811 protein-coding genes, 7 tRNA genes, 1 other RNA gene and 2 riboswitches (1 of these 821 only partly in view) are annotated in these 922,746 nt (G+C 41.2%); of the genes, 427 read left to right on the top strand and 392 right to left on the bottom strand.

Annotated elements, in window-relative coordinates:
• Positions 1–562, top strand: the 3' end of a protein-coding gene (locus tag JKG64_RS06100) for a RagB/SusD family nutrient uptake outer membrane protein (RefSeq protein WP_210353432.1). The gene continues 800 nt to the left of window position 1, outside the view; 562 of the gene's 1,362 nt are visible here — the last part of the coding sequence; the start codon falls outside the window, past its left edge; its stop codon occupies positions 560–562.
• Positions 562–1,815, top strand: coding sequence for a hypothetical protein (locus tag JKG64_RS06095; protein WP_210353430.1), 1,254 nt, complete (start codon positions 562–564; stop codon positions 1,813–1,815). Before JKG64_RS06100 ends, JKG64_RS06095 begins: the two co-directional genes overlap by 1 nt.
• Before the next feature lie 43 nt (positions 1,816–1,858).
• Here JKG64_RS06095 and JKG64_RS06090 read toward each other — a convergent pair whose 3' ends face one another.
• The 3 genes from JKG64_RS06090 to JKG64_RS06080 form a co-directional block, all read right to left on the bottom strand.
• Complete coding sequence (locus JKG64_RS06090) at positions 1,859–2,251, bottom strand: hypothetical protein (RefSeq protein WP_210353429.1); 393 nt, start codon at positions 2,249–2,251, stop codon at positions 1,859–1,861.
• Positions 2,252–2,531: 280 nt separating this feature from the next.
• Positions 2,532–3,425, bottom strand: a complete 894-nt coding sequence (locus JKG64_RS06085) for a hypothetical protein (RefSeq protein ID WP_210353428.1) — start codon at positions 3,423–3,425, stop codon at positions 2,532–2,534.
• Between the two features lie 11 nt (positions 3,426–3,436).
• On the bottom strand, positions 3,437–4,414 hold the full coding sequence (locus JKG64_RS06080; RefSeq protein WP_210353427.1) for a helix-turn-helix domain-containing protein: 978 nt from the start codon (positions 4,412–4,414) through the stop codon (positions 3,437–3,439).
• A gap of 297 nt (positions 4,415–4,711) precedes the next feature.
• Here JKG64_RS06080 and JKG64_RS06075 point away from each other — a divergent pair, with 297 nt between their 5' ends.
• The 9 genes from JKG64_RS06075 (at position 4,712) to JKG64_RS06035 (ending at position 10,160) form a co-directional block, all read left to right on the top strand.
• Entirely contained in the window at positions 4,712–4,852 is a 141-nt protein-coding gene (locus JKG64_RS06075) for a hypothetical protein (RefSeq protein WP_210353426.1), read from the top strand.
• 85 nt (positions 4,853–4,937) lie between these two features.
• Positions 4,938–5,828, top strand: coding sequence for a lysophospholipid acyltransferase family protein (locus tag JKG64_RS06070; RefSeq protein WP_210353425.1), 891 nt, complete (start codon positions 4,938–4,940; stop codon positions 5,826–5,828).
• Positions 5,829–5,861: 33 nt separating this feature from the next.
• Entirely contained in the window at positions 5,862–6,920 is a 1,059-nt protein-coding gene (locus JKG64_RS06065; protein ID WP_210353424.1) for a LytS family sensor histidine kinase, read from the top strand.
• Complete coding sequence (locus tag JKG64_RS06060; protein WP_210353423.1) at positions 6,883–7,623, top strand: LytR/AlgR family response regulator transcription factor; 741 nt, start codon at positions 6,883–6,885, stop codon at positions 7,621–7,623. The genes JKG64_RS06065 and JKG64_RS06060 overlap by 38 nt, the downstream gene beginning before the upstream one ends.
• Before the next feature lie 64 nt (positions 7,624–7,687).
• Positions 7,688–7,978 (top strand): helix-turn-helix domain-containing protein, encoded by a 291-nt coding sequence (locus JKG64_RS06055; protein ID WP_210353422.1) that lies wholly within the window; start codon positions 7,688–7,690, stop codon positions 7,976–7,978.
• A 418-nt stretch (positions 7,979–8,396) separates the two neighbouring features.
• Positions 8,397–9,038: a DUF6266 family protein gene (locus tag JKG64_RS06050; protein WP_210353421.1), complete on the top strand. Its 642-nt coding sequence runs from the start codon at positions 8,397–8,399 to the stop codon at positions 9,036–9,038.
• Positions 9,039–9,172: 134 nt separating this feature from the next.
• Positions 9,173–9,577: a DUF5675 family protein gene (locus JKG64_RS06045; RefSeq protein WP_210353420.1), complete on the top strand. Its 405-nt coding sequence runs from the start codon at positions 9,173–9,175 to the stop codon at positions 9,575–9,577.
• A 90-nt stretch (positions 9,578–9,667) separates the two neighbouring features.
• Positions 9,668–9,823, top strand: a complete 156-nt coding sequence (locus JKG64_RS06040) for a hypothetical protein (protein ID WP_210353419.1) — start codon at positions 9,668–9,670, stop codon at positions 9,821–9,823.
• A gap of 172 nt (positions 9,824–9,995) precedes the next feature.
• Positions 9,996–10,160 carry a hypothetical protein gene (locus JKG64_RS06035; RefSeq protein WP_210353418.1) on the top strand — a complete coding sequence of 55 codons (165 nt, stop codon included), beginning with the start codon at positions 9,996–9,998 and terminating at the stop codon, positions 10,158–10,160.
• Between the two features lie 64 nt (positions 10,161–10,224).
• On the opposite strand, the gene JKG64_RS06030 is transcribed toward JKG64_RS06035, so the two are convergent.
• The 6 genes from JKG64_RS06030 to JKG64_RS06005 all read right to left on the bottom strand — a co-directional run bounded on the left by JKG64_RS06030 (position 10,225) and on the right by JKG64_RS06005 (position 14,197).
• A complete protein-coding gene (locus JKG64_RS06030; protein ID WP_210353417.1) occupies positions 10,225–10,785 on the bottom strand; it encodes a type 1 glutamine amidotransferase domain-containing protein in 561 nt (186 codons plus the stop codon).
• A gap of 47 nt (positions 10,786–10,832) precedes the next feature.
• A complete protein-coding gene (locus JKG64_RS06025) occupies positions 10,833–11,567 on the bottom strand; it encodes a metallophosphoesterase family protein (RefSeq protein WP_210353416.1) in 735 nt (244 codons plus the stop codon).
• Between the two features lie 7 nt (positions 11,568–11,574).
• Positions 11,575–12,312 (bottom strand): DUF6036 family nucleotidyltransferase, encoded by a 738-nt coding sequence (locus tag JKG64_RS06020; protein ID WP_021072064.1) that lies wholly within the window; start codon positions 12,310–12,312, stop codon positions 11,575–11,577.
• A gap of 65 nt (positions 12,313–12,377) precedes the next feature.
• Entirely contained in the window at positions 12,378–12,743 is a 366-nt protein-coding gene (locus JKG64_RS06015; RefSeq protein ID WP_210353415.1) for a hypothetical protein, read from the bottom strand.
• 41 nt (positions 12,744–12,784) lie between these two features.
• Positions 12,785–13,438 (bottom strand): DUF6766 family protein, encoded by a 654-nt coding sequence (locus tag JKG64_RS06010; RefSeq protein WP_210353414.1) that lies wholly within the window; start codon positions 13,436–13,438, stop codon positions 12,785–12,787.
• Positions 13,439–13,459: 21 nt separating this feature from the next.
• Positions 13,460–14,197, bottom strand: coding sequence for an SDR family oxidoreductase (locus JKG64_RS06005; protein WP_210353413.1), 738 nt, complete (start codon positions 14,195–14,197; stop codon positions 13,460–13,462).
• A gap of 781 nt (positions 14,198–14,978) precedes the next feature.
• Here JKG64_RS06005 and JKG64_RS06000 point away from each other — a divergent pair.
• Positions 14,979–16,460, top strand: coding sequence for a glycoside hydrolase family 130 protein (locus JKG64_RS06000; RefSeq protein WP_210353412.1), 1,482 nt, complete (start codon positions 14,979–14,981; stop codon positions 16,458–16,460).
• Here JKG64_RS06000 and JKG64_RS05995 read toward each other — a convergent pair.
• Positions 16,449–17,546 carry a hypothetical protein gene (locus tag JKG64_RS05995; RefSeq protein WP_210353411.1) on the bottom strand — a complete coding sequence of 366 codons (1,098 nt, stop codon included), beginning with the start codon at positions 17,544–17,546 and terminating at the stop codon, positions 16,449–16,451. The genes JKG64_RS06000 and JKG64_RS05995 overlap by 12 nt on opposite strands.
• A gap of 10 nt (positions 17,547–17,556) precedes the next feature.
• Complete coding sequence (locus JKG64_RS05990) at positions 17,557–18,765, bottom strand: glycosyltransferase family 4 protein (protein WP_210353410.1); 1,209 nt, start codon at positions 18,763–18,765, stop codon at positions 17,557–17,559.
• Positions 18,766–19,017: 252 nt separating this feature from the next.
• On the opposite strand from JKG64_RS05990, the gene JKG64_RS05985 reads away from it, so the two are divergent.
• The 3 genes from JKG64_RS05985 (at position 19,018) to JKG64_RS05975 (ending at position 21,554) form a co-directional block, all read left to right on the top strand.
• Entirely contained in the window at positions 19,018–19,797 is a 780-nt protein-coding gene (locus JKG64_RS05985; RefSeq protein ID WP_210353409.1) for a toxin-antitoxin system YwqK family antitoxin, read from the top strand.
• Between the two features lie 34 nt (positions 19,798–19,831).
• A complete protein-coding gene (locus tag JKG64_RS05980; protein WP_210353408.1) occupies positions 19,832–20,419 on the top strand; it encodes a hypothetical protein in 588 nt (195 codons plus the stop codon).
• A gap of 190 nt (positions 20,420–20,609) precedes the next feature.
• Positions 20,610–21,554, top strand: a complete 945-nt coding sequence (locus JKG64_RS05975) for a hypothetical protein (protein WP_210353407.1) — start codon at positions 20,610–20,612, stop codon at positions 21,552–21,554.
• 95 nt (positions 21,555–21,649) lie between these two features.
• Here the strand turns inward: JKG64_RS05975 and JKG64_RS05970 are convergent, their stop codons facing one another.
• The gene (locus JKG64_RS05970; RefSeq protein ID WP_210353406.1) at positions 21,650–22,195 is read right to left on the bottom strand and encodes a DUF4142 domain-containing protein; all 546 of its coding nucleotides are present in this window, start codon (positions 22,193–22,195) and stop codon (positions 21,650–21,652) included.
• A gap of 191 nt (positions 22,196–22,386) precedes the next feature.
• Between JKG64_RS05970 and JKG64_RS05965 the strand changes: the two genes are divergently transcribed.
• The 3 genes from JKG64_RS05965 (at position 22,387) to JKG64_RS05955 (ending at position 24,261) form a co-directional block, all read left to right on the top strand.
• A complete protein-coding gene (locus tag JKG64_RS05965) occupies positions 22,387–23,046 on the top strand; it encodes an OmpA family protein (protein ID WP_210353405.1) in 660 nt (219 codons plus the stop codon).
• Between the two features lie 8 nt (positions 23,047–23,054).
• A complete protein-coding gene (locus tag JKG64_RS05960; protein ID WP_210353404.1) occupies positions 23,055–23,660 on the top strand; it encodes a PRC-barrel domain-containing protein in 606 nt (201 codons plus the stop codon).
• Between the two features lie 238 nt (positions 23,661–23,898).
• On the top strand, positions 23,899–24,261 hold the full coding sequence (locus tag JKG64_RS05955; protein WP_210353403.1) for a response regulator: 363 nt from the start codon (positions 23,899–23,901) through the stop codon (positions 24,259–24,261).
• A gap of 67 nt (positions 24,262–24,328) precedes the next feature.
• Here the strand turns inward: JKG64_RS05955 and JKG64_RS05950 are convergent, their stop codons facing one another.
• On the bottom strand, positions 24,329–24,799 hold the full coding sequence (locus tag JKG64_RS05950) for a PA2169 family four-helix-bundle protein (protein ID WP_210353402.1): 471 nt from the start codon (positions 24,797–24,799) through the stop codon (positions 24,329–24,331).
• Positions 24,800–25,074: 275 nt separating this feature from the next.
• On the opposite strand from JKG64_RS05950, the gene JKG64_RS05945 reads away from it, so the two are divergent.
• The 5 genes from JKG64_RS05945 (at position 25,075) to JKG64_RS05925 (ending at position 28,348) form a co-directional block, all read left to right on the top strand.
• A complete protein-coding gene (locus JKG64_RS05945; protein ID WP_210353401.1) occupies positions 25,075–25,758 on the top strand; it encodes a DUF421 domain-containing protein in 684 nt (227 codons plus the stop codon).
• Positions 25,759–25,796: 38 nt separating this feature from the next.
• Positions 25,797–26,180, top strand: a complete 384-nt coding sequence (locus JKG64_RS05940; RefSeq protein ID WP_210353400.1) for a YidH family protein — start codon at positions 25,797–25,799, stop codon at positions 26,178–26,180.
• 59 nt (positions 26,181–26,239) lie between these two features.
• Positions 26,240–27,223 (top strand): YihY/virulence factor BrkB family protein, encoded by a 984-nt coding sequence (locus JKG64_RS05935; protein WP_210353399.1) that lies wholly within the window; start codon positions 26,240–26,242, stop codon positions 27,221–27,223.
• 115 nt (positions 27,224–27,338) lie between these two features.
• Positions 27,339–27,974 (top strand): YciE/YciF ferroxidase family protein, encoded by a 636-nt coding sequence (locus JKG64_RS05930; protein ID WP_210353398.1) that lies wholly within the window; start codon positions 27,339–27,341, stop codon positions 27,972–27,974.
• Between the two features lie 119 nt (positions 27,975–28,093).
• On the top strand, positions 28,094–28,348 hold the full coding sequence (locus tag JKG64_RS05925; RefSeq protein WP_210353397.1) for a hypothetical protein: 255 nt from the start codon (positions 28,094–28,096) through the stop codon (positions 28,346–28,348).
• On the opposite strand, the gene JKG64_RS05920 is transcribed toward JKG64_RS05925, so the two are convergent.
• The 3 genes from JKG64_RS05920 to JKG64_RS05910 form a co-directional block, all read right to left on the bottom strand.
• A complete protein-coding gene (locus JKG64_RS05920) occupies positions 28,345–29,451 on the bottom strand; it encodes a sensor histidine kinase (protein WP_210353396.1) in 1,107 nt (368 codons plus the stop codon). The genes JKG64_RS05925 and JKG64_RS05920 overlap by 4 nt on opposite strands.
• Before the next feature lie 101 nt (positions 29,452–29,552).
• Complete coding sequence (locus JKG64_RS05915; RefSeq protein ID WP_210353395.1) at positions 29,553–31,799, bottom strand: ATP-binding protein; 2,247 nt, start codon at positions 31,797–31,799, stop codon at positions 29,553–29,555.
• A gap of 37 nt (positions 31,800–31,836) precedes the next feature.
• Positions 31,837–31,992: a hypothetical protein gene (locus JKG64_RS05910; protein ID WP_210353394.1), complete on the bottom strand. Its 156-nt coding sequence runs from the start codon at positions 31,990–31,992 to the stop codon at positions 31,837–31,839.
• A gap of 189 nt (positions 31,993–32,181) precedes the next feature.
• Between JKG64_RS05910 and JKG64_RS05905 the strand changes: the two genes are divergently transcribed.
• The 6 genes from JKG64_RS05905 to JKG64_RS22995 all read left to right on the top strand — a co-directional run bounded on the left by JKG64_RS05905 (position 32,182) and on the right by JKG64_RS22995 (position 37,154).
• Positions 32,182–32,382 (top strand): hypothetical protein, encoded by a 201-nt coding sequence (locus JKG64_RS05905; protein WP_210353393.1) that lies wholly within the window; start codon positions 32,182–32,184, stop codon positions 32,380–32,382.
• 272 nt (positions 32,383–32,654) lie between these two features.
• Entirely contained in the window at positions 32,655–32,918 is a 264-nt protein-coding gene (locus JKG64_RS05900) for a hypothetical protein (RefSeq protein ID WP_210353392.1), read from the top strand.
• Positions 32,919–33,145: 227 nt separating this feature from the next.
• A complete protein-coding gene (locus JKG64_RS05895; RefSeq protein WP_210353391.1) occupies positions 33,146–35,365 on the top strand; it encodes a glycosyltransferase in 2,220 nt (739 codons plus the stop codon).
• A gap of 275 nt (positions 35,366–35,640) precedes the next feature.
• Entirely contained in the window at positions 35,641–35,763 is a 123-nt protein-coding gene (locus JKG64_RS23155; RefSeq protein ID WP_262897754.1) for a hypothetical protein, read from the top strand.
• Positions 35,764–35,811: 48 nt separating this feature from the next.
• A complete protein-coding gene (locus JKG64_RS05890) occupies positions 35,812–36,873 on the top strand; it encodes a fatty acid desaturase family protein (RefSeq protein ID WP_210353390.1) in 1,062 nt (353 codons plus the stop codon).
• An 80-nt stretch (positions 36,874–36,953) separates the two neighbouring features.
• Positions 36,954–37,154, top strand: a complete 201-nt coding sequence (locus JKG64_RS22995) for a response regulator (protein ID WP_246512486.1) — start codon at positions 36,954–36,956, stop codon at positions 37,152–37,154.
• 624 nt (positions 37,155–37,778) lie between these two features.
• Here JKG64_RS22995 and JKG64_RS05880 read toward each other — a convergent pair.
• Positions 37,779–38,279, bottom strand: coding sequence for a hypothetical protein (locus JKG64_RS05880; protein ID WP_210353389.1), 501 nt, complete (start codon positions 38,277–38,279; stop codon positions 37,779–37,781).
• Between the two features lie 252 nt (positions 38,280–38,531).
• On the opposite strand from JKG64_RS05880, the gene JKG64_RS05875 reads away from it, so the two are divergent.
• On the top strand, positions 38,532–39,092 hold the full coding sequence (locus tag JKG64_RS05875; protein ID WP_210353388.1) for a DUF4142 domain-containing protein: 561 nt from the start codon (positions 38,532–38,534) through the stop codon (positions 39,090–39,092).
• Between the two features lie 5 nt (positions 39,093–39,097).
• Positions 39,098–39,316, top strand: a complete 219-nt coding sequence (locus JKG64_RS05870) for a hypothetical protein (protein ID WP_021072030.1) — start codon at positions 39,098–39,100, stop codon at positions 39,314–39,316.
• Positions 39,317–39,374: 58 nt separating this feature from the next.
• Here the strand turns inward: JKG64_RS05870 and JKG64_RS05865 are convergent, their stop codons facing one another.
• Entirely contained in the window at positions 39,375–39,536 is a 162-nt protein-coding gene (locus JKG64_RS05865; protein WP_021072029.1) for a hypothetical protein, read from the bottom strand.
• Positions 39,537–39,563: 27 nt separating this feature from the next.
• Entirely contained in the window at positions 39,564–40,178 is a 615-nt protein-coding gene (locus JKG64_RS05860; protein ID WP_210353387.1) for a hypothetical protein, read from the bottom strand.
• A 181-nt stretch (positions 40,179–40,359) separates the two neighbouring features.
• Here JKG64_RS05860 and ligD point away from each other — a divergent pair, with 181 nt between their 5' ends.
• The gene (ligD, locus tag JKG64_RS05855) at positions 40,360–42,780 is read left to right on the top strand and encodes a DNA ligase D (protein WP_210353386.1); all 2,421 of its coding nucleotides are present in this window, start codon (positions 40,360–40,362) and stop codon (positions 42,778–42,780) included.
• A gap of 2 nt (positions 42,781–42,782) precedes the next feature.
• Here the strand turns inward: ligD and ku are convergent, their stop codons facing one another.
• Both ku and JKG64_RS05845 read right to left on the bottom strand, forming a co-directional pair.
• Positions 42,783–43,538: a non-homologous end joining protein Ku gene (gene ku / locus JKG64_RS05850; RefSeq protein WP_210353385.1), complete on the bottom strand. Its 756-nt coding sequence runs from the start codon at positions 43,536–43,538 to the stop codon at positions 42,783–42,785.
• A gap of 93 nt (positions 43,539–43,631) precedes the next feature.
• Positions 43,632–44,138, bottom strand: coding sequence for an RNA polymerase sigma factor (locus JKG64_RS05845; RefSeq protein WP_021072025.1), 507 nt, complete (start codon positions 44,136–44,138; stop codon positions 43,632–43,634).
• Positions 44,139–44,416: 278 nt separating this feature from the next.
• Here JKG64_RS05845 and JKG64_RS05840 point away from each other — a divergent pair, with 278 nt between their 5' ends.
• Positions 44,417–44,941 (top strand): hypothetical protein, encoded by a 525-nt coding sequence (locus tag JKG64_RS05840; protein WP_210353384.1) that lies wholly within the window; start codon positions 44,417–44,419, stop codon positions 44,939–44,941.
• Between the two features lie 167 nt (positions 44,942–45,108).
• On the opposite strand, the gene JKG64_RS05835 is transcribed toward JKG64_RS05840, so the two are convergent.
• Complete coding sequence (locus JKG64_RS05835) at positions 45,109–45,450, bottom strand: four-helix bundle copper-binding protein (protein WP_210353383.1); 342 nt, start codon at positions 45,448–45,450, stop codon at positions 45,109–45,111.
• A gap of 87 nt (positions 45,451–45,537) precedes the next feature.
• Positions 45,538–47,694 (bottom strand): ATP-binding protein, encoded by a 2,157-nt coding sequence (locus JKG64_RS05830; RefSeq protein ID WP_210353382.1) that lies wholly within the window; start codon positions 47,692–47,694, stop codon positions 45,538–45,540.
• A gap of 266 nt (positions 47,695–47,960) precedes the next feature.
• Between JKG64_RS05830 and JKG64_RS05825 the strand changes: the two genes are divergently transcribed.
• The gene (locus tag JKG64_RS05825; protein ID WP_210353381.1) at positions 47,961–48,176 is read left to right on the top strand and encodes a hypothetical protein; all 216 of its coding nucleotides are present in this window, start codon (positions 47,961–47,963) and stop codon (positions 48,174–48,176) included.
• A gap of 16 nt (positions 48,177–48,192) precedes the next feature.
• Here the strand turns inward: JKG64_RS05825 and JKG64_RS05820 are convergent, their stop codons facing one another.
• The 4 genes from JKG64_RS05820 to JKG64_RS05805 form a co-directional block, all read right to left on the bottom strand.
• Positions 48,193–49,281 carry a DNA topoisomerase IB gene (locus JKG64_RS05820; protein ID WP_210353380.1) on the bottom strand — a complete coding sequence of 363 codons (1,089 nt, stop codon included), beginning with the start codon at positions 49,279–49,281 and terminating at the stop codon, positions 48,193–48,195.
• Positions 49,262–49,600 (bottom strand): DUF7218 family protein, encoded by a 339-nt coding sequence (locus JKG64_RS05815; RefSeq protein WP_246512485.1) that lies wholly within the window; start codon positions 49,598–49,600, stop codon positions 49,262–49,264. The genes JKG64_RS05820 and JKG64_RS05815 overlap by 20 nt, the downstream gene beginning before the upstream one ends.
• Positions 49,601–49,762: 162 nt before the next feature.
• On the bottom strand, positions 49,763–51,568 hold the full coding sequence (locus JKG64_RS05810) for a glycoside hydrolase family 15 protein (protein ID WP_210353379.1): 1,806 nt from the start codon (positions 51,566–51,568) through the stop codon (positions 49,763–49,765).
• 69 nt (positions 51,569–51,637) lie between these two features.
• Entirely contained in the window at positions 51,638–53,824 is a 2,187-nt protein-coding gene (locus JKG64_RS05805) for a bifunctional alpha,alpha-trehalose-phosphate synthase (UDP-forming)/trehalose-phosphatase (protein WP_210353378.1), read from the bottom strand.
• Positions 53,825–54,055: 231 nt separating this feature from the next.
• On the opposite strand from JKG64_RS05805, the gene JKG64_RS05800 reads away from it, so the two are divergent.
• The gene (locus JKG64_RS05800; RefSeq protein ID WP_210353377.1) at positions 54,056–54,943 is read left to right on the top strand and encodes an SDR family oxidoreductase; all 888 of its coding nucleotides are present in this window, start codon (positions 54,056–54,058) and stop codon (positions 54,941–54,943) included.
• Positions 54,944–55,000: 57 nt separating this feature from the next.
• Here the strand turns inward: JKG64_RS05800 and JKG64_RS05795 are convergent, their stop codons facing one another.
• Positions 55,001–55,498, bottom strand: a complete 498-nt coding sequence (locus JKG64_RS05795) for an RNA polymerase sigma factor (protein WP_210353376.1) — start codon at positions 55,496–55,498, stop codon at positions 55,001–55,003.
• Positions 55,499–55,914: 416 nt separating this feature from the next.
• Between JKG64_RS05795 and JKG64_RS05790 the strand changes: the two genes are divergently transcribed.
• Together JKG64_RS05790 and JKG64_RS05785 are read left to right on the top strand one after the other, a co-directional pair.
• The gene (locus JKG64_RS05790) at positions 55,915–56,979 is read left to right on the top strand and encodes a hypothetical protein (protein ID WP_210353375.1); all 1,065 of its coding nucleotides are present in this window, start codon (positions 55,915–55,917) and stop codon (positions 56,977–56,979) included.
• Positions 56,980–56,983: 4 nt separating this feature from the next.
• Complete coding sequence (locus tag JKG64_RS05785) at positions 56,984–57,649, top strand: response regulator transcription factor (protein ID WP_210353374.1); 666 nt, start codon at positions 56,984–56,986, stop codon at positions 57,647–57,649.
• 59 nt (positions 57,650–57,708) lie between these two features.
• Here JKG64_RS05785 and JKG64_RS05780 read toward each other — a convergent pair whose 3' ends face one another.
• The gene (locus JKG64_RS05780) at positions 57,709–58,176 is read right to left on the bottom strand and encodes a PA2169 family four-helix-bundle protein (protein WP_210353373.1); all 468 of its coding nucleotides are present in this window, start codon (positions 58,174–58,176) and stop codon (positions 57,709–57,711) included.
• A 211-nt stretch (positions 58,177–58,387) separates the two neighbouring features.
• Here JKG64_RS05780 and JKG64_RS05775 point away from each other — a divergent pair, with 211 nt between their 5' ends.
• The 7 genes from JKG64_RS05775 to JKG64_RS05745 all read left to right on the top strand — a co-directional run bounded on the left by JKG64_RS05775 (position 58,388) and on the right by JKG64_RS05745 (position 66,045).
• Positions 58,388–58,558, top strand: a complete 171-nt coding sequence (locus JKG64_RS05775; RefSeq protein ID WP_202102695.1) for a hypothetical protein — start codon at positions 58,388–58,390, stop codon at positions 58,556–58,558.
• A gap of 9 nt (positions 58,559–58,567) precedes the next feature.
• Positions 58,568–59,773: an NAD(P)/FAD-dependent oxidoreductase gene (locus tag JKG64_RS05770; protein ID WP_210353372.1), complete on the top strand. Its 1,206-nt coding sequence runs from the start codon at positions 58,568–58,570 to the stop codon at positions 59,771–59,773.
• A 150-nt stretch (positions 59,774–59,923) separates the two neighbouring features.
• Complete coding sequence (locus JKG64_RS05765) at positions 59,924–61,072, top strand: porin (RefSeq protein WP_210353371.1); 1,149 nt, start codon at positions 59,924–59,926, stop codon at positions 61,070–61,072.
• A 140-nt stretch (positions 61,073–61,212) separates the two neighbouring features.
• On the top strand, positions 61,213–62,643 hold the full coding sequence (locus JKG64_RS05760) for an anion permease (RefSeq protein WP_021072000.1): 1,431 nt from the start codon (positions 61,213–61,215) through the stop codon (positions 62,641–62,643).
• A 13-nt stretch (positions 62,644–62,656) separates the two neighbouring features.
• Positions 62,657–63,313: a succinate dehydrogenase cytochrome b subunit gene (locus JKG64_RS05755; RefSeq protein WP_202102692.1), complete on the top strand. Its 657-nt coding sequence runs from the start codon at positions 62,657–62,659 to the stop codon at positions 63,311–63,313.
• 17 nt (positions 63,314–63,330) lie between these two features.
• Positions 63,331–65,247 carry a fumarate reductase/succinate dehydrogenase flavoprotein subunit gene (locus JKG64_RS05750; protein ID WP_210353370.1) on the top strand — a complete coding sequence of 639 codons (1,917 nt, stop codon included), beginning with the start codon at positions 63,331–63,333 and terminating at the stop codon, positions 65,245–65,247.
• Between the two features lie 51 nt (positions 65,248–65,298).
• A complete protein-coding gene (locus JKG64_RS05745) occupies positions 65,299–66,045 on the top strand; it encodes a succinate dehydrogenase/fumarate reductase iron-sulfur subunit (RefSeq protein ID WP_210353369.1) in 747 nt (248 codons plus the stop codon).
• A gap of 282 nt (positions 66,046–66,327) precedes the next feature.
• Here the strand turns inward: JKG64_RS05745 and JKG64_RS05740 are convergent, their stop codons facing one another.
• Positions 66,328–66,711, bottom strand: coding sequence for a hypothetical protein (locus tag JKG64_RS05740; protein WP_202102689.1), 384 nt, complete (start codon positions 66,709–66,711; stop codon positions 66,328–66,330).
• Positions 66,712–66,875: 164 nt separating this feature from the next.
• Positions 66,876–67,154 carry a DUF4342 domain-containing protein gene (locus JKG64_RS05735; protein ID WP_210353368.1) on the bottom strand — a complete coding sequence of 93 codons (279 nt, stop codon included), beginning with the start codon at positions 67,152–67,154 and terminating at the stop codon, positions 66,876–66,878.
• A gap of 184 nt (positions 67,155–67,338) precedes the next feature.
• On the opposite strand from JKG64_RS05735, the gene JKG64_RS05730 reads away from it, so the two are divergent.
• Both JKG64_RS05730 and ispE read left to right on the top strand, forming a co-directional pair.
• Positions 67,339–68,571 (top strand): DEAD/DEAH box helicase, encoded by a 1,233-nt coding sequence (locus tag JKG64_RS05730; RefSeq protein ID WP_210353367.1) that lies wholly within the window; start codon positions 67,339–67,341, stop codon positions 68,569–68,571.
• 8 nt (positions 68,572–68,579) lie between these two features.
• Positions 68,580–69,386, top strand: coding sequence for a 4-(cytidine 5'-diphospho)-2-C-methyl-D-erythritol kinase (gene ispE, locus JKG64_RS05725; protein WP_210353366.1), 807 nt, complete (start codon positions 68,580–68,582; stop codon positions 69,384–69,386).
• 31 nt (positions 69,387–69,417) lie between these two features.
• Here ispE and JKG64_RS23240 read toward each other — a convergent pair whose 3' ends face one another.
• Positions 69,418–71,538 (bottom strand): ATP-binding response regulator, encoded by a 2,121-nt coding sequence (locus tag JKG64_RS23240; RefSeq protein WP_210353365.1) that lies wholly within the window; start codon positions 71,536–71,538, stop codon positions 69,418–69,420.
• A 156-nt stretch (positions 71,539–71,694) separates the two neighbouring features.
• Here JKG64_RS23240 and JKG64_RS05715 point away from each other — a divergent pair, with 156 nt between their 5' ends.
• Genes JKG64_RS05715 through JKG64_RS05705 form a run of 3 tightly spaced genes read left to right on the top strand, consistent with a single transcriptional unit; the run spans position 71,695 to position 73,299 of the window.
• Entirely contained in the window at positions 71,695–72,243 is a 549-nt protein-coding gene (locus tag JKG64_RS05715) for a YeeE/YedE family protein (RefSeq protein WP_210353364.1), read from the top strand.
• Positions 72,244–72,247: 4 nt separating this feature from the next.
• Positions 72,248–72,658: a DUF6691 family protein gene (locus JKG64_RS05710; RefSeq protein WP_210353363.1), complete on the top strand. Its 411-nt coding sequence runs from the start codon at positions 72,248–72,250 to the stop codon at positions 72,656–72,658.
• A gap of 8 nt (positions 72,659–72,666) precedes the next feature.
• Positions 72,667–73,299 carry a Crp/Fnr family transcriptional regulator gene (locus JKG64_RS05705; protein WP_210353362.1) on the top strand — a complete coding sequence of 211 codons (633 nt, stop codon included), beginning with the start codon at positions 72,667–72,669 and terminating at the stop codon, positions 73,297–73,299.
• A 51-nt stretch (positions 73,300–73,350) separates the two neighbouring features.
• On the opposite strand, the gene JKG64_RS05700 is transcribed toward JKG64_RS05705, so the two are convergent.
• Complete coding sequence (locus tag JKG64_RS05700) at positions 73,351–73,929, bottom strand: PhnA domain-containing protein (RefSeq protein ID WP_210353361.1); 579 nt, start codon at positions 73,927–73,929, stop codon at positions 73,351–73,353.
• A 152-nt stretch (positions 73,930–74,081) separates the two neighbouring features.
• Between JKG64_RS05700 and ypfJ the strand changes: the two genes are divergently transcribed.
• Positions 74,082–74,945, top strand: a complete 864-nt coding sequence (gene ypfJ, locus JKG64_RS05695; RefSeq protein WP_210353360.1) for a KPN_02809 family neutral zinc metallopeptidase — start codon at positions 74,082–74,084, stop codon at positions 74,943–74,945.
• A 1-nt stretch (position 74,946) separates the two neighbouring features.
• Here ypfJ and JKG64_RS05690 read toward each other — a convergent pair whose 3' ends face one another.
• Both JKG64_RS05690 and fabG read right to left on the bottom strand, forming a co-directional pair.
• A complete protein-coding gene (locus tag JKG64_RS05690; RefSeq protein ID WP_210353359.1) occupies positions 74,947–75,924 on the bottom strand; it encodes a long-chain-fatty-acid--protein ligase in 978 nt (325 codons plus the stop codon).
• A 159-nt stretch (positions 75,925–76,083) separates the two neighbouring features.
• Positions 76,084–76,827: a 3-oxoacyl-[acyl-carrier-protein] reductase gene (gene fabG, locus JKG64_RS05685; protein ID WP_133583726.1), complete on the bottom strand. Its 744-nt coding sequence runs from the start codon at positions 76,825–76,827 to the stop codon at positions 76,084–76,086.
• 528 nt (positions 76,828–77,355) lie between these two features.
• Here fabG and JKG64_RS05680 point away from each other — a divergent pair.
• The 4 genes from JKG64_RS05680 (at position 77,356) to JKG64_RS05665 (ending at position 81,545) form a co-directional block, all read left to right on the top strand.
• Entirely contained in the window at positions 77,356–77,769 is a 414-nt protein-coding gene (locus JKG64_RS05680) for a CBS domain-containing protein (protein ID WP_210353358.1), read from the top strand.
• A 389-nt stretch (positions 77,770–78,158) separates the two neighbouring features.
• A complete protein-coding gene (locus tag JKG64_RS05675) occupies positions 78,159–79,682 on the top strand; it encodes a malate:quinone oxidoreductase (protein ID WP_210353357.1) in 1,524 nt (507 codons plus the stop codon).
• 178 nt (positions 79,683–79,860) lie between these two features.
• Positions 79,861–80,472, top strand: a complete 612-nt coding sequence (gene pnuC, locus JKG64_RS05670) for a nicotinamide riboside transporter PnuC (protein WP_210353356.1) — start codon at positions 79,861–79,863, stop codon at positions 80,470–80,472.
• Positions 80,469–81,545 carry an acyl-CoA dehydrogenase family protein gene (locus JKG64_RS05665; protein WP_210353355.1) on the top strand — a complete coding sequence of 359 codons (1,077 nt, stop codon included), beginning with the start codon at positions 80,469–80,471 and terminating at the stop codon, positions 81,543–81,545. The genes pnuC and JKG64_RS05665 overlap by 4 nt, the downstream gene beginning before the upstream one ends.
• 9 nt (positions 81,546–81,554) lie before the next feature.
• On the opposite strand, the gene JKG64_RS05660 is transcribed toward JKG64_RS05665, so the two are convergent.
• Genes JKG64_RS05660 through JKG64_RS05630 form a run of 7 tightly spaced genes read right to left on the bottom strand, consistent with a single transcriptional unit; the run spans position 81,555 to position 87,832 of the window.
• Positions 81,555–82,349: an integrin alpha gene (locus tag JKG64_RS05660; RefSeq protein WP_210353354.1), complete on the bottom strand. Its 795-nt coding sequence runs from the start codon at positions 82,347–82,349 to the stop codon at positions 81,555–81,557.
• Between the two features lie 6 nt (positions 82,350–82,355).
• On the bottom strand, positions 82,356–83,345 hold the full coding sequence (locus tag JKG64_RS05655) for an LLM class flavin-dependent oxidoreductase (RefSeq protein ID WP_210353353.1): 990 nt from the start codon (positions 83,343–83,345) through the stop codon (positions 82,356–82,358).
• A gap of 53 nt (positions 83,346–83,398) precedes the next feature.
• Complete coding sequence (locus tag JKG64_RS05650) at positions 83,399–84,580, bottom strand: THUMP-like domain-containing protein (RefSeq protein WP_210353352.1); 1,182 nt, start codon at positions 84,578–84,580, stop codon at positions 83,399–83,401.
• On the bottom strand, positions 84,573–85,841 hold the full coding sequence (locus JKG64_RS05645; protein WP_210353351.1) for an aspartate kinase: 1,269 nt from the start codon (positions 85,839–85,841) through the stop codon (positions 84,573–84,575). Before JKG64_RS05645 ends, JKG64_RS05650 begins: the two co-directional genes overlap by 8 nt.
• 41 nt (positions 85,842–85,882) lie before the next feature.
• The gene (locus JKG64_RS05640; protein ID WP_210353350.1) at positions 85,883–86,686 is read right to left on the bottom strand and encodes a DUF3298 and DUF4163 domain-containing protein; all 804 of its coding nucleotides are present in this window, start codon (positions 86,684–86,686) and stop codon (positions 85,883–85,885) included.
• Complete coding sequence (locus JKG64_RS05635) at positions 86,687–87,142, bottom strand: GNAT family N-acetyltransferase (RefSeq protein ID WP_210353349.1); 456 nt, start codon at positions 87,140–87,142, stop codon at positions 86,687–86,689.
• Positions 87,143–87,832, bottom strand: a complete 690-nt coding sequence (locus tag JKG64_RS05630; protein WP_210353348.1) for a YggS family pyridoxal phosphate-dependent enzyme — start codon at positions 87,830–87,832, stop codon at positions 87,143–87,145. It abuts the gene before it with no gap.
• A gap of 83 nt (positions 87,833–87,915) precedes the next feature.
• Between JKG64_RS05630 and JKG64_RS05625 the strand changes: the two genes are divergently transcribed.
• Genes JKG64_RS05625 through JKG64_RS05615 form a run of 3 tightly spaced genes read left to right on the top strand, consistent with a single transcriptional unit; the run spans position 87,916 to position 91,436 of the window.
• On the top strand, positions 87,916–88,566 hold the full coding sequence (locus JKG64_RS05625) for a DUF4296 domain-containing protein (protein ID WP_210353347.1): 651 nt from the start codon (positions 87,916–87,918) through the stop codon (positions 88,564–88,566).
• Positions 88,566–90,947: an endonuclease MutS2 gene (locus tag JKG64_RS05620; RefSeq protein WP_210353346.1), complete on the top strand. Its 2,382-nt coding sequence runs from the start codon at positions 88,566–88,568 to the stop codon at positions 90,945–90,947. Before JKG64_RS05625 ends, JKG64_RS05620 begins: the two co-directional genes overlap by 1 nt.
• Before the next feature lie 54 nt (positions 90,948–91,001).
• A complete protein-coding gene (locus JKG64_RS05615) occupies positions 91,002–91,436 on the top strand; it encodes a hypothetical protein (RefSeq protein ID WP_210353345.1) in 435 nt (144 codons plus the stop codon).
• A 2-nt stretch (positions 91,437–91,438) separates the two neighbouring features.
• Here the strand turns inward: JKG64_RS05615 and JKG64_RS05610 are convergent, their stop codons facing one another.
• From JKG64_RS05610 to JKG64_RS05595, 4 genes are all read right to left on the bottom strand, one after another.
• Positions 91,439–92,323 (bottom strand): helix-turn-helix domain-containing protein, encoded by an 885-nt coding sequence (locus JKG64_RS05610; protein ID WP_246512484.1) that lies wholly within the window; start codon positions 92,321–92,323, stop codon positions 91,439–91,441.
• 11 nt (positions 92,324–92,334) lie between these two features.
• Entirely contained in the window at positions 92,335–93,003 is a 669-nt protein-coding gene (locus tag JKG64_RS05605) for an ankyrin repeat domain-containing protein (protein ID WP_210353344.1), read from the bottom strand.
• A gap of 11 nt (positions 93,004–93,014) precedes the next feature.
• Positions 93,015–94,340, bottom strand: a complete 1,326-nt coding sequence (locus JKG64_RS05600) for an amidohydrolase (RefSeq protein WP_210353343.1) — start codon at positions 94,338–94,340, stop codon at positions 93,015–93,017.
• A gap of 102 nt (positions 94,341–94,442) precedes the next feature.
• Positions 94,443–94,661 (bottom strand): hypothetical protein, encoded by a 219-nt coding sequence (locus tag JKG64_RS05595; protein ID WP_210353342.1) that lies wholly within the window; start codon positions 94,659–94,661, stop codon positions 94,443–94,445.
• A gap of 287 nt (positions 94,662–94,948) precedes the next feature.
• Here JKG64_RS05595 and JKG64_RS05590 point away from each other — a divergent pair, with 287 nt between their 5' ends.
• From JKG64_RS05590 to JKG64_RS05530, 13 genes are all read left to right on the top strand, one after another.
• Entirely contained in the window at positions 94,949–95,680 is a 732-nt protein-coding gene (locus JKG64_RS05590; RefSeq protein ID WP_210353341.1) for a histidine kinase, read from the top strand.
• Complete coding sequence (locus JKG64_RS05585; protein ID WP_210353340.1) at positions 95,670–96,395, top strand: LytR/AlgR family response regulator transcription factor; 726 nt, start codon at positions 95,670–95,672, stop codon at positions 96,393–96,395. Before JKG64_RS05590 ends, JKG64_RS05585 begins: the two co-directional genes overlap by 11 nt.
• A gap of 117 nt (positions 96,396–96,512) precedes the next feature.
• The gene (locus tag JKG64_RS05580; RefSeq protein ID WP_210353339.1) at positions 96,513–98,789 is read left to right on the top strand and encodes a cation:proton antiporter; all 2,277 of its coding nucleotides are present in this window, start codon (positions 96,513–96,515) and stop codon (positions 98,787–98,789) included.
• Between the two features lie 244 nt (positions 98,790–99,033).
• Positions 99,034–99,606: an RNA polymerase sigma factor gene (locus JKG64_RS05575; RefSeq protein WP_210353338.1), complete on the top strand. Its 573-nt coding sequence runs from the start codon at positions 99,034–99,036 to the stop codon at positions 99,604–99,606.
• An 81-nt stretch (positions 99,607–99,687) separates the two neighbouring features.
• Positions 99,688–100,860, top strand: a complete 1,173-nt coding sequence (locus tag JKG64_RS05570) for a FecR family protein (protein ID WP_210353337.1) — start codon at positions 99,688–99,690, stop codon at positions 100,858–100,860.
• A gap of 88 nt (positions 100,861–100,948) precedes the next feature.
• The gene (locus JKG64_RS05565) at positions 100,949–104,611 is read left to right on the top strand and encodes a SusC/RagA family TonB-linked outer membrane protein (RefSeq protein WP_210353336.1); all 3,663 of its coding nucleotides are present in this window, start codon (positions 100,949–100,951) and stop codon (positions 104,609–104,611) included.
• Positions 104,612–104,622: 11 nt separating this feature from the next.
• A complete protein-coding gene (locus JKG64_RS05560; RefSeq protein WP_210353335.1) occupies positions 104,623–106,071 on the top strand; it encodes a RagB/SusD family nutrient uptake outer membrane protein in 1,449 nt (482 codons plus the stop codon).
• 75 nt (positions 106,072–106,146) lie between these two features.
• The gene (locus JKG64_RS05555) at positions 106,147–107,343 is read left to right on the top strand and encodes a thioredoxin family protein (RefSeq protein ID WP_210353334.1); all 1,197 of its coding nucleotides are present in this window, start codon (positions 106,147–106,149) and stop codon (positions 107,341–107,343) included.
• Between the two features lie 22 nt (positions 107,344–107,365).
• Entirely contained in the window at positions 107,366–108,511 is a 1,146-nt protein-coding gene (locus tag JKG64_RS05550; RefSeq protein WP_210353333.1) for a TlpA disulfide reductase family protein, read from the top strand.
• 279 nt (positions 108,512–108,790) lie between these two features.
• Positions 108,791–110,122 carry a gluconate:H+ symporter gene (locus tag JKG64_RS05545; RefSeq protein ID WP_210353332.1) on the top strand — a complete coding sequence of 444 codons (1,332 nt, stop codon included), beginning with the start codon at positions 108,791–108,793 and terminating at the stop codon, positions 110,120–110,122.
• A gap of 31 nt (positions 110,123–110,153) precedes the next feature.
• Positions 110,154–110,627 (top strand): RidA family protein, encoded by a 474-nt coding sequence (locus JKG64_RS05540; RefSeq protein ID WP_210353331.1) that lies wholly within the window; start codon positions 110,154–110,156, stop codon positions 110,625–110,627.
• Positions 110,628–110,630: 3 nt separating this feature from the next.
• Positions 110,631–111,737, top strand: a complete 1,107-nt coding sequence (locus JKG64_RS05535; protein ID WP_210353330.1) for a D-TA family PLP-dependent enzyme — start codon at positions 110,631–110,633, stop codon at positions 111,735–111,737.
• Between the two features lie 4 nt (positions 111,738–111,741).
• Positions 111,742–112,824, top strand: coding sequence for a dipeptidase (locus tag JKG64_RS05530; protein WP_210353329.1), 1,083 nt, complete (start codon positions 111,742–111,744; stop codon positions 112,822–112,824).
• 141 nt (positions 112,825–112,965) lie between these two features.
• Here JKG64_RS05530 and JKG64_RS05525 read toward each other — a convergent pair whose 3' ends face one another.
• Together JKG64_RS05525 and JKG64_RS05520 are read right to left on the bottom strand one after the other, a co-directional pair.
• Positions 112,966–114,387, bottom strand: a complete 1,422-nt coding sequence (locus tag JKG64_RS05525; protein ID WP_210353328.1) for a SusD/RagB family nutrient-binding outer membrane lipoprotein — start codon at positions 114,385–114,387, stop codon at positions 112,966–112,968.
• Positions 114,388–114,398: 11 nt separating this feature from the next.
• The gene (locus JKG64_RS05520) at positions 114,399–117,560 is read right to left on the bottom strand and encodes a SusC/RagA family TonB-linked outer membrane protein (RefSeq protein ID WP_210353327.1); all 3,162 of its coding nucleotides are present in this window, start codon (positions 117,558–117,560) and stop codon (positions 114,399–114,401) included.
• A gap of 194 nt (positions 117,561–117,754) precedes the next feature.
• Between JKG64_RS05520 and JKG64_RS05515 the strand changes: the two genes are divergently transcribed.
• The 4 genes from JKG64_RS05515 (at position 117,755) to JKG64_RS05500 (ending at position 121,944) form a co-directional block, all read left to right on the top strand.
• Positions 117,755–118,651, top strand: a complete 897-nt coding sequence (locus JKG64_RS05515) for a helix-turn-helix domain-containing protein (RefSeq protein ID WP_210353326.1) — start codon at positions 117,755–117,757, stop codon at positions 118,649–118,651.
• 129 nt (positions 118,652–118,780) lie between these two features.
• The gene (locus tag JKG64_RS05510; protein WP_210353325.1) at positions 118,781–119,089 is read left to right on the top strand and encodes a hypothetical protein; all 309 of its coding nucleotides are present in this window, start codon (positions 118,781–118,783) and stop codon (positions 119,087–119,089) included.
• Between the two features lie 80 nt (positions 119,090–119,169).
• On the top strand, positions 119,170–119,370 hold the full coding sequence (locus JKG64_RS05505) for a hypothetical protein (protein ID WP_210353324.1): 201 nt from the start codon (positions 119,170–119,172) through the stop codon (positions 119,368–119,370).
• A 99-nt stretch (positions 119,371–119,469) separates the two neighbouring features.
• Positions 119,470–121,944 (top strand): tetratricopeptide repeat protein, encoded by a 2,475-nt coding sequence (locus JKG64_RS05500; RefSeq protein WP_210353323.1) that lies wholly within the window; start codon positions 119,470–119,472, stop codon positions 121,942–121,944.
• 32 nt (positions 121,945–121,976) lie between these two features.
• Here JKG64_RS05500 and JKG64_RS05495 read toward each other — a convergent pair whose 3' ends face one another.
• Positions 121,977–122,384, bottom strand: coding sequence for a hypothetical protein (locus tag JKG64_RS05495; RefSeq protein ID WP_210353322.1), 408 nt, complete (start codon positions 122,382–122,384; stop codon positions 121,977–121,979).
• 380 nt (positions 122,385–122,764) lie between these two features.
• On the opposite strand from JKG64_RS05495, the gene JKG64_RS05490 reads away from it, so the two are divergent.
• The 5 genes from JKG64_RS05490 (at position 122,765) to punC (ending at position 128,435) form a co-directional block, all read left to right on the top strand.
• The gene (locus tag JKG64_RS05490) at positions 122,765–123,832 is read left to right on the top strand and encodes a 2,3-butanediol dehydrogenase (protein ID WP_246512483.1); all 1,068 of its coding nucleotides are present in this window, start codon (positions 122,765–122,767) and stop codon (positions 123,830–123,832) included.
• A gap of 310 nt (positions 123,833–124,142) precedes the next feature.
• Positions 124,143–125,183, top strand: coding sequence for a linear amide C-N hydrolase (locus JKG64_RS05485; RefSeq protein WP_210353321.1), 1,041 nt, complete (start codon positions 124,143–124,145; stop codon positions 125,181–125,183).
• Between the two features lie 43 nt (positions 125,184–125,226).
• Complete coding sequence (locus JKG64_RS05480) at positions 125,227–126,378, top strand: PCMD domain-containing protein (RefSeq protein WP_210353320.1); 1,152 nt, start codon at positions 125,227–125,229, stop codon at positions 126,376–126,378.
• The gene (locus JKG64_RS05475; RefSeq protein WP_210353319.1) at positions 126,375–127,124 is read left to right on the top strand and encodes a porin family protein; all 750 of its coding nucleotides are present in this window, start codon (positions 126,375–126,377) and stop codon (positions 127,122–127,124) included. Before JKG64_RS05480 ends, JKG64_RS05475 begins: the two co-directional genes overlap by 4 nt.
• 147 nt (positions 127,125–127,271) lie before the next feature.
• The gene (punC, locus tag JKG64_RS05470; RefSeq protein WP_210353318.1) at positions 127,272–128,435 is read left to right on the top strand and encodes a purine nucleoside transporter PunC; all 1,164 of its coding nucleotides are present in this window, start codon (positions 127,272–127,274) and stop codon (positions 128,433–128,435) included.
• 78 nt (positions 128,436–128,513) lie between these two features.
• On the opposite strand, the gene JKG64_RS05465 is transcribed toward punC, so the two are convergent.
• From JKG64_RS05465 to JKG64_RS05440, 6 genes are all read right to left on the bottom strand, one after another.
• Positions 128,514–129,314, bottom strand: coding sequence for a class I SAM-dependent methyltransferase (locus tag JKG64_RS05465; RefSeq protein ID WP_210353317.1), 801 nt, complete (start codon positions 129,312–129,314; stop codon positions 128,514–128,516).
• Positions 129,315–129,426: 112 nt separating this feature from the next.
• Positions 129,427–130,458: a cytochrome-c peroxidase gene (locus JKG64_RS05460; RefSeq protein WP_210353316.1), complete on the bottom strand. Its 1,032-nt coding sequence runs from the start codon at positions 130,456–130,458 to the stop codon at positions 129,427–129,429.
• 62 nt (positions 130,459–130,520) lie between these two features.
• On the bottom strand, positions 130,521–131,390 hold the full coding sequence (locus JKG64_RS05455; protein ID WP_246512482.1) for an MbnP family protein: 870 nt from the start codon (positions 131,388–131,390) through the stop codon (positions 130,521–130,523).
• 22 nt (positions 131,391–131,412) lie between these two features.
• Positions 131,413–133,401, bottom strand: a complete 1,989-nt coding sequence (locus tag JKG64_RS05450; protein WP_210353315.1) for a TonB-dependent receptor — start codon at positions 133,399–133,401, stop codon at positions 131,413–131,415.
• A gap of 4 nt (positions 133,402–133,405) precedes the next feature.
• Positions 133,406–134,323: a hypothetical protein gene (locus JKG64_RS05445; RefSeq protein ID WP_210353314.1), complete on the bottom strand. Its 918-nt coding sequence runs from the start codon at positions 134,321–134,323 to the stop codon at positions 133,406–133,408.
• Positions 134,324–134,571: 248 nt separating this feature from the next.
• Positions 134,572–134,778, bottom strand: coding sequence for a hypothetical protein (locus JKG64_RS05440; protein WP_210353313.1), 207 nt, complete (start codon positions 134,776–134,778; stop codon positions 134,572–134,574).
• A gap of 320 nt (positions 134,779–135,098) precedes the next feature.
• On the opposite strand from JKG64_RS05440, the gene JKG64_RS05435 reads away from it, so the two are divergent.
• Entirely contained in the window at positions 135,099–135,578 is a 480-nt protein-coding gene (locus tag JKG64_RS05435) for a GNAT family N-acetyltransferase (RefSeq protein ID WP_210353312.1), read from the top strand.
• Between the two features lie 117 nt (positions 135,579–135,695).
• Here JKG64_RS05435 and JKG64_RS05430 read toward each other — a convergent pair whose 3' ends face one another.
• Positions 135,696–136,592, bottom strand: coding sequence for an EamA family transporter (locus JKG64_RS05430; protein WP_210353311.1), 897 nt, complete (start codon positions 136,590–136,592; stop codon positions 135,696–135,698).
• 128 nt (positions 136,593–136,720) lie between these two features.
• On the opposite strand from JKG64_RS05430, the gene JKG64_RS05425 reads away from it, so the two are divergent.
• Together JKG64_RS05425 and JKG64_RS05420 are read left to right on the top strand one after the other, a co-directional pair.
• Entirely contained in the window at positions 136,721–137,197 is a 477-nt protein-coding gene (locus tag JKG64_RS05425; protein WP_210353310.1) for an Lrp/AsnC family transcriptional regulator, read from the top strand.
• A gap of 56 nt (positions 137,198–137,253) precedes the next feature.
• Positions 137,254–138,012, top strand: a complete 759-nt coding sequence (locus tag JKG64_RS05420) for an NYN domain-containing protein (RefSeq protein ID WP_210353309.1) — start codon at positions 137,254–137,256, stop codon at positions 138,010–138,012.
• Between the two features lie 101 nt (positions 138,013–138,113).
• Here JKG64_RS05420 and JKG64_RS05415 read toward each other — a convergent pair whose 3' ends face one another.
• Both JKG64_RS05415 and JKG64_RS05410 read right to left on the bottom strand, forming a co-directional pair.
• On the bottom strand, positions 138,114–138,305 hold the full coding sequence (locus JKG64_RS05415) for a cold-shock protein (protein WP_133583671.1): 192 nt from the start codon (positions 138,303–138,305) through the stop codon (positions 138,114–138,116).
• 87 nt (positions 138,306–138,392) lie between these two features.
• Positions 138,393–138,466, bottom strand: a tRNA-Arg gene (locus JKG64_RS05410).
• 227 nt (positions 138,467–138,693) lie between these two features.
• On the opposite strand from JKG64_RS05410, the gene JKG64_RS05405 reads away from it, so the two are divergent.
• The 4 genes from JKG64_RS05405 to JKG64_RS23150 all read left to right on the top strand — a co-directional run bounded on the left by JKG64_RS05405 (position 138,694) and on the right by JKG64_RS23150 (position 140,476).
• Positions 138,694–139,218, top strand: coding sequence for a YceI family protein (locus tag JKG64_RS05405; RefSeq protein WP_210353308.1), 525 nt, complete (start codon positions 138,694–138,696; stop codon positions 139,216–139,218).
• An 80-nt stretch (positions 139,219–139,298) separates the two neighbouring features.
• Positions 139,299–139,383: transfer RNA gene (locus JKG64_RS05400), tRNA-Ser, on the top strand.
• A gap of 435 nt (positions 139,384–139,818) precedes the next feature.
• Positions 139,819–140,292: a 23S rRNA (pseudouridine(1915)-N(3))-methyltransferase RlmH gene (rlmH, locus tag JKG64_RS05395; RefSeq protein ID WP_210353307.1), complete on the top strand. Its 474-nt coding sequence runs from the start codon at positions 139,819–139,821 to the stop codon at positions 140,290–140,292.
• 52 nt (positions 140,293–140,344) lie between these two features.
• Positions 140,345–140,476, top strand: a complete 132-nt coding sequence (locus JKG64_RS23150; RefSeq protein ID WP_262897753.1) for a hypothetical protein — start codon at positions 140,345–140,347, stop codon at positions 140,474–140,476.
• 242 nt (positions 140,477–140,718) lie between these two features.
• Here the strand turns inward: JKG64_RS23150 and JKG64_RS05390 are convergent, their stop codons facing one another.
• The gene (locus JKG64_RS05390; protein ID WP_210353306.1) at positions 140,719–141,180 is read right to left on the bottom strand and encodes an NUDIX hydrolase; all 462 of its coding nucleotides are present in this window, start codon (positions 141,178–141,180) and stop codon (positions 140,719–140,721) included.
• 68 nt (positions 141,181–141,248) lie between these two features.
• Positions 141,249–141,962, bottom strand: a complete 714-nt coding sequence (locus tag JKG64_RS05385) for a hypothetical protein (protein WP_317195833.1) — start codon at positions 141,960–141,962, stop codon at positions 141,249–141,251.
• Between the two features lie 300 nt (positions 141,963–142,262).
• On the opposite strand from JKG64_RS05385, the gene JKG64_RS05380 reads away from it, so the two are divergent.
• On the top strand, positions 142,263–144,680 hold the full coding sequence (locus tag JKG64_RS05380) for an alpha-ketoacid dehydrogenase subunit alpha/beta (protein ID WP_210353304.1): 2,418 nt from the start codon (positions 142,263–142,265) through the stop codon (positions 144,678–144,680).
• Positions 144,681–144,732: 52 nt separating this feature from the next.
• Here the strand turns inward: JKG64_RS05380 and JKG64_RS05375 are convergent, their stop codons facing one another.
• The 5 genes from JKG64_RS05375 to JKG64_RS05355 form a co-directional block, all read right to left on the bottom strand.
• Complete coding sequence (locus tag JKG64_RS05375) at positions 144,733–145,590, bottom strand: ROK family protein (protein WP_210353303.1); 858 nt, start codon at positions 145,588–145,590, stop codon at positions 144,733–144,735.
• Positions 145,577–146,674 (bottom strand): chorismate synthase, encoded by a 1,098-nt coding sequence (gene aroC, locus JKG64_RS05370; RefSeq protein WP_210353302.1) that lies wholly within the window; start codon positions 146,672–146,674, stop codon positions 145,577–145,579. Before aroC ends, JKG64_RS05375 begins: the two co-directional genes overlap by 14 nt.
• Before the next feature lie 76 nt (positions 146,675–146,750).
• Positions 146,751–147,998, bottom strand: coding sequence for a 3-phosphoshikimate 1-carboxyvinyltransferase (aroA, locus tag JKG64_RS05365; protein ID WP_210353301.1), 1,248 nt, complete (start codon positions 147,996–147,998; stop codon positions 146,751–146,753).
• Positions 147,999–149,105 (bottom strand): chorismate mutase, encoded by a 1,107-nt coding sequence (locus JKG64_RS05360; RefSeq protein ID WP_210353300.1) that lies wholly within the window; start codon positions 149,103–149,105, stop codon positions 147,999–148,001.
• Between the two features lie 45 nt (positions 149,106–149,150).
• Positions 149,151–149,975: a prephenate dehydratase gene (locus JKG64_RS05355; RefSeq protein WP_210353299.1), complete on the bottom strand. Its 825-nt coding sequence runs from the start codon at positions 149,973–149,975 to the stop codon at positions 149,151–149,153.
• 574 nt (positions 149,976–150,549) lie between these two features.
• On the opposite strand from JKG64_RS05355, the gene JKG64_RS05350 reads away from it, so the two are divergent.
• The 3 genes from JKG64_RS05350 to JKG64_RS05340 all read left to right on the top strand — a co-directional run bounded on the left by JKG64_RS05350 (position 150,550) and on the right by JKG64_RS05340 (position 152,875).
• On the top strand, positions 150,550–151,407 hold the full coding sequence (locus JKG64_RS05350; RefSeq protein ID WP_210353298.1) for a DMT family transporter: 858 nt from the start codon (positions 150,550–150,552) through the stop codon (positions 151,405–151,407).
• Positions 151,404–152,021 (top strand): IMPACT family protein, encoded by a 618-nt coding sequence (locus tag JKG64_RS05345; protein WP_210353297.1) that lies wholly within the window; start codon positions 151,404–151,406, stop codon positions 152,019–152,021. The genes JKG64_RS05350 and JKG64_RS05345 overlap by 4 nt, the downstream gene beginning before the upstream one ends.
• A 107-nt stretch (positions 152,022–152,128) precedes the next feature.
• Positions 152,129–152,875, top strand: a complete 747-nt coding sequence (locus JKG64_RS05340) for a nucleoside phosphorylase (RefSeq protein WP_317195832.1) — start codon at positions 152,129–152,131, stop codon at positions 152,873–152,875.
• On the opposite strand, the gene rodA is transcribed toward JKG64_RS05340, so the two are convergent.
• The 8 genes from rodA to JKG64_RS05300 all read right to left on the bottom strand — a co-directional run bounded on the left by rodA (position 152,876) and on the right by JKG64_RS05300 (position 162,176).
• Positions 152,876–154,150: a rod shape-determining protein RodA gene (rodA, locus tag JKG64_RS05335; RefSeq protein ID WP_210353296.1), complete on the bottom strand. Its 1,275-nt coding sequence runs from the start codon at positions 154,148–154,150 to the stop codon at positions 152,876–152,878.
• On the bottom strand, positions 154,137–156,107 hold the full coding sequence (gene mrdA, locus JKG64_RS05330; protein ID WP_210353295.1) for a penicillin-binding protein 2: 1,971 nt from the start codon (positions 156,105–156,107) through the stop codon (positions 154,137–154,139). Before mrdA ends, rodA begins: the two co-directional genes overlap by 14 nt.
• Positions 156,108–156,113: 6 nt before the next feature.
• A complete protein-coding gene (locus tag JKG64_RS05325) occupies positions 156,114–156,638 on the bottom strand; it encodes a rod shape-determining protein MreD (protein ID WP_210353294.1) in 525 nt (174 codons plus the stop codon).
• Entirely contained in the window at positions 156,631–157,476 is an 846-nt protein-coding gene (gene mreC / locus JKG64_RS05320; protein WP_210353293.1) for a rod shape-determining protein MreC, read from the bottom strand. Before mreC ends, JKG64_RS05325 begins: the two co-directional genes overlap by 8 nt.
• 105 nt (positions 157,477–157,581) lie before the next feature.
• Positions 157,582–158,604 (bottom strand): rod shape-determining protein, encoded by a 1,023-nt coding sequence (locus tag JKG64_RS05315; protein ID WP_210353292.1) that lies wholly within the window; start codon positions 158,602–158,604, stop codon positions 157,582–157,584.
• A 147-nt stretch (positions 158,605–158,751) separates the two neighbouring features.
• On the bottom strand, positions 158,752–160,347 hold the full coding sequence (locus JKG64_RS05310) for a M1 family metallopeptidase (protein ID WP_246512481.1): 1,596 nt from the start codon (positions 160,345–160,347) through the stop codon (positions 158,752–158,754).
• Between the two features lie 73 nt (positions 160,348–160,420).
• On the bottom strand, positions 160,421–160,864 hold the full coding sequence (locus JKG64_RS05305) for an acyl-CoA thioesterase (protein ID WP_210353290.1): 444 nt from the start codon (positions 160,862–160,864) through the stop codon (positions 160,421–160,423).
• 46 nt (positions 160,865–160,910) lie between these two features.
• Positions 160,911–162,176: a DUF819 family protein gene (locus tag JKG64_RS05300; RefSeq protein ID WP_210353289.1), complete on the bottom strand. Its 1,266-nt coding sequence runs from the start codon at positions 162,174–162,176 to the stop codon at positions 160,911–160,913.
• A gap of 258 nt (positions 162,177–162,434) precedes the next feature.
• Between JKG64_RS05300 and JKG64_RS05295 the strand changes: the two genes are divergently transcribed.
• Together JKG64_RS05295 and JKG64_RS05290 are read left to right on the top strand one after the other, a co-directional pair.
• Positions 162,435–163,706 (top strand): Gfo/Idh/MocA family protein, encoded by a 1,272-nt coding sequence (locus JKG64_RS05295; RefSeq protein ID WP_210353288.1) that lies wholly within the window; start codon positions 162,435–162,437, stop codon positions 163,704–163,706.
• Positions 163,707–163,708: 2 nt separating this feature from the next.
• The gene (locus JKG64_RS05290; RefSeq protein ID WP_210353287.1) at positions 163,709–164,782 is read left to right on the top strand and encodes a Gfo/Idh/MocA family protein; all 1,074 of its coding nucleotides are present in this window, start codon (positions 163,709–163,711) and stop codon (positions 164,780–164,782) included.
• Here JKG64_RS05290 and JKG64_RS05285 read toward each other — a convergent pair.
• Entirely contained in the window at positions 164,779–166,668 is a 1,890-nt protein-coding gene (locus JKG64_RS05285) for an OmpA family protein (RefSeq protein WP_210353286.1), read from the bottom strand. The genes JKG64_RS05290 and JKG64_RS05285 overlap by 4 nt on opposite strands.
• 81 nt (positions 166,669–166,749) lie before the next feature.
• Positions 166,750–167,373, bottom strand: a complete 624-nt coding sequence (locus tag JKG64_RS05280; protein WP_210353285.1) for a 7-carboxy-7-deazaguanine synthase QueE — start codon at positions 167,371–167,373, stop codon at positions 166,750–166,752.
• A gap of 140 nt (positions 167,374–167,513) precedes the next feature.
• Between JKG64_RS05280 and JKG64_RS05275 the strand changes: the two genes are divergently transcribed.
• Entirely contained in the window at positions 167,514–169,949 is a 2,436-nt protein-coding gene (locus JKG64_RS05275) for an Ig-like domain-containing protein (protein ID WP_210353284.1), read from the top strand.
• 9 nt (positions 169,950–169,958) lie between these two features.
• On the opposite strand, the gene JKG64_RS05270 is transcribed toward JKG64_RS05275, so the two are convergent.
• Positions 169,959–170,897 carry a zinc dependent phospholipase C family protein gene (locus JKG64_RS05270; protein ID WP_210353283.1) on the bottom strand — a complete coding sequence of 313 codons (939 nt, stop codon included), beginning with the start codon at positions 170,895–170,897 and terminating at the stop codon, positions 169,959–169,961.
• Positions 170,898–171,012: 115 nt separating this feature from the next.
• Here JKG64_RS05270 and JKG64_RS05265 point away from each other — a divergent pair, with 115 nt between their 5' ends.
• Genes JKG64_RS05265 through JKG64_RS05255 form a run of 3 tightly spaced genes read left to right on the top strand, consistent with a single transcriptional unit; the run spans position 171,013 to position 173,649 of the window.
• On the top strand, positions 171,013–171,999 hold the full coding sequence (locus tag JKG64_RS05265) for a glycosyltransferase family protein (protein ID WP_210353282.1): 987 nt from the start codon (positions 171,013–171,015) through the stop codon (positions 171,997–171,999).
• Positions 171,996–172,769 carry an FKBP-type peptidyl-prolyl cis-trans isomerase gene (locus JKG64_RS05260; RefSeq protein ID WP_246512480.1) on the top strand — a complete coding sequence of 258 codons (774 nt, stop codon included), beginning with the start codon at positions 171,996–171,998 and terminating at the stop codon, positions 172,767–172,769. Before JKG64_RS05265 ends, JKG64_RS05260 begins: the two co-directional genes overlap by 4 nt.
• Positions 172,756–173,649 carry an aldo/keto reductase gene (locus tag JKG64_RS05255; protein WP_210353281.1) on the top strand — a complete coding sequence of 298 codons (894 nt, stop codon included), beginning with the start codon at positions 172,756–172,758 and terminating at the stop codon, positions 173,647–173,649. Before JKG64_RS05260 ends, JKG64_RS05255 begins: the two co-directional genes overlap by 14 nt.
• A 24-nt stretch (positions 173,650–173,673) precedes the next feature.
• Here JKG64_RS05255 and kdsB read toward each other — a convergent pair whose 3' ends face one another.
• The 3 genes from kdsB to JKG64_RS05240 form a co-directional block, all read right to left on the bottom strand.
• Positions 173,674–174,417, bottom strand: a complete 744-nt coding sequence (gene kdsB / locus JKG64_RS05250) for a 3-deoxy-manno-octulosonate cytidylyltransferase (protein WP_210353280.1) — start codon at positions 174,415–174,417, stop codon at positions 173,674–173,676.
• A 260-nt stretch (positions 174,418–174,677) separates the two neighbouring features.
• Positions 174,678–176,867, bottom strand: coding sequence for a glutamine synthetase III family protein (locus tag JKG64_RS05245; RefSeq protein ID WP_210353279.1), 2,190 nt, complete (start codon positions 176,865–176,867; stop codon positions 174,678–174,680).
• A 164-nt stretch (positions 176,868–177,031) separates the two neighbouring features.
• Positions 177,032–179,854: a S9 family peptidase gene (locus JKG64_RS05240; RefSeq protein WP_210353278.1), complete on the bottom strand. Its 2,823-nt coding sequence runs from the start codon at positions 179,852–179,854 to the stop codon at positions 177,032–177,034.
• A 339-nt stretch (positions 179,855–180,193) separates the two neighbouring features.
• Between JKG64_RS05240 and JKG64_RS05235 the strand changes: the two genes are divergently transcribed.
• Positions 180,194–180,925, top strand: coding sequence for an SIMPL domain-containing protein (locus JKG64_RS05235; RefSeq protein WP_210353277.1), 732 nt, complete (start codon positions 180,194–180,196; stop codon positions 180,923–180,925).
• A gap of 70 nt (positions 180,926–180,995) precedes the next feature.
• On the opposite strand, the gene JKG64_RS05230 is transcribed toward JKG64_RS05235, so the two are convergent.
• The gene (locus JKG64_RS05230; protein ID WP_021069785.1) at positions 180,996–181,856 is read right to left on the bottom strand and encodes a sigma-70 family RNA polymerase sigma factor; all 861 of its coding nucleotides are present in this window, start codon (positions 181,854–181,856) and stop codon (positions 180,996–180,998) included.
• Between the two features lie 252 nt (positions 181,857–182,108).
• Here JKG64_RS05230 and JKG64_RS05225 point away from each other — a divergent pair, with 252 nt between their 5' ends.
• The gene (locus JKG64_RS05225; protein ID WP_210353276.1) at positions 182,109–182,321 is read left to right on the top strand and encodes a helix-turn-helix domain-containing protein; all 213 of its coding nucleotides are present in this window, start codon (positions 182,109–182,111) and stop codon (positions 182,319–182,321) included.
• A 6-nt stretch (positions 182,322–182,327) separates the two neighbouring features.
• Here JKG64_RS05225 and fmt read toward each other — a convergent pair whose 3' ends face one another.
• Complete coding sequence (gene fmt / locus JKG64_RS05220; protein ID WP_210353275.1) at positions 182,328–183,245, bottom strand: methionyl-tRNA formyltransferase; 918 nt, start codon at positions 183,243–183,245, stop codon at positions 182,328–182,330.
• A gap of 92 nt (positions 183,246–183,337) precedes the next feature.
• Here fmt and JKG64_RS05215 point away from each other — a divergent pair, with 92 nt between their 5' ends.
• From JKG64_RS05215 to JKG64_RS05200, 4 genes are all read left to right on the top strand, one after another.
• Positions 183,338–184,555: an ABC transporter permease gene (locus JKG64_RS05215; RefSeq protein WP_210353274.1), complete on the top strand. Its 1,218-nt coding sequence runs from the start codon at positions 183,338–183,340 to the stop codon at positions 184,553–184,555.
• A 110-nt stretch (positions 184,556–184,665) separates the two neighbouring features.
• Positions 184,666–186,801, top strand: a complete 2,136-nt coding sequence (locus JKG64_RS05210; protein WP_210353273.1) for a cation:proton antiporter — start codon at positions 184,666–184,668, stop codon at positions 186,799–186,801.
• Positions 186,802–186,806: 5 nt separating this feature from the next.
• Entirely contained in the window at positions 186,807–188,078 is a 1,272-nt protein-coding gene (gene icd, locus JKG64_RS05205; RefSeq protein ID WP_210353272.1) for an NADP-dependent isocitrate dehydrogenase, read from the top strand.
• Between the two features lie 17 nt (positions 188,079–188,095).
• Positions 188,096–188,356: a hypothetical protein gene (locus tag JKG64_RS05200; RefSeq protein ID WP_210353271.1), complete on the top strand. Its 261-nt coding sequence runs from the start codon at positions 188,096–188,098 to the stop codon at positions 188,354–188,356.
• Between the two features lies 1 nt (position 188,357).
• On the opposite strand, the gene JKG64_RS05195 is transcribed toward JKG64_RS05200, so the two are convergent.
• The 4 genes from JKG64_RS05195 to JKG64_RS05180 are packed head-to-tail and all read right to left on the bottom strand — an operon-like array spanning position 188,358 to position 192,889.
• Positions 188,358–189,578, bottom strand: coding sequence for a chloride channel protein (locus JKG64_RS05195; RefSeq protein WP_210353270.1), 1,221 nt, complete (start codon positions 189,576–189,578; stop codon positions 188,358–188,360).
• A 14-nt stretch (positions 189,579–189,592) separates the two neighbouring features.
• Positions 189,593–189,967 (bottom strand): DUF423 domain-containing protein, encoded by a 375-nt coding sequence (locus tag JKG64_RS05190; protein WP_210353269.1) that lies wholly within the window; start codon positions 189,965–189,967, stop codon positions 189,593–189,595.
• 1 nt (position 189,968) lies between these two features.
• The gene (locus JKG64_RS05185) at positions 189,969–190,664 is read right to left on the bottom strand and encodes a thioredoxin domain-containing protein (protein WP_210353268.1); all 696 of its coding nucleotides are present in this window, start codon (positions 190,662–190,664) and stop codon (positions 189,969–189,971) included.
• A 59-nt stretch (positions 190,665–190,723) separates the two neighbouring features.
• Entirely contained in the window at positions 190,724–192,889 is a 2,166-nt protein-coding gene (locus JKG64_RS05180; RefSeq protein WP_210353267.1) for a S46 family peptidase, read from the bottom strand.
• Positions 192,890–193,056: 167 nt separating this feature from the next.
• Between JKG64_RS05180 and JKG64_RS05175 the strand changes: the two genes are divergently transcribed.
• Positions 193,057–193,998: a hydrogen peroxide-inducible genes activator gene (locus JKG64_RS05175; RefSeq protein WP_210353266.1), complete on the top strand. Its 942-nt coding sequence runs from the start codon at positions 193,057–193,059 to the stop codon at positions 193,996–193,998.
• A gap of 12 nt (positions 193,999–194,010) precedes the next feature.
• Positions 194,011–195,801 (top strand): chloride channel protein, encoded by a 1,791-nt coding sequence (locus tag JKG64_RS05170; protein WP_210353265.1) that lies wholly within the window; start codon positions 194,011–194,013, stop codon positions 195,799–195,801.
• A 13-nt stretch (positions 195,802–195,814) separates the two neighbouring features.
• Here JKG64_RS05170 and JKG64_RS05165 read toward each other — a convergent pair whose 3' ends face one another.
• On the bottom strand, positions 195,815–196,405 hold the full coding sequence (locus JKG64_RS05165) for a riboflavin synthase (protein WP_210353264.1): 591 nt from the start codon (positions 196,403–196,405) through the stop codon (positions 195,815–195,817).
• A 680-nt stretch (positions 196,406–197,085) separates the two neighbouring features.
• On the opposite strand from JKG64_RS05165, the gene JKG64_RS05160 reads away from it, so the two are divergent.
• Positions 197,086–197,157 (top strand) — tRNA-Arg (locus JKG64_RS05160).
• Positions 197,158–197,211: 54 nt separating this feature from the next.
• On the opposite strand, the gene JKG64_RS05155 is transcribed toward JKG64_RS05160, so the two are convergent.
• The 3 genes from JKG64_RS05155 to xerD all read right to left on the bottom strand — a co-directional run bounded on the left by JKG64_RS05155 (position 197,212) and on the right by xerD (position 201,554).
• Positions 197,212–197,838, bottom strand: a complete 627-nt coding sequence (locus JKG64_RS05155) for a hypothetical protein (protein WP_210353263.1) — start codon at positions 197,836–197,838, stop codon at positions 197,212–197,214.
• A gap of 12 nt (positions 197,839–197,850) precedes the next feature.
• Positions 197,851–200,163: a TonB-dependent receptor gene (locus JKG64_RS05150; protein ID WP_210353262.1), complete on the bottom strand. Its 2,313-nt coding sequence runs from the start codon at positions 200,161–200,163 to the stop codon at positions 197,851–197,853.
• 497 nt (positions 200,164–200,660) lie between these two features.
• Complete coding sequence (xerD, locus tag JKG64_RS05145; protein WP_210353261.1) at positions 200,661–201,554, bottom strand: site-specific tyrosine recombinase XerD; 894 nt, start codon at positions 201,552–201,554, stop codon at positions 200,661–200,663.
• Between the two features lie 92 nt (positions 201,555–201,646).
• Here xerD and JKG64_RS05140 point away from each other — a divergent pair, with 92 nt between their 5' ends.
• Positions 201,647–204,514 carry a M16 family metallopeptidase gene (locus tag JKG64_RS05140; RefSeq protein ID WP_210353260.1) on the top strand — a complete coding sequence of 956 codons (2,868 nt, stop codon included), beginning with the start codon at positions 201,647–201,649 and terminating at the stop codon, positions 204,512–204,514.
• A 71-nt stretch (positions 204,515–204,585) separates the two neighbouring features.
• Here JKG64_RS05140 and JKG64_RS05135 read toward each other — a convergent pair whose 3' ends face one another.
• Both JKG64_RS05135 and JKG64_RS05130 read right to left on the bottom strand, forming a co-directional pair.
• Complete coding sequence (locus JKG64_RS05135) at positions 204,586–205,764, bottom strand: oxygenase MpaB family protein (RefSeq protein WP_210353259.1); 1,179 nt, start codon at positions 205,762–205,764, stop codon at positions 204,586–204,588.
• Position 205,765: 1 nt separating this feature from the next.
• Positions 205,766–206,422, bottom strand: coding sequence for a YgjP-like metallopeptidase domain-containing protein (locus JKG64_RS05130; RefSeq protein ID WP_210353258.1), 657 nt, complete (start codon positions 206,420–206,422; stop codon positions 205,766–205,768).
• A 228-nt stretch (positions 206,423–206,650) separates the two neighbouring features.
• On the opposite strand from JKG64_RS05130, the gene JKG64_RS05125 reads away from it, so the two are divergent.
• Positions 206,651–208,654: a M13 family metallopeptidase gene (locus tag JKG64_RS05125; protein WP_210353257.1), complete on the top strand. Its 2,004-nt coding sequence runs from the start codon at positions 206,651–206,653 to the stop codon at positions 208,652–208,654.
• A gap of 69 nt (positions 208,655–208,723) precedes the next feature.
• Here JKG64_RS05125 and JKG64_RS05120 read toward each other — a convergent pair whose 3' ends face one another.
• The 6 genes from JKG64_RS05120 to mazG all read right to left on the bottom strand — a co-directional run bounded on the left by JKG64_RS05120 (position 208,724) and on the right by mazG (position 217,097).
• Positions 208,724–209,017, bottom strand: a complete 294-nt coding sequence (locus tag JKG64_RS05120) for a hypothetical protein (RefSeq protein WP_133583617.1) — start codon at positions 209,015–209,017, stop codon at positions 208,724–208,726.
• Positions 209,018–209,130: 113 nt separating this feature from the next.
• Positions 209,131–212,673, bottom strand: coding sequence for a chromosome segregation protein SMC (smc, locus tag JKG64_RS05115; RefSeq protein WP_210353256.1), 3,543 nt, complete (start codon positions 212,671–212,673; stop codon positions 209,131–209,133).
• 106 nt (positions 212,674–212,779) lie between these two features.
• Positions 212,780–214,369, bottom strand: coding sequence for an ABC-F family ATP-binding cassette domain-containing protein (locus JKG64_RS05110; protein WP_210353255.1), 1,590 nt, complete (start codon positions 214,367–214,369; stop codon positions 212,780–212,782).
• 184 nt (positions 214,370–214,553) lie between these two features.
• Positions 214,554–215,174, bottom strand: a complete 621-nt coding sequence (locus JKG64_RS05105; RefSeq protein WP_202102518.1) for a deoxynucleoside kinase — start codon at positions 215,172–215,174, stop codon at positions 214,554–214,556.
• 53 nt (positions 215,175–215,227) lie between these two features.
• Positions 215,228–216,226 carry a tryptophan--tRNA ligase gene (gene trpS / locus JKG64_RS05100; protein WP_210353254.1) on the bottom strand — a complete coding sequence of 333 codons (999 nt, stop codon included), beginning with the start codon at positions 216,224–216,226 and terminating at the stop codon, positions 215,228–215,230.
• 61 nt (positions 216,227–216,287) lie between these two features.
• Positions 216,288–217,097: a nucleoside triphosphate pyrophosphohydrolase gene (mazG, locus tag JKG64_RS05095; RefSeq protein WP_210353253.1), complete on the bottom strand. Its 810-nt coding sequence runs from the start codon at positions 217,095–217,097 to the stop codon at positions 216,288–216,290.
• A 532-nt stretch (positions 217,098–217,629) separates the two neighbouring features.
• Between mazG and JKG64_RS05090 the strand changes: the two genes are divergently transcribed.
• Together JKG64_RS05090 and rocD are read left to right on the top strand one after the other, a co-directional pair.
• Positions 217,630–217,932 carry a hypothetical protein gene (locus tag JKG64_RS05090; protein WP_210353252.1) on the top strand — a complete coding sequence of 101 codons (303 nt, stop codon included), beginning with the start codon at positions 217,630–217,632 and terminating at the stop codon, positions 217,930–217,932.
• Positions 217,933–218,119: 187 nt separating this feature from the next.
• A complete protein-coding gene (rocD, locus tag JKG64_RS05085; RefSeq protein ID WP_210353251.1) occupies positions 218,120–219,361 on the top strand; it encodes an ornithine--oxo-acid transaminase in 1,242 nt (413 codons plus the stop codon).
• Positions 219,362–219,562: 201 nt separating this feature from the next.
• Here rocD and JKG64_RS05080 read toward each other — a convergent pair whose 3' ends face one another.
• Positions 219,563–220,141: a hypothetical protein gene (locus JKG64_RS05080; protein ID WP_210353250.1), complete on the bottom strand. Its 579-nt coding sequence runs from the start codon at positions 220,139–220,141 to the stop codon at positions 219,563–219,565.
• A 415-nt stretch (positions 220,142–220,556) separates the two neighbouring features.
• Between JKG64_RS05080 and JKG64_RS05075 the strand changes: the two genes are divergently transcribed.
• The 17 genes from JKG64_RS05075 (at position 220,557) to JKG64_RS04995 (ending at position 245,391) form a co-directional block, all read left to right on the top strand.
• A complete protein-coding gene (locus tag JKG64_RS05075) occupies positions 220,557–220,721 on the top strand; it encodes a hypothetical protein (RefSeq protein ID WP_210353249.1) in 165 nt (54 codons plus the stop codon).
• 67 nt (positions 220,722–220,788) lie between these two features.
• Positions 220,789–222,486 (top strand): tetratricopeptide repeat-containing sensor histidine kinase, encoded by a 1,698-nt coding sequence (locus tag JKG64_RS05070; RefSeq protein WP_210353248.1) that lies wholly within the window; start codon positions 220,789–220,791, stop codon positions 222,484–222,486.
• Positions 222,487–222,499: 13 nt separating this feature from the next.
• Positions 222,500–223,165: a response regulator gene (locus JKG64_RS05065; protein ID WP_210353247.1), complete on the top strand. Its 666-nt coding sequence runs from the start codon at positions 222,500–222,502 to the stop codon at positions 223,163–223,165.
• A 757-nt stretch (positions 223,166–223,922) separates the two neighbouring features.
• Entirely contained in the window at positions 223,923–224,999 is a 1,077-nt protein-coding gene (locus JKG64_RS05060; protein WP_210353246.1) for an efflux RND transporter periplasmic adaptor subunit, read from the top strand.
• 22 nt (positions 225,000–225,021) lie between these two features.
• The gene (locus JKG64_RS05055) at positions 225,022–228,183 is read left to right on the top strand and encodes an efflux RND transporter permease subunit (RefSeq protein ID WP_210353245.1); all 3,162 of its coding nucleotides are present in this window, start codon (positions 225,022–225,024) and stop codon (positions 228,181–228,183) included.
• A gap of 31 nt (positions 228,184–228,214) precedes the next feature.
• On the top strand, positions 228,215–229,612 hold the full coding sequence (locus JKG64_RS05050; protein WP_246512479.1) for a TolC family protein: 1,398 nt from the start codon (positions 228,215–228,217) through the stop codon (positions 229,610–229,612).
• Between the two features lie 157 nt (positions 229,613–229,769).
• Positions 229,770–230,237 (top strand): hypothetical protein, encoded by a 468-nt coding sequence (locus JKG64_RS05045; RefSeq protein WP_210353243.1) that lies wholly within the window; start codon positions 229,770–229,772, stop codon positions 230,235–230,237.
• A 261-nt stretch (positions 230,238–230,498) separates the two neighbouring features.
• The gene (locus JKG64_RS05040; RefSeq protein ID WP_210353242.1) at positions 230,499–231,509 is read left to right on the top strand and encodes a hypothetical protein; all 1,011 of its coding nucleotides are present in this window, start codon (positions 230,499–230,501) and stop codon (positions 231,507–231,509) included.
• A gap of 102 nt (positions 231,510–231,611) precedes the next feature.
• Complete coding sequence (locus JKG64_RS05035) at positions 231,612–232,169, top strand: RNA polymerase sigma factor (protein WP_210353241.1); 558 nt, start codon at positions 231,612–231,614, stop codon at positions 232,167–232,169.
• 84 nt (positions 232,170–232,253) lie between these two features.
• The gene (locus tag JKG64_RS05030) at positions 232,254–233,447 is read left to right on the top strand and encodes a FecR family protein (protein WP_210353240.1); all 1,194 of its coding nucleotides are present in this window, start codon (positions 232,254–232,256) and stop codon (positions 233,445–233,447) included.
• A 188-nt stretch (positions 233,448–233,635) separates the two neighbouring features.
• Positions 233,636–236,986 carry a TonB-dependent receptor gene (locus JKG64_RS05025; protein ID WP_210353239.1) on the top strand — a complete coding sequence of 1,117 codons (3,351 nt, stop codon included), beginning with the start codon at positions 233,636–233,638 and terminating at the stop codon, positions 236,984–236,986.
• Between the two features lie 17 nt (positions 236,987–237,003).
• Entirely contained in the window at positions 237,004–238,482 is a 1,479-nt protein-coding gene (locus tag JKG64_RS05020; protein WP_210353238.1) for a RagB/SusD family nutrient uptake outer membrane protein, read from the top strand.
• A complete protein-coding gene (locus tag JKG64_RS05015) occupies positions 238,469–239,392 on the top strand; it encodes an endonuclease/exonuclease/phosphatase family protein (RefSeq protein WP_210353237.1) in 924 nt (307 codons plus the stop codon). Before JKG64_RS05020 ends, JKG64_RS05015 begins: the two co-directional genes overlap by 14 nt.
• Positions 239,393–239,418: 26 nt before the next feature.
• Positions 239,419–241,827: a BACON domain-containing protein gene (locus tag JKG64_RS05010; protein ID WP_210353236.1), complete on the top strand. Its 2,409-nt coding sequence runs from the start codon at positions 239,419–239,421 to the stop codon at positions 241,825–241,827.
• Between the two features lie 15 nt (positions 241,828–241,842).
• Complete coding sequence (locus tag JKG64_RS05005) at positions 241,843–244,014, top strand: BACON domain-containing protein (protein WP_210353235.1); 2,172 nt, start codon at positions 241,843–241,845, stop codon at positions 244,012–244,014.
• A 4-nt stretch (positions 244,015–244,018) separates the two neighbouring features.
• Entirely contained in the window at positions 244,019–244,831 is an 813-nt protein-coding gene (locus tag JKG64_RS05000) for a hypothetical protein (protein ID WP_210353234.1), read from the top strand.
• Positions 244,832–244,923: 92 nt separating this feature from the next.
• Entirely contained in the window at positions 244,924–245,391 is a 468-nt protein-coding gene (locus JKG64_RS04995; protein ID WP_210353233.1) for an SgcJ/EcaC family oxidoreductase, read from the top strand.
• Between the two features lie 24 nt (positions 245,392–245,415).
• On the opposite strand, the gene JKG64_RS04990 is transcribed toward JKG64_RS04995, so the two are convergent.
• The 3 genes from JKG64_RS04990 to JKG64_RS04980 are packed head-to-tail and all read right to left on the bottom strand — an operon-like array spanning position 245,416 to position 246,940.
• Positions 245,416–246,111, bottom strand: a complete 696-nt coding sequence (locus JKG64_RS04990) for an SDR family NAD(P)-dependent oxidoreductase (RefSeq protein ID WP_210353232.1) — start codon at positions 246,109–246,111, stop codon at positions 245,416–245,418.
• A gap of 6 nt (positions 246,112–246,117) precedes the next feature.
• Entirely contained in the window at positions 246,118–246,588 is a 471-nt protein-coding gene (locus tag JKG64_RS04985) for a YdeI/OmpD-associated family protein (protein ID WP_210353231.1), read from the bottom strand.
• A gap of 55 nt (positions 246,589–246,643) precedes the next feature.
• A complete protein-coding gene (locus JKG64_RS04980; RefSeq protein WP_210353230.1) occupies positions 246,644–246,940 on the bottom strand; it encodes a hypothetical protein in 297 nt (98 codons plus the stop codon).
• 187 nt (positions 246,941–247,127) lie between these two features.
• Here JKG64_RS04980 and JKG64_RS04975 point away from each other — a divergent pair, with 187 nt between their 5' ends.
• Complete coding sequence (locus JKG64_RS04975; protein ID WP_210353229.1) at positions 247,128–248,162, top strand: YncE family protein; 1,035 nt, start codon at positions 247,128–247,130, stop codon at positions 248,160–248,162.
• A 57-nt stretch (positions 248,163–248,219) separates the two neighbouring features.
• On the opposite strand, the gene JKG64_RS04970 is transcribed toward JKG64_RS04975, so the two are convergent.
• The 3 genes from JKG64_RS04970 to JKG64_RS04960 are packed head-to-tail and all read right to left on the bottom strand — an operon-like array spanning position 248,220 to position 250,032.
• Positions 248,220–249,362, bottom strand: coding sequence for a glutathionylspermidine synthase family protein (locus JKG64_RS04970; protein ID WP_210353228.1), 1,143 nt, complete (start codon positions 249,360–249,362; stop codon positions 248,220–248,222).
• Complete coding sequence (locus JKG64_RS04965) at positions 249,362–249,730, bottom strand: hypothetical protein (protein WP_210353227.1); 369 nt, start codon at positions 249,728–249,730, stop codon at positions 249,362–249,364. The genes JKG64_RS04970 and JKG64_RS04965 overlap by 1 nt, the downstream gene beginning before the upstream one ends.
• Entirely contained in the window at positions 249,730–250,032 is a 303-nt protein-coding gene (locus JKG64_RS04960) for a hypothetical protein (RefSeq protein ID WP_210353226.1), read from the bottom strand. The genes JKG64_RS04965 and JKG64_RS04960 overlap by 1 nt, the downstream gene beginning before the upstream one ends.
• A gap of 462 nt (positions 250,033–250,494) precedes the next feature.
• Here JKG64_RS04960 and JKG64_RS04955 point away from each other — a divergent pair, with 462 nt between their 5' ends.
• From JKG64_RS04955 to JKG64_RS04915, 9 genes are all read left to right on the top strand, one after another.
• Positions 250,495–250,854: a hypothetical protein gene (locus JKG64_RS04955; RefSeq protein ID WP_210353225.1), complete on the top strand. Its 360-nt coding sequence runs from the start codon at positions 250,495–250,497 to the stop codon at positions 250,852–250,854.
• Positions 250,829–251,416, top strand: coding sequence for an RNA polymerase sigma factor (locus tag JKG64_RS04950; protein ID WP_210353224.1), 588 nt, complete (start codon positions 250,829–250,831; stop codon positions 251,414–251,416). The genes JKG64_RS04955 and JKG64_RS04950 overlap by 26 nt, the downstream gene beginning before the upstream one ends.
• Positions 251,417–251,436: 20 nt before the next feature.
• Entirely contained in the window at positions 251,437–251,649 is a 213-nt protein-coding gene (locus tag JKG64_RS04945; protein ID WP_210353223.1) for a hypothetical protein, read from the top strand.
• Positions 251,650–252,019: 370 nt separating this feature from the next.
• Complete coding sequence (locus JKG64_RS04940) at positions 252,020–253,279, top strand: WG repeat-containing protein (protein ID WP_210353222.1); 1,260 nt, start codon at positions 252,020–252,022, stop codon at positions 253,277–253,279.
• A gap of 303 nt (positions 253,280–253,582) precedes the next feature.
• The gene (locus tag JKG64_RS04935) at positions 253,583–254,182 is read left to right on the top strand and encodes an RNA polymerase sigma-70 factor (protein WP_210353221.1); all 600 of its coding nucleotides are present in this window, start codon (positions 253,583–253,585) and stop codon (positions 254,180–254,182) included.
• A gap of 77 nt (positions 254,183–254,259) precedes the next feature.
• On the top strand, positions 254,260–255,348 hold the full coding sequence (locus JKG64_RS04930; protein ID WP_210353220.1) for a FecR family protein: 1,089 nt from the start codon (positions 254,260–254,262) through the stop codon (positions 255,346–255,348).
• Positions 255,349–255,541: 193 nt separating this feature from the next.
• Positions 255,542–259,021 (top strand): SusC/RagA family TonB-linked outer membrane protein, encoded by a 3,480-nt coding sequence (locus tag JKG64_RS04925; protein WP_210353219.1) that lies wholly within the window; start codon positions 255,542–255,544, stop codon positions 259,019–259,021.
• Between the two features lie 12 nt (positions 259,022–259,033).
• A complete protein-coding gene (locus JKG64_RS04920) occupies positions 259,034–260,641 on the top strand; it encodes a RagB/SusD family nutrient uptake outer membrane protein (RefSeq protein WP_210353218.1) in 1,608 nt (535 codons plus the stop codon).
• Between the two features lie 94 nt (positions 260,642–260,735).
• Positions 260,736–263,435 (top strand): M14 family metallopeptidase, encoded by a 2,700-nt coding sequence (locus tag JKG64_RS04915; protein ID WP_210353217.1) that lies wholly within the window; start codon positions 260,736–260,738, stop codon positions 263,433–263,435.
• A gap of 220 nt (positions 263,436–263,655) precedes the next feature.
• Here the strand turns inward: JKG64_RS04915 and JKG64_RS04910 are convergent, their stop codons facing one another.
• Positions 263,656–264,483: a DUF6929 family protein gene (locus JKG64_RS04910; protein WP_210353216.1), complete on the bottom strand. Its 828-nt coding sequence runs from the start codon at positions 264,481–264,483 to the stop codon at positions 263,656–263,658.
• A gap of 204 nt (positions 264,484–264,687) precedes the next feature.
• Between JKG64_RS04910 and JKG64_RS04905 the strand changes: the two genes are divergently transcribed.
• The 7 genes from JKG64_RS04905 to JKG64_RS04875 all read left to right on the top strand — a co-directional run bounded on the left by JKG64_RS04905 (position 264,688) and on the right by JKG64_RS04875 (position 275,889).
• Positions 264,688–265,290, top strand: coding sequence for an RNA polymerase sigma factor (locus tag JKG64_RS04905; RefSeq protein ID WP_210353215.1), 603 nt, complete (start codon positions 264,688–264,690; stop codon positions 265,288–265,290).
• A 61-nt stretch (positions 265,291–265,351) separates the two neighbouring features.
• The gene (locus JKG64_RS04900; RefSeq protein WP_210353214.1) at positions 265,352–266,539 is read left to right on the top strand and encodes a FecR family protein; all 1,188 of its coding nucleotides are present in this window, start codon (positions 265,352–265,354) and stop codon (positions 266,537–266,539) included.
• A 69-nt stretch (positions 266,540–266,608) separates the two neighbouring features.
• Complete coding sequence (locus JKG64_RS04895) at positions 266,609–270,004, top strand: TonB-dependent receptor (protein ID WP_210353213.1); 3,396 nt, start codon at positions 266,609–266,611, stop codon at positions 270,002–270,004.
• 2 nt (positions 270,005–270,006) lie between these two features.
• Positions 270,007–271,680 (top strand): RagB/SusD family nutrient uptake outer membrane protein, encoded by a 1,674-nt coding sequence (locus JKG64_RS04890; protein ID WP_210353212.1) that lies wholly within the window; start codon positions 270,007–270,009, stop codon positions 271,678–271,680.
• Positions 271,681–271,682: 2 nt separating this feature from the next.
• Complete coding sequence (locus JKG64_RS04885) at positions 271,683–273,188, top strand: Gfo/Idh/MocA family protein (RefSeq protein WP_210353211.1); 1,506 nt, start codon at positions 271,683–271,685, stop codon at positions 273,186–273,188.
• A 2-nt stretch (positions 273,189–273,190) separates the two neighbouring features.
• Complete coding sequence (locus JKG64_RS04880; RefSeq protein ID WP_210353210.1) at positions 273,191–274,177, top strand: Gfo/Idh/MocA family protein; 987 nt, start codon at positions 273,191–273,193, stop codon at positions 274,175–274,177.
• A gap of 23 nt (positions 274,178–274,200) precedes the next feature.
• Entirely contained in the window at positions 274,201–275,889 is a 1,689-nt protein-coding gene (locus JKG64_RS04875; protein WP_210353209.1) for a GMC oxidoreductase, read from the top strand.
• A 20-nt stretch (positions 275,890–275,909) separates the two neighbouring features.
• On the opposite strand, the gene JKG64_RS04870 is transcribed toward JKG64_RS04875, so the two are convergent.
• Entirely contained in the window at positions 275,910–276,257 is a 348-nt protein-coding gene (locus JKG64_RS04870) for a winged helix-turn-helix transcriptional regulator (protein ID WP_210353208.1), read from the bottom strand.
• Between the two features lie 117 nt (positions 276,258–276,374).
• Here JKG64_RS04870 and JKG64_RS04865 point away from each other — a divergent pair, with 117 nt between their 5' ends.
• From JKG64_RS04865 to JKG64_RS04850, 4 genes are all read left to right on the top strand, one after another.
• Complete coding sequence (locus JKG64_RS04865; RefSeq protein ID WP_210353207.1) at positions 276,375–277,781, top strand: MFS transporter; 1,407 nt, start codon at positions 276,375–276,377, stop codon at positions 277,779–277,781.
• Between the two features lie 441 nt (positions 277,782–278,222).
• Positions 278,223–278,726 carry an RNA polymerase sigma factor gene (locus JKG64_RS04860; protein ID WP_210353206.1) on the top strand — a complete coding sequence of 168 codons (504 nt, stop codon included), beginning with the start codon at positions 278,223–278,225 and terminating at the stop codon, positions 278,724–278,726.
• Positions 278,727–278,736: 10 nt separating this feature from the next.
• Positions 278,737–279,327, top strand: coding sequence for a hypothetical protein (locus JKG64_RS04855; RefSeq protein WP_210353205.1), 591 nt, complete (start codon positions 278,737–278,739; stop codon positions 279,325–279,327).
• Positions 279,328–279,453: 126 nt separating this feature from the next.
• A complete protein-coding gene (locus tag JKG64_RS04850) occupies positions 279,454–279,720 on the top strand; it encodes a hypothetical protein (RefSeq protein WP_210353204.1) in 267 nt (88 codons plus the stop codon).
• 23 nt (positions 279,721–279,743) lie between these two features.
• Here the strand turns inward: JKG64_RS04850 and JKG64_RS04845 are convergent, their stop codons facing one another.
• A complete protein-coding gene (locus JKG64_RS04845; protein ID WP_210353203.1) occupies positions 279,744–280,121 on the bottom strand; it encodes a hypothetical protein in 378 nt (125 codons plus the stop codon).
• A 155-nt stretch (positions 280,122–280,276) separates the two neighbouring features.
• Here JKG64_RS04845 and JKG64_RS04840 point away from each other — a divergent pair, with 155 nt between their 5' ends.
• The 3 genes from JKG64_RS04840 (at position 280,277) to JKG64_RS04830 (ending at position 282,613) form a co-directional block, all read left to right on the top strand.
• Positions 280,277–280,984, top strand: coding sequence for an AAA family ATPase (locus tag JKG64_RS04840; RefSeq protein WP_210353202.1), 708 nt, complete (start codon positions 280,277–280,279; stop codon positions 280,982–280,984).
• A gap of 139 nt (positions 280,985–281,123) precedes the next feature.
• Positions 281,124–281,759 (top strand): hypothetical protein, encoded by a 636-nt coding sequence (locus JKG64_RS04835; protein ID WP_210353201.1) that lies wholly within the window; start codon positions 281,124–281,126, stop codon positions 281,757–281,759.
• 251 nt (positions 281,760–282,010) lie between these two features.
• Positions 282,011–282,613, top strand: a complete 603-nt coding sequence (locus JKG64_RS04830) for a hypothetical protein (RefSeq protein ID WP_210353200.1) — start codon at positions 282,011–282,013, stop codon at positions 282,611–282,613.
• A 51-nt stretch (positions 282,614–282,664) separates the two neighbouring features.
• On the opposite strand, the gene JKG64_RS04825 is transcribed toward JKG64_RS04830, so the two are convergent.
• The gene (locus tag JKG64_RS04825; protein ID WP_210353199.1) at positions 282,665–284,128 is read right to left on the bottom strand and encodes an FAD-binding oxidoreductase; all 1,464 of its coding nucleotides are present in this window, start codon (positions 284,126–284,128) and stop codon (positions 282,665–282,667) included.
• 324 nt (positions 284,129–284,452) lie between these two features.
• On the opposite strand from JKG64_RS04825, the gene JKG64_RS04820 reads away from it, so the two are divergent.
• The 5 genes from JKG64_RS04820 (at position 284,453) to JKG64_RS04800 (ending at position 293,364) form a co-directional block, all read left to right on the top strand.
• Positions 284,453–285,031 carry an RNA polymerase sigma-70 factor gene (locus tag JKG64_RS04820; protein WP_210353198.1) on the top strand — a complete coding sequence of 193 codons (579 nt, stop codon included), beginning with the start codon at positions 284,453–284,455 and terminating at the stop codon, positions 285,029–285,031.
• A gap of 113 nt (positions 285,032–285,144) precedes the next feature.
• Positions 285,145–286,305: a FecR family protein gene (locus JKG64_RS04815; RefSeq protein WP_210353197.1), complete on the top strand. Its 1,161-nt coding sequence runs from the start codon at positions 285,145–285,147 to the stop codon at positions 286,303–286,305.
• Between the two features lie 128 nt (positions 286,306–286,433).
• Positions 286,434–289,922 carry a SusC/RagA family TonB-linked outer membrane protein gene (locus JKG64_RS04810; protein ID WP_210353196.1) on the top strand — a complete coding sequence of 1,163 codons (3,489 nt, stop codon included), beginning with the start codon at positions 286,434–286,436 and terminating at the stop codon, positions 289,920–289,922.
• A 20-nt stretch (positions 289,923–289,942) separates the two neighbouring features.
• A complete protein-coding gene (locus JKG64_RS04805; RefSeq protein WP_210353195.1) occupies positions 289,943–291,397 on the top strand; it encodes a RagB/SusD family nutrient uptake outer membrane protein in 1,455 nt (484 codons plus the stop codon).
• A 5-nt stretch (positions 291,398–291,402) separates the two neighbouring features.
• On the top strand, positions 291,403–293,364 hold the full coding sequence (locus tag JKG64_RS04800; RefSeq protein WP_210353194.1) for a hypothetical protein: 1,962 nt from the start codon (positions 291,403–291,405) through the stop codon (positions 293,362–293,364).
• Between the two features lie 209 nt (positions 293,365–293,573).
• Here JKG64_RS04800 and JKG64_RS04795 read toward each other — a convergent pair whose 3' ends face one another.
• Together JKG64_RS04795 and JKG64_RS04790 are read right to left on the bottom strand one after the other, a co-directional pair.
• Complete coding sequence (locus JKG64_RS04795; protein WP_210353193.1) at positions 293,574–294,386, bottom strand: hypothetical protein; 813 nt, start codon at positions 294,384–294,386, stop codon at positions 293,574–293,576.
• Positions 294,387–294,442: 56 nt separating this feature from the next.
• On the bottom strand, positions 294,443–294,952 hold the full coding sequence (locus JKG64_RS04790) for a hypothetical protein (protein WP_210353192.1): 510 nt from the start codon (positions 294,950–294,952) through the stop codon (positions 294,443–294,445).
• Positions 294,953–295,149: 197 nt separating this feature from the next.
• Between JKG64_RS04790 and JKG64_RS04785 the strand changes: the two genes are divergently transcribed.
• Positions 295,150–296,058: a DUF6268 family outer membrane beta-barrel protein gene (locus tag JKG64_RS04785; RefSeq protein WP_210353191.1), complete on the top strand. Its 909-nt coding sequence runs from the start codon at positions 295,150–295,152 to the stop codon at positions 296,056–296,058.
• A gap of 224 nt (positions 296,059–296,282) precedes the next feature.
• Here the strand turns inward: JKG64_RS04785 and JKG64_RS04780 are convergent, their stop codons facing one another.
• The 11 genes from JKG64_RS04780 to JKG64_RS04730 all read right to left on the bottom strand — a co-directional run bounded on the left by JKG64_RS04780 (position 296,283) and on the right by JKG64_RS04730 (position 311,971).
• Complete coding sequence (locus JKG64_RS04780; protein ID WP_210353190.1) at positions 296,283–298,616, bottom strand: hypothetical protein; 2,334 nt, start codon at positions 298,614–298,616, stop codon at positions 296,283–296,285.
• 9 nt (positions 298,617–298,625) lie between these two features.
• Complete coding sequence (locus tag JKG64_RS04775) at positions 298,626–299,555, bottom strand: DUF5007 domain-containing protein (RefSeq protein ID WP_210353189.1); 930 nt, start codon at positions 299,553–299,555, stop codon at positions 298,626–298,628.
• 1 nt (position 299,556) lies between these two features.
• A complete protein-coding gene (locus JKG64_RS04770) occupies positions 299,557–300,249 on the bottom strand; it encodes a fasciclin domain-containing protein (protein ID WP_210353188.1) in 693 nt (230 codons plus the stop codon).
• 8 nt (positions 300,250–300,257) lie between these two features.
• Complete coding sequence (locus tag JKG64_RS04765; protein ID WP_210353187.1) at positions 300,258–301,673, bottom strand: RagB/SusD family nutrient uptake outer membrane protein; 1,416 nt, start codon at positions 301,671–301,673, stop codon at positions 300,258–300,260.
• A 6-nt stretch (positions 301,674–301,679) separates the two neighbouring features.
• Positions 301,680–305,153 (bottom strand): SusC/RagA family TonB-linked outer membrane protein, encoded by a 3,474-nt coding sequence (locus JKG64_RS04760; RefSeq protein WP_210353186.1) that lies wholly within the window; start codon positions 305,151–305,153, stop codon positions 301,680–301,682.
• Positions 305,154–305,257: 104 nt separating this feature from the next.
• Positions 305,258–306,427 (bottom strand): FecR family protein, encoded by a 1,170-nt coding sequence (locus tag JKG64_RS04755; RefSeq protein WP_210353185.1) that lies wholly within the window; start codon positions 306,425–306,427, stop codon positions 305,258–305,260.
• Complete coding sequence (locus tag JKG64_RS04750) at positions 306,405–307,073, bottom strand: RNA polymerase sigma factor (protein WP_210353184.1); 669 nt, start codon at positions 307,071–307,073, stop codon at positions 306,405–306,407. Before JKG64_RS04750 ends, JKG64_RS04755 begins: the two co-directional genes overlap by 23 nt.
• Before the next feature lie 574 nt (positions 307,074–307,647).
• Positions 307,648–309,222 (bottom strand): hypothetical protein, encoded by a 1,575-nt coding sequence (locus tag JKG64_RS04745; RefSeq protein ID WP_210353183.1) that lies wholly within the window; start codon positions 309,220–309,222, stop codon positions 307,648–307,650.
• A 334-nt stretch (positions 309,223–309,556) separates the two neighbouring features.
• Positions 309,557–310,231, bottom strand: a complete 675-nt coding sequence (locus tag JKG64_RS04740; RefSeq protein WP_246512478.1) for a DUF2625 domain-containing protein — start codon at positions 310,229–310,231, stop codon at positions 309,557–309,559.
• Between the two features lie 178 nt (positions 310,232–310,409).
• The gene (locus JKG64_RS04735) at positions 310,410–311,282 is read right to left on the bottom strand and encodes a hypothetical protein (RefSeq protein WP_210353181.1); all 873 of its coding nucleotides are present in this window, start codon (positions 311,280–311,282) and stop codon (positions 310,410–310,412) included.
• Positions 311,273–311,971: a hypothetical protein gene (locus tag JKG64_RS04730; protein ID WP_210353180.1), complete on the bottom strand. Its 699-nt coding sequence runs from the start codon at positions 311,969–311,971 to the stop codon at positions 311,273–311,275. Before JKG64_RS04730 ends, JKG64_RS04735 begins: the two co-directional genes overlap by 10 nt.
• Before the next feature lie 416 nt (positions 311,972–312,387).
• On the opposite strand from JKG64_RS04730, the gene JKG64_RS04725 reads away from it, so the two are divergent.
• The gene (locus tag JKG64_RS04725; protein WP_210353179.1) at positions 312,388–313,269 is read left to right on the top strand and encodes a DUF6624 domain-containing protein; all 882 of its coding nucleotides are present in this window, start codon (positions 312,388–312,390) and stop codon (positions 313,267–313,269) included.
• A gap of 18 nt (positions 313,270–313,287) precedes the next feature.
• Here the strand turns inward: JKG64_RS04725 and JKG64_RS04720 are convergent, their stop codons facing one another.
• The 5 genes from JKG64_RS04720 to JKG64_RS04700 are packed head-to-tail and all read right to left on the bottom strand — an operon-like array spanning position 313,288 to position 315,039.
• Complete coding sequence (locus tag JKG64_RS04720) at positions 313,288–313,512, bottom strand: hypothetical protein (protein WP_210353178.1); 225 nt, start codon at positions 313,510–313,512, stop codon at positions 313,288–313,290.
• 7 nt (positions 313,513–313,519) lie between these two features.
• Positions 313,520–313,876 carry a hypothetical protein gene (locus JKG64_RS04715; protein ID WP_210353177.1) on the bottom strand — a complete coding sequence of 119 codons (357 nt, stop codon included), beginning with the start codon at positions 313,874–313,876 and terminating at the stop codon, positions 313,520–313,522.
• An 8-nt stretch (positions 313,877–313,884) separates the two neighbouring features.
• Positions 313,885–314,235, bottom strand: a complete 351-nt coding sequence (locus JKG64_RS04710) for a hypothetical protein (RefSeq protein WP_210353176.1) — start codon at positions 314,233–314,235, stop codon at positions 313,885–313,887.
• 48 nt (positions 314,236–314,283) lie between these two features.
• On the bottom strand, positions 314,284–314,787 hold the full coding sequence (locus JKG64_RS04705; RefSeq protein ID WP_210353175.1) for a YfbM family protein: 504 nt from the start codon (positions 314,785–314,787) through the stop codon (positions 314,284–314,286).
• A gap of 9 nt (positions 314,788–314,796) precedes the next feature.
• Positions 314,797–315,039 (bottom strand): hypothetical protein, encoded by a 243-nt coding sequence (locus JKG64_RS04700; RefSeq protein WP_210353174.1) that lies wholly within the window; start codon positions 315,037–315,039, stop codon positions 314,797–314,799.
• A 425-nt stretch (positions 315,040–315,464) separates the two neighbouring features.
• On the opposite strand from JKG64_RS04700, the gene JKG64_RS04695 reads away from it, so the two are divergent.
• The 14 genes from JKG64_RS04695 to JKG64_RS04630 all read left to right on the top strand — a co-directional run bounded on the left by JKG64_RS04695 (position 315,465) and on the right by JKG64_RS04630 (position 331,519).
• The gene (locus tag JKG64_RS04695) at positions 315,465–316,019 is read left to right on the top strand and encodes a hypothetical protein (RefSeq protein ID WP_210353173.1); all 555 of its coding nucleotides are present in this window, start codon (positions 315,465–315,467) and stop codon (positions 316,017–316,019) included.
• 341 nt (positions 316,020–316,360) lie between these two features.
• Positions 316,361–316,705 (top strand): hypothetical protein, encoded by a 345-nt coding sequence (locus tag JKG64_RS04690; RefSeq protein ID WP_210353172.1) that lies wholly within the window; start codon positions 316,361–316,363, stop codon positions 316,703–316,705.
• 641 nt (positions 316,706–317,346) lie between these two features.
• On the top strand, positions 317,347–318,441 hold the full coding sequence (locus JKG64_RS04685; RefSeq protein ID WP_246512477.1) for a Fic family protein: 1,095 nt from the start codon (positions 317,347–317,349) through the stop codon (positions 318,439–318,441).
• A 205-nt stretch (positions 318,442–318,646) separates the two neighbouring features.
• The gene (locus tag JKG64_RS04680) at positions 318,647–318,859 is read left to right on the top strand and encodes a hypothetical protein (protein ID WP_210353171.1); all 213 of its coding nucleotides are present in this window, start codon (positions 318,647–318,649) and stop codon (positions 318,857–318,859) included.
• A gap of 163 nt (positions 318,860–319,022) precedes the next feature.
• The gene (locus JKG64_RS04675) at positions 319,023–319,502 is read left to right on the top strand and encodes a hypothetical protein (RefSeq protein ID WP_210353170.1); all 480 of its coding nucleotides are present in this window, start codon (positions 319,023–319,025) and stop codon (positions 319,500–319,502) included.
• 152 nt (positions 319,503–319,654) lie between these two features.
• The gene (locus JKG64_RS04670; RefSeq protein WP_210353169.1) at positions 319,655–320,341 is read left to right on the top strand and encodes a carboxypeptidase-like regulatory domain-containing protein; all 687 of its coding nucleotides are present in this window, start codon (positions 319,655–319,657) and stop codon (positions 320,339–320,341) included.
• A 319-nt stretch (positions 320,342–320,660) separates the two neighbouring features.
• Positions 320,661–320,942 (top strand): helix-turn-helix domain-containing protein, encoded by a 282-nt coding sequence (locus JKG64_RS04665; RefSeq protein WP_210353168.1) that lies wholly within the window; start codon positions 320,661–320,663, stop codon positions 320,940–320,942.
• A 38-nt stretch (positions 320,943–320,980) separates the two neighbouring features.
• Positions 320,981–321,655: a hypothetical protein gene (locus JKG64_RS04660; RefSeq protein ID WP_210353167.1), complete on the top strand. Its 675-nt coding sequence runs from the start codon at positions 320,981–320,983 to the stop codon at positions 321,653–321,655.
• A gap of 880 nt (positions 321,656–322,535) precedes the next feature.
• Positions 322,536–323,111 (top strand): RNA polymerase sigma factor, encoded by a 576-nt coding sequence (locus JKG64_RS04655; RefSeq protein ID WP_210353166.1) that lies wholly within the window; start codon positions 322,536–322,538, stop codon positions 323,109–323,111.
• A 124-nt stretch (positions 323,112–323,235) separates the two neighbouring features.
• Positions 323,236–324,492 (top strand): FecR domain-containing protein, encoded by a 1,257-nt coding sequence (locus tag JKG64_RS04650; RefSeq protein ID WP_210353165.1) that lies wholly within the window; start codon positions 323,236–323,238, stop codon positions 324,490–324,492.
• Between the two features lie 305 nt (positions 324,493–324,797).
• Entirely contained in the window at positions 324,798–328,088 is a 3,291-nt protein-coding gene (locus tag JKG64_RS04645) for a SusC/RagA family TonB-linked outer membrane protein (protein ID WP_210353164.1), read from the top strand.
• 12 nt (positions 328,089–328,100) lie between these two features.
• The gene (locus JKG64_RS04640) at positions 328,101–329,477 is read left to right on the top strand and encodes a RagB/SusD family nutrient uptake outer membrane protein (RefSeq protein WP_210353163.1); all 1,377 of its coding nucleotides are present in this window, start codon (positions 328,101–328,103) and stop codon (positions 329,475–329,477) included.
• 28 nt (positions 329,478–329,505) lie between these two features.
• Positions 329,506–331,059, top strand: coding sequence for an FG-GAP repeat domain-containing protein (locus JKG64_RS04635; RefSeq protein ID WP_210353162.1), 1,554 nt, complete (start codon positions 329,506–329,508; stop codon positions 331,057–331,059).
• Complete coding sequence (locus tag JKG64_RS04630; protein ID WP_210353161.1) at positions 331,052–331,519, top strand: protein-disulfide reductase DsbD domain-containing protein; 468 nt, start codon at positions 331,052–331,054, stop codon at positions 331,517–331,519. The genes JKG64_RS04635 and JKG64_RS04630 overlap by 8 nt, the downstream gene beginning before the upstream one ends.
• 527 nt (positions 331,520–332,046) lie before the next feature.
• Here the strand turns inward: JKG64_RS04630 and JKG64_RS04625 are convergent.
• Together JKG64_RS04625 and JKG64_RS04620 are read right to left on the bottom strand one after the other, a co-directional pair.
• Positions 332,047–332,355, bottom strand: coding sequence for a hypothetical protein (locus tag JKG64_RS04625; RefSeq protein ID WP_210353160.1), 309 nt, complete (start codon positions 332,353–332,355; stop codon positions 332,047–332,049).
• A gap of 53 nt (positions 332,356–332,408) precedes the next feature.
• Positions 332,409–332,891, bottom strand: a complete 483-nt coding sequence (locus JKG64_RS04620) for a very short patch repair endonuclease (RefSeq protein WP_210353159.1) — start codon at positions 332,889–332,891, stop codon at positions 332,409–332,411.
• Positions 332,892–333,145: 254 nt separating this feature from the next.
• Here JKG64_RS04620 and JKG64_RS04615 point away from each other — a divergent pair, with 254 nt between their 5' ends.
• Together JKG64_RS04615 and JKG64_RS04610 are read left to right on the top strand one after the other, a co-directional pair.
• Positions 333,146–333,355 (top strand): helix-turn-helix domain-containing protein, encoded by a 210-nt coding sequence (locus JKG64_RS04615; protein WP_210353158.1) that lies wholly within the window; start codon positions 333,146–333,148, stop codon positions 333,353–333,355.
• 2 nt (positions 333,356–333,357) lie between these two features.
• Positions 333,358–334,011 (top strand): HNH endonuclease, encoded by a 654-nt coding sequence (locus JKG64_RS04610; RefSeq protein ID WP_210353157.1) that lies wholly within the window; start codon positions 333,358–333,360, stop codon positions 334,009–334,011.
• 227 nt (positions 334,012–334,238) lie between these two features.
• Here the strand turns inward: JKG64_RS04610 and JKG64_RS04605 are convergent, their stop codons facing one another.
• The 9 genes from JKG64_RS04605 to JKG64_RS04565 all read right to left on the bottom strand — a co-directional run bounded on the left by JKG64_RS04605 (position 334,239) and on the right by JKG64_RS04565 (position 345,981).
• A complete protein-coding gene (locus tag JKG64_RS04605) occupies positions 334,239–335,345 on the bottom strand; it encodes an HpaII family restriction endonuclease (protein WP_210353156.1) in 1,107 nt (368 codons plus the stop codon).
• A gap of 3 nt (positions 335,346–335,348) precedes the next feature.
• Entirely contained in the window at positions 335,349–336,722 is a 1,374-nt protein-coding gene (locus tag JKG64_RS04600) for a DNA cytosine methyltransferase (RefSeq protein ID WP_246512476.1), read from the bottom strand.
• 16 nt (positions 336,723–336,738) lie between these two features.
• Entirely contained in the window at positions 336,739–337,101 is a 363-nt protein-coding gene (locus JKG64_RS04595) for a hypothetical protein (RefSeq protein ID WP_210353155.1), read from the bottom strand.
• A gap of 139 nt (positions 337,102–337,240) precedes the next feature.
• Positions 337,241–338,482 (bottom strand): McrC family protein, encoded by a 1,242-nt coding sequence (locus JKG64_RS04590; protein ID WP_210353154.1) that lies wholly within the window; start codon positions 338,480–338,482, stop codon positions 337,241–337,243.
• Positions 338,469–340,940, bottom strand: a complete 2,472-nt coding sequence (locus tag JKG64_RS04585; RefSeq protein ID WP_210353153.1) for an McrB family protein — start codon at positions 340,938–340,940, stop codon at positions 338,469–338,471. The genes JKG64_RS04590 and JKG64_RS04585 overlap by 14 nt, the downstream gene beginning before the upstream one ends.
• A 46-nt stretch (positions 340,941–340,986) precedes the next feature.
• Positions 340,987–343,728, bottom strand: a complete 2,742-nt coding sequence (locus JKG64_RS04580; RefSeq protein ID WP_210353152.1) for a TrlF family AAA-like ATPase — start codon at positions 343,726–343,728, stop codon at positions 340,987–340,989.
• Between the two features lie 493 nt (positions 343,729–344,221).
• Complete coding sequence (locus JKG64_RS04575) at positions 344,222–345,022, bottom strand: hypothetical protein (RefSeq protein ID WP_210353151.1); 801 nt, start codon at positions 345,020–345,022, stop codon at positions 344,222–344,224.
• 89 nt (positions 345,023–345,111) lie between these two features.
• Positions 345,112–345,336 carry a hypothetical protein gene (locus JKG64_RS04570; protein WP_210353150.1) on the bottom strand — a complete coding sequence of 75 codons (225 nt, stop codon included), beginning with the start codon at positions 345,334–345,336 and terminating at the stop codon, positions 345,112–345,114.
• A gap of 33 nt (positions 345,337–345,369) precedes the next feature.
• The gene (locus JKG64_RS04565; protein ID WP_210353149.1) at positions 345,370–345,981 is read right to left on the bottom strand and encodes a hypothetical protein; all 612 of its coding nucleotides are present in this window, start codon (positions 345,979–345,981) and stop codon (positions 345,370–345,372) included.
• A gap of 566 nt (positions 345,982–346,547) precedes the next feature.
• On the opposite strand from JKG64_RS04565, the gene JKG64_RS04560 reads away from it, so the two are divergent.
• The 4 genes from JKG64_RS04560 (at position 346,548) to JKG64_RS04545 (ending at position 352,308) form a co-directional block, all read left to right on the top strand.
• A complete protein-coding gene (locus JKG64_RS04560; protein ID WP_210353148.1) occupies positions 346,548–346,709 on the top strand; it encodes a hypothetical protein in 162 nt (53 codons plus the stop codon).
• 239 nt (positions 346,710–346,948) lie between these two features.
• Complete coding sequence (locus JKG64_RS04555; RefSeq protein WP_210353147.1) at positions 346,949–347,773, top strand: TlpA family protein disulfide reductase; 825 nt, start codon at positions 346,949–346,951, stop codon at positions 347,771–347,773.
• A 3-nt stretch (positions 347,774–347,776) separates the two neighbouring features.
• Positions 347,777–350,917: a SusC/RagA family TonB-linked outer membrane protein gene (locus tag JKG64_RS04550; RefSeq protein ID WP_210353146.1), complete on the top strand. Its 3,141-nt coding sequence runs from the start codon at positions 347,777–347,779 to the stop codon at positions 350,915–350,917.
• 2 nt (positions 350,918–350,919) lie between these two features.
• Positions 350,920–352,308: a RagB/SusD family nutrient uptake outer membrane protein gene (locus JKG64_RS04545; RefSeq protein ID WP_210353145.1), complete on the top strand. Its 1,389-nt coding sequence runs from the start codon at positions 350,920–350,922 to the stop codon at positions 352,306–352,308.
• A gap of 31 nt (positions 352,309–352,339) precedes the next feature.
• Here the strand turns inward: JKG64_RS04545 and JKG64_RS04540 are convergent, their stop codons facing one another.
• Positions 352,340–352,738, bottom strand: coding sequence for a hypothetical protein (locus tag JKG64_RS04540; protein WP_210353144.1), 399 nt, complete (start codon positions 352,736–352,738; stop codon positions 352,340–352,342).
• 238 nt (positions 352,739–352,976) lie between these two features.
• Positions 352,977–353,801 (bottom strand): hypothetical protein, encoded by an 825-nt coding sequence (locus tag JKG64_RS04535; protein ID WP_210353143.1) that lies wholly within the window; start codon positions 353,799–353,801, stop codon positions 352,977–352,979.
• Positions 353,802–354,279: 478 nt separating this feature from the next.
• Between JKG64_RS04535 and JKG64_RS04530 the strand changes: the two genes are divergently transcribed.
• From JKG64_RS04530 to JKG64_RS04485, 10 genes are all read left to right on the top strand, one after another.
• Positions 354,280–355,170 carry a sugar phosphate isomerase/epimerase family protein gene (locus JKG64_RS04530; protein WP_210353142.1) on the top strand — a complete coding sequence of 297 codons (891 nt, stop codon included), beginning with the start codon at positions 354,280–354,282 and terminating at the stop codon, positions 355,168–355,170.
• 61 nt (positions 355,171–355,231) lie between these two features.
• Positions 355,232–355,801 carry an RNA polymerase sigma factor gene (locus JKG64_RS04525; RefSeq protein ID WP_210353141.1) on the top strand — a complete coding sequence of 190 codons (570 nt, stop codon included), beginning with the start codon at positions 355,232–355,234 and terminating at the stop codon, positions 355,799–355,801.
• A 51-nt stretch (positions 355,802–355,852) separates the two neighbouring features.
• Positions 355,853–356,998 (top strand): FecR family protein, encoded by a 1,146-nt coding sequence (locus tag JKG64_RS04520; RefSeq protein WP_210353140.1) that lies wholly within the window; start codon positions 355,853–355,855, stop codon positions 356,996–356,998.
• Between the two features lie 89 nt (positions 356,999–357,087).
• Positions 357,088–360,504, top strand: coding sequence for a TonB-dependent receptor (locus tag JKG64_RS04515; protein WP_210353139.1), 3,417 nt, complete (start codon positions 357,088–357,090; stop codon positions 360,502–360,504).
• 18 nt (positions 360,505–360,522) lie between these two features.
• On the top strand, positions 360,523–362,124 hold the full coding sequence (locus JKG64_RS04510) for a RagB/SusD family nutrient uptake outer membrane protein (RefSeq protein ID WP_210353138.1): 1,602 nt from the start codon (positions 360,523–360,525) through the stop codon (positions 362,122–362,124).
• Positions 362,125–362,137: 13 nt separating this feature from the next.
• Positions 362,138–363,139, top strand: a complete 1,002-nt coding sequence (locus JKG64_RS04505) for a DUF5017 domain-containing protein (RefSeq protein ID WP_210353137.1) — start codon at positions 362,138–362,140, stop codon at positions 363,137–363,139.
• Positions 363,140–363,143: 4 nt separating this feature from the next.
• Positions 363,144–365,135, top strand: a complete 1,992-nt coding sequence (locus JKG64_RS04500) for an FG-GAP repeat domain-containing protein (protein ID WP_210353136.1) — start codon at positions 363,144–363,146, stop codon at positions 365,133–365,135.
• A gap of 47 nt (positions 365,136–365,182) precedes the next feature.
• The gene (locus tag JKG64_RS04495; protein ID WP_210353135.1) at positions 365,183–367,117 is read left to right on the top strand and encodes an exo-alpha-sialidase; all 1,935 of its coding nucleotides are present in this window, start codon (positions 365,183–365,185) and stop codon (positions 367,115–367,117) included.
• Positions 367,118–367,153: 36 nt separating this feature from the next.
• Positions 367,154–367,651, top strand: a complete 498-nt coding sequence (locus JKG64_RS04490; protein ID WP_210353134.1) for a gluconate 2-dehydrogenase subunit 3 family protein — start codon at positions 367,154–367,156, stop codon at positions 367,649–367,651.
• 1 nt (position 367,652) lies between these two features.
• Complete coding sequence (locus tag JKG64_RS04485) at positions 367,653–369,350, top strand: GMC oxidoreductase (RefSeq protein ID WP_210353133.1); 1,698 nt, start codon at positions 367,653–367,655, stop codon at positions 369,348–369,350.
• A 30-nt stretch (positions 369,351–369,380) separates the two neighbouring features.
• On the opposite strand, the gene JKG64_RS04480 is transcribed toward JKG64_RS04485, so the two are convergent.
• Together JKG64_RS04480 and JKG64_RS04475 are read right to left on the bottom strand one after the other, a co-directional pair.
• Positions 369,381–370,043 carry a cyclic nucleotide-binding domain-containing protein gene (locus JKG64_RS04480; protein WP_210353132.1) on the bottom strand — a complete coding sequence of 221 codons (663 nt, stop codon included), beginning with the start codon at positions 370,041–370,043 and terminating at the stop codon, positions 369,381–369,383.
• Between the two features lie 155 nt (positions 370,044–370,198).
• Positions 370,199–370,600: a hypothetical protein gene (locus JKG64_RS04475; RefSeq protein ID WP_210353131.1), complete on the bottom strand. Its 402-nt coding sequence runs from the start codon at positions 370,598–370,600 to the stop codon at positions 370,199–370,201.
• 335 nt (positions 370,601–370,935) lie between these two features.
• Between JKG64_RS04475 and JKG64_RS04470 the strand changes: the two genes are divergently transcribed.
• Complete coding sequence (locus JKG64_RS04470) at positions 370,936–372,084, top strand: hypothetical protein (RefSeq protein WP_210353130.1); 1,149 nt, start codon at positions 370,936–370,938, stop codon at positions 372,082–372,084.
• Positions 372,085–372,150: 66 nt separating this feature from the next.
• Here the strand turns inward: JKG64_RS04470 and JKG64_RS04465 are convergent, their stop codons facing one another.
• Entirely contained in the window at positions 372,151–372,414 is a 264-nt protein-coding gene (locus tag JKG64_RS04465) for a hypothetical protein (protein WP_210353129.1), read from the bottom strand.
• A gap of 818 nt (positions 372,415–373,232) precedes the next feature.
• Between JKG64_RS04465 and JKG64_RS04460 the strand changes: the two genes are divergently transcribed.
• The 4 genes from JKG64_RS04460 to JKG64_RS04445 all read left to right on the top strand — a co-directional run bounded on the left by JKG64_RS04460 (position 373,233) and on the right by JKG64_RS04445 (position 375,614).
• Positions 373,233–373,697: a hypothetical protein gene (locus JKG64_RS04460; protein ID WP_210353128.1), complete on the top strand. Its 465-nt coding sequence runs from the start codon at positions 373,233–373,235 to the stop codon at positions 373,695–373,697.
• Between the two features lie 134 nt (positions 373,698–373,831).
• Complete coding sequence (locus tag JKG64_RS04455) at positions 373,832–374,233, top strand: hypothetical protein (RefSeq protein ID WP_210353127.1); 402 nt, start codon at positions 373,832–373,834, stop codon at positions 374,231–374,233.
• Complete coding sequence (locus JKG64_RS22985; protein ID WP_246512475.1) at positions 374,152–375,033, top strand: CHAP domain-containing protein; 882 nt, start codon at positions 374,152–374,154, stop codon at positions 375,031–375,033. Before JKG64_RS04455 ends, JKG64_RS22985 begins: the two co-directional genes overlap by 82 nt.
• 149 nt (positions 375,034–375,182) lie before the next feature.
• Positions 375,183–375,614: a hypothetical protein gene (locus JKG64_RS04445; RefSeq protein ID WP_210353126.1), complete on the top strand. Its 432-nt coding sequence runs from the start codon at positions 375,183–375,185 to the stop codon at positions 375,612–375,614.
• Positions 375,615–376,124: 510 nt separating this feature from the next.
• Here the strand turns inward: JKG64_RS04445 and JKG64_RS04440 are convergent.
• Positions 376,125–377,285, bottom strand: coding sequence for an MFS transporter (locus JKG64_RS04440; RefSeq protein WP_210353125.1), 1,161 nt, complete (start codon positions 377,283–377,285; stop codon positions 376,125–376,127).
• A gap of 175 nt (positions 377,286–377,460) precedes the next feature.
• On the opposite strand from JKG64_RS04440, the gene JKG64_RS04435 reads away from it, so the two are divergent.
• Positions 377,461–378,327 (top strand): helix-turn-helix domain-containing protein, encoded by an 867-nt coding sequence (locus JKG64_RS04435; RefSeq protein ID WP_210353124.1) that lies wholly within the window; start codon positions 377,461–377,463, stop codon positions 378,325–378,327.
• Between the two features lie 292 nt (positions 378,328–378,619).
• Positions 378,620–379,654, top strand: a complete 1,035-nt coding sequence (gene srmL, locus JKG64_RS04430) for a PheS-related mystery ligase SrmL (RefSeq protein ID WP_210353123.1) — start codon at positions 378,620–378,622, stop codon at positions 379,652–379,654.
• Between the two features lie 84 nt (positions 379,655–379,738).
• On the opposite strand, the gene JKG64_RS04425 is transcribed toward srmL, so the two are convergent.
• The gene (locus JKG64_RS04425) at positions 379,739–380,566 is read right to left on the bottom strand and encodes a helix-turn-helix domain-containing protein (protein WP_210353122.1); all 828 of its coding nucleotides are present in this window, start codon (positions 380,564–380,566) and stop codon (positions 379,739–379,741) included.
• A 149-nt stretch (positions 380,567–380,715) separates the two neighbouring features.
• On the opposite strand from JKG64_RS04425, the gene JKG64_RS04420 reads away from it, so the two are divergent.
• The 3 genes from JKG64_RS04420 to JKG64_RS04410 all read left to right on the top strand — a co-directional run bounded on the left by JKG64_RS04420 (position 380,716) and on the right by JKG64_RS04410 (position 383,450).
• Positions 380,716–381,276 carry a GNAT family N-acetyltransferase gene (locus JKG64_RS04420; protein ID WP_210353121.1) on the top strand — a complete coding sequence of 187 codons (561 nt, stop codon included), beginning with the start codon at positions 380,716–380,718 and terminating at the stop codon, positions 381,274–381,276.
• A 223-nt stretch (positions 381,277–381,499) separates the two neighbouring features.
• A complete protein-coding gene (locus tag JKG64_RS04415) occupies positions 381,500–382,408 on the top strand; it encodes a GNAT family N-acetyltransferase (protein WP_210353120.1) in 909 nt (302 codons plus the stop codon).
• Between the two features lie 13 nt (positions 382,409–382,421).
• A complete protein-coding gene (locus JKG64_RS04410; RefSeq protein WP_210353119.1) occupies positions 382,422–383,450 on the top strand; it encodes an NAD-dependent epimerase/dehydratase family protein in 1,029 nt (342 codons plus the stop codon).
• A 110-nt stretch (positions 383,451–383,560) separates the two neighbouring features.
• Here JKG64_RS04410 and JKG64_RS04405 read toward each other — a convergent pair whose 3' ends face one another.
• Positions 383,561–384,871: an ATP-binding protein gene (locus JKG64_RS04405; RefSeq protein ID WP_210353118.1), complete on the bottom strand. Its 1,311-nt coding sequence runs from the start codon at positions 384,869–384,871 to the stop codon at positions 383,561–383,563.
• A gap of 178 nt (positions 384,872–385,049) precedes the next feature.
• Between JKG64_RS04405 and JKG64_RS04400 the strand changes: the two genes are divergently transcribed.
• A complete protein-coding gene (locus JKG64_RS04400; protein ID WP_210353117.1) occupies positions 385,050–386,129 on the top strand; it encodes a hypothetical protein in 1,080 nt (359 codons plus the stop codon).
• Positions 386,130–386,213: 84 nt separating this feature from the next.
• Here the strand turns inward: JKG64_RS04400 and JKG64_RS04395 are convergent, their stop codons facing one another.
• Positions 386,214–386,804, bottom strand: coding sequence for a hypothetical protein (locus tag JKG64_RS04395; protein WP_210353116.1), 591 nt, complete (start codon positions 386,802–386,804; stop codon positions 386,214–386,216).
• Positions 386,805–386,944: 140 nt separating this feature from the next.
• Here JKG64_RS04395 and JKG64_RS04390 point away from each other — a divergent pair, with 140 nt between their 5' ends.
• The 3 genes from JKG64_RS04390 (at position 386,945) to JKG64_RS04380 (ending at position 389,282) form a co-directional block, all read left to right on the top strand.
• Positions 386,945–387,547, top strand: coding sequence for a Crp/Fnr family transcriptional regulator (locus tag JKG64_RS04390; protein ID WP_210353115.1), 603 nt, complete (start codon positions 386,945–386,947; stop codon positions 387,545–387,547).
• Between the two features lie 44 nt (positions 387,548–387,591).
• Positions 387,592–388,146, top strand: coding sequence for a hypothetical protein (locus tag JKG64_RS04385; protein WP_210353114.1), 555 nt, complete (start codon positions 387,592–387,594; stop codon positions 388,144–388,146).
• 125 nt (positions 388,147–388,271) lie between these two features.
• A complete protein-coding gene (locus JKG64_RS04380; protein ID WP_210353113.1) occupies positions 388,272–389,282 on the top strand; it encodes an NAD-dependent epimerase/dehydratase family protein in 1,011 nt (336 codons plus the stop codon).
• Between the two features lie 59 nt (positions 389,283–389,341).
• Here the strand turns inward: JKG64_RS04380 and JKG64_RS04375 are convergent, their stop codons facing one another.
• Both JKG64_RS04375 and JKG64_RS04370 read right to left on the bottom strand, forming a co-directional pair.
• Positions 389,342–390,148 carry a hypothetical protein gene (locus tag JKG64_RS04375; RefSeq protein ID WP_210353112.1) on the bottom strand — a complete coding sequence of 269 codons (807 nt, stop codon included), beginning with the start codon at positions 390,146–390,148 and terminating at the stop codon, positions 389,342–389,344.
• A 223-nt stretch (positions 390,149–390,371) separates the two neighbouring features.
• On the bottom strand, positions 390,372–391,433 hold the full coding sequence (locus JKG64_RS04370) for an endonuclease/exonuclease/phosphatase family protein (protein WP_210353111.1): 1,062 nt from the start codon (positions 391,431–391,433) through the stop codon (positions 390,372–390,374).
• A gap of 163 nt (positions 391,434–391,596) precedes the next feature.
• On the opposite strand from JKG64_RS04370, the gene JKG64_RS04365 reads away from it, so the two are divergent.
• A complete protein-coding gene (locus JKG64_RS04365) occupies positions 391,597–392,337 on the top strand; it encodes an SH3 domain-containing protein (RefSeq protein ID WP_210353110.1) in 741 nt (246 codons plus the stop codon).
• Positions 392,338–392,519: 182 nt separating this feature from the next.
• Here the strand turns inward: JKG64_RS04365 and JKG64_RS04360 are convergent, their stop codons facing one another.
• Together JKG64_RS04360 and rpoN are read right to left on the bottom strand one after the other, a co-directional pair.
• The gene (locus tag JKG64_RS04360; RefSeq protein ID WP_210353109.1) at positions 392,520–394,178 is read right to left on the bottom strand and encodes an ABC1 kinase family protein; all 1,659 of its coding nucleotides are present in this window, start codon (positions 394,176–394,178) and stop codon (positions 392,520–392,522) included.
• Positions 394,179–394,319: 141 nt separating this feature from the next.
• Positions 394,320–395,780, bottom strand: coding sequence for an RNA polymerase factor sigma-54 (gene rpoN / locus JKG64_RS04355; RefSeq protein WP_210353108.1), 1,461 nt, complete (start codon positions 395,778–395,780; stop codon positions 394,320–394,322).
• Between the two features lie 305 nt (positions 395,781–396,085).
• Between rpoN and JKG64_RS04350 the strand changes: the two genes are divergently transcribed.
• Both JKG64_RS04350 and JKG64_RS04345 read left to right on the top strand, forming a co-directional pair.
• The gene (locus tag JKG64_RS04350) at positions 396,086–398,374 is read left to right on the top strand and encodes a transglycosylase domain-containing protein (protein WP_317195830.1); all 2,289 of its coding nucleotides are present in this window, start codon (positions 396,086–396,088) and stop codon (positions 398,372–398,374) included.
• A gap of 87 nt (positions 398,375–398,461) precedes the next feature.
• Positions 398,462–401,548, top strand: coding sequence for a basic secretory protein-like protein (locus tag JKG64_RS04345; RefSeq protein WP_210354300.1), 3,087 nt, complete (start codon positions 398,462–398,464; stop codon positions 401,546–401,548).
• Positions 401,549–401,716: 168 nt separating this feature from the next.
• Here the strand turns inward: JKG64_RS04345 and JKG64_RS04340 are convergent, their stop codons facing one another.
• A complete protein-coding gene (locus JKG64_RS04340; protein WP_210353106.1) occupies positions 401,717–402,058 on the bottom strand; it encodes a GIY-YIG nuclease family protein in 342 nt (113 codons plus the stop codon).
• Positions 402,059–402,162: 104 nt separating this feature from the next.
• On the opposite strand from JKG64_RS04340, the gene JKG64_RS04335 reads away from it, so the two are divergent.
• The 10 genes from JKG64_RS04335 to JKG64_RS04290 all read left to right on the top strand — a co-directional run bounded on the left by JKG64_RS04335 (position 402,163) and on the right by JKG64_RS04290 (position 415,690).
• Positions 402,163–402,942 (top strand): XRE family transcriptional regulator, encoded by a 780-nt coding sequence (locus JKG64_RS04335; RefSeq protein WP_210353105.1) that lies wholly within the window; start codon positions 402,163–402,165, stop codon positions 402,940–402,942.
• 163 nt (positions 402,943–403,105) lie between these two features.
• Entirely contained in the window at positions 403,106–403,570 is a 465-nt protein-coding gene (locus JKG64_RS04330) for a ribosome maturation factor RimP (RefSeq protein WP_210353104.1), read from the top strand.
• Between the two features lie 2 nt (positions 403,571–403,572).
• The gene (nusA, locus tag JKG64_RS04325) at positions 403,573–404,811 is read left to right on the top strand and encodes a transcription termination factor NusA (RefSeq protein WP_210353103.1); all 1,239 of its coding nucleotides are present in this window, start codon (positions 403,573–403,575) and stop codon (positions 404,809–404,811) included.
• A 107-nt stretch (positions 404,812–404,918) separates the two neighbouring features.
• Entirely contained in the window at positions 404,919–408,014 is a 3,096-nt protein-coding gene (gene infB / locus JKG64_RS04320; RefSeq protein WP_210353102.1) for a translation initiation factor IF-2, read from the top strand.
• Positions 408,015–408,151: 137 nt separating this feature from the next.
• Complete coding sequence (locus tag JKG64_RS04315; protein WP_210353101.1) at positions 408,152–409,195, top strand: ferredoxin--NADP reductase; 1,044 nt, start codon at positions 408,152–408,154, stop codon at positions 409,193–409,195.
• A gap of 11 nt (positions 409,196–409,206) precedes the next feature.
• Positions 409,207–410,874 carry a PNGase F N-terminal domain-containing protein gene (locus tag JKG64_RS04310; protein ID WP_210353100.1) on the top strand — a complete coding sequence of 556 codons (1,668 nt, stop codon included), beginning with the start codon at positions 409,207–409,209 and terminating at the stop codon, positions 410,872–410,874.
• 14 nt (positions 410,875–410,888) lie between these two features.
• Positions 410,889–411,743 carry a hypothetical protein gene (locus JKG64_RS04305; RefSeq protein WP_210353099.1) on the top strand — a complete coding sequence of 285 codons (855 nt, stop codon included), beginning with the start codon at positions 410,889–410,891 and terminating at the stop codon, positions 411,741–411,743.
• A complete protein-coding gene (locus tag JKG64_RS04300; protein WP_246512473.1) occupies positions 411,733–412,548 on the top strand; it encodes an alpha/beta hydrolase in 816 nt (271 codons plus the stop codon). The genes JKG64_RS04305 and JKG64_RS04300 overlap by 11 nt, the downstream gene beginning before the upstream one ends.
• 26 nt (positions 412,549–412,574) lie before the next feature.
• A complete protein-coding gene (locus JKG64_RS04295; protein WP_210353098.1) occupies positions 412,575–414,896 on the top strand; it encodes a TonB-dependent receptor in 2,322 nt (773 codons plus the stop codon).
• 2 nt (positions 414,897–414,898) lie between these two features.
• Complete coding sequence (locus JKG64_RS04290) at positions 414,899–415,690, top strand: DUF4249 domain-containing protein (protein WP_210353097.1); 792 nt, start codon at positions 414,899–414,901, stop codon at positions 415,688–415,690.
• Here the strand turns inward: JKG64_RS04290 and JKG64_RS04285 are convergent.
• Positions 415,687–416,295, bottom strand: coding sequence for a polysaccharide deacetylase family protein (locus tag JKG64_RS04285; RefSeq protein WP_210353096.1), 609 nt, complete (start codon positions 416,293–416,295; stop codon positions 415,687–415,689). The genes JKG64_RS04290 and JKG64_RS04285 overlap by 4 nt on opposite strands.
• A gap of 81 nt (positions 416,296–416,376) precedes the next feature.
• Here JKG64_RS04285 and JKG64_RS04280 point away from each other — a divergent pair, with 81 nt between their 5' ends.
• From JKG64_RS04280 to JKG64_RS04270, 3 genes are read left to right on the top strand one after another with little or no spacing between them, the layout of a single operon-like run.
• Positions 416,377–417,294 carry a ComEA family DNA-binding protein gene (locus JKG64_RS04280; protein ID WP_210353095.1) on the top strand — a complete coding sequence of 306 codons (918 nt, stop codon included), beginning with the start codon at positions 416,377–416,379 and terminating at the stop codon, positions 417,292–417,294.
• 5 nt (positions 417,295–417,299) lie between these two features.
• Positions 417,300–417,827: an adenine phosphoribosyltransferase gene (locus JKG64_RS04275; protein WP_210353094.1), complete on the top strand. Its 528-nt coding sequence runs from the start codon at positions 417,300–417,302 to the stop codon at positions 417,825–417,827.
• A gap of 48 nt (positions 417,828–417,875) precedes the next feature.
• Positions 417,876–418,640: a TerC family protein gene (locus JKG64_RS04270; RefSeq protein ID WP_210353093.1), complete on the top strand. Its 765-nt coding sequence runs from the start codon at positions 417,876–417,878 to the stop codon at positions 418,638–418,640.
• A gap of 48 nt (positions 418,641–418,688) precedes the next feature.
• Here JKG64_RS04270 and JKG64_RS04265 read toward each other — a convergent pair whose 3' ends face one another.
• Positions 418,689–419,258: a hypothetical protein gene (locus JKG64_RS04265; RefSeq protein WP_210353092.1), complete on the bottom strand. Its 570-nt coding sequence runs from the start codon at positions 419,256–419,258 to the stop codon at positions 418,689–418,691.
• Positions 419,242–420,780, bottom strand: a complete 1,539-nt coding sequence (gene gpmI / locus JKG64_RS04260; RefSeq protein ID WP_210353091.1) for a 2,3-bisphosphoglycerate-independent phosphoglycerate mutase — start codon at positions 420,778–420,780, stop codon at positions 419,242–419,244. The genes JKG64_RS04265 and gpmI overlap by 17 nt, the downstream gene beginning before the upstream one ends.
• A gap of 126 nt (positions 420,781–420,906) precedes the next feature.
• Here gpmI and JKG64_RS04255 point away from each other — a divergent pair, with 126 nt between their 5' ends.
• From JKG64_RS04255 to JKG64_RS04230, 6 genes are all read left to right on the top strand, one after another.
• Entirely contained in the window at positions 420,907–421,296 is a 390-nt protein-coding gene (locus JKG64_RS04255) for a DUF4783 domain-containing protein (RefSeq protein WP_210353090.1), read from the top strand.
• An 80-nt stretch (positions 421,297–421,376) separates the two neighbouring features.
• Positions 421,377–422,234: a carboxylating nicotinate-nucleotide diphosphorylase gene (gene nadC, locus JKG64_RS04250; RefSeq protein ID WP_210353089.1), complete on the top strand. Its 858-nt coding sequence runs from the start codon at positions 421,377–421,379 to the stop codon at positions 422,232–422,234.
• 9 nt (positions 422,235–422,243) lie between these two features.
• Positions 422,244–422,891 (top strand): glycerol-3-phosphate 1-O-acyltransferase PlsY, encoded by a 648-nt coding sequence (plsY, locus tag JKG64_RS04245; protein WP_210353088.1) that lies wholly within the window; start codon positions 422,244–422,246, stop codon positions 422,889–422,891.
• Positions 422,892–422,966: 75 nt separating this feature from the next.
• Positions 422,967–423,770 (top strand): M48 family metallopeptidase, encoded by an 804-nt coding sequence (locus JKG64_RS04240; RefSeq protein WP_210353087.1) that lies wholly within the window; start codon positions 422,967–422,969, stop codon positions 423,768–423,770.
• 99 nt (positions 423,771–423,869) lie between these two features.
• A complete protein-coding gene (locus tag JKG64_RS04235; RefSeq protein ID WP_210353086.1) occupies positions 423,870–424,946 on the top strand; it encodes an agmatinase family protein in 1,077 nt (358 codons plus the stop codon).
• 119 nt (positions 424,947–425,065) lie between these two features.
• Positions 425,066–427,279 carry an NADP-dependent isocitrate dehydrogenase gene (locus JKG64_RS04230; RefSeq protein WP_210353085.1) on the top strand — a complete coding sequence of 738 codons (2,214 nt, stop codon included), beginning with the start codon at positions 425,066–425,068 and terminating at the stop codon, positions 427,277–427,279.
• Positions 427,280–427,396: 117 nt separating this feature from the next.
• On the opposite strand, the gene JKG64_RS04225 is transcribed toward JKG64_RS04230, so the two are convergent.
• A complete protein-coding gene (locus JKG64_RS04225) occupies positions 427,397–428,029 on the bottom strand; it encodes a nitroreductase family protein (RefSeq protein WP_210353084.1) in 633 nt (210 codons plus the stop codon).
• Between the two features lie 3 nt (positions 428,030–428,032).
• Positions 428,033–428,638 carry a TetR/AcrR family transcriptional regulator gene (locus tag JKG64_RS04220; protein ID WP_210353083.1) on the bottom strand — a complete coding sequence of 202 codons (606 nt, stop codon included), beginning with the start codon at positions 428,636–428,638 and terminating at the stop codon, positions 428,033–428,035.
• 138 nt (positions 428,639–428,776) lie between these two features.
• Here JKG64_RS04220 and JKG64_RS04215 point away from each other — a divergent pair, with 138 nt between their 5' ends.
• Positions 428,777–429,580 carry a patatin-like phospholipase family protein gene (locus JKG64_RS04215; protein WP_210353082.1) on the top strand — a complete coding sequence of 268 codons (804 nt, stop codon included), beginning with the start codon at positions 428,777–428,779 and terminating at the stop codon, positions 429,578–429,580.
• Positions 429,581–429,606: 26 nt separating this feature from the next.
• On the opposite strand, the gene hisD is transcribed toward JKG64_RS04215, so the two are convergent.
• Positions 429,607–430,899, bottom strand: a complete 1,293-nt coding sequence (hisD, locus tag JKG64_RS04210) for a histidinol dehydrogenase (RefSeq protein WP_210353081.1) — start codon at positions 430,897–430,899, stop codon at positions 429,607–429,609.
• Positions 430,899–431,750, bottom strand: coding sequence for an ATP phosphoribosyltransferase (gene hisG / locus JKG64_RS04205; RefSeq protein ID WP_021068389.1), 852 nt, complete (start codon positions 431,748–431,750; stop codon positions 430,899–430,901). The genes hisD and hisG overlap by 1 nt, the downstream gene beginning before the upstream one ends.
• Positions 431,751–432,286: 536 nt before the next feature.
• On the opposite strand from hisG, the gene JKG64_RS04200 reads away from it, so the two are divergent.
• The 3 genes from JKG64_RS04200 (at position 432,287) to JKG64_RS04190 (ending at position 434,995) form a co-directional block, all read left to right on the top strand.
• Positions 432,287–433,186, top strand: a complete 900-nt coding sequence (locus tag JKG64_RS04200; protein ID WP_210353080.1) for a cation diffusion facilitator family transporter — start codon at positions 432,287–432,289, stop codon at positions 433,184–433,186.
• Between the two features lie 154 nt (positions 433,187–433,340).
• Positions 433,341–434,672: an NADP-specific glutamate dehydrogenase gene (gdhA, locus tag JKG64_RS04195; RefSeq protein WP_210353079.1), complete on the top strand. Its 1,332-nt coding sequence runs from the start codon at positions 433,341–433,343 to the stop codon at positions 434,670–434,672.
• 77 nt (positions 434,673–434,749) lie between these two features.
• Entirely contained in the window at positions 434,750–434,995 is a 246-nt protein-coding gene (locus JKG64_RS04190) for a hypothetical protein (RefSeq protein ID WP_210353078.1), read from the top strand.
• A 37-nt stretch (positions 434,996–435,032) separates the two neighbouring features.
• On the opposite strand, the gene JKG64_RS04185 is transcribed toward JKG64_RS04190, so the two are convergent.
• Positions 435,033–435,746, bottom strand: coding sequence for an SIR2 family NAD-dependent protein deacylase (locus JKG64_RS04185; protein WP_210353077.1), 714 nt, complete (start codon positions 435,744–435,746; stop codon positions 435,033–435,035).
• Positions 435,747–435,811: 65 nt separating this feature from the next.
• A complete protein-coding gene (locus tag JKG64_RS04180; protein ID WP_133583447.1) occupies positions 435,812–436,111 on the bottom strand; it encodes a YgaP family membrane protein in 300 nt (99 codons plus the stop codon).
• 109 nt (positions 436,112–436,220) lie between these two features.
• Between JKG64_RS04180 and JKG64_RS04175 the strand changes: the two genes are divergently transcribed.
• Positions 436,221–437,060 carry an ATP cone domain-containing protein gene (locus JKG64_RS04175; protein WP_210353076.1) on the top strand — a complete coding sequence of 280 codons (840 nt, stop codon included), beginning with the start codon at positions 436,221–436,223 and terminating at the stop codon, positions 437,058–437,060.
• 1 nt (position 437,061) lies between these two features.
• Here the strand turns inward: JKG64_RS04175 and JKG64_RS04170 are convergent, their stop codons facing one another.
• From JKG64_RS04170 to JKG64_RS04160, 3 genes are read right to left on the bottom strand one after another with little or no spacing between them, the layout of a single operon-like run.
• Positions 437,062–437,478, bottom strand: coding sequence for an NUDIX hydrolase (locus tag JKG64_RS04170; protein WP_210353075.1), 417 nt, complete (start codon positions 437,476–437,478; stop codon positions 437,062–437,064).
• Between the two features lie 3 nt (positions 437,479–437,481).
• The gene (aroB, locus tag JKG64_RS04165; protein ID WP_210353074.1) at positions 437,482–438,546 is read right to left on the bottom strand and encodes a 3-dehydroquinate synthase; all 1,065 of its coding nucleotides are present in this window, start codon (positions 438,544–438,546) and stop codon (positions 437,482–437,484) included.
• 32 nt (positions 438,547–438,578) lie between these two features.
• On the bottom strand, positions 438,579–438,785 hold the full coding sequence (locus tag JKG64_RS04160) for an RNA-binding S4 domain-containing protein (RefSeq protein WP_133583444.1): 207 nt from the start codon (positions 438,783–438,785) through the stop codon (positions 438,579–438,581).
• Positions 438,786–438,877: 92 nt separating this feature from the next.
• On the opposite strand from JKG64_RS04160, the gene JKG64_RS04155 reads away from it, so the two are divergent.
• Both JKG64_RS04155 and JKG64_RS04150 read left to right on the top strand, forming a co-directional pair.
• Complete coding sequence (locus JKG64_RS04155) at positions 438,878–440,074, top strand: proline dehydrogenase family protein (protein WP_210353073.1); 1,197 nt, start codon at positions 438,878–438,880, stop codon at positions 440,072–440,074.
• A 108-nt stretch (positions 440,075–440,182) separates the two neighbouring features.
• Positions 440,183–440,794, top strand: a complete 612-nt coding sequence (locus JKG64_RS04150; protein ID WP_210353072.1) for an HAD family hydrolase — start codon at positions 440,183–440,185, stop codon at positions 440,792–440,794.
• 14 nt (positions 440,795–440,808) lie between these two features.
• Here the strand turns inward: JKG64_RS04150 and JKG64_RS04145 are convergent, their stop codons facing one another.
• The gene (locus tag JKG64_RS04145) at positions 440,809–442,179 is read right to left on the bottom strand and encodes an outer membrane beta-barrel protein (protein ID WP_210353071.1); all 1,371 of its coding nucleotides are present in this window, start codon (positions 442,177–442,179) and stop codon (positions 440,809–440,811) included.
• Between the two features lie 11 nt (positions 442,180–442,190).
• On the bottom strand, positions 442,191–442,805 hold the full coding sequence (locus JKG64_RS04140; RefSeq protein WP_210353070.1) for an RNA polymerase sigma factor: 615 nt from the start codon (positions 442,803–442,805) through the stop codon (positions 442,191–442,193).
• A gap of 377 nt (positions 442,806–443,182) precedes the next feature.
• Between JKG64_RS04140 and JKG64_RS04135 the strand changes: the two genes are divergently transcribed.
• The 4 genes from JKG64_RS04135 to JKG64_RS04120 all read left to right on the top strand — a co-directional run bounded on the left by JKG64_RS04135 (position 443,183) and on the right by JKG64_RS04120 (position 445,999).
• Positions 443,183–444,037: a universal stress protein gene (locus tag JKG64_RS04135; protein WP_210353069.1), complete on the top strand. Its 855-nt coding sequence runs from the start codon at positions 443,183–443,185 to the stop codon at positions 444,035–444,037.
• Between the two features lie 61 nt (positions 444,038–444,098).
• The gene (locus tag JKG64_RS04130; RefSeq protein WP_210353068.1) at positions 444,099–444,341 is read left to right on the top strand and encodes a hypothetical protein; all 243 of its coding nucleotides are present in this window, start codon (positions 444,099–444,101) and stop codon (positions 444,339–444,341) included.
• Positions 444,342–444,359: 18 nt separating this feature from the next.
• Positions 444,360–445,592 (top strand): PQQ-dependent sugar dehydrogenase, encoded by a 1,233-nt coding sequence (locus tag JKG64_RS04125; protein ID WP_210353067.1) that lies wholly within the window; start codon positions 444,360–444,362, stop codon positions 445,590–445,592.
• Between the two features lie 89 nt (positions 445,593–445,681).
• Complete coding sequence (locus JKG64_RS04120; RefSeq protein ID WP_210353066.1) at positions 445,682–445,999, top strand: GNAT family N-acetyltransferase; 318 nt, start codon at positions 445,682–445,684, stop codon at positions 445,997–445,999.
• Positions 446,000–446,212: 213 nt separating this feature from the next.
• Here the strand turns inward: JKG64_RS04120 and JKG64_RS04115 are convergent, their stop codons facing one another.
• Positions 446,213–448,054, bottom strand: a complete 1,842-nt coding sequence (locus tag JKG64_RS04115; protein WP_210353065.1) for a carbon starvation CstA family protein — start codon at positions 448,052–448,054, stop codon at positions 446,213–446,215.
• Between the two features lie 214 nt (positions 448,055–448,268).
• On the opposite strand from JKG64_RS04115, the gene JKG64_RS04110 reads away from it, so the two are divergent.
• Together JKG64_RS04110 and JKG64_RS04105 are read left to right on the top strand one after the other, a co-directional pair.
• The gene (locus tag JKG64_RS04110; protein WP_210353064.1) at positions 448,269–450,047 is read left to right on the top strand and encodes an AMP-dependent synthetase/ligase; all 1,779 of its coding nucleotides are present in this window, start codon (positions 448,269–448,271) and stop codon (positions 450,045–450,047) included.
• A 10-nt stretch (positions 450,048–450,057) separates the two neighbouring features.
• Complete coding sequence (locus JKG64_RS04105; RefSeq protein ID WP_210353063.1) at positions 450,058–450,429, top strand: diacylglycerol kinase family protein; 372 nt, start codon at positions 450,058–450,060, stop codon at positions 450,427–450,429.
• Between the two features lie 62 nt (positions 450,430–450,491).
• Here the strand turns inward: JKG64_RS04105 and JKG64_RS04100 are convergent, their stop codons facing one another.
• Positions 450,492–451,205, bottom strand: coding sequence for a DsbA family oxidoreductase (locus JKG64_RS04100; RefSeq protein WP_210353062.1), 714 nt, complete (start codon positions 451,203–451,205; stop codon positions 450,492–450,494).
• Between the two features lie 256 nt (positions 451,206–451,461).
• On the opposite strand from JKG64_RS04100, the gene JKG64_RS04095 reads away from it, so the two are divergent.
• A complete protein-coding gene (locus JKG64_RS04095) occupies positions 451,462–452,055 on the top strand; it encodes a methyltransferase domain-containing protein (protein WP_210353061.1) in 594 nt (197 codons plus the stop codon).
• The gene (locus JKG64_RS04090) at positions 452,052–452,243 is read left to right on the top strand and encodes a hypothetical protein (protein ID WP_210353060.1); all 192 of its coding nucleotides are present in this window, start codon (positions 452,052–452,054) and stop codon (positions 452,241–452,243) included. The genes JKG64_RS04095 and JKG64_RS04090 overlap by 4 nt, the downstream gene beginning before the upstream one ends.
• A 57-nt stretch (positions 452,244–452,300) precedes the next feature.
• Here JKG64_RS04090 and JKG64_RS04085 read toward each other — a convergent pair whose 3' ends face one another.
• From JKG64_RS04085 to JKG64_RS04065, 5 genes are all read right to left on the bottom strand, one after another.
• Positions 452,301–452,735 carry a hypothetical protein gene (locus JKG64_RS04085; RefSeq protein ID WP_210353059.1) on the bottom strand — a complete coding sequence of 145 codons (435 nt, stop codon included), beginning with the start codon at positions 452,733–452,735 and terminating at the stop codon, positions 452,301–452,303.
• 6 nt (positions 452,736–452,741) lie between these two features.
• Positions 452,742–454,307 carry a SusD/RagB family nutrient-binding outer membrane lipoprotein gene (locus JKG64_RS04080; protein ID WP_210353058.1) on the bottom strand — a complete coding sequence of 522 codons (1,566 nt, stop codon included), beginning with the start codon at positions 454,305–454,307 and terminating at the stop codon, positions 452,742–452,744.
• A 13-nt stretch (positions 454,308–454,320) separates the two neighbouring features.
• A complete protein-coding gene (locus tag JKG64_RS04075; RefSeq protein ID WP_246512471.1) occupies positions 454,321–457,656 on the bottom strand; it encodes a SusC/RagA family TonB-linked outer membrane protein in 3,336 nt (1,111 codons plus the stop codon).
• Positions 457,657–457,781: 125 nt separating this feature from the next.
• The gene (locus tag JKG64_RS04070; protein ID WP_210353057.1) at positions 457,782–458,876 is read right to left on the bottom strand and encodes a FecR family protein; all 1,095 of its coding nucleotides are present in this window, start codon (positions 458,874–458,876) and stop codon (positions 457,782–457,784) included.
• A 92-nt stretch (positions 458,877–458,968) separates the two neighbouring features.
• Entirely contained in the window at positions 458,969–459,526 is a 558-nt protein-coding gene (locus JKG64_RS04065; RefSeq protein ID WP_210353056.1) for an RNA polymerase sigma factor, read from the bottom strand.
• A gap of 339 nt (positions 459,527–459,865) precedes the next feature.
• Between JKG64_RS04065 and JKG64_RS04060 the strand changes: the two genes are divergently transcribed.
• From JKG64_RS04060 to JKG64_RS04050, 3 genes are all read left to right on the top strand, one after another.
• The gene (locus JKG64_RS04060) at positions 459,866–460,354 is read left to right on the top strand and encodes a thermonuclease family protein (protein WP_210353055.1); all 489 of its coding nucleotides are present in this window, start codon (positions 459,866–459,868) and stop codon (positions 460,352–460,354) included.
• 177 nt (positions 460,355–460,531) lie between these two features.
• The gene (locus tag JKG64_RS04055; RefSeq protein ID WP_210353054.1) at positions 460,532–460,735 is read left to right on the top strand and encodes a hypothetical protein; all 204 of its coding nucleotides are present in this window, start codon (positions 460,532–460,534) and stop codon (positions 460,733–460,735) included.
• Positions 460,736–460,996: 261 nt separating this feature from the next.
• Entirely contained in the window at positions 460,997–461,383 is a 387-nt protein-coding gene (locus JKG64_RS04050) for an HU family DNA-binding protein (protein ID WP_210353053.1), read from the top strand.
• 236 nt (positions 461,384–461,619) lie between these two features.
• Here the strand turns inward: JKG64_RS04050 and mnmE are convergent, their stop codons facing one another.
• The 3 genes from mnmE to JKG64_RS04035 form a co-directional block, all read right to left on the bottom strand.
• Positions 461,620–462,999: a tRNA uridine-5-carboxymethylaminomethyl(34) synthesis GTPase MnmE gene (gene mnmE / locus JKG64_RS04045; RefSeq protein WP_210353052.1), complete on the bottom strand. Its 1,380-nt coding sequence runs from the start codon at positions 462,997–462,999 to the stop codon at positions 461,620–461,622.
• Between the two features lie 81 nt (positions 463,000–463,080).
• The gene (locus JKG64_RS04040) at positions 463,081–463,944 is read right to left on the bottom strand and encodes an aminotransferase class IV (RefSeq protein ID WP_210353051.1); all 864 of its coding nucleotides are present in this window, start codon (positions 463,942–463,944) and stop codon (positions 463,081–463,083) included.
• Between the two features lie 34 nt (positions 463,945–463,978).
• Positions 463,979–465,016 (bottom strand): RluA family pseudouridine synthase, encoded by a 1,038-nt coding sequence (locus JKG64_RS04035; RefSeq protein ID WP_210353050.1) that lies wholly within the window; start codon positions 465,014–465,016, stop codon positions 463,979–463,981.
• A gap of 76 nt (positions 465,017–465,092) precedes the next feature.
• On the opposite strand from JKG64_RS04035, the gene JKG64_RS04030 reads away from it, so the two are divergent.
• Positions 465,093–465,986, top strand: coding sequence for a 1-aminocyclopropane-1-carboxylate deaminase/D-cysteine desulfhydrase (locus tag JKG64_RS04030; protein ID WP_317195829.1), 894 nt, complete (start codon positions 465,093–465,095; stop codon positions 465,984–465,986).
• A gap of 54 nt (positions 465,987–466,040) precedes the next feature.
• On the opposite strand, the gene JKG64_RS04025 is transcribed toward JKG64_RS04030, so the two are convergent.
• Positions 466,041–466,322 carry a GNAT family N-acetyltransferase gene (locus JKG64_RS04025; RefSeq protein WP_133583419.1) on the bottom strand — a complete coding sequence of 94 codons (282 nt, stop codon included), beginning with the start codon at positions 466,320–466,322 and terminating at the stop codon, positions 466,041–466,043.
• A gap of 171 nt (positions 466,323–466,493) precedes the next feature.
• On the opposite strand from JKG64_RS04025, the gene JKG64_RS04020 reads away from it, so the two are divergent.
• Positions 466,494–467,789: a BamA/TamA family outer membrane protein gene (locus tag JKG64_RS04020; protein WP_210353049.1), complete on the top strand. Its 1,296-nt coding sequence runs from the start codon at positions 466,494–466,496 to the stop codon at positions 467,787–467,789.
• A 27-nt stretch (positions 467,790–467,816) separates the two neighbouring features.
• Positions 467,817–469,892: a TonB-dependent receptor gene (locus JKG64_RS04015; protein ID WP_210353048.1), complete on the top strand. Its 2,076-nt coding sequence runs from the start codon at positions 467,817–467,819 to the stop codon at positions 469,890–469,892.
• On the opposite strand, the gene JKG64_RS04010 is transcribed toward JKG64_RS04015, so the two are convergent.
• Genes JKG64_RS04010 through JKG64_RS04000 form a run of 3 tightly spaced genes read right to left on the bottom strand, consistent with a single transcriptional unit; the run spans position 469,876 to position 471,099 of the window.
• Positions 469,876–470,232 carry a hypothetical protein gene (locus JKG64_RS04010; RefSeq protein WP_210353047.1) on the bottom strand — a complete coding sequence of 119 codons (357 nt, stop codon included), beginning with the start codon at positions 470,230–470,232 and terminating at the stop codon, positions 469,876–469,878. The two genes, JKG64_RS04015 and JKG64_RS04010, sit on opposite strands and share 17 nt — an antisense overlap.
• On the bottom strand, positions 470,222–470,773 hold the full coding sequence (locus JKG64_RS04005; protein WP_210353046.1) for an RNA polymerase sigma factor: 552 nt from the start codon (positions 470,771–470,773) through the stop codon (positions 470,222–470,224). Before JKG64_RS04005 ends, JKG64_RS04010 begins: the two co-directional genes overlap by 11 nt.
• 2 nt (positions 470,774–470,775) lie before the next feature.
• Positions 470,776–471,099 (bottom strand): hypothetical protein, encoded by a 324-nt coding sequence (locus tag JKG64_RS04000; protein ID WP_022829279.1) that lies wholly within the window; start codon positions 471,097–471,099, stop codon positions 470,776–470,778.
• Between the two features lie 119 nt (positions 471,100–471,218).
• Here JKG64_RS04000 and JKG64_RS03995 point away from each other — a divergent pair, with 119 nt between their 5' ends.
• Genes JKG64_RS03995 through JKG64_RS03980 form a run of 4 tightly spaced genes read left to right on the top strand, consistent with a single transcriptional unit; the run spans position 471,219 to position 475,723 of the window.
• Positions 471,219–472,001 (top strand): N-formylglutamate amidohydrolase, encoded by a 783-nt coding sequence (locus JKG64_RS03995; RefSeq protein WP_210353045.1) that lies wholly within the window; start codon positions 471,219–471,221, stop codon positions 471,999–472,001.
• Positions 471,991–473,823, top strand: coding sequence for a flavohemoglobin expression-modulating QEGLA motif protein (locus JKG64_RS03990; protein ID WP_021069272.1), 1,833 nt, complete (start codon positions 471,991–471,993; stop codon positions 473,821–473,823). Before JKG64_RS03995 ends, JKG64_RS03990 begins: the two co-directional genes overlap by 11 nt.
• Positions 473,824–473,833: 10 nt before the next feature.
• Positions 473,834–474,838: an ATP-grasp domain-containing protein gene (locus tag JKG64_RS03985; protein ID WP_210353044.1), complete on the top strand. Its 1,005-nt coding sequence runs from the start codon at positions 473,834–473,836 to the stop codon at positions 474,836–474,838.
• Positions 474,839–474,889: 51 nt separating this feature from the next.
• Positions 474,890–475,723, top strand: coding sequence for an MBL fold metallo-hydrolase (locus JKG64_RS03980; RefSeq protein ID WP_210353043.1), 834 nt, complete (start codon positions 474,890–474,892; stop codon positions 475,721–475,723).
• Between the two features lie 4 nt (positions 475,724–475,727).
• Here JKG64_RS03980 and JKG64_RS03975 read toward each other — a convergent pair whose 3' ends face one another.
• The 4 genes from JKG64_RS03975 to JKG64_RS03960 are packed head-to-tail and all read right to left on the bottom strand — an operon-like array spanning position 475,728 to position 479,036.
• Positions 475,728–476,792: a serine hydrolase domain-containing protein gene (locus JKG64_RS03975; protein ID WP_210353042.1), complete on the bottom strand. Its 1,065-nt coding sequence runs from the start codon at positions 476,790–476,792 to the stop codon at positions 475,728–475,730.
• Between the two features lie 42 nt (positions 476,793–476,834).
• On the bottom strand, positions 476,835–477,269 hold the full coding sequence (locus tag JKG64_RS03970; RefSeq protein WP_210353041.1) for an FKBP-type peptidyl-prolyl cis-trans isomerase: 435 nt from the start codon (positions 477,267–477,269) through the stop codon (positions 476,835–476,837).
• Between the two features lie 3 nt (positions 477,270–477,272).
• Positions 477,273–478,271, bottom strand: a complete 999-nt coding sequence (locus JKG64_RS03965; protein WP_210353040.1) for a tetratricopeptide repeat protein — start codon at positions 478,269–478,271, stop codon at positions 477,273–477,275.
• 18 nt (positions 478,272–478,289) lie between these two features.
• The gene (locus JKG64_RS03960) at positions 478,290–479,036 is read right to left on the bottom strand and encodes a C40 family peptidase (RefSeq protein ID WP_210353039.1); all 747 of its coding nucleotides are present in this window, start codon (positions 479,034–479,036) and stop codon (positions 478,290–478,292) included.
• Positions 479,037–479,116: 80 nt separating this feature from the next.
• On the opposite strand from JKG64_RS03960, the gene JKG64_RS03955 reads away from it, so the two are divergent.
• On the top strand, positions 479,117–479,584 hold the full coding sequence (locus JKG64_RS03955) for a universal stress protein (RefSeq protein WP_021069265.1): 468 nt from the start codon (positions 479,117–479,119) through the stop codon (positions 479,582–479,584).
• A gap of 11 nt (positions 479,585–479,595) precedes the next feature.
• Here JKG64_RS03955 and JKG64_RS03950 read toward each other — a convergent pair whose 3' ends face one another.
• The 3 genes from JKG64_RS03950 to guaA all read right to left on the bottom strand — a co-directional run bounded on the left by JKG64_RS03950 (position 479,596) and on the right by guaA (position 483,677).
• A complete protein-coding gene (locus JKG64_RS03950) occupies positions 479,596–480,777 on the bottom strand; it encodes an RsmB/NOP family class I SAM-dependent RNA methyltransferase (RefSeq protein ID WP_210353038.1) in 1,182 nt (393 codons plus the stop codon).
• Between the two features lie 82 nt (positions 480,778–480,859).
• Positions 480,860–482,197 (bottom strand): ABC transporter substrate-binding protein, encoded by a 1,338-nt coding sequence (locus tag JKG64_RS03945; RefSeq protein ID WP_246512469.1) that lies wholly within the window; start codon positions 482,195–482,197, stop codon positions 480,860–480,862.
• Positions 482,127–483,677 (bottom strand): glutamine-hydrolyzing GMP synthase, encoded by a 1,551-nt coding sequence (guaA, locus tag JKG64_RS03940; protein WP_021069262.1) that lies wholly within the window; start codon positions 483,675–483,677, stop codon positions 482,127–482,129. The genes JKG64_RS03945 and guaA overlap by 71 nt, the downstream gene beginning before the upstream one ends.
• Before the next feature lie 167 nt (positions 483,678–483,844).
• On the opposite strand from guaA, the gene JKG64_RS03935 reads away from it, so the two are divergent.
• A complete protein-coding gene (locus JKG64_RS03935) occupies positions 483,845–486,340 on the top strand; it encodes a DUF5686 family protein (protein ID WP_210353037.1) in 2,496 nt (831 codons plus the stop codon).
• A 9-nt stretch (positions 486,341–486,349) separates the two neighbouring features.
• Here JKG64_RS03935 and JKG64_RS03930 read toward each other — a convergent pair whose 3' ends face one another.
• Entirely contained in the window at positions 486,350–487,156 is an 807-nt protein-coding gene (locus JKG64_RS03930; protein ID WP_210353036.1) for a S1/P1 nuclease, read from the bottom strand.
• 5 nt (positions 487,157–487,161) lie between these two features.
• Positions 487,162–487,623, bottom strand: coding sequence for a DUF4268 domain-containing protein (locus JKG64_RS03925; RefSeq protein WP_210353035.1), 462 nt, complete (start codon positions 487,621–487,623; stop codon positions 487,162–487,164).
• Between the two features lie 68 nt (positions 487,624–487,691).
• On the opposite strand from JKG64_RS03925, the gene JKG64_RS03920 reads away from it, so the two are divergent.
• On the top strand, positions 487,692–488,249 hold the full coding sequence (locus JKG64_RS03920; protein ID WP_210353034.1) for a lipocalin family protein: 558 nt from the start codon (positions 487,692–487,694) through the stop codon (positions 488,247–488,249).
• On the opposite strand, the gene JKG64_RS03915 is transcribed toward JKG64_RS03920, so the two are convergent.
• Positions 488,241–488,543, bottom strand: a complete 303-nt coding sequence (locus JKG64_RS03915; RefSeq protein WP_210353033.1) for a hypothetical protein — start codon at positions 488,541–488,543, stop codon at positions 488,241–488,243. The genes JKG64_RS03920 and JKG64_RS03915 overlap by 9 nt on opposite strands.
• A gap of 146 nt (positions 488,544–488,689) precedes the next feature.
• Positions 488,690–489,961, bottom strand: coding sequence for an OmpA family protein (locus JKG64_RS03910; protein ID WP_262897752.1), 1,272 nt, complete (start codon positions 489,959–489,961; stop codon positions 488,690–488,692).
• Positions 489,962–490,099: 138 nt separating this feature from the next.
• Between JKG64_RS03910 and JKG64_RS03905 the strand changes: the two genes are divergently transcribed.
• Positions 490,100–491,503, top strand: coding sequence for an alkaline phosphatase (locus tag JKG64_RS03905; protein WP_246512468.1), 1,404 nt, complete (start codon positions 490,100–490,102; stop codon positions 491,501–491,503).
• A gap of 88 nt (positions 491,504–491,591) precedes the next feature.
• On the opposite strand, the gene JKG64_RS03900 is transcribed toward JKG64_RS03905, so the two are convergent.
• Entirely contained in the window at positions 491,592–491,972 is a 381-nt protein-coding gene (locus JKG64_RS03900; protein WP_210353030.1) for a single-stranded DNA-binding protein, read from the bottom strand.
• Between the two features lie 179 nt (positions 491,973–492,151).
• Between JKG64_RS03900 and JKG64_RS03895 the strand changes: the two genes are divergently transcribed.
• Positions 492,152–492,526 carry a hypothetical protein gene (locus JKG64_RS03895; protein WP_210353029.1) on the top strand — a complete coding sequence of 125 codons (375 nt, stop codon included), beginning with the start codon at positions 492,152–492,154 and terminating at the stop codon, positions 492,524–492,526.
• A 35-nt stretch (positions 492,527–492,561) separates the two neighbouring features.
• On the opposite strand, the gene JKG64_RS03890 is transcribed toward JKG64_RS03895, so the two are convergent.
• Positions 492,562–494,478, bottom strand: a complete 1,917-nt coding sequence (locus tag JKG64_RS03890) for a sensor histidine kinase (protein ID WP_210353028.1) — start codon at positions 494,476–494,478, stop codon at positions 492,562–492,564.
• Positions 494,475–495,221, bottom strand: coding sequence for a LytR/AlgR family response regulator transcription factor (locus tag JKG64_RS03885; RefSeq protein ID WP_210353027.1), 747 nt, complete (start codon positions 495,219–495,221; stop codon positions 494,475–494,477). Before JKG64_RS03885 ends, JKG64_RS03890 begins: the two co-directional genes overlap by 4 nt.
• 219 nt (positions 495,222–495,440) lie before the next feature.
• Here JKG64_RS03885 and JKG64_RS03880 point away from each other — a divergent pair, with 219 nt between their 5' ends.
• Positions 495,441–495,884 carry a hypothetical protein gene (locus JKG64_RS03880; protein ID WP_210353026.1) on the top strand — a complete coding sequence of 148 codons (444 nt, stop codon included), beginning with the start codon at positions 495,441–495,443 and terminating at the stop codon, positions 495,882–495,884.
• Between the two features lie 37 nt (positions 495,885–495,921).
• On the opposite strand, the gene JKG64_RS03875 is transcribed toward JKG64_RS03880, so the two are convergent.
• The 5 genes from JKG64_RS03875 to JKG64_RS03855 form a co-directional block, all read right to left on the bottom strand.
• Entirely contained in the window at positions 495,922–496,560 is a 639-nt protein-coding gene (locus JKG64_RS03875; RefSeq protein ID WP_210353025.1) for an RDD family protein, read from the bottom strand.
• A gap of 38 nt (positions 496,561–496,598) precedes the next feature.
• On the bottom strand, positions 496,599–497,144 hold the full coding sequence (locus JKG64_RS03870; RefSeq protein WP_210353024.1) for a hypothetical protein: 546 nt from the start codon (positions 497,142–497,144) through the stop codon (positions 496,599–496,601).
• A 33-nt stretch (positions 497,145–497,177) separates the two neighbouring features.
• Entirely contained in the window at positions 497,178–497,876 is a 699-nt protein-coding gene (locus tag JKG64_RS03865; RefSeq protein WP_210353023.1) for a hypothetical protein, read from the bottom strand.
• Positions 497,877–497,978: 102 nt separating this feature from the next.
• The gene (locus JKG64_RS03860; protein WP_210353022.1) at positions 497,979–498,464 is read right to left on the bottom strand and encodes a hypothetical protein; all 486 of its coding nucleotides are present in this window, start codon (positions 498,462–498,464) and stop codon (positions 497,979–497,981) included.
• Between the two features lie 139 nt (positions 498,465–498,603).
• Entirely contained in the window at positions 498,604–499,185 is a 582-nt protein-coding gene (locus JKG64_RS03855; RefSeq protein WP_210353021.1) for a hypothetical protein, read from the bottom strand.
• Positions 499,186–499,469: 284 nt separating this feature from the next.
• Between JKG64_RS03855 and JKG64_RS03850 the strand changes: the two genes are divergently transcribed.
• Positions 499,470–501,233: a DKNYY domain-containing protein gene (locus JKG64_RS03850; RefSeq protein WP_210353020.1), complete on the top strand. Its 1,764-nt coding sequence runs from the start codon at positions 499,470–499,472 to the stop codon at positions 501,231–501,233.
• A gap of 82 nt (positions 501,234–501,315) precedes the next feature.
• On the opposite strand, the gene JKG64_RS03845 is transcribed toward JKG64_RS03850, so the two are convergent.
• Together JKG64_RS03845 and JKG64_RS03840 are read right to left on the bottom strand one after the other, a co-directional pair.
• Positions 501,316–502,560, bottom strand: a complete 1,245-nt coding sequence (locus JKG64_RS03845) for a hypothetical protein (RefSeq protein WP_210353019.1) — start codon at positions 502,558–502,560, stop codon at positions 501,316–501,318.
• 365 nt (positions 502,561–502,925) lie between these two features.
• Positions 502,926–503,002: transfer RNA gene (locus tag JKG64_RS03840), tRNA-Pro, on the bottom strand.
• 340 nt (positions 503,003–503,342) lie between these two features.
• Here JKG64_RS03840 and JKG64_RS03835 point away from each other — a divergent pair.
• Positions 503,343–504,341 (top strand): beta-ketoacyl-ACP synthase III, encoded by a 999-nt coding sequence (locus JKG64_RS03835; protein WP_210353018.1) that lies wholly within the window; start codon positions 503,343–503,345, stop codon positions 504,339–504,341.
• A 42-nt stretch (positions 504,342–504,383) separates the two neighbouring features.
• Here JKG64_RS03835 and JKG64_RS03830 read toward each other — a convergent pair whose 3' ends face one another.
• Positions 504,384–504,890, bottom strand: a complete 507-nt coding sequence (locus JKG64_RS03830; RefSeq protein ID WP_210353017.1) for a hypothetical protein — start codon at positions 504,888–504,890, stop codon at positions 504,384–504,386.
• Here JKG64_RS03830 and JKG64_RS03825 point away from each other — a divergent pair.
• The 3 genes from JKG64_RS03825 (at position 504,868) to JKG64_RS03815 (ending at position 506,733) form a co-directional block, all read left to right on the top strand.
• The gene (locus JKG64_RS03825) at positions 504,868–505,443 is read left to right on the top strand and encodes a hypothetical protein (RefSeq protein ID WP_210353016.1); all 576 of its coding nucleotides are present in this window, start codon (positions 504,868–504,870) and stop codon (positions 505,441–505,443) included. The two genes, JKG64_RS03830 and JKG64_RS03825, sit on opposite strands and share 23 nt — an antisense overlap.
• Before the next feature lie 151 nt (positions 505,444–505,594).
• Positions 505,595–505,962: a transfer-messenger RNA gene (ssrA, locus tag JKG64_RS03820) on the top strand.
• 234 nt (positions 505,963–506,196) lie between these two features.
• On the top strand, positions 506,197–506,733 hold the full coding sequence (locus tag JKG64_RS03815) for a dihydrofolate reductase family protein (RefSeq protein ID WP_210353015.1): 537 nt from the start codon (positions 506,197–506,199) through the stop codon (positions 506,731–506,733).
• Between the two features lie 134 nt (positions 506,734–506,867).
• Here the strand turns inward: JKG64_RS03815 and JKG64_RS03810 are convergent, their stop codons facing one another.
• The 4 genes from JKG64_RS03810 to JKG64_RS03795 all read right to left on the bottom strand — a co-directional run bounded on the left by JKG64_RS03810 (position 506,868) and on the right by JKG64_RS03795 (position 512,764).
• Complete coding sequence (locus JKG64_RS03810; protein WP_210353014.1) at positions 506,868–507,935, bottom strand: SDR family oxidoreductase; 1,068 nt, start codon at positions 507,933–507,935, stop codon at positions 506,868–506,870.
• A gap of 80 nt (positions 507,936–508,015) precedes the next feature.
• Positions 508,016–508,609: a Crp/Fnr family transcriptional regulator gene (locus tag JKG64_RS03805; protein WP_210353013.1), complete on the bottom strand. Its 594-nt coding sequence runs from the start codon at positions 508,607–508,609 to the stop codon at positions 508,016–508,018.
• A 54-nt stretch (positions 508,610–508,663) separates the two neighbouring features.
• On the bottom strand, positions 508,664–511,165 hold the full coding sequence (locus JKG64_RS03800) for a cation-translocating P-type ATPase (RefSeq protein ID WP_210353012.1): 2,502 nt from the start codon (positions 511,163–511,165) through the stop codon (positions 508,664–508,666).
• Positions 511,166–511,312: 147 nt separating this feature from the next.
• On the bottom strand, positions 511,313–512,764 hold the full coding sequence (locus tag JKG64_RS03795) for an FAD-dependent oxidoreductase (protein ID WP_210353011.1): 1,452 nt from the start codon (positions 512,762–512,764) through the stop codon (positions 511,313–511,315).
• Positions 512,765–512,976: 212 nt separating this feature from the next.
• Here JKG64_RS03795 and JKG64_RS03790 point away from each other — a divergent pair, with 212 nt between their 5' ends.
• Positions 512,977–513,507, top strand: a complete 531-nt coding sequence (locus JKG64_RS03790; RefSeq protein ID WP_210353010.1) for a DUF2867 domain-containing protein — start codon at positions 512,977–512,979, stop codon at positions 513,505–513,507.
• A 50-nt stretch (positions 513,508–513,557) separates the two neighbouring features.
• Here the strand turns inward: JKG64_RS03790 and JKG64_RS03785 are convergent, their stop codons facing one another.
• Positions 513,558–514,664, bottom strand: a complete 1,107-nt coding sequence (locus JKG64_RS03785) for an NAD(P)-binding domain-containing protein (RefSeq protein WP_246512467.1) — start codon at positions 514,662–514,664, stop codon at positions 513,558–513,560.
• 222 nt (positions 514,665–514,886) lie between these two features.
• Between JKG64_RS03785 and JKG64_RS03780 the strand changes: the two genes are divergently transcribed.
• Together JKG64_RS03780 and JKG64_RS03775 are read left to right on the top strand one after the other, a co-directional pair.
• Complete coding sequence (locus JKG64_RS03780; RefSeq protein WP_210353009.1) at positions 514,887–515,921, top strand: hypothetical protein; 1,035 nt, start codon at positions 514,887–514,889, stop codon at positions 515,919–515,921.
• Between the two features lie 417 nt (positions 515,922–516,338).
• Positions 516,339–516,881, top strand: a complete 543-nt coding sequence (locus tag JKG64_RS03775) for a hypothetical protein (protein ID WP_210353008.1) — start codon at positions 516,339–516,341, stop codon at positions 516,879–516,881.
• 7 nt (positions 516,882–516,888) lie between these two features.
• Here JKG64_RS03775 and JKG64_RS03770 read toward each other — a convergent pair whose 3' ends face one another.
• On the bottom strand, positions 516,889–517,074 hold the full coding sequence (locus JKG64_RS03770) for a hypothetical protein (protein WP_210353007.1): 186 nt from the start codon (positions 517,072–517,074) through the stop codon (positions 516,889–516,891).
• Between the two features lie 275 nt (positions 517,075–517,349).
• On the opposite strand from JKG64_RS03770, the gene JKG64_RS03765 reads away from it, so the two are divergent.
• Genes JKG64_RS03765 through JKG64_RS03755 form a run of 3 tightly spaced genes read left to right on the top strand, consistent with a single transcriptional unit; the run spans position 517,350 to position 518,757 of the window.
• Positions 517,350–518,111: a hypothetical protein gene (locus tag JKG64_RS03765; RefSeq protein ID WP_210353006.1), complete on the top strand. Its 762-nt coding sequence runs from the start codon at positions 517,350–517,352 to the stop codon at positions 518,109–518,111.
• Positions 518,111–518,518: a DUF5675 family protein gene (locus tag JKG64_RS03760; RefSeq protein WP_210353005.1), complete on the top strand. Its 408-nt coding sequence runs from the start codon at positions 518,111–518,113 to the stop codon at positions 518,516–518,518. The genes JKG64_RS03765 and JKG64_RS03760 overlap by 1 nt, the downstream gene beginning before the upstream one ends.
• Positions 518,515–518,757 carry a hypothetical protein gene (locus JKG64_RS03755; protein ID WP_210353004.1) on the top strand — a complete coding sequence of 81 codons (243 nt, stop codon included), beginning with the start codon at positions 518,515–518,517 and terminating at the stop codon, positions 518,755–518,757. Before JKG64_RS03760 ends, JKG64_RS03755 begins: the two co-directional genes overlap by 4 nt.
• A gap of 209 nt (positions 518,758–518,966) precedes the next feature.
• Here the strand turns inward: JKG64_RS03755 and JKG64_RS03750 are convergent, their stop codons facing one another.
• The 11 genes from JKG64_RS03750 to JKG64_RS03700 all read right to left on the bottom strand — a co-directional run bounded on the left by JKG64_RS03750 (position 518,967) and on the right by JKG64_RS03700 (position 532,153).
• Positions 518,967–519,428, bottom strand: coding sequence for a hypothetical protein (locus JKG64_RS03750; RefSeq protein ID WP_210353003.1), 462 nt, complete (start codon positions 519,426–519,428; stop codon positions 518,967–518,969).
• A gap of 1,192 nt (positions 519,429–520,620) precedes the next feature.
• Positions 520,621–521,613, bottom strand: a complete 993-nt coding sequence (locus tag JKG64_RS03745) for a DUF2806 domain-containing protein (RefSeq protein ID WP_210353002.1) — start codon at positions 521,611–521,613, stop codon at positions 520,621–520,623.
• A gap of 151 nt (positions 521,614–521,764) precedes the next feature.
• Positions 521,765–522,511 carry a hypothetical protein gene (locus tag JKG64_RS03740; RefSeq protein ID WP_210353001.1) on the bottom strand — a complete coding sequence of 249 codons (747 nt, stop codon included), beginning with the start codon at positions 522,509–522,511 and terminating at the stop codon, positions 521,765–521,767.
• A gap of 208 nt (positions 522,512–522,719) precedes the next feature.
• Positions 522,720–526,193: a DEAD/DEAH box helicase family protein gene (locus JKG64_RS03735; RefSeq protein ID WP_210353000.1), complete on the bottom strand. Its 3,474-nt coding sequence runs from the start codon at positions 526,191–526,193 to the stop codon at positions 522,720–522,722.
• Positions 526,194–526,288: 95 nt separating this feature from the next.
• The gene (locus JKG64_RS03730; RefSeq protein WP_210352999.1) at positions 526,289–527,068 is read right to left on the bottom strand and encodes a hypothetical protein; all 780 of its coding nucleotides are present in this window, start codon (positions 527,066–527,068) and stop codon (positions 526,289–526,291) included.
• A gap of 43 nt (positions 527,069–527,111) precedes the next feature.
• The gene (locus JKG64_RS03725) at positions 527,112–528,236 is read right to left on the bottom strand and encodes a restriction endonuclease subunit S (protein WP_210352998.1); all 1,125 of its coding nucleotides are present in this window, start codon (positions 528,234–528,236) and stop codon (positions 527,112–527,114) included.
• Between the two features lies 1 nt (position 528,237).
• Complete coding sequence (locus JKG64_RS03720; protein ID WP_210352997.1) at positions 528,238–529,713, bottom strand: type I restriction-modification system subunit M; 1,476 nt, start codon at positions 529,711–529,713, stop codon at positions 528,238–528,240.
• A 94-nt stretch (positions 529,714–529,807) separates the two neighbouring features.
• Positions 529,808–530,257, bottom strand: a complete 450-nt coding sequence (locus JKG64_RS03715; RefSeq protein ID WP_210352996.1) for a hypothetical protein — start codon at positions 530,255–530,257, stop codon at positions 529,808–529,810.
• On the bottom strand, positions 530,254–530,514 hold the full coding sequence (locus tag JKG64_RS03710; protein WP_210352995.1) for a hypothetical protein: 261 nt from the start codon (positions 530,512–530,514) through the stop codon (positions 530,254–530,256). The genes JKG64_RS03715 and JKG64_RS03710 overlap by 4 nt, the downstream gene beginning before the upstream one ends.
• Before the next feature lie 76 nt (positions 530,515–530,590).
• On the bottom strand, positions 530,591–531,133 hold the full coding sequence (locus tag JKG64_RS03705) for a hypothetical protein (RefSeq protein ID WP_210352994.1): 543 nt from the start codon (positions 531,131–531,133) through the stop codon (positions 530,591–530,593).
• Positions 531,134–531,145: 12 nt separating this feature from the next.
• Positions 531,146–532,153: a helix-turn-helix transcriptional regulator gene (locus JKG64_RS03700; protein ID WP_210352993.1), complete on the bottom strand. Its 1,008-nt coding sequence runs from the start codon at positions 532,151–532,153 to the stop codon at positions 531,146–531,148.
• Between the two features lie 201 nt (positions 532,154–532,354).
• Here JKG64_RS03700 and JKG64_RS03695 point away from each other — a divergent pair, with 201 nt between their 5' ends.
• Together JKG64_RS03695 and JKG64_RS03690 are read left to right on the top strand one after the other, a co-directional pair.
• Positions 532,355–532,732 carry a hypothetical protein gene (locus JKG64_RS03695; protein ID WP_210352992.1) on the top strand — a complete coding sequence of 126 codons (378 nt, stop codon included), beginning with the start codon at positions 532,355–532,357 and terminating at the stop codon, positions 532,730–532,732.
• A 47-nt stretch (positions 532,733–532,779) separates the two neighbouring features.
• Positions 532,780–533,277 (top strand): hypothetical protein, encoded by a 498-nt coding sequence (locus JKG64_RS03690; RefSeq protein WP_210352991.1) that lies wholly within the window; start codon positions 532,780–532,782, stop codon positions 533,275–533,277.
• A 102-nt stretch (positions 533,278–533,379) separates the two neighbouring features.
• Here JKG64_RS03690 and JKG64_RS03685 read toward each other — a convergent pair whose 3' ends face one another.
• The 3 genes from JKG64_RS03685 to JKG64_RS03675 form a co-directional block, all read right to left on the bottom strand.
• Positions 533,380–533,994: an NADAR family protein gene (locus JKG64_RS03685; protein WP_210352990.1), complete on the bottom strand. Its 615-nt coding sequence runs from the start codon at positions 533,992–533,994 to the stop codon at positions 533,380–533,382.
• 29 nt (positions 533,995–534,023) lie between these two features.
• Entirely contained in the window at positions 534,024–535,067 is a 1,044-nt protein-coding gene (locus tag JKG64_RS03680) for a phosphoribosyltransferase-like protein (RefSeq protein ID WP_210352989.1), read from the bottom strand.
• A gap of 247 nt (positions 535,068–535,314) precedes the next feature.
• Positions 535,315–535,719, bottom strand: coding sequence for a helix-turn-helix domain-containing protein (locus JKG64_RS03675; RefSeq protein ID WP_210352988.1), 405 nt, complete (start codon positions 535,717–535,719; stop codon positions 535,315–535,317).
• 169 nt (positions 535,720–535,888) lie between these two features.
• Between JKG64_RS03675 and JKG64_RS03670 the strand changes: the two genes are divergently transcribed.
• Both JKG64_RS03670 and JKG64_RS03665 read left to right on the top strand, forming a co-directional pair.
• Positions 535,889–536,986 (top strand): hypothetical protein, encoded by a 1,098-nt coding sequence (locus JKG64_RS03670; protein WP_210352987.1) that lies wholly within the window; start codon positions 535,889–535,891, stop codon positions 536,984–536,986.
• 7 nt (positions 536,987–536,993) lie between these two features.
• On the top strand, positions 536,994–538,700 hold the full coding sequence (locus JKG64_RS03665; protein WP_210352986.1) for a HEPN domain-containing protein: 1,707 nt from the start codon (positions 536,994–536,996) through the stop codon (positions 538,698–538,700).
• Positions 538,701–538,765: 65 nt separating this feature from the next.
• On the opposite strand, the gene JKG64_RS03660 is transcribed toward JKG64_RS03665, so the two are convergent.
• The 8 genes from JKG64_RS03660 to JKG64_RS03625 form a co-directional block, all read right to left on the bottom strand.
• Complete coding sequence (locus JKG64_RS03660) at positions 538,766–539,440, bottom strand: P-loop NTPase family protein (RefSeq protein ID WP_210352985.1); 675 nt, start codon at positions 539,438–539,440, stop codon at positions 538,766–538,768.
• On the bottom strand, positions 539,364–540,131 hold the full coding sequence (locus tag JKG64_RS03655; RefSeq protein WP_210352984.1) for a transcriptional regulator: 768 nt from the start codon (positions 540,129–540,131) through the stop codon (positions 539,364–539,366). The genes JKG64_RS03660 and JKG64_RS03655 overlap by 77 nt, the downstream gene beginning before the upstream one ends.
• An 11-nt stretch (positions 540,132–540,142) precedes the next feature.
• The gene (locus JKG64_RS03650) at positions 540,143–540,418 is read right to left on the bottom strand and encodes a helix-turn-helix domain-containing protein (RefSeq protein ID WP_210352983.1); all 276 of its coding nucleotides are present in this window, start codon (positions 540,416–540,418) and stop codon (positions 540,143–540,145) included.
• A gap of 83 nt (positions 540,419–540,501) precedes the next feature.
• Complete coding sequence (locus JKG64_RS03645; RefSeq protein ID WP_210352982.1) at positions 540,502–541,350, bottom strand: RteC domain-containing protein; 849 nt, start codon at positions 541,348–541,350, stop codon at positions 540,502–540,504.
• An 81-nt stretch (positions 541,351–541,431) separates the two neighbouring features.
• Complete coding sequence (locus tag JKG64_RS03640) at positions 541,432–542,679, bottom strand: site-specific integrase (RefSeq protein WP_210352981.1); 1,248 nt, start codon at positions 542,677–542,679, stop codon at positions 541,432–541,434.
• Between the two features lie 262 nt (positions 542,680–542,941).
• Positions 542,942–543,029 (bottom strand) — tRNA-Ser (locus JKG64_RS03635).
• A gap of 182 nt (positions 543,030–543,211) precedes the next feature.
• Entirely contained in the window at positions 543,212–543,403 is a 192-nt protein-coding gene (rpsU, locus tag JKG64_RS03630) for a 30S ribosomal protein S21 (protein ID WP_133584053.1), read from the bottom strand.
• 80 nt (positions 543,404–543,483) lie between these two features.
• A complete protein-coding gene (locus tag JKG64_RS03625) occupies positions 543,484–544,116 on the bottom strand; it encodes an HAD family hydrolase (protein WP_210352980.1) in 633 nt (210 codons plus the stop codon).
• 85 nt (positions 544,117–544,201) lie between these two features.
• Here JKG64_RS03625 and JKG64_RS03620 point away from each other — a divergent pair.
• Positions 544,202–544,275: transfer RNA gene (locus JKG64_RS03620), tRNA-Ile, on the top strand.
• 100 nt (positions 544,276–544,375) lie between these two features.
• Here JKG64_RS03620 and JKG64_RS03615 read toward each other — a convergent pair.
• The 8 genes from JKG64_RS03615 to JKG64_RS03580 form a co-directional block, all read right to left on the bottom strand.
• The gene (locus JKG64_RS03615; RefSeq protein ID WP_210352979.1) at positions 544,376–545,119 is read right to left on the bottom strand and encodes a WG repeat-containing protein; all 744 of its coding nucleotides are present in this window, start codon (positions 545,117–545,119) and stop codon (positions 544,376–544,378) included.
• 14 nt (positions 545,120–545,133) lie between these two features.
• On the bottom strand, positions 545,134–546,033 hold the full coding sequence (locus JKG64_RS03610; RefSeq protein WP_210352978.1) for a tetratricopeptide repeat protein: 900 nt from the start codon (positions 546,031–546,033) through the stop codon (positions 545,134–545,136).
• A 325-nt stretch (positions 546,034–546,358) separates the two neighbouring features.
• Positions 546,359–547,429: a dihydrodipicolinate synthase family protein gene (locus tag JKG64_RS03605; protein ID WP_210352977.1), complete on the bottom strand. Its 1,071-nt coding sequence runs from the start codon at positions 547,427–547,429 to the stop codon at positions 546,359–546,361.
• Positions 547,429–548,451, bottom strand: coding sequence for an NAD-dependent epimerase/dehydratase family protein (locus tag JKG64_RS03600; RefSeq protein ID WP_210352976.1), 1,023 nt, complete (start codon positions 548,449–548,451; stop codon positions 547,429–547,431). The genes JKG64_RS03605 and JKG64_RS03600 overlap by 1 nt, the downstream gene beginning before the upstream one ends.
• A gap of 1 nt (position 548,452) precedes the next feature.
• Complete coding sequence (locus JKG64_RS03595; protein WP_210352975.1) at positions 548,453–549,655, bottom strand: Nramp family divalent metal transporter; 1,203 nt, start codon at positions 549,653–549,655, stop codon at positions 548,453–548,455.
• A gap of 5 nt (positions 549,656–549,660) precedes the next feature.
• A complete protein-coding gene (locus JKG64_RS03590) occupies positions 549,661–551,193 on the bottom strand; it encodes a PQQ-dependent sugar dehydrogenase (protein WP_210352974.1) in 1,533 nt (510 codons plus the stop codon).
• Positions 551,194–551,481: 288 nt separating this feature from the next.
• Positions 551,482–552,549 (bottom strand): LacI family DNA-binding transcriptional regulator, encoded by a 1,068-nt coding sequence (locus JKG64_RS03585; protein ID WP_210352973.1) that lies wholly within the window; start codon positions 552,547–552,549, stop codon positions 551,482–551,484.
• A gap of 76 nt (positions 552,550–552,625) precedes the next feature.
• The gene (locus JKG64_RS03580; RefSeq protein WP_210352972.1) at positions 552,626–553,921 is read right to left on the bottom strand and encodes a dicarboxylate/amino acid:cation symporter; all 1,296 of its coding nucleotides are present in this window, start codon (positions 553,919–553,921) and stop codon (positions 552,626–552,628) included.
• Between the two features lie 356 nt (positions 553,922–554,277).
• Here JKG64_RS03580 and JKG64_RS03575 point away from each other — a divergent pair, with 356 nt between their 5' ends.
• The gene (locus JKG64_RS03575) at positions 554,278–555,348 is read left to right on the top strand and encodes an NADH:flavin oxidoreductase/NADH oxidase (protein WP_210352971.1); all 1,071 of its coding nucleotides are present in this window, start codon (positions 554,278–554,280) and stop codon (positions 555,346–555,348) included.
• 153 nt (positions 555,349–555,501) lie between these two features.
• Positions 555,502–558,174 (top strand): UvrD-helicase domain-containing protein, encoded by a 2,673-nt coding sequence (locus tag JKG64_RS03570; RefSeq protein ID WP_210352970.1) that lies wholly within the window; start codon positions 555,502–555,504, stop codon positions 558,172–558,174.
• Positions 558,175–558,491: 317 nt separating this feature from the next.
• Here the strand turns inward: JKG64_RS03570 and JKG64_RS03565 are convergent, their stop codons facing one another.
• The 7 genes from JKG64_RS03565 to JKG64_RS03535 form a co-directional block, all read right to left on the bottom strand.
• The gene (locus JKG64_RS03565) at positions 558,492–559,733 is read right to left on the bottom strand and encodes a hypothetical protein (protein WP_210352969.1); all 1,242 of its coding nucleotides are present in this window, start codon (positions 559,731–559,733) and stop codon (positions 558,492–558,494) included.
• 9 nt (positions 559,734–559,742) lie between these two features.
• Positions 559,743–559,934, bottom strand: a complete 192-nt coding sequence (locus tag JKG64_RS03560; RefSeq protein WP_210352968.1) for a hypothetical protein — start codon at positions 559,932–559,934, stop codon at positions 559,743–559,745.
• Between the two features lie 4 nt (positions 559,935–559,938).
• On the bottom strand, positions 559,939–561,303 hold the full coding sequence (locus JKG64_RS03555; protein ID WP_210352967.1) for a RagB/SusD family nutrient uptake outer membrane protein: 1,365 nt from the start codon (positions 561,301–561,303) through the stop codon (positions 559,939–559,941).
• A gap of 2 nt (positions 561,304–561,305) precedes the next feature.
• Positions 561,306–564,680 carry a SusC/RagA family TonB-linked outer membrane protein gene (locus JKG64_RS03550; RefSeq protein ID WP_210352966.1) on the bottom strand — a complete coding sequence of 1,125 codons (3,375 nt, stop codon included), beginning with the start codon at positions 564,678–564,680 and terminating at the stop codon, positions 561,306–561,308.
• Positions 564,667–566,925 (bottom strand): alpha/beta hydrolase family protein, encoded by a 2,259-nt coding sequence (locus JKG64_RS03545; RefSeq protein WP_210352965.1) that lies wholly within the window; start codon positions 566,923–566,925, stop codon positions 564,667–564,669. Before JKG64_RS03545 ends, JKG64_RS03550 begins: the two co-directional genes overlap by 14 nt.
• Entirely contained in the window at positions 566,912–568,462 is a 1,551-nt protein-coding gene (locus JKG64_RS03540) for a S8 family serine peptidase (RefSeq protein ID WP_210352964.1), read from the bottom strand. The genes JKG64_RS03545 and JKG64_RS03540 overlap by 14 nt, the downstream gene beginning before the upstream one ends.
• A gap of 300 nt (positions 568,463–568,762) precedes the next feature.
• Entirely contained in the window at positions 568,763–568,966 is a 204-nt protein-coding gene (locus JKG64_RS03535) for a Sec-independent protein translocase subunit TatA/TatB (protein ID WP_210352963.1), read from the bottom strand.
• Between the two features lie 253 nt (positions 568,967–569,219).
• Here JKG64_RS03535 and JKG64_RS03530 point away from each other — a divergent pair, with 253 nt between their 5' ends.
• Positions 569,220–570,296: a baeRF3 domain-containing protein gene (locus tag JKG64_RS03530; RefSeq protein ID WP_210352962.1), complete on the top strand. Its 1,077-nt coding sequence runs from the start codon at positions 569,220–569,222 to the stop codon at positions 570,294–570,296.
• A 114-nt stretch (positions 570,297–570,410) separates the two neighbouring features.
• Here the strand turns inward: JKG64_RS03530 and JKG64_RS03525 are convergent, their stop codons facing one another.
• The 13 genes from JKG64_RS03525 to JKG64_RS03465 form a co-directional block, all read right to left on the bottom strand.
• Complete coding sequence (locus JKG64_RS03525; protein WP_210352961.1) at positions 570,411–571,733, bottom strand: PepSY-associated TM helix domain-containing protein; 1,323 nt, start codon at positions 571,731–571,733, stop codon at positions 570,411–570,413.
• Positions 571,734–571,828: 95 nt separating this feature from the next.
• The gene (locus JKG64_RS03520) at positions 571,829–573,046 is read right to left on the bottom strand and encodes a hypothetical protein (RefSeq protein ID WP_210352960.1); all 1,218 of its coding nucleotides are present in this window, start codon (positions 573,044–573,046) and stop codon (positions 571,829–571,831) included.
• A 19-nt stretch (positions 573,047–573,065) separates the two neighbouring features.
• Positions 573,066–575,495: a TonB-dependent receptor gene (locus JKG64_RS03515; protein WP_210352959.1), complete on the bottom strand. Its 2,430-nt coding sequence runs from the start codon at positions 575,493–575,495 to the stop codon at positions 573,066–573,068.
• Positions 575,496–575,504: 9 nt separating this feature from the next.
• Positions 575,505–576,116: a hypothetical protein gene (locus JKG64_RS03510; RefSeq protein ID WP_210352958.1), complete on the bottom strand. Its 612-nt coding sequence runs from the start codon at positions 576,114–576,116 to the stop codon at positions 575,505–575,507.
• A gap of 80 nt (positions 576,117–576,196) precedes the next feature.
• The gene (locus JKG64_RS03505) at positions 576,197–576,733 is read right to left on the bottom strand and encodes an RNA polymerase sigma-70 factor (RefSeq protein ID WP_210352957.1); all 537 of its coding nucleotides are present in this window, start codon (positions 576,731–576,733) and stop codon (positions 576,197–576,199) included.
• 161 nt (positions 576,734–576,894) lie between these two features.
• The gene (locus JKG64_RS03500; protein WP_210352956.1) at positions 576,895–578,019 is read right to left on the bottom strand and encodes a clostripain-related cysteine peptidase; all 1,125 of its coding nucleotides are present in this window, start codon (positions 578,017–578,019) and stop codon (positions 576,895–576,897) included.
• Positions 578,020–578,043: 24 nt separating this feature from the next.
• Positions 578,044–579,093, bottom strand: a complete 1,050-nt coding sequence (locus tag JKG64_RS03495; RefSeq protein WP_246512466.1) for an endonuclease/exonuclease/phosphatase family protein — start codon at positions 579,091–579,093, stop codon at positions 578,044–578,046.
• 9 nt (positions 579,094–579,102) lie between these two features.
• Complete coding sequence (locus JKG64_RS03490; protein ID WP_246512465.1) at positions 579,103–580,455, bottom strand: DUF5689 domain-containing protein; 1,353 nt, start codon at positions 580,453–580,455, stop codon at positions 579,103–579,105.
• A gap of 12 nt (positions 580,456–580,467) precedes the next feature.
• Positions 580,468–583,218 carry a TonB-dependent receptor gene (locus JKG64_RS03485; protein WP_210352954.1) on the bottom strand — a complete coding sequence of 917 codons (2,751 nt, stop codon included), beginning with the start codon at positions 583,216–583,218 and terminating at the stop codon, positions 580,468–580,470.
• 73 nt (positions 583,219–583,291) lie between these two features.
• Positions 583,292–584,722 (bottom strand): fimbrillin family protein, encoded by a 1,431-nt coding sequence (locus tag JKG64_RS03480; RefSeq protein ID WP_210352953.1) that lies wholly within the window; start codon positions 584,720–584,722, stop codon positions 583,292–583,294.
• 50 nt (positions 584,723–584,772) lie between these two features.
• Positions 584,773–586,350 (bottom strand): DNA/RNA non-specific endonuclease, encoded by a 1,578-nt coding sequence (locus JKG64_RS03475; RefSeq protein ID WP_210352952.1) that lies wholly within the window; start codon positions 586,348–586,350, stop codon positions 584,773–584,775.
• 441 nt (positions 586,351–586,791) lie between these two features.
• A complete protein-coding gene (locus JKG64_RS03470) occupies positions 586,792–587,406 on the bottom strand; it encodes a Crp/Fnr family transcriptional regulator (protein WP_210352951.1) in 615 nt (204 codons plus the stop codon).
• Between the two features lie 2 nt (positions 587,407–587,408).
• The gene (locus tag JKG64_RS03465) at positions 587,409–587,552 is read right to left on the bottom strand and encodes a hypothetical protein (RefSeq protein WP_210352950.1); all 144 of its coding nucleotides are present in this window, start codon (positions 587,550–587,552) and stop codon (positions 587,409–587,411) included.
• Between the two features lie 327 nt (positions 587,553–587,879).
• Between JKG64_RS03465 and JKG64_RS03460 the strand changes: the two genes are divergently transcribed.
• The 10 genes from JKG64_RS03460 to JKG64_RS03415 all read left to right on the top strand — a co-directional run bounded on the left by JKG64_RS03460 (position 587,880) and on the right by JKG64_RS03415 (position 594,539).
• Positions 587,880–588,452 carry a TMEM175 family protein gene (locus JKG64_RS03460; protein WP_210352949.1) on the top strand — a complete coding sequence of 191 codons (573 nt, stop codon included), beginning with the start codon at positions 587,880–587,882 and terminating at the stop codon, positions 588,450–588,452.
• 234 nt (positions 588,453–588,686) lie between these two features.
• Positions 588,687–589,100: a hypothetical protein gene (locus JKG64_RS03455; protein ID WP_210352948.1), complete on the top strand. Its 414-nt coding sequence runs from the start codon at positions 588,687–588,689 to the stop codon at positions 589,098–589,100.
• 154 nt (positions 589,101–589,254) lie between these two features.
• Entirely contained in the window at positions 589,255–590,592 is a 1,338-nt protein-coding gene (locus JKG64_RS03450; protein WP_210352947.1) for a caspase family protein, read from the top strand.
• A gap of 17 nt (positions 590,593–590,609) precedes the next feature.
• Complete coding sequence (locus tag JKG64_RS03445) at positions 590,610–591,035, top strand: hypothetical protein (RefSeq protein WP_210352946.1); 426 nt, start codon at positions 590,610–590,612, stop codon at positions 591,033–591,035.
• Positions 591,035–591,508, top strand: coding sequence for a hypothetical protein (locus tag JKG64_RS03440; protein ID WP_210352945.1), 474 nt, complete (start codon positions 591,035–591,037; stop codon positions 591,506–591,508). The genes JKG64_RS03445 and JKG64_RS03440 overlap by 1 nt, the downstream gene beginning before the upstream one ends.
• Positions 591,492–591,905 carry a protease inhibitor I42 family protein gene (locus tag JKG64_RS03435; RefSeq protein ID WP_210352944.1) on the top strand — a complete coding sequence of 138 codons (414 nt, stop codon included), beginning with the start codon at positions 591,492–591,494 and terminating at the stop codon, positions 591,903–591,905. Before JKG64_RS03440 ends, JKG64_RS03435 begins: the two co-directional genes overlap by 17 nt.
• A 6-nt stretch (positions 591,906–591,911) precedes the next feature.
• Entirely contained in the window at positions 591,912–593,213 is a 1,302-nt protein-coding gene (locus JKG64_RS03430) for a caspase family protein (RefSeq protein ID WP_210352943.1), read from the top strand.
• A 5-nt stretch (positions 593,214–593,218) separates the two neighbouring features.
• Positions 593,219–593,665, top strand: coding sequence for a hypothetical protein (locus JKG64_RS03425; RefSeq protein ID WP_210352942.1), 447 nt, complete (start codon positions 593,219–593,221; stop codon positions 593,663–593,665).
• Positions 593,666–593,687: 22 nt separating this feature from the next.
• Positions 593,688–594,143, top strand: coding sequence for a hypothetical protein (locus tag JKG64_RS03420; protein ID WP_210352941.1), 456 nt, complete (start codon positions 593,688–593,690; stop codon positions 594,141–594,143).
• Between the two features lie 15 nt (positions 594,144–594,158).
• The gene (locus JKG64_RS03415) at positions 594,159–594,539 is read left to right on the top strand and encodes a hypothetical protein (protein WP_210352940.1); all 381 of its coding nucleotides are present in this window, start codon (positions 594,159–594,161) and stop codon (positions 594,537–594,539) included.
• A 55-nt stretch (positions 594,540–594,594) separates the two neighbouring features.
• Here JKG64_RS03415 and JKG64_RS03410 read toward each other — a convergent pair whose 3' ends face one another.
• The 8 genes from JKG64_RS03410 to JKG64_RS03375 all read right to left on the bottom strand — a co-directional run bounded on the left by JKG64_RS03410 (position 594,595) and on the right by JKG64_RS03375 (position 604,909).
• The gene (locus JKG64_RS03410) at positions 594,595–595,800 is read right to left on the bottom strand and encodes a ComEC/Rec2 family competence protein (protein ID WP_210352939.1); all 1,206 of its coding nucleotides are present in this window, start codon (positions 595,798–595,800) and stop codon (positions 594,595–594,597) included.
• A 3-nt stretch (positions 595,801–595,803) separates the two neighbouring features.
• Positions 595,804–596,703: a glycerophosphodiester phosphodiesterase family protein gene (locus tag JKG64_RS03405; protein ID WP_210352938.1), complete on the bottom strand. Its 900-nt coding sequence runs from the start codon at positions 596,701–596,703 to the stop codon at positions 595,804–595,806.
• A 68-nt stretch (positions 596,704–596,771) separates the two neighbouring features.
• Positions 596,772–598,163, bottom strand: a complete 1,392-nt coding sequence (locus JKG64_RS03400) for a RagB/SusD family nutrient uptake outer membrane protein (protein WP_210352937.1) — start codon at positions 598,161–598,163, stop codon at positions 596,772–596,774.
• Between the two features lie 265 nt (positions 598,164–598,428).
• Complete coding sequence (locus tag JKG64_RS03395) at positions 598,429–601,872, bottom strand: SusC/RagA family TonB-linked outer membrane protein (protein ID WP_210352936.1); 3,444 nt, start codon at positions 601,870–601,872, stop codon at positions 598,429–598,431.
• 93 nt (positions 601,873–601,965) lie between these two features.
• Positions 601,966–602,784, bottom strand: a complete 819-nt coding sequence (locus tag JKG64_RS03390; protein ID WP_210352935.1) for a FecR family protein — start codon at positions 602,782–602,784, stop codon at positions 601,966–601,968.
• Positions 602,785–602,850: 66 nt separating this feature from the next.
• Positions 602,851–603,339 carry an RNA polymerase sigma factor gene (locus tag JKG64_RS03385; RefSeq protein WP_210352934.1) on the bottom strand — a complete coding sequence of 163 codons (489 nt, stop codon included), beginning with the start codon at positions 603,337–603,339 and terminating at the stop codon, positions 602,851–602,853.
• 126 nt (positions 603,340–603,465) lie between these two features.
• A complete protein-coding gene (locus JKG64_RS03380) occupies positions 603,466–604,239 on the bottom strand; it encodes a hypothetical protein (protein ID WP_210352933.1) in 774 nt (257 codons plus the stop codon).
• A 124-nt stretch (positions 604,240–604,363) separates the two neighbouring features.
• Complete coding sequence (locus tag JKG64_RS03375) at positions 604,364–604,909, bottom strand: hypothetical protein (RefSeq protein ID WP_210352932.1); 546 nt, start codon at positions 604,907–604,909, stop codon at positions 604,364–604,366.
• Between the two features lie 161 nt (positions 604,910–605,070).
• Here JKG64_RS03375 and JKG64_RS03370 point away from each other — a divergent pair, with 161 nt between their 5' ends.
• The 12 genes from JKG64_RS03370 (at position 605,071) to JKG64_RS03315 (ending at position 623,602) form a co-directional block, all read left to right on the top strand.
• Positions 605,071–605,799 carry an SDR family oxidoreductase gene (locus JKG64_RS03370; protein WP_210352931.1) on the top strand — a complete coding sequence of 243 codons (729 nt, stop codon included), beginning with the start codon at positions 605,071–605,073 and terminating at the stop codon, positions 605,797–605,799.
• Positions 605,800–605,987: 188 nt separating this feature from the next.
• Positions 605,988–606,590 (top strand): RNA polymerase sigma-70 factor, encoded by a 603-nt coding sequence (locus JKG64_RS03365; RefSeq protein ID WP_210352930.1) that lies wholly within the window; start codon positions 605,988–605,990, stop codon positions 606,588–606,590.
• A gap of 146 nt (positions 606,591–606,736) precedes the next feature.
• Positions 606,737–607,906, top strand: coding sequence for a FecR family protein (locus JKG64_RS03360; RefSeq protein ID WP_210352929.1), 1,170 nt, complete (start codon positions 606,737–606,739; stop codon positions 607,904–607,906).
• A gap of 232 nt (positions 607,907–608,138) precedes the next feature.
• Positions 608,139–611,528, top strand: a complete 3,390-nt coding sequence (locus tag JKG64_RS03355; RefSeq protein WP_210352928.1) for a TonB-dependent receptor — start codon at positions 608,139–608,141, stop codon at positions 611,526–611,528.
• A 29-nt stretch (positions 611,529–611,557) separates the two neighbouring features.
• A complete protein-coding gene (locus JKG64_RS03350) occupies positions 611,558–613,201 on the top strand; it encodes a RagB/SusD family nutrient uptake outer membrane protein (protein ID WP_210352927.1) in 1,644 nt (547 codons plus the stop codon).
• A gap of 23 nt (positions 613,202–613,224) precedes the next feature.
• Complete coding sequence (locus JKG64_RS03345) at positions 613,225–614,637, top strand: TlpA family protein disulfide reductase (RefSeq protein WP_210352926.1); 1,413 nt, start codon at positions 613,225–613,227, stop codon at positions 614,635–614,637.
• Between the two features lie 190 nt (positions 614,638–614,827).
• Entirely contained in the window at positions 614,828–615,433 is a 606-nt protein-coding gene (locus JKG64_RS03340) for an RNA polymerase sigma-70 factor (protein WP_210352925.1), read from the top strand.
• Between the two features lie 81 nt (positions 615,434–615,514).
• On the top strand, positions 615,515–616,564 hold the full coding sequence (locus JKG64_RS03335; protein WP_210352924.1) for a FecR family protein: 1,050 nt from the start codon (positions 615,515–615,517) through the stop codon (positions 616,562–616,564).
• A 21-nt stretch (positions 616,565–616,585) separates the two neighbouring features.
• Positions 616,586–619,894 (top strand): SusC/RagA family TonB-linked outer membrane protein, encoded by a 3,309-nt coding sequence (locus JKG64_RS03330; protein WP_210352923.1) that lies wholly within the window; start codon positions 616,586–616,588, stop codon positions 619,892–619,894.
• An 11-nt stretch (positions 619,895–619,905) separates the two neighbouring features.
• Positions 619,906–621,324, top strand: a complete 1,419-nt coding sequence (locus JKG64_RS03325) for a RagB/SusD family nutrient uptake outer membrane protein (protein WP_210352922.1) — start codon at positions 619,906–619,908, stop codon at positions 621,322–621,324.
• A 4-nt stretch (positions 621,325–621,328) separates the two neighbouring features.
• A complete protein-coding gene (locus JKG64_RS03320) occupies positions 621,329–622,102 on the top strand; it encodes a DUF4843 domain-containing protein (RefSeq protein WP_210352921.1) in 774 nt (257 codons plus the stop codon).
• A 6-nt stretch (positions 622,103–622,108) separates the two neighbouring features.
• The gene (locus JKG64_RS03315) at positions 622,109–623,602 is read left to right on the top strand and encodes a PKD-like family lipoprotein (RefSeq protein WP_210352920.1); all 1,494 of its coding nucleotides are present in this window, start codon (positions 622,109–622,111) and stop codon (positions 623,600–623,602) included.
• Between the two features lie 716 nt (positions 623,603–624,318).
• Here the strand turns inward: JKG64_RS03315 and JKG64_RS03310 are convergent.
• The 5 genes from JKG64_RS03310 to JKG64_RS03290 all read right to left on the bottom strand — a co-directional run bounded on the left by JKG64_RS03310 (position 624,319) and on the right by JKG64_RS03290 (position 635,097).
• Entirely contained in the window at positions 624,319–627,972 is a 3,654-nt protein-coding gene (locus JKG64_RS03310; RefSeq protein ID WP_210352919.1) for an ABC transporter permease/M1 family aminopeptidase, read from the bottom strand.
• A complete protein-coding gene (locus JKG64_RS03305; RefSeq protein WP_210352918.1) occupies positions 627,965–628,849 on the bottom strand; it encodes an ABC transporter ATP-binding protein in 885 nt (294 codons plus the stop codon). The genes JKG64_RS03310 and JKG64_RS03305 overlap by 8 nt, the downstream gene beginning before the upstream one ends.
• 127 nt (positions 628,850–628,976) lie before the next feature.
• The gene (locus JKG64_RS03300; RefSeq protein ID WP_210352917.1) at positions 628,977–631,403 is read right to left on the bottom strand and encodes a TonB-dependent receptor; all 2,427 of its coding nucleotides are present in this window, start codon (positions 631,401–631,403) and stop codon (positions 628,977–628,979) included.
• Positions 631,404–631,409: 6 nt separating this feature from the next.
• Complete coding sequence (locus JKG64_RS03295; RefSeq protein WP_210352916.1) at positions 631,410–632,606, bottom strand: PepSY-associated TM helix domain-containing protein; 1,197 nt, start codon at positions 632,604–632,606, stop codon at positions 631,410–631,412.
• A 22-nt stretch (positions 632,607–632,628) separates the two neighbouring features.
• Positions 632,629–635,097: a TonB-dependent siderophore receptor gene (locus JKG64_RS03290; protein WP_210352915.1), complete on the bottom strand. Its 2,469-nt coding sequence runs from the start codon at positions 635,095–635,097 to the stop codon at positions 632,629–632,631.
• Between the two features lie 103 nt (positions 635,098–635,200).
• Here JKG64_RS03290 and JKG64_RS03285 point away from each other — a divergent pair, with 103 nt between their 5' ends.
• Entirely contained in the window at positions 635,201–636,193 is a 993-nt protein-coding gene (locus JKG64_RS03285) for a helix-turn-helix transcriptional regulator (protein ID WP_210352914.1), read from the top strand.
• 161 nt (positions 636,194–636,354) lie between these two features.
• On the opposite strand, the gene JKG64_RS03280 is transcribed toward JKG64_RS03285, so the two are convergent.
• Both JKG64_RS03280 and JKG64_RS03275 read right to left on the bottom strand, forming a co-directional pair.
• Positions 636,355–637,395 carry an Rpn family recombination-promoting nuclease/putative transposase gene (locus JKG64_RS03280; protein ID WP_210352913.1) on the bottom strand — a complete coding sequence of 347 codons (1,041 nt, stop codon included), beginning with the start codon at positions 637,393–637,395 and terminating at the stop codon, positions 636,355–636,357.
• A gap of 128 nt (positions 637,396–637,523) precedes the next feature.
• Positions 637,524–638,144 (bottom strand): NAD(P)H-dependent oxidoreductase, encoded by a 621-nt coding sequence (locus JKG64_RS03275; protein WP_210352912.1) that lies wholly within the window; start codon positions 638,142–638,144, stop codon positions 637,524–637,526.
• 94 nt (positions 638,145–638,238) lie between these two features.
• Between JKG64_RS03275 and JKG64_RS03270 the strand changes: the two genes are divergently transcribed.
• Together JKG64_RS03270 and JKG64_RS03265 are read left to right on the top strand one after the other, a co-directional pair.
• Positions 638,239–638,625 carry a hypothetical protein gene (locus JKG64_RS03270; protein ID WP_210352911.1) on the top strand — a complete coding sequence of 129 codons (387 nt, stop codon included), beginning with the start codon at positions 638,239–638,241 and terminating at the stop codon, positions 638,623–638,625.
• 12 nt (positions 638,626–638,637) lie between these two features.
• Positions 638,638–639,534, top strand: a complete 897-nt coding sequence (locus JKG64_RS03265; protein ID WP_210352910.1) for a LysR family transcriptional regulator — start codon at positions 638,638–638,640, stop codon at positions 639,532–639,534.
• 152 nt (positions 639,535–639,686) lie between these two features.
• On the opposite strand, the gene JKG64_RS03260 is transcribed toward JKG64_RS03265, so the two are convergent.
• Positions 639,687–640,568: a PorP/SprF family type IX secretion system membrane protein gene (locus JKG64_RS03260; RefSeq protein WP_210352909.1), complete on the bottom strand. Its 882-nt coding sequence runs from the start codon at positions 640,566–640,568 to the stop codon at positions 639,687–639,689.
• A gap of 112 nt (positions 640,569–640,680) precedes the next feature.
• The gene (locus tag JKG64_RS03255; RefSeq protein WP_210352908.1) at positions 640,681–646,116 is read right to left on the bottom strand and encodes an MBG domain-containing protein; all 5,436 of its coding nucleotides are present in this window, start codon (positions 646,114–646,116) and stop codon (positions 640,681–640,683) included.
• Positions 646,117–646,902: 786 nt separating this feature from the next.
• On the opposite strand from JKG64_RS03255, the gene JKG64_RS03250 reads away from it, so the two are divergent.
• A complete protein-coding gene (locus JKG64_RS03250; RefSeq protein WP_210352907.1) occupies positions 646,903–647,211 on the top strand; it encodes a hypothetical protein in 309 nt (102 codons plus the stop codon).
• 324 nt (positions 647,212–647,535) lie between these two features.
• Positions 647,536–648,807 carry an ATP-binding protein gene (locus tag JKG64_RS03245; protein WP_210352906.1) on the top strand — a complete coding sequence of 424 codons (1,272 nt, stop codon included), beginning with the start codon at positions 647,536–647,538 and terminating at the stop codon, positions 648,805–648,807.
• Between the two features lie 57 nt (positions 648,808–648,864).
• Here the strand turns inward: JKG64_RS03245 and JKG64_RS03240 are convergent, their stop codons facing one another.
• The 6 genes from JKG64_RS03240 to JKG64_RS03215 form a co-directional block, all read right to left on the bottom strand.
• Positions 648,865–649,296 carry a hypothetical protein gene (locus JKG64_RS03240; RefSeq protein ID WP_210352905.1) on the bottom strand — a complete coding sequence of 144 codons (432 nt, stop codon included), beginning with the start codon at positions 649,294–649,296 and terminating at the stop codon, positions 648,865–648,867.
• A 14-nt stretch (positions 649,297–649,310) separates the two neighbouring features.
• A complete protein-coding gene (locus JKG64_RS03235; RefSeq protein ID WP_210352904.1) occupies positions 649,311–650,522 on the bottom strand; it encodes a CHAP domain-containing protein in 1,212 nt (403 codons plus the stop codon).
• Complete coding sequence (locus JKG64_RS03230; RefSeq protein ID WP_210352903.1) at positions 650,441–650,842, bottom strand: hypothetical protein; 402 nt, start codon at positions 650,840–650,842, stop codon at positions 650,441–650,443. Before JKG64_RS03230 ends, JKG64_RS03235 begins: the two co-directional genes overlap by 82 nt.
• A gap of 141 nt (positions 650,843–650,983) precedes the next feature.
• On the bottom strand, positions 650,984–651,568 hold the full coding sequence (locus JKG64_RS03225; RefSeq protein ID WP_210352902.1) for a hypothetical protein: 585 nt from the start codon (positions 651,566–651,568) through the stop codon (positions 650,984–650,986).
• Between the two features lie 321 nt (positions 651,569–651,889).
• Positions 651,890–652,297: a hypothetical protein gene (locus JKG64_RS03220; RefSeq protein WP_210352901.1), complete on the bottom strand. Its 408-nt coding sequence runs from the start codon at positions 652,295–652,297 to the stop codon at positions 651,890–651,892.
• 57 nt (positions 652,298–652,354) lie between these two features.
• Positions 652,355–653,371, bottom strand: coding sequence for a hypothetical protein (locus JKG64_RS03215; RefSeq protein ID WP_210352900.1), 1,017 nt, complete (start codon positions 653,369–653,371; stop codon positions 652,355–652,357).
• A gap of 242 nt (positions 653,372–653,613) precedes the next feature.
• On the opposite strand from JKG64_RS03215, the gene JKG64_RS03210 reads away from it, so the two are divergent.
• The 5 genes from JKG64_RS03210 (at position 653,614) to JKG64_RS03190 (ending at position 656,125) form a co-directional block, all read left to right on the top strand.
• The gene (locus JKG64_RS03210) at positions 653,614–654,003 is read left to right on the top strand and encodes a hypothetical protein (RefSeq protein ID WP_210352899.1); all 390 of its coding nucleotides are present in this window, start codon (positions 653,614–653,616) and stop codon (positions 654,001–654,003) included.
• Between the two features lie 135 nt (positions 654,004–654,138).
• Complete coding sequence (locus tag JKG64_RS03205) at positions 654,139–654,378, top strand: hypothetical protein (RefSeq protein WP_210352898.1); 240 nt, start codon at positions 654,139–654,141, stop codon at positions 654,376–654,378.
• 230 nt (positions 654,379–654,608) lie between these two features.
• Complete coding sequence (locus JKG64_RS03200) at positions 654,609–655,067, top strand: helix-turn-helix domain-containing protein (protein WP_210352897.1); 459 nt, start codon at positions 654,609–654,611, stop codon at positions 655,065–655,067.
• A gap of 124 nt (positions 655,068–655,191) precedes the next feature.
• Complete coding sequence (locus JKG64_RS03195) at positions 655,192–655,515, top strand: hypothetical protein (protein ID WP_210352896.1); 324 nt, start codon at positions 655,192–655,194, stop codon at positions 655,513–655,515.
• A gap of 247 nt (positions 655,516–655,762) precedes the next feature.
• Positions 655,763–656,125 carry a hypothetical protein gene (locus tag JKG64_RS03190; protein ID WP_210352895.1) on the top strand — a complete coding sequence of 121 codons (363 nt, stop codon included), beginning with the start codon at positions 655,763–655,765 and terminating at the stop codon, positions 656,123–656,125.
• A 39-nt stretch (positions 656,126–656,164) separates the two neighbouring features.
• On the opposite strand, the gene JKG64_RS03185 is transcribed toward JKG64_RS03190, so the two are convergent.
• The 3 genes from JKG64_RS03185 to JKG64_RS03175 are packed head-to-tail and all read right to left on the bottom strand — an operon-like array spanning position 656,165 to position 662,697.
• The gene (locus JKG64_RS03185) at positions 656,165–657,748 is read right to left on the bottom strand and encodes a TlpA family protein disulfide reductase (protein WP_210352894.1); all 1,584 of its coding nucleotides are present in this window, start codon (positions 657,746–657,748) and stop codon (positions 656,165–656,167) included.
• Positions 657,745–659,136: a RagB/SusD family nutrient uptake outer membrane protein gene (locus tag JKG64_RS03180; protein WP_210352893.1), complete on the bottom strand. Its 1,392-nt coding sequence runs from the start codon at positions 659,134–659,136 to the stop codon at positions 657,745–657,747. Before JKG64_RS03180 ends, JKG64_RS03185 begins: the two co-directional genes overlap by 4 nt.
• A gap of 12 nt (positions 659,137–659,148) precedes the next feature.
• The gene (locus JKG64_RS03175; RefSeq protein ID WP_210352892.1) at positions 659,149–662,697 is read right to left on the bottom strand and encodes a SusC/RagA family TonB-linked outer membrane protein; all 3,549 of its coding nucleotides are present in this window, start codon (positions 662,695–662,697) and stop codon (positions 659,149–659,151) included.
• A gap of 630 nt (positions 662,698–663,327) precedes the next feature.
• Between JKG64_RS03175 and JKG64_RS03170 the strand changes: the two genes are divergently transcribed.
• The 20 genes from JKG64_RS03170 to JKG64_RS03075 all read left to right on the top strand — a co-directional run bounded on the left by JKG64_RS03170 (position 663,328) and on the right by JKG64_RS03075 (position 689,496).
• Positions 663,328–663,807, top strand: coding sequence for a helix-turn-helix domain-containing protein (locus JKG64_RS03170; protein ID WP_210352891.1), 480 nt, complete (start codon positions 663,328–663,330; stop codon positions 663,805–663,807).
• A 105-nt stretch (positions 663,808–663,912) separates the two neighbouring features.
• Positions 663,913–664,938: a hypothetical protein gene (locus tag JKG64_RS03165; protein ID WP_210352890.1), complete on the top strand. Its 1,026-nt coding sequence runs from the start codon at positions 663,913–663,915 to the stop codon at positions 664,936–664,938.
• Between the two features lie 102 nt (positions 664,939–665,040).
• Positions 665,041–665,412, top strand: a complete 372-nt coding sequence (locus JKG64_RS03160; protein WP_210352889.1) for a hypothetical protein — start codon at positions 665,041–665,043, stop codon at positions 665,410–665,412.
• 3 nt (positions 665,413–665,415) lie between these two features.
• Positions 665,416–667,095 (top strand): hypothetical protein, encoded by a 1,680-nt coding sequence (locus JKG64_RS03155; protein WP_210352888.1) that lies wholly within the window; start codon positions 665,416–665,418, stop codon positions 667,093–667,095.
• 775 nt (positions 667,096–667,870) lie between these two features.
• Positions 667,871–670,714: a hypothetical protein gene (locus JKG64_RS03150; RefSeq protein WP_210352887.1), complete on the top strand. Its 2,844-nt coding sequence runs from the start codon at positions 667,871–667,873 to the stop codon at positions 670,712–670,714.
• Between the two features lie 127 nt (positions 670,715–670,841).
• On the top strand, positions 670,842–673,577 hold the full coding sequence (locus JKG64_RS03145) for an amidohydrolase family protein (RefSeq protein ID WP_210352886.1): 2,736 nt from the start codon (positions 670,842–670,844) through the stop codon (positions 673,575–673,577).
• A 13-nt stretch (positions 673,578–673,590) separates the two neighbouring features.
• Positions 673,591–674,772: a PD-(D/E)XK nuclease family protein gene (locus JKG64_RS03140; RefSeq protein ID WP_210352885.1), complete on the top strand. Its 1,182-nt coding sequence runs from the start codon at positions 673,591–673,593 to the stop codon at positions 674,770–674,772.
• 43 nt (positions 674,773–674,815) lie between these two features.
• The gene (locus tag JKG64_RS03135; protein ID WP_210352884.1) at positions 674,816–676,414 is read left to right on the top strand and encodes a hypothetical protein; all 1,599 of its coding nucleotides are present in this window, start codon (positions 674,816–674,818) and stop codon (positions 676,412–676,414) included.
• Between the two features lie 65 nt (positions 676,415–676,479).
• A complete protein-coding gene (locus tag JKG64_RS03130) occupies positions 676,480–676,860 on the top strand; it encodes a hypothetical protein (RefSeq protein ID WP_210352883.1) in 381 nt (126 codons plus the stop codon).
• A 130-nt stretch (positions 676,861–676,990) separates the two neighbouring features.
• Positions 676,991–678,265, top strand: coding sequence for a DUF6161 domain-containing protein (locus JKG64_RS03125; protein ID WP_210352882.1), 1,275 nt, complete (start codon positions 676,991–676,993; stop codon positions 678,263–678,265).
• A 9-nt stretch (positions 678,266–678,274) separates the two neighbouring features.
• Entirely contained in the window at positions 678,275–679,495 is a 1,221-nt protein-coding gene (locus tag JKG64_RS03120) for a hypothetical protein (RefSeq protein ID WP_210352881.1), read from the top strand.
• 24 nt (positions 679,496–679,519) lie between these two features.
• Positions 679,520–680,341, top strand: coding sequence for a hypothetical protein (locus JKG64_RS03115; protein ID WP_210352880.1), 822 nt, complete (start codon positions 679,520–679,522; stop codon positions 680,339–680,341).
• An 83-nt stretch (positions 680,342–680,424) separates the two neighbouring features.
• Positions 680,425–682,155, top strand: a complete 1,731-nt coding sequence (locus JKG64_RS03110; protein WP_210352879.1) for a hypothetical protein — start codon at positions 680,425–680,427, stop codon at positions 682,153–682,155.
• 464 nt (positions 682,156–682,619) lie between these two features.
• Complete coding sequence (locus JKG64_RS03105) at positions 682,620–683,597, top strand: putative phage abortive infection protein (RefSeq protein ID WP_210352878.1); 978 nt, start codon at positions 682,620–682,622, stop codon at positions 683,595–683,597.
• A 43-nt stretch (positions 683,598–683,640) separates the two neighbouring features.
• Positions 683,641–684,768, top strand: a complete 1,128-nt coding sequence (locus JKG64_RS03100) for a hypothetical protein (RefSeq protein ID WP_210352877.1) — start codon at positions 683,641–683,643, stop codon at positions 684,766–684,768.
• On the top strand, positions 684,765–685,220 hold the full coding sequence (locus JKG64_RS03095) for a three component ABC system middle component (RefSeq protein WP_210352876.1): 456 nt from the start codon (positions 684,765–684,767) through the stop codon (positions 685,218–685,220). Before JKG64_RS03100 ends, JKG64_RS03095 begins: the two co-directional genes overlap by 4 nt.
• A gap of 4 nt (positions 685,221–685,224) precedes the next feature.
• Positions 685,225–687,159 (top strand): DUF3732 domain-containing protein, encoded by a 1,935-nt coding sequence (locus tag JKG64_RS03090; RefSeq protein WP_210352875.1) that lies wholly within the window; start codon positions 685,225–685,227, stop codon positions 687,157–687,159.
• Between the two features lie 9 nt (positions 687,160–687,168).
• Positions 687,169–687,801, top strand: coding sequence for a hypothetical protein (locus JKG64_RS03085; RefSeq protein WP_210352874.1), 633 nt, complete (start codon positions 687,169–687,171; stop codon positions 687,799–687,801).
• A 115-nt stretch (positions 687,802–687,916) separates the two neighbouring features.
• Positions 687,917–688,813, top strand: a complete 897-nt coding sequence (locus JKG64_RS03080) for a hypothetical protein (protein ID WP_210352873.1) — start codon at positions 687,917–687,919, stop codon at positions 688,811–688,813.
• A complete protein-coding gene (locus JKG64_RS03075; protein WP_210352872.1) occupies positions 688,810–689,496 on the top strand; it encodes a hypothetical protein in 687 nt (228 codons plus the stop codon). Before JKG64_RS03080 ends, JKG64_RS03075 begins: the two co-directional genes overlap by 4 nt.
• 224 nt (positions 689,497–689,720) lie before the next feature.
• Here JKG64_RS03075 and JKG64_RS03070 read toward each other — a convergent pair whose 3' ends face one another.
• From JKG64_RS03070 to JKG64_RS03060, 3 genes are all read right to left on the bottom strand, one after another.
• The gene (locus JKG64_RS03070; protein ID WP_210352871.1) at positions 689,721–691,619 is read right to left on the bottom strand and encodes a DUF2075 domain-containing protein; all 1,899 of its coding nucleotides are present in this window, start codon (positions 691,617–691,619) and stop codon (positions 689,721–689,723) included.
• A complete protein-coding gene (locus JKG64_RS03065; protein WP_079645741.1) occupies positions 691,619–691,948 on the bottom strand; it encodes a nucleotide pyrophosphohydrolase in 330 nt (109 codons plus the stop codon). Before JKG64_RS03065 ends, JKG64_RS03070 begins: the two co-directional genes overlap by 1 nt.
• Positions 691,949–692,110: 162 nt before the next feature.
• The gene (locus tag JKG64_RS03060) at positions 692,111–692,992 is read right to left on the bottom strand and encodes a DUF6624 domain-containing protein (RefSeq protein WP_210352870.1); all 882 of its coding nucleotides are present in this window, start codon (positions 692,990–692,992) and stop codon (positions 692,111–692,113) included.
• A gap of 189 nt (positions 692,993–693,181) precedes the next feature.
• On the opposite strand from JKG64_RS03060, the gene JKG64_RS03055 reads away from it, so the two are divergent.
• Complete coding sequence (locus tag JKG64_RS03055; RefSeq protein WP_210352869.1) at positions 693,182–693,364, top strand: hypothetical protein; 183 nt, start codon at positions 693,182–693,184, stop codon at positions 693,362–693,364.
• Positions 693,365–693,641: 277 nt separating this feature from the next.
• Here the strand turns inward: JKG64_RS03055 and JKG64_RS03050 are convergent, their stop codons facing one another.
• Positions 693,642–695,057, bottom strand: coding sequence for an alpha/beta hydrolase family protein (locus JKG64_RS03050; protein WP_210352868.1), 1,416 nt, complete (start codon positions 695,055–695,057; stop codon positions 693,642–693,644).
• A 123-nt stretch (positions 695,058–695,180) separates the two neighbouring features.
• Between JKG64_RS03050 and JKG64_RS03045 the strand changes: the two genes are divergently transcribed.
• Together JKG64_RS03045 and JKG64_RS03040 are read left to right on the top strand one after the other, a co-directional pair.
• Positions 695,181–695,465: a DUF6922 domain-containing protein gene (locus JKG64_RS03045; protein ID WP_210352867.1), complete on the top strand. Its 285-nt coding sequence runs from the start codon at positions 695,181–695,183 to the stop codon at positions 695,463–695,465.
• Positions 695,465–696,241 (top strand): nucleotidyl transferase AbiEii/AbiGii toxin family protein, encoded by a 777-nt coding sequence (locus tag JKG64_RS03040; protein ID WP_210352866.1) that lies wholly within the window; start codon positions 695,465–695,467, stop codon positions 696,239–696,241. The genes JKG64_RS03045 and JKG64_RS03040 overlap by 1 nt, the downstream gene beginning before the upstream one ends.
• A gap of 113 nt (positions 696,242–696,354) precedes the next feature.
• Here the strand turns inward: JKG64_RS03040 and JKG64_RS03035 are convergent, their stop codons facing one another.
• The 6 genes from JKG64_RS03035 to JKG64_RS03010 all read right to left on the bottom strand — a co-directional run bounded on the left by JKG64_RS03035 (position 696,355) and on the right by JKG64_RS03010 (position 700,828).
• A complete protein-coding gene (locus JKG64_RS03035; protein ID WP_210352865.1) occupies positions 696,355–696,615 on the bottom strand; it encodes a hypothetical protein in 261 nt (86 codons plus the stop codon).
• A 42-nt stretch (positions 696,616–696,657) separates the two neighbouring features.
• Positions 696,658–697,572, bottom strand: a complete 915-nt coding sequence (locus JKG64_RS03030; protein ID WP_210352864.1) for a hypothetical protein — start codon at positions 697,570–697,572, stop codon at positions 696,658–696,660.
• A gap of 287 nt (positions 697,573–697,859) precedes the next feature.
• The gene (locus tag JKG64_RS03025; RefSeq protein ID WP_210352863.1) at positions 697,860–698,324 is read right to left on the bottom strand and encodes a hypothetical protein; all 465 of its coding nucleotides are present in this window, start codon (positions 698,322–698,324) and stop codon (positions 697,860–697,862) included.
• Positions 698,325–698,552: 228 nt separating this feature from the next.
• Positions 698,553–699,410: an SDR family oxidoreductase gene (locus JKG64_RS03020; protein WP_210352862.1), complete on the bottom strand. Its 858-nt coding sequence runs from the start codon at positions 699,408–699,410 to the stop codon at positions 698,553–698,555.
• A gap of 72 nt (positions 699,411–699,482) precedes the next feature.
• The gene (locus JKG64_RS03015) at positions 699,483–700,058 is read right to left on the bottom strand and encodes a Crp/Fnr family transcriptional regulator (RefSeq protein WP_210352861.1); all 576 of its coding nucleotides are present in this window, start codon (positions 700,056–700,058) and stop codon (positions 699,483–699,485) included.
• 134 nt (positions 700,059–700,192) lie between these two features.
• Positions 700,193–700,828: an LA_2272 family surface repeat-containing protein gene (locus JKG64_RS03010; RefSeq protein WP_210352860.1), complete on the bottom strand. Its 636-nt coding sequence runs from the start codon at positions 700,826–700,828 to the stop codon at positions 700,193–700,195.
• Between the two features lie 830 nt (positions 700,829–701,658).
• On the opposite strand from JKG64_RS03010, the gene JKG64_RS03005 reads away from it, so the two are divergent.
• The 4 genes from JKG64_RS03005 (at position 701,659) to JKG64_RS02990 (ending at position 704,339) form a co-directional block, all read left to right on the top strand.
• A complete protein-coding gene (locus tag JKG64_RS03005) occupies positions 701,659–702,495 on the top strand; it encodes a DUF1835 domain-containing protein (RefSeq protein WP_210352859.1) in 837 nt (278 codons plus the stop codon).
• Between the two features lie 83 nt (positions 702,496–702,578).
• Positions 702,579–703,034: a WapI family immunity protein gene (locus JKG64_RS03000; protein ID WP_210352858.1), complete on the top strand. Its 456-nt coding sequence runs from the start codon at positions 702,579–702,581 to the stop codon at positions 703,032–703,034.
• Between the two features lie 30 nt (positions 703,035–703,064).
• Complete coding sequence (locus JKG64_RS23365; RefSeq protein ID WP_210352857.1) at positions 703,065–703,382, top strand: hypothetical protein; 318 nt, start codon at positions 703,065–703,067, stop codon at positions 703,380–703,382.
• A gap of 57 nt (positions 703,383–703,439) precedes the next feature.
• Positions 703,440–704,339, top strand: coding sequence for a hypothetical protein (locus JKG64_RS02990; RefSeq protein ID WP_210352856.1), 900 nt, complete (start codon positions 703,440–703,442; stop codon positions 704,337–704,339).
• Positions 704,340–704,612: 273 nt separating this feature from the next.
• On the opposite strand, the gene JKG64_RS02985 is transcribed toward JKG64_RS02990, so the two are convergent.
• The 3 genes from JKG64_RS02985 to JKG64_RS02975 all read right to left on the bottom strand — a co-directional run bounded on the left by JKG64_RS02985 (position 704,613) and on the right by JKG64_RS02975 (position 706,461).
• The gene (locus tag JKG64_RS02985; protein ID WP_210352855.1) at positions 704,613–705,377 is read right to left on the bottom strand and encodes a hypothetical protein; all 765 of its coding nucleotides are present in this window, start codon (positions 705,375–705,377) and stop codon (positions 704,613–704,615) included.
• 4 nt (positions 705,378–705,381) lie between these two features.
• Positions 705,382–705,831 (bottom strand): hypothetical protein, encoded by a 450-nt coding sequence (locus JKG64_RS02980; protein WP_210352854.1) that lies wholly within the window; start codon positions 705,829–705,831, stop codon positions 705,382–705,384.
• A gap of 102 nt (positions 705,832–705,933) precedes the next feature.
• Complete coding sequence (locus tag JKG64_RS02975; protein ID WP_210352853.1) at positions 705,934–706,461, bottom strand: hypothetical protein; 528 nt, start codon at positions 706,459–706,461, stop codon at positions 705,934–705,936.
• A 240-nt stretch (positions 706,462–706,701) separates the two neighbouring features.
• Between JKG64_RS02975 and JKG64_RS02970 the strand changes: the two genes are divergently transcribed.
• The 4 genes from JKG64_RS02970 to JKG64_RS02955 all read left to right on the top strand — a co-directional run bounded on the left by JKG64_RS02970 (position 706,702) and on the right by JKG64_RS02955 (position 710,618).
• Positions 706,702–707,142: a hypothetical protein gene (locus JKG64_RS02970; protein ID WP_210352852.1), complete on the top strand. Its 441-nt coding sequence runs from the start codon at positions 706,702–706,704 to the stop codon at positions 707,140–707,142.
• A 160-nt stretch (positions 707,143–707,302) separates the two neighbouring features.
• On the top strand, positions 707,303–708,211 hold the full coding sequence (locus tag JKG64_RS02965) for an alpha/beta fold hydrolase (RefSeq protein ID WP_210352851.1): 909 nt from the start codon (positions 707,303–707,305) through the stop codon (positions 708,209–708,211).
• Between the two features lie 308 nt (positions 708,212–708,519).
• On the top strand, positions 708,520–709,938 hold the full coding sequence (locus tag JKG64_RS02960; RefSeq protein WP_210352850.1) for a sensor histidine kinase: 1,419 nt from the start codon (positions 708,520–708,522) through the stop codon (positions 709,936–709,938).
• A gap of 2 nt (positions 709,939–709,940) precedes the next feature.
• Positions 709,941–710,618 carry a LytR/AlgR family response regulator transcription factor gene (locus JKG64_RS02955; protein ID WP_210352849.1) on the top strand — a complete coding sequence of 226 codons (678 nt, stop codon included), beginning with the start codon at positions 709,941–709,943 and terminating at the stop codon, positions 710,616–710,618.
• A gap of 283 nt (positions 710,619–710,901) precedes the next feature.
• Here JKG64_RS02955 and JKG64_RS02950 read toward each other — a convergent pair whose 3' ends face one another.
• From JKG64_RS02950 to JKG64_RS02925, 6 genes are all read right to left on the bottom strand, one after another.
• Entirely contained in the window at positions 710,902–711,516 is a 615-nt protein-coding gene (locus JKG64_RS02950) for a hypothetical protein (protein ID WP_210352848.1), read from the bottom strand.
• 267 nt (positions 711,517–711,783) lie between these two features.
• On the bottom strand, positions 711,784–712,173 hold the full coding sequence (locus tag JKG64_RS02945; protein WP_210352847.1) for an acyl-CoA thioesterase: 390 nt from the start codon (positions 712,171–712,173) through the stop codon (positions 711,784–711,786).
• A gap of 4 nt (positions 712,174–712,177) precedes the next feature.
• Positions 712,178–712,918: a dienelactone hydrolase family protein gene (locus JKG64_RS02940; RefSeq protein ID WP_210352846.1), complete on the bottom strand. Its 741-nt coding sequence runs from the start codon at positions 712,916–712,918 to the stop codon at positions 712,178–712,180.
• Positions 712,919–713,007: 89 nt separating this feature from the next.
• Positions 713,008–713,493 carry a hypothetical protein gene (locus JKG64_RS02935; RefSeq protein ID WP_210352845.1) on the bottom strand — a complete coding sequence of 162 codons (486 nt, stop codon included), beginning with the start codon at positions 713,491–713,493 and terminating at the stop codon, positions 713,008–713,010.
• A gap of 393 nt (positions 713,494–713,886) precedes the next feature.
• Positions 713,887–714,576 (bottom strand): hypothetical protein, encoded by a 690-nt coding sequence (locus tag JKG64_RS02930; protein WP_210352844.1) that lies wholly within the window; start codon positions 714,574–714,576, stop codon positions 713,887–713,889.
• A gap of 87 nt (positions 714,577–714,663) precedes the next feature.
• Positions 714,664–715,830, bottom strand: coding sequence for a DUF6138 family protein (locus tag JKG64_RS02925; RefSeq protein ID WP_210352843.1), 1,167 nt, complete (start codon positions 715,828–715,830; stop codon positions 714,664–714,666).
• 168 nt (positions 715,831–715,998) lie between these two features.
• On the opposite strand from JKG64_RS02925, the gene JKG64_RS02920 reads away from it, so the two are divergent.
• Positions 715,999–717,267: an ATP-binding protein gene (locus JKG64_RS02920; protein ID WP_210352842.1), complete on the top strand. Its 1,269-nt coding sequence runs from the start codon at positions 715,999–716,001 to the stop codon at positions 717,265–717,267.
• Between the two features lie 23 nt (positions 717,268–717,290).
• On the opposite strand, the gene JKG64_RS02915 is transcribed toward JKG64_RS02920, so the two are convergent.
• Positions 717,291–717,818, bottom strand: a complete 528-nt coding sequence (locus JKG64_RS02915; protein WP_246512464.1) for a thioredoxin family protein — start codon at positions 717,816–717,818, stop codon at positions 717,291–717,293.
• Between the two features lie 201 nt (positions 717,819–718,019).
• Between JKG64_RS02915 and JKG64_RS02910 the strand changes: the two genes are divergently transcribed.
• Genes JKG64_RS02910 through JKG64_RS02900 form a run of 3 tightly spaced genes read left to right on the top strand, consistent with a single transcriptional unit; the run spans position 718,020 to position 719,345 of the window.
• Positions 718,020–718,376, top strand: a complete 357-nt coding sequence (locus tag JKG64_RS02910) for a DUF5713 family protein (protein WP_210352841.1) — start codon at positions 718,020–718,022, stop codon at positions 718,374–718,376.
• A 42-nt stretch (positions 718,377–718,418) separates the two neighbouring features.
• Positions 718,419–718,901: a DUF2004 domain-containing protein gene (locus tag JKG64_RS02905; protein WP_210352840.1), complete on the top strand. Its 483-nt coding sequence runs from the start codon at positions 718,419–718,421 to the stop codon at positions 718,899–718,901.
• Positions 718,902–718,937: 36 nt separating this feature from the next.
• Positions 718,938–719,345: a DUF5367 domain-containing protein gene (locus tag JKG64_RS02900; RefSeq protein ID WP_210352839.1), complete on the top strand. Its 408-nt coding sequence runs from the start codon at positions 718,938–718,940 to the stop codon at positions 719,343–719,345.
• A 130-nt stretch (positions 719,346–719,475) separates the two neighbouring features.
• Here the strand turns inward: JKG64_RS02900 and JKG64_RS02895 are convergent, their stop codons facing one another.
• Positions 719,476–719,934, bottom strand: a complete 459-nt coding sequence (locus JKG64_RS02895; protein WP_210352838.1) for a DMP19 family protein — start codon at positions 719,932–719,934, stop codon at positions 719,476–719,478.
• A gap of 91 nt (positions 719,935–720,025) precedes the next feature.
• Here JKG64_RS02895 and JKG64_RS02890 point away from each other — a divergent pair, with 91 nt between their 5' ends.
• Positions 720,026–720,970, top strand: a complete 945-nt coding sequence (locus JKG64_RS02890) for an AraC family transcriptional regulator (protein ID WP_210352837.1) — start codon at positions 720,026–720,028, stop codon at positions 720,968–720,970.
• A gap of 85 nt (positions 720,971–721,055) precedes the next feature.
• Here JKG64_RS02890 and JKG64_RS02885 read toward each other — a convergent pair whose 3' ends face one another.
• Positions 721,056–722,210: an immunity 26/phosphotriesterase HocA family protein gene (locus tag JKG64_RS02885; protein ID WP_210352836.1), complete on the bottom strand. Its 1,155-nt coding sequence runs from the start codon at positions 722,208–722,210 to the stop codon at positions 721,056–721,058.
• Positions 722,211–722,361: 151 nt separating this feature from the next.
• Here JKG64_RS02885 and JKG64_RS02880 point away from each other — a divergent pair, with 151 nt between their 5' ends.
• A complete protein-coding gene (locus JKG64_RS02880; RefSeq protein ID WP_210352835.1) occupies positions 722,362–722,958 on the top strand; it encodes a hypothetical protein in 597 nt (198 codons plus the stop codon).
• A gap of 261 nt (positions 722,959–723,219) precedes the next feature.
• On the opposite strand, the gene JKG64_RS02875 is transcribed toward JKG64_RS02880, so the two are convergent.
• On the bottom strand, positions 723,220–724,416 hold the full coding sequence (locus tag JKG64_RS02875) for an MFS transporter (RefSeq protein ID WP_210352834.1): 1,197 nt from the start codon (positions 724,414–724,416) through the stop codon (positions 723,220–723,222).
• A 103-nt stretch (positions 724,417–724,519) separates the two neighbouring features.
• Here JKG64_RS02875 and JKG64_RS02870 point away from each other — a divergent pair, with 103 nt between their 5' ends.
• Positions 724,520–725,401 (top strand): LysR substrate-binding domain-containing protein, encoded by an 882-nt coding sequence (locus tag JKG64_RS02870; RefSeq protein WP_210352833.1) that lies wholly within the window; start codon positions 724,520–724,522, stop codon positions 725,399–725,401.
• 11 nt (positions 725,402–725,412) lie between these two features.
• On the opposite strand, the gene JKG64_RS02865 is transcribed toward JKG64_RS02870, so the two are convergent.
• Together JKG64_RS02865 and JKG64_RS02860 are read right to left on the bottom strand one after the other, a co-directional pair.
• On the bottom strand, positions 725,413–725,994 hold the full coding sequence (locus JKG64_RS02865; protein WP_210352832.1) for an NAD(P)H-dependent oxidoreductase: 582 nt from the start codon (positions 725,992–725,994) through the stop codon (positions 725,413–725,415).
• The gene (locus tag JKG64_RS02860) at positions 725,991–726,950 is read right to left on the bottom strand and encodes an alpha/beta hydrolase (RefSeq protein WP_210352831.1); all 960 of its coding nucleotides are present in this window, start codon (positions 726,948–726,950) and stop codon (positions 725,991–725,993) included. Before JKG64_RS02860 ends, JKG64_RS02865 begins: the two co-directional genes overlap by 4 nt.
• Before the next feature lie 99 nt (positions 726,951–727,049).
• Here JKG64_RS02860 and JKG64_RS02855 point away from each other — a divergent pair, with 99 nt between their 5' ends.
• Positions 727,050–727,928: an AraC family transcriptional regulator gene (locus JKG64_RS02855; RefSeq protein ID WP_210352830.1), complete on the top strand. Its 879-nt coding sequence runs from the start codon at positions 727,050–727,052 to the stop codon at positions 727,926–727,928.
• 26 nt (positions 727,929–727,954) lie between these two features.
• Here the strand turns inward: JKG64_RS02855 and JKG64_RS02850 are convergent, their stop codons facing one another.
• Together JKG64_RS02850 and JKG64_RS02845 are read right to left on the bottom strand one after the other, a co-directional pair.
• The gene (locus JKG64_RS02850) at positions 727,955–729,148 is read right to left on the bottom strand and encodes a winged helix-turn-helix domain-containing protein (protein WP_210352829.1); all 1,194 of its coding nucleotides are present in this window, start codon (positions 729,146–729,148) and stop codon (positions 727,955–727,957) included.
• A 213-nt stretch (positions 729,149–729,361) separates the two neighbouring features.
• Positions 729,362–729,841, bottom strand: a complete 480-nt coding sequence (locus JKG64_RS02845; protein ID WP_210352828.1) for a hypothetical protein — start codon at positions 729,839–729,841, stop codon at positions 729,362–729,364.
• A 211-nt stretch (positions 729,842–730,052) separates the two neighbouring features.
• On the opposite strand from JKG64_RS02845, the gene JKG64_RS02840 reads away from it, so the two are divergent.
• From JKG64_RS02840 to JKG64_RS02815, 6 genes are all read left to right on the top strand, one after another.
• Entirely contained in the window at positions 730,053–730,418 is a 366-nt protein-coding gene (locus JKG64_RS02840; RefSeq protein WP_210352827.1) for a hypothetical protein, read from the top strand.
• Positions 730,409–731,278 (top strand): DUF4844 domain-containing protein, encoded by an 870-nt coding sequence (locus tag JKG64_RS02835; RefSeq protein ID WP_210352826.1) that lies wholly within the window; start codon positions 730,409–730,411, stop codon positions 731,276–731,278. Before JKG64_RS02840 ends, JKG64_RS02835 begins: the two co-directional genes overlap by 10 nt.
• Before the next feature lie 124 nt (positions 731,279–731,402).
• Positions 731,403–732,026 (top strand): hypothetical protein, encoded by a 624-nt coding sequence (locus JKG64_RS02830; RefSeq protein ID WP_210352825.1) that lies wholly within the window; start codon positions 731,403–731,405, stop codon positions 732,024–732,026.
• Positions 732,001–732,561 (top strand): hypothetical protein, encoded by a 561-nt coding sequence (locus JKG64_RS02825; protein ID WP_210352824.1) that lies wholly within the window; start codon positions 732,001–732,003, stop codon positions 732,559–732,561. The genes JKG64_RS02830 and JKG64_RS02825 overlap by 26 nt, the downstream gene beginning before the upstream one ends.
• A 27-nt stretch (positions 732,562–732,588) precedes the next feature.
• Positions 732,589–733,350, top strand: a complete 762-nt coding sequence (locus tag JKG64_RS02820) for a DUF4272 domain-containing protein (protein WP_210352823.1) — start codon at positions 732,589–732,591, stop codon at positions 733,348–733,350.
• Positions 733,351–733,486: 136 nt separating this feature from the next.
• Positions 733,487–733,591, top strand: a riboswitch (SAM riboswitch).
• Positions 733,592–733,811: 220 nt separating this feature from the next.
• Positions 733,812–734,336, top strand: a complete 525-nt coding sequence (locus JKG64_RS02815; protein ID WP_210352822.1) for an OsmC family protein — start codon at positions 733,812–733,814, stop codon at positions 734,334–734,336.
• A gap of 93 nt (positions 734,337–734,429) precedes the next feature.
• On the opposite strand, the gene JKG64_RS02810 is transcribed toward JKG64_RS02815, so the two are convergent.
• The 3 genes from JKG64_RS02810 to JKG64_RS02800 form a co-directional block, all read right to left on the bottom strand.
• Positions 734,430–735,047, bottom strand: a complete 618-nt coding sequence (locus tag JKG64_RS02810) for an outer membrane beta-barrel protein (RefSeq protein ID WP_210352821.1) — start codon at positions 735,045–735,047, stop codon at positions 734,430–734,432.
• Between the two features lie 125 nt (positions 735,048–735,172).
• Positions 735,173–736,168, bottom strand: coding sequence for a sensor histidine kinase (locus JKG64_RS02805; protein WP_210352820.1), 996 nt, complete (start codon positions 736,166–736,168; stop codon positions 735,173–735,175).
• 5 nt (positions 736,169–736,173) lie between these two features.
• The gene (locus JKG64_RS02800) at positions 736,174–736,935 is read right to left on the bottom strand and encodes a LytR/AlgR family response regulator transcription factor (RefSeq protein WP_210352819.1); all 762 of its coding nucleotides are present in this window, start codon (positions 736,933–736,935) and stop codon (positions 736,174–736,176) included.
• A 363-nt stretch (positions 736,936–737,298) separates the two neighbouring features.
• Here JKG64_RS02800 and JKG64_RS02795 point away from each other — a divergent pair, with 363 nt between their 5' ends.
• On the top strand, positions 737,299–738,036 hold the full coding sequence (locus JKG64_RS02795) for an NADase-type glycan-binding domain-containing protein (RefSeq protein ID WP_210352818.1): 738 nt from the start codon (positions 737,299–737,301) through the stop codon (positions 738,034–738,036).
• A gap of 83 nt (positions 738,037–738,119) precedes the next feature.
• On the opposite strand, the gene JKG64_RS02790 is transcribed toward JKG64_RS02795, so the two are convergent.
• The gene (locus JKG64_RS02790) at positions 738,120–739,106 is read right to left on the bottom strand and encodes a helix-turn-helix transcriptional regulator (protein ID WP_210352817.1); all 987 of its coding nucleotides are present in this window, start codon (positions 739,104–739,106) and stop codon (positions 738,120–738,122) included.
• 161 nt (positions 739,107–739,267) lie between these two features.
• Between JKG64_RS02790 and JKG64_RS02785 the strand changes: the two genes are divergently transcribed.
• From JKG64_RS02785 to JKG64_RS02770, 4 genes are read left to right on the top strand one after another with little or no spacing between them, the layout of a single operon-like run.
• On the top strand, positions 739,268–740,086 hold the full coding sequence (locus JKG64_RS02785) for a siderophore-interacting protein (RefSeq protein ID WP_210352816.1): 819 nt from the start codon (positions 739,268–739,270) through the stop codon (positions 740,084–740,086).
• On the top strand, positions 740,079–740,756 hold the full coding sequence (locus JKG64_RS02780; protein ID WP_210352815.1) for a VOC family protein: 678 nt from the start codon (positions 740,079–740,081) through the stop codon (positions 740,754–740,756). Before JKG64_RS02785 ends, JKG64_RS02780 begins: the two co-directional genes overlap by 8 nt.
• A gap of 2 nt (positions 740,757–740,758) precedes the next feature.
• Entirely contained in the window at positions 740,759–742,111 is a 1,353-nt protein-coding gene (locus JKG64_RS02775; protein WP_210352814.1) for an MATE family efflux transporter, read from the top strand.
• Between the two features lie 59 nt (positions 742,112–742,170).
• Entirely contained in the window at positions 742,171–742,905 is a 735-nt protein-coding gene (locus JKG64_RS02770; protein WP_210352813.1) for a DUF6796 family protein, read from the top strand.
• 121 nt (positions 742,906–743,026) lie between these two features.
• Here JKG64_RS02770 and JKG64_RS02765 read toward each other — a convergent pair whose 3' ends face one another.
• Positions 743,027–743,791, bottom strand: coding sequence for a hypothetical protein (locus JKG64_RS02765; protein ID WP_210352812.1), 765 nt, complete (start codon positions 743,789–743,791; stop codon positions 743,027–743,029).
• Positions 743,792–743,961: 170 nt separating this feature from the next.
• Here JKG64_RS02765 and JKG64_RS02760 point away from each other — a divergent pair, with 170 nt between their 5' ends.
• Together JKG64_RS02760 and JKG64_RS02755 are read left to right on the top strand one after the other, a co-directional pair.
• Positions 743,962–744,399 carry a hypothetical protein gene (locus JKG64_RS02760; protein ID WP_210352811.1) on the top strand — a complete coding sequence of 146 codons (438 nt, stop codon included), beginning with the start codon at positions 743,962–743,964 and terminating at the stop codon, positions 744,397–744,399.
• Positions 744,400–744,433: 34 nt separating this feature from the next.
• On the top strand, positions 744,434–744,793 hold the full coding sequence (locus JKG64_RS02755; protein WP_210352810.1) for a VOC family protein: 360 nt from the start codon (positions 744,434–744,436) through the stop codon (positions 744,791–744,793).
• 92 nt (positions 744,794–744,885) lie between these two features.
• Here the strand turns inward: JKG64_RS02755 and JKG64_RS02750 are convergent, their stop codons facing one another.
• From JKG64_RS02750 to JKG64_RS02720, 7 genes are all read right to left on the bottom strand, one after another.
• Positions 744,886–747,477 carry a TonB-dependent receptor gene (locus JKG64_RS02750; RefSeq protein WP_210352809.1) on the bottom strand — a complete coding sequence of 864 codons (2,592 nt, stop codon included), beginning with the start codon at positions 747,475–747,477 and terminating at the stop codon, positions 744,886–744,888.
• 487 nt (positions 747,478–747,964) lie between these two features.
• Entirely contained in the window at positions 747,965–748,540 is a 576-nt protein-coding gene (locus JKG64_RS02745; protein ID WP_210352808.1) for a YceI family protein, read from the bottom strand.
• A gap of 97 nt (positions 748,541–748,637) precedes the next feature.
• Positions 748,638–749,228: a CHAP domain-containing protein gene (locus JKG64_RS02740; RefSeq protein ID WP_210352807.1), complete on the bottom strand. Its 591-nt coding sequence runs from the start codon at positions 749,226–749,228 to the stop codon at positions 748,638–748,640.
• A 58-nt stretch (positions 749,229–749,286) separates the two neighbouring features.
• Positions 749,287–749,538, bottom strand: coding sequence for a hypothetical protein (locus JKG64_RS02735; protein ID WP_210352806.1), 252 nt, complete (start codon positions 749,536–749,538; stop codon positions 749,287–749,289).
• Between the two features lie 109 nt (positions 749,539–749,647).
• Complete coding sequence (locus JKG64_RS02730; protein WP_210352805.1) at positions 749,648–749,914, bottom strand: hypothetical protein; 267 nt, start codon at positions 749,912–749,914, stop codon at positions 749,648–749,650.
• Positions 749,915–749,994: 80 nt separating this feature from the next.
• A complete protein-coding gene (locus JKG64_RS02725) occupies positions 749,995–750,567 on the bottom strand; it encodes a hypothetical protein (protein ID WP_210352804.1) in 573 nt (190 codons plus the stop codon).
• The gene (locus JKG64_RS02720) at positions 750,554–750,889 is read right to left on the bottom strand and encodes an immunity protein Imm33 domain-containing protein (RefSeq protein WP_210352803.1); all 336 of its coding nucleotides are present in this window, start codon (positions 750,887–750,889) and stop codon (positions 750,554–750,556) included. Before JKG64_RS02720 ends, JKG64_RS02725 begins: the two co-directional genes overlap by 14 nt.
• 138 nt (positions 750,890–751,027) lie before the next feature.
• Here JKG64_RS02720 and JKG64_RS02715 point away from each other — a divergent pair, with 138 nt between their 5' ends.
• The 7 genes from JKG64_RS02715 to JKG64_RS02685 all read left to right on the top strand — a co-directional run bounded on the left by JKG64_RS02715 (position 751,028) and on the right by JKG64_RS02685 (position 760,457).
• Positions 751,028–751,858 carry a hypothetical protein gene (locus JKG64_RS02715; RefSeq protein WP_210352802.1) on the top strand — a complete coding sequence of 277 codons (831 nt, stop codon included), beginning with the start codon at positions 751,028–751,030 and terminating at the stop codon, positions 751,856–751,858.
• Positions 751,859–752,440: 582 nt separating this feature from the next.
• The gene (locus JKG64_RS02710; RefSeq protein ID WP_210352801.1) at positions 752,441–752,794 is read left to right on the top strand and encodes a hypothetical protein; all 354 of its coding nucleotides are present in this window, start codon (positions 752,441–752,443) and stop codon (positions 752,792–752,794) included.
• A gap of 192 nt (positions 752,795–752,986) precedes the next feature.
• The gene (locus JKG64_RS02705; RefSeq protein WP_210352800.1) at positions 752,987–753,550 is read left to right on the top strand and encodes a hypothetical protein; all 564 of its coding nucleotides are present in this window, start codon (positions 752,987–752,989) and stop codon (positions 753,548–753,550) included.
• A 91-nt stretch (positions 753,551–753,641) separates the two neighbouring features.
• On the top strand, positions 753,642–754,214 hold the full coding sequence (locus tag JKG64_RS02700) for an RNA polymerase sigma factor (protein WP_210352799.1): 573 nt from the start codon (positions 753,642–753,644) through the stop codon (positions 754,212–754,214).
• A gap of 124 nt (positions 754,215–754,338) precedes the next feature.
• Positions 754,339–755,505: a FecR family protein gene (locus JKG64_RS02695; protein ID WP_210352798.1), complete on the top strand. Its 1,167-nt coding sequence runs from the start codon at positions 754,339–754,341 to the stop codon at positions 755,503–755,505.
• Positions 755,506–755,656: 151 nt separating this feature from the next.
• Positions 755,657–759,058 carry a SusC/RagA family TonB-linked outer membrane protein gene (locus JKG64_RS02690; RefSeq protein WP_210352797.1) on the top strand — a complete coding sequence of 1,134 codons (3,402 nt, stop codon included), beginning with the start codon at positions 755,657–755,659 and terminating at the stop codon, positions 759,056–759,058.
• Between the two features lie 19 nt (positions 759,059–759,077).
• On the top strand, positions 759,078–760,457 hold the full coding sequence (locus JKG64_RS02685; RefSeq protein ID WP_210352796.1) for a RagB/SusD family nutrient uptake outer membrane protein: 1,380 nt from the start codon (positions 759,078–759,080) through the stop codon (positions 760,455–760,457).
• 43 nt (positions 760,458–760,500) lie between these two features.
• On the opposite strand, the gene JKG64_RS02680 is transcribed toward JKG64_RS02685, so the two are convergent.
• Positions 760,501–760,833, bottom strand: coding sequence for a DMT family transporter (locus JKG64_RS02680; RefSeq protein WP_210352795.1), 333 nt, complete (start codon positions 760,831–760,833; stop codon positions 760,501–760,503).
• Positions 760,834–760,969: 136 nt separating this feature from the next.
• Between JKG64_RS02680 and JKG64_RS02675 the strand changes: the two genes are divergently transcribed.
• From JKG64_RS02675 to JKG64_RS02660, 4 genes are all read left to right on the top strand, one after another.
• Positions 760,970–761,410, top strand: coding sequence for a DsrE family protein (locus tag JKG64_RS02675; RefSeq protein WP_210352794.1), 441 nt, complete (start codon positions 760,970–760,972; stop codon positions 761,408–761,410).
• A gap of 160 nt (positions 761,411–761,570) precedes the next feature.
• Entirely contained in the window at positions 761,571–761,984 is a 414-nt protein-coding gene (locus tag JKG64_RS02670; RefSeq protein ID WP_210352793.1) for an NUDIX hydrolase, read from the top strand.
• Between the two features lie 21 nt (positions 761,985–762,005).
• A complete protein-coding gene (locus JKG64_RS02665; protein WP_210352792.1) occupies positions 762,006–762,569 on the top strand; it encodes a Crp/Fnr family transcriptional regulator in 564 nt (187 codons plus the stop codon).
• 70 nt (positions 762,570–762,639) lie between these two features.
• On the top strand, positions 762,640–763,866 hold the full coding sequence (locus tag JKG64_RS02660; RefSeq protein ID WP_210352791.1) for an MFS transporter: 1,227 nt from the start codon (positions 762,640–762,642) through the stop codon (positions 763,864–763,866).
• Between the two features lie 166 nt (positions 763,867–764,032).
• On the opposite strand, the gene JKG64_RS02655 is transcribed toward JKG64_RS02660, so the two are convergent.
• Positions 764,033–765,262 (bottom strand): acyloxyacyl hydrolase, encoded by a 1,230-nt coding sequence (locus tag JKG64_RS02655; RefSeq protein WP_210352790.1) that lies wholly within the window; start codon positions 765,260–765,262, stop codon positions 764,033–764,035.
• A 108-nt stretch (positions 765,263–765,370) separates the two neighbouring features.
• Here JKG64_RS02655 and JKG64_RS02650 point away from each other — a divergent pair, with 108 nt between their 5' ends.
• From JKG64_RS02650 to JKG64_RS02635, 4 genes are all read left to right on the top strand, one after another.
• Positions 765,371–766,018: an NAD(P)H-binding protein gene (locus JKG64_RS02650; protein WP_210352789.1), complete on the top strand. Its 648-nt coding sequence runs from the start codon at positions 765,371–765,373 to the stop codon at positions 766,016–766,018.
• Positions 766,019–766,103: 85 nt separating this feature from the next.
• Complete coding sequence (locus JKG64_RS02645) at positions 766,104–767,375, top strand: adenylosuccinate synthase (RefSeq protein ID WP_246512463.1); 1,272 nt, start codon at positions 766,104–766,106, stop codon at positions 767,373–767,375.
• A 271-nt stretch (positions 767,376–767,646) separates the two neighbouring features.
• On the top strand, positions 767,647–768,219 hold the full coding sequence (locus JKG64_RS02640) for a Crp/Fnr family transcriptional regulator (RefSeq protein WP_210352787.1): 573 nt from the start codon (positions 767,647–767,649) through the stop codon (positions 768,217–768,219).
• A gap of 27 nt (positions 768,220–768,246) precedes the next feature.
• The gene (locus tag JKG64_RS02635) at positions 768,247–768,807 is read left to right on the top strand and encodes a DUF4256 domain-containing protein (RefSeq protein WP_210352786.1); all 561 of its coding nucleotides are present in this window, start codon (positions 768,247–768,249) and stop codon (positions 768,805–768,807) included.
• 69 nt (positions 768,808–768,876) lie between these two features.
• On the opposite strand, the gene JKG64_RS02630 is transcribed toward JKG64_RS02635, so the two are convergent.
• Positions 768,877–770,748: a TonB-dependent receptor plug domain-containing protein gene (locus JKG64_RS02630; protein WP_210352785.1), complete on the bottom strand. Its 1,872-nt coding sequence runs from the start codon at positions 770,746–770,748 to the stop codon at positions 768,877–768,879.
• Positions 770,749–770,829: 81 nt separating this feature from the next.
• Between JKG64_RS02630 and JKG64_RS02625 the strand changes: the two genes are divergently transcribed.
• Both JKG64_RS02625 and JKG64_RS02620 read left to right on the top strand, forming a co-directional pair.
• Positions 770,830–772,314 carry an aminotransferase-like domain-containing protein gene (locus tag JKG64_RS02625; RefSeq protein ID WP_210352784.1) on the top strand — a complete coding sequence of 495 codons (1,485 nt, stop codon included), beginning with the start codon at positions 770,830–770,832 and terminating at the stop codon, positions 772,312–772,314.
• A gap of 36 nt (positions 772,315–772,350) precedes the next feature.
• Positions 772,351–774,078 carry a tetratricopeptide repeat protein gene (locus JKG64_RS02620; RefSeq protein ID WP_210352783.1) on the top strand — a complete coding sequence of 576 codons (1,728 nt, stop codon included), beginning with the start codon at positions 772,351–772,353 and terminating at the stop codon, positions 774,076–774,078.
• A gap of 67 nt (positions 774,079–774,145) precedes the next feature.
• Here JKG64_RS02620 and JKG64_RS02615 read toward each other — a convergent pair whose 3' ends face one another.
• Both JKG64_RS02615 and JKG64_RS02610 read right to left on the bottom strand, forming a co-directional pair.
• A complete protein-coding gene (locus tag JKG64_RS02615) occupies positions 774,146–774,790 on the bottom strand; it encodes a hypothetical protein (RefSeq protein WP_210352782.1) in 645 nt (214 codons plus the stop codon).
• Positions 774,791–774,893: 103 nt separating this feature from the next.
• Complete coding sequence (locus tag JKG64_RS02610) at positions 774,894–777,809, bottom strand: FAD-binding and (Fe-S)-binding domain-containing protein (protein WP_210352781.1); 2,916 nt, start codon at positions 777,807–777,809, stop codon at positions 774,894–774,896.
• 233 nt (positions 777,810–778,042) lie between these two features.
• Here JKG64_RS02610 and JKG64_RS02605 point away from each other — a divergent pair, with 233 nt between their 5' ends.
• Positions 778,043–778,522, top strand: coding sequence for an Lrp/AsnC family transcriptional regulator (locus JKG64_RS02605; protein ID WP_210352780.1), 480 nt, complete (start codon positions 778,043–778,045; stop codon positions 778,520–778,522).
• 1 nt (position 778,523) lies between these two features.
• The gene (locus JKG64_RS02600; protein WP_210352779.1) at positions 778,524–779,639 is read left to right on the top strand and encodes an EamA family transporter; all 1,116 of its coding nucleotides are present in this window, start codon (positions 778,524–778,526) and stop codon (positions 779,637–779,639) included.
• Between the two features lie 94 nt (positions 779,640–779,733).
• Here the strand turns inward: JKG64_RS02600 and JKG64_RS02595 are convergent, their stop codons facing one another.
• The 4 genes from JKG64_RS02595 to JKG64_RS02580 are packed head-to-tail and all read right to left on the bottom strand — an operon-like array spanning position 779,734 to position 784,184.
• A complete protein-coding gene (locus JKG64_RS02595) occupies positions 779,734–781,011 on the bottom strand; it encodes a M16 family metallopeptidase (protein WP_210352778.1) in 1,278 nt (425 codons plus the stop codon).
• Positions 781,004–782,254, bottom strand: coding sequence for a M16 family metallopeptidase (locus JKG64_RS02590; RefSeq protein ID WP_210352777.1), 1,251 nt, complete (start codon positions 782,252–782,254; stop codon positions 781,004–781,006). Before JKG64_RS02590 ends, JKG64_RS02595 begins: the two co-directional genes overlap by 8 nt.
• A 21-nt stretch (positions 782,255–782,275) precedes the next feature.
• On the bottom strand, positions 782,276–783,172 hold the full coding sequence (gene hemF / locus JKG64_RS02585) for an oxygen-dependent coproporphyrinogen oxidase (RefSeq protein WP_210352776.1): 897 nt from the start codon (positions 783,170–783,172) through the stop codon (positions 782,276–782,278).
• Between the two features lies 1 nt (position 783,173).
• Positions 783,174–784,184 (bottom strand): NAD(P)H-dependent glycerol-3-phosphate dehydrogenase, encoded by a 1,011-nt coding sequence (locus JKG64_RS02580; RefSeq protein ID WP_380893274.1) that lies wholly within the window; start codon positions 784,182–784,184, stop codon positions 783,174–783,176.
• A gap of 101 nt (positions 784,185–784,285) precedes the next feature.
• Between JKG64_RS02580 and JKG64_RS02575 the strand changes: the two genes are divergently transcribed.
• The 8 genes from JKG64_RS02575 (at position 784,286) to JKG64_RS02540 (ending at position 791,163) form a co-directional block, all read left to right on the top strand.
• Positions 784,286–784,915: a sugar O-acetyltransferase gene (locus JKG64_RS02575; protein ID WP_210352775.1), complete on the top strand. Its 630-nt coding sequence runs from the start codon at positions 784,286–784,288 to the stop codon at positions 784,913–784,915.
• Between the two features lie 208 nt (positions 784,916–785,123).
• A riboswitch (TPP riboswitch) is annotated at positions 785,124–785,218 on the top strand.
• A gap of 74 nt (positions 785,219–785,292) precedes the next feature.
• Positions 785,293–785,505, top strand: coding sequence for a sulfur carrier protein ThiS (gene thiS / locus JKG64_RS02570; protein WP_210352774.1), 213 nt, complete (start codon positions 785,293–785,295; stop codon positions 785,503–785,505).
• 11 nt (positions 785,506–785,516) lie between these two features.
• The gene (gene thiC / locus JKG64_RS02565; protein WP_210352773.1) at positions 785,517–787,340 is read left to right on the top strand and encodes a phosphomethylpyrimidine synthase ThiC; all 1,824 of its coding nucleotides are present in this window, start codon (positions 785,517–785,519) and stop codon (positions 787,338–787,340) included.
• Positions 787,341–787,925 carry a beta/alpha barrel domain-containing protein gene (locus JKG64_RS02560; protein WP_210352772.1) on the top strand — a complete coding sequence of 195 codons (585 nt, stop codon included), beginning with the start codon at positions 787,341–787,343 and terminating at the stop codon, positions 787,923–787,925.
• A gap of 6 nt (positions 787,926–787,931) precedes the next feature.
• Positions 787,932–788,513 carry a thiamine phosphate synthase gene (locus tag JKG64_RS02555; protein ID WP_210352771.1) on the top strand — a complete coding sequence of 194 codons (582 nt, stop codon included), beginning with the start codon at positions 787,932–787,934 and terminating at the stop codon, positions 788,511–788,513.
• A gap of 23 nt (positions 788,514–788,536) precedes the next feature.
• Positions 788,537–789,313: a thiazole synthase gene (locus tag JKG64_RS02550; protein ID WP_210352770.1), complete on the top strand. Its 777-nt coding sequence runs from the start codon at positions 788,537–788,539 to the stop codon at positions 789,311–789,313.
• Between the two features lie 2 nt (positions 789,314–789,315).
• A complete protein-coding gene (gene thiH, locus JKG64_RS02545; protein ID WP_210352769.1) occupies positions 789,316–790,428 on the top strand; it encodes a 2-iminoacetate synthase ThiH in 1,113 nt (370 codons plus the stop codon).
• 21 nt (positions 790,429–790,449) lie between these two features.
• Positions 790,450–791,163: a HesA/MoeB/ThiF family protein gene (locus JKG64_RS02540; RefSeq protein WP_210352768.1), complete on the top strand. Its 714-nt coding sequence runs from the start codon at positions 790,450–790,452 to the stop codon at positions 791,161–791,163.
• Positions 791,164–791,713: 550 nt separating this feature from the next.
• Here JKG64_RS02540 and JKG64_RS02535 read toward each other — a convergent pair.
• Together JKG64_RS02535 and JKG64_RS02530 are read right to left on the bottom strand one after the other, a co-directional pair.
• Complete coding sequence (locus tag JKG64_RS02535; protein WP_133583190.1) at positions 791,714–792,364, bottom strand: hypothetical protein; 651 nt, start codon at positions 792,362–792,364, stop codon at positions 791,714–791,716.
• A gap of 104 nt (positions 792,365–792,468) precedes the next feature.
• Positions 792,469–793,077: a WbqC family protein gene (locus JKG64_RS02530; protein ID WP_210352767.1), complete on the bottom strand. Its 609-nt coding sequence runs from the start codon at positions 793,075–793,077 to the stop codon at positions 792,469–792,471.
• A gap of 268 nt (positions 793,078–793,345) precedes the next feature.
• On the opposite strand from JKG64_RS02530, the gene JKG64_RS02525 reads away from it, so the two are divergent.
• The 7 genes from JKG64_RS02525 (at position 793,346) to JKG64_RS02495 (ending at position 801,704) form a co-directional block, all read left to right on the top strand.
• Positions 793,346–794,218 (top strand): lysophospholipid acyltransferase family protein, encoded by an 873-nt coding sequence (locus JKG64_RS02525; RefSeq protein WP_210352766.1) that lies wholly within the window; start codon positions 793,346–793,348, stop codon positions 794,216–794,218.
• A complete protein-coding gene (locus JKG64_RS02520; RefSeq protein ID WP_210352765.1) occupies positions 794,215–795,255 on the top strand; it encodes a glycosyltransferase family 2 protein in 1,041 nt (346 codons plus the stop codon). Before JKG64_RS02525 ends, JKG64_RS02520 begins: the two co-directional genes overlap by 4 nt.
• Positions 795,256–795,355: 100 nt before the next feature.
• Entirely contained in the window at positions 795,356–797,377 is a 2,022-nt protein-coding gene (gene ligA / locus JKG64_RS02515) for an NAD-dependent DNA ligase LigA (RefSeq protein ID WP_210352764.1), read from the top strand.
• 33 nt (positions 797,378–797,410) lie between these two features.
• Entirely contained in the window at positions 797,411–798,289 is an 879-nt protein-coding gene (gene dapA, locus JKG64_RS02510) for a 4-hydroxy-tetrahydrodipicolinate synthase (RefSeq protein WP_210352763.1), read from the top strand.
• A gap of 211 nt (positions 798,290–798,500) precedes the next feature.
• Positions 798,501–798,908 (top strand): hypothetical protein, encoded by a 408-nt coding sequence (locus JKG64_RS02505; protein WP_210352762.1) that lies wholly within the window; start codon positions 798,501–798,503, stop codon positions 798,906–798,908.
• A 37-nt stretch (positions 798,909–798,945) separates the two neighbouring features.
• A complete protein-coding gene (locus JKG64_RS02500; RefSeq protein ID WP_210352761.1) occupies positions 798,946–800,265 on the top strand; it encodes a type IX secretion system plug protein in 1,320 nt (439 codons plus the stop codon).
• 8 nt (positions 800,266–800,273) lie between these two features.
• Complete coding sequence (locus tag JKG64_RS02495; protein ID WP_317195823.1) at positions 800,274–801,704, top strand: amino acid permease; 1,431 nt, start codon at positions 800,274–800,276, stop codon at positions 801,702–801,704.
• Between the two features lie 11 nt (positions 801,705–801,715).
• On the opposite strand, the gene JKG64_RS02490 is transcribed toward JKG64_RS02495, so the two are convergent.
• The 6 genes from JKG64_RS02490 to yihA form a co-directional block, all read right to left on the bottom strand.
• Complete coding sequence (locus JKG64_RS02490; protein WP_210352760.1) at positions 801,716–803,278, bottom strand: calcineurin-like phosphoesterase C-terminal domain-containing protein; 1,563 nt, start codon at positions 803,276–803,278, stop codon at positions 801,716–801,718.
• Positions 803,279–803,361: 83 nt separating this feature from the next.
• Positions 803,362–804,048 (bottom strand): (d)CMP kinase, encoded by a 687-nt coding sequence (gene cmk / locus JKG64_RS02485; RefSeq protein WP_210352759.1) that lies wholly within the window; start codon positions 804,046–804,048, stop codon positions 803,362–803,364.
• A gap of 8 nt (positions 804,049–804,056) precedes the next feature.
• Complete coding sequence (locus tag JKG64_RS02480) at positions 804,057–804,470, bottom strand: hypothetical protein (protein ID WP_133583180.1); 414 nt, start codon at positions 804,468–804,470, stop codon at positions 804,057–804,059.
• Positions 804,471–804,476: 6 nt separating this feature from the next.
• Entirely contained in the window at positions 804,477–806,858 is a 2,382-nt protein-coding gene (gene topA / locus JKG64_RS02475; RefSeq protein WP_210352758.1) for a type I DNA topoisomerase, read from the bottom strand.
• 81 nt (positions 806,859–806,939) lie between these two features.
• A complete protein-coding gene (locus JKG64_RS02470; protein ID WP_210352757.1) occupies positions 806,940–807,803 on the bottom strand; it encodes a UbiA-like polyprenyltransferase in 864 nt (287 codons plus the stop codon).
• Between the two features lie 2 nt (positions 807,804–807,805).
• The gene (gene yihA, locus JKG64_RS02465) at positions 807,806–808,420 is read right to left on the bottom strand and encodes a ribosome biogenesis GTP-binding protein YihA/YsxC (protein WP_210352756.1); all 615 of its coding nucleotides are present in this window, start codon (positions 808,418–808,420) and stop codon (positions 807,806–807,808) included.
• Between the two features lie 98 nt (positions 808,421–808,518).
• Here yihA and JKG64_RS02460 point away from each other — a divergent pair, with 98 nt between their 5' ends.
• The 4 genes from JKG64_RS02460 to JKG64_RS02445 all read left to right on the top strand — a co-directional run bounded on the left by JKG64_RS02460 (position 808,519) and on the right by JKG64_RS02445 (position 812,438).
• Positions 808,519–809,445: an ABC transporter ATP-binding protein gene (locus JKG64_RS02460; RefSeq protein ID WP_210352755.1), complete on the top strand. Its 927-nt coding sequence runs from the start codon at positions 808,519–808,521 to the stop codon at positions 809,443–809,445.
• On the top strand, positions 809,438–810,775 hold the full coding sequence (locus JKG64_RS02455) for an ABC transporter permease (protein WP_210352754.1): 1,338 nt from the start codon (positions 809,438–809,440) through the stop codon (positions 810,773–810,775). The genes JKG64_RS02460 and JKG64_RS02455 overlap by 8 nt, the downstream gene beginning before the upstream one ends.
• Before the next feature lie 34 nt (positions 810,776–810,809).
• Positions 810,810–811,988 carry a Na+/H+ antiporter NhaA gene (gene nhaA, locus JKG64_RS02450; protein ID WP_210352753.1) on the top strand — a complete coding sequence of 393 codons (1,179 nt, stop codon included), beginning with the start codon at positions 810,810–810,812 and terminating at the stop codon, positions 811,986–811,988.
• Positions 811,989–812,099: 111 nt separating this feature from the next.
• On the top strand, positions 812,100–812,438 hold the full coding sequence (locus tag JKG64_RS02445) for a DUF2853 family protein (protein ID WP_210352752.1): 339 nt from the start codon (positions 812,100–812,102) through the stop codon (positions 812,436–812,438).
• A gap of 43 nt (positions 812,439–812,481) precedes the next feature.
• On the opposite strand, the gene JKG64_RS02440 is transcribed toward JKG64_RS02445, so the two are convergent.
• The gene (locus JKG64_RS02440) at positions 812,482–812,991 is read right to left on the bottom strand and encodes a lipocalin-like domain-containing protein (RefSeq protein WP_210352751.1); all 510 of its coding nucleotides are present in this window, start codon (positions 812,989–812,991) and stop codon (positions 812,482–812,484) included.
• A gap of 116 nt (positions 812,992–813,107) precedes the next feature.
• Between JKG64_RS02440 and JKG64_RS02435 the strand changes: the two genes are divergently transcribed.
• Both JKG64_RS02435 and JKG64_RS02430 read left to right on the top strand, forming a co-directional pair.
• Positions 813,108–813,977, top strand: a complete 870-nt coding sequence (locus tag JKG64_RS02435; protein ID WP_210352750.1) for a cupin-like domain-containing protein — start codon at positions 813,108–813,110, stop codon at positions 813,975–813,977.
• 19 nt (positions 813,978–813,996) lie between these two features.
• Entirely contained in the window at positions 813,997–814,371 is a 375-nt protein-coding gene (locus JKG64_RS02430) for a YchJ family protein (RefSeq protein WP_246512462.1), read from the top strand.
• Positions 814,372–814,680: 309 nt separating this feature from the next.
• Here JKG64_RS02430 and JKG64_RS02425 read toward each other — a convergent pair whose 3' ends face one another.
• From JKG64_RS02425 to JKG64_RS02395, 7 genes are all read right to left on the bottom strand, one after another.
• On the bottom strand, positions 814,681–816,990 hold the full coding sequence (locus JKG64_RS02425; RefSeq protein ID WP_210352749.1) for a Gldg family protein: 2,310 nt from the start codon (positions 816,988–816,990) through the stop codon (positions 814,681–814,683).
• 22 nt (positions 816,991–817,012) lie between these two features.
• The gene (locus JKG64_RS02420; protein WP_210352748.1) at positions 817,013–817,933 is read right to left on the bottom strand and encodes an ABC transporter ATP-binding protein; all 921 of its coding nucleotides are present in this window, start codon (positions 817,931–817,933) and stop codon (positions 817,013–817,015) included.
• The gene (locus tag JKG64_RS02415; protein WP_210352747.1) at positions 817,934–819,313 is read right to left on the bottom strand and encodes a RagB/SusD family nutrient uptake outer membrane protein; all 1,380 of its coding nucleotides are present in this window, start codon (positions 819,311–819,313) and stop codon (positions 817,934–817,936) included.
• A gap of 19 nt (positions 819,314–819,332) precedes the next feature.
• Positions 819,333–822,851, bottom strand: a complete 3,519-nt coding sequence (locus tag JKG64_RS02410; protein ID WP_210352746.1) for a SusC/RagA family TonB-linked outer membrane protein — start codon at positions 822,849–822,851, stop codon at positions 819,333–819,335.
• A 50-nt stretch (positions 822,852–822,901) separates the two neighbouring features.
• Positions 822,902–823,987, bottom strand: a complete 1,086-nt coding sequence (locus tag JKG64_RS02405) for a FecR family protein (RefSeq protein ID WP_210352745.1) — start codon at positions 823,985–823,987, stop codon at positions 822,902–822,904.
• 45 nt (positions 823,988–824,032) lie between these two features.
• The gene (locus tag JKG64_RS02400) at positions 824,033–824,599 is read right to left on the bottom strand and encodes an RNA polymerase sigma factor (RefSeq protein WP_210352744.1); all 567 of its coding nucleotides are present in this window, start codon (positions 824,597–824,599) and stop codon (positions 824,033–824,035) included.
• A 246-nt stretch (positions 824,600–824,845) separates the two neighbouring features.
• Complete coding sequence (locus tag JKG64_RS02395) at positions 824,846–826,756, bottom strand: amidophosphoribosyltransferase (RefSeq protein ID WP_133583163.1); 1,911 nt, start codon at positions 826,754–826,756, stop codon at positions 824,846–824,848.
• A 115-nt stretch (positions 826,757–826,871) separates the two neighbouring features.
• Here JKG64_RS02395 and JKG64_RS02390 point away from each other — a divergent pair, with 115 nt between their 5' ends.
• Positions 826,872–827,705, top strand: a complete 834-nt coding sequence (locus JKG64_RS02390; RefSeq protein WP_210352743.1) for an AraC family transcriptional regulator — start codon at positions 826,872–826,874, stop codon at positions 827,703–827,705.
• 103 nt (positions 827,706–827,808) lie between these two features.
• On the top strand, positions 827,809–828,693 hold the full coding sequence (gene ygiD / locus JKG64_RS02385; protein ID WP_210352742.1) for a 4,5-DOPA-extradiol-dioxygenase: 885 nt from the start codon (positions 827,809–827,811) through the stop codon (positions 828,691–828,693).
• A 10-nt stretch (positions 828,694–828,703) separates the two neighbouring features.
• Here ygiD and JKG64_RS02380 read toward each other — a convergent pair whose 3' ends face one another.
• Entirely contained in the window at positions 828,704–829,042 is a 339-nt protein-coding gene (locus tag JKG64_RS02380; protein WP_210352741.1) for a Rieske (2Fe-2S) protein, read from the bottom strand.
• A 125-nt stretch (positions 829,043–829,167) separates the two neighbouring features.
• On the opposite strand from JKG64_RS02380, the gene JKG64_RS23235 reads away from it, so the two are divergent.
• From JKG64_RS23235 to JKG64_RS02365, 3 genes are all read left to right on the top strand, one after another.
• Positions 829,168–830,145: a helix-turn-helix transcriptional regulator gene (locus JKG64_RS23235; protein WP_210352740.1), complete on the top strand. Its 978-nt coding sequence runs from the start codon at positions 829,168–829,170 to the stop codon at positions 830,143–830,145.
• A gap of 67 nt (positions 830,146–830,212) precedes the next feature.
• Entirely contained in the window at positions 830,213–830,794 is a 582-nt protein-coding gene (locus JKG64_RS02370) for a GNAT family N-acetyltransferase (protein ID WP_210352739.1), read from the top strand.
• A gap of 158 nt (positions 830,795–830,952) precedes the next feature.
• Positions 830,953–831,690 carry a class I SAM-dependent methyltransferase gene (locus JKG64_RS02365; RefSeq protein ID WP_210352738.1) on the top strand — a complete coding sequence of 246 codons (738 nt, stop codon included), beginning with the start codon at positions 830,953–830,955 and terminating at the stop codon, positions 831,688–831,690.
• Positions 831,691–831,695: 5 nt separating this feature from the next.
• Here the strand turns inward: JKG64_RS02365 and JKG64_RS02360 are convergent, their stop codons facing one another.
• The 6 genes from JKG64_RS02360 to rpe all read right to left on the bottom strand — a co-directional run bounded on the left by JKG64_RS02360 (position 831,696) and on the right by rpe (position 840,720).
• The gene (locus tag JKG64_RS02360) at positions 831,696–832,829 is read right to left on the bottom strand and encodes an MFS transporter (protein ID WP_210352737.1); all 1,134 of its coding nucleotides are present in this window, start codon (positions 832,827–832,829) and stop codon (positions 831,696–831,698) included.
• A gap of 156 nt (positions 832,830–832,985) precedes the next feature.
• Positions 832,986–833,459, bottom strand: coding sequence for a DinB family protein (locus JKG64_RS02355; RefSeq protein WP_210352736.1), 474 nt, complete (start codon positions 833,457–833,459; stop codon positions 832,986–832,988).
• A 162-nt stretch (positions 833,460–833,621) separates the two neighbouring features.
• Positions 833,622–834,518 carry a hypothetical protein gene (locus JKG64_RS02350; RefSeq protein WP_246512461.1) on the bottom strand — a complete coding sequence of 299 codons (897 nt, stop codon included), beginning with the start codon at positions 834,516–834,518 and terminating at the stop codon, positions 833,622–833,624.
• Between the two features lie 62 nt (positions 834,519–834,580).
• A complete protein-coding gene (locus JKG64_RS02345; RefSeq protein ID WP_210352735.1) occupies positions 834,581–836,848 on the bottom strand; it encodes an aconitate hydratase in 2,268 nt (755 codons plus the stop codon).
• 49 nt (positions 836,849–836,897) lie between these two features.
• A complete protein-coding gene (locus JKG64_RS02340; protein WP_210352734.1) occupies positions 836,898–839,660 on the bottom strand; it encodes a bifunctional aconitate hydratase 2/2-methylisocitrate dehydratase in 2,763 nt (920 codons plus the stop codon).
• Between the two features lie 379 nt (positions 839,661–840,039).
• Positions 840,040–840,720: a ribulose-phosphate 3-epimerase gene (gene rpe, locus JKG64_RS02335; protein ID WP_210352733.1), complete on the bottom strand. Its 681-nt coding sequence runs from the start codon at positions 840,718–840,720 to the stop codon at positions 840,040–840,042.
• 164 nt (positions 840,721–840,884) lie between these two features.
• On the opposite strand from rpe, the gene JKG64_RS02330 reads away from it, so the two are divergent.
• From JKG64_RS02330 to JKG64_RS02305, 6 genes are all read left to right on the top strand, one after another.
• Entirely contained in the window at positions 840,885–843,023 is a 2,139-nt protein-coding gene (locus JKG64_RS02330) for an HD family phosphohydrolase (protein ID WP_210352732.1), read from the top strand.
• Positions 843,024–843,132: 109 nt separating this feature from the next.
• A tRNA-Ser gene (locus JKG64_RS02325) sits at positions 843,133–843,219 on the top strand.
• 262 nt (positions 843,220–843,481) lie between these two features.
• Positions 843,482–844,315, top strand: coding sequence for a hypothetical protein (locus tag JKG64_RS02320; RefSeq protein WP_210352731.1), 834 nt, complete (start codon positions 843,482–843,484; stop codon positions 844,313–844,315).
• A 254-nt stretch (positions 844,316–844,569) separates the two neighbouring features.
• A complete protein-coding gene (locus JKG64_RS02315; protein ID WP_210352730.1) occupies positions 844,570–845,721 on the top strand; it encodes a hypothetical protein in 1,152 nt (383 codons plus the stop codon).
• 17 nt (positions 845,722–845,738) lie between these two features.
• The gene (locus tag JKG64_RS02310) at positions 845,739–846,362 is read left to right on the top strand and encodes a hypothetical protein (RefSeq protein ID WP_210352729.1); all 624 of its coding nucleotides are present in this window, start codon (positions 845,739–845,741) and stop codon (positions 846,360–846,362) included.
• A 227-nt stretch (positions 846,363–846,589) separates the two neighbouring features.
• Complete coding sequence (locus tag JKG64_RS02305; RefSeq protein ID WP_210352728.1) at positions 846,590–847,093, top strand: SRPBCC family protein; 504 nt, start codon at positions 846,590–846,592, stop codon at positions 847,091–847,093.
• An 11-nt stretch (positions 847,094–847,104) separates the two neighbouring features.
• Here JKG64_RS02305 and JKG64_RS02300 read toward each other — a convergent pair whose 3' ends face one another.
• Together JKG64_RS02300 and JKG64_RS02295 are read right to left on the bottom strand one after the other, a co-directional pair.
• Positions 847,105–847,515: a DoxX family membrane protein gene (locus JKG64_RS02300; protein WP_246512460.1), complete on the bottom strand. Its 411-nt coding sequence runs from the start codon at positions 847,513–847,515 to the stop codon at positions 847,105–847,107.
• 231 nt (positions 847,516–847,746) lie between these two features.
• Complete coding sequence (locus tag JKG64_RS02295) at positions 847,747–848,430, bottom strand: hypothetical protein (RefSeq protein ID WP_210352727.1); 684 nt, start codon at positions 848,428–848,430, stop codon at positions 847,747–847,749.
• 87 nt (positions 848,431–848,517) lie between these two features.
• Between JKG64_RS02295 and JKG64_RS02290 the strand changes: the two genes are divergently transcribed.
• The 4 genes from JKG64_RS02290 (at position 848,518) to JKG64_RS02275 (ending at position 852,061) form a co-directional block, all read left to right on the top strand.
• Positions 848,518–849,300 carry a hypothetical protein gene (locus JKG64_RS02290; RefSeq protein WP_210352726.1) on the top strand — a complete coding sequence of 261 codons (783 nt, stop codon included), beginning with the start codon at positions 848,518–848,520 and terminating at the stop codon, positions 849,298–849,300.
• Entirely contained in the window at positions 849,287–850,378 is a 1,092-nt protein-coding gene (locus tag JKG64_RS02285) for an SMI1/KNR4 family protein (protein WP_210352725.1), read from the top strand. Before JKG64_RS02290 ends, JKG64_RS02285 begins: the two co-directional genes overlap by 14 nt.
• Positions 850,379–850,492: 114 nt before the next feature.
• A complete protein-coding gene (locus tag JKG64_RS02280; protein WP_210352724.1) occupies positions 850,493–851,026 on the top strand; it encodes a hypothetical protein in 534 nt (177 codons plus the stop codon).
• Positions 851,027–851,278: 252 nt separating this feature from the next.
• On the top strand, positions 851,279–852,061 hold the full coding sequence (locus JKG64_RS02275) for a hypothetical protein (RefSeq protein WP_210352723.1): 783 nt from the start codon (positions 851,279–851,281) through the stop codon (positions 852,059–852,061).
• Between the two features lie 105 nt (positions 852,062–852,166).
• On the opposite strand, the gene JKG64_RS02270 is transcribed toward JKG64_RS02275, so the two are convergent.
• Genes JKG64_RS02270 through JKG64_RS02250 form a run of 5 tightly spaced genes read right to left on the bottom strand, consistent with a single transcriptional unit; the run spans position 852,167 to position 859,637 of the window.
• Positions 852,167–852,913, bottom strand: a complete 747-nt coding sequence (locus tag JKG64_RS02270) for a 6-phosphogluconolactonase (protein WP_210352722.1) — start codon at positions 852,911–852,913, stop codon at positions 852,167–852,169.
• 43 nt (positions 852,914–852,956) lie between these two features.
• A complete protein-coding gene (locus JKG64_RS02265; protein WP_210352721.1) occupies positions 852,957–853,715 on the bottom strand; it encodes a glycoside hydrolase family 16 protein in 759 nt (252 codons plus the stop codon).
• Position 853,716: 1 nt separating this feature from the next.
• Positions 853,717–855,159 (bottom strand): CBM96 family carbohydrate-binding protein, encoded by a 1,443-nt coding sequence (locus JKG64_RS02260; protein WP_210352720.1) that lies wholly within the window; start codon positions 855,157–855,159, stop codon positions 853,717–853,719.
• A 4-nt stretch (positions 855,160–855,163) separates the two neighbouring features.
• Positions 855,164–856,531 (bottom strand): RagB/SusD family nutrient uptake outer membrane protein, encoded by a 1,368-nt coding sequence (locus JKG64_RS02255; protein ID WP_210352719.1) that lies wholly within the window; start codon positions 856,529–856,531, stop codon positions 855,164–855,166.
• A gap of 10 nt (positions 856,532–856,541) precedes the next feature.
• Positions 856,542–859,637 carry a SusC/RagA family TonB-linked outer membrane protein gene (locus JKG64_RS02250; RefSeq protein ID WP_210352718.1) on the bottom strand — a complete coding sequence of 1,032 codons (3,096 nt, stop codon included), beginning with the start codon at positions 859,635–859,637 and terminating at the stop codon, positions 856,542–856,544.
• 345 nt (positions 859,638–859,982) lie between these two features.
• On the opposite strand from JKG64_RS02250, the gene JKG64_RS02245 reads away from it, so the two are divergent.
• The gene (locus JKG64_RS02245; protein ID WP_210352717.1) at positions 859,983–861,023 is read left to right on the top strand and encodes a LacI family DNA-binding transcriptional regulator; all 1,041 of its coding nucleotides are present in this window, start codon (positions 859,983–859,985) and stop codon (positions 861,021–861,023) included.
• A gap of 71 nt (positions 861,024–861,094) precedes the next feature.
• Here the strand turns inward: JKG64_RS02245 and JKG64_RS02240 are convergent, their stop codons facing one another.
• The 6 genes from JKG64_RS02240 to JKG64_RS02215 all read right to left on the bottom strand — a co-directional run bounded on the left by JKG64_RS02240 (position 861,095) and on the right by JKG64_RS02215 (position 870,178).
• Complete coding sequence (locus JKG64_RS02240) at positions 861,095–863,659, bottom strand: family 20 glycosylhydrolase (RefSeq protein ID WP_210352716.1); 2,565 nt, start codon at positions 863,657–863,659, stop codon at positions 861,095–861,097.
• Positions 863,660–863,756: 97 nt separating this feature from the next.
• Positions 863,757–865,298: a beta-N-acetylhexosaminidase gene (locus JKG64_RS02235; protein WP_210352715.1), complete on the bottom strand. Its 1,542-nt coding sequence runs from the start codon at positions 865,296–865,298 to the stop codon at positions 863,757–863,759.
• Between the two features lie 56 nt (positions 865,299–865,354).
• Complete coding sequence (gene nagA, locus JKG64_RS02230; RefSeq protein ID WP_210352714.1) at positions 865,355–866,551, bottom strand: N-acetylglucosamine-6-phosphate deacetylase; 1,197 nt, start codon at positions 866,549–866,551, stop codon at positions 865,355–865,357.
• Between the two features lie 278 nt (positions 866,552–866,829).
• A complete protein-coding gene (locus JKG64_RS02225) occupies positions 866,830–868,068 on the bottom strand; it encodes a TCR/Tet family MFS transporter (RefSeq protein ID WP_210352713.1) in 1,239 nt (412 codons plus the stop codon).
• A gap of 321 nt (positions 868,069–868,389) precedes the next feature.
• Positions 868,390–869,265 (bottom strand): ATP-grasp domain-containing protein, encoded by an 876-nt coding sequence (locus tag JKG64_RS02220; protein ID WP_210352712.1) that lies wholly within the window; start codon positions 869,263–869,265, stop codon positions 868,390–868,392.
• A 22-nt stretch (positions 869,266–869,287) separates the two neighbouring features.
• On the bottom strand, positions 869,288–870,178 hold the full coding sequence (locus JKG64_RS02215; RefSeq protein ID WP_246512459.1) for a DMT family transporter: 891 nt from the start codon (positions 870,176–870,178) through the stop codon (positions 869,288–869,290).
• A 153-nt stretch (positions 870,179–870,331) separates the two neighbouring features.
• On the opposite strand from JKG64_RS02215, the gene JKG64_RS02210 reads away from it, so the two are divergent.
• On the top strand, positions 870,332–871,789 hold the full coding sequence (locus JKG64_RS02210; protein WP_210352711.1) for an aminotransferase-like domain-containing protein: 1,458 nt from the start codon (positions 870,332–870,334) through the stop codon (positions 871,787–871,789).
• Positions 871,790–871,874: 85 nt separating this feature from the next.
• On the top strand, positions 871,875–872,444 hold the full coding sequence (locus JKG64_RS02205; protein ID WP_210352710.1) for a DUF1572 family protein: 570 nt from the start codon (positions 871,875–871,877) through the stop codon (positions 872,442–872,444).
• On the opposite strand, the gene JKG64_RS02200 is transcribed toward JKG64_RS02205, so the two are convergent.
• Complete coding sequence (locus tag JKG64_RS02200) at positions 872,441–873,634, bottom strand: CynX/NimT family MFS transporter (RefSeq protein ID WP_210352709.1); 1,194 nt, start codon at positions 873,632–873,634, stop codon at positions 872,441–872,443. The genes JKG64_RS02205 and JKG64_RS02200 overlap by 4 nt on opposite strands.
• A gap of 108 nt (positions 873,635–873,742) precedes the next feature.
• Here JKG64_RS02200 and JKG64_RS02195 point away from each other — a divergent pair, with 108 nt between their 5' ends.
• Positions 873,743–874,537, top strand: coding sequence for a helix-turn-helix domain-containing protein (locus JKG64_RS02195; RefSeq protein ID WP_210352708.1), 795 nt, complete (start codon positions 873,743–873,745; stop codon positions 874,535–874,537).
• A 498-nt stretch (positions 874,538–875,035) separates the two neighbouring features.
• Here the strand turns inward: JKG64_RS02195 and catA are convergent, their stop codons facing one another.
• Complete coding sequence (gene catA, locus JKG64_RS02190) at positions 875,036–875,680, bottom strand: type A chloramphenicol O-acetyltransferase (RefSeq protein ID WP_210352707.1); 645 nt, start codon at positions 875,678–875,680, stop codon at positions 875,036–875,038.
• Between the two features lie 16 nt (positions 875,681–875,696).
• Complete coding sequence (locus JKG64_RS02185; protein ID WP_210352706.1) at positions 875,697–876,086, bottom strand: cytidine deaminase family protein; 390 nt, start codon at positions 876,084–876,086, stop codon at positions 875,697–875,699.
• A 361-nt stretch (positions 876,087–876,447) separates the two neighbouring features.
• On the opposite strand from JKG64_RS02185, the gene JKG64_RS02180 reads away from it, so the two are divergent.
• Together JKG64_RS02180 and JKG64_RS02175 are read left to right on the top strand one after the other, a co-directional pair.
• Complete coding sequence (locus JKG64_RS02180) at positions 876,448–876,675, top strand: DUF6965 family protein (RefSeq protein WP_210352705.1); 228 nt, start codon at positions 876,448–876,450, stop codon at positions 876,673–876,675.
• Positions 876,676–876,807: 132 nt separating this feature from the next.
• Positions 876,808–877,686, top strand: coding sequence for a transthyretin-like family protein (locus tag JKG64_RS02175; RefSeq protein ID WP_210352704.1), 879 nt, complete (start codon positions 876,808–876,810; stop codon positions 877,684–877,686).
• 5 nt (positions 877,687–877,691) lie between these two features.
• Here JKG64_RS02175 and JKG64_RS02170 read toward each other — a convergent pair whose 3' ends face one another.
• From JKG64_RS02170 to JKG64_RS02155, 4 genes are read right to left on the bottom strand one after another with little or no spacing between them, the layout of a single operon-like run.
• On the bottom strand, positions 877,692–878,969 hold the full coding sequence (locus JKG64_RS02170; RefSeq protein ID WP_210352703.1) for a TolC family protein: 1,278 nt from the start codon (positions 878,967–878,969) through the stop codon (positions 877,692–877,694).
• Position 878,970: 1 nt separating this feature from the next.
• Positions 878,971–880,104 carry an ABC transporter permease gene (locus JKG64_RS02165; RefSeq protein ID WP_210352702.1) on the bottom strand — a complete coding sequence of 378 codons (1,134 nt, stop codon included), beginning with the start codon at positions 880,102–880,104 and terminating at the stop codon, positions 878,971–878,973.
• Positions 880,104–881,060, bottom strand: coding sequence for an HlyD family secretion protein (locus JKG64_RS02160; RefSeq protein WP_210352701.1), 957 nt, complete (start codon positions 881,058–881,060; stop codon positions 880,104–880,106). The genes JKG64_RS02165 and JKG64_RS02160 overlap by 1 nt, the downstream gene beginning before the upstream one ends.
• Positions 881,041–881,742: an ABC transporter ATP-binding protein gene (locus JKG64_RS02155; protein WP_210352700.1), complete on the bottom strand. Its 702-nt coding sequence runs from the start codon at positions 881,740–881,742 to the stop codon at positions 881,041–881,043. Before JKG64_RS02155 ends, JKG64_RS02160 begins: the two co-directional genes overlap by 20 nt.
• A 223-nt stretch (positions 881,743–881,965) precedes the next feature.
• Here JKG64_RS02155 and JKG64_RS02150 point away from each other — a divergent pair, with 223 nt between their 5' ends.
• Positions 881,966–883,027, top strand: a complete 1,062-nt coding sequence (locus tag JKG64_RS02150) for a fatty acid desaturase family protein (RefSeq protein WP_210352699.1) — start codon at positions 881,966–881,968, stop codon at positions 883,025–883,027.
• Positions 883,028–883,432: 405 nt separating this feature from the next.
• Positions 883,433–883,858 carry a nuclear transport factor 2 family protein gene (locus JKG64_RS02145; RefSeq protein ID WP_210352698.1) on the top strand — a complete coding sequence of 142 codons (426 nt, stop codon included), beginning with the start codon at positions 883,433–883,435 and terminating at the stop codon, positions 883,856–883,858.
• Between the two features lie 151 nt (positions 883,859–884,009).
• On the opposite strand, the gene JKG64_RS02140 is transcribed toward JKG64_RS02145, so the two are convergent.
• The 8 genes from JKG64_RS02140 to JKG64_RS02105 form a co-directional block, all read right to left on the bottom strand.
• Positions 884,010–885,164, bottom strand: a complete 1,155-nt coding sequence (locus tag JKG64_RS02140) for a TlpA family protein disulfide reductase (protein ID WP_210352697.1) — start codon at positions 885,162–885,164, stop codon at positions 884,010–884,012.
• Complete coding sequence (locus tag JKG64_RS02135) at positions 885,154–886,251, bottom strand: TlpA disulfide reductase family protein (RefSeq protein ID WP_210352696.1); 1,098 nt, start codon at positions 886,249–886,251, stop codon at positions 885,154–885,156. The genes JKG64_RS02140 and JKG64_RS02135 overlap by 11 nt, the downstream gene beginning before the upstream one ends.
• A gap of 68 nt (positions 886,252–886,319) precedes the next feature.
• Positions 886,320–887,693 (bottom strand): RagB/SusD family nutrient uptake outer membrane protein, encoded by a 1,374-nt coding sequence (locus JKG64_RS02130; RefSeq protein ID WP_210352695.1) that lies wholly within the window; start codon positions 887,691–887,693, stop codon positions 886,320–886,322.
• Between the two features lie 11 nt (positions 887,694–887,704).
• On the bottom strand, positions 887,705–891,211 hold the full coding sequence (locus tag JKG64_RS02125; protein ID WP_210352694.1) for a SusC/RagA family TonB-linked outer membrane protein: 3,507 nt from the start codon (positions 891,209–891,211) through the stop codon (positions 887,705–887,707).
• Positions 891,212–891,240: 29 nt separating this feature from the next.
• Entirely contained in the window at positions 891,241–892,395 is a 1,155-nt protein-coding gene (locus tag JKG64_RS02120) for a FecR family protein (protein WP_210352693.1), read from the bottom strand.
• Positions 892,396–892,470: 75 nt separating this feature from the next.
• The gene (locus JKG64_RS02115; RefSeq protein WP_210352692.1) at positions 892,471–893,040 is read right to left on the bottom strand and encodes an RNA polymerase sigma factor; all 570 of its coding nucleotides are present in this window, start codon (positions 893,038–893,040) and stop codon (positions 892,471–892,473) included.
• Positions 893,041–893,119: 79 nt separating this feature from the next.
• The gene (locus JKG64_RS02110) at positions 893,120–893,287 is read right to left on the bottom strand and encodes a hypothetical protein (RefSeq protein ID WP_210352691.1); all 168 of its coding nucleotides are present in this window, start codon (positions 893,285–893,287) and stop codon (positions 893,120–893,122) included.
• Positions 893,284–894,387, bottom strand: a complete 1,104-nt coding sequence (locus tag JKG64_RS02105; protein ID WP_210352690.1) for a hypothetical protein — start codon at positions 894,385–894,387, stop codon at positions 893,284–893,286. The genes JKG64_RS02110 and JKG64_RS02105 overlap by 4 nt, the downstream gene beginning before the upstream one ends.
• Before the next feature lie 286 nt (positions 894,388–894,673).
• Between JKG64_RS02105 and JKG64_RS02100 the strand changes: the two genes are divergently transcribed.
• Positions 894,674–895,306, top strand: a complete 633-nt coding sequence (locus JKG64_RS02100) for a hypothetical protein (protein ID WP_210352689.1) — start codon at positions 894,674–894,676, stop codon at positions 895,304–895,306.
• A gap of 79 nt (positions 895,307–895,385) precedes the next feature.
• Here JKG64_RS02100 and aspA read toward each other — a convergent pair whose 3' ends face one another.
• The 6 genes from aspA to JKG64_RS02070 all read right to left on the bottom strand — a co-directional run bounded on the left by aspA (position 895,386) and on the right by JKG64_RS02070 (position 903,806).
• On the bottom strand, positions 895,386–896,795 hold the full coding sequence (aspA, locus tag JKG64_RS02095) for an aspartate ammonia-lyase (protein WP_210352688.1): 1,410 nt from the start codon (positions 896,793–896,795) through the stop codon (positions 895,386–895,388).
• 449 nt (positions 896,796–897,244) lie between these two features.
• Complete coding sequence (locus JKG64_RS02090) at positions 897,245–898,810, bottom strand: SLC5 family protein (RefSeq protein ID WP_210352687.1); 1,566 nt, start codon at positions 898,808–898,810, stop codon at positions 897,245–897,247.
• On the bottom strand, positions 898,800–900,179 hold the full coding sequence (locus tag JKG64_RS02085; protein ID WP_210352686.1) for a hypothetical protein: 1,380 nt from the start codon (positions 900,177–900,179) through the stop codon (positions 898,800–898,802). Before JKG64_RS02085 ends, JKG64_RS02090 begins: the two co-directional genes overlap by 11 nt.
• A gap of 3 nt (positions 900,180–900,182) precedes the next feature.
• Positions 900,183–900,950, bottom strand: a complete 768-nt coding sequence (locus JKG64_RS02080) for an SDR family NAD(P)-dependent oxidoreductase (RefSeq protein ID WP_210352685.1) — start codon at positions 900,948–900,950, stop codon at positions 900,183–900,185.
• An 11-nt stretch (positions 900,951–900,961) separates the two neighbouring features.
• Positions 900,962–902,140 carry a galactonate dehydratase gene (gene dgoD / locus JKG64_RS02075; RefSeq protein ID WP_210352684.1) on the bottom strand — a complete coding sequence of 393 codons (1,179 nt, stop codon included), beginning with the start codon at positions 902,138–902,140 and terminating at the stop codon, positions 900,962–900,964.
• 343 nt (positions 902,141–902,483) lie between these two features.
• A complete protein-coding gene (locus tag JKG64_RS02070; protein WP_210352683.1) occupies positions 902,484–903,806 on the bottom strand; it encodes an aspartate aminotransferase family protein in 1,323 nt (440 codons plus the stop codon).
• A gap of 198 nt (positions 903,807–904,004) precedes the next feature.
• On the opposite strand from JKG64_RS02070, the gene JKG64_RS02065 reads away from it, so the two are divergent.
• Entirely contained in the window at positions 904,005–904,805 is an 801-nt protein-coding gene (locus JKG64_RS02065; RefSeq protein ID WP_210352682.1) for an SMP-30/gluconolactonase/LRE family protein, read from the top strand.
• Positions 904,806–904,840: 35 nt separating this feature from the next.
• Here JKG64_RS02065 and JKG64_RS02060 read toward each other — a convergent pair whose 3' ends face one another.
• The 4 genes from JKG64_RS02060 to JKG64_RS02045 form a co-directional block, all read right to left on the bottom strand.
• Positions 904,841–905,479 carry a GntR family transcriptional regulator gene (locus tag JKG64_RS02060; protein ID WP_210352681.1) on the bottom strand — a complete coding sequence of 213 codons (639 nt, stop codon included), beginning with the start codon at positions 905,477–905,479 and terminating at the stop codon, positions 904,841–904,843.
• Between the two features lie 302 nt (positions 905,480–905,781).
• Positions 905,782–908,466, bottom strand: a complete 2,685-nt coding sequence (locus tag JKG64_RS02055) for a hypothetical protein (RefSeq protein WP_210352680.1) — start codon at positions 908,464–908,466, stop codon at positions 905,782–905,784.
• A gap of 98 nt (positions 908,467–908,564) precedes the next feature.
• A complete protein-coding gene (locus JKG64_RS02050; RefSeq protein WP_210352679.1) occupies positions 908,565–910,181 on the bottom strand; it encodes a RagB/SusD family nutrient uptake outer membrane protein in 1,617 nt (538 codons plus the stop codon).
• Positions 910,182–910,192: 11 nt separating this feature from the next.
• The gene (locus JKG64_RS02045; protein WP_210352678.1) at positions 910,193–913,309 is read right to left on the bottom strand and encodes a SusC/RagA family TonB-linked outer membrane protein; all 3,117 of its coding nucleotides are present in this window, start codon (positions 913,307–913,309) and stop codon (positions 910,193–910,195) included.
• Between the two features lie 546 nt (positions 913,310–913,855).
• Between JKG64_RS02045 and JKG64_RS02040 the strand changes: the two genes are divergently transcribed.
• The 5 genes from JKG64_RS02040 (at position 913,856) to JKG64_RS02020 (ending at position 922,542) form a co-directional block, all read left to right on the top strand.
• Positions 913,856–914,443: a sigma-70 family RNA polymerase sigma factor gene (locus tag JKG64_RS02040; protein WP_210352677.1), complete on the top strand. Its 588-nt coding sequence runs from the start codon at positions 913,856–913,858 to the stop codon at positions 914,441–914,443.
• A 277-nt stretch (positions 914,444–914,720) separates the two neighbouring features.
• Positions 914,721–915,908 carry a FecR family protein gene (locus JKG64_RS02035; protein ID WP_210352676.1) on the top strand — a complete coding sequence of 396 codons (1,188 nt, stop codon included), beginning with the start codon at positions 914,721–914,723 and terminating at the stop codon, positions 915,906–915,908.
• A 156-nt stretch (positions 915,909–916,064) separates the two neighbouring features.
• The gene (locus tag JKG64_RS02030; protein ID WP_210352675.1) at positions 916,065–919,628 is read left to right on the top strand and encodes a SusC/RagA family TonB-linked outer membrane protein; all 3,564 of its coding nucleotides are present in this window, start codon (positions 916,065–916,067) and stop codon (positions 919,626–919,628) included.
• A 4-nt stretch (positions 919,629–919,632) separates the two neighbouring features.
• A complete protein-coding gene (locus tag JKG64_RS02025) occupies positions 919,633–920,982 on the top strand; it encodes a RagB/SusD family nutrient uptake outer membrane protein (protein WP_210352674.1) in 1,350 nt (449 codons plus the stop codon).
• A gap of 66 nt (positions 920,983–921,048) precedes the next feature.
• Positions 921,049–922,542, top strand: a complete 1,494-nt coding sequence (locus JKG64_RS02020; protein WP_210352673.1) for a TlpA family protein disulfide reductase — start codon at positions 921,049–921,051, stop codon at positions 922,540–922,542.
• Positions 922,543–922,746: the final 204 nt, after the last annotated feature.

Genomic DNA, 922,746 nt, shown 5'->3' with positions numbered 1-922,746 from the left:
ACTGTACCATTCGACCACAGCTTTTATGCAGATACTTAACCCTACTATTTCTTATGTTAATCCGGAACTTATAGATTTATATGAAGATGGTGATTTGCGTAGGAGGGCTTTCATTACTCCTGCAAAAGATGGTTATTTCACCTTTAAAGGTTCTTACGACGGCACTATTTCCGGGAGTCATTTTGTTGGTCTTACAACAGCAGAATTATACCTCATCCTTGCAGAAGCTTTAGTGGGTGCCAATAAGGTCAAGGAGGGGGTAGATGTACTGAATGACTTACTAAAGAAAAGATGGGACAAGAATAGCTTTGTCCCATTATCAATCCATGATAAGGATGAAGCTTTAAAGAGGGTTTTCGATGAGAGAAGAAAAGAACTAGTCTTTAGAGGTGTGCGTTGGACCGATATTCGGCGTCTTAATTTGGATAGTAGATTTGCTAAGGCATTGACCCGTACCCTTGCGGGAGAAACATTTACTTTACCACCCAAAGATCCAAGATTTGTCTACCTCATTCCACAGGATGTAATCCACTTCTCAGGAATAACACAAAATCAAAGATAATGATGAAGTACTTAATTTATATCGTTCTAACCTTGAGTATAGGATATGGACCTGTCTGGGCGCAGTCCCGAAATGCCCTGAAAATAGGAGATACACTAGAAGAAGTTAAAGTGAAGGTGTGGCATAATGGCAAACAAGAAACACGGATGTTAAAGAAAGATGGAATGCCGTTAATCTTGGATTTTGGTACAACCTATTGTCCGCCCTGTATTAAAGCTTATAATCACATGAATGAAGCCTTACCCAGTCTTCGTGAAGACCTTAATGCATACTTTGTGACGAATCAATCTCTGGATGAAGTCAAAAAATTCTTTGGCCGAAAAGATCTATTTAAGCAGTTGAATGTGCCGATCATTTATGAGGATACACTGTTGCACACCTTATTTGAGCATGCTACGCAACCACATATAGTCTGGCTGGATGCGGAGAGAGTACTTAGGCATCTTACACATCATACCGAGGTAAAGGAAGAATATATGAACCGTTTTAGTAAAGGTGAAAGACTGATGCTGGCCCGAAAAAATGATTTTCCCTATGATTATACACAGCCACTGTCGGTCGTCAGCAATTTGCAGCTCGACTCCGGTCATATTCCTGAGGTGTTAAAATCTGTTACATTAACGGATCAGATTGAGGGTGTAATGCCAACTTTTAGAACATATCCAGAAGGAGCAAGCATGCCTTCAAGGATACTTGCTATGAATCTAGATGTACTTACTATTTTTAAAAGCCTGTATTCCCTGCTCGGTCAGGATGAACAGATAGAACCATCCTGGATCATCGTAGAAGATCTATTGGGCAATGCGATGACCTGGGATGACCAGCTAGCCTGGCTGTACAATAGAAAATTTTGTATAGAGACCTATTCAGAAAATTGGAAAATAAAGCTTGACAGCGGATTGATTGCTGCTTTCAGCGATGCTTTTGGTATAGATGTACAAATGGAAAATAGAGAGAGAACTGTTTGGGTAATCAAGAACAAGCCTTTAGCTAGGATAATCTTTGACCCTAAAGAACAGAACAAGGACAATAGTACCATAAATGATTTTTTAAAATTTTACAACAGTAAATACGGAGCAAGACCTGTTTTCAATGAAAGTATGATTCAACGCAAGGCGATAAATTGGAAGATGTTTGACATTACAAGGGAAGATTTCAGCTTTGAACGCATTAAAGAATCGTTGGAAAGTAAGGGACTCACAATGACAGAAGAAGTGAAATTGGCTAAATGTCTAATAATTCGTTTGTTTTAGAGAAGCACCCCAAAGTAAAAAATGCTTTGGGGGCTTTTGAACCTTAATTCTGATAGGATAATAAGGTTTCATTTGTAGAGTTGGTTGGGAACACTGCATTGATACGTTGTTCTACTGTCGTACCTGTGTGGCCAAATGCATCTTCCAGCATGTCAGGTCTCGCTGTGCCTACTGCACTTGGATCTGCCGGTGCATAGATCTGACATACCTTAGAACCACCCAAACAGCTTTTGTTTGGATCGGCTTGTACATATTGCTCTGGATCCGTCGGATCATTATCAGCAGGGTTTGCTGCTCCAACAAAATCCCATAGTTCGTAAGTCAGGGTAGTGTTATTTGCTACCTCTTTGGCGTCAATTGCTTTGTTATCGTTCAAAGCCCACGCTGTTACACCCAAACCTAGTATGGCTGTAAGCAGGATCATGATAGATTTCATGATGATGTCTTTTTGTTTTTTTTCTATTGTATTGCTATCCTGTTGCTAGCTTATTTTTCTGTACGTTGCCTAAGCGCTATCTAGGGATAATCATAGGTGTCTTTTGGCCGACACGCCCTTTCCCCAGACAGGCCTTGTGCCCAGGTGCCGATCAGCATCGTATACTGATATGGAGGTTCATGATGCTAAGGTCGATCTTTAGGCCGGGCGACCGTTAGGCCGATGTGTATATTTCGATAGGCCAAAAGGGATATTCCAGTTCTAGCGCTGTTTTGAGACGCTAATCCCATTGCTCATCTTCGCCACAGTAATCACTGGCTACACAGGGATATCCCCTAGGAAAGGCGTCGTAGATATGCAGATAGGATAATACGATGAGGTCTACTTTATAGGTGTTTAGCAATCTTACGATGGCTTCCAGGTCGAATAGGTCAATATCTGGCCGGTAGCTTCGTGGTATATTGCTATTGATCACATACTGGATGTCGGATTGTATCTGTTGCATTTTCTCTGTTTTCGCAGCACTGTTGATCTCGGTATAGCGGATGTCCTCATAGATCTCCTGCAACTCGGCGATATAGAGAATATCAGTATCCACATACCGGAGGTGATACCCCATCTGGTGCAGTATAGCGAATAGACATTCGTAGGCATATATGGCATCTATACCCTGTAAGGGGGGGGCTGTGAAAATGCAGGCGTGCATATCGCGCACCATGTCGTCTATTTCCTGATGCTGGTAAGCAACCTCAACCAATGCCTCATGTACCGTCTCTTCAGCTATATAAAAGATCTTGGAGGTGTCGGTCCCGAGGAGTACCGATCCACTGGTGATATCCATCAGATGTGAAGCGATGATATAGAAGGTTTCCATAGGGTAATTGTCCATAGGGGGGAATGTGCAGCAAAAATAATTTTCAAGGGTAAAGGGATTATCGTCATCAGCATCAAGGTATGCTGTATCACACCCAGGTTGTTCATCTTTTGGTAGCCCCTGAATAAAATCCTGATGGATCTCCCAGCGATCCTGCATCATATGCCTATGATAGGTGGTGTCCTGCCAGCCCTGTGGGGCAATGCGTTCTACCAGTCCAGGAAGGGCCTGATAGACCTGCTGGAGGATGTGGTATACCTGCTGGCTCGGTAGCCGATGTAATTTAGGTGGTTTTTCCATGATTGATCCTGTTACTTGTCCATTAATTGATTCTTTAAGCCGGATGCCGTAAGGCCCGTCTGCTTTCGGATAAATCGGTTCATCTCACTTATACCGCTGAATCCGGCCTGTTCTGCCGATTGAATTAGTTTTTCGTTCTGGGGCAGGATGTCATTGATGACTTCGAGTAGGAGTTGGTTCCGGTACGTCCGGAGTGTAATGTGGTATCGGGCTTTGTATAGTTGGCGTAACTGCCTTAATCCAAGCCCTAATAGGGAAGAAAGATCCTTTACCTTGGCTTGTGCACCTTGCTGTACGACGAGGTGCCGCAATAGCTGATGTGTACGTAGCGCTAAGTCTTGCTGATCATTAGTACCGCTGTCTCCGGTCAGCTTGAACCGGGTCAGATGGATCAGGAAGATGAGGTGCTGTAATAGGATATATTCATTGTCCAGCGTATGGGGATTGAGTTTGCTGAATAGAATCTTTATATAATAGATTATAGTTGTTGCAATATAGAATCCTATAGGGATAATAGGCGTGTTTTCGGAAGTCTTTTTGGCCTGAATAAGCGGTGCTAGGAAAGCGAATTGTCTGTCAGCTGGTGGTCTGAAAATCCCGGCATCAATGATAAAACCGACCAATATATGATGGCCTGCCTGTAGCTTTATTTCATAGATTCCGATAGGAAGATACAGGTATGCACCCTGTGCGGCCTGTAACTCATACCGATGGATGCCACTGACTATGATCCCTGTTGTCGCTAGGGCATAGATGAGATGCAGATCTCCCTTGTGTGCACGTATCGGTATTACGGTCTCTTGGTCGATCCAGTATTCGTAATGATACAGGTAGGCATAGCGGCCATCAAATACCTGCTCTGCGATGCAACCTGTAGCGATAAGCCAGTGCCGGCAATGGGCATGGCGTATATGCTGGCCAGGGCTATAAGGTGGCGGAGGCAGACCGGCACAGCCCTCGCCCAATAAAAGTTCATAAGTCCGTTCCATAGTATATGGATTTGGTTACTAGGGCGATATTAGGAAATATGTTTTGTAAAAGTACACTTAAGATGTACATCGTACTTTTTCCGTTGTAATCCGTACTTTATGGATGAATGTTGAGTTACATACCCTATCACTGTTGTAATCCTTACCGTGGTATACGATGTACATTTTTATTCCCAGAGTTGCGGAGTTTCTCCCAGATTTGTGACCATTGGATCCATTTAGGAGTTAATAGACGTTCCTCACCTGGACGGTACACCCCGGTGAAGAACGTATGGTCAAACCGTAGATACTTTAGAAATGAAATTAAAAAAGGATCAACAGCTATGGCGCAAGGAGCAATGTAGAGAAGGTAGTGGTTTACTGCTCTGGAGTCAGCTCTCGCCACTGCTTGGTGAGGAGGAGGCGGAAGGAGAGCGCTGTCCCATCAAGACTATCTAGGCGCTTGTTATAGCTGCCACTTACTCAAAGCGGGCGGGCATATCATGCCCGCTCTTTTAATGAACTAGACGTTATCAGTAATAGAATGGATGAATTAAATAATTGGGAATTTGCCCTGTTTTCGGCAAATCTGCATCAGTTGCTTCCGGATATCCCCTGGCAGCAACATGCTGAGTACTATAGACAGCATAAGCATTACCATAGGCCGAGGGCTATGGCTACCGTAGCACAATGGGATGTGTCGGCTATTATGCCGTATGATAAAGAACCGTATATCCTGTGCCTATTCCACTTGGGGTACCATGCACAGCTACCGTATATACTGGCATCGCAGGGTATACAGTTTGATATGATATTGGACAGAAAGGTTTTCGAGGCGCAGCAGGAGCAGCTATTGGCTATGCAAAGTGCTATGCAGTCGGGGGGAGGGAGCTATCGGTTCCTGTTGAGCGATAGTCCGACAGTACTATTGCAGGCGCGAACGGCTCTACGGGATGGAAGGCATCTTTTGGTATTTGCGGATGGTAATAGCGGTACGACAGACCGTATTGCAGACAAGGTAGAGATTGGTTTTTTAGAGGGTAGCCTATATGTGCGTAAAGGTATAGCGGTTTTGAGTTATCTGACCCGGAGCACAATTGTACCCTTAGCGCATCGGCAGGAAGGTAAGCGGTTTAAGCTGACTGTAGGAGAGGCGATCTCGCCTCTGATGGCTTCAACCCGTGAGCACTACATACAGGATGCCATGCAGCAACTTTACGCCTATCTAGGCGACTTGATAGGGCAAGAACCATGGCTGTGGGAATCTTGGAGTTACCTGCATCAACTCAACTGTTTTAAGGCCACGGATATGGATAGGAAGGAAATAGATCTGGATCGGGAGGCTTTGATTCCACTCTGTTTAAAGGGGTACCCAGGGCTTTTTGATCGTATACGTTATTGTTTTTCGTATGGTTCGGATACTCTTAGGAAATAATTTGTTAAATTAGGGATTCGAACCCACTTCATTATGAATGTTTTGAAGATAATACTAACCACTAGTGCGACCTTATTTATTCTTATTTTTTTGATTTTATGGTCGCTTAATCAACGCTATACGGATATACATATCCCTGTAATACATATCGGTGCGGTTTCTGCACTCTATATTTTGTATTTCTGCGCATTGTCTTTGGTGTTTTGGTATTTCAGCAAAGGGAGCTGGCTTGGTAAAGTGGTATGGACGCTGATCTATCTTACAGTAGGTGCTACGCTTTTATCTGTGGTGCATGGAATGGTCTATGGATTGCTTCCTAAGTTGTCTATCGTGCTGTTTGATGAATCGGTACCACCGAATGAAGCGGCGTTTCATCATGAGGTGTGGCGGGGATATCTGTTTGCGAACGCGTTGGCTATAGGTTTTGTGTTTTTTCTATATTACTGGGAGAATCGGTGGCTCAGCCGGCGACTGATCAATAAACTGAATGCCTACCATCAGCGTATGCTAGGGGTAAAGCATAATTCACACTTTTTGGGGACGATATTTGTGACAGGCTTCGGTCGTATGCTCGTCGAGACGGATTCAAACAATAAGCAGGTTAAAAGGGATATCATTCAGTTTTTGGGGTATTTGATGCGTATCGAGGAGCCTCATGTGCAGCATAGCTGGGAAGAGGAGCTGGACCTCCTGGAGTGCTTCGTCAGGCTATGGAAAGAATATTACGGACCTGATTCATTGCAGGTAGACTGCGATATTGCTACAGGGGAGTATTGCTTGGTACCATGGGGTATCTTACTGTTTCCACTGGAAAATTGCTTAAAGCATGCATTAATATCAGCCGTATATCCGGTGGATTATCAGTTGAAAATGGATACAGAAGAGGTGATATTGATCTGCACGAACTGGTGGAGTCCAAAGGAGCAGAAAGAAGGAGGTGTTGGTTTCGAGCTTTTGGAGTCACGGCTGCTAGGAACGGGCTATAAACTGAGGTATCATACCGAACAGACGGAGGGACGATATAAACTGACTTTACATCTAAATTGGGACAATAATGAAAAAATTAAGTTATCAAGTCCTGCTTTTGGATGATAAGCCGGAGACGTTGCATTATATTCTAGATATGCTGCATGATCTACCTTTTATTGCAAAGCCGATGGTGTTGTCTGATCTGGAAGAGGCCTTTTTGTATCTGAAGGATAATGAGGTGGATATACTCTTTTTGGATATGGATTTTGGTCGTACAGATCTGGATGGGGTAAGATTTTTGGGGATGATCAATAGGCCTCCGCTTACAATAGCCTGTAGTTCCACTTCGGGATATGTATTTGATGCACATGAAGTGGGTATCTACAAATATATCGGAAAGACGATTAGTTTTAAAGCTTTGGAGCGCATCCTGAAAGATGCTGCGGAAGAGGCAGATCGGAAGGAAGAACGGGAGCGTAGGGATATCGTAAAACTGGAGCTGATCGATGTCTCGGGACGGGAGGTCATGCTGCAGGTTGCGGATATCTATTACGCACAGGTGAGCAATAATGTGGTGACGGTGTATACGGCTCAGGAGGAGTTTGAGTTTAAGATATCGCTCCGCGAGTTTGATGCTCAACTGCCTGTAGACCGCTTTAGTAGGTCTCATTTTAGCTTTTTGGTGGCATTGGACAGGGTAGAGAAGATCGAAGGAAAGAAGGTGCACCTGACAGGTGCTCATAGTAAGAGTCCGCTGCCTATATCGCAGGAGTACAATAAAGGATTTAGACATGCACTGGAACAGTATAGGCAGCGTTGGAGTTAGTGCGTGCTTATGATATTTGGGTAAGGGCTGTCCTACATTTCATGGTATCACAATTCTGATGGAAATGAGGAAACAATTAATGGAAATTCTGGCGGTATTGAAAGCTATCCTAAGGCTACTAAAACGCCGGAGTAATGTCAAGACGGACGCCATGTCCGAGATGCTAGCGCTTGATATAGGTCAGCTGATGACGCGGATGGCGGTTATTGGCAGACTTGGGATATCGGAGCGGACCTACAACAGATGGGTCAAAAGTGGGGTGCTGAGGCCTATTGAGTTTGGCAACAGGCATCTCTACCGGGAGGAAGATCTGCAGGATGCTATCCGGCGCAGTATCAATAAAGGGCTTTTATAGGCCCTTTTCTTTTATGTATACTTTTACTTTTTGCTTGATTTTATAGGATTTAGTAAATGCTTTTGTAGGTTATTCTCTGGGGATGGCACGGGGATGCTGTGCTATTCCTTTGCCTTTCCTTTACCTGTTCTCTGCTTATTGGTTGCCTATCCGTTGCTTATCGCTTGCCTGTTCTTTGCCTTAAAGGTATAGAATACGCGAGTTGAGAGACGTTGCAGAAGGAATAATGTGCCTTGAAGGCCATTCTAAGCTGTTCTGTCGGGAAGCAGTCTGACGCCATATGGCGTAGGCTATGGTCAAATGGTGTCAAATGGCGCCATTCTACGTTTTTCTGCTTAGTCCTGGACTAGATTTGTACCAATGATATCGGTATCCGTGGCTGCCTGCAGCGCCACAGTAAAAAGTAAATAAGAATATCATGGCAAGATTTTTAAAAGGAATCACAGGTGCCTACACGGGTAAAGTAGGTAATGTGGTCGGAAGTTCATGGCGGGGCATAGATTATATCCGCTCACTTCCCAAGAAGAGTTCAAAACCAGCATCGGAAGACCAGATCATCCAACGGACGCGTTTCCGGATGGCGACCAATTTTCTCAAGTCTATAAAGGATATCCTAAAGATTGGCTTCTCGGATAGTAAACAGCGTGGTCGGCTGGGGTATAATGTAGCCTTTCAGCATTTTATCGGCAATGCGATCCAAGGGACTTATCCGGCACTGACGGTGGATTATTCGGTGGTGCGTATCGCCAGTGGTAGCCTGGCTCCGCTAATGGGATTGACGATGGAAGAATCGGCCCCACAACAGTTGACGATCAACTGGGAGTCGCAGGTCAATCGATTCAATGCCTTTGCAGATGATGAGGTGGTGGTGCTACTGTACAATGTGGATGAAAACTTCTTCTCGGTTTATGAAGGATTGACACGTGCAGATGCAACGCTGGAAATCACACTGCCGGCGAGTTATGTGAGCAAGACGATCGTGGGCTGGAGCTTCAATATCCACCGCGATGGAGTTGCAACTTCCAGTAGTCAATATCTAGGGGAGATTGAAGTGAGTTAGTGAACCAAATTGACCGTGTAAGCTGAACCCTTTTCCTGCGAAAATTTCCTAGGCTTACGCTGGTCAAATTTGATTCTTGGTATGGGAGGTTATGGAAGTTATAGCTTTTATGACCTCCATAACCTGAAATAGAAATGAAAAATCAACACACCCTACATCTCCAACGGAAATATGGAGAGCGGGGAACAAATGGAACAATAACATTCAAAGGCAAGCAGATCTGTCATACCATCGAATTGCCCTGGCGTAATAACATGCAGCGCATGAGCTGTATCCCTACGGGACGCTACAAGCTGGTCAAGCGCACCTATACCAAGCACGGGGAGCAGATCGGCATACCGAATGTACTGGGACGGGAAGCGATTCTGATCCACGCCGCCAATGATGCCTCTCGGGAGCTACTGGGCTGTATAGCCCCAGTAACCAAGCTGACAGGAGAAGGTACTGGAACCGAAAGCCGAAAGGCACTGAGCGAACTGAAAGCACTGGTGTATGGGTTGTGGGATATGGGAGGAGAGGTTTATTTGGTTATAAAGTAGGTTAAAAGGTTACAAGGTTAGGGAGTGATGAGTTATAACCTTCATAACTCCGACTTTGTCGGGACTAACCTTCATAACCTAAAATTTAAAATGAATAAAATCATCAAGAAAATAAGCCAGGCGGTACAGGTGTTGCTGCTGGCTCCGATCAAGCTGCCGGGAAAGGCGCTACATATTATCAAATACGTGGCTGTAGGGTTGGGGGTGTTGGAGGCAATGACGAGTGAGAAGAAGGAAGACGAATAGATAACTCACGTCACTTCGAGCGTAGGGGTGCTTGTCCCGAATTTACTTCGGGAAAGCAGTCTGTTTTAAGAATAGTGAGGATGGTGAAGACAGTTATCCAGTGAACCAGTTATCGAGTTAACTAGACCTCTTGATAACAAGATAACAGGATAACAGGTTAACATAAAAATATATGAAAACAAACGAAATACGTGCAGGTACCTTAGGCGGTACTTTATGTAGTATCTGGGCGTCGGTTACGCTTGGAGACCTACTGCAGACGGTAGTTATGGCGGCGCTGGGTACGCTGGTGAGCTATCTGATGTCGCAGTTGCTGGACAGGAGACGAAGGCAGTAACAAATTAATAGCAGCGTTAGCTAAAAACAGAACGCGTCCTTTTAATCAAGGACGCGTTTAACCTTTAGGCATGTTGCCCACTGTGTTTGCCTTCTGCAAACTCTTCGATCATTTTTCGATTAAAGGCGGGGAGATCTTTTGGGGTGCGGCTGGTTACCAATCCTTGGTCTACAATGACTTCAGTGTCTTCCCACTGTGCTCCAGCGTGGATAAGATCGAGTTTTATCGCTTCAACGGATGTCATTTTCCGGCCTTTTACCACTTCAGCATTGATTAACACCTGAGGCCCATGGCATATTGCGGCAACCGGCTTATGACTACTGAAAAAGGATGTTACAAAAGCTAAGGCCTGTTCATTGGTACGTAGCGTATCTGGACTGATCACGCCACCCGGAAGCATTAGTCCATCGTATGCTTCGACCGATGCGCTATCTATACTAAGATCCACTTTATAATCATTCGTCCATTCTAGTCCTTCTTTGGCCCGTACACTCCCGGGTTTTAGGGATACTATTTCTACCTTGGCACCTGCTTGCTCCAAGGCTTCTTTGGGACTTGTCAATTCTACTTCTTCAAAACCATCTGCGACCAAGATCGCTATTTTTTTGTCTGTTAATTGTGCCATAACTTTTCTTATTTTATTTTTAAAAAATTCATGTGTGTTCTCTTTCTTTATACCTCCACGATCATATAGGAGGTGCCTGGATGCTCGGTTCTGAGCAACGGTAGTGCTACATTATAAACAGGGATATTACTTGATGTCTGACCAAAGATGGTTCCCCCATGCGCATGACCATGAAAGGCTACAGTGACCTGTCGCCTGTTAAGTGCTTCTGCAAGGTGGGAGGAGCCGAGAAAGGGATATAATTGCTCGGGTTCTCCTTTGACGGTGTTTTTTATCGGCGCATAATGTAAAAGGGCTACTTTGGGCAAATCGGGATGTTCTTGTTCTAGTCGTGTCAGCGCACGGTCGAGCTGTAGGGATTCGTTTACAGCTTCATGGACAAATTCTTTCATCATATCTTCACCGAATATCGACAGCATAAATTGATCGAATCCTCCGCCGAAGCCCTTGGTGCCTGCAAAGCCTATATCGCTGGCAACGGTAAATTCGCCGTCGAGGAGCGTCATCTTATGCTCGCTAAGGATCTGCTTAATAATTTTCTGACGGCCTTTTTCAAAATCATGGTTGCCTAATACGCCTATTACAGGGATATGCAGACCATGTAAAGCTTCACCCAACACCCGGGCTTCATCCTCATCGCCTGTGTCAGTAAGGTCGCCACAGATGATCAGTACATCGGCTTCTGTATTTAGTTGCTCAAAGGTGTCTTTCCATATACCGCGATCGCTGGTTTTGACGTGAATATCGGCCATAGCGGCTACTCTTTTCTTGGTTCTTTCCATAGTAAAATTAGATTGTAGTAATGGTATAGGACTTGTAATCCCATTCTTTGATATCCACCTGGTACTGGGTCTGATCGATAAGCGGACCCCGGCATACTTTTTCTAAGGGCGGTGGAAGGTCGTATTGTTCCTGGGCACGGCCGAGCAATTCATCAAATATCCTTTTTGGAATGATATCCCGATAATCGGAAGGATACACAAACTGGAATATCAAGAGAGCTGCCAGTAACAGATGCCAATGTCCGTCCAGACGATATAGTAGATGGTCCCAATCGAGCTGCTTCCCGTATCTCAACAGGATATGATTGATATCGGCATTATCATAACGCTCGCGGTTCTGAACATACATTTTGCACCAGATCAGCTCCTCCACAGGGATGAAGCGGACAGGGATATCTGAAAAGTGGCCTTCCATAGCACGCTCATACCAACTGTCTTCAACAGTGCAGATGTGGTTGACGCTATCGAATATGATGTCGATAAAATAGGAACCTTTAAAGACTTTGGCCAGCCAACGGACATCTGTCAGTTCTATCTGATAGCCTGCCTGCTCAAATAGTTTGAGGATTTTTGGGTACTCACTGCTTTTGCAAAAGATATCCAGATCTTTTGTATCACGGTAGATGCCCGCATAGTGGTACATTGCAAATGCACCCCCTAGCATATAGTCATATTCGCTCTCATGGAGCAATAGCAATACATCTTTATAAAAGGATGTTGCTTCTAATCTTTCGCTCTCTGTCATGCAATATCGTGTTTTTAAAGAATGAACACCTATAAACCATTTTCGTTGTCTTAGTCCTATAAACCTTAATCTAGAGGGATGCTGTTATGCCTTCGCAGGTGGCTTAAAATACGCTTGTAATATAAAAACACGAATCCAGCAATGAAGACGAGTTGAACGGAGGCATCTACAAGATAGATAGTCGCTATAGTGCCGTTTTGAACGTAGATAACATCTATTGCTAGAAAGCTTAAAGCGACCAGCAATCCTAATAGATGAAATGGGCGAATTAAAAGTGTAATGCCTATAGAAAGTGCTAGCAGTCCGACCATATTAACAAGCCATATATCATTTTTATACCCTGTAATGTTAATAAAACTCTCTAAATGGATTAGGGGCCAGATACCACTAAGAAAGTAATAATATCCTTGCATTTTGTTTATCATTTTCATGGCTGTGTTTTTTATATATCAGATATCCATAGTGGTTTAATTTATTTTCCGGTTTCCATATGCGGGCTATCAACAGGCTTTGATTCTGGAGACCCTTTTTGTCGTAAGTAAATGGATAAAATAACAATGGAGGCTACGGAGAGAAATTCGCTTTGCCAATTCTGAAAAGTCTCGAACCAAAATTGGGGTTCCATTAAAAACTTGCGCATAGCAATAGGGGCTTTTCCTTCCAATCGGTTCTCTTCCAACAAACTGTGATAGCTACCGTACAGATGACCGATCCATGAACAGATAAATAGAATCAAAAAGGCGAGTGATAGGGAGTGCTTATAGATGGCGAGGCGCCACCCGCCCTTTTTTACGGCAGAGGGCGCATCTGGGCGATTTACAGGCTCTCTGTCCACTTCTTCTTTTTCGTCCAGGCTCTTGGATTCGGCCGACCCGACCTGCCGTAAGAAAATAGTCAGGACTACATAAAGCGCCATCTGTAGAAACTCACTTTGAAAATTTTCAAAAGTAGCTGCAACGAAATGGCCACTGCGCAGGTAAGAACTCAGCGCAAGATATTCGCCATGTTCTTGATAAGTCTCCTGCTGCTCTTTCCATCCAAAGTAAGCCTGTGCTAACAGGGCAAAAGCAAATAGCACCAAAAAGACGATGGATAGACTGTTACGGTATAAAAAAGGGTGTTTCATGGTACATCGTTATAAGGTGAATTAAATAAATTGCCGCAGGGCTTTTATTTGCATGGATACGATAGAGACTCGTCGGTCCTGGCCCAGTACAAAGTCTATCGCCTCGGCGATATCTTCTGCTTTCAGCATTTCCAGTTTTTCTTCCAGTTCGCGCTGTTCTTCAGGAGAGGAGGGCTGCATATCGGTTCCCACGGCACCAGGTTCAATAAGAGATACGCGAATGTTTTTGGGGTTGAGTTCTTTTCGCAGTGCTTCTGTAAACCCCTGTATGCCTGCTTTGGTCGCTACATAGCCACTGCTTTTTCCTTCCCGGCTATCTGCACTCATCGAACCGATATTGATAATATCTCCTGCAATATTGGATTCTGCCATCTGTTGGGCAAAAAATCCGGATAGAAGGAGGTAGGCGTCCATGTTTGTTTTTGTCATATATGACAGTTGATTGATTTCGACACCGTATACTCCTGCAAATCCCAGCGCCGCATTGTTGATCAGTACATCAAAAGGTCCATGTGATGACCAGACCTCGGGAAGCAAGCGTTCTAATGCCTCTTGGTCAGTGAGATCCTGCAGGAGATAGCCAATATTGTGGCGTAGGTCTTGAGCTGCTGCGTCCTTCAGAAAATCTTCCAGCTTGTCGGCACTGCGGCCGATTATAAATACATAGTAGCCTTTGGCGGCCAATTGTAATGCGGTGGCGCGGCCTATCCCGGCAGTACCGCCCGTCAGGAATACCCTTTTAGTCGTTTGTCTGTTCATGATTTCCATTTTATAGTGATTTCTTGTGCGCCTTTTATTTTCAGGCTATTGTTATCTTTTGTTAGATCGTAGTGTGATCCATCTTTTAAAGTAATGGTACAGGCATTGCTTTTCATTCCGTACAGTTGCACTATATAGCTTTAATCCGAGCTGCCGAGCACCTGTATCTTTACCTGCTGATCTTTGCGGTCGATTTCTAGATAGGGGTAACCCATGTAGCAATAGTTGCTCGTGTCGTCTAGAGGTAGGTAGTGGTATCAGGCCTATGCTACATTCAATCTCTAAGTCAAGCCTATGAGATTCTAGGCTTTTGCAGTGGATTGTTGTACTCGAGGGATCAGAAAGTTCTGACAGCCGGGCTAAGAGCAGCCTGCCATTCCGAAGATTTACTTCCAATAAAATTTCAGAAGGTGTCCGAAAGAGCGTGTAATCGTATCCCCCTAGATCGTCCTGATAGAGTCTATGATATTCGCCATTTATTAAATGCGATTTACTTACTTGTGCTGCGATAGAAAGGTTCGTCATAGTAGAGATATAACTGTGTTGTGGCTTAAGAACAGACTTGGCTGCTCGAATGCTTGGTTTTTCATCTCGTCCAGTTTTAAATATGTGCTGTATGAACGTTTAGATAATGTTTTGGTTGTCAGATTATATACTGAAAATGAGAAGGGAAATACGGAGATTAGTACAGAAACTTAAGGATAAAGAAAGAATTGAAAAACAGTAGTCTATACAAAACTAAATACGGGAAAGGATGGTTCTAATCTAAAAACATGATACTATGTCCTTACAGGTAGTCCGTAAAAGTATATTCTTCAAACCCGATTCCAAAAGGGTGCTGGCGAGATATTTTAATATAAATATTGAGCGTACCACTAAAATAGTAAACCGTATTCTAAAAAGCTCAAAGCAGGATCAGACAGATATGCTGAATCAGCTTCTCCGTAATTTTTCGAAGCGGCATCGGAGTATCCTGGATATATGGGAAAAAAACTTTAAACGTACGGAAGGAAGATTATTGGATCTGGAGCTTCGTAACCGCGATTATTCACAAAGGGAACGGTTACTGATCGGGGCTTATTTTACGATGGAGTATTCTGTCGAAGCGGCCGCTTTTTTCAACCCTTCGATCGTCGAATCTCCCGATCAAACGCAATTGCGGGATGGTGAAAAACGGATCATACTGAGCTTTAGAGCGACTGGGGAAGGGCATGTGTCTTCGATTGTGTTTCGATCGGCTATTATCGACAATGAGCTAAATGTACATGTTGAAGAAGTGGGCAGACTATTGGAAAAGCCAAAGCAGGTAAAAAGCCACCGGTATCTAAAATCGGATTTTATCGATAAATTGCTCCAGATACACGACCCTGAAAAAGATATGCTGGATCTTATCAACGCTAAGCTGACCGATAGTTTTACCTATGAGGAGCTGCGCCGCTTTGTGCAGGAGATTCAACAGGAAAATAATCTGGATATGGAAGGCCAGACGTTGATGACGCATATGACCTGGCTGGCTTCGTCGCATTATGAAATGACTTATTCTTTGGACACGGCCTTATCGGAAAGAGTAATATTCCCGATATCGGATACGGAGAAGAATGGTATTGAAGATGCCCGTTTTGTAAGGTTTATCAGTGATAAGGGGAGGCCGATGTATTATGCGACCTATACGGCATATGATGGCCTCACGATATTACCCAAATTGCTTTCGACAACGGATTTTGTGCGTTTTAAAGTACAGCCTATTAATGGCAAAATTGCCAATAAGGGAGCTGCACTCTTCCCTAGAAAGATCAATGGTAAATATGCGATGTTGTGTCGGGTAGATGGAGAAAGCAATTACATCGCTTTTTCAGAAGACTTGATAAATTGGCAGCAGGATGTGACGCTGCTCAAAGAACCGGAATTCCCATGGGAGTTTGTGCAATTGGGCAACTGCGGTTCGCCTATCGAAACCGCCAAAGGCTGGTTGGTATTGACGCATAGCGTAGGGCCAATGCGCGAGTATACGCTCGGATCGATACTGCTTGATCTGGAAGATCCAACAAAAATTGTAGGCAAGCTGAGTGAACCGCTCCTCTATCCTAATGCCGAAGAGCGGGAAGGATATGTCCCCAATGTAGTTTATTCTTGCGGTCAGATCCTGCATAATGGCCATTTAATAATTCCATACGCGATGTCTGACCATGCTTCTACTTATGCGACTTTATGTTTGGACGATTTACTGGATGCGCTCACCAATTTCAAACCGCTAGCCGTCTAGGCCGTGACATAGGTGTAGATAAGCTTGCCAGAAACTGAGGCTGCTTTCTGCACCTTGGTTGAGATTCAGCCCGAACCGTTCTAAACCGTCGCAACAGCCCTTTGTGAGTGGGTCGTATAGGGTTAGGCCAAGTTCATTTTTTCCAAAATACCAGTGTAGACATTGGATCATACGCTGTTTATAGTGATTATCGCCAGATAGACCGAAAAGCTCTTTGTATAGGAGTATGCTCGAGGGCACTTCTATAGGCTGTTGAGCAAATGTGCTCCGTTTGCCACCGCGTACATACCAGTTTTCATTTCCGATGGTGGAGAGGTATCCTTTTTCAAATATAAGGCTATCGAGAAATTCCGCTGTCTGTTGGCCTATGGTCAATAAAGATTCTTGTCTGAGCAGTACACCGCTACGCAGTACCGCTAAAGGAATAATTGCATTATCGTAGGCAAGTACCTGCTCGTACCAATTCCAATCGGGGCTGTGACTGCCCTGATATTCATCGGCCAAATAATAGCTGAGCTGTTTTATATAGGGTAATATTTTATCGTCCGATCGGTTGGAAGCGTAGTAATGCTGTAGCCCTAAGAGGGTGTAGCTTACTGCTCTGACAGATTTAAGTGTTACACAATGGGGGAGGGCCCGCTGCAGCATCTCTTCAGCGAGAAAAACTAATTCAGGCTCACGGTTATAGCGTAGGAAATGGCCTAATGCCCATACGGTACGCCCGTAGCTATCTTCGGTACCGTACTCATCTAAAAACTGATGGTCAAAGGAAAGGAGATTTCGGAATCGGCCACAATCGCGCTGCATGTACTGTATGTAAGCAAGGTAGGTGTAAGCGAGGTTTTTATATTTCTCGGATGGGTATACCTGAACAGCTAATGTGGTCAATAGCAGGGCCCGTGCGGTGTCATCGAGACAGTAGCCGTGTTTGTAATTGGGGATGCTATAGGTCGCATGCTGTACGATAGAAACCGGATTGGTCATCCGGCGGATATGAGCGAGATCAAATGCTGGAAGCTCAGGGATGATCTCCTGTAGCATGTCAAAATCAAAAATGGAGTCGAGGGTATATACTTCTTGCTTCATTGATCTTTACTTAAGAGGACAGTTTATGAGTGGATGTATGTAATAGATTATTAACATGGTGCGGAGCGCTGCTACGGGGTAAGGTCACTGGGGCGGACACCTCATGTGCTATAATCCGTTTAAGAAGTTTGGATTGTAGCTTACCTATATTGCTCCAGCTCATCGACGCGCCATAACGGGCCGCATTATACCGGTACTTGGCTAATACCTGAGGCTCTTCTAATAGGGTACGGATGATCAGGCTGAGTGCTTTGCTGTCTTTAAAGTCAAATAACAGCCCACGCTCGTCTTTTAATAAATCTTTGGCATACCAGTATGGCGTAGATACTACTGCCGCCCCTGCACCGATTGCGAAGGAAAGCGTACCGCTACTGATTTGGTTCTCATTGGGATAGGGCGTGACATAGATATCACAGGCGCTGAGGTACTGCGTAAGTAGTTTTTCGGAAGCAAACTCGTTGATAAAGCAGACCTTGTCGGCTATACCCAGTTCCAGTGCTTTTGTCTGTAGGTATTCGCGATAGGATTCTCCTGCCTCCCGCAAGATATTGGGATGTGTACTGCCCAAAATAATATAGACAAAATCATCCTGCGGTACAGCCGCTACGGCTTCAATAGCGGTCTCGAAGCCTTTACTGGGGCCCAGAAATCCGAAACTGAGCATTACTTTCTTGCCTGTCAGGCCAAGTTGTTGTTTGGCCTCGCTTTGACGGTAGGAAAAGTGGGGTACGCCATGAGGAATGAGCTCTATCTTACGGGCAGGAATATCGTAAATGCGCTTGAGCATTTCTACAGCAGTATCAGTCATGACGGTAATGCTATGGCTGTAGGCTGCAAGCTGTTTAAGTACCCGGAGCTCTGCATCACTGGGGCGTTGGAGCACCGTATGAAAATTACTAACGACAGGGACGGAAAGAGCTTTGGCTAATGATAATATGTAGTCGCCGCTTTCGCCTCCGAATATGCCGTACTCATGCTGGATGATAACGGCATCGTAAGTCTCGTTGATATGTGCCGCGGCCTTCAGATAACTGGAAACGTTGTTTTTTTCAATGCTTGCGGATACCTCAGAAGGAAAGAAGCCTTCGCTACCATCCGAAATGGCAATAATAGCGGGTGTTATGCTCGGATCCAGGCTTAGAGATCTGAATAAATCCTGCGTAAATGTGGCAATACCGCACTGCCTTGGTGGGTATGTTCCTATAATGGCGATATTCATAGTGACGTTATGTTTCGTTCTTATTCTGAATAAAGAACAGAAAACTGAGGACTATGTTGTAGGACAAAACCCGAAAACTAAAAATGCCGTATTAAATCAAACGCGTCCGTATAAATACGTTGTGTTAGTGCTTCTTTTGAATAGCATGTTGCCTTAAATCGGAGATTGCAGGGCAGGTTCTAATGTAAATGGAGAGAAAAATGGCATAACTTTAGCTTTGCAATTCAACGATAGATTAATTATCCTATATAAATGAAGAATCTAATTGTATTATTTGCCAGCTTATTTTTATTCACCTTTTGTAAGGGGCAGGGGAAGGAAGTGAAAACCTTTTTTGAAAATGGGCAGATCAAAGAACATTATTATGTCGATGAGAAAGGACTACCGACAGGCGAAGGAAAAGTGTATTTCAGTAATGGAAAGTTGTCGAGTATCGGTAATTATAAAAATGGAAAAAAAGTAGGGGAAAGAAAGTGGTATTGGAATAATGGGAATTTAAGAGGTAGTATATCTTTCAATGAACAGGAGAAAATGATAGGTGAGTGGAAAGAATACCACGGAAATGGACAACTGGCTGAGGTAGGGCATTATGAGAATGGGGAGAAAACAGGGCATTGGAAAGTATATTATGAAAATGGACAGTTATCGGCTGAGGGAGAAAAGAAAAACGGGCATGATGTAGGTGAATGGAAATTATACCACGAGAATGGAAAGACAAGAGGGAACTGGCAGTTTGATGAAGAAGGGTTTCAGGAAGGGGAATGTAAGGAATATTACGACAATGAACAATTGGAAAGTGTCGGCAGTTATAAAAGAGGAATGAAATCTGGCGAGTGGAAGTATTATCATGAAAATGGGAAGCTGGAGCATTTCGAACTGTATAATGAGTATCTACGATATACCGGTGAATGGAAATTCTACAATGAACTGGGTAATCTGATAAAAACAGAAACTTATGTCGACGGCAAAGAAAGTGGCGAGTGGAAAACTTATGATGATAATGGTAATTTAGTAAAAACAGAAAAACACTAGAAATCCCACTGAAAGGGCTGAATTTAAAGAAGCGATGACTAAAGACAATTTCCCAGAGCTATCCTCCCGGCATTCCCTTGGCCTGACTCATTTTATCAAGGGGTTTGGCTGGGTTTTTAGCGTTTTTGTTATCGTTTTTGCCGTCTTTGCAGGGATATTGGTCTTTGCAAAAAGTCCCATTACTATCGGATTTAAAATACCCTTAGTTGGCCTTTGTATTCTCCTCTTACTATTTTTTGGTCGGTTGATTATTTCTTCACTTCAAAAAGGAAATGAGAGCACAATCGTCCAGATAACAGTTGATAAATGTGGTGTCAATTATTTTGAAGATGGGGTACGCATCAGGACTTTGTATTATGAAGATCTGAAAGAAAGCCCTGAATCGGGAGGCTATGATGTGTTCCTGGATGATACAGGAGAGGGCGGGCCATATTATTTGTTGTTTTATGTCGTTGATCCTACCTCTGGTAATCTAAAAATGAGAAGCCTTGATCTGAACTCAAAATCAGTAATCCTTAATGGCAATAAATTAAGCAGGCATTTTGTAATGGGCATCCTGCTTTTCCGTCCTGATTTAAAAATTGCACCCGGCGTACTTGATCTATATCGAGTAGAAGTATAAGATGAATTAGGGCTGTTTTAACTTGGTTAGTTTTGTTGGTTTCATGACATTATTTGTCGTAAAAGCCTGTTGCGCGACATTATTTGTCGCGAAAATTGGTTTCGCGACAGAATTCGATTAATTTTGTCACAATAAATTAAGGGTTTATCTACAGGAAGAGAGTCTCATTATTGTAAACGCTTAACAAGTTATGTCAAGAATTTTTATTCTAATTCCATTTATCTTTTTCTCCTGCGCAGGTGCATCGGATAAGAAAACCGTTCAAAATGACCAACCTATTACCAGGAGTGAGGAGATAGCAACTGTTAAAGATTACTCCTGCACGGAGTTGCTTACAGCACTTGTAAGGTCGAGTAATGCGCTCGCATTTGAAAGCTTTAATAAATCAGAGGTACAGGCAAGAATCACTTCGAGAACTTCTGATAAGCTGACGATAGAGCTATATACCATTGCTATTTCTGACCGTACCGGATCGGAACGGGAAATGGAGAATACTGTTGGTTGGCTGGAATTCTTTAGTCCAGGGAACAAACTCATGGACATCACCCATGATCCCGATAACCCGAAGGAGCTAAAATATGACAAGTCTATTCTTGAAGGGCATAACCTTTTGGAGTTATGCAACGTGGTGGCTACTCCGGGTAGACCTGCTCAACAGCGTGAATGGAGTGATGTGATGCTGGAAAAAGATATCCGGTTCAACGGTAAATTGGGTCGATACTTTACGCTTACGGAGTTTAAAAATAATTTCGGGAAGCCTGATAGCGTCAAATGGCTAAAAGATGAAGCTCCTTGTTTCACCATATTTGATACCGAAGCGCCGGACGATACCTACATCTATAAAGACGGCTCGCGCTTTGAAACCAGTAAAGACAGTGTGGCTGTAGATGAGTTCTGGTTTAAGAACGGAAACTTTATCACCTATAAAGGTATCAGAATAGACGCCAGTACCACGATGGAAGAGATACAGCGCCTTTTTCCTACCGCAGTGAAAGGAAGACTGGGGCTGGACAAAGAAGGGACGCTTTGGGTAATTAAGCTAAGGGAAGATGATACCGGTATTTCTGACGGGCATATCAAGCTGTTTTTTAAGAATGATAAGGTCTATTTTATGCACTGGTGGTTTCCTTGTTAGAATTTCTTTCGTAAGAAGGGAAGGTACTAATCGTATATTTTTAGGTGCATTCGTGTGGAATGGTCGAATCTTCTTGCTAAGTCGACTGTGAGCATTTAAATTCCGTCCACTTGGTCGAGTATCCCTTTTGCTTCACTAAGGTGGGATTCAAGGATAGGCAGGGTTGCTCGGGCAAATGTTTGTACGTCGCTATGATATACCTCGTTCTCATTTACGCTGACGATTCGGAATAGATTGACAGCTTCTTCATGCGAGCTCACCATCAGTTTTGCAAAATCGAGATCAAAATCCGAAACCGCTTGCTGTTGTAACTGACTGAGCTGTTTCTGGTGGGGAGTCAACAGCTCTTCAGGAACGATCCAGCTATTGGCAACGGCTATTTTTTTTATCTCTTCGGAGGTACCGCTGTGTTCTCTTGAGATTTCTTCGCCATAGTCCTGTACGTTGTCTGCTTGGCTGTTTTGCACAGCGAGGTTACCAGCGGCGATTTTGAGTTGTAAGGAACTGTGCGCTTTATTGATAAAACCTTGATTATCGTTGTAGGTACTATTATCGTCGTGACAGCCATAGAATAGGCCGGATGCCGTCAATATGACCGTAAAATAATAGATGATCAGTTTTGTCCGGAGAATCGTATCCATAGTTCTTTAGTTAGTGTGCTATTCTATAACAGCTATGTGCTGAAAAAGTTCACTGTTGACTATCAGTTTGTTAAATGTGTGGTTGGCCCAGAGAATGCAGATTGGATTTCTGGCTTAAATTAAGATTGGTTTTGAACTTTTGCTGTCAGTTCCTGTTCATTTCAATAAAATAACGCTAAAAAGAAAATGATATGGCACATTTAGAAGTACAGAGAAAGAATAGGACGGGCTGGTGGCTATGGTTGTTACTGGCAATCGTTGCATTGATTGTCGTCATGATGTGGATACGGGGACATAATACCGAAACTACTGGAGACACCGCAATAGTGGATAGCAATGCCGACCTTGCTTCGGATCAGGGAGAGGCTATTGCGATTACTGAGCCGGATTGGAATAGCATTGATTTCAATGTTCCGACAACTACTGATCCGGAGATTACAGATCCGGATATAGCTATACGGAAGGGAACGGACTACACCATTTATACCCTGGGCGAGAATATACTGTTCCCAAAAGATCACAAGAATATACAGTCTGCTTCGGAACCAAAATTGAGAGCGATCGCCACGATTCTTAAAAAGCGATTTGATGGTGCGTACATAGGAGTATATGGAAGTGCAGACGCTACAGGTAGCCCGGCCCATAATAATACACTGGCGGCTGATCGTGCGACGGAAGTTAAAAACTGGCTGTTCGACCACGGCGGGATAGATTATCGGAAAATTTCTGTTCATTCTATAGGTGAACGACAGCCTATTGCAAGCAATAAGACGGCGGAAGGTAGGGCGCAGAATCGCAATGTACAGATTGTGGTATTTGAAGATGCAACACGAGAAAAGGAAATTAAATAAGAAGGACTATGGAACATCAAGAAATAAGAAATAACCGCCTGATCGAATTGACAGGCAGTGATTATGAGATTGTAGACGGAGAGCCTGATATCAGGGGCTGGGAGGTCAAAGACCTACAGGGAAAGAAAATTGGTGAGGTAGATGAACTTTTATTTGATGAGGTATCACAGCGTGTGCGCTACATCGTGGTAGAGGTGGATTATGACAATTATTCTGCGGGGCTGGAGAAACAGATTCTGATACCGATCGGAATAGCAACATTTAGCAAGGAGGAGACCAACGAGGTAGACCATACGCCATCTGCGATTGTAGACGATTCAGTACATCCTGAGAATATCCCACTACATGATGGTAGCAAGGTGACATACGACCTAGATGCGGATGTGGTAGTCGTACCGATTACCCTGCAACAGGTGATGCAACTGCCGTCTTACGAACCGGATTTTGTAAGTCCGAGCGATGAAATTGCTATTCGAAAGGTATTGGAGAGCACAGCTGCACAGAATTTTGTGATTACAGCAGGCGATTATGACCCGGAGGTATTCTATGATCATCCCCATTTTAATGGACAGCGACTATCAAATATAGGGCGTATGAGTCCAGGACATTATTAGACGAATTGACCCATCATCCTGCTTCGCTGGCTTTTCAGCGGAAGTAGGATGATATTTAAACACGTATAGTAGTGCAGTGCTATCGCGTATTTGTACTCTTTTTAATTAAAAAGCAATATTTTTTTAAACCAATTCACCCGTTTTACGCTCTATATTAAATAAAACAAATCATCCTGCTCTTTAAGATGAATCTTTTATATCGGGTTGAGATATTTTTTAGCGCTGAATCCGAATTAAGATGGAAAATAAAATACTGATCTGCGACACGAACCGAGACTTGGTACAAGTGCTCAAAACCATATTGTGCGAACTCACACCTGCTCATGTGCTATCCGAAGCCACGATTAAAGATGTTTATCAGCGGATACTTTTAGACCGGCCGGATGTACTGATTGTAGATCTGGGAATGCCGAATAGAAATGCGGATAAGCTGATGCAGGATATACGACATGAAGCTGGGAAGATCGAGCTACACATCATCTCGCTATCGGCTACGGCAGAAGGGATGCGCTTAGCTTTAGCCGCAGGGGCTGATGTATCTTTGGCGAAGCCACTGGATTTAGAGGAATTATTGGGCGAGGTAAACCTCGCGCTCCAATAATTTGCATTGTTCGATGGCTATTTAGTGGTCCGGTATTTCGAAATAATAAAACCGGATCCTGGCAGAGCTATTCTGAGATGCTGTTATCTTTCCATTCTTTTAGCTTATTATAGGTTTCCCGCTGGAGATTGGATTGCCGCTCAATGAGCGTCACTAGCTCTAGTGGTGCACCTGTAGATTCCTCTAGGGCCTGTCGGTATACTTCGCTGAATTCCTGTTCTCCCTGATCGCAGCTATCTAAGATAGAAGCTAGAGTGTGGGACGAAAGTGTCGATTTTAAGGTCATCCAGGCGCGGAACAGCTTGCCGCTATCCCGGGTGTTCTCTGTGGGCTCGCTACCACTTTGTACTACCAGCGGTGCTAGTTCGTTTTTGAAGGTCAGGGATTGGTCCCTTAAGAATTCAAAAGCCTGACGTACGCCAATCGCTTCTTTATTAGGGAGCAGGGCGATGGCCGTTTCATAGCCCTCAATACGGTCATTGTTGATTTCGATCAATCTGTTGATTAAAGCTGTGTGATTGTATAACGTATTTTTCATGATGTTTTTTTATAAATGAACAGTTCTAATCCAGAATCGTTGTCATAGTATACTTGCACTCATCTAAAAGAGCTACTTTCTAAATAAATGATAAAGAAAATAAAAAATAAATGAACGTTTAGGGATTAAGGCTGTTCTATCTGCAGGACTGATCGATATACCGGTTATTCTTCTAGAACTTACTAATGCGCAATGTTAGCAAGGTTTAAAAACAGTATTAATGATTGGTGGTGTTTCTTATAGGGACACCACTTTTTTGTACAGAAGGAAATGTTATGATTGAAATGGACGACCTTATAGGACCTGATTCGAAAGGGGACTTTCTGATAGAGATAGCTATCCGAACGGTAATCATGTTTGTACTGATTCTCACGATACTACGTCTCTCGGGAAGAAGGGGCGTACGCCAGCTTACGGTTTTTGAGGTGGCTATTATCATCAGTCTGGGATCGGCGGCGGGCGACCCTATGTTTCAAAAAGATCTACCGATTGTATATGCTGTTATTGTCTTTGCCTGTGTGATGCTGGTGTACAAAACCATTACCTGGCTGGCATCCCGTTCTGAAAAGCTGACCCATGTACTGGAAGGCAAGGTATTGTCGGTAGTGAAGAACGGGACATTTGACCTACAGCACGAAGATGATAATAATTTTTCCAAAATGGAGTTTTTTGCGGAGTTGCGCAATCTCAATGTGGAGCATCTCGGACAGGTCCGTGATGCAGTGCTGGAGGTAGACGGTACGCTGAGCGTATTGTTCTATGCCGACGAAGAGGTGCGGTACGGGTTGCCCTTGTTTCCCGCTTCTTATAAAAAGGTAAATGTCAGCACGACAGAGGGACCGTTTGCATGTATGTACTGCGGTTATATTATGGGGCATATTATCAACGAGTCGAGGGGATGTACACGGTGCCATAAAAACAGCTGGGCGAAGGCATTGAATACAAAGCGGTATAGCTAATTATCTTTATTATCCTAATAACAACTAATATACAGTATATGAGTGAAAGCAACAGTTCTAAAAAAGTAAACGATCACCTGGCCAATGAGAGAACATTTTTGTCCTGGATACGGACCAGTTTAGGAATAATGGGCTTTGGTTTTGTAGTCGTTAAATTTTCACTGTTCATGCGGCAGATTACAGCCATGTTGAACCCGCAGGCGAGTGAGCCAGCTCCTCACGGGTACTCCAGTGAGGTCGGTACGGCAATCGTTATCATCGGAGCCATCACCGCAGTGTTGGCTTACCTTAAATACCGAAAGATCGGGAAGCAGATAGAAGAAGGAGAGTTTGTGCCCAGTTCCTCTATTATCAGTGTTATAGCGATATTGATTGCCGTGATCGGTTTTATACTGAGCTGGTACCTCGTGGATAGTTTTTAACTGTTTGTGAACTATTCGGGGCCTCTAGTGGTTCTGTAAATGACATACCTGGAATAATTATGGCAAAAGAACAGAAGAATATCATCAAAACACATTTTACAATATTGAAGAATGCCGTACTCGGATTTATGAATGAGTCGGCCTTAAAGTACAGCGCTTCTCTAGCCTATTACACGGTCTTTTCCGTGGGGCCGATTTTGGTACTAATGATCTCGCTGGCCGGTATATTTTTGGGCGAGGAAGCGATTCAGGGAAAGGTCTTTACGGAGCTCAGGGGACTGATCGGGAGTAGTGTGGCCTTACAGGTGCAGGATATTATCAAGAACCTGTCGCTCTCCGGTAAGTCGAATATGGCGCTGATTATCAGTGTGGTCACGCTATTGATAGGGGCTACGACGGTATTTGGAGATATCCAGAATTCCATTAATAATATTTGGCATGTGCGGCCAAAGGTCAAAAAAGGATGGCTGAAGATTGTAAAGGACCGCTTGCTATCCTCCTCACTGGTCATCGGACTTGGTTTTTTGCTGGTGGTGACGCTGATCGTCAATGGTATCGTGATGGCATTGACTGACCGCCTGCAGCGTTTCTTCCCGGATACTTCGGTGCAATTGTTTAATGGGATTAATTTCCTGGTGTCTTTTGGCATTATATTCCTCATGTTCTGTATCGTATTTAAGGTATTGCCGGATGTGAATATCAAGTGGCGTACAGTGCGCTCGGGCGCCCTATTTACGGCTGTTCTCTTTGTTATCGGCCATTTCCTTATCGGTCTGTATATCGGAAATTCGGATACAGAAAGTACATACGGAACAGCCAGTGCGATTGTACTCATTTTGCTATGGGTGTACTATACCTCCGCGATTCTCTATTTTGGTGCAGTATATACCCGGGAATATGCGATCTGCAAAGGAACACCTATAGAGCCTTCGGAATTTGCGGTTTATGTAGAGGTGAGAGAAATAGAACGGGAGGTGCGTGTGGTACCGCCAGCGCCGTTGACAGAGGATGACAAGGCAAAGGGAAACCGAGATGGGGTGTAGGTGTTTGTACGTAATCTGTCGTAACTAATACGGATTTGCCCCCGTCTGGCTCAACGCCTTGGACTGTTGGGGGTTCTCCAAGTAATAAGCATTAAATACTTAAACATTGAGAACTATGGCAACAACAACAAAAACCCCAACAAAGGCTCAAACCAAGACTGCGACCAAGAGTGCCACTGACACTAAAGCAAAGACAAACGCTGGTACTACCGCTGGCAAAAAGGCTCCAATGAAAGAGGCACAAAAGGAAAAAGCAAAATCAGGTGCTGCAAAGAACTTACAGGACTTATTTGAAGATGGACTGAAGGATATATTCTGGGCCGAGAAAGAACTGTTGAAAGCATTGCCTAAAATGGAGAAAAATGCAACCTCTGAGCGATTGAAAAAGGCGATTACGCAGCATATAGAAGAGACGGAGATGCATGTACAACGCTTGGAGCAGTGTTTTGAGAGTATGGGACAAAAGGCGAAAGCAGAGAAATGCGATGCTATGGCCGGACTGATTGATGAGGGAAGGAGTATCATGGAGGAAACAGAGGCAGGAGCGGTACGCGATGCCGGCATCATTGCAGCGGCGCAGAAGGTGGAGCACTACGAGATAGCGACCTATGGTACACTGGCTGCATTTGCGAAGGTATTGGAATTGGAAAAAGCACTAAAACTATTGCTGCAGACATTGAAGGAAGAGAAAAAATGTGATGAATTACTGACCAGTTTGGCAGATACGAATCTGAATTCAAAAGCAGAATAATATAAACAAGCTATTAGGCCACCCAACATAACGATTCTCGATTATTAATTGTTTTACACGCTGTTTGAACAAGATGAATTTAGGGTGGCCTATTTATTATTTTTATTACAGTATTCATTATGGAACAGGTCCTCAACCAACGGAATATTAAAGTGATAAAGAGTGTGCAGGCGCCGGATAAGCTGACTCATACCGAGGTATTGTATGGGGAATATCCAGACGACGGGGAGGTATTAAAAGTCCTACGTAATTTGGAAGATCAGTATAGTGAGAATCCATTGTATGAGAAACTGCACGGTTATAAGGAGCGGTTATCATTAAGCTTTAGACACCGTGATTCACAGGAAATCATTAGCTTCAGTACCGAAGATTAATTATTCTCAAAGGCACTTAGTTTTGGAAAAAAAAGACGTACTAGGGTGCCTTTGCCTTCTTTGCTCGAAATATTGATGGTGCCTCGATACCGCTCGAGAAGTCGCTTGACCAGGCAAAGTCCGATGCCGGTACCTTGCTGCTTGGTGGCATTGCTGCCACGTCCATGTACACAGAATATCTGATCTAGTTCATCCTCTGGAATACCTATACCATTGTCTCGGATAAAATAAACTACTCCTCTGTCAATCTGCTCACTATAGATTTCGATTTCGGGTTGCTGTACGCAGGTAGAATACTTGACCGCGTTGCTGATGGTATTAATGAAAATCTGATAGATCGCACCGATATCACCGTATACGGGTAGGAGTTGCCCCAAGGAAATATTGCCCCTGAATTGGGGATAGAGTAGTTTGACTTCTTGACACCAGGTGGCTATTCGATCGTCGAGCTGGTTCATCTCCTGAACATTAGCGATGGAACGCGCTGCGCTGAGTTGTACGGTTTGATTGACAATGTTTTCGACATTGTTCAGTGCTTGAGCGATGGTGTCGTACCATTGTAGATTATGGAAGGCAAGGACGTCTTTTTGGCTTTTCAAATAACCGATTCCCATTTTCGCAATGGATAAGGGATTTTTGAGGTCATGGGAAAGCGTATACGTGAGTGTCTCCAAATCATTGTTGAATGAAAGCTGCTCTTCACGTAAGCGCAGTTGACTGGTGGCAATCTGATGTTTAGTGACATCCGTGGCGGTATGCAGGATGGCGTACGTAACGCCCTCTGAATCGACTAATGCTTTGTATTCAAAATCAAAATAACGGGTGTATTTACTAGCACCATCCACAATTACAGCCGGTGTGTCTGTCGCACGGTAAGTGATGCCTGTGTGCCATACCTTTTGTAGGATGCTGGCAAAGCCTTCTTCCGTAAAACCCGGAAAAACATCTGAAAAATGTTGGTTTAATATCTCTGGTCCCCTGCACCACATCTTAAGCATGGCCGCATTGGCATAGGTAATCCGTAAATCTGCTGTATTATAGATAGCCGTGGCTAAAGGACAATGGTCCAAAACGTCTAATAGATTCAGATTTATGTTTTCCATAGTAATCTTAGGATATTGTCCAAACTCTTACAAAACACAAACCATGCCAATTGTGTGAAGTTTATCGTGATGTGCTGTTTGAAAGCTGTTGTATATGAGTGTTATAACGTGTGTTTCTGACACTGCTTCTGCTCCGTTTGATTTTCTAACGCTATATCTTCTTCAGGTTCATCCGGCCGGTCTTTAAATTTTAAAATAAACAGTGAACCTTTACCCAGCTGGCTTTCGATCTGAAGCTGTGCCTGTAGCCGGTCGGCGATACGCTTGGCCACGGATAGGCCTATGCCTGCGCCTTCAAATGCTAAGGCATTGCTCGTCCGTTTGAAAATTTCGAATACAGTATCCAGCTCTTCTGCCGGAATACCGATACCATTGTCGATGATGCGGTAGGTGATATGCCCTTCGCCTTTATGACTTTCTATATGTACCTGGGGGCGTTGTTTTCTGCTGCTATATTTGATGGCATTGGTGAGTACACTGGAAAATAACTGATAGACCAGGTTCGTTTCACCTAAAAAAGGGTGTAATTTGCCAATTTTAATATCCATCGCCACATTGGGGTACGCTTTTTTTCCGTCTGTAATGATTTTATGGATCAATACTTCGGGGTCGACCAGGCGGGGGGTGAAGTCGAAACTCTTGGATTTTGAAAATTCCGAAATCCGCTGCATCATATCGGACATGAGCTGAACGGCATCGAGTACGTTGCCACTTATTTTTTTGAGAAATTCGTCTGGGAGGTTACTGCGCTGTTGGATAATCTGGGCTGCCAATTTGATGGCCGAAAGCGGATTTTTGAGGTCGTGGCTCAGGGTATGGCTATAGGTATCGAGGGTACTGTTCAGCTCGACGAGTTTTTCATTAAGCACCTGGATTTCTGACATACGCTTCATGACGGCATCCTGTACAGTATAGCGTACGCGCCGCATAAACAAAAGCTCCCGTTTTTTCCAGGATGGGGCCTGTCCCTGTATGGTCTGTTTCCAGGCTTCGAAAGAAGTGCGTAGGGAAGGATGGTTCAGTCCTGTACTCGTATCGTAGCGGTAGTGTTTCTCGGGGTTGCCTGCCCATGTTTCTTCGGCTTCAATAGCCTTACGGAACCAATAGAGGGTCAGCCGGGGAATATTCAAGATATTGACCTTGGCTACGCCTGGGAATAAAGGTCCATCCGGATTGTCAACTTGTATCTGCTGATAGGCAGCAAGTTCCTTTTTACCCCGCAGGCTAATGATCTGCTGTATCTTTTCGAAATGCTCCCGGTCAGGGCATGAGCCGTAGCGGTAAGTGCCTTCGGGATGATGGATGATCAGCCCATCCGCGCCGGCCATCTCGCACATAGGGCCTGCATGATCGCACAGTACAGCCCGGATATCAGGATTTACCAGTAGTTTTTCCTTGAGATCCAGTTCCAGGGTTTTGATACGCTTATTGTACTGTAAATCTAAATTGCGCTGATAGGCGAGAAACCTATTTACGGTATATTGTACGAGGAATACGCAGAGATGCCGCTGGCCGAGGTCTATCATCCGGGGCTTACGGTGCTGGCAGGTGACCAGTCCCCATAGGTGTCCGTCGACTAAGATGGAAAAGCTGGCACTGGCCTCTACTTCTGCGTTACGTAGGTATTGTAAGTGTATAGGGGAGAGTGCACGTATGCTGCATCGCCCAATATCGAGTGTGCCGATATCCCTGCCCAAAATAGGATAGGTAGGTGCATTGACGTCTACCGTATGCCTCGCAATAAATTGGCTGTACAACTGTCGCGCCTGTGGCGGAATATCGGACTCGGGGTAGCGATAGCCCAGCAAGGAGGACATATCATCGGCCGTTTTCTCGGCGATCACCTGGCCACTGCCGTCATCCATAAACTTGTAGATCATCACACGGTCGAAGCCGATAACATGGTAGATGCTTTCGCATAGCGCAAACCATAGGTTTTCGCCGGCCGCATCTAAACTACGTGCATGAGAGTATAATTTGGTGCTACTGGGTTTGGAGGGATTGAATTGCTCAAACTCCAGGTAGAGTAGCCCTTCTCGTTGATGTATACTCAGGTAAAAGGGAGTGCTTTGGATGGTAACTTCGGATACTTCCCGGAATAAAGGGTCTTTTTCGAACGAGGAAAAGAGCTGTTGGAAATTGATCGGAGCTAAGGATAGTCTGTCCAAGCAGACGGCAATGGGAGATCCTAAAAGATCCTGGGCAGAAAGGTCTAACCACTCTGCAACGTTCTCGCTTGCAGCCGTGCAGGAGAGGTCCGGATCGAATACCAATAAAAAACCAAACTCTTGAACTTGACCACAAAGATGAATCAGTTCATCTTCACAGCGCATTGATATTTTATCCATAGCGAGACCTCCAAACGTTAAATATAGGTTATTATATTCACTTTTCAAATTTGCCTTCTCTAGGATCATCTACCAGGGAATATCCCCGTAGTCCGGTCCGGTACAATTGTACTAACCGTTTGCTGTTCTTTGATTTAGAAGGATTCCTGTCCTCTTTTTTACCTTTATCGCTCTTTTTCTGTTTCTCTTTCATTATCTGTAGTATAAGGCGTTTGAACTAAATAACTTCTTTTTTGGCACTTGGTTCGTAACAATATGAAAGATGCGTGTTTATACTTGGTGATAGCCGTATAAAACACCCTAATTTTTCTTTGCTTCAACCCTGGAGCTATTGTATTGTTCGCTATGGAGAAACAGAAACTTATATATAAACGAGAGAGCTATGAAACAGATCTTATTCAGTATAACTATGCTTGCTGTTTTAGGAACAGCGGCATGTGGAAACAGGGACAATAAAACGGACGGTGCGGATAGAAGTGAGCGTATGCCGGATAATACTTACGATAGTCCGATCGATACTTCGGCGATATCGACAAAAGATAGTATTGACAGTCTGATACCGCCTATGCCTATCATGCCCTGATATAGTCCGTTCTTTTAATTTAAATAGAAAAGCTTAAATAGAAAAGCGGAGCGATTGCATGTCAGCAAAGCTCCGCTTTTTTCCGTAAATGAGCATTGAATTTAGAAAAAATGGAACGAGGAAACGGGGTGCTCCTCGTACTGACCTCGCACGATAGACTGGGTAATGCGAGCGAAAATAATAGGGTTAGGGTAAATGTGAAAAAATGTTAAAATCCAATGAACTCTTTTTCTATTGGCTTGTTCTTATAAGTAACAATTAAGCTGATAAATATGATTAAGAAACGTGTTAGAGACCTATTGGTCAATCTGAAAATGGAAGGATATGATATTCTTAAAGCCTATGTTGGAGCACGGGATTCGGAAACATACTGGCTTCCCGAAAAAGCGGATAGTCTACAGGACTATATGTTGCATTGTAAGATCACCGGCTCGGAAGATGCCCCATTGCTACGGATAGATGATGTACTGCAGGCAGAATCACCTCAAGTGCGTTTTGATGGTATTGTTCGTTACCGCGGGAAGAGCATACGCTAGTAAACAGGATAAATCGCGTATTAGTACGGTAAAAGGGGAGGAGACTACCCCTTTTTTGTTTCATAGCAATGATTAAGGGAAAGTTAGGGCATAAATAGTTTCACTCTTGTTATAGTTATACTATTGTTCGTTTATTAATTGGTATCTTTACATACCCTTCAACATGCACGCCTTGTAATGGATATAAGACCACAGTATGCAAGGACCTTTCATTTAATTGTAAAACAATGACACCCAAAAAGAATAAAGTGGTAGCTTTCCTATCTACTTTCCCCCCCCGTGCTTGTGGAATAGCTACCTATACGACGGATCTAATGCAGGCTATTGAGGACAAGTTTGGTGCTTGCTACGAATTACTATCTATACCAATCGAGAATGATGATAGGCACTATTCGTATTCTTTTGAGGCGTGGTATCGGCTGAAGTTGTGGCAGGTCGGGTCTTTTGAATGTTTATCAAAAATGCTAAACAGTTCGTCGGATATCGATATTCTGTGCATACAGCATGAATTTGGACTCTTTGAAAAGAAGGAAGCTGCATTTCTGTCTTTTTTAGCCCGACTAAATGTAAAAGTTGTGATAACTTTTCATACGGTCTTACCCCAACCCGAAAAATGGCTTGCGGAAAAAGTGTCTATGATAGCAGATAAGTGTGAAAAGATAATCGTGATGACACAGAATGCTGCGAACATTTTAATAGATGCTTATCACATTTCGGATAACAAAATCCGGGTTATAAAGCATGGAACGCACTTGGCACCTGCAAATAATAAGCTTGCTTTGAGCGATAAGATGGGACTGACAGATAGAAAAGTATTAAGTACATTTGGATTGTTGGGGCCGGGGAAGAGTATTGAAACCACATTGCTGGCTTTGCCTAGTATAGTATCAAAAACTCCTAATGTTATTTTTCTGATCATTGGTGTGACGCATCCTAATCTTGTATCGCAGGAAGGAGAAGCGTATAGAGATATGCTGAAAGAGATTGTGGAAAAGCATGATATTGGAGAGTATGTACGCTTTGTAGACAAATTTCTTTCGACAGAGGATCTTATCGATTATCTTTTAGTAACTGATGTGTACCTATTTACATCAATTAATCCGCTACAGGCAGTGAGTGGTACATTTGCTTATGCGCTTAGCTCAGGATGCCCTATCGTGTCTACGCCTATACCTCATGTTCTTGAGGTTTTGGATGAAGATATGGGAATTATAATCGACTTTGCTGCCCCTGATCAATTGGCAGCCGCTGTAGGTGAAATTCTAGCGGATGAGACACGGCTAGATCGAATACGGCATGTCAATCTTCAAAAAACCTTGCCTACTTCATGGCAAAATAGTGCCATAGCTCACGTCAATTTATTTGAAGAATTACTGGAAGAAAAGACGACAGCTCTAGTGTATTCACTCCCAAAAGTCAACCTTTCCCACGTCTACCGCATGACCACAGATATAGGCTTTATCCAATTTGCTAACGGGAGTAAGCCGGATCTTGAAAGCGGCTATACCTTGGATGATAATTCAAGAGCTCTAATTGCGATGCTCCATCATTATAAAAAATACCCAAAGAAAGAGCATTTGTCTTATATAGAGAAGTACCTGACCTTCATAGGGTATTGTATGCTTAGAAATGGGACATTACTAAATTACGTGGATAAAGATGGGACGTTCACCTCACAAAATCGGGATGAAAATCTGGAGGATGCCAACGGTCGTGCTATCTGGGCGTTGGGAGAGATAATCGCAATGAGCGAAAGGCTTCCAGAGAGCTTCGTAGAAAAAGCTAAATTGCTCCTTAATCAGGCATCTGAGAATCTCTTGGGATATCGTTCTACCAGATCTATGGCTTTTATTATCAAGGGATTGTCGCTTTTGAATGAAGATGTTTATCAAAGTATGATAGAGACGCTTGCGAATCGCCTTTGTGAAATGTTTGAGCATGAGAGTACCCCTCACTGGCAATGGTATGAGAGTTATCTTACTTATGCAAACAGTGTTATACCAGAGGCGTTACTTTGCGCTTATTTAAAAACGGGACGGTCTATTTATAAAGTTGTGGCTTATCAATCTTTTGATTTTTTAATGAACATGATAATGATTGACGGAGAAATACATGTTATTTCCAATCAGGGATGGAAAAGTAGAGGACAGGTACAAACCGAGCCTCAGGGAGGAGAGCAACCTATAGATGTGGCGTATACTATTATTGCTTTGGATAGTTTTTATAAAGAAAGCCAGGATAGTAGATATAAGCATTTCCTGATAGCGGCATTTGATTGGTTTTTAGGGCGAAACCATCTTGGGCAGATTATGTACAATCCAGTTACGGGGGGATGTTTTGATGGACTTGAAAAAGAGACAACAAATATCAATCAAGGAGCGGAATCAACATTGAGTTATTTGTTAGCTAGGCTGAAAAGGGAGGAATATACTACTATCATTCAATAAATACGGTTCTGATAAATTATTCCATTGAATATCAAATATTAATGGTATATTTATATTAACGGTCTGCACATTACTTAACCCATTAGTGGACTTATCCATTAAATTAGATGAACGCTTCTAGCGATGTAAGTTGAAGATTATAACTTCAAACCATTTTTTAATATCCTGTATATTCCATCATTTAATTAAAATATTAACTCAACAATTGTCTCCCTTATATTTCAATAGTTGGATGCCGTGGGGCGACTATAGTGTCAATCATAAAAATATATATCATGAGTAAAGAACAGAAGAAAACTAAAAGTACAAAAGAAAAGAAGCAGTCTTCTTATCAACAGGATAAAGATTCAACATCTAAAGAAACTCCTGTGAATGTATTTAGTAAAAAAAAGAAGTAGATAGTATGATGGGGGCAATATTAATGTCCCCATTCTAACATTAAACTGATGAAATCATCGATAAAATTTAGTAATGCAGACGCATCTTTTTCTAAATCGCTAAGACACAAAGTGAATGTCTACTTTACAGCGAACGGAAAATCACGAACAGGGGATTGGAGAATATTTCTGAAAGCGGTCATCCTGTTGATGTCGATGGTTGTTCTCTACACCTTATTGCTCGTTATTCAGCCTTATTGGCTTATCAGTATCCTACTGTGTATTATTCTGGGGGTCAACATTGCGGCCATAGGATTTAATATTATGCATGATGCTGGACACAATTCTTTCGCAAAAAGAACAGGAGTTAATAACTTCTTCTCCTACACCCTCAATCTGGTTGGAGGCAATATCTATCTCTGGAAGCTTAAACATAATATTGCACACCATACCTATACGAATATCGAAGGTGAGGACCACGATATTGAAATCAAGTTTATGCGTATACATCACGACCAAGAGTTGAAAAAACACCATAAATTTCAACGCTTCTACTTCGTTTTTCTCTATGGGATATCCTATCTGGCATGGGTTTTCTTTCAGGATTATGAAAAATACTTCCGCCAAAAGCTAGGCAAAAAGTCTGAGAAGTTTAAATTGCCCCTCAAAGAGAAGGTTATATTCTGGACAAGTAAAATTGTACATTTATGTTTGTTTGTCGTTATACCCATAATTACCGTTGGGCTTGGGCCTGCTTTGTTAGGCCTATTGATAACGGGCGGAGCCTGTGGCATTTGTCTCGCTGTAGTTTTCCAGTTGGCACATGTCGTGGAAGGAGTTGAATTGGCAACAGTAAGCGAGGGGCTTATAGAGGACGAATGGATGGTACACCAGTTGAAGTCTACAGCCAATTTTGCTATTGGTGATAGGGTACTGACATGGCTACTGGGCGGTTTGAATTTTCAAGTTGAACACCATTTATTTCCACGTATCAGCCATGTGCATTATCCAGCAATCAATAAGATCGTAAAAGAAACGTGTGAGGAGTTTGAAGTGAAATATGTGGAATTCAAAACGTTTGGTGGTGCTTTTAAGTCACATCTCTTAGCAATACAGCGAATGTCGATATAGATATTCGATTTTTACGACCTTTTTTACATTAACAATTGACTGTTTTTGTAATCTATACAAATTTATATACTCCTAAAATTATGGATAGTAAAACGGTGTTGCTTTTTGACGATGATATTCAAATTCTAGAAGTTTGTACGATGATATTAGAATTTGCAGGTTATACGGTCGTCGCTTCTGCGAATGTAGTCAATGTTGTAGAGCAAATAATAACTGCTAATCCCGATGTTATTCTGATGGACAATTGGATACCGGATATCGTTGGGATTCGTGCTGCCTAGCTTATCAAAGAGCATTTGGAATTTGTTAATATCCCAGTGGTGTATATTTCTGCTAATAGGAATGTTGTAATGCTCTCGAAACAAGCAGGATCCGATTGTTTTTTAGCAAAGCCCTTTAATATTGATCAATTGGAAAAAGTAATAGGAGTTTGTCCACATTTTCTTGGAGCCAATTATTCTCTAATTTAAGCTGATCCAATTTGTCGTTGATTGCATTGGTATTTTACATGTCAGTGGGGAGGTTGTTATTATTAATTATGAAGGTAGTGAATATTAGCATCGTATGTTGTGTACTCAAGCGGCTTTATTTTACAAGTTATTGTATTTTAGTTGATTTTCCTTAAAACTAAAAATGTGCATGGCAATGAGAAGGTGCCTCAGGTATCATAATAAAAAATATTATGACAAGAGACAACGTGGGGCATTTTACTGTTCGCTTCTTCATATAATGTACCATATCTTGAATACTAACATTGTCTTTATAAAAGCATAAGTATGTAGTTTTATAAAGAAATAGTTATTATTTAAAAATAAAATGAGGTAGTAAGCAGCACGAAAGAGGCATATATATTCCCTCTTTTGTCCGTGTAGGAGATAAACAAATAAATTAGTATAGTGGTGTGGCTAAATCTGGAGCTTTTTTAGCTGCGTGTCATTGAGTAGCTGATTGGAGGTCAGAAAGTCTTTTACCTGTTTTTTTACTGGTGTAGAGGGGAGAGATTCCCAATGTTTGGTAATCTGATCCACATCCTCTTGGATATTGGTGTTGTATTTAAGTATCCCAGGTGCATGTTGTTGGATGGTGAGGCGTAAGAAGTGGATCTCTGGATCTCCATAGCGTTTTTGTAAAGCGTTATCCATAAGATTTTTCCCCTTTTTAAAGCTGTTGAGTTTGCTCAATGGAGCGCTAAGGTATTGGGCCCATAGCATATGGTAGGCTCCATGGTAGGCCATTTCTATCGGAGATTCACCTGAAGAATCTTTTATGCGTTCTATTTCCTGCTTACAGATGGATTCTTCCTGGCTTGCTGCAAGGTAGTTTTTTCTTAACTGATCGACATTGGATTGGAGCGACATGCTGGTCGCGAATAACAGGCTAAGGCCGTAGTAAATCATCATATTCATAGAAAAGTTGTTTTAATAATGATGTTCCAGCTTTCCTACATAGGATAGCTAGAGGTCTTAGTAAAAACGTACGATCGGTTATATAGTTCATTTACGTGATTTTTAACGTATAAAAATCGATTAAAAGGTGTAAGATACCTCGGTGTAACGTATAAATACTGGAAAAACAAATTATAGCAACCAATGTTTTGCTGGCGTGTTCGAAAGTTGTAAAAAAAGCAAATTGAAGTTAAAAATTAAGAAGATAACTCCATGAAAAAGTATTTAAACTGGGCTGTTGTAATTCTAGGGATTATAACATTTATGTCTTTCGGACAGCAAAATCCGGAACAGGACTTTGTCAACAAGGCGGTGATGGCCAATCAATATGAAGTTGCGCTAGCACAACAAGCAGGACAAAGGTCGTCTAATGAGGGGATTAAGGCATACTCGCGTATGCTGGTTGACGAACATCAACAGATCCTGAATGAGTTGCGGCAGTATGCAGAAGCTAAAGGATGGACTATATCTACTGAGCTAGATCAAAGCCATCAGGGACAATTGGGAGTATTGGAAGGAACCGAAGCAGGACAATATGATCAGGCGTTCAAGGATGCTGTGGTAGCTTCTCACGAAAATTCGATTGCATTGTATGAGGGGGTGAATGGTGATAATACGATGACCGACGAAACGTTGAAGATATGGGCCGCGGATAAATTGCCTACGTTAAAGTCTCATCTAACGCAGGCTCAGGAATTAAAACTGGATGATACTGCTCCTGTAAATAAAGAGACTCCCCCGATTGTAGATACGGTCAAGAATAATAAAATGTAAGGAATATGGCGACAAAAGATGAGAATAAATTGGTAGGGAATAAGATGCAGAAGACTAAAAAGGTACGCTTGAGCAGTGAAGGGAAGGTGCTGGAGGATGTAGATGCCAAACATGACGGTGATGCAGAAGCAGGAGTGGATCCCCAAGACGAACAACTCAATGATATGCCCAACGATCCAACGGATAGACCGCTTGAAAAGCGGCATAAAGAAAAAGGAACCTAGGTTCCGAGTATAGCTGTTATAATGGGAAGCGTGTCGGATAATACCGGCACGCTTTTTTTTATTCTTCGTGGTTGTCTACCTGATTCGGATTAGGAGGAAGTGGATTAGTATCTTTTTCTGGACGCTTGCCTGTATTATCCTCTACCTTGGTCTTCTGATTGCGGTCTTTGTACTCTTGCTCTTTTTCCGTTGTCGTTTTGTTGTTTTTCTCGTTTTTCATGTGTTCTATTGTTTTAAAAGTGTTAAATTAATTACTGTTCATTGTCCTACTGTTGCCCAATCCATCGACCAATGCCTGCCATTGTGGGAAAGAAGCACCCATTTTGGCGCCTAGTCCTACCATGAAATTTCTGAAATTGTCAAGGATGGAGCTGTTGTCGGTATTTATGATTTCATTGCGTCCGGCGTAATGAATGAAAATGCGTTTGCCTGTCTGTTCTAATAAAATAGACGAAGTAGCAAGACGCTTAAAAAAATGTGCGGTATCGGTATGCTCATTTGTGGGATCAGGACTAGGCCTTAAAGTAAGGGTAAGGCGGTGGTTTTGTCCTTCGCTCTGCTTGTCTATGCTTTCTACCTGTACCCAATCGTAGCCATCGGCTGAAGGCAGACCCGGTCCTGGAATGTCAATACGTATATAGTCTCCTCTTTCGACGGTCCGATTCAAGGGGAGGCCGAAGGAATCCATAATCTGAAATTCGGCAGACGGTCTACCGGTAATCTGATGCCAGTTGTTGATATCGAGCAGTTTGGTTTTTGCTTGCTCGAAAAAACGTGCTGAGTCCTGTAAGCTCGGGAAATCTATGGTCTTAAAACAGTCTAAGGCCTTGCCTTCAATCTGTTCGGGAATAGGTGTTCGCATTATGTTTCTATTAAATGTTGTACGCCATGAACGGTTAGGTCAGTAAGAAGTTGTGGGATGAAATACGTAAATGTGAGCGATAAGTACGTGTTAAAGGCTTGTTGTATCGCATTTTAGTTTGTTGTTCTTATGAACCTTAGGCATCTTTAAGTGTTCAGCACTTAACGTAAAGACAGATAGCATGGCCAAATTAGAAACATATACAAAAAAGAGAAATTTTGAAAAGACGGATGAACCTCAGGGAAAGAGCCCTATAAAAAAGCAAGCTAAACATAAATTGCGCTTCGTGGTACAACGTCATCATGCCTCACGGCTACATTATGATTTCAGATTGGAGCTGGATGGTGTTCTGAAAAGTTGGGCGGTGCCGAAGGGACCATCACTGTATCCTAAGGATAAGCGACTTGCCATGCAGGTGGAGGATCACCCTGTAGATTATGCCTCTTTTGAAGGCAATATTCCTAAGGGAAATTATGGCGCTGGTACAGTGCATATTTTTGATTCGGGCTACTATGAGTTTACAGATGCGGAAAATGAAAGGGATTTTTTGAAAAATTGGGAAAAGGGCTCAATTAAGTTTAAACTATGGGGTCATATTTTACGTGGTGAGTTTGCCTTGGTACGTATGAAAGGAGGCGATGAAAAAGCGTGGTTACTGATCAAGCATCAGGACAAATACGCTACACATAAGCCGTATAATAGTGAAGATAGGGTAGCTGAACCGGTAAAAAGTGCTGGACTGGCATTCAAGAGTGGGCCTCCTCCAAAACCGATGTTGACCAAGCTGATTGAGAAGCTGCCGGAGGGAGGGGATTGGCTGTATGAAAAAAAATATGATGGGTTCCGGATACTGGCGGTACATGATAGCCAAGGCACGCATCTTTACTCCCGTAATGGGAAGCTGATGAACCATCTGTTTCCTTCATTAGTAGAGGAAATTGATGGATTGGATCGGGATGTTTGCTTGGATGGGGAATTGGTGATAGAAGATAAGGCCAAAAAAGCCCACTTTCAGCTGATAGCCAGTGGGGAGCCTATCCCTAGTGCACTGGAGTTACATTATTATGTGTTTGATATCCTGCGCTTGGAGAAAGAAGAAGTGACTGCCTATGGCTTGGAAGAGCGTAGAGACTTACTAAATCTACTGCTTAAACGGATGGATGGAGTGAAGGTTATACAGAAAGTAGAGTCACTGAAGGGGAATAGCGTAGAGGTACAGCAGATTGCAAAGGATAACAACTGGGAAGGTATAGTGGCCAAAGAAAAGGATAGCCGCTACCTCGAAGGAACGCGGAGTACAAGTTGGGTAAAATACAAGCTGAGGCATAGTCAGGAGGTGATTATTTGCGGTTATACCCGTCCTCAAGGGAGTCGGGACTTTTTCGGCGCATTGGTGCTGGGTCTCTATAAGGAAGGTCAACTGGTTTATATCGGTAACTGTGGAACGGGGTTTAGCGATGCTTTGCTGCAGTCGCTCCATACAACGATGCAACAGTTGGAGAATGGAAGGAAACCATTTGCCCGAGGGACAAAGGTGGCTAAGGAGAAGGAGGTGATCTGGCTAAAACCGATATTGATAGCGGAGGTATACTATTCAGAATGGACAAAAGAAGAACATTTAAGGCACCCCGTATTCAAGATGCTACGGGAAGATAAGAAAGTAAAGGAGATCAAAACGGAAGAAGCTATGGATATAGACAGAAATGAAGAGACACTTAAGATCGGAGGTAAGACTGTAGAACTGACCAACCTGGATAAGGTCTACTGGCCTAAGGATAATTATGTGAAAGGGCAGATGATCGCCTATTATGAAGAAATGGTGGATTGGATATTGCCCTATCTCAAAGACAAACCGATCTCTCTGCACCGCTTCCCGAATGGAATCGAGAAGGATGGTTTTTTTCAGAAGGATGTGGATCCTGACAAGATACCGGAATGGATCAAAACAGTACCAGTCCATGCAGAAAGTACTGGTAAAGAAATCGATTATATCGTCTGTAATGACAAACAGACGTTGTTGTATATCGCTAATCTGGGATCTATTGAAATAAATCCTTGGTTGGCCACTTATAAAAAGCCGGAGAAGCCCGATTTCGGGGTGCTGGACCTGGATCCTAATGGAGCAGACTTTGATGAGGTCGTCCGTATCGCTCAAGATGCTAAAAAGCTATTGGATAACATAGGTGTACCCGCATTTCTGAAAACTTCTGGATCGACAGGATTACATATCTACCTGTATGTAAAGGCGAAGTATGATTACGATATCGTACGCGATTTTATACAGTTATTGGCATCCATACTCCATGAGCGGCACCAGGAAACGACCAGTACCATACGAGATCCCAAAAAGCGAAAGGGGCTGATTTATTTGGATTTTTTACAAAATAGAAGGGGGCAGACTATGGCGGCACCCTATTCGTTGCGGCCTAAGGAAGGAGCTACAGCAAGTGCCCCCTTATTTTGGGAAGAACTTAAGGTAGGGCTACAAATCAGGGATTTTAATATCCAGAGTATGCTAAAGCGTGTGAAAGATAAGAAAGATCCGTGGGCGGCAATCTGGGATAAGCCCGTTAATATAAAGCAGGCACTCGCTAGGCTGTGAGCTTAGGCTAAGCTGGCTTTTAACTTGGCCAGGAGATCGCTAGACTTGGTGTGCTCTACGTTTATCTTACGGATAGAGGTATGCTTCCCTTTGGCTTTCTGCTTGATGATCTTGAGTAATTCTGCGGTATATTCGTTCTTGTATTTCGAGATGTCAAAAGGTTGGGAATGTTGTTTTATCAGTTGAAGGGCCATATCCATCTCTTCTTTTTTGATTTTTGTATTCTGGGGTAGGTGTAGCTCTTCGCTGTCGCGGATCTCTTCTTCAAACCGAAGCTTGTTGAGCAATAGGAAATTCCCATGAGGCTTGACCAAAGCAAGATTTTCGACGTTACGCATGACAAAGGACCCCAGGCCGGCGGTCTTACTTTTTGTTAATGCTTTTAGAAGAAGATCATAGGCTTTTTCACCTCCTTTGGCGGGCTCAAGATAATAGGGCGTCTCAAAGTAAATACTGTCTATTTCTTCGGTTTTGACAAAGGAATGCAGGTTGATCATTTTGTTCTTTTCGGGACTTGCTTCCTCAAAATCTGCGCTTTCCAGCACGATATACTGCTCGTTAAGTAAATAGCCTTTTACGATATTGTCCCAGCTGACTTCCTTGCCTGTGGTTTCATTTACACGTTTGTACTTAATGTTTGACTTGTCTTTCCGATCCAACATATCCAGATCTAATGAACTGCTCTGTGTAGCACTGTATATTTTAATGGGTATGTTGACTAAACCAAAACCGATAGCTCCTGTCCATATGGCTCTCATAATATATGCTGTTTAGTATGCTAATTGAACAAGTGAAATACAAGTTGGTTTTGGTCCACCCGTATTTCACCGTTTGTGAAGGTGTTGAAGGAATTATATGTATTGTGGAAACTGCTTCTGCAGTCCTTTCCGTATGAGGAAGATTCTGGATTTTATCGTACCCTCCGGGATACCATAGAGATCCGAGAGTTCTTTGTACTTATACCCATTGATATAATGGTCGAACATCTCTTTGTGCTCCTTGGGTAACTGGGTCAAAGCCTGTTTTACATCCTTTAGAGCGAGGCTTTTTTCGACGGTGTTTTCGGTAAAGGGCTCATGGCAACCCAGATCTTGATATTCATTGGCCTTGTGGTTTTCATAGCGGTATTTCTGCTTACGGTGACGGTAATGGTTGATGTATATGTTCTTCATGATAACGAACAACCAAGAAACTACCCGAGGGTTGTGAAAAAACTGATCAATGTACTTTAATGCGCGAAGCAGGGTTTCCTGTACCAAGTCCTGGATGTCTTCCGGGTCATTGGTAAACTTGTAGGCAAGATTCTTCAATACCGAACGGTATTCATTGAGCTGTAAATTTAAATCTTTGTTTTCCATGTTGAAGTTATTTTTAGATGTACCAGGTCTGTTACAAAAAAAGTGCAAGAAGTACCCAATCTGATGCGTTTGGGTATTCGCACAGTAAAAAAGGATATATATACGGCAAGGGCGGAGAAAAATACCCTTTGTTAGAATCACTATCGCTTGCTGAAGTGTTCTTTTATAGGTATTTATGTCATTTTTTGTTCAGAAAATACGGATAGTTATATATAGCACCATTGTGCTGAACAATACGGTACGTCATTTGTTACTAGAGAAATAGATAACAACTAATTATGTATATTCAGGCTTTCATACTCTTTTTTCTTTTTATAGTCCCCATACCACGCACTGAAGCGCAAAATGAGCAGGTGGAGGGTAGGGTGATCCGCAATATTGTATTTATGCGGACTGAAGGATTGGGAATGGCGGAGCTTTTTTATAGCCATAGCAAGGATAAAAAGATTAGGGAACTGTGTAGTAGGATTAAGTCGTATTATACCGCTACACAGCCGGATGCGGTAGAACTCTGTACAGGTAAGAATCTGCAGTTGGCAGAGTCAGAGTTTGAATTGCTATACGGCCGCTTGCAGAAGGGATTTGAAGGCTATGATTCCCAAAAAGAGGGAGCCTATCTTGAAGTCTGTGAGGATCATATCAACAAAAGTATTACCTTCTATACGCAACTGGTGCAGGATGCGGCTTCGGAGGAAATCTCTTATTTTTCTTTTAAGGCGTTGCCAGAATTATTTAACCTGCAGCAGGAGATACGCAAAGTAAGAAAACAGTATCCTGATCCGTTTGCAAAGGCTAAACCTTAAACTCTCTGACAGGGAAGCTAATCTTCTTCTTGCGCTGTAAGGTAATATGTAGCTATCTTCCGATCGGTTATTTGGCTCACTTTTTTATCGGGAATACAAAAGAGATCCTATTAAAGTAGCAATGTAGTCGTACTAACAAATTTACTTTAATAGGATTGTAGGGTGTATTATGCTGCACTGCTCATTGACATGCATAGGTCTGCGCATTCCCGACATACACGTGCGCATTGGGCACAGTGCTCCATGCCATGTGCGGCGTGTTTTTCGCACTCCTCGGCACAGGCATTACATAGCTGTGCACAGAGCTCGGCTACGGTATTGGAATAGCTGCTCTCTAATTGCATAAGCTTGGCAGTAGTGTTGCATATTGTAGCACATTCTAAATCTAAGCGTATACAGTCACGTAGCATATTGACTTCTGATTCTTTTAGGCAGGATGCGGCGCAATGCATGCAGGCATTGGCGCACTCTAAGCATTTTTCTATACATGCTCTCATTTTCTCTTCCATAGCTTTTCTTTTTTTTGTAAAAAATAGGATTACTTAAACTGCGAACAGCTGTGGATAGGATTGGTTCATAAAAAAGAAGATTCTAGCTTATAACATAGAATCTGGAAAAGGTGAGCTGATCGGGAAGATGAGGTTGACTGTTGTCCCTGTGCCTTCGATAGATTGGATCTCGATAGTGCCACCAAGTCTATCCATGATACGCTTGACCAGCGATAGTCCTACACCTGTCCCTTGAAAGGACTGTGAATTACCGGCACGGATGAAAATATCAAAAACGTGTGGAAGGTTTTCCTCCGGGATTCCGATACCATTGTCTTGTATACTATAGCATACAAGATGCTCGTCCATTGTGCTGTGGATACAAACTTTGGGTAATGGATTTTTACTTGAGTACTTAACGGCATTATTGATGATGTTGAGAAAGACTTGGTATAGGGCACTTTTTTCTCCCCAAAGAGGCAGGAGATTTCCAAAATCCATCTGACAGTCGGGTGCTTGGTGTATTAACTTGGCTTCCTGAGATATCTTTTTGATGGTGTACGACATCGGAATAGGATCTTTGGCCATCGCTGTGGTCTTGCTTTGACTGATAAGAACAATATTGTCTATGATATCTTCTATATTCGTAACACTGCCCGATAAGTTTTGAAACCAGTCGTTTTTCTTTTCAAGGCTGAGGGTATGACCGACAGATTTTAGAAACTGTAGTCCCATTTTAAGTATGGAAAGTGGATTTTTAAGATCGTGCGAAAGACTGAAGGTAAACATTTCCAGCTCGTTGTTCAATAGCTGTAGTTCATTGGTCAGCATCTGTTTCTCTGCCGATCGGATGACGATAGATTCCTTGATCGTCTGTTGGAGCATCGTGATAAACCTTAAATCGCTGTCGTCCCAAGGCAGGGCAGAATCGTAAATAGGCTGTTCCCAAGTGCGTATTTGCGTACCACCCTTCTGTTTGTCTAGGTTGAGTTGGACAATCTTGCTGTTGTGTTCTTTTCGGAACCAGATGAGGTAGTAGTCTTTTTCGATACCTAGAGTATAGTAGAGTAGGCCTGCAAATGGTAGCTCCTCCCGGAAATGGGAACTGTGATTGAGTTTGAAATTGTAATCTTTGAAAAGTGTTTTGTTACTTACAATTTTTAAGTAATCCACTATGTCGTAAAAAAGGTCAGTATGGGGTACATCGCCATGAAAAAATACGTCTCCCTGATAATAGATACCAAAACCGTCAGCTTTGATCATATTGGTAAGCAGCTCCATATTTTGGACGAGCGCACAATTAACCGTTTTGTTATCGGCCAAAGAATGTTTTAAGATCAATTCTGCTTCCAAAAGCTGTTGGTTTTCGTCGATGAGCCCCTGTTTAAACAGGTTTTCAAACTTACTCATTGCGCTCTGTATGATAAAGGTGCATAATTTGCGCTGTTGAAGATCGATTTTCTTAGCCTTCGGGTGTTGAGCCACTACAAGTCCCCAGAAGTTACCTTCCAAGTATAAAGGAAAGAAGAGAGCTGCTTTCACCCCGATATTCCTGAGATAGATTTCATGCAGCTCGGGTGGGACCGCCAGTTGACTGCAAAGTAGGTGTATGCCGGGATCGAGACTATATAACTTTTGGTCCAGTTTGTCTAGATTGGGAATATAGCGATAGGCTAGACTGTTATAGTAAGGAGTAAGTTCTGGCGGAAAGAAGCTTTGGGCAAACTCTTTACCACAGAAGGAGGGTTTATCTGCTTTTAAGGATTCGGCAATAACACTGCTTTGACCTGTTTCTTGAATCTGGAGCACAAAAACACGTTCAAACTTTAATATTTTCTGTAAGGCTTTGCATAGAAAGTTCCAGTTATTGACATAAATTTCGTCGAATAGAAAGCCTAGTTCATTCATGCGGGATACAGAAATATGCTTACGATGCTGTTCTTCCCATTCGATATAAACAAAGCCTTTGTTAAGGTTGAGTTTAAAATAATAGTATTGACTCTTGATTTTTTTTGAAAATACCTGACTGGGAATTTGTTTAGCGATGAGCGCCTGTACGGTTGCTAAAAACTTTTGATGATTGCTACCCCATAGGTGGTGTAAAAAGTCAGTAAGGGGAAGTCCCAATAGCTGCTGTATGGCTACATTGGTAAAAGACTGAGCCGAATCGCTTATTGCGACCATGACCATCTTATTGTCTGTAATAATTAGATTGCCAAATTGCTGCAAAGAGTTGATATCAACCTGCTGTACCGTGTTTTTCATAAAGGCGCTTTCGAACTTTTAAGTTTATTTTTAAACGCAAAAAGCTGATATATATTGTTTTAGTGCTCTATAGGTGAAATTACAAACAATGCACCACTGCTATAGTGATATTATGCTAACAACGGAAGGAGTAATTTGTTGACAAACAAGAGATATCAGGTGTTTACCGCTATGGTTGGCGTATTACTACGCTAATCAACGTTGGAGGCCAACCAATGATCCTTTGACTTGTTATTAAATAAGTTATAAATCAATAAGGAGATACCATGAAGAATATAAACAGTTACTTTCTCATCACCATAACCAGTGTTATATTGATGACCGGCTGTAAAGGGCCACAAAAAGATACTAGCGGTAAGCCAGGGCCGGTGACGGAGTCAGATAAGTCGAGGTATAACCTGAATCCGACAGATGAATTAAGGTATGGAACTTTAGATTCCGCCAATCAGGATAGTACGGATACGCTAAAAGATAGTCTGTAATATGATGCAGACGCCGCTACTGCACCTGGGCCGAATCTTGTAGTAGTTGTAAGAGTTTACGTTTATAAGAGGGGTCGGAAGTAGGAGCCAGAGGGCGCTTGTTCGTTCGGGAAATCCAGGAATCGAGTTTTCCTGATAGGTAGGTTTCTAGAATATAGGGATGGATGTAATGACTTCGGGTGATCGCTCGTGTATTTCCAAGCTGCTCAGCTACAGCATCAATCATGGTCAGGAGCAGGTGCTTTCGATTTTTTTCGTTTGTAGGTGCTGTTGTTATTTGACGGAGGTAATAAAGTGCAAGTATGCTGGCATACCAGGTGCGCAGGGTCTTGCAGGTAAAATCTTCACCCATAACCTCTTTGATATATTGGTTCAGGTCTCCAGAATCTAAAGGAGTGGCTCTCTTATTCACATCATAATATTGAAAGAGACGCTGTCCAGGGATTTCTTTCACTTTATTAAGTTGGTTGATTAATGATTTTTCTCTGAGGTAGCTTTGTTGCTGGATTCCTTTTTTGCCAACAAACTTAAAAAAGACTTTCTGTGAGGAAATCTGTTTTAAGTGTCGGTTCCGAAGGGTGGTGAGACCATATGATTTGTTTTCCTTCTCATAGATGGCATTACCTACGCGAAAGTAGGTTTTGCTCATAATGGCCAAAGCCAATGCACAGACATGTGTTTTCGATAGTTCAGGCCGCTTAAGATCCCTTAAAATACGTCTGTCGAGATAGGGTAACCTTCGCCCAAAAGCCTGTAAGCTATTAAACTTTGTTTTGTTGCGCAAGGCAACCCACTGTGGATGGTATCGGTATTGTTTACGTCCGCGTGCGTCCAATCCGGTAGCCTGGATATGGCCGTTGGGTAGGGAGCATATCCAGACGTCTTGCCAGGCAGGCGGGATGACTAATGCCTGGATACGCTGAAGTATCTTTTCGTTTTTTAAGGGCTTACCCTGAGGGTCCATATAGGCGAAACCAGAACCACGTCTTACGCGGGAGTAGCCTTTGCCATCGCAGGTTATATAACGAAGCCCTGCTTCTTGCAGGGCCTGTTTCGCTACAATAGCTTTGTCTGCTGTGGAGCAATTAGTGGTTTCGGATGGCATTGATCAATGTTGTTTTGTCCATGTCATGCCGTCCGGTGATACCGATTTTTTTAGCCTCTTCTAAGAGTTCTTTTTTGGTACGTTCTTCCATTGGGCTACTTTTACCTCCTTTTTTACTGGCACCGGGCGAATTGGCAATGCGGGCAGCTTTTTCTTTGCTGGCTCCTTCACGACGTAATGCTTCGTATTTGGCATCGTCTTTTATCTGTTTTCCATGTTTTTTTGTCATGCTCTTATTATTTTGTGTGTCTACATTGATCATGGCAATGATCAAGCTTCTCATCTGTCCTGCGGTAATTTTCAAATCTTGTATATCCATAATAGTATGTTGAGTTGTTTACATTATACTAACTTCAAAAAACAGACCGAAATAGCGGTGCAGAATACTTGTTTTAGTCTCAAAATCTACGCTTTTGGAACTACGTATTTGTCGCAGTAGTGACGTAGAAACCGTAACATGCCAGAGCGATGCAAACTCGCGCTAACTGTTGGTGTTGTCGAAAAAAGTAGGGCTATCAAGCTTGATAGCAATGCGATAGGCGGCGTTGACCAGTCCGACGTGGCTGTAGGCCTGCGGGAAATTACCCCATTGGCTACCATCGTAGTCATCGACGTCTTCACTGAATAGCATCAGGTGATTGGCAAAGGATAGCAACTGCTTGAACACTTCTTGGGCTTCATCGAGTCTGCCGACACAGGCTAATGCTTCGACGTACCAAAATGCACAGACCAGAAAGGTAGACCGTGGACGTCCAAAGTCATCTTTGTGAAGGTAGCGGTAGAATAACCCCTGATCGCCTTTCAATACTTTTTCTAATTGTTTGAGATGTTCTTTAGCTTTTTCCGAGTTGGGATCAAGGTAGCCCATCATAATAAGCTGTAAGGTCGATGCATCGAGGTCTGTGCTCTCATGGGCATTGGTATAAACCATGCGCTCTGGGTCATAGCAGCTCTCGATGTGCTGTGCCGCTTTGTCGCGGATGACATTGGCCTGCCTACTGATGTCTTCTAGGTCATATTGCCGTGCTATTTTTAAAGCTGCTGTGGCGCCTGCCCACTGGAAGAGGTTGGAATAGCAGTGCCGTTTTTCCATATTCCGGAACTCCCAGATACCAGCATCTTTCTCATCAATGGTGAGTTCCATCTTGCGGAGTATAAAACGTGTCCATTCGGCTGCGAATCCGGTGTTTTGGTGGCGGAAGCGATGATCGGTAAATAGGGGAAGTAGGGCTATCATGGCCTGACCGTATACATCGTTTTGGATGTGTTCGGAGGCCTGATTGCCTATGCGGATGGGCTGATTGCCGAGGTATCCGCTAAGGGAATCCAGTGTTTTCTCTTCAAGGTCGGACTGGCCCAGGATACCATATAGTGGTTGTAGCCGGCCGGGATCCGACTGGGTGATATTGGCGATATAGGAAGCATAGCGTTCCATCTCTTCGAAATGACCGATATGGCTCAATGCCGTAAGTACGTAGTAACTGTCCCGGACCCAGCAGAACCTATAGTCCCAGTTACGCCCCGCACCGGGATGCTCTGGCAGACTGGTGGTGCTGGCGGCGATTATAGCACCAGTATCCTCATATTGATGCAGTTTAAGGGTGAGTGCAGAGCGTATTACTTCCTTTTGATAGAAGGCCGGAATAGAGGCGTTTTTCACCCAGCGATGCCAATATTGACGGGTACGGGTCAGGAAGTCTTCGGCCGTACGTGCAATAGGTGCCTCAAAAGAGTTGCTAAAGGTCAGGATTAAATAGATGGGTTTATTAATCAGATAGCTTACGTCGTTGAAGAAATGACTGATGGGCATATTGGTCGCCAGGCGCATCTTGACTTCGCCACATTCAAACTGGATATGGTTGCTCCCTCTACTTTTTTGAAAGGAGGCTTCACCATAGTGGTATTTGGGATCACAGACTACCCGTACTTTAGGGTGGCCTGAGATGGGCTCTATCTTGCGGATTAAGACCAGTGGCTTGTAATAGCGCTCGTACTGCTCAAAGCGGGGGGCGAAATCGGTGATGCGGTAGCTTCCTTCGGCGCTTTCTATTGTCGTGCATAGGATGTTTGTATTCTCGATATAATGTTGGCTCGAATGTAGGATATCTCCAGGAGGAGTAATACTAAAGCGTCCTCCTTTATGCTCATCCAGTAGTGTACCAAATACAAAAGAGTCTTCGAAAGATGGCCAGCATAACCAATTGATGTTGCTGTCTTTGCCTACATGTGCGATATAGGCACAGTTTCCGATAATTCCGCTGTTGTAAAGATGCTTCTGTTTTGTCATATTGTCTAGTTTAAGTACGACAGGCCTTAGGAATCAAAGGCCTGTTGAGAGGTCCTTGTTTTTGTTCTGTTATCTACGGAACTGCTGGAGCAAGGTAAGTACGTCCTCTTGGTTTTCGATGTAGTACTGTGCCAGTGTCTGTTTATTGCCGACTTTGACGGTTACGGCCGAATCCTGCAATTCGAAAAACATGTCTTCGTCGGTGGAGTCGTCGCCCATGGCGAATATAAAATCGGGTTTGTACTGCTCTACAATCTCCAATGCCGCTTTTCCTTTGTTCAGTACATTGATTTTAACTTCAATTACTTTATCCCCTAGGAGCAACTGAAGACCATATTGTGGCAACAGGTAGCGTAGGGCATCTGCCAGTTCCTGGGCGCGCATAAGACCTAGTCCGGTATGGACCTTTCGGTAGTGCCAGGCCAGGGAGTAGTTTTTCTCTTCGATATTCGCTCCTGGTGTACGATCTGTAAATTTGGACATGATACGACGTACTGGGGTTTTCCAGGCAGTAGGCATATCGGGTTTATCGCGCCACTGCCCATCAGGAAAATTGCTCCAGGCACCGTGCTCGCCAATAAGGAAGTAATCGGTATTGCCAAACCACTTGCGTAAATCGGTATGCGGACGGCCACTGATGATGGTAATCTGATTGGCGGTATCACTTTGCAAATCGGCCAGGACCTGGAGTACTGCCGCGGTTGGACGCGCTGCATTGGCCTCCTTTTGGAATCCAACCAAGGTACCATCGTAGTCGAGAAATAGGAGTCTTCTTTTGGATTGGGCTAGTTTGTCTGTAATCTTTTTGAGAGTAGCGCCCTGTAGCTTTCTGCTGGCATGGGCTTTTTGCTCGCGCTTGATTTCATGTAGGCGGTTGAAAAATAATTTTACCCAATGGGAGATGTTGAATTTTTTGACCAGTGTAATGTTGCTTTTCATCCGCTGCTGCTGTTCTCTTTTGGGCATATAGAGGGCAAGGTGTATTGCTTCTGTAATGTCGTCGATGGAATAGGGATTGATCTGTATTGTTTCAGGAAGCTCCTTGGCGGCACCTGCGAATTCGCTGAGAATGAGTACACCATCCTGTTGTTGGGATTTGCTGGCTATATATTCTTTGCAGACCAGGTTCATACCATCGCGTAGGGAGGTGACAAGGCAGATGTCTGCCGCAACGTATAGGGCAGAGAGGTCTTCAATAGATAGCGAGTTGTAGAAGTAGGTAATAGGGATCCATTCATCTGAACCGTATACCGCATTGATATGCCCCACCATACGGTCGATCTCGTCACGCAATAGCTTGTATTGGGCGACATTGTCGCGAGAAGGAACGACAAGCATATATAAAACTACGCGGTTGCGTAATTCAGGATAGGTCTGTAGGAGATTTTCGTAGGCGGCCAGCCGTTCCAGAATCCCCTTGCTGTAATCTAGTCGATCGATGGAAAGAATGATTTTGCGATTTTGATACTGCTCCCGTAGCGCCTGTACTCTAGAAAGCACATCGGCAGATTTGGACAGCTGCTCAAATTTTTCAAAATCAATACCCATTGGAAATACTTCTACATGTACTCTACGGTCCCGGCAGCGTACGCTGTTGTTCTTGGGCGAGAGATGGAGGAGGTTTAAGCAGGAATTTAGAAAATGTTGGGCATCATGATAGGTGTGGAAGGCGATGAGGTCGGCCCCCAACAGACCTTTTAGTAATTCATTGCGCCAGGGGATACATCTGAAAATCTCATCGGCAGGAAAGGGGATATGCTGAAAGTAGCCAATGGTCAGGTAATTGTTCTGCTGTCGTAATAATTGTGGAAGCAGCATCAATTGATAATCATGGATCCATATCTCATCTTTTTCGGTGATATGCTGTGCTAGCGTAGCATCGCAGAATTTTTGATTGACTTGTTGATAGGCCGCCCAATAGGACTTTTCAAATACGGCGTAGGATAATCTGTAATGACAGATGGGCCATAATATTTCATTCGAAAAGCCTTCATAGTAGTCTTCCAGTTCTTGGGCACTCAGGAAAACCGGGATGAGGTTATGTCTGGCCAGTTCTTCCCGAATGAGCTGTTCTTCTTCCGGAGTCTCCGGGATATACCCCGGCCAGCCGACCCAGATACTTCCGCCTTTTTTATAGTAAGAGCCGAGACCTGTGGCGAGACCGCCTTCGCTGGGAATAAAAAGTAGTTTACCATCCTGTTTTTCGATACGTATAGGTAATCGATTGGAGATGATTATAGTTCGTTTTGTTTGCATACAAGGTAAGGTGATAGGCCAAGATTAGCCTCAATAGATGTAATACTATACTTATCTAACGTCTCTTAGGAGGAATAGTTTGTAAAAGACGTCGGCGATTCAGGTATAAAGGCGGAAAGGGGTATTTATTACGGTACTGCCACTAGGGGTAAATACCTGTACCTCTAATTTTATTAACAATTTGATGCCGGAGCTGTTCATTGTTAACTTTTGAACTTAAAATAAAACACTATGAAAACAGAAGAAAATAATCCAAGAGATAAATACGCGAAACCGCCCTTTGAAAAACAGGATCAAGCTGTACCTGGTATCACTAGTGCGATGAGTCCAGTTCCTGATCATGGTGAAGAATCCTATGAAGGTAGGGGGATGTTAAAAGAAAAGGTTGTTCTTATTACAGGAGGTGATTCTGGCATCGGTAAAGCCGTCGCCATCGCTATGGCTCGGGAAGGCGCAGATATTGTGTTGGCATATAAAGAAGAGGTGGAAGATGAGGATGCTCTTGATACCAAGAATTGGGTCGAAAAGGCAGGGCGTAGTTGTGTCCTGATCCGTGGGGATATTCGTTCGGAGAAACATTGTGAGGCCATTGTGCAGACTTGTGTCGCAAAATTCAATAAAATCGATGTGTTGATTAACAATGCCGCCTATCAGATGACGTATAAAACCGTAGAAGAAATCAGTGCATCGGAATGGAATAAAACTTTTGAAACAAATATGAGTGCAATGTTCTATCTGGTGAAAGCAGCTAAGGAGCACATGAAGCCAGGCAGTTGTATTATAAATACAACTTCGGTCAATGCATACGATCCGAACCCAACGCTCTTACCCTATGCTGCCAGTAAAGGGGCTATTCAGAATTTTACAGCCAGCTTGGCACAGCTGTTTTTAGAGGATGGCTCAGGGATACGTGTCAACGCCGTAGCTCCAGGACCCGTATGGACCCCTCTGATTCCAAGTACTATACCCGATCACGAAAAATTTGGAGCAAATACGCCTATTGGTAGACCGGGACAACCTGTAGAGATTGCGCCGGTATATGTATTTTTAGCCTCGGATGCGGCATCTTATGTATCTGGAGCTACGGTCCCAGCTACTGGGGGGCGCGTTACGATTTAAATAAAATGCCCTTCTATAGAATTATAGAAGGGCATTTTATAGTACTTTCTACCCGTATTAAGATACATATCCGCTCAGGTTTTCCTTTAATAATTTGCGGGCCAGATGTATTCTTGTTTTTACGGTCCCTTCAGGAACTTGTAGGTGTTCGGCAATTTCATTGTATTTGTAACCTTCTACAAACATGGTGAAGGCTTTGTAGTTGGAGGCTGGGAGTTTGGAGAGTGCTTCTTGTATATCTTCCATTACAAATTTGGATTCACCGCTGTTCCAAGACGTCTTCTCAAAATGTGTGGTATGTTGAAGCTCCGATTCGATAGTCCGGTACTTGACCTGTCTACGGTATTTATTGATGTATATGTTTTTCATTATGGTATAAAGCCAAGCAACCAATTTGGGGTTGTGAACAAACTTCTCCAGATAATTGAGAGAACGGATGAATGTCTCCTGGACCAACTCTTCTTTTTCATAAGGATCGTTCGTGAACTTCTGCGCTATACTATTTAGAATAGGGCTGTTTTCTAAAATCGTCAAGTTTAATTGTGCTGTTCTCATATCGATATTTTCTAAGTTGTAAGTAGTATGTTTGTTTATTGGAATACATCAAATATGGTGCAGGATTATTGGCATAAACGGCCGCCACTCGCGCTTGCTAAAGCCTTAAGGGAGAAATACGGTAGATTAGGTATATCTATCTTTTTGTTTGTATGTTACTGTATTTCATGGTGTTAGTTTCTTTGTTTGTACTCTGGGTAGGAATAATTGCCGTTATGTGCATGCTAGCCTGAATTTGAAAAGGGGTGTTTTTGCGTTTGATATCAGGTAAAAATATTCTACAGCACGTATAAACCGCAAAAAAATAAATTAATAACAGGTATTTAATAGGGGAGAATGGGTTTGGTTTTTGCTTCTCCACCATATTACTCCGTTGCTATGCTAGGTATTGGAGAAGGTATTAATCTTTCGAGTGGATGGAGATACACAGAAAACAAAAGGAACAGGAACTCTTTGAACGGTCAAAGCTGATGATAAACCATCGGCCGAACGAAGTTTTCGTTATGAAAGAGGTATTTCCACACGGGGCTCAGGGCAGAATGCTGTTGAACAATGCCTTTGAAATAACCGACGCCAATGGCCAGGTCTTGGAGCGAATGGGGTATGTCGATAAAAAGGATGTTTTAGGAAAGGGCTTTTTTGATCTTTTTGCCGGAAAAGAGAAGATGCGTTTGCAGCATTTTTTTGCGCATACCAACTTCGAATATCTTACGGTACTATCTTATATACAGTTGCGCAAGAGCAAAGGAAGTACAAAATGGATCAGTGTATATGGTAAGAAGGAAAAATTGGACGAGCAAAGTTGGGGCTATGGCATTGTTTTTTTGGATGAAGAAGATAGTTTTGCAACATTGACGACGGATAAATTCGATACCTTGTACCGTTCTTTTTTTGATATGTATGAAGCCGAGCTGGCGCAGATCGGACTGACACTACGCGATGATGTGGCACAGGAACTTTATGCGCTACGAGTGAGTCTGCAGAATTTTATAATTTCAAACGGTTATGAAGATGAAATATCCGTGTTGAAGAAAAGATTGAATGATACGATTAGAAAGATTACAACGCTTTCTAATGATCTGCTGCCGAATGTGTTTGTACACGTAGGCTTTTTGCCCGCGATGGAAGATATGGTGTTTGGTGTAAAACGATTGGGTTACGATCTGCGCTATAAAATAGACGCACGTATAGTCGACAAGTCACCTGAGTTTCAGTTTTGCTGCTACCGTGTGGTGCAGGCATTATTGCAAAGCTGGAAGTTGAATGCCCGCCCTTACGAGGCTTCCCTAACAATAACCGTAAAAGGGAACAAAATAAATATTAACTTAAGTGAATCTAGGGGAGTTGGAGAGGAGAGCTTTCAGCACTATCCCGAGTCTGTATTGCACAATGTGCACAATAGGATCGGTCTATATGACGGTACTCTGGAGGTAAATCGTGTTTCGGAAAGCAGTCAGGTATTAATAACGATGTATAACTAACAGTATGATTAAGATAATTTTGGTAGAGGACCATCTGGTGGTCCGCAATGGAATAAAGTTATTATTGGATACACAAGAGAATATGGAGGTGATTGCCGAAGCTAATAATGGTAAAGAGGCAATTGCTTATTTGGCGGAAGGAGTGGTCCCGGATGTTATTATTACAGATATCAATATGCCGGGTATGGATGGGCTGCAACTGACTGAAAAACTGGTGGAGCAATACCCAGATATAAAAATTATTGTATTGTCGATGTTGAATAATACGCAGAATGTCGCACAGGCATTTGAGAAAGGTGCTAAAGGCTATCTCGTAAAGAATGTGAGTTACGATGAGTTACTCTTTGCGATAGCACATATCGGTAACGGAGGCCGTTATCTCTGTGAGGAGCTTGCGATGCTCTTGTTAGAACGTGTTATTGCGCAACCTCCGGCATTTGGGGGGGACGAGCGTGAGGAGGGAGGAGCAGATGGAATTGAACTCAGTGAGCGTGAAGTGGAGGTGTTGCAGCTGATCAGTGATGGATATACCAATGTGGAAATAGCGGATAAATTATTCTTGAGTAAACGAACGGTCGAAGGACATCGTCAGAACCTGATCGAAAAAACGGGAGTTAAGAATTCGGCTTCTTTGATTAAATACGCGGTCGTAAATAGGTTGGTAGAGTAAGGATATACGACCATTTATATAAAGTGGTAATATATCCTTACTTGATCTTTAGGAATCCATTATAGATCAATGTTGTCCCGCAATTCTTTGATGTGGTCATGTGCTTCGAGCTGTAAGTTTGCCTGGCTCTGGATAATCGAAAGAATGGCAGACGAGGTTTGCGCGTGCTTTGTCATCCCTTCTTTATAGACTTTTTTGAATTCATCCTCCCCACGCTCGCAGCTCTTGAGGATTGCTTTTACTGTATAAGGAGCTACTGCAGATTTAATTTCCATCCATGTTCTGAATAGTTTACCGCTGGTACGGGTCTCTTCTGTGGGCATGTCACCCTCGCGGATAACCAAAGGCTTTAGTTCATTTTTAAACTGAATAGACTGATCGCGGTATTTTTCAAAAACATCCTGTAAGCCATAGTTGCCCTCTTCGGGCAATAGAGAAATTGCTTTTTCATAGCCTTCGATACGATCGTTGTTTATTTCTATTAGTTGATTTAAAAGGTCTGCTGTGTCTTGATGTAAGTTTTCCATATCGTTATTTTTTTGTTTGCATAGAGGACAGCTATAGGAGCATATAGTTGAGGGATGACTCGAATAGGGGTATTAGTTACGGGAGATCAGGTAAAAGTTCGGTGGGAGGCACCGTATTAACTGCTGCTTAGGGAGAAGTTTGCGTAAGTTCATGAGGTGGTAAAAACTAAATAGGAATTGAGCTGTTCATTTTACACAAAAACTTAAGACCATGGAAACGAACGATAAAGAAGAATATGAGGGACAGGTACCAGAGGTGGTAAAGAATGAACCGGATGATAAGCCAGCAGGAAAGGGAATTATGTGGGCGATTGCTATTGCAGTAGTAATATTGGCCATTATCTATTTTGTGTTTTTTAAAAATGACGTAGGCTTTGATTAGGTAAAACTTATGGACTTGAAATCACCGGAGCCTTTTTGGCTTGTAAAAAATGGTTTGCTGGATTCTTATCCTTCCCTGAAGGAGGATATAGAATGTGAAATTCTCGTGGTAGGAGGAGGGATAACAGGGGCGTTGATTGCACATCAATGTATTGCTGATGGCTATGATACTGTTCTAATCGATAAGCGGGAGATTGGCTACGGCAGTTCGTCTGCGACAACCTCTATGTTGCAGTATGAAATTGACGTGCCACTTTATAAGCTGTGTGAGCTCATCGGTGCGGAAAAGGCCTTGTCAAGTTATATAGCCTGTTCAGAGGCTATTGACCAATTGGAAGATATTAGCCAGGAAATCGCTTCAAAGGCTGGTTTTGTACGGAAGGAGTCACTGTATTTTGCAGCAAAGCGAAAAGACGTTGCCGGTTTGAAGAAGGAGCTGGAAGCACGTGCAGCGGGTGGCTTTGATGTAGAATGGATTTCGAAGGAGGATTTATCCCAGCGTTTTGGATTAGAAAAGACGTACGGAGGTATTCTGTCTCAACAAGGGGCTAGCGTAGATGCTTTCTGTCTATTGCATGAATTATTGGCTTATAACCATAAGCGGGGATTGCGGGTCTTTGACCGGACGGAACTCAAAAAGGTGAGGCACCGTAAAGAGAATAGTCTCTGTACGGTAGGTACCGGAGCAAAGATTCAGGCGCAGAAAGTGGTGTATTGTGTGGGGTACGAAAGTAAAAGCATGATCAAGGAAAAGTTCGTGAACTTATTGAGTACGTATGCCATTGTCTCAGAAGTCGATGCAGATGCCTGTAAACCGATCAGAAATCTACTGGTCTGGAATACAGATGCACCCTATATCTATATGCGTTGTACGGACGATGGGCGGGTATTGATAGGAGGCGGTGACGAAAAATTTAGCAACCCAAAAAGGAGGGACGCCCTATTGGCACGTAAGGCGCGTAAACTCAGCAATAGTTTTGAACGCTTATTTCCTAAAAGGACATTTTATACTGACTTTTCATGGACAGGTACGTTTGGCGAGACAAAAGATGGGCTTCCGTATATTGGACCCCATCAAGACTTTAAAAATGCTTACTTCGTGCTGGGATTTGGAGGTAATGGCATTACTTTCTCTGTGGTGGGCATGGAAATGCTTTCTTTTTGGCTAAAGGGGAAGGTGCATCCCCTACAGGAGGCATTTGCCTTTGGTAGATAATACAGTCCATATAAGATGTTTCAGCTTGTCAACCGTTACTTTCCGTAACGGTTTTTTTATAATTAATATTTTTTTAAAACAATTTGATGACAATTCATGTATCTACTATAACCAACTACTATATGAAAAACTGTAACTGTGTATTAGCCTATGAAAAGAACATGTCTTTACCTTGTTTTTTATTCCTTGATCGCCTTGCTGGGGCCTGCATCTGTCTATGCGCAGGTACCGGATAGCACTTGGGGCAAAAAATTTGAAAATTACCCGACATTCAAGTTTAAAGGATTGTTTCAGGCTCGTTATGTGGTGAGCACTAATGAGGATGTAGATGTGGGAGGGCAGCATCACGAGGACCGTTCTGGAACTAGTAATTCTTTTGCGCTGAAGTATATGCGCGCGCAGGTGCAGGCTAAAATAAGCCAACGTACGGAGGTCGTGGCACTGGTAAATCTTGCCGATTTTAAAAATGATCCGAAGACACGTGTATTGGAAAATGCCTATCTGAAATACACGTTTAGTCCTAAAGCGGCGATAACTGTGGGACAGTTCAGGCCTTGGTTTGGTATTGAAGAAACAATTCCGGCAGACATTATTAAGTCATTGGATTGGTCGAACCAATACAGCGAATTTGGTAAGCTAGGTTGGACCAGCTTTCAGATAGGAGCTTCAATCGGAGGGACCCTGCATCTGGGAAAGATGCCCTTTCAATATGCAGTCTCGGTAGTCAATGGAAATGGAAAGAACCAGGTCTCTGACAGCGATAACGGGAAGCAATACATGACGCGTTTAGTTTTTGGACTCTCGAAAAAATATGGGGTGAATATCGGGGTGAACGGTGGTGTCGGAGAGGTCATTAAAAAGAATGTATATGCCTGGGGGGCGGATGTTGTTGGCAATATTCCTTTTTCGGCCAAATGGAATCTAGACCTACAGCTGGAAGGTAAGCAAGCGACTAATCATGCGCTGTACAAAACTATTCCCGAGGAAGATCGGGCAAGTGATATCAATAGTTATCTCGTACGGGGTGTCTACTTCTTACCCAATTTGCGTTATCAGATCAGACATAAAAACTTAGGATCCATAGAGGCTTCCTGCCGTTATGAGTACCTGGATAGAAGCTTTAGCAGGGATTCTAATCCGCGGCAGACGCTGACTCCGATGCTGGGATTAGAGTTTTTGAAAGATTACGGTGCCCGTATACAGATCGGAATGCAGATGGACCGCTATAAGCATCAGGTAGCCAATACGACTACTTATAACGGCAACTTGTTTATTGTACAGGTTCAGAGTAGGCTTTAATGAAAGAGAAATAAATTATTTATATATGAAATATCCATGTAGCAGCAACTGCACAAACAGGAATGAATATAGTTTGGATATTCCATATGACAGATAAAAGACAAACCGAGCTTGCGAGCTCATGAAATAATTATTTACATATGAAAGAAATAAACATCAAGAGAGTAGGGATTACCTTTTTAATTGCGCTGGCGCTTTGGTTTATCCCCGCACCTGAAGGGGTGACACCTGAGGCCTGGCATCTGTTTGCCATATTTGCCTCTACAATTCTGGGAATCATCCTCAAGGCAGCCCCTATGGGGACAATGTGTATGATGGCCATCGGTTTTACGGCATTGACACAGGTACTTGCTCCGGGCAACCCAGGTGCTTCTATTGTAAAGGCATTGAGTGGTTTTGGCGATAAGGTAATCTGGCTGATCGGTATTTCCTTTTTTATTGCCCGTGGTTTTATTAAGACGGGACTCGGAAACCGGATCGCTTTCCTTTTTATTAAGGTATTTGGTAAAAGTTCGCTCGGACTAGCGTATGGATTGGGCTTGGCAGATATGTGTTTAGCACCGGCGATACCGAGCAATACAGCACGGGGAGGAGGGATTATATATCCAATCATGAAGTCCATGGCGATGAGTTTTGGGTCTGTACCCGATGATCCGAAGACGCACCGTAAGCTAGGTTCTTTTTTGACACTCAATAGTTATTACATGAACTTGATTACCTCGTCGATGTTCCTGACGGGTACAGCCAGTAATCCGATGTGCCAAAAGTTTGCTGCCAATCTGGGGGTTGATATCACCTGGATGTCCTGGGCGGCGGCTGGTTTCATCCCTGGTCTTGCGGCATTTTTTATCGTACCGTTGGTGATGTATAAAATATACCCTCCCGAATTGAAGAAAACTGGTGATGCGCCTAAGATGGCGAGTGAAAAGTTGAAAGAAATGGGACCGATAAAAGTCAACGAATGGCTGATGTTGCTTGCATTTTTTGTGTTATTGGCGCTATGGATTTTTGGCGGAGCACTTTCCATCGATGCGACGACTACGGCATTTATCGGATTGACGTTGTTGTTGTTGACGTCGGTTCTGACCTGGGAAGATGTGAAGGCGGAGAAAGGGGCTTGGGATACGATCGTATGGTTTGCTGTACTGGTGATGATGGCCAGCTCGCTCAATGAGCTCGGTTTTATAGGCTGGTTTAGCGACTTGGTCAAAGTGCAGATCGGCGGGCTCAGCTGGATGGTAGCTTTTCCGGTGATCGTATTGGTCTACTTTTTCAGCCATTATATTTTTGCTAGTGCTACAGCTCATGTGGCGGCTATGTATGCGGCCCTACTGAGTGTGGGGATATCTTTAGGTATACCAGGAATGCTGCTGGCGATGATGCTGGGGTTCATGGGCTCGATCTATGGCGTGCTGACCCATTATGGACATGGGCCTGCACCGGTGTATTTTGGTAGCGGCTATGTCGAGCTGAAAGCCTGGTGGCTAAGGGGACTGGAAATCGGTATTCTGCTGCTGGTGATCTATATGGCCGTGGGTGGATTGTGGATGAAAGTAATTGGTTATTATTAAAATATGTATTGCGATGTTGACAACATTATCTCGTAAAATGCTTTTATGTCTGACTGGACTTTTTCTGGGGTTCTTTCTAATTATACATTTATTAGGAAATCTACAGTTGTTCCTGCCGGTAGAAGAAGCCCGCCTACAATTTAACTGGTATTCTCATTTTCTATCAGGCAACGGATTGATAAAGATGGTTTCGTATGTGCTTTATCTCAGTATTATCGTCCATGTGATAGATGCCTTGATTATTACCTCAAAAAACAAAAAGGCTGCTAAGCCCTATCAAAAAGACCAAAGGGGGCGCGCCAGTAAGTGGTATAGCCGTAATATGGGCGTGCTCGGTACGCTGATACTGATCTTTTTGGTCATTCATTTTCAGAATTTTTGGTACGTATACAAATTTGGGACACTACCGGTAGATAGCAATGGAAATAAGGACCTCTACCAGTTGGTTGTGACTACATTTCAGGAATGGTGGTATGTGGTTATTTATGTATTGTCCATGGTGGCACTGTGCTATCATCTCATTCATGGGGTGCATAGTGCGCTACGTACCCTGGGGGTATTTCATCCTAAATATGTACGCTGGATAAAGGTTGCAGGTGCGGTATATGCGATCCTAGTCTGTGCAGGATTTGCCATGATGCCTATTTATATATTTATCACTACGGGTTAAACTTAAGATTGAATAGAATGAACTTAGATGCTAAAATCCCTGAAGGCTCGTTGGAGCAAAAATGGGAGAATTTTAAGAAAACGGCTAAGTTGGTCAATCCAGCAAACCGTAAGAAATTGGAAGTTATTGTAGTCGGTACAGGACTGGCAGGGAGCTCGATTGCGGCTTCGCTGGCCGAGATGGGGTACCAGGTGAAGGCTTTTTGTTTTCAGGATAGCCCAAGGCGGGCGCACTCTGTCGCCGCGCAGGGAGGAGTGAATGCAGCCAAAAACTACAAGAATGATGGCGATAGTGTGTACCGAATGTTTGTAGATACCTTGAAAGGAGGGGATTTTAGGGCCCGTGAGGCAAATGTATACCGTATGGCGGAATGTTCGCTGAATCTCATCGACCAGGCGGTGGCGCAAGGGGTTCCTTTTAGTCGGGAATACGGTGGCTACCTAAATAACCGCTCTTTTGGTGGGGTACAGGTGAGCAGAACTTTCTATGCACGCGGGCAGACAGGACAACAGTTGCTTCTAGGCGCTTATCAGGCATTGATGCGACAGGTTGGAAAAGGAGCTGTAAAGCTGTATTCGCGGCATGAGATGCTGGATCTGGTATTGGTAGATGGAAAAGCGAGGGGGATCATCGTGCGTAACCTCGATACCGGAGTTTTGGAAAGGCATGCCGGTCATGCGGTTATTTTAGCTACGGGCGGGTATGGGAAGATCTATTACCTGTCGACATTGGCAATGGGCTGTAATGGTTCTGCGATCTGGCGTGCACACAAGAAAGGGGCCTTGATGGCTAGCCCAAGCTGGATACAGATCCACCCGACTTCCCTGCCACAGTCAGGAGACTATCAGTCGAAGCTGACGCTCATGTCCGAATCGCTCCGTAATGATGGACGGATATGGGTGCCGTTGAATACGGGTGAAACAAGAAAGCCAAATGATATTCCCGAAAATGAACGGGATTATTACTTGGAAAGAAGGTATCCTGCATTTGGAAACCTGGCGCCCAGGGATATATCTTCTAGGGCTGCTAAAGAACGGATTGATGCTGGTTTTGGAATCGGGCCACTGAAGAATGCGGTGTATCTTGATTTTGCGAAAGCCATCAAGGAGCAGGGACGCGCTAAGATTGAGGAAAAGTACGGGAACCTGTTTGATATGTACCGTAAGATTACGGGATTTGATGCTTACGAAGAGCCGATGATGATTTCACCCTCTGCGCACTTCTCTATGGGGGGACTGTGGGTAGACTATGAGTTAATGACTACGGTACCTGGACTGTTTGCTTTGGGAGAGGCTAATTTTGCAGATCATGGTGCCAATAGATTGGGAGCCAACTCCTTGTTGCAGGCCTCGGTAGATGGGTATTTTATAGCGCCTTATACGGTAGCGAATTACCTGTCGGGGGATATACATACCGGAAAGATCGATGATCAGCATCCAGCGTTTGATAAGGCACAGGAAGCCGTAGAAGCAAACCTCAGGAAGCTATTGGCTATTGCAGGAAATAAGACGGTGGACTATTATCATAAGACATTAGGGAAGATTCTATATGACTATTGTGGCCTGGCACGTAATGAGGCAGGCTTGAAAGGGGCTATTGTGGAAATCAGAAAACTTCGTGAGGATTTTTATAAAAATGTTAAGATACCTGGGGACTCCATTACGATGAACAGTGAATTGGAAAAGGCAGGGCGCGTATCTGATTATTTAGAGATTGGTGAGTTGATGTGTTTTGATGCATTGAGCAGAAATGAGTCCTGCGGTGCGCATTTCCGGGAAGAATATCAAACTGCAGAAGGTGAAGCCATGCGGAATGATGCTGAGTTTCAGTTTATCTCCGCTTGGGAGTGGGCGGGGGCGGACGCTGATCCGGTCCTGCATAAGGAGGAACTTACATTCGAAGTATTAAAGCCTATTGTGCGCAGTTATAAGTAACATTAAAAATCAGACCGATCTGGCAACAGACGGCTCAGAAAGGAATTATATATGAAGTTAAATCTTAAAATTTGGCGTCAGAAAGACCGGGAATCACAAGGTAAATTGGTTGATTATGTGCTAGAGGATCTAAATCCACACATGTCATTCTTAGAAATGTTGGATACCCTGAATGAACGCTTGATACTGACGGGGGATGAACCTGTCGAATTTGACCATGATTGCCGCGAGGGAATATGTGGACAATGTGGAATGATGATAAATGGTATTGCGCATGGACCGCTCCAGAATACGACTACCTGCCAGTTGCACTTACGGTCTTTTACAGACAATGAAACTATTTTTATAGAACCTTTTAGGTCACAGGCTTTCCCTATAAAAAGAGACTTACGGGTGGATCGTTCGGCATTTGATCGGATTATTTCAAGTGGAGGATTTGTATCTACGAATACTGGACAGGCTCCTGATGCGCATGCATTGCCGGTTAGTCATCAGGTTACTGAAGAAGCATTCGATGCGGCCGCTTGTATAGGTTGTGGTGCCTGTGTGGCGACTTGTAAGAATAGTAGTGCCGCCTTGTTTACGTCGGCAAAAATAAACCATCTGGTACTGCTCCCTCAAGGTAAAGAGGAAAGGCAGGAAAGGGTGATCCGGATGGTGGAGCAGATGGATGCAGAGGAATTTGGACACTGTTCGAATACCGAAGCATGTGAGGTGGAGTGCCCGCAAGGTATATCGGTTCTGAACATCGCACGGATGAACTATGAATACAATCGGGCGCTGACGCGGAGAAAATAATTGGGTTAAGGAAGTAATTATTAAAAAGAGGAAGGTGATTTACATCGCTTTCCTCTTTTTTGTAGTTTTCCAACGCATAGAAGACTACTTATTAAACATGTATAATTTTGAAAAATCTAATTCTACTTTGTGTATCAGTCGGTCTGAAGTTTGAAATAAAGGTTTTCAAACGGGGAGAATGAAAACCTTTAATAACCAATTATAAACCTAAATTATGATGATACAAATATAGTGTATTTATTACACTAAGTAAAGTTTTTTTTGTATTTTTTTTGATACGACTTAACGTTTGCAATCCGCTAGCCAACCTCTGCCATCTTTTGTAAAGGCAACGGATAGGTTGGAAGCTGTTACTGTAATGGTACCGATGCCATTATCGCTGAACATAATGGTGTTGTTATCTCCCTTTTTCATGGTGATATCTTTGATGCTCGGAATGCCATTTGAAAAGTTAAATGAGTACGTGTCACCAATCTTGGTGACCGTTACCGAACCATTTGTTGATGGAACATCGGTGTCTCCGTCTTTTGTGCTTTTAAAGGAAACCGTACCTTCGTACTTCCCAATAAATAGGTCATTGTCCGCTGGATCGTCATCTTTGCTGCATGATGCTAAAGTAAATACTGCAATGAACAATAGGCTTAAGATTTTAATTGTCGTTTTCATATGTGTGTAATTAAGTTGTGTGTTATAAAACTGATGTCACACGCATAGGACAAGTAAGGTGCCATTCGGTTCATCTCAACATTGATCTTAACACATAATTAACGAAATTTTATTTCTTTTCGATAAACTATAGCAAGCATTCAAGATTGCAGGTCGTTCCGTTTTTACTTAGAATCTATTGCCTTTTGGCCATTGATGCTATCCTGGATCTCACGTTCGACAGTTACTTTAATCACACGAAGTAAGACTAGTGCAACGATTATAACAGCTACGAAAGGAAAGATTATACCGATGAGCAATCCAAATATCAGTGGAATACTTAACCATTGTTTACCTTCGCTGGAGGATACAGTAAGTTTGCTGTCCTGTACTGCTTTGAAAATGTTCTGAACACCGCTTGTTATGTTCTCATTATTGAAATCAAATGTTGTTTTAGTAGCCATATCTTTTTGTTTTTATTGTTTGTATAGTCCAAAGGTAGTATGAATGATGAATCTGGCACAGCGTAAATAGGTTAGCCCGTAGAGCGAGTCGGTAAATCTGGAATTTTGGTCGGTAAAGAGCGCGGGATTATTGCCTAAAAATTAGTAACTTCGATTAATTTTATAATATAGATATTTCAATACATTGAGATTTGACGAATTTGGCTTCATCCCTACGTTGGAAGAAGGGCTCGATACCATGGGCTTTGTAGAAGCGACACCCATACAAGAACAGACCATACCGGTTATATTGGATAATGAAGATGTAATAGCTTGTGCGCAGACAGGTACAGGTAAGACTGCGGCATATTTGCTCCCTATTTTACATAAGAATGGGCTGGAGCCAAGAGAACGAGTCGATACCATTATACTGGTGCCGACACGGGAACTGGCCCTGCAGATCGACCAGCAGGTTATGGGACTGGGGTATTTTACAGGTACGACTTCTATAGCTGTATACGGTGGAGGAGACGGTATGGGCTATGAGCAGCAAAAAAGAGCTATCCGCGAAGGAGCTAATATTATTGTAGCGACACCTGGTCGTCTGATCAGTCATATGAGTTCGGGTAAGTTTGATTTTACGCATCTAAAACATCTTATTCTCGATGAAGCAGATACGATGTTGGATATGGGTTTTTACGACGATATTATCCGTATCATCAGCTACCTGCCGCAAAAAAGACAGACGTTGTTGTTCTCTGCTACCATGCCGACCAAAATCAGGGGACTGGCAAAGAAAATCTTAAACAATCCGAAAGAAATAAACATCGCAATATCCAAGCCTTCTGAAGGGATAGATCAGCATGCTTACCTCGTCTATGATGAACATAAGAATGCGCTGCTACAGCATATTCTTAGAGATCCGAAGTATAGCACTGCGATTGTATTTGCCTCTAAAAAGGAAATCGTCAAAACATTGGCCCGGGATCTGAATAAAAGTGGTCTGGCTGTAGAAGGGTTCCATTCGGACCTGAACCAATCCGAACGGGAAGATATTATGAGCCGATTTAGGGCCAAAAAGATAAATGTGTTGATCGGTACGGATGTGATTTCACGAGGGATCGATATTGTGGGAATTAGTTTGGTGGTCAATTATGATGTGCCACCAGATCCGGAGGATTATGTACATAGGGTAGGGCGTACAGCACGTGCGGCAACTACGGGAACAGCGATTACTTTTATAAATGTCAAAGATCAAGGAAAGTTCTCTCTTATCGAAAAGTTGGTTGAGTACGAAATCCGCAAAGAGACATTGCCTGAAGGATTTGAACCAGGACCGGCCTACGAACCTCGGTTAAAGAGCAATAACAAGAGAAAGCGGAAGCCTTTTAATAAAAAAGGTAATTTCAATAGACCGAAGAAGGCTTCTTCGCAATAAGTTTAGCTATGATTTCATTTGCAAACGCTAAAATCAATCTAGGTCTTTTGGTCACTGAAAAGCGGCAGGATGGCTACCATAATATAGAAACGGTGTTCTATCCAGTGAAGCTGTATGACGTGATCGAGCTGACACCAGCGGAAAAAATGACCTTCAAATCGGATGGTTTGTCTATCCCGGGAGGAGGAACTAATCTCTGTGAAAAGGCATTTGAGCTATTGGATGCTGACTATGGGATTGCTCCTATGACTATCCACCTTTTAAAAAATATTCCGATAGGTGCGGGATTGGGAGGAGGGTCTTCAGATGCTGCGTATGTCCTAAAGATGTTGAATGAGGCTAATGAGCTAGGGCTTTCTATGGAACAGCTTAAACCTTATGCAGAGCGATTGGGTGCAGATTGTGCCTTCTTTCTAGAAAATAAACCGGTGTTTGCTTCTGGAATAGGGACGACATTCGAAGATGTGACGGTAGATCTATCTCCGTATTTTATCGCTGTTATAAAACCTGATATTCATATTTCTACGGTAGAAGCTTATCAATGTGTGATGCCGCAGACGCCGGTCTTAGACCTGAAAAGGGCCATTCAACTGCCTATACAGGAATGGAAATATCACCTGGTGAATGATTTTGAAATCGGTGTTTTTGAACGGTACCCCAAAATTGAGAAAATCAAACACGTACTGTATGAAAAAGGTGCGCTATATGCCGCTATGTCCGGATCGGGATCTGCTGTGTTTGGCATTTTTGAGGAAGCAGTGGATTTGCAGGAATTAAAAAATTTGGGAACAGTGTATTATCCGGTTGACCTGTAATACACTGTTCCTTTTTCTATATTAGTTGCGGTTATCCCTTTAACAAAGTCGCAACTAGGTTATTTTCGCTGATAGGCTTGTTGATAATGCCATCAAAGCTGTATTGCTGATTTGATTTTCCTTCTAGAAGCATGTTTTCTGCGGTACATACAAATACCTTTGTATGGGCTATTGCGGGGGTTGACCGAATGCGGTTTAGTATTCCCCAGCCATCCAATTCTGGCATGATAAGGTCGGTTACTACAACATCTACAGGGTTTGATGCTAAGTAGGCCCAAGCCTGTTGGCTATTGTCAAATAAACGTACATTCTGGTTGTTGTTGAACAGTTGCTGTACAAAGAATAGTCCGATACGGCTATCGTCAATAAAGACGATTTTGAGATCTTGTGGCAAGTTGGATACCGTAAGTTGCTGTGACTCGATCGCTTCGATATGGCTCTTCTCTATGGGAATTTCGAAGGTAAAGGTGGTCCCTTTGCCTGCTTCGCTGATAAAGGATATGGAACCTTTGATCTGGTCGCTCAGTATTTTTGAGATATATAAGCCTAATCCAAAACCTCCAGATTTGTTTTTATTGTCAGCGATATAATACTTACGGAAGACCTGGTCTTTTTTATTTTCCGTAATACCGATCCCGGTATCGATGACGCGAATAATGACACGCTGTTTGTCTCCGACTTTTTTTACTTCTGCAGTAACGGTTATCGATCCCTTTTGCGTGTATTTGATGGCATTGGAGATCAGGTTTGAAAGTACCTGTTTGAAACGGAACGCATTTCCCCAAATCATCAGCTGAGGGTCTACTTTGTTCGCGTTTATTAACTCAAGTTTCTTTGTTTCTGCCTGATAATGATGCAATCCTATGCTATCTTCTATCAGCTTATAAGGGGATATGTAACCAAATTTGATATCTAGAGAGCCTGCTTCGAGTTTGCTCAGGTTTAAGATGTCATTTACAGTACTATTGATGACATTGATGTCGTTGTCGATGGTCTGTATGATCTCTTTGTCGATGGTCTTCGCATCGTTGTTGTTTTTTAAGATATTGACCACGCCCTGTAGCGATACAAGTGGCGAACGGACCTCATGACTGATATTTGCCAGTACATTTGTCTTTTCTTCGGCTATCTTCGAAGCGTATTCTTTTTCATCTAGAAGTTTACGCTCGTATGAAGCGACCTGATATTGATAGTAGATCAGGAAAACAATCATGAGTAGCATAATAGCTAGCGCAATGATCAGTTGATTACCAAAGTTGGTCGAGTTTTCTTTATAGAGTGCAAAATCCTGTTCTTCCGCTTTACGGATCCCATCCAGTTCGATTTGTCTCAAGTTTTCAATGCCTATTTTTAAGCTGTTGAGCAAAGAATAGTTGGAGGTAATGAGTTCTTTTTCGGCCTTTTGTAGCTTTCCGAATACGGCACGGAGGTCGCGTAGGTTGTTTCTATAGATTCGCTCATTGGTTGAAATAAGTTGATCTATATTACGTTGTACCAGGTCGATCTGATTGACGTTCAATACTTCATTGGTCTTGTGATTGACAAGCGTATCGTTCTTGGCTTTAAATATCCGATTGAAAAGCCCCTCTTTTTTCTTTACTACGGTATCTTGCTCCTGCTCGACCTTAAGGGTATCCCTTAATATTCTGCTGATGATGGAGTCCGATTGGGTAATCCGTGGCTTTTGGGAAATAGTGTTTGTCCTTGCAGTTAGCGTCTGTAGCGAGTCCTGTGCATAGTAAACAATATCATCAACTTGTTTTTTAAGTTGAGCATATTGCAGTGCCAGGCTACCTTGGCTAATACTGTTGCCGTCACTACTTTTTATAGGATTACTTTCTATAGGTAGCGCTGCCAGCGAGTCGACCACCAATTTGATCGTGTCTAGTTTATTGCGGTAGCCTATGAAGTCATTTTCGTCAAAGCTGATGGTGTACCATCTAAATAGGTTGTCGGCTTCCGTAAAGGTCGAAAATAATTTGTATAATGCTGGAGATTGTAGATTCCCGGAAGAGTAGGCAGCATTGAGTCTACCTTCTACTTTTTTATACTGTAAGTATTGATAGATAAATATCGTACTTAGTATAGCGAATGAAAGGATAAGGCTGAATAGTACTATTCTCCTTAAAGTTAAATTTGATTTGTCTGACACGGACTACGTCTTTTGCAGTATAAAAATGTGTTGGAATTAAACGATTAATATACTGTGTGTTAATTGTTGATTTTTGACGGAGCAAATGTAACAAAAGTAACCGAGTAAATTAAGTACACTGATTATATTTGTGCAAATATGAAATATTTTTTACATATGGAATGGATTTTTAACGCTTGGCCTTGGTATGTGGGAGGTCCTTTGGTGGCATTGATTATGCTAACATTGATTTATTTGGGGAAGAGTTTTGGGTTTTCTTCCAATTTTCGGACAATGTGTGCAATGGCGGGGGCAGGAAAGTCCTGCGGTTTCTTTGATTTTGATTGGCGTGCCCAACGCTGGAACCTATTGTTTCTCCTGGGATCGATCATAGGCGGTTATGTTTCGGTAAATTATCTGTCAGATAATCAGGTTCCCGCAATTTCTGTTGAGACTATTGCTCAATTGAAGTCTATGAATTTTGAGAGCGCAGGGACAGCTTATGTTCCGACCGAGATATATGGTGAGATGTCCTTGACGAATATTGTATTGTTGGTTGTCGGAGGTTTGCTTATCGGTTTTGGGACACGGTATGCTGGGGGCTGTACCTCAGGGCATGCGATATCTGGATTGAGTGATTTGCAGCTACCTTCTTTGATTGCGGTGATTGGTTTTTTTATCGGAGGCCTGCTTATGGTTCATGGCTTGTTTCCCCTAATTTTTTAAGTTTATGAGACAGCTTGTATTTATAGTTTTAGGTGTTCTTTTTGGTGTGGTGATGTATAAAGCGGAGGCCGCATCATGGTTCCGGATATATGAGATGTTCAATTTTCAGTCTTTTCATATGTATGGTTTTATGGGGAGTGCATTGGTTGTGGGTATTGCAGGGGTGCAGTGGATGAAACGTTCGGCGAAGAATGTGGACGGGGAACAAGTTACTGTCGCTCCGAAGCAAAAATCGGTAACACGTTACCTGGTGGGAGGAATTTTCTTTGGATTGGGTTGGGCATTGGTGGGCGCTTGTCCGGGACCTATGTTTGTGCTATTGGGGGCGGGAGTATTACCGATGCTTATAGTGATTGTCAGCGCTTTATTTGGTACCTTTATCTACGGCCTGTTAAAAGATAAATTGCCGCACTAGATATTAATATGCAGATAGAGGAAATTTTAGAGAACTACTATCCTGAACAATTTGAACCCGAACTTGTTAGAGAAATTGCGGAGGTATCACAGTTAAAGCATTTTCGGGCTCAGGATATACTGATAGATATGGGGGAGACTGTTACGGTGATGCCCATATTGTTGGAGGGGGCTATTAAGATTATGCGGGATGACTATGGGGAAGGGGAGTTGTTATTGTATTTCTTGGAGCGAGGGGATACCTGTGCTATGACCATGGCCTGCTGTCTAGGCGACAAGCGAAGTAATATCCGGGCAATAGGGGAGACGGATGGGATGGTACTGATGATTCCGGTGCAAAAAATGGAGGACTGGTTGGCTAAATATCCCTCTTGGCGCAAATATGTGTTCGATAGCTATAATAATAGAATGGATGAGATGTTGGAGGCAATCGACAATTTGGCTTTTAAAGATATGTCGGGTCGACTGAAGACTTATTTGTTGAATGTAGCGACCATCAATAAAGGTAATGTAATCAATAAAACACATCTGGAAATCGCGAATGAGTTGAATACCTCTCGGGTTGTGATCTCGCGGCTGCTGAAGTCCTTGGAGAAGGATGGTTTTCTAGTTCTGAACAGAAATGTAATAACGATCCAGTAGTTGTTTTAGTACAATATAATAAAAAAGGGAACCTTTAGGTTCCCTTTTTTATTATCCTTTACGAAGGTATTTCGTCAGTATGACGATGGTTTGTCCTTCGATCTTTCCTTCTATCTGCTCGGTATTGTCAGGTACTAAACGAATGTTTTTGACTACCGTACCTAATTTGGCATTTAATGAAGAACCTTTTACATCCAAGGTTTTGATCAAGACTACAGTATCTCCTTCGTACAATCTTGCGCCGTTTGAATCCTGATGAAAGTCCACTGTGCCATCTTGCTCATGATCCCCTGTTTTTTTTGCCCACTCTAGGTTTTCATCATCTAGATAAAGGATTTCTAGGTTATCTGCAGCCCAGGCTTCGTTGCGTAGACGGCTCAACATACGCCAAGCAACCACTTGTACCGGAGCATGTTCTGACCACATGGTGTCCGATAAGACTTTCCAGTGCGATGGATTTAGCTGTTCTCTTTTTTCTATCTGGGATTTACATACTTCACAAACCCAGATACTGTTATCCAGGTTGGCATTGGAGGTCGGGGGAACTTCATACTTGGACAAGTCTGAACTGCTTGTACAAAGCTCGCATTGATTTCCACTTCTTTCGGCTAATAAGTTCTCTAAATTCATGCGGTAAAGATACGAAATTTTTACGCAACACTTGGGTTAGACAGGTATTTGTACGGAGTGGGTTAACGTTTGACCTGTCATTTTGAACAGGCCTTGTTTTGGCAGAGATTTTGTGCTACGGGTTACAATAAATTAACTTAAATCAGAAAAATATGAAATGGCAAGGCGGTCGACAAAGTGATAATTTTGAGGATAGAAGAGGTATGTCTTCTGGTGGAAAAGTGGCTATAGGAGGGATTGGTGGCGTTATTGTCTTACTGATCGGGCTTTTTATGGGAGGCGATCCGGCACAGTTGCTACAACAGATGGGAGCGAATCAGGAGGTGACAACAGGTGAAGTAAGGGAGCTGAGTGCTGAGGAACAAAAGTTAACGGCATTTTCACGGGTGGTATTACAAAGTACGGAAGATGTATGGGGAAAATTGTTTCGTGAACAGGCGAATGCGGATTATCCACCCACGAAGCTTGTAGTCTATGACCGAAACACGCCTACAGACGGATGTGGAATGGGGCAATCGGCGTATGGACCGTTTTATTGTCCAGCGGACCAGACGATCTATATGGATCTGACTTTCAACGATGAGCTGAAACAGCGCTTTGGTGCTAAAGGGGAGTTTGCATTGGCATATGTAATAGCACATGAAGTAGGGCATCATATACAGAATATCCTCGGGGTATTGAATAAAACAAATGCAATGCGGGCAAAGATGAGTGAACGGCAGTATAACAAGATTTCGGTTATGACTGAATTACAGGCTGATTTTTATGCTGGAGTATGGGCGCATTATGCAAGTAAAAATTCGGATATCGAACTGAGTTATGATGATATTGTAGATGGTATGCAGGCTGCCGCCGCTGTGGGGGATGATCATATACAGGAACAGGCTCAGGGGCATAGTAATCCTGAATCTTTTACGCATGGTACTTCGCAACAGCGGACGGCCTGGTTTAAGAAAGGGTATGATACGGGGGATCTAAATGCAGGCAATACATTTGATGACCGTAGTCTCCAGTAATCTATTGGACGAGAAGATTACAGCCACGTATATCGGCATTGTCAAACCGGCCTAGAATTTCAAAAGACTGATCGGGATGTATTTTGCCTAAATCTTGTGTCGCGATAAAGGAGCAGGAGTAATAGTTTGCAAGATCTATTACATTGATGGCTCCTGTTTTTCTATCGGTCAGTAATGTTAGAGGATCGTTGGTGTCGCGGATGAGAATTTTCATCCAAGGAGGGGTTTGGAATATACCGTCTCCGTAGGAATAGCCTTGAGATAGTAATTCGGTCATCCCATATTCGGAGTGGATCTGCGGAATGCCAAAGCCTTTTTTTAGCTGTTGGTGTAGTTCCTCACGTACCATTTCCTTGCGTTTTCCTTTCATACCACCAGTTTCCATAACGATCAACTCTGGAAAATCCACACTATAGTTTTCTACAAAATCCAATAGGGCATAGGTTACTCCAATCAGTATTGTTTTTGTGCCTTTTTGTTGTAGGGCCTGTAATCGCTTGTAAAGGTCCTCATGGTTATAGAGAAAATAGCCACTTTCCGCTTGTTGGGAAGATTTTATAAGATCATCTACCATATAGATGAGCGAAGAGCCTTCGCGCTCTAAGTAGGCCGGTAATAAAGCGAGTATGGCAATTTGTCGGACATCACCATAGAATAAGTCAAAGGCTTTTCTGAAGCTATCGGTGTACCAGGCGAGATCTGGTACAGGGTGCTTGCTTGTGATCATGCCGGTGGTGCCAGAGCTGCTAAAGGTAATTCTAGGGGAGTGGTTTTCTGCAAGAACAGGGTGTGTCTTGAAGAATTGAATCGGTAGGAAAGGAATCTGTCTATAGTCAACTATTGTCTCGGGGAGAATACCCAAGGCTTGTATATACTCGCGGTATACAGGTATATGCTGTGCCTGAAAGTTGAAAATCTCGAGGGCTGTTGTGTTAAAGTCCTGCTCTGTCTGTATATTGAAAACCTGATCCCTATGCATATTGATTGCAAACTTAATCGAAAAAACTAGAAAAAGGGAAGTAATAAAGTAAAAAAAAGTGTGTGTCGGTTGCTGTGGCGTGCTCACTTTCTGGTGGTGTATAAAGTGAGTATTTAGTATTGGTTCTTTTGATCTGAAGACCAAAAGAACCAATAGTGATTATAACATACCGCCGTCTACAGGAAGTACCTGTCCTGTAACATAAGCAGAAAGGTCTGATGCTAAGAAAAGACAGGCATTAGCCACATCTTCAGGTTCACCACCGCGTTTCAGCGGGATACCTGCTTCCCATCCTGCAACTACTTTTGGATCCAATACGTCTGTCATCTCTGTGCGGATAAATCCTGGAGCGATGACGTTTGCTCTGATATTTCTAGAGCCCAATTCCTTCGCTACAGACTTGGTGAAACCAATGATACCAGCTTTAGAAGCAGCATAGTTTGCCTGTCCTGCGTTGCCTTGTACACCGACTACGGAAGACATATTGATGAAGGAACCTTTTCTATTTTTCATCATTACTTTAGAAGCTGCTTTAGTAACGTTGAAGATGGATTTGAGGTTGATATTGATCACATCATCCCAGTTTTCTTCTGTCATACGCATTAAAAGACCGTCTTTTGTGATTCCAGCATTGTTTACCACAATGTCTAATGTACCAAACTCGGTAACGATATCATTGATAAGTTGTTCGGCTTCATCAAACTTGGAAGCATCCGAACGGTATCCTTTTACCTTTGTGCCAAAAGCCTGTAACTCCGTTTCTAGGGCCTGACCCTTCTCAACAGAGGATAGGTAGGTAAAAGCTACGTTGGCACCATGTTGTGCAAATACCTCCGCGATCTTGCGGCCTATCCCTTTTGATGCTCCGGTAACTAAGGCTGTTTTTCCTTCGAGTAGTTTCATATGTAAATAATTATTTATCAGTGTCTATTTTCATTTGTTTAAATGAGCTCGTTTCACTCGGTTTGTTTTTTATCTGTCATATGGAATATCCAAACTATATTCATTCGTGTTTGTGCAGTCTGTACCACATGGATATTTCATATGTATATTAATTCTAACTTATTTCTTTGAGACAAAATGATAATTTAATCTGTAGTTCGCAAAAATAGGTAAATTTTGACATAACGTTAAGTTTATTAAAAAACGATTTTAATAAGAGCTGTAAAGTGCTGATTAAATTAAAACGGGAAGGCTTTTATAAAATCCATTAAAATCTAAAAAGCGTTGTTATGACTGATTTAGGAGGGGGGAAGAGAGTGAAAACGTAGCCTAATAGAGAAAAATAGGGTCAGATTTCAAGTTGCGAATAAAATATGATATATATCTGTTTGTAAATCACTTTTTTAAGTGATGTGCGTCCTGTTTTATGTGTATTAAGATGCTGATATTTGAGTATAGTAATAAAGGGAATCATTAAAATAAAATAGTATGAAACAGCGAGTTCCAGTATCAGAGATTATGACCAGGGAGTTGGTTACCTTAACTCCAAAAGACAGTTTGTATGATGCAGAAAAACTATTTAAGAAGCACAATATCCGTCATCTTCCTATTGTTGAAGATAAGAAATTGGTCGGTGTTGTGAGTTACTCTGATCTGCTAAAAATCAGCTACGCCGATGTAACAGAAGAGAATGATATTGAAGCGGTGGTGTATGATATGTACACTATTCCTCAATTGATGGCTAAATCACCGGTTATAGTAGGTCCTGATGCCACGATTAAAGAAGTAACGGAGACGCTATCCAGGGTTACTTTCCATTCTATACCAGTTGTTAAAGACGAAGAATTGGTAGGGATTGTTACTACAACGGATTTATTGAAATATTTTATCGATCAATACTAGGCGTATCTTCAGCAGTGATGATTTTACCTTAGGTCTAAAAGGGAAGGTAGGATCCTTAAAATGGATTTTAAATAGGTTAAGGAAAGGAGAAGAGAGGTACATTTGTACGTTTCTTCTCATTTTCATTTTACACCGCACCTGATTTCTTAATTCTCTACCCCAGTATACGCCAGATAAATCACCCAGCTGTCTGCCCATGAAAGGGTATCTTTCCTAATTTTCAAGGTTCTGATTCTATTCCAAACCCGATTCTGAATCCATTGTGCTATTAAAACAGGTGTGAGTCGTTATTCTAATTTTTAGTTTGCAAAAACGAAGCGCTTTGTTCGAATAAAATGTAGTGGAAATGAGAGAATTTTGACAAAATGATTCGTAATAACCAAAAACGAATGTTAATTTTGCAACAATTTAAAGAAGTCATGGGCAAGAAAAAACAAAATACCGAAGTTGACGTCGTTCTGATAGGTGGTGGTATCATGAGTGCTACACTAGGAGCTTTGATCAATGAGTTGAATCCAGATATCAATATTGAGATTATTGAACGTTTGGATGTTGTTGCAGCAGAGAGTTCGGATGCATGGAATAATGCAGGGACAGGTCACTCGGCCTTATGTGAATTGAATTATACCCCTGAGCAGGAAGATGGCTCAGTGAAAGTAGATAAAGCCATTAAAATTGCAGAACAATTTGAGATATCTAAGCAGTTTTGGGCTTATTTGGTAGAAAAGGGTGTTATAAAAGACCCGACTCATTTTATCCGCCAGGTACCTCATATGAGTGCGGTGTTTGGGGAGAAGGATGTTCGCTTTTTGAAGACGCGTTTCGAAACAATGGAAAAAGAAACGTTATTCAAAGGGATGAAATACACGGAGGATAAGTCCTTATTACAGGAGTGGATTCCGTTGATGATGAAGGATAGAGCTGTGAACGAACCTATGGCTGCAACCCGGATGGATATCGGTACCGATGTTAATTTTGGCGCGCTGACAAAGGATTTGATCAACTACTTGGGTACTAAAGGTAATATCAAATTGTCTTTGCACCAAGAGGTAAAAGATATTGAACGTGAGGATGATGGCCGTTGGGAAGTTGAAGTAAAAGATCTTAAAACAGGCGAGAAGAGAGAGATTAAAGCACAGTTTGTGTTTATTGGTGCTGGTGGGCACTCTTTATTGCTGTTGGAAAAATCAGGTATCCCTGAGGCTAAAGGGTATGGGGGCTTCCCGGTAGGAGGACAGTGGTTGCGCTGTACAAATCCGGAGATTATTGCACAACACCGTGCGAAAGTATACGGAAAAGCATCTGTAGGTGCGCCTCCGATGTCTGTTCCGCATTTGGATACCCGTTATATTGACGGTAAGCAAGCATTACTTTTTGGACCTTATGCTGGTTTCTCGACAAAGTTCTTAAAGCAGGGTTCCTATTTTGATTTGCCAGCTTCGATAAAGCTATCGAATATAAAACCAATGTTGTCCGCAGGATTGGATAACCTTCCATTGACAAAATATTTGATTACGGAGGTGATGAAAAAACCGAAGGACAAATTGGATGCCCTGAAGCAGTTCATGCCTACGGCACGACTGGAAGACTGGGCGATAGAAAAGGCAGGGCAGCGTGTGCAGGTTATTAAAAAAGATCCTAAGCATGGTGGTGTATTGGAATTTGGAACAGAGGTGGTATCCAGTGCTGATGGTTCTATTGCGGCATTGTTGGGAGCTTCTCCGGGGGCGTCTACTTCGGTCGCAATTATGATTCAGTTATTGAAACGTTGCTTCCCGGAACGTGCGAAATCAGATGAGTACCGGAAAAAGCTTCGTGAGATGATACCTTCTTGGGGACAGTCATTGAACGATAATCCGGAGCTTTGTGCAGAGATGCGTACGCATACACATCGGGTGTTGCAATTGGATTAATAAGAATAAATAGACATTTTATGGGGTGCGGTTCTGTATCATCTGATGACACAGAACAGAAGCTGAGATTATACCCAATTCTACTTCGGTAGGAGGAACCTGATCCAGGTAATGCTGGCGTAGGGAATAATTTTTCGAAATAGCATCTCCATATATTGTGTCTTTGAATACATGGTTTATGGAGACTATTATCGAAAATATAAGTAACGCATTTCTACAGACTTCCTGGTTAGAGCGTTTTTCAGTACTGTGCGGTATTATACAGGTACTGCTTTCCAAAAATAATAAGGTATCTAACTATTTCTTCGGCATTATGGGTATAGTGTCTGGGATGTACGTGTTGTTTGGTGCAAAGCTCTATGCGGAGATTGCATTGAACATGTATTACCTGATAATGAGTATCTATGGCTGGTGGTATTGGACACACAATATAGCAGCAAGACAGCAGCCTATCAGCACCTGTAGTGCCAAAGATTGGCGTGTAGTAGCCTCGATCAGTATCCTGGGATTTGGCCTTCTGTATCTCATTCTAGAGCATGTGACGGATTCGGATGTGCCGGCTTGGGATGCCTGGGTCTCGGCTACGGCATGGGCAGGTATGTGGCTGCTAGCCAAGCGTAAACTGGAGAATTGGATTTTGCTGAATATCAGTAATCTGTTTGCTATTCCGCTATTGATACATAAGGAACTTTATTTGTTTGCCGCGCTGACTACATTTTTATTCGTAGTCGCTATATTCGGCTATTTTAATTGGCGAAAGCTGATGGTTACCTCAAAACAAGAACGATGATAAGTGATGAAGCTATACAGCTGATAAAGGATAGTCAAGAGGCATCTATAAGGGCTAAGACACTTGTAGAACCACAATTGACATTGATATATGATAATAACTGGTTCAATATCTGGGTACCCAAAGTCTTTGGGGGCAAGGAACTTGATTTAAAAGATGGGTTGACACTGTTGGAAGAACTCGCCTATTGGGATGGGGGGCTAGGCTGGACCGTCACCTTGTGTGCAGGCGCCAATATGTTTGCCGGCTATTTGGAGCCTGGTTTGGCTAAGGAGGTTTTTTCGGATAAAAAGGTTTGTTTTGGCGGTTCGGGACGGGCAACGGGGAAAGCGGTGTGGGATGGAGAAAACTATGTGTTAACTGGTTTTTGGCGTTTTGCGACGGGCGCTCCGCACTTGTCACATTTTACGTTGAACAGCTTTATCTTCGATGGTGATGTACCTCGGTTGGATGAGGAAGGTAATCCGGTGTTCTTTTCATTCTTCGTGCCACGGGATAAGGTACTCGTTCACTATGACTGGGACTCTTTTGGGCTGTCGAGTACAGCGAGCCATAGCTTCTCTTTGGAAAATACCGTTATCGCTGCAGATCACGCTTTTCAGATCAAACCGGAGCACCGTATTGAGGATAGTACATTATATCGCATCCCTTTTATCCCTTTTGCGGAATTGACTTTGTTGGTCAACTATATGGGGATGTATAGAAGGTATTTGACGTTGGTGGAGAAGTTCTTCTTTGAGAAGTCGACAGATGAGAACTGGCAGGTTAAATACGGTAAGAACTATTTTAAGAAAGTGGACGCATTGCAACTTCAGTTGGAATCCGATAGGACCAAGGTAGAGGAGCTTACTGAACAGCTGTGGACACTAGCACTTCAGGACTCTCCATTGGATACGATGTTGACGGCCGATATTACATCTACCGCCCGTGGAATCGTAAAGCATATCCTCGCGGACGTGGTGACTCTATTTCCTTTACTGGGAATCAATGCTGCACAAAATGGTCAGGAGATCAATACCGTGTTTAGAAATATATTTACGGCAAGTCAACACAGTCTATTGAATGTATCGTAACCGTATCGCTTAACAGTCAAATTGTACATTGCCATCATAGGCATAGGCACTGCCGGATAATATGATGACTTTACGTTGTTCTTCGTAGTCCCGAGGGCTGGAAAAGATAAAGTCCGGCAAACCATCTTTATCTAGGTCGCCTATAAACTCGAGCTCGGTAGAAGTATCATTGTATGCTGTCTGATCGATGATCGTACGGATGTACTTTCCGTTTTTGTAGAGTTTTAACGTATATCTGGTATTGGGATTATTCCGTTCCTGATCCTTGTGGAATAGGATACCTGTAGCCTGTAATTTATAGCTTTGGTTCTGGAAGGTAAATTCAAATGGTTTACCAGGCTCAATAATAGGTTTTGAAAAGGCAACACTGTCGACAGCTCCTTTCTGTATCGTAGGGATATTGAAGAAGACCAGTACGTCTTCTTTGGGTACTATGGTCTCTGTCGGCAGACCGGAACAGGGCTCCTCATCTTCGTTTTCAATATGGTAGGAAGCAGATTGTACGTAGTATGAGCCGTTCTTGTGATGAAGCTCTAACCAGTTTCTATTGATGATTTTAGAAACATCGTTATTCTCCCATACTCTATAGGTTGAGGGCAATAAAATACGGCCATCTATAATCGAATCGACATCTGCGTTGTACACAATCTCTTTGCTAGGAGCGGAGAGCGAGTCGGATGGAGTTTGCTCTACAACTGTATCCTGCTTCGGAAGCGTTTCCGCCTGCAGCTGTTTGTTATTTGATTTATTCTGACAGGCAATAACCGTTGTCGCCAGTAAAAAGAGATAGCCGTATTTTTTCATTGATATCTATAATAACGCGCTCGCGATGATATCAAAAGATTCTAATCGCTTTGCTTCATCAAAGATATAATTTGTTGTCATTATTTCATGTGCTTTGTGTTTTTTTGCAAAAGCCAGAACCTCGGTCTGAATCAATGATTCTGTTCCTATAAATGTACAGCTTACCATCCGGTTTACGGCTTCTTCAATCTCCGGAATACCGTGATAGACGGGTTTTTCCGTTGGTGGGGACAATGGTTTGCGAAGATTGGTCAATATGCCTGCAAACATGTTAAAAAGGCTTGTTGATAAGAACTGTGCTTCTTCTACGCTCTTTGCCGCGACAATGTTGACACATATGATGAAATAAGGAGATGCAAGCGTAGGTGAAGGTTTGAAATTACTGTAATATATTTCAGATGCCTGTTCTAACATCGCAGGTGCAAAATGTGCTGCGAAGGCATAGGGTAATCCCAATTCGGCAGCTAAATAGGCGCTGTCTGTACTGGAACCTAATATATAGATTGGTATCTCGAGCCCTTCGCCAGGAAAGGCCCTTACTTTAGCATCTATATTGTTCTCATCGAGGTAGCGCTGTAATTCAAGAATGTCATCCTTAAAATAGAAAGATGTATTGAGGTTATTGCGCCGTAAAGCCATAGCAGTAAGCTGATCGGTACCGGGCGCTCTACCCAATCCCATATCTATCCGGCCTGGGTATATGCTTTCTAAGGTGCCAAATTGCTCAGCAACGACTAGTGGGGTGTGGTTAGGTAGCATGATACCTCCGGAACCTACACGTATACTGGAGGTTTTGCCCGCGATATGTCCAATGAGCACAGCGGTGGCTGAACTGGCGATATGGGGCATATTATGGTGTTCGGCAAGCCAGATACGGTGAAAGCCTAAATTTTCTATATGTTGAGCACCGGTTACAGCGCGCTGTATCGCCTCTGAAGCATTGCTATTCTTGCAAATGGTAGCCAATTCTAGTGCTGAAATCTTTATTTTTTCCATAGAATAAAGATACAAGAAATGAAAAACAGGAATTGTAATGGCTTTGTCTTTTCTTAGACTTTGTTTCCATGTATGACAATAGGATTACCTAGATAGTCGGTAGTGAAGAATAAATACTCGTTTCCTCCATCTTTGATTTTGAACTTTTTCTTGATTTCTTCTACCTTCATCGGGAAGTTTTTGGTGGCAACATTGGCTTTGTCCAGCGAGGTTCTTCTTTTGAAAGTAGACAACTCAAAGACCTCCTTCACTAAGAATGCCCTACCGGGAAAGTCCAATTCTAGACTGTCAGAAGTGTAGAGGTGCGAATGGGTGTGTATTTTAAATAAGTTGAACTGCTTGGCAACTGTTTTGAAGGCGCCGGCTTTGGTTACACTGACATCAGGGTCATAAAGATAGGTGAGTGGTTGTGATGTACGTATTAAGGCCTGCTTTTCTTCCTCTAGAGTAAAAGTCAGGGTCTGTATCTGATCTGTAAATAAGCGTATGGCCACGATCTTTGCTTCGCCTGTGTAGGTGGAGTCTTGAATAAAAAGCAACTCTTTGCAGTCATTGTCTACACTGATGACATACACCAACTTGACATGTTTGAGCTTTTGGAGGGCTGTGCTGATGTCTAGTAGAGGAGATAGCTTGCAGATCACATAGCGGGATTTGCGAAAGAACATATCCTGTGCCGCGATGATATTAGGTTCGCAGTCTTCTAACAAGAATACCTTTGCGTGATTGATCCGTCTTGATGGATCGATCAGGATATAATCTAAAGATTGATCTTCCTGTGCCTGGACAAAATCAACCCCATTGGTTGCAATACATACGAGATTAGGCACGCCTAGTACCACAGCATTATGTTTGACGATCTCTGAAAGTTTTTCATTGAGTTCACAGTGCACTACGATATCGGCCTCTTGAGCCATGTAGCAACTGTCTACACCAAAGCCCCCGGTCACATCGACGACTTTACTGCCTTTTTTGATCAGGGTCTGTTTGATCAGTGCAGTGTGTTCAGAGGAACATTGTTCGAGATTGATCTTGTCCGGATAATAGATTTCGGAGGAGAAAGCCCATGTTGGGAGCTTTTTCACGGCACGTTGCCAGCCATCAATCTGAGCAGCGATTTCGGGAGAACTCACGCTGCTGAATGGGCTTTTCTTTAAAGCGATACTACTGGGAGACTGCTCCCGGTTCGCTTTAATGTAGGCTTGTACTTCTTTATCCAGTATATGATTATTCATCAATATTCTTCACTAACATTTGACAGGTATAACTGTCCTTAAGTTCGCGAATTATTTCTTTATTTACTAATACCCGATCAATAGTTTGTTGATTGTAGTAGCGAATGGTGATTAATTCGAGTCCCCGTGCTACTGATACTTTATATCTTTTCTCCAGTTCGACCAATAGTGTATCTATATTTTTTCCGGTGTCATCAATAGCTACCGAAAAGCTAATGGCGCTATTGTGCATCATGTTTACCTTGATACGGTGCTGGTGAAAAAGATTGAAGATATGACTGAGATTATCCTCTACGATGAAGGAAAAGTCTCGCGGAAGTATGCTGATAAAAACCTGATTGACCTTAAAGATAAAAGAGGGAACAGGCAGTGTCTGATTGGTCGTTCTGATTTTTGTACCTGGGCTCTCCGGGTCTAAAAAAGAGCGTACACTGAGTGTTATCTTCTTATTCTGCAGTGGTTTGATAGTCTTGGGATGGATTACCGTAGCCCCATAATAGGTCAGCTCGATTGCATCTGTATAGGATAGCTCGGGGATGAGTTCTGTTTTTTCGAACCATTTGGGATCTGCATTCAATACACCGGGTACATCTTTCCATATAGTGATGTCTTCGGCATTAAGGCAGGACGCAAAGATAGCCGCAGAATAGTCTGAGCCCTCTCTACCCAATGTGGTTGTAAAGTTTTCTGAGGTAGATCCTATAAAGCCCTGTGTTACGATGACCTGATTGTCTAATATACTTGGTAGGTCTCTTCTTATTTTTTCTTCGGTAAGTTCCCAGTTTACTTGAGCTTCACGGTGGGTATTGTCTGTCTGAATATAGTTCCGGGCATCTATCCATTGCGTAGGAATGCCGATATGGGTACAGTAAGCCGCCAATATTTTTGAAGAGACTAATTCTCCTATAGATACAATCTGATCAAAAAGATAATCATAGGAGTCTTGTGGCTCTTCTTCCAGAATCCATTCTATCTCGACAAAACAATTGTTGATATCATCAAACGCAGGATGGTTAGGGTCATTAAATAAATCCTGTAGGATAGTAAAATGATCTGATTTTACTTCTGCCAACAGTTCAAAAGGGTCTTTCTCTCCTGTACAATAGGCTTTGGTAAGCTCTTCCAATTTATTTGTCGTCTTATTGATCGCAGACACAACGACAAGTAGCTCGGAGGACTTGTATTTCGATAATATAGAAGTTACATTTTTAATGTTATCGGCACTTTTTACAGAGGCGCCACCAAATTTAAAAACCTGCATTAATGTGTTATATAAGAGTTCCGGTGAGTTGAAGCTATGTATTATTGAATACTTTTAATATACCTTTTGGCTCGTGCGTTCAGTATTTCCTGCACTTCTTCGTAAGGGATTTCAATTGTTGTAATCCCGTCAGCATAAGGCCTTATCTCGTACTCGTTGTAATAAATAATCAACTTATCTTTTGTGAGGCCAAAGTTATCATTTAATGCGAATATTCCATCTTCAAAGAAAAAATCTTTAGAAAGATTACTGGTATCCGACAGGTTTTCCTGTCTTCGAAAATGCTTCTCTGCCAGTTTGGTCAGCTCTTTTAGTTTTCCGGTGACAATGAGGTCGGTCAGCTCCATCTTTTTGAAGAGGTCCAAATCGAAGACCGCAAAAAAAGTAAGGTGATTGCCATGTGCCCCGCCGGTATATTGATCTATTGAAGTTTTCAACGTGAGAAACAGAGGCGTGTTAAGGACGATCCTGGTTTCGGAGTCTTTGTACCAAACGGCATTGACATAAGTGGTGCTATTTTCTTCAACAAATTCATTATATGCATCCAAGAAGGAACGGGCCGCTTCTTCGGCATTGTTTTCCCGCTCGACAAATATGGATGCATTGATAACATCATTCATCGCCGTATTTTCAAAAACAGGATGTGTTATCTTGTAATAAGCGGTGTCTGTATGGGTGGAATCACCGAGGAAATAGGAACTGATTTCTTTTTTTGTATGGTACGTATAGTCAAGTGTGTCCTGTAGCGTGGTCTCTGAATGTGCGGCACGCTGTGTACTCCTGCTATGCTCATTGGCGCAGGATAGGGTAAAAGTAAGAACTGTTAAAAGTATTCCAATTCGCATTTACTTGTCAAAATTTAGACTTACGTTAATCCACTCTCCATCGAGTGTTGCACTATATGATTCATAGAATTTGATGGCGGGCGTGTTCCAGTCCAAGACTTGCCACATCATCCCTGAATATCCCTCTTCTTTGGCATGGGCAATAGTACGGTCTAAAAGCATCTTACCTATTCCTTTACCACGGTAGGGTTCGTTGATGATCAGGTCTTCTAGATAAAGTCGTCTGCCTTTCCACGTAGAATATCGAATATAATAAAGGGACATACCTACGATCTGTTGGTCATCTACAGCGACAAAGGCCCACCAAACAGGGTTCTTACCAAATCCGGATTCTTCAAATTCCTCCATGCTGACTGTTACAGCATCTGGCGCTTTCTCAAATACAGCAAGTTCATGAATAAGCGTCATCATTGCCGCACAATCTTCTTTCCGAGCTGTACGTATTGTGATTGCCATCTATTTTGCTTTAAAGTGTTTTATGATTCTCTTGCCAAAAATAGTGCTACCTAGACGTACCATATTACCGCCCTGTTCTATTGCTAATTTGTAGTCGGAGGACATCCCCATTGACAGGATGTCAAAACTATCGTCTTTACGGTAGTAGCTGACCTTAATGCCATCAAATAGCATTTTGAGTTCATAAAACTCCTCTTTTATTTCTTTTTCTTTCTCTGTATTGGTTGCGATTCCCATCAGGCCACGGATACGCACATTTTTCATCGCCTTAAACTCCTCACTTTCCAGAAGCTCGATAACTTCGGGGTGATCAAGTCCAAATTTGGTATCCTCCTGTGCAATATCTACCTGCAGCAGGCAGTCAATCACTCGATTATGCTTGTTCGCCTGTTTGTTAATTTCGATCAGAAGCTTTAAAGAGTCTACCGATTGAATCAACGTAATAAAGGGCGCAATGTATTTTACTTTGTTCGTTTGTAGATGCCCCACAAGGTGCCATTGGATATCCTGTGGGAGTTTTTCCTGCTTCTCTACAAGCTCCTGCACCATATTCTCGCCAAATATCCGTTGGCCTGCGTCGTAAGCTTCTTGTATGTCTTCTACAGGTTTGGTCTTAGAAATAGCTACTAATGTGACCCCTATAGGATTTAATTCTTGTTGTACTTCCTGAATATTTGCAGTAATGTCCATGTATTCGAAAATTATTTTTGGAGATATGATCTACAAAGGTACCTATTACAAAGGCATTTTGTAAATTTGTACAAATTTAAATAATGCAGCGCTTATATTTTACCATTATTCTATTGTTTTTTTTGTTTAGCTCTTGTAGCAAACAAAAGCCAAAAGGTATTCTGTCTGAAAAAGAAATGACAGAGCTTATGACGGAAGTGTCGCTTATCGATGCTTATCTGAACACCTTACCGATAGATAGTGGCCGTAAGGTGATGCCCGTATTGTATAATCATGCTTTTGAGAAGTTTAAGTTGGATTCCGTATCATTCATCCAAAATCTTGACTATTACCTCGGAAGCCCATTATTGACAGAAAAGATATATACGAATATCAATACTGCCCTTTCGGAAAAGGATAAAGTGTATCAACGTGAAGACTCGATCCGTAATGTTGCTGTACAGGATAGTATGCAGCGAGTCGTGCGCCTGCAACGGTATACTGCCATGATGAAAGAGATGATCAGTAACGTACATCGGGATACCACGGCGTACACGTATGTGCTTTCAGGGACTGATTTTCTGACGAAAGCCGAGCTTCAGCTTAACGCTTATGGTATCCAAGTGCCTGTGATCACGCCACCGGCACCTGTAGAACCCAAAGAAGAGCAAGAAGTGAAGGCGGATACGATTGCAACAGTAGAAAAACGAGATACAATACCAACGAAGAAGGTGCTGCGAAAACCTACTAATTAATGATTTACCCTCAGAATGCGATAGAAAAGCTAGGTTTTACGGAAATCCGTGAACTAGTTAAAGAGAAATGTTTAAGTGAGGCTGGCCGACAGATGGTCGATAAAATACAGCCTCAGATAAAGCCGGATCAAATTGATCGTTTTTTAAAACAAACCAACGAGTTTAAGAATTTATTGATCCATGATGCACCGCTACCGGTGGATCATATGTATGCTATAAAGCCCTTGGCCGAAAAAGCTAAGATCGAAGGAGCTTTTCTAAGTGAAGAGGAGTTCTATCGGGTCTTATTGTCTTTAAGAACGGTGTATGCTATTATCAGATACTTTAACGAACGTGAAGGGCAGTATGCGCACCTGGAGTTACTATTCGAGCATCTTCCGATAGAAAAGGCTATTGTACGCTCGATCGAGCAGGTTTTGGACGATAGAGGTAAATTGAAGGACAATGCTTCCCGTTTATTACTGGATCTGACACAGCAAATATCAAAAAGTGAACAAGAAGCGCGCAAACGTCTGGATAGCGTATTCAAACAAGCACAGGCGCAGGGTTGGACTGCTGATGGTAATCTGACTATTCGCGATGGTAGGATGTGTATTCCTATTCTTGCTGAGAATAAAAGAAAGGTGAAAGGATTGATCCATGATGAGTCCGCTACCGGTCAGACAGCTTATATTGAGCCTGAAGAGGTATTTCACCTAAATAATAAGGTTAGAGATCTGGAGTTCGAACGTCGGAGAGAGGTGATTCGGATCCTTACGGACCTGACAACCGAGTTGAGGCCTCATGTTCCTTTGTTACTGTCTTATCACAGCCTATTGACTAAGCTGGATTTTGTACGAGCCAAAGCGCTTTTTGCGATCGACATACAGGCGAATATGCCTATTCTAACAAAAGAGGCTGGGATTAATTTGGTGCAGGCCAAACATCCGTTGCTATTGTTGAACTCGATGCGCGATAAAACACATACGGTGGTACCTTTGAATATCAAGATAGACGATACAGATCGTATCATCCTGGTTTCGGGACCCAATGCCGGTGGTAAGTCGGTATGTATGAAGACGGTGGGGCTGTTGCAGCTTATGCTCCAGTCCGGCTTATTGATTCCTGCAGATGATACCTCCTCGGTAGGGATATTTAAGCAGATATTTGCGGATATTGGAGATGATCAGTCTATTGAAAGTGATCTGAGTACATACAGTGCCCATTTATCAAAAATGAAGCATTTCTCAACGTTTGCAAATGCGCGTACGTTGATTTTGATCGATGAGTTTGGAACGGGAACGGATCCTCAATTTGGAGGTCCAATAGCGGAAGCAGTATTGGAGCAGTTGAATAAGAAACAAGTGCGAGGGGTGGTCACAACGCATTATTCTAACTTGAAGTTGTTTGCGAGTCATACTGCGGGACTGGAAAATGCATCGATGCTATTTGACAATATGCAGATGAAGCCGTTGTATATTCTACAAGTAGGAAAGCCGGGCAGCTCTTATGCTTTTGAGATCGCACAGAAAATAGGGCTGTCGAAAGAAATTCTGGAGTCGGCTAAAAACAAAATAGGTGTTCAGCAGAAGAAAGTAGATACACTTTTGGTGGATCTGGAACGTGACAAGAAAGAGGTACTGGACACGAAGGTGGCGGTAACTAAACGGGAGAAGGAACTGGTCGAGTTGAAAGCTAGATATGAGTCGCTACAGGCACATATCGAAGAGAATAAAAAAGAAATCCTGAAAAAGGCGAAGGAAGAGGCTAAAGTTATTTTAAAGGATGCGAACCGATTGGTCGAGAATACGATTTCGGAGATTCGTTCCGTGAAGGCCGACAAGGAAAAGACCAAGGAAATCCGTTCTAAACTCAATGCGTCTTTGGATCAGCATAGCACTGCAACGGCAAAGCCTAAGGTGGCCAAAGCAGTGGTGAAGAAAGAACCGGAAGGATTTGAGGTAGGGGATTGGATACGTATCGATGATTCAGGATCGGAAGGCGAAATTATTGAGATAACAAAAAACAATAGTTTGATTGTTGCCTTAGGTGAACTACGTACGGTAGTTAAAATGAATAGAGTAACTAAGTTGAGGAGCAAGGAGAAATCAAAGGCTATTAAGCGGATTTCTGGTGTATCTGCGACATCAGCCGCAGATTTTCATCCGGAAGTGGATGTACGTGGTATGCGTACTGAAGATGCGCTTCATAAGATAGAACTGGTCTTGGATAGAGCGGTAATGATTGGATACCCATCCTTAAAAATCGTGCACGGAAAGGGAGATGGAATATTGCGTAAATTTATTCGGGATTACTTACGTAAATATAACCATGTAAGTCGCTTTGAGGACGAGCATGCAGACCGAGGGGGAGATGGTATAACTTATGCTTACATAGGATAGGCACGGTGTTTGCCTTTCTGTTTATTAATTTTAACGTACGCTAATACAGGAATTATGAGATTTGTTTTTAAAGGTGTTTTCTTCATGTTGGGACTGGGAGGATGTCTTGCCATGGGGTGTAAATCTTCGGGGTCGGTAGAACAAAAAGGCAGTATAGCTGGAGATTACTTATTCCAGTCGGAAGGAGATACGATAAATATGGTACTACAGCAACAGAAAGATTCCGTGTTCGGGGAGTTGAAATATGCTTTCTTCGGTAAGGATAGAAATGTTGGGAAGATAAATGGAATATTGAAGGATAGTCTAATTACAGGGGATTATAGCTTTGTTTCTGAAGGTGTTACTTCTGTTCGACAAGTTGTTTTTAGGGTGACGGATCAAGGTTTGGTAGAGGGCTACGGTGAAATAGAGGAAAGTAATGGCAAGATGATATTCAGTGATATAGATCACTTGAGTTTTGACCATGGTATGATTCTACAGCGAAAATAAAATTAGCTCCCTTCTCTAAATTCGGAGGGAGTCATTCCTGTCTTCTTTTTGAAAAATTTAGCAAAGTTGGCATGATCATAAAAGCCAAGGCTATAGACGATATCCTTCATGGAAAGTTCGGAGCTTTTGAGCAGCCGCTTCGCTTCTAATACCAATCTATCCTGTATTAGGGAGGAAGCGGAAACGTCGAGTGTCCTTTTGCTCAGGATATTAAGATAGTTTGGGGTGATGTTAAGCTTGTCCGCATAAAAGGATACGGATTTTTCTTCTGTGTAGTAACGGTCTATATAGGCCAAATAGCGGGAGAGTATAGGTGTGGCATTGTACTTTTCAAAATCTTCAAATTTCGTGGCCGCGCATTGGCTTACCAAAAGGGCGATGAGATTAATGCGGGTTTGGATAATATCCCATAGTATTTCTTTTTTTGACATCTCGTCATGAATGGCTGTAAACTCTTGCAGCAGTAAGCGGTACTCTTTGGAGTCAATGGCGATGACAGGATGGTTTTGGTAATAGGATGTTGCGAACCTCAAATAAGGGATAAGGTGTTCAAACCATTCGCGGCTTACCATGAGCTGATAAGCAATACTATTTTTCTCTATCTTCCATTCGTGTACCTGTCCCGGGAAAAGTAAATGAATCTGATGATCTTCAATAGGGTAATTTACAAAATCGATGCTATGTGTACCGCCTCCTTTCTCGAAGAGCATAATAATAAAGAAGTCATGTTTGTGTGGCGATTCAATAAGACGCTCACCCCGGAGCTCATGGTAGAGCAAATTCTTGCTAGGGATGAGCTTTTCATTAAACTCTTGAATACCCAAAATGGGGAAGAAGTCAGAACCCTGTAGCATAGCTATTTTATAGTTTTCTATAAAAATAGACATAAAATAACATATTATTTTAGCAATTGGGCAATCTTATGAAAGCCTTTGGCTTCGGCATGTTGTAGCGGTGTCCGGTTATCGTGGTCAGGGATATCTAATGTTGCACCGGCGTCTTTTAATAACTGCACGATCTGTTGAAATCGCTCGGTGCCATCGCCTAATATTACAGCTTCCATGAGGGCAGTCCAGCCGAGTCTGTTGACATGGTCAATAGGGAATCCATTGGTATTGGCCAGTAAACGTACAGTCTCGACATGACCGCGTTCGCAGGCAGGAATCAAAGCGGTACCGTTGTATCTGTTGAAGATGTCAAAGCGAGCGCCGTGAGCAAGGTATAACTTGACCAACTCGGTCTGTCCACTGGCTCCAGCGTATAAGAAGGGGCTGTCTTGATTGTTGGCCTGTAGGTTGACGTCTGCTCCATGTTCAACGAGTAGCTTGGCAAGTTCTACTTGTTTATTATTGGTCGCTATAAGGAGTAGCGATCTGCCGCTATCGTCTTTTGTATTTACGTCTGCACCTTTCGATAGCGCATTTTTTACGGCTGTATAATCTGCTTTGTTTACAGCAGTGAGAATATCTGATTGTGTCTGCATAGCGTCTTGGTTTTGTAGAGGTGATTCCGCCTGGCAAGAGACCGTAGATAGGGCAAGTGCCAATAGAAGTAAGGACGTTTTCATAGCAACTGAAATTAGTAAACCGTATTACCTTTGTAAATTAAGGACGTAATGTTCGAGATTCTTGAAACCGCTTCGGCCGAGCAACTGGCATCGACGAGCACAGCATTGGCTTCGTCTCCGATTTTCGGCCATTGTTGTTTGCCTTTATCGTCTAGTGGGCTGATCCCGACAGTGGCTAGTTTTAATGCGCGTGATAGGGCAAATTCGCTGGTATAGCCATACAATTGTGCGGCTAGGTTAGCTTTTTGCAATACGCTACCACTGCCAAAAGTATTCCAGTGATCGACAATGCTGTCATTGCCCAAAGTTACATTGACGCCATGTTTTAATAAGGTCGGGATAGGCATGGTCAAGCCGCCAAAGGGTACTGTGGATACAATCCCTATCTGGGATTCGGCTAATTTTTCTGCTAATTCTTCTTGTTTGGAACGGTCGATACGTCCCAGGATAAAGGCATGACTAAGGTAGGTTTTACCTTTTAAAGCAGGATTCTCATTGACTTTATCAATTAAGTATTCTACCGTTTGCAATCCCGATTCTCCCGATTCATGCAGGTGGATGTCTATTCCCTTTTGATGGTCAAGTGCAAGTTGTATGGTGAAATCCATCGTTTTCTCGATTGCTCCATCAATACTGTAAGGATCTACACCTCCGATAAAGTCAATACCCATTTTGGCGGCTTCGCGCAGATAAGGGGCGCTGTCGGTATAGAAGACTCCATGTTGAGGAAATGCTACGAGTTCGGCCCCGAAACCATTCTTTTTATTCTCTAAAGCCTTCTGTAGATTCTTCAGGGAATCGAGCTTGGATGTCGGTTCTATATTGACATGGCTACGAGCGAAAGCGGTACCATTGGACTGCAGTAACTCAATAAGTTTCTCAGCTTTGTAAGTGGATTTTTCCAATAGACCGGGGAGTATCTGCTGTTCGAGTGCAATCATGCCTTTGACGCCGCCAGCACCTCTTCTTACCGCTTGCCAACGCTCGCCATAATAGGTTTTATCCAAATGGATATGCATATCTTTGAAGGAAGGTAAGAGCAACATGCCTTTAGCATCGATAGCATCGGCCATATCCTGCTGTTCACTGCTTATTTTAGTGAATTTGCCATTCTCCATTTCAATGGAAAAGAGGCCCGTCTTGGTCGCGATAATAGTCTCTCCATCGTATTCAAATCCGGTCTCAAGTCGGACATTCTTTAACTTAAGTTTGTTTGTTGTCATGACTTTGTATTCGTTTTCCGGGCGATTTGCCCCTAGTATAGTCGAACCTACAGAGAGCCCTGCTACTGCAAGCGCTGAGCTCCGAATGAAATTTTTCCTTGATAGGTTTTCCATGTTCTATGTATGCTTTTATACAAAAATAAAACAAGCAGACCTAAGTTACGGGTATATTTTATAACATTGCCTGTACGATTTATAGCTTAGGGGACGAGATGACTACTCTTCGTATAGGCGGGAGGCTTCAATGCCATGTGTGGCCAAGCTGGAAACGATTTCTATGTGATCTAGTCGTATCCCTTCTATGATCAATAGGTTATAGATAGAGTCAAAATCTATTTTCCAATGACGGATTTTGGCAATCCGTTGTAGTGCATCCTGTACCTTTTGTGCAGATTGAGGAGTGTTGATGTTGGTTTCGAAAATGAGTTTTTCCATGATTACTAAAGTTTTAGTGTGGGACACTAAAAGTGTCCGATAAAGCCGATGTATATCATCGAACTGTTGATTGAAGTATGCTTAAGTTAAGAAAAAATGGGCGAAGGTTTATTGCTTATAACGATATTATGTAATATGTCTGCGGAAAAATGTAATAAGTTCCAAATGGGGCTTCGTTTTGTAAAATGTAGCTGGCGGAAGCTTCATTTTTACTTTTGCAATTCGCGAATACGCCTCTTTTTGCATAAGTTTGAAGGATAAAAAGGCTTTTACAGTTTGCTCAATCTATGTCTGATAATACCGTTTATATCATTTTTGGAGTTCTGGGGATTCTCTTAGGGGGGCTAGCGGTGTACTGTGTTTTTCTGCGTAGAGAAAACCGTAGGATACGATTGGAAGGAAGGAGACAGGAAGATGTCTATAAGCGGATGCACGACCGTCTTGATGATGTACACCGTACAGAATTAAATCCCCATCTCTTAAAAAATTCTCTGAATGCGATATTGTCGCATGCGTACCAAACGTACTTTACAATGGATAAGCTGGCGCAGGTATTGGATTATGTCTTGTACGAGAGCCCGAATAAGCTGGTGTCGCCCAAAGAGGAGATTGAGTTCGCTTTAAATCTGATTGAAATCAATAAGGTAAAACTCAGTCCATTGTTTGATATACAGGTGAAAGTCGATGTGGATGAAGAAAATGAACCTTTGTTTTTTTCGGCCGTGATGGTTCCGCTGATTAGTATTGATCTGATTGAAAATGCTTTTAAGCATGCCGATATTCAAAGCGAGAATTCTTTTATAGCGATTGCTATCAGTTTTCAGGAAGGTGTGCTGGAAATTACGGTCAACAATACCATTTCTAAAAAGTCTCCGTTGGCAAAAAGAAAAGGGGGGATAGGCAGTAAAACACTCGAAGAACGATTGATGCGCTACTACACAGGGCGGCATGAACTGAAAAGGTTTGTCGAAAATGACGTCTATAGTGCCTACTTACAAATTAAGCTATATGAGTCATAGAAAGTTAAGGTGTATTATCCTGGATGATGAAATACCCAGTTTAAAGTTTTTGAAAATACTGATGGGGCAGGTGGAAGGTGTTGAGATTGTAAAGGTTTTCAATGACCCGCTGGCACTGATCAAAGAGTATCGTGAGCTAGACTTCGACTTTTGTATACTTGACGTCGAAATGCCCCAGCTTACAGGTTTTGATATAGCAGAGATTCTTAGGGACTATCCGGTTATTTTTGCGACAGCTTATAAACAATATGCCAGCGAGGCATTCGATATTAATGCTGTAGATTATATTACTAAACCTATTTCATTACAGCGCCTTAAACAGGCCGTAGAAAAAGTGAAATCTCAGTTTTCGAAAAAGACGCCTGACTCCACCTATGCTCAGTTCAATACGGATAAGGGAAAGGCGTTAATCCATTTTGACAAGATTCTATTTATTCGCAATTCAGATGTAGATAGCCGGGATAAGATTCTCTTTTTTGAAGATGAAACCGATGTCATTGTCAAGAATATTAGTTTTGGTGGCTTGCTAGCTGTTTTACCTTCTTCTGGTTTTGTCCGTATTAATAAACGGGAGATTATCTCTTTACGTATTGTCAAGTTCTTTAATTCGGAAGAGATTGTGACCACGATGAAAGATCAATCGGACAAACCGATTGTATTAGGATTGAGTGAAACCTATCGCAAGGCCTTCATGGAGCTTCTTGCATTGGGTTAGTTACATTTTTTTGCCACTTCATTACATTTTTTCACCTAGATTTTGCGGGATATCCTAAGCCCTAAAACTTAATGGTATTTTTGTGTATCAATTTATTAGCACAATCAGTAAGGTAAGATGAAGAACTATAAAAATACGGTATTTTATGTGATTTTGGTCGGCGGTCTGCTCGCAATAATGTATGGCGTCATTACGCTCGGTACACAATTGCAGGATACAGCGGCTACTGCCAATAAAGTAACAAGTGTAAACGCCTGGCAGGATTTTTTAGATTCTATCCATCATAGCCTAAGGCATCCGTTAGCAATTTTGTTGGCTCAGATCGTTACGATTATCATTGCGGCCCGTATTATGGGATGGGTGTGTATCAAAATAAAACAACCTGTTGTAATCGGAGAGATGTTGGCCGGGATCATTTTGGGCCCCTCGTTGCTCGGTTTACATTTTCCAGAGATTTCAGCGGTGCTGTTTCCGGTAGATTCTCTGAGCAATTTGCAGTTTTTGAGCCAGATCGGACTGATCCTATTTATGTTCATCATCGGTATGGAGTTGGATTTAGGCGTACTTAAGAATAAGGCACATGATGCGGTCGTGATATCGCATGCGAGTATCGTAATTCCTTTTACAATGGGAGTGGGGTTAGCTTATTTTCTTTATCAGTATTATGCTCCAGCTAATGTGGAGTTCCTATCTTATAGTCTCTTCATAGGCATATCGTTAAGCATTACTGCATTTCCGGTTCTGGCACGGATTATACAAGAACGGGGACTTCAAAAATCGAAATTGGGCGCATTGGTGATAACCTGTGCTGCTGCAGATGATATCACAGCCTGGTGTATATTGGCAGTAGTGATTGCTATCGTGAAAGCGGGAGCAGCGACAAGTGCAATTTATACCGTACTGTTGGCCATCGCTTATGTATTGGTCATGATTAAGATCGTACGTCCCTTCTTACTCCGTGTGGGGGAGCTTAACTCCTCCAAAGATAGTTTAGGTAAGCGTGAAGTTGCAATTTTCTTTATTGTTTTACTTCTCTCTGCTTTTGCGACCGAGGTCATTGGGATACATGCCTTGTTCGGAGCCTTTATGGCCGGAGCCATCATGCCTGAGAGCACACGCTTTAGATCGATGTTTATTGAGAAAATTGAAGATGTAGCTGTATTACTTTTATTGCCCTTGTTTTTTGTCTTTACAGGACTGCGTACGCAGATTGGATTGCTGAATGACTTGGAGCACTGGTTGATTGCGGGGGTAATCATACTAGTTGCTGTAATAGGGAAGTTTGTAGGTAGTGCATTGGCTGCCCGTTTTGTCGGACAGAGCTGGAAGGACAGTCTGAGTATTGGAGCATTGATGAATACACGGGGGCTGATGGAATTGATTGTTCTTAATATCGGTTATGATCTGGGGGTGTTGAGTGCCGAACTATTCTCTATGATGGTATTGATGGCTTTGGTGACAACCTTTATGACAGGACCTTCGCTAGATCTTATCAATAGATTGTTTAAGCCCAAGAAAAGTGGGATGGGAGCCAAGATACAGGATAAAACAAAGTTTAAGATTCTCCTTTCTTTTGCGAAAAGCAGTACGGGAATATCCTTGTTCAAGCTGGCGAACGCGCTTACAGCACATTCCAAAGATAACTCCGTGATAACGGCTCTGCATATCGCACCTTCTAACGAATTGCATCACTATGAAGTTGAGGAACAGGAGGAGGATAGTTTTAGGGATATTAAAGAAGTGGCGAAGAAGTTGGAGCAGTCGATGTCATCGGTCTTCAAGATATCCGGCGATATCGATACGGAGATTATTCAGACGACGCGGGAAGCTGAAACAGACCTTTTATTGTTGGGGGTGAGTGAATCGATATATGAAGGGAGTATTTTAGGACGGTTTTTGGATTTTACGTCACGTATCATTAATCCAGAACGGCTTCTCCATACCGTAAAGCAGGCTGAATCACCTTTTCTGGCTTTCAGTCGCAATGATCAAATCAATGCACGGGTGACTGCTGCTGTCGGTATTCTGATCGATAAAAACTTTACTGCTGTGGATCGGATTATTGTTCCTGTCTTTCAGGCACAGGATATGTTTTTACTGACGTATATCCAAAAGCTAATACATAACAGTAGCTCTCAGGTTATTGTTGTCGATTTTAAGAATGCCCTGAAAGATAATGAAGTATTCCGGGAGAAATTGCGGCAGTTAGAACAACAGGTACCAAACCACCTGGTCATCTATGGTGAACAGGAGCTGACTGACGAAATATGGCGAAAGCAGGATTTAATGCTTATTAACCTGACGGTATGGGAAGATTTAGTTGCTAAAGAAGTGGCTTGGCTAAAAGATGCCCCTTCAACTTTGTTACTGATCGATAAGAAAAAACTTTCATGATTCCTTCGGTTCACCAACAGACATGAAAGTTCTTGATGTCCATTGAATACATACACTTTCAGAAAAAAATAGGGGCAATGCTGACTCATTTTGCCTGAATGTGCTCTTTGTAGGCAATCTAAAAGGTACAGCGGGAAAACTTCGGTAACGACTGTCACGAATGCACTTACTTTTACGTTATAATTACTAGATTTGACGAGATTTTGATGTGCAACTAGTGATAGAAGTAAATAAAATGGACCAAATGGTGAGTGATTTTCGGGCGGGTAAGCCTGAAGCCTACCAGGACATTTTTTATCTTTTGTACCAGCCTCTTTGCCTATTTCTCGCCAAAATGGGATTAGATAACTTCGTTGCTGAAGAGATTGTTCACGATAGCTTCTTAAAGCTATGGAACAGGAATGGCGACTTTTCCGAACTTCATAGTATTCGCTCTTTTCTCTATGTAAGCTGTAAAAATGCGGCGCTTAACCTCCTGGATAAGGAGAAGAGACATCGGGTCAAAGCAGAGGGTTATCAGTATAGCCTCGATTGGTTCGATGTCCCCGTGACACAACAGATGATTTATACGGAGACGATACAGGAGGTGCATCTGGCGATAGAAAAGCTTCCTGAGCAGTGTAGAAATGTGATACGTCTTCTGTTTGTTGAAGGGTATACACCGCAAGAAGTAGCCGATGAATTGGGCATTAGTAGTAGTACGGTTTACAATCAAAAAATGCGTGGTATACAACTGCTTCGGAATGTTTTAAATAAGGATCAGCTGTTTGTGTTTATGCTGGTTTTTGCGGATGTTGTTTGCTGTTCTGTAAAATAAAGCGTCTGATTTACAGTTTTTTGTGTTTTTCTTTAAAAATCTTTAGAGATTCTCATCCCCTTTTCTGTTATACAATTGATTATGGCTAGATATCCTCAACATATTGCGAAGATTTTATCTGCTGTTCATTTTAGGGAATGGACTCCGCAAGAAAATGCATTTATAAGAGAGTGGTTGGCGAAGGACGAACGAAATCAAGAGCTTTTAGATGCCGTGTTGCGGAAGGAGGATTTATCTAAAGATTTGAGCTTACTGAGGACATTTGATACGGCGCAAGCTTGGCAAAAGCATAAGTCATTGATAAATATGCCATCGTCTGTTGATATCTCTAACAGTATCTACCGCTGGAAACCTTTCCTGTACATGGCGGCTTCGCTTGTGGTGGTATTAGGCCTTGTTTTCCTTGGTCTACGTAAGGGGAAGACGGTACAGGAGCAGCCGATAGCGGCCATACAACCGGGTGCAAATCAGGCGACTCTAAAATTGTCCGATGGTACGGTTGTCCCTTTGAGTGCTGGTGAAGAAGGGCTTTTGATGGATAATGGGCTTATGTATGAAGATGGAGGAGAAGTGGAAGGTGTTAAGAAAACCGATTTTTCTTCGTTTGAAATGAGTACACCACGTGGAGGACAGTATCGAATGACGCTGCCTGACGGGAGTAAGGTATGGCTCAATGCCGATACGAAGCTAGCCTATCAAGAAGATGAAGATGAGCGGCATATTGATATGGAGGGTGAAGCTTACTTTGAGGTGGCCTCTCAGTTAAAGAAGACGAAAGGAAAAGAAGGTGAAGCTAAACCATTTCGCGTAAAGGCGGGTAAGCAAGAGATTGCGGTGCTGGGGACACATTTTAATGTGAAATCCTATAAAGGGGAGAAGAAGAATTATACAACACTGTTTGAAGGTTCTGTACGGATCAGTGCAGGTGAGGAAAAGCTGGTGCTGGTTCCGGGCGAACAGGGGATTGTAGAGGGGACTTCTATTAAGAAATCGGTAGTGGATCCATCTGCCGTTCTAGCTTGGAAGGAAGGAAACTTTGTTTTTAATTCAGAACGTCTGGATGAAATCTTACAGCAGGTGGGACGCTGGTACGATGTCGATTTTATCATTGAAAAAGCACACTTAAAGAGCGAGAAGTTCGAGGTTATGGTACCCCGATTCAGCCAATTGAAGGAACTGCTGGAGTTATTGCAAAAAACCGGAAAGATTAAATTCCGTTACGAAGACAGAACAATATATGTAAGCGAAAAATAATAATAAAAAAGGAAGGGTAGAAGCGATTGCGGCGCCTCTACCCGAAGGCCTAAAACTGTAGTACAACAAATTTTTAAAACCTAATCAAATGTATGAAAATTATGGACAGGATAACCGTGTCTCGACCGGTTATTTTGCTGGATTAAAACAATTTGTCTGTTACCATCTACTACGAGGTAGCAGGACGTGGAGGAGAAGAGTTATGCGAGTGTCATTGACTTCGATTTTTATGACTTTCTGCATGATGCAACTTTCTGCTAGCGGTATAGCACAGCAGGTTACATTAAAAGCAAAGTCAACATCAGTACGCCAGATCTTTATGGCGATCAACAAGCAGACGGGGTATCATTATGTATGGTCTGCCCGTGATGTAGATCCGAATACCAAAATTTCGGTCGATATCGTGCAGAAGCCCTTAGATCAGGCTTTGGTTTCTATTTTGAATAGCCTTGATCTGAGTTACGAGATTGATAATAAAACTATCGTAATCAAGGAAAAAGGGAGGGGTGCTTCAAACAATACTGCAAACCGTGTTAAGGTCTTTGAAGAGGTACAGCAAAAACAGGTGTCTGGACGCATTGTAGATGCACAGGGCAAGCCGGTTCGTGGTGTCAGTATCCGTGTGAAAGGAACCGACCTAGGTACGGTGACCGATGAGCAGGGGTATTTTAAGTTTACGCAGACCGTTGATGCAGGGCAAAAACTGGAATGTTCTTGTCTAGGCTACAAATCCATGGAAGTGACGGCCTCTACCAATATGGGAACTATTGTACTTCAGGATTTGAGTGCGGAGGTCGAAACGGTAGATGTCGTGATTAATACAGGATACCAAAAAATCAGTAAAGAACGCGCTGCAGGTTCATTCTCTCAGGTTACAGCTAAAGATATGGAGGGTAGATTGCAGACAGGGCTGTTAGATAGGGTAGAAGGATTGGTACCAGGAATGAGTATGGTACAGAACAGTGCTAGCCCACAGAATACGAAAAACAGCTTGGGAATAGAAGTGCGTGGGCGTTCTACAATAAATGCACAGGGAGCACCTTTAGTGGTAGTCGATGGTATGCCTTACGAAGGAGATTTGACAGCCTTGAATCCCAATGATATAGAGACCATCACCGTATTAAAAGATGCCTCAGCGGCATCGATATACGGAGTGCGATCATCCAATGGAGTTATTGTCGTGGTGACTAGAATGGGAAAAGAAGGTCCTGCAAGAATCGACTACTCCAATACCCTGTCATTCCGAGGGCTGCCCAGCCGTAAGTATTTGAATAAGATGAGCTCTGCGGAGTTGGTGGATTTTCAAAAAGAGATGTTCAACTATAGATCAGGAGACTATAGCGCAATTGACCCTAGAAAGTCTATGAACGACGTTTACGGTATTCTTTATAGACATAAGGGGGGCGTTATCTCTGAAGAAGAGATGGAACGTGAACTGGATGTGTATCGTAATAGAGATCGCTATTCTTCTATGGATGAGTTTCTAAACACGGTAAGATTTGATCAGCAACATAATTTAGCTCTTTCTGGTGGAGTTGATCGATATAGTTATCACTATTCATTGAACTATACGCAACCAGGTGATTACAATAAAGGCCGTGCGACTAATAAGGGAATAGGTTTTAATATCAAGAATAACTTTAAGTTGACGGATTGGGTTACTTTGAGAGCTAATATCTTAGGTAAAAACCAACAGCGTGAGGGAAACATTGGCTTTGATTATTATAATAATTACATCGGAGGAAAGGCTTCTTATTTCTTGTTGCGTAATGAGGATGGTAGTCCAGCACAATGGTTTAATAACAAATCTCAATATGAGATTGATAGATTGAATAGTCTAGGACTGCAAGATGAGACTTACAGACCTATTGAACAAAATGAGTATAAGCATGAGAAGTTTTACAACAAGTATATTAATCTGAACTTCGGCGCTAATTTTAAAATCATTAAGGGCTTAGATTTCGATTTATCTTATCAGTCAGAACGTACTGAGGGCTATAATGGCACATTGAGTAGGGAACAATTCTGGGAAGTGGCAAGTATGGTGAATGATGCGACACAGATGGTTGAGGGGATTGCGAAATATAATATTCCTAAAGGAGGACAGTTTTCAGAGCGACGTAACGATATTAACAGTTATACATTACGTGGTCAATTGAACTATCAAAATACATTCTCTGATATTCATGAAATTATTGCAATAGCAGGTGCAGAGCGCAGAGAGATCAAAGATCGCTTTACAGATATTTATAAATACGGATATGATGAGAGTTCTCTAGTATATAAAGGAATCAACGAAGAAAACTATGGCATTATGTTACGTAATACTGAGGCGTTGTTCAACAGTTATACAATGACGAAAAAGGAGAAAGGGTTCCAGGAACTTGTAGACCGTTTTGTGTCTTTTTATGCGAATGCTTCCTATACGTACAATCGTAAATTAACATTAAGTGGTAGTATTCGTATGGATCAATCTAATCTATTCGGTACGGATATCAAAAACCAGTACAAACCATTGTGGTCGGTAGGAGCCTTGTATCGTCTTCCTGAGTTGAATTTGGACTTTTTGGATAAATGGTCTGCACGTATGACTTATGGTGTGAATGGTAATGTTCCGAAGGAAACAGGTCCATATTTGATTTCCAAAGTTGATGATAGATTAAACCCTTACACTGGTGAGTTACAGTCGTCCATTACCACTCCTCCAAATCCGTTATTGAGATGGGAACGTACCAATGTGTTTAATTTCGGACTGGATTTCTCTATGTGGAATAACAGGCTCGGTGCTACAATTGATTTATATAGTAAGAAGACTGAAGATCTATTGGGAAATAGTGCTTTAGATCCAACGTTAGGATGGAGTAATGTTTTGATGAATTACGGTAATATGCGTAATAACGGGATCGAAGTCGGATTGACAGGACAGATCCTGAAAAGAACTGATTTCAGCTGGACAGGAGCTCTTAATTTCGCCTACAATAATAACAAAATAACCAAACTCTACGTCTCTCAGAATACACCATATTCTTACTATAGTACGACACAAAACCGTGTTGGTGTAGCTATGGGAAGTATATATAGTATTGATTACGCTGGATTGAATGAGGAAGGTCTACCAATGGCTAGAAAAGCGGATGGCACTTTAGTCGGAAGTACACAACAGTTGACCGCGGAAGATTTGATTTATTCAGGTACAACCATCGCTCCTTATAATGCTTCTCTAAGCAATAACGTGCGTTACAAAAACTTTAGTTTAAACTTCATGTTCATATTCAACGGTGGGCACGTGATGCGTGGCGTACACCCAGAGTTTTTGAGTAAGTATGCTGAGCTAAACTACAATAGCAACTTCGAACGCAGTTGGTTGAATTATTGGAAGCAACCGGGAGACGAGCTTAAAAACCCAGAAATGGCTCCGAAATTTGTGAGTGCTGCTTCTGGAAATATGTCCGACATATATAATTCGGCACAACTCTTTATTCAGAAAGCGGATTATATCAAATTACGAGATGTTTCCTTGTCCTACACTTTACCGCAAGAATGGATTGCTAGAACGAAGCTTAACCATGTTCGTATCACAGGACAAATTCAGAACGTATGGAGGTGGGCGGCTAATAAGGATAATCTAGACCCTGAAGTATGGTCTGGTTATAGCATGTTTAATGATGCGCAAAACAAACTAATAACTATACCTACGCGCGGGGTATTAACACCGACTATTTACAATTTAGGTATTTCTGTAGGTTTATAATTGATTAAAAAATGAAAACGATATATTTTGCATTAATAGTGGGAATGTTGAGTCTAAATAGCTGTAACAGCTATTTAGATATCAAGCCTAAAGGTTTTACAATCCCTGAAAAGACGGGAGATTACCAATTGTTGATGAATAGCACGTCCTTAATATCTTCGACACCAGGGTATCCTACTTATTTAACAGATGATATAAACGCCGGAACAATAAATGATCCAGTAACAGCAGCTCGTTTTGATAGCTTTTCTTTTCTAAAGAAACAATTATACAGTTTCGCACCTGGAGCTACGTTGGAAGACGGACAGATGGATTCGTTTTGGGAGTCTGCTTATGGTCGTATATTTACTTATAATGTGGTAGTTAATAATGTGCTTTCTTCTACGGAGGGATCTGAACGTGAAAAAATGAGATTATGTGCTGAGGCTAAAGTGGGAAGAGCGTTTGAATACCTTAACTTGGTCAATGTTTATAGTGCTTATTATAACCCGAATACTGCTAGCTCAGATCTTGGAGTTCCAATGGTACTTGCAGAGGATGTCAATGCTTCTTATGAGCGTGTATCTGTCGATGCAGTATATAAGCAGATAAAAAAGGATATATCGGAAGCCCTTCCACATCTGAGTCAAACTACATCAAATAGATATCAAGCGATACTTTCCGTAAGCCATGCTTTTCTAGCGCGGGTGAATCTGTATCAGGGTAATTACAAAGATGCTTTATCAGAAGCTAAAAATGCTTTAGCTCTTAACAGCAATTTGATGGACTATTCCTTATACACGACAAAAGATAAAACGACTTGGGGTAGAGTATGCTTGAAAACAGATCCCTTAGTTCCTATGTTGGACTTTCAAAATAACCCTGAGGTCATATGGGCGAAAAAAGGAACAAGCAGTGATGGTGAATTTAATGCCGAATTTTATGCATCACCAGATTTTGTAAGCACCTACAGTACAGATTTGCCAGTAGGTGCCATCGACAAACGTTTTGATTTGTTCTTTTGTAAAGATCGTGCATCATTTGGACCTAATGAACTAAAATTTCCAGGAAAGGTATTATTTGCTCCTTATGTAGCATTCAATATGGGGTTTGGTACAGCAGAAATGTTTTTGATAGCTGCAGAATGTGAAGCCCGTTTAGGGAATGCGAGCGAGGCTATTAATTATTTAAATACATTACGTGCTAGCCGTATCGAGAACTATCAACCTTTAGGAAGTAAAGATGCTGTCGAAGCATTAAAAATAACATTGGATGAGCGTCGTCGCGAGTTCCCATTCATGGCATCCACTCGATTCTTTGATTTAAAGCGTTTGGCTGTAACAGGTGATTTGATTAAAACCATTCAACATCCCCTAGATGGTAAGATGATGGAGATAAAGTCTAATGATAGACGCATGATTCTACCTGTACCACCAAAGGTATTGTCGATGAATCCCGGAATCCCTCAATACGAAAGATAAATCCAAAGGCGTATTACCGAGCAGATCGAACCAAGGTAATACGCCTTTTAATATTTTAAAAGCAAATTAATACCTATGAACCGTATTATATTTAGTTTAGTTTTCTTTGTGGCTTGTACTGTTGTACAGGCCCAAGAAGCTATCAATTTTCAGAAAATAAGCCTTTCTGAAGCCAAAGCACAAGCGAAGGCAAGTGGCAAGTTGATATTTATTGATGGTTATACCTCTTGGTGCGCACCCTGCAAATGGATGGAAGGCAATGTATTCAATCAGGCCGCTGCAGCAAAGTTTTATAATGATAACTTTATCAATATCAAGTTTGACTGTGAGGTAGGAGAAGGGATCGATGTGGCCAAGCAGTACAATATCCGTAGTTTTCCGACTTATTTGTTTTTGGATACTGAAGGTGAGTTAATGTATCGCTCGCAGTCCCGGATGGAAATACAGGAATTTATCGCCGAGGGCAAGCGTGCATTAGATACTGATTTTCAGATTCCGACTATCCGCGCCCGTTATGAGACAGGTGAGCGTAGCCCTAGTTTCTTAGCTGCTTATATCACAACAATGACCAAGGTAGATCCCGCTTCGACAGCAGAAGCGAAAAGCGCTTTGGATGAAATTGCTGATCCTTCATTCTTAAAATCTGAAGCAGGCTGGAATATTATTGAGCTATTTGGACAGAGTCCAAAAGATAAGTATGGTAAATTCTTTATGGATAATCGCCCATATTTCAAAGGAATACTTTCTGCAGAGGCATTTGAGAAAAAAGAAGCTCATCTGATGAAATATGCTATGTATGATTATATCCGCACTAAGGATGAGGCACAATTTAAAGAAGGGTTAGCTTATTTTTCGAGTAAAACGGACGAGGCGAGTCAGGTCGATGCGGCAATGTTTAAGGTCGAATGGATAGGAGCTCATGGCACGGATAAGGAATTTATCGATTACACAAATCAGTTGCGCAAAGGTTTGTTTAAACAGGAGGACGAGCGGTTAAGCTTTATCGCTCGACGCTATTCGGGCAAGTATGGAGCTGGCAAAGAGCCTTCTGCAAAAGTATTGAAGCAATCTTATGTACTGGCAAAGCAAGCCGTAACCCTAAATGAAAACTCCTATTCCAATCAAGGTACTTTTGCAGAGATCTGTATCACCTTAAAAAAGAAAAAAGAAGCGGTGAAAGCTGCTGAAGCCGCACGTGCTTTGGCAGAGCTAGAGACCTCTAAAATTGTAAAGATAGCCGATGCATTATTAGCTAGAGCACAAGCTATTTAGTGACTATAAATCAATAGATACGATGAAGAAGATATTTTGGAGTTTACTTGTTAGTGCATTAGCATTTAATAGTGCGTCTGCGCAGGAGCATGATTTTAGTATTCAGATTAAACCGGGAAAAGATGCGCCAAAGACAGCAAAAGTCTTTGTTCGTTATTTTGTAGATCGGCAGTTGGTGTTGGATTCCTTGGTGTTTAATGGAAAGGTACAGACCTATAAAGGTAAAGCCAACGAAGCGACATTGGTTAATTTATACTATTCGCCATCGGGTGCCTCTTTTTTCAGCAAGGGCCGTGTCGGTGCTTGGGACAAAGTCAATCTATATGTCGACAAAGGGGCAACTAAAGTAGATTTTAAGGAGAAAATCGCGGATGCTAAAATTGTAGGAACGGCTATACAACGGGATTATGCAGGTTATGCGCAGCATATGCAAATACTGGATAAACAAATGGACGAACTTATGGCCGAGCGTTCAAAGTTCTATCAACAACAAGGGGGCGATGCCGCTGGAATGAAGGAGGTTGCTGATCGTATAGAAAAACTAGAGCAGGAACGTAATAAAGCAAAGGAACAATATATAAAAACTCACCCAAGTTCTTTTTTCAGTCTTTTGGCATTAAAAGAATTAGCGGGATATGATATTGATACGGATTATATCGAGCCATTGCTGTTATCGTTGTCTCCACAGTTACAGGCACAGCAGGAAGGAAAGCAGCTGGCCTCAGATATTGCAGTGACCAAGCTAGTAGGGGTAGGAAAGCAAGCGCCTTTGTTCAGCCAGCCCGATACAGAAGGACGCATAATCAGTTTAGCCGATTTCAAAGGACAATATGTGTTGGTCGACTTTTGGGCATCCTGGTGTGGACCATGCCGCGCAGACAATCCGAATCTGGTAAAAGCTTACTATGCTTTTAAAGACAAGAACTTCACTATTTTGGGCGTTTCTCTAGACAAAGAAGGTAAAAAACAAGATTGGTTGAATGCTATAGAGAAGGATGGACTGCCTTGGCATCACGTCAGTGAGTTGAAAGGGTGGAATTCCGAAGTTACCGCTATGTACGGTATTAAAGCTATCCCGCAGAATTTTCTCATAGATCCTAATGGTAAAATTATAGCGAAGAACCTTCACGGAGGTGAGCTGGAAAGAAAATTAAGCGAATTACTATAGTCTTAATAATAAAGGGAGCAAAGTTGTTCCCTTTATTATTTCTTTCTTATTTAACATAATAAAATTTATCCTATACCTCCTGTTTGATTTTTAAATCAGTTTAATGTTAGAGGGGAAGGGAGGCATTCAAGACCATTTCAAAAGATGAGCGGCTGTATTTAGATGATATTTAATTATTTTCTGATTTATTTTGTTGATAATTATTATATTAGAGAAAATAATTAACCACAGGTATCTAACCGATGCCTCCTAAACCACAACAACTGATTTATAAACGAGATGGTATTCCTAATTGTACTTTTGAGCCTCTTATTGTTGATCGTCAGCATAAGTTATTTAAAGATTAATGCCTTTCTTTCCTTTTTGATTGTATCGATACTGACTGCTATGGCATTGGGGATACCATTATCGAAGATACCTATTACTGTTGAAAAAGGGATATCTGCTATTATGGGTGGGTTGACTCTCATTATTGTATTAGGAGCAATGTTGGGCAAAATTATTGCAGAGAGCGGGGCCGCCGCGAATATCGCAACCGTGATGGTACGGCTATTTGGCGAAAAGTATCTCCCTTGGGGAATGGCGGTTACAGGGTTTATAGTGGGTATACCTTTGTTTTATGGGGTAGGATTCGTGTTATTGGTACCACTAATTTTTTCTATTGTCTATCAATATAAACTCCCTGCGGTCTATATTGGATTACCCATGTTGGCGGCGCTATCGGTGACTCACGGATTTATTCCTCCACATCCTTCGCCTGTCGCTTTAGTGGTATTGTTTGACGCTAATATGGGATTGACATTGATTTATGGTCTGATCGTATCCGTTCCGGCTATTATAATTGGGGGGCCTATATTTGGAAAGACACTTAAAAATATTAGTAGTAGCGGTGAAAATATCTTTCAGCCCAATGAACAGCCAACCACTACAACGCTATTTCGCAAACCTGGAGTAGGCCTCAGTTTTTTGACGGCATTGCTACCTGTCTTTCTCTTGATACTTTTTACTATTCTGCCTTATTGTATCCCAGCCTCCAATATTTTTTTGCAGGAGCTTATTGTATTTCTTGGAGCACCAGCAATCGTGATGCTAGCGGTTATTTTTGTGGCAACATTTACGCTAGGCATTAAACAGGGACGCTCCATTACGCAGGTGATGTCGGTGTACGGGGATGCAGTCAAAGATATCGCTATGATATTGTTGATTATAGCGGGATCTGGTGTGTTTAAACAAGTGATGGAGGAGAGCGGAGTGAGCCTTCTACTGGCTGAGAGCCTAAAGTCTCTCGCTATACATCCTTTGATCCTTGCCTGGATCATAACCGCTATTATTCGCGGCTGTGTAGGTTCTGCAACGGTCGCCGCATTGACGGCGGCAACGGTACTACTGCCGTTGACACAGGCTACACAGGTGGATCCAAATCTTATGGTATTGGCTATCGGAGCGGGCAGTCTGATGTTCTCGCACGTCAATGATGCCGGATTCTGGATGTTTAAAGAATATTTCGGATTAACGGTGAAAGATACGTTACGCTCCTGGTCTGTTATGGAAGCAATAGTTTCTATTGTAGGGCTAGCTGCTGTCCTCTTATTGTCTTTTATTATTGCATAACTAAATCATATTAAAACAAACAACACGAAAAATGACACAGAACGCAGATGTACAGTTTGAAAAATTAGGTTTATCGCTGCCTCCAGCACCGGCACCTAAAGGTGTGTATAAGCCCTATGTAATTGATGGAAAATACCTATACCTCTCTGGACATGGACCTGTTCAGGATGATGCCAGTTTAATTATAGGGCGTATCGGTCGGGATATCGATATGGAAGCAGGAAAGGACGCTGCCAGGCAGGTAGGGCTGACTATGCTGTCTACTATAAAAACTAACCTAGGTTCACTGAATAGGATAAAAAGGGTAATTAAGGTCTTAGGTATGGTCAACTGTACGGAAGATTTTGAAAGGCACCCCTATATTATCAATGGCTGTAGCGAATTATTTGCACAGGTGTGGGGTAATGAAAACGGAATTGGAACCCGCAGTGCGGTTGGATTTGGTTCTTTGCCGGATAATATCCCGGTTGAAATCGAGGCGCTCTTTGAACTACATGAAGATTAGGCCATGCAGCAATGGTATGAAGTAGCAGATCCGGATAGTATCGACTCTCCGGCGCTTTTGGTATATCCTGAACGTATAAAAGGCAATATCCAACTGATTAAAGGTATGGTTGATGGACATTGTGAGCGTTTACGGCCCCATGTCAAGACTCATAAGATGATCGAGGTATGTAGGATGATGATGGAGGAAGGGATAGAACAGTTTAAGTGCTCCACGATAGCTGAGGCAGAAATGTTGGCATTGGTCAATGCCAAGGATGTGCTGATGGCTTATCAGCCTGTAGGGCCCAAATTAAGCAGGTGGGGGAAGTTGGTGCGGACTTATCCCAATACGGAGTTTTCTTGTGTTTTGGATAATCCTGTGGCATTAGATGAGATGGGAGCTTATGCTGGGAAGGAGAAGTTGAGGTTTTCGGTATATTTTGATATCGATTTAGGAATGGGCCGTACAGGTGCATCACTGACAGTTTTAGAAGAGCTCTGTGACCATATAGATCAGCATCCACTGCTGACCCTGAAAGGGGTACACGGTTATGACGGACACATTAGTAATCCAGATGTATCTATACGTAAGCGGGAGGCTGACGAGAGTTACCGAATATTGAAAGAAGCCGTCACGTATTTGCAACGACGCTATCCGTCTCCAATGGATATGGTCATAGGGGGGAGTCCCTCTTTTTCAAGCCATTCCCTAAGGGAGGATGTGGTTTGTAGTCCCGGAACATTTGTTTTTTGGGATTGGGGATACAGACAACGTGTGCCGGATCAAAAATTCGATTATGCAGCTGTGCTGTTGACCAGAGTTATCGCTGTTATCAGTCCCATACAGATCTGTGTAGACTTAGGTTATAAGGCGGTGGCGTCAGATCCACCGTTGCCTCGGGTATCGTTTTTAAATGGAGACCATATTGAGGTCTTGTTTCAGAGTGAAGAACATATGGTGTTGATAGTGGACGATAGCCAAAAATACCCCTTAGGTATGGTTTTATATGCTGTACCAACACATATCTGCCCTACTGTAAATCTCTATCAGCAGGTATCTGTGATAAGTGAGGGCGAAGTCAAGAAGGAATGGACTGTAATAGCAAGAAATAGAAAACTTAGTATTTAAAAGAATGGACAGACAACAGCTATTTTTAATAGACGGGCATCTCGACCTCGGTATGAATGCTATGGAATGGAACCGTGATTTACGCGTTTCTATAGCGGAACTTAATGCAAGAGAGGAAGGCCTATCCGATAAGCCTGATAGGAGTAAGGCTACAGTTACATTTGATGAGTTACGCCGGGGCAATATAGGTCTGGTGGTAGCCACACAGATCGCTCGTTATGTAAAGCCTGGTAGTACCCTGCCAGGATGGTATTCGGCCGAGCAGGCTTGGGCACAGACACAGGGGCAGTTGGCCTGGTATAAGGCTATGGAACAAGGGGGACATTTGTGCATGATTCAAAATAAGCAACAGCTGGATCAACATGTTGCTAGCTGGACTGATGGGACGGACAATGCGGATAAGCCTATCGGTTATATATTGAGCTTGGAAGGAGCAGACTCGATGGTGGATATAAGTTATGTGGAGCGCGCGTATGAATATGGACTACGGGCTATAGGACCAGCACATTATGGGCCTGGACGATATGCCAATGGCACGGATGCCCAAGGTCGGTTAAATGCCGATGGTGTGGAGTTGCTAAAGGAGATGGATCGATTAGGGATGATATTGGATGCTACTCATCTCAATGATGATGCTTTTTGGGATGCACTGGATCGTTATAAAGGTCCTATTTGGGCGAGCCATAATAATTGTCGGGTATTTGTGGATCATAATAGACAGTTTAGCGATGATATGATCAAAGCATTAATCGAAAGAAATGCTGTAATCGGTGTCGCTCTGGATGCCTGGATGATGGTTCCCAATTGGGTGAGAGGTCAGTCTACTCCTAAAGGAACAGGCTGTAATATGGAGATCATGGCCAATAATATAGATCATATCTGTCAGATTGCAGGGAGTACCGATTATGTGGCAGTAGGTAGTGATCTGGACGGTGCATTTGGAAGGGAGCAGTGTCCCTATGATTTAGAAACTATTGCTGATATACAGAAAGTATTTCCGATCCTAGCAAATAGGGGGTACAAAGAGAGCGATATCATAAAAATTGCAAATGGCAATTGGCTTCGCTTTATGCGGAATGCCTTGTAACATTTCGCTATTTGGCTTTTATTATTTAACATAATTAATTTTATCCTGTTGCATTTTTGAATGGTGGACAGGTTTCCATTAGGGAAGGGATAGATGGTAAAATACCGGAATTGTATAGCTTGTACAATTCCGGTATTTAGTTTATGGTTTGTCCCACCAAAGTTTGGTATCTAAGGATGGTTGCGCGGGGACGTTGTTGCCATTTTCGGCACGCTCGGACGAAGGGTATGCGAGTCTTCTGATAAAGGTAGGAAGCTTAGCATTGACGGGCATCTGAAAGTCCTTCAGTTGATAGTCATTCCTGCGTAAGTCATTCCAACCTTCAGGATTCAAATAGGTGATAGTATACTTCTCCCGAAAGACATCAGATAGTTTCAGATTGTTTTCACCCACACCTACGTAAGGACGGTTCAAATAAGCCGTCAATTCTGCTTGTGGTACGCCCAATTTTTCAAAATGGGCTTTTATTCCCTCTTCGTAAGCTTTATACGCTCTAGCTTGGTTGCCAGTACGTAGTGCCGCCTCGGCTTCTACCATTTTGATCTCTGCATAGGATACTATTGTCACAGGTGAACTGGGCGAAGTAAGGGGGGATTTTTTACTGATATAACACTCGTCCTTTATCGTGTTGGAACCGGTATTACCCTGACCATTGCGGGTGCCGATGTAAATATTGCCTACGACAGATTTTTCTGTTATGTAAGTTATACGAGGATCTTCCTGTCCATAGGTGGTGCCATTCATATGATCAATAAAGTTGGCTGATAACCAACCGTCCAAATCCAGATTGTCGTTGTTTGTAGCAACTTGTGCCCAAGGGTTCATTCCTTTGAATACGGCCATTCCTGCATCGTCACCGTTACGCTGATACGCGTTGTCAATGGCTGCGAGGATAGCCTTCCCGTCATAGACTGTTTTTTTACTGACTTTATTCAGTACCCTAGCTTTTAGAGCATAAGCTGTTTTTAACCATTGCGTAGGATTATTAGCATGGATAAGGTCTGCACCTTCGCTAAATAATACGCTGTTGGATTTCTTTAAATTGGCTATAGCTTGGTCAAGTAAATCGACCTGTGCTTTATAGAGCTCTTCTTCCGTATCATATTTAGGCTGTAGTGTTTTTACTTTGCCAAAGGCTTCTGAATAGGGGGCATCGCCCCAAAAGTCAGCTACCAGTCCCAGTTGATAAGCCATTAATGCCTGACCGATTCCGAGATGATGAGGTGCTTGCTGTTCTTCTGCTCGTTTCATCAGGTCATAGGCATCCGATAATGAATAATACAGATTATCCCAGGCGCTGGCAGGATTGGTCGGTTCATAGTTGTCGCTTGAGCTACCCGGTGTGACACTAGCGGTATACTGCATATAATTGGTGGTGATGTAGGCCGCTCGGTAACTATTCATGGCTGCTTTATGTGTTGCAGTCGTTAGTATACCGTTTATAGTAGGGTTAGTGACTAGATTAGGATTTTCATCTAACTTAAAGTAGTCGCCGCAACTGCTGACAGAAAGTCCTACACAAAGCAGCGTATATAATAGGGGGGAACTTATTTTCTTTCTCATAATCTCAATACTTAAAAACCGATATTTATACTCATGATAAAACTACGAACAGCGGGGTAGGTCATACCGGCAAATCCGTCGATATTTGAACCACTATGGGTGGAAGAGCTCTCCGGATCCAGTCCTGAATATTTGGTCCACAAGGCAAGGTTATTGCCCGTAAAGCCAATGGAAGCGTTCTTGATGGTATTATTGCTTGGTAACCAACGTTTCGGAATACGGTAATTGACCGATACAGAGCGTAGTCTGACCCATGAAGCATCTTCTACAAAGTATTCCGACACACCACGGTATAAGTCTCTATAATAGCCATTTTTGTAGTCTGTCCCTGTTTGTGGGTCAACTCCCTGTCCCAGCCATACTTCCTTGGTATTGACTGTACCGTCCGCAAGTTTTCCTTCGAAGACCCGATGGTCGTTACGGTCTAAAGTATATTTAGAATATGCAAATGAGGCTAAGTGGTTGTCCAGCTGATTATAGCGATCCTGCCCGATACGAGCATCAATAAGTACATTCAGACTGATGTTTTTGTAGCTGAAGTTGTTGTTCCAGCCTGCAATCCAATCGGGTTGTACATTGCCGAGTTTCTTTTTATTGGCCGCATTATCTAACATCGGAAATCCATTTGCGCCAATCAATAGCGGGCGGTTAGGATCGATCTGTGTGCTCTTATCTAAACCTTGGGCAATTTCTTCTGGACTATAGTAACGTCTTAATGCACGTCCATATAATACACCGTAAGATTCCCCAGGGATTAATCTCATTTGAACATTACTGCTCAAGTAGCCGCTTTCTTCGGCCACAAGTATCTCATCTAGGCCTTCATAAAGTGACAATACTTTGTTTCTGTTCATAGAGAAATTGAAGCTTGAGGACCAACGGTAATTCTCTTTGCTGATCGGTGTCGCATCAACTGTTAGTTCTATTCCCCGATTACGTAGGTCGCCAGCATTAATAGCCGCATTGACATGACCCGTTGTCGAAGAGACAGGAGTTAGCATAATCTGATCTTTGCTTATAGAGTGATAAAATGTAGCATCTAACCCCAATCTATTGTTTAGGAATTTTAATTCAAAACCAGCCTCATAGGTCTGTGTGAACTCGGGACGTAGATTCTCGTCGCCTAGTAGGCTAGAGCGTGTGAATCCGGTGTATCCTGTGGGTAACTCTTTATATGCCGCATTGCCATTGCTGGTCGAGTAGGCGATGGCATCTTTACCGATTTTGGCATAGGATACGCGGAGCTTACCGTAGGATAGAATATCTTTGCTTGGTATATGCTCACTAAAGACATAACTTCCTGTGACCGAAGGATAGAAGAAGGCATTGTTTGGGCTGAGTAGGGAAGAGGTGACATCCCGTCGTCCTGTCACGTTAAGAAATAGGTAATTGTTATAGGATAAGGCTAGCTCGGCGAAGGTTCCCATCAATCGATATTTCAGGGACTCGGACCAAGAGTCTATAATTTTAGCATTTCTCATATTGTACAGATTGTAGACGGTTAGGTTACCTCCTTCTGTGTTCTCTGTATCTGTGGATTTATCATATAAATCATGACCGAGGCGTAGGGTTGCAGCTAGTCCGTTGGAGAATTCTTTGGTAGCAGTTGCTATAAACGTACTGTTGATCGTACGAAAACGGGTGTCATATATACCGATCAACCCTGTGCCTGGAGATGCAGCAAGGCCGTTGTTGTCGAGCGAATATTCTCCTAAAAGACCTTGTCTGCCTGGCGCTGTAGCTCTCCGGTTGTCGCGGTAGGCATCGATACCTATTCTGTAATTGAGGTCTAACCAACTCAAAGGTTTGTAGGAGGCATTAACACTCCCGATAAAACGTAGCACATCGTCTTTAAAATGGTTGGTTTTCGCTTGGGCAATAGGGTTGACGTTGTCACTGCTATAACCTCCGGGTGTACCATCTGGTTTAAATATCTCCTGACGTACATCATGACGGTGTGACCAATAAACGAGTTGCTCCATGTATCGAGCTGCCCGGCCTCGTACTCCTCCCGAATTATTGACGCTCATGCTTGTTCCGAAATTTAGCTTCTCACTGGCTTTGAAGTTGGAGTTTATCCTTCCTGTTAGGTTTTTGAAGTTGGTGCCAGACATAATACCTTGCGTTTGTTGATGCGAAAGGGAGACTAAAGTTGTTATATGCTCATTTCCTCCAGATAAGTCAATGCTATTCTTGAATTGATTGCCGGTATCAAAGGCATCTTTGAAGTGGTTTCGCAGTACATCGGGATGACTGGGATCAATTGCTTTGGCTTCTTCTATGGTTGGACCAAATGCAGGCCAGAAGGATTCCGGGTCGTATTTATTGGCCCAGCCCTGGGTGTATACATTTTGTAGTTCTGGAAATTTGTTGGCTTTATCGAAGCCTGCCAGTCCCGCGTAGTTTATTTTGAGTTTACCTTCTTTGCCCGACTTGGTGGTGATTACAACCACTCCGTTAGCACCGCGCAAGCCGTATAGGGCTGTCGCTGCACCGCCCTTCAAGATGTTCATGGTTTCGATGTCATCGGGATTGATGTCTACGGCACGGTTACTGATTCCGCGTTCGCCGGCACGATTACCCGTAGCTGCGGTAGAGTTGTCAATCAGAATGCCATCTATTACAAAGAGCGGGTTGTTGTCGCGCTCAGGATCAATGGAGTTGATTCCGCGGATTTGGATTTTGGCTCCTTGACCAGGAGCTCCTCCTGTGCTGGATATGGTTACGCCAGCGACTTTACCTTGTAGGGCGTTCACAACGTTAGACTGCTTGTTTACCGTGAGGTCTTCTGCACTGACTTTTTGTGCAGCATAGCCCAATGAACGCTCATTTCGTTTTATTCCGAGCGCGGTAACGACGACCTCATCAATATGCGAGTTGTCTGTTTGTAAGGTAATCAGAAGTGCGTTTCGGTCAGCAACATTGACTTCCTGTGTTACATAACCAACGGCGGATACAAGGATTATACTACGGTCTGGAATATTAAATGTAAAAAGGCCCTTTTCATTTGTCTTTGTAATCGTGTTACTATTCTTGACTTTAAGAGTCACTGCCGATAAAGGCGTGCCATCAGAGTCGACTACCTTGCCCGATAGTGCCACTTGCTGTGCACGGGTAATCTGCGGATACGAGCAGGCTAAGACAGCTAGAGTTGTTAGTAGCTTATTCTTCATGTTTATAATTAGGTTTGTTAGTACGCATTTAAGTTAGCTATTTATTTTATTAATTGTTGCTTTTATTTCCTTAAAATATTTTTTTTCATGTAAAGGTGTTTTTAGAGTAGATGAGGATCTTATACTTCGCCTCTCGGTAGGGGATTTTTTTTATTAACCTCGAAAGTGGGGTAATTCTTCCTTATGTTTGTGCTATGAAGTCTAGTCCCATCATCTTATTGAAATTCGCTGATTTGCTAGATATAGGTATATCTGCCTGTAGAAACAAGAATTTCATCATCCTTGACGAATCCCGTGCTCAAAGTGAGGTGATGCTGAATCAATTTTATAAAACGGGATATTTTGGTCTCATGTTGGTTGAAGCAGGGGAGAGCTGTTATAGTGTTGGAGATTACCGCTATGAGATGGGGCAAGGGGATGTGCTTTTCATTGTACCAGGAGAGAATTTTAAAATTCACTTCGTGTCGAAAGACTTTAATGCAAAATATCTTTTATTTAACACACAGATGGTAAATGATGCGGGCTTTAACTACCGATCCAATGATATCATCAAAAGCTTTTCTAACCATCCTTCCTATCTGATTAAGGATAACAAGATGTTTTATGATCGTTTAAATAATTACACGGTAGAATTGGCGAATTTAAATGATCTTCGTAATGCTATCTTTTACGGAAATGAGATGATCTGGCACCTGTTTTCATTGATTATGTATGAGATTGAGGAGTTTTTTAGGCAAACAAGAAGTACATCGACTCCAACCTCTCGGGAGGAGACGATTACCACTGATTTTTATCTTTTAGTACAGTCGCATTATAACAAGCATCATGATGTACAGTTTTACGCGGATCAGTTGCATATCAGTAGGAAATATCTGAGTAAAGTTATTAAGAAAACGATGGGGCGGACTCCTAAGGATATTATCAATAACGTTATTCTGATAGAAGCAAAAGTGCTGTTGAAAGGTCGCTCTTCTAATATCGGTCTTGTTGCGGAGCTATTGAATTTTAAAGAACCAGCAGCATTTAGTAAGTTTTTTAAAAAGCTGACACAAAAGAGTCCCTATGCCTATAAAAAGGAAGAATTGTTCTGATCTTCTTGCTTTTTTCAATTTTTCATATTCGTTTTATTTAGCGTCTTTTTTCCCCCTTTTGGAGTCCTTTGTGGAGTGATTTTAGGCTTCTAAAGAGCTATTTTTGTAACAGAAAATAACCCAATTAATATGAAGTTATCTGAGGTCAGTACACTATTGTCACTTAATTTCAGCCCTATGGCCGGCCAATGGTCAGAAAGGAATTCTATGCGTATTTTGATTGATCCTAGCGCCAGTCGACTACCATTGATTACTGAAACGGATTTGTCGTTGTTTAATACATTTATTCTGGTGGATTCAGATTTGTGTTTTCTTAATGATCTTGCCCTGTTCCTGGAAGCGAAAGGCAAAGATGTCAAGATCATACGAAGTATAGATGAATTGTCGAAGACGTTTCATCTGGTCGGAACGGCATACAAATCAATGTTATCAGTTTAATAAGTAAGGTATAGATCATGAGGTGTTTTGTTCAGGAGTTTTCGGTCTGTAATAATTTTTTCTCAAATAAAAATCAATGTTTGCTAGAGATTCATTCGCAGGTACGTCATATCCATGCTATAGCCATGTATTTGGATGATAATATCAATGTGCTGCATATCGAGTCGACCAAACGAATAGAAAAAGAGGTATTACAGGTGTTGAGGGGGCTCGGTATATTGATAAAATTATTGACTACTGGAGAGGTGGATAGTTCGGATAAGATTCCCCTGTTATACTGACACCTGTATAAGGGGGGAAAAATCTTTTTTATAATAATACGGTAGAAAATCACTGTAACAAGGGATACTCAAAAGCTTACAATTCCGTAATTTTAGCGAATGGCACACCGTATTTATTTATACAATTACGATCAGAAGACAAATCAGACATTTGATACCCATTTGGGAGAATGGAACTATGAGATTCCATTGTTGCTCTATCCTTTACTGACAGAGGGGATTCATGTGCAAGGGGTAGAGTTCTTCTCTAATAAGGAGCAAGGTATTGTTCAATTGCGTCAATTTTTTGATTTGCTGGCGGATACTTATCAGTTGCACTACAAAAAAGCTTATTATGAACCTGTAAACAGAATGTTTGAGTTTCTGGAGGGGCTACCCTATGACTCATTTGTGTTGAATGCTACCGATGTGTTCAATATGAACGAAGAGAAGCATAAAGTACAGGCAAAGGAATGGTTGGAGGATATACAGCAGAAAAGTGTATGCTATAGAAAAGCGTTGGAAGCACAAGATCTAGCGCTGTTGGATGCATTGTTTTTACCCTATGGTTATTCTTCCTTCCTTGAAATTTTAGAGACGGATTGGATTGAATATGGGCTAGGGTATTTCGAGGAACATGCTTATAAGAAAATTTCCGCTACAATCTTCGAAGAAGCGGGGAAATTTGGCTTGAAGGATGCAAAAGGGAATATTCTAGCTTCAGCCATCTATGACGATATTTTTGAAGCAGACTATAATTATAATATATCGGTAGTTCAGAAAGGCGATTTGTTTGGCTATCTGCAGGGCGATGGTAACGAAAGAATTCCTGCAATTTATCAAGAGGCCTCGGATGTGTTTGACTTTGCTCAGGAACCCTTGGGGGAGGTGAAAATAAATGGAAAGCATGGTGTTTTAAAAATTTATTCCAATAGTTGGTTAGTCGCTCCGGAATATGATGCTATAGAAAGAGTGAGTTATGGATTTTTGGGGGTAGAGAAAGATGGTAAATTTGGAATTTATAGTGATGAAGATGCACTTATAATCCCTACGGAAGCTGAAAGTGCATATACATACGATTATTTCCCGGAACTGTTTTTTACCAAGCAGAAAGGAACAAGCAAGCGTAGATATTACACAAAGAAGGGAGCTTACTTAGGAGATTTTTTAGAGGGAAGTATTGTGAAGTCAGGTGCCTGTTTTTGGATAAAGCCAAATAAGTTTGACCAAAAGGGACGATTGATAGACAAAGTAGGAAATCTTATCCTAGCGGAAGCGGATCAACTGATACTGGCTGACAACTTTGAAACGTTAGCTATTCGTAAAGGCAAAAACTGGTATATCTACGACAGTTTGAAGCACCTCTTTTTATTAGAAAGCGAGTTTATTACTAAGGTGAAAGCAGCATCTAATGTGTGGTTAAAGAACAATGCATTTATTCTAGAGACAGTAGATGGGTTAGGTTTTTTTGATGCCAATAGCGATGCTTGGCTGATAGCTCCTGAATTAGAAATCAAACAGATTCATTATCTGGAAAATGGATTTTTGTCAATTCAAAGAACGAATGGATATCAATTGTTCGATTTTGAGTATAATGTGTCTTCTGAATCCTATGATTATATTTCAAATCCTTTGAATTATAGACCGGATGAAGGTTTGTTATTTTTATATCAAGGGAAGAATATGTTTAGGCTGAATGAGGATAAAAGCATTGATTTGGTTGCAGTAACAGAATATGGATCGATTTATCTGGACCGGTATTCTTTTCGAGGTAAAGATTTAGAATACTTTGTTGGCTTTTACAACCGCTGGAAAGATCAGGTCGGTGTTGACCCCGAGCAGTTTATGGATGTTGAATCGATTAAAAGAATGGCTTTTGAGGCAAAGGGAGATCAGCTATATGAAGAAGCACTTCGTCTCTTTGAGCTGGCCGCTCAAAAGGATGACATCGATAGTTGGGTAGAAATAGGACTATTGCTTACTGATCCAGAGCTAGCGTCGCTATTCGACCCACACAAAGGGATTGTTTACTACGAAAAGGCCGCACAGAAGAATAACCCCGTGGCCTGGAATAATATTGGTGTCTTGTATCAGAATGGAATTGGCCACTCCTTTGATATTAAAAAGGCCATGCAGGCATATGAAAGAAGTGCGCAATTAGGGGATGGTGTGGCACTTAGTAATTTGGGTGATTTGCACTATTTTGGAGAGCATATTGCACAGAATTATGATTTGGCCTTGGACTTTTATCAGAAGGCAGAGAAGCTACGATACTACAATTATGAAAAAATATCTGAGATTTTTTATCAGCAGCGGGATTACAGCAACTTGCTAGTTTACCTAAAGAAAGACTATGATCAGTCTTATTCAGGTATTTATTATGGTATTATTTATGAGCACGGAATGGGAGTTAAACCGGATTTGAAGAAGGCTATTAAGTACTACGAACAGGCGAATGCTTATGCGAATTATGAATATGCGACCCAGCGCTTGGTTTATTATTACGGCGAAGATCCCGCATTTAGAAATGAAAAGAAATTTCAAAAATGGAAAAGCTTCGCCGAAGAACATGGTTTTGATATCGACACAAAATAACTTCTAATAAAATTGAGTTCAGCTCCGGTGGTTTAAATCTGAACTATGCCTCTCTTTATCATCTCTAACATGGGAGGTGAGGCGTGTTTAAACGTAGGGGCTTGCTCGACAAGGCTTCCGGCGTTCTTTTTGTTGACTTTAAACGTAAGATCCATTTCTGTAGTGAATAGCAATGCGCTTGTGAACGGGTTTTTGATATAGGTTCTTAATACATCAAATGCTTCGTCAGGACTGTGGAAATATTCGCTCTCATGACTGTTATAGCGAAAGGTTAATGCAAAATTATAACCTCCAGATTCTAATATGTGGAGCCGTACGTATATATTTTTAAGGTCTGTATTGCCTATCGTTTTGGCGAGGGTCAATTTGGCAAAGGTTCCTTGATTAATGCTTTCTTTTACGTGTTCGAAAAACTCGATAAATACTGTTTGATAAGGCATTTTTATAAAATTTGAATTGCAAAAATACGTGAAGTAGTTGATAAAAGAGTTTTTTTCTGAAAGTGTCTGTTTTAATGATTCTATAGTATATTTCAAAGCATCAATGAGCTCTCTTCGTTCGGTTTAATGGCTATCAAGAACTTTTTTCATGATACTATTCTTTTTTGAAGGTATTCAAGAGCTCACCCGCGATAATCGGGTTCGGTTCATCGTTATTGGCGATCCAAAGGAATCATGAAAATTTTTTATGAAAAGATGTAGCAATATAGGAGAGGCGAAAGAAATAGGTGATAAGGATCATTTATTTCTAGAGCACAGGTCATAGTATGGCGTGCTATTTCTCAATACCTTTATATACAAACCATAAAAAAGATAAAGATATGGCTAACACAATGAAAGCGGCACGTTGGTATGCTGCAAAAGACATCAGGGTCGAATCAGCAACTATTCCAGAGGCTAAAGCAGGACAGGTTAAAATAGCGGTTCAGTTTGCAGGAATCTGTGGTTCCGATTTACATGAGTATGTACATGGACCACAGTTAATTCCGGTAGACCAACCGTACCCATTGAATGGACATCAGGGAGTAACTACCTTAGGACATGAGTTTTCGGGTGTAGTAGAAGCTGTAGGAGAGGGCGTGCATCATTTGAAAGTCGGTGATCGGGTTGTTGTGGAACCTCTTTTCAAAAATTTTGATAGCCCTTTTATTCCGAATGGCGAGTACAATCTGTCCGAACCATTAGGGTTTATAGGTCTTTCCAGCAATGGTGGGTTTGCGTCGTATGTGGTTGTTGAAGATTATATGGTGCATAAAATACCTGATACAATGTCTTTCGAAAAAGGCGCACTCGTAGAGCCTGCTGCTGTTGCGGTATATGCTGTATTGCAGAGTGGACTTAAAATCGGAGAGACCGTATTGGTGTCGGGAGCAGGTCCAATAGGGCTATTGTGCGTACAGGCGGCTCTTGCCGCAGGAGCCACAACGGTGATCGTAACTGATATAGCAGACAAACGTTTGGAGAAAGCAAAGGCTATAGGTGCTACACATATTATCAATGCTAAGGAAGATGGTATACCCCAAAAGGTAAAGGCTATTACGGGGCTTGGTGTGGATGTTTTTCTGGATTGTGCAGGTGTACAGGCTTCCTATACAAATGGTATCGAGAGTGTAAGAAACGGAGGGACAGCGGTCTTAGTGGCATTATTTGGTAAACCCGTGAGTACAAATGCGCTAGATCAGGTACTTCGAGAGATTACTATAAAAGGAATTATTGCTTATCGTAATATTTTTCCGCAGGTCATTGCGCTTATCGATAGTGGACGTATGCCTGTAGAAAAGCTGGTAACTAGTAAAATTGGTCTAGATGATATTGTGGTAAAAGGATTTGAAGCCTTGGTGAATGATCCTACAGAAGTGAAAATCTTAGTTGATATACAAAAAGGTTAATATCTTATAAAAGACAAAGCCCGGATTTATTCGGGCTTTGTCTTTTATAACGTAGCATGGTTCATTAGTTAAGCGATATGGTATTTGTTGACAATGTACTTAATAATAAAAAATACTTCTAAAAATGTGGAAAAATAACGACGGGCTCTGCGATTAAAATACTAATTTAGCCTTGGAAAGCTAACTATAGGCCTCGGTTGCAGTTAGGGTCTATTGTTAAGTTTAACTTATATGATATTTTTCCAAAAGTAGAAGTTACCATTGAAAAAAAACCGATCTACTTGCTGGTAGGTCATAAAATAATTTACATATGAAGAAAGTATTCGCATCACTATTGACGGCTTGCGCTTTATTGGGTGCTCAGGCCTGGGCTTGTACGCGCGTAGTTTACAAGGGACCAAATGGTAATATCATTACAGCACGTAGTATGGACTGGAAGGATGATATTGCAGCCAATCTATGGGTGTTTCCTCGTGGATTGGAACGTAACGGTCAAGTAGGCCCCCAATCGGTCAAATGGAAATCAAAGTATGGGTCTGTAATCGCATCAGCATGGGATATCGCAACTACAGATGGCCTTAATGAAAAAGGTCTTGTCGCAAATGTGCTTTGGCTGGTCGAGTCTGAGTATGCGAAATTTAATCCTGCAGGAACTAAACAAGGATTGACTATATCGGCCTGGGCACAGTATGTATTAGATAATTATGCTACGGTACAGGAAGCTGTACTTGATCTAGGGAAAGAGTCATTTGTAGTGGTGAGTGACTATATCCCAGGTACACAAAAGTTCACAACGCTACATTTGTCTATCTCGGATGCGACTGGTGATAATGCCATTCTAGAATATATTAACGGTAAATTGGTCATCCACCACAGCCCGACCTATACGGTGATGACTAACTCTCCGGTGTTTGGTGATCAGTTGGCCTTGAACAAATATTGGGAAGGAGTACCAGGTACTGCAATGTTGCCGGGTACAAATCGTGCAGCAGATCGTTTTGTACGTGCATCGTACTATATCAATGCAATTCCGCAGACAGAGGATACGCGTACATCAGTAGCAAGTGTGTTTTCGGTGATACGTAACTGTTCAGTTCCATTCGGGATAAGTTCTGAAGCAGAACCTAATATATCATCTACACGTTGGAGATCTGTAGCAGATCAGAAGAATAAGGTATACTATTTTGAAACAGTGCTTACACCTAATACATTCTGGGTAGATCTTAAAAAGTTTAATTTGGCTGAGGGCGCTAAGACAATGATGCTTGATTTGAAAGAATTTTCGACATTCAATGGATTGTCTAATGCTAATTTTAAAGCAGCGAAGCCTTTCCAATTTGTTGGTATCTAATCAGGAATCGTTCATCTTATAACATAATTATTAGCACAGTCAAATGATCATTAAATCATTTTCACATCTGTTTCGGTCATTGGTCGGTATGCTATTGCTCTTGACACCATCCTTGTTTACAGGTTGCATCAAGAAAGCGCTGCCCAATATCGAAGCAGATATTCTATCCGTAGTATCTAAAGAGGGTGACTTTTTCGCCGATCCAGTAATCACTAATAATGAGGTCAAGCTATTTGCAAACGATGAAAAAGTGAATGTAAAAGCGTATGCATTTGCGTTCACCCTTAGCCGTGGTGCTACAAGTGTGCCTGCAAGTGGTTCTGTACAGAATTTTACAGAACCGGTGATTTATACCGTGACTTCGGAAAATGGAGAGTTCAGTAAGAAATATACGGTAACCATGACCGATGAGCGTGTTACCTTTATGCCTTTGGAGTATAACTTTGAGGACTATATTATCCAGGATAAAAATAAGTATACGGAATTCTTTAGTTTACGGCAAGGACGTAGAATGGATACCTGGGATTCAGGCAATGCTGGCTTCGTATTTAGTATATCACCGATTACTAAGAAACAACCTGGTCTTTACCCGATGCAGTTTAGTACCACAGCACACAGTGGAGAGACTGCCGTAAAATTGGAAACAAAATCTACGGGTGCTTTTGGAGCGGGAGCGAAGAAGCCAATTGCCGCAGGTAATATATTCATCGGCGAATTTGATTCTGGGAATGTGATGGGCGACCCGTTAAACTCTACGCATTTTGGACGACCTATAGAAGCGGCACCTGAATCGTTTTCAGGATTCTACCACTACACTCCAGGTAAACAGGTTATAGACCACAATAGTGCACCGATGCCGAATGTGAAAGATACTTGTTCGTTGGTAGCCGTGCTTTATGATGCGGACGAACTGAAGTCTAGAACTAAAGTGGACTATCTGGATGGGACAAATCTGCAGACAGAGAAGAGTATTGTTGCGACGGCAATATTGTACGATGGGGTAGCGACCACATCCAAGGATTTTAAAGCTTTTGATATTCGCTTTAAATACCATAAAGTACCTCAATTGGAGGGATTTGCTGGAGGGAAGTATAAGTTAGCTATCGTGTTGAGCTCGAGTAAGAATGGTGATATCTTTCAAGGGGCTGTAGGAAGTGTGTTATTAGTGGATGATATTAAGATTACGATCAAATGATGAGATATATAGTATTGCTATTAATAGGTTGTATGGGGGCTGTATCGACGTACGCGCAGGTAGGGATAGACCGTGTGATCATACATGCTGGGGTGCATATCGGTGGTGTGACACCGGCCTCTATACCACAAGAAATCCGTGAGGTAGAGAGTTATCGTCCTGTGAATCCATTTTCGATAGGTGTCGAAGTGCCTTTTTATAAAGTTAACGACAAGCTTATGATTTCTTCGGGCTTGAATCTCGTCAATAAAGGGATGAAGACAAGAGCATTTGCAGAGAACTTTAAAGCGATGATCGAGTTTGAAAATCAGCCCATACCTGGCTTTATAGGTTACTTTACAGGTTCTGTAGCATCTTCGTTCAATAACCTGTACCTCGAGTTGCCGGTGTCTGCTCACTATGAGCTGAATCAAAAATGGTCGCTCTTCGGTGGTTTTTCAATCGCCCGTGCATTGCACCGCTCTTTTGAAGGAGGCGTGCACAATGCATATGTACGTTTGGGAGATCCAACGACGACTAAGATTGAGATATCAAGCGCTACATTTGACGTGTCTAAGTTAGTGAACAAGACGGATATTGGTGTTCATGTAGGGGGTGTCTATGCCTTAAGTCCTGTGTGGCAGGTGAGGGGAGTGTTTAACTATGGCGTGAACAACGTTATTGATGCACCTACGGACCATCTACCTATCAAGCTGCATAATACATTCTTTACTATTGCAGCAGGATATGTCTTGCCGTTCAATTAGTTTTAGATAAATAAAAGAAGTTATGACGTCACCTCAGATCCGGGGTGACGTTTTTTATTCGTTGTTTTTAAGTCAAAAAGGAGGAAAAGGGAGGCTGTTGATGACCTTTTGTGTTACCTTTGCACCTTAATTTAAAAAAGCATATACATGGCAAATAAAGAGAAAAACAATTTTCTGTTCTTGGTTTACCTCGCAGGATTGAGTGTGATAGGGTTTTTGGCAACAGACATGTATCTACCCGCATTTGATAAAATGCGCATAGACTTGGAAACGAGTAAGAACAGTATTAGTGCTAGTCTTACTTTATTTTTGGCAGGGTATGCTATTGCACAGCTGCTATGGGGACCTTTGGCTGACAAGATCGGAAAACCTCGTTCAATTCTAATGGGCTTGGGGATATTTACAGTAGCGTCACTTGCGATTTATTTTACAAACAGTGTTACCATGCTGCTGAGCTTACGATTGATACAGGCGGTAGGAGTATGTGCTGCTGCAGTCAGTTGGCAAGCGTTGGTCATCGAAAGGTATCCTGCAGATCAGACGAACAAGGTATTTGCGACTATTATGCCTTTAGTGGCTTTGTCGCCCGCACTGGCACCTTTATTGGGAGTGTTTATGTTGGATCACTACAACTGGCGGTCAATTTTTATTGTATTGGCTCTTATCGCTTTACTGCTGATGGCTTATACATTTACGTTAAAAACGGAGAGGACAACGGACGGTGCTACGCTGAAACAGAAAGGTGAATCTTACATTCAGTTGTTGCGGTCGAAAACCTATATCGGCAATGTGATGATCTATGCCGTCTGTTCGGGAGCATTCTTTGCCTGGTTGACAGGATCGCCGTTCTTCCTGAAAGAATTGGGCTATAATGAGGGAGAGATAGGTTTTAGTTTTGTGCCGCAGACTATTGCATTTATGCTAGGGGGATATGGCTATAGAGCACTTTCTGATAAGGTCGAAGGTAAACGTATCTTGCCTTTTTTATTAGTTCTTTATTCAGTTGCCGTTATCGGTGTATTGGCTATAACATTGATCTCCACACCAACTCTGGTAATGTTGTTGGTGCCATTTTGCCTGATGGCATTGGCAAATGGTGCCTGTTATCCTATTGTGGTGGCTCAGGCTATGAAGCTTTTTCCGAATAGTCTAGGGAAAGCGTCAGCGATGCAGAATGCGTTACAATTGGGAACTTGTTTCTTGGCAAGTGGTATCGTGTCGCTTTTTTCGGGCACGGCACTGTTGACTACGGCGTTGGTGATGGTAGGGACTATTCCATTTGTGGTTATAGGGTATCGCTTGTCGAAGTAAAACAAGAGTAAAGCTTAAAAATAAAATGACGGCCTGAGTTGAGATTCGAGCCGTCATTTTGTTTTAAGGTATATTATCTTATTTCTTGTAGGCAACCAAAGCGTACACCATTGGGATCTTATTCTCCAGATGGGCTATGCGGTATTGCTTCGGTGCAAACTCGATAGTCTTAGCGAAACAATTATAAGGCGAGTAGTCAAACTCATCAAATGATTTTAGTTCGAGACCATTACCGATGAGGCTGTTGAGGACTTCACTGATGCTATGATTCCAACAAACATAATCCTGACTAATGTCAGCTTCTTTATCTGCATAGGTGCCATTTTCTGATTCAAGGATAGGACCGGAATTAAAATATCGATAGCCTATCTTATCAAAATCATCGTCAAACATCCAGACGACAGGATGAAATTCGACGAAGACAAACTGTCCTCCAGGTTTCAAAAACGTAGAAATAATTTTCGCCCATTTGTCCAGATCAGGAAGCCAACCGATGGTACCATAACTGGTATAGACAATGTCAAATTGTTCATTTAGGTGATTCGGCAGGTCGTAGATATCACAGCAGATGAATTTGCTGGCTGCCTCGGTTTGTTGGGCAATCTGACGAGCACTATCTATGGCTTTGTCTGAAAGATCTATACCTGTCACATCTGCTCCCAGTCTGCTCAAGGATATGCTATCTTGTCCAAAATGACATTGTAGATGGAGTATGGATTTTCCGCTTACATCGCCCAAAAGTTCCAGCTCGATGTTATTCAGCGAGGTGTTTCCTTTGAGGAAGCCTTCCATGTCGTAAAATTCGGATTTTAGGTGTGACTCGGTTCTGTTGTTCCAAGATTGGCGGTTTACCGCCACATAATTGTGTTCTGCGCTCATTTTTACCCTTTTTATATTCTCATTATCACCCCAATGGTGATAACAGCGCTACAATTTACACTTTATTGGTTAATAATAGGAGTTGTAGCAGCAAAAAATATTTACATCGCATTTATCGTGGGGTTATAAAGGTTTCGTCACTTAAGGTATGTAAAAAGGAGATGATATCGGATTTCTCCTTGGGAGTCATAGGAATTCGATTGCCATTTTCTGTTAAGATGGGATCTAGGTTGTTGGCATGCAATACGCCTTTGTCAAAATAATCCAGCACCTCTTCTAGGGTCTTAAATTGTCCAAAACTGCCGTAAGGTGCAGTGTAGGCAATGTTGCGCAATGAAGGGACACGGAAACGCATATAGTCTTCTCGGATACCAGTTACCCGGCCACGGCCAGCTTCTTCGGTACTGGGGTTGATAGGGAAGCCAATATTCCTAAAGCTTTGGTCTGTAAAAAGTTCGCCGCTGTGGCAACTGGCGCATTTCGCCTGAAACAGTTGGTAGCCTTGCAGCTCGGTATCGCTGAAATGTATACCCTCGTTGCGTTTTACCTTATCATATTTGCTGTTGGCGGAGATGAGGGTGTATTCATATTGGGCGATGCTTCTATAAATTCGATCAGGAGTGATTTCAGGATCGCCAAATGCTTTTCGAAATAGAATCTGATAGTCTTTTTCGACTTTTAATTTGCTCATAACTTCTACAATAGAGGAGTTCATCTCCTCATGCGTGATGATAGGTACTAAGGGCTGTGTTTCGAGCTGGCGCTTATTACCGTCCCAATTGTAGTGTTTTATAAAAGCTAGATTTTGAATAGGTGGAGTATTACGAAGTCCTACGCGGTTGTATATACCGATAGCTTGCGCCTGATTGTCGGTAAATGCTTTGGATTGCTGATGGCAGCTGGCACAAGAGATAGTATTGTTGCCACTGAGCCTTTTCTCATGAAACAGTTTTTCTCCAAGCTCAACGCCATATTTCGTAGGTTTGTTCTTATAAAAAGCTTCGTTCAATGGAGGGAAGCCCTTTGGGATAGACAGTGGGAGCTCAGGATTGTCAATGGCCAACTCTTCTTCGGCCTCCTTACGGTTACAGGCTAAAGTGAGTATGATTAGGGAAAGTGTGAGTATGCCGATGGATTTTTTCATCTGTTATACGGGTAAAATTGGGGTGCGCAACCTTAAGTAGGCACCCCGGATATTGTTGTGGTTTAGTTTTTTACATGGGTGATGGAAAACATGCCCGATTGGTTTGATTTACCATTGCCACCCAGGTTGTCGACAAATTGAACCATGCCATCGGCAGTGTGAATATTTGGAGTCGCATTGTCATCTGGTCCAGTTCCAGAACGCAATGTAATTGTGTTGGTCGTGCCGCTCAAAAGTTTGTCGAAGTCGGCTTTGACATAGATTACAGTAGAGGCCTTGCCTACAAGCACTACTTCTGGTAAAGTTAGGGTGATGTCTCTGTAGGCATCTACGCCAGGTACATATGTTGCTTGATTTTCCCGTTTGCCGTCTAAAGTACTTCCGGTATGGATTGATAATTTCTTTTTGTCCGTATCGTAGAACCCTTCAATTTTGGTAAATCTGTAGCCAGTTCCCCATTCCCACATCATCTTGGTATCATTTTTACCTGCAGTGTTGTAGAAATTTGGAAAGCGGACCTCGTCTAGGGTGTTTAATTCTGGCTTGACACCTAAGCCAAACTTTAACTGTTTGTAATCGGCAGCAGGAATATTGGACAGCACATAGCTCAAGGTGGACGCTTTGGAGTGGTCTATTACAGTAGCTCCTTTGTCTAGGTCATTGATGTTGTAGGGTATTTCCTGACCGTCTGTTTTTACTAAACGGATATTGCTGATGACATATTTTAATTCGGAAAACTGATGTGTTTGTCCAGCAGCAGAAGTATTGATACTGGCTTGTGTGGAGTTGGCATCGCCCAGCACGATAGTTTTGTCCTTGAAGGTATTGTTGAAATGTAATGTGACATTGTTGGCCGATGGGTCGCTTTTGTCACAAGAGATCAAGGCTACTGATAGTGCTGACGCGAATAGGATGTTTGTTAAGTTTTTCATTGTTATTTGTTTAATTATGTTTTTAAAAATTGATTTTTAGAGATGTAAATATGTTTCTGCCCATTCTAGGGATATTGCCCCAATCGGCATAAGTACTATAGTAGGTGTCTAGGATATTCTCGGCACCGATTTGTAGTGTTGCGTTGACTTTTTGTATCGGAAGTACGTAATCTGCTGATGCATTCCATATTTGATAAGCAGGGGTTTTGTCTTCACCATACTCGGGGCTGTAGTCGCGCTGCACGGCATCTCCATTCAATGAAGTCTGTATGCCAAATCGTTTATACATATAATGTAGGCTGGTTTGGTAGCTCAATGGACGAATAAAAGGAAGATTGCCTCGCTGACCATCGGTAGCACGCGCATAGGTGATAGTACCCTTCCAGTGTAGATGAGGTAGGATGTCATAATTGGTACTTATCGCTAGATTGAGGATATTGGCATGATCCAGCGCGGTGTAGCCCTTAACACCTACAGACTGATAGTTCATGGGGCTTCCCATGCTAAGGATTCTGCCCACAATATAATCTTGGATATAGAAGTAGTTGACCTTTGCCTGTATGCCCATCTTGTTGGACTTATAGCCTGCCGTAGCATTGATCTCATAGGATATTTCATTCTTAAGGTGGGGATTACCAATGTAATCATATCGATCGAAGCTATTATATATATAATAGCCATAAGATTCTGAAATAGAAGGAGCCCTATGTCCGTAACCAGAGCCTACACTGAAGTCGAAGCGAGCTACATTGACGTGATAGCTGGCGTGTAGGCTAGGAAGTATGCTGTTTTTTTTCTGCGGAGCATCTGGATAAAAAATCTTATTGAACTCAACATATTTTGAATAGTTGTAATTCCATCCCAGTGAACCGCCGAAGGTAAGATGGCTTTTGTCGGATAGGTCTAAAGAATTAGAAGTGGATAAGCCTGCAAAGCGTGTCGTGATCCAGGGCCAGCTGTAAGCAAACATCGTTCTTTTGCTCCGGTCTTGAGGATACATGCGCATTTCGGCAATAGAAAGATTGTCGTAGGCATTGAGCTGTACCTCGGAGGTAAGGCGTCCACGTTTGAGGGCTATTTTGGAAAGTAGGCCATACGTGGTGCTCCATCCGGGCATATCCATATGCACGAGATTTTCTGGGCGGGTGGTGTCGTCCATATAGTGCTCGATGGTATTATAATAAACCTTGGTATCCCAAAACTGAATAATATTATCTTCAAAAATTTGCTTGTAGGAGGCTGAGGTGATAAGGGCACGAGACAACCATAGGTCCATCGGTAGGGCAGGAAAACCAACGTCTTTAGCTTTGTCATAGATAGCATCTATACGTAGGGCAGATCGTTCGCCTGTCTTATAAGCGAGACCTATTGAACTGTTGAACTTGTTGAATTGAGAGTGTTTCACTTCTTTATTATCACCGCTATGATAGTTTTTCGCTTTGCGAAAGGAAATGCTCCCATCGGCTACGAAGCGATTCCCGGAATAGGACATGTCAGCTAGGTTGAAGTGCTGCTTATTGTTGAACTCGAAGCCTGTCTGGTAGCTACCAGTGACCTTTTTGTCAAGACCAAAAGCGGTGCTTTTGCGCTGAAGGTCGATGCTCCCTGCCACAGTCGCTCCATGTAGGTTGCCTTCCTGTCCTGACTTGATATCGACAGTAGAAAGGTTGTTGGTTTCTACATATGAGGTGATTGGGTCCATTTTGTCGGTACAAGCGCCAAAGACATGCATGCCATCGATAGTGATAGATGAACGTTCAGAGCTCATATTGTTGAGCAGGGGTTCCCAGGCATAAGCTCCGCGTTTGATAAAACTGATACTTTGGGAAGAAGCAAGAAACTCATCAACAGAAACTGCAAGTTTCATATCTGTCTTTATTTTTTTCTTTCCTTTGGCCTTTACTTTGATTTCTTCTAGTATTTTGGTGGTGTCGCGTTGCGCTAAGTTATCCTGAGCATTGACAGTGCAGACACCGAGCAATAGGGCAAAAACAACATTCATTAATTTCATGGGCTTAGAATAATATATCAATATGCAGTTCACTTTTAATCCCCTCGACACCTGGTGTAAAGTCGTTGGGTACAACGGTGCCTTTAACAATACGCCCCTGATGGTTTAGGAGGATGAAATTTAAGGTCCAATTTCCTGTCATGGTGTAGTTGACCACGCCATGGTATAGCTTGTCTGTACCCTGTACGAGATCCTTATTATTGGGAGAGGAGTGGTTGCCCATGGATGGCTCAGGCATTCTAGGGTCCAACTGTAAGGTATAGCCTTCGACTTGGCTATAGGAAAATTGGGCTGGATCGATCGTGCTACTAGAAGATAGCGCTTTCGGTTTGTTGTATTTGTATATTCCTGCAGTAAGGTTATTTTCCGCTACTTTGGGCTTCTGTGGCGCTATTAGCGCAATAAAGTATTGTTCTCCATCATTACCGGTAAAACTAGTCATATTCAGGTTTTTATTGTCTTGGGGTCTTACCTGTATGCGTTGCGAGTTACTATGTAGTTGTTCGGCTGCTGTAAAACCGATATGGAGATCCCAATGTGAGGTGTTACGGCTCTCCTCTGTAAATACGACATATCCTTCAAAGTAGCCTTCCTCTGCTTGGTACAATTGCTCGTAACGATGTGGACAGGAGCTAATCTTACCTTGACTATCAGTTAAGATAGGAAGGAGAGTAACTGTGGAAGGGGCAGGTTGGTCTGGAGCTTCGATTTTTAATCGGATTTGATTGTAGCCTTTGTAAAGTTGACCGCCCAAGGCTTCGATACGTATGGTGTAGTTACCACTCTTGAAATTTGTTACTTCTTTGAATTCTATACGCTCAGGAACAATGGTGTCTATCTCTGCCTCGTAGTCTGTTTTTTCTTTTGTGCATGAGCTAAGGGTACAGCACAGCACTGTTAGAAAAAGTATAATTTTTTCCATTAGAATAGTTTTAGTCATTTTTCGTTCCGTATAGCCATAGCAAGTCCTAAACGAGACTGGTTACGATAGCCAATAGGGGAACGTTAATAAATAATAGCGGAATTTGCTAGGGAATGGATCTATAGACTAAGATTTCCATATAGATTATACCATCTGTACGCTGCTTGTTAACAATGTAACTGCGGACAGGACGTATAAATACATCCTATCTTTAAGAAAGATACCATTACCCTAAAAGGAATGTGCAATTAAGCGATGGGAGGACGGAATACCGAAGTTCTGTAAGTAAAAGCGTAGTTGGTCAAGTAGGGTGAGAAGAAATTTGTTACAGTTTCTTCAGCTTGAGGCTGTGATTGGAAAACAGTGTGTTCTCTGTGTACATAAAGTGCACTGTATTCATACACGACAAGATTCTTTTTAGTTTCCTGTTTTTCTTTCTCCCTTATCTTTTTCATTAGCACGCATTGACCATTACAATGTAGTTGTGGGCGATCTTTGTTAATACATTTGGCTAGATACTCTGGTAGATGTATCTGATACTCCATAGTCATGATACTGCGATAGAAAGATTGCAGAGTCAAGGCAGCGAGCAAGATGTATGTACAAAAAAGTCTCAAATCAAAAACGTATTTAGCTTTTTGTGGTTGCTAATGTGCCCCAAATCTACGGAAAGAATTTTATAAAAAGGCAGAATGAAAGGAATCTTTAATGCAATTTTGTTTTATTTAGAACTGATTTATGTAAGTTTGCTTATTAGCCCATTTAAGATTACCTGATGTATATACAATCTTTGAATCCAGCCTACCATTTGGTATTGGTAAAGGCGGATGCCCAACTTCCTTACTCTTTGTTGCTATTAGCGGATGAGACACGGTATGCAATCGATAAATATGTCTTTGATAGCGATGTGTATGTATTAAAAGAAGGAGAGAAAGAACTTGCTGTTTTTTGTCTGTATCCGATAGATCGGGATACACTGGAGTTAAAGAATATCGCGGTAAGTAGCGACCTTCAAGGAAGAGGGATTGGCTCACTGTTGATAAAGGAAATAATAACTATTGCCCAAAGAGAGCATTATAAACAGCTTTTAGTAGGTACGGCAGATTGCGGCGTAGATCAGATTCGATTCTATGAGCGAAATGGGTTTGTTAAGTTTGCGGTGAAAAAGGATTTCTTTGTCCATAACTATGAAGAGCCTATTATAGAAAATGGGGTACAGCTTAGAGATATGGTGATGCTTCGGCGCGACCTTTAGGCTTTTGATTCTAGGATCAAACTTATATCTTCATATAGTCATTCTAAGTCGATCCATGATATGAACTGTCGCTCCAAACTAATAATTCCTTGTAAAAAAAGTAATGTGTTGTTGTTTTTATGGTTTTGACTTGGTAATACTTAATAAGAATATGGTTGATACGATACACAGACTCCCAATCCAATCGATCATGGAGAAAGGAATCTGAAGCCATAAGACAGCTACGATGGTTGCTGATAGTGGTTCTGCAGAAGCGAGTAGACTCGATTTTTGAGCGCCAATTTGCTTGACAGCGGTAAGGTAGGCATAGAAGGGGATAAGCGTGCCTAAGATAATGATAAAGATAATGTAAGAATAGGTATAGGCATCCCAAATGCCTTCAACATCCCAAGGCGCTTTGAAAAATGATAGTACAAGTCCGCCAATGAGCATTGCCCACCCGATTACTAATGCTGAATTGTATCTATGTAGTAGACCTAAGGGATATATGGTATAGAAAGCGAGTGCCAGAGCGGAGGCTATACCTAGAAAAAGGGCTGTATTAGAAATGGCTAATGTACTGGGGTCGCCGTGAGTAACCAATAGAAAGGTACCAAGTACAGCTAGAAATATAGCGAGGTATTCTATAGGAGCAGGAAGGCGTCTGTTTTTTATTGCAAAATATATAGCGATGAAAATAGGGCCTAAGTATTGTAAAACGGTAGCTGTAGCAGCATTAGAATGCTTGACCGCTGCAAAATAGGTGTATTGTACTGCCAGCATACCTAAAATACTGAAGATAAATAATTGTGTTCTGTCTTTTTTGGTTACCCATATCGCTCCAATGTCCTCTTTTTTTAAGATGGAGAATAAGAGGAAGAGTATTCCTGCTGATAACATGCGGACAGAAATAAGCCATTCTACATTGATAGCACGTTCTTCGAATAGAAACTGACCGAATGTGCCTGAAACTCCCCATAATGTGGCAGCCGTGACTGCTAGAACAATTCCTTTAAACGTATTTGTTGTTGCCATATAATTAATGTGTAACGAAGCATTTATGCTCTTCTGTTGTCTGTGGCACAAAAATAGATGATTGGGATAGTGTTTTTTCATTAAATTTGGGGGCTTTTGTGCAATTTTGTTTCACTTTTATCTTAATTATGGAAAAACTTGACAGATTTGATATTGCAATATTGAAAATATTACAGCACGACAATTTTACCCCACAACGGGATATCGGCCAAAAGATTGGTCTATCAGCCGCCGCAGTGCAGCGACGTGTCAAACGTATGAAAGCGGAAGGGGTGATACAGCGTAATGTCAGTGTGATAAATAGGGAGAAGATAGGTCGTCCTATAACGCTTTTTGTGGAGGTAATCATGGAGAGTGAAAAGGCTGAGTTTATTGACTCTACTAAGGCGATATTTAGGACGACTCCTGAAGTTCAGCAATGTTATTATGTTACGGGGGATGCTGATTTTATGCTGATCATTGTCGTACCTACTATGCATGACTATGAACTGCTGACACGTCGTATATTTTTTGGAAATAATTACATTAAACATTTTAGAACGATGGTGGCGATGGATCTTGTAAAAGTAGGCTTGGACGTATCTTTGGATGCTATTGTGTTGTAGGTCATCAACGTAGTGGTATGTGTTTTGCTGTATGATAGACAACAAAACAGAAATATATGCAAGATCATAAACTCGCTGTACTGATAGATGCTGATAATGTGCCGTACGCCAATGTCAAGGAAATGCTGGAAGAGATATCGAAAAGTGGAACGCCTACAGTGAAGCGCATCTATGGGGATTGGACCAAGCCACATCTTTCGGGTTGGAAGAACGTATTGCTGGATAATGCGATAATTCCCATACAGCAATATAGTTATACAACAGGTAAAAATTCATCAGATAGTGCATTGATAATTGATGCGATGGATATTCTGTATTCTGAAAAGGTGGACGGTTTTTGTATTGTGTCTAGTGATAGTGATTTTACAAGGTTGGCTACCCGGCTGCGGGAGGCAGGCATGCTGGTCATTGGACTGGGAGAACGAAAGACTCCAGCACCTTTTATCGCCGCTTGTAATAAGTTTATTTATCTGGAGATATTGAAGCCCGTAGGGAAGGAGGAGGTTGCTAAAACGTCTGTTAAGTCAGTCACCAAGGAAGTGTCCAAGCCGGCACAGAAAGCTATAGATAAGGTTGATAAGAAGACGGTGACAATGATTGTTAACAGCGTAGATGATCTTGCCGATGAAACAGGTTGGACTTTTTTGGGTTCATTAGGAAGCTTCATCTCTAAAAAGAAACCAGATTTTGATCCGCGTAACTACGGTTTCAATAAGCTCTATGATTTGATCAAATATATTAACCGTTTTGAGATTGATGAAAGGGATTCGGGCGGACACAAACATGTCAAGCATATTTATTTAAGATTGAAGTAGAGCTGGGGTTGGTAGGGGTAACATATAAGGAGTAGGCGATCATAAAAAAAAGGATAAATCAAGATGACTTATCCTTTTTAAGAAAGTATTGTTGTAATATATTATGCTAATTGCACGTTAACTGCATTGATACCTCTTTGAGTTCTTTCTGTATCGAAAGTTACAACGTCACCTTCAGATACTTGGTTTTTTAATGCAGATACGTGTACGAATACATCTGCACTTCCATCTTCTGGAGTAATAAAACCAAATCCTTTAGTTTCATTGAAAAATTTAATTTTGCCTTTGTTCATTATGTTATTTTTAAATTATTGCAAGATAAGTAAAAAAATGGTAAATAATGGCAAAAAAAATACTCTAGAATGATCTAGAGTATTTTGTACGCCCATCAGGATTCGAACCTGAGACCGACGGTTTAGAAAACCGTTGCTCTATCCAGCTGAGCTATGGGCGCCTCGCTTTCAACGCAACAAAAGTAGGCTTTTGGACGTGAAATCCAAAATTATTCTCCTTTTTTTTACCCCATAGCTAATAAGTGCTTGCACTACAGTTGTATAATTTTTTTAAAAATCTTAATATAGGTTAAGAGTGGAGCTAATTCTTGCACTTATCTTTGTATCATCAAGAACAAATAAGGTTAAAAACAGTTTATTATAGTAACAAGATATAAAAAATAGTATTATGGCAACATGGAATTTAGATACGGCGCATAGTGAAATTGAGTTTAAAGTGCGTCATATGATGATCTCTTCCGTAAAGGGACAGTTTAAAAACTTTGAAGTATCCATCAATAGCGAATCGGATGATATTTCAAAAGGAGTGGTCACGGTAAAGATTGATACCAGTTCAATTGATACAAAAAATGAACAAAGGGACCAACATTTGAAAGGGGGAGATTTTTTTGACGCAGCGCAATATCCAGAAATTACATTTGTTTCGACATCCGTAGTTGGTGATGTACAGGATGAATTCAAGATTCATGGTGATTTGACGGTAAAAGGGATAACAAAACCAATTGTAATTAAGGCAGAATTTGGTGGTATGGCGAAAGATCCATGGGGTAATGATAAAGTAGGTTATACTGTAAAGGGAGCGATCAATCGTTCTGAATTTGGTCTTACTTGGAATGCTGCTTTAGAAACGGGAGGGGTAATGGTTTCTGAGGAGGTTAAGTTTGAAGGCGAATTACAGTTCGTAAAAAGTTAATAATCAGTGTTAATTGATGGTTGAGTGCGTTTTTTTGAAATAAATTTTGCAAATCAGCCTAGAATTTCTACTTTTGTGGCGGAGAGCTGGCAGAGTGGTCGAATGCGGCGGTCTTGAAAACCGTTAACTGTCACAGGTTCGGGGGTTCGAATCCCTCGCTCTCCGCAGAAAAACCTTCATCGAAAGATGAAGGTTTTTTGCGTTTAAGAAAAGATGAGGCTCCAAAAAGGATGGCCGGCGGTTCGATTCTTGGAGGCTTAGGGGATTGTACGCAAGGGCGATCGAGGGCCTGAACTAACCCCACGCGCTCTAAAGTCCGCCTAAGTCCGTACAAGTCTGCTAAAGTCCGTTCAAGTCTCTCTTATCTTCGGTATAGCTGGTGTTATCCCTTTCATATACTAGACGTGACCTATATATGAGGATTTAATCGCAATTGTTTTGGTTTTTACCTTTAGTCAACTAAATTATTATGGATTCAATGCTTGGAAGAAGTTAATTCTGGATGTGATGTACGAAGAACATTGTTGGCAGGTAAAGTTTCAATTTGAACACCTGTAGTATCTGCTTTTTTATTCGTTATTAATTTTTGATTTTTGCAATATGAAAATTAGTTTGTTGTGCATCGGAAAGACCGATGATAAGTTTATTCAGGAAGGAATTGATAAGTACCTCAAAAGACTTAAGCATTATGTGACATTTAATATTTCGATATTGCCGGATGTGAAAAATGTGAAGAATATGTCTGCGGCTCAGCAGATGGACAAAGAAGCTGATTTCTTTTTAAAGAATTTGACAAATACAGATTTTGTAGTTCTATTGGATGAAAAGGGGAAAGAATTCAGATCTGTAGAGTTTGCGGATTATATTCAACAAAAAATGTTGGCCAGTGTACAGCATATTGTTTTTTTAATTGGCGGTCCATATGGATTTGCAACAAAAGTTAAGGAAAGGGCGAATGCACAAATGTCGCTATCTAAGCTTACGTTTTCGCATCAGATGGTGCGTTTATTTTTCGTAGAACAGGTTTACAGAGGATTCACCATTATGAAAGGGGAACCCTATCATCACGAATAATTTGTGAAATTTGCTTTTTTTTTGCATCATTGATATATAAAAGGAGGTTAGTATGAATATGGATAAATATAAAAGGGACTACAGATTTAGGAGTGACGAAGGTGCTGAGAGTGGAAAAGGTCTAAAATGGCTTATTATAGGAGGTGGGTTAATCGTTGTAGCTTTGGCCTATTTTATAGGTTAAAATAAGACGAAATATCTGCTATAGAACGGTATATTAGTTTTATTGATACTCAATAAATAAGGCGATATTTGGGATATCGCCTTATAATCACACTAACTATAAAATGGAGCGCCTAGAAAAGGGGCTTCAAGTTTGAGAATCAACTCCATGTATAAATGGGGCCGATTTCGTTGTTATAAAATTATAAATCATTTTTAGTATAATCAAGCTTTTTTGAAAATAAAAAATGATTAACTTGTAAGTTAACTTTTGCGAAAATTGCTTGTGTTTTTGTAAGTCTCCCAAGCAACCTGGTCCGTTTTAAAGGTTAAATGCTCGCTCAATAATTTATCGCAATCTACTAGTCTGAATACCTCTTCTTTCTCAAGTACATCATCGCTATTGAAATCCATTACTTTGTCTTTTAGTGGAACATTCAATGTGTCTAAAGCTTTAACCAAATAATATATGGATATAATTTGGCTATTGTTGAAGCTTGATTTCTCGTAAAAGTCTGTTGTATACAAATGCTGAATGATCTCGATTTCTAGATCACATTCCTCCATAAACTCGCGTTTTAAGGCATCTAATAACCCTTCTCCATATTCTAACCCTCCTCCTGGAAATTTTGTGAACGCTACACTCTGTGTACGTTCGTCGCTGACTAACACGCGGTCATCTGCGTCAATCAATATCCCATACACTCTTACATTGAACAGGTACATAGTTCTTTATTGTTTGTTGTATTATCTTAATGCTGTAATCCGTCTATTTAGATAGGTTTGCCAGCGTATTAAATCGCTTCAAAACCATTTTCGATTGACATATCGTCAATGAATAGGATGGAGTAGTGACGAGGTAGAAACCAAGCTACCGTATTTCCTATTTGCTGAAAATCTTGCTCGCTAGCGAATTGGGCAGGTGTAAAATTGAAAACTAAGTCCTGCTTAACCTGTGCTTCGTCTTCAAAGTTCCTAGCAATCAGCATGGTCTTAGGTACTTTAACTCCTGCATGCAGCAAGAATTCCCTAAGTTGTTTACGGATGTATTTGGGTAGGATATTGTCTGACGGCTGACCTATGAGTATCTTTTCGTCACTGCCAATCACTACATTTTCTTTGTGAACGGAAAAGATGCTGTCATCACTGTAGAATGTGTCATTCAGTTCGAAGTTGGCTATGTCACCATAAGTGAATATCCAATCTGGTTGGGAATTTTGCGCATTGATTACTATACCGAAGCCTTGCAGTAGTAAGGTCGGTAATTGTTTGCTAATAACAAAGGCTTGAAAGTTTTCATTTGCATTAACTGTCTCCAGTTGTACATATGGGAAACCATCACTCGCTATTACTACTTCCGGAGCACCTAACTTAAGATTTGCTTCTGCTATGTTTTCTAAAAAAGTTGCTATCCAGTTCTGATCACGCTCATTAATCGGAGTCTGAATCAAAGCATTGATGAGTACTGTTTTTTCTAAGTCACCTAGACCGTTTTCGGCGCTTTCCACACTATTTTTTAATGTCATTAATGTATGTGTTATTACGTTAAAGTTGCGTTTAAAAGTACATAATAATAACGTATATTCTAATGTATCTTTGAAATTAATACAATAATGGGCTTTAATTTATGATGGATGGAAAGCAAAAATGGAGAAAGGTTAAGACATATAGTGCTATAGATTAAGGCCTGCATCGTAATGCAGTTTGTGTAAGCGTATCTGGTAGTGTCAATAAAGTGATTAATAAAATTAATACTTATATTGTAAGGAGTAAAATTGCTACTTTTGTTGAAACAGAACATTAAATTAATGATGAACACAGATTTGAAAGTCTCCGTAGATTTATCGAATTCTAAATTAAGTTTTGATGATTTTCGTCAAATTATTAAGAAGGACTATGAGTTTGCGGTGCAGAGTAGAATAGTGAGTTTGTTGGGGCGCAAAGAAGTACTGACAGGTAAAGCTAAGTTTGGGATTTTTGGAGATGGTAAAGAGCTCGCTCAGATTGCGTTAGCAAAGGTTTTTGAGCCTGGCGATTGGCGTTCTGGCTATTATAGAGATCAAACTTTTGCTTTCGTCTCGGGAATAAGTACGCTTTATCACTTTTTTTCACAGTTGTATGCAAACCCTGATATTGAAGCTGATACATCCTCTGGCGGACGTCAAATGGTTGCCCACTTCTCTACGAGTCTATTGGATGAAGAGGGGAACTGGAAAGATCAAACTATACTAAAGAATTCGTTTTCTGATATATCAACAACAGGAGGACAGATGGCTCGCACGATGGGACTGGGACTAGCTTCGAAGTTGTATCGGAATAATAAGGATTTATCGTATTTGAAGTATTTTTCTAAAAACGGTAATGAGGTTGTTTTCTGTAATATTGGAAATGCGTCTACTTCTGAAGGGGTATTTTGGGAAGTAATAAATGCAGCGGGAGTACATCAAATCCCTGCTGTAATATCTATTTGGGATGATGGTTATGGTATCTCGGTACCTAATGAAGTGCAGACTACAAAGGGGGATATTTCGGAAGTGTTGAAAGGATTTCAACGTGATGAAAATGGCTCAGGATTTGAAATTTTTAAGGTGAAAGGCTGGGATTATGCTGGGCTTTGCGAAACGTACGAAAAAGCCGCCAAAATTGCCCGAGAGGAACATATTCCATGCATAGTACATGTTACTGAATTAACACAACCCCAAGGACATTCTTCCTCTGGTTCGCATGAACGCTATAAAACGAAAGAGCGATTACAGTGGGAAGTGGATTATGATTGTAATGCAAAAATGCGCCAATGGATGTTGGATGCGGGCATAGCTACAGCCGAAGAACTAATTGAAATCGAGGATAAAGCTAAGGATTTTGTACGAATAGAACAACGTCGAGCTTGGTCGGATTATCGCAAGATGTTGCAAAGTGAGTTAGAAGAGGTGGTTTCGTTGCTTTCAGAAATTAATGAAGAGGTCGTTGAGTTACCGTTAAAAACTTTGATTAGCACTTCAGAATCTTCTTTAAAAGAGGTTTATTCGACCGTACGACAGGTGTTACGAGAACTGCGTTTTAAGGATTCTCCTCAGAAGGAAGCTTTGTTAATTTGGTACAAAGATAAGCAAAAGCTTAATCAGGATAGATATAACAGTGCGCTTTATGTAGAGTCCGATAAAAGCCCACTGAATGTTGCTACAATTGAAGCATTGTATGGTGAGAATGCAGCTATAGTCGATGGGAGGGAAGTGCTGAATGCTTGTTTTGAAGCTAACTTTAAGAAGGACGAACGTATATTGGCTTTTGGCGAAGATGTAGGAAAGATAGGTGACGTAAACCAAGGATTCGCAGGGTTGCAAGATAAATTTGGTGATATGCGGGTTTTCGATACAGGAATACGCGAGTCAACTATCATCGGAAAAGGCATTGGTCTCGCTGTTAGGGGACTGCGTCCGATAGCCGAGATCCAATATCTAGATTACCTGTTATATGCACTACCTGTACTAAGTGATGATTTGGCTTCTTTGGGGTATCGTACAAAAGGACAGCAAAAGGCACCTGTTATCATACGTACTCGAGGACATCGTCTTGAAGGAATATGGCATTCAGGATCGCCAATGACAGTACTGCTAGGTGCCTTACGCGGAATTCATATTTGTGTACCTCGTAATATGACGCAAGCTGCTGGGATGTATAATACGTTGTTGAAATCGGATGATCCAGCTTTGGTGATAGAGTGTCTGAATGGATATCGTCTTAAAGAGAAGATGCCTGATAATGTTGGCGATTTTACCGTACCATTAGGTATCGCTGAAATAATGAGAGAGGGAACGGATGTTACGGTAGTGTCTTACGGATCTACTTTGAGATTGGTGCAGGAAGCAGCATTGGAATTAGATAAGATCGGTATATCGATAGAAATTGTTGATATACAGTGTTTACAGCCTTTTGATCGGACGCATTTATGCGCAGCCTCTCTGCAAAAGACTAATCGACTATTAGTGGTTGACGAAGATGTGCCAGGAGGGGCTAGTGCTTTTATATTGCAACAGATTTTGGAAGAACAGAAAGGATACTATCATTTGGATAGCCAGCCGTTGACTTTGAGTGCGAAGGCTCATCGTCCGCCATACGGATCTGATGGAGATTATTTTACCAAACCTGCTGTGGATGACATTATTGAATCAGTATATCAGATTATGAACGATGTCAACCCACAACAATTTCCGGATTTGTTTTAAAAGAGGTTTTATTTGTTCGGTGATTTAATGTGATATGATTGCTTTTTAAATATTATTCAAATTGAGAAGCGGCGCCTATAAGCGCTGCTTTTTCTTCATATACACCAATAGAAATGTTGAAATCACCGAAGTAATTACCTTGATTGATAATATCCCAAGCTTTCGCTATGTTTCCTCCTATAATATAGCTGTTGCAGGATTCTGTATTACTAAAATATTTAAGGAATTGATAGAGGTGTGTTCTGTATTCGCTTATTAATAGACGAAAGCTGTCGGATGTACTATGTTTTTCTATTATTTCTTTCAATCCGTTTTCTTTCTGTCCAGAGATTTGCTCAAACCTACGAGTAAACCAGCGTGTCACTAAGTACTCTTCAAAAATAAATTCTTTATATGGGGTATTCCAAAGGTTGGCATCGATAGCCTTATCTCCTTGCTGCCATATTGCACTACCGAGACCAGTCCCCAATGTGATGCCAAGAATCTTTTTTTCATTGTGGCGGCCGGCAGCAAATATTTCTCCCTGTAGAAATGCTGCTGCATCATTGATGTAGCGTATTTCTACTGTGGGTTTGTTGAGCGTATCGCGGAGAGCTGTGGTAATGTCGAGTTGGTATAGTGCGTCATATTTATTTTGACCTTTCATCATAGAAATACCGTTTTCATAGTCAAAAGGCCCCGGCATGGCAATTCCAATTTGATGAATGGGCTGCCCAAAATGTGCTATAGACTCGTTTATAGCGCTGCTCCAGTCGAGAAAAATCGATTTAGCATTTTGAGCTGAATTTACTGATTTTCGGACAATTGTTTCCGAAAGAATTGTCCAGGTGCCGCTTGTAATAATAGCGGAGGTAATGTGTGTACCTCCGATATCACAAGCTAAAATATATTTAGACTTATTTTTTGACATTTAGATATGCATTATATTTTAATAGCTGATCAGCAATAACAAGGGCAGCCATCGCCTCTACAATAATAACAGCTCGAGGTACTACGCAAGGGTCATGTCTACCTTTACCCGAAATAACAGTCTCTTCTCCGGCTTCGTTTAATGTTGGCTGGTCACGCATGATCGTAGCGACAGGTTTAAATGCGACATTGAATGTTACATCCATCCCATTCGATATACCACCTTGTATGCCTCCGGAATAGTTGGTGCGGGTGATTGTTTTAGAACCTTCTTTTGAAAAAATATCATTATGTTCTGAGCCTTTATATTTAGAGCCTTCAAAACCAGAACCATATTCAAAACCATGTACAGCGTTGATTCCCATCATTGCTTTGGCAAGGTCTGCATGTAACTTGTCAAACACAGGTTCGCCTAATCCAACAGGAAGATTACGAATGATAGTTGAAATACGCCCACCTACGGTATCACCAGCCTTACGTATACCGTCGATATAGGTAATCATTTCAGTGGCTGTAGCAGGGTCGGCACAACGAACTATATTGTCTTCGCGGAGTTCTAGAAGACTGGTTAGATCTGTTGTATCTAAGTTAGGAGATGTTATGCTGCCTACTCCCGATACATGTGCAAAGATCTCAATTCCCTGTTGCCTGAGGAAAAGTTTGGCAATAGCTCCTGCGGCTACTCTTGCTGCAGTTTCTCTAGCGGATGAACGTCCACCACCACGATAGTCCCGTATGCCATATTTTATTTGATAGGTATAGTCGGCATGGGAGGGGCGGAATTTGTCGCTGATATGGGAATAGTCTTTGGATCGCTGATCTTCATTGGGGATTACAATTGCGATAGGTGTTCCTGTCGATTTGCCTTCGAAGACTCCAGATAGTATCTGAGCCGTATCGCTTTCCTTACGCTGGGTTGTAATTTTGGATTGTCCGGGACGTCTTTTGTCAAGTTCGGACTGGATAAACTCCTCGTCGATTATGATATTTGAAGGGCACCCATCTAAGATGACACCTATTGCTGCACCATGGGATTCACCAAACGTCGTTATCCTGAATAAATCACCAAATGAATTTCCTGCCATAATTTAATAATTGCGGTAAATATATTAAATCGTCTATACTTTAACTAAAAATATAGACGATATATCAATAAATGTTTTAGGATATAGTGAATCCTTGCGCACGTAAATCATCCCAAAATGTAGGATAAGATTTTTCTACAACTTGAGGTTCTACTATTTCGACTTGCTTAAATACTAAAGCAAGGGGAGCGAAAGCCATAGCCATACGATGATCTTCATAGGTATCGATAGCAATTTTGCCCGGATCATTTACATGTTCGCTCTCTAGATGATAGGTGGTTCCATCTTCTTTCAGCTGTGCACCATATTTTGCAATTTCTTTCTGTAGTGCTGCAATTCGGTCTGTCTCTTTTATTTTTAATGTTTCTAGACCGGTAAAGGAAACATTACGTTTTAGAGCTGATGCCACAACAACAACAGTCTGTGCGAGATCTGGACATGATTTGAAATCAAATAGTTCCTTTTGAGAAGTAATCTTGGTTTTTTCGAGATATATAGCATTATCTTCAAATGTAGTCTTTACTCCAAAATGTGTCATGATTTCGCTAATCGCAATATCTCCTTGTAGGCTTGATCGCTTAAGTCCAGGTAATCGAATTGAGCCCTTTTCTGATAAAGCAATCATGGCGTACCAGTAGGAGGCAGCGCTCCAGTCGGGTTCAATATATAATGTGCTTGAGGTAGCCTTTTGTGGTGCGATATAGATGCTATTTTCCGTCCAGGTGTGTTGTATTCCGACTTCACGCAACATATCCAATGTCATCGTGACGTAAGGCTTGGATGTTAGTTCACCTTGTATATCGAGCCTCAAGCCCTGTTTTAAAGCGGAAGCTATTAAAAGGAGGGAGGATATATATTGACTGCTGATATCTCCTTTTATAGTGACACTAGTGGCCGATTGCGCCAATGGCCCATGTATATGTAGTGGCGGGTAACCCGATACTTGGGCGTATTCAATAGTTGTACCCAAGCTATTCAAGGCATCTACAAGGATACCTATTGGGCGCTGTTGCATCCGCTTGGTTCCCGTTAGTATAAAATCGCCCGGTAATAAGTTGAGGTAAGATGTCAAGAATCGCATAGCTGTGCCTGCAGGGCCGATATCTATTGTTTTTGACGCGGAACCATCCTGATGAGCCATCTTTAACGCATTGGTTAATAATACGGTGTCATCCGCGTGAGAGAGGTTTTTTATTTCAACCTGTCCAGCGCTGATGGCTTGTATTATGAGCGCACGGTTGCTCTCTGATTTTGAACCAGTGAGCTGTACCGTGCCGCTTATTTGTCGTGTTGAATGAGTGAGCTTGATGCTTGTTTGGCTCATTTATACCTCCGCATTAACTTTTTCATTCATTATCTCATTCTGTTTGCGGATTGACTCGTTGTGCAATAGCTCTAGATATTTTACAGTAAAGTCTTCACTTAGGTTCAATGCTCTTGCTAACTGTACACGCTTTTGAACGATTTCATCCCAACGTGATACCTGAAGGATCGTAACATGGTTGTCACGCTTGTATTCTCCGATTTTCTCTGCAATTTTCATACGGTCACCGATTTGTTTGATGATTTGATCATCCAATTTGTCAATTTGTTGACGTAATTCAGCTAATTTGTCGTCAAAAGCAGGGTTGTTGGATGCCGCATGACGGATTGAAAGATTATCTAATAAATCTGAAAGTGCGGCAGGGGTTACTTGCTGTTTGGCATCTGTCCAAGCAACAGAAGGGTCAATGTGTGATTCGATGATAAGTCCCTGCATATCCATGTCCATCGCTTTTTGTGTAACGTATGGAATTAGCTCGCGGTTACCGCAGATATGGCTAGGGTCGTTGATGATAGGTAATTCTGGAGCAATAGTTTTCAATTGTATAGCAATATCCCACATAGGTTCGTTACGGAATGCTGTTTTTTCGAAAGAAGAGAAGCCTCTATGTATCGCACCAAGTTTTTTGATTCCTGCTCCATTAATACGTTCCAAAGCTCCGATCCATAAGGATAGATCTGGATTTACGGGGTTTTTAACCAATACAGGTACATCGACACCCTTTAAGGCATCAGCAATTTCTTGAACGGTGAACGGGTTTGCGGTAGAACGGGCTCCAACCCATAATACGTCTACACCGGCAGCAAGTGCTTCTTCCACGTGTTTAGCTGTAGCAACTTCTGTCGCTGTAAGTAAACCCGTCTCTTCTTTTGCTCTTTTCAACCATTGTAAGCCAATACTTCCAATTCCTTCGAATTCACCTGGACGGGTGCGGGGTTTCCAGATTCCGGCACGTAGTACATTTACTTTTCCAGTATTTGCAAGTAGATGCGCTGTTGACACAAGTTGTTCTTCTGTTTCTGCGCTGCATGGTCCAGCAATGATTAAAGGTTTGTCGCCAGTGTTTATCCAAGATTGTAAAGGAAGGATGTCTAATGAATGTTTCATCTTATTTTCAATTTTTAATTTTTTTAACTTATTATGTTGTTTGTGTTATACTTTTTCGTTTTTGATATACTCGCCCAAAATGCTGAAATTGACAGTGTGTTTTAATACTTTGCGGATAGCGGTGTCATAATCTGCTTGCTTTTTCCACTCTACATCAACGTAAAAGTCGTACTCATTACGTCTCCCTACTACAGGCATAGATTGTATTTTGCTTAGATTTACATTTTGTTCAGCAAAGCATTGTAAAACAGACGCAAGTGCACCTACCGCATTCCCTGTTTGAAAAGAAAGCGAAGCTTTATTTGCTCCCTTTTGCTCAATAACTTCATTGCTCAAAATAAGGAATCGTGTTGCGTTCTTTTTGTTTGTTTCAATTCTTTTCTCAAGAATTTGAAGACCATATATTTTAGCTGCGAACTCTCCTGCGATAGCAGCGGTATTGGTGAGTTGCTCTTCTTTTATTTTCTTAGCACAACCCGCTGTATCTAAGCCTTCTTTTATAATCCAGTCTGGATGATCTGAAAGAAATTCGTCGCACTGACGGATAGCGATAGGGTGGGATTCAACATATTGCACATCGCTTAGTTTGACGCCTGGAAGTGCCAAAAGGTTTTGTTGGATATTAAGGTGAACTTCACCCACAATGTGGAATCTGTAGTCCCGCAACAAGTTGTAGTTGGGTAAGATGCTCCCCGCAATTGAATTTTCAATGGCCATCACTACATAGTCCGCTTTACCTTGTTTGAGCATCTCGCAGGTCTGTTTGAATGAACTACATTCTAATGTCTCGATGTCCTGTCCGAAGTATTTGAATGCAGCTTCTTCATGAAATGAAGCCTTTACACCTTGAATTGCAATTTTTGTTTTCATATTTAATATTTAACGAAAAAGGTCCCGGATTCAATCCGGGACCTTTTATATTCTATTCATGTAATGAACTTTATACATACTAGCCCCGGCTCTTATCGCTAAAATAAAAGAAGTAAAAATAGTTGTATGTAGTCATTGTATTCATTGTCTCTGTTTTGATAGCTCAAAGGTATGTGATAGAAAAATAATATCCAAATGTTTTTTTATTTATTTGATTTTATACGCTGTTTTATGCGTTGTTTTTAACGTTGTTTTTGTGTTATTTTAGCTGTATTTTATTGGTTATATTATTATGTTTTTTAACATATGATATGTATGAATAGTTGATTTTTGTTTGTTTTAAGCTATTTTTGTGTTTTTTTTAGCTTTTTTTATTTGCATGTTTTTATGTGCTTTTTTGTGTCAATTTTGTTTGATTTTTTTTAATATTTTAATATGTTTTTTTTGTGTTATTTTTGATGTTTTTTTGAGGTATTTATGGTTGTTTTATCAATAGTCTCAAATAATAGCGTGATCAGAAGGATATTATTCCGTGGTTTTTAGTAGTATTGTACCTCTTTTAACGTTATATATTATGTGGTACGTTGTTTTAAGTGTGGTTTGTAGTGTGACTGTAGCCGTATTGTTAAAGATAGCCCGAAGTCGATCTTTGCACGTCCAGCAAATCGTCTTGTGGAATTATCCCGCTACTGTCTTACTGACTTATTTTCTGTTACAGCCGAATTTGAAGCGTGTTCCTTGGATGGAGTTGCCTTATCAGCTCTATATCCCCCTTGCAGTGTTATTGCCTACACTTTTTATTTTTATTGCATTGGCCATTAAGTATAGTGGTATTGTAAAAACTGACATAGCGCAAAGGATGTCTCTGTTCATCCCTTTATTGGCCTCGTTTTTATTGTTTAATGAGAAGGCTTCTTTAGGTACGCTGGTCGGTATTGGGGTTGGATTGTTGGCTGTTATTTTTTCAGTAAGTTGGAATAAGGGGGCAGAAGGGGAAAAGTCGAGTGGTATTTTATACCCCTCGGTTGTGTTTCTAGGTATGGGAATAATCGATGTCTTATTTAAGCAGGTGGCTCAACATAACGAAGTTTCCTATATTGATTCGATGTTCTTTGTTTTTGTGGGAGCAATGTTGGTGGCTTTTAGTATATTGTTGTTTCAAAACTGGAAGGAGGGAGAAGGGATCAGTAAAACAACTGTTCTATGGGGGAGTATATTAGGGGTGTTCAATTTTTTGAATATTTTCTTCTATATGAAGGCCCATCGAGCTATTCCAGATAATCCTTCTATTGTATTCACAACGATGAATGTTGGTGTTATTGTGGTTGGGACATTGATAGGAGTGTGGGTGTTTAAAGAAAAATTGAGTCTTGTCAATAAGATTGGTTTAGTATTGGCAGTTATATCTATATTACTAATTAAATATTTGTGAGTTTATTTGAAGATACTTATTTAACTCTGGGAGAACGTTCTGAAGGTATTTTTAGAGATAAAGGGAGTAAGTTTATTGCGTATGCGTATCCTTTCAGAAATGAAAGTGAGCTGAAAGACATTATTGTAGAACTAAAGGCGTTGCATCCAAAGGCGAGACACCATTGTTGGGCATATCGTTTGACTACAGATCGGAGTGTCTTCCGTATCAATGATGATGGTGAACCATCGGGTACCGCGGGGAGACCGATTTTAAATGTCTTGCTATCTAAAGATCTAACAAATGTATTGGTTGTGGTGGTCCGGTATTTCGGAGGTACGCTCTTGGGAGTCCCGGGATTAATCAATGCTTATAAAACTGCAACACAAGAAGCGTTAGCTGTTGCTCAGATTGAAGAGAAGAAGGTAAACGATATCTACGATATTGGTTTTGATTATTTGCAAATGAATGACGTTATGCGAGTGTTGAAGGAGGAAGGGTTGAACGTATTAAATCAACAATTTGACAATAATTGTGTTATAACTATAGAGATTAGAAAGACGCAAGTTAATCAGGTGTTATCGAAATTGGATAAGATTGAAAAAATAACTATTAAATATTTGTACACGCTATGATTGCTGATACCGAATTGATTCTGAATGCAGATGGGAGTATATACCATTTGAATTTAAGACCGGAAGATTTGGCCCACACCATAATCTTAGTGGGGGACCAGGAGTGAGTGCCTCTTGTCTCGAAATATTTTGATACAATTGAGGTTAAAAAAGGAAAGCGCGAGTTTATCACGCATACAGGTACATTACGAGGAAAACGCCTGTCAGTCATATCTACGGGAATAGGGACGGATAATATTGATATTGTTTTGAACGAAATCGATGCCCTAATCAATGTCGATTTTTCTACGAAGGTTTTGAGGGAAGATTTGAAATCGGTGGATATCATACGTATCGGAACCTCTGGTTCAATACAGGGGAATATTCCTATAGGTACATTATTAGCGAGTGCGTTTGCCGTGGGCTTTGATACCTTGATGCAATTCTACGTTAAATCATATACGGAAGAAGAACAGACATTGGCAGAAGGAGTAAATAAGCATTTTTCTAATCTTTCTTTTTCTCCCTATATCGGGAGCGCTAATCCTACATTGCTAAAAAAGTTTGCTACAGGACTTCCTAAAGGTATTACGATGACAGCGCCTGGATTTTATGGTCCGCAGGGTAGGTCTGTGCGAACACATAATATGTATCCTGACTTAATACAGAAAGCAAACTCTTTTATCACGGAGGGAGGCTTCCGTATCACTAATCTGGAAATGGAGACTGCAGGTATTTATGCCTTATCCAATATGTTTGGCCATCGGGCACTATCCATTAACGCTATATTAGCTTCCCGTCTGAGTGAGGATTTTGCTGCAAATCCAGCGGAAATCATTGAATCGGCAATACAATATGTATTAAGCAGAATATAGTTAGTTTGGAGATAATCCTTTCCGGGTAGAATCAAACTTCAATAAGATAAAGAGCAGTATCGTAAAACTCCATAAAGAAGATCCTCCATAGCTTAGAAATGGAAGAGGGATACCAATGATAGGTACCAAGCCTATCGTCATGCTGAGGTTAATGAAAAAATGGAAAAATAGTATAGATGCTACACAGTAAGCGTATATACGGCCAAAAGCTGTGCGTTGTCTTTCTGCGAGATGAATTATTCGGAGCAAAAGAAATGCATATAGCGCGACTATAATTACCGATCCGACAAACCCCCATTCTTCTCCAATGGTGCAGAATATAAAGTCGGTACTCTGTTCGGGTACAAAGTTGTATTTGGTCTGTGTCCCCTGAAGGTAGCCTTTACCAAATAATTGTCCTGACCCGATGGCGATCTGAGATTGGTTTAGGTTGTAACCTTGATCTAAAGGGTCATAAACTTTCCCCAACAAAATATCTATTCTGTTTCGCTGGTGTTGCTCCAGGACATTCTCCCAAACAAAATCAACACTTAATACATAAATGGAAGAGGCTAAACAGAGTAAAGCAATATTGATAATGTTTTTACGTTTTGACCTGTAGAAATATGCTAACAAACTACAAAGAGCAACTATAATCCCTACTAGTATCCATTCGTTTTCCAGTATTAAAGCGGCAACAAATAGTATAATAGCTAATCCGCCAAGTAGCAACAGTTTGGTATTGACATATCCTTCTCGATAAAAGACAAAAATTAGAGAGAAGAACACAAGAGCTGAACCTGTATCGGGTTGCAACTTAATTAAAATGACAGGCAATAACACAATGCCTGCTGCTACGGCTAGAGACTTTAAATTGGGGGCTTTGTTTGATTGTGTACTGAGGTAATAAGAGAGAAGTAGACAAGTCCCAAGCTTACCAAATTCAGAAGGCTGCAACCGAAAAAAACCTAGGTCTATCCAAGATTGGTTACCATTTACGTTCTTTCCGACAAATAACACAGCTATTAGAAGTAAAATAATAATAGCGTATACGATAGGTGTTATAGAGATGAAAAACCGTTGATCGATGATGAGTATACTAAAGCCGATAATAATAGCTGTAAATATGAACAAAGCTTGTTTTCCATAGTTGGTGGCTAAATTGAATATTTCCGGATGCTGAGCATTATATGCTGCGGCATAGATGTTGAACCAGCCAATCAGGCATAGTAAGAGCCATATCACCACTGTGATCCAATCTATTCGGCCTAAGAAACTGTTTTTAGCGTTGTTCATATCTTCCTCTTACTTGGCTATGGTGAACTAATAAAGTAGGTTTTTGTTTGTTTTGAGCAACCTGTTTTGTTGTTTGTATACTATCCTTCTTTGCTGGAGGAGTATCTTTCTTCACCTCGTTGGTTTTGACCTTTACTTTTGGCAATAAGTTGGCATTCAAAATACGATCTTGTAAATATTTAGGTAGGGTAATCGTATCCCTGATATGTTTTTCTACAAGCATACTAGCAATAGGCCCAGCCCAGGTACCACCATAACCAGCGTTTTCGACAAATACAGCAATTGCTATCTTTGGGTTGACACGAGGTGCAAAAGCAAAGAAAACTGCGTGGTTTTCGCCATGTGGATTTTGTACCGTTCCTGTCTTACCACACATTTCTATACCATTGATTCGTACAGAAGCTCCAGTTCCTCCTGCATTGACAGCACGGCTCATTCCTTCGATAACTGATTCGTAATGTTGGGCATCTACACCTGCCCATATTTTTTCAGTAAACTCCTCTTTGACAATTTTTTTCTCTCCAATTCCTTTAATAAGGTGCGGGCGATAATAAAATCCGCGGTTGGCGACGATAGCCATGATATTTGCCATTTGTAGAGGAGTAATACCAAGTTCTCCTTGTCCAATAGACTGAGAAATACTATAGCTGGACCCCCATTTTTCACTACCAAAGCGTTTCGTATAGTAACTAGCGGGATAGACGTTTCCTCCTTTTTCTCCAGGTAAATCAATGCCTAGAGGGTGACCTAAGCCAAATTTATTGAGCCCTTCGCGCCAAAGCTCATAAGCTTTGGGGCCTGACATGCCTCTGGAATCAATCATACGTGCATACACATAACCATAATAGGTGTTACAGGAGCGCTGTATGGATTTGATAAGATCGGTAGGCCCATCCACGTGTGTACATCGCATAATCCGACCATTTCCATAACGATATCCTCCTGGACAATTAAATATAGTTTGGGGCGTAATAACGCCTGCCTGTAATGCGGTGAGGGCTGCTACAACTTTAAAAACCGAACCAGGGGGATAGGAGGCTTGAATCGGTCTATTAAACATAGGTTTGTATGGGTCATATAGTAACTTCATGTAGTTGTTGCCTCGTTGTCTTCCTACCATCATGTTAGGATTATAACTAGGGCTGCTTACATAGGTTAATATTTCACCAGTCGAAGGTTCTATCGCTACAACGGATCCTAGCTTATTTTTCATAAGTTTTTCCGCTAGTAGCTGAAGATCTTTATCTAGTGAGGATATGAGACCATCTCCAGAGACTGCTAAGGTGTCGAATTTTCCATCTCTAAAGGAGCCCTGAGCTCTGCCGAGCTTGTCAACCATTTGATTTCGGACACCACGTTGTCCTCGTAGAAGCTCTTCGTAGGAACGCTCAACACCTGAGGCCCCAATATAGTCTCCTCGTTTATAGAAATTGTTGGATCGTTCGATGTCTTTTTCATTTACCTCTTGGATATAGCCTAAGAATTGTGCTGCAGCACTGTCGGGATATTGGCGAACAGTGCGGGGCTGTGCCTGGAAGCCTCTGAATTTATCCAAATGTTCTTGGAGTACCGCAAATGTTTCAGCATTCATCATCCCTTCAAAGGTTGATGCCCGAAAAGGTGAAAAAGCACGTGCTTTATTCATACGAGAGATAAAGCCTTTCTTGTCTAAATCTAATAAACGACATAGCAGAAGTGTGTCTATGTCTTTTACCTCCCGAGGGATAACTAAAAGATCGTAAACTGGTTCGTTTTGGACAAGTACTTTTCCATTACGATCTAAAATAATACCTCTAGCGGGGTATACAATAGTTTTTCTTAGAACATTGTTGTTCGCAGAGAGTAAATAGGACTCATCAATAATTTGAAGATAGAACAGACGGGCGACAATAATTAAAGCAATCGCTAAGAATATACCTTGGATAATGTATTTGCGCTCGAAAAAATTATTGTTCATATCATTCTAATTGGCTAATCTAGATTTACGATTGTAGGTAATCAAACTGATGATTAGAATGACTGCTACAGTGAATAAACTGCTGAAAAATATACTTGCAAGTGTGTATAGGATATTTTGAAAAGAAAAAATCTCTGCAAAAAACAGAACTACATGATGAACAAGTGTACCTAAAAGTAAGTAGGTGATAAACCACTTGAATCCCATATTACCCCAACTTGGGGTTTGGAAAGAAGCCTGCTCTTCCATATCCAAAGTGATTTTGTGGAAGAAGATACGAAACCATGCTAAGGCCACACAGGCTGCGGCATGTACGCCCATACTGTCATAAAAAGCGTCTACAGTAAGCCCCGTAAGAAATGCCAGTAAGAACAGAAAAAAATTAGGGGTACCTGTAGGTAGCAATAAAATAATCAGAATATAAGGGAATAATGCTGCGATATTGTAGTACCCGATATTTTTGAATACGGCAACTTGTAATATAATCAATATTACAAAGCGAATGATATTGAAAATGAATACCCTAGCCATTATCTTTATTATGTTGTTCCAATTCTAGTTTTTCCGTAGCCATTTTATCTTTTATGATATAGACGTGGTTGAGATTGATAAAGTTTGTTGTTAACAACACTCTAATATCCTTGAAGCTTTCTCCTGATGCTAAGTCAGTTTGTACAACATGTCCGATTTTTATTCCTTTTGGAAATTTTGTTGAATATCCTGATGTGAAAACTGGTGCACCAACATAAACTTTAACATGATTAGGTATATCTCGTACCATGGCATAGCGCGAATCGGTATTGTTCCCCCATACAAGAGAACCGAATGCTGTGTTGCTGCTATCTAAACTCACTGAAATTTTGGTGTCAGGGTGAAGCAGTGATTTAACTGTACTGAAATGTTGGGAGACATTCAAGACTGTGCCTACGATACCATTAGAAGTAATAACTCCCATATCCTGTTCTATGCCATCAGCAGCCCCTTTGTCAATCGTGATAAAATTACTTTTTTGATTTATACTGTTATTTACAACCGAAGCGACAACGAAATCATAACGCGACTTGTCCACATGATCCGCTAAATAAGCAATTGTGTCATTAAGGGAGTCAGTGCTTGTGTAGTTCTGTAGTTGTTTACGTAAGAGCGCATTCTCTTCTGCAAGCTGTTCATTGATTATACGCAGAGACAAATACTCTTTCCACGAATTTACGTTTTCATAGAATGATCCCACAACGACGTTAGAGGAGTTGACGAATGCAGACCGTTGATAGTTATTATTCTGAACAACAAGGAAAATAGAAAACACGAAAAAAAGCACAAACCAAAAAAAGGCGTTATATCTTACCAAAAAGAGCCATAGGTTTTTCATGTTTTTCCGTAGAGATTTGTTTAGTTATCTAAAAAATACGCGATATAGAAGAAGTTCAACTTTTCTATATCGCGCAGAAGTAATTGTAATTTATATTTATTTACCTTACTGCATCAAAAACTTGAAACGTCCGATGTTTTTAAGTGCGATACCTGTTCCCCTTACAACAGCGCGTAGAGGATCCTCAGCTACATGTATAGGTAACTTAGTTTTTGCTTGTAATCTTTTATCCAGACCTCTTAGCAGGGCTCCTCCACCTGTTAGATATATCCCAGTTTGGTAGATATCAGCAGATAATTCTGGAGGCGTGATTTCTAATGCTTTTAGGATAGCTTCTTCAATCTTTGAAATAGATTTGTCTAAGCAATGTGCAATCTCAGTGTAGGATACGGTGATTTGCTTAGGTATACCTGTCATCAAATCACGTCCTTGTACAGCAAAGTCAGCAGGAGGATCTGTAAGTTCAGGTAGGGCAGCTCCAACTTCGATTTTGATCTTCTCAGCTGTACGATCTCCAATCATAATATTGTGCTGGCGACGGATGTATTGTACGATATCCGAGTCAAAGTTGTCTCCACCTACACGGATGGATTGGTCACAGACAATTCCAGATAATGCGATAACAGCAATTTCAGTTGTACCACCACCGATATCGATAATCATATTACCCACTGGCTCTTCTACATCAATTCCGATACCTACAGCAGCTGCCATTGGTTCGTGAATAAGGTATACTTCTTTTGCGCCGGCTATTTCCGCTGAATCACGTACTGCACGTTTTTCGACTTCGGTAATACCCGAAGGAATACATACGACCATTCGTAAAGACGGGAAGAACCATGATTTGCCGTTAGTGACCAATTTGACCATTCCTCGGATCAAATGCTCTGCGGCAGTAAAATCTGCTATTACACCATCCCTAAGCGGTCTGACCGTTTTTATGTTGTCATGGGTTTTGCCTTCCATCTGCATAGCCTGTCTGCCTATGGCAATAACTTTGTTGGTCGTCCGATCAAATGCTACGATCGAAGGCTCGTCCACTACTACTTTATCATTGTGTATTATTAAGGTATTTGCCGTACCCAAGTCAATCGCAACTTCTTGCGTAAACCAATTGAATAACCCCATTTAGTAAGTCCTAATTCTGTTTTTAATATAATGCAAACCTAATGAAAAAAAATCTATTATAGTAACCCAACTCTACAAAAATGTTAAATAAAATCACGTTAATTTTTGGTCAGAATCTATGCTCTAAAAACGCTATAACCACTTCACTTATTGTATCAATGTGCCGATATAATAATTATAGGTGTCGATTTCTAAATTATCTTTTTGTAAGTCAGGGATCTCTATTTTTGAAAACTTATTATTGAACTCAACCCGAACCTTTTTTTGCCCTTTCACTCCTAAATGCACTGGCATTTGAAAGTTTGAAATATCGCTGATCCATCGGCCCTGTAGAGTGCCGTCTTCTGTGGTTTGAATTTCTAGGATGGGTATTGTTGTGCTTTGGACATATTGTGCGAAGAACGGACCCAAATCGAAGCCGGACTCATTGCTCATAAATTCTACAATATTTTGATAGTCTACCCCTGAATGATAGAACCGTTTATTTAACCCTCTTAATATGGAACGCCATTTCTCATCATCTTCTAGGATGGTTCTCAGCATATTGTGTAAGACGCCCCCCTTAAGATACATGTCTCCGGAACCTTCTTGATTAACATCGTAAGGCCCTTGAAGGGGGCTGTCGTTAAGGATACCCCTACGGTTGCCATGGACATAGTCTTGACTAGCTTTTTTGCCATAGAAGTAGTCGATAAATAGAGCTTCGGAATAATTGGTGAAGCTCTCGTGTATCCACATATCTGCAATGTCTTTGGCGGTAATGCTATTTCCAAACCATTCGTGCCCCGATTCATGAATGACAATAAAATCCCATTTGTTGCCCCATCCTGTATTTGATGAATCGTGACCTAGGTAGCCATTTTGATACCGATTGCCGTATGCGATGGCACTTTGGTGCTCCATCCCTAAATGAGCGGTCTCAACTATCTTGTATCCATCTTTGTAAAATGGGTATGGGCCAAACCAATGCTCAAACGCTTGTAGGGTTTCGTGTACATTTTTCTTGAGGTGGTCTTTTTTCTTTTTTTGATTATTCTCCCGCAAGATGTAATAATCTATGTTTAGGTTGCCTTCTTCGCCTTGATAGTTTTCTTTGAAATGAACATAGTCGCCAATATTTAAAGCAACATTATAATTGTTTATAGGATTTTCGACTTTCCAGTGAAACTTTTGGTATCCATCGTTAAGGTCTTCTGTGCCAATTAGTCTACCGTTAGAGACATTCATGAGCCCCTTCGGTACAGAAATAGAAATTAACATGCTGTCTACCTCGTCAGATTGATGATCTTTGTTTGGCCACCATACACTTGCGCCAAGACCTTGGCAAGCGGTAGCGACAAATGGACGTCCATTTGCATCTTTTTTCCAATCGAAGCCACCGTCCCATGGTGCTCGGGTAGCTTGAATTGGGTGGCCGGAATATTGCACCGTAAAGGAGTCTACTTTTCCTTCCTCGATGGGTTTTGGGAAATCTATAAATACAGCGTTATATGCTCTATGAAAGGGGAGTGATTGACCTTGGTATTCGATTCTGTCTACGTTAAGATTATCAAATAGGTCGAACTGTAGCCTGCTGAATGATGTAGTTGCCTGAAATTTGAAAAGGTTGGATCCAGAGATAAATTTATTCTCAATATCAACACGTACATCGAGGTGGTAGTACTGTATATCATAGCATGTGCGAAGAGGTGTCAACTGACCTCGTAATGAATCAGCTTTATTAAATAGCTCTTTCGCTTTCATTAATTGCGCTTTCCCTTGTTTAGGAAGGGAAAGCGCAAGAACAATAAATAATGAAACGAGTAGTTGTATTGACCTAAACATTTATTTCAATGTAGCTTTCTGCTTTCGGGATCTTTTTTAAGACCTCATACCATGCAACTGGGATGTCCGTGAGCTTTCTTTCAATTAAGTTGAGCCAGGCTCCATCCACGTTGACCTCGGCCGCTTTTTCTCTATTTTCCTTGTAGATAATATGCTGAAAAGAAAAACGTGCATTTTTTAAATTCAACTTTGTCAGTAATATTTCCACTTTAATATATTCATCGAGTTGAATCTCTCTTTTGTAAATAAGCTCCTCCCTAAAGAGAATCGGTCCGATTTTTTGTTTAGCAAATTGATCTAGAGAAAGTCCCAAAGTATTTAACATATTGCTTCGGGCCTGTGCGCAAAAATCTGCATATGCAGAGTGTCTAAGATGGCGATTGGCATCTATCTGAGACCATAAGACCTGTCCTTCGTAAAAAATGTTATTCTCCATAGTAATTTATTAATCTGTTCTCAATTTAAGCTTAAGATACAAAGAATTAAATTGGTGAAACCATTTGCATTAGAATCGCTGTTAGCCAACCTGCATATGTGCCTATTGCATAACCGAAAACAGCTAATATTACACCAACCGAAATCAATGATGGATGAAATGCGGCAGAGGTTACTGAAGCGGAAGCGACCCCACCTACATTAGCCATACTTCCTACCGCAAAATAGAAGAACGGCACTTTGAAAATTTTGCCAATAATCAAAAGCAGTAGTGCGTGAAAGGACATCCAAATAATACCTACAACAAATAATCCCATATTGTCCGCTATCGCTGAGATGTCCATTTGCATACCTATAGTAACAATGAGCATGTACAATAGGACAGATCCGATTTTGGAAGCTCCGGCATTTTCAAGTTCTTTAGCGGGAGTAAAAGACAGCGCTATACCTATGAGAGTAGCGAATAGGATTATCCAAAAGAAACCACTTGTCAATGAAAACTGTTCAAGCTGCGGGTAATTTGTAGCGAGAAAATCAGCTACGGGGCTAGCTAAAAATGTAGCTAGTCCTGTTCCTCCAAAAGCTAAAGCCAGCATGATAATGAAATCTTTTGTCTGTGGTGTCCGGGCATTGGCTTGTGTTTTTTCTTCCATTTTCTTCATCAGTTCATCTACATCTTTGGAGTCGGCTTTGAAGAACTTGTCGAATTGCTTCACTTTACTCGCACCGTACAATAGGAAGGCCATCCATAGGTAGGCCACAACTGCATCTACTGCGATAATAGAAGAGAATAGTTTTGGAGAGGGTTGGAGGATTTCTTTTAACGCTACTTGATTGGCGCTTCCGCCAATCCAAGATCCAGCAAGAGCGCCTAGTCCTCGCCATACCTCATCCGGACCTGCACCACCTACTACTTGTGGCGCAACTAATGACACAATCCAAACTGCTAGTGGACCACCAAGCAGTATACCTACTGTCCCTGTGATGAACATTAGGCCAGCACGCTTTCTAAGTGCCCACATTTGCTTTAAATCTAGGCTGATAACAAATAAAATAAGACAGGCAGGCAATAGGTAGCGGCTTCCTACTGCTGTCAGCGGAGAGTTGGCTCCATCAAATACGTGGAGCGAATTGAGTACACCAGGAAGAAAATAACAGAGTAGTAAAGGCGGGATAATATTGTAGAATCCCTTAATGTATTTGTTTGATAAGGAGGAAGTATAGAACACAAGGCCGAGTATGGCCATTAAAATTCCTACAATAACGGCAGTGTCAGTAATTAAAGGTTCGGCAAGGACTGTTTGGTTATCCATTTCTTTTGTAATTGTTTTTGATATTATAGTACTCTCTGTTTCCTAGAAGAGACTATGCTTTTGTTCGAATGTGTGTGCTAAAAAAATGTCTTCTAGAATCGCTAATGCAACGGTTAGTGATGACGGTGATTTTATTTTTTTTGTGAATTTATATATTAATTTTGATAAAAGTGGTAACGAATTCTTTACTATTATGTATTTACATTGGTAATACGTGTATATTATTATAACTTTATTTTTTGTATTCAACTAAAAACTATGAATTTCTCTAGACGTCATTTTATAAAAAGTAGCGGCATAGCATTGGGAAGCATCCCGTTTATTTCACTAGCTGATCAGTTAGGCATATCTAAGACAATTAAGGTTGGGCTTGTAGGGTGTGGAGGAAGAGGTACCGGTGCGGTTGTTCAGGCTTTAGCCGCAGACTCCAATGTTGTGGTTACAGCATTAGCAGATGCTTTTCAGGATCAGATAGACCAAACGCTTCTTATTTTAAATAAAAAAGATTCCCAACGTACAGATGTTCCGAAAGAACGACAATTTGTAGGTTTCGATGGGTACCGTGCCTTAATCGATTCTGGGGTAGATGTAGTGCTGCTGTGTAGTCCACCAAACTTTAGACCTGATCATTTGGCATATGCTGTCGAGGCCGGTAAACACATTTTTTGTGAAAAGCCTGTTGCCGTAGATATTCCAGGGCTTAAGAGGGTTATGGAAAGTGTGCGTATATCCAAGGAGAAGAAGCTAAACCTAGTTTCAGGATTTTGTTTTAGGTACTCTACTCCAAATAGAGAGATAATGCAACGCGTTCAAAATGGAGATATTGGTGAAGTCAAATCAGTAACTACATTCCGTTATGGAGGAGAATTGACACTGAAGGAGCGAAAGAATACGTGGACAGATTTTGAGTACCAGTTGCGTAATTGGTATTATTTTCAACGATACGCTTCCGACTTAATCGTAGAACAGTCAATACATAGCGTCGACTATATGAACTGGATTATGGGCAATAAATTACCCAAAGCAGTAAGTGCTACTGGTGGAAGACAGAGTAGGTCATGGGAGGTCATGGGAAATACATTTGATCACTTTGCGGTAGAGTATGATTATGGTGATGGTATAAAGGGAATGCATTTTTCTAGACAACAGAATGGTACAGAATCACGAAACTCTGTGGAGGTGAATGGTACAAAAGGGTTTGTTGATGTTAATATTATGAAAAATTACAACATACATGGAGATAAGGCTTTTGAGTATGGAGGAAAGATTAATAACATGTATCAAACGCAACACGATGAGTTGATGGCCGCAATCTCAGGAGGGAAACTGGTAAATGATGGAGATTTTATGGTCAATTCTACACTCCTGGCTATTTGGGGTAAATTAGCCGCATATACAGGAAAGAGACTTTCTTATGAGCAGATTATGGCTTCTACAGAAGAGTTAGGGCCTCATTCTGAAGGGTATAATTGGTCTATGTCACCAGATGTAACTCCAATTGCTCAACCAGGATTTAAAACTTTTGTTTAAATATGGTAGAGCCTATAAAAGTATTGGTAGTCGGATGTGGTAATATGGGAGCTTCCCATGCAAAGGCTTATCATAGCAATCCTGATTTTGAAATAGTAGGTTTGGTATCAAGAGGAGAAAGTAAGGAACGACTGAATCTGGAACTAGGAGGCGATTATGCTTGTTTTGATGACTATCAAGCAGCACTCAGTGCAACCAGACCTGATGCGGTATGTATTTCTACCTATCCTGATACCCACGAGGACTATGCAATCCTTGCGTTCGACCATGCCGCACATGTTTTTATTGAAAAGCCTTTGGCAGATACTGTACTCGGGGCTAAACGTGTTGTAGATGCTGCAATTAGAGCAAATAAAAAACTCGTAGTCGGTTATATTTTGAGGCATCATCCTTCCTGGATTCGTTTTATAGAGGAAGGGAGGAAGATGGGAAGTCCACTTGTTTTTAGGATGAATCTAAATCAGCAAAGTCAAGGTTATATGTGGAATGTGCATCGTAACCTTATGCAGAGCTTAAGTCCTATAGTTGATTGTGGCGTACATTATATTGATGTGATGTGTCAGATGACCGAAGCAAAGCCTATTGCTGTCTCTGCAATAGGTGCTAGACTTACGAATGATATACCAAAGGATAATTATAACTATGGACAGCTCCAGATTAGATTTGATGATGGTAGTGTAGGTTGGTATGAGGCAGGTTGGGGGCCTATGATGAGTCAGACAGCCTTTTTTGTAAAAGATGTCATTGGACCTAAAGGTGCCGTTTCTATAGTTGCAAATGATGCATCAAAGGATGGCAATTCGGATTCTGTTGAGTCCCATACCAAGACAGAATCGATACGGGTACATTATGCTGATTTAGATCAGGAGAATAAGCTTGTTAAAGCTGATGAATGGATTAATCTGACTGATGAGCCCAATCACCAAGAGCTATGCGACCGTGAGCAGATCTTTTTTCGGGATGCAATAGCTAACGATTTAGATTTAACAAAGCCGATGGCAGACGCTGTCAATAGTTTGCAAATAGCATTAGCATGCGATGAATCTGTTCGTACAGGAGACGTTATCAAGCTCTAACGTAGTATGACTTCAGTACGACGGTTACGTTGCTTTCCGTCCACAGTCGTATTATCACCAATTGGTTTAGTATCCCCGTATCCCGTACTTATTACTCGGTTTGCGGGGATTCCTTTTGAACGGAGAAAGTTTGCTATCGAACTTGCTCTATTCTCGGATAGCCTTTGATTGTGCGCTTTGTTACCCGTGTTATCTGTATGTCCTGCTATTTCAATAGTTATCGATGGATTTAGTTGAAGAAACTTTAAAAGGAGCTGAAGTTCCGCTTCCGATTTCTTTAGTGGAATAGCGCTATCGGTGTCAAAATAGATATTGTTCAATTGCGTGGTGCTCCCGCTCCGAATAGGTTGTAAAAATACACTGCCTTCAAATACCTCATTTTTTAATTCTGTATTCGAGATGTCGTATTGCTTAGAATCAAACATATATCCTTCTTTTTGGACATGTACAGCATAGTTTGCACCTACAGGTAGGGTGGCTATAAATTGACCATCTTCATAGTCAGAATCGTTGAGATATACAATATCTCCGTTTTGTGTGTTTGTTACTGAAATAATAGCCGATAGTGGCTTTTTGTTTTCTGCGTCGTATATAGTTCCCTGTATGTAGGCTACAGGGATAGGTTGCATTGGTTTAGGCATATTCAGACTATAGATATCTAACTGTCCAGTTGAGTCTGCCGATGCCATATAGCCGAGTGTACCATTCATAGTTACATGTATTCCTGTCTGGTCGTAGTTGTTATTTATTGGTCTTCCTAGATTGGTAGGTGTGCTCCATTGGCCTGTGCTATCAAGTTGAGTTCTGAATAGGTCAAACTGTCCAAAACCAGGCCATCCTTCAGATGAGAAGTAGAGTGTTTTATTGTCAGCATGTATGTAAGGCGCCCTTTCGTCAAATGCCGTGTTTACTTTGTCGCCAAGATTTTGTGGTGTCTGCCATTTTCCATCGGCTGATAATTCGCTCTTCCATATGTCGCTTCCGCCCATCCCTCCAGGCCTATTGCTTACAAAATATAAGGTACGTCCGTCTGAAGATATCGCAGGCTGCGCTTCCCATCCCTTTGTGTTTATAGGTGCTCCTAGATTATGCGGTGCGCTCCAAGTTCCTCTTTCAAACTTGGAAACATAGATGTCACAGCTTCCCATGCCGTTAGGGCGGTTGCATCCTGTGAAAAATAGATATTTGCCATCAGGAGATATTGTGTGTGCCCCTTCATTGAAAAAGTCGGAGTTTATAGAACCAGAAATTTTTTCGGCAGTAGACCAGCCTTCCTGACTAAAGTTACTTTCAAAAAAGTTTTCCTGGTTATTGCTCTTGCGTGTGAAGATTATTCTTTTCCCATCTGCAGTTAGCTTAGGGAAATATTCGTCATCAGGCGTGTTGATACTAGGGGGGAGTTTAGTAACCTGTGTATCCTCTTTACTGTTGTAGCGGATTGCAAATTCACAGTTCTGTATATATTTTTTTACCTTTTCCCTGCTTTTTAGAGGCAGGTTCTCTGTATTGTAGTTAGTCAGATTAATCAAGGCCTCTTGGTATTGACCTTCTGCCAGTTGAGATTCGCCTAAGCCAAACAAGGTCAGCTTAGTTAGGTCGGGGGCTATTTGCAGAACTTTCTTGTAGAGTGGGATTGCTTCCTTATATCTTTTTTCTGAGCGGTAAATGTCAGCGAGTTGTTGATAGGCTGTGGCAAATGCCGGATCAAGGAGTATGGCTTTTTTGAGTTCTTCTTTAGCTTGGGATTTGTTTTGCAGAGCAAGTTGCTTTGCTGCATTTTCATAAGCTGACTGTGCCTTTTTATTTATGGAGGAAGTCTGGCCAAAGGTAAATAAAGACCAACATGTCAATACAAAAAAACAAGATATTTTGAAGAATGAATTCATTACTGTTATTGCTATGGTATCCGATATAGCTTTTGTCTTTATCGGATATTAAAAGTAGAGAACTTTCTTCGAAATAACGAATTAAGGAATATTCAAGAATTTATGAGTCTGTAGGGAGATATCCCAATGTGGGTTGTCTTTGACATATTCAATGATCAAAGGAGTGATCTCATTCGCTTTAGACCATTCTGGTTGAAGGTACAATTTGCAGTTCGCCCCCACCTTACTAGCATGCTCTTCGGCCCATTTAAAGTCGCTTTTATTGAAAACAATAACTTTTAATTCACCTGCAGCTTCTAAAACATCGATTTTTGGACCTTTGAATTTTTTAGGAGACAAACAGATCCAATCCCAAACGCCACTTAGAGGATAGGCTCCAGAGGTTTCTATAAAAGTTTTAATGCCCTCTTCTTTAAGCCGTGTTGTAAGGTAATCAAGGTTATATATCAAAGGCTCTCCACCAGTAATGACAACGGTCTTTGCAGGGTGCTTTTTTGCATTTTCGACAATCGTCTCAGCGTCAGTAAGTGGGTGTAGCTCAGCGTCCCAGCTTTCCTTCACATCACACCAATGGCAACCTACATCACAGCCTCCAAGGCGGATGAAATAAGCAGCTTTACCAGTGTGGAATCCTTCTCCTTGAATCGTATAAAATTCTTCCATTAATGGAAGCTTTGTGCCGTTTTCGGGAACTTGATGTGACATTATCTTGAATTTTACAGGACGCAAAGTTAAGATAAATAAACTAAGGATAGACCATCTAAAAACTTTAAATTCTATTGTTGTGGTTTTATTGCAAATATATTATATTTGATACAGTCCACTTGGACACATCTATCTATGCTATGAATATGAAATGGAACATGCTCCTGCTGACGGGCTTGTTTTTTTGGATGAATAGCGTTCTAGGGGAAGGATCTAAAGATTTGTACCCCGCTAAAGTTGAAGGTAATAGGGCTTTTTTAGTCTCGTTGCCTACTGGAAGGAATGTTTTCGCCAATCAAGCCGCGCACTACGTTTACGCTGTGGAGGGAGAGACTATTGCAGTCGCTTCTAGCGCTCAGAATATTGGTATGGGACGTATTAAGCTCATCTCTCCAGACGGCCTTAAATACGAAACAGCAGCAAATGACGTGGGTCGTATTTTAGAATTTGAAGGGTCTAGCCGTAAAGCTGAACTAGCAGGCCCTCGAGTGGGGTATATTCCTTTTGAAATTTCTGTAGCTTCTGGACAATCTGGCATTTGGCGTGTCGAGTTTGGCGCACCAGACGATATTGAAGCCAACGCCGCGATCATTACTCCTCCTAATATTAAGGCTGATGGAGAATGGACACAAAATATCGAAGGGAGTCTGATCTCTGCTTGGGATGTGTCTGTTCGAAACAACAGTAATACCGCCTGGTTGACAGGAAGGGTCTTTGTATCGGTATTGCAATTACACATATCGAGAGAGAGTTTGGCTTACAAAGATGGAGCTTTTTATGGACGGAACTATGTGTTGACAAATGATGGATATATCTATCGTGTCGACGGAAATGGAAGTCACGGTATTGATTTCGCTTATTTCGTTAATAGCTCAGGTATTTTGAATGAAAACGGAAAACCTTCTTATAAAAGTGCTGACCAACAGAACAGCGCCAAGTTTCATAATCCCAATGATGAAGATGAAAACCTTCATGTTACGCATAAGATGTTCTATAGTTTCCCCGATAGTAAGATGCCAGTAGAAAGTAAAGGAGCATTTCCTGGAGGTAAGAGTTGGCTTGTTAATCCCCAGCAGATTATTGATGTTCAAAATATCCGGATAGTATGGGAGGATAAGTCTAAAAATTCGATAGAAAGTAAGGGGGTTTTTATGAGTTTCGAGACAAATTATAAAGGACGTTATAAAGTGATTATAAGGTCAAAGTCAGAAAAACATCTCTTTACCCAACGAGAGATAAGTGTTGAAGCCGAGGAAGGTGAGAATCGCTTTTTTTGGGATGGTCTGGATGGCGATGGTAATTTTCTTCCCGAGGGAACGGATTATCCAATAGGAATTTCTGTTTCCTTAGTTAAAGGTGAAATTCACTTTCCATATTTTGATATGGAAATCAATCCCAATGGTATTGTAGTCGATCGTGTCAATACAGACGGGAGTATACATAGTGATGCGATTATGTATTGGGATGATTCTGATATTACCGGGGGCCAACCTAGTGAGAGGTCTATACCTCGTATGAATAAGGTCGGTAGTCCTAGTCGAATGGATGGGCATCGCTGGGGGACATATGCCGCAACTAAGCTGATACCAGGGCCATCTAATGGGGGGTATGGTGCATATAGCTACGGCAATGAACGTGCGATGGACACCTGGACCTATACAGCACAGTTGCAGGCTGAAACAGTAGAAAAAATCAGTGTTGGGAACAAGACACCTATTAAAGAAGGAAGTCCGTTGCCGTCTGCTAAAGAGAAACATGTTACACTCTATCAGGGAAAAGATGTTACGTTTGATTTGTTTACCAAAGACGAACTTGATGCCACTTCTGAAAAGATTGGTAGTATTGAGATTATTGAACCTCCAGTACATGGAACTGCCGTTGTGACGGGAACAACCGCTTTTTATAGTGTTCTTGACGAATCTTTTGTAGGTACGGATGAGTTTGTCTATCGTGTCTCTAACGAAGGAGGGACAGCTAGTGCAGTGAATACAGTATATCTACAGGTGCTTAAAACAACTCCTGTCGCAAAAGATGATTTTTTTGATGTTGTATTTAATTCTATTCAGATATTAGAGGTTCTTAATAACGATTTTGTTGAACATAGTTATTTGAATAAAGAAAGTCTTCGTATTGTGGACTATCCGGCCAATGGACAGCTGTATAAAGATGCTGACGGAAAATGGACTTATCAGGCAAATGATCAATATATTGGAGTTGATAAATTGACGTATCAGATCATGGATGGAAATGGCAATTGGTCTAATATCGCTACAGTAACACTTACTATTAAAGGACTGTTTATTCCGAATACAATTACTCCTAATGGAGATTCTAAAAATGATACCTTTCAAATTATGGGACTATCTAATTTTGATCAGGTAGAGGTCAGTGTGCTGGATCGTTCTGGGCGGATTGTGTTTAGTTCTAATAACTATAGGAATGATTGGGTGGTTCCTGCTACAGTGACTAATGGCGTTTATTTTTACCTTTTTAAAGGGAGCAAATATGGACAGAAGCCCATTGTTAATAAAGGAGCGCTTATGATACTAACTTCAGGTACAAGCTTCATGAATTAGATTATTGTATCAGTGCCATTCTTCACGGCCTAGTGTTTTTTTGTCTTTAGTTTCTATTGGAGAGGGGTAGTCCGTTTCTTTTATCTTTAGATTGGACAGCTTCGGTTGTCCGGCATCTATCCATGCTGAATACCAGAAAGAAGCCACCTGTAGTATTGATGCTCTTAACCGTCTTTCTACCATTCCGTTGAGTGCATTGTGGTATTGCGTTGCATAGGCGTCAGAGTAGGTGTATATCAGTTGGTTGTTTCTTTCAATATAAGCCTTTCTTTCAGATTCTTTGAACAATTGGGAGAGTGTTTTTTCAATTTGGAGAACAGAGTCCACAAGAGCATTGCTTTCTCGGACTATTTTCCAGGATAAGGAAAGTGGATCTTCTATATATTCAGCCCTTTTGATAAAGTAGTTATAATCATTTGAAAACATTTCAGGCAGTCTTGTTTCCCAGAAAGCATGTATTCCGATTTGATTGCTGTACTGACCATTATAATTGCTACTTGTGTGTAAAGGGACGTGAGCGTCAGCTATATAATGGCCTAAGTCAGCACTGTATTGAATGATTTTCATTTCATTGTTTTCTTTAAAAGCTCTGATAAGATTATTGTAAGTTTTCGAAATCTGCCAAGGCACGACTCCTTGAGCCAATAATTTACGTTCCGTAAACTTTTCTACAGCTTTGCTCCAATGTATGGGAATAGAGTCTATGTTCTCATAGCGATCTACATCAATATAATGTCTAGGGCCTTCTATAGTGTCGATGTAGCAACGTTTATCTGCATCGACAGCTTTTTCTGTAATGAGTTTTATGTTTTTCTTAAAGAAAGCGGCCATTTCTGTCGGTAGCAGAAACACGGCGGTTTCATTAATTTTTTTATGGGCATAAAATCCCCAAGAGGAAAGGAAAATAGACAATGTCAGAGATGAAATTAATAGCGCTATCTGTTTCATAATACATTGGTTATAAGGTTAAATATAATAAAACAAATGAGTTAACTATAATTTAATAACTGAAAGCGGATCAAATGAAAAAAAAACAGTATTTTCGATTTACTATAGATAAGCGATGAAAATATTATACGCCATACAAGGAACCGGAAATGGTCATCTTTGTCGAGCAATGGATGTAATTCCTTGTTTGCAACAATTTGGTGAAGTAGACGTATTGATTAGTGGTATTCAGGCTGATATCCCATTACCCTTTGAGATTAAGTACCGGTTACACGGCCTTAGCTTTATTTTTGGCAAGAGTGGAGGCGTGGATCTATGGAAAACTTTTATGAGCTCTACAATAAGGAAGTTTATTCAGGAGATAAACTCAGTTCCGGTGGAGAAGTACGATCTTGTCATTAATGACTTCGAACCCATTACCGCTTGGGCCTGCCACACTAAAGATATCCGTTGTATAGGGTTGAGCCATCAGATCGGGGCATTACATCCCGACAGTCCCAAGCCAGAGGAGGGAGATATGATGGGCAAGTTTATCATGAAAAATTATGCACCTGTTTCTGATGCTTATGGATTTCATTTTAAATCTTATCATAAATCTATTTATACACCTGTAATCCGGGAGTCTATTCGTAGTTTGGATCCAACAAATGACGGACATTATACGGTATATTTGCCTTCGTATGACGATGCACATCTTTTAAAACATTTAACCAAGTTTGAAGGGGCAAAGTGGGAGGTTTTTTCGAAGCATAACTCCAAATCACTACGTTATAAAAATGTAAGTATTAATCCGATAAATAGTGATGCATTTGTAAAAAGTATGGCCTCTTCGGAGGGAGTTTTGTGCGGAGCTGGATTTGAGACGCCAGCGGAGGCTTTGTATCTAGGGAAAAAAGTTTTAGTAATCCCGATGAAGAATCAGTATGAACAACACTTGAATGCCGCAGCTTTAGAAAAAATGGGGATTCCTGTTATTAAAAGCTTGAAGAAGAAATTTGAATATGATATAGAACTGTGGTTGAATGATAATAATCCCATAACTGTTGATTATCCAAATCATACTATGTCTATTATAGAAACGATTGTAAATAACCATAAATGAAATTTAAAGTAATATGTGCCCTCGCTATGGTTAGTGGGGCTTCTTTGTGTATTGCCAATGCGCAGACAAAATCTAAAAAACAACCTGTAAGAGCACAAAGTAATAGTAAGTCTACAGGAAAGACTGTCTCAAAAGGTGCTCCGGTAACAAATACGTTGGTTTTAAAGACAGAGAAGGATTCATTGTCTTATGCATTGGGAACGGATATCGCCAAGTCTTTAAAGGGAAATAGCTTTGATTTGGACTTAAAAATGCTTTCTGCAGGTATCTCTGCCTATTATAAAGGAACTGATGTTTTATTGACAGAGGATAAAAGCGCGGAGATAATCCAAGCTTCTGTACGTAAAATGATGGAGCAGAAGAATGCAGAGCTTCGTAAACCAGGAGAGGAGTTTCTGGCAAAAAATAAACTTAAGCCGAATATTAAAGTGACCGAAGAAGGGGTTCAGTATGAGGTGTTGGCTGAAGGAGAAGGTGCGCATCCAACTGTCTCAGACGAAGTCTTGGTCCATTATTTAGGGACATTACCTAATGGTGAGAAGTTTGATAGTTCCTATGATCGAAACGAAGCGCTGAGCCTTCGCCTGACAGGAGTGATTAAAGGATGGCAAATTGGTATTCCATTAATGAAAGTTGGGAGTAAATACCGTTTTTTTATTCCTTATAATCTAGCTTACGGAGAGCGTGGTACGGGAGGTATTCCTCCGTTCAGTCCATTAATCTTTGAAGTAGAGCTTTTAGAGATAAAAAGTAAAGATGCTGCTGAATAACCTTGGTAAATCCGGGTTAAAGGTTTCGGCTCTTGGTTTTGGAGCCATGTCACTTTCTGGCAAGGATGAGGCCGCTGATATGAAATTGATCAGGACTGCCTATGCGGAAGGAGTATGTTATTTTGATACGGCTGATTTGTATGCGAAAGGTGAGAATGAAGTGCTATTGGGAAAAGGAATAAAGGCGTTTCGAAAAGAAATCATATTGGCGACAAAGGTTGGGAATGTTTGGAACGAGACAGGAGAAGGTTGGGGCTGGGATGTGTCCAAGGAATATATCAATCGGGCTGTAGATGCTTCATTGAAGAGATTACAGACTGATTATCTGGACCTATATCAATTACATGGTGGTACGATTGCCGATAATTTTGATGAGGTAATCGATACGTTCGAGCGATTGAAAACGTCTGGTAAGATTCGAGCCTATGGACTCTCTTCAATTAGGCCCAATGTGTTTGGGTATTACGCCAAAGTGGCTAATATCTCATCCAATATGATGCAATATAGTATGTTGGATACGCGGCCTGAGGAATATCTAGATTTTCTTAGATCGCAAGAGGTAGGGGTGATTGCTCGAGGAGTATTGGGACAAGGTCTCTTAGTTAACAAGCCAGCTATGGGGTATGTGGGGCTGGATGTGGGCACAGTAGAGACCATTCAGCAAAAAGTTAAATCCATTGCCTTTGAGTACGGTGTGTCATCTAGTGCTGTGGCGCTAACTTATGTCTTACGTAATGCCGCTGTCTGTACAGCCTTGCTAGGTGCACGTACCGTTGCGCAGTTCAATCAATTGATTCAAGCGTATAAAGAAATGGAAGAATTGCAAGACGTTGTACTAGATGGTATGGCGGCTCAATTACGTTATGAACAACATCTGTAGTTTTGAGGCTAATGTTTTTTAGCCTCAACTTTTGAAATACTTCTGCATAATCTGCTGTAAATCCTCTGGGGTATCTATCGCATCATTCGTATGATTGGATATTGCGGTATTAATCCTGAATCCGTTATCTAACCACCGTAGCTGCTCCAGCGCTTCCATTGCTTCCAAATCAGAATAGGGTAGATTCGCAATTTCCTTTAATACATCCACGCGATAGCCATAGATACCAATGTGATTGTAGTAAGGACGCAGTTTTAACCAGTCTTCTTTTTTCGCTCCTCTTAAAAAGGGAACTGTCTGTCTAGAAAAATAAATCGCTTCTCCATTTTTACTCAATACTACTTTCGGTTTGTTTTCATTGAATAATTCTTCAGCGTTTTCGACTTTGCGAACCAATGTTGCGATTTGGGTCTGAGGACGTTCGAAGCAGGTCGTTAATAGATCGATTTGTTGTGGGTCGATAAAAGGTTCGTCCCCCTGTATATTTATAACGACATCAAACCCTTGGATATTTTCGATGACCTCAGCACAGCGGTCGGTTCCGGATTGATGTGTTGCTTTTGTCATTGCGACATTTCCACCAAAACTCTTGATATGGTCATATATTCGTTGGTCATCTGTAGCAACAATGACTTCACTTAGTGATGAAGCATGTTTAGCCTGATTGTATACCCGTTGTATCATACTAAGTCCTCCAATATCTACCAAAGGTTTACCAGGAAATCTTGAAGAATCGTATCGTGCGGGAATTATGCCTATCGTTTTCATTTGTGTGTACTATTTATTGAGGAAAAATAACAATAAATCTCAAATAAACCATTTTTATATGAAATATCCATGAGTTTCACGCACAAACATCTGAAATATTGATGGATAAAAGACTGTACATACTCTGGATGGCCCCGAAGAAGCATGTACAGTATTCGCAACGAGACGACTGGACCGAAGCTAAAGTTGGGAGGGGGCTGATAAAAAAAGGCGCCTATATTTGAGGCGCCTTTGAGTTTAATATGATGTAGGGTTAGATACTAATGGATAAAGAGAAGTTCTCGAAGCTTCGGTAATGGCCATTTTGAATCGTCAACTATTTTCTCCAATTTGTTCACGTGGTACCGTATCTCATCAAAATATGGCTTCACGATTTCGTCATAAGCAATTGCTTTTTCACGCAGGTCTTCAATGGTATTTGCTTTTTTACGAGCTTGACGCATTTCTTCTGATTTTTCTAAGATTGTATTTGCATGCTTAGAGATGCGTTCAACTAGATTTAATTGCGAGGAATAAGCTTCTTTGGCCAAACCTAGATCTTTCAAACCTCTGACATTTTGTATCAATTCGTTCTGATAAGTAAAGCAGGCAGGAGCAATTTGACTATTTACAACCTCTCCGATAACACGGGCTTCTATTTGCAGTTTTTTATAGAAGTTCTCTAATAAAATTTCATGACGTGCTTCCGATTCGCGTTTAGAATAAATTCCCAGACGTTCAAATAGGGCGACAGTTTCTTCTTTAACATAGATATCCAGCGATTTTGGTGTTGACTTGATATTTGATAAGCCTCTTAATTCAGCTTCTTGAGCCCACTCGTCACTGTATCCATTGCCTTCGAAACGAATAGCTCTAGAGTCTTTAATGTATTTCCGCAATACATTTAAAATAGCTAAGTCTTTTTTCGTTCCTTTTTTGATTTGTTTATCTACTTCAGCTTTAAATTCGATCAACTGCGCCGCAACTATTGCATTTAATACTGTCATCGGTAATGCCGAATTGGCTGACGAACCTACCGCGCGAAATTCAAATTTATTACCTGTAAAAGCAAAAGGAGAGGTTCTGTTGCGGTCTGTGTTGTCCAATTTAAGTTCCGGGATTTTTGGGATACCGTGCCAAAGATTCGCCTCTGACTTCACTTTCTTCGCTACGCGAGCTGATTCTATCTCATCCAATAGTTCGTCAAGTTGCGATCCTAAAAAGATAGATATGATAGCAGGAGGGGCTTCATTTGCTCCTAGACGGTGATCGTTACTGTGACTTGCAATAGACGCACGTAACAAATCTGCGTACTCGTGTACTGCTTTGATTGTGTTTACAAAGAACGTTAAGAACATAAGGTTGTTCTTTGGCGTTTTTCCAGGAGATAGTAAATTGATCCCTGTGTTTGTAATCAGTGACCAGTTATTATGTTTTCCTGACCCATTGACGCCAGAGTAAGGTTTCTCATGTAATAACACTTTGAAGTTGTGACGTATAGCAACTTGCTCCATCACATTCATAAGTAATTGATTGTGGTCTATGGCAAGATTGATTTCTTCGAACATTGGAGCACATTCGAACTGCGAAGGAGCGACCTCATTATGGCGGGTTTTTAGTGGGATTCCAAGTTTGAGAGCTTCATTTTCTAAGTCAACCATAAATGCCAGAACACGTTCAGGGATAGCTCCAAAATAGTGATCTTCGAGTTGCTGTCCTTTGGCTGACATGTGGCCAAAAAGTGTTCTACCTGTCAGTTGCAAGTCTGGACGGGCATTGTATAGTGATAAGTCAACCAAAAAGTACTCTTGCTCGATACCAAGCGATGTATTTACTTTTGTAACTGCTTTGTCAAAGTATTGCGCTACATCAATAGCTGCTTTATCGATCGCATTTACGGCTTTTAATAAAGGCGCTTTGTAGTCTAAAGACTCACCTGTGTAGGAAACAAAAACTGTAGGGATACACAATGTCTTTCCTGCAGCAGATTCATAAATGAAAGCAGGGGAGGAAGGGTCCCAAGCAGTGTATCCGCGAGCTTCGAATGTATTGCGGATTCCCCCATTTGGAAAAGAAGAAGCATCCGGCTCTTGTTGTACAAGGGCGTCGGCTGTGAATTTTTCGATGGCATCACCATTTTCATCCGGCTCAAAAAAAGCATCATGTTTTTCAGCAGTACTGCCCGTCAGCGGTTGGAACCAGTGAGTGTAATGAGAAACGCCATTTTGGAGCGCCCAAGTCTTCATTGCTTGAGCAATGAATTCGGCAATATCGCGAGATATTGGCCCACTTTCCTCAATTGCTTTTGTTAATTCTTTGAAAGTATTCTTGGGTAAGAAATCTTTCATTTTTGCACTGGTGAAAACATTTTTACCAAAAATAGTAGTTGCTCTTTTGGTTACGACCTTTTCTTCGGGTAATGCATGCCTAGAAGATGCTGCATTTACGGATTCGAATCTGATGTTTGACATTTTGTTGTGGAGTTGGTTGTGTTTTTTGTGCTATTGTTGTCTTTTGTTGTTCAAAAATACAATGATAATTTTATTTTTTTTCATTTTTTTTAAAAAATAAATGAAAAAGCTCTAGATTTTTTGTTTTCTAGAGCTTTTTGGTTGTTTATTGATGTTTTATTTTGTTATTCTGTGCTGAATCCCCAGTTTGTTCCTTTATTTGTGGCTTTAACTCCTGATTTTATCCATTCTGCTGCTGGTTTGCCCTTTAAAAAGTGGTCGAAGAACTGACTTTGTCTAATTTGTATGTCTTTTCTGTTCTGGCGTTGTATTAAATTGTGGTCGTCCCCATTATAGTTGAGTAACCATGCAGGCTTGCCTAATCTTCGGAGAGCAGTAAACATTTCAATCCCTTGATACCATGGCACTGCGCCGTCGTTGTCATTGTGCATGATCGCTACTGGGGTATTTACCTTATCCATAAAGAAGAGTGGCGAGTTCTCAATATAAAGTTCTCTATCTTCCCATAGGGTAGCACCTAGGCGGCTCTGGGTTTTCTCATATTGAAACTGTCTCGACATGCCCGTGCCCCAGCGGATACCGCCATAGGCAGAAGTCATATTGACGACAGGTGCTCCTGTCCAAGCGGCAGCATACATGTTGGTTCTTGTAATAAGGTGAGCAACTTGGTATCCTCCCCAGCTTTGACCTTGAATAGCCATTTTAGTAGAGTCGACCCAGTTGTTTTTTGCTAGATAACGCATGCCGGAGTTGATATACTCTTCGGCGGATCTTCCGGGATGCCCAGTTTGATAGCGAATATCGGGTGCAAAAACAAGGTATTCATTACTGACGAAATACGGAATATTAAGCCTTGATGGCGTTGGGGCCGGGGCTTGATAGCTGTACAATCCCTGAGATAGTCTTTCGTAGAAATAGGCTATTATCGGATATTTCTTATTTGGGTCAAAGTTTTCAGGTTTATAGAGTATTCCTTCCGCCGGATATCCGTGTGGTGTTGTCCATTTCACCAACTCAGCCGTTCCCCAGTTGTATTCCCGCTGTTGAGGATTGATATCTGTGAGACGTTGTTCTACCTTAAAGTCGGTAGTGCTATATAGGTCCGGGCTCGAGGTATAATTCTCTTTGGTATAGACATAGATGTTGCTCTTATCATCTGTTTTGAAATTTTTAAAGGTAAACTTGTCCTGAAGAATTTCTGTTGGATTTTGTTTTTTTGAAAGCAATAAGGAGAAGATTCCATTTTCTTTGCTCTTCTCGTTAAAGCTAGTCAGCAACAATGTGGTATTGTCTTTTATTTTCGTAGTTCGGTCTCTCGGCGTGCCATCTTTTATCAGTAATGGTCTAAGCACAATAGCATTAGCCCTTCCAAACTGATTTGTGATAGATTTTTGTGTCTTTCCATCAAGTGAAAAGTACCAAACGTCATATCTGTCGTTGATATAGATCCCTCGGTTGTCTTCGGCCCAAGCGGCGATGCCGTAAGCTGCTGCTGCTGTAGGCATGTCATTTTCCTCGTCGGCAAACTTTACATTCAGGCCCTTGTTTAGGAGTTGTTCTGTTCCGCTCGCGATATGGTGGCTATACCAGTTACCTTCTGTTTCGTCAAATAGCACAATGTAGTTTGCGTCAGGGGATAGAAAAGCCTGCCCTTGCCAATCAGATTTTATAGACTTTCTTTCTCCTGTCCGTGTTGATATAGCGTAGATCTGTTGTAATTGAAACGCTTGCCATTGATAGGCTATTCTATTTCCAAGAGAAGAAGTCGCTAGAATCCACTCCTGTGTAGCTGCATCAGTATAAGCTGTACGATCGAAGGTGTCATCAGTAAGTGCGATTAGTTGATTGGTCTCGAGATTGTAGACTGCGTCATAGCTCTTGCTCATATCTTTTTTAAGATTGACAAGTTGCTGTGTCATTAGGTAATCGTCCTTCCAGTGCCATATGTCCACCTTTGCATTTTCGAAATCTACCAGTGTAGTATCTTTGACTGCTGGAATAGGGGCTAGGCCAAAAAACAGTCTTTTGGAGCTTTCGTCAAAATTGAGTTGACCATCACCAGATACGTGCCATTCTGACGGAATTCCCTTGGTATTTTTGTCTGCAATTACATGGGCAGTATCTTGGCCTATATGATATAGGTAAAGTCTGAAATCTTTTTGTAAGGCTTTTTCAGGACTCTTGTCCGCTAGAAAAGACAGACGATTGCTTTGGTCATCAAACGTCATGTTTTTATATACACCTTTTCCGTTGCTGATTTTCTTCAACGATTTTTTTGCGAGATCGTAAATATATAGACCGTCAGCATTAGAGCTATCTTTGGTTTCTGTCTTTTTGCTGAAAACAAGATATTTCTCATCGTTACTGAAGAGATAGCTGTCTGTTTTTCGGAATTGGACTGTATCTTTTGTTTGAAGCTGCTGGAGTATTAGCACATTTTCCTTTTTCGCTATACCGCTCTTTTTCGGAGACTTAGATGCAGTGGAGTCCGTTTTAACTGCTAGGCTGTCAGTTGTTGTCGAACTATTCAGCTCTTGTGTATAGGCTATGAAATTAGTTGGGTAGTATGCTAATTTATAGCTTTTTATAGCGCCAAGAGATATTCTGCTTTGACTATTGATATTGAATATGGCTAAAGAGTCTTTGGGGAAATCATCACTTTTCTTCTTTTTGATTTTAGCCTCACGAGTGTCTTTGAATGGTGGTTTTATCAAAGTAATCAAAAAATCCTCCCTTTTCGTCATTTTTGGTGAAGTGCCACGTTCGAAGCGTTGCAATAGATTGTTTTTTTTGTCCTTTAAATCGATATATCCATCTCCTTCCTGTGGACTTACAGTGTAGAAAATATAATTTCCAGACTTAGACACATCTACACTTGAGATATTTTTCCATAAATCATAACTGGAATGGTCTATCGGTTTTTTTTGTGCAATAAGACTTGGTAGTGTTACGCTACAAATAATAAACGTTGATATGGTTTTCTTCATGTAATAAAAGATTGTTCAGTTAGATCAAACTTAGATAAAATGAGGCGTATTCGCGAATAGCGAATAGAAAAATTACATACAAGGAGGGATATGTCATTTTTGGCACGTAAATTATTATATATAGGGGGTGAATAGAAGAGGATAAGGTGGATAATGAAAACAAACCGATCCGCTAGGTTGGCGGATCATAGAATAATTATATACATATGAAATATCCATGTAGCAACAACTGCACAAACACGAATGACCGCGAAGCAGCATGCACAGCAACAGTAATAAAATCGTGCATAATATAGTTTGGATATTCCATATGACAGATAAAAGACAAATTATATACATATGAAATCAACGGGAATTGTAATCAGTGTTGTAGCGGCTTTAGCTTTAGTCGTTTCTGCTTTTTTATTGGCTGGTGCTTATAAGTACAAGTTTAAAGTGAGCAATACGATAAATGTAACAGGAAATGCAAAGAAAGACTTTGAGTCTGATATTGTTAAATGGAGTGCGTCCTATAGCCGCAAATCTATGGATCTTAGTGAAGCTTCGGAGCAGTTGAAGCGAGACCGGGATATGGTCAAGAATTTTTTGGTTCAGCGAGGTATAAAGGAAAATGAAATTTTGTTTGAGGCGGTTAATATATCAAAGGATTTCTCTTACCATACCGACGAGCGTGGAAATAGTTATAATACTTTTTCTGGCTATAGTTTGACCCAGGTTCTGAGCGTAGAATCTAGAGATCTGGATAAGGTGGACAATGCATCACGGGAAATTTCAACGTTGATTTCTCAGGGGGTAGAGCTTAGTTCGAATTCTCCTAATTATTATTACTCTAAACTAGAAGACTTAAAACTTTCGTTGATTGCTGAAGCTTCGCAGAATGCAAAGGCTCGTGCGGAAAATATAGCGAAAGAATCTGGTTCGAGATTAGGTACTTTGCTACGCGCTGATCTTGGGATATTTCAGATTACCGGGCAAAATGATAATGAAGACTTTTCTTACGGTGGCGTGTTTAATACAAGCTCTAGGTTGAAGACGGCTAATATTACGGTAAAGACCAGTTATGGTCAATAAGCTATAAAATATATCAAAAAAATAAAGCGCAAGATATTCTCTTGCGCTTTTCCTTTATTGGTTGTTTGTGTTAACCTAAATAAGATTTTAAAATTTTGCTACGGGAGGTGTGGCGTAAGCGTTGTAATGCCTTGTCTTTTATCTGACGTACACGCTCTCTCGTTAAGCTGAATTTTTCACCGATTTCTTCAAGTGAAAGTGGGTGATTGGATCCTAGACCGAAGAACAACACAATAATTTCGCGTTCGCGTTCTGTCAAAGTCGATAAAGATCTTTTGATCTCTTCGGATAATGACTCATCTATTAATGAACTATCTGTATCTGGGTCTGAGTTCTCTAATACATCGAGTAGGGTGTTTTCTTCTCCTTGTACAAAAGGAGCGTCCATGGACACGTGTCTACCTGAGTTACTTAATGTATCGGATACCTTGTCTACAGTTGTTTCTAAGATGTCTGCTAATTCTTCTGGAGAAGGCTCTCTTTCGTATTCTTGTTCTAGTTTTGAGAAAGCTTTGCTGATCTTGCTTAATGATCCCACTTGGTTAAGGGGAAGGCGTACGATACGTGATTGTTCAGCGATAGCTTGCAAAATAGATTGACGAATCCACCACACAGCATAAGAAATGAATTTAAAACCTTTTGTTTCGTCAAATCGTTTAGCAGCTTTTATAAGTCCTAGATTTCCTTCGTTGATCAAGTCTCCTAAAGTAAGACCTTGATTTTGATACTGTTTAGCTACGGATACGACGAATCGTAAGTTGGTTTTTGTTAATTTTTCTAATGCCACCTGATCTCCCTCGCGAATCCGTTGTGCTAAGATTACTTCTTCTTCAGCAGTAATCAAGTCAACTTTACCAATTTCATGTAAATACTTGTCAAGAGATTGAGATTCACGATTCGTGATCGATTGTGTAATTTTGAGCTGTCTCATTAAAATTTATACCTTTCTTCTGGAATGTTGCAAAAATACAAAAAAATACGATTACTGAGTGTAACAAAATTGTAATTTATTTACTCATTTTGAGGTAGTTATGCAAGATAGTAAAACAGATAATTAACATCAAAAATCGTTCCAAATTTGTATCCTGTTACATATTGTCATGTTTAAAATAATATTCTATGTTTAAAACCTTTTTTTTGGAAAAATGTTTTATAAGAAAGAAAATTAAAACAACATAGGGTTATGGGTATAGTAATACGTTTGGATGAAGTTATGGCAAAGAGAAAGGTTTCTTTAAATGAACTCAGTGAGCGCGTTGGTATAACGCTTTCTAATCTTTCCATATTAAAAAATCAAAAAGCTAAGGCGATTCGTTTAAGCACGTTGGCAGCCATTTGTCGAGCGCTTGACTGCCAACCTGGGGATATTATAGTTTATCAAGAAGACACTAAGTAGGGACTCCTAGTCAAAACGATAACCTCTTAAGAATTCTTCAACGGACATCCGCTTTTTACCTTCAATCTGTAAGGAGATTAAGTTGATGCAGCCGTCTGTTGTGTTGAATTTTAGGAAACTTTTACCATCGGTATCAAAAGTTCCTGCTGTGTTTTTTGAAGAATTTTGCTCTTTATTGGCCTCGTAAATTTTTAAAACTTTACCATCCAATAAGGTATATGCTGCCGGATAAGGGCTCAAGCCTCTAATTTTATTGTAAATCTGCTCCGTAGAGTTGTTCCAATCGATAACACAATCTTCTTTAAAAATCTTTGGGGCATGTTTGAGGGATTTACTATCCGTCTCGTCTTGCGGAATAGCTGTGATACTGCCGTTTTCTAATCCTTGTATTGTTTTTATTAATGTTCTTGCTCCTGCATGCATTAATTTGTCATGCAATATTCCTGCAGTATCATTGTCTTCTATTGATACTTTTTCATTCAGCAATATGTTGCCTGTGTCTATTTCTTGTTGCAGTAGGAATGTGGTTACACCACTTTCTTTTTCACCATTGATAATGGCATGGTTGATAGGAGCAGCGCCCCGGTACTGCGGTAGTAGAGAAGCGTGGACGTTTATAGTGCCCAGGGGAGGCATATTCCAAACAACTTCAGGAAGCATGCGAAAAGCAACTACAACCTGTAGATCGGCTTGATAGGATTCGAGTGCCGCTAAGAAATCGGGAGCCCGGAGTTTTTCGGGTTGCAATACGGGGAGGTTGTTCTCCAAGGCAAATAGTTTCACGGCTGATTGATGTAGCTTTTGTCCACGCCCTGCTGGTTTGTCCGGGCTAGTGACTACCGCTACCACGTTTTGTCCAGCATCGAGTAGCGCTTTTAGAGAAGCTACAGCAAAGTCGGGCGTGCCCATAAAGATTATACGCATATATAGTTTTTTATTTTAGAAACGCCGAAACGTCTCGTTTGTCAAGTTGCAAAAATTGTTAACTTTGCGAAGTTACAAAATTATATTTCAGCTTGAATTTTCCATTATTTATTGCGAGGCGAATCATATTTAAGGGACAACGTACCTTTTCTAAGCTCATTGTGCGTGTCACTATTGGTGCTTTAGCCTTGGCAATTATTGCAATATTACTCTCTGTAGCGATTTTAAGAGGGTTTAAGGATGAGATAACGGCAAAGCAGCGTGGTTTTTTTAGCGATATAATTATTACCAAACAGGATTTGAGCCAGGCGGAGAATGCGCCAATCTCTCTTTCTACTGCAAAGCTGGACGAAATTCGAAATCTCCCCAATGTTGTTTCTATCTCGCCTTTTGCTACGAAGGTTGGAATCATGAATGTCAATGGAGAGGTCGAAGGGGTGTTATTGAAAGGAGTAGAGTCTACTTATGATCAATCATTTCTAGCAAAGACATTGGTAAAAGGAGATACCTTAAATCTTCAGGCTGAAGATGGAGATAGCCAATTGTTAATATCAGCCTATTTGGCCGAACGACTGAAGATACAGTTGAATGATGGGTTTGTTATGTCTTTTGTGCAGGACAATAGAACCCGCAAACGTAAATTTGTCGTCCGTGGCATATTTCGTACTAATTCAGAGGAATTGGATAAAAATTATGTCATTGGTTCGTTGGATTTGATTCGACGTCTTAACAATTTAGGAGATCGCGATGCCGGGGCTTATGAAATTCGGATTAAAGATTTTGAGCAGTTGGAAGCAACTACCAAAGAGGTAGATGATGTCCTGCCTTTAGAAATGAAATCCATGAATATTGTGGAGCATTTGGCCGATATCTTCAACTGGTTGAAGATGCTGGATATGAACGATGACATTATTTTTGTGCTTATGGTAATTGTTGCCGTAATCAATATGATATCATCACTGCTGATTACCATCTTGGAGCGAACCTTTTTAATCGGGATGTTGAAGGCTTTGGGGATGATTAATAGAGAGATACGGAAGATATTTCTGCTGAATTCATTGTATTTGATCGGATATGGATTATTGATTGGAAATAGCGTTGCTTTATTTATTTACCTGCTCCAAAATGAAACAAGATTCTTTAAGTTGGACCCAATGATTTATTATATTGAATACGTACCGATGTCGATAGACTTTGTAACAGTCGTTATTCTTAATCTGAGTATTGTTTTTATTGCCTTATTGACGCTTTTTATTCCCTCTATGTTGATCTCGCGCATTTCTCCTATTAAAACAATACAATTCAAGTAATCCTTAAAAGACCCTGATTTTTCCAAAAATCTACTTTTTTTCGTACTTTACCTACGATTTGCAATGTAAGAGTTGCAGTGTGTTGTAATTAAACGAACTATAGTCGATTTATGAGTAGTAAGATTTTTGAACATTTAGCTGACGCATTTGAAGCCCCTCTCACTAACCCCGTACTTGTCTTTTCTTTAGTACTTTTTATAATACTCTTGTCGCCCATATTATTGCGGCCGATACGTGTACCTGGTATTATAGGTTTGATTCTTTCTGGGGTCATTATTGGACCTCATGGGCTTAACTGGCTGGAGAAGAGCTCAGCGGTAAATCTTTTTTCGACGATTGGTCTTTTATATATCATGTTTATTGCGGGACTTGAGTTGGATATGAATGAGTTTAAGAAAACCAAGCACAAGAGCGTGATGTTTGGTTTTTTTACTTTTGCGATTCCAATAGCTATAGGTTTTCCTGTTTGTCATTACCTATTGGGATATGACGTGTTGCCCAGCATATTGATTGCGAGTATGTTTGCTACCCACACATTGGTTTCTTATCCTATTGTTAATAGATATGGTATTTCAAAACATGAAGCTGTCGCCATTACCATAGGAGGCACGATATTGACAGATACGGCAGTTTTGATTATTCTAGCTGTTATCACGGGCGCTTCCCAAGGAAATATAAATCAAGAGTTCTGGGTTACTTTAGGCGTTTCATTTGCCATCTTCCTTTTCATTATGTTCGGTATCATTCCTAAAATCGCGAAGTGGTTTTTCGAAAGAATCGAATCGGAAAAAACAGGGCATTATATTTTTGTGCTTACTGTAGTATTCTTTGCAGCTTTCTTGGCGGAGATGGCCGGGTTGGAGCCTATCATAGGAGCCTTTGTTGCTGGACTAGCATTAAATAAGTTAATTCCACACTCTTCGGCACTTATGAACCGTATAGAGTTTATTGGTAATGCTATTTTTATTCCTTTCTTTTTGATTTCTGTGGGGATGATTGTAGACGTGAGTGTATTGACAAAGGGACCGATGGCACTTATTGTGGCAGGTACATTGACCGTTGTCGCTATATCTGGTAAATATTTGGCCGCCACAGTTACCCAGTTGATTTTTAAATATTCGAAGAATCAAAGAAACCTAATCTTTGGATTGAGCAATGCCCATGCCGCCGCAACTCTCGCCGTCATCATGGTGGGGTACAGTAATAATATTATTGATGAAAATGTGTTGAATGGTACCATTCTACTTATTCTGGTAACCTGTATCGTAGCGACCATGGTCACAGAGAGTGCATCTAAGAAAGTCGTCATGGAGGGACATCAGGATGATGCACATGTGGAGCATGTAGAAGAGGGGGAAGAGCAAATAATGATTCCCATCGCCAATCTTAGCACCATGGAACCTATTTTGGATTTTGCGACTTTAATCAAATCCAAGAAGTCTCATTACCCATTAAGTATTTTGAGCGTCGTCCCTGACAACGAACGGGCCGAACGTAATTTGATAGAAGCCCGGAGGAACCTTGATAGTATGGCCAAGTATGCTTCAGGCTCGGAGACAGAGGTTGAACTGGTGACTACTATTGACTATAATATTGCCGCTGGCATCTCTAGAATGTCGAGACACGTTTTTGCTGACTGTATCATTATGGGCTGGCCTAGTGCTGTTTCATTTGTAGAGAAGATTGTGGGTGAAAAGACGGAGAGTATTCTAAATACAACAGACACTACTTTATTTATGTGTAGGCTTGAGAAGCCATTGATTTCACATAAGTCCATTACCGTATTTGTACCTCCTTTGGCAGAGTCTGAATTTGGATTTACTTATTGGATGGAAAAGATATTGAAGCTAGCGCAAGAATTATCCCTTCCAGTGAACTTTATTTGTAATTCGAGGACAGTAGGGGCGACAGAAGAAGTTCAAAAACTTCTTAAATCCAGTGTACCTCTGCATTTTTCAAATTATGAAGATTGGGACAATATCTACGGCTTGGCGACATTTAGTAATGTCGACTCTTTACTTGTTTTTGTGTCTTCTCGAAATGGAGAAGTCTCTTACCGCGATTCTTTGGATGGTTTGGCGCGAAGAGTGGGACGCTACTATAAAAACCAGAACTTAATCTTGTTATTCCCTAGTCGTCAGGCTGACTCTCATATAGATGAATATGAACACATTCAGACAGCACCTATTTTCAGAAAGATAAGCCGTGAGATTGGTAATATGTTTAATAAAGAAAAACAAAACTGATAGCTATGAGTGGAAAAATAACTGTGGATTCGAAAGGTAAACTGCAGGTGCCCGATGCACCTATCATTCCTTTTATTATTGGAGATGGAATTGGTCCTGATATTTGGAAAGCCTCAGTCCGTGTATTCGACGAAGCGGTCAAAGCTTGTTATAACGGTAAGCGGAGTATTGTATGGAGAGAGGTATTGGCAGGAGAGAAGGCATTTGAGCTGACAGGAAGCTGGTTGCCAGAAGAAACTTTAGCTACTTTTAAGACGTATCTGGTTGGGATAAAAGGGCCACTAACGACACCTATTGGTGGTGGTATCCGTTCATTGAATGTAGCCTTACGGAAGGAGTTGGATCTGTATGTGTGCTTACGCCCTACAGTATGGTACGAAGGAGTACCTTCACCAGTGAAACACCCTGAATACGTTGACATGGTCGTCTTTCGGGAGAATACCGAAGATATATATGCCGGGATTGAATTCGCGGCTGGTAGTGATGAGGCCCATCGGCTACAAGGTTTTTTATCTGACGAATTGGGCGTAGCATATGACTTTTCTGATACGACAGGGGTCGGAATAAAACTAGTCTCTGAAGAAGGTTCTAAAAGATTGGTCCGCGCCGCAATCGAATATGCCATGTCACACAACCTACCATCGGTAGCGTTGGTGCACAAAGGTAATATCATGAAATATACCGAAGGCGCATTTAAGCAATGGGGATTTGAGGTGGCTGAAAACGAGTTTGCTGCCCATACCTATACTTGGGGGCAGTGGGAGCGTACAAAAGCCGAAAAGGGACAGGATGCCGCCAATGAGGAACAAAAGGAGGCGCAACACGCAGGCAAGATTATTATCAAAGACATTATAGCTGATAATTTCTTACAACAGATATTGCTCGCACCACGGGATTTCTCTGTTGTAGCGACTTTGAACCTTAATGGAGATTATATTTCTGATGCCCTGGCTGCTATGGTTGGTGGGATCGGTATTGCTCCCGGAGCGAATATCAATTATAAGACCGGGTATGCTATTTTTGAAGCTACACATGGTACAGCTCCCAGATTTGCCAATACAGATACCATGAATCCTTCATCCGTTATTTTGAGCGGTGTTATGATGTTGGAGTATATGGGCTGGAATGAGGCTGCTGATGCTATTAAAAATGCTTTGGGTGAAACCATAAAGGAAAAAAAGGTCACCGTAGATTTTTTCAATCTGATGGAGAGAGCTACCTTGTTGAAGACTAGTGAATTTGCGGACGAAATCATCAAAAAACTTAGTGTCGATTAGGTAACTGAAAATAGAGTATGATGAGCGTTAGTAAATTACCTCCCTTTGTACGGGATTCGGTTGTCCTTACGACCCTAGATAAAGAGAAGCTAGCTCGTATGGAGAGTTTGCCTTCGGAAGACGAGGTCGATGCTATTCGGCGTCTTCCAGAGATATTAGAATTGACCAATGCATTTATTGGAGACGAGAGTTCTAGGGATACCCATTTACAGTTGAAAGCAAAAGAATATCTTGATAGTGACGATGTGGTGATGGCGTGGAAAGTGTTGCTCCTGTAGGTTAGCCCCGTTTGATCATTTTCCTGTTTTTTTGACTGCTGTATATTCCCTTCTGTCCCGAGACGAATGCTGCTATAAGCGTTGATAGCAAGGCAAAAGGTAAAATATAGATTCCAAACAGCTCTGCAGCCATAATTGCACAGGCAAAGGGAGTTTTAGTGCTGCCAGAAAAGACAGAAACAAAGCCAAGCCCCGTAATCACCAACAGGGGGAGAGGGATATATATCGAAAGGAAGCTAGCAAACGTTGCTCCGATAAAGAACAAGGGAGTTACTTCTCCTCCTTTGAATCCGACACTCAGTGTCAGGCAGGTGAGCACGATCTTAGCTAAGAAATCTATACCCGATTGAGGCTGTTCGAATGACTCTAAAATGGTCGGTATACCGAGTCCAATATATTTGGTATTGCCTATATAAGCAATAATAGCGAGTATGACCAAAGACCCTATCACCACACGCCAGTACGGATTATCTATTCTCTTGAATAGATGGCTCAGCATATCTCCTGTATAGGTGAAAAGACGCGCTACTACACCAGCGAGTATAGCAAAGAGTATGACCCAATGAATATCCTGGATTTGGAACAGTTGGAAGTCTAAAAAAGGGTAGTGGGTGTGCGGTGCCTGAAGCAACAGGCAGACACCGTGTGACAGGTAAGCGGTTAGAAGTGCAGGTATTATCGCCTTGTAGCGTAATTTGCCCAAACGAAATAGCTCGATCGAAAAGACCACACCAGCGAGCGGAGTGCCAAAGAGAGAAGCAAACCCTGCAGCGATTCCGCATATCAGCGTTATCCTCGTTTGGGTTTTGTTCAGCCCCATTTTCTTTGCGATAAAATCGGCATAAGTCCCGCCATATTGGACAGCGGTTCCCTCACGGCCTGCAGATCCACCGAAGAGGTGCGTCAATAGGGTAGCTACAATAACCAAAGGAGCCATTAATAGAGGAATATTTCCTTTAGGATTATAATACTCTTCAAACAGGAGGTTATTACCCTTACTTGCCGCTCCGCCATAACGTTGGTATAAAAACACAATCAATAGGCCAGCTACTGGTAGCCCAAGTAGCAAAAACTGTTGTTGTTCACGTAGGTCTCCAACATAGTTTAATGCATTTAAAAACACCACAGAAGTAATGCCCGTAAAAACGGCAATACTAATGCCTATTTTTAGCCAGCTATACCAAGGAAGACCGATCAGTGAAGCGAATTTGCTATTGCGCACGTGTACTTATCGTGTTATAGAAATGAAACCAATAAAGAGGCCCATCCGATAATCATTAACAACCCACCTAAAGGAGTGATGGGGCCCAGGAAACGAAGGTTGGCTTTCCAATATTCTGAAAACGACAGCAAATAAATGCTGAATGAAAATAAGATAGTGCCAATTGCAATTCCATATACTGCCAAACGCTGACTGTACAACGTAAAATCACAGCTAAACCCAATGAGTAATAATGTCAGGGCACTATACATCTGATAACGGACACCTACTTCAAAGGAAGTTAATTTATCTGCACTGATTATTTTCTTGAAGGCATGGGCACCAAATGCACCAAGCATGATGGCCAAAATTCCAAAACCGGCTCCAAGAACAAGAGTTACTGTCTGCATATTAATTAAGTTGTTTTTCTATGGTCTTTAAATCTGCGAATCCAGTATGTTTCCAGATCCTCTTTCCTCCTTTATACAAGTACAGTACAGGGATACTCGTTATGCCCAGTTGCTTGGTCAAGGTGTTATTTTCGTCAACATCGATTTTTAAAACCTTTACCTTGCCTTTGTGTTTTTCAGCGACTTGTTTTATAAATGGCTCCATCTCTTTGCAGGGACCGCACCAGCTCGCATGAAAATCGACGAGTACCATCTGATCGTCTTTTGTGAGTGCTTTAAATTGTTTTAATGTAAGTCCTTTAGGTGTCTGCGAGAGGCTTTTTTCTAAAGGAAGGTTTGCAGCTTCCCACTTCAGGATGCCACCTTCAATTTCATAGACCGTAAATCCCCGCTCGACTAAATTTTTGGCAGCCTGCGCACTACGGCCTCCTGATAGACAATACACATATACCGGAGATTTCTTGTTGAATTTGGACAGCAGACCTTCTTCAAACTCTGTTTTTTGATTCCAGTCTAGATTTACGGAATTAGCGATATGCTTATCTGTATACTCCTTTTGTGTGCGTACATCCAGCAATTGTACTTTTTTATTCTTTTCAAATATTTTAGCGGCTTCCGATGCTGTTATTTTGGTTTGCCCAAACGCTGTACCAGCGGATATTATCAGCAAGAGGAGCGAGCTCAGTAGTCTTATCATTTTTATTTTTTTAGATGAATAATGGGGAACCTATTTTAACAAGTTCCCCATTATGCTAATTAAATTCCCATTTCTTTTAGTATAAACTGGGCATTGTCTATTTTGTCAGCCACCCAAAGCACATAACGGATGTCTACACCTATCGATCTGCTGTAGCTTTCATTCCAGGCAAAGTCATTGATTGTAGCGTCATAAGAGCGGTCAAAGTTGACCCCAATCAATTCGCCATAAGCATTCATGATAGGGGAACCTGAGTTTCCTCCCGTAGTGTCCATATTATATAGAATATTGACCGGGACATCATTTAAATCCCCTTTACTATAAGCGCCAAAATTTTTGCTTAACCAGGCTTGCTTAATAGCTTCAGGATATTGGAATTCCGTATCGCCAGAATTGCCTTTTTCGATTAATCCTTTCACCGTGGTGAATGGCTTCATATACGTTGCATCTGCTGGGCTATAGCCTTTTATATTTCCATAAGTCAACCGTAAAGTAGAGTTCGCATCCGGAATAAAGTTTTTAGACTGATATAGCTCTTTGACAGCGACATAATCGCCCATTAACCTATTCAATACTCCTTCACGACGCTTTTGCTCCTGGCGGAATGGCTCTATTTCCTTTTCAACCTTTTGCTGGAAGGCGAGCAGTTCATCGTTGTAGGCCGTGAGGCTACCTACACTTTTAAGAACATCATTGTATAAAAGTGCTTTGTCATTCACTTTCGATTGAGCGATAGCTTCTTGTATATATTTTGTAGCGCTATCTTCATTTCCGAAGTTTTTGTTTACCACAGTTTGCACCTGATTTTTACCTTTAAAAAGATAGGCTTGAGCAAATAGGTGTCCCGCTATGCGTTCGTCCGCTTGTTTATTGTAGCTTTCGTATATGCCGTCCAGCTGCTGCTTAAAACGTGCTATGTTCTGATCAAAAAACTGTTGTTTACTTGATGTACCTCCCTGTTTGTCGAGGATACTTTTGAATTCATTGACCAAAGACGCAATTTGGAGCGAGCGGATACCCGTATACAGGTTATTGAACCATAGCTCTCTTTCTGCATCACTGAATACCAGCTTGTAATGTTGGTCGATGTCAGCCATCAGCGTTGCATATTTCTTACTTAACTCCGGTTTAGAGGCGATAAATTGACCTAGTGCCAGATCTTCTTGTTGTTTACTTTGAATAAGGTCGATATTGCGCAAGCCTTTTAATTTTCCTCTGTAGTTTTTCATTACATTGGCATTGCGTTTTATTCTTGTTGCTAGAGCTAGTTCGGTAGCTTTATCATTTTTTCCGGCTAGTAGCATTTGTTGATTCTGGTAATCATACAGCTCTGACGTATAGGGTAGTAAAAACTGCTGCTGATATGCGATATACTGTGCAGGACGATGTCTGAATGTTCTTCCTGGATATCCCAATATGAATACAAAATCATTTTCTTCAACTCCTTTTGGATTCACTTTCAAGTGTTTTTTTGGTTTGTAAGGAACGTTCTTTTTGGAATATTTAGCCGCACTTCCATCTGGAGCAACGTACGCCCTTAAGAAAGAGAAATCCCCAGTGTGTCTAGGCCATACCCAGTTATCTGTCTCTCCTCCAAATTCTCCGATATCCTGACGGGGAATATAAACCAACCTTACATCTTCTATCGTACGGTAGCGGAAAAGTACATAGCTTTTCCCTATAAACATTTCCGAAACTTCCGCTTTGATTGACGGATCTTCTTTTTCTGCCTGACGCGCTATCTCTTCCCGTTTTCTGTTTATTATATTAATGCGTTCGATAGGATCATTGACTTGCGCTACAGCATTCAATATTTGTGCAGAGACATCATCATAAGATTCGGTAATACGGATCGTAAGTCCCCGGGCTTCTATTTCCTGCTCTTGCGAATTCGCAACAAAACCATTTTCCAAATAGTTGTGTAGTGGTGTTGAAGCTAATTGAACTGCACTGAATGCACAGTGGTGATTTGTGATAATCAGCCCGTTGGGCGATATGAAAGAACCTGAGCAACCAGATACCTGAACTAAAGCATCCACCAGTCCTACTTGCCCCGGGTTGTAAATATCTTTTTCACTGATTTTTAATCCTGCTTTTTTTAGTCCAGCTCTGTTTAACTCACTCAAGGGGAACATTCCTTCGTCTGGTATAGACGCCGAAAAATTGAATGCCCCTAGTCCCAATAGGGCCGCTAATAAAATAGAGGGCTTAAAATTGTACTTCATATTAATCACTTTTTGATAGTATTGTATTCTCTCTTATATAAAAAGCCTCGGCGATAGACGGTTGTGTCTATTGTTTTACGAATTCACTTTAGTGCTTTTTCCAAAAGTACTAAATTCCTCACTTTATATACCTCATTTCTTATCTTTGTATAGTTAAAACTTATAAGATGACCCTAGTTCAATTGGAATACGTTATTGCGGTAGACACCTATCGGAGTTTCGTAGCCGCAGCCGAAAAGTGTTTTGTTACTCAACCTACGTTGAGTATGCAGATTCAGAAGTTGGAGGAGTCGTTGGGGGTCAAAATTTTTGACCGCAGTCGGCAGCCTGTAATCCCTACAGAGGTAGGCAAGCGGATTATTAAGCAGGCCCGTGCCGTTCTTACGGAAAGCAAGAAGATTACAGAGATTCTACAGGAGGCTAAGGGTGAGTTAGAAGGCGAGTTCAGAATAGGAGTGATACCCACGGTGGCTCCTTACCTTTTGCCTGGGGTAATTACCTCATTTTTGAAAAAATACCCGAAAGTCCAGTTGCAGGTCTGGGAATACACCACAGAGCGGATTATACAGGAGCTCAAAGCTGGAACGCTCGATTGCGGTATATTATCAACCCCCTTGCTGGATAATACCATTTTGGAAACGCCTTTGTTTTATGAAACATTTGTAGCCTATGTATCCGAAAAGAGCACGCTTTTTGATAAGAAGATGCTAGGCTATGATGATTTGTCTCAAGAGAAACTATGGTTGCTTAATGAAGGGCATTGTATGCGGGGGCAGGTGCTCAATATTTGTAACTATAAGCATAATCAAGGAGCGAACGGTACGTTCGAGTATAATACCGGTAGCGTGGAGACACTGAAGCGGATGGTCGAGATTAATGATGGATTGACGATTTTGCCCGAATTGAGTATCTTAGGGTATAATGAAGACCAATTGGGGCATGTACGCTATTTTAAAGCTCCGGAGCCTGTACGCGAAATTAGTATAGTCACTACACATAACTATGTAAAGAAAATGGCTGTAAAGGTATTGAAGGATGAAATTTTAACAGTAGTACCCGAACGGTTTAAATCAAATAAAAAGAAAGATATTATCGGTTTTAATATCTAAACAAAAAATCATATGAGGAGTAGATTTCTGAAGAGATTGGATCGGATTAATAAGTGGCGGATGGAAAGACTTTCGAACCGAAACTTTTTAGTAATACTTGCTTTTTTGGTTGGACTGATTGGTGGATTGGCGGCTGCGCTACTTAAAGGACTGACACATTTTATTGCGTCTGCCTTGCAGGATGATGTCGAGTGGCATATCAAGTATTCCGTTTATCTTATTTTTCCCCTGATAGGTATATTGTTAAGCGTACTATATGTACGCAAGTTTTTGAAAGGCAAGACATTTGAACATGGGATCACACCTATTATCTATTCCATCTCCAGGCGGTCCAGTCGGATAGAGGTGCACAATGTCTACTCACAGATCGTGACGAGTGCGATTACAGTGGGTTTTGGAGGTTCCTGTGGATTGGAGGCGCCGATTGCATATAGCGGCTCGGCGATCGGGTCCAATATCGGTCGTTTCTTTGGGTTAAGTTATAGAGAGGTGACCATGTTATTGGCCTGCGGGGCTGCCGCTGGTATATCGGGGGCTTTTAATAGTCCCATAGCTGGAATGATTTTCGCCATTGAAATATTGCTTCCAGAATTTTCCATTCCTGCCTTTATTCCCTTATTGATTTCGTCAGCTCTGGCTGCGGTTGTATCCAGGCTTTTGTACAGCGAACCTCTTTTCCATACTGCGCTCACCGATTGGGAAGTAGGAGCATTGTTCTTTTATTTTCTTTTGGCCATTTTGATAGGACTGTTTACGGTTTATTTTTCGAAGCTCAGCCAACAGGTGAAAAGTTGGTTTTCAAAGATCCAGAACCCTTACAATAAAGTTTGGAGTAGTGGTCTAGCATTAGGGTTGCTGATTTTGGTTTTCCCTGCGCTATATGGAGAAGGTTATCTCACGATACAGCAGATTTTAGATGGGCAGTTTGATTCCATTGTTAAGAACAGTTTGTTCTCCGATTTCAGGGGGATTGGTTGGATAGTGGTATGTTATACGGTACTGACCTTGTTTGCAAAATCCCTAGCGTCTCTATTTACTATCAGTGGAGGCGGTAATGGAGGTGTTTTTGGTCCCAGTTTGGTGATGGGAGGACTTTTAGGCTTTGCCTTTGCTTATGGTGTTAATTTGACTGGTGTCATCGAGCTGAATGTACCGAATTTTGTAATGGCAGGTATGGCCGGAGCATTAAGTGGCATTATGCACGCCCCATTGACCGGGATATTTCTGATTGCCGAGATTACGGGGGGCTATGCACTGATGGTTCCCTTGATGATTGTCGCCTCCATCTCTTATCTGATAAATAGAGCGGTGATGAAACACTCCATCTATACTAAAGTCCTTGCCGAATCGGGCGATTTGATTTCCTATGAAGACAAGGACAGGACGGTGTTAAGCATGATGAAGCTACGTTATGTGATAGAGCAAAATTTCGTCTTGTTAAAACCTAACGAAACCCCACTTGATAGAAAAGGCGATATTATCCATTCGAAGCGAAATATTTTCCCCATAGTTGATGATGAGCGGAAGCTTTTAGGGATAATATACAGCGAACGGCTGTTTTCTATTTTATTAGGCGAGGAAGAAGGGGCTGAACGTACGTTCGCGTCGTTGGCTCAAAAACCAGTTGATATTATCAAAGAAAATGAGGATATGGAACGCGTAATGCAAAAAATGAATAAAGATGATGTCTGGATACTGCCTGTCGTGGATAGTCAGGATAGATATCTTGGATTCATTTCAAAAGCAGCGGTATTCAATAAGTATAGAGCGCTTCTGATGAGGCAGGGGACATACCTCGAATAATAAATAATGGCTCTTAGTTTCTAAGAGCCATTATTTTTGAGATATACTTTCCTACGATGTCAAACTCGAGGTTGACTACAGTACCCACCTCCACATGTTTTAAGTTTGTGTTTTCTATCGTATAAGGAATAATCGCTACAGAAAAACGGTCTTGCAGGGAGTTTACCACAGTTAGGCTGATGCCGTTTACCGCTATTGAACCCTTTTCGACCGTGATATTACTAAGAGATGGATCGTACTGAAATGTAAATAACCAGCTGCCATCGTGATTCTCTTTCGATATACATACCGCTGTCTGGTCTACGTGTCCCTGTACGATATGGCCATCAAACCTTCCGTTTGCCTGTGTACAGCGTTCAATATTGATTAGCTGTCCCTCCTCAAGAGTATTTAAACTCGTTTTTTGTAACGTTTCGTCAATAGCAGTAACTTTATGGATGTCTCCTTCTATACCTACCACAGTAAGACATACGCCATTGTGAGATACACTCTGGTCGATTTTCAATTGAGAAGATAAGTCCGAGTTAATATAAATATGAAGATTTGTTTGTTCCCGTTCGATTTTCGTGACGGTCCCTAATGTTTCGATAATACCAGTGAACATAAGTGCTAAAAAGATGTTTACGCAAAATTAGACAAATGAATACGTATAAGCAACTCTTTTGGTCAAGGGATTGTTAGTTGTTCAGTCTGTTAAAAAATAAGATAAAAAGCAATTTATTTTTATTTGTGTAAATAATACACTAACTTTAACTAATTCCTATAACGGAGTGGTGCGATGGGGTATATAGTCCTCGCCTCTTTTTCTTATTAGTAAATTATTTCCCTGAATATCAGTGTTTTAGCTCGTTATGTGTTTTTTTGATCCAAAAATGTTTGGATTGAATGGAAAATATATGTTACCTTCGCTTAGGTTTAGGTTGATTGCCTCGTCTAGAGGTCAAATTTTAAAGCCTGAGAAATCGCCTGATTCTCTCAGGCTTTTTCTTTTCTCAGCCTCTTTAAAGAAACCTTTTAAATTGAGTTCCCTTTGATTTTTCTGAAAGTGTATGTGTTATTGATTCGATTCTATATTCCAAGGGATCAATGAGCTCTCTTGATAATGCAGAGTGTCGGTTTATGTCTGTTAGTGATCAGAATGAATCATGAAAGTTTCATTAGCAAGAATAAGTGTTTTGATAAATGCAAAGTAAAATATTGTTTGTTAAGCTATTATAAAGTCTTTTCAGAATGATTGGCAAAAAAAGTTTTAGTTTCACATAAAAGTTATATTTTTGCGGAACGGTCTCCGTAGTTTAATGGATAGAATTTCAGATTCCGGTTCTGAAGATGTGGGTTCGACTCCCGCCGGGGACACAAAAAAAAGAGCATTTGATATTATCAAATGCTCTTTTTTTGTAGAATTGCTAATTAGTGACCGTGCCCGTCTTCCGTAAAGTGAAGATCGAATTTAAGATCTAGATCATTTGCTCCAGTGAAAGAAGTGAAGTTTGTATTATTCCAATCTTTCTTCGGATCGATCGTTTCTTTAACTTTGGGATTTAGGTGGCGCATGATATAGCGGGTTGTAAACGTTGAAGACGCTTTCAATACTGTTATATAACCTTGTACACCTACTTTGACCTTAGTTCCATCATTTTTCTTGTCACTGTATGTCACAAAGGCATGGTTCTCTGGTATATTTAAGATAAAGGCAAAGTGATGGTCATCTTTTTCTACAAAAGACTGTTGGGTTTCGCGTCCAGCAAAGTCTTTGATCGTGACATTGAAACGGTATGATTTTCCCACTTCCAAATGAGTGTGAGCTCCTGCTGGTGGCAACATCTGGCTACCTGTAAAATCTATTTTCTCGACTTCAGGGTTTTCTATCTCAGCGTAGTGGTAGTGGTCACCATGTGCTTCAGCTGCGACCTCTGTAAAAGTGATCGATGCCGAACCTACTTCTTCTTGATCTGTTTCTGGTGTAGGTTCATCTTTTTTACAAGCAGTAGTAAGGGCGAAAATAGAAATGAATAGTATAGTTATGTATTTTTTCATCAGAATAAATTGTTAAAATGTAAAATTGACTTTAAGAGACACATTGCGTCCTAACGCATGTGCGTAGTATCTAAACCGATCCATATAGTCTTTGTAAGCCTCGTTAAAGACATTGTCGACGGCAAGTTGGAGTTCTGCTGTTCGTTGGGATTTGAGTTTAATAGAAGAAGCCAGTACTGCGTCAAAGAGATGATATGCTGCAGGTGGTGGAGCAAAGTCCGAATTCGGCTCATACCGTGTTTGCTTAGCTTGAAAATGATGCTTGATCTTGATATAGCTTAGTACCTGGTTGGGGGCAAAGCGATAGGAGAGATGCTGCTGCAGTTTCCAGGCTGGTATATTAGGAAGGAACTCATCTTTCGTGACGTTCTTGGCTTTGACAATAGATATGTTTAGTCCGTATTGCCAGTTTTGGTTGATGTCGGCTAGGGTCGATAAGTCCGCACCATAGAAGAATGCTCGATCCTGCTGGTATTGAAAGAGCGGAAATGTACCACGGATAGTTTGGCGTGTAGAATCTGGGACAGGTTGGCTATAGATATAATTTTCTATCACCTGCGCAAACAGGTCTACGTTTGCCCGGATGATACCCTTGTCCATCGAAAGGGAATTTATCCATTTCAAACCTCTTTCACTCTTCAGATTCTTATTCCCAACTTCATAGGTGCCCGTACCATGATGTATTCCATCGCTGTAGAGTTCATTGGCAGAAGGTGCACGCCACGCTAAGCCTAGATTACTTTTCCAGGTAAATATAGCGTTGACACGTTGACTGATTCCAGCTACCCCTGAAATGTTGTGAAAATGCTTTCTATCCGTCATAAGGTATTGCGGAATCAATCCATCCTCGGTTATCTTCGAATAATCGTATTGATAACCGGCTGCATCGAAGAACTTGTAGTCGTAGCGTATTCCCGTTTCTACCAAATAGCTCTTGAATGGTACCTTGATGCTGGCGAATGCGCCGAGTCCATGATTCTCGAAATTCGGAATGATAGGAGTTGAGCCTGTTCCGGGTACATTGTTATTGGTCTGCAGACTTCCCGAAATGCCAGCCATAAAATATGGACGGTTATATACCAATTCCAATTGTTGTGTATTTAGAAGTATATCAGCCATAGGGACATTATTTTCAGCAACACGACGCAGGTCAAACTCTTTTCTATGATTACGTTGTATACTGTATTGCGCTTCGAGCTGACTGCTATCGTCAATCTGGTATAGGTATTCGAGCTTAGCCAGTTGATGGGTTACGCGCTGTTTTGGAGAACCGATTTTATAGGAAAAACCGTATTCTTCAAATGGTTTCCCGTGTTCTATTCTTGCCAATATGTCCTCTTTCGAACCGATATGGGCACCTTGGAATACACCTAAAGTATTCCCAAAATGACTTAGGTACATCCTGAACGTGTTTTTACCCGTTACATAGGATGCGAAAAAATTACCATGAAGCTCCTCATTACCGGTGTTCCCGAGGTAATAGTCCGCTGATTTCAGATTACCTTGTTTAGCCGTCGTTATTCCTGTTCGGTAGGAGAACTGTCCTATCGTTCCCTCCAGTTTATTGTTGAGAAGTAGTCCTCGTCCATTGCTATTGAATAGGATTGCGTGGCTACTTTTGGCTTTTCGATCTGTAGCGATAGCAGAAGGGCCTATTTTGATAATTCCTCCCAGTGCATCAGGTCCAAATCGGACCGCGTCCGAACTTTTTATTACCGTAATCTCTTCTGCTGAAAAAGGATCTACTTCTGGAGCATGGTCTGTTCCCCATTGCTGGCTTTCATGTCTTACCCCGTGGTTTATGAGCAATAGCCTATTGCCATATAATCCATTTATAACAGGTTTTCCATTATTAGCTCCGGTTTTTAGAGTATTGATCCCTGCGATCTCACTGAGGACACCCGCTAGATTTTTACCCTGACTCTCCTGTCTTTGTTCTTTATGGAGTGTAACCGAGGTTTTGGGAGCATTGACTTGTGCATTGGCTGTGACGGTAACTGCATCCAGTTGTTGCATTTCTTTTAGCAACACAATTGTTAATGCCGTGTCCTGGTTGATTTTGATATGGACTTCTTTTTTTTCGTAGCCATTACGGTTTATATAGAGTGAAGATGTCCCTTTGCATATATGCCTAAATAGATAATCCCCTTGGCTGAGTTCATTTGGACGTATATTATTGTTCAAATACAGATGTGCATTGCCAATTGACTGATGGTTTTCAGCATCAATCAGTCGTACTTTTAGTGTTAAATTACACTGTTGGCCGTAGGCAAATATAGATGTATATAATGCCCACTGAGCGATTAAAACGATAATCGTCTTCATGAATAGCGTCGTTAGTAAATCTTAATTAAGTGTATACCTTATCCGTGGAAAACAAAATTGCGTTGTCCAGTGATAGGGGAACTCTACAACATAGTAGTAGCTGTATTGATTTAACTATACATCGGAGGACCTCTGTTGGTGTATAGACGAGGCTTAAGTGTTACTATAGTGATATCGAGTGATACGTCGTACGTTGAATAAAAAAAAGAGGGTATGTATGCTAATTGTAAGGCGTCTGTTGGAGCCAATGAATTTGGCAGATAGATGTAATAACAGATAGCACAGTCATCATGTACCGTCGATTCATCCGTATGTTGGCATGAGTTGTTCTCGTGCTGATGGCAATCGTCATGTTTGTGTAGCAGTAAGCTTCCTGAAACCCATAGATGGATTATAGCGAATAGGAGAGCAACTGTTTTAATGAAGATATGCATTGCATGCAAAGATATCTTTATTGCATCAATGTTGCAAATTTAAATACACTTTGTTGCGTTAGTCTATGACCTCGGGTGAAACTGCGTAATTACCGACTGGAGGTATTCTTTGTCTATATGGGTGTAAATCTCTGTTGTCGTGATGCTTTCATGACCAAGCATGTCCTGTATAGCTCGTAGGTCGGCTCCTCCTTCCACAAGGTGGGAGGCGAAGCTGTGTCGGAAAGTATGTGGACTGATTTGTTTATTCAACCCAATTTTAGTAGCGAGTTCTTTGATTATTATAAAAATCATTACTCTCGAGAGCGCGGCGCCACGACGATTGAGAAATACAAAATCCTCATGGCCTAGTTTTATTTTCTGTTGGTTGCGTACTTCCTGCAGGTAGATCTTTAGGTACTTAATGGCTTGGCTACCGATGGGCACTAAACGTTCTTTACTGCCTTTCCCTTCAATTTTAATGAAATCAATATCGAGGAAAAGGTTGGATATCTTTAAGTTGATAAGCTCAGAAACCCGGAGCCCACAACCGTATAAGACTTCTAATATTGCTTTGTTTCGGGCTCCCTCAGGGCTGGATAGATCTATGGCGTTGATTAAGGCATCTATTTCCTCAATATGTAAGACATCTGGTATTTTTCGTTCCAGGCGTGGTGTTTCTATAAGCTCAATTGGATTGGGATCTAGCTCGTGTTCTAACTGTAAGTAATTAAAGTATGCTTTCAGGCCAGAGATTAATCTAGCTTGGGTAAAAGTTGAAATGGAAAAAGTGCTCATCCATACGAGGAAATCCTGTATATGACGTGGAGACAGATCCTTAATTTCTAGATTCAGATCCTCACAGTATATTTTGAGTTTTTGTACGTCATTAAGATAGGCAGAAATTGAATTTTGAGAAAGATTCCGCTCAAATTCCAAGTATCTTTTAAAATCCTTAGATGTAGTATTCCAGTCCATATACAAAATTAAATATTGTAATTTTATTATTGCTTAATATGTTTAGTAATTTTTTAATGGTATTTTGCCAAAAAATTAAACATGCTAAATTAATGAGATTTTTAAAACCTTTAGCAGTAGCATTTTTATTACCTGCTACTTTCGCATCTGTTGATGCGTCCCCAGTATACGCTTCGACGTTAGCGCATGAGGCAAAAACGATTTTAGCACAAGATACTTTAAAATGGCAAGATAAATTGCCTTTTGATAATAATGTGACTGTAGGTCAACTGAAAAATGGATTTAAGTATTATATCCTCAAGAATGCGGAACCAGAAAAGCGGGTTACCATGTATCTTGGTGTCAAAGTGGGATCTATTCTAGAAACAGAGGAAGAACGTGGTTTAGCTCACTTTTTAGAGCACATGAACTTTAACGGGTTGAAGCACTTTCCAAAAAATGACCTTGTTAATTATTTACAGAAAGCAGGTGTACGTTTTGGATCTGATTTAAATGCGTATACAAGTTTTGAAGAAACAGTTTATCAACTACCTATTCCTTCCGATGATCCAGAATTATTGAAGAACGGTTTGCAGGTGATGCGCGACTGGGCACAAGATGCTTTATTGACTACGGAAGAAATAAACAAGGAGCGTGGTATCATTATGGAGGAGATGCGTGGGGGTAGAGGTGCTTCACAACGTATGCAGGATCAGTTTTTGCCTGTATTGTTGAATGGATCTCTGTATTCTCAACGTCTGCCTATCGGTACGGAAAATGTCGTCATGAATTTCGATCCAAAGTTGATCCGCGATTTTCATGCAAGATGGTATAGGCCAGATCTACAATCGATTATTATTGTAGGGGATATCGACACTAAGGCGATGGAGCAAGAGGTAATCCGACTTTTTTCGGATATGAAAACACCTAAGAACCCAGTCAAACGTACGGAGCATTCAGTACCATTGTTAAACAAGAACCAGTTTTTAATTGTTACTGACCCGGAGATGCCTTCTACCGTAGGACAGATTATCATTAAGCATCCGGAGGAGAAAGTTAGTACAGTAGGTGATTATAGAACTTCTTTGATGAAGAGTCTATTTAATAACATGATTGGCTCTCGTCTTAGAGAAATCAGTCAACAGCCTAATCCGCCATTCCTACAAGCAGGTATAAGTATTAGTTCGCTATTCGGAGGACTAGACAATCTATCGATATCTTTTGCTGCTAAGCCAGGAATGTTTGAAGAAGGCTTAAAGGCAACTATGCGGGAGCTTGATCGTTTCCAGAAGTTTGGCTTTACTGAATCTGAGTTTCAACGGACGATGACAGCATTCGTAAAGAGCAACGAGACATCCTATAAAGAACGTGATAAGAAGAAGTCAGATTCCTATGTAGGTGCATATTTACAGCATTTCCTTAATGATGAACCGGCATTGAGCAATGAAGATCGTTATCAGATCACGAAGCAATTGTTGCCGACTTTGACTTTAAAAGAAGTTGAAGCTATCGGAAGACGTTTTTACGTGGATAATAATAGGGATATCGTTATCATGGGGCCTGAGAAAGATAAAGCTAACCTTCCTCAAGAATCACAGATTAACGCTTGGTTGAACGAAGTGGATCAAGAACAGTTAACCGCTTATGAAGATAAAGTCTCCGAATTGCCACTTTTGGCGAAACAGCCTTTGAAAGGAAGTATTAAGTCAACAAAAGATATCGCCGCAATCCAAACCAAGGAGCTTATCCTTAGTAATGGGGTGAAGGTATTGTTGAAGCCTACTACTTTTAAAAATGATCAGATTTTGATCTCTGCATTTAGTCCAGGAGGTACCTCTTTATACAGTGATGCAGAATATCTTACAGCTTCAAATGCTGCTGCATTTGTTAATGGCTCTGGGGTAGGACAGTTGAACTCTATAGAATTGAGAAAATATCTGACAGGAAAGAATGCTAATATTTCTCCTTATCTATCTGAGCGCTCTGAGGGATTTTCAGGATCTTCGGACAAAGAGGGGTTAAAGACTGCTTTCGAGATGATTTATGGCTATTTTACAGCACCGAGATTGGATGATGATATTTTCCAAAGCGGAATAGCCCGTACGTTATCATCAATGGAAAACAGAGAAGATGATCCTGGTTTTGTATTTTCTGACGTTAAAACCAAAACATTGTACAAAGATAACGTACGTAGAACCATTCCTACGGCGGATCAAATTAAAGGAATAAATCAAAAGCGTGCTCTAGAGATCTTTAAAGAACGTTTTGCTGATGCTTCTGATTTTACCTTTACCATAGTTGGATCTTTTACCGAGGAAGAGATTAAGCCTTATCTGGAAAACTATCTTGCGGCATTACCAAATCTTGGACGGAAAGAGCAGGCTAAGGATTTAGGTATCGTCGAGCCAGCCAAGGGGGTAGAGAAGATTGTATACAAAGGAAAAGAAGCTAAGGCTCAAGTTCAGATGTCCTATTATGGAGACTACGATTATTCAGAGAAAGAAAACTTAAACCTTGACGCATTAGAGGGAGTATTATCCATTAGACTATTAGAGCGGTTACGCGAGGAGGAAAGTGGTGTCTATGGTACAGGTGCAAGTGCATCATCGAGCAAATACCCAAAAGGTCGTTACAGCTTTAATATCGGGTTTGGCACTGGAGTAGACAAATATGAGTCATTAATTAATTCAGCTGTTGACGAAGTGAATAAGGTAAAAGCCAATGGACCAAGTCAAATCGATTTAGATAAGTTTGTTATCGAGCAGAAACGTCAGTTAGAACTGCAATTGAGAGAGAATGGGTTCTGGATGGGACAGATTTCAGGTGCTTACCAGCTCAATGAGGATCCTACTTACGTACTTCGTTACCTAGATGAGTTAAATAAGGTATCTATTCGATCTGTAAAGGAGGTTGCGAATAAATACTTAAAATCTGATCGTCTTTTCAAGTTTATTTTGTTGCCTGAAGCGCAATCTAAATAAGAATCAATTTCATAAAGTAGAGAGGTGCAAATACATGATTTGCACCTCTTTTTTTTCTTAAAGTATATGTACTATTGATTATATTTTTGGTAGATCTGACGGACGTGTTCCTGTTCATTTCCCCCATCTACTATTGCTTTTTGCCTGTTCGATCCGTTTCCTATTTTCATTTCTAGCTTTTTGGTCCGCCATATATTAATGATGCCAAACCGACCAATTGTCGTTGAGGGTAATCCTAACAGATGGCAAGAGTATTCTCCTAAAAGATAATGGTTATAGAACAAATGTATTTCACGCATCATCTTTCGCATGAGCGGATTTGTTGGGTATTGCGCCATCACAGGCTCCTCCTTGAGCGCAGAAGCCAGTAATTGGGTATCTGCATCTCCCTCTCGTTGGGTCATGGTCCAATAGTATAGTGATTCGATAGCCTCATTCTCATTGTTCGGCAATAATTCTAAGGGGATCCCCAGTAAATATCCAATATATTTCCAAAAATGGAAGACTCCTTCTTTTTCTTCGGAAGAGACCTGTATTCCCATGCGCTGGAGTCCCACCATAAATACTAAAGAGAAGCCTAAATTTGTCGCTAACATATCCCAACTATTGATCGGTATTCCCCATTTTTCTGCATCCCAATCCGACTTGTCGAGGATATGTACACGTGAATAGGCATGTATCATACGCGTGAGGAATATTTGTTTAAGCCCCTCGCTTCCTTTCTCTAAGCCATTTTCTTTCGTGATCTGTACCCAAAACTCTACCGTGTCCACCAAGCGCTTTACCGCCCCCTTTTTTAGTGCTCCTGTGTATATTAAAGGCTTATTGATTGCAGCGGATTCATAACCACCCATAAGACAGTAATCACGTAAGACGATGAGTGAGGTCAACCCTGGTCTTCGGCAAAGCTCGCTTCCTTTTTGTAGTTTATTCTTATCTAGCCAATCTGGATTTAAATCGATATCCTTGAAAAAGTCATTCCATACTGTCGATTCGTCTGGAGGTAAAGGCTGATTGTCCATATAGTTAAACAGGGATTTGTTTGCGGCCACAATACCTATTCTATCATATAGCTCGTGTATGATTTGATCAGCTCTATTATCCCATTGATAAAGCAAGGGAATAAATTGTTTAGCGTTGTCGATATCAGGTGTAAACCCCAACTTATTCAATAGCTCTTTACCTACCCCTTCTGTCCAATAATAGGCAAATGACGATGTATTGAGCTTAAAGCGATAGGGAATGTCCATCTTATCTATTTACTTGTGGTGTTAGTTCATAAAGGAATACCTTTTGGTGGTGTTTCCAGTCTTTTATATGTTGATCAGCCAGTTGCTCTCGTATTGAATCGTCCATTTGTAGGTAATCAAAAACAGCAACGGCACATAGGTAGGCCAGATACTCTCTTGACTTATGAATAAGATTTTTATCAAAGGTCAAACGACTACTGTTACTACAAACAGTATGGAAATTTGTTTTTAATTTACGGATATATATACTATCGATTAATATCCCTAGTTTTTCTTCCCAAAAACCTATTCGTTGTTTTAGTTCTTGTATTAAGACCTGTTCGAGGAGATTGTTTAGTCTAGCTTTACTTTTAGGATTGAGATTTGTATATAGGGATTTTCCAGCGATATATGGATTTAGTAATTCTTTTTGGATGACGACGGTAAACGTGCTGTCGAAGAGGGCTATAGTCGTACTTGTTTCCAATTTGACAGGCCGATCTGACTGTGCCAATTTTTTGAACGGAGTGCTTTTAAGGTAAGTAATCAATTCTCCCTCTGACAGCTGCGCGGGGACAGCAAGCTGAATGATGCCATCTTTTTGCCCCATAATGGTGACACCTTTTTCAGTGTCTCGTATACTGATGTCGTAGGTTTGACCTTCAATTTCTATATACATATATAAAATAGTTACCTAATAATCTACCGATGATTTATTATGTTTGCATAGATATAAACCCGTCACGGGAATACCCAATACAAATGTAACGAACAGAATCGGTTATTATTTAGATCGTTCGTCAACACTTTCGTTGCCCAGTGTAATGTCTGTATATCCGTGATAGTTAGTTGGAGTATTCTATTCTGATTTATGGGGATTACTCTTAAAAGATAAATTAAATACATAATGAACAAGCTAATTGTACTTACAGCGGTTTTGGCGAGTGCGACTGCGACATTTGCGCAGCAGCATCAAGCTATAGACCTATCTCTGATGGACAAGAATGTCAGGCCTCAGGATGATTTTTACAACTACGTCAATGGAAATTGGATGAAATCAGTCGAGATTCCATCAGACAAGGCACGTTGGGGATCATTCGACGAATTGCGCGAAAATACAGATGTAGCTGTATTGAATATTTTAAAAGGTTCGTTGAATTCACACTTTGAAAAAGGGAGTGATGGACAGAAAATCGCGGACCTTTATAAATCTTTCATAGATTTTGATACGCGTAATAAGCAAGGGTTAGCACCGATTCAAGAGCAACTTAAGCGAATCGACGGCATCAAAGACCTTAAAGACTTAACGGCTTATTTCTCCTTGTATGGCAAAGAAGGGGGAAATCCATTTTATGGAGGCTATGTGAGCGCTCATATGAAGAATTCTAGTGCCAATGCCGTTTATTTAGGGGGGGGAGGACTAGGTCTAGGTCGTTCTTATTACCAAAAGGTAGATGAAAAGAATACCCAGACACTGGGAGATTATGCTACTTATATTTCGGCTTTATATGCCAAGACGGGACAGCTGACACGCGATTTGAAAGGACCGAAAATTGTAGCATTTGAGAAGTCTATTGCTTCTTATTTGAAAACAATAGAAGAGTCTCGTGATGCTCAAAAGCGTTATAACCCAATTGCAGTCAAAGATTTAGGGAAAATGGTAAAGAATGTCGATGTGGCAGACTACTTGACTAAGATGGGATTTAAAGCAGATACGGTTATCATTGGCGAGTTGAACTATTTTCAAAATCTGGATAAAATCGTTAACCAAAAAAATATTCCTGTTATTAAAGAGTACCTAAAGTTTCATGTTATGAACGACGCTACTGGTTATCTAACACAGGAACTTGATGAGTTAGCGTTCGATTTCTTTGGCCGTAAATTGAAAGGTCAGAAAGAACAGCGTACTTTGGATAAAAGAGGTCTAGAATTTGTCAATGAAACTGCAGGAGAGCTCTTAGGTAAGCTTTATGTAAAAGAGCATTTCCCAGAAGATGCAAAGGCGGCGTGCGAAGAACTTGTAGGCTACTTAATCAAATCTTTTGAGGTGCATATCAATAATCTAGCTTGGATGTCTCCAGTTACGAAGGAAGAAGCTTTAGAAAAGTTGGCCAAATTTAATGTGAAGATTGGCTATCCAGACAAATGGAAGGACTATTCTCAATTGAATGTGGGCAACTCGCTTGCAGACAACATCCGGAATATCCACATTTGGGCTTTTGAACAAAACTTAGCAAAGCAAGGTAAACCAGTAGATAAAACGGAGTGGGGTATGAGCCCGCAGACGGTGAATGCTTATTACAGTCCATTGTATAACGAAATCGTATTTCCAGCGGCTATTCTTCAACGTCCATTCTACGATTATAAAGCCGATGCCGCAGTTAATTTCGGAGGTATAGGTGCAGTTATAGGGCACGAATTATCTCATGGATTTGACGATTCAGGCTCTCAGTATGATGGCAATGGTAATTTAAACAACTGGTGGACTGCCGACGATAAAGCAAAATTTGATGCTGCAGCAAATGCGTTGGTAGCTCAGTTTGAATCTTATGAGCCTGTACCGGGCGTATTTGTCAATGGTAGATTTACATTGGGCGAGAATATTGGAGATTTGGGAGGCTCATCTGTAGCTTTTGACGCCATGAAAATGTATCTTAAAGACAAGGGTAATCCAGGTAAAATCGATGGTTTTACACCAGAGCAGCGCTTTTTCCTATCTTGGGCTACGATTTGGCGTACCAAGACAACGGATGAATTTGTAGTCAATCAGGTGAAAACTGATCCTCATTCTCCAGCGCAGTATCGTGCATTTGGGCCAATCATCAACTTGGATGGTTTTCACGAAGCTTGGGGTACCAAAGCAGGAGATAAAATGTATGTTCCCCAAGACAAACGTATTGTTATCTGGTAAACTACATTTTCCAAATTAAGGGAGTAATGAATAGGGCGATTTCTATATTTATAAATCGCCCTATTTATTCTATTTAAGTTTGTTTATGGCATCTTGCTCTTTGAGCTTGTCCACATTGTTTTTATCTCCAAACTCTTCTGTTTTTTGCTGGAAATCCTCCAGGATTTCGCGGATAGCATCAGCGTTTTGCGCCGTACGTTGGTAGATGTCCGGCACTTTGGATTCGATCATTTTGTCTCCAAGTTCGATGTTGTCGACTTCGATTTTTCCGATTTTTTCCAACACGGCCTGCTGACTATTACGTAAGTCTTCCAGTTCCCGTGTTATTTTCTCCATCAACTCGAATTTTTTTAATTTATCCATAGCTTTTATCTATTGTTATAGAAATAGAACGTATGGAGCTTTAAAAAGTTTATAAAAAAATCCCGACAGCCTTGCCAAGATGTCGGGATAGGTATTGTTCGGCAGGGGCGAAGCTAAGCTACGTCCCTTAGATCTACTGGTACAACGCGGGATATTCCTTGTTCTACCATCGTAACACCATAGATAATGTCGGTACTCGCTATCGTACGTTTATTGTGGGATACCACGATAAATTGTGATTGATTAGAGAACTCGCGTATGATTTTGTTGAATTTGTCAATATTGGTGTCATCCAACGGCGCATCTACCTCATCGAAGATACAGAATGGCGCAGGCTTCAAGAGATACAGTGAGAATAGTAGAGCTGTAGAAGTTAGCGTTTTCTCCCCACCTGACAGCTGATTGATAGATAGCGGGCGTTTTCCTTTAGGACGGGCAATAATATCAATGTCTGACTCTAATGGATTCTTAGGGTCACTGAGAATAAGGTCACAACTATCTTCTTCGTTGAATAGCGAGCGGAATACACGGATAAAGTTTTCCCTTACCGAAGTAAAGGCACTCATAAACTTGTCATTGGCACTATCATCTATTTCCTGAATAGTGGATAGCAAAGAGTCTTTAGCTGCTACCAGGTCGTTCTTTTCTTTCGTAATGAAATTAAAACGTTCCGTAATCTCATCATAAGCCTCTTTAGCCATAGGGTTGATACTTCCGTATTCGTCCAGCTGTTTTTTCAAACGAGTACATAGGGAGCCAAGTTCTTCGTGTGACTGTTCTATCTCTGGCATTTCCCCTTCAAGGAGCTCTTTGATATCAATATTGAATTCTACCGAAAGACGCTCTTTAAGGCTGTTAAGGTCTATCTGAAGGGTTGTCTTTTTGTCCTTTATCTCCGTAATCAAGAAATCATATTGATCTTTGGCTTTACGTAGATTGCTTACTTCCTCCTCGAGGTCATTAAGGTGTTTACGGAAGGAGTAGAATACTTCTTCCATTTCATGTAAAGCTTTCTCGAGAGACTCTTTTTGTTCGTATAAGCCCTTTAAATCGTCGTCATTGCTGTCTGTAAAGGTTAGAGCATCTTTCATGTCTACCTTTATTTGCTCTTGTTCGGCTGTATTCTTATTGATACGCTCTTCCAAAGCTTCCTTTTGACTTTCCCGATATTCCAGGTCTTTTTGGACGCCCGACAACTTATTCTGCTGTTGGTGTAAACGAATGTTTTCCTGGTTATATTCTGCCGATCGTTCGGTTAGAAAATCATTTAAATCATTGAATGCGGCCTGTAAATCTAAACCTTGCTTTTGGCGTTCTTCACTTTCGACCTTCAAGATCTTTAATTCCGGTTCTGCTTTGTTCAGATCTTCAGCGATTTGTGACAGACGTGATTCTATGTCAGCCTTTCTATTCTGTGAATTAGCCAAGAATGCTTGATATTGTTCTTGCTTTGTTTTTACAGAGGTCCATTCATTTTGTAGGCGAGCCAACTGAATACGTAGTTCGTCGATGACTTCTTTTTGTGATTGTCGCTTTAGGGAGGCAATGAGTTCGATTTGCTCTTCCTCAACCTCCATTAACTCGGCAATATGTGCATTGAGCGTTTTGATTTCTTTTGCTAGGTTCTCGAGGTTCTTTGCACGACCGATACGCTTACCTTCAAAAAGCCCCACCGAACCACCACTTAAGCCCAATTTGTGCTTATTGAATTTACCCTCGTGATGTAAGATAACAGCATCTGCAGTTGGTAAGTCGGTTTCTATAGATTTAGGATCGTCGGCATGTAGAAGATAGACGTTCTTTAGCAATTCTAGACAAAGCTTTTCATACTTCTTGTCGACCTTTATAACTTCCATTGCAGACACCATGCCACTCGGTATCGTAGGGGTCGTCTGTTCAATAGGTTGCAACACCGCGTCTAAAACAAAAAAGTTGGCCCGTCCGCGAGCGGCATCGCTCAAAAGATTAATTGCTTGAATTGCATCTTGTTGCGTGTCGACCACGTAGTGGTTCATCACCGACTCCAAGTAGTTTTCAATCGCGACACGATACTCTTCCTGACAGAAAAGAATATCTGAAAATAGGGGATAAGACTTACTCCATCCAGCATTTTTACGCAAGAACTTAATAGACTCAGGAAACCCTTCAAGGTTATCAACCAACGACTTCGTAAGGTTGTACTCATTTTGTTTGGCATCAACCAAACGGGACTCTTTGCTGAGTTCGTCTTTTGCTTGTGTTAGTTTTGTCTCAGCAACTTGGATCTTACCGTTGAGTTCGTTTTCAAGCTCTAATGCTTGCTCGTACAAGCCCTGTTGCGCATCTACTTTCGATTGTAAGTCGTCAACAGCAAGGTTAAATTGATTTAACTCCTCAGCTTTACTACTTGCGTCAGTGATATTGCGTAAGGACTCTTGCTCGAGCGATTCCTTTTGAATATTAAAAACGGCAATATCTTTTTCAACTTTATAGATTTTGTTTTGCAGCTCATTATTTTCAGCAGCAAAACGGTCTAATTTACTTTTAGCAGTTTGTTGCTGTCCTCTTAGTTCTTCAACCTCTGTTTTATTCTTTTGTATAGCATCTTGATAAACATCTAGCTTGGCCTGCTCTTCATAAATTTCCTCATGTAGTCGCTTTAAGGTAGAATCAACATGACTAAGTTGCTGTTTATCCAGGTTTTGTTCCGTTTGTATTCGCGCGTCACGCTCTTGTAGGTGATGGAGACGCTCATTCTTTATTTTTTTCTCCGATTCGTATATTCGGATTTTGTTTTGAAACTCATGAGTCGTTTTTTGTTGTGTAGAAAGGCTTTTTTCTTTTACCAATATTTCCTCACGGCCTGTTCGAAGCTCCTTTTCTTTGCTGTCAATCTGCTCGAGTGTAGTTTGGAGCGATTGGCTTAGCTCTTTTTCTTTTTCACCTAGTGTGCTTAGGTCTGAACTAAAGCTATCCAAGCGATAGTACGCTAATCCGACACTAGCTTTTTTATACTCTTCTTTCAATAAAAAGTATTTATCGGCCTTTTTCGCCTGCGTTTCTAAGGTCTTTAGATTCTTTGTAATTTCATATAGCAAGTCATCGACACGGGATAGGTCCGCCTCGGTTTCCTTGAGCTTGTTTAGTGTTTGTTTCTTCCGAACTTTGTACTTGGATATCCCGGAAGCCTCTTCGAATAGGTTTCTCCTAGAGTTATCTTTATTTGCGATGATTTCGTCAATCATTTTCAACTCAATGATAGAGTAGGTGTCTGCACCGATTCCAGTATCCAGAAATAAATCTGTAATATCCTTGAGGCGACATTTTACATCGTTAAGTCGGTATTCACTTTCTCCCGTTCTGTACAGTTTACGCGTAATAGTGACGGTGGTGAATTCTGTCGGCAATACACTTTTGTTGTTGTTGAAAGTCAACGATACCTCTGCTAGATTGGCCGGTTTTCGCGTTTTTGTTCCGTTGAAGATAATATTCTCCATCTTTTCTGAACGCAAGGTCTTCGTACTCTGTTCCCCCAGCACCCAACGGATAGCATCTACCACGTTGGATTTTCCGCAACCATTCGGACCGACGATAGCCGTGACGCCCTCGTTAAAATTTATTGTGATTTTATCACCAAAACTTTTAAAACCCTTGATTTCAAGCTTAGTTAGCTCCATTCACCTTGTAGTATTAGTTCGTACGAAAATAAACAATTAAAGACAGAATTTAAATCTAGGTTTTGCACATTTTTATAGATTTCCACATCCCCCAAAAAACAGTTATTTAGAGTTGTATAAAGTCTTTAATACCAATATCTTCCAAAAAAGTGGCGTCATGAGATACGACAATCAAGGTGCCTTCATAAGAATTGATTGCGTGGGTCAGGATGCGTACATTTTGAAGATCCAGGTTATTCGTAGGTTCGTCCAAAATAATAAGATCTGGCGCATTCGGAGAGACCGTGAGACAACACAGCGTAAGGCGTAGTCGTTCACCTCCACTCAACACGCTAACGGGCTTATTCCAATCGTCTGGTTGGAAGAGAAACCGCTTTAATCGGGTATTGATTTCTGCAGGTTGGAGTCCCGAATCATTGAATAGCTGGGCTTGTTCGAATAGTGTTAATTTGTTGTCCAGCAAGGCATATTCCTGGTCTACATAAACTGCATGTTCAAAGGCCGAAAAGCATTTTCCCTCTTGCGGTATCATTTGCTTTAGGATTATTTTCAACAAAGTGGTCTTGCCACTGCCGTTGTCTCCTTGAATGGCAATACGTTGCCCTCCCCGTATAAGTATATTGATAGGAGTGGGCCATAGTGGAGTTCTGTCATTCTTTATGACCTGTATGTCTTTGGCTTCAAATAATGTTTTTCCCTCATGGACGCGCATATTTTGAAAATCAAACTTCATCTTGTCCAGATCCGGAACAGACGAGCGCAGTGTTGTGAGGTCTTTGTTCAGATCGGTAATTTTTGATTGATGTACCGCTTTAAGCTTAGAGGTACTATTCTCCGCTTTATTTTTCAGGGTATTCATCATGATACGAGCCACACCTTCCTTCTCCTGCTTTCGCTGACCTCTTGAATCCTGGCGATTTTGACGTTCAGCAGTTTCTCTTTCCTTGAGCTTTGCTTTTCGTATCTCCTTTTCTTTGGCCCCTATATCATCGGCTAGAGCACTCAATTGCACGTTCTTTTGCTCCAGATAAAATTCATAGTTACCTCCAAAGCGGGTGATGCCATGTGGTGTCATTTCAAACGTAATGTCCAATAGGTCGAGTAGCTGTCTATCATGGCTCACGATGAGCATAGTTTTGTTGCTCTGCGAGATATAGTTATACAATTTCTCTCGGCTCGATGCATCCAGATGATTAGACGGCTCATCAAGAAGCACAAGCTGTGGGTCGTGAATAGCTATGCCTGCGAGGAAAACTTTAGTTTTCTGTCCGCCACTTAGCTTTTCAATAGGGGATCTCAAGGCAATGTCTTCCAGCCCCCAAGCATTAAGCGCCTGTTGACATCGTTCTTCAATAGCCCAGTCGTCGTCTAGCATGAGATAATCATTCTCATTAATACTGCCTTTTAGGATATTGTCCAAGGCAATAAGTTTCTCCTGTACGCCTAAGGCTTCTGCTATGGTTAGATGGTTGTATTGACCAAATACCTGTGGGACAAAGTAAACGCTTCCATTGGCCTGTATCTGTCCATGTGATGGAGAGGTATGTCCACTGATAAGGTGTAATAAAGTCGATTTTCCGACGCCATTATTTCCGACTAAAGCTACTTTTTCCTGTGGAGCTAGGCGAAAACCAATATTTTCAAATGCAATAGATTTGTTTGGAAATGTATAGGATACATTTTGTAAAATAAGCATGATTTCTTCTTTTGAAAGTAATAAGATAACCGACTCCTTGATGACAGGGCAGTTTTGCGTTAAAAAGAGAAGAAATCAATTTTACATATAATGCGTTTTTATTTGTTAGGTAGACAAAGGTAAGAAAAAAAGGCTTTATTTACAAATGTTGCAAAATAAAGCCTTTTTTGCGGTGGCAATATGTTTATTTTTTAAATAGACCGTATAGTTCGGCTTCTATTTTTTGAATGATAGTTCCAAGGTCCTCGGGATTATTCGCAAAGTCCAAGTTGTCTTTATCTAGTACCAACAATTTTCCATCTGTATAATTGTTGATCCATTTTTCATACTTATCATTCAGCTTTGATAGGTAGTCTAGGCGGATACCCGACTCATAGTCCCGGCCTCTGGTCTGTATGTTGTTAACCAATGTCGGTACAGAAGCCTTTAGGTAAATCAAAAGATCCGGTGGTTTGATATAATGTATGATACTTTGGAATATATTACTGTAGTTTTCAAAGTCGCGTGCGCTCATCAATCCCATATCATAAAGATTCTCTGCAAAGATGTATGCATCTTCATAGATGGTACGATCTTGAATCATGTTGATACTTTTACGTTGTAGCTCGACAATATGACGAAAGCGACTGTTTAAAAAGAAAATCTGCAAGTTGAAAGCCCACCTTTTCATATCACTATAAAAGTCTTCAAGGTAGGGGTTGTCATCTACTGTTTCAAACTGTGGCTCAAAATTGAGGTGTTGAGCGAGTAGTTTAGTCAATGTTGTCTTTCCAGCTCCAATATTTCCAACGATTGCAATATGCATAGCTTAAATAAAAGTTAAAAAGTAAAGATTACGACCTCATCGTCATAATTCAACTAATATAGTTTTTTGATCCCAATGATTTCCCGTACTTCACGTAGTGTTTTCTGGGCACTTGCAGAAGCTTTTTCTGCACCTATACGAAGCGCTTTTTGGATATAATCTTCATCATTGGAAATATCCTGTATGCGGGACCGGACAGGTTCTGTGGCGATGACCATATCTTCGGCCAGTTGCTTTTTGAAATCCCCATATCGTATCTCACATTTATTGTATAAATCATCGAAATGTGCCAGTGTATCATCCGTAGATACCACCTTCATCAGGTCAAAGAGATTTTGTACTGACTCTGGCTTTTCTTGATTAGGTGCTGTAGGCCCCGAATCGGAAACAGCACGCATGATTTTTTTACGGATTACCTCAGGCGTATCAGATAGATAGATGCAATCTGCTTCACCATTTGATTTACCCATTTTGCCTTGTCCGCTCAGTCCCGGTACCTTAATTAATTTGTTTGAGTAGGAGAACGCAAAAGCTTCTTTGAAATAATCTACCTTATAAAGGTGATTAAAACGATTGCCAAATGTACGGGTCATTTCCAGATGTTGTTCCTGATCTTTGCCTACAGGTACCTTGGTCGCATGATGAAGTAAAATGTCACATGCCATTAACACAGGATAGGTTAACAAACCTGCATTGACATTATCCGGGTTTGAGCGGACTTTGTCTTTGAAGGAAGTAGATCTTTCAAGTTCGCCCAAATAAGCATTCATATTCATGTAGAGGTAAAGCTCAGCTACCTCGGGTACATCAGATTGAACGTAAATCGTGGATTTTTCGGGATCAATACCTGCAGCTAAATATTCAATCACGACATTGCGAACCGTAGACTGCAAGTCTTGCGGATTCGGGTGTGTGGTAAGAGAATGTAAATCGGCTATAAAAAAGAAGCAATTGTATTCATCTTGCATTTTGACAAAATTACTCAATGCTCCGTAATAGTTTCCTAAATGTAATTTTCCGGTACTTCTGATACCGCTAACGACAGTTTCCATATGCTGCGAAATTACGGAATAATTCCTTTATTTTATTTTTAGTTTTCGATATTATGACCATTTAGAGACCTAGCGTCTTTGCTTCGTTCCAATAAACATCCATCTCAGCAAGGTTCATTTCACTGAGTTTTTGGTCATTCTCGGATGCCCGCTGTTCTAAATGGTTAAACCTACGTATGAATTTTTTGTTTGTTTTTTCTAACGCATTTTCGGGATTGATTCCCATATGTCGGGCATAATTGATTAAAGAGAAGAGAAGATCACCAAATTCCTGTTCCGCTTTATCCATATCAATGGTATCCTTATTCTCAAGATCAAACTCTTGCTTAAATTCTTGAAGCTCTTCTTCTACTTTTTTCCAGACTTCGGTCTTGTCGTCCCAATCAAAGCCTACTCCACGTACTTTGTCCTGTATGCGATATGCTTTGACTAGGGCAGGGAGTGTTTTTGGAACACCAGCAAGGACTGAACGGTTGCCTTCATTTAATTTAATCTGCTCCCAGTTGGCTTTGACATCTTCATCATTGTCTACCCTTGTATCGGCATAGATGTGTGGATGACGATGGATTAATTTGTCACAGACACTGTTGAGCACCTCAGTAATATCAAATGCATTCTGTTCTTCTGCAATCTTAGCATAGAAAACCAAGTGCATCATGAGGTCGCCCAATTCTTTCTTTACTTCATCGAGATCTTGATCCAGAATTGCATCTGCCAGTTCGTACATTTCTTCGATGGTCAGGTGACGTAAGCTTTCCATCGTCTGTTTTCTATCCCAAGGACAATCTATCCGCAGGGTATTCATCACTGTCAAAAGTCGGGAGAATGCTTCCGATGGGTTGCTCGCAGTTGTAGGGATGGGATGTGCCATGATGTTTTCTTTTTTTTGTAGCCCAAAGTTAATATTTAATAATGGCTGCATGAAACGTTTGAGGCTAACTATCGTGTTGTGCCGGAATCCGCAGATAAAATAGGGAGGAGGTTGATGGTTTTAATGGGGATTTTTGACGAAAATGAATGTTCGCTGTAGGAATGTTTGTTTCTTTTGGGGTTAGTTTTGTGCGCTACCTCTGCGTTGTCAAACTCGCTTAGGCAACTTTTCGAAGTTGCCTAAGCCATTTCGAAAAGTTGCCTAAGCCTTTTTTTAAAACTCTTAGGCCATTTTTTCAAAATATGTAAGGTTTTTTAGATTTCGAAAAAGTGGATCTTGCTCTATTTTGATTTTAAGCTGTTCTAACGCGTTTATTTTTTTTAGGCACAAATGGTCAAATCAAGATAGAAACTGAAATTAACTTTGGGTTAAAAGGTGTTGGAGCAGGGCTTTTTATACAAATCTGTAAACAGATTTGCTTGCGATTTGTTCTAGTTATGGTAAGAGAATATAAAAAATGTAAGGAGGTTTGATGAAAACTATTTTTAATTATGAATCTGCAAGTATTGCCTTGCAAAAGCTAAGTGAAAAGGGATATACAATTGATTATAACGTGCATTTTGATCGGTTGCAGAATGAGGCAGACGGATATATTATCGATTATTTGTACCGCTATGAAGGGGCTACCGATCCGGGGGACGAGTCTACGGTCTACGGAATCAGAAATATGTCTACCAATGATAAAGGTGTGTTTGTGGCTGGGGATCTTGGACTTATCGAAGGCAAGAAGCGGGATATTATCGTTAATCTAGAGATACGCTCTAGAAAGCAATAAATTTAGGGGGGAATTCATTCATTAGCTTAAATAAATCTTGTGAATCTCTATTTTTATTCAAGCTTTTATTGATTTTCTATCTGCGCTTTTAGGTGATGTTATATTTTTATAGCTTTGGGAAATAGTAATTTTCGCCTCTCCACTGGACTCTGCTAGTAGAGTGGGGAAGTAAAACAAGCATAAACTTATGTATAACAATTATCAAATTCCAGCAAAAACAGCTTCCTTTATCGATGTAGAAGAGAAACATGGAGCGCACAATTATCACCCACTACCTGTTGTTTTATCAAAGGGAAAAGGTGCTAAGGTATGGGATGTAGAGGGTAAAGAGTATTTTGATTTTTTATCTGGATATTCGGCTGTAAATCAAGGACACTGTCATCCTAAGATTATTAATGCATTGACGGAGCAAGCACAGCAATTGACACTTACTTCAAGGGCTTTCCATAGTGATAAGATGGCTGGCTATACGCAGTATATTACCTCGTATTTTGGTTACGATAAGGTATTGCCAATGAATACAGGAGTAGAAGCTGTCGAGACGGCGTTGAAATTAGCACGTAAATGGGGGTATGAGGTAAAAGGTGTTGAGCCTGGATTAGCTAAAATCATTACAGTAGAAGGAAACTTCCATGGACGTACAATAAATGTTATTTCTTTCAGTACAGATGATACGGCTAGGAGCGGATTTGGTCCTTTTGTGTCCGGTTATGTGACTATTCCTTATAATGATACAGAGGCGTTAGAACGCGCTGTTCAGGACCCTAATGTGGTCGCATTATTGGTCGAGCCCATTCAAGGTGAGGCTGGCGTATATGTACCAGACCACGGCTATCTAGCTTCGAGTTACCAGATCTGTAAAGCAAATAATGTATTGTTTATTGCCGATGAGATTCAAACGGGGCTTGCACGTACAGGCAAGATGCTCGCTTGTGATCACGAAGGCGTTCGTGCGGATATCTTGATTTTAGGAAAAGCCCTTAGTGGGGGAGTATTGCCTATATCAGCTGTTCTTGCTGATGATGAAGTGATGCTTTGTATCAAAGCTGGAGAGCATGGATCTACTTATGGTGGAAATCCTTTGGCATGTGCTGTAGCGATTGCTGCGCTTGAGGTTCTGAAAGAAGAGAATTTAGCCGATAGAGCGGAGAAACTGGGGCAGTTATTTAGATCTGAATTAGAGAAACTAAATCACAAATATATTAAACAGGTGCGTGGTAAAGGGTTGTTGAATGCCGTTGTTATCAATCACCCGAATCCCGATGCAGCTCAGGATCTTTGTATTGAACTGATGAAAAATGGAATGCTGGCAAAGCCTACTCATGGAGATAAAATTAGATTTGCTCCTCCTTTGGTTATCTCCGAAACCGAGTTATTGGAAGCCATCGACATCATCAAGAAAAGTTTAACCGTACTAGACGAAAAATAAGTCATTGAGTACGTTATAAGTAAAGGAAAGCCACCTCATTGAGGTGGCTTTTTGGTTTTAAGGCATGATATGTCTAAGTATTTACTCTGAACGCCCAATAGCGTTCGGAATAGAGGAAGATAATTTTCGTTTCTATCACATCCTGTTTAGTTGCCGTTTAAAGTTTAGCTAGGCTATTTGATTAGATTTAAATCAGATAGCCTATTCTTTTGCTATAAATACTGCAGCTACAGTAGAGATTATTCCTAAGGACAGTAATAATTTGAGCCCATTTCGAATGGATGAAGATGAACTAGAAGATCGTGGCATAATCGGTCTCGAACTACTTTTACTTAGTCCGACAGTGTTTTTAAGAGAAGAATACTGTTCTTTTTTTCTTCGGTATTCGTCTGTTTCGTTTTCCGGGCCAACTGCTGTGAGATGCTCCTCTCTCCATTTACGGTATGGGCGCGGGGTAAAGTCTATGAGTATAGCCAATATCTTAACGATATCTTCGGAAGGATTACAGGTGTTGCCAAGGATATAATTTCTCAGTGGCCTAAACTTGTCCAGATCATACCTACGGATATGCGTTTCCAATTCGACATAATCTCCATTATACTTAAAAAAACGTACCAGGGTCTCTTGGTCATCTTGTGATAATCCTCTAGCGATTAGTAGCAGAAACAAGTTCCGTAAATCACCAGGTGAAGGCTTCTCCAATTCATCATAGGGTAGCGTTCTATTATTCTTCTTCGTAAGGTAAGCAGACCGAACTGCTTCTTTAAATAGCTCAAACATACAACAAAGTTAACCCCCTCCTGTATCGGAATTTACGGAAAACCGTAAGTGTCGACATTTTATGTAATGGCGCATTTGTGTGGAATTATCGGAAAATAGGCGGTGATATTGGAACTCTTTAGGAATGTTTGGAAATAGTGGAATTATTTGATTTTTAGGTGTTTATAGTGATTATGTTTGCATTGTAAATCGGAACAGACGATGAGTCATTACTAGTGTTGGCAGGCGTAGTTTAAGATTTTTAAAAAACATATAGTCCGGAAAGTATAAGCCGGTTTGGGAAGCAGTTTTTGTTTTCCGGACTATATGTTCACACTTCCCAAAAAATTCAGAAGGCCTTCTGAAGACAATCGTAGCAATCTCGTGCGTGGAGCACCTGACCTACCTGTTTTTAGACTTTTAAATTTTTTGACTCATGTGGCATTTAATTATCGCATTGTTTATGGCGAGTAGCTTATCCTTGCATTCAACCCCGAAAGCGGATAAGTCAATTGAAAATATTGTAGCGGATGGTAGTAAAGGTGGAGACAAAGGCGGGGGAAGACCTCCTATACCGAAACCGATAAAGGGAATTGTATAAAATATAAGGCGGCATTTGTCGCCTTATATTTTACTTTTTTTGTAGATTCAAGGCATAATTGTTTGCTTTGAGGATTACGGGTCTATTTTTGTTTCTTATTGTCTTGTTTTCATGTTCTGAAAAAGAAGCTAAGAAGGTTGATAAAACTGTTCTAGACTTTTCTCGGCAGTATGAACGCGCTTTTGCTTACCTAGATGATGAAAAGCCGGATAGTGCCTTTGCTGAGTTTGAAAATATAAAGAATATGGCTATCGATGCCAAGGATAGTCTTAATGCCGCAAACTGCCTAATCCAAATGGCTGTTACAGTTTGGGAAATAGGCGATTACTTAACCTCACAAGAATTGTCACTGGAAGCACATAACTATCTTGATACCAACAATGTTAACCATGCCGTATATTTGAGTTTTAATTATAATAACCTTGGTAACGTGACTGATGAGCTAAATGATCATCAAAGAGCGGTTTTATTTTATGATAGAGCTATTCATTATTCTCAGGATTCTTTGGATACCAAAGTTTTTTTAAACAATAAAGCGAAGACGTTGTCAAGCATGGGGGAAGAGAAGAAAGCGCTAAATATTTATAAATATATTTTGGCTGGGGAGAGTAAGGATGAGAAAGATTATGCAAGAGCATTGGCTAACTACGCAAGTCAACGTAATAGAACTGACGTAAATTATGACGCTCTCGCTGATTTGGAAAAAGCTTTAGCAATTCGTATTCGTCAAGAGGATAAATGGGGGATAAATTCCAGTTTAGCACATTTAGCGCACTATTATGAAAATCGTAATCCAGACTCAGCGCTATATTATGCCCAGAAGAGATACGATGTCGCGATAGGTCTCCAAAGTGTCGACGATAGACTTGACGCATTAAAACAACTGATTTCCTTTAGCCCAGCAGTCAAATCCAAAGCTTATTTTGATGATTATAGAGAGCTATCAGACAGTATACAGCTGGTGCGTGCTAAAGCAAAAAATCAGTTTGCTTTAATTCGATATGAGGTGGAGAAGAATAAAGCAGACAATCTAAAACTTCAGAATGAAGTCAATGATAAAAAGTATAGAATCAATATGCAGCATATCTTAACTTGGGCAATTGTTGCTGTTTTTACTTTGATCACCGTTTTTAGCTTGTTTTGGTATAAACGGCGTAAACAACGGCTTCTTCTCGAAACGAATAATAGAATAAAAGCAAGCCAACTCAAAACTTCAAGAAAGGTACATGATGTCGTAGCTAATGGATTGTACCGCGTAATGACCGAAATTGAAAATAGAGAAGACATCGATAGAGAGGGTATATTAGATCGTTTAGAAAGCATGTATGAAAAGTCCAGGGATATCTCCTATGAGGTTCAAGAAAATTCTTCTTCTGAAAAGCAACCGTTTAATGAATCTTTGGGAGAGCTGCTCCGTTCTTATGTTACTGAAAATCGACAAGTGATTATGGCAGGGAATGAGGCCAAATTATGGAATTCTATTTCAGAAATCGTCAAGAGCGAGGTGGAGCATGTCCTACAAGAGTTAATGGTGAATATGCGTAAACATAGTCAGGCCGATCGGGTGGTTGTACGTTTCGAACGGTTGGAAAACTGGTTGAATATTTATTACAATGATAATGGTATTGGTCTGCCTCATAATTTTGTAAAAGGAAATGGTTTGAATAGTACGGGAAACCGTATGGAAAATATAAATGGTGATATTAAATTTGTCAGTGAGATAGGCAAGGGGTTGAAAGTGCATATTTCGATTCCTATCCTATGAAAAAATGAAGACTATGTTTAAGAAAGTACTTATTGCAGAAGACCACGAAATAGCAAATATTTCTGTTCAGAAAACACTTCAGGAGGTTGGGATAATAGACACAAAATATGTCTATTATTGCGACGATGCATTGAGTTGGGTGCGGAATGCTCTACGTGATGATGAACCTTATGATTTATTGATTACTGATTTATCATTTGAAGATGATTACAATCAGCAACACATCTCTGGCGGGATGGAGCTAATCAAAGCGGTAAGAGCAGTTCAGCCTAATCTTAAAATCATTGTTTTCTCTGCAGAGAACCGTAGCGGAGTCATCGAAGAATTATTTAATAAATATGGGATAGAGGGATATGTGCGCAAAGCAAGACGGGACGCGCAGCATTTAAAAGAAGCATTATATACCCTATTTGATAATCGTAAGTATCAATCTCCTGATATAAAGCAAGCTATACGTACTCGTAATTCTCATGATTTCAGTGCTTTAGATGTTAATATTCTCTCCTTATTAGCAGACGGGGTATTGCAGAAGAATATACCTCATTATTTACAGGAGCGCGATATACGGCCTTCTGGACTGAGCAGCATTGAAAAGCGTCTGGGCTTAATGAAAGATTTACTCGGCTTTTCTAAGAATGAGCAATTGGTTGCCTATTGTAAAGATATCGGTTTGATTTAATTCGTTTTAAGATTTCAAATCTTAAAACGAAAAGTCCCTTTTAGTTAAAAAACGTTAAATGCATTTAGAATTTCATACCTAAATGTAAATTTGAGCGAAAATGAAAAGGGATTTTTGGATAGCGTTTATGATATTGTGGACATTGTGTTGCCCACTATTATACTTGTCATCTAACACTGCTGTAAGCACCTTTTCAATATCAAATCTACATACAAGCTCACCCCGCTTTAAACCATTTAAAGTTTTTCGGATAGGCCAAGAACAAGAATCCCCCTTTAGTCAAAACTCTATTGTAGAAAGCTTATCAGAAGGGGATCTGTTCTCTGTCGTTCAAAGGTATTTCTCCTCTCCACATTTCTTCTTTATGTTGGTGTATGGAGGATTGCTGATACAGTTTTTCTTTTTCTTCAAACGAAGGTTGCCCTTTTGTTATTACCTGGCTCCCAAAGCTCAGGAACAATATTTGGTACAGCGTGTACTATTGATTTAGCCACTCTATGCGCTTCTAAATCCGTTTTTAGTTAAGGCGGTTTTCTTATTTCTTCCGATTTCTTTTGAACATTCAAACATTTGTTAGCTGTCGGCTAATACAGGATTTGTAATCGGAAAGATCTTCACAATCACTATTTGACAACTTTATTGGGGGATATACCTCATGTAATACAGTAAACTGAATGGAGGGCCTAAGTCTACAATCTGTACTAACAGGTTGAGATCTAATGCTCGTCAGTAAGTTTAACTACTAATGTTTATTTTAATGAAAACCAATCTATTTATCGTGGCTAGTGCGATTCTCTACATATCCTGTACTAGCAAGGGGCACGAGCATTCCGTAGCGGAAAAATTCACGGTGACTTCACCTTTAAGAACAGATACTTGCCTCGTTAGAGAGTATGTATCCCAGATACGTTCGCTTAAGAATATTGAAATCAGGGCTCAGGAGAAAGGCTATCTACAGCAGATTTACGTAGATGAGGGACAGCATGTGGCCCAAGGACAGTTGCTGTTTAAGATAATGCCTACCTTATACCAGGCAGAGTATGAAAAGGCAAAAGCAGAAGTGGATATGGCCGCTATTGAACTCCAAAATGCGGAAACCTTGGCCAGCAAAAATATTGTAGCTAATAATGAAGTCAAAATGGCGAAGGCCAAATATGAACAGGCGAAAGCAGAAATGTCCATCGCCAAGGCTCATCTTTCCTTTACCGAGATACGTGCGCCATTCGGCGGAACAATAAACAGAATTCCTTTACGTCTGGGAAGTCTTATTGATGAAGGCGCCTTATTGACCAGTCTTTCTGATAATAGTAATATGCAGGTTTATTTTAATGTATCTGAGCGCGAGTATTTGGACTATAAAAATGATAAAGACCATAAGGCAGAGAATAACCTGAATCTTCTTTTGGCAAATAACACTGTTCTGCCTTATAAGGGTTCTGTAGAATTGATTGAAAGTGAATTTGATAATGAAACCGGAAATATTGCTTTCCGAGCACGTTTCCCGAATCCCGAGGGCTTACTTAAAAACGGACAAACCGGAAAGGTACAGATGAAGGTACCAGTTACACAGGCGCTGTTGATCCCTCAGAAAGCGACTTATGAACTGCAAGACAGAACATATGTGTTTGTTGTGGATAAGAAAGGAGAAGTGCACGCCCGTCGGATCATGTTATCAGGGGCATTACCGGATATATACATCGTGTCCGATGGACTGCGTGCCGAAGATGTAATCCTGCTGGAAGGGGTACAGAAAGTGAATGAAGGGGATAAAGTAATTGGCGAGTTTCAAGCGCCACGTAAGGTCTTGTCTAATCTACGCTTACAAGCGGAATAGACTTTTTAAATAACGATATCAAATGTTTAATAAATTTATACACAGGCCTGTATTGGCGATAGTTATTTCGTTGGTAATTCTATTTCTAGGTGTTATTGCCATCTTTTCATTGCCAGTCACACAATTTCCTTCTATATCGCCTCCAAAAGTGAATATCACGGCCGAATATCCTGGAGCCAATGGGGAATTGATGATCAAATCTGTTATTATTCCACTAGAAAGAGCGTTAAATGGCGTGCCAGGAATGAAGTACATCGCTTCTGATGCGGGTAATGATGGGGAGGCTTCTATACAGGTGGTTTTTAATCTAGGTACAGATCCGAATCAGGCTTCACTCAATGTACAGAACCGCGTAGCGTCGGTGGTGAACAAACTGCCACCTATTGTCGTAAGGGAAGGGGTAAAGGTGACACGCGAAGAGTCTAATATGTTGATGTATATCAATATGTATTCGGAAGATAGTACGCTAGATGGAAACTTTTTGTTTAACTATACAGATTTAAATGTACTGTCCGAATTGAAGCGTGTAGATGGAGTGGGGACAGCTAATATTTTGGGTAATCGCGAGTATGCCATGCGTATTTGGCTGAAGCCGGATCGTATGTTGGCGTATAAGATTTCGGCTGAAGATATTATGAAAGCGTTGTCAGAGCAGAGTTTAGAAGCGTCTCCTGGTAAAACAGGTGAAGCTTCTGGAAAACGTTCGCAGGCTTTTCAATACGTATTAAAGTATTCGGGTAGATATACGAATGAAGAGGGCTACGCAAATATTGTGGTTCGTGCTAATCCCAATGGTGAATTGCTGAGATTAAAAGATGTTGCTGATATAGAATTTGGAAGTGCACTGTATGATTTGTATTCGACCTTAAACAATAAACCATCCGCCGCTATTACCTTAAAGCAGTCTTATGGCAGTAATGCCTCCCAGGTTATTAAGGATGTAAAAGCAAGAATGAAAGAGTTGGAGCCTAGTTTTCCAAAAGGATTGAGATATGAAATCAGTTATGATGTGTCGAAATTCCTTGATGCTTCAATGGAGAAGGTTGTACATACATTAGTAGAAGCATTTATATTGGTCGGTATTGTAGTATTTCTCTTTTTGGGAGACTGGCGTTCGACTTTGGTTCCGACCTTAGCGGTGCCCGTATCTTTGATTGGGACATTTATGTTTATGCAATTGTTCGGCATAACGATCAATCTGATTACTTTATTTGCGCTCGTATTGGCGATTGGAATTGTTGTGGATGATGCCATTGTTGTTGTTGAAGCAGTACATGCCAAGATGGAAACAGAGCATCTTTCGCCCCTGAAAGCGACGATGAAAGCAATACATGAGATAGCGGGGGCAATTATCGCCATTACGTTTTTGATGGCGTCGGTATTTATTCCAGTGGCTTTTATGTCCGGACCGGTAGGAGTATTCTATCGACAGTTTTCCATCACGATGGCAACCTCGATTATCCTTTCCGGAATTGTAGCGTTGACATTGACGCCTGCACTGTGTGCCATCTTGTTGAAGAACCAGCATGGTAAGAAAAAACTATCGCTTTTGGATCGGTTTATCCTTGCTTTTAATCGCTTCTTTGAAAAGCAGTTGGGATTATATCAATCTGTTCTTTCTAAGGTGGTCAATAAGCGGGCTTTGACATTTTTGATTATTGTCATCTTTAGTATAGGCGCTTATTTTATGAACAATAGTCTGCCAGGTGGTTTTATCCCAAATGAGGATCAGGGAATGATATATGCCATCATACAGACTCCTGCTGGGGCATCTCTAGAACGGACAAATGAAGCGGCGAATAGACTACAAAAGCTAGCAACTCATGTCGATGGTGTAGCTTCGGTATCTTCTATTGCTGGTTATGAGATTCTTACGGAGGGTACTTCGGCCAATACGGGTACTTGTCTTATCAATCTGAAAGATTGGAACGAACGGAAGCATAATGCACAGGAAATCATTGAAGAACTGGAAGAGATGGCTAAGGATATTCCCGGAGCGCAGATCGAGTTTTTCCAACCACCTGCTGTACCAGGATATGGAGCGGCTGGTGGTTTTGAGTTGCGTCTATTGGATAAGCAAGGTAGTGGTGACTTCCAGAAAATGGAACAGGTGAGCCGGGAGTTTGTCGCTGAGCTGAACAAACGACCTGAATTGTCTTCCGTATTTACATTTTACAGTGCGAGTTTTCCACAGTACATGCTTAATATTGACAATGATGTAGCACAGCAAAAGGGCGTGACGATTGAAAATGCCATGAATACGCTATCTACACTGATTGGTAGTAACTACGAGACAAATTTTATCAAATTTGGTCGTCAATATAAGGTTATGGTGCAGGCATTACCTGAGTATAGAGCGCTTCCGCAGGACATATTGAAGCTATATGTTAAGAACGATAAGGATGAAATGGTACCTTTCTCTGCCTTTATGCATATGGATAAGGTGTATGGACTTTCTGAAATTACGCGTCACAATATGTTTAATGCCTCTGAGATAAGTGGTTCGTCTGCTCCGGGATACAGTAGTGGTGAAGCTATAAAGGCGGTGACAGAAGTGGCTGCAAAGACACTACCTAGGGGATATGGTATCGATTGGGCCGGTATTTCTAAAGATGAAGTGGGAAGGGGTAATCAGGATATCTATATTTTTCTAATCTGTCTGGGCTTTGTCTATTTGGTGCTGGCTGCGCAATACGAGAGTTTTATACTGCCACTTACCGTTATTCTATCGCTTCCTGTCGGTATCTTCGGTGCCTTTTTTCTGCTAAAGGTCTTTGGGCTGGAAAATAATATCTATGCACAGATTGCGCTGGTGATGCTCATTGGTCTATTGGGTAAGAATGCGGTATTGATTGTGGAGTTTGCCGTGCAGGAGAGAAGGAATGGGATGCCAATTTTACAGGCAGCTATGCAAGGGGCTAAAGTTCGCTTTAGACCAATCCTGATGACTTCCTTTGCCTTTATCGCAGGGTTAATTCCATTAGTATTTGCTTCAGGCCCTGGAGCACTGGGTAACCGTACTATAGGTACAGCTGCTGCCGGAGGGATGCTGTTTGGTACTATTATAGGGATATTACTGATACCGGGCTTGTATTATATCTTCGCGAAGATATCGGACGGTAAGCAATTGATAAAAGATGAAGAAGATAATCCATTAACCGAAGAGATCGATCACAATGTATAAAAAAGTATATTTCAGATGCCTAGTTTTTTCGATGCTAGGATTGTCTATAGCAGGCTGTAAAGTGCCTGCTATTAAAGAGCACAAACCTCAACTAGACCTTCCTCAGGTGTATCAGAGTACAAAAGAGGATAGTACTTCTTGGGCTAGTATCCCTTGGAAGCGTTTCTTTAATGATAAGGACTTACAGCTGTTGATTGATACGGCCTTATCAAGGAATAAAGAGTTGAATATCGTGTTGCAGGAAATTGAGATAGCAAAGAGCGATGTTGCAATGCGTAAGAGCAATCTATATCCAAAAGGGGGATTGAAGGTAGGAACAGGAGTAGAAAAAGTAGGGCGCTACACGAGTCAGGGAGCCGGAGACGCATCCACTGAGATAGAACCTGGTCGCCATATGCCGGACCCGTTAGGAGATTTTGGATTGGTGGCTTCTGCCCACTGGGAGGTTGATATCTGGGGTAAATTACATCAGGCACAAGGGGCCGCACAAAACCGGTATTTGGCTACAGTGGAGGGGAAGAATTTTGTACTGAGTAATCTCATTGGTGAGATTGCATCGTCCTACTATGAGTTGATAAGTTTGGACAATCAGATAGAGCTGGTCAATAGTAATATTACGTTGCAACAACAGGCGCTGGAGGTAGTTATAGCACAACGGGCTGTAGGGCGTGTCAATGAGCTGGCTGTACAGAAATTTAAGGCGGAGTTATTGAAAACGCAGGGCCTGGCGTATAAACTTAAACAGCGGTCTGTGGAGACGGAAAACCGGATTAACTTTTTGTTGGGAAGGTATTCACAGCCCATTGCGAGAAATCATGATGCATTGGCGGAGACACTTCCTTCTGAGTTGAAAGTAGGTATTCCTTCACAGATCCTTCATAATAGACCTGATGTGAAGCAGGCTGAGTTGGAATTGCAGGCAGCGGAACTGGATGTTAAGGTTGCTCGAGCTGAATTTTACCCGTCGCTGGATATCTCTGCCGCAGTGGGGTTACAGGCTTTTAAACCTTCTTACCTAATCAAGGCGCCGGAGTCCATGCTATACTCCTTGGCTGGAGATCTATTTGCCCCCTTAATAAATCGTGGTGCTATACAGGCGGAGTTTAAGTCAGCAACAGCTCGACAATTACAGGCTTTATATAATTATGAGCAAGTCGTTCTGAATGCTTACCTAGAAGTCGCGAATCAACTGGCTGGTGTTTCGAATTTACAACAGGAGATGGAGAAGCAACAACAACAGGTCGATGTATTAAGTAGTGCAATCGATATTTCGAAAGAATTGTTTGCTGGCAATAGAGCTGAGTATCTCGAAGTATTGACTACGCAACGCGACGTACTGGATGCTAAATTAGAGGCTCTGGAGCTCAAAAAGTCACAGTTTTTAGCATTGATAAATATTTACAAAGCTGTTGGTGGAGGATGGAGATAGCTGTGAAAGTGGGGTGGAGATAAAATAAAATTATGGTTTTACGGTTTCCCGTAAAATAGATTTAATCTACTTTCTACTTTTGCCTCGTAAGCTTACTATGTGATGTGCTTGCGCATCGCATAGTTCTTAGTTTTACACACAAACACAGCAGAGTACCATGAGCATATTCTTTGATTCAAATATTACATTCCTTTTGAGAGAGGAAGCTATTACCAATTCCATCATAGAGACAAAGAAAAAATGCGACCTGTTGACACATAAAACCGGGAGCTTCGGTGACCTAGAGCGAGCGATTTATTTGTGTCAACAGGAGCATGGTACTATTTATCATGCGCAGGATTGTTCAGTTCCTCTGCTTTTGGCATATTATCTTACTTTACGTCGTTTATTTCCGGAGTCTACAACCTTTGCCCAAGTGGGGTTTGAGCAGCTGGGGATACTGGATATTAATACAATAAAAGTTGGTGAGGTCTCTAATTCGCGACTTTTTGATACGATTTCAGGATACATAACTTATCTTGATGAATTACTCAGTGATCCTAAAAGTTGGGAGAAAAAAAGACAAGAAGTGCTTAGCCTATGCGAACAATTACGCTTTCACATCTCTGTGAAGAGTGGATCTTAATGCCTTTTAATAGTAGACAATATGGAATTACAAAAACTTTATTTGTTAGTTTTCATATTAAATATTAATTTAGTTTTCAATAGACATTAAGTAATCAAATTAAACCTTTGTAAAATCACATCTTTAAGTTAGAAGCAAGTTGCCAAAGTTTTAAAAATTCATATTAACTTAACTTACGCTTCGATAAAAAAGGATAATTTTGTGTTTTTACTAATTTCTGACTACTGGGGCGGTCCACTCGACAGAAAATTAGCGAAAAATATGAAATCAATTACTTTAAAAAAACCTGAAGTAAAACATATAGGCTTTGCGCCATTGTGTTTTCTTATCGGTATGACATGCGCATTTTCGTCCTGCAATAAGGAAGAAGGAAAGGGAATGCTGATAGATGGAATAATGGTATCCGAAACAGAGACTTTCGAAGAGAAAGCAGGACAGTTGATTTGGAAGGCCGAAGGGGGATTTGACACCTTATATGTAGCGAGTAACAGCGCTTTGCAACTTTCTTTTGAAACCAATGAAACCAATAACTGGGTAAAGGTGGAAAAGGTGGAAGCTATAGCAGGTACAAACAAATCTCGTGTTATCTTGGACGTGTCGCCTATGGAAAAAAGCTATAAAAAACGTGTTGGTGTACTCAATATAAATAATGCAGATGCCTATTCAGGAGTATTTATTCGATTGAACCAAGGTTATAATACGCGTATTGAGGAAAGCTTTGCCTGGTTAAAATTTGGTTCAGGCTCACCGCTAGATTTGAGTAAAGCTGTCTCTATGGGACAATGGAGTACAGCTCAGAAGCAGGTCGGTTGGACGAGTTCAAATACGACATCTGCTTTGGGGATGAACGGTTATCTGCTGTTGGGGACGGTCGACCAAGGTGGTAGTTTATATTCTCCGATATTTCCGGGCTTAGAGAAAGATAGCTTGTTATTACTGACCTTTGATGCTGTCGGATATGTTTCTAAAGAAGGTATTAAAGACAGAGCTAAGCTTACAGTAAAGTTGAATGGAGGGGAGTTTGAGGATGGTAAAACCAGTAAGATGGTCACTTTGACTCATTATGATTATGAATCTGCGCTATTATTGAGTAATATGTGGGAAAGCGGTCGGTTTTCCTTCGTAGTAAAAAAGCCGAGCCTTATGCCAGCAGCATCGACAATACAATTACAGTTTCAGACGGGAGACCATCAAGAGGATCCTGCCAATAGGGTTTTTATTGATAATATCAACTTGTATATTACGGACCAATATAAAGCAATCAAGAAGTAATAGCGAAACAATTTGTTAATCATTAAATAACTTGAAAGATATACAAAATCATTTAGTTTGTGCAGCCATTGGGGCATCTGATGTCACATTATAGTGTAAGTAATGAACGGTATTTTAGACGGTGTTGAGTTTGATCAATTTATATTAGGAGATGCTAAGGCTTTTCAAAAAGCTTTTGACTTCTATTTTCCGATTATCTTCCGTTATGCCTTAAGCAAGGGGACGGAAAAGGAGGATGCGGAAGATATTGCTCAGGAAGCATTTACTCTCTTGTTTTTGCACCGTGATAAAGTCCGGACTTCGAGTGATCTTTATCCCTATTTATACATTATTACTAAGAGACTGTGTATATCCTTTTTTAGAAAGAAAATAAGCGGAACGAAGACTGTTCAGGAGGCATCCTTTGAATGGTCTTCGATTTCGCTACATTTAGAGCAGAAGATTAATTTTGCGGAACTAAATTGTATTCTCCAACAAATTATTGCGACGTTGCCACCCCAGCAACAGGAAATATACCGTCGGTTCAAGTTGGAAGATGAGCCTCAGCAAGATATCGCTGAAAGTATGGGAATCTCACGCCATACTGTCAAAAATCATTTGCAGGTTGCAACAAAACTAGTGCGCCTCAAACTGCAGAAAATCTATTTTTTCCTATTTTAGGTATTATAAACTTTTTAAAAAAAATACATTTAGGACTAGTACATTTCTTTTTGACTTTCGTTTATAGGTATAAATTGACAACGATTGGACAAGAAAGAATTACATACATTACTAAAGCAATATCGTGCTGGAACGCTGGATATTGAAAACCTCTCCAGATTACGTCACTTTCTGGACACAGAAGAAGGACGACGTATGTTGTATGAAACATGGGATGATGAATTTGAACCGTCACATTATGTAGAGGATGACTTGATTCAATCGCGTGTTTTTCAAAGGATAACAGATGACCAACGTATTAAGCCGATACTTTATCCGAATAAATCCTTTTTTAGAAATAGCTGGTATAAGATAGCTGTGGCAGCAGCATTTCTCCTATTCGGTGTGGTAGGGGCGCTTTGGTGGTATACTAACGATACTGAAATGGAACCCCGTTTGTCTATGCAACCTACTGATACAATTCTACCAGGGAGTAACAAAGCACGGATTCAATTTGAAGATGGTAGCTTTATCGAGTTAGACCAAATTATCACCGATACCGTTTTGGCGGATAAAGGCTTGCATATCTTCAAACGTGCTGACGGAAGCATAAGCTATGCCTATGATGACAACGGCGCCACTCGGAAAGAACTGTATAATACTATTGTAACTCCTAGAGGGGGAGAATACAGCTTGACACTTCCTGATGGCTCTAAAGTTTGGTTAAATGCCGCATCCAAACTTAAGTATCCGTTGAAATTTGCAAAAGATAGTAGGAGTGTGGAGCTAGAAGGAGAAGCCTACTTTGAAGTGGTTAAGCAAAAAAGTGACCATACTGCTGTGCCTTTCTATGTATCGAGTGGCACGCAGAAAATAGAGGTTTTAGGAACTCAATTTAATGTCAATACACACGGCTCTACGTATAAAACTACACTGATAGAAGGTAGTATAGCTATGCATTATGCGGGGGTTGCTAAAGCGAGTGTTCTTACTCCATCGCAGCAAGCTCTTCATTCTGTAGCTACGGGTGCAAACACCGTGCAGGAGGTAGATCCTAATTACAGTATTGCTTGGCGTTCGGGAAAGTTTGCTTTCGACAACGTATCTATCTATGAGGTAATGGATGAGATCGCACGATGGTATGACGTGGAGGTGAATTTTGAGGGTGATCTGTCTCAAGTTCGATACTCAGGGAGTATATCAAGATTTGAAAAATTTGAACAATTGTTACAATTAATAGAGTGGACCGACCTAGTAACATTTAAAGTGCATGGAAGGAGGATAACTGTCATGAAATAATGCTACGCAAGCCTTAGCATATAAAAAAGCAGGAACGTTGGAGCCGTCCCTGCGAGATATGCCAAAAGGCATTTTTTGGATTGAAACTGAATGTATTATTACTCTCAACCTATTAACAAATGTATGAAAAAAAAAGGTTAGGGGCATGCTATGCCTTTAACTTACCTAAATTGAAAATTCCATTGTATATGAAATTGACATGGATTCTGATTTTAGTAGCCTCCATGCACCTTAGTGCGAGTACCTTTGGGCAGAAAATTACGCTGAAAGGGAAGAATGTTCGCTTGGCCACTCTATTGAAAGATTTTGAAAAACGTAGTGGGTACACTGTATTCTATGCGCAGGGAATCTTACCTAATCGTACGATTGCCAATGTTGAATTGGTGAATATGGAAGCGCTAGATGTGTTGCGGCAATTACTGAGACCTTATGAGTTGGATTTTAAGCGTAAAGAACGGAGTATAGTGCTATTGCCAAAGCATGAGCAGGATGAGAAAAACAACGTAAGTGCAATTGCGACTGCGATTCAACGACAGATTCTAAAAGGTGTGACTAAGTTGAGTACTGGAGCGGTATTGGCCAATGTGACTGTACGCGATAAATCTACCGGTAAAATAACCCGTACAGATGAATCAGGTACATTTAGTCTAGAAGTGACCCTTCCCACGGTATTGGAGTTTTCTCTTTTGGGCTTTGATAAAAAAGAGATCAACGTAAATAGCATTGCAGAACTTCAAGTGGTGTTGACGGAAAAAGTCACGGATATGGAAGAAGCTGTTGTCATTGGCTATGGACAGGTTAAGAAAAAAGATTTAACGGGCTCTGTTGTTAATATCAAAATGGAAGATGTTAAAGATGCTCCTGTACTTTCTGTCGATCTGGCGTTACAGGGACGTGTTCCTGGGGCGGAATTTACAGCAACTACAGGGGAACCAGGTGCAACGACTTCAATCCGTATACGCGGTACCCGATCTATAACGGCTAGTAATGAGCCTCTTATTGTTGTTGATGGAGTGATGGATGCGGTGAGTAGCCTGACGGATATCAATACTTCCGATATTGAATCTATATCTGTGCTAAAAGATGCTTCTGCTACGGCAATATATGGTACGCGCGGTAGTAATGGTGTTATTATTGTCACGACTAAACAAGGGAAGTCTGGAAAGGACAATATCACCTTGCGAAGTACTGTCGGCCTTTCTCAATTGCCTAGAAAGTTAGATATCATGAATGCCTCGCAATATGCGCAGTATCGTAATGACTATGCTTTGTTTACATCGGCTGATCCTTACGGCGATATTACAATCAATTCTCCTATGTCGGCCTATCCTTATCCTGACCCTTATTCACTAGGGAAAGGTACCGATTGGGTGGATGAAATAACACGTATAGCTCCCTATCACACCCACAATCTTTCTCTATCTGGTGGAAGAAATAAAAGTAGTTACTACGCTTCCATTGCTTATGATAATACGCAAGGTATTATCCAGGAGAGTGGCCTGGGACGTTTTACAGGACGATTGAATCTCGATTATCAGCTTTTTCCATGGATGAAAGTAGGATTGAAATATAGTTATACCAAGCGAGATGAAAATAAAAATCTGGTAACTATAGGGGGAACGAATTGGTGGAGTGGTGCTATTTATTTGAATCCGATGATCAAGGTTTATGATAATTTCAATGATCTGTGGTATTCTGGACAAAAGTTTAATTCGCCCCGGTCAATTCTGGATGCTGATGTGATAAACAATATTAAGCATGATGGTATCACCAATACGGGATATGTTGAAATTGAGCCTATTAAGAATTTAAAGTTGAATTCGCAGTTGACTTATTATTCCTATGGACGTCACAGCTTCCAATATGAACCGGGAAGTCTACCTGCTAAGGCCGATAATGAGGGGGGGATGGCGTATAGAGGCGAGTATACACAGAACAATCTGATGAGTCAAACGACTTTAAACTACCTGAAAAAATGGGATGATATTCACCATTTTGATTTTACAGTTGGTTTTGTTGGTCAGAAGATTACGGATGATAACCTCACGCTACGTGGAGAGGGGTATCAATCCGATGCCATTCTTTGGAATAATATGAATGCGATTCCAGATAAGGAAAATTATGTCGGTGGATCGGGGAATACAAGTAAGACTTCGATGTCCTATTTAGCACGGGCCAATTACAATTATAAGAGCAAATACTACCTCACGGTAACAGGACGTAGGGATGGAGCATCCAACTTCGCAAAGAATGAAAAATGGGCGTTCTTTCCTTCAGCAGCATTAAAATGGACCGTAAGCAATGAGGATTTTCTAAAAGATTCAAAATGGATCAATGATCTTTCAATACGTACGAGTGCTGGACGTACTGGGAATGATGGTATCTCTTCTTATCGGTCTTTGGCCGCTCTTTCCTCATCCACCAGTGGTTACCTCTTTAACGGGTCCCAGCCTGTCGCATTTTACCCATCACGCCTAGCATCGGAAGAGTTGTCTTGGGAAAAAACTGATATGTACAATGTGGCTACAGATATTGCACTATTCAACAATAGGGTGAACATGACATTCGAGGCTTATCTGTCTTACACCAAAGACCTATTGCTTGATGTGCAGACCCCGAGACACACCGGATATGCTACTCGGTTTGCAAATATCGGAAAAACCTCTAATAGAGGACTCGAGTTTAGCATAGAAACACGAAATATACAAAAAGATAAGTTCTCATGGTCGAGTACATTTTCTATCTCGCATAATAAGCAGAAGGTAGATGATATCGGTCATTATGGTTATGTAAGTGCGTATTCGGCATCTGGTAATAACAGTTACATGATGTATGGTTATGTGAAAGATTACCCATTGAACGCCTTGTGGGGATTCCAGTACGCAGGTACATGGAAGTCGCAGGAAGAAATTGATAGAAATAAAATCACAAAATCTTATGTATCTGCTTCAGCGCAGCAGTACCGCTTAGGGTCAGCCCGGTATATCGATTCTAATCACGACGGTGTATTTAATGAAAATGACCTGATCTATCTTGGCAATGCGGATCCACTGGTGCACGGAGGTTTACAAAATAATTTTAGATACGATAAGTGGACACTTGGAGTCTTTCTAAATTATTCGTTAGGAGGCAAGATCTATAATATCTCAGAGCAATGGATGGGAAATGGGAGCAATTTTGCCAATCAGTATACCTATATGTTAGATAGCTGGCACCCTGTTCGTAACCCAAATTCAGACTTGCCTCGGGCGGGTTCGGTCGATAATATCGCTTCAAGCCGTATGGTGTATGATGCTAGTTTTTTGAGACTTAAAAGTGTATCGATAGGGTATACATGGGACCTGGGTAAACTGACCAAAAACAAATTAAGAGATGTACAGTTTGGGTTGGCAGGAGAGAATCTATTTGTTTGGAAAAAATACAATGGATTCGATCCGGACGTCTCTTCATCAAGTAGTACTTCAACACTAAGAAGGGTTGATATTGGGGCTTATCCAAAGCCTAGAACTATCGTGGGCAGTATTCAAATAAGGTATTAAATCAAAAATGTTTATAAATGAAACGTCTATTTATATTTTTTATTAGCAGTTTACTCTGGACGGGGTGTTCTATAGACGAGGAGCCTACGTCTTTTGTTAATACAGACAATTATTACTTGACAGAGGCACAGTGTATCTCTGGTCTAAACTCTACCTATATTCCTCTAAAATCGATTTATTCATATACTTATTTAATCGCTACGGAAGGTGTTACAGATCTAATGTATATCGCATCGGGTACGCTAGATGCGCAATTGGATATATCGCCTGCTTTACCTCGTTTTGGACAAAGTATGTGGAATCTAGGTTACCAGGGAGTGATGTACTGTAATTCGATTATAGCGGGGATTAAACGTTCGCCATTACCTGAAGAGACCAAAAACAGACTGTTAGCAGAGGGAATGGTCATGCGTGCTTATTATTATTGGTTCCTGACCTCAACATTTGGCGATGTACCTTTTTATACGGAGGATGTAGCAAATGCCGAGGTGTTGGATAGAATCTCCAAAATGGGAAGAATGCCGGCAGTAGCGACACGGGACTATTTGATTGGTGAGCTACAGGAATATGTTCCGCACCTCGCACAGGTGCGCACCAATGATCTACCGGGGAATCGCTCTGGAGCTGCTATGGGATGGATGCTGATTGGAAAGCTCGCTCAATGGAATAAGAAATGGGATGTGGCTCGAGATGCCATGGATAAGGTAGAAACTATTTATGGAGACTTCAATAAGTACCCGCTGGCGGATATTGCCCTGAAAAACAAGAATATTCTGGAATCCATTTTTGAGATCCAATTTACTTATTCTGAAACAGGATTGCAGGTAACGACAAACTCTGGAGCGATCTGTATGCCTACACGCAGTACGGGAGCTATTTATGATGGTGTAGAGATACCTGAACTCGGTTCTACTTCTACAACCTGGTCACCTCTTAGGCCCAATAATTTCTTTTTTCAAAGTGTGATGCGTCGTGGTGGTGAGGATTTGAGAACGAATCTTAATATGGCTTGGGAATACAAGGGAGTAGCATTTAAGAGTACAGCTACAAGACCTTGGCTAGGAACTAAATTCTGGACCTATAATATGTATAATGTTGCTGATGGCAATAATCAGCGCGTATTTCGATACGCTGATGCATTGTTGATGCAGGCAGAGAATTATATGGAACTTAGAAATCAGAACGACGCCATTAAATACCTAAATATGGTGCGCAATAGAGCCGGCTTAGCAAACTACGAATTTAAAAACTGGGATCTGTTGAGAGAAGAGATTCAAAAGGAGAGAGGACGGGAGTTGCTGGGCGAGTATCAGCGCAAATATGATTTGGTACGCTGGGGGATATGGTATCAGGCAACTTATGACTACACTGATTATGCAGCATTGAAAAACAATATGTTGCCATGCCACGAATACTATCCTATCCCTGACATTGAAGTCGTGAAATCAGGAAATAATTTGGATAACAAAGCTTATGAATTTTATGGAAAAGGTTAATATAGATATAGACATGAAGAGTTTTAGGTTACCCGCTTTTCTAGGGATACTTTTCTTCTCGGTCCTGTTACTAGTGATGGTCTCCTGTAAAGATAAGGAAGAGGCTGAGCCTGTCATTGAGGTGCCTGAACCTGAAGAGGTGAAATTGCCTGATACGCTAAAAGTAATCAGTTACAATATTCTGGAGGGAATGAAAAATGATAAAGCAAACAATTATAATAAGTTCGTGGAATGGATCAAATCCCAAGCTCCCGACGTGTTAGCTTTACAAGAGGTCAATGGTTTCAATCAGAAGGAACTGGAAAAATTAGCTAAGAGATACGGACATAATTATGTGATTACTAATCCTAAATCTACAGATAATTACCCAGTAGCTTTAACGTCGAAGTATCCGATCGAATCGAGACGTCGAATCACGATGAATGTGTCTCACGGGGCTATTTTTGCAAGACTTAAAAATACAGACTTAAATATCGTGGTGACTCATTTTTGGCCACAGGCTTATTGGAAGACTGTCGGTGATAATCTGGGAAATGACTATCGTTTGCAGGAAGCCAAGATTGTGCTGGACAGTACGATTCGGAAGTTCAAAGAAGAGAAGGATTGGCTGTTTATGGGAGATTTTAACTCTGTATCGCGTCGAGATTATACTCCATCTGTAACGACTAACAATTATTGGGCAATAGATGAAATCATGGGGGCGGGATATATTGATGCTATCCATTACTTACATGGCAATAAAGAAGATGGGAGTGCCAAGTATGATTTTCAGTACCCAGGGAGACGAATTGATTTTATATTCGGAACAGAACCGATATTGAAAAAAGTGACTAAAGCTATGCCTATCTATGATGAGTTTACTAAGGTGTATTCAGATCACCCGCCTATGATGTTTCATTTACTACTCTAGTATTTTAACGCTCGAATAATACAAAAATGAATAAGATAACAATATATAACATGTTTATCCATAGAAGTCTCGTACTTATTCTTTTGACCTTTTTGATGGGGTGTGAGAGAAAATTTGACTTGGGGCTTTCATTATCCGTCAATACCAACGAAATGCATCTCGAAGCTACAGAGGGGAAAACAAAGATTATGGTGTATGCAGATGGTGATTGGACTGTTGCGATCAAAGAAGACGCAGATTGGCTGGCATTGGACCGTATGTCAGGAACGGGCAATTCGGATATCCTGTTTTCCTATTCCCAGAATTTTGGTGTATCCCGTTCTGTGACATTGGTGATATCTAAAGGTCAGGAGAAACAGGAAGTAAAGATAATCCAAGCAGGATTAAATGCTGCTTTCCGTTTTTCAAAGTCAAAATATACGATTACCAGGAATCCCTTTCAGATTAATCTACCAATTGTAAATGACTTGAAGTCTAACGTCAAAAATATAAAGATAGACTATCTCTATGATGATGAGACGTCAGAAAAATGGATTACTGAAGCTTCATTTACAGATAATGGATTCCAATTTAGAGCTCTGGAAAATAACGCAGGAAGAAATCGTACAGTAAGGGTATACCTAACAGTTATAGACGGATTTGATAAGGAGTATACTGTATTCGCAGATGTAGACCAATCTTTACAGGATCCCGTATTGGTATCCCGCAAGCAGGTCTCTGTGTTGACAAGGAATGCGAAGATTGATACAGTTATTGTAAAGGGGAATGTCGGCGCATTGTTTTCGGACTTTGAGCATGTGATTACATATGAGCAAGGTGCAGATTGGATTGAAAAGGTCGAATTAGCAAATGATAGCTTATTGATGATTGCTGTTCGCCAGAATAATTCTGGTGAAAGGCGCACTGCCCAAGTAGAATTGAAATACACGAACAATGGCACGAACTATATCAATTTGCAACACCAAATCGAACAGTCAGCAGATGACTTTGAGTATCTGACTATGGACGATCTGAAAGCATTGATTCCAACGGAGACAGGGGAAGTCAAACTTAATACTCCACTCCAGGTTTTAGAGGCTTTTGTAATCTCTGACGCGACGAATGCAAATATGGAAGTAAATCCGAATCTGTCATTCAATGCTATTGACTACGATGAGTCGCTCAAAACTGCCTATGTGCAAAACGGAAAGGGAAGCTCAGGAATAAGATTGAAGTTTGCCACCAAGGGGGCCAATACATTGAAACGTTACAGCAAAGTAGCACTTTCTGTAGATGGTCTGGTACTGGTGAAAGAATCGAATCCAACACGGTATACAATAAAGGGACTTGTTGCCAGTACGATTGTTAAATCAGAAGCGGGTACTGCAACTAGCCTACCGACAAAATCTAAAACGATAGGTGAATTAAACGACAGTGATATGTATACTTATGTCACGTTAAAGAATACCAGCATTTCGGTGCCTTATGGTAGTTATGTAAATGTAAATATGGGGTATGCCGCTGTCTTTAATTGGAATCAGGCCGGGACAACTACGCCTTATGTCGATGCGGTACCTACAGCGATTTATGATGATCAAGGTAGCAGCTTGAAAGCGGTAGTGAATGTTGCCACTTCGTGGAGCCGCAGTACTCTGCCTACCGGATCAGGGACCTTTTCTGGTATTATCGTGCATCACAAGTTGATTAAGTATGGTTATGGAGAAGGTGAAATCGGTCGTTATTCGATCCGACCAGTAACGCAATCTGACATTAAGCTCAACGGAGCAGAAAAGGCTAATACTATTGTCGAATGGAAATGGATGAATCCAAGCAACCTCTCTGCCAACGGAACTATACAGAAAAGTGGAGATAAGATCCTACCTGCAGTTGGTAGTGGTGAGATGGGATGTACAGTCGCGGCGGCCGCTTCTTCGGTGGGAGCACACCCGATTTTCCATACTGATCCGACTTCTAAAGCTGTGCCAAGCTCTGCCGCCCAATTTAATACGAAGTGGTGGAACGCTACCACAAATAAGGGTGAAGGATTTGTATTCAAATTCTCGACAACTGGCATTAGTGCTCGACAGTTGTTGTTGAATTTCAGCCAAGGTGGAGGATCGGGAACAGTTGCAACATTGAATGTGCCGACTTATTGGGAGATTGCTTACTCTTTCGATGGCGTCAATTATAATGTGCTTCCGAATTCTACTTATGGCATCCGTCCGCTGGCGGGCTGGGGGCTAAACCACATATATACGGCGAATGGTCTGAATACGTTTACCTTCAAATTGCCGAATGAGTTATTGGGCAAAGCAAATGTTTATGTTAAGCTACAGGCTCAGAGGGATATCTGTGGAGCGGATTCGCCAAACGGTGCCGAGAGTGGGAAAATTACAGCGTCATCACCGATAGTAACTGTCCGCTTGGGAGCAGTCGCGGTTAAATACATACCTTAAAATTAAGATAGAAAGATGGTCAGATTACAATATATTGCTGCTTTTTGCTCACTGTTGTTAGCTTTAGCATGCAAGAAAGATGATGCAGAATACCTGAAGTTTTCAGAACTTGGGGCTGCAAAAAAAGAGTATACAATTCCGGCTACCGCTGGTCAGCTGGAGATTAAAGTGTTGTCCAATGGTAATTTTGAAGTCGTATTACCGCAGGAACAGTCTTGGCTAAAGCTAAGTAATGCTAAAATGAAGGGAGATACCAGCTTCCTATTGGATCATGAAGCCAACGTTGGGTTTCCTCGTAAGTCTGTAGTTGCACTATATGCTTCCGAAAGCGAGCGCTATGATACCGTTTTGGTTAAACAGAGCGGTACGATGCAGCCTATATTGAATTTCCCAACCTTGAATACAACTGTATTGGGAGATGGAGGTGCTGTAGTCGGCAAACTAAAGACCAATATACCACTGGAAGATTTGACTATAAAGGTTATTTATCCTACTCCGGATGTGGAAGCCTGGGTCAATGAGGATTTTGCCTACGATCCGAATACTGAAAACTTTAGTTTTACGGTCAAACCGAACACTTCGCAGACAGAATTGCGCAATGTACAGGTTCGCCTTTCTTACAAAGATGGCTGGGATACCGAACACGTGTCTACGCTATATCTGTTGCAGGCAAATGCACAGAATGAGTTCGGAACTCAAGCAGATTTTCCAGAGATACGGGTGTGGGCTGGAGAGAAGATAACTTCTGATTTGTATATCGAAGGGCACGTGGTCAGTGATGCGGGTAATCCGAATGTGGGGGATGCTCCTCAGACGACTCCAACAGCCATTAACTATACGGAAAATGACCGTACAGTATATGTTCAGAGTTTGGATGGACGCTACGGCTTTCGTATTATAACCAGTACTCCTGCTGATAATATCTTCAAGAGATATGGTAAGGTGCAGATTCTGTTAAAAGGTGTAGGGGTAGAACGGGAGGTTAATCCGAATCGTTACACGCTAACAGGTGTAACATCGATGATGGTAATGAAACAGGAGGAAGGCACTGTCAGTCAGCTTGCTATTAAGCAGAAATATATGGGAGACCTGACAGATGACGATCTTTATACCTTTGTTACCTTGAAAGATGTGGAGTTCCCGATCCGAAAAGGTTCCTTTACACCGATCAATGAGGGGTACTCTACTTTATTCGCGGCACATCGAATCGGTAAATACCCTTTACTGATGCGTGATAAAAATGGAGATGACTTCTTTACTTTAACGAATACACGTACCAGTTATCGTAGAGATGGCAGTATGTTACCTGCTGGATCAGGGACAATTTCTGGTATCATTGTGCATGAAAAGTTCACACGTTTTGAGTATCAAGATGCGAATTTGGAACAAGATTATGGAAATATCGGAAGATATCAGATACGTCATTTGGCTAAAGAGGATATTAAAGTAAACGCAGCATTGAATAGTGGTTTTTCTGAACTGCTGACCGAGTATCAATATCCTAATATTACCAATGGTATCGCTTTACCTACATTGGGTAACAATGGTAGCATAACTTTTTCTACAAATACAGTGAGTCTGAGTAGAAGTATAGATTACAGCTATCTAGGCCCGGTTGGGAAAGAGAATCTAGGGAATACAAATCAATATGGAAATGGTGTGTTGACAGGCTCAGGTAGTAAACAGAATACGGAAGCCAACACTAACTCTGATGGCAAAGGAGCTGTGACCAATGCGGCAATTACGGCTAACAATACATGGTGGAATTATGAAAAGAATAGAGGAGAAGGGTTTGTTATAGACTTCTCTACGCTGGGGATTAATACGAGTCAGCTTTCACTGCAGTTTACCGTAAATAATCTGGTGGGAGGAACTGGAAAAGGTGCCCCACGCTATTGGAAAGTAGAATGGTCTGAACATGGCAATATGGATGGAACTTGGACTAAAATAAAAAGTTATACTGTTCCGGATGCTCCTTTATTTGCAAATACCAATATACATCAGCTAGCTGCGTACAAAAATATTAATGTCAAGCTTCCATTGGCAATGTTAGGGAAATCAAAGGTATATCTTCGATTGGTTGTCGAAAAGAATCTAGCTTCTGATGGCAACAGTTATGCAAGTGAACCGTTGTCTGTGGCAACAACAACAGGGATAGGTTATTTAGCTATTCGTTATAATAAATAAAGATATGATAAGAAAAATTACAGGATTGTTCGGACTTTGCGCATTAACCTGTGCTACCGCTTTCGGACAATTACAGAATAACTTACCCCTACGTATTAAAGTAGGGGTATATAACTTGGGACACTTTAATCAAGGTCGATTAGGTGGATTTCAGGGAGATGGGAAGATGATGCAAGCAGAGCTGTTCCGTTGGAAAAGCTGGATTGGCGAACAGGCATTGGATGTGTTTGCTGTAAATGAATGGAATCGTTATTTCGATAAAGATAGTACGGTAGTAGCTGAGGATGCTTTGCTGAAGCCATTCTATAAAAATGTCTATTTCGGTAAGGAGAATAAATGGATATACAACGGTATCGCAACGAACTACACCTTGGAAAACATACGCCAAGAGAAGTGGGATGGCGATTATTATGCCGTATTAGGTGATCTGAAAGTGGGGAATAAGACTATTACGATTATATCTTCACACATTCCTTGGCAAAAGGAATGGCATAACAGCTCAATTGATGCGCTATTGACCGAGTTAAAGAAGTATGAATACTTTATCTGTATGGGGGATATGAATGCTGCTGATAAAGTGCAGATGAAGTTTACAGAAGCTGGCTTTAATATGGCGAATGGGGGGGCACAAGGCTGGTTCGGTACTGCAGTAGGCACAAATGCTGCTGAAGGTCGGGTTGGGGCTGTACCCAACAGGAGTATCGATAATATCGTAACGAGTAGCAACATTAAAATAATGAATGTATCTGCTCCATTCACGCACTTGAATGATCTGGACCATCTTCCAATTTTAGCGGATTTGATCGTTACTTGGTAACATTACGGGCTGTTTTGAAAAAGACAGCCCGTTTTTATCTTACCGAAAATGTGTATATTCAGTGTCAATAACATTAGCCCCATAGAAAAAAGATGATAGCGCCTATAGTTACAAATCCGGAAGATATCCCTGTTTTATTCGTTGAAGCCTGGAACTTACGTCGAGCTGATTATATTGCTGATTTATTTGAGGAAAATGCCGATTTTGTCAATGTGGTCGGTATCTGGTGGGACAATCGGGAGGCTATTCGCAAAGCCCATGACTACGGATTGACCGTGATCTTTAAGAATTCTCTATTGAAATTGGGGAAAGTAAAAGTAAAGTATCTTTCTGAAGATATCGCAGTGATACATGCTCGGATGCAACTTTCGGGACAGAGCGATTTGGATGGTAAGGCAGGTACTCGTAATAATATGTTTCTTTTTGTCACTCGAAAACAGTCAAAAGGTTGGTTCTGTGTCTCAGCGCAAAATACAGATATCGTAATTGGAGCCGAAACACATATCAAACGCGAAGATGGCACGCTACAGGCAGTCGATTATAGAGACCGTAACCAATAGCAAGCCTTACAATCGAAAATTAACCTATATATTGTCGTCCTGCATAGCTGGCATGTTGATCTCTTTGACGCAGCTAGAGTTGGAGGTACTGATTATGAAGCGAAGGGCGGAAATTACGTCTACTAAAGGGATAAGGGTTTCGCTTTTTTGATCTTCCGGTTCTGTTGCTAAGTATCCGAGATTTAAAACAGAAACTCCAATTTTGTGCAGACGAAGGTTTTCGCGTAAAGCATGGATGATACCCCTTAATGCAAATTTGGATGCCGAGAATACAACTTCTTTCCCTTTATGATTATCTAATCCCCATGTCGATCCTATAAAAATTACTTTTGCATTACTCGCTTGTTTGAGGTTTGCGATAATCGATTGTACCGTCAGCAGGCAGGAGGTGATATTCGTATTAACAATAGTAATAATTTCGCTTTCGGATACGTTTTGGAAATCATAGTCAGGCGAGAAGGCGAGGTCTTCCCAGATCCCTACATTATAGATAAAGTAGTCTACTCTTTGATCTTGGATTTCGTCCATTAGTATGCGATTCGCTGAATTAGGAGCTGCTAAATCAGCGGCTATCCAGCGCATATTTTCTTGCTCTTCTAGGTAGCTCGGTTTACTTCTCGAAATACCGAATACCGTATCTTCTTTGTTCGGTAGCTGTTGAGCGATTGCTTTTCCCAGTCCCTTACTGACCCCAAAAATTAAGTATGTTTTTTTATCCATGTAGTTTTAAATGATTTTTGCGGAGATATGTTCTAATGTCTTAACGATACGCTCTACCTTGACACGGTCGGTCTTGGCAGCGTATATCCAGTCTACAATGTTTTTCTTTTCGCCATCACTGTAGGAGCAGAAGGTTTCATAAACCTGATTTTCTTCGGATAGGCATAAGATTAATTCCTCTGGAATTTCAGTCGGTGTATTATCTTCAAATAGTAGGACATGTACCAGATCTCCGGCTTGCTTTTTAATATGCTTTCGAAGCTCGGCTTTTAAAGGTAAAAAGAATATCCCTTGACCCATTGACTGCAGATTATAGGCTTTGATGGGGTAATGGTCGACAGAGCCACTGACCCTGACCCAGCCAAAGGGAGCGTTTTTGCTCGGTGCTATTTCCGGAAGTCTGACATAGGTCCACCCGCCTTTGCCTTCAAATTTCTCGATGGTGTACTGTTTGTCCGTTAATAAGGTGCCAGTCATTGTATGGAGGTCTGATTATTAGGTAGCAGTATGGATTGACTATAACGCAGTAGATCTACTTTTTGATCAAGATTATTTTGTTACTCCCATTTTCTACACCTATATCAAGGTGATTACGGTTCTTCAGACTATTTTCCAATAGCGAAAAGTGCTTTGTGAAATCTTTGCTGTCTTTTGTCAACCAGAACGAAGAGGCCATAATGCCAATCTGTACACGATAGGTCGAGTCTCCCTGAGGTTCGAGCTGTTCAATAACTTGGTCTTTATACCAGCTGACGTTTTGGCTTTCCTGTTTGCTCGCACAGGAGAAAAGAAATAAAATGGGGACGAGGTAAAATGTCTTTTTGAACATAAATTGCTAAACTAAACTCAAATTTACTGTTTTAATCTATAGCTACAAGGAGGCTGAAGCAGATAGCAACCAAAATTATGATCAAGATTTTAGGCTTATTACAGTGCACTACTTCGGTAATAGGAATGTTGAGCAACTCTTATAGTAGACGATTATTAAAAATCAGTCTAAATTAATATTATAAAATATGAAACACATACTTTTAGGTGCCGCGTTGACGCTAGCTTCAGCTCTTGTATACGGTCAAGAGAATAGTGCTAATTTTAAAATTGAGCAGATGCAAAAACTGCCTAATGAACTTTATCAATTGGTATATAATCCAACCAATAATCTCGTATATGTTGCTGGACCTAAAAGGGGGTTTGATAAGAATGCGGAGAATTTTGTCTATGTACTGGATGGACAGAGCTTAGCGGTAAAGGATTCTATTGCGTTGGGAAAATACCTTCCTTTTGGAATTGCCCTGAATAATAAAACACAGACTCTTTATGTGGGGCATTCTCTACAGGATGCGGTCAGTGCAATTGATTTGAAGAGCAAAAAACAGCAAGTGATATCGAGTGGAAACAAAAAATCGAAGATTCGCGAGATTGCAGTAGATGAGATCCGTAATAAAGTCTATGTCTCTGATCATGGGAATCCTTCTATTTGGGAAATTGATGGTAATAGCAACACCTATGTAGGTGCATTTGAAAAAGAAGGAGCGTACCTGCTAGGTGTGAATGTAGATGCCCAGCGTGGCAAGGTATATGGTACAGATGCTAATACAATGGAGGGGAATATTCTCGTCTATAACAGTGAGTCTGGAAACTTGGAAGGTCAGTTTAAAACATGGTCTTACTGTCCTCTAAATATTGCGTTGGATAAGGCTGGTAATCGCTTATTTGTAAGTCAGTCTAATGATAACAACGTAACGATAGTGGATGGTAATACAGGTGATATCCTACAGAAGGTTTATTTAGGTTATGATTCATCACCTATAGGACTGGTCTATGATGAGAAAAGCAAACTGTTGTATACCGCTAATCGGAATAAGCAGGAGGTAGCGGTTATCAATACAGATAGCTATCAGGTGATAGAACGTATCGCAACTCAAGGGTTGCCGAATACAATTACATTAGACCCTGCATCGGGTGCGATATACGTCACAAATAAGCAAGCTGGAAAGAAAGGCGAGCCTGTAGAAAACGCAAATACCGTTTTGAAAATTAATAGGATTTAGTATTATTTTATTTGTTAGTACAAGAGCGCCGCATCATTGATGAGCGCTCTTTGTTTTTTAATGTCTTATAATATGTGGCACAAACCGGCTTTGATCCGTCGTGATCGGCATATCGGATTCACGGAAGGAGATTCCACAGGACTCTTGTCCTATAATCCAGCTGCCGATGATGGAAAATCCGGTTTCTTCACGATGTAATGTGGCGAGCTCTTGGTAGATATAGTCTTCATCTCCATATTCACCGGCGGTTGCGTAAATCATCTGCTTGTCGTAGTACATCTCTATGTTGGCACCCTCTCGGGATAGAATAGGCTTTTTAACGAAATGTTTGAGATGCCCAGGTTCCTCAAAATACGATGCCAATAGATAAGGATGATTGGGGTATAACTCCCAAAGGATGGGGAGTATCGCCTTGTTGGAGAGCAACATTTTCCATGAAGGTTCAATCCATTGTGTCTTGTTTAGATCGTTGATGATGTGGACTCCAAATTCCTCACGTATCATCCACTCCCAAGGATAGAGTTTGAATATAGATTGGATGGGCTCGCCTTCAAGGTCCACAAAGTTACGGCCTGACCAGCCAATATCATCAATATAAATCAATTTGGTCTGTAGGCCTGCCTGGATTGCCGTGTCGCGTAAGTATTCAATATTTGTAAGGTCTTCCAGTGTTTCCTTTGCACAGGAAAAGTGAAGGATATCCCCATTCAGATAAGGCTTGAGTTCGCCCCAACAGTTGATCAACTGTTCGTGTATACTATTAAACTGATCGGTCAATTCAGGGAAATAATGTTTCTTCCAGTACCACTGTACAATACCTGTTTCAAATAGCGAGGTCGGTGTATCTGCGTTGAATTCCAACATTTTGAGGGCACCATTAGTCTTGTCATAAGCAAAGTCAAAACGGCCATAGATGGACGGTTCATCATTTTCCCAGGTCCGCTCGATATGGTGTATCATATGAGGGGGGATATGAAAATGATGGTATCGTTTGTTTTTTATAATGTACTCAACGGCATCAAGACACATTGTCCACAACTCATTGCTGGCCTTGTATATCAAGTCTGCTTCTTTTACGTTGATTTCGTAATAGTAATCATCCACCCAGTAAGGTACGTTATCTAAGGTGTGATAACCGTAACCTATAGATTCTAGTCGAGACTCCCAGTTGGGGTCAATCCGTAATTTCTTTAATTGCATTATGATCCTGATGAGGCTCTTGGGGCACTAGTTGCACTTTTTCCAAATCCGCCACGTTGGGCTTTGACTGCTGCCGCTTTAGCAGCATTGGTTCCTGATACAGATTGTGGATGCAGGCTATTATTGGCATATCCCAATACACCGCCCATATGTCTAAAAGCCATAAACCAAAGGAGTGAGGAACCCATACCTCCTATTCCATGGTGCCCCTGGCGGTAGTTGTCCGTCACTTCAGTATAGGCTGCAGTAGAGTCTGCTCGCATGTATACCCGCTGTCGGTCATCTTCTTTCTGCTGCGGTTGTGCGCAGGATGCCAGTACAGAAGTAATCAATACCAGTTGAATATTTTTTGCTGATGGTTTTCTCATTATTGTACGGTTACATAAATAGGTACTTTACTCAACGTCTTTGTCGAATCGACTCCATCCCATGTGTTTGGGGCGACTGGCGTTTTTAATGTATCACTTTTTGAGGCAACCTGCTCACCATTATACCAAATATGTTGTGTCGTGATATGTAGTACGGTGTCACCAAGGGTAACTGTCTTTAATGTGACCTCTCGAGCTGATTTTTTATCAAGCTGTTCCAGTGTCTGCTCTTTTTGAGCGCCACCGCAAGAGGCTAACAAAGAAATAGAAAGTATTCCAAATAGATATTTTATTGCGTTCATACAATACAAATATGCCATTATTCCTTGTATTAAAAAAATGTAGGAATTAAGAAAGCATGTGTCTCATATGCTATTTAACTCTTGCCATAGAAATATCAATTTTTGTCAGATTCAGTTGACGGGATGGTTTGCGTAGTCTTTGGGAGATTGTTGCTTTGGTTTTATTTCGTGCCGACTTCATTTTTAAGAAATCAAAATTAAGGACGGAGATAAAGATCTGATGTGCGTTTTGAAAAAAAATGAAAATAGTATAAAATATTTTAAAGAGTTAATTGTCTACGTTTATAGAGCGCTCTCCATAATGATTGTGTAATTTAAAGCATTATGAAATATTCATGTAGTAGAAACTGCACAAACAGCAATGAATGTAATTAGTTCGTGAGCTCGTTACACTCGGTTTGGATATTCCATTCCGATAAATCGGAACAAGTTAATGACAGATAAAAGACAAAATATATACATATGAAATTAAGAAAACTAAAATGTGCCTTATTGGCTATAGCCTGTATCGCTGGTCTGAGCGGTATCATTATGGTGTTATGGAATTTACTTATTCCAGATATTTTTGGGCTAACTACACTTACTTTTTGGCAGGCATTAGGTCTATTTGTTTTGGTTCGCCTTCTCTTTGGTCGTTTTGGAGGAGGTCGGGGCAAAGGCTTTAATCCGATGAAGAACGGGCCAATGTCAGAGAAATGGGCTCGTATGACGGCTGAGCAACGAAAGGAATTTATTTGTAAGCGACGTAAATTTGGTTTTGGCTCTTTCGAAAAGGACCGTTTTGATACTGTACAGGATGAAGGACTCAACAGAGAAGATTGATAGTGCGCGGGAATCCATCAATGTGGAGCAGCTTGTACGCGAGCAGCAACCCATGCTACAGTCCTTTATCCGCAAGCGTGTCTCTAATATAGAGGATGCTGAGGATATCCTTCAGGATGTTTTTTATCAATTGGTGAAGACTATTGATAAAAATCTTACTCCCATAGAGCAGGTCAGCGCCTGGCTCTATCGTGTGGCGCGTAATACGATTATAAATCGGGGTAAGAAGAAGAGGGAGGTAGAAATGCCTTCACTTTCGTCCGATGATGAAGGTTTGGTTCTTGAAGAGCTATCTGAAATTTTATTCGGTGCCCCTAGTCCCACTCCAGAGATGGTCTATTTACGTTCGCTAGTTTGGAAAGAGTTAGAGGCAGGGCTTTCTAGTTTGCCTAAGGAACAACGGGAGGCTTTCGAACTGACGGAAATAGATGGATTGCCTGTAAAGGAAGTGGCATTGAGTTTAAACATTCCACTTAATACGTTGTTGTCCAGAAAGCACTATGCTGTTAAATATTTGCGCAAGCAACTCTATACTTTGTATAAAGATATCATGTTTTACTAACTACAAAATACCCACTTATTATGATTTATGTATTTGCTACCTCCGTTCAGACGGACCAGGATATTGAACAGCTAAAACCCTATCTAGAAGAGAAACTTCCTGATGCGAGATGGAATTTTGATCTCGAAGATTGTGACAATATATTTCGCGTAGACACGCCGACATTGAGGGCCGAATCGATAGTTCGGTTTTTGTCCGATGCGGGCTATCATTGCGAAGAACTACCTTACTGAGGATACTACTGATCTTCGTTCGAGATAGTTGATTTTGAAGCGTTATGAAAATCATAATCTGTATTTAAGTTGATTTTCTTTAAAGTTAAATAGTGTTGATTTTGAGTTGCTAATAAGTTTTATGTGTAGTTTTTGTGTAATTATTTTTTGTTTAAACTAAATATTTACTTTAGGTGCTTTTGTTTTGCTGTTTTTCTATAAACAGGGCAATTGGATCAGTTCATTCATGCCTTCAAATAGTTGGGGGATGCATTAAGAGTGTTAAGGTTGTAGGTCTGTCTCTACAAGAAATAAAATCTAATTCTGGATAAAGTGAATTTGTTGGCATTATGAAAATAAGTCATTATTTTTCGCTTTTAATTAGGTTGACATGTTTAGATTTTTGGTGACTTTATTCATAGGGATACTATGTAGTTTGCAATCCTTTGCCCAAGAAGAGTTTCGCTATTACAGCTATGGCTCAAATGAGAAGATGGGGCTTTTAAATAAGGATGGTGTCCCTTTGACGGAGCGTATTTATAGTTATATAGGTGGTTATTCAGAAGGAACGATTCTCGTAAAATTGGAGGAGGAATATCTGTTTATCGACACGCTAGGTAAAGAAGTCCTCCCATTCCGGTATGACTATGCTGAAAAATTCAAAGACGGTAGTGCTATCGTCTGTATAGGCGATAGATTTGGTGTTATTGATAGGCAAGGGAATTATCTTTTGCCGTTAGAATATACCAGTCTTGATCGCGTCTCGGACAAGGCTAATGTTTTTGTTGCAGCAAAGAATGATAAAGAAGGACTAATTGACTTCAAGGGAAGACGGGTTTTGCCATTTGACTATGATAATATTTTCAGTTTTGAACAAGGGAATGCTGTCGCCAAAAAGAACGGGCTCCGTGGACTTATTAATTCTGATGGCCATATCTTGTTGGATTTTAGATACCTAGAACTAGGCAATTGTCTCAATGGGGTTTCTTTGACTTATTCCATGGAGAATAATGCAAAATATGGATTAATGGACCTGAAGCAGAAAGTGTTGGTGGAGCCTCTCTATAGATATCTTTATGCAGCAGAAGATGGGTTTGTGTATGGAATAGAACGTGATGGCGGAGAAGAGTTGGTTTGGGACAAGAAGGGAAAACCTATTATTACAGGTGGCTATGATAACGTTGAGCGGATTTCCGAAGGACTATTTTTGGTAGAGAAAGGAGGGAAGAATGGTTTTGTTGATCGACGGGGCAAATTGGTTATTCCTTTGATTTATGATGCTGCTCGAAGTTTTTCTGAAGGATTGGCACCAGTATTGAAAGATGGATATTGGGGATTTATTGATAAGAAAGGAAATACAGTGATTGATTTTAAATTCGTAGGAGTGATGGAAGGGTTCTATAATGGATACGCAGGTTATGGAAAACGAAGCTACTCCTCTGGTGCACACTATACTAGCGACCTGTGGGGAATTATTAATAAGAAAGGGGAGCTCATATTGGAGAACAAGTACTATAGGGCTAGCATAGAGCCCGACGGTAAGTTTGTCGTAGAATTTGATGGCAAAACATTTCTTATGGATCAATCTGGTAAAATCATCTGTGAATTGCTACATGAGGAGAGACCAGTGATGGTCATGGACCTATCCTAGCGTGATATCGAGGTTAGTGGATAGTCGCGTCCGATTGAATATTTTTTGATATCCTTAGCGTGCAATGGTCTAGATGGCACCTTTGTTATGTATGAAGCTTCGTGTAGCTAGGTTCAAGTTCTATTTATTAAAGAACCGAAAAGCATAGTTGTGCTTCTGTTTTGGAACCGATTGAATTACAATATACTTATCTTTTTTTCAAAAAGAGGTAACCATGCTGAGGTTTTGAATAGTTATTAATCTTTTGTAAAATTGCGAATCAAAAGTACGAACTGCCATATCAAATAGCACCGAAATCAAGACATGGGAACTGTTGTATCTTTATTCAAATTGAAGGCTGAAGAAGTTGTAGAGCGGGAGGGTTTCGAGGTCTTGTATGACGAATATTGGGAGAAACTTTTCAAACAAGTCGTCCGGATTCTACCGGACGAAGATGATGCTGTAGATGTCGTACAACAGACTTTTGTTGACCTATGGGCTATCCGCGAGCGTATTCCGCAAATTAAGTCACTTAAATCTTTTCTCTTCATTATGGCGCGTAATCTGGCATTTAAGCGCTTGAAAGAACGCCTTAAAAGCGAGCAATACCGTGGATATTATGCATCCCAATATGATACATCTCTTTTTGTTACCGAGCAGCAGGTCGATTTTAAAGAACTGAATACAATCTTGGAAAGCCATATAGAGCAGTTGCCTGAAAAGATGAAAGAGGTATTCCTGTTGAGCAGAAAATCCAACCTTTCTTACCTGGAGATTGCGCAACGTCTGAATATCTCTGATAAAACGGTGAAGAAGCAGATAAACAATGCTCTCAAGATACTTAAAGTCAAAATCGATAAAGATTACATCCCTTATCTGATGCTGATATTGCTTTTTGACATATTACAAAAAGTCGTTAAATAAAATAATTTCAAATTCACCTACTACTTTGGCTCTCGGCCTTACTCTTTATAATATAGACTCAGATAAAACCCTATATTATGAACAAAGAGGATATTAAGGAATTACTGGATAGGTATAGCAAAGGGCTATGCTCGCAGGAAGAATGTAGGCGTATCGAACGCTATATCCTCAAAAATCCTATTGTTAGCGATTGGCAGTGGGAGGATGAGCAACATAAGAACCGAACGGCAAAGGTCATCAAGGCAGGATTACCTATGCTGCAAGGACATCGGTCAGCACGTGTACGTTGGATACGCTGGGGTGCCTCTGCTGCAGTTGCAATGCTATTGGTTGTAGGTATTTGGTTTTTTAACACGGAGAAATCAACACCTGAGGATCCAAGCTATGTGATCGCTGAAGCAAAAGATTACAGTAGCGATAAAGTGACGATTACCTTGCCGAATGGCGAAATACAAACTCTTGAAGGAACACTTTCGGCAGCAGATCTTAAAGCCTTGATACAGCAGGGCGAAGGAGATAGAGCGACTGAGGTATGGTTGACGATACAGGTGCCTAGTAGACAGCATCAAGAGGTGATATTGGCTGATGGATCGTCTATCTGGTTAAATGCGGGCTCTGTACTACGATTTCCGCAAACCTTTACAGGAAAACATCGTCACGTTTATCTAGAGGGTGAAGGCTATTTTGATATTGTGCATAATACAGCCAAGCCTTTCCGCGTCTTTGCAGGCAAGGGGGAAATAGAAGTGACCGGTACAAAATTCAATGTGCAGGCTTATAGCGAACAAAAACTTATCCGTACTTCTCTGGTCCAAGGGGGAGTGAATTTTTATATGGATGAGAAAGCGCATAAGCTGACACCCGGGATAGAACTTATAGCGGATACAGAAAAAGACGAAATCAAACGCCAAAAATTTGATATTAATCAGTTGACCTCCTGGAAAGACGGTTATTTTACCTTTGACAATTTAGAGTTGTTAGATGTCATGAAAATGGTATCTAGATGGTACAATATAACAGTGACTTCGGATGTAAACTTTGGTAGCAAACGCATTGGGGGTACTTTCCCGACAGGATTGCCATTGGACGAGCTGTTGGAGGATCTGTCGATCCTAAGTGGAGTAAAATTTGAGATCCAAGGAAAGGAGGTGCGTATCGTTCGATAAGCTACTAAAAAATACCTTTAGAACCGTGAGATAGAAGTGTGACCAATGCTTCCCTAGCCTAGAAAACCGTAGGAGTCGGTTCCATATATGTTAAAAAACAAATCATTAACTAACCATCAAAACCTAACAACGAATGTATAAAAGATATATTTCAAATTCCCGTTGTAATAATTATAGATTGACAAGGCCTATTATGATGTTAAAATTGACCGTTGCCGCGTTACTGCTATGTAGTAGCCAGGTAAATGCTTTTGTTTATTCGCAGAACATAAATTTGACGCTGAAAGACAGGAGCTTAAAAGATGCTTTCTCGAGCATCAGTAAACAATCAGGTTATCATTTCCTGTACTTAGAAAATGATATAAAAAACGTTCGCAAGATTTCTTTAGATCTGAACGATATTTCTTTACATGACGCGTTAAAGAAGACTTTTGAAAATACGGACCTGAGCTATGCAATCCGTGGTAAACGCATTATCGTAGAAAAAGCAAGTGATAAGGTTGTATCTACGACCAAGTCTGTAGAGCAACAACAGACAGCCATCCGTGGCCGAGTGACAGGAGAGGGAGGCGAGCATTTGGCCGGTGTGACTGTACAGAATATACAGGGTGAGACGACCTCCACCAATAATGCCGGTGAATTTACAATACAGGCCAAAAATGGAGATGTATTGTTGATTAGTTTTGTAGGCTATGAACCGCAACGTATATCCGTCACTACGCAAAAAGATTATGCTGTCAAACTGCAACCAAAAGTAGACGATCTGGATGAAGTAGTCGTCGTTGCTTATGGTACCGCAAAGAAGAGTGCCTTTACGGGATCGGCTACGCAGTTGAATGGAGATAAATTTAAAGATAGACCATTGACTTCTGTCACAAACTCTCTTTTGGGGGAAGTATCAGGAGTACAGGTTTCTACGGCTAGCGGGCAGCCTGGGTCTGATCCGACTATCCACATCCGGGGGATAGGTACCATTTCTTCCAGTGTGAATTCTACACCACTGATTGTATTGAATGGTATGCCTTATGATAATCCGCTTAATACAATCAATCCTTCGGATATCGAAAGCCTGACTGTATTGAAGGATGCATCTTCTGCCGCTTTATACGGGGCAAGAGGAGCAAACGGGGTGATCCTTATCCAGACAAAAGGAGGGAAAAAAGACAAGCAAAGCGTTGGTTTTAAGTTGAATCAAGGATTTACTGCACCGCAGAGCAGTGACTACAAGAAATTAGGTGTAGCGGACTATCTCCTGGTCAATTGGGAAAGTACGCGTAATATGCTATTAAAGAATGGTATGACGCTTGAGGACGCGAATAAGTCTGCTGCCGAAAACTTAATCAGCAATAACCTGAAGTACAATCCATTTAATGTACCCGATGATCAGGTTGTCGATGCTTCCGGAAAATTGAACCCTAATGCAAGCTTTATGTGGGGCGATGATACGGATTGGCTCAAAGCGATTCAGCGTCTAGGTACACGTACAGATGCTGGACTCAATATAAGCGGTGGTACTGGCAAGTCTGATTACTACCTTTCCACAGGTTACCTATCAGAGAAGGGATACATCATCGGATCTAAATTCGATCGCTATACGATCAATGGAAATATTAATTCTAAAATCACCTCCTTTTTAAAGGTTGGCGGGATGATCAATGGGGTACTCAACAAAATGGATGGTTTACAGAATGAGAGCTCTGGAAACAATAGTAATCCCTTTCGTTATGTACGCTATATAGGGCCGATATATCCGATTCATATCCATAATCCAATAACCAAGGATTATGTATTGGATAGCAGAGGTAATCGCGTGTATGATTTCGGTACAGGTTATCAGATTTCAGATGATCTATCTGCTCCGAGTCGGGACTATGTCGGTGGTTCTAATCCTGTATTGGAATTGCAGAATGTCCACGATGGTTACAAACGCAATCTGTTGAATGCCAAGTTATACGCAGAAATCGATATCATGGACGGACTTAAGTTCACGACAAATGGTGCTGTGAGCGCTGATGCGCGCCTTAACTCTTCAGCTTCTATCGTGTACCCGGAAAAGCAAAACAATGGAAATATCAGCAAATCCAACTCGTTTACTACAACATGGACATTCAATCAGCTTCTTTCTTATACCAAGCAGTTTGATCAGCATCACCTTGATGTCTTGATCGGACACGAAAGCTACGATTACGAATACAATTATCTTTCGGGCAAGATGTCAGACCAGCGTTTTGACAATGGTAACTACGAATTTCCTAATTACTCTGTACCAGGTGATCAAAATTCAAGAACTGATAAGTACCGTACAGAGGGTTATTTGTCCCGTGTTAACTATGATTACGCTAATAAGTATTTCCTTTCAGGATCTGTTCGTCGCGATGGTACGTCCAGGTTCTATAAAGATTACCGCTGGGGTACTTTCTTTTCCGTTGGAGCAGGGTGGCGTTTAGATCAGGAGGCTTTTATAAAAGACTTAGGTCTTTTTGATCTATTGAAGTTACGTGCTTCTTATGGAGGTGTAGGTAACGACGATATCGGCACCTATTACGCATGGCAGGCATCATACGAGCCTGCTGATAATGGATTGGAACCAGGTTATGTACGTGGCCGCGAGCTGAATAGCCGTTCATTACAATGGGAGGTTTCGCATTCCAGCGATGTCGGTTTGGAGTTCGGTATGTTTCAAAACCGCTTGACCGGTACTATTGAGTATTTCAATAGACAGTCGAGCAATCTCCTGTTCAAGGTACCACAGGCACCAGATGCAGGACTAACCTATGCTTATCAAAATGCAGGTAGTTTATACAATCGTGGCATAGAATTGTCCCTTAACGGTCAGCTTATCAAGCGTAATGGCTTTGTATGGGATGTAGGGTTTAATGCTACTTACTTGAAAAACAAAATTACCGAGCTTCCTATTGATCCTTACAATTCGGGAGTGCACCGTATCGAAAAAGGACATTCCCGGTACGAATTTTACTTGCGTCAGTGGGCAGGTGTAGATCCTGCAACGGGCAATAGTATATATACACCTACTGCGGAAGTGCTTAATGCTTTTCTCGAAGAGGCTGATCCGGCCAAACGATCGACTTCTATTGTAGATGTCAATGGTAAATACTATACGACCAAAGTGGCAGAAGCCATGTATGATTGGTCGGGTGTATCGATGCCTACTGTTTCTGGTGGTTTCAATACTGGATTTGCTTGGAAGGGAGTTGCATTGAATTTACTGTTCAACTACCAGCTGGGTGGAAAAATGTATGACACAGGGTACAACAACCTAATGACAGGGCCATCGGGGTCAGCATTAACGGGCTCAACAAGACACGTTGATGTTTTGGACCGTTGGCAGAAACCGGGCGACATTACCAATGTACCGAGGCTAGATGATGCTCAGGACGTAGATCTGAATGCGGGTTCTTCTACACGTTGGTTGATCAGTTCGGATATGTTGGAATTGGCAAATGTTACCGCTTCGTATGAGTTTCCTAAAGACTTACTGAAGCCTTATAATGTAGGTGGACTACGTGTCTATTTCTCTGCAGATAATGCGTTTTTGCTTACCAAACGTCAGGGGATGTACCCACGTAAAGCCATTTTTTCAGGATATAATAGTAATGTCGACGTATATCTACCATCGAGGGTATTTACGCTTGGACTGAATTTAACTTTTTAAATTGTAAAGTAAATGAACAGCAAATTCTTACCAATAATAGCTTTAATAGCGATAGTGTTTTGGGGATGTCAAAAGGATTTTCTTGAAACCAAATCAACCGAAACCGTGGATGAAGAAGCCATCTTCACCAACACGAAGACAGCGATGATGGCTGTCAATGGATTGCACAAGTTGATGTGGACACCGGATTTGTCGACTTCAGCCTTTTATGGAGGGTACGATATGTTGATGATATGGTATGACGTGATGGGCGAGGATCTGGTATATACCTATTCCAATGCGCAATTCCAGACCCAGGCGCAATGGGCTACCCACCGTAAACCTACGGTAGGTAGTGTTGAACACTTTTATCGCTTGATGCAGTATTTTGTTTCCAATGCTAATATGATTATAGATCGTATTGACAATATCGACGGTCCTCAGAGCGAGAAGAATAACATCAAGGGACAGGCTATGTTCTATAGGGCCTTTGCTCATTTTACAATGGTACAGATGTACGGAGAGCGCTATGTATCTGGTCGCGAGAATACGCAGATGGGAATTGTGCTTCGCAATGATAACTCTAGCGAACCTCGAAAAAGAGCAAGTGTAGAAGAGGTATATGCACAGGTCAATAGCGATATAGATGAGTCTATCAATCTCCTTAGTGCGACTGATGTGAAAAGATCCAGTAAAGCACATATTAACGTACATGTAGCACGTGGTCTAAAAGCTCGTGTACTGCTAGCACAGGGGCACTGGCTGGAAGCTGCAGAAATGGCGGATCAGGTCGTCAAGAAATCAGGAGCTCAACTTCAGGCTGACACGTACAAGACTTTGGATAATAGATTTGCCGATCAGTCGAATAGCGAGTGGTTATGGGGATCCAAACCATTATTGTCGCAGGGCAAAAGCTTGACCCATTTTCACGGATATATGTCCAATGAGAATATCAGTTATAATCAGAATACTCCAAGGGCTATTTATAACCTGTTATATAATCGGATCAGTGCTACAGATGTACGTAAATCCATCTGGTTTCCAAAGGCTATTGACAAATCTGTCACACCGCGTCCATTGGTTCCGCCTTCTACAAACTCAAAGTATGCGAATTATATGGCTAATAAATTCCTCGTTTCGGATCCACAAACAATTGGCGAAAGGGATATCCCGTTCATGCGTCTGCCTGAGATGATGTTGATTGCAGCTGAAGGGTACGCTCGAGCTGGTGGACATGATGCACAGGCCGCTGAGTCGTTATTTACCTTAGCGCGTCATCGCGATCCGCAATACCAGAAGACGACCAATACAGGCGAGAACCTAATTGATGAAGTGATGTTCCAGCGTCGGGTTGAACTATGGGGAGAAGGTTTCCGCTTTTTGGATCTAAAACGCTTGAATATGGCGTTGGATAGAGGTCCTAAACCACGTGCAGGTTACAATCAGGGCAATTGGTCAAACAGTATGACTACTATGCCTACCAATGTAGACCCACTGGCATCTAACTTTAATATGTATGGTAATGGTACGGTAATCGGTGAGCCAAACCGTTACAGACTGGCAGATAGCAAAGAATGGCAATGGGTATTACCTGAAAAAGAAGTGGAACTGAATCCACTATGTATACAAAATCCGTTATAGGCCTACAGAAGAAGCCTATAATGTAAACTGTTGTTACCTGATCGATAGGCCAAAAGGACTATCGGTCAGGTAACGGACAAAAAATATATACAAGATGAAGATTAAGAATATAATATTAGCTGCTCTCGCATTATCCTTTTGGAATTCGGATATACATGCACAAAACATTAGTACTCCCAAATCCCATTTTGGTTTTTCCATAGGCGATGATTATCAACTCGCCAATTACAGGCAGATGGAAAGCTATTTTCTAAAAGTAGCCAAAGAGTCTAATAGAGTATTGATACAGGAAGCTGGCATTACTGAAGAAGGGCGTAAACAGTACCTTCTTGTTATCTCTTCTCCAGAAAACCTGGCTAATGTAGAGAAATACCGTAAGATATCACAGTCGCTGGGCAGGGCAGAAGGGCTTACTGATCAAGAGGCAAGGAAACTGGCTGGTGAGGGTAAGCCCATCGTGTGGATAGATGGTGGTATGCATTCCAATGAAATGGTGGGATCACATCAGCTGATTGAGACATTTTATCTACTGGCATCTAGTCAGAGTGCGGAAATACAAAACTACCTGGATAAGGTGGTTGTCTTGATGTGGCATGTCAACCCTGATGGCCAGGATCTGCTAGCCGATTGGTATATGCAGTATCCCGATGCTAATAAAAGGAATATGTCTATCCCAAGGCTTTATCAAAAGTATGTAGGGCATGACAATAACCGCGACTTTTATATGTTTAATATGAAAGAGGCGAGTAACCTGGCAAAGGTGATGTATATCGATTGGTTGCCGCAGATTGTATACAACCATCACCAGACTTCACCGGCTGGGACTGTAGTGGCAGGTCCTCCGTACCGTGATCCTTTCAATTATGCTTACGATCCTCTTCTCGTCACGGGAATAGATGGTGTTGGCTTTGCGATGATCAATCGATTGAATGAAGAAAATAAGCCTGGATATGCACGGATGGATCAGTCTACTTTTTCTACCTGGTGGAATGGTGGCCTGCGGACAGCTCCCTATTTTCATAACATGATAGGAATACTGACCGAAACCACAGGTAATCCTACACCGTCTGAAATCAAACTGGTACCGGAACGCCTGATCCCGAGAAATGGATTGCCTAATCCTATAACACCTCAAAAGTGGCATTTTAGACAGTCTATAGATTATTCGGTCTCGATGAATATGGGGATATTGGATTACGCCGCCCGCAATGGGGACAAGCTCTTGTACAACTTCTACAAAATGGGCCGGAATTCCATTGAGAGGGGAAATGCCGATTATTGGACAGCTTCCCCAAAATATATAGAAGCGATGAAAGAAGCCTATGAGGCCGATACTAAAGCGAAGAAAGAAACAGAGGAAAGTAGTAGTAAATCGAAATTTGCATCTATTCCGAGTGTTTACTTTGAGAGCGTACTCCGTCGTCCAGAAAATAGAGATCCCCGTGTATATATCCTCTCCGCCGATCAGGCTGATTTCGGAACTGCAATCAAGTTTGTCAATGCATTGATTAAGTCTGGAGTATATGCGTATCAAGCTACAGCGGATTTTCAGCATAATGGAAAACGTTATCCTAAAAACTCCCTGATTGTAAAAGCAAATCAGGCCTTCAGACCACAGGTCATTGATATGTTTGAAGCACAGGACCATCCTCATGACACGCAGTATGAAGGAGGGCCTCCCATTCGGCCATATGATGCTGCGGGTTGGACCTTGGCGATGCAGATGGGCGTAGACTACGATCGCTTCTATGAAGATGTAGAAGGGCCATTCCAAAAGCTACCATATGGTGAGATGATCCTAGCAGAGAAAAATGTACTTCCTAATAGTAAAGGCGGATACCTCATTAATGCTAAAGCAAATGATGCCTTTTGGGTCGTAAACCAATTGCTTAGTAACGGCACTAAGGTGTACCGGGATCAAGGCTCTAAAGATTTTTATGTAGATGCTGCTATGAGGGATAGATTGCAGAAGGCAATAAGCAACTCGGGATTGCGCGTACAGGTAGCAACTAAAAAGCCTACAAAACTAACTGCACTTAAACCGCTAAAAATAGGTTTGTTTGATCACTACGGTGGCTCTATGCCTTCTGGATGGACACGCTGGATATTGGAGCAATATGGCTTTGAATACACTTGTTTTTATCCTCAGGATATCGATAACGGGGCTATCGATAAATATGATATGTTACTATTCATTGGCCAGGGAATACCGGATAGAAATGATAAAGTGACTAAATTCAGACAGCCGGATACAAATCTCGTTCCTGAAGAGTATAGGTACCTATTGGGCCAGGTCTCAAAAGAAAAATCGATACCAGCCCTAAAAAACTATGTAGAAAAAGGAGGCAAGATTCTTACCGTAGGAGCTTCGTCAGAGTTGGTCTATCATTTTGATCTACCCGTTACGGATCCATTGGTTGTCGAGGGGAAAGATGGAAGGAGCAATCCGTTATCGAGTGCTGAGTACTATATTCCTACCAGTATACTCCAAGCAAGTCTGGATGTTTCTTTAGCCGAAAACTATGGTTTGGATCCTAACATCAATATCGTTTTCAATAATAGTCCCGTGTTTAAGTTGGAGAATAAGCAAGACTTGTACGCTATAGGAAGTTTCCAAACCGAAAAGCCGCTATTAAGTGGTTGGGCGCATGGTCAACAATACTTAAAAGGCGGATCTATAGGTCTAGTTGCTCTATTGGGCAAAGGCAAATTATTTGCATTTGGTCCTGAAATTACAAACCGTGCACAGAGTCATGGTACATTTAAGCTGTTGTTTAATCAATTGTATAATTAAAAAGTAGTTATTACGTTAAATACTACTTATGGTTTAACCAGTACAGAAGAAAACGCCTATCCATTTGGATAGGCGTTTTTTTTATTACCTGAGTTACCTCATTTCAAAGTACCTCTCTTTTTGGGGTTGCTTTTAAGTATAGTGCTGTTTCGCCTCTGCTAAAAAGAACTTCAAATTTTCCTATTAACAATCTCCACTAGGAAATAACGTATTTAACAGTTTACTTAGAAAGACGCAGTTGGTAGATCGTACTCTTGTTTTCATTGTTATCGGGATCCTCACATAGTAAAAAAGTTAATTCCTTTTCCGTTGATCGATGGAGGGTAATCCCTTCGAATTTCTGGTTATCCGAAATAGTTGTTATTTGCGCTATCTTCAATGTAGCAATATCGATGATTCCCAATTGCGATCCTCCTATAGCTCCATCATGGTAGCTGGAGCCTCCCTTTTCGGCCGCAGCCAAGAAATAAATCTTATCATCAACCAAGACTGCGTCCGTGAAACCACTGATTTGCCCATTGAGATGAGGTAGGGCAATAGGATGAAATGTCGGTTCTGCTCCTAGGGATAGATCGATTTTAATTATCCCGTTTTTCGCATTCGGGCCGTTCCCTCTATTGAATAAAAACAATGTATCTTGATAATATAAACTGCCCTCTATATTAAAGTCTGCCGCCGAAATGGGTAACTGCTCTTGTAAGTTTGTATAGAATTCCGACAGATCCGATTTGTTCGGGGGAGTATTGTCTTGTGGAAAGAAACGGAATGATTGCGTTCTATTGCTTGCCGAACCTGAAGGAAAGAGCCAAAAACTGTCTTCATAAAAAGTCATAGCCTCTAAATCGAGTTTTATCTTTTTCTGAACCTGTTCGTTCTGAACCTCCATATCGAGAAGAAGGTGTTTTTCCAGATTTTGGGAGGGCAATTGATACTCGTATAGGTAATTACTGTTGTCCGATACAATAAAAAGCCTGTCGTCTTGGTAGTAGAGACCAGAAGCGGCAGATACTCCCGTTATAAGAATAAAAAAATCTAAAATAAACTTCATGTTTCAATATAGTATATATTCAGTGACCACAGTACCATCGATGGACCTAAATTACGAAAAAGTTCAAATACCTATTGCCTTCACTTCAAGGCTAGGGATTAATCTTCCTTATACTGACAGGAAGGAGAACATTGTTGTTTATTTGAAATAAACTATATTAAATTAGCATATATTTCTAAATTTGAATAGATAACCTATTTCGAGATGAACAGTTTTAAATCTTATGAGAAGACCATTATTCTTCAACTTAAAGAGTCAGATCAAGAGTCGTTAACTGTCTTATACTCTAAATACGCAAAGAAGGTTTTTTCCTTGGCTTTCTATATTTTAAAGGATGAAGCTTGGAGCGAAGATGTAGTACAGGAGGTCTTTATTCACCTTTGGACCACGCGCGAAGACATCAACGAAGACAAGGATATCTGGTTGCTCCTGTATATCATCACAAAGCAAAAGGCATTGACCAAACTTCGGTCTATTATGCGCTATGAGGTACATAAGCAGTATCATTGGAGCCTAGTCAACGAAAAATGTGAACCTGTGGAAGAAGAAATAGCCTTACGCGAACTTAAAGAGAATCTCGATAAGGCCTTAAATAAGTTGACACCGACTCAAAAGCAAATTTTCAATTTAAGTCGGTTTGATGGATTGACCCACTACGAAATCGCCTCCAAACTATCCATATCTCCCAATACGGTCAAGAACCATATGGTTGCGGCCATGAAGAGCCTCCGCTTGTATCTACAGGAAAATGAGTTCCTTGGTATCATCATTTTTATCGGATTTGAATTTATTTTGGATTTGATATAGTCCTATCGGTTGACTTCCGGCGTTCTCACTATATAATAACCAAAAATAGTAGAACCCCAATATGCATACCAACGAACGAATAACGTATTTAGTCCAGAGTTACCTCAACAAGACAATTTCAAAAGATGAGTACAAAGAACTCTCTGACTGGATTGTACAATCCGATTTTCATGAAGTTGAGGCCCTATTTGAAGCGAGCATCCCCAAACAGGACGATTGGTATGACGGTTCTGTTAACTTTGCCGAAGCAAGCGTATTAAAGGAAATACAACATAAAATAGCACAGTCCGAAAAAAGGATGTTCCCCTATAAGCGTTGGACCTACTACAGTGCCGCCGCTGTCCTTATCTTTACATTGATGCTATTTAGGCCATGGCAGAAAATAGGGCTTATCTCACCTGATCAAGTCAGCGATAAGATCGCTTCTATAGAGGACAAAGGTGATGATATCGATATTTTGACGGATGCCGGCGGGCACTTAAGTTTTGCTGATGGTGAGGTAGTTACCGTTAGTAAGCAACAGAAAGAGTTTATCGATCATGAAGGTGTCCGGTACAAATTTTTAGCGGACGGTGGCGTCCGTTTGGAATCTGTCGATGCTGCATATTCACATCAAGCTAAACACACTTTTTTTACCAATAGAGGTGATCGGGCAAATATCATTCTTGCGGATGGTACAACCGTATGGCTTAGCAGCTCATCTTCTCTGGTCTATCCGACTACATTTGCAGACGATAAGCGTGTCGTGGAGGTACATGGCGAAGCCTTTTTTGATGTCAGTCATAATCCCGGGAAACCATTTGTCGTAAAATCAAACAATACAGAAATTGAAGTTTTGGGCACCCGGTTTAACATGCGCGCATACCCCGAAGTTGATTTTTCAGAAACCACACTAGTTTCAGGTAGCGTCCGCGTTAAGAGCAAAAATAATCAGCGTAGACTTGTTCCGGGACAACAAGCTGTCGTGAACAAAAAGGGAGAGGTAGCGGTAGCCACAGCCAATCTGCAAGATGTGTTATCCTGGCAATCTGATGTGTATCGCTTTTCCAATCTTACTATAGAAGAGATATTAATAGAACTGGGACGCTGGTATGCTATCGAAGGAATAGACAACCATAGCGCCCTCCAAGAACGGTATACCGGCGTATTATCCAAAGGAAAGCAATTATCAGGGATATTAAAGCAGCTGGAGACCATATCCGCGCATCGGTTTATTATTAAAGAAAGGAGGATCGTGATTATGAATTAATGAAAAGCCAGAATACAATAAAAAACCATTTATGTACTAAAATAAAATAACTAACTATAAACTATTGCTATGTATAAAAATAGAATCAGTATTACTTTGATGTTAATACTAACCATAGGCTTTATGCATGCGTTCGCTCGCGGATACAGTCAGAAAGTATCCTTGAAACTAACCAATGCAAACCTAAAGGAATTAATGACGCAGATTCAGAAGCAAACGGGGTACGACTATTTAGTTAGTCAAAAGCTATTGAACAGCGTTGACAGAATAAACGTAAATGTAGAACAGAAAGATCTTGAGGTTGTTTTGTCCAAATGTTTCGAACCCTTGGGATTAAGTTTTGAAATTCGGGATAAAACAATATTTATAAAACATAAAACACAAAAATCAGCTGTTGCAGATATCTCAACGAGAGTGCAGCAACAGAAGATATCGGGTACGGTCAAAAATAACCAAGGCCTACCCATTTCAGGAGTTACGATTACAGTATCTGGCTCTACAGCCGCCACTTCAACAGATGAAGCAGGTTCTTTTTCATTGGATAGAGTGACTATAGGTCAGTCCTTAAGTTTCTCCATTATAGGATATTTAAGTGCTCAATTTAAAGTACAGAATTACGATGCTTTGAGTGTGGTGCTAGAAGAGTCCGTCAAAGGATTGGATGAAGTAGTCGTGGTAGGATATGGAACCCAACGTAAACGTGATCTGACGGGGTCGGTCGAGCAGATCAGTGGTAAAGACCTTAAGAGTATGCCTGTCCGTAATGCTACAGAAGCCCTACAGGGGCAAGCTGCTGGCGTACAGATCACCTCTACAGGTGGTAGCCCTGGTACCCCACCCGCAGTCCGTATCCGAGGTATTGGTACGGTCAATGATAATAATCCACTGTACGTGGTGGATGGCTTACCACAGTCGGATATTGGTTGGCTCAATCCTAATGATATCCTTTCGATGGAGGTGTTAAAAGATGCTTCGGCAACGGCCATCTATGGTTCCAGAGCGGCAAACGGGGTTATCATGATTACCACACAAAAAGGTCCGCAGACGGGCGATGAACTGACAAATCTTATTAACTTCGATGCATATCTAGGACTACAGAATCCAGTCAAAGTCTACGATATGATGAATGCTACAGAATTCATGGATTATAAGAACCTGGCGAATACTAATGCCGGTCTGCCCGCGTTTTTTTCGGAAGAAAACAAGAAGGAGGTACTCCAATTTCTAAAATCCAATACTGGCTCTACCGAAGGAACTAACTGGTGGAAAGAAATCAATCAAAAAGATGCGGTCATTCAGAATTACGATATAGCCGTATCGGGGGGGATGAAAAATCTTTCATATCGTACCAGTTTAAATTATTTGGATCAAGAGGGTATCATTCAGGGATCTAACTATGACCGGATATCCTTTAGGACCAACATTGAACACAATCTAAGAAGCTGGCTCAAGTTTTCTGCCAATATCGGAGTAGTATCCGAGGGACGAGGCAATGTCTTAGAAGGTAGCCCTGGGTTCAATACAGCTTTTATCGCCTTTGTTGCGGATCCCATTTCCCCAGTTTATCGAAACAATCTACAGGATATTCCTGATTTTCTAAAAGCAGGACTGTTCTTAGATCGGATAGATCCCAATAATCCATGGTCGATGTATAGTCCTATATTGATGACGAATAAAGAAAACCCGGTGGCGCAGACGGAAATCTATAAGAATAACCGATGGAAGGGAAAAGCTATAAAAGGAGGAGGAAGTGTCGATGTTAAACTGACCGATTGGTTACGTTTTAGAAGCAATATCGGTGTCGATCTATCTACGGGAGTTTCGAACTCATTTACCCCGAAGTACTACCTAAATGGCAATCAGTTTAATTCGGATGCCACAGTCGGTGTATCCAATTCCAAGACCGACTATTACGTATGGGAAAATGTACTCAGCCTAGACAAGAGATGGGAGGATCACTATGTGACAGCTTTGGTTGGTACATCTGCCGAGCAATGGAAGAGTGAGTCCTCAGGAGCGTCCAAGCAGGGATTGGTTTCCAATGCGGAGAGCCAATGGATCATTGACGCGGCGAGTATCAACCCTCAGGCATCGGGTTCCAAATGGGAGAGCGCATTGAATTCCTATTTTTCACGTATTTTCTATTCCTACAAAGACCGCTATATGGTCACGGCCAACTTCCGTTATGATGGATCATCTAATTTTGGGAAAGACAACAAATGGGGGGCGTTCCCATCTGTTTCTGCAGGTTGGAATTTTGGCGAAGAGGGCTTTGCTCGTAATCTAAATTGGTTGTCGAGTGGTAAACTCCGTGCCAGCTGGGGCCGTATCGGTAACCAGAATATCGGACGGGGAGCCTACCTAACCACTTATTCGGGCAATCAGGGATATTACTACTTTGGGCAGTATAACCCGCAGCTAAGTGGAGGAAGTAGCTCCATTGGTAATGCGGCGATCAAATGGGAAAAGACCGAACAGATGGATGTCGGACTAGACCTGTCATTTCTCGATAGAAAACTCGATGTCACCTTGGATTACTACAAAAAGACAACAGATGGTATGCTGCTTAATGTACCTCTGCCCAATTATCTAGGCTATAGCAACAGTCCGTGGAGCAATGCTGGTAAGGTGGAAAATAAGGGATTTGAACTAGCTGTGAAGTATACTAATAAGATCGGTGAGTTCGGTTATTCCATTGCAGCAAATGCGGCTACACTCAAGAATAAGGTATTGTCTCTAGGCGGTGGTGAGCCTATTCCTGGTGGTGGCTGGATCAGTTATACAACCACACTGACAGAGGTCGGCATGCCGATCGGTTACTACTATGGCTTCAAGACAGATGGTATCTTCCAGAACCAAGCCGAGATCGATAATTATGTGCAGGCTGGAGCAGTACCGGGAGATCTACGATTTGTAGATATCAATAAGGATGGCGTAATTAATAGCAGCGATCGTACCAATATCGGGGATCCGTTCCCTGATCTGACTTATGGATTAAACCTTGGAGCTTCCTATAAGAATTTTGACTTTAGGGTTTTGGCACAAGGTGCGATTGGCAATGACATTATGAATATTGTCAAGATTGATATGAAATCAGGTGTTGGATGGTACAATGCACCAAAGGAGTTGATGTCCGATGCTTGGTCTCCGAATAATCCGAGCAATAGTCAGTTTAAAATCAGTTCATCCAATCAGAGCAATTTGCAGATTTCCGATTGGTTGGTTGAGGACGGATCATACCTACGTATTAAATCCGTACAACTGGGGTATACGCTTCCGAAACACTTATTACGTAGTGTGAACAATCTACGTTTCTGGGTGAGCGGGTACAACCTATTCACCTTTACAAAATATACGGGTTTAGATCCTGAGATAGGAAGTAATTCACCACTTAGCATGGGGGTAGATCAAGGCTATTATCCAGTGGCTAAATCATGGATGTTTGGCGTTAATTTAAGCTTTTAATTATGAAATTCAACCGATTAATCATACTGACTGCAGTAGCTGCATTAGGTGTATCAGCCTGCAAAAAAGACTATTTGAATAGAGATCCATACGGTATACTCGACGAGGGGGAGTTTTTCAAAACCGATGGCGCAGGACTGAAGATGCTGACCTCCTGTTATCAACCTATGGCCGATGGATGGGGGTATACGGTCAATAAAGTCGCCATCATGGATGAGAGTGTAGACAATGCTGATGCCGGAGGTTCAGATCCGGGAGATAGGCCACAGACCACCGAGGTAGGTCGCGGTAGACCATTGAGTTCTAATGCACTACTTAATGAGACCTGGTCCAATCGTTATCGGGGGATAGGCAAATGTAATCAAGCTTTAGCAGGGTATCAAAAAGAGGGAGCCAATCTCGTGCAGAACGGAGTCAAAGTATCAGCAGAAACCTTGGCACGTTACATCGCCGAGGTGAAGTTTTTGCGCGCTTGGTATTACCTGGATCTGGTTACTGTATTCAAGTCTGTACCCTTGATTACTGCAGTCGAAGACCCTTCTGTACGTAAGCCCAAAGCTAGTATTGAGGAACTGAGAACGCAGATTTATAGCGATCTGGATGAAGCCATTAATTCGCCACATTTACCAAGATTGGCATCTATGTCCAGTGCTACCGAGGCTGGACGAGCATCCAAAGATGCCGCTTTGACGATCAAAGCTAGAGCCGCATTGTTTTTTGCCGGTTTGATGGAGAATGCACAGATGCAGGGCGATGCCAAAGCGGATTATGAGTTGGCGCGGGTAGCTACGGAGGATGTTATCACTAATGGAAACCTAAGCCTATTGCCCGATTTTAATGACTTGTATCGTGGAGACTACAAAGTAGGTCCATTTTCCAAAGAAGTCCTCTTTGGCGTATTGCGCAATTATGACCCCGCTTTTGGCATGGGGGGCGATGCATTCGCGATTATGAATGTTGGACGTAACAACGTCGGCGGTTGGGGAGGTAATACCCCTACAAGGGATTTGGCGAGTAGTTTCGATAGTCGGGATCCACGCAAGATGCTGACTATTATTAGCCATGAAGATATCTTTTTAGCATCCAATGGCAGTAACGAAGTTCATAACTACAAAGGCTATTTTAACGATTTCAATTTACAGCATAGTAGAAAAGCATTCGTCCCTCAGCAGTACCGTCAGAATAACGACCTGCAGCGTAGCAATTGGCAGCCTTATTGGATCAGATATGCCGAAGTATTATTGATCAATGCCGAAGCTACCGTCAAAACCGGTGGTAGTACCGTGACCGCGCTGGATAGGCTCAATCAGGTCCGTCGTCGAGCATTTGTAACCACCGTCAAAAAAGATGGACCAGCGGTCTACAGACAATTCGCCAAAGACCTCAAGGATATTACGGACCAGGAGTTTAACACGACCTATGCCATTACCAGCTCTGATGATGTATTGGCAGCCATTAAGAAAGAACGAAGAAATGAATTGGCTTTAGAAGGTTTCCGTCTGTATGATTTAATACGGTGGGGTACGTACGTCAGTACAATGAAGACATTCTATACCACTTATGGTTTTGCAGACAAGGGCCGGGATGTAACGGACAAGAGTTGGCCTTTCCCTATTCCTCAAGTAGAAATTGACCGGTCCAACAATGTATTAGTTCAACACGATAATTATTTGTAGAAATGAAAAATTCAAGAAGAGATTTTATTAAGAATACTGCTTTAATCACAGGCTTTTCCATTGTTTCCAATACGGTATTAGGCAAGAAATTTGGTCATGTAGCACCCAGTGACCGTTTGAATATTGCTGGTATAGGTGTCGGTGGTATGGGCCGTCGCAATCTGGCCAATATGAAGACCGAAAATATAGTTGCGTTATGCGATGTCGATTGGCGTTATGCACAAAAAACTTTTGATGACTATCCTAATGCCAAGCGATATAAAGATTGGCGTGTGATGTTTGACGAGATGAAAGACAGTATCGATGCAGTGATGGTTGCGACGCCAGATCATACACATGCCGGTGTTACGGCGCATGCGATTACACTGGGTAAGCACTGTTATACGCAGAAGCCGTTGACTCACTCGGTGTACGAGTCGAGGCTATTGACCGAACTCGCCAAAAACTATGGTGTCGCTACCCAGATGGGCAATCAGGGCAATTCTTTCGACTGGTGTCGGGAGATTGCCGAATGGATACAGTCTGGGGCCATAGGCGAAGTCTATGAAGTGCACTGTTGGACTGACCGGCCAATATGGCCACAAGGATTGATGAAACCGAAACAAGGTGTTCCGGTTCCTGATACCTTGGATTGGAATCTGTTTTTGGGGCCGGCAGAGCGGCGTGATTATAATCCGGTGTATACTCCATGGAATTGGCGCGGTTGGTGGGACTTTGGTACAGGAGCCTTGGGCGATATGGCCTGTCATATCATGGATCCTATCTATTGGGCACTGAATTTAAAATATCCAACCAAGGTGAATGGAAGCTCCACACTGAGCAACCTTTATTCGCCACCACATGCGGAGGTGGTCAAATACACATTCCCGGCACGGCCTAAAGTCGGGCAGGTCAATATGCCAGAGGTAACTGTACACTGGTATGACGGAGGACTGCTTCCTGATAGACCTTCCGAATTAGCACCGGGTATGATGATGGGCGATGAGAATGGAGGAATTATATTCGTTGGCAAAAAAGGGAAAATTATGACCGGTTGTTACGGAATGAATCCGACCTTATTGCCAGTGGAAAATATGAAGCATTTTCAAAAGCCCAAACCTTGGATTCCACGGATTCCAGGAGGCAATGGCGATATATGGAATACCAATGCACACGAGCAGGACTGGATCCGAGCTGCCAAAGAGTCCAAGGCAAACCGCAAGGAATCTAGTTCACATTTCGGCTTCTCCGGCCCATTCAACGAAATGGTGGTCATGGGCGTGCTAGCGGTACGTTTACAGGGACTGCATCGCGAGTTATTATGGGATGGAGAGAAGATGGAGTTTACCAATATTTCGCCCAATGACGAAATCAAGATTGTGTCCATAGATGAGTTTGAAGTGGTCGATGGTGATCCAAGATTCAACAGGCAATACCAAAAAGTCAACGCCCAGCACGCTGCGCGCGAATGGGTTAATCACACTTACCATAATGGTTTTTCTCTACCACCCATGCCCAAAAAGAAATAATTATGAATAGCAGAAGACAATTTATCACACAGTTATCACTCGTAGGCGGCGGTATGCTATTGTCCAATAGCTTGTCCGCGCATACAGCGGGCGAGTCGTTTAAGAGAATAGGTGTTATCGGACTGGATACTTCGCACAGCGAGATGTTTACCAAAGATATTAATCAAGGCAGTCTTTCCAATAGGGGCTATCGGGTGGTAGCAGCTTATCCGCACGGTAGTCCGGATATCCCTTCGGCATTGGAGATGAAGCCACGGATTACACAGGCCATGCGCGATATGGGAGTCGAAATTGTCGACTCCATCGCTGCACTGCTCCAAAAAGTCGATTACATACTATTAGAGTCCAATGACGGTCGTGTTCATTTAGATCAGGCTACCCAGGTCATCAAAGCCGGAAAGCCACTATTTGTCGATAAGCCTATGGCTGAAGACTTATCGAAAGTAAAAGCTATATTTGAATTGGCACATCAGCATAAAGTACCGATTTTCTCTTCGTCTTCCTTGCGTTACGACCAATTGGTACGCGAGGTTAGAGGAGGTAAAATAGGCAAGGTACTAGGTGCAGATGTATACACCCCAGCTGAGATTGAACCACATCATATCGATCAGGCCTGGTATATGATCCATGGTATCGAGATGCTATTTACCGTTATGGGGGTAGGTTGCAAGGAGGTATATCGGGTATTCCATCCTGACTTTGAGCAGGTCATAGGGGTGTGGTATGATGGACGTACAGGTACCGTGCGCGGTATACGGAAAGGAGCATCTAATATTGCGGGGATTGCCTTTGGCGAGACTGGAATATCACCGTTGGGGCCTTTCTCTGGATATGGACCTCTGGTGTCAGAGATACTGACCTTTTTCGATACGGGTAAAGCACCGGTACCAGCGACAGAGACGATAGAAATATTTCAATTCATGGAGGCGGCGCAGCGTAGTAGTAAGACGGGGCGGACGGTTTTGTTAGATACAGTACAAAATCTTTAACTTTAGGTGATAACAGGGATTTAATGATAGAAAAAGAGCAATTCGGGGCCATTGTGATCGGCTCAGGTATTTCAGGAGGATGGGCAGCAAAAGAGTTTTGCGATCAAGGAGTGAAGACGCTCCTTTTGGAGCGGGGCCGAGATGTCAAACATATTAAAGACTATCCGACAGCATACCAGGATATCTGGCAGTTTGACCATCGCAACCGAGTGCCACTCGAGATGGCTCAGGAGAACCCCATTCTATCCAAGTGTTACGCCTTTGGTGAAGATACAATGCATTTTTTTACCAAGGATAAGGAGCAACCTTATATCCAAGAACAGCCCTTCGACTGGATACGTAGTTATCAGGTCGGGGGCAAGTCTCTTACCTGGGCCAGACAGGTACAGCGCTGGTCTGACTTTGATTTCCAAGGGCCCGATCGCGATGGGTTTGCTGTAGATTGGCCGATCCGTTATCGGGATATTGCACCTTGGTATAGCCATGTTGAAAAGTTCATTGGGGTTTCTGGCAAGAAGGAAGGTAACCCTGCTATGCCGGATGGTGAGTTTCTGCCCCCTTTCGAACTTAACAGTGTGGAGAAGATGATTCAGCAGCGTATCCATACGCATTATAGTGATAGGCAGGTAATTAGTGGCCGTTGTGCACACGTTACCAAACCACAGCCCGTCCATATTGCACAGGGACGGAGCCAATGCATGGCACGTTCCTTATGCTATAGAGGCTGTCCATTTGGAGGCTATTTTAGTTCCAATGCATCTACTATCCCTTGGGCAGCCAAAACTGGACATCTTACACTCCGACCTGATTCTATTGTACATTCCATTATCTACGATGAGAATAAGGCAAAGGCTGTCGGTGTACGTGTCATAGACCGACAAAGTAAAGAGATGCTGGAGTATTATGCATCTGTTATATTTGTCAATGCGTCTGCCTTGGCAACCAATCAGATTCTATTGAATTCAAAATCAAGAAGATTCCCCAATGGTCTTGGCAATGACAATGGATTGTTGGGCCGATATGTTGCTTTTCACAACTATATGGGACGTATCTCAGGTGATGTGGACGGTTTTGAAGACAAGTACTATTATGGTAAGCGGCCTACACAGCCCATTATACCGAACTTTCGGAACGTGAGCCGACAGGAAACCGACTTTTTACGGGGCTATGCTTCCTTCTTTTCTGCATATAGAGTGGCAGGAGGACAGGCGGCCGAAGGGGTAGGTGCGGCTTACAAAGACTCGCTTTCTATTCCAGGACCGTGGAAAGTATCGATGATGATGCAGGGAGAAACAATTCCTAAGGAAGAGAATCATGTTAGGCTTAGCGATACAGCTGTGGATGATTTTGGTATTCCCCAGCTTATCACATCAGTAGGTTATCAAGAGAATGATCATAAAAGTCTTGAAGATTTCCTAGAGCAAGGAACGGTTATGTTAGAGCGAGCAGGAGTTAAGAACATCCAACAAAATAGGTCTATGCAGAATCCGGGACTCGATATCCATGAAATGGGGGGAGCCCGAATGGGCCATGATCCAGCTACATCTATCCTAAATAAATGGAATCAGGTTCATACCTGCCCGAACGTATTTGTGACTGATGGCGCTTGTATGACATCTACCGGTACGCAGAATCCCTCGTTGACATTCATGGCCCTCACAGCCAGAGCGGCATCATTTGCTGTATCAGAACTGGAGAAAGGTAATTTATAAATGGGAGAAATGATGTTTAATTAGATAGCATCCGTTTTACTCGTCTTATACAAAGCCCACCAGTCATCCAGTAACTCCAGGATTGGCAGTAACGTTTGCCCCAACTCTGAGAGTTTGTATTCTACGCGAGGCGGAGTCTCGGCATAGATCTTTCTAGATATTATGCCGTCACGCTCAAGCTCTCTAAGCTGTACCGTCAATGTCGTCTGTGCTATAGTATCCAGATCACGTCGTAGCTCCCCAAATCGTTTTGGACAATCTTCGGAAATAGCTTTTATAATTAGCGCCTTCCATTTTCCGCCGATTATCTTGAAAATACCGTTTACGTCACAGCAGCTCTCATATTTATTGATTTTTTTTTCCCTCATAAGTCATTCATAACAAGCATTAGTACAAAAAAGTATACTAAGTACACAATATACAACTACTTGATAGCTCATTTTTATTCGGATAAATTTACCTTTTTAAACTCTAGAATACTAGCAATGAAACTAAGCGTTAAGGAAATATTTCAGACCTTCATTCTCTCTATCGGTATATTTTTGTTCGTCCTGGACCTATTCATTATCAATGTATCCCTCCCTAGGATCCAAGAAGCATTACACTTATCCAACAGTGAGGTACAGTGGATTATTATCCTATATATTATCGGTTATGCGAGCCTGTTGATTAATGCGGGTAAAGCAGGAGAGGTCTATGGTCGTAAGAACCTCTATGTTCTAGGAATGGTTGGTTTTACACTATCATCTCTCTTATGTGGACTATCCGATCATATTTATTTCCTACTCTTGGGACGATTAGTTCAAGGGATCAGTTCGGGGCTGATGGTGCCGCAGGCAATTTCCCTGATTACTTTACAGTTTGATCAACCGGAGAAACGCACTATTGCACTTGGTATTTATGGGAGTATAGCCGGTGTTGCTTCTGTGTTAGGTCAGCTATTGGGGGGCATTCTTCCTGATCAGGAGTGGATAGCAGAGAGCTGGCGCTTAATCTTTCTGATCAATCTTCCGATAGGCGTACTTGCAGTTTCGCTGACCTATATCTGTATTCTGAAAGATAGAACTGCGAGCGACCAAAAGGTGGATTCTGTTTCTATGGTTCAGCTATTTGCTCTATTGATACTTTTGATTTATCCACTTATCGTCGGGCCTGAGTTACATTGGCCTCTTTGGATCATTGGAATGATGATCCTGGCCTTGCTATTATTATACCGCTTCATCCAAAAGCAATATCGATTGGATCAGAAGAATGAGGGCGCCATGCTTAACTTTTCATTATTCAGAAACAAGGTGTTCAATGTCGGGTTATTTATTGTATTGGCCTACTACATGGTGCAGGATTCCTATTTTATCATCAATTCGAACTATCTACAGGCTCAAAAGGGTTTCTCTTCTAGTAGTACCGGAATTGCTTTCGTGTATCAGGGGATCGGTTATGTTTTGGCGAGTATAGTTGTCGGCCGGCTTATTCATAAATGGGGAAGGGCAGTAATCCTATCGGGAATCCTCATCATGATTTTAGGGTTGGCAATGCATCTTTGGATTTTCAACCAAACTATACCGGATCCTATACACATTCATTTTCTGTTCTTTTTTTACGGTTTAGGTTGCGGCAGTGTCTTACCTTCTCTGATGACTTTAGCTTTACGCGATTTAAGTAGATCCTTGATTGGAGTCGGTTCAGCATTATATCTTACAATACAGCAGATTGCCATTTGCTTAGGTATTGCCTTTATTGTAGGGCTGTATTATCATCAAGAAGGTTCTACGAAGCACTTCATGAATAATATTCCAGCGGCATATCTTTACGCAATGCTGGCTTCAATAGGCTTGCTATGTTTAGTCATCGTCTTGGTAATTAGACAGTTTTCTATACAGTCAAGAAAGTAAATACAAGTGATTCAGATACTAACAATACAAACACTTTTCTGAAGGAAAAAGTACATTGTTTTCCAGTTTTCATCACGCTAGCTTCTAATATGAATACATTAAGAATCCATATTAGAAGCTAGCAGCGTTTTGCAGTAATTTTAATTGCGAGCAAGTTCTGTGAAATATCGAGTCAAGTGTTTTATACTTGAAATTCCTGATGCGGTAAATTTTAGAGAATTTAACGAACCAATTGTTAATTAGTTCATATCATGAATACGAAGTGTAACAGCCGAACTCATATCGTTAGTCTTCCTAATTGTCATAATAACATCAAGGTGAGATGTTTATTCTGATGTGATTTAAATAAAGTAAATATATTTTCACGTTATTGTGATTTTTGTGTCTATTTTTCTACTAACTGGGGTATACTGCGATTATTAATTAAAGCTTTTCAACTAAATGCTCGATATTATAGAACAACAAAAAGAATTTGTCAAAATCTTGGAGGCGCATCTTGGGATACTATTAAAAATCTCAGCCATTTATTCCAAGACCAAACAAGATCGCGAGGATCTACTAGATGAAATGACTTATCAATTATGGAAGTCTTTCGCTACTTTCGAAGGGAGATCCTCAATATCTACCTGGATTTATCGTGTAGCACTCAATACCGCATTATGTAAGCTGAGTTATGACAAACGTCATTCATTCGTCTTGTTCGGCACCGATAGTCCTAATTGGGATCAACATATCGTTTCAGAAGATCCCGCCTTGCAGGATATGTATAGCAAACTCTATGAGTCTATAGATATGTTAAGTGCTTTTGACAAAGCGATTATATTACTTTATCTCGATCGTCACAAGCATGACGAAATCGCAGTTATCATGGGGATTAGTCAGTCCAATGTCGGTACTCGGATAAGTCGTATTAAACAACAATTGAAAGATTTAGCAAGTAAATAATATATTGATTATGAATTTGTCAGAATTAGAAGAAAAATGGGAGATGTTCACTGAACGTCTTGAAGAAAATACCAAGATCAACAAAAAGATATTGCACGAAATGATGACCCATAAGCCCAAGAGGAGAATAAACTTGCTTCGTTGGGAGTCCGGAATACGTATAGTAATATCTGTAGGCTTACTTGCATTCCTGATTGTATATTTCAACGCAGCGATAATCTCTTTTCAAGGACTTACCTTTATGCTCTTTATTATCTTAGTTGTTGGAGTTCAGTATTTTGATACATTTCAATTGTTTAGAATTTTGAGCAAGATAGATTTGTCTAAACCAGTTAAGGAAAACAAAATGTTATTTCTAACTTATGAGAAGAATAAACTGCGGGTAAAGAAGATATCGACTTTATATCTCTGTATCATTATTCCACCCCTTGCTATTTACTCTTTTTGTACAAGCCGTGGTTTATTATCAGGCTCGTGGCTCGAGTTTATCATCTCTGTCGTATTAGTTGCTGGTGGAGGAATTTTATTTTCGAGATTCCGTAATAGACTTGTACAGGATCAATTACGGAAATTAAAAGAAGAAATAGCCGATTTTGAGTAGTGGTAGACATCTTCATTAAGACCAAAATAGCATATTTGTTTTCAAAGCCAATATCCACCTAACAAGAACGGTGAGCATAATGGTAATCCGATCCCGGATTTTTTCATTGAAGAGGGTAAGTTAAGAATGCTTACAAATATCAATGACCCAAAAAGCTGCTATGAATTTAGATGCATACAAAATACTTTTGAGCTGGTCAAAATATTAGGTGTATACTGGAACGGAAAAAATACAACCTTCGAAACAGCGATTGACTTGATTGCGAAAACAAAAACAGAATTTCAGCAAGAATTAGGTTCAGATGAAATATTTAACAAAAGGAAGAAGGCGATAACAATTCATTCACTACCTAAAATCCAAGATTTGAGCTTTTCCGATTCAGAGCAGTATTAAGGATTAACTTTTAGAGATGGTTACTATTCTAGGTAAAGCCTTGATCTAACCAGGTATGTAGGATTTTTGATATAGCTTTCCATCATTAACTTCGAATCTATTAATTCATATCTAAAAGAAGCCGTTTTACCATTGATGTTTAAATGTATAGAATCCTTGGAAAAGGTATAGCTTCCATCACCCTCAGGAGATTTAAAAGAGCCATCTGACAAAAATTGCACCCTTATATTATCGACAGAATCGAGTCTATCCTTAACCCCGTCATAGGGTGTGTGATCTTGGTTAAAATGAGTTATCCGTTCGGCTACCAACTGCCATTCTTTCTGCAAAGGATGTTGTTGCCTGTTAAAGGAGAAAAAAAGTATACTTGATAGGGCAATTAGATAACCGAGTAATCTCATGAGAGCAAATTTAGCATTTTAAAAATTAGCAGGGAACTACAAACAGCATACCAATCTATAGTTTAAGGCATGGAGAATATAGGCAAAGAGCCTATTACGTATAATACAATAACTGTTCCGTGAAATTTAAACTAGAATATCTTATATTGCCTATTATGATTTACATTAGTGAAGTGAGAAATAATTGTGTTGCCGAAAGGCGAGCATCTTACCCCTATAATATCCCCTCCATATCTAATCTGACCGATTTAAAACTTCGGAAAGAAGTCACGTTTATCATAGGCGAAAATGGAGTGGGTAAATCTACTTTAATTGAAGCGATTGCCGTTAATGCTGGTTTTAATCCAGAGGGGGGAAGTCGAAATTTCAATTTCAGTACAAAAGATTCACATTCCTCTCTTTTCGAGGATATTCAGCTGATTAGAACTGGATATCGTAATAGGGATGGTTTTTTTCTACGTGCGGAGAGCTTCTATAATGTTGCTACCGCCGTAGATGATTATCAGGCGCAAGAGAGTTACGGAGGCTCGCTTCATGAGTGTTCCCATGGAGAGAGTTTTCTTTCCCTTTTACACCATCGGCTCTATGGACAAGGATTGTATATTTTTGATGAGCCCGAATCGGCCTTATCCATCGTTAGCCAAATGAACATGTTGGTTCGTATCCAGCAGCTTGTCGAGAAGAATTCGCAGTTTGTTATCGCGACCCATTCACCGATTTTAATGGCTTACCCCGATGCTGATATATTTCAAGTCAGTATGGAAGGCATACAGCTAATTTCGTATGAAGACACCGAACAATATCGATTAACAAAATACTTTATGAATAACAGAGAGCGTATGTTGCAGGAACTCGGATTATAGTTTTATATACGATTTTGTATTGTCTATTACAAAACGGTAGAGAGCAGATCGACAAAAGATGAAAAATTTAAATTTTAAAATATCTGTACAGAATAGGTTCACTCGAGATTAGTGTAGTCAATAATCAATAGAATACCCCATGACAACAAAGAAATTTGCAAAGCAGTTTGAACAACTGTGTAGGACCATCATCAATATTTCCCTTGAGCCTATTTTTGGAGAATACATTGTTACTCAAAATGGAAAAAGAATAGGCGTTCTCTACGAGAATAGATTATACCTGCTATCCACAGAGAACCTGAAAAAGATGCTTGACGGAGCTGTTGAAGAAAATCCTTTCGGCTGGGCCTATTACAGATTGATTTTAATAGAGGATATTGAGGACATAGAATTTCTGAAAAAAGCAATTGCACATGTCTATCACGATTTATATTACCATACACAATTCGTTACCGATATATCCTATTTGTTTAAAGCGAATCGTGCCTATCCTGAGAGTATAGTAAAGATTTATAATCTTCACATCACTTTTCTGCGGTTTTGTTATGAAAACAAGCTTTTGAAACTCAATCCACTGGATAAGCAAGACAGGATCCTACACCTCAATTTCGAGAATAATGATCTGACCGAAATGGGAGCAGAGGTTTTCCACGAGCTCTACCGTAAATGGTTAGTATATACAGATAAAAATGACGAAAAATCAGAAGAGCGAAATAATAACGTAAAGATGCTGGAAAAGTATTATTCGAAAATATGTAAAGAAAAGGAGCATTGATCTATTAAAACAGAAAGGTGAAGACTCGAGCCGGCCTCTCTATAATAAAAAAATACCTAAAGCGGGGAGCTTCAGGTATTTTTAACTAACCAATTATTAACCTAAATTATGAATACTGATATAACGACAAAACCTATGCCGATAGTGTTCATTTTTATGATGTTAACAAAAAGGTTACACAAGCTGTATTGTTTTTATATTTTTACAGCAAGGCTCAAAAATCCTTGTTATAATATTCACTTTGTACTGCTATGAAAATACTGTTTTTTGCATTATTACTTTTTTTGGCAAAAGCCAATTTATACGCACAAAAAAATGATCCTAAAGGCAATTTTACGGCTCTAGTGCAAAGAGAAGTGGGAGACCTGAATAATGACAAACGCGATGATGTTATTGTTTTAGAGATGGATGTAGAGGACGATACCAGACCATTGCGGGTACAGATATTTCTTTCACAGCCGAATGGTAAGCTTCAGCTCGTTGTCTCTTCTACAAAGATAATAGAGAGCCAGTACCCACCCTATAAGAATGGTGAGCACAATGGCAATACAATCCCAGACTTTTTTATTGAAGAAGGTAAGTTAAGGATGCTTACAGATATTAACGGCCGAAAAAGCTGTTATGAATTTAGGCTTAAGCAGAACAATTTTGAGCTAGTCAAGATCTCACGTGTATACTGGAACGGCAAAAACACCACTTTCGAAACGAAGATCGATTTAATCGAAAAAACAAAAATCGAGTTTCAGCAGGAACTGGGATCCGACGAGATCTTCAATAAGACGAAAAAGCCTATAAGAGTCAGTTCGTTCCCTAGAATCCAGGACTTAAGCTTTTCGGACTTAGAGCAATATTAAGCTCATTTTTTGTTTTATCCATCTTCTATACAGCTGGTTCATCCAGTCGTCCTACTTGTAGTGCTCGTAAAATCTATTGCTAAATACAGCTTTAGGATCATACTTGAGTTTCAGATCAAAAAAGCTGTCCGCCTGTGGATACGCTTTACGCATCTTTTCTCTGTCGATATGTAGCCTGTAAGGCAGGTAAAATGTTCCTTCATTCTTCAGGGCTGCATCCACAAGCTCATTAGTTAGTTCCCTCATTGCCTCTTCCTGTTCTTTTGTTTTCTTTTGATTGAATAGGATCACAAATCCATATACATCTTCTTTAGCGTAGTTAAGGTAGCTATCCCTATCCTCACGAACCCCACGTATAGTGATATTTAACAGATCAATCGTAGATTTTTTTAAGATCGGTTTGATATCCTGTATAAAATGATTGAAGTGTCTTTCGGGGATAAAGTACTCCTGTAATAGATCCGTAGAAGATGTATCTTTGTTTTCAATCAGCGAGACATGATCATTTAAGAGTTCATTTCTGGAGTAAATCTCATTCTTAGAGATCTTATTTTTCCCCGTTTCCAAGTCCCATCGCAGTCTCTTCCCATATTCACTACCGACACTACCTCTAAATACCAACCGCTGGGTTTCTGTACTTTTTGTTTGTTGGAGAGTAGGTATATCCGTCTGTACTTCTTCAAAATAGTTAAGTGTAGCCTCTTCTAAAAAGTGCTTATCCGAGATCCGCAACCTTCCAAATACAAGATTTACATTTGGATTGTCAGACACATATTTCTTATAGTAGCTTACATAGTTAGCAGGGGACAGCCTGATATACTTATAGGTCAGTGCTGTATTGTCGACAACATGGAGCTTTACATCCAATATTACACCAAATAAGCCATATCCACCTAATACCAGTTTGAACAGTTCCTGATTTTCGCTTCTGCTACAATCTAACACCTTACCATTAGCCAGCATAATAGAAAACGAGTGAATACTTTTCGAAATAGGAGGTAGATCCTTCTGCCAGCCATGGCCGTTTACACTAATCGATCCTCCAATCGAGAAAGAGCTAAAAGCCTGCATTATCGCAATAGATTTACCATACCCATCGAGATACTTCAGCGCATCCTCCCATAGAGCGCCAGAACCTATTGATAAGATATTATTTACGGTATCAAGCTCCATATGCTTATAGGGTAGCATATTCAATAAGACACCATCAGGAGATATGGTGTGGCCTCCCATGCTATGTTTTGCTCCCGAAATCGATATTTTCAAACCTTTCTCTCTAGCATATTTGAAGATATCTTTAAGCTGCGCTTCAATTAGGTTTTTATCTGCTGGAATGGTAATAATAGTATCCATCTTTGTCAGGTTCAACTGACTGGCATCATTAGTATATCCTTGCGCAATTTCGACTTCCGTTCTATTCTCCTTCCACTTTGTCGTCAATAAGTGAAAAGTAGGTATGGATATGAAAAATATCAAACAGACTGCCCCGATGAGCCAAAAGTATTTTGTTTTCATTGAACTGTAATTTCAATTGGACAATATACCTTATTGTACCGTTTATTTCATGATAAGACACAGAAAAGTTCGATTTGTAAGTGAACTTGCGCCAACGTTCAACGTAAAGAACCCCCTGGAGCAGGGGATATTCAGAGAGTTTTAACTAACCTGTCATTACGTTGGTACTTCTTTATTTCTAGCGCTTTGTGGTTTGATTTTGCCGGTTTCTGAGGAGTGAAAATTGTTTTTCCAAGAATTGTTGTTTACTTTAGCCTGTCTTCTAGAGACAGAAGCCTTAAATTTTGATAACGCTATATTTTAAAAAAACCATTTATAAAGCAAATGCACAGCCCTTCTCTTTTGATTGATGGATTGCATAAGAATAAGGAACAAAGCCTTGTTGCTGTCTATCGTTTGTATAATAGGAAGCTGTTGTTGTTTGCTACGCGGTATGTTAAGGTTAGAGAAGCAGCCGAAGAAATTGTTGCCGATTCATTTATCAAAATGTGGAAGAATAGGCATTTGTTCTGGAATGAAGAAAAACTAAAGGCCTTTCTCTATATCTGCACCAAAAATGCCTGTCTCAATTACCTTAGAAAACCTGTTCTTGAAGACCCTTTAGAATCTATCCTAAATACGGAATTTGACCTAGCACAAGATGTAGATGTTTATACAAAAATGGTTCATGCCGACCTGATGGCCGCTATTTATCTAGAGGTAGAAAAGCTCTCCGAGCGCCAGCGCGAAGTCTTTCACATGAGTTTCTTAGAAGGGCTGACTGTTGAGGAGATAAGTCAACGGTTGGGAGTGAGTGCCGATGTCGTTTACGCCAATCGCTCACGTGCATTGGCGATTCTACGTGCTCATTTCAAATTGCACAGCTCCGCATTACTCAGTGCTTTATTGTATACCTTTTTTTAAGAAAAAATATACTGGTTAACAGTTGTTTAGATTCTTTTTGTGAAAAATATACTTTTTCTCGTCAGATTTCTATCTGTATCGTGTTTCTATTAATGTAATGCGATTATAAAACTATGAACCATCTTATTCCGTTATTAAAAGACTATATCAATGGATTACTGTCTCCAGAGGACAATGAGGAACTGCGACGCCTATTCGCTAAATATCCAGATTTGAAAAAGACAACCGATGAGCTTAAAAGCGAAGAAGGACTTCGTGAATTATTGTTAGAGTATGAATACATATTCGATACGGATTTTGCGAAACGGGAAGAGGATAATCTGAATTACATATTGACACATATCAGAGCAGGAGATATCAGACACAGTAGGCCTTGGTTCAGATATGCTATAGTGGCTTCTATCATGGTGTGTTTAGGTATAGGTGGGTATATTCTTTACCCACTTATCAATGATTCTAATCATAAGACTGAACAGTTTAGTGGCGCTATTCCAGCGGGCAATAATAAAGCGATTTTGACTCTGGCAAATGGCGAGGAGATTCTTCTTAGTTCAGAACATCAAGGTATCATTATTGATAATGAGGTTCGTTACGATGGGGGGCACACTATTGTAAATCAAGATCTAGTGGCTCGCACCCAGTTACTATTGAGAACTCCGAGAGGAGGGCAATACCATATTACATTGTCCGACGGAACCAAAGTATGGCTCAATGCCGAGTCGAAGCTTGTTTATCCAGTTACCTTCGTTGGAGATCGACGTGAGGTCTACCTAGAGGGCGAAGGCTATTTCGAAGTCGCATCTGACAGGAAAAAGCCCTTTATTGTAAAGACTGAAAAAGAACAGGTAGAGGTGCTGGGAACCCATTTTAATCTCAATTCTTATACAGACGAACGTGTCTCCAGGGTTGCATTACTCGAGGGAAGCGTTAAAGTTTCTACAGCGGCGGGCCGAGGATCCGAAATATTACGGCCAGGGCAGCAGTCTTTAGTTTCCTCCGCAGGAATCTCCGTAGAAGCTGTCGATATGGATGAATGTTTAGCTTGGAAGAATGGCGAGTTTATGTTTAATAATGAGAGTTTAGAGAGCATAGCACGACGTTTGGAACGTTGGTATGATATCGATATTGAACTTAGCCCTCGTATAAAGAATATTGTGATTTGGGGAGCGGTATCCCGCTATGAAGATTTCGATACAGTGATGGAGGTTATCAAAAGAACAGATAAACGTATCACATATAGCATGCAAGGAAGGAGGACTGTGGTTATGAAGTAAGTACATAGCTAGAACTTACAATCAATTCCAAAAAGCCGGGAAAGTTTGCACCTTCCCCGACCAGCGGTTGAAGTTCTTAGAAAAATAGAGTCGTATATTATTTAACTAACTAAAACCAATCAAAGGTAATGAAAAATTACATCGTATCATTGGGGTATACACGCGTACGCCCACTTTTTAAATACCTGATTGTTATGAAAATGGTTCTTGTGCTCCTTCTGGCCTTACTCGCGCAAGCAAGAGCGGATGTATCCGCACAGACGCTTACTATTAAAGGCAAGAGTATGTCGTTATTGCACGTATTTCGTGAGATTAAAAAGCAGACCGGTTATACTGTGATCTGTAATGCGGAGATAATTGCGGAAGCAGGCCCAATTGATGTGTCATTAAAAGACAAGCCTTTACGAGAAGGTTTATCCCTTCTTTTACCATCGCAAGATCTTTCATACGAGATATTGAAGAAGTCTATCATTATACAGCGAATCGAGAGGCCCACAACAGTTGTTAATGCGGATATCACTGCGGTAAATCTTCAACAGCGCATGGTATCGGGGCAAGTGAGAACTATGTCTGGCCAGTTACTACCTGGAGCCAGTGTCTCTATAAAAGGGAAGGCGCTAGAAACAAAAACAGATAGCGATGGGCGCTACACCATTTCTGCAACCAAGGATGACATACTCACATTCTCCTTCTTAGGATATAACACGCAGACACAGGTTGTGGGCGAGCGGCATACTATCGATATGATATTGGAAGTCTTCCAAGCCGAGATTGAAGATGTCGTTGTTATTGGTTATGGTACACAATCTAAGCGCGAACTGACTACAGCGATCGCTCAGGTCAAGGGAGAAGAGCTGACAAAAGTGGTGAGTAATACGATTTCTGCGGGACTAAAAGGTAAAGCTACAGGATTACGTGTTCACAGTACTTCGGGGGCCCCTGGAGCCCAGGCAGAGATAACTATCCGAGGAGGCTCTTCGATCAATAAAAGTAACAGCCCTCTTGTTTTGATAGACGGCATGCCTGGCGCATTGGCGACCGTTCCTCCTCAGGACGTAGAGTCTATCGAAGTATTAAAAGATGCAGCATCTACAGCAATCTATGGAGCTAGAGCTTCCAACGGAATTATTTTGGTAACCACGAAGAAAGGAAAGGCAGGGAAGACAAAGGTTACTGGAAATGTATATTACGGTTACCAAAATGCAGGTCGCCGAATAAAAAGATTAGATGCCGAACAGTTTTTGAGCATAGTCCGGCCCGCTATTGAGCAGAGTAGCTATAGGTCATGGTTGACATTGGCCCACCCTGCAGGTACAGGAAATGACGCTAAGAGCAATTTTAGCACGCGGTACCTGCAAAGTGGAGAAGAAGTGCCTCTCGGTTGGAAGACCATGCCGGATCCCTTAGATCCCACCAAGACCTTGGTTTTCGAAGATACCGACGTAGAGAACAACGTATTCCAAGGTGGCAATACGATGAATGTGCACGTTACGGCTACCGGAGGTACAGAAAAGTTAAAATATATGTCCAGCATTGGGTATACCAAGGACGAAGGATTTGTGAAGATGAGTGATTGGGATAATTTTACGCTACGTTCCAATTTGTCTTATCAATTGTCAGACCGGCTACGCATGCATACGAACTTAGGCTTTACCAAAAGCTATTCTAATGCTATTCACAACCAGGCCAATATTTTCTCAAGGAGTATACATATGGCGCCCACCTTAAGAAGCGTCATGCCTGATGGTACCATACCTGGCGGGCGTGATGCCAATTTCAACAATCCCTTACACATCCTCGACAATATCACCTACAATAGCAACACTTTCCGGTTTATGGGCAAGGTAGGGATAGAGTGGGATATAATTCAGGGGTTGGTCGCCCGTGCCGATGGTTATTACAATCCGACCTATTCGCATCGAGAGTACTTTCAAAAAGCCAATATGTACAACTCGCAACGCCCGGCCGAGTATTTTGGAGATCTGGACCAAAGCAATCAATTTGAAGGGACTTTGACCTACAATAAGAATTGGGGATCACATAAGGTCAATGCTTTGATCGGAGCTTCCTCTTTGAGCTACAATATTTACGGTTACAATGCCCGGGCACAGGGAGGCAGTAGCGACGATATCATTACACTTAACGCTTCATCCGAATATCTAGGAGCCAGTTCAACACGAGAGCGAGAGCGGCTCAATAGTACCTTCGGGCGCATATCTTATAGCTTTAAGTCTAAGTACCTATTGTCAGGCTCATTGCGGATCGATGCCTCTTCTAAATTTATAAACGACAGGAGGGTGGGGTATTTTCCGGGAGTTTCGGCAGGATACTTGATCAGCGAAGAAGAGTTTTTAAAAAAACAGACCTGGATAAACCAGCTTAAAATTCGTACTAGCTACGGTCTTACCGGCAATAATGCAGTCGGACGATACGACTATCAAGGGTTATGGTCTATCGCCAATATATATGATGGCGGAGCTGCGGCGACACCATCATCCATGCCCAATCGTAGTTTACGATGGGAGAATTCTGCGCAGATAGATCTTGGATTAGATATCTCCTTACTAAAAGATGATTTAGTTAATCTAACACTAGATTACTATAGCAAGAATACCAATAACCTGCTGTTTAGCAGGCCCCTGCCCAATACCAGCGGGTTCGGAAGTATAGAGTCCAACGTGGGCAAGGTGAGATTTTATGGCTACGAAGCCGCCGCTACAGTAAAGCTCCTTCGGAAGGCTGATTTTCAGTGGCAGTTAGGAGCCAATATCAGCTATAATCTCAACAAGGTATTAGCATTGCCTAGTAACGGAATCGACAAAAACCGGATCGGAGGAATACGCTTTGCCGACGGTAGTGGCGGTGTAGGCGGGATCGCTGAGGGAGAGCGTCTGTACAGCATAGTAGGGTACCGTACCGATTTCTTAATCGATAATGCCGATCAGGCTACTGCTGCACGTTACGATGATAGGGCCGGCGGATGGGATCCCGTCACCAGAAAATCTACCGTAGGCAAGAAGTTTGCAGGAGATTATGAGTGGCAAGATCGAAATGGCGACAATCGCATTACTGCTGATGATCAGTTTGTATTAGGCTACCATATCCCTACAACCACTGGAGGCCTGAATACGAACTTAAATTATCGTGGTATTGAACTCTATATCCTGACAGATTTTGCCTTGGGCCATCACATTTATGATAGGCAGATCAGTATGTTAAATGCATATGGAGAGAATGGTTACATTGTTCCGACGGTAGATGTACTCGATGCATGGAAGGTTCCCGGAGACGCCGCTCGCACCTCAATACCGAGATTTGACGTTCAAGATGGTAGCAATTTGGGACAGTGGAACTGGTATAGAACATCTAATCTCAACGCATACAAAGGTAACTATCTCGCGATACGCGAAGTCAAGCTCTCCTATGGGTTTTCTGAAAAAATACTTCAAAGGTACGGTCTAGGTACTTTGACAGTCTATGCCTCCGGTCTTAATTTACACTATTTTACAGCCTATCCAGGATATATCACAGAGTACAGCGGCAGCGGTCGCAATGTAGGGGATAATAACTACCCCAATCCAAGGGTGTTTACCGTAGGCCTTAACCTAGGTTTTTAATTATAATGAGTAGCACGATTATGAACATATATCTAAAAATCATGTACATAGCGATCATTATTTCGTTATTGCAAAGTTGTCAACGTCTGGATCTCAAACCAGACAGTAGTATTTCAAACGACTCATATTGGAGCAATGAAGCTGACGCCGAATCCGCATTAAACGGACTCTACCTGCGTATGCGCAATTCTTTTACTGTGCACAATTGGATGTATTGGTTCGAGTGCCGTACAGGCAATATCAGCGGAGGGCTGCAAGCAGGAGGCATACAGTCCTTCATTAACAATGAGCTTACTGCTAATCTCAATGATGCCAACTGGCAACCCTTCTACACAGTTATTTCCGTAGCCAATGGCATTATCCACAATGTCGACCGGATTAACTTCACGCAAGAAGCCCGAAAAAAGCAAATTAAAGCACAGGCCTACTTCGTACGTGCTTGGTGTTATTACAATCTCGTGCGTCTGTGGGGTGAGGTGCCTATTGTGACCCAATTTATAGATTCCGACGACCATGAGCAGCTCTTTCCGCTACGCTCGAACGAAGATGAGGTCTTTCAATTGATCAAGGCTGATATAGGGTTAGCGGATCAATTGAGTATGGGTGACAATACTGCTAAAAGTAGTAAAGCGTCAAGGGCAGCTATTTTGATGTTAAAGACAGATATCTACCTTTGGCTGGCCAAGGTGCGCGGCGAACAGGCTGAGGCACTTTCCATAGCTGATCAGGCAATCGATGAAGTGCTGGCCAATACCACGTATAAACTCAGTGCTAACTACCGCGATGTATTCACGCAAGAGACAAATCCAGAGATCATATACTCTATCTATTATGATCTATTAGAGAACAGTAATCAATACGGTAGCCTGCTGGCTCAGTCCAGGAGTTTGGTACCCCTAGCTTATCAAAATAATCCAATACCTGTAGGGGCAAACCATGTGATGCAGTTTTCCGATCTTTTTTATACGAAATATCGTAATCGCACCGCAGGAGATAGTCGCGCCGAGACCATTAGCCAGGACATGCAGATCTCAGGCACCAATTTTCGCTGGACCAATAAATTTATGGGCGAGATGAATGGCAATGTGAGAGTATTTACTTCCGATACCAGGATATATAGATTTGCTGAAGCATATCTCTTTAAAGCAGAGATATTAGCTGAGCAAGGCCAGTTCACAGCCGCTTTGAAGTACATCAATATGGTCGTAAAGCGCGCTTATGGTACCGATCAGTTTTATACTTCTGTTTCAGACAAGAAGGAGTTGGAAACAATTTTGCTTGACGAGCGGATTATTGAGTTTGCAGGCGAATGTAAATCCTGGTTTGATATGATTCGTTTAGGCCAGGTTTTCCAGCGGGTTCCTTCTTTAGCGGGACGCGAGCAGGACAAGCAGGGCAATATCTTATATTTTCCTGTTCATGTCAATTCATTTGCAGTCAATCCGAATATCAAACAAACCCCAGGTTTCGAATAAATTAGATGATGATGAAAAGAAATCTTAGTACATTCCTATTAGCAGCACTTTCCGGAGCTAGTATATTGGGCTGGTCCTGCAATACCATCCTGTCTCAAGAGGTTCAACCACTTGATTCCACAACGTCTAGCATGGAGTTGTTGCCCGGCACAGCTGTGGGAGATGTAGGTTGGGTTAAGACCATAGCACATGGAGATACCATTACCTATACAACAGTCCGCGCAGCAGATCAGCAAGTTTGGTTACAGCACAACCTAGGGAGTCGTCAGGTAGCTATAGCGAGCGATGATACCAGTGCATACGGTGACCTGTATCAATGGGGTAGAAGCAGTGACGGACATCAGGTACGTAACCCTGTCTATCAGGCTGCGGGAGTACCCTATGCCGATCCCGCTGCTATTCCTATTGCTACTCCACAACCATTTTTTTACAACGCTCTGCCACATACTTGGTGGGCTACGGGTACAGTTACAGATCGCTGGGCGGCGGTATCTCCCCAGACAGTCAGCAGTACCAATGGTTGTGATCCCTGTCGGGCATTAGGCCCCGAATGGCGTTTGCCCTATAATACCGAATGGGGTAGGCTTATCAAAACTGAGAGCATTGGCAATGCCGCTCAGGCATTTCTCTCTAATCTCAAAATTGTGGCCGGAGGGCATATTAACGGTGTCAATGGTGCATTCTTTAGGATCGGTACACGTGGTTATTATTGGAGCGGTACAGCTTCAAGTGATGGAAAAGCTATAGCGACCCATTTTTGGGAGAGCAGCGTATTACCTTCCAATGCAGACATCCGAGGTAATGGGTTTAGTGTACGATGTCTACGGGCAGGGATCGATTCAGAGACGGCTGTGCCAGGTACGGTTATCGCACATACCCCTGCATACAAGCGTATTTATATTGGCTCGCCCAGTATTGTGAAACTAGCTAATGGCGATCTGATTGCATCCAATGATTTCTTTGGCCCAAATTCTGAGGCCCGTCCAGACGGGAAATCATTTACCCGTATTTATAGGTCCACAGATCAGGGGAATCATTGGTCTGTCGTGACCGATTTAAGTGGGCAGTTCATGTCCGGTCTTTTTCTACATCAGGGCACTTTATACATAATGGGGGTGTCTGGAGGTTATAGCAATGGTAATCAGGTGGTGATTCGAAAGTCTATTGATAATGGTAATACCTGGTCTCTACCCACTGGCGATCATAATGGCTTGTTGAGGAGTGGTAAATACCATACCGCCCCGACTCCGGTCGTAGTACATGGAGGCCGTATATGGCGAGCTATGGAAGACGCTCTTGGTCCGTCCACTGTTTTTGCCAAACAGTATCGCGCACTCATGATGTCCGCTCCCGCAAACAGTGATCTACTGGATTCGTCCAGTTGGATAGTCAGCAATCCATTGGCCCACGATCCTACTTATATGAATGGTTATTTCTGGGGGTGGTTAGAGGGAAATGCTGTCGTTTCCGCGGCAGGGCAACTATTGAACGTTTTGCGTGTACATACATTTAGTAAAAATAGAGAACAGGCGGCCTTTGTTCAGGTCAGCAGCGACGGTACAACTTCTACTTTCAATCCTTCCAGCGGATTTTCAGATATGCCAGGCAGCATGAAGAAGTTTACCATACGCTATGATGCTACAAGTAATAGGTATTGGACATTGGCAAACTATGTGCCTAATCAGTTTCATAGTATCGTTCCTTTGGATCAGATCCGGAATACATTGGCATTGTGCTCCAGTGCCGATTTAATAAGCTGGAGTGTAGACTCCGTTATTGTTCAACATCCCGATATTTACCTGCACGGGTATCAATATGTAGATTGGCAATTTGACGGGGCCGATATCATTGCAGTATCGCGTACTTCACACGAGGACGGACAAGGAGGAGCAGCCAACCATCACGATGCGAATTACCTCACATTTCATCGGGTTTCAAATTTTCGTACAACCAGAAATAATAATTAAAAACAAAAAATACCTGGAGCGGGGAGCTTCAGGTATTTTTAACTAACCAATTATTAACCTAAATTATGAATACTGATATAACGGCAATTTCTATGCCGATAGTATGTGCGATTGTCATAATAATATAAAGTTAACATCGAAATCGTTATTCAAAAAGCAGTTCATTATAAATTGGCCACCTCTTTATTACAATAAGGATTTAATCTGTTTCATGCACCTTCACAGGCTGATATAAAATCAGCTCGGAATCTTGTCGCATCAAAATCACCTATTTTCTTCTCCTTATCCAGCAGCACAGAGGTAGATTCATATAATATCTCCAGTATATAAGAGCTGATCTCATCTTCAGACGACAGTTTCATTAATACTTCAAAATCCGGCCGGACACTATAGTTTCCTACATTGTAGGCATAGAATTCGGTGTATGACGTCGGGATTGCAACCCGCTTCTGAAAGCGGAATGAATTGGGTTTGCTATTTTCCAGAAGCTCCAAATCTATCCAAAGATGCTCCATCTCGCCACCATAATCATTGTGTAGCATATCCTCCAGATTTGTCAGGTACTTGCCGATGATAGCAGCGATCCTACTGGTACGATGATCGACAATATTTGCATGGAAGGCTACTTTCACAGGACTGCCCACAAGTCTTGTGCGGCTTTCAGGAAAATCCCGTATAACACCGCTTTTGAATGTACCGTACGAATTGAAAAATAGCATTTTTGTCAATGCGGTATTCATTATCCCGACTTCCTTTTTGTGCAATATCTTTCCGATCTCATCAGTGAGCGTAGACTTTGGTACTAGGGTACTCTTGTTTGATCCAAAGCATAGATAGACCTCATCATCTTCAAATAGCTTATTAATAATCCAATCGACAGTTTCAGTCCTAAACTCTTCACCGACCCCACAATAGCGCCATGTTACCTCACTCTCACTTTGTGCAGGTTCACCATCTTCATTATGCCAGTTTGTGAGGTGGTATTTGCTATTGAAAAGTCTAAATAATTGTTTTGAATCCATCAGGTTTAGCATTTTTCCCTTACCATCACTATACAAAAATGATTTATAACAAACGATTAGTTCGCCTTGATCTCCGTTTTGAATTTTCCATTGGCTATTGACACGACTTGCAGTGTTTTGAGCCCTTCCACCCGTACGAAAGCGCCAGAAAATGAGCCTTCCACTGCCGCATTATTTACTTTAGTGATTTCTAGATTCAGGGCATCCTCAGGCGCATACGTGCCTCCTGTTGCTGTAACGTTGAGTTGTTGATTGTCCTTTGTCACAGCGTATATCCCTAGCATATTAGGTCCCGAGGTGTCTAGGGAGTATCGACCGTTAGATACCCGCGTTTTTTCTGACATAACCGTTATCGTAAGCCATTCCGTACCTCCGTTTGATCCTGTGATTTCCAGAAAGTTACCGCCGTCTACCCAACGGGCATTCACTGTAGAAAATTGCTTTTCAATACCATCGATTTTTACCGTCATGTACATCGTGTCTACCGTCCCTGTAGCCTCATCTTTTTTACATCCCGAAAAAAGCATTGCGAATAAGGACAAGGTCAATATCATCTTCTTAGTCATACTTTTTGATTTTTATCAAAAATACAATAACTGTGCCGTTAGCATTAGCCATGTTACCCCTTAAAATAGATCACCCATCTATTTAGAACATTCCCTACAATTATCTTTTTGTGTTAAGCCTGCGAATAAAGGGCTATCCTTTTTCCGCAAGGGTATAACCGTGGTTTATTGTCATAGAATAAAAGACAACGAATCTAATGAAGAAAAGTTTACTGTTAATTTATACAGTACTGGCCTATGTCAGTGCATTGGCACAAGTTCAATTTGAATGGAAAAGTGAATACCTTGGAAAATCAGGTTATCGTATTATGGAAGGAGAGAAGAGTCAACCTATAGGGGATAGCAAGGGAGGAGCCAATGTGCATCAGGCGACTATAAGTATCCCCTTGTCCCTCAGACTAGATGAACGTCAACGGCCGACCTTATGGTCCATAGGCGCCAAGGGCGTTTATTCCAATCTGGATAATCAAAACTTCACCGAGCCCTTAGTTATAGATGAAATATTAAATGTAGGCATCAGTCTAAATCATATGCGTCCTATTTCTCCACGCTGGTCCATGTTGGCTACAGTTGGTGCTGGCGTTTATACGCCGAGCTCCAAGCTTTCCCAATTGAATCGAAAGAATCTCTTGGGTATGGCTGGGGCGGTCTTTATCTATAACCTAAGGTCTAATTTGGATTTAGGTGCTGGATTGGCGCTTAACAACTCTTTTGGAGTACCGATGGTGCTTCCAGCTATTTATCTAAATTGGCGAACAGGTGGAAATTTTAAAGTAAATATCGCCCTGATGGATGGACTGGCTATGTCGGTCAAATATGACGCACATAGAAATATTTCCTTAAGCGTCGTAGGAGAAATGAATGGGCAGATGGCTCTACTGGAGCAGGATGGACAGGATAAAATATTTTCGCATATGTATGTGGTCACAGGCTTGCGCCCAGAGATCAGACTCGGTAAGAAGCTGTCTATTCCCATTACTGTAGGCATAAACGCCTTTCGCCCTGCGGAAATGACGGATAGAAGTATAAAAAGCATGTTTACTAGTAAAGGATATTACTTCCAGACCTCGCCTTATGCCTCGGCAGGTTTCAAGCTGAAAATTTAATCTTCTTGGTCTGGCGTCTCTACAAAGACTCCCTGGAGCGGGGCTTCAGGGAGTTCTAACTAACCAATTTTCAGATTATCTTCAGCGCTATCGTTCCTGTCATCTTTTTACCCCCAGCAAACCCTAAAGAGACAAGTACTATGGTCGTTACACATAACTGTGCTGTAGATAATCTCCATAGCGGTAGAAGTAGCAGGAGTCACCATACAGCTCCATTTTCATTCTTATTTGGACTTATGGATATACGTCTGACTCCGAATGTTACCATTATTGTCAATAGCCTGTATAACTCCGACAAATTGAGTAGGGAAGTCTTTTATATCTATTTCTATTTGTCTCTTGGAGGCTGAGATTACACCCGTTTCCCAATGGAGAGATGCTACATTGTTGGGAATAGTTCTGTCTATTTTCAATGCTTTATACGGTTTAGGTAATGTATATCCCTTGGTTATGAAATACTGGAATTTTTCCTGATTACCCATACTTTGGTCCATATCGAAATTGAGTGGTCTCGATCTGGTCTTAAGAAATATAGCACCATTAACACCAGCCGGTCCTAATAGGTTTATTCCATCTTTATTGATAGCAATTTCTTCCAGATCCGTGATCTGTAGATCCCGTAGTAGATTCATGTCATTTACGATCATACCATCGACTACGAGAGCAGGATTATTGGATTGTAGTCCTCCAGATGGATCCATCGTCAACATACCGCCCCTAAATTTTATTTCTAGAGCTCCCATGTTTAGTTCATTGATTTGAATCATAAAGCGTGACCGTAATACATCAATAATAGAATTGTATTTTTTAAAGCTCTGCTCATTAACTAAAAACACATCATCGTTCACCCCAGCATAGATATTCCGATTTGTTTTTAGTTTCATTTTCGCTTTTACTTCTTCCAGGTGGTATTGCTTTATTGGCGGAGTCTGTTGAGGAATAAAGGATAGTTCGACATCGGGTGCATCGGTATGTGAAAGTAGCTGTTTTGGAAAGTGATATTCGATCGTATCTAAACGCCATTTTCTCGCCCATTTTTTTCCTTGGGCAATTTCCGTGTGTAATGAAATCCTGGAAGAATCAACAAGATGTAGCTTGTCAAATTGGAATTTTCCATACCTATCCAGACTATCTGTCAGTGAGAATGAATTATCCATAGAGTTGAGTATCGCCATCCCTTTACCAATATCTCTTTGCTGAAAATCAATTACTTCCCCTTTCATTGTAAAACCCCTTTCGAAAATATTAGCAAAGCTAGATTGATTTTGTGTTACAATTGTTGGCCAGGAAAACTGTCGGCTATAGTAGAGTTGTAATAGCTCGTCGATTTCCTCAAGATTGCTTCGGAAGGCATCTGACCCGAAATTAAGATTGTTTGTCCATCCCAGATCGATATCCTTATACAAATAGGCAAACGCATCTAGATCAAACTGCCGGTACACGATGTTGTCTGGAATAAAAGTCAAAGAATAATTCCAGCTTTTATTATCAGTTTCACCCGCTATTGGAGCGATTAAGAGTTTTCCATCTTCTTGAATGATATCCCATTTTTTCGAAGCGTCACTTTTTGCGTATACAAAGAAAGGTCTTTCTGCGCGTAGTTGTCCTTCTTCATCGAATAAGGAAGCATGATAAATACCTGACTTAAGTTCATTTGTAGGGATTTTAATATTTGCAGTATTTTTAGCACCGCTAATCCGCTGTAACTTAAAAAGCCTACCTCCAGCATGAATAGCCAGATAGTATGACTTCAATACCGATTGTTCCTTTCCTCTTGTTATTTCAAGCGAGATATACTGCGGTTCAAATATATTAGCCGCCAGTGACACACCAGATTCATTGATTGTGAGCGGGATGCTTGTCAGTAACTTTCCATCTTTAGAAAAGATATTGCATTTGTACTGTCTAGCAGGATCAGTTGCCAAGAAAAATGTGCTTAGCGGTTTACTTAATTCAAGTGTCGCTAGGGGATGCATTTTATCATCCTCTATCACCATCTTTACCAACTCATTATTCCAGTTCTCTAGTCCCACATACCATTTTTGCTCCACCCCGGCCAATGATGTATTCCCTTCAGCATGCAGTCTCACCTTCAGATCACTGCTAGATGACTTCATTTGACCTTGTTTCTGATCTTTGAAAATATTAAAAGTACTTGTAAATGCGTTCTTATTTACAAAATTTCGCATCCAATTGGTATAGGCGACAAACTTATACCCTCCTGAAGGAAGATCAGAAAGAGCTATCTGGCCTGGAGCGATTCCATTTTCGACATAGAATATTTTCTGTTTTACCACTTTCCCCTTATCATTAATTACATCAACAATCAGGTTGGTGGCAAAAGGAGAGGGGAAGTTATTCCCCTCCTTTAAAACATATCCCTGAAAATATAAGTCTTCATTAGCTAAGAAATCATTTTTGTTGACATGGCAGTAGACCCATTCATTATAGATTTTGTAAGATTGATTAAATTGCGATTCTATATATTCAGATCCTTTTTCCTGTCCATAGATAAAAGCTGCATTTAACAAAACGAGTAGGCTGATGAAAAATCTCATTTATTAAGTTTATTTTTTGAGTTCAATGGTCATATCCCAATTCCCCGAAGGTAGTATATTAAAGGTAAAATCGAAATAATACTTCGCTTCTTTCTTCAGTTCTCCACTGACTGGATCTTTGATGGTTTCTTCCCTTTGCATGTATATTCTTTGGCTGCCAAATTCAGGCCAAGGGAAAAGCACTTGATAGGTACTTACACCGTCTTTGATTGACTTTCCAAAGTTTTTAAACGCATCAAATGTCATAGATTTATCTAATACGTGAGTTAACGAATCTAGTGGAACGACATTGCCATCACTATCCAAGACTTTTACATTCAAGGCTGTTCCATCACCTTTTCGAACAACTTTTACATCAGCAGCCTTAATCTCTCCACCGACTCGTGGTGTACTTACAGTATAGGTGTTGTATGCTCTAGTAGTCAGTTTTATCGCCCTTTTCGATATCAGTTCTCCAGACACGTTTTTGACTTTGATATCAAGCCAAAAATCACCTACTGGTAGAATGCCGTTTTCACGGACTTCATTGATTGTAATCTTTCCTGAGACAGGATTCATTTCCAGTAGGGGGCGCATTACATCTTTGCGCTTCTTTAACACCTCTTCGATCGTAGTTTCTTTCTTGGTGTATTCAGCGATCCATTCTGATACGGGTACTTGCTGCAAGAATTCTTCTGTATAATCTTGTCCATCCGACACGCCATGAATCTTATGAATAGAGATAGTCAACGGTTTAGAAGAGCCATTTCCATTGATCGAAGGCGATAAAGTCTGGCTTTTACCCGGTATGACTGTGACCAATCGAGGTGTATACATAATGGAATCGGCAATATATCCTTCTTTTCCCTTATAACAAGAGGTATTTCCTAGAGAGCTGATAGTTGCGAATGTTCCCAACAGTAGTCCACTCATTAACAATCTTGCTGTTTTGTTTTTCATATTATTTAGCTTTTATTACATTCATGCCCGAAGTCAAACCAAACTCATGCATTCGATCCAAGGCGTGTACAATACCATTTGTCGTTTGCAAGTCAGAGGTCAGCACACGTACTTCGAGTGTATCTGTCCGTCCGATAATACTTTGTGATGGTCTAAAAAATTGATAGTTGAGCGTTTTTGCGCCAGCATCCTGTACACCCTGCCATGCTGATTTTCGGATAATGGTACGCGTTGCTTCTCCCGAAAGCGTGGTTATTTCTTCCACTGGATCAGCAAATTCTGCAACCTTTCTTCCTTTTGAGAGGGTATAGCTGAGCAGTAGTGATTTCCACACCTCTCTGTCGATATCCTCCATCAGGACGGTATCTTTTGTATAGTTCAGGGAATCTTTAACCTTACGCCCCGGAGTTGATTTTAGAGGCGAATTAAGATAATTGTGTACCGTCTTCAACATGCTATATATCGATTTATTATGTGGAGCCATCAGCGTAATGTTCTCCTTTTTATAATAATCCTGCATTCCTGCATAGTCGATTACCATGACCAACGAGTCAAAGACATCTGGTCTAGATTTTAGATAATCATATGTACTCAAATTGAATTTTCCGGAATGTAAACCTTCTTCCGTAAAGTAGTTTTTTTTGCATGCCAACAAAATAAGGCTACATAGTAAAATTGATGCTATCTTTCTCATATCCTTCATTATTTAGACCAAAAACTAGTTTGTACCATATAGGGGTTCCCGTCAAACGAGTAGGCTGAAACTGGCCAGTAGGCAGCTCCTTCTTCAACATGTGTGGGAGTGATATAATTATTAAATTCAGGAATTTTATTAGTACGCATCAGATCATACCATCGATATCCTTCGCCGATCAGCTCCTTGCGTCGTTCTTTAAGAATGGCTTGTAGAAGGTCAGGTTCCGTTGTTGCGTCATACAGAGCGGCTGTCGATCTAGAACGCACCTTATTCAATTTAGCGATAGCCTCGTTGGGCTTATTGTTCCGGGCTAATACTTCTGCATGAAGCAATAATATTTCTGCATAGCGTAATAAGATTATATTAGCTTCGTATTTTGGCGCCGTTGCGGTAAAGTCTGGTGCTTTCACATCGAACTTATTTAGCGTAATATCCAATGTATTCGCTCTATTTGTAACCCATTGATTTCTCAAATCCGATGTGCCCAAAGGGAACAGTTCATCAGCAACTTTAACAGGGATATTGCAGGCCTCCGATATTTTTGTTTTTATTTCAGGGGGTCTGGCAAATGAGGCACCCAAAGCCGAGTATATCGAAGCTTCCTTGTCATTAAAGTTTATTTCAAATATGCTTTCTTTGGATCTCCCTTTGATTACCTCTTTGAATTTATTAAAAGGAAGTAATTCCAAACCAGCCACCGCTTCGTTTGTCTGGATTTGCTCCAGTGCTTTTTCTGCTGCTTCATAGTTATGGTTGAACATATGTATATGAGAAATCAGCGCCAGAACTGCGATTTTAGTTGGCTTGATGCCACGTTCGCTCGATGTAGTGACCTGCATTGGGAGGGCATCATATACCGCCTCGGCTTCCTGAATACAAAACTCCCATACTTTTTCTTTGGCTAATCTGGGCAACGGTTTTTTATTAACACCTTCTAGATTTAGAGGCACATCCCCCCAGATTCGAGTCATATAGAAATATATGAATGACCTTAGAAAGCGGATCTCGGCGTGATAGTAAGCCTTAGGTTTGGCCGTAAATAGTACGTTATCCATAGCAGCAGTTTTTTCCAGGATTAAATTGCACTGAGCGATAGCCCTATAGAATTTACCCCAATCTCTCCAATTGTCTACCGTGTAATAATCTGTTCCCAGATCATTGCGTTCCAGATTTGAAGCTATCGGCGTCTTGATATCTCCTGCTCTGAATTCACCATAGGCATAGTGCGCATAATAGGTAGTTAATGGGCTTCTGAAGAATGAATAGGCGGCTGCGATTTCTGCCTGTACGTCGCCTTCACTCTGCCAAGCGGTATTTACGGTTATGGTAGTTTTCGGATCTTGCAGCAAGCTCTTCTCGCAGGAGCTGAGCATACTTATTGCCAACAAGAATATCCCTATGTTTTTAATATTTTTCATCATATAAGCTTATAGTTGAACATTAAGGCCAAAAGTGATTTTTTTAGGAATAGGGTAGAATCCACCTCGGTCTATACCTGAGAAATCGACGTTTTCTGCATCCGGGCCGTTGAATTTTTGGATGATAAACACATTGTCCATTTGACCGAAAATATTTAACCTTTTCAGTTTGAATCTCTTGATTAAGTCCATAGGCAATTCATAGGATAGTTGTACATTCTTTAACCTAAGGAAAGAACCCTCCTCTACAAAAAGTGTCTGTTTGTAGCTGTAGTTTATATAGTTGTTCTTATTGAAAGGGTCATATGCCGGATACATAGCCTGATCACCACTCTGCTCCCAAAAATCGAATTCACTGACATCCGGCAAGCTATTAGGCGACAAAAGAGTACTGGGATTGAGACGGTCCGCTAGGGTTTTGTTTATGATTTGTCTTCCCACAGAATACACAAAGAACGTAGATAATGAAAATTGTTTATAGCGTAAATCCGATCTAAAACCACCTGTGATAGTAGGATTAGGGTTCCCACCAAAGATTTTATCATCACTGATGAGATCCCCATTAGCATTATTTACCTCATAGCCCACACGGTAATCTCCATCCAGATCCGCTACCATAATATCACCCGCTTTAAAAGGATATTGAGTATTACTTCCCGTTAACCTATAGCCTGTTTTAGGGTTTACTGGTACATCAGCATCTGTGGCATACACACCCAATGTTTGATGTACATAAAAATCATTCAATGGACGGCCTACACGTAATAGCCTTTCCATCGAGCGTAAGTATACATCTTTACCATCTTCACCTATACCTAGCAATACATTTCTATTGATCGCACCATTCATGTTGATGGACCATTTCCAGTTTGGTGATTTACGGATCAGATCCAGGTAGACGGCCAGCTCGTATCCATAGTTCAGTACATCCTGACCATTGCTGTAGATCATCTTATATCCAGAAGTATTCGGTAGTGCCAGATCGAATAGCTTGCCCCGTGATTCTTTCCAATAAAAATCAAAATTGATCCCCAATCGATTGGATAAGAACATCCCGTCAAAGCCCACATTCTTGTCAATTGATTTCTCCCAGGTCAAATCCGGATTTGTCAATCCTTTTTGGTACCATGGATTGGCTGATATGACATTATTATAAGTGGGGATTACGATATTACTATGCATTTCACCTGCCGTACCGATATCGTAGAGACCTTGCGTCAGGTAGTCAAACGAAAACTCTGTACCTGATACCCCTGAGCTTAATCGAAGCTTCATGTTATTCACCCAGTTCACGTCCTTCATAAACTCCTCCTTGTGGATATTCCATGCTACAGCCCCAGCCGGGAAGTATCCCCATCTATTATTATCGCCAAATCGGGACGAACCGTCTCGACGTATCGAACCAGACACGATATATTTACTAGCGAAGTCATAGTTAAGGCGGGCAAAATAGGATAGACGTACACTTTTTGAATATTCTTCGATAGTTGTTACACGCTCTTTCGGAAATCCATTGATAGCTTTCATATGATCCGATATACCATCCAAGGCATTAGTCCGTGTGTAACTACGTATCAGTCGGTCATTAGAAAAACCTAGATCGACTATGAAATTGTGGTGATCGACCGAAGCAAAATAAGTCAGCACGTGCTCGTTCAGTAGAGTTGTGTTTTTGCCCAGATAATTATTCAGCGAAGGCTTATTATTGGTGTTAAGAGCCGATGGTTTGAATGTATTGCGTTCATCCAATCCATAACTTACCCTTAAGTTGTTGGTAAAGCGGAGCGCATTACCTAGTTTATAGATTACACCTAGACTAGAGCGGACATTCCCGTTCTGGTTGACTTCGTCCAAGAGGTCAAAAGCTTTAAAGAAATTACGGAGCTCTTCGGAAACAGGAGCAGGGTAGAGCGAGGTATTGAAGTTGCCCCCGACCCCCATAGCAGTTTGATCGGCACCGTTACCTCTTTTCTTTTGCGAATACGTACCTGCGATATCCAGGTTGATATCAAAGGACTTACTTGGTTTGAATATCATGTTTGAACTCAGGGTATACCTATTATATCCCGTTGCCTTCATAATTCCACCTTCATCAGAGTAGCCGAGATTGGTACGGTAGCTAAGCTGATCGGCGATTGCACCACTAATGCCCAACGTATAGTTCTGTAACCTCGAATAGCTGTAGTACATCTTTTGCCAATCTGTCGCATTATTGTAAAACGGATTGATACTGTCCGTTAAAAAAGCCGCATTATTGATGGTATTAAAGTCCGCCTCTAGTTTAGCATACTTGTTTATATAATGCATTCTCGTCTCACGTTCCAACCTTCCTCCCAAAGTTGATTTAAACTCCGGCGGCGAACTTAGTCCCAGGTTTGTATTAAAAGTAATGGTAGGCTTTCCTATTTTTCCCATTTTTGTTTTAACGATAATAACACCATTAGCACCCCTAGAACCATAGATAGCCGTTGCTGAGGCATCTCGTAAGATATCGATAGATTCAATGTCGTCAGGGTTGATCATTGATAGGGGGTCGATATTTGAGGTCGTCACTTTAGCACCCTTTAAGGATGGTATGGCCCCCATATCTTCCATGCTATATGGCATCCCGTCTATCACATATAGAGGCGATGTATTGGCAGGAAGCCCATCTCTAGACGAACCGGATAAACCCCTGATCAAAGCAATACTACTTGCGCCCGGCTCACCCGTAAAGTTCAGGACATTCAAGCCAGGTACACGACCCTGTAACATACTTTGAAAACTGGTCGCTGGGAGATTTTCAATCTCTTTGGCTGATATACTACTGATGGCACCGGTTACTTTCTCCCGGCTTCTGGTACCATATCCGATCACGACCACATCTTCCATCATATTGTCTGTAGCAGAGAGTGTAATATCTACCATTTTTGAACCATTTACTTTCACTTCCTGGCTCAGATAACCCACCATACTAAAAGTAACAGTCTCGTTTCTTCCACATTTCAACAAGTATCTCCCTTCATGGTCGGTAGAGGTTCCCGCGGCTTTGTTCTTACTCTTTACAGAAACGCCCTGTAGTAGTTGCCCTGCACTATTTCGGATACATCCATAGACATGACAGGTACCTTCCTGCAGTTCTATTTCTTTTAAGACAATGGTTTTGTTTTTAATTTCGAAACTTACAGGTAGACTTTTAAATAGGTCGCTTAGAAACGAACTTAAAGGTTTGTCCGCTGCTAGAGGCGATAGCGTTGGAAAATTTTCTATGGTTTGCTTTTTATAGATAAAATCAAATCCTGTCTGTTTCCTTATTTCTTGTATGATTTCATCCATAGAAAGCTGCTTCCCGTCAAATTTGACCGTCTGGCCATAAGAAGACACTATGCTAGATATAAAAGTAAAAAGCAATACAGTAAAGTACCTTACATAACGTAAAGTAATTGATTTCGATTGGGCAATAGAAGTCCCATATGAACGAAAAAGGTTCATTTTACTATACATAAATTAATAATTTTAGGTAATTAGAATGCACGTGTCCATTTTATAGACATCTAGCGTGGGGGGTAAGTCCCTTTTTGATTAGTTAGTATACGGTTTTCCTTATCTTACTTCATGATTGATAATCTCCTTTCTTTTATGGTTAGTTTTAGTCCAGTTGCCGATTGAATGAGTTCCATCATTTCCTGTATGGTTTTACTTTTAGACAAAGCAGCTTCCAGGTCGATTTCGTAGTTAGCCGGAACCCTATAATCGAGGTCTAGATCATACCAGCGTGCCAGATCTGTCATGATTTCCTCTAAATTTCCATTAAAGCGGAAATACCCATGCTTCCACGCAATAACAGATTCCATATCGAACTTTTCGCTTACACTTAGTTTATCTTCATATAGCGTCAGCTGTTGCCCCGGACTTAAACGAGCTTGTTCCTTACCGGTCAATACATCCACTGAGCCTTCTATCAGCGTGGTTTTAACAGTTTGTTCTCGTGGATAGGCCCTGACATTAAATTGCGTTCCCAATACCTTTATGGATTGATTCTTCGATTTTACAATAAAGGGATGGCCTGCGTCATGAAATACATCAAAATACGCTTCTCCTTCCAGCTCCACCTCCCTGTTACTTGTACCAAATACCAGTGGAAAACGGATCGACGATTCTGCATTCAACCATACAATAGTGCCATCCGATAGCGTGAACTTACAGTCATATCCCTTAGGTGTAGTCAGCGTGTGCATACTGGCACGTTGATTAGAAAACTCGATCTGTTTACCTTGTATATAATAGATTCCGTCTTCCTGCACCCGCAATCCATTACTAAAATCAACTAAAGGAATCACCTTTCCATCCGAGAGGACAATATGTGGTACTGCTTTCTCACTTACTGATTCATCACGCCTCTCAGCAACCTCGGCCTTAGATACCCTAACCTCTTCGATTTTCATTGATGGTGTAGCCATTGTATAATCCTCTTGGGCGATATGGGAGTCTTTAATTAGAATATTCCATCCGATCAATCCAAAGAATACCAGTACAGAAGCCGCCGCCGCTATGGTTGTCAATTTTCTTACTTTCTGCCGTTTCAGAATAGTTTGCTTTTTTATTTGCGCCCATACCTCGTCTTTTACTTCGGTGGGATCTATATCACGGCTATGATCCAATCCACGGTTAGCTACTTCATTGTATCTCGATTCGATCCATAATTTTTCTTCTTCAGAACATGTTCCTTGTTCATAGCGGCGCAAAAGCTCTTTACTATCTTTTTTGTACGAGTTCATGTTGTGAATTTAAGGTAAGACGCTTATCGGAACCGTTTAGGAGTATCCGATTGTAAAAAAAATAAAAAAAAGTTATCAATAGGCTAAAAAACAGCAGTTTATCTAATGCTGTGCGTATGGCTTTCAGTCCGTTGGACAATTGTTTTTTGACCGTAGTCTCTGCAGTCCCTAATCGGTCAGATATTTCTTTCGTCGTGAGATGTTCTTTTCTACTTAGTATGAAGACTTCTTTCATTCTCAGAGGTAGGGTTTCGATACACGTATCAATAATATTAATCAGATCTTTTTCTTCCAATTGTTTCAATGTATGGAGATCTGAGTCAGAATAATTTCGTTCCAGTTCTTTTTCAAGTTGACTACGGCGTTTGCTCTGCCTTATTTTGCTGATTACAGCATTTCTGGCCGATGTATACAAATAGGATTTCAGATTTTGAGTGACATCTAGTTTTTGCCTTTTGTTCCATAGCTGGATAAAAAGTTCCTGGATGACGTCTTTTGCAAGATACTCGTCCTCGAGCATTATTAGTGCGTGTATATAGAGCGGTTCCCAATAAAGATCATAGAGTAATTCAAAGCTCCTTTCATCTCCATTTTTGATGCGTTCAAATAACAGGAGTTGATTTGCTTCTTGAAAAGGTGCAGACATATTAAGTTAGTTCCGGTGCAAACATTAGTTTTAAAAGGCCTAAAATAGTCTTTTATTCTAAAATATATAATATCCTCAATTAGTTGGACAACTATTATATGGAAGGAGGATGCTTTTTTTGAGTTCACTATAAAACATTTCATCTGGTGTAATTTTCCCGACGGATTGATGCCTTCATTCAGTGTTGTACAACAGTACCATACAAAAAAATCCCTGGAGCGGGGAGCTTCAGGGATTTCTAACTAACCAATTATTAACCTAAATTATGAATACTGATATAACGGCAATTCCTATGCCGATAGTATGCATATGCACTCGGTTAACAAAAAGGTTACATTCACCTATTCTTATTAGTTCTATCTTTTCGGAATCTTCTTGATCTACACATAAAGATATATTCCTATCAGCAGAAGGAGTATAAGGCCTATTAATGATCTTACAGCCTCCGCTGGTATTATCTATGTATTCCATGCCGATATTACCAGATCTTGAAATGGAATAAAGAAGTTCATTATCAATGTCAGTAGAACCAATACCAAGAAGGTGAAATTCTACGATCATCCATCTTGTTAGCCTATTTCAGACTTGTCTGGAATTTTTTAAAATCCACATCTTCGTTAATATCGGGATATATGCTTAGAGCTTCATCGTAGGCCTTTCTGGCAGCTTTTTTATCTTTCTTGACAGCCATATTGTAAACAATCATACACCCAAATGTATTCTTTGCATCATTTTTTAATCGCTCCCGTACATTCGGACTATTTTGTAGTTCGCCAACAAAATGCTTGTATAAATTTACTGCTTCCTCGAATCGTTCATTTTTAAAATTGGTAATTGTTGAAGATAAATAATAGTATGCTAAATAGTATTGAACATTTACATCCTTTTTTATATCTGGATACTTTTCGATCCAGCCGTTCAATTTGCTTACAGAACCTGACGTTGGAGCATCTAGCATAGCATCATCATTAACACAGTCTAATAGCAATTTCTGTGCAAGGGGCGATTCTGGTTTAATGGCCAGCATTTCTTCGATAAAAGGGAGAGCTTTTTTATGTTCTCTAGACATAATGTACGATCTACCGCTTTCTAATAGATACAGATCTTTCAGTTCACTCATCAGGATCGAATCCTGTAGCGACGATTGTATCTGTTTATATATTTCTTGTATATTTTCTCTATTCTGCGAAAGCATTAAGTCATTGTTCATCTGTACCGCAAATCTGCTTTTTAGTACCAGTTTAGCATTCTCACGATTTGTTTTGTTTACCAATATGATTATAGGATCCCAATCCTCAGGCTTTTCAATCTTATTCTTATCTATCAGTAAAGCAAGCGTTTCGTATTGTAGAAAATCATGTTTTTTTGCAGGATAAAGCCTGTTCGTCTTATAGAAGTTTGAATACGCCGTCTCGTAATCTTGATCTTCCGATGCATAGATACCTAGATTATAGAAAGCCAAGCCCACCAATTCTACAAATGAGATATTCGTCTTTCCATACAAGAATTCATTGAAAGCCTTTTCGATCCCTACCTTGTTAACATACTCCTGATCCAGATATTTACTAGTCACCAGAGCCTGGACATATTTCGTTTGCGCTTTCGTGTCAGGAACAAATACCCCTAAACTTGGGTCTGTCGTTTCTATCAATATATTTTCTCGCTTCGGAAAAGCTATTAAGTATACATGCGTAGGCTGTTCTTTTATTTCATAAGGTATACCCAATTTTTCAAAGATATAGGTGTATAATATAGAGGCACTCACACATTGATAGGTGCCATCGATAAACATTTGACTACTAGATGCTTTTTCGTCGTATTTCCTTAGATAAGAGTTATGCACCTGCTTGAAAATCTGTTTTAGTCTTTTATTGGGCTTCTGCATATCTTGTGCAGTCCAGTTTAGCCCGTCAATAAAACTGTTTAGATTCGAAATTTTGGATTCGACAGTACTTTCATCCAGACTTGCCAGTAATAGCACCCGGAGTTTATCTTCATGGCTATCTAGATCTTCAAATTGGTTCTGTTCTGCTTTTGATTTATAGGAGATAAACTTAGATTGTCCATATAGAGGACTGTTCACTAAGCACAAAACAATAAGTACAAGTAGTAGCATTGGCTTTGCAACCAGAACAGGAGTTTTTTTCATAATTTAAATTAATTTGAACAAAGATAAGTATCATAATATGAATTACACTAACATATAAAATAATTCATCCACAGATCTGCTTATTTGAAACTCACATTTTACCTCCACAGCTTTCTCGTCTACAGGAGCAGTTCGATCTGGCACAGAACCATCAGGAGCTTCTTCAGTACATCCAGCAATCAGAAGCGAAATCACAAAAAAAATACCTAAAGCGGGGAGCTTCAGGGATTTCTAACTAACCAATTATTAACCTAAATTATGAATACTGATATAACAGCAATTCCCATGCCGATAGTATGCACATTCACTCAGTTAACAAAAAGGTTACAATTGCTTAATTGTCAAATAATTGCTTTCTGAACTCCAAATTGAGTTTATACTGTTCTTCCACGGGCACAGCGATTTTTTCAGTATTATTGATATCCTTCCCTTCTTTCGACCACAATGGAGGGAAGAAACTGTACATACTGTCCGCATTAAGATTTTTGACATCTTTTTCCCAATCTTTCCATCGGAGATCATTATAAAAATCATTAAGATCATGGTCGAGGCAAAAGGATAGGAAGTCTGTATAGGTAAGGTCCAGCGGTTCAAACTCTAGATTGTCTGGTGCCCAGTAATATACCATTCCCACATCTTCTCCCAGTCCTCCACCATTCAGCAGGTAAAAGCCACCGACTGCATCGTCAGCAATCAACAGGTACGGACATGGGGTGCCAAAGTCATCAAATGTTTTTCCTTTATTCCAATCCGGCAATGACCTATTTAGTCGTTTACTGCCAGAGCCCAATATTCTTATCCAACCATCATCTATCAGAATTCCGCCCGTCATGTACACAATCACTCCCATTGGAGATCGCGTTGTTACCTGCGTTTTAAATAATGCGTCCTGCGCTTGTTTATTATCTACAGGCAATACCTCAACTTTGTTTTTGGCAGCCAGAATCCATTGTTGTACCATTGGCCAAGCAGGATCTTCTTTGTTAATTAGTTCGTTAAGATTTCTCATTTTTGATTGTCCAAATACGGATGAATGTATTAAAAGTAAGCCTAGATATATTATTGATCGAATCATTCTATTTAGATGTAAAGATCGGTTTCCATATACCTTTCTTGAAGCCATATAATATACTGAGGTGCCTATTTTAAGCTCGTGTTACGTGCTCGTTTAAAATTAGTGAATATTTTTAAAGATCATCGATTGATTTGGCTTCCATATTATAGTTGAAACGAACAACGGTTTTACTCCAAAGCGTCAACACCTGTTCAGCCGTTAGACTATTCTCTCTTTCACATACCGTCAATCGATCACGAAATGAGCGGATATACTGGCTCCAGTACATTCCTTTACGATCTTGCAATAAGAAATAGAAACCTGCATCTCCAAATTTCTTTCCCGAAGAGTTCAGGATCAGTTCTCCGTCTGTCCCGACTTCGATATACATGATCACTGTAGCATTGCCCTTCGGTAGGGGAAAGGTCGCTTTCAAACAAGTTTCCCCAGATGGCAGCTTGCATGTGCCATATAGCCCCGAATAAATCACTTTGCCACTGGATTTAAATTTCCTGAGCCAAATCCTATATACCACCTCATTCGTATTTGGATTCCGAAGTGCGATTATTTCGCTCGTCAACAATTCGTTTTCCGCTATATTTTCCGTTGGGATATTCAGCTGATTGATTCTGTTGCTAAATAGCATGTTCACCCATGTGCCAAATACCTTAAATATAGGATTCCATTGTAATCCGAATTGCAGGTTATAATCAGATGTACTTTCGTAGAAGGCAATGATTTTTTTCGACAGTCTGGATAGATCATCTGGTGCAAGGCCAACCACTACAATAGAAGGTATCAGTCCCATAGAGAGACTGTTCCTTTCAATAACAAGGTTTTCCTTTTCAGCCAATTCATGGATAAACTGTTCACCTATGCCGTTGAGGTCACCAAAAGGTCCCATTAGCCACGAGTGATGTTCAGGTTTTATTTTTCTACCCCATAAGATGACCCATTGCTGTGTGCACCAATCTTGAAATTTTTGAATCGGATAAGCTAGTCCCATGTTAGATAACGTTTTCCCTTCCATTCTCCAAATTCAGCGATAACCTTGAATCTTAAAGTCGTAAATTCAAAATGAAAATCCTTCCTGTTCCTTTCCTGCATGGCGTTCAGGTGTCTTTTAGGCCGAGGTACATCGCTATGGCCACGTACCATATCCGTCATTTCCTTTTGGGATCGCCATATCGAGAATGTCGATACAGTCCGAGGTAGGCGTATTGAAGCCAACGACAGTAACACACCAGGATGATCCCGTACAAGCTTCTCTACGGGCCGGCCCCAGCGGATGAATCGTGGTACCTCTAGTAATTTCATCCGTGCCACAGTCACAGCTACCACAGGACTGTCCGATAGATCTATTTCTGCAATATCTTTAGGTATATCAAACTTAGTAAAACTACCCCACTGCCTTGCCAATACAAGCCTCACATGCCAGCCGTTGGCGAATATCTTTCCTACGCTATCATTTGCCAAGAAGTGATCTAGGGAAGCTTCATCTTCCCATTGCGCAAATAGAACGAGTTGTCCGATAAGCATACGTGAAAATGAAAATACGGGTGAACCCAGTACCATCCCTGTCATACACTCGGCATGGATCAGTCCAGGCACCCGATCCCGAGTAGGTGGCGTTACCATAGCTTTCAAACCCGATAGGGCGGAAGTCTTTACTAGGTGGTAGGAAAATATACTCATTTTTCGTTGCTCAGTTTATCAAGAAAAACAATCATATTGCGATCTCAAATATTTATTTACGACAAGATTCCTCTGTCAGCCCGTTAAGGTTCATACTTTTCATATCTCTATTTTTAGGATCCTATCCTATACATACGGTTTGTCACAGGCAAAGTAGAGAATCTCTTGCATTATTCCAATAGGAGAGTTGCAGACTCTTTGGCTAAGAAGGGGAAGTATACAACAAAAATCCCTGAAGCGGGGAGCTTCAGGGATTTCTAACTAATCAATTATTAACCATAATTTCTCAGAAGTAAAGCGGATTTATCTCCAGATAGTGGAGGGTTACCCGTGGTGAGATCAGAGACTATAAATAAGGCATCAGATCCAAAATAAGTAATTGCATAACCTGAAAATAATTAATATATTGTTCCTACATGCATCATTATAAACCATTTCGTACCCTCTTTTGCTGTACAGCTTTACTATTGAGCAGCGTACTCGCCCATAGTCAAACTAAGTTAGAGTTGCAGCATATCGTCGAAAAACTTGAAAAAGTATATGCCACCGATCAGCTGACCCGAAAAGAGCTGAACGAGGCCCAGAGGACCCATGGCTATGGTTCCAGCGAGTTTAAGGAAAAGCTAAGCTTGATGAATACCCAGGATTCCATCAATCGCGGCATTGCCCTAAATATATTGGATACATTTGGCTGGCTTGATCAGTCCGTTTTATCCCCAGATGCAAATAAAGCCTTTTTTTACACAATCCAGCACGCAGACTTCCAAACCCAAGTAAAATATAAACCCTTCATAGAAGACGCTTTTAGAAGAGGGCAGATATCTAGTCACGAATACGCCATATTTCAGGATCGATTAAATGTCAGATTAGGGAAGAACCAACTGTTTGGCAGTCAGACTGCCGTAGACAACATCGGAAACTCCTACCTATACCCGGTTGATCATATCGACTCCATCCATAGGAGGAGAGCCGAGATTGGTCTCCAACAACTGGATCTACAGCTTAAAGAATCAAATATTAAATATAGCTTTCCAATTACCGATAACTCAGAATATGATATTACCCTAATCGGACATTTTTGGAACATCTCCAATACAGCAGTATCGGGTATTTCTATATGGCATGGTGATCACCTTATCGGAGAATCTGATTCAAATGGCTTTCTCTTTACCAGATACAGCTTTCTCGGCAAAGAGGAAATAACGCTTACCTTCAGACAATCGGATAAGACCGTCGGTCAGCAACAGCTAAAAAAGGGCAAAGACTTCTATGAGCTATATATTCAAGTCAAGCAGTAGCAGTATTTCGTCTATCAGCTACCTCGTAAAGGCAAAGTACACTACATAGAACCATCCGAATATCCCGTGCAGTATCGCCCACATAATAGACTTATTACGATCCCATGAGGTAACCACCGCGATGATTGATCCGAGACCAACTCCTGACTGGGTGATGGTCTGCGTTGTTGTATTAGTTACTCCCTGTCCAAAGACCACTGTGATCAGTGATAGGAAGAATATCGTTACTGCTATTTTCTTCATATATGTTTTACTCCTCTAAATATCCCTTCAATTCCTCTCTGAGTTGGTGGTATCGTTTGAGTTCGTATTCACGAACCTCCTCATCACTAGTCTCATTAATGCTAGGTCTGGGATACGGCGCGTCAAACTCTCCCTTTACAATTTCCAAAGAAATGACGTCGCCGAGCTTTAGTTCAGCATTATGCCAGTCAAGATGTTTATTTGTCGCAGCATCTAGTCCACTCATATCAAATAAAAGTTCCTCACTACCACCTTCTCTATGGACTAGAGTTGCCATAGCCGTAAGCACAAAGTTCTCTTCGTCAAATCCCGCCCGGCTTACCTGTTTGCCGTTTAATTTTACGCTTATTCCTAGATTATCCATTGAGTCGTTTAAATATGATCCTTCAATTTGTTTTTGAGATAGTGATATTCTTCCAACTTAATTTTGAGTTTCTCCTCTTCACTTTGTTCAACTTTGAATCTCTCCGTTGGCTCATCGAATGGACCTTGTATCACTTCCATAGTTATTGAGTCGCCTTGTCCAACATTTGTTCTGTACCAATTGAGGTGGTCACGTAGATCCGAATCCATTCCACCCACATTAAAATTATAGAATTCACCACCGTCATTTCTATGCACAAAAGACACACATGCTGTCACGACATAGTTCTCTTTCTCAATCCCAGCTTTAGAAACTGTGTCGCCATTGAAGGTGACCTTGAGGCCATAAGGTTTAACCATGATTTTTATTTTTTGATTTTTCTAACTGTTTTATTATGTATTTACCTTTTAAGACAAATACATTACCATGGCCTGGTTGTTTTCTACTGCATCTTTATAGAAACCTTTAAGATCTTCGAAAAAGTCCAGTAGATATTCTAAAGCGTTTTCGTCGTCCCAGATATCGGGATATAAATCCTGTTCAAACATTTTATCCGAATCGAATCTGCTAGTTAGCTCATCTCTAGAGAGGTCTTTTATAATATTATACATCTCTTTTGTCTGTTCGGGCGTAGTGAATGTTGCAGGCCCATATCCCATGTCTAGCTCTGGATCAATCTGTGAAGGACCGAAGAGGAGCGGTAGCTGAGGCAATTCGTTAGTGAAAGCATCAGCCAAACTTGAACCTGTTACCAGATAAAAAATACCTTCCCAAGCTTTGTCAAGATCTAACAGAGCATAATCATCTGATTCCTTCTTGCTATATACCACATCTACTAAGGCTTTGCTGTCTTGCAAAAAGCTTTCTAAAAGTTTTTGATCTACCCGAAGGTAGTATTGAATCATTCCCATCGAATTTAGTTAGATTATTTCCTGTTGTGTACCGTTCTTATCATTCGATTCTCTGATAGCGGCAGCGATTTCATTCAATGCATCGCTCTGTAGGAGCAGGGCTGCAGTGTGTTCGCGTTTGGTTGCCAGGTAGCGGTTTAATAAGATAGACAGCACTTTGTACAAGCCATAAAATAAACCTACAATGAAGAGGCCATAAATTAGGGGTAATAGGACAAATAATTCTTGAGTACCGATAAAAAGTAAATTCATAATCTAAGTATATGTAATCATTGAAGGTGTTTATTTAACCTTACAGCTTAAAGGTAGATATTACTTTCTGTTGATACAAATTTGTTTGTATATTATACTGTATTGAAAACCAGGACAAATATTTAAATTGCTGTTATCAAATTATTAACTTTTTGTATTGCCAGTTTACGACAACGCTTATTTTTTATGTTTGAGAAATATAGTTATAAACTTGATGAGCATTTTATTAAAACTTCTATTTTGTTTGCAGATAGTTACATTATTGAGTAGTAAATCTAGTACAAGAAAGCTCCATGCTGATGAGCACCTCTATTCTGTCACTGATACAGCAGGGCCAGTGGATTGATATGGGTATAGAGATAGCGCTATAAGTATGATTGAATGTACTGTGTTTTCGCATCCATTAAATTGAAATTTTGAAAAGTATGAAAATAATCCTATATGCTATACTGTTTGTTTTTTTATCTGTAACAAGCATTTTTCTTAGCTATTTATGGATATCAACGACAAAATACAAAGTTAACAACAAAGAATATGTACAGCGTTTTGGTTTGCCCTATGGACTGAAGTTTGCATACCATGATTACATTTACGGTGGGATAACTATATGTGATAAAGACGAGAAAATCATTTTGTCATCAGGAAAAAAAATAGGTATCGATCAGGTCGAGATTAAGCAGTTACTGTGTTATACGGTATTACCTAGAGAAAAAGTACTTTTCAAATTTTTAGATGCGACTAATAAAATTCAATATTGTTCCGTTAATAGATTTCATACGGTGACTTATGAGCAGAATAGAGATTTGGGCAATTGTACAGAATTATTAGATGTTTTGAGATGGATACGGTTTGAAATCTCGCCGCTAAGTACCCGCTATGCCATGTTTACAGGGATTTTATTCCTAATTTTAATGACAAATATTGTTTTGATTATAAGGTTTTTGCCAATGTTGAAGTACAAGCTAACGTTAAGGTCTTAAAACTAGAAGATTGTTGAAAAAGGGAAATATTTAGTTACACAAAAAAATCCCTGGAGCGGGGAGCTTCAGGGATTTTTAACTAACCAATTATTAACCTAAATTATGAATACTGATATAACGGTGATCCCTATGCCGATAGTATATCCGATTGTCATAATAATATAAAGTTGCCATTGAAATTCTTATTCAACACGAAGCAAAAAGTAGTATATTGTGAATATCTATTTACTAATTATTAATCTCATGTCCACGTTGGGAGCTAAATTGCAGAATCCTTACTTCAGGTATTCTCTGGAGCTTATGACAAGGGTTAGGTGAAATAGTATTAAAAATCAAAAGAAATGAAAAGGATAAGTGGTATACTACTGCTAATAGTAGTGTTAGCAAGTAGTTGCAAAAGTGTAGTTCACCTTGTGAACCTTGAATATGAATACGACAATGGAGGAAAGAGAGATACTGTAAACTTGCAGGTCGAAATGGGTAAAAAGAAAAAAAATAGAGAAAGGGATGTTAAGGTAGTACAAATATCTCCTGATTTGTATGGTATACAATATCGAATAGTGGATAGATTATATAATAGCATTTATTTTACACATCCTGTTACGCTACTTTCCGTATCAGAGACCGGTACATCTGTCATAAAGCCCGCTATGAAGTATAGAACGAATAGTCCTAATCCTAATTGACTCTGTTTTAGACATAAGAGGCTGTGCACACTATCTCAGGTACCATATGATTACTAAAATAAGTTCAGCCCCCAAACAACCTAGTAAAGGAAAACACCGTTCCTCTGTCAGCCCGTTAAGGTTCATACTTTTCATATCTCTATTTTTAGGATCCTATCCTATACATACGGTTTGTCACAGGCAAAGTAGAGAATCTCTTGCATTATTCCAATAGGAGAGTTGCAGACTCTTTGGCTAAGAAGGGGCAGTATACAACAAAAAAACTCCCTGAAGCGGGGAGCTTCAGGGAGTTTTAACTAACCAATTATTAACCTAAATTATGAATACTGATATAACGGCAATCCCTATGCCGATAGTATGTCCGATTGTTATAATAATATAAAGGTTACAATACAAATCCCTACCACAATTTCGGCTATACTCGACTTTATCATTAAGTGATTGTGTCACGTTTCATTTTTATGTAATTAATATATTTATAACGGACTTCAAGAACACTTCGTTATCCGGAAATTCCGGATAACTATCGCATAAAGTAAGAACATCATACAGCATTTCAATCTTGCGGAGAATAAACGAGTTATTCTCCGCTTTATATGCGGTGAATAATGCTTATATTTACCGCATATAATTTTTAGATCATGGCAGTCTATATACACGAACGACATAATTGGACAGATTTTCAATGGGTAGACGAGAAGATACTTAATCTATTAGGCGAAGTTCGGCATCTTCAAGGAAAGCTTATCGGAAAAGTAGAGTTGTTAGGATTTGAGTTAAAAGACGAAGCAAACTTGGAGACACTTATCCAAGATGTTGTTAAATCATCAGAAATAGAGGGGGAGATATTGAGTCCAGAACAAGTGCGCTCATCCATAGCGACTCGATTAGGGTTGGATAATTCGGGACTTGTAAATTCTGATCGTCATATAGATGGTGTAGTAGAAATGATGCTAGATGCTACACAGAATACAGATAAGACCATAAGTAAAGAAAGATTATTTGGCTGGCATGGTGCATTATTTCCAATCGGAAGAAGTGGCTTGTACAAGATTGATGTAGCACAATGGAGAAGCGGTGATATGCAAGTGGTTTCGGGAGGAATGGGAAAAGAAGTTGTACATTTTGAAGCACCTAAAGCTGAACGCCTCGAAGAAGAAATGAAGAGATTGATTGGTTGGTTTAATTCGGATTCTCTTATAGATCCAGTCTTAAAAGCTGCTATTGTACATTTATGGTTTGTGACTATACACCCATTTGATGATGGAAACGGACGTATCGCTCGTGCATTAACAGATATGCAACTATCGAAGGCGGATGGTGTCAATCAGCGCTTTTATAGTATGTCAGCGCAGATTAAACAGGAACGTAAAGAATATTATGCGATTCTAGAGAAAACGCAAAAGGGAGATTGGGATATTACTAGTTGGGTAGTTTGGTTTTTAAACTGCCTCAAAGAAGCTATAATTGCTTCGAATATGATAATAGATAAAGTAGTTAGAAAACATCACTTTTGGATGCAAAACAATTTTAATATCAGTAATGATAGACAACGAATAATGCTGAATAAATTAATGGACAATTTTGAAGGAAATCTGACTTCATCAAAGTGGGCAAAGATGACAAAGGTATCCGCTGATACTGCATTACGAGATATTACAGATTTAGTTAACAAAGGAGTCCTAATTAAGGCAGATTTGGGTGGTAGAAGCACAAACTATGAACTAGTTTGGTAGTTAAGGGATACATCATACAATCAGAAGCGAAATCACAAAAAAACTCCCTGGAGCGGGGAACTTCAGGGAGTTTTAACTAACCAATTATTAACCTAAATTATGAATACTGATATAACGTCAATTCCTATGCCGATAGTATATGCATTCAATCAATTAACATAAAGGTTATAATTTGCTTACAATTATTTTTTTTTATATTTATGGAATGAGACCAACTATCAACAAAGAACAATGGTTACTGATTCAGTTATTCATCGGAATAGCAGCATTAATGATAGGACTATTCCTGTTTATCACCCATTATAATCAAGAGACCGGAAGATTTTTAATTAAAACTGGACTTATATACGAAACGGTCATCCTCTTGCGTTTGATCTCCCATCATGGAATTTTTAAAAGAAAGCCACGACCTTATTAGCTCATACATGAGTGATTTAATCTAGGTATGAGCAAATGCTGTAAGGACACGATTACAATAGGCACATCAACGTATAAAAGTATAGACGAGAAATTTTCCCAAATACAACTCAGGGTAATGCGGCAGCAAGAGAGAGGGATTGCAATTAATAGATAATGATATTATGAATAAAAAACTTTTCTCCTTGTTAATGACCACAGTCCTGTTTTTGACCGCCCACGGGCAAGGTAAAGTCCCGAGTGACCAGATTAGAACATTCTATAGTAAATTATATAATTTAACAATCAATCCCGCAGATATTGTCAAAGAATATATTATCTATTCCGATAGTATAGGTTACAATAGTGCTGTTGCTACAATTGAATCCTTCCGTAACCCTGTAAACGGTGAGGGAGAGCATTTCATGTTATTGAAACACGATATTCAGCATAACGATTATATCCTGTCCGCTTATGAATCATTTGTTGATCAAGAAAAGATGAAATTTCAATACCTAGATAATATACAGCACCTACAACTGTACAAAATTAGCCCCAAACACACCATAAATCAATATATTCTGATGAAAGACAATAAGATTCACTCTTTTGCGGGATTTCAGAAGAGAGGCTCAGATACCTATACCTTTATCGTCTACGAATAATATATAACAAGACAAATTTAGCGGTCAAAATAATATAAAGACAATTCTCATGTCCAGAGTATGCTCTATTGTCATCATCATAAAAAAATGAACATGGAGATCATTGTCCGAAAAGAAGGAAAATATAGTATATTGTAAATTATATATGAATTATGTCCATTAAAATTCCGAAAAAATGTAATGAGCCTTGGGACGGCATGTCGCCAACTGCCGATGGTAAGTTTTGCTCAACCTGCAATCTCGAAGTAATCGATTTTACAGACTGGAAGACCGAAGACATTATCAGCTACGTGCAGGAATCAAGTACCAAAGTATGCGGTCGCATATCACGAACCCAGTCTGCTCCCGATTACAAGCTCCTATTTTTAAATACACAACAGTTATCCAGATTTGGTTTCGGATTAGCTTTGTCGGGATTATTGTTTACCCAATCCCTAGCAGCCGAGAGCCACGTTATCGATACTACAGGCGTCCATTTACAGCATCAACAGAATTTAAGGGACAGTATTACTATTCAGGGTGTCGTAACAGATCAATCAGGCCGACCTTTGGCCGAGGTTGCGATTAGAAATCTACTGACCAATGAATTGTTTAAGACAGACAAGGAAGGAAGATTTATTTTCAAATTTCCAAGTATCTATAATCTGAAATCTTTGCCCTTGTTGATTGTTTATATCGGATATAAAAGGGTGAATATTAACCACAACCTTTTGAATAATGAAAATATAAACGTAAAACTCGAGGAGGATATCCAAGAAATAGGAGAGGTAATCATTGAACCGCTAAGGAGGAAACCGCGTACCGATGTCAAGATGTCAAAACATAGAACTAAGCAATAGCCGTACGTTTGTCATAAAGCTCTCTATAAAGTATAAAACGAATAGTCCCAATTAATTCTATTTAAAATCCTTTCCTATATATACATATGGTTTGTAGCAGGCAAAGTAGAGAATCTCTTGCATTATTCCAATAGGAGAGTTGCAGGCACTTGGTTAAGAAGGGACAGCATACAAAAAACTCCCTGAAGCGGGGAGCTTCAGGGAGTTTTAACTAACCAATTATTATCCTAAATTATGAGTACTGATATGACGACAATCCTTATTTGTTTGATATTTCGTACATATTGTTTGTTTTTGTTTGAATTATCAGACATTTGTAATGAAGAAGCAGGTTGTATTGCCTAAGTTTCAGGTTTTAATGGAGCAAATGGGAGAGAATATCAAATTAGCTCGTAAACGACGTAAACTCACTGCTGTAGAAGTAGCAGAACGGGCGGATATTGCCCGATCGACATTTTTTTTTGTAGAAAAAGGTGATCCGAGTGTTGCGATGGGTGCATATTTTAATGTACTTCGCGTATTAAATTTGCAAGATGATTTCTTAAAACTTGCAGCCGACGATATTTTTGGACGTAAACTGCAAGATTTAGATTTGTTATAAGATAGCGGTTAATAATTTCAGGAATTTAGCACAACGTTATGCATATTAGAATTAAGTTGTTGTTTTCAGTGATCATTGCAATTTTCGTGGGCTGTTCGTCCGACGGAAAAAATGCGGGCGTAGACCTGGCTGAGATCATCGGTAGGCCAGAAACAAAAGATATTGAGGCTGCTGCCAGTCGGACGAGTGATCAAAAAGGACACTATGAGGTGGGGGACAGCCAATTCCATCTGGTGGACAATGGCGAGGTCGTAAGGAACTATAGCTTTGATGAGAAAGAGGCAGATCAGCTTAGATTTGATGGGCTGGAAATAAATGCACTTTATGGCGCGAAAGTCATCTCATACGACAACAGCATCGCTTTTGTTTCCTTAAAAGCGCCCGAAAAAAATGTAGCTGAGTATTTTAAAACCTTTGTGAAGACATTGGGAAAGCCTGATAGCATCCAGGTGCAGGATGTCTTGGTCGAAACGCTAAACAAGAGAGTGCAGACCACTATTTTGGAAGCATTTCCCGGTACTGCTAAAGTATATAAGAATGAGTTTAATTCGGAGGTGTTGGACTACCCGCAACGCTTATTTTGGAAGAAAGGGGATCTCCGCTATTTTCTATCCCTCGATCCTGTAGGGGATAATGTCAACTTGGCGATTGATATCATTACTGAAAAAGCACTGCATGACTGCATTGTGATGGGCTATCATGTACCGCAGTAACTGATGACATTGTTGTCTATCTGACATCGTGGAAGTCATGTTTAACGAAATTAGCTTTCGTTCGGTATTAATTCTTTTATAGCTGAAATAACGGCCAATGATCCGCGGGACAGTGCAATACCAAGCTTGTGATGCGTAGTCTTGTCTTCCTCCGACTACAGAGCGGTTTGAAGTATTGTTAGAGAAGTAACTTTCTAAACTGATAAAAAAAATCCCTGGAGCGGGGAACTTCAGGGATTTTTAACTAACCAATTATTAACCTAAATTATGAATACTGATATAACGACAATTCCTATGCCGATAGTATGTATGTACAATCACTCAGTTAACAAAAAGGTTACATTTGGATCATATTTTCTTAAAAGTCATACACAGTCACCTGCAGACCTTTACTAGCCAAACATTCGAGTAGCAGCGGCTCTATCTTATCCCAGGTGCTGCCAGCTCGTGGCATATGTATTCATATAGACTTTACAATATAGACTATTATCGTACAGATGACCTGTAGTATATATGTTCAAAGATAAAGGAGGAGCTGTCTTACGGATACAACTTTCTCGTTTCCAAGAACAGCTCGATCTGGTTGAGTACTGTTGGGAGCTACTTCAGTACATCCTGTGACCAGAAGCGGAATACCCTATAATCCATATCTCGCAAAGCACTGTTTACCCATTGATCCTTTTAAATATAGCGAACTCCTTTACAGAGCAGATAGTATAAACCGAATTTATTGCTACCAGAGGATTATCTGAATACATTTCCGGAAAAAGCAGCTATATTCCCTCTGAAAAAAAATCTAATGAGACAAACTATGAAATTCGCCTTTATATTATGGCGCAATTATATTGCGTGTAAAAGCGAATTTATGTAGGTTTGATGCATGGAAAGTACTAACCAATATTTTCAAACTTTCAAAGATGGACAACAAAGCGGACTGGAGTATTATGTCCACAAGCATATCAAACCGTTGACATTTTTTGCTTATCGCTTAGTTAAGAATGAGGCTGTCAGTGAAGAGATCGTCGGAGATAGCTTTTTGAAGATATGGGAGGTCAGAGATCGAATAGAAAACCCAAGTCACTTGCTGGCCTATCTTTATAAAATCACGAAGAATGCCTGTCTAAAGCATTTGTCGTCGCCTGCAAATAATATCGAAATCCAGCATAGCTTCGATGAAAACCTGAAACATCCTGATAGCGATATCCTGACCCAGATTGTACATGCAGAGCTTATACAACAATTATATCAGGAGATCGAGCGTCTTCCAGGGCAGCAAGGTGTCATATTTCGCATGTCTTATCTTGAGGGATACACGACCGAAGAAATATGCACGGCCTTAAACACAACAACCAGTAATGTTTTTTATGCAAAATCCAAAGCTTTGTCAACGCTGCGTATCGTTTTCAAAAAGAAAAATATGCTTATCTATCTGGCCTTGCTCAACCTCTTTTCCTAAGCCTTAACTTCATCCCCATTTATTGGTCATACCAGACCGAAATTTCACCAATAAAAAAAAGTATTTTTTTTACTAAGGTTTTGCTAAAAATAGGATATACACGATATAAGGATAGCCTATTTATATGGAAAAAGTATCGTATTATGCTGTATTGATTCAGAAGTATCTTCGAGACGAACTCTCTGAAGTCGAAAAAGAACACCTCAAAGAATGGTTGGATGCTGACCCGACTCGTGAAAAGTATTTGTCGGATCTCAAAGAAGGAAATTCACTGCAAGAGGAACTAGAGCTGTATAATGATCTTTGGAACACGAATGTAGGCGCCGCGCGGGAAAAACGGATCAAGGAACGGCTAATGCGTCGTATCCCACTACCAAAGAAAAACACATATATTATCAAACGATGGTTGCCTTATGCGGCGGCAGTTCTGGCTATTGCCATAGGAACCTGGCTTGGTGCCCGACTATTGTCGCCTAGTGACTCCGCCGCGATCATTGCGGCCGATACCATATTACCTTCACAGCATGGGGCTACATTGACCTTGGCCGATGGCTCGGTCATGAGGCTGAATGCGGATAAGAAAGGGATAATCATTTACCAAAATAAAATCCTGTACAGCGATAGCTCATCTCATATTGCAGATTTAGGATCAGATAGCGATTCATCGCCTATCCAGATGCTCACGCTCACGACGCCCCTTGGTACGACTTACCAGACGCAGCTGCCAGATGGCACCCAGGTATGGCTCAATGGTGGATCTAAGCTCCATTATCCATCTCGTTTTGTTGGAAAAGAGCGCTTGGTCGAGTTGGAGGGGGAAGCCTTTTTTGCGGTGACTAAGGCTGTCGTAAAGTCATCGGAGAGCAGGGGAAATATCCATCGCTCATTTATGGTGAAAACAGAGAAGCAAATGGTGAAGGTATTGGGCACACAGTTTAACATCGCGGCGTATAAAGACGAGACAGCCACAAAGACTACTTTGCTAGAAGGTGCGGTGCAGGTTGAACCCACTAAGACTAAAGGTAAGATTGTCGATTTATCTCCGGGGCAGCAGTTTTCCACAGATGGCAGTTCGGGACAGCTAAAAGACGTAGATACGGAGCAGTACACCTCTTGGAAAGATGGTTATTTCATGTTGAAAGGGTCGTTGCAGGAAGTTCTATCCCAGGTCTGCCGTTGGTATGATGTAGAGCTCGTGTTCGAGGGAGAGTTTCAGCAGTCATTGAGTTTGGTGACTTTTCCGAGAGACAGATCATTGGGAGATCTGTTGGCCGCTATACAGCGTGCCGATAGCCGTATAAAATATAGGATCAATAAACAGGATACAAAATCACTAAAGGGAACACAGAGGCCAGAAAGGAGGTTGACCATATTCAGATAGTTTCTTGATATACTGGAGATCGTGCGTGAATAAAAAAGTGTCAACCGGTTGCCCCCGGTCGACACCATACGTAGCGCCTATCTCGCCCAAAAACAAAGAATTGACTAATCTATTTAAGTCTTCGATATACGGAGAAAATACTTTATCGGTATATCTGGAGATAAACGCTGACGTACAAACATAAGCATATTTTGGCTATTGTCTGTCGTCTTGATTTACCAAATATTATGAAACATTTCTATGGGTATTGTACTCATGAATATGGCCTGCTTCGTAAACCCTCAGTAGTTAGAAAAAGGCTTATTATGCGATTAAGTTTTACCGCAATTTTACTCTGTACGGCGTTGAGTTTGGGGCTGGCATCAGAAGGAAGTGCACAGACCGTTTCTATAAACAGGGTTAATGCGCCGTTAAAAAAAGTTTTAGCCGATCTGCGCGGACAGACGGATTATGGGATTATTGTAAAGCCCGAGGTGAATACATCCCGTATCATCTCTATCCAAAGGACGGGAGTGGATGTACGACAGCTCCTGTCGGAGTTGGAGAGGCTGACCGGGTTCACCTATTCCCTTAATGATAAGGATAGATTTATTGTCATAGATCGCCAAAACATCAAAAAAGACGCACCTGAAAACAAGGAATTCAACGCTGGCGCGTTAGATGCAATAGAGGTGACGGGCCGTATAGTCAACCCAAAAGCAGAACCGTTGTCAGGCGCTGCCATCCGCGTTACTACGGCGACAGGCAAGCATACGCAGCTGCACACCATCAGTGATCAAAATGGCTACTTCACGCTAAAAAACGTGTCAATGGGATACAAACTGGAGGTAAGCTATGTCGGATACGTAACGCGTCAGATAGATGCTCGTGCCGATCTTGGAAATATCATGCTACAGGTGGCTTCTTCCGAAGTTGAAGAAGTATTGGTAAACACGGGGTACTATGCCGTGCGGGACCGAGAGCGGACCGGAAGTATCGCTCGCGTAACAGCCAAAGACATCGAAGGGCAACCTATAAATAATGTATTCTCCGCTGTACAGGGAAGGGTGGCAGGCGTGAATATCGCTCAAAACAATGGAGTGCCCGGCAGTGGCTATCGTATCGAGATCCGCGGTCGCAATAGTCTGCGTACCATTGGAAATAGTGGGGTGGATGGCAATCAGCCCCTATACGTTGTGGACGGTGTACCGATCGGTAATCAGGTAGGCACTAACAATATAGGCGTCATCCTCAATGGCGGGATCAACCCATTGAACGCGTTTAATCCCGGAGATATAGAAAGCGTGGAGATATTAAAGGACGCCGATGCCACTTCCATCTATGGATCACGAGGAGCCAATGGTGTAGTACTGATCACGACAAAGAAAGGAAGATCTGGTCATTTGGGACTGACTTTTAGAAGCTCTTATGGCATGAGCCGGGTCAAGTCCAATTTAAAGCTACTCAATACAGACCAGTATCTTGATATGCGTAGACAGGCCTATGCCAATAGCGGCATCACCACATATCCGGCAGCGGCATATGATATTAACGGCACATGGGACCAAAATAGATCTACAGACTGGGTAGACAAGCTGATCGGCAATACGGCCGGGTTCTTTCAGAACCAGCTCAGTCTGCAAGGAGGGTCTGAGTTGACTACATTCTTGTTAAGCGCCAGTCATGACCAACAGACTACCGTGTATGGACATGGATATAAATACAAGACAACTAATGTAAGTAACGCAATCAATCATAGGTCCAAAGATGGGCGGCTATTGGTCAGTGCCTCCAATCGATTTTCAATGCAAAGTAATAATATGATGCGTTCAGACGTGACCCGTCAAGCACATCTCTTGGCACCAAACTCTCCCGAACTCTATAAAGAAGACGGCAGTCTGAACTGGGAAAACAATACGTTTTCAAATCCACTGGGTCCCTATCAGTCTACCTACAATAATGACAATAAACAGACCTTGAACAGCCTGAATGCCCAGTACGAGTTATTGCCGGGTTTGCAGCTGAAGTTGAATACAGGACTGAATTATTTCGCTTTCGAAGATTGGGCGTTGGAGCCCAATACCATGTACAATCCGGCTTTTGTGACAGGGCAGTCCAGCGCATACTCGCGTGCTTCGCGTTACACGGAGAGCCGCTTTTCGGTTATTGCTGAGCCCCAGATCGATTATGTGTTGAAAAAAGGACCACATGAGCTTACCGTTTTAGTCGGCGGTACCTATCAGCAGGAAACCAATAAAACGGCTTCGACAACCGGGACAGGCTTTGAAAGCAACGCGTTTATCAGGAACCTTGCAGCAGCAAAGACAAAGACTATAGGCGACCAGATCACTACAGATTACCGTTATGTAGCAGCCTTTGGTAGGGTAAACTACCAATTGTCCGACCGTTATATCCTGAATATCACCGGACGGCGGGATGGTAGTAGCCGCTTTGGCCCGAATAACAAGTTTGCAAATTTTGCAGCTGTTGGTGGAGCCTGGCTATTCTCTGAAGAAAAAATGCTTGCCGGGCTTTCTTGGCTCAACTTGGGAAAGCTACGGGCTAGCTTCGGTACTACGGGTAGTGATGCCCTTGGCGACTATCAGTATCTCGATACGTACAATATATCGTCAGATCTCGTGTACGATGGCGTCACCGGGATCAAACCAGTCCGTCTTTACAATCCCGATTTTAGCTGGGAAAAGACCGTAAAGCTAGAGACGGCCTTAGAACTGACCATGTTTGAAAATAGGCTCAACCTGACTGCCGCTTGGTACCGCAACCGCTCTTCGTGCCAGCTTGTCGGCTATCAGCTTCCTGCGATAACAGGATTCGGTTCTGTGCAGGCCAATCTCGATGCCACAGTACAGAATAAAGGAATAGAACTGGAAGCTAGTTTTAAGATCTTGGATAGCAAGGATTTTCAGTGGCAGTCGGGTATCAACGTCAGTGCACCGCGTAACAAGCTGGTTTCCTTTCCGGGCTTGGCCGGCTCTACCTATGGTAATAGCTACATCATCGGATATCCGACCAGTATATCGAAATTGTATAAATTGGAAGGAGTAGACCCCGCCACACGCGCTTACAAGTTTAACGACTATAATGGCGATGGTCTGATCTCTTCTCCACACGACAATCAGGTAATAGCCGATTTGACTACCCAATATCACGGTGGCTGGCACAATAGCCTGACCTATGGTAACTGGGATTTATCATTTCTCCTACAGTTTGTAAAACAGGATAGTCGAAATTATAACTATATCCTGCCCAATCCGGGTAATGCCATTGTCAATGTACCTGTAGAAGTGTTGGATGTATGGTCAGAAAGCAATCCTAATGGCCTATATATGCCTTATAGGGTGGGTGCTAATGCTGCTTTCCAGTTATTTCAATATAGCGATATCACGGTCTCCGACGGTTCATACATCCGTTTGAGAAATGTAGCATTGAACTATAAGGTACCGCTGAAAAAAACGGCAATAAAACATTTGAATGTATTCTTTCAGGGACAGAATCTGTGGGCTTGGACCAATTTTTTCGGTATGGATCCCGAAACTACACTGAGCTGGATGCCACCCTTGCGTACTTTATCTTTTGGGACACAGATTAATTTTTAAAAAATGAAACTCATGCAAATCAAAAATATAGCAGCACTACTGTGTATGGGTACTTTTACCCTATTGAGCCTGCTGTCATGTGAAGGGCTGATCGAAGTAGAAAAACCCGTTAATCAGATTTACAAAAAGGAGGTTTTTGAAAATACCAAAACAGCAACAGCGGCGTTAGCAGGTCTGTATGCGAGCCTTTTTGAATCGTCTCCATTAGCTGGGGATCAGACCGGAAGCCTTATGGGGGTGTATACAGATGATATGACGTTTAATGTATCGGTCAGTAATTCGGGGCTCCCCGAAATCTATGGCAATCAGCAGATAGCTGCCAATCCAAAGGTACTTTCCTATTGGACGAGTGCTTATCAGCTTGTATATACGGCCAATGCGATAATAGAAGGGACAGAGGCTTCGACTACATTGGCCGATAAGGACAAAAACTGGATCAAAGGAGAGGCACTATTGCTCAGGTCTATTTTGTATTTCTATCTGCAGCAGGTCTATGGCGACATTCCTTTCGTAACCCAGACCGATTACACCATCAATAGGCAAATGGCAAAGACAAGCTCCGATCAACTTTTGGACAAGCTGGCTGCTGATTTGGAAACCGCCGGCGCATTATTAAGCGACGACTATAGAAGTGCAGAAAGAATATTTCCAAACCGCAAAGTTGCAGAGATCATGCTGGCCAAAGTACTTGCACTACAGCATAAATATGCCGAGGCTGAGGTATTGTTCCAAGACATTATAAAGTCGCCACTATACCAGCTTGAAAAGGACCTATCCAAAACATTCCTAAAAGATGGAAAGCACATCCTTTGGCAGCTCAAACCCAAACTACCGGGCAACATCACCAAAGAAGCACTACAATACATTTTTTCTAATGCTTTATCGGCCAATTATACCGTGTCACCAGATCTGATCAGTGTGTTTTCGACCAACGATAAGCGTCGCAAAAACTGGATCGTGGAGGTGCCGATCAATTCAGAAGCCTGGTATGGTGTATACAAGTATAAAAACCGCGTGGACAATAATACCGAGTACTCCATTGTTTTTAGACTGGACGAGGTGTACCTGCTTCTGGCCGAGGTACTGGCTCAGCAAGGGAAGATCGGCGAGGCCCTGCCTTACATCAATGCGATCCGACAGAAGGCAGCTATTTCATTACTGGAAGAACCTATAGACCAAAATAGTCTTCTGGAAGAGATTCTTTTAGAAAATAGACGCGAGTTTTTCGCGGAGATGGGACTTCGCTTTTTAACATTGAAGCGTTTCAACCGACTGGATGATCTGAAAGGCGTTAAACCCAATTGGAAAAGCTACCATGCAAATTGGCCCTTGCCCGAAAAGGAGCTCTTATTAAATCCAAAACTTAACCCGCAGAGTACGGGGTATTAAATCAATCAATAAAAAGAACAGAATAGTTATGCAAATATATTTTAAAAGAAGTGCCCTAAAGGGTGCTATAGCTTTGCTATTGCCTTTGGTTTGGCAAGTTACATATGCGCAAGACGCCACCGTCTTTCCGGAGTTGGTATTTATGGATATTGCGGGCGCACCACGATTGACTGCCCCGCAATTGATCATGGGAGTAGATAAACCTGTCATGGGCGAAGGAAATGGATGGGCATCGCCCGCATTTTACGATGTCGACAAGGACGGGCGCAAAGATCTGCTAATTGGAGAGTTTAATAGTATGGGCGAAAAGGAAATCCCTGTGGCAGTAGGAAGCTACCTGCGGGTCTATAAAAATATAGGGACCGCCGAGCGCCCCGCCTTCTCGGATACGTATACCTATTTAATGCCGGGCAGGGCCTATCAGAATGGTACGCCACTATCTATTTTTACCTGGTGCTGTATGGGATTTACGCCAAGAATAATCGATCTGGATAATGATGGTTATGATGACATCCTGACGGGGCAATATGATCCCGGCCTTATCAATTGGTTTAGAGGCAGCGAAGAGGGCTTTATGCATGGGCAGCATGTACCACAATTTGGTGATAATATGCTGGGTAGACGGCCCTCTAGCCACAAGGTATCTTGGGATGATCCCGAGAATTGGTTTTACTGGCAGTATTCATCTGCTGCATTTGGCGATTTAGATGGTGACGGATTGGCCGATATGGTTACCGGGGGCAGTACCCTGAGGATCAGTAAAAACATAGGCAAGAAGCATGTTCCCGAGTTTGGCCGTCGGCAGCTGCTGTTAGATACCTCGGGCAGGCCGCTCACGGTTTCTAATGGTACGGGCAAGGTTAAAGATAATCAGGCAGGAAGACCCTATGGCGGCGATGCGATGATCCCCTGTATTGTAGACTGGGACAATGACGGGCAGTTGGACCTGCTGGTCAGCGACATGCATCTGGAAGGAGGAAGTGTAGCAGTCACCTTCTTTAAGGGCATAAAGACCAAAGAAGGTATCCGTTTCGAGCCGGGAGTACCTTTGTTTAAAGCCAAGAATGGCGAAAAGTCATTCCCCGGGTCTTGGATGCATGTCAATGTAGCCGACTGGAACAATGACGGCATAAATGATCTGATTATAGGGACTAGCGTAGCGACTCGGGCCGGCATCTTTGACCATGATCTTTCGTGGACCTGGGAGTGGGATACGCAGATCTATAAATCAAACCCGGGGCTTATGTCCAAGCGTGTCAAAGAAAACAGAGCGCGCGATTATGCCTCGGCAGCTCAGCAGCTAGACGCGATTGCCGCGACCAAAAAGATCAACAGCGAGGATCTGCAGACGATCTACGACCTCAGATCGTTACTGGGACATACAAAAGATACAAATGAGCGCCAAAAAGCCGAACGCGAGCTGCATCTTTTTCAGACCAAATACAAACTCACGGACGATGATATCGCACAGATAAATAAGCATCATATCAACAAAGCCAATAATAAGAAGCCAAAATATGAGGATTTGGTCCATCAAGGGTATATCTATGTACTATTGGGAAAGGAGAAGGGCAATGGCTAAGTGGTTTAACGCATGGTGTTCCTTGAGCCTTATTTTGACGATGACGACCATTTCAGCGCAAGAATATGCACCTTTAAAAATAAGTATACAACAACCCAAACAAGTCACTGTGGGCGATACGGTAGAGCTCTTGATCCGAGTCGATGTAGACGAAGGATGGTATGTCTATGCTGCAGATGCGGACAACGAAGTAAAAGGGATGACGGCATTCCACATTGGCTTTTTATTGCCTAAAGGGATGAAGTTGATCGGAAATGTGCGATTACCCGACCCTATATATCATGAAGAATACACTGTCTATAAGGGTTTAGGTAATGTTTTTAAGCAGCGGGTTCTAGTGGAAAAGGTAGCGGGTGTTACCAAGCCGATCATCCGCGGGACAGTGCAATACCAAGCTTGTGATGCGCAGTCTTGTCTTCCTCCGACAACAGAGCGGTTTGAAGTATTGTTAGAGAAGTAACTTTCTAAACTGATAAAACAAAAAAATCCCTGGAGCGAGGAGCTTCAGGGATTTTAACCAACCAATTATTTACCTATGAATACCGATATAGTAACAATTCCCATGCCGATAGTATATCCGAAAGTCATAAACAACCTAAAGGTTACATTCACATATTCTTTTGCTCTACTTTTTTGAAATCTTCTTTATCGAGAAGTAAGCATAAGCCCCTAATAAAAGAAGGATAATAAGGGTTATTATTGTTCTTACTACCACCGCTGGGATTATCAACGTATTCCATGCCGGTATTACCAGATCTTGAAATGGAATAACATAGCCCACTATTAGTAGCAGAAAAATCAAGACCAAGAAGATTAAAATCCTACGTCTATCCATATTCTTTTTATCCTTATTCTTCCTAAGATACTAAAAAATCATGCACAAACATATTAGCTGGGTTCATATAGATTTCTATACGCTTTTACAATATAGACTATTATTGTACAGATGACCTGTAGTATATATGTTCAAAGATAAAGGAGGAGCTGTCACCTACTTACATCCACAGCCAGATCCAGATCACGTAGGTATACTTCACCCATATAACTATCCCATTCTGGTTCATCCCGCATGATAACTCCGTATACACACATTCTAGCTTCTTGTTCTGTAAGTGGGGGATAGCCTTCGGCGATAGCGTCTTCATCCAAGAATAAGCCGTTGCGGTCATTCCATGCCAGCCATTCGATTAGTTCCGGTCGGGACATGCTGTTGACTTGTTCTAGTAACTTTTCGTCAATCAGCTCTGATAACTGATACCGCCAATCCGAGTCCCGTTGTATCAAAGATTCGTTCATAACTTTAAGATTTATAAAACGAATATACTAAAAATATTAGTTTTATAAAAATCTTACGGATACAACTTTCTCGTTTCCAAGAACAATTCGATCTGGTTCAGCACCATCGGGAGCTTCTTCAGTACATCCTGTGACCAGAATCGGAATACCGTATAGTCCATATCCCGTAGGGCACGGTTTACCCGTTCATCCTTCTGCATATTGCGTTCGATCTTAGGTATCCAGAATAGACGGTTGGATTTGATGCGCTCGCGGTTGGTCTTCCAGTCGAAGCCATGCCAGAACTCCCCATCCACGAATATTGCCAGTTTATACTTTTTGATTACGATATCAGGTCGGCCGGGCAGAGACTTGTCGTGCAGGCGGAACCGGATATTTTTAGACCATAGCGCCTTGCGTAGGATCATCTCAGGCTTGGAGTTCTTACCTTTGATACGAGACATATTATAGCTGCGCTGCTTGGAGGTATAGAAGCCCGCGGATTCCTCAAATCTAGGAACTGCTATTCTGTCAACATCATCATCGTACCTGCTCATTATCCAAAGTTATTGCTTTTTTAATTTTTTATAGACAAAATAGGTTTCGTTGATTCCATTATTACAACGGCATTTTATAATTACGAAATTATAAAAAAAGAAATATAAAATGCTGTGGTTATTAAAGAGAATAAACTTTCAATTTCTTCCTTAGACAGCAATTTCGCCAATATCTAGTTATATACTAGATCGACTGGTTTTAATTGTTGACTATTGTCCGTTGTTTGATTGTCTACATTTTCTGAATTTGCATTATGGATATAAAGGAAAAATTTGGATTAAGAGTAAAAGAGATAAGACAGCAAAAAGGAATATCACAAGAGGGACTTGCACTAATAGCGGAAGTTGATAGAACTTATATTCAGAGCATAGAGGGGGGCAAAAGAAATGTTTCATTAGTTATAATTGAAAAGTTAGCTAAAGCATTTGATTTGTCAATCGAAAGTCTATTAAAAAATTTATAATAATGAGTGCTAGAAAAGATTTATATCATTATATAAGTAATAATGGACTTAGAATTTATTCTACCGAAGAACTGCGTGCCGTTGGTAAGATTAGCGAATGGGCTAGGGTTCTTAGACAATTAAAACAAGATGCTATAATAGATTATGAAAATGATGTAAATGGATATAATATCATTTTGATTAATGAGTTGATAAGTAAATCTGTAAGAGATGGACTTTCTTCTAAAGATAAATATAGAATAAGACATAGAGATGGACATCGATGTCAATCCTGTGGTAAAGGGGTGTCAGATAATGTAAAATTACATGTTGATCATAAAATCCCGCTTGATTGGGGGGGAGGTAATGATGACTCAAATTTATGGACGTTATGTAATGAATGCAATTTAGCAAAAAGAAACTTTTTTAAGGATGACTTTGATCCAGAAGTAATGAGACTTGTATATAATCAAATTAATGGATATAATAGATTGAAAGTGCTTTTTGAAAATTCACCGAATAAAAAGTTTCCTCCAAGTATTTTACAAGGCATAGCAGGTATACGTGATTGGACAAGAACCATTAGAGCTATTAAAAACAAACTTAAATTAAACATTGTTTGGATTCGCAAAGAGGACAATTACCCAGACGGGTATTATGTCTATATTGCAAATTAGAAAGCTTAATTGTTCATCTAGGCATCCCCAGAGTCTTGCCCGGTGACACGGTGTTATTTTACAGATATCTTCAGGGGTTAGCTCCTCTGTTCGTGTGTTAAAAGCTACATCACAGAGAACAGCCCGGCCACATGCCAAGTCAGCAGAAAACTAGTCTGTTTTGTGTTATTGCATCAATATTTGCGGTTAGCGCTGTTACTGAGGGGGACATAGGACTATGAACTCTTCTACAAGAATCTAATCTGTAGATTTAAATCTATATATAACTGGTTGTTTTCTACATAAATGTACCCGAAATCATGTTTCGAAGCACTTGGAGTTTCGAATTTTGTATTCTTAAACAGGTAATCTTCAAATTCATTCCTATTATAGATATGATAACATATAACTTCTCCATCTTCTCTTACAATTAAATAGCCTCCTGTTGCATCAAATTCTCCTGTCCAAATTTTACTAGGCAACATCCCTAATGCAACGTCATTTAGAAATCGTTTGTATTTATATGAGTAAAAGGGGTGACTTAGAGAAAGATCGAAATTTAAAGGATTATCCTGTTCTAAGAAGTGTATAAGCTCAGTCGATTTCGAGAGATTTGAAGTGAAATATTTGTAAATTGAAGATGCTAATATGTTTGGCAGGTTACTGTCAATCATCATTAGATTATTTTTAAACTTATTTTTTTTTACATCTGAAAAAGATATAATAGCACCCTTATTTATCAGGCTTTGTAAGCGGCCTCGTACATTTTGTATAGTTTTACTTCCTCGCTGGAGTACCATGGAGTTTATAGCGTCTATTTCAGAGGGACTAAGGGTAATGTTGTTTATAGAATATGAAAAATTAGTTGATTTGTTACTGTTAAACAAAGTCGGAGCTTCTCCTAGATCTGACTTAATACTGAAACCCAAAATGGGAGTTAAACCAGTTCTGAAATCATGAATTTTAATTGTTATATCTGACTTGACTGTCGATTTAGCTTTTAATGACCTACAATGAATTTTATCTAAGAATGATTGAACGCTCGGAACACTGAAGGTCTTTGGTTGCTTTTTGATTTCAAGTAAAAGCTCATTTGATTTATTAAGGAAATCTGATGCTAAGACCGAAGTTACTTTTGAATTGAGAATTACATCTATCTTTTTGTCTACGATGTTATATGTGATATCCTTACCATTCTCGTTTCGCAATATCGATAAAATAGGGTAAACGATTTCAGTGATCTTCTTTAAATTACTATCACCAGCATAAACCTTATTATCACCTAATAACTTCAATAACGTATATACCTCACTCCATTCCCCTTTATTCCCCGTCAATTTCTTCTCTTCCGCCATAACTTAGATCAGATTAAGTGTTTTCAATATCTGTTTTGCTGTAGCCTGTATAGCAGGTACAGCAACCGAGTTTCCAAACTGTTTATAAGCCGAAGCGTCAGCTACCGGGATGATAAATTCATCCGGGAATCCTTGAAGTCTTGCCCATTCACGCGGTGTCATCTTACGGATCCCTTCACGGTTTACCTCACCTTTAATTTTTGTAGTAGGAGTGAAGTCCGTGATCCTATCATCATACACCAGGTTACGCTCGCGTCCCATACCGCCACATACCACAGCATTTGCGATTGCATCATCCGGGATTACCTCATAACCAAAACCATTACCTTTCCCTGCATGGCGGGCTTTATGTTCTTCAAGCGTCTTTAAGTATTGAGTCGACAGATAATATCGAGTAGGTACCACATCACGCTCCTTTACATCAGCAAAAGAGATCTTTCTGTCTAAAGGCTTAGGGTATTGGAAAGATTCAATTCCCGTTTCTTTGTGAAAGCCCACAATAAAAATGCGTTCTCTGTTCTGTGGTACTCCAAAATCTCTTGCATTCAAGATCTGTGGATCTGGTACATAGTAGCCCAAGTCATTACGTAGTACATTGAGTATCGTTTCCAGCGTCTTTCCTTTATCGTGACTGCGCAGTCCCTTTACATTTTCAAGAAAAAATGCTTTCGGTTGTTTCCTGCGGATGATCTCCGCAACGTCAAAAAACAGTGTACCTCTCGTATCTTCAAATCCACCCCGTTTACCTGCAATAGAGAATGCCTGACACGGAAAGCCTGCACATAGCACATCAAATCCGTTCGGGATGAAAGATTTGGTTTTCTCCTTAGTGATATCACCAAAAGGCAGTTCGCCAAAGTTTGTGAGATAAGTCCGCTTTGCTTCCTTGTCCCATTCGCTGGTGAAGACACATTTGCCCCCTAGGTTCTGAAATGCCAGACGGAAACCACCTATGCCCGCAAAAAGATCGATAAACTGAAATTTTGGATTCTTGATCGGAACAAACGGTGTATCAATGCTTTCAAATAGATTCGTCTGCAACGCCTTTTGCGCCAGTTCCACGCTAATCTCCATCGGCTGATAGCGGTTCTGCAGTACAGCTTGTGTATACGCTACAGCATCATCTTTAAAATAAGCAGACACGCCATTTTTATTGTTATGCAAATAGTGTGTCAATGCAGATTCTCTATAATCTTCAGGGTCAGCAGGGTTTACTTTGCTGCGTCTTTCTGTCAAATAAGCCAGTGATATATTCTCCTTAAATTCCATTTTTTCGCTACTTCCTTCTTCTTCGTTCGGGTCGTTGCAAGATAGGTATTTTTGAGAAGACACTAAAGCGTTCGTGCTATTCTGTTGGTGCGAATCTTGAAAATCCATAATGATATCTGGCTATTTATTTGGTTAAGTCCTGATGGACAAATGCTGTTAATATTTTATCTTCTTTAGCTTGTAATACTGTCGGTACTATAACCGCAGTAGGGATTGATACCGCTATTAATAAGGTTAGATATGCATTCACATCTAGAAGCATCCCTAAATAAAAAATAAATGGCGCTATTACAATCGAAGCGATTAAGGCAATTAACGTCAAACACCATGAAATCATTTTAAGAGTTTTATTCAATTTTGGATTAAAATTTCCTCTGGGAAGTATTTTGGTAGCCTTCTTTAATACACTTCCAATAGTAAGCAGACCACTTACTAGAGACACCAAATCAACAATAGTTGATTTAAGAGCAGTTCTTGTATTGTTCATATATTTAGTTTTTTTTGAAATTAAAAACTAAATATATTAGTAATTTTCGGTATAAAAAAATAGTTTTGAGTTTAATTTGATGAAGGGTGTTTGGACCGTGCGTACAAAAGCCCTTGAAAAGTTTTATCAGCTATTCTGTTTAGAAGAGAATAGCTGAAATATTTTGGTTGAGTAATTCCATGCCATCCCTTTTCCCACTGTGCACCTTTAGTTTAATAACACCACCGGGAGTTTGAGCATCACCTACAAAGGCTCTACTGTACATTCCGCTCAGCGATTTATTTTCATTTCCGGGGTAAACCAAATAGGAGGGAACATTGTTGTGATACCTACTATAAGCGTATAACTGTCTCAGGTCATCATCGGATGGGTTTGCATCACCAATGTTCTTCCACTTAGTATCCAATACAGCGACAGCTTCATTATTTTTCCGAATCACGATATCCGGTCGTATCTTTTTCGTATACCCCGTTTCTGGAGTCCAGAAATCTTTTGAAACTTGGCCAGATACCTCCAGTCCATCCGGAGCATTTCGCTGTAGACTTCTTAACACAAATTTCTCCCATAGCGCATTCATGTCAAACATGAGTGCCAAAACATGGGAGCTACCTTGGCTTAGATCAGGGTGAAAATTTAACAGAATTATTTTAGCGATATCCACAGCAGTTTGATAAGACTGCGATTTTCGGTCATACTTTATTTTATCAAATAGCGATTCATTTACCTTGATATCTCTTTGCTCTGGAAAGTCCAATAATACCCTTTTATATCGCGATATTAAGTGTGAGGCAGTCCCTATTTTTACGACAGTTGTCAAAGCCTTAGATAGGATCTGGTGCAGCAGGTGTTCCTTGTCATATACAGTGTGCTCTATATAAAAGTGTTCCTGGTGGACAGCATTCAGTGTAACCTGTTTGCCTATTAGCAGTTTGCCTTTCAGTGCAGTACTATTTGATTGTGTTTTTCTATATTTTTTTATCAGACCTTGGTGCATCAATCTTTCCACCTCGGTGGCAAATAATTCTAGGTACATATCCAATATCGTTGAATTCTTTACTTTCAAACTGGAATAACTTGGTGAATCCGGATGGAATAGGCCCGTCGATCGCATCATATCGATAAGTATGCTACGCCAGTGTTCCTCACCGTTACTTTTATCCGCTTTAGGTAATACCTCTATCGTTAGGTTGCCGACTTTAATAACCCCTACATACTCACAAAATCGGATACCATTGTGCACCAGAGAGTAGTAAGGGAAGTCCCGTTCCTTATAAAAAAGTTGGAAAGCCTTTAGTTGTGCATCCGAGAGCTTTTGTTCTCCGCGATGCACATACAAAGCCTCATGCTCAAAGACAGTATACCTATTCTTATCCTTCTTCATTAGAAACGCTGATTTCTTTGCCGAGTAAAAGGCCTGTTGCAAGTTCAAACGAGAGATCTTGAGATTTGCCCTTTACTTGAAAGCTTTGCCTATTGTTACTTCTGTAATCCACTATCTCATAAAGTTTTCTTTCATTAAACATATCTAAGTTTTCATGGTCGAAAGCAGCAAATGTTACATCTTTATCTTCTCGTAATTTAACGAAGCCCGATCCCAAAACAAGACCTATCTTTGCGTAATCTCCGTAAAAATATTCTTGTAGCAATGGAATGATGTTCTTGTAAAATGTGTTCTTTAGATCTTCTATGTCTACGCAGTTCAAGAAATAGCTATGTCCTATAGCATGATCTTTGTCCAGTAGTTTTTCAATACGACTATTAATAGTTGCCAAAAGTATACCCAGATCAATACCACCAATTTGTGCCTCAAGTCCCTTTTTACTTCTTATTTCTGCTATTCTATCCGGTTTGGGAGTCATTTCCTCAAAGACGAAGCGTCTCCGTAAAGCAGAATCTAAAGCTTCTACACTACGATCAGCCGTATTCATTGTGCCGATTATGTAAAGATTATTCGGTACACCAAAAGAATCTTTACTATATGGTAATGTAACAGTCAGCTCTTCCGAACCGCCTAATCTCTTGTCTTGTTCAATCAAAGTTATCAGCTCACCAAATATTTGAGATACGTTTCCTCGATTTATTTCGTCGATGATAAGCACTTTCGGTATGTCGGTTTCCTTCACAATTGAAAGTGCTTCTAGTGCGAAGGGGATTATGGTTTTGTAACCATTAATCAGAAAAGGTTCAAGTTCTGGATACATAACTTTCTCTTCATCTGTAAGATTCACAGATGAAGTATAAGGCTGGTGTTTATCGTCAAAGTACTTTTTGAGCGCATATAGTAATCTTAAGGATACAGGCAGCAAGTAACCACTTTTCTTTTTGATAAATGTTACGTTCTCTTTTGAAATTGATTCTACAATGTAACCATTGATGTCGTCTCCAATACTAAAAGGTAAAGTGTTCACACACATCTGCTTGAATGTCCCGTCTACTACCTTATAGCTTATTGGATAACCTTCTTTTTTTGGTGCAATTGGTTTCAATCCTTCAATAAAATCTTCATAGCTTAAGCTTTGATGGAACGTTGTAAATACAATCTGCCCGCGCTTTACTCTCTTTTCAAATTCTTCTTTGATTTCCTTTCTGCTCTTTCCGTTAAAATCATACTCCAAAATTTCTAATGCTTTGTTGATGGTGTGGTATGTTTTACCTGTTCCTGGAGGGCCAAAGAGTATTTGGTTTAGAGGAGCAGATCTTTCGTTTTCGTCTTTCATGTCATCTGTTTTGTGAGAGGAAGGGTTGACTAAAATAGAGATGTTTTCAGGTTCACTTTTAAGAGGGCTTATGTTGTCTTGCCTTGGGGGAGATGCCTTGAAAAACTCAAATTCCGAAACAGGAATGGGTGATACCCGCTCGATACTTTCCGCTAAAAAAAGAATTTTGGCAGACTTATTATTATCTTTATATCTATCAAATTTTTGCTGGTAGGCATAGATAGTTTTCTTGTTAAGATTACCCCACTTTTTCAGAGTATTTTGGTCGACTGCGAAATCTTTTATTATAGCCTTAAAAACAACACTTCCTTTAGAAGAATAATACAGTGGAAAGCTCCCATTGTCGAGGATTAAATCCCGCAAGGCTTTTAGTGTGCTGTCTCTGCCAGTAGGTTTTTTACTATTCCATACTACCAAACCCTGATATGACTCAGAATCATTAACGAAATCTTCTTGCCATCCAGTACTATCTGCTGCCATTAACCCAACAATTTCATCCAGCCAGTCAGATTGGAAAGTATATAATATTCGTACTATGAGATGAGTCTTATTGAGTTCATTTTTGAGTTTAAAATCGTATTCATCAAAGAAATGAATGATTTGTTTTACAAAAGTTTCTTTGTTATACTCTTTTTGGAGTACGTTCTTAGATATCTGATTTCGATGGTTTTCACTTAATATATTTATCTCATTTAGTGGATCAAGCAAATACATACAAGCATTGAAAACAGAATCTGATGCAGTGCCGTTACTTTTATAGCTTATCAAGTATAGAACCCAGGCATTCATACGGACATTTGCTCTAGCTATTACTCGTTTATCCGGATATTCGTTTAGTAGGTCTTTATCTAACGCTTTTGAGTCACAATATGCTATTATTGAATACAACAATTGTGCTATTGGTTTGAGATCTGCTCTTTCTTCACACACTACTTTAAAATTCTTGTAATCTTTTGCCAACAAAGAAAGTTCATTTAGTATTGTTGGACTTAGGTCAAGATTGAGCCATTCTTTCAGCTTATCCTGTCCTTTTTGGAAGTAGAACTCCTCGGAGTCACGAATTGATTTAAACTCGTCGTTTTGTAACAGTGTGTTTATTTTATCTGAATTGGTAACGTGCATGCTAATTATTGATTTAAAATCTTTTTGAAAAAATGTTACTTGACTTTTAGTTTCTCAGAGCTTTAGATATTCGATAGTATCTTTTATTCAGCGCATCTCTGCCTCCTTCCATTACTTCACAAACAGCATTTCTTATATCTTTATCTTGTAATGCATCATTACCAGCCGTTACGACCTGTCCATTAACAAAGTCCATATGAATAACGTTGTCAGAATTTGCGTTGACAGCGATATTTGGATTGTGGGTAACAATCACTAATTGTCTTTTTTTCTTTAGTTTTTTGAACCCCTCAACAACAAAATTTGAAATTAGTTTGGTGTCTAAATCATCTTCAGGTTGATCAACAATTAGAGGGATGTCATTTAATGCCAAAAGTAAACCCAACATCCCCGCAGTTCTCTCACCTGCTGAACCTGATTGAATATCCTCTTCTTTTCCTTGCTTCTTGAATTTTAAAATGAGTTTATCTTCGGGAACCCAAAGAAGAATGCGGTCAATGTCCTCTGGTGTATTCTGTTTCAAAGCATCCAGGTGTTTTGCTAGGCGCATATCCAGATTTTTCTTGTCAGCTTCTGTCGAAGAAATAAACTCTTCAATTTCAGTTTTTCTTGTTTGCCATCTTGTTGCTTCATCAGCATTTATAATTCTTGCAATCATACCTGAGGTTTGCCCATTTTCCTCATTAATAGTATAAATATCATTTGAAAATTCACCTCCCGATTTCCTAAGTAATTCTCTAAATGTTGAATTTGCATTTTCAACATTCGCCATTGGTTGTAGCTCTATTATCAGAAATGGATTATTCACATCTTCAAATGCTTTCCACCGTGAAATGATTTCATTTCGTTTTACTCTTAATTCCTTTTCATGGTTAATAATGGATCTGTAAAGTTCGCCAAGTGTTGAATTAAGAACAGTAAGTTCTGCTTTTTGGGATTCTATTGAACTAAGTTTTTCAGTTAGTGTCGTTCTACGTTGAATTAATGTTTCGTAATTTTCAGTTCCTAACTCTTGAATACTGAAAGCAATATCCGCATAAGTTTGTTTTGCAGCTTCAAATAGTTGAAACCAAGAGAGAGCATTTAAATGTTCTTGAAGATTTTCATTGTAGGGTTCCATTATAGAAATAGCCTCTATAAGTTTTGCTTTTGCTCCCTCAAGTGCAGAATTAAGTTCTTCTATGAAATTCGATGAATCATTTGTAACAGTATCAGAGATATTTTCAGGAATTTCAATTCTCGGAACAGTCTGTAGCAATTGCTGAAGTTGCGTCTCAAATCCTGAAACAGTTAAGTTAATATTCGTGAAAAATTTATTTGTCGCGGTAAGTTTATTGAAGTTGTTTAATGTTTCTTTATATTTTGAACTTTCAAACAACATGATTTTACTATTTACTGCATTTAGTTGAGCTCTGATATTTGTTTCCTCTGAAATTGCATTTTTTAGTTGTCTTCTTTGAGCACGATTAGAAAGCCATTTATTTACTAGTAGTTCTTTTGCTTCGTCCCAAGCAGGTTTGTCAAATTGAGAATCAATTAATTCAATAAGTTTTGATGGGTTTCCTGTTAAAGCATATAGTTCTTTTTGATTAAAAACTTGAATAGGAAAGAGCTCTTTGATATTTGAAACTGTTATTGGTGCATTCCAACTTTTCGTTGAACTGTCAAATTCTTGTAGCGTATGTGTAAAACAATTCCATTTGATCAAATATAATTGACCGTCTTTAAAAATTTCAACTTCAATGATTGTGTCGTTACGCAGCATTCCTGTGCCATTCTTTTTACCAACTTGATTAAACTTGTTAAATTCGGATTGAACTTCGTGTGGCATTTCGTCTATTCGTGCGAAAGCAATTCTTAGATAATTGATGATGGTTGATTTCCCTGAACCTCTACCACCAATTACAGAATTAAGCCAAGGACTAAAATCTGTTTTTAGTGGCGCTCCATTTCCCGCTTTAAATCCTCCCTTCACTGTAAGTGATTTTATAAAATATCTATTGGAAATTGAGTTTGGGTCAATCGTAATTTCATCCATTCTAATGATTCCGTCATCTCTGTCATGTAACGCAAGCTTTAGCGCGTCTAAAGACGGCTCACCCATTTTAATCCAGGTGTAATTAGTCCCAACATGTTCCGAAGTATGACTATCTGTTCCAACTACTTCTGCTAATTGAAGTTTTGATTGTGAGTAAACATCTGGCTTTGCGAAAGTCTTGTCTATTAACTCAATTGCTAGTAGTCCTTCAACCGCCAAAGTTTGTTTTAAAGTATAGCCTGATTGATTTACAAACAAGCCACATACTTTGTCTATATGGGCAGGAATTGCAATTCCACCTGCTTTGTGAATTTCATTTATTACTACCTCAACAGATTTTTCTGTAACTGCATCAGAAGTTCCAAATTGATCAGAAGGGAAACCAACGGAACCTAGAAGAGCTTGTATTTTTTTTGTCTCAGCTGAAATATCAAATAAGGCAAGTATATGAGTGTTGCCAGAGGCCGTAATTTCAACTCCAGGAAATAAATATAATTTTCTGTAACCTGTTGGTTTTGTTTCAGCAGCTTCCATAGCATCTAATGCTGTTTTCAATTTGTCAATCCACTCACCTGAATTGTGGTCAGTAATTGCAACGCAGTCTATTTCTGCCCTCATATACATAAGTAACCAGTTTTCGGGAGTGATTGCCTTATGAGCAGCGTCACCTTTTCCAAAGTCGTTTGAGGCTGGTGTGTGGTTATGAAAATCAAATTTCCACCATTTTGCACCGTGTATTAAATTTTGCATTTATTTTCTTTTTTTTCCTTCCTATCATCTTTCAGGAAAGTTATTCTCAAGAAAGAATGTTTGATAGTTTAATTATTAGTAATAGCTTTCGTCTTTAAAAATATAAGTTTAGGATTTGCGTTCTTTAGTATTTGTTTATTAACCCTATTATTCTAATTTCTTAGTCTTATTCCTGAAAAAAATATTCCAACTAAATCATCCCGGGCTCCATTCTTTTTTCACGATCTATATTCATACAGAAATATTGCAATAAACCCTCTTCAAATGATATACATCATTAATAATCCAATTGACCACATTTTTTAATAACTAGTTTGAGCTCAAACATATTCAATTGGTGTAATATTTATTTACGGATTACCGTATTTCAGGTTTTATTATTCCACCGCGTAATTTTCATCTGAAACTAATCCTTTTAGAAAATTCTCAAAGCTATCTGCGACATGTATTCGTCATAATAAATAATAGGCTAATTAAATATTACCCAATGTTTTTATCTGTTATTTTTCCGACTATTCTCTATTGCATAAATATTATTATACGATTGAGATAATTCTCTTTTAAGGTCATTGAACTCGGTAGATAAGTGAATGTTTTCTTGTTGAACGGCATTATGTCTATTTTCCATTTCTAATTCCCGTATGCGTTGTTTTTGTTTTAAGTCGCTTAAATACTTGTCTTTTTCTACAATGTTTTCCTTCAGAATACGGTTTTCCTCTACATAAGAATTAATTTGTTGGGTTGTAGAGTTTGATAATTCTTCTATTTGTTTATTGGTCCTTTGAACTTGCTTACGCGCATCAGCTAATAAATTTTCACTCTTTTCTATCTCTTCTATAATTTGATTATCTTTTTCTATTATTTGCTTTTGCAAACTTTCAACTAGCGCATTGTGATTTTTTCTTTCTCTAAATTCGATCTTAGCTTCTTCAAGTTTAATTTCCTCAATAGCTAACTGCTTTTCGTTATTGATTAATTGTTTTTGTTTAGAAATTGAAATCATGTTTCTCTTGACTCTAGGAAACTCTAGGAGGTATTCAAATAGTAAGTTTATATACGGTATAATTAACAGATATATCACTACGGTAATTAAAGGGAAAATCAAGAGATTACCTATGTTGGCAAAATTTGAATCGATGTAAACTATTTTGTCCTCAATTTTTTTATTAGAAAAAAGAATAAAAGCTATTGGTTTCCAGTTGAATGCTGTCCAAGAAATGATGAAAGTCCCAATTATTGGATTTGCAATCCTTTCTTTGGAGGTTGTAAAAATTGTGCTAAGTAATTCCTTCATTATGTTACTTTCTCAACTTGTATGCATGAAAATTATTAATTCTACGATAAGGATAAAACATTCCCTTAAGAGGAGGTTATGGTTTGTCTTTAGATAATCTCCGAAGGTGTCCCGTTCCTGTCATTCGATTCTCTGATTGCAGAGGCTATTTCTTTCAGAGCTTCGCTCTGTTGGATTAGTGCCGCTGTGTGTTCGCGTTTGGCGATTAGATATTTTTCTAATAGAGCGGACAGGACTCTGTATAGTCCGTAAAGAACAATCGCTATAAATCCTCCCCAGACGACGTACATAAATAATATTCCGATCGAAAACATGATTTAATTGGATTTTAGTTATATAATTGGTGTTTATTTTTCCTTTGACTTCTCTTCGAATTCATCAAGCCAAGCCGTGCCTATAGTCGCGGTTGCTTTGGCTACCATATCTTTTGGTATTGTCTTTATTAACTTATAAACTTTTTCTTCCTTGGTTTTGGCTTTCCTGGTTTCTCCAGTATCTTCAATAAAAGGGGAGAGGACGCTTTTGCTCCATTCGATAGATTTACCTTTAAATACAGTTTTCAGCTCGTTATTCAAGTAGCCTTTGATGATGGAGTTCGTGAAGTCTTTTCCTACTTTGACGTGCTTGTTTAAGATTAGGATGCTGTATTGAATTATATCTCTTTTTTCCTGTGTTCTCGTTGTCTTACCTTTCCGTTCTTTTGCGATTATTTGAATATAATCGGGTAGATCGTTAAATGAGGGTGACCTCATCTTGGGGTTGAAAACCTTTGATGGATTAGGGAAATACAGTTTACTGACAGCAATCAATTCCTTTGTGTCAAGAATGGCTTTTCCGTCTATTACCTCTTCATACTTCCCATCTTTTAAGTTTGCGAATTTATCTATTTCACTATACTCTAAACCGTTACCTATCCGTAGTTTCTCTAGGTTAGAAAGCACAATTTTATAATAATCCATAATTAAAATCGAGTTTATTTTTTGAATTCGATTATATATTTATTACCTTTGATATAAGTTAAAGCGACAAATAGGGGGAGAGCAAAACTCTCTACCTTAACGATGTCTCTCGTATGAGAAAACCGGCAAAATTTGACCAACGAGAAGACTGCGAGTTCGCCATTATCTATTGGATTATTTCTATCTTTGCAGATAAGTTATAGCCAATAGGGCGGGCTTCGTGCAGTTTTTTGGAGGTCAACGCAGAAAAATCTCGTGAAGATTATACTGCAAGGGTTCCTTTGCCGGTTTCCCTCAACCATTAAGCTGAGAAGTTCGTCCTATTGGTTTTTATACCAATTCGAATTCATTCATGCTTTGTCGAGTTTCATCGTTTTATAAACTTTTTTAAATTATGATGAAACGATTAAAAACCACCAAAAAGAACCACCAAGACACGATCCAGGATCGTTGTCCTCGGTTTTCCCATTTACTATTTCAAAAAATTATTATCGCTCCGCCTGAATAGAACAAGGTAGCAAAGGATACAGAAAAGGGTGGAAGTTTACAATGTAAACTTTTAAGCATTGTCCTTCATAGCACGCTCGTACAATCCAGATTATTGGATACGCAAGGCGTGGTTTAATAACATACAAAACGGACGTAGGTTATTATTGGATAATACGATTCTCTTTTCTGATACCGGCCTACTATTCAATATAAATATTGTACAGCAGACTGCTATCTAACTTTTTTCAAACACATTAAAGATAGGAATAACTTTCAGTTGGTGCAAATTTCTTTGTAATATATATTGTTTTTTACAATATATATAGGTCGGTACTTGTATTTTTCTTTCTGCATGCCACATCGCTAGCGCACAATAACCAATTATATTCACAATCGGTGGCATTCAAGATTTTTTTGTGAATCAATAATTATTGATGGTCATTGGAAGGCCATGGATAGTTGTTTAATAGACCGAAAAATGAAACATTTTTTTAGGGGTGGGAGAGGTATGACTTTCTCGCTCAAGCCGCGAGGGGCTCAAACTTTCTTTCTTGATAAAGAAAGTATGCAAAGAAATCAAGGCGTTGAATGCTCGCCTAAATTTGGATTGAGAGTCCTAAAATCAAAAAACTCTCCCGATAGACCGGGATCAAACAGTTTTGATTTTTTTACGTCCTCTCAGTCCCAATTCTTAACGGCTACACATCCAAAGGCCGTATTAGCCAAAGGATTTAAGCTTACGGCTTTATTAATAATTTTCTGTGTGTTGTTTAGTGGCCTTTTGGTTCTTCCTGCCTTCGGGCAGGAGGCCAAAGGCTTAAATAATGCCATACCCGTCAGAGTGGGTGATAAGGTTCCGCCAGAATTCTGGACAAAGGAACATATAGTTTATAAGAATGGCGACACTATAAGAATGACGCTCGAACATCTTCGTGGCAAACCATTCATTCTTGATTTCTGGGCGACATGGTGTGGTACCTGTATCCAAAGATTTAAGTACAATGACAGCTATCAAAAAGAACTTAATAGTGAGATTCAGTTTATTTTGGTCGATAGCGATCTGAAAAATGACAATCTGGAGCGGATTAGTAAGGTGCTTTCGGATACCAGTCACTTTGGCGGAGACCACGGTCAGTCCATTGTCTTTGATGCCTATTTAAAACAGCTTTTTCCTCATCAGGCTATCCCTCATTACATATGGATAGATCATACCGGTCGGGTTAGAGCCATTAGTACTTTTGATTTTGTAACGCGAGATCAGCTCAGCATATTGGTTGATCGTAGTAAAGGAATTTGGAAGTAGAGGATGGAAAGATTAATTACAATAGTATTGTTGTTATGTCTATCCACGATGGCTACAGCACAAATGAAATTGTCGGGTATGGTTAAGGACAAAATGGGGAGGGGTGTCGATCACGCAACCGTGAATGTACTTGATAATAGTACAAAGACTGATTCTTTAGGTCGCTTTGAAATAGTTGTAACAGGTTCTTCGGGGTATGTTAGCGTCCATAAAATGGGATACGAGGATTTAAAGATGACTTATAATAGTTCAGACCTTTCTAAAGGGATGCACCTACAGATGACTAGTAGTCTTTTGGAGATTGAGGAGGTGCAGATTAATAATGGTTATCAATCTATCAATAAAGAGCGCTCCGCAGGTTCGTTTTCGGTTATTTCCCGAGAGCAATTGGACGCTCGCCCATCAATTAATCTGCTGGATCGTCTAGATGCTGTAGCTCCGGGATTACAGTTTGATAACCGTACGGGCGGCGCCAAGATCAATATCCGAGGTATTAATACCTTAACAGAAGGACTAATGGGACCATTGATTGTTGTTGATAATTTTCCGTTCGCGGGTTCGATGTCGGATATTAACCCAGAAGATGTGGAGTCGGTTACGCTTTTGAAAGATGCTACAGCAGCTTCGATATGGGGCTCGAGAGCGGGGAATGGGGTTATAGTCGTAACCACGAAAAAAGCAGCGGCTTTAGCCGGGAAAGCAAAGATTTCAGCCACGAGCAATTTTAGGGTGAAGGATAAACTGAATTTCTTTTATGAACCGACTATATCACCTCAGGATTTTATCGGAGTCGAAAAGATGCTTTACGAAAAAGGGTTTTATGATGATGTAATTAAAGATTTAGGTAATAGACGTACCATATTATCACCTGTAGTCGATTTACTTGTCCAGCATTCAAAATCATTAATTACACAAGAAGAGTTGGATAGCGCTTTAAGCGACTTAGGGAAAAACGATTACAGAGATGACGTTCGGGACTATTTTTACAGAAAGGCACAGGATCAGCAATACCATGTGCGGATGGAGAGCCCAGGGGTAAAGCGTAGCCACAGTACAGGGATAGGTTTCGACCATTCCAAGGCTCCGGTTATTACCAATAGTTCAAGTAGGATTTCGCTGTTGCACAACAGTACATTCCGGCCTTTAAATAATTTTAGTATAGGGGTAGATATTGGCTACACCTATGCCAATGCCAATACCGGTGGAAGTACTACACTTCAGAATGTATATCCTTATACGGATCTGGTTAAAGATGGGGTGGTTCAAGCAGTGCCTTATCGTTACAATCCTGCCTTTCTGGATACAGTAGGAAACGGTCAGTTTTTAGATTGGAAGTATAGACCCTATGATGAGCTGCGGGCCACCAAGAATAAATCCAGTAGAAATCAATTGAATAGTACCGTAAGGTTACGTTACGAACCATTGCTAGGATTGTCTACGCAGTTGGTTTACCGATTTGATAATACAGACGGGATTCTGCAAAATATGCGTACCCAAGAGAGTTATATGGTACGGGATTTAATAAACAGTTTTACACAGGTGGATAAAAATGGAAAACTTACGTACCCCGTACCGTTAGGAGCTATTTTAGATCGGAGTTATACGGATGTATGGGCGCATAATTTGAGGGGACAGTTAAATTTTGATCGAAGCTATGGTTCTCATGGTATTTCCACCTTGTTAGGTGCAGAGCTAAGCCATCGGTCTAATTTTTCAAACGCTTATCGCTTGTATGGCTATAACCAAGATCTCTTGTTGAGTACACAGGTGGATTACCTTAAACCGTACCCATTATCTGGGAACTTAGGTGGGCAAGCCTATATACCGGACTATTTAGGTGATGAAGGCGGTGTGACGCGCTTTGTGTCCTTGTTTTTCAATGGATCTTATCATTATAAGCATAAGTATATACTGAATGCCTCTATGCGACGAGATGGTTCGAATCTATTTGGAGTAAAGACCAATGCAAGATGGAAGCCGCTATGGTCAACAGGAATAGCTTGGGTATTATCCAAAGAATCATTTTTAATACATAGCTCGTGGATAGATAATTTAAAACTTCGCTATACACTCGGTCATAGTGGCAATGCGGGAAGTGGAAATATCGCTGACCCTATTATGCAGTATTTAGGTAATGCCATGTATACCAATTATCCATATGCCATGGTAACACAGCCTGCCAATCCAAATTTAAGATGGGAGGATGTACAGATGATGAATTACGGCTTGGATTTTGGCTTCTGGAAAAGTCGCCTCTCCGGATCTATAGAATGGTATAATAAAATTTCTACCGACTTGATCTCTGACGAACGGATAGACCCTACTTCCGGATTTTCAACGGTAAGCCGTAATATAGGTGAAGTCAAAGGTAGAGGACTGGATATGGAGCTGAATACACGGTTCAGAGTTGGGAACGTAAACGTCCAGTCTGGCTTTGGTTATTCCTATGCAACGAATAAAGTCACGAAGTATGATGGTGTAGTCCATGACGCCAGTTGGTACACGACCAATAAAGGGACTAATTTTGACCCTATAGTCGGGAAACCACTTTATCCAATGTTCTCTTATGCTTTTGAGGGGCTCGATGGGGCTAATGGTGATCCAATTGGTTTGTTGAATAAGCAACAATCAAAAGATTATAAGTCCATTTTGAAGGATTCCATCGGGAATATAAATTTTCATGGATCTGGATTGCCCACTTCGTATGGTTTTTTCAGAAGTACGCTTAACTGGAAAAACTGGTCCTTGTATTTTTCTATTTCCTACAAAATGGGGTATTATTACCAGGCTTCTTCTATCGCCTACAATTCATTGTATTATGGTCGTTCTGGTCACTCTGATTATTATGACCGTTGGCAAAAGCCAGGTGATGAACAACGGACATCGGTTCCATCGCTCCAATACCCAGCTTCATCAGAAAGAGACCAGTTTTATTTGTACTCCGATGCAAATACCAGAAAAGGGGATTTGATCCGTATACAGGATCTGCGCCTATCCTATAACTGGAAAAATATTTCGCTCAGTACCTCTGTAAATAATTTGGGCTTACTTTGGACAGCGAATAAGGAGGGACGAGATTCAGACTATTTAGGTATGCCACCTCAAAGAGTTTATAATCTAGGTTTAAAAATTAACTTCAATTAGCTATGACAAAATATGCATTATATAGAATAGGGAGTATCGCTCTTCTATTACTTTCTTCAGTCTTCTATGGTTGTGAAAAGTTTTTGGATGAAAAGAGCACGATGTCATTGATGTTGCCAAAAACCTACGACGATCTGCAGGCTTTGATGGACAATAACGGTAGCGTTAATACAGGGATGGGCCCGGGTTTACTAGAGGTCGGTACCGACGATTATTACCTGCTGCCCAATGTTGCCAATAGCTTACAAACTGTGGATAAGGATTTGTACTTCTGGAACAAATTTCCGGGATACACTATGTCTACAACGAATACCCAGTGGAAAAGGCCCTATATTCCTGTTTTTATTGGGAATACCGTATTGGATTACGTCGATCGTATTGATGAGAAAAATCCAGTCAAATATAATATGGTTAAAGGGGCGGCCTTATTTATTAAGTGTTACTCTTATCTTTTACTTGCGCAGGCATTTGCTCCACCTTATAGTTTAAGTGGTATGAACGATGAACCGGGGATTCCATTAAAAAATAGCAGCGATGTGGCTGAAAAAGCAAATAGAAGTACGGTAAAGGAAACTTATGAGCTTATTATACGAGATTTTAAAGATGCGATAGCTTTACTGCCCCCTGATATCGATAACAGAATGCGCCCTTCCAGACCAGCAGCTTATGCCGCGCTATCCCGTACCTATCTTATTATGGGTAGGTATCAAGAGGCAGCAGAACAGGCCGAGCTAGCATTGAAAGATTATGATGAATTGATAAATTACGGCTCTTGTGACTCCAACGCTACCCTGCCATTTAAGATGCTGAACGAAGAAACCGTATTTCATGCGGTTAGTGTCGGGTTGAATTCGTTGAACCCATCTCGGGCAACTATAGATAAAGAATTATACAGTAGTTATCAAATTAACGACTATAGAAAGAAGTTATTCTTCAATAAGCGAGCAGATGATAGCTATTCTTTCAAAGGAAGCTATACGGGATTTAATGTGCAAAATACCTTTGTTGGGTTGACCGTCCCTGAGTTATATTTGACACTAGCTGAATGTTATGCCAGACTCGGTAAAATAACGGAATCTAGAGAGGTGTTGAGCAAGCTGTTGGTGAAGAGGTACAAACCTGGTTTTGTGTTGCCTATTTTTGATAACAAAGAAGACCTTTTAGATTACGTCCTTTTAGAACGACGTAAAGAGATGTTGTTAAGAGGAGTGCGGTGGTCTGATCTAAGAAGATTGAATCAGGAACCACAACATGCAAAGGTCTTAGAAAGACTGGAAGTGGTCGGAAGTGATACGATTAAACATGTATTGAATATTGATGATAAACGGTATACCTACCTTATTCCTAGGGAGATTATTGAATTTACGGCTATTCCTCAAAATCCAAGATAAAAGAAAATGCGGGCCTAGCCCGCATTTTTTACTATTCACTTCGAAAAGCTTTTACTGCTTGATTTGTATTTTCAGAAGTTAAAGCTTCTGAAATTAAAATTTTAACAGTTTTACCTCCCGTGCCTGGTACCACATAATTTAAGTCAGGGATACTTGAATTACTTGGATCGGCTGGAGCTGTAAGCATACACACTGTTTGTGTAATGTCATCACAAGACTCAGTTGCAAATTTTGAATACTGTGAAGAATCTTGTGGATTGTTGTTTAATGGATTTAAAGCTCCATTGAAATGCCAATCCTGATCGGCAAGTACTACTTTTTCAGTAGATTTTTCTTCCGATACTTGATGTGCACGAACAGAAATGTAAGTGCCCGATGCAATAGCTAAGGCTCCCAAAGCCATTGCAAATTTCTTAATGTTGTTTAGCATGACGCTATAATTTAAATGTTTATAATCTCTTTCCTTTTATAGCCCTCGGAAAGATAAAAGGCTATTTGCTATCCGGATATGTTGATCTTTTCGTTCGATGCCTCAACATGTATCGGATGGATAGTCAAAAAGGTCTTTTGGCCGACACGCCCTGCACCCGGTGGCCTAGCCACCGAGATTCGTTGTGTTTATGTATTGCCTCAGCATGTGTTCGATTCAGAGTTATGTACTTATAGTATTATGGAGGGTTATCCAGACCTAACGAAATCCGCTGTAGATCCTCTAATGTCGGTGGGTAGCCTACTGGAAGCTTTTCGTATACACTTAAGTATCCGATTACCTCATCCGGAGGCAGCTCATTTTGCCTTTCGGCTAGTACCTCCGATAATATATCGAGGTAGCTGTCATGACTATGGCGGCTCTTGAGATTGCTAAATCGAACGACCAGCTCGCTTTGGATCCACAGGTCTTCCAATTCTACATCGCGGTAACGCCAGTCGTACCCTAATGCACCGAAAGCTTGGAGTATCCGAGCATATATCGCACTGAGATCGATATAGAGCAATACATCACTTCGTGCAGCTGTGATCCTTAGCATACAGGGATCTACTGCATTAGCCAGATCGAGATCCATACCGAGTACATAGCTTTGCTCCTCCACATCAAAGGGCTCGATGATATACTCCAGTGTCGCTTCATTGCGCTTAAAGAAAAGTCCGCTACCGCTCAGCTGAATCACGCCATGTTCGATCAGATAGACCAGCTCGGCCGCATAGTTGTGATTGCTACCTGTCCGTGTCATATAGTCTATTTCGTAGCGGCTCTTGCTGATGTACTGCCGCATGATCGGGCCGAACCTACGCTCGTAGGCGCAGGCTACCGTATCATAGGTTTTGTACAGCGCCTCGCGCTCACCTTCGATCAGCTCAAAGGGGAAGTGGTAGGGGCTGTTGTTCCAGCCCTCGGGTGCCAGCTCGTGGATCAGTTCGTCGATCTCCCGATAGAGGAGTTCCATCACCTGATACAGGATTTCGCTTTCTAGATATGTAGGTTCTCTTTTCATCTTTGAATTACACATATGGTATAATCCAAAGTTCTGCACTCGTTTTTTGAGTTTCTGCGCCCCTATAGGGGCGCAATTTTTACTTGTTTTTGGCCAAAAGCAGGAAATAGGCGCTGAAAGAAAAAATACAGCTGATCGCTAGAGTTGTCTTATGAAGGGGGATGCGATAGCTAATTATGATAATATCTTAAACATAGATGATAATATATCAAAACTATACAGTGGCAGGACTTCCTAGTTTAGTAGACTGAAATAGTATCCGATTATAATACCCTGAGAGGTATGCCTTGATAATTAAAAAAAAGGCTACTTCAAAACCGCAAAGACTTAGATGGAGCTTGTGTGCCGTGGTATGGAGTCTAGGTTAATGACAGCAGAAAATCAAACCGATCCATCAACTGGCGGATCATGAAATAAATGCGAAGCATTCATGAATTCCATCGAGAAAACAATTAAATGCACGAATAATTATTTACATATGAAAAGTATTAAAGCAGTATTGGTTCTGGCAACCATCATGATGACGGGATGTAGTCTATTTAAAAGTGATAGAATAGCGGAGACAAAACAATATCCCGAAGAAGCTCTTGGCTGGAAATTGGGCGCTCAGGCGTATACCTTCAATCGGTTTACGTTTACCGAAGCGCTCGATAAGATAGATAGCAGCGGATTACGGTATGTCGAAGCCTACCCGCAGCAGATTATAGGGGGTGGTATTGACGAAAAAATGGATTACAATATGTCCGAGAGCAGTAAACAGTATATCAGGCAACTGCTTCAGAAAAAGAATATCATATTGGAAGCATATGGGGTGATCAAGACGAACAATGATGACGATTGGGAAAAGGTATTTAAGTTTGCCAAAAGTATGGGCGTCAGAACGATAACCTGTGAACCTGAGGCACGGCTGTTGGATTATATCTCGACATTGTGCGACCGCTATGATATCCGGGTTGCACTGCATAATCACCCGAATCCCTCGTACTATTGGGATCCTGAGGTGGTTTTAAACAGTGTTAAAGACCGGAGCATCCGTATGGGGGCGGCCGCCGATATCGGACATTGGGTACGTTCGGGATTAGATCCTGTAGCCTGTCTTAAAAAACTGGAAGGCAGGATTTATCATTTACATTTTAAGGATTTAAATGAGAAAGGAAATAAGAAAGCGCACGATGTACATTGGGGAACAGGAGTCAATAATGTCCCGGGAGTGATTGCGGAATTAAAAAGGCAGCATTTTAAAGGCATGATTTCCGCAGAATATGAATATAACTGGGATAACAACATGCCAGATGTCAAAAAAAGCGTGGAGAATTTTAGAGGTTTTGTAAAAGGAGATGAGCTGTTTTTACATTTTTTGGAAAAATAGTTTAGGCTAATCTCTCAAAAATAGCTTTATTTGATTATTCATTGTACGACTAATTATACCCATGCATAATCCTTCAGTTGATAGCTCTTTGGAATCGCTTTATCTTTTAGTACAGAAAGATGACCGGAGCGCATTTGACAGGCTTTATGAAAGAACCTGGAAGGATTTGTATACCAGAGCTTTCGCGCGCTTAGGAGATGCGGATCTGACGCAGGATATTTTACAGGAGGTCTATATTGATATATGGAATAAAAGAAACGCTAGAGATATCAGACAGGTAGAGGCCTATCTTTACAACGCGGTTAAGTACAAAGTCATTGACTGTTTTAGAGCAAACAAGTATAAATTTGAAGTTATTGACGATTTTGTTGAAATTATTGCGGACAGCGAATATGCGGACTCTTCATTTGCCGCAAAGGAGTTAAGGGCTATTATCTCCTGCTGGATGGAGCAGTTGCCCAAAAAGAGAAGGGAGATCGTTAAATCTAAATTAGAGAATGACCTGTCGACTGCGGAGATCAGCGAACTTTTAAATATATCGCCGAAAACGGTTCAGAACCAGTATCTCAATTCAAAAGCAGAATTAAAAGTACTGCTTAAAAAAATATTTACTTTTTTTTTGGGAGTCTAGCTCCTTTTCTTCGACATATAGATAGACGCGTATAAACCTAATGTCTATTTTATGTCGAAGAATTCACTAAAAGAGAAGCTCCATGCTATCTTTTCGCGTTACATGCGCGGAGAAGCAACAGAATCTGAAGAAGATTTTGTGGAGACATTCTATTATAATCTAAAAAAATACGAAAAGAAAAGCGATGTCGACCCGGAAATAGGGCGGGCTTTAAAAACCGCTATCGACAGCCGCCTGGATAATCCTCCCGTTTATAAACGTGCTTCCTTGAGGCGGTATGTCCGCACATTAGCGGCGGTCTTAATAGCGACGTTAGTTTGTGGTGCGGGCTATCTTTTGTTGATCCGTGATCACGCACCCATTCTGGTGCAGCATGAGGTAGTGGAGTCTCCGGCCATAGCGGGATTACGCATTGTCAAAGACGGCGCTTCTTACGCTATGGATGGAACACTGCCCGAAGGAATATCGGTTGAAGAGATCGATCAGGAAAAAATCATTGTGGTCAGCGCGCCATCTTCATCGGGAGAGGGTAAGTCTCTTCGGCTCCACAATCCCAACCGGGAGACAATGGCGCTGCAGTTATCGGACGGTACGCAGCTTTGGCTGAATCAGGCGGCAACGATCGTAGTAGATCCCCATTTTGATCAGGGCGTACGCGACGTGCAGATCGAAGGGGAAGTTTATTTTAAGGTGAAGTCTATGCTGTCGGATAACAAGGCCGTTCCTTTTAGGGTAAAAAGCGGTTTGCAGCAGATCGAAGTGTTGGGAACTTCCTTTCTTGTGAATGCAGATGGAGCGGAAAAACAGGAAGTTACGCTCATCGAAGGTAAAGTAAAACTCAATCATCGTTTTTTTGAGAGCTCGATCATGCTTCAGCCTGATCAAAAAGCTACGGTATCCAAAGGTAATGCCCGTATCGCGGTGACTCAGGCTACCCAGGTGCACAAAATAGAAGCTTGGCGTAAAGGACTTTTCTCTTTTGAAGAAGAAAATCTGGTAGATGTTATAGGGGAGTTAGCGGATTGGTATAAGGTAGCGATCACTGTCGATCCTGCTGTACGCCAGCAGCAATACTCGGGTATCATCAGTCGCTACAGGGATATTAAGGAGGTTTTCAGATTGATCGAACTGACGAACAATATCAGAATTATCGAAAAAGGAGGAAAAATCTATGTAATGCCTATGGAATCCAAATAAACTATGGAGAAGATAGGGATGCTACGAACATCCCTATTTGATCGGTTACGAATAACCTATTTAAATTCTTACCAATTTAAACACTACAAATGTATAAAACACGAACTAATTCTCACACTAGCGGGAGGGGAAATACTTTTCTGATAAAGCTTTTCCTCGCCGGTATCTTTACGTTCTTCATTTGCATAGCTACAGTGGATGCGCAACAGGGCATTCGGATGGAGTTTAAAAGCCGGAGCATTAAGGATATTTTTAAAGAGCTACATCAGGTTGCAGGCATAAAATTTATGTACTCATCCACCGACTTTAATGCGAATAAGCTGGTTACAGCAAAGTTTGAAAACGCAAGCCTGGATCAGGTTCTCGCCAGAGTGCTTGATGGCTTACAGGTCAATTATGTCATTCAGGACAATACGGTCATTATTAAGAAAAAAGCGGGAAGTGCCACAAAGGAACAGGCGTCCCGTCTGATCAGGGGGCAGGTGAGCGATGAGAAAGGAAAGGCACTGCCCAATGTGACCATCAGGACTTCATCCGCTGGGGAGAGTATCGTATCTGATGCGCAGGGTAATTTCAATATCAGGATCGTAGACGATGCTTACCTCACCTTGACGATGCTGGGCTATGAGGCGCAGCGGCTGGAGATTGATAAACGGGAGGCTTATTCGGTTCGGATGATTCCTTCGCACCAGAAGTTAGAAGAAGTGGTGGTCAATGTAGGGTATGGTACGGTTCACAAAAGTGATCTGACAGGTGCGGTGGGACAGGTCAAGATGGACGAGCTCAATCAGGCTCCGGTGGCCTCGCTGGATCAGGCGCTGGCAGGACGTATTGCCGGGGTGCAGGTGAATAGTTATGAAGCGCAACCGGGCAGTACAGCTGAGATTACGATACGGGGAGGCAATTCCCTGACGCAGAGCAATGCACCATTGTATGTCGTTGACGGATTTCCCATGGAAGATTTTTCCATATCATCCCTGAACCCCGCTGATGTAGAATCAATCAATATTCTAAAGGATGCTTCGGCTTCGGCTATTTATGGCTCTAGAGGAGCGAATGGGGTTATTATTATTGAAACCAAAAAAGGGAAACCCGGTACCCCGGAGATCGCTTACCAAGGTTATTACGGTATACAGTCTCCGATCAAGCGGATGCAGATGATGAATCCGTACGAATTTGTCAGGTATCAGTTAGAGCTTAGTCCGGAAGGGGCCAAAAGCCTGTATCTGGACAAACCGGCGATGACTTTGGACGACTATAGGGATGCCCCCAACATCGATTGGCAATCGTTGCTTTTTCGCAATGCCCCTATGCTCAATAATATGCTTTCGGTCCGTGGTGCGAGTACGCATACCAAATATGCATTTTCGGCTTCGCACCTTAAGCAGGATGGGGTGATTGTAAATTCCGGTTTCAACCGCATGCAGTTCCGCGCGAATATGGAACAGAATATCAGCAGTAAGATCAAAACAAGCTTACAGATCAACTATGCGAAGGATAAAAACTATGGAACGCTGGCGTCGGAGATGAAATCGAGTAGCAATGCCTATGCTTCCTATCTGATGTATAGGATGTTGGGATATAGACCTGTGGCCAATGATGTTGATTTAGTAAATGAACTGATAGATCCGGAAGATGAGTTCGCAATTTTCTTAATGAACCCCCTGATTTCTACGAATAATGAAATAAGAGAAGAGACCAAGTCGGATCTTTTTGTCAGTGCGGCGCTGGATTACAGCATTACCAAAGACCTGAGTTTAAATGTACGTGGAGGTTATACCCAGCGATTTACAAAGAGCCAGGCGCTTTACAATTCACAGACTTATAAAGGCTTCAAATCGAATTGGAATCCGAATGGTGCAAATGGTTCCTATGGTGATATTGAGCTGAACAGTTGGGTGAATGAAAACCGGCTTACGTATAAAAAGAGGATCAGCCCACTTCATTATTTCGATGTGACGGGGGCTTTTACCCTGCAGGGGACCTCTTTGGACAACTACGGCTTTGAGACGGACCGGATTACCAACGAGCATTTGGGACTTCGTGCCTTAGATTATGGTATCCCCAAAAATGTGAAATCTGTTCTGACATCCAATACCTTAGCTTCGTTTTTGGGTAGGGTCAATTACAATTATAAGTCGAAGTATCTTTTTACCGGATCTGTGCGTGCAGATGGATCTTCGAAGTTTTCGAAGTCAAACCGCTGGGGCGTATTCCCTTCGGCCGCGTTGGCCTGGCAGTTGGGTAAGGAAGATTTCCTGAAAGATGTCTCTTGGATCAATGACGCCAAGTTGCGCCTGAGCTACGGTGTTACGGGGAATAACAGAATTAATGATTTTGTGCGTTTTCAGACCCTGGACATTACCGATTATTATTCTTTCGGTAACCAGGAACCCTACTACGCTGCTGTCCTGAATGGCATGGGCAATACGGATTTGAAATGGGAGAGTACGGCACAATGGGATATCGGTTATGATATGACGCTATGGAAAAATAAGATAGATCTGACCGTAGATCTCTATCAGAAAAATACTACGGACCTACTGCTCAATGCGAATATTCCACTGGCTACAGGCTTTAGCAATGTGTACAAGAATGTCGGAGAAGTACGGAATAGAGGGCTGGAAATAGCGGTACGGTCCACAAATATCCGGAATAAGAACTTTTCCTGGGAAACGGCCTTCAACATAAGTTTCAATGAAAATACGATCATGAAGCTTTCTGATGGGCAGTCCAATATTCTCTCCTGGGTCGGCTTTACAGGGGACTATAACGGTTCATTCTCTTACATAGGCAAGGTCGGGGGGCCTGCGGCTACCCTATACGGATATGTCTGGGATGGAAACTATCAGGTAGACGATTTTGATCTGGTCGGATCTACCTATGTACTGAAAGCGGGCGTACCGAACAACGGGAATGCAAGTGTACAGCCTGGTGATATCAAATATATCGATTACAATAAAGACGGTACAGTCAATGAGAAAGATATGGTAGAAATAGGGCGTGCACTGCCTAGGCATATCGGCGGTCTTCAGAATAATTTTACCTATAAGGGAATCAGTCTAGGGGTATTGTTCCAGTGGAACTATGGAAATGATATCATCAATGCAAATAGGCTGGCCTTTGAAGGAAATATGGGGAATAGGATAGGGCTTAATCAATTTGCTTCCTATGAAAACCGTTGGAGCTTGGAAAACCCCACAGATGAGAATTTTAGGATTGGAGGTTTCGGTCCTAAAGGGCGCTACTCGAGTAAGATCATCGAAGATGGTTCCTACCTGCGGCTTAAGACCGTGCAGTTGTCCTATGCTTTTCCTAAGCGGCTGAGGGGTAAACTAAAAGGATTGGAAGTGTATACCGCAGCACAGAATTTGGTTACCTGGTCAAGGTACAGTGGATATGACCCCGAGGTGTCTGTCCGTCACTCGAACCTGACTCCGGGATTTGATTACTCTTCTTATCCAAGAAGTCTGACGGTAACGGCAGGAGCTAAAGCCAATTTTTAAACGATTAAAATAAGGAACATGTTAAAGAAAATAAGATTATACGCCCCCATTGTTGCAGTTTTGGTTATACTACAGGGTTTGAGTTCCTGCAATAATTTTCTGGATATAAAGCCTGATAAATACGTCGTCTCGACCGAAAGCTATTATAAGACGGAGGAGCAGTTGGATATTGCGCTGCGTGGGGTGTACGCGGTGTTGGCAGAAACATTTGTCTACGGTAATTCGATGTTAGGACGGATGGGGCTGGAAGCGGATGAAGGCTTTATGCATTTTCCCACGGACAATGGGACGATCGGTTATTATGTGGTAAATACGACCGATGACAAGCTACTGAACCATTGGCGGGCATTGTACAGAGGGATCAGTAGAGCCAATAGTTTATTGAAAAATATCGATCAGGCGGATCTACAGGTGACTGATGAAAAACGGGAGCTGATCAAAGGGCAGGCGCTGTTCTTACGGGGCTATTATTACTTTTTGTTGGTGAGCCGGTTTGGCGGGGTGCCTATGCCGCTGGATCCGCCGGTATCCAGTGAAAATGAGGTGCTACAGTTGAAGCGGAGCACTATTAAGGAGGTCTACGCACAGGTCTTATCCGATATGGAGCATGCCGCCACCTTGGTGGAGGACATCAATACGGTAGAGTCCGCCGGAAGAGTTAGCAGATCTGCGGTATGGGCGGTGCTGGCTCGGGTCAATTTATATATGGCGGGATATCCTTTACTGGAAAAAGAGCGTTATAGCGAAGCCGCAAAATGGGCAAGGAAAGTAATTGACTTGGGTTTTCATCGGCTGAATCCTTCCTACGAAGAGGTATTTGTCAATTATGCGCAGGATAAATACGATAGCAAAGAAAGTATCTGGGAGGTCGAATTCTGGGGCAATGGTACTGGCGTTTATAACGTGACAGGAGGTAGTGTCGGTATTAATAATGGCATTGCATATTCGGCTACGGGTACCTTAGGATTTGGTTTCTCACAGGGAATGGTCAGACCACATCCCTGGCTCTACAGACTCTATGATACCGATGATAAGCGGCGCGACTGGGCTATTTCACCTTATCGGTATGGGACGAATGGCAAGGAAGCTTTTCCGGTGACCAGCTTACTTATTGAACGGTTCTGTGGTAAATTCAGAAGAGAGAATGAGTTGGTACTGCCAAAGACCAACACACAGACGCCGCAGAACTTTCCCCTGGTACGGTATTCCGATGTTTTATTGATGGCCGCAGAAGCGATCAATGAATCTGAAAATTCACCGACCAACGCGCTGGGCTTGCTGAACAAAGTGCGTCGACGTGCCAAAGGGGTGGAGGTCGAGGGCGGTGATATTACGGTAGACCTTACCGGACTTTCGTACGAAGAATTACAGCTGGAGATAAAAAATGAGCGGGCCCGGGAGTTATGTTTTGAAGCGCTCCGGAAAAATGATCTGATCCGTTGGGGGGATTTCTACGATAAGATGAAAGAACGCCTGTCTGAAGTGCCTTCGGGTACGAATACCCTGTACACCTCGATGTATAACTATTATAACAATGTCCGGGAAAGAGATGCGATGTGGCCTATACCTTCTTATGAAATGGGGGTAAACCCAAAATTGGAACAGAACCCCGGCTGGTAATTCATTTAAAAATATGGGATATATAATATCATTCACTATGGATACGCATAAATATATTGTTCTTTTCTTAGTTGTTCTTATGGGCGGAGGATGTTCCAAAGAGCTAAAGCTGGTATCTCCGGCCTTTGAGGTGAAGGCATTGCAGTCTACCGTCAAGATCGGGCAACCTGTTCAGTTTGATTTTGAAGGGGATGCTGATATCGTTACTTTTTTTTCGGGTGAATTTGGTAACGATTATTACTATTCGGATAAGGATAGTATAATCGCACTGGAGCGGTTAAATCTTTCTTTTCAGAATCAGGTCCGCGGACAAGGGGGGACGGCTCCTTTTTGTCAGGCCGATCAGTTCCATGTTTTAGTAAGCAGTGATCTTGATCTTACCGGTGTTCCGGTGGACGAACAGATGGATAAAATAAAAAAGGCAAAGTGGATTGACCTGAGCGAAAACTATGCTTGGAGTCCGCTGAATTGCAGTAGCACCAATCCTTATATTGCTTCCGGAGTATATAATATTGCCGCGCACATTACGAAAAACAAAAGAAACTACATCGCCTTCCGTTATACCAATCGGCCGAATACGATGGCTAACGGTAAGTCGGCAATATGGCGATTTCAGGCGCTGACATTAAGTGCGGTCACGCCACTGGGCACCACCGTATTGATGACGCAGGGCAATGCCGGTTGGAAACCTTTTTATGAAGGGGGGATCGCATCCTGGATGTCGAACTCATTTGACTTGTCAGCGAGTTCCTCCGCAGTTACGATGCGGGGCCCACTGACTACGACGGAGACGTATGAAATGTGGTGCTTGAGTAATCCATTTGTGATTACCGATACCAACCTCGGCCACAACCCGGGGGTGGCAGTTAAAAGTTTTATTGATAAACCGATCCGTAGCTATAGTCACACCTATAAGAAGGCAGGCCGGTACGAAGTGGTCTTTATTGCGATGAACGCGAATAAAGACGGTAAAAATGAGGTTCTCCGCACATTACAGATCACCGTTGAACCTTAATGGAATGAGGAGAAGTGCTATTGTTTACACTATTTCGTTCGTGCTGCTGGCGAGCAGTCTGTTCGCACAACATAGGCAGGTGGAGCCACTACGCTATCCGGAGGATACCATTTCTGACTTTGGTTTTGGACTGGATATCAAACCCGTTGTCCTGTCTAATGGGGATCTTTTGATGCATATAGCCCTACTGGGCAATGGATTTTACCGAAGTAAGTTTATTGGCCGGACCGAAGATGGTTCCTTATGTTATGGCCGGCCCGAACGGCTGGATGAGCTGAGTAAGCTGTATAGCCTGGCGAGATCCATCGTGGTTCATGGTGAGATATTCTACTTTTTTATGGATAGCAGGAAGAAGCAATGGTGGCAGGTTGAATTTGACAGTGCGGATAATCTGGCGATCAAAACGGCTAGACCTATACTGATCGGTGGTGAACCCCTGATTGGAGGCGATTTCACGATTGTACATAATCGGGAAGGTACCTTTCTGGTTAAATACTCTTACTTAAACGAAGGGAAGTCCTACTGGCCGGGTAAAAGTAATCCATGGGTCTACCCTCCAAATACGGAGATTGGATTTGGGAAAGGTTTCGACGACAAGGGGATTTGGTTGGGTGACAAAAACAAAGCGCAGCTCAGCTTTGCGGAAGTAAGCAATCTTAAGGAATGGCAGTTTGGTAATTACAGGAAGGTGCAGCTCAACGGCGAACCTTTTACGTTGGAGTTTTATCAGAGTCCTTCCAAGATTTATGAGGCCGAAATCGCTACTGGTAAGGAGCAACAGTTGTTGCTTACCTGGGGAGTGGACCGCATGAGTTTATACGATACGGGTATTATTGATGGTACACTTCATCTTTTTGAAAAGAAAATGCCCAAGGGGATACCGGCTGTGACCCAGGAGGTTTATAGTGGAGCATATGCAACATCTACCCGGGCACTTTACCCGCATCAAAAAGATAGGTTTGGTTTTATCCTTGGTGGCAACCCTGGAATATTGGTTGAATATTACTATGATTTCAATAAAAAGGAGTGGGCTATCCGACCAGTAAAAATGAAGGGAGGTGACCTGCATATACAGACGCTGGCGGCAGTGCAGTGGGTGGACTGGGATGGCGATGGTATCGAAGATATTATAGGGGGGGACGCTTCGGGCTTTATCTGGTTCTTCAGGAATAAGGGAACCAGCGATTCGCCGCTATGGGAAGTCGGTGTTAAGCTACAGGCCGGAGACCGTATCATACAGCACCAGGCCGGAGAAAGGGGCTCTATACAGGGGCCAAATGAGCGAAGATGGGGATATATACAGCCATTGGTGGTCGATTGGGATGGCGATGGTCTGCCGGATATGGTATGTAATGATGTGACGGGAGTCTATCAATGGTATCGTAATGTCGGAGATAAGCATCTGCCAAAGCTCGCTGCGGCGCAGCCCCTCAGGTATGGTCATGGTACTTTTAAAGGTGCCTGGCGGAGTAAGCCGGCCACTCTTCCCGCTAAATACTTAGCGTCGAAAGACGGGCTTTCATCCCTGCTTGCTATCAATAGTCAGGGGCTATTGTGCCGTTATGACCGTAGTACGGCCGATGTAGGGCTTTTGACCCGCGAGGAGGTTTTGAAGTGGCAGAATGGTACCCCGGTCAAGATTGTAGGTGAGGCGGGTCATGAGGGACGGGCTACGCTGTCTATCTGTGATTTTGACCAGGATGGACGCTGGGATATTCTATTCGGACAAGGGGTACATCTCTTTCAGTCTAGGGAAGTGGCAGAAGCGAAGCCTTATGCGACAGCCTACCTGATGCGAAATGTGGGAACGAATGAAGAGCCGCTGTTTGATCGCCCGCAGGCACTGTGTCATGATGAAGGGCAGCCCATTAACATGGATCGTCACGGCTGTTGGCTCAGTCCGGTAGAGACTAAAGATGGAGCAGTTAAAGATCTTTTGGTGGGTGGAGAAGACGGTCGGTTCTATTTGTTTAAAAATATAAAGATATGCCCATAGGGACGTCTTGACAATTGTTGATACACCTTTTTAAATCTATTTTAACCATGAAGCGTAAAATTTTTTTAAATGTTTTTCTGTTCGCATTCCTACTCCAATCCTGCGATAGCCTGATGATGGAAAGCGAACAGCTGATCGTGATGGCTGATCGTATTCAGACTGATTCTTTATGGATCAGCGAAGTAAAATACCAACCGGCGGAGACTGGGATGTTTTTGGGAAGTCCCAGTTTATTGCGGTTGGACAATGGGGATATCCTGGCCTCGCACGATTACAACGGGCCGAGCTCAAATACTACAGCGGTATACCGGTCTACGGACAATGGCCAGAGCTGGTCACACATTACGGACATTGTGGGATTATTCTGGGCTAATCTTTTTGAGCATGACGGCAATATTTATTTTTTAGGCACGAATGCGGGTACCGGTGTCACGGCACGTACGATTGTTCTTTGCCGGTCTACCGATCAGGGCGCCACTTGGGGTACGCCAATAACGCTGTTCGATACTGATATCCCAGGACAGCCCGTACGTTATCACGGTGCACCGACTCCTGTTGTCAAGAACAATGGCCGTCTATATCGTGCATTTGAAGGTCTTGATACGCGTTATAACTGGACGAGGGGATATCGGGCTTTTGTTATCTCTATCGATGAAAATGCGGATCTGACGACGGCATCCAATTGGAAAATGAGTACTAAAGTAACGTATAATGAGGGATGGGATCCGCCCGGATCGGAGGCGACTACGGGATGGATCGAAGGAAATGCCGTGGTAGATCCTAGTGGTAATCTGGTCAATATTATCCGGGTGAATTCGGTTCCTTTTATCGATAAAGCGGCCATTATCCGGGTCAATAATACGGGAGATTCTGCAACATTCACGTCCGATGATTTTATTACGTTTCCAGGAGGTCTGCACAAGTTCGTTATTCGGAGAGATGCGGTTACAGGTGTCTATTTAGCTATGGCTAATACGAATACCAATTCCAATTACCCACAGCAACGCAATGTGCTTTCGCTCTATGTGTCGGCAAATCTGAGGCAGTGGCACCATGTGACTACGCTTATGGAGGATGATCAGGGCTTACCATTTTCAGTATCTGTTGCCAAGACTGGGTTTCAATATCCGGATTGGCAGTTTGATGGGGATGATTTGATTTATCTGGTTAGGACTTCCTATGGAGGGGCATACAACTACCACAATGCGAATCGTATTACGTTTGGTAGGCTTAAAAATTTTAGATCGCTCATTACTGTGCCTACCGACACGGGGCTGTTTGGCCCTGCGGAGAACGTGCCTGCCAGTCTGCTGGGGAGTGTCGGTTATGTCCGTTCGGGTAATTATCCTGCACAGCAGGTCTATGCGACGGTTAGAGCGGCAGATGGCAGGGTATGGCTCCGTCAGAATCTTGGTGCAGACTGGATTGCCAGGAGCAGTACAGAGGGGCAGAGTTTTGGTGGTCACTATCAATGGGGTAGAACCGGCGATGGACATGAATGGAGCTCGTCGGCACTAGCGGCACCTCCAGCGCCCAATAATCCGATGGGCCTGCTATCGGGGGGTAATTTACCTTTTTACGGCGGTACGACGGTTTGGTGGAGTCAGGGGATCTCGACCGATCAATGGACAGCTTCTACGGTAGCTCAGGTTACAGCCACGAATGGATGTGATCCCTGTAGACAGTTGGGAGCAAATTGGCGCCTGCCTACTAATGCGGAGTGGCAACAGGTTATTCTGTCTGAGAATATCAGTAATGCTGCCACGGCCTTTAACTCGAGTTTAAAGTTACCAAAGGCAGGGTACCGGTTGGGAAGCAATGGAACCTCGTATTACTCGAATGGACGCTACTGGAGCAGCAATGCGCACCCGACAGTTGTCGGAGCAGCAGTGGCACTGCATTTTACAGATACGGATATCAATACATCGCTGGCACTCTCCCGTTCGGGAGGTTTAAGTATCCGCTGTATACGGACGCCATGATATTCGAGATATAACCAATAGATTAAAAAAAAGAATATGAATAGAAGAGGATTTATATACCGTCTGGCTATTATCTCACCTTTGCTAGCGTTTAAGCTGGGGTGTACGGCTTCAAAATCGGAATGGGAGCTGATCAGTGGCTTCGTGAAAGATGTCCGGAATGTTATTCTACCGTCTGGAGATAATATTACGATGGAAGAGCTGTCGCTCGAACGTTTTGTATTGACTATGCTGCAGGACTGCTTCAGTCCTGATGAGCAGCAGCGTTTTTTTGAAGGTAGAGGCGCGCTGGATCGATACTGTGATAAACATTATAAGCGCATTTTTGAAGATCTTAATAGCGAAAATAAGCTGGCAATAATCAGCAGGTTAAATGCTAAGGACAAAGAGATGGATAAAGAAACATTGTTCCTCTTTGGAAAGATCAAAGCTAAAATTATACAGGGATTTCAACAGTCCGAATTGATGATGAAAGATCGAAAAAGGTACGAATTGGTGCCGGGCCGATATAATGGATATTATAAGATTGCATAGAATGGAAAATAAAGATTATAAATACGATGCTATAGTCATAGGATCGGGTATAAGTGGAGGATGGGCCGCTAAGGAACTATGTGAGAAAGGGCTGAAAACCTTGGTCTTAGAAAGAGGCCGGGATGTTACACATATCAAGGACTATCCGACGACAAATATGTACCCCTATGAGTTCGTACACCGTATGGAGCAACCTTATGCTGTTAAACAGGAAAATCCTATTGTAAGCCGGTGTTATGCCTTTCGGGAGGATACGGCCCACTTTTTTGTAAAAGATAAAGAGCATCCTTATATACAGGATAAGCCATTTGATTGGATCCGGGGTTATCAGGTAGGGGGCAAATCCCTACTATGGGCCCGACAGACACAGCGATGGAGTGATTATGATTTTGAGGGGCCGGCGAGAGATGGTTTTGCGGTGGATTGGCCCATCCGTTACAACGATATCAAGCCCTGGTACGATTATGTCGAAAAATTCATCGGTGTCTCGGGTAATAACGACGGACTGGCCACATTGCCTGACGGCTATTTCCAAAAAGCGTATCCGCTGAATATTGTCGAACAGTTTTTCAAAGATAGGATTAAAACAGGCTATAGCGATAGACATGTGATCAGCGCACGCTGTGCGCACCTTTCTGATCCTTCGTCGGTGCAGATCGCTCAGGGACGGGTACAGTGCCAGAACCGTAAGCTCTGTGAGCGGGGATGTCCTTTTGGGGGATATTTCAGTTCCAACTCGAGTACGCTACCTGTAGCCGCAAAGACTGGAAACCTGACATTGCGCCCTCATTCTGTAGTGTCCTCGATTATATTTGATGAGGTAACACAGAAAGCTAAAGGTGTAGTGGTGGTGGATTCAGAGACCAACGAGGTAATGGAGTTTGAAGCGAGGATTATTTTTGTGTGCGCATCGACGATAAACACGAATCTGCTCTTGCTTAATTCGACCTCCGCAAGCCATCCCAATGGTTTAGGGAATAGTTCTGGAGTACTGGGGCAGTATTTAGCTTTTCACAATTACAATGCGAGTATCCGTGCGGCATATACCGGACATCTGGATTACCGTACCGACGGCAAAAATCCTGCCGGTGGGGGCTATATACCCCGGTTTCGGAATGTAGTGAAACAGGAAACCTCATTTTTGAGAGGCTATGCGACGACGGTCGGAGCGAGCCGTCCCGAAACGATCGATAGTGCTGCAATGGGAGACCAGTTACGGCAAAGTCTATTGAACCCTACATTGGGTGACTGGCGCGTAGGAAGTCATATGATGGGGGAGACTATTCCGAAAATAAGCAATACGGTATCGCTATCTACGACTGAAAAGGATAAATGGGGTATTCCATTGATTCGTATTGCTATTGATTATGATGATAATGACCGCCTGATGACGCAGGACTATCTCGAACAGATGGCTGAAATGTTTGAATATGCAGGGTTTAAAAATATCGAAACAAACATCCGGAATCAGGCTCCGGGTTTAGACATTCATGAGATGGGAGGCGTCCGGATGGGACTGGATCCGAAAAGCTCGATATTGAATAAATGGAATCAGATGCACGAGTGCAAAAATGTGTTTGTCACGGATGGATCTTGTATGACTAGTGTCTCTACACAAAATCCATCGTTGACTTTTATGGCTTTGACAGCTAGGGCAGTCGATTACGCTGTTAATGAGATGAAAAAGATGAATCTGTAAAGTCTCTTTCCGTTTTATGAGGTGTATGCTCTATCGCTTAGGCTTGCCTGTAGCATAGCGGTAGGTGGCCCGGCTAATACTGCGTCGGGATATATCAAGCAAGTCCTGCTGTTCGGTTTGGCTCAAGGAGGTATGGAGTTCTGGCAAGGTCTCGGCAAAGCATATATACCTGGATTGGGGATCTTTGATCGTATGGCTTTGTCGCAATCGGGCCAATTGACGTTTCTTTTTGTTGGACAGGGCGTATAGCATGCCGTCTAGGCTGGCATCATCCCGCATAAAACGTTTAATCTGTTCGTAGCTGATGGTAATGATTTTGCTGGGTCTCAAGGCCTTGATGTCGCCCGTAGCTGGGGTATTCGAGTAGAGATGTTCGGTAGACATCAGCGCCATCTGTGGTACGCCGACAGAGAATATAGATCGTTTTGTCTTAGGCTCTTCCTGCTTGTCTATCTCTTTTGACTTCTTTTTATTCAAAGGGATTTCAGTGGTATGGACACGGCCAATCAGCCCGCTACATACGTAGAAGACCTGTTTTTCGCCCAGCGTAGAGTCGTACACCGATTTGCCTCGAGCATAGGAGCTATAAGTCGCATGCCGCTCTATCCAGGACTTATGGTAGGGCTGTATGTCCGTGTATTTGGCCCAATGGGCTAAGAAGCCGTCGATGGCTTTTTGTTGTGCTTTTGTCATGGTTTTGAGGTTATATAAAGTTATAAAGTTATAAGGTTATGGAGGTTAAAAGGTTATGAAAGTGATGATAGTTATGGAGGTTATGTTAGTTGTGCGTTAATATAGTTTCATAACCGCCATGCAGGAGGTATGGTGCATGGCGGTACTTTCCGTGGTTATGGTATCTCGTGATAGATACGTATCGTGAGACGGGCCTCCATACCGCTGATAGCGGAGGTACGGGAGCTGCGTTGTTGGCTGGCTTCGAAGGCGGTGACCTTGACGGAATCACGGCCGCGCGCTGTACCGTCTGTCGGAGCGGGCTGCCTGTCTAGTGTGATGTACAGCCCATAATTGAGGGCATATACGATGTGATCGGCCAGATCGAGGCTAAAGTCAGGGTCCAGCGATTCGACGTAGCTGATCTCTTCCTTGTTGAGGATGAACCGCATAGGCAGCCAAAAGGGCAGACCTACAAGGATGAGCGCCTGTTCATGAAGCTGTGTGCTGATACTGCAGCTGCGTAGATCGTTCAGGAATTCGTTGACTCCTTTTTGATCTAGGGAATACTTTTTCATAATTTGTTAAAAGTTTACGAGTTGTTAAAAATTACAGATGCGGTTCTGACATCTGCTGAGCGAAATTAGAAGACCGGAAACCGCAGCGCAAGGAATGTGGGGATGAGTTTTACGAACTTTTCGTATCTGGATATGGACAATCCGGAATCACGCTTATAGCTAGCGTAAAGGCTGTTGGTGCGCTTATGAACTTCCCGTCTTTTTTTATGAAGGGCTCCGTGATGAAGTGCTTATGTGCTCTTATTTAGTGATTTATGTTTTGAAAAAGTGACTTATGTCATTTTTTATATGCCGGGGATTCCGTAATTATGTGGGATAACCTAACGAATCTAATCATGTACAAATCAAAAACCTCTCTGTTCGCGCGTTTTAAAACTTTTAGCTATGCTTTTTTCAATTCATGGTACGGCTACGGCTGGATTCTCCTGCTGCTGGATGTGCTGTCTGCCCTAGTCATTACTTTCTTTACGACTGAGAAAGCGATTATTGTGAGCCTATGGAATAAAGCGCATCTCTATGCGTTGGGGCTTAATATACTGCTGCTGTTGCCTGTGGTATTATCGATTGCGATGCTGGTATATGCCATGGATACTTCCAGGTACTGGAGGAGGTCTGTTACTTCACGCTGGGCCCTGCAGGGGCTCCTTCTCCTAATGGTGCTTCCACTACTGTGTACTGCAACGGTCTATGGTCTGTACCGTGCCTGGCTGGGGGTGGATCTATTGGCGATGGGTTATCTGCAAAGGGATTTTGTGGTATTGCTAGGGATCATCGTATTGCTGCAGGTGTATTTTAAGGTGCGAAAGGAGGAGCTGAATAAACGACAGATGGTGCATAAAATGAAACGTCTGATTCATAAACAAAGAAGGACGTATAGATTTGCTTTGCATATGCAGGATAGGATGCTGAAAAACGAAGGGGATCATATGATACACCGGGCGGAGCTGCTACTGGAGAATGCACGGCTGGGGGCGGAACTGAAACAGCTGCAGGAAGCTTCTGAGAAACTGCTACAGGCGGAGCGTGATCGGATGGATAGTATGCGCCCCTATGCTAGGTTCAGCTGGGGGATGTTGCAGGGTATGCTGGATAAGGTGGATGTGAGTTTCGACCATACGACGTTTGAATCGGTCTATGTGCGCTTCATATCGTCGGTGTTTTTTGTCGGGTCGGGTGCGGCACGGCTATTCTATGTGCGGATGATGGATGGCAGGAAGGGAATGATCGCCATTAGTTCGCTCGCCATGCTGAAGGAGAAATATGCCGCGATATTGACGAGCGCAACGAGGGATGAATTGGTGAATGTACTGGCTCTGATCGAAATAGAGGTGCTGGAAGATAAAGGTTTTTTGCACCGTCTAGGTGGTGATCCTATTGCTGTGGCGAGGGACCGTGCCGAAAAACTGAAGCTGGAATATGTGGAAGTGCTGTCCTATATGGATGGGGCAAAAGAGCTGCTTGGTATCGGCGGGGAGAAGAAATAACGGCCACATAAGGCACAGGGATCGGGTGTAAGGAGCAGCTCTTTGCAGCGCCGGACTGAACGGGTGCTAGGGGATCAGCTTGGCATGGATATCATCGAGCGGTAGGCCGTAATAGTCGGCAAACTCGCGAAAGGTGAGCTCCTGGTGCTTTTGTTTGCCATAAGCATCTTTGGCCAGTTGATAGCGCCGGTGTGCCTGCCGTGGACTTAGATCCAGAATGATTTCGATATCTTTTGGGTATATACATAATCTGTTTTTTTTAGACATGATGGATGAGGTGTGTAGGGACTGATCCTGGCCAATACAGATGCAGGCCGGTGTCAGTCCCATAGTAAGACCATGGTTCTCCGATCAGCAAGATACCTCCCCATTAATTCAGTGCTCTGAAATTTACAACAGCCCTGTATTGAAGAATGTTAATAATAGATAGGTAACGTAATTCTTTATATATTGTTTGTGGGAAACTCCTACAAGGGCCACACGGAGGGTAGATATTCTATCCCAGATAGCCTGGAGAGCTACGACCTATAGTAGCTCTTTGGTACCTTCCCAGTACCTCTCTGGTACCTTTTTAGTACCTCTAGAGTACCTTTCCAGTAGCTTTATAGTACTTTGTTGTTGAGTTGTTAGGTGATGAAGTTATCGAGTTATCAAGAATAATTCGTTATCCAATAATCCCCGGCGATATTGAGATTCCGTCTCACTAGGTCTGTGATCTGGTTAACCTGATAACTTGTTCACTAGATAACTATTTTCTTGTCCCTTCCTGCCTCTTTCTGCCATATCCTGCCATCTTGGACAGGCCTCCTTTGTAGTCTTCACAGATTTGATCTGTCAAACAAAAATTGAATATCATGGCAAAACAAAAAAGTTTTATCAAAATGCAGGGGAAGGTGGGAGACCTTTCCTTCAGCAAGAGCAGGACGCGTGGCTACGAGGTGCGTACACCAGGCGGAGCAGACAGGCAGCGGATCATGACCGATCCCAATTTTCAGCGGACACGGGAGAATATGGCCGAGTTCGGTTCAGCGGCCGCAGTAGCGAAGCTGATCCGTACACAGCTCAACAACCTGATGTTGCGCTTTGGCGACAAGACGTTGCGCAACAGACTGACCTCCATAGTCCACCGCATCCAGAAGGCCGACGATGTGGGCGCCCGTGGCGAGCGGGTATTCAAACCAGAAAACTCGGGGTTGCTCAAAGGTCTGGAATTCAATGTCGGTAGTAGCTTGACCTTTATGTTTGGATTAGATCTACCTGTGGCATTGGACCGTACCACAGGTGAGGTCACGCTGGCTATTCCAACATTCGATCCACAGCGCACGGCCACACTATTACCAGGGGCCACGCACATGCGGTTTACACTGGCGGCGGTAGAGCAGACCTTAGATCCATTGCTGATCCCGCGCCCCGAGGTGATCGAATCGGCTTATATCCCGCTGATCGGTGAGCATCCGGGAGAGATCCTGAAGGTAGATCTACCGGTAGATTCTACGAAAGTGGTCTACATTATGGTAGGGATCGATATGTTTCAGCAGGTCAACTCGGTCTACTATTCACTGATGGATAATCCATACAATGCGATGAGTATTGTCGAGGTGGATATTCCTTAATTTAATGGTTAACGCTTAACAGGAATGGGCCTTGGGGCCCTTCCTAATCCAACTAGTCTTATCTAACTACTAAATACTAAAATCTAAATACTAACATCTAACTACTAAATACTAATATCTAAATACTAAAAAAAATGGCAACATTAACAAACAGACTACCTGCTTCCGGTCAACGCTGGAGGGTAGGGGATAATTTTCTTCTTTCGAATTTGAAGCATTACTTAATCAGTAGATTAGTGATAATAGCCTTATTATTTACTTTAACAGGAAAGCTCCTCGTTTTTGTAGATCCCATGGCAGGCATACTTGATCTCGGCATCATCACGGTGGGCATATTTGGCCTATTAGTAAGCCTTGCTGCAGTACTGTGCAGCCTGTGGTTGCAGGAGCTATTGTGGCAACCCTTCAAAGCATTCCGTAAGAATTTTCTTTCACACTTTAATCAATTGACATCATGGCAACAATGTATTCTTTATTTCTCGGTTTTCTTCTTACTGCTGCTTGCAGTGTTAATGGCAATGGGGATAGTTTTTTAATTACTTTTTTATGCCGCTCTGTAGCCGCGGCGGGGCCAGTTCCTTTTCTCTTGACAGAAAAGGAACCAAAAGGTCAAGGCTTGGCTGCTCCTCCTAAATTTAAACCCTGGATCCTAAAAATCAAAAACTCTCCCGATGTATCGGGCTCAAACAGTTTGATTTTCTTAACGGTTCCATTATTTAAATTCTTAACGGCATCACAGCCTAGGCCGTTTTTTAAAGCTAGGGCTATTCGTACTTCCTTACAATCGGGATTAATGTCGCCTGTGAAGATTCTGACAATAGCATTGGGAGGCACTAACGTACGGTCAGAATGTTCGAGCGACAAGGCTTGGACACTTGGCCGATACCAAGTGTCACGCCTGTCCGGCATGGAGGACAAAAGAAAACTTATAATAACTATTGCTTCTGCAGAACTAGGAACCAAAGAAGTCACAGGCAACAACGACGGTGCTCGTGTTGAACAATACCTCCGCTATACAAACCTCGGCCCTGGCTATGACTGGTGTGCCGCTTTCATAAGCTGGGTATATGGTCAGGCCGGCCTTTCACAGCCCCGTAACCCTTGGAGTCCTGCGCTATTTCCGAAGGCTAAAAGCTATAAGAATACCGATAGGATACAGCAGGCGGACCTTTTCGGCATCTACAGCAGTAGATTAAAGCGGATCCATCACGTTGGGCTGATCAAAGAAAAACAGGGGCAGTACATCCTGACTATTGAAGGCAACAGCAACGATCGGGTAGAATCCCGACGAAGACATCAGCGTACGGTGTATAGCTATGCGGATTGGATGGATTGATAGTATTTAGATATTAGTATTTAGTAGTTAGACTGAGTGAAACCCTAAAATTGCTGGCGGTGTTCTCTACCCCTTCTAACCACTCTAACCTTTCTAACCACTCTAACTCTTTAACCACATTACTCGTCACTCTCTAAATGAATGAGAACATGAACAAAACAATATATTTCCTGCTCCTCACGGTATGTTTCGGATGCAAAGTAAACAAAGAAAAAAGCGAACGGTTGCAGGAAGACAGGCAGGCGCGGAGCAGTCTGGAATCTACTACTTCTTGGACGCAGTTCAATAGTCAAGACAGCAGTTTACGCTATTGGTACTATAGGGGAGACAGCACATTCTTCTTTCATCCTGATCTCGGTCTGTGGAGCCGTTCGGGGGAGCTCGCTTATAGCGAACAGCGTGCGGTACAGCGACGCGTAACTGGAATTGCCCAACATTATGATTATGATAGCCTAGGTACCGAAAGCAATAAAATAGCGAGTCAAAGTAACAGTAAAATGTCCGGTAGTCCGGTAAAAGGCTGGCTGTGGTTTTTGGTCCTGATCCTCGTAGCGTTCCTGATCTATCGGTGGAGGAAGTGACAGTATCTCCCGTTCAGCTCGGAGCCTGATAGGGTTACTAAAGTTTGTTATTTATCGCAGTCATGGTTAATAAGCTGAGGTTTCGTGACTAAGAATGCTGATGATAAATCCTAGGATGATTTTGCGACGAATAGCTTGTTTATTCATCGCAAAAATGCGGTGAATAATTCTTGTATTCACTGGATAATGCTAGTAGTACTTCCTCACAATTACTCAATTTATCGCCTAGAAACCGAGCTTGCGAGCTCACCGGAGATAAATTTTTGACAATTGTAATGGGATGCAGAACCTTTGTGTCAAAAGTTTTGCTTCGCAGAGCACTTCGTGGTTCGAGCGACGAGTTTAGCTTCGCTGAGCTACACTTCGTTCCGGTTTTTGCTTCCTTTTTTGCGGAAAACGACGAAGTCCTCATCCATTCCTTTGAAATTAAAAAATCATTGGATAAAAAGGAAGAGCCCCGCCACAGTCTTGTCCCGAATTTCGGGAGCTTGAGTGGCATAAAAAGAAACCTTATTTTAATATCTTCGATCGACTAGCGACAATAACCATAATGATTCCAAAGATCGAGAAAAGCATATAGGAATACCGTAGATCAAAATATTCCGAAACAACCCCAATAACAGGGGGACCCATTAAAAATCCGAGGAAGGATATCGTTGAAACTAAGGTAAGCGATATACTTGCATTTATTTTTTTGTGCTTGCCGGCTACGCCATATACTGTCGGTATGGTACATGAGCCTCCGAGTCCAATTAGCATAAATGCGACGGTACATACAACTAAATTGGGGAAGAGTACGGAGAGAATCAACCCCGAGCTCATGAGTATGCCGGAGCATTGAACCACTTTTTTACGGCCAAACTTAATAATGAGGTAATCTCCTAAAAATCTTCCGACAGTCATCATGAATACAAAAGAGGTATATCCAAGAATGATCAGTTGGTCCGGCGCCCGTACAATATCCTGAAAGTAAACGCCGCTCCAGTCAAACATAGCTCCTTCTATAGCCATACTCAGGAAGCCTATAATCCCCAGTTGAACTAATGTGCTGTCTAGATGTCTAAAGATACTTGTGCGGTCATTTTCTTTGCTTTCCGAAGCCTCGGTCCGGATTAAAAATTTAAAGTTAACGCCCCATAGGATAAGAATAAGTAGAAGTATAAGTAAGAAATGGACAGTTGTGCTGAGGTTTAGATGGACCATAAATAGGGCTATTAAAGCGCCTGCGAATCCGGACACACTCCATGCACCGTGAAAAGATGACATCATCGGTTTACCCATTATAGATTCTAATTCGACACCCTGGGTATTTATGGATATATTACAGAGATTGCCTGCCACGCCAAAGAGAAATAAGCAAATGGCTAACTGTAGGATCGTTGTTGATAAGCCTATGGCGAGTAAAATAAAAGGGTAAATCAGAAAAGCAAGAAGTACTATGGTTCTACTACCGTATTTATCTATGATTTTCGCAGACTTGGGCATTGTGCTGATCTGTCCGATTGGCATAAGCAAAAGGAGGGTGCCTAATTCTGCATCTGATATATGGAGATGCGTTTTGATACTGGGTATTCTACTGGCCCAGGAGGAAAGGATAAGGCCGTGGGAAAAGAAAAAAAGAGAGATGGCGAGGCGTAGCCTGTTGTGCTGTGTTTTTGTATGTGGTGTCATATTTGATGTTCCTGTTTTCTAATAGAAACCTTTTGGTGCGAAAGTAGGGTATCATCTGGAGGTTGTGGTATTCCATTTCAAGTCTTGTATGTTCGATTTTAAGGATTTCAGAAATTAACTTTTCTAATTAACCACGGCAGTGATTCTGGTTTTATATTTTTACAAGAAAAAAGCAATGGATCTCTTAAAAATATCTGATCTGAATTCTACGTATGACGTGCAGTACCCTTTTTCAATGCAGGAGCTTTTCCTGATAAAGGATGACGAATCGAATCTATCTTTTTTCGATTTGAGTTATCAGTTTAGAGGACTTGTATTATTGTTTTGCAAAGAAGGCGCAATGGCAGTCCGGGTAAATGGTGCAGACTATTCTCTTGCCCCCAAAGCAGTACTGACTATATTGCCGGAGATGACGGTAGAGCCCATAGCACGCAGTCAGGATTTTAAGTCTTTCACTGTGGTGATGTCTTATGATTTTATAGAAAAGTTTACGATACTACCGGAGTTGATCAGTAATACGGAAGTGTTGGATTCACCCCTTATTTATGCCAATACGCAGGACAATGAACGGATAGAAGAAATTTCCGGACTGATTGCCAAGTATTATAGCCAGCCTAAAACAATACCGTTAAACCAGGTTATACAATATCTGGTGTATGCGTTGATTACAGCGGTATCTAAATCGTATGAATCACTGACTCTAAAGGAAAACCTACAAAGGAGCAGAATTAACGAGATTACGGACTCTTTTTTCGTGTTGCTAAATGAATATGGCTATTTGCAGCGCAATGTTGCTTTTTATGCGGCGCATTTGAACATGACACCTCAACATCTCAGCTCCCTGATCAAGAAAAGAACAGGGAAGTCTGTGAAGTCCTGGATTGGTTTTGCGGTGATTAATAAGGCAAAGGAATACCTGAAGGATACGTCGCTCTCTATTAAAGAAATTAGTTACAAGATGGAATTTGCGGATGATTCACTTTTTTGCCGCTATTTTAAACGTTATATCGGACAGACACCGAACGAGTATAGAAATCAGTAGCCGTAATAAAGTTTTTTTATTACGTCGCGACACAGATTTTAGATAATATGCACATTTATTCCTTTTAAACGAATATTTTTAAAGTCTGAAAAAGAATACCTTTGTAGGTACATTTAATAGAATGAACGCTAGGATCAATATATTATTTTCCTTTTTCTTTTTTGGCCCGCCAGGGCCGAGATAAATTAATATGTCCGTTACGTACGGATATCAACATCAGATTTTACTTCACGGATTTTTAATATTAAGTACTGCGGCAGGTCTGTCGCGGACTATAAGTACAATAATAAATATGAATAATATCCCAAAGACTATAAATGAAAAGCGTAGTCTAAAATTACATCAGAATAAATTACATCCGATTTGTCAGTTGAAAGAGAAAATTCAGCGTTATTTCCACGGTTTTACGCATTTTGACGATCTAAATGAAGTCGTCAGTATACAGGGGAATTTTGATGAGTTGCTCGTGCCACAGGATCATCCGGCTCGATCTACGAATGATACCTATTATGTAGATTCAGCTCATGTGTTAAGAACACAGACTTCTGCGCATCAGAACGAATTATTGAGAAGAGGCTATGAAAGTTTTGTGGTCACAGGTGATGTGTATCGAAAGGACACGATTGATCGCACACACTATCCTGTTTTCCATCAAATGGAGGTGGTCAAGGTATTGCCCAAAGGCACAGACGCTCTTTCTGACCTTAAAAGTACGCTATCGGGACTAATAGAATATCTGTATCCAGGCAAAGATTATAGATTCCTGGACGATAGTTTTCCGTTCACAGAGCCATCGGTGCAGATTGAGGTTTATCAGAATGAAGACTGGATGGAAGTTCTGGGAGCGGGCGTAATCCATCCTAAGATCCTGGAAAACTGTAATATTGACGCCACAGGTTGGGCTTTTGGATTAGGCCTGGACCGTCTTGTGCTTTCATACTGCAATATTCCGGATATACGCTACCTATGGACTACAGATGAGCGTTTTCTGAAACAGTTTAAAGATGGCCTGTCCCAATTCCAGGAATATTCGAAGTATCCCCCTGTTTATAAGGATATATCATTCTGGGTTAATAGGTATACAGAAAATAGAGAGGAACTCTGGTCTGAATATAATAATTTTTGCGAGATCATTCGTGAAGAAGGACTTGACCTGGTGGAGGACGTTACGCTTCAGGATAAATTCCAGAAGGAGGGAAGGACATCACTCTCCTATAGGATTGCTTATCGTTCCGGTGAGCGTACGCTATCTAATGAGGAGATCAACCTGATCCAGGAGAAAATCAGACTACTTCTTTCGGAAAAGTTTGCGATTGTCTTGCGGTAGTTGTTAAATAGGTTCTGCAGACGAATGCTTTGCAGAACCTATTATCATAACACATAGGATAGAGGGGCGCAAATTTTTAAAACTTTATTTCCTATACGCTGTCAGAGTTACCCCTGTTTGCCTCTTGAAGTAGCGGGCCAAATACGAGGTGTCCTCGAAATTAAGCCGGTCAGCAATTTGCTTGATGGACAGTTCGGTCGTACTCAAAAGGGCTTTAATTTCTAATATGACTTGCCTGTCAATCAGGCCCTTTGGTGAATCGTTTAAAAAGTCTTTAGTGATCTGGGAAAGATAATAAGGTGTAATGTTTAGTTTGTCTGCATAGAATTCGACCTTTCTCTGTTCCGTACTATGTTGAGTGATTAGTTCCCAAAACTTCCAACATAGCAGTTCCTTTCGACTGTATTGATGTTCTACATTAATTTCTGTCCGTGAAAGCGTTTCCGATATTTGGAGAAAGAGATTTTGCAGACTATTCCGCAACATAATATGCTGATGTGTTGTGCATGTGTTTTTGATGTGTTTTATTTGCGTTATCCATGCATGTAATAGGCCGACTTCGCTGCCCTGAGGCCGGCAAAATGGAGATTGATGTAGGACCATGAAGAGCTGATTGGGTAAATCATAGGCTACATCGGTGGCCAGATTTCTATCTACAAGACAGTAGAATGCTTTGAAATTGGCGGATACTCTTTGCACAACGGTAATATAATCCTCGGCTAAGACCAGTATATCATTCGGCTTTAATAGATAATTCTTAAAATTAACGCTAATTACCGAGGAGCCTTCAAGACATATTATTAAGGATGTATACCTGAGCTGTAAGGGATATCCTAGACCTTGACATAAATTGCTTTCCCCAAGTACTAACACTTCATTCCCTTTGAAAATATCTGGTATATAATTCATCATGTTGCTTTCTGTTTTTACATCAAATTCATACTTTGTATAGTATAATATTTGTTTTTGTTTTGAAAAGTACCCAATGTACTAAAATTTTGCCTGAATATGCTGTGATTAAAGACTGTAATTTTGCAGCGTACATTTAAAAATAGAATGTTATGATTTTAGAGACAGAAAGATTGATTTTGCGTCCATTCAGAGCTGCTGATGCAGCAGACTTATTCAAATATGCGAAGGACGAGAGAGTAGGGCCGATCGCGGGTTGGCCTCCACACAAGAGTGTGGAAGAAAGTAGTGAAATCATCAAAACCATATTTTCGCAGGACGGCGTATTTGCAATAACACTCAAAGACGACGACATCGCTATTGGGATGATCAGTCTGATTTTAGGAGAGAAGAGCAACTTTCCAATCACCGTATCGGAAGGCGAAATTTCATACTGGCTGGGTGTTCCATTTTGGGGCAAAGGCATAATGCCTGAAGCAATCGCCGAGGTGGTACGCTATGGCTTTGAAGATTTGAGATTAGTGAATATATGGTCAGGTTACTATGATGGCAACGCTAAGTCCAAGATAGCACAGGAGAAGTGTGGGTTCCGTTATCATCATATAGAAGAAGGTAGCGTAAACGACTTAATGAATGACATACGTACAGAACATATCAGCCGTATGACACGAGACGAATGGACAATGGCTGTCTTAGGTAAGGTCTCATTCTAATCAGCGCCCCCTATAGGGGGCTACTGATTAGCTATGGGTGTACAATAAGCCATTAAACATCAGGCTATGTGTTTATTATGACAATAAAAAAGCACTATAATATTACAAAATGCACATAGTTGAGCGAGATGTGCTAATAGAAAAATAGGGTAGACTTGTAAATTTGAGAAGCAGGGAAAGAAAGCAGAATAGATACAAGAAGTGAAAAGTTTTTGGAGGTAAAATGAATACAAATAGAATGATTTTTTCCGGATTGGAGGAACTAAAGCCATATTTTTCCAGTTTTAACGAGTTGTATGATATCTGCCTGGAAGGAGATTATGAGCCTTGGTACGGTATGGGGTACTGGGATAATACGTATAAACCATTTTTCTTGGTACAGGAGGATAAAGTGGTTGCAAATGTTTCTGCATCCCCCATGCGCATTGTTCTGAATGGACAGTCCCATAATGTGCTGCAGATTAGTGCAGTGATGACACACCCAGCTTTCAGAGGTCAGGGGCTGTCTCGCTATCTGATGAACTACGTTATGGACCATTACCAGGGACAGTTTGAATTTATATACCTGTTTGCGAATGTGGAGGTTTTAGATTTTTACCCCAAATTTGGTTTTGTCAGGTTAGATGAAAGCAGATTCACGCTTAAGGATCTATCCGGTTTAGAGCCATTAGATTCCGATTGGAGAAAGCTTTCTATTGAAGTTAGCGAAGATAGAAGTCTAATGGAAAGATTTGCTAAAGACCATAGACCGGTATCAAAGACCTTGTCTTTTGAACCTGATCCTTGTTTGGCGACCTATCATTTTATACTACAGTTTGAGGATTCTCTATATTATTCAGCACATTGGGATTGCTTAGTAATCATGGAATTTGAAGAAGAAGAACTGAATATTTATGATATTTTTTCAGATCGGGATTACAGATTGGAGGAGTTGATCCCTTCTTTAGTTAAGACGCAAACCCAGGAGATCAGTTTCTTTTTTGTTCCCGATACGGATTTTGGAGGAAAACTCGAGGTGGAAAAATATCCTTTCGATGAGGATGCTCTTTATATATCCCGAACACAGAAAGGATCTATTTATGGAGAACTTTGTCTTTCCGATCACTTCTCATTATTAAAGACCGTGTTTTGAACAGGAGGTATATATGAAGGCAATTGTTATTGGCGCATCAGGGCAGATAGGCTATGCTTTTTATCAGCTGCTGAACAAAGGAGGCTGGGAAGTCGTATTGCTCTCCAGAGGTGAAATATCGTATGCAATCGACGAAGACAGTACAACAGTACTGCACTTTGATAAGAAAGATAAAGCTCTATTTAGAAAAATGATGAGCGCTGGTGCTGACCTGGTCATCGATTTGATTGCTTTTGGCAGAGAAGATGCGATGCAGTTACTAACCTATCAGAAGGATTATAGTAGTCTTATCGTATTGTCATCTTCTAGTGTATACTGCGATAGAGACGGACGGACGCTGGATGAGGCCGCCACGACTGGTTTTCCTAATTTTGATAAGCCTATTTCAGAAGCGAATCCTACGGTGGAAGCTGGTGAGCAGACTTACTCCACTAGAAAAGTAGCATTAGAGCAGGAATTATTATCCGGGTTAAGTATTCCGTTGACTATTTTGAGGCCCTGTGCTATTTACGGCGCTTATTCGCATCATCCTAGAGAGTGGTGGCTGGTAAAGCGGATGCTGGATCAGAGACCGATCATTCCCTTGGCCTACCATGGGCGAAGTATATTCCATACTACTGCTGCAGCATTGATCGCCAAGGTAGGTTTAGCGGCTAGACCTCTGGCGCAACAGCAGATTATAAACGTTGGGGATAGTCGACCGTTATCCGTTTTTGAAGTGGCAGATGTTATAGCGGCGTACCTAGGATACGAAGGAGTACTGTTGCCGATGGACAAGCAAGTAGGTGCTTTAGACCATGTCGGTCTAACACCATGGTCTATTCCTCGAAGTTTTATACTTGACACAAAACGTTCTGAAGAGATTCTTGCTTCTCAGGATTTAACGATAAGCGACTATTCTTCCTCCATAAGTCAATATCTATTGTATTTATTAGATATGTACGGGGACAAAAAATGGGAATATCTCTTCCCTCAGTTAGCGGCTTACCCTTATGAACAGTTTGATTATGAGGTTGAAGATGCATATATAAATAAGGGATAAGGGAGAACGGTTTTATAAAGAAAGACGACAATTTCGGTGTTCTGAAATTTAAGCGATCTATTTTAAACAATGAGATCGCTTCATTTCATTCGCAACGACGTATACAATTACTACATATCGTTTAAGGAATAGCCTACAAAATGCTGTTTGTATTTTTTTAGTTCAGTGGACAGCGTCTGTGCTTTTTGTTTCAGGATATCAATATCGATTTTTTCGACGTTGCGCTTTACTTCTGCAAATACCGCAATCTTATCGAAGTCATTGAGAGCTACAATATCGATCTCATTTTGATTCTGTTTCTCCCAATAGGTGCCAATCACATTGTAACTCTTTTCTAGTTTAAGCTTTTCGATAAAATATTTTTCAAGTATTTTGCCTGAATAGGTCGCATAGTCCCGGTCTACGATCTGTCTGATGTATGCCAGATTATTGGCTTCTACAGCACTGCGGTTTTTGTAAATAAATCTAAACCAAAAACTCAGGAAATTATCTTCGATGCTATATTTGACGCTCCGGCTATTGGGTTTTGATAGTACAGGGCGGACACGCTTTATCAGGCCATACTCGTTCTCTAGTCGATCAAGAAAGCCTCCGACCTGTATCTCTAGAATCGATTCTATTTCGGCTCTCGAAGTTTTGCCTGACGCTATGAGCGAAAGGATAGAGAAATAATTACCATAATCCTTTCCAAACTCCTCAATAAGCACATTTCTACCCTCATCCAAAAAGAGCGAGTTCTCAGACAACAGTGCATCCAGTATATCAGTATGGGTGAATGCATTTGCTTCTACTAGTAGTTCTACGTATTTGGCGACGCCTCCGGTTATCATATAAAAAGCCAGGAGATCTTCGCTCGTGTACTGTGGGTAATAATCCTGAAGAACTTCTTTTAAAGTGATAATATCGAAAGATTTGAGCAGGATACGGTTGTTTGCTCGTCCAAATAAGGGCTCTTTTGCTCCTTCAAAGATCCTTAGCATTAAGGAATAAACAGAGCCACATAGTATCAAGTTTATCTTACTATCAGATTTATGAAGGTCCCATAGCTTTTGCATATCCGAGAATATAGAGCTATTGATCGAAGCAAACTCCTGGAACTCATCGATGATAACAGTAAAATGTTGTTTTTTAGATAAGTCCATCAACCATCCAAACAAATCTTTGAATGTTTTTATTTCACCGAAGAAGGGGATGTTTAGACTTTGCTTTATAACCTCTGTGAATTCTAAACAAAGTAATGCCTCGCTCTTTTTGGCAACAAATAGATAGATATGTTGCGTGTCTTCATATGCTTTGAGTAGTAGACTGGTCTTACCAATACGTCTCCTCCCAACCATAAATGTCATCTGAGCTACATGTGTCGACCGATCCTCAATCTTTCGAAGTTGTAAAAGTTCGTTTTCTCTATTATAAAATTTCATCCGTGAACTAGTTTTTAATTATAGCAACCGAGGTTACAGTAATGGAGGTTGCATTAATAAAGGTAGTCTTTTTTTTAGATGTATCCCTGTTTTCAGCCAATTTTGTACTACATGGACCGGATTTGTTGGTGAATTCTACGATTACTGATATATTCGTTAAAAAATAGAATAATCACAGATGAAAGCCCTATATCAATTCTTACTTGTTTCTACCATCGTAGGGACAGTCACTGCATGTAACTCACAGGATAAAAAAACGGAATCAGGCAAAGTGGAAGTACAGGCTACACCGCGGGTGGTAACTTTGGCGGACTTTAAGAAGATAAAAGGAGTAGACAACATACAGGAGGTGCCCTTTCAATTGTTTACAAAACTGGATTCGGTACATTTTTTTGTAGCCCCTAGCGTGGATTCGGCTTACCTCAAGGTACAGCGCCATAATCTGGATAATTATTATGGCTTTGAGGAGGTTGGTGACTTCTATGCGATACATTACAGTATCGAGAATAATATCTCAAACAGTATAGAGGCCTATGTCCTGAAATCGGAATTTACGGCTTCATTTGATCTGACACTGAAAGGAGCTAAGCTGGATGAAATCAGAAGCAGTACGTATAAAGCGGTCGATGATTTTAAGAACAAGTCGTTTGATAAATATGGATCGATAGTCGAAGTATCGGAGCAGGAGTTTACAAAAGCATCACAGCATAGAGTCGATGAAATTCTGGTAAAGAATCCCGATGTCCAATTGAAGAACAACATCTGGACATATACGGATAAAGACAAGGCGTATAGCATTACCCCGTATGAGAATATCTCGGAAGAAGAAGGTACATTTTACAATGCATATATCGGCCAATCGAAGTTTATGGGACTACAGGTATTTCACGAAAGTTCGGATGCTGCCAACGAGACTTACTACACGTTTTATGAGCCACTTGCTGCGGTCAGGTATGATCTATATGCTGCAGGTTATCCGCAGGTTCTTCCTGCCAGAAGCTGCATATCGTGGGTTACGTCCAACTCCAGTGTCGGTAGTGATTTTGTAATCAGCAAGTATGTGCCAGAAGAAAAAGGACAGCAAGGCCTGTTGTACGTCAACTTTACCAGCTTCAAGATAGCAGATGACGAAAAAGCGTTCTGGGCAGATAAGAACACATACTATGCCGCAGTATACCCGCTCAATTCGGCTCCCGCAAAAGGTAAAGTCCAAAAGATGGCTTACGTCAAAATACAGGTTAAAGAGGAATTGTTTTAATTGTTGTAAACTCTTCTAAAGACGTCATTGCGAATGAAATGAAGCAACCCCGAAGGGCTCATCGTAGATAATCTCATTGTTAATCTAGTCTACAAACTCCGTCTTGCAGTAATCAATTTTGTAATCGCCGTGTTCGTGAACCAGCGTTACCTCATTCTGCGTTTTAATACCCTCGCCGTAATCGATAAATACCTGGTACAGTCCATCTTTGATCTTGTTGATGTCTAATTGCTTCAGCTCTCCGATATCGCCATTGCCTCTCCCGAATAGCCACATTTCGCGCTCTTCTATCGGATATATATTGGACCACTTGGCTTTATATTTTTTCTCAGCTGCGGGGTACTCTTCATCTGTCAGGTTGGAGGGGCCGTAGAGTTCACCCGAATCAGCAATAAATTCCTGAAATCGCTTGGTACACAACTTTTCTTCTACATTATATTCAGGAAAGTATTTGTCTGAGTTTTTTGTTTTGAAAATGCTTTCCAGCCATTCTAGTCCTTGATCGATAGATTTATCCGTTACACTTCCTTTGTGGAGGTCTGTAGGATTGGAAACCTCCTTATTCGTCGTGACTGTTGCAGAATCGGTTGTTTTTTGCGCAGAAGTCGTGTTTTTTTGATTGCAGGAACTTATCAATAAAGCAGATAAGCTGATGCTTAAATATTTTATGTACATACATTATCGAAATATATTCCAATATTAAGAACAATTGAAGAGATTGACAATCCCTATTATTGACTATATTTTTTAGATTAAAAATGGGGATGGTTTTGAACATTTTGTTTTATTTAAAACCGTAAATCTTATCTTTAGGTATGCATAATCAGCTTTTGAAACTTATTGATCAAAATGTGATGCTTCCAGATTTGGAAAGAGCACTGTGCAGACAGTATTTTGAACCAGTGCTGGTTTCAAAAAATCGTATCCTGGAAGGAGAGGGAAAGATACCTTCGTACCTGTATTTTGTGGTTTCCGGTTTTGTAAGATTGTTTCATTATAACGGTAAAGGAGAAGAGGTGACTACGCATATCAACTGTCCTCCGGGCTTCATCACATCCTATGTCAGCTTCGCAAATGGATGTAGATCAGATGAAAATCTGGAGTGTATTACAGACTGTGAGCTATTGCGTATAACGAAAAGGGATCTCGATCTACTGGTACAGCAAAGTCCTGCGTTTAAAGATTTCAGTATTCTTGTATTTCAGCAAGCGCTATCGTACAATGAAAACCGTGCTAAGGAACTGGCGACCCAAAGTGCCGAACAACGCTATCTGAAGCTTATGGATGAGTATCCTCAAATAATCCATAATGTACCGATGCAGTATATTGCTTCTTTTTTGGGGATGAACCCCAAAAGCCTGAGCCGTATCCGTAGGCAGATCATGATGGGGATACGAATGAAATCTTCTTATGAATGAGGAATGAAAATAGTGTATAATGAATTTATGTAGATTGATATAAGATGAATCCTATCAGTGTTTTATTTTTTGCTATTGCTACTTTTTTAGGTGTAGAAGAATCGAGAATAGTAAGTCGTAAGGCTACGGTGACGATAGATCCTGTACATCAAACTTTTGAAGTTGTGCAGGAAGACCTTTTCTCTATACTTGTGACAAAAGAAGATAGCATTGCTATGATCAATGAGCTGCAGCTCATTATGGATTTTAAAAAAGGTTTGGAAAAGAATGATTCGGATGGCCTGATTGTAGAAAGCCTGTCTTTGGAAGGGCAAGGAGGCGAAATTAGTGCTGTCCTGAAAGGTAGATATACGGCTGTCAAAGCATTTGAGAGGGCAGGGATCTATTCAGATGCCGCTGGATTCTCGATGGTGAATATTCCCGAATGGAATATCCGATCGGAAGATGCTGTTTTGAAAGAGAATTATTGGGGCTGGCCAGCAAATGGCAAGGTGACTTTGGTGGTAGAAGCCTTTGAAAATATTCCTGAAGATTATTTAAAGTATCGACGTAGTATATTGCCTTATTGGGATGGCGCACAGGGTAACGGAAAAAAGTAGGATGCCGAAGAGGTACTCCAAACAAACGGTACCCCATATCAGCAGGCAGCTTATTAGGTAACATTTGTGAAGTGGTTTTGAGTGGATAGGGCTGAACTTTGTCCTATCATTTAAAATCAAAACAGATGAAAGAAAAAAATAAGGTATTGGTGTCCGGTGCAAATGGACACTTGGGAAATAATCTCGTAAGATTACTCATCAAAAAAGGATTTGAGGTCCGTGCTTCTGTCCGTAAACTCAAAAAAGAAAACTGTTTCGAAGGGCTGGATTGTGAAATTGTACAAGCTGATATAACGGATAAAGCTTCGTTCGTGCGTGCACTGAAGGATGTCCATACGTTTTACGCAGTAGGTGCCGCATTTAAGCTATGGGCAAAAGATCCGAAAAAGGAGATTTATGATGTCAACATGCAGGGAACGCGAAATACGATAGAAGCGGCTGCAGAGGCAGGTGTAAAGCGGATCGTCTATGTGAGTTCGATCGCGGCGCTTGATTATACCAATTTGCCTACGAAAGAGAGCAATGGTTATAATCCTGATCGTAGGGACATGTATTATAACTCTAAGAATGATGGCGAAAGGCTGGCTTTTCAGTTGGCACAGGAGTTGGGAATAGAATTGGTGTCGGTGATGCCCGGTGCTATGATCGGAAGTGAAGCTTTTCTGCCGCTCAATGTATCATATGGGGTGTTGAAGCTGATTTTGAATAAGCAGATACCAATGGATACCAAGATTACGCTAAACTGGGTTGACGTGAAAGATGTCGCAGAAGGGTGCTGTCTGGCCGCAGAAAAGGGACGATCGGGTGAACGCTATATTTTGGCAAATGAGAAATGTATGACCATTACGGATACGACTAAACTCGCGCAACGGCTTTATCCCGAATTAAAGTTAAAAATACCAGGTGCTGTACCTAAGTTCGTCCTGTATGCGATAGCAGGTGTTATGGAATTTTCGGCAAAACTAAGTGGTAAACCTCCAGTGCTTACAACCAAGGAAATAGCGATGTTTTCTGGTCTACAACAGGATTTTGATATTTCGAAATCAAGGACTGAACTCGGTTTTAATCCGAAGGAAGGTGCAAAAGCAGTCAAGGAAGCGATGGATTATCTGATGGAAAATAAACACTTGCTGTAGACCTTGATAAGCTATCTGCTGTAGCAATGTGGCGGGTAGCTTATCAGATCGTAATAAATTTACTGTATTTTAATATCCAGGCTATTGGACTGTACGTTGATACGCTCGCGCAGTATTTCTTCGGGACCTAATAGCTGTTCCTTGAAGGCATTTAAGTACGGGTAGACTTTGTAGTCAAAGCTACTCTTGCCGATTGTTACAGTGCCTTTGCTTTTGGGGATTAGTTTGATCTCAAAAATGAGATCTTTGATATAGGTCTCCCCATCAAGTTGGGACATAGTCTTGCCCTGGTAGTCGGCGTTCCAATCAAAGCTTGCGACATGGAAATGATTATCTATTGTCTTCTTAAAGCCTTCAATACCGACTTTATAATCTACATTACCTTCATCTATAACTGCTATCATTGCTTCTGGACCACCTTTTTTGACAAGTGCAGCTGGTGTAAAACGGCTGAACTGCATGAACTTGGAATACTCGAATAGCGAAAGGGTGATGGTGTCTCCTAAAAAATATTGCTCTCTGTCCGTGATGAGGATGGTCCGTACAGCCTTACTGTCTACTGGGAGCTGTTCGACTACCTCTATAGATGCTGGCTGACTGGTATATTTTTTTCCGGCTATCTGAGCCTCAACGACTGGGAAATCTACTTTTCCCAATGCGCCTGCATCAAACTGGAACTCGTAAAAATAATTTGCTCCTTCGGTTTCGAGCTCTTTTTCTATAGTAGAAGCATCAAATTCTGTTTCGAGTTCGCTATTCGTAGAAGTGATGACCATGCTCCCCGGGTCGGGTTTGCTTGTAAAGTAGATTTTTATGGCTGTAGATTGATGGAGCGCGATCTGGGGTTGCCCAACAAAAGCTATCATTTCTTTCTCGGTGGTCTGACCGGTACTGTTGCACGAGAATGAAAGCAAACATACAGAAAGGAGTTAAGCAGTCTGAAAAAGTGTTTTTAAATGTACAAGCGTAATCTGAAGCATATAGAATGTTGTATTGTTCAAGTTTATCTGGTTAAATTTATTATTATACGAAAAAAAAACCAAAATAGTATGTTATACGGTTATAAAGATTGGCTTATGGCATATGCTGTTATCTATTGTCGCTTTCCTCTTCTTTACCTTCTTGGATCAGCTCGTTCACATCCTGCATTTCATCCTTGTCCAGGTTCTCGAGACGCTCTTCCTGATCATCAGATTGTCGGTCGATATGGAAGGTGCAGGATACAGGAAAGTGATCCGATCCGATATCGGGCAGAATCGTTAATCGGTCGATGAATACCTGCGGGCTATGGAATAGTAGATCCAGAGGAACCCGAAAGAACCAATATTTAGCATGGAAAGTCGCGAGTATTCCCCGGCCGATACGGGCATCGATAAGCTGGCTGGTTTTTCTGAATAGAATCGAACTCTTTGCCCATGCTACATTATTAAAGTCTCCTGCAACCACGACAGGTAGTGTATAGTGACGTACGCGCTTGGCTACGCTTAGAAGGTCACCATCACGCTCTTTCGAATTTTCTTCTTCGGTGGGACTCGGTGGCGGAGGATGAACACCAAAGAAAATAAAACGGTACCCATCCTTAGTCTCAAGTTCGGCTTCGATACTAGGGAGATCATCAGCTACAAAATAGTGTGTCTGAATCTTTATTACCCGGAGGCGCGTATAGAAGTGCATTCCGTAAGTGTTGTCCAATGTGACTTTTTGAGTATTTGGATAGTCGTTCTCCAGCTGACGTAGTGCCTGCTCCCAGCGGTTATCACTTTCCATCGTAAGCACAATGTCAGGCACTTCTTTTCGGACTAGGGCTATAAAACGCTCATACTCCCGATTGTCCTGGTATACATTACAGGAGATAATTTTAATATGATCTGAAGCTGAAGCAGATTTTTGAATTACTGGTGTACGCCAGAACTTAGTATACCGCGACAGGATATACATATGATAGATCATTAACAGCAGTTGTATAGACTGTATAAACCAAAAGAGTGGATCTCTGTCGCTAAAAATGAATAGCAGTGCAAAGACAGCCCCTTGCAGAATAAGGATCTGTAGCTTTAGGAACTCGGGCACGCGGAAAATCCAATGTTGATGTTGTATAAAGGGGAGGATGCTGAGAAGGATAAGTAAACAGGACAGTAGTAGGATGAGCATATATGAAGTTTGTTTTAAATAAATACACTTGAGCGAAATGTTTTGTTTTTGTATAGCTGTTTTTTTACAAATAGGGACTATCTTTATTCCTAAATTTTTAAACACTTATGGTAACCATCCAGATGATGAAGAATGGTGCTTTATATTCAAAAACAGATAATCTATGATACGCATTTTATTGCTTGTAGGCCTGCTGAGCGGTGTGCTATCTGCTGAGGCTCAGTTTATGAAGGTATTGGATCCAGACGGATTCGTCAATATTAGGGAAGAGCCTAATGTAAAAAGCAAGATTGTAGGCAAGGTGAATTCTCATGCTGTTGTATATCATCTGGAGGCAGATGGTATGTCCGGAAACTGGGTGTCCGTGACGTTCAGGGTGAATGACAAAGAGTTGGATGGCTATATCCATGCTTCTAGATTGAAAGTGCTTAGTCAGTTAGCGTCTGTGCCTTTGGTGGCTTCCGATCAAACCCACTGGCTGTTTAAAAGCCCGAAGGGAAAAGGAACTACAGCGGATGTTTCGGTGCGAGTGGAATTTGATAACGCTAATCCTAATGCATTGAAAGGAAAGTTGAAGATGGATGAAAACGGTGATATCGCGCTGAACGGAGTGCCGGTATGGGGACTTTACGACCCTAATGTAAAAGCGTCTAGGTATAAATCTATTGAGGTAGAGATCGGGGGACGGAAGACTGGGGTGCCTGCTAAAGAATTGGAGACTTTGTTTTCTGTGGGAGAAGATCTACAGCATGGTAGTCGGTTCCCGATGCTGATCACCTATGACAAAGAGCGTGATGCGTTATATATTGGCGCTTCAAATGGAGATACCTCCTATGCGTATGACGTTCTTTTTGTCTTTGTCGCTGGTAAGTTTAAAGAGCGGCTTGTTTATATTCCGTTTTGACCGAAATAGGATAGCCTTGTTTGGGTACTATCGAACTTAGGCTTAGGCGAATGGCTTTGGGTGCCTTGTCGTGAATCTTTTAGCGTACCAGTACCTAATAAATCTTAGACATAGTTCAGTTCTGACTGTCTTATTAAATAGCAACGGATCTCATTTTAGTAGGGAGAATCGCTATAATAAAGTTACCCTATGTGTATTTTGCGTATTCCGGCCAGTACAAAGAAAATCAAGCTAAAGCCAAACAGTATCCAACTTATCCAAGGGATGCCCAAGAAGGTGGTCTGCTGTACACCGGACAGGAGACAGCCCCCGAGAAATAAGACGCCTGCGATATAGAGGTTTCTGTTGATGCTGCTGTCTTTGCGTTGTTGCTGCTGTAATCCAGCAAGCTCCTGACTATCTATACGGAATTTTAATTCGCCCTGTTCTACTTTGTGCAGCAGGTCTATTAAAGACTTGGGCGCCGCCGATAGTGTCCCCTGTAGTTGCTGTAGCGATTGTAGGATGTTCTCGATGATGTAAGGAGGAGAAAGGCGTTTGGCCATAATCTTGGTGATATAGGGCTTGACCTTGTCAATGATATTTAGATCGGGCAATAAGGAACGTCCAATGCCTTCTAATAACACGATGCCCCGCACAAGGAGGTAGATGTGGTCGGGCATGAGGATGTCATTCTGATTGAGTATTTTCGAAAACCTTGAAAAAACCGCTTTGACATCCAGTTCTTTGAGCGATTGGGTCGCAATCATGTCAAACATGGCCTGTATATCCCGCTCGAGTACCTTTTCATTTTTGATATGGATACGGATGGACATGCGTTTGATGGTCCGAATGAGATTGTCGACATCCTTGTTAATGAAATAGAGGATAAAGTTTTCGAGTTGCTCTTTGTCCCTAGGGAGCAGGCGTGCCATAGCGCCAAGATCGATAAAGGCGATATGGCCCGAAGGGGTGACGAGCATATTGCCGGGATGGGGATCGGCATGAAAGAGGCCATGCTCGAGTACCTGTGTGAGGTAAAGGTCTAACCCGGTGTCGATGATGTATTCTGGATCAAGCTGCTGTGACTGGATGGAAGAGCTGTCGGTAATCCGGAATCCCTGGATCCAGGAGATACACAGTAGGTTATCAGTAGATAGTTCGGGGTAGGCCTGCATGCATTTGATGCGGGGCTCATCGCTGAAATTGCGGGCAAACTGTTGGATGTTTTTGAGTTCGTGCTGAAAGGATAACTCTTCCATAATATTCTTTTCAAAGGCTTCGAATATATCAGGAAGATTGATCTCCCGTACCAATGGATAGTAATCAATGAGTAGGTTGATAATATCTTTGAGTAGGAGTAGGTCGGCAGTCACGATTTCCCGGATGCCTGTCCGTTTTACTTTTAGGATTACGAAGGTGCCATTGCTCAGGGTGGCTTTGTAGACCTGTGCAATAGAGGCCGAAGCAAATGGCTGTTCGTCTATGTGCTGGAAAACGGTCGAGAGATCGTCAAGCTGTAGCTCATTCTCAAGCCAGCTGCGAATATCGATTTTCTCGGGCGACACATTGTCCTGTAGCTTCTTCAGCTCGAGGATAAGCTGCGGAGGCAGTAGGTCTTCGCGGGTAGAGAGGGTCTGTCCAAACTTGACATAGGTGGGGCCGAGTTCTTCGATTGCTTTGCGGATGCGCTCGTAGAATAAAGGGGTTTGATCTGCGGTGGTTCCTGTCGAAGAAGCTGTTGTGTCCTCTTTACTGGTTATTTTGGATTTGAGGTCTTCAAAACCATACTTGCCAAGGATGCTGATCAACTTGGCTGCCCGCATCAGTTTGCTTTTTTGCCGCGCTATCGGGTTTTCCATACACTATAATCTGTTGTTAAGCTATTACAAGATAGTGATTTTTTGGAATTCGGGCGTTAAGACAGTGTTAAAGATACTGATTAGGCATGGATTTTCATTCCTCTTAGGAAAGAAAATCTATGCCTGTAGGGTAGGATTAAATTAAAGTTCTTTACGTAGACGTGCGACTGGAATGTTCAGTGCCTCACGGTATTTGGCTACGGTACGTCGAGCAATAGTGTAGCCTTTTTCTTTAAGTATCTCGGTCAGCTTTTCGTCTGCCAGTGGTTTGCGCTTGTCCTCGTTGGAGATACACTCCTCTAATATCTTTTTGACCTCTTTGTTGGAAACTTCTTCGCCGGAGTCGGTCTGTATCGCTTCGGAGAAAAATGATTTCAACAGGAATGTACCGAACTCAGTCTGTACGTATTTGGAATTGGCGACGCGTGAGACTGTGGAGATATCCATATCTATCTCTTCGGCGATATCTTTTAGGATCATGGGTTTGAGCATACGGTCATCCCCTGTAAGGAAATAGTCATACTGAAACTCCATAATGGCATTCATGGTCTTGAGCAGTGTTTGCTGCCGCTGTTTGATGGCGTCGATAAACCATTTGGCCGAATCAAGTTTCTGCTTGACAAACTGTACGGCCTCTTTCATCTTCTTGTCGTTTTTCTCCGCCTTTTCGTAATGCTCGAACATATCCTGATAGGAGCGTGATACCCGTAGCTCTGGAGCATTGCGTCCATTAAGGGTAAGATGGAGTACCCCATCATCGTTGCTGATGTGAAAATCGGGAATAATCTGTAGCTGCTTGCCGGCGACAGATGCCGAATCCCCCGGTTTGGGATTGAGCTTTAATATCTCGTTGACAATCTCTTTGAGCTCTTCGGAATTGACATCCAGTTGCTTCTCGATCTTGTCGTAATGTTTTTTGGTAAACTCGTCCAGGTAGTTCTGTACGACGCGTATAGCTTGCCGTACCACAGGGTTATTCTGGTCTTTCTTTCGGAGTTGGATCAATAAGCACTCTTGTAGATCGCGGGCGCCGATACCAGCAGGTTCAAAAGCCTGTATGACATGAAGCATCTCTTCGACCTCGTGCTCTTCGGCCATTACATTCTGTGAAAAGGCCAGATCATCGATAAGCGATAGTATAGGACGACGAAGGTAACCGTCATCATCTAAGCTCCCTATGAGCTGATTGCCGATGAGGTACTGCCGATCGCTCAACGCAAGCAGATCCAACTGACTCTGTAGTTTTTCAAAGAAAGAATCTTGTATAGCGATAGGAATCTCCCGCTGCTCGTCTTCATCGTCGGCAGAGTAGTTGCTCCCATAATCTTTATAATCATCTTCCTGTATGTAGTCCTCTACACTGAATTCATCATCAAAAGATTCTTCATTCTTATCGTAGTCGTCAGGGTCTTTATCTGGATATTCTTCCACAGGATCACTCATATTGGTCAAGCTGCCGTCTTCCAGGGCTGGATTTTCTTCCAGTTCTTCTTTGATACGGGTATCTAAAGAAGCGGTAGGAACCTGCAAAAGCTTGATAAACTGAATCTGTTGTGGAGATAGTTTTTGTAATAGTTTTTGCTGTAATGTCTGTTTTAACATGTCTAAGTTAATTACACGGGTAAAAATAATGATTTATACCGACATTAAATACCGTTTATTTATTTACGAGTAGAACGACCTGTTCTTTTAGGGCTGTGAGGGAAGTCTAAATTAACGTGTTTCAACCTATTATTAGACTTTGTTAAAATTAGTTAATTTTATTCTCGCATGGCTGTTTTTGTTTTCTAAAATAGGGTATTTTAAAACATTTTATCCATATTTACCGCATGTTTAGACGTGTTAAAAATAGAATATTACGATATGTACTAATTGTAGTTTATAGTATCATATTGTTTACTTGTGCAGTGCAACTTAATTTCTTAGGTCTATTCGGTTATTCGCCAACAAAGAATGATATTGTAATGCCTACACTGAATGTGGCTTCGGAAGTGTATACGGCAGATTCGGTGCTGATCGGGCGGTACTTTGAAGAGGATAGAGACCCTGTCCCTTTTGATAGTATCTCTAAGCATGTGCTGGATGCGCTGATCGCGACAGAGGATGTACGATTTTATAAACATAATGGGGTGGACTTTATGGGCTTGGTCTCGGGAGCGGTCTCGACACTGAAGGGCGATCCGCGGGGAGCAAGTACCATCACACAGCAACTGGCAAAAAATCTTTTTAAAACAAGGTATACCAATGCACAGGGCTATCTGAGCAAGGTTCCGGGGATAAGTATACTGATCACCAAATATAAGGAGTGGATGACAGCCTACAAGCTGGAGACCCGCTATAGCAAAGATGAAATCATTACGATGTACCTGAATACGGTCTCGTTCAGCAACAATGCTTATGGCATCAAGTCGGCATCGATACGTTATTTTAACAAACAGCCGAGTACCTTGAATGTGAATGAAAGCGCATTGCTGGTCGGTATGCTGAAGGGTACGACCATCTATAATCCAATCCGTAATCCAAAGAATGCTATGCAACGCCGTAATGTGGTGCTCGCACAGATGGAGAAATCGGGTTACCTCACGCAGGCACAGGTAGCAGACTTTTCTAAGGACTCGCTGCGATTGGATCTAAATTATAAAGACAATATCGATGGCAATGATTCTTACATCCGCTCTGCAGTAGAGCGCTGGTTGGAAAAATGGAGCCAGGACAATGAGATCGATATTTATAAAGCAGGACTTAAGATCTATACGACTATCGATTCGCGGATGCAAAAGATTGCGGAGAAGGTGGTGATAGACCGTATGGAAGAATTGCAAAGGCGCCTAAAGAATACCTGGGGCAGTGAGGAGCCATGGCGGGATAAGGAAGGCAAGGTTATTCCGGAATTTCTGGAAAACCATGCCCGGAAGTTACCTATATATTCGGTTCTGATGCATAGGTATCACAATAATGAGGATAGTGTATTTGTCGACTTGCGCAAAAAGAAGGAAATGGAGGTGTTTACCTGGCAGGGAATGGAGAAGGTGAACTATTCGACGATGGACTCGCTGAAGCACTACCTGATGATGTTGAATACGGGGATGATGGCAATGAATCCGTATAACGGTGAAATCAAAGTGTGGGTAGGCGGAATAAATCACGAATACTATAAGTTTGACCATGTCAACCAGGCCAAACGTCAGGCAGGATCTACCTTCAAGCCTTTTGCCTATATGGCAGCCCTGGAGTCGGGTATGTCACCATGTGATAAGTTTACGGATAAACCGGTGAAGATTGAATTTACCAATAAAAAGGGAGAACACGAAGTGTGGGAACCAAAGAATGCGGACTGGAGTGTGTCGTATCGGGAGATGTCGCTACGTTGGGCGATGGCGAGATCTTTGAATACGATTACAGCACAGGTGACCGAGGCTGTAGGCTGGGATAAGGTGGTGGATGTCGCTCATCTATGTGGTATCGATAGTAAGCTGGAGTCGGTGCCTTCGGTCGGGCTTGGATCGAATGATGTGTCTGTCTACGAAATGGTAAAAGCGTATGCTACATTTATGAATGCCGGTAAAAAGACAGATCCGGTTCTAGTGTCTAAGATTGTGGGGATGGATGGGAGCACGCTTGCTACATTCAAATCGGAACAGAAACAGGTAATCAATCCGGAAAATGCCTGGTTGATGACGTATATGCTAAGAGGGACGGTCGAAGAGCCGAGCGGTACGTCACAGGCACTATGGGAATGGGATCTGTTTAAAGACGGAAATGAAATAGGTGGAAAGACAGGAACGTCTTCAGATTATGTCGATGGCTGGTATATGGGGGTGACCAAGGATCTGGTAGCGGGTGTATGGGTAGGCTGCGATGAGCAGAGTATACATTTTAAAAACTCGGGTACAGGGGAAGGATCGAAGACGGCACTGCCTATCTATGCCTTATTTATGGAAGAATTGTACAAGCATCCGGAATTGGGGGTAACATTTGGCAAGTTTCCGGAATCTACTGTAGAGGTGAAGAAAGATTACCGTTGTCCTAGCCCACGTATACGTGTCGAGCAACCGACAGATAGTCTAGATAATGTAGGCGAAGAAGGAGGTGAAGAAATGGTGTTGCCAGAGCTTGAAGAGGTACGTCCGGTGCAGGGGGAAGCGGGAACGCAACGAAGCAATACGCAGGAAAATAGAAGTAATAATTTACCTTAATTAGTTATAGATTTATTCGATTATAAATTACATGCAATTATGAATGGAATTATGCGGTACCTCGCCAAATTAGCGTTGACATGCTGTATGTTGCTCTTGTTTGGTATGTCTGTCCAGGCGCAGTATTTTGGACAGAATAAGATGCGCTATAAGAAGCTGAATTTTAAGGTCTACGATACGCCACACTTTAATCTCTATTATTACTCAAAAAATGACAGCTTGATTCGCTGGTTGGCAAAAGAATCGGAGGTGTGGTACGAACTGCATCAGCAGGTGTTTCAGGACACCTTTTCGCGTAAAAACCCAATTATCGTCTATAATAACCATCCCGAATTTCAACAAACAACGGCTATCTCTGGAGAGATAGGTGTGGGGACGGGCGGGGTCACTGAGGGGTTCAAGCAGCGGGTGGTAATGCCAGTGATGCAGATCAACCAGCAGACGCGGCATGTGCTCGGGCACGAGTTGGTGCACGCTTTTCAGTACAGGGTTTTAATGGAAAGGACAGATTCTACCCGTCTGGAGAGTATAGGGAATATACCGTTATGGATGGTAGAGGGGATGGCGGAGTATTTTTCCATCGGAAAGAAAGATGCTTTTACGTCGATGTGGATGCGTGATGCTTATGTGAATAATGATATACCGTCGCTCAAACAGATGACGGAGCAGTCGTACAATTATTTTCCCTATCGCTATGGGCAGGCATTCTGGTCCTATATCGGGGCAACCTATGGAGATACGGTGATCATGCCGCTCTTTGTCGAGACAGCAAAGTATGGGTACGATTATGCCATGCGCCGGGTCTTTGGCTATGACGCACAGACGGTGTCTACGCTATGGAAGAACAGTATGGAGAATATGTACCGAAAGCTGGATAAGGATACGACCTCAAGGCCGATCGGTGTACAGCTACTGAACCGGTCGAACGCAGGGAATATGAACATATCGCCGACGATATCGCCAAATGGTAAGTATGTGGCTTATATGTCGGAAAAGGATATGTTCAGTATAGATCTCTATCTGGCAGATGCGAGTACGGGAACTATGATCCGAAAGCTGGGAAGTAAGCTGACGAGTAAGGATATCGATGAGTTTAGTTTTTTAGAGTCAGCGGGCTCATTTTCTCCGGATAGTAAGAAGTTCGCCTTCTCGGTGTTCAGTTCAGGTAAGAGCAAGCTGATGACGGTGGATGTGGAGACAGGAAAGGTGCTCTCGGTGCAGGCGATGGGAGAGATTGTAGAGTTTGCGAATATAACTTGGTCGCCCGATGGAGAGACCTTAGCATTTTCGGGATTGAGCAATGGGCATTCGGACCTGTATACCTATAATCTGAGCACAAAGAAGGTGACGCAATTAACGAATGATGTGTATTCGGATTTTCAGCCAAGTTACTCTAGGGACGGTAAGTATATTGTGTTCAGTACGGATCGCCTGACCCTGCAGGGAAATAGCAAGGAGGTAGATATCCCAATGAGCCTAGCGGTTTTGACTGTGGCTACGGGAGAGATCAAAAATATAAATGTGTTCCCCGGAGCGAACAACCTGAATCCACACTTTTCGTCGAATGGACAGGAGATCTACTTTTTGTCCAATGGCGACGGATACCGCAATATGTACCGTTATCTGATTGCTTCGGGGACGGTCGAGCGGCTGACGGATTATTTTACGGGGATATCGGGGATCACTGAATACTCGCCGGCTATGAGTATCTCGAATAATGATGAGATTGTATATTCTTACTTTAGAAAGGGTAAGTATAATGTGTATAAAGCAAAGAGTACCGAATTCGAACCTGTAGTGGTCGATGGTACAACAAGTGATTTTACAGCAGCTATGTTGCCACCACTGGTGAGCAGAGGGGTGAATGTCGTCAATACGAACCTGCGCAACTTTAATGTGTTTGGCCGTATCGGTGACGAACAGATTAATAATATCGCTTACACGCCAAAATTTAAGCTGGATTATCTGGCTAATTCAGGTGCTGGGATTTCGGTAGGTTCACGGTATGGGGCAGGCCTGGCAGGAGGTGTCTTTGGTATCTTCTCTGATATATTAGGTTATAATCAGATTCAGGCTACTTTGAATGTAAATGGACAGATACAGGATATCGGTGGACAGGTTACTTATATCAATCAGCGTGGTCGGTTTAACTGGGGAGGTTCTGTATCCCATATTCCTTACTTAATGGGGTTCCGCCAATATCGCATGGAAGATTTTGGGAACGGGAAGGAACGCTCAGCGAATGATTATTATATCCGACAGTTTGAATCGCAATTGGATGGCTTTGTAGCGTATCCGTTTAATAGGTATAATCGTTTTGAAGTAGGAGCCGCATTGGCCCGATATGGTTATAGAGTTGATAAGTGGAGACGCAGTTTAGAGAATAGATATGGCGATAGGCAGAAGATTTCGAATGAAGAGGCTTCTGCAGAATTGGGGTTTGGGGATTTACGTCCGCTGATTACGGAGCAGTTGAGCGCCGCTTTTGTCGGGGATAAATCTGTGTTCGGAATGGCTGCTCCATTGCAGGGACATAAATATAGAGTTGGGGCCGGGCAGGTGTTCGGTGATTTAGAGTATACGAATTATTACTTTGATTTAAGGAAATATGTGCGTACGGCACCAGTGACTTTCGCAGCTAGGGCCTATGGGTATTTTCGTTCCGGAAAGGATGAAGATAGGTTGAGAGGTAACTATATCGGGTATCCGTTTTTTGTCCGGGGCTTTGATGACCTGAATCCCGATAAGGTAGGTGGAGTATCATTCAATGATTTAATGGGATCAAGGACTTTGGTAGGTAATTTTGAGGTGCGACTGCCGTTTACAGGTCCGGAGAAGCTTGCTATGTTTAAGTCAGGACTGCTTTTTTCGGATCTTAACTTCTTTTTTGATGCGGGTTTAGCATGGAGCCGTGGAAATACAATTGTAAGTAGTGTAGATAAAAAACCTATTGTCCAGCAAATAGACAGTGATGGTAAGCCTGTGGAGGATGATAAAGGTAATCCGGTTAATGGGTATGATACAAACTATCGTGTACCTATTTTCAGTACGGGAGTCTCTTTGCGTATCAATCTATTCGGCGCAATGATATTGGAGCCGTATTATGCAGTGCCATTGATCAAGTCGAGAACAAAATTTGGGACATTCGGATTAAACTTTCTGCCAGGATGGTAGTCTATAGCTGTAACATATGCGATATATGTTGAGGTTGTTAAGGGGGCGTTGTTTAGACTTAGGTTTAAACAACGCCTTTTTTTGTAGCTGTTGTTGTATGTCCTTAATCTCATTAAGGACATTTTTGTATAATCATGTTTGGGTAGTATATCACTGAAAGCTGTTCGCCTAATAAGCCGCCATCAGAGCATGCGAAACTCGCAGCGCTGGGTGACTACTCATCGCTGTGGAAGAAGAGGTGAGGTTGAGCCAGTTTGGATTGTGTTTTCGGATCAGGCGTTCTTTTTGCATACGTGTGAAATGGGTGAGTTCCATTAGGCGCTTCTGTGCACTGTCAAAAGAAGCAAATTCTTCTACATGTACAATACGGTTAAACTTAGGGAGCTTGCCCACGTTGCGGCTGGAATGAAACTGTAGGTTGGCGGATTGTGTAATTAAATCCTGTGTATAACCTGCCTCTACATAGGCTCTATTTGGATCTGTCGCGATGTAAATAAGGTGTTTTTTCATGTGATATACTAAATTATTTGGTGGTGATTATATTTTTTACTAATTTTATTGGCACAATATTACTAATAAATTTAGTTTTCAGAAAATATATTTTAAAATACTTTATGTCAAACATTTCATCAAACCTCAAGTTCTTAAGAAAAAAGAGCAAACTGACACAGCAGCAATTTGCTGATGTTATGGAGATTAAGCGTGCTTCGGTAGGGGCCTATGAGGAGGATCGCGCAGAGCCAAAGTATGAGCTGCTAAAAAAAATAGCAGAACACTATGAGCTATCGATGGATGAATTGGTCAATGACCAGATAGATGAGAAATGGAAGCCCGTTCCGAAAAGCAACGCCTCTAATCTACGGGTGCTAAGCGTTACAGTGGATGGCGACGATAGAGAGAATATAGAATTGGTGCCGACCAAAGCGAGTGCAGGTTATCTGAACGGTTATGGCGATCCGGAATTTGTACGGGAGCTGCCAAGATTCTCTCTGCCGATTTTCAAACAGGGCACCTATAGGGCTTTTGAAATAAAGGGAGATTCGATGCTACCACTTCCGTCGGGCTCTATCGTGGTTGCAGAGTATGTTGAAAATTGGCATGACGTGAAGCCAGGGCAGACATATATAGTGCTCTCGCAAAATGATGGTATCGTATATAAACGTATCGCATTTAAATATAAAGATGATAAAGGATTGAAATTACTGTCGGATAATAAGGTATATGAGCCGTATTGGGTTGCCGCTGATGAAATTCTGGAGGTGTGGAAAGCGAAGGCTTATATCTCTACGGAATTTCCGGAGCCAAGTAGTGAGCCGACTATGGAGTCTCTCACAGCAATGATGGCGCAGATGCAGAAGACAATCAGTGCGGTGGTGGATACTAAAAATCCCTAACTAAAAGATGCTAAGATGTTTTTAAGAAGCGCCAGATGATATGCGGATCGAAAAAATATACGGGAGGCTTGTGTTTTTCAAAAAAAAATACTACTTTTGTACTATCTGAAAGGAAGGGGGCATGTATTTGCCCCCTTTTTTAATTGATTTTTAAAATTAACGTATGCAGGTCGAACAACGCGTAAAAGAACTGGTAGAAGAAAAGATTGCAGATAGAGCAGATCTCTTTGTAGTTCGTATAAAGATGTTGAAAAATGGGGTTCTTGAAATCTTGTTGGATGGTGATGAGGGAATCTCTATTGAGGATTGTGTGGCAGTGAGTAGGCATGTGGGATTTCACCTGGAAGAGGAGAATGCAATTGAAAAGGCTTACCGCCTGGAGGTCTCTTCGCCGGGGATAGACACAGGTCTATTGATGCCGAGACAATATGTCAAGAACATAGGACGCAATGTCCGTATTAAATTGGAGGATGGCACTAAGCGTGAAGGTAAACTGATCAGCGCAACGGAGTCGGAAGTGGTAATCGAAGAAATAATAAAAGAAAAAGGAAAAAAGGCTGAAACAAACGAAGTCATATTTTCAATGGATAAAATAACAGAAACAAAGGTGTTAATTTCATTTAACTAAAAATGAGCAGCAATATTAATTTGATTGACTCTTTTCAGGAGTTTAAAGAGTTCAAAAATATCGACCGTCCTACGGTAATTACAGTATTAGAGGAAGTATTCCGCAGCATGATCCGTAAGCGTTTCGGTACGGACGAGAATGTTGACGTTATTGTGAATCCGGATAATGGGGATTTGGAAATGTGGAGAACACGTGTGGTGATGGAGGACGGATTTTCGGAAGATGATGATTTAGAAATCGAATTAGCTGAAGCACACCAGTTTGATCCTGATTTGGAAGTTGGGGATGATTATATCGAGCAGATTACACTGGAAAGTTTTGGCCGCCGTGCAATCTTGGCAGCCCGTCAGACGTTGGTATCTAAAGTATTAGAGCTAGAGAAGGATGAGGTATTCAAGAAATATAAAGACCGCGAAGGTGAATTGGTAATCGGAGAGGTTTATCAGATCTGGAAGAAAGAAATTCTGGTATTGGATGAGGATGGCAATGAGCTGATCCTGCCTAAAGCAGAGCAGATCCCAGCCGATTATTTCAAAAAAGGTGATAGCATTCGCGCAGTAGTCTATAAGGTGGATATGATGAACAGTAATCCTAAGATTATTATTTCACGTACAGCACCTGAATTCTTACAGCGTCTGTTTGAACTGGAAGTTCCAGAGATCTTTGATGGTTTGATTACCATTAAGAAAATCGTACGCGAACCAGGAGAACGTGCTAAGGTAGCGGTAGAGTCTTATGATGACCGTATCGATCCAGTAGGAGCCTGTGTGGGTATGAAAGGGTCCCGTATCCATGGTATTGTACGCGAATTGCGTAATGAAAATATTGACGTTATCAATTTCACAACAAACCACTCCTTGTATATCACACGTGCATTGAGCCCTGCGCGTATCTCTTCTATCAAGATTGATGAAGATGAAAAGACAGCTGCAGTCTACTTGAAGCCAGATCAGGTTTCATTGGCTATCGGCCGTGGAGGACACAATATCAAGTTGGCCGGCAAGTTGACAGGTTATGAAATCGATGTGTACAGAGAGAACGATGAGGTAGAGGAAGATGTGGATATCGAAGAATTCTCAGATGAAATCGACAGCTGGATCATCGACGAATTGAAACGTGTTGGTCTAGATAGTGCGAAGTCGGTATTGTCGTTGTCGTTAGAAGAATTGACAAGACGCACGGATTTAGAAGAAGATACTATCCAGGAGATAGTGCGCATTTTGCAATCGGAGTTTGAATAAGCTTCGGTTGCCCATACGGATATTACATATTAAATGTAAATATTTGTTAATTGCGAGTAAAAAAAACATATTTTTGTAGTAACAGATTTTTAGAGGTTAATAAATAGATGACAGAAGGTAAAAGCATAAACTTACTCAAAGCAGCAAAGGAACTTAATATTGGTATAGGTACTGCAGTGGAATTTTTAAGTAAAAAGGGTTTTGACGTAGAAGCAAAACCTACAACAAAATTAACTGGAGATATGTATGGCGTTCTTTCGCGCGAATTTCAAGGTGACAAAATTGCGAAGGATGAAGCGAAGCAGATTGTTATTGGAAAAATTCGTCGTGATGAAACTCCTTTGGGCGGAAGTGCAACCGTACCTCAAGATTCTATAGCCTCTAAAAGAGAAGATCATGCTGATGATTCGGAAGAGATCCTAATCAAAAATGTAGCAACACCTGCCCCTGTAGAAAAGGAAGAGACAGAAAAGCCAGAGAAAGTAGAAGAAAATACAGCTGGAGGACATCTTAAGGTCGTAGGCAAAATTGATTTGGATAGCTTAAATAAAGGGAAGGCAAAGAAGAAAGAAGAAGTTGTCGAGAAGTCAGAAGTCAAAGCAGAACCTGTTAAGGAGGTCGTAAAAGAAGAGCCTAAAGCAGTTGAGGCACCTAAGTCGGTAGAGCCAGCTAAACCTGAAGTGAAAGAAGAACCAAAACCTGCACCTACGCCAGCTCCTGCGCCAATAGCACAGAAGGAAGAGGTTGTGAAACCTGTAGAAGAGGTGAAGCCTGTGGTTGAGAAACCAGAACATAAAATTGAAGTTAAAAAGGAAGAAATAAAGGTGGAAAATAAACCTGTTATAGAATCTAAACCTGCAGAAGAGCAAAACGAAGTGATTCGCGCTCGTTCTGAAAAACTGGAAGGACCAAAGGTTATCGGTAAAATTGAATTACCGACCTTCAAACCTAAAGAGAAGCCTGTGGCTTCATCGTCTAATGCGAATCAAGACAATAAGCGCAAGCGTAAACGGACAAATAAACCGGGTATGCCTATCTCTCCAAATGAGCAGGGAGGACAGCACGGTGGAAATCAACAAGGTGGTCAGGGGCAACACAGACAGGGTGGCTTCCAACAGGGCGCTGGGGGTCAAGGACAGCACAGACAAGGTGGCTTCCAACATGGTGGCGGACCGCGTGGTAATAATAACAACAATAATCGTCCAGGAGGCGGAAATGCTCCAGCTGGAAGAGGAAAGTTTGACCCAAGAAATAAGGGACCAAGACAAGATGCTCCTAAAGGAGAATTGTCGGAAAAAGAAATTCAAGACCAGATCAAAGCTACGCTTGCTCGTTTGAGCGGAGCGGGTAAATCGGGTAAATTCGCACAACGTGCCAAACTAAGAAGACAGAAACGTGACGATGTAGCTTTATCTGCGGAAGAAGCAGCAATGGAACAAGAAATGATGTCAAACGTATTGCGTGTTACGGAATTTGTAACGGCAAATGAATTGGCTAATCTAATGGATGTTCCTGTGACTAAAGTTATCGGTACATGTATGAGCTTAGGTATGTTTGTGTCGATCAACCAACGTCTGGATGCTGAAACGTTAGCTATCGTAGCGGATGAGTTTGATTATAAAATTGAGTTTATAAAACCAGAAGACGAAGAGACTACAGAACTTGAAGAAGCAGATAATGAAGATAACTTGATTCCTCGTGCTCCGATTGTTACTGTAATGGGACACGTCGATCATGGTAAAACGTCTTTATTGGATTATGTCCGTAAGGCAAATGTAACTAAAGGTGAAGCAGGTGGTATCACGCAGCACATCGGTGCATATGCAGTAACGCTTGACGGAGGTCGTAAGATAACTTTCTTGGATACGCCAGGTCACGAAGCCTTTACAGCGATGCGTGCACGTGGTGCGAAAGTAACAGATATCGTTATTATCGTGATCGCAGCGGATGATGCTGTGATGCCTCAGACAAAAGAAGCAATCAACCATGCTCAGGCAGCTGGTGCACCAATTGTATTTGCATTCACTAAGGTGGATAAGCCGGGGGCTAATGCGGATAGAATCCGTGAGCAACTATCTGCAATGAATATTCTTGTGGAAGATTGGGGCGGTAAATTCCAGGCACAGGAAATCTCCGCAAAAACAGGTGAGAACGTAGAGCTATTACTAGAGAAAGTATTGTTGGAGGCGGAGATGTTAGAGCTTAAAGCGGATCCTAAGAAACGTGCCGTTGGTTCGGTAATCGAGGCAGCATTGGATAAAGGACGCGGTATCGTAACTACGGTAATGGTACAGGGCGGAACACTACGTGTGGGAGATGCAATTCTAGCAGGATCGCACTCTGGTAAAGTGAAAGCTTTGACAAATGAACGCGGCGAACGTGTGAAAGAGGCTGGTCCTTCGGTACCGGTTCAGATTTTGGGTATGTCGGGAGCTCCTACAGCTGGTGATAAGCTATATGTTATGGAGAGTGAGTCTGACGCTCGTGTTGTAGCGAACAAACGCTTACAATTACAACGTGAGCAAGGTATGCGTGCTACGAAACACATTACCTTGGATGAAATCGGCCGTCGTCTGGCAATCGGTAACTTTAAAGAACTTAATATTATTGTTAAGGGTGACGTGGATGGATCTATCGAGGCACTATCTGACTCATTGTTGAAACTATCTACGGATGAAATCCAGGTTAATATTATCCACAAATCTGTGGGTGCGATCTCGGAGTCGGATGTGTTATTGGCTTCTGCTTCAGATGCTGTAATCATCGGTTTCCAGGTAAGACCTACACAAAATGCGCGTAAACTAGCAGAGAACGAGCAAATTGATATCCGTCTGTACTCAATTATCTACGATGCAATCGAAGAGCTTAAGTCAGCGATGGAAGGTATGTTGGAACCTAAGTTTGAAGAGAAAATCGTTGCGGAAGTTGAAATCCGTGAGACATTCAAGATTACTAAGGTCGGTACGATTGCAGGATGTATGGTTACAACGGGTAAAATCGCTAGAAATAATGATATCCGCATAATCCGCGATGGTGTAGTAGTACACACAGGTCGATTGGCTTCATTGAAACGCTTTAAAGATGACGTGAAAGAAGTAACACACGGTTACGAATGTGGTCTTCAGATTGACAAGTATAACGATATACAAGTTGGTGACATCGTTGAAGCATACGAACAAGTTGAAGTAAAACGTAAACTGTAATTTACATTAACGAATATCAAAATCCCGGTCAGCAATGATCGGGATTTTTTGTTTAGATACCAGGTAATAGAAAGTTTTAATGGCTTATCATAACTATTTATTTGATTTAAATTTTTTAAGACTCTATCTTTAGCACTATGTATAAGTTCAGGATATCGGATATTATCAAACATCCCAATAATAATATTTCTATTCGCTTTCAAGACCTTTCGGGTTCCTTTCCGACTTATAAGGCGGGACAATTTTTAACACTTTGTTTTCAATTTGGCGAGCGGGAAGTACGTAGGTCATATTCTTTTAGTAGCTCACCTGATGTAGATGAACCTTATGAGGTAACGGTAAAGCGAGTCGATAATGGTGAAATATCGCGCCTGTTACATCATAGTACAGCTGTAGGAGATGTAATCGAGGTCATCGATCCACAGGGCCTTTTTGTGTATGAGCCCGAAACCGATATTCAAAGGACCGTATTTTTGTTTGGCGCTGGAGTCGGAGTGACGCCGCTATTCTCCATTCTGAAAACGGCATTGACCCGCGAAGTAAATAGTAAAGTGGTACTTATCTACAGCAACAGCAGTAAGGAGTCTACGTTGTTTTATGAAGAGCTACTACAGTGGCAGGAAAAATATCCGGATCGGCTGAAGATTGAATTTATTTGGTCGAATAAGAAGAATCTCCTAAAAGCGAGACTGAACAGGGAATACCTGATCGAATTGGTCAATGCTAATATGGAGACTGGAGTCGAACCGGTGTTCTACACCTGTGGACCGCTATTCTACATGGACCTCTGCCGGTTTACGCTATTGGGAATGGGATTCCCGGACGAGACCATTAAGAAGGAAACATTTCACTTTCCTGAAGAGGAAGAGGATGAGGATGAAAAAGAGGAAGAACCAGTAGATATGACAGCTTATGATATTGTCTTGAAATTTAATGGACAATCGTATCCGATGACGATTCCTTATAATAAAAGTGTCTTGGATGTGGGCTTGGAGCACAAACTAAAATTGCCTTATTCCTGCAAGTCTGGAATGTGCAGTACATGTATATCTCAGGTGCATCAAGGTGCTGTCAGGATGGATTATAACGAGATACTGACAGATCGTGAGGTCGGAAATGGACGTTGCCTGATCTGTACATCTCATCCTATTGAAGATGGGACTATAATCGAAGTATTGTAAATAGAATAGTTATGAAAAGAATAATCTGGATTGTTTTATGTCAACTGTATGTTGTGATCGGCATGGGGCAGGACATCTACAAAATAACTTATCATTATTTTAGGGATGGAGCGATGATAAAGCAAGATCCTGTAATTGTGTATGCTTCCAAAGGCAAGACAATAATCTCTAAGCAAAGTGTAGTGGATGGAAATGCCAGGTATCCTTATGAGGAGTCTTACATAGCTTTTGATGATTGGAAAGTGATTAAGCAGTCTGCACTATCGGCAGATAAAAAAATAGCAACAGTGGACGATCAGGCATTCGCACGTTATAGCTATACTATTACGGAGGAAAGAAAGAATATTTTGGATAGGGAGGTGCGTAAAGCAACAACTTCGGTAAACTCGAACGCAATAGAACTTTGGTACAATAATGATCTGGGAGTCAATGCCGCTCCGAATGATATGGGACTTGATCTAGGGCTGGTAATGGAATATAGACGTAATGGAAATTCAGGGCTGGTGGCGACGGGCGTAGAACGTATAAAATCCTGGCCCGCAATATTGAAATTTCCGAAGACCGACGCGCTGTTAGATGAATTGACCTATAAGGATGTACTGTGGAAGAGCCGCTTTGTACAGATTCCTATTTTTAAGAATGAACAGATATGTTTTCAACCAGGAATCAAATCGGACTCTGTAATGCGGTTTGCCGAAGGTACCGTAATCATGAAGCGAATCCGTGTGCCAGAAATATCAGATAACAGTCAGGCTTTTATAGAGCTGGTCGAGAAATCTAACGGAGATGCTTACGATAGGACAGGATCTGTATTTATGATAGCAGAAGATCAGAGTCAAAGTTTTTTGGATGGAATGAAAAATGGGATGAAGACATTGCCTGCTTATGAGAACGGTGATGGGCAGTCTTATTTGGGAATGGTTCGTATGTTAGGTTATTCGCCAATATTTGAACTGATGCGTTTCTTTACGCCTTTTGGTGTTTCGCATTTTAATGGACGTCTGGCTTTGAAAGATAAGACCTGGCAGGATAGTGTGACTTATAGACAGGATGTGTCGGAATTTTTGAAGGTAATGGGTGGCAAAGAAGTCTATATTGGCACTTATATCGGAAACTATGATAAGGGCGGACATAAAGTGAGTCTGGAGTTAACGATACATCCGGGAGGTTCAAACTATGCAAAGGACGTAGATATGATGGCACTGTTCAACACGACAAATGTGATGGAAATGGGAGGACAGGGATATCCAACATTGTTTGGTCAGGAAAAGGGGCTGGAGTTTGAGTTTACTTTAGATAAAGACATTAAGAATGCGAAATTGCGCTATATAACGACTGGTCATGGCGGACGGGGGAATGGTGATGAATTTGTGCCTAAGACTAATACGGTGTATCTGGACGGTCAATCTGTTTTTCAATTTACGCCGTGGCGTGTCGATTGTGGAAGCTATAGATTGTATAATCCGGTGTCAGGAAATTTTGAAAACGGACTGTCGTCTTCTGACCTAAGCCGATCCAACTGGTGTCCCGGTACGATCACGTATCCTCTGTTTATCGATCTGGGAAACCTAAAAGCGGGTAAACACAACCTCCGCGTGAAAATACCGCAAGGACCGAAAGAAGGAGATAGTATTAGCTTTTGGAACGTAAGTGGAGCGTTATTATTTGATAAAGACTAAGGACAATAATACGGATGAAATATATTTGGCTAATCCTTCTATCACTGGTATCTGAGCTAGGTGTCACTAAAGCTCAGGAGCCGGTAAAAATGGGAAAGCTCAAGAGCCCAAAGCTGACGGAAGTGTCGGGAATAGTTTCTTCTTGCACGCATAGTAACTTATTTTGGGTACACAATGACAGTGGCGATAAAGCAAATATTTATTTGATTGATACCCTAGCCGATCTGAAAGCTACAGTCCATCTTGCGGGAATTAATGTGGTGGATGCAGAGGATATTGCATCTCTAATGATCGATGGAGTGCCTTATCTATTGTTGGCAGATATGGGAAACAACCTACGAAACCGGGATACTTTATCTCTATTTCTATTTAAGGAGCCGGTATTGGACAAATTGAATAAATCTTATGTGGTTGCTCGAGAGGATATTATGGAGATTAAGTTCAGGTATAAAGATAAAAGAAGAGATGCCGAAGCACTGTTTGTTGATCCCATTGACAATATGATTTATATTATTTCGAAACGGGATTTTAGATCTACATTGTTCAGAATGTCCTTCTCTGATGCAAAATTAGGAGCGGTGTTGGAACTGTCACCTTTGATGCAGTTGCCACTGACCTTTGCGACTGCAGCCGATATACGGCAGGATGGTCGATATATAGCCATTAAAAATCTGACTTCTATTTTTCTATGGAGGCGGGACGAAAATCAAGATATACTTTCTGCATTGAAACGCCCCTACACGTTAGCTCCTTATGAAATTGAACCTCAAGGGGAAGCCATTTGTTTCGATCGAAATAAACGTCGTTTTTATACTATTTCTGAACGTCCTTTTGGATTAGATTCTTATCTTTATGCGTATGAATATTAATTTTGCCCGCTACATTCTGGTAGCCACTTTTTTTATTGCAGGCTTACAACTGAAAGCTGCTCAGGTCGATACAATAGAAGTTTTTTCGGCAAGTATGGGGAAGAAGATAAAGACTGTGGTCATATCTCCGGATGCGAAGGGAAAGCCAGTCCCAACGTTGTATCTCCTACATGGATATTCTGGTAACTATTCTAATTGGGTGAATAAGGTGCCTTATATCAAAACACTGGTAGACCGGTACAATTATATGGTGGTCTGCCCGGATGGTGGATATGGAAGTTGGTATTGGGATGTAGAAGGAGATAAGAATAATCAATATGAGACCTTTGTCGGCAAGGAACTGGTGGCTCATGTAGAGTCGCATTACAATGTGTGCCAAAATAGGGAGAGTAGAGCGATCACTGGATTGAGCATGGGAGGACATGGGGCATTCTATATCGGTATACGGAATCAGGATGTGTATGGTGCATTGGGGAGTACTGCGGGAGGTGTTGATTTTAGACCATTCCCGAATAGTTGGGAAATTATCGAAAGATTGGGAACATATGCAGAACACAAAGAAGCTTGGGATAGTCATGTGGTAATGGAGATGTTGCATCAGATTAAACCCAATAGCCTGAAGCTTTTTGTGGATTGCGGTACGGATGATTTTTTCTATACGGTGAATCAGAAGCTTCATGAAAAGATGACTTATCTTAATATACCCCATACTTTTGTATCTATGCCTGGAAAACATAACTGGGATTATTGGAGCCAGTCTATCCAATTACAAATGGCATTTTTTGATCAGTTCTTTAGAAATTAAGGCTTTAGTTCTTCCTACCTATTTGTATGCGTATACTATTTTTAATTAGTAGCCTAGTTGTATTCAGCTATTTTAACACCTTTGGTCAAGATAAAAATACCATTAGCGGTTATGTAAAAGACGCCTCTTCAGGTGAACTTTTGATTGGAGCAGTGGTACAGGTTAAAAACACACAATTATCGACAGCGACCAACAGCTATGGGTATTTTTCGATGGATGTGTTAGAGAATGAGGTTGACATAATTGCCTCATTTGTTGGTTACAAACCTTTTTTTATTAAAGTCAATGTCTCGAATAAAAAGAGGCTGGCAATCGAACTGGAACCGCTGGATAATATGCTAGAAGAGGTGGTTATATCCGGAAAGAAACGAAATAATAATGTAACTGATGCCCAGATGGGGGCATTGAATTTTACCATGGAAGAGGTTAAGAATGTACCTGTACTCTTTGGTGAACGTGATATATTGAAGACGATACAGATGTTGCCCGGAGTGGCTAAGGGTGGTGAAGGTTCTTCTAACTTCTACGTACGGGGTGGCGGCGGAGACCAGAATCTTATCCTGTTGGATGAGGCTACGGTGTATAATGCCTCGCATCTGATGGGCTTTTTCTCTACATTTAATTCGGACGCGATCAAGGATGTGGCTCTGTACAAAGGAGGGATACCGGCTCAGTATGGAGGCAGGGCTTCTTCTGTGTTGGACATACGGATGCTGGATGGAAATAATAAGAAATTTGCCGCTGAAGGAGGGCTGGGGTTGATCGCATCGAGACTTAAACTGGAAGGTCCCATTGTCAAGGATAAGAGTTCGTTTATGCTATCCGGACGACGGACTTATGCCGATTTGTTCCTGAAGCTTTCCAGTGATGAAAAAGTAAAAAAAAGCAAGCTATATTTTTATGATCTAAATGCCAAGGCAAATTATAGATTTGATGATAAAAACACGTTGTATGTTTCTGGGTATTTTGGGAAAGATGATCTAGGTTACGGCGACCTTTTTAGTTTCGATTGGGGCAATGCTACCGCTACGGCGCGATGGAATCACGTATTCAGCGAAAAATTGTTTAGCAATACAACGTTGATATATAGCGATTTTACCTATAAAGTGAATGTGTCGAGCGACGATACTAAATTCAAGATTGCTTCTAAAATTGAAAATTTCAACTTAAAGCAGGATTTTTCTTACTACCGTAATAATAGGAATACTTTCCGGTTCGGTATACAGGGACTACGCCAAAAGATATCCCCTGCAAGTCTGGATGCTGGGGACAATTCTTCGGTCAATTCTATTGATATTGAAAAGCGGTATGGTATCGAAGCCGCGGCTTATGCTTCGCATGAATGGAAGCCTGCTGACTGGCTTTCGCTGATTTATGGACTGCGTTTTACCGATTTTATGGTTCAGGGACCTGGAACCTTCTATGATTTTGATGAAGACGGTGATGTGATTGGTGGTAAGGAGTATGGTAGCGCTATCATAAAGCATCACTTGAATCTTGAACCACGGTTGTCAATGTCGTTTATCCTGAATCCGAAGAATAGTATTAAGCTCTCTTACAATAGGATCGTGCAGAACCTGCACCAGCTGACAAACACAACATCATCACTGCCTACGGATCAGTTTGTATTGAGTAGCATAAATATTAAGCCACAATATGCCGATCAGGTAGCTGTTGGTTATTTTCGCAATTTTGCGGATAATGCGTATGAGCTATCTGTAGAATCCTATTATAAGTATATGGGCAATCAGATTGACTTTAGAAACGGAGCTGACCTGCAAGCTAATAAATACTTAGAAGGAGAGTTGTTATTTGGAGAAGGCAGAGCCTATGGTTTGGAGTGGCTGTTACGGAAGACTCAGGGAAGATTCAATGGATGGATAAGCTATACGTTGGGAAAAAGCGAACGGCAGTTTGATCTGATCAATGATGGTAAGTGGTTTAATGCACGGCAGGATAGAACGCACGACATCTCTGTGGTAGCGATGTACGAACTGACCAAGAAATGGAGCCTTGGGGCTAACTTTGTTTACTATACCGGTAATGCTATAACTTATCCAAGTGGCAAATACAGCGTGAATGGTAATACAATGTTCTATTATACGGAGCGAAATGGGTATCGGATGCCAAACTATCATCGTTTGGATATTTCAGCTACTTACGAACCTAAGCCACTCCACAAGCGCTTTCATTCTAGTTGGTCTTTTGGTCTATACAATGTATACAATCGAAAGAATGCCTATATTATTGACTTCAGGGAGAATGAGAACAATGCAAATATTACGGAAGCATATCGTATCGCATTATTTGGGGCTATCCCTTCGGTGACTTGGAACTTTAAATTTTAACTATGAAATTGCTCAGATTCTATATATTATTAAGTGTTGCCTTTTTAATGGTTTCTTGCGAAGACCTAATAGAGGTGGACTTGAACAGTGCTAATCCTAAGGTTGTCATCGAGGCAGATTTGAACGATTTAAGTAATAGACAGGTAATCCGGGTGTCGCGGACTGTTGATTTCAGTTCTCCCATATCCAGTGAAGCTATTACTGGCGCGAAGGTCACGGTGATGGACAGCAAAGGGAAATTGTTCGATTTTGTGGACAAAGGGGATGGTATCTATGTAAAGGAAGGCTTTAAGCCAGTGGTCGGATTGTCTTATGATCTAACGGTAAAGGTTGGGGAGGAAGCCTTTCAGTCTTCAACCAAAATGAATCCCTTTGTACCGGTGGATTCAATCGCTGTAAAGGAGGAGACTGTTTTTAGTAAGACGTATTACTCTGTGGTTTTGAAATTTGAGGATCCTATCGATATTCCCAATTATTATAAATATGATATCGCTATAAATGGGAAGGGGTTTAAGTTTGCGAGTGCTTATAGTGATAAATTCAATGACGGGCTATATGTCTCCCATCAGGTAACGGATAGGGATAATTCTATTGAACTGGGAGATAGTGTGGTCGTGCGGCGCCAATGCGTGGCTAAAGAGGTCTATACATACTGGAATCAGATCCAGATGATGAATCCCGGTAGTGCGGCACCTGCAAATCCTACTTCTAATCTATCAAACGGTGCTCTAGGGTATTTTAGCGTGAGCAGCGCCAAGGAGTATGGCGTTAGGATAGTAAAAGAGGATGACTAAAGTATATCGAAGGTAAATCCTTTTTTTAGAAAGTGTTCTATTACTTTCGGTAATGTATATTTCACGCGAGGAATGGCTTTTAAATTGTCATGGAAGACAATGATAGAGCCATTTTTTGTATGCTTTAAAACATTGTTGTAACACTTCTCCGGACTAAGATTTAGGTCAAAATCGCCTGATAGGACGTCCCAATAGATGAGCTCAAAGTCTTTTTTTAAGATATTGATTTGTGATTTTTTTGCGCGGGCATAGGGAGGTCTGAAAAGATTAGTCTGCGTGTGGGTCTGACATAAGCGAACATTCTCCATATAGCTATCATCGGGAGTATCCCAGCCTTTAAGGTGATTGTAAGTGTGATTGCCAATGCGATGCCCCTCCCGCAGGAGTCGCTGAAAGATATCAGGGTGCTTAACAATATTGGCGCCCACACAGAAAAAAGTAGCCTTAACCTGATATTCTTTCAATACGTCCAAAATCCAGGGCGTAATCTCAGGAATGGGGCCATCATCGAAGGTTAAGTATATCTTTTTATCTAGACGGGACCGGTTCCAGGTTACGGAAGGATACATCCAGCGCAGAAAAAAAGGTGCATTGACAAAATACATTTCAGATTCCAGTATTAATTTACCAAATTTAAGTAAAGATTATTAACCTAGTAGCTTCAAATATAAGAACAGGGACTGTTTATGAAGAAGTTTTTTAAATATTTTGAGCTTTCTCTGGCTGAGCAGCGCGGTTTTATAATGCTCAGCGTGCTTGTTCTGTGTCAACTGGGAGTACCTTATCTGTACGATGCGATTCGGAAGGAGGAACCGCTTGATTATGAACTGGTCTTCTTAGAGCAGGATGATAGACAGGGTGTTGACGGTTTTGAGAAAAGAAAAACGAATGTAGGACCTAATAAGAAGCTTCTTCCAATCACTGCTTTTGACCCTAACGGTCTGTCTATAGAAGAATGGGTACGCCTAGGACTATCAAGTAAGCAAGCGCAGGTGATCAAAAACTACGAAGCGAAAGGTGGAAGGTTTTTAAGTAAGGAGGACCTGGCCAAGATGTATACCATCTCGAGATCCCAATACGAACGATTGGCACCTTATATACAGATTGATAAAAGCAGGCTGATAGATAAAAGCAGGGTAATGTCTGCGCAAGAGGCAAAAATAGAGAAAGCAGAGGATGGAGCGAAAGCTACTGGAAAGAACCTACCGCTGATTGATATCGCGACTGCAGATAGTACAGATTGGGTTGCCTTGCGAGGTATAGGTCCTGTCTTTGCCAAACGTATTCTCAATTACCGGTATGCGCTAGGTGGTTTCAGTAGTATAAAGCAGGTAGCAGAAGTGTATGGGGTACCTCCAGAGACCTATGATGCTATTGAAGGGCAGTTATATCTTGCGCCTGCTACGGCTGTGCGGAAAATAATGATAAATAGCTGCACTATCGATGAGTTGGCAAAACATCCCTACATCTCTAAAAAACAGGCGCAGTGGATAGTGAATTACCGAACACAGCACGGAGCTTATAAGAATTTAGAAAGTTTAACAGGAATTGAGCTGTTGGATAGAGATTTTTTGCGTAAAATTGAACCGTATTTAGAATTTTAAATAAAATGTTAGAACATAAACTACGGACAGTCATTCGCGATATTCCTGATTTCCCAACTCCTGGAGTTGTATTTAAAGATATTACTCCCGTGTTGAAAGATGCCAGCCTCTGTCTGGAAATTGTAGACGATTTGGTCGAGAAGCTAGAAGGGATAGAGATTGATGTGATAGCGGGGGTGGAGAGCCGAGGTTTTTTGTTCGGATTGATGTTGGCAACAAGATTGGGTATTCCATTCGTCCCAATCAGAAAGCAAGGAAGGTTGCCCTATAAAACCATATCGGAATCGTATAAATTGGAATACGGCCAAGCTACAATTGAAGTGCATGAGGATGCTATAGAAACAGGTGCGAAAGTGTTAGTACATGATGATTTGCTTGCGACAGGAGGTACCGTTGTAGCAAGTGCTAAGCTCATTGAAAAGCTAGGTGGTGTGGTGGTTGGGTTTTCGTTTATCATAAGTTTGGATTTTCTCAAAGGCGAAGGCCGGCTAACCCGTTTTAGTGACAATATTATTTCTTTGGTGAGGTATTAGGATTATTCGTTCTATTTTTTATTTTTACGGTTTAAAAAAATATAATATATGGAATGGATCACTGACCCACAAATCTGGATTTCTTTTTTAACATTAACTGTACTGGAGATCGTACTCGGTATAGATAATATAGTCTTTATATCTATCCAAAGCGCTAAACTGCCAGTCGAACAGCAAAAGAAAGCGAGACAGATCGGTCTTTTGTTGGCATTGGTCATGCGTGTGCTACTCCTGTTCTCGATTAAATGGGTCATGGGACTTACCGCGCCACTTATTAATCTCTCCGAATGGTTTGACTGGCATAACGAGAAGTATGCACGATATTTTGTGCTTTCGGGACGTGATTTGATTCTTTTTATTGGAGGTTTGTTTTTGATTTATAAAAGTACTACCGAAATACACCATAAAGTAGAAGGAGAGGTTGAGGCTACATCGACAACTAAAAAAGTCGTCTCTTTTTCTTCGATTATCATACAGATACTCATTTTGGATTTGGTATTCTCATTAGACTCGGTTATTACTGCGGTAGGTATGGTTGATCAGATAGGAGTAATGATTGCTTCGGTTGTCGTAGCTGTAGGTATCATGTTGTTGTCGGCAGAATCGATTAGCAAATTTGTAAATGACTATCCATCGGTGAAGATGCTGGCTTTAGCATTTTTATTATTGATTGGGGTCTCACTTACGGCTGAAGCTTTTGATCAGCATATTCCAAAAGGATATATTTACTTTGCGATGGCGTTTTCAGTACTGGTAGAGTATCTCAATATCAAGTCCCAGAAAAAGGCACTAAAGAAAAAGGAAAATGGATAATTTAAAAAGGCCGGTCTGCAAAGACCGGCCTTTTTAAATGAAATATGACTATTCTAATATACCTGTAATTCTATAATGTTGGGCTCCCAACATATACACAGACTGTAGTTTATCTATAGTATAGCTTTTACCTTTGATGTATTCCAGGTTTTCTGAAGTATTGTACAACAGATTTTGTGTCGATTTTTTAATACTGAATTCAGTAGGGATATTATCTACATATACAATTTTGAGCGATGACAAATCAACGGTAGAATCTGTAAAGGTATAGACAACCGTATTGCCTGTGCTGTCCTTTTGAAAGGTACCCCGATAGGCTGCTTTGTTAAGGTCTACAGCTAGAAAGCTGGTTAACTCTTTGTTCCAATCCGCGATGACTAGCTCTTTGGTTTCGAATATGCTATCCTTGAGTACCGTCTTTTTTATCTTGGGCTTTGTCGTGTTCAGCAATACTATTTCTTTCTGGAAAAAAGAAGGTACATCAAACTCTGACGTAGTCAGATTGCCTTTTTTTTCCGCTGAAGATGATTCACAGGAGAAACTAAGCATTACACCAAGACCAAGAAGTCCCAGTGTAATGGTGTTTCTTTTTTTCTGATAATTAGTATACCAAGACATCGCCAGTCATTTCTGTTGGAATGTTTAACCCTAATAATTTTAAGACTGTAGGAGCTACATCGCCAAGTTTACCGTCTTTGATATGCGTATAGTCTTTATCAATCAATATACAAGGCACGAGATTGGTGGTGTGAGCAGTGTTGGGCGAACCATCATCATTGACCATAAACTCGGAGTTACCGTGATCGGCCAATATGATGAAAGAATAGCCATAAGCGAGGCCTGTCTCTACCACCTGTTGCGTACAGCGGTCTACAGTCTCTACTGCTTTAACTACAGCATCAAATACCCCCGTATGTCCTACCATATCCGGATTGGCAAAGTTGAGACAGATAAAATCAGGTTGGTTATTTCTGATATCCTCAGAGATAGCTTGCGTGATTCCAACGGCACTCATCTCCGGCTGTAGATCGTATGTCGCCACTTTTGGCGAAGGTATCAATAGACGACGCTCGCCCTCGAATTCCTTCTCCCGTCCTCCTGAAAAGAAGAATGTAACGTGTGGGTACTTTTCGGTTTCCGCTATGCGAACCTGAGTTTTTCCTTGCGCTGCGAGTGCTTCGCCAAGCGTTTGCGAGAGATTATCTTTTTCAAATACGACGTGTACATTTTTGAAAGTCTCATCGTAGGCCGTCATTGTCACATAATAGAGATTCAAAGGAACCATATTATAAGCAGGGAAAGCTTCTTGTGTGAGCGCTATAGATATCTCACGTCCACGGTCTGTTCTAAAGTTGAAACAGATAACAACATCACCATCAGTAATAGTGGCTACAGGCAAGTTATTGCCATCCACCATAACAATAGGCTTGATAAACTCATCTGTGATTCCCTCTGCATACGAGTGCTGTACGGCAGCGATAATATCTGTTGTGTGTGCACCTGTACCTTGGGTGAGTAGGTTGTAAGCTTGTTGTACGCGCTCCCAGCGATTGTCTCTATCCATCGCATAGTATCGTCCGATGGCAGATGCGATTTTTCCGCAGGAATGTGCGAGATGCGCTTGCAAATCCTGTAGATAGCCGACACCTCCATTAGGATCGGTATCACGGCCATCCATAAAGGCATGTATGAATACATTGTCGTTTGATAGGCCAAATGTCTGCGCCGCATCACACAAGGCTTTGAGATGGTCGATATGCGCATGCACACCACCGTCGGATAGCAGTCCTATAAAGTGTACCTTTTTGTTATTTGTACGGGCATATTCAAATGCTTTCTGTATGGTAGGGTCACTGTTAAAATCCCCTTCACGTGCAGCCTTATTGATACGGCCTAGTTCTTGATACACTACGCGACCTGCGCCAAGGTTCATATGACCTACTTCAGAATTACCCATTTGGCCATCAGGGAGGCCTACGGATTCGCCCGATGCTTCGAGTTTAGAGTTCGGGTAGGTCGACAGCAATTTGTCTAGAAAAGGTATCTGTGCGGCACGGACTGCGTTTGAATTATCTTCTTTGCCATACCCTAATCCATCCAGGATGAGTAAGGCTACTTTCTTTTGATTTGAATTGTTCACACACAAATATAATAATTTTAAAAGACAAAATTTTGATTAAACCTGCTTTAAACGTCGTAATTGTGGCATAGTTTTGGTTGAGTACTTAGCCTTTTAAACCGTGTTATTATACTTTATTAGCTATAGATGATGCTGACCAAGAAATCTATTTTTAGTGCTATTCCTGTGTTTGTACTGTTGTGCGCGTTTCAGGCAACCGATATCAATAGCATCGTCATTCAAGCACTAAAAAGTAATAATGCAAAAGCTTTGACAAAGAGTTTTTCATCATCCATCACGCTTTCGATTAATCGGGAGGAGCAGGTGGTCACAAGGTTTCAAGGGGAATTACTGCTGTCTGATTTTTTTAGACAGCACAAGATTACGGAGGTAAAGCGTGTCACAGCCGCAGGCAACAGCCCGTCCAATCGTTATTTTATTTATAGTATTAAAACTACAAAACGAAATTTTCGTGTTTTAGTCAAAGTGATTGAGTTGAAGGGAGCTGCATCGATATCAGAGCTGCGTATAGAGTAATAGAGGAGGAGTTAAAACACAATTATTTTTTAGAATAAATTTATTTTATTCATCTTAGCTTAATATTTGACGCTAATTAAATGGATCAAGAGTATAAGAAAGAGTTGAGCGATTTTGTTCAACAGGCTTTGCAGGAAGATGTTAGAGATGGAGACCATACTTCTTTGGCGGCATTGCCAGAGGATAAACTGGGTGAAGCAAAATTGTTGGTAAAGGAGAAGGGTATCTTGGCTGGCGTAGAGGTAGGAGTAGAGATATTACGTCAGGTCGATTCTTCACTACAGGTTGAAGTCTTTATTGAAGATGGAAAACAAGTAGAAGTTGGAGATATTGTATTGATAGCCAAAGGTAAGATTCATTCTATTCTAAAGGCTGAGCGTCTGGTATTGAATGTGATGCAGCGTATGTCCGGCATTGCTACTCGAACAGCCGAGTATGTCAAGGAACTAGAAGGTACCAATGCACATGTTTTAGATACGAGAAAGACAACGCCTTTGCTTCGGTTTTTAGAGAAGAGAGCTGTTGTAATAGGAGGTGGAGTGAACCATCGGTTCGGACTATATGATATGATATTGATTAAGGATAATCATGTCGATTATGCAGGTAGTGTGTCTGCCGCAGTGAATAATGCGGTGGAATACAAAAAGCGTACTGGTATAGATATTCAGATAGAAGTAGAGGTCCGTAGTTTTGAAGAATTGAAGGAACTTCTCCAATGTACTGGTGTAGACCGTGTGATGTTCGATAATTTTGTGCCTGATGACGTACGCAAAGCCGTAGAACTAGTGGATGGACGACTGATAACCGAAGCATCCGGTGGAATTACCTTGGATACGATCCGTTCATATGCAGTGACAGGGGTAGACTTTATATCTGTAGGTGCATTGACGCACTCTGTTAAGAGTCTTGATTTGAGTTTAAAAGCTAAACTTATTTAATAGGATTTAATGATTTCGATTTACTTAGTAAGTATAGTAATTCTTGCCTATTTATTTGGTTCCATACCTACAGCTGTATGGTTTGGTCAGGCTTTTTATGGGGTAGATGTTAGGGAGTACGGTAGTGGCAATGCTGGAGCGACCAATACATTTCGTGTATTGGGAAAGAAAGCCGGTGCTATCGTTATGTTTGTAGATATTTTTAAAGGTTGGACGGCGACAAATCTACCTTACCTATTGGATACAACAATCGTAGGAGATTATAAGTCACCGCATTTTGTCAATTTTCAATTAGCTCTTGGGGTAATTGCTGTTCTGGGGCATTTATTCCCTTTATTTGCTGGGTTTAGAGGAGGCAAAGGTGTAGCGACCTTGTTTGGGATGGTGCTCGCTATACATTGGCCAGCGGCGCTGTGCTGTGTGTCGGTATTTATCTTATGTCTGCTCATTACACATTATGTTTCGCTAAGTTCGATTTCTGCTGGATTTACTTTTCCGATAAGTCTGGCATTAATATTTAAAACTACAGTGCCCTCAATTATGCTGTATGCTATCGCGATATGTGCTTTAATATTGATAACACACCAGAAGAATATCGAACGCCTGCTAAAAGGACATGAATCCAAGATTTATTTGTTCAGGAAAAAGAAGGAGTAATTAAACTTTTAGGCATACGGTTTGTTTTAAAAAATCTAGTAGAGAGAGTCAATATCAAATAATAAGTTTATACAGATGAAAAAGCTATTTAAATACACGGCGATTTTGTTGATTGGAGCAACATTCGCTGGTTGTGCTACTTCAGCAATCACGGGTAGAAAATATCTTAAATTAGTGGATAGTAGTACAATAAATGACCAAGCAGCCTTGGCTTATAAGGAGTTTTTGTCCAATTCTAGTACCAAAGTCGTCACAGGGACAGCTAATGCTACCGCTGTAAAACGCGTAGGTAACGATATTGCGGCAGCTACTATGCGCTTTCTTAAGGAAAGGGGGATGGCAGATCGCTATAACTTCAATTGGGAATTTAATTTGATTCAGAATGATGAAGTGAACGCTTGGTGTATGCCCGGTGGTAAGGTAGCTGTATTCACAGGGATTCTACCATTTACAGGTACGGATGCCGGTTTGGCAACAGTGATGGGACATGAAATTGCTCATGCTATTGAAGAACACTCTGTGGCACAGGTTTCTAACAAAATCGCAGCTCAGGGTATTGGACAGATAATCGGTGTGGCTTCTGCTACTACAGATAATAAATGGCTCGACGCGCTTAATCTGACTTATGGAATCGGAGCGCCTATAGGTATGTTAAAATTCTCTAGAGATGACGAATTAGCGGCAGATAGAGCAGGATTGATCATCATGGCGATGGCAGGATACGACCCCAATCAGGCGGTTAAGTTTTGGGAGCGTATGGCAGGCGCCAAGTCTGGAAATCAACCGGCAGAGTGGACGAGTACGCACCCTAGTGATGCAAGAAGAATCACACAGCTCCAGAGTCTAATACCTGAAGCGATGAAGTATTACAAAAAATAAACTTTCGCAAAAGCTATAGAAACAGCAACCAGGTAAATGGTTGCTGTTTTATTTTTATAGAAATAGTATCTTTGCGACACGTATTAAAAAATGCTATTTATGTCAACAAAAGAAGATAAGATTGCAACTTTTGACCCCTCTCAACCGGGATTAGCAGATGCAAGTATTTATGGATTGCCTTTTTCGGCAGAGGAGAGTGAAATTATTATTGTTTCCGTGCCTTGGGAAGTAACAGTAAGTTATGGTGCGGGAGCTTCTGAAGGGCCAGAAGCCATACTGGATGCTTCATTTCAGGTGGACCTATTGCATCAGGAATTTCCAGAGTTGTGGAAATTGGGGATCTATCTAGACGAAGGGCCAGCACATTGGAAAACAAATAGTGCCTTGTATAAGGAGATGGCTCAGCCGATTATCGAAGCCTTGGAGAATGGGGAGGTTGTGGACGATAATCCCACTTTAAAAGCAGACTTAGCTAAAATAAACGAAGCTTCCGCAGTACTCAATGCCGAGCTTAAGGAGCTTGTTACTTCATGGATAAATAAAGGCAAGAAGGTTATCTTATTGGGTGGAGATCATTCTACACCTTATGGATATTATCAAGCCTTAGCGTCGATTTATGGAAGTTTTGGTATATTTCATTTTGACGCGCACATGGATTTGCGCATTGCATATGAAGGTTTTACCTACTCACATGCTTCCATTATGTACAATGCTATACAACTGCCAGAGGTATCTAAATTGGTCCAGGTTGGGATCCGTGATTTCTGTGAGCAAGAAGTGGCGGTTGTCAAAGGTTCGGATAAAGTGAAAGTCTTTACCGATGCTGATTTGAAAAAAGGACAATTCGAGGGCAAGACCTGGCAAGAGCAGGTCGACGAAGCCATCGCTTTATTGCCGGACAATGTAGCCGTAAGTTTTGACATTGATGCCCTTTATCAATGGTACTGTCCAAATACAGGGACACCTGTACCGGGTGGACTCTCTTATGAACAGGCTGTGTATGCATTAAGCCGTCTTGCTGAATCCAACAAGAAGATCATAGGTATGGACTTGGTTGAAGTCGCTCCAGGTGAGGATGAATGGGATGGTAATGTAGGTGCGCGCTTATTGTTCCATATGTGTGGCGTGTTGGCAAAAAACAACGGCCTGGCAGTTGGAAACAAAGTCATATTTTAGGCTTTTATGCGTATTTACCTTTGATTTTGTTATCTTTAGGCGAGTTTTGAAAATATTCACTAAATATTTCAATATTCAGACTCTTAAAACGAAAAATTAATAATACTTCAACAGAAACTATGTCTTCTAAGATTATTTACACCAAAACAGATGAGGCGCCACTATTGGCAACTTATTCCTTTTTACCGATTGTACAAGCATTTGCAAAAACTGCTGATATTGACGTTGAGTTGAGAGATATTTCATTGGCTGGACGTATTCTTGCCAATTTTAATTCGTATTTGAAACCAGAGCAACAGACTGTAGATGCTTTGGCAGAATTGGGACAGTTAGCTACGACACCTGACGCGAATATTATTAAGTTACCGAATATTTCGGCTTCTATACCTCAACTGAAAGCGGCTATTGCTGAATTACAGCTTGCAGGCTATGCAATACCTAATTACCCAGACAACCCTTCTAATGATGATGAAGAGAAAATCAAAGCAAGTTATGCTAAGGTTTTAGGATCAGCAGTGAATCCGGTATTGAGAGAAGGAAACTCGGACCGTAGAGCTCCAAAAGCGGTAAAGAACTATGCGAAGGCAAACCCACATCGAATGGGGGCTTGGGCAGCAGATAGCAAAACTAAAGTTGCCTCTATGACAGAGGGAGATTTCTATGCAACAGAGCAATCGGTGACTATAGAAAAAGAGACTCAATATAAAATAGAATTTGTCGCCGCAGACGGATCCGTAAAAGAGTTGAAAGGCTTAGCTCCATTGAAAGCAGGTGAAGTTATTGATTCTTCTGTAATGAATGTTGCTAAATTAAAAGACTTCGTTGCTGCTACCATTGCAGAAGCGAAAGAAGCTGGAGTCTTATTGTCAGCACACTTAAAAGCTACCATGATGAAGGTCTCAGACCCTATTATCTTTGGTGCTATTGTAGAGGTATATTTTAAAGAAGTATTTGCTAAATACGGTGAGTTGTTTGCTTCTTTAGGTATCAATAAGAATAATGGCTTGGGCGAGGTATTCGCTAAAATAGCGGGTAACGAAAAAGAAGGTGAAGTTAAAGCGGCTATTGAGTCTGTTATTGCTAACGGCCCTGATTTGGCTATGGTTAATTCTGATAAAGGAATCACCAACTTACATGTTCCTTCTGATGTGATTGTTGATGCTTCTATGCCTGCGATGATCCGTATAGGTGGTAAAATGTGGGATAAAGCAGGTGCAGAACGTGATACCATTGCGATGATCCCTGACCGTTCGTATGCAGGTGTATACGAGGCTATGATCGAAGACTGTAAAGAAAATGGTGCTTTAGATCCTAAAACAATGGGCTCTGTTCCAAACGTAGGTTTGATGGCACAGAAAGCAGAAGAATACGGTTCTCATGACAAGACGTTCCAAGCAACTGCTAAAGGAACAATCCGTGTTGTCGATGCTAATGGCGATGTATATATGAGCCAGGCTGTAGAAGCGGGCGATATCTTCCGTATGTGTCAAACAAAAGATGCTCCTATTCAAGACTGGGTTAAGTTAGCAGTTAACCGTGCTCGTCTATCAGCTACGCCAGCAGTATTCTGGCTGGATGAAGCTCGTGCACACGATAGAGAGATTATCAAGAAAGTAGAGAAATACCTAGGCGATTTTGATACAAATGGTTTAGATATATTTGTAATGTCTCCAGTAGAAGCTACAAAATTCTCACTAGACCGTATTCGTGAAGGTGAAGATACTATCTCCGTAACAGGTAATGTTTTACGTGATTACCTTACCGATTTATTCCCAATCTTAGAAGTTGGTACTTCAGCTAAGATGTTATCTATCGTTCCTTTAATGAATGGTGGAGGTCTATTTGAAACAGGTGCCGGTGGTTCCGCTCCTAAGCACGTTGAACAATTCTTAGAAGAAGGTTATTTACGTTGGGATTCATTAGGTGAATTCTTGGCTTTACAGGCTTCTTTCGAGCATTTGGCACAGACACAGAACAATAGCAAAGCTCAGGTGTTGGCAGATGCGTTGGATGAGGCAAATGCATTATTCTTAGCTAATGACAAATCTCCGGCACGTAAAGTTGGACAGATAGACAACCGTGGTTCACATTTCTACCTGACATTATACTGGGCTCAGGAATTGGCAAAACAAACTAAAGATGCTGATTTAGCAACTAAATTTGCAGCATTGGCACAAACGTTGACTGCCAATGAAGCTAAAATCAATGAAGAATTGATTGCTGCACAAGGTAAAGCACAACAAATTGGAGGATATTACTTCCCTAATGATGAGCTTGCTTCTACAGCGATGCGTCCTTCAGCGACATTGAATACAGCGATTGCCGGAATTTAATAATCTGTAATCCAACATAATCAAGTCTCTCTATTTAAGGAATAGAGAGACTTTTTTTGCGCACAAAAAAGCCCCAACCATTCGGTGTAGGGCTTATTCAATAGAAAATATAAAAAATTAATTGAAATTGATGACGAAGTCTTCCGGTTTTGTTCTTACTTTTTTTAGGTTGACTAACCAGTCATTCGATTCATCTCTATAACCTAATGCCAGTATCGTAACCGATCTCAGTCCCAACTTGTCAAGACCTAAAAGTTCGTCCAGTTGCGCATTTGTAAAACCTTCCATTGGCGTAGCATCCACACGTTGCTCCGCGGCAGCAGCTATAGCCATTCCGAAGCCAATATAGGCTTGCCGTGCGGCATGTGCAAAGTGTTGCTCTTTGGTTTGTTGTGCAAACATTCCAAATAAGGTGTTCTTGTAGTCGTCTGAAGTACCCAATGGCAACTCCCGTTCTGTTTCCTGCTGTGCGAATACGGCATCTACACGTTCTTTTGTATATTCATCATAAGCCGCAAAAATCAATAGGTGAGAAGAGTCTACAATTTGTGTCTGTCCGAATGCGATAGGTTGAATCTGGGCCTTAAGATCCGGATTACTTACCTGTATAATTTTAAATGGCTGCAATCCCGATGAGGTAGGAGCCATTCTAGCTGCTTCGATAATATAGTCTACTTTTTCTTGTGCTACTGGAGTGCCGTTCATTTTTTTAGTGGCATATCTCCAGGATAAGTCTTGTAATAAGCTCATTGTTTATTTGTTGTTTTTTAGTGTAAATATAAAACCTTCAACAGCATCTATCAGTGTAGCTGTGGGGGCCGAAGGGATATGGTCGTCTGATAATAGCGCAATGGCTACAAAGCCATGGAGCGTAGACCAAAAAGTCTTTAGTTTCAAATATTTATCCGCAATGTCATTCCCAGAATCGCTTAGCACTTGCTCTATAGCACTATACATATAGTTTGAAGTACGTTGCATTTCTTTCGAGCTGTTGATAGCTTCACACGGAGGGATTCCTAATCCAAACATGATTCTATAATGCTGTACATAAGTAGATGCGAATTTCCAGTATGTATAGGCGATATCTCGTAGGCGCTCACTAGAGTCTATTTTGTCTTCAGGAATCAAGCTCATCTCATGCGATAGGATGTTGAATCCTTCTTTCGAAAAATACTCGATGATAGCCTCTTTACTTTCAAAGTGTTTATAGATTACAGGAGCACTATACTCTATTGCATCTGCAATCTTCCGGATAGATAGGGCTTGCCATCCATCTTCAGTGATTATCTTCCATGACTGGGTGATAATCTTGCTGCGTAGCTCCTGAATTTCACGTTCTCTTCTTGTTGTTGTGCTCATGTGTTTAAACATTTAGTTAACACTGTTAGCAAAAGTAACACCCGTTTTTGTTTTTTGCAAATTCGGCTTGTTTTTTAGACTTTCAGTTGACAAAAATAAATCTATCTTTTTTTCTATCTTTAGTCAAAACTGTACAATATGCAACAACAGAAGGTATCTTTGATTCTAGGTAGTGGTGGTGCACGGGGCATTTCTCAAATTGGTGCTATACAATGGCTTCTTGAACAGGGAGTCGAAATTGACGAAGTGGTGGGTTGTTCTATAGGTTCACTAGTCGGAGCAGCCTTTGCTGGTGGGAAGATAGGAGAGCTGGGTGAGTGGATGAGCAAGTTGACAAAACGGGAAGTATTTCGTTTGATGGATTTTTCCGATCCGAGGTTCGGGATTTTAAAAGGGCAAAAGGTTATGCGTACCTTACAGGAAGTTTTTGAAGATGTCGCTATTGAAACACTTGGTGTCAAATTTACTGCAGTTGCAACAGATTTAGCCAACGAGCAGGAAGTTGTATTTCGAAAGGGAAGTATATATTCTGCTATTCGGGCGTCAATAGCTATACCTGCTGTTTTTCAGGGGGTACAGCTTGCTAATAAATTTCTTGTTGATGGAGGAGTACTTAACCCTGTCCCTATCAATTACGTACAGAATACAGATAATATTAAGATAGCAATCAATTTAGATGGACCTCCCAAGTCTGCCGTAGAGAAATCCTATAGCAAACTCAATGCATTAGATTTATTGCAAGAATCCTATATGGCCATGAGGCGCAGACTCAGCCTGTTGAGTATTCAACTGTATCAGCCTGATTATGTAATAAATATTCCCAATGATCTTTCAGGAATATGGGATTTCGATCGATCGTCAGATTTGATAAAAGAAGGGTACGAACTGACCCGGAGCACACTATCCCAACATATCGATAAGATAAAAGGTAAGCAAGTTTAAATATTCTTGCTTACCTTTTTCTCTTATTATAAATCAGCTTTACGTATGCTGACTGCATTTTTATGACCATGAAGTCCTTCTAGTTCAGCCAATATTTCTACCACTGAGCCTATTTGCTGTAGCCCTTCAGGACTTATCTGCTGAAATGTTATCTTCTTAATAAACGAATCTACAGATACTCCAGAGTAGGATTTTGCATAGCCTGAGGTAGGCAGTGTATGATTTGTTCCGGAAGCATAATCTCCTGCACTCTCTGGAGTAAGATGTCCAAGGAATACAGAACCTGCATTAAGTATTAGCGAAGTGATCGATTGCCAGGCATCCGACTCGATAATAAGGTGTTCGGGAGCATATTTGTTGGAAAACTCCATTGCTGTTCTCAAATCTGTCGTTAGGATAGCGTAGGAGTTTGCCAAGGCCGCGCTGGCTATTTCCTGACGTGGTAGTAGACTTACCTGTTTGTTTAGTTCTAGATTGACCTGCGTAATGAGTTCGGCCGAAGTCGAGACCAGTACAGCCTGGCTATCAGGTCCATGCTCGGCCTGTGCCAATAGATCTGCAGCTACATAAGCCGGGTTTGCTGTTTCATCAGCGATAACCAATACCTCCGAGGGGCCAGCGGGCATATCTATACTGACATTCGTCTGACCTTGTATGATACTTTTTGCTTTCGTGACAAATTGATTTCCAGGGCCGAATATTTTGTCAACCTTAGGCACTGTTTCCGTTCCGAATGCCATAGCGGCAACAGCTTGAGCACCTCCTACAAGATAAATGCGCTCTATTTTCAATAGGATCAAACAATAAGCAACGAATCTGTTGATTTTACCCGATTTTTGAGGAGGCGAACAGACCACAATCTCTTTGCAACCAGCTATTCTTGCCGGAACACCCAGCATGAGCAGGGTAGAAGGCAATACCGCCGATCCACCAGGGATATAAAGGCCTACGCGTTCAATAGGTCGTGCTTCACGCCAACATTTTACGCCGGGCATTGTTTCCGTTACCCGTTCGCGTTTCAGTTGTGTACTGTGAAAACGGTGAATATTTTGAAACGCGATTTCGAGTGCGCGTTGCTGATCTCTAGATATTGTACTGGCGAGCTCCTCTATATCGTCTTTGCCCAGATATACTTGTTCTAAATCCACCTGGTCAAATTTAGAGGCATAAGCTCTTAAGGCTTTATCTCCTGAACTTTTTACATCTTCGATGATGGAATATACGGTGTCAGAGATAGCATTATTAGGGTCTGTATTTCGCTGCACCAACTGTTCGATAACAGCTGGAGATAATTCTTCCTGATTGTAAACTTTTAGCATTATAATATGATTTTTTCTATAGGCATCACCACGATTCCTTGTGCGCCTACAGACTTGAGTTTATTGATTTTACCCCAAAAATCATCTTCCGAAATTACGGTGTGCACAGCTACCCAGCCTTCCTCCGCTAGAGGCACAACGGTTGGACTCTTGACACCTTTCAGTAATTCCGTTACTTTTTCGAGGTTATTTTTTTCTACGTTAAGTACCACATATTTCGTTTCCTTGGCCCTTAATACCGACTGAATCCGTTGCAACAGCTCCATTAGTATTTCATTTTCTTCCAAGCCTTCACGTGCTATCAGTATAGCTTCCGATTTGCGTACATCAGCAAATGGCTTCAAACCGTTACTTTTTAGTGTACCACCAGTCGATACGATATCGCAGATAGCGTCACTTAAACCTAGACCTGGAGCGATTTCTACGGAACCAGAAATTGTTTGAATATCGGCGTTTATTTTATATTCTTCAAGAAAATTCTTAAGTATAACAGGGTAGGAGGTTGCGATTGATTTGCCATTAAGGTCTTTTAAATCGGAGATTTTGGAGTCTCTAGGGATCGCGAGTTTTAATGTACACTTACCAAATCCAAGTCGTTGTAAATAAGCTACATTAGATTCTGTTTCATCAATTACATTTTCGCCTACGATACCAAGATCGGCAATACCTTCTTCGACATATCCTGGGATATCATCGTCTCTCAGAAACAATATTTCTAAGTTAAAATTAGAAACAGACGTAATCAGAGAGCTTTTGTAGTTCTCGAAATCGAGACCACAGTTTTTTAGAAGTTGAACGGACTTTTCATTTAATCTACCCGATTTTTGGATAGCTATTTTTAGATTTTTCAAAACGAATTGTTTAGGTGTAGTAAAAACTATTATTAATTATAAAAAATGAAATCGAGGGGGAGTTGCTTCACGTAGAAACACATAACATTACATATCGCCAATCTGGCGATGATGCATATGAATGTGATGTGTAAGCACTATTGTCATTTATTAATAATAATTAGCCAAATGTAGAATTATGTTAGAACATTTGCAAATTTATTTTTCTTACCATAAAAATTAGACAATCGTTTGCAATCAAATTCATTGCTGATTCCACGAAACTCAGAAAACCTGTTATAAATCCGGCTAGAATGACCGATTAGTCGATCGTTAGATTATAGGATGGCAGAAATCCGACAACATCCGGTTAACCTGATTTCAGCGTATTATAATATTGGTAGGTTAGCTGTTTTACCAAACTATTTAACATAACGTAAATTATATTTACAACTTGTATTTTATGTCAGTAACTTGTTTAACATTTAGCTGTAATAAATGCCATTGGTGTTTTACACCAGCAATTTATTTGTTTACTTTGTATAAACATTGAAAACATGTCCTCCAAAGCAGATAAAGCAGAAAAGACAGTATACTTCAGTATTATTGGCAGTTTAGGTCTGGCTATAATTAAATGGTTAGCTGGTTTCTTCGGGAACTCATTTGCCTTGATAGCTGATGCTATCGAATCTACTACAGATATTTTCTCCTCAATTTTGGTGTTACTGGGAATTAAATATTCCAAACGACCAGCAGATGAAACTCATCCGTACGGTCACGGTCGTATTGAGCCATTGGTAACCTTTATTGTGGTTATTTTTCTGGTCATATCTGCAACAGTTATCGCACACCAAAGTGTGATTAATCTCCGGACTCCCCATGAACCACCCGAAGCATGGACATTGTTTGTTTTGGCAGGAATTATTATATGGAAAGAAATCAGTTATCAGGTCGTTAGCCGACGCGCGAAAGCATTGAACAGCACATCATTAAAAGCCGATGCTTGGCATCACCGTAGTGATGCAATTACTTCTGTAGCCGCATTTATAGGTATTTCTGCTGCGCTATGGCTAGGCGAAGGTTATGAATATGCTGATGATTGGGCTGCTCTTTTCGCTTCTGGATTCATTCTCTATAATTGTTATCATATATTTCGACCGGCTTTGGGTGAGATTATGGACGAAAATCTCTTTGAGGATATGGTGAATGACGTCAAGGAGATGTCGTTACGTGTAGACGGAGTTTTGGCTACAGACAAGTGCTTCGTTAGAAAAATCGGAATGACATACATTGTTGATCTTCATGCTGTTGTGAGTCCTGAGTTGAGCGTTAGACAAGGTCATGATATTGCCCATGCATTAAAAGATTACCTGATGCTCAATATGCCATCTATTTCAAATGTATTCGTGCATATTGAACCTTTCGATCCTGTTGCAGCCAAAAAGGCTAACAGTTAAACGGGTAAACCCCTCTCCTCTTTAAATTACCTCTTTTGATTTAATAGTTAACTATTGAATTGATGTTTTTATTGTGTTTTTTTAATTTTTTTGCATTTAATTATATAGAATTATTAAATTTGGAAACTTCTGTATATAATATTTTCAAAAAAAGATGCTAAACCTTAACACTTTTATTAAATACGTTGAAAAGCGTAATCCAAACGAACCCGAGTTTCTACAGGCTGTCATTGAAGTTTTGGAGGATCTTATCCCCTATATTAATGAATATCATCCCGAGTTTGAGGGACTAAAGATTTTAGAAAGATTGACGGAGCCCGAGCGAGTTATTTCCTTTCGTGTAGCCTGGCTGGACGATGATAACCAGATTCAGGTCAATCGAGGATATAGAGTTCAGATGAATAGCGCTATTGGTCCTTATAAGGGGGGACTTCGCTTCGCTCCGAGCGTGAATTTAAGTGTTTTGAAGTTTTTGGCCTTTGAGCAGGTCTTTAAAAATTCGCTTACGAGTTTACCTATTGGCGGAGGTAAAGGTGGTGCCGACTTTGATCCTAAAGGGAAGTCTGATAACGAGATAATGCGTTTCTGTCAGTCCTTTATGACCGAACTGTACCGTCATATCGGTGCTGATACAGATGTTCCCGCGGGTGATATTGGCGTTGGTGGCAGAGAGATTGGCTATCTATTCGGTCAATACAAACGTATTCAGAACAATTTTACGGGTGTGCTTACTGGAAAAGGTGTCAATTGGGGTGGCTCTTACATCCGACCAGAGGCTACCGGTTACGGACTTCTATATTTCGTAGGTTGCATCTATGATTCTATAAATGAGAATCTGGAGGGAAAAACTGTTGCGATTTCTGGTGCAGGTAATGTTGCTTACTTTGCGGCAGAAAAAGCCATTTCATTAGGTGCTCGGGTAATTACCATATCGAATAGCTCAGGCACTTTGTATGACAAAGAAGGCCTTACTTTAGAGAAACTATCCTTTATCAATACCCTAGGGCGCGATTTGAATAAGTTTACCAAAAAATATAAGACAGCGACCTTTCATCCTGGCGAGAAGCCGTGGCAGTTTAAATGCGATATCGCGCTACCCTGTGCTACAGAGAATGAACTGAATGAAGCAGATGCTAAGAAATTGATAAAAAATGGTTGCAAATGTGTTGCCGAAGGTGCCAATATGCCTTCTACTGCAGAGGCTGTCAAAGTTTTTCTAAAAGCTAAAGTGTTTTTTGGACCGGGCAAGGCCGCAAATGCAGGTGGTGTCGCTGTATCAGGACTAGAGATGTCGCAGAATTCGATTGGACAGCAGTGGTCGGCCAGTAAAGTGGATGGTCGGCTAAAAAACATTATGGAGAATATTCATAAGACCTGTGTGCGTTATGGAAAAGAAGAAGGCGGATATATCAACTATCTCAAAGGAGCCAATATTGGCGGTTTCATCAAAGTTGCCGAAGCGATGAAATCTCAGGGCGTATTATGATGATATTCTTACGGGATTAGTTATACAATTGCTAAGATTTTGTTTACTTTGTGACCTTCTAATTAAATCAAGATTAAATGAGGGTTTTAGCAGAATTGCCACATCCAGATTGTAAGATTACTATTTTTGGGATGAATCAAAAGTTCATCATCAAGTTTGAGCAAGGGAATCTTGAACAATCCTATAAGATTGCAGAATCAGATGTTTTGAATGGAGTTAATGGAGTCTTTGAGATTCTAGATGAACAGTTTATCAATCACGTCCTACAGTCTTTTACTCGTATGCGGACCGGGTTTAACGATACTTACAATAGATACTATTAAATAAAAACAGGAGAGCTTTTCAATCACTCTCCTATTTTTATTTTCCAAATGTATGGTTTTTCCTAAAATTGGCTACCATATCTGGTAGTGCTATCGAAGCCTTTTCTTCAAATAGTTGTATGGCATTGCTTCTTATATTTAGCTGAGGGATATTCGGATCTACCACTACTATTTCACATTCTCTCGACGTTTCGTAGACTAGATTTGCTGCAGGGTACACTTGTAAAGAGGTGCCTACTACCAGTAGAAAATCCGCATCTTTTACTAGTCGAATCGCTTTATCCATATTAGGTACAGACTCTCCAAACCATACTACATGCGGCCGCAAAGGCGAGCCAAATTCACAGGTTTCCTCCACTCCAATTTTGTCCCCTATTATCGGATACACCATGGTAGGATCTAGCGAAGATTGCGATTTTCTAATTTCACCATGCAGGTGTATAATATTTTTACTACCTGCACGTTCGTGAAGGTCATCTATATTCTGCGTGACAATCCACACATCTGCATCTTGTTCTAGGCCGGCCAGCGCGACATGTGCCGGGTTAGGCTCCGCTAGTATACACTTTTTCCGTCGTTCATTATAAAAACGCTGCACCATCTCTGGATTTCGTCGCCATGCATCCGGGGTTGCCACATCTTCAATGCGATATCCTTCCCATAGTCCATCATTTCCCCTGAATGTCTGTAGTCCACTTTCGGCTGAGATGCCAGCACCGGTTAAGACGACTATCTTACTTCGTTTTGTCATTCTTCAAAGATAAAAAAAGACCGTATAGAGCAACACATCCTCTATAGGAGAAATGTCTACCAGCACTATTGTTTTACAAAGTAGCGATGTTCGATAACAGTTACTTCGTCTTCTTTTTTCGTCATTTTATCGAGCCCAGCCTTGATGCTACAGTGTCCTGTTATTCCACGGTATACCAAAGCTCCGCCAAGGGTTACCCCTGTCAATGCTGTCATTGGACGTTTTATGAGTTGCTTTATGCCTATTCCTAGTATAAGTCCACCAGCCACAACGGACAGTATCCGTTCAGAGGTCCCTACATTTCCATCGATACAATCTTCGTCCACTTTCTTTTTTATTTTTTCCAAGGCGTAGTTTAATAGCATATTATTGATGTTTTAGTTACAGTTATATAACAACTTATTTCAGATTATGTTTTTCAATAAATGTGATTATATGTATCTTGAGATGTAATATTTAATAGCGAAATAGACCATGCATGTAAAGAAACATTCCGGAGAATTAGTCCCCTTTAGACCAGACAGTTTAAGACACTCTTTATCCCGGTCGGGAGCCTCTCCAGATGAGGTTGATGGAGTATTCGAACGTATCAAAGACAAGCTTTACGATGGCATTTCTACACGGGAATTATACGAACTGGCATTCGAATACCTTAAATCATGTCGGGATACCTATGCAGCAAGATATAGTCTTAAAAAAGCATTGCGGGATTTGGGACCTGAAGGCTTTTATTTTGAGAAGTGGGTAGCTCGTATGTTTCAGGAAGATGGATATCAGGCCGTCACGGGGCAGATTATACAGGGGCATGCGGTAACTCATGAAATAGACGTTGTGGCTACAAAAGGTCAAGAGTTACTTGCTATCGAATGCAAATTTAGAAACGATGTCGATGCGAAGATATCCGTCACAACACCAATGTACTTTATGTCCAGGGTCGTTGATATATCGGATATAAAATATACTTTTTTTGATAAGAGTTTAAAAGTGTCAGCTGGCTGGCTCGTTACAAACGCTTATCTCACAACAGATTCTATCAAATTTGGCGAATACCATAAGATGAATCTGTTGGCATGGGACTATCCAAGGGAGGCTAGCTTGAAAGCTCGTGTAGATAGCAACGGGCAGTATCCTATAACCTGTTTGACTTCTTTAGGAGCACAGGATAAAGCCCGCTTATTGAAAGCACAGTGTGTTTTGGTCAAAGATGTTGTCCGAAATCCCAAATTTCTTCAGATGATAGAGATCAGCAACGAGAAAAGGAAGCAGATTTTAGAAGAAGCTATAGGATTGGTAAATAGTCCGTTGGAGCATTAGGTTAAAGTGTTTCGCTTAGCCATTTGGGCAGAGCAAACTCTGTAAATAAATGCGCAAGACGGTAGTTCATGTGGTTTGCCTTGGATAACCAGAGTACCTCCTCTATCTCAGCGTAGCCTGATACGGTTTGCGTTAGGTTCTTGTTTAGTAGGAATATATGACCTTCTACCATTGTGTTGACTTCATTTGCAGCTTTGGTCGTATGGTTGGCCAAGAAGGTAAAATCAGTTGTATTGAAGGACAGGTTTAGCTCCTCATTCAGCTCGCGTATCAGCGCTTCGTTTGCTGTTTCCGTAGCCTCTATTTTCCCTCCGGGTAAGGCAAAGTATAGACCATCTTTTTTTCTAACGACCAAAATATCATTTTGGTCGTTAGTTATTATAGCCAAAGCTACCGTTATGGTCTTCTTTTTATTCACTATTTAGTTGCTGGATTTCAGATAGTAATCTAGCGCTTCTTTAATATCCTCTTCTGATACATAGATATTGTATACTGCACTTCCTATGCGCTCCAAGAGAGCAAAACCGATTTTACCATCCTCATTCTTTTTGTCATTTTTCATTAGCTCCAAAAACTCATCATATTGATTTGGAGTATATCCGTAGCGGCCATACCGGGATAGAAATGTCGCCGTTATATCCTGTAGTTCCGCTTCAGAAAGCCCTGTGTGCTTGTGCGACAGCCATGCTTCACAAATCATCCCTATAGCAATGGCTTCTCCATGTAATAGTGGGTTTGAATCATGTAATAAGGAATACCCTTCGATCGCATGACCGATGGTGTGTCCAAAGTTCAATATTTTACGTAAGCCCTGTTCTGTTGGATCGCTTACGATTACTTTGTTCTTTATCTCTACCGAACGGTATACAATCTCAGTACTTACCTTTGTCGCATCAATTTGCTTACAGGTATCGTATAGATCTTTGTCCTGAATCAAGCCATGTTTTATGATTTCTGCAAATCCGGAAGTTAATTGCCTTTGGTCCAGCGTATCCAGAAAAGCGGAACTGATGAAGACTGCTTGTGGTTGCGTGAAGGTGCCGATAATGTTTTTTACATTATCCAAGTCTATTCCCGTTTTACCACCCACAGAGGCATCTACCTGCGACAATAATGTTGTCGGAATCTGGACAAAATCGATTCCTCTTTTATAAGTTGATGCTGCAAATCCGCCCATATCGGTCACCACTCCTCCACCAAGGTTTATCATCAGTGCCTTTCTGTCGGCCCCGAAGTCAAGCATTGTTTTCCAGACACCAATACAAAAATCAATGTTTTTATTCTCCTCTCCTGGGTCTACTTCGATGATATCATAGTCCACTAGATTCGGCAGTGCCGCCTGTAATACAGGTAGACAGTGGTCGTTCGTATTCCTGTCCACAAAGACAAGGATCTGTGAGTATGCCCTTTCGGCAATAAATGACTCTAATGACTTTAACGAATCATCAAAATAGACACTATACCCTAAACTATTGATTGTTTGCATGATTTTTAAATGAGAAAGTAAATATACGTATTTTATACGATTTTGACCTTTTGTCCATCAAACTCTACTGTATCTCCCTTGCGGACTTTCAGCCTTTTTCTCAGATCCACAGCGCCATTGTACATTACGAGTCCATCTTCTACCACCCGTTGTGCCATGCCGCCATGTTCGACCCAATTGAGTGCTTTTAATAATTGTATCATCGGAATAAACTCCCCTTCTAGTGTGAATGTTTGCATATACAAAAGTAAGTTAATCTTGCGTAAAATAATCTTTTTCCCAGAAAAGTAATCATTAATTACTTACTTTTGTCCCGAAAAATTAATACAAAATGACAGCACCAGAAAGTTCATCGACATTAAACTTTGATAACACCGAGATAGCATTCCGTAATAAGTCTGACAAAGACCTAGAGAGAGCCTATTGGTTATTCAAAATGGTTGCATCCAATGCGCTCATTAAGATAGGTACTCCAATAACGAACTTTTCTTTAAATATAGGCCTTCCGATTCAGGGAATAATCCGCAATACCATTTACAAGCAGTTCTGTGGTGGCGAGACTATTCAGGGATGTAGTAAGGCTATTGAAGAGTTGGGCAAAGGAAATGTGACCACCATATTAGATTATTCTGTAGAGGGCGAAGAGTCCGAAGAGAGTTTTGATGCTTGTTGCAATGAAGTGTTGTCTACTGTGGCATTTGCTCGTACGAACAAGCTGATTTCCTTCTGTGTATTCAAACCGACAGGAGTTGGACGTTTCGATTTATTAGCAAAAGTAGATGCCAAGCAACAGCTGACTACAGAGGAGAAAGAAGAGTTTGCGCGCCTTATGGATCGTTGCGACCGTATTTGTAAAGCTTGTTACGATGCTGATATCAGAGTATTGATAGATGCTGAGCATTCTTGGATACAAGACACGATCGATGATATCGCACGGGAGATGATGGAAAAATACAACAAGCAAAAACCCATTGTCTACAATACCTATCAATTGTACAGACACGATAAACTAGCTTCATTAAAGGCGGACTTTGCTTATGCCGAAGTTCAGAACTTCTATCTTGGAGCAAAGATTGTGCGTGGTGCCTATATGGAAATTGAGCGTGAGCGCGCAGCAGAAAAAGGCTACCCGTCTCCTATACAGCCTACCAAAGAATCCAGTGATGCCGACTACAATAATGCGATCATGTTCTGTATGGATAATGTTGAGCGAATAGGATTGATGGCAGGAACACATAATGATGCGAGCAGTATGCTATTGGCCAGTGAGATGGATAAGCGCAATATTAGCCATAATCATCCACATGTATTCTTTGCTCAGCTATTAGGGATGTCTGACAATCTTTCATTCAATCTTGGTGCAGCAAATTATAATGTAGCGAAGTATATGCCATACGGACCTGTAAAATCGGTAATGCCTTATCTTTTCCGTAGAGCACAAGAGAACAGTTCTGCCGCTGGACAGACTGGACGTGAGTTGAGCTTGATTATCAAAGAGAAAAAACGCAGAAAGAGTTTAAAAAAATAATCGAATATAGGTTGCTGTGAGGTAGCCGTTATCTCCGTTTGACAGTAAGCGTCCTGGTAACAGGAGACTATTTCAAACGGAGATTTTTTATGATAAACCATTGAGAGTATGAACGAACTGGACCTGGCAAAATACAAGCGCTTGATGAAATTATCGAGTAGCTCCAAGGCATTGCTTTTTGATGTAGACGGCACATTGGCGAATAATATTTGGGCGCACAAAGCCGCTTATGTCGAAACTGCTGCGGAGTATGGTGTTCAATTGGATGACGACCTTATTGACGAGACAGCTGGTTGGCCGACTGTCGCCGTTGCCCAAGAGATTACAAGACGTTATCAGGTTGAGTTTGATATACAGCAGTTTTCAAAGCGAAAATCGGCCGTATTTATCGAGAAATACATTCACGAGACACAGCCTATCGATTTTGTTAGGCAGGTATTGCTAGATAATGTCGGGATTAAAAAAATAGGTGTGGTATCAGGAGGCACTCGATCCACATTAAATATCACTCTCGATGTTATTGGGGTTAGTGGCAAATATGAAGTTCTTGTGTGTGCAGGTGATACCGAAAAAGGAAAGCCTTCACCAGATCCCTTCTTGCTTTGCGCTCGGTTGCTTGACACCTCTCCCGAAGATTGTTTTGTCTTCGAAGATGGAGATCCAGGTGTAGCCGGTGCAGTTGCAGCAGGTATGTCTTGGGTTCGTATCGACCAGCTTTAATTTCCTAGAGACTGTTAGAAGTTTGTCATGACACGTATTCCGCCATTCGTGTAGTCCATATCTGCTCTACGGTACTGTCCTACTGGTATTTTGAAATAAGGCTCCACTGATACTCCAAAGCGATTGTTCACCTTTACCTTTTTACCGATTGAGAAGTTGACAAAACCGTTAAAACCATTGGTCGATACGTTTTCTTCCGCAGATTTTACTGTTTTGCTCACCGCTTTCACAGCACTTTTCATCTGTGTCTCATTCTCCGGAAAGCCTTGTGAGAATGTCTCTACATTCACATTGTCCACATAATGCGCATTTCTTTCTTGTCCTAGTATGGCCGAATAGGAAACCCCGGCTACCGCGTAAAGTGATTTCCCTACATTATATTTAACCTCCAATGGGATGTCTACAGATTGCACGACACTGGTTACAGCATTGATATTAGGGAGTATCATCCTGTTGTTTTCTGCCGCACTATAGGCGTTTGTCATTTTTCCTATGGTAGGTGCGTTACTTTGATTTTGGTTCACCACAACAGTTTCCGAGCTGCTCGGTTCTATAGGATTCTTCATAATCCCCACTTCATAAGAGTTGTACGACGCTCCTGTGCGTACGCTTATCTTATTCGTCAAGTTGTAGGCCAGTGTCAGTCCTCCTCCCACATTGGTCTTTTGACCTGTAGACTGTGGCGACACAAATAGAGCGAGGTCGAACTTATCCCCAAAGCGGACTTGCTTATTTTGGTTCCTAGTCTCCACCTCTTTTAGATTCAATTCGGATGTCGGGATAGATTTGGCAGCGAGTATCAGGTTCTCCGGTATGGATGTTGTACTTTGTGGCTTCTTAAGGTCTATAGACGCATATCCTGGCATTACCAAAGTCTCTCTGAGTGTACTTCCTGAAGGGATTTCTATTTGTTTGCCCATAGCGTTCAATCCCTCAGCCATCAGCGGTAGGCCTAGCGATTGCTTTACAGCTTGGCTTTGTGCGTAGTTATTACGATTTGCTAGAATAGTATTGTTATTTATTGCATACACGTTGTCCAAAGAAGGATTTGAAGGACTCTCCTGTGGCATCGCGGTTGTACTTTCAGTATGTGATTGGCCTGGAGCAGAGGCTTCTGTAGGAACAGGTTTATGTTCTATTACAGCATTCACATTCATATCAGAAGAGGTAAGAATAGTCGAGTTTTTGACATAGTACAGAGTCCCCATTCCAATCAATAATAGCGCAGCCGCTGCTGATATCCAGCGTGCCATAGGTCTAGTCTTTGTCGTAGTCCCAGGGTTCTGACGCTTGAAATTCTCCCAAGCCCCTTCTCTGTATCCCCTATCTGGCTGCTCCTTGATACGGGATATAATGTCATCAATTATTTCTTTCTCACTTTTCATTCTGAATACATTTAAGAATGATTTATATTATCTAATACAGAAAACTGGTCTGTATACAATTTTCGTAATCTTGCTTTAGCTCTAGTCAAATATGTTCGCGAAGTACTTTCTGGAATATTTAGTAGTTGTCCGATTTCTTCATGCGAATAACCTTCTATTTCGTACAAGTTGAAGATGGACCGCTGGATTTCAGGGAGTTCATAGAGTAGTTGTAGGATGTCATTTTCTTCCAGTCTCGTAGATGAACTTACTGCATGTTGTACAAGCTCGCCATCGTGTATATCGTCTAGTGCATATGTCTCTTTCTTCGCTCTTATTTTATCTATCGAGGTGTTTACAGTGATACGTGCCATCCAGGCCTTAAACGTCTTTTCTATCACAAATTCATCTTCCTCAAATGAAAAATCGCCTACCTTTCGGAATACCTTTACAAAAGACTCATTCACGACATCTTCTGCTTCCATTTCATCCTTTACGTAACGGAGCGCTACTGCCATCAGGTAACCATAAAACTTTTTATAAATGTAAGATTTGCTACGCTCGCTATCGGCCAATACACATTCCTCCAAAGCGGACTTTAGAGTCAAAGAATCTCTCTTCTTGAAGTATTTTGGCAATATATTCACGTAAGGCTTATATGCTTTTCACTTATCTAAATTATGTATTTTATCCCCAGTAATACTAATCATCAAGCCTTTATTTTACGAATAAATCTCTCATTTTCTATAATAAGAACGGAAAAGAAATATAAACGCTACAGCTTTATTCGATTAATTGTTTGATTTGCTTTTTAGCTTGAGTCTTTGCCTCTTTTTGCTTAATTTTAATTAAAATAAAAGGACCAAAATCCAAATCATGTTTTGGGTCTTGTAGTTTAAAGTTATTGATAATAATTTAAAACTGTTTAATGTCGTTATGATATTTAAACAGCCAAAGGATAGCTCGTTAAGCTTATAGCGCATTTGTTTTAAGCTAAACATTATATAATCAAATAGTTGTCACCATGAAACATATACTTTTTCCAACAGATTTTTCAGAGGCTGCGAACAATGCTTTTTTGTATGCCTTGCACTTAGCGAATCAGCTCGATACCAAATTGCTGGTGCTGTATTCCTATGTAACTCCAATTTTATCGGCTACCCATGCGGGCCAGCCTGAGATGTTGGCCGATGTCTATCAGCAGGTCGAGCTCTCCAAGTTTGATTACTTTAAGAAGCAGGCGCCTGCATTGCGTGAGCTGGCAGAGAAAAATGGCCTAGACTATGAGAAACTAATCTTCCTTTTCGAAGAAGGTACTGTGGTTTCCAGTGTGCGTAAAGTCGTAAAGGCTGAAGACGTCCGTTTGGTCGTTATGGGTACATACGGGGCATCCGGTTTTACGGAAAAATTTATCGGCACCAATACCGTTGCGGTCATACAGAATATTCAGCAACCTGTCTTGGCGATACCTGCTCAAGCGAAGTACGCCCCTATCAAAAAGGTCGCTTTTACTACGCTATTCCGTGAAAAAGATTTGGCCGCGTTAGAAGAGGTTGTCCATATGGCCAGCTTAGTCAATGCGGAGGTCTACTGTACACATGTTATGGATGATTCCAGCAATCCTGCTAAAGCGCTATTGTACGGAGAAGATTGGGGCAAAAAGTTTCAGGGCAAGGGCTTGGATTTCGTGTTCTTAGAGAAAAAAGAAAACGTAGAAAGCACAATCAATAGCTTTTTGGCAGAAAATCACATCGACGTTTTAGCCATTGTGAAGCGCAACCGAAATTTCTTCGATAGATTAATTAATTCTAGCCTTTCGAACAAGTTTGCCTTTCATTCTGATATCCCAATCCTTGTATTCCATGAAGAGAAAGGATAAGCGTGACCAAACGATTTTTATTTTTTTTTGTTCTAATGTATCCAAATAAGAGGAACACAGTATGTTGAATATAATATTGAATAGTTTGAGGCAGGCAAATAAGTTGGACCAACCGGTCGACAAATACACGATGCTTGTCAATGAGAAATCGGAAACAGAGGGCATTCTCTGCTTTGTTCCTACGGATAGAAAAGAAGTAAAGGTATTGGTGCCGGCGCCCTATCACCAGAGTTTGCTTGCAGATTCAGCCACGTTCACCTATAAGCAACTGCTTTCACACAAAGAAGCCATTGTTTTAAAGTAAAAAACAAATAATTTAAATATGAAAAATATTCTTTCCTTAGCGCTATTGTCCTCCACTTTGTTGGGGACGGCTTGTAATAATGGTGCTGCTACTACCCATGGAGATTCGGCTGATAGTACGTTGGCTCCCGTAGAAACTAAAAAAGGCAATACCGATTACAAACCCGCTTTCGAGGGGCAGACACGTATTACAGGTGTTAAGACTGCTACAGCATTCGAAGGCAAGGTTCTTGCCGATGGCTTGAAGTCCCCTTGGGGTATTACCGTATTACCTGACGGCCGCTTCCTGGTTACCGAGAAAGAAGGAACGATGCGTATTGTCAATAGCGAAGGTAAGATTAGTGAGGCTATTACTGGAATTTCAAAAGTAGATAACGATGGACAGGGCGGTCTATTGGGCCTTACATTGGATCCTCAGTTCGGTACCAATAGAATGGTATACTGGGTGTTTTCTGAACGTTCTTCTGGTGGTAATCAAACTTCCGTAGCAAAAGGTCGTTTAGCGGATGATGAAAAGACGATCGATAACCCGGTTGTTATCTATCGGGCAGGTCCTGTTTTTGATGGAAACTTACATTTTGGAGGCCGTATTATCTTCGATAAAAATGGCAATCTTTTCGTGAGTACAGGTGAACGTTCCGAGTTGGCTACACGACCACTGGCTCAGGATTTAAAAACTGGTCTAGGTAAGATTTTGCGTATTACTACCGATGGTAAGCCGGTTGCAGGCAACCCATTCGAAAGTAATGCTGAGTCTCTTCCCGAAATCTATTCCTATGGACATCGCAATGTACAAGGTATTGCACTTCATCCGGTAACCGGCGACCTATGGGAGACCGAGTTTGGACCTCGTGGTGGCGATGAGCTCAACCGCGTAGAGCCGGGTAAGAACTACGGTTGGCCTACGATTACCTATGGTATAGAGTATTCTGGTAAAGAAATCGGCACCCCTCCTATCCAACAGAAAGAAGGAATGGAGCAGCCTGTCTATTATTGGGACCCTGTCTTATCTCCTTCAGGCATTACCTTTTATACGGGATCAGCGATTCCTGAATGGAAAAATAATGTGTTCGTCACTGGACTTAGCAGTATGCATATCGCCCGTCTGGTCATCGCTAATAATAAAGTCGTGGGTGAAGAAAGACTGTTAGAGAAAGAAGGCCAACGCTTTAGGGATATTGTTCAGGGACAGGACGAAGCCTTGTATGCTATTACAGACAATGGGAAGCTATATCGTATAGGTAAGAAATAACGAGTAGCTTATTTCTTAATCTATATTAGTTTTTAGAAAACGGGATAAAGTTATATTTGAGTCAGAATTAAAATAGATAAGTGATAGATATGAGAGAAGAGCTAATAGATATTCCACTGGTTAAAAATGATTTGGACCATCGTTTTGAAATAAACGTCAATGGTTATTTGGCATTTATAGATTTTAAAGAGACTAGGAGCCGTATTGCGTTGATACACACCGAAGCAGCTCCGGAGCTTAAGGGTAGCGGGGCTGCGGCAGCAGTCGTAGAGAAGACTCTCCTATTCATTGAGCAGGATGGGCGCAAGCTGATGCCTTATTGCCCTTACGTATTTGCCTATATCAAGAAGAACCCAGAGTGGAAGCGGATTGTTGACCCTGCTTTTCCGGCTTACGCGGATCTGTAATAGCTAGGGGCGCCTATTTTTGTAGATTATTGTCTACAAAAATAGTGTATTTTACTGTATTACAATATCATGCTCTTTTCTCTTTGAGATTTTGGCATACACTTTGATCATCAAGTATTAGATTGTAAAAAATATTTTATTAATCACTTATAATTACAATATACTTCCTTAGCCCAATAATAACGTGCGATATTATTGGGCTTTTCCTTTCTCCTATCTTTCTACGATTTCCTTGACATTCTCTCCGTAGAAATCCGTATATATTGCTTTCTTTTTGCTCAGTTTATACCATTTAAAAAATGCTCCTACAAAAACGATTAGCATGAGAATCATCGCAAAGACCGCAAGTCCCGCCAATAATAGCTGTTGATTGGGTAGGTAAACATTTATCACTTGCTCATATCCGGCCCAGAATGTAATAATAGCCATAAATATTCCTGGTATTGCTGTACATAAGGCGTATTTTCCACGGTCCATGCGGATGAGCATAGTTGTACATACGATGAGTCCACAGGCTGCTAATAGCTGGTTACTAATACCAAATAGTGGCCATATACTACTTACATTTCCAGTGTATACAAGGTATCCCCAGGAGAAGGTAAATAGGAAACTGCTCACTAATATCCCCGGAAGCCAATTCTTATCTTTGAATTTAGGAATAACATTTCCCATCATCTCCTGTAGGAAAAAACGTCCTACCCTTGTACCTGCATCAATTGCTGTCAGTATAAATACCGCTTCAAACATTATCGCAAAATTATACCAATAAGCCATCACATCATCCATAAAAGGGATATTATCAAAGATATGCGCCATACCTACGGCCAGAGATACCGCTCCTCCCGTCCTTCCATGCAAATCTATTCCAATTCTCTCTATAAAATGATTTAAGTCTACAGCGACCAGTTCAGGGTGTTTGGCAATAAAAGCATCATACGCAGCCACTGGCGTGTTAATAGCAAAATAATCTCCCGGCATCAGTGTACATGCAGCAATTAATGCCATCAGTGCGACAAAGCCCTCTACTAGCATTGCTCCATACCCAACAAATAGAATTTCTCGTTCATTCGCAAGCATTTTAGGAGTTGTTCCAGTAGCTATTACCGCATGGAAGCCCGAGATAGCGCCACATGCGATAACAATAAATATAAATGGCAGTACAGGTCCTCCGATTACTGGCCCACCTCCAAATACGAACTCCGTGAAAGCTGGCATCTGTAAAGTAGGTTGTACGAATATAATACCTACTGCCAGCATTAGTATCGTACCGATTTTGAGGTAGGTAGACAAATAGTCCCGAGGAACTAATAGTAACCACATTGGGAGTACCGAAGCCAGAAAACCGTATACTGTAATTGCGATAGAGATTGTACCAATATTCCAATGAAATAAATTGCTGATATACTCATATTCCATAAGATGGTGGCCTCCGATTATACCAACAATCAATAGTATCCCACCAATCACACTAGCCAATGTGACCGAATCTTTGCGGTATCGCATGATAAGTCCCATTAGTATGGCTATCGGCATAGTGATAATCACGGTAAATAAAGACCAGGATGCTTCATGCATGGCACTTATACAAGCCAATGAAAGCCCCGCGAGGGTCAGTATTAGAATTAGAAGAACGGCTATTCCAGTTATGGTGCCTGTAGTTTTACCAATTTCTTTGTAGGCTATCGAGGCTAAGCTCTCTCCTTTATGACGTATAGAGGCAAATAATACAATCATATCGTGCACTCCTCCAGCCAATACACAGCCTATCAGAATCCAGAGTGTCCCTGGTAGATAACCGAATTGGGCAGCTAATACTGGTCCTACTAGCGGTCCCGCTGCGGCAATAGCTGCAAAATGGTGACCGAATAATACATTCCTATTGGTCGAGACATAGTCTTGCCCATCCGCGAATTCATGGGCAGGCGTCCTATTTTTATTGTTTAGTCGGAGGACTTTATTAGCCATAAAAATACCGTAGAACCGGTAGGCAATTGCGAAAATAAGTAAAGAGGTGAAAATTAGAGTTAACGCGTTTACTCCGTTTAGATACTCCATAGATTTATAGTTTGATTATTGCAGGGGTAAAAATATAAATAAAATCATTATTGATGATTATATTTTTAATTTTTTTTAAAAATAAGTGATTCACTCTTCTTTTGTTTTTAAAAACAGTTTATTTACTATTTTTACACCCGTATTTATAAAAACGTAATATAATAGAAACCATTACATATTAAGATTGTATATAGTTAATACAGCCTGCTTGAATATGATTGACACACAGAATTTAAGATTATTTGATTTGGCTAGACGTCAGATCGAATTATACCCCAATTTACCCATGTTTGGATATAAACAGGATGGTGAATGGAAATACCTTTTGACAGCAGATTTTTTGAATGAAGTAGACCGGGTATCGCTTGGTCTGTTATCCCTGGGTATAGAGCGAGGCGAGAAAGTCGGCCTGATTGCTGACAGTAGTGTCGAGTGGCATATTATGGATTTTGCCATACAGCAAATCGGAGGCGTTGTTGTCGCTATGTATCCCAATATAACAGATGCAGATTACCAATACATCTTTAATGATGCTGAGATTAAGCTCTGCGTTGTTGGGAATAAATCACTATACAAGCGCATCAATAATATTCAAGAAGCTATTTATTCGCTCAAATACATTTTTTGTATACAGGAGGCAGAAGATGTCCGTAGCTGGAATGAATTAAAGGAAATCGCTACTGGTCAAGATCCAGCTATATTAGATGACTATCGGGATAAAATTCTTCCTGCTGATTTAGCGACCTTGATATACACCTCAGGTACCACCGGCAAACCGAAGGGCGTGATGCTATCCCACAATAACATTGTATTCAATGTCATGTCTGCACGAGATATCACTCCTTGCCAGGCATTCGACCGTGGCCTTACCTTTCTCCCTCCTTGTCATGCTTACGAACGTATGGTTGTGTATACTTATATGTATATCGGCATCACGATTCATATTGCCGAATCACTGGACAAAATCGGACAGAATATTGGCGAGGTGAAGCCACATATTATGACCGCTGTTCCCCGCATATTAGAGAAGGTGTATGAAAAGATAATGAAAACCGGGCACGAGTTGTCTGGAATGAAGCGCAAAATCTTTGATTGGGCGGCAGGTATTGCGGATGGCTATGACCCTAATCCCGAGAAAAGGAGTGCTTTGTATAATTTTAAACTGTCCATAGCACGAAAGCTTGTGCTGAATAAATGGTATGAAGCTTTAGGTGGACATCTTATTACCATTGCTTCAGGCTCGGCTTCCTTACATAATAAGCTTGCGCGTATGTTTCTCGCCGCAGGCATTCCCGTTTATGAAGGTTATGGATTGACCGAAGCCTCTCCTCTTATTGCAGTTAATCATTATCTTCATGGTGTCCGAATCGGTACGGTCGGTCTACCCGTCAAGTATGTTGAAGTCAAGTTAGCTGAGGATGGCGAGATTTTGGTAAAAGGTCCCAATGTCATGATGGGGTATTATAAAGACCCCGAAGAAACCAGCAAGACGATTATCGATGGCTGGCTGCATACCGGAGATATTGCCGTACTCGAAGAGGAACGTTTTATAAAGATAATTGACCGTAAAAAAGAGATGTTCAAGATATCCGGAGGCAAATACGTGACCCCTCAACCTATTGAGAAGAGACTCGTTGAGTCACCATTTATCGAACAGGCCATGGTTATTGGAGATGGTCAGAAATTCGCTTCTGCGTATATTGTTCCCAACTATTCCAACCTATTAGAATGGGCACGTACCAATGCTTCCGAGCTAGTGACCTTGCCCAAAGATGAGTTCTTAAAACAAGATGCTGTTCTTAAAAAGATAAATAGTGAAATCCGTCAGGCCAATCAGCATTTTGGAAATTGGGAGCAGATTAAAAAACCTATTATCCTACAGGACGAGTTTACAATTGAGGGAGGCGAACTTACGCCCACTTTAAAGATGAAACGAAAGGTGATTCTCTCCAAGTATAAAGTGTTGTTTGATGAGTTATATCGCTCTGCCTAAATGAGTTATTATGTCTGGGTTCAAGAAGAGAATAGATAGTTTTAAGTGGGCTTTCAACGGCTTCAAGATAGCCTTCAAGGGCGAGGTCAATCTAAAGATTCACCTCGTTGCTGCAACAATGGCAATAGCGCTTGGTTTTCTTTTTGACATCGATCGTTACGAGTGGCTTGCTGTGTTGATTGTAATAGGGATGGTATTATCTGCCGAAATTTTCAATACTGCTCTAGAGCATCTGGCGGACTTTGTATCCATCGAAAGGCGTCCTGCTATCAAGAAAATCAAGGATCTTGCCGCCGCTGCGGTCTTGCTCCATGCTATTATTGCAGCTATAGTAGGTATTATTGTATTTTCCCCTTACATTATCGCTTATCTCCAGGCTTAGATATAGATAGCATGGACAAAAAAAAGCCAGATTACATTCCTAGTCTGGCTTTTTTCATCATATTACTCACATCCGTCAGGGCCGCAGCTCGGTCCATCCTGCTCTGCCACAATTTGTAGTGAACTACCCCCCTTCCACTCCGATAATGCCTTTTCCAGCGTCTGTACGAATAGTTCATTTGGTTGCGCTCCTGAGATAGCGTATTTACGGTCGTATACAAAGAAAGGTACCCCCTGCACACCGATCTGGCGAGCCTCATGGATATCCATTTTCACTTCATCATCCAGCTCTCCGCTCTCCAGTACTCTGACTAATTCATTTTCATCCAGTCCCAATTGTGCTGCTAGATCTGTTAATACAGCGATATCATCCACATTTTTACCTTCCGTAAAATAGCTTTTAAAAAGCATTTCTTCCGCTTCCAACTGTTTGCCATACTTCTTCGCAAAGTGGGCAAATACATGTGCACGGAAAGAGTTTGCTACCACCGCTTTATCCATATGATATTCTAAGCCTTCTACAGCGGCCATTTGTGTTACCTGTTGGCTCATTTGCTGCGCTTGCTCTAAACTCATTCCCTTATGTATAGACAGATAATCGTTGATATTTTGCGAAGTGTCAGTCTGCAAATCCGGATTCAGCTGATAGCTTTTCCATTCGATTTCTATGGCATCTTTATTCGGAAGAGTTTCAATAGATTTTTCTAATTTACGTTTTCCAATATAACAGAAGGGACACATGATGTCACTCCATATTTCGATCTTCATTTTTTCCATTTGCAATCCATTTGTTTAAATAGTTCCTTATTACAAAGATAAGTATTGTTTGAGGCAAAGTATAATGTGTGTAACATAAGTCACCTTTACCCTTGCCTATTCGATGTAACTTTACGTTAGTATGTCAGAAAGGTAATGGTAGAATAGTTAACTTTCGGCAAAAAAGAGATCTTATCTGACGAGGCGTCACAGGAAGATAGAATAGCTTTTCCCTTGAGAAGGGTTGCTATGTAAGTATAAGATTAGTTAAGTCACCATGGAAGAGAACGTAAAATTGGATGCCGAATACTGGGAGCATCGTTGGCAGGCTAGACAGACAGGTTGGGATATTGGATATCCTTCCCGCCCGATTGTGCACTATATGGAAGGATATTCCAATAAGGAAGCACATATTTTAGTTCCGGGCTGCGGCAATGCGTATGAAGCAGATTGGTTGGCTGCCGCTGGGTTTAAGAATATTACGGTATTGGATATCTCGCCCACAGCGATTGTGAGTGCCAAGAATAAAGTACAGCATGGCGCGGCTATTAATTTTGTCTGTGCCGATTTCTTTAGTTATCAAGGGCAATTTGACTTGATTATTGAGCAGACTTTTTTCTGCGCCATCCCTATAGGCCGACGTAGCGATTATGCGTGTAAGACATCCGAGCTATTGGTTGCCGGTGGTCATCTGGTAGGTGTTTTGTTTGACCGAGAGTTTAGTTACAGTGGTCCCCCGTTTGGTGGCAGTGCCCTCGAATACGAACCACTATTTAAAGCATATTATACGTTCGAGCGTTTTGAAGCCTGTTATAACAGTATAGATGCTCGGGCAGGTACAGAGTTGTTTATTAATTTAGTGAAAAGATGAAAGAGCTGTTTTTAAGAAATTGGACCTTTATGCGGATTTTTAGGATTGCATTAGGCTTGGTTGTTGCTGCTCAGGGCTGGCATAGCAACGAATGGATATTTATCGTATTGGGATTGATATTTGCCGTTATCTCCTTTCTCAATCTAGGTTGTTCGGCCTATGGTGGTAGCTGTAATTACAGGCGTTAACATCAAAAAGGTAGGCCTACCCTTACGGTTGACCTACCTAGCATTACTACCCATTAATTATTTTATTCTTATATACTTTTCGGTGATGTGCTGTTTGACACCAAGCTCTGGCAATTCTTCCATCCCCTCTTGGATTAAGGTATCTCCTTTTAGGGATATCGCAAACTTAAATTGCTTACCTTCCCAAGGTCTATAGGTACAGAAGTCCAGGTTTTCGGTATAAGTACTCCCTTCCAGTACATAAGTACCACCACCACTTACGAAAGTGGCCGTACTGTCCTTGCCCTGGTTTTTGTCATGATTAAAGAATGCAAAGTGACTCGCATTTATCACTTTAATCATTTCTGTTTTTGTTGTATCGACCTGTACATGGATGGTGTCCTTACCCTTTATGGTTGTACTTTCCAGGAGTCTATAGCTTCCCTCGATGTCATTGCCTGCGTTTTGACAGGCCACAGCGCTCATAGCGGCGATTAGTATATAAAAACGCATATTCATCTATTGTTTATCCCACCATACACGGCCACTTAGGTTATCTCCACCTGGTACCGCCGCGGCTGCCGCTTTAAAGTACTCCCTGTTAGTACCAGCTTCCTCAGCAGATGGGTAAGGGAATCTACGCGGAATAGTACCCTTTGTTGCGTTGCCAGGATAGACAACCGGTGTTAGTTCAGGATATCCCGTTCTTCTCCAGTTAAACCAAGACTCATAGAAGTTTAGTGAGGTGTTATGGTGTATCCAGTACTGTTGAGCAATTTGCTTTATTCCTCCACTCAGTGGGTTAGCAGCTACATAAACATCAGCGTCAGCGTCAGAAATAGCCAGTCTACTATCAAATTGCTTAAGATAAGTTATGCTCGCTTTTACTCCCTTGGCAAAATGATCTGTCGCTGAACCACCTATTCCCCAGCGTTGAGCAGCCTCTGCCAGTAGTAACTCACATTCTGCATAGGTCAAAATAAAGGTAATACCATCCAGTTTAATCATGCCTGGGTGAGGAGAAGAATATTCAGGCATTGACGTAAAGTTAGGTTCGGTTTTTACGTCATATTCCTTACCTAGATTATCCTTACCGTTGGGCATGCCTTTTTGCTTTGCAGGATCTGTTTCAAAATTGGGGTTGATTTCTGCAGCTGTTGTCAGGAATACCTTCGTTGCGGCTACTTTTATCCGAGGATCGTTGGTGTTCTTTAGCACATCGATAAAAGTGTTGGACCATTTACTGAACCATGGATCCTGACCTGAAAGAACTTGACTGTTTCTGTTTTGGGTAATACGGTCACCACTTAGATCATGTTTTAGAAAAGCATTTTCATCATTGCTGGTCAAAGTATTTCCTGCCACTTTAGCGACATAAGTTTTTGCGGTAGCCTCATCTACTTTGGTCAATCGCATCGCTAGTCGTAAAATCAAACTATTACCGAAGCGTTTCCACTTGTCAATATCACCTGCATAGATGACATCACCCGTTACTTTATCAGCTGATGGGTTTAGTGCATTTACAGCTTCGTCTATCTCCTTGAGCATATCCTTGTAGATATTCTCTTGCTTATCGTACTTCGTTGAAAGCGCTTTATTGTAGTAGCCCATTCCCGCCTCTGAATACGGGACATCACCATACAAATCTGTAATCCGGGCAAAGATAAGTGCTTTCCAGATACGTCCTACTTGATGTATATTGTGATATTGTTCTTTACCACGGGTTAGCTCAACAACATCTACAATAGGTTTTACTTGCTCATCATATGCCCTTTCCCAATATGAAGAGGTGTATCCCGGGTTTGTTAAATATTTATCTCCTGACCAGTAGCTCGCAATACTCGAAAGCCCTTGGATCATAGTGCCTGAGTATATTAAATTTGCTCGCCATGTTTCGTAAGCAAAATCAATACTGCCCGTATAGGTTAACTGCGAAGTAGACAATGCGAAGTTCGGATCAAATTCTGTTGGTCCATAAGTAAGCTTGTTGGTATTGATATTGTCAAAGTCTTTTGTGCAACTGGTTGTACATAGCGCTATCGATAATAAAGAGAGTGCTAATATATTAAGTTTATTAAATTTCATACGTCCTTCAGATTTAGAGTTTAACATTAAGATTGAAACCAAATGTACGAACAGGAGGTACACCGCCTAGCTCAAGTCCCACAAACGTTGCATTATAACTGGATTCCGGATCGATATTGTCTGTTTTCTTCATCAGCGTAAACAAGTTACGAGCAACAAAACTCAATGTCAATCCGTTGATTTTGTTATTAAAGGCCTGTGCAGGGAAGCTATAACCAAATGTTAATTGTCTCATTTTTATAAAGCTCGCATCATTCACGAAACGCGACGATGTGTTATTAGCCATATTCTCATAGTATTTAGGCGCAGTATTGCCAAGAGCTTCACGATCTTTCAATGTTTCTTGATGCAATCCTTTGATATAACCGTAATAATCTGTTCCTGAAAATACTTTACCACCGAATTTACCATCGATTAAAAATCCTAAATTGAATTTTTTGTAACTAAAGTCGTTGTTCCATCCTGCAAACCATGGACTTTGGGAGGAGCCATAGCTTTTTAATTCACCTCTATCAGGCGAACCATCGGCTAATTTTACAATCTCACCTTTGTCGTCGTATTTGTAATCGTACGCAAATATTTGCAACATAGATTTTCCTGGTACATGTTTTAAGAAGCCAACGCCTGAACGAGAAGTCGCCACTAACATTTCATCAAGACCATCGGTAAGTGATAGTACCTTGTTGTCATTGTATGTTGCGTTAATTGAGGAAATCCAGCTAAAGTTTTGGTTCTTAATAAGTGTCCCTGTTACCAACATTTCGACTCCTTGGTTGCGAATGGCACCTGTGTTTAATACCGCACCAGTATATCCTGTTGTGCTAGGAATCTCTACTTCCAAGATCTCATTTTCAGAACGTTTGCTATACCAAGCTAAATCGATGTTAAGGCGATCATTAAGAAGTCTTAGTTCTGTACCGACTTCGACTTCTTTTGCTGTCGATGCAAATAAGCTGGAATTTGGTACAGATGTATTTGAAATTGTACCTAAAGGATTTCCATTAAGACTTTGACTCAAGAACTTGTAGCTCAACGAAGTCAGATAAGGATTCGTCGCTTGTCCTACTTGTGCATATCCAGCGCGTAATTTACCAAAATTTAATACCGAAGAATTCAAGAACTCCGTGAAAACAAATGACCCGCTTACCCCTGGGTAAACCGAATAAAGTTTTTTATCTGCTCCAGGTGTTGCCAATGTGGAGAACCAATCCGAACGCAAACTCCCTGTTAGGTAAAGAATATCACGATAAGCATACTCTAATGTACCGTATACCGATTGCATTTCTTCCTCAGAACTTACTTGCGATACCGCTTTATTTTTTAATCCTATGATAGAATATTTACCTGGCCCCAAGAATTCAGTGCCTTGATTGATCATAAGATCATTCTTTGTATTTCTATATGCGGCACCCACATTCGGTGTCAAGGTCATATCATCGGTCAATGAGAAAGCTTTACCCACTAAGATATCCGCATTCACGTCGTTAAACTTAGCTGATTGCAGAGCCATATTATAAGGCGGTGGGTACGCAATTCCTCCTGGGAATATACTCTCGAATTCATTCGTATAATAGTCATTACCTGCACGCCCCTGCACAAATAAGCCATTGTCAAACGTATATCTTGCTGATAGGGAGCTTATCAGTCTGTTCCGTTTCGTGTTATTTTGGATTTCGTAAGCTGCATACCAAGGGTTGGTATCCCACTTGTTACCAGAGTTGTATGCAATCTCTTTTCCATTCTCATCTTTATAGGGTTTCAGATTACGGATATCCAAACTTGTAGGTAAAAACATGGCGTTGAAGTTGGCACTACCTGCACCATCTGACAGCATAGGTCTATTTTTTGCCTTTTCAATAATGTAGTTTGCTCTTGCATCAATAGATAGTCTTTTTATCGGTTCAAAAGTCGCTCCTAGATTAAAGGAGTGCCTGTCTAAACCTGAATTTGGCATGATAGAGCTATTGTTGACATCAGTTACCGAGAAGCGTAAAGAGCCTCCCTCAAAAGATTTGTTAAAAGCAATATTATTTGTCCAAGTGTGTCCGTTTTCATAAAAGTTCTTGAGGTTATTTTTCTGCGCTACATATGGACGTTCTACGCCGTCAAACTGAACCACGTTAGACCCATCTAATTTTGCCCCCCAGCTCGATGCACCTACCTCTGCCGCGCCTTGTGCAGTCACTGGCTTACTGCCATTACCTCCTTGGCCATAGACATACTGCCAGTTAGTAGGATCCATAACCTGCTCTACCACATAGTTAGAGCTAAATTCTACACCATTGCCTTTGCCTGATTTGGTCGTAATCAGGATTACCCCCGCTTTCGCTCTGGAACCGTATAGTGCTGATGCTGCAGCTCCTTTCAATACCGAGATACTTTCGATATCATCCGGGTTGATGTTGCTGATCGCATCCCCCATATCCGGCGCATTGTCCCATTGGCTACCTTTGTTACCATTTGGATTCGTACTACCTGCTGATCCAACTCCAACGGCTTTATTTTCCATAGGCATACCGTTGATTACATAGAGCGGTTGGCTCGACTGTCCTAAACTGGAAATACCACGGATGATTACAGAGCTGGATGAGCCAACTCCACCTGCTGTTGATGAAACGTCTAAGCCTGCTACTTTACCTACTAAGGAGTTGACAACATTGTTCTCGCGAGCCTTCGTTAGGGATTCGCCCTCTAACTGAGTGACCGAGTATCCTAGCGAGCGGCGTTCTTTTTTAACACCAAGCGCTGTTACGACGACTTCGCTCAGCATTTGGTCATCGCGTTCCAGTGCGACAGTCACCTCACCGCCTTTTTGTATGGTGATTTCTTTAGATAGATATCCTGTGAATGAAACCACCAAAGTATTTCCCGTTGGTACATCTATCTCGAATCGGCCATTCAAATCGGTTGCTTTTCCGATTGCACTGCCCTTTACACGTACGGTAGCGCCGGATAGTTTGTTCCCATCCTGATCGGTTACCAATCCTTTTATGCTCAAAGTCTGTTGTTCGGACACCACAACCAGGCCTTCACCCGAAACTGAGTACTGTAGACCATTTCTAGCAAATAGACGTGGTAGCAGATCAACAACTTTTGTGTTATCTACTTTTAGGGAAAGTTCCTTGTTCAGGTTTTCATTTGTTGCGCTATAGACAAAGTAATAGTCGCTATTTTCCTCAATCAATTTGAGAATCTTGCTCAACTTTGTCTTTTTGACATCCAAGGAGACTTTCTGTTGGGAGTAGACATTTGCGGTTACGTTCGCGAATGCCAATACAATCATAATCAAGGTTAGTTTCATCCGGATAATGAATCTAGAGCGCACAAGATAATTCCAATGCACTTGCATAAAGCCATTTTTAATCATACTTTAGTGTTGGTTAAAGTTTATAATAGGCAGCGTATGGGTTCGAAGCTTACGCCTGCCGGTTAAATTAATCCAATAAGAGGATGGTTTTTACCATCCTTTTTTAGTTATTTCTCATAAATTATCACGTCTTTTCCATGTATCTCATAATTAAAGGGTTCTACTTTTTGTAATGCTTTTAAAACTTGGTTAATATCTTCTTCTTTAAATGTAGCCGTAAATCTATATTTTCCTATTGCTGGGCCCTTCAACGTGATATTGATATCGTACCAGCGTTCGAGAATAGACTTCAGTTCATTGAAATCCTGGTCGACCATAGCTAGTCTATTTTCTTTCCATGCGATATCTGCCATTTCATGCTTTTCATCGTTAGGGACATCCTGTATTGCTATTTCCTTGACATTCGCTTTAGGTTTTGCCGTTTTCTTTGCTTCCGTCTCCGAGCTTGCAATCATCTCATTTTTATAGATAGTCACCTTTTGGTTAGGTTTGATGACGATAGAATTTTCATTTTTGCCTTTACTTTTCAGCTCGATTAGACCTTCAATCAGTAAGGCTTCTGAGGCCAGTTCATCGGGATAAGCCTTTACATTGAACGAGGTGCCCAATACGCGGATATCAAACTCATTGGTGTGTAGTACGAAGGGCTTATCTGCATCTTTTTTTACATCAAGATACGCCTCCCCTGTCAAAGACACTTGGCGTGTTGCTTTTCCAAAATCGGTATCAATCTCCAGCTTACTTTCCGAATTGAGTGTAACCTTAGTTCCATCTTCCAGGGTAAATGTTTTCTTCTCCCCTTTTATAGTTTGGTATATCTGACCTGTTGTAGACATAGCTAGATTCTCAATAGCCGTCTCTTGCGTCTTAAAATATCCCAAGTACATAAATCCAAACAAGGTGAGTGCAGCGGCCACAGCGATAGAAGTGGCCACTATAGCCCACCGCTTGATAGGTTGTGGTTTGTTTTGTTGGTTGATTGTATTTCGTAGGTTATCCATCTGTTGGATAACTGGTCTTTTATGGCCTGTCAATACAGCGAATACACGTTGCGCTCGGGCTATGACATCCTGTTGCTCGGGGTGTTGTTGTATATAACGTTCCCAGTATTGCACACATTGCTCATTTTCCTGGGCACAGTATTGTTGGAAAGTATCATCAATTAGGAAGTCCTCTACTTCTTTGTAGTCTTTATGGCTCATTATTTAAGCGGTTTTATAGTATAGTGCCTATAATCCGTTCGATTGCCTAAAAGAAAAATGAAATAATTTGTATTTCACTGTATATTAGTTGATTAAAATTCCTTTAATTGTTCTCGTAAAGTCTTCAATGCATCGTACAGCGTATTGTAGGCTGTCTTTACACTCATGTGGGTCACTTCGGCTATTTTTTCATAGCTATAGCCTTCGAAAAACTTGAGGTGTATCAGTTGTTTCTGTCTGAAAGTCAGCGTTTCCAGCGCTTCTTTTAGGCGTAGTTTGACCAGTTCGTTGGTCTGTACACGGATTATAAATTCATCGTAAGGCATCTCTGTCCAGTCCTCTTCCGCTTTTAGATGCTGCAGGGCGGTGTTAATTTTATTCTGTTTTTCTAGTAGTCTTAAAATTTTTCTTTTTAGGAATGTCAGTAGATAAGACTGTACATTCTCTACGCGTTCCAGACTTTCCCGCTTTTCCCATATACTGGCGAATACCTGGTCTAGCGCCTCCGTACTGAGGTCTACATCTCCACAGGTACGTATACCAAAGTTTACCAGGTCCTTATATAATTGCGCATACAGATCGAAAAAGGCACCTTCATCCCCTGACCTTATTCTTTCCCATAATAGTCTATATTCTAGTGGTCCTTTCATCACTTTGTTTTAGCCTCGTTGTTTGAACCAGCAGCGGTATACTGCTTTAGCGAAGATGTCTATTTTTTTTTAGATATATTCAAAAAAAGTTAATTTAATGTAAAGTACTTCCTCTAGTGTTAAATAATGTTAATGCGATTGCTCCACTGTACTATTTTGGAGGTGCTTTACGTTTATACAGTATAATTTCATAATTAGGTTAATAATTGGTTTGGTAAAAATCCTGAAGTTCCCCGCTTCAGGATTTTTTTGTGATTTTTTCCCGCTTAGCCTCTTTGACTTATAATCTGGGTCTTTTTAAAGCCTTTGTTGCGGTTTTGTTTCCTCTATCTTTGCCGCATGAAGAAAACGTTCTTGATCTGTCTCTTTCTGTTTTTTGTTTTTACTGGTGTAGCGCAGAAGTATATAGAGGGGCGTGTGGTGCGGGTAGCCGATGGCGATACTTTTACGATAGTTGACAAGTACAAAAAGAAAATACGAGTACGTTTTTTTGGTATAGATTGCCCAGAAATCGGACAGGATTATGCGCATACCGCGAAGAGCTTTACGAGCGCTCGTACACTTGATAAAACTGTTAAGATAGAAGTCAAGAGTAAAGATCGTTATGGCCGTGTGGTTGGTGTGGTATGGCTGGACCGTAGTACCGATTTGAATCTTCTGTTGCTCAACGTCGGTTTGGCTTGGGATTACCCTTCGTATAGTAAAAGTCGCGAATACCACCGTGCCGAAGCACAAGCTAGAGCGCGCAAAGTCAATATTTGGTCGCAGCAGTCTCCAATAGCGCCATGGGATTATCGCAAGGCCAATAATAATAAGAAGAAAAAGTAATTCCCTAAAGACGGGAACAGCACAATTATGGAAGTTTAATCACTCCGAGGGGACTCTCAAAGTCGGGAAAAACTTAATTAAGGTTAAAATGTCTAAAAATCAGTTAGATAATTTGCTTTATCGAAAGTAGTATTGTATATTCGATTTACTGATGTTTGATTTTTATGTAAACTGATTATGATGAAATCTTCATTACAACGATTGACTGTTTATCCGTCCGACCTGCAAAAGATTACAGGTCGTAGTGAGCGTACGTGTCAGCGTATCATCAACAAGATCAAGGATATGTTTGGCTTGGGTAAGCAACAGCTTGTCACGGTACATCAGGCTTCCGAGTACCTTGGTATTCCAATGTCCGATATGTACAACTTCATTCGTTAACTCCCCCTTTACCTTATTCTTCTTAAACTGTTCTATTCTTCCTCTCTTGGACTTTCCTTTATTAGCTAAGGGCTAAGTCTCTATTTTTCTTCCTGGCGACAAAAACGACAAATACGCCAAAACAGACAAGTCCGACAATCCCGTCAAAACCGACTAACGATAACATATTGCGTTATACCTTTATCCTGTCAGTTGGGAAATGGTACCGCCCACTGGCGACAGGTAGATAATTTATTTATTAATTTTTAAACGCAAAAAGAAATGGCAATTAAATTCAACATTCATGAAATTGGGAATCCAAGTGACCCAACAGCACCAAAGAAGTTTTACGCGAGACCGGTGCATACCGGTGAAATTAGTCTGGAAGACCTTGCTGCAGATATCTCGCATGCATCTTCTATTACTGAGTCGGATGTGTATGCTGTATTACAGAGCTTGATACGCGAGATTCCACGTAATATATCGAGGGGCTATATCGTCCGTCTCGGTAACATGGGGTCTTTTCGTGTCAGTACGAGAAGCACAGGGAGTGATTTGTCCGAAGAGGTAACCGCTTCCAATATCCTTAGTCCAAAGCTGCTCTTTCATCCGGGCAGGCAGATAAAGAACGCCATGCAGACCTTGGTATTTAAGAAAAACGGCTCTTAGCTATTCGGATTGAGAACTGATTCAAAAAGGGATATCTCCTAGAGATATCCCTTTTTTTTGCGCACAAAAGGCCAAAAAATAGCCGTGGCCAAATAAAAAAAGGCTTAGGCGTCTTTTTAAAACGGCTTAGGCAACTTTGTAAAGTTGCCTAAGCCGTTTTTTATAAACTGAATAGAAGCTTTTTAGCTTCTTTTTGATGTAAAATAGTAGTTTGTAATCGATTGAAATACAGTTGTTTATTTTCCGATGCAGAATTTAGAGAAAATGTTTTCCAGCAGATCGTCGGTAGTTACCGTGCCGGTTATCTCTCCCAGATGGTGCAGGGATTGACGGATATCCATTGCCAAAAAGTCGGATGTTACCGGATTGTCAATACCGTATAGAACCCGCTCTAGTGCCGCTTGCGTAAGCTGTAGCGCCTCCACGTGTCTGATATTCGTGACCATGACATCGTCGGTATTGATATTCGAAAGATTGACCTGATTCAACAATTCCTCCTTCAGTTCATCTATTCCCAGTTGTTTTTTTGCAGATATGTACAAAGGGTTCAGTACATTGTATTCCGCTCTATCGCCCTCCGCCAGCAAATCACTCTTATTGATTATCGTTACAAAAGGAATATTCAGATCCCTCACTTCACTTATCTGCTGCTGTACCACCGCGATATTATCTTGGGTGGGGTCAAATAAGTAGATAATCAATCGTGCCTGTTTCATTTTCTCCCGTGTACGCTCCACCCCTTTTGCTTCGATGACATCTTCTGTATCCCGTAAGCCTGCGGTGTCAATAAATCGAAAGGTCACCCCATGGATATTGATTTCATCCTCGATAGTATCTCGTGTCGTACCTGCGATATCCGATACAATAGCACGTTCTTCATTCAGCAGGGCGTTCAATAATGTCGATTTACCGACATTAGGTTTACCGGCGATAACCACCGGAACTCCATTTTTGAGCACATTCCCTTGTTCAAAGGATTGGATAAGCTTGCCGATTACGGTATATATCTTTTGTATAAGCGACTTTAGCTGATCCCGGTTTGCAAATTCCACATCCTCCTCCCCGAAGTCTAGCTCCAGTTCTATCAAAGAAGCAAAATGTACCAAATCTTCGCGTAATTGTTTCAGCTGATTCGAAAAACCACCTCGCATCTGTTGCATGGCCACTTGGTGGGATGCAGCGGAATTGGATGCGATTAGATCTGCTACAGCTTCCGCTTGCGAAAGATCCAGCCCTCCATTGAGAAATGCCCGTAGGGTAAATTCACCAGCACGTGCGGCTCTCGCTCCTTTCTTTATGAGCAGGTTGATAATCCGTTCGATGATATATTTTGAGTTGTGTGTCGATATTTCTACCGAGTTTTCCTTTGTGTACGAGTTTGGTGCCACAAATAGCGAGACCAGTACTTCATCGAGGATTTCCTCCCCTTCACGTATCGTTCCAAAATGTATAGTATGTGAGTCCTGGGCAGTCAGATCCTTGCCTTTGAACACACCATTGACGATGTTTATCGCTTCGTTTCCCGATACACGTATTACAGCGATAGCACCTTGTGCACCAGGAGATGTAGCCAACGCTACGATAGTATCTTGAGATATTAATCCGTTTGTAGACATGGGACAAACCTACATAAATTCGCCTTTACAAGCAATACAATTGCTTCGAAATGTAAAAGCAAATTTGTAGCTCTCCTCATCCTATAGACCACCTTCTTTGTCATAACTCCAGGTTGCCAGTCTATCCTGTAGTATCCGAGATATTTTGTTAAAGTAACGCTTCTGCTTGTAACCCATAACCCACTGTATTCCTTGTATGGCATTGGTGCAGAATATCTCATCCGCTTTTTTCATGATTTCGGGACTGATCTGTGCTTCGATGACCTGTATACCCTCCGCTTCCGCGATATCCATCACCACACGACGCATCACCCCAGCGATACAGCCTTGATTCAACGCAGGGGTATACAGCGCTTTCTCAAAGTACACGAAGATATTTGATGTCAGCGCTTCACAGAGAAAACCCTCTTGGTTGAGAATGAGTACATCATCATAATCAAACTTCTTCTTATACAGTCCAGCGAGGACATATATCAACGCGTTGTTTGATTTCAGGTCCGAGAGATCGCCAAAAGGCTTTTTATTCTCCGTATACAGGTCGATAATAAGACCGTTTTTCTTATCTCTTTGTGGCTCTTCCAAGCGTTGCACCTGAAAGATATAATTCGGACGGTTGCTATCGGGGGTATAGAGCCCATCGCCTTCCCTAAATACCGCAAGACGTACGCGCACGCGCTGTCCGAGCATATTGTTCTTACGGATTAATTCGTCCGTAGCTCCCTTAAAGAAATACGTGTCGAACTTGCCGGACGATTCCAGCTCCAGCCGCTGCATGCTCTGTTGTAAGCGCTCGATGTGAAAATCCAGAAAGCGGATTTCACCGTCTTTATAGAGCATCGTCTCAAAAATACCATCGCCGTAGCGGAATGCCCGGTTATTGGCCGAAAATATAGTATGGTCTTCCGGCAGCAAAGTGCCGTTGTAGTTCATGTAATGTGTAGGCATAAAAATGCATTAAAGCGTAATCGTTTGGCGGACCCTATTGCTGTGTTTTTTCAGCAGCATATCCTCTCCACTTTTCTAATACTAAACGAAAATCCTCGGGCAATGGTACTTCAAAATTCATTTCTTTTTTTGTTTTCGGGTGTATAAAACCGAGTGATCTGGCATGAAGTGCCTGTCTAGGTATTATCTGAAAACAATTGTCTACAAATTGTTTGTATTTTGAAAATGCCGTCCCTTTTAGTATTCTGTCCCCCCCATAACTGGCATCATTGAAAATAGGATGGCCTATAGATTTCATATGTGTACGTATCTGGTGAGTACGTCCTGTTTCCAGCTGGCATTCAATCAATGTGACAAAGCCTAAGCGCTCTATTACCTTATAGTGCGTGACCGACCATTTCCCCTTTTCCGGGTCATCGTACATATTCATTATCCGACGGTCTTTCATATCGCGGCCGATATAGCCAGAGATGGTACCATCTTCGGGGAGATCTCCCCATACGAGGGCCACATAACGACGTTCTATGCTGTGTTCAAAAAATTGTTTGGCCAGATAGGTCATGGCCCATTCATTCTTAGCAATGACCAATAGTCCAGAGGTATCTTTATCTATACGGTGTACCAGTCCTGGGCGTCCTGTATTACCCGGTAGTGTAGGTAGCTGATTGAGGTGAAATGTCAGTGCGTTCACCAGCGTACCTGTATAGTTGTTGAATCCGGGGTGTACCACCATACCAGGCTCTTTATTGACCATAAGAAGGTCATCATCCTCATAAGTAATAACAAGCGGGATATCCTCGGGATAGACCTCAGTATCGCGTGGAGGGTCGGGTAAGACCATGGTAATGACATCGAGTGGCTTTACTTTATAGCTGGCTTTGATGACTTTATCATTGACAAAGACAGAACCTGCATCAATCGCATTCTGTATGCGGTTGCGTGAGGTATTCTCTACTCTATTCATTAAAAACTTGTCAATACGAAGCAAGGCCTGCCCTTTGTCGGCAACTATCCGTATATGTTCATACAATTCCTGCTCGTCTTGTTCCTGTATATCTAAGTCTTCGTTCATAGCACAAAAGTAAGTGAAATACACCAAAAAGTACTAACTTTGACCTACTCTTACTTCAATATACTGAATATTAACAATGTCTTTTTTATCTATGCTCCTCTTTAGCCCTGAACAATTACTTTCGCACCCTTTGTATCAACAAAAATCAGTTCAAGTCTATATAAAACGTGATGATATGATTCACCCGTTCGTATCGGGTAATAAATGGCGTAAGCTAAAATATAATCTTTTAAAAGCAAGTGAATTAGGTAAAGATACATTAATTACTTTTGGAGGCGCTTGGTCCAACCATATCCTTGCTGTGGCCTGCGCCGCTGCATCGGCAGGTTTTTATGCTAAGGCTTTCATACGGGGCGAGGAGATTTCGAACCCTGTGCTGGATATGTGTCGCCTGTTTGGTATGGAGCTTCTATTCGTGTCGCGGGAGGATTACAAAGACAAGGAAAAGCTCTTTAATGGACTCCAAGAAGCCGATAGAAGCTTTATGATTGATGAGGGGGGCTCAGGAATAGAAGGTGCTCGTGGCTGTTCGGAACTGGTGGGCGAGCTCGAGCGGCAGTATGATCATATCTTTGTGGCGGCCGGAACCGGTACTACAGCGGCAGGTATTGCAATGGGAATAGCGCAAGAAGATGAGAAAAGCTTGTTGCATGTGGTACCCGTATTGAAAGGAGGAGGTTTTATAGCCGACGAGATGCTGCTGCTGGGCGCTAACCTACAGCAGAGTAGACTCCATTTGGACTACCATTTTGGTGGTTATGCAAAGGTCAAACCCGAACTGATACAGTTTGTACAAAGTTTTGTACGCCAGACGGGCATCATGATAGAGCCGACCTATACGGGAAAGGCGCTGTTTGCATTACATGATTTATTGGAAAAGGACACGTTCGAAAAAGGCAGCCAGATATTGTTTATTCATACCGGAGGGCTTACTGGCCTCCTGGGGCAGCTAAAGCATTTTCAAGATTAATGTGCCTGCTCCCCTAGCCCGAGAGGCCTTAAGGAGCAGATAGCAATCCAGATTTTAAGCGAGCACGTCTCTTATATCGACGTTCTTTTCAAACATGGCTTTTGCAAAAGGACATAGCGGAATTATTTTCAGATTATTATCCCTAGCGTGTTCGACTACCTTTTGCAATAGAATTTTGCCAATACTCTTTCCTTTTTGTTCGGGATCGACTTCAGTATGGTCCACAATGATCTTGTCCGTACCGGCTATCGAATAACTCATCTCCCCTATTTTCTTATTTTCCTCGTAGGCAACAAAGGCTCCTTTGCTTCCTGTTTCTTCTTTTTTAATTAACATAATATTTTTTATTTAAGATATTTTGATACAAATTATAACAATTCCTATCCTGTAATATACGTAGAAAAAGAGAACAAATGAATTTGAAAAACGTTTTTTGTGGGCGCCGAAGCGTCTAAAAGCCAAAACTTATCTTTATTTTCGTGCTACTAATATGGAAAGAGACCCTCTATGAGATACCTGTACATCCTTTTGTTTTTACCCTTGTTGGCATCAAATACCTATGCACAGGACCTCGAGCAGCAAACTGACAGTCTATTCTTAAAAAGAATAAAGGGAGACCCCCTGCCCCCTGATAGTCTATATGATGTGGTCAATCTTTTTCAGGACATCAATCCCTTTAAGAAAAGAAAGAAAGACGGTACGCCCGAGAAGCGTTCAGGTATTTCCTATCTACCCAATCTCAATTACAATCCGAGTATCGGTTTTCAGATAGGTATTAAAGCTGTGGGTGGATTGCATTTTGGCGAGAAAAAGAATACCAGTATGTCGGTGTTTGCTACTGCTTTGAACTATACGACCAGGGGGATTGTGTTTGGTTATCTTTTTCATGATGTGTATACACGAGAGAACAAATGGAATCTAAAAGGTAGTCTCCATATTGCTAAAATGGTGGGACTCGATTATGGTATGGGGATCGGACACCCATTGCCCAATCCTACAGAAGAGGAGTCTATCATCAATAATCCGGACCGTGACCGTTTTGTCAATAAATATACTGTCTACGGATTCAACGAACGTATTTATAAAAAGTTGAGCCCGGGACTATTTGTTGGTGCGGGGGCCTATTTTGAGTTGAAGCGCAATGTCAGTACACTGACGGAGGTCTCCCCTTCGCCCAATGAGATTTATAGCAAGTGGAACGGCTTCGATCCTGTGCGCAATAATAATAACGGGTTGATGTTTAATCTGCAGTACATGACCCGGGACAATCCGAATAGCGCCTACAAAGGCATCTATTCCGATGTGGTCTTGCGGACGAACCAGACTTGGATGGGAAGTTCGCAGAATGCCATACAACTCCTTACCGATTTTCGTAAGTATTTTCAGCTTTTCCCGGAGCGTGGCCGTCCTAACCACGTATTGGCCTTATGGTATTACGGATCGTACAATCTCAGTGGCAAGCTACCCTATCTTGATTTGCCGGGGACGGGCAAAGATCCCTATGCAAAAAGCGGTAGAGGCTATACCAACGGATATTTCAAAGGACGCTCTTATGCATATGGTGAGGTCGAGTACCGCTTTCCAATACTGCGTAATCAGTTTTTGAGCGGTGTGGTTTTTGGAAATATTCAGACTGTAGATGACCAGATGGGCACCAAGCTGTTTAAGTACTGGCAACCTTCAGGCGGTGCAGGTTTGCGGGTGCTTTTCAATAAAATGACCCGTACCAACCTATGTATCGATTATGCCATTGGTAAATTTGGACAGAAAGGCCTGTTTTTGGGATTGAATGAAGCATTCTAAGGGAAAAAGCCCTATCTTTAACGGTAGATGAGATATTTGACCACCAACCTAACCCTCCTCCTAGCTTTGTTGGGAGTGACTGCCTCTGCACAAGTTTCTAAAGACAGTACCAATATTGCTTTACAGCCTATAGATGTGAAGGTGTACTTTGCCAAACAGTCTTCTTTGGGCGTTACATCAGCTACTCAGAGTCTATCAGCAGAGGTTATCTCCCGACAGAGTCCTACCTCTTTGCTGGCCGCAGTCAATACTGTTCCTGGGATACGTATGGAAGAACGTTCGCCAGGTTCTTATCGCTTGGCCATGCGGGGAAGTTTAATCCGTTCACCGTTTGGAATTCGTAATACCAAAGTATATGTAGACGAGTTTCCGTTGACAGATGCAGGTGGCAATACCTATCTCAATCTACTTGCTCCGGTGGGTATACAGACGATACAGCTGGTCAAAGGACCCGATGGCTCGCTGTTCGGAGCTAATTCTGGTGGAGTCGTGCAGATCAGCCCTAAGGGGTTTGAAATGCTAGAAAACAGACGCGAAGTCGAACTTACGGCTGGTGCCTACGGTCTGTTCCAACAGTCACTATCCCTACAGCAGAAGGTGACTCCCAATTATCAGTTCTCTTTTGACCAGTCATTTTTACGTTCCGATGGTTATCGGGACAATGCAGGCTTGAACAAGAAAACTGTTCAGACGGCCCATCAATGGCAATACGCTCCTATAGCGCAGCTACGTGCTTTTATATTATATACCGACTTGGGTTACGAAACGCCGGGCGGACTTACCCTGGAGCAGTATGAAGCGGATCCGAGAGCCTCACGCCCTGCAGGTGGGCCCAATCCGGGGGCGAAGGAGCAACAGGCCGCTATCTATAACAAAACGGGATTCGGTGGAGTCTCACATCGTTTACAACTCGGCAAGTATCTATCGCACCAAATTTCTTTGTTTGGTTCCTACACGGATTTCAAGAACCCTTTTATAACGAATTACGAAGAGCGCATCGAGAAAAACTGGGGACTGCGTACTTACCTGTCGCTGGGCAATCAACAGGCGGCACTGCCTTGGCAGATGCAGTTGGGATTTGAAGGGATAAAAGGAAGCAGTACGATTGACAATTACGACAATAACAAAGGAGTGGCAGGTGCTGTACAGGCACGTGATGGCATGACCAACAGCCAGTGGAACCTATTCTATCGGGCGCAGATTGAGCTGATAAAAAACTGGAACCTGGAAGGTGCTCTCGGACTGAATGGTAATCACATCGACTACACCCGCAAATACCCAGTGGTAACGCCTACAGATGGCCATATTTCCTTTGATAAGCAATGGATGCCCCGTATAGCGAGTTCGTATACCCTCCATGAGATAATGTCCTGGCGGGTTTCTGTAGCCAAAGGTTATTCTACGCCTACCCTTGCGGAGGTACGTTCTTCTGACAATAGTATAAATACAGACCTGCAAGCTGAATCCGGTACAAATTACGAGGTAGGATATAAAATACGGAATAAAAACAACAACCTAATTTTGGATATTGCTGCTTATACCTACCGTATGGAGAATGGTATCGTGCGTAGCCTGAATGAAGCTGGCGCAGAGTATTATCAGAATGCCGGAGAGATGAAACAGAAAGGAATTGAACTATCCCTGTGGGGTGCGATTCCCGTTTCGCCACAATCGCCCCTGTTACGTGGAATGAGCGTACATACAGCTGTAAGTTATAATGACTATCATTTTGGGCAGTACAAGGTAGCTGATAAAGACTATTCGGGTAATAGAATGACGGCAGTGCCCCAATGGGTATGGACTAATAACGTTAAAATCGATTTTCCTTATCAGCTTGATTTAAACCTGTATCACAACTTTACTTCCTCCATGCCTTTGGGTGATGCCAATAGTATATATGCGAAGAAGTTTCATTTGGTGCAAGCTAAGCTCAGTTATACGGTACCTCGCTTTTATGGGGTATCTGTACAAGTATATGCGGGGGGTGACAATCTACTGAATCAGCGGTACAGTTTAGGTAATGATATCAATGCTTTTGGTGGCCGCTACTTTAATGCGGCAGCCACACGTAATTTTTATGGGGGACTTAAGTTGATTTTTTAGTGCCGGATTCCCGTGTCATCTTAAATAGTTTCCAGAGTTTGTCACTGAAGAGCACAATCAGGATAACGTAGATTAGCTGAGAGAAGAAAGAGATTTTGTCTAAGGAAGCTTGAGGCAAACCATAGGAAGCGAGTGCTAAGCCTAGTCCATAGTTAAGTAGCATACCAAAGACGGTACCTATCAAGAAAAAAAGCAGTGCCATCTTCTTACTTTGGTGCATTTGGACTTTTGCCTTTTCAAAATCGACAATCTGTTGCATCATACGGCTTTCGAAATCGTCAAAAGGCAATTCCAATTTACTGTTCTTGAGCAGGTCGTATAGTTTATCGTTATGTTCCATAGTATTCTTCTTTCATTAATCTACGGAGTGTCCCGTAGAGGTGTTTTCGGGCTCTAAATAAGATTACTTTTGCATTGGACTCCGTCCATCCCGTAATATCGCACAGTTCCTGAATAGACAGCTCTTCGAGGTAATAGAGACGCAGTGCCAGCGCCTCATTAGCCGGAATCATTAGTAGTGCTTCCTGTATAAGCTGTTCCTGTTCTTTTTTCAGCAGCCTGTCGAAGGCATTTTCGTCCCAGGCTACATCATGTTCTTCGGCGCTGAATTCGATAGGCTCCGGTTTCAGCCGCCGCGCCGTGCTGAAAGCACAGTTTACAACAATACGATAGAACCAGGTGCTGAATTTGGATTGCTTTTTGAAAGCTGCCAACGACTGATAACAGCGCATGAAGGCGTCCTGAACCACTTCTTCGGCCAGGTGTTCCTGCTTGACAACAGAATGTGCGACAGAATAGGCCATATGCTTATAAGTCGTAAGAAAATACTTAAAAGCATATGGGTCTCCTGCTAGTACCTTATCAATGTAGACTTGGTCCATTCTTAATTGTTGTTTTCTTGCTTTTTATCCAGTTTGTGGGCAATAATCATAGAGATACCGGTACATACCGTAATTATCCCCATGGGGATGGCATCCTGTGACTGAAAATAACCTAATTCCTTGAAAATTCCTACGATAATAATACCTATTCCTATTCCTAGCACCACGATGCCAGGCTTTTGCCAGTCATAAGGTTCTCTTTTGGCAGATGCTCCATCTGAGTTCGCGATACGGATTGCCCTGAATTTCATAATAAAGTAAATCGATAATGTAATAGCTGTAAATAGCCCTACAAACATTATGGATAGCATTTCTTCTTTTCCCATGTCTTTTTTTATTGTTCTTTCCCCATTAGTCGCCTCCAAAAAGAAAATGGTTACAACTTTCTGAAAAAACTTTTTAGTTCCCCTACTGTTCTAATTCAAAAGAGCTAAATCTTACGCCTATGTCTCTACAGATAAATTACCATATACATACCATAGATAGCCCATTTTGGTCGTTTGCACTGCACGATGGCCATCTGATCGATGATAACTTGCTTCCTTATTTATTGCTGTCGGAAAAGCAACGTCTCCGCGAGGAAGACCCTTACACAGCTCTGATTGCCGAACTGCCTGTCAATCAGTTTGTGATAGGTACATCGCGCTTCCAGCTGGATATAAACCGCGCCGTTGAAGAATCCGTTTACCTTCGTCCCGAGCAGGCCTGGGGTCTAGAGGTATGGAAGACGAATTTCCCACAGACCTTCCTCGAGCAGCTTTATAAAAAGCATCAATATATCTATCGGCTTATTGAGCAACATATACAGTCCTCTATTCAAAAATACGGCTTCTTTGTGGTACTGGATATACATAGTTACAATGCCAATCGCGAGTCCCCTACTGCTGCGATAGATGAGGAGGCTAATCCACAAATTAATCTGGGTACATATTATAACGACCTGAAATGGCGGGAACTAACGGATAGCTTCATCCATGCCATTACTTCTCAAACGCTGTATGGCTTGCCTATTGATATACGGGAGAATGTCCGCTTTAAGGGCGGTTACCTCACGCAGTTTCTAAATAAACGGTTTGGGGACAAAGGCTGTGTATTTTCTATCGAGTTTCGCAAGGATTTCATGAACGAGTGGACGGGCGAACCGGACGTAAAACGGATAGCAGCATGCAAACAGTTACTTATTAATACTGTACAGGGCTTAAAAGAGTATTTTGCGTATGAGGGATGATAAGCGACTTAACTTTATTTTGGGCGCCATTAAGGCGAAAGAACCCTTTCATGTACAGGTGCCCAATGTGGGCAAATTGGTGTTCCGTAAGATTGTACCCTGTATATTTATCTATAGGACTAATATAGCTGGAAAAGATAAAATGTTGTCCAATCTGGCGAAGTCCCAGCTGGCTAGCGTTATTATTCAGGAACATGATACGGAGGTGGCAGCGCTACTGCGAAAGATAGCCCTCTGCATCCAAGAGCAGTTTGGCTCCTGTCTGTTGGTCGAGGTGTGGAATGCGGCGAACGAGCAGGCGGCGGACGTAGAGATTCAACTCGGTCAGAAAGGCATCCTTCCGCTGGTCGAGTATATGCTCAAAAATCTAAAGACAGAAGCTTCGGATATCGTAACCGATATCAAAAAGCTAAAAGAGGTACCTTGTAATCCATCTTACGAACGGCTATTTACCTTAAAGGAGTCTATGGACAAGAGTATTTATACGCTAGGACTGTCGGTGCGGCCAAGCTATCGCTTGAGCAATGGTGATTACTTGCCTATTCTGTTGCGACATTATAGTGAGTCGTTGGGCAAAATCCTGCTACGTGTCTTTTTTGAATATGTCCGGCTCTTTACTGACCAGAATCCGACCAAATTTCGTCTGAACCTAAAGAAAGAGATAACAGCGAATGTGTTTGCTATTGATAAGGCGCTCACAGCCGAGAGCATGCGTTTTGATTTCTTGCTCTTGGTCACCCCTATCAATGTCCCTGAGGCTTGGGAGAGCTTCAAGAAAACACGATTCCGTAAGACGCCGGTATTTCAATATAGGCCGATGCCTATAGATCCCGATATTGTGAAGCGTAATTTGTACAATCTGCGCATCGAAGATATCTACGACCCGACAATTGCTTATCTATTTCGGGACAAGCGACGGGAGCTGGACGAGATGATGAGTATGCTGGCCGATCGTAATACAGAAGATTTTATGCATGGTAGCTTACAGGTTTTTGGTAATGTGAGCGACGAACTGCTACAAGTAGCTCAGTCTATACTTACGGTGATATCGCACAATTCAGCGACACAGACAGTGGCACCGGAGCGAAAGCTCAATGCAAAGGAGTTTGCACAACTCGCGCGTGAGGAGATTGCTTATCTGAGTGAGCAGTCGGAAGATTTCAAGACGACGGTGCGTGTGCGGTCGGATATATCGGGTGTGATGGTCAACCGTGGAGTGCTCAATATTGGCGAAGATTACCAGATTTCTCCCGAACGGGCGCGTGCTTTGGTGCAACATGAGGTTGGTACGCACATCGTCACCTACTTTAACGGTAAAGCGCAGCCACTGCAGCTGTTCAGTCTTGGGGTTCCAGGTTATGAGCAATTGCAGGAAGGGCTAGCGGTATTTGCCGAATACCTGATCGGTGGGTTATCCAACCAACGCCTGCGCATATTGGCGGCACGTGTTATCGCCGTTCGTAATATGCTTATGGGGCATAGCTTTATCGATACCTTTTTTTTATTGCTAGAGGATTATCTTTTTGCAGAAGAGACCGCTTTCAATATCACGATGCGGGTATATCGTGGTGGCGGACTGACTAAGGACGCCTTGTACCTACAGGGATTGATGGAACTTATAGACTACATCAAGCAAGGACAAGATCTCAACCTATTGACGGTGGGTAAGATTCGAGAAGATTATATCCCTATTATTCAGGACTTGATCCAACGGGGTTATATGTATGCACCATTGGTCAGACCCCGGTATCTGAGTGAGGCCTATCTGCCGAGATTGGATTCCGTAAGAAACGAAGGAAGTATTTTTAAAATGATACAATAGTAAGAACTATATGAACATAGCATTTTTGATTAATCAGACCCATAAAGAAGAAAATGGTTTTACAACGACACTGCTGGCCTATGAAGCCCTGCAGCGGGGACATACCATTATCTACGTTGGCTTGGCGGATTTTGTCTATATCGATGACCGACATGTAGAGGCACATGCCCGTGTTATTACAGCAGATAGGGCAATCGGCAATAAAGAAGAGCTATTGGGCAGCTTAAGGCGTGTCGAAAAGCGACGGTATAATATGGCGGATATCGATGTGCTCTGGCTCCGGTTCGACCCTGTTATGGATATGTACAATAGACCCTGGGCAGCCGCTATGGGATTGCAGTTTGCACAGCTTATCAAGTATATGGGACGTTTGGTTATTAATGATCCCGACAATCTGGTGCAGGCGAGCAATAAACTCTATTTGGAGAATTTCCCCAAGGCAGTACGGCCCAAAACGCTAGTCACCCGCTTTGTGTCGGATATACAGGCTTTTATGGAAACACAGGGCGATAAGATAATATTAAAACCCGTGAAAGGCTCCGGGGGTAAGAATGTGTTTATGATTTCGGCAGGCGCTCCGCAGAACCTCAAGCAGACGGTGGAAGTGATTGCGCGGGATGGTTATGTCATCGCACAGGAATACCTACCTGAGGCTACAAAAGGTGATCTTCGTTTTTTCCTATTGGAAGGTGAGCCTATTGTTATCGATGGGGAGTATGCAGCTGTACAGCGCGTGCAAAAAGAAGGTGAAATCCGCAGTAATATTCATCAAGGTGCGACAGCTGTAAAGGCACAGGTGGATAACAATGTGTTGCGTCTGGTGGAACAGGTCAGCGGCAAGATAAAGGAGGATGGGATGTACCTTGTGGGCTTGGATATTGTAGGTGACAAAATCATGGAAATCAATGTGTATAGCCCGGGCGCATTGGGATTAGCGAGTCAGCTGACAGGAGTCGATTTTGTGGGACATATTATCCAACATCTGGAGATGAAGGTAAAAGGGTTTTATCGTTAGTGAATTCCCCTCATTTTATGTAGGTTTGTTTCTAACCAAAGAATCAAGGAAATGAAGCTTTATAGCATAGATACCGGATATTTTAAGTTGGATGGAGGTGCCATGTTTGGTGTTGTCCCCAAGTCGATATGGCAACGTACGAATCCTGCGGATTCCAATAACCTCTGTACCTGGGGCAACCGTCTGCTCCTTATTGAAGATGGAAAAAGATTAACATTGGTGGATACGGCATTGGGTGATAAACAAGATGATAAGTTTTTCGGACATTACTACTTGCATGGTGACGATACCTTGGACAAGTCACTTGCAAAACATGGATTTCACCGCGATGATATCACCGATGTTTTCTTGACTCACTTACATTTTGACCATTGTGGAGGTGCTATTGCTCGCGAAGGTGATCAATTGGTGCCGGCCTTCAAGAATGCACATTTTTGGTCCAACGAAAGACATTGGGATTGGGCGGTAAACCCGAATCCACGGGAGAAAGCGTCTTTCTTAAAGGAGAATATACTGCCTATCCAAGAGAGTGGACAGTTGAAGTTTCTGAAAGAAGGTGAAGCTTATGATACCCATATCGATGTACGCTATGCTTTTGGACATACGGAAGCGATGATGTTACCACAGATTACGTACAAAGGGAAAACCATTCTGTACATGGCTGACCTGTTGCCCTCTGTCGGACATATCCCACTGCCCTATGTGATGAGCTATGATGTACGTCCGCTTACTACAATGGACGAACGGCAGTCGTATTGGCAGGAAATTGTAGAAAAAGAGTATATCCTGTTCTTTGAACACGACCCGACCAATGAATGCTGCACGCTACAGCACACCGAAAAGGGGATTCGGGTAAAGGATATTTTTAAATTTTCAGAAATCTAGGCATTTATCGCCACTCGTTTGCATATACCTTGCTCAGCCATTGGAAAAGAGGCTCCTCCGTATTCAATGGCTTTGCCTGGTAGATTTTCAGTATCTCATCGTAAGCCTCGTTGATAATCAGATCGTCTCTATTGGTGAATAGACAGACAGTTCGCTGTTCTTGAGGTTGGAACAAGACCGCATTGTGAAAACCTGTGCTCTCTCCCGAATGGAATACCGCTTGAATTTTGTCTTTCTTATCCATTTTCACAAATAAGCCCATACTGTAGTAGATGTCGTCTCGTAGCGGGACTTTGTGGCGGATTACAGTTTTCCAAAATGCCTTGTCCCATAGTGGATTATTGCTATTCATCCAACGTGTATATTCCTGTGCAGAAATATATACTCCTCCGTCTCCTTTGGTGGCACTGGTGTTGCTTTGGTCCGCAAATAGGAAACCTGTTGCGGTAGGATGATAACCATATGCCCGATTAGGAATAATGCATTCTGAAGTATAGATCTGTGTCTGCTTCAAACCTGTAGGTTCAAAAATATGGTTGGAGACAAACGTAGCGTAATCCGTTTTGGAAACACGCTCTACGATGACCGCCAATAGACAGTATCCGGTATTGCTATAGCGAAATGTGCTTCCTGCCGGAAAGTATACCGAGTCTATAGGTACCAACAGTTGCAGTACATCGGTATCGCTCAGTTGGTGCTGTAATCCCTCAGGGATCACTGCCTCATAATCCCAGATACCGGAGGTATGTTGTAGCAGTTGGTTGATCGTGATGGATGCGGTGGCCTCTGGTAATTCGGGCAATATCTTGCGGATCGGGGTGTCAAAAAGGAGTGCTCCTTTTTTGATTAATAAATAGGTCGCCATAGCGGTAAACTGCTTGCTGACGGAGGCCATGCGAAATGCGGTCTCTGCTCCTATGACTGTTTTTTTGTTCAGCTCGGCCCGACCGAAAGGTGAAAACTCGGCTTGACCTCGGAACGCTGTAAAAGCAATACCACCCGGCTCGTCGGCCTTTGGGTAATGGGCTGCGATGACTGATTGGAGCTGTTGCGCTGAACTGCTATACATACCGACAAAAAAACTAAGTAAAAAGAGACCGTATTGCATAACTTATAGGATTGAAATCAATTCAATATCAAATATCAATGTACAATTTCCACCACTTTCTTTGGTTAAGGGTTCAAAACCATAAGCTAGGCTCGGGTGTATATAAAGCCGCCATGTACTGCCTACGGGCATCTGAACTAAAGCCTGTTGCCAGCCACGGATTAGTTCGGGTATATGGAGAGATTCGGGACGTTTTCTTTTGTAGGAACTATCGAATACGTCTCCATTTAGTAACTGACCTTTATAATGGCAGAGTACTTTGGCCTTAGAACTAGGTTTGACACCCTCACCTTGCTTTAAGACTTCGTATTGCAATGTATCGCTAAGACTGATGATCCCTTCTTTCGCTTTATTTTCCTTTAAAAAGAGCTCCCCTTCTGCGAGATTTTTAGCAGCCGCATCCTTGATGCGCTTGAGATATGCGTTAGGTTTGGCCATATATTATTCGTCTTCCAGTTCCTCATATTTTTCAAAATCCATAGCGGCACCACGCTCATCCCCTAATTTTTCCTTGAGTTCGCCCCGGTATTGATAGAGATCCGAATAGTGTGGATTCAAACGGATAGCTTCGTCATAGTCGGCAATGGCTTCCTGCCAGGCTCCAGTATGCTCGAGAGCGTCGGCACGCATCACATAGCAGTAGAAATCGGTGGGATTTCGCGCTATAACCTCTGTATAGTCGGCAATAGCTGACTGCCAGTCCCCGATGCGCTCGTAGTATCCGGCACGTTCTTCCAATACCTCTGTGCTGTCTGGTGTGAGTTCTAAGGCGCTTTCGAAGTCCTTCAATGCGGCTTCATTTTCATGTATAGATACATAAAGTTTAGCGCGGTACAGGTACGCATTGTGCAACTGACTATCGCTGTTCAATGCCAATTGGAGCTGTTCTAAAGCGCTATCATAACGCAACATACGTAGGTATATTGCAGCCATAGAAACGCGTATTTGGGCATTATTATCTCGTGCTAAGGCGCTTTGATAGTCGGCAATAGCAAGCTCGTAATCAAAGTGTTGTACCCATAGCATTGCGCGATTGATATAAGGCTGTGCATGGGGGTTGCTTTGTTGTAGCTCCCGATTCAGTTCTTCGAGTTCGGGGGCGAGCAGCATGCTGCCTTTATTCTCTTGCCATTCTAGGAATATGTGGTAGTTGAAGTCCAATTTTTTGGCAACCTGATAGTCGTAAAAGGCGCCTTCTTCATCTCCTAGTGCTTGATTCAATAGGCTTCTACAGGCATGGAAGAAGGGATATTGGGGGTACTGCTCGATGGCAGAGCTGTAAATTTCTAACGCTTGCGCGTTGTCTCCGGCACGGATTAGAGCACAAGCCTCAGTGGCAACCGATAGGAGATAATTATCTTCTTCTATTGTTTTTTGAATAGTGCTGTATGGAAATAGCTGTGAGCTGGGAAGATAAAGATAGGGATTTTTCTCTTTCAAAATATGGAATTCGGGGATTTAAAAATAGCGCTTTACAATGCGTAGCTTGTGGGTGTATTTATTCTGCTGGGCGTTGAATATGCCTTCGGTGTCCATTTTATCAATACGTACCCGACCTGCAGCATGTATAATCGTCTCATTGTCAATCATGACGCCTACATGGGTAATGCGTCCAGCCTCATTGTCAAAAAAAGCCAGATCTCCAGCCTTGATTTCGGGAAGAAAATTAACGGTGTCGCCAGATTCAGCCTGTTGCCATGCATCTCTTCTTAGTGCTATCCCAAAATGACGGTATACGACCTGACTGAAGCCTGAGCAGTCTATGCCATAGGGCGAACGGCCTCCCCATAGGTAAGGGCTATTGTTGTAGTGTTGGATTAATTTTGGAAATTCGACATCAAAATCATCTAGAGTGCCTTCACGTACTGCACCTTCTATGGTATAAAGTTCGCTTCCGATTTGGAGGCTGTTGCTGGCCACCGGTGTACCGTGAAGAAGCTGTACTGTATGTGTTGTTGAATGAGCCTTGCCGCCTGCTAGGCCGATAATGTGTTTGGTAGGCTGCAGTGTAGCGAGTTGCCCTGACTGATGCCTTTGAATCCAGCCCTCATAAGAGGTGTCCAAAAGACGGATACGGTCGAAGTCTACGCCTTCTTCTAAAATTTCGAAAGCCTCCCCAAATAAAACCTGGGTGACCATTTCGCTACGGTGCGATGCCTCGGCCCGAAGAGGAAGTATACTAAGATTGCAAGCTGATAAAACCATTTCGCTTTTTATTTTTAAAACAATAATTATATATTCTTGTTCTTAAACTAACGAAGATACTTCTAAAAAACTAAATTATTATGGGATATTCCAAATTTCAGAGGATACTATTGGCATTAGATGATAGTCCCTGTTCAGATAAAGTAATGGAGTATGCGCACAGCATACTGGAAGGACAAGAAGCCACCTTGGCGCTGGTAACAGTAATCCCTCCTACCTCTCCGGCCTCTTACGGTGCAGACCCCTTGTTGGGACAGCAACCGATTATCGTGGCAGAGGTGGCGGAGATACAGCAGCAGGCGGCACAGGAATACTTGGATAGATTGGCGGCCGACTTTACTTCGGTCAAAGAGATATTTACATTCACTCGCGTGGGTAATATCCGCGAGGAGATATTGACTGTGGCTCACGAGTGGGCTGCAGACTTGTTGATACTAGGGACCAATGGAAAAACTGGATTCGAACATTTTATTTCGGGCAGCGTTTCGGAATCGGTTATCCGCAAGGCACAATGCCCTGTTTTGGTAATCCCTAGTAAGTGTGATTAAGCTTGTATTGATTACACTTTGAGGAGGCGGGCTGCAAACATACTGTCCGCCTTACTCTCGTATCCCTTGATAACCTCCATCTTCTCTACGCGCATACCGAAGTTATTTACGATATAGTCGATTACCGCTTCGTTCTCAGCTTGATATACCGAGCAGGTGATGTAAATAAGGGGCTTTCCGGTCTTGAGAAAAGGGATCGTCTGAGTTACAATCTGCTTTTGTAAATCTGTAAAATACTGTAGTCTGTTAGCATCAAATGATTGCATCATTTCGGGGGTACGGCCCCAGGTACCTGAGCCGGAACAAGGAGCATCGACAATGATACCATCAAAACGCTCGTCCTGTAAGGCCGCTTTTACATTTTCTGCGTCAGTTAGATCTACGACTTTCTTGCGGTAGGTCTGTGTGATATTCGCCTGTATAAAGCGTTCGTCTAGATTGCGTAGGATGGAAAGCCGGATGTCCGATACCAGTAACTTGGTGGTCGGGTATTTGTCCAGGAATAATAAAGACTTGCCTCCCGAAGCGGCGCAGGCATCCCACCAGCTTTCGTTAGCTCCGGATTCCATAAAATTTAGGGTGTACTGTGATGAGCGATCCTGCACTTCATATAATCCGTTCAATCCTCTTATATGCTGTAGTTTACTGCCGTTAGGAAGTGCTATGGTCTGTTCCGAAACGGAGTTTATAACGGCGCCTTCCCGCTGTAGGATTTGCTGTACTTTTTCCTCCTGTCCTCTTTTTACCCGAATGAATAAGTCGGGCTGTATAAAATGACTTTGCAAGAATAGCGTTCTATCTATGGCCGTGGAAAGTCCATCATCCAAAGGAAAAAGCTGATCTATATCAAAGTCCGTCAGTTGGCTTGCTATTTCTACTTTCTCGGATAGGGATTGCTGTATGGATGGAGCCAACTCCGGATGCTGTAGACTGACCAGGTCCGAATGCTGCTCGCATAAGTACTCGGCAACTACAAGTCGCATTATAGGATTTTCCTGTGGATAGGCATTGCCCAGGCGGAAATAGTTATAACAAAAACGAGAGGTCATCTTTCTATCAGATGACCCCATTTGTTTGTTTTCTTTGAAAAAGCGAGTCAGGTATCTCGCTAAGGGTTCTTTTTTATCATATCCCGTAAGGGCACGTTCAAAATTCCTCAGCTGTTGTGAGACTCGTCTTTCATTAATTTCCATTATTGTTTTTTTTTATTGCAGCTGAAATGAACCTCAGCTGTTGTGAGACTCGTCTTTCATTAATTTCCATTATTGTTTTTTTTTATTGCAGCTGAAATGAACCTCCGCGGTAGGTGCGATAGGCTACGGATTCATTTGCATATCCCCAAGCTTCGTTGTATCTGAATTTATAAGAACTGAACAAGCCGTTGTAGGATTCTTTTGTTAATTTTTCTTTTAGTCTATCTGCTCCGTACTTGTTAATCAGTCCGCCGAAGTAAAGTGCGGAGTCATAACCTTTGTACGATTGGTCAGATGGCTGTACACCATAAGTATCAGCATAAGTATCTTTAAATGCTTTTACAGCAGCAGACCATGTTTTTAGATTACTCTCTGTGGTGATGGTCGGATTTAAGTCCGCAAATCCAGCATACATACTAAAATCGTAGCGCTCCCATAGCGGATGGCCAAAGAGGCTGAAGTTGTACGTGTTTTCGCCGTATTTCTTTATCAGATTAGTCAACAGATTTTTCAACTGATTCTTATCCGTTGTACCTGTGACAATGATATTGGTGCCTGTCAATGAGAGATTCTCATTAAGCTGGCTTAGCGAGGATACAGAAACAATACGTACATTGTTTTTAGCCTGCTTGATAGCCGTCGACATACCATTTAGAAATTGCTTACCGTCCGAATCTGTGGTGTTAAAGATAATAATGACATCACCAGCGCTATATTCGCGAGCTGCCCGAGCGGCAATCGCATTGCTGTGAGCTTTAATCGGCGGAGTTAACGATACGAGATTTGGTAAGTTAAACTCGGTAGGCATTGAAGCAGCCAAAGGGTTAACCTGCAGGGTTTCTTTGTCTTTGAGGTTGCTACCGAAAGCTTTTATCTCTTGCGGATATACCGGACCGATTACAATGGATGCTTCTTCAACAGACGACGAGAGTGCTAGACTACCACTATAGGCGGCATTGTCGCGGGAATCCAGTACATTCAGATTGAAGTCTGCCCCTTTTTTTGCCAACTCTTCCAATCCTAATTGGAAGCCTTGATAGTAATCCAATGCTAAAGCAGCGCGTTTGATGTCTTTCTCAGCGAGTGCATTTTCAGAAATCTGGTCGAGCTGAAAAGGAAGTACCAAAGAGATGTTACGTCCCATAAAGCGTTTAGTGGCATTTTCTTTGGCTGACTCGCCGGTCTCGCTACTACCGTCTGGTGTTTTGTTTGTATCTCCTGGTTTGGAGCTGTTGTTGCCCACGTTGCCCTTATAATCCGGGGCACGTAAAACACCAACTTTAGGTGTACACGAAGATACACCTAAAGCTAATGCAAGAGCTATTAATAAACTTGAATTTCTCAATTTTTTACTCCCACTCAATGGTTGCTGGTGGTTTTGAACTGATGTCGTAAACAACTCTGTTGATTCCTTTAACATGATTGATTATTTCATTCGATATCTTAGCTAGTAATTCATAAGGCAAATGAATCCAATCTGCAGTCATTCCATCGAGTGAACCTACAGCGCGTAATGCGACAACGTGCTCATATGTGCGTTCGTCTCCCATTACACCAACGGATTGAACAGGTAAGAAAATTGTTCCAGCCTGCCATACCTTATCATACCAACCTGATTCTTTTAAGTTACGTATATAGATGTCATCTGCTTCCTGCAAAATCCGTACCTTTTCTTCATTTATATCACCTAAAATTCGAATTCCTAATCCAGGACCTGGGAAAGGGTGTCTATTCAGGATGTTAGGATCTACGTCTAGCGTTTTTCCTACACGACGTACTTCGTCTTTGAATAATGTCTTTAAAGGTTCTACAACTTTTAATTTCATATAGTCAGGCAATCCACCTACGTTGTGGTGTGACTTAATCGTTGCCGATGGTCCTTTTACAGAGATAGACTCGATGATGTCCGGGTATATCGTTCCTTGACCTAACCATTTTGCTTCACTTCCTTCAGGAAGTTCTTTTTGTATGTCTTTGGACGCTTGGTCGAATACATCGATAAATGCACCACCGATGATTTTACGTTTTTGCTCCGGCTCAGTTACGCCAGCTAGTTTGGTGTAAAACAGTTCTTTGGCATTAACACCTTTGATGTTAAGTCCCATGTTTTTGTATGAATCCAATACTTGCTCGAACTCTCCTTTACGTAACAAACCGTGGTCTACAAAGAAACAGTGTAAACGGTCGCCGATAGCACGTTGTAATAATACAGCCGCAACAGTAGAGTCTACTCCACCAGATAAAGCCATAATAACGTGGTCATTGCCCAAATCGGCTTTTAGCTCTGCTACTGTGCTCTCTACGAAAGATTCTGAAGTCCAATCCTGCGCACATCCACAGATGTCGATAACGAAGTTTTTGACTAACATCTGTCCGTCTGTACTATGCGTTACCTCCGGGTGGAACTGTATGCCGTAGGTATTGGTGCCAGCTACCTGATAAGCTGCTACACGCACCTTATCTGTACTCGCTATAATATTAAAGCCTGCTGGAACTTCTTTGATTGTGTCTCCATGGGACATCCATACCTGTGACTGTGCAGGGATTCCTTTTAATAAGGCATTGTCATTGTCTACAAATTGTAGATTCGCTCTGCCGTACTCGCGTATCTCGGAAGGTAAGACTTCGCCACCAGCTTGTTGTGCCAGGTACTGTGCGCCATAGCAAACACCTAATAGTGGGAATTTCTCTTGGATACTTTTGTAGTCGATCTGTGGTGCGTCTTCTTGGCGGACCGAATAAGGACTGCCTGAAAAGATAACCCCTTTCACGGTATCATCTAAGTCAGGAACTTTATTAAAAGGATGGATCTCACAATATACACTCAATTCGCGAACCCGACGTGCGATTAATTGGGTGTATTGAGAACCAAAATCAAGGATTATTATTTTTTCAGACATAGCGCAAAGGTACGATTAACGGATGAAAACATACAAAAAAAATATTACAGTTTCTGCGTACTGTTTTTGGACAAAAGATAGGCTTCTATTTAACATATCAATAACATCTGAAGGAGTTGGATTTATTATCTTTAGCTGTTTTAGTCAATTCACTACAAATAAGCGACATGTACTGGTTTATCAAGTTTTTAGTTCTCTGGTTATTTACTCTGTTATGTCATTTGGGCTGGGCCCAGGTGCACGGGCGGATTACAGACAGCCATGGAGATGCTTTAGGAGCTGTAACGGTCAGCATACAAGGTACCTATGTTGCTACCTCGACAAATAAGGAAGGCTTTTACGAAATTAAGAAGCTTCCCTCCTCTTCTTCTGTTGTTATGGTGGTTCAGCGTCTTGGTTTCGAGACAAAGAAGATTTCGCTGGCGGATATACAGCAACCACACAGGCTGGATGTTGTGCTGCAGGAGGAAGCTTATGATATCGAGGAGGTGGTGATCCGCTCAACGGTAAACCCGGCCGACAATCTGATTAAAAAAGCGATTGCGAGTAGAAACAAAAATGAGGAGGCAAGGGATAAATTCGAAGCTGATTTCTATTCGAAAGGTTCGTTGACGGCAATCAATCTGCCCAAAAAAATACTTGGTGCCAAGTTGCAGGATGATAATCAGTTGCTGGATAGTACAGGCTCTGGCATGCTGTATCTATCGGAGACGGTGTCTCACGTCGTGGTGGATAAGCCGAATAAGATGAAGGAGACGATTGTGGCATCAAAGATTAGCGGCGAAAATCAAGGCTTTAGCTTTAACCGGGCCGAGGGTACAGCCTTTGACTTATATAATAATTATATCAGCTTAGGTACAACGAAGATAATTAGCCCTATCGCCGATCAGGCTTTTTCTTATTACAGGTACAAACTGCTGGCTTCGTGGAAAGAGGAAGGTCAGTTGATTTATAAAATACAGGTCGAGGCCAAACGTAAATCGGAGCCGGTGGTGGAGGGAGTCGTATATATCGTAGAAGATAGCTGGGAGGTATACGGTCTGGATTTTGTCCTACTGGGAACGAGTATCAATCAGCCTGTGCTGGATACGCTGTTTTTGCGTCAGCAATATACGTATAACAATAGTGACAGGTTGTGGTCTAAACAGTTGCAGACATTGGATTTTACAGCTGGGATCATGGGACTACGTTTTAAGGGGCATTTTACACATAGCTTTACCAATTATAAGTATGTGGATCAATTTAATAAAGGAACCTTTGGCCGGGTAAGTAGTGAGTTTAATGCGGACGCGAACCAGAAAGATACGGATTATTGGGAACAGATGCGGAAGGTGCCACTGATTGCGGATGAAGTGAAGGATTATTATCGTAGGGATAGCCTGTGGTTGGTAACGAGTTCGCCAGCTTATATCGATTCGATAGATCGCCTGCGCAGCCGCTTTCGTGTACAGGATGTTCTCCTGGGCTACCGTTATCAAAGTACGCCAAACAAGTTGACGATACGTTACAGTTCTCCCCTGTCCTTATCACGGACTTTATTTAATACGGTACAGGGATGGAACTTTAAAGCGGGGCTATCGGCAACAAAGGGAGATAGCGACATAGGACGTTATTACCAGGCGGGTGTACTGTTTAACTATGGACTGGCGGACAAGAAGCTCTATACGACGGGAAATGTGCTACTGCGTTTCAATACGACTTCGTATGCCACGCTGGGGTTGATGGGAGGAAGTGCACTGAAGCAGTTTAATCCAGACAATCCGATACCAGCAGAATTTAATACAGTGTATAGCTTGTTTTGGGGTGATAACTTTATGAAACTGTACCGCGATGACTTTGTGAAAGCCACTTATAAACAGTATGTGCACCCTAGCCTCGAACTGGCGACTTCTTTGGGTTATTTTAAACGGAGCAATGTGTTTAATGAAACGGATTATACGTTCTTCTCTTCGAATAGACCGTATACGCCCAATAACCCATTGGATATTGGCAACACGGGAGTGCCAGCATTCATGAACCATGACCTGTGGAAGGCGGACCTGAAGGCAACTATATATTTCAATACGCAGATTGATAAGAGACCTAATCGCATTGATTATAATCACGATACGCGTTATCCTGTGCTACAGCTTGGTTATAGCAATACTTTTGCTGCTTCTTATAAGGGATATAGTTTTCAGGAGATTACTTTAGGGCTGAGACAGGATGTGACTTTCGGCAATAAAGGGATATTGGGCTATAGGCTATCCACAGGCACATTTTTGAATGCTGATGGTATTGCTTTTACGGACTTTAAGCATTTTAACGGTAACCGTACGCATATCGGTACATCGAGCCGCTACCTTAGCAATTTTTTGTCACTGCCGTATTATAGCCACAGTACGAACAAAGCTTATCTTGAATTGCATGGTGAACACAATTTTAAGGGCTATCTGCTCAACAAGATACCGGGGATCAATAGATTGCAGCTACAGACTATTGTCGGGTATCACCTGCTGAGTACGGATAAAAGAAAACCCTACCAAGAATTCTCGGTAGGGCTTGATAATATCGGTTGGGGTAAGTACCGCCTATTTCGTGTGGATTATGTTCGCTCGCTGCACGGGACAGGCTCTCCAGATGCCGTCGTCGTGGGTGTAAAGCTTCTCAATCGGCAACGTTAGGAGCGGTAACTAACCGTAAATCTCGTTCAACTCATGCGCTAGACGGATGCCTGCTTTAAGTAAGCATTCTTCCATGATGTACTTGTAGTCGTAGATATATTTGTAGCTTAGGTTGGCGTTGTACTCGACATCCTTATATATTCTGTTGGCCAGTTCGTGCGATTCATAAAGTGCCTGCTCAAAAGAACATTGATACTGATGGTAGTGCTTGCTGTCGAAGATATCGAGTACACGTGCGTATTCGGTATAGCTGTATTTTTCGTTGTCTACTAAATCTGAATCCCAAACACGGTGGATATTGGTCTTGCGACCGAAGAAAGAAACTTCTATTTTATTACCACCGAGGTCTTCGGCTCTACTGACGTGCATCGGTTGGTGGGCATCACCAAAAAGATGTACAAGGTAGTAGAGGTTCTGCCGCTGCTGTAAGGCAGTAAGGTTTTTATTGCCCTTGGTTTCGTTTTTGATGCGAAGGTACGCTTTGTAAAGGTTGTCTTCTGGCGATGCTTTCAATGTAGTGGTGAAGTCCTCGAACCTCAGGTTGCCTTGGGTATTTACAAAGTGCCATGAGCCTGTTTTATTGAGGGCTGGATCTGGGTCAGACTTGATGAAATCAGCCCAGTTGGACCAGTAAGCAATGGGCTGATTGCCAATAATCTTTGCGATGTTTTTCTTTGCTTTCTTGCTGAGGTGCTGCTCGGCAATTTCGGAAATGACACGGTGTCCTGTCATACCCCAGGCAAATACTTGCTGCTGTTGTCCAAAGGTGAATAACACTAGTAGTAAAGCGACTAAGCGTGTTGTTGTTGTTTTCATTATAGTTATTTAAAAATATCAAATGCATATTTGGCGGTGGACCAGAATTCGTCCAAGGCAATGATTCGTGGTTTTAGAAAAGAAATAAGCTTGGGCCAGTCTTCTTTTTTAAAGACGCTCACTTTGTCAAGTGTGCAGGCTATGCGGGCGGTTTGCTTTCCATAGTCATCGTGGTACTCAGGGTACCATTCCCACTCCTCGCCTAATGTATCGTGCAGGATATGGCGCAGCTCTTCAAACTGGGCGTATAGCAATGCTTGGATACCTTGGTCGGGATGTGTCATTTCTATCATGATTATAGCGGACTTGTTGGATGCATCCATTCGAAAATACAGCTGCTTGATTCCGGTCTTGTAGTTGACCCAGTTGATTTTTTCGCCATCAGAAGAGGTTATTCCCACCATGTACTGACCAAAGGTGGTCCAGAATTCCTCTTTCAGTTTTTTTACTTCTTCTCTAGAATACAAATCTTTTATTTTTACAAAACTAAAAAATAGATTAAACTTTTATAGGGTATGTCTGTTATTAAATTGATATGGATAAAAAGAAGTCACTTTTGTTGTTGGTTGGTGCTGCTGCCGGTGCGGTAGTTTACAATATATGGAAACCTGTGAAAAGCAAGCTTCCAGTTATACAGGATTTTGAACTGGATCGCTATCTTGGTGTGTGGTATGAAATAGCGCGCATGGATTTCTATTGGGAGAAGAACCTAAAGGATGTGAAGGCGGAATATAGCACAAATGAAGATGGAAGTATACGGGTAGTGAATAGCGGTGTTAATATACGCACGCAAAAGTTTAAGCAATCCGTGGGTAAGGCAAAGCTGGCGGGCGAGCCGAATGAAGGGAACTTGCGCGTTTCTTTTTTTGGACCTTTCTACTCGGGTTATCATATCATGCATATCGATGGTAACTACGAATACGCGTTGGTATTTGGCGATAACCTGGACTATATGTGGATACTATCCCGTACAAAGACGATACCTACGGAAGTAAGGGACAAATACCTGGGCTACGCGGAGCTGTCAGGGTACGCGGTGAAGGACCTGGTATGGACATTCCACGAACCGAATCTCCCAGAAGGGTTAGAGTAAGCGCTGCGCGACCATAAAATCAATGGAGGAATCGTCTGCAATGGTTTTGGAAATGACCTGTAGATGCTCTTCAGTAATACGGTTGCCTATCCCCTTGTTGTAAAGGGTGACTAAATAATAAGAAGCCTCAGATTTGTGGGACTGCGGCAGTCTGTTATTATTGATGTAATAATTGAGTAACGTAGTAGCAAAGCTTCCAAAGTCCTCGAGCGAAAAGCGTTTGAATTCGTTGAAAAAACCAAACATATAGGTCTCAAATTCCTGCTCTAACTGTTTTTTTATAAGTATATCCATTCTTGAACACGACACAAAGCCTGGGTAAAAAGGCATCTCCCAAAAGTAAGGAAACTTTTTATATAGTCGGCGAGGAATAAAAAAAGGGTGTCCCGTAATCGGAACACCCCCTGTTTTGTAAGGTAGAAAAATTCGTTTAGTATATCTTATTTTCGGACGCTGATAGCAACACGTCTATCCTTGGCCCGTTCTTTATCCGGAGCATCCCAAGCTACTTTGGCAAATTCTGAACCGTAACCTTCTGCGCCAACTACCTGCGCACTTAACCCTTCTTTATCTAAGTAGTTTTTTACAGCGTTGGCACGTTCCTGTGATACTTTTTTATTGATTGCCTCATCTCCTGTTTTGTCGGTGTACCCTCCTATTTTAATCTTAGCGTCAGGAAATAAACGAAGAATGCGGGCAATATTGACCAGTTGCACCTGACTGGCTGGCGTGACGGTTGCTGTGCCGGTTTCGAAATTGAGATTGTCAAAGTCAAACCATTTTTCTTTGAGTTGCTCGTCGGTCCATGTTTTGTAGTCGGACTGCAGGAACTGCACAAGCTGCTCTTCTATACCTGAAGAGAACGCCTGCAGGCTGTTGCCATCCGGAAGCTTGACATCTACCATAGCACTGCCCGCACTGCTATCAGGTTTTGTGTTTTTATTGCTATCCAGGGAAGTATTAACCGTTTCGGAAGTGTCTTTTTTGTCATTACCACAGCCTCTGCCAAATAAAAACCATAGGAGTGCAATAAGGACTAAGATAAGAATCCACCACATGCCTGCTCCTTTTTTAGCTTTATCAGCTTCGCGTTGGGTATGTGCCATGGCGGGAGCCGGTCTTGGTGAATCGGCCTCAATGCTGTTGGGAACACCGAGCTCTTTGGCGACATCGGCTTTGGCAAAGAGACTACCAAACATTCCTAGGCCAAGCCCCGGAGGAATAACCGAAGCAAAGGAAGACCGGTTGGCTTGGAGCAATTGACTGACTTCGGCGACATCCCAATGCCCCCCTTTTTGGGTTATTCCAGAGATAACCGCTGGTACAGAAGCTCCAAATAGGCTGCTCACGGATTCGGAACTCATACCAAGGTACTTGCCGATGGTTTGTGTAATACCGGCGAATTTATCGCCGAATATCTCGCTAGCGATATTGTCGCTTTCGAAATGTGCACTCTCGCCCCTGTCGTCTTTGGAGAAATATTTTCCGAGTGCATCGTGCAGGTCAAAACTAGCAAACAAATGCTTGGCTGACTGGAAGATGCTGGTGAGGCCCTCCTTCGATTGGCTCTGAAGCCCTAATAAAAGCGAAGGAACGGCGATATTGACGCCTTTCGCTACTTTCTCTTTATCTTCTCCCAAGTGGCCGGCGAGCTTGTCGATGACCTGGTCTGTGAAGTAAGATTGAATGTTTTGCAAGATATTGTTTTCCATAACGTTACAATTTTATTGGTTACCATATAGCTTAACAAAAGTGTAACGTTTTTGTTTGCGTGGTTTTATTTGTGTAGTTTAACAATAACTTTATATACCAATGTTATCTTTGACCAAACTATTTAATTTATTATGCTGTTGAAAAGATTTTCTTTACTACTCCTATCTGTTATTTTTAGTGTCCATGTATTTGGACAGCAACCTAAGTACATTTTCTACCTGATCGGTGATGGTATGGGGTTGAATCAAGTTAATTTGGCCGAAATCCATCAAGCTGAATTGAAAGGTATCAATGGCACTGAGCCGTTGGTGTTTACACAGTTTCCTTATGTGGGTTTTGCGTCGACAAACTCGCTATCGCATGGGGTGACTGATTCGGGAGCAGGCGGTACTGCACTAGCAGTCGGAAAAAAGACGAAAAATGGAGTAATAGGTATGGATAGCACAGGGACTATCGCCTACAAGAGTATTGCCTACGCCGCCAAAGCAAAGGGCATGAAGGTGGGAATCACCACGAGTGTGAGTATTGACCATGCTACTCCAGCTTCATTCTACGCTAACCAAGCGCATAGAGATATGTATTACGAGATCGGAAAGGATATTATCAAGTCTAACTTTGATTTCTTTGCAGGTTCTGGGTTCTTGAAGCCGAACACCTCGTTTGATAAGAAAGAAATGCCTGCATTGGTTCCTCAATTGGAAAAAGCGGGATATAAAATCCTGAAGGGTAAAGTTGCATTTGATAAGGAGAAAAATAAAGAACAACGTATGATATTGATGAATATTGATGGTACGGATGCAGATGCGCTTAAGTTCTCCATTGACCAAGAAGCAGGTGATTTTAAATTGGCAGACATCACGCAAGCGGCTATCACCTCATTGAGCACGAATAATAATAAAGGATTCTTTTTGATGGTTGAAGGTGGTAAAATCGATTGGTCTGCGCATGCGAATGATGCAGCTACGACTATACAAGAAGTGCTGGATTTTAATGAGTCGGTAAAACTTGCTTATGAATTCTACCGAAAATATCCGAAAGAGACGCTTATCGTCGTCACAGCTGACCATGAAACTGGAGGTTTGGGGATCGGTAATGGAAGCTCTACATTGAATACGAAAGTATTGGCACATCAAAAGGTATCGCAAGGTGCGCTGTCAGCCAAAATAGGTGAACTGAGAAAAAGTAATCCAAATGCGAGTTGGGATGAAGTGAAAAAGCTATTGGGTGATAACCTGGGATTGTGGTCGGTATTGAAGGTCTCTGATAAAGCGGAGGCTCCTATCTATGAGGCTTATAAAAAAAGTTTTATAGATCATCATAATGAAACAGAAAAAAGTTTGTACGCTAGTGATGACAAGATTGCAACACTCAGCATTGAGTTGCTGAATAAGTTGGGAAGCATAGCTTGGTCTTCGAAAAATCACTCCGCAGCGTATGTGCCAGTATATGCTATTGGTCAAGGTGCCGAAACATTCCATCAAAAGCTAGACAATACGGATATCCCTAAAAAGATAGCGGAAGTGGCTGGACTCGATTTTTAATTGATACATTTAGTTTTTATGAAAGCCGGATCCTCTCACGAGAAATTCCGGCTTTTTTGTTTTGCTAGATAGGGATTAGCATATTGTTTTAAGCGATTTCTTCTTGTTCTTCCACATCGCTTGGAATACCTGATCTGGAGCTATCCAGAACTAGGATCTGACTGACTTTGATTTCGGCAACATTTCTTTTGATACCATGGACATCGGTGTATTCATGATATTGCAATGCACCGGATATCATAAATAAGTTTCCTTTGTGACCAAATCGTTCAACGATTTTGGTGAGATCTCCCCATACCACACAGCTGTGCCATTGTGTAAGTTCTCTCCATTGTCCGTTGTTCATTTTCAGTCTTTCATTGGTTGCAATCCTGAAATTAGAGACTCTAGCTCCTTGACTTGTAGTTTTGATTTCCGCATCAGCACCTAAGCGTCCAATAAGCTGGACTTGATTCATTAAAGCATTCATTTCGGTAAAATTTAAATTATCAAAAAATATAAGTAATTTCGCCTGCGGCAATATCTGTATTGATTGCCAAAGGGTTAACCAAAATTATAACCAACTCAACGAATAGTCGGATGTTAATCGTTTATATCCGTTTATATCCGTTTATAATCGGATATAAACGGATAAATGAAAGTTAAATTATGAAAGAGAAAGAGTGTTTGGAGTGCTTAGCCCCTGTTAAAGGGCGTTCTGATAAACGTTTTTGTAATGATGCTTGTCGTAGTAGCTATAATAACCGTCGGAAGACGGATGAGGGCAATATTGTTCGAAAAATTAATAATCAGCTTTATAAAAACAGAAAAATACTAGCGGATCTCCTCAGAAATGAAAGAATGGTGCAGGTAAATGAAGATCGGTTGTTGACTTTGGGGTTTGACAAGGAATACCATACCCATGATTTACTAACATCAAAGGGACAGACTTACTATTTCGTTTATGAGTATGGTTTTCTACCATTGGAAAAACAACGGTATCTTATTGTGAAAAATAAGAACCTTCTTAACGAAATGGAATAAGCCTGTCCCCTATATTATCTATGGTATCAGAGGCATTATGCGTAGACAACAGGGATAAGCAGTACGATTTTAGTACCTCGGCCTCCTTCGGCGGGGCCACTTGTTATTTTGGCTTTATTACCCAATAGCATGATACGTTCCTGGCTTATTGCTCCCGAAAGGGAGCGGTGTGTATTCACTTTCTGCTCCTGTTGCTTGCCTGTATCTGTTATAGTCACCTCAAGAATGTCTTCATGTAGCTTCATATCAACAATGATTCGTCCTGTGCGGTCGTTAAAGTCCACACCATGTAAGACGGCATTCTCCACATAAGGTTGGATAAGCATTGGAGGGATCATTATCGCGCCAAGATCTTGTTCATCCGGAATATTAAGCTCGTAAGCAAAGGCATCTTCAAAACGCATCTGCTGTAAGCTCATATAGTTTTCTAGGGCCTCTATCTCTTCGTCCAGTGGGACTTCCTTTTCACGGCTCAACTCCAAACTGCTACGTAACAATCTACTGAAACGATTAAGATACTTTATTGCAATCTCCTTACGGTCTAATCGAACAAAACTCTGAACAGCAGCGAGTGTGTTGAAGATAAAATGAGGCTCCATTTGCGTACGTAGTAACTGTTGTTGTAGTAGTATTTTTTCTTTTTCCTGTCTAACCTTTCGTTGTTGAAAGAAATAATACAGGAAGAAAATACCGCCGATCAACAATACTACGGTCAATATGGTAATGGTCAATAAGAGCTTGTTCTTCTGCAATTGTAGCTTATTGATCGCAATATCATCATTCAATTCCTTAATGGATCTTTCTTTCGCCTGTATCTGGTACAAGGCATTCATTTCGGCAATTGCTTGATTGTTTTTGGACTGATAGAAGTCACGTTGAAGTTTATATACGCCATTCATTAATGTGAAGGCCAGTTCATTATTGCCTTGAAGCTGGTATAGTGATGCCAGATTGCGTTGGTACAAGATAAGGTTGTTCGTGTCAATCAGATCTTCATACTCTTTCATAATCTGTCCAGCCTTTTTAAAGGCCTCCCATGCTTGGGCAGGTTGTTTGAGTGATACCGCAGTGGCGGCCATATTCACATAACTGATAAACATGGTATTGACCGATGTACTATTGATAGCCGAAAATTCAAAACGTTGCTCGTCAATTTTATTTTTCTTAGCCTGATAGTAATAGAGTGAATCGAACTGTTTTATTCTATCAAAATATTTGGCTTTGCACTCGTAATAGAAACTGATGTCATAAGACATTGGGTTTTCATGATGCAGTTTGTCGAGCTTATCCAAGTAGATCTTCATGGTATCGGCAGGCGTATTATCTAATGCCATGAGCTGTATAGATTGCACCAATACACGTTGCTTGTAAAGGTGTCCAGCAGGCAGACTATCTGTAATGGGCATGGCCGCTTCGTGCATCTTGCGTGCTAGATCATACTGGAATAGATTTCTATTACTCTGCGCCGCAGAAAGTAACATAATCCCTTTTGCATCTAAGGATAAGGGGACTGCGGTATCGCTTAACACAATACTTGCTGCTTTGTTATAGTAGTAGCCGGCTTGGTGTTCTTTTGCCTTTTCTGCCCAAATATTGCCCATCCCATTATATATAAGCGCTTTTTGTCTTAAATTTCCATGGGTAGGCTCTATAAGTTCTAATGCTTGTTCAACATAGTACTGCGCAGAATCACTTTTCTTTATCGCATACAGACGTGCTAAATTGTATTTGATGTCTGTGGATTGGACTGTGTCTTTTCCTTTGATTGCCTGGGCGTCCAGCGCATGCCATAGCGCCATTAGAGAATCAATATTGTCTCTATTGGGTTGTATATCATTTAGCTCCTTGATTTGTGTGGCTAAGGTATTTTTAGCAACTTCTTCGTTTGGCTTATTTTGACAGGCTTGTACAAATAGAAATAGAACTAAAAGGTAGCGTAATGAGTATCTCATTTATTAGCCGATAATAGGTTAATTATATAATTTCTTCTTCTTGAAGATACAGGAATTTCTTCTTGGTTTTTGAGAACGAGAAACTCGGACCGATTGATGCCTGATACATAGTTTTTATTGACTAGGTAGGACTGATGGCTACGTAGAAAATAAGGTGCCGGTAATAGGTCTTCATAGTATTTGAGCGGTTTGGAAACGAGTTCTTTCTTTCCATTGTTAAGGAAGAAGAAGGTATAAGGCCCATCTCCTTTACAATATAATATATCTGCTACGGCTACAACACGAACGTTATTGAGTGAGCTAAGTGTAATATGTTCAGGCAAAGCATTGGCCGTGGTTAATGACTCCTGAGCGAGGTTGAGCTGTTGTGCCCACTGTGGATTTTTGTCTCTTTTACTACGGTAGCGATTCAATGTCTCTGTCAACTCTTCCTGGTCTACAGGTTTTAGGAGATAATCAAGTGCGCCGTACTTTATGGCTTTAATGGCAAACTGGTTATAGGCGGTGATAAATACGATATTTTCGGGAACCGGGCTTAGCTTTTTCAAAACATCAAAGGCGGTGCCATCACCGAGTTGGATGTCCATTAATAATAGATCAGGCTGGGCCTGCTCAATCAACTCGGCGGCAGTAGAAACACTGTCTGCCCAGCCTATTATTTCAATGTCTTTTTCGTCGCGCAACAAGTAGATAATTTCCTCCCGCACGGCAGGCTCATCTTCAATTATAGCTGTTCTTATCATTAGCTGGTTATTTTCAGGGGGCGAATTTACAATTAATATATATTGTTCTACTAACTAATAATCATGCCGATTTTTGAAAAAAGAAGTTTTTTAAGTGAAATAGTACGGATTGTAATTTATTAACAGCGAATTGTAAATTATTTCGCACGTTGTTAGTCCTTCTTCATTACATTTATAACAGAAATAATACGTCAGTATCAGGATTTATCCTACCTTTTTATGAAATTAACACCTATTTTGTTTCTTTTGACTCTCCTGTTTGGTTGTAAACAGCAAACTGTAATCCGTTTGGAACCGCTATCTCCAATTTCCTATACCTTTGGCTCAGACAGTCTGTCCAACCGGATAGACTATTTTTATATGAAAGGTGATTTGGTCTTTGATAAAGCAGGATACCGACAGTTCAAGGAACAGATAGAACATCATGCAGCACAGGTGCCTACCAGCGAGTATGCGTTATACTCCATATACGTATACCGAGAAACCGATGTGCTAGGTAAAGCGTATACACAAGGTAAGGCTGGTTTGGAAGGACATCGTGTGGATATGGTATCCTATATCCGATACGCTAAAGGGGTGCCTGATATATTTTATATAATAAGGGATGGTGAGGTGGTCTATGACGTACTGACAGAGCAGGGATTGAGTTTTGATTTTGAATAAAAATGCCCTAATAAAAAGGGCATTGTGTTGTTATGAACTATGATTCTACCACGATGGTCTGAGCGGCAAAATCGTGGCACCCTTTGCGTTTGTCGTTAAAGAATAGGACGATATTGATGACAGGGACCATTTTTATGAGGCTTCGGATAAAGTATTGGAATACGGAGACCGATTTGTTTTTGGTGTCGCTTATAATTTTGATTCCAACGATTTTCTTTCCGAGTGTGCCTTTGAGCAACCATTCCATCAGGAAAAAGTAGAGCATCCATACGGGGGTAAATACCAAGATGTAATTACTCGGTAAATAGGTGCTCATCTTTCCAGCAAGTATGGCCAATGGGAAGTTGAGCAATACCAAAAAAATAAGGTCTATGAAGTAACTGCCTATACGTTTGCCGAAAGATGCCAATTGTTGTTGTTCTAAATCTCCATTTAAGGAGGTGGGAACATACTCGGAGGGCGATAAAATAGACCGTGGTACATAAGCGGATTTGCAGAAATTGCAAGACAGTGTATCGGGTTGCTTTTCAAGTGGAAGTACAGGGATAAAGAAAAGCGAAAAATACCGCCTACGGTTTTGTAATTGATAAGGGCGATCGCAGTCGCATTGTGGGCAATAAAAAGAGCCAGTTTTGACTGTTTTGCCTACTGTTTTTGTGCCGAAAATAACAAACATGGTGTCTAAAGTTTAGTAGTTCTAAAAATATGGGAAGACTAGCTTCCGCATATCATATGGTATAATGGAATAGGCCCGTTATAGTCCTGTGCGCGACGGAATCCTTCAAAGAAAATGTGATCTCCTAACTCTTTGTTGCTCACTTGATGTTCCATCTGGTACATGATGTCCAATGCGGAGAAGCTGCTGCCATTGGCCGCTTGTAGTTTTGCGGAAATTTCTACCTGGAAAAAACCGTCTTCTTCATTGTCTTCGTCAAACACATCTCCTTCATCGTCGAGCAGTTCTTCATTAGATTTGAGATCATCTAAACCTGTAATCCAGGCTTCATAAGCAATTTCTATTTCAGGTGCATCAATAACGAGATCGTCACCGTTCCAATAAGCCTTCGACTTAAGGATGTCTTTTTGATAGCGCGATATCTCACTGTCAAAGTCGATTTGTGAGTCATAAGGTTTACGGTTAAAAGCCCATACGATATCGGAAAGTACATTGTCTGGATCATTGCTCCTGATGCTTGTAGGTTCTTCCTGTTCTACTTCTGTCTTCTCTGTGTTAAATAGTTCTTTTAAAAATCTAAACATATTAGGTCGCTGTAATTAAAGTGTAGACAAGGGCTAAATGCCTGTCAAACTGTATTTTTTAAATAAGGGTTTGTCAAAAGGAATACGCATGCTCAGATCATGGGCTTCCCATATGGCGTCTTTAGATCCTTGATAAAAATCATAGGCATTCTGCATGAAATTGTCACCATTGGGGGCTTCTACCCATTGCTTTTTGTCTCGATTATAAAGTAGAACCATGCAGCTTACACATTGAAAGTTATCTTGCTTTTCTGGGTTATCGTAACAGGTTCCTACCTTGATATTGAGTTTCTGATGAATAATAGCCTCGGTTAATCTATCGCCGACAAATCGTATTAAGGCTGCCTGTGCATCTTCGTTATCCGGTTGGTTCTTGGCTTTACTAAGACTTTCAAAGTTCGCTTTTCTTATCTTTTCAGTCTCAGCAGCTCTGAATTCTTCCGGAACTCTATCAAGGTCTACAGGATACAGGTCGTATTTGTCTGGCGCGGCCATTACTTCGGTCATAACAGACTCACTCGGTGGATTGGCCGTTAAGATCTTCTGATTGGCTTCATAGTTTTCCCAGTCCTCCTTGCTGTAGGTAAGGTGTTGCTGGATTTTGTATAAGAGTGTTTCATTTTGCTTGATGTAGATAGCATTTGCAACAACTACAAATACAAGGAGTATACTGGATACTGCCAGGAGGATAAACATTGTTTTTTTCTTTTTAGAGATTGTAGATTTTCCCATTAATAGTTCGATTTGTCTTTCAAAGTAATGCAATAAGAATGGGAATGCAACATCGCTTTTACAATCCGCTTTTTCCAGTTTACAATCCGTTCGAGCATAGGTTTAGTCTGGCGAATGCAGGGTGCTTATTTTGGTTCCTATGCTGTCTTTGGCAAGGGTAATAGTGGTCTCCCCTCCTGGAAATAGCAAATCGATGGTCAATGATTTAACATCATTATAGGTATATTTTACGGTTATAGCAGACTGTTCAAAGGTCTTGGTCGCGTCTGATTTAGGGAGTGTCGGCTCTAGATATTTGCCGTCATCGTTGTCAGTATTACGCATCCGGTAGAGGCTGTAGGTTTTCTCTAGGCTGGCCTTATGAAAAATGCACTCGTTTAGAAAGCCATTTTCCATGTCACCACCTTTGTCTATGCAATCTATTTTTACCTCAACCTTTGATAAGGTGTCGGTTGGTAGTAGGCTGGCTTTGGTACTACCGGTATCGGTATGAATGCTGTCCTGAACTGTGGACGAATGGGATGCGGATTGTTGGCATGCGACGGTCAATGAAAGCGCTGCTAAGGTGTAAAATAGCTTTATATTCATGTTTTTGGTGCTAAATATTCTTCAAATAAACGATATTTTGAAACATGATTTATCAAGCGATTACAATCCGCTGGAAAATATTTTGTGTCCACATTGGATTTAGCAGACGGGAGGATGACTGGAATTGAAAGAGGACTTGTTAGGCGCTATAGGTAATTATATTAATGCCTTTTCGATTTACAATATGTTTGGTAAAGCCAAGCTGTGGGCTAAAGACAATGTCAAGTGTATCTTCTGCCGCTAAAATAGGGATTGTCTTGATGAGATTGGCAAAGCCAACATGGTATTTTACGAGTTGATGGCCATGGCGGATGATCAGCTTGGAGTAGTCTGAGTTGTTCCAGATCTGGAAGCTTTCGAGATGGGCAAAATCAAATGTGTCGTTTGTTTTGGATGACTGTACTTCGATGTAGTCGGTATGAAAGGTCATAGTGAACTGTTCGGCCAAGAATTTGGAAAAGATAAAGGCTACGATGAGGAAGGAGATAATACCCCCTACTGCCAAACAAGAGACAACCTCTCCCCTGCTCAAATTAGTAATATTATAGTGTATCACGATAGCCATAAAAATTACAGCCGGAACGATAGTAGCAAGAATAATCATTACAATTGCTAGTCTATAGTTGGGTTGATTGAGGGCTCGGAACTGGATCTGTGTTGAGTTTGGTCCTACCCCCATTTCTTCTGTAGCTGTTGTTGTAAGGTGTTTTTTTCTTAACATATTGGAGCAAAGATGCTAAAAGAAGGTTCGAATTATTTTATATGTTTACAATTCGTAGGATAGCTTTACAATCCGCGACAAATCATAAACTAAGGCGGGCGAATCGTAAAGCACAGCTAGGAGACTGGAGTTTTTTGCCCTACTTTTACGTTGATTCGTGGTGAAATCTAGTTCCGAACGCATGTTATTTCCTGAGGATAACTTGGAGAACAATTGTGTGGGCATTAGGTGAAAGGAATCATTTTTAAAAATTAAAGACTAATCTAAAAAAGAGGTATAAATAGATGAAAGAGGGTAATATTAAAGTGATAAAGGTAACAGGTATTCTATTTTTTATAGCGTTATTCGCTGTAACGATATTACTCTTGATCGGTGAGTTTGGAGGTGAGCCCAATCTAAGTAATCTATATCGTGATGGTAAGGAGATTAATGGTGTCTTTACTAATTATAATAATCAGATTTATGCCGTGGTCCCTAGTAGTGGCTATTACCTAATCAAGGAAGCGGATGTTGCTAGTTTTCGGGAGATAGATGAGCATATTTCCAACCGGCAGTTTGCAGTAGACAAGAATAATGCCTATTGCGGTAATAGAATTGTGGAAGGATTTGATCCAGCTACAGCCAAAGCACTGGGGGAAGGCTATTTTACGGATGGTAAAGCAACCTGCTATTGTGCCCCAATGAGTGTTTCTAATAATGATCTATCAGGTGTTGCTTTTGTCCTGGAAAAAATACTATACGGTGCAGGATTAGCGGATAAACCACAAAGGGATATTTATCCCCTTCAATTTCTCCAAGAAGGTAATAGCGTGTACACTCCGTTGTTAGAAGCGCGTGTCGCCACGAATGGAAAATTAGTTTATTATCAAGGTGAGCTTTTGCCAAAAGCGAGTCCCTTCTCCTTACGACAGTTACCGCTATTATACAATGATGGTGACATTCGTCATAGCTTCGTTTATCTTGCGGATGATAAGCACGTATACTATAAGAATGACCTCCTTCCCCTACAGGCAAATAAGGAATTACATGCACTTGCTTTTGATGCTCAAAATCAAGAAAACTACCTGATTGATCCTAAGAAAGATATGGTGTATGTAAATGAGATACCTTTTGATAAAAGCTATGCTCCATATAAAGAACTGTCACTACATGGTGGGCACATTTTTCATAGCTTCTTTTTGAGTAAATCTGGTATTTTCTATTATGATACCGTTCAAAAGAAGGTGATGCGTTTAGATGAAAATCCTTTCAATGGGGCGGACTTTAAAGAGATCGAACCGCTGATTTTTTCGAATAACAAAAGACTACTTTATTTAGAAACGAGCGAACATTGGGGGGGACGGCGCGATCCTGGGCTTAAATCCCAGTCCACCCATATTTATCAATTGGATGAACCTGTTGACCCAGCAGCATGGCAGAGAGTTGGCCCTGTGAGCTATAATTTTGGTGCAGTATGGAAAAATGGCGCAGATTATTTCTACTTTGATCAGCTTGGTAATAATCAAGGTGTTCGGAGGGCCATATACCGTGTTGCAGACCAGAATACAGTTGACAAGTTGCTCGATAAAGATATCCGTACTGATGCAATACGGGAGCTGATCAGGAATGATAAAATGACCCCTGTTAAGGGTAAAGAAGTGCTTGAGGTAAAGACCGTGCATCGGGAAAATAACTACTGGTTTATCTGGGTAATACTGAGCTTAACATTGGGAGTGAGAGGTGTACTGTGGCTCTTACGCAAGACGGGAGTTAATCCACAACCATTTACAATGACATATAAGCAGTTGCAAATAAACAGCTTGTGGCCCAAGCGGTACGCGCTGTCTGATATAGATGAAGTTGTCTTTTTTGTAGAAACCGCAGTACGTCAACCTGGATATAGCGGACGATTTCAGGTGGCTCTTAAAAATGGAGATTACTCACGAAAATATATGTTTGCGAGTCAGATGCGCCTGAAAGCAGATACCAAAGATGAATTTGAACTCTACATTGCAGATTTACAACATACATTGACGAGTTATAAGGTGAAGAGTCGGGTGGTATATTAAAAATGATAATGAAGGGTAGTAGAATTGTTTTTATGCAATTAGTAGCTATCCTTCAGTTATTTCGAGGCTTTCGGAGCGTGTTTTACTTGATGTCGAGCAGCTCGGAATAGGTGTCAGGGCTACACTGGTCTAGGGTGTATCTCTTCCCTCCTTTCCATTTGCTCTTGGTTGTTTTGGGTTTGGAGATGCTGTCTTCAAACATATTGTATCCAGTGGTATGCTCCATCTGTTTTGTCGAAAGATTGATGCTGGTACTGCTCTGTTCGCCAGAAGCGCGGTGGAATTCGGAATGATCAAAGCCTATAAGTTCCATTTCTCGGTCTTGGTAGCGGAATTTATAATCTGCATTGTTGACATACCAAGAACCACAGCTGAGCCAGTACTGAAAACTGATGGTGAGAATTCCTTTTTGAATGCCTATCCCTCCTTCTGTCATTAAGGGATCGGCCAGGCAGGTGGATTCTTCGTCATTTTCGGGAGGTATAAACCCAATAGCATTCTGGGCTACCAAGGTGTATCCATTGTCTTTTTCCTTGAAAAACACCATAATCATGCGTGGGTTGACATTAAGGGTATCTTGTCCCAAGCCATCGTTTGTCTTGATGTTCTCGTTTTTCGTGTCTTCAATAACAATTACATGATCGTCTATACCGTCCTTATTCAGGTCTCCACTCTCGTGTAGGATGGTCTTCCACCCTTGTGGAATAAAGTCTTCTATTAAGACCCTTGCCTCTACCAATGACGCTAGGTCTTTATCTATAGTCTTGATCTGGGTTATCTTCCAGATACGCTGCTCCTTCTGTAAGCTGATGGTGGTGAGGTATTCATCCGTGCCACCATAGTTTACATAAACATCTGCAGTGGCGTCTCGTGGTCCATTCTGTTTTACACTTTTGATTGCAAAGCTGTTCGGTATTTCTTGGCTTTTAATCCAGTACATATAGTATAAATCCGAACAATGGGTATCATATTCATAAGCGTCGGCAGCCTCGTATGCGGTATAGTCTACGGAGGACATAAAATCGGCACAGTCTTTTACCCGTCTCTTTTCCTGTGCTATAAATTGCTCGGAAATAGTACCTAATGCTCTTAGCTTGCTAAAGTAAGAAGCGGTGTCTAGCTTGCATTTTTCGTTTTTGCCCCGGACGACTTCGTAATAAGGGAATTCGTTATTGAAGCACCAGTCGTAGAAAGATTTAGCACTTTTGGTTATAGCTACTGATTCATCTGCGCCTGTTGAGACGTTAATGGCCGATTGTGCGCCAGTTCTACCTGTGCAGGAAGTGAAAACTATGACACTCAGGAAGGTTAAGAAAGATATTTTCATTTTTTTTGGAATATGAAGGTTGCGAGACCGATTAATATGCCGTAACACAGTACAGCGCCAGGATAATAGGATACAATAAGAAAAACATATCCATGCTTGGATTGCTGGCCCAATACATAGTCTATTAATGAATAGGAACAATCGTTTCATTGGACCAAGATAAATAAGAAATGATAAACATGCTTTGAACATTTACAATCCGTATTAAAGAATTATAAATGCGAGATATGTAAACCAGGGGGCGGTCTGTCAAACAAAACTTTCATGGATCCATCAGCTGGCGAATCACCAATAGAGATGAAATCAATAATACATACACTTTCACAAAAAAAGCCTTCTGTCGAAAACAGAAAGCTTCCTATTATTGGTCGGGATGGCCGGATTTGAACCGACGACCTCCAGCACCCCATGCTGGCGCGATACCGGGCTACGCTACATCCCGAAATGGAAACCAAAAATAAACGATTTATGACGCTTTTACAAGTACTATTACGTAATCGCATGCGCGATTTAATATTCTTGATAAAGGAGCTTGTTTAAAATAAAATTTGGGAAGCTGTAAACCGCTCGATATAATAGTAAATTACATCTGTAGAATGATTCTAAATAGATTGTTTTTCGGTAAACTAATTGTCAAAATGATCTGTTATTTTCTTCTAGTGTGGAATAAAAGTCTATTTTTACGCCTCTTAATGAGCATTGAATGTATAAACCCATTAAGTGATATAACAAAATGATTTGTTTTGACTGCTGAAAAGCATTTAATGTGATTACTGATTTTTATGAGTGTAGGTGTACCGAATAGACTTTATGCAGCGATAACTGGTATTGGTGGTTATATCCCAGAGAATACCCGTTCTAATTCTGATTTAGAAAAGATCTGCGATACTTCGGACGAATGGATTATTAAGCGTACTGGAATCAAAGAGAGAAGGATTCTGGAGGAAGATTTAGCGACATCGGATATGGCGGTGAAGGCTATTGAGGATTTGGCTACTAAGTACAACAAGAATCTTTATGATATAGATGCATTGTTGGTGGCAACATCGACACCAGATATGCCAATGCCCGCTACGGCTAATATTATAGCAGATAAGTTGGGGCTAGATAATGTTTGGGCTTTTGATATGAATGCTGCGTGTTCCGGTTTCTTATATGCGTTGGATTTAGGGGCTTCGTTGATTGAAACGAGACGTTATAAAAATGTGCTGGTTGTGGGGGCTGATAATATCAGTACTTATGTAGATATCCACGATCGCTCTACTAATATTCTTTTTGGTGATGGAGCTGGAGTAGTGTGGTTGGAGCCATCCACAGAAGGCGGTATCATGGATGCATATCTACGGAGTAATGGCTCGGGACGCTCATTCTTGAATATAGAAGGCGGAGGTTCGCTCTATCCAATGGATGCAGAAGACGCGGTAACTGATAAACGTTTTTTGAAGCAAGATGGTAAGACGGTATTTAAACATGCAGTGCAGTCTATGAGTGATGCTTGTTTTCAAGTGATGGATCGTAATGGGTTGACAATAAATGATATAAACTGGCTTGTGCCACATCAAGCTAATCAACGTATTATTGATGCTGTAGGTCGTGCATTGGATATTCCGGAAGGAAGGGCTTTAAGCAATATCGAATATTTAGGTAATACCATAGCCGCTACTATCCCATTGTGTATATGGCAGAATCTTAAACAGATTAAAACCGGAGATTTGGTTATGCTGACTGCATTTGGTGCAGGATTCTCCTGGGGAGCGAGTATCTTCAAGTGGATGATATAAGGATATAAAAAAAGAGCGGTTTTCCGCTCTTTTTTTATATCCTTACTTTTTCTTCTTTGGCTTTTTCTTTTGGTCAGTCATAACTTTTTTGTAAAAGTCTTTAATGACTGCTTTTAATTTGGTCAAGGCTTCTTGCTTCTTTTTATCTTTCTTGTTGGCGTCTTTTTTTGCTGATTTTTTAGCTTTGCTTTTTGCCTCTGACTTTTTTTCTTTTTTAGCTGCTTTTGAAGAAGACTTGTTGTCTTTTGATTTTTCAGCTACTTTTTTCTTGTCTTTTTTCTCGACCTCTACTTTAGCATCCTTCTTTTTCATATCTTTTTTATTCTTATTCACTTTTTCTTCTTTCTTTACCACAGCTGCTGGCACCGCTTCTATAGACGCGCTATTACTTGCGACCGTTGGTGTCTTTTTCTTGACAGGGGAACTTGCTTTTGCTGGTTTTGTAGTATTCGTACCCGCTTTTACTACAGGAGTTGGTTTAGCTGCACTAGTTGTACTCTTGGCTACAGGTGCTTTTGCAGCTACAATGGCTGGCTTAGCAGTAGCCACTTTTGTAGGAGCGGATTTAGCCACGCTAGTTGTACCCTTGGCTGCTGGCGCTTTTGCGGTAGCCGTAGCCGCTTTTGTAGGAGCGGATTTAGTTGCACTAGTTGTGCTCTTGGCTGCTGGTGCTTTTGTGGCAGCGACAACGGGCTTAGTTGTAGCCGTTTTCGCAGGAGCTTTAGCTGCAGTGCTAGTTGTACCCTTGGCTGCTGGCGCTTTTGCGGCAGCAGTGGCTGGCTTAGTCGTTGTCGTTTTCGCAGGTGCGGGTTTAGCTGCGCTAGTTGTGCTCTTGGCCACTGGTGCTTTTGTGGCAGCAGCAGGCTTAGTCGTTGCCGCTTTCACAGGTGCAGATTTAGCTGCCGGTGCTTTCGTTGAAGCAGCAGGTATTGTTGCATCTGATGTGTTCTTAGTAGCTGTTGGAACTTTTGGTGCAGGACTCTTAGTAGCTACAGTTTTTGCTACAGTTTTAGTTGGCGTAGTAGGTTTCGCCGTAGTTCCTGTTTTAACTGGTTCTTTCGAAGTCTCTTGCTTGCTCTCCGTAGTAGCAGCGTCTTTTTGACTATTTTGTGGCATATTTCTATTGCTTTTAATGACTAACTAACGAATATTATAACACAATATAACGAAAATTGTTTGTAGTAGGTAATTATTTGCTGGATATGCTACCGTAGATTCGGATAATTATATGTAAATTTGCAGTACATAACTATGGGGCTGACCGGAATTGACAGGATAGCGATGGTTATGTAAGCATGCAGTGCATTGTTAGTCTAGCACTTTAATCTGAACTTTCACACTTATAACTGGCGAAGAAAACTACGCCTTAGCTGCTTAAGTTAGACTTAACATAGCTATTTGTCCCGTTAGATCATGTTCTTCGGTCTAACATTAGGGGCATCGAACTATAGAACTGGCCGATGTGATTTTACTAAGCATCGGTGAGAAACAGTAAATACGGAGAACGGTACAGGTAAGCGACTCACCTTCCCTCTCCCGACAATTAAAGAGAAGCTAAGCATGTAGAAAGCGTAAATCATACTATGTTTGGACGAGAGTTCGAATCTCTCCAGCTCCACAAGCAAAACCGCGTTCAGTTCGTCTGAAAGCGGTTTTGTTGCTTTAGGAGAGATGAGGACTCGAATAGAGAGTTCGAACTAATCCTCTTTGCGGGTTATGTGCGGGGAGTTGGGACGCAAAAAATCTCTCCAGCTCCACAAGCAAAAGCCCAACGAATGTTAGGCTTTTGTTGTTCCCCCACTACATCTTTCGTAAGTTTAGTACTTTTGTAGTAAATCCTATATGTCATCAGACCATGAGAAAATTATCCCTTTATATTGCATCTAGTGTCGATGGTTACATCGCCAAACCCAACGATGATTTAAGCTTTTTAAGCCTGGTCGAGAAAGACGGGGAAGATTATGGCTATGCTGACTTTATCGCAAATATTGATACCTTGATTGTTGGTAGAAAAACACATGATTATGTAGTGAAAGAGCTTGGTCCCTCCTATTATGACAATGGGGATAGGGACGTATATGTAATCACGAGGAGTCCGAAAGCTAATTCGGGACGCACGACTTATTACAACGGGAGTCTGGTTAGTCTGTTGGAGAATCTACGGAGTAAATCGGGCAAGGGTATCTATTGCGATGGTGGTGCAGAGGTGATTGATACCCTGTTGAAGGAGGATTTGGTGGATGAGCTTACGGTCTCGATTATCCCTGTGCTATTGGGCAATGGCACCCGGTTATTCAAAGACGGCAGACCGGAACAGCTCTTGGAACTGGTCCATAGCAAAGCATTTGATACTGGACTAGTACAACTCTATTATAGAAGAAATAGATCGTAGTTGGCTCGTGGTTACGGTTGTGAAGCCTTAATCTATAACAGGTGACTATTCGAAGGTAAAGCAGCAAGAGGTATAGTTCTCAAGTCTATAGGCTTGCTGCTTACTTATTCGTGGAACTAAAATCTAATGATAGCCTATGGGATTATTTTGTCTATTCTAAGCTTTTCGAACAGTTGGTAGAAAGAATCCCGTGTATTATAATAGGCTTTAAAGCCAAGTCTACGGCTATTGGCCATATCGGTCATCACTTCAATTGGGCGTCCCAAATCCAGGTCGGTGTGCCATGCGGAGGTAAGTTGGTTGATGTCAGGTTCGACTAGTTGATGCTGCTTCGCTAGCACTTCCCATAAATGAGCCTTATCTTTCATGGCATTTTGTAGCGGTTTTATTTCGGTTTCATAGCCAATATATGGGATGTCAAACCAAGTAGCAACCTCTTTCCATAACCAACTCCATCTAAATAGGTCGCCATTGGCAATATTGAATGCTTTGTTAGCTGCTGTAGGTGTTTCGGCAGCCCAAACGAGCTGTTCGGCCAATATACGGGCATCGGTAACATCCGACAATCCATTCCATTGCGCTTCGGAACCGGGAAAAACAAAGGGTAGTTGTGCTTGCTTACAGAGTGATGCATAAACAGCTAAGGTGGTTCCCATATTCATGAGATTGCCTATAGCATGCCCGATTACAGTGTGTGGGCGATGTATACTCCACGTAAAGCTATCTCGTGCAGCGGCTTTATATATCTCGTCCTCTTGCGCATAGTAAAAGTTGGGATGGCTCAATCTCGGTTGGTCTTCGCGGATAGGCGTTTGAGGGAGACTGTCTTTTGTAGCGTAAGCTTCAAAGGGGCCTAGGTAGTGCTTCAATCCGGTAACTAAACTGACATGGCGTACGGTTCCTTTTTTTGAAACTACATTTAGTAGGTTTTGGACTATCGTCGAATTAACTATAATATTCTGTTCTTCGGATTCCATTCGCATCCAGGTGGTAAAGAAAACATGTGTTGGATTGACTTCTTGTAAGGCTAATTCCAGATTTGCTATATCTAGTAAATTGGCTTTAATAGGGAGAACTCCAGCCTCATTACGGTGTGGATTGCGGGCTAGACCGTAAGTTGACCAACCCTGTTTCAATAATTCTTTCGTTAGGTTGCTCCCGGTTATTCCGGTGGAACCAATCACTAATGCTATTCTATCCATATCTAAAATTGTTTGCACAAAGTTAGATAGCCGGGTATAGATTAAGCTTGATGCAGAACAAGAAACGGTATTGACCTAGATCAAGAGTCTTGGTCGAAACGCTTCTTTTTCAGTCTACTGACGGTTTCGGCAGTGAGGCCGAGATAAGAGGCAATCAGGTTCTGGGGGACACGCTGATGTAATGTGGGATAGGTTTCCATGAATAGTTTAAACTTCTCTTCGGCACTATGGGTGTTGGAGCTGATCAGCCGGCTATCCTTTCGTGTTAAGCTATTTTGATACAGTATCCTAAAATAACGTTCCATAATAGGGAACTGTTCAAGTAGGAGTTCGTAGTTGTCTTTGGAAAGCATGAGGACTGTTGTTGGTTCTACGGCTTCAATATATAACTTTGCCTGGGTCTGCTTTACAAAGCTTTCGAAATCCGAAATCCACCAGCCCTCCCAAGCGAGTAGGCTGATGTGTTCGTTGCCCTTATCGTCGATAGTGAAGGATTTTAAAAGTCCGTCTATAATAAAAGACAAGTATTTACAAAGGTCTCCTTCTTGAAGTAGGTATTGCCGTCTTTTTAATGCTCTTAATTTGAAAAAATCGCTAAGCGCAGCTTTGTCACTTTCAAGGAGCTGGATCTTTTGTCCAATATGAGTGAATAATACATCAAGAGCAGATTCCATAGTAATGTGTTTGAGGTATCAAATTTAAAATAAACGTACGAACAGCTAAAGCTCTTATGTTCTTTTTCTTTTAATAAGTTTATATACCTCGAACCATAAAACCGAAACTGAAGCTATCCCTAGTGCAATTCCTAATTCTGAAATACCTAAGCTGCTGACCGCAAAAAATACGGAGAAGGGTTTGAAGAATAGGATGGCGAAAAGTATAATCAGGGTAGCTATAATGACGCCAGTAAGCAGTCTGTTTTTGTTTTTCAATGTTTCGAAGATGCTGTAATAGAATGATCTATTGACTAAACTGAGCAGGATATTAGCAAAAATCAATGTGGTGAAAACCATTGCTCTGGTTTTTTCCTCTGAACCTCCTGCTTGGGCCGTAATCTGATAGACGGATAGGACACCAATGGTGATGACTAATCCTTGAACAATGCTGATAGCAAGCTCCTTCCAATTTAAAAAGGTGTCGCTCATTCGGCGTGGTGGGACTTTCATGGTGTTTTTTTCCATAGGTTCGTTTTCATAAACGATAGAGCAGGTCGGTCCCATTACTAGTTCTAAAAAGATAACGTGTACAGGCGTGAATATCTGAGGAAACACCCATCCTAGAAATAAAGGCAGGGAAACAGTCAGGATAATCGGAATATGGATGGATATAATATATTGAATGGCTTTTTTGATATTGCTATATATCCTGCGGCCTGCGGCGATACCGGTGATCAACTTGGCTAGGTCGTCGTTGGTGAGTACCAGAGAGGCCGCTGCTTTAGCAATTTCGGTGCCTTTGTTGCCCATGGCTACTCCGATATGTGCAGCCTTTAATGCGGGACCGTCATTGACACCATCACCTAACATGGCGACCACCTCCCCTTTTCGCTTTAAAGCATTAACGACAGCTAGCTTAGCATCTGGAAACATACGGGTGAATAGAATGTTGTCTTCGGCTGCCTGCTCAATATCCGAAATTGAATACTGCATAATATCCTTGCCTTCGATGGCTTTGTCGGTATAGTGTATACCAGCTTGGGTGGCGATACTACGTGTGGTATCGACATTGTCTCCAGTGATTACCTTTACTTTGATGCCAGCATCGTATATCTGCTGAAAAACTGCGTTTATTCCTGCTTTTGGCGGATCATAAAACACGACTAAGCCCAAGAAGTCGAAGTTGAATTCCTGTTGTTTTTCTGGAAAATCATTGCCCTGAAATGATGACTTGGCAACACCTAAGATACGGTATCCCTGTTTTCCAAGTTCGGTTATTAGATTTCGAACTTTGTTCTTTTCACTCTCACTAAGATTGGAAACCTGAAGTATGGCTTCGGGTGCACCTTTGGCGGCTATTATCCGCTCTTTGTCTTCGTTTTCGAAAAGGTGTGTCATCATTGGTGGCTTGCCCTCTAGTGGATATTCATGAAAGAGGGTGTACGCTTTTCTAAGGTCTTTGGCCTGTGTCTGTTGATAGATCTGATGCAGGGTTTTTTCCATAGGGTCGAATGGAATAGGCTCACTGCTCCACATGGCGTAGCTAAGAAGTGTTTGTAAGATAGGATTATTAAATGCATCACTATCGTAGGTCTTGTCACTCTGATAGTCATAAAGGTGTTTCAGTTGCATGGTGTTTTCGGTAATGGTACCGGTTTTGTCGGAACAGATTACCGTGGTACTACCTAAAGTCTCTACAATGGAACTGCGTTTGATAATTATTCCCTGCTGCATTAGTTTCCAGGAACCTAAAGCCATAAATGTGGTAAAGGCAACAGGAATCTCTTCGGGAAGTATAGACATCGCAAGTGTCAATCCATTAAGCAAACTCGCCAATAGATCTCTGCTGTGGTAATAGTTGAAGGCGCAGACGAGAACAAACACGATTATACCTACAATGGCCATGGTCTTGACGAAGCTGGTTATTTGTACCTGCAATGGTGAAGCTTCTACTTTGATATTAGCGATGGATTCTCCTATCTTGCCAATGCGGGTTTCCTTGCCTATTTTTTCGACTTCAAATACTGCTAAGCCGGATACGGTAATAGTGCCACTGTAAACTTGATTATTCTTGCTTTCCGCATTCTTAAATACAGAGAGGCTCTCTCCTGTAAGGGAGGATTCATTGACGGAAAAATCATTGCTGTGTACAATTCTGCCGTCCGCATTAATGATTTTACCTTCCTCGGTGAGGCACAGGTCTCCTACGGCGACCTCGTGTGTAGGGATCTGTATGACTAGTCCATCGCGAATGACTGTACTCAATGGTTCATTGAGCTTTTCGAGTTCTTCTAAGGCTTTTTTGCTTCGATTGTCCTGATAGAATGATATGGCTGAGACGAATACTATGGCTACCAGCATAAAGGATGCTTCGCCATAATCGCCTACGATGAGATAAATGATGGATATGGCAAATAGCAGGATGAGCATCGGCTCTTTTAAGATGTCTAGGAACATTTCGAGCCCGGTACTCTTGTGCATATTGTCCATCTGATTGTAGCCAAAGCGCTTTCTGGATTGCACTAATTCATCTTGGTCTAATCCCTTGAGGTGTTCAGGTATGTTATAAGCCATAATATGTTAATATATTGCGTTATAGGTGATAGATGTACTTAGTTGTAAAGCTAATTAGTACAACTAAATCTACACAAAATAAGATGTATTTGTACCGTGTTTGGTAAACAAATTAAATGTACGTGGTTAGTCTTAGAAGTATACTCGTCAGAATTTGGTGCGGCATCGACCTCGGGGTTCATTTCCTTCCTGTAGAACGATGTCGGAATGTAAAAATTGAGCTGCATCAGCAGAACCTTTTACTTTGGAAGCACTACGTGAGAGCATTTCTTTTTCAAATTCTTTTAAGATGGTCTTTCTTAAACCTAAGGTTTTCCAAGGAGAGAAAGGACATTCTTTGGCTATTATCTGTGCTAAGGAGAGTGCGTCTAGTATGGCCTGATTAGCTCCCTGCCCCTTGAAAGGGCTCATCGGATGGGCGGCATCACCTAGTAGTGTTACATCTCCGATGTGGTCAAATTGCTCGGTATGTAAAAGCTCGCGGTCATACACGGGGTAGCCGGATATTTTATCTTCCGGAGTGGCTGCCATCAGTTGTGGAATGGGGGCATGCCAAGGGGTACGAAGACAGGCTTCTTCTTTTAGGGCTTTTCTACCTTTGGCACTAAGATCAAGGGCATCTGCCTCTGAGATCGGAAAACTAAGTTGCCACATTATGGAGTCGACGGTGTAAGGCATGACATAGAGCCTGTCATTGCCATTTGCGGTCTGAAATACGGTAGCCGAATCTAGGAGATCGCTGTCCGTATGATTGAGTCCCGCAAGTGGACATATGCCTAGAATGACCATACAGTCTAGGTAGCGTAATGGGCTGCTATCCTCGCTGATAACTTGCTTGCGAACTGTACTGCGGATGCCATCTGCTCCAACCACTAAATCTGCGTGTGCACGTTTTATTTCCCCGTTTACTAAAAAAGACATCTCGATACCGGATGTGTCATTCTGCTTAAAATCAAGTAATTGATGTCCCCATTGTAGGCTGTCATTTTGTTCGAGCTGCGCCAGAATGGACAAGCGCAAAGACTGTCTAGCGATATGTATATTGGAGCGTTTGATTGAACTTCCTTCGGGGCGGAGTACAGGAATACCACCTCCCCACTGACCGACTACTCTGCCACTTGTTGTATGGACAAGGTGTCTTATTGATATAACGCCTTGGTCATCTAGAATGACACCTAAACCCCGTATTGCTTTGCTAGCTTGCTGTAAAGTGAGCCCGTACCCCTGGGATCGTGCGTCAAAGTTGAGGTCACGTTCGTACAGGGTGAAGGGGATCTTGCGGTGAAGGCAGGCTACCGCTAATGCAGCACCGCCAATACCGCCACCAATGATCGCGACATGGGGGTATGTGCTGCTGTCGGCTGTCGGAGGGTTGTCTGTAGATACTATTCCTGTTCCTTCGCAGCTTGGACAAGTATACAGATGTCCTCGAGGCCGTATAGGCAGGGGGACTTGGCCACCAGATTTTTCGAAGAGCTCAAGTTGTCTTTGGTAATGGAGACGCGTTTTCTTAGCTAATTTACGTCTCTTCTTGCCACGGCCGTGACAATCCTCACAAGCTATCCAGTTGCTTTGTGTTTGTGCTGTACTCTCTTTCAAATCTTCTTTTAATAGTAGCTTTAAATGTTCAAGCTAAGGCTGTATCTTCCCTATGCATCCGGTTGACAAAAATCACTCGTATATTAACGTCATTGGGCTTCACAAATTTAAAATAATATGCCTAAAGAACTAAGCTTTTAGAGTGAAAAGTGGAATCATTTTGTAACTTGTGCGTATTAAAGGGAAGCCTTACTCCCGGAAAGTATTGAACGATGCAAAAAACAAGTCTACCTGAAATTTCGTTGTTACAAGACGATAAAACGTTTGAATTTATTGATGCCTACAAGGCTCTAATAGATGATCCAGAAAATGAAATTGAGATTACCAAAATCTGTAAGCTTTTCTTTACTACTGGTCCTAAATGGATCGAAAAATTATTTGCGTTCCGGAACAATACAATGAAGGTATTTGGTCTGAAAGTGCCTGAAGGTAATCTGGATAAGGCAAGTGTAGTCGAGGGGATGAAATGTGAGCCAGGTGAACGGATGGGTTTATTTCAGATTTTTGAACGGAATGGGTCGGAGATAATATTGGGTGAAGATGATAAGCATCTGGATTTTAGGGTGTCTCTGCTTCTTGCAGAGTCTGCTTTGGAGGGAGGCAGAAAAGAGTTGACTATTTCTACAATGGTTAAGTTCAACAATGTATTTGGCCGCCTTTATTTTGCTCCAGTAAAGCCATTTCATGGGCTTGTGGTTCCATCTATGCTGAAAGCTATAGTAAGGCGAGTGAATCCAATTTAAAATCAGTATGCGGACCCGTAGCAGGATTTTAGGTGATCTGAAGATTCAGTTTATAAACCAAGGGTTACAATAAGTTCGCGTGCGGCAGCTCTACCTGCACGATTGGCACCTATGGTAGAAGCGGATGGCCCATAACCTGTAAGGTGTATGCGGTGCTCACTAGCTACTTGGGTGGCGAGTTGCCCGGACATGGGGACTCCTCCCTGCTCATTGACTAGATGTAAGGGGGCTAGGTGGTCTAGTGAGTGTCGGAAGCCAGTGTTCCAGAAAACAATGTCAGCGTCGATTTCGGAACCATCTTCCCAACGGACACCAGTCTCAGTATATTCTTTAAACATAGGTTTGCGTTCGAGAATACCTTTTTCTAACATCCATTCGATGGCGGGTGTGATTGGTAGACCGGTAACAGAGACCACAGAATTTGGTGGTAGCCCTTGGCGTACTCTCTGGTCTACCATAGCCACTGCTTCTCGCCCTAAATCAGGGTTGAATTCGTAGTCCCTGAAATCGGGCGGACGACGAGTAACCCAAGTGGTCTTGGCTACTTTTGATATCTCTCCTAATAACTGCACCGCTGAAATACCCCCCCCAACAACAATGACACGCTTGCCTGCAAATTCTTCTGCGTTTTTATAATCACCAGTATGTAGCTGTCTGCCTTTGAATTTTTCCCAGCCTGGATATTTGGGACAGTAGGGTGTCTTCCAGGTTCCGGTGGCATTGATTATACCACGGGCGCTAAATTGAGTGCCATTGGTTCTTATCAAAAAACGTCCGTTCCGTTCGGTGACTTCAAGGACTTTAACAGGACGGATTATTGGTAGCTCAAACGTCTTCTCATATTTCTCGTAGTATTGGGGTAATGCTATATTGGCTTGTAGAGCTTTTTCCGCTGTGTTTACAGCGTCCGAGAAGCTCATGCCAGGAAGGTCATTTATGCCATTTACATTCTGTAAGGTAAGGGTGTCCCATCGGTGCTGCCAAGCTCCGCCAGCTCCAAATTCATCATCGAGAACGACGAAGCCTTTTCCTGGGGATAGTCCTGCTTTTTTTAAGTAATAGGCGGCTGATAGACCAGCTTGCCCCGCTCCTATCACAACGATGTCAACTTTATAAAATACTGATAGATTTGATTCCATTAATTTCTTGTTCTCCATGTTTGCTTTATTAAGTGGTACTGCATCGTTATTGTCAGATATACGCTAGAAATAACGTATTAAATATACCTGTCAAAATACGAAACAGAATGTATATTTGCCAGTAAAAAAGTAAGATTCCAGTGTACGCTAAACGGATTATAAAGTTTGTTGGCGAATTGTAAATACGGCTTCATAAAGCAGGGGCTGCTTTTTACTTTTGACGTGGTAAATGATTTAACAATGAAAATTAGAAATTTAGTATTTGCACTATTTGCATTATTGATTGGTACGGTTGGTTATGCGGACTCTTATGTCGGATTTGACAGGACGGGAGTCTCGGAAGCTGATAGTTCGTTTGTCGTGAAGTACAGGTATAAGGAGCGCCTGGCCTATCATATCTATACCAATGGGGATACCTCTATTGTGCTCTATAGTACGGACGGAAGTACTCCCGTAATGAGCTCGCAGTATAAAGAAGGATTTGGTAAGGATTATCTTTCGTTTTTAAGTATGGACTATAAACATGAAGGGCTAATCTATGAAGTGGATGGCCGAATGATGAATGGAGGATATCTTTCGTTTAATGGCTATAAGGAAAAGGATAGCTCGTTAGATAAACCAGCTGATTATTATCAGTTGTCTGATGTCCTATGGGAAGTAGGTGAATATAAGGACTGTAAGATGTACTATCATGAGGAAGAGAATAATACGAAAATGCGGGTTTTCGCTTTTAACCGTGAAGATGATGTAGACTATAATGAGGCCTGTAAAGCTGTGTTGAAGATGTCCGGGGTTCCCTCGGTACAGCTTGAGCCAGGTTGGGTGGTGATTACGGCTGATTTTTTTATAGATGAGGATAGACAGTATGAATTGGTGGGGCAACTGGTGAAAGATAGTGTAGACTTTGAGGAGACTGTTACTATCAATACTAGGGATTTGGAACTATTGCTGGGTGGTACTACAGAAGAACGTATCGAGTTTTCGAATACATTACCACATCTTAACTACTGTGAGGTAATAGGCTGGTCTCAAAGTTTGGATGAGAAGACTTCTGATTATGTGGTGGAGTTTCTTGGTGATATGTGTATTTACTTTAATCTCTATGGCCGTTATGATCTGGAAGAGTTTCAGGCTTACTTTTTGAGAGCGGCAATGTACCGTAAGGATCACTATGTAAAGCATCAAATGCTGTCTAGAAAGCAAGCTGATTTGTTTTATAAAGAGTTGTTAGAACACCAGTCTTCAAATCTAAAGGAGAATCTGCTTGATTTTTAATCAAGCAGAATAAGGAGTGTTTCTTTCCGAAACAAAAAACCTTCATCTTTTGGTGAAGGCTTTTTTTGTATGAATCGAATCCCTGTGGGTTTTCATCCCGTTATAACGAAAAAAACTCCATCTTTCGATGAAGTTTTTTTTGCGGAGAGAGTGGGATTCGAACCTTTCTCTTAACGCATTGATATTGTATCTTTTATAGACTTTGATTTTTACGGGTCTCTAAAGGGTCTCGCTAAATCAGTTTCTCGTCTTCCCTACTTCGATTTTCTATTACAAATATACGAAATGAACAGCGGAATTAGGCAGGATTAAACTAGTATTTACATACGTAGATGGCTGTTTATTAGTCTTCTTGATATTATTTTACTAGATTTGATATAACCAGTTTTTAATTATAAACTATATAGCAGATTATTTATGGGACACAAAAATATTTTTAGTGATCACGTGAGTATTGGTATGAATGAATATGTGTTAAACATTGTAATGAATATTGACGAGAGTTTCTACTTAGTTATTTCTGAAAGTGAGCCCTCAGATGGCCGTTTGGATCATAAAAGAATCCGTATACCTATTGAAAATGCTAGGGGCTTAAGAGATGCTTTAAATAAATCAATCTCAAAAATTGATAAGATTAATCGTATGAAGCTTATCTCTCGTTCCAGGGTTTTGGATTTAGTACGCAATAGTAGCACAACAAATACACGAACAAGTAGTGCTGATAGAAATGTAGAAAACACGAATATTAGTAATTCAAAACCTAAAGAGTCTCATATTCATAAACAGCGTAAGATTTATCCAAAGGCTTATATGCCCTGGACAGCAGAAGATGACTCAAAATTAGAAGATTTGTATTGCGAAGGGTGTTCTGTTAGAATATTAGCACAGGTATTTGAGCGCAATATAGGTGCTATTAACTCTCGTATTGATAAGCTGGAGCTCCGTGAAAAATACGGATAGTCTACTATTATAAACACTTCTTTATTTGATTGGGATCTAGTCCCAGATACTGACATACCTCGTCTAGAGTAACCAATTGATGGGATTCTTTGTCGTGCTTTCTTTTGATGGCATTGTATATACGAAGGCTCTGTCGGTAGCTCTTGCCGGTAATCCTGGCGATGTCCTTTGGGTAAATGCAAATTCTGTTCATACCAATACTTTATGTATTCTTTATCTCTACTGTTGATACGCTGATTATCGACAGCAGCTGACTAGTTTTTGATGCTACCAAGTTGGTAACAAGTTGTGGTTTGTATTGGTGACTTTTCTTTGTTGCAATTTACGGATTCTTTATGGTTTGATTGTGTGTATCTATGGCTATTAACGCCATATGGTATAGGTTGGTTTTGTTCTACGGGCTGTTTTGTCAAGATTTGGTTCTATATCACGATTGCTGCAGCGGTGATGGATTAAATTTTTAAGGAAATGGCAAGACAATCAAGTATTATCAAATTGAAAGGTACTATCGGGGATATTACCTTTTACAAAAGTAAGGATGGGTATCTGGCCCGTCAGAAAGGTGGTGTGGATCGGGACCGCATTATGAACGACCCGAAGTTTCAACGGACGCGTGAGAATGCTCAGGAATTTGGGCGTGCTGGCAAAGCCAGTAAAGCGCTATGTACGGCAATCAGACCTGTATTGAATAAGACGCAGGACTCGCGTATGATATCTCGTCTGGTGAAGCGTATGATGGCTGTAATCAAAGCTGATGCGGTGAGTGATCGCGGAAAACGTAATGTGCTGGATGGTGAGTTGATTTTGTTGCAGAGCTTCGACTTCAATGGCAATGCTGCTCTTTCGGCCACGGTCTATGCTCCGTTTACGGTTACTATCGACCGTCCGACTGGTGTGTTGGATGTTAATCTGGCTGCCTTTACTCCGGAGAGTCAGATTGTAGCTCCTGGGGGAACAACTCACTTCCGAATGATTTCGGCTGGTGTTGAGGTAGACTTTGAGAATGAAACGTTCAAGTTGGCTCAAAGTTCGTCTTCTGAAATTGCTTACGGCAATACGTTGTCTGCAGCAATTCCGTTGAGCAATGATATCGGTGTTACGGATTCGACCAAACCGCTGTTCCTGGTGTTCGGCATTGAGTTCCTTCAGCAGGTAAATGGCTCGTTCTATTCGCTGAACAACGGTGCGTTTAACGCATTGAATCTGGTTGCTGTAGATACGGGCGTATAATGGTAGTTCGATTATTGCGGACTTATCATGGTCAAGGTACCAATGCTGAGATTTGGGTTGATGGTGAATTTGTTAGCTATGCTATTGAGCTGCCCTGGCTAGGTAACGTCCGCAATAATTCCTGCATTCCGGAAGGCAGGTATTCACTGGCTAAGCGATACAGTAAAAAGTTTAAATGGCATATTTTGGTGAAGGATGTTGTGGGGCGAAGTGAGATTCTATTTCATCCGGCCAATAATGCATTGAGTGAGTTGCGAGGCTGTATTGCTCCAGTTAGTCAGCTTTCTGGAGTCGGGAAAGGTTTGGAGTCTGTAAAAGCCTTTAGTAAGTTAAAGGAGATGGTTTATGCTTCTATTGACGCTGGGGAATCGGTGTCTTTGGAAATTATTGAGAAAGGAAAATCATGAATGTAGTTGAACGGGCTCAGGCCCCTACCCCGAAGTTTTTTAAGGTGCTGCGGAATATTGGTATTGTGGTAGCGACGATTGGTGGAGCTATTCTGACGGCACCAGTTGCTTTGCCTGCTGCAATTGTCACCGTCGGTGGTTACTTGGCGGTGGCTGGTGGAGTGATATCGGCGATTAGCCAGGTGACTGTTGATGATAAGCAGTTGAAGAAAGATGCGGAGGGTGTGAACGATGAATAGAGCTGCTATTGGACATGGTACTTTCGGAGGTATTCTATTGGGTGTTTACCCTGCCCTGATTATGGGTGATGTCCTGAAAACTATTTTGTTAGCAGCGATTGGTGCAACTGTTAGTTTTTGCGTATCTTTATTGCTAGGGTCTTTGACCAAAAGAAAAAAATAAGGTTGTGGTGACTTTATTCTCAAAAGCTCGGCTTTATGTCGGGCTTTTACTGTTTACGGAAGAGTTCTTTTCCATAGCTATAAGTCGGTGTATTTTCTGTTGACAAGAGTGGATTGTTGGTTGGAACAAGTAAAATAGATTCTTTCCCTATTATTTCGCTATTAATGTAGCAATCCTTAGTTCCGAATTCTTCTTTGTCAGCATACTTAAAAAATAGCTTTCCGTAGGTTTTTGTAATTAAATTAATTTGCCCGTTCCATTCACGATCACCATGTTTTACTGAAATTTCAATGACATTTTCGCTTAATATCGTTAAGGTCGCAATTGAGTCGTTTTCTCCTTCTATCTCATTGGTATTTGAATTCTTGAAACCGTACCCTACCCAAGAGCTATTTTTATCTTTTAAAAAATTGAACTGCCTTTTGAAAAGTTGATTTCTAATTGATTTCTTTGATAATTCATAAATTAGTGTCGCTATAGTTCCAATAACTATACCGCCTATTAGCATGTTATAAAATTCACAAAGGTCAAATGTGCACATCATTTAATGATTTGTATTTAAAAAATTAGGTGAAAGATAGTCTTTAATTTCGATGAAATTCACTTCAAAAGAAAAAGGAAAAAAAGAAAGTCTTTGCTGCAATTGCTTGTGGCTAATAAAGCAAGGTTTTTCAGGGAAATACTATCGTGCCGTAGGCGGATGGAGATTTCTCTGAAAACCTGGGCTTGACCTTGCTGTTTAGCCTACTGCATTTAATTTTGCATTCTTTTTTGTCTTTTCTGTGATTACGTTTTTTAAAATCCGTTCATCTTGCAGTATTAGGTGTTTTGCAGGTGTTTGCAATGAGTGCAGCGGATTGCAAAAAGCTTGCTATGGCTAGCTCGCCGTCTGCGAGTTGAGCGAGGGTGGCGGACCGAGAGGTACGTAGTACCGGGGGCCGGCATATGTTGGTGAGATTGGCTGGCGGTATTTTTGATAGCGTGGGAATTTCAAGCGTATGATTGCCTTTGTGTGTGGACATGTGGGATAGATCAAGCTATGTGTGGGTTGGGATTTTCAAAAATAGTGACAGCCGAAAGCTCGGCAACACAAGGTGCCTAGGTATGTATTTGGCCAGCTACTATGGAGGTGATCAGGGGGCGGAAGCGTGTAGCCGAATGGAGTGTAACGAAATGCAGGCGTATCGCGATGATGCGCCATGTGAACCGGAATAGCTGCGATGAGGTAATGACCGATCGGCAAAAATCGTGACAATCTGCGTAGCACCCGTAGGGCTGATAGGCTCTATGTTCTTGGGGATTGTGTGTGGTGTCATAGTGCCTATAGGATTGGCGCGATTTTTTGCTTAGGGAAATGGACGATAGTAGCGTTGGCCACCGATGGCACCGCAGCCCGAGCGATCTGCAGGCGAGCCAAACTCGAGGCGACGGTGGATGGAACTGGGCTGAACAGATGGTGATGTAATGTAGCTTGCGGAATGTAATGAGCCAGATGTGATGCGCTGTGACAGATAGAGTAGTCGCCTATGAGGAGGAGGACTGAACTGCAAGGATGATGACAATCTGCGTAAGCACCCGTAGGGCAAAGAGGCTCTATAGGATGCCTTTGTTTTCTTTACTGTATCCTATAGTGCCTCTTTGGATTGGCGACATTCTTTGCTGAAGGACGACGAGGAATGCCTTATTTCCAATCAGTGAGATTATTTTATCAGTTGTAGCTTTAAAAATTTATTTTCGAAAAAAGTCTCAAGGTCACTTTTATATTCGGGAACTTCTTCTAGTGGAATTATAGGTAGTAATTCTGTTGCAGCTTTTGTCAACGTAACACCACTTAATTTAAGTTCTTTGTCATACTTGTCATTGTCAGTTGGCAGTAAACCGTAGTGCTTGTTACCAAAAACGATACTTGCCGCTATCCTATTGTTTTCATAAATAACACACAGAGGATATGGCATATAAGAGTTATAATCCGTTATTATGAGTCCGTATTCTTGTAAAATATTTAAGTTATCGAACGAAAGCCCATATTTACTAAGTGAATTGGATGCAGCAGACCCTTGAAATGAAACAACGCGAGCATCACTAATTATTTTTCCTCCGAGATGCATTGAAATAGAAAGCGAACATAATCTTTGAAATAATTTAGCGGCATCGTTATCCAATTGGGAAATAAGCCGAATCGTTCTAATTGAAAATGTCCCTGGTTTTGAAATCTCTCCAGAAAGCAATTTCCCAAAAATAAGTTTCATGTCGTCAGAGGATTTGAGCCTTCCGTAATTTTCAAACTCATTTAACCAATCATCACTTATTTCCTCTGTTGTATCTTCCTTATTCTTCTCTCCTTCACTTATTAAATTATTTGCAGCATTTAATGCAATTTGATCGAGATTTAATTGCTCCTTAATAACTTTCGACGCATATTTTTCAGAAGCTTTTGTAATATATTCTTTGGGAGTTTCAATATTTTCAGCAATATTGTCCCCTTGCCTTTTTATAATTTGTACCCTTGCTTCATAGGAAGCTTTTATTTCTGCAGATTTACCTTCTAGCCACGTAGTCGGAATATTTATTGCTGCGGTTGATAGCTGAGATAAAGCCTTGAAGAAGTTTTTTCTTAGTGGAGAAGGAACTCCACTTATCATAGATTCGACAGTATCCGTTAATTTGCTTAAACCTGAGGTATCATTTCCCATTATTTATTTGTTATTAGTTAATTCTTGGTGAGAAGGTTTTCATCATTCGTCCTGAGAACGAAGAAAAACTTATTTATTATTTCCATCGGAAGTTTCTTTATATAGAGAATTGACTTCAGTTTAATTTCTAAACCAGTTAAGTGAATAATTTTCACATTCCTCCACAAAGCGTTACTCTTGTCATAATATGAATGCAATGAAAATAATACGCAACTTCTTTTATAGCGTCCCTTACATCAGACAAAACACTCTCATCTTTCTTGAAGGCATTAACTATATTGTCATCATCATCAACTAATAACATTGTAAGTCCTCCATTTGCAGACGTTTGTTTTTTATCTTGAATTTCTTTAAAAAATTTAGTGAGAGTGTCCGCTTTAAATTTCTGCATTGAATGTTTTTGATGATCCAAAGAACTATTTTTAGTAATTGGATATCGAAAATAAGAGCTATCTCGATCGTATTTACATATTAAGGGAATAAGTTCGCTAGTTTTTCTTATTTCTTGCCAATCGCCTTTAGGTGCAATTTCATTAAGTAAATCTATGTTCGGCAACAATAGATTATTTAACCAATAATCATAAAGCTTATCAATGAAATGACAGGAATATAATTTGCGCCAAATTCCGTCAGTTAATATCTCAGGTTCTTCACTATTAAACTTAACAGTTCCATAATCGATTTCTAACTTATTATGAAATATTATAATAAGTGATTTAAGGTACAACTCAATTGAATGTCTATACAAAAAGCTTTGGGGTAATTCTGCTTGTTGAGTTATTTTATAGTGCTCAAATGGATTATCTTGTAAATGTTCTGCACTTTTGTAATATGCATCAGCAGTAATTCCAAAACCTTTATCAAGATGAAGTTCTATACCTGTCATTAAATACTGCATATTTTTAACAATTTTAGTTTTTAATTTTTTTTCGATTCTTATGTATTACCAACTACAATTATTTCCGTAAAATCAATATATAAAATCTTTAAATTTTCTATGCAACTTTATACCTTTTTTAACAAAATCGGTTTCATCATCTAAGTCTAAAGAATGAATTTTACTCTGGTAAGATTTGTCACCCTTTTACTTAAGCTCTTGTAAAGATTTATGCTCCTATATCTGCGTTTTGGTTTACTTCTCGGATTAAGCCAATTAGTTTATGGACGTGATTATCTTCAAACAAGCCTATTACTCCGCTGTCGTCTAGTTCGGTGAATGGTGGCTCCATGAGATCTGCTGTTTCGAGGTAACCATTGGTTACGAAGTAGCGGATTACGGTGTCCATGAATTTAATCTGTTTAGCAGAGAGGTTGGCTTCGCCAATGAAGCTAGTGAAGTGGTTCTGTATGGCCTCTTGATCTAGTCCGATGACGGATCGGATGAAGGTTCCTAGCGGCTGGTTGCCAAATTCTCTCACAAATTCTTCTTTAGACCCCAGGGCTTCGACTATTAAGTACTGCTCAAGCTGTTGCAATTCAAAAGCATTGATCTTTTGGTTTTTATAAAGTTTATCAATTACCAAATGGTGCTTGTTCTTTTTGATAAAGGCTGTTACGCGATCTTTATAGCTTTGTAGGTTTTTAAAGTTTTCGATGATATCATACTGGACGATTTCTTCCCTTAGGAGCTTATCGTCAAGCTTAGTGTAAATTGGCTTGATATTATTTTCTTCTTTCAACAAATGGATGAGGTAACGAATTTCCTTACGCAGGTTTTCGACTTTGGAAAGTGAAATCTCTTGCCAGAAATCTATTGATGCCATTTCGCGTATAGTGACTTCTTTGGCTGCTACTGCTGGGACATTTCTCTTCTTCAAGAGCCTCTTCCCTATTTCCATAAAGTTCTGGACGAGGGGTGTCTGACGGGGTGACCTATTGATCATCGCTATCTGTAGTTTATAGCTATTGAGATCAAATCGTTTGGCCATCTCATCGGTGTCCTCCGTATAGGGGATTAGATGGGACAATTCCGTTTCTATAGTTAGAATGGCAGATTTGTTTAGATTATCCCATTTGTTTCTATCTGTATATTGATGGACTGCAGCGAGGTGCTTTCTGACTTCATAGCGTGCGGTATCGAGCTTTGCTACTTTAGCATGCAGGTCATCAATGTATTCTTTTGCTAATGCTAAATCTTGGTCATTGGCATCCGTATTCTCTTGAATGAGATTGGCCACATGCAATTGCTCGAGAAACAACAGCTGGCTTAACGGGCGCTGTGCATTGGCTTGGTGTCCGTCCGGATTTTCCTGAAAGAACTCTAGGTTGCGGCAGTAGTCGAATATCAAGAAATATTCTTTGTCTTCGCCTGGACCAAATAAGTCGTGACGTAGGCGTGTACCCCGCCCTACCATCTGCCAAAACTTGGCGTATGACTTTACGGGTTTGAAAAATACTAGATTGAGGACACTCGGTGCATCTACCCCGGTATCCATCATATCTACAGAAATAGCAATCTGTGGCTCGAGTTCCTCTTTGTCGTAACAGAATTTCTCCAGCAAGTCCTGGGCTTTGTCGTTGTAATTGTCAATGACACGGCAGAAGTTACCTCCATATTCAGGATAGTTTTTATTGAACCGCTCTTCTATAAAGACGGCATGTCTGTGGTTGCGGGCGAAGATAATGGTCTTCCCTACTTTATCACCGGAAGCGACTTTCAGTCCGTTGGTCATCAAGTGGTCCAGTAACAAATCTACCGTACCTTCGTTGAAGAGAAAGGAATTGATCTGTGATGAGCCTATTTCAAATTCCTGAAGTGCTTCGTCTGATACTTCAGTCAATCCTAATTTCTCTTCCAGCTCTTGCTTATCTTGATCGCTTAGATCTTTGTATTTGACTCCGTCCCGAACCATTTGAATAGGAACAGAGTACGCACGTGGTGGTACCAAGTAGCCGTCATGTACAGCTGTATCTAATTCGTATGCAAAAGTTGGGATATCGTCTTCCAATTGGAAGAATGAATAGGTGTTTTTATCTAGCTCCTTTTTTGGCGTAGCGGTTAGTCCTATCAATAAACCATCGAAGTAATCGAAGATAGATTGATATTTTTGATAGATGGAGCGGTGTGCCTCATCGATAAATATGGCATCGAAGTGGCCAACGCCATAATCACGGTTTTCGCCTTCCATCTGATTGTTGATGAGATTCATCATCGTAGGATAGGTCGAAAAGACCAATCGGGTATGGCCAGTTTCTTTCTCTTTAGTCAAGTCTATAGCAGAGAGATTTGGCAAATGTTCTTTAAATGCGTTTTTAGCTTGTGTAACCAGGGCATTTCGGTCTGCCAGAAAAAGTATGCGCTTAGCCCAATTGGACTTGGTCAGCATATCAACAATGGCAGCGGCTGTACGGGTTTTGCCGGAACCTGTTGCCATAACTAATAGTGCACGACGGTTAGTCCCTCTTAAGGTATCATTCTTTGAGGTTACGAAATGCTCTGACAAGCGCTGTATTGCTTCTAATTGGTAGGACCTACCGGCAATACCCGAATTCACTTCAAACTTACGGATGTCTTTACGAGTCTCCCGTCTTTTGATTAGGGTTTGTAGTTCCTTTTTGGTGTAGAAGCCATATATCCGGCGTGGCGGATAAAATTGGTCGTCCCAAATATGTGTTTCATAGCCGTTGGAGTAGAAAATGATTGGACGCTGTCCCGTACTCCTCTCTAAGCAATCGGCATATAGCGATGCCTGATGTTGACCTTTATTCGAATCGTGAAGCGTACTTTTGGCCTCGACAATAGCCAGTGGTTTGGCATCATCATCCCAAAGAACGTAGTCTACATAGCCCCTACCAGACGGATTGGTTGACAAAGGCATTCCCTGCACTTCGTACTCCAGGTCACGAGGTTTTTGTAGGTTGTCCCAGCCAGCTTCACGCAAGTAAAGATCGATTAGCAAACGTCGCGTTTCCAATTCAGTTACTAAAACCGGTGGAGCTGGTAACTCGGCAATAACCTGCTCGCGTTCTTCTTTCCTGTCGGCCAGCTGCGCTTGTATTTCTTCTAATTGTCTGCGTAGCTCTTCGTTCTGCAGTATGGCTTTTTGCTTTTCTTGGTAAGCCTCTTCTGCTAGTTTCTGCGCCTCCTGGTAAGAGTTGTTTAGTTCTTTTACCTTTTTGGCATTGATATCGTCGACCTGTCCACGGGGGATTAGGTTTTCATCAAATTGACTGTCTGAAGGAAATCGCTTGGCGTACAGTTTGGCGATCCAGTGCAGGAAGTTGTACATGCATTTTAGAGCATGTAGTGCTTCGGTATCTTTGATTGTTTTGACCGCGTTACCTTTTCCAGCATGTGATGCAATATTGCCCAGTAGGCGCACCGTATTTAGTTCTTCGCGAACAGATGCCCGTATATTGTCTTTAAATGAATCGGTATGTAGTAGGCTGTTGATGGATTTGTCGAATGGCATTTCAAAATCCGAGTCATTCTCGTACAGCCAAAATAGTGAGATCTCTAATGTGGATCGACACAACATCGCTGCATAACGTGGGGCAGTGAATGTGTTCTGTTCTGCCTGTGTGATTTCTTGATAAATAAGAGGAAACTCTTCCGCTAAAAATTCAAAATTTGACGCCATCTACAATATACTTGGTTCGTCTTTAAAGATAAACAATATTTAGACAGGTGGGAAGAGGGAATTGTTATATCTCCAACGGTTTTCCGAACACCTATTTATCTACCCAACAATTTCGTTAATGTAAAATCAATATCGTTAACGCTTTTTACTTCTACCAACTTATTAAAAACAAAACCGGAACCGATTATTTTGGACTCATTTTTTAAATAGTCCTCTCGATTGACGGCTGCCTGCGGCGTCACCTCAAGATAAAACCATTTACCAAAAATAATTAATGTGCAAAAACCAAATCTCTCTATATCATTAATTTGAGTTTGAGTAAATGTAAATTGGGGTGATGCAAAGTTTTCGTGGATAGGGATTATACCTTTGGAACTCTGTAGATGATAAAGTGGCATATCTCCTTCATTATATCTTGCATAATTTCTAACTTCATCAAAACGCTCATCTAATCCTTTTTTTGTTTCCTTGTGGTACTCCTGCAAAAACATTTCGTACAAACCTCGTTTAAATTGGTTTAAAAGAGCTTTCTGAAAATCATATGTAAATCGATATTTGCTTTTTACTTTCAACTTACCTGTAGAAGCCCAAAACTCAAAATATATAGATTTAAGCCGTACGTTTTGAGGCTTTTGCTGGTGTTGCAAAAGATACTTTGTTAAACCAAGAATTTCTTTGACGCAAAGCTCAATCGTTAAGGGTGGATTAGAAAGTTTGTCTGGTTGTCCGAAATAATGATTGCATTCATCACATACATCAAATCCAATGCTATTACTACCAAGACTTCTGGGCATTGTATGAGGCTTTTCGTTAAACGTAGCTTCCGGCTCGTTTCTTTTGCAGAATAGGCAAGTTCCTTTATGTATATACTTCATATCTTTTCTTTAAAAAAATAGAAAGAAAATCATTCAGCAGACGCTAATCAATCGTTAACTCGTATTTGAATGCTTTTTGTAATAATGACTGGAATAGTTCTTCGGACTTCTCTGCGTTGGTCTGTGCTTTGAGCTGGTTGATTAACTCGTTTTTTTTAGCAAAGGCTTCTTGGAGATGGATTGGGGGAACAATTATTTCTAGCTTTTGTAATTGTTCTTTTGTAATCGCCTCTCTTGTTGCCCCTCCTTGAGTTGCTATAGCGTATAGATGACGATTCATAATAGCATTGCTTAATAATCTAACTGCAAAAAAAGGAGCTACATGTTCTTTATCAAATCTAAGAATTGCGACGTGCTGATTAACTCTTGCTGGTAGTACATTTGAAGGGACCACTGTTGTGCGGCAGACAGATGCCCCTGTTATATTGAAAAGAATGTCATCGGCCTCTACTATAACATTTTTCAGTTTATCCGCTTGTTTGTCATCGATAAAAGCTAAATCTTTATATTTAAATTTATTTTGATGAATATTAAGGCTTCTTATTAATGAAATACCTTCATTTTTGTATGACTCATTCCCACCAGAGGGAGTCGATCCACTCCCAATTTTTAAACAAAGCTCCTTTAAAGTCTTCACATCCCAGCCTTTTTCATTGCGTACGGGATCGCCAAACATATCCATAAAGATGGCTTCGGCGAGTTCGTCGTATTTGTCTCGTAGGTCTTTGTCTTTGCGACGTAATTCATCCGCCTTGTCCAAGATCTCAGCAATTTTTTCTTGAATTAGTATTGGTGGAAGGGGAATCTCGATTTTCTCTAAGCCTTCACGAGTAATTTGGGGTTGAGCTGAACCAGATATAACATCTTCAAAGCCCCTAGTTTTTAGATAATAATAGAGAAATCTAATACTAGTATTAGATTTCAAATCATCTAAAGCCATTGCATTTCCATTGATATAACTTTTAGGGTCGGTAATGTGTATACTTCCACATGTTGCTCCCCGACAAGTAATTGTCAACGTCGGATCAACATGTGTATATTCCGAATAAAAGCCTATCTTACCATTAGCTCCATAGACTGGATATCCCGAAGTCTGTAAATGCTTAGTCGATATAGTTTTCCACTGCTTAGGTCGACATACATCAAATAACTTAACTTTCTCCCACATACTACAACAGCCCTTTTAATTCGTTTAACAATGTTTGTCTTTCTTGGTCGATACTCGCTATCTGTTTGAGGATAACCGCTGGCTTCTCATAGCTTATCTCTTCGTAGACTACCTCTTTGTAGCGGTTGATGCTTAAGTCGTAGGCGTTGTCACGGATTTCTTGTGCTGGCACAAAGAATGATTGATCGGTACGGGCTCGGGCTTGCTCATTTGCTAGATCCTTGAAACGGGTTATAATATCTGGAATATCATTGGCAGTAATAGCATTGCGCTTGTCGTCTAGGCTGTATCCATCGGCTTTCATGTCGTAGTACCATACTTTGTCGGTGCCACCAGAATTGGTCTTGGTGAAGATCAAAATTGCGGTACTTACGCCGGCATAAGGTTTGAACACACCCGAAGGCATGGAGATAACAGCTTGTAGCTGTTGGTTGTCTACCAACTCTTTGCGAATGGCTTTGTGTGCTGTGGATGATCCAAATAAAACACCATCGGGAACAATAACTGCTGCACGACCACCCAGGCTCATCATACGCAACATGAGACTCAAAAATAGGATCTCGGTCTTTTTGGTGTTGGTCATCTTGAGCAAGGAGCTCTCGACGTCATTTGCATTTAGCGCACCTTTGAATGGTGGATTGGCTAAGATAAGCGAGTATTGCGAATTAACACTATTTCGCTCTGCCAATGCGGATCCAGAGATAAGCGTTGGATTTTCGATACCGTGCAGTTGTAGGTTCATTGAAGCAATACGTAACATGGATGGGTCTATCTCCATACCGTTGAACATATTGCCGTAGTAATGTTCGCGGAATGATTTGTCCAGCAGCCAGTCTTCATGTGTCTCTTGGATGTATTCGGCTGCATTGACTAGGAAGCCTGCTGTCCCCATCGCTGGATCACAGATGGTATCGTCTTGTTGTGGTTGCATGAGCTCGACCATCATGCGGATAATGTGTCTCGGCGTACGGAACTGCCCGTTGGTACCTGCTTCGGCAATCTTGCTCAACATGTATTCGTACAGATCTCCTTTAGTATCTCGATTGCTCAATGGCAATTTGTCGATTTGCTGTACAACAGCATCCAATAGGTTTGGGCTTTCGATCATGAAGGTCGCTCCTTTCATGTATTCTGAGAACTTCCCTCCTGCTGTACCTAATGTGCGCATAAAGTCGAAAGCAGTTAGGTTGTCCAGTTTTATCTGTGGTCTACGGAAGATATCCATCATACGCTCGGGGTCCAACTCCTTGAAGTATGACCATCGCAAGGGCTTCTGTTCTTCGGTGTATATGTCTGCTTTTTTGGAGCTGCCTAGGAGTTGCTTCTCTTTATCAATGGTAACCTGCCTGTCATCCAATTGTTTTAGGAAGATCAGGTAAGTAAATTGTTCAATGACGGTTAATGGGTTGGAAATTCCTCCTGTCCAGAAGTCATTCCATATCTTATCTATTTGGGATTTTATTTCTCCGGTAATCATTATTGTTGGGTTAATCTGCTTTTGTATATGCGGCGTAAAGATAATGAATTGTTATTGTTCTTTTTTGGCCGTCAAAAAAGAACTACTACACTCCTTACAGTTGTACAATCTGACTGTGTTTGTTATCTGTTGCGGATTCATCATCCCATAGTATTTCAAACGATATATTATCTGGTGAACCCATATGTAAGTGTATATCTAGATCAATATTTTCATGCTCGTTTAATACGGGAAAAGGAAATGGATTCGTGCTATACAAATAATCTGGCTCATCCTTAATAATCAACCTTACATTTTTTGCAATAGCTTGCCCTTTATTATAGACTCTCAAAATGCGATGACCTTTGTTTCCTTTGATAAGAGAGGCACGTACAGTAGCTTGTCTTTTTCGATTTTTCTCTTCTTCAATTTTATCTAATTGGTAGTCATTAATAAGCTTCTCCTGAGCTTTTATTTTTCTGTCATGTATGAGATAAGTAAAAAGTGTTCCTAGAACAGCTATTACTGAAAGAAGAAAGGATGGGTCTTGCCAGTTTATATTCATTTCCGTTTAAATTTTATGTATTTATTATTTTTGAACTTTGACTCAAGAGATTTAGCGAATTCATCTACTAAACTTTGACCGTAATCATTTACTGCATCTTGGATATTGCTTTGATTGAACTCAGCCAATTCACTTATTCCTCCCAGATACTCTCTATCGCAGTTATTACATTTCACCCAGGATTTGTCCTCATTGTGGTCAAAATTAGATTGACCACAGGTTGCGCAGTTAAGTTCTACATTAATGTTTGTACTCATGTCTCTACTTTTTATCGATTAATAATTCAAATATATCAAGTGTCGGTGCAGTGGATGTGCATAGTTTTTATTGAGGCTATTTCATTCTAATATAAATCACTTTAGAAAATCCATATGTTAATAGCTTTCCGTAGGCGTCATCTTTTGCGTATGTAATCTGTTTGGACCTTTTAATGTTGTTGGTTTCCTTTGGTCGTATGAACCTCAATCTATCCTGTATGTAAGATTTTATTTTAATCAAAGAAACCATATCAACACTATCGCAGCTACTCGAATCTATACCATGTTTGGAAAGAACATTAATTAATAGTTTTAAGGAAATTTTTAATTGTTCTGCGAGTTGTTCTTTGGATAAATAGAGAAATTCGCTTAAAAAGGACAAATCATGTCCTGATTCAGAATGTTTCCCCCTTTTTGTGGAAGCTATTGGTTTGTTGCTGGGAATTTGGTTCTTTTTCTTTTCAAATTTGGATAATTGATTCTTTACAAGAATTAATAAAAGGTCACGTTCTTTTTCAGAAAGTTTAGTTGATGTTTTTTCAATGAAAATTGACAGTTCGTCTGCTGTAAATTTATCACGAGAGAAAAAATGAGACAATTCGGAATACCTAATAGCCATAATTCTAGTTTGTTAGTAATAGTTTTTCAAAGAATCTTTTACCCTTCTTACTGTCTTTTCTCTTACTAAAAGAGGCGAAATTACTTCAATAGCCGCTCCAAATCCAAGTATCTGTGCATAAAACTCGTAATTTGGAATGATCTCCAATTGAATAACTGTATAGGCTTCTGCACGATCAATAACTGTTTGAGATGGATGCAATGGTTTGGAGTCTATATATGGCCACAAGGATTTGTTGACTTTGATTTTGACAAATTCGCATTTGGCATCTATGGGTTTGCTGACGCCGATAATATCTTCGAAGTAATCTTCTGGTGATTCATTGCATGGGATAAAAGTGGCGTCTTCTTCGATAGTGATATCCTGAATGCGATCGAGTGCTAGGCTGGTCCAGCTGTCGAAACCTTGGCATTGTCCATATAGAAACCAGCGTTTGTTGTACTGCTTTAGAAAATAGGGATGAATTACCACATATTCATCTTCTGCTTGGTTGAACGATCTGTATGTGATGTTTAAAACTTGCCTTTGGTTGATTAGTTTGAGTATCTCTCCTAGTAGATGAAGGTTACGTAAGTATTCATTCTGATCGAAGTATATACTGTGTTCCAGGTCTTCTAATTGAAAACTCTTCTTGAGCTTTAGGGCGAGCTCCTGAACATAATCAAATTGAGGTAATCCCTTGAATCGTCCAAGCATTTCTAGTGTAGTTTTTAATAATTCGGCTTCGACAGGATTAATCTGTTGCATGGCTAATGTATAGCTCATATCCTCGTAGCGGTAGTAGGTCTTTTTGCCTTCTTTTATACTTCCTATCGGTGCTCGAAATCCTGCCTCGCTGCGCATGAAATCGATATCCTTGAATAGCTGCCTTCTGGATATGCTGCTATCGGTGCCGGTATAATCTTTCAGTGCGTCGGAAACATAAGCTATGAGATCGTCTATAAAGAACTTTTTGCCTTTATTGGAAAAACATCTGTCTAGTGCTTCGTAACGGATTATCGCGTGTTTATTGGTGGCCATTTTAATTGTATTGGTCTTAGAAAGCTAAGATACATATAATGTGTGTATTGTATGTGCACAGATAAATCTTGTACTGTGTACATAGGATGCATTGTTAGTTCTAACCTTTGCGCTATGATACGGAGATGTTTTCATTTACACTTACGGGATGCCGTAAATATTAATTATCTGTATTAAATATGTTTGCCAAAATTTTAAACTATGTATAAAATACTACTTTCAGCTTTATTCGTGTTATCGCTTTCTTCTTGTAATAGTTACAAGTATGGTACGGAAGGTAATGCGCAAAAGAGTAATCTGACCATGGGAATTGTAAAGTCAAAGGTCATCAAGGGGGAAACTTCGCAAGATGAAATCCTTAAACTGTTTGGCTCTCCAAACCTGGTCTCTAAGAATAAATCGAATCTAGAGGTATGGAGCTACAACCGTATGTCGGTGGAGCAGAAGGCGGGATCGACAGATTTCTTTGCGGGCGAGCGCGCTAGCCAGAGCAGCAGTAGCAGGTCCTTTGATTTGATCATTACGTTTGATGCGAATGATGTCGTGTCGGATTATTCGGTGGTTGCTACGGCTTTCTAAGAGTTGTCGCTTCCTGTTTTATTGTTTATTAGATTTTTTAGAAAAATATGAAAAGAGTTATTACCCTATTGATTGCTGTAGCTGTATTGAGTTCGTGTGCTACACAGATGGTGACACGTACACCTGCTGAAGTGAAAATGATGACTACTAAGCAGTTTGATTCTAGCCAAGAAATGGTTTTCAAATCTATTATTAGCTTGCTGCAATCTGAAAGCTATATGGTGGAACGTGCTGATCGGGAAACGGGATTGATTAATGCCAGCAAACGTATAGAAAATAAGAATGCTGCTTCGCAACGATTCTGGACGGGTACGTCGAAGGATGCCAATACGTCTAAGGCTATGTTTTATGTGGAGGGTGTGAATGATGAGGTGACGGAGGTCAAGATTTCTATGTACGAAGGGGCTGAAACTAGTCGTAACGGCTACTGGGGCCAGGTGAATAAAGAAAACAAGGAGCAGATGATCTATGAACCTCGTGTGTACCAGGAATGGTTCCAAAGCCTACAGGCTGAGATAGAGCGTCGGAAGGCATTGGGAAGATAGATTTCTTCTCACCGGATTTAAAACTGAGGCCCCTACCCTTTTGATTAGGTAGAGGCCTCAGTTTTTTATAGCGTGTTTGCTTGAGCTTATTCTTTTGTTTGCTTAGTAAGCATAAACGTTGTCGAGATCTTCTACGCTATATTCTGCGGTGTGCACTGCTTCGATAGGGTAATTGAATAGCAAGAATGCAGGAATGGTAAGTGGACTAACCATTTCTAATTTTTGATTTTGCTTTACTATGATTTCTCTAACTTCTGTCAGTAACCGACCTAATACATTTTTTCCCTGCAGCTTTCCATTTTCTGTTGGGACTGCTCCCCAGAATGGGTCTTTTGCGGAATACTCTACTATTGCCTTGTCTCCTGTCGACTTTAGGAGTTCTGAGAAGGTGTCCTCATTTTGAATGAGTTTCACCTGTAAGCACCAGCGCATAATGTCCACTTTGACATTTTCCCAATCCTGTCTAGTGTATTTTTCATACTTACGTGCCAAAGCTTTCGCTTCCATCGGGTTTTCGAGAGAAATAATGTCTTCTTGTAGCTTAGGGAACAAGGGGAATCGACAAATCTGATAAAGAATTTCAGAGTTTGCGATGTTTACTTCGTTTACAAATAAGGAATACCCAGAAGCCATATTGGACAGCCCTCCAAATGCGGCAGTTGTCTTACTGAAGACTACACTATCTGAAATGTTGTATATTTTTTCTTTGATATTCATATGAATGCAAATTAAGTATAAAAATTTGATTATCCTATGATCTTGCGCGGGAAAAGCGGTATCCAATCGTGTCCAGGTACCTCCCACCAGTATACTAACGGACAATTGTTGGGGATATTACGCCATGTTAGAAAATGTGTACCTAATCCAAATGTTTTGTATGTAGGATTGATAAGTCCGAGTGGACGTATATTTGGTTTTATTTCTCCTTTTATCTGATTAATGATGGATAATCCCTTTTGCAAAAGGATGTTTTCGTATTTAATCCGGTTTTCTCTTGATGAGAAAAACCGCTCGTTCACTGGCATAGCTTCGTTACGATAGGCATAGTTTTCGTATTTATCTGCAGGTAAATTGGCTAGATAGCTTTGTACATTGATCGGTTGGCCATGTACCGGAAATGCATGGTTGTAGGATTGATTTGGAAATCTAGCATGGTTTTCTACTGTCATATTGTGCATCCATGATAGCTTCCTTCCTAAAGCATCTTGAAAGTCCTTGTTGAGCCTGTACTTCTGAAATGCGTGTCCCCAGGTATGTAAGCAAAATAGATTAATGGAAAGCTGGTATTGATCGTTAAGTACTAAATCTATATTGCGCTGGTCGCCATTGGCCAAGGATAACCAGTCGACAATGTGTCGTCCCAGGGTGCTGCCGGTGGCTAGTACATCATCAAAATAGACAAAATTCTTTTTGGGGAATGTGCTGTATTGTTGAAATGATATTTGCCAGTTTTCATTTAATACTTCTTGTAGGAGTTCTAGGATTGCGAACTGGCTCTTCCCTTCTTGCTGAATTTTCATGAACTCGGTGTCGATTAAAAATTCGCTTATGCTTTGATAACCGTATTTATTTACCAACCAATTGATGTGCTGCAGAATAAATTCTTTTGCTTTCTCTTTGGTGATGTATATCTGAGGTAATATGTGGTTCAGCTCGGTTAACATAAAGATAGAATCTTCTTCAAATTGATCGGCCCAGGCGATAATATGTTCAGGGGTGATGTTGATTTGGTCTTCGGCTCGATAGCCTTTTATTATATTGTGTATGCCTTGTGCTAACTGTTCTTTCACGCGTTGTGTTTTTCTATTGGTTTTTTAAAGCTAATATTGTTTGTTTTGCCGTTAAATTGCCGATAGAATTAATCACGTCTAAAGAAACGACCTTCTTTATTTTTCTGCTCCTAAAGATAATAACTGTTCTTCAAGAATTTCACAAAAGGTGGTCGGGCAAAAGTTTGGCAATTGGCTTCTCCCTATTTATATCGCGGTCGTAATTGTGCAACGGCAGGTTGCACGAATGATTACTATAAGTATCTCCTTACTTATTATTTAGCAATCTTTCTAAGAGCTCCACTTTTGATTTTTCCGCTTCAAGAAGGCGCTCGTATAGTTTCTTGTTCTCTTCGTGGGCTTCTAGTAATTTTTCTATTGGGTTAAAGGTAAATGTTGGATTTGTACTATATGCGCCAGCTCCACTATTATCGTTGAATGTATTAAAATAATTGAACACAGCTTCTTCGTCAAAATTACGTATTGCATCTGGAGTAACACCTAGTATCTGTGATACCTGAGCCAACAAGTCTTCTTCTATCTCAGCACTGCGTTCGATATTGGATACCGTCTGCTGACTTACACCTAATGCGGTAGCTAATGCTTCTTGCTTCATGCCACGTAACTCACGTAAGCGACTGATTTTTGGTCCGATCTTGTTTTCCTTACTCATAATCCAAAGTTAATAATATTCTGTCATTTGTTTACCCAGAATCTTATGCCTTGGTAATTTACAAAATTAGCTTTTGTTTTTTACTAATGTGATTGGTGAAATACAAGTTGTTTTGGTTCGGTACATCGATGATTGTACAGTCATTTGTGTTAACCAAAATTATAAAACTATGTTTAGAGCAACTTTTTCCGATTACAAACCTTGTTTCCTGAATTACGAAGAAATTATGAATCCATTTAAAGTACTACGAAACACTTTTCAGGATGCATCAAGCGCAGAATCTATTATTGACGAATGCTGGGATATATGGACAGTCGCTTTTAGATCAGACTACTGGACGACATATGAATCTCCAAGAGTCTTATATGAGAGATTTTTGAAGTTGGCACGTCTTTTAGACGCTGGGTGGTTAGTTTCACAGATAAGACCATCATACCTCACAAAAGGTAAGGTTATTAAACCTGGCTACAATCCGAAAAAAACAGATGATAGTAACAGGTTTAAAGGAGAATTAATAGAAGCTTTCAGAACTATGGGAAAATTCTATAATGAAAGTAGCAGATTTGATTTAGTATTTGATCTATACGGCGTTTTTTACCAGGGACTAATGCCAACAAGTTGGGATTTTGAAATTTTCTTGAAAGAATCGGCATATTTTAGCTTTCAAAAAATAAATCAATTGATATTAGCCCTTTATGTTGTTTGTAATGCTAAAGAAGAAGCAATATCTGAAAAAGATAAACCTAGATTAGCAGAGTTTACGAATGCGGGATTAGATCACAACACTCCTCAGTTTGATTATTACGACTGTATTGATAATATCTTTGAATCATTCAACAAGACGCAATTCTTTTCTATTGTTGAATACTTAAAGAACATTAGTTCTGAGCATTGCTATTGGAAGTACAATGGTAACCCTGCAAATGTGTTGTATTATATGGAAGAACTTCAGTTTGTTATGGAAATCTTATGGAGCTTTGCAAAAGAATTTAACGAGAAAGATTCCAGAGAGTGGAAAATACCCAAAAAAGCCAAAAAACAAATAAAACATCTGCCTAATCATGCATTAAAAAATCCGCTTAAATTCGTGTCACAAGAGTTTGAAAAAAGAAGTCTTTCTGAGCGACGCAAAGATATTGAGGAATGGCGATTGGCAACTTTAGATAATAAATGGCACAATTACGATACGTACAGAGATATCCAAAACTTTCTTTTACGAATGATTGAAATAGCTGATCTTTTAGAATATCAACCTACTAATTATTAACGGAGCCATGGAAACACTAAATTTCAATAAGGACCAGAGCAAAATAGATCAACTTGTTTTAAGACTAATCTCTAAATACAGAATTGACTATCTATTTATCCGAGAGAGAGATGACTTTCAAGATGAAGGTGTAGTGCTTTTTGAAATCGTTATACTTCTTTCTAATAAGGAATCAGCAAATTTGCAAAAAGTTAACTCCCAAATTGAGGTTGATATGGTTGATTATGTAAATTTCAATCATGTAACTTTTATTTCAACAACGGTCAAAGAGAAATTAGCTCTGGGCGATATTTTCTTCTTTGATGCTTGTCACCCTAGCAGGCTTCTGTATAAAAACCCTAGCTGTTCTTATCAACTACATCCGCAAAATTTTTCACCAAATCAAGATAAACGAGTATTACAACGAATCTTTGATAGGGAGAATTTAAAGATTAATGAATTTAAAGAGGGTTTCTATTTTTACAAAGAAAAAAGGAGTTTCGCATTAGCGGCATTTATGATGCATCAAGTTTTTGAGCTTCGTTATCGATGTATGGAAATTTTGCTTTTAGGCAAAGAAAAGCCGAGTCATAATATTAGAGTTCACCATAGAATTTTGAGGAAAGTGACGACCTCATTAAATAGCTTATTTTGCGAAGTTGATGAAGAGGACAACCGATTACTAACACTCTTGAATGAGGTGTATTGCGCCGTGCGTTATGAAGATGAGTTTCAGGTTCTAGAAGCGGACATTAGTCTACTCGAAGTCAAAATGAATAGCCTCATTAGTTTGACTGATCAGCTTTTTTGTCAGTATCTAGAAATCTTGAATAAAGAGGGTTTTTCGGAAAATCTAGAATCAACTCCTTCTTTTGAAGCGGCCGAAGTAGAACTCAAGGATTACCCGAATCATCCTTTTTTAACAGAAATACTCGTAAAAATCACGTGTTCTTTGGATATTAAACAAGCTTATCTCGTTTCTTCCAAAAGTAGACAGACAAGCCGAGCAGGCTTTGAAGAAGAAAAGCAGAATCATTCTTTTTTTGAATACACACTGTTATTGGTATCGGAGTCAAATATTAATGAGGAATCATTTGCACTTCAAAGTACTCTTAATGGAAATCCTCACTACTCAGTACAATTACTAGGACATAGCATAAGAGAAATCAACATTCTTCTAAAAAGAGGTCAGCGTTTTTTTAGAAAGGTACTAGAGCAAGGAGAATTAGTGTGTCAAGTAGGTAGCGATATTATATGGCCATTGAAGAATGAAGGTGTCAACTTGATATCTGAAAATAAATATAAAAAACTAAAGGATAGCTGGGACGAAAGGATGATGCGGGTAGAAAGCTTTCTGAATGGAGCGAATACTTTTGGTGCGGTAGATAATTACGCTTCAAAAACTGTAGTTTACGGCCTTGCTTTAGAACAGGTTTTTATTGGATTATTAGAGTTCTTTTACGACTATAAACCACAGAGGCTTTCTTTGAAAAATGTCTTTAATGTTTGCTCTGGAATTTGGAAGTTCCCTGCAGATGTATTTCCAAATGATACAATTGAAAACCGTCGTATATGGAAATTATTAATAGAGACGCCATTTGACATTAAACTTAACACAAAGTTGGATATAAATTGGTATGATCTACATATCATATCAGATAGTTGCAATCTTTGTGTAGATGCAGCAAATCAACTCATAAACAAGTTTTATGAAGAAATGAGTGTTTCAGCCTAAATTAATCAGTGAAATAAACATTTGAGCAATAAGCGTGATGATGACTAGACAGCACGCTTATTGTTCTATTTTCTCTTATCCTGCACAGTCATGTCAAAACCAATCAGATTGACCATTTCGCGGAGTCGTGAGCGCAGTCTATTTCCGTAGGCCTCTTCAAGCTCAGTAGCGGAAAGATTGGTGGTAATATGTGTCTTCAGCTTTCCAGCTACAAACAGGTCATATCTAGAGAGCAGAATCTCGGCCAGTACATTACACTCATTGCCAAAGTGCTTCATGTTTTTCTCAGTACCGAGATCGTCAAAACAATAATTCCTAAACTCGCTGGCGTAAATCTTCCCTCGGCTGTAGCGGTGTATGGTTTCGTAGCCGTCTTGTATGAATTCGAACGTGATATCCCTTGCGCTCTTGACGACGAATCTGTCTTCGTGGTTACATATCAATCGAAATAGGTTCATGAGCGTGGTCTTGCCGCAACCGATCGGACCGGTGAGCATGATTCCTTTCCGAAGGTCTATGCCGTGATCTTCGCATAGTGCTGTGTCCTGAAGAAAATAACCGGCCAGCTTCAAGATGGTCGGAATGTCTTCGTGCTGCAGCTGAAACTTATGACCATAGAAGTCTTTACCTTTCTGATCGAGAAACCGAAGGAGACGGTTGTAGTCATAGCGGTTCGAAATAGTTTTTGCTTCCGACGGTATGAAGCTGCTGTGCTCGAGTTGTGTTATTGTGTTTTGCATGATTGTTAAATTTCGTTGAGTTTGCAATCCAATTTTTTGCTGATGCTTCCCAGTCTATCATGGGGCTCTTCCCTCCTACCAACCATCCATTGGCGGTATAGTGATTGATGAAGCGACGGGCTTCCTGGATGGTGGAATGCTGGCTGAGGAAGAACTCTTCGACCTGGTGCGCGGCAGGTGGAATTTTCTTTTCTTTTTTTGCGGAACTTTTTTCTTTTGTTTCTGCGGCACCTACAAATCCAGAGCTGACCATTTTTTGATTTCTATTTTCCTTTTTCTCTCGCTCGGTTGTACTGATATTATCTGTGATAATATTAGTACTAGATAGTTTACTATATGGCTCGTTTAATGGTCTTGTGGTCAAATTTTGAACGGGTTCGTCTGCTGTACTGCTTTGGGGTTCTTCTTTCGGAAAAAACGAAATCTGACTTCCCTTCAGGGGATTGTAAGATGGCTTGTAATTGATGTAGCGCTGTGCATGGAGATAGGCCATAGCTTTGTGGTAGGTAGCCTTGGAATTGATTTTGCTGAGGCGCATCATGTCATCGCGGATAATCTGTATCTGCTGTGGAAAACGGGACTGGTTCCATGTCTGGAACAGGGCCATAAAGAGGCTAAGGTGTGTCGGCGTCAGATTTGGATCTGAGGTGGATTTGTTGAAGAATAATGTTAACTGCTTTATGTAGTTCATATTGAAGGTATTTATGATACAGGGCTGAATGAGTTGTCGTCAAAAGAATCGTTTAGGGCATCTAAACAGTAGAAATAAGTGCTGCCGATTTTTCGCCATTTGATGGTACCATTGATCCGGTAGTTCTGTAATGTTCCGGATGAAATCTTTAACAATTGCTCTACTTCCTTGGAGCGCAGCCATTTCTTTTTGTTTGACTCATTGCCCTTCATTAACGTTTTGAGTTCTGCGAGTAGCTCGATTTTGAAATTAAGAAGGTCTTCTTTGGTTAGAATCTGTAGTGACATAATTTTATGATTTTGATGAATGATAAAGTTGGCCATTATATAAATTCTTTTTTCCCAACTTGTTACCAACTTGGGAAAGATAATTATGGAAACAACTCGTTGTCAGTATCTTTCATTCTCTTGATCAGTGCATCCCGAAGTGAGTCTAAGAACTTGGTTTTGTTGTTTTTGCGTGCCCGTATATCGTAGAATACACGGTTGTACTGTCCTAGGTCGAGATCAAAGATCTCTTCAAAGTATTCGGCTATTTCTTTGAGATCTGCTTTGCCATTATTGAACACACCTGCTGAATGGAGTGCATAAATGGATTCAATTAGGTCTGACTTGGAGGAGGTCCACTTTAGCTTGGATTGTTTGGGTTGAAGTGTGATCTGGGGTGAGGTCACGGATTTTATTTTCTTTTTGAGGTAATGCCTGGTCATCTCTAAGGCCTCGATATTGGCAAAGGTATAAACGGATGGTGTGGTGTATCTTTTGTCGATATCGATAATGATACCGTCATTGGGCAGAAAAAAATCGTGTTTTAAACGGGTAAAGAATTGCTGGTCGAGTTTGTTGGAGTTGGTCTTGTAGTAATTGTAGTAGAAATGATTGTTACCTATCTGCTTTTTGATTTTGTAGAGTGCCTTCAGGTAATATTTTTTGATTTTCCGCGACGGTATAGCGGGCTTTTTCATTTCTATCTTTTGGACCATATAGTAATATTGTATCAAAGCCAGGAGATGGCATTTGATATTTTTGAAGTAGAAGATCTCGTCCTCAGAGCTGAGGTCGTCAATGGATTCGAATTGGTCTTTGACAAATTCTAGTCTTCCGGAGATGAAGTGTATGGCCATCTCGGTAATCTGGGAACTGTCGTGTCGATATTGCTCTTCTAAGTTTTTGACATAGGTAGTGATGTCTTCATTGATTTTTTGAAAGGTTTGATTCATTGTTGTTTATGTTGGCTCGTGAACCTCAATTTAAAAGAATATATCTTTCATCGCATTTTTAATCGTGTAACATATGTATGGTTAACTTGTTCTTTTTATGTGATTTATATGCTGTGATTCTATAATCGCTTTAAGATTGTCCATATCATTTGCGACTTTGCTATCGGTGATCTTGGCGTAATGTTGTGTTGTTCGGATGTTTTTATGCCCTAACATCTTTGATACGGATTCGATAGGTACACCATTGGACAGCGTGACTGTAGTGGCAAAGGTGTGGCGTGCGCAGTGAAAAGTAAGTTCTTTCCTAATTCCGCAGATGGCTGCTATCTCTTTTAGGTAGGCATTCATCTTTTGATTACTGGATACAGGGAGTAATGTGTTCTCATTGTTGCATTTGGGGTGATCTTGGTACTTTTGGATGATGTCTAAGGCCGTTCTCAGCAAAGGGATACGTGATGGCGTACTGGTCTTCTGCCTCTTAGTGTCTATCCATAGTTGACCGTCTATACCTTTGACTATGTTGTCGGAAGTGAGTTGCTTGACATCGATATAGGCTAGGCCGGTGAAACAGGAAAATAGAAATATGTCGCGAACGACAGCTAAGCGCTCTATGTTGATTTGCTTCTCGACAAGAGTTTCTAGTTCTTCTTCTGTAAGGAAGTTTCTTTCTATTTCCTGAAGCTTGACTTTATAGTTGATACATGGGTCTGAAGTCATCCATCCATTTGCTAGACATATCTTTATGATCTTTTGAAAGTTCTTGATGTATTTGACTGTAGTATTGTTGCCGCATAGTCTCTCTGTTCGTAGATAAAAATCGTAGCCGGTGACGAATGCATGATCTATCTGGCTTATGGCAATATCGTCGGTACCGTATTGAAATCTAATGTAATCTTGGGTGTGCTTGAGCGATATCTCGTAACGGCCATGGGTTCCCTTGGCGTATTCAATTCCAATGAGGGCTTTTAGTTTTTTATTGTGGTCTTTGAAGATTGGAATGAGCATGCGTTCTCTGTGGGTACTTTTCCCCTGGTATGCGTTCATAAAGGTATCGAGCGTCATGTTAGCTGCTTGGTACTCGAGTACAACTTGGGTTTGGGTTAGCTTGTTTCTTACGCTGTCTAGATAACTGTTTATTGAACGGGCTTCTTCGGTGTTGCCTTTCATTTTCATCTTTTTCTGATCCCATTTGCTTGGGCTGATAAATTTCTTGGTGGAGAATTCGGTGCGCTTGCCCTGGATTGTAATCCGTACATAGATGGGATGCTGACCTGCTGAGTTAGCTTTGGACGCACGGGCGTACATGTAAATGGTGACTTGATGACTCATGGCTGTGGTGTTTTATTTCAATACTTAATTTATTCCTTATGTGCGGAACTGTCAAGATGTTCAGGCTTTGGTCTTGTGCAGACCAATTTATACTGATTCTTGAAGTTCATTTTAGCGAGACCCTAGATGACCAGATATTAGGGTCTCGCTAGGGTCTCGCTGAAAACGAGAAGTATTGAAAAAAACGGGATTGGCCTATAAGCAGAAAACCCTACAAATCTTTGAATTTGTAGGGTTTTGATACATTTTCCTTGTTAGGATGCGGAGAGAGTGGGATTCGAACCCACGATACGGTCATCCCGTATACAGACTTTCCAGGTCTGCTCTTTCAACCACTCAGACATCTCTCCCTAAGCGAGCACGAAGATACAATTTTAAGTCAGTTTAAGAAAAGAAAAATGACTTATTTTGACTGTTTTTTTGTAATGTGCTCAATAAGAAATAAATAGTTCTATTTATTGAGAGATGCTATATATATATAACAAAAAAGACCAACTTAATAAGTTGGTCTCCTTTATGCTGTAAACAATAGTTACGCTTGTTCTTGCTGTAATCCTTGTTTGTAGATAGCTTTTTTCACTTGGATACGACGAGATACAGATTTCTTCTCGTAAGCTTGACGAGAACGTAGCTCGCGTAATACTCCAGTTTTCTCAAATTTCTTCTTGAAACGCTTTAATGCTCTATCTAAAGATTCTCCTTCTTTTACATTTACGATAATCATAGTTCTGATACCTCCTTTCCTTGTATAAAATTCTTGTGGCTGCAAAGATAACGGATAACATTTAAAATAACTAGAAAAAATTAAAGTAATTTCCAGTCTTTTATGATTTTTTCTAAGGGGTTTTCTTTTGTACATAGCGCGGTATGTATACCTAAAGCAGAAGCGGTCTCTAGATGCTGAGGACTATCATCAACGAACAGTGTATGTTCTGGAGTAAGTCCATTTTCCTCTAGAACAACCTTAAAGATTTCTTGGTCTGGTTTGCGCATTCCCATTAAGTGCGAATAATAGGTCTGCTCAAAAAAGACAGTGTTATCTTTAACCCCATAGGTATCCCGTATATGCTGCATACAATATGCATAATGTATCGCATTATTATTGCTCAAGAGGAAGGTTCTGAATTTAGCTTTTAATTCTAATAGCAATGTGTGTTTTCCTGTAGGCACTCCAATCAATAATGCATTCCAAGCGGTGTCAATTTCTGAATCGGTCAACTCGAAATTGCCTGTCAATTTCCGGATGCCATCTCTAAAATCGGCGGGACTCACAATTCCTTTATCAAAATCATCAAATAATGCTATCTGACCATGATGAGCGAATATTTCGCTAGCATTGGAGATACCTAATTGAGTAAAAGCGTCTTGCGATTTAGCAAAATCAATCATGAAGATTACATTGCCGTAATCCAAAATAATATTTTCAATTTTTTGCATTTAAAATTTTGTTTTCTCATTACAAATATCGATAATTGCATCACCAAAAGGGAATAAAGTTGTACTTTTGGTAAACAAAATAACCGCGCCTATAGCTCAGTCGGTTAGAGTAGAAGACTCATAATCTTTTGGTCCCTGGTTCGAGCCCAGGTGGGCGCACAGAAAAATCCTCATAGTAATATGGGGATTTTTTGTTTCTCTTCCTTTCAGATCTTATTAAAGATTCCTTTTTGAAAGATAGTAATTGGACGTAATATTATTACATATTTACTTTTTTCATACTGCCATCCATTCCTACTAGGTAGGTCTCACCATTGGCTTGTTGTAGACGGGCGGTGCCATTTTCAAAGGTTGCAGAATGGGTAAAGATGGGGTCAACAATAATATTGGACTGATAATCCATAATACCCCAGCGCTGTGGTGCCTGCATGAACATGATCCGGTTTTTACCTGCGAGAGTTAATGAATGATAGGTCAGTGGAATCACTACTGTCCCTTCACGATTTATAAATCCCTCTTTTCCTTCTTTTTTAACTTTAATGAGATTAAGGTCTATATCCATGTACTCGGGTATAAGAAATATGTCGTCGTACTGGGGAACTATAATTTCATCGCCCTTCAAATCAACCAGTCCTATCTTCTGTAGACTATCCTGTACTGCCCAAAAGCCGTAAGAGGGTTTTAAAGTGCTACTAAAGTAGATAGGTTGTACACATACCCGTCCACTCCTATCGACTACACCAATGGTATTAGGCAATCCATTGCCGCCTTGTTTAGAGAAGAATGCTAAGCTGTCGCCTTCGAAACGAATAATCTGCTCATAAGCTGTGTCAGCCTTTTCCCAAGTATCATCAGTGGGATTGTAATAGCCAGATAGGTATTTAATAACTGGAGTCTCCTCTCTTTGGTCCGGTTCTGTCGCTTTGGGAGGATTGCCACATGAAATAGTGGATGTCATTATGATTGCGTAAATGGTCTGTCTTATATAATCTCTAGGTTTCATATTGGTGCTTTTCTTTAGTCTTGTGTGTCAATTCCCCTTTGTTCGAGTTGCTGTTTCATCGCGTTTTTATAGTTGATGATGACATTAGGATTGTCGGGTGCGAGTTCGTAAGCCTTCTTGAAGTAATATATGCTAGGGTTATAGTCACCCAAATCAACCGGAAGATAAGTGCGTGCAGCGCCTGCATTAAGATAAGCTAAGTAGCCCCGAGGATAAAGGGTAATAGCTCGTTCGAAATAATCTAGTGCCTTACGGTATGATTTCTGATGGTAGAATGATAAACCTACGTTATTAAAAGCTGCTTCCCGATAATGCTCATCTACGGTGGCTAGAAATGAAAAAATAGCATTGGAGTGCCTATACTCTCCTTGCTTGAAGAAGATTTTGGCCCTTTCGAATAATCCGTCTAGCTCATCATCCTTTATTCTGTTTTTGTCGTACAGTTCAAGTAACTCTATAGCCTCGCGGACGGTTTCCGAATCAAATGAGTCAAAAGCCTGGTACTTCATGAAGTTTGGGTCTAATTTGCTACCATCTTTAAGACAGCTCAACCGTTTATAGAATAGTTGTAACAAAAAAGTGTAATGATAGGACATTCCCGTCTTGACGGTTCCATCTCCCATAATCTGATAGCATGGTGATGGGTATTCTTCTGCTTTCTTGGTCACAGGATAATATATGGGCATCGAATCGACCAAGGTGTATTTTTTATAAAGCTCGAGATGCCTGCTGGTCTTGTTGGTTGCATAATTCTGAAAGTCCAGATAATAATTGAAATAGGGTTCATGCAGTACCTTCTGTTCCATTTGTGGAGATGCCTTGACGCTCTTGTTATTTGTCGTTTGGGCGTTGCTTTGCTGTTGAAATACGATGAGAGACAACAGGGTGAACTTGATACACGTTTTTATTTTCATGTCTGTCGAACTTAAAAATTAGAAATAAGCACCTAGACAATGTATGTCTGATTATGAAGCCTGCTTCTAAATTATACTCGAAATAACAAACTTTCTATTGAAAAATGGTATTTCGCTTATGATTAGTTGACTTAATTTACAATTCGCTAGTGTGAGATGAAAATTTGTTGTGGATACTATAGAGACGGTTATTAAAGGAGGGCTGTATACATAGCTGAATGAAGTTATAATGGCAAAAAAGTCAGTACCTATCCTCCTTAAGAATGACCGCTGGAGGACGGTACCGACATGCTAACATTACATCGATAGCAAACTGCTTACCATTTTATGCTTTCGATGATTGCTGCTTTAAAAACTCGTTGACGAATGTATCATCGTTTAAGTTGGGATAATCGTGCTGAATCCGTGTCAATTCATCATATTGACCTTCTGAAAGTACTTCATCAGGATTCAAACACCAGATGCCTTTCATAAGTCCCTGTCTGCGCAGGACCTCATGTATACCTGGGATGCAACCGTGAAAATCATTTGCTACGTCAAATAAAGCGGCATTGGCATCGGTTGTTTGATTGTTTAGAATCTGTAAATTCATCCATTTTTCATGGGTTGGATTGGCTTTGAAATCTTTGACCAGTTTAAGCAATTCTACAGCCTTGCTGGTCCAGACTGCCCAATGTCCTAAGAGGCCTCCTCTGAATTGTACGGTGCGTTCTTCGCCATCTACATTGAATTTGTAAAGGGAAAGTAAATCTGCAACGATATTGTCATCATTACCAGTGTATAATGCGATGTCATCTCTTCGAGGGGAGTTCGCTATTGCTCGAACGACATCTAGGGTCTGATAACGGTTGAATGAAGCACACTTGATAGCTATAACATTATCGATAGCTACAAATTTAGTCCAAAAGTCGTAGGAGAAAATTCGACCGCCAACAGAGGGCTGCAGGTAAAAACCAAACACAGGTATGATCTGTGCTACGGCTTCAGTGCGTTTTAATATTTCTTCCTCCGTCAAATCCTGCAGTCCGCCCATGCTTAATAGCCCCATATCGTACCCATATTTAACTGCTAATTTGGCTTCAGATACGGCTTGTTCTGTAGGACCAACTATCCCAGCTATCTTAATAAAAGGCCTGTCGATTTTGCAGGAGTCTACCACCTCACTGGTGATCCTAAAGACATCTTCAAGTAGATTGTGCTCTGGTAGACGTATCTCAAACTGAGTGGAGTGTACACCAATAGCGACACCATCTGCTCCACTGGCGATGTAGTATTTTGTCAGTAATCGCTGGCCTTCTTCATCTAATTGTCGTTGCTCATTTAAGCATAACGGGTTTGCAGGTAAAACTGTACCCGCAAATAGTAATTCTTTTTTGTCTTTATCGAGTCTTCTCATTAAAATTTGCCCTTCCTCTCTTGAAAATGTGTATCCTTGCCAAACTCATCACCATTATTGCGTATCCACTGTACGGTGATATCTATAATTTCTAATATACCGACCTTAGGAAAGCCGAATAAACGATGGCATTCTGCTGCATTATTCAATAATGCGGTATTTTCTGGTTCATTGATGAATGTCGCCTTCTTACCTAAGCCCTGTCCTATTTTTTCGGCGACCCACTTGATAGATAATATCTCTGGCCCGGTTACATTAAGTACCTTTGCTGGTGCCGTTGTATGCAAAAGACTGCGTATAGCGATTTCGTTGGCATCGTGTTGCCAGATGACATTGACATTATTGCTCGTAAGGTCGATGGCTTGCTCGTTATAGACTTGTTTTGCTATTTCTCTAACTACTCCGTATCTAAAATCGACCGCATAATTGAGGCGATAAAGAAGTGTTGGTGTATTGTTCTTTTTACTAAAATAGGTGAAAATGCGCTCTCTGCCTAAGGTGCTTTGCGCATACTCGCCGATAGGTTCTGGAGCAACTTCTTCGTCTACGCCTGCTGAAGTAATGGACACGAATGGTAATACGTTGCCGGAAGAAAGGGCGACTATTCTAGCGTTTTTAAACTTTTCCGCTACCCTGCCCGGAAGGTAGGTATTCATCGCCCAGGTAAAATCTTCTTTGCCAACAGCACCGAATTTGAAACCGGCTAGGTATATGACATTTTTTACCTCGGGTAGTTGCTGTAGCGCATCATCATCAAGTAGGTCGCACACAATAGTCTCTATCCCCAAGCTTTCTAAATAGTTTTTCCCCTCTTTGTCCGAAAAGCGGGATACTCCGTATACTTTGCGTTCCAAACCTAATGCTTTTAGACCATCGATAAGTAGCTTGGCCATACTTGGTCCCATCTTCCCTCCGATTCCTAGAAAAACAAAGTCGCCGTCGATATTCTTCAAGTCCGCCAAGAAATCAGCAGATGGCTTGGTGTATTTTTCTTCTAATTCTCTTAAAATTTTATTTTCCATATTACTTTAAAAACATATCGTAAACATTACTAACCATTAAAATCAATATTACCAGTAGACCAAGCGCTCCTGCTATTTTATAAAATAGGTTGTTCGCTTTATCCCCCATTACTTTCTTACTATTGGCAATAGCATAGATTGAAATACCTATGAATGGGACTAGGAAGATCGTGATACTCTGAGCAACAACGATGAGCTCTAAAGGTAATTTTCCGAAACTAACGGCAACAATACAACCGAGTATCATTACGATAGAAATCAGGAATTTTACTTTTGTACTACTCAAGCTACTACCAAAACCAAGTGCATCTCCCAAGAGAGCTCCTCCGACGGTTGCATTACCAACTAAAGAGGAGAAAGCCGCTCCGAATAGTCCAACGAAGAACAAAGAACTCGCATGCTTGCCAAATAAAGGTTCTAAAGCTTTGCCCATTTCGGCGGCACTACCTACATGTATTCCCTTTGGAAATAATACTGCGGCCGCGCAGACCATGACTGCAAGGCTCATAAACCCTAGGATCCCTACTCCAACGAAGCCCCCCTGTTCCGCTTTTTTTATACTGACACCTTCAGTATTCATTTTCTTGCGCTCCTGTATTAAATAACTTTGGTAGAATGCACCCACAAGAGAGAAACAAGATGCTGTAAAAGCGATAACCAGACCCAATGATCCCTCTGGGATAGATGGGATAAGACCTTTACCAAACTCTTTGAAGTCGATCTCTGCCAGGAATAATGTCGCAACAAAACAGGCAAGCATAAGTAGGACTAGTGCTATCATCAGTTTTTCCATCACTTTGTAGAACGAAGGAAAAAATAAGAGGCATATCCCTAGAATGGTAAATGTAATAACCCATATATAGGGAGCTGTGCCGGTGGCTTCGCCTATAGCGATTCCCACGCCAATACTATTTCCGGCTTGGAAAGAGGTGGCGACCAAAAACACACCAATACCTATTGCAATACCAATCGGCTTATTAAAATAGGTTTTGATTAATGTCAAAAGGCTTTTGTCTTGTGAAGCTCCAATCCGGGAACACATAGCTGTATAGATGCCCATAAAAAACAGGGCTACAAAAACAATCCATACGAGGGAATAGGCATAGTCTGCTCCCATTTTTGATGTTATTGTCATTTTACTGGGCCCGAAAACAAGAGCGGCAGTGATGATGCCGGGGCCTAATATGTTAAGTATTTTTTTCATATAGTTTATAGTTTCTGATTACGTATGGTCTCTACAAATTTTGCGTCTATAGGTGGATTATTAGTTGTGGTTTTTGTTCGGATATAGTTGGCCACATCAGCGATTTGTGCGTCGGTTAAAAATGAGAAGGAAGGCATTGGTAAATCGTAGGCGAGCTGTCCTTCTGCGGTGGTTGTGCTCAAACCGTTCAATATCGTATGGATGAAGTTTTTGTCGTTGGCCACTATGCTCGATTGAACCAATGATGGAAAGCTACCTGCTGTACCTTTGGCATCGGCTTTATGGCAAGATGCGCAATAAGACTGATACAAGGTCTTTGCATCCATCTTCTCGTTATCCTGTTTCGGTTCTTTGCTGATGAATGATGCAGGTTTATAGTCTACTCTAGAGAGTTTGAGGATTCGGTCGTCTGTCTCTAGTGGAAATTTTACTTGGGGTTTCCAGTCTCTATTGCTTGTAGAGATATAAATATTTCCTTTTTTGTCTACGGTTATCGCCCTAATTCTGCCATACTTATCTTTTAAAAAAACATCTTCTTCGAGTATTTGATTCTGCTTGTTGTTGAGTTTTAGTATTCTCAAAGATTGATCTTTCAATGTGCCCAGTAGTAAACTATTGTTCCATTCTGGCACTTGGGTAAAACTGTAGTATTTTAATGCGGCGGGTGCAACTACTGGAGTCCAAGCTTTGATAGGTTCAGTACGAGGGCTTTTTCGCGCTATTTCAAGTTCTTGAGGTGTGTCATGATACCCCTCGATCTGTATCCACCCATAGTTGTGTAAAGGTCGTATCCAATTGATCTCGTCCTCTATGGCATCACCATGCTCGGAAGTCAAAAGATTTCCATTAGATGTAAATGTCATACCTTGCATGTTGCGAAAACCCCAGGCATATACGTAAGAGTTTTGGATTGGATTGTCTTTTGGGATAGTACCATCGTCGTTGATTCGTAGGATTTTTCCATTTAATGAAGTTGAATCCTGTGCATGGGTCAAGGAATGCACATCACCTGTAGCCCAATATAATATTCTGTTGTTGTCAAAAGCTAAACGAGACCCATTGTGCCCTGCCCCTCCAGGGATTTTGAGAAGTAGTTGGTTGGTTACGACTTTTCCATCTTTTAGCTCCAAACGTCTCAACTCACTAAACAACGAATCTTGCTCCTTCGTAGTATGGCATATATAGAGGTAAGGTTTGGTCGTGAAATCAGGATGAATCGCCAAACCAAGTAATCCTGAAGTACGGTGGTAATATACGTTGGGTACATCATATAGGTCTTTAACCTCGTTGGTCTCTAGGTCCAACTCGGCAAGTTTGCCTTTTATCTGGGTGAAGAATATCGAATTTGTGGTAGGGTTATATTGCATATCCCAAGGAACATCGAGACTATCGACGAGTTCAGTTACGGACAAATACGTTTGGTCAGAAACCTTGATGTAATCTATTACTTTCTCATTGCTGGCGGGGACACAGGAATTCAGGAAAACCACAAAGGCAATCAGAAAGATTAGTTTTATTTGTCTGGTTAGTGTTTGCATTAATCTAGGTTTTATAGAGGTTGTATTTTTTTCTTTATCTACTCGAAAACGTGTTATAAGCTGCTTTAAATACAATACAACTTTCTTGGAAAGCTGTTTTGACCAGCAATATCGGTAACGTTAACGAGATGTCGGTAAAAAAAATGGAGAAACGCCCCAAATGATGATTACTGACTAAATTAGCAGTGCATGAATATAGATTTTGTGTCATACTTAAAGAAGTAATGATTTACATATTGGATATAGCGTATAAATATATAAAAAGAAAGAATACGCTCCAATTTATTTTTAATTTTCGTAGAATAAATAATTTTCTATTGTAAGTATATCAATAGGCATGGGTTTGAAGTTTTCTTTTACATCTTTTAATAGAAAATGTCTATAAAGGTGGTTGAGTGCTAGATATCCCTGCTTGTCTGGCCTTTGGCAAATCAAAAAATCGATCATTCCACTGGCCAAGAATTCGACATTCTCAGTCAGGAAATCAAAACCGATAATGTGAGGCTTTTTTATATTTCTGTATTCATCAAAAAAACGGCCCACGACAGAAACGCGAGAGTTGGTGACAAAGATTAAGTCTGGATTGATGTTATCGACATGTCTTAACAGATCTATCGCTATCTCATCATAATTATTGGATGGAATATCTATGTTTAATATTTCAAACCCTCTATCTAATTTATTGAGATAGTTGGTATATCCTTCAATTTTGGTATTGAGGTAAGCATAGTTTTGTAGGCCTCGTGCAATATTTAGAATAAGTACCTTCGAATTTGCTGGTACTAGATAAGAAGTAAGATTGGCAGCAAGTCGCCCTGTACTGTAGAGGTCAGGACCGATATAGCCAAGTGACGAACAGCCCTTAATGTCAGAATTGACAAATATACTTTCTATCCTACGCTTCTTGCATTCTTCTACAAAGTGGGTTGTTTCTGAAATAAAGATAGGTGCAATGACGACAGCGTTAAAATTCCGAGACAGAACATCCTCAGACATTTTTATAAATGTCCGTACATCCTCCTGATCATACAGAAAAATATCGATACTTATTCCAAACGTACTAAACTCTTCAATGCCCTGTTTTATTCCTTTGAGGCACAAATCCCAATAGCCAGTCTGTGAGGATGTCTTGGGAATCAAAACCGCAAAGCTCAGATTGTTCTTGACTGAGAGTGCTCTTGCATAAAGATTGGGCTGATAGTTGTGCTCCTTTATAATAGACTGAACTTTAGCTCTTGTTTTGTCCGAAACATCTTTCCTATTATTAAGGACCCTGTCTACTGTAGCAATGGAAACATTAGCTAACTTAGCAATTTCCTTAATTCCAACTTTCTTATTATCTGTTTTTTCTTCCATAATAATGAAGTAATATTATCCTGTCAAAGGTAAGACTCAAAATTAATAACTTATATATAACATCATGAATGATGCTCTAATTATTATTTAGGGTTTCTTCCAGTAGCATAGGGTCAAGCTGATTTTCCCACTTCGCTACCACGATAGTGGCTACAGCATTTCCGATAAAATTTGTCAAAGCTCTACATTCGGACATAAACTTATCTACTCCGAGGATGAGTGTCATCCCTGCTATAGGAACTTCAGGAACAACAGCTAACGTAGCTGCTAAGGTGATAAAGCCAGCTCCGGAAACACCGGCAGCACCTTTGGAACTGAGCATTGCAACGAGTAACAGAACGGCCTGCTGACCAAAGTCTAAATGGATATCACATGCCTGTGCAATAAACAGCGCCGCCAATGTCATGTATATATTGGTACCATCAAGATTGAAGGAATACCCGGTTGGTACTACGAGACCAACAACAGATTTGGAACAGCCTGCATTTTCCATTTTTTGCATCAATGATGGTAGTGCGGATTCGGATGAACTAGTTGCAAGAACAAGTAGGAGTTCGTCTTTGAGGTATTTCAATAGTTTGAAAATGGAGAATCCGTTATATCGTGCTACAGCACCCAATATGAGGCACACAAAAAGAGCAGACGTGAGATAAAAGGCAAGTACCAATACTATTAAATTGCTCATAGAGGCGATACCGTACATCCCGATGGTGAATGCCATTGCTCCTAACGCACCTAATGGCGCTAGTTTCATGAGCATACTTACGACTTTGAAAATGGGATGTGCAAGGGCCTGCAAGAAATCCAATACAGGTTTGCTCTTGTCTAAGGTCAAGGATAGGCCCACACCAAATAGAACGGCAGTAAATAGTACCTGTAGTATGTTTGTTCCCGTCAAGGGGCTTACAAGTGTACTGGGAATAATGTCTAGTACAAAATTCAATAAGCTGGAATGTTTTGCGTCTTTGACGTAATCAGCCACAGCATCGTAATCTAAAGTAGACGGGTCGATATGTAATCCATGTCCTGGCTTGACGATATTGCTGACGATTAATCCTATTATTAGTGCTAGTGTGGAAAAGGTTAGAAAGTACGCGAAGGATTTTCCGGCTACCCGTCCAATTTTTTTCATATCGCTCATAGAGGCTATACCTGTCGATACGGTAATAAAAATGACGGGAGCAATAATCATCTTAATTAGTTGGATGAAACCATCTCCTAAGGGTTTCAATAGGACGCCGACCTTGGGGTAGTAATGCCCTAGAAATACACCTATAAGAATAGCGAATAGTACTTGTACATATAGTAGTTGGTAGAATTTAGGTCGTCTGTATTGGTTGTCTGCGTGAATAATAGGGTCTTCAATAATCATGGGGTTAGAATTTGTTTAGGTTTAGGTTCGGTTTTTAGCTATATAAGCTTTTGATTGAGACGATTTGCAAAGGCTACCTATTAGCTACTGAAAAATCAGAAAACACGTTGTTTGTAAGAAAATGTGTGTTTTAAGTATATAATCAGATGTTATTAGTTGGTTGAATGTGGTTTTAGTTAATTCCACACTCTTCTCTTTTCATTTACGGTCTCGTAATTCGAAAACAAATCAAACAAATTTAAATTGCAAAAGCAAATTATTAATTCATACCTAATAACATGTACTGTCCAAGGCCAGTGGTTATTTTGTGCGGTGAGACTTTCCTAGTCTAAGTAAAATAGCTTATTTTTATAAGCATGAGTTTACTATTCTCTCCCTTGGCATTAAAACATCAAACCCTCCCCAACAGATTGGTGGTCTCTCCTATGTGTCAGTATTCGGCATTGGACGGTTTTGCTACCCATTGGCATTTGGTGCATTTGGGACAGTTTGCAATCGCTAAAGCAGGATTGATAATCCAAGAAGCGACATCAGTAGCCGCTGAAGGACGTATTTCTTACGGTGACTTAGGCCTATGGAAAGATGAACATATGTCTCCGTTAAAGGATATAGTCGAGTTTGTGCACGGTCAGGGGGGCCTCATCGGTATACAATTGGCACATGCGGGACGTAAGGCTTCAACCGAAAAACCATGGATTAGCCGTGCTCAGATAGCTCCGGATGACCCAAATGGATGGCAGACTGTAGCGCCTTCTCCTATCCCTTATTATCCGCAAGAAAATCCACCTATTGTGCTGGATATTGTAGAAATAAAAAAAATAATAGATGCATTCCGGTCAGCAGCAGTACGTGCAGTACAGATTGGTTATGATGTAATAGAATTGCACGCCGCTCACGGTTATCTTATCCATCAATTTCTCTCTCCACTGACGAACCAGCGTACGGATGAGTATGGAGGTTCATTTGAAAACAGGATACGTTTTCTCCTAGATATTATCTGTGCCGTGCAGCCTGTCATAGAGAATCGTTCACTATGGGTGCGGATTTCTGCTACGGACTGGGCAGATGGCGGATGGAACCTTGAAGAGTCTGTTGAGCTTGTAAAAATAATTAAAACAATGGGCGTTGAAGTTGTTGATGTTTCTTCGGGTGGAGCGGTTAGGCATCAGGAAATTGTGGTCAAGGAGAACTATCAGGTCCCCTTTGCGCAACGGATTAAAGAAGATACTGGAATACTTATAGGGACGGTAGGTCTAATAAAGAATGCAAAGCAAGCGGAGCAAATTATTGAACAGAATCAGGCGGATATTATACTTATAGGTAGAGGTTTTCTACAAAATCCTCACCTTGTTCTTCAGTTCGCCCATGAGCTAAAGATCGACATTCCTTGGGCATCTCAATATGCAAGGGGTAAAGAGACTTTGTAGCGACTATAGTTTTCCACACCTAAATACAAAGGAACTTTAAATTAAGTGAATATTGTATATTCGCTCCACACTTAAGTCTTCATGGTCACATTCTCTAGTATTCTGATAGCTATTATTATTAGCCTTGGCGCTTTGGCCATAAGGTATAATTATTTGAAAAACAAACAGAAATATGAACAGAATGAGGCTGGTATAATGGAATATGCTGCGTATCTGTCCAGTTATAAAAAGCAAATCAATTATATATTCAATACTATACTTCCGTTTGAAATGCAGTATTGTTCATGGACGACATTAGATAATAAGCTGGCATTGATAGCACGAGAGCTTCCCGCATATGCTATTCCCAAGGGGCATGGGATAGATTCCAGTTTACACCAGGCGTATAGTGCGATTGTGTATTATAAGGGCAATGCGAATAGTTTAAGGGAATCGCATAATAGTGCTTATATCAAGAGCGAGAAGACCAGATTAGCTCCTTATTTTGATACTCTGTTTGACCACCCATTGGATGCGCAACAGGTGGACGCAATTGTATCTAACGATGATAATATACTTGTTATTGCTGGTGCAGGTTGTGGCAAGACAACGACGGTGTTGGGCAGGGTTAAATATCTTCTACACAAAAAGCTGGCTAAGCCAAAAGAAATTCTCGTGCTGTCTTTTGCGAAAAAGAATGTAGATGATTTGAAGGAGAAAGGAGGCTATCTAGGAATCGATTGTAGAACATTTCATGCGTTAGGGTACCATATTCTGAAAAGTAGTGGAAAAGAGCCTCAAGTAATCGCCCCGAATGACGCCGATGCACTTATCGTGGAAGTTCATCAACAGCTTATTCGTAATCAGAATTATTTAGCTTCATTCAACGATTTTGTGCTCAATGGCTTGCGCCCCATAAAAAATGAAAACGATTTTGAATCCTATGCAGATTATATCCAATTTTTGAAGGATAGTGATTTTGAATCGATTAAGGATATGCTGAATAAGCGTAGGCACTTTGCTAATAAACAGTCCAAAGGAACGATGAGTGTGATCAAGAATGGAGAACATGGCTATATCGCAAACTTCTTATTCCTTCACGGTCTCTCCTACTCTTATCAAGCAAGCTACCCGTATCTCGAGAATGTAAAACAGAGTGGAACCTGCGCTAAGTATAAAAATAACTACAAGCCGACCTTTAGTATATACATCAATGGATATAATGAAGATAGTATTAGGTCCTGTCCTAATCCGAAAGAGCACATCATTTTCCTTGACCATCATTCATTACCCAGCGCTGATGGAAACCCGAGGTTCTTTGAAAGTCAAAATATAGGATGCGATTATAAACAGCTGGAAAACTGGAAACAGAATCTACACATTGCTAACCGGACGAAATCGATGCAATCTTATAGTTTTGAATTTAGAGAGAAAACACTAGAAGAAAATCTGATTGCCCAATTTCAAGAGTATGGAATTCGCCTAGTCCGAAAATCCAATAACGAGGTTTATAGGTTATTGGAGGAAGCTTATGGACGGGAAATAGATGCTGTGCTTAAGTTGGTGAACACGTTTATCAACCTTTTCAAATCTAACGGGACAAGCTTCAAGGAAATTGTAAAGAGAAATAAAGATTCTTTTAAGGCGGATATTGAATTAGTAGATCGGAATATAGATCTACTGAATATTGTTAAACAAATTCACCGTGGTTATGAAAAAGGATTGAGAGATTCTAATAAGTTAGACTTTAATGACTTGATTAATCAGTCTACGATAGCGATAGCGAAAGGTTCTTATCAGCATTCTTATAAATATATTATTGTAGATGAATTTCAGGATATTTCGACAAACCGCTATAGTTTACTTCAGGCTCTGAAGCGACAGTCTTATTGTGGACTGTTTGCAGTCGGAGATGACTGGCAGTCTATCTATCGTTTCTCAGGAAGTGACCTTACTCTGTTTAAGAAGTTTGAGGATTATTTTGGATATACACTTATTAAGAAGATTGAGATGACGTATCGTTTTTCTAATCCTTTGCTCGGTATCTCGTCGGGTTTTATTCTTAAGAACCCGAACCAAATACAGAAAACATTACGAAGTGGAAAGAAACAGAAGACAAAGGTGTTTTTTGATTATAGCAAGAAAAACGGTGTCGCTGTTAATAAGACACTCCTTCAGATATTGCAAAAGCTATTTCAGGAATACGGAGAAGGCATACTGAATAAGAAAATAGGTATACTAGGTCGTTATCAACACGATATAAGACAGTTTGAACCGACAGCTAGCATCACGGTTGAAACAAAGAAGTCTTATTTATTAGTCCATACGATTTTGCGTGATATTCAGGTAGATGGTCACGGCAATACTGTTCGTAACAATCAGCTGCAATTGAACAAACGTATTGACTTCTATACGGTGCATAGTTCTAAAGGCTTAGAGTTTGATGTGGTGATTTTGGTAAACTGTGAGACTGGGAAATATGGTTTCCCTGCTGAACTGAGTGACGATAGCATTCTGAAGTTATTGCTTACGGGAGAAGACGACTATGCTAATGATGAAGAACGTCGTGCGTTCTATGTAGCAATGACACGGACTAAAGAACGAATTTATTTTTTGGTAGATAAGAATAGACAGTCTAAATTTCTTAGGGAGTTGTACACCGATTATGTTGGAACTTCCCTTTCTCAGGCCCACTGTCCGCACTGTGATGGCGAGCTACGTTTCATAAAAGATATATTGGGTAGAACTGGAGTTTCCAAAATGTTTGGTTGTGTTAATTTCAGGTACGGTTGTGATTATACAACCTTTAAGCAAGAGTGTGTAGATAACCTGAAAGAGTTGAGTTGAGGGCTTGCTTCCTACTATTTCTTAGCATGCTATAATCCATCTGTTATGTAGGTTTAATGTAGGGATTATGTAGGTCTTATGTAGGTTTAATACGATACTTAACATCTGTATAATAGGTATTATATCCTTGCTATATCTACACTTTATTCATATTGAATATGCACCCCGAATGCATACCCTGGGTATCCCGCTAGTGGTCGGACACAGCTCTGTCCATGGAACAATGTAGTATAAACCCGATTTTATAATGGGTATTAAAAAAGCGGAACCTCAATAGAGGCTCCGCTTTTTTTGTAATGTATTTCGTCGAAGGTGTTTTATTCTACACGTTCGAAGCGATAACGCAGTGGATAGTCTTGCATCGCAGGAGTCATCCCCCAATCTTTTACCATGTCATACGTGTTTTGTAAAAAGTCTATAGGTTCGTAATCCCGGACAGTAACGTCAAGGTATTCCTTGCCATTGATTATTCGTAGACGTAAGCCCATCTCTGCTTGTCTCTCTTCTATCTTTTTTGCAGAAAAAGGAACATTTGCCCTACCATTTACAAGTATAACATTGACCTTAGGATAACCAGGTTCTTCCATTAGTACTTCAATAGTCTCTCCCTTTTTAACCAGTTTGGTATTGCGAAAATAATTCTTCAAATCACCCGTCAGAGATACAGTCAAGTTATCGTTATCAAATCTTAAAATATCATTAGCAGTATTGTTACGTGGTAGCTTCTTCGGATCATCTCCCGCCCATTCTGTATTCATCGCTAGATAATCGTAAGTTGACAACGTCACATGCTTCCAATCTCCTGTTAGGTTTTCAAAAGATGTTACATACACCAGGACTGAACTCTCTTCAAATTTACCTGGTCTATAGTTCTTCGCTGGAGCTTTCAGGCGTAATACAATCTTATCTTTTCCCTTCTCTTCTTTTAAAAGCTTCAGTTTGATTGCTGCCTTGTCTTTGCTAACAGGAATGGTAACCCGCTTTCCATTTGGAAAACTAAAGTGCTTTCCTTCGATCGCTGTAGACTCCTTAGTATCTACTTCAACTTCAAGCATCACCGGAATTTCTGATTTGAATGCCTCAGAGATCCTACTCAGCTTCACAAATACATCTGCAGTCTCAGTCATGTAGTACTTAGATGCTTCGAAAGAATAGATTACTGGCTCTTCATCTTCTCCACCGATCTGTGCTTTTGATAACGCCAAAGTGGCAAATTCTACGGGCAATAATTTAAATTCCAAAATGGATTTCTCTGATATATCTTTTAGAAATTTAACGCTAACCTTTGCTTCCATACTATTATTGAACTTAAAGCTTTTGTCAATCAATTCAAAATCAATACCTTCCTTAAGTTCTCCTGAAGTCGTAAACAAGATCTCTCCAGTCACTAGGCTATTGGCCAAGACGGTGAGTTCAGCTTCTTTCTTTTCGTTAATACCGTAGGTTTCATTTGTAAAACCTATTATAGTCATTAGTTTATAATCTGTTTTCTTTGTACAGGCTACTGCGACGAAGGAAAACAGAATCACTAAAATCGTTTTGATATTATACCTCATCATCTGTATCTATTATAATTTCTCATATTCCGTGCGTTCTTCTTTTACAATCTCACGTTCGACATCGTTAAGAAAAACAGGTTTTGGTAAAATATACTCTCTGACTATACTATTGTTCTTAGGTGGTACTTCATCCAATTTCTTACAAGCTCCCAACATTACCACAACAGTTACAATTCCTATTATTATTCGTATTGATTTCATCTTCTTATAATTTATAACCATCATTTTGGATTAGACCTTGCACTACTTCAATATCTATTCTTGGTAATGGAAAAGTGTACATATACTTCTCTGTAGTATATTTTAGACCATTGTCAGCTGCCCAAAATACAGGACGGCCGTTTCTCTTCAATTCAAAAAAGCGATCACCTTCGGCATAAAGTTCTTTACGACGTTCGTTCAGAATCAACTGTAATAGAGGTGTAAGTTCTTTTCCTTCTGCATCCGTTAAAATGAGTGAAAGAGGGCTTACTGCAGGTAGGTCATTTGTGGTAAGATTGACATATTTTGAAATTCTTTTACTTCTAAATAGGTTAATCTCAGCTAAGGCTAAGTCACTTTTACCTAAATGCGCATAGGACTCTGCTATGATTAACTGAAATTCGGCTGAACGTACTTTGCCATTTAGCATTTTCTGATTTAGTCTGAGCGGATTGAACGATAATCTATACCGTATATCTCTGTCTTTTTCCACAAATAGGTCAACGAAATCTTTGCTAAGTGGTCTCGCTTGTATTATACCCTGATTAGAACTAAATTCGACATCTGTATTGCCAGAAAATAGATAGGATTTTAACAATACATTACCGACTTTTGCATTCTTGCTCTGAATCATATCACTATAAGCCTGTCCATTCAACAAAGGATATTTTTTAACGATGTCACTAGAGATACGAGCAGCGTTCTCCCAATCTTTAATCCAGAAATAGAACCTCGCTTGATAGGCCTTCGTCACGTCTTCGGTATACCGGAAAATCTCATCTGACACTTTAAAAGAAAGTGCTTTATCAAAATCTGATGAAATCAAAGCAATAGTTTGTCCATAAGTAGATCTAATCGGTCTCTCTTCCATATCGAAATCACTTACCAGAGGAACCCCAAGTTGATTATCTGAAGTATAAGGTTCACAATACTCTCTAAGGAGCTGATAATAGGCTATCGCTCTCATGGCATAAGCTGTCCCCATCACGTTACGTTCATCTAGTGTGGAAACCGATAGCATATTATTAATGATGATGTTGGCATCACGTATTACACTATATAATCGCTCATAACGAGATTGTTTGTTATTGATTAATGATCCAATATACTTGGGTAATACAGTGCCTGCAGGAGTCGTCAGTGCAACGGAAAAATTATCTGTAATCACCTCCATATTGACCAAATCAGTCGCATTATCCAACAAAGGACTCGATACCCCGAAATCGATGTTATTAAGGTGTGTATGCAATAAGGCGGAGAACTCTTCTGAAGTCTTAGGGACGGCCTTGCCATAGGTTTTTACATCGAGATACTTGGTACAACTACCTAGCCCCAATGCTATAAAAGCTATAAATAAAATCTTCTTCATAATTAAAATCCAATATTTAAACCAAACGAGAATGATCGAGTCAGAGGGTATACTGCTCCAGGTGTCTCGGGATCAATTCCATCATAGTTTGTAATGGTAAATAAATTGCTGGCGGAGAAATTCAATCCAGCACTACTCAATCGTATTTTTTTCAATAATGATTCTCTGAAATTATACCCAATATGGACAGATCCAAAGCGGACATAAGAAACATTTTTCAACATAGACGCTCTTGTTATGGTACTAGAAGTAGGATTCGTTTGCTCCAATCCTAATGGTGTAGCATAGTGATCTATAAGACGAGGGTAAGCATCTGTAATCGGGTTTTCCGCTGTCCATACATTAGTTCTATCCCGAGGTACATTCAAGTGATGTAAATACAAATCATTGTAGCTAGTAGGGATAGGCTCACGCGTCTTAGAATCCGTCTTTTCAATAGAGTTGTAATTGGTGATTGGATTGACCTCGTCTAAGATTTTGTTACCAAAGCTAAAGTTCCCGCCTACGGATATCGACCATTCCTTATACCGGGCACTCGTACTAAATCCTCCTGTTACCGGAGCAGTAGATGTGCCTAGATAGAAAACATAGTTATTAGGATCCCGTAGATCTGAGAAAGATTCAATTGTAGCATCTGGTCTTATAGCATACTTATAAATTCCCGTATTTGGGTCGATACCGATAACTTTACCAGAGAATATGCTATTTAACGGATAATTGATCTGTTGGTTTGAAGTCGCGCTAATCGACCCCGTAGCTGTGCTGAACTTAGTCAACGTATTTTGGTTGTAAGCTGCATTTGCAGATATAGCCCAGCTGAAATTATCTTTCTTAATCAGAATACCACCTAAAGTCAACTCTAAACCGGAGTTTTCTACAGCAGAAGTATTAAAGTTTTGAGTTGTAAATCCTGTAGTAGAGGCAACCCTTAGACTGGTAACTAAGTCTGTACTATTACGTTTGTAATACTCAAACAAACCTGTGATACGGTTTTTGAAAAGTCCAAAATCCAAAGCGACCTTGTAATCTTGTGTTTTCTCCCAGCGAAGATTCTTATTCGGTGCATTACCGATAACCCCCATGCGGTAGTAGTCATCATAAGATTTACGATAATCGTTAAGGTAATCCATAATTAATTGTGGATATACTGAACGATTGATATTTCCTGTATATCCCGTAGCGGCTTTCAGACTTAATCTGCTAATGACGGAAGACATGGATTGAAAGAAGTCTTCTTGATCAATATTCCAGGCAAAACCTGCAGACCAAGTTGGGTTAAACTGCTGATTTGAACCAAAATTGTTTGAGCCATCTGTACGGGCTGTCAAACTCAAGGTATACTTTCTATCATAACTATAATCTGCCGATACATAAAAAGAAGCAAATGCATCCTGAACACGAGTTTGTCCGGAAAGTGCATCCACCATCGCTGCATAAGAAATATAGCCGTTATAGTCCACTTTATCGCCTCCGATTGGTGGCGGAGGAGTAGGCATCGATGAATTTCCTGTCACTTCATCGTAACCATAACGTTTAGCAAAGATAGATTTGGCCCGTTGAGAACGAATTTCAGAACCGGCTAATGCGGATATATAATGTTTTCCTTTCAGGAAGTTCCCCACTTCAAATTGTCCCCGTAACATATAGCTGGAGTTGTTTGCGGAGGTCTGCGTTATAGAACCATATTGACGCTTCGAAGGATACGTATCGAAATAAAGTCGATCTCTAAATGCACCACCAGTATAACGACCATTGATATTATCGGACTGATTGTTGGTATAAGAATACGAAGCAATACCTGAGAAACGAAGTAAGTCCATGATCTTATAGCCCACATTAGCAGTCAAGGTACCCGAATAGTTATCTGTCTTACCGTGGGTTTCATTGATCTCCCTCAAAATATTATAACCATTGGGCGGTGTATAAATATCAAATCCACCTCCATTATATTGTTTTAGGCTATAAAAGGTATCATCATGGCGATAGGATCCATCTTCGTTGTATGGACGCTCATAAGGATTGGCAAAATAAGCATATTTAAATAAATCCTGTCCAACAGAAGGTTCTTTAGAGGTCTGTGCCGCCAAATCTGTATTCAAACCGATAGATAGGCGATCATTAGGAGTAATGTCGATCTTTGCGGAAAGATTATAACGATCGTGTGAAGTCCTTTTTACCAATCCGTTATTTGTACCATAGCCAGTTGAAATGTAATATCTATTACGTTCGTTACCTCCCGACATGCTGAGATAGTGGCTTTGAGACAAAGAGTTTTGAAAGAGTTCGTCAAACCAATTCGTAGTATGTAATGTCGCTTTTTGTAATACCTCTTCTTGCTCTTCTGCTGTTAATCCAGCATATTGTCCTTTACCTGCACGTACCATCCCTACTAAACCAATCGTAGGATACTGTGTATTATTTTCAAAACCCTTTTGAGAGAAACGATTCCATAATTCCTTCTCCCAAGCAATCTTCTCTTCCGAATCCATCAGATCCATCATACGTTGCGGACGAGTGTTCACCGAAAAATAGTTGGAGTAGCTCGTCTGCATCCGTCCCGCTTTACCGCGTTTGGTTGTCACAACTATAACCCCTCCTGCCGCACGGGAGCCGTAGATTGCCGCTGCCGAAGCATCTTTCAATACCGTAACACTCTCGATGTCGTTGGCATTGATACCAGCAAGTCCTCCAGAGAAAATAGTGTTAAAATCACCGTTTTTGATCTGTGATGAGGAGATAGTTGGGATATCCTTTTGCAAAGGCACGCCATCTACCACCCATAGTGGCTCCGCATTTCCTGTAATTGTATTCGCTCCACGTATACGTACCTGTGCGCTTTCACCCGGTCTTCCCGATACCGATTTTATACTTACCCCAGCTACCTTACCCTGTAATAATTTGTCAACATTGAATAGTGGCTGGTCTTTTAATTTATCGCCATCTACAACAGCAACAGATCCTGTAGTACGTCGGGTTGTCGTCTGTCCATATCCCGTAACGACGACCTCACCGATATTGATATCATAAGATTGTAATCTAACTTTAAGTGTCTTGTCAGAAGCGACAGTAACTTCTACGGGTACCATGGTAACGAATGATATACGTAGTTTAGTTCCTTTCGCTACTGTTACGGTAAAATTTCCTTCCGTATCAGCAACCAATTGTTGATTGCTACCCAATATGGTAATCGTAGCGCCAGGGATCGCATTGTCGTATTCATCAACGACTTTTCCTGTTGCTGTAATCTGTTGCTTTTGTACAACAGTACTGTTCTCTTGAGCATAAGCTATTCCAGTACCGACCTGAGCGACCGACCCCCACAGCAGCAGCGCCATGAGTTTACTGGGATAGCGCCTCGTTTGGCTACTCTCCTTCATTCTTTTTAGTTAAGTGGTTTTTAAAATAATTGTGAATCAAATTTTGATAATAGGCATCTCCTAGACCGTGATCTTTCCCCGGAAGTACCATCATATCGAAGTATTTATTAGCTTTTATGAGTGCATTTGCTAACCTAAATGTATTTGCAGGATGCACATTAATATCGACATCGCCAGTTATTAATAACAACTTGCCTTCCAGATTGGCTGCGAGTTCCAGTGCTGTTGGTATGTATCCTTTTTTGCCATCAGGGCTTAATCCATGATAGGTCTCACCCCACCATTGTGTGTAGATGTTAGGATCATAGTTCCCGGATGCTGCGACTGCAACTTTATAGAATTTAGGATAGGTTAAGATAGCCGTAGCAGACATAAATCCACCTCCAGAATGCCCGAATATCCCTACTCTATCGAGATCCATGTATGGCCTCTCTTTAGCAAGAGCCTCTAATGTGCTTTTGTTGTCCTCCAGTGCGTAATCTCGCATATTACCATAGCTATAGCTGTGAAATTTTAAACCTCTGTAAGGAGAAGAGCCACGAGAAGGTAACTGCACAACTACATAGCCAAGGTCAGCTAGGCTTTGATGGTAGTTGTCATCTACAACGAAACTATGGGGCACAAAATCATCTTGAGGACCCGGGTATACCGAAGATATTACTGGGTATTTTTTTGCTGGGTCAAAATCTGAGGGTGTATAAACTAACCCATATAAGTCTGTTTTAGCATCAGTGGCCTGAACTTTGACCTGCTCCGGTGCGCGCCAACCTATTCCAGTTAATCCGGACATATCCGCTTGGCCTAAATGCATAATCAGCCTCCCTGAGGTATCCCTAAGTTCATAAACTCCTGCTTTCCCTATGGAGGAGTATTGATCTAAGAAATATCGTTTGTTTGTAGATAGCGTGATACTATGCTGTACATCCGGTAGATCGGTCAGAAGCTTCCCTCCTTCTTGATCTAGGGTAACTCTTAGGTATTGCTTTAAATAAGGGTTATTCGCTTTCTGGAATCCATAAACATCAATGAAGAGTGCATTGGAGACCGTATCAAAATGATGTATTCCTCCTGCTACATAGTCGCCATCAGGACCAACACGATTCAATAAGTTGCCTTTAGTATTATAGCGATAGTATTTACCAAAGCCAGTGCGCTCTGACCAAAAAAGAATGTCCTTGGTCTTGTCCAATACATGAACACTGAATAGTTGTTCATTCATATGAGGAACTGTCTTTTCTTTGATTAACACTTCAACTTTTGCTGAAGCAAAGTGCAGACGACACAATTCGACTTCATCATTTCGTCTATTGCGGCGTAAGAAATACACTCCTTCCTCATCACCACCAAGGCGGGATGCAAATAGGTAGGTCCTGCCATTTATCAACTGTCCAGGTAGTATCAATCGCTGATCCTTCTCTTCAATAATATCGACCTTAGTCTTCTTTAAAGTTTTAGAATCCCATATTTCGACAGCATAATCTGCGGTTTCCTGATCGCCAGGCATTGGGAATTTATAAGTTCTTGTCACTGGACGAGGCTGTTGCAAGCTGCTTATGACACTCATATCTTCAATCATACGCTTGTCCTCGCGCCATGAAATGATATAATCGCCAGCCCAAACGGCGTTTGTACCACTCTGCTTGATAGTGTCTAAGCCTGCGTTAGAGGAAGTATTGAACGAAAAATCAGCTTCACCATCATCACTTAACCTAATTTCTTTATCAGCCTTTTTCAGGTAGAGCTGATTACCCTTTGCGAATATATAAGCTGAATTGTCTGCATTAAACTTCTGCCAGTAAGGCGCTGGTTTGCTGTTTTTTGCCTGTCCTACAGAGGTCTTCGTTTCCTTTTTAGCAATTACAGAGACTGTTTTCTGTTTCCAGTCATATAGATAATCCTGAGCTTTAAAACTAAACTTAACGTTGTTCTTTTTTGTGGAAGGTTCAACTCGGTACAACTTCCAGCTCTTGACCCCATCAATCCCTTTTTGCGTTAAGGCTAGTTTAACATCTTCTTCGCTAAAAAGGCACTCGGACTGTTTTTGATTTACATTTCCTCTATAAAAAGAAGTACCATTGGGGGTTTCCCAACGGTAGTAAAAAGTATTCTCATACCAATCTAGATTTAAGCTCGAGTTCAGTACGAGAGAGCCTGCAGATTCATATCTGAATGGTGAAGGTGGCTCTTGAGCCCAAGCTTGGCTCAAGATAGCCAAGCTTGTGAAAAGAACGCTATTTTTCCACATATTCTTTTGCAATTTTAAGTGCATCCAATAGATTAACTACACCTGGTACAATAGCTTGTTCTGCCAGTTCCGGTGTGGTGTTACGTTGTGCTGATAGTTTTACGATTTCAGCGACTTCGTACGCCTTTAGTTTGGGATACGCTCCCCATACGACTGCTCCTATTCCTGAGACAATAGGCGCTGAAAAAGAGGTGCCACTTGCTGTGCTGTATTCATTACCCGTCATCGTAGATGTTACTTTATCTCCTGGCGCGAAAATGTTTACTTTTTCACTTCCAAAATTGGAGAATTTAGCACGGCTTCCTGTTGGAGTGGATGCGCCAACGATAAGATAAGAGTCCTGCCTTTTGTTCGTTATCGCTGGGCCTTGAGGATACTTTGCCACCACATTAAGATCTTTTGAGTCATTTCCAGCTGCCTGTACAACGAGTACGTTCTTCTTTAAGGCATAATGAAGCGCATCAGTTACCCATTTTGAATCTGGTGAAAAGTACTTTCCAAAACTCATGTTGATAATATTGGCACCATGGTCCACAGCAAAACGGATTGCTAATGCAACATCTTTATCAAACTCGTCACCATCAGGTACTGCACGGATACCCATAATAAGGGCATTATCAGCAATTCCATCTACTCCTATACCATTATTGCGGGCCGCGGCGATAAGTCCGGCTACAAATGTGCCATGATAACTGTTTGAATCAACCAGTTGGTTGTTTCCATAGTATTTGTCTTTGATATTCTTCTGATTATCACCTATACTGTCTCTGGGATTGGAAGTGTTGTTTAAGCTTTCAATACGTTTTATAGCAGTGAAGTATTCATTCTTTTGATAGTCGTATATAAGCCCCCAGGAGGTTGTATCAGCAAATTTATAACTGGATCGTACAGCAGCGTCTATATATTGCTGTTTTAGCGTATCTGCATTTTTTAAGTTTGCAACTTCTTTCAACGGAATTGCATTGTGATTTGTAGATGTCAACGCTAACAGAGAATCTGTAAGGTGATATGCTTCATAAGTTAATTTGATATATGGGAAGAAGTTAAGATATCCCTGTATTTTAGAATCCGTTTTTGCTGCCAAGAAATACTCAAATTCTTTAATGTCCTCCGCTTTTGTGAAGTTTTCACGCTTTTTGCCTTCATACTTCGGACGTAGTCTTTTGTATTCTCTAAAAGATTCTGTTCCTACTTTCGTGATTAGTTGTCCATCTTTAGTTCCCAGATAGTTCCATCCGTGATTTGAGTTTGGATAATGTTTGCTGTTGGCTTTTGGATTTTGCCAAAGCTTTGTTTTTAGATCTTCGTGGTTTATATCCAGATCTCCGTCGATTACAGCAACAACGATAGGTTTTAGGTTGATGTTCTCTTGTTTCAGCCATTTGTAGGCATCAATAGTAGATACTCCCCATACCTGATCTACATTTTTGTTATCATGATGCCAGGTTTTGGAAGGAGACATTGTTGTTTGTGACCAGCCTATCTGTAAGGAAAAAACAGACACAAGTACGCAGGTCAAATTGCGAAATGCATTCATTATATCGTGCGATTGGGTTAAAAAATTGACGCTAAGCTAAGCAATAAAATAACCAAAACATGCATAAATAGGCATGTTTTGGTTCGAGGAAAGTATTGTGATAATGTATTAGGTTGTTTATCAAACTAATACCTTTTAATTCGCTTTAAAATGTTACATTATTCTGTTTTATCCTTGTAAATAAGGTTCTTGTGGATGTAAATTGATAGGATATGAAATAAATTATAAAGCAACTAAGCTGGTTTTATAAACTTAATTATAACACCTTTTTAAGTGATGAAACTAATATCGAGCAATGGATTAGTCTGCTTTTTCTTGCGTGTCTATTTGTTTTTTTATTTCCTCTTTTACACCATCCTGTGCACTTTTAAATTCCCTGATACCCTGTCCTAGACCTCTGGCCAATTCTGGTAATTTTTTACCACCGAACAAAAATAAAGCAACTACAAGTATCAGCATTACTTCGCTTCCACCTAGGTTGAATATACCACATAATAATCCCATATCTTTCTTATTTTAATTATTCTAGGTTAAAGATAGGTTGCATAGTTCTAACTTGGGTTTGTATTAAAAAAATCTAATGCCACCTAAGAATTGGATTAGAAATTCACATAAGTATCTTGATTTGCTAAGCCTTACTAGATCCATTTTCCGTTTCCGAAATACCATTGCCTTGCTTCGTATACCGTGTCGGTACAAAACAATTTTGAATCTATGCTGTTCCTTATATATACAATTTACCATTAATTTTTCATCTATGGCATTACAACAACAGCTCAACGAGCTAGCTGAGCAACAGTCTGAAATTTCCGTAACCTTATCTTTTAATACCCATCGGACTCATCCTGATAGCGCTCAGGATACCATTGTATTAAAGAATCTTGTTAGCGAAGCGAAGGAGTCCGTATTACAGCATTTTGAAAAACGGGAGGCACAGCCGGTTTTGGATAAACTGGATGAACTAGCCAACTTTATCGATGTGCGTTATAACTTAGATAGTTTACATGTTTTTATCAGTGGGGAGACTTTATCTATTGTGCGTTCACCTTGGCCTGTGGAAAAGAATGGTGTGACGGTAGGTGAGCGATTCGCCATAGCTCCACTATTGAAAATGGCCAATAGGAATTTTGAATACTACGTATTAGTGTTATCACAACATGGCGCCCAGGTTTTTGATGTTGTTGAAGATAAAGTTGTCAACGAGGTAAAGAATGACGAATTCCCCTTCGACAATCCCCTATTTATCCCCGAAGCAGTGCGCAGGAGCGATGCGCGTACGGTAGATAATCACGTCCGTGAGTATTTTAATCATGTAGATAAAGGGGCTGTAAAGCTGTACAACGAAACCGGTACTCCCTTTTTGGTCATTAGCCTCGAAGAAAACTATACCACATTACAGCATGTCGCGGACAAGAAACAGATCTATATAGGGCATAGTGCCATAGATTATAATAGCTTGTCTCCTCATGATTTAGCTAAACAAGCTTGGTCCAAAGTTGCAGAAATACAGCATCAGGAACGTGCTCATGCTATAGAGCGCCTAATGGCGGGAGTATCTCAGGGTCGTGTGCTCACTGACTTACAAGAGATATATCGTGCAGCTTTGGATGGCAATGGCGAACTTCTGATTGTTCATCAGGACTTCCAGCAAGCTGCTACGAAAGTTGGCGAACGGGATATCGAGTTGATTGAAAAACAAGACGGTTCACCAGTAGACTATGATATCGTCAGCGCTATTGCCTGGAATGTGCGGTCCAAGAATGGACGGGTAGTATTTACGCAACAGAATCAGTTAAAGAATCTCGGTGACATCGCTTTACTCACGAGGTACTAGATTGAGTAGATTTTTATTATGAGAATACAAAAAGGTCGGATCATTAGGGTTCGACCTTTTTAATATTTTAATAACTTACCTATGTGCTAGATCAATCCATAAGTTTGTACCGTATTAACTTTTGGGCACATTTCGTAATCGAGGCGCGACTGCCTTTGTCTCTGTAGTAGAGATATTTGCTCTATTCTGGTAGGCTTCTCCTCTTCTACCCCTTTTTTTCTTCTTTCCCCATTTCCGATTATACCAGATTATGAATCCAGTAATGGGTAGCGAGCCTGCTATTATCGTCACGAAGAAAGCCAGAATTTTGGTCGGTAGCCCCCATATAGAACCGACATGTATATCATAGTTGAGACGCCTGAACTTTTCCCCTCCACTTAGTTCGTAAAAATCCTTGTTAAAAAGAGAAATACTATTGGGTAAAAATTTGGCAGTATAACGGTCAAAAGAGTAATATCGATTATTATATTGTCTATCCATATCATTACGGATATAGACCTGGATTGTTGCATCAGCTTTAGCTGTATCCGGATAGGTTATGTTTAGATAGAAAGGGTTTTTATATTGCTTCAGTATCCCATCTATCTGTTTATCAAACGCATTGCCGAAATCATTTAAAGCATGCATTTTACTGCTGTCAGATTGTACAGATACACGTTCGGGCAGGGTCTGACCCCAGTTAGTCGACCAATACAGTGCTTTGTTGAACCAGGTTATACCATAATACATACCGGTAATGGCCAGTAACAAAACAAGCAGTAATGAGTAGAAGCCAAATACGTTATGTAGATCTAGGTTTAGCCGCTTCCACCCAGCTTTCCACTTCACCTTGAAACTTTTATCCCGGGTTGACTTTGTCCATTTTTTCGGATACCACCATACCAACCCAGTAAATAGGGTGATACTGAATATCAGTGTAGCGTAGTTGACAATAGGACGACCGACATCACGCGATAACCATAAGAAGCGGTGTCCTTTCAATGCCCAGCCAAAAAACTTCTCTAGTCGTTCTCTTCGTAGCCCCTCTACAGAATTGTCTTCGGTTTTGAGGCCGAGATAAGCCCCTGTGTAAGGGTGTAGCAAGTGCACTTGAGAAATGGCTCTCTGACTCGTGTCACCGTTATTGGTTCTGATGGTAAAAGATACCGGAGCATCCCGGGTATAGGTAATCCCCCGTACGAAATCCCGAGGATATAACGAGTCTGCAATTGATAGAATCTGTGACGGTGATAATAATGATTCATGACGTGCCATCACATACTGCTTTTCCTTCTTGGGAATTACTAATGCGGTAATTTCTTCATGAAATACCCATAGACAGGCGGTAAAGCATACCACGACTACGATTGCACCCGAAATCAAGCCTAACCATAGATGTAGAAAGTTATTTATCGAACGGAAACTCAATACTTTCTTTTTTTTCGCTGGTACAGACATGTTATAATAATAGGTTGATTTTTATGGAATTATTGAAAATAAGCCGCGCGCCATAAATGCACGCAGCTTAAAGCATTAGAAAGTAAAATGTTTTCTTACCTAAGTTTATTAACGTGATACACTGTGTTTACACCTGGATCGATTTGTGCGCCACGTTTTACAGTGTTGGTTTCTGGATTATATTCAAACACGTACCACTTAGATTCGTCCGTTTTGAACACATCATATAATTTACCGTTCTCCATAAAGTTCATGGTAGTACGTGATTCGCCTCCTCCAATCAATATTCGTAAATCGGCGATTACTTTTTTGTTGGCAGGATCCAACACGTAGGGGCTGATGTATGCTTTTCCTGCACCTAGCTTCTGTATTAAAGAAGATGAGTTCTTAAATACATTATAATCTTTTAAGTCAAAGAAATAATTCGGGTCAAATGAAATCTCTCCGTTTTTGATACGTAATAAGCCGTAGTTTGAAGAGTTGGTGCGTCTTGTCATCACATACAAGTCATTGTTGTCATCTAGAAAAGTGGTTTTATTGATTTCCCAGTGACCAGCTGTAAATCCACCCCTAGGGTCTTTTATGATTTTACCATTGGCTAGACTTGGATAGTCACATACATAGACATAAGCGGTGTCGATAATATCCAGTTTTGTGATATGACTTCTGTATTTATGTCCAACGAATAGCTTATCCCCTCTTACCGTCATACTCGTAGGTACAATGTAAGGGTCATCATTCTCGCCATTTGCTTGTTTTGGAATGTATTTAATCATAGGTATCTCTACATTCAACGTCTTGTTAATAGACATATCCCTCGTATTCATGTAGTATATAGGCTGCTCAAGTACATTTTTTTCCTTGTTTGTTGTCCCTGCTGTCTTAGTCAGTACCAATTCTTCTGCTGTACTGATATTATCCAATACTTTTCCCATAAAGAAGGGGTTTGCAAAAGACAATGCGTTTGTTTCTTTCCATTGTGAACCATTGATTACTTCAAACTGACTAAAACGCTTACCGTCATTTGATAAATAGAACTTACCATGATGATTGTATGCATATATCGCATAAAAAGCTGCTGGCATATGCGATGTAATATCTATACCTTTATTTTCTTTTGGAGAAAGCAAAGTGTCTTTCATCAAGCTACTTGTAGTTAATATATAACTTCCCTTTTCAGTAGTTGCCCATACGCTATACAGGCTTCCCTTTTGGTCTATTGGGTTTGGGTCGGTTGTATTTGGAGAGTCCTTACATGCCGTAAAGAAAGCGGTGGCCGCGAGGCAGGTTGCTAATAAATGTTTGATATTCATATATACTTATAATTTAATGTTACATTAATGAGAGTCTCAGTTTCAGATAGAATGCCCTACCCGGCTTTTGCAATCTGAAATTATCGTACGCTCTTTCATCTGTTAGATTACGTCCTTCAAAAGAGATATTGTATTTGTTTCGGCTCCAAGAATAGCTCAATACCGCAGAGTGTATGGTCTGGGATGGAATATGGTCTTTAGAAGCCAGTGATCCAAGATGAGCTTCGCTTAGGTAGAACCAGTGGGTATATTGCCCCAGATAAGAGAGCTGCACTCGGCTTCCTTTCTGGAACCAATCGTTTTGTATTAAGCTCACATCCATACTCCCATAGGTCCACGGTCTGTTAGGAACTTGATAGCCATAGCTCAAGCTCACCTGCTGGTTGGTGTCATCGGTATACTTTTTATTATCAAGGGCTTTGTCGTACGAGCCATTGAGGGTCACTGCGAGGAGATCTTTATAGCCATATTTCACTTCTGCCGCAAAACCATATAGTTTTACACCAGGAATATTATAGTATTGAAAGTAGTCACTTCCATCTTTTCCCACCACTCGCGTATTGATATAATCGGCGGCCAGCCTATAGAATCCTGTCACATCGATATTTAGGAAATTGTTTTCATTCAGGAATGTATTATAGTAGAAGCCCGTGTTTACATTATCGCTACGCTCTGGCTTTAAGTCCCAGTTTCCCATATAATTCTGGCCATCCCCAAAGAGCTGTTCCATATTAGGCAGGTTATAGGCTCTTTCGTACGATAGTTTCCACCCGCCATCAGTTGTAATACGATAGCGTGATGCTACACTTATGCTATAGAAATTCCAATTCTTTTTATAGTGTGTGATATCTCCCGATACTGCCCCTTGTCCCGTGGGTTTGCGTTCATCAATATCTTTTGTTGCCGCCAGACCATAGTACTTTAATGCCAGCACATTTGAGAGCCGCTTGTCAAACCATTGGTTTTGCCAGGAAAGCCCTAGTATATGACGCCCTAGATTGGATGGTAATCCAGAGTGGTCGTATCCTTTGATCATATCGAACTCTTTCTGGCGATTACTGTTGTAATTATAGTTTAGATTAATACTTTGTTTACGCTCTGCATCAAAATCATAGTTTAGATTCACCCGAGCCAGGTAATTATCTAATTTATACTTGACATGGCTCTTTTCGTTTGGTTTAGAATCACCAAAACGAGATGTCCATTTGCCCGACCAATCATAGTTATAGGAAGCCGTATCTTGCACATGTCGCGTGTCAAAACTATAACTGGTATAGATATCCGTATAGAGTCTGTTGACTAGGAAGTCACTTTTCTTATAGCTTATCGAAGGCATTAGATAGTTGCTTTCGACCCATTGTCCACCATTTACAGAGTTGATAGATGCACCTAATTGGTTTGCTTTATTGTTTTGCGAATAAGTCAGTCCTACGTAAAACTGGTCCGCCCAGGATTTGTCCCTTACCCCTACTTCCAGTTGACCCATCGCCGATTTATAACGGTCATTAAATCGCCTTGCTTTTGCAATAGAATCGGGTTTCCCATTAATTGTATTTTCGAGCTGGATATTATATTTCTCTTGGGAATACATCATATAGTCATTGTCCGAATAATTATAGAACGCATTAAGACGGGCCGAAATCTTACTTTTGGGATCTGTAAAAGTCCCTACCAAAGCCGATTGGTGCGTATTGAATGAACCAAAAGTATAACTGAAGTCCAGAAATGGCCTCGCCCTTCGTTTGGTGATAATGTTTACAGCACCTCCCAAGGCATCAGATCCCAAAAATGCAGGCACTACCCCTTTGTATACCTCCACCCGATCGACTAGGTTGACCGGGATATTATTTAGGCTCATTGAAGAACCGAAGTTGTCCATGGGGATTCCATCGATGAATATTTTGGCTGCTAGCCCATTGATCCGGAATACAAAGTTGGACCCCAGACCACCATCTTCACGTATGGTGACTCCTGTTGCTCTTTTTAATACCTGTGTTACATTTGCTGCTTCATTGGCATGGCGATTTAGGTCGATGATACTAACGTCAAACCCCGATCTTCTAATTTCGTGAATATGACGCTCATTCTCACTCTGCCCTATGACTGACACCTCTTGAATCGTTTGTCTGTCTTCTTTTAATTGCACATCTAAGATGACATGTCGCATACCTGCGGCTACAGGCTTTCTTTCCTTGATATAGCCTACAGCTCTAATCGTGATGAAAGAAGGCTTATCGGTCGGATAGTTCTCCAGTTTGTAGTAGCCATCGTAATCTGTCTGTGTTGAGTTGCTGCTGTCTTCTAGCATAATAGTGGCATTGGATACAGCTTGCCCAAAGTTGTCTTTAATATATCCGGAGACAGTTCGACTTTGTTTCTCTTGAGCCGCAGCATTGAAGCTGATTAATCCCAATACAAAAAATAGAACAGGAATAAGTTTGGATTTCATGGAAGAATACTATAAATAGTTTGTTGTAGGTTTAGGAAGTTCGGTATTTAAATAAGCGGCGATTTTATTGGCCAAAGGTGAATCGGGCATCATCATTATCTGCTCAGGTGACAGTATGAGTACGGGATCTCCAAGGATCCCGGGGTCTTCTAAATGTACAGCTAGATAGGTTTCCTGTTGGTTCAATGTATATACACGACTGCTTTTGGTCGTCAATTGAATAGGTGTATTACTTAAATTCGAAACCTTATAAAAACAACTACGTTGATTACCCAAATCTATATCGTGAGACATCTCAATTCGTTCAATACGCAAGGCATTGGATTGCGAATCCGTCTTAAAAAACAGGCAGTTTGCTCGGGATAGGGTCATGAACAATAATACAGAAGCCGCTACTGCATATCGTGTCCATTGTACAATTTTTCTTCTTGCAGACTCACGGCAACTGATTTCATCCTTGATGTTGAACCAGATGCGTTCTTTTAGATTAAGATTTTGAGATTCTATATCAGATACTTCCGAACCGTCTATCTCGATAGGCTCCAGCCAGTGCTCAACCTGTATACGCTCTTCGTCAGAACAGTTATTCTCCAGGTATCGCTTTAATAAATCTTGATTCATATCTTTCGCCATTTAGTAGATAGTGTGCGAAAGGCTACTATTGTCCCGATTTATTTTTAAAAATATTTTTTGCTGTTATATTACTTATAACCCGCTGTTTTGAGTTTTTCGCGGATTGCTCCGATGGTTATTGAGAGCTTATTTCGAATTGTTTTTTCTGAAAGATCAAAGTGTGTAGCGATAGACTGATTATCTAGGCCATCCTGAAAACGCATACGGAACATCTCTTGACATTTGTGGGTAAACGGTCCAAGCAGGCGCTCTATCGTTCGTTCCAATTCCTGATATAGAATATTGTCGTCCGTTCTTAGGTCTGATTTCTTACTATCTACTGTCTGCTGTTCGCTATCGGTATAACGCTGTCTTTTCTTCAGTTGATTTAGACACACATATTTTACCGACCGAATCAGGTATCCTTCTATGTGTTGGATTTGGATTTCAGTCCGTCGTTCCCATAAACTTACAAATACCTGTTGCACGACATCTTCTGCTCCCTGTTCATCCTCTAAGATACGCTTTGCATAACTGTAGACCTTATTCCAATACATTTCATAGAGCATACGAAACGTATCGCGGTTGATTTCCGATATTCCATTATCTAAGTTAGCCGTTGACATAATGTTGCCAAAATTAAATACTATTTAGACTAAATACAAACTATTTATCTAAAAAGCATTGGCAGTTAAGTCAATTACTTTATTGTTCTTGTTTTATATTGTTATTTAGCAGGTAGTTACACGCTCGTCAGCGTTCACACTGACGAGCGTGTATAAAGCTGTTATTCCCAAAACATACGATGAAACTCAGCATCGCGTGACCATTCCAGTGTTTCGTAAAATGGACGAAGACGGTATTCAGGCTTGACAGGAATATAGCAGGACAATCCCGAAAATGCAGTTATAGGCGTGCCTAAAAAGTAGGATGTATTGGCTTTAAAGACTACAGCCTCAGCAATAGCCTGTTTCAACGCATTTAATTCCGTACTAGGAAAGTTCTGTTCCAACATATCAACAAAATCAAATGCTGGCGTAATCGAAGCAGGGTCCATATCCAGACGCTGTATCTTCCTACGGTCTATTTTGGGTATTAATGAACTATTGTTGGATAATAGGCGCTTTGTCTCTTGTGCAACTTTCACTAACGGGCCTGTAGCTACCAGCGAAAATGAAGCTGATTTTTCCAGTCCCGTTTTTGTTTCGTAATAAGCTACATAGGCTTTAGCCACAGCGCTAAGACCTCGTTTTACATCTTTGTCAAATAGGTGTGTACTGATTTGATGGTAGGGCATCCCTACACTCAGTACTTCGGTCGGTGAAGCCAGGATATAAGGCGTCACGCTCCTTAACTCATACAGTACCTCTACTGAAGCCATAGAACAGGCGTCAAAAATCAAAAAATCTAGTCCTGTTGGCAATGCTGTCTTGAGCACTTGTACATCCATACTTTGAAGATCGTCGTCCCCAAAAGAGCGGGTGCGGGGCTTGGCGTAAGATGAGGCCGGAGCCCAGTTCGTTGCGTGAGACCATAGAATAGCACCATAAGATCTGGCTTGCGCCAACAGCTTCATATCCTCAAACACCATTTTCATCACCGTTGGATCTGAAGAGTTATGGTCACTATAGGTTTTCAAGACTTTACTGCGGATTTCCGGGCCATTGTCTTCCACTACCTCGTAGAGCTTGGGAGCCTGTCCAAAAATACGTGCATAGACGACCAATTTGCCGTCGATACCCTTGAAGCTTTCCTCCATCTGGTTCAGGTTTGTGTATGCATCTGATGCCAGGTTGTTGTTTGCCGCCATGTACACCATTACCGTGCGTGAAGCGATGGGGTTACTTTCATCTTTAGCACAGCTCCAAAAGAGCAAGGTGGTCAAAAAATAGAAGCTGTAGAGAATCCGCATGAATAATAACTTTAAGTAATAAGGCTAATTTAAGTCTTTTACAAGATATATCAAAGTAGGAAAGTGATCTGAATATCCATTCAGAAAGACATTTCCGGAAAACGTACGCAAAGGATATCCTTTATATCTTCCCTCCTGCGTGATTAAGTATTCTGGATTATAGATTTCTGATTTCCAATAACGGAGAGTGGAGCGATCCTCGCCCAGTAGCGAGGCTGATATAATGATCTGATCAAATAGATTCCATTTACCCTGATAGCCCAGTGACCCCACTCCCCGCTCATAATGCTTCCACATGGTGTTGAACAATCCGCCTTCCGTCACCTCATCCGGATTCTTTTTGGCCCCTAGTACCTCCCGTACGCTTCTATCCACAGGGTCGTCATTAAGATCCCCCATGATTACAATCTTTGTCTCTGGATTCTGCTTGTATAGTGAATCGGTAACATGACGTACAATGCTGGCGGCGTGCTCGCGCAGTGCGGACGACTTTCCCCCATAGCGCGAAGGCCAATGATTGACCAAGACATGCATTTCCTCCCCTGCCAGTTTGCCACTCACCAACAGGATGTCGCGGGTCGTATATTCCGGTAGATCTTCTTTATGGTACGCAAATACCTTCGAGCTCTGTACCTCAAAAATGCGAGGGTTATACAAAAGTCCGACATCAACGCCTCTGCGGTCTGGCGAGTCATAATGCACTATTTCATAGCCCGAAGATGCCAGTGTTGGTTGGCGGACGAGATCCTCCAAGACCCTGCGGTTTTCAATCTCGCATACGCCGATAAAAGCTGGCCCGCTACTACTGTATTTCCGTCCGATACGCGATAGTACTTTGGCCATATTAGCCTGTTTCTTACGGTATTTTTCGGTTGTCCAATGATTAGCACCATCGGGTGTGAACTCGGTATCCATTATAGCTGAATCCAGTTCCGTATCAAATAGGTTTTCCAAATTATAGAACGCGGCTGTATATACCTGATACTTTTTCTGCTGTGCACAGAGGCTAAGGCTCCCTGCCAATAGCAGCAGAGAAACCATAGTATATCGTGTTTTAATAGTCAATATTCTCATATCTATGTGTTACTTAGCCGGGCCCACGATGATTGGATCACCCGAACCACCTGTCGATGCTCCTCCTATCAGTTCGATATTATCCAAACGGAACCCGACCTTATTGGCGTCTGCACCTGATACAAATTCGAGTATAAGCTGTTCACTCTTTGTGATGTTTGGAATAGATATGGTGTAGAATTTACCATTATCTCCATCGGCATTCGATAACGCCTTATCAGGTACATTAACAAATGCCCCATTCATTTTAACCTTAATGTTATTCGTGTTAGCTGTAGTTCCTGGATCAAATAGATTCGCCGCCAGTTGGAATTTCAGCGTGATATCTCCCTTGTTCAAGCTGTTTATACCAGTGATCTTCACCGTAGCGTCTTTCGTTGCCGGAAGCCATATATGTGCTCCATTATCACCTGATACACTGCGTATGTCAGCCAATCCTGATTCATCGGTGTATTTTATAGGCGCTTTCATATCAAAATCGGTAAAATCCCCTAGCTTCGGCCTGTTGCCTGATGGGTAGGTACCAGTACCAAAGGTCTCTTTGAAGAAGCTTCCTTCCTGTGGTTTCTCTGGTTCCGGAGTTTTGCCATCGAAATCTTTAACATCCGCCTTGGTGCGTAATAGCAACTGCCATCCCCCATTAAAGCGTCCTAACACCCCTATCAATGTACCCTTACCCTCTGGTAGCATATCTTTGGCAAAGCCCGAGTAGTTGCTTGTACGTACATCTAGCGTATTGCCCGAAATGTTTTTTATCTGTTCGTTTGTTGTAGCATCTCTTGTTGTAAAAGGCTTCTTACCTCCATTTGTAAAGACAACATCACGTATTTCGACCAGCTGATGCACCATATCGTCGGTCAAAGCATTCAACTGAACAAGTCTAGGCTGAGCTTTAGCTGCATTGGGCCAAGAGTTTGTAAAAGCTTTTGACTTGAATATTTCCCATGCAATACGGTTGGCATTTGTTTTATTCATGCCAATCTGTAGTTCACCGCCATACTTGACGATATATAGGTCTTTCAGATGGAGGTAGACCTCTTGTCCCACTTGGTAGGTGGCATACATCGCATTCTGGTCGACACCGATATTGATTGCTGCCGAACCGTCCTGTAGATAGAGCTGCTTGTAGATGTTGCCCGATTCGTCATTTCCAGTTATGATTCCTTTGATGATGAGGTCTTCTTCGATCAGCTGCGGATCAGTTATTTTTTCAAAGCGTTTTTTTAGTTGCTGGATGGTGATATTGTCGAGTGCCCCTTCATACTTGGGTTCATTCAATGGAGGAGCGGCGTATTCTCGTTCGCAAGAGGTGTTGAGCGCAACAAATAACAGCGCAAAGAGTAAATATTTTATCGTATTCATATTCATCGTATGTTAGAATCTATAACTAGCATTCAAAAAGACATTCAGTCCCTGCATATAGAAATAGCGGGACGCAAAACGGTTCGGGTAAGTCGTATCCAGGCGTCCTTGTTCGTAGCCACCGGTACGGATATTCTTATTGTTCAGCAGATTGATAACGGAGAAATTGAAGTTAACCGCCCTTCTATTTGCCAGATAGAACATCTTACCGATTGAGGCATCAAAAGTGACTACATCATCCAGACGCTCTTGCTGTGTCAGCGCGTTATAGGCTGCTAGTTCCTTTTCATTGTTCGGGTTGATTGCGGTGTAATTGGAGGCTAGCCTACGCAATGGTGCTGCCGAAAGGTAATTCCGTCCGATAGCATTGGCACTGAGTTCGAAGAACCAATAGTTATAGAAATAACGTGCCGCTAATACACCTGCAAACTGAGGTGTACCGGAGACATAAAGATTCTTCATGTATACCTGTTCCTCCTGGTCGATGATTTTACCGTTTTCTGCATTCATGATACCCAGCGGATTATTGTTATAGAAATACTCCGCCATTGTGCCTATGAAATCAAAACTCCAATTGTCATCCAAACGATACGTAGCTGCGGCCTCTATCCCCCGGTTTATTTTATCTACACCTGTCAGGTTGTGGAATACAAATGTCCGTTGAGAGTCGTGGTAATAGGCCATTCGTTCCAGCTGGTCGTAAAAATTGGTCTGAAAAAGAGATACCCGTCCAGATAAACTGGGCATGGAGAAAATATAGTTGATATCAGTCGCAAATACCTTACCGCTCTGTAGTCCTTTTACAGCCTGATCCGTAACACGCGACATCGCATAAGCGCGGTCTGGTATAGGTGCTTCGGTCTGGTAGCTCATATTGGCCGATAGATAGTGCCTACCGCTGAATTTGTAGGTGGCTGCGCCTTTCAGCATATAATCCACAAAACTATGCTTCTTACCTGGTCCGTACGAACTGTTCGGAAAACGTCCATTCTTCATGTTGCCTGTACGCTGAAAATCCGTATAGGTCAACTTTGTTCCGTAGTAGAAATCGATATTTGAGGTCTGATACTGATTTGTAATCCAGGCATTGACGGACTGGATATCGATGTCAAAGTCGTAACCAAAGATATCTCCTACATAAGCCTTACGGTCCGGATATAGTAAGTCGTTCTGTTTAATTGCATCATCTCCTGGATTATCTCTTTCGGCAAATTTATCTTTATCCAGCACAAAGTCTGCCCCTAAGAGGTCACTAACAGTTTTGTATTGATACGATCTAGATTTCCGGGCTTCCACACCAGCTAATAGACGCATATTATTATCATATAGCTTGTTGAAAGTAGAACTCAACGTTCCTTCCAGAAGATCAGAATGTCTCTTTTCTACCATATATAGTGCCGCTCCATTATTTTTGTACCTATTTTCTGGATCCATGTTCTGGCGGTACAGTTCATCCCAGTTTACTTGCGTGACACGCGTATCGTTTGATTTCCATAAGTTATAGTAGAAATCAACGGTATTCGGGTCAGTCGTGTTAGGGTCCATACTATGGTAAGAAGGCAGGTAACGGTAGTAATCGGGGCGCGGATCCATCGCGTTGTACCAGTTTAACGCTGAGCTGGCATAGCGGCCATAATGTAATAGACCACCTGATGTCAATGTCGTCTTCTCATCTATTTTCCAGATATGTGATAGTACTGCTGTAGGATCGTAGGCCGTTACCATGCGTGAGTTGCGTACCTTACCATCCTGATAGCCCCAGTTCGGGTTGTATAGGTTGTTGCCCACTAGATCATAGACCTCTTGAAAGGAGGCGCCTTGCTGTCCACGGACGACAGGTGATCCGTATGTGACCAGAGATAGCGAGTGCGCGCCGTCAGCCCATTGCTTCTCCATAGAAAGCGCATAAGATACATTCTCATAAGAAGTACCCTCGATGAATCCTTTATCAGCATATCGGCCACCGATAGCACCTGTAAAGGCCCAGCCATTGTCCATAAGACCTGTTGAATAGCTGAATATACCTCGTGAATAATAGTTTCTGTTTGTGTAAGAACCCGTGATTTTTCCACCTTTGGCGTAGGAACTGGCTCGCATATTTATATTTTCTGCCCCACCGATGGAACCGAAAGTGAAACTGCCACTGTTATTGTAGTTGACCACATCCCCATTACGGGTTAGGTCATTGAGTGCACCGATAGATGCATAATTAAATACCTTTCGGTATTGATCGTTGGCCAGTACACCATTGATATAGGTCTGTTCATAAAAGGGATCATACCCTCTCACGCGAAACCGAAATGGAGAAAGCTTGAATCCAACTTTATTCAAATAGATATCATTGGATAGGATTACAGACGAACGTATATCCTGTCCTTGAACATTACCCTCATCCTGCAGGATATCATCGTCAATGATTCCCATTGTTGTTTGCATGTCCATCTGAGGGATTGAGGTTAATGAAATCGGTTCGAGTGTATTATTACTTCCCTCCTTTAGCTGTAGTTTAACCCTGTAAGGGCGTATTCCTGCTCCCGTTACTGAGAGGTAGTCTTCGCCAGGTTCGAGGCTGACAAAGAGAAATGCCCCTTCCATGTTGCTGATCGTCTGCTGCTTATTCTTCTCCAGCGATACAGTCAACTCAGGTAGAGGTATGTTGCTTTTTTCATCGATCAGTATACCGCGGAGCTCTGTTTTTTGCTGTGCGTAGCCCACACCGATGTAACCGATGAGAAAAAATAATACGTACAAAGTCTGACGCATAATCTTATATTAGGTAAAAGTATACAAGAGGAGACATAATGCCCCCTCTTGGGTTTGAACTGTGTTCTGTTGTTTATTTTGTTCCAACTAGTTTAATATTGTCGATACGGTAACCCGCTGTGTTTTCGGTATTCGTAGTTGAAAATTCTAATGTTAGGCTGTTCCCCGTCGGAATTCCAGCATCGATGTTTACCGCTACATAGGTATTACCAGTTGCGACACTCCCTGCAGGGACCGTGAGTTCTTGTCCATTTGCACGTACCTTGATGACTTTAACTGAAGCGCCACCAGCGTTTGCAGTTATATCATAAGATAACTTAAGCTTGGTAGCTCCGGTTGTATTGATACCTTCAATCTTGAAGCCTGTAGTTCTACTAGCAGGTATCCATACATGTGGATTCATGGTTGAAGTAGCACGTATATCCACATAATTATCAGGATCTTGATCTGAGTATACCACTCCCTTTTCGGAGAAATCTGTATAAACTGCTAATCTGTATTTTGGAAAATCTTTAGATGCAGGAGCTGTGCCAAATGCTTCCATAAACAACGTTTGCTCCGTACCCGTTCCTGGATTCGTTCCGGGATCTGTGCCACCGTCACCATCTGCATCCACATTAATTGACCCGCCTGGTACTGTTGTCCAGTCTGTAATCGTACCAGTACCAGTCACTGCGACCTCATTTCCTGTCGAACCTGTCTGGAGTTGGATATCGTAGGTGTATTTTTTACCTGCTTCGAACGAAGTGTTTGCCGGAATTGTCCATTTGAACGTTCCCGACGCTAAGGTGAATATCACCTCTTTAGCAGCATAGTTTCCAGGGATAACAATCGCTTCTACCAATTGGCTTCCTGTACCAGCTGTTGCTTTAGCTGTCACATTCTTGGCATTTGCAGCATCTGCCACCGTACCTGTAGCCAGGTCCATTGTAGCGGTAGTATTGATTCCATTATAAACAACCTGTAGTCCGTTCACATTTGGTACTCCCGTTCCACCTTTTACTGTTAGTTCTATTTTAGATAGCTTATGGCTAAAGTTAAGGTTAGCCGTTGGCGAAGCCTTTGTCAAACCTGTAGCATTGTTAGCGTACAGTACATCGATAGCAGCTGGATTTGTTTGCGTTGTTACATCGATAGGTAGATTTGTGCCTGATAGCGTAGAAGAGTATGGGTAGTAAGCGATAAAATCCACAGCACCGGTTTCTGGATAATTGATGATCTCTGCGCCTTGCCCTGCGAAATTTCCATTACCGCTGGTCGTATATTTTTTGTTTGTAGCAAGAGGGGTAGCTAAGCCTGCTCCTTGTTTCATAAATACACCTATGGCATCGTTGGCATCCCAGTTGTTGCCCGATACACGAGTACCTGTACCTTGGCCGATCGAGGAGGTAAAGGAAACTTTGCCATCGTTTTCTGGACTTACATTCCTGTAGTCATCGTTCTTACAGGAGTTACCTAGAACGATCAGTGCTAAAGCAGCACCTAATAGTTGCTTTTTTTTCATTTTCTCAAATTATTGGTATCAATTAATAGATTATTGTATATTCCTATTTTTTACTTTCTCCACACGGTTTCGTCAATCTTACCTTTGGATTCCTTACTCAAGGCAGGAAAAAAAGTAAAACCGGTCTCTTTTTCCAGATCCTCGACCTTTAGTTTATAGGTCATATAATCCTTTGACGAAGGATTAGCATTATTTATTCTAAACCCTATCGTATAGTAGGTGTTTCCTTTTTTCATAGCGAGAGCCTTGTAGTAGTATTTTGGTTTGGCTACATTAGCATTGGCGTTATCTTTCACATAATCAATATTCTGGTCCGCCGCAGTAGTTACCATAGCGCCGGTTACTACATACATGGTATCTACTCCCGATTGTCCAGCCCAGGTTCTTATCTTATTCTCCAGCTCCGCCCATACTCCTTGATTAAGTGGCCTGTTCTGCGGAGTCATATTCGTATAATAGAACGTCGATGCATTCTCCTGATAACTTTTGGTACGGTCACCACTAGGTAACTGATGTCCGCGATCAAGCAGTAATGTCTGATTGTTTGGATAACCTTTACTTAGCACCGCTTGCAAAGAGTAGTTATAATCCGGGTCATACCCCCAATCATCGGTACGGTCCTGTCCGCCCAAATAGTCACTACTTAATGGGTAAGCCACCCATAGGGCCAGTTTATTCTTCGTATCATACAACATGGAGTAATTACGCTTGGTGGTTGTACTCATCTTTAGGCTGTATTTCAATGTTGCTGTTTCTTTGACTAGAGGTAGCTCCATATAGGATCCCGTTGGTATCGGTGTGACGTCATCATCTTTGCCGAGCGTCATATCATACTGATAGCGGTGTCCTTTAGCAAAGGTCGTTCCTGCAGGCAATTTCCACGTATAGCTCTTACCATCCGATTTGGTAAATACGACCTGTCCCGGATCCTTTGCCGCACCTGGGAATAACGTCCATTCCACAAGAGTCTCCCCTGTTCCATTGACTGATATTTTAGCGTTAATATCCTGTAGGCTTGCCACATCTACGAGCAGCTGTCCATTCGCAAGGTCAAAAGTTCCTTTTGACGCACTGTTTTTAAATACCGCTTTTAAGCCGTCAAGAGCACTTCCCTTCAGCTTAAGCTCAATTTTGGTCATCTGTCGGCTGAATGACAGGGCTACAGGGCCCTGTGCTCCAGTCCATCCTGTGGTCTGTTGTGTATACATAAAGTCTAATGCGGTCTGATTGCTCTGATCTGTGATGCTTATCGCTGGATTTAAGTTGGCCGTGGGCTGGTAAGGATAGTATGCTACAAAACTTACTTTACTGCCAGATGGGTACGCTAGTTGTTCTGTTGCGGAGGCAGGAGAAAAATTACCATTACCAGTAGTGGTATATTTCTTGTTAAAGCCATTGTTGACCATAGCGTCTGTTGTCAGTGTGGAGCCATGGGAGTACATGAAAATTCCAACAGCATCCCCCATATCCCATTTTGTACCATTTGTACGGGTCATCGGAAGCCCTTCGATTGTACTTGTAAAAGAAACCTTGTTCTGAATATCCTTGACGGAGAAATCATTGTCCTTGCGACAGGAAATAACCAATAAAGCCGAACAGGCTAACAGGAAAAACCAGTTTTTAATCATTAAATTTAATTTCAGAGAGATTAATAATAAATTAATTAAATTAAATCGAGATTTATCGATTTTCGATATTTAAAACTTTTAAACGTTAATTCTGTAACAAACTTAACCTCATAGGAAAAACTAATGGTAAAGACATTATTAAGAATAGATTAAATATGGACGATGTAGGCGAAACTCTACATTGTAAAAGCTGATGGGAGAAATACCTATTAATAAACTGTAAACGATTGATTTAGCACCAATAGTATGGGTAACAAGAAAACCGTAAAGTTAGAAAGGGAGCATCTCAAAGATGAACTATTCGTTAACTTTACGGTTTATCGGATTTTAGATATGTGCTATTATAGCGGTCTCACTCCTCCGCTATGACAGCGGAAGCCAAATTTATTATAATACTTGATAGTGATATAACTTTGTTCCAAGGCTCTCTCCTATTCCGAATTAGCATTTTACCGGTCGTTGGTACTTGGCACGCACACGGCATAATGTTTCTTCTTTCATTCCGAGATAGGAAGCTAGGTATTTGAGTGATACGCGACCTGTCAAGGCAGGACGCGTATTGATAAATCTTTTATAGCGCTTTTCTGCGGTAGGTAGACGGCACAGGTACGCCCTTTCTTCTGCATCCCGATAGTATATTTCCAGGATTTTTCGCCCAATGATATTTGCTTCATAGAATTTATCGTATAGATATTCGAGGGATGACCGATGGATTTCTATAACCACACTGTCTTCTAGTGCCTGTAAGTATTCGTCTGTTTCTTCGTCCAGCCCCATGTTACGTATACTTCCCACGATATTACTTTCTTCGTTGATCCAGGTAGTGATATCTTTACCTTCGTCTCTAATAAAACCCCGTATTAAGCCTTTGACGATAAAGTAAACAACATCCTCCTGATCAATAGGGCTACGCAGGAATTTTCCCTTTCGTATAGTTATATATTTGGTGTTGGCGAGTAGGTAGTCCGCGGCTCCTGGAGATACCCTGTGTATTTTATTGAAGAAGTGCAAGATTTCATAACATATTTTGATGGGAAGATCGGTAGCTTTTTTCATAATCAGGCAATGTTTAATAACAGTTTCTCTTCTTTCAGTTTTGCGTGGGATACCCCTACCGTACGGGTATGGACGGACAAGGCAACAAGGAGCTCTTTTAATGCGAATAGGCCCCATATAATAGTTTTAGAATATGCTCTGTTCATATATTGGCTATTGTTTGGTGTTTCAGCTAACAATATTACAATTTTATACCTTAAAAGTTTGTTTTCCTCTCATCAAAGAAACGTAATATTTTAAAAAAAACGACAATGTAGGTGGGGTACAAAAACGGACAAATAAAAAAACATCTGTGACAGGCCATGTATACAGGATTCATCCTATTAATCCATATTTACTTTAGTTGTTTTTTATATATATTTGTTATTAGGTTCCGTATCTTGTAAGCTATGCCATCTTTTACTACACTGCAGTTTCCGTTTGTACTGTTCTTTCGATACCGGTAGAATACCATAACCATAAATTCTGACACTATGACAACAGGTCGATTAGAAGCTTTCAGCGATGGCGTTTTGGCCATTATCATTACCATTATGGTGCTGGGCCTAGAGGTCCCCAAGGGAGATGACTTACAGAGCCTGGTTCCTTTGATTCCTCGGTTACTCAATTACCTGCTGAGTTTTATCTACGTGGGCATCTACTGGAATAACCATCATCATTTGTTCCAGGTCATCCAAAAGGTAAACGGAACAGTACTTTGGCTGAATCTTCTCCTATTATTCTTTTTGTCTTTGCTTCCGATTTCCACCAACTGGCTGGGAGAACATGATCATTCGGCCTGGCCTGTAGTCGTATATGGAGTGATATTGTTTCTTAGTAGTGTTGTTTTCGCCTTAATCGAAAAGTATGCCCTCCGATTGGACAATCAAAATGAAGCCCTGCAAAAGTCTTTCAAGAACCGAAAGAAAGAAATCGTCTCTACCTTACTGTATGGTATAGCCATTGCACTGGCCTTTAGTTTTCCCTATATCAGCATATTTCTATATGCTTTTGTAGCCTGTCTTTGGATTGTTCCGGATAGGCGGATAGAAAAAAGCTTGGGTTAAGGCCCAGGCTTAAATTAGTGTTTTTTGTTCTAAACAAGCTGTTTATAACCATTCTTACCTCCATCCTACCTGTGGGTAGGTGATAGAACTACCCCTTTTTTACCCTTTCAGTATTCGTCCCTCTCTTCGCTGCATACTACTTTTGTTTCGTCTTACAATCCTCGTATAGTACGGCCTCATAAAACATTCGTTTTGTGAATATCCTCATGGAAAACATTAATTATTATATACAATATGAAACATTTAGTCGCGAGCATCATTTTGGTGATGATGATCATTTCTACACAAGCGCAAAACATCAAATCCGATATAATCGGAAAGTGGGAAGTTACCAAAAGAGAGTTCTTTAATACCAAAGGTAGACCTGATCCAGACCGACCGACTGAAATTGCCAAAGATTCCGGTTACAAAACCACTTACAACTTTAAGAAAAATGAGATATGCGAGTATCGCGAACTTGGCCAGTATGATGCCGATATTCGAGATCTTTCTTACATGGTCGATGGCAAAACCGTCATTTTTACGGACAAAGAAACATACGATATCATCTGGATGTTAACAGTTGGTTTTAGCGAATCTAAAAAAACAATGGTCTTAATCGAGAAAGACGATTATGGTAGCGAAAGAAAAACCTTAGTACGCAAATAAGAGATTACGACCCCTTCCCCCTCTCAATAGATATTAGTATCCAAAAACAATTAACAGACCAACCGATCCGCCAGTTGGCGGATCACGAAGTAAATGCGAAGCATTGATGAATTCCATCAGGAAAACAATAAAATGCACGAATAATTATTTACGTATGAAAATGCAAAACTATAAGATTGCTGTTATCGCCCTGATTACCTTACTCAGTGCTCAGGTCAGCTTAGCACAGCAGTATATGAGGTTTAGCTGGAAAGACCTCAATATGGACTACTCCGCTTTCGCTTATCTCATCGACAGTGAGCATGTGATTGTTCGGATCAACTCTACCCAAAATGGTGTACTTAAGCTCGCCGAAGCCACTGGTAAGCTTCGGGTACATCCGGGGTATTCGCCCAAAGCCAGAGTATTAGAAATCGGAATTGGTGAGGTCATCTATTCCAAGGACAACAAAATGAGCGGGAGTTTTCCTGCATTCCGTTTGTTTCAGGAAAACTATGATCCCGTGACCAACAAAGTATCCGGGCGTTCCTACGTAGCACAGGCTACGAAAATTGCACAGAAGGGTTATATATCCGGTCACCCTGATACCAAAGTACAGATCTATACCAAGCTGAGCGATGTCCAACAAAACATCAATGCAGGAGCCTACTTTTTGAAAGAAGAAGCTTATTACAAACAGTTCGCCAAGACCAACAGTAACACTTCAGCCAATAGCAATAGTGGCAACAAACCAGCCGCTTCTCAATCGGCATCTCTGGTTACGGTACATCTTATCCTTCTTGGTGATACCAAAGATGCCAGCATCGGCGAATCCGTCAAAAGTGACCTGGCCAAGATGAGGTCTCTGTTCCAGAATACCATGAGTGTTAATAAAAATATCAAGTTCAATATCAAGGAAATATCAGGCGATCAGCTTGTTTCCACTAACGTGCAGAATACCGTAAAATCCCTGACCGTAGGGGCCAATGACGCCATCATATTATATTATTCAGGCCATGGTAGTAACCCTCAGGGCAGCAATAGTGAGTTCCCGACCGCCGCGATGATTAAGAGTTCGTATAAATTGGAGAATATGGGCAATCTTATTTCCAATCTAAAGCCACGGTTGGCTGTCGTTATCGGTGACTTGTGCAATAGTGTACCCCGTACCCGTACTGCACTGCCAGAGGAACCCTTATTTCGCTCTGCTCCGGCACAGCATGACCCTGCCCGTGTTGCTGAATTCCTGATAAAAGCCAAAGGCAAGATCGTATCCACCTCTTCTAGCTACGACGAATACTCCTATTCCTTGGGAAATAATGGGGCCTTTACAAACTCTTTTATAGATGCCATGACGTCCGCTATAAATAGCCATAGCAACATGCCGGCGACTTGGGATGCTGTGCTGAAGCAGAGCTATAAGGAGGCGTATAACAAAACAAAAAACATTGTAAACAAACCCGGAACAAAGGGACAGAATGGGTTTTATCGAGGCTCATTGGTATATAACTAGTATTGATACAATTGCATATGAACACAATAAAAATCATTCTGTCGATTCTTTTTATGACAATCGGTTTCAGTGCAGTCGCACAGCAAAAAAAAGGAAATAAGGAAGTATATGAACTCTGTCTTCTATTACCTCAGGATATAGAGCAGTTAGATGCTTTCGTACAGGTACTGGATTATCCAGTATCTAAGAAAGTATCCCTACGTCCCAAACAGGCCAGACAGATTATCACCCGTCTCAAAGGCGCGCAGGTTAGCGGTTCCGAGGTTCGGAGATGCTCCTTTGACCCGATGTATGCTATTCTTATTAACAGCAAGCCCTATGTGATTTTCAATGCCATAGACTGTCCACGTGCTATGTATCTTTCTGGGGCAACGCCTACAAAACCTGTGGATCTCAAGGACAGCAATGATATACAGAGCCTTATCGATAAAATATTAAGATAATGACATACACGAAATCCGGACTAGCAGTACTTTCGCTATCATGTACATTCCTATTGTCCTGTGGTGCAGTGACAGAGCAGGATCTGCTGGGTGTATGGGACATACATTCCTATCATATCCTCATTCAGGAAAACGGAAAAACCAAGGAAGAAAATAAAGTCCTCCAGCCTGGAGAGCAGACATATACCTTTCTAAACGATAGCACATGTTATTATAGCTACATGGATATACTCGGCGATACCATTGCCAGGGATCGCTATCGATATCTGATCGAGCAGGGTGCATTATCTACCTGGCCACTACTATCCCTGAAAGATGGAACAGATAGTTTAGACCTCGATATGGAGCAGGTCTACGATGTACACCTCATCGATGACACACTGTACGTACAATACAATTATAGCAATCAAATGGATTACAACTTTAAGTCAGGGTTCAAACTCGTTAGGAAACAGTATGAAAACAATAAATAGAAAAACAAGAGGAAGAGCACTATTTGGCATCGCCTTATTAGTAGCCTTCACAGTCGGTTGTGCATCGCCCAGGGCGGCACTTGACTTGGACCTAGACACTGTAAACTCAAGTACCCGTGTCCAACTTGAGCACGGACAGATTTATACCGTAAAGGTCAAAGAGAATATCACCACTGGATTTCGGTGGCAGTTGGTGCTTGACAATACCAATATGGAGCTGGTCAAAGACGATTACATCTCTCCCGTTACCGATAGCATGATTGTTGGAGCCGGTGGAGAACGTGTATACCAACTGCGTGCCGTCAGAGCAGGAACCTGTAAAGCAAGTTTCACCCATGGCAGACCTTGGGAACCAGTATCAAACCCTAACAAAATCGTGAATTTTAAGATTAAATAGAGCCCTATGATGACTAAGAAAATCCTGTCGACCTTTGTCCTTCTATTGATGACCATCGTCACGAGCTTTGCACAAAGCTTTACTCATTACAGCTGGCAAGAAGCGGGTATCAATTATAATGCGTTAATGGTCTACCGCAATGCCGATGACATCCTGGTACGTGTCAACTACACGCAGTCTGGCGTACTCAAATTAGCCGAGTATAAAGCTGTAATGCTTAAAAACCCCTCCTTCGCTCCCAACGACCTGGTGTACAAAGGAGGCAATGCTAAAGTCGTCTACTCTAAGGACAATAATGTGAATACGCTTTACATAGCGGATTACCTCTATCTTAAGGACTACAATGCGCAGACCAATAAAGGGTCTAGCTACTATGTTATCGCACCGTCCAAAATAGGTGACCAAAAGGCACGAAACAGTGCTCCTCAGGTCAAACTGACCCGTTACAAAGACCTCAGTGAACTACAGGCTTCGGGTTTTAAACTGACGAACTATTTCCTGTCATCCGATCCTGAATACAAACGTATCGCTGGAACCTCTAGCAATGCTGTAGTCCCTTCCAAAGGAAAATCGAAGGTGCATGTCATTCTTGTCGGTGATACCAATGACGAGAAGCTAGGTAAAGGTATCAACAATGAAATAGGCTATCTGACAACACTATTCGGGACCACCATAGGAAAGAATAGCAACGCTACTGTCAGTGTAACCGCCCTTACCGGGCAGAACTGTACCCGGTCGGCAATCATCAGTACGATCAATCAGTTGAATATTGGTAGCGAGGATGCCGTGTTTTTTCACTATAACGGGCACGGTTCCAATACCACAGCGCGGGAGAGCGAATTTCCACGCATGGCATTGAAAGATCAGCGGTACGGTCTGGAAGACCTTTATACCTTTATCCGTTCTTTCAATCCTCGTCTCGCTATAGTAACGGGCGATCTTTGCAATTCCGTGCCGCGTGCACGACAAAATGTAGATTCCAACAATCCGGTTACGCGGGCAGTACCTTCACAGATAGATCCTAAAAAGGTCAATTTACTATTTACCCAAGCACGTGGAGGATTGATTTCCACGTCATCCAGCTATGGTGAGTTTTCATGGGCCCTCAACGGTCAGGGCGCCTTTACGGGATCCTTCCGTCAGAACTTAGAGGGAGCGCTATACGACAATAGCAATATTCCAGCCTCATGGACCGGTATTTTGGAGAAAACATACAAAGAAGCATTTGAAAACACCAAGAACCTAGAAAATAGAACAGGAACCAAGGGGCAGCGTGGATTTTATAAAGGAACTGTTACGTATATATAACGAGTATGCATTATCAAATAACGAATACCATGAAATCACTGATTCTATTAGTACTGGCCACCGGTCTATGCTTTTCCTGTAACGGAGTAAAGCGTTCTGTCGCTACTCCTTCTTACAGCCTATATTATCTTGGAGAGCGGGACGAGGCCAAAGCAGATATCGTCGACGAGACGTTTATCAAAGGTTATAAAATCTTAAAATCTACCCCTTTACAAGATAGCGATGTAAAAACATTGCGTACAGCACTAAATAATGCACGGGAAGAGGGTGATATTATAAAGAAATGTCCCTTCGAACCCGTTTATGCACTGACGTCCAAAGATACCTTAGTGCTCCTGTTCGATATCGAGTACTGCCCACGTATGGAAGAAATCGGTGCAGTTGGGAACCGTCAGTACGAACTTAAGAACGATCCTAGAGTAAAAAAAGTAATCGAGAAACTATTCAAATAAAAACATCATAAAAAGTAAAATAATGAAACAATTTCTATCTACAGCCGTCTGTCTACTCTTTGTAATTGCTAGCCAGGCACAGACATCAGCTACTGCACTATTGGGAAAATGGGAAACTATCGCTCTACGCGATGTAAGTATAGTCGACGGGAAAAAAACAACAGAAGAGTACTCCTTCGAGGGCGAACGTATGTACAACTTTTCATCAGACAAGTTATGCTACATTACCACTGCGTATACCGATGTAGCACATCCGCATGAATATGTAATCAAGGGGAATAAAGTACATTTTACCATGGACCCTGCTCACCTAGCCAAATTGATGAAAGATGATGCCGAGTATGGTATTGAACTAGAGCCTACCGAATTCGAGTTTAATGTCGATACAGCCAAAAAGAGACTGTATCTAACCCGTACCTCCATTGATCAAGATAAAAACACTTATCAGTCCATTTTTATCTTTAAGAAGAAGAAATAAATTAACAACCGAGACATGAAAAAAATCGTTGCAATCCTATTGTTCTGTAGTCTGACGGCATTTGCCCAGGCACAGGATCATCTGACCAAGCAGGACAGACAGACTATACAGGCCTTTGTTGCAGCCCTTAAATCCTGGGATGTCGATAAAATAGCTAACCTTATCTCCTACGACTTCAATAACATAGAAGCTGGAGGCAAGAAGCTAAAGATAAAAGACAAAGAAGCTTTTAAGAAAAATGCGGATAAGATACTCACCAAGAGCAGAGGAGCTGCTATTGTAAATGCAAAACTGTCCGACTGGGAGCGTATCGGTGCCAAGGGTTTCTCTCTTCAGACCGATCAGGTCACCATCTGGTCCGACGAAGATGGGAAGAAAATCGTTTCTATTTTTTAATTCTGTTTATAATAAGAAAGGTCAGCGCCGCTGACCTTTCTCTTTTGAGATCTACCTATCCCTCACTTTGCAAGAGCAATTCGTCTTTGACAGAGAGATTGCTTTCATCCAATGCATACACGCTAAAAGTCTTCCCGTCTGGATAAACCCTTAAGACCACATGTCCCTGCATGGACCGATAGGCCTTGTCGAACCAGGGGCCATAGGTAGTACGTGTTTCGGGGTGCATATTCGTAGCGTAGAGATGTCGTGCGCGACCCCGGCCGATATTCTGTAAGCGGTAGAAAACCTCCTGTCCGGGCTGGTCCGAGCTGTATACCTGTTGTATCGCTACCTGCGGATCCAAAGTACGTATGAAGTTCGCATTGTTCGCATCCCTATTGCCATGATGATTGAGCGCCATGGCGTCCACTTTTCCTACACTCGCTGCCAGAGGTGTCTCTACATCAAACCACCTCGGCAAAATACCATCCTGCAGTCCCGTATTGTCCGCTCCAAAATAGTAGTCAAAATCACCGTAGGTTACTTTGAAGGCCATACTAAGCGGATTCTCGTTGTATCCACCCTGCACCATTTCCGCTGCAGAGAATAATTCTCTCACCTCACCATTTTCAGGGCTCCACAGACTCGCTCCGTTCTTGATATTCTGGATATGAAACGTCGGAAAGCGCTCTCGCTTGTATAGTAGACCTAGTTGCGTATTCGACCCTACCTGCATCTTTTCCATCTTCCATTCCCCACTATCGACAATCGTCATATAACGTTGAAAGAGAGTATCCGTTTTTAGCTTGCTGCGGAGGTCAAAAGGAAAATTATAAGATGGATAATCCCTATCGATAATCTTCTGCGGTTTCAGTTCTGCCAACAGCTCCGGCACCGCGCCAAAATGGTCGCTATGAAAATGCGTGATCAGCAGATAATCCAACTGTCCACTAGACTTAATCCGAGTACTCATCTGCCGAAGATACCAGACTACCCGTGCACCTACTGAAAGACTATCGTCCGGCAATCTAGAAGTTGCTTTGAGTGGATAATGGCGCTTTTCAAAAGCAGCTTTATCCACGGTGCCTACATCGACCAATAAGGTGGTACCATCAGGCATCTGTACAAACGTGCTGTTGCCCTCGCGGGTATTGATATGGTGGATATCCAGATACCCCTCTTCCCAGGGAGGTAAGCTATGTTGTGCGATGAGGGACACTGCCGGCAGAAGACATGTCGCTGCCAGGAGCGCCGATTTTATTAGAAAAGACAGAGCCATTTATTATTTTCTGCTTTTCAGGTAGTTTATCAACAACTGGGGTCTGTCCGTCTGTATCATGTTGACATGGTGTGCAGGGTACCACTCGTATACCGAAGGATCCAGTGCCGCTCGCTCGTCATCATGTCCATCATTGTGCGGGGGCCATAGCGAGTTGACCCATACATTGATCCCCTGTGCTCTATAATTTGCAAACTTAGATACGGCAGTTGCATTCGCATCGGGCACGGTAAACTCTATGGCGATAGGTTTATAGTTGGACAGATGGGATTCCAGGATAGCCATAGCTTCTGGTTTTCCTAGGTTAATGATCGGCATAAAGTGAATCTGTTCAAAGGCTTCCCCTAGCTGCGCACGCACTTCGGCATAGGGCTTGCCTGATTTAAGCACAACCTGATCCATTGTGTTGGTCTTTTTTGCGGCCTCCAGGCAGATCGCAAGGAAATCAAAACCTTTGTCGATATTAATCAATATTTTATCCTTACACACGGAGAGCGCTTCTTCCAGCGTAGGTATACGATGTGCCGTAGGAATACCCAGTCCATCTTTCAGACGTAGCTGTCTGAGGCTATCCAATGTCCATTCACCTACTTCACCTTTGCCTGTGGTCGTACGGTCTATCTTCTTGTCGTGCATCAGTACGGCATGTCCATCCTTGGTCAGCTGCACATCGATTTCTACCATATCCACCCCCATAGCAATACAGTTCTGTATCGCCTGTATCGAGTTTTCGGGAGCATTTCGCCAGTCTCCCCGATGCGCAATAACCCATATCTTATCCTTGTCCGATGTCCTAAGCTGTTCGATATGTACAGCTTTCTCTTTGTGTTGCGCTGTGGATACCGTAAACTGCCCTAGCAATACAGCTCCGATCAATAATGATTTTATAAGATGTTTTATCATAGTATACCTAATGTATTAGATGTGGGGCGTGTCTACCTACAGTCTTTACACAGCCCCGCTATTTATTATTAATAACCTGGATTTTGTTTAATACTTCCATCAGCCGCAATCTGGCTCGCTGGAACCGGCATTAGGAGCTTGTTTGTATCCGTGATCCCCAGTACCGCCTTACTACGGCCCGTACGTAGGATGTCGAACCAACGGTGTCCCTCGAAGACCAGCTCCTTGCGCCGCTGCAGATCGATTTCATCAAATACCGCAGACTTATCCTTCGCTCCGGCATAGCTTCCTATTCCGGCACGTTGGCGGATCATGTCCAGATAACCTACAGCTTTGTCTGCATCTCCGGATTCATTTTCGATTTCCGCCAGCAAAAGAATGATATCAGCAAGGCGCAGCACCACAAAATCACTTCCCGAATCGCCCACCACTGTAGAGGGAACAGCAATCTTATTGTTGTAGGCAAGTCCCGATGATAGCCGCTTGACATACACATCTTTTCTCCTGTCGTTTGCCGCGTACAGGTTGTAAAACTCGCCCTTCAGTACACCATGTCCTTTTGTTCCTGTTATCTTGCCTTCTACACGCCCCGTTGGGTTGAACATCCGATAGGCATCTGTGCCCTCGCTGTTCGAATTTACCCCAGAGGCAAATTGCACCGCAAAGAGAATTTCTTTGTTCAGCTCATTGGACAGAGAGAACACCTCCGCCGGATTCGGCAATAACTGTAAACCTGCACTGGGTTTGATTACTTCTTCAAACAGCGCTTTGGCTGTCGTCAGATTGCCCAGCGTCATCTCCACCTTACCCAGTAGAGCCTGTGCCGAGGATTTAAAGACACGTCCTTTATTGGATTCATTACGGTAGGGAAGCAAATCTATCGCCTCCGTCAGGTCTGTTTTTATCTGAGCATATACCTTATCCTTGCCGATTCGCCCCTTTCCAAAGTAAGCCTGCGGATCGGTTACTTCTTCAATTACCAATGGTACATCCCCATAGGTACGCACCAGATTGAAGTACAACAGTGCACGTATGAATTTCATTTCACCAATACGGCTGTTCTTGTTTTCCTCTTTTGCGAAGGCGATAGGCGGTATCCGGTTTAGCACGATATTCGCCCGCTGTATACCGATGTAACTATCCTGCCATATATCCTGGATCAGACTACTCTGTGGGATGACATTGTAGAGGTCCAGCATGCCATATACACCACCATCATTGGCTGGTGTCTCATCGTAGGCATCCTCGCCTGGTATCTCGCCCACCGCAAGCATACCGATATCATATACCCCTTGTTTCTGGAGCGCCGCATAAGCGGCATTCACTGCTTCTTCGATTTCTGCCTCATTGCGGTAGAAATTGCCCGCTACCTTTTCCGTCTCTGGATAGAGCTGTAGTTCTTTGGTACATGCCGTCGTGCATAACAGCGCACATACACCTATATAGAAAGTTAACTTCATATGTAAATAACTATTTCATGATCCCTCAGTTGGCGGATCGTTTTGTTTTTTTAATTGCCATTATCCTGTTCCGATTGTCTCCGCCACACTCCTAGCGTCGGTTTATCGGGATGGAATATCCAAACTATAGTATGCGTATCTGTACAGCTTGTACTACATGGATATTTCATATGTGTATAATCTGTTTTTTATCTGTCATCCGCCAGCTGGCGGACTATGGGTTTTTGTGCTTCGCTAAACATGAGTATTTTATATGTTGATTCGATTAGTAAGTGACTTTTATACCGAGTGTGAGTGTGCGTGCTACCGGATAGTTACCACCTGTATTATAGCCCGATGTCAGGATGTTGCTACTCGTTCCGTCTGGATTCCATCCCCTGAAATCGGTCTTCGTGAATATATTATTGCCAGAGAGATACACATTCATTTGAGTCAGTTTCAATTTCCGTAGCGCTTCTGCTGTAAAGGTATATCCTATACGTACGTTGCGTAAGCGCAGGTAATCGCCATTGTTACGCTCGACTACTGCCGAACTGCGTACCAGCTTGCGGCTATTGGAGAAGTTACCAAAATTAGGCTGCCCCAAGAATCCGTTCGGGTTGTTTTCCGGATGATATCTATTCTCAAAGTAGTAGGTCGTCGGCAGGGCAAAACCTTCACCTGCTTCCGTTAGTGAGGCCATATCGCCATCCATTAGCGTACGACCCGACAGACCATTGAAGTCAAAGGCTACATCAAAACCCTTGTAGAAGAACTCCGCTCCGAAACCATAAGTAAGCTTCGGTGCATAGCTGCCTTTCGAAGTCTTATCTCTTTCATCGATGATACCGTCGCCGTTCATATCTCTTACTCGATAGTCACCTAGCAGAGTGCCATCCATATGAGGCGTATTATCTATTTCTTCCTGCGTTTTGAAAACACCATCAAGCGTATAACCGTATATCTCTGCGATAGACCCACCTACTGCCGTCACAAAGTTCTGGTCCGTTCCAGTTGCGATCCTTTGCTGACCAGGGCCTAGTGCCAGTACTTTATTCTTGTAAGTGGTCAGGTTGGTATTGAAGCCGACGCGTACTCCGCCTATATAGAACCCTTTTCCGGATAACTGGGCTTCAAATCCCTGATTTTCCATCTCACCGATATTAGCCAGCACTGTATTATAGCCGGTCTGCTGTGGTACAGGTACGTTCAGCAACAGGTCGCGGGTATTCGTCTTGTAGTATGCAAACGAAGCATTGAGCTTGTTCCTGAAGAATCCCAGGTCAAGACCGATATTACGCGACGTCGCTATCTCCCATCCAAGATCAGCATTCGGTGCCGTGGTAGTCGTATAGCCCGGTGCGAGGTTGGCACCGTTCACGTAATTATCAAAGGTTACCAAAGCGTGCGAAGCATAGTTTCCGATTTGGTTATTACCTGTCTTTCCCCAGCTTCCCGCTATCTTGGCAAAAGAAATCGGTCCGCCTTTCGGGAAGAAATCTTCCTGTGAGAGTACCCATCCAAGCGATAGAGATGGGAAATTCCCCCAGCGGTTGTTCGCTCCAAAGCGCGAAGATCCATCGCGGCGGATGGCAGCTGATAAGAGGTAACGACCGGCATAATCGTATTGTAACCGCGATAGGTAGGACTCCAGCGTCCATGCATTGACATGTGGCTCGGCACGGAATGAACTCGCACCACCTATATTGCTGATATTATCATCCGCATAGCCAGTACCGATTACCTTGTTATAATCTACGCGTTCCTTTTGGAAAGTATGTCCCGCCAGAATATCAAAACTATGCTGTCCGGTCTTAAAGTTATAGTTCAGTGTGTTTTCGACCAGGTAGTTGAACATATTCTCGCGCACCTGATTGCCATCGGCATCCGGACGTGGTGCCGGTATCCGGTACGCTCCCAGGCTCATTGGATAATAGTGATCACTCTGATACGTATCATAGTCTCCGCCTAAGGTAAACCTATACGTAAGGCCTTCGATAATGCGGTAGTTGGCATAGATATTACCAAAAGTCTTAAATCTGCGCTTGGGACTCTGTACAAGCGTAGAGGTCGCCAACAGGTTTTCCACCGGTGTACCGTTGATCGCTACCCCCTCCAGCAGGCGCTGTTCCATCACGAGCTGTTCACTGATATTGAGGCTCCCATCTGCCTTATAGGGGCTGTAAAACGGAAACGACAAAGGCAGTAGGCCCAATGCACCATTGCTGCGGCTGGACTGATCCTGCGAATTCTGGTGTGTATAGCTTGGTTTGATATGGATGCCGAAATCAATTTTGTCACTCAGCTTGGTATTGAGATTGACCGATGCCGAATAGCGTTGCAGATCCGTGCCAATGACCACCCCTTTCTGGTCGAAGTAACCTAGAGAAGTATAGAACTTACTCTTCTCGCCCCCACCTTTGAAGGAGAGGTTGTAGTTAGAGATCGGTGCATTGCGAAAAGCGACATCCATCCAGTCGGTATTCGTAAGACCGGATTCGCCCCGCAGGTATGGATCTAGGTAATCCAAGCTTAGTTCCCTACCGTCTATATTCTTTCCGTTAATCTTTTTCGTAACGCGTACCGAATTGGGGTCTGAGGCACTTCTATTCGCGGGATCTTTGGAGACGTAGCCCCAATCTCTGGCTTCTTTGAGGAATTGTGCAAACTGATAAGCATCCACATATTTCACCCCCGAGGTCTGCTGTTGTACGCCATAGTAAGCATCAAAATCTACCGTAACCCGTTCCTGTCCTATTGCTCCCTGTTTGGTCGTTACTAGGATGACACCATTGGCCGCTCTAGAGCCATATATAGCCGCCGATGCGGCATCTTTTAGAATATTGATATCAGCAATATCATGCGGGTTGATGGAGTTTAATGTGCTTCCTTCGGTCAGCGGAAAACCATCAACTACGATGAGCGGATTGGCACCTGCTGTGAGGGTTCCTCTACCGCGGATTACAATATCACCGCCTGCTCCCGGCTGTCCGTTGGACTGATTGACCACCACACCGGCGACCTTGCCAGCCAGTTGCTGCTCGAAGCTCACCGAAGATACCTTATCGAGTTCTTCTGCCGAAATCTTGCTCACCGCACCCACTACCTTACTTCTCGCCTGTTGTCCATAACCGATGACCACCACTTCATCTAGCGACTGGTTGACTGCAGTCAGTACAATTTCCTTATAGCTTTCATTTCCGATTGCAATCCGGGCACCTTCGTACGCAAGGTGTGAGGCAAGCAGCAGGCGCTCGCCCGATGTCGGAATCGTAATCGTAAAACTACCATCGACTCCGGAACGTGTCTTATAGCCGCTGTTGAGAAATTCGACAGACACTCCCGCAATCGGCTTGCGATCTGTGTCCAGCACCTTCCCTTTTAGTATAGATTCCTGTTGTCCCGACTGGGATATTTTACGTACTGTAACTACATTTCCCTGAACGAGAAAGTCCAAGGGGAAGTATTTTCGGAAGAAAGAAAGTCCCTCTGCGAAACTCCTGAACTGCAGTCTACTCTTTTCAACCTGTAATCCCTGTAGGTCTGCGTCAGCAAAGAAAATCTGGTAACCAAATCTGCTACCCACCTCGCTCAGCGCTACACGTACAGTTACCGCTTGCGAGGCGTAGTTGCCCGCGATAGTTTTCGTTCCGGCCATCGCTGTACTGGTCTGTACGGATCCTAAGGCGGAAATCATTATAGCAAAAGCTATAAAACCATTTTTTTTCATAAATTTGAAATACTTAAGAATTGATTCATTAATTACTTGTGTGAATTGATTTTACTTATTACGGCACCGGTAACTGGTACTTACCGGTGTTTTCTATTTCAGTATTATTTCATGCTCATCCATATGCTGTATACTAAGGTCAAACGGAAATCCGATGATTTTTAGAATAGCGCGGAGGTCTCCGTTGAATGCACCGCTGACTTTTCTTGTTTTGAGTTCCTGTGGATATTTGATCGTCTTATGGTAGCGTTGCTCTAGATGAGCGATGACAGCGCTGAATTCCTCTCCCTGGAAACTAAACGTCTGCTGGGACGAAGCCATGAGGTAACATTGTTCACCCTCTTTCGCCGAGTATTCCCATACCTCGCCGGCTAGCAGGTACTGAGGTTCCCCGCCTTTCTGGACTTTAACTTTACCTTCAACCAGTTCCACCTTCTGCTCTGATGGCCTACTTGATAGGTAGAAGCTGGTGCCTAATACCTGTACCGAGAAATCAACGGCATCTATTACAAATGGCTTTTTCTTGTCCTTGGCCACATCAAAATAGGCGTGTCCGCCAAATTTTACCTGACGCATCTTTTCTCCGAAATCAGCGGAAACGACGAGTTTACTGTTTGCATCCAGATAGACCAGCGTGCCGTCCGGGAGTTGTGCCGTGTCGCGCTGTAGACCAGTTTGATAGACCAAAGGCGACGCCGTATCGATGGGGAGCCGGTTCCATTTTGTCAGTAACAATCCCAGAACGGGAATCAATATCAGGAGGCTGCTTATTTTTAATGCCCGCCGCTGTCTATGCTTTCTGAATCTACGGTCTATTCCCGTCCACATCCTATCGGATACATCTTCCGGAAGATGGTTTTCTTCCGCGGCTGTGGACTCCCAGATCTGTTTTGCGCTGTGCTTCTTTTCCATTGTATATCTAAGTATACGCAGGCCGGGGCAGTTCGTACACCCCCTGTTGGCAAACTTAACAGTAAGTTAATATGAACTGTTGGTTTTTAGGAAATCGAGGGCTTTCGTAATCTGCTTGGCAACCGCAGACTTGGATATTTTATGTTTAAGGGCAATCTCGCTATAGCTGAGCTCATCCACCACGCTCTGTAAAAAGATAGTCTTGCGGCGTTCAGGCAATATATCGACTAGAGACTGTATACCGGACAGACGATTATGTTTGTCTTCCTGCTCACTTTGGGATGGAGCGGTATCTTCGATATCATATCCTTCTTCCAGAAAAGTAAAATCAATTTTCTTCCTACGGTAGTAATTCGTCACCTCCTGTCTGGAAGCCTTAAAGATAATAGATTCCGGATTTTCATGCTTATGCAGTGCCTTCACATGCTTCCAGAGGTGTACAAATACTTCCTGAACAATATCCTCAACATCATCTGTGGCATCCACATACTTACTTATAAAGACGTACACCCGGCGGTGGTATCGTTCATAGACAGCATGGAAATAACTCCTCATAATACTTTAAATATTTAAACCCGCAGTCCGAAGGCACTACTGGCAAATGGACTCCGTGACAAATTTAGAAAGTACCGATGAAGATAAATATCGTCTATGGACGATTTAATAATTTGTTAATATGGGTTACTTGTCGAATATAGTCACCTTATAAAATTCGTGCTCATTTCCATCCTCCTTGTACTGGGTTACCAATCCAAAATAAAGTGTGAAGTCATCCGTCCAGAATTCCCGTTCGGTAACGCAGAGCCATTTCTTGGTCTTCTTTTCAAACAGTTCACCGAGTTCAATCACCTTACGGAACTTTTGCTTATCCTTCTTCTGGATAAAATGATAAAAACACTCCTGTCCTTCATAGACCTTGTTCAGGCGGTATCTGCCATTTGGTGAAGTCGTTGTTAGATCAGGATTACCTACTTCATAAGTTTCCTGCCCCGTTCCAAGATCAAAGCTTACATCAGTCGTATGTCCGCCCTCGCAAAGGAGGATATCTTCCGATGGAAAATAGGCCATGAAGCTGTATTCTTCAAACTCCTCTTTGTCACCGCTGCTCGTTCCGTTTCTGAAGTTTATCTTTTTGATACCCAGATAATCGCCATTGTCTTTAAATTCCAGAACTCCGGCCAGTTTCTTCTGTACCACCTCAAAATCCGTTATTTTTAAGATAGGCTTATTCACTTTAGCATACTCGCTGGCTACGGCATAATCTTCTGGACTTATTTTTTCAATCCGTACACTGATCCCCTGCGGTTCGGGCTGGATCGTATCTTTTGCTTCTACTTTGACAGGAACTGTCGCTAGGGTATCGGCGGTTACAGTAGGTGGCGTTTTTTTCTCCGGTGTTTGTCGACAGGATAAAAGTAGTAGCACAGCTATACAGCAGGTTAATAATTTTGACATAAGATACGTATTAGGGTCCGTGCAGTACACCTTCGCACTACATCGTGACAACCTCAAGCCAAAGCTGTGCCAAAATAGCCGGACTTGTTAACAATGTCGCGCTATGCTGGATTACAGGCCGATTTTAGCAGGAGTCGAGCGGCACATCTTGGTAGCGGATGCGATAGCTGTCCGTCTGCAGATCTTTATTGGCTTTCAGTTGTTTCAGTAGTTCATTCTGAAAAACAAGCTCTTCTTCCAGCAGCTTGTTCCAGTACAGCGGATTATCCGAAAAATTTTCATAGTAATCCAAAGTATCAATAATCTCCAGTAGCAGTCCGATGACGGCATTTGCTTCGTCTGCAGATGTTGCATATTCAAAAGCATTCAGGACGAAAAGCTCCAGCTGTTCGAGTTCCTCATAATCATCAGCATACACGTCGACCTCCTTATTACTCCTCTCTATAGCCTGTTGGTATTGCTGTAACCGACCATTAACGATGTCTTCGATCAGCTCTTCTTGCTTCACCGCTATAGGTATATACTGCTGTACTATGCGCACAAAATCAGGGAGTAAAAAGAAGAATTTAAGTCCTGCGATCTTTAAGTCACGGAGCTGCTTGGCAGAAGCATAGGGTATACCAAGACGGAGGCGCTCCGTATGCGCAGTAATATGTTGTACAATATCCATAGTATGTCTTCGTTAAGGAACAATAGTACCCACAAAGCTATATAAAATCGTTCACAGACACAGGTAGATCATCCCTTTATTAATTCTCACAATCCGCAATTATCGGATTTTTCTCCTCCTTGTATCCCCGTAGATTTACACATCAAATTAAATATAACGATATGGAGATTTTTAAAGATCGTGTTATTCTTATTACCGGAGCCAACAGAGGGATCGGTCAGTCACTGGTAAAAGCCTTGTTGGAAAATGGTGTAAAGAAAATTTACGCTACCTGCCGGGATGTGGCGCAACTCCCCGACTTCGATGACAGGCGTGTGATTCCCATGAGGCTCGACATTACCCGTCCAGAGCATATACAGAATGCCGTCAGGGACACGTCTGATACAGAAATATTAATTAATAATGCCGGAGTTCTTCACGGCGGTACCATTCTAGAAGGCGACGTTGTAGGTATGGAATACGACATGAAAGTCAATTACTTCGGTACCATCAGTATGATGCGTGCCTATGCACCGCTTCTCGAGGCAAATCAGCCCGGATATATCATCAATATCGTATCTATTGCGGCGTATTCTCCCCTGCCCACTATAGCGGGATATGCAGCTTCCAAGGCTGCACTATTTTCGGCTACGCTGTCTGTACGGATAGAACTGGCAAAGAAAGGTATCACTGTACATGCCGTTAATCCTGGAGCTATCGATACGGATATGAATAAAGGAAGCGATTGGGAAATGCCCAGCCCTGATAGTGTTGCCATAAAGATACTTGAACGTGTGGCCACCGGAGAATTGGACATCGTCCCGGACGATATCGGGCAGCATATGTACAGCGCGTGGAAAGAAGAACCCGCCCGGCTGGCCAAAATATTCTCGGACATCTACCATGGATAAGTATTCGTGATGGCAAGCAAAGGAAGCCTGCCCTGAATAATTCAGGGCCTTCCAGATTCTTTATTACTCCGATAACTTCATAACTTTCCTACCATCCTCACCTTCTAATAGCACCAATAAAAAAAAGTTTTATGAATATTTTAACCAAATAATTTCTATTATTGGCTGTTTGTACATTTCAACAGATAATGAGCCAAAGAACATCCTCTACTTTATTGAGCAACGAAGACCAATTACTCGCCCGTGTAGCGAGTGGAGATCAGCATGCTTTCAAAGAGGTATATGAGTTTTATTTTTCCAGAACGTATAACTTTGCTTTCTATGTCCTTCACGATAGAGAGGCCGCTCAGGAGATTGTACAGGAGGTCATGTTACATATATGGCAGATGGGGCCGCAGTTGACAGGCATCCGCAGTTTAGAAGCCTACCTAAAGACCCTCGCAAAACGTAAGGCCATAGATCAACTGAGACGTATTGCCCTTGAGCGAAAAATAAGCACAGATCAGGGACTGCAATGGCAAGATAGCCATAATGACACTGTAGAAGGTATAATCCTGAAAAACACTCGGGCTATTCTTGAGCGCGGTATAGCACAATTACCCCCACAGCAAAAAGCAGTATATCAATTGTGCCAGCAGCAAGGTTTAAAATATGAGGAGGCCGCCCAACGACTGAATATTGCTCCGGCAACAGTACATCGGCATATGAAATTGGCCTTAAAATCTTTACGCCTTTACGTAAGTCAGCACACCAACATCACCATATTACTTATTATTCTTCGATTATTTTGAAAAAAAATAATCACCTGACAAACAACTATTTAATAGTTATTTAAAAACTCAATTGCCCCTCTCTACCATCCTCATACGACTTGTATATAAAGGAGATCTTATGCCCGCTAACCGGCAGAACCTCCACTAATCAAATATTGCATACAATGAATAAACAATATATAAACCACCTCTATAAACAGTACCAATCCGGCAAACTGACCGAGCAGGAGCAAAAAGACTGGCACCGATTTGTCACCGACAGCGGACAGGACCAAGCTCTACTAGACCTCATCGATGCAGATTGGTACCGTACCGATAGCAACGTAATGCCCCTGAGCCGGCAGATGCAAGAAGATATCTTTCAAGATATCATCAAACAGCCTCAGATCGCCCCCTCTCCACGAAGAATCATATCGTGGAGCCGTATAGCAGTCGCGGCCAGTATAGTTGGTCTGTTCACGATAATGGGGTTATATTTATACAAATCCCAGCCGGTCGACAGCCCCCTATCGCTAGAATCACATGATATTGTCCCAGGAAAGGCCGGTGCCACACTCACTATGGCAGACGGTACGATCATTAACCTCAGTGATGCTGCTACGGGCGAATTGGCACAGCAATCTGGCTTGCGCATCACCAAGGATTCTACCGGGCAGCTTAGCTACGAAATAGCGGATGCCACGGGACATATCCACCCCATGCTCAACAATGTACGCACCTCCAAAGGAGAGAGCTACCGAATCCGTCTGCCCGATGGATCCCTTATCTCTTTAAATGCTTCCTCCAGTATACACTTTACAACACCCTTGATACAACATGGCAGACGTACTGTCCGACTAGAAGGTGAAGGCTATTTTGAGATTGCCAAAGATAGCGACCATCCCTTTATCGTAGAGACCGACCAACAGAAAGTACAGGTACTGGGCACCCATTTCAATATCACAGCCTACCCCGACCAAAAGATAACCAAAACGACCTTACTGGAAGGATCGATCGATATTACGGCCTTTGGTCAGGCACAACGCTTGAAGCCCGGACAGCAGGCAATCTTGAAAGACAACAACCTTCAAGTCCAGAACATAGCCGCCCCTCAGCAGAGCGTCGCTTGGAAAAATGAAGAGTTTGTTTTCGACAATACCTCCCTAGAGGACATTATGACGCAGATCAGCCGCTGGTACAATGTGGATATAAGCTACAGTCCTCAAGTTATCGACCCCGGCTTTGGTGGTTCTATTTCGAGATCCAGGCCTATAGAAGAAGTATTACGTGCTTTAGAAAAAACAGAAGGTGTTCACTTTAAGATTCAAGGAAGGAGGATATTGGTTATGCCGTAGCGAATGAAGATGGACGACCAATAAAAAACGGAAGCGCGCCAACGCTCCCGTTCCACAAAGTCCTCCATTTAAAAAAATTGTGTCGAGACAATAATTATTAATGAACGAACCCGCGACGTGCCCCCAAAAAACAATAGCACGCCGTGGTAAAACCACTAACCAAATGTACAAAAAAATACTAACCCATAGCGGGATTGTGCCCCAATGCCATTCCCCTATTAACAAATGGATTATGCGAGTCAATCTCACCTGTCTCATGCTCATAACGCTCTTTACACAGATGGCGTTATCTTCAAACGGACAGAACATTACGCTCCATACAACCGGAAGCGAAATATCGGCTATTTTCAAAGTATTAAAAAAACAAAGCGGTTACGATTTTATCTATACCGATAGACTTATCCGTCAGGCCAACCATGTCGCTATCAACGCGACCAAGGTTCCCTTCCGGGATGTATTAGATATCTGCTTTAGAGACCAACCTTTCACCTACGTAATCGAAAACAATATGGTGATTGTTGTTCCACTTAAAAACAATACCAATTCTGTACCTCCTCGGGCAATCAGCGGACGTGTAGTAGACCAAAACGGTCAGCCCTTGGCAAATGCTTCTGTCAAAACAAAAAGCGACAACAAAGGGACATCGACCAATGAAAAAGGCGAGTTTACACTTCAGAATATAGACGGAGATGCTACCCTGATCGTCAGCTATCTAGGATATCAAACCAAGGAAGTTTTTCTCAAGGCTTCGGAGCATAGCATTGCAATTAGCCTTAGTCAGTCTGTAAGCGAGCTTACAGAAAGTGTAGTGATCGGTTATGGTACTGCAGACAAGATAACCTACACCGGTTCCGTAGCCAGCGTAGGAGCAAAAGATATTGTTAAAAATGGAACCCCAAATATCACTGATGCTCTCGTAGGACGTATTCCTGGTCTCACAGTAACACGTGGTAGTGGCAATGTACCAGGCAGTAGCGCCAGCTTTAATGTCCGCGGTATGAATACGATTAATGATGGTTTCCACAAAAACACTCCCTTAATCATTATCGATGGAATGCAACGCAATTTCTCATCAGGCAACACCGAAACCGACGTTTTTGCGGCATTGGACCCCAATGATATCGAAAGCATATCCGTATTAAAAGACGCATCTGCAGCGGCAGTATATGGAGCCCGTGCTGCCAATGGCGTAATATTGATTACCACAAAACGCGGTAAAGATGCCAAACCAACACTGAGCTACAACTTTCTCTATGGTATAGATCGGCCTACACGCATGCCGAAGCCGCTCAACTCCTGGGACTGGGCGACACTCTATAATGAAGCACTCCGTAACGATTCAAAAGATGCCAATGGCAATTTACCAGCGAGCTACAAACCGATCTATTCCGACGAAGATATTCAAAAATTCAGAGATGGATCAGATCCAGATCATTTTGCCAATACCAATTGGATAAACGAGGTAATGAATCCTACCGCGCAGCAACAACAGCATAGCCTCTCCTTGCGAGGAGGTAGCAAGGCAATCAATTATTTTGTTTCCTTAGGTCATGTCAATCAAGGGGGATTCATTGATGATTACAAATTCAAGCGTTACAACCTCCGTTCTAATATCGATGCCGATGTGACCAGTACCCTACGGGTGTCCGTAGATTTTGCAGGCACACTTGCCGAGACCTCCAGCCCTCCGGGGTATTCTTACACCATCTTCGGTGACATGCTCAAAGCTTCACCAATATACCCCAATCGCTTTCAGAGTGATCCAACACGTTATGGAGTGGTCACTGGAGCGAATGACCGCTATAACCCCTACCTCGCGACGCAAACTGGATACGACCGCAATCAAAACACCTCCCTATTCAGTACACTAAGTGCCGTACAGCAGATTCCATTTGTAGAAGGCCTATCCGTCAAAGGAATTGTCTCTTTCAACAAAGCCTTTGACGATTCGAAAAACTGGAACAAAAACTACATCTTGTTTACAGATGACGGGCTTTACTACAAAGAAGACACCTTCAGCGGCGCTTATCTTTCCGAGTCTGGAGATCGTTTCCAAAGTTTGACCAGCGAACTACATTTGAGCTATACGCATACATTCGGCAATCATGATGTTAAGGGCTTACTCTTATTTACCCAATCCAAGGATTACACCCGTAATCTGAATGCTTCACGCAATACGTTTCTATCGACAACCATTGACGAACTCTTTGCTGGAGAAGTTGACAATCAAAGAATACTAAACTCTTTTGAAGAGTCTGCACGACGGGGTTTCGTAGGGCGATTTAATTATAGCTACGCCAGGAAATATCTATTAGAAGCCAGTTTCCGCTATGATGGATCATCCAACTTCCCTAAGAATGGCCGTTGGGGATTCTTCCCTTCATTTGCAGGAGGATGGAACATCTCTGAAGAATCTTTTATCAAAAACAATGATGCGTTTTCTTTTATCAATCTACTCAAGCTCCGTGGGTCTTGGGGACAGCTGGGGAATGACCGTATCTACACCACTTTTGCTTTCCTGAATCAGTTCAATGTCAGTAATACTAAGACAACCATGGGCGATAAACTTTCTACTATAATCCAACCCAGCGCACTTGCCAACCCAGATATCACTTGGGAAAAAGCCACCACGACCAACGTTGGCCTCGAAGCACAGCTATGGAAAGGGCTACTAGGGATCGAAGCCGATTACTTTAAAAAGCGCACGACCGATATCCTAGCTCAACCTACACTAGCCTTTCCTTGGACTTTTGGTGCATCCTTACCGTTGATGAACAATTCTATCGTTCGTAACGAAGGCTTTGAAATTGCTTTAAGCCACCGGTCGCAGTTTGGAGGTTTCAAATATAGTATCAGGCCCAATATCGGTTATTCGAAAAGTAAAATTGAATATATGCCCGAAAACCAAGCCAACATTAATATCAGAAAATCTGGCTATACACAGGACTATTGGGGATTTGGCTACCAAGCTCTAGGTTTGTTCCAGTCGTACGAAGAGATACAAAACAGTCCGAAACAAACATTTGGTAATGTACAGCCTGGAGATATCAAATATGCTGACATTAATGGTCCCGATGGTGTACCAGACGGTAAGATCGATGCTTACGACCGAGCACGTATCGGCGATTCGAGCACACCAAAGATCACCTATGGTATTTCTGCTGATTTCAGCTACAAAGCTTTCGATATGACATTCCTTTTTCAAGGTGCCGCCAAGTCTTCCCTTAATCTGGCTGGTGATCCAGGATGGGCATTCGCTAGTCAACTGTTAGTATTGGGCAGTGCTTATGAGCACCACCTTGACCGATGGACACCCGAAAATACAGATGCCAGTTACCCACGTATGTTCTATACCAGCAACAATAATAAATCGTCCTCTACCTATTGGTTAAAGAACGGTAATTACCTGCGTTTGAAAAACCTGGCTATTGGATATACCGTTCCAACGGAAATCGCTTCCAAAATTAAGCTGAGCTACCTACGTGTTTTTGCTAGTGCTACCAACCTGTTCACCTGGGATAGTGTCAAGTTTTATGATCCTGAGTTGCGTTCTGGATTCAGTAGTGGTGCTTATTATCCTTTGCAACAAACCTTTAATATGGGTGTCAATATCAATTTTTAGTACCACATCCTTTATCAAAAAGTCATAACATGAAAAAGATATTATACATAGCACTGCTCAGCAGTCTCACTTATACCGGTTGTTCCAGTGATTTCCTGGATCTAAAACCTGCATCCTATTCAGAGGAAAATCTCTTTAGCGATATCGCCTTATCAGAAGGTTTTATCAATTCGCTCTATTCGGCTATGCCCATGGATGTTGGTAATTATCCTTTAAATCTTAATGCCGCTTCGGACGAAGCAAAAACGACTAATCCGGTTGCTACAGCCAACACCATTATCCGAGGCGACTACAGCCCAAGTTCCAACATTATGAATCGCTGGCAAGGTGGCTACAAAGCTATCCGCAGTGCCAACCTATTCTTAGATAATAGCCATAAGCTACCTGCAGGAACCGAGCGGGACCGCTTGACTGGCGAAGCTCACTTTATGCGGGCTTATTACTACCATATTCTGCTCAAACACTATGGAGGGAAAGGCTTAGGACTCCCCCTTATTCTCAAACCACAGCAGATTACCGACGAAATCTATATCGACCGCAGCAGTTACGAAGAGACATTAGCGGCTATAGTCAAAGATCTAGATCAAGCCATTGCCTTGCTACCTATCCCAGCTAAGACAGTTTCGGGCCGAGCTTCCAAAGGAGCCGCCATGGCGCTCAAAGTACGTGTATTACTCTATGCGGCCAGCCCTATGAACAATCCTACCGATGATAAGAGCAAATGGCAGGCCACTGCCGATGCGGCCAAAGATTTGATAACCAAAAACTACTACAGCCTGCATGATGACTACAGCCGACTTTTCCTCGAAAAGAACAAAGAAATGATTTTCTACAAATCATTTACACTCGGGGCAGCAGAAGCTAGCTTACTGGATTATAATATCCAGCCTACCACTACCGGTGGACGTGGTTGCTCAGCACCTACACAGGAAGCAGTAGATGCCTATGAAGTGGTCAATGAGGCCGGTGGCATCAAAACCGCTGTATCATTCGACTGGTCCAACCCAGCACATGCTGCCGCCCCCTATGCGCATCGGGATCCAAGGTTCTACGCCTCGGTATTATACGACGGTGCTACCTGGTCTGATGGCAAGGGAGGTTCCCGCCAGCTCGATCTCAAAGACGGCGGACTGGACCGGACTATGACACCTGAAAATGCGACCAAAACTGGTTACTATCTACGTAAATACATGAATTTTGATTTCTTTCCACAGTTTCGTATAGACGGGATGGTACTCAGTATGCAACCTTATGCCGAGATACGCTATGGTGAGGTATTGCTCAATTATGCCGAGGCACTTTTAAAACTAGGGCAGGAAGACGAAGCACGTACCTATGTCAATATGATCCGTGGGCGCAAAGGTGTAGAAATGCCCGCTATCCCTGTCGGGCAATTGACCTGGGATCGTTATGTCAACGAACGTCGTGTTGAACTAGCTTTCGAACAGCATCGTTTCTGGGATGCTAAACGCTGGAACATAGCAGAGAATGTTTTCAGATCCGTAAAAGGTATATCGATCAAAGAAGTAAACGGTAGCAAAACATATACGCCTGTCCTTATCGAGAATAGGACATACACTACTAAAATGGATATTTTTCCAATCCCACAGACCGAGCTTGACCAATATCGCGCTGTTATCCCTGGCTTCAAACAGAATCCAGGCTGGGAATAATAGCTCGCTTAAATCTTATATCGATGAAACAAATTATAAAATTAATCATAATAGGAACCTTGCTGCTCACGCAGCAAGGTTATGCACAAAAGCAAACGCTGATAAAGGGACATATAGCCAATCGTACCTCGGACACCTTGGTGTTCGGCACAGAGAGCCCTGCTTATTTCTTTGACGAATTCAAAAGCAATATTCCCGTTGACAAAGATGGCAATTTTGAAATCAAATTACCCCTTCGGTCCATCCCTTTACAATTCACCCTGTATGCAGGGGCTAATGCGGCTTTAAAAGAATTGTTTGTTGAACCCGGGCAGGAACTCCTCATCACTTTTGATATCAATAGTCCTGACGCCGTAATTTTCAAAAGCAAAGACAAGTCTGCACAAAACAACCATGTAGGACGGGGTTATGAGAGTAAACTTAAATCTCGCGATTTTATCAACTCATTGCTGACCGACAGTACACTCACTCCCCTGCAGTTTGGTCGTATTATTGATCAGACGGCAACTGAGGAGCTCGAATACTGGGAAAACCAAAAAAACAAGATAAGTCCAGCTTACTGCCAAAATCGCCGCATCCAGATCATTGCGCTTCAGGCTACACAAAAAAATGCCTATGCCCAACAATATGCCAATCGTCACAAAACAGAAGCAATCCCGGCATCCTATTGGGACTTCCTGAGACAGCTACCTACACTAGAAGCTACAGATCTCAGTAACATGGAGACCTGGCGATTGATCAGCTTACAGATACAGCACGCACAAGCTGGCGATCCACTACTACGGAAACGGATGTCTGCGAGCGAGCAGATGCGTATTGCGGACACCATTTTCAATGGTGCTGTACGCGAGTTTGCTATAGCCGATGTCATACGGATGACCCTACTCCGCGAAAAGGATGCCAATAGGATGGCTGAACTGATGGCTCTATACCATAGCCTCAGTGAAATTAAAACCTACGCCCCATTCCTTGAAACGAGTTATGCGGTATTTCAGACCCTAACCGTGGGTAAGCCTGCGCCCGATTTTGCACTTACAGGTGCAGATGGGAAGATATACCAACTCAGTGACTTCAAAGGCAAGGTAATTTATCTAGACTTCTGGGCGAGCTGGTGTAGCCCATGCCGCTATGAAATGAAGAACCATGCGGCACAGCTGCATGAAAAATTTAAAGGTAAGGACGTCGTATTCCTATTTGTCAGCATGGATGATCATGTAGACAAGTGGAAAAAAGCCATTGAAGAAGACCAGATCGAAGGTGTACATGTCCTATCCCCGGATGGGAATAGAGGTAGCTTTGCAAAACGCTATAATATTTCCGGTATTCCCCGTTATATGGTCATCGACCGAGCAGGAATTATGCATGAGAACAATGCGCCAAGACCAAGTCAGCAGGAGACGGTAGAACTGCTCAATAAAGTATTGTCTAAATCCTAACAGATACAATTATCAGAGTCTTTATAATAAAAACAGCCCTCGATCATCTCGAGGGCTGTTCCAAAAGCTGGATATCCTCATCCCCATTACTCAATACTCAATACTAAAAGTAATCCTCGGTTTTGAAAAAACAAGCAGAAGCACACATGATTTTGTAATAGAATGCTGTTTTATTACATTTGGCTCTGTTATGAAACCAAGCGACAAAGATCCAACTTCCGATTTCACAGATAAAGAGCTAATTCTAAAAGTCAGAACGGGTGATTTGTCTGCATTTGAAGTACTCTATCAGCGTTACTCGATTCAGATGTACCGACAGGCATTTGCTATTTTTCAAGACGAAGATGAAGCTAAAGATGTTACACAGGAATTGTTTATGAATTTCTGGAATAGGATAAAAGATATTCAGCTCGACTCCGACTCCATTTTTGCTTACCTATTCACTGCAAATAAAAATATCGTATTCAAAAAGCTTGAAAAAGCTAAGCTTAAGGAGAAGCATCAAGATTATCTCTACCAAAGCTTTCAAGAACTGGATTACGCGACCCTCGATCAGCTAAACTACTCTGAACTCAAGGAGAAATTAGATCAGGCCATTGCCGGCCTACCTTCAAAAATGAAGATGATCTTTCAATTAAGCAGAGAGGAACACCTTACACACAAAGAAATTGCCGAGCGACTCCATATTTCGGACAAAACGGTCAAAAAACAAATCAACAACGCTATCAAAATCTTAAAAAAAGATCTTCATATCGACTCTACGATGCTTGTTGTGCTATTATTGATACTGATTTAAAAAAAATATTTTTTTTTCTACTACCTCCCCCCATCTCGACGGTTTATATATATAAAGACCGTTAAATCTATATAATTTTGAATGAATAAGATCTTTCCTAGATTATTTAAGAAATACAATCAAAATCAGCTTCCTCCAAAAGAAAGGGATCTGATCGACCATTGGTATCACGATACAACCCACGCGCCAGCCTCAGCACCTAATGAAATCAAAACGCAGCGAGAGGTATGGAGTAAACTACTGTTAGAAATACAGCCTCAACCTAAAGTCCGCAAATTACTCCTATGGCATTGGGCTGCCGCCGCAGTTATATTTGTCGGCATAGCCACGACTTTATACCTGGTCTCCGTTGATAATCCTAAACCATTGGACCTTGCTAGCGTGGCGCCTGCTCATCCGCAGGCTATTCTAGTCAATGCAGACAATAGAGATGCGGAGATATTACTCACCGACAAGAGTCAACTTCAAGGCATCGTCAACAACAAAGAATTGGACACCATCGAGCTGCTTGCCCCTAAAGGAGCATCCTTTGATATCACGCTTCCTGACGGCACCATTGTTTACTTAAATTCCGATTCCAGAATACGATATCCAAAAAAATTCAACGGTACACAACGGCAAGTGACGCTTGAGGGAGAAGCCTATTTTGAAGTAGCACATCAAAAGGAAAAGCCATTTATCGTACGTACCGATAAAGCAAATATCACCGTCCTGGGCACTAAATTTAATGTTCGCGCCTATGCAAGTAATGAAGATAATTCCATTTCACTATTAGAAGGGTCTGTAAAACTGCATAATCAGTTTACAACAACGCTTTTAAAACCCGGAGAAATGGCTAACATTCAAAAAGACGCACAGGTTATCCCTATTACGAATATAGGCGATGAGGATCCGGTAGCCTGGAAAAATGGCTATTTCAACTTTAATAATAAGCCAATTTCAGAATTGTGCGAAGAACTTGCCAGATGGTACAATGTCCAGTTCGATCTTACACTATTGAAAAAAGACATCAAGCTACACGGTACTATCTCGCGTCATCAATCTTTATTAAAAGTACTCGAGCAGCTATCGTCCACAGAAGAAATAAAGTTTGAAACCAGTGGTCAACAGATTATTATAAAAAACAACTAACTCAATTTAAATAACAAAAGGATGAAAAAAAGAATAAGCTTATTGCTCCTATTAGGAGCAATGAACGGCTATTGCTTGGACTTGTGGGCGCAAGAAGTCAAACTTCAAGAGCATAAGAGTAGCCTGAAAGAGGTCTTACGCAAGATCGAGCAACAGACCAAACTTTCCTTTCTGTACAGTAGCAATACGATAGACCTGGCCAAGCCGGTATCTATTCAGGTTGATAATAAAAATGTACAAGAGGTACTCTCCCAAATCTTTCAGGACCAACCAATCACCTACAGTATTAAAGATGGTATCGTGTCGCTCAAGGTCAAAACACAAGAACAAGACAAAGGAATAATGATTGAAGTTCGTGACGAAATGACCAACTACTTACTTCCCGGAGCCACTGTTAAGCTATCCAATGGAATGAGTTTCCTTACAAACAGCAATGGTTTAGCCTTTCTACCACAATCCGGCGCGGCTGCAACAGTCACCATATCAAGTATAGGTTATACTTCGACCACCCTTAAAATTGATAACACGCAGAAGAAATACGTTGTCAAGCTAGTCACACAAAACAATCAGTTGTCCGAAGTTGTGGTCAATAGTGGTATCATCAATCGTAAAAAAGATTCTTTCACTGGAGCTACAGCTACCCTATCAGGCGAAGATCTAAAGCGTGTAGGCAATATGAATATCCTCGAAAGCATCAGATCGTTAGACCCATCAATCGTTATTCCTGAGAACATAAATCTAGGGGCCAACCCCAATGCACTGCCACAGATCGAGCTACGTGGGCAATCGAGCGTATCCCTCAATGACGTAAAAGATAGATTCTCGGCCGATCCCAATCAGCCTCTAATTATACTTAATGGATTTCAGACCACCCTACAAAAATTAGCCGATCTAGATCTCAATAGAGTAGCCAGTATCAGCATATTAAAAGATGCCGCTTCTACCGCTATCTATGGTGCCCAGGCGGCCAATGGGGTCATTGTCATTGAAACCCTTAAGCCAAAAGGCGGAAAGGTTAACATCTCCTATACCACCGATATGCGCGTACAGGCCTACGACCTAAGCAGCTATAACCTAATGAATGCTGCAGAAAAACTGGAATTCGAAAAAAAATCCGGTCGTTTCACCCGTAACTACAAAGATTACGATCCTACCAAAGGCAACTTATTACTGTTAGACAGTCTTTACAATGAGCGCCTTAAAAATGTTAATGCAGGGGTGAATACCTATTGGATCGACAAACCACTTCGTACCGGCTTCACCAATAAACATTCCCTATACGCAGATGGCGGATCAGATATCTTCCAATACGGTGTAGGTACCAATTATCAGAAGATACACGGTATCATGCAGGGTTCCGATCGAGAGGCATGGGGTGGTAATATAGACCTCACCTATCGTAACAATAAAGTAAACATCAGCAACCAACTTTATATCTCAGGCAATAAATCTAGCGAATCCCCTTATGGATCCTTTAGTCAATATGCTCAATTAAATCCCTACTGGAAGTACGACTGGGATCAAAACAGCATCCCCAAATACATTGAAGTCAGCGCCTTAGATTACCGAAACGTGAGCTACAATAGAATCACTAATCCATTCTACAATGCCTCGCTCAATTCTTATGACCACAGCAATGAGCTTGGGATTATCAACAACCTAGCTTTAAACTACGATATCCTACCCGAACTACGGTTTACAACCACTTTCCAATTGGGAAGGAACATCATGAATATGGCCAAGTTCACCGCACCTCAAAACACCCAATTTGATGACACCCCTCTTTACGAGAAAGGATCGTATATCGATGGTCGTCAGGAATCAAACAACTATCAACTAAATGCCATGTTCAGCTATAATAAGGTTTTTGCCGAAAAACACGTTATTACAGCCAATGCAAGAGCCGAGGCCTATCACAATTACAATACCTTCTACCAGTCTGAGGTAGTCGGATTTCCCGAAGGCGTAAAAGGGCTCCCTTCTTTTGCTTTCCAGCAAAAGCCGAATAGCAAAGCCCAGTATGAGGAATCGACTGTTCGACGTGCCAACATGTTGCTCAGTGCCAACTATGTATATGACAACCGTTATCTTTTTGATGCTACCTATCGTCTAGACGGATCTACAGCCTTTGGTTCGGAGAAGACCTTCTCTCCTTTTTGGTCCTTTGGCGCAGGTGCAAACCTGCACAATGAAGCCTTCCTACGAGACTTAAGCTGGATAAACCAATTGCGCGTCCGGGGTAACATCGGCTATACCGGTAATCAGAACTTCGGTTCTTTTCAATCCACCACAGTATATGCATTTGATGGTGCCAGTAATATTTTTGGTCAGGGTTATTACGTAGATCAGCTGGGTAATCCGCGTTTAGCCTGGCAGAAGACCTTACAGACCAGTGTAGGTATAGATTTAACAGCCTTAAACAATAGATTATCCCTCACGTTAAATGGCTACAATAAAGATACAGACCCATTGGTCGTTGCGCTCAACCTGCCTACTTCAACCGGTGCCAACATGTATCCTGAAAATATCGGAACGCTCAATACAAAAGGAATAGAGGTAATCGCTCGATACACAGCTATTAAAAATACAGAGAAAGACATCGACTGGACCTTGGGCATTCAAAACAACATGTACAAAGCCCAATACGCAAAATTTGGCACTTCTACCGCCAATCTGAATGATTACCTCCACCAGGAGAAGTCGCTGCAGCGGTATACTGATGGCAATAGTCCCTATGATATATGGGCCATACAGTCGCTTGGCATTAACCCTACCAACGGACGAGAAGTCTTTCTAAAGAAAGACGGCAATTATACCTTCGACTACGATTATAACGACGTCGTAAAATCGGGATCAACACGTCCCATTAGCGAAGGAGTATTCAGTTCACAACTCCGCATTTCTGGTTTTCAAATGGGGATGTACATCCGCTACAAATTAGGTGGTCATGTATTCAATACTGCATTATATAATAAAGTAGAAAACATTGCCGAAGATCAATTAGATTACAACCAAGATCGCAGAGCGTTGCACGACCGCTGGCAGGCCCCGGGCGATATGGCCTTGTACAAAAGTATAGCCACCCAAAGCTTTACACCGATGTCTTCACGATTCATACAAAAAGAGAATGTACTATCTGGTGAATCTTTTAGCCTAGGCTATGAATTTCGCAAGCAGCAGCACAGCTGGCTTTCAAGCTGTGGCTTACAAAGCTTAAGATGCACCGCCTATGCGAATGATATTTTCCGGTTGTCCAGTGTGCGTACAGAAAGAGGACTAGATTATCCCTTTGCACGCAATATTTCATTTACTATCAATGTAACCTTCTAACCGACAATACGATGAAAAAGACAATTTATACATTACTGGTAACCTGTAGTCTGCTGAGCTCCTGCAACAGCTTTCTAGATGTCAAACCCGTAGATAGAATTTTAGAAACAGAGGTTTTTAAAGATCAGAAATCAGCACAGATGGCTTTAAATGGTATTTATTTACGCATGGCCAAGCCAAATCTATATGGAGGCAAACTCACCATGCAGACGCTGGATATCTTAGGGCAATACTATAACATAGGTGCTGCACATGAACACAAGCTACTTTTTGATTATAAGTATACCGACAAAACCGTACAAGCGGAGTTTGAATCCATCTGGGCCAGTGCCTATGCCAACCTGCTCAACATCAATAATTTTATTGAAAATCTACAGCTTGCGGACTTTAGTATAGACAAAAACCAAAAAGACATCATGCTTGGCGAAGCTATCGGGTTACGTGCTTTCCATCATCTGGATATGTTACGCCTATTCGGGCCTATCATGAGCCAGAATCCAGCCGTCAAAGCCATACCCTATGTCACTTCAGCAAGCTCCAAAACCGAGGAACTACTACCTGCTTCGAGTGTTATAGAACATGTTCTGGCGGACATCACACAGGCAAAACAACTATTACAGTCCGACCCTGTCCGTCAGGTCGGCGTACAAGATCAGAGTGAGGTTGCTATCGACAACTTCTTTCGTATGCGGAATAGGCGTATGAACTACTACGCTCTGATAGCCCTGCAGGCGAGAGCAGAACTATATGCCGGAAAAAAAGCAGAAGCCTATCAGAGTGCCCACAGCATCTTATCAAAGGTGGATGAATTTTTCAAGTGGACAGACCCCACGACCATAAATTCACGGCCGAGCAGTCCTGACTTTATCTTTTCTCCCGAAATCCTCTTCGGTGTATCCAACGACCAGCTCTATACACAGTACGACAAAATGTTTAATCCGGCCTTGACTGCAGAAAAAATATTAGTACCATCGGCAGCAGCACTAGAAGCTATTTTCGAGAAAAACATGAACGATTACCGTTCCTATGCATGGGTCATTCCCACCATTGGCAACTACTCCAAAGTGTTTGTCAAATTTAGAGACACCCAAAGCAAATCAGCCAGCTTTCGTTACCTTCAACCCTTAATGCGCAAGAGTGAGCTTTATCTGATCTTGCTGGAGACTGCCACAGACGAACAAGAAGCACTGGGCTATCTCAATACATTACGTAACAATCGTGGTCTATCGAGTGTCACCACAATAGCCAACCGTCAGACTGCCGTAGATACCGAATTTAGAAAAGAGTTTTATGGAGAGGGACAATTGTTCTTTTACAATAAGCGTCTGGCAAAAACCTCGGTACCTAACCCCGCCAACAACAGTTCCAAGTCCGTACCTCTAGGTTCATACCAAGTTCCTTTACCTCTCAGTGAAACCAATAACCGCTAGCATTATGAAAATAATATATTATTTAGGTATACTCGCGACAGGGCTAATAGCACTTAGTTCCTGCAAAAAATCAGAACTAGACAGTTTTGATTCCCCTTCGCAAATCTACTTTTACGACACCGAAGCCTTCACTGGCAAAATCCGTGATTCGCTCATGGTATCCTTTGCCCGTCTACCGATCGGCACCAAAGACACCGTGCTCAACCTGCCTTTGGGCTATATTGGCAAAGTCAGCGCACAAGATCGCTCCTACCGTGTTGTAGTCGATAAAGCCCTAACAACTGCGGAGGAAGGAAAGCATTATGTTCTACTGCCAGAAGCATACAAGGTATCAGCCGGGAGCAGTAATGTAAAACTACCTATCAAAGTCATATCGAATCCCGATTTAGATAAAAAGACAGTGCAAATCGTGCTCAAGTTGGAAAAGAACGAGAACTTCGACATAGGCTTCCATGCCCTCAATACAGATCTCAGCCCTGTAGAGGTGTCCAGCTATCGGGTACTGTTATCCAATATGCTGCTTAAGCCAGATTGGTGGAGTACGTATGTAGAATCTCTTTTGGGTGACTTCTCTAGGAAAAAAGTAGAATTGATCTATGAGGTGACCGGCAAAGACCTAGATTATCTGGAAGAAACCATTACTAAAAAGTACGAATACGATCCTGTAAAAGTGATCGCGAGGGAAACACAGATACACATCAATTACAAACGTTCTATTGGCGAAGAGATAAAAGATGAAAACGGGATGCCTGTTAATATGGGTTCTTACGTAAATTAAAACGACATGAAAAGCTTAAAGATAAATATAGTGCTATTCCTACTTTTAGGTTTAGCATCGTGCAAAAAAGAAGATGCTGCGTATCAGAGTATCCCGCAGGTAGCTATTTCCAATATCGAAAAAGAATACAGCATACTGAACGTTGATCTCTTGAATATCACACCGGCGATTCAAATGGATGGCCAGCCCCTTATTGATGACAGTAAATACGATTTTCTATGGATCAATCTAGGTGACGCTACTATCACCATAAGCCCGGAAAATGCAGATACCATCAGTACAAGCAGAAATCTGGTTGAAGCAAAGATGGGATACCCTACTGGTAAGTACGAATTCCTATTTAAAATGACCGAACGGGCTACAGGCATTCACTATTCCAAGCTATTTGAAGTGACTATTTCTTCCGAACTACAAAACGGCTTTTTGGTACTCACCTCTGAGAATGGCCAGCCCCGGCTAGATATGGTAGTCGATCTACAGGCTCAGTTTACCACCCATACAGACGTATTGGGCAAAACAAATTCAGCACTCAAATTAGCTGGCACCCCCTATTTCCTGAGCCGCATTGTAAACCCTTTTACGGGATCCAAAGTTTATATAGGCACGTCCGAAGGCACTAATAATGTGGCCCTAGAGTCATTTTATTATACCCCTTCGATGAACATAGCCTACAATTTCCGTGTCGGAAATCGGACTCCTGAGAACTTCAAACCAACAGGGATGTCGGAGGGGTTTGAAAACACCGCCTTATTACAACATAACGATGAGGTATACTACACTTCTTTTTCGGATGGGCCATTCAGCACAGCTATAAATAATTTTGGCAGTGGCAATATCCCATTTAAACCATCCAAATGGGTAGCTCCTTATATGACCAACTCATACAATGGGAACTTTATTCTGTTTGATGACGAAAAACAGAAGTTTTACAATTACAAAGCCGGAAGCCTAGGCTGTGAAGAATTACCTACAGGCGATAAGTTCGATTACCATATCAAAAAGAAGCTGGTATATATGGATTACTCAACCAATAATACGGGCGAAATCTTTGCCGTACTGAAAAACAATAATGACTCCAAGCATTACCTTGCTCGTTTTACAGCAGGTTACCGTACCAATATAGGTACGCAGTTATCGTTTGAAGAACTAAATATACCAGAGATTGAAAACGCTACAGCATTTGCTACCAGTGCTTTATACGGATACCTGTTTTACGCCGTAGGCGGTAAAGTCTACTCCTACGACAGCGGTAGTAAGGTGGTCAAAGAAATGATTAATTACGGTGATCGCACCATTACTTTCTTACGTGTCGATAAGCCAGAGATCGTGTTTTACCCACCGAGTAAGGTAGAAGGACAACTGTACGTGGGTAGTTATGGCAATACAGCCAATTCAGGTGAGCTTGAAATACTAAAGCCGGCACCTATACAAGGGCCCTTCGAAAAAACACATCATTTCAAAGGTCTAGGTAAAATTGTAGATGTCCTGCGACTCTACTAGTTACTTCAACATTAAGAATAAACAAACAGCCCTCGATCATTTCGAGGGCTGTTCCCAAATCTGGATATCCTCATACCCATTACTCAATTCTAAGTACTAAATACTATTTATCTACCCCTTCCTCACCTCACCTTCTTCACTTCTAAACATAGACTGCTTCGACAAGCTACCAATGACAGATTACCTATGGTGAGCTCGCAAGCTCGGTTTACAAACGATGCCGTCATACCGAGCGTAGTCGAGGTATCTAGAAGCTATATAATTACTCCTATACAGTTGATAGACCCGTTCGATTCCGCTCCGCTTCACTCAGGGTGACGTTACTTTTATTGTCATTAAAACTCTGGTGTGTTTTGTTAAAAAACTTACCTCTCGCAGTGACGTGCTAACCTCACCTTTTCACTCCCTCACCTCACCTTCTTCACTTCTAAACATAGACTGCTTCGACAAGCTACCAATGACAGATTACCTATGGTGAGCTCGCAAGCTCGGTTCGTAAACTATCTCGTCATCCCGACCGAAGTGGAGGGATCTAAAAGCTATATATTAACCCTATACAGTTTGTAGACCTCTCCACAAGGTCGAGGTGACGAATGGCCTCCTTACTCCTTACTCCTTACTCCTTCTTCACTTCCTAACTCCCTCACCTCTTAACCTACTTCACTTGTTCACTGGATAACTTTCTTCACTTCATAACTCCTTCACCTCCCTCACCTCTAAATACGTTTTCGGTTATCGTCTGAGTTGGTATCGATCAATTTATTATAAGGATCTACCCCTACCTCAAATGGTTTTTGGTCTACGAATAGTGTAATCTTATTATCGATCTTATTTATTTTATGCTTTTTCAGGTAAATTGCCTGTTCCGTATGAAAACCACGATCCGATTTCTTAGGCTCTGCGAAAACACCGATCTCCACATAATCGGCCAATGGTAAGGAAACAATATCCTTACCGTCTACCTTAGCCTTCAGGCTATCCGCTCCATTCCGACCATCACTATACACCCGCTTACCTTTATCATCTGCCCGGTACTTAGCCACATTAAATACGATATCTACCTGATATTTGTTTTCGGCTATCTTTTTTGAAGTTACTTTATGCAATACATTATCGTACAGTGTAATAGTCTCGTACATATCTTTAATCGCATATTGTAGCGAATCCGGCGTATTTCTTTTCAAGAGATTAACAAATTCTAATGAGGTCGTATAAGGTGCATCTTGAAACGCCACCTGCGCGACATATTGCTTCAAGAACGAGTTAAAAGCTTTCTCACCAAGGAAATCACTCATGGCGTACATGACCAATGATCCCTTATTATAGTGTATATACTGCTGATTTTCATTATACATCAATGGATTTTCCTTCAGTTGCTCCATAGTACGGCCACGCAGATAGCTATCCAGTGCTTCTTTCAGATATTTACGCATCTGTCCCTTTCCGTAGGTATGCTCTAAAACTTTTAGCGAACTATATTCCGCCAGAGACTCAGATAGCATAGTAGCACCTTTTACATTTGCTCCTATCACCTGATGCGCCCACCATTGATGTGCCAGCTCATGTGCAGTCACCGAGTATGGGTAATCCACCTGATCAGGATTATCGTCATCCACCTTAGCTATAAAACCGATAGCTTCTGAAAAAGGCACCGTATTAGCAAAAGCCTGGGCAAAAGTACCGTGCGTGCGCGGGAACTCCACAATACGCATCTGTTGGAACTGATAAGGACTAAACTCTGCTCCATAATACCCTAAGGACTTTTTCATAGATGTCATCATTCGATCCAGATTAAAGGTATGACCCTCATGGTAATAGATCTCCAGGTTAATTCCATTCCACTTCTCTTTCTTAACAGCATATCGTGCAGAGATAAATGAATAAAAGTTTAACATCTTCTGATCCATCTTATAATGGAAATACCGTCGTCCATCCTTCACCCATTCTTTGATCAGGTACCCCGGCGCCAAGGCGATTTGATCCTCAGCCGTACTGATTGTCGTTTCAAACTGAATCCAGTCAGCTTCACTGGAAATATACGTATTAGCTAGAGCCGTACTATCTGTTGGATCCGCCATGCGATCTCGTTTTGGCAGTTTATACTTTGCACGGACTTCATTATCCACCAATTCATAATTGTCACTATAGCCGATACTTGGAAACAGGCTATTATTAATAAATGTTCCATTCTCCAGAATAGGCGATTTATCTTTCAAAAATGTATTTGCTTTGTTCTTCAATACACTCTTTATCTCCATACTTTCCTGTGGCATCAAAGGTTTACGAAGGGCATAGATATTGACATGTAGTAATGAATCCCGCATTACCAGAAGAGCATCATTTCCTATTTCCATATGCTGCACATCCTCCGAATAGTTGATAAACAACGTATCAATAGCTACTTTACTTTTGTTTTCAACTTCAAATAGCACTTCTGCATAATAATTTCGATCATTTGGATAGATATCCAAAAGCACTTTGGTATCTACAATACGTGGTTGGGCCTGCTTGTGATAACGCTTATACTCGCGCTCGTAGGTCACCTGTTCCAATTCCTTCTCTATTTGCGATACATAGCGTTCCGAGACATTGTTATGGTAATAGATAGCCCCTCCCAAACTGAGAAATGCCCCTAAAAACACAATCAATGGCAAGTAGATCGTTGGTTTAAACCGTAGTCTAGCTATGCTCAACCGCTCTTTTACACTGGATAGTATACCCCGTCTCCAAAACAAAAGTGTCAGACAGGTCAGTACCAGAGCAAACAGCAACCAATAGATCTTATAAATCATATAGTTCCGAAATACCCCGTAGCCATTCATATCCGAATAGCTATAGCCTGGGCCCGTATTAAATTTGAATATCGCCTGTTCTACACCGATCTTAGAAAGCATCGGTATCCCGATAATGATAAACAAACACACCATAAAGCCTGCTATGTAGTTTTTGAACAGAGACTGAACGAATAAGGCAAATAAGATGAGGATAAGATACTTCATCATATCCAAGCCAAAAAGTTCCTTTACGTAATTGCCAATTTCAAAATGATAGTAGCCTTGATATGCCTGATATATGATTGCCGAAAGCATGCTAATCAGCAAGACGAGACAAGTCATCTTCAGCAAAGCAAAAAACTTGGAAAGCAACATTATCCAGTTAGGAATAGCAGTAGCGTCGACCAAAAGATTCATCCGATCTGTTTGCGCCCGCTGTATGAGCATACCTGCAAAAAGAAAAATCAATATCTGTAAAAAGAAACTATACACACCTCCTATGGTATTCAGCATCTTCCATGTTACCGGGTAAGTCTCTGTACCATACATCTGTCCCGCGGTCGAGGCAACCACCAGCACCATAAGTACCGTAATCACCATGATGACAATAAAAGTCCAATTACGGACGATATACTTAAAGTCATATTGGGAAAGATTCCAAGCTACCTTTAAGCGGGAAAGGAAAGAAAAACTGTATTTAACATCCGACAATTTCACCCGGATAATACTACCAAAATTATCTTTGACTACCCGATCGCCTTTCTGCTTTCTAGAAAAAGTAAAAGCACTTTGTGCGAATGAAAATGTATAATAAACAAATCCTAGAATTAATACGGCGACCCCCATCCATATTAAACGGTTATATAGCACCACGCCCATAAAAGGCAAATCCTTCGTATTCTGTTCCTCAATAGTCCAGTATTTTGTATAGTACTGAATCGGCTCAAAACCAAAAGGATCCAGAAGCGCGACCAGATACCGATTGTCCATGTCCTGTGTCAATGTACCCAATAGCGATTGAAATACAAAGAGCAGGAGTACGAAGATAAAGCCCACATAGATATTCCGGCTGAAGGTTACCAAACCAAAAATCATAGCACCGAATAGGATCAGATTGGGGATAACCAATAGTACCAGCGCCTGTAAATAAGACCAGGCTCGCGTAGGGCCTAACAGATCCTTATTGATGCCTGGCAAATACTGGGCTACCACAAAACCAATGATCGTGGTAAAAACCACCAAAATGGTAACCACCAATGCACTCAGAAACTTAGCAGACAGATAGATTCCTTTTGTCAATGGGTAAGAAAACAAAACATTATGTACCTGATACTTAAAATCTCGATACACTGCGGCTCCAATAATAGTCGGTAATAGAAAATATACAAAAGTAGATAGTCCATTCAGAAAGCCGTTGATATTCAATGGCGAATTCACTTTGATTGGGCTTGAAGTGGTCCCCGTGGCACCATCAAACATCCCTAGCGCCGAAGCCATCACTGCTACAGACAACACAAAAAAGACAAAACAGTAGATGTAGAAAGCCGGCGTATTGAGCCACCGCTTGATTTCAAACTTAAAAATAGTACTAAACATGGACCGTATCGTTTTTAAGTGAAACAAAATATACGTCCTCTAACATCGGCTTGGCCATGGAAAAACTATCTCCGGGGCTCACGTCACTGTACACCCTTACATTCAATGTGTTATCAGGGTTGTAATTGGCAAAAATCACATTTTGTTCTTTGCTTACAGCCTCGTAATCGTCTCTCAGTATTACGGTACTCCATATTTTTCCCTGCAAGGCTTCTTCTCCAGCCTGCGCGGTACCACGGTATAATACCCGACCTCCATTCACAATGGCCAATTCGTGACACAGCTCACGTACATCATCCACAATATGGGTAGAAAATATAACCGTATTGGATGTACCGATCTCTCTCAACACATTCAGAAACCGATGGCGCTCGGCAGGATCTAAGCCCGCCGTAGGTTCATCAACGATAATAAGTTTAGGTTTGTTCAGTAAAAGTTGGGCAATACCAAAACGCTGCTTCATCCCTCCTGAATAACCGCTCACATTCTTCTTGCGGACAGCATATAGATTGGTCACTTCCAGTACTTCATCCACTATTTTCTTCCGGTCTGCAGTCGATGATATTCCTTTTAGCTGTGCAAAATAAGACAACAGTTCCTCTGCCGACAAATTAGGATAAACACCAAAATCCTGTGGCAGATATCCCAATTCCTTTCTGAAATCCATCTGATTGGCAAATATGTCCGTACCATTAAACAAAATGGAGCCCGTATCTGCAGATTGCAAGGTTGCTATGGTACGCATCAATGAAGACTTACCCGCACCATTTGGTCCTAAAAGTCCAAACATGCCCACGCCAATTTCCAGATCTATACCATCCAGTGCACGCACACCATTACTATAAGTCTTTGTCAGTTGGTTAATTTTTAAGCTCATATTTTGAATAATTTTGTAATTAGTTACTTAGTTAGTATGTCCTTAGAAGGAAATGTTACAGAAAAATACAAAATATTCACCAAATAGCCCCCAGTCCACTCGAGGGCTATTTTCCAGAGTCTAGTACCTACAATCCCCTTACCCGTTGTTGCTCTTCACTTTTCTTTTTATCAGCTCCATCCCTCTTCTTGCCAAATGTATAACCTACACTTACACGCCATACCCGACTGTCCAAATCAATCTGTTGATCCATATAGACACCTCCCACCCCCGAGTTAGTACGATATCGGCTCGTCTTGAAGACATCATCCACTGCAAATTTGAGATTCAGCTTATCGTTGAACATCTTTTTCATCAATCCCAGCGATACATGACCGCTCGCCTTCTGCCGAAATACACCATCACTCTGTGGGCTCTCATAAGCAGCAGTCCACTCCGCCGACCAGCTCTTTGGCAATCGATAACTCTGTGTAGTCTGCACCGCATAAGACCACAGGCGGTTAGCAATCTGCTCTCCTCCATAGCTGCCAAAATAATGATTTTCGAAGGCATTAAGATTCCATTGCGTTGACCAAAAAGAGAACAAGGCCAACGAATAATTCACATTCAGCCCATAATTCTGAAATCCCTTGATGTTATGTATACTGCGAATAGTCTTATTCTCCTCTGGCAATTGCATCAAGACTGAAGTCATCGCATCCTTTACATCCGTATAGTACAGCGACAGCAAGAGATCACGGTGGAGTGTATAATTCAGTTCAAAAGCATTTGCCAGTTCGGGCTGCAATAGCGGATTCCCTTCCCAGTAGACATAAGCATCCACATAATAGCGAAAAGGATTAAGGTCTTCATAATCCGGCCTATTGATCCTTCGACTGTAGGATAGTTGTAGTTGGTGTTTCTCTGCTATTTCGTACCGCATCGATACACTGGGAAACAGCTGCGTATAGCGTTTATGAACTGTTCTTCCATCTGTCCGCAGCTCGCCATCCGCGTCCGTATGTTCAGTACGTAGCCCCGCATTCAATCCCCATTGACCAAAAGCCATATTAATGTTGACATACGCTGCGTGGATCTGCTCATGATAAACAAAATGGTTACTATTCTTCACATCCGATACCCACGAATTATTTTGCATGGTATCCGACAGACTATTATTATCCGATTTCATCCAGCTGCTCTTCCATCCTATTTCCGCTGTCACATTCTCTTTCCATCGGTGCTGATAGTCCAGCTTAGCCACCTGCAGATGTGTGGTCGATGGCGTAGCGTTGCGCCGGGATTCCTGCAGCGCGTTCGATGCCCCATACTTCAATATATCCGACCACAGTGTCTGATCAGCCTTATAATCCGAGTATAAGATATCCCAGTCGACACTCAGCTCCCTGTTTTCACCTATTTTATGTAAAAGACTAAAGCCAACATTATGTGCCTGCCAACGGCTGATGTTCGTATTCGCTGTGATCGTATGCACACTACGCTTATCCAGATGATCATAAATATCATTATACCCATTGCTGAAATTTTTGTAAGTGCCAAAATTACCCGTCCACAGCATACCTACACTTGTCTTATCATTAGGTACATATTCCAGTCCTGCTCTAGCCTGTTGCGTTTGCAACGGTTCGTCTGTACTGGAGTATTGAAGCGATTTATGCCCTTCATTCCCTTTGTTATCATAAAACCGGTTAAAATTACGGTATTCCTTTTCCCCTCGATAAGCATGTTCGATCCCCCCTTGCCATCTCCAACTGCCAGCCTGTCCAGTTAGCGTTGCCCCTAGGCCGTAGCGTCCTTTTCGGCCACCCCCGCCAAATACATGTGCATTACCAGACAAAGGCTCAGCCACCGGTTGTTTCATCACAATATTGATAAGGCCAGCTATCCCTTTAGCATCAAATTTAGCAGACGGGCTTGTGATCAGTTCGATCCGTTTTATCGACTCGGACGGTGTACCTTTTAATATATTGGTCAGTTCTTTGGCCGACAGGTACGAGAGCTTCCCGTTGATCAGTATACCGATATCCGACTTGCCCCGCATATGGATAATATCTTCTTCGTCCACCCGTACCGATGGCGCCCTCTTCAGCAATTCCAGCGCAGTAGTACCGGTTGCCAACACGCTGTTTTCGATATTGAGAACCATACGGTCACTCTTCTGTTCGATCAGCTTTCTACTCCCTTGCACCGTTATTTCGTCCAGCTGTTGCGATTCATTCTCCAGGAGTATGGTATCTAGGAGGTTCACTTTTCCTTCAATAACGTCAACCCACATCATTTGTTTCTTATAACCCAAATGATACAGTTCTAACTGATATTTTCCCGGTGTTAGGTCTCTACCAAAACTCCCCTTATCATCCGTATACAACTGATAACTCGACCAAGGAGATTGCACAGATACTGTAATACTTGTCTTTGGAAGAGGTTGACGGTTTTGGTCGATCACGTAGCCCCGAATTCCGCTCTGTGCAAAAACAGCGTCAATCGAAAAGACCAGAATACCAACAATCACGATCCAGATCGGATCAATTAAATAAATTCTTAAAAGGAACATGAAATATTAGGATAAGGTCGTCTTAAGTGCTACTTTTTTCTTTGATTTCTTTTTCCTGCGCCCCCACCAGATCAAAAAACCAGTGATAGGAAGCGATGTTGCTACAACTCCGGCAAGAAAAGTAGACAGCTTGCCAAACTGTCCCCACCACTGCCCCATGTGCAACTGCCAGATTACGTTTTCCACCTTTTCATGTACATACTGCGGCTTCGGTATAGCCATTGTCGTACCTGTATAACGGTCAAATACCACAAGTTCCTGGCTTTCCGTACTCTTCAGCCCAGCGACACCAAGGCGAAATACATACACACCAGCCTCGTCCAAGGTATACACCCATATCGCTGCATTTTTCTTGCCCGGATGGTCCTCCAGTGCCTGGTACGCCAGGGTACTGATATCTACCGAGGGGCGGTCTGCCTGGTATTCGCCCAGTACCTCTTCGACATGCTCATCCACACCTCCAAAAGCCGAAGTGATCATATCGCCCAGCGAATGAAAGAATATAATGATCCCGGTAAGGCTCAGCACAAAGCACAGCAGCAATGAATAAAAGCCATATACATTATGCAGATCATAGTTGAACCGTTTGAAGCGCGCCTTCCACTTGATCGTAAAACTATCCTCCAGCGTCTTTTTGGTCCATCGTTTGGGCCACCATAGTACGAGTCCTGTCACGCAGCTGATAAAGAAGATCACCGTACACAGCAAGACTACCCAGCCTCCTACAGATCCAGCCAGCAATGCGGAATGCAGGTGTGCCGTGATGTAAAAAAAATGAGCTGCTGTATCCGCCTTTAACACCTTGGCAGTGTACGGATCCATATATAAAAAGGTCAGCTTATTGGTCTGTTTATGAAAAGCCCGCACCCGTATACTCTGGTTCGCTTCATTAAAATAAACCAGTTCAGAGAGCTGTAGATCCGGATCAAAATCATGTATAGATCGTATCAACTGATCCGATGTACTTCGTTGTGTGCCCACCTCCACATAGCGCGCATCGCCGGCACTCCATTCCAGAATCTCATCACAGTATACAATCAGTGTTCCGGTCAGACATACAAATACCACCACCAGCCCCGACACAATACTTGGCCACAGGTGCAGCCAAGCATTGATTTTAGAGAACAAACTTTTACCTGATTTTTTCGGAGGCATGCCCCCCGTCCCGGCAGGTTTTGGAATTCTTTTGGGTATATAAGTCATCGTTATTTTATAGATAGCCTTTTTAAAACTTGAAAGATATATTAGCTAAGAACTCGAAAGGTCGCTGTGGTCTGGCAAACACATCCCAATACTTGACATTACCGATATTGTTGAACTTAAGTCCTACCCTGTACTTAGGCTGATCATAAAATGCCGTCGCATTCACCACCGTATAGGCTGGTATTTCAAAATCGTCCTCATAATCCATCAGTGCACTCCCCACATAGTTCATCCCTGCACCAACCCCCAATCCTTTTATTCCACCTTCCAGAAACTTGTATGAGGTCCATAGATTGGCAATATGCTTTGGCGAATGCGCCTCCCGCAATCCTTCCGAATAGTCTTCACTCTTCACAAACTTATTATCGTTATAACCATATCCCAACATCAGATTCCAACCACGTACCGGGTTAGCGATGATGTCGACTTCCATTCCTTTGGACTCAAACTTACCATCCTGCACATATACATAGTCGATCACCTCCCGTAGGCGGTTCTTGACCCGTATATCATAATAAGATACCGTGGCATTCAATAGCCCTTGGAAAAGCTCCACCTTAGTTCCCAATTCAAATTGATTGGCCTCTTCAGGTTTCCAGGATTTCTTGACCACTTCAGACTCCAGATTGCTTGGGTCACTAAGTCCATCCGACGCGGCTACATTCGTGAATCCATTCATGTAGTTGGCAAATAGCGACACCTGATCTTTTATAGGTTGGTATACCAGTCCTATTTTGGGCGAAAAGTTGACCTGATTATACCCTTCTACTTCGCTGTATGAAGCCTTGGTCTCTTTTTGCTCGATATTACCCTGCTCATCCAGCACCTGTGGCTGTCCTGGCGAGTAGGATAGCCTTCTACCCTGATGAAAGCGGTTCAAGCGACCGCTCAGCATCACGAACAAACGGTCTGATATATTGGTCACGTTAGAAAAATAAGCACTCACCACATTGTATTTACTATTATCAACACCATCGCCATAACTACGTTTTCCACGCGAATTTTCAACTTCAGAGCGTGTCAGTGGTTTCCATGCGGGATCATGTATACTGACCGTATCATAGATTGCAAAGTAAGGCACCATATAGAGATTCTTTTCCGTGTACATCGTTGCATCCACACCCAGTAGTACCTTATTCTTAACCTCTCCTATGGTATAATTACCGTTGAAGTTTTGCTGTACCACCGAAAAATTAAGGTTATAATCATCAAATATCCGGTAGCGGCGCTCGATACGGGTATCATCCACCACCATCGGAACCATAAAAACAGAACCTTTATCCCCACTATTGTTATACAGGTAAGAAGTACGCGAAGTCCAATTGTCCGATAGCTGATGTTCGATCTCTGCACTGATATTCACATTGGTTCTATTGGTTGCGATATCATTGGACGTCATAGAGCGGTCGTAAGGCATCCCATACTCTTTAAGATTGTTAAAACTCAATCGGTCCGTATTACGCAGATAAGCCACCAACGGCTTTGTGGTATTATAAACATCAGCATCAAAACGTACCATGGTCTTCTCACCGGCTTTGAAAGCCAGACTCGTAGCGAATCCCATTGCAGTCACCTTACCTTCATTCTGAAAACCATTGTTCAGCATGCCCATCACATTGAATCTTCCCAATGCTGTACGATCTCTGTTCAGCGGGGTATTGATGTCGGCAGTTAGCCTGTTCATACCGAAGCTTCCTGTGGTATAGTTCACTTCACCCCGAAAAGACTCGTACGGACGCTTGGTCACATTATTAATGACACCACCATACGAAGTCACCTCCGCCCCGAACAATGTAGCAGCAGGCCCCTTGATCACTTCCACCTTCTCCAGGTTAAAGATTTCGGATATCGCCCTCGAATTGATCGGTAGACCATTACGTACCATATTGGTATTCCCAGTACCGCTATTCGAGAATCCCCGCAGGCTGATACCATTGCCATTATCGTTGACTCCTGTTGTCACGATAGCCCCTGGTACATGCGATAGCGCACTATTATAATCAGTAGCCGCTATCTCCTGCATAAAATCCTTGCTTATCACCGAGTAAGCCTGGGCATTCTGGAGGTTGGCCAATGGCATCCGTGCGATATCGTCTGTTTCCTTACGGGCAAACTTATTTTTCTGGATATCCGACACGACCACTTCGCGCAGTTCATTAGCGCGCGATGCCACTACGATACGAGGGAGGGTCAATGTACTTTGTCCCGAGACCTGAATAGCCTGCTCGATGACCGTATAGTTGGCATAAGTAACAAACAGTACATAATTGCCTTCGGGTACCTGCATAGCAAAGTTTCCCTGCTCATCGACACGGCTGGTATAGGGTGTTCCGTTCAATTTGACATTAGCATAGGCCAGCGGGCTGCCATCTGCCGTATACACTTCTCCCAGTAATTTTATTCGGTTTTGTGCCGTTCCATAAAATGGGGCACACAGTAGTACAGTCAACACTGTAAACAAGCATTGTATTCTTGATAAATTATAAAGCATCTTGTTTTTATTTAGAATAAGTATAGATAACACCGCAAAAGTATTAACTTTGTTACGCCAGTGGTAACAGATTAAGGATTATAAAGATCAAAAAACGGACAAAATGAGGAACCTAACCTTACGGGAGTTTTATGGAGACACTCTTTTGAAATCGATATTTTCGAAGGAAACTACTGATGAGCCACGAAAAGGTTTTAGGCACAAACTATTGGCCAATGACGTGGTACAGGGCAGTATGTATTACCGAAACTGTAATCAGTTTATCGTATGTTATCAAGACTGGACAGTTCTTGCCCCATTTCATCTTTCTATAGATCATCCCGAGAATATGATCAAGTTTCAGTTTGAAATTGAAGGCTCCTCTATATTTACGGCGACAAACGGAAGGCAGATCAGTCTGTCTGCTGGGCAACAGCAATTTATTTACCTTCCCCCCACCGCTGGCACACTGCACTATGCGTGCTCCCGCAAAGTCCTGGATGTCCATATCGAAGAGGATTTTCTATGTACCTTACTATCAGCACAGGGTTTTGCCCACTCCTCATTTAGGGAGCATTTCTCCCATGAGGTATGGACATTCTTCCGAGAGGCGGCTTCCATTACTTTAGAACAGGAGGCTTTGATACATCAACTTATAGCCCACTCCTATCACGGAGAGTTTGCTGGCGACTATATCCGCTGCAAGACCATAGAGATTATCCTCTCCGTGTTCTCTGCCGGGGTTGAACCTGTAGAACAGCATTGCTGGAAAAAAGAGGATCTACGTATACTGTCGGATATCAAAACCTATCTCGACAGCCATTTTTCGGAGAATCTAAGTTTGAAAAAGATAAGCCGCACATTCGGTATCAATGAATTCAAACTAAAGAAAGCATTTAAAGAGCGTTATGGGGAGACTGTATTTGGTTATATCCGAAAAAACAAGTTAAAGCATGGCTTGCACCTATTGTTGCACACCGACACCGACATCAAAGAAATCGCCTATTCCTGCGGATTCAAGTATGCACACCATTTCAGCCAGCTATTTCTCCAACACTATAACTACCGGCCCAGCGAAGTCCGTTCTAAGAGTACCGGAGTCCTTCTCAGCAAGTAGATAGCTATCAATGACAGATTCTTGGAAGGATGGGACTTAAGACATGAAAATTGATTTTCAGAAGCTCTGATTCGGTTATTTACAGGTTATAGTACGGGGTGCAATGAGCTTCTGCTATGTAGAAGAATGACATGCCTTGGATGCGGCATATCAAAAAACGATTATCTAAGTTTCTCGATCTCCGATTCGGACAGATGGAGCAACTCCGCTATCATCTTTGGATCAAAGCCTTTGTCCAACATTGTCTTCGCCGTCTCTAATTTCATTTCTTGGCGGCCTTTTTCAAGCCCTTGCTGAAGCCCCTTCTCTAATCCCTTCTCTAATCCCTGTTCTAATCCTTGTTCTAATCCTTGTTCCAGCCCCTGAGCAAGTCCCTTCTCAAGTCCCCTAGCGACAGCGCGTTCTTCTAAAATAATCCTTGTCTGCTCCATGGAATACGCGTCCCATTTACGCTTTAAACTAACATCATACATTTGTTTATCCTCCGTTTTCATTTTACTATATTCAGCCACATCGAACAGCTTCTCAAAAATTGGCTTACGCATATACACAGGCAATTTATCCATTTTGGACATATTCTTCAAAACATGAAGCCAACAGTCGAAATCAGTCTGAAGATCAGACTCTTGTTTAACAAAGTTAACTAAAGAAATGTAAATAAATCCATACTCATCATAAAATACCTGGCCTGTCTGCCTATTGCACAGGCAGATATCATGAATATAAGCTACATTATCAACATCCGAAATCGAAAAACCATCCAGCACAACAATCACATACACCTCCGAAATCCTATAGTCCCATTCCCTTCTACGTCCTTTAGGAGCCTGATCCGAGATGATCTTACTCCCATAGTACAGCATTCTCCGTTTCAGATTGAGGTGAGAGGTACGCTGCACTTCGATAGCAAACTGCTCGCCATTAGAGCCTGTGCAGGTCAGATCAAATATGATACCTCCCACATCTTCCCCCTCCCCGACAAATTCGTTTTTATTAAAGTACAGATCCTTGATTTCTTTACGCCCTGCGAAAAGACCATTCAAAAAAGAAAGCAATAAATCCTTATTCACTTCCGTACCAAATACACGTTTAAATCCGAAGTCGGTAGTCAGGTTGATATATCTCGACCGAGTCTCATAAAAATCCTCCTTTGGCTCTTCCAGTGCAAGGAGGATTTCATCATAATCATAGTGTTCTTTCATAGCTAATTATTTATAAACAGTTAAAAATCAAAAGCTAATATAACAATAAAAGATAATTAATGCTAATTATTTTAGCAATAATATACTGTAACTAAAACAGCCCCGACTCTCTCGAGGTACGCTCCACTTTAACTTGGTTCATTAGATCCCTGGACAAACAAGAAAGCCTCTTCCAGATGTGCTCTGTAAGCCATTTCATAAGCATCTACACGCTCTTGCGTAGCATTTTTCTCTAGATCATGAAAGTGAAATCCATTGATTCTTTCCATAGCGGCAAACTGATTCATCTTATGGAAACCGAATAAAACGCCGTCATCTACCGATTTCTGATCAAAAAACTCCCCTTCTAAAGTAAAGGCCGTTTCTGGCGCATTCCATGTCGTATTGACCATATATTTTTTGCCCTGCATCAAACCTCCCCTTCCATAATTGATCTCCGGATTCTCATGGGAACGGCCATCATTTTTGTAAATTCCGTTTTCATGTCCAGCCGTAAAAACTTCGTCAATATAATATTTCAACCGATTGGGAACCTGAAACCACCAGACCGGAAAATGGTAAACTATAACATCTGCCCATTTGAAATTTTCCACTTCTGCAAAAGCATCGAATTCGTCATTAATATCCGTAGTGCGAAACTCGAACCCTTTGGCCTGTACAAACGCTGTTGTCCAGCTATTTAATGTTTTATTAAACGCACCGCCTGAATGCGCGAATTTTTGAGCTCCGTTGATAATAAATATGTTCATCTCTAATTTAATTATTGAAAGCACAAATTTCCAACCTATTACTTGATTATTAAAATAATTTAAATTGTACATTTGTATCATAATAATTATAGATATGAGGAAGCAATATCATTTTCGTCGGATTGATCAGCAACTTTACGCGTGGGATGTCGATCGGCTAATACAGTTAACGCAAGACCTTCAACCCGAAACAATTCATTTAGATGAAATAAGTGAATTCGACAAAACCTATTGGTACAGTGATGAAGGCGATTCGCCTACGTGCCGATCCATTGCCGAACACATGAAGTTAGTAAATGAAGCTGATCTTGCTTATCCTATTCTAATTTGTCCGGCAGGTCAATTGATGGACGGCATGCATCGCGTTGTAAAAGCGCATCTGGAAGGATTGACATCTATACAGGCTTTTCGACTAGCGATTCTCCCGAAACCGGATTATATCGACGTAGATCCAGACGATTTACCTTATGATGAAGCTTAAAAACAGGATACTATGCATTGGAATCTAGAATGGCTGCGCACATTTAAGGCGATTTACGAAACGGGAACCTTATCCGCCGCGGCCCAAGAATTATTTATCTCTCAGCCCGGTGTCAGTCTGCATTTGAACTCGTTGGAAGCTTATACAGGGTCAAAATTATTCGATCGTTCGGCGCGAAAAATGGTTCCGACAGAGAAAGGAAAGATATTTTATAATTATATCATCGACCCACTGAAAAAGCTCGAAAATGGCGAGCAGCTTTTTCATAAACGTGCACAGGATGAGCGCATCACGATAAGTGTCGGCATGTGTTTCGAGACTTTTCAGTACACCTTGGAGGAGCATATCGCTGATCTGCCTTTTAATTTGATCATTAAATTTGGCGAGTATCCACAGATGCAGAATGATTTGGATCATGGTCTGTTGGATCTGATTATTACACCGCAAAAAGGAACACAGCAAAACATTTCGTACGAGCCGTTTTCAAAAGAACGCATTGTGTTGATTGCAGGAAATAAAACAGACAGTTCGGAGCTTGAAGCATTATTAAAGCATGGAAAAATAAGGGAAGCTTCGACCATATTAAAACAACAATTGTGGTACAGCACAGCTGCTGACATGAACCATTTACGTGATTTTTGGACCAATAATTTTGGAGAACACCCTGATTTTAGTCCAAATTATATCGTGCCCAACATCAGTTCCATTATTCGCTGTTTAAGCAATAATACCGGTTATTCTATTGTTCCTGACTTCCTCTGTTCTGAAGCTTTAGCTACCGATAAAATTAAAATTGTTTGGGAAGGTCAAAATCCCGTAGAGAATATCCTTTATTTCGGGACCCGCAAAAAAACGATGTATCAAGCCGAGATAGACCAATTAGAAGGTCTGCTGAAAGAGAAATGGTGAAAACAAAACATTACGTTTGATACTATCATATGATAGTATCAAGCTAACACAGCCCCCGATTATTTCGGGGGCCGTTCCAAAAGCCAGGTATCCCCATTACCACTTGTTAACTCGATAACTCGCTCGCTGGATAACTTTCCTCCCTTTCCCCCTTACAACAACCCTATTCCACCTATACGGTAGCGGAATCCCACCTCATGGGTATTGGTTGATATTTTCTGGTTTAGCGTATGTCCACTGACGCTGAACTGATAACTGTAGCCTACACCGAAGTTGCCAAAATTGAGCTGCATCAGTGCGGATAGGTCTCCCTGATTCTGTACCCCCATACCCAGACCGATCTTCGGCCCCATGAATACCATCGCATTGATATCATAACGCGGCGACATCTCCTGCATATGGCTCACCAGGAATGAAGGACGCAGCTTGAAGGTGTCATCCAGGTGGAGCAGCACCCCTCCTGTCACATAGATCACATCGCGGAACTCATACTCGCGGTCTGTATTCCGCTTCAGGGAGAATCGGGGCATAGACACCCCAACGTAAAATCGATCCTTCTGATAGTATGAGGTACTTACACTAAGCACTCCAGCGGTACCGCGCACATCCTCCGAGAAGGCCGGATCCTGATCATCCAATTTACGGTAATTGCCTTCGTAAAAGAGCAGACCGCCGCCCATCGATAGGCTCAGGTACTCATTTTCCCCAAGCTGTACCGCTTTGGCGGCATAAGCTGTAATTTCATTTTCGCTAACCACGCCCAGCGAGGCATGCTTGAAGTCTCCACCGATAGCCAGACCAAGGTTCTTCACCATGCCATGACCGGTCACCCACACCGATCTGGGAGCACCATCGACACCCGTCCATTGGCTACGGCCCAAAGAAGCTAAGCTGCCACGCTCGTCCATCGTACTCAACGAAGAGTTGAAGCTATTACGCAGCTGACCAAATTGATTGTAACTTACCCCGTGCTGTGCCATACTGCACAAGGGCAGCAGGGACAGTAGGCTAATGAATATATGTAGTTTTTTCATTTGTCTTTCTTATTGAGTTATGGAGTTACGGAAATTATAACCTCCATAACTTTTATAACCTAACTTTCTAACCTTATCTAACTCTATAACTTGTATAACCTTACCTAACTTCCTAACGCCTAATCACAAAAAATCCTTTCTCCCGTTTCCATACTCCATTATCTTTTACATCTAGATAGTAGTAATAGGTACCATCACGCTTATCTCTACCTGTGAATACCTTATCTTGATTATTATAACCTGCTATTTCAGCTATGACCGAACCGTTCTTGTCAAATATTGTTACCTTATTTTCCGCGAAGTCCTGTATACCTTCGATCAATAGGAAGTCGTTGATTCCATCCCCATTCGGCGATAATGCTCTGTTAAGTTGTACCGGCAATGCACTATCACTGTTCTGTATCCTTATTTTTACCGCGACCGGTGTCGCTGCTTCATAGTTTACATCACCGTCCTGTATCGCCCTAACCAGTACTGTTCCTAGACGATGTGGTTGTATACTCATCCCCGATATTGTAGCTATCGAAAGATCATCAGTCAATAAGGTAACTGGAAGTCCAGAACTGGATTTTGCTTCCAGTACAACCGCTCCACCATCTCTTTCTACTGTGCTTGGAGCTGTAAAACTGATTGTCTGTTTTGCCTTCTGAATTACGAGACTCGCCGAATAGCTTGCGCCAAAATAGTTAGCCGTCTCCGGAATATCTGCTTTCACCCTATAGGTACCAGCATTTATCTGGGCATTATTGATGTAGTTGACAAGAGTTCCTGAAGGTAGTGTCCCGGTAAGAACAAGAGATTTCGAACTCCCATCATAGGTAAACGTCTTGTCTGTTAAACTTACCCCCGTTATTGTGGCTTTAATAATACTCAAGTTGGCCCCTACATAGCTCATTGTATAGTTCACTCCCCCATTCAAACTTCCTTTATTGATGCTATAGGCACCTACATTCTCGCCCGCATCACGAATTAGGCTTCCCGTTACAATACCCTCCCGATCGCCATTTACCAGACCATCGATCTTATAGGTTAATACAGGATCTACCGTACCGTAGGCTTTCGATTTTGCATCAGCAGTAATGCTCAGTGGAGCTTTGTCTACTGTCAGTGTACCATTAGTCAGGGTGATCTCATAGTTGGCATCTGTACCTCCAATCAATATAATTGGATACGTACCTGTTGCCGAGGCCACTGTTGCTGTAGTCGCAATCGTAGGCACTGTCGTTACTTCTGTATCGCCATTCACCAAACCATCATAACTGTAGGTCAGCGTAGGTACCGCTGCGCCATACACTTTCGATTTCGCATCCGCTTTAATAGTTAGAACAGCTTTATCTACGGTCAATATACCATTAGCCAAGGTAATCTCATAGTTAGCATCCGTACCCCCAGTCAATGTAATCGGATACGTACCTGTTGCCGAGGCCACTGTTGCAGTAGTAGCAATCGTAGGTACTGTCGCTACTTTAGTATCACCATTCACCAAACCATCATAACTGTAGGTCAGCGTAGGTACCGCTGCGCCATACACTTTCGATTTCGCATCCGCTTTAATAGTTAGAACAGCTTTATCTACGGTCAATATACCATTAGCCAGGGTAATCTCATAGTTAGCATCCGTACCTCCGGTTATTGTAATCGGATACGTACCTACTGCCGAAGCTGCTGTTGCTGTAGTTGCAATCGTAGGTACTGTGGCTACTTTAGTATCACCGTTTACCAAACCGTCATAACTGTAGGTCAGCGTAGGTACCGCCGCACCATATACCTTCGATTTTGCATAAGCAGTAATGCTCAGTGGAGCTTTGTCTACTGTCAATGTAGCATTGGCTAAGGTAATCTCATAGTTAGCATCCGTACCTCCGGTCAATGTAATCGGGTACGTACCTGTTGCTGAGGCCACTGTTGCAGTAGTACTAATCGCCGGTACTGTTGCTACTTTAGTATCACCGTTTACCAAGCCATCATAACTGTAGGTCAGCGTAGGTACCGCCTCACCATATACTTTCGATTTTGCATCAGCAGTAATGCTCAGTGGAGCTTTATCTACTGTCAGTGTACCATTAGTCAGGGTAATCTTATAGTTGGCATCCGTACCCCCGGTCAATGTAATCGGATACGTATCTGCTGCCGAAGCTGCTGTTGCTGTAGTTGCAATCGTAGGTACTGTGGCTACCTTAGTATCACCGTTTACCAAACCATTATAACTGTAGGTCAGCGTAGGTACCGCTGCACCATATACTTTCGATTTTGCCTCCGCTGTAATGCTCAGTGGAGCTTTATCTACTGTCAGTGTACCATTAGTCAGGGTAATCTTATAGTTGGCATCCGTACCCCCGGTCAATGTAATCGGATACGTACCTACTGCCGAAGCTGCTGTTGCTGTAGTTGCAATCGTAGGTACTGTGGCTACTTTAGTATCACCGTTTACCAAACCGTCATAACTGTAGGTCAGCGTAGGTACCGCCGCACCATATACCTTCGATTTTGCATCAGCTGTAATGCTCAGTGGAGCTTTGTCTACTGTCAGTGTACCATTTGCCAGGGTGATCTCATAGTTGGTATCCGTACCTCCGGTTAATGTAATCGGATACGTACCTACTGCCGAAGCTGCTGTTGCTGTAGTTGCAATCGTAGGTACTATCGCTACTTTAGTATCACCGTTTACCAAACCATCGTAACTGAACGTCAGCATAGGTACTGCCGCGCCATACACTTTAGATTTTGCATCAGCAGTAATGCTCAGTGGAGCTTTATCTACTGTCAATGTACCATTAGCCAGGGTGATCTCATAGTTAGCATCCGTACCTCCGGTCAATGTAATCGGATACGTACCTGCTACCGAGGCCACTGTTGCAGTAGTACCAATTGTAGGCAATGTCGCTACTTCTGTATCTCCATTCACCAAACCATCATAACTGAACGTCAGCGTAGGTACCGCCTCACCATATACTTTCGATTTTGCATCCGCTGTAATGCTCAGTGGAGCTTTGTCTACTGTCAGTGTACCATTTGCCAGGGTAATCTCATAGTTGGTATCCGTACCTCCCGTCAATGTAATCGGATACGTACCTGCTGCCGAGGCCAATGTTGCTGTAGTCGCAATCGTAGGTACTGTGGCTACCTTAGTATCACCGTTTACCAAACCATTATAACTGTAGGTCAACGTAGGTACCGCCGCACCATATACTTTCGATTTTGCATCAGCAGTAATGCTCAGTGGAGCTTTATCTACTGTCAGTGTACCATTTGCCAGGGTAATCTCATAGTTAGCATCCGTACCTCCGTTCAATGTAATCGGATACGTACCTGTTGCTGAGGCCACGGTTACAGTAGTCGCAATTGTAGGCACTGTCGCTACTTTAGTATCACCGTTTACCAAACCATTATAACTGTAGGTCAGCGTAGGTACTGCTGCGCCATATACCTTTGATTTTGCATCAGCAGTAATGCTCAGTGGAGCTTTATCTACTGTCAGGGTACCGTTAGCCAGGGTAATCTCATAGTTGGCATCCGCACCTCCGCTTAATGTAATCGGATACGTACCTGCTACCGAGGCCAGTGTTGCTGTAGTCGCAATTGTTGGCCCTGTCGTTACTTTAATATCGCCATTCACCAAACCATTATAACTGTAGGTCAGCGTAGGTACCGCCGCACCATATACTTTCGATTTTGCTTCAGCAGTAATGCTCAGTGAAGCTTTATCTACTGTCAGGGTTTGAGACACCGGCACTGCGGCATCAAAACCTGAATTGGCAATTTGTGTAGCAGTGATCGTTACAGTTCCCGCTTTTTTTATCTTTATTTGGCCTGAAACAATTTCTGCAATATTGACATCGCTACTTGCATAAGTTATTGCCTGCAAAGGATTTGAACTTTGTGCTATTATATTAAAATCAGGATCGCCATATGTTTTATTGGCAATAGCAGGAAAAGTAATCATCTGAACTGTATTTTGCGGATTTATCTTTACTGAAATAACGGCTTCGGCACTAGCGTTATTCTCTTCGTCAACTACACTAACGGAAATTGTTCGATAAGAGATCGTTCCCGGAGTTACACTTGGATCTAAACTAGGTGTGTAACTCAAACTTCTCAATATATCAATGTATTGAGACAGACTTGCAGTTCCGACAAGGCTCAGTGTTTTTGTAGCTCCAATGTAAATACCACTTACTCCACCCTGTACGTTCACCGATAAAAGATCTGCACTCATTCCATTTGTTATTTTCACTGTGGCTGAGCGTAAATTATGACTATCTGCATCTTTAATATCTAAGGCTGGATCTAAAATAACTGCAACATTATTAGAAGTCGTTACCTCATTGCTACTCAATACCACTGCCGGAACAGATGACTCAAAGACTACTATACTTGCCGAGGATTGTCCTGAGACGTACAGATTCCTGCTTAATGGATCCATCATCATACCAGATGGTGCATTTACTCCTTCAATACCACCAAAACCATTTACTAAACTCGTGTTGAGACTTAATCCTCCTGTGGACACATCTCGACTAAATGCTGTAACTGCGTGTGAAGTAATTGCACTTGCGTAAAGATATTTTCCATCTGGATTTATAGCTAAACTTCTAACCCCTTGGAGGCTTGTTATACCACCTGTATTATTTGTCAGTTTATTTAAGTAAGTTAACGTACCAGTTGTCTGGTTTACACTGAAGACAGCTATTGAATGTTCCTTTTGACCACTTACATAGAGATGCTTCCCATCTGGAGATAGCAACAGGGACGAAGCTCCCTGAAGCCCATCCACACCGTTCGCACCATCTCTATAAACTGCGACTAGAGTTAGTCGTCCTGTTATTTGATCTATCGAATATACACTAACTGTATTACTAAGTGTTGCGGTTACATATAGAAATTTTCCATCCGCAGAAGTTGCTATATTTTTTATGGGGCTACCTGACGCATTAAAATCCTGACCTAGCAGGTTTCCATCGACACCGTGTAGGTGCTGCTCTACAAACGTGATTGCTCCGGTCTGGGTATCTCTGGAAAACACACCGAGTCCACTAGTTGTAGTGCCACTTGCGGCGATTCCGTATACCCATTTTCCATCCGGGCTGACGTACACCGAAACAAACCCATTAAGAGTCATCCCGTTAGTATTTGAGACTAATGTATTAACAAAGGTTAACGCTCCTGTCGTTGTATTTCTTGAAAATGAAGTAACACGGCTAGTAGTTGGTGAAGCCACGTAAACACTTTTATTATCCGAGCTGACAGCAATACTAAACACGGCTGCTAAACCTGTTATACCAGCGTTGTTCTCTTTTATAACACTTTTAAAGGTTAATTTACCTGTCAGAACATCTCTTTCAAAGCATGCGACACTGCTAGAACCATAAGCTGCTGAATAAACAAACTTACCATCTGCACTTACAGCGATGTCGCTAACACCACTCAATCCAGTAACACCATTTATATTGTCTTTAACGACCTCGACAAAATTGAGTGCTGTCTGCGCCCTAGATTGACTTAGGGTAAAAATTAAGAAGAGTAAAATTATTAAGTATTTTTTTTTCATATGCAAATTACATTAAATCTGATTTTTCAAAGGAAGATCCCAGCAACCATTATTACCTGCAAAATCCATCGTAGTTTGATATACACTTACAGTTTCCCTTCCTATTCCAGGATGGGGCAGTCCATAATTTCTATTGAATAGAATTACAGCTGTTGCTTAATAATTGTGGTGGCTAAAATTACTTTTAAAACCTAAAAAAAAAGTATTAACGGGGGGGACAAATTAGGGACAAATGAAGTGGAATATACATAAGTAGCTATATTACAACAGAATAACAAATATTCCACTATAGCGCCGAAGTGCTTCCCACACCTACCATCAAGCTCCCGAAATAGTAAAAACTAACTTTTAAGGCAAATCACGATCATCGCGACTTATATTTTCCATAGTCAAATTATATTTCATAAGTAGTTTGGTCTGCAATCTATGCCCAGTTTTAAGCATACGCTTACTTCTTCTAGACGGCGCAAAACTATGCCTTTACGATCATTATTTCTTACGACTATGCCTATTTCTTGACATATGTCAATCTCTATTTTGCAACCTGTTATAGGACAGGATATTCACTTGGATTATCAAGGTTAACTACAGCGTAGACTTCTATGCAAGTAGTAATCTGTAGTGATTACTACTTGTTAACTAGATAACTCGCACCCTCTTTCCTATCCCTGTCACTGACCAACGCTGATCAAACTTGATAAACGCTATTGCAAAACCCAATACATAAAACTTATATTTATACTACCATAGTGTTAATTAGATATAAAAATAGCAATAACTAATATCATGATATCACTTATATCTACGTCAAAGGCGCAAAGAAAAATAGCAGATCATGTACGTGATAGGCGGCTTGTAATGGAGCTAACTCAAGATGGATTGTCACAGCGCTCGGGTGTACCGTTGGCTACATTACGTAAATTTGAACAGAAAGGAATAATATCACTCGAATCGTTACTGAAAATACTTGTAGTCGTTGGTGGCCTAGAAGAGATTATAGTGGCGCTAGAACCTGATAAGCCCACCTTTACATCAATTGATGATGTTCTGAAGGAAGACAATACAGCTTATCGCAAAAGAGGACGGAGGAAATAATGAAGACATTAAACGAAATATCCTAAACAAATAGACAGCTCCCGATCATCTCGAGGACCGTTCCAAAAGCCAGGTATCCCCATTACCTTGTAACCCTGTAACCTTACAACCTATTTCCCATTTACGATACCATACATGTAGTTCCTTTAAACCTTTAAAACAATCAAACAGTCAATATCTTAGTTATTAATAGAATAATTCGTAAATCCGACACCCTGTAACCTCCTTCTATCCCTCTAACTCTGTGTCCTATGAAATACACACAAAGAGCAAAACTTTCAAGTACAACAGAAAGTTTGTATATTTATATCAAATCTTTAGAGTATGGAAGAATATTTCTCAGCATTAGCAAAGTACAATTTCTGGGATAGTCATGTTCCTCAGTTGGGTTTTCCCCGTAAGGAGTATACAGATAAAATTGAAAATTATATCGGCACCAAATTAGTAAAGGTACTGGTGGGTCAACGCCGTGCTGGTAAAAGCTATCTATTGAGACAAATAGCAAACAATTTAATTACTCAGGGCACCCACCCAGAAAATATTTTTTACATAAACAAAGAATTTACCGATTTTGATTTCTTAAGAACCTATAAAGATCTTAGCTCTTTAATTTCAACGTATAAACGCAAATTGCAACCGAAGGGAAAGATATGGATATTCATTGATGAAATACAGAATATTGAAGGGTGGGAACATTTGATCAACTCGTTATCGCAAGATTACACAGAAACCTATGAACTGTTTATAAGTGGTTCAAACTCTAAAATGCTTTCAGGCGAACTAGCAACATTCCTTTCGGGTCGATATGTGCAGTTTGAGATTTTGCCCTTTAGTTTCAGTGAGTATACGGGCATGATGAAAAAAGAGCAGGTAAAACAAAGTTATCTTGATTACATGGAAACTGGTGCGCTGCCTGAGTTATTTGAACTTCCAAATGAAGAGTCCAGAAGAAACTATATATCAGCTATTAAAGACACTGTTCTACTACGCGACATTATTCAACGGCATTCCATAAAAGATCCAAAGCTATTAGAGGATATCTTTGTTTATCTGGTCAATAATGCTTCGAATTTAGTTTCCATAAACAATATAGTCAACTACTTTAAAAGTAATGGACGCAAGACAACCTATGAGACTCTTTCTACCTATCTTGGCTATATTGAAGACACTTTTTTAATTCACCGGGTAGACCGATATGATATCCGTGGAAAGGATACTATCGTTGGCGCTAGTAAATATTACGCCAACGATCTCTGCTTTAAAAATTACCTATACCCTGGCTTTGGTTATGGCCTTGGTTATAAGTTGGAAAATCTGGTATATCTAGAATTGCGCCGAGCAGGTTATGATATTTATGTAGGAACACTGAGAAACAAAGAGATCGATTTTGTAGCAAAGAAGGCCGATCGGTTGATCTATGTTCAAAGCACTTACATCCTTATAGATGAACAGACAATCGAACGCGAGTATGCCCCTTTAGAAGCGATTAATGATCATTATGAAAAAATTGTGGTGTCCTTGGATGATATTGCTTTACCTTCGCGCAACGGAATTAAGCACGTCTTAGTTTGGAAATTAAAAGATATAATCGGTTAAAATAAACAGCCCCCGATCATCTCGGGGGCTAATGGAAGCGCTAATTTGCTTCAGGTGTTATCTTTTCCAATAGAAATAAGCGACCAAAACCAAGGGTATTAACAGTAGCCACAGTGCATACATTAATGGGAATCTCGTTTGGCTGCTACGCTTATCGCTTTCTTCCTTATGTTGCGACATCCCGATACTGTCATAGGTGTTTTGATAATTGATATGGTTTGTCTCGGAACGTTTTTGTTCGATATAATGCAACGTGCCTGACTGTCCCCACAAGCCGTCATCTGGATGGAAATAGAAGCTACTATCACTTGAAAAGCTCCAATAATGTGAGGTGCTGTCCCGGCCTATCAGCTGAAACCATGATGTGCTATCTTCGACACGGCTCTTTGCTTGTCTCTGCGATGAAGCTACAGCACTCGTGTCCCGCCTCAGCTTACAACCCGTCAAGGCGGTAGTCAATAGTATCCATAATATAAATCTATAGTTCATTATACCTCTCCTTTCTATTTTATCCAGCCTGCATAGCTGTACACTGTCTTGACATGCCTTCGCCGTGATTCTACGCGATTGTTACTGTTGCCTTCGATGGTCAAGATATATTGCTCTTGCTTACTCCTGATGAGCCCTACGTGATGGATGCGCCTGGCAGTGGTGCTATAAATAGCGAATAGATCTGCTGGTTGAACCTGGCTTTCCTTAACCGTCCTAGCTTTGGGGAACAATGCCGGACTCCAAGGGTTACGTGGGGCACTGAATCCGGCCTGACCATATACCCAGCTTACGAAAGCCGCACACCAGTCATAGCCTGGGCCAAGGTTGGTATAGCGGAGGTACTGCTCGACACGAGGGCCATCGTTGTTGCCAGTGGCTTCTTTGATTCCCAGTTCTGCAGAAGCAATGGTTATTATTAAGTTTCTTTTGTCGTTATTGGGGGAATGCTTAGCTCTTATGCCACTCGAGCCGTGGCGGGGCTCGTACTTTTTTCCGCAAAAAGTACGCAAAAACTCATCGCTGAAAACTTTTGACAGAAAGCTAGTACATCCCACTGCAATTGTCAAAAATTTTGAAGGCGATAAATTGAGTGATTGTACAGGAGTACGAGTAGCAATAGCTATTATTAAGTTTCTTTTGTCGTTATTGACGGAATGCTTAGCTCTTATGCCACTCAAGCCGTGGTGGGGCTCGTACTTTTTTCCGCAAAAAGTACGCAAAAACTCGTCGCTGAAAACTTTTGACAGAAAGCTAGCACATCCCACTGCAATTGTCAAAAATTTTGAAGGCGATAAATTGAGTAATTGTACAGGAGTACGAGTAGCAATGGTTATTATTAAGTTTCTTTTTTCCTTATTGGCGGAATGCCTAGGCACTTTCCCTTGATAGAAAGTGCCGCAAAGATCAAGACTGTTTACCCTATGTTTATCACGGCTTCGTAAAGCTACAGAGGCGGTTTCCAAGGTCTCCTTCCCTAGTGTCCTTCCCATAGACTGGAAATCCTTATGTATTGCAAAATGTACAGAATTGCTATTTGTAGCTTTACGGCCTTTGATTCCATATGCTAAAAGGTCATCCCTAATGGGGAACTGCTTCAAAGACGATAAATTGAGTGATTGTACAGTAGTACGAGTAGCACTAGCTACAACACTATCCCCATCACTTTTACCACTGCATAGAGCATGAAGAAGAAAACTGAGAAATATAGAATGCATTGTTGCCATGATGATAATCGATTAAAATGAGATTGAATGTTTTTCCGAAATGCTTTAAAGGGTTGCCAGAGCAGTTCTTGTAACCATAGGCTACAGAGTACTGCCGCGATACCTACCAATAGGCCGAATAGGGCTACTGTAAGGATGCCGATATCGAGAATGCCTGCTACTGGATCGAGGAATTGCAGGAACTTTCCTGTTAAAGTGAAAAGTAAGGTTATAAGTATTAAATTTATTAATAAATAGTGTTTTACGTTTTCCATAAACTGTGTTATTCTATCCGACCGACCTTGTGAAGACGTAGGGATATTATTTGATAGTGATGTCATTTTTTTAGTATTTAGTAGTAAGATATTAGTAGTTAGACTGGGTGAAATGAAGTCCGGAACCTGCCCGCGGATATTAGTAGTTAGATATTAGATAGGACCCGAAGGCCCTATCCTCTGCTGACTTCTATTGCTTACAGAGCGTTAGCCCTGCGATTCACCAAAGTCTCTGGTTACCGTGACCACCTTATTCGGTCGGTCGACCATAGTGACGCGATACTTGCAGTTCATATAGTCTGGGTTCTGCACTGTAGCGGTATAGAGCCATTCGCTATCCGAATTATCTTTGAGCACGGCCGCCCCCGATTCAATGACGGCATCCTGATCATCCAGTATCTCTACCGATAGTGACTGTAATACCATCACGTCCCTGACCAGAAAACTGATTTTATTGCCCACCTCCCCTTCGTACGCTCTATCATCTACACGACGGAGCTCTGGGTCTTTAAAATAATCTCTGAATGCTAAATTGTAAGCGGACTGATTTACGTTGGCTTTACTCTTGTACTCCGCTTTCAGGTCGTCGTCCAGCATGACACTCTTGGCGTACTGGGTAGCATCATAAAACTTATGCTGTACAGCAACCTGCTTTGCTGTCATTACACGATCCGCTGGTATACGCGGCGTTTTCGCGATAATTGTCTGATCGCCTCTTTGCCGAAACACGAGGTTTCTTCCGATTCTTCCTGATGCGCCCTGCATCACGACGTTGTCTTTTGATTTTGCCATTTTTTTGTTTATTTGACGTTAAAAATTCTGTTCGTTGTCAAGCTATACGGGGCGCCTTCCGTGGAGCACAACGACACAAATATTTACAGGATATTCCGTAAAACAATGGCCTGCAGGGCTCTGCGAATGATTATGAAGGAAAATGAACGATTATGAATGATTATGAAGAGTTGCCAGTTCATTCTTAGTTGAGGCCTAGTTGTTTCCTAGTTCAACCTTAGTCTTAGGCTAGTTATAGGCTAGTTCAACCTTAGTTCAGGCACTACTCTGCGATGGACAGGAAGCTGTTTCCGCAAAGATGCAGAAACAGCTTCTTATTTGTTATAAAGTGTTGCATTCAGTGTTTGAAATCACTTCATAATGTCTGATGATATCCAAGACCTCGTGCTTTAGGTAATAGGGCTTTTTATTTACCTCATAGGTTTTAAACAGCTTTTTCATTGAAGCGAACTTAGTGTCTCCTACCTTAAGTAATAGTTTAAGATCTAAAGCGTCCATTAGCTCCTCATTTAGGTCCATAGGTGGATCCATCTTCTCCTCCAACAATTCCAACATACGCACCGCTGTACCCAGTAACTGGTCAAAGCGATTGTATAACGGTGTTGCCATACCCTGCAATGTCAGAGCCAGACAAGTACTGGCACCGTCAGTACCTCTATCACCTGTAGTCGGTGTACAGGTACACTGGCAATGGTGGGCGGTCTGCTGTTTTTCATTTTTTGTTTCCATGTCGATGATTTGTTTCGCATCTGCAGCATGCGGAGCCCATCGCTCTAGACACAGGAATTAATAGTTTTCAATTACGGATTTTAGCTGGATACTTTGGCTCAATACCGCCTTACCCAACTGCTCTTTATTTTCAATCTGCTGTTCTATTCTATCGATATACACTGGACTTACAGTCAGGAGGCTATCCAGTTCGAGCGCCGATTTCTCCCACACTTCTCTAAATACCTTTAGACTGTGCTTATCCAAACCGAGTAATCCATCCTCGTCAACTGCTGAGACCAAGTGCGCCAAGCCCACCCTAGCTCCTTTTCGATATTCCGTAAACCACGCCAGCTGTCCTTCATTAAAGAGTTGGGCCAATTTTGCCTCTATAAAGAAGCACCGCCCCGATCGGACATAAATAGATACTCCATCCCGTTGTGAAATAATCAATAAAATATCCATAAGTAGGATAGAAACCTCCCCAATGAAAATCTGCGCAAACCCTTTCTTGGTGAATATTTCCGTTTGTATCTCATCCGACAGCGCTATATCGGTATCCACCAAGGCTACCTCCTCGGTACATATCACAGACGAAGGCGATGCTTTCTGTTCTATCCCCTGAACTACCTTAGCCACCCAGCGCTCCATCACCCAAAACCCCAATGTAGTCCTTGGTCTATACCAGATCCATACTTCATAAGCAATAAACAAAAGAAGAAAAAAAACGAATCCACTCTCCCAATATCCAGCTGAAATAAAGCTATGTCGTGCTGTTGAAAAAATAAAATGTAAGAATGTCAGATTGATAGCTGTCACTATAGTGATACCCATCACAAAAAAGACAATTTTTCTTTTGAGTCGCGGTGTCCCCCCTGTTCTTCGACTATGATTCAATACCAATACACAGTACAACATTTCGATGATACCCATATAGATCAACACAGCCACACAGGTCGCCCAGTATAAAGGCCAAAATTTAGGTGCATTTAAATAATCCTTGATATGCAGGAATCTCCAATTAGTCGTAAGGAGATAGGCTATAATAAATATGCGTACGACATATTTTAAAGCAAAAACAAGGGCATCCATCATAGTCAGTGTTTTAGGGAAATAACTCTGGTCCGCTACTTGGTAAAAAATTGATATAACCTCCAAGATAAAAAACAAAAAAACAAGAAGCAACATATAATCGATTAATTATCAATAAATACCGCCGCATCAACCAAATCCCCGAGTTCTCCACAATTTGGTAAATCGGCATCAAATCAGCCGTTTTTCTTCATTTTCTATCCCATAATGTTTTTATTTTACAGTTCACTTAAATTATTAAAACCATGAAACAACCATTAAATGCATCAGGAAGTGCTTTCGTACAGGCGCATGAATTAGCTCAAAGTCCAGCAGACCTTGCCGGATCTATGCTACTATTGGAAACCAACTTCGACCAGTGGATGGACGAGCGTTTTGAGCTCAGCGCCAGCCAGCGTGCACAGATTGCCAACATGAAGCCTTTTTTTAAAGCAACTCTCGCTGATGCTATCGCTGGTGAACTGAGTGCCGGACGGACTATAGCCTTTTCCAAGACGAACAACGAAAAGAGAGCACCGGAAGAACTCCGTGACAAGGATGTCATCATCTTTGGCTCCACACGTCAGTCGTACAGCTTGGGCGCGGCCGAAATCCACGAAGATCAGGGATTACAGATCCTGATCACGTATCGATAAATGTGATGATCTGCTGTAAAACCTGTGGTAGCGCTTAGCAGCATGGGCGCTGCCGTAGGTTTTGTAGGTATGACCAGAAGCCTTTCAAGCACATGATACGAAGCCTTTTGATACAGCCTCAGCGCTACTATCCCCATGCCCGCGAGAGCCGGGAACTACCACGCGGTAGCAGCTATCCTATGGCCTATGGCGAGTGCAAGAGCTGGTACATTGACGACAGCTGGTGCTGTATACAATGGTACAAGAGCAAGTACATCCTGCCCTATTGCATCGAGATCGAAGCCAAGGAGCCCCTATACCTACCCGTATCGATACAGCATCCCGATATACACTGGCAGTATATATTACAGGGCGGCTACGGCATTAGCGAGGTAATGGATCATAGTCTCCTCCTGACCGAAGGCTATCAGCATCAGATCTATGCCGCTTGTGGCGACTTATTGAGCTATGTACCCATCGGGCGCCATGTGATCGTAGGCTACACTATCGTGACCGACTGGCTGGACAAACACAGGGAACCAGCAGCTGTCGAGCTGCAAGACCTCCCCCAGATCTTATTACCGAACCAACTATACCGCAGCGCACCTGCCCCCATCACCGCCGATATGCGCACCGAACTTTATTACATACTCGAGCATCCCCAGATAGCCGGCATCCAGCAGGATACCAATATCTATGCGGCCGTGGGCCGCTTGCAGAGCCTACACCAACAAGAGGAGAATCCCGATCGGGCGCCAGTCCATCCTCTAAAACAAAAAATAGAAGCCGTAAGACAGCATATCGAGCACTGCTTAGCAAACAACAAGGTGATACCCAGTATCCGAGAATTATGCACTGCGTATAAGATCCGTCCAAAGCACCTGCATAAAGCCCATAAAAAGCTACACGACAAGAACCTATCGCAGCACATCAGTGATAGACGGCTAGAAGAGTCTGTCCTCCTGCTGAAAAGCGGCATAAGCGTAAAAGAAGTCACCTTCATCTTGTACTACCACGATATACCTGCCTTTAGCAATGCCTTTAAGAATAAGTACGGCGTAGCGCCCAGTCAATATCAGCAATAAACAAGTGTTGCCCGATTTTTACAAACGAAGGGGGAAATTATTACAACCAACCTCCTAGCTATCGTAACTAACTTTGATTTATCAATACAGCGAAGGTCGCTGTACGTAATTGAACAAAAGGGTTATGATCATTAAACAAGACATAAAGATAAGGATACTACTGACTGTACTATTTGTAGCCATGCTGGCCATGATCCTGTTATTTGGTTATTTCAACCGCCATAAATCCTATGGCTGTACCATCCAAATTGTAGACGTCGATAAGGGTACAGTACTTATGAAGTTCGAGGCAACCTGCAAAGATAACGGTCAAGAAACAGATCGAGACCCTTATTATACCAATCGTGTTTACAGCTTTGAGGCCTATAGCGTCGAAGAGGAAAAACAGCGAAACGATAGCATCCACGAAAACACGTACTACAACATGGAAGTATATCATGCGGAATAGAATAAATAAATATAAAAAGATATGAAAATAGAAAACATCAAACGAAAATTCAGTGTATTCCCGGGCAGGCCGGTCTGGATTTTAAATTATGATACGTAGTGGATACCTGCGTAAAACTTTTCACCAAGAGTATCCCGAGGTAGTAACAAGATCGCCACACCTCGTAAAAGCACAGTGATGGTCGACAGTAAAGAATTTAGAGTTTTTTGTGGCAACCTTTTTTTGCTATTATAAAAAAGACCAGACTATGAGAGCAATATCTTTCATCAAAAAAAACAGTGCTTGGGCGAGTGCCCTTCTATTAACAGTATTGGTAGGAATTGCAACACTATCCTATGCTTTCACAGCTAAGATCGAGGATAAGGTAGCAACTACCGATAAATATTACAATATGGGCAATGGTGTATATACGCCTATACCGCCTGCACTAGGGGATGAATGTGCAGAGCCTGATCCATATCCATGTTCTATCGAGCTTAACATGCCCATAGATGCAGACACTCACACTTCATTTGTTTACAGAGGAGCGGGAAACCCTCAGAACACCGTCCCTTCAGAGGCTGGTGGTGTGAAGTCAGAAAACCCAAACGACGCATTTAATCTCTATTAAAAACCAAAGGCGAGCATATTGCTCGCCTTTTTTACCTAGCTATTTCTGACCAAGGAGATTGCTGATCACACGTATAAACTCCTGCGCCAAGGGATGCTCAAGAATAACAGCCGCTTCCTTCTTTCCATCAATTACATCAGCTGTAATCCTAGGTTGTTTAAGTGGAACTACGGTTCCGCTTTTGTCTATGACAAGCAGTACAGGCGCCCCGATAAAGCCATAGTATTTTGGTAAGGGATGATCAAAGCCTAAACCATCCGCAAACAGATCTAGACCATTTTCGTGCGTGTATTCCCCCTCCTTTAGACTTTTAAGCCACACATCCCTCTTTTTATCTAGACCAACCGAAACGATCAATAGATCATCGTTTGCTTTCAGACTATCTATGATGGGATCCATATTTGATTTCAGCACCTTGCAATGACTACAGCCCGTAAACCAGAAATCCATGATAATGACCTTGTCTTTGAAATCTGCCAAGTGGTAAATGCGTCCGCTTGCATCTGATAACGAAAAGTTGAACGCTTTGCCATACTGTCTTTTGAAAAATTGATCCATTTCAGTCCAATATAGAGAGCTTGACAAATGCTCCAATACCTGATCTTTGACAGTATACATTTCAACCGGAAAAAACTTTCTTAGCTTCACGCAAGATTTGACCAGTAGCTGTTCTTTTACTATTCCATCATAATGGGCTACTATTGCGTTCATGATAGGTATAAAAGAATCTCCGCGATAGGATATCGTATTGGCTTTTCTGACATATTCGATTTGTTCTTTTATCAACAGGAAATCAGTATAATACGCCGATTTGACGATAGATAAAGGCTTAATGTTTTCGGTCGAGAAAGCTAATCTGGACATAAAATGATCGTAATGATCCAAGAAGACCGTTCTTCTACTTGGTGTAGCAATAAACCATGGAATTATATTTCCCCTAATAAAATCATATTGTGTCTTCCCTATCATATCAAGATATATCCGTTCGTAGATTTCGGGTTCCAGCTGATCTTTAAAAGCATCCAGTATCGATTTCTTCACGGATAGCTCATCTTGTATCAGATCTTCAAACAGCTTCCATATCTCCTCTATTTTCCCTTGCTTTCGGAGTGTTGCTATCTGCAGATCGATACTTTCCCTAAAAGAGGGGAATGTGTAAAGCGCCGATTGTAAATTCAGCATTGCCGCATTTTTATTATAAAACCTGGGTAAACCATTACGTAGGATCTGTACTTGGCAGGTATCGTTCGGCTTTAACAAATATTTATATCCAAGAGCATCCGTTTGGTATAAATAGGTCAAATGCGTATAAGATCGATTTGTTAATCCATCTATTTCAACCTGAAAAGATACATAGGACAGTTCCTCTGTATTGTTAAAACTTAATTTAAATGTACCGTCGGATGATATTGTTGACCATACCAATTCTTCATTCCCATTGATCGATTTATTGAGGTCATGAATCTTAACGCCTATACTTTTTATTTTTTTTTCTCTAACCAGAGTCGTGTCGATACTTCCCTGAATAACGACCTCACCATTTGTTTGTGCAGCGCCAACAGGTGGCACTCCAACAAGTATCAGCATAGCAAGTCGAAGCAATTTTATAACTAACTTTTTCATTCTCTTATATTTTGTTGGATACCACTTTTTGAAATCTCCTCTTCGGGTATAGGCAGTACATACCGTGAACTGTTAGGTTCCAGATAATATACCTCTTCATCGATCTGCCTGCTCAGCCTAATCTTTCGATCTTCTAGGTTTAGCCGTTTGAGATCTGTCCATCGAATTCCCCTGAACACCAAGGCTCTTCGCCTTTCCGTCAATATCATGTCCACGGCTTCTTCGACAGTTGTTGCAGACTTATCTATGTAGGGAACATATACCCCTGTCGCATTCGGATCCCAACGTGTTAACAGGAGCCTATTGTAATAGTACATGGCCTGTCCCAGTTCTCCTCCCCTGGCCAAACACTCTGCCCTGATCAGATACAGTTCGTCTGTAGCCAGACCAGCAAATGGAAAAGTGCTCAATGTATTGATACGCTTGATGTTAAAATTCCCTTCCGTATTCTTCGAAAAATAAATCTGAAGACGTAGATCCGATGGGTCGTAGAGCTGTAATAAACCTGGATCTATCCCATAAGTAAGCACTGGTCTCGCGGAAGTAAGTTCGGAGTATAGGTTTATAATCCGTGAATAATAAATTGTTTCTTCGGCATTATAGGTGAACGGTGTACTGGAGGTCTTGTTGAGCGTATTGAAGTCGATCAGTTTATCATAGATTGACAGCGCCTTGTCCGCATAATAATCGGCCTTTTCATAGTCGCGCATACTTAAATAGACACGCGCCAGCAAAGCATAAGCCGCCACGCCAGATGGACGGTTTTTCTTGCCTTCTACGATGTGCTTTGGTAATAATTCACTCGATTCAAGTGCATCTGCTATGATCTGCTCATAGGACTTTGCTACCGAACTCCTTGGGACAATTTCGTCGATATCACTACTGAGCTTCAACGGTATCCCCAGGTCGTCTGCCGAGGTCGCTGGATCATAAGCCTTTGAAAATGTACTGACCAGCGAATAAAAATTATATGCCCTCACAAAGAGCGCCCAGCCCCGTAATTCTCTAAGTTCTGTCTCTGTGACATGGTCATTGTTTTCTAATAGCCGAAGTACATTATTTGCGAAATAGATTGCTTTATATGGAAAACTCCAATCGTTTATAGCCCGATCACCGCTATATGTATCGACAGCCCATATCGAGGCATTACGTGCAGTGACCGAACGCAACGATTCCCAGTGTACCTTCGAGGGAATAAAATATTCATCGGCCGAAATCTGGGGCAGATCGGGTGAAAAATTAAGATAATCTGTATTGTCCAAAATCCGCTCCATATCTTTATAAGACTTCGGAAGGACGATTCTACTATCGGGCTTTAGGTTTAGTTTATCTCCGCACCCCTGCAGGAGAACTACTAATAAGATACATTGTATAAAAAAAGTCTTCATATCGTATAACATTTAAATCTTAGCATTGATACCAAAGGAAACAACGAGCGGCTGCGGAATGATGGACGAGCCATAATCCGGGTCGATATGTTGATTACTCGCTTTCCAGACTATCCCCAGATTCCTCGCATATGCAAATACCTGTAGATGGTGCAGACCTACTCGCGAAGTCTTCGAAATCGGTAATGTATAGGAACATCTGACATCCTGTAACCGAATATGGCTTGCTTTTTCAACTAAATAATCCGAGTAACCAAAGAAAAGATCCTGAAGAGCATTCTGCGGATAAACAAGCGCGGGAATCCGCGTGCGCGCCTCATCACCGGGCTTCTGCCACCGCTCCTCAAAACCAGAAAGTGTATAGACAGTATTTGCGGCTGTTCCATAGTTGCTACCCGAAAACACATCGCTTCGTCTAAAATAGTGCCCGAGTTTATAGCTTATGTTGCATGAAAGTTCAACGTTCTTATAATTCACAGCCGTGATGAGACTGCCAAAATATTTAGGCGAACGGGTTCCATGATACGTTAACTGCTCAGGTGCAAACTGCATGACTATAGCGGTATAGTCCTTTGTCGGCATACCGTCCAGTATCCCCTGCGCTGCTCCCTGACCATCCAACGTCACCGAAGGAAAACTGAATACCGCTTCCAAAGGATAACCTTCCAAAGGATTTGCTCCATTGTTGATTACAGAGAAATTTGAACTTTGCTTAACCAGATAACGGGTTACTTTATTGGTGTTATAATTGAACAGCAATGTTGTCTTCAGTCCGATGTTGCCTATAGGACAATAGCTATTAAGCACCAGATCCAATCCCTGCGTTAGCAGGTTGGCACCGTTTCCTTTGAATTCGGAAATTCCGGACTGCTGTGCGATAGGATTGTTCGAAATGAGATCGACAGATTTCTTTCTATAGACATCTATGCTTCCTGTGATTGCCTGGTTCCAAACACCGAAGTCAACCCCTATATTTCCGGTTTTCACTTTTTCCCATCGAAGCGAAGGATTTGGCGGATTAAATACTATCCCTGTAGGATTTCCAAACAGATTCAACCCATCCGAATACGACGCCGTCATCAATGCCGATACCGAACGGTCTACATTTCCGTTGTAACCGTAGGTGCCACGGATCTTTAACGAAGAAAGGGTCTTATATTTAAACAAGCCTTCCTTGTAGATGTCCCATGCCAGACCTGCGGACCAGAGCGGCACACCTTTTTGGTTTGTTTTGACACCAAAGATGTTCGATTCATCTCTACGCGCACTCCCTGACACGGTGTATATACCCTTAAATGTATACCCTACGTTGGTATAGAAAGATTGGTTAATATGAATATATTCCCTTTCTGTAGGTGCGGTAGAAATCGTCCCGAATAATCTGTCATGATAATAAGGATAGTTACGCTGCGGATCGATGGTATTATTCACGTTCGTCCGCGTATCCGCATCGTATCCATAAAATACCTGAGAATTGTTTGTCGTACGGCTATCACTTCCCTCATACCCGAGTATGGCACTGATCATATGCGTATCACCTATCTGTTTGTTGAAGTTGATCTGTGGCCTGAATATCGCAGTGTTCATCCGGGTATCGCTGGTATTAAGAATATCGGCGACCGGGATAATCCGAACGATACCGGTAGTGGTTACCTGCGTATATTGATTGATCAGATTCCTAGCGGTATAGCTGTCTTTAGTCGCGAGCGACCTCAGGTCTGTATTTTCCTGCGAATACTGATAGTCTGCTGATAGCGAAAGCCCGTCGACAATCTTCAGATTTACTCCAGCCCTGAGCCTGTACTGCCCAAGTTTTGAACTACTATTTGCGACCGACAGCTCGTCCAGCGGTCGGTACTGCCAGTCCAACAACTTGCCCAAGCCAACTGTATCTGCGTAGGATTTGCGGAATGTATTTCTGCCGGTCACCGCAAGAGACATATTATTCTCATCGGCCAAGAGTTCATATGGTGTACGTGGTGTATAAGGATGACTGTTTACGCTGTTATCACCACCACTATAAGCTACATCAGCAATGAACTCCAACCTATCGTCCAATACGGAGAATGTATTATTTGCATTGAAAGAAAATCTCCTGTACGAGTCTACTCTCTTGGGGCCAGAGCTCCTGTCAAAGCCCCCCGATACGTAGTAGCGATGGGATGCGCCCCCACCCCTCACATTTAACGCATATTGCTGATGAAAAGGGTTACGGTGCACATATCGGTTCAGATCATCTCGGACATCATTATGTATTAATCTATTAATCTGATCCGCGGAATCAGCAGGCGTAATCTTTTTGAGTCTCGTATCGTTGAAGATCTGGACGGCATCTGATATTCCTCTATAGGGAATATTGATCTGTGCATTGTAAAATCCTCGTGAGAAAAGAAATTCTTCCAAAGAAATGAACTCCGAAGCAGAGAGCTGCGGGATATAGAACAAGTCTGGCTTGGACCTAACAGACAGCGAACTCGTCAATTCTACCGTTGCTTTCTGGTTATGCTTTCCACTTTTGGTGGTGATCACGATAACCCCGTTGCCCGACCGACTCCCCCAGATCGACGATGCAGCTGCATCTTTGAGAATATAGATATCTTCGACATCGGCAGGATTTATCTGCTCTATCCTACCTTCGTAAGGAAATCCATTCAATACGATAAGTGGCGCTGTACTCGCAAAAATAGTCGATATACCATGTACCTTGATATCATCCTTCCCCTCGAATCCCGGTGTGCTGTTAAGCCCACTCGTTACAGCGGTCAATCTGTCCAAGATATTTAATCCAGTACTACGATTAACCATCTCACTATTTATATGAGTAAATGATCCCGTAGCTCTTTCTTTAGGTATCTTCTGGTATCCGGTAGATACCACTTCGACTTCTTCGATCTGTTTTTCATTGGCCTGTAGTGCGATATTTAATGTAGTAGACGTATTCTCATAGGCAACCCGTTGCTCCTTGTATCCGATATGTTTTATAGTTAGTAATCCTGTAGGCTTATCTACGCTGATGGTAAACCTCCCCTCCTTATCCGTGCGCGTATGCTTCTTATCCACGGAAACCGAAGCCCCTTCTATCGGCTTTCCATCTTCAACAGATGAAACCACACCTCCTAGCACCATCTGGTTTAGGCCTTTGGTCCCGAGTTGACCTCGGGAACCTTGAGCCACCGCCTGTGTAAACACAAGCGAACTAAACAACACACAGAAAATCATTAATAAAGCCGTAGGCTTAAATCTTTTGACCGGTACGGCCTTTGGATGCACAGCCGTTAAGAATTTCGAATCAGGCGACGTATAAAATCTCAAACTGTCTGATCCCGATTTATCGGGAGAGTTTAGCTGCGCTGAGCTCCACTTCGTTCCGGTTTTGAGATTTAGACGACTGGTTCTAAATTTAGGCGAGCATTCAACGCCTTGATTTCTTTGCATACTTTCTTTATCAAGAAAGAAAGTATGAGCCTCTCGCGGCTTGAGCGAGAAGATTATTTGATATAAGGCTTGAACATATCGTTCTGGAAAAAGCATACCCTTCCCTGCCCCATTAAAATTCTTCATTTTTTTGGATTCATTAAGTGTGACCTAATGAGGGCGGGTCAGAGCGTTACTTTTATCAACAACCTACACGTACCTAATCCTCGATCAGGCCACACTGTTTTAAATAAAAAATTAACTAAATGAAATCGAGTAGATACCTTGGCGCTTTACAATTGGGTTTTGTCGGTTTAATAATTGGCACATACAACGATCTAAGTCATCAATAATGACTCTCCAATCCTTTGGAATTAAGGAGGTTTTTTAATCGTTCTTTTTGCTTGTTTTTTTCTCATTATTCATCTTGGTTATGGCTAAAATGAACAATGTATTTATGTATGGGATGAGATCCTCTCTGAAAAGAGATGGGACTTACCTCATTCCTTCAGAAGGCCCTAGGAAGCCCGGAGAAAAGAACAAGAGTAAGCACCCATCTCTCCTCACAAAGATAAGAGAATGGGGCTTTGACTCTCGATCTTGTTTCTCCTGAAAATTTCCTAGGTTCTCTGGACAAGATACAGCGTCAATAGCCAATTTAACAACAGAAAAACAAATAGTTAACCTGTCAATCACACTACAATTATAACACATAATTCACAAAATTCAAAATTTATAATTTCATCTTGATTTTTTGCAAATAAGGTTACTTGCAGAATGAGACGAGTAACACTTTCCACGATATACGCCATAAATAAGGTGAAATTTTGGCGACTTATAAAAAATATATCTGCGAGAGAGCTATCGGTAGCCATTGATAAAGCACCAGAATACGTTAGTAACGTAGAGAATATGTCAAATAAAAATCAATACCCACATCATGTACTGATAGCAATCGCAAAAGTATTGGGATGTGACGTGAGAGACTTCTACCCTTCAGATGAAGAGTTATTAGAAAGTGATGGAAGCAGATTTGTCAAAGAGATCATCAGTTTATCTAATATTGATGATTGCACTTTAGTGATAAATGGAATGATAGATGCGGGTTATTTTGTCGATGGAAAGAGTGCGGATGATACCGCGAAATATCTTTTTGAACAAGGGAAACCTAATGCTTTGGTCATCGAAGAAGCTTTAAGAGTCGTAGAAAAATCTAGCAAATTAAGCCTCCGAAACGGTAAATACATCTCCAAATAACAACCTATATCCCCCAAACGGGATAATTTGCTTATTTTAGTGTTTTATTAATCTAAATTGGGGAACATTAAGAAAAATACCAGAGTAAAAAGTCCGCTTGTTATAATGCTTCGGACCGATTTTGAGGTTTTATTTAATGTATACAATCTTCTAGGCAAATCATCACTATCTGACGAGGATGCCTCATTTCTATTAGGTAAACCGAATGGGTATTTTTTCGAGACCCTAAACCCAACCAGTAAGAGCAAGTTCAAACAAGACCTGTGGACGCTTTTTGTTCCGATATTCCAAACTCCTTTTGTTAATGTACTTCCTTCTACTCATGTAGGAGCCGAGGAAGAAGTCAAGCTTACGAGTGCAGCCAACTATAATAAGAAATCAACTATTTACCGTTTTACCGTCAACTATGAAGATCGTACAGAATACAAAGATGGTCTCGATCACAAAATAGCTGTAGAGCCTGAATATCTGGAATGGAAAAAGAAGGTGGTTACGGGTGAACGGAAAGTTGAAAATAAACTACTGACTGATTATCTAAAGTTTTTGATCAGCGAGGGGTTCTTTTTTACCCCCAAGACTTCCCTATTCGTTCTTATCCATCTCCGCAATTATTTTGATAAACCATTCACAGCTGAAGACCTAGGTGTCTCAATTAGAAAACTGTGTAGACGACAAGCCGGAATTGAGACATTGCTCCAACGAAATACAGATAACTCCAGGTATACCTACTCAGAGCTATTTGACATTTCAGCTTTGGATGAAGTATCAGAGCTTCCGGCACCACTAGTTGATCTTGTTAGTGGCTCGCCAGTAACTAATCGATACAAAATTACACATGCTGTACGTGGTATATTAGGCTTCATCGAGCTTAACGACCGAGAACTAGTAAATATAGCAGTCCTCCCAGACTTCAGAGAAATGCGTATGGCAGCTAGATTACTTGATTATGTCATGGCTCTAGATAAAAAGGCACCATTGACGGTAGAACTCGACGTAAAATCTCCCCACGTCGACTTTCTTGAAAACTGTTCATTTATAGAAAGCAAAGAAGATAGAGAATACAGGAAAGCCAACAAGCTGACAACAATTAAGCTGAAACGTGGGACTAAAAAAGAAGAGGAAAATGAGTAATAAGTCTGACAATAAGATAATTCCAATTATGACCGGAATTATAGGATTCTTTGACCAAAACAGACACCGTAATTCTGTTGTCTAAAATTATGGCTACTTCAATTGGAAGTAAAAGCAAAGGAAATAAAAATATTGGCGGCGACAATGAAGTACAATAAAACGATGGAAGGCTACAAAAAATTAAATGATTTGACCATACAGTATTATAAAGATCTATATCAAAATGTAGCAAAATTTCAAATTGCTTCCACTTACTTTGATGAAAGTGTGGACAGTATATTAGCTAAGCTAAGCAATGCTTTATATTTGAATTTTCAAAACAATCTTTTGACAGATGAATCTTACGAAACTACTCCCCCTGAGTTAAAAACGGATTTCGAAACTATTGATACTTTAATCAATTCTAGAGTTTTATTGTTTAATTCAATGATGAATGAAATTGCAAAGTCTTATGAGGAGCAATATAGAAAATAGATTATGAAGTCTAGAGAAGAAAGAGAATATGAAGATAGGGTCAAAAGACGAGTTTTGATACTTAGGGACCTAATGAAAGAAGGTAAAATAGTATATGATAAGGGGATGCAGGACGTACTTGAAGAAAGCTTTTCTAAAGCTAGATTCGATAAGGATGGAAATCCTGATTTATCAACTATTGATGGAGTTATAAGGTCATTGGCTTTAATGGCCGAGCATTTCGATCACAAGGAAAAGGCAAAAGGCGCAATTAGCCTGCATGAAATTCAAGAACACTATTTCAAGATATTTGAGATAAACTTTGGTTCAATTTATGATATGATGATTGAAGCTAAATCAACTCCTCATAACATAGCTGAGTTCTTTGCGTATGAACAGCCAAACGATGATATAGAGCGATCTATTGAACCGTTAATCCATTGTATAAATGAATTTTGGAAAGAAGTTGCAGAGGCAGGATACTACCACTTACAAGATCAGTATAATACCGTCAAAGCAGTTTTTGGAGGCGATCTCTTTCCATCTCACTGTGAAAATATAGCTTCCAAATGTGGTATCTATACGGATACAATTATTCTGCCCTGTCCAATAATAAGATCCCGGCATATGTTTAAAGTATGGGATAAAAATCAAAGAGTCTATTATATTCTAAAACATGCATTAAATATACTCCAGTATAAGACTTTAGCTCTAGCCGATTTTGAAAACCCTATTGTCGTAATTTTGGCTGATAAGGAGATGATGCATGAGCATTATTTTAATCAAGTGTACGAATTAGGAGAGTCCGACTCCTTGTATCACGCTAGCAAGGTTTTTGGGAGAAACTTCTCCTCTTTTGATGAGTTAATTAAGTTTGGAGAAGAGCTAAATACGATAGAAAAAGTCATCAAGGAAATAAAAGATCCTTCGAGGGTATTATTTGATACAGATATCAAAGACTCACTGGCTCAACAAATAGAAAATCAGACTAAAGGACTAGCGGGAAAAACATTCAATACAAATAATCCTGGTCTAATAGTTTCTCTAGTAGGACTAGGTAGAATGTCAATATCAAACGAATTACTTTTAAAATCTATGAATATTGGTGGAGGCATCCCTCTTATCGACGCTCCCACTTCTTGGCAATATTTTAAATGGAAACTAGAATATGACGGAGAAAGGACACTTTCTGAAAGCGTAGTTACTAATTCCCATATTTTACAAGCCTTAAATAGTTTAAAAAACACCAATTTGAGATGGATTGGAAGAATTCCCCCAGAAGGTCTAATTGAAATACGAAAATCTGGTGCTATCAATGATATTAGAAATATACTATCGGACAGTATTGATAAAATAGCACTAGCTAGTTATCTAGACTATGCCTCAACTACAGCGAGGGTTTATGACAACCTAAATAGAGCTTTTACAGACCATGATAAAGCTATAAAGAAACTGGTTGCTAAAAAATGGAAAATCGCTGGTAAAGATTTTGGTTCTTGGTTAGTTATGGGTACTTTCGAAATCGCGTCTGCTTATACTGGTACTCCCCTTTACGGAGTGTCTACAGCAATACTCAGTCAGTTATTTGACGCTCCAAAATTAAAAGATCTTGCTAAATCAGTAAAGTCAATAAAGGAAATTGAGAAAGAAAAACAAAATATGATGAAATCCCCTCTCGGTATGATGATTCAATATAGAGAATAAAGGTTTTAAAAGAAGCTAGAGATTATGTTACACATACTGTATAACATAGCTGATGCGGACTACAAAAGCTGTGTTTAACCAACTACACGTCAGTTAGCAGCTATATATCTGATCTACCAAATGGGCTGTGAGGTCGGTAAGTTTATTTCTTTCTTCTTGAATTGGTTTTTAACACAAGTTTTATAGGACTTAGTTCCAAAAGACAGCAGTTGTCAACCAACTAACATTTAATGGTTGTGAAAGAAATAAACACAGCTTTGGTCCACACAATGCGTGAAGCAGTACATTCATAATGATTCCTATGATGGTGGATGCTCCCTGAAAGAATAAACATTATGCAATATAGCCCCTGAGGACGCAAGGACTATGTTTAACCAATTATACATCCGCAGGGCGCGGATTCTTATTATGAATACTTAAAGATAAGCTTTATGTATCTATAATACAATATTATACAAAACATCATAAACGACACTTCGATTTAACATTTACAAGGGAAACGACTCCCCTATTTAATGTATTTTAAACTACACATCATTACGGTTTCCCATATTTTATGGATTGCCATATTTTTAACTTTACAACAAAAAGCAACTTGAGATTGTAAATCGACATTGTTTTATTATCTTTCAATAAATTATTAATTTATTTGTTAAGCAAGAGCATAAGTATTGAAAGCAAAATTAAGTGCGAAAGTATCTTTTACCTCCACTTAACACTTATTATTATTTTGAAATTTGAATCAAAGAACTAAAAAATAAGACATTTAGAATAAATGAACTCAAAAGAAACACTAAAAATAGAAATACCAGATTATTATCAAATTGTTTATGAAGAAAGCAGTGCATTCAAAAAGTCTCCGTTTGCTGCCGCCTATAAAAAAGCTAAAGAACTTATTAAAGAAATCATAGTAAAACAAGAGTTATTAAAAGATCACGAACAAAATGGCAAGTCCAATAAGACAAGTGACTCCTACAATAATATTATTGCTTTTACCGGAGAAAGAGGCATCGGTAAGTCATCAACTATGCTCAGCTTTATGAATGCTTTAGTAAATCATAAAACTAATTCCTTTTTCAAGAAAGATGAGAGGTCTGAATTCCAAAACTTAAACTTCATAAGTCTAGAAGTAATAGATCCTAGTCTTTTTAGAGGTGAGGAAACTATCTTTGAAATGGTTATCGTTCAAATGTTTAAAAAATTCAAGTTAGATCTTGAGCAAAAAAAAACTCAACTACACGATGACGAGAGAAGAAAACTTCTCTATAACTTTCAGAAAGTTTATGATGCCTATAGAGTCACAAAAAAAGATAATAAAGATATTTACAATGAAGAATCTATAGATAATTTAATTAATCTGGCCAAAGGAAGTAATTTACGGTCAAGTTTCATCGAATTAGTATCAATTTATCTAAATTCTATTGGAGGAGCTGGTACAAATAAGCTCATTATTGCAATTGATGATTTTGACCTTCAAATTAAAGGAATCTATGAGATGTTAGAAGATATTCGACAACTTTTGATAAACAATAATGTAATCATATTAATTGCGTATAAAACAGAACAATTACAGGAGTACTTAGAAAGGGGATTGCGCAAACAAACTGTTGATATCTCAGATAAAAATCATTCTGTAAATGAAATTGGCATAAAAAATCAAGTTAATAAATATTTAGAAAAAATACTACCAAATGATCATATTATAAACCTTCTAAGTACTGATCAAGAGCAAATATACACATACTTAAAAAGTGTTGTTACCTCCTCAAATAAGACCAACTCAAGCATTTCTGATACAGAGAAAACTTGGTACCCAAAAGCGTCCAATAACATTCTATTGAAGTTGATTTTCGAGACATTAGATTCATTCTACCTCTCCAAAAAATCGCAAACGACCTCAATATTGTATACACCAAACTTAAGAAGTATAAACGAATTATTGTTAAGCTTTAAAGATGGGAAACTGGAGCCTTTTAAGAAATACATTGATCGTACTTTTAATATACTAATAGATAAAGACTTAGTTGACCAAATATGGTCATGCGACCCTATTTTATTAAATACCTTAACATTAAATTACTGTCTAGAAAAATTTAAAGAAAATTTATCTGATAAAAATGATTCTGAGATTTCCATCAGACCAACGACGTCGCAAATAGAAATTTTGAACCGTTTGGTTAAAGCTACTAATTATGAGATGATTCAGTTTGGTGATGTGGTTTCTTATTTCAAAATATTGAAAGATAATATATCAATAACGAGTAAAAACTACACACATTTTCAAGTAATTAAATTAATTTACAATTTACGTAGAAAAGAACTTATAAATTCAAATCCTAGCTATATTATATCATCCAGTCTGTCTGGGTTAATACACGTAAATTACTTAAATTCTAACCAACGAATTAGACGAGAGCAGGGTACTAAAAGATATCGAGATTACTTCTTAGTAAAAGACAATCCTCCTAGTGAGCCGTCTGAACAAGCATTTGTTCAATATTATGGACAAGAGCCATTACTTAACTATCTAAATGACACAAACAATCCATATGTCTTAAAAAATGAATTGAAAGCTAAATATCAACATTTCACATTCAATATTTACAACAAGTATTTCTTATTTTCTCTGAAAGACATAAATGAAAGTTTTAGCAAACTTGATATACTTAGCCAAAATACAGATTTTGTAATTGACATTTACGAAGAGATTGTAGCTAGATTTCCTAACCTCTCAAAGGATGGAAAAACAGACAGTGACGATAGTTACGCTGAGCTACTAAGAGAGCTCGAAATCGAAATAAAACATCGGATATTACCTTCTTTCAATATAGATATTCCTGTATTATATTTTAACAGTAATAATCACATTGATAATCTCTCCACATACTTTAGAAAGAGCATTGACAAAAACCAAGGAATTGTTAAACAAATATCTGACATTCAATATATTGACAATGAACCTCCATTTATTGAAATAATTGAAGCTCTAGAAGGAGGAAAACAATACTTAACATTAAAGAGATTGTTCTCTAAGATTAGTGATGCAGATATAAATATAAAAAAGTTCCTGTCCAATCCAACATTCATAAATCAGATAAAAACTCCCTCTAAAGGAGAAAATAACAAGGAAGGGACACACTCCACCACTCTAAGAAAAGAACTAAAAGATAGACTAATTGAAGTCATAGATTATTCAAATATTACTGATGACGATTTTCAAAGAACAAAATCTGCTAAGGAAGACAGCACCCCTACGAAGAGAGTTCCTATCTCTCGAAAATCCAGTGAAAAGTCAAATGTAAAAGAAAACAATAAGCAAGCAATTATTGACAAAACTGAAGTAGCGCAAACAACTAGTGAAATTCTAACAGAGCAAAAAACCGATGAACCTGGAGCAGAGCAAGCAACCAGTGAAATTCTAACAGAGCAGACAACTGATGAAACTGGAGCAGAACAAGCAACCAGCGAAACTCAAACAGAGCAGACAACTGAAAAAACTGGAGCAGAACAAGCAACCAACGAAACTCAAACAGAGCAGACAATTGAAAAAACTGGAGCAGAGCAAGCAACCAGCGAAACTCAAACAGAGAAAGCAAACGACAAAACTGAACTGGAGTAACCAACTGGCAAGACTGAAACAAAGTGGTTAGATTCTTAACATTATCTTTACTAACATCTTAACTTAGAAAGACAGATGATACCGTTGACAAATTTTAAAATACTATTCTTCATATAAAATGGACCATTTGCGAAACAGTTTAAAGCTATATTTTTCTGAGCTTTCTCTAGGTACTATCTTTCAAGCTAATTGGGATGCCAAAAGTATTGAAGATGCTCCAAATTTATTCTCTAACCATTCCGTACGGGTAAGCGAATTTAATTATAGAACTGATGATGAAATTTCAAACTTATATACAAAGCTTGAAGAAGACTGGTTTAAAGAACCGGGAAAACAATATGGAAGAAATAAAAATTCTATTTTTTACTTACTTACGCATTTTAATGAACAAGTCCTTTCTGAAAAGGAAACTAATCCAATAATAAAATATGAGCATCTTCTAAAATGGAGAGATCTTTCCTACTCTCTGGGAGAAGATGTTTTTACCACGAGTTTTTTTGCTTACAGAGACGTGCAAAGTCAAAAAAAAAGGGGATATTTTTCTTGGAAATCAACGGTTCCTACAGATAATAGTCGCCTAGTTCAATTATTACAATCAGGGGTAGCCGAAAATCATGCGCACTATGCAGCTACAGGACCTACTTTCGAACTTAGTTGGCTTGTATTAATGAACAGATACAAAGACAATTATGTACAAAAGAGTCTAAACGATTTAATTAAGGACGGTATCCTATCCCCTAAAATGAATCTCGATTACAGTGGGCATAACTTGGGACTACATGATTTTGTTAAATTAGCAATAATGCTACGCTATGATCTTTTGAGAAATTATCTTTTGATAGAAGACCACAGAGATGTATTATTGTATCCATCCGCGATCCAAAAGCTAACCCCAAATCATCTTTACCCCGAAAGTATCTCTATTCGTTTTTCCACCTATTGGAATAGTATTGTTACTTACAGAAATGATTCTTCCCCATTGTATTATCACAATGGGGAAGAAGACTTTATTGATTACGCGATTCCCTATGATCTCCATCCCGAAAACCATAAAGGATGCTTTTACTTAGCTGGAGAAAGACTCCTCTTATATAAGAGTTTTTCCAACATTTACAAAAATGTTGGAAAGGATAACGACGATATATCAGACCTATCTAAAACATTACATGCGTATCTGTTGATAAAAAATACGATAAGAAACGAAATCGTACAATTAAATAGAAGGCTTGGATTTGGAAATTTCAAACAGTATCAAGACAGAAAGGAATTCTTTATAAAAAATGGCAGTATCTATTCGAAACTATTCGCTCAGCATGTCTTATCTCACAATACATCTAAGATGAATATTGTATCTCATGAGCTACGCATGGGGCCTAATAGGGATGAAGGGAATTTAAATTTAACAATTGAAAAAATTCTGTCGGCAGAGGAACAAATAGTCTTTACAGATAAGTCTGATTCAAGGATCTCTAAAAAAGCAGAGCAATATATAAACAGCGTGAATGATTTCCCAACGGCACCGGAAGATAGTAGCATTACATCGTTTTTTACGCTACATTTTTTCAAAGATAAAGACACAAAAGCTAAAAAGTTAAATAAAAACACTCACATTAGCAGGAATCAAAAACTTAGACAAAAAGTAAAGCAGCAATCTCAAACCATTGTCAATCTTCGAAACAAGTTTCCAAAATCAGCTAAATACGTTAGAGGAATTGACGCTGCATCTTCAGAGATCAATGCCCGACCAGAGGTATTTGCACAAGCATTCCGTATGTTGAAACACCATCAGTTGAGGGATAACGAAACTCTATTGAAAGATTGGCTAGTTAATAATAGATTGAATCTAACATTTCATGCTGGAGAAGATTTTTTTGACATCGTAGATGGTCTTCGCTACATAGATGAATGCATTTACTTCTTAGGGATGGAAAGTGGGGATCGCTTAGGCCATGCGTTAGCTCTTGGTATAGATGTTCAAAAATACTACGAATTAAAAAAAAACAAACTCTTAATTCCTAAGCACACACTACTAGATAACTTAGCTTGGTTACTATCAAATTTAAATAAATATGGCATTGAGCAGCATAGTAGTGAAGTTTACAGGCTTGAAAGCTTATTCAAATCCTTGTATAGCGAGATTTACATAGCGAATGTACAATCCGATGATAGAAGTAAAAGTCTCCTCTCCCATATCACGTACCACGAATACTATGATTCTTGGATGCTTCGAGGAGACAATCCTAAACCCTACCTAGAATACTGTACCTCAGACAGTAAGCATTCTAATTGTATTGATTTTTTCACAAACCAATTTAACTATACCTATTGGGACAGATGCCAACTTAATAATTGCAACCCAAAACTGAATGCACTGCGTAATCGAGAGGAGATCGTTCGTCTATATTATGAATACCATTATAATCATGATGTTAAAGTTAAGGGAGAGGAAATAAAGCAGTTTGAGATAACTATCCCCTATTTGAAACTAGTTCATGATATACAGAGCAAAATGATGCATATGATTGCAGCCAAGAATATCATGATTGAGACAAATCCGACATCGAATTATCTTATAGGTCCTATAGAAAAGTATGTAGATCATCCTATCACAAGATGGTATAACCTAGGCCTTGAAACGGATCCAGAATTGATCAACTCTTGTCCCCAGCTATGTGTATCTATTAATACCGATGACGCAGGTATATTTTCAACCTCATTGGAAAATGAATATGCTTTGATGGCTATTGCTCTAGAAAAAGAAAAAGATGAAAATGGAAATCCAAAGTATAAGCCCAGTATGATTTACGATTGGCTAGACCGCATACGACAAATGGGAATTCAACAAAGTTTTATGAATAGGTAACCAATAAAATGTTATGTTTAATATTTGGAAAGACATTCTAAACAATCAAGGGCAAAATGTGGCTAACTTATTAGATAAAAGCCAAAATATCGCTACAGAATACGACACATCGAAAGAAGATAAGTCAGAAATCGGATTTAACTTATTCAAAATAGCATCTGATACATATTACAGAGAAAATTTTCATAGTGATGTAATAAAATCTTTTCTCGATCCGTCTGAAAAACATTCTGAGTCAAACAGATATTTACATGCCTTCATTGACTTGCTAAATGAGGATTCAAACAAAAACAGAATTGAAAAGTCTCTTTATTTGAATTCCAAAGTTATTCGCGAATCTAAAAATATAGACATTCTTATTCTTGATGAGGTTTCTAAACGAGCTATAATTATTGAAAATAAAATCAATAATGCATATGATATGCCTAGACAGATACCGCGTTACTTTAATTTAATTAAAAATGATTACAAAGTTGATGGAATCGTTTATTTAACAATTAACAAATCAAAACGCCCAGATACGATTGATTGGACAGATGATGAAATTGTTGAAATTAAGAAAATATTACGGGTAATACCATCGTACGATCGCAATGGTTTAACCAACCTTTATGAAAACTGGTTAATCAATTGTCTAGAATTATCTGAAAACGTTGATAATAAAGCTATAATAAAACAATACGCAAATCTAATTAAGCACTTAAGCACAAATTATATGGACACTATTAGTTTAGAAAAATTTTATAATACTGTCAAGGAAGGAGATAATCTTAAAACTTCTCTTTCCATAAGAAATATGTTAAATGATCTCCCAACCTACCTAGCTGTAAGAATAGAAGATAGATACAGGAATAATTGCTATCCTTTCGAAAAAGTTTGGAGATATAAAGAAAGAGACACTGTTTTTGAAGCTTTTAAAAAAGATAGCATATATCTTAAAATTGATATTTGGTGTAGCGAATTAGGCTATAGGATTCACTTTTGGAATCCCCACAATGAACAATTTAATATATTCGAAGAATTTAACGATTGGCATGCTTTACAGATGTTCTCTAGCCACAACAATCAAATCAATAATGTTATTCGAGACTTCAGTATTTATGAAGAGAGTAGCTTATTTGAAGTCATTGATAATCTATTAATTTGTCTAAAAAACTTCAAAGAACAAATTTCGACCATATCACCCGTTATATAACAAAACCTATAGTTATGTAATTACACATTAACCTTTTATTAACATGGAAAGAAGCGAGTTTTTATTAGAATCTGAATTAAATGATATTAAGGCCAAATTCGTTAAAGGAGGTTGGGTTGACATCTTTCGTAATGGTAATACATACTCTGGGGGTGTATTTTGTTATCTTATTAAAAGTGACCACCTCTCTAAGCATTTAGAAACAAACGAAAAAGCCATTTGGAAAGGTTCTGAAGGACGGCCATCAGTCAGTACATATACATTACCGAATGGAGAAATCACGAGATACTCTGCCTTTAATGACGAACATATTGAGCCTTTTCTCTATTGTAAACATTTCCCAGAGGAAAGATATATCGATGTATCAGAAGAATTCGTTAACTACTTTAAACTCTACGAGAATGGCACTTCAAAACAGGAGAGAAAGTATTATTTCCTAGACGATTCATATGATAAAGAAGAAGTTATCGTAATTACACCAGAAGTTGTCCGAGTAAAACTCAAATTTCTTAAGGAATATATAGCTGTAAGAAGGATGGACTTCATTGTCTGTTTTGATTTCATGGCCATTGGAGATGTACCTTTAAAAGACTGGGATATCAAACTAAAGGAAGAGGATTATAGTAATGATTGGCATAACTACAAACATTGTATTAATGTGAGTTTCGGCTCGACAGAAATACAAAGTTGGATTACAGGGAAACTAACAATCAAGCATGACCCTAGAATGTCTTTAAAGACATGGTATGATTCGGATTATCAATATGAAGAGTTTATAATAGGACATGATGATGAGTCGGGCGAAGAAATCCTCGTTGCTTGTAATTCTGAAGATCATAAGTTCTTCGTTCCCGTTTTTTTCAAAAAAGGAGTATTAAACAAGTACTATAATGATCCTGACAAATATAAAGTCAGTGGGTTTGGACTTTCCTGTAATGCGTTTAGTGTAAAAATTGATAACAATAATGACGAGTATGTGGTTGTGTTCTTAAATGATTTACAGAGTTTGCCTTATAAAGAACAGCTATACTGGAAACACTACAATATTGCAAGAGAACCAGGGATGGGAATAAGTAGTTCCTATTACAATACTATGATACAAGGTAATTGGGCAGACAAATCTGGTTCTATTGACATTAGATTTAAACAAGAATATGAAAGGTTTAACAAGCGCTGGTTTCAGAAATTCGGTTGGTACTTTTACAAACCAGCATCTGGCTCTGATATCTCAATTTTTAAAGCACTTCATTTGCCAACCGATAACAGTATAATCTCTTTCTGTAATCAAATGTTGGCCATTGTAAAGTTTACGATCGACAGTCTAAACGAAGAAGTACTTGTTAAAGATTTGCCCAAAGTTGATAATGAAAAAGGAATAGCCAAATTCGAAAGATTTATAAAAGAAAAGGGGCTAGAGATACCCGATATGATTTCTTTTCTTAGACACTTACAAGATCTCCGTTCTGGATTCATAGCGCATAAATTTAGCGAGTCTAGCCGAAGTGTTAAAAGAGCAAAGAAGTTTTTCGGGATGGATACCAGCAGCTATCGAGAGGTAGCTTCAGATATTTTCATCAAATCCTTATGGACTATCAATGCTTTGACAAAGTATTTTCTTGAAACACCAGAAGAAGAGTTTTAATCTAAACAAGAAGGTATCACAACCTATCCCTTGAAAAGAAATTCGAAACTATCAAAACGTCAGAAATGTCAGAAACTTTTCTTATAACCTTAAAGAGAAAACGACAGTATAAAGAAGAATTCAAGGAGTTTTTACTAGCGAGAGAAAAGTTGCAAGAACGCCTTATCTGCTATGATGAACTTGAAATCTGCGCCTATTTTCTTTTTGAAAGAAGTGACTTTATGAAGGTCTGTAATCGACAGGAAATACTTTTTTCAGACCCGACTTTAAATCTCTGCTTTGATTTGCTTTATAGTGTTGGATTCGGATTCAAAGATGAACTAGACCTAGAAAAGAAACTGAAGATAAGAAGTATAGAAGCAGCCCACTTTATCAAATACCACAAGCTAAAGCCAGCTGATCGGATAAGTAATTTTGGGGCTAAAAACAAGAATTTCAAGCGATAACCCTTAATTAAAGATCTGGGATAAACTTCAATTTTATATTGCAATGTTTTCTTATCTCCTTGCTTTAAATAATTGCTTTCAGTAAATTTAAGAAGTATTACCAAACAATATAATTCCAAAGAACTTAACTATGGCATTACCTCTTGATGAAGCTCGAGATTTAATTAGTAGGTCTACTTTTGCAGCTAATTTAAATGAGCTTAACTGCACAATTTCTTATCCATATCTGAACACGCAGTTTGAGCTAAAAGGGCTGTATAATATATACAAGTATTTTTACAATCAGTTTGTCGGATGGGAAAACTTAAAAGCAAAAAGCCCAAATATCCTAATTAACATTAGCCATAGTTATTTTAGAAACACACTAGTGTCTTTACAACAGTTTATCCAACAAGAAATCCAAAAGGAAAATCAAAAAGAAAGTTCTATCCGAATGCTTTTTGATCGAAATATACTAGCTAATATTAAAAATCTTAGGAATACTACTCCGTTTCCATTTGATGCCCCTGAGGTAGACTTCCTAATTGCTCTTAATTCTAAGAATCCGAATCTCGTTGATCCGGCGTATTATTATTTCATCGGAAATAATCAATCTATAAATTCGGTTCATACACTAGAAGGTGTGATCATGGCTTACGAATTCCGGAATCAGGATACATCATACATCTTTAATCGACGAGTCAAGGAGAAAACATCCTTCGATAGATTGCGTTCTCGATTTGAAGAACTTTCAAGCAATTATGAGAATGAGTTAACGAATCATATTTCCAAATTGAAACAAGATTTTGAAACTCATACCGACCAGCTCGTAGAGTTTAAAACCACAAAAGAGAAATCTGTTACAGATTGGTTCATTAGTGAAAAAGGAGCCGTTGAGGAGTTCAGAAAAAGATCGCAAGAGGATATAGATAACATTCAATCTAGCTATCGCAGTAAGGTCGAATTAGACGAGCCTATTAAATACTGGTCTATCCGAGCTAAAGAACTGAGGGCGAAGGGCAATCGACTTCTTGGTGGAATTATAGGTGTTTCATTGCTATTTGCTTTTGCTGTATACTTATTACTATGGCACACACCAAAGGATCTAATGGAGTCAATATTCGATGGTGACCGAGCTGCTGCGATACGCTGGTCCTTGGTCTTTGTAATCTTTGTTTCTATATTTTTTATTGTAGCCAGAGCACTCTTAAAATTTATGTTCAGTAACTATCATCTAGCTCGGGATGCAGAAGAACGAGAAAAGCTCACTTATCTATATCTATCCATGATAGAGAAAGGTGCAATTGATAAGGAAGAACGAAAAATCATACTACAGTCTCTATTTAGCAGGTCTGATACCGGATTATTGAAGGAGGACTCCTCCCCTACTATGCCTAATATATCAAGTTTGATAGCTAAGCCTTAATTAAATTCTGTGAAAATATTATTAATTAGCGAAGACAGTCTGCTACCTCCGTCCTACTTTAAGATGTTTGAAGGGGACTATATAGAATCAAAAAATGATGTTACTGTAAAATACACAGTAGATAGTGCAAAGGATTTTCTTACAGACATAATTATAGAAAGACAAAAACACTTAGATTTTATTATCATAGATTATAACTCTATTCAATTCGAAAAAGAGATAAATACACTAACTGAATGGCTGCGATACACAAAAGAACTCTATTCGATAAAGAATTTCAAATTGAAAGCTATCCCTCTCTTTTTGATGAACAACGATCTATTAATAAGTGAGGATTTCTTTACGCAATTTCAAACTCAGTCTGACGCGCCAAAGTATCACAATGGAATTGTAGAAAAACCCAATGATTTTAGTAGAATTGGTATTAGTAACAATAAATTAGCGAGTGGGTTAGATAGCTGGTTAGATGATTTGAAATCTGACTTAGATGATCTAGATATTGACAGTGAGGGAAAGTATCTATTGGATTTAAAGATATTTGAGAAACGATTCTACAAATTACGAGTCCTGTCCAACGAATTTCATCGTAATAGTAAACGACTAGACTATATTTGGGTAGGAAACAGCACAAATATCGTTGAAGCTACTGGAGATGACATACTTAAAATGCTTAAGCAATATGAGAGAAACCCATCACTTAGAAATGAAAAAGATGTTCATGATTTATTGAGGTCAAATGAACATCTTTTAAAAGGAGAAGACTACTATCATTCACTTTATGAAAAGCATTTCTATTATCCCCAAAATAAAAGATATGTTGAGAGTGATTTTATCAACTTTAAACACGACTACAGCCTTGCTAAAGATGAAATATTTGAAGTAAAGCTCCCAAATGAAAGATTTATTACTAAAACAAAAATTCCTAGAATACTAAAACAAGCCGAACGCTATTTTAATCAAGTGGGTAAAAAATATAACAGCTATTTTTCATCCGAAGTAAATAAAGAAGAGATAGCTAAACGATTAAAAGACGAAGGAATAGACACATTTTCATTGGATTTCAGTCTTAGTTTATTAATGGGGCGGGAAGAGTATAGACAGGAAAACCAAGAGCTTATCAATAAGGCTTTGTTATATGGTCAAAAGCGAGTAAAGCTAATAACATACGATAATCTTATCGACCGTCATCAGTATCTCCATCAGAGAGTGACTCGTTTTGGACTTAATTAGATAATTAAACATAACTAAGATAATATGTATACCACAAAATCGATAAAAATAGCACTTCTTATATTATCCATAGTAATTATCTATGTGCTAGGATTTGCTTTCGTAGAACATAAAGCAGAAGAACAACAATTTAAGACTTTTGAAGTAGTAACAGGTTTAAGTGGTCTTGTATTATCTGTAATTGGATCTATTTATGTGTATAATGCTTATAAAGCTCAAGAAGAACAGATAAACATCCAGAAAAAGCAAATCATTGAACAACAAATTGATATTGAAGAAAATAAAAAGGAAGCTCAATTTGATAGGGCTTTGGATATTATATATAGTCAACTTGATTACAACAAAGAAAAGATGGCTTCAGAAGAGAACTCTTTATTACATATAAATGTTAGATTTAAAGCAAAAAAGACTAATGATATAATTGGTGACCTTGACAAAATATGGAGTGTCTTAAATCTCTTTCATTCGGAAATAACATTCTATTCTAAGATAATAAATAATAAAAGATTTACAACAGATGATAAAGAACTTCTTGTTGATATCATAAAGAAAAATATCCACTTATATTATTTCGCTTTAGTGGAAAACATTCAAATTTATCATAGGCAAACCTACGATAAAGAAGATTTCATAAAAGAGTTTCAAAACTTTTATATAAACAATATTTGGATAAATTCCCCATATTTAGCTCAAAAACACGAGTATAAAAATCTTAGAGAAAAGGAAATCAAATTAGACTTGTTAAATCGAAACAAACAAAATATTGAAACCGCACATCATAAATATAAATCGATAATCGACTTAAGTAAAAAACTGAAAGACAGAATAGATACCTTCTGTAAATAACCGCAATTACTTCTTCAACTTATAATACTAACTAACTAACTAACTAACTAACTAACTAACTAACTAACTAACTAACTAACTAAATGATTAGAGTAATTGAAATTGAAAATATCAAGGGTATTCATTTCAAAAGGTTTACTTTAGACATAGCACATAACAAACCTAGCCTCTTGGTAGCACCAAATGGATTTGGAAAAAGTTCCTTCGCAACGGCTTTTAATTCTATGAATAATAGACGTATTGCATTAAATGAAGACGATTTATATGCTGAAAATATCGCAAACTTACCAAGAATTAAAATTGACTATGTACGAGCTGACGGAACGTTTGCTACGCTAACAGCCGACAATGAATATAATTCTATAAGCAATGAAATTGACTGTTTCGTAATCAATAATCAAACAAAACCAAGAGGAATAGGCTCGCAATTTGGAAGAGCAACCGCGACACTGGAAATTAAAGATGTCGTTTTAGTTGACAAAATACCAGACAACACATCATTCAATTATTCTTTCAGAGATTCACAAGCAAGATTTGGTGTTTGCAGTAAAGTTCTTCCAAATTTAAATGTAGTTTTTGCCAACTTATTATTGGTTGAACAATTAAGTGAAAACTATGTTCTATTGCAAAGAGGAAATGGCGATAGAATTCAAGGTAAAATTAACGCTATTATTACCGACATTAATGCACAACACGGAACAGCTCCAGTTTTACTTGACTGGGTTACTACCAATCGTTTAGTGGATTTAAAGCAAATTGAATATCTAAATACAATTGGAAATTTGATTTATTCATTTGATATTGGCTTCAATTCAGAAGCAAAAAGTTATTTGGCAGCGATTCAATTGGTTTGGCTGTATAATCAAGATCCCAATAATTTTAAAGCGGCTTGTGTTTTTAGTAATTACAAATTAGACAAACAGCGTTTCGATACCACACTTTCAACTTTCAACTGCACTTGGAAAAGCATTCGTTCAAGTGAAACGGGTGGCAAACTTGTAGTTAAGTTTCCAAAAGCTATTCATATTTCAAATGGACAAAGAGATATTTTGACATTTATTTCAATGCTTTTTAGGGCAAAAAGGAATTTAAAAAAAGCAGCAAACATTTTGATTATTGATGAAGTATTTGATTACTTAGACGATGCTAATTTAACCGCTGCTCAATACTACATTACCACTTTTATTAAGGAATATGACTCCTTGGGAAAGAGAATTTATCCATTAATTTTAACGCACTTAAATCCGAACTACTTCAAGAATTTTGCATTTAGCAATCAAAAGGTTTATTATCTTGATAGTACAACGATTCAAGTTAGTCCACATATGATTCGTTTGCTAAGAAACAGACAGCATGCAACCATTAAGATAGACGTAGATAAATATTTATTACATTACGATCCAGGAATAATAAATAAAAGAGTGGAATTTAGAGCATTGACTCTTCCCGAAACTTGGGGCGAAGCAAATAATTTCATACAAAATATTAATAATGAAGTAACAAAATATCTTGCAGATCAACCTTATGACCCTTTTGCAGTATGTGGAGCATTACGTGTTAAAATTGAAGAAATTGCATACAACAAATTGCAAAGTCCAGAAGCAAAAACTCTATTTTTAACTACGCATATGACAAGAAATAAATTGGAAAAGGCTGAGGAAATGGGAGTTGTTTCACCAGAATCTCATTACTTACTTGGAATAATTTATAATGAAGGAATGCATTGGAAAGACAATCAAGACAATGTTTCGCCTATTGCATCAAAACTTGAAAATTTAACAATTAGGAAGCTAATAAGAGATGTTTTTGAGTAGTAATTTGACAACCCCATCGCTAGCGCCTCTTTCTGAAGAGGTGCAATTATACAGATCTAAAGAACATACAGATAAACGATATAGCCCCTGCGGGCTGCAGGGGCTATGTTTAACCAATTATACATCCTCAGGGCGCAGATCCTTATTATGAATACTAAAGACAACTCTTATATATCTATTATACAACAGGATACAAATTAATGTTCTGGATTAAGATTTGTATCTCGGGCACCCCTTCACTCCTCCCCTAATTAATACGGAATTACGGTTTCCCATATTTTTTATACTTGTACAATTATAACTTTGCAATAAAACAATTTAAAATTGTAAAAACCTTTCTAAAAGCGTTTATTTATTGTTTTACAGATTTCTAATATGTATTTTTAATAGACCGATAAATAAACTAATTATTAACAGTTTAGTTCATTAATAATAGTGAATACACAATACATCAACATATAAGTATGAATAATAATATCGAAAGCAGTTGGTTCTTCTCTGAGAAGATGGGAAAGAACCTTTCTATTTTGGGAATTGCTTTTGCGCTAATAACCTCAATAATATTTCTTGTATTTGGAAATTGGAAATTTTCTAGTGCAATAAACGAAGAAAAAATTGGACAATTTGGGGATTTCATCGGAGGGGTAATAGGTAGTGCTTTCTCTTTGGTTGGAATAATACTCTTCTATGTTGCGTTAAAAGAACAACGTAAAGACATAAAAATCAATCAGGAGTCTGCAAAACTCCAAACTGAAGCCCTAAGGCAACAAATTCAAGAATTTGAACTACAGCGTTCGGAATTAGAAGAAACTAGAAAGGTTGTTCAAGAACAATCAGAAACCTTAAAATTTCAACGTTTTGAAAACACTTTTTTCAATTTACTATCACTCCACCATCAAATCGTTGAGGGAATAGATGAAATACAAAAAGAACGCAATGGCAATATAGAAAACAGATTCTACAATAGAAATTCAAATGAACAAATAAACCATGTGGTCTATTCTGGAAGAGATGTTTTCAATCGGTCATTTAACCGATTAATTAATCAAATAGAAAGGGATCCCCACCAAGATTACTTGAAGATATATCTCACGGAATACAAGGAAAATCAGACTGACTTTGGCCATTACTTCAGAAATCTCTACCGTATTATAAAGTTTATCGACAATACAATCTTTAATCCAAATACTATTGAGAATTATCAATTTCAATATCAATACACATCTATGGTACGAGCACAATTATCTGACTATGAATTAGTATGGATATTTTACAATTGTTTAAGTGAAAATGGTAACGAGAAGTTCAAACCTTTAGTCGAAAAGTATTCTCTACTTAAAAACATGCCAAAAGATAAAATTCACGATCAAAATATAATCTCTCTTTATGCTGAGAGCGCTTTTATAAATAAAGCGGGAAATCGGATGATGTTATTAGAATAGCAGTTATATTTAATAAGTAAGATCCAATAAAAAAAAGTCAATTATGTCGAAAGAGACTCTAAGCAACGACTCAACCAAAAAGCAATTAGGTTTTGAATATCAAAAGCTAATTGCATTGGAACATTGTTTAAACGCAAAAAATGGTGAGCATGTCTATATAGAATGCTTTGGGGATGTTCAATACGATAATGAGTCTATTGAGGTAAAACATCATGAAGGTGAGTCAAATCTCACAAGCAATTCCGTCGACGTATGGAAAACCTTAAAAAACCTTGTATTAGAATATGATAGATTAAAATCAAATGATAGATTTATCCTACATACTACTCAACGAATTCAATCAGATAGTATTTTTTATGATTGGAATAGCTTGAAAAAAGATAAAAAATACACAAAACTTAAGGATCAATCTATTACTGCCAGTTCTAAACCATTTAAGGACATCATTTTTGACACGAAAATAATAACCAAAAATAATCTATTGGAAATTCTGGATAAGTTCCAAATTAAGAGCAACGAGCCAAAAGTAGCTGAGAAATTAAATCAACTAAAAGAACACGCTACATTCAAGTTAATAGCTGAAGAATTAAGAGGAGCGGCAATCGGAATCCTAGTTCAATGGATTACGGAAAGAGCAATAGATAATTCGGACAAATGGGAGATTAATATTACCGATTTTAATAGAGATTTACAATTTAGCTTAAGACAATTCACTACTGACAAAACGCCATTTCCGTCTATTGATAAAATAGAAAGAGATGATTCGAATTTAGAAAAAGAGTACAAATTCATCAAAAATTTGAATGCTATCTCATTAAAAAAACAAGATTTGCATCAGGCTTTCGAAGATTATGTTCGATCAGAGGGGGCATATGAAGAACTTATTGTAAGAAATCCAACATTAGCTGATAATCTAATAGTCTACGAAAGTGATATCACCACCGAAATAGCAACTGAAAAAAGTCATCTATCATACAGTCTGTCTGAAGACTCTTTCTTAGATAACTCACATATAGAGAAATCTAGAGATGTATATTTCAAATGTATTAAAAGGGAACATAACCAAATAAAAGGCGTAAGTGATACACAAAAGTACTATCGCAATGGTAGAATTCATAACATAATAGAGACTACAGATTTTGAATGGCTATTCAGTAAAACAGACATATGAAAATCGCTAAAACAGAAAATATACTCTTTAACCCATTGTTTACAGCAAGACTAATATCAATGGCATTAAGTGGAGCAAACAATAACGAGATTAAAACGGAGCTAATTTATTACATTTTACCTTTAGTATATAATAACACAATAAAAGATCGACTTTCCAAATGTAATACAAGAAGTACATTCAACACTTTTTTTGATGCTGAGGTAAGACGGGAATTAATTACTATTGAGAGCCTCTTAGCAAATTATAAAGAAAAAACTAAAGAAGCACTGATTACGATATCCAACCTTTATACTATAAATATTTCGACTCATATATCTCTAAAAATAGAGCAAAAGACTCATTATTCAGAAGAAAATAATCCTGAATTAAAAAAATATTATAAAGCAGCTTTCAATCTGGGATCCATTTTTTCTAAAGAAGATCATAAAACAATATTTCTCAATCTATAAATATATGCAAGCATTTATATCACATATATGTCTATTTAATAATAATCATCAATCAAGGTTACTTGAATTTGATGAGGGATTAAATATTATAACGGGAGACTCTAAAACCGGTAAAAGCGCAGTTATTGAAATAATTGATTATTGTCTGTTTGCTAAAATATCTACGATACCAAAAGGAATAATTACTGATTGGACAGAACTCTATTGTATCATAATTAAAGTAAATGAGAAGAATTTGGTTATTGCCCGAAAGAAAAATAGCAATCAGATGTATTTTAATATTGAAATTGATTCTGCTTTACTTAAGGACTTTTCTATAGATTACTTTAATAATAAAAAGACAACGGACTTAGACAACGCAAAAAAGGAGTTTGAAAAGCATATAGGCATCTCGGTTTTAGATACTAGATCCGACGAGGAGGAAGATAAAAAAAAATCTGGAGGAAAAGTAACAATGAGGAGCTTTGTACCTTACTTATTTCAACATCAAAATCTGATAGCAAATAAGCATAGTCTTTTTTATCGATTTGATGATTTTTATAAAAGAAAAAAGACTATCGATGACTATCCGATCCTCATGGGATGGGGCAATTCAGAGTACTTTAATCTTCAAAGAGACTTAGAAAGCAAACAAAAAGAGTTAAGTCAAAAGAAGAAATTAGACGATAAGTTAAAGATTAGCAATGCACAATTGCGAGATGATTTATACAATCATTTATCTTATTATTTCACTGTTATAGGCAGAGAATTAGATAATGATATCAGTTTATCTGATTTAAAAAAAATTGCTATAAATCTCCCTAAACCTAATACAAATTCAATTGGTGATCAAAACCTTAATGAAGAATTAAAAATAATAGATCAACTAATTTTTCAAAAAAAGAAAGAGTTAGACAAAATTCAGAATTCAATTTCTACAATTGAATCAAACAACAACATATCAAAAGATTACGCAAAAAATATAAATAGATTAAAAGCTTTAGCATCTATTGAAACGAATCTTAGTGAAATTCATTGTCCCCTTTGCGATCAGGAAGTAGAGAGTATAAAGGAAAAAGTATTTGCTATTAGGGATTCAAATGAAATGCTTGAAGATGAGTTTGAAAAAATCGGAACATATGTAAATGATACCAGTCAAGAACACGCTATATTAAGAAAAGAAAGGGATATACTAAAAAAGGAGATAAAAGACTTAAATATAAAAGCTGAAAATTTAAACAAACAGTTAATATTTGAATTTAACACCAAAAATGAGTTTGAAAAAGGACTATTGTTAAAAGGTAGGACTGAAGCTAATGCACAAAATCTCATTGAAAGAAATAAGCTGTTATCAGAAAACAAAAGTGATTATTCCGAATTAGAAATAGAAATCGAAAAACTAAAAAAAATACTAGCGGGCTATAACCTAAAAGAAGAGTTACAAAAGGCTCAAATTATCTTGAGTGAAAAAATGAGTGAAATTTGCAACTTGTTAGATTTTGAAGACGAATTCAGGCCTGGTAAAATTTTATTTGACTTAGAAAAATTCACTCTTAAATATAGTATAAATAATAAAGAAAATATTCTGCTATCAGAGATGGGTAGTGGTTCCAATTGGCTTGCCATACACTTGTCTACATTTTTAGGTTTTCTACATTTACACAGCATCACAAAAAGCTCAAAGATACCTTCTATTTTGATCCTAGACCAACCTAGTCAGGTGTATTTTCCAAAAGTATATGGAAAATTAGATGACTCAAATGAAAACATTCAACAGGTTACTGATGATAATATAATCCAAGTAAAGAACATTTTTAAGGTTATCTCTGATGAGATTAATAATATAGAAAAAATCTGTAAATATAAACCTCAGGTTATTGTTTTAGAACATGCAGAGGAAGATGAGTTTCGTCAGTTTATTAAGTATACATGGAGAAAAGATGGGAATAGATTAATTTAGATTTTGAAAATGAACGAAAAGCAAATAAAACAACGCTGGATAGATATAAAAAAGACAATTAGTGCCCGACCTCTACTAGCTTATCTTACTGGTATTCCCTGTAAAGAATGGAACCTGTATATGACCTCTTTACCTTCTACAGATGAGATAAACAGAATCTACGATGCGATTCAAGATGACAGAACATTAAAAACGAAAAGAATTAAAGATGAATTACAAAACATAGTTGGCTACAGAGAAGCTAAACAGCTTTCTAAGAAAATTGGTGTTTCTGATTCAACAATACGAGAAATAATTCAAGAAAAGAAAATAACCGCGGGATACGGTATTATTAATCGTTTGGAAGTCTTTATAAATATTGTCAATCCTGACTTTGAACTTTCAATAGAGAATCCACTATCAAAAGAGATAATTGTCAAAGACGAATTTGATGAAATTATTTATGAAATTAGGAATATTTCTAACAGTTTGCTAAGGGAATCTTTTGAACTAACCGATGTTGCAAAAAACATGAAGGCAAAATTGGATTGGCATAAAGAAATATCTCATCCTGCTAAAGGAGTAGAATATTCTATTAAAAGGTTGAATGAAGTCCAAGAAAAAATAAGTCTCATTTATGACACCTATATTGAAAACATCTAGAAATTACACTTCATATCTATATAATAAATATGTTGCATCTCAACAAAGTTTAAAGTAAATTACTCATTGCCATTTGAATTTGGCCAGTTACTAATAAAAACCGAATCAATCTCACATGTCTGCTATTGCAATAAATACCAAATATGTTCAAATTCCCGGACTGGAAAATCAAGATTTTCTTGAAAAAGGTAAGAATGGACAACTTAAAATAAGTAGTTTAGAGCCAACGTTACCTATCTCATTGGGTAATAATTTAGTATTTATAAAACCCATTAATGACGATCTCGTTTTTACAAATTCGGCTACGGTAACGCGTATTGATCCTAGACTAGTTGTGAAAAGTGATAGCACTTCTGCCTCTCGTACAAATAAAACAAAAAAAAGAGACTCTTATGATCATTATTTTAGTTTTGAAGTAGAAGAAATATTAAAAGAAAACAATAAACTAAGTGAATTAGAATATAGTCTACCTATCATTTCTAACTATCTGAAGCCAGAAGTTCATTTTCAAACCCAGTATAGAACACTAGAAAAAGATGACTACCAGACTATTGTAAAAGGTTGGATCTATGCTACCAGAACAGTCTTTGGAAAATTGGCAAATGCTCTACCGAGACAAAACAAACTGGAATTTATGATAGAATCAATTGATAATTTTTCTACCATTAATTTTAAAGAAATATCATTAGTAGACGGTCTTGACTTTTTATATAAATATATAGATAGAAGAATTTTAAGTAGAGGAGAACTTCTCATAGGAATTGATCGAATTTTAAATCGTCATTTAGGAGATCTTCTCCCGGTTGAAGAGGTTGGTTTAATTGATCCTCAAAGTAATAAAGCTCAAAACATTAATTCTCAGGCAAAAATTTTCAACGATCTTTTTCAGCTAGAAAAAGGGAAAAATCTAAAAGACTCTCTCCGTGAGACTATAGATAAAAACAGCCAATTGGAAGAGCGATTTCAAAAAATGTTTAGTCGAAAAACTTGGCCTATTGATTTAGAAAGATGAAAGATTTTGTTGATCATATTAATGCGTACGCCTCACTTTTAAAGGAAGCTGCAGTATGGCAAAGCTCAGATGAAATTCTAGCTCCAGTACTTGGCACTGAAACAAACAATCCAGCCGCTGATGATTATATATACGAGTTTTATTGCTATTTGTGTATTATCGTTGATCTAAAAAAGAACTATTCTATACAGTTTATTAAAGGTGAGGGAAATTTCGAATATAACTTTCCAAGAAAGGCCGCTAAGAAAAAAGGCAAACCGAGATTTCATGCATTCGAAAATGATGAATTAGTTTTTCAGATATGCGCAGGTACTATGATAAAATGTGAGTTTGAAAGAGAAAAGAATCATCCCGATATTTCTTTTCAAATTCCATCTGCTAAAGAAGATCCTTCAGAAGAAGATTTAATTATTATAATGGATGCTAAATTTACTGAAGCAGTAAATTCCAAACTATCTAAATCTGAATTCTACAAATTTGGAGGCATTACAGATGTTTTTAATCTACGTAATAGTCCAATAATCAATATAAACTTCGATAAGCTCAAAGATATGTTTGCAAATTGCTTAATCACAAACGGCCGTGCCTATTCAGATGCTAATAATACCAAATTATCTAAACGATGGGCTATAAAAGAGGTCGAGAACTTCTCTCCCAAAAAGAGAATGAAGATAATAGGATAAATAATTCATTTAAATAGAGTGTAATTCAAAATTCATCGATGAAATAGGTAATATTATTTTTAACCGATGAAACTGTCTCATAAAGTCTGTAAGCTAAAAAACTTACACTATAAATTTGTTAGCTACAGAGAAGCTGTAGCAAAAGTAAAATCTACATACTATATCCTGAAAACATAATTTCTTAGTATACTAATATTAATGCGATATAGAATTTCGCATTAATATTATTTTCTAACTCTACTCCTAAAATAGCGCTCGGTCTCCTTATCCATAAAATACACATAGCAGGCCTTCATGCCGCGTCCTAATAGTACACGATACGTATTCTTTACCAATTGTAAAAAATCAGCTCCTTTTACAGCACTATCATGTGAATTTTCGGGGAAGCCCTCCCACTCGCCTTTATCTGGATTGTAGCGTAAGTCATTGCCGAAAATAATGCCCGCATAGTCGAACTCAAATCCCTGTGCTGTATAAATACAGCCGACCTGATCTATCCCAGCGTCTTCGTACGCCCAATACTGGGACTTTGGAATACCGCGTCGCATTCCCTTTGTCTTCTCGTCGGCATTCCATGGGCGTATATAATCGCCTACTACGACATCCTTATGCAACTCGCCATCGGCGTCGGCTTGCTTGGTCCATGGCCAACAGAAACCAGCCATAACTCGTCCTGAGTACCCCTCATCTATTTTGTTGCGGATGGCTTGCTCTACGGCATGTGGGCTATCCATAATCTGAAACTCGAAATTATCTTCTTGTTTCCATTCTGTAGTAGCTGTCTCTCGGATATGTAGGGTATGGTCTATCCACTGGCTATATTTCTCTGATCCACCATTGCGAAACTGTGACTCGAGATTATATTCGTAAACCGTACATCCCATCTTTTGGGCCTGTTGACGAATAAAGATAGACTGACCTATCTCTCCCCTACGTACTGCTTGAAAATCGTCTATAAAGAATACGGAAACGCGTGCAGCACGAAGTAGATCCTCGACCTGTAGACGTCCTGTGGATTTGAACGGATAGCCTGTACGCTCGCGTATCCTGTGTGCCTCATCCATAAGAAGTACATCTATACTATTGGGCTCGACGTCTCCGTAGGACATAAAGTATTTAAGTAGGCTACTGGCTTCTTTGCCCAGAATCTTTCGTAAGGTCTCTGTAAAAGAACGTGAACCGGTGGCATAATGGGCATTGATATTGCTGGCGGTAAGGTCGGCCAACAACTGTAAGCCAACAACGGATTTGCCTGTCCCTGCACCGCCATTGACAATGATGGCATGCTTTTGCTTGCTCTTTGTATTTCTGGCGATAGACATTACGATATCGTAGACGATGAGCTGCTCATCGAGCAGGATGTAGTCTTCTTTGGTTCTGACCTGACCAAAAAGATTGAGTTCGCCTTTAAGCTTTTGCTTGATGACTCCGGATACTTGCTTAAGTAGTTTTTTGGAAGGGCGCAATTTGCTGTGCTCGACTTCTTCTAGTATAGTCATCCCCTCTCCTGCTCCTACGCGATTATAGATAAAAGCTGATAGTTGGCTGCTGTCTTCTGCGCCATATATCGGGAAGCGCTTTACAGCCTCGTCAAATCTGGTGTCTTGGAGTGTAGTGTCGCTGGATATGTTATAATTGTGCAGGTAGCTGCATGCGGAGACTTGTATGGGATCTTTCTCTTTATAGAAGGCACTGTTATTCTCCTTTAGATAATAGAGATAGTTGCCCACTTGTACACTGGGATGCAATACGGAGCGATGCCCACCTCCTACCCAAGTGAGTACGTAATCGGAATCGTAGTCGGTGAATTCGCACTTCTCCCATTGTTTGAGTTCAATGATGACGGCTTGCTTGTTTTGTTGCTCGTCGCGTCCATAGATGACTACATCTATTCGTTTGGCACTCAAAGGAAGCTTGTACTCGACCATAACACCCTGTGAATCGAGGTTCTGCCGCTCCATAATATAGGATAACCTGAACAGGGAGTTGCGCCAGGACATAGCTTCATTATGTGAAGGATTATACCCGAACTGTTTTAAAAACTGTTCTCTAAGTATATCTACAAGTTTGTTTTCTGTATTGAGGCTGATAAAATCACCAGCCGAACCTGCATATAATCTCATTATAACTCGTTGTATTTTTTGGCTGTGCCCTTGGCTTTGTCTACGGGATACTTCTCGTTGTTGCGCTTCATCTTGTCCTCGATGATCTGTTTGATATCGAGCCCGTGCTTGTCGGCCAACAGGATGGCATACATCAAGACATCGGCAAGCTCTTCTTTCAGCTTGTCGGGGTTGGCGTCTTCATTGCCTTTCCACAGAAACAGTTCGAGCAGTTCGCTGGCTTCGATACTGAGTGCCACGGCAAGGTCCTTGGAATTGTGGAACTGCTGCCAGTCTCGGGCATCTCGAAAGTCGCGGATCTGCTGTATGAGGTCTTGGATATCTGTCATGATCTGTGTGTAATAGCTTAATGGCTAAATTTACAAATTTTAAGGGAGTGTACCTTATAAATTGATCGTCAAATAAGTTTTAACTTTGGAAAATCATGAGAATCTTAGTAACAGGTTCTTCCGTACCTTATCCATGAACAGCCACTACTAGTATAAAAAGGATTACTGCTTTATTTGAATATATAGCTCATAGAAATCTTTCCCCTTTTTTATCTGTTGCTGACCGACAGTTTTATCCAATTGCTTGAATGTAAGCGTTATTTCGTCTTTGTCGAAAAAACTGTATTTGCTAAAGAGAAAGCCATTTGAATCAGATTTTCCAATAAGTTTTTCGCCATGCCATACAGAAATATTGGCTACACCAATATTGGACGTGTTCCAAAAATGTCCAATCAGCGTAATGTCATATATTGGGCTATTGCTTTGCGGAAAGTCGTATTTAATATTTGATTCTTTAAGCTGCAGGTCCAATTCCTGAAGACCGATCTGGCCTCGCCTCCTATGGATGGAATCGATATTATCAACCGGGTACAGGTAGGAGTTCCCAATATTGTCGAAGGCAGTCTGGCTGCCAAAAAGTTGGTTTTTCCCAAGCCTAACATTTAGACGGTCCTGGAATATGGCATATTCGTGATTGGATATCTGTCCACTTCGGAAAGCTCCTCCCACGAAGTGCTTATATTTTATTTGAGTCTCGAGGTCTGCGTGCTGGATGGTGTAGAAAAAGGCTTTGCTTGCTTTATCTGATAAGAGGGTCTTATCAAGCCAGCCAAATCTATCTAATATATTTAAAGCTATCCCGCGGTTGATGGAGTCTTGGACGTTCATCGCATTTAGCTTTTCATTAAATTCTTTGGAACCGTATCCGTATGTTTTCTGGGCTTCGTTTAGTTCTTTTCGGGTCAGCTGATCGGTGGTATATACTTTTTCTAGTTTTTCATTGATATTTTCTAATTCTACCTTCGTCTGACTGAAGGCCAGCACACTGCTTAATAATAAGACTGTACAGCACAGTAAAGTGAGGAATGGTTTATAATGATACATACACTTACAATATATTAATTATATTTAGGTTGCGCAATTACTTATGTAGAATTAGAGGCTGCATTTGTAATCTCTAATCGCTGTGGCGAAAGCTATCTCTCATCGAAGACAGATTCTCCTTACTTCTCAGAAATTATGTTTATATTTATTCGTGGGCCCATTGTCTCACAACCAATAAAGCTATTAGAAATGAGTAAACTCGACAAGTACAAAGACAGAAATAAAGGAGTATTGGATGTTACCTTTTTCTTATCACCAATAGCAGGTGTATTTGCGCTTTTGTTTTCAACCACCCATTCACGCGCTATTAAGATCACTACCGTATTAGCTGCCATTGCTGGATTGATAGCTTCGGCGATCATATACACATAGATACGAATTATGATCAAGCTCTATGAATTTTACATCAAGAATAAACGGCTCACAATCGCGGCCTTAGCAGCTATATATCTGATCTACCAAATGGGATATGCGGTCGGTAAATCCATCCACTTCTTGGTGAATTGATTTTTAGCACAAGCTCTATAGGACTTCATTCCAAAGGACAGCAGTTGTCTTTTTACTAACTGGCATTTAATGGTTACGAAAGAAATAAGGACAGCTTTGGCCCCTACGACGCTCACCTCTCTCGAAAGAGATGTAGTCAAATTTAATTATATAAACTTCTTATCCAAGAGAGCATAACATCTAGCACCTCCGGAGAGAATGTTTCTTCAATGGTCGCGTACTCAAAAGCAGCACCGGTCTCTGCGGTTTGAAAAAGGTGATTTAAATTAGGGAATGACATCACTTTGAAATTCTTGTTTCCTCCTTTTTTCAAAGACTGTTCAAATCCCGCTAAATTTTCAGAAGCACTTACTTGCACATCTAGTTCTCCGTTCAAAGCTAAAACTGGTATTCGCAGCTGTTCGAGAATAGGTGCTGGATCATATTTCAAAAAATAGCGCATCCAAGGCAAGAAAAAGCGACCAGCCAGCTGATCAATATTACTATTTGCCTGCTCTCCCTTAAAGCCCATTTTTTCTAAAAACTCAACAGGCTGTTCATCTAACCAGGATTGCATCTTTTTTGCAAAAATTGGCTTGAGCTCTTCATTATCGGGATAGTCTGCGGCAAGCCCTAACAGCATTTTAATAAATGAATCAGACCGAACAACCTCCTCTGCTGACAGGCCCAGCTGATTATTACCATATTTCATCTGCCGCTGCAAGATGTCCATTCCGGAAATCCCAGGTCCTGCCAAGCTTATAACAAAAGCGACATCATTCGATTTTATTGCTGCCATTGGTGCGATCATCCCCCCCTCGCTATGCCCTACCAAGCCCATCTTGGTTATATCAATCTCCTTCTGCTTCTTTAAGAAATCTAAACTTACCAAAACGTCTGCTGCAAAATCTTCCGAGGTAGCTCCCAGCACATCGCCCGTTGATTGTCCTACTCCACGGTCGTCAACTCGTAAAACTGCAATACCATTGCGACTAAAATAATCGGCTATAACCCAGAAAGGCTTATGATTAAACAATGTCTCATCCCGATCCTGTTGACCACTTCCGCTAATCAAAATTACGACTGGTACGCGCGCATTTGTATCCGGGACTGTCAAAGTCCCGCCGTATTGAATAGAGTTGTCTTGATTATAGTAAATGACTTTTTTCTCGGTATAAGGAAAAGGCTCTTTCGGTGTCTGTGGTCTTTTTATCTCCGTCTCCTTTTCTACCAGTTTCAATACCATAGGCATTGCGCGTCCTTGCCTCCATTCACCCGTCAATACGGTATGGTCCGCATTAAAAGCACCATAATAACCTCCGCCGATAACAGACGAAAAGGCTGTTAAACTATCTTTTGTAATTTTTAGATCCGACACTTTTAGGCCCATCGCCCCTTGGTCTGGGCTGTCAAAAACAGCGGTATACTTCTGCTCGACACTATCTTTCGATAGCTTCAATATCAATCGTATACTACCCAATTTACCTTCCCAAATCGAACTGGCCTCAAAATTTTGAGCCATTAATTGAAAACTGGAACCTACCAATATTATAGAAGAAAGAAATAATTTAAAAATCATTGACCTGTTAGTTAGACTTACTAAATATATACTTATTTTTTTGAAAAATAGTCATAAAAAAGATATGAGAAAGCTTTGTAAAAGTCTTTGGTTTTGCTTTAATTATTCTGTATTTTTGTATAAATGAACGTAGTAAAGGATATATCGCAAATCTTTCCCAAATATTTATTCTGGGATGTCGATCCAAAGAATTTAGATATTCAGGATGATAAAGATTTTATTATCCCTAGAGCACTAATGGCTTCAACTGCAGAAACGTTTGCTAAAGATATCCAGCCCCTAGAAGAGCTCTACAGTAGAAGCCAGATTGTTAGAGAATTGCAAAAAACCAAAGAGCGTATTAGTAATGAGGTATGTAGGCTTGTAGCTCATCGTTATCATGTTAAGCAGTTTTTACGTTATCAATAATGTCTGCTATTTCTCCAGGCCTATTACAGACTATTCGTGAATTGCAATCTTTTGAAAGTTTTGATGGTTCGGCGTTAGGTGGTGGTACTAATTTAGCGATTCGACATCAACATCGGATATCCACCGATATAGATATCTTTTTTCCGCATATAATTGGAAAAGCTGGTTATGAAAGAATCAAAGAAGAAATCCAGAAGTTCTATGGTGCCCGCGTATTTGGTCTTCAATTTCCGTGTGCTATAGATGATCAGTATATTTTTCTTCGATTTTTTGTGATATGTGATGGAGAAACGATTAAAGTTGAGGTGCTTCAAAATATGAGAATGCTTGATGACATCGAAGATATAGATGGCATCAGATTCGTATCGGAACTAGATATCGCCTTGTTTAAAATGCTATCGGCAACAAACCGGGCTACGCAGAAAGACATATATGATCTAGACCTCCTCTCGGAAAGAATTCCATTGATACAGCTTTTTGAACAACTTGAAAGAAAACGTTCTATATTTTCGGGAGAGGAATGTCGCACTATTTTTGACCTCGACGAAGAAACAAACCCTTTGGACGATCCTTTGACTTTATTGAAGTTTGACAATGGAGACATTCAAGGTCATAAATCTAGGCCTCACCATTCACAAAATAGAGTCGATATAGTGGAAAATCAGAAAAGTTGGCCAGTGGCTCGATCGAGTTGGCGAAAAAAGGTTCGCGTTTTGTTCGATCAATTAAACATAACATTTCCAAGCCCCTCCTCTTCGGATGTGGAAGATGAATAAATACTCAGGGACGGTTCCACATCGCCTCTTGCTGGATTACCTAAACGATTTTTCATATGACAAAAATTCTATTGTTAAATAGTTTAACAAAAATCTTATTGTCAAGACACAGCCTATAAAACCATCTTGAACACATCTATGACCTGAAGATCTGTGGTCTCTTCGTCCCGCAGTATGATAGGACGGTAACTCGGATCGGTAGACTTGGGCAAGAGGATAATCTCTTGATGTTGCCAGCCTTTATCGGTTACGGTCTTTTTGCTGGTATATTCCTTGATCGTATAGTTGGCTCCAAAATCACGGTCTTCGAAACCGCTGGACTCGACCAGGCAGATAAGACCATTTCGGGAGCCGCCCTGATAACGTTCGAACAACGCAACTAGTTAATTAATGGTTCGCTTGCCACACTTGTCAACTCAGTACTTACTTTGATGTTCTTTAATTATTCGATTTGAGATCATTATTTTTTCTTTACGGATATTATCTAAGAAATATAGATCGGTAATGCCTGTCTTCTTTAGGTGGTGAAAGAAATAAAAATCAAACGAGCCGCCAACAATTCCTTCTTCAGGCAAATAGACGAAACGGTCAATGCCTCGTTCGCTTTCAAACTGGAACCTATGTTTATTCCAGTCCAGATAGGTCCAAAACTGATAGGCAATCCTACCGTCCGCTAGAGTATGCTTCATAGACAGATACTCTCTTCGGTCTCTCAACCTATCCATGGTAGTGGAGTATACCGGAGACCGTAGAGTGTACAAAGGGAATTCGGTAGAGGGGTACGTCTGATTATATATCTTCTCCATTTCAAGAATAGTGACCTCGTCTAAATTGATATTTATGGTTCCGAAGACGTTGTTAAATACTTTTGGTCTATTGCGAATGGCGTAGAATTGTAGCAAACAATTAGTAGGAACATAATATCGTCCTTCTTTACAGACAACAGGCTTATAAATGTTGAGATATTTCGTCTGTTCGCCATAAACCTTATCAAACCTACTCCATGTATTGGCCTCAAAGAGCTTCTGCATATGTCCAAATCTTATTAAACTATCCTGCAATTGGTCAAAGGGAGTTTCTATCCAATCCTGACCGGTTTCCAAATCGGGTAAAACCGAGAACAGAATAAGGTTTTGTCCATCGCTGTTGTTATAGGTAATATTGAATAACTCTATCTTATGGTCTATCGGATAAATATCTTTGGTGGTTAGTACATGATGACTAAGTTTATAGTTCGAATCTAAGGAATCAATTAAAAAATACTTGCTCTGAGAAAAGCCTTGAAAACAAGTCAGTGCAAATAAACAAAAGGTAAATACTCTTTTCATCATAACTATGGGGTGCATTTCGTTCCTGCGTTTCCTGTTTTATGGTTGTAATTTACGGATTGTTCTATAGAATTCATATTGGAAACGACTCTTCCTTTGAGTTCTATTCTGCGTGAAATATGTACAATTCTATCTAAAACTAATAAATTAATCGAAGCCAATGTACTTTAAAGAACGTTATATACTTCTAAAGCATAAAATCTTTTTATAAACAGATGTATGGATTCGCAGGTTGCGGATACTCTTTATGAATATCTTAATCTTATATATATAAAATGCAACGAAGATGTTCATTCTGTCTTTTCAAATCTATAACGGTCAATGACTAAATACAAGAACCCATGAGTTATTGTAGAAAAGACTACTAGAGTAACAATAAATGGGACATCATTATCACCTCCACCAATACTGGTCAAGAACAGGCCTCCATAACCTGTAATACAGACCAATAAAACATTAATTGTAATATAAACTATCAGGGATTTTAAATAATACTTATCCTGAATTTTATATAATTTATAGTATTTAATCAAATGATACGGCAATAATGAAGCTATTAATAACACTGTGGAAAAAAGGAAAAATCCGTTGAAAATCCGATCTAAATAATGCCATAGGGAATCAGATCGGAAATACTTTCCCTGATAATCTTGACTGACAAGATTGCTCCAATAGTCCTTTATGTAAAAAGCTGGAAATAAAACATAAGTAACAAATACATTCCCTACGATACTTCTAATTTTGAACTTAGTCATTACAATCTGTGCTTAATGTGCTTAAAGGTTTTTTACCATCTATAATCTACAACAGTAAATATTTGTCCCATACAATGTATGAAAACTCAGACCAAGATTATAATGTTATTGACTTTTAAATATAAGCATCACCTCGCTCCTTAGAAATTATTCCGTCTCCACACAATGCGTGGAGCAGTACATTCATAATGATTCCTATGATAGTGGATGCTCCCTCCCCGCAGATATTTAATGACTTTGTTCTTGAAAGAAATCTTCTAAATGATACATACCATACTGGGGGGCAATATTGTCCTTTGCCATAGCGGTCAGAAAGAACTCGTAAGGGCCATATATCTGGGAGCTGGTCAATGTTCGAAGCAAAATGATGATCGCTTTTCTCAGAAAATCAGGAAGATGTACAATCTTGATCTTTTTGTCTAAGGCCTTTAATGCCAATACAGCTATTTCCCTTTGGCTCAAAATATCCGGCCCTCCGACTATACATTCTTTTTCACGTCCCCCGATCTTCGAGACACATACGCTGGCCAGGTCCTTTCCATCTATGGGATTGAGTTTCTTGTCGCCTTTGCCAAATAGATAGACGCGTCCTGATCCCGCCATCTCAAGAAAATCATGCATGTCCGAAAAGAAACCATTTGGCCGCATGATGGTGTAGTCGATTCCTGAGGTTTTTAATTGATCAACAAAGCTTTCTTTAGCTTGAAAGATTTTTAGATGCCTGCGTTTATCGCCGTTGATAGCGGATATGTATTGAAAGTAGTTGACCGAGGTCGACCTGGCTTCGTGCAATAGGTTCATGTTGCCCTGATAGTCGACATCCATATAAGTCAGTCCATCTTTTTGTCGGGTAATCCCTATTGTGCTGATGACAACATCGATAGATTCTGCTATCCCCCGTAGGGTCCCTGGATCGGTAATTTCTCCAATAAAGACTTCATCAGCCAGCGGGACATGATGCCGCTGTATTTCGGATCGGATCAGAACTCGGACCCAATACCCCTGTTTTTTCAGCTCTTTTAGTAAATAACGTCCCAGGTAGCCTGTGGCTCCTGCAAGCAATACGCGTTTGTTGTTATCGGTCATGGTTCGCATCTGTTTTGTTTATACAAAATTAGATCATACCTACCGTACATCTCCTTGACGATCGTCAAGAAATCACCTTCTGGTAACTCGTTGCTTTATTCTGCTGAGTGTCTCGGGGGATACCCCAAGGAAGGTCGCGATATAATGCTGGGGCACGCGCAGGAATAGTTCGCCCTGGTTTTTCAAAAGGTCGGTGTACCTCTCCTCTGCTGATTGGGTCACAAAGGAGGCTATGATACGCTGTGCTGTTAACAATTCGTTCTCAACGGCAATGCGCGCTATATTTTCAAATGCAATGGAACGTTGCATTAGTTTTTCTATCGTCTTTTTCGAGAATATGCAAAGGGTTGAATTTTCGAGGACTTCGTAATTCTCTGCGGCGGGTTTGCTAAATGTGTAGCTCTCTCCGGCACAGATAAACTGTCCTTCGGTATAGAAAAATGCGGTCTTGTCTGTGCCGTCTACATCGTAGAACAAGCGAACACAGCCTTCCAGTACAAAATAGATATCGGTAGAAATCTGCCCCTCGCGGAATATGACAGCATGCTTTTCAAACTGCCGAATTTCGACCAGTTCTTTCAGATCTTCTTTCTCGGCAACGGACAAGGCTGTATATAATTCGATATAGTCAATTAACTTATGAATCATACAGCTAAATTACAAAAACTGATTTAATTGCTTTGGCTTTATAGATATAGCCCTATATATGTTTAATGTTGGCGATTCATAAGGAATAAAAAAAAGCGCAGTGTTTCTATCCATTGCTAAAAATGCATACATTATTATTCAAAGTTCCAGTTAATGATTGGTAGCGACCTTTTCTGATTAACGTTCCATAATCCTAATTGCATCCCCTTGAAATTTCTACTTCTATTTAGCAATCCAATCTGTAACCCGTTGCCACTATGTATAAAGTTAAAAGCTGAAATCTGAACACCAGACATGTAATACGAGCTATTTGCAATGATTGAAAGCTGTACTCCATTTTGCTTATCAATTATATTCCATCCTCCAGCCAATGAAAATCCCTTTCCCAGTTTACCGTACTGCCCCACCGCGGCAATGGTCCATCCGTTATAATTACAATCACACCAAGAGCCTGTAGATATATTCACCCCATTGATCACTTCACTGTATCTGAAATCGCTTAGATCAAAAGGCTCGGTAGCATTGGGAAAACCATTCCCCATAAATGAAATGATTCCAATTCCCGGTACTTCAAGTCTAACGCCATTCGTTTTAACGTTTCGACTATCAGCCATGGTAGACGCAAATCCAAATGAAAGCCCATTGTACTCGACATTTGAAGTATGGAAAGTGCCAATGGCTCTTTTTTTGACAGTTATACTTTCTTGAGAAAATGATAACGAGCAACATGTAAAAAAAGTCAATAAAGCTGATAATAATAACTTGTTCATAATGCTTAAGCAATTGTAATTCCGCAGGGATGAGGTTTCTTTTTATGAATATATAACTGTTATTTATCTATAAAATACAACTGATATTAATTGATTATCAACTGAATTTATCTCGACCGGACCTATTCTATACAGATAGCTTGCAGATGAGCTGTATATTCTTTAGTAATCGGCCGGCCACCCAATGGCTGACATTCGCGATAATACTTCCATGCTGCTTTACAATTGTTATTTAAAAGATGAGTCATTGACAGTTTGAGCAGTGTATTTAATCTCTACAAGATACTACTTTTTGCTTCTTAATAAATAGTGGGTTCGATATTAATTTTATGCTGACGCGAGCTTACGACTCGTGTCTATACAATTCTTAAAATTGAGCCTGGATTCACAATGATTCTCCTGACAGTGGATGCTCCAGGAAAGAAATAAATATCATACAAGATAGCCCTCGCGGATGCAAGAGCTATATCAAACCAATTGTAATTCCGCAGGGATGCGGACTGGTTTTACGAATACTAAAGACAACTCTTATATGTCTAAAATACAACAGGATACGGATTAACTTTATGAGGTAAGAAGAGCGATCCTCTTGTCCCTTCACTCCTGCCAAACCTGACGCTTCAATATTTGGAGTGCCTGATGTTATTGTTATTTGTAGTACACTGCCCTCTGCTTTAAGAGCGTGCGCTATTCCCGGAAAAAGTATTTCTATAGAAATTTATAAATAAACAAGGATACTACTGTTATATCGAAATTAATTATTACTTTACTTTTAACGTACTGTAGTTATCCTAAAACGGGGAAGAATTCAGACAGGATAAAGAAGAATAATGAAGAAAGATATACATATTGCATTTGGGTTTACTGGAAGGGCTATACTAACTGAGAGTAATTATATAGACATCGAAAAAGATGAAATCCTATGTTTTACCGATCCGCTAAATATTGGGCCTCTCTGTGATCTCAATCGGCCACTGCATGTAAGCCAAAGAAAGGAATGGCTGGACAACACGATAGGTTCATCCAACATCGATGACAACGTACATTTTGTAGATGATAACGTCAATAGCTTAAAGAAGTTGATCGAATCAATCGACAGCTATAACAGGATATGCCTATGGCTTGGAAATATCGATAACGAACAGCTGACTGCCTCATGGTTACTGTACCATCTACAGCTGTCCGACATACCTGTTTTTAAAGTCAACTTTGACCGAATCGTATATAAAAATAGGATTGGAAATATGGTCAAAGCTTCTAGCTTGCGTTTGATCGATCAGACGGTTATATCTAAAATCGACTGGCCTATTGAGCTTATGAGTGAAGAAGCTAAGCGGGATATGGTTTCATTGTGGGAAAGAATACGTGATGATGAATACGTGATCCATACGTTAGACAAAGATGGTAAACTCATAAGCTCGGACGAATCTTATTTTGACAGCTATCTTTTAGACGAGTGCTCTAGCGAACCTGTTCGCTCTGCACTGATCGTGGCCCATACCCTTTGCAAAATTTGGGATGATCATGGAGAGAACTGTAGTATCGGGGACGGATTTCTTTTTCACAGATTGAACCAGCTAGGTGAAGAAGGTTTGATCGAAATTACCGAAAGAAGTGACGAACCGGATAGGGCCAGTACTATATTTACGGTACGAAAGGTATATTAACTAAGAAGTACAAAAAAAACGTGATGGTGCGAGCTTAGAGTTCGTGTCTATATTGTTTATAGATTATCATTTTACAATTTAATATGCCGAAAGATTTAGAATTTCAAATAAAGGCCGATGGAAACTTTCTGAAGATCGCTCCCATCGGATTGATATATTATGATTCAAATTCGGATTGGAACAAAAACTGGATACGTGCAGCGATTAAAGTCCAAGGAGGTGTATTCTCAGGTAGATACGATGCTGATCTGACGACATTTGACTTTGACAACTTAAAGTGCGATTTAGAGAAGCTTGATGGGAACTTGAGTGGTGAGATGGAATTTGATGATTTGGAAGGGTTTTTAAGCTTAAAAATTGTGGGTGATGGAACGGGTAACTTTGTTGCTGAGGTAACATGTAATGACACGCCTGATATTAATTCATCAGAGCTTAAGTTTCAGATTTATTTCGATCAGACCTACATAAAGGATATGGTTCACAGCCTGGATGAAATAACAAAACGATATCCAATAGTCGGTGACTATAAAAAGAGCTAGTTTTGAAGAGTACAAGAAAAGTTAGACAGCATGAAGGCACAGATATCACATAACACATCAGAATTATCTCTAGATTTAATGTTTATCGCAACTGACACGGTCGATCTCAAGGCATTCTTAGATAACGATCGATTTTTTGCTCTCTATCTGGGTAATGAAACAGGAATAGAATCCTCCTATACCGAAAACCAAGATAATCTCATCCTCCTACTAGAGTTCATTTTCAATACGAATGTGACATTAACAGAATTGACTGAGTCTGCAAACAGAAAGGTCTATGATCTGACCTTCTTTAAAGCAGTTGCAGATATGCAAACTAATGTTTTGTTTCAGCCAATGCTACAATAATCATCTCGCCAGGATTGCTCTGTACAATATTGATGGCGACATTAATCAAATAAATAGATGATGACACAAGATAATATTATCCAACAAGCAAAACATTTTTTTGGAAAGGACAGGAAGCCTATTAAAGATCTGATATTGTCTTTCGAATTTAAGAGCAAGCGTCGCAAACAATGGAGAAAAGATATCGAGGGTATAACTTCTCATCCCTATGAAGTCAGATTCAACCTGTTTGACAAAACAATTCTATCTATACTAGACAACGAAGTAGACAAAATAGACTGGAACTGGATCGGTGATCTAAGTTGGACGATTGATATCTTATTGACCCCGGACATTGAGAATGGTTATGATTGGGATAAGAAGCTAGCCACGAAATGTAATGGTACGGCCAGGCTCTTGACAGTATTTGTTTCGAAGGCTATCCCCTGCTTTACGTATGATAGTCATTATATGACGTATAGTAAAAAGGATAACTACTATGAGTTTGGGCCGATCGATCAACTGACTAAGACTGAGAATAAGATTGTAACCAAAATATCGAAGCTTTTAACAGACAGAGGTCTCCAATATGTGGGAAAGCCGTTTTGTAATCTAAAATTCAAAGAACTGTACTCAGACACTAATGATGAGGGTAATGCCTCCTTATTTGATGTACTATTCAGCGATACGAAATTCTATACAACGGAGATAATGCGGTTTTGCGATAAGGATATTATCGAGAAAAGTGGACAAAAATTTCGATGGACCGAGTACTATAATAAAAAGGGGATATTGGATAAAAGAATCGAAAGTAGGTGGACAAAATCTGGAGACTATTTCAAACTTGTACTAGACGGTAAGTCTCAGATTCTGAATGTGGGAGTAACGAGAAATCAAATCAAGGGAAAGAAAAATCAAAGTTTTGAATTGGATATAAAGGAGAAGTTTAAGAAGAGAAACAATAGGAAAAAAGACTAAGCTCTCCTACCTCCTACGGATAATCGAAGACAGGATGAAAGAGAATATATACAGTGTTGCCCATTGGCAAAACTTGGTGGCCTGATGAGTCTCGACACGTTACCTACGGAGATAATGACATCACGGTTGTCATAAATCGTTCATAGCTTTTCTTGTCAGTCGCAGTTGTTCGGTATTTCCGAACAACTGAAATTTCGTGCAATTCGCGCTCGCCAAAGATATGTTTATCATCTTTCTTAGCTTTTGTATGAGAATAGCATTCTTCCTCTCCGATTACGTGTACTCTAAAGCAATAACTGCTTTTTTCATTTCACTATCATAAAACAGAAATATTAAGTCAGCAGCGGATTTTTGAAAATCGTACCCTTCCAGACATCCGATATAGTCCATCGGATCTCCGTTGTTTTTATGGGGTATTTCAGTGAGATTTTCGCCACTGAATTTACAATCTTCTATCGGCGACAGATCAGTGTTGATCTCTTCAAAAACACCAAAAGTCTTATTCTGCAAACGCTCCTCGTCATATGGTGAATGAGCGTCCCTGTTGAGATCTTCTACGGTAAGCATGCGCAGGCGTTCCAATCGACGAATATCATTCACCTCTAATCCGGGTCGATTGAAATCTTTTTCGTATAGCTTTTTATACTTCTGGTAATACGCTTTTTTGAGTTGATACATGGCATCATTCATATGGTATTCTATCTCTAGATCTGAGTAAGGGGTCGAGTAATCTTCTGGAGATATTTGGGTATGCGCTGAAAAATAATTCCAGTCTGCATCAAACTTGTATTTGCCATCTATGACATCAAAACCAAACATATCTGCTTTGGTAAATGCGGTGTAATATTCTGGCTTATCTTCGCCAACACGGCCATCATAGATTTCTTTTACGGATATAATGTGCAACCATTCATCCTTTTCGGGATGGATGAGTTTTAAATTGAAGGAACATATGGGAAGAAAGTATTTTCTGTGCTGTTCAATAGCATCGTAAAACACCTCTTCGTATGCGGGAAATAGCTTGATCAGATTGTTCATTTTTCTATTTTCTTATCAGTTTTAGTTGACTTCCTTCTCTTACTAAATGGAAAGATATTTTTTTTGTCTGTCGGAAAATCTCCGTAGGCGTTTCGCAGAAATCGGATTTGGAAATACTGTCAAACTTCATTTCTAGCCTATCTTTTTCGATAAAAGCATATTTTCCGTAAACTTTTGTAAAGCAATCGTTACCACATTCCCAGCTATCATAACTGATGAAATTTTCTTCATCCAGAAAGTCTATTGCCTGGATGTTGGTGATAAATGTGGTGTCTCTTTCGTTGAGTATATACTCCTTTTCACTATTTGGAATAATAATTCCGCCCGATCCGATGATCCATTGTGTGTTTTTAAGATCATTCGTAAGTGCTGTTGTCTTTCTTTCGGGGCTGTTGCAACTGAAAAGTGCAAGTGATAAAATAACTGCGAATGGAAAAGCTAAAGTTGTTGTCATGTTTTTAATGTATGATGTGTTGAAATCCATCCCCTATTCAAAAATATTTATAATTCAAGTACCTGTCTTTATGTATTGATTTAGGACCTTGCATAGCTTTTTTTAGGTGATTTCAATATAGTTTAAGGTCTTTTCAAATACCAATATCGGACTCTTGACAAAACGATCCCCTACATGATTTTCATATAGTTCCAGCTTGACCTGCTTGGTGCCTTTAGGGACTTGATAACGTATACCCTGTGTATAGTTGTAACCACGAACGTCAGCACTTTCCTTGCCAGGTGTTTTCCTTATTTCAACGATGTATCTTAAAGTTATAAAATTCTCTTCCAATTCAGTTTCTTCAAAACGAATTTTTCGAACCTTTTTGACGCTGAGTCCCGCAGATGAAATGTTTCCTTGAATACTTAATTCTAGCTTTCCATTTTCTGGGGAAACAGTTGCTATCAGCGGCTGAAGCCGTTCTGTAACTTCTTGTAAAGAAGTAGCTAAATGTGCTTTACCATCTTCAGAACTAGATTTTATCAGCTTTTTTGGCTTTGCATAAATAGGTGATATCTGCAGTTTCTGATCTTGTATTTTACAACTGGCTAACATTATAAATACTGAAGCAAGCATTATATTCCTCATTTCGAATACAGGTATGAATATTAGCATTAAAGATAATGCAAATCAACCGATAAGAATATCCCTGAAAATAGCGGTTTCTCTACTGTTCTGTCACAGGTCTATTATGAGGGTGTTAGATGAATTTATAAGCATTTCGTCTATAGGTCTGAATTAACTAAGGTTTTTGTATATTAGTTTCGCAAATGCAGCTGTTAGCCCGTAAGGTCAACCGAACGTAAAGCGACGCTTAAAAAAAGAACTATGACAGAACAGATTAAGAGTATCATCGACCGACTTGAAACTTATATAAAAAAGGCGGAAGAAACAGGAAATAAATATGACTTTATTGATCCGGCTTATGAGGTCACTGAGGAATTGGATGAATTAGAGAATAGTTTTGACGCAGTTGAGCCGATTCTTTTGCTTATCGAACGTAGCCCTGACATTGACTTTGGTGGACCTGGACCGCTAGGAAGTTTTCTGGAAAATCATTACAAAAAGGGATATGAAGAATTGCTATTAGCATCAATTGAAAGAAAGCCTACCGAGTTTACGCTTCATTTATTGCATAGGTTGATTAACGACAGAAATAACCCGAATTTTCAGGTATATTTTGACCTAATGAAGAAAATATCATTGAGCAATGAATATCCGGAAAACATCATCGAAAATGCAAAAGATAGTTTAACGTATTTTAAATAAAATCACTCGACAACAAGGGGTTTGCGAATAGCTATGCTGAGGTGACCCGAAATACTGGTGCGATTAAGTAGTGACGCTGTAATGATGTAAAATCATATCGAAATCAAAAATAATGGATAAAAACCGTCCTTCGCTCATAAAGAGGGTATCAAAAATATTCTTGAAAACAATTATCGGAATTGTAGCAATAGTCGCTCTCCTACTCGTTACGACATTCGTGATTCATCGAATCAATTTAAGCAGCGAAGCCGATAAAATCGAAGATTATGGTCAAAAAATAAAGGTTTTTGACGGAACAATGAATACAACAATGGATGGACACGGTGCAGACACTATTGTATTACTCACCGGATTCGGAACGGCAAGCCCTAGATTGGATTTCGAACCGTTAATCAGGGAATTGGACAAAAAGTATACGGTGATCACGATTGAACCTTTTGGTTATGGATTGAGCAGTGGAACAAACCGTGAACGCAGTTTGAATAATATGGCGGAAGAAATAAACGAAGTGGTGAAGCAATTGAATCTAGATCATTTTATATTGATGGGGCATTCCATTGCAGGGCTTTACAGCTTAGCATATATCAACAAATATCCAGGTAAAGCAACGGCTTTTGTAGGTATCGATACCAGTGTACCCACGCAACCGTGGCCGGGTTATAATTCGGCACCTTTGGATTTTTTGGCCAAAGCAGGTGTAGTGCGTGCAATTTTGAAGTTTTCGGGAAATGAAAAACCTAAAGATGAATCTGAAGCACATCGCTTGGAACAAGAACACATGATTACGATGAAAGTAACCGGAAACAAAACGTTGAACAGGGAAGCAACATCATTGAGTGCTAGTTTTAAAGATGCTCAAAAACTGGCCTTCCCGAAGGATTTGCCGGTTTTATTATTTGCAGACGAAAACTCACCAGTCAAAGGCTGGACAGAACTGCACCAAGAGCAAGCCAATAGCGTGGATAAAGGAAAACTGATCTTATTGCCCGGCTCTCATTATCTGCATCATACGCAATCTAAGCGGATTGTAGCAGAGCTGGAGTCGTTTTTAAGAAAACAAAATAATTGATACCTGGGCTCTGGCCCTTCAATAGTTGAAGTGGATAATACAGCAGTTAACGCCTCTTTCCAGAAAATGTAGTTATACTGCCCCTAAAGAGAAGTCCAGTAAGGAAACAAATAGACATTATACAGCATAGGTCCTGCAGGAGTATGATCATAAACTAATATAGTTTAATCAATCTTATAGATATGGGATGAAAGGCAAAATGTAATTCATCACAGAAAACATACTGTCCATCACATTTAATTTGAATAGACTACACTTCTATTTATTCTTGTGTAAATATTTAGAAAACTAAACTAAAGGATTAAATTATGAAACAACGTTGGATAGAATTTTTCTTGCTTACTACTGTATATCTCTTTATACTAGTAGTGATAGCGAGCAATACTTTCAATAAAGTAGAACAGGTAGCTCTACAGCTTCACCTGTTTATTGGGTATGTGACTGTAAGTTTTTATTTATTGTATGTGTATCCATTTTTTTTCTCTGCGCAAAAAATGACCAAGTGGCTGATCTGGATAACATGTATCTTTTTGATACAGTCATCTCTTCATTATGTCATACAGTCGATATATCAATTGCCTCCTTATAAGCTGGCTCCTCCATTTGTAGTGGCAGGATTGCTGATGTTAGCATTGCTAATATACACGGGGATAAAAACGATTATATCCCGATTAAACAGTTTATCAAAAAACAACTCGATCGTTGCAAAAACGGTAAGGGATTTTTTAATATCCCTTGTGGTGGGGATGTTTCTGCTGATACCGATTGCTTTCCGTGTCAATGAATATATATGCACACTGGCCGCATTTTCCATTCCTTTTTGCTATGTAGTATTTGCCTCACATAATTATTACCTTCTCCCCTATTTGGATGGAAATAAAAGTCCAAAAACCGTAGCTATAGTGCTATCTGCTCTGATTAATCTAATCTGTGTATTAGTGTTTTCTAGCTTGATGGAAATGGCATTAAAAAATCTCAGCTATAGTTATAATACTTTTGACGGCTTTAATATTGTCTTTTGTATTATATTAGGTGCTTTACTAACATGGTTTGTACATGTATTTTATAATCACGACAAGAAACAACGCTTTCAGATCGTAGGATTACGGAAGGAACTGGGAAGGACGGCTGCGGATCTTAAACTATTACAAGCACAGATAAACCCGCACTTTCTCTTTAATGCGATGAATACGTTATTTGGACTGGCTCTCCAAGAAAAAGCAGAAAAAACTGCTTCGGGTATCCAGAAACTTGGGGACATGATGCGATTTATGCTACATGAAAATCAACAGGATACCATCTTACTGGCGCGGGAGATAGCTTATATAAAAGAGTATATAGATCTTCAGCAATTGCGTATAGCGGACCTACCTTCGATTCAGATCTCAATCGATCTACCTGAGGATACGTTGGAAAATCTGCAAATTGCCCCGATGTTGCTCATCCCTTTTATCGAAAATGCATTCAAACATGGCATAAGCCTAAATAATCCTTCTTGGATAAGAATTCAACTCTATGTAGAGGGTGGTTCTGTAAAACTTAGTGTGTACAACAGTATACATGCCGGCCCAGCGACTGATATGGAACAGAACAAATCGGGAATCGGCCTAGATAATGTAAAAAGTAGACTGCATATGGTCTACAATGGAATGCATGAGCTCCACATCGAGAAAACTAATTCTGAATTTTTTGTATTTTTAACGTTAAATCTCGATAAAGACCAATAACGATGATTAAAGCGATAGCAATTGATGATGAACCCATTGCATTGGATATCATAAAAAATTACGCAGCCAAGGTTTCGTTTTTACAGTTGGATGCTACGTTTGTGAATGCTTTTGAAGCGATAGAGTATCTAAATAAAAATGAGGTAGATCTATTATTTCTGGACATTAGGATGCCAGATATATCGGGGATTGATTTTTACGATAGTTTGGTCCGCAAACCTATATTGGTCTTTACCACGGCTTATTCTGAACATGCAGTAACGGGATTCGAGCTGGAAGCGTTGGACTATCTGTTAAAACCATTTGCATTTGGCAGATTTCTGAAAACGTGCAACAAGGCGTATGATATATTACAGTCTAAGCGAAAGATATCGTCTCATATTTACGTTAAAGATGGTTATAATATTGTAAAGTTAGACTTTGATGAAATACTATTTATAGAGGCTACGGGCAACTATATGAAATATGTAACGCAGACGGCTGAAATTCTGACTCGATCGACTATCAAAGAAATTATGGAACAACTACCGGGGGAGAGATTCCAACAAGTGCACCGCTCTTTTATCGTTAACCTTGGGAAAGTTTCAAAAATAGAACGCCATCAGCTATCAATAGCGTCTCATGTAGTTCCAATAAGTGCTTCGTATGGCAGTACAATCAAAAACACTGTTCTGCTGTAATTATTTTATCAAACAGAAACTCTGTACTCAAAGATAAGTAGTCCTGTCTTGTACAGGAATGTGAAAGTAATGAAAACATTTTCTGCACACTGTGCGAAAAATTGATATGGAGTCCGTAATAGATCTGTTATTAACGCACTACATGGCAAAGTTAGACTATATTGTCTGAAAGAAGCTGATGATGAAAACTGCTGCGTAAAACAGTGTTGCCATCTAAATCTGTATGATCTGCAAAGCCGATTTATAGATAATAGACAACAACACAGAATATAGATTTCCGCAATTATAAGCTTAATTTATCTAAAAAGCTTTTCATCTCGTCGAGGGTAACGCCGGTGCCCTGAGCTACAACATTATACCTGTTGCCTTCTAGGTAATGAATAGCCGTCATCTTATCACTCTCAAACATACTCTCGTCAAAAAATGACTGCCAGCCTTTGTACTCTATAATGGTAGTTTTATCGCGGGGTTGTACATCTTTCTTTATTTCGAGGTAGCTTATCATATTTTCTCTCACCTTTTCTGCACCTGCACCTGCTCCATCAGCTATCGAAAGATAAATGTGTTTTTCACCGTTTTCATACATTGCATAAGCCGATGAACCTTTTTCGTTGTCCTCATAAGCTTGTACGTCGGTAAGTTGAAAACCATTGAACGTTTTACTGAACTTGGCTTTAAATTCAGCCTCGCCTAAAGGTTTTAATTTCTTGAGGTCTAGTGCCAGATTTTCTACTTTTAACGAATCGGAAAGCGGGCTTTCTACATTTGATGTATTGGCATTTGCTTTTTCATCGCCGGTTCCTTTTTTGGGTTGATTGCAGGAAACAAGGGTTGTCATGCCCACAGAAAAGGTTAACGTGGCACATATAGTTGCCATTTTAAAATAAGATAAATTCATTTACGTATAAATTTTAGTTGTATTTGCTTATAGTTTTACTTGCTTTTAATCTGGAATCAAAACTATCTTAAATACAAAATTCGTAACTTATATCTATCTTTTTTATCCCTGTTTTTGGCTATTTTCGAAGACAACGTGTAATTCGGTCTCTTCTTTTAAAAACTCCCTCAAATTCGCTGAGCTTTAATTTTAACAAGCTATTTTCCGCAATAGAACAGGTTGGCTAAAATATTTATTGAATATGAAGGCTTTTCTATCATTAGCCTCTCAAAAACCATAACGCGCTAACCAGTCAGCTCCGAGCCTACGTACCTTGTTAGTCTCGCTATCGCACAGCACCCATAGTGTACGGGAGTCTACCATGAGCTTATCATTGACATAAAACTCGACCTTTCGTGGCTGTTTGACTCCTTCGGGGGGCTCAGGATAGGTTTTAACCAGGATTGTATCACCTAGAAAAACCTGTTTCTTATACTGAATATGATGGTCGTATAGAACCCAATAATCGCTTTCGTAGGGCGTTTCAACTTTTAGGATATCCCAGTGTTCGGCGGCGGCCTGCTCTACCCAATTGACAAACTGCACATTATTGACATGATTATTGTGATCTAGATGATCGGCACTTACTTTAATTTCTATCGTATGTATATACTGCATTTCGTTACTTTAATAATTCATCTAAAAACAGAAGTGTATGTTTCCAGGCTCTCTGGGCCATCAGCGGATTATAATCGGCCGACTCAGGGTTGGTAAAGGTATGACCACAATGGGAATAGGTGATGATCTGCCAATCTGCTTTTGCGGTATTCATCTCCATAATAAAGTTATCGTAGTCGGCTTTGCTGACGGACTTGTCTTCTGCAGGATGCTCAACCAGGACTTTAGTCTTAATCGGCGAAATAGGTCTGTCTGCCGCACGGGCTAACCCGCCATGGATACTGATTACTCCCTGTACAGGAAGTCCACACCTAGCGGCTTCAAGGGCACCGGTGCCTCCAAAACAATAACCGATCACGGCAATCTTCTGTGGATCGGCTCCTTGTTTTATCAATGCATCCAAGGCGAGTTGGATACGGTGCTGATAAGCTTTGTAATCATTCTTATACTGTCCGGCCAGTTTGCCTGCCGCGGCATTGTCTGTAGGTATATTCCCCTCTCCGTAGATATCGGCAATAAAAGCGATATATCCTTCTTTTGAAAGATCTTGAGCGGCCTCCTTGGCTTCATTGTCTATACCTTTCCAGGCGGGAAGAATTAGTACTCCTGGAATATTCTTTGCTTCATAAGGAGTGACCATGCCATGGAGTTTTTGCGTACCGTCGGTATAGGTAACGGGCTTAAGGAGCTGTGCCTGCACGGTTATAGCTCCCACTAACAGGGGTAACAATACTAGATATTTCATATGTGTATGTGCTACATGGATATTTCATGTTTATTTTTCTCTTTGCTAAAATAACAACTCGATAATATGATTGTTTGAATCCTAATCAATTATCTGACTATCGAAGATTTTTTATCTGTCTTTTCGGTCCTATAGCGATCAACGAATAGATACAATAGTCCATGGGTTATTGCAGAAAAAGCAACTAAGGTAACAAGAAATGGAATATTATGATCACCACCTCCGATGTCCGACAGGAATAGTCCCCCATAGCCTGTGATAAGAACCAATAATACATTAATTGAAATATAAGCCATCAAGGAACTGAAATAGTATCTATCCTGAATTTTATATAATTTATAATACTTGATCAAGTGATAGGGCAATAAAGAACCAAGTAAGAATAAATTGGAAAAAAGAAAAAAGCCGTTAAAAATACGATCTAAATAAGCGTATACGGAATCGGACTGGAAATATGCTCCCTGATAGTTTTGATTAATAAGATTGCCCCAGTAGCTCCTGATGTAAAAGAGCGGGAAGAAAATATAGGTAACGAACAGATTCCCTAGGATACTCCTAATTGTGAACTTAGCCATTCTCTAATATAGGACATACACACTAATAATTAAAATTAATCGATATAGCTTGAACTGAATATCCAAAAAGATAGGCTGCGTATTCTGAACACGTGATAGCAGGATTCGAACCGGAAGTGCTAGACTATCTATCTGTTAAAATCATTTGCATTCAGTAAATTTTTAAACGCGTGCAACAAGCCGTAGGAAATACTACGGTATAAGAAAAATACGCTTACTCATATTTATGTTAAAGATGGCCATAATATCGTTAAACCGGATCTTTATGAAATACTATTTATTGGAGCTACTGGTAGCTATATGAAATGTGTGATGCAAGTATTTCAACAGGTACACCGCTCATTTTTTTAAAAGATAGCGATGCCGACGAACGGTCGATCAGGGATACCTTCTTTAATTGATGTAAATACCTCTCGCCTTTAGTACTGTTTGTAGTTTTAGCTTAAACAGATCTTCGGGATAGTTGCCGTATCTGGTATACGCCTTTCTATCTCTGATTTCAAAGTATTGCGGTGAGTAGATCTTCGCTATCTTGTCGGGATGTAGATGTATAACGGAGAAATAGACTTCATCTTTAAAGGGGATAATCTCTGGCTCCACAGTGATGCTGTCTCTGTAGGGGTGATTATAATCCTGCACCGAGTATGGAGAGGCCCACCTTCCCTCGGTCGTCATGTACATTGGAAAGTACTGGTATGTTTCGTGATATAAAACACCGTTATGTTTTGATACGAAGACCATAACGGTATTATGCTCTGCAACCTCGGGGTTTCCTTCGTGATCATACAGAATGAAATCTATGGTATCTTTATCATAGTCACCGTAGATTTTATCTAGTATCCTGTATTTGGCGTCATATTTAAAACTGAGTCTCTGCCATCCGCTGAATAGTGTATCCTGTCCATTGATAATGGTGTCGATTCCTGACATTTTATCGTTCCTATCCCGTTCTAAGCTTATTTTTTCGCCAATGAAGACGAACAGGCTGTCCTTGAGTGTCCGGGACTTGCCTTCATAAGAAAGAACGATAAAGATGATCAACAATAATACTCTTTGAGCTACTCTAAAAAGGTCTGTATACATAGGGCAAATATTTAAATTAAACCTGTCATCAATAATAGGATGATTTATCTTGACGGATTCCATATTTAATTTAAATATCAACTTTCCTTATTGCCGCTTCGCGTACAGGGCACTTAGTTTCTTAGGTAAATGCTGGATATTCTGGTCGCAAAGCTGATACAGCTCAAGCCCCTTTTCGGTGAAGCCGTATTTTTCAATATAGGCCAGTACAAAATCCCCCTGTAAGCTCTGATGTTCGCCATCGCAAAGTTCTAGATAATCGCAAAGGAGTGGATGATAGGTTTCATCACCAAATAGTCCTAACGCAAACACGGCAAAGGTACCGGGCATAGCGCAATACTCAGCCTCCAGGTCGTTATACCATTCAAATTCTTTCATCGCTAGCTTTGCATATGTCTCTATTTGAGGGTGTAAGGAAGGCCAATTTACAGCGTTGGCAAAGAGTTGATGGATGCCTTTTTTGGGGAGGGATCTGATGGGAAGCCATTTTTTTTCAGGACTGCTGAATTTGACGGTATAAGACGCTGGAAAACTAAAAGATAACAGCTGGCATAGGAAGCCGAGCACCTGCCTATAGGCCTCTTCACTTTCTTCCTTTACACTGATTTTGATGGTTGCAAATACGTCATTGGCGGAACAGTTTACGATATCACTTTTGTATTGTCTCACTCCTAACGATAGATCACCTGAACCGTTTTTCTTTAAATCTGCCGGCAGCTTACTGCCAAGAGCGGTGACTAGTTTAAATATTTCGCCTGCTGCATACTGTCCATCACCACCTTTATATTTCACATTACAGACGGCAATATAACACGCAAATCTCAAATAGCTCTCCGATAGCTGCCAACTGGGTTCGCCGGCCTTGAGCGTCCATTCCGGATAACCGTCTTTGCTTTTGACCTGTTCGAAAAACGGAGCCCGTACGGTACGCTCTACCCAATAGCGTAGCGTGGTGTCGACGTCCCAGCTCCAACCACAAAGTTTCCGCATTTTTTCAGTGAACGCAACGGCTTTATCATAATCAAAACCAGCACCGCCAATTTTTAATAAATAATATTCAAGCAGGGCATTGATTAATATCTCGCGGCCCTGAACTCTAAAGCAGGGATAGGATGGATAGCCAGGCTGATTACGCGTTTTGGATACTCTAGCCCGGTCCTCCGAAATATCCGTTACGCATTCATCGAATATATCCCGTAGTGATGAATCGTTCTTTACATCTTCAAAAATCAAATATTTTCTATCGTTTGCCATAGTTCTGATACTGCTTGTCTCTAAATATGCTTCTATAGGACTACAATAATAAGATAATCTGATCAATCTTTAAAAATCTGCTTTTTTATTTAATGTTACCTGTAAAAGTTAATCATTCAAAATTGTAGAAAAAAGGTTATATTCAGCTCTGAAGTAAGGCGTATAATAATGAAGAATAGTACGAAGATAACGAATACGAGTATAGAGTCTGCAGGTCTACCAAAGGATGCCAAACAGGTCATCGCGGAATATGTATGGAATGGATTTGATGCGAGAGCTACAACGGTGAACATTGATCTCAGTAGCAACGAACTGGGCTATATAGAGCGCATCCGTATCTCAGATAATGGCGATGGTATAGCTCCTGACACGCTGAACTATTCTTTTGGTAATTTCCTGGATTCGTTAAAAAAGGGACAGCCCAAGCGTACATCGTACACGCGTGGTAAAAAGGGAAAGGGGCGTTTTTCGTTCTCACTGTTCGCAACGCGGGCGACCTGGTACACGGTGGTGGCTACAGGTGGCGGGCTAATGGAATATAAGCTGCTAATTGATAAGAATACAAAGGAGGAGTACGAGAACTCGGAACCACAACTATCGCATGCTGACCATACGGGTACAACGGTAGTCCTGGAAGGGGTATTCGGACTGAATGCGATGACGTTACAGTCGGAAGAGTTTATGGATTTTATGGCGCAGGAGTTTGGCTGGTTCCTGCATCTGAACAAGGATGTCGGCTACAGTATCAAGATCAATGGTAAGCCTATCTCCTATCATCAGCTGATCCAGGAGACCGACGAAACTTCATTTACGATATATAGTCCGGAGGAAAATTCGTTTGTATTTAAGGTCAACTATATCCGTTGGAAGTACCCTATCGGCGACCGTTACTATTATTATTTCCTGAATAGTGATAAGATAGAGGCCGCCAAGCTGCTAAGTAGCTTTAATAACAATGCGATCGAGTTCCATCACTCGGTGTATGTAGAGTCGGCTTTTTTTGATGGTTTTGAACTGTCGGATATTATGCTATCTGCTGAAGGTAATCTATTCAGTGAAAAGGAACAGCAGGTGGTGTACCGTAAGCTATTGGTGGAGCTACGTGATATGCTGGAACGTAAGCAGAAGAAGTATGTGCGCGAACAGGCTGTGGATATTAAGTTAAAGGAACTTGTACAGAAGGACCTCCTTCCACGATATGGAACCTCGGATATGGACAAGCACCGTAAAGCTACGCTACTACAACTAATACAGGAGCTGTATATTGCTGATCCGCGGGCTTTTGTCGGTATCAAAGCTGATCTGATCAGAACGTACCTCGGGTTCTTGGACCTACTACTGCAGACTGAACGCAAAGCGGAGATTTTGCCTATTATAGCACAGGCTATCCCCCTATCGGATAAGGAAAGAGAAAGGCTTGAGCGGATATTGAAATAAGAAATGTAAGCTGTTGACGGATTCTATTTTTTCTCGGCATAACTGGCTGGATCCAATGCCCTAGGCGACCAGTTCTCTAAGAAGCCTAACACGGTCTTGGTATCATATCCATGTCCCTGTTCCAGATGGGATGTGTTCTGGGTATGCAACCGGTTGCCATTGGCATCGAGGATGACAAATACCGGAAACCCGAAACGTTGAGGATAACCCAAGGAGGCCAATAGTTTTACGTTTTTCTGTTCTTTGCTATAGTTTACATGGACGACTACATAGTTTTTGTCGAAGGCTGTCTTGACGGTATCATTTTCGTGAGCATATTTGTTAAATAGTAGGCACCAGCTACACCAGTTGCCACCGATCTGTAGGAACACATGCTTGTTTTCGTTCTTGGCCTGTTTAACAGCGGCTGCTACTTCAGCTTCTGCATCGGCATTGGGGTTATAAACGGTGGCTTGCTGGGCATTTGTGACGATGGCACAAAAGAGCAAAAATGATAATGTAATAAGACGCATAGCTGAAATATTGGTACTATTAATAAGTATTGTTCTCAATATTAACGAAAAATTCTGAAAATAGTTATATTGTCGTAGGAGAAAAATAACTGATAAACAAATTGGCAATGTCCTTACTTGGCATTACATTTGAAATCGGCAGGAGGCATTATGGTGGATACGGGATAGCGGGTAAAGAAATGGGGGAAAATCGAACCAATGAGGTGCAGTAGTGATTAAACGCATTAAATCGAGTAAAGAATGAAAAATGATCAAGAAAAACTAACCAACGAGAAAACAAGGAACTATGCTTTTCTGGAGGAGATGTATGAAGATGGTTATTTCCCAAATAACTGTGTAGACATGGGGAAGGATATTTTAGTTGAATTATGTACGCAGATAGAAGAAAATATTCCTGCCAGCCTGGAAGAGCTGTATAAGCTTACACATGTGGCAACCGAAAAATTCAATGACTTGGTGGAGGTTTTTGATGAGCATGACAGTGAAATTGAAACCGTCGCACGGGATTGTATAGGGACCGATTTTAGTTTTATTGCAACCGCTTATTGCTTTGCAGAGGCGGATGGTGAAGAGTTAATCTCCGGCAGAGATTGGTAATAGATAGAAAGCTAATTTTAAAAGTTAATTATTGTAGATAATATGAAGCAATTTGAGCTACCTTATTTTAATAAAATAGATATTGAAAACATTACTGATGAACAAGGGTATATGACCATTGATTTTCAGGAAAGAGAAGTTTCTCTAATGTGGTTTGCAGAAGAGGATGTCGAACAGCGGTATTATCAGAATGCTAAGGATATTCTTAGTAATCTGGATAAATTTGACAAAGAGAGCCATCAATACCTTAAACAGGAATCTGTAAATAATGACGATACGACTGTTCTGGAATATTCGGAATATCACCTTGAAGAGTTATCCGATGAATTGTCTGAAATTATTGGAGAAAGTAACACACAGACTGAAAAGATTGAAAAATTATTGAGTGCGCTAAAACTAAATAATATTGCTTTTCACGACAACTCCATTGTGGCAGTTTATGTGCTAAATAAAGAAATATCAGATCAGATTTTAGCGATATCTATCGATACTGATGGCGAAAAAAATATTGCCTGGGAGAGCTAGTCGAATGTACGTTATTAAAAAAACAATTGATTAACAATGAAAAGAAGGAAAGACAACTATCTGCTTGTTAGCTTTATCGTAGGCTTTATGATATGGCTATTAGCAACAATAGCATTTAGAGTCGCAGGACAGCATTTTTTTATCGTAGAAAACGTATCGGTAATCGTAGGTCTATATATCTTGCTCATTCCGGCACTGGGCTTTATTTCTACTTTTCTTTTTAGTAAACTCAAGTTGGACAATCTCGAAAGCATAAAATCTGCGGCTATTATGGTGTTACCGGGAATGCTAATGGATACCCTGTGTATACAGTTTTTTGAAAAGGTATTTCCCAATATGCCCGAAATGTACAGTAAAACCTTTGGCGCCTGGCTAATGTTTGCTTATTCCATTGTATTGATATCGGGACTCCTGCGAAAAAATAAAAATACAAGTACGACTTAGCTTGATAATATACCCCTTGTGAATGCAAGGGTTATATTTAACCAAGGATAAACTGCAACCCCAGACGCATATTATGCCTATCTGAAAACAATATTTTTAACCTCTTAGGAGTACTTGAAACATGCAACAGTTAAGCCTGTCCGTTGGCTTTTGACTCTTCATAAAGCGCTGCATAGGTGTGCAAGGTCTTGGTCATGATATCATCCTGATTATCCCAATAGTTTAGGTCAAGGACATCGCTGATTTCATGCAATTCATCTTCGGTTAGAAATTTGGGAATATCCCAGAGCTCTTTCATGTCTTTGTTATTCTCTAACCGCGTAATGATAGCGTACTGTTGCTGAAGGATACCTAAACACTCTTCTGCTCCCAACTTTGTTAATGTCCGTAAAGCATGTTCCAAACAAACAGGTCCCCAATTGCAGAAAAACTGCAAAAAGCCACCATTATACATATCTGCTTCCAACCGCCAAAGCGCGGCCAACTCCTGCTCCTCTTGTGTAAGGGCTTCCCAATCCTCGTTGCTCTCGTTTAATTTGTCGACAAACCGAATAGTGAAATCAAACCATTCCTTATCTAAATCTTCCATAAACAAATATAAAGCTATCCTCTCTTATTGCAACGTCAAGTGAGCAAGATTTGCAAAGAACAGCCAAATCAAGTTGACTATCTTTGCTCCAATGGACTCAAAAGACTTAAGCAGAAAGGAATACGCAAACCGTATTATTCGGGTGATGGAATACATCGACCAGCATCTCGATCAAACTATTGATCTATCAAAAATGGCTGATATTGCTTCGTTTTCCCCTTTTCACTTTCACCGGATATTCACGCTGATGACGGGAGAAACACCCAACGCCTACGTCTCGAGGATCCGACTGGAAAAAGTAGGACGACTGCTCCATAGCGAAACAGAACGATCTATTGCCCATATAGCATTAGACTGCGGTTTTGAAAATCTATCGTCCTTTAGTAGAACCTTCAGAAAGCATTTTAACAGGAGTGCCAAAGAGTACAGACAAGAAGAAAAAGGAATGTTCAGCAAAGAAGGTATACGATATAGCAAGAATGGTAATGCGGTGAGCAAGATCGGCAAAAATAACCAACAGATAGATGCCCAATTTTGTCGTGTCGAATTAAAACAATTAATATTTATGGACACTAAAATTGAAATCAGACAGATGCCAGCACTAAAGCTGATCTGCTATCGCCGCACGGGAGCTTTTAATCAGATCGGACAGGCCTTCGAAGAACTCTTTAAATGGGCTGCGCCAAGAGGTTTGCTAAATGCAAATACAAAAGCAGTATCAATCTACCATGATGATCCCTCTATAACGGAGGTGGAAAAAATGCGCAACGATGCCTGCCTCGTAGTGGATAGAGAGGTAGAAGTAACAGGTGAAATCCGAAAATCACAGACACAGGAAGGTAAGTATGCTGTAGGTTATTTTGAAATCGCAATAAAGGATTTTGAGAAAGCCTGGAATACGATGTACGCTTGGCTTTCTGAAAGTGGCTATCAACCGAGGGAAGCGAGTCCTTATGAAATCTATCATAATGATAGTAATCAACATCCGGAGAAGAAATTTATAGTGGAGATCTGTATTCCTGTAAAACCCTTGTAAACAATCCTATATAGTAGAGAGCAAATTACGCTCTCTACTATATAGTAAAATCTTAGCAACCTCTCTTATTTCGAATAGGAGATTTTTAGTTTTTCTGTGCTAGTGCTAGATTTTCGGCGTAGGATACATCCGGATCTAAACCAAACACCTTAAAAACTTCTTCTTTTATCAATTTATTCAGGGGATTACGTAAATCGTATTTACTCGCATAATTTTCAGTATCTAGCCAATAGGGATTATTACTATGATCTCTGGTACAAGCTTGCAGATAATCCAGTTCTAAACCAAACCCAATGCTATCGTTTGTATAGGGATTCTCCGAATCGCCTTCACCTCCGATAGATAGATATTTATTATATTGACCAATGGTCGCTTCTTTAAATATAAGTCCGTATTGTAAATAAACGCAATCTTTATCCTCAGAATTTATGCTCTGCCCATACGATATAAGCATGTCCAATTCTTCGATATCAAGTGACCGGTGCCCGATTATGGGATTCTGTCCATAGAAAAAATGATTGTCCATAATGGCTTGGGACGGTAGTGCTTTTTCTTTGCTTAGCTCCTCTAGATCTACCACAGGGGTTTCGCTTATTTTATGATACACCTTTACAATCAAAGGTTTGCCCATCATATTGGTTAAGCCATAGTTCTTTGCTTCTCTCCGGCCTTTTTCTTTTAGCAATTTGGAAACATCTAATAAGATCCTTCCGAATCCCCATTCTCTACGGCCAATTCTGAAGCTGAAAAAATCGCCTTCTTTATACTTACAATTCAATCGTGGTGCATTTTTGAAATCGGTAATTTCCTGTAGATCGGTCGCTGAGCTCTCTTTTACCCAATTGTCTAACCATTCCTTTAAAAGATTGAGGTCCCCATCTTCGAAACGTTGCTCAAAAAAAGTAGTTTGAGTGGTATAATTGGAAATCGAGAGATAGGTCGAACTAAAACTAAAGTACACCCCTATACCTTTAAATGACGCCATAGCGGAATAGTTTAACTTTTTAGGTTTACCCTTAGTAGTTTTAGGTAAAAGTATAGTTCTACCCTCAGCAGTTTTTTCCGATAGATCGCGTTCATAATAAGAATCCTCTGTAACCGTGATCTGCTTTACAATCGTATCTTTATCATAGTATAAATAGCAATCCGAAAATGAAACAAGCTCCCAAGATTCCTCAACAGCCGTAATGCCTAAATATTTGCGCTGTTCGTTGCTTAGTAAAAAAGGTATTTGTGACATGTACGTGTTATGATAAAATATCCTGTGTTTAAAACTGTCTAAAATTATTAAATTAGTTTGTGAAAGCATAAAGATGAAGATGCTGAATCACATTTATGAATGGGTTTATACGCATTGTTGAATATATTTAGTGTCGGAAAAAGCTTGTAGAATGAAAAATTATGCCAACAGTATTGCATACAAAGAATATTTGGAGCAATACAATTATATTTTTGAAAAGGCCTATTATATGGGACAAGAGAATCATGCTTTGACGGACAATGTCAAAGTGGTTATCGAAAACTATAACCATTCTTATGATATTACACATAATTATGGTAAATCAATAAGCTGTCAAAGGATAAAGCTGTTGGATAAAACCGGTAATGAATTATTCACCACTAGATTTGCTTTTGGAAAATTATTTTATCAATATATCCTACCCTCCAATAGCAGTGAGTACTTTATCGCGGGCAACGATCTCATGGAGTTTTCTATCTATAACATTACAAAAAGCGAAGAATATAAATTTGTGAGTGAATGTCGAATTGACGAAGAATCTGATGAAGACTGCGACAATGAATTCTGGTATATAACAGAATGGATTTACAATCCGGAGAATAACCTAGTTGCAATTAATGGACAGGATATGTACAGTATTAGTTTTTTCATTTCTTATTCTTTTGCTAAAATTATTAAAAATTACGACTATTGTTTTCAAGTCCTTAGACTTACAAGACGTATATGGCACGCTAGTAGTCTATCCTAGATCAGTAGCAATACCTAATTATAGTAAATACCTGTCTTGCCAGAATGCTTTTCTAAATCTTGTCAACAGTGACAAAGGTAGTCGTTTTTACTTTTGGAAAATGTTCACTCAGAAGGAATGAATGTGCATATAGAAATAAATCATTACCATAATAATTTCTTAGGTTATAATTGGGATAACATTATTATAACAGGTATAACTAATTTATAAAAAGCGAGGGAATACCTAAAGACGCCCCTCACTGCCTGCCAAAGAAAGTAGCTAATTGATGGCATTTGCTAAGGATACGACATTCTTTCTTAAGAGCAGTACCATTATAACATTTGCCATGGCCAACAGTAAGCCTAGATACAACAAAGCGTATACACCAAAGTACTGCATCACGAATCCTCCTAAAATGGGGGTCAATCCCTGAATCACCAACGGCCATCGCCCAAGTTTTCCAATCCAGATGGCATACTGCTCCGAACCAAAAATAGCGAAAGGTAGGGTGCCCCTTAAAATAGAGCGCTGTCCGTTCCCTAAACCTAATAATATAACCGCGGGAACCGCAAATGGAATACCAGATAAAAGCAATACCACTGCTGCCATCAAAAGTAAAGATGATAGCATAGATAAGCGTAACGGAGATGTCTTAGGACTGAGCAATTCCAAAAGACGCGCACCTGACTGACTGGGGCCCAAAAACGCTGTAACGGTGATCACGGAGGCCATAGCTAGTCCTTGGTTTGACAATATTTCTATCAGGAATACAGCGACCAAGGTGCTTAATGCGGCACCTAAGATAAAATGTGCACTTAGGATATAAAACAGTTTGGGTTTATGCGCTTGATCCTTTTCAGAAATACGCGCCTCCGGTTGGAGCGCTATAGACTTCCGATCTCCTGCCAGTCGAAATGCCAGCGCATGTATAGGTGTAATGAAAAGGACTAAAAGTACCGCGTAGAGTTGGCAGGTCTCCCGCCAATCAAATACCGTCAGTAGCTCAGATAACACATACCAGGATATCGATGGCGCCAGGGAAGACAATAGTGTCACTACAACAATCGCCCTGGCCGTTAGCTTGCCATAACGCTGTGCCATGGTCGCAAATAAAGTATCGTACAAGCCCATTCCCATGCCGATACCGATGATAAACCAAGCAAACAGAAAAGTGACATAATGATTGGAATAGGACAGTAATAACAAACCCACTGCCATAATCCAGCCTGCAAAAAGCAAGCACCCCTCTCCTGTGGCTCCTCGCTGAATAATCCGTCCAATTTTTGGCAAAATCAGACCAGACACCACAACAGCCAATGACAATGCACCATAGATAAACTGATAGGTCCAACCCGTTTCGGCTCGGATAGAAACCGAGAGAACGGACAATAAAAAATAGGAACCGCCCCAAAGTAATATTTGTCCAACGGCAAATAATAAACAGCTAAACCATTGCGTAAGTGATATCGTCTTCATTCTTTCTTATATCTGTTTTTTGACTTTTACAAAACTCTTATGTATTTTCATATCAACAAAACGATATTTTTCGATATTATCAATCGTTAAAACCGATTATAGAATGGAGCTCAGACAACTCAAATATTTTCTAAAGGCCAAAGAACTCAATAATTTTACGGAGGCGGCCAAGGAGCTGTACATAACACAAAGCACACTTTCGCAACAGATTAAACAGCTTGAAATCGAGCTGGATACCTTATTATTTAATCGGGTAGGCAAAAGAGTTACACTGACAGAGGCTGGAGCGCTATTCGCACAGTATGCCCAACAAAGTATCAAGAAGTCGGAGGAAGGAAAATCCATGCTATCCGATCTGAATAACCTACAGACGGGTACCTTGACTATTGGAGTCACCTTAGGATTACAACGGTTATTCAGCAAGGCAGTTCTAGAATTTGCATTACGGTATCCCCGTATTCGGATTGAAGCTGTTTTTGGTGCTTCACACCGGCTAGTAAAAGACTTAGAGAATATGGAAATGGATATGGTGCTGGTATTTAATGAATCGCTAGACAATCCAAACTATATCTACCATTCACTTTTTGATTCGCCGCTAGCCATGGTCAGCAGTGTACACTCTCCCTATTCCGGGCGGAAGAGTATTACACTGAAAGAAATGGAGAAGCTTCCACTACTTGTGGCAACTAAGGGCTTCAGTACTGACCATGTCATTAGCCAGGCTTTCGAAAAACAGGGGTTAAAACCGACATTTCATATGGAGATAAATGATATTCCGACCGCACTTGAATTAGTAAAAAGTGGGAATTGGCATAGTATACTGGTGCAGACCTCGGTTCTCGACAAAGATTTGGTCACTATACCAATTGCAGATATAAAGCAAAAGCGTACTGCTATGCTTATTCGGATGCAGGATACCTATCAAAAGAAAGCGATGAAGGCTTTCCAGGAGCTACTCGAAGAGTATGGAGATGAAGGCGGATAATAATCTCCTTTCTACATCCCATCTTCCAAAGCCATATCGCTTATGCTTTTTAGGTACTTCTTTCTGTCTTCATCATCTAGCTCCTGCAGGGGGCCAATAAATGTATGCTGAATGGACGCTACTCCACAGTATTCTAAAATGCCCTGTTGCAACTGAACCAGTCCGCTACTGCTGTAGATATCGCTATAAATCTCGAAAGACATATCTCCCGCTGTAGCGATAATCCGTCCCGTCTTACCAAGTAATAATCCTGTGCTTTGGCCTTCCTTACTTCGCTTAAACATAATACCTGGAAGAAAAGCACGGTCAAAAAATCCCTTCATAATAGCCGGCATACCTAACCACCAAATCGGATGAATCCATACCTGATGTTCGCTCCAATTTATGTCTTCCAGCGCCTGGCGTAAATCCGGTTCAAGTTCCATTCGTCGCTGATAACCGAAACGTAGATTGGGATCAAAATCCAACTGTCCGATTGGAATGTATCTTACTTCGGCTCCAGTCTTCTGTGCGGCCTCGATATAGGTTTCTGCAAGAACACTGTTAAAACTCTCTTGATTGGGATGCCCATTTATAACCACTATTCTTTTCATTGACTTAAAATATTTTTGAATAACTGTACTTGTTGTTTGTAAAAAGTGTCGGATAAACGACAGTTAAAAAAATCAAAGGCATGTACCGCACCACGGACTTCCAATAGGTTGACCAAAACGTTGTGTTTCTTTAATCTCTCTGCGTACAAAATAGCCTCATCTTTCAATGGGTCAAATTCGCAGACCACCATAGTACAGTCCGGCAAGTTGTCCAGGGTATCGGCTAGCAAAGGCACGGCATACGGCGGTGGGATAGTGATTTTATCCCCAAGGTAATGTCTCCACATCCATGCTGCCGCAGCTTGCGTCTGCATGGGTGCCTCCGCTAGTACCTGCATGGAATTCGTGTTTAAGAGGTGGCTCATGGGTGGATATAACAGGTATTGATGTTTTATCTGGACTTCACTCCTATCCCTCGCCCAGAGTGTAACAGATGCGGCAATACAAGCACCTGCGCTACTCCCTCCAATCATCATGTTATTTTTGTTGCCACCGATTTGATCAGCATATTGAGACAGCCATAGCAGCACATCATAACCATCTAACATGCCGGCAGGAAACGGGTGTTCGGGAGCCAGTCGATAGTCTACCGATACGATCAGCATGCCAACCTCTATCGCTAACTTGAAGCACATAAAGTCGTACTGCGCTGCTGTGCCATATATAAAAGCACCGCCATGAAAAAATACATACACGGGCAAATTGTGCTGTCCTTTGGGTCTATAAATCCGCAGTCCGATATTTCTATTCTTGTCGCTAGAAGGGATTGAAATATTCCTGACTTCGAGTTCATCAGGCACAGCAAGAGGCTCCTCTTTTAATTGGACATGGTTCTCCTCTTCCCTGATTCTATGGGGGGCACTAATCAGTAGTCCTTCATAATCAATATAGCTAAAAGGACTATTCGAAATAGCATCCAAAAGTTCATTATCGATACCGTTTAGCGCGTGTTGCATAATTATTTCTATTGATCTAAATTTTTGTCTTGCAAAACTAGACCGAAAAAGAACAGTAAAACAGGTACATTTCAAGCATGTTTAGGTAACTTTGCCACTATGCCAAGAGAGAATACACATAGAACACTGGAAGTTTATTATGAAAAGGTAGCTACCTGTCCTTTACGTGACCGCCAATATAATTTTTTTGAGCTCGTGTATGTATTGTCTGGAAGAGGGTATTACGCAATCAATGATAACCGGGTTGCCTTTTCTGTGGGAGACTTATTTCTTATTACCCCAAAAGACTGTCATGATTTTGATTTGAAAGGAATCTGCGAATTTATGGTTATACGCTTCAGTGAGCGATACATACGCGAATACCAGTGGAATAGCATGGACCATATAGAATGTTTATTATATCATGCCTCACACCTATCGGGGTCTGTGATTGTTAATACCGAAGATGAGCATATGGTTAATGCGTTGATGCAAAATCTACATCAGGCTACTGCGTATGAACCGATATATAGGGAGGACCTAGTCCGTCATTTAGTTAACGCCATCCTTGTTATAGCGGCCAAAAACATAGCAATCATCAAACCTAAAGGAATCAACCCGCAGGCAGATATCCGTATGTTACAGATATTAGACTATATTCAAGAGCATATCCGTCAGCCCAATCTTTTAAAAATTGCTACTATAGCCGAAAAATTCGGGTTGTCACCAACTTATCTAGGCAGTTATTTTCGCAGACAGAGCAATGAATCAATACAGCAATACATATCATCTTATAAAATCAGACTGATTGAATACCGACTACGTTTCAGCGATAGAAGGATTCACGAAATAGCGGATGAATTTGGATTTGCAGACGAAAGCCATATCAATAAGTTTTTCAAGAGACATCAAGGAGTTAGCTTAAAGAAATATAGAAACCGTCTTAGTGTTGTTCCTCCTGTAGAGGCCGTTTTATCCCTTAAGACAAGTTCTGGGTAGCACTAATCGTAAGATTCTGTCTTCGATCAAAACAGGTTCTCCAGCAATTTCCTTACTGCCGATGCCTTGTTTCGAGGACTAACCTGTGTTAGTTTCAAAGAAGTGCATCTATTAAAAAGGATGAATTGCTTTATACGTTCTGCAAATGGCTTTGCCCACAACTCAAAATCAATCAATTGATTTTCCAGATGCAGATGTATTATTTCGAATTGCTGCAACTTCCGGTGTGCTTTACAATCAACACGACCTATAAATGTATTGCCCAATAAGATTGGCAAACAAAAATAGCCATACTGCCGCTTCTCCTTTGGGGTATAGCATTCAATACGATAATCAAAATCAAAGAATTGCTTTACCCGGTCGCGGTGTATAATTGCGTTGTCGAATGGCGACAATAGTCTGACCTTTGGACTGTTCCCTCTTACTTTTGCTTCCAATAAATCACGCTGTACAAATACTGTGGGATAACCCTTGATATGGATTGCTTCGACCATCTCCTCTTCCTGCATAACGGATAATACTTCCTTTACATCTTTCCTGATCGCTTCTCCTATCTTGAGATGCGTAATCTGCTTAAGCGTAGTCCATCCATAAGCATTCAGATAGGTTTTCACCAAATAATTTGCATACTCTCTGGGACTAGGTACTGTTAGATCTATAGCCGCAGGCAAAACCCGTTCGGGAAGATCGTAGGTTTTCTGCATACCTTCGCGTCCCGCAATCATCAAGTCGCCCTGTAAAAAAAGACGTTCTAAAGCTATCTTTGTTGGTTTCCAATCCCACCAACTTCCTGTTTTCTTGGCTTGATTTTCAAAGTCACGGGCTCTTTTTGGTCCTTCTGCGCGGATTGTATCTAGGATGTATTGCATTATCATAGAATCTGCCTTATAATAGTGAGACTCATTATCCCTAACCGCTAACATCTGCGGTCGCGCAAAACGAAAGTCCCGTACCGGAAGATAGGATGCGGCATGAAACCAGTACTCGAAAATCTGACGTTCTTGTACTAGCTCGTCCAAATAATTGGCTTCATAATCAGGAATCCGTGTCCAAAGCGTATGATGATGCGCTCTTTCGACAACTGATAAGGTGTCTATTTGCAGATAGCCGAGCCGTTCCAGCGCCTGGCATACGGCATCTTTTCCGTTTCCAAATGGCGAATTAGAACATAATCCTTGTCTTTCTAGTGTAATAGACTGTAACTCCTCTATAGTCAACATTTTGTATCCTTTATCTAGATTAAGATATTAGCAAAAGATAAGCTTCTACAAATACATAGCCGCTATTATTTTACTTTTTGTTTCCCTACAAAGATATAATGCATCTGTGACAGCCTTATGGCAAGAGGATTGATCCCACATAATGGTTCTGTACCGGCTCAATGGATAAAGATTAAGGGGAATAAGGTTGGTATATCAGGTAGTTCTGCCCGCTTAGACAGAACCTCTTTTGAAATGTTCCATCTGCCGTTTAGCTTCGGCACGGATCAAGTCCAGTTCTCTGTCCGATTCTTTCTTTATCTTCTCGAGACTTTCTTCCATAGATTGGCGTAAGGCGTCGATGTCTTTCTTTAGTTCCAGGGATTTTCTCTTATTCAAACGCTCTATGTAGTATCCCGCTGCTGCAATCACTACAGACACAATAATCCCCATCAGGACCAATAGGTAGTTTAATGTACGGTGGAACTCCTCTATTCCTTCTTTGTGAAAACTGATGATATCCGCCACGTTTTGTTTGCTCAGCTCAAGATTATCTTCTTTCAGATCCAACTCCCTAATCTTTGCATCTATCTTGTGCTCGTACAGTTGCATTTGCGCTTCTATGACATCTCTATTGGAAACAGTCGACTGTTGACCATAAATATCAGCTGATAACATACACATAATGGTGACAACAAGCAAAACATATTTCATATCAAACACTACTAAAGATTAAAAACTGATACTAATATAATAAAAACAAATAAATAACCTAATCCAACTCGATGCTGCTAAGGTTGCGTCAGGCTAAAAGACGAATTGTAAATACCGTCCTTCGAATCTAAGATAAGTCTTGTCCTATGGTACGAATTGACGTAAGTTTGGTTAGCTATTTCAAAATACATTAACAATAATCAGAGCATATATGAGTTATGATATCGCCTTATTTAGAATAGAGACAAAAGAAAAAGAAGAAATCTCTACTCATGAAAATTTCTTTGATGGCACCGATAATCTGCTTCCATTTACAGAACAGCAACACCTTAATCTCAAGCAACGGCTCTTAAGTTACGACTATATACTAGCAGAAGAAACCGATACAGGATTACGTTTCAATCACAAGGACGAGGATTTTGGTCAAGCCCTATTGACAATGTATGCTCTTTATTTCACAGCTGCCTGGAACAAAGACTCTATTTTTGAAGTAGGCATGGTCGCTTCCGAATTTACCGATACTGGAGAATATGCGAAGTATGATTTTCAGAATGGAGAATGGGAATTATGGGATTAGAACTACGATATCTAAAAAAGATGTTAGTTTTCTCCTTGGTGACTCTAGCACTTCCTTTCCATTCCTGTACACAGATGAAGAAACAGACCAAAAGCCAAACAGAAGAACTAATACAGTTGAATCGAGGGCAGTTAAATGACAGACTGCAAAAACTCGAAGAACAGCAGGTCTTAACGTCGGGTGAGTCTGTTCAGCTAAGAGAGCAGCTTAATGCGGACTTTGACTATTATCTGGCCCATCAGAGTATGGGTCTGCCGGAGCTGAAAGACATGTTTTCCAAAACCACAGAACAGCTTGGCCATCTCCGTATAACTCCGGCTATCTTCCTACAGCTATCTACAACCTACAATGCCATTACAAAACAGATTAGCATGCGTAATCTTCCCGGTCCCATTAGCCCAGAGGATTATGCCATACAGTCAACATTGAACCAGGTTATGAATGATTGGTTTGCCCATTACCAAAAGATGAATGGGATGGCAGAAGCGTCTATTGCACAAGCTGGAGAAGATGAACAGCGCTCCTCCAGTAAGCCGTTACCTCTCCCAACCTACATCAAATTAAAGGCAGATATGATAGGACGTTTTAAGCTATTATTATCGGAAGAGATGATAAGCTCCTTAGAATACAGACATTACACAGAAACTATTACAAAGGATATCAGATTCTGTGAGACCAACACGGATACCGCAAAAGTAAAGCTACAACTGTTGGCTAGTCTCCAACAAATGGAAAATGCAGAACTCGACACGGAAGATAGAGAAGCTATTGTAGATTGCTACTTCATACTGTCAGAAAAGCATGGAATCGATATAAAAAGGCAACTTAACAAATGGCTCTATGGATCTATAATACCATAGCCATCTGGATGCTGTACATTACTTCGAAACGCTAAACCTTCAATAAAAAACGTATATTAGTTATACCAACGAGGAAGAACAATGGGGTAAGAGTATGGTAATTATTTAAATAAAGAGCGTATATATGAAAACACTTATTATCTTTTTAGTCGTATTCGTCACGGCACCATCATTTGCACAAACTACAAAAAGTCAAAAGCATGGTTCATCGACTTCCGTTAAGGTGCATCAGCGGAGAGACACGGCATTTCGTGTCATAAAGCTGAATAACATCACGCCAGCAAATCAAGTAGCTTTTTTTCTTAATGGAAAGTTTGTTGGCCCTCGATATTCCCTAACTCGAGACCTTATGGAGGCTATCCGTGTTGTAGAACAAGATACCCTGATTGGAACAAAAAACTATACTGTTCAAGTTTATGTCAAGGCTAAAAGTGATTATCGTCCTAAACTTACTTCACTAGCTGATATAAAAGCTAAGTATACCGAGTTTAAAGAAACGCCTGTTTTATTTATGCTTGATGGAGATATTATAAAATTTGAACCCGACAGCTATTTTGTGGACGAAAACATGCTTCTATCCGTAATTGTTGATAAGCTAGATGATATTCAAATAGGTGTAATAAAACTGCTTACAAAGACAGAAGAGAACATAAAAGAGCGTAATAACATTATCCTCCGCGGAAAAGAAATAGTGAGTTACAAAGAGACAACTCTATTAGGCAATGACAGAACACCTAAAATACTATAAGTTTGACAAAGGTCTTGCTACGCAATATCTTGAAATATGGTATGATGAAACAGAAAAAAAAGCCACCGTACACAAAGGTAAAGTCGGCTATCAAGGGCAACATACCATACATCAAATTCTTGAGAAAAATGAGCTACAGCAACTTTATATCATTGTAGCACAGGAAGCTGAGGCTTTGGGGTTTGTATTACCTAAGGAAGAAAACTATTTCACCGTAGTCGTCCAATATCAACTCAAGAGTCAGTTTGGCAACAAGCGTGATCTGTGGCTCAAAGATAAGGTGCAGGATTACGTAAACAATCATTTAGGCTGGTACGGCTTGGGAGCAGTTAACGGTTTTGACCTTGGTGCAGGCAAGCTTAATATCTTTTGCGAGGTGATACAGTTGGACAAGGGAATAAGTGGAATAAAATCCTGTCTGCGTACATCCCGCTTAGATTATACCCAAGCGCGTATCGCTTACAAGACTTTTGGTACAGATGCCTACACGCTTGCCCACGCCAAGAATATGAATTTGGGCTTTGAATTAATTTAGAAGAATAACAAAATAGTAGAGAAGATCATGAGCTTTTTTAAGAAAATATTCGGCTCCAAAGAGAATAAAGAAGAGCAAGCCGAGAACAAAGAACAGCATATAGCCTCTGATGACGAAATATCCTGGATGACAGATTCAAGACGGGAGACCTTGTCTATCTGTCGTCAAGCCGGCTTTCGGCCAGCCAACTGGCTACCCGCTCAGTTTGATAAACAGTTACGCCCCGCTATTGAAATTGCGAGCAGGTTGAATGCAATAAAGGCATTAGTTCTTTGGTTAATGGTTCCAGAAGAGCATCTCTCTAGCGAAGAAATATTGACCTTTGTCGAGGCAAACCGGTTACAAGACTTGATGTCAGACGAAGAGAAAGCAATTCTAAGCTTGTCTAGAGACGATGAAGAAGCGAGAAATACAATCGGTTGGAAGTTCGAAAATGCCTGGCCTTTGGCTTGGTATTTTGGGTATGAAGAACCAGACATACACGGCGAGATGATGACTGCCGAGCGGATGCAGGATATAATCGCCAACTACACCTGTCCTCTTGAAGGAAGTGTAAAAGAGTGGCTCTCCCAAAACCCAACGACCATAGTTGCAGAAGATGTTAGCAAGAAGGAAGATCTGTTCTATTGTCTTCACAATGCAGTCCGTAGCGCCCAACTGGGTAGCGACACGGTACCAAATGGCTTTCACCCGATTGCAAACGGTGGTGTCATCCACGAACGCAGACATGCATTGACATGGATGCTTTCTGATGGAACACCTTGGGAAGAAACCGATTTGAGCACTTAAAAAAAAGAATATCATAAAAAAACAAGCTAAAATCGTATAACTTTTTCCTGCGTATGGCACCAAGCCCCATACATTTATAAAAAAAATGATTATACTTGTATTCTAATAATACAAAGACCTCCCTAAAAAGAGTCTTGATTTATAAAGAAGTGGCGAGAGACAGGCTCTATGACCCGCTGGCAACCATCAAGAGATTGAACGGTGCTAATTCCTGTCCCCAATGAAGGGGAAAATATAAATAAAAGACAGCATGAAAATCACACTCATTCCATTCTACGAAATAGTAGATTGCATAGCAAGTCCTAACGGTATATCCTATCGTTGGAGTACCTGTATGCAGACCTATTAGCATTTCATTTTCACAAAATTACTCCCTCTACGAGCGATAGAGGGGTTCTTGTCTATGCACAAGATGAATCCGTATTTGAAACATTTTTCCATTTTAATTATATTTTATTTTTATGTCAGAATTCGTTAAACAATCATTAGGAAACCTTATTCAGGAATTAAAGAATGAGCCAACTAAAGCTCAGGTAAGCTTTGAAGCAACTTCTGTACTACAGGAAGGCGTGCAGGTAAACAGTACTGTAAGACAATTTGAATTTAAGTTCGATGAACCTGAACTATTGGGTGGTAAGGACGATGCGCCTAATCCGGTAGAATATGTACTAGCCTCTTTAGGAGCCTGTCAGGCTATCGTGTACAGAGCCCTGGCTTCTCTAAAAGGAATACAACTGGACAGTGTCACTGTTAAAACAAAAGGAGACCTAGATTTACGGGGGTTCCTGGGTTTAGACAGCAACATCCGGCCCGGTTTTCAAAAGATAGTCTTCGAGACCATCGTTACATCGAATGAATCCGCAGAAAAGTTGGAACGACTGGCCCAACAAGTTGATGCAATATGTCCTGTCCTTGATATTGTGTCTAAACCTATACCAGTGGAAGGTACGTTGACTATCCAACGAACGCCAGAATTAGTCGGATAATTCCTTTCAAAAAAGAGAGTCGACTTCTATAATCGGGTCGACTCTCTTATGTTATAAAAAGTCCCTGCAAAGAGGAAATCGGAAAGTTTCCTCTTAGAAAGAATACCCCACCCCTACACCGACAGTTTGATGACGCATCGTCGAACGATTACTGATCACACCAATACCGTACTGAGAGGTGTAGGAAGCATTGATTTGGAATCCTCCCAAATCATAACCCAACGTCGCCGCAGCACCATAATTCAGGCGTGTGGTTTCTAATCCGTCTACTCCATCTTTTTTATACATATCGCTACCTCCTATTTTCGAACTGATACCATAGCCGATGTAAGGGCCAATACCGACAAACATCTTACCAGTTCCCACCTGAGTCTGAAAGACACCATATAGGGGCAATTCTGCTGTGTAGGATTTGTATTTCAATTCCTCCCCGCTATTACCTTTTTGGAGTTCAGCATTTCTACTTTGTAGGATAAAGTCTCCTTGAACAGCAAACCAGCTTACGAAATCATACTTTAGGAATGCACCTGCTGAGAACCCTATCTTTGATACACCTTTGGTATACGGGCTGTCTGTCCCCAACATAAAGAATGTTGCATTAGGTCCCGCTTTGATTCCTCCCGAAAGTCCTGTCTCTTGGGCCATTGTTGCGATAGAACCTCCTAGTAAGCCGATGAACACTACTGTTGCGAAAAAAACTTGATTTTTCATTGTCATAATAAATTTTAGATGAATATATTTTTAAGCAAAGGTGCAGTGCAAAGCCCTTGTGGCAAAGGCATTTCGGACGAACTTCAGAATGTAGTGGACGAAGCTCATTTTGATGGCACTTAAATTTATTCGATAAAAGGAATTATTACCGCAAAATGTGTTCTTGTTGGAATAATCTCTATAGCTCTACCCTGTAGCGCGTATTGCTTTTGTAGGTTTTTCAACCCTACACCACCGCTATCCGCGGTACTCCGCAACTGTAGATTGTTTGACACAGTGACATCGCTAGCGCTTATCTCAATCTGAATATGGAGCGGTTGGCCACTACTCGTGATGTTATGTTTTATGGCATTCTCTACAAGTAGCTGTAAGCTGACGGGAATCAAACTTTTATTGATATCCATAGGGTTATGGATAGTAACAAAGAGCGCATTCTCAAACCGAACCTGTTCCAGAAATAAATAAGACTCCAGAAAAGCCAATTCTTCCTTTAGTGTCACCGTTGTCCGCTCGTTGGTCAAAAGCAGGTACCGATAGATACCGGACATTTTCTTGGCAAAGATATTCGCTTTTTCAGCGTCCTCATAAGCCAGTGAGGCCAGCACATTGAGGCTATTGAACAGAAAGTGTGGGTTGATCTGTGCTTTCAATGCTTCATAATGGTATTGGATTTTTTCTCTTTCCATCGCCGCCATCTGTCTTTCCGCTTCCAGCTGCCTGCGGTTGTAAAACAATATTTCAATCAATAGAACGACGATGCTATTCCATAAAACAATAAATATGGCCGATTTTAGGGCTTCTGCATCCCCCTCAACAGTAGCAAAAAGTTGAAGAATAAAATTCCCAAGCAGCAATACGCCAACCGAACAAAGCGAGGCCACCAGTAAATCCACCGTAACCCGCAGATAGATGTTCCGTATCTTTAAATAGGTATAGATAGCATCGACAATGAGGAAATCTATAGATGCAATGAGTGTACAGGGAATTATATTGATAAAAAAGAACGGAAGGAAATCACGCTCTTCGCCGGTCAATGTCTGGAAGACATAATAAAAGAAAATCAACAGTGTCGATACGACGAAAATAAATGCAATGGCTTGTTTCCTATCAATCTGCTTCATAAGGTTTAATTTATCCCATCAACCCAATTCAAGAAATCCCGAACCCGTTCACGGCTCACCAAAATCTCTTGGGGACACGGTGGCTCAAGTGTCAGTTTCATGCGGCTATTGAAATATTTAGCAATCTTCTTGATTGCATTGATATTTGCTATGCAATTTCGTGAGACACGAAAAAACAGACGTTCATCCATCTTCGATTCCAATTCAGTCAGGCTATAATCTATTATATATTTATTCGCTTGGAAAGTCTGCAGATATACGACTTTATCTTCGCTGTAGAAATAAGCGATATCATCGACAGCGATATGCTGGTAATTATCACCAATCTGAACCAGAAAACGGTTCTTCTTCTGATGTCCCATCAACATCTTTTCCAATTGCTGATAGTCGACAGGTTTATAATTCTCTTGATGTAGCGATTCAAATTTCTTCAATGCCACTAATAGGTCGTCTTCCTCAATCGGCTTCAATAGATAATCAATACTGTTAACTTTAAAAGCCTTGATAGCATGCTCGTCATAGGCCGTAGTAAAGATAACAGGTGTTGAAATCTTTAACTGTTCGAATATTTCAAAACACATTCCATCCGCGAGCCGGATATCCAATAGTATTAAATCAACGGTACCTCGTCTGAGAAAAGCGACCGTATCGATAACGGATTCGGTATGTGCTACCATTTCAAATTCCGGACGTAAGCGGGCCATCATCCGTTTCATCTCTTTATAAGCAAACTGTTCATCCTCTACGATGATATATTCTGTGGGCATCTTTAAATCTTTTATACAAAATACGGATAATCAACCAAAATATAATTACTTCCTGACGGAGTTTAGGAACAGCTGGATGAACCCTCAAAATATAGTCCTGAGCTACCTATCTTTAAATTAATCCCTCTATTCTGAAAATTGTCTTCCATTATCAATTGCCGACGTCTGTGCTGTAGCTCAAGCCTGATTATAGCTCCCATTGATACTTCCTCGTATTTTCCAAGTATTCTCTTTTATTATTTGTCTTAAAAACAAGCAGAAACGGCGAATCATGGCATTTTATTTGCATAATTTAAGAGTAAAGGTAAATCTTTGGAACAGAAATCAGATTAAAGACAGCCCGATTAAGTTAAAAGAAAAATTATGCAGCACATCACAAGGTCAATCCTTATTCTTATCAGCTTATTTATCCAACACTTTGCACATGGACAGAGCGTCGTCAAGAATTATTTTCCTAAGGAGGTTAGAAAGATAGATCTGAGCGCCAAAACAGAGCAAGAAATCGAACGGCAGAATGAGCTTTTACTCAAAAGCAATCTGACTCCCAAGGAACAGGCTGAGCTAGATATCCTATTGGACAAATACGGGGAGGTCGTAGAAAGTGTATGGGACGTGATAGATGGTGGATGCAGTTGGTACTGTGGGGGTGGAAACTATCTCGTAAAAGCATCTTCATCACTACATTCTGACAATGGCATCTCCTATCAAGCACAAAGTGCTAATGACCTAAGCTATAAAACGGCATGGGTAGAAGGAAAAGCCGATGCAGGAATTGGAGAGTATTTAGAATATTATTTTAAAAACCGAAGTCCAAGAATTACAACAATCATTATTTCGAACGGCTATATGAAGTCTGAAGCTGCTTGGAAAAACAATAATCGCGTGAAGAAGTTAAAACTGTACGCCAACGGAAAAACAATCGGTATCTTAAATCTGGAGGATAGTCGTACAGACCAAGCGTTTGAGGTAGGCACCTTTGGACACAATAGTGACGGGTCCGACTTGATTTTGAAATTTGAGATACTGGAAGTCTACAAAGGAGACAAATACAATGATACCGCGATAACCGAAATCTATTTTGATGGAATAGACGTGCATTAAGATACAAATTCAAGTGGTGTCATCAGATTGAAAAGTGAGATAAAGAGGAAAGAGGTCCTCCTGCTTTGTCAAAGAAAGGGTACTCAACCCCTTTTAAACTGACTTGGCAGCACATCGTATTTCCGCTTGAATGCAGCGGTAAAATGTTGCGGATTTTTATATCCTATAGCATTCGAAATTTCGGCTACGCTCAGTTCATTCCTACGAAGCATTTTAAGTGCTTCTTCCATCTTTACATCACTCCAATAACCGAATACTGTCGCCCCGAATAGCTCTTTAAAGCCCTTCTTTAGAGTAAACTCATTTGTACCCACGTGACGGGCTAAATCCGTTAGCGAGTGTGATGCATTTAGATTATTCAGCATAAAGTCCCGAACGGCATACATCTTCTCGATATCGCTTTTTCTAATGGAGCTATGCGCATATTGCTGTTCATGCAACTGCTCCAACTGTAACAGAAGTAATTCTATCACTTTTGTTTCCAAGAATATCTTTTTAAATAATCCCTTACGTTGGCACCCCACAATAGCACTTATAATCTCGAACATCTGGAGGTTAATCAGCTGATTATGGTCAGCCATAAGCGAAGAAGTCCCATTCTGTATCTGCTTACGGAATTCATCAAAAAGACTACAGCTATCTTGTGGTAGGAAGCGTTCGAAAAATGAGGGCGCCATGTTGACTTCAAAGATACGGAAATCGTCTCCCTGCCACTCCATCTTTCCCCTGAAACTATTGGCGTAGATTATATTATGCTGATTGGGTTTGAAGTTGACATATTTCTTGAAATTATGCGACGAAGCCAGCGTGTCACCATTCAACGCAAAATGCATCTCAATACTCTCATAGTCGCTGTCAAATAAAATATTGGTCCGTTGTGCCAAAGCGACATCGCCATAACTGATGCGCATGTCCCTCGTGTGAATCTCTCTATAGAATCCGCGTGCCATAGGATTGTCCAATACAATAAGATGCTCATAGTACTCTTCCTCACTACCCATTTGTTCAGGAGGATATTCTCTCGACAAAGTAAGCTCAGGTATATCGCTAGCGTATAAATTTAATCCCATCTCATTCGTATTATTATTTCTTTATTCGACATCAGTCCAATAGTCATTCCTTTTAACGGCTTTTTTTCTCCCTCCTGCGTTAGCAGACGAAGACTTCAATTTGATACCTTCGCAAATATAACGATATTATTTAGAACTGTTCTTAATAACTAAATAGAAGTATGAGTAAGACAAACTTTAAAACAATTCAAGCTGTTTTGCAGGTTACTAGAAAGGAATACATCACACCGCATTACATCAGAATCTTCCTAACGGGTGATCAAATCCCACTATTCGTCAATACCACAGTGGGTGTAAACAACAAAATAATGATTCCACCCAACGGAATTTCGGAGATACACTTTCCAGAGTTTGACTATGATGCGATGAAATGGAAGCCCCAACCCGAAGATATACGTCCCAGCATAAGAACGTACACCCATCGCGGAGTGGATTTGGAACGCAATGAGATTTGGATTGATTTTGTGGCGCATGGAGATGAAGGGCCAGCCTCAGCTTGGGCTATTAACTCCAAAGAGGGCGACAATCTGGGTGTATTAATGAAAGATGGTTTCTCGGACCTCTACGTGAAGGCTGATAATTACCTCTTAGTAGCCGACTCTACCGGTATTCCCGTTATCGCGGCTATATTGGAAGATTTGTCTGCCGATGCGCGAGGGATTTGTATTATTGAGGTACATGGGCCAGAAGACGAGCAGCATTTAAAAACAGAGGCTGACATCGAATTTATTTGGTTGCACAACAGTCATCCACAACATGGCAGTTCACTGGCCAACGTGGTAAAACAACAATCATTACCTACGACATCGCGATCAGGCTATGTAGCGGCAGAATTCGCTACCGTAAAAGAAGTCCGTCAATATCTGCGGAAAGAAAAAGAATGGAAGCGCGAGGAACTCTATGCCTACTCCTATTGGAAATCTGGCGTCGCCGAGGACAAATCCACAGACGACAGACAAATGGAGAAGCAAAATGACTAAACAGAGCAACTGTAGAATCAGTCATGTGCTGTACCGTGTGCCGGACCTTCATCAAGCCGTAGAAAAACTTAGGAATTCGGGATTTATAGTGGAATACGGTACAACACCTAAAAAAGCCTACAATGCGCTAATCTGGTTCGAACAGGGGTGTTTTATCGAAATTTTTAAAAGTTCTGCCTTACCATTTTGGGTTAGGTGGACGATGAAAGCCCTGGGGTATCAGGTCCTATGGAACCGTATGCAACTGTGGATGCAGGCTGGGTATGGCTGGTGTGAATGGTCTTTAGAGTCAACTACTGCGGGGATCGATACACAGAAGACACTATTCCGTCAGTTCAATAGACCGTTTAAGATGCATAAAGCGAAGCGAAAGGATGTCATTGCACGAACGCTACGCTGGCATCTTTTGATTCCTCATGAAGTCTATTTTCCATTCCTCATGTCACCCTATATGCCCAACCCAAGACCATCAGCGATAAACCATCCTAATGGTATTACTGGGATAGCAAAACTGACCGTAGGCAACCAAAATCTAGACACGGATTTTCTAAAACTACTGATCGACCACCCGACGGATTTGGAGCTGGTTGATGATAAAAAAGGACTACAACAGGTACACTTTAAAGACAGTGTGCTTACAATAGAAGAAATTCTCGACCCCAGGAAATAACGATGGAACAACAACGAACAATTATACTCAACAAACCTTTGCCTACAGTCATGTGGCAATTATCCTGGCCCGCTATCGTAGCGATGGTTCTGTATGGCCTGAATAATTTTCTAGATGGCATTTTTGTAGGTCATCTCATCAGTAATACCGCACTGGCTGCTGTAGGAGTAGCCTACCCCTTAGCGCAGTTTGCCCAGGGCTTAGGCACACTGATTGGTACAGGTATGGGAGCTGCGATTAGCATATGGATCGGAGCCGACAATCAGGACAAACTGAGAAATTCCTTCGGTACGGTAAACTATCTCACCATCCTATTCTCCATACTCGTCACCATCCCCTGCTATTTTTTTGCGGAGGAACTGGTGTATATGATGGGTGGACGAGGTGAAATATTGACTCTAGGAACCAGTTATTTCCAGGCTACCATTTTAGGAAGCTTCTTTTGGATTTACGGCCTGGCGATGAACATGATTATACGCGCGGAAGGCCGAATGAAGACTGCAGCCTGGATGATTGCCGTAGGTCTCCTTGTAGACGTGGCTTTAAAACCTATTTTCATCGATACTATGGGATGGGGCGTAGCCGGAGCAGCATGGGCTACCAATATCTCTATGATAATATATACCCTCCTTGGTGCTTGGTATTATGCGACTGGAAAATCCTCCTTTAAAACTAATTTTTGGTCTTTGAAACTGGACAAGGCAATTATGAAAGAAACTATTTCTTTAGGTATGCCCGGTTTCATCATGATGGTGATGGTCGTTGTCCAAAACATTGTTGTGTTCAATGCCCTTGCCCGATACGGTACGACGATAGATATCACCTTTTTTACGGCAGTCAATCGCTTCTATATCCTATTGAATACCCCTCTTTGGGGATTGATGCGAGCCTTACAGCCCGTAGCAGGGATGAATTATGGAGCCCGGCAGTACAGCCGTAGTATTCAGTCTTATCGCTTGTTTTCAATAACTGGCCTACTTATTCTATTACCTTTCTGGTTGTTCGTGATGTTGAATCCTGAAGGCGTTCTATCGCTAATGATACCGGGCACCCTATTCACCGCCGAACAATTGATGGACTTTAGAATATACATGAGTGTCCTACTCGTGTTGCCTTTTGTTTTTATGGCTATGGTCTGGTTTCCTTCTATCGAAGATGCCAAACCGGCGACTATCATCAGCATCCTGAGGCAATTGGTCTTCTATATTCCCGTGCTACTCATCGTTCCGCAATTTTATGGCGTCAGAAGCATCTATTTGGCAAGCGCGATCATTGATTGGGTCATCTTTGGAATCGTTATCTATGCGGTAATCCGAAGCGCGAATAAGATAGGCATGTCTAGTTCCGGAGAGTAATTATTTAAACTATACAATAACGGAGTAAAACTGAAATATTCGATAATAAATAATAAAATATGAACTATCATACAAAAATAAAATGGGCCTTTATTTCTGGAATCGTTGGCGCGATCTGCTGGATTATTGGCGATGTATATGTTGCCGGATTTGAGGTCAATCCAAACGACTATCCCCTATTTTCCGAAACCTATGCAGACAAAGTCGATGTAGGATTGGCAACCTTGATGCTCGAAGGTTCTACCGCTCGGCTGATGTTTGGAGCACTCATTGCAGCCATGACAGCTACCTTATTCTTACCTTGTGTCTGGTTGGTGTACCAATACTTCAACGAAAAGAAGAAATGGTACGCGTGGGGTACTTACTATCTCCTCATAGTAAGTGTTATGCTGATGCCTTTAGGTCATGCTGTATTCTACTTTACAGGCGAAATTTATAAGGCGATTTACCACACCGACCCTATTGCACACCCTTATCTTCTAGAGGTAGCTGCGGGCTTCCAAAAAGCAATGTATATCACCTGGGGGACAGCCATTATCATTATGCTCGTTGCCTATCTGATTTTCTCGATTCTAGTATTTATGGGAAAAACGAGTTTACCGAAATGGGCTGGATTGATTAGCCCTTTATTTCTGACCCTCTATCAGTTGCCCTTAAAAGCATTACTGCCTTCTTCCGATTTCAAAGGCTGGTTAAACGGGGCCGCGTTCAATATCTCGTACCTTATTTTCCTCTTGCTCCTCTGGTTTCTTTTCCGAAAACAGCTACTGCAGCATAGCGAAACGGCAGACTAGCTTACCTTCTCGCTAGCAACTAGAGCGGAAAGTGTGTTAAAAACCTAGCTTTCGATTAGCAGGAATCCGACCTAATCGAAAGCTAGGTAATTTTATTTGTACTAGGCGCTTTTTAGTACAGCTATTGTTTGCCCAGTACGAGACCAAATCCTACCCCGGCAAATACCCCTCTACCAATAGCATTGCTTTTGAAATCGACTCTTGAAGTTTCCACTCCGTCCGTTTTTTCAATCACGTGTGCGGTAGCCGACTGTAGCGGTTGATGGTAACGGGCATGGAGTGCTAGATATCCTCTCCGACTGACATAGTAATTGGCAGAGAAACCGACATGCGCAGTAAACAAAGAAGACTCCCTGTCATAAGTCAGCTCATGCTTCACACCATCGCTACCTGTTTTAGACCGGGAGTTACTTTTATCCGCAAGATAAGTATCATGTCCGATTCCAACCCCAGGGTGTATGCTCCAATTAGCAGATTCGATACGGTATAGAACCCCTAACTCCGCCGAAGGCTTGACATACGAGATTGGCCCAAAGAGTGCATTGCCAAAATCATCAAAGAACGACTCAAAAAAACTCTGTCTATAGCCCGTAGGCTTTTGCTCTTTATAATAGTTAATATTTATACCTGCATACCACCCCATCTTGTCTGAGAATAAATGCGTAGCACGAATACCCAAGAATGGGCTTACGGCAGGTCGTCCTCCAAAAATATCCTTATTTTCAGTATGAGAAGCAGGAGCGATATCGAAATTTGGCCCGATAGTAAAATCAAGCTTAAATCGAGCTTTGGACGAGAGCGTTGGGTTGGTACTCTGCGCATTGGCATAGGAGAACACGAGACTAGACGCTATAAAAAATAGTTTTGAGAAATGTATAAGTTTCATTCGATAGGACGTAATTTTATAGTAATACGGTTTTGTTTTTATTCATCTTGTTTCATAAAACGGAAAGTAACAAAAATAGCTACATCGACAAAAATAAAAACTTTTGAATAATCTGATAGTTCTATTTTTTCTTAATTTTAAGCCTTTAATTAATATCAGAGAAAACATATATGGAGCAGAAAATCTGTTTTACAAAGACAATAATCATCTTTTATTTACTACTGACTCCATTTATCATGGTTGCCTCTATTCAGAACCTCATTAATGTTATCAGTGGAACAGGTTCGGTAGTTGGGCTCGGAGCGTTTGCCCTTTTTGGATTTATCTTATTGCCGGTACTGATCATCTCCTCCTATCGAGGCAATTTGTGCAGGATACAAGTTGACCGGATTACTATAGGTAAGACAGTGTATCCCTTTGCTGATTATCACTTTGATGTACAGGAATATTACTTGCCGGCAAAGGATAGGCCTATATTTTCTCCTTTCAAGAAAAAATATAAGAAGATTGTCATAACCAAAAAGGACAACCAGGCTCTCGTATACGAAAGTGATCTAGATGTATTTAAGAAAGATTTAGAGGCACTAGAACGTGCGCTCCTAAAATAAAGCTTTCAGATATAACACACTAAAACAACATAGCATGAGTGAAATCAATCCACAAACCTTGAAACACGAACAAATACAGTATATCGAGTTTTTATCAAAAGATATTACCCGAGCTAGAGAATTCTATAGTAAATCCTTTGGGTGGAAGTTTACAGATTACGGTGCTGGGTATACCGCATTTCAGGGGGATTATGTAGACGGTGGTTTTGCTACCGGTCAGCCTATCCCTGGCACCATTCTAGTTATCCTTTACTCAAAAGACCTGGAAGCTACTCAGGATAAAGTAGTACGGGCTGGAGGGATTATCGTTAAGGATATCTTTAGTTTTCCGGGAGGAAGACGGTTCCAGTTCACGGACCCTGACGGCTACGAACTCGCGGTTTGGTCGGAATAATTATCTAATGCAAATAGTTTATTTTCACAATGTACTACAAGCCACTTGCTGAGATCAAGTGGCTTGTAGTATGTATCCAGCAATTACCCAGTCTACTTCAAATTGTATCTTAAGGTAAGCCCATAAGTTTGAGGATCTCCGACGACACCTGCATATTGTCCGAAATTACCTGGTGCGGCCAGTAGCTGTTCATAGTAATCCTTATTCGCTAGATTTCTGCTCCACACAATGACAGCTAATCCATTTGTCGCTTTAAAACCAATACGGGCATTCAACAGGGCGTAGTTATCGATATTCAAATAGGCCGAAGGAGATGGACTCGACGAGAACTTGGAGCGATAGAAAAGGTCTGTGCCTAAGAAATAGTGTCCCTGCAGACTTAACAGGCTGCCTTTAACGGTTGCTTCTGCAGCCAGTGACCAAGACCATTTCGATATCCCCGGTAACACACCTCCAGATACATCCTTAAAGGCTTCCGTGCCTCCGACCTCCTCCAAAGGTACAGGTGCGTTTGTAAAGGAAACATATTTTCCATCTGTATAGGCCAAGGCACCTCTAACGTTCAAAAATGCCCAAGGTCTAATACTTCCATCCACCTCCACACCTTGCACCCTGACTTTTTCTGCATTTGCCAGGTATCCCCTATTTACGCCAGGGTCTGGTGTTTGAACTTGAGTCTGATAGTCTTTAATATTAGTCCGATACGCCGTAATATTTAAGAATGAATTTCTCGATAGGCTAGTTTTAATACCAACCTCAAAATGATTGACTGACTCTGGTTTCACTTCTGCCAAGTTTGTTGCAACCTGACCATCGATAACCGGTAGTCCACCCACATTGATGCCGATAGGTTTATAGCTCCTGGAGTAGGTCGCATAGCTGTTATAAGCTGGGTTGAATTTGTACTGCAAAGAGAGCTGTCCGGAGAAGTTTGCAGCATCGGCATCCACATCAAATTGCTGATTTGAGTAGATGCTATTAACCGCTGCCCATTGTAACTCTGTATAAGGGATGTTGTTTTCTATGTATTTCTTTCGGTCGTAATCTGCGACCTTTTTATCATAATTGTAACGTACCCCGGGGAGTAAATGCAATTTTGGAGTAATCGCCCAATCGACCTGGGAAAATACCGCTAGGCTGCTACTTTTTATGCCATATTTTGTACGAATCCCGACCCTATCAATAAGACCAGGCGCCCATTGCACTTGGGAAGCATTCGTCTGCTGAAAACGCCATAAAGCGTCTCCGGCTTCTTCCGTATGCACTGGGTCAGTTCTTAAGTCCTGCCACAATCCGAACAATCCGACGACTCCGCTTACCTTGTCGCTTAGGTTGCCCGCATAGCGAAACTCTTGTGACCATTGGCTATGCTTGGAGTTTCCCGAAGAAATAGTATAAACTGGAATCCCCAGATAGTCCCTATCATTCAGCGGTACCCAATTCCAATAACGCCACGCAGAGGTTGACGTCAATGTCCCACCTCCTATTTTATAATCTATATTCAAAGAAGCGCCCCCCAGCTCATTATCCGCTCTCGAACGGGTGTCCAAATCTACCTTGCGTTCAAATGCGCTTTCATATGGAATCTTATAGCCTAAATCTGCGATTATCGTATTGAACTGTCGATAAGGAGAGCGTTTATTTTCTACAACACCTGCTACTCCCCAGCCATATCCATCAGGCCGTTGCCGGGTTTTATCGGCAGCCAGGGAAATCTTTAAATCTTCATTTGGCGTATACAGCAACTGCCCTCTAAAACCCAGGTTATTCTGGTCGTTAATTTGCCTGTCCGAACCTACATTGTAGAAAAGACCTGCTCGCTGTGTGCCTGAAAAAGACACCCGCGCGGCCAATTTATCTTTAATCAAGGGCCCGGTTAGTGAGGTTTTGGCTTGAATAAACCCATAATTGCCATAACTCAGTTCAAAATTTGCCATCGGTGCAAACTCAGGCAAACGGGACGTTATATTAAAAGCCCCTGCGGTCGTGTTTTTACCGAACAACGTACCCTGCGGTCCTCGAAGAACTTCAATCTGCTCGATATCAATAAAATCCAACCATGTTGCCGCGGGACGCGCTAGATAAACACCGTCCATGTAAAAACCGACTCCGGGGTCAATACCGTCATTTGTCAATCCGTAAGTCGAACCTAGTCCCCGAATATTTAAAGTTGTATTGCGCGCATTTGAAGAATACAGTTGCACGGTAGGAACAACTTCCTTAATCCGGTTCACATTGAATGCTCCTGCATCCTCTATCAGGGCAGACCGGATGAGAGATACAGCTAGCGGAACCTCCTGCATTTTCTCCGTGCGCCTACGCGAAGTAACCAGAATATGTTCCAGTTCATTCGTATTGGCGATCAGTTCGATAATAGCTGGCGATTGCTCAACAACGACCTTACGCGTTTGGTACCCCACATTTGATACAATGATGGTCATAGGTAGCTTTTGTCCGGTTACGAACTGAAAATAACCATCTCGGTCGGTGCTTACTTGATGCGTCACAGCATCCAATCGTACGGTTACACCTGCGATAGCTTCTTTAGTTGATGCGTCGATGATTCTACCGGACAGAGAAGCATTGATAATGGGCCTTGTTTCGACCTGAGCCTGCACCTTTGCCATATATACTATGCCGAGGAATATGGCAAAGTAAGTTGGGAATAACCCTATTTTTTTCATACATTTAGTTTGTTTAATAGTGAGAAATACAAGTGCCAACGCCAATTGAAAACTTGTTTCATTAGTAGACTTAGGTAAGGGAAGCATAGCTTCCCTTATTCATATTAAAGGAATGGATAGTTTAGAAGCACATTCGCTTCGGAGTTTTGTTTTGTGAGGTTGTTTCATTTCCGGTCTCTGCAAAATAGCCCGTTTCCGTTTCGTGTTGTTTGTAGTCTTGTTTCATTTCTGTTGATAATTAAGTTGTTAAATAGTTGTTGCTGTTCGTTGCCAACGCCAATTGAATACGATACATGACAAATATATAAACAAAAAAACAAATAGACTACTAGATTGGTAGATTTTATTTAAAGCCCTACGATGTTTGAAGACATCGATGCCTGGGCAGGAGAATTCCCAAAACGAAAGAAGCCGTCTGGAATCTCCAAACGGCTTCTTTTATCACTTATCACAAAGTTACAAGTAGCTCTTGTCTTGCGGTAAGGAATTATTTTTGCATTAGCACATCGACAACCACCTGAACTACATCGCCTACTAATGGAGAAGGAATCTTAGCACCTACTCCAAAGTCAGAACGTTTGAAACTGCCTGTTACTTTAAAACCTGCAATATCTTTTTTGCTTCCTTCGTCGCGTGTCGACCCAAGGTGCTTCATTGTAAAATCTAATTTCTTCGTTACACCGTGTAATGTCAATTCACCAGAAAGCAGATAGGTATCAGCACCTACCTTTTTAATGCCTGTGCTTTTGAAAGTCATCTTTGGATATTTAGCAACATCCAAGAAGTCTGCATTCCGCAAGTGATTATCTCTCATTTCGACGTAGGTATCTATGGAAGCCGTCTGTACATCTACAGTAACCTGAGCATCACTGAAATCCGCATTATTGGCTTTCATGGTAATGTCAAAGTCTTTGAACACACCAGTAACATCCAACATCGCATCCCGTGACACGACAAATCCCAATCTGCTGTGCATAGGATCTTTAGTCCAGTTCTGAGCAAAAGTCGTTAACGACAACAACGTGAAGAACCCAAGTAGGGCAAATGATTTTCTTAAATTCATGATATATCTTTCTTTTTATACAACCGCAATATGCAACATCGTACTATCAAAAAACTTAATCTAGATTAAGAAAAAAATATCTCTTGCGCCAGTACTTCTACTTCCGCAACCAACCCCAGATACGATTGTTGTCTATTTTCCAATTGCCATTTTCTTCCCGTAAGCTATACACCTCTCTTGACCTACCAAAAGGTCCAGGATTCTGCTGAATAATCTCTATAACATCCTTACCTACACTGGCCACGATAGCTACATGCCCATAGGGATTCCACATTTCAGGAGCGTAGATTAATAAATCTCCCTTTTCCGGCCGTGCTATACTGGGGTTCGTATATTGGTATAAATTGCGTTTCTGGTTGATACCTCCATCTATTATCTCAGCGTCAAAGAAATCCTTGGCGTTGCCATAAGCATCGGGCATCCGATGATTATAATGCACATAGTAATATCGCTTTACGAACTCCACACACTGATACTTCAGTCCGATGTTGTAGCCGTCCGATGCTAGATTCCGTCCTTCAGAATGCCCTACGCCTCCATTATAATAAACAAATACACCATCTAAACTATCCAGTTTCTCTCCGACTGCCCGGTCGCTATTAAAGTTCAGTTCTCTGAAAGCCACAACAGCAATGAGCAGTAGTACAAGGGTTAGTATTGAAAATCTTAAAATATTCCTCTTCCTCATACCTGTATATTTACCTAAGCGAGATCATCTAAAGCCTTTTTACGAGTTGCTTAAGCAGTTACTTTTTTTCTAACATCGTCCGCAAGGCGGCATACACACCACACAGCACCACGATAATGCTGGTCAATGTCAATCCCAGATACTCGACGACCCAAGCTATAAGAACAGCTACAATATGGATTTTGCCATTCTCTGGCTGGAACATTTTTCCTGTAAATAAGTAAATCGCAAAATAAACGAATACTGACAACCAAATAGCCGCATAAACATAATGCAGCGGGTTTTTACTGAAGGTGTAATTTTTGAACATACGCTAGTTATTTTGTTCAAATGTATACTAACTTCAGTTTATATTGAACAATCATTTACAATTCGCAGGATGAACCTTATGATTCGTAGAAATGGATGCACTTCGGCTTTTAATCCTCTTCCAGATAAATACGATGCACAACAAATCGTATGCTTTTGCTAAGCAACAACATGTCTTCTACATCCTCAGAATCTATCGGATAAAGCGTATCATGTCCACCTCCGTCCAAGAGTTCCGAATCGGGGATTAGTTCATAGAAAGTCACACCATCAACGGCAGACAGTTCTTCCACTTTAACATAAGATACCTCTTGAGCCTTCCAAAGAGACAGCACCTCTTTCGTGAATAATTGATACGCATTAGCTTGTGTTGACATGCCGCAAATTACCAAAAAAGCTTGCTCATTACCAAATAATGTGATATCCGCCTAGAGTGCTATCAGGGACTAACTGTGCATCAATCCTTTAGTCTATCGTATACATAACTCGACGTATTGTCTGTTCCTGCCAAAAAAACAAAGACCCATCCCCATCGATTATATAGTCTGTCTACATGCAGACGCCCCTCTTTATCCAGCCAGATTTGAAACTGATTGTTTTTTACCTGTCCATAGATAAATGGAATCGGGACAACAGAGCGTTTAGGCTTAGATACAAAATAATTATCTTTAAGCTTGCCATGGAGGACTAGGCTCTTCATTTCCACACCGTCCTGTATTCGTGTTGCTTTGATTTCCTTCTTCCCTAATGTGTGCAACTCAATTGTTGCACGCTCGAAATCTACCGTATCGAGGTCATCATGTAAAGCAAGTTGGTTCCATAACGAACGGAGTTCGATACCGGAATTCCCTTCCGAGGCATTTTTATAAATCCCATCGAAAGTCTGTACATCTCCTATCTGCACCATTCCAGTCTGCGCACTTTGCTTAAGCGATGAGCAACTGTAAAGCAATATGCCCAAAGATAGGCACACCAAGCCTCTTAAGAGCAACGCTCTATTCCCTATTGTAGGAGTTCTACTCCTGTTCATACCAGATATCTTCATAACCTTCTTTATCTATAATAAAACGCCAGCCCTCGGCCAATCCCAGATAATGGATTACAGGGGGAAATAAATCAACTAAATGTACGGCGCATACCGGTTTGTAAAAATCGTCTGCCGCAGAATACTCCCCCGACCAAATATACCAGCCACTAGTCTGATCACTACGGATATACCGAACACCATAAATAGGAGTTTTGTCCAGATTAGTGGCCAATCCAATAATGAAGTCTGGGGGCGTAGCCTGCCAGTCAGCTCCATTTTCCTTACATACTTGTTTTTGAACTTCTTCGTATTCTTTCCAGGTCATGCCATACATGGTTTATTCTGCATCTAAAGGTACTATATTTCTCAGCCCCCACAGCTTACAATATTCTTGTTTTTTTCGGACTTTGCCTCGAACTTTACATATCTTTAATCCGGATAAACATACAGCCATCATTTTTCAATGAAAAAAAGAAAAAAATCAAAAAGCACACTTAGTGTAGCGACCGGCATTTTCGCCTTTTTCTTTCTGTTATCAGCCTGTGAGCATAGACAACAATCCACCGTAGCATTAGATCTTCCTCCTGCGGCAACAAAAGCTGGGGTCGGTCTCATACATTTCAATACGGACCATAGCATTGCGCTATACAGAAGCCCTACTGATTCTTTGCCTTTTGACAGTCTTCAATTTGTCGTTGAACAAAGAGGAAGCAATCGTGGACAGTGTAAATTTGTTACCAAACAACTAAAAGACAACTTACAGCCTTACATCATGGATTCCGGAGATTCCTTCGAAAATGGAGAAAAGCACCGACAGATGGGGTTGATACATTTTGCGCCACAGATCACTTTTCGAGTCAGTGAAAAAATAAAAGATGGCGTTTTCATTATTGTTAATGAACAAAAGAATGAAACCTGCTTTGTCAAGCTTAATCCCGATAACGATTATACTATCGGAAAAGATAAAGATGCTATATTCTTCGACCCCAATTTTCCCGACACCAACATCGACAACTGGTATCTCTTCGAAACCTGGCCACAGGCCATCACACGGGCCTTTCTCATTGAGGTTCCCGACGCAACCCTTGCTTACAGTAAGCCGGATGGCGACCTTGTTAAATTCCAAAACATAGGTTCAGCGCTATTTAATGCTGATTCTGTATACAAAGATTGGGTACACATCAGTAATCAGATGTACGTGAATGAGGGCGAGAAAGCCATTGATACCTGGGTTAAATGGATAGAAAATGATAGCATCAAGGTTCTTATAACGTTAAATGGGGGGTACGAATAGATAGCCTCCACACCTCGTAAACGCAGGGTATTACAAGACACCAAATAGGATAATATAAGGAGAAAGAAAATGCAAAAAGTATATTATCCTAAGAAGAAATATTTATAAAAACTTCAATTCAATCTACTTTATCTTCTTCTGCCTTGTAGCGATAAAGATTAAGTGCACTTCGATCCGTTATCAACCTTAACTAGTTGGCGAATCTGCATTCAGATTGACCTTTTATTCTAAAATAAAATTAATCGGAACAAAAAAAATTGTACAAATAGAATTTCTTTATTATCTTTAGGCTTCACAGATTAAAATGTGAGGCTATGAAGAACATGTTATTTTTAAAACCTGGAGGTGGTAGAACTCTTTACAGTGGTCCTGCCCTTGCGTTTGATTTGCTTTTTTATCTTTTACCGCTTCTTCAAAAACGTACAATGGAAAGATGTCAGTTTTGCTATACAGCTATTGTTGACAAGAACAGAAATCGAATGGTTTGATAAATAAATGACAAGTAGTATAGTATTCTATCTTATAACATGAATAATTGATTAAAACTCATAAGAACGGACTTTAACAAAAAAATCATAGACCATGAATGGATACGGACTGAAAATTAAGATTAACGGAGAGATTGTATCAAATGCTGGATTTGATAAAGAAAACTACGTATTAACTGGAGGCACAACATTTGTAAAGAGAGCAAATTGTTGTGAGGACTATTATTTCAATATTGGGGGACAAGATTCCGACGAAGATGAACATGTAGACTGGTACCGCACCGTGGTCAAAGTTGGTGATGTCATTACGATGGAAGTTATAGATGGCCCTTTTGACCCGCCAAACCACCGCTATAAGAACGATCTGTCTCCTGAGGAGATAATCCAAAACAAAATCGACTTCTACAATAAGTTGAAAGAGGAATTAAAAGGCCATATCTCGGCTTAATGTTTCCTCTAACCTACAGCTATCGGCACACCTCTCCTGACGGTACGTTGATAGCTGTATTCTTTTGCCCTCGATTCCAAAAGAACACCCATTCTCCCTCAAGGTATTCTACATTTCCAACAATAATCATTTACCTTTACAGTCTATTATTTAGGTTAGGAACATAGACAAAAGCACCCTACTAGAACAACGATGACACAAGAAGAATTCTACGATACGATTACGGCCTTATCCAATGAACATGCTAATAGAGATCTTGAGACTTATCTACTGGCCCTTTATAACTTAGTGGAAAGCCACCAATCTGAACCCCTCACACCTGCATTATTATTTCAATTGCTGGGTGAAGCGTTTAACGCCCCTCCTATCGACTTTGATACACAATGGTTATCTATTACAGCATCCCCAGACCGCAATATCCTCAGCAAGAAATTTACCAATCCAGATGTAGCCAATGCTATTGACAAGAGCAGAGAGGCCCAAACAGAAGGAATAGATTATACACGGGAGGTCTTACGGTTTCAGATTGCTGAGCTTCACAAAATGAGAGGAAAGCAGCTCGACGATGACATGAGATACTTTGGAATCCCATCGGAGACGGGCAACTATTGGTACAACTTTGATCCTTTTACCAATCTAGAATGTGGCGCACGTGGCGTTTTGGACAACTCCGACGAAGAAGATGAAACTGCTCCAATCGAAACCAATTGGGAGACCCTTGGTGATTTATTGGAAATGGGTAGAATATATGAATAAACAAGTTCATTTTTTTTAAAAAAAATACCAGAATGTTATATCCTTGTCGTTTATTTGTACCAAGTACCTAACAAGCCAGAGTAGATATTTCATGCAACCTGAGGAATCCTATACAGACCAACAGCTCTTTGAACTCCTGAAAAGTTCAGATAAAGTTGCCTTTATGGAGATATACCGAAGATACCAGACGCCCTTGTATCTGTTTGCCTGTAATCTGGTACAACAGGAAGAATTGGCCGCCGACCTGGTGCAAGATATCATGATGAGTCTTTGGGAGAAACGAACGACAACATCATTAAATACTTCTTTGGAAGGCTACCTATTTCGAGCAATACGTTATCGCTTCTTTGACTGGATAGACAGGCAGAAGGTCAGGCAAGACTATATTTCCAATTTTCAGATATTCCTTGATCATTCAGAATGGCAAACCGACAATATCGTGGCCGAGCGCGAACTTCTACAGGTCATCGACCAGCAGATAGAGCAATTGCCCCTACGGATGAAAACAATTTTCTTGATGAATTACCGGGACCATCTAACGACCGAACAAATAGCCGAAAAACTGAATATATCTCGAAAAACGGTTCAGAATCAAATCAACAACGCCAATACCCTACTACGTAAACATCTGGGTAAACTGTACTGGTTACTATTTATTCTATAACTTCTCTCCCATTGCCGTTTCAAAAGGCGATTTCAACTTTAATTTTATTTTTTTATTTTTTTTTCTGGGACTTTCTCCTCCTCAACCTACTTGTAATATATAGAAGTACTAACTAACACATCAGATGGAAAAGAAACATGATGCTGCTACGCTGATTGCAAAATATCAGAATGGCACAGCCACCGCACATGAACGCGCTTTGGTCGAAGCTTTTATGCTTATTGACCTACAGGAGCATCCTATCCTTCCAGATGAAGAACGTATAACCTATCACAACCGACAAATAGCGCAAAAATTAAAAGAGTATATCCAGTTTGAGGAAAACAGACCTCAAAAACAACGGAGATCTCTACGCAGCGTATTACAGGTGCCAGCAGTTCGTGTCGCGGCAGTTCTTGCACTAGTATCAGGTATCACTGTGGGTACCTTCCTCTGGAAGAATGACACTCCCTCTCCCACTCTAACCCCGACTAGCAATGAAACCATGACTACGGTGAAACCAGGAGGCAACAAGGCCTATGTGACTACCGCAGATGGACAGGTCATAGACCTCAACGAGTCTCACAACACCATACGCGTGGGCGAAGATATTGCCTACAATGACGGCACCGTTGTTTGGTCCGCCCAGCAAGCGACTCCGGCTTCCCGTAACACCCTACATACTCCAAAAGGAGGCAACTACACAGTGGTGCTCTCCGATGGCACCCAGGTGATGCTAAATGCATCCAGTAAACTTAGCTATCCAAACCGATTCGATGACACACAACGTGTCGTCGAGCTAGACGGAGAAGCCTTCTTTCAGGTACAACCGGCCTTACGCCAAGGAAAAAAGATACCCTTTGTCGTAAAAACCAAATCTCAGGAAGTAGAAGTGCTGGGTACAGTCTTTAATATCAAAGATTACAATGATGAGAAGGCCGCAAAAACTACACTCGTACACGGTAGTGTGCGTGTCAAACTGGCCAATCAAAATATATCCCGGTTATTGTCTCCTGGACAGGAAGCCATTATTTCAGGCAGCACCATCAATCGGGTGGCTGTAGATACCAGCATTGCATTGGACTGGAAAAATGGACTAATTCACTTGAACGAAGAAAATCTGGCCAGTATTATGAAGAAAATTGAACGTTGGTATGATGTCGACGTCGAATTTCGAGATATAGACCCACAAATCCGATTCGGTGGCAGTGTCTCCAAATACAAGAACCTATCGGATGTGCTTCATCGGCTTGAGCTGACCGGTGATGTTAAATTTATAAGCAAAGGAAGGAGGATAATTGTGACCAAATAATACTAACTGATATAACAGAAAGTCGGAAGCGCTGCTAACACTCCCGACGAGATGTTCCGATAAACCTACTTAATAATTTATTTACGGGTAGTTAGGCGATGATGTCGACCAAACATTGCTATCGTCCTATCTATCAAAACATACTACACAAATGTATAAAAATTTACGCACACAAATTTTTCTTAGGATTGTGAAGACTATCACTTTACTTATTACAGTGTTCCTATGCCAGGTCAGTGCACACAGCATGGGGCAACACCTCAGTCTAAAAAAAGACCGTATCAGCCTTAGACAGTTCTTTAGCGCTGTACAGCAGCAGACAGGATATCGTGTGATATACAACGCCGCGCTCCTCGAAAATGCTCAGCCCTTTCAGATCAATATGCAGAACAAAGCCCTAACGCTTGCATTGACTGAGATATTGGAGCCACAAGGCTTAGCTTTCCAAATCGAGGGCCAAGAGATTGTATTATCCAAAGGTGTCAGAAAAGCCAGCACAGAGGTCTTACAGTCAAGCATCAATGGTAGTGTCGTCGATACCACAGGAACACCCCTTCAGGGAGCGACTGTCCGTGTGAAAGGTACAGAAACACTAACCCGTACCGACCAACAAGGACGATTCCAGATAGCTTCAGACAAAAACACCGTTACCTTGCTTATCAGCATGGTCGGCTTCGACAGCAAAGAACAGTCTGTAAGTGCACAAGGCAACAACCGCATTGTATTAAGACCTTCTACTACGCTTATGGACGAAGCGGTAATCATTGGTTATGGCACACGCAAACGCAGCGAACTGACCGGTTCCATTGGTCGTGTTACCAATCTTAAAGCAGAGGAAAACATCGTCAGTAATCCGATAAGCGCTTTACAGGGACGTGTAGCGGGGTTGCAAGTACAAAGTACGAGTTCAAAGCCCGGCGAGATGCCTCGATTTATGGTCCGTGGTGTGCAGACTACTCAGGGAAGTATTGGCGGTACTGGTGCAAACCCACTCATTGTAGTCGATGGCTTGGTTATCGACGCCATTGGCAATCCTATGTCGCCTACGGAAACGGGGGCCAACTTTAGCCTATCTAACCTCAATCCACAGGATATTGCTTCTGTCGAAGTCTTAAAAGATGCAGCTTCATCTGCGATATATGGCGCTCGCGGTGCACAAGGGGTAATCCTTATTACCACAAAGAAAGGGCAGCTCAATAGTAAACCGACCATTTCACTGAACAGCTATTATGGCTTGACCAAGACTCACTTCGGTTACAAACCCTTGAATAGTGCCCAGTATCAATCTATGTTTACCGAAGCGCGACAAAACCGTATCAACGATATACAGGCAACGCTAAATGCTGGAAGCCTCAGCCCCGAGCAAATCGCTAATCTAAATGTAGAAAACACCCAGCTAAAGGGTCAAATAAACAGTTTGAGCATGCTGGATAATGACAACAACTGGTTGGAGCTCTTATCGCCGAAGCACGCAGGGACCTATAATATACAAGCGAGCATCAGTGGCGGTAATGCCAAAAGCGGATATTACGCTTCATTTGGCAAGTTTGGTGAAGATAACTCCATAGGTAGCGGACGCTTCGGACGTAACAGCGGTAAGATATCACTTGTCCAGCAGCTTGCTCCCTGGTTGGATCTTCAGGCCAACGTGCAGATTTCCAGTGCCGTATTCAAAAACATCTCGGATGACCTATACAGCCTACTACAAGCGCGTCCCGATATGCCTATGGAAGTCAATAACAATGAAGATGGAACCTATGGCTATTGGTTTGGTGCGCAGGGACATCCTATTGCATCCAGACAAGGGATCCGTCCAGAATCTTCAACCTGGAATTACGTGAGCAATTTCTCGGCAAATGCCCGTCTGATGAAAAACCTATCTTTTCGTACCACTCTAGCTGCGTCACAGAGTAATATCGAAGATATCGCTTTCTATACCCCCCTGTCTTATGAAGGCCAATACAGTTCAGGAAGCTATACCGTGAAAGGAAACAAAGGTTTACGGTACACCTTCAATAACCTATTGACCTATAATGTCAACCATAGCCTACTAAATGGAGATGTTGTATTGGGACAGGAGTATATGGAAAACAATTATACAACCAACGGGTATAGCCTCGAAGGATTCCCGTTGAGTGAGAGCCTTTGGGCACCAGGTAATGCGTCTACGTATAACAATTACTACACCTACCTGAACAGAGAGTACCTAGAGAATTCTTCATCTTACTTCTTACGGACCAATCTAAGTTGGGATGGCCGCTACTTGTTTAGTGCCTCTTTACGTCGTGATGGTTCCAGCAAATTAAAGAACTTCCGTTATGCTTGGTTTCCAGCGGTATCTGCGGGATATATCTTAAGCAAGGACCAATTCATCCAGAGCCAATCGTGGATAGACTTCTTAAAAGTACGGGCGAGTTACGGTATCACGGGTAATATTAGACCGTTAGGCAATTTCGATGTGTACACCTTAGCGGGTAAGCAAACCTACCTCAACGAACCAGCACTACAGATAAACGCAAAGTTGGGGAATCCGGATCTGCAATGGGAACGTACCAAGCAATATGACTTCGGGTTGGAAGGAACGTTCTGGAAAGACCGTATCCAGCTTACTGCCGAATATTATGTTAAGAAAACAGATGACCTCATCACCAATTTACGCATACCGACATCCAGTGGAGGTTTTTCATCACAGGGAGCCAACCTAGGCGCGATGCTTAATAAGGGATTGGACCTATCCGTCTCTATTGGTAATTCATCTGCGCAGATATCCGATTGGAAATGGCGTGTAGGTACCGATTTAAATATCAACCGCAACAAGGTGACCCAACTGCGTGACCCTATCATCGGTTACGATGGATTTGCGCCGGGTGGACCAATGGGCTTTATTCAAGTCGGAAGACCAGTAGGTTTATTGCAAATGTACAACGCATTGGGTATAGATCCTAAAACCGGTGATGCGATATACGAGGATGTAAACAACGATGGAATCATCAATCAGGCAGATATGATATACGTATCTACCGCTCAGCCTAAGATGTCAGGTGGTTTTCACGGCAATGTTTCCTACAAAAAAATTTCTCTATCCGCATTATTTGTATTCTCTGTCGGTAGTAAAGTATACAATTTCAGCGAGCAGGAAGCTCGTCAATATGGATTTGATGATTATGTAGGGATTATGGTCAACAAACCAGACTGGGTATTAGACAGATGGACAGCTCCAGGATCTGATTCAAGATACCCAAGAGCTGTGACAGGCCCTCACGGAGCTGGAATGACCAATGATTGGAACACACGGGTATCGACTCTATACCTCTATGATGCCTCCTACTTACGCCTTAAAAACCTTACGGTAGGTTATGACCTTACTTCCAACAGATTGAAAAGTATTGGTATTTCAAACTGTAGAGTATACGTAGCAGGACAGAATCTATTTATTGTAAAAGACAAAGCACTTAATTCCAATGACCCGGAGCTTGCTCAAGGTAGCGGATGGCAACAAGCTATTGCACCGATGCCACGGGTTTATTCATTAGGTTTTGACATTACATTTTAACACTTCAATCCGAATACAGATGAAAACGATATATAAATTACAACGAAACATTGCTTATGTTCTACTTTCCGCGAGTCTATTTGCTTGTGGTAAGTCGCTAGATAAGCCTACGCCCGATACCTCCATTGACTTGGAAAAGATACAACCCGGAGATATTCCTTTATTATTGAGAGGTGCTTACAGACCCAATCTCATCTATTATCAGCCCTATCCAATATGGGACGTATACAGTGACGACATTATCTCTCTACAAGGCTCTACCCCTACACAGTACAATCCTCGTTCGTACGATGACTGTAATCCTAATATTGAAGATGGTTTTGGAAACTCGCGGTTATATTCTGCATCTTATACTGCAATAGGTAATGCCAACTTTATCATCAATTATATCAAAGCCAAAGGCATTACGAATATGAACAGTATACTTGGAGAGGCACTGAGCATACGTGCCTTCAATTACTACCGTTTGGCCGAATCCTATGGAGGCATCATTCTGACGGTCGATCTAGAGACCGATATCAACCAAATACGCAGGGATAAGAACCCAGAAGAAGAAGTTTATAAGCAGGTTATGACTGATTTAGAAGAGGCTATTCCTCTTCTAGGAGACTTCAAGACGGCAGATTTTATCAGCAAGCCTACTGCCCAACTCCTATTGGCACGACTGTACCTGCAAATGGGCAAAAACAAGGAGGCTTTCGAACTGTCGGAAGCGGTTATTAAGAGTGGAAGAAACAAACTCGAGCAAAGCGACTTTGGCGAGGTATTCCGCTTTGGAGGTAAAAGCTCCGAGATGCTCTGGAGATTATCTGAAACCATTACCAGTTACGAAAGAGGAGGGCTTTATACCATGTACTCCCCTCCGCCTCCATTTCGAGGTTCGAGTATGGGACTTACTTGGGTCGACCCTACATTGGTACAGTCTTACGAAAGCAACGATATTAGAGCTTCATTGCTACTAGAGCGAAGGAATCCTACTATAGGTGAAAACGTAACATATCTATTGAAATTTTCAACAGATACGCTACAGGCTTCATCCAATGCCGCTATCGTATACCCTATGGTACGCATCGGAGAAGCTTACCTTATTTCTGCCGAGGCATCTGCCCGTCAGGGACAATTGGTATTGACGCGCTACAACGAACTCCGTAGAGCACGGGGAGCAAGTCAAAAGACAACTAGCGATATTGGTGATGCCAATCAGTTTCTCCAAGAGATCGAAGCAGAACGTCGCCGTGAGTTTGTAGGTGAAGGAAGAAGATGGCAGGATATGAAACGATTTGGAAAAGCGATACCTTTCCTGAAGTCTAAAGGAAGGGATGAGACCCGTTTATATTTACCATTTGTGACCACGGAACTTTCTAAAAACCCCAAACTGACCCAGAACAAAGGGTACTAAAAGAAAAAAGGGGGACGATATCGTCCCCCTTTATTTATACTTACTAGTGCGCACTAGATTTGGAGAATAGGTTGATAATAACGACACCCACAATAATAAATACTATACCTAGTATTGCTGGTAAATCCAGCGACTCCTTATAAACAAAATAACCGACCGCCGAGATAATCACAATCCCAAAAGCAGACCATATCGCATAGGCTATACCCATAGGTACCCCACGTAATGCGTAGGAAAGTAGATAAAAGGATAATCCCAGTGAACAGACAAAGAGTATGGAGGGAATAGGTTTCGTAAACTGTTCGGTCTTTTTCAGGAAAGACGAACCAATCACTTCAAATAAAATTGCCGCAGCTAAAAATAAATAATGCTTCATATACGCTCAAACAGTTATACAGTTCCGACAAAGGTAGGAATTTCAATGTATCCTTTGTTACACAAAGACCATACACATATCCTTATCTTAGGGTAATTGAAAAAGAAGAAACACGTAATCTTAAACATTGGAACACATGAGAAAACAAATTTTAGCAGTTGCATTATTACTATTTGGAATCACCTTCACTAGTTCGCTATCCGCCCAGCAAGTAGCAGTAGAATCCGTAGAGAAGGCCGTCAAAGCAAACGGGAAATACGCGATTTTGGTTCAGAACCCAATGCATTTGATGGCTTCGGTAATGACTGGCGCCGAATATAAATCAAAAGACAAAGCTGTTCAATTTGAGATCGTACTCATCGGACAGGTCGTCAAAGACCTGGCAGACAATAAAGAATTAGAGAGCACCATCCAAAGTGCCGAAAAATCGGGTATCAGATTAGTGGTTTGCGAATTTGCGATGAACAAGCTTGGAGTGAAGAAATCACAGTATCATCCGTCTATCTATACTACGCCGAATGGGTTTACCTATCTATTTGGTCTTCAGGAATTAGGTTTCAAGACGATTACATTGTAGCACACACACAAACAATAGAGCATGAGAATGCTCATTCAAACCGTCCGTTATAGTTCTTTACCTACTATAGATGCGACGGTTTGAATTATTTCGTATAAAGCGCTTATCAAATTTTAGTAGCTGATGATTTTCCTTATCTTAGAAGCCAGAAACAAAGGAAATGGAAAAGATAGCACTACCTACAGCCGGCCTTGTTGTAGTCGATGACAATAAACTACTACTGGGCTATAGCCGTAATAAAAAAGCCTGGTACCTGCTAGGCGGAAAGGTGGATCAAGGGGAGAATTCCCTCGAAGCCTTACTTCGGGAGATAGCAGAAGAGACCAACCTTCGATTAAGCCCCGATTCGCTTCAGTTTTACTGTCATATATCTGCCCCAGCCTATGGAGAAAATACCCATATCGTTATGGAGCAAGATTGCTTTTTCTATAAGCTGGAAGAGGAAATTCAAGCCAGTAGTGAGATAGATGAAATCCGTTTTTTTGATTTTGATACCTATCAAAAAGAACCGATACAAGTCCCTGGCGTAGTCCTCTTGTACCAACGCTTGATCGCGGATGGATATCTCCATTAATAGCAACAGTATCTTTAGACCATGGAAGCACTCATTCCTATATTATGCGAAAAATATGGTGTCAGTCCTGAGCTGATAGCTCTACTCCTTTCCCGTATGGAAAAGAAATCCTATGGTTACCATGATATTGTTATTGGTCTACAGGAGCGTAAGCAATACTACTATATTATTAATGAGGGTATCTGGCGGGCGTATCGCCTATTTGATGGAGAAGAAAGAACTCTTTGGTTTGAGCGCTATGGGGATATCTTATACTCCGAAGCATCCGAAGACTACATTATTGAGTCCATTTCCGACAGTTCTGCTTACGTCATCTCAAAAACCGACCTGGATGCTTTTTGCGAAGAATCCCATGAGATTTCTAACCTGGTCCGTACGGTACTAGAACAATACTACTTTCAGATTACCGAATGGCTGGTCATGCTGTGCCAGCCTACCGCCCGTGCGCGCTACCTCACTGTACTCGAGAAAGACCCCGAGGTCTTCCAACTGGTCCCGCAGAAATACATTGCCTCCTGCCTAGGTATGACGCCACAGTCGCTCAGCCGTATTCGAAGGCAGTTGGTAAAACAAAACATTAGTTAACAAATGTTCACGTCTCCCCGTTTTTAAGCTTCTATTTTTACCATCTGCTTCAAAAAGAATATCAGAACAGATGGAAATGAAAAAGGAACTGCACAACTGGAAAAAGAAATTCGCTATCATATGGTCGGGACAACTGTTCTCTATACTGAGCAGTGCGACCGCCCAATTTGCTATAGTTCTTTGGATCGGTATGGAAACCAACTCTGCGGAAGCTTTGGCCCATGCAACTATCGCAGGTCTATTGCCACAGATCGTGCTAGGACCTTTTGCCGGCGTATTTGTAGACCGTTGGAATCGCAAGTGGACAATGATTGGTTCGGATCTATTCGTCGCATTCTGTTCCACTTTAATTGCCCTATTCTTTTATCTGGACATCGTCGAGCTATGGGCTATTTATATACTCCTTACCTTACGCTCCATAGGTGGAGCTTTTCACACTCCAGCGATGAAATCGGCTGTTCCCCTCCTTGCACCAAAATCCGCTTTGGTACGTATCGCCGGAGTAAACGAGGTCATCCAATCCATTTCCATTATATGTGGCCCTATTCTAGGTGCAATAGGATTGTTGCATTTTGGGATGAGTGCGGTCATGCTATTGGATGTACTCGGTGCGGTCATTGCCTGTACCGCCCTTGCCTTTGTGCATATCCCCCAAGTAACGCAGGCAGCGCAATCGGCCAAGTCTATCTTGCGGGATATGGCTTCAGGCGCAAGCATAATCTGGAAAAACAAAGGAATATCATGGTTAATGGGTTGTGAGATAGTTATCAATTTCTTTGTTATGCCTATCGTTGCCGTAATGCCTTTGATGACCCTCCAGTATTTTAAGGGTAGCCCGTATCAGGTCAGTTTAATAGAGGGTCTATACGGTCTAGGGTTACTTTTTGGAGGTTTGGCCCTCAGTTTATGGAACCCCAAGAAAAAAAAGACCGTATTGATCGTCTTTGGCTTTTCTGCTCTAGGCATTGCATTAGCAACCTGTGGCCTGTTACCACCGACTTACTTTACTGCCTATGCCGTAATGACCATCGTACAGGGGTTGGCAGTTCCTTTCTTCACCGGTCCGTACACTGTATTGGTGCAAACACAATTCGAACCTAAATACCTAGGTCGTGTCTTTTCCATCTCCGGTAGTATTGTACAGTTACCCGCTATGCTTGGATTGCTTTTTGCTGGAATACTGGCAGATAATATTGGTGTAGAGAAGGTATTTCTTATTGGGGGTATTATCGTCACAGTGACTGCCATATTTTTGGGCTCGATACCAGCCGTGCGTAGTTTGGAAAAGGAGCATTAGCAACGCGGTTTTCTTATACACGGATGTTACCTTGATTGCAGTAGAATACTACTTCAGGTTCTTCTCGGCTAGACGATTAAAACGTCCATTCTTTCTGAACGTTAAGCGTCGCAGCGTTAATCCGCCAGCCTTCTGCATCCAATCTCTGAGGAGATGCTATATTTACTTAGTGCCCAAGAAAAGACGGTGTCTTATTATGGAATCGATAGCCTAAGCCCAACATGAGGTAATTGGGTTCGTGAAAGTCTTTTAGATTATAGCCGATATGCAGGAAGGAACTTCTACTGGTACCTATCTTCAAGGCAAAACTCTGGTAGGTGCCATTAAAATCGGCTCCCCGATATAAAACATTCTTTCCCAAGCCGATGCCTATAGTGAATATAGGCATGATATACTCCGCACGCGCGGATATGCCCAAGGCAACTTGCTGATTCCAATTGGGCTTGAAGAATTGTTGTTGTGTACCCACGATATAATCCTCCGTATATACATTTGCGCTACCATCGTATATCCCATCTAAAGAGAGTCCTGTCCGGAATCGATAACTCACATTGTACATCGGTGCAAAATAGGCTCCCACTACTGGGTATTTATGGGGTGAGGCGACCTGACTACCGAAAGAATATACCCCCTTCCTCCTCCAGGAACCAAAAATGACTACATCATAACTGATATGCTTCGGAAAGGCATGCGCCTGCAAGGTATTTGTCGCTTTCACCTCTGCTGCTGCTAGCTTAGAAACATCATACTGTAGTCCGATCTTTCCACCCAGCATATTCACACCAGCATTGGGATACTCCGTATTGCCGTTGGAGAAATGGGTAATATCCACCCCTCCTGTCAACGAAAGCCTATCCATTAACCGCCATTTTAGGAACATACCAAGATTGATATAGGCATTCTCGCGCGAACCGACAATTAGATTCTCTGGATTGGTCTGTGGATTATAGGGTTTCCACCCGGTCGAGAGACCGAAATTCCATTCGTAGCCTAATGATAGTCCTTTGCCCAGATTAGCTATCTCCGCATTCTGAAACAAGTAAGTAGCAACTGGACTTCCAAACTCCTGCCCTCCACGAAAACTAAAGTATGCAATACCGATCCCTTGTTCTGTATTTCGAAATACCTCCTTGCCAAGGCTACCAGTGGGTAATCCAAAGGAGTACTTAAGATGTCCCGAAAAAGCACTTCGGATACGTTGCTCCTGTCCGTTATGCTCCTTATAAAATGGAGAAGATGACAAGACTGAGGCAGGCCTGAACTCGACCACTATATGATGGCTATATCCTCCTTTTTCACGGCTTGTAGAATCGGTTTTGGTAAGCAAATTTTGGCCAAACGCCTTTGAAAACGAAAAAGCTACAAACATCAGCAAAAAGCATATACGGTTATTCATCAATAATTTGGAGACTATACTATAATTGAATACGATTGTAAAATAATAAAAAAAAATGAACCGTATACTTTTTTGTATTTTTGATTTGGTAACAAAACTTATATCCATATGAAAGCTCTATTAATTGGTGCAACAGGTGCTACTGGAAAGGATTTACTTCATCTATTGCTAGCTGATGATACCTTTAGCCGTGTTGATGTATTTGTACGCAGACCGTTGCCTGTGCACCATGAAAAGCTACATGTACACGTTATCAATTTTGATGCGGTAGAGCAATGGCAGGAGCTCGTCACTGGCGATGTGTTGTTCTGTTCTTTGGGTACGACACTAAAAATAGCTGGCAGCAAAGAGGCCCAATGGAAAATCGATTATGACTATCAGTATAACTTTGCTAAAGCAGCTCGGGCCAACAACGTCCCCAAGCTGGTATTGGTGTCGGCCGCCTTAGCTTCTGCTACCTCTATTTTCTTCTACAACAAAATGAAAGGGCAGCTGGAAGAAGCTATACAGGCATTGGCTTTTCCTCGCCTAAGTATATTTAATCCACCGGCCTTGATTCGAAAAGATAGCGATAGACCAGGAGAAGCAGTTGCCATAAAAATCACGAAATGGTTCAACAATTTAGGTTTGCTGACCAAGCAACGTCCCCTTCCGACCGAAGTACTGGCTCAGGCACTCCTTCACGCTAGTCTGCATCAAAATGAGGGGTTTCATCGTTATGCCGGTGAAGAAATTTGGAAATACGCTGGCAAGTAGTCTCTTTTTGCCAAATGACAATTGGGCTTAGTTCAGTGCGTCCTACTTTTGTGCTATAAATCAAAGCATATAAGAAATGGCTAAAATGGATATTCTTGTAGGTCTCCAGTGGGGAGATGAAGGAAAAGGTAAGTTTATTGACAGAATATGTCCCAACTATCAAATTGTCGCCCGATATAATGGAGGGGCCAACGCAGGACATACCATATTTTGGAATGGTTACAAGATTACCCTCAAACTACTGCCCTCGGGTATTTTCTATTCCCACATTACCAATGTTATCGGTAGCGGTGTCGTAATCAACCCCATACAGCTGAATCAAGAGATAGCCCAGTTAGTGGAAATATCTTCTGAGCTCAACATACAGCAACGTCTGCTTATTTCCCAAAAGGCACATCTGGTATTGCCTACGGACCAGTACAGCGATATCTACATGGAGGGATCGGACCTATTCCGTACGATAGGTACTACCAAAAATGGAATCGGTAATGCCTATGCCAACAAAATGCTAAGACAAGGGTTTAGAGTTGGTGATATTTTTGCTTCCGACTTCGCTTCTAATGTAGAGCAGGTCATGCGTCGCGACTACCAATATTTGACCCGTCTAGGACAGACCCTACCCGACTTTAAAGAAACTCTATGTATATTCCTAGCGAATATCGAAAACCTAAAAGAGCTGACCATAACCGATACGGAAACCTTTATCAACAAAGCGCTAAAAGAAGGAAAGCCCGTGTTGGCCGAGGGTGCTCAAGCGACTATGCTGGATATAGACCACGGTACCTATCCTTATGTAACTTCCTCCAATACGGTTGCTTCAGCGGCATGTGTAGGTCTAGGGGTTTCTCCCCGTCAGGTTGGTGAAATATTTGGTGTATTGAAAGCTTATAACACCCGTGTGGGCGAAGGGCCGTTCCCTAGTGAAATAATAGACAAGCTGGGCGATGAACTCCGTATTAAAGGAAATGAGTTCGGATCCAACACCAAACGCCCCAGACGTATTGGCTGGCTGGATTTACCTGCACTCCAATACGCCATCATGCTCAATGGTATCACCCAACTGATAATCACCAAATCGGATGTACTTAATGGGATGGATATTGTCAATATCTGTACGCATTATGAACTGGATGGAAAACTTGAATACAACTTCCCTACGGCTGGAGATATAAGTCATTTAACACCACACTGGAAAGCCTTCTCTGGATGGAATGCTGATTTTTCGAAAATAAAATCTGCGCAAGAGCTCCCCTATGAACTGATCCAATATCTTCGTTATTTGGAAGCTGAATTGGAGACGCCTATTACGCACCTTTCTATTGGTCCTGAACGGGATGCTATTATCAATTTAAAATAAAACTTTCATGATTACGTCAAGTCACCAATACACATTAACCACCCCCTATTATAACGGGTGAACTCTTGGATGCCTTCAAAAAAGAATAATGGCATAAAGAAAGCTATTGATATCCATTAAACCGATAGAAGAGAGCTCATTGATGCCCTGAAATATAATGTTGAATCAATAAAACAGACACCTTCAGAAAAAAACAATGCACATAATCCCCTGTTAAAAAAAATTAACAAGGGATTATTTGTAAATTTCATCCTGAAATCAAGCACATAACATGAAAGAACTTATTGCTTTTGTTGAAAAGTTTGGAACACTCAATGAACAAGAGAAAGATATCATTGGTAATCTATTCAAACATACCCAAGTTACAAAAGGAGAATACTTTGTAGAATGTGGCAATATCAGCAAACGGATTGCTTTCGTAGAGGACGGGGTATTCCGTTCGGTATACTATAATAAAAAAGGAGACGATTTTACCCGTTATTTTATTTATGAAGGCCGCTTCATTGGGGACCTCTATAATTTTCAACAGCAGGCTCCGTCCGACGACTGTATCGAAGCTGTCACCGACGCCAGTATCTGGTACATCGATTGGGAGAATTTTGCTACGCTAGAGAAACAGGTTAGTATTTGGCCCTTATTGATTAGTAAGCTTTATGCGTTTGTAGCAGAAAGCAAACTAAAGATGGCAAGCACAATGAAAAACCTTGATGCCAGCGAGCGCTACGAACTTTTCTTAAGGCACTATCCCGGCCTGGCCAATAGAGTACCTCTCAGCATGTTGGCCTCCTATCTCGGTATTACAGCTTCCTCCCTCAGCCGGATACGACGAACTATAGAGAATTAACGTACAATCCAACTATAAATCATCAAGATGAAAAACACCCCACTATCAAAAGAACAAATCACGGCACTAGGCTCGACTCTAAAAGAGCGTTTTGAAAAAAACAAGAATCGTCATCCAACATTGAACTGGGAAGAGGTCTGGAAGAAAGTTAGCTCGGCTCCCGATAAAATGATCTCATTGCAACAGATGGAAGAGACGGAAGGACAGCCTGATGTAATCGGCTACGATGAGAAGAAATCAGAATACCTCTTCTGCGACTGTGCAGCGGAAAGTCCAAAAGGCCGTCGCTCTATTTGCTACGACCAGCAAGCCTTAGACTCCCGAAAAGAAAACAAACCCAAACATAGTGCTGTCGCTATGGCGACAGAAATGGGAATAGAATTATTGACTGAAAGCGAATATGAGCAGTTGCAACTACTAGGTGACTTTGATCTCAAAACCTCCAGCTGGCTGCGGACTCCAGATGAGGTGCGGAGTCTAGGGGGAGCAATCTTTGGAGACAAACGCTACAAGCGTACATTCATATACCACAATGGTGCGGAATCCTACTACGCCGCCAGAGCATTTAGAGGAATACTTCGGGTGTAACCTAAAATATAATTCCTCCCTGTTCTTACTTGAGCACGGGGAGGAATTATCAGTATGTGGAGTATTTAGTTACTTTTGTTTCCAATGGTAGCGCACACCCATCGTATACCATCTACCAGGCATAGGAACGGCTCCCGTCTCCTTATAGCTCGCATCCAGCAGGTTGGTTCCTTCCACATAGAAATTCCACTGGTTCAGGCCATAGCCCACACGCAAGTCTGTAATAAAATAGGGTTTATGGAGTTCCCTTTTTATCCACCTACTCCCTAAACTGAAATCCAACTTATTGATTTGATATAAAGCACGTAGCAAGGTCTGATGCTTTAAGCTCTCAACAATAAACATGGATGTCACATTATCTGCATAGGTCATTTCTTTAGGTTTCAGATAGGTATAGCTCACATCGTATTTTAACCGTTGTCCATCCCCTATAGGGATAACCTGCCCAAAACCAATATTTAGCCCAAACATCTTATTGTTTCCAAAGTTAAACGGCTGGTAAGGCTCGCTCACATTGCCGCGAATACGGTCTATAAAATTGGAGATATTCCGATAGAACGCGCCCCCCTGTAGGTAGATATCCGACTTTTCATAGCGAAGTGCCAACTCATACTGCCAGGCATTCTCGGACTTCAATGCTGCATTACCGATATTACCCTTTTGTACAAGATAGAGGTCCGTATAGGTCGGAATCCGTTGACTAGAACCGACACTGAATGATGCTTTCCAGTTATTGGTAATGCTATATCCTACGTCTATTCCTGGAAACACCTGCCAACCATATTGCGTGTTATAGTTCAGGTAGCTTCCGATATTCAATAGTACACGGTCAATAGCTTCTGTTTTATACTCTGCGTATACACCATGATTATAACGGTTATGGTCACCAAGGTTAGTGCTCTCAACATCTTCATAACGACTTTCCAATCCGAAACCAAAATCACCGATGCGAGTATGTAGTATACTGTTCAATTCGGCGCTGTATACCTTCGTTTCATGCTCTGACCTCGCAGTTGATAAATCATTTCTAAAATACCGGTAATCGTCTTTGTTTCCCCTGTAACTCAATCTTGGCTTCAACGAAAAATTATTACTCAACTGGTGTGTACTGCCTACGGAAACCAAGGCGGTTTTGACGATTTCATGAGATTCCTTATCTCCTGGTGCTGCATAATAACCATTGGCGCCAAAAGCATTGTGAATATACCCTGCCATCAGGTCTAGCTCATCCCTTACTCCCAATGCATACTTACCCTGATAGAAAGCTCTCAGATTCTCAGTACCGCTGTTGTAGCGCTGTCCATTGGATTTTGCTCCGCCAACAGAAATTAGGTTTTGCGCATGTGTATTACCGATATTCGCTACGGCTTGTATATCGCCTCCGCCGTATATGCCTTTTCCATCGCCCTCGTCCTTTCCGGAGAAAGAGGAACCGCCCTGAACACGTACAGATACATCAGTACCAACCTGTGGTCTGGTTATAATATTGATAGCGCCTGTCAGTGCATTAATACCGTATACCCGTGCTGCGGGACCTTTTAGTACCTCGATACGCTCAACAGCATCGAGACTAATCGGAATATTCATGGAATGATGACCGGTCTGCACATCGGAGACTTTGACACCGTTGATTAGTATCAGGGTCTGCTCGAAGGAACCTCCATCGATATTGACATCAGCCTGTGTTCCAAAAGGACCTCGCTGTCTTATATCGACTCCCGGGATATAACTTAGGACCTCATTAATAGACCGAACCGGCATCTTTGCGATATCCTCTCTTTGGATAATCTGTATGTTACGATTCCTCTTATTAAAAGGGATCTGCAGTCGGTTTTCAGAAATAACGACCTCGCCTAGTGAAGTAGTATCCGAAGTTCCTATCTGTGCCTTACTAGATACTGAAAGCGCCACAATGGGCAGGATTAAAAATAGTCTTTTCATCAAAGTATCGAAATGTATTTGTTTTGTTGACGGCAAAAGTCATATCTTTCCGGAACATTTAAATAGTCCACTTTCAACAATATGAGTAGTCCGGTTCTGTTATCCTTGTCCTCCTTTGTTACACTAGATAGAAACGCGTCAACGCCACTCTTTGTGCAGTTGGCACAGCAAATCATAAACGGGATTCAGCGCGGTTTTCTCGCTACAGGAGCCAAGCTCCCCGGTACACGCATTGTCGGCGATCAGCTTAACCTGCATCGAAAGACGGTCATCGCTGCCTACGACGAACTACAGGCTCAGGGCTGGATTGATATTATCCCCAACAAGGGGACGTTTGTACTGCAACAAAGTAAAACAAAACAAGCTATTCCCTCTGCCAAACCTCCCCTGTCCAGTAGTCAGTATCCAGCAAAGACCGGATACGATATCCAGACATCCAATATATTAGACAATCCTTTTGAAGAGAATATCGTCCCTTACTCCTTCTCCGATGGAAACACCGACATACGGCTCACGCAGGTAAAAAACCTTTCTCTGCAATACAGTTCCTCAATGAATCGTAAGGGGAGTTTAAAAAGGATGTCCCAATACCACGAAAACGGCAGCCTATACTTCAAAGAGCAGTTAAGCAACTACCTCAACCTATCTAGGGGGCTCCATATTTCCAAATATAACCTCCTCATAACAAGAAGTTCCGAGATGAGCATCTACTTAATCGCTAAAGTAGTGCTTAAGCCCCTGGACAAAGTAATTGTGGCGGAGTTAAGCAATTTTGCCGTCAATATGACCCTCTTACAAGCGGGTGCGACACTTGAAACCATCCCGTTGGACAAAGAGGGTATCTCGATAACTGCATTAAGAGACAAACTAAAGACTGCTCCTATACGGATGCTGTATATCACTCCACATCACCATTACCCAACGACCGTCACGCTCAGTGCCCAGCGTCGACTGGAACTGTTACAGCTGGCGAATGAATACGGCTTTGTGGTTGTTGAAGATGATTACGATTATGATTTTCACTACGAAAAGGCGGCAGTACTGCCCATAGCCAGTGCAGATACCAACGGTATGGTTATCTACACCGGAACATTTGGCAAGTCCCTAGCGCCAGCCTTTCGTACCGGTTTTGTAGTCGCTCCGCATAATCTTATACAGGAAATGAACAAGTATCTAGGTATCATCGATAGACAGGGAGATATCATCATGGAGCAAACATTGGGTGAAATGATTGAAGAGGGTGAAATTCACCGGCACCTAAAGAAGTCCCTTAAAATCTACAGGGAACGCAGGGACAATATGTCAGAGCTATTGAATGGAATGCTTAAAGAATATATATCATTTGATACACCCAATGGCGGGCTAGCGACCTGGGTAGAGTTCTACCAGACGAAGTCACTGATGAACATAAAAGAGCGATGTTTGAAACATGGACTGTTGGTGCCCCGACATATCCTCTATCAGAACAGGCAAATCTCTGCGATGCGTATAGGTTTCGGTCATATGGATAGTCAGGAGATGGAAGAGAGTTTCTCTATTCTTAAGCTCGCATTGGAGTCCTTTTGAGTTTTGATTAAAAAAAAGCTAAATTGCAGGCTATCTATGCGCGTTATCAAATATCTCATATCAATTGTTATAATCAGCTTATTTTCAACATTAAAAGCTAAAACACCTGATTTATCTATACAGTTGAATGCCCTGAAAGAGGAAAAGAAACAAATAGAATATTGCCTAAAATTAGATCCCCGAAAGGATGGTGCCGTCGATTCAAACTACTTAAAAGAATACCTAAGTCCCCTGCTTAACCACAAAAATCCAGGACTTAAACTCACTTATTACTTGCTACTAGCGGATGCCACATCTATCCTATTTGACCAGGTTAATCCCGTCACGAATGCTTATTTCGACCGGGCGATGGAGGTTGCTGACCAAAGTGGTGTGGAAGAGTACCGTTTATTACCACTAATACGACGAGGTTATTATTATTTCACCTATCGGGAGATATCGACTGCGCTACCCTATTTTCTATCGGCCTCGAATCTGATAAATGATTCAAACTTGGATAAAGTGCCTCTCGGCGCGGTGCATTTACAGTATTCGGCTAATTTTTACGGCTATATCGGGAATTCCGCAAAAGCGCTCGAGTATTATAAGAAGGCTGCCGATTATGCTCCCAAAGACACGAGGCAGACCATCGACATCCTGAATGCTATAGGAGTTTATTATTATAGGGATAGTATCTACGATAGTGCGGAACACTATTACAAAGAAGGACTGAAAGTTGCGGAAAGAACTAAGGATACCGTGTGGATGGGTATACTACAAGGTAATATCGGCAACATACTACTGGCCAAGGGAGATACCGCCCAGGCTATCGTGCTATCCGAAATGAATGTAAAGACGTCTTTGAAATACGAAGAATTCAAAGATGCGATGCGTACATTATTGGGATTGGCGGAGATTGCGGTCGCGCAAAAGAGGTGGAGCCAAGCGAAGGCATACCTGACTCAAGCAGAGGTCTATTTCGAACCCAAGCCTTTCTTTTTAATGTATAAAACGACAGCTTATGAATTAAAGGCTAAAATTGCTCAGGCAGAGGGTAATCAAAAAGACGCCATCTACTACCTGAATCAATTTATAACGTACAACGATTCTACACAGCAACAAAAAGATACCGAGCGCCTTCAACAAGCGACATGGAACTGGGAGACCGAACGGTTTAACCTCGCAATAACGGAGGCGGAAAATAAAAGAAAACAAGATCGTTTTCGCGACTTGAGTATCAGTCTGCTTCTGATTCTGACACTCCTATCCATTACACTGCTCATACACCGTTCCCGGCAGCGTATAAAGATAAAATCCATTAAACTGGAGAAGGAGCAGTTGGCTCTATTGTTGGAGAAAGAACTTTTGGACAAAGAACTTATAAAGTCCAAAACAGAGATGAAGGATTTTCTGCTCCGCATTAAAGAGAACGAGAAGATAATACAGGATCTTGAGCGGAAACTATCCCAAGCTCAGGTCAATGCTCAAAATGAGAGTGCCAATGAGATTCAAGAAAACCTGACGCAGATGCTGGAATCGCATATTATGACTGATGAGCGCTGGTATAGGTTCAAGTCCCTGTTTGAAACGACGCATCCCGGTTTCTTCGAAGAACTCACGCTACGGTATCCAAATATATCGGAAAACAATTTAAGACTATTGACGTTGAGTAAGCTTAATCTGAATAACCAGAGTATTGCCCATCTCCTAGGTATATCCCTCGATGGGGTTAAGAAAGCGAAGCAACGACTACGGAAAAAGATTGACCTCTCTATAGAGAATTAGATGATAGAAACGAAAACAGCTTCAATTAAGATAATTGAAGCTGTTTTTATTTTTGTAGAATCTAGATCTATTTACCCTCGAAAGCCGCTACGAATTGCTTACGGAAAGTAGAATCCTTCTCCGAAAATTCGAACGCCTTACGGTAGGTATCCACTACGCCGAATACCTCTGCTGGTTCACCCGCACCATTTTCAAAAAACAGTTTAAAACTATAAGTAGAAGGTTTAGTTAAATCAACAGCAGTCTTATTGGACGAGAATACCGTCGGCAATATTACCTGGTCCGTCATTTTATTGGAAGTAGGCTGTTTGAACATAGTTCCTAGTGCCTTCACGAAAGCATCCGATGAAGCACCTATAGAAGAAAACTTAATCGCCCCTTTGACAAAGCCTGCCTTTTCATCAACCTTTCCATCATTTGTAAGTCCCGGTTTGATATCCTTTAGTACCTCTATTTTCAATCCAACAGTATCTTTATCGAACAGTGATTTAGCGACGTAAACCATCGAAGAGTCTGTACTAATCTCTTCCGTAAAACGTAAAAACAATTGCTGTTTTGCAGCTTCCGCATTATTGGTCAACTGCTCGATAGTTGGTGTATTCTTTGTAGAATCAGCAGTGTTGGTTTTATTCCCCTGACCGGTATTATTACAAGATGCCATTGTAACAGCGGCGGCAACTCCTAATCCTAAAAACGAATTGATTGATTTCATATGTATATAAGTTTTATTTAACATGTCGTTATCTTCTTTCGAACACTCCGAAATTCGTAAGATTTCTATTTTATTGTGAAACAATTAAGATACGACATTGTTTTTACTTAATTAACGCTTTATATAAAATTTCCACTGGATGATACGATTTTCGTCCTACACCATCCTTAATCTGATGACGACATGATGTACCTGCTGCTGCAATCAGGGTATCTGCTCCTGTATTTCTTACAGCAGGAAGCAATACCAACTCCGCGACCTTCATGGATATCTCATAGTGTTCTTTCTCATAACCAAAGGAACCTGCCATTCCACAGCATCCCGAAGGAATAACCTCAACGGTATAATTGATAGGTAAGGACAATAGTTTTTCTGTAGTACCTACCAGATGGAAGGCTTTTTGATAGCAATGCCCGTGCAATTTTATGGTTTGCTTCTCCGAAGTAAATTGTTCAGGATGGATATTCCCCTTCTCTACTTCACGTAGTAAGAATTCTTCCATAGTCAAGGCATTTCTAGCAATCCGTGATGCCGCTTCTTGCTGGTCTGGATCCACCAAAGAAAGATACTCGTCCCTAAAGGTCAATATAGCCGACGGTTCAATACCCAACAGTGGCGTACCATCATTTATCAACTGACTCAGTAGAGAGACATTTTTATTCGCCAATGCTTTAGCTTCTTTAACAAAACCTTTGGATAGGTAAGTCCGTCCACTTTCTTTATGCGGTGGCACCAGAACCTGGTATCCTAATGCGGTCAATAGCTTGTATGCTGTAATACCTATTTCTGTATCATTGTAGTCCGTAAACTCATCGCAGAAGAGGTAAACGCGTTTTTGGCTGATCGGTGAATCTTGCTTTTTAATCCATTGTTTAAGTGTGGTACCCGAAACACTTGGCAACGAGCGGTCTGGTGCAAATCCAACTACCTTTTTGATCACCTTAGATAATAACGCATTCTGCGCAAAAAAGTTATAAACCGGTGCCACCATCGACCCTAACTGCTGGCTCTTAGTAAAATTCGCAATAAGCTTGGAGCGGAAAGGCGCACCATGTACATCATAATACTGTTGTAGGAATTCGGCTTTCATCTTGGCAACATCTACACTTGATGGGCACTCGGTCTTACATCCCTTACAGCTCAAACAGAGGTCCATGACCTCCTTTATTTCCTCGTGGTCGAAGCGGTTCTTTTTAGTCGAGTTAGTCAAAAACTGACGTAACATATTGGCGCGTGCGCGGGTCGTGTCTTTCTCATTGCGGGTAGCCATAAAGGAAGGACACATCGTGCCTCCAGTAATCTCCGTCTTCCGACAGTCGCCTGAGCCCGAACATTTCTCTGCCAATCGCAAGATACTTTCATCCTTGGTAAAGTCAAAGTAAGTCTTGATAGCCTGTCCATCTACAGGTTTATCATAGCGCAATGAGCTGTCCATTGGTGGCGCATCGACAATCTTATTCACATTGAATATACCTTTGGGGTCGAAAATCCCCTTGACCTGCCGCAACAGTTGATAGACATCCTCACCCAATACCTTGGCGATGAATTCTCCCCGCAAGCGCCCATCACCATGTTCACCACTGAGCGAACCATTATATTTTAGTACTAAATCAGCCGTCTTGTCCAATATCGTACGGAATTGTTTCTTTCCTTCGGCAGACTTTAGATTGATAAAAGGCTCGATATGTAGCTCTCCTGCTCCTGCGTGTGCGTAGTAAGAGGCATGAACGCCTTGCTCCTGCAATAATTGCTGTACATCAGCGACGTAAGCAGGTAAATCCTCCGGCGAAACGGCACAGTCCTCAATCAGATTGACCGGTTGGCTATCCCCTGGAAGGTTTCGAATCAATCCCAATCCCGCCTTACGTACATCCCATACGAGATTTGTTTCTTTCGCATTGGTTATCAATGGGTAGGCATAGCCGAATCCAGCTCCAATAAGTTCTTCTTTTAGAAGTTTCGCTTTTGCTTCAATCTCCTCTTTGGTATCTGCGCGGAATTCGACAATTAAAAGAGCTTGAGGGTCGCCCTCGATAAAGAAACGATTATACTGATAGGTCGGATGACCTACGGTAAAATCTAAAATATACTTATCCACCAATTCGGAGGCTTCTGGATTGTGCTTGAGGGCAATCACATTAGCCCGCATACATTCAATCATATCATTGAAATGCACACATAGTAAACCGATTTCCTTTGGTGGCAAAGGACGTAGATTCAATACCGCTTCAGTGACAATCCCCAAGGTTCCTTCAGAGCCTGCCAAAAGATTACACAGATTGAAAGGGGTCTCCTTGTCTACTAGATAATCTAAGGCATAGCCGGTATTACGTCGTGTTATCGCCTTTTTCGGAAAGCCCTGTTCTATGGCTTCGATATTTTCCGTCTTTGTCAACAAATCATTCAAAGCACGGTAGATATCTCCTTCTCTCCCTTTTGCCGATAGCTTACCAAAATAAGCGGTAGGCTCTAGTTTTTCAAAAACCACTTCGCTCCCATCGTTGAGCACGACATTGGCACTTATCAAGTTCTCCCGTGTATCTCCCCATACAATGGAATGGAGTCCCGACGAGTTGTTACCAATCATCCCTCCCACCATCGCTCTGCTTGCGGTCGAGGTCTCCGGTCCAAACATCAAGCCATGCGGTTTCAGGTACGCATTTAAGTCATCACGAATCACGCCGGGCTCGACCTTAACCCAACGCTGTTCTACATTCAACTCCATTATTTTGTTGAAGTATTTTGACACATCGACCACGATACCACTCCCTACGACCTGTCCAGCTAGTGAAGTACCTGCCGTACGGGGAATTAAAGTGACTTGATTTTTATCGGCAAACTGTACCAATTTCAAGATATCACTTTTCGTATATGGAATCACAACGGCAAGGGGCAGTTCTTGATACACTGATGCATCCGTAGCATAAGCTAATCGAATGGTCTGGTGTTTAGGGTCGGTAGGATTGTAATATAACTCTCCGTCTATATGATGGCTTAGTTTCTCTAGCGTTGACAACATGAAATTCTTCTTTAAATCTAATAGATAAACAAATCTAATCAATCTTACATTATTTTTATGTATATTGGAGAGAACGAATGTTATTTTATGCAACGAAATAAATGAAATGCGCAAAATAACGCAAGCCAAATCCTACTGAAAACCAAAAGACCAACCTATATAAATAGAATATTATTCATATTCTAATAAATAATTATGAATTATATTCTAAAAAAGGTTAAATTTGCAGAATTATGTCAAAATTAGAAGTATCATTAGACCATATTGACTATCAAATCCTCCGCATCATGCAGAATAATGCCCGGACAAACAACGCGGATATCGCGCGTGAACTCGGCATGGCACCTTCTGCTATATTGGAGCGAGTCAAGAAGTTAGAACAGAAGGAAGTTATATTACAGTACAATGCTAAGATCAATCCTTCTGCATTAGACCAAAATTTACTGTCATTTATATTCATCAAGACATCAGACATTATTGGAGAGCAGGGAGTCGCTTATCTATTGGCTGAAATCCCCGAAGTGCAAGAAGTGCACGACATCGCTGGTGATGATGGTTATCTTGTTAAAGTGCGTACCAACGATGCCGCAGGTCTGGTCGACCTTATGCGCAATACCTTGGGAAAGATCGAAGGTATCTTATCTACGCGTACGACGATTGTCCTACAAACGGTCAAAGAAGAACAAAAACTGGTAATTCCTTCAAAAGATTAATATGGAAGAAAAGAATCCTTCAGTAGCGCGCATAGTCTTCGCTTATCTTGTAGTCTATATCGTATGGGGCTCTACATTCTTTTTCATCGAAAAAGCACTTCGGTCTTTCTCCCCTTTTGTGTTGGGTTCTATTCGCTTTATTATAGCAGGAACGCTTCTAATGGGGTACTGTGGATTGAAAGGGTACAAAATATTTAACAGAGCTGATGTTAAGCAAGCAATATTTGTTGGCTTCTTACTTCTATTTGTGGACATGGCTGCTATTATTTGGTCTGAACAGTACATATCAAGTGGTATCGTATCGATCCTATCGGCCGCCACAGCAATCTGGTTCATCATCTTTGACAAACCCAAGTGGAAAGAAAACTTTTCTAGCCTCCCGATTATTCTAGGCTTAATATTAGGTTTTACAGGAGTAATCATGTTGTTTGCAGAGCAAGTCTTTGGACAGACGGATGATGGAGAAAAGTCGCAAAACCTTATCGCTATGGGGGTTCTAATCATGGGAACAATTGGTTGGACGATAGGTTCCCTAACCTCTAAATACAGTCAAAAGGAAAAGACGGAAAAAAGAAAAGAACAGCCTCTAAACGTTATCGTGAAAACGGCCTGGCAAATGGTTACTGCCGGGGTTGCATTTACGACGGTCGCGTTATTAAACGGAGAATATAAAGCTTTTGACTACAAAGCCGTCTATCTAGCAGATTGGGGGGCAATAATCTATTTGGTTACCTTCGGGTCTATACTTGCCTTTAGCTCGTATATATGGCTCCTACAAGTCAGACCTGCGACCGAGGTGAGTACCTACGCTTATGTCAACCCAATTGTAGCACTATTGCTGGTGCATTTCTTTACCGACCATCAGGTGACTCCATTACAGATAATAGGCCTTGTTGTGGTGTTATTCTCGGTGCTACTAATGAACTGGAATCTGTACAAAAACAACAGAACCATACGTGCACTGCGCTATAGAAAGAAATTAAAACGTGTTAAGAATATGGCGCCGAAGAGTAGTATTCCTAGAATTATAGAGGTTGCCGATTTTAATGCGAAGGAGAAGAAAAAACAAGTTGCTAAAGAAGCGAAGAAAGAGTCTTCTTCATTCCTTGATGAATAAAGAAGAAAAACAAACCGGAACGAAGTGGAATTCAGCGAATAATAAACCGCCGTATAAAACCATTAATACCGGAAGAAATAAAAAAGGGAAGTACTTAATACTTCCCGACAATTACTTTAGTCAACTTATCAAAGTCGAAATATCGTACCGCAATCTCCTGAACTCGCTCTGGAGTCATCGTACGGAGTACCTCATGGTAGTAGTGATAGTAAGATAGATCAAGACCGCTAAAATAAACCGCCTTAAACTTATCTACATGGGAGAAGATACTCTCCAGACTGCCTAGGAGGTTTCCCTGCATATAGTTGCGTACTAAATCCACTTCTTCTATAGTCGTAGGCTCTTCGCGCAAGCGTCTAAATTCTTTCTCTATTTCTACTAAGGTCGCCTTAGTGACATCTGCTCCTACCTCGGACCCTAAGGTCATAAAAGCGGTATGCTTCAAACTAACGACAGCCGAGCCGATACCATAGGTATAGCCTTTGTCTTCGCGGATATTGCGCATCAGCCGCGATCCAAAAAAGCCTCCCAGCAATGTGTTTACAAATTGTATAGCCGGAAAATCCGGATGAGCACGCCCTTCAGTAATACCGCCCATGCGAATAGCAGACTGCAAAGCCTCCTCTTTAGGCTCTACGACCAACTGTCCATTGCTAGCTAACGGAAGGTCGATGGCGTTGCCAACTGCTGTTTTGCTTTCCGCCCATTCTCGGCCAAACAAATTATCCACTAAATCCTGAAGCTCTTGGTCTACCCTCCCCGCTATCAACACGGTGCAGTTATTTGGGCGAATCTGTTGCTCAAATAGCGAATAGAGTTTCGCTCTGCTGAGGGTATCATAATCTTCGAGATCCGCCACGGCACCGTATTGGTTGGGGCCAAACAAATTTTTGTAAAACAAGCGACGGGCGACTACGTCATTCTTTTGCAGCGCTATCTGTAGGCTCTGCTTATTATTCCGGATGTAGGTTTCTAATTCCTCTTCAGGGAAAGTAGAATTCATCAAAATATCGGCTATAATAGGCAGTACTTTGCCTACATGTTTCCTTGTGGTGTACAAGGACAAGGCGGTATAGTCAAAGCTATACTCGGGCATAAGATAAGCACCATAGAAATCTATTTCTTCGGCTATCTCGGCACTACTTCTCGTGGTTGTACCCTCTTTTAACATCGAGGATAGCGCAACGTTCAAAATCGGCAATTCTGACTTCTCGTAGTGGTTCTCGAATACAAACTCAAACTTCATCAGCTCCAAGTCCTCGCTGTGAAACAAGAAGGTGCGCAGTCCATTACTGTGGTTTACAACGTCGGGCTGTACCAACTCTAGGTCGCCTATGGCTTGATAAGGTGGCGCTTCCAGTCTATTAGGCATTTACACCTCCTTTTGATTGGTACCACAATGTCGATGAGTTCTCCATTCTAAATATTTCTGTAGCTACACGCTGTACGTCTTCAGCAGACACCTTTAAATACTTTTCGTTTTCGTCGTTATATTCTTGGGCATTGCCCAGCGCTTCATAATAAGCTAGATTCATTGCTTTATCCAGGATGGATAGTTCTGAAAATAACAAGGTCGATTCTATTTTGTTCTTGACCTTTTGTAGTTCAGCCTCAACTACCGGACTAGTCTTTATTTTGTTTAACTCTTTCCAAATAATCGCTTCCGCTTCTTCTAGACTGATACCTGCCAGTGGTTTCCCCTCGATAACAAATAGATTGCTATCAATACTACCTGTTACATAAGCGTTGATTTCGGAAAAGACCTGTCTTTCTTTGACTAAAGAGCGATACAATCGTGAAGAAGCGCCTCTTGATAGAATATCCGACAATAAATCCATCGTCTGATAGTCCTTTGACAGCCTATCGCAACCGTGAAAAGCTATATGTATGCTATCTACAGGCACATCGGCTTCCACGACCTCTCGCCTAGCAGCATCTTGCTTTGGCTCCTGTGGCAGGTTACGATGATAAGACTGTCCCGAGGGAATTTCATCAAACCACTTCTCCGTCAGCGCCTTTACGTCTGCCAGTTTAACATCCCCTGCAACTACCAATATCGCATTTTGAGGAGTGTAAAACTTAGAGAAGAATCCTTTGACATCTTCCATAGTTGCATCTTCGATATGCTTTAATTCTTTGCCTATAGTCGCCCATCTATAAGGGTGCACCTTGTACGCCATAGGGCGCAAGTGCAACCATACATCCCCGTAGGGTTGGTTGAGGTAGCGCTGTTTGAATTCTTCACACACGACTTGACGCTGCACCTCCAAGCTCTGCTCACTAAAAGCTAAGCTCAGCATGCGGTCACTCTCCAACCAGAAGGCGGTCTCTAGATTGGAAGCAGGCAGTGTGATATAATAGTTTGTAATATCATTGCTCGTGAAAGCATTGTTCTCGCCTCCGACTTGCTGTAAGGGCGAGTCATAATTAGGGATATTCACAGATCCTCCGAACATCAAATGCTCAAACAAATGGGCAAATCCCGTCTGCTCCGGAGATTCGTCACGAGCCCCTACATTATATAAAATATTAACAACAGCCATGGGCGTAGTATGGTCTTCATGTACCAATACTTTCAATCCATTGCTTAAAGTAAACCTTTCAAAATTTATCATAAAAGACGTTAAAACAGAACCTTAAACCCAATTGATTCCTTTTCTTAATAAAGCAATTGTTTTGGCTTCCTCAGAATTTGCTGACGGTGTGAAATTATAAAACCAATTGGCCTGAGCAGGTAAGCTCATGAGAATAGATTCGATACGTCCGTTGGTCTCCAGCCCAAAACGTGTACCTGAATCGTACACCAGATTAAACTCTACGTAACGGCCACGACGTAGCAATTGCCAGTCTTTTTCTGCCGTTGTATAGGTCTTATCGCGGTGCCGGTTTACCAGTTCAGTATATAATGGAGCGAATGCACGGCCCAAATCACAAGAGAAGGCAAATATTTCGTCATAACTCAATCCTGTCTTCCCTGGAGTCAGTTTGTCATAAAATACTCCTCCGATGCCCCGCGTCTCATTTCTATGTTTAATAAAGAAGTAGTTGTCCGCCCAGGTTTTAAACTCCTCGTAGAAGCTATCTTTGTGTCGGTCACATACATCCTTGAGTGTCTGATGAAAATAACGCGCATCATCTTCCTGTACATAGTGTGGTGTCAAGTCTATACCACCTCCAAACCAACGGACCTCATCATTCAATTCGAAATAGCGAATATTCATGTGAATAATAGGCACATGCGGATTATTGGGGTGTATCACGATAGATACTCCAGTAGCGAAAAAGTCTTCGGAATCAACTCCAAATGCTTTTTTTATCGTTTCCGGTAACTTGCCGTGTACCGCAGAGAAGTTAACACCACCTTTTTCGAGGATATTACCATTCTGAATAATCCGGGTTCTACCACCGCCACCGCCCTCTCTCTCCCAGAGCTCTTCTTCAAACTTAGCTCCGCCATCCAACGACTCGAGAGCCTGACAGATTTCATCCTGAATACGCTGATATGCTTCAGCAATCTCTTCTTTCAATATCATCTTATGTAAAATCTTTTGCCAGTTTAGTTACTTCAGCACTCGCAGGCTGATGATTGTACAATACCTGGAATACCATATTGCATATCGGCATAGCTAGTCCGAATCGCTGAATCACACTCTGTATACAAGCGGAAGCGTAATACCCTTCAGCCACCATATTCATCTCCAACTGAGCGGACTGCACGGTATACCCTTTACCAATCATATTACCGAATGTACGGTTACGGCTGAATTGCGAATAAGCTGTGACTAGCAAATCGCCGAGGTAGGCCGAAGCCTTAATATCCCTATACTGTGGTGCCAATGCTTCTACAAAGTAATTCATCTCGCGGATTGCATTTGAAATCAACACCGCTTGAAAATTGTCACCATAACCTAGCCCGTGACATATTCCTCCAGCTAGAGCGTAGATATTCTTTAATACAGCGCCATACTCGATACCGATAACATCATTGGAGATAATCGTATTGATATAACGCGATGCATATAATGCGGCTACCGCTTTTGCTTCCTCCGCTGTACTGCTGGCAAAGGTCAAATAAGACAATTTCTCCTGTGCCACTTCTTCAGCATGACAAGGACCACCGATTACGACAATGCGCTCTAGCGGAATACCGTAATGTGTACGTAGGTACTCTCCTACAATCTGATTCTCGTCAGGAATAATTCCCTTAATAGCGGAGACAATCGTCTTGTCCTTAAAGTCCGCGGCAGTAAGTCCCTCCAATGCAGACTTCAAATAAGCCGCTGGAGTGTTTAATACGATAATATCGCACTGTGATACCACAGATTTGACATCAGAACTGATATTTTCGGGTTGTACTTTTACCTCTACAGCGCTTAAGTAGCTCGGATTATGCTTATACTCTCTAATAAACGTTACATCCTCAGGTTTACGAACCCACCAAAATACTTCTTTGGAAAGCGTGCTATCGGTCAACATCTTAATCATCGCTGTCGCCCAGCTCCCACTTCCAATTATTGCAATCTTTGATTTTGAATTATCCATCATTCCAGGCAAAGATAATTAATAATAAATTAACAGCCCTTTTAGGGCTAGATTAATTATATAAAAGTGACTTTTAGTATATTCACCCTTTCAATCCAATATCTATGCAAAGTACGCTATCAGAACAAGAGAAAATGATTTCAGGCGAGCCCTATTATGCCAATCGGAAGGAGTTAACTACGCTTCGGCTCAAGGCGCAGCGCTTATGCTTCAGGTATAATCAAATAGACCCTAAAAACCATAGGGAACGTAAGGGCCTTATCCGCGGACTATTCGGTAAGACGGAAGGCTTGTTCTGTATAGAACAACCTTTCTACTGCGATTATGGATTTAATATTGAGATTGGAGAGTTCTTCTTTTCGAATTACCACCTAACGATTCTGGATTGTGCTCCCGTAAAAATAGGCAATAACGTTATGCTGGGCCCTTCGGTCTCCATTTATACCGCTGGCCACCCCATACACCACGAGCTGCGCAATACCGGACTAGAGTACGCCCTGCCTGTAACCATAGGTGACAATGTCTGGATTGGAGGTCATGTTGTCATCAACCCCAATGTAACCATCGGCAACAATACCGTTATCGGTTCAGGAAGTGTGGTCACCAAAGACATCCCGGACAATGTTATCGCTGTAGGCAATCCCTGCAAAGTACTTCGGGCGATCACCGAAGAGGATAAGAAATTCTATTTTCAGAATCGGCCTATCGAGTTTAATACCGATATAGAGGAATAAAAAAAAACCTGAAGCTGGGAACTTCAGGTTTTTACCAAACCAATTATTAACCTAAATATGAAATTATGAAATTCTTACTTTCTTTTATTAAAGAAACGCCACTCCTCCATACTTAGTATAAACCCTTCTCGGTATTAACACTTTTTAACAAAAAGAAACAAATACTTAAAAAATTTTTATTTCACAACAATATCCCTTATCCTTGTATCAAATACTTTAGGGGTGTCTGCAAGGCAGGCTGAGATTTTACCCTTGGAACCTGATCTAGTTCATACTAGCGTAGGGAAAAGTAAGTGTACCTTTCACTTAATGGCTATCCATCGATAGCTATGCTTTGACTGCATTCCTAAAGTATTAATATTAAACTATTTAATACGATGCAGATAAAAGTTAACAATCAATTTCATCAACTTCGGGACGACTTACCGCATTCGCTTGCCGATACCCTGTCGACCTTGATTCCAGATTTAAAAAGCAATGGTATTGCTGTAGCCCTCAACAACCAGGTTGTCCCACGCAAGGACTGGCAGGCTACCCCTATTTCAAACCACGACAAAATCCTCATCATCACCGCTACGCAAGGCGGCTAGATCCAATAACCATGAAAAATCAAGAAAACAACACGATTACGACACAGCCCTTTCCGAATGCGAGAAAAGTCTACATTCCGGGCACACTTTTCCCTATTCAAGTTGCCATGCGCGAAATCAGCCTGTCTCCCACGCGCTTGAGTACAGGCGGTATTGAAGAGAACCCGCCTATCACAGTGTATGACACCTCCGGGCCTTATACCGACATCAACAAAGCAATAGATATCAAAAAAGGGATTGACCGCCTTCGGGAGTCCTGGATATTGGAAAGAAATGATGTCGAATTATTAGATAAGATCAGCTCTGAGTACGGAAATCAGCGTGCTCATGACCCGAAGTTGGCCCACCTCCGCTTTGATTACCAGCATAAACCAAAACAGGCTAGAGCCGGACAGAATGTAACGCAGTTGCACTATGCCAGAAAGGGAATCATTACTGCTGAAATGGAATATGTCGCCATTCGGGAAAACCAGCGCATCGAGCAATTGGAAAGCGCTCAATCCGCCATGACACACCAGCATGCCGGCCATAGCTTCGGTGCCAAAACGCCAGTTAAAAGGATAACACCGGAGTTTGTACGCGATGAAATAGCGGCAGGAAGAGCGATCATTCCCAATAATATCAATCACCCCGAGAGCGAGCCCATGATTATTGGCCGTAATTTTCTCGTAAAGATCAATGCGAACATTGGAAATAGCGCCGTAACATCCAGTATTGAGGAAGAAGTTGAAAAAGCAGTGTGGGCCTGCCGGTGGGGAGCTGATACCATCATGGATCTATCAACCGGGAAGAACATACACGAAACTAGAGAATGGATTATCAGAAACTCGCCCGTGCCTATCGGAACGGTGCCGATCTATCAAGCACTTGAAAAAGTCAACGGCGTAGCCGAAGACCTCACCTGGGAAATTTTTAAAGATACACTGATTGAACAGGCCGAGCAAGGAGTCTCCTATTTCACCATTCATGCCGGAGTCTTACTCCGCTACATACACCTTACGGCGAAACGAGTGACGGGAATTGTGTCCCGAGGCGGTTCTATCATGGCAAAATGGTGTCTTTTCCATCATCAAGAGAGTTTCCTCTATACACACTTTGAACAAATATGCCAAATCATGAAGCAGTACGATATTGCTTTTTCTTTGGGTGATGGCTTGCGCCCGGGTTCCATTGCGGATGCCAATGACGAGGCTCAATTTGCCGAACTGGAAACACTCGGCGAACTAACAAAAATAGCCTGGAAACACGATGTACAAGTCATGATTGAAGGGCCTGGCCACGTACCCATGCACCTGATAAAAGAAAATATGGAGAAGCAATTGGAATGTTGTGACGAAGCGCCATTCTACACGTTAGGTCCGCTGACGACAGATATAGCCCCGGGTTATGACCATATTACCTCGGCCATCGGTGCTGCCATGATTGGCTGGTACGGCTGTGCGATGCTTTGTTATGTAACTCCGAAAGAACATCTGGGACTCCCGAATAAGAAAGACGTCAAAGATGGTGTCATCACCTATAAAATAGCGGCACATGCCGCCGATTTGGCAAAGGGACATCCTGGTGCACAATATCGGGACAACGTACTCAGTAAGGCACGGTTCGAGTTCCGCTGGGAAGATCAGTTCAATCTGGCACTAGACCCCGAAACAGCACGGGAGTATCACGATGAGACGCTACCTGCGGATGGCGCTAAAGTCGCTCACTTCTGCTCCATGTGCGGACCTAAATTCTGTTCGATGAAAATCACACAGGAAATCCGAGAAAGCGTAGCTGATGGAATGCTACAGAAATCGGCAGAATTTATGGAATCAGGTAAGGAAATATACCTATAGATGCGCATCATAACATTAGCAGAGGCTACGGATAACGAAAGCAAACTGATACGGACATTTATTACCTATCCCGAAGTGATTGTCCATATCCGGAAACCTGCCCTATCCCTAGAAGAACTCAAAATGTTTATCCATGGTTTTACGGTACAAGAGCGAAAGAAGCTGGTAGTCCACAGCTATCAGGAGCAAAGCCGTACCTGGGGCTTAGAGCGTTTACATTATTCCGCTTCATCGCGTCCAATGTCTTTTACCCCTCGTGAACTCGAGGGGTATCGCCGGAGTACTTCAGTGCACGATTGGGCAACATTCAACAAGCTACCGCAGGCCTATCAGGATGCTTTTATAAGCCCTCTGTTTACGAGTATTTCGAAGCATGATTATCGGGCCAATGAGGCCATACGCGATACGGGGAAACGCTCCAATTTTCGGACAAACCTCATCGCATTAGGCGGTATAGATCAGGACAACATCGAGTCGCTAAAACAGCACTTTGAGGATGTGGCGCTGTGTGGTAGCGTCTGGTTGTCTCCTAATCCTTTGGTCTCATTTAAAACTTGCTACAAGCTATGGCATAATAATTTATAAGAAAACATGTACAGTAAAATTCAGTATATATCCTCTGGAGAGACTGCAGGAGAGCAACTCCAAAATATCATAGCCGTATTGGAGAAAGGAATCACCTGGGTGCAACTCCGCTTTAAAACGGAAGATTCGTCGTCGTTATTGGCACTTGCCAAACAGGTAAAGCAATTGCAACGAACCTACAACTTCATTTATATTATCAACGACCATATTGATATCGCACGGACTGTCGATGCCGACGGCGTACATCTCGGGCTGGAAGATGAAAGTATCGATATCGCCCGAATAAAACTGGGTGATAAGAAAATCATCGGAGGCACGGCCAATACCCTGCAGGATATTCTCCAACGGGTCGACGAGCGTTGCAATTATATTGGTGTCGGTCCCTTACGTTTTACAAAAACCAAAAAGAATCTTAGTCCCACGCTTGGTTTTGAAGGCTATCAGCAGCTTTTCGAACAGCTAAAAGACCGCTCCATACCACCCCTATTTGCGATTGGCGGCGTACGCTACGACGATATCGATGTCCTATCTAAGATAGGCTTATATGGTGTGGCTATGTCGAAAGAATTGGACACCCCTAATCCCTGATTAAAACTTAAACCCTATATCCTATGACCCCATTAATAATAGCTGACCGCACTTTTCAATCCCGCTTTTTTATCGGAACCGGCAAATTTGGCTCACCTCAGATCATGAAGGACGCCCTAGTCGCCTCCAAAAGTGAATTGGTGACGGTAGCCTTAAAACGCGTAGATCAAGAGGCCGAAGAAGATGATATATTATCCTATATCGACCAGAATCAAATGCAGTTGCTACCCAACACCTCGGGAGCAAGAACGGCAAAAGAAGCCGTACTTGCCGCACAACTCGCCCGGGAAGCTATGCAGACTAACTGGATTAAACTCGAAATACATCCAGACCCTAAATACCTGATGCCTGACCCTATAGAAACATTGCTGGCCTGTGAAGAGTTGGCTAAGCTCGGTTTTATCGTGCTCCCTTATATCCATGCCGACCCTGTACTTTGTAAGCGTCTCGAAGATGCGGGCACAGCAGCAGTAATGCCCTTAGGTTCGCCAATAGGTAGTAATCAAGGCTTGAAGACGCTCGATTTCTTATCTATCATCATCGAGCAGAGCCGTGTTCCGGTTATTGTCGATGCGGGTATCGGTACACCTTCCGATGCGTGCAAAGCCATGGAAATCGGCGCAGACGCTGTATTAATAAACACCGCTATCGCTGTTTCAAATAATCCAGCAGCCATCGCCCAAGCGTTCTCTACAGCGATAGAAGCCGGCCGTCTCGCTTATGAAATCGGAATAAATAGCACGGAAGCCAAAGCGGCAGGAAGCAGTCCGTTGACGGAGTTTCTAACCCAACCTTACTAAAGATGGATACGACATTTACCTCGATTTTCAAGACCTACTCTTGGGAGGAAATAACGCAGAAGATATACAGCACCACGCCCGAACAGGTTAAACAATCGCTTCACAAGAGTCAACGTAATATCATTGATTTTCTATATCTCCTGTCACCGACGGCCAAACCAATGCTCGAAGAGATGGCTCAACTATCGCATCAGATTACGACCCGCCGATTTGGCAAGAACATACAGCTCTACGCACCATTATACCTAAGTAACGAGTGCCAGAATATATGTACTTATTGTGGCTTTAGTATGGACAATAAGCTCCCTCGGCGTACATTAACCCCTAGCGAAATAGACATAGAAGCCAAAGCACTTAAAGCCATGGGCTTTCAGCACGCCTTATTGGTGACAGGCGAATCAAACCACACCGTCGGTACGCCCTACTTTCTACAAGCGGTAGAGCAACTGACATCCCTATTTTCCCAAATCTCTATAGAGGTACAACCCCTCGATTACGAAGACTATCTGGCGTTGCACGAGGCGAAGGTAAATGCAGTCATGGTGTACCAGGAGACGTATCATCAAGAGGTGTACAAAACCTATCACCCCAAGGGAAAGAAATCTAATTTTCAATATCGCTTAGAGACTCCGGACCGAATCGGTAGAGCAGGTATGCATAAGATTGGGCTCGGGGTATTACTTGGTCTGGAGGACTGGCGTGTAGACAGCTTCTTTACCGCTTTGCATATCGATTACCTACAGAAAAACTATTGGCGTACAAAATACAGTGTTTCCTTTCCGAGACTGCGTCCGGCTACCGGAACGGTCGAACCTAATTTTCTCATGCGGGACGATGATTTACTGCAACTGATATGTGCTTATCGAATCTGGAATCCGGATTTGGAGCTATCGCTATCGACACGGGAGCATCCGTTATTTAGGGACCATATTATCCCATTGGGAGTCACCGCGATGAGTGCTGGATCCAAAACCAACCCCGGGGGCTATGTTATCGCTCCAGAATCGTTGGAGCAGTTTGAAATCAGCGACGAGCGTTCTCCTGCGGAAATAGCATCCCTGATTGCAAAAAAAGGGTATCAACCTGTATGGAAAGACTGGCAGATGGAGTATTAAGCAATAAAAAATTATCTCGATATGAAGCTAACAAAAGAACAAATACTGCGCTATAAAAAGCAAATATCTTTCGCTCCTATTGGCATAGCTGGACAAGTACAGCTATGCCAAAGCCGTGTCCTTGTAATCGGTGCCGGTGGACTAGGTTCGCCTATCCTGCTTTACCTTGCCGCCGCGGGAGTAGGTACGATTGCTTGCATCGATTTTGACCAAGTGGAAATCCACAATCTACATCGGCAAGTGATACATAAGCACAAAAACCTGGCGATGCCCAAGGTTCTTTCGGCGGCAGAAGCCATTGAAGCACTTAATCCGGAAGTCAGGTTTGAACCCATTATCGCTAAAGTAACAGAGGCAAGTCTAGACGATTATGTCTCGGCATATGATATTGTACTCGATGGCACGGACAACTTTAGCAGTCGATATGCTATCAATGATGCCTGTGTCCGACAGAACAAACCCTTGGTATACGGTTCGGTACTCAATTTTGAAATACAGCTGGCAGTTTTCAATCATGAGGGTTCTAAAAATCTTCGGCACCTATTTCCCACCGCGCCGCATCCAGACGATGTGCCTAGTTGTGACCAAAATGGGGTATTAAACACTGTGCCTGGCATACTCGGACTGATGATGGTGCAGGAGACATTGAAAATAATAACGGGAAGCACCCCAACGAAGAACCAGCTCCTGATCTTCCATACCGCTACGTGGGATATTACTAAGCTGAACTTCTAACTTGACACTGAATGCCACTGATCTATCACCCGAAATGAACGCCGCACAGTAGCGTTAATTATAACTCGTTTCAAAAAAAAATCCTGAAGCGGGGAGCTCCAGGATTTACCAAACCAATTATTAACCTAAATATGAAATTATGAATTTTATATTCAATACAACTAATGCAAATGAGGTACCAAACTCATAAGGTAATTGAATTTTAACAGTATTTTAACAAAAAAATATTACGCTTCGATAAATAAAATTTCTCTTGTCATTATTTTTATAATTTTCTCGGTATCACCTTGACAGGACTGACAAACAAGAAATGCACTCCCCTCCTTCAGGTTGGATGACAAAACGTCACTAAATAGAAAAATCCTGAAGCGGGGAACTTCAGGATTTACCAAACCAATTATTAACCTAAATTATGAAATTATGAATGTTATATTCACCTCTAGAACGTCGTTTTACTTCTTAAAGTATATCTTTCAGGAGTCGTTAACATTTTTTAACAGACACCCGTTTCTCTTAATCAAATTATACGATTCTTAAGCATTGGGAAGTTTTAATGGGGTGCCAAAATATCAACTACCTTATCGCTCAGCCGGGTTATATCCGATTTGAGACCAACCATCAGCGTTAAAGCGTGAAAAGGTTGTTTCTGCACCCTATTTACATTGTACATATATCCTACCTCTGTGCCAATAAAAAAGCCACTAAAACGGTAGTCAGCACCTACCCCCAGTTTGGTGCCAAATGCAATGGATTTTAAATACTCGATATTGACCACATCGCCAACGAGATTGGATCTTGGTTCATGTACCAGGCCAATTGTAGGGCCTAGATAGACGTAAGTATTCAACCGTTCAAACTGCCTTCTCGTTCCCGCTGCCAAACTCAACATATAGAAATTGGAAAGCCCATTTTTTATTATCGTATTGAATTCGGGGTCCTGAGCCTTTTGGTCATACTTGAATGCTAATAAATACAATGCGGGGTATAAATAATACTTTGGATTATTCAGGGTGATATCCAATCCCATACTGCCGACAAAGAGCTTGGGCGAAAGCACATCTCTCGTCTTTCCCAAGGGGATTCCTAATCCTGTTCCGGCAAAATAGTAAACCTTTTTATAATGGATAGTGTCTGCTCCAGATTGCGCAAATACCATGCTGTACAGAAACACCATTACTAATACTAAGAAAGTTCGATTCATTGTTATGTGTTAAAAGGTTCGTAACATCGTACGTCCACTATAACAATGATGTCCCTATATAGTTTTTCGAAAGGTGTAGATTTAGTTGCTCGAATCTTTACGGACTACAAGAACATTTTGCTCTGTGGACCTTGATTAAAAAGTAAGTCTATGATACTAACATTGGGCTGAAACCCTGTGCGCTCTTCAAATACCTGATAATACGCTTTAGGATTAGCATATACTGAAGGCTTTTTCGGGTGAATTGAAGTTCTAAAGTCTAGACCTTCATAATTCTTCGTATAAGCTTCCGTCCGTTGTAGCTCTCTGGGTAACTTCAACAACTGTAGGGTCAATTGAAGTTGCTCCAAATTAAAATCAAAAAGATAGTCAAACTTGCGCTCATAAAATGGTGCAAACTCATCTTCGTAGTATTCAAAATAAGCAGAGCTACGGTAAGCGGTCTGTATACTGGACCAGTGTAGCCTTTGCCAATCGTGGTCATAGCTAATCTTGACTTCCTTCATGGCGACATGTTCCTTACGGCCATGTTGTATCGGAATCATAAGATCCAAAATTCCATTCGCTGTTGCGATATGTGTCCTGCTCCTATAGGTCTGCTTTGGAAAATGCTCGTACTGGTCGATAAGAACCGTACCCGGATTTTGCGCAATAGCGTGAAAATACGACACTGGAGGAAGATAATTTGCAGATAACAGGACTGGAATTGACATATTTTAAAAACTAACTTTGGATTCTGCAACAAAAATAGCGTTATTAAAGCATATTTCCGACACAAAAACGCAGTAAGCGGATTTCTCCATGCTTTATTCTACGTCTTTTTTGACTAGGTATTCGCGAATGCTAAGCATTTTATATAAGTTTGCGTAACGAAAACTTCACCACCTCGGCGAGCGAACTATCCATGTAGAAAGAACTGTCGAAACGGGACAAAATACATGGGGTATTCCATGAGGCTATTTAAAAGACAACAATTTACGAATGAAGAAAGGTATACTACATTTTATTTTGCAGGCGATGTCCAGAATGCCTTTTTGGATGTTGTATGGCATCTCAGATGTATTGTATGTCTTAATCTATCACCTACTTGGCTATCGGAAGAAAGTTGTTTTTAAGAACCTCCGTAACTCCTTCCCTGAAAAATCGGAAGCAGAAATAAAGCAGATTGCAAAAGAATTCTACCGCTACTTTCCGGATATTATTGTAGAGGTTATAAAGATGTTCAGTATCAAACCCGAACAGGTAAAGGAGCGTATCGAACTCCTCAACCCGGAAGAAATATACCGACACTTTGATGCAGAAAAAGCCGTAATAGGTGTCACTGCACATTATGGAAACTGGGAGCTGGGAATACACCGGTTATCGCTGATGACCGACTATGAGCGTCTCGTCATTTACAAACCCTTAAATAACAACGATATTAATCAGATTTACAATGGAGTCCGCACCCGATTTGGGGCGACAATGGTGCCTATGAAGCAAATCTTGAGACATATCGTCCGTCTAAAAAACACGCCTCATATTAGCATGTTTGTTGCCGATCAGACTCCATTATATCAGGATTCGGATTACTTTATGACCTTCTTAAATCAGGAAACATTAGTATATACTGGCACCGAGCGAATCGCTAAAATGACAAACAATCCTGTAGTTTTTTGTCATATCGGAAGAAAATCAAAAAGAGGATATTATTTTTGTAAATTTACAACTTTAGTAGAAACACCGTCTAATTATGGCGACCACGAAATAACCAAAATACATAATGAGTTTACGGAGCAAATCATCCGTGAACAACCTCCGTATTGGCTGTGGTCCCACAATCGATGGAAAAGACAGAGAAAAGATAAAGCATGACACAGTACCCTAAGGTCGCCGTTGTAATATTAAACTGGAATGGCAAATATTTCTTAGAAAAGTTTTTGCCTTCTGTATATAACAGTACATATCCTAATATCGAATTTATAATCGGAGATAATGCTTCGACGGATGATTCGATTTCTTTTGTAAAGGAGAACTTCCCCCAGATTCGCATTATTCAAAATGAAGAAAACTTCGGCTTTGCTGGCGGCTACAATAAAATTCTGGAACAGGTAGACGCTCCTTATTACGTACTCCTGAACTCGGACGTCGAAGTGAGTCCATCGTGGATTGAACCGGTTATCGAAATGATGCTTAGGGAAGATTTTGTCGCAGCACAACCTAAGATTCGTTCTTTCCATAAAAAGGAAAGTTTCGAACATGCGGGAGCTGCAGGGGGCTATATGGATACCTACGGCTACCCTTTCTGTAGAGGTCGCATATTGCATTCGGTCGAACTGGACAAAGGGCAATACGACAATGAACAGGAACTTTTTTGGGCTACTGGAGCGGCTTTATTTATTAAATCGGAGGCCTGGAAACAAGTGCAAGGATTTGACGCAGATTTCTTCGCTCATATGGAAGAAATTGACTTGTGTTGGCGCCTTAAGAAACTGGGACACCGGATAGGCTACTGCCCCCAAAGCACCGTCTATCACGTCGGTGGAGGGACATTAAATACCAGCAACCCTCAAAAGACCTATCTCAACTTCAGAAATAGCCTGGTCATGTTGCAAAAAAATCTTACTTTCGGTATGGCCGTATGGGCGATTTTTGCACGCCTTTGGTTAGACTTATTCGCGTTACTGCATTTCTTGGTGAAAGGAAAACCTAAAGATGCTTGGGCTGTAAGTAGAGCACACCAGTATTTTTTCCTGAACTTCTTTAAAAATGCATCCAAAAGAAAAAAAAATCCAGAGAACTACAACAAACATGGACTTTATAAAAAATGCATAATTTGGGACTATTACATGAACAAAATGCAGTATTTTTCGGACTTACCTACGAATAATTTTTATTTAAAGAACAAATAGCGAACAGCTAAAATGCAATCTATTTTTTTTGGAATAAACCGCATTAAAATATTGTTCCAAAATTATATTAGACCTTCAATTTTTCTTAATTTCGTTGCATATGTCGCAGGATATCCAAACGAAAATAGAACAATTGACAGCTGAGTTGAATGCATACAATTACCAATATTATGTATTGGCAAATTCAGCAATATCAGATTATGACTTTGACCAGAAGCTAAAAGAGCTGGAAGCTTTAGAGTCAGCTTACCCACAATATCGAGACCCAAACTCACCAACCTTAAAAGTGGGTGGTGATATTACCTCCAAGTTTAATACGGTACAGCACAAGTGGCCTATGCTGTCACTGAGCAATACCTATAGTGAGCAGGAACTCATAGAGTTTGATGAGCGTGTACAGAAGGCGATTGGACATAGCGTGCAGTATGTCTGTGAACTCAAGTTTGATGGTCTTTCGATTTCGCTAACCTACGAGAATGGCAAATTGACCCAAGCCGTGACGCGTGGAGATGGTATACAGGGTGACGATGTTACGAACAATGTACGTACTATCCGAAGTATCCCCCACCAGCTCAAATCAAATCTTCAATACCCTGAGGTCTTTGAAATTAGAGGAGAGATTTTTATGCACAAGTCTGCCTTTTTGAGACTCAACAAAGAACGAGAGGAAAATGGAGAGCAAACCTACGCCAACCCTCGAAACTTCGCTTCTGGAACCTTGAAATTACAGGATTCTTCAGAAGTCGCTAAGCGTCCGCTGGACTGTTTCCTCTATTTTCTATATATGGAAAATAGAAACAGGACTTATCAGTCCCATTGGGAGAGCCTTTCGGCTGTACATGAATGGGGCTTTCCGGTTTCGGACAATAGTAAATTATGTAATTCTATCCAAGAGGTGCTTGACTTTGTCCACTATTGGGACAGCGCACGCCATCAGTTGACTTATGACATTGATGGAATAGTTATAAAAGTAAACGATTACGCCTACCAGGAGGAACTGGGATTCACGGCAAAATCTCCACGCTGGGCGACTTCCTACAAGTTTAAAGCCGAACAGGCAGAGACCATACTGGAAGCGGTCACTTACCAGATTGGACGTACAGGTGCTGTGACACCAGTGGCCAACCTCGCTCCTGTCGTACTTGCCGGAACTACCGTAAAAAGAGCATCTCTGCACAATGCAAATGAAATAGAGAGATTGGGGCTACATGAAGGTGATACAGTCTATGTCGAGAAAGGCGGTGAGATTATTCCTAAAGTGGTTGGCGTGAATATGGAAAAAAGAAGGCCTGAAGCACTACCTATCAACTATCCGGATCACTGTCCGGAATGCGGAACTGCTTTAGTACGCGAAGAAGGTGAAGCGGTGCACTACTGCCCTAACGAAGATGGCTGCGAGCCCCAAATAATCGGAAAACTCCAGCATTTCATAGGACGTAAAATGATGGACATACAAGGCTTGGGGGCTGAAACTATTGTGACCTTCCATAAGCTCAACCTACTCCGTCAAATCTCGGATATCTATTCGCTTGCGGACAAACGGGATGAGCTAGTTACCATCGAACGGTTTGGCCAAAAGTCTATCGACAATATGATCGCAGGAATAGAACTGTCAAAAAGCAAACCTTTTGAAAAAGTCCTATTTGCATTGGGTATACGCCATGTCGGTGAGACGGTCGCAAAAAAACTCGCATTGTACTTTAAATCACTAGAGCAACTGAAGCAAGCTTCTATAGAAGAGATTGCTTCGGTACAGGATATTGGAATACGGATTGCCGAAAGCGTACATCAATATCTGTCGCAACCGGAGCATCTGGAGGAGTTAGAGAAACTGCAAGCAGCCGGCTTACAGTTTGAAATCGAAGAGAAAACGGTACTGTTAGCTAGCGATAGCCTTACAGGCAAGACCTTTTTGATATCTGGTGTATTCGCGACGCATAGCAGAGAAGATTTGACGGCATTAATTGAATCCCACGGGGGTAAAATGCTGAGTAGCATATCGTCTAAACTCAACTACCTCGTGGCAGGAGACAAAATGGGGCCATCTAAGCTAACGAAGGCTGAAAAACTAAAAGTCCCCATCATATCGGATGAAGACTTGTTGAACATGATTAATCAATAAACAAATAATATATTAAAATCAGACTTAAGAACAATGAATGAGATTCAGGGCGCAGGAGTAGCCTTAGTTACTCCTTTTAATGCAGATGGAACAATTGATTTTGAAACGCTAGGTCAACTTATCGAGTTTCAAATTGAAGAAGGAATGAATTACTTAGTATCGCTAGGTACAACTGGAGAGACAGCAACATTAAGCACTGAAGAACGAAAGCAGGTCTGGAAATTTACAGCAGATAAGGTTAAAGGACGTATCTCGCTAGTAGCTGGTATCGGAGGTAACAACACGATGGAAATTGTACAGCAGATAAAGGATTTTGATATCCAAGGCTACTGTGCTATCCTCTCGGTATCACCTTACTATAATAAACCCACGCAAGAAGGAATATATCAACACTACAAAGCGATAGCGGCCGTATCCAGCTTACCGCTGATTCTTTATAACGTACCTGGACGCACTGGAAGCAACATGAGTGCCGCGACGACACTACGCCTTGCTAAAGATTTTTCAAACATTGTCGCTATCAAAGAAGCTTCCGGAAGTTTCAGCCAGTTTTCAGAAATACTGAGAGACAAACCAGAGGGTTTTCTATTGATATCTGGTGATGACCCCGTGACCCTACCGATGATGGCGTTAGGCGCGGTCGGCGTTATATCTGTCATCGGAAACGCCTACCCTAAGGCTGTCGCTGAACTGGTGAAACGTTGTAGAGAAGGTAAATACGAAGAGGCAAGAACTATACATACACAGCTTTTGAACATTACTGACCTATGCTTTGTAGAGGGTAATCCAGCTGGAGTAAAATATATTCTTAGCCAGAGAAACATAGGTGGTGATACCGTTCGTTTGCCGTTGGTAAAAATTGGAGAATCCACGCAGGCACTGATAAAATCAGAAATGACAAACCTCAGGTAAGGTCACTCCACCAAAAAGATTTTATCAATCCCAATCTGCATACCTACGGTAGTCAGGTTGGGATTCTTTTTCTCGGCTCCACTCCTTCCGCTATCCAAACCTTTCTACAGTCTATCTTGAGGTAATTTAGAAAACGATTTTCTTTAAATCATTTGCTCATTATATCAACATATCTAGTATCTTTAATCTATCAAGTAATGGTATAACTCATATGACAGAAGCAAATACTCCCCCAAAAAAACGAGGTGCAAAGCTAAAAAGCTTTTTAGGCTGGGCATTTTTAGCTATTATGTTAGTTTTCGCAGGCTTTCTCTATTTCCAATACTATTTCGTGTTTGGCGAAGGTGTGAAATCTGGCTATCTTAATTATGCGGTAAAAAAGGGAAATCTCTTTAAAACCTACGAAGGGAAATTGATACAAGAAGGATTCGGAGCCGGACGTGCGGGAGGATTGACCAGTAATGAATTTGTCTTTTCTGTCGAAAGTGATTCTATATTTAGAGAACTAGAAACCAACAGCGGAAAATTCTTCGACCTACATTACAAAGAATATCATGGAATCGTACCTTGGCGTGGCAATACAAAGTATATTGTGGATCGTATCGTACAGATGAAATAATGTTAGTATAAATCTCCCCTAACGGGAATCCCTTTCTATGTTAAGAATAAAAACTTTTACGATAATAGTCGTTCTTCTTCAGTTGTCCTTTCAAGTTCAGGCACAGAAGAAGAAAAAAAAACGTATTACCATCGAGCAATCCCCCAAGCAAGAGCTGATGTATGATAACATCAATTATATTGATGCCATAAAGACAGTGCAACTCTTTCCTATGACCAAAGAGAATCAGCTCCCGATATATACCTTAGGCGATGCAGAATCCTTAGTCTTGTCTTTTGACGACCTTCGAGGTGATGTGCGTGACTACTACTATAGCATCGAGCACTGTAATGCCGACTGGACTCCTAGCCGTCTATCCGTATTGGATTATGCCGAAGGATACAATGAAGACCGTATTGTCGAGTTCAAACAATCTCAGGGTACGATGCGCCACTATACGCATTATAAAACCGTATTCCCGAATGAATATGTAAAGCCGAAGGTGGCGGGGAACTTCCTCCTAAAGGTATATGAGGATGCCGACAAGCAACGGTTGATACTGACGCGTAAGTTTTACGTACTAAGACCTCTGGTGGTTGTAGAAACTCAAATACTATCCTCGAGCTTTGCCAATAAAAGGCTAACCAACCAAAAGCTAAATATCGCAATCAAGACGGGATTGACAATATCTAACCCGCATCAGGATATTCAACTGCATGTCATGCAGAACCAGCGTCCGGATAATATGATGGTGCTTCGCACACCAATGTTTATCGGCACCGGCGAGATAAAGTACAACAATAGCGAAACCTTAGACTTCCCTGCCAACAATGAGTTCCGCTATGCGGACTTGCGCTCGTTCAAAGGCGGCTCAGGGCAGATTCAGGAGATACAAATGGATAGCCTGGCGTATATAAAATTGTTTACCGATGAAGACAACCGGGACAATACCTATGCGACGACCTACGACGAAAACGGAAAATTCTATGTCCGAAATTTAGATTATGAGAATGCCGATATCAGTGCAGACTATGCTGAGGTTGAATTTTCACTGCGCACGGCTACTGATGTATCGGGAGATATTTACCTTGTAGGAGGTTACAACAACTATCAGCGTGCCCCAGCAAACAAGCTTAAGTATAATCCTACAACGCAGAAATGGACGGTAAAGCAACAACTCAAACAAGGGCTCTACGATTACGAATATGTACTCGTGACACCCGACGGGAAAGTCGTTACAGAGGCCTTCTCCGGAAGCCACTTCCAGACGGGTAATGACTACCAAATCTTGGTATATTATCGTCGGACGGGAACCTACTGGGATGAACTTTTAGGCGTAGGTAACGCTTCTATCAATAACAAAGAAAATAAAAACTAACCAAAATCGTGGACGATAACAATAAAGACCAAAAACTAAAACGGGGATTAACAAATAGACACATTCAACTGATTGCCCTAGGTGGGGCGATAGGTACGGGTTTATTTCTAGGTATCGGAAAGGCCGCGGTGCTGGCTGGCCCCTCAGTCCTCTTGGGCTATGCTATTGCAGGAATCATTGCTTTCTTTATCATGCGCCAATTAGGCGAAATGGTAGTTGATGAACCGGTATCAGGAAGCTTTTCCTTCTTTGCTAATAAGTATTGGGGAGGATTTGCAGGCTACGCCTCTGGATGGAACTATTGGGTGCTCTATGTACTGGTGAGCATGGCCGAACTGACAGCTATAGGTGTATATGTTCAGTTTTGGTGGCCGGAAATTCCGCTATGGGTATCCAGTCTCTTCTTCTTTATTGTCGTCAATGCAATTAATCTCGCTTCTGTAAAGGTGTATGGAGAAACTGAATTCTGGTTCTCCATTATTAAAGTAGTGGCTATCGTGGCCATGATTATATTCGGTGCTTATCTGTTGCTATCTGGGACAGGGGGAGAGACTGCAACTGTCAAGAATCTTTATAATGATGGCGGATTCTTTCCCAAGGGCTGGCTCGGTATCGCTGAAGATGGAAGTTATCATGGTCTTATGGCCGCTTTAGTGATGATTATGTTTTCCTTTGGTGGACTTGAATTAGTAGGTATCACTGCTGCGGAAGCCGAAAACCCAGAAAAGAATATCCCCAGAGCAACCAATCAGGTATTGATTCGTATTCTGATTTTTTATGTCGGTGCTTTATTTATTCTCTTTTCCTTAATGCCTTGGCGTACTATTAATGCAGATACCAGTCCCTTTGTAGAGGTTTTTAACTCGTTGAACTCGTACCAGTTTACCCTCTTCAATAAAACCTATTATTTTACGAGCATTATAGCCAATGTACTAAACCTGATTGTACTAACGGCGGCTTTATCTGTATACAATAGTTCGGTATATAGTAATTCGAGAATGCTTTATGGATTGGCGGAACAAGGGAACGCACCAAAGTTTCTCAATAAGCTAAACAAGAACCATGCGCCTACGGCAGCGATATTAGTATCTGCGGCGCTAGTCGCTATCTGTATTGTGGTCAATAAACTAATCCCCGAGCGGGCACTGGAGATATTAATGTCATTGGTGGTTTCGTCGCTCATCATCAACTGGATAATGATTAGCTGGACTCATCTATATTTCAAAAAACAGAAGATTAAAGAAGGTAAAAAGACCCTATTTCCGAGCCTGTTCTATCCGGCCAGCAATGTAATCTGTCTTTTATTCCTATCCGGTGTACTGGTCATGATGTGGTTTACAGGACTGAAAATATCTGTTGAACTGATACCGATATGGCTCGCTGTGCTATTTGTCAGCTATGTCATAGTCAATTCACGTAAACAAAAAAAGGGAGCTTAAGCTCCCTTTTTTTATTGCACTACATTTATCGTTTTCGTGGCGTGATGCGTTACGCCGTACATATCTTTGATGCGAACCTCAATCTGATGCGGTCCTGCTTTCAAATTGGGTAATTTCATTTCCCAAAGGTGAGTGGAATTGACCGCGTTAGAAGGTCTGCGTCCTTCAATAAGTTCTGTCGCATTGTCAAACTTCAGCACCTCATATTCGTAACTCGGGTCCGGACTATCGGTACGGTTCATCTTCTTCCATTCTTTGCCATCTAGGCTATACTCCATCACATCGTCTGTTCTTCCCATAAAGAAGTTGGCATAAATCGTATAACGTTTGGTATGTTTAGCCTTAACCGTGCTAGGACCAATAAGATTGATTTGATAGTTGCTCTCCTGCCCTGCGACTTTGTAGTCAAAAGCATAAGCATTGTCCTTGATATTCATGATAGCATAGCCCTTAGGTGTACCATCACGCATCGTAGATGCTGGAACGCCCTGTTGGTTAATCTGTCCAGAATACCAGTCGCCAGACGTCGTACCTACATTATATTCATGGTGTGGTTTTGTTTGCGACCAGCCTTCTGCCTTTCCATAAAAGTTTTGCTGTTGATAGTGTGTATGCGCAGAAAGCGATACCGTATTTGGAAAATCCTTTAAAAGGTCAAATAGGCGCTGTCTGTCCTCATTACGGAATACATCGGAGTTTTTATGAACTAACGGGATGTGAAATGCCAATACGATAAGCTTGTCTTTGGGCACGAATTTCAGGTCATTCTCTACAAAATCAAGCTGGTCCTTTCTAAATCCGCCCAAATAGCCTTTGCCAGTACGTGGGTTTGGATAAATAATATTATCTAAAATAATGAAGTGGGCATTGCCGTAATTGAAGGAATAGTTGTTCGGACCGAAGTTAAGCTCAAAACTCTCATCCGAAAGAGAGTCGCTCACCACATCGTAGTTCATATCATGATTTCCCATGACATTGTACCAAGGTAATCCCATGCTACCGACCGTCTCCTTGTAGGGCTCATGTAGCGTCAGGTCATCGCCGACCAAATCACCTAAACTAATACCAAACTGGAAGGCATTCTTGTCGGAGATATCATTGATGATACCCTGCTTGAAAAAATCAAGCTCTTCTTTCGTATAGGCCTGAGGATCTCCAAAAATCAATGCTTTGAAACTGGTCGGTTCCGCATGGGGGTACATTGGAAAATCCAGTGATTTTGGCAACTTTCCAGTGGCATCAGCTGTCGTATACTTTAACTTCGGAGAACCTAAAGGTTTGTGTAGGTAATAAAAAAGTGGGTGATTATGTTTATCGAGCGGAAATACATAATCTCTGGGCTTGATTACAAAAATGATATTATCGTTATCAACAGGAAGGGTATAATTTCCGTTGTGGTCCGTTTGGACAACCTCTCTCCCATTACTGATACTAACGCCAGCTACTCCTTTTTCATTTTTCTCCTTTTTACCGTTTTTATTAATATCAATAAAAACAGTTCCTTTCGCCAGCTCCTGTGCCTGTACGATGGCAGTAGAAAGTAGCGTGCTAACCAATAAAATCTTGATGTTCATATAAAATAATTCGTTTCCCAAAAATAGCTTTGAGAAACGAATTACAATTTAACACATTATTAAGTAAATGTTAAGAATAGCGATTATTTACTTTGATTCTTACGCTGTGTATACAGGTCGATTACAAAGTCTAACTGTTGGCTTTGATTTAGATTGGAGTTATCTAAAATAATGGCGTCTTCGGCTTGTCTCAATGGACTCTCTTCGCGCGTACTATCGATATGGTCTCTTCGCGCTAGATTGGCCTTAACTTCTTCCATGCTCACGGTCTCGCCTTTGGCGGCCAGTTCGGCATAGCGTCTCTCGGCACGTACGTCGACATTGGCCGTCATAAATATTTTCAAATCAGCATCCGGAAACACCGTAGTGCCGATATCGCGTCCATCCATTACGATATTGCGTTTCTTTCCTAAAGCCTGCTGCTGGGCTACCATCGCCTTTCTGACTTCTTTGATAGCACTTACCTCGCTTACATTGTCCGATACTTCCATCTTCCGGATGGCTTCAGAAACATCTTCATCATTTAAAAAGATCTGTACCCGGTCGGTACTCGGCACGAAGTCGATATGAATCTGATCTAGGGCCTGTAATACCGCGGCAGAATCCGAACAATCTATTTTATTGCGCATGAAATACAAGGTCACTGCCCGATACATCGCTCCGCTATCGACGAAAACAAAATTTAAACTTTTTGCCAGTGCTTTCGCTACTGTACTCTTACCACAGGAAGAAAAGCCATCTATGGCTATAATAAAGTTACTTCTTGCCATTTCTCTGTTTAACTATTTCCGCCGATCAGTACACCTGGTTTATTAACCAAAGGCACCTTAGATAGATTTTCATCAACAATACTCTCCGGTAGGAAGATATATTTTTTATCAAAAATAGTATCTTCTATATAATAGCTCAACCAATATTCATTGGTCAATCCGAACACTTGCTGGTCGATTGCTTCAATTCGAATCGAACTCGTCGCCGCTATATCTCCCAAAAAATGCCTTAAAGTCGTAGTTTTGACTTCTCGTTCCTCCTGCTTCCCATATCCTTTGGATGTTACAAAAACATTTCGCAAAGGCACTTCCTTCTCGTTTACCAAATATACATTCCACGATTTCTGAATGGGGGAATCGCTTTCTAGCACCACGGCGATAGAAATATCTTCCACTATATTAACCGGCAAATCTTTCTTCATCTTCTTCTACTTCTTTTTTGTCGTGGCTTTCTTGGCCACAGTTTTTTTAGCTGCAGGTTTCTTCGCTACTTTCTTCGTTGCTTTTGAGGCTTTAGGGTCTTCCGCAGCCCACTTTAAGACATCTTCATACGTAATCGCAGAGATATCTGTCGCTTTAGGTATCTTTAGATTTTGCTTACCGAATCGGATAAATGGTCCCCATCTTCCATTTTCAATCTGCGCATCTGGGTTTTCGTCAAATACACGAATTACTTTCTCGATATCTTTCTGACGCTTTTCTTTTATAATTTCTATAGCCTGCTCTTCAGTCACATCTAAAGGATCTACGCCTTTAGGTAATGAATAAAATGCAGATTGGTGCTTGATGTAAGGTCCGAATCGACCTATCGCCACCGTCATTTCTTTTTCTTCAAATTCGCCGACTTTCTTCGGAAGCTTAAACAATTCCATCGCATCCTCGAAAGTGATTGTTTCAATCATCTGTCCTTTACGCAGAGAGGCAAAACGTGGCTTCTCCTCGTCGTCCGCAGAACCAATCTGAACCAATGGCCCAAATCGTCCGACACGCACACTGACCGGTTTGCCACTTTCTGGGTCTACTCCTAGTTCGCGTTCGTTATTCGCCCGCTCAGCATTTTCCAAGGTGTCTTCCACCTCGTCGTGGAATGGGCGATAGAATGCTTCTAGCATGTCCGTCCACTCCTTCTGCCCTTGTGCTATCTCGTCAAATTCTTTTTCTACACGTGCGGTAAAATTGAAATCGACAATACCTTTGAAATGCTCAACCAAGAAATCATTAACTAAAACACCAATGTCGGTTGGAAACAATTTATTGCGCTCCACCCCGGTCATTTCATTTTTTTTGACTTCTGTAATTTCATTAGTGGTTAGTTTCAACACATTGTAATCACGAGATTTACCATCTCGGTCTTCTTTGATTACATAACCTCTATTTTGAATTGTGGAAATCGTAGGCGCATACGTAGACGGTCTTCCGATTCCCAATTCTTCTAATTTCTTGACCAGTGAAGCCTCTGTATAGCGTGCTGGCGGACGCGAGAAGCGCTCGGTAGCAGTCATCTCATTTAATATTAAGCCCTGCCCTTTCTCTAATGGAGGTAGTAATGTATTGTCGGCGTCATCGTCCGCTATTATATCATTTTCCTCGTCAGTAGACTCCATGTATACTTTCAAGAAACCATCAAATCTCATGATTTCTCCGGTTGCTGTAAGTTCCTCTTTACGTGTAGAGATGCTAATTTTAGCTACAGTTTTCTCAAACTCGGCCTCGCTCATCTGCGATGCGATAGCACGCTTCCAGATTAACTCGTATAAACGACGCTCTGAAGGATCTCCTTCGATGGAATGTGCTGAAAAATACGTCGGTCTTATGGCTTCGTGCGCTTCCTGTGCACCAGCGGCCTTAGTTTTATATTTTCTTAACTTATGGTATTTCTCTCCATAAGCTTTGACGATCTCATTTTCTGCTGCCTGTATTGCGGTATCTGATAAGTTGACGGAATCTGTACGCATATAGGTGATACGCCCAGCTTCATACAGTCGTTGTGCTACCTGCATGGTTCTTGCTACGGAAAATCCTAGTTTACGACTCGCCTCCTGTTGTAACGTAGACGTCGTAAAAGGAGCTGCCGGATTTCTACGTGCAGGTTTCTTTTCCAATGAAGCAATTGCAAAATCAGCACTCATGCTATCATTCAGGAAAGCTTTAGCATCTTCCTTTTTATCAAAACGTTGTGGCAACTCGGCTTTAAAAAGCTCTTTCCCTTTACCTGTGTGAAATATTGCTACAATCTTAAAAGCAGCTTCGGCATTAAATTTATTTATCTCCCGCTCCCGTTCTACGATAACACGTACCGCGACAGATTGTACCCGTCCTGCAGATAGCGAAGGCTTCACTTTTCTCCAAAGTACAGGAGATAATTCAAAACCTACCAATCTATCCAACACACGGCGTGCCTGCTGCGCATGCACTAGGTTATAATCTATTTTACGGGGATTCTCAATGGCAGTTAATATAGCAGGCTTCGTGATTTCATGGAATACGATTCGCTTGGTCGCGTTTTCCTTCAATCCTAAGGTTTCGAATAAGTGCCATGAAATAGCCTCTCCCTCGCGGTCCTCATCGGACGCTAACCAGACTGTCTCTGCAGTTTTGGCTAACTTCTTTAACTCACTGACTACCGCTTTCTTATCGGAAGGAACTTCATACTTTTGTTCAAACTTATTATCGGTATCGATAGCGTCATCCGTCTTTACTAAATCACGGATATGTCCGTAACTAGACTTAACCAAAAAATCACTTCCTAAATATCCTTCTATCGTCTTAGCCTTTGCTGGCGACTCTACTATCAATAAATTTTTAGCCATTAACTTTATAAGATTTCTGCAAATATTAGTATTTCAAAATGGAATGACAATTATTTTTACTAATAATATTGTAAAAGTTTCTTATATCATCCAGTGTCCGGACAAAACATCCAAAAGGTAGAAACAGGCAAAGACTACAGAGGCAATGCCGTTTGTCGTCATAAATGCGCGGTCTACCCGAGATAGGTCTGTAGGACTTACAATACGATGTTGGTAGATTAAAAGTACACCATAGAATAATACACCTATATAATATAATACCCCCACTGGTGTTGAAAAGACAGGCAACAGAACGAAGATAAAAGACATCACATGCAATACTTCGGATATGCGTAGTGCCTTCTTACCGCCATAATTAGCAGGAATCGACTGCAGGTTATGAGCTCTGTCGAATTCTTCATCCTGCAACGCGTAGATGATGTCAAAACCGCTAACCCAAGTAAGCACGGCCAGACCATACCATATCGGTACGATATGAAACTGCCCTGTAACAGCGAGATAAGCGCCAACCGGTGCCAATCCCAAGCCTAAGCCCAATACCAAATGACAAAGCGGTGATATCCGCTTCATATAGGAGTAGAATAATACCACAAACAATGCTACAGGCGACAGCACCAAACACATAGGATTGATGAAATAGGTAGCAATGGTAAAAACAATACCGTTTAGAATCGTAAATGTAAGCGCTGCCTTAGGGCTAATCCGCCCAGCCGGGATATCCCTGACCGCGGTTCTTGGATTGAGCGCATCCACATCTCTATCCAAATACCGATTGAACGCCATAGCGGCGTTTCGGGCGGTAACCATACATAATAACATCAAACCGAATAGTTTCCATTCAAACTGGAAATCTGTGGTTGACACTGCTAGGAAAAAACCAATGATAGCAAAAGGCAGTGCAAATATGCTATGCGCAAATAGCACTAAAGACATGTATTTCTTCATAGTTACGAAACGGGAGGTGCCGTAAAATCAAGATTAATGGAATCAATTTTCTCTAGTATAGGTTCAAGTCCTACCTTATCTTCTGCCGATGTCAGAAAACGGGTTGGTACCTCTTCAAACCATTTGAGGAGTGCTCTTTTAAATTTTGCCATATTCTGGTCCGACTTAACGATAGATTGTTTGTCTGCTTTGGTGAAAATCAACATAAATGGCAGCCCCCTCTCTCCTAACCAACAACAAAAGTCTAAATCTATCTTCTGTGGTTCCAAACGGCTATCGATAAGAACGAAAATACACTGTAGATTCTCTCTGCTCAGTAAATATTTACGGATAAATTTCTCCCAATCTGCTCTGTTCTTCTTCGAGGTCTGCGCGTATCCGTACCCAGGTAAATCGACAAGGTACCAGGTATCATTAATCAAGAAATGATTGATGAGCTGTGTTTTCCCAGGTTTCTGCGAAGTTTTGGCAAGTCCTTTCTTATTCGTCAAAGCATTGATTAACGATGATTTACCAACATTGGATCGTCCAATGAAAGCATATTCTGGTATTGTGGAATCTGGTAATTTGTCTACCTGTGTATTACTACAGACAAATTCAGCGGATTTGATAAGCATAAACAAAGGTAAAATTAATTTAAGAAATTAAAGAAGCCTTTTAACTTGATTCAAAAACCTGTGATAATTTTATTATTTTAGGCATTCACAAAACGACTATGTTAGAAATACGGAATATTGTAAAACAATATGCAGCCCATCGGGCACTGGACGATGTCTCTTTGTATGTTCCCGAAGGCAAGATTTTTGGTTTGCTGGGCCCTAATGGTGCTGGCAAAACTTCGTTAATACGGATCATCAATCAGATTACAGCACCCGATTCGGGCGAAATATTTTTCAATAACCAGCCCCTGTCCAGCCAGCATATTGGTGCTATAGGCTACTTGCCGGAAGAAAGAGGGTTGTATAAGAAAATGAAAGTCGGTGAACAGATGATTTATCTAGCACGGCTAAAAGGGCTTAGCCATAGCGATGCACGAACAAGGCTTAACTATTGGTTTGATAAGCTGGAGATTGGTAGCTGGTGGGACAAGCGCATCGAAGACCTCAGTAAAGGTATGCAGCAAAAGGTGCAGTTTGTAGCTACCGTATTGCACGAACCCCAGTTAATCATATTGGACGAACCCTTCTCTGGCTTTGACCCCGTCAATGCGCAGGTTATACAGGATGAAATCCTCGAATTGAACGAGAAGGGCGCAACTATTATCTATTCGACCCATCGGATGGAGACTGTAGAAGAGCTCTGCGATAATATCGCATTAATTAATAAGTCAAAAAAGGTGCTTGATGGTTCGGTAAAAGAAATCAAAAAACAATATAATAGCCAGACTTACCTTATAGACTATCAGGGCCCACTGTTGCCAGATGGTCTGTTGGACAACGCGTCTCAATTTAATATCATAGCGCATACCTCGCATCAAGATGAAACTCAATTGAAAATAAAGCTTGCTGAAACGGTCACCTTAAACCAGGCCATCCATCACCTACTCGACAAGATCCAGATTACACAGATTAAGGAAATCATTCCTTCTATTCACGATATATTCATTGAAAAAGTATCTCAAAGCTCTGTAACCCATGCATAAGATTGCACTCATTATACAACGCGAGTACCTAACCCGAGTTAGAAAGCGTTCTTTTTTACTGACGACTTTTTTGGTTCCCTTATTCTTTATAGGAATGTATGTCGGTATTATATTCCTGACCAAGAAGAGTTTTGACGAAACACATGCTGTTGTTTATATCATTGACCAAGAAGGAACTATTGCTCCCAAGCTAAAGTCAACGAAAAACATCACGTACATACATAGTAACAAAGCGCTTCAGGAACAGCTCTCGACGCTAAAGGACGAAGAAGCAAGCAATACGAGTATTCTCGTTGTTCCGAAAGACTTCTTGAGCAGTCCCAATGTGGAGTTTTTGGCTGCTAATAAGCCGAATGTAACTACGCAGAACGAAATCAAAAGCAATCTGAGTGACATCATAAGAGATTTTAAGTATCAAAAACTAGGTATCAATATCGATAGCTTACATAATATCGACACTACAGTAGCGATCAATGCCAAAGAAGTGACGGCTGATGGTGAAACAAAAGATAGCAATACGGAAATAGCGATGGGTATCGCCTTGGCGCTATCTATTCTAGTATACATTTCCCTATTTCTGTACGGTTCGCAGGTAATGCGCGGTATTATCGAAGAGAAAAGCAACAGAATCATTGAGGTAATAATCTCTTCTGTAAAGCCGTTTCAGCTGATGATGGGTAAGATCATCGGAATCGGACTGGTCGGTCTTACGCAATTTGTGTTATGGATTGTGCTATCCTTTATGTTGGCTGGCGTAGCTTCCACCTTTTTCGTGTCCAAAGCGGAACTAGGCGAGCAGGTAATCGGCTCTAAGATGATGGAAAGCAATGGCGAGCAAATCGCCCAATCAGGCAGTAGCTTAAATGGTATATCGCCAGAAGCCTGGGCAATGATTCAGTCAGTCAACTTCACCGAAATCATTGTATGCTTCTTTATCTTTTTCCTTGGTGGCTATTTAATCTATAGTGCGCTTTTTGCTGCTGTGGGTTCGGCTGTGGATAGTGAGACAGAGGCTTCTCAGTTTACCATGCCTATTACAATGCCGCTGCTCCTCACCTATGCGCTTTCATTTGGCGTATTGATGAACGACCCGCATGGCACTGTTGCAACCTGGTTGAGCTTTATTCCCTTCACCTCGCCCATAGCGATGTTGGTTCGGATTCCATTTGGCGTACCACTATGGCAGATTGTGGTATCGGCTTTACTGCTGATTGCCGGTTTTATATTTACGACTTGGGTTGCGGCCCGTATTTATAGGGTCGGAATTTTGATGTATGGCAAAAAACCAAGTTACAAAGAGCTTCTAAAGTGGTTTAGATATAAAAGTTAATTACCTTTGTGCCTCAAATTAAAATTTAGCTTTCATGTCTAAACTAATAAATCTACGGTCCTTTAAAAATTTCTTCGAATCCAGTTCAGGTGGAGGTATCCTGCTCTTTATATGTGTTGTATTAGCACTGATCATCGCAAATTCCTTCTATAGTGAGGGATTAGCAAGTCTACTAAACACGTCAATAGGCTTTGAAAATAGCAGTATACAGCTCAAATACTCTCTCAAACAATGGATTGATGATGGGCTTATGGCCGTTTTTTTTCTCTTAGTTGGTTTAGAAATAAAACGAGAACTCGTTGAAGGAGAGCTTGCCTCCCCTAAGAAAGCTGCGCTACCCATCTTTGCAGCAATTGGTGGTGCGCTTGTGCCAGCAGGCATCTATACCTTATTCAACTATGGTGAACCTACCGCCCACGGCTGGGGAATCCCGATGGCGACCGATATTGCCTTTGCTCTAGCCGTTATTTCTCTACTAGGCAATCGCGTTCCGGCAAGTCTGAAGGTGTTTTTAGCCGCGTTAGCTATTGTAGATGACCTCCTGGCGATACTTGTGATTGCGATATTCTATTCGACGACCTTACACTACACTTACCTTTTGATTGCATTGGGGTTATTCTTACTTCAATTGCTCTTCAATAGATTGGGTATTCAGAAACTTGTATTCTATATTATCCCGGGAATAATAATGTGGTATTTTATCCATCATTCTGGAATACATGCGACTATCGCCGGGGTATTGACTGCGATGACCATACCGACCACGCCAGACGACAAAGAGTCTCCACTGGAGCGCTTGGAACATATACTCGCCAAACCGGTCAATTTTATCATCATCCCACTCTTTGCCTTTGCAAATACGGCAATCGTACTACATCAGGAGATGATTCAAGGGTTAACTTCTTCTATGGGGCTGGGTATTATCCTGGGCCTATTGGTCGGAAAATCCCTAGGTATATTATCAACCTGCTGGCTCTGTGTCAAACTTGGTGTATCTGCCCTGCCTGAAGGCGCTACATGGAAGCATATGTTTGGCGTAGGACTACTAGGAGGAATAGGATTTACGATGTCTATCTTTGTAGCGATGCTATCGTTTGACGATGCACTGCACATTGAGGAAGCAAAATTGGCTGTCCTTCTGACATCTTGTGCGGCTGGTCTGTTAGGCTATTTTTATCTGGCCTTGTTGGGCAAGCAAAATAAACAGCTATAGTAATCTCGCTACAATCTAGATTTATATTCTCCGCATGTTTGTTTTTATAAGATATTATTGATTAAATTTAAAGTACTATTAATCATTAGTATTAAATAAACTGAAAAAGCAATGAGTAAACTAGACGAAAAAGTAGCAGCGTATGTTGCAGAAGCAAAAAAGTTAAAACTTGACCTTGATGAGAACCTTATAGCTTCGGTTACAAAGGGATTAGGTCCATCTATTTACAAAGCTGATGCGGAGACAGTAGCAGCGTCAGACAAAGCCGAAATGGACCGCTTGAAAAAGAACTTCCTGGTCAACAAGCTCGGGTTAAAAGATGACGCTAAACTAGATACCGCTATCAATGAAGTGATAGAAGCAATGGGCAAATCCAACAAAAACAAATATAGAGCCCTTGTGTATGCGTTATTAGTGAAAAAATTCAAAAAAGAATCTGTTTATAAATAGTTATAACAAAATCGGCGAAGGAGTTTCCTTCGCCGATTTCTTTTTAATGGTCTGCTACAAAAAAGTTTGTCATCGCATCTTCTTCTATTGCCGACATATCAATATCCTTTCCGATCCGTTTCCAGGTCATATGTGCATGTATCATCCTTCCCCCCGAACGTATGGGTTCCAATGACTTCTGAAACAAGACGTCGCCATCAAAGTCCAACTTACGTACATGCCGGCTCCCCTCCCAATTAGGAAAGAAGGAACTCTCAATATCGTAAACCACATGTGCGTTTCTATTGTCTACGGTGTATCGCCCACTAAAAGCCAAATAGCCCTTTATTCGTTGTTCAGCTTCTTCGGTAGAGACCTTTAGACGGTCGTCCGAAACACATTTTAGGTGGTCCCGGCTAGAAATCTGCACGGCCATATACCCATCCGGACCATATAATAACAGTCCTTTAGGTGTTTTTCCAAAAGGAAAAGAAGAATCCAAACCATCTAGGGGAACTTCTATATAAGAAAGGAGCTCCCACGTCCCTATTATTTCATTTTTTATCGATGTCATTTCTGAGGTTGTTTCTTTAACAACGCTTAAAGCCCCAAAATAGTTTAGCAGTAAAGTTGTATTTGTGTCATAAAAATTCAAATATTTATTACTTTTATACGTAAGCATCGAAGTATATGATTTTATCGCAAGTCGACACGGTTCAAGATATATCTAAAGAGGATTTTTTAAAAAAGTATTTTATCCCGCAGCGCCCTGTTCTTATCAAGGGCTACGCCCGCAAGTGGAAAGATTTTGACAAATGGAATCTGGATTATATCTACAGTCAGGTCGGCGAACAGGAAGTCGGACTCTACGATAATAAACCGGCAGACCCGAATAAAGCGACCAATGAACCAGTAACCCGCATGCGGTTTAAAGATTATATCACGCTCATAAAGAAACAGCCGTCGGACTATAGGATTTTCTTCTACATCATTACCGACCATCTGCCCGAGCTATTGAAAAACTTCAGCTACCCGGATTTAGGTTTCAAGTATTTCAAACGTATTCCGACCTTGTTCTTTGGAGGAAGTGAGGCTCGCGTACTGATGCACTACGATGTAGATCTCGGAGATTTATTGCACTTTCAGTTTGAAGGGAAAAAGCGGGTGCTCTTATTCCCACCCGACCAATCTGCCTTTCTCTATAAGGTTCCGCTGTCGGTACATACCGTTTACAATATCGATTATGAGAACCCCGACTATCAGGAGTTCCCGGCCCTGCAGTATGCCCAAGGCTATGAAATATTTATGGAACATGGCGACGCCCTGTTCATGCCGAGTGGATACTGGCATTTCAACCGCTATCTAGAAGCAGGTTTCTCTATAACATTACGCTCGTTTCCGAGTGGTCCAAAGCGCCTGCTAAAAATGCTTAACGAGGTCTTTATCATCCGCTACACCGATAAAATAATGCGTAAAATATGGAAGAAGAAATGGGTCCAACGCAAACAGGAAAAAGCGTATCAAAAAAGCCAGGAGGCCTTAAAAGAATATTTAAAATAAATCAACATATAGTATACTTATGACTTGTCCATGCGGAAGCGAGAAGGATTTTGAGCACTGTTGCGCACTGATACATAGTGGCCAACAGAAAGCCTCTACCGCCGAATTACTAATGCGTGCCCGATACAGTGCTTTTGTCGTGGCCAATATCGATTTCCTCTACAACAGCTTCCACCCATCTACACGTCGCTTCCAGAACAAACAGGATATCAAGAGCTGGGCTACAGCCAATAGCTGGATGGCCCTAGAGATTGTGAAGTCTACGCAACAGACGGTAGAGTTCAAAGCACAATATAAGGACGAAGATGGCGTCCTGCAGATACACCACGAGAAATCCAATTTTAAAGAACTACAAGGCAATTGGTACTATGTGGATGGTAGATTAATAAATTAACACTTAATATAAACTTAACACACGATTAATGCAAGGCTAACAGTTCATAGCTATATTTGTATTAATAAAATTAAATGTTATGATTAAAGATTTAGAAATCACAAATTTAGAACACACTATCGATACCCTAGAATGGTTATACGATGGCGATGACTTCGTAATTCTAGAAGACTAGAATCACGGAGCATACTTAAACTGATGTTTAAGTATATTTCAATTCGAACCACATTCAGTAATAAGTTTATATAGCAAAACAAGGTGTCAAACCTTAAAAAAAATCCCCGATTAAATCGGGGATTTTTTTGACTTCTATTTTCTCTTTCTGAGGGTAAGTACTAAGCCCCCTAGCAGTAACAATAGAATAGGTAATACATAGACAAACACCACACGCAGAGCCGATGCCCCCTTGGTGCTAAGTGTAATATCATTGTCAATCGGAAGGATTGGATCAATCATTATCGGATAGGTCTCATCTGTAAACCATTCGTACAATGCAGAGTAAAACTGCGTATTACTGTTTCCACCGGTTTTTCTAAATGTTCCAAGTTCGATATTACTGATAAAATCAGCATCACTCACCAAAGCAATCTTTTGTTCTCTATCCCCTACCATACGTGTCATGCCGATAGCAACATCTGCAAGCATTGAGCGATCTCCATTTTCCGCAGAGTAGCTTACCCGTAACGAATCACTGTCTAGCTTTGTACGCTTCAACCAGGCATTCTTTTCTTTTACCTGAAGCATAGGAAAGACTTCAAACCCGCTGCTATGAACAGTTTTAAATACGCCTGGACTCAAAAACACGGTTTTGAAGACACTGTCTTTTACCGCGCCAGCCATAATCTTACCCATTTTAGCGGATTCGCTAGCGGCTCTCGCATAAACAACATTAGCCGATATGTCCGTGTTGTTTTGAACCATAGCGCCTTCCTCAAAGTCTACTCCCAGGTAATCCAATAAAGGAGCTAGGTACACTTTCTGCTCTGGCTCAGCGAAGACCAACATATTTCCGCCTTTGTCCAGGTAATTCTTAATCTTGCCAATCACTACAGCGCTTAGATGTTGTCTTGGGTCTGCGACCACCAACGTGCTGATGTCAGAAGGAATCTCTTCGGTGTCTAAAGATAAGCTGTAGGAATCAAAGCCATTGTTTACCAATGAATTTCGTTGCGTAATATCATTTGTAGCTTGACGGTAACCGCGTTCGGTTGTATTGTCGATAGCGCGCATATCATAGCCACCTACAAATGCAACCTTCGCCCCTCCTATCTGAAGACGCTTTAGGGCAGCCACAATATTAGGCTCTCCCGGATGCTTGAAAAAATCATTATACAACCGTAAGTATGTTTTTTTATCGCCACTTTCTAAAACGCGTACCATACGGTTGCCTTCTGCAGATAGATCTATTTTTTTACGTATCTCAGCAGGTGTTAGAAAGTCATTGATATTGAGCTTGTAAGTCTCTACCACATTATTAGCAACCTGCTCCAACGAAAGGCCTTTATTGATTTTGTTCTCAAACAAGGATTTGTTTTCGCAGGTATCATAATAGTACACATACTCCATTTCCATATCTGGTAGGAAACGTTGGTACTGCTCGAAGCGGGACATATCTGCATTCCGTTGCTTCTTGGCACCGATATTATAATCGGGATCTAGGAGATTGACATAAGTTGTAATCTTTAATGGTTGCTCCATTTTCTTCACAACCGCTATCCCTGTCTTGCTGAGCGTGCGCGTTCCCTGCGAAGTGACATCGTTATAGAATGTCATACGCGGAAGAGAAGCGACATAGCCGATACATACGAGCGCTACCACAAAACTCGTATAGATAGCGATTTTTTGACCGATGCTTTTAGAAGAACGTGCCATTTCCATTTTAAGAATAGTCAGTCCTAAAAACAAAGTAACGACAACCAGAAAATAGATAATGTCTTTGGAACGAACCAGCCCCCCAATCATACTATCTGCCTTTCCACTCACCGAAAAGAAGTAAGCAATATGACGCACAAAATCCACATCCTGCCATAAACCACCTATATAATGTAAAAACGTAAGCAGTACCAAAGTACTTATCGCCGCTACAACCTGATATGAGGTAAGACTAGATAGGAACAGACCGATAGCAGCATAAGCTCCAAAAAGCAAGAACAAACCTGCTAAAGCGGTAAACATCCAGGTCCATTCAAAATTTGGGATCACCGCACCTCCACAGACTATAAAAACGAACAACAACGAAAACAGTAACAATCCGTAGACCATTATACCTAGGTATTTGCCCAGTATGATTTCCGTGGTGCTGATTGGTGAGGACTGTAACAGCTTAATCGAGCCACTGTGCAGCTCCCGACTGATAAGCCCCATAGTCAATAAGGGAACAAAAAGATACAATTGCGATTGTACCGTTAAGAAAAGCCCGGGGGTCTGCCCATGGGTAAAGATATAGTCCGTTAGATTGACTGTATTATAGCCCAATGCTTTGTATGAAGCATACAGCTCGAGTTTGGTGACAAACGAGATTCCGAACTGTACTGCAAACACTAAAAAGACCAGCCAAGCAATAGGAGAGAAAAATAATGATGCAAGCTCTAACCTTGCAATTCTAAGTATAACACGCATAATTAAATAGCTTGAACAGTTTTTAGTGTGATGATAATTGCTTGAACACATCATCCAGTGAGCTCTTCTCTTGGGAAATCTCCTTCAAGCCCCATTTCTGGGATACACTCAGATGTATAATCGCTTCATTGACCTCTTTGGATTTGTCTACTTTAAAAACAATCTCATGATCATCGTATCGAACAATAGACTCTATCCCGTCGATTTGAAGGAGCTCCTCTGCTGTCGGCGGATTTTTCATCCATACTTTAACCTCATTCGACTCGATGTAATTATTAAAAGCATCCATCGTATCGGCAAATACAATCCTTCCACCCTCAATCATAATAATATCCTTGCAGAGTACCTGTACCTCACTTAATATATGTGAAGAGAAGATAACAGCACGTTCTTCCGCTATTTCTTTAATCAGCTTACGCACCTCAATAATCTGGTTGGGATCTAAGCCGTTGGTCGGCTCGTCCAATACCACTAGCTGAGGTTTGTGGATAATGGCCTGTGCTATACCAACACGTTGCCTATAGCCTCCAGAAAGGTTACGCAACAATCTATTACTAAAGTGCGCTATACCACAACGCTCTTTTGCAGCTTCTACAGCTGCTTTAATTTCTTTCGGAGCAATTCTTCTTAAGTAAGCACAGTGCGTGAGGTATTCATCCACAGTTAGTTCCAGATGCAGTGGCGGATTCTGTGGGAGAAAACCAATTTTCTTTTTAGCCTCGCGTGCATTCTCCCGCGTGTCTAAGCCGTTGATCAACACCGTACCCTCGGTCTGGTTTAAGACACCACATAGAATGTTCATGGTTGTCGACTTACCTGCACCATTGGACCCTAGCAGTCCCAATATCCCCTTCGTGTTGATCTCGAAGTTGATATCTTTGATTGCCCACTGACTACTATATCGGTGGGACAATCCTTTTATCGTTACTATATTTTCAGACATTTATCTATCGTTCTGTATGAATCCTTTTATCTTCACCTCGTTATCTGGCAGAGGAAGTGTCCATTTCTTATCATTTGGCTCCAACGTATACACCTTGTCATTGTTATTACGTTGCAATTTGACCAAATATTTTCCCTCCTTGTTCTGTCTTCTATAATCTTCCCAAGCCAATCCTTTGAAATACAGTTCGCGTCTTCTTTCTTTCCAAACATACTCCATTAAATCGCTGTAATCTGACACTTTGATTGGATGATAATTACCTTTTTCAAACCTATTTTTACGTAGATTATTTAGCACAGCCGTTCCATCTGCCGTCTTGTTGTTGCGAATTAGGCATTCTGCGTAGTTCAAATGTATCTCACCCGCAGACACGCCAACGAATATGTTTATAGCACCAGAAAAAGAGGCTTTAAATTCCATTCTACCATCCGCTTTGATTCGATTGAAGAACAGCGTTTTACGTAAATCATGAGTCTCATATAGATTTAATATTCCAGCGTCTGCATTAAAACCTGTATAAGACGATCCAGGTTTATTTATATGTGCATAGTATAGCAGTTCTGGATTAGACATACCATAGTCATCAGAGAATGGTGCAGCTTTCGTCGAGTCGATGGTATTGTAATCGTTCAACTTATTATTCTTCTGATAGGCCAATTCTGCATATTCCAATGCTTTATCATATTTCCCCATCTGCATCAATGTACGTACTAAAAGAGTCGCCGCAATCGATTTACTAGGCCGAAATACACTGGTAGATTTCTCTGGAAGCAGCTCTATAGCAGCCTCCAAGTCTTTTACTATAAACTGATAGACCTCTTCGACCGTACCACGGGTTACCGCTTCCGTAACATCTCTAGAACGTTTGATAGGTATTCCCAAATCTGTCCCCGCTGTCTTTGCATCATACGGTTTACAGAACAATTGCGCCAACTGATAGTAACTATAACCACGAACGAATGATGCACTGCCGATCGCATTATTCCAGGCCATTTGCTCTTTTGGCGTTGGGGTGATACTGCGTGCCTCCAAGGCTAAATTAGCATATAAGATCCGCTGATATCCGTTATTCCAATCCGTAGACTCATAACCTCCAAAAATCTCCTTTTCCCATAGATACCCATTCACCTCATAGGGTAAATTAGACAACCATGTTTTCAAGGTGCCATCGGGCAAATGATATTCGGCAGCACCTACTAATCCTAAGGATACGGAAGCTCGTTCGTTTATAACGCTAAAATTATCCATAAGCCCTTGATAATCTTCAATTAGATTTGGCACTACTTGAGATTTATCACGCTTAACCTCCAAAAAATCTTTACCACAACTTGCTGTCAACAACAAGAAGGGTAATACATATGTAAATTTTGATATCTTCATTTTATTCATTCCTATAACACTACAAACTCAATTGTAAACCTAAATTATAACTACGTGGTAGTACAAACTCCGCCGCATGATAGTCTGGGTCTAAGCCCTCTTTATTAGCTTTCCACAATAAACCTAAATTGGCCACATTCCCAGTGATACGCATTGACTGGAATGGAAGCTTTGGCATTCTGCTTTTTGTAATTGTATAACCAAATGTTATATCCCGCAGACGAACCAAATCTCCTCTTGTAATCAAAGCATCTGAGAAATTATAGTTTGTCGAACCATTTCCGTTATACACGTCAGAATAAGCAGGCACATTGGTAAACTGCTCGTCACCCGGTTTTTGCCATCTATCAAAATAATCCATATGGTACACTCCATTGAATTCTCCTCCAGAATACATTGAACTACGACGGAATACTGAACCTGATTTCCATGTAATTAAAAAGCTAAAATCAAAGTTTTTGTACGAGAAGTCATTACGTACAGATCCGTAATAAGGATCAACGGACACACCAGCTTTATTCAATGAATCTAAGCGTAATGAGTTATGAAAAGCTAAATTGTTTGTTGTACGTTCGCCATTGATATACATAATGGGCATTCCTGTTTCCCCGTCCAAACCGTGCCATGGGATAGAGTAAATTAAATCCCGACTCACACCAACAACAGCCGCAGGAGGTGTGGCGTAATAATCATAGATTACTGCTGTAGGATTAGTGTATACCTCGGTTATTTTATTCTTAGTGAAACTAAATAGAACGGTACTATTCCAAGTAAAATCACCAACTAGATTTTTAGAGTTCAAAGTCAAATCAATTCCTTTAGTACGCATCGCTGCATAATTTATAACGTTACTACTTGCAGCTGTCCCCCCCGTAATAACACCTGTACTTGGTGCCATAAAATTCTTGCCGATCAAATCTGTTGCATCTTTTATATAGAACTCAAAAGATCCTGACAAACGATTCGACAGTAAGCCGAAATCTATAGCGGCATTGGTTGTGGATACCGTTTCCCAACGTAATGTAGGGTTTCCAGTACTGCGCAAAGTCGCCTGGCTTATATTATTCGGGCGCTTTACGTTGAATTGTAATAACGGAAAATGTGACACCTCTTTAAACGTATTCCCTGCTTTACCATAGGTCAACCGTGCGGTCAATTGTGATATCCAATCTACATTAAACATCGGTTCTTTATGCACATGCCAAGCACCACCAACGGACCACAATGGGATACCTTTTTGGTTAGTCTTCACACCATACAGATTTGATGCATCCCAACGCCAAGATGAGCTTAATACATAACGATCTAGATACTCATAACTTACATTAGTGAAATAAGAGATGAATCGATCCGTAAAATGACTCAAATCAATTGGAAATACACTTGGAATAGTGGCTCTTCCATTGGGTCTAGTCGGGTAGTTCTCTGTAAAATTGAACAACGATTCCCCTTGACCTGTATTACTATTGTATTTATACAACGTGTGCCCGGCTGTCGTATACCTTATAGACTCATTCACCTCTCCCCCAACTAGGGCATTAATCTGGTGCTTATCGTTAAATTTTTGATTATAATACAAAGTAGCACGAGCATTGTGATAATTCGAAAAATACGGTATACCCAAGATCTTTATATCACCATAAGGAATAACTTGATTCATCTTGTCATCTGTGAAGCGATTCACCAGATTGCGCACGTAATACGACTCTTTATCGTAGTACCTTTCTGCACTATTCTGCCCGTATCCATAATTATAGTTGACAGCAGCCTTAAAATGCTTTAGAAACGTATAATTTGCTTCGACATTAAAACGAAGCTCTTTTGCCTTGCCATTATTGTCGATCAACTCTCTTTCTAACAAAGGGTAATAATTCCAATCCAAGAGGCCACTATTTATTGGGTCGTCCTTATAACTCTGTCTATAATCTTTGACCATAGCTATCGGATTGCCCATTTCATCGGCCAAACGTGCATAAGGCGACAATCCTACACCAGCTCCGGAAGTAAGGTTACTACTTGTTAGCGAATTGGTTTTGGATTTACTATCTGTATAATCTATACGAGCTGTAATGTTTAAATCTTTTGCTGGCTGAAGTATATGTTGAGTAGATACATTAAACTTCTGATTCTCTTCTCCTATCCAATTCGTTCTACCTTTATTGTATCCCGCGGCTAAGTAATACGCGTAGTTTGATGCTCCTCCTGAAAGATCCAAACTATACTGTTGCGTTATCCCTGTCTGCATCAAGTACTTTGAGATTTGATCCCGCACTTCTGTATTTCGCATACGCTCTTCTACCTCCGCCAACTGCGCATCGCTTATGCTTCCTGCTTTATGTTTGAACAACCACTCTGCATATTCCGGAATTGCACTTTGATTCGAATTGGGGTTATATTTACCTCGTTCGAACTGTACTTTCTCTACATCCATAATAACCGAAGAAGGAAGTCGGTTACGAGTGCTCAACAGATCAGGTTTTTCATCAAAGGTGCTTCTATAAGAAAAGTTAATTCTGCTTTTCTGTCCAAACTTTCCTTTCTTTGTCGTTATTACAATTACGCCATTTGCTGCTCTTGCTCCCCAGATAGACGCAGCAGCAGCATCCTTCAATACCGTAATGCTCTCTACATCGCTCGGATTGATGAAGCTAAGATCTACACCATAGCTATTATTTCTATCATATAGATTTCCTTCGTAAGGGAAATTATCCACAACAATCAGTGGACGCTTATTGCCTTCTAAGGTAGATAGACCTCTCACCCTGACATCCGCTATATTAGAGCTACCCGTCTTTGTGAACTGCATACCACTCACCATTCCCTCTAGACGCTGTAAGATATCAGGGCTAGTTCCTCTTTCGATCGTTTTATTATCGATATGGACAAATGAGCCCGTTGCACGCTCTCTAGGTGCTTGATAATAACCGGTATTCATCACATTTACCTCTTCAATAGCTTGATCTGAGGGAAACAGTGTAATTGTACCCATCTGTGGGCGAGCCACCGCCTCTACCGGTTGATGCCCCAAATAAGTGATACGGATAATACTCTCGTTCGATACATTGGTCAGCGTAAAATAACCATTCTCATCACTTAATGCTCCTCCACTACTTCCTTTTACCTGAACAGTTGCACCTTTAACAAAACCTCCTTTATCATCCAGTATACGGCCTTTCACCTCGATGCCCTCTTGCAGCGCATTAGCGACAGCTTTCCATTTAGGCACTGTTGTTGCCTTATGTTCTATCGTGATGAGCTTATCTGATATACTATACTTTAAAGGCTGATTATGCATCATTTGATCCAGTAAAGCATGCATATCATACTCGCCTGCAGGCAGACTGACTACTTTCAAGCGCTTAATATCCTCGTTCGAATACACAAATCCGTAACCAGACTGTTTTTTGATCTCCTTAAAGATTTCTGACGGCTTAGTCTGTACTGCCGTAAACCGTATTTTCTGTGCCATCGCATCCATTTGAAAAGTCAATGGAGCATACAGCAGTAGAAAAGCTGCAATTTTACTTCTACTTACCATTAGGTTAACTACTAAATATTAGATTGATTAATTAAAAAATTGATTGTTCATTATTTTACGAGGATGTTTCTCCCCTGTATCTCAAACTTCACTTTACCAGTACGTTCCAATGCGTTCAATACTTCATAAAGTGACCTATCCCGAGGTATCATCCCATCGAAAGATTCATTTTTATATTTTTTATCCTTCCAAGTAAAGGATACATCATACCATCGCTCCAATTGCTTCAAGAGATTCTCCAGGCTTTGGTTGCTGAATGCAAAATCGTTGTCCTTCCATGCCAGTGCAATATCTAGGTCTACCTCCTTGACCTCTATTCCTTGGGCCGAAAGCACCGCTTGTTGACCAGGTTTCAACACCTCGCTTCCGCCGTGTTTGCTATCCTCTATCGCAACACTACCTTCTTCGAGCGTAGTCAACGCAACCAATTCGTCGTCGTAACTCGCTACACTAAAGCGCGTACCTAGTACCCGAACCAACTGTCCTTTAGAACGCACTGAAAAAGCAATAGGATTACCACTCTTTTGATCCCGTCGCTTCACGACATCAAAGTAAGCCTCACCACTTATCGTTAGTTCACGCACATTAGCTACTGCATTGTAAGCATAACTTAAAACTGAACTTGGATTTAGTACCGTTGAAGATCCATCAGGCAATAAAAGCTTAATACTCTTACCTTTTGGTGTCGTTACTGTAAATCGTTCTTCAGAAAGAACCTTTCCTGTATCGATATACTGCGTGAGTCCATTTTGTTCATCTAGCGTAAACTCCCGTCCGTCGGACAAAGTCAATATAGCGCCCTCTTCATTGGGCAAGATATGCTGTGTATTCGCTACGGTGATAGGCTCTGGGCGTTCCATATTGGTGATATACAACAGTGATAATATCCCTATTGCAGCAGCAGCTACGCTACCCGTCCAACGCCAAATTTTGATTCGTGATTTTTTAGTTGCTAGTTCTTGAGAAATTCCCGTCCACATCTGATCACCTACCGAATAGATATCGTCTGTAAACTGGGGCATCGTGTTATCTTGTACAGCTTTATTATACCACTGTTGAATGGTCTTCTTCTCTTCTTCTGTACAGGTTCCGTCGATGTACTTTTTCCAAAGTCTTTCAATTTCCTTATCCTCCATAAAAGTTATATTGACTAGTTTATATAGAGTACAAGCAAAAGCAGACTAGGTGGACATAAAAAATAAAAAAAAAGTAAAAATTATTTTAGTCATACCTGAGCGTATGATTTTAAGTGCCCTGTTGATTGTCTTTTTCACATTATCCGTTGTCACTTTCAGCTGTTCTGCAATCTCCTTATGGCTAAGATTCTCGACACGGGACATCCTAAATATAGCTTGCATTTTTGGTGGTAATGCTTCTATTCCTTTTTCAATCTCTGCTTCCAGCTCTTTATATAAGACATCTTCCTCTACATGGAGGTATTCGTCAAAATTATGAACCGGGAACGTTCTTTTAAGATACTTTTGTTCGACTTTGCTCCGTAGCGAACGATTGATTACGCGGTTACGCAGGGAGACGTAAAGAAACGGTTTTATTTTATCGAACTGAATCTTCGACCTGTTTTCCCAGGCATAGATAAACAAATCCTGCACCACATCTTTCGCTTCTTCTTCGTCCCGTAGCATACGGACTGCGTGGCTATACAGCAATGGCCAATAACTCATGTAGACATGATAAAAAGCCGTCATGTCGCCATCTTGGATCTTGTTAAATAAAATGCTGTCGTCCATTCTACAAATTAACGGCCCTGATAACATCGTATTCTAGCTATCTGTATGCAAAACATCAATACCTATCATCGCGGAGCCCGAACGGGATAAATATACAACTTACACCATAAAGCTTATTAAAATCGATATTAATCCATTATTTTGATACAATAACACCAACTAAAACAACAGTAATTTATCTATTTAGCAATAAAAAAGGCTAACCCTAGTGGATTAGCCTTCTCTATATGTTATTATCGATTGCGATTACCTACTAAAATAAGCTCTCACATTCTTTCCTTCTACCCAATTCATGAAGGCTTTATTGACTACTTTGTTTCCTCCTGGAGTAGGATAGTCTCCAGAGAAATACCAGTCACCTCTATGATTAGGACAAGCAATATGTAAATTATCCAACGTTTGGAAAATAACAACCAGCTCTGCATTCAAATCATGTGGTCTTACGATTCGAGCGATTTCAGCAGATATTTCCTCGTCCGTAAAAGGTTCGTAGATTGCTTTTACGTAGTTCTCGATTTCGTCTTTCGGTTTTACGATAGAAGCGACACATTTTTGATAAACCTCATCAATAATATGTGACATCCCTTTGCGTTTCAACAGGTTTATTGCGGCCTCGAAAGCGACAAACTCTCCCATTCTTGACATATCAATACCGTAACAATCTGGATAGCGTATCTGTGGTGCTGATGATACGATTACAATCTTTTTAGGGTGCAGACGGTCCAAGATAGTCAATATAGACTGCTTCAATGTCGTACCTCTTACGATAGAGTCATCAATAGCGACGATAGTATCCTCGTGATCACGTACAATACCATAAGTTGTATCGTATACGTGCTGTACCATATCCTGTCTATCTGCATCTTGCGTAATAAAAGTACGTAGCTTCGCATCTTTTACATTCAGCTTCTCAAAACGTGCGTGTATACTTAAGATATCATCCAATTCCTGATCTGAGATTTTCTCATCTCTATTTAATAGGATATTTTTCTGATAATCCCTTACATACTTACTCATTCCTTCCATCATACCGTAGTAAGATACCTCCGCAGTATTAGGAATAAACGAGAACACTGTATTTTTGATGTCGTTGTCGATAGACTTCAACACTTGATCGCATAATAACTTACCTAGCGACTTACGTTCTTGGTAAATATCCGCATCCGAACCTCTAGAGAAATAAATACGTTCGAAAGAACATGATTTTTGCTCGACAGGTTGTCTAAACATCTCTTGCGAAATAGAACCATCCTTCTTCGCAATCAGTGCGTGTCCCGGTTTGATCTCTTGAACTGCTTCCAACGGGATGTTAAAAGCTGTTTGAATCACAGGTCGCTCGGATGCCACAACCAACACTTCGTCGTCTTGGTAAAAGAATGCAGGACGGATACCCGCAGGGTCACGCATCACAAAAGCATCACCATGACCTAAGATACCAGCTATAGTATAGCCACCATCCCATGTTTTAGCCGAACGGGTCAAAATCTTAGCGACGTCAAGGTGCTTACCAATCTGAGCAGAAATCTCTATATTAGAATAGCCTTCTTTCTTGAACTGGTCGAACAACTCTTGATTCTCATCATCCAAAAAGTGACCAATCTTCTCCAATACAGTAACGGTGTCCGCTTGTTCTTTAGGGTGTTGCCCTAAATCATAAAGCTGCTGAAGCAGTTCGTCCACATTTGTCATATTGAAATTCCCTGCTACCACTAGGTTACGGGTCATCCAATTGTTCTGTCTCAGGAAGGGGTGGCAACTTTCGATGCTGTTTTTACCGTGTGTACCATAGCGCAGGTGCCCTAATAATACCTCTCCTGTAAAACTAACATTGTCTTTAAGCCATTGCGTATCCTTAGATTCCTTCGGATAAGCTTTATTTACAGCTGCAAATTTTTTCTGAACGTATTCAAAAATATCTGCTACTGCTGTAGATCCCATAGCTCTGTACCGGCTGATGTACCGGTTACCTGGTTTTACATCAAATTTAATGGTTGCAATACCAGCCCCATCCTGTCCACGGTTATGTTGCTTCTCCATAAGAAGATACAACTTGTTAATCCCGTAGTAAGGAGTTCCATATTTTTCCTGATAATATGAGAGGGGTTTTAATAGTCTGATAAGTGCAATACCACACTCGTGTTTTATAGCGTCACTCATAGCTTGAATTGATGATGCAAAGGTACAAAAATTAGAGTTCTTACTAAAGAACCCCTGCATTTTTTTTAAGTAAAAAACTTTCGGGTGACATAATCCCTTTACTTATCTTTAATCCATGGATGAATTATTCAAAATTTACAAAGTAGATATACAGGAGGCTAATCGCATCAAGAACAGCACCAATCTGCCCCATAAGCATGATTTTGAAGAACTCATTATCGGTATGGAAGGGCAGCTAGGCCATTTTATCGATTATCAAGAACAGCATTGGCAGGCTCCCTTTATCACCTTTGTTACAAAAGGCAAGGTGCATCGGGTGCAGCCCGATGCTCTAAACGGAGTGTGTGATTTTTGGGTACTACGTTTTAAAAGTGAATTCATCCCCGAGATTACGTTTCAACTTTATAACACCTATCATGACCATGCAAATTTCCAGCTGCGAGATCGCGCGGGCCTCCATCGTCTCGATACGCTATGTCTGCTGATAATGGAAGAAATACAACAGCCCGTACCCGAGCTTGCTATTATACGTAGTCTCCTATCCTCCCTTTTTGTCCTGATCGAATCGGAGCGTAAGAAAGTACTAGGAGACAAAGAGTCAACTTCTGCTCCCGCTCAAGACAGCACTTTTCAAAGTTTTCTAGCGATCCTAGAGGAAAATTTCAGACGTCCCGAAGGCGTTAACTTTTACGCTGAAAAGCTCTTTATGACGCCCCGTGCACTGAATGGAATAACCCAACGGATCCTGCAGCAAACCGTTTCGGAAATCATCGAAACAAGCAAGCTTACAGAAGCGAAAAACCTTCTTTTCAGCACCGATAAGAATATTGCGGAAATCGGATTCGAACTAGGATATAGCGACAAGGCTTACTTTACGAGTGTATTTAAAAAGAAATCCGGGATGACACCGACCGAGTTCCGACAGGATATACGCTCACAGATTACATAATCCTTATACTCTTTTGCGCTATTTTCATACCTGCCCGACAAAAACTGCCGTAAATTTGTACTATATATTTTCAGACGCTAAAAACATCAAACAAATGGAAGATATGAATAGAAAGCAATTTTTGACTGCAGTTGCGGCACTTCCGCTAACGGGGGCAGCTGTTAAACTGGGCTCTCTCCATAGCTTTGCCAACACATTGGACACTACGGACAAGATGCCTGTATTATTTTTAGGTCACGGTAGCCCAATGAATGCTATTGAAGACAATGAATTTGTCCAAGGTTTCAAGAATATAAGTAAAGAAATAGAGAAACCAAGAGCGATTTTGGTTATCTCGGCACACTGGGAAACCCGTGGCACCTATGTTACTGCCATGGAAAACCCAGCGACTATACATGATTTTGGAGGTTTTCCGCAAGCACTCTTTGATGTGCAATATCCAGCTCCGGGCTCTCCCGAACTGGCTAAGCTCACCAAAGAAATCATTACGTCCACCGATGTACATCTGGATGAAAAATGGGGACTCGACCACGGATCCTGGTCTGTAATCAAGCACCTCTATCCTAATGCTGATGTTCCAGTCATACAGATGAGCATAGATTATACGCAACCGGCCTCGTACCACTATGCACTAGCGAAAGAACTGGCAGCCCTACGGCACAAAGGAGTACTTATTGTAGGTAGCGGAAATATGGTTCACAACCTTCGGATGGTTTCCTGGTCACATATCGATACCGCAGGCTATGCTTTCGACTGGGCGAAACAGGCCGATGAGAAGATGAAAAAGTATATCAATGAAGGTAATCATCAGGCCTTAATTGACTATGATAAACAAGGTGCGGAATTCCAACTGGCGATCCCTACACCGGAACACTATATGCCGTTGCTATACAGCTTAGCGTTACAGGAAAAAAATGAAGAGTTAAGCATCTTTAATGACCAAGCGGTAGCGGGATCACTCACGATGACATCGTTAAAAATAGGGTAAGACCACTTTGTTAGAGCTTAGCGAACAGACGCTGAAAGAAGCTATCTTTGACCTCAATACACCATCTGTCCGCAACGATTTGAAGTGGATAGATGGTAATAAAGTTGCCCTGCCCCTGTGCGCCCCTCCCTGTTTTCAGATCAAACTCCTGCCGATGGTAGGGACATACGACGACCCCGTCTTTACACCAGCCTTGATCCAGTGGAGCTCCTGCATGTGGGCATTTCCTTGAAAAGGCAATCCATCGCCCATCATGGAAAACCAAACAGAATGTCAGTCCCGATACCGAAACTTGCCGTATTCTCTCATCAGTTATCAAATATTCTTCTGGTATCTCGACCCAAGCCATGGTATAAACTTACATAAAATAGAAATAACGTCCCATAGATAAACATCAGATCCGGATTTATTTCAAGTTCCTTATCGATTATATAAAGCTTTTTTTCTAAGTTTAAGCTCAATAAATAGATTAAAGTGTCCGTTGATTTAAAAAAGAGATTTGACCGGATTGTAGAGATTCTGATCCAATTGCAATCCAAAAAAGTGATTAAAGCCCAAGAGCTGGCTGATCGTTTTGAGGTAAGCTTACGCACCATTTATAGGGATATCAAGAGTTTAGAGCAAGCTGGCGTACCCATTATTGGTGAAGCTGGCAGTGGATATTCGTTGGTAGATGGCTACCGGCTCCCTCCTGTCGTATTTACCAAACAGGAAGCCATGAGTTTTATCGCCGCGGAAAAGCTAATGGAGAAGTTCATGGACAAGAAGCTGATGTCAGATTATAAATCAGCCATGTACAAAGTGCGGTCTGTACTCAAGCACAACGAGCGGGATTCGATCAGCGTTATCGAAAATCAGATTATCATGGGCAAATCCAGCTATGACACCTTTAATCAATCAGTTCCCCATGCCCTGCAGACTGTATTCGAAAGTATAGCACATAAACGCCAAATAGCCCTATCCTATCAAGGGGCCAATGACGGACAGCCTGATACCAGGATAATCGAACCTATAGGCTTATTTCACGAAAATAACTTCTGGTACATCGGTGCTTATTGTCTAAAAAGGGAAGACTACAGGCAATTCCGGGCCGACCGTATTTTCACCATAGACCTCCTCGCGCAGACGTTTACCCAGCAGCATATCAGCCTTGAAGAATTAATGGCCAACCGGAAAAACAATATTCCTCCTATCTCCTTGCATATACGTGTAGGACTGGACACAGCTCCACATTTGGATTGGCAGAAGAAATATTTTGGCTTCACACACGAACACCGCACAGCGCAACATGTCGATTTATTCTTCGAATATAAAGGTGCTCTGGATTACTTTGCCCGTTGGTTTATGATGTATGCCGACGACGCTTGGATTGTCAGCCCGCCTCTTCTCAAAGAGCGTGTGGAGACTATTCTAGAGCAGAGTATAGGCTGTATCAAAACTGTGCTTCCATAGGTTGCCAGTCATGCAGTGGAATTAACCAATCGGTCAAACAAAACGGTGTAAATAAAGTTAACTATACATGACACATAACAGTCCAATGCCACCCATCATCCAAGTTTCTGAAGCAATTGATTTACGGATCAGTGCCGCAGATCAGGCCGAAGGGCTTTTTCAAGCAATTGAAAATAACCGGGCCTATCTCGGAGAGTTTCTTCCTTGGGTGCCGTATATGAATACCTTATCGGACAGTATTACCTATCTCACACAATCTCAAGCCAACTGCATAGCGGCGACAGAATTAAGCTACAATATTTATAAAAACAATATCTTAATCGGTCGCATAGGCATTCATCAGATTGACCGGTCTAATAATAACGCCGCTATAGGCTACTGGATTTGCCAGGATGCTCAAGGCAAAGGAGTCATTACGGCTTGCTGTACCGCTTTAATCAATATTGGATTCCAACAATTGGAGCTTCAACGCTTAGAAATCCTGACAGCAACCCACAATGTCAAAAGCTCAGCTATTCCTTTGCGCTTGGGTTTCATGCACGAAGGTATCATGAGACAGGTAGAACGTCACGGTGATCATTATTTCGACCTCAACATATTCTCTATGCTAAGAAAAGAATGGATAGAAAAGCACAAACAAACGCCCTAAATACAAACGGGTAAGCGTATCGGCTAATAAGTGGAGATTAGTGGTATTATAAAAACCAAAGTAGACATCCAAATTGCAGCTCTATTAAAATATGACAAATTAAATTGGTTGACTTTTACAAAATATTTTTGCTAATTTTATAGAAAAGATATGGCACCATGAAAGATAACTTTTCTACTATATCCGATCAATACGCGAAGTTCAGACCGGACTATCCCCAAGCTATCTATGACTTTCTATATCCTTTATTAAAGCAAAAAGAGTGTGCTTGGGATTGTGCGACGGGCACAGGCCAAGTGGCCCACGAGCTGGCTAAGGACTTTAATACAGTCGAAGCTACTGATATGAGTGCGGAGCAGTTGAAACACGCGTACCCCGCCGACAACATAAAATACTCCGTCCAGAAAGCAGAACATACCACATTTGCAGATGATAGCTTTGACCTTATTACCGTCGCTCAAGCGGTACATTGGTTTGACTTTCAACAATTCAATGATGAGGTAAAACGCGTAGGAAGGTCCAATAGTGTAATTGCTCTTATCGGCTATGAGCTCAACAATATCACTCCTGAAATAGACGCTATCGTACGGGCTTTCTATACCGATGTCGTCGGTCCGTATTGGGATCCGGAAAGGCGACACGTGCAAGACCGTTATCAAAACATTCCTTTTCCTTATCGTGAACTGGAGACTCCGGAGATTACAAATATCAAACTTTGGCAACTAGAAAACCTGATTGGCTATCTGAATACCTGGTCGGCAGTACAGCATTACGAAAAGAAAAACGGCAATAACCCGGTGCGGCAGATTGAGAACGACCTCCGTAAAGCTTGGGGAACTGTGGAGACAAGAAGAGTTAATTTCCCTATTATCTTCAAGGTAGGACGTGTCAAATAAGCGCCTTAGGCGCTCACTTTTCGAGCGAATAATAGATGTGCTAATAGTGCCATGGCATTAAAACCAAAACCTACAGCACAGACGCCAGTCCACTGCCCATATTGCCATGCCCAAGAAGCGACCAAGGTCCCTAAGGAACCGCCAACAAAATACGAAACCATGTATACTGTATTCAGTCGATTGGTGGCCTTCGAGTCAATCGCAAAAAAATCGGTTTGGTTCATAATATGAGAGGCTTGAAGCCCCAAGTCGAGTAAGATAATACCTATAACTAGCCCCCAATAGGTTTGGCCGGCACCAAAAGTAAAACCCCAGCTCACTAATAGAATAAGCAAAGCCGCCAATATCACCTTATAGTTGGACCACTTACGTGTAAATCGTCCTACCGAAGCTGCCGCCAACGCACCTACTGCACCCACAATTCCAAAACTACCTACTACTGTCGCGCCTACATTAAAAGGAGGTCCCTCCAAATGAAAAATCAATGTTGTAAATACCGCCGACATGCCCGCAAAAGCCATTGCACCTCTAAACGAGGCTAACCGTAGCAAAGCATGCTTCTTGGCCAAATCAAATACGGAGCGGAGCAAAGAACTATAGGTTCCTTTAAAATTGGGCGTCGGATCCGGCAAGAGCTTATATATCCCAACCCAGGTCAGCACCATCAGCCCTACAGCGATCATATACATTATCCTCCAGCCCCAAAGGTCGCCCACTACCCCACTCAGCATACGGGACAGTAATATCCCCAATAATAATCCCGACATGACCATACCGATATTAGCGGAACGCTTCTCTGTCGTAGAGAGCTCGGCAGCCATTGGCACGAATAGTTGCGGAACAACCGAGGCTACTCCCAAAATAAAGTTTGCAACGCATAACATCCAAAACTCCTTGGCAAAACAAATCCACAGCAGGCAGGCTATGACGACCAGTAGATCCAACAGCACTAATTTTCTTCTCCAGACTTTGTCCCCAAGCGGTACGATAAACAACAATCCACAGGCATACCCCATCTGTGTCAAGACGGGGATCTTTCCTGCCGCCGCCTCACCGATGTCAAAATCAGCGGCTATTAAAGACAATAAAGGTTGGTTGTAATATATGTTGGCTACGACTAGTCCTGATGATATAGTCATCAGCCATAGTGTAGACTTACTTAATTTTATGGATTGCACTATCTATCTCCTTTAGGTCGCTAACTTACAAAATGATCCTTAAAAATCCGGTAGAATACCCCAATAAAAAACGGGATTCCCTTAGAGAGAATCCCGCTGTTTATCTTTTTGACAGCATTAGTATCTTTCCCAGAAAAACGGAGGTTCGATACCTAAAGCTCTGAGGTAGACGTATCCCTGAGCTCTATGATGTACTTCATTGTCTATGAAATACTGAATATTCTCTACGACAGGAAACTCATATTCTCCAAAAATCTTAAAGTTTTCCTGAAAGCGCTCTATTGAAATCTGCTCAAATAAGGCATCAATCTTTATCGTATCGGCATCCCATCTCTCCAGGAGTTCAGCCTTTGTCGCTAATGGTAAGTCGTGATTATACTTCTCAATTACATTGCTCACTATGCTCTCTAAACCCGGAACAGCGATAGTCAACATCTCTTTTACCATATCAGAGAAAGGACGCATCCCTCCGATCGAAAAGTTAAACAAATCATGCTCCGGAAACTTCTCAATCGTACGTCTAGTCAATGTACGGTGTCCTTGCCAATTCTTTAAAAAATCTCCTTTTGAGACGATACCTTGTGTGTTCATATCTTTATATCTTTTGATTATACTCCAAAGGTACCCCGATCCTTGACAAAGGTATGTCAACAGCCTAGTCACAGTTCAATTTTTTTTAGAAAAATCAATAAAAAAGGTCTTGCTCTATTGAACAAGACCTTTTTATTCGGTGGACGAATATACTACTCCGTCTTAGAATCTAAAACCAAGCACCCAGTAGTTCTCGAAGAACCAAATTGTTTGCGATGCTTTATCCAGATTATTTCTGCCTGTTGTCCTAATTTTATTCAGATCTGTAAAACCAGTTTTGAAGCTACCTTGTAGGTACATCCATTTCAGAAAATGATACTGTACCCCTGCTTTTGCAGCAAAACCGTATCCTGCGATGTTCCAATAGTGATTCTCTCCCAATCCAAATAGGCGTACATCTGATCTCGGAATTAAAAGTCCTCCTTCTAGTCCGAACTCAGAATTAACCGATTGCTTGCGCGACTGGGAAACCCAGATATCATCATAACGTTCAATCCCAACGGTTGCAAAATTGTACCCATCGGTATGTTCGAAATGAAGGTCGCCTTCGTCAAGTGCTAGGTAATCTCCATCTTTAGCATCTCCAAATATCCCAGAAGGTACACCTGGTTCTGAGACTATTTTATCGGCATGCCCGACAAACTGGACCGTCTGCGGCATATCGACTACATACTTCATGTGATCCCACCCCAAGGAGATGCTGTAATTATCTTTTATAAAGTAACCAAAATGAAGATTGAATTGAGGAACCGTTATTCTCGCCGGGTTGACATAGGTCCAGCCCAATTTTGTAGGTCTGTCGGATGCTTTTACACCTTTTAAGGTAAAGTCGTATCCAGGTCCCTGGAAGCGGATGTCACTTTTTGCATAGCTGGAGAAATTATAGCCCCAGTGCGCGAAGAACTTTCCTTTATTACTTTTAAATCTATTATACTTAGGGTTAAAAATACTCTTTGCTACCCCTACTCCAGAATCAGAAGCTTCAACAGCTTCTTGGGCCATCGTTGATAAACCGATAGCCATTGCTCCCAAAAGGAGCATTGTTGTTTTTTTTAGCATTATTAGGAAAAAAGGGAATCCCGGTAGCGTTTACCGGGATTCCATATTATTATTGAAAAAAATTATTTTGCTTGGTTGGCACGGATAATATTTAAAGCACCGCCGGCTTTAAACCACTCGATTTGTTGTGCATTATAGGTATGATTCACCGTGATACGGTCCTCAGAACCATCCGCATGGTGTAATACCAAAGTCAATGGTTTGTTTGGTGCGAACTCAGTCAATCCGATGATATCGATATTATCCTGTTCTTGGATTTTATCATAATCATCTTTATTGTCAAAAGTCAAACCTAACATACCTTGTTTCTTCAAGTTTGTCTCGTGGATACGAGCAAAAGATTTTACTAACACGGCACGAACTCCCAAGTGACGAGGCTCCATAGCAGCATGCTCACGCGAAGAACCTTCACCGTAGTTTTCATCTCCTACAACTATAGATCCGATGCCTGCTGCTTTATAAGCACGTTGCGTCGCAGGGACAGCTCCATACTCACCTGTCAACTGATTTTGTACGTTATCCGTTTTATCATTAAAGTAGTTGACTGCGCCGATCAAAAGGTTATTGGAAATATTGTCCAAGTGACCACGGTATTTCAACCAAGGTCCAGCCATGGAGATATGATCCGTTGTACATTTACCTTTGGCTTTGATCAATACCTTCAATCCTTTTAAGTCTGTTCCTTCCCATGGAGCGAACGGCTCTAACAGCTGAAGACGATCTGAAGTCGGCGATACCTCTACCACTACGGACGATCCGTCTGCAGCCGGTGCTTGATATCCTGGATCTTCTACATCAAATCCTTTTGTTGGCAATTCGTCACCTGTCGGTGGATCTAACTTAACCTGCTCGCCGTTTTTGTTCGTTAATGTATCCGTCACTGGGTTGAATCCCAAGTCGCCCGAGATTGCAATCGCTGCAACCATCTCTGGCGAAGTTACGAATGCATAGGTATTTGGGTTGCCGTCAGCACGTTTTGCGAAGTTACGGTTGAAAGAGTGTACAATTGTATTTTTCTCTTGCTTGTCCGCACCTGCACGATCCCACATACCGATACATGGTCCACATGCGTTGGTAAATATGGTCGCATTCAAATCTTCGAAAGTCTTCAAAAGTCCATCACGGTCTGCAGTATAGCGTACTTGCTCCGAACCTGGGTTGATACCAAATTCTGCTTTCGTTACCAAACCTTTATCAACCGCTTGACGAGCGATAGATGCTGCACGTGCCAGATCCTCGTAAGAAGAGTTTGTACATGAACCGATCAATCCCCACTCTACTTTCGTAGGCCAGCCATTCTTCTGTGCCTCTTCACGCATACGAGAAGCTGGTGTATACAAATCCGGTGTGAAAGGTCCATTCAATGAAGGCTCTAACTCCGAAAGATTAATTTCGATCAACTGATCAAAATACTCCTCTGGATTTGCATATACTTCAGGATCTGCTGTCAGGTGACCTTTGATTGCATTGGCTGCGTCAGCTACGTCTGCACGATCCGTTGCTCTCAAATAGCGCTCCATTGACGCATCATAACCAAATGTAGAAGTCGTCGCTCCGATTTCAGCCCCCATATTACAGATCGTACCTTTACCTGTACATGATAGCGACTCCGCTCCATCTCCAAAATATTCTACGATAGCGCCTGTTCCACCTTTTACCGTTAAGATACCAGCTACTTTCAGGATAACATCCTTCGGTGCTGCCCATCCAGACAACTTACCTGTTAATTTTACACCAATTAATTTAGGGAATTTAAGCTCCCATGGTAGACCGGCCATCACATCACACGCATCCGCACCACCAACACCAATCGCTACCATCCCTAATCCACCTGCGTTTACTGTGTGTGAATCCGTACCGATCATCAAACCACCTGGGAAAGCATAGTTTTCCAAAACCACCTGATGGATGATACCAGCACCTGGTTTCCAAAAACCGATACCATATTTATTCGATACAGAACTTAAAAAGTTAAACACCTCCGAGCTTTCACTCTTAGCGCGAGCCAAATCCTTATCTGCACCTTCTTTAGCTTGAATCAAGTGGTCACAGTGTACCGTCGAAGGTACTGCTGCCTTGGCTCGTCCTGCTTGCATAAACTGCAACAACGCCATCTGCGCCGTCGCATCCTGCATCGCTACGCGATCCGGTGCAAAGTCCACATAAGACTTACCACGCTCATAGGCCTCTGTCGCATTGCCCGACCAAAGGTGCGTGTATAAAATTTTCTCAGAAAGTGTCAACGGTTTATTCACCATTTTACGAGCCGCGGTAACGCGTTCTTCGTATTGTGAATAAACTTTTTTAATCATGTCTATATCAAATGCCATATCTCTTAATATTAATTTATGTTGATTTAATGACTATCTATATTATTTTTTACTTGGTAGTAACCGGCGTAAACTTTGTTAGGTTGATACCCTCTACAGCAGCTTTATACTCGCCAATATTAGGAATTCTTCCTAGTATCGCCGACAACACCACTACTGGAGTAGATGCCAATAAGGACTCTCCTTTTTTACCATCTCTATCTTCTACAACACGTCCTTGGAACAAACGGGTTGATGTCGCCATAACCGTATCTCCTTTTGCCGCTTTCTCCTGATTACCCATACACAGGTTACAACCTGGACGCTCTAGATACATGATGTTCTCATATTCTGTACGCGCTGTATTTTTGGGCAAAAGATCACTAAACTCAAATCCAGAATATTTCTGTAGGTATTCCCAATCGCCTTCTTCTTTCAGCTCGTCAATGATATTATAAGTAGGGGCTGCTACTACTAAAGGAGCTTTAAACTCTACTTTTCCAGTTTGCTTTTCTAAGTTCTTCAACATTTGAGAAACGATTTTTAAATCGTCCTTATGCACCATACAAGAACCCACAAAACCAAGGTCTACTTTTTTATCACCACCGTAGTATGTCAGGTCGCGAATGGTATCGTGTGTATAACGTTTAGAAACATCTGCATTATTCACATCTGGATCGGCAATCATTGGCTCTTCAATGATGTCCAAGTCGATAACCACCTCTGCATAATACTTCGCAGTAGCATCCGGAGTCAACGCTGGTTTTTCACCGGATTTAATTTCTGCGATTCTTTTGTTCGCTTTATCGATTAATCCTTGTAATACCTTATTATGATTATCCATTCCTTTGTCAATCATAATCTGGATACGCGACTTCGCAATCTCTAGGGACTGAATCAACGTGTCATTCTCAGAGATACAGATAGAAGCTTTTGCTTTCATTTCTGCCGTCCAGTCTGTAAATGTAAATGCCTGATCAGCTAACAAAGTACCGATGTGCACCTCGATGATTCTACCTTGGAATACGTTTTCACCTCCAAACTGCTGCAACATCTGCAATTGTGTAGCATGAACCACATCACGGAAATCCATGTGCTCTTTCATACTTCCTTTGAAGGTAACTTTTACCGACTCTGGAATTGGCATAGACGCCTCACCGGTAGCCAGCGCTAGCGCTACCGTACCCGAGTCAGCACCAAAAGCAACACCTTTGGACATTCTCGTATGCGAGTCACCACCTATGATAATAGCCCAGTCATCGATCGTAATATCATTCAATACCTTGTGGATTACATCCGTCATCGAATGGTAGCTATCCTTAGGGTCACGTGCAGTGATCAATCCGAAGTCATTCATAAACTTCATCAATTTAGGAATATTAGCCTGTGCCTTTTTATCCCAAACCGATGCTGTATGACAACCTGACTGATAAGCTCCATCCACGATAGGTGAAATCACCGTTGCGGCCATTGCTTCCAACTCCTGTGCAGTCATCAATCCTGTAGTATCTTGTGAACCAACAATATTGACCTCTACACGTACATCAGAACCTGCATGCAACACTTTGCCTGGAGTCACTCCTACCGCATTTCTATTAAAAATCTTCTCGACCGCTGTAAGTCCCTGTCCTTCGATAGAAATCTCTTTAGAAGGTGCGAATACCGCTGGTGCTTCGATATTTAATACTTTTGCAGCAAAAGTCTGTATCTTCTTACCAAAAACGATGGCGTAAGAACCTCCGGCTTTGATAAACTCCATCTTTTGAGGAGTCAATGCTTTTGCGATATCAATAAGTTCCTTATCGCCGTTATATAACTTCTTAGTTTTTGTATTGATGGTTAAAACAGTGCCTGTCTCTACCGAATACACCTGCTCTAAAACAGGCTCATTCTTTTCATTGCGAACTACTTCGCCGTTCTCATCGACTTTCTTTACCCAGTTTTTAAGGTCGATACCGATTCCACCAGTAACATCTACTGTAGTCAAGAATATCGGAGAGATACCATTTGTCCCCCCTACTATAGGTGCAATATTAACAAAAGGAACATAAGGGCTAGCTTGCTTACCCGTCCAAAGTGCAACGTTGTTGACACCAGACATACGCGACGACCCTACCCCCATTGTACCTTTCTCTGCCACGAGCATCACACTCTTATCTGGGTGTTGTGCTTGTAGTGCTTTGATCTGTTCCTGCGCTTCTGGCGTAATCATACATTTACCATGTAACTCACGGTCAGAACGCGAGTGCGCTTGGTTACCCGGAGAAAGTAAATCTGTAGAGATATCCCCTTCACCAGCAACAAATGTTACGATCTTAATCTCCTCAGCTACCTCCGGAAGTTTTGTAAAGAACTCCGCTTTCGCATAGCTTTCTAAAATATCCTTAGCAATTGCATTACCATTATTGTAAGCATCTTTCAAACGGGCGGTATCTGCTTCATACAAGAAAACCTGTGTTTTCAGTACATCAGCTGCTTTCTGAGCATTAGAAACATCTTCCCCTAAAGCAAAATCCAACAATACCTTTATCGATGGCCCACCTTTCATGTGAGACAAAAGCTCAAAGGCGAAATCTACCGTAATCTCTTCAACAGCAACATATCCCAGTATAATTTCTTTCAGGAATTCAGCTTTTACACCAGCTGCACTCGTTGTCCCTGGCAGGGTATTGTAAATAAACAATTGAAGCGAGTCCTTTCTATATTCATTCTCTGTGTCTTTAATCTGCTCGATTATCTGACTCAGTAGTTCTGCGCTATCTATTGGTTTTGGATGTAATCCTTGGTTTTTTCTTTCTTCAGTTTCTTGTAGGTACTCTTTATAAATGCTCATTATGCTTTTTTAATATATTTTCCGGACGTTATTTTTAATCGTAAAAAGACCGTCTGCTTTTCTGTTCGTGTATATTCTCAATAGGTTGTGGACGAGGCAATGACAATATATGCTATTTCGCACAAAATTGTTGACTTATTAAAAACAAACCAACCCTATCTATACAAAAATAGCAAAAATCAAGCTTTAAATATAATTTAAGCAACGCATTACATAATTTGGAATTATTCTAAACTCGCAAATCAATTTGAACTAAATTTTGGCGGAATAAAATAAGAAGGAAACCTCAAAAGGTCGGTTTGATAGCATAGATGACATAAAAAAAGGAGAATTTCGGTATACAAGAATTCTCCCTTCGGCTATATATTGCATTGTTCCTTTAGGCCATTTGGGCAGGATAACTAACGTTTTTCAATTGCTTTACCATTGTCGCTGGTTCTGATGCATTAAACACAAATGAACCCGCTACCAAAACATCGGCGCCAGCCTGTATCAACTCTCCGGCGTTATCAGTAGTCACTCCCCCATCCACTTCGATGAGCAGTCTATCGTTTACACCTGCGGCCAATGCGCGAAGCTCTTTGATTTTAGCATAGGTATTCTTAATGAATTTTTGTCCTCCGAAGCCTGGATTTACAGACATAATGCATACCACATCAATATCCTGGATCACATCTTTCAATAGCTGCACAGAGGTATGTGGATTGATCGCTACGCCAGCCTGACAGCCCAATTCCCTTATCGCCGACAGGGTACGGTGTAAATGAGTACACGCTTCGTAATGCACCGTAATAATAGATGCCCCACTATCTTTACATGTTTGAAGGTAACGGTCCGGATCAACAATCATCAGATGCACATCCAGTGGCTTGACCGCATACTTGGCAATCGCCTGCATAACAGGAAAACCAAAAGAAATATTTGGCACAAATACCCCATCCATAATATCGATATGAAACCAATCCGCCTCACTCTCGTTAACCATTGCAATATCTTTCTGAAGATTTGAAAAGTCCGCTGCTAGAATGGACGGCGCTATTAGGTGTTTATTTTCTGACATATTTCTAATTCATTAAACCATATACAAACCTAAATAAAATGGTTTGGATTCGCCAATGTAAAATCCCTTCCACCGCGCCCGTTCAAAAGGAGTAGATCAAACAGCCGTAAAAATGCCGAAGAATAGTTACTTTTGTTTACGTATTTAACTTAAAAAGGCAAAAGGTGGCAAAACTAAAGATAAACTACATAAACTCTAAACTAAATAGCAACTCTCTTATCTTTAGATATGGAATGGTTGTAACGACGGTTTTACTTATCTGTTTCTTTCTCCCCAAACAACCTCGCTTCGAGTACGAGTTTCAAAAAGGCAAACCCTGGAATCATGACAACCTTGTTTCTCCCTACAACTTTGCTGTACTTAAAACAAAGGAAGAACTCGACAAGGATAAACAACAGATACTCCGCACAGTGCAACCCATATATAACTTAAATACGGCTATCAACAAAGAGCAGACGGACCAGTTTACCACCGATTTGGCAGAGAAATGGCAGAGTAGCCAAATGGACACTGTCCCATCTTTGAAGATTGAAGAGTATAAAAAAACAGGTGTCGAGTTGTTGACTGCCATCTATAACCGCGGCGTACTCTCTCTGAACAACCGGTACCAAACGAAAGGTACGGAAACGGAAAAACTAAATGAGACCGATGCCAACTACAATTTTACACTGCTCAACGAGAATGTGGCCACACAAAAAAATACGGTCGATTGTTTCACCATAGAGATCGCGTATGATTTTGTTAAGCAGAGACTAGACCGTGACAAAGATATCAGTCAGAAAAAGTGGTTGATGGAGGTACTCAAGAACTACATTACCGTAAATCTTATTTATAACGAGTCGCTGACAGAGAAAGTCGAACAGACTGCCTTAGCCAATATCTCCAGCACCCGGGGTATGGTACAGAAAGGGGAGCTAATCGCTGAGCGGGACAAAATCGTAAACAACGACACCTATCAAAAACTGGAGTCTTTACGGAAGGTATTTGAGGACGAAGCCAAAATCACTGGTAATAAAAACTACGTAGCTACAGGGCAGTTCTTGCTTGTCGGCCTAGCCATGACACTCCTCATGGTATTCTTATACTATTTTAGACGGCAGATTTATGATAACAATCGGCTTTTGCTTATTATTTTCATCGTGATACTAGCTATGCTGGGCGTTCTTTCCTGGGCTATCAGTATGCGCATATCAAGCCTCTATTTTATCCCTTACTGTGGTGTACCTATCATCTTCCGGATCCTATTTGACACCCGTGTAGCGCTTAATATCCACTTACTAATGGTGCTTATAGCGGCACTTTTCGTGCCTAACAGTTACGATTTCGTGTTCTTGCAGTTTATGTCAGGCCTTGTAGCCATCTACAGCATTCGAACGATGGTCAAGCGTGAACAGTTCTTGATATCCAGCTTATTAATCCTAGCTACCTATATCATTGGTTATATCGGTTTGGTGCTGACACGCAATGGGTCGGTCAGTAATATCTACTGGAATGATATCACCCCATTCATCGTCAGTGTGGGGCTTACCTTATTGGCCTATCCGCTTATTTATGCCTTTGAGAAACTCTTCGGTATCGTATCCGACCTGACTTTGATGGAGCTGACTAATAGTAATTCAAAGCTATTGCGTGAGCTCTCCTTGAAAGCTCCCGGAACCTTCCAGCACTCGTTGCAGGTCGCCAACCTCGCTGAAGCAGCCGTGTATAAGATTGGAGGTAACCCTTTGCTGATTCGAGCTGGAGCCCTATACCACGATATTGGAAAAATGATCAATCCACTCTATTTTATAGAAAATCAAAAAAACGGTGTCAATCCTCATAAGGAACTGACCTCTGAACAGAGTGCACAGATTATCATTTCACACGTTATTAAAGGCATAGAGATCGCCAAGCGTAATCTATTGCCAGAGGTTATTATTGACTTTATCAAAACCCACCACGGGACTACTCGGGTAGATTATTTCTATAATGAATTCATTCGGGACAACCCAGACAAACTAGTAGATGAAACAATCTTCCATTACCCTGGCCCTATCCCCTTTTCTAAAGAGACTGCAGTACTGATGATGGCAGACTCGGTAGAAGCGGCGGCCAGAGCCCTAAAAGAACCGACAAAAGATTCAATAAGCGGTCTTGTCGACAAGATTATTGAGCACAAACTTATGCAAAAGCAGTTCGAAAATGCCAACATTACAATGAAAGATATTAGCGATGTCGCTCATATCTTCAAAAGCATGTTGATGAGCATCTATCATGTGCGTATAGATTACGATTTGAGCAAGAAAAAAGATGTTTTACAATAAATAAATGAGCCTCAATAGGTTAATCTCTAAAGGCAGAAAAATATCAAAAAAACAGCATTTAAAATTTGTATAATGGTTTTTTTGCCTTATGTTTGCAGTGTCGAAACAGGGAGAGATGCCTGAGTGGCCGAAAGGAACAGTTTGCTAAACTGTCGTACTGGAAACGGTACCGTGGGTTCGAATCCCACTCTCTCCGCTAAGACTTTTAAAAGAGTTCAACCAAAGTTGAGCTCTTTTTTTATTTCCAAACCTACACCATAGCAATACACTTTCTTATTTCGCGGGATCAAGGGATGAGAACCCACAAGGTTCGATTCGAAGAAGGTTTAGGGCTGTGCTGGGTCATAGTGGGGCTAAACCAATCCCACTCTCTCCGCTAAGACCAAAAAAGTTCAACGAAAGTTGGACTTTTTTTCGTTTATGGCATATTTTCGTAAATTCAATAGAAAATATTCATAATGGAATTATTAAAGAAAATTGTAAATAGACTTAACATAGATACTAATCTCCAAAATTTAATTTTCAAAAAAGTTGCCATCCCCTATCATGACGATTATAATTCTGTTGATCAATACTGGTATCAGCATCCTCCATGTCTCATTCCTTTGTTTTTAGGGCACGGAGCATCCTATAAGGGGATTATTAATCATTTTTTCTTAGACAGAAAGAAAACTTTTGTGGAATTAGATTTAGAATACGGTTCAATAATTGAAACTGCATTTAATTTTAAACAACTTTCAGTTTATCTGATTTTGCCAATGATTATGTCTGATGAAGGTCTTACGGAGGAAACTATTGAATTCGCTAGCAAAATAGATTTTTACGAATATCAAGAATTGGATGATTTTTCCATTAAATATGGAGATAATACTGACTATTTTGATGAACTAGTTTATTTCAAAAATAATTTGCCCTTAAATATAATCAAAGATATGAAAACATATCAAGGGGATTTTCCTTCATCATATGACAATCTTAATGAATCACAACTTATAAACTCATGTTTATTTGAAATCTCATCTGCCACATACGAAACCATAAAGAACAGAATGGATACACCAAAATGGTTGATTAAGGAGACGGATAAAAAACAATTGTTTGAAAATTATATATTAAACAACCAATTAAAAGAAGCATGGCTCACATTAAATAGTAAGGGCTGGCTTCTAAAAGATGTTGCCGAAGGTTTAGAAACATTAAAGTCTAAAACTAATGATGAACTATTTTATTTAGTGGCAGATCATTGGATTACGGGATGGAAAAATTCAAGTTTCTTAGAAGGTAATTATTAGTACATTTTGACTCCATATAATTTTCCAGATTATATAGCAATATAGTTTTAATAGAGCGCATTTTATTAGATACAAATATGATTACGGAGCCCTTGAAATGTAAAAAGGAATAAATTTGCGAAGAGTGTGGGAACAGAACTTATTATCGATCTACCAATAAGGACTGTCTCTCATCTCCTTGCCGCCTTAAAAAAATGGAATAATAATTGGTATAAGGTCAGAAGAAAAGACAATCGTATACTAATAATAAACTTATGAACCTTTACTTATCCCTTTTTGTACTCCTATTTGCTGTAAGCTCCTGTAAGAAAATTGAAAAAGTAGACCTCGCTGCCCTTGCATTAAATGAGCCCATACATAACGTATACAACACAAACGACACCGTATTGATCGGTGTAGAAACTATAGAGTATCCTTATGATCTTATATTAGAAGTAATAACCCCTGGCAAGTATAGCTATGGTGATATCGATCTAAAAGGAAGTCGGGTCTTATTCTTAATCAATGCTGAATCCTTAAAAACCGATAGCATAACGCGGTTTGGGGGTGCGCATTATGATATGGCTACTTTAAGCGATAGCAATAAACTTCAGGATAATTTAACAAAGTATAAGGCTGACACAAATATCTATGGTGTTCGGATTGAGATGGGAAGCCCAGAGCTAAAGACTGCACTCTTGAATAAGCTAGAATCCAAGTATGGTAAAGGCACCAAAAATCCCAATACCGATAATGGGCAGTACTGGAATGTCAAGGCCGAGAATAAGCTTATTCTCTTTGCTCCGGATTACGATAGGCTTATCATTATCAACAATACCCATCTATCCAAAACCTGCTATTGGGATAGCTTCAATGGCATGATCGATCTGGGAGGTTGTGATCAGGAGAAATACCTACAATCCCTCGTCAGAAACGCAACTAAACCCGAAGACGTTCAAAACAAACCTCAGATTACCATCGATAAAGACTGGAACATCAATAAACTCATTATAGGTACATCGACAGAAGAAGACATCAAGAGTTTCCCATCACATAACAGCTTTGAGCGTCTAGAAGAATACGATGGAGCAAGTGCTGCATTAAAGCAGGTCTACTATCAGGACAAGTACCACGATATTTATTTCTTTTTCTCCCCCAGCAAGACCAATCCTGAAAACCCTAAAGAGAATATTCTTCAGGGGTATTCTGTTACCGACTTTAAGAAGGTAGAAATCTCCTTTGATGGTCCATTAAAACCCGGTACGACATGGGAAGAAGCAATCAAACTATTTGATTCGAAAAAAATCCTAAATTATGCCGATTTAAAAATCTCAAACTACCTAGAGATTGACCACGGCCTCTACAAGGTCACGCTGACATTTGATGAAAACAAGCAGTTTTCCGCTATTTATTTCTCGAACAAATAATCTTCAATCTTGATCATATGAAAACAACGACCATATCAAAAACAATTTTTACCGCCCTTACCTTATTCTTGTTTTTTTCCTGCATTAGAGCCGGTGATAATAAATTCGTTGGGTATTGGGTTATCGCGGGCCATGATTACGCTGAAGTAGTCGAGATCAAGCAAATCGACTCCGTATACTATGTTAAGAATCGGGATTTTGAACTACCTGCTGTATACGATAAGCCAAACTCCACCTTAACATCCGCACTTATTGTTGAATCGGACAGCGTCCCCATCCTATTAGTGCTATCAGAAGATCCGAAGAAAATGACGATGCACACCGAAAAGCACGTTTTAAACTATGTGAAGATCAGCAAAAGTGAGGCGGAAAAGCAAGAAAAGAAAGTCGACCAATACTGTAATCCAGACTTCTTTATCGGACGCTGGGAACGCGTTGATATGGAAGGTAACCATGAAATCAAAAAAGAGGGAGATACCTACTACTATGTCACCAATCGGTATACAAAAAAAATGAGCTACAATGCGTTCAACCATATTCTTTCCTGCGATCTCGGAGTGGGTATTTTAACATTCCAACGCAGCGGCGAAAATGAGATTAAAGCCTTTGGAATAAATACTTATCGCAAAGTTTCTCCATAACGACCGACTGTCGTTATGGACCAAAATCAGCAACTTACTGAGTTTAAAGGCTATCTTCCCTCTTGTCCTATGACAAGTAATTCCCTTAAAGTTGTGAGACTAGATGACCGTACTTATCTTTAATATAAAGAGTTTCAGCCTTACAACACAGAAGACTGTTTCAGGCCTCAGGCAATGTGAAACTCCGTCATTTGGACAGCTTATTGAAAAAGACAAAAAACACAGCTATGAAAAGCAATTTATTATTTGACTACACCGTCAATAAAAATGAAAAAACAATCCGTATGGTACGTGAGTTTGAGGCAGGCCTCCAACTGGTATGGGACGCATGGACAAAAGCCACGCTATTGGATCAATGGTGGGGCCCGGAACCCTATCGCGCGGAAACGAAAGTAATGGATTTTCGAGTCGGTGGTTATTGGCTCTATGCTATGGTAAGCCCAGAAGGTGACAAACATTGGGGTAAAGCGGATTTCGTCTCCATCGAAAACGAAAAATCATTCACTATGAAGGGGGGATTCTCGGACGAAAATGGTGTACTGAACCTAGATTTTCCGCAAAATGAATGGCAGAACACCTTCATCCCAAAAGATAATGGTGTAAGAGTTGAAATTCTATTGACCTACAATTCAGTAAAAGATTTGGAAGCGGAAATTGAAATGGGCTTTTTGGAAGGTATGTCCGTAGACTTTCAGCAACTGGATGCATTGTTACCAAAATTGAAGGTCTGATTTCACTTCTATCACTTCGAATACTCGTGCTGTGTAGCCAATAAAAAAGCGGCTGCACTTCCTATCCATACGGAATAGTCAAGGGGCGCCTTAGGTCCCAATGCTATCGTCATCGAGATTGCAAAAAGCGCTAACAGCAGACTACTCCCATACGCTGCAATCCGAACCTTATAGCCCAGCATCAGCATCAATGGCAAGAGCAGTTCTAAGCCCGTGGCGATGTAAGCAGCCAATGTACTTAACACCTCTGGCAGGAAAAAAGTTAGTTTCCGAGTGTATATTATAAAGGTGTCCATATCTCCCCAAGAGGAATAGGCTTTCGCCCAGAGTCCTAGCCTATCGGCTACAGCAGAAAGCATGGTCACCGAAAGTGCGGTTCTCAAAAACAACTGTGAAAATCTAGCGGATATATTTTTCATCATTCTGAATTTTAAACTAATATGAAGTTCTCATTTATTTTGCAAAGAAATCTTGAACTGGTTCAAAAAAATGCATTTCCTATCTATCCCCCAAGCCTTAAAGAAAGTTAATGGTATTAAAAGAAGATAAAGAAGGTGTTTACGATGGACATATAAAGCTGTTTTTCAAAAACGGGAAAGTATACTTTATGCATTGGTGGTTCCCTTGTTAAATTGACAGCACTACTTAAAAAACTACTTCATTTTCAAAATTCCAAAACGAGCTTGGTAAAAATATTTTGGGCTACTGTTAATACGATAACATTCATTGCCTAAGCTCTTGAATTTTTGTCCTTCCAGTTCATAGTAAAACATCTTATGAAAACTAGGTATCCGACCGTTCGTCCATCTGTAAACGATACTTTCATCAAATTCTGGTAGCTCCTGCTCTAATTTGATTGACTGCTGCTCCATATCTGTAAATGCATTTCCAATGCTAGCACTATCCAGTATTTTCTTCTTCGAATAGCTAGGAGCGACATAGAGCACATTATTCACTATGATATTACGGCTTTTATCCATCAAGATGGTTGAAGCCGAGCCAACCGTATCCGATAGATAGGTTTTACCATTGTAAACATTCTTAATGCGGATTTCATTTTTTACGGTATAGTTGGCAGGAGTCTTATGATCTTCTTCAATCGCTACGGGCTGGAAAACAGAAAGCTGTCTTTTCGAATAATAAAGAGAGTCCGTTAACATTGCTAGCGTATGCATTACAGCCGAATCCCGTTCCTCCACCTGCAATACTTTGTTTACTGCAATCAATTCTTCAAGAGTAGATACTTCAGGGTTTCTGTCCTCTCTACCGACAAGAGAACAGGAATGAAAGAAGGTAATAACTGAAAGCATAAGAATGACAACAACTAGCTTTTTCATCGTTTGTTATATTTGATTACTATGCGATCTAAAATCAAACCAAATATCACGAAATATTTTTATATTGATTTATAAACACAACTACGAATGAAAAAATACCTCCCTGTTTTTACTACAAACGATTTGATAACAGATGAAAAGTGGGCAACATTAAGAACATTTATCGAAAGCTGGTATGATTTTGAAATTCCTAATACAGCATATCAACACCAATTGACAGAACTTGAGAACGCTTTGCCTTTTGCATTACCCCTATCTGCTGAAAGATTCTTTATCCTAGCAAATCAACTTCAGAACACGGAACACCTATACCCGCAGAGTGGACAAAAGACCAATAAATTTTCAAGCATTTTCAGAGACGGTCTAGATATTTCATTTCTCGAAGAGCACCATGCCTTATCGCTATTAATCCAAGCTGAACAAGACATTTATTGGGCAATTGAAACAAGAGATTTTAAAGAAGAGAATCCAAAAGTACATTCCTACTTCTTAAATTACGACAACGATAATGGCGATTTCGAACGTTATGGCACTCCATATTCTTCTGTTACTTCATTTGTGTTAAAGCATATGCTTACGTATCTAAATAATTGCAGTAGTTTTGGAATGCAAATTGAGAATACTGCATTGTTTAGAGAAAAGATTAAGTCGAGTTTTAAAAATCATATTTTTTATGACGGGATAGAATTATTTGAAGACGAAAACTTGATCGCATTTATCGATGAAGATTTATTTGACGACGGCAGTTTTTACTTTCGTTTGCACTTGAAAGATAATCGGGAAATCGAAAGCTTACCGGAAGCAATTATCGACATTCTGAAAAATAGAAAGGGAGGCTGGACTTCCAACAGATTTAATGAATTTTCTTAAAAACGATTATCAACAGCAGTTTGAGAACATCCTTATGACAGATAAAAACTTAGAAAAATTACGACAGCAAATAATTGATGAAACAGATGGAGTCAAATTTTCCAAGCTGATAGAGAAACTAAAGAAAAAGTATGCATCGATTGACACGAGCTATGTTTTGGATATCTTGACAGATTACGCAAAGCATGGACAAATCTTGCACTGGCGAAATTTTCTGCTACCAGATATTATAAAGCTGGTTGGCGACAGTGAGACGGAGTATATCACTTTTTTCGAGTGGTGCATTACACAACCTGAGCTCATATATTGGGGGATTGATGGACTCCTAAAGACCCAAGGGAAAGAATGTTTCTCCGCATTGATCGAACTGGCAAAAAACGAAAGCCTAAACACCCCAATCCGTGCCAAAGCAATAAAAAGTATTTCAATATACAGCAAACAGCCCTTTGATCGCGACTTGCCCAAAGATCCGGGCTATTGGAAAACAGAAGATTTAAGAATCGTGGAAATCGAAGCCTGGCAGAAAAATGGTTATCAAAATGGAAAAGGTTACGCTAAACCAAAGACCCACCCTTCATTAGAAGATCCCAAAACGGAACTTGAAAAAACAGTCTCAAAATTTAACAGGAAACTGGAAGCGAAGCGAAATAAAAACCAGGATTTATCCAACCCCACAAATTGGCTGGTCATTGCAGACCAAACCGACTTATTGAGCATCGCCGAAAGATGGAATTTGCCCGAAACCTATAGACTGTTTCTGTCAAACTATTCACCGCTACACGTTCACATCGACAGCAAAAAATACTTTCAAGGTTTACATCTCTATGGAGCATCTGAGTTGCTAAAAAGACAGGAAGGATATTCCTTTAATCCGGTAACAAATCAAATCATAGACGAATGGCCTAAAAACCTCGTTGTCATTGCTGACGCAGGAGCCGACCCATATTGTATAGACCTTAGTCAAATTAAAGAGAATGATGCCCCTGTCTACAAAAGCACACACGGAACTGGAGTATGGGAATTTGAGTTGTATACAGACAGTTTTTTGATTTTTTTAAAAGAAATTGCCGGAGCATAATCCACTTAACGTTCCTATTAACTGCTATACCCGATGGTGCTCACCTCTATTCCCATAGTTGAGATGAGCACTTTTTGGAACATGCTTTGCTAAATAAAATAGAAAACCTTTATCATGAAAAGAAAACCGCTGACTTTATTGGAGAAGACATTGTTGAGCCTGATCGCAGGTATACTCCTGATCATGCTCAGTGACTTGCTATTGCGTTATTTTTTTGATATCAGTCTGGAAATCGGATATTTGATCCTCCCCTTTGCCGGAATAGGACTGATCAATCTGTTTGTATTCTTTCCAAGAAAGAAACTTCTCACAGGGACGCTTCTAGCAATAATAGGCGGTTTTGTACTGATTTCTTACAATCTGACAAAAGACGACACTTCTGGCGGATCCTTAATAGTTAATAGCGAATACAGCATTCGAGTAACTCCGCACAGCTACAGGATAGTCAAGCACTATCCTTTTGCAGAAAAAGTAATCGGAAGAAAAAAAACAGCTATATTTTTCAATCCCAATTCAAAGATGGGATTTGATAGTGGCTATCAGACCAGATTGCTCAGGGAAACCTCCGACAGCCTTTATATGGAAATCAACTCCAAAACTCACCGGCTTGACACCGTAAAAAAGACAAGTCTGTGGGAGAAAAATTAAAGCCCTCTATAACTATTCATACCTCGAGGTTCTCACTAATCCAAATCGACTTGAATTCCTGAGTCTCAACAATATCATTATACAGGTATTATGTAGGTGTTATGTAAGCGTTATGTAGGTATTATGTATCTCAAAACATCTGCTTATTACTTAGGTAACTTACGGAATACAGACCCGCTGTCAATACATATTATTCTTAATTACAACACTTTATTACTATCTTTAATACGTAACCAATAAAAAACGAGATAGATGGCATTCCAAAAAGGTAATATCAAATTAGAAGGCAATATCGGTGATTTGAATTTCTATAAGAGTGGTGATCAGTATAAGGTGAGGCAAAAATCGGCCAAAAAGACTAAGGGAGAAATTTCCAACCTCGCCCCTAGGTCAAAAGAGAATTCCCATGAATTCGGTTGTGCGAGCTCGTTCTCCAAAAATCTACGCGATGCTTTTAAAAATGCTATTGGTCAACACTATCAACTGTTTCAGGAATCGTCAAACCTTAATGGTATTGTTAAACGAATCAATTTGATTGTAAAAGCAGACGAGATAAGTGAAAGAGGACATAGAAAAGTTTTACCACATAATCTAATGCTCTTACAAAATTTCAGTTTCAATGGCAATGCTTCGTTGAAAGATACCGTACTTATACCTATAGACGTTAGCTATATTAAAGATAGACAGAAAATCAACGTTACAATTCCTAATTTGCGACCAGAAGTTCATCTAGACCTTCCTAAAGGTATAGACTCATTTATGGTGCATGCGATTCTGTTCGATATAGATCATCTGGATATGACTATATCTACTGAATATATCTACAGCGAACTTCTTTCCTATCATGCCCCCTCACCTTTGATACAGTTAAATACTGTTAAAGAATACGACTTTACCAAAGCTAAGACCTTAATGGTAGCTATCGGAGTCTCTTTATACAAAAGAACCGCTGGATACCCAGTACCTCAAATCAGCCCAAACCTAAACTGCTTTGACATTGTTAAACTCTATTCGCCGGCAACATCGATTCAATAAAACTTTCATGATTCATTAGAGCTACTGACAGACGCTTTTAAGATAAAAATGCACAGCCCCGAAGAACTATGCATTTAACTTAAAAAACAGATTTAAACTTGAAACTTATACTTTTGGACAGGCCGCTTTATCAAAAAAGAACTGACAATCGGTATGTTCCCGCAATATTGTAGATGGCCAAAGCGTACTTATTTCGGAGGACAAGGTATGCTTTACTGCTTCGGCCTTATGCTCCCCAACGACCACACAGTACAAACTGGAAGCCTTCATAATGGTAGGTATAGTCAATGTCAATGCATGAGTCGGCACTTCTTTGATCTCAGCAAAACAACCATCAATAACCTGTTGCATGCGGCACACCTGATCAAGCTCGACTTCTTTGATCACCTGTTGATCGTCAAAATCTGCAACAGGCGGATCATTGAAAGCAATATGTCCATTCTGACCTATACCGAGACACACTACATCAATAGGCTTCTCAGCTATAAGTGCCGTAACACGCACTAACTCCTCATCTACAGTAGCAGAAGGATTAATAAAATACTTAGCCTTAGGTGTCACAAACTTAAAAAGTGTGTCCTCCAGATAATTTGAAAATGCCTGCTTAGCACCATTGGGCAAGCCAATATATTCATCCATATTAAAGGCTACAATCTTAGACCAATCAATCTCTTTGGACTGAGTCAGATAGCCCAATATATAATCCTGCGAAGGAGCGGCCGCAAAAATAACACGTATCTCATCCTGCGATGCCTGCAATTCTAACAATTTAGCTTCGACGGCTCTTCCTGCCTTCTCACCTGCCTCACGAGCTGTCTCGGAAATATCAACTCTCAAATTTTCTAAAAGCATATTTATACCTATTTATTAAAAAGAATAACAACAATACAACACCTTAAACCGATACCTGAGCAGCTGTAAAACGCACGCTGTCAATTACGATTTCCTGGTCTTTTAAATCGGAAGGCATCTGCCCCTTGAAAAGCCATAAATTCAATTTTAGCTTCTCCTCTTTCATCGTAGGAACATGCCCCCCTTCGTAATTCCATTGGTGAATAACCTGCTCTCCGCCATGGTCATCCTTGTAGCTACTCTTAAAAAGAATGCGTTTGGTCTGCCAATCAAAAGAGTGTGTAGTCTGTCCAATGCCAGGGAGTATATCGAATCGTTCCTTATTCCCGACGACGGTAGAGGGCTGTGATGCAAACTGGGAATTCTGATTATTGGCAATCGACCATTTCGAAAACTCGATATCAATCTCCTCTTCGTCATTCAGATAAGTAAAGAGTCCCGCAACTACGTTCTTATCGAGTGTCGTAATATCCGAGTTGACGTAGAAAGTATACTTACCATATCCAAATGAATGTCTAGAAGTAATCCCTGAGCAGTACCAATAACCTCCTTCTTGGCGCACCTTCAAATGCAATCTCCCCTTATCATCGATCCACACATTTTTGTCCGAGGCCGAAAATAAATTTGGCCCCGGCCCTTCTTTTTTCTCTTTGCTCGCACGCACTACCCAGTCTATCCCTGAAAACTGGATAACCCGGTCGGTAGGAACTACAGGAGGATCTATGTCGGATGAAGAGCTACTACAGTTTATAAACAACAGTACAACAGCAAATAGATAGAATACCCGATTTTTGTTTCCCATACTATTTTGCGGTGATATTGATTTTAAGATTCTCTAATACAGCTCCGGCTTTATCTCTAGCAGTCAACACCAAAGCGCCGGCTCCCACAGTCTGACCGTCATGAATAAAGACCATATTCTTCAAATCAAGATCAAGTTGCGTAAAGCGGCTTCCTTTTTTCAGGACCTCAGCGCCTTTGATCAACCAGCCAAAAGCTGTTAACTCTTCGACCGTATAGATGATATCTCCAGCCGAAGCACCGCTGACAAGTAAGTTCTCATTGGATAGGACATACATACCGCCGTTCTCGACTTCAAAATCGTTCTTACCTTCCAGCACAAGCTGACTATTACCACTAGCCAATGTAGCAATCAGCATCGGTGTAGCTAGGGTTGCATGTTCTTTAGATCCAAACTCGTCGGTCTCATCAGATTTTGCCTGCCCATCGACCATATACGATTTCAATCCTGTTGGATTTGCTGCTTTATAGTAATCGGTGAGGTCAAACTTAAAGATGCTGATCTTGCTTGTTCTGATAGAGGCAATACGTGGCGTCGTCGGAAATACTGCATTGTTAAAGTTGAGCGATGCTTCTTTCCAATCGGTACTCGGAGTTTCGAATAGATTAAGGTCTACCCCCTTAGCCGCCGTAAAACTTACAGCCAACTCTAATCGAAGGTCGGTGACTACACCGTCTTTCTTAAAGTCATTGTAATCGAACATCAGGAAGGTCTTACGATCGTAATCTCCATTGTCGGTTACATTTTTTGTTTTCAGCAAGGGCTCCAACCCAAAGTTTTTATTAGACTCAGCACCACCATTTACAAAGGCATCTTGCTTCACAAAAATGGTATCCCGGACTAAATTAGGGTTTTCAGCATTCGCATCTCCTGTCGGAGCAGAATAAAACACGACGAAATTCACAACGTGCATCACACTGTTGTTCGGTACCAGATTGGACGTACGAATCTGCCACTGTCTGTTGGTTCCCTCATTGATAAGACCGACATAAGTACTGCTATGGGACAGATACATGATCTGCCCATTCTCCGTATCATAAGCTATAGGTCTATTACTCGGTGCCAGGTCGGGATTATTAAAATTGACTTCAGCCTTTACCGTATGATAACGTAATACATTCTTCAAAATAGGAAGTGGAATCGCCGCAATCGAACTATAGCCGTTTTCCTTAAGGTAGGTCCTGAAAGCTTGATTGTTTGGAGCAATAAACGTTCTTCTTCCCCCTTCCTCATACATCGTCTGAAATTGAGTCCGTTCGATAGCCTCATTGAGCAGCGACAGTGAATCGTTGCTTTTAATATACGCCATAGCCGACATATTCAGCTTGCTATTATCAGGGGTATGGTCATAGTCAAAGCTCTCTTGGATTTCGCAACTAAATAAGGAGACCAACATACTTATTCCCATCAGGAAACTCGTAATTGTATATTTTATCTTTCTCATATGCTTAGTTATAAAACTCGTTTTGTTTCAAATTTGGATTTCTTAACCTGATGCTTTCATGCAGCGGCCACAACAGATTACCCTCGTTGGACAGTCCATTGATAGGCTTCATCGTTGAAATAGCTTTACCGGTACGTACAAGGTCAAACCAACGATGTCCTTCAAAACAAAGTTCGACCGAGCGCTCGTGCAATATAGCGTCTGCAACACTTTTATACTGACTGATAGCAGCTGCCTCGTCCAATACCGCAAGGCCAGCGCGTCTACGGATACGGTTGAGCAAATCTAACGCCTCGGTAGGCTGGTTTAGATTAGCATGAGCCTCAGCCTTTAACAGGATGATATCTGCAAGCCTTGTCAATACAATGTTATTGGATGATGGCTCCGGACTTTCATCTTTAAAGCCCTGTCCAAAAAACTTCCATATCTTACGTGGCTGAGCCTCGGTCACATCATAAATACGTGGCTTACGTAAGTCACCGGTTTCGATCGATGCTATGAATCTAGCGCTCGGTACATAGTCACTATCTGAGCCAAGTGCATATAGAATACGTAGCGCATTGGTCTGGACCTCGTTATACCCGACTTCGAAAATACTCTCGGTACTTACACCTTTGACGAAGATATCGTTCCAATCATTCATAGCGACTAAGGAGTACTGCGAATCACTCATCACCTTATCAGCCATCTCAATAGCTTTATCGTATTTCTTTTGCCACATGTACAGTTGCGTTAGGAACGCGTACGCTGTGCCTTTCGTGAATATGACACGATTCTTGGCGCCAGAATAGCTTTTCGAGCTATTTTCTGCTGCAAATAACAGATCTTCTTCGACTTTGGCCAACACCTCTTGGGCACTGTTTTTATCTACGAATACATTCTGATCGACGCTTTCATAAGGTTCTGTAACCAATGGTACATCCCCCCAGATACGGGTTAGGTAAAAATAGGCAATAGCACGTAGGCCATGCGCTTGTCCCAAAAGCTCATTTTTCAATTGGCTCTCGCCCTCGCCAAAAACTCCCGGTGTATATTTTATGGCATAATTGGCGCGGGATATCAACGTATAGAAATTATCCCAGCGCGCTGAAGTGATAATCGGTGTCAACGCATTGGTTTGTAAGGCCAACGGATCACCAGAATGCTTGGTCGTCACGTTATCTGCTCGCCCCTCCCCCCAATAAGCGAAATTCAAACGGAAGGTGGACTGCATACTATTGTATATGCCGGTGACGCCAGCTTGAGCATCGCTAGGTTTTTTGTAAAATCCCTGTCCAGAAAAATTACTGATCGGTTCTTTATCCAAATCCGAACAAGAAATCATTAGTAGCATCAAAGCACTACCAAATATATATTTAAACGTTCTTTTCATGAGTAACAAATTAAAGTCCAAGTGTTAAACCAAACATGAAGGTACGGGCCTGTGGATACGCTCCTTCGTCGAGACCTACACGAAGTCCTGAATAGGAATTTACGTCCGGATCAAAGCCTGTGTATTTTGTCCAGGTAATCAAATTTGTACCAGTTACAAAGGCATCAACTTTACGTAGACCAATACGTTTTACCCAGTCTGGATTCAAAGAGTATCTTAGGTTCACGTTCTTTAACTTGATGTACGAACCATCTTCTACCCATCTACTCTGCACTCTACTGTCAGATTGCTTCGGATCATCACGAATCAATCGAGGAAAGTCGGTCACATCTCCTTGTTGACGCCATCTCGACAGGGCGTCTGTAGAAAGGTTGTTGTACCTAACGATAGAATTACGCTGGTGATTGAGCTCACTGTATATTTCGTTGCCTACAGAGTATTGAAAGAACACATTAAGGTGGAAGTTTTTATAACTGAAGTCATTGGAGATACCTCCAAAATATTTCGGCTCAGCATACCCGATAATCTGTCTATCATCTTCGTTGATAATACCGTCACCATTCAGATCTCTCCAGATTGGATCACCTCCGACGAACTTAGGTCCGTTGGCACCATGGGTAAGCCCATTGACATTATCCGCGTCACGTGCATATACACCATCAAACTGCCAGCCATAGAATACACCGATAGGTTTGCCGACCTGTAGTATGTGGAAAGCTCCGTTTTGAATGTAACCATTGGTCAATACATCTTCTGGAAGTGAAGTCACTTTGTTACGGTTCAAACTAAGGTTGACATTGGTACTCCAAGTGAATGGCCCCTGTAGATTACGGGTTTGCAAACTGAACTCGAGTCCTTTATTCTCAATAGAGCCAACATTTCTCGTTACGTACTCGAATCCGGTTGTGCTTGGAAGCGGAACATTATACAGTAGATCTTTTGTCTTTTTCAAATAAGCATCTGTGGAGAACAAAATACGGTTATTCAAAAAGCCTAACTCCAACCCAAGGTTGTATTGATGAGTAGTCTCCCAGGTAAGGCTTGCATTAGGCATTACGGTAGGCGCCGCTCCTGAAAAATCAAGGTAGTTCATCCCTAGTGTAAACTCTCCCTGCGAAGTGTAATCACCAATAGCCTCATTACCGGTGCTACCTAAACTAAAGCGCAACTTACCATCACTGAGCCAGCTTAGGTCTTTAACTCCATTCTCCTCCACGAAGCGCCATCCCGCGGATGCAGATGGGAAAAAACCGAAACGCTTATCACTTCCAAAGCGAGACGAACCATCGGCACGTAAGTTAAATTCCAATAGGTATTTGCCAACGTAGTCATAGGTCAATCGTCCGAAGTAGGAACGCATCGCGTGCTCAGAAGCTACATTTACGTCTTGCCCGGATATAACAGAGGCACCATTTAGGGTTCGGATATCGTCACTGGCAAAGTAAGAACCATTCAGTCCAGTGCGGTCATATCGCCATCTCTGAAAACTCATACCGGCTACTGCACCGATATTATGGGCATTAGCAATGCTCTTATTATAGGTGAAGTAACTCTCGTTGCCCCAAGTCAGATTGCCAGATGTACGAACAGCTCCAGTGTTATACCCTTCTCTATAATCCAATATAGAAGGCATAAACTCATCTTCTTTCATGGCAATGTAATCTAGATTGACGTTACTCCTGAACTTCAAATCTTTCAGAATGTCAATCTCGAGGTATTGACTACCGATGATGCGATTACTTTTGTTAAGATTAGTCGCATACAAGGCCATACCGACTGGATTTCGCTGTCCGATCATATACCCATTGATGGACCCATCAGGCAGATACATAGACATATTGGGAGGTCTGACCAATAGACTACGGATAATACTTAAATTACCCGAGCCCCCCGCATTGGTGCGGTTATTTACCGCATTGGTATACGAGACACTCTGCCCGATACGTACACGGTCCGAAATATTAAAATCAACATTTAGTCTCGATGTAAAGCGTTTGTAATTCGAGTTTAAAATCACCCCGTCTTGATCCAGGTAAGATGAACTCCAAGCGTACTTAGTACCTTCATTACCACCACGTACAGACAAATCTACTTTGTACTGCTTTGCAGAACGCATCAATGCATCTTGCCAATCGACATCCCCATTATTCATTGGATTCAATGAATCAATAATGGTGTAGTAAGGTTCTTCGGGATTAGGCAATGCATTATAGGAATCCAATACCGCTTCGCGATACTGCTGTGAATTCAAGACGCTTAGTTTTCTCGTAAGCGTACTTACACCTGTGGTTGCATTAAGAAGAACTTCAGGTTTGCCGGCGGCCCCACGTTTGGTGGTAATCATAACGACACCATTGGCCGCTCTCGATCCGTAGATAGCTGTAGACGCCGCATCTTTCAAAATCTCCATTGAAGCGATATCATTTGGATTGATATCAGCTAAAGGATTTAAGCCTGATCCCTCAGTACCATTTAAGGCAGAAATTGAATTAGATTCAATCGGAATACCGTCTACTACAAACAAGGGATTATTCCCGGAGTTAAGCGAAGAGTTACCGCGTACACGGATCGTCATCTCCCCTCCTGGCGCTCCAGAATTGGAGGAGACCTGTACCCCGGCGGCCCTTCCTTGCAAAATTGAAATAGGATCTTGTTGTGTTGTCTTTTCAATCTCTGCAGAGCCCACGGACACTACAGAACCGGTTAAGTTTCTTTTCTTCTGACGGCCGTACCCCACGACTACAGTTTCTTCAATCTCTGTAGCGAGACTAGTTAGCTCAATCAAATAAGTTGAACGTGCGTCGATCTTGAGGGTCTGACTGGTGTACCCCAAGAAAGAGAACACCACTGACTGCCCTTGGGACAGATCGTTTAAAACGAAAGCACCTTGGTCATCGGTACTTGCTCCGGCAGCTTGCCCGGCGAGCTTCACACTCACTCCAGGTATTGCCTTTTTCGTGCCAGCATCTATCACCTTACCTGAGATTCGTTTCTGCTGTGCAAACGCACCTTCTGGAATAACCAAAAGCAAAGCAAAAAACAAAAATGTAAGGGAAAACGCATTTGCACTCCATTTAAATTTACGATGGTAAGCAGTAAATATCATAATGCAGATTTTGAGTTTATATCATCTGTTGTTTATCGGAGCCAAGGTAGACAAAAAACAAAAATCATGCAAACATTTGCATTAAAAAATAAACAAAACAATCGTTTGTAATGTTAAACAACAAAATAACCTATGCAAACAATTGCACAAAACAAGAAGCGTAGTTTATTTGTTTTTATAAAAATTTGAATTAACTTCGGTCAATTTATATTTTAAGTTTATGGTGGATTATACAGGCTTTTGCTAGAACAACAAAAGAACTAAAAATCCATTCCAAACAAACCGAACTGCTAATTAGCAGATAATGAAATTATCAGTCTTATAGAGACCAGTAAGTATACATAAATGAAAAAAAAGGAAGCACGCATCACCATCAAGGATATTGCTAAAGCACTCAATCTTTCTGCCGCCACTATATCCCGTGTGCTATCCAACCACCCGGCAATCAGTGAAAGCACAAAAAAAATAGTCAACGACAAGGTCAAGGAAATGGGCTTTTCGCTCGATCCTATTGCGTCTAGCTTCCGGAGTAAAAAAACAAAGTCTATCGGTGTGATATGTCCGCGTATAGACATCGATTTTCACTCTAAAGTAATCAGTGGTATAGAAGAATACGCCTATAAGCAGGGGTATCAGATTACAATATTCCAGTCGCATGACTCTTATATTAAGGAAACAGAAATCGTGCAAATGCTCGAAAATTCACTTGCAGCAGGAGTCATCATCTGTCCGGGGCTGGAAACAAAACGATATGAGCACCTCAAAAAACTCGGAAAATCGAATATCCCTCTAGTTCTATACGACAGAACCAGTGAACAACTAAAGGCTAGTAAAGTTATTATTAACGATTTCGAAGCCTCTTATAATGCAACAGTTCATTTAATACAACAAGGTTGTAAAAATCTGGCACACATCGCGGGGAATCAAAATGTAGATATTTTCAAATCGAGACTAACAGGTTTTAAAAAGGCACTGGAGCAATATAAGCTCCCCTTTCAGGAGCAATTTGTCAAGGAAACGAAGAATCTGACCTACGAAGAAGGTAAAGAGGCGGCAGAAGCACTGCTCCTAAACACATCAATACCTGACGGAATTGTATGTGCCAATGACTATACGGCGGCGGCGACATTAAAGGTATTTCGGAATAACGGTATCGCAATTCCTGAAAAGGCGGCTATCATCGGCTTTAGTAATTATCCGATCTCTTCTATCCTAGAACCGCAGATATCGACCATCGATGACAGCGCTTATGAAATGGGACTAGTGGCAGCCAAAATACTGATCCAACAAATAGAAGACAAAGAAATGCAGGTGTTAGACTATCAGGAGGTCATCATCAAAACAAAACTAATCGTCAGAGGTTCTTCTGACCGGAAGCAAAACTAAACAACCAGATTATTATACTAAAAGAAAGCCCCTAAATGGGGCTTTCTTATTATGATTATATTTCCGACCTACTACTTGGCGGACTCGCCATCTAGGCTTATCGGAAGACTGGAATCTCCATGTTTATTAAATGCTTTAAACACTAAATTACTTTTGTATGGGATAGCTCCTGTATACAATGTGCTATTCCTATCCGGAGTATTGCCATCCGATGCATAACGCACCTCAAAACCAGGAAGCTCCATATTAACATAAATCTTACCGTTGATTTCTTTTACGCCCGGCGTAGGTATTCTAAATGTAACACCTCCATACAGAAAAGGTAAACGTTGTAACTCTTGTAGTCCGACGACAGCAAAAAACTTTTTCAAAGCATCCTGATAGCTCGAACCGTTACTAACAGTTTCGGTTTCCCAAGCTCCTGCTTGTGCCCAAGCCCGCTCACTAAAGGCCAACAAGCGTGGAAATATCATGCGCTCCATTTGCTCTTCGTCTTTAATAGTCTCAGACCAAAGCAATGCTTGTAGCCCTACAATATTCTGCTTCCCCTTTTCCGTCAATTTCTCTGCCACGCTCAACACACGATCAGGCAATGTTCTTCCCAGCCAATCTTGCTTTTGATTGTGCAGATAATCGTACGGAATAAAACTAAAGGGCTTCTCTAAATCTATAAAACCACCCCAGTAAAAGCCTTGCTCACTAAAACGCTTGTAATACGCCATATCCATATAGAAGTTACTCACAAAAGAAAGCTTCACCTTATAACCTGCATTTGCTAGACGATAGGCCAAATCTTCATTTCCACCAAGGTTGTTCCACACATTTAAATGAACATTACTATCCTGCAATCCAACAAATGGAATCCATTTCTTCTTTCCATCTGCCACAACTTTTTCCATACCGACCTCTTCCCAGCCAGATAAAAGTATATCTCTTTTTTTCAACATCTTATATAGAATATCGAAATGACGCACCCAAAGATCTGCCGTCTCTTTGATCGCAGGATTTTCCTTCTTGAATTTTGCAAAGGCAGGAGAATGTTCCCATACCCCGTTCGGCACCTCGTCTCCACCAAAATGTACGGTCTTCAGTTCGACGCCTGCTTGCTTGTACATCCCTATAATATCGTCTGTCACCTGCTCCAAAAATGTATAAACCGAAAGGAGCGACACATCCATTACGTTATCATTCCATTTCTGAACAGACCTATAGACGGATGAATCTCCGGCCGACTGCAATAGGTATTTCGATGCTTCCTGCTCTTTACCTTGCGCCATTAATCGACGGTAACGTACATTCATGGCCTGTATAGCGGCACGAGCATGCCCAGGCGTCTCCACCTCGGGAATAACCTGTATATGTCTGCGCTGTGCATACTTAAGAATATCCATAAAATCCTGTGCTGTATAGTAGCCACTAGCCCGTGGATTATCTAAGAAAGGGCCTGAACCATAAGACGGTGGCAACCAGTCATTCTCTTTGCCTGCCTCCCAGTGCCCTCTGCGCGAACCAACCTCTGTAAGCTCAGGGATAGAGGGGATCTCTAAACGCCAGCCTTCATCATCATTCAAGTGAAAATGCAGGGTATTCAACTTGTAAAGTGCCATCATATCGAGCATTTTATAGATCTGCTCTTTTGTCTGAAAATTTCGCGCGACATCCAACATTAAACTTCTGCTGCCAAAACGAGGCTTATCGGAAACCTGAACAAAAGGCAAGGTAATTTGCTTCGTATTCTTGGGGTCATAAAATGTAGGATCTACCAATAATTTTAAAGACTGAATCGCGTAAAACATCCCTGCACCGCTACCAGCAGAGAGTTTTACACCACTTTTTGTAACAGACAACTTATATGCTTCGCTATCTAATGATTTGTCTTCAACCAATTGGATCCCTTCTTTCCTTGCGTTTGGCGCAGAAGATATGCGGCAGGATAAACCAAACATACGCTCTAGCTCTTCTACCAATAGTTCACCTTCAGCTTTAAAACGGGGCGCATGGCTGATGTCTACGTTCTTACTAAGCACGTAACTACCTTTCCCCTGCTCAACAGAAACCGGAGTAGGTAGGATATTAACCCCATCCAGTCGCTTCGCGCCCTGATAATGCTCATTTTTCTCATAGATCATCGCCGCATTCATTTCCCTATCGCCTCCAACTCTATAAAATGCTTTTTCATCTTTAGGGAGGAGCATTTTGACCCCCGGAAGTGGCTGTAACTGCCCATCCCCCAAATCCAGGTAAAAGCCTTGAGGAGCATCGTTAAAATTGACAACCCATGATTTGGAAATCATCGTGTACTTTAATTCTTCTCCTGGCGCCAACACCTTACCTTTTATATTGGGTTCAAAGTAAAAGTAATCTCCATTAATATGATGTACATCCAAAGGTTGCTGATTGTCAACAGGCTCAGCCAATCTTATAAAGTTAAAATACAACTTCCATCCTTGCCACGGAAATGGCTTATCACTAATATTGCGGATAATCAATTCCGATAAAGCTTGCTCTTTGCCATCATAATTATTCAACAAAGGCTGCCAGCTGATGCTAAGCGGTGATTGTACCGCTGTCTGCGCGTTGCTATCTTTTACCTGCCAGATAAGACAGGCAACTATCAATAAGAGTTTTATTTTCATCCTTACTATTTTTTAAAATTCGTCACTCTTTCACCCCTTATTTTCGAGACTTAGTTATCACAGTGGGATTATACTGACCCCCATCAGAACTTAATATCTATTCTAGTGTACCCAATCTATTAAGACGAGCCTCTAATAGTTTTATCTTGCTCTCTCTGAGCTCATTTTCTTGTTGTATTTCGGCATTATACATCCAATCGTTATTCAGTTTAGCGAATGCCTCGTCTAGATTTTCGAGACGTAATGTCGCAATAACCTGCTTCATTTCTGGCAACTCATTAGGGCTAAAGTCTAGACTATTCAGGCGCGCCTCTACCTCCATATATGTCAGATAGCGCAATCTGATCTGCGACATAAGTACATAGTGTTCGTATTCGTCTTTATTCCTCTTCGGTTTGAGCTGTTTAAACTCCCGTAATACCCACTCGGCACTATCTTTCATCGTTTTTACAGAAACGGAAGCAGTACTCACCACTCCCTGATTAATCTCATAAGGATTTGCTTTCAAAGCATTCCAGAATTTCGCCGCATCACTTCCTCCAAAACCGTAGTGTTTCTTTGCATAGTTGGCCACAAAGGTATCTATATCCAATGCTTTGCGTGAACGTAACGACTCAAAATAAGCCTCTATTAAAATATTAAAACCTGAAAGTGGGTACACACGTCTTATCGGATAGAGCTCGACAATGTCCTTAGGGCTCTCCCAGGTAATTCCATATAGGCCCGATGTAGACCAAGATGTCATTATGATTCCTTTGTAACCAAACTCTCGAGCCTGTGGGATAAAATCTCTTATATTCTTAAAATGCTTCTCCCATTGCGTTAAGAAATAATTATCGGGATGACTGCGAAGCGAAGGAGCACCCCAGATTTCATAGCCCGAATTCAGTAGGTTACTATGTTTGCCAAACATATCGACATCCCATCCATAATTCCAATCAATAAATACCGTCTCTTTGGGAATTCCCTGCAAAGCATCGGGATATTTCATCGCAATGTCTGCCCACAGAACAGGTTTCTTGCCCAGCCCCACGACAATCTCACAGAGTAATTTAATATAATCTCCATACAATCGTCCCTTTCCTACTGCCGCAACTTTTGCTTGAGATTCTTTCGAATGTCCCAATAGGTAAGTTTCATCTCCCCCAATATGGATATACTCGGAATCGTGCGTACTAATCATATCCTTATAAAGGTCTGTAAAAAGAGCTCTGGCCAACTCTTCTCGAAGGGGATTAATCTGAGAATAGTCTTTCTGATCCTCTCTCAATTCCTTATAGCGGTAATTTCGCAAGATGTATTCGACATGACCAAAACTCTGCTGTAGTGGAATAACGTCTATTCCCAGCCCCTCACAATAAGTCACAAATTCTTTTACCTCATCTCGGGTATAGGCAAATTGATTCGGTATCAATGGGTGATTCTCAAAAGGATAAGTGGCTTCCCATTCCATAATCAGTGTATTGATACCACCATCATGGAGTTGTTTGGCAAACTTCTTTAGAGCAGGCATCTTCATCACCTGTACGCGAAGATCTAGATGAAATCCGCGAATAGCAAAATCCCCCGGCACCTGTGCATGCAATGTGCACAATTGTACAAAAAGGAATAAAACAGCACTTAATATATACTTCTTCATATCTATAGCTTTTTATCGGAATAAGTAAATTCCAATATTCATTTTACTTCAATTTCTTAGACTGACGCAGTACGTTCATACCTTACCTGTCCCTCTACGATGGTCATATATACCTCCAGATCTCTATCAAAAACAACGACATCAGCATCTTTGCCTCGCTGCAAGCTACCTTTGGTATCACTGACCCCCAAAATGCGAGCAGGAGTCTCCGTTATCATCCGTACGGCTTCAGTAAGCGTAACATCAGCCAGATGCATGTAATTTTTAACCAATTGGTTCGCTGTCGCAACGCTTCCAGCGAAGGCTGAGCGATCGGGCAATTTAGCTACGCCCTCTTCAACGATAACGGGTAATCCGTCTGCGAGTCTTCCCAATACGCTAGGTCCTTCTGGCATCGCGGCGGCACGCATCGCATCGGTTACCAAGGCTATATGCTCCGATCCTTTAATTTTATAGATGAGTTTCATCAACGAGGAAGGCACATGAACACCATCAGCGATAATCTCTACATCCATATCATCGAGATAATACCCCGCTTCAATGACTCCGGCATAACGCTTTGCGTCTTTGCGGACAATAGTCGACATGGCAGAATAAAAGTGAGTAGCTAACCGAAAGCCTCCCTTAAATCCCTCTAAAACCTCTTCAAACAAGGCATCACTATGTGCTAAAGCAGGAATCACTCCCTTAGATTGAAGGTAACTTGCAAAAGGCAATGCACCTGGCAATTCCGGAGCAGCACTCCATCGTACAATATGGTCGGAATAACCCAATATATCCTGGTACTCTTTTTCATCGGGATTACGGATGTACTTAGGATCCTGCGCTCCTCGCTGTCCCATTGACAGGTAAGGCCCTTCTAAATGCAAGCCTAACCAGGACGCACCTTTCGTATTTTTTGGCAAAGCCTCCTTGTAGACATCCATTACGGTATAGATATGGTCTTTCTCTGCAGTAAGGGTGGTGGGACACATTGCCGTGGTACCATAACGGACATGCGTCTCAGAGACTTTTAAAAATGCCTCTACCGTACCATCCATAAAATCAGAACCCCCACCGCCATGCACGTGCATATCAATAAAGCCTGGCGAAATATACTTCCCTTTCAGGTCAATACGACACACATCTTCACTGACATCAAGAGTCCCCTGTCCCAAGTGAACAATCTTTCTATCCTCAATATAGAGGTATCCCTTTTCTAGAATCAAATCGGCAAAAACCAGGATACCATTTTCTAACAACAGCTTACTCATGCAGGCAAAATTTAGCTTTAATCAAAACGTTTACGTACACAATGATATAAAAAACATATTCAACCACAAAATCTATCCTGCATTTTAACAGTGATTTATTTAAAAAAAAGTCTGCAACTATAGGTTCCCCTCTTAAAAAAACTGAATAAATGCATACGTTAGTGACTTTATCCATTCTATCTTATCCCTTGTACCAATCGTGCGACATAGCCTATCCAAAATGGTAAACACAATAAAAAGGCCCGGGATCACCGGGCCTTTTCTAGTATAAATTCTAATTAACGCTGATTTTTCAGCTGTTTATCTCTGTTCCGTTGAAAAGCAAAATAAACCATCACGACACTTATAGCCATAAGGATAAACCCTAAGAAGAAAGGTGCTCCAGAAAATTGAAAGGGAGCTTCTTCATGGGTAAAATAATAAAATAGATTTGTCATCATCGGAGGGCCTATAATCGATGTAGCACTCACTAAACTAGTCAAAGCTCCCTGCAACTCTCCCTGTTCATTAGATGGTACGTTCTTAGAAATCACGGACTGAAGTGCTGGCCCACAAATTCCGCCAAGGCAATAAGGGATAAGAAACACAAACATCATCCAACCCTTATTCGCAAATGCGAACAACAATAAGCCTATGGCATAAAATGTCAGTCCATAATATATATTCTTCTCCTCTCCAAACTTAGGCGTAGTCCAACGAATCAGACCACCTTGGACTAAACCGACAACCAAACCTAGGACACCGAGTGATATACCCACCATTCTTTCAGTCCAGTCGAATTTGTACATCGTAAAAAAGCTCCAGTTACTCTGTACCGCATGAGCCCCGATATTAACCAAGATTAAGGCGACAATCAACCCTGATATTTCAGGATGCTTTCCCAAAAACTTAAAGGAGCCGATTGGATTAGCACGCTTCCAACTGAAGGGTCTACGTTTTGCTTTATCAAGACTTTCGGGCAATATAAAATAACCATAAATAAAATTCACCATACACAGACCTGCCGCGGCATAAAAAGGAATCCGGGCGCCATACTCACCCAAAACACCTCCTATAACAGGACCAATGATAAAACCCAAACCAAATGCTGCTCCAATCATTCCGAAGTTCTTGGCTCTATCTTCATCGGTCGAGATATCCGCGATATAAGCACTGGCCGTAGAGATACTTGCTCCAGTTAGTCCCGCAATAACACGTCCTACAAACAACCACGAAATGGTAGGCGCCAAGGCCAGAAAGATATAGTCAACAGCAAAAGCGAATAATGAAATCAGGATAATAGGCCTTCTTCCATATTTGTCACTGAGATTACCAACCACTGGAGAAAAAATAAACTGCGTAGAAGCGTAGGCAAATCCTAACCACCCACCATATTTAGCAGCTTCGCTGATATCACTGTGAATGAGCTCCTCGATTAACTTAGGTACCACAGGTATGATAATCCCCCATCCCGTAATATCAATCAATAACGTAATGAATATAAAGCCAATGGCTGCTTTTTTTGTTGATTTTTTCATATATAATAAAATAAAACCAAGATAAGTAAGCAGGACTTTTCATTACTGATACATTTCTGGGTGCAAAATTAAAAAGGTCGCTAAAGTAAGAAAAACGCTTGATAAAAAAAGAACTTAAACGATAAATTTTCAAAAAAGAGAGTAAAAAAGCTCCGGCTGTCAAAATACGTATCAACAACCGAAGCCGAGGAAATTGTAAAACAGATTGTTTTCCAAAAATGGAAAACAACCCAAAATTATAGACAACACTAAATTAGCTTATCAAGCAACAAAAAGATGGCACATATTATAGGAAAACAAACACATTTCAAATATAAAATACTATTGCTGACCGATAAGAGCCAGCAATGCCCTGTAATAATTTTCCATAAGAGCCTCCCTTCCATCAAAAAACAAGTAGGGCTCTATCAGCTCAAGCTCCATCAACCGAAATCCCCCGTTTATAACCACACCATCAACACGGGCGTATAAGATTTGCTGCCCGATTGCATCGAAGTACCTTTTTGCTTCGGCAACATGTATAGGATTAGGATCTGGATAGCTAATCCGACCACCGTGATAATGCTGTACCCTAAAATCTCCAGACTTGGGCGTTTTCAAAACACAGTGGCTATAGATACCATTGAAAAACAGAAAGGACCACTCCCCTTCTTCAATCTCCTCGACAAAAGGTTGGGCAATGAGATCTTCAGTAGTCAATAATGAATTAATATCAGCGCGGTAGTTTTCATAATTGGTGCTATCTATCGCTATCGTGTTCTGGGCACCGGCGCTCACACAAGGTTTCAATACTAAACGATCGGTGTATAGATCACTGAACAATTGTTCATTAAAAACCTCTCCCTTTTGTAGATATCTTGAAGTGATAACCGGCAAATCTCTCGAGGCTATTTCCTGTAAATATTTTTTATGACTGTTCCAACGAATCACCCCTGCCGGATTCAACACTCGGATATCCAGGCTCTCTAAAGACTCCAACCATGCTAAAAAATCAGACAAATGATTATGGTAGTCCCATGGAGACTTGATAATGGCGACATTAAAACTGTTCCAATCTACATTACGATCATTCCATACTGTCGCGACCACATCCAGACCTTTGCCTTTAAGAAACAGTAATAAATCCGTATCTTCATCAGTCTGCACCCCCTGTGCAAACTTCTCTTGTTTTTGATAACCAACTAATGCTATTTTCATTACATGCTATGAATAGAAGTTCTTACTTGGCAAACCTTTTGGTACCAATGACACACAGAATGACCCCTACTGTTACTGCTAGCATTCCAAGACTAACCGTCTCCTGAAGCAACCAGGCTGCCAACACCAGCGCAAGAAAGGGTTGAAGTAATTGCAGCTGCCCCACCGTGGCGATACCTCCCTGTGCCAGTCCATTATACCAAAAAATAAACCCTATAAACATACTGAATAAAGCAACGTAAGCCAAACTTCCCCAAGCGGCAATACTGACACTTTCAAAGGAAGCAGGCATATAGATAAAGAATAAAGGCAATAGAATAGGAAGTGAGATAACAAGCGCCCAAGAGATAACCTGCCAGCCACCAAGGGATTTCGTCAGCTTACCGCCCTCGGCATAGCCGAGCCCACAAAGAACAATCGCCCCAAGCATGAACAGGTCCCCTATAGGTGATGCGGCTCCCCCTTGTGCTATTGCATAGCCTACAACAAGTAGACTGCCGATAGCCGAAAATAACCAAAATATGGGCTTAGGCCGCTCACCTCCACGGACAATCGCAAATACAGCAGTAGATACCGGCAACACCCCTAAAAAGACAATAGAATGTGCAGAAGTAATATGTTGTAACGCCAAGGCACTCAATAAGGGAAAACCAACAACAACGCCCAACGCCACAATAATCAGAGACAGAAACTGCTTTTTCGTTGGTCGCTTCTCCTTGAACACCAACAAAGCTGTAAGAGCCAATACGCCTGCAATAGTAGCCCGGGCAAGGGTTACAAACACAGGATCAAATTCTAATACAGCGCACCGCGTCGCTGGCAACGAACCACTAAATAACACGACTCCTACTAAGCCATTTATCCAGCCCTGTGCCGTACTACTTTTTACTTTGTCTATATATAATTCAGCCATACTCATTTATTTTGACACAAAAATCGACAAGAAACACAAACAAACACAGTCACAGTTTTGGATATTTCGATAGACACAGTTATCTTTACAATACTAATTACGAGTAGCTAATGAGGATTGATACGTCCAGCATAGCACGTTAAAACTCAGTATATGAAAAAAGACTTTCTATATAGCGAAATCACCAATAATATTGCCAACAAGATAAAATTGGGGGTACTCAAATCCGGAGAAAAATTACCTTCGGTACGAAAACTGAGCAGCCAGCATGGAATAAGTATCAATACGGCTAAGCGGGTATTCCTAGAACTGGAAGGGCAATCACTGATACACCCCAAACCACAGTCGGGATATTTTGTAAGTGACCTAACCTTTTTTAAGCTTCCTCTACCAGAGACAAGTAACCCAATTCCATTTGCACAGAATCGGGAACCAGATGAATTGATGAATGAAGTCTATTCGACTATGGGCCGTACAGACCTCACCCTACTTTCAATCGGGGTACCATCTGGTAATCTCCTGCCACTAGCAAAACTAAAAAAGGAAATAATTCAAGCCACACGTGGACTCAGCGAAGGTGGATCGGAATACGAACCGCTACAGGGAAATATTAAGTTACGGAGAATGGTAGCCGCACGCTCATTGACCTGGGAGGGAAATCTTAAGGAAGACGACCTTATTACGACCAATGGCTGTATGAATGCTTTGTCGCTATGCCTAATGGCATTGACCAAACCAGGCGATACTATTGCACTCGAGAGTCCCTGCTATCCGGGGATCCTACAACTGGCTGTCAGCCTCGGTCTACATGTGGTAGAAGTTGCCACGCATCCGGTATATGGTATAGAAATAGAAGCTTTGAAAAAGCTACTCCCTCAAATAAAGGTATGTCTTTTGGTACCCAATTTTAATACGCCACTAGGCTATTGCATGCCTGACTCTAGCAAAAAAGAAATTGTAGAACTGCTTGCTAAGCATGAAATTCCGCTAATCGAGGACGATACCTACGGTGATATTCACTTTGGCCCGGAGCGGCCCAGGTGCTGCAAATCATTTGACAAGGAAGGAAATGTACTGTGGTGTAGCTCTGTATCCAAAACCCTTGCCCCCGGATATCGGGTAGGCTGGGTTGCCCCAGGTAAGTATAAAGAAAAATTACTACGGCTAAAATTAGTACATTCGCTATCCTCTGTAACCGTCGTTAACGAGGCCATCGCCAACTTTTTAATGACAGGTAGATATGACAATCATCTCCGCCGCTTGAGCAAAATCCTACAAGAAAACTACCAGCATTATGCACAGGCTATTGCAGATTTTTTTCCAGCCGGAACCAAAGTGAGCCGACCACAGGGTGGACTAACGCTGTGGCTTGAGCTCCCCGGCGAAATTGACACGCAGACTTTATACCATTATGCATTAAAAAAAGGAATAAGTCTATCGCCGGGAAGGATTTTCACGCTACAGGATCAATTTCATAACTGCTTGCGACTCTGCATCAGCTTGCCTTGGTCAGAAGAACTCAGATTAGACCTTAAACAAATCGGTAGTCTAGCAAAAAGCTTACAGCAACAAGCTCCGAGCCTGTACACCGTAGATCGAGCTTGCTCTTAACAATGCAACGTCAATCCATTTCTCGTCAATCAGTAGAAATAACTTCAATAAAGCACACCGTATTTCAAATAAAAACAATAACGATATGACTATACAGGAATTACAGGGAATAACTAAACAATTTGAATACTATCGCATGATTGCTGAGAAAACAATATCCCGTCTCTCTGAAGAAGAACTCAATCTGAAAATAAGTACCGAAAGTAATTCTGTAGCCATGCTTATGCGGCACCTAACAGGTAATCTTTTATCCCGTTTTACCAATTTTTTTACCGAAGATGGGGAGAAACCCTGGCGTAACCGAGACGATGAATTCGCAGATGGAACTTATGAAAAGATACCGCTAATCGCTGAATGGAACAGCGCTTGGGACACGTTATTTCAGACCTTGAAGAGTATCAATACAACAAATATCGAACAACCTGTTAAAATTAGGAATCAAGAGCATACCGTATCTGGAGCTATATACCGTCAATTAAGCCATTATCCCTACCATATCGGTCAGATTGTATTCATTGGGAAGTTGATCCGTAATCAGGACTGGCAGTCGCTGACCATCGCTAAGAACAAATCCCAAGAATACAATCGTGATAGATTCGATAACCCAAACTCCGAAACGCACTTTTCTCAAGGCTATCTGGACAAAAACACCTAGTGTTCTTCAATAAAACGAGGCTGGGCTGCTTTTCTTCCGAATACAATCATAATTACAATCATCAGTAGAAGAAAGCAAAAAGAGCTTTGCCAAGAGCTGTCCCAATCGTGTAGCATACCAAAAATCGGTGGACCAAAAGCCGCAATTAGGTAGCCTACCGACTGGGCTTTACCAGAAATCTTAAGGGTACCGTCCATCGTTTTACTCTTGAGAGAAAAGAACAGTATAGAAAGACTGAATGCCAAACCGCTGGAAACACCTATTAAAACAGAGGCCAAATAAATAAATTGTGCTTTCAACAGTATTAACATAGCGATACCAACAAACATTAATATCCCTACCGCATAAATCATCCATTGTTGGTCTTTCAATCTAGTCGCAATCACTGGACTGATAAATAAAACGGGCAACATGGCCAACTGGATAATCAAAAGAACAACACCTGTCTCCTCTTTAGCCATACCATAGTCAATCAAAACAATAGGTAACAAAGCGACTAAACAATAATACACAAGAGATTGTAATCCCATAAAAACACTGATGTACCAGGCTTGTTTAGATCGAAAGACATTAAAAGATGTTTGTTGGGTGGTGGTAGTACGGTTATTCGTTGACTTTTCTTTCTTCCCGAAAAAAGTTTCTACCCCAACAGCTACTAACGCTAACAAGGCCCAAAATATCCATATCCCTAGAGATCCCCTCCATCCCATTCCAGTCCAAGTTCCAATGGCAATGCTTAAACCAGAAGCTGTCGCGGCAGTCAGATTCATCGCTACGGAAAATATACCTGTCATTACACCTATTTTTTGAGGAAAGAGATTCTTGATGTATGCAGGAGTAGTGACATTTCCAATACATATCCCTAATCCGATGAAAAAAGAACCAACAAAAAGCATAGGCACATTACCATAAACCCGAAGGTAGAGACCTATAAGTAAGAAAATGAGGGAATAAATCAAACTATAATGGATATTCACTCTAACAGCCAGCTTGCTGACCAGTACGGAACAGGTCGCAAACACGATCAGTGGGATTGAGGTCAATAAACTTCCTTGCAGATTATTGAGTTGCAAAACTTCTATTATTTCACTTAACACGGGGCTAACAGCTGTTATCGGGGCGCGCAAACCACCTCCTACGAATATAATCACGGCTACACTGAGTAACAGCAGACTTACTTTATTTTTCATTTCTATAACTTAATTTTAAACATCCAACGATATTGTTCAGATTACAAGGACAAAGTTAGTTATGGCATTTTTATTAACTTTGCCAAAAAGCACATACAAAACGCCAATATGGATAACGAAATTATAGCAAACTGGAAGAACTTAGGGGTAGATGCTATACCTGCCGATGCTTATATTTGGTATGAAAACAATTGGGAACATGATAAATATGAGCATAGCCATATACGATACCAACTCACTTATGTAGAAGAAGGATATCAATATTTCCATATCGGTACCCAAATCTATCTTGTCCCCCAAAATCATGTTATATGGATACCATCGGCTAGAGAGCATCGTACGACATCAAATGCCCAAACGGTAAACCTTATGCTTATATTATTCAAAACAGTACCTGAAAATCCGTTCTATGACGAAGTACATGTTTTTAAAGCACCAGCAGTATTAAAAGAAATGCTTCACTATGCCGCGAAATGGAACCAGCGTCTAGAACAGGAAGACGAGCACACCTCTTTCCTAAATGCCATGTGCTACAGTCTTCCCTACTTTTGTGAAGAAAACGAATTTCTACAAATCCCAATCCCTATAGACCGGAGATTAACGCCGGTCTGCGACTACATCAATACGAACTATAGATATAGCCTTGATATACCTACCCTTGCGGATCTTGCGACAATGTCTGTCCGTAGCTTACAACGCATATTCAAGCAAGAAACTGGAATAACGATTCAAAAGTACACGCAGTTAATCCGGATATTAAAAAGCATAGAACTAATAGATACCAAACAATATACACTTAGTCAAATTGCGCTAATGGTAGGCTACAAAAGCTTATCTGCATTTACAGCTTCTTACCAAACCATCATGCAGGGCAATCCTAAAAGAAAAAAAAGTATTAGCTAAAGACTGTAAGACCGACATCGCTGGAAAAGTGCCTGCAAAGAATAGAGCATATAAAATGGCAGAAGCCGCTATCGTAACGAAAGCGACTTCTATACCTCCCCAAGTTGAGTTTTAGAATAGTTTACCTATTCTGGTAGTGTATTCCTTAGTTGGAGACACGCTGTACATACTACCGCAATATGTTCTGTGCACTCCAAACTCAGTCTAAAAAATTAATTAAATCTCAGTTTTATTGTTTTTTATAGTTAAGCCAGTAGATAGACTAACTACAATAACATAACACCTACAAAATGATATTGTTTTTTCTTTTTATGATTTTTTTTAACTATTACTCACTCAACCCGTTTAATCGACATATGGAAGACAGAATCATCCTACCAAGTCAGCATGCATCAAGCTTTAATAGCATCTCCCTAGGCGATATAAGAAGCCTATAAACAAAAAGTGTATCCCTTATCCAGGAATACACTTTAACAGATATGGGTACGAATCCCCCTACTAAGATAACTTATGGATATTATCACAATAATCTTGCAAAGACTGAATGAATTTTGCGACATGTAATCCATCACACACTGCATGATGAACTTGTATCGCCAGGGGGAGCAACATTTCATCTCCTACCCTTTTATATTTACCCATGGTAAAACTTGGTGCAAAGTAATCGGTAAAATCAGCGATATTAAGATTAAATCCATCGAAATCTATCCAAGGTAAAGCGGAAACATTAAAATGGTTTTCCGGAGGCGCTTTTGGATAAAACCTTAAATCCCCTTTATACTTTTCATCCGTCTCTGCGTAATCGTAGAGGAACCTATTGAAATCAGCAGTATAAGGCGTGCTCCTCGCTGAAAATGTCTCTGACTCTGTATGCAGTACGGTATAGATAGGATGTACTTCGTCCCAAATAATCAACTCTTCATCCTTCATGGCCATTCTAAACTCCTGATGCTTATTTACAGCTTTGGACAATAAATAGATCATCGTGGGATAAAACTTACATCCTTTCTCCTTGATAAAAGAGAGAACTTGTGTAATTTCTATCTTGACTGTTAGACTAAAACCGCATTTCACAGTATCACGATAAGCGATAAAATGTTCCTTTCTATTCCAACCTTCGATATTGACTTTCTTATAATTCATTTTCTTCATATTAATACTACCAAACTCTTCCGTCACTGGCCTTCCAATCAAAAGGAGTCAATTCCTCTAGTGTTCTAAAGACTCCATTCGTCACTTCTATAACCGTATTCCTATTTTCGAAAGACAATTGGCCGATTAATTCGCGGCAACGCCCACAGGGAGGAACGGCATTTCCTAAGCGATCGACAGCCACTATGCTTTTAATTTGGTATTCTCTATTTTTCAACATCTCGGCAATCGCTCCATGCTCGGCACAGTGTCCAAGAGAACAGGCCGTATCGATGCTAATACCTGTATAAATATTTCCATCTATTGTCTCCAAAGCCGCCCCTACACTACCGTACTCAATATAATCATTAAGCGCCACTGGGTTCGCCAGCTGCGTTGCTATTTCTTTTATATCCATCTCTATTTTATATCAAAAATAAAAACACAAAACTACCATAAGTTATTTACTGTCTATATTCCTATTATTACTGATTACGTGCCATTTGTAATCTATTCGCCTATTTCGGAGTAGTTTGATACATACGGATAAGAAAGCAAAAATGGATAAAGCTTTATATTTTAAACTCACGCTATGGCTAATATTACTGATGGACTGACTGATAGATGCTTTTAGCAGATACCTGCAGTGGCGCTAAGATAACAATTATTTCTCCTTCCCCATTAACTTTAATTTGCTCAAAAAAAGTGATTTCACTTAATCCGCAGGACTAATACACGGATGCCTTTCCCTTTTCAAAAATGAAACAATATCTTTGGGTATGAGTATAGATGAACTAAAAGAAGCATTATTAAATAGAACGTATCCTGAGCGTGTACAGATCAGTGCTGATCAATTGGTGGTAGACGTGCCCAAATTTTTAGAAATTCAATTCTTAGAGTGCGAGTTATGGAAGAAAAAAGACATTACTAAATGCCCGGGCCACCTGCGACTTATTAGGTTTTACGAAGCCACAAAAGCAGAAGACACAAGTGTAGCGCAGGACTAATCTTTTACTTCACAAAAGAGGCTTATAATAATTAAGAATAAGCCTCTTTTGTTTTTACAGCGTTTCAAATAAATCCTTCCTTCTCTTTCTACATTAATCAAACGGCATTATATTTGTCACATCCATTCTAAAATGCAAAAGCCGATGATTTCGCCCCGTAAAGTTCATTTTTTATTCTGTCTTGTAATTAGTACTAGCCTGTGCAGCTCCTGCATTTCAAGACTTAGTCGTCCAGCTATTACAGGTTATATCTACAACTACGACAATAATCCCGTTGCAGGCTGTAAGGTTGCTGAAACCGAAACGGATGAGCAGGGTTATTTCTATCTCAAAGAAAAGCGAATCAACCGCTTTTTTCTAACAGAAATGCTCTCCATGGAAGCCCCACCCGTTTTTTTTACACTCGATATTGAGAAAGAAGGATATCAGTACTACCAGAATGATTTTTTTCAACGTCATGGGGGTGGAAGACGAAAAGGAGCATTAGACAATCTAGATACACTATACATCAAACGTACCGATGAGCAAATCCCGATCGAGCGATACCTCTATGAAGACTGGACATTTTCGGCAAACAAGAACCTAGATACACTGTACGGCATTAATAAAAACTATAGGGTACAGAACCTAATTTCCAATACATCAGGGTTTCAAGACAAATACGGATGGGGCCAAGTCTACCGATACAGAAGCGCAAGTACCCCTGACAGCAGTTGGAGCACAGAATCTTACGATCTGTTGACTAGCTTGGATATCTCTCTACAAAAAGAAGGGACTTATCAAGGCAAAAAGACATGTAAATACCTCAATCCGTGGCGCCATCGGAAAGAATATGAAAGCACCTACCGCGAATCTTTTAAAATTCCATCAGACAGCAGCTACAGCAAAGGTAGATTTACTGTAATTGGAGACATTATACGTTTTGACAAAGGTTTTGCCAGTTCAAATACAGCTTACCAAATAGATTCTATCGATAGGGATGTTCTTATATTGATTCGTAAATCGGATTAAAGAATCTATCGCTGCTGCTGCATAAGAGCCCGTATCAAATCGTATCCTGCCTGCCAAACATCCCGTTTTGCTTGATTAAGTTGATTGATGGACAGATTAAGATCCACAAGCAGTAATCGCCCCTCGGCATAAGTCTGTTCTTGCTCTTGTTTGACTTGTTCTGCCAAATGCATAACCGCCTTCAACCGATCTAATTTCGACTGGGCGGCAGCAATTTTGACCTGCTGTTGTTGCGAACTGATCCGATCACTGTCAGTCTCTTCCCTAAGTTTTAGCGAAATGATTTCAGACTGAGCGCGGAGCTTTCTAAAAGTAGGCTGAACAGTAAAAAGAGATGATAGTGGTATGCGTAGGGCAAGATTTACATAGCTACTGCCATACCATTCCTTTCCACGATCCAATCGAAACTCATTACTAAAATATTGTTCGCCCAGGTACGCGTTTGCTTTCAACGAAGGATACAACCCGCTCCGCAAGGCCTTATACTGCAAATCATACGACTTCCTGTCCAGTTCCAAAGCAAATAGAGCGACATTCTCTGGATCATACTTTCTAACAAAGGCAACAATATCTTGGATATTGGAGCTTAATACTTTTGTTGTTTCCAAATCGGTAAATCGACGCAACTCCAAATCTGCATCCAACAATACTGACCAGGCCTCATGAAGTTGTATCCGTTTTCGCTCAAATTCCTGTTGAGCGGTCAAATAGTTCACTGATTTTTCCCGTCCTTCCTCATAGCGCGCCTGAGTAACACGTAAAATATCCAAATAAGCCATTGAATCCTGTTGCGCCAAGGCATACTGTTCGGTTGCTAAAACTACCGCTGCATAGGCCAGGGTTGCGCCGCGCTGCCAATCTATCTTTTGCTGATGCAAATCAAGCTCAGCGCGTTTCACTTCCAACGACTTCTGTTGCTCATCCAACCGTCGTCTAGGATCAAAGAGATCCCACTCGACCTGCAAACCTGCCTTGGAAGACCACTTTGTTGCAAATTTAAGAGGGATGATTGCGCCGTCGGTAGCGTTGGGATCGAAAGCGATGGCCGGCACGGGAGTGGTCGGCACAATTAGGTTACGTTGTAGATTAGCGTCGATATAAAATACAGGAATCCGGTTGGCTTGAAACTCTTTTAGTTCTTGCTTTCGGACTTCAACCTTTAGCGCACGTTCTCGATAAGCAATCCCACTTTCCATCTGCTGCCAGAGCCCCTCAATACTAAGAGACTGAGCCGAGCAAAGGCTAGGAATCAAAAGAGATAATATGTAAACGAGTATTCTCATATCAAAACACCGATGCAGGCTCCAGTTTATTAACTTTACGAACAGCAAATAAAGATCCTCCTATAGAAATAAGAAGTGTAATCCCTAACAAAAACAAAGAAAATCCGAACGAAATATTAATAATAAGCCCGGAGTTACGAACACCAAACTTAAATCCAAGCAAAAGTAACATAGCTAGCGCATAACCTATCACTGCATATAAAAAAGCTTGTGCTACGATAAGCTTATTCACATAAGCATTGCTAGCTCCAATAGCCTTCAATGTACCATAATCCTTAATCCGGTCCAATGCAGAGGAATATAAGGTAAGACCAATAATAAAAAACCCACTAATCATTGCGAAGAGCACGAGCGTACCAAAACTCATTCCCATATTTGAAGTAATCAGAATTTCGCGCACGGTAGATTGCTGTAGCTTCCGAGCATCCCATGCGCGCAGTTGTGGAAAAAGTTGCTCCACATCTGTCAATACAGCGTTTTTATCTACTTTCGGATCTAATTTAGCGATGATCAGATTGATGTCGGAAGGAGACAGACTGGCTAGGGATCGGGCATTTTCCAATGTAGTGTACATAAGACTAGCGCCAAAGGCTTGAGCACCCTTGGTAAGTACGCTTATTCGCGCAACTTTGCCATTTATTTCAATAGGCTTATCCACCGACAACTGTGTATTCCAACTCTTTTCACTATAGATCTCAGCGGACACGGTATTTGGATTGATTAACGAACCAATCGCTCCCTCTGCAATCTTCTCTTTATTAGGCCCCATTACAAAACCAGGAGCGGCTGCCCCAACTAACGTTATGGAGGCCGTTTTACCATCCAAAAATGTGGCTTGTGCAGGTGCAAGGACTACAGGATAGGCGGCTTCAACTCCTTTCAGACTACCGATTTGCTGTACCAGTCGCTGATCTAAGCGATTTACCGCATTGATGTTCTTGCTTTGTCCTTCAATAATCCATAGTTCATGATCGCCTACTGGAGCATTGCCTACTAGATTACCCATCAATCCCATTAAGAAGAAAAGTAAGCTCAACTGTTGTCCAATAAGAAAAATACTGATCACCACCGCTGTAATGATACCTATACTCTTGGCTCTATCGTACTTTATAAACTTAAAAGCGACCTTTAACATTATCTTATTTTTATCGTGCAGTCTACCTTGGTATTGATTACGAAATCTGAACGGTCCTTAATTTGAATCTTAATCCTCCGTACACGGCGATCCTGGGCTTCATTCGCTGTCTCATAAAAAATTGACTTGTTGGACAATATCGGGTTCACATAAATTACTACTCCCTTTTTGCCTTCGTTTCTATTTGTCATAGGATAGATAAGCACCTCCTGTCCGAGCTTCACCTCGTTGGCAAAGAGTTCATCTACTTCCGCTTCCACAATCGGATTATCTATTGTAACAATACGGCCTAGCTCCTCATTCGAGCTGACCTGCTGTCCAACAGACATATTTAAGTCATTGAGGATTCCGGCCCCGAGCGCATTAACACGAAGTTCGTTCTGTTGTCTCCCGACTTTTTGGACGACAATATCTTGTTCTGCAATAACGAGCTTCTGACTTTCTAATTGTTTCTTAAGTCCCTTCAATGTTGATTCTTGCTGTTGCAAACTAGAATAATCCAAAGCCACTGTCTCCTTGGTCTCTGCATTCCGCTCGAACAGGCGTCTGGAGGTTTCGTACTTTTGTCTACGTTCGTCCACGACTAATTCGGCTTTTCGTATTTCCTCCTGTGCCACTTTTAGATCAGCGCCTAGACGGTCCAACTGTAATTTTGCCTGTTGTACTTCTAGGTTCGCTTCTACCCTTTCCATCTCAAACAACGTTTGACCCAGCTGCACAGAATCTCCTTCACTAACAAACACTTTATGGATACGACCCATCGTCATACTCGATATCACGACATCAGCAACGGAAGGCACAATTTTTCCAACGGCCTGTATATCTTTAACCTCTTCGAGCACTTCTATAGGAGTCTTCTTGTCTACTTCCTGCTTCTTTGTCGCCGATGAGCAGGCACAAAATAGGGGTACGAACAGTACTGTATACAGCGCTATTTTACTTATAATATTGTTCATTTTTCAGATTCATAGATACTATACCTTCTTCCACATATATCGTCTTATCTGCAAATTTACGCAAACGCAAATCATGTGTTACTATGATTACGGCTTTTCCTGCCTCTGCTAGCTCCTTGAGTTCGCCCATAATCACTTCGGCACTGTGGGCGTCCAGAGAGGCTGTGGGCTCATCGCAAAGGATCATTGACGGATCAGTCACCAAGGCACGCGCTATCGCCACACGCTGCTTCTGGCCTCCACTTAGTTTTTTGGGCAGGCTCATGAATCGGTCAGCCAATCCAACTTTCTCTAACGCTAACGTCGCTTTTTTCTGGGCTTCTGACTTGGATATTCCCTGTAAAATCAGCGGATGCATCACATTTTCTAATGCATTAAGGGGCTCTATAAGGTTAAATTGTTGAAATACGAAACCTATCTCATGCAAGCGCAATGCAGCCAGCTCTCGCTCCTTCAGCTTTGTGACTTCTCGTCCCTTATAGTATACACTTCCCACTGTAGGATAGATAATACAGCCTAATATAGATAGTAGCGTCGTCTTGCCGCTTCCCGAAGGTCCCATAATCAGCGTCAACTTATTGGTCTCAAAGCTCACATCTGTTGTATCAAGTGCAGTAATACTACTATCTCCTGTTTTATAGATTTTATTGACTTGTTTTAATCTGACTATTTCCTGTTCCATATCCTTCAGCAGTCAATTTCGATAAAAAAAACCGTATTAAGAAAATCAATTTGAATACATCCCTACCATCCAGCGTATCATCATGATAATGTCAACCTTAGATATTTAACAGTGTTTTAACCGACTGTCTCCTAGATTTATGAACATAAAAATGTACTTTTACATCATCCAGACAATTTTGTTTGGTCTTAAGCAGTCAACTTTTACCCCCACTATAGTTTAAATGACACCTACAATCAAGTTTAGCAATGTAAACACCTTGTTTTCCCGTGCCCTAAAAGAAAAAACAAATCAGTATTTTAAAGAAACATTACAGAAAAAGACCGGAAACCGAAAGATTTTTATCAAAGCAGGCATTTTACTATCCACCTTTGTGCTATTGTACAGTATATTAGTCTTTGTGCAACCGCACTGGTTGATTAACATCCTATTATGTATTTTGTTTGGTATCAATTGGGCAGCAATAGGATTCAATATCATGCATGATGCCGGGCACAATTCTTTTTCAGAAAACAAAAATCTAAATACGTTTTTATCGTATTCCCTAAACCTATTGGGGGGAAATATCTACTTCTGGAAGTTAAAACATAACATCGCGCATCATACATATACCAATATCGATGGTGAGGATCATGATATTGAGGTTAAATTCATGCGTATCCACCACGACCAGAAATTACGCAAGCACCATCGCTATCAACGTTTTTATTTTCCGCTACTCTATGGGATATCCTATCTCGCTTGGATATTCTATCAGGATTACGAAAAATATTTTAGACAGCGTATGGGCATGAGACCGGAAAAGTTCCATTTTCCGATTCGGGAGAAGCTTATTTTTTGGACCAGTAAGCTCCTTCATGGTAGTCTCTTTGTAATCATTCCTATTTATACCGTGGGCTGGGTGCAAACCCTTATTGGTTTACTGATTGCGGGTGCAGTCTGTGGCATGAGCCTAGCCGTAGTATTCCAACTCGCTCATGTCGTTGAAGAAACAGAATTTAAAACGATCGACGAGTCTAAAGTAGAAGAAGAATGGATGATCCATCAGATACAATCTACAGCGAATTTTTCAACAAAGAGTATAGTCCTCACCTGGATCCTTGGTGGTCTTAACTATCAAGTAGAACACCACCTGTTTCCCAAGATAAGTCATGTGCACTATCCTGCACTAAATCGCATCGTAAGACAGACCTGCCAAGAGTACAACATCAAATACAATGAGTTTAAATCTTTCTGGGCTGCATTTCGCTCCCACGTACAGGTCATCCATGCGATGTCCCGATAAAACAAAAGCCCACCAGGACTTTCTATAAAACTGCAATGCAGAGCAAAATACAAGCTAACTGTATTTAGCTCTGCAATAAAAGTTGTTGGTTTTTGATCCGCCTTACGGCCGTACTAAAGCTAATCACTTCAACCTCCTTCTACCTAATCCCCTTACCGCTTCCTAAGATTAAAGATGTTTATTATCGGATTAATGTCATTATCTGATACATCGGTTTTACTCTCAATATTCATTCAAAAGTATCTAAATCAGTAAAAGTCCTATTATGATGTATGACTTTTCACCGAAGCATTTTTAAGTTTTACCGAAAAATAAAATCATTTGGTCGAAAGACCGTTTCCCAGCTACCCCCGCTAGCCTACCTTTGAATCAACAAATATGATAACAATTAAAAACAAGACAGCCATGAATAAAATTATCACAACCATCGCCACGGTATTAACTCTAGTATTCGGATTTAATGCATCAGCCAAAGAAACAGCTAATCCACTTAAGAAAATGGATAGCAAGAACATTGCATTGACTTATCTTCAAACTATATCCACGGGTAATATCCAATACAACAAGTACCTTTATAGTTCGGATTTTCAGTATTCCAACGCAGTAAACAATCAGGTATCCAACAAATCAGAATACTTAGCATTCTTAAAAGCGAATAAAGGGCTTAAATACGATTGTGAGACGACATATGAAATATTAGATCAGGCAGGGACCTCTGCAGTAGGAAAGGCCACAATGAAATTCAAAACATTTACCCGCATAGACTATATCACTTTGGTACAATCCGAAGATGGGTGGAAGATCAGTAAGGTAGTAACAACATACCCATAAATATTTATCGAGTTTTTTACTGTAGATTTTTTGTTTGAGCCCCGATAATCGGGGCTTTTTGATACGGAAATATTTCCATCTGCTACTCAAAGAAAAAGCCTTCCCTAGGGAAGGCTTTTTCTTTGGATATTACATCTTCTGTGAACAGCGACTATAAAGTAGCCTCCAAAAACTTAGCGAGTTCTTCGCCACGCAGATTCTTAGCAATTATCTTACCACTAGGATCGATCAAAAAATTAGTGGGAATAGCCTGTACCATGTACAGTAAACGCGGGCTATCCTCTCCCTGCTTATTGTCCAACACATGAACGAAAGGCATATTGTCTTCTTTCAGGGCTTTCTCCCAAGCAGGTTTGCTCGAATCAATAGATACTGCGAACACTTCAAACTTTTTGTCTTTGAACTGATGGTAAGCAGCCTTCACGTGCGGCATTTCTCTCCGACAGGGGCCGCACCAAGAAGCCCAAAAATCCAAGAGCACATATTTACCCTTGAACGAATCCAAGGCTACGGTCTTACCGTCTAACTGAATCAGCTCAAAATTAGGCGCTACCTGCCCTACATCGGTCTGATTATATCGCTTCAGGTGCGTTTCAAAATTCTGTAGGTAATAGCTTTCCTTTCTAACCTCATCACTAAACAGCGATAAGAACTTCGTCAGTCCCTCCTTGTTCGATTCAGGAGGACAGTATTGCGATGCCAATGTGGCCCATGTCAGTGAGCTTCTATTGGCTGCCACCTTTTGCATAATTTCCTCGCGTTGCAATCCGTAACACGAATCCAATTTGCGTCCTTCCTCTTTCAACACCTTTAGGTTCTCTTCCGTCTGCGATACCGTATTATAGGCATGGAAGGCATCATTATATGATTTTCCGACAACTTCAATTGCCTGATTCGTCACCAGACTTTTCTGACTATTGTTGAAATCATCCATGCCCTTCGAGCCACTTATCTTTTCGTCTCTCAAACTTCCGTCGGTGATAGCCGCGTGGATTTGGATCGGATCGGCACCAGCTATAAAGAAAATAGCAGGACGCTTCATCGAAGGTCCCAAATCTCCCAAAGACGGCACATGCAAGGTATAAAAGCGCTGATCGCTTACATTGATATTTGCATTGAACAAAAAACTATCCTGTACAGCCGCAACCTTCGCGACCTCTCCTTTTACAGGGTCTACAAGTCTGATCTCTTGATTCCCTATACCGTCGATTCTTCCGCTTATCGTAACCGACTTTTCCTGCGCCTGAGCAAATGAAAGTCCGCAGATTACGACAAGACTTTTTAAAACAATCTTTTTACTGTTCATATCGTGATTTTAAATACATGAGTAATTCTTCGTGGTCTATATTCTGATGGATTACCTTTCCTTTCTCATCAATCAGAAATAAGGTAGGTAACTGTCTTACCGAGTAAGCATCTGCAATAGTGCTCCCCTTTATCCCTTTCAGCTCTGACACCTGTATCCAAGGAATCCCATCCTTCTTAATAGCATCCTTCCAGAGATTCTCTTTATCATCCATCGATACCGATACGATCTCGAAACCATAGGATTTATATTTTTCGTAAGTAGGCACCAGTTTTCGATTCGCTACACGACATGGAGCACACCAGGATGCCCAAAAATCAAGCAAAACCAACTTTCCTTTTAAACTCGAAAGGTCGAATGACTTTCCATCTACTGTTTTCGTCTTAACCATAGGAGCCTGTTGACCAACTAGATATTCAGACTTTTTCTGTTCATAGTATTTATCCAGCTCCTCATAAGCATGCGAGTAGCTTAAACTCGGATCAAACAAACGCTTCATGCGATCTAACTTAAGATAATTTAAAACAGCAAAATAAGGTCTGTTGATATCGATTATAGCCAGTGAATTCGGATAGTTCTCAATATATCTGTAACGTGTCGAATCCAATTGCTCGCTCCATTCTTCCATCAGCAGACTCAACTTTACTTTTCCCTCGGCATCAGCATGCTCATACTTCTGTCCCAATACCATCATCGTATCTTGTACACGCTTGTTCTCCGCTTCATATCCTTTGGCAATAGCATTCTGTACACCGCCGATCACTGGACTTGGCTTCGCCCAGTCTTCCTCTATACGCGTATAAAACGTCGCCGGCTCCAGATAGAACGACACACTACGACGTATCCCCTTTACAGAAATACTAGCTGAGTATGCCTTATCCACAGCACCGACGAATTCAAACTGATTATTCTTTACTGCCACCGAGTCCAATAGCTGCCTTCCTTTCTCCATTTTATACAAGTACGCCCATGTCACCGGTTTATCAGTCACAACCTCTCCCTTAATCTTGAAATTATTTTGGGCGTAGCTCATACCAAGGGAACAAATAAAAGCAGCAAATAAACTGTACACTAAATTTTTATGCATATGTATAATTATTAAAATAAAGAATCATGGGGTGACACTACCAAGGTCACGCCATGATTCCATAGTTATTACCTCGGATTAGGTAGAATATCGGGGTTAAGCAATCTCACTTTTTCTGGAATCTGACTCACGAAATTTGGAGATCCTTTCTCTAATTTAAACGTTTCGTAGGTATTAGCTCTTGTGTAGGTTTTAGCAAACATTGGATCTTTATCTAGACGCTTCATATCAAACCAACGTAATCCTTTACCAAACAGTTCTATTCGACGCTCATTAATCACCAGCTTCAATGCTTCATCTTTATTGGCTGCAGTTAAATCTTTATAATCCGCTGGAGCAAACCGCTTCTTGCGAAGGCTGTTCAACTGCGCTAATGCTTGGCTTATCCGGTTCGCGCGAGCATCCGCTTCAGCTACAATCAGCATCATCTCTGGTACCGCTATATTATAATTCAGATCCGTATTAATATAAATCGGATAAGGTTCTTTTACAGGTACGCCTTGTCGGTCGCTTGGGCTCCACCCAAATTTCAAACGTAAATCCTTAGGATCAACGACCTGAAGCAGATCTGGGGAGATATAGGTATTTGTTAATATAGAACCAAAGGATGTTGCAAAATAAGATAACATCTCCGTTTGTTGGTACGGGAGTTCTCTTGTAGCCCACCCCAGAGCTGGACGATCAGGGTTTTGGAATGAAACTGTATTAAAATCAAAAAGAGTTGTGTTATACTTCAGTGCCTCCTTCGCATTGATAGCGGCCTTTTCATAGTCACCCATATTTAGATACACACGTGCCAGAATACCATTTGCTGTTGCTTTACTATTACGGTACACATTTTTTCCTTTCTCTGGCAACAGCGGTAAAGCCGTAGTTAGATCGGATAGAATCAAATCGTAAACTTCTTTAACTGTGGCTCTCTTCGACTTTGCTTCCAGATCAGGCACAGTCACCAGGGGAACTGCCAAATCTGTAGATGCAGTTGCTTCGTTATAATATGGTGCATATAATAGTGCCAAGTCGAAATAAGCATAAGCACGGTTACACAAGGCATTCCCCTTTACTATATTCTTGCGATCAGCTGTGCCGTCGGTAACGGCATCTAAACTTTGGAGAATAATATTTGCATTATAAATATTGTTATAATTTCCATTCCATGCCCCGTCAGCCTCCGTGTTTTTATAATATTCCGCAGCCCAAATATATGTTTTAGAAGAAGCACTGTTCATCCCTGACTTTACACTAGCATCAGCCATAAAGATACCATCAGAAAGACGCTCTAGATATGCATTACTGTTTGATTTATAAGAAGGATTTGAAGACAGTTCCTCATAATCCTGCATCGTCTTCGGGATAAATGGTCCTTTAGGTTGTACATTCAGGTAATCCTGACAACTGCTCATGACTCCTGCTAATAATAGTGCAAAAAATATTTTTTTCATCAGTTTTTCAATTAAAGGGTAAAGTTCAATCCAAAGGTGACCACTTTTGATTCGGGCAACAGGAACTCAGGTTCATTGCGGCTGTTTACAACAACAGCTTCAGGATCAATACCTGACTTATTAGCCTTCCATAGAAAGACATTATTGATCTGTGCCACGGCACGGATACTCTTGAACGGCAGTTTTCGCAATATCGCACGATCGCTAATGGTATAGCCAAACTGGATTTCACGAATACGTAAGAAAGAAGCGTCGAATACTGAATTACTTGACTTTGTAGCCATTCGGGTATAGGTATCACTCAAATCTTCCATATCAGCAAGTGCAGGGATGTCCGTTTTGTTTTCGTCTCCCGGCTGTCTCCAACGGGAAGCTATTTTGTTGTTATACGAACTATTCCAATCAAATCCGTACATCGTAGGCATTTCCATGCGAGATTTTTGACCAGCGTTAAATACCGTAAATATGGATAGGTTGAACCCTTTGTAGCTAAAATCATTATTCCAGCCTCCACTGTAACGCGGACGGCTTGTACCATTCAATTCCAAAGACTCTAAGACAGGTACACGAACTTTGTCTCCATCCCCATTATAAGTTTGTGGTCTTCCCTTCTCATCCAAGCCTGCCCAGCGGTAACTCCATAGCGACTCTCGTTCATAGCCTTCCAAATAAGGTACTGTATTATTAACTCTGTTGATCTCTGGTGCTGAATCGGTAATCTTATTATAGAGTACCTTGCTCTTATTATAAGCAAAATTGATACGGGTATCCCAGCGGAAATCCTTTTTTCGGATGATACCGGCGGACAAGCCTAACTCCACTCCCTTATTCGACAATTCAGCAGCATTAATCGTTGCATTCGCCAATCCCACCGTTGGATCCAACTCCTGGCTTCCCAATAAGTCATAGCTGAACTTATCATAATAGTCAAACGAAAGCGTAAACCTATTATGCAACAATCCAAGATCAAAACCAGTATTAAACGTTCTTGTTCCTTCCCATCTTAATTTCGGATTCGGTGGCGTTTGCAGGCGCGCTACATAATCATCCGCTATCGTATTAAAGAAGCGATAAGCAGTCAGATAAGTTGTAGTCGAATTACCAGCATCAAAGTTGCCCGTTAGTCCTGTCGTCACCCGAAGATTCAATTCCGAAATAAAGTCTACATTAAAGAAAGGCTCATTGTGCACTAACCATTTTCCCCCGACACTCCATAGTGGTCTTTTTTTCAACTTAGCTTCTGCACCAAATAGATCCGAATAATCCGTTCTATAACTCCCTGTTAGCGTATACCGTCTATCATATGTATAAGCCAAGGTAGAATAGTACGAATATTTTCGACTGTCAACATAATTCACCTTATTGTAAGTCGAGGTATTATATATCTGTCTTCTTCCTTCCCAATCTAAGACCCCAACTGCAAGCACCTTGGCGTCTACATCTTGTGAACTATATAGATCATCATTAAATCCCAATAAGCGCTGTGTATTTCCTTCGCGAATTGTTTTACTAATATCGAATCCAAATAAAGCATTGACATAGTGTTTGTCTTGAATCGTTTTTACATAGTTCAACTGATTTCTCGTTGCCACTTCTCTATAAGCCGAATTCTGTAGGTCTAAAACGTCGCCAAATGGTATATTCCTTACGTAAGCATCCTTAGCCTTATCATAACTGGTAAACTTATTCACTAAATTACGGGTAAAACTGGTTTCGGTGTCATACAAATTACGTTGACCACCGGATTTCCGCTCATACACCACACTATTGGACAAAGTCAAGCCATCCATTAGCTTCCAATCTGCACCAATGATGGTCTTAATACCAAAACCTGTAGAGCGGTTGTTGGCTAATTCATTTTCCCGTACAAGATTTACCCCATTATCCAAATAGCCCAATCCCATCAAACGATCATTTTCGACTTTATTAAAACCAAAATAATTATAGACTAAATCACCGTTTTCGTCTTTCAACAGTTGATAAGGTTGCAATTTTCGGATTTCACTCGTCAGTCCGCTATAGCCTTGGTTTCCCCAATCATATTGCATAGCGATATTGCTACGTAAGGTCACAAAATCAGCTAGTTTATAATTCATTCGATTCGTCACCAATACATTCTTATTCTGTGTTTCTCTCGTGCCAGCTACATTATGTCCAAAGTTAACACCACTATAGTAGTCAAAGCGATCCGCCCCTCCTGATACCGAAAGAAAGTGCTTTTGATTAATCGAATTCCGTAAAAGTAAATTGTTTATTTGAGACTGATTGTCCATTCCTGCCAATAGGCCTAGACGCCTATCTCTCTCGGTCAGATCTATATCACCACGATCATAATCATTAAAGATTCCGATGGACTGCGAGTATCCACTCGACGAACCGTCAAATATCGGAGCCATAATATAGCCCTTATCGTACTGCTCTTTCTCAAAATCGATTACATCTGCCGACGTAGCCCGTTGCAATGCCGAGTAATCAGGACGCATTTGGACACGCAAATTGCCCGAATATTGGATAACCTGTGTACCGGCCTTTCCCTTTTTAGTCGTAATCACAATAACACCATTAGAAGCTTTTGCTCCCCATATTGCCGCTGCAGCGGCATCTTTCAATACGGTGATATTTTCGATCTCATTAACTTCCGGCATCATGGTTGAAGGGAAGCCATCGACAACCATCAAAGGTTCAGTTCCATTACGCAAAGAGCTCCCTCCCCGCAGGCGCATATCCGATTTCCCATCAGGAGTCTTATAGCTATTCAATCCTGGTACAGCATTTTCCAAAAGATGCTCCAAATCGACATTATTCCGACGTTCGATATATTCTTTGTCTATCGTATTTGTCGCACCAGTAGTATTATCCTTAGAGAGACTCTGATACCCCGTATGTATGATATCCACATCCTCGATCTGGGTTTCGGCAACACGCAACTGCACCAATACAGGCTGATTCGCAGCTTCGACAACGTAATCCTGTGGTTTATACCCCAGATAGCTTATCTGCAAGTGAACCGGGAACTTATCCGTTGTTAATCTAAAACTCCCCTTAGCATCCGTTACCACTGTAGTATACTTACCCGAACTACTATATTTAATAATAGCACCGGCGATAGCTTCTCCTTTTTCATCAATAATGCGTCCCAAAACCCCCTGCTGTATAGCTTTACGGATCTTGTTCGGATTAGACTTAATGACTACGGTCTTTTTGTGCAAAGTATAGTCTAGCGGCAATCCTTCAAAAAGAGCATCCAGTACCTCATTGATATCCCCTTTTACAGAGACATCCACACGGGTACCAGAGAAATCACCTCCCTCCCAGAAGAAATGATAACCACTGTCCTTTTTCAAACCTTCAAAAATCTGACTCAAACTTTTCTGTTTGGCCTGTACATTTAATGTTTGTGCATACGAAAACCCCGGCGTACTCTGTAAGAGATACAGGCAGAACAGTGCTGTACCAACTTGTTTTACAACAGGGATACCGTTCCATTTCCAGTTTTTTCTAAAAGTAAACTGCTTCATAAAATACGATTAGATTAATTAATTTATTTTTATTGTGTTAGTTTTACAACCATCTGATTGTCTTTGCTATATACGCGATATTTCATCTTATCCTGTATCAGGATGTTCAATACCTCATTGAGCGTATATGATTTCGGGATATCACCATGGTACTCTCCTTTAGGGATTCCCTCTTCGATTTCAAAGCGTACAGGATACCACCTAGCCAACTGTTGGCACACATCTTCCAATGTCGCAGCTTGGAAACTAAAGTAACCATCACGCCAGGTCTGCGGCTCAGACTCGCTGATATTTTTGAAATCAAGGAGATTGGTTTCCCGATCGAAGAGGCCTTGCTGACCGGGTTTAAGCAATACTGTTTTATCGGCATGATTAGAAGCATTCAGTGTCTGCAACTTGACAGCACCCTCATAAAGGCTCGTACTGGCAATAGGTTCACCTAGGTAACTCTTAATTCGAAACTTAGTTCCCAATACCTGGACAACCTGCTTTTCTGAATGCACTTCAAATGTTGCAAAATGCTGGGCATCTATAGGTTGCTTAGCGACCTCAAAATAAGCCTCACCTTGCAAAAAGACAGTCCTGTTTTTCTTACCCAGCTGCTTTGCAAATGTCAACTCTGAAGCGGCATTCAACCACACCCTTGTACCATCTGGCAACAAAATTTTACTTTCTGTACCAATCGGTGTACGTATCGTATGCATAGCGTTGCCCCCCCCGGGATCACCCTCACGGTATTCGTAGGCAATATAACCGTCATTAGTTTTATAAAGCATCAAGTTATCCGACATCAACGTATCTCCCACAGCTATAGTATTAATAGAAATAGATTTATTATCGGCCGTAATAAACTGCGCAGAAGCAGTTGTATCCACTTTAACAATCAACGCCTCCTCCAATGGGCGATCCGGTTCCTGACGAAGTAGCGCCGTACCTATACCTGCCAACAGCACAGCTGCTGCGGCCCATTTGTACCAAGGTCTAATGATAGAGATACGTCTTGCACCTACATTTGGTAACTGATGTCCTATGCGATCCAAACGGAAACGCATCTCCACTTCATCGATAGAAACAGATTCCTGAGCGCGATTATTATACCAACGATACAATGCACATCGTTCCTCCTCGGAGATATTTCCCAGATTATATTTTTCTATTAATTTTTGTACTTCTTCAGGTATCATGGTCAATGATAAAATTGCTTAATTATAGATAAAACAACTTTGTCGACCTAAGGATATATAGATTATAAAAAAAAATTAGCCAACAAGAAGTAAAGCTATGGCTATCAATATATTACTTTTTAATATTTTTAGAGCTTTGGAGACTTGAAGTTTGGAAGTTCCTTCAGTAATCTGCAAAAGAGAGGCAATTTCTTTGTGACTGAGACCTTCTTGCCTGCTCAATAAAAAGATTTCCTGCATACGCTGTGGCAACTTCTTGATTTCTGTTTCAATAATTGTCGCCAGCTCTTTTTCCAACACCCATTGATCCGAAAACTGCATATCTACTTCTTGCTGATGCACAGCGTGCTGGAGATATTTATTGATCACCTTGTCGTGTTTCAATTTATTCAGCACCCTATTTCGGGTCATCCTATAGAGGTAACCTGAAATCTCAACACCTCCCGGGATTAGCTCTCGCTTCTCCCAAAGATCCGTATATACCTCTTGTACCACATCTTCCGTATCATCCATATCCCGTAAGATACTGTAGGCATGTCTAAAAAGAAGTTCACGATACTGTTTAAAGGCCATATCAAAAGCCAAAGCATTCCCCTCTTTAATGAGTTGACCTAAATCTTCTTCTTTAATAACAGGGGATTTCATTTCTATAAAGGCAGCTTTTGATTAGTAACAATTGCATATAAAGTGCCAAACTTAGTAAATGAAGAAAGAAAATGCAAAGTTATAACGGATTACCTTCGCCTTCTAGCTCAAAAATAACCTCTCCTCCAATTGTCCAAACCATCGTTCCAGGCTCAGAGTTCCGATTATATACACCATCTCCGTTGAAGGAAGCTCCAAATGGTTTTATCTTATTTCCGTTTATTCTATTGTCATGCCAACCCATCATACCGGTGTTGCGATTGAATATCCCCCCCCATAAGACATCGCTACCGAAGTCGCTGTATTAAAACCGATGATATTATCCGTCCATAACATCGAACCTTCATTAACATTGTACACCCCGCCACCATAGGCTAGCGATGTAGACACCGCTATATTATTTTCAATAACATTCTCCTTCCACAACATTGTCGACTCCGCAGAATTTTGGTTATACACGCCTCCTCCAAAAGTAGCCGCTGCCAATGACGAACAGGAAACCGTATTGCTTTTCACTGTATTGTTGAACCACCTTGTAGCTCCCGTTCCTTTATTTTCATTGTACACACCACCACCATAGGCGTACGAAGAGGATGAAGAGGCCATATTATCGATAATTTCTAGATTTCGGAAAGTAACAGAACCAGCAGTAAGCACATTGTATATTCCTCCACCACAAGACCTCGAGAATGATTCACTGTTTATCCGGATAAAAGTTCCTTTGTTCTCACTCCCCCCTCCGGTTATTGTAAAACCATCCAAAAGAGAGCGTTCTCCCATATCCCCAGCTGCTATAACGACATGAAAAGCATTATTTGTTCGATTGGTAAGCTGTAAGTATCTCCCTTTCCCGATCGCAGAATCATTCCCATCATAGTCACCGCTCAAAATACTTCCACTGCCTCCTTTTGCTTTTAATACCCGGTCTTCCATCCCTGGGCTTCCCGATGCAGGAAATCCCCCAAACAACTGTACATTCTTCACCAATAAAAATGCACGGTCCCGCATATCTCCAGGTGTGGCAGTAAAATCTTTTCCATGTTCAGGACTATACAAAGGATTATAAACTCCCGAAGCCACCCAAATCTGCAAAGGGTTATCCTTTGTCCAGAGTCCCTTTTCTCTGTTTGCATAGGCCCAGAGCAAAGCATCGGCTAATTCAACAATAGCATTTGTCCAATCAGAGCCAGAGCCATCCCCCCCTTTTACACGTTTATTGACATAAAGTATATTTTTCATTGGTGATAGGTATAATATTTCCTTGGCCCCTTGAAAGTCATAGGCACCAACACTAGCAACCTCGTTCAATAAACGGGTTTCGCTAAACAAATCTTCATTTGCCTTCAAAATCGAATTCTCTATAATGGTATGCACGTGTAAGCTACCAAATATTTAATGAACTACCTAGACTTTTAACAAGATATTCTACTATTTTAGAATAATTAACCATCTAGAAAGTCCTCAATTAACACAAGACCGATAAAACCTTATATGCTATCACATTTAATTATTCCTTCTACGCGAATCATAAATAGGGCACAGCGATTTGTAAACATTTACACAATCATTATTATACTATACCTACTTTTGGATTGTTCTATTGATATTATCCACTAAAAAGTAAACACAAAAAATGACTACAGAAAGCAATGTAAAAACCACCGCTGAAAAAGTTAAATCCTTTGCCATGGGTTTCATTGGATCCATGTTCATGGCCCTCGGGTTCTCCTATTTCAGCGAACAAGCCTCTTACCGTATCCCTAGGATATTACTTCCGGTTTACGAGTTTTTAGGAAATATAGGCTTAGCGGTAGGATTACTTATTCTAGGGGCTGCACTTCTTTATGCGGCATACGCCAAATTTAAAAATAATGCCGGACGCCCTACCGTCATGTTCATCGTTCTACCATTGTTTCTTGTATTCTCTTTCATCATTATCAAGGTGACAGAAAATGGCGATAAGGACAAACAACAAGTCAGCATTGACAAGGATATCAAAAACAAAGAGGTAGCCCGCCCTACGCTAGATCACGAAAAAGCAAATGCCTATTTGGATCAGCTTGAAATTCTTGTGGACAAAATGACAAAAGCTAAAGACCAGAAAAACGACGCTACATTTAAAGCATTAGAAGCCGAGTACTTCGAACAAATGGACCAACTTGCAGATATCATACCCCAACTAAGCAAAACGGACAAGTATGCAGAGTTTGCACACTACAACGCTTACCTAGCTCAAAAAATAGATCAGATGCGAGGAATCCAGTAAACAGGATACATTTGATAGTAACTACTTGGGATAAAAGCCTGCACAGAACATACAGTGCAGGCTTTTATATTCTATTCTCTTATTGGGCGATAAACTTTGGATGAATTAAATTGTCGATGGAATAAACCTCATCCCACTTCATCTGAGTTATCAATTGCCGTTCTACTACCACGATCTCATAAATGGATTTGCCTGTTGCAAGAGCCTCTTTAGCTATTGAAGAACATTCTTCGTAGCCCAAGATAGGATTCAATTGGGTAACTATTCCTATACTCTGCATAACCATATTTTTACTATGCTCAGCATTAGCCGTAATTCCTACCACACACTTCTCTTTGAGCGCATTGCAGGCTTTGGTCAAATATTGTAACGAAGTAAATAATGCCATACCCATTACCGGCTCCATTACATTAAGTTGCAACTGTCCAGCCTCTGCTGCCATGGTTACCGTTACATCAGCCCCTATAACATAGAAGCAAGTCTGGTTCATTAATTCCGGAATAACCGGATTTACCTTTCCGGGCATAATAGACGACCCAGGTTGCATTGCTGGCAGATTAATCTCACTGATACCACATCTCGGGCCACTGCTCAACAAGCGCAAGTCATTACATATTTTACTCAACTTTAGAGCATTCTGCTTCAGTACTCCGCTCATCTGTACCAATGCACTGGTATCATAAGTTGCTTCGATTAGATCTGCGGCAAGTGTTACAGGCACCTGACTGATATCCGCTAGATAGTTGACACATAGCTCCGCATAGCCCTCCGGCGCATTCACCCCAGTACCAATAGCAGTAGCTCCCATATTCACTTCAGTGAGGGATTGAGCAGCAAGTTTGATATTTGCTACATCCTTGGCCAAAGCTGTCGCAAATGCATTGAATTCTTGCCCCAGTGTCATCGGTACAGCATCCTGCAATTGCGTGCGTCCCATTTTCAGAACTCCATCAAACTCTTTGCCTTTATTATAAAACGCAACCTGTAGCTCCTCCAAAGCATCTAAAAAAGAAGCCACTTTAAGATAAAGTGCAATCCGGAAAGCCGATGGATAGGCATCATTGGTACTTTGCGACAGATTAACATCATTGTTAGGATGCAGGTACTTATATTCACCTTTCGCATGTCCTAAATATTCTAAGCCCAGATTGGCAATGACCTCATTGGCATTCATATTGGTAGACGTTCCTGCTCCACCCTGAATAAGATCACTCACGAATTGATCTGCAAATTCACCTGCAATCAAGCGATCACAGGCATAAGCGATAGCTTCTGCCTTCTTTACATCCAACACTCCTAAATCCCTATTAGCCAAGGCAGCTGCTTTTTTTACATGACCAAACGCTTTAATAAATAAAGGTTCACTACCAATAGGTATTCCAGTAATATCAAAATTCTCTTTGGCACGCATAGTCTGCACGCCATAATAGCAGTCGTTACTGATTTCTTTTTCACCCAAGAAATCGTGTTCGATTCTAAAAGTCGTCATTTCTTTATTTTTGTATAAGTTGATCCTTTCAATCCATTAATACCTTAAACCCTCTGGCACTGTTCTTATTTTTCCTTCTAAAAAGCTCCTATATTAAAAATGCTAAGGAAAACTACCTCCAATACCATAAAAGCCACTCCATTTGGAGTTTCCCATACAAGAATATCGCTGTTTTGGTTTTACTTTAAGCATTAATAACCGATTTCTGCCAAATTTAGCAAAACTTCCCTCATAACGAAGTCTTATTTTTCTAAATCAATTGAAAACAACAATTCCGCTCTAATAGCAGTCAAAATCGTAAAAACACACTGTTACTTCTCGTCTCTTTTACAATCCGAAACATAAAAAAGGCTCCGAAATATCGGAACCTCTTTAACACCACTTACACATTTTAACCTTATTGATAAGGTTCGTCAGGAATCAGAGATCGCCCCCCATAAAATGAAATCTTAGAAAAAGCGTACGTAAAAATACAGTACCATTACCGTAATCAGTAACCACCAGATCGTAGGGTTACGCATACCTCGGTACAGTCTTCTTTCTTCGCTTGGTATCTTATACATATCTTTTGTCAATACCAGATTCTGTAATCGGTCTGCACTCACAGCCGGAGTCGCCAAACTCACGACAGCACATACGACCATACAGCTCCAGAATACAATACCTGTTCTGTTAAAGAAAGGCATATCCGGCAGTGCATATTCGAGAGCCAATGACAGCGGTATAGTCAGTAAACCTGCGGCCAGGGCACCCTTTGAAGTAGTCCGTTTCCAGAACACGCCCATTAAGAACATGGTAGCTATCCCCGGTGTAAATAAGCCATATAGATTCATCAGATATAGAAAAACAGGTTTGTCCGAATAACTGATTAATGTCACGGCACTCAAAATTCCCAATACAATGATGGCAACCCCAGAGCGTTTGCCAAACCGCACAGCCTGTTCGTCTGTTGCATTTTTATTGATATACTGACCGTATACATCCACAGTCAATATGGTTGTACAAGAATTGATAGCGCCAGAGATATGCGACATGATCGCCGATATCAGTCCAGCCATCACCAGACCTATTAATCCCTTAGGCAACAGTGTTTCCACCAAAGTAGCAAAAATCAAATCGGGCTGATCCAATTTTGGCAAGAACTTCGGTGCTACAAGCGCGGGTATCGTTATAATCAACGGCACCAAAAACTTTAGATAATCACCAAAAATAACGCCCATCTTCCCGTGCCATTCATTTTTAGCGGCCAATACACGCTGTACAATAAACTGATTCGTGGCACAATAAAACACCGATATACAAAGCAAACCGCCCAAATACATTGTCCAGGGAAAATCGGGGTCAGTCGCAGGGTAAAACATTTTCCAGTCCTTAGTAGACTCCGTAACAGCTTCAAATCCACCAGCCGCATTGATCGTTGCGAAAGTCAATATCACTCCGCCCAACACGAGAATAACCAGCTGCACCATCTCCGTCCAGATCACCGCTTTCAACCCGCCCAGTACCGTATATACCCCGGTCAATATTGCCATTCCAAAAATACTATACAATATAGGTATACCGAATAAGGCATGAAGCGAGAGGCCTCCAAGATAGAGTACCGCTCCTATCTCCACAAATACATAGGTAAACAATATTAATATCGCATACAAAACCCTCGTAGCACCCCCATACCGCTTTTCTAGGTATTCGGGCACTGTATAGAAACCATTGCGGATATAAAACGGTAAAAATATCCAAAGTAGCGCATTAAAACCAATCAGGATTGCGCCCCATTCTAAGGTAATCGCGACAAAGCCGCGGTCATAGGCCGCTCCCATCGCCCCCACCAAGTGATGACTACTGATATTGGCGGCAATAATACTTCCGCCTATCATCCACCAAGGCAATTTATCACCAGCAAGGAAATAATCCCTTTTAGAAGTGGAGCCTTTCCTTGAGGCATAAAGTCCCAAGGCTACAATACCGATAATATATACTGCGAAAATGACAATATCAATCCAATCAAGCTTCATCTTTCAAAAGTTTTGTAATTCCAATCTTCGTTTCTTCAATTAGTATTTCCAAGCTTCCTTTGGCATAGGGACTTTGCCACACCGCATAGATATCCTTATCATACAAATCCTCTGGTGCAAGATATCCAACATAACCATTTGCAATATTGACAAACGCAACGCAATGGTTCGGGAACGCCGCACGAACGGCCTTCTGAAACAGAGAATACGCTTCATTCGCCTGTGCCACGATAATAGCATTGCCCCATTTCCACAACCACAGCGGTATCGAGGCCTCCTGTTTATCTCCAATGGACTTACGGGTATTATATTTTCGCCACAGACGGTCTTTCAATACCCGATCTGTACAGGCTTCATATTCCTCAAATATAGATTCTAAACTAGGTAGCTTTTTGTAGGGCACTTCGACATTAATCACCTTTGCTTTCAAATCACCATTCAAAGGGACCTCTTTTTCTTCCCAGCAGGCCAAAGGCGCACCCGAAATCAACGATCTGCCAAACTCCCAATTCTGATCTGCAGGACCAATCTGTGCCAGGGTTGATAGCACCGCATAGCCTAGTTGCCTGCCGTTTGCTTCTACAGAAGCAGGTTCCTTTACATATTGTCTTTTGGGAGCCAAATCTCCGGATGCCCCCTGTATAAACAGACAGGGAACTCCAATTTCCCGCTCCACAGTATGACGCATCTCTCCAACATAATCCGGAGAAATAAGATCATTTTCGTGGGCAAAACTGGTAGGATGGCAAGCGTAATTACAGACAACCGCCTTCAATTCTCCCTTATTATCCTTAACCTGCCCTACCAATAACGTATTATCAGGCGTTCCAAGTGGATTAAAGCCGATTAAATAATCACCATCTACTGATAAATCTCGATTGCAGGCTAAATCACAAACCCCATAACTCCAGTTCAAATTCCCCTCAAAAAGCTTGTTGAACCCCTCTTCGATACATTCAATTGCTTTATTCTGTATAAATTCAAGATATCCCGGAATCAACTCACCGCCAGGCAGGTTCACATCGGTCGAGCAGATACTCGGCCCCGCATGCGTATGTGATAGCGCAAATATCAATTGGCTTTCTTCCAATTGAAAATGCGCTAATAATGCGAGCCTGATCCTGCGTTCGTCATCGGCATTTTTCCACCACCCAAGATCAGCTGTCAGCAGAACAGTACGGTTATCACTACTCACGGTACACAAACAATGCATTAATAGAGGTTGATGAACCGCTACAGCCTGATCGAAGGAAGAAGCGCCCCAATTACGCGAATAAATACCAATAGGAGGTGTTATATCCCGTATTGCTAAGCCAAACTGGGCTCCAAAATTACTGTTCACATCCTGTAATGCGTTCTTAGATTCCATACGTTACGGTCTTACTAGGGAAAGTCCCCCATCCAATATTATAGAAGCTCCAGTCAAGTGCTTAGATTGTTCTGCACACATCCATAACACCTGCTGAGCGATTTCATCTGCTTCCAGAATTTTGCCAAGTGGAACCACCGAAGCGGCCTCCTCTTGCAGATCCGGATTTTTAGCCCAAACCACCTTACTCAGGCCCGCATTCACATACCCCGGTGCTATCTCATTGACACGGATACCATGCGCCGCATATTCCAAAGCCATACTTTGGCACAACATACGGACAGCTGCCTTTGAAACACTATATGCGGGTAAGTTAGCATGCACAGCGTGCCCGGCCCAACTTCCCAAAAAGATAATATTTCCGGCAACAGCGTCTTCAATAAAATGCTTAGCACAGCCATTGGCCATATAGAAAGCTCCATCTAGATTCACATTCATTTCGCTTCGCCATTCCGAATCTGAGAGCTCCTTATAATTCTTTAAGGTTACATTTGCTGCATTAGCGATTCCAATGCTAATAGCGCCAAACTGCTCCCTTACAGCAGCTATCCAGTTTGCGACCTGCTCCCCTTGAGAAACATCTACCTGTGCGTAATACAGCCCCACAGACTCGTCATTCAACAGGGGTTGTCTTTCCGCGGCTACCTCTGGAGAAAAACGATCTGATATCGCTACGATTGCTCCTTTATCCAGGAAAGCCTGGGCTATTGCTTTACCAATATCCCCTAGACCTCCACTGATTAATACCACTTTCTTATCAAATTCACCCATCGTTTTTTTGTTTACCAGTCCCCTATACTACCATCTTTATAGAATGTACGTTGCAATATTTCCTGCTGAAAAGGATGTTTTTTAACCTCTTCTTCATTGATTTCAATGCCTAATCCTGGACGATTGTTCGGTAAAACAATCCTTCCTTTCTCCTGCACCGTAAATCCTTCCGATACCACATCCTGTCTCCATTCGACATCCTTATGAACACTCTCACAGATTATATAGGAAGGTGTAGCAAAACCCAGCTCTATAGAAGCAGCTGTACTTACAGGTCCCTGTGGATTATGCGGTGCCATCGACACACGGTATGCGTCCGCCAAAGCGGCTATCTTGCGGGCTTCCGACAGGCCACCACAATGGGTAATATCAGGCTGGATTACGCTCACGGCCCTTTTCTCCAACATATCACGGAAAGCATGCAAACCGACCAAGCGTTCGCCCGAGGCGATAGGCGTCTGTACAGCACGTTGTATCAGCGCGATATCTTCCATGCTCTCAGGCCAACAAGGTTCCTCGAAAAAATACAAGCCATAAGGTTCTAAAGCTTTAGCAAACAGCATCCCCATACGCGGGCTAGGACGTGCATGGCAGTCGACCATAATATCAATATCATCCCCCACAGCATCACGCATAGCACGCACGCAAGCTTCTGCATACTTCACCGGACGCAGTCCTTCCAAAGACATAGTCTCCGGAACTGCCATAGATTTAAACGCAGTAAATCCCTCGTCTACAGCTTTCAAGGCAAGATCTCCAAATCGTTTTGCATCATCTGGAGCAGTCTCATAAAAATCTTCCATACGCCCACCGCCCAAATGGCAATAAAGACGTATGTAGTCCCGCACGCGCCCTCCCCAAAGCTCATGACAAGGCACATTATGTATCTTTCCTAAGATATCCCAAAGCGCGATATCTATACCGCTGATTGCCGTTCCTCTAACAATTCCATTGCCATGCCAGAAGTGCTGTCTATACATCATCTGCCATAGGTGTTCGATACGACGGGGATCTTCACCTACCAACAGTTGCGATATATCCTTAATCGCGCCTACCACACTCTGCGTATGCCACTCTAACGTAGCTTCACCCCACCCCCACAGTCCTGGTTGGTCCGTAACAACTTTGACAAAGATCCAATTCCTCATGCGCGCATGGCACACATAGGTTTCAATAGCGGTTATTTTCATATACGGTTTACTTATTTTCTAACTATCATTAACTTGCCCAGTCCTCCACAACAAACTTCTTAAAAGCCTATACAGCAGGACAGCATACCTGATCTACATCTATTCTCCTTAAAACAGATGTTTCAGCAGAGCACAATATTTTAAAGGGCAAAAAATCATCAAAAGCATATCAGCTTAACGTATATCCGTTAGCACAATACACTCGGTTTATTTTGGCATCGCCCCGCCAAATGCAGATTGATATATTTTATTAAGGCTTTAATACCTTATATATAGAATGTAGCACCGAAGCTATCTGCTATTGCAATGCTCAATGCCACATCCCTAAGTAATTCTATCAGGCTTACAAACTCTTGATTACCCGTTCTGTTGCTTCCAACGTTTTCACAATATCATCCTCACTGTGGGCAAAAGAGATACTTCCCTGTTTTATTGCCGCAGGGAAATTAAAAATCCCTTCATTGATTAAATTCTTACGATACTTTATATCCAGATCAAAATCATGGTTATCTAAAATATCGTGATAATGAACAGGTGCATGGTCCATAAAGTATGTACAGAATGCTGACCCCTGACGCGCAACATAAAACGGCACTCCTAATTTAGGAAATATTTCATTATACCCTTGCTCCAAAAGTGCCCCTAGGCGCTCTACATGCGTATATACCTGATATTCTGCACTTGAAAGTTTCTTCAAAGTTGCGATCGCCGCTGCTGTGGTCAAAGGAAAGGCATTGAATGTACCAGCTATCATCACACGCTTAGATTTATCAGGATCTACAAAGTAATCCATATACTTCTTTTTACCTGCTATAACACCCAGCGGATACCCATTAGCTACAGCCTTACCAAAGGTAGAGAGATCAGGAACCACTCCGCAGATAGATTGATAACCACCTAACGCATGTCTAAAGCCTGTTTTCACCTCATCAAATATCAGCAAGAAGCCTTTCTCGTCAGCTAACTCTCGAAGTCCTTCTAGATACCCCGCCTGTGGTTTCACAATCCCGACATTCTGTAATATAGGCTCCAATAAAATACAAGCCACATCGTACTTCTCAACCACATAGCGCACGCTCTCCAGATCATTATAGTTAACCACATGAACAAGATCACTATGGCTTTTGGGAACTCCGGCACTTAAACCATCAAAAGAATACTCTCCCGGACTACTAAATGGCCCTACATCTGCCTTTTGACTGATTACATTACAGGCTACATCATTATGCCAACCATTGTACCCCCCTTGCATAACAATGATATGATCCCTTCCTGTCACTGCACGCGCAATACGCAAAGCATGATAAGTGGCCTCCGAACCTGTTGTAGTCACTTGTATACTTTCCGCATTCGGAACCGACGCACAAAACAACTGTGCAAATTCCCCCTCCAGCAAGGTAGGCCCTGCTCCCATCAAAACCTGCTGTTCCTCAATAGTCCTTAATACTGCCGCATTCACATCCGGATCATTGTGACCTAAAAAGGAAGCTGCGAAGCCAGCCTGGTAATCGATATACCGATTGCCATCAGCATCCTCCACCTTGCTACCATTCCCTTTAACGAAACAGATATTTGGATCTGACTTCCGATTCAATGATACCACTCCTCCAGGTATCCATTTTGCATTCTCCCGCAGGATAGCGGCAGATCTTTCATTTCCTTGCATGCCTTAATATAATTTTGCTGTTATTTTATAATTGGACGCCTCTACTCAACAGAGAAACGCATCTATAACTAGTTATTTAATGTATACTAAAATACAATAATAATGTATACATTTAAAATGTTTTTTAAAAAATATTCTAAAAAACAAAAGAGAATAAGAATACACGGTTCACAGGAAGAAAAAGTATATTTACAAAACATGACAACAGAACTAATCAACGGACTAAACTTCCCGGAAGGCCCTGCTTTTGACAAAGATGGAGGTATCTGGCTAGTAGAAAAAGAAGCTGGAAATCTCATCTATTACAGGAACGGTCAATACCAGCGCATTCACGTCGGCGGGCACCCCAACGGAATAGCAATAGACCAGGATGGCATCATCTGGTTCTGTGATTCCCAACAAAATGCTATTCGTCAATACGCACCTATACAGCGGGAACACTGTACCATCGTAGATTCAATCGACGGAGAGCCTTTAAAAATGCCCAACGACCTCTGCTTTGACGAACACGGAAACCTTCTTTTCACCTGCCCTGGAGACCGTCTTGACGATGGTACCGGCTACCTCTGTTGTTTATCCACAGATAGAAAGCTATATATCATCCACAGCGGTATGTACTATCCGAATGGGCTAGCCTTTTCGTCAGACCAACGCACCTTGTATATTGCCGAAACGGGTAGTAAATGGATATGGAGCTCTCAATGGAATGTCCGAGATAAAAAACTGGAAGAGGTTAAAAAATTCGCCTATGTAGGAGGTGACGTAGGTCCGGACGGAATGGCTATTGATACAGAGAACAATCTCTATATAGCACTATATGGCGGTCGCAAAATAACAGTTCTCAATATAGAAGGGCTGGCAATCGACGAGATACCACTCAACCATCCCAATCCGACCAACTGTGCACTAGACCCTTCTGGAATACAAGGATTAACAATTACAGAAGCTGACAAAGGACAACTACTTCAATTCAAAACCAATAAAAAAGGCTTATTGTAATTACAATAAGCCTTTTCCTTTATACGGAAACAAATCTAAACAAGCTCCAATGCCTCTTGTTCACCTCGATCAAGATGACTCAACAACGTAGAATGTGCCCGCTCCCAATCTCCTGTCTTCAACGCCTCAACAATAGCACGATGTTCCTTTTCGGTATCCACATAATCTTCCATCTGTCCTAAAATAGCCCCCAACTTCATATGAAATAACGGAATATTACTGTTTTTATAAATCGAAATCAACCTTGAGTTACAACTTCCTTCGACAAGACGTTCATGAAAACGAACATCAGCCTCACAAGCTCCACCGTAATAGCCTTTACTTACCATTTCCGAGAAATCATTACAAATAAGCTCTAAATCCCGGATAACCTCATCATCTCTCTTAGCAAACAAAATCTTAAGCGCTCCGATTTCCAGCAATTCTCTAAGCTCGCGAATGTCTTTCACATCTTCTACTGTCATTTTCTTTACGAAACAACCGCCCTTCTCACCAAACTCGACGAGGCTCTCACCTGCGAGTCGCATAAAAGCTTCGCGCACCGCCACTCTGCTCACCGCCAGTTTTTCGGCCCACGCACTTTCAACCAAACGTGCGCCACCCACCAATTGGCTTGACAAGATTTTCTTACGAACCTCGATATAAACTTTATTCGCCAGCGAATCTTCTTTCATATGTATATAATTTGTCTTTTATCTGTCATATGGAATATCCAAACTATATTCATTCGTGTTTGTGCAGTTGCTGCTACATGGATATTTCATATGTAATAAATATTTCATGATCCGCCAGCTCGCGGATCGGTTTTCCTTTTAACTATCATTATCTTGTTCCGACTGTCTCCGACAAGCTCCTTGCATCGGTTTATCGGGTTGGAATATCCAACTTTTTTGCTTTCGTAGTTAAATAATACGATCGTGCAGCTATTTCATATTGTATACAATTTACCCCAAATTTAGGAATACAAAATCATTATTTAAAACCGACCTTCAGAATCACCATAACCCCGGTAAGGTTTCAATACAAATACTTCTCCTTTAGCTTTCCAACTGGTCGTATGATTCCCTTTTAGGATATTAACATTAAATCTACTACTTTTTGCTGTATTATTTATATTCCAGAATCCATCTTTTATTCCTGTGACAATGACCTCATATTCTTTGTCCCCTGGCACATTGATTTCAACCTCTTCCTCTAGAAAACGATCTGATTTAGCAACAATTAGAATACGATCAGCCAATTGTATCGCATAATAATTAGCGTACTCTTTATATTGTACCGGCAATTTTTGAGCGCCATCCTCTGTCATCTGAAAGACTGTAGCATAACTTGTATGAACCGCCTTTTCCTTCGGCTTAACCAAGACCCGTGTTCCTCTAGCTTCCGGCCAAGGTGACTTTACCTGATATAGATCTCCAAATACGAAAGCAGAAGAATCGCCCGAATGCAAAACCACCTCCCTTTCAGTTGCTTTTGGCTTAATCATATCAACAAAGGCAACACCTTTCTTACCTTTGAACTGACTATTCAAAACAAAACCATCCTCATTGACAATAGGCTTATTCAACGTATTAATCTGCCAATAAGGTTCAAAATCAGCATTATTTGTTTCCAGTTCGTCCAACAGAACAATTACAGCCGGTACGTCTGTCCGTTCCATATTCAAGAACAAGAAACTACGCGCATAAGACTTCACCTTCGCAGTATATGCTGCTGTCAGGTCCACATTAAAATAGCTATAACTCGGTTTGATAGCATCTCTACCTGTTGCTGAGGCACGAATCTCCCCCGTATGGTACCAAGAATCGCTAAGAACCTCTTCTTTTGTCTTTGGAAAACGTTGACTAAATCGGGTACCACCATCATTTGTCTTTGTCCGGAATAGTAACGGCTCATCAGGGTCCCGCACTAAAAGCATACTGTGCGATGCAGAACGTTTATTAAAGTTAAAATCATAGGGCGAACCGTACGAAAGATATAGCCCTAAATCTCCAATCTGCATACCGTGGTGATAGATCTGCAAGGCCCCAGCATCTGCATGCTGATGGTTTCCAAAATGATAACCACCTCCTTTTATCTCGGCAATCACATCATTGCTCGTCTTCTCCTCGCTCCAGCCTGTACGCGCCACCATCGAGCCCAATATCGGTCCAAAATCCTTGGTCAACGGGAGTTGCGACCGGTCAAAATCAGGTTTAATATTCGGATCATTCAGCAACAGGAAAAGAACCGGATTATCCGGTAGCCCGCCCTGTTTTAAGAATTCAGCCTTTACTACCGCACTTCCAGAGTAGGCATAACAAAGCAACATAGTCTGTGGATTTTTCCAGTAAAAATCATCGCTGGAATTGTACTTCACATTGAACATATCGCCGTCACGCAGCATCTTCCCATCCGGGGTACGCATATACAGCCAGTAGTAAGGCATGTTTTTGATATTGTCATCGAACACAGGATACCCCAACATCCGATAGAACAACCAGGCGCCATGCATTTCCCAACCAAAGCGGTAGCCACCATAGTCGATCCCTTGATTATGCCGAGGCGATTGGTACTCGAATTTACGCATCGGAACAAGCTGCTCCAACACACTATAAGATACATATTTATAAGGCTCCGGATCTTCGTCGTACACCGCTATACTCCACGAAAGCATATCTCTACAGATCTGAGCCTCATTCCCATGCCCATTGATAATACTCTCCAAACCATAGAAGGGAGGCCACCCCACTTCCATGTCCATCACGAGCCTTTTAAAATCCTTACGCATCTTTGCTCGTACATCCACACTGGTCAACGGATAGCACCAATCGTAAACTAACGCTCCTGTATAAATAGCTCGCCCCAACTCCCGCGTGATGTCGCCGTAGGTAACATTACCGAACTCCAATACCGACAAATACCTAGACACTAAATCTACTGCCTCTTTTCCCACTTTTTCATCACCAGTCATTAGATAATAGAATGCCTTCCTCTCAATTACCTGTTCCAATTCTTCATTATAAAACATTTCCTGACGATCATCAGTTATAAAAGCATAAGGTTTCAGAGCCACTTCCTTTACCCTACTCCAGGCAGGCGCATTCTCTTCAGACAACAGGCGTCCTTTGACCACTGGCAGACTTTCACTGTTCACCCACAATCTCGGTCTTTGTTTCGACGGAATCACCTTGGGCCGGTAATCTTCTGCCTCGACTGGTGCTACTGGTACCACATAAGGCTTGATTAGCACACGCTGCACAACCAAGTTATCCGGCAACCATATTTTCAACTTATCACCCGCACCTCGTATTTCGAACTTACCGAGCTCCTGCTTCCCCCCCATCATATTATTATAGACGATACGCTTTGTGACACGTTGCTCTCCCAATTGAAAATAAGCCACCTTCGTCAGCATACCGCTTTTGTCCGTTCTTTTCAACAATTCGACATCCTTAGGCCAGGCCTCCGCCTCCAAAACATACCAACCTGTCTCAGGCACATCAATCCTCAATTCGACATCATGCAAACGATTTGGATACCCTGCTTCAGCAGCCCCTTTCAGCGACACTCCTCGCTCCTTATGCCCCGGCACCCGTTCCAATACTGCTGTCTTCTTATTCACCTTTCCTCGACTCAGCTCTACAAAAACCCCCTCCTGCTGTCCATAAGAAACTGACATCAGAAATACAATTGCAAGCGACAAAAAACACCTTTTCAACATCAAACTATTTATAATCTATATGATACAATCATTACGTTAACAAGGAGGGAGTAATACTACTCCCATCCTGGATTTTGTGTCAATTTTGGATTTACATCCCTTTCTGCCTGAGGAATAGGCCATAGGTAGTAGTGATCTGGAAACCCACGCTGCCTTATTTGCGTACCATTAAAGTCCGTCATCCACACCTTATCCACCACTGCTTTCGCAATCTTCCATCTTCGTATGTCAGAATACCGTTGTCCCTCTCCTGCCAATTCCACCATACGCTCATGACGTATACGTTCACGCATCTGTTCTTGATTCAAACCCGTTGGCAGTTTAGGCATCTTTGCCCTTAAGCGAACAGCATCAACGGCATCATAAACAGACTGATCAGGTGCGCCTAAAGCTTCATTCTTAGCTTCGGCATACATCAGCATCACATCAGCCAATCGAACTAAAGGAAAATTCTGAGGCATATTATCTTGCAACGTATATACAGAACCTGTTTCTACAAATTTACGCCAAGCATAACTACCATTCGTCCATACCGGGACATAAGCATTAGGATCTGTACTTGCCACAGGAAACTTATAAAGATAACTTACACCACCACGTCCCACAAAAGTAGACCATGGCACGACAATAGACTGATGCATACGTGGGTCACGTTTCTCAAACAATTTACGCACTGAAGCTTCATCTTTCCAATCCTCCACACTATTAGGATTAAAAGTTTCTCCTTTTGCGTTTTTATAGTTTGCAAAATCGAAAGGCGTCCCATCCTCCATCTCATAAGCATTCACCAATTTTGGCGTAGGTCTTGTCCGCTGCGACCCTGTTGTGGCTCCTCTGGCATTACCATAGTTACGGTCTGTCGCTATACCATGCCCTTTCTCAGCAATATACTGCACGTCAAAGATCACCTCACTGTTATTATTGCCAGCTACCCTAAATAGGTTATGAAAGTCTGCGTATAATTTCCTATCGCTCTTATCCATCAACTCTTTAAAATCAGCCGCTGCCTTATCATACTCCTTAGCCCATAAATGCGCCTTGCCACGCATAGCCAAAGCTGCCCATTTGGTAGCCCGCCCCTTATTTGAGGCATCATAGGTATCAGGAAGCAACCCATAAGCATCCGTCATATCTTTCACGATAAACTCATACACTTCCTTCTCCGTATTTCGAAGAGCAAATGACTCATCAACATTTATGGGAGTATCATACAACGGTACTCCTCCAAAATAATCCCACAACTTGAAGTAAAAATATCCCCTAAAGAATTTTGCCTCCCCAGTACTTCTCTTTTTTACAGCATCGTTCATCGCGATATTAGGAATATTCTTCAATGCGGTATTCGCACGGTACACACCTTTAAAAAATATCCCCCAAGAATCCAGATAGAACGCAGCATTGGCAGGAAAGACTCCTGTTGTCAATCCTGTTGCAAACGATTGATACGAGATGTCAGTATAATCGTCCATCATACCATACATAACAATACTGTTCGTAAACTCCCTATTCGCGTGATATAGCGTATTTACGCCCATCACAGCATCCTGCTCCGATTTCCAAAAACTATCCTCCGAAAGCCCCTCCAATGAATTTCTATCCAAAAAATTACTACAGGAACTCAAAAGAGCGAAAGCAAGCGAAGCAGCTATTATTTTATTAAATTTCTTAATCATGGCTTTTCGTTTTAGAATGTCACATTTAATCCCACTACCCATTGCTTCATCAATGGATATGCAACACCAGCATTCTCCGGATTATAACCTTTGAACTTCGTGAAGGTGAAGTAGTTTTCCAGGTTAGCAAACACACGAAGTCGCTCTACCTTAAATCTAGTAGAAGTCTCCTTCGGCAAGGCATACCCGAGCTGCATAGACTTAATCCGCAAGAACGAGGTATTATGCAACCAATAATCACTATACACCGTATTCAGCGCACTTCCCGAATTACGTAAACGTGGATATTCGGTAGATTTATTTTCCGGTGTCCAGCGGTTCAACACCTCTTTGCTCTGCAAGAATCCTTCGTTGATATTAAATGTATTGAATCCATCATTACCCCAGTACTGCTTCACACCTCCGACACCGTGAGCCACGACATTAAAATCAAAGCTCTTATAGGCTACACTCACATTCAATCCATAAGTAACTTTTGGCAATCCTGAAAAATCTTTAATGACGCGATCTTGATCATCGAATACCTTATCGCCGTTCAAATCCTTATACAACATATCTCCAGGTTTCGGTTCACCACCGACATAAGTACCAAATGTATAGCCATCAGCCTTCAGTTGATCGATTTCACTTTGGTCCTGAATTATGCGATCAAACTCAAGCATATAGAAGCTATTAAACGGTTTTCCTTCCATAGTAATATAATAATCACTAATAGATTTATCTCCGTTAAACTTCAACACCTTATTATTTAAGAATGAAATATTTCCGTTTACCCCGTAAGACCAATCACTTCCGATCTTACCGAAATATCCGGCCTGCAATTCAACTCCCCTATTACGCATTTCGGCCACATTCTGCCAAGGAGGTAAAAAATTACCCATGACTTTCGGAATAGGCAATTTCGTCAGGATATCCGAGGTATTACGATCAAAATACTCCGCACTGAATGTCAATCTATTATTCAATAAGGCCAGATCTAATCCAATATTAGAAATTGTCGTTGTCTCCCACTTAATCTTGCTATTAGCAATTTCTTTAGGCGCAACACCTTGATTCAACTGTCCGCCAAATGGGTATAGATACGATCCGTAGACCACCTGATAGGTATAATCACCTATTCTATTATTACCGAGACGTCCCCACGATCCTCTAATCTTGATTTCATCAAAAACAGCCTTCAACGGTTCAGCAAAAGACTCCTCCGTCACTCGCCATCCGGCAGAGAAGGACGGAAAGAAGCCCCATCTATTTTGTTTTGCAAATCGAGATGATCCGTCGTAGCGGGCATTTGCCTCAAATAAATACTTCCCTTTAAAATCATAGTTTATACGTCCAAAATACGACTGCAATGCATCATCAGTTCCAGATCCGTTTATAGCTTCTAAGTTTACTCCCGCATCCAAGATATAGATTGCATCATCCCCAAGTATATCATTCTTTTTCGCATCAAACTTATCCATCCGATTATACTGTTGGTCGAAACCTACGAGCACTCCGATATTGTGCTTGTCTGCTATAGTCTCCCGATAGCGCAATAAGGTATTCAACACCGTAGAATAATTACGTATACTACCGTTGAACAAACTGCTAACGCTCGGTTTCTTTTGATACTCGAGTCCAGTCTGTAGATTCCACAGCGCAAAAGGCCTTGCGTACTCCCAATTCCTATTATTGTTGTAATTAAAACCAAAACTACTCTCCCACTCTAGGTTCTTCATAAAGTTCACAATACTAAAGAACTTCAACCCTAATTTTTGACGCTCATAGTCTCCTCTCACATTATCGACATAGGCACGTGGGTTAGACCCCTGAGGCATTCCTGGAAACATCTCGCCGCCATAACGTCCATCTTCAGACACTGGAACTACACCGGGTGTCGTATTACGGATCGCGTTAAAGAAACTGGCCACATCCAATGGATCACGGTTTGACCACGAACCAAATACATTCCCTCCTAATGTCAACACATTCTTTATCTTGGTGTCGGCATTAATCCTAAAATCGTACTTCTTATATTCCGAGTTATCAACCAGACCTTTATTATCCAAGAAACCCAGTGACATCGCAAAGTTGCCCTTTTCTCCACCACCCCTAACAGACAAAGTATGTTCGGTCAATGGCGAAGTATTCAACATCTCTTTATACCAATCTGTATTTGGATATAGCGGATTACCAGCCGCAGACTCCTTCCGCCAATTATCGATCAATGTCGCACTATACTTCTCGCGACCTTCGGATTCGTTGACCAACTCCATATGAGTCGCCATATCCGTTATAAAATCGATATTTTTAGCAACCTGTTGCTGGCCAAAATACCCATTATACGTCACCGTAAAATCTTCACCCTTACCCCGCTTTGTGGTTACTAAAATAACACCATTTGCCGCTCTCGAACCATAAATCGAAGCCGATGACGCATCCTTTAATACGGAAATACTTTCCACGTCATTAGGATTCACATCGTTCAATGCCCCTGGTACCCCATCGATAACGACCAAAGGAGACGCATCGTTCATTGTTCCTTTACCTCGAACCAACAGATTAAACCCTTCCGCTCCGGGAGTTCCCGATGTCTGTGCAATATTCAGCCCCGAAGCCTTACCAACTAAAGCTGACGCTAAGTTCATATTTGGTCGACTCACCGTAGATTCATCAAATTTCACACTAGATACCGAACCCGTTAGGTTCTCCTTCTTCTGCTTACCATACCCCACAACTACCACCTCTTCCAACTCACTTTCGCTGGATTCCAATACCACCCCCTGAACATTCGATGCATCCACTACTTTGGTTTTAAATCCGATCGAACTAAACCTGATCTTATCACTGCCCGAACCACTCAGTCGAAACTTCCCTTCGCCATCCGTTACAGTCGACAGTGATGTAGAGAGATTTTTAACCTCCACACCACGCACCGGCTGTCCCTTCTCGTCCAATACCTGACCGACCAGTTGTTGTTGAAAATTAGTTAAGGATCCTGATAGACTCAGGACAGACGACAAAGGGGCATGCACACCATGACTAGCCGGATTCGGACCAGCAAATGCACTCCATGTAATAAAGGGAACCGCCAACAATGCGTAGTTCCGATTTACCACGTCCCTGATTTTAAACTGCTTTAGTTTCATCGATACTCAGGTTAAAATGATTTAAATTAACGATTTATAATTCTCTAGTTATTCTGGCTTTCACCAACGAACCAGCAAAACAAATAGCATATTTTTCTAAATGCTACACTGATACGCATCATAATGAATACAATTATATGCATATTATGTATACAATACAATATGTTTTTAAAACTTTTTACATTAAAAATAATAATAAAACAATGTTTAGTCCCTTAAAATACAGCTTACGACACCTACCGAGAACGTTTTCGGTAAACAGGAAATAGTATTACAATTTATTTTGTATACATTTTGTAACATCGCTAATAGTAAAAACTGGAATATAACAGGCCTGCACCATATAAAAAGTAATCGATTCCTGCCCCCATAAACCTCTAAACTACCTTGTCAGAATACAAAAGTCGAAACAGCGTAATGCTATTGAAAAACCAGTACATCAGGCAGGCCCCACGTTAATTTTATCCAACACACGTACTTGTAGAAACCTATAAAAGTATATATTTGCAGTTACTTCTTCTAGACTGCTGACCAAACGATACTGAAATGAAAAATAAAGGCATGATGGATGCTGCTATCTCAAACGATTCAAAGGAACTTCCTTTCGAAGAGATATACTATACCTTTTACCGCCCCGTATTTTTCTTTACCAAACAACTAGTCCTCGACGAATTCGACGCACAGGACCTTGTAGCCGATACCTTTGCCAAATATTACAAACAGCGTCACGGATTCCATCAACTGGAACAAGCCAAGTCATTTCTATTTACCACAGCCCGCAATGCCGCCCTTAACCTTTTAAGACATCAAAAGCTAAAGACCGCTAAAGGGATCGATATGGCTGAGGCCCTGCAACACCAATCAGAGGAAGACCATTTTTTCGACAAGCTCGTATTGACCGAATTAATGATTATTGTATCCGAAGAAGTGCAACGTCTTCCGGAAAAGCAACAAGCGGTGTTTCGACTGACCTATTTCGAAGACAAGACCACAGAAGAAATTTCCCAAGAACTGGATATTACACCTGAGGCCGTATATAACAACAAAAAACGTGCTGTCGAAAAATTAAGAGCAATACTAAAAAACAAAGACATCCGTCTTTATCTGGCTTTTATTAAGCTCTTTATCTCATAGACTAACACTTAGCTCCTTTTGGTTCTATAGCCCAAAGAAATTATTTTTCTCTTCCCAGGATAGATTTTAAAAAGTCAAGTGTTATAGTAAGCAGATAAAGCCTGAGAAGAAAGGAATACGCGCTGCACTAACCGGCTAGAACAGCTCCATCAAAGGTGACTAGAACAAGCTAACGACCATTAAAAGTCGAACCGGTCGGTCAACTGAGGGATCTCGAAGTAAATACAGCGTATTCATAAATTTCATAAAGGAAGTACAAAAGCGAATAATTATACATATGAATCATAAGGCCTCAGAAATCGCAAGATTGCTTTTAGACAAACAGTCTAATACACTCTCTGATAATGATTGCAAAATTCTAGACAACTGGTTGAATCAATCCGAAGAAAACCGTCAGCTGGCCAGATCCATAGCAGATCCCGATTACCTGTTACGACAATATCGGGATTACGACAAAATTATCATTCCTTCTCCTAAGACAATCGCAGCTCAAGAAGAAACGCAGGAGCAACGATTACCAACACGCCGAATCTGGATTCGCTATGCGGCCGCCATCATACTATTCTTTACATTCACCCTATTTCTCTGGAAGAGTACCGAAAAGCCAAGTGATGCAGCCGAAAAATTTGCAGAGGTAGACAACATCTACCCAGCTCAAAATAAAGCAACTATCACCTTAGAAGATGGGAGAACTCTATTGCTTGATCAGGAAGAGTCTGCTATAGTTATTGATCAGCGTAAGATAGCTTACGCTGATGGCAGCCCCTTGGTGGATGTCGAAAAATCCAAAAACAAATCAACCTGGATGACACTTACTACCCCTGTCGGGAGTACCTACCATATTATCCTGAGCGACGGTACCAAAGTATGGCTTAACGCCTCCTCTAGACTACGCTATCCAGACCATTTTGAAGGGAACCAGCGTCTTGTCGAACTTTCTGGCGAAGCCTATTTCGAGGTCCATAAAGACCCACACAAACCATTCAAAGTACGCTCTTCCAGACAGGAGATTCAGGTCCTCGGCACCCAATTTAATGTCGCTGCTTATGATGATGAGCCAATTTGGCGCACCACACTCGTTGAGGGCAGCGTGCAGGTCAGCAATAATCGCTCGGGCAAACAGCAAACTTTGGCGCCATCACAGCAGGCCGTTCTCAACAATGAGGAAATCATCCGAAAACATGTTGACGTCGATACCGAAATATCCTGGAAGTCCGGAAAATTCAGCTTTGACAATAAGTCTTTTGATCAGATCATGAAGGAAATGGGCCGTTGGTATGGTTTCGAAGTCATCTATGAAACCGAAAAACCCAAAAACCGTATGATGGGTGATGCCTTCCGCACAGACAATCTACGGGCTGTACTACGTTTTTTAAACAACAGTGGTATCCATTACCGCATGGAAAAAAGTGACAGCGGAAAACAGCGCCTAGTCATTAGCAAGAGAAAGGAGGTGACGCCATAGTCTAGGGATAATAACACTATAACCGACGGCAGATCGGCGTCGCAAAAACAAGGGAAGTGCTACCAACACTCCCCTCAAATGGTCTAAATGAAAACTAACTTATTTTTTACCTAAACCTTAACAAAGTTAATGAATATACGTTACTTAACTAGGGTCATGAAGCTATTAATGCTCTTTCTATCGGTGGGCCTATTACACGTCAGTGCCTCCACCTTTTCTCAGTCTGTTACGCTTCGCGTTAAGCAAGCAAAATTGGAGGATGTGATCCGTTCTATCCGACAACAGACAGGTTACGCCGTCTATGTAGACCTTGCACATCTAGCGGGTGCCAAACCAGTTTCCATAGATGTTAAGAACATGCCCCTGCCCGATTTTTTAAATCTAGTATTACAGGACCAACCGTTACACGCTAAGATAGAGGACAAAACCGTAGTCTTAACACGGGTAGCATTGCCTGCAACTTCCAACAAGACGCTCCCTAAAAACTTTGACGAAGCCCAGCAAGGCACCATCCGCGTACAGGGTCGAGTGATCGATTCGTTACAGCGACCTATTCCTGGGGCTTCGGTTCGTGTAATCGGCCGTGATATCGCTGCCTTAACCAATAGCTTAGGTTACTTCGAAATCCAACAGGTACCCGAAAACGCTACACTATCTATTTCCTATCTTGGCTACGAACCAACCCAGCTACGGGTCAAACCCAACCTGGGTGACATTCAACTGCGAGGTGTCTCCTCTGCGATACAGGAGGTACTGGTCAATACAGGTTATCAAAAGATAGACAAAACCAGATTGACCGGAGCCGCTACCGTAATGAATGAGGCCACCTACGACCAGCGCGTTTCTGTATCGGGAAATTTTCTTGAGAACCTCGAAGGTAAAATCCCCGGACTCGTCTACAATAGCCAGTCTGGAGAGCTTTCCATCCGTGGTGTATCCACATTCGACGCGGTTAAGCAACCTCTGATCGTCGTTGATGGGTTCCCTATGGAGATGGATTTATTTACGATCAACCCCAATGATATTGTTTCTATAAGCGTACTACGTGATGCCGCTGCCGCATCCATATATGGTGTACGGGCCTCCAATGGGGTTATTGTCGTAGAAACGCGTCGTGGTAAACAGGATTCCAAAACACGTGTCAATGTACGCGCAACCTACGGCTTCCGCTCCCGTCCCGATTTCTCCTATCTTAATTTCGCACCAGCATCAGAGGTTGTCGACGTACAGCGCAAGCAATTTGAACTTTTAAAACCCTCTGAAACAACCTACGAACTACTAGGCTATGTCAAGAATCCGGTATACGAGATCATGTTTGATAAAGCGGCAGGCCGTATTACAGAACAAGATGCCAATAATAAGCTTTCTCAACTGGCCTCGTATGATAATGCAAAGGACTACCAAAAGCTATTCTACCAACAACAGCACAGCAGCAACCTCAATCTCGATATAAGCGGAGGTAGCGCCAAGAGTACCTATCTGGCAGGAGTCAATTACATGGGCGAGAGCCTCAATAATGTTGGCGACAAGAACAAACAGGTCAATATAAACCTTGCCAATACGTACAACTTCTCTTCGCGCCTTACAGCCGATTTGCGCGCTGTATACACCTACAAGACCAACGACAGAGGTGGACGTGTAGACTATCACAACTTTTACGCCTACGAGCGTCTGGTAGATGAGCAGGGCAATGCCCTACCCGTCAAATTAGGTCCCAGACGAGACAATTTGTTATATGCAGTTACGCCAGAGCGTAATGAAAAACTATTGACCCTCGGCTTGTATGATCAATACTATTATCCTTACGCCGAGACCTATGCCAATACACAAAAAGGCAACAGTTCCATTGCCCGTTTACAGGGACGCCTCAATGGCAAAATCAACGACTGGCTTTCGGCCGAGATAGGCGGTGTATTCGAAAGCAACAGCGGCGTCAATGATAAACTCACCACAGAAGAAGCCTATCAACTACGCGCCATAATCAACAGTCGGGCACGCAAAAACAAGTTGACAGGAGCACCAGAGTTCCTTGACATCCCACGTGGTGATCAACTGACCCGCAATCACCTGAGAGAAAACTCGTATACCCTACGTGGACAACTCAACTTCAATCATAGATTCGGTGGTGACCAACACGAACTGAGTGGAATCGCTGGTATAGAACAACGAAGAATACTGCGTACAGGTTCCAGAAATTCCTTCTTTGGATACGATGGCCAGGTATTAGTTTCCAAACCAGTCAACTATCAGGCGCTAGGCGGTCTTTCTTTCCCGGCCTTTCCCGAGGTCGGGAAAATGCTGTTCCCCTTCAATATGGACGATTATATCGGTGAGACACATCACGATACCCGTTTTATGTCCTATTACATGAGTGGCACTTATATCTATAGTGGCAAATACATCGCCACAGGTAGTCTACGTCTAGATCAGTCCAACCTATTTGGAGTCGACAAGAAGTACAAAAACAAACCTTTATGGTCTGCAGGCTTAAGCTGGCTGGCACATAAAGAAGGCTTCTTAGCAGACAAAGAATGGCTCAGTGAGTTAAAAGTAAGAACTTCCATGGGATTCAATGGTAATGTACCTGCTAGTGACAGCGGTCCGTTCCTCATCTTACAGTCCCGTTTGAATATGGTTCCCTACGAGCCTGTTATTGCCAACAATATCCTCACTCCCGAAAACCAGTCTATACGCTGGGAGACAACACGGAATTATAATGCGGGTATAGACTTCGGATTATGGAACAATAGAATCACAGGTTCAGTAGATGGTTACATCAAAAACTCTTTTGACCTTTTTGGCCTATACGATGCCGATCCGACCAGTGGTTTTAATCAATACAATGCCAATACCGCATCGATACAGAACAGGGGATTAGAGTTTATCATCAGTTCGGCCAATATCCGTAAGCCCAAGTTTGAATGGCATACGGACCTGACCGCATCATTCAACCACAATAATGTGACTGCCGTCAAGACAACAGAATACAGCAACAGTCAGCTTATCGTCAGCAAAGGTGTCAACCGTAAAGACTACCCGATGGATGCCGTGTTCAGCTACAATTATGGCGGTCTTAACGAACGCGGTCAACCTTTCGTCTATAACAAGGAGAATATACCCCGTGTACTCAACTTCTATGGTAATAACGCAGTTGATGTCCTGTTCGACGACCTAGTATACAGTGGAACTACTACCCCCAAACGTGTACTAGGCCTTAATAACCGTGTGCGTATAGGTGACTGGGAACTCAGTGCCCTCCTGATGTATTATGGAGGCCATGTGATGCGAGTCGAACAGCCCAATCCAAATAATCTGGGCAACCTCGCTTCCAACAATCTACTTGCAGGAGGTACCGATTTCTGGATCGAGCCTGGCGACGAGAACCGCACCCGTATTCCAGGATTCCCTCGCGGCAATGCCTCAAACCCATTGTACTTCAGTTCATACTCCTTGTATGGCTATCAGTACGCTGCCGAATATGTCAAACGTGCGGATTACATCCGACTGCGCGACGTAGTCGTGACGTACAATGCCCGTGCAGCATTTCTCAGCAAGATGGGCCTGAGCCAGACGCAGATCCGTCTTCAGGCACAGAACCCTTGGCGCTATACATTCAGCGACAACAGCATCGATCCAGAGGCCATCGACAAACAAAATGGGCAACGCAGGTTACTGAGTCAGCCTCCGATGTACAGTATTTCATTATTTGCCAAATTTTAATCCCATGAAAACAATCAAAGCCAATTTGTTTTTAGTGTCTATCGGGATCTTAGTTGGATTCCTCAGTAGCTGCAACAACTTTCTTGAAGTCAAGCCCAAGGGCATTATCATACCTGATAAGATAGAAGATTATGAGGGAATGTTATTTTCACAGCAGATGACATTAGCGTTTCCGCCGGAGCTCCTCTATACGACAGACGACTTTTTTGACCTGTACGACGAGTACAACCGCTCCTCTCAGGCCAATTCTTACTACTGGCGTCCGGGACTAGATCCCAACGAACTCGAACCACCTGTAATCTGGGGTCCCTACTACACCCTCATTTACCATTGTAATGTGATTATTAGTCAGGTTCCCAATACCACCAATGGTTCGGACAGCCAGAAACAGCAGCTTGTTGCAGAGGCGAAAGTGAATAGAGCATCTGCCTATTTCCACTTACTTACGGCCTTTGCTAAAGCCTACGATCCGCAGACTGCAGCCTCCCTACCGGGGGTACCTTTGGTAAACAGTACCAATGTAACCGATGCGATTCCACAACGCGCCACGCTACAGGAAGTCGTGGATTTGATTCTTAACGATACTGAATCATCCATAGAACACCTTCCAAAAGTAAACAAAAACGGTTACCGTGTTACACAAAAGGGGGCACTGGGCTTATTGACAAGGGTACACCTATATCTTGGCAACTACGAAAAGTCGCTATCTTTTGCTGACCGTACCTTAGCCAATCCCCACACGCTTATGGACTACAACGATTATAACGATGTCTACGAACTTCCGGAAGAAGAAGTTGGTCCCGAATGCGTATGGATGCAGGGTTCTAGCGATTACTCTGTACCATTATTCATGCTTTACTCCGATGACCTTAAAAGCTATTACAACAGCGATGACCTACGTTATTTTCTCTTTTCGGAAACAAATAACAACGGTATCTTTTACGTGTCACCAGCGGGACGTTCCAATTTAGGTATCTCTTACCCGGAGATATACCTTAGCAAAGCTGAAGCCCTAGCACGCGGGGGCAAAGTAGCAGAAGCTTTGGAAATAGTCAACAACCTTCGCAAAAAACGTATCCTAAAAGCAGCCTATGTACCCTTATCCGCCAACGATAAAGAAGCCGCGCTAAAGGTAGTACTTGCCGAACGGAGACGGGAGCTGGCTTTCAAAGGCCCAAGATGGATGGATATGAAACGCCTAGATCGGGAAAACAGAATGCCTACTGTACAGCGTATAGACCCGGCCAATGGAAAGGTAATGGCTACATTAGCCCCTGGCAGCAAGCAGTACACCTTCCAGATTCCTGCACGGGTACAACAATTTAACAGAGGCATAACCCTCAACGAAGAATAATTAAAGACTCTTTGTCCCTGTACATGGCTCTATCCAAGCACAGGGACAATTTCAACATTTATAACTATGAATAATAAATTAAAGCTGCTACTAACCACATTAGGCCTATCCACAATTGGCACAGTGATACATGCACAGGAGATTAGTCTTAAGGGGCGCATCTCCAATACCGACGCCCAACAACAGACCTTGACCCTATCGCAGGTCAATGGCTATAAAGAATCTATTGAGCTAGCCGCAGACGGGACTTTCAAAGCTACATTCCCTACTCTTCAGCCCGGATTATACCGTCTTGAAAAAGTCGGAGAACTCTATCTTGCCCCCGACTACCAATTACAGGTTACGGTCGACAAAAATGGCAAAAAGACCTTTAAGGGAAAAGGTGCTGCTGAAAACCAAAAACTCTATACCAGCCGCCAATCACTGGGCCGGTTTATTCCAAGCTCCGCCGATGGTCCGCTATTCAAGGCCTACGCCATGAATGTTCCTGATTTCCTTTCCCAGATCGACAAATACGGAGCTTTTGTAGCAAAACAAACAGCAGGTAGCAGTGATGATTTTTTTGCTTCCACACTTAAAAAAGAGGCTGCCTTTGCGACAGGTCTAGCCATACGCAGCTATCGGATCTACTATGGTGCCGATTCTGTCAAACTGGCCAACTTCTATCGTTTCATGGATAGTTCGGACCGAACCGCTCCCAATGCACCGGCACTATTGGACTCCGCTTACAAATCCGCTCACACCAAGACATTTACAAGCGAAGAACGGAAACTTGTTGATTCATTGAACTACGTTATGTTACAGCTCGACGATGTACAATCCTTTAATCAATCCTCAGCTTACCGCAGCCTCTTGGACAGCTGGATATCGGATCGCGTTTACAAAAGTGGACTCCTGGGCAGCAAAGGTTTTGAAAACATGCAGCTTGCACAGATTCATATTGCCAACACCCAGCTTAACGACCCTACCATAGGTGGACACTACCGCTACCAATTTTCCAGCGCGTACCTCAAACTGATCAAAGAGGACGCCGAAGCCGACAAACTATACCATGATTTCATGAACAATCCTGCCAATTCAACGTACCACCCAAAAATGGAAGCGATATACAATAAGCGGATGGCAGTCCGTAAAGGTAAACCATCGCCCGACTTCAACTTCGAAAACATTGAGGGTGGACAGAGCAAGCTGAGCGATTTACGTGGCAAGTATGTGTATATCGATGTGTGGGCAACCTGGTGCGGTCCATGTAAAATGGAAATCCCACATCTGATCAAATTAGAAAAAGAGCTACACGGCAAGAATATCACTTTTGTCAGCTTATCCCTTGATGACCAAAAAGACAAGCAAAAATGGAAAGATTACGTAGCAGAAAAACAGTTGGGAGGTGTACAGGTTATATCCGACAAAGCCTTTGACACTGACTTTGTACAGCTTTATAACATCAATGCCATTCCAAGATTTATACTGTTAGATCCCGAAGGAAATGTCGTATCACCGAATGCCAACCGTCCATCCGATCCAAAATTAAGGGAAGAACTACTAGGCCTACTACAATAACTACCTAAAGAATATACCAACGTGAAGGAGCCCCATAAAGGCTCCTTTGCTTTTTACAGCCCTTACCGGGAATTTTCACCTAATCATTTCCGCTTTTCACCGAAAAATAAAATCCTTTGGTCGAAAGTCCATTTCCCTCCTCCACATTCTCTCCTACTTTTGAGTCAACAAATAAGAAATAAAAAACGATAGCAGACGCAACCA

The organism is Sphingobacterium tabacisoli (assembly GCF_017908035.1).
Lineage (GTDB): Bacteria > Bacteroidota > Bacteroidia > Sphingobacteriales > Sphingobacteriaceae > Sphingobacterium > Sphingobacterium tabacisoli.
The sequence above is the reverse complement of the archived record's forward strand: the minus strand, read 5'-3'. Positions and strand labels throughout refer to the sequence as shown.

Coding starts and splice junctions, on each gene's coding strand:
- JKG64_RS06095 (WP_210353430.1), top strand. CDS start 562: ATGATGAAGTACTTAATTTATATCGTTCTAACCTTGAGTATAGGATAT.
- JKG64_RS06090 (WP_210353429.1), bottom strand. CDS start 2,251: ATGAAATCTATCATGATCCTGCTTACAGCCATACTAGGTTTGGGTGTA.
- JKG64_RS06085 (WP_210353428.1), bottom strand. CDS start 3,425: ATGGAAAAACCACCTAAATTACATCGGCTACCGAGCCAGCAGGTATAC.
- JKG64_RS06080 (WP_210353427.1), bottom strand. CDS start 4,414: ATGGAACGGACTTATGAACTTTTATTGGGCGAGGGCTGTGCCGGTCTG.
- JKG64_RS06075 (WP_210353426.1), top strand. CDS start 4,712: ATGAAATTAAAAAAGGATCAACAGCTATGGCGCAAGGAGCAATGTAGA.
- JKG64_RS06070 (WP_210353425.1), top strand. CDS start 4,938: ATGGATGAATTAAATAATTGGGAATTTGCCCTGTTTTCGGCAAATCTG.
- JKG64_RS06065 (WP_210353424.1), top strand. CDS start 5,862: ATGAATGTTTTGAAGATAATACTAACCACTAGTGCGACCTTATTTATT.
- JKG64_RS06060 (WP_210353423.1), top strand. CDS start 6,883: ATGAAAAAATTAAGTTATCAAGTCCTGCTTTTGGATGATAAGCCGGAG.
- JKG64_RS06055 (WP_210353422.1), top strand. CDS start 7,688: ATGAGGAAACAATTAATGGAAATTCTGGCGGTATTGAAAGCTATCCTA.
- JKG64_RS06050 (WP_210353421.1), top strand. CDS start 8,397: ATGGCAAGATTTTTAAAAGGAATCACAGGTGCCTACACGGGTAAAGTA.
- JKG64_RS06045 (WP_210353420.1), top strand. CDS start 9,173: ATGAAAAATCAACACACCCTACATCTCCAACGGAAATATGGAGAGCGG.
- JKG64_RS06040 (WP_210353419.1), top strand. CDS start 9,668: ATGAATAAAATCATCAAGAAAATAAGCCAGGCGGTACAGGTGTTGCTG.
- JKG64_RS06035 (WP_210353418.1), top strand. CDS start 9,996: ATGAAAACAAACGAAATACGTGCAGGTACCTTAGGCGGTACTTTATGT.
- JKG64_RS06030 (WP_210353417.1), bottom strand. CDS start 10,785: ATGGCACAATTAACAGACAAAAAAATAGCGATCTTGGTCGCAGATGGT.
- JKG64_RS06025 (WP_210353416.1), bottom strand. CDS start 11,567: ATGGAAAGAACCAAGAAAAGAGTAGCCGCTATGGCCGATATTCACGTC.
- JKG64_RS06020 (WP_021072064.1), bottom strand. CDS start 12,312: ATGACAGAGAGCGAAAGATTAGAAGCAACATCCTTTTATAAAGATGTA.
- JKG64_RS06015 (WP_210353415.1), bottom strand. CDS start 12,743: ATGAAAATGATAAACAAAATGCAAGGATATTATTACTTTCTTAGTGGT.
- JKG64_RS06010 (WP_210353414.1), bottom strand. CDS start 13,438: ATGAAACACCCTTTTTTATACCGTAACAGTCTATCCATCGTCTTTTTG.
- JKG64_RS06005 (WP_210353413.1), bottom strand. CDS start 14,197: ATGAACAGACAAACGACTAAAAGGGTATTCCTGACGGGCGGTACTGCC.
- JKG64_RS06000 (WP_210353412.1), top strand. CDS start 14,979: ATGTCCTTACAGGTAGTCCGTAAAAGTATATTCTTCAAACCCGATTCC.
- JKG64_RS05995 (WP_210353411.1), bottom strand. CDS start 17,546: ATGAAGCAAGAAGTATATACCCTCGACTCCATTTTTGATTTTGACATG.
- JKG64_RS05990 (WP_210353410.1), bottom strand. CDS start 18,765: ATGAATATCGCCATTATAGGAACATACCCACCAAGGCAGTGCGGTATT.
- JKG64_RS05985 (WP_210353409.1), top strand. CDS start 19,018: ATGAAGAATCTAATTGTATTATTTGCCAGCTTATTTTTATTCACCTTT.
- JKG64_RS05980 (WP_210353408.1), top strand. CDS start 19,832: ATGACTAAAGACAATTTCCCAGAGCTATCCTCCCGGCATTCCCTTGGC.
- JKG64_RS05975 (WP_210353407.1), top strand. CDS start 20,610: ATGTCAAGAATTTTTATTCTAATTCCATTTATCTTTTTCTCCTGCGCA.
- JKG64_RS05970 (WP_210353406.1), bottom strand. CDS start 22,195: ATGGATACGATTCTCCGGACAAAACTGATCATCTATTATTTTACGGTC.
- JKG64_RS05965 (WP_210353405.1), top strand. CDS start 22,387: ATGGCACATTTAGAAGTACAGAGAAAGAATAGGACGGGCTGGTGGCTA.
- JKG64_RS05960 (WP_210353404.1), top strand. CDS start 23,055: ATGGAACATCAAGAAATAAGAAATAACCGCCTGATCGAATTGACAGGC.
- JKG64_RS05955 (WP_210353403.1), top strand. CDS start 23,899: ATGGAAAATAAAATACTGATCTGCGACACGAACCGAGACTTGGTACAA.
- JKG64_RS05950 (WP_210353402.1), bottom strand. CDS start 24,799: ATGAAAAATACGTTATACAATCACACAGCTTTAATCAACAGATTGATC.
- JKG64_RS05945 (WP_210353401.1), top strand. CDS start 25,075: ATGATTGAAATGGACGACCTTATAGGACCTGATTCGAAAGGGGACTTT.
- JKG64_RS05940 (WP_210353400.1), top strand. CDS start 25,797: ATGAGTGAAAGCAACAGTTCTAAAAAAGTAAACGATCACCTGGCCAAT.
- JKG64_RS05935 (WP_210353399.1), top strand. CDS start 26,240: ATGGCAAAAGAACAGAAGAATATCATCAAAACACATTTTACAATATTG.
- JKG64_RS05930 (WP_210353398.1), top strand. CDS start 27,339: ATGGCAACAACAACAAAAACCCCAACAAAGGCTCAAACCAAGACTGCG.
- JKG64_RS05925 (WP_210353397.1), top strand. CDS start 28,094: ATGGAACAGGTCCTCAACCAACGGAATATTAAAGTGATAAAGAGTGTG.
- JKG64_RS05920 (WP_210353396.1), bottom strand. CDS start 29,451: ATGGAAAACATAAATCTGAATCTATTAGACGTTTTGGACCATTGTCCT.
- JKG64_RS05915 (WP_210353395.1), bottom strand. CDS start 31,799: ATGGATAAAATATCAATGCGCTGTGAAGATGAACTGATTCATCTTTGT.
- JKG64_RS05910 (WP_210353394.1), bottom strand. CDS start 31,992: ATGAAAGAGAAACAGAAAAAGAGCGATAAAGGTAAAAAAGAGGACAGG.
- JKG64_RS05905 (WP_210353393.1), top strand. CDS start 32,182: ATGAAACAGATCTTATTCAGTATAACTATGCTTGCTGTTTTAGGAACA.
- JKG64_RS05900 (WP_210353392.1), top strand. CDS start 32,655: ATGATTAAGAAACGTGTTAGAGACCTATTGGTCAATCTGAAAATGGAA.
- JKG64_RS05895 (WP_210353391.1), top strand. CDS start 33,146: ATGACACCCAAAAAGAATAAAGTGGTAGCTTTCCTATCTACTTTCCCC.
- JKG64_RS23155 (WP_262897754.1), top strand. CDS start 35,641: ATGAGTAAAGAACAGAAGAAAACTAAAAGTACAAAAGAAAAGAAGCAG.
- JKG64_RS05890 (WP_210353390.1), top strand. CDS start 35,812: ATGAAATCATCGATAAAATTTAGTAATGCAGACGCATCTTTTTCTAAA.
- JKG64_RS22995 (WP_246512486.1), top strand. CDS start 36,954: ATGGATAGTAAAACGGTGTTGCTTTTTGACGATGATATTCAAATTCTA.
- JKG64_RS05880 (WP_210353389.1), bottom strand. CDS start 38,279: ATGAATATGATGATTTACTACGGCCTTAGCCTGTTATTCGCGACCAGC.
- JKG64_RS05875 (WP_210353388.1), top strand. CDS start 38,532: ATGAAAAAGTATTTAAACTGGGCTGTTGTAATTCTAGGGATTATAACA.
- JKG64_RS05870 (WP_021072030.1), top strand. CDS start 39,098: ATGGCGACAAAAGATGAGAATAAATTGGTAGGGAATAAGATGCAGAAG.
- JKG64_RS05865 (WP_021072029.1), bottom strand. CDS start 39,536: ATGAAAAACGAGAAAAACAACAAAACGACAACGGAAAAAGAGCAAGAG.
- JKG64_RS05860 (WP_210353387.1), bottom strand. CDS start 40,178: ATGCGAACACCTATTCCCGAACAGATTGAAGGCAAGGCCTTAGACTGT.
- ligD (WP_210353386.1), top strand. CDS start 40,360: ATGGCCAAATTAGAAACATATACAAAAAAGAGAAATTTTGAAAAGACG.
- ku (WP_210353385.1), bottom strand. CDS start 43,538: ATGAGAGCCATATGGACAGGAGCTATCGGTTTTGGTTTAGTCAACATA.
- JKG64_RS05845 (WP_021072025.1), bottom strand. CDS start 44,138: ATGGAAAACAAAGATTTAAATTTACAGCTCAATGAATACCGTTCGGTA.
- JKG64_RS05840 (WP_210353384.1), top strand. CDS start 44,417: ATGTATATTCAGGCTTTCATACTCTTTTTTCTTTTTATAGTCCCCATA.
- JKG64_RS05835 (WP_210353383.1), bottom strand. CDS start 45,450: ATGGAAGAGAAAATGAGAGCATGTATAGAAAAATGCTTAGAGTGCGCC.
- JKG64_RS05830 (WP_210353382.1), bottom strand. CDS start 47,694: ATGAAAAACACGGTACAGCAGGTTGATATCAACTCTTTGCAGCAATTT.
- JKG64_RS05825 (WP_210353381.1), top strand. CDS start 47,961: ATGAAGAATATAAACAGTTACTTTCTCATCACCATAACCAGTGTTATA.
- JKG64_RS05820 (WP_210353380.1), bottom strand. CDS start 49,281: ATGCCATCCGAAACCACTAATTGCTCCACAGCAGACAAAGCTATTGTA.
- JKG64_RS05815 (WP_246512485.1), bottom strand. CDS start 49,600: ATGGATATACAAGATTTGAAAATTACCGCAGGACAGATGAGAAGCTTG.
- JKG64_RS05810 (WP_210353379.1), bottom strand. CDS start 51,568: ATGACAAAACAGAAGCATCTTTACAACAGCGGAATTATCGGAAACTGT.
- JKG64_RS05805 (WP_210353378.1), bottom strand. CDS start 53,824: ATGCAAACAAAACGAACTATAATCATCTCCAATCGATTACCTATACGT.
- JKG64_RS05800 (WP_210353377.1), top strand. CDS start 54,056: ATGAAAACAGAAGAAAATAATCCAAGAGATAAATACGCGAAACCGCCC.
- JKG64_RS05795 (WP_210353376.1), bottom strand. CDS start 55,498: ATGAGAACAGCACAATTAAACTTGACGATTTTAGAAAACAGCCCTATT.
- JKG64_RS05790 (WP_210353375.1), top strand. CDS start 55,915: ATGGAGATACACAGAAAACAAAAGGAACAGGAACTCTTTGAACGGTCA.
- JKG64_RS05785 (WP_210353374.1), top strand. CDS start 56,984: ATGATTAAGATAATTTTGGTAGAGGACCATCTGGTGGTCCGCAATGGA.
- JKG64_RS05780 (WP_210353373.1), bottom strand. CDS start 58,176: ATGGAAAACTTACATCAAGACACAGCAGACCTTTTAAATCAACTAATA.
- JKG64_RS05775 (WP_202102695.1), top strand. CDS start 58,388: ATGGAAACGAACGATAAAGAAGAATATGAGGGACAGGTACCAGAGGTG.
- JKG64_RS05770 (WP_210353372.1), top strand. CDS start 58,568: ATGGACTTGAAATCACCGGAGCCTTTTTGGCTTGTAAAAAATGGTTTG.
- JKG64_RS05765 (WP_210353371.1), top strand. CDS start 59,924: ATGAAAAGAACATGTCTTTACCTTGTTTTTTATTCCTTGATCGCCTTG.
- JKG64_RS05760 (WP_021072000.1), top strand. CDS start 61,213: ATGAAAGAAATAAACATCAAGAGAGTAGGGATTACCTTTTTAATTGCG.
- JKG64_RS05755 (WP_202102692.1), top strand. CDS start 62,657: ATGTTGACAACATTATCTCGTAAAATGCTTTTATGTCTGACTGGACTT.
- JKG64_RS05750 (WP_210353370.1), top strand. CDS start 63,331: ATGAACTTAGATGCTAAAATCCCTGAAGGCTCGTTGGAGCAAAAATGG.
- JKG64_RS05745 (WP_210353369.1), top strand. CDS start 65,299: ATGAAGTTAAATCTTAAAATTTGGCGTCAGAAAGACCGGGAATCACAA.
- JKG64_RS05740 (WP_202102689.1), bottom strand. CDS start 66,711: ATGAAAACGACAATTAAAATCTTAAGCCTATTGTTCATTGCAGTATTT.
- JKG64_RS05735 (WP_210353368.1), bottom strand. CDS start 67,154: ATGGCTACTAAAACAACATTTGATTTCAATAATGAGAACATAACAAGC.
- ispE (WP_210353366.1), top strand. CDS start 68,580: ATGATTTCATTTGCAAACGCTAAAATCAATCTAGGTCTTTTGGTCACT.
- JKG64_RS05715 (WP_210353364.1), top strand. CDS start 71,695: ATGGAATGGATTTTTAACGCTTGGCCTTGGTATGTGGGAGGTCCTTTG.
- JKG64_RS05710 (WP_210353363.1), top strand. CDS start 72,248: ATGAGACAGCTTGTATTTATAGTTTTAGGTGTTCTTTTTGGTGTGGTG.
- JKG64_RS05705 (WP_210353362.1), top strand. CDS start 72,667: ATGCAGATAGAGGAAATTTTAGAGAACTACTATCCTGAACAATTTGAA.
- JKG64_RS05700 (WP_210353361.1), bottom strand. CDS start 73,929: ATGAATTTAGAGAACTTATTAGCCGAAAGAAGTGGAAATCAATGCGAG.
- ypfJ (WP_210353360.1), top strand. CDS start 74,082: ATGAAATGGCAAGGCGGTCGACAAAGTGATAATTTTGAGGATAGAAGA.
- JKG64_RS05690 (WP_210353359.1), bottom strand. CDS start 75,924: ATGCATAGGGATCAGGTTTTCAATATACAGACAGAGCAGGACTTTAAC.
- fabG (WP_133583726.1), bottom strand. CDS start 76,827: ATGAAACTACTCGAAGGAAAAACAGCCTTAGTTACCGGAGCATCAAAA.
- JKG64_RS05680 (WP_210353358.1), top strand. CDS start 77,356: ATGAAACAGCGAGTTCCAGTATCAGAGATTATGACCAGGGAGTTGGTT.
- JKG64_RS05675 (WP_210353357.1), top strand. CDS start 78,159: ATGTTAATTTTGCAACAATTTAAAGAAGTCATGGGCAAGAAAAAACAA.
- pnuC (WP_210353356.1), top strand. CDS start 79,861: ATGGAGACTATTATCGAAAATATAAGTAACGCATTTCTACAGACTTCC.
- JKG64_RS05665 (WP_210353355.1), top strand. CDS start 80,469: ATGATAAGTGATGAAGCTATACAGCTGATAAAGGATAGTCAAGAGGCA.
- JKG64_RS05660 (WP_210353354.1), bottom strand. CDS start 82,349: ATGAAAAAATACGGCTATCTCTTTTTACTGGCGACAACGGTTATTGCC.
- JKG64_RS05655 (WP_210353353.1), bottom strand. CDS start 83,345: ATGGAAAAAATAAAGATTTCAGCACTAGAATTGGCTACCATTTGCAAG.
- JKG64_RS05650 (WP_210353352.1), bottom strand. CDS start 84,580: ATGAATAATCATATACTGGATAAAGAAGTACAAGCCTACATTAAAGCG.
- JKG64_RS05645 (WP_210353351.1), bottom strand. CDS start 85,841: ATGCAGGTTTTTAAATTTGGTGGCGCCTCTGTAAAAAGTGCCGATAAC.
- JKG64_RS05640 (WP_210353350.1), bottom strand. CDS start 86,686: ATGCGAATTGGAATACTTTTAACAGTTCTTACTTTTACCCTATCCTGC.
- JKG64_RS05635 (WP_210353349.1), bottom strand. CDS start 87,142: ATGGCAATCACAATACGTACAGCTCGGAAAGAAGATTGTGCGGCAATG.
- JKG64_RS05630 (WP_210353348.1), bottom strand. CDS start 87,832: ATGGACATTACTGCAAATATTCAGGAAGTACAACAAGAATTAAATCCT.
- JKG64_RS05625 (WP_210353347.1), top strand. CDS start 87,916: ATGCAGCGCTTATATTTTACCATTATTCTATTGTTTTTTTTGTTTAGC.
- JKG64_RS05620 (WP_210353346.1), top strand. CDS start 88,566: ATGATTTACCCTCAGAATGCGATAGAAAAGCTAGGTTTTACGGAAATC.
- JKG64_RS05615 (WP_210353345.1), top strand. CDS start 91,002: ATGAGATTTGTTTTTAAAGGTGTTTTCTTCATGTTGGGACTGGGAGGA.
- JKG64_RS05610 (WP_246512484.1), bottom strand. CDS start 92,323: ATGTCTATTTTTATAGAAAACTATAAAATAGCTATGCTACAGGGTTCT.
- JKG64_RS05605 (WP_210353344.1), bottom strand. CDS start 93,003: ATGAAAACGTCCTTACTTCTATTGGCACTTGCCCTATCTACGGTCTCT.
- JKG64_RS05600 (WP_210353343.1), bottom strand. CDS start 94,340: ATGGAAAACCTATCAAGGAAAAATTTCATTCGGAGCTCAGCGCTTGCA.
- JKG64_RS05595 (WP_210353342.1), bottom strand. CDS start 94,661: ATGGAAAAACTCATTTTCGAAACCAACATCAACACTCCTCAATCTGCA.
- JKG64_RS05590 (WP_210353341.1), top strand. CDS start 94,949: ATGTCTGATAATACCGTTTATATCATTTTTGGAGTTCTGGGGATTCTC.
- JKG64_RS05585 (WP_210353340.1), top strand. CDS start 95,670: ATGAGTCATAGAAAGTTAAGGTGTATTATCCTGGATGATGAAATACCC.
- JKG64_RS05580 (WP_210353339.1), top strand. CDS start 96,513: ATGAAGAACTATAAAAATACGGTATTTTATGTGATTTTGGTCGGCGGT.
- JKG64_RS05575 (WP_210353338.1), top strand. CDS start 99,034: ATGGTGAGTGATTTTCGGGCGGGTAAGCCTGAAGCCTACCAGGACATT.
- JKG64_RS05570 (WP_210353337.1), top strand. CDS start 99,688: ATGGCTAGATATCCTCAACATATTGCGAAGATTTTATCTGCTGTTCAT.
- JKG64_RS05565 (WP_210353336.1), top strand. CDS start 100,949: ATGTATGAAAATTATGGACAGGATAACCGTGTCTCGACCGGTTATTTT.
- JKG64_RS05560 (WP_210353335.1), top strand. CDS start 104,623: ATGAAAACGATATATTTTGCATTAATAGTGGGAATGTTGAGTCTAAAT.
- JKG64_RS05555 (WP_210353334.1), top strand. CDS start 106,147: ATGAACCGTATTATATTTAGTTTAGTTTTCTTTGTGGCTTGTACTGTT.
- JKG64_RS05550 (WP_210353333.1), top strand. CDS start 107,366: ATGAAGAAGATATTTTGGAGTTTACTTGTTAGTGCATTAGCATTTAAT.
- JKG64_RS05545 (WP_210353332.1), top strand. CDS start 108,791: ATGGTATTCCTAATTGTACTTTTGAGCCTCTTATTGTTGATCGTCAGC.
- JKG64_RS05540 (WP_210353331.1), top strand. CDS start 110,154: ATGACACAGAACGCAGATGTACAGTTTGAAAAATTAGGTTTATCGCTG.
- JKG64_RS05535 (WP_210353330.1), top strand. CDS start 110,631: ATGCAGCAATGGTATGAAGTAGCAGATCCGGATAGTATCGACTCTCCG.
- JKG64_RS05530 (WP_210353329.1), top strand. CDS start 111,742: ATGGACAGACAACAGCTATTTTTAATAGACGGGCATCTCGACCTCGGT.
- JKG64_RS05525 (WP_210353328.1), bottom strand. CDS start 114,387: ATGAGAAAGAAAATAAGTTCCCCCCTATTATATACGCTGCTTTGTGTA.
- JKG64_RS05520 (WP_210353327.1), bottom strand. CDS start 117,560: ATGAAGAATAAGCTACTAACAACTCTAGCTGTCTTAGCCTGCTCGTAT.
- JKG64_RS05515 (WP_210353326.1), top strand. CDS start 117,755: ATGAAGTCTAGTCCCATCATCTTATTGAAATTCGCTGATTTGCTAGAT.
- JKG64_RS05510 (WP_210353325.1), top strand. CDS start 118,781: ATGAAGTTATCTGAGGTCAGTACACTATTGTCACTTAATTTCAGCCCT.
- JKG64_RS05500 (WP_210353323.1), top strand. CDS start 119,470: ATGGCACACCGTATTTATTTATACAATTACGATCAGAAGACAAATCAG.
- JKG64_RS05495 (WP_210353322.1), bottom strand. CDS start 122,384: ATGCCTTATCAAACAGTATTTATCGAGTTTTTCGAACACGTAAAAGAA.
- JKG64_RS05490 (WP_246512483.1), top strand. CDS start 122,765: ATGGCTAACACAATGAAAGCGGCACGTTGGTATGCTGCAAAAGACATC.
- JKG64_RS05485 (WP_210353321.1), top strand. CDS start 124,143: ATGAAGAAAGTATTCGCATCACTATTGACGGCTTGCGCTTTATTGGGT.
- JKG64_RS05480 (WP_210353320.1), top strand. CDS start 125,227: ATGATCATTAAATCATTTTCACATCTGTTTCGGTCATTGGTCGGTATG.
- JKG64_RS05475 (WP_210353319.1), top strand. CDS start 126,375: ATGATGAGATATATAGTATTGCTATTAATAGGTTGTATGGGGGCTGTA.
- punC (WP_210353318.1), top strand. CDS start 127,272: ATGGCAAATAAAGAGAAAAACAATTTTCTGTTCTTGGTTTACCTCGCA.
- JKG64_RS05465 (WP_210353317.1), bottom strand. CDS start 129,314: ATGAGCGCAGAACACAATTATGTGGCGGTAAACCGCCAATCTTGGAAC.
- JKG64_RS05460 (WP_210353316.1), bottom strand. CDS start 130,458: ATGAAAAAATCCATCGGCATACTCACACTTTCCCTAATCATACTCACT.
- JKG64_RS05455 (WP_246512482.1), bottom strand. CDS start 131,390: ATGAAAAACTTAACAAACATCCTATTCGCGTCAGCACTATCAGTAGCC.
- JKG64_RS05450 (WP_210353315.1), bottom strand. CDS start 133,401: ATGAAATTAATGAATGTTGTTTTTGCCCTATTGCTCGGTGTCTGCACT.
- JKG64_RS05445 (WP_210353314.1), bottom strand. CDS start 134,323: ATGGAAAAAATTATACTTTTTCTAACAGTGCTGTGCTGTACCCTTAGC.
- JKG64_RS05440 (WP_210353313.1), bottom strand. CDS start 134,778: ATGAAAAAGATAAGGGAGAAAGAAAAACAGGAAACTAAAAAGAATCTT.
- JKG64_RS05435 (WP_210353312.1), top strand. CDS start 135,099: ATGTATATACAATCTTTGAATCCAGCCTACCATTTGGTATTGGTAAAG.
- JKG64_RS05430 (WP_210353311.1), bottom strand. CDS start 136,592: ATGGCAACAACAAATACGTTTAAAGGAATTGTTCTAGCAGTCACGGCT.
- JKG64_RS05425 (WP_210353310.1), top strand. CDS start 136,721: ATGGAAAAACTTGACAGATTTGATATTGCAATATTGAAAATATTACAG.
- JKG64_RS05420 (WP_210353309.1), top strand. CDS start 137,254: ATGCAAGATCATAAACTCGCTGTACTGATAGATGCTGATAATGTGCCG.
- JKG64_RS05415 (WP_133583671.1), bottom strand. CDS start 138,305: ATGAACAAAGGCAAAATTAAATTTTTCAATGAAACTAAAGGATTTGGT.
- JKG64_RS05405 (WP_210353308.1), top strand. CDS start 138,694: ATGGCAACATGGAATTTAGATACGGCGCATAGTGAAATTGAGTTTAAA.
- rlmH (WP_210353307.1), top strand. CDS start 139,819: ATGAAAATTAGTTTGTTGTGCATCGGAAAGACCGATGATAAGTTTATT.
- JKG64_RS23150 (WP_262897753.1), top strand. CDS start 140,345: ATGAATATGGATAAATATAAAAGGGACTACAGATTTAGGAGTGACGAA.
- JKG64_RS05390 (WP_210353306.1), bottom strand. CDS start 141,180: ATGTACCTGTTCAATGTAAGAGTGTATGGGATATTGATTGACGCAGAT.
- JKG64_RS05380 (WP_210353304.1), top strand. CDS start 142,263: ATGATGAACACAGATTTGAAAGTCTCCGTAGATTTATCGAATTCTAAA.
- JKG64_RS05375 (WP_210353303.1), bottom strand. CDS start 145,590: ATGTCAAAAAATAAGTCTAAATATATTTTAGCTTGTGATATCGGAGGT.
- aroC (WP_210353302.1), bottom strand. CDS start 146,674: ATGGCAGGAAATTCATTTGGTGATTTATTCAGGATAACGACGTTTGGT.
- aroA (WP_210353301.1), bottom strand. CDS start 147,998: ATGAGCCAAACAAGCATCAAGCTCACTCATTCAACACGACAAATAAGC.
- JKG64_RS05360 (WP_210353300.1), bottom strand. CDS start 149,105: ATGAAACATTCATTAGACATCCTTCCTTTACAATCTTGGATAAACACT.
- JKG64_RS05355 (WP_210353299.1), bottom strand. CDS start 149,975: ATGAAAACAAAAATTGCAATTCAAGGTGTAAAGGCTTCATTTCATGAA.
- JKG64_RS05350 (WP_210353298.1), top strand. CDS start 150,550: ATGTGGTACGTTGTTTTAAGTGTGGTTTGTAGTGTGACTGTAGCCGTA.
- rodA (WP_210353296.1), bottom strand. CDS start 154,150: ATGAACAACGCTAAAAACAGTTTCTTAGGCCGAATAGATTGGATCACA.
- mrdA (WP_210353295.1), bottom strand. CDS start 156,107: ATGAACAATAATTTTTTCGAGCGCAAATACATTATCCAAGGTATATTC.
- JKG64_RS05325 (WP_210353294.1), bottom strand. CDS start 156,638: ATGGCTAGGGTATTCATTTTCAATATCATTCGCTTTGTAATATTGATT.
- mreC (WP_210353293.1), bottom strand. CDS start 157,476: ATGAAAAACCTATGGCTCTTTTTGGTAAGATATAACGCCTTTTTTTGG.
- JKG64_RS05315 (WP_210353292.1), bottom strand. CDS start 158,604: ATGGGGTTATTCAATTGGTTTACGCAAGAAGTTGCGATTGACTTGGGT.
- JKG64_RS05310 (WP_246512481.1), bottom strand. CDS start 160,347: ATGAAAGCGAAAGAGCTATTTAATAAAGCTGATTCATTACGAGGTCAG.
- JKG64_RS05305 (WP_210353290.1), bottom strand. CDS start 160,864: ATGGAGAATAACATTTTTTACGAAGGACAGGTCTTATGGTCTCAGATA.
- JKG64_RS05300 (WP_210353289.1), bottom strand. CDS start 162,176: ATGGATAACCAAACAGTCCTTGCCGAACCTTTAATTACTGACACTGCC.
- JKG64_RS05295 (WP_210353288.1), top strand. CDS start 162,435: ATGAATTTCTCTAGACGTCATTTTATAAAAAGTAGCGGCATAGCATTG.
- JKG64_RS05290 (WP_210353287.1), top strand. CDS start 163,709: ATGGTAGAGCCTATAAAAGTATTGGTAGTCGGATGTGGTAATATGGGA.
- JKG64_RS05285 (WP_210353286.1), bottom strand. CDS start 166,668: ATGAATTCATTCTTCAAAATATCTTGTTTTTTTGTATTGACATGTTGG.
- JKG64_RS05280 (WP_210353285.1), bottom strand. CDS start 167,373: ATGTCACATCAAGTTCCCGAAAACGGCACAAAGCTTCCATTAATGGAA.
- JKG64_RS05275 (WP_210353284.1), top strand. CDS start 167,514: ATGAATATGAAATGGAACATGCTCCTGCTGACGGGCTTGTTTTTTTGG.
- JKG64_RS05270 (WP_210353283.1), bottom strand. CDS start 170,897: ATGAAACAGATAGCGCTATTAATTTCATCTCTGACATTGTCTATTTTC.
- JKG64_RS05265 (WP_210353282.1), top strand. CDS start 171,013: ATGAAAATATTATACGCCATACAAGGAACCGGAAATGGTCATCTTTGT.
- JKG64_RS05260 (WP_246512480.1), top strand. CDS start 171,996: ATGAAATTTAAAGTAATATGTGCCCTCGCTATGGTTAGTGGGGCTTCT.
- JKG64_RS05255 (WP_210353281.1), top strand. CDS start 172,756: ATGCTGCTGAATAACCTTGGTAAATCCGGGTTAAAGGTTTCGGCTCTT.
- kdsB (WP_210353280.1), bottom strand. CDS start 174,417: ATGAAAACGATAGGCATAATTCCCGCACGATACGATTCTTCAAGATTT.
- JKG64_RS05245 (WP_210353279.1), bottom strand. CDS start 176,867: ATGTCAAACATCAGATTCGAATCCGTAAATGCAGCATCTTCTAGGCAT.
- JKG64_RS05240 (WP_210353278.1), bottom strand. CDS start 179,854: ATGAAGAAAACCATATCAACGTTTATTATTTGTAGCGTAACACTACCA.
- JKG64_RS05235 (WP_210353277.1), top strand. CDS start 180,194: ATGAAATCAACGGGAATTGTAATCAGTGTTGTAGCGGCTTTAGCTTTA.
- JKG64_RS05230 (WP_021069785.1), bottom strand. CDS start 181,856: ATGAGACAGCTCAAAATTACACAATCGATCACGAATCGTGAATCTCAA.
- JKG64_RS05225 (WP_210353276.1), top strand. CDS start 182,109: ATGGGTATAGTAATACGTTTGGATGAAGTTATGGCAAAGAGAAAGGTT.
- fmt (WP_210353275.1), bottom strand. CDS start 183,245: ATGCGTATAATCTTTATGGGCACGCCCGACTTTGCTGTAGCTTCTCTA.
- JKG64_RS05210 (WP_210353273.1), top strand. CDS start 184,666: ATGAGTAGTAAGATTTTTGAACATTTAGCTGACGCATTTGAAGCCCCT.
- icd (WP_210353272.1), top strand. CDS start 186,807: ATGAGTGGAAAAATAACTGTGGATTCGAAAGGTAAACTGCAGGTGCCC.
- JKG64_RS05200 (WP_210353271.1), top strand. CDS start 188,096: ATGATGAGCGTTAGTAAATTACCTCCCTTTGTACGGGATTCGGTTGTC.
- JKG64_RS05190 (WP_210353269.1), bottom strand. CDS start 189,967: ATGCAGACAGTAACTCTTGTTCTTGGAGCCGGTTTTGGAATTTTGGCC.
- JKG64_RS05185 (WP_210353268.1), bottom strand. CDS start 190,664: ATGATAAGACTACTGAGCTCGCTCCTCTTGCTGATAATATCCGCTGGT.
- JKG64_RS05180 (WP_210353267.1), bottom strand. CDS start 192,889: ATGAAGTACAATTTTAAGCCCTCTATTTTATTAGCGGCCCTATTGGGA.
- JKG64_RS05175 (WP_210353266.1), top strand. CDS start 193,057: ATGACCCTAGTTCAATTGGAATACGTTATTGCGGTAGACACCTATCGG.
- JKG64_RS05170 (WP_210353265.1), top strand. CDS start 194,011: ATGAGGAGTAGATTTCTGAAGAGATTGGATCGGATTAATAAGTGGCGG.
- JKG64_RS05165 (WP_210353264.1), bottom strand. CDS start 196,405: ATGTTCACTGGTATTATCGAAACATTAGGGACCGTCACGAAAATCGAA.
- JKG64_RS05155 (WP_210353263.1), bottom strand. CDS start 197,838: ATGAAAAAATACATAACTATACTATTCATTTCTATTTTCGCCCTTACT.
- JKG64_RS05150 (WP_210353262.1), bottom strand. CDS start 200,163: ATGAAGACGATTATCGTTTTAATCGCTCAGTGGGCATTATATACATCT.
- xerD (WP_210353261.1), bottom strand. CDS start 201,554: ATGGACTGGAATACTACATCTAAGGATTTTAAAAGATACTTGGAATTT.
- JKG64_RS05140 (WP_210353260.1), top strand. CDS start 201,647: ATGAGATTTTTAAAACCTTTAGCAGTAGCATTTTTATTACCTGCTACT.
- JKG64_RS05135 (WP_210353259.1), bottom strand. CDS start 205,764: ATGGACATTCCCTATCGCTTTAAGCTCAATACATCGTCATTTGCCTAT.
- JKG64_RS05130 (WP_210353258.1), bottom strand. CDS start 206,422: ATGTATATAGAAATTGAAGGTCAAACCTACGACATCAGTATACGAGAC.
- JKG64_RS05125 (WP_210353257.1), top strand. CDS start 206,651: ATGAACAAGCTAATTGTACTTACAGCGGTTTTGGCGAGTGCGACTGCG.
- JKG64_RS05120 (WP_133583617.1), bottom strand. CDS start 209,017: ATGGATAAATTAAAAAAATTCGAGTTGATGGAGAAAATAACACGGGAA.
- smc (WP_210353256.1), bottom strand. CDS start 212,673: ATGGAGCTAACTAAGCTTGAAATCAAGGGTTTTAAAAGTTTTGGTGAT.
- JKG64_RS05110 (WP_210353255.1), bottom strand. CDS start 214,369: ATGCTTATTTTACAAAATGTATCCTATACATTTCCAAACAAATCTATT.
- JKG64_RS05105 (WP_202102518.1), bottom strand. CDS start 215,174: ATGCATATTGCAATCGTTGGAAATATTGGAGCTGGAAAGACAACATTG.
- trpS (WP_210353254.1), bottom strand. CDS start 216,226: ATGGAAACTGTCGTTAGCGGTATCAGAAGTACCGGAAAATTACATTTA.
- mazG (WP_210353253.1), bottom strand. CDS start 217,097: ATGGCACATCCCATCCCTACAACTGCGAGCAACCCATCGGAAGCATTC.
- JKG64_RS05090 (WP_210353252.1), top strand. CDS start 217,630: ATGAAAACTATTTTTAATTATGAATCTGCAAGTATTGCCTTGCAAAAG.
- rocD (WP_210353251.1), top strand. CDS start 218,120: ATGTATAACAATTATCAAATTCCAGCAAAAACAGCTTCCTTTATCGAT.
- JKG64_RS05080 (WP_210353250.1), bottom strand. CDS start 220,141: ATGTTTGAGCTATTTAAAGAAGCAGTTCGGTCTGCTTACCTTACGAAG.
- JKG64_RS05075 (WP_210353249.1), top strand. CDS start 220,557: ATGTGGCATTTAATTATCGCATTGTTTATGGCGAGTAGCTTATCCTTG.
- JKG64_RS05065 (WP_210353247.1), top strand. CDS start 222,500: ATGTTTAAGAAAGTACTTATTGCAGAAGACCACGAAATAGCAAATATT.
- JKG64_RS05060 (WP_210353246.1), top strand. CDS start 223,923: ATGAAAACCAATCTATTTATCGTGGCTAGTGCGATTCTCTACATATCC.
- JKG64_RS05055 (WP_210353245.1), top strand. CDS start 225,022: ATGTTTAATAAATTTATACACAGGCCTGTATTGGCGATAGTTATTTCG.
- JKG64_RS05050 (WP_246512479.1), top strand. CDS start 228,215: ATGCTAGGATTGTCTATAGCAGGCTGTAAAGTGCCTGCTATTAAAGAG.
- JKG64_RS05045 (WP_210353243.1), top strand. CDS start 229,770: ATGAGCATATTCTTTGATTCAAATATTACATTCCTTTTGAGAGAGGAA.
- JKG64_RS05040 (WP_210353242.1), top strand. CDS start 230,499: ATGAAATCAATTACTTTAAAAAAACCTGAAGTAAAACATATAGGCTTT.
- JKG64_RS05035 (WP_210353241.1), top strand. CDS start 231,612: ATGAACGGTATTTTAGACGGTGTTGAGTTTGATCAATTTATATTAGGA.
- JKG64_RS05025 (WP_210353239.1), top strand. CDS start 233,636: ATGAAATTGACATGGATTCTGATTTTAGTAGCCTCCATGCACCTTAGT.
- JKG64_RS05020 (WP_210353238.1), top strand. CDS start 237,004: ATGAAACGTCTATTTATATTTTTTATTAGCAGTTTACTCTGGACGGGG.
- JKG64_RS05015 (WP_210353237.1), top strand. CDS start 238,469: ATGGAAAAGGTTAATATAGATATAGACATGAAGAGTTTTAGGTTACCC.
- JKG64_RS05010 (WP_210353236.1), top strand. CDS start 239,419: ATGAATAAGATAACAATATATAACATGTTTATCCATAGAAGTCTCGTA.
- JKG64_RS05005 (WP_210353235.1), top strand. CDS start 241,843: ATGGTCAGATTACAATATATTGCTGCTTTTTGCTCACTGTTGTTAGCT.
- JKG64_RS05000 (WP_210353234.1), top strand. CDS start 244,019: ATGATAAGAAAAATTACAGGATTGTTCGGACTTTGCGCATTAACCTGT.
- JKG64_RS04995 (WP_210353233.1), top strand. CDS start 244,924: ATGATAGCGCCTATAGTTACAAATCCGGAAGATATCCCTGTTTTATTC.
- JKG64_RS04990 (WP_210353232.1), bottom strand. CDS start 246,111: ATGGATAAAAAAACATACTTAATTTTTGGGGTCAGTAAGGGACTGGGA.
- JKG64_RS04985 (WP_210353231.1), bottom strand. CDS start 246,588: ATGACTGGCACCTTATTAACGGACAAACAGTACACCATCGAGAAATTT.
- JKG64_RS04980 (WP_210353230.1), bottom strand. CDS start 246,940: ATGTTCAAAAAGACATTTTACCTCGTCCCCATTTTATTTCTTTTCTCC.
- JKG64_RS04975 (WP_210353229.1), top strand. CDS start 247,128: ATGAAACACATACTTTTAGGTGCCGCGTTGACGCTAGCTTCAGCTCTT.
- JKG64_RS04970 (WP_210353228.1), bottom strand. CDS start 249,362: ATGCAATTAAAGAAATTACGGATTGACCCCAACTGGGAGTCTCGACTA.
- JKG64_RS04965 (WP_210353227.1), bottom strand. CDS start 249,730: ATGAGAAAACCATCAGCAAAAAATATTCAACTGGTATTGATTACTTCT.
- JKG64_RS04960 (WP_210353226.1), bottom strand. CDS start 250,032: ATGAACGCAATAAAATATCTATTTGGAATACTTTCTATTTCTTTGTTA.
- JKG64_RS04955 (WP_210353225.1), top strand. CDS start 250,495: ATGAAATTAAGAAAACTAAAATGTGCCTTATTGGCTATAGCCTGTATC.
- JKG64_RS04950 (WP_210353224.1), top strand. CDS start 250,829: ATGAAGGACTCAACAGAGAAGATTGATAGTGCGCGGGAATCCATCAAT.
- JKG64_RS04945 (WP_210353223.1), top strand. CDS start 251,437: ATGATTTATGTATTTGCTACCTCCGTTCAGACGGACCAGGATATTGAA.
- JKG64_RS04940 (WP_210353222.1), top strand. CDS start 252,020: ATGTTTAGATTTTTGGTGACTTTATTCATAGGGATACTATGTAGTTTG.
- JKG64_RS04935 (WP_210353221.1), top strand. CDS start 253,583: ATGGGAACTGTTGTATCTTTATTCAAATTGAAGGCTGAAGAAGTTGTA.
- JKG64_RS04930 (WP_210353220.1), top strand. CDS start 254,260: ATGAACAAAGAGGATATTAAGGAATTACTGGATAGGTATAGCAAAGGG.
- JKG64_RS04925 (WP_210353219.1), top strand. CDS start 255,542: ATGATGTTAAAATTGACCGTTGCCGCGTTACTGCTATGTAGTAGCCAG.
- JKG64_RS04920 (WP_210353218.1), top strand. CDS start 259,034: ATGAACAGCAAATTCTTACCAATAATAGCTTTAATAGCGATAGTGTTT.
- JKG64_RS04915 (WP_210353217.1), top strand. CDS start 260,736: ATGAAGATTAAGAATATAATATTAGCTGCTCTCGCATTATCCTTTTGG.
- JKG64_RS04910 (WP_210353216.1), bottom strand. CDS start 264,483: ATGAAGTTTATTTTAGATTTTTTTATTCTTATAACGGGAGTATCTGCC.
- JKG64_RS04905 (WP_210353215.1), top strand. CDS start 264,688: ATGAACAGTTTTAAATCTTATGAGAAGACCATTATTCTTCAACTTAAA.
- JKG64_RS04900 (WP_210353214.1), top strand. CDS start 265,352: ATGCATACCAACGAACGAATAACGTATTTAGTCCAGAGTTACCTCAAC.
- JKG64_RS04895 (WP_210353213.1), top strand. CDS start 266,609: ATGTATAAAAATAGAATCAGTATTACTTTGATGTTAATACTAACCATA.
- JKG64_RS04890 (WP_210353212.1), top strand. CDS start 270,007: ATGAAATTCAACCGATTAATCATACTGACTGCAGTAGCTGCATTAGGT.
- JKG64_RS04885 (WP_210353211.1), top strand. CDS start 271,683: ATGAAAAATTCAAGAAGAGATTTTATTAAGAATACTGCTTTAATCACA.
- JKG64_RS04880 (WP_210353210.1), top strand. CDS start 273,191: ATGAATAGCAGAAGACAATTTATCACACAGTTATCACTCGTAGGCGGC.
- JKG64_RS04875 (WP_210353209.1), top strand. CDS start 274,201: ATGATAGAAAAAGAGCAATTCGGGGCCATTGTGATCGGCTCAGGTATT.
- JKG64_RS04870 (WP_210353208.1), bottom strand. CDS start 276,257: ATGAGGGAAAAAAAAATCAATAAATATGAGAGCTGCTGTGACGTAAAC.
- JKG64_RS04865 (WP_210353207.1), top strand. CDS start 276,375: ATGAAACTAAGCGTTAAGGAAATATTTCAGACCTTCATTCTCTCTATC.
- JKG64_RS04860 (WP_210353206.1), top strand. CDS start 278,223: ATGCTCGATATTATAGAACAACAAAAAGAATTTGTCAAAATCTTGGAG.
- JKG64_RS04855 (WP_210353205.1), top strand. CDS start 278,737: ATGAATTTGTCAGAATTAGAAGAAAAATGGGAGATGTTCACTGAACGT.
- JKG64_RS04850 (WP_210353204.1), top strand. CDS start 279,454: ATGCTTACAAATATCAATGACCCAAAAAGCTGCTATGAATTTAGATGC.
- JKG64_RS04845 (WP_210353203.1), bottom strand. CDS start 280,121: ATGAGATTACTCGGTTATCTAATTGCCCTATCAAGTATACTTTTTTTC.
- JKG64_RS04840 (WP_210353202.1), top strand. CDS start 280,277: ATGATTTACATTAGTGAAGTGAGAAATAATTGTGTTGCCGAAAGGCGA.
- JKG64_RS04835 (WP_210353201.1), top strand. CDS start 281,124: ATGACAACAAAGAAATTTGCAAAGCAGTTTGAACAACTGTGTAGGACC.
- JKG64_RS04830 (WP_210353200.1), top strand. CDS start 282,011: ATGAAAATACTGTTTTTTGCATTATTACTTTTTTTGGCAAAAGCCAAT.
- JKG64_RS04825 (WP_210353199.1), bottom strand. CDS start 284,128: ATGAAAACAAAATACTTTTGGCTCATCGGGGCAGTCTGTTTGATATTT.
- JKG64_RS04820 (WP_210353198.1), top strand. CDS start 284,453: ATGCACAGCCCTTCTCTTTTGATTGATGGATTGCATAAGAATAAGGAA.
- JKG64_RS04815 (WP_210353197.1), top strand. CDS start 285,145: ATGAACCATCTTATTCCGTTATTAAAAGACTATATCAATGGATTACTG.
- JKG64_RS04810 (WP_210353196.1), top strand. CDS start 286,434: ATGAAAAATTACATCGTATCATTGGGGTATACACGCGTACGCCCACTT.
- JKG64_RS04805 (WP_210353195.1), top strand. CDS start 289,943: ATGAACATATATCTAAAAATCATGTACATAGCGATCATTATTTCGTTA.
- JKG64_RS04800 (WP_210353194.1), top strand. CDS start 291,403: ATGATGATGAAAAGAAATCTTAGTACATTCCTATTAGCAGCACTTTCC.
- JKG64_RS04795 (WP_210353193.1), bottom strand. CDS start 294,386: ATGGATTCAAAACAATTATTTAGACTTTTCAATAGCAAATACCACCTC.
- JKG64_RS04790 (WP_210353192.1), bottom strand. CDS start 294,952: ATGACTAAGAAGATGATATTGACCTTGTCCTTATTCGCAATGCTTTTT.
- JKG64_RS04785 (WP_210353191.1), top strand. CDS start 295,150: ATGAAGAAAAGTTTACTGTTAATTTATACAGTACTGGCCTATGTCAGT.
- JKG64_RS04780 (WP_210353190.1), bottom strand. CDS start 298,616: ATGAGATTTTTCATCAGCCTACTCGTTTTGTTAAATGCAGCTTTTATC.
- JKG64_RS04775 (WP_210353189.1), bottom strand. CDS start 299,555: ATGAAAAACAAAACAGCAAGATTGTTAATGAGTGGACTACTGTTGGGA.
- JKG64_RS04770 (WP_210353188.1), bottom strand. CDS start 300,249: ATGAGAAAGATAGCATCAATTTTACTATGTAGCCTTATTTTGTTGGCA.
- JKG64_RS04765 (WP_210353187.1), bottom strand. CDS start 301,673: ATGATGAAAAATATTAAAAACATAGGGATATTCTTGTTGGCAATAAGT.
- JKG64_RS04760 (WP_210353186.1), bottom strand. CDS start 305,153: ATGTATAGTAAAATGAACCTTTTTCGTTCATATGGGACTTCTATTGCC.
- JKG64_RS04755 (WP_210353185.1), bottom strand. CDS start 306,427: ATGAACTCGTACAAAAAAGATAGTAAAGAGCTTTTGCGCCGCTATGAA.
- JKG64_RS04750 (WP_210353184.1), bottom strand. CDS start 307,073: ATGTCTGCACCTTTTCAAGAAGCAAATCAACTCCTGTTATTTGAACGC.
- JKG64_RS04745 (WP_210353183.1), bottom strand. CDS start 309,222: ATGAAAAAAACTCCTGTTCTGGTTGCAAAGCCAATGCTACTACTTGTA.
- JKG64_RS04740 (WP_246512478.1), bottom strand. CDS start 310,231: ATGAGAAATCTTAACGAACTAATTAACAAAGAAGATCCTGCTTGGCCA.
- JKG64_RS04735 (WP_210353181.1), bottom strand. CDS start 311,282: ATGGGACTAGCTTATCCGATTCAAAAATTTCAAGATTGGTGCACACAG.
- JKG64_RS04730 (WP_210353180.1), bottom strand. CDS start 311,971: ATGAGTATATTTTCCTACCACCTAGTAAAGACTTCCGCCCTATCGGGT.
- JKG64_RS04725 (WP_210353179.1), top strand. CDS start 312,388: ATGCATCATTATAAACCATTTCGTACCCTCTTTTGCTGTACAGCTTTA.
- JKG64_RS04720 (WP_210353178.1), bottom strand. CDS start 313,512: ATGAAGAAAATAGCAGTAACGATATTCTTCCTATCACTGATCACAGTG.
- JKG64_RS04715 (WP_210353177.1), bottom strand. CDS start 313,876: ATGGATAATCTAGGAATAAGCGTAAAATTAAACGGCAAACAGGTAAGC.
- JKG64_RS04710 (WP_210353176.1), bottom strand. CDS start 314,235: ATGGTTAAACCTTATGGCCTCAAGGTCACCTTCAATGGCGACACAGTT.
- JKG64_RS04705 (WP_210353175.1), bottom strand. CDS start 314,787: ATGGGAATGATTCAATACTACCTTCGGGTAGATCAAAAACTTTTAGAA.
- JKG64_RS04700 (WP_210353174.1), bottom strand. CDS start 315,039: ATGAATTTACTTTTTATCGGTACTCAAGAATTATTTGTCCTATTACCC.
- JKG64_RS04695 (WP_210353173.1), top strand. CDS start 315,465: ATGAAAATAATCCTATATGCTATACTGTTTGTTTTTTTATCTGTAACA.
- JKG64_RS04690 (WP_210353172.1), top strand. CDS start 316,361: ATGAAAAGGATAAGTGGTATACTACTGCTAATAGTAGTGTTAGCAAGT.
- JKG64_RS04685 (WP_246512477.1), top strand. CDS start 317,347: ATGGCAGTCTATATACACGAACGACATAATTGGACAGATTTTCAATGG.
- JKG64_RS04680 (WP_210353171.1), top strand. CDS start 318,647: ATGAGACCAACTATCAACAAAGAACAATGGTTACTGATTCAGTTATTC.
- JKG64_RS04675 (WP_210353170.1), top strand. CDS start 319,023: ATGAATAAAAAACTTTTCTCCTTGTTAATGACCACAGTCCTGTTTTTG.
- JKG64_RS04670 (WP_210353169.1), top strand. CDS start 319,655: ATGTCCATTAAAATTCCGAAAAAATGTAATGAGCCTTGGGACGGCATG.
- JKG64_RS04665 (WP_210353168.1), top strand. CDS start 320,661: ATGAAGAAGCAGGTTGTATTGCCTAAGTTTCAGGTTTTAATGGAGCAA.
- JKG64_RS04660 (WP_210353167.1), top strand. CDS start 320,981: ATGCATATTAGAATTAAGTTGTTGTTTTCAGTGATCATTGCAATTTTC.
- JKG64_RS04655 (WP_210353166.1), top strand. CDS start 322,536: ATGGAAAGTACTAACCAATATTTTCAAACTTTCAAAGATGGACAACAA.
- JKG64_RS04650 (WP_210353165.1), top strand. CDS start 323,236: ATGGAAAAAGTATCGTATTATGCTGTATTGATTCAGAAGTATCTTCGA.
- JKG64_RS04645 (WP_210353164.1), top strand. CDS start 324,798: ATGCGATTAAGTTTTACCGCAATTTTACTCTGTACGGCGTTGAGTTTG.
- JKG64_RS04640 (WP_210353163.1), top strand. CDS start 328,101: ATGCAAATCAAAAATATAGCAGCACTACTGTGTATGGGTACTTTTACC.
- JKG64_RS04635 (WP_210353162.1), top strand. CDS start 329,506: ATGCAAATATATTTTAAAAGAAGTGCCCTAAAGGGTGCTATAGCTTTG.
- JKG64_RS04630 (WP_210353161.1), top strand. CDS start 331,052: ATGGCTAAGTGGTTTAACGCATGGTGTTCCTTGAGCCTTATTTTGACG.
- JKG64_RS04625 (WP_210353160.1), bottom strand. CDS start 332,355: ATGAACGAATCTTTGATACAACGGGACTCGGATTGGCGGTATCAGTTA.
- JKG64_RS04620 (WP_210353159.1), bottom strand. CDS start 332,891: ATGAGCAGGTACGATGATGATGTTGACAGAATAGCAGTTCCTAGATTT.
- JKG64_RS04615 (WP_210353158.1), top strand. CDS start 333,146: ATGGATATAAAGGAAAAATTTGGATTAAGAGTAAAAGAGATAAGACAG.
- JKG64_RS04610 (WP_210353157.1), top strand. CDS start 333,358: ATGAGTGCTAGAAAAGATTTATATCATTATATAAGTAATAATGGACTT.
- JKG64_RS04605 (WP_210353156.1), bottom strand. CDS start 335,345: ATGGCGGAAGAGAAGAAATTGACGGGGAATAAAGGGGAATGGAGTGAG.
- JKG64_RS04600 (WP_246512476.1), bottom strand. CDS start 336,722: ATGGATTTTCAAGATTCGCACCAACAGAATAGCACGAACGCTTTAGTG.
- JKG64_RS04595 (WP_210353155.1), bottom strand. CDS start 337,101: ATGAACAATACAAGAACTGCTCTTAAATCAACTATTGTTGATTTGGTG.
- JKG64_RS04590 (WP_210353154.1), bottom strand. CDS start 338,482: ATGAAGAAGGATAAGAATAGGTATACTGTCTTTGAGCATGAGGCTTTG.
- JKG64_RS04585 (WP_210353153.1), bottom strand. CDS start 340,940: ATGCACGTTACCAATTCAGATAAAATAAACACACTGTTACAAAACGAC.
- JKG64_RS04580 (WP_210353152.1), bottom strand. CDS start 343,728: ATGCAAAATTTAATACACGGTGCAAAATGGTGGAAATTTGATTTTCAT.
- JKG64_RS04575 (WP_210353151.1), bottom strand. CDS start 345,022: ATGAAGGAATTACTTAGCACAATTTTTACAACCTCCAAAGAAAGGATT.
- JKG64_RS04570 (WP_210353150.1), bottom strand. CDS start 345,336: ATGTTTTCGATCGGAATATTATTTATGTACGTCGTCTGGGGAGGATTT.
- JKG64_RS04565 (WP_210353149.1), bottom strand. CDS start 345,981: ATGGATTATTATAAAATTGTGCTTTCTAACCTAGAGAAACTACGGATA.
- JKG64_RS04555 (WP_210353147.1), top strand. CDS start 346,949: ATGAAACATTTTTTTAGGGGTGGGAGAGGTATGACTTTCTCGCTCAAG.
- JKG64_RS04550 (WP_210353146.1), top strand. CDS start 347,777: ATGGAAAGATTAATTACAATAGTATTGTTGTTATGTCTATCCACGATG.
- JKG64_RS04545 (WP_210353145.1), top strand. CDS start 350,920: ATGACAAAATATGCATTATATAGAATAGGGAGTATCGCTCTTCTATTA.
- JKG64_RS04540 (WP_210353144.1), bottom strand. CDS start 352,738: ATGCTAAACAACATTAAGAAATTTGCAATGGCTTTGGGAGCCTTAGCT.
- JKG64_RS04535 (WP_210353143.1), bottom strand. CDS start 353,801: ATGAAAAGAGAACCTACATATCTAGAAAGCGAAATCCTGTATCAGGTG.
- JKG64_RS04530 (WP_210353142.1), top strand. CDS start 354,280: ATGAAAAGTATTAAAGCAGTATTGGTTCTGGCAACCATCATGATGACG.
- JKG64_RS04525 (WP_210353141.1), top strand. CDS start 355,232: ATGCATAATCCTTCAGTTGATAGCTCTTTGGAATCGCTTTATCTTTTA.
- JKG64_RS04520 (WP_210353140.1), top strand. CDS start 355,853: ATGTCGAAGAATTCACTAAAAGAGAAGCTCCATGCTATCTTTTCGCGT.
- JKG64_RS04515 (WP_210353139.1), top strand. CDS start 357,088: ATGTATAAAACACGAACTAATTCTCACACTAGCGGGAGGGGAAATACT.
- JKG64_RS04510 (WP_210353138.1), top strand. CDS start 360,523: ATGTTAAAGAAAATAAGATTATACGCCCCCATTGTTGCAGTTTTGGTT.
- JKG64_RS04505 (WP_210353137.1), top strand. CDS start 362,138: ATGGGATATATAATATCATTCACTATGGATACGCATAAATATATTGTT.
- JKG64_RS04500 (WP_210353136.1), top strand. CDS start 363,144: ATGAGGAGAAGTGCTATTGTTTACACTATTTCGTTCGTGCTGCTGGCG.
- JKG64_RS04495 (WP_210353135.1), top strand. CDS start 365,183: ATGAAGCGTAAAATTTTTTTAAATGTTTTTCTGTTCGCATTCCTACTC.
- JKG64_RS04490 (WP_210353134.1), top strand. CDS start 367,154: ATGAATAGAAGAGGATTTATATACCGTCTGGCTATTATCTCACCTTTG.
- JKG64_RS04485 (WP_210353133.1), top strand. CDS start 367,653: ATGGAAAATAAAGATTATAAATACGATGCTATAGTCATAGGATCGGGT.
- JKG64_RS04480 (WP_210353132.1), bottom strand. CDS start 370,043: ATGACAAAAGCACAACAAAAAGCCATCGACGGCTTCTTAGCCCATTGG.
- JKG64_RS04475 (WP_210353131.1), bottom strand. CDS start 370,600: ATGAAAAAGTATTCCCTAGATCAAAAAGGAGTCAACGAATTCCTGAAC.
- JKG64_RS04470 (WP_210353130.1), top strand. CDS start 370,936: ATGTACAAATCAAAAACCTCTCTGTTCGCGCGTTTTAAAACTTTTAGC.
- JKG64_RS04465 (WP_210353129.1), bottom strand. CDS start 372,414: ATGGGACTGACACCGGCCTGCATCTGTATTGGCCAGGATCAGTCCCTA.
- JKG64_RS04455 (WP_210353127.1), top strand. CDS start 373,832: ATGGCAACATTAACAAACAGACTACCTGCTTCCGGTCAACGCTGGAGG.
- JKG64_RS22985 (WP_246512475.1), top strand. CDS start 374,152: ATGGCAACAATGTATTCTTTATTTCTCGGTTTTCTTCTTACTGCTGCT.
- JKG64_RS04445 (WP_210353126.1), top strand. CDS start 375,183: ATGAACAAAACAATATATTTCCTGCTCCTCACGGTATGTTTCGGATGC.
- JKG64_RS04440 (WP_210353125.1), bottom strand. CDS start 377,285: ATGACACCACATACAAAAACACAGCACAACAGGCTACGCCTCGCCATC.
- JKG64_RS04435 (WP_210353124.1), top strand. CDS start 377,461: ATGGATCTCTTAAAAATATCTGATCTGAATTCTACGTATGACGTGCAG.
- srmL (WP_210353123.1), top strand. CDS start 378,620: ATGAATAATATCCCAAAGACTATAAATGAAAAGCGTAGTCTAAAATTA.
- JKG64_RS04425 (WP_210353122.1), bottom strand. CDS start 380,566: ATGATGAATTATATACCAGATATTTTCAAAGGGAATGAAGTGTTAGTA.
- JKG64_RS04420 (WP_210353121.1), top strand. CDS start 380,716: ATGATTTTAGAGACAGAAAGATTGATTTTGCGTCCATTCAGAGCTGCT.
- JKG64_RS04415 (WP_210353120.1), top strand. CDS start 381,500: ATGAATACAAATAGAATGATTTTTTCCGGATTGGAGGAACTAAAGCCA.
- JKG64_RS04410 (WP_210353119.1), top strand. CDS start 382,422: ATGAAGGCAATTGTTATTGGCGCATCAGGGCAGATAGGCTATGCTTTT.
- JKG64_RS04405 (WP_210353118.1), bottom strand. CDS start 384,871: ATGAAATTTTATAATAGAGAAAACGAACTTTTACAACTTCGAAAGATT.
- JKG64_RS04400 (WP_210353117.1), top strand. CDS start 385,050: ATGAAAGCCCTATATCAATTCTTACTTGTTTCTACCATCGTAGGGACA.
- JKG64_RS04395 (WP_210353116.1), bottom strand. CDS start 386,804: ATGTACATAAAATATTTAAGCATCAGCTTATCTGCTTTATTGATAAGT.
- JKG64_RS04390 (WP_210353115.1), top strand. CDS start 386,945: ATGCATAATCAGCTTTTGAAACTTATTGATCAAAATGTGATGCTTCCA.
- JKG64_RS04385 (WP_210353114.1), top strand. CDS start 387,592: ATGAATCCTATCAGTGTTTTATTTTTTGCTATTGCTACTTTTTTAGGT.
- JKG64_RS04380 (WP_210353113.1), top strand. CDS start 388,272: ATGAAAGAAAAAAATAAGGTATTGGTGTCCGGTGCAAATGGACACTTG.
- JKG64_RS04375 (WP_210353112.1), bottom strand. CDS start 390,148: ATGATAGCTTTTGTTGGGCAACCCCAGATCGCGCTCCATCAATCTACA.
- JKG64_RS04370 (WP_210353111.1), bottom strand. CDS start 391,433: ATGCTCATCCTACTACTGTCCTGTTTACTTATCCTTCTCAGCATCCTC.
- JKG64_RS04365 (WP_210353110.1), top strand. CDS start 391,597: ATGATACGCATTTTATTGCTTGTAGGCCTGCTGAGCGGTGTGCTATCT.
- JKG64_RS04360 (WP_210353109.1), bottom strand. CDS start 394,178: ATGGAAAACCCGATAGCGCGGCAAAAAAGCAAACTGATGCGGGCAGCC.
- rpoN (WP_210353108.1), bottom strand. CDS start 395,780: ATGTTAAAACAGACATTACAGCAAAAACTATTACAAAAACTATCTCCA.
- JKG64_RS04345 (WP_210354300.1), top strand. CDS start 398,462: ATGTTGCTCTTGTTTGGTATGTCTGTCCAGGCGCAGTATTTTGGACAG.
- JKG64_RS04340 (WP_210353106.1), bottom strand. CDS start 402,058: ATGAAAAAACACCTTATTTACATCGCGACAGATCCAAATAGAGCCTAT.
- JKG64_RS04335 (WP_210353105.1), top strand. CDS start 402,163: ATGTCAAACATTTCATCAAACCTCAAGTTCTTAAGAAAAAAGAGCAAA.
- JKG64_RS04330 (WP_210353104.1), top strand. CDS start 403,106: ATGCAGGTCGAACAACGCGTAAAAGAACTGGTAGAAGAAAAGATTGCA.
- nusA (WP_210353103.1), top strand. CDS start 403,573: ATGAGCAGCAATATTAATTTGATTGACTCTTTTCAGGAGTTTAAAGAG.
- infB (WP_210353102.1), top strand. CDS start 404,919: ATGACAGAAGGTAAAAGCATAAACTTACTCAAAGCAGCAAAGGAACTT.
- JKG64_RS04315 (WP_210353101.1), top strand. CDS start 408,152: ATGTATAAGTTCAGGATATCGGATATTATCAAACATCCCAATAATAAT.
- JKG64_RS04310 (WP_210353100.1), top strand. CDS start 409,207: ATGAAAAGAATAATCTGGATTGTTTTATGTCAACTGTATGTTGTGATC.
- JKG64_RS04305 (WP_210353099.1), top strand. CDS start 410,889: ATGAAATATATTTGGCTAATCCTTCTATCACTGGTATCTGAGCTAGGT.
- JKG64_RS04300 (WP_246512473.1), top strand. CDS start 411,733: ATGAATATTAATTTTGCCCGCTACATTCTGGTAGCCACTTTTTTTATT.
- JKG64_RS04295 (WP_210353098.1), top strand. CDS start 412,575: ATGCGTATACTATTTTTAATTAGTAGCCTAGTTGTATTCAGCTATTTT.
- JKG64_RS04290 (WP_210353097.1), top strand. CDS start 414,899: ATGAAATTGCTCAGATTCTATATATTATTAAGTGTTGCCTTTTTAATG.
- JKG64_RS04285 (WP_210353096.1), bottom strand. CDS start 416,295: ATGTATTTTGTCAATGCACCTTTTTTTCTGCGCTGGATGTATCCTTCC.
- JKG64_RS04280 (WP_210353095.1), top strand. CDS start 416,377: ATGAAGAAGTTTTTTAAATATTTTGAGCTTTCTCTGGCTGAGCAGCGC.
- JKG64_RS04275 (WP_210353094.1), top strand. CDS start 417,300: ATGTTAGAACATAAACTACGGACAGTCATTCGCGATATTCCTGATTTC.
- JKG64_RS04270 (WP_210353093.1), top strand. CDS start 417,876: ATGGAATGGATCACTGACCCACAAATCTGGATTTCTTTTTTAACATTA.
- JKG64_RS04265 (WP_210353092.1), bottom strand. CDS start 419,258: ATGTCTTGGTATACTAATTATCAGAAAAAAAGAAACACCATTACACTG.
- JKG64_RS04255 (WP_210353090.1), top strand. CDS start 420,907: ATGATGCTGACCAAGAAATCTATTTTTAGTGCTATTCCTGTGTTTGTA.
- nadC (WP_210353089.1), top strand. CDS start 421,377: ATGGATCAAGAGTATAAGAAAGAGTTGAGCGATTTTGTTCAACAGGCT.
- plsY (WP_210353088.1), top strand. CDS start 422,244: ATGATTTCGATTTACTTAGTAAGTATAGTAATTCTTGCCTATTTATTT.
- JKG64_RS04240 (WP_210353087.1), top strand. CDS start 422,967: ATGAAAAAGCTATTTAAATACACGGCGATTTTGTTGATTGGAGCAACA.
- JKG64_RS04235 (WP_210353086.1), top strand. CDS start 423,870: ATGTCAACAAAAGAAGATAAGATTGCAACTTTTGACCCCTCTCAACCG.
- JKG64_RS04230 (WP_210353085.1), top strand. CDS start 425,066: ATGTCTTCTAAGATTATTTACACCAAAACAGATGAGGCGCCACTATTG.
- JKG64_RS04225 (WP_210353084.1), bottom strand. CDS start 428,029: ATGAGCTTATTACAAGACTTATCCTGGAGATATGCCACTAAAAAAATG.
- JKG64_RS04220 (WP_210353083.1), bottom strand. CDS start 428,638: ATGAGCACAACAACAAGAAGAGAACGTGAAATTCAGGAGCTACGCAGC.
- JKG64_RS04215 (WP_210353082.1), top strand. CDS start 428,777: ATGCAACAACAGAAGGTATCTTTGATTCTAGGTAGTGGTGGTGCACGG.
- hisD (WP_210353081.1), bottom strand. CDS start 430,899: ATGCTAAAAGTTTACAATCAGGAAGAATTATCTCCAGCTGTTATCGAA.
- JKG64_RS04200 (WP_210353080.1), top strand. CDS start 432,287: ATGTCCTCCAAAGCAGATAAAGCAGAAAAGACAGTATACTTCAGTATT.
- gdhA (WP_210353079.1), top strand. CDS start 433,341: ATGCTAAACCTTAACACTTTTATTAAATACGTTGAAAAGCGTAATCCA.
- JKG64_RS04190 (WP_210353078.1), top strand. CDS start 434,750: ATGAGGGTTTTAGCAGAATTGCCACATCCAGATTGTAAGATTACTATT.
- JKG64_RS04185 (WP_210353077.1), bottom strand. CDS start 435,746: ATGACAAAACGAAGTAAGATAGTCGTCTTAACCGGTGCTGGCATCTCA.
- JKG64_RS04180 (WP_133583447.1), bottom strand. CDS start 436,111: ATGCTATTAAACTACGCCTTGGAAAAAATAAAAAAGAAAGTGGACGAA.
- JKG64_RS04175 (WP_210353076.1), top strand. CDS start 436,221: ATGCATGTAAAGAAACATTCCGGAGAATTAGTCCCCTTTAGACCAGAC.
- aroB (WP_210353074.1), bottom strand. CDS start 438,546: ATGCAAACAATCAATAGTTTAGGGTATAGTGTCTATTTTGATGATTCG.
- JKG64_RS04160 (WP_133583444.1), bottom strand. CDS start 438,785: ATGCAAACATTCACACTAGAAGGGGAGTTTATTCCGATGATACAATTA.
- JKG64_RS04155 (WP_210353073.1), top strand. CDS start 438,878: ATGACAGCACCAGAAAGTTCATCGACATTAAACTTTGATAACACCGAG.
- JKG64_RS04150 (WP_210353072.1), top strand. CDS start 440,183: ATGAACGAACTGGACCTGGCAAAATACAAGCGCTTGATGAAATTATCG.
- JKG64_RS04145 (WP_210353071.1), bottom strand. CDS start 442,179: ATGAAAAGTGAGAAAGAAATAATTGATGACATTATATCCCGTATCAAG.
- JKG64_RS04135 (WP_210353069.1), top strand. CDS start 443,183: ATGAAACATATACTTTTTCCAACAGATTTTTCAGAGGCTGCGAACAAT.
- JKG64_RS04130 (WP_210353068.1), top strand. CDS start 444,099: ATGTTGAATATAATATTGAATAGTTTGAGGCAGGCAAATAAGTTGGAC.
- JKG64_RS04125 (WP_210353067.1), top strand. CDS start 444,360: ATGAAAAATATTCTTTCCTTAGCGCTATTGTCCTCCACTTTGTTGGGG.
- JKG64_RS04120 (WP_210353066.1), top strand. CDS start 445,682: ATGAGAGAAGAGCTAATAGATATTCCACTGGTTAAAAATGATTTGGAC.
- JKG64_RS04115 (WP_210353065.1), bottom strand. CDS start 448,054: ATGGAGTATCTAAACGGAGTAAACGCGTTAACTCTAATTTTCACCTCT.
- JKG64_RS04110 (WP_210353064.1), top strand. CDS start 448,269: ATGATTGACACACAGAATTTAAGATTATTTGATTTGGCTAGACGTCAG.
- JKG64_RS04105 (WP_210353063.1), top strand. CDS start 450,058: ATGTCTGGGTTCAAGAAGAGAATAGATAGTTTTAAGTGGGCTTTCAAC.
- JKG64_RS04100 (WP_210353062.1), bottom strand. CDS start 451,205: ATGGAAAAAATGAAGATCGAAATATGGAGTGACATCATGTGTCCCTTC.
- JKG64_RS04095 (WP_210353061.1), top strand. CDS start 451,462: ATGGAAGAGAACGTAAAATTGGATGCCGAATACTGGGAGCATCGTTGG.
- JKG64_RS04090 (WP_210353060.1), top strand. CDS start 452,052: ATGAAAGAGCTGTTTTTAAGAAATTGGACCTTTATGCGGATTTTTAGG.
- JKG64_RS04085 (WP_210353059.1), bottom strand. CDS start 452,735: ATGCGTTTTTATATACTAATCGCCGCTATGAGCGCTGTGGCCTGTCAA.
- JKG64_RS04080 (WP_210353058.1), bottom strand. CDS start 454,307: ATGAAATTTAATAAACTTAATATATTAGCACTCTCTTTATTATCGATA.
- JKG64_RS04075 (WP_246512471.1), bottom strand. CDS start 457,656: ATGCAAGTGCATTGGAATTATCTTGTGCGCTCTAGATTCATTATCCGG.
- JKG64_RS04070 (WP_210353057.1), bottom strand. CDS start 458,876: ATGAGCCATAAAGACTACAAAGAAGTAGAGGACTTCCTAATTGATGAT.
- JKG64_RS04065 (WP_210353056.1), bottom strand. CDS start 459,526: ATGAAAGGACCACTAGAATATAGACTATTATGGGAAAGAATAAGGTCA.
- JKG64_RS04060 (WP_210353055.1), top strand. CDS start 459,866: ATGAAGAAAACGTTCTTGATCTGTCTCTTTCTGTTTTTTGTTTTTACT.
- JKG64_RS04055 (WP_210353054.1), top strand. CDS start 460,532: ATGATGAAATCTTCATTACAACGATTGACTGTTTATCCGTCCGACCTG.
- JKG64_RS04050 (WP_210353053.1), top strand. CDS start 460,997: ATGGCAATTAAATTCAACATTCATGAAATTGGGAATCCAAGTGACCCA.
- mnmE (WP_210353052.1), bottom strand. CDS start 462,999: ATGTCTACAAACGGATTAATATCTCAAGATACTATCGTAGCGTTGGCT.
- JKG64_RS04040 (WP_210353051.1), bottom strand. CDS start 463,944: ATGCCTACACATTACATGAACTACAACGGCACTTTGCTGCCGGAAGAC.
- JKG64_RS04035 (WP_210353050.1), bottom strand. CDS start 465,016: ATGAACGAAGACTTAGATATACAGGAACAAGACGAGCAGGAATTGTAT.
- JKG64_RS04030 (WP_317195829.1), top strand. CDS start 465,093: ATGTCTTTTTTATCTATGCTCCTCTTTAGCCCTGAACAATTACTTTCG.
- JKG64_RS04025 (WP_133583419.1), bottom strand. CDS start 466,322: ATGTTAATTAAAAAAGAAGAAACAGGAAGCAAAGGAGCCTTTGTTGCC.
- JKG64_RS04020 (WP_210353049.1), top strand. CDS start 466,494: ATGAGATACCTGTACATCCTTTTGTTTTTACCCTTGTTGGCATCAAAT.
- JKG64_RS04015 (WP_210353048.1), top strand. CDS start 467,817: ATGAGATATTTGACCACCAACCTAACCCTCCTCCTAGCTTTGTTGGGA.
- JKG64_RS04010 (WP_210353047.1), bottom strand. CDS start 470,232: ATGGAACATAACGATAAACTATACGACCTGCTCAAGAACAGTAAATTG.
- JKG64_RS04005 (WP_210353046.1), bottom strand. CDS start 470,773: ATGGACCAAGTCTACATTGATAAGGTACTAGCAGGAGACCCATATGCT.
- JKG64_RS04000 (WP_022829279.1), bottom strand. CDS start 471,099: ATGGGAAAAGAAGAAATGCTATCCATAATGTTTGTAGGGCTATTTACA.
- JKG64_RS03995 (WP_210353045.1), top strand. CDS start 471,219: ATGTCTCTACAGATAAATTACCATATACATACCATAGATAGCCCATTT.
- JKG64_RS03990 (WP_021069272.1), top strand. CDS start 471,991: ATGAGGGATGATAAGCGACTTAACTTTATTTTGGGCGCCATTAAGGCG.
- JKG64_RS03985 (WP_210353044.1), top strand. CDS start 473,834: ATGAACATAGCATTTTTGATTAATCAGACCCATAAAGAAGAAAATGGT.
- JKG64_RS03980 (WP_210353043.1), top strand. CDS start 474,890: ATGAAGCTTTATAGCATAGATACCGGATATTTTAAGTTGGATGGAGGT.
- JKG64_RS03975 (WP_210353042.1), bottom strand. CDS start 476,792: ATGTATAGCAGTTCAGCGCAACAGCTCCAATCAGTCATCGCAGCCCAT.
- JKG64_RS03970 (WP_210353041.1), bottom strand. CDS start 477,269: ATGGCCAAACCTAACGCATATCTCAAGCGCATCAAGGATGCGGCTGCT.
- JKG64_RS03960 (WP_210353039.1), bottom strand. CDS start 479,036: ATGGTTTTATCAGCTTGCAATCTTAGTATACTTCCTCTTCGGGCCGAG.
- JKG64_RS03955 (WP_021069265.1), top strand. CDS start 479,117: ATGGGATATTCCAAATTTCAGAGGATACTATTGGCATTAGATGATAGT.
- JKG64_RS03950 (WP_210353038.1), bottom strand. CDS start 480,777: ATGGAAATTAATGAAAGACGAGTCTCACAACAGCTGAGGAATTTTGAA.
- JKG64_RS03945 (WP_246512469.1), bottom strand. CDS start 482,197: ATGTTAAAGGAATCAACAGAGTTGTTTACGACATCAGTTCAAAACCAC.
- guaA (WP_021069262.1), bottom strand. CDS start 483,677: ATGTCTGAAAAAATAATAATCCTTGATTTTGGTTCTCAATACACCCAA.
- JKG64_RS03935 (WP_210353037.1), top strand. CDS start 483,845: ATGTACTGGTTTATCAAGTTTTTAGTTCTCTGGTTATTTACTCTGTTA.
- JKG64_RS03930 (WP_210353036.1), bottom strand. CDS start 487,156: ATGAAAACAACAACAACACGCTTAGTCGCTTTACTACTAGTGTTATTC.
- JKG64_RS03920 (WP_210353034.1), top strand. CDS start 487,692: ATGGATAAAAAGAAGTCACTTTTGTTGTTGGTTGGTGCTGCTGCCGGT.
- JKG64_RS03915 (WP_210353033.1), bottom strand. CDS start 488,543: ATGGATATACTTATAAAAAAACAGTTAGAGCAGGAATTTGAGACCTAT.
- JKG64_RS03910 (WP_262897752.1), bottom strand. CDS start 489,961: ATGGAAAACAATATCTTGCAAAACATTCAATCTTACTTCACAGACCAG.
- JKG64_RS03900 (WP_210353030.1), bottom strand. CDS start 491,972: ATGAATGCTTTAATGAATCAAGTCCAGCTTATTGGACGCTTAGGTGCT.
- JKG64_RS03895 (WP_210353029.1), top strand. CDS start 492,152: ATGAAAGAGAAAGAGTGTTTGGAGTGCTTAGCCCCTGTTAAAGGGCGT.
- JKG64_RS03890 (WP_210353028.1), bottom strand. CDS start 494,478: ATGAGATACTCATTACGCTACCTTTTAGTTCTATTTCTATTTGTACAA.
- JKG64_RS03885 (WP_210353027.1), bottom strand. CDS start 495,221: ATGATAAGAACAGCTATAATTGAAGATGAGCCTGCCGTGCGGGAGGAA.
- JKG64_RS03880 (WP_210353026.1), top strand. CDS start 495,441: ATGAAATTAACACCTATTTTGTTTCTTTTGACTCTCCTGTTTGGTTGT.
- JKG64_RS03875 (WP_210353025.1), bottom strand. CDS start 496,560: ATGTTTGTTATTTTCGGCACAAAAACAGTAGGCAAAACAGTCAAAACT.
- JKG64_RS03870 (WP_210353024.1), bottom strand. CDS start 497,144: ATGTTTAGATTTTTAAAAGAACTATTTAACACAGAGAAGACAGAAGTA.
- JKG64_RS03865 (WP_210353023.1), bottom strand. CDS start 497,876: ATGGGAAAATCTACAATCTCTAAAAAGAAAAAAACAATGTTTATCCTC.
- JKG64_RS03860 (WP_210353022.1), bottom strand. CDS start 498,464: ATGAATATAAAGCTATTTTACACCTTAGCAGCGCTTTCATTGACCGTC.
- JKG64_RS03855 (WP_210353021.1), bottom strand. CDS start 499,185: ATGTTAAGAAAAAAACACCTTACAACAACAGCTACAGAAGAAATGGGG.
- JKG64_RS03850 (WP_210353020.1), top strand. CDS start 499,470: ATGAAAGAGGGTAATATTAAAGTGATAAAGGTAACAGGTATTCTATTT.
- JKG64_RS03845 (WP_210353019.1), bottom strand. CDS start 502,560: ATGAAAATATCTTTCTTAACCTTCCTGAGTGTCATAGTTTTCACTTCC.
- JKG64_RS03835 (WP_210353018.1), top strand. CDS start 503,343: ATGAGTGTAGGTGTACCGAATAGACTTTATGCAGCGATAACTGGTATT.
- JKG64_RS03825 (WP_210353016.1), top strand. CDS start 504,868: ATGGCTGGCTTAGCAGTAGCCACTTTTGTAGGAGCGGATTTAGCCACG.
- JKG64_RS03815 (WP_210353015.1), top strand. CDS start 506,197: ATGAGAAAATTATCCCTTTATATTGCATCTAGTGTCGATGGTTACATC.
- JKG64_RS03810 (WP_210353014.1), bottom strand. CDS start 507,935: ATGGATAGAATAGCATTAGTGATTGGTTCCACCGGAATAACCGGGAGC.
- JKG64_RS03805 (WP_210353013.1), bottom strand. CDS start 508,609: ATGGAATCTGCTCTTGATGTATTATTCACTCATATTGGACAAAAGATC.
- JKG64_RS03800 (WP_210353012.1), bottom strand. CDS start 511,165: ATGGCTTATAACATACCTGAACACCTCAAGGGATTAGACCAAGATGAA.
- JKG64_RS03790 (WP_210353010.1), top strand. CDS start 512,977: ATGCAAAAAACAAGTCTACCTGAAATTTCGTTGTTACAAGACGATAAA.
- JKG64_RS03785 (WP_246512467.1), bottom strand. CDS start 514,664: ATGGAGAACAAGAAATTAATGGAATCAAATCTATCAGTATTTTATAAA.
- JKG64_RS03780 (WP_210353009.1), top strand. CDS start 514,887: ATGAAAATTAGAAATTTAGTATTTGCACTATTTGCATTATTGATTGGT.
- JKG64_RS03775 (WP_210353008.1), top strand. CDS start 516,339: ATGGGACACAAAAATATTTTTAGTGATCACGTGAGTATTGGTATGAAT.
- JKG64_RS03770 (WP_210353007.1), bottom strand. CDS start 517,074: ATGAACAGAATTTGCATTTACCCAAAGGACATCGCCAGGATTACCGGC.
- JKG64_RS03765 (WP_210353006.1), top strand. CDS start 517,350: ATGGCAAGACAATCAAGTATTATCAAATTGAAAGGTACTATCGGGGAT.
- JKG64_RS03760 (WP_210353005.1), top strand. CDS start 518,111: ATGGTAGTTCGATTATTGCGGACTTATCATGGTCAAGGTACCAATGCT.
- JKG64_RS03755 (WP_210353004.1), top strand. CDS start 518,515: ATGAATGTAGTTGAACGGGCTCAGGCCCCTACCCCGAAGTTTTTTAAG.
- JKG64_RS03750 (WP_210353003.1), bottom strand. CDS start 519,428: ATGCTAATAGGCGGTATAGTTATTGGAACTATAGCGACACTAATTTAT.
- JKG64_RS03745 (WP_210353002.1), bottom strand. CDS start 521,613: ATGGGAAATGATACCTCAGGTTTAAGCAAATTAACGGATACTGTCGAA.
- JKG64_RS03740 (WP_210353001.1), bottom strand. CDS start 522,511: ATGCAGTATTTAATGACAGGTATAGAACTTCATCTTGATAAAGGTTTT.
- JKG64_RS03735 (WP_210353000.1), bottom strand. CDS start 526,193: ATGGCGTCAAATTTTGAATTTTTAGCGGAAGAGTTTCCTCTTATTTAT.
- JKG64_RS03730 (WP_210352999.1), bottom strand. CDS start 527,068: ATGAAGTATATACATAAAGGAACTTGCCTATTCTGCAAAAGAAACGAG.
- JKG64_RS03725 (WP_210352998.1), bottom strand. CDS start 528,236: ATGTGGGAGAAAGTTAAGTTATTTGATGTATGTCGACCTAAGCAGTGG.
- JKG64_RS03720 (WP_210352997.1), bottom strand. CDS start 529,713: ATGATTACCGGAGAAATAAAATCCCAAATAGATAAGATATGGAATGAC.
- JKG64_RS03715 (WP_210352996.1), bottom strand. CDS start 530,257: ATGAATATAAACTGGCAAGACCCATCCTTTCTTCTTTCAGTAATAGCT.
- JKG64_RS03710 (WP_210352995.1), bottom strand. CDS start 530,514: ATGAGTACAAACATTAATGTAGAACTTAACTGCGCAACCTGTGGTCAA.
- JKG64_RS03705 (WP_210352994.1), bottom strand. CDS start 531,133: ATGGCTATTAGGTATTCCGAATTGTCTCATTTTTTCTCTCGTGATAAA.
- JKG64_RS03700 (WP_210352993.1), bottom strand. CDS start 532,153: ATGGCCACCAATAAACACGCGATAATCCGTTACGAAGCACTAGACAGA.
- JKG64_RS03695 (WP_210352992.1), top strand. CDS start 532,355: ATGTATAAAATACTACTTTCAGCTTTATTCGTGTTATCGCTTTCTTCT.
- JKG64_RS03690 (WP_210352991.1), top strand. CDS start 532,780: ATGAAAAGAGTTATTACCCTATTGATTGCTGTAGCTGTATTGAGTTCG.
- JKG64_RS03685 (WP_210352990.1), bottom strand. CDS start 533,994: ATGAATATCAAAGAAAAAATATACAACATTTCAGATAGTGTAGTCTTC.
- JKG64_RS03675 (WP_210352988.1), bottom strand. CDS start 535,719: ATGAGTAAGGAAAACAAGATCGGACCAAAAATCAGTCGCTTACGTGAG.
- JKG64_RS03670 (WP_210352987.1), top strand. CDS start 535,889: ATGTTTAGAGCAACTTTTTCCGATTACAAACCTTGTTTCCTGAATTAC.
- JKG64_RS03665 (WP_210352986.1), top strand. CDS start 536,994: ATGGAAACACTAAATTTCAATAAGGACCAGAGCAAAATAGATCAACTT.
- JKG64_RS03660 (WP_210352985.1), bottom strand. CDS start 539,440: ATGCAAAACACAATAACACAACTCGAGCACAGCAGCTTCATACCGTCG.
- JKG64_RS03655 (WP_210352984.1), bottom strand. CDS start 540,131: ATGAACTACATAAAGCAGTTAACATTATTCTTCAACAAATCCACCTCA.
- JKG64_RS03650 (WP_210352983.1), bottom strand. CDS start 540,418: ATGTCACTACAGATTCTAACCAAAGAAGACCTTCTTAATTTCAAAATC.
- JKG64_RS03645 (WP_210352982.1), bottom strand. CDS start 541,350: ATGAATCAAACCTTTCAAAAAATCAATGAAGACATCACTACCTATGTC.
- JKG64_RS03640 (WP_210352981.1), bottom strand. CDS start 542,679: ATGAGTCATCAAGTCACCATTTACATGTACGCCCGTGCGTCCAAAGCT.
- rpsU (WP_133584053.1), bottom strand. CDS start 543,403: ATGATTATCGTAAATGTAAAAGAAGGAGAATCTTTAGATAGAGCATTA.
- JKG64_RS03625 (WP_210352980.1), bottom strand. CDS start 544,116: ATGCAAAAAATTGAAAATATTATTTTGGATTACGGCAATGTAATCTTC.
- JKG64_RS03615 (WP_210352979.1), bottom strand. CDS start 545,119: ATGAAACCTAGAGATTATATAAGACAGACCATTTACGCAATCATAATG.
- JKG64_RS03610 (WP_210352978.1), bottom strand. CDS start 546,033: ATGAAAATAAAAACGTGTATCAAGTTCACCCTGTTGTCTCTCATCGTA.
- JKG64_RS03605 (WP_210352977.1), bottom strand. CDS start 547,429: ATGAGAAGACTCGATAAAGACAAAAAAGAATTACTATTTGCGGGTACA.
- JKG64_RS03600 (WP_210352976.1), bottom strand. CDS start 548,451: ATGGAAAATAAAATTTTAAGAGAATTAGAAGAAAAATACACCAAGCCA.
- JKG64_RS03595 (WP_210352975.1), bottom strand. CDS start 549,655: ATGAAAAAAATACTTAACATATTAGGCCCCGGCATCATCACTGCCGCT.
- JKG64_RS03590 (WP_210352974.1), bottom strand. CDS start 551,193: ATGCAAACACTAACCAGACAAATAAAACTAATCTTTCTGATTGCCTTT.
- JKG64_RS03585 (WP_210352973.1), bottom strand. CDS start 552,549: ATGGAAGAAAAAACAGATAATAAGAAAGTTGGAATTAAGGAAATTGCT.
- JKG64_RS03580 (WP_210352972.1), bottom strand. CDS start 553,921: ATGATTATTGAAGACCCTATTATTCACGCAGACAACCAATACAGACGA.
- JKG64_RS03575 (WP_210352971.1), top strand. CDS start 554,278: ATGAGTTTACTATTCTCTCCCTTGGCATTAAAACATCAAACCCTCCCC.
- JKG64_RS03565 (WP_210352969.1), bottom strand. CDS start 559,733: ATGATGAGGTATAATATCAAAACGATTTTAGTGATTCTGTTTTCCTTC.
- JKG64_RS03560 (WP_210352968.1), bottom strand. CDS start 559,934: ATGAAATCAATACGAATAATAATAGGAATTGTAACTGTTGTGGTAATG.
- JKG64_RS03555 (WP_210352967.1), bottom strand. CDS start 561,303: ATGAAGAAGATTTTATTTATAGCTTTTATAGCATTGGGGCTAGGTAGT.
- JKG64_RS03550 (WP_210352966.1), bottom strand. CDS start 564,680: ATGAAGGAGAGTAGCCAAACGAGGCGCTATCCCAGTAAACTCATGGCG.
- JKG64_RS03545 (WP_210352965.1), bottom strand. CDS start 566,925: ATGTGGAAAAATAGCGTTCTTTTCACAAGCTTGGCTATCTTGAGCCAA.
- JKG64_RS03540 (WP_210352964.1), bottom strand. CDS start 568,462: ATGAATGCATTTCGCAATTTGACCTGCGTACTTGTGTCTGTTTTTTCC.
- JKG64_RS03535 (WP_210352963.1), bottom strand. CDS start 568,966: ATGGGATTATTATGTGGTATATTCAACCTAGGTGGAAGCGAAGTAATG.
- JKG64_RS03530 (WP_210352962.1), top strand. CDS start 569,220: ATGGCATTACAACAACAGCTCAACGAGCTAGCTGAGCAACAGTCTGAA.
- JKG64_RS03525 (WP_210352961.1), bottom strand. CDS start 571,733: ATGTCTGTACCAGCGAAAAAAAAGAAAGTATTGAGTTTCCGTTCGATA.
- JKG64_RS03520 (WP_210352960.1), bottom strand. CDS start 573,046: ATGAATATCAAACATTTATTAGCAACCTGCCTCGCGGCCACCGCTTTC.
- JKG64_RS03515 (WP_210352959.1), bottom strand. CDS start 575,495: ATGAAATCCAAACTTATTCCTGTTCTATTTTTTGTATTGGGATTAATC.
- JKG64_RS03510 (WP_210352958.1), bottom strand. CDS start 576,116: ATGAATCAAGATTTATTAAAGCGATACCTGGAGAATAACTGTTCTGAC.
- JKG64_RS03505 (WP_210352957.1), bottom strand. CDS start 576,733: ATGTCAACGGCTAACTTAGATAATGGAATATCGGAAATCAACCGCGAT.
- JKG64_RS03500 (WP_210352956.1), bottom strand. CDS start 578,019: ATGCGGATTCTCTACAGCTTCTATTTTTTGACCACCTTGCTCTTTTGG.
- JKG64_RS03495 (WP_246512466.1), bottom strand. CDS start 579,093: ATGAGAATATTGACTATTAAAACACGATATACTATGGTTTCTCTGCTG.
- JKG64_RS03490 (WP_246512465.1), bottom strand. CDS start 580,455: ATGAATACGATAAAATATTTACTCTTTGCGCTGTTATTTGTTGCGCTC.
- JKG64_RS03485 (WP_210352954.1), bottom strand. CDS start 583,218: ATGCGTCAGACTTTGTACGTATTATTTTTTCTCATCGGTTACATCGGT.
- JKG64_RS03480 (WP_210352953.1), bottom strand. CDS start 584,722: ATGAAAAAAAAGCAACTATTAGGTGCTGCTTTAGCACTGATCGTTCTA.
- JKG64_RS03475 (WP_210352952.1), bottom strand. CDS start 586,350: ATGATTAAAAACTGGTTTTTCCTGTTAGCCTGTTCGGCTTTATTGGTT.
- JKG64_RS03470 (WP_210352951.1), bottom strand. CDS start 587,406: ATGAAAAAAGCTACCGATCTTCCCATCAAAATATGTTATGAAATCTTG.
- JKG64_RS03465 (WP_210352950.1), bottom strand. CDS start 587,552: ATGAACAGAGCATATTCTAAAACTATTATATGGGGCCTATTCGCATTA.
- JKG64_RS03460 (WP_210352949.1), top strand. CDS start 587,880: ATGACAACAGGTCGATTAGAAGCTTTCAGCGATGGCGTTTTGGCCATT.
- JKG64_RS03455 (WP_210352948.1), top strand. CDS start 588,687: ATGAAACATTTAGTCGCGAGCATCATTTTGGTGATGATGATCATTTCT.
- JKG64_RS03450 (WP_210352947.1), top strand. CDS start 589,255: ATGAAAATGCAAAACTATAAGATTGCTGTTATCGCCCTGATTACCTTA.
- JKG64_RS03445 (WP_210352946.1), top strand. CDS start 590,610: ATGAACACAATAAAAATCATTCTGTCGATTCTTTTTATGACAATCGGT.
- JKG64_RS03440 (WP_210352945.1), top strand. CDS start 591,035: ATGACATACACGAAATCCGGACTAGCAGTACTTTCGCTATCATGTACA.
- JKG64_RS03435 (WP_210352944.1), top strand. CDS start 591,492: ATGAAAACAATAAATAGAAAAACAAGAGGAAGAGCACTATTTGGCATC.
- JKG64_RS03430 (WP_210352943.1), top strand. CDS start 591,912: ATGATGACTAAGAAAATCCTGTCGACCTTTGTCCTTCTATTGATGACC.
- JKG64_RS03425 (WP_210352942.1), top strand. CDS start 593,219: ATGCATTATCAAATAACGAATACCATGAAATCACTGATTCTATTAGTA.
- JKG64_RS03420 (WP_210352941.1), top strand. CDS start 593,688: ATGAAACAATTTCTATCTACAGCCGTCTGTCTACTCTTTGTAATTGCT.
- JKG64_RS03415 (WP_210352940.1), top strand. CDS start 594,159: ATGAAAAAAATCGTTGCAATCCTATTGTTCTGTAGTCTGACGGCATTT.
- JKG64_RS03410 (WP_210352939.1), bottom strand. CDS start 595,800: ATGGCTCTGTCTTTTCTAATAAAATCGGCGCTCCTGGCAGCGACATGT.
- JKG64_RS03405 (WP_210352938.1), bottom strand. CDS start 596,703: ATGATAAAACATCTTATAAAATCATTATTGATCGGAGCTGTATTGCTA.
- JKG64_RS03400 (WP_210352937.1), bottom strand. CDS start 598,163: ATGAAGTTAACTTTCTATATAGGTGTATGTGCGCTGTTATGCACGACG.
- JKG64_RS03395 (WP_210352936.1), bottom strand. CDS start 601,872: ATGAAAAAAAATGGTTTTATAGCTTTTGCTATAATGATTTCCGCCTTA.
- JKG64_RS03390 (WP_210352935.1), bottom strand. CDS start 602,784: ATGGAAAAGAAGCACAGCGCAAAACAGATCTGGGAGTCCACAGCCGCG.
- JKG64_RS03385 (WP_210352934.1), bottom strand. CDS start 603,339: ATGAGGAGTTATTTCCATGCTGTCTATGAACGATACCACCGCCGGGTG.
- JKG64_RS03380 (WP_210352933.1), bottom strand. CDS start 604,239: ATGTCAAAATTATTAACCTGCTGTATAGCTGTGCTACTACTTTTATCC.
- JKG64_RS03375 (WP_210352932.1), bottom strand. CDS start 604,909: ATGGATATTGTACAACATATTACTGCGCATACGGAGCGCCTCCGTCTT.
- JKG64_RS03370 (WP_210352931.1), top strand. CDS start 605,071: ATGGAGATTTTTAAAGATCGTGTTATTCTTATTACCGGAGCCAACAGA.
- JKG64_RS03365 (WP_210352930.1), top strand. CDS start 605,988: ATGAGCCAAAGAACATCCTCTACTTTATTGAGCAACGAAGACCAATTA.
- JKG64_RS03360 (WP_210352929.1), top strand. CDS start 606,737: ATGAATAAACAATATATAAACCACCTCTATAAACAGTACCAATCCGGC.
- JKG64_RS03355 (WP_210352928.1), top strand. CDS start 608,139: ATGCGAGTCAATCTCACCTGTCTCATGCTCATAACGCTCTTTACACAG.
- JKG64_RS03350 (WP_210352927.1), top strand. CDS start 611,558: ATGAAAAAGATATTATACATAGCACTGCTCAGCAGTCTCACTTATACC.
- JKG64_RS03345 (WP_210352926.1), top strand. CDS start 613,225: ATGAAACAAATTATAAAATTAATCATAATAGGAACCTTGCTGCTCACG.
- JKG64_RS03340 (WP_210352925.1), top strand. CDS start 614,828: ATGAAACCAAGCGACAAAGATCCAACTTCCGATTTCACAGATAAAGAG.
- JKG64_RS03335 (WP_210352924.1), top strand. CDS start 615,515: ATGAATAAGATCTTTCCTAGATTATTTAAGAAATACAATCAAAATCAG.
- JKG64_RS03330 (WP_210352923.1), top strand. CDS start 616,586: ATGAAAAAAAGAATAAGCTTATTGCTCCTATTAGGAGCAATGAACGGC.
- JKG64_RS03325 (WP_210352922.1), top strand. CDS start 619,906: ATGAAAAAGACAATTTATACATTACTGGTAACCTGTAGTCTGCTGAGC.
- JKG64_RS03320 (WP_210352921.1), top strand. CDS start 621,329: ATGAAAATAATATATTATTTAGGTATACTCGCGACAGGGCTAATAGCA.
- JKG64_RS03315 (WP_210352920.1), top strand. CDS start 622,109: ATGAAAAGCTTAAAGATAAATATAGTGCTATTCCTACTTTTAGGTTTA.
- JKG64_RS03310 (WP_210352919.1), bottom strand. CDS start 627,972: ATGTTTAGTACTATTTTTAAGTTTGAAATCAAGCGGTGGCTCAATACG.
- JKG64_RS03305 (WP_210352918.1), bottom strand. CDS start 628,849: ATGAGCTTAAAAATTAACCAACTGACAAAGACTTATAGTAATGGTGTG.
- JKG64_RS03300 (WP_210352917.1), bottom strand. CDS start 631,403: ATGTTCCTTTTAAGAATTTATTTAATTGATCCGATCTGGATCGTGATT.
- JKG64_RS03295 (WP_210352916.1), bottom strand. CDS start 632,606: ATGACTTATATACCCAAAAGAATTCCAAAACCTGCCGGGACGGGGGGC.
- JKG64_RS03290 (WP_210352915.1), bottom strand. CDS start 635,097: ATGCTTTATAATTTATCAAGAATACAATGCTTGTTTACAGTGTTGACT.
- JKG64_RS03285 (WP_210352914.1), top strand. CDS start 635,201: ATGAGGAACCTAACCTTACGGGAGTTTTATGGAGACACTCTTTTGAAA.
- JKG64_RS03280 (WP_210352913.1), bottom strand. CDS start 637,395: ATGAAAGAACACTATGATTATGATGAAATCCTCCTTGCACTGGAAGAG.
- JKG64_RS03275 (WP_210352912.1), bottom strand. CDS start 638,144: ATGAACATATTTATTATCAACGGAGCTCAAAAATTCGCGCATTCAGGC.
- JKG64_RS03270 (WP_210352911.1), top strand. CDS start 638,239: ATGAGGAAGCAATATCATTTTCGTCGGATTGATCAGCAACTTTACGCG.
- JKG64_RS03265 (WP_210352910.1), top strand. CDS start 638,638: ATGCATTGGAATCTAGAATGGCTGCGCACATTTAAGGCGATTTACGAA.
- JKG64_RS03260 (WP_210352909.1), bottom strand. CDS start 640,568: ATGAAAAAACTACATATATTCATTAGCCTACTGTCCCTGCTGCCCTTG.
- JKG64_RS03255 (WP_210352908.1), bottom strand. CDS start 646,116: ATGAAAAAAAAATACTTAATAATTTTACTCTTCTTAATTTTTACCCTA.
- JKG64_RS03250 (WP_210352907.1), top strand. CDS start 646,903: ATGATATCACTTATATCTACGTCAAAGGCGCAAAGAAAAATAGCAGAT.
- JKG64_RS03245 (WP_210352906.1), top strand. CDS start 647,536: ATGGAAGAATATTTCTCAGCATTAGCAAAGTACAATTTCTGGGATAGT.
- JKG64_RS03240 (WP_210352905.1), bottom strand. CDS start 649,296: ATGAACTATAGATTTATATTATGGATACTATTGACTACCGCCTTGACG.
- JKG64_RS03235 (WP_210352904.1), bottom strand. CDS start 650,522: ATGGCAACAATGCATTCTATATTTCTCAGTTTTCTTCTTCATGCTCTA.
- JKG64_RS03230 (WP_210352903.1), bottom strand. CDS start 650,842: ATGACATCACTATCAAATAATATCCCTACGTCTTCACAAGGTCGGTCG.
- JKG64_RS03225 (WP_210352902.1), bottom strand. CDS start 651,568: ATGGCAAAATCAAAAGACAACGTCGTGATGCAGGGCGCATCAGGAAGA.
- JKG64_RS03220 (WP_210352901.1), bottom strand. CDS start 652,297: ATGGAAACAAAAAATGAAAAACAGCAGACCGCCCACCATTGCCAGTGT.
- JKG64_RS03215 (WP_210352900.1), bottom strand. CDS start 653,371: ATGATGGATGCCCTTGTTTTTGCTTTAAAATATGTCGTACGCATATTT.
- JKG64_RS03210 (WP_210352899.1), top strand. CDS start 653,614: ATGAAACAACCATTAAATGCATCAGGAAGTGCTTTCGTACAGGCGCAT.
- JKG64_RS03205 (WP_210352898.1), top strand. CDS start 654,139: ATGCCCGCGAGAGCCGGGAACTACCACGCGGTAGCAGCTATCCTATGG.
- JKG64_RS03200 (WP_210352897.1), top strand. CDS start 654,609: ATGCGCACCGAACTTTATTACATACTCGAGCATCCCCAGATAGCCGGC.
- JKG64_RS03195 (WP_210352896.1), top strand. CDS start 655,192: ATGATCATTAAACAAGACATAAAGATAAGGATACTACTGACTGTACTA.
- JKG64_RS03190 (WP_210352895.1), top strand. CDS start 655,763: ATGAGAGCAATATCTTTCATCAAAAAAAACAGTGCTTGGGCGAGTGCC.
- JKG64_RS03185 (WP_210352894.1), bottom strand. CDS start 657,748: ATGAAAAAGTTAGTTATAAAATTGCTTCGACTTGCTATGCTGATACTT.
- JKG64_RS03180 (WP_210352893.1), bottom strand. CDS start 659,136: ATGAAGACTTTTTTTATACAATGTATCTTATTAGTAGTTCTCCTGCAG.
- JKG64_RS03175 (WP_210352892.1), bottom strand. CDS start 662,697: ATGAAGAATTTTAATGGGGCAGGGAAGGGTATGCTTTTTCCAGAACGA.
- JKG64_RS03170 (WP_210352891.1), top strand. CDS start 663,328: ATGAGACGAGTAACACTTTCCACGATATACGCCATAAATAAGGTGAAA.
- JKG64_RS03165 (WP_210352890.1), top strand. CDS start 663,913: ATGCTTCGGACCGATTTTGAGGTTTTATTTAATGTATACAATCTTCTA.
- JKG64_RS03155 (WP_210352888.1), top strand. CDS start 665,416: ATGAAGTCTAGAGAAGAAAGAGAATATGAAGATAGGGTCAAAAGACGA.
- JKG64_RS03150 (WP_210352887.1), top strand. CDS start 667,871: ATGAACTCAAAAGAAACACTAAAAATAGAAATACCAGATTATTATCAA.
- JKG64_RS03140 (WP_210352885.1), top strand. CDS start 673,591: ATGTTTAATATTTGGAAAGACATTCTAAACAATCAAGGGCAAAATGTG.
- JKG64_RS03135 (WP_210352884.1), top strand. CDS start 674,816: ATGGAAAGAAGCGAGTTTTTATTAGAATCTGAATTAAATGATATTAAG.
- JKG64_RS03130 (WP_210352883.1), top strand. CDS start 676,480: ATGTCAGAAACTTTTCTTATAACCTTAAAGAGAAAACGACAGTATAAA.
- JKG64_RS03125 (WP_210352882.1), top strand. CDS start 676,991: ATGGCATTACCTCTTGATGAAGCTCGAGATTTAATTAGTAGGTCTACT.
- JKG64_RS03115 (WP_210352880.1), top strand. CDS start 679,520: ATGTATACCACAAAATCGATAAAAATAGCACTTCTTATATTATCCATA.
- JKG64_RS03110 (WP_210352879.1), top strand. CDS start 680,425: ATGATTAGAGTAATTGAAATTGAAAATATCAAGGGTATTCATTTCAAA.
- JKG64_RS03105 (WP_210352878.1), top strand. CDS start 682,620: ATGAATAATAATATCGAAAGCAGTTGGTTCTTCTCTGAGAAGATGGGA.
- JKG64_RS03100 (WP_210352877.1), top strand. CDS start 683,641: ATGTCGAAAGAGACTCTAAGCAACGACTCAACCAAAAAGCAATTAGGT.
- JKG64_RS03095 (WP_210352876.1), top strand. CDS start 684,765: ATGAAAATCGCTAAAACAGAAAATATACTCTTTAACCCATTGTTTACA.
- JKG64_RS03090 (WP_210352875.1), top strand. CDS start 685,225: ATGCAAGCATTTATATCACATATATGTCTATTTAATAATAATCATCAA.
- JKG64_RS03085 (WP_210352874.1), top strand. CDS start 687,169: ATGAACGAAAAGCAAATAAAACAACGCTGGATAGATATAAAAAAGACA.
- JKG64_RS03080 (WP_210352873.1), top strand. CDS start 687,917: ATGTCTGCTATTGCAATAAATACCAAATATGTTCAAATTCCCGGACTG.
- JKG64_RS03075 (WP_210352872.1), top strand. CDS start 688,810: ATGAAAGATTTTGTTGATCATATTAATGCGTACGCCTCACTTTTAAAG.
- JKG64_RS03070 (WP_210352871.1), bottom strand. CDS start 691,619: ATGAGATTATATGCAGGTTCGGCTGGTGATTTTATCAGCCTCAATACA.
- JKG64_RS03065 (WP_079645741.1), bottom strand. CDS start 691,948: ATGACAGATATCCAAGACCTCATACAGCAGATCCGCGACTTTCGAGAT.
- JKG64_RS03060 (WP_210352870.1), bottom strand. CDS start 692,992: ATGTATCATTATAAACCATTCCTCACTTTACTGTGCTGTACAGTCTTA.
- JKG64_RS03055 (WP_210352869.1), top strand. CDS start 693,182: ATGAGTAAACTCGACAAGTACAAAGACAGAAATAAAGGAGTATTGGAT.
- JKG64_RS03050 (WP_210352868.1), bottom strand. CDS start 695,057: ATGATTTTTAAATTATTTCTTTCTTCTATAATATTGGTAGGTTCCAGT.
- JKG64_RS03045 (WP_210352867.1), top strand. CDS start 695,181: ATGAACGTAGTAAAGGATATATCGCAAATCTTTCCCAAATATTTATTC.
- JKG64_RS03040 (WP_210352866.1), top strand. CDS start 695,465: ATGTCTGCTATTTCTCCAGGCCTATTACAGACTATTCGTGAATTGCAA.
- JKG64_RS03030 (WP_210352864.1), bottom strand. CDS start 697,572: ATGATGAAAAGAGTATTTACCTTTTGTTTATTTGCACTGACTTGTTTT.
- JKG64_RS03025 (WP_210352863.1), bottom strand. CDS start 698,324: ATGACTAAGTTCAAAATTAGAAGTATCGTAGGGAATGTATTTGTTACT.
- JKG64_RS03020 (WP_210352862.1), bottom strand. CDS start 699,410: ATGACCGATAACAACAAACGCGTATTGCTTGCAGGAGCCACAGGCTAC.
- JKG64_RS03015 (WP_210352861.1), bottom strand. CDS start 700,058: ATGATTCATAAGTTAATTGACTATATCGAATTATATACAGCCTTGTCC.
- JKG64_RS03010 (WP_210352860.1), bottom strand. CDS start 700,828: ATGAACAAGTTATTATTATCAGCTTTATTGACTTTTTTTACATGTTGC.
- JKG64_RS03005 (WP_210352859.1), top strand. CDS start 701,659: ATGAAGAAAGATATACATATTGCATTTGGGTTTACTGGAAGGGCTATA.
- JKG64_RS03000 (WP_210352858.1), top strand. CDS start 702,579: ATGCCGAAAGATTTAGAATTTCAAATAAAGGCCGATGGAAACTTTCTG.
- JKG64_RS23365 (WP_210352857.1), top strand. CDS start 703,065: ATGAAGGCACAGATATCACATAACACATCAGAATTATCTCTAGATTTA.
- JKG64_RS02990 (WP_210352856.1), top strand. CDS start 703,440: ATGATGACACAAGATAATATTATCCAACAAGCAAAACATTTTTTTGGA.
- JKG64_RS02985 (WP_210352855.1), bottom strand. CDS start 705,377: ATGAACAATCTGATCAAGCTATTTCCCGCATACGAAGAGGTGTTTTAC.
- JKG64_RS02980 (WP_210352854.1), bottom strand. CDS start 705,831: ATGACAACAACTTTAGCTTTTCCATTCGCAGTTATTTTATCACTTGCA.
- JKG64_RS02975 (WP_210352853.1), bottom strand. CDS start 706,461: ATGAGGAATATAATGCTTGCTTCAGTATTTATAATGTTAGCCAGTTGT.
- JKG64_RS02970 (WP_210352852.1), top strand. CDS start 706,702: ATGACAGAACAGATTAAGAGTATCATCGACCGACTTGAAACTTATATA.
- JKG64_RS02960 (WP_210352850.1), top strand. CDS start 708,520: ATGAAACAACGTTGGATAGAATTTTTCTTGCTTACTACTGTATATCTC.
- JKG64_RS02955 (WP_210352849.1), top strand. CDS start 709,941: ATGATTAAAGCGATAGCAATTGATGATGAACCCATTGCATTGGATATC.
- JKG64_RS02950 (WP_210352848.1), bottom strand. CDS start 711,516: ATGAATTTATCTTATTTTAAAATGGCAACTATATGTGCCACGTTAACC.
- JKG64_RS02945 (WP_210352847.1), bottom strand. CDS start 712,173: ATGCAGTATATACATACGATAGAAATTAAAGTAAGTGCCGATCATCTA.
- JKG64_RS02940 (WP_210352846.1), bottom strand. CDS start 712,918: ATGAAATATCTAGTATTGTTACCCCTGTTAGTGGGAGCTATAACCGTG.
- JKG64_RS02935 (WP_210352845.1), bottom strand. CDS start 713,493: ATGGCTAAGTTCACAATTAGGAGTATCCTAGGGAATCTGTTCGTTACC.
- JKG64_RS02930 (WP_210352844.1), bottom strand. CDS start 714,576: ATGTATACAGACCTTTTTAGAGTAGCTCAAAGAGTATTATTGTTGATC.
- JKG64_RS02925 (WP_210352843.1), bottom strand. CDS start 715,830: ATGGCAAACGATAGAAAATATTTGATTTTTGAAGATGTAAAGAACGAT.
- JKG64_RS02920 (WP_210352842.1), top strand. CDS start 715,999: ATGAAGAATAGTACGAAGATAACGAATACGAGTATAGAGTCTGCAGGT.
- JKG64_RS02910 (WP_210352841.1), top strand. CDS start 718,020: ATGAAAAATGATCAAGAAAAACTAACCAACGAGAAAACAAGGAACTAT.
- JKG64_RS02905 (WP_210352840.1), top strand. CDS start 718,419: ATGAAGCAATTTGAGCTACCTTATTTTAATAAAATAGATATTGAAAAC.
- JKG64_RS02900 (WP_210352839.1), top strand. CDS start 718,938: ATGAAAAGAAGGAAAGACAACTATCTGCTTGTTAGCTTTATCGTAGGC.
- JKG64_RS02895 (WP_210352838.1), bottom strand. CDS start 719,934: ATGGAAGATTTAGATAAGGAATGGTTTGATTTCACTATTCGGTTTGTC.
- JKG64_RS02890 (WP_210352837.1), top strand. CDS start 720,026: ATGGACTCAAAAGACTTAAGCAGAAAGGAATACGCAAACCGTATTATT.
- JKG64_RS02885 (WP_210352836.1), bottom strand. CDS start 722,210: ATGTCACAAATACCTTTTTTACTAAGCAACGAACAGCGCAAATATTTA.
- JKG64_RS02880 (WP_210352835.1), top strand. CDS start 722,362: ATGAAAAATTATGCCAACAGTATTGCATACAAAGAATATTTGGAGCAA.
- JKG64_RS02875 (WP_210352834.1), bottom strand. CDS start 724,416: ATGAAGACGATATCACTTACGCAATGGTTTAGCTGTTTATTATTTGCC.
- JKG64_RS02870 (WP_210352833.1), top strand. CDS start 724,520: ATGGAGCTCAGACAACTCAAATATTTTCTAAAGGCCAAAGAACTCAAT.
- JKG64_RS02865 (WP_210352832.1), bottom strand. CDS start 725,994: ATGAAAAGAATAGTGGTTATAAATGGGCATCCCAATCAAGAGAGTTTT.
- JKG64_RS02860 (WP_210352831.1), bottom strand. CDS start 726,950: ATGCAACACGCGCTAAACGGTATCGATAATGAACTTTTGGATGCTATT.
- JKG64_RS02855 (WP_210352830.1), top strand. CDS start 727,050: ATGCCAAGAGAGAATACACATAGAACACTGGAAGTTTATTATGAAAAG.
- JKG64_RS02850 (WP_210352829.1), bottom strand. CDS start 729,148: ATGTTGACTATAGAGGAGTTACAGTCTATTACACTAGAAAGACAAGGA.
- JKG64_RS02845 (WP_210352828.1), bottom strand. CDS start 729,841: ATGAAATATGTTTTGCTTGTTGTCACCATTATGTGTATGTTATCAGCT.
- JKG64_RS02840 (WP_210352827.1), top strand. CDS start 730,053: ATGAGTTATGATATCGCCTTATTTAGAATAGAGACAAAAGAAAAAGAA.
- JKG64_RS02835 (WP_210352826.1), top strand. CDS start 730,409: ATGGGATTAGAACTACGATATCTAAAAAAGATGTTAGTTTTCTCCTTG.
- JKG64_RS02830 (WP_210352825.1), top strand. CDS start 731,403: ATGAAAACACTTATTATCTTTTTAGTCGTATTCGTCACGGCACCATCA.
- JKG64_RS02825 (WP_210352824.1), top strand. CDS start 732,001: ATGACAGAACACCTAAAATACTATAAGTTTGACAAAGGTCTTGCTACG.
- JKG64_RS02820 (WP_210352823.1), top strand. CDS start 732,589: ATGAGCTTTTTTAAGAAAATATTCGGCTCCAAAGAGAATAAAGAAGAG.
- JKG64_RS02815 (WP_210352822.1), top strand. CDS start 733,812: ATGTCAGAATTCGTTAAACAATCATTAGGAAACCTTATTCAGGAATTA.
- JKG64_RS02810 (WP_210352821.1), bottom strand. CDS start 735,047: ATGAAAAATCAAGTTTTTTTCGCAACAGTAGTGTTCATCGGCTTACTA.
- JKG64_RS02805 (WP_210352820.1), bottom strand. CDS start 736,168: ATGAAGCAGATTGATAGGAAACAAGCCATTGCATTTATTTTCGTCGTA.
- JKG64_RS02800 (WP_210352819.1), bottom strand. CDS start 736,935: ATGCCCACAGAATATATCATCGTAGAGGATGAACAGTTTGCTTATAAA.
- JKG64_RS02795 (WP_210352818.1), top strand. CDS start 737,299: ATGCAGCACATCACAAGGTCAATCCTTATTCTTATCAGCTTATTTATC.
- JKG64_RS02790 (WP_210352817.1), bottom strand. CDS start 739,106: ATGGGATTAAATTTATACGCTAGCGATATACCTGAGCTTACTTTGTCG.
- JKG64_RS02785 (WP_210352816.1), top strand. CDS start 739,268: ATGAGTAAGACAAACTTTAAAACAATTCAAGCTGTTTTGCAGGTTACT.
- JKG64_RS02780 (WP_210352815.1), top strand. CDS start 740,079: ATGACTAAACAGAGCAACTGTAGAATCAGTCATGTGCTGTACCGTGTG.
- JKG64_RS02775 (WP_210352814.1), top strand. CDS start 740,759: ATGGAACAACAACGAACAATTATACTCAACAAACCTTTGCCTACAGTC.
- JKG64_RS02770 (WP_210352813.1), top strand. CDS start 742,171: ATGAACTATCATACAAAAATAAAATGGGCCTTTATTTCTGGAATCGTT.
- JKG64_RS02765 (WP_210352812.1), bottom strand. CDS start 743,791: ATGAAACTTATACATTTCTCAAAACTATTTTTTATAGCGTCTAGTCTC.
- JKG64_RS02760 (WP_210352811.1), top strand. CDS start 743,962: ATGGAGCAGAAAATCTGTTTTACAAAGACAATAATCATCTTTTATTTA.
- JKG64_RS02755 (WP_210352810.1), top strand. CDS start 744,434: ATGAGTGAAATCAATCCACAAACCTTGAAACACGAACAAATACAGTAT.
- JKG64_RS02750 (WP_210352809.1), bottom strand. CDS start 747,477: ATGAAAAAAATAGGGTTATTCCCAACTTACTTTGCCATATTCCTCGGC.
- JKG64_RS02745 (WP_210352808.1), bottom strand. CDS start 748,540: ATGAATTTAAGAAAATCATTTGCCCTACTTGGGTTCTTCACGTTGTTG.
- JKG64_RS02740 (WP_210352807.1), bottom strand. CDS start 749,228: ATGAGGAAGAGGAATATTTTAAGATTTTCAATACTAACCCTTGTACTA.
- JKG64_RS02735 (WP_210352806.1), bottom strand. CDS start 749,538: ATGTTCAAAAATTACACCTTCAGTAAAAACCCGCTGCATTATGTTTAT.
- JKG64_RS02730 (WP_210352805.1), bottom strand. CDS start 749,914: ATGTCAACACAAGCTAATGCGTATCAATTATTCACGAAAGAGGTGCTG.
- JKG64_RS02725 (WP_210352804.1), bottom strand. CDS start 750,567: ATGAACAGGAGTAGAACTCCTACAATAGGGAATAGAGCGTTGCTCTTA.
- JKG64_RS02720 (WP_210352803.1), bottom strand. CDS start 750,889: ATGACCTGGAAAGAATACGAAGAAGTTCAAAAACAAGTATGTAAGGAA.
- JKG64_RS02715 (WP_210352802.1), top strand. CDS start 751,028: ATGAAAAAAAGAAAAAAATCAAAAAGCACACTTAGTGTAGCGACCGGC.
- JKG64_RS02710 (WP_210352801.1), top strand. CDS start 752,441: ATGAATGGATACGGACTGAAAATTAAGATTAACGGAGAGATTGTATCA.
- JKG64_RS02705 (WP_210352800.1), top strand. CDS start 752,987: ATGACACAAGAAGAATTCTACGATACGATTACGGCCTTATCCAATGAA.
- JKG64_RS02700 (WP_210352799.1), top strand. CDS start 753,642: ATGCAACCTGAGGAATCCTATACAGACCAACAGCTCTTTGAACTCCTG.
- JKG64_RS02695 (WP_210352798.1), top strand. CDS start 754,339: ATGGAAAAGAAACATGATGCTGCTACGCTGATTGCAAAATATCAGAAT.
- JKG64_RS02690 (WP_210352797.1), top strand. CDS start 755,657: ATGTATAAAAATTTACGCACACAAATTTTTCTTAGGATTGTGAAGACT.
- JKG64_RS02685 (WP_210352796.1), top strand. CDS start 759,078: ATGAAAACGATATATAAATTACAACGAAACATTGCTTATGTTCTACTT.
- JKG64_RS02680 (WP_210352795.1), bottom strand. CDS start 760,833: ATGAAGCATTATTTATTTTTAGCTGCGGCAATTTTATTTGAAGTGATT.
- JKG64_RS02675 (WP_210352794.1), top strand. CDS start 760,970: ATGAGAAAACAAATTTTAGCAGTTGCATTATTACTATTTGGAATCACC.
- JKG64_RS02670 (WP_210352793.1), top strand. CDS start 761,571: ATGGAAAAGATAGCACTACCTACAGCCGGCCTTGTTGTAGTCGATGAC.
- JKG64_RS02665 (WP_210352792.1), top strand. CDS start 762,006: ATGGAAGCACTCATTCCTATATTATGCGAAAAATATGGTGTCAGTCCT.
- JKG64_RS02660 (WP_210352791.1), top strand. CDS start 762,640: ATGGAAATGAAAAAGGAACTGCACAACTGGAAAAAGAAATTCGCTATC.
- JKG64_RS02655 (WP_210352790.1), bottom strand. CDS start 765,262: ATGAATAACCGTATATGCTTTTTGCTGATGTTTGTAGCTTTTTCGTTT.
- JKG64_RS02650 (WP_210352789.1), top strand. CDS start 765,371: ATGAAAGCTCTATTAATTGGTGCAACAGGTGCTACTGGAAAGGATTTA.
- JKG64_RS02645 (WP_246512463.1), top strand. CDS start 766,104: ATGGATATTCTTGTAGGTCTCCAGTGGGGAGATGAAGGAAAAGGTAAG.
- JKG64_RS02640 (WP_210352787.1), top strand. CDS start 767,647: ATGAAAGAACTTATTGCTTTTGTTGAAAAGTTTGGAACACTCAATGAA.
- JKG64_RS02635 (WP_210352786.1), top strand. CDS start 768,247: ATGAAAAACACCCCACTATCAAAAGAACAAATCACGGCACTAGGCTCG.
- JKG64_RS02630 (WP_210352785.1), bottom strand. CDS start 770,748: ATGAAAAGACTATTTTTAATCCTGCCCATTGTGGCGCTTTCAGTATCT.
- JKG64_RS02625 (WP_210352784.1), top strand. CDS start 770,830: ATGAGTAGTCCGGTTCTGTTATCCTTGTCCTCCTTTGTTACACTAGAT.
- JKG64_RS02620 (WP_210352783.1), top strand. CDS start 772,351: ATGCGCGTTATCAAATATCTCATATCAATTGTTATAATCAGCTTATTT.
- JKG64_RS02615 (WP_210352782.1), bottom strand. CDS start 774,790: ATGAAATCAATCAATTCGTTTTTAGGATTAGGAGTTGCCGCCGCTGTT.
- JKG64_RS02610 (WP_210352781.1), bottom strand. CDS start 777,809: ATGTTGTCAACGCTAGAGAAACTAAGCCATCATATAGACGGAGAGTTA.
- JKG64_RS02605 (WP_210352780.1), top strand. CDS start 778,043: ATGTCAAAATTAGAAGTATCATTAGACCATATTGACTATCAAATCCTC.
- JKG64_RS02600 (WP_210352779.1), top strand. CDS start 778,524: ATGGAAGAAAAGAATCCTTCAGTAGCGCGCATAGTCTTCGCTTATCTT.
- JKG64_RS02595 (WP_210352778.1), bottom strand. CDS start 781,011: ATGCCTAATAGACTGGAAGCGCCACCTTATCAAGCCATAGGCGACCTA.
- JKG64_RS02590 (WP_210352777.1), bottom strand. CDS start 782,254: ATGATAAATTTTGAAAGGTTTACTTTAAGCAATGGATTGAAAGTATTG.
- hemF (WP_210352776.1), bottom strand. CDS start 783,172: ATGATATTGAAAGAAGAGATTGCTGAAGCATATCAGCGTATTCAGGAT.
- JKG64_RS02580 (WP_380893274.1), bottom strand. CDS start 784,184: ATGATGGATAATTCAAAATCAAAGATTGCAATAATTGGAAGTGGGAGC.
- JKG64_RS02575 (WP_210352775.1), top strand. CDS start 784,286: ATGCAAAGTACGCTATCAGAACAAGAGAAAATGATTTCAGGCGAGCCC.
- thiS (WP_210352774.1), top strand. CDS start 785,293: ATGCAGATAAAAGTTAACAATCAATTTCATCAACTTCGGGACGACTTA.
- thiC (WP_210352773.1), top strand. CDS start 785,517: ATGAAAAATCAAGAAAACAACACGATTACGACACAGCCCTTTCCGAAT.
- JKG64_RS02560 (WP_210352772.1), top strand. CDS start 787,341: ATGCGCATCATAACATTAGCAGAGGCTACGGATAACGAAAGCAAACTG.
- JKG64_RS02555 (WP_210352771.1), top strand. CDS start 787,932: ATGTACAGTAAAATTCAGTATATATCCTCTGGAGAGACTGCAGGAGAG.
- JKG64_RS02550 (WP_210352770.1), top strand. CDS start 788,537: ATGACCCCATTAATAATAGCTGACCGCACTTTTCAATCCCGCTTTTTT.
- thiH (WP_210352769.1), top strand. CDS start 789,316: ATGGATACGACATTTACCTCGATTTTCAAGACCTACTCTTGGGAGGAA.
- JKG64_RS02540 (WP_210352768.1), top strand. CDS start 790,450: ATGAAGCTAACAAAAGAACAAATACTGCGCTATAAAAAGCAAATATCT.
- JKG64_RS02535 (WP_133583190.1), bottom strand. CDS start 792,364: ATGAATCGAACTTTCTTAGTATTAGTAATGGTGTTTCTGTACAGCATG.
- JKG64_RS02530 (WP_210352767.1), bottom strand. CDS start 793,077: ATGTCAATTCCAGTCCTGTTATCTGCAAATTATCTTCCTCCAGTGTCG.
- JKG64_RS02525 (WP_210352766.1), top strand. CDS start 793,346: ATGAAGAAAGGTATACTACATTTTATTTTGCAGGCGATGTCCAGAATG.
- JKG64_RS02520 (WP_210352765.1), top strand. CDS start 794,215: ATGACACAGTACCCTAAGGTCGCCGTTGTAATATTAAACTGGAATGGC.
- ligA (WP_210352764.1), top strand. CDS start 795,356: ATGTCGCAGGATATCCAAACGAAAATAGAACAATTGACAGCTGAGTTG.
- dapA (WP_210352763.1), top strand. CDS start 797,411: ATGAATGAGATTCAGGGCGCAGGAGTAGCCTTAGTTACTCCTTTTAAT.
- JKG64_RS02505 (WP_210352762.1), top strand. CDS start 798,501: ATGACAGAAGCAAATACTCCCCCAAAAAAACGAGGTGCAAAGCTAAAA.
- JKG64_RS02500 (WP_210352761.1), top strand. CDS start 798,946: ATGTTAAGAATAAAAACTTTTACGATAATAGTCGTTCTTCTTCAGTTG.
- JKG64_RS02490 (WP_210352760.1), bottom strand. CDS start 803,278: ATGAACATCAAGATTTTATTGGTTAGCACGCTACTTTCTACTGCCATC.
- cmk (WP_210352759.1), bottom strand. CDS start 804,048: ATGGCAAGAAGTAACTTTATTATAGCCATAGATGGCTTTTCTTCCTGT.
- JKG64_RS02480 (WP_133583180.1), bottom strand. CDS start 804,470: ATGAAGAAAGATTTGCCGGTTAATATAGTGGAAGATATTTCTATCGCC.
- topA (WP_210352758.1), bottom strand. CDS start 806,858: ATGGCTAAAAATTTATTGATAGTAGAGTCGCCAGCAAAGGCTAAGACG.
- JKG64_RS02470 (WP_210352757.1), bottom strand. CDS start 807,803: ATGAAGAAATACATGTCTTTAGTGCTATTTGCGCATAGCATATTTGCA.
- yihA (WP_210352756.1), bottom strand. CDS start 808,420: ATGCTTATCAAATCCGCTGAATTTGTCTGTAGTAATACACAGGTAGAC.
- JKG64_RS02460 (WP_210352755.1), top strand. CDS start 808,519: ATGTTAGAAATACGGAATATTGTAAAACAATATGCAGCCCATCGGGCA.
- JKG64_RS02455 (WP_210352754.1), top strand. CDS start 809,438: ATGCATAAGATTGCACTCATTATACAACGCGAGTACCTAACCCGAGTT.
- nhaA (WP_210352753.1), top strand. CDS start 810,810: ATGTCTAAACTAATAAATCTACGGTCCTTTAAAAATTTCTTCGAATCC.
- JKG64_RS02445 (WP_210352752.1), top strand. CDS start 812,100: ATGAGTAAACTAGACGAAAAAGTAGCAGCGTATGTTGCAGAAGCAAAA.
- JKG64_RS02440 (WP_210352751.1), bottom strand. CDS start 812,991: ATGACATCGATAAAAAATGAAATAATAGGGACGTGGGAGCTCCTTTCT.
- JKG64_RS02435 (WP_210352750.1), top strand. CDS start 813,108: ATGATTTTATCGCAAGTCGACACGGTTCAAGATATATCTAAAGAGGAT.
- JKG64_RS02430 (WP_246512462.1), top strand. CDS start 813,997: ATGACTTGTCCATGCGGAAGCGAGAAGGATTTTGAGCACTGTTGCGCA.
- JKG64_RS02425 (WP_210352749.1), bottom strand. CDS start 816,990: ATGCGTGTTATACTTAGAATTGCAAGGTTAGAGCTTGCATCATTATTT.
- JKG64_RS02420 (WP_210352748.1), bottom strand. CDS start 817,933: ATGTCTGAAAATATAGTAACGATAAAAGGATTGTCCCACCGATATAGT.
- JKG64_RS02415 (WP_210352747.1), bottom strand. CDS start 819,313: ATGAAGATATCAAAATTTACATATGTATTACCCTTCTTGTTGTTGACA.
- JKG64_RS02410 (WP_210352746.1), bottom strand. CDS start 822,851: ATGGTAAGTAGAAGTAAAATTGCAGCTTTTCTACTGCTGTATGCTCCA.
- JKG64_RS02405 (WP_210352745.1), bottom strand. CDS start 823,987: ATGGAGGATAAGGAAATTGAAAGACTTTGGAAAAAGTACATCGACGGA.
- JKG64_RS02400 (WP_210352744.1), bottom strand. CDS start 824,599: ATGGACGACAGCATTTTATTTAACAAGATCCAAGATGGCGACATGACG.
- JKG64_RS02395 (WP_133583163.1), bottom strand. CDS start 826,756: ATGAGTGACGCTATAAAACACGAGTGTGGTATTGCACTTATCAGACTA.
- JKG64_RS02390 (WP_210352743.1), top strand. CDS start 826,872: ATGGATGAATTATTCAAAATTTACAAAGTAGATATACAGGAGGCTAAT.
- ygiD (WP_210352742.1), top strand. CDS start 827,809: ATGAATAGAAAGCAATTTTTGACTGCAGTTGCGGCACTTCCGCTAACG.
- JKG64_RS02380 (WP_210352741.1), bottom strand. CDS start 829,042: ATGGCTTGGGTCGAGATACCAGAAGAATATTTGATAACTGATGAGAGA.
- JKG64_RS02370 (WP_210352739.1), top strand. CDS start 830,213: ATGACACATAACAGTCCAATGCCACCCATCATCCAAGTTTCTGAAGCA.
- JKG64_RS02365 (WP_210352738.1), top strand. CDS start 830,953: ATGAAAGATAACTTTTCTACTATATCCGATCAATACGCGAAGTTCAGA.
- JKG64_RS02360 (WP_210352737.1), bottom strand. CDS start 832,829: ATGACTATATCATCAGGACTAGTCGTAGCCAACATATATTACAACCAA.
- JKG64_RS02355 (WP_210352736.1), bottom strand. CDS start 833,459: ATGAACACACAAGGTATCGTCTCAAAAGGAGATTTTTTAAAGAATTGG.
- JKG64_RS02350 (WP_246512461.1), bottom strand. CDS start 834,518: ATGCTAAAAAAAACAACAATGCTCCTTTTGGGAGCAATGGCTATCGGT.
- JKG64_RS02345 (WP_210352735.1), bottom strand. CDS start 836,848: ATGGCATTTGATATAGACATGATTAAAAAAGTTTATTCACAATACGAA.
- JKG64_RS02340 (WP_210352734.1), bottom strand. CDS start 839,660: ATGAGCATTTATAAAGAGTACCTACAAGAAACTGAAGAAAGAAAAAAC.
- rpe (WP_210352733.1), bottom strand. CDS start 840,720: ATGTCAGAAAATAAACACCTAATAGCGCCGTCCATTCTAGCAGCGGAC.
- JKG64_RS02320 (WP_210352731.1), top strand. CDS start 843,482: ATGGAATTATTAAAGAAAATTGTAAATAGACTTAACATAGATACTAAT.
- JKG64_RS02315 (WP_210352730.1), top strand. CDS start 844,570: ATGAACCTTTACTTATCCCTTTTTGTACTCCTATTTGCTGTAAGCTCC.
- JKG64_RS02310 (WP_210352729.1), top strand. CDS start 845,739: ATGAAAACAACGACCATATCAAAAACAATTTTTACCGCCCTTACCTTA.
- JKG64_RS02305 (WP_210352728.1), top strand. CDS start 846,590: ATGAAAAGCAATTTATTATTTGACTACACCGTCAATAAAAATGAAAAA.
- JKG64_RS02300 (WP_246512460.1), bottom strand. CDS start 847,515: ATGATGAAAAATATATCCGCTAGATTTTCACAGTTGTTTTTGAGAACC.
- JKG64_RS02295 (WP_210352727.1), bottom strand. CDS start 848,430: ATGAAAAAGCTAGTTGTTGTCATTCTTATGCTTTCAGTTATTACCTTC.
- JKG64_RS02290 (WP_210352726.1), top strand. CDS start 848,518: ATGAAAAAATACCTCCCTGTTTTTACTACAAACGATTTGATAACAGAT.
- JKG64_RS02285 (WP_210352725.1), top strand. CDS start 849,287: ATGAATTTTCTTAAAAACGATTATCAACAGCAGTTTGAGAACATCCTT.
- JKG64_RS02280 (WP_210352724.1), top strand. CDS start 850,493: ATGAAAAGAAAACCGCTGACTTTATTGGAGAAGACATTGTTGAGCCTG.
- JKG64_RS02275 (WP_210352723.1), top strand. CDS start 851,279: ATGGCATTCCAAAAAGGTAATATCAAATTAGAAGGCAATATCGGTGAT.
- JKG64_RS02270 (WP_210352722.1), bottom strand. CDS start 852,913: ATGCTTTTAGAAAATTTGAGAGTTGATATTTCCGAGACAGCTCGTGAG.
- JKG64_RS02265 (WP_210352721.1), bottom strand. CDS start 853,715: ATGGGAAACAAAAATCGGGTATTCTATCTATTTGCTGTTGTACTGTTG.
- JKG64_RS02260 (WP_210352720.1), bottom strand. CDS start 855,159: ATGAGAAAGATAAAATATACAATTACGAGTTTCCTGATGGGAATAAGT.
- JKG64_RS02255 (WP_210352719.1), bottom strand. CDS start 856,531: ATGAAAAGAACGTTTAAATATATATTTGGTAGTGCTTTGATGCTACTA.
- JKG64_RS02250 (WP_210352718.1), bottom strand. CDS start 859,637: ATGATATTTACTGCTTACCATCGTAAATTTAAATGGAGTGCAAATGCG.
- JKG64_RS02245 (WP_210352717.1), top strand. CDS start 859,983: ATGAAAAAAAAGGAAGCACGCATCACCATCAAGGATATTGCTAAAGCA.
- JKG64_RS02240 (WP_210352716.1), bottom strand. CDS start 863,659: ATGAAAATAAAACTCTTATTGATAGTTGCCTGTCTTATCTGGCAGGTA.
- JKG64_RS02235 (WP_210352715.1), bottom strand. CDS start 865,298: ATGAAGAAGTATATATTAAGTGCTGTTTTATTCCTTTTTGTACAATTG.
- nagA (WP_210352714.1), bottom strand. CDS start 866,551: ATGAGTAAGCTGTTGTTAGAAAATGGTATCCTGGTTTTTGCCGATTTG.
- JKG64_RS02225 (WP_210352713.1), bottom strand. CDS start 868,068: ATGAAAAAATCAACAAAAAAAGCAGCCATTGGCTTTATATTCATTACG.
- JKG64_RS02220 (WP_210352712.1), bottom strand. CDS start 869,265: ATGAAAATAGCATTAGTTGGTTATCAAAAACAAGAGAAGTTTGCACAG.
- JKG64_RS02215 (WP_246512459.1), bottom strand. CDS start 870,178: ATGGCTGAATTATATATAGACAAAGTAAAAAGTAGTACGGCACAGGGC.
- JKG64_RS02210 (WP_210352711.1), top strand. CDS start 870,332: ATGAAAAAAGACTTTCTATATAGCGAAATCACCAATAATATTGCCAAC.
- JKG64_RS02205 (WP_210352710.1), top strand. CDS start 871,875: ATGACTATACAGGAATTACAGGGAATAACTAAACAATTTGAATACTAT.
- JKG64_RS02200 (WP_210352709.1), bottom strand. CDS start 873,634: ATGAAAAATAAAGTAAGTCTGCTGTTACTCAGTGTAGCCGTGATTATA.
- JKG64_RS02195 (WP_210352708.1), top strand. CDS start 873,743: ATGGATAACGAAATTATAGCAAACTGGAAGAACTTAGGGGTAGATGCT.
- catA (WP_210352707.1), bottom strand. CDS start 875,680: ATGAATTATAAGAAAGTCAATATCGAAGGTTGGAATAGAAAGGAACAT.
- JKG64_RS02185 (WP_210352706.1), bottom strand. CDS start 876,086: ATGGATATAAAAGAAATAGCAACGCAGCTGGCGAACCCAGTGGCGCTT.
- JKG64_RS02180 (WP_210352705.1), top strand. CDS start 876,448: ATGAGTATAGATGAACTAAAAGAAGCATTATTAAATAGAACGTATCCT.
- JKG64_RS02175 (WP_210352704.1), top strand. CDS start 876,808: ATGCAAAAGCCGATGATTTCGCCCCGTAAAGTTCATTTTTTATTCTGT.
- JKG64_RS02170 (WP_210352703.1), bottom strand. CDS start 878,969: ATGAGAATACTCGTTTACATATTATCTCTTTTGATTCCTAGCCTTTGC.
- JKG64_RS02165 (WP_210352702.1), bottom strand. CDS start 880,104: ATGTTAAAGGTCGCTTTTAAGTTTATAAAGTACGATAGAGCCAAGAGT.
- JKG64_RS02160 (WP_210352701.1), bottom strand. CDS start 881,060: ATGAACAATATTATAAGTAAAATAGCGCTGTATACAGTACTGTTCGTA.
- JKG64_RS02155 (WP_210352700.1), bottom strand. CDS start 881,742: ATGGAACAGGAAATAGTCAGATTAAAACAAGTCAATAAAATCTATAAA.
- JKG64_RS02150 (WP_210352699.1), top strand. CDS start 881,966: ATGACACCTACAATCAAGTTTAGCAATGTAAACACCTTGTTTTCCCGT.
- JKG64_RS02145 (WP_210352698.1), top strand. CDS start 883,433: ATGAATAAAATTATCACAACCATCGCCACGGTATTAACTCTAGTATTC.
- JKG64_RS02140 (WP_210352697.1), bottom strand. CDS start 885,164: ATGAACAGTAAAAAGATTGTTTTAAAAAGTCTTGTCGTAATCTGCGGA.
- JKG64_RS02135 (WP_210352696.1), bottom strand. CDS start 886,251: ATGCATAAAAATTTAGTGTACAGTTTATTTGCTGCTTTTATTTGTTCC.
- JKG64_RS02130 (WP_210352695.1), bottom strand. CDS start 887,693: ATGAAAAAAATATTTTTTGCACTATTATTAGCAGGAGTCATGAGCAGT.
- JKG64_RS02125 (WP_210352694.1), bottom strand. CDS start 891,211: ATGAAGCAGTTTACTTTTAGAAAAAACTGGAAATGGAACGGTATCCCT.
- JKG64_RS02120 (WP_210352693.1), bottom strand. CDS start 892,395: ATGATACCTGAAGAAGTACAAAAATTAATAGAAAAATATAATCTGGGA.
- JKG64_RS02115 (WP_210352692.1), bottom strand. CDS start 893,040: ATGAAATCCCCTGTTATTAAAGAAGAAGATTTAGGTCAACTCATTAAA.
- JKG64_RS02110 (WP_210352691.1), bottom strand. CDS start 893,287: ATGATGGGTTGGCATGACAATAGAATAAACGGAAATAAGATAAAACCA.
- JKG64_RS02100 (WP_210352689.1), top strand. CDS start 894,674: ATGACTACAGAAAGCAATGTAAAAACCACCGCTGAAAAAGTTAAATCC.
- aspA (WP_210352688.1), bottom strand. CDS start 896,795: ATGACGACTTTTAGAATCGAACACGATTTCTTGGGTGAAAAAGAAATC.
- JKG64_RS02090 (WP_210352687.1), bottom strand. CDS start 898,810: ATGAAGCTTGATTGGATTGATATTGTCATTTTCGCAGTATATATTATC.
- JKG64_RS02085 (WP_210352686.1), bottom strand. CDS start 900,179: ATGGAATCTAAGAACGCATTACAGGATGTGAACAGTAATTTTGGAGCC.
- JKG64_RS02080 (WP_210352685.1), bottom strand. CDS start 900,950: ATGGGTGAATTTGATAAGAAAGTGGTATTAATCAGTGGAGGTCTAGGG.
- dgoD (WP_210352684.1), bottom strand. CDS start 902,140: ATGAAAATAACCGCTATTGAAACCTATGTGTGCCATGCGCGCATGAGG.
- JKG64_RS02070 (WP_210352683.1), bottom strand. CDS start 903,806: ATGCAAGGAAATGAAAGATCTGCCGCTATCCTGCGGGAGAATGCAAAA.
- JKG64_RS02065 (WP_210352682.1), top strand. CDS start 904,005: ATGACAACAGAACTAATCAACGGACTAAACTTCCCGGAAGGCCCTGCT.
- JKG64_RS02060 (WP_210352681.1), bottom strand. CDS start 905,479: ATGAAAGAAGATTCGCTGGCGAATAAAGTTTATATCGAGGTTCGTAAG.
- JKG64_RS02055 (WP_210352680.1), bottom strand. CDS start 908,466: ATGTCAGTTTCTTATGGACAGCAGGAGGGGGTTTTTGTAGAGCTGAGT.
- JKG64_RS02050 (WP_210352679.1), bottom strand. CDS start 910,181: ATGATTAAGAAATTTAATAAAATAATAGCTGCTTCGCTTGCTTTCGCT.
- JKG64_RS02045 (WP_210352678.1), bottom strand. CDS start 913,309: ATGAAACTAAAGCAGTTTAAAATCAGGGACGTGGTAAATCGGAACTAC.
- JKG64_RS02040 (WP_210352677.1), top strand. CDS start 913,856: ATGAAAAATAAAGGCATGATGGATGCTGCTATCTCAAACGATTCAAAG.
- JKG64_RS02035 (WP_210352676.1), top strand. CDS start 914,721: ATGAATCATAAGGCCTCAGAAATCGCAAGATTGCTTTTAGACAAACAG.
- JKG64_RS02030 (WP_210352675.1), top strand. CDS start 916,065: ATGAAGCTATTAATGCTCTTTCTATCGGTGGGCCTATTACACGTCAGT.
- JKG64_RS02025 (WP_210352674.1), top strand. CDS start 919,633: ATGAAAACAATCAAAGCCAATTTGTTTTTAGTGTCTATCGGGATCTTA.
- JKG64_RS02020 (WP_210352673.1), top strand. CDS start 921,049: ATGAATAATAAATTAAAGCTGCTACTAACCACATTAGGCCTATCCACA.